Source organism: Peribacillus sp. BM1, assembly GCF_056679975.1.
Window position 1 is genome coordinate 1,038,089 of the sequence record NZ_CM155259.1, and the last position, 922,746, is coordinate 1,960,834.

The following is a 922,746-nucleotide window of genomic DNA, read 5'->3' on the forward strand; positions in this document are numbered from 1 at the left end:
GGCCCACCATTCACATTCTGTTTACAATGGGGCCTTAGCTCAGCTGGGAGAGCGCCTGCCTTGCACGCAGGAGGTCAGCGGTTCGATCCCGCTAGGCTCCACCAATATCGTTCTTTGAAAACTAGATAATAGATAGAAGGCAAATTTTTGCATTAATTTTTCAAGACATCAAGTAAGACCTTTTAACAACTAGGTTGTTTGGTAAACTTTTCGTTTATCAGCCACCATATGGTTAAGTTAGAAAGGGCGCACGGTGGATGCCTTGGCACTAGGAGCCGATGAAGGACGGGACTAACACCGATATGCTTCGGGGAGCTGTAAGTAAGCTTTGATCCGGAGATTTCCGAATGGGGAAACCCACTGTTCGTAATGGAACAGTATCTTTACCTGAATACATAGGGTACTGAAGGCAGACCCGGGGAACTGAAACATCTAAGTACCCGGAGGAAGAGAAAGCAAACGCGATTTCCTGAGTAGCGGCGAGCGAAACGGAAGATAGCCCAAACCAAGAGGCTTGCCTCTTGGGGTTGTAGGACACTCAACATGGAGTTACAAAGGAACGGGGTAAGTGAAGTGATCTGGAAAGATCCGTCAAAGAAGGTAAAAACCCTGTAGCTGAAACTTCGTTCCCTCCTGAGTGGATCCTGAGTACGGCGGGACACGAGAAATCCCGTCGGAAGCAGGGAGGACCATCTCCCAAGGCTAAATACTACCTAGTGACCGATAGTGAACCAGTACCGTGAGGGAAAGGTGAAAAGCACCCCGGAAGGGGAGTGAAATAGATCCTGAAACCGTGTGCCTACAAGTAGTTAGAGCCCGTTAATGGGTGATAGCGTGCCTTTTGTAGAATGAACCGGCGAGTTACGATTTCATGCAAGGTTAAGTTGATAAGACGGAGCCGCAGCGAAAGCGAGTCTGAATAGGGCGCATGAGTATGAGGTCGTAGACCCGAAACCAGGTGATCTACCCATGTCCAGGGTGAAGTTCAGGTAACACTGAATGGAGGCCCGAACCCACGTACGTTGAAAAGTGCGGGGATGAGGTGTGGGTAGCGGAGAAATTCCAATCGAACCTGGAGATAGCTGGTTCTCTCCGAAATAGCTTTAGGGCTAGCCTCGAGATGAGAGTATTGGAGGTAGAGCACTGATTGGACTAGGGGCCCCCAACGGGTTACCGAATTCAGTCAAACTCCGAATGCCAAATACTTATTCTCGGGAGTCAGACTGCGAGTGATAAGATCCGTAGTCAAGAGGGAAACAGCCCAGACCACCAGCTAAGGTCCCCAAGTTTACGTTAAGTGGAAAAGGATGTGGAGTTGCTTAGACAACCAGGATGTTGGCTCAGAAGCAGCCATCATTTAAAGAGTGCGTAATAGCTCACTGGTCGAGTGACTCTGCGCCGAAAATGTACCGGGGCTAAACGTAACACCGAAGCTGTGGATGGATACCGTATGGTATCCGTGGTAGGAGAGCGTTCTAAGGGCGTTGAAGCTAGACCGGAAGGACTGGTGGAGCGCTTAGAAGTGAGAATGCCGGTATGAGTAGCGAAAGAAGGGTGAGAATCCCTTCCACCGAATGCCTAAGGTTTCCTGAGGAAGGCTCGTCCGCTCAGGGTTAGTCGGGACCTAAGCCGAGGCTGAAAAGCGTAGGCGATGGACAACAGGTTGATATTCCTGTACCACCTATACATCGTTTGAGCGATGGGGGGACGCAGAAGGATAGGGTAAGCGCGCTGTTGGATATGCGCGTCCAAGCAGTTAGGCCGGAAACGAGGAAAATCCCGTTTCCATTAAGGCGGAGCTGTGATGGCGAGGGAAATATAGTACCGAAGTTCCTGATTCCACGCTGCCAAGAAAAGCCTCTAGTGAGATGTAGGGTGCCCGTACCGCAAACCGACACAGGTAGGCGAGGAGAGAATCCTAAGGTGTGCGAGAGAACTCTCGTTAAGGAACTCGGCAAAATGACCCCGTAACTTCGGGAGAAGGGGTGCTTTTTAGGGTGAATAGCCCGGAAAAGCCGCAGTGAATAGGCCCAGGCGACTGTTTAGCAAAAACACAGGTCTCTGCGAAGCCGCAAGGCGAAGTATAGGGGCTGACGCCTGCCCGGTGCTGGAAGGTTAAGAGGAGAGGTTAGCCGCAAGGCGAAGCTTTGAATTGAAGCCCCAGTAAACGGCGGCCGTAACTATAACGGTCCTAAGGTAGCGAAATTCCTTGTCGGGTAAGTTCCGACCCGCACGAAAGGCGTAACGATCTGGGCACTGTCTCAACGAGAGACTCGGTGAAATTATAGTACCTGTGAAGATGCAGGTTACCCGCGACAGGACGGAAAGACCCCGTGGAGCTTTACTGCAGCCTGATATTGAATTTTGGTACAGCTTGTACAGGATAGGTAGGAGCCTGTGAAGCCGGAGCGCTAGCTTCGGTCGAGGCGTCGGTGGGATACTACCCTGGCTGTATTGAAATTCTAACCCGCGCCCCTTATCGGGGCGGGAGACAGTGTCAGGCGGGCAGTTTGACTGGGGCGGTCGCCTCCTAAAATGTAACGGAGGCGCCCAAAGGTTCCCTCAGAATGGTTGGAAATCATTCGTAGAGTGTAAAGGCACAAGGGAGCTTGACTGCGAGACCTACAAGTCGAGCAGGGACGAAAGTCGGGCTTAGTGATCCGGTGGTTCCGCATGGAAGGGCCATCGCTCAACGGATAAAAGCTACCCCGGGGATAACAGGCTTATCTCCCCCAAGAGTCCACATCGACGGGGAGGTTTGGCACCTCGATGTCGGCTCATCGCATCCTGGGGCTGTAGTCGGTCCCAAGGGTTGGGCTGTTCGCCCATTAAAGCGGTACGCGAGCTGGGTTCAGAACGTCGTGAGACAGTTCGGTCCCTATCCGTCGTGGGCGCAGGAAATTTGAGAGGAGCTGTCCTTAGTACGAGAGGACCGGGATGGACGCACCGCTGGTGTACCAGTTGTTCTGCCAAGAGCATCGCTGGGTAGCTACGTGCGGACGGGATAAATGCTGAAAGCATCTAAGCATGAAGCCCCCCTCAAGATGAGATTTCCCATAGCGTAAGCTAGTAAGATCCCTGAAAGATGATCAGGTTGATAGGTCAGAGGTGGAAGCGTGGCGACATGTGGAGCTGACTGATACTAATCGATCGAGGACTTAACCTTATTGTTCTTGAAAAAGCAAAAAACCTTCTTATTATCTAGTTTTGAAGGAATGATATTCCTTTATTGTTTGGTGGCGATAGCAAAGAGGTCACACCCGTTCCCATTCCGAACACGGAAGTTAAGCTCTTTAGCGCCGATGGTAGTTGGGGGTCTCCCCCTGTGAGAGTAGGACGTTGCCAAGCAAATTGAGAGTCCAGCATATCTGCTGGACTCTTTTATTTAATGCAACGGGGGAAAATGAGACAGTGATGAAAGTAGATACAGTAATCGGTCATTCATCGCATTTCACTAATAACGCCGGATATAAGGTAGTACTAGCCAATTCGAAAGACCAGCTATAAATATAGCTGATTTTTCGAATTGGCTGTTTTCGCATACGTTGTTGCTTTTAAATGATATTTACACGAATATCTTGGTTGATTTCCGTTGCAGGTACTCACTTTGTGCGGGCGGTCTAAAGGAGCCTACCTCAACACGCTTCACTAAGCAGGAGTCTCGCAAACAACAATCTTTACGAAAAGAGCCTTTTTTTAAACGTATAAGTTTTTAAAAGAAGTTTTGTTGACAACTTTACACCTGCTAAGCTCGGACTTTCACTTAATGTGATGACGGTAGCAAAGCTCATAGGATGTGGGTGCATCAAGTAATTGATCCTTAGGGTATTAATGCATGTCGGCAGTCAAGCACGAGCACCTTCCCCCTTTGAAATAGTGTATTAGCCATTTGAATGAGTCCAATGGACAACTTTACTCGAAGGACCTGTTAGTGTGCAACTAGATATCGCTTAGGACTAAGAGACAGAATAACATAAAGAGCTCAGTCAATATTCCCCGAAATCAAGGGCTTACATTTTTAGATGAAGAAAAAGGGGACAAGGCTTCCTTCACTTAACAGCCTTCCCAATTAAAATGCTATTCTGCCCCTTATTAGAGTTAGTTTCCCTGTTTTATTTTAACACCATGTTGTATCTTTAAAAAATTACTGAGTGGGAAATCTTTCATTTGTTAACCACTGGTAAATTAAAAATGGAATTTTTTCTTGCGTTATTGATAAAAATTGAAGGATGAGTGGATAGTCCTCGTTAGGCATTGTCTTCAATAACTCTGACCACCACTCGGTTTCATAACGACATATCATGCTCAAGTTGTACAGCAAAAGATAGTGGAGCATAATTTCAGGTAAGGTGGAGCACTCAGAACTTTTAGTGAGAGAAAGCATAAAATTTTTATCAAATAAATGATATCGGATAGGGGCATGCTTATTGAATAAAAGCTTTTGATCTATTTTCATTTCTAAGTGATCAGATTCTCTAATAGATATATTTAGCTTTGTTTTTGATTCTAAGTATTCTTTAAAACGATTTGTTGTCATTTGATAAGTATCAAGTATTGAAGGTGATAAGTGATAGTGATTATTCTGATGCTGTAGAGTTTGATAACTTTTTTTACCGAATAAATATTGATAGCTCTCATAAAGTTCTGGGATTTCCTTCAACAAGGATTCCATAGTATAACGTTCATTTTCAATTTGTTTTATGCCGAATACTTTATTTAGTGCGTGCATATACAACCCATTTTTTTGGATTTTGATTTCATCTTGCAAAAATTCATATTGTTGTTTCTTACGCTTTCTTGTGGTTACTCCATGTGCAAGGACTCCAGTGTTTTCCGGATAGTTGGGATCGCTAGTGAGAACACAGGCCTTGAGAAGTTGAGTAAATCCATAAAAAATAAGGACAGGCTGAATAGAGAGAGGTGCAATTTTTGCTTGAGAATAATAGGTCTGGCCATGTTCAAGATAATAGATGAAGGGGTAGCAGTTTTCGTAACTATTCTTATCGGCTGTTGGGTCATTTATGGAACGATAGCATTTATTTAAATAAATTTGTGTCCGAGATGCAGAGTAGAAGTTGCTAAGTGAGTCCCAAAAAGTAGGATAGTTTATCATAAGATATTCTCCTTCTAATAAATAGAATAATCAGAAATTTAATGTTCTCCTTGACAGTATTTTGTCCAATTGATAACCTACTAATAATATTTTTTTAACCTGGAGGGAAAATAATGTGGGAAAATAAGTTCGCAAAAGAAGGATTGACCTTTGATGATGTATTATTAATTCCAGCAAAATCTGAGGTTCTACCGAAAGATGTTAATTTACAAATTACTTTAGCAGAAAATTTAAAATTGAATTTGCCAATTTTAAGTGCTGGTATGGATACAGTTACTGAAGCTGAGATGGCAATTTCTATGGCTCGTCAGGGTGGATTAGGTATTATTCATAAAAATATGACGATTGAAGAGCAAGCGGAAATGGTAGACAAGGTCAAACGATCAGAAAGCGGAGTTATTACTGATCCATTTTTCCTAACTCCAGAGCATCAGGTTTTTGACGCTGAGCATCTAATGGGAAAATATCGTATATCTGGTGTTCCAATTGTAAATAATCTTGAAGAACAAAAACTCGTTGGAATACTTACAAATAGAGATTTACGCTTCATCCAAGATTTCTCTATTAATATTTCTGATGTTATGACTGTTGAAAATTTGGTCACAGCACCAGTTGGAACAGATTTAAAACAAGCTGAAAATATTCTTCAAAAACATAAAATTGAAAAACTTCCGCTTGTTGATGAAAAGGGCGTATTAAAGGGCCTTATCACAATTAAAGATATAGAGAAAGTCATTGAATTTCCAAACTCAGCAAAAGATAAACGTGGCCGACTACTTGCTGGTGCAGCAGTTGGAGTAACAGGAGATACGTTAAAACGTGTTGAAATGCTCGTCAAAGCCCATGTTGATGCAATTGTAATCGATACTGCGCACGGACATTCAAAAGGTGTAATCGAAACAGTCAAAGAAATACGTAAGGCATATCCTGAACTAACGATTATCGCTGGTAACGTAGCAACAGCTGAAGCTACGAGAGCACTCATTGAGGCTGGAGCTGATGTGGTCAAGGTTGGAATTGGGCCTGGATCTATCTGTACGACGCGTGTCGTTGCGGGTGTTGGAGTTCCACAAATTACAGCTGTTTATGATTGCGCAACAGAGGCAAGAAAACATGGGAAAACGATTATTGCTGACGGTGGCATTAAATACTCTGGCGATATCGTCAAGGCTTTGGCAGCTGGTGGGCATGCCGTAATGTTAGGTAGTATGCTTGCAGGCGTATCAGAGAGCCCTGGAGAAACGGAAATATTCCAAGGACGTCGCTTTAAGGTATATCGTGGAATGGGATCTGTAGCGGCCATGGAAAATGGTTCAAAAGACCGTTACTTCCAGGAAAATAATAAGAAATTTGTACCTGAAGGCATTGAAGGTCGTCTAGCCTATAAAGGACCATTATCTGACACAATTTATCAGCTGATCGGTGGGATTCGTGCAGGAATGGGCTATTGTGGAGCTGGGCATTTGCAGGATTTACGAGAAAAGACTCAATTTATTAAGATGACAGGTGCAGGATTGCGCGAAAGTCATCCACATGACGTACAAATTACAAAAGAAGCACCGAATTATTCCTTATAATTAGAACTTTATATTCATATTAACAAGTTAAAATAGGTGGGCAGAGTAGGAAAGTACTCTGTCTACTTTTTTTGATTTTTTTATGATAAACTAGACAAGGTGCACATCAAATAACGAGGAGAGATTCTTCGAAATATATAGATCAAGTTAGTTGGAGGTATTGAAAATTGAAAAGATTTAGCAAGATTTCACTAGTTTTTATCACGGTCCTTACTCTAGCATTATCACAACTTGCCTTTCTACCAAATGAAGCAAAGGCCAATACAGTCGATCTGGGTTTAAAGGCAGAAGCTGCAATCATTCTTGATGGAGAAACAGGTCGTATCCTATATGAGAAAAATGCAGATAAAGTACTTGGCATTGCATCAATGTCTAAAATGATGACAGAGTATATTGTTTTGGAAGCAATAAAAAATAAGAAAATTACATGGGACCAGAAAGTTAACATTAACGAATATGTTCATAAGCTATCAAGGGCACCTGGTTTATCCAATATTGGATTAACTCAAGGTGAAGATTACACCGTGAAAGAATTGTACGAAGCCATGGCCGTCTTTTCTGGAAATGCTGCTACTGTAGCATTAGCAGAGCTTATAGGCGGAAGCGAAAAGAACTTTGTTGGATTAATGAATAAAAAGGCCGGAGAGTTAGGGTTAAAAGAGTATAAATTTGTGAACTCTAGCGGTTTAAATAATTCGAGCTTAATGGGGAATATACCAGCTGGTAATGAAAATGAAGAAAATGTTATGACGGCGAGAGATACAGCAACACTTGCTTATCGTTTAATTACCGATTATCCGGAGGCATTAGAATATTCAAAAATTCCAAAGTTGAAGTTCAGGGATGGGAGAGAATATCCAAACTTTAACTGGATGTTGCCTGGATTGATTTTTGAGTATGAGGGTGTCGATGGGTTAAAGACAGGATCTACAGATTTTGCAGGATTTGGCCATACAGCTACTGCAATTAGAGATGGTCAACGTTATCTCACAGTAGTAATGAAGTCAACTTCCAAAAACCAACGTTTTGAGGATAGTATTAAACTTATGAATTACGCCTTTGGTAATTTTGGCAAGGAAGAACTTGTTCCAGCAAATTATCAAGTGAAAGATCATAAGACGATTCCTGTAGCAGACGGGAAAGCAAATTCAGTGAAGATCCAATCAAAAGAAGCCATTAATGCAGTCATTAATCATGCTGATAAGGAGAATTATAAACCTGAACTGGTTATTGACGAAAAGAGGCTGAATAAAGACGGTAAGCTTGAAGCTCCTGTTAAAAAAGGCGATATAATTGGTTACTTAACAGTTAAGCCGAAGGATGGAACGGATTACGGATTTATCGACGAAGCGGGTGCAAAGACAGTTAAAGTAGATGTTGTAGCAGCAGAAACAGTAGAAAAGGCAAATTGGTTCGTATTGTCTGCTCGAGCTGTCGGTGGATTCTTCGCTGATATTTGGAGTAGTGTTTCCGATACAGTTAAAGGTTGGTTCTGATTTCCACCTCATGATAACGGATAAAAAGGTTGCAACATGGTAAGAATTATAGTACATTATGGAAAACAATTTCATTCATTAAAACGATGACAGGAACCAGTAGTAAGTCTTGCTTTCTAAAGAGAGCCGGTGGCAGGTGTGAATCGGTGTGAGAAGCTTATGAATCCATCCTGGAGTAAAGTATGGAACCCCATTGATATGGATAGTAATTACTTTCGGCTTATGCCGTTATCTTTCGAGTGGAAGGTACAATTGTGCCTTCAACTAGGGTGGCAACGCGGGTTAACTCTCGTCCCTTTTATAGGGACGGGAGTTTTTTGCGTTCCTGAAACTAATTGTAATCAAAATTAAGGAGGAATGTGAGATGTTAGATTTAAAATATCTACGGAATCATTTAGAAGAAGTAAAACGAGCATTGCAATTCCGAGGTGAAGACTTAACTGATCTTGGAAAATTTGAGGAGTTGGATGGTAAACGCCGAGCACTAATTGCTGAGGGAGAAAAGTTAAAAAGCCGTCGAAACGAAGTATCTCAAGAAGTTGCTATGTTAAAGCGTGAGAAAAAAGACGCGGATCATTTAATTACTGAAATGAGAGAAGTGGGCGATCGAATTAAAGGGTTTGATGATGAGCTACGCGAAGTGGAAGCTGATTTACAAAGAATGCTTTTGTCAATTCCGAATATACCTCATGAAAGTGTTCCTGTAGGGGAAACAGAGGATGATAATGTTGAAGTGAGAAAATGGGGAGGGCTTCCTCAATTTTCTTTTGAACCTAAGCCACATTGGGATATTGCTGGTGAATTGGGAATTTTGGATTTTGAACGAGCAGCGAAGGTAACGGGAAGCCGTTTTGTATTCTATAAAGGCTTAGGTGCCCGTCTTGAACGTGCATTGATCAGTTTTATGCTTGATTTACATGTGGAAGAGCACGGGTATGAAGAGATGATGCCTCCTTACATGGTGAATCGCACAAGTATGGTAGGTACTGGGCAGTTGCCGAAATTTGAAGAAGACGCATTCCGGATAGAAAGCGAAGATTATTTCTTAATTCCTACATCTGAGGTACCGGTTACGAATTATCACCGTGATGAAATATTAAATGGAGAAGCACTGCCATTCGGCTATGCGGCATACAGCGCTTGCTTCCGTTCAGAAGCTGGGTCTGCTGGTCGCGATACACGTGGATTAATTCGTCAGCATCAGTTTAATAAAGTAGAGCTTGTAAGGTTTGTGAAACCTGAGGATTCATATGCAGAACTCGATAAGCTTACAGGTCATGCTGAAAAAGTGTTACAGTTGCTTGAGCTACCATATCGAGTACTAAGTATGTGTACGGCGGATCTTGGATTTACAGCAGCTAAGAAGTACGATATTGAAGTTTGGATTCCAAGCTATGGAACATATCGCGAAATTTCTTCTTGCAGTAACTTTGAAGCATTCCAAGCAAGACGGGCAAATATCCGCTTCCGTCGGGATCCAAAAGGTAAGCCAGAACATGTTCATACATTAAATGGATCTGGCCTTGCTATCGGAAGAACGGTAGCGGCTATTCTTGAAAATTATCAACAAGCCGATGGAAGTGTAATTGTCCCCGAAGTATTACGTTCATACATGCGTGGAGCAGAAGTAATAAGGCCGTAATGAAAGCGGAGGTTGTCTCATAAAGGGTTAAACCCTATGAGACAACCTCCATTACATATATTATGAAAAACAAAAAACGATTCGTTGACTTTACCATAAACCTATTGTAATATAATACATGTTAATATGGAGGTATACCCAAGTTTGGCTGAAGGGATCGGTCTTGAAAACCGACAGGGGAGTCAAATCCCGCGGGGGTTCGAATCCCTCTACCTCCTCCATTATTTTTTTAATTAACCACAACGCATAAATTGGAAATCGTAAAACTCGTTGCATATGTAACGAGTTTTTTTTTATTGCTTAGGAAATTATTTAAGTGGAAAACTTAATTTGTCTGTTTGAATCCAGTGCAAGCAGCTACCTCCTTTAATCATAAGCTGCTCAATCTATTGGTGAGAAGCTCTCTACTCGTTGAAGTTGATAGGTTTATGTTTGACTGATTTGTACAGGACGTGGTAAATCTAAGTCGAAGTTCCGTAATAGGCGCTTGTGCTTTCGTTCTTTAGATTAATTGTTTATGTAAAAAAAAAATCACCCAGTTTGAGGTGACTTTTTTATACTCTTCTTAATTTTTTTGTTTGATTTATGAAGGTTGAAATTCGTTCGACAATTGGTTCAATCGATTCTTCACTTTGGATCAGGTCATATTCATTAATGTTCAATCGTAAGACTGGGCAAGCGTTGAACTGATTAATCCAATTTTCATAGCGTCGGTGCATTTCTGTCCAATACTCGATAGGGGTTTGTTGTTCCATAGGACGCCCACGGACTTTAATTCGAGCCAAGATGTCATCTAATGAGCCTTCTAAATATATAAGCAAGTCTGGGTGTGGGAAGTATGGGGTCATGACCATCGCGTCAAAAAGACTTGTGTAGGTCTCATAATCGGTAGGGTTCATTGTTCCCTTTTCGTAATGCATTTTTGCAAAAATTCCCGTATCCTCATAAATAGATCGATCTTGAATAAATCCTCCGCCATATTCAAATATACGTTTTTGTTCCTTGAAACGCTCAGCAAGAAAATAAATTTGTAAATGGAAGCTCCATCGGTCGAAGTCTTCGTAAAACTTATCTAAGTATGGGTTTGTATCAACTTTTTCAAAGGAAGTGCGAAAGTTTAAGGCATTAGCTAAGGCATTTGTCATGGTGGATTTTCCGATACCTACCGTTCCTGCAATCGTAATGACTGAACTTGACGGGATATCATATTTTTTTCGTAGATTCATTCGTATATACTCCTTTTTGAAGCGCGTTCTCAATGCGGGTCAAGATCATAGACCGGTCTTCTTTGTTTTCGATAAAATCAATTTCATCCCCATTGAAGCGAAGAACTGGAATATTTGGATGCTGTTCTTCGAATGTAGCCATGAAATTATGATAATCAATGGTTAATTGTTCAAGGTAAATGGGACTGATATTCTTTTCAAAATCCCGGCCGCGCTTTCCTATTCGTTTTAATAATGTTTCTAGACCTGCATCTAAGTATACGACCATATTTGGATTGGGCATGTCTTTGGTAAGGATCTTAAAAATATTTAAGTATTTATCATATTGACGATTTTTCAACGTGCGTTCTGCAAATATCAAGTTTTTAAATATATGATAGTCTGCTACAACAGCTTGGTTGTTAGCAAGAAAGTTCATCTCAATATCTTCGAGTTGTTTGTAGCGGTTGCAGAGGAAAAACATTTCTGTTTGAAAGCTCCACTCATCTATATTTTCATAAAATTTACCTAAAAAAGGATTTTCATCGACAATTTCTTTTAATAAGGCAAATTGGAAGTGTTCAGAGATTGCTTTAGCAAGTGATGTTTTCCCCACACCAATTGGTCCCTCAACGGTGATAAATGGTGTGTTTACCATGAATTACTTCCTCCTTTAAAGCGATATCCCAATGGAATAATCGGGCGTTTCTGTCTATGGCTATTAATAGCCACCAATTATTGTATCACAGACTGCTGAACTGGGGTGATAGAATTCTCGTTAATAGAGAATTGTATATATTGGAGGAATTATACTTAGCTATACCTTTTGGGCGATGCCTGAAATCAGGAAAAATTATACTGGTTCTACTTGTGCCTTTAGTACATTTTTCATCATGGTAAGGGCGTAATGATTATCATCATTACTGGCAGATGCAAGGCAATTCTCTGGAACCCATAGCGGGTATTCCCTCATATAAGCATCATTTGCAGTGAATAATACACAAATATTACCCGCAATCCCTGTAATAGTGAGACGGTTGACACCTAAATGGTGCAATAATATGTGAAGAGCAGTTCCGTAAAATGCCGAATGTTTTGGCTTAATTAAAAAGTAATCATCTTCTTCTGGTACAATTTGTTCAATAATTTGTGTGTTCTTCTCGTTTTTACATAATGCGATAATTTTGTCGTAATTAGCCTGCCATAAATTATAATGATCGTTAATATAAATAATAGGATATCCCTTTGCTTTACAGATGCTTTTTAAAGTGATAATTGGTTGAATGATTGGTATAGTATGTTGAAGAAGCATATCACCATTCTGGAATTTGAAATCATTAATCATATCTATAATAAGTAAAGCTTGTTGTGATTTTTCTTGATTCATCTTAGGTAGTCTCCTTTTTTTGTAGATGTTTGTTCAATGTGTAATTGTCCTTACAAGTACGAAGTGAATATGAGTAGTGTGTCTAAATGATTAGCGCTTTACTCGTTTTGAGATAGTGGGGTCGATGTGTGAAAAGAACGTGAATGAAGGCGAAAGGAAAATGAAGATGGACGATCAATACTATATGATGGAAGCGTTAAAAGAAGCCAAAAAGGCCGGTGAAATAAATGAAGTTCCAATCGGTGCAGTCATCGTACTTCAAGATAAGATCATCGCAAGGGGGCATAATTTACGAGAAACAGAGCAAAATGCAATCTCGCATGCTGAACTTCTCGCAATTGATCGTGCTTGCCGATCGCAAGGGACATGGCGCCTAGAGGAGGCTACACTTTATGTCACACTTGAGCCTTGTCCGATGTGTGCAGGAGCAATCATTCAATCAAGGGTAAAGCGTGTTGTATTTGGTGCAAGTGACCCGAAAGGTGGTTGTGTGGGGACTTTTATGAATTTATTGCAGGATGAGCGCTTTAATCATCAAGCTGAAGTGACAAGTGGTGTCCTGGATACGGAGTGCGGGCAGATTTTAACGGAGTTTTTTAAAGGTGTTCGCTTACGGAAAAAGGCGGAAAAGGAAGCAAGAAAAGCTATGCTGGAAAAGGGATAGTAATAAGTTATTTTTCTTAATCGTTTTTTGAGGTATATAACATTGCTTTTTTCTATATAACTTAGTATAATAAATCATGCCGTGCTAAGCGGGGAGGTAGCGGTGCCCTGTACTCGCAATCCGCTCTAGCGAGGCCGAATCCCTTCTCGAGGTTAGTTTCCTGTAGGGTCTGCCTTAAGTAAGTGGTGTTGACGCCCGGGTCCTGCGCAATGGAACTCCATGAACCATGTCAGGTCCGGAAGGAAGCAGCATTAAGTGGAAGTTTCCATGTGCCGCAGGGTTGCCTGGGCCGAGCTAACTGCTTAAGTAACGCTTATGGGAGCTAATCGACAGAAGGTGCACGGCATATTACATAATAAATCAACTCATCCTTTTGGGTGGGTTTTTTTATATCATTTTTAAAATGGATAAAAATAGCTAAACCAACATCAAGGGGATGGCGTAAGCAGAACAAATTAACACATTACAGGCTTTTACACAAAAACTTATCTTTTTAACATTATTTGGTAATGTTTTTATGTATTGTGACGTTCCGTGCCCTTTTCCTTCATACAAATAGTACGCTATAATAGATAAGGAGAAAATAAGGGGGTGACAACGTGGGGTATCAAGCATTATATCGAGTTTGGCGACCGCAGCAATTTATTGATGTAGTCGGTCAGGAGCATGTAACGAAAACATTACAAAATGCGCTTCTGCAACAGAAAGTTTCCCACGCCTATTTATTTTCTGGTCCACGCGGTACTGGGAAAACGAGTGCAGCGAAGATACTTGCTAAAGCTGTGAACTGTGAGAAGTCACCAACAAATGAACCGTGTAATGAATGTGCGTCCTGCCGGGGAATTACAGATGGATCGATCCCGGATGTAATTGAAATTGACGCTGCATCCAATAATGGCGTGGAAGAAATTCGTGATATTCGAGATAAAGTGAAATATGCGCCAAATTCAGGTACATATAAAGTATATATTATTGATGAAGTACACATGCTTTCACAAGGCGCCTTTAATGCTTTATTAAAAACATTGGAAGAGCCACCACAGCACGTCATTTTCATTTTAGCAACTACAGAACCTCATAAAATTCCTTTAACCATCATCTCAAGAACACAGCGCTTTGACTTTAAACGCATACAGCCCCAGGATATAATCGGGCGGATGTCTCAGATTATTTCTGAGAGTGATATTACTGTAGATGAACAAGCTCTACATATTATAGCTAGAGCAGCTGAAGGAGGTATGCGGGATGCTTTGAGTCTGCTTGATCAAGCAATCTCTTTTAGTTCTGATGAAGTGAGTGTAGAAGATGCATTAACCGTAACAGGTTCTGTTTCCCATGTTTTTTTAGGGAAATTAGCACGGGCCATTTATGATAAAAGCGTAGCGGATGCTTTGGAAGTATTAGATGAGCTATTAGCGATGGGGAAAGACCCAGCTAGGTTTATTGAGGATATGATTTTCTTTTTCCGAGATATGCTCCTTTATCAAGCCGCACCAGGGATGGCGAATTCATTTGAGAGAGTACTAATTGACCCGCAGTTCAAAGAATTGGCAGAGGTTATTTCAAACCGAGATATTTATGGTATTATCGAAAGCTTTAATAAAACCCAGCAAGAGATGAAGTGGACAAATCATCCGCGAATTTTTCTAGAAGTTGCATTAGTTAAGCTCTGTAATCAGGAACGTGAGAGTGCTGTGTCAGATGTTCAGGTAAGGCAGCTTACTAGTAAAATAGAAGAACTTGAAAAGCAACTAAAGGAATTGAAAGAAAGAGGAATTGGCCAAGCGGTTACAGCTCAAGTTGAAAAGCAGCCACAGACCCCTCGTTCAGTGAAAAAATCATATAAAGCACCAGTAGGAAAAATAACTCAGGTCCTCCGTCAAGCAACGAAACAAGATTTAACGCTTGTGAAAAGCAGATGGGGTGAAGTACTTGAGCAGTTAGGTCAGCAAAATTTAAAATCATTGGCAGCATTATTAAATGAAGCAGAACCAGTAGCTGCTTCTTCACAAACTTTTGTGTTAAAATTCAAGTATGATATTCATTGCCAAATGGCTATGGAAAACCCCCGTTTTATTGAAGTAATGGCTTCAATCATGGAAAATGTGACGAGTCATAGGCTCGAAATGGCGGGAGTGCCTGAGAGCCAGTGGCAAAGTATACGAGAGGGGTTTCTCTCCACTCAGCAACTTGACGGTCAAAATGAACCGGACATGAAAGAAGAAGATCCATTTATAACGGAAGCTCGAAAGTTAGTCGGAGATGAATTACTTGAAATTAAAGAATAATGGGAGGTAATAAAAATGGGAATGCGTGGAATGGGAAATATGCAGAATATGATGAAACAAATGCAAAAAATGCAAAAAAAGATGGCTGAGGCTCAAGAAGAGTTAGGTGAAAAGAAAATCGAAGGAACAGCGGGCGGTGGAATGGTGACTGTCGTAGTAACGGGTCATAAGGAAATTGTTGATGTAACTATTAAACCTGAAGTTGTGGATCCTGATGATATTGAAATGTTACAAGATTTAGTATTAGCGGCAACAAATGATGCATTGAAAAAAGCCGATGAATTGACTAATTCAACGATGGGGCAATTCACGAAAGGGTTAAATCTTCCTGGTGGGATGATGTAACTAGCTAAATTGAAGGATGAACGAGCGCCTTATTGAAGGCGCTTGTGCTTTTTTATTAATAAAAAGATACGTTTTTTTATAAATTTTGGTGTCTAGCGAAAGCAGCTAAGTTCCTTATGATCTAGCCAAGCAAGAATATGCTAGCTTTTAGGTTGAACAAGGCGTTGTGTTTTCTTATTAGGAGGTATTTTATGCATTATCCAGAACCAATTACGAAGCTAATTGATAGTTTTATGAAATTACCAGGGATTGGACCTAAAACGGCTGCGAGACTTGCATTCTTTGTACTAGGCATGAAAGAAGACACTGTATTGGACTTCGCAAAAGCACTTGTGAATGCCAAGCGAAACCTCTCCTATTGTACGGTTTGTGGTCATATAACAGATCAAGATCCATGTTATATATGTGAAGATCAGCGAAGAAGTCGTGATGTTATTTGCGTTGTACAGGAACCTAAAGATGTTATTGCTATGGAAAAAATGCGTGAATTCACTGGGCTTTACCATGTGTTGCACGGGAGTATCTCACCGATGGATGGGATTGGGCCAGAAGATATTAACATTCCAGACTTATTAAAGCGTCTTCAAGATGAAACGGTTCAAGAAGTCATTTTGGCAACGAACCCTAATATTGAAGGGGAAGCGACTGCGATGTATATCTCTAGGTTATTAAAGCCTTCAGGAATTAAAGTCACAAGAATTGCACACGGATTACCTGTAGGTGGGGATCTAGAATATGCAGATGAAGTGACATTATCTAAGGCACTCGAAGGAAGAAGGGAAATTTGAGAAGTAGCGGGGAGGGGTTTTTGTGTTCTTTCGTCGAAAAGGTAAACTACGCAACGAAAATAACCAAAAACTAGTGCAACAACTGGAGGAAATTAAAAGAAGTTGGCTTAACCAGAAATCATTACTGGAAAAAAGCCTTGATCCATCAGAAGATGCAATCATACAAACAAAGATTGCCGAAATTAAGTATTTCTATCTATTTAAAGAAGCGAAAAGAAGAAAAGTAACGGCTAGTAAACGTAAGTGAGGAATGCAATCATCGCTTCTTTGTTCTTATTTAGTTTTATCTACATAGAATGTAGTACAAGCTAATGAGGAGGAATGATAGTGGAGCCAATTGTTATTGTAGGTGTAATAGCTGGTTTAATTGTATTACTGCTTTTTGTCGGGGCACCTATAAAACCAATTCGACTAATAGGGCAGGGGGTTGTTAAATTAATTATCGGAGCTGTTTTTTTGTTCTTTCTAAATGTGCTTGGTAATCAAGTAGGGATTCATGTTCCTATCAATTTAGCAACTTCTGCAGTAGCAGGAATTTTAGGCATTCCAGGTGTGGCTACCTTAGCAGCAATTGATTATTGGATTATTTGAAGAATTCGAGGGAAATTTCTCTTGGGTTCTTTTTTTGTATACTCTTCAAGAGCTATATAATAATGAAATAAATAGGAAGTATGTAGCTATTAAGTAGTAGGTTAGAAGGTGTGGATTCAAACGAGTTTTAATATAAACGTTATTTTGTAAAAAAAGATATTGACGAATCTTTGAGAAGTTGTTAATATATATATATTGTCGCTGGAGTGACATTGCATCTACTAGAGGTTAGAAAGAAATACTTTTTTAAATAAAAAAGTTGTTGACACTAATGAAGAGATGTGTTAAATTTATAAAGTCGCTTCTGAGAGAAACGACAAAGATTGCTCTTTGAAAACTGAACAAAACAAAGCGCCAACGTTTTAAATTAAGTGAGTACACACTATAAAAACAATGAGCAAGTCAAACACTTTTTGGAGAGTTTGATCCTGGCTCAGGACGAACGCTGGCGGCGTGCCTAATACATGCAAGTCGAGCGGATGATAGGGAGCTTGCTCCCTTGATTTAGCGGCGGACGGGTGAGTAACACGTGGGCAACCTACCTGTAAGACTGGGATAACTTCGGGAAACCGGAGCTAATACCGGATAATTTCTTTTCTCGCATGAGAAGAGATGGAAAGACGGTTTCGGCTGTCACTTACAGATGGGCCCGCGGCGCATTAGCTAGTTGGTGAGGTAATGGCTCACCAAGGCCACGATGCGTAGCCGACCTGAGAGGGTGATCGGCCACACTGGGACTGAGACACGGCCCAGACTCCTACGGGAGGCAGCAGTAGGGAATCTTCCGCAATGGACGAAAGTCTGACGGAGCAACGCCGCGTGAACGAAGAAGGCCTTCGGGTCGTAAAGTTCTGTTGTTAGGGAAGAACAAGTACCAGAGTAACTGCTGGTACCTTGACGGTACCTAACCAGAAAGCCACGGCTAACTACGTGCCAGCAGCCGCGGTAATACGTAGGTGGCAAGCGTTGTCCGGAATTATTGGGCGTAAAGCGCGCGCAGGTGGTTCTTTAAGTCTGATGTGAAAGCCCACGGCTCAACCGTGGAGGGTCATTGGAAACTGGGGAACTTGAGTGCAGAAGAGGAAAGTGGAATTCCACGTGTAGCGGTGAAATGCGTAGAGATGTGGAGGAACACCAGTGGCGAAGGCGACTTTCTGGTCTGTAACTGACACTGAGGCGCGAAAGCGTGGGGAGCGAACAGGATTAGATACCCTGGTAGTCCACGCCGTAAACGATGAGTGCTAAGTGTTAGAGGGTTTCCGCCCTTTAGTGCTGCAGCTAACGCATTAAGCACTCCGCCTGGGGAGTACGGCCGCAAGGCTGAAACTCAAAGGAATTGACGGGGGCCCGCACAAGCGGTGGAGCATGTGGTTTAATTCGAAGCAACGCGAAGAACCTTACCAGGTCTTGACATCCTTTTGCCCTCTCTAGAGATAGAGACTTCCCTTCGGGGACAAAAGTGACAGGTGGTGCATGGTTGTCGTCAGCTCGTGTCGTGAGATGTTGGGTTAAGTCCCGCAACGAGCGCAACCCTTGATCTTAGTTGCCAGCATTTAGTTGGGCACTCTAAGGTGACTGCCGGTGACAAACCGGAGGAAGGTGGGGATGACGTCAAATCATCATGCCCCTTATGACCTGGGCTACACACGTGCTACAATGGATGGTACAAAGAGCTGCGAACCCGCGAGGGTAAGCGAATCTCATAAAGCCATTCTCAGTTCGGATTGTAGGCTGCAACTCGCCTACATGAAGCCGGAATCGCTAGTAATCGTGGATCAGCATGCCACGGTGAATACGTTCCCGGGCCTTGTACACACCGCCCGTCACACCACGAGAGTTTGTAACACCCGAAGTCGGTGAGGTAACCGCAAGGAGCCAGCCGCCTAAGGTGGGACAGATGATTGGGGTGAAGTCGTAACAAGGTAGCCGTATCGGAAGGTGCGGCTGGATCACCTCCTTTCTAAGGAATATAACGAGCGCTTTTGTTTTGTTCAGTTTTGAATGAGTAATTCATTCAATTTAATACCATTATAGTAGAATGGGCCTATAGCTCAGCTGGTTAGAGCGCACGCCTGATAAGCGTGAGGTCGATGGTTCGAGTCCATTTAGGCCCACCATTCACATTCTGTTTACAATGGGGCCTTAGCTCAGCTGGGAGAGCGCCTGCCTTGCACGCAGGAGGTCAGCGGTTCGATCCCGCTAGGCTCCACCAATATCGTTCTTTGAAAACTAGATAATAGATAGAAGGCAAATTTTTGCATTAATTTTTCAAGACATCAAGTAAGACCTTTTAACAACTAGGTTGTTTGGTAAACTTTTCGTTTATCAGCCACCATATGGTTAAGTTAGAAAGGGCGCACGGTGGATGCCTTGGCACTAGGAGCCGATGAAGGACGGGACTAACACCGATATGCTTCGGGGAGCTGTAAGTAAGCTTTGATCCGGAGATTTCCGAATGGGGAAACCCACTGTTCGTAATGGAACAGTATCTTTACCTGAATACATAGGGTACTGAAGGCAGACCCGGGGAACTGAAACATCTAAGTACCCGGAGGAAGAGAAAGCAAACGCGATTTCCTGAGTAGCGGCGAGCGAAACGGAAGATAGCCCAAACCAAGAGGCTTGCCTCTTGGGGTTGTAGGACACTCAACATGGAGTTACAAAGGAACGGGGTAAGTGAAGTGATCTGGAAAGATCCGTCAAAGAAGGTAAAAACCCTGTAGCTGAAACTTCGTTCCCTCCTGAGTGGATCCTGAGTACGGCGGGACACGAGAAATCCCGTCGGAAGCAGGGAGGACCATCTCCCAAGGCTAAATACTACCTAGTGACCGATAGTGAACCAGTACCGTGAGGGAAAGGTGAAAAGCACCCCGGAAGGGGAGTGAAATAGATCCTGAAACCGTGTGCCTACAAGTAGTTAGAGCCCGTTAATGGGTGATAGCGTGCCTTTTGTAGAATGAACCGGCGAGTTACGATTTCATGCAAGGTTAAGTTGATAAGACGGAGCCGCAGCGAAAGCGAGTCTGAATAGGGCGCATGAGTATGAGGTCGTAGACCCGAAACCAGGTGATCTACCCATGTCCAGGGTGAAGTTCAGGTAACACTGAATGGAGGCCCGAACCCACGTACGTTGAAAAGTGCGGGGATGAGGTGTGGGTAGCGGAGAAATTCCAATCGAACCTGGAGATAGCTGGTTCTCTCCGAAATAGCTTTAGGGCTAGCCTCGAGATGAGAGTATTGGAGGTAGAGCACTGATTGGACTAGGGGCCCCCAACGGGTTACCGAATTCAGTCAAACTCCGAATGCCAAATACTTATTCTCGGGAGTCAGACTGCGAGTGATAAGATCCGTAGTCAAGAGGGAAACAGCCCAGACCACCAGCTAAGGTCCCCAAGTTTACGTTAAGTGGAAAAGGATGTGGAGTTGCTTAGACAACCAGGATGTTGGCTCAGAAGCAGCCATCATTTAAAGAGTGCGTAATAGCTCACTGGTCGAGTGACTCTGCGCCGAAAATGTACCGGGGCTAAACGTAACACCGAAGCTGTGGATGGATACCGTATGGTATCCGTGGTAGGAGAGCGTTCTAAGGGCGTTGAAGCTAGACCGGAAGGACTGGTGGAGCGCTTAGAAGTGAGAATGCCGGTATGAGTAGCGAAAGAAGGGTGAGAATCCCTTCCACCGAATGCCTAAGGTTTCCTGAGGAAGGCTCGTCCGCTCAGGGTTAGTCGGGACCTAAGCCGAGGCTGAAAAGCGTAGGCGATGGACAACAGGTTGATATTCCTGTACCACCTATACATCGTTTGAGCGATGGGGGGACGCAGAAGGATAGGGCAAGCGCGCTGTTGGATATGCGCGTCCAAGCAGTTAGGCCGGAAACGAGGAAAATCCCGTTTCCATTAAGGCGGAGCTGTGATGGCGAGGGAAATATAGTACCGAAGTTCCTGATTCCACGCTGCCAAGAAAAGCCTCTAGTGAGATGTAGGGTGCCCGTACCGCAAACCGACACAGGTAGGCGAGGAGAGAATCCTAAGGTGTGCGAGAGAACTCTCGTTAAGGAACTCGGCAAAATGACCCCGTAACTTCGGGAGAAGGGGTGCTTTTTAGGGTGAATAGCCCGGAAAAGCCGCAGTGAATAGGCCCAGGCGACTGTTTAGCAAAAACACAGGTCTCTGCGAAGCCGCAAGGCGAAGTATAGGGGCTGACGCCTGCCCGGTGCTGGAAGGTTAAGAGGAGAGGTTAGCCGCAAGGCGAAGCTTTGAATTGAAGCCCCAGTAAACGGCGGCCGTAACTATAACGGTCCTAAGGTAGCGAAATTCCTTGTCGGGTAAGTTCCGACCCGCACGAAAGGCGTAACGATCTGGGCACTGTCTCAACGAGAGACTCGGTGAAATTATAGTACCTGTGAAGATGCAGGTTACCCGCGACAGGACGGAAAGACCCCGTGGAGCTTTACTGCAGCCTGATATTGAATTTTGGTACAGCTTGTACAGGATAGGTAGGAGCCTGTGAAGCCGGAGCGCTAGCTTCGGTCGAGGCGTCGGTGGGATACTACCCTGGCTGTATTGAAATTCTAACCCGCGCCCCTTATCGGGGCGGGAGACAGTGTCAGGCGGGCAGTTTGACTGGGGCGGTCGCCTCCTAAAATGTAACGGAGGCGCCCAAAGGTTCCCTCAGAATGGTTGGAAATCATTCGTAGAGTGTAAAGGCACAAGGGAGCTTGACTGCGAGACCTACAAGTCGAGCAGGGACGAAAGTCGGGCTTAGTGATCCGGTGGTTCCGCATGGAAGGGCCATCGCTCAACGGATAAAAGCTACCCCGGGGATAACAGGCTTATCTCCCCCAAGAGTCCACATCGACGGGGAGGTTTGGCACCTCGATGTCGGCTCATCGCATCCTGGGGCTGTAGTCGGTCCCAAGGGTTGGGCTGTTCGCCCATTAAAGCGGTACGCGAGCTGGGTTCAGAACGTCGTGAGACAGTTCGGTCCCTATCCGTCGTGGGCGCAGGAAATTTGAGAGGAGCTGTCCTTAGTACGAGAGGACCGGGATGGACGCACCGCTGGTGTACCAGTTGTTCTGCCAAGAGCATCGCTGGGTAGCTACGTGCGGACGGGATAAATGCTGAAAGCATCTAAGCATGAAGCCCCCCTCAAGATGAGATTTCCCATAGCGTAAGCTAGTAAGATCCCTGAAAGATGATCAGGTTGATAGGTCAGAGGTGGAAGCGTGGCGACATGTGGAGCTGACTGATACTAATCGATCGAGGACTTAACCTTATTGTTCTTGAAAAAGCAAAAAACCTTCTTATTATCTAGTTTTGAAGGAATGATATTCCTTTATTGTTTGGTGGCGATAGCAAAGAGGTCACACCCGTTCCCATTCCGAACACGGAAGTTAAGCTCTTTAGCGCCGATGGTAGTTGGGGGTCTCCCCCTGTGAGAGTAGGACGTTGCCAAGCAAATTGAGAGGCCAGCTATTTATAGCTGGTTTTTTTTGCATTAAAAATGAAATAAAAAAGGTAGACATACACACATTGAAAAAATCTTTCATACATTATTATAGGCAAATGAATCAATATCTCTCACACTGTTTTGAAAACTGTATACAATAGTGCTTTTCGGGGGAGAATGCAAACAGGGAGGTGGAGAGTTTGGAAATAAGTACATTAAAGAAGAATACAGAGGAAACCTGCATTGTGTGTGATCAGGTCAAGGATGATGGAATACACTTATATACTTCTTTCATTTGTAAACAATGTGAGTTAGCTATGATTGGGACGGAGACAGATGATCCAAGGTATAAATATTACTTAAAACGATTAAAAAAAGTGAATACACCAGAAATTTATTCGTAATGACTTAATCGTTTATTTAAGTAGAGTAGGTATTGAGGCAAATTAAGTGGCCTCCATACCTGCTTGGAATAGAATACATAGCTTACATGTATATATGAAAATACAAATAATGAATCATTATGTTGTAATAATGAACTTTGATAAAATAAGAGGATAAGATAATAGTAGAGAGGTAATAATATGAATCAAGAAAATACACCATTGTTTGATGCGCTTATCCGCCATAAAGAAAAACAGACAAGGTCATTTCATGTACCAGGGCATAAAAATGGACTGTTTTTTTCAGAGAGGGCTCGATCATTATTCAATCCATTGCTTTCTATTGATGCTACAGAGATTAGTGGCTTAGATGATCTTCATGCACCTGAAGGACCAATATTAGAGGCACAGAATCTGTTAGCCTGTCTTTACGGTGTTAGGCATAGCTATTTCCTTGTAAATGGGTCAACCGTGGGGAATATGGCTATGATTCTTGGGAGCCTTCAAGAAGGCGATACGGTGCTTGTTCAGAGGAACTGTCATAAATCTATATTGAATGGATTAATGCTGGCTTGTGTAAGCCCAATTTTTATAGAACCAAAGGTAGATGAGGATTGGGGTATCTCTGAGGGATTGCGGCTTGAGTCAGTTAAAGAGGCTTTTTTGTTATATCCGCAGGTAAAGGCAATCATTGTAACGCATCCTACCTATTATGGACATTGCGGTGGCTTGAGTGAGATTGTAAGATTTGCACATTCAAAGCGAATCCCTGTATTGGTAGATGAAGCACATGGTGCCCATCTTTGTCTTGGAGATCCCTTTCCCGAAAGTGCAATTGAGGCTGGAGCCGATATCGTTATCCATTCGGCCCATAAAACGTTACCTGCGATGACAATGGGTTCATATTTACATATAAACAGTTCATTCGTAGATCGAGAGAAAGTGGAATTTTACTTACAAATGCTTCAGTCCAGTAGCCCTTCTTATCCAATTATGGCATCGTTGGATTTAGCACGGTCTTATTTGGCTTCCTTCGGTGGATATGATAAGACTATATTGATGAAGACTATTCTTGGATTTCGAAAAGAACTGGACGAGATTGCCCATATTGAAATCTTAGAAAAGGATATGCTTGATCCCTTAAAAATAACGATACGATCTCATGAGGAAATAACGGGATTCGAATTTCAACGTCGATTAGAAAAAAAAGGTGTGTTTACAGAACTTGCGGACCACAGGAATGTTTTGTTTGTCCTACCGTTAATGAAAGAGAACAGCCTTGAATATTTTCAAGACATTGCATCCGTGATTGCAGATGTTGTTTATGAAGGAAGTGGGGAAGCAAAGAATCACTTGATTTATAAACAGTCAGACTCGATTACAACCCTCGCCTTAACTTATCCGGAAATGAAAAAAAGAAGAAGGCGGTCTGTTTCCATTTCCAAGAGTATTGGAATGGTTGCGGCTGAAATGGTCATACCCTATCCCCCAGGAATTCCAATTATTATGATGGGTGAACGTATTACCGAAGAACAAATACAGTACCTAGAGCAGATAATCATAGCTGGATCAAGGTTTCATGGAGGAAAAGAATTAAGAATAGGAAAGCTTATGGTTTTCGAATGACCTTTGTAGTTTGAAAATGGTATACTTAGATGGGAAACAAGTTTGGCTGGAGGTAAAATAACTATGAGTCGCGGAATATTTATTACGTTTGAAGGTCCTGAAGGGGCAGGTAAAACAACGGTTCTTCATAAGCTGGGAGATGTACTGACTGAAGCTGGGTATCAGGTGGTCATTACGAGAGAGCCAGGTGGAATTCCTATATCTGAACAAATTAGGGAAGTCATCTTGAATAAAGATAATACAGTAATGGATGGAAGAACTGAGGCTTTATTATACGCGGCTGCAAGAAGGCAGCACTTAGTTGAAAAGGTGATGCCTGCTTTGGATCGTGGCGTGATCGTTCTTTGTGATCGTTTTATTGATAGCTCTCTTGCTTATCAAGGTCATGCAAGAGGATTGAGTATTGATGAAGTGTATAAAATGAACCAATTTGCGATAGACGGGGTTATGCCTAACTTAACAATATATTTTGATATTGACCCGACTTTGGGACTCCAACGTGTCCATAGTAATCAGGAACGGGAAGTTAATCGTCTTGATATGGAAGAGTTACAATTTCACGAAAAAGTGAGAGAAGGCTACCAAATCATAATGGAACGCTTTAGAGAAAGGTTTTATATCGTCGATGCAGCGCAACCTTTAGATATTGTCGTCGATAAGACTATGAGGAAAGTGATTGAATTCATCAAGGAACGTATCCAATAAATGCATTTATGAAAGCGTCTGTTTAATTAATTGAACTGGTCGCTTCTTTTTTTTATAAATTTTGGTGTCTAGTGTAAGTAGCTTAAAAAAATGCCTATCAATCACTGTTAAGGATATAAATAATTGTTATAATTAAAGAAAATGGTCTGCTCCTCGACCAATCAACTGCAATGGAGGATGATAGGGATGAAAATGATTATTGCAATTGTACAGGATAAAGATAGCCAAAGGCTACTTACAGAGCTCGTTGATTATAATTTCAGGGCAACGAAGCTTGCGAGTACTGGCGGATTTCTAAAATCAGGGAATACGACGTTTATGATTGGTACAGATGACTATCGTGTAGATAAAGCATTGGAACTCATTAAGAAAAATTGTCAATCCCGCGAACAGCTGGTCGCACCTGTATCTCCAATGGGAGGGAATGCAGATTCATATGTACCCTACCCAGTTGAAATTCAAGTAGGGGGAGCAACGGTATTTGTATTGCCAATTGAACAGTTTTTACAATTCTAGTGCATGAAAGCATATAGTTTCTTTATTTTATAGATATAAGAGAGTTGATTTATTGTGACACAAACCTGGCAAGATTTATATGAGTTGCAGCCGCAAATTTCTGGGATGCTGAAGAATAGCATTCTTCGGGAAAGGGTTGCTCATGCGTATCTCTTTGATGGTGAGAAGGGTACGGGTAAGAAAGAAATGGGGCTGCTTTTTGCGAGAAGCTTGCTTTGTGAAGATTTGACAAATGAATATGAGCCATGTAACCGATGCAGTCATTGTAAGCGGATTATGAGTGGAAACCACCCGGATGTCCATCTTATTGAACCGGATGGGCTTTCCATAAAAAAGGATCAAATTAAAAGTCTTCAAGAAGAGTTTTCAAAAAAGGGTGTAGAGTCGAAACGAAAAATCTATTTAGTGATAAGTGCAGATAAAATGTCTGTACAGGCTGCAAATAGTTTGTTGAAGTTTTTAGAGGAACCTGCTACAGGCACGGTTGCTATACTGATGACTGAACAAATACAACGTATCTTACCTACCATTTTATCAAGATGCCAAACCTTATCCTTCAAGCCGTTATCACCAGAAATGGTGAAGAAAAGGTTGCTGAATCATGGATTGGACATGCAAAGTTCCTCTATTATTTCCCATATTACACAAAACTTTGAAGAGGGAATCCTATTAGGTTCAGAGGAATGGTTTGCACAATCCCAAAAAAAAGTGGTAAAATTATATGAAGTGTTAAATACAAATTCACTGAAGGCATTGCTATATCTTCAGCAGGAGTGGTTTACACACTTTAAAGAAAGAGATCAACTGAACCGTGGTTTAGATCTTTTATATCTTATTTATAAAGATTTATTATATATTCAGTTGGATAGACGTGACCAAATTGTCTTTCAAAATTTACAGGAGGAGTTGGCGTTGCGTGCTCTTCATCTTACTCAAAGACGTTTGGCTGAGCAGATGAGTTCTATTTTGGAAGCAAAACGGAAGCTAATGTCCAATACAAATCCACAGCTGTTGATGGAACAGCTTGTGTTGAATTTGCAGGAGGGGTCATCATTTGTATAATGTTGTAGGGGTCCGTTTTAAAAAGGCGGGCAAAATATACTACTTTGATCCGGGCGAGCTTATCATTTCAAAGGATGATTTCGTTATCGTAGAGACTGTGCGTGGAGTAGAATTCGGCAAAGTTGTTACGGAAAGGAAACAAGTAGATGAGAACGACGTTGTACTGCCATTGAAGAAAGTGCTTCGAGTTGCTGATGCAAAGGACAAGCTAATTGTTGAGGAAAATAAATCTGCTGCTATTGAAGCTTATAATACATGTGGTAAAAAGGTTGAGGAACATCAACTTGATATGAAACTGGTTGATGTGGAATATACATTTGATCGTAATAAGGTTGTCTTTTATTTTACTGCGGATGGACGCGTAGATTTTCGCGACTTAGTAAAAGATCTTGCAGCCATTTTTAGAACGCGAATTGAATTACGCCAAATAGGTGTCAGAGATGAAGCAAAGATGCTCGGTGGAATAGGGCCATGTGGCAGAATGCTCTGTTGTTCAACATTTCTTGGCGATTTTGAACCAGTTTCCATTAAGATGGCCAAAGATCAAAACCTATCCCTTAATCCAACAAAAATCTCAGGATTATGTGGACGTTTGATGTGTTGTCTTAAATACGAAAATGATGAGTACGAAAATGCGAAAGAATTGCTTCCTGACTTAGGTGAAATGATTCGGACACCTAATGGAAAAGGCAAGGTAGTGGGGCTTAATATTCTAGAACGAGTTCTTCAAGTTGAATTAGTCGAACAGAATAGAGTATTAGAGTATACGTTAGATGAGATTCTAAACGAGGGAGCCGTTTCTATTCAAGCCACAGATTAACAAGGTGGTGGGAAAGCATGGATAAGAAAGATATATTTGAATCAGTAACGAGCATGGAAGCCCAAATTGGTCATTTATATACACAGCTTGGGGAATTAAAGCAACATCTTGCTGAGATTCTTGAGGATAACCAATCTATTAAGCTTGAGAATGAACATTTGCGCAGGCGTCTAAACCTTGGAGAGAATCCTAGCCCTTCTACAAAAGATAAAACCAAAGCAAAGGCACTGAAAGAAAATCCTGATGATAAGACAATGGATATCGGCGAAGGCTATGATAATCTAGCTCGATTATATCAAGAAGGTTTCCATATTTGTAATTTGCATTTTGGTAGCCTTAGAAAAGAAGGCGATTGTTTGTTTTGCCTGTCCTTTTTGAATAAAAAGTAAGTTTGGCCTTTCCTGTCTAGGGAAGGCTTTTTCGTTGAAGTAAACAATGTTTCTATAAATAGTAATTAGATAATGGAGTGAAGAAGATGGCAGAATTAATTGGTGATGAGCGCCTCGATCATTTATTAGCAGAAAAGTTAAGAATTATTCAGAGTCCAAGTGTGTTTTCATTTTCTCTTGATGCAGTTCTTTTATCAAAATTCGTAAATATCCCGATTCAAAAAGGAAGAATCGCTGATCTTTGTTCAGGTAATGGTGTGATTCCCCTGTTACTAAGTACAAGAACAAAGGGAAAGATCATCGGGGTAGAAATACAGGAACGATTATTTAACATGGCAGAGCGCAGTATTAAATATAACGGTCTTTCTGAACAGATTCAGATGGTACATGGTGATATAAAAACATTCCCAAGGGAGATTGGGAATGATAAATTTGACGTTGTGACATGTAATCCCCCTTATTTTCCAACACCATCGCAAGAAGAAATCAATCGGAATGAACACTTTGCAATAGCAAGACATGAAATTATGTGTACACTTGAAGATGTTGTTCAGAATACAAGCCAATTGTTGCGACAGGGTGGGAAGGCGGCTTTCGTTCATCGTCCAGGAAGGCTAATGGATATTCTTAGTTTAATGAGGAAGCATCGGTTGGAACCAAAACGTTTGCAATTTGTTTATCCGAAAGCAAGTAAAGAAGCCAACACCATTCTAATAGAAGGAATTAAGGATGGAAGTCCTGATTTAAAGGTTTTACCACCGCTTGTCGTGTACAATGAGGATAATGTGTATACTCCTGAGGTTAGAAGGATTTTATATGGAGAAGAATAAGCATATCTTCTATGTTCTTGAATGTCGGGACCATAGTTATTATGCGGGATATACAAACGATTTAGAAAAAAGGATAAAGCTTCATAATGAAGGAAAGGGTGCTAAATACACACGAGGCCGCGGACCGGTAAAGCTTGTCCATTTTGAAACGTTTCTAAGAAAAACAGAAGCAATGCGAGCTGAGTATCGCTTTAAGCAGTTATCTAGAAAACAAAAAGAAAAAATTGTTAGTAAGGAGAATGTAGATGTGGCAACAGAAAAGCTTTGAAAAGGAAGGACAGCAATCCGTTTTATATTTAGTGCCAACTCCGATTGGGAATCTGGAGGATATAAGCTACCGAGCTTTAAGGATTCTTAAGGAAGCAGACATCATTGCTGCAGAAGATACACGGAATACAAGAAAGCTTTGTAATTACTTTGAAATTGAAACACAAGTCATTAGTTACCATGAACATAACAAACAAGCGAGTGGGAAGCAGATGATTGAGAGGCTTCTTTCAGGCCAAACGATTGCATTAGTGAGTGATGCCGGAATGCCGACTATATCAGACCCTGGGTTCGAACTCGTCCAAGAAGCACTAGAACAGCGTATACCGGTTATTCCATTACCAGGTGCAAATGCTGCACTTACGGCACTAATTGCTTCAGGATTAGTGCCACAGCCTTTTTACTTTTATGGCTTTTTGCAACGAAATGTCAAAGAAAAGAAAAAAGAGCTGGAGAAGTTAAAGAAGATGGAGGCAACTTGGATAGTCTATGAATCACCGCACCGATTAAAAGATACATTAAAACACATGCGTGAAGTGCTCGGAAATAGAAATATTGTTCTATGCCGAGAGCTGACTAAGAAATTTGAGGAATTTATTAGAGGTACGATAGATGAAGCACAAATATGGGCTATTGAAAATGAAATCAGAGGTGAATTCTGCTTGATCATTGAAGGTGCAGAATTCGTGGAAGAACAAACAGAAGAAGTATGGTGGCAAAGTATTGAGCTTGCTGAGCATGTTCAATATTATATCGATGAAAAACAACTTAACTCAAAAGATGCTATCAAACAGACAGCGATGGATCGTGGCTTGCAGAAAAGAGATGTATATCACGCTTATCATGTAATAGAAAGTTAACCATACGGGTAAGAATAACCGCCATAAGGATACTTGTAAATTAGTGCGCAAAAAAAGAAGGCTTCCAAGGAAGCCTTCTTAAAAATAGAAAAAGTAATTAAACAGTTTCTAATTCCATGTTTTGTTGAATTTCTTTGATAAGCAGTTCTGCACCTTCACGGCTAAGGATTAACTTTCCGTTAGCAAGTGTTAAATTATTATCAGATACTTCACCAGTAACCTGGCAAGTCATATTAGGTTTATATTTTTTCAAAATGATGCGCTCATCATCAACGTAAATTTCCAAAGCATCTTTCTCTGCAATTCCTAGTGTACGGCGTAATTCAATTGGAATTACTACCCGTCCTAATTCGTCAACTTTACGTACAATTCCTGTAGATTTCATATATGAAAATCTCCTCTCAATTTTAAATAGTATTCTAATACCTTTTATCTCTATTTCGTCAATTTTCGACATTTTTTTATAAATACTATAATACCAGCCATTCCCAAATACGTCAATCCCTTTATTCGAGTTTATACATTTTTTTGAAAAAAAATTAAAAAACAGGTTTAAATTAAAGATTTATCCCACCTCAAGCTTACGTAGAACAAAGAAAGGAGGGGGAAAAATTGCCCGTAAAAGCCCAATTGGACCAACTAACCATCAGTAGGGATGAAGAAAACCCCCACTGATGGAAGTTTCACTTTATTGAAAAAATTTTTATGAATGAGTGGCGAGAAAGAAAAATATGACTGCATATTCCAATATAAACCTGTCACTTTTTTTATTAAATTCGACAATATTCGACATATGTCCCGAAGATTCCATATATCAAAATTTTTTCAATATGATTATTTTTCCTTTTTTCTATTATTTTACAACTTTTCAAATCAGTATAGTTTATCGATCAAGGAAGATAGTAAATGGAGAACCTTTAGGTTAGTAGGATTTTAATCAGGAACAAGTTGCGATTTTTGGGGGATTTTAGGTATATTTTTGGGGTATAAGAGGTTATGCTGACAATAAGAAAAATCCGCATTTAAAGCGCTGCTATCCAGTGTGGAGGAGAAGCTATTTAATATTAGAAAACCAAATCTAATCAAGCTTTGTACGTTATGATCAAAGATATAGATTTTTCCTTTTGTATAAGTTATCGAAGCCGTATTGACTTGCTTTCATAAAACGGCTTTGACCGTTTAAATTTTGTAGTTTTGTCTCTATTAAAAATTAATTTCAATAGATTTTCTTTATCGCTCTTATGGTGAGATAAGGTAATATAGAGGTATAGGGTTAAACTTAAGTTAGTGAACATCATTTCTGGTTCTACATATGATAGGAGGAAAAAACAATGGAAGACAAACTGAAGACATTTTATATTACAACCCCGATCTATTATCCGAGTGGGAATTTACATATTGGGCATGCCTATACAACGGTAGCTGGTGATGCGATGGCTCGTTACAAGCGTATGCGCGGATTTGATGTCATGTATTTAACAGGTACAGATGAGCATGGACAAAAAATTCAAAGAAAAGCTGAGGAACAAGGAGTTAGCCCACAGGAATACGTGGATAATATTGTTTCCGGAATTAAAGATTTATGGAAGAAGCTTGATATATCCTATGATGACTTTATTCGAACTACGGAAACTCGCCATAAGGATGTAGTAGAGAAGATCTTTAAACGATTGCTTGATCAAGGAGATATTTACTTAGACCAGTACGAGGGTTGGTATTCTGTACCAGATGAGACATTCTATACTGAACTTCAATTAGTCGACCCGATTAAAGAAAATGGAAAAGTTGTCGGAGGGAAAAGTCCAGATAGCGGCCATCCAGTAGAATTAGTGAAGGAAGAATCTTATTTCTTCAAGATGGGAAAATATGCAGATCGACTTTTGAAATATTACGAAGAAAACCCTGAATTCATTCAACCTGAATCTCGTAAGAATGAAATGATTAATAACTTTATTAAACCAGGTCTAGAAGATTTAGCTGTTTCTCGTACAACCTTTGATTGGGGAGTTAAGGTACCAGGAGACCCTAAACATGTCATTTATGTCTGGATTGATGCGCTTTCAAATTATATTACGGCATTAGGATATGGAACAGAGGATGATTCGAAATATCTAAACTACTGGCCTGCAGATGTACATTTGGTTGGGAAGGAAATTGTTCGTTTCCATACGATCTATTGGCCTATCATGCTGATGGCACTTGATATTCCACTACCTAAAAAGGTATTTGCTCATGGGTGGTTGTTAATGAAGGATGGCAAAATGTCAAAATCCAAAGGGAATGTAGTGGATCCGGTAACATTAATTGACCGCTATGGATTAGATGCGCTTCGTTACTACCTACTTCGTGAAGTTCCTTTCGGTTCTGACGGTGTTTTCACCCCTGAAGGTTTTGTGGAAAGAATAAATTTTGACTTAGCGAATGATTTAGGAAATTTACTAAATCGTACCGTTGCGATGATCGAAAAATACTTTGATGGGATTATCCCAGAGTATAAAGGTTCTATTGGGGAGTTTGATGAATCTCTTCTTGAAGTCAACAAAAACGTAGTAACGAAATACGAAGAAGCCATGGAAAAAATGGAGTTTTCGGTGGCACTCTCCGTAATATGGCAACTAGTAAGCAGAACAAATAAATACATTGATGAAACACAGCCATGGGTATTAGCGAAAGATCAGGAAAAACGTGAAGAGTTGGAAAGTGTAATGGTACATTTAGCTGAGACGTTAAGAAGAACAGCTATTTTATTAAAGCCATTTTTAACACAAACACCTGAGAAGATTTTTAATCAATTAACGATTACAGATGAAATATTAAAGTCCTGGGATAGCCTAGAGAAATTTGGTCTAATTCCAGCGCAAACAAAGGTTGAAAAAGGAGATCCTATTTTCCCGCGTCTTGAGATGCAAGAAGAGATAGAATTTATCAAAGAGCAAATGCAAGGAAGTGCTCCACAACCAGAAGACAAGAAAGAAGAACCAAAAGTAGAGGAAATTCCAGAAGTAGATGAAATAACGATTGATGATTTCATGAAGGTGGAATTACGTGTCGCACAAGTGCTGGAAGTAGAGCCTGTCAAGAAAGCGGATAAGTTGTTGAAATTACAACTTGATCTGGGATATGAAAAACGACAAGTTGTCTCTGGTATTGCTCAATATTATACGCCAGAACAATTAGTAGGAAAAAAGGTGATTTGTGTAACAAATCTTAAACCTGTGAAACTGCGCGGTGAATTATCTCAAGGGATGATTCTAGCTGGAAGCGGTGAAGGAAAGCTTTCAGTGGCAACAGTTCCTGATACATTGCCAAATGGGTCGAAAGTAAAATAACTCTATTCCTAAATAGCATAGAAATGTTCCATGTGAAACATTTGTGTGCTATTTTTTTCCATTATAATATAGCCTATCATGCTGAAAATTTGGGTTCATTTTCAATATGGCTTCATAAAAAAGTTATGGTTCAGCAAACTTATCAATAGTTATTTTACCTAAAGGCTAACATTAAAAAAGAATGTGACTCGCTTAGTATAATAAAAAAGGTATTTGATACACTACAGATGAAGAATAAGTCTGTTTGCAAAGATGAAAAAATGTAAAAAAAAGGATTATTTCTTGCGTTTTAGTATGAAGGACATGGAGACGGGTCTTCGTGATTTACTAATATGGCAAATCCATTCAGCGGGTGTATCTTACTACAGGATTGAGGCGTCATGGTAAGAAGTGGAGTATTAATGCAATAGGAGTGTTGTATGTAATATATTTGTTACATAAATGTGAAACATGAAAACTTGTAATTACTAATAGAATATTACTAGAGAGGGCGAAGAAGATGTTATTTGATACACATGTTCATTTGAATGATAAGCAGTTTGAGGAAGATCTAGAAGAGGTGATTCAAAGGACGAAAGAAGCTGGTGTTTCAAATGTGGTCGTTGTTGGTTTTGACCGTCCGACGATAACACGCGCAATGGAATTGGTTGAAGGACATGATTTTATCTATGCTGCAGTGGGGTGGCATCCTGTTGACGCAATTGACATGACAGACGAAGACCTAAACTGGATCGAAGAATTAGCAGCACACCCTAAGGTCGTTGCGATTGGAGAAATGGGACTTGATTATCATTGGGATAAATCACCAAAGGAAATCCAGAAAGATGTGTTTAGAAAACAAATCAAGCTAGCAAAAAAGGTAAAACTACCAATCATTATTCATAACAGAGAGGCGACAGCAGATATCATTGAAATACTAAAAGAAGAGAATGCACATGAAGTAGGCGGCATTATGCATTGCTTTAGCGGCAGTCCTGAAATTGCTAAGGAATGCGTAGAGATGAACTTCTACATTTCGCTTGGAGGACCTGTAACGTTTAAGAATGCTAAAAAACCGAAAGAAGTCGCAGCTGAAATCCCACTAGACCGTTTGCTAATTGAAACAGATTGTCCGTATCTTGCACCTCACCCATTTCGAGGCAAACGAAATGAGCCTGCCTATGTAAAATTGGTAGCAGAACAAATTGCAGAGATTAAAGAGATTACTTTTGAAGAAGTAGCGGAGGCAACAACTAGGAATGCAAAGAAATTATTCGGCATAAACTGACAGCAATTTTTGTCAGTTTGTTGCTAAGATTGTCTAATGGAAACTTGTTTCTTGAAAGTTCTACAAATCTCAAGTGGTTCATAGGATAGACGTGTCGATAACTCTTCCTTTTCAATTTACTAGAGAGTGTTCATAATAGGAACTACTTTCCATCGAAAGAAATGTATGAGTTGACAGCTTTGCTAGAATGTCTATATAATCACCCAGAGGAAGGAGGAGTTTTTCATTATATTACAATCTATGAAAAACCTAATTCCCAAGTCTTTTGGGAAAAAGCGAATAGCTATTATGCTAGGCGGTACTATAATAGTTGCTGCTTCAGTTGGAATGCTGTTTTATCAAGGGACAAAGAACACGGTGTCATTAACGCTTAATGGACAGAAAACAATTGTGAAAACACATGCAGACACCGTAAATGATATATTGGCAGAGTTCGAGATTACTGCAAAAGCTGAAGATTATATACATCCCTCGAAGGACAGTATCATAAAGGATGGGGTAGGGGTTGAGTGGAGACCAGCCCAGCAAGTGAAGCTGAATGTTGATGGGAAAGAAACAGTCATTTTGACAACATCCCAAAAGGTAGAGGAATTTCTTTTAGAACAGAAATTGGGTGTAACGCAACACGATAAGCTTAGCCTATCTGAAGATACAAAAATTAAAGATAACATGCAGATTACCATCGAAAAGGCTTTTCCAATTAAGCTGGTTTTAGGCGGTAATGAACAGCAGGTTTGGTCAACTTCGACTACGGTCGCTGACTTTTTAAGGCAACAAGATGTAAAGCTCAATGAATTAGATCGAGTTGAGCCGCAGTTGGCGGAAAACGTTCAACCACAGAATACTGTAAACGTCATAAGAATTGAAAAAGTCACCGATGTAGTGGAAGAACCTGTTCAGTTTGCAACCATCACAAAGAAGGACCATTCATTGCATAAAGGCAAAGAAAAGGTTGTACGTGAAGGGAAGAACGGACTAATATCTAGACAATTTGAAGTAACAAAGGAAAATGGCAAAGAAGTTGCTCGTGCGCTTATGTCTGAAAAAGTTTTGACTGAAAAGGCAGACAAAGTAGTAGCAGTAGGAACGAAGCAATTAGTTGCTCAAGTGTCCCGTGGAGAAGATAATTCCCAAGGTTCAGGCAAGGAGCTCTACGTATCGTCGACTGCTTATACAGCAAGCTGTAACGGATGTTCCGGAACAACAGCAACGGGGATTAATCTAAAGCAAAATCCAAACGCCAAAGTCATCGCAGTTGATCCAAGGGTGATTCCACTTGGCACAAAGGTGTATGTTGAAGGATATGGTTATGCAGTTGCAGCGGATAAAGGTGGGGCCATTAAAGGTCATAAAATTGATGTGTTCTTCCCCTCAAAATCGGATGCATACCGATGGGGAGTAAAGAAAGTGAAAATCCGCGTCTTAAATTAATCATTTTACAGTGGCAGGGGATTGCATATCTCCTGCTTTTTTACGTTATAATGATACAAGTGAAGTTCAACTATCCTAAAACATACACAATTCTATAGTATTAGACGTTGTGACGCTATAAATAGTTTCAGTTATTTGGAGGAAAAGATGAAAAAAATTAAAGAAATTATTGTTGTAGAAGGTAAAGATGATACCGTTGCAATTAAGCGGGCTGTCAATGCTGATACAATTGAAACAAATGGATCGGCTGTTAACGAGTCAGTGATTGATCAAGTAAAACTTGCTCAGCAAATGAGGGGTGTTATTATTTTCACTGATCCGGATTTCCCTGGACAGAAAATCCGAAATACAATTACAGAACAAGTACCTGGGTGCAAGCATGCATTCTTGTCTAAGCAGGAAGCACTTCCTAAGTCAGGTAGAGGAATCGGGGTTGAGCACGCTTCACCTGAAGCGATCCGTAATGCGTTGAAGGAAGCTCAAACAATGGATGAAGATGCAGGCGAAGAGATTTCCAAGGAAGAGTTAATTGATGCTGGATTGATTGGTGGAGCAGGGGCACGGGAACGAAGAGAGCAACTTGGTCTTTTATTGAAAATTGGATTTACAAACGGGAAACAGTTATATAAAAGGTTAAAGATGTTCCAAATCACTAGTAATGATTTTTATCAGGCATTAAAGAAGATGGATCAGGAGGAAGAACATGCATAAGGATATAGCAACACCCATTCGTACACAGGAAATTTTAAAGAAGTATGGCTTTGCTTTTAAAAAGAGTTTGGGTCAGAACTTTTTAATTGATACGAATATATTACGAAGAATTGTTGATCATGCTGAATTGACTGAAGAGAGCGGCGCTATTGAAATTGGACCGGGAATTGGTGCATTGACGGAACAACTTGCAAAAAGAAGTAAGAAAGTGACGGCCTTTGAAATTGATCAGCGTCTGCTACCTATTTTAAAAGATACATTGTCGCCTTATGATAATGTAACAGTCATCCTTGAAGATATTCTAAAAGCGAATGTGGCGAAAGTCATAGATGAAGAATTTGCGGGTATCGATGATGTAATGGTCGTTGCGAACCTTCCCTATTATGTAACGACTCCGATCATTCTTAAATTATTGACGGAAAATTTGCCGATTCGTGGATTGGTTGTGATGCTGCAGAAGGAAGTGGCAGATCGTATCGCTGCTAAACCAGGAACGAAGGAATATGGCTCTTTATCCATTGCGATTCAATACTACACAGAAGCGGAAACGGTCATGATTGTTCCAAAAACGGTGTTTATGCCGCAGCCGAATGTAGACTCCGCTGTCATTCGATTGGTGAAAAGAGCAAAACCGATTGTTGAAGTGAAAGATGAAGACTTTTTCTTTACAGTGACACGATCCAGCTTCGCACAGCGTAGGAAGACTATTCTCAATAATTTAACGAGCCAGCTTCCTGATGGGAAATCTAAAAAAGACAAAATTCTTAAAGCGCTAGAACAGACCGGAATAGATCCAACAAGACGAGGGGAAACATTATCTATCGCGGAATTCGGCAGATTAAGTGATGAACTCCTTCTTCATTTTAAATAAACCAGTGTCAAAAAGAGGTTGCCCCAAAATGAAAGGTCAGACCCATATCTTCTATATACCGTTTATATTACGTGTGCATGACGCAATAAACGGTGTATATAGTGTGAGGTCACCTTTTGGGACAGCCTCTTTTTTCAATGCTGTTTTCGCATAATTTGTTGCTTTTAAATGATATTTACACGAATATCCTGGGTGATTGCGTTGGGCAGGTACTCCGCTTTCCGTAGGCGATCTCAGGAGCCTCCTCAGTGCTTTGTGTGGGTCTCCTGAGATACGCTTCTCCTGTAAGGAGCCTTGCATAACTACAACCAACATCTGCTCAAATTTGTTACTTGCAAAAACAACAAACTTTACGAAAAGAGTCTTTTTCAATGTGTTTTGATATCTAGCAAAAATCATCAATACCTTTAATCAAGTACTTTTAGATTGAACCACGACGCTTGCGCTTTTTTATAATACAAATCGTATGGATATTTCACCAATCGAGATAAGCCCGCATAGTGTAATAGGAATGAAAATCTGACAAGACTTGGTGTTATCTTGTCTCGAGGTGAGAGCATGAATGTACAAGTGAATGATATTGTCGGACGATCATCTTATCGATGTGACATCTTATTCAGAGTGATTGACATACGTTTAGTGGATGGCGAGCAGGTTGCGATTCTTTATGGCGAGGATATTCGCTTAATTGCAGACGCCCCTTTTGACGATTTAATTAGGATTAATGATGAAGAAAAGCAAACCCGACAAAAAACAAGTGAAGCTCTCCAAGAGCAATCGTATCATTTATTTAGCCAAGATAAACAGTTACAAACAGAGAAAAGCAATTACCAATCAAGTGATGGGTATCGGTATAATGGGGAGTATTTTCAAATTCCGGGGAAAGTGCTGCATGTTGATGGGGACGCCTCTTATTTAAATAAATGCCTCACATTATATGAAAAGATTGGAATTCCAGTAAAGGGAATTTATTGTAATGAGAAAGAAATGCCTAACCGCATTGGTAGTCTTATTGATCAATATCGTCCGGACATCCTAGTCATAACGGGGCATGATGCTTATTCGAAGTCCAAAGGCCCATCCCATGACATAAATGCTTATCGCCACTCCAAGCATTTCGTGCAGACAGTGAGGGAAGCAAGAAATAAAGTCGCACACCTTGACCAACTCGTTATCTTTGCTGGAGCCTGTCAATCACACTTTGAATCATTAATTCAAGCAGGTGCTAATTTTGCAAGTTCGCCATCCAGAGTGAATATACATGCATTGGATCCGGTGTATATAGTCGCTAAAATTAGTTTCACGTCTTTTACCGACAATATTCATGTATGGGATGTGCTTAGAAATACATTAACTGGAGAAAAGGGACTCGGCGGTATTGAAACGAGGGGCGTCCTTAGAACTGGTATGCCTTATAATATCAATAAAGATGAATAAAGCTGCATCTCATTGTATGCAGCTTGTTTTTATTTAGCTAAATATGCTTGTCTGAATCCCATGAGACGGGGGAATTATAATAGCTATTCTTCTTATTCTAAGGCGCCTTGTGGATGAAGGACAGAGGGGATAGCGTTTCTTGTACTTAAACGGTTTTAAAAATTAAATGGAAAATTTACTTGGGTTTCAAGTGGAAATTTCTAAAATGTGACTCAGTTTTACAATCGTATTGAAGTTCGCTTTCTTGTGTTCAGCCTTCCTTCAAACTATATCGTGGCGTTTTAATGTAGCGCCATATTGCTTCGTATGGGCAAGATCGGAAGGAGAATATTGTACATAATTTTTCGAAATTATAGAGATAATAAAAAAAGTATCTAAATTATTACGGATTTGTATAAAAAAATATTGACAAACAAATTTAAATGCTGATATAATTTATTATTTTGTTTGACCTTGTTGCCGGTTTGTGATATACTAAACGTAGTGAGGTGGACCGAAAATGCCAAAAACTTTAGCGGATATTAAAAATTCACTAGACTCCAATTTGGGGAAACGGTTGCTCTTAAAAGCAAACGGCGGAAGAAGAAAAACTGTTGAACGTTTTGGTACGTTAGCAGAGACTTATCCGGCTGTCTTTGTGATTGAGCTCGATCAGGATGAAAATGCGTTCGAAAGAGTATCTTACAGCTATGCAGATGTATTAACAGAAACCGTAGAATTAACATTTTTGAATAAACAGCAAGAAATGTAACTTTAAGCGGCGGCAAACAATTGTTTGCTGCTTTTTTATGTCCTTTAACAGAGACTTCTCAATAAATTTTGCCTCGTATTAACGGGGGCAGTAAGACCCATACTGATTGAAAAACACAAGCGGCCTGAACTCTGGAGGGGGAGGACGCATATCAAAAGTCCACAGGATGTAAGTTAGTGGACGTATTAATACGATGAATGCTTTCGATGGATAAATAAGGAGTTCATGTTTTACTTTCGATTGTAGAAACTAATTTTGTGCAACATATAAAAGGGGCTGATTCGTTTGGGCAGAAGAAAAGGCATCATGTCACCAGGTCTTAAAGAAGAGTTGGCTAAAGAATTAGGATTTTATGATGTTGTCCAAAAAGAAGGCTGGGGAGGAATACGTGCACGTGATGCAGGTAATATGGTTAAACTTGCTATCGAAATGGCGGAGCGCCAATTGATGGAGAAAAGATAATCAAGCATGGCTGAATGCATTTGTACCGAACACTTAATCAATCATTGTTGCACATAAGATAATAAAGCCAGACCCTTTATCCACATATGGTGTCTAACAAAATGTTGGATGGCCAATATGGATAGGTCTGGCTTTTTATAAACTTCTCCTCCATATCACCTTCATAATTTTCCTTATTTTCATTGCGGATTTGAACAGTATGCATTGAAATTACCATGAAAAAACCTTTAGAATGAAAACAAATATGATAAAATAGGACAAGAACTTTAGAAGAACGTAAAAGTAGGTGGAAATATTGAAGCTTATGGAGAAAGCACCAGCTAAGATTAATTTAGCATTGGATGTGCTTTTTAAGCGGCCGGATGGATACCATGAGGTGGAAATGATCATGACGACGGTCGATTTGGCAGATAGAATTGAATTGAAAGAGATCGGTGGAAGTCAAATCGAAATTCTATCACATAATCGTTTTGTCCCGGATGATCATCGGAATTTAGCTTATCAAGCAGCATACGTATTAAAGCAACGATATGGAATTAATACGGGGGTTCAAATTGCTATAGAAAAAAATATCCCAGTAGCAGCCGGCTTGGCTGGAGGAAGCAGTGATGCTGCAGCTACTCTAAGGGGATTAAATAAACTTTGGAATCTGGATTTATCTATGGACGAGCTTGCTGAAATCGGCGCTGAAATTGGCTCAGACGTTTCATTTTGCGTTTATGGCGGTACTGCTTTAGCGAAAGGCAGAGGTGAGAAAATTACTCAGCTGCCAGTTCCACCTAAATGTTGGGTAGTCTTAGCTAAGCCTACCATTGGAGTATCAACAGCTGATATTTATCGAAGGCTCCAGGTTGGGGAGATGGGTCATCCAAACATTAAGGAAATGATCTCTGCGATTGAAAACAATAGCTATGAAAGAGTGTGCAATGGCGTAGGGAATGTACTTGAACAAGTTACGTTACAATTATATCCCGAAGTTGCGAATATTAAGTCGCAAATGAAAACCTTTGGTGCAGATGCGGTGTTGATGAGTGGAAGTGGCCCAACGGTGTTTGGTCTTGTCGAGCATGATTCTCGTATGCAGCGAGTCTATAATGGCTTGCGCGGTTTTTGTGATCAAGTATATGCTGTTCGAATGCTTGGCGATTTAAGCGCTCTTGAATAGAGGCGTACATTAGTGGTATATTTATGATATAATATTCGTTTTTGGTGAGGAGTGTTGAAATGAAATTTAAGCGTAGCGAGAGGCTTATTGATATGACGAATTACTTACTAGCTCATCCTGGTCGCTTGGTGTCGCTCACCTTTTTTGCAGAAAGATATAGTTCGGCAAAGTCATCGATTAGTGAAGATTTAACCATTATTAAAGAGACCTTCGAGCAGAGGGGGATTGGGACGTTAACAACAGTACCTGGGGCTGCTGGTGGTGTTAAATACTTGGTGGGTATAAAGCCAGATGAAGCTACTGCTTTTATCGACCACCTTTGTAGTATTATAGCGAGTCCTGAACGTCTGCTACCTGGTGGATATTTATATATGACAGATATCTTGGGTCATCCAGAGACAGTTAATATGATTGGTCGAATTATCGCAGCGGCTTACGCAGATAAGCAGGTAGAAGTAATTATGACCATGGCCACGAAGGGAATTCCGCTTGCATATGCGGTTGCAAATTATTTAAATGTTCCTGTTGTGATTGTTCGGAGAGATAACAAAGTGACAGAAGGGCCTACGGTTAGTATTAATTATGTATCAGGATCTTCTAAACGTATTCAGACAATGGTTCTTTCGAAAAGAAGTCTAGCGGAAGGGTCTAATGTGCTGATTGTCGATGATTTTATGAAAGCCGGTGGGACTGTTAAAGGAATGGTTAGCTTATTAGAAGAGTTCAAAGCGACTCTTGCTGGAATTACTGTTTTCGTTGAGTCAGATGAAATTGAAGAACGTCTCGTTGATCAATTCGTCTCTTTAATAAAACTAACAGAAGTCGATGAACGTGATAAAATAATATCAGTATCAAGAGGTAATTATTTAAATAATTGAATGATAAAGGAGATGGCAAGATGAATTCCATCCATACTAACGAGGCACCTGCTGCAATTGGTCCATATTCACAAGGAATTATCGTCAATAATCTGTTTTTTAGTTCGGGACAAATTCCACTTACAGCAGAAGGGGAAATGGTAACGGGGGATGTAAGAGAACAAACTCACCAAGTATTTAAAAATTTGAAAGCTGTCTTAAGAGAAGCTGATGCTTCCTTGGAAACCGTTATTAAAGCGACGGTTTTTATTAAAAATATGGAAGAATTCGGTAGTGTTAATGAAGTATATGGTGAATATTTTTCAACTCATAAGCCGGCACGTTCTTGTGTAGAGGTAGCTCGACTTCCAAAAGATGCTTTGATTGAAATAGAAGTAGTTGCGCTCGTTAAATAATACGGGCGTTTTTTTTATGGGAAAAGTATCGGGCTTTACAATATGCTTTGGTGTCTAGTACAAGCAGCCTTCCCCCTAATGATGGAAATTTCACTTTATACAAAATTTGTTTTCTTTGTTAGTTGTTAACTTCTTACATAACGTATTCAGGTCTCTTTTTTCTCCATTCGAAAAACACCACTTATTTTACCCTGTTACTAACAGTAAAAGAAAAAAATTCAAAAAATTACATACTTTTTTTAAAAAATCGCATTTAAAAAAAGGAGAATTCACTACCTGTGTTGAATATATATTCTAAGTTTTTAATTAATTCAAGGTGGTGAACAGGAATGGAAGTAACTGACGTAAGATTACGCCGCGTAAATACTGATGGTCGAATGAGGGCTATCGCATCCATTACATTGGATAATGAATTTGTTGTCCATGATATTCGTGTGATTGATGGTAATAATGGTCTTTTTGTGGCAATGCCTAGTAAAAGAACACCGGATGGAGAATTCCGCGATATCGCCCATCCAATTAATTCTTCAACACGTGGTAAAATCCAGGAAGCTGTTTTAGCGGAATATCATCGTTTAGGAGAATTGGAAGTTGAATTAGAAGAAGCAGGAGCAGGAGCTTCATAAATCTTCAATTTAAATGGAAAAGCATCAGGAGCCTACTTCAAAAGTAAGGCTCTTTTTATTATTCTTTCAAAATTCGCTATGAATTTTTCAGCATTCTCCCTCGTTTACTCTTTCATTGTGCATATAGAAAAAATTTCCCCAATAAAATTTGTTAATAGTACTAAAAAAGTCTTTGGAAAGGTATATAATAAAAACAGAATAGCTTGTGACGAATTGAGCAAATGCATTTGATGCTCTAACGTATTGATTGAAGGGTATATCCTATTAAAAATGATACAGTACGATAAACGTGAATGGAATGTGCATTTTTCTGATTTGTCTAGTGAATGCCGTTTCGCCTTTGTAAGAATATTTGTTTGTTTGGCTTTACAAGGTGTGCTGAATTCGACGACGACATTAGGATATGTCAGGACAGCGATGACATATCCTAATGTCGCGTTTGGGCTTTTCTTATTGAAAACTATACTTATTTAAGATATATTTTTTAATGGATAAAAAGGTAAAGATGGAGGCTTGTTATGATGAATCGCTATGCAGTCATTTTGGCAGCAGGACAAGGGACAAGAATGAAATCTAAGCTATACAAAGTCTTGCATCCTGTTTGTGGCAAACCAATGGTCCAGCATGTTGTGGATCAGGTTAGTCAATTGCAAATAAAAGAGATTGTTACTGTTACTGGACATGGGGCACAGAAGGTTCAAGAACAGCTTGGTTCTGCATGTGTGTATGCTTTGCAAGCAGAACAGTTAGGGACGGCGCATGCTGTGATGCAAGCAGATTATGTGCTGGGCGACAAGGACGGAACGACAATTGTTATTTGTGGAGATACGCCGTTAATTAAAGCGGAAACCATGGAAGCTTTGATGAAGATTCATGAAGAAACGAATGCAAAAGCGAGTATTCTAACAGCTCTAGCGACAAACCCGGATGGGTACGGCCGTATCATTCGAAATGAAGCGGGCCATGTTGAGAAAATTGTGGAACACAAAGATGCGAATGAGTTAGAACGCGATGTGAAGGAAATTAATACGGGTACATATTGTTTTGATAACAAGGCTTTATTTACGGCTTTACAAAATGTATCCAATGATAATTCCCAAGGTGAATACTATCTTCCGGATGTTATCGAAATTCTGAAAAAACAGGGTGAGACGGTTACGGCTTATCAAACGGAAGATTTTAATGAGACAATGGGTGTCAATGATCGCGTTGCTTTGTCACAAGCAGAGAAATTGATGCGTCAGCGTATTAACGAAACCCATATGCGAAGCGGTGTGACTATTATTGATCCTGAAAATACGTATATAGAAGCGGATATTACAATTGGCTCGGATACAATCATCTACCCAGGATCGATCATTAAAGGAAACAGCGTGATTGGGAACGATTGTATAATTGGACCTCAAACAGAAGTCGATAACTGCCATATAGGTGACAGTTCAGTTTTGAGACAGTCAGTTGCCGCTGACAGTAGCATTGGTCATCATGTTCATATTGGTCCGTTTGCTCATATCCGCCCGCAATCGGATATTAAGGATGAAGTGAAAATCGGCAACTTTGTTGAAATTAAGAAAACGGTTTTTGGTAAGGGAAGTAAGGCATCACATCTAAGTTACATTGGAGATGCTGAAGTTGGAGAAGATGTAAATATAGGCTGTGGTTCCATTACAGTTAATTACGATGGTTTTAACAAACATTTAACCAAAATTGAAGATGAGGTCTTTATAGGCTGTAATTCTAATTTGGTGGCACCAGTGACTGTAGGAAAAGGGGCGTACGTTGCTGCCGGATCTACGATTACTTCGAATGTACCAGGGAAAGCCTTGTCCATTGCTCGTGCTCGCCAAGTTAATAAGGAAGATTACGTTAAAAACCTGAAATTTAATAAATAACCTGTGGAGGTCATCATGTCAAATCAGTATTTAGATCCAAATTTAAAAGTTTTTTCTTTAAATTCAAACCTTGGTTTAGCGGAAGAAATTGCAGAAGTGATTGGAGTAGGACTTGGGAAGTGCTCTGTTACTCATTTTAGTGATGGTGAAATTCATATTAATATTGAAGAAAGTATCCGTGGCTGTGATGTTTATGTCATCCAATCAACAAGTGATCCTGTTAATGAACATTTGATGGAAGTATTGATTATGATCGATGCTTTAAAACGCGCCTCTGCCAAAACAATTAATATTGTGATGCCGTATTATGGGTATGCTCGTCAAGACCGTAAAGCGCGCGCTCGTGAGCCTATTACAGCTAAGCTTGTCGCTAATTTATTAGAAACAGCTGGCGCACACCGCGTAATTGCATTAGATCTACATGCTCCACAAATCCAAGGGTTCTTTGACATTTTGATTGACCACATGCAGGGTGTACCTATTTTAGCCGATTATTTTGAGGGGAAAGATTTGAAAGATGTCGTCGTTGTCTCTCCTGACCATGGTGGGGTTACACGTGCCCGTAAATTGGCAGAACGCTTAAAAGCACCGATTGCCATTATCGACAAACGTCGACCACGTCCAAATGTGGCAGAGATTATGAATATTGTCGGGAACATTGAAGGGAAAACGGCTATTCTAATTGATGATATCATCGATACAGCTGGGACGATAACTTTAGCAGCTAATGCTCTTATCGAAAATGGGGCGAAGGAAGTGTATGCATGCTGTACACACCCAGTTTTATCAGGGCCGGCTATTGATAGAATCCAAAATTCCAAAATTAAGGAATTAGCCGTAACAAACTCGATTGCTTTATGTGAAGAGAAAAAAATAGATAAAATTGTTCAATTATCAGTAGCTCCATTGATTGCGGAAGCAATTATCCGTGTCCATGAAGAGCAATCTGTTAGTACATTATTTGATTAATATAAAAAACAGCAGGGATTATATTTCCTTGCTGTTTTTTATATTTCCAAAAATACGTTTAGAAGTTTCATTTTAAGGGCAATTTTTATAGAGAGATACTTTGAATTTTGATTAGAAAGGCGGAATGAGATAAATGAGTAATGTATTAGTAGCAAAAGAGCGAGCTAAATCTCAAGGGTCCACATTACGTCAACTAAGATTGAGTGGTGAGATTCCGGCAGTTGTGTACGGTAACAAAAATGAAAGCGCGGCAATCTCAATTAACAGTAACGACTTCTTTAAGACGATTAAAGATGTAGGGAGAAATGGAATTATTTCTTTAGAAGTTGAAGGCCAAAAGAGAAATGTTATGCTTACAGATTATCAGCAAGACCCACTTAAAAATGAGATTTATCACGCTGATTTTCTTATTGTAAATATGTCTACTGAACTGCAAACACATGTAAGGGTTAATCTTGTAGGTGAGTCTTCGGGTGTTAAGGATGGCGGGGTGTTGCAACAATCTGTTCATGAATTGACGATTACCGCTAAGCCAAATGATATTCCTGAAACAATTGACGTAGATGTAACAAGTTTAGCGGTAGGTAGTGTTGTAACAGTGGGGGATGTAAAAGGAAATTATAGGATTACATTTAACCATGATGCTGAAGAGGTCATTGCATCGGTCCTTGCTCCACGACAAGAAGAGGAAATTAATACAGGTGAGCAGCAAGATGGTGGTACTCCTAATAATGAAGAAGGTCGTGAAACAAAAGCTTCACATGAATCTAAAGCATAAGATTTGTCGTATATTTTGATAACTGTTCGACAGAATTCTTGCATATCAAACATTCTGCTCATGATATAATAGACGTAACCGATAAAGGTTGCGTTCTTTTTTGTTTTAAAGGAAAAAAGGACATTTATGATAGTAGGACTTATACCGCTTGCAACGATCTGTAGATATAAGGTAAAATTTTTATATAACGTATAGAAATTTAGTGTACTGCAACCAAGGGGCAGTGACGGCTATTTCTGTGGAATAAAAAGGGACAAAGCTTCACGAAATCAGTTCTGCACTGCCACTTTCATAAGGTAATACAGTTTTTAGAACCTGTATCTTTTTCGTCGATGGGTTTTAGAGCAGATGCTCATGGATGTTTCTTATAAAATGAAACTTCAATCAGTGGGGGGGGCATCGCCCACTGATTGTTAGTTGAACCAATCGGGCTTTTACGGACAGTTATCCCCCATCTACGCTTCTTCGATTCCTCTAAGCTTTTGAGGTGGGGGCTTTCCGTTAATGCGGGATAAATGGAGTGTGAAGTATGAAATTAATCGTTGGGCTGGGGAATCCCGGCAGACAATATGATAAAACGAGACATAATATAGGGTTTGAAGTGATAGATGAACTTTCGAAAAAGTGGTCCATTCCTTTAGATCAAGCAAAGCATAAAGGAATTTATGGTAGCGGCTCGGTAAATGGTGAAAGAGTCTTGTTGCTAAAGCCACTTACATATATGAATTTATCAGGAGAATCCATTTCGGCTGTTATGAACTTCTTTAAGCTTGAGGTTGATGATCTAGTCATTCTATATGATGATTTAGATTTGCCTGTTGGTAGAATTCGCTTGCGTCAAAAGGGCAGTGCAGGTGGGCATAATGGAATTAAATCAACAATTGCTCATCTTGGTATGCAGGAATTCAACCGAATCAGAATCGGTATCGGTCGACCAGAGGGGAGAATTCCTGTGTCTGACTATGTATTAGGTCGATTTACGGAAGAAGAGTGGACAAAGATTGGAGCGATAATTGAAAAAAGCGCCCAGGCATGCGAGGAATGGTTGAAGTCTCCATTCTTACAAGTTATGAATGAGTATAATCAATCATAATGCTAAAAAAATTCTGGAGACTGAATAATTTCCCCCTATTTAGGCCAATAATAAGGGTAATCTTTCTAAATTAGGGGGTTAGTTTATGGCTCTCCATTATACATGTAGGCATTGTGGCACGCAGATTGGTACGATAAGTGATACGATACTACATTCAGAGCAGCTGGGTCTTACCCAACTTAATGATGAAGAACGGCAAGATATGATTGCTTATGATTCAGTGGGGAATGTACATGTGAAAGCAATTTGCGAAGATTGTCACGAAGCATTGCAAAGAAACCCTGACTTGCATCAAAATGATTATATAATTCATTAAGCGGAAGTAAGCTTTGGATCGAAATCCAAAGCATTTTTCCGTTTCGGTGATTTTTGATTTTTTTAAAAGAAATATATATAAGTGCGTGTTCAAAAAGGAGGATACAAAGAGCTGAGCAGTTCGAGGAACGATTTTCTCTAACCTTTCGCGTATGTAGTAATACGTGAGGACCGGACTTGCACAGGATGTGCTGACTTCTGTGTTGCGCACAGGACGTGCGCGATCTTAACAGAAGGTCAAAAATGAGCTTTTTTATCGGACTTTTTGAACATCCCCTATAAGCACATAAAATAGTCAGAAAAGGGAGGAGAAGGTGATATGAATGGTTTACAAAATTTGTTCTCCAAACATAATGAAGTCCATTCGTTAATTACTGGGATAAATGAAGGATTGAAGGAACAATTAGTTTCTGGATTATCAGGTTCATCCCGCTCGATGTTAATCGCTGCATTATACGAGGAAACTGAAAGACCTTTGCTAGTTGTTACACATAATCTATTGCAGGCCCAGAAGCTTCAGGAGGATTTGGTGAACTTTATTCCAGAAGAGGAGTTGTTTATTTATCCTGCGAATGAATTAATTGCAGCCGAGCTGAGTGTGGCGAGTCCTGAGTTGAGAGCGCAACGTATAGAGGCTTTAAATTATTGGTCACATGCCGAAAAAGGAGTTGTCATCGTCCCGATACCGGGCTTGCGAAAAATGCTGCCATCAAAAGAATTATGGCAGAAGTATCAATTACATTTTTCATTAGGTACAGATGTTGATTTAGCTAGCTTATTACACACTTTCATTTCCATGGGGTATTCCAGGTCGGAAATGGTGTCATCTCCTGGTGAATTTAGCTTGAGAGGCGGGATTATTGATATTTATCCGATAACAGAGCCCAATCCAATTCGGATTGAGTTATTTGATACAGAAATTGATTCAATCCGTACGTTTTCTCTTGAAAATCAACGTTCACTTAATAAACTTGACCATGTAAAGATTGGCCCGGTGACTGAAAGTCTATTGGAGTCTGAACATTATGAAAGAATCATCGAATCACTTGATGGTAAATTAAGCAAAAGTTTAACAAAGATAAAAAATGATAAGGCTAAGGAACAAATGCTGCAAACGATTTCGTACGAGTTAGAGCAGTTGAAAACGGGGAAAAAACCCGACCAAGTCTTTAAATATTTAAGTCTTGCTTATGAAAATCCTACTAGTTTGCTAGATTACATGCCGGGTAATGGGCTGATTATCCTTGATGAAATTAGTCGAATTCAGGAGATTAACGATACACTTGAAAAAGAGGAGGCGGAATGGTACACAAGTTTGCTCGAAGCGGGACAAATTGTTCATGATATACAAATCTCGCATAAGCTCCCTGAGCTTTTCGCGCAATCAAAGCAAAAGTTGATTTACTTATCATTATTTTTGCGTCATGTACCGCATACAAACCCACAAAATATTTTGAATTTCACATGTAAGCAAATGCAAAATTTTCATGGACAAATGAATGTTTTTAAAACTGAAATAGACCGTTGGAAAAAAGGAAAATATGCAGTTGTCATTTTAGGTCCTGACAATGAACGGGTAAAAAAGCTAGTAGGTGTTTTGGCAGATTATGATATTGAAGCTGCGGAACTTTCTGATTCGAGCAAGATATTACCGGGAAGGGTTCAAATTCTCAAAGGCAGTCTGAACACAGGATTTGAATTACCACTTCAAAAATATGCGGTGATCACGGAGCAGGAATTATTTAATAAAAAATCGAAAAAGTCGACAAGACGTCAAAAGCTCTCAAATGCTGAACGGATTAAAAGCTATTCAGAATTGAAAGTGGGAGACTATGTGGTTCATATTAACCACGGGATAGGAAAATACCTAGGTATCGAGACGCTTTCGATTAATGGCATTCATAAGGATTATTTGCATCTTCGCTATCAAGCTGATGATAAATTATATGTACCAGTAGATCAGATTAATCTAGTTCAAAAATATGTAGGCTCAGAAGGTAAGGAACCGAAGCTCTATAAATTGGGTGGAAGCGATTGGAAGCGAGTAAAAAACAAAGTTCAATCCTCTGTTCAAGATATAGCAGATGATCTTATTAAATTATATGCAGAGCGGGAAGAAGCAAAGGGATATGCCTTCTCTCCAGACGGGGATATGCAACGTGAATTTGAAAGTGCATTTGCCTATAACGAAACCGATGATCAGCTACGTTCCATACATGAGATAAAAATAGACATGGAACGTGAAAGACCGATGGATCGTTTGTTGTGTGGTGATGTGGGATATGGAAAGACAGAAGTGGCGATTCGTGCTGCCTTCAAAGCAATGGCTGATGGAAAACAAGTAGCCTTTCTAGTACCAACGACAATCCTTGCTCAGCAACACTTTGAAACACTTCGTGAACGATTCCAAGACTATCCGATTAATATTGGGCTATTGAGCCGTTTCCGAACAAGGAAGCAGCAAACCGAAACGATGAAAGGCCTGAAAGCAGGCACGATTGATATTGTTGTCGGAACGCACCGACTGTTATCAAAGGATATTGAATATCGTGATCTCGGCTTACTTATTATTGATGAAGAACAACGCTTTGGTGTTACACATAAAGAGAAAATCAAGAAGCTTAAAACAAATGTAGATGTATTGACGTTAACAGCGACGCCTATTCCGCGCACGTTGCATATGTCCATGCTTGGTGTTAGGGATTTATCTGTCATTGAAACTCCACCGGAGAACCGTTTTCCAATCCAGACCTATGTGATGGAGTACAACGGTGTTTTAGTTACCGAGGCAATTGAAAGAGAGATGGCAAGAGGGGGACAAGTTTACTTTCTGTATAATCGGGTAGAGGATATAGCTAGAAAGGCAGAAGAAATTTCCATGTTAGTGCCAGATGCCCGAGTCACCTATGCTCATGGCCGTATGACAGAACAAGAATTAGAAGCGGTCATGTTTGGTTTCCTAGAAGGCGAGTACGATGTGTTAGTCAGTACAACAATTATCGAAACCGGTGTTGATATTCCAAATGTGAATACATTAATTGTACATGACGCTGATCGAATGGGGCTTTCTCAGCTTTATCAGCTAAGGGGCCGAGTAGGACGTTCAAATCGGATTGCCTATGCATTTTTTACCTATCGAAAGGACAAGGTCTTGACGGAAGTAGCTGAGAAGCGTCTTCAATCGATTAAAGAATTTACAGAACTAGGTTCAGGTTTCAAAATTGCCATGCGTGATTTATCGATCCGAGGAGCAGGAAACTTGTTAGGGTCTCAGCAACACGGCTTCATTGATTCTGTTGGATTCGACTTATTCTCGGAAATGCTCAAAGAAGCTGTGGAAGCAAAAAGGAATGATAAACCGGCTGAAGAGAAATCAACACTTGAAATCGATGTGGATGTGGATGCATATATCCCTGATACGTATATTTCTGATGGACATCTAAAGATCGAAATGTATAAACGATTTAGAGGTATCTCTTCCCTAGAGGATTTAGATGAATTGAAAGAAGAAATCGTCGATCGTTTTGGGGACTATCCACCGGAAGTAGCCTATTTATTGTTAATTTCAGAAATTAAAGTGTATGCCAGTCTTGCATCTGTTGAAAGCATTAAGCAATTGAAGCAGGAAATCACAATTTTTATCTCAGAACAAGAAAGCAGTAAAATCGATGGACAAAAAGTATTCCTTTTGAGCTCGAAGTTTGGTCGTGCAGTTGGACTAGGTATGGAGGGGAATCGAATGAAGCTTGTGCTTCATCTAAAAGGTATGGACCATGACAAATGGTTAAGCATCCTATTCGAACTAGTGATGGGTCTACAGCATGTTAATAAAGAAAATCAAACGATGAATCAATAATTAGGAGAAATGGGTAAATCGTCGATAAAGTAATTTTTTAAGGAAATAAAGAAAAATTTTTTCAAAGTGTATAGAACTTTCCATTAGAAAAATACTATATTCAAGGTCGATGATGATTTTGTCTTAAATACGAAGTCATTATTAGGAAATCAATTTTGATGAAAGTGAGGCAACATAAGATGAAAGCAACTGGTATAGTTCGCCGAATTGATGATTTAGGAAGAGTGGTAATCCCGAAAGAAATTCGCAGAACCCTGCGTATTCGTGAAGGAGATCCCTTGGAAATCTTTGTAGACCGAGATGGAGAAGTTATTTTAAAAAAATATTCACCGATTAGTGAACTAGGAGACTTTGCAAAGGAATATGCAGAGGCCTTGTTTGATAGCTTGGGTAATCCTGTATTAATTTGTGACCGTGATACATATATCACAGTTGCAGGAGGCTCAAAAAAAGATTATTTAAACAAAAATGTAAGTGATTTTATTGAAAAAACGATGGATGATCGTAACTCAGTGATCAATACAGCAAAATCACAAGTCTCATTTGTCGATTCTAATGATGAAGAAGTTCAATCATATACAGTGGCTCCTATTGTTGCTAATGGAGATCCAATTGGAGCTGTTGTGATCTTCTCTAAAGAAGAAACGGTAGGAGAAGTAGAACATAAAGCGGTAGAAACAGCAGCAAGCTTCTTAGCTAAACAAATGGAACAATAATATAAGACAGGCATTATACAAATATCAAAAAGGACGGCGTGCTGCTGTCCTTTTTATGTGTTTGGAAACTAAAAAAGGAACTGACAGTAGAACAGGACTAACCATCAGTGGGGATGAAAAGCCCCACTGATAGAAGTTTCAGTTTATCCCGGTTTAACAGGCTGTAATAATCCTACCTCAACCTTTGTTGGAGAATTAGGGAAGAATAGGTAGTGATTAAACAGCTTGTAAAGCCCCGATTGGTTCAACTAACCATAAGTGGGGATAAAAGCCCCCACTGATAGAAGTTTCACTTTATGCTATAATACAACCACATATGTGTGGAAGGGGTTCTTTAGATGGTTGGAGGGCCTTTGAAGACAACAAGAGAGCTCGTACGAGGAGCGTTAATATTAAGTATAGCCAGCCTTATCGTGAAGGTATTAAGTGCAGCTTATCGCATTCCATATCAAAATATAGCTGGAGATATAGGTTTTTATATTTATCAGCAAGTGTATCCCTTTTATGGGATTGTTCTAACATTGTCAACTGTGGGGTTTCCTGCGGTCATATCAAAGTTGCTGGCAGAAAGTAATGATTCTGAAGAAGGTTTTTCTGCTAACGAAATTCTTATGAGTTCGTTGGTTATACTTGGAGCATTAGGAATAGTGATGTTTGGTGGCCTATTTTTCTTTGCAGATTCAATTACAGCTGTTATGGGTGATCCACAGTTAACAGGGCTCTTGAGAATCATCGCGTTTTCTTTTTTACTAATGCCTGCTACTTCAGTAATCAGGGGGTATTATCAAGGACAAGGAAATATGATTCCAACTGCCTTATCCCAAGTATTCGAGCAACTCATAAGAGTCGCTACTATCTTGTTGCTGTCATTAATCCTTATTCGACACGGTTCTTCCTTATATGAAGCGGGTACAGGTGCTGTTTTTGGCTCTGTAACAGGGGGGGGAACAGGTTTATTCATTCTTTTAGGTTTCATTATTTTAAGAAAAGAATGGTTGAACCTGAAAAAGGCACCTTTGGAATTTAGGAATTTCCCATTCATCATGAAAGCTCTAATCTTTCAAGGTTTTTCTTTTTGCATGACAGGGTTAATTCTCGTACTCATTCAGCTTGTCGATTCTCTGCAACTTTATAATCTATTGCGAGAATTTGGCTTAGGTGCTACTGAGGCAAAAGAGTGGAAAGGTGTATACGACCGTGGTCAGCCGCTTATCCAGCTTGGAACGGTTATTGCTACGTCCCTATCACTGACAATGATCCCGATCATCTCTTTCGCTATGAAAAAAAGGGATAAGGAGGAGCTGGTAAATAAAATAAGTCTTACATTAAAAGTTAGTGCCTCTGTTGGAGTCGCTGCTTCTAGTGGATTAATTTGCCTGATTAAACCGATAAATATCATGCTATTCACTGACATGAAAGGATCTGGTACTCTGGCGATATTAGCCGTCTCCATTTTGTTTACATCGGTTATTATGGCCCAATCGGCAATTGTGCAAAGTATGGGGTATACGTGGGCGCCAGTTGTGGTAGTTGGTTTTGGGCTTGTTTGTAAATGGAGTCTTAACAGACTGCTCGTACCTCATTACTCGATCACAGGAGCGGCTTTTGCAACTGTTCTTAGTTTCGTATTGATGGCGCTACTGCTAGCTATATTTCTACAAACAAAAGTTAGTATGCCTTTGTTTGAAAAAAATAGTGTATATATTATCATAGGAGCAACGGTTACTATGGTTGTGACGTTGATGGTGTATAATCAGCTATTTCAACTTTTCCAACTTTCAGGCCGATCCATTTCTAGTGTCCAAGCTTTAACTGGTGCAAGTCTCGGAGGAATCCTGTTTATATACAGTATCCTTAAGACCGGGCTATTTACAAAGAATGAGCTTCTTCTTCTTCCGTTAGGAGAAAAGCTTGTTACATATTTACATAAAGAGGAGTATCAATAAAATGGTAAATGATATTGTGATAATAGGCCTTGGTGCAGGTAATTTAGACCAGCTTCCTTATGGCATTTATAAAAAACTTAAAGGAGCATCTTCCTGTTTTGTGCGAACGATGGAACATCCCGTCATAAATGAACTGTTGAATGAAGGTGTTTCATTCATCAGCTTTGATGATGTTTATGAAAAGCATGATACATTTGAAAAGGTCTATGAGGAGATCGCCGAGACATTGCTTAAGCAGGCTTCAGTTGAAGCGGTACTCTATGCTGTGCCAGGGCACCCAATGGTTGCTGAAAAAACGGTACAGATTCTTATTGAAGAGGGACCAAAATATGGAATATCTGTTAAAATAGAAGGTGGTCAAAGCTTTCTTGATGCGTTGTTTCAATCAGTGAAGATTGACCCAATTGAAGGATTCCAACTTCTTGATGGAACAGCACTCGAGAAAGACGACTTGCATATCAATCAGCATATGATAATTGGACAAGTATATGATCCGTTTATTGCATCGAATGTTAAGCTGACACTTATGGAAAAATTGCCTGATGATCACGATGTTTATCTTGTTACCGCAGCTGGTAGCGAAATGGAATCGGTAAAAAAACTACCTCTTTATGAGCTCGATCATGAAATGGAATTAAGTAATCTGACGAGTGTCTATGTTCCACCTGTCAAAGAAATAAACAAGCAATACCGAGAATTTTCTACTTTCAGGAAAATTATTGCACAATTAAGAGGACCAAATGGTTGTCCATGGGATATAAAACAAACGCATGAAAGCTTGAAACAGTATTTAATCGAAGAAACGTATGAATTAATTGATGCCATCGACAAACAAGATGAAGATGAAATCATAGCTGAATTAGGAGATGTACTCCTGCAAGTCTTCCTACACGCCCAAATTGGTGAAGACGAGGGGATGTTTACTATTGAAGATGTAATAGAAGGTATCTCTTCAAAAATGATTCGCCGTCATCCACATGTGTTTGGGGATATCGAAGTAAGTGGGGAAGAAGATGTTCTGAGAAATTGGCAGCAAATTAAAAAAGAAGAAAAAGAACAGGCTGGATTTACTAATAAATCATTACTTGACGATGTTGGCAAATCAATTCCTAATTTAATCCGTGCGCATGAATATCAAAAACGAGCAGCAAAAGTAGGCTTTGATTGGAATGAAGTTGCAGAAGCATGGAAAAAGGTTAAAGAAGAAATCATCGAAGTAGAAACGGAAATGGATCAAGGGGATGAGGCTGCTCTAAGAATGGAATTGGGTGATCTATTCTTTGCTCTTGTGAATGTTACCCGTTTTTATGGGATTCAAGCTGAAGAAGCAGTACATGCAGCTAATCAGAAGTTCTATAACCGATTTACATATATTGAAGAGTGTATTCAAAATGAGAGAAAAGAATTTGCTGACTATACGCTTAATGAGCTTGATCAATATTGGGAGGAAGCAAAATCTAAGGGATTATAAGTGAAGGAGAGGATTTTTATGTCGATGAGACTTGATAAGTTTATGAAAATATCACGTTTAATAAAGCGTCGTACACTTGCTAAAGAAGTGGCTGATAAAGGGCGTATTAGTATTAATGGTACTCCAGCTAAGGCAAGTTCCAATGTAAAAGAGGGCGATGAGCTAGCTATTCAATTTGGACAAAAGCGGGTTACGGTCCGAATTGAAAAAATACAGGAGTCAACAAAAAAAGAAGAAGCGGCCAATATGTACACAGTCCTAAAGGAAGAGAAACTAGGTGGCGAGTAAGATAATCGGATCGTCAGGCTTGTTCTAATCTTTGTAAAGCTCACATAAACATGTACAAAACGTTCTATTGTGAGGGATGAAGATGAGCCAATATTATGAGCCAGTCCAAAACAATCAAAAAGCAACAATTCAAGAACATGACGTCACCATGAGAGGACGCCGTTTGCTAGATATTACTGGAGTAAAGCAAGTAGAAAGCTTTGATAATGAAGAATTTCTTCTTGAAACGAGTATGGGTTTTTTATCAATACGCGGGCAAAACTTACAAATGAAAAATTTAGACGTAGAAAAAGGCATTGTATCTATTAAAGGTAAAATTTTCGATCTTGTCTATTTAGATGAGCACACAGGGGAAAAGGCAAAAGGGTTCTTTGGGAAGCTGTTCAAATGACGTTAACCATTCAATTTTATACCTTACTTGCCATGATTGGAATGGGCAGCTGCTTTGGCGCTGCCCTGGATACGTATAACCGTTTTTTAAAGCGGACAAAGCGAAAATCCTGGTTTGTTTTTCTAAATGATTTTCTTTTCTGGATTGTACAGGGCCTAATCATTTTTTATGTGTTATTCTTAATCAATGAAGGGGAGTTTCGTTTCTACCTATTCCTTGCGTTACTTTGTGGGTTTTCTGCATATCAAGCGCTTATGAAAAAGAGCTATCATAAAATTCTAGAAGCCTTCATTACGAGTGTTATTATAACTGCAAAATTTATAAGGCGATCCATTCAACTCTTAGTTTATCAACCGGTAAAATGGTTGGTAACAGGGATTGTATTTTTGATATTTGGTATAGGGAAAATTCTTTTTTCAATTATTAAGTGGATCATTCGCTTAATTTTTATGACTATAAACATAATCTTACGACCTTTTTTCTGGATCTTCCTATTTCTTTGGAATAAGTTGCCGAATGCTGTTACAAAAAACGTCGGTAAGTTTTATAATGAAATTACAGGAATATTTATAAAGATGAAGAAATTTATAAAAGTAATCGTTACGAAATGGAGAAATAAAACAAAGTGAGGGGTGAATAATAGAGTGGATAGCCTCCGAAAAAAGAAAGTGGCGAAAATTGAATCAGACTATGTCCTACAACGTGAGCAGCAAGAGCATACAAATGTAAAAAAGAGACGTGGATTGATTCGACGCCTCACTTTTTATGGAATATGTGTTGCCATTATTTCAGTGTTGGCCGCTATTACGCTTATTTCCCAAGCAGAGGCCCTAGAAAAAGGGACTACAGAAATGGAACAGGTTGAGAGTAAGTTAGCTCAATTAAAAAAGGCAGAAAACCTATTAAAAGAGGAAATTATGAGGCTCGAGGATGATGAGTATATAGCGAAATTGGCAAGGAAGGAATACTTTTTATCTGAAAAAGGGGAGATCATTTTTAATCTGCCTGAAAAAGAAGACGATAGTGACTAATATTGACACTGTTTTTTTCCTTTCGTTATAATATAATATGAAGTGATAGTTAACATTTCTAAGGAGGAACATTTTTTTTATGTCAATTGAAGTAGGCAGCAAGTTACAAGGTAAAGTAACAGGGATTACTAATTTTGGTGCGTTTGTAGAATTACCAGAAGGTTCAACAGGGCTTGTTCATATCAGTGAAGTTGCCGATAACTATGTAAAAGATATCAATGATCATCTTAAAGTCGGTGATGCAGTTGAGGTTAAAGTCATCAACGTTGAAAAAGATGGAAAAATTGGCTTATCTATCAAAAAGGCAAAAGATAAACCTGAGGGACAACCGCAATCTTCTTATTCACAACGTCCACGTCAAGGAAGAGGAAATGATAACCGTTCCAAAGACTCCCGCTCAAAAACAAGTTTCCAACCAAAGGAAAATTTTGAGCAAAAAATGACCCGTTTCCTAAAAGATAGCGAAGACCGCTTAACTTCTCTTAAACGTAGTACAGAAACAAAACGTGGAGGCCGAGGAGGAAGACGCGGATAAACTGCTGCTGAAAAACAATAGTTTAGCAATTTTTCCTTGAAAAATTTTATATAATATAGTAGGCAGGCTTATCATTAAGCTTGCTTTTTTTGTTGCTCAAGAAACTATACGAATATAATTATCCCGGGTTAGCAGGCTGTATTCCCGCTATTGATGGAAGTTTCACTCTGCGTGGATTACATTTTGTCCGTATCTAGCAAAAGTATCCCTACTTTTTAGTCGCGTTTAACCAACCAGTAAAAGAAAATTTGGAATTAAATATAAAAGCGTCCCAGTTGGTTTCTTAATGAAAAGAATATAACTGGGACGCTTCTGCTTATCTACACCGCCTTTTTCACAAATTGACTAAGACACTTATGTCTATTTGATAGCCCCTGGCTTTACGGATAACCGCATGCTCTACCAACTAAGCTATGCCGCTATAATGCCTTAAAGCACAAGCTATATCCTTACAATCGGTAAGGAATAATGTGCACTCCAACCAATGATTTTATGTTGGAATAGCTAGTTTTTTGTAGTCAAGGATCAAAGACAATTTCTCTGATTGTCGTTTCATACTATGAATCACAATATTCTCAGTTTTATTTTCAATGAAAGTATAAAAACCTCCCTTTTATTTAAACGAATTTGAATATAAGGCTTAGTTTTTCAGAGAATGGTTTAAAAATCTGTATGTAATTGAATATTCCTATAGAAAATAGTCGAACGTTTTTAATTAAATTTATAAAATTCTGACAAAATCCGTGTGATACTCTCTTTATAATAAAAAATACTAATATGAATGGGAGTGTTTCATATATGGAAAAGGTTGAACGAAATGTATTGGAGCCCATTGCCGAGGTGCATCTGCAAGGAGCAAAAGCAGGCGCTATTCATTGGATCACTCATCTTCAGACAAAGTTAATAGATATCTTCATAAAACGTGGAATCGTCTTAGCCTTCATTGGTTTCTTATTAGGACGAGCACTTATATTATCGCAATTATCCCCATTTGGATTAGCCTTCTTCGCCGCTGTATTCTTGATGAGGCGAGATCGTGCCCCGTTGGCATTGGTCGGATTAATTATGGGAGCGTTAACAGTTTCTATTTCAAGCAGCCTTACTCTTTTCTCTAGCACGGTGTTATTTTTACTTTTTCACAAGATGAAGAAGTTAAAACCAGAATCTCAAATCAAGGTCATTTCTTTGTATGTATTTCTTTCGTTAGTCATCGTTGGTTTGTCAAAGCAATATATGATTCACCGTACACTTGTATTATATGATGGCATGATGGTAGGAGTAGAAGCGGGTCTTGCGCTAATTCTTACACTCATATTCATACAATCGATTCCTCTCCTTACAGTTAGGAAAAAGTCACAATCTTTAAAGACTGAAGAAATTATCTCGATCATTATATTACTTGCATCGGTTATGACTGGAACAATTGGATGGTCCATGTACGATCTTTCTGTCGAACATATTTTATCACGCTATCTTGTTCTTTTATTTGGACTAGCAGGTGGGGCAGCTATCGGTTCCACAGTTGGGGTAGTTACGGGCCTGATTTTCAGTTTATCTAGTGTAACAAGCTTATTACAAATGAGCTTGCTTGCTTTTTCGGGCTTGCTTGGTGGACTTTTGCGTGATGGAAAAAAGGTAGGTGTTTCAATAGGGTTAGTTATTGCTACCTTACTTATTGGTTTGTACGGGGAGGGATCGAACAATATTACGATCACCTTATATGAAACATTAATTGCTGTGCTCTTGTTTCTTATTACACCAAGTTCCGCAATTGGGAAGATTTCAAAGCACATTCCAGGTACTAATGAACATACGAATGAACAACAGCAGTACATGCGGAAAGTACGAGATGTAACGGCGCAAAGGGTATCACAATTTTCGAATGTATTCGAAGCGCTATCCAATAGCTTTGCACAAATGGATGACCGAGGAGAGGGAGAGGACGATGAAAAGGAACTCGATTACTTCTTAAGCAATGTGACTGAAAGGACGTGCCAGATGTGCTTTAAAAAAGAACAATGCTGGGCAAAGAACTTTGATACAACATATGAGGGGATGCAGGAAATTATGTTTCAATTGAGTGAACATGATGGACAGCTTTCTAAAAAAACTGTGAAGGAATGGGAAAAGCACTGTATTAACAGTCCAAAAGTTATTGCGACGATTTCTCAAGAGCTTCTTTATTATCAAGCCAATAAAAGATTAAAAAGGCAAGTCCAAGAAAGCCGGAGGTTAGTCGCTGATCAATTAAAGGGTGTATCAGCTGTTATGGAAGATTTTGCAAAGGAAATCCAACGAGAACGAATCAATCATCATCAACAGGAAGAGTCCATTATGGAAGCTATTCAGGATTTCGGGTTGCATATCACGAATGTAGAAATCTATAGCCTTGAACAAGGGAATGTCGATATTGAAATGAGTGTTCCATACTGCCAAGGAAGAGGTGAAAGTGAAAAGCTAATTGCACCCATGCTTTCTGATATTCTAGGTGAAACAGTGATTGTTCACTCAGAGGAATGTGCAACTTTCCCTAACGGACAATGTGAAGTCGTTTTCCGTTCAGCTAAGAAGTATACAGTGGAAACAGGAGTGGCTCATGCAGCAAAAGGAGGAGGACTAGTCTCGGGAGACAGTTTTACTACGACGGAAATAGGATTTGGCAAATATGCCATAGCTATTAGTGATGGGATGGGAAATGGGGAAAGAGCTCATTTTGAGAGCACGGAAACGTTAAAACTTCTGCAAAAATTCCTCATGTCGGGTATAGAGGAGAAAATCGCAATTAAATCGGTGAATTCCGTCCTTTCTCTTCGAACGACAGATGAAATTTTTTCAACGTTAGATTTAGTTATGATTGATTTGCAAGATGCACAGGCTAGGTTTTTGAAAATTTGTTCAATACCTAGCTTTATAAAGAGGGGGGATAAAGTAATTAAAATTGAAGCAAGTAATTTGCCAATGGGTATTATTCAGGAATTCGATGTGGATGTTGTTTGTGAAGAGCTGAAGGCAGGGGATATCCTCATTATGATGAGCGATGGGATTTTTGAAGGGCCTACTCATGTGGAGAACTTTGAGTTTTGGATTAAAAGAAAATTGAAGGAACTACAAACAGAAGATCCACAGGAAATTTCTGATTTAATTTTAGAAGAGGTAGTTAGAACGAAAGGGGATATTGATGATGATATGACAGTGGTTACAGCGAAGATTATGCATAATACACCGAAATGGGCATCCATTCCAGTTCAAGCTCATCGGAAAAGGGCATGAAGATCGCACAAGAAGAGGAACTGAATTAAAAGTATAATTTTCTATTTTCTTGTCGAAAATGGTAACAGTATTTTTTCGAGAGGAGTATGAACATGAAAACAGGAACGTTGAAGCAAATCTTGTTAATTACTGATGGGTGCTCAAATCAAGGTGAAGATCCTGCTGCAATGGCAGCTTTGGCAAGAGAACAAGGGATTTCGGTTAATGTTATAGGGGTTATGGAAAATGATACAATTAATGAAAAAGGGTTGCAGGAAATCGAATCCATTGCGTTATCTGGTGGTGGAATAAGTCAGATTGTGTATTCAAAACAGCTGTCACATACTGTCCAAATGGTAACGAGAAAAGCAATGACGCAAACGATACAAGGACTTGTGAATAAAGAGTTACAGCAAATACTTGGAAAATCCACATCAATGGAAGACTTACCACCCGATAAACGCGGAGAAGTCATGGAAGTAGTAGATGAACTTGGTGAGACAAGCAAATTGGAAGTACTTATTCTCGTAGATACAAGCGCGAGCATGAAACATAAGCTTCCGACTGTTAAAGATGCGCTTTTGGATTTATCGCTAAGTATGAATGCCAGAATGGGTGATAATAAATTTTCTGTGTTCGTATTTCCTGGGAAAAGAAAAGATGTCGAGAAACTATTGGATTGGACGCCGAAGCTTGAGGTGCTTACGAAAATATTCCCGAAACTTACAACTGGAGGAATAACACCGACGGGCCCTGCCATCAACGAAGCACTGGGATATTTTCAAAAAAAACGATCACTAAGGGGATTGTTGTCTCATGATGACGAATCATACTTTGAGGAAACAGTGTAACCTCCTGCCCGGTAGTCTCATAACTGGGAAGTGGAATAAGAATCCATACCAAATTAAAGAGGAATTGGGATATGGAGCAAATGGAATTGTCTATCTTGCAGAAAGCAATTATGGACAAGTCGCGTTAAAACTAAGTGATGATTATTCGTCGATTAGTTCAGAAATGAATATACTAAAATCCTTTTCCAAGGTCCAGGGACACTCTCTTGGACCTTCTTTTTTTGAAGCAGACGATTTATTGAAGAATGGAAGGCCACTCCCGTTCTATGTCATGGAATACATAAGAGGAGAAGGATACTTGGCGTTTATTGAGAAGAAAGGGGAATCGTGGATTGGTGTATTGATGCTGCAACTTCTGTCAAGCTTGGGTGAACTTCACAAGCAAGGTTGGGCGTTTGGAGATTTGAAGCCAGATAATTTGATCGTTACACTCCCTGCTTATAAAATTCGTTGTATCGATGTTGGTGGGACTACATTATTCGGTCGGTCTATCAAAGAGTTCACGGAGTTTTTTGATAGGGGGTATTGGGGAATGGGGTCAAGAAAAGCAGATCCGCAATATGATTTATTTGCAGTGGCGATGATTATCATTAATTCCTTCTATCCGAAACGATTTTCGAAAAAAGGAGATGGCTATACACAGATTAATGAGTTGATTAAGCAAAAAAGGGGACTTCATCCGTATAGTAAAGTGTTAAATGGTGCAATGAGAGGTCAATATCACTCAGCAGATGAAATGCGAAATGATTTATTGAACGTATTAAACAAGGAGCATGAACACAAGAAAACTCAAACGAATTCAACATCCCAAGGTAAGAAAAATAACAAAGGCACTAGTCAAACACGCACAATGAGAAAAAGGAAGAAAAGAAGAGGTGTTCTCGAGACACTTATCTTAGCTATTTTTGTATCGATATTGTATGTTCTGTATGTATATAATCAGTTCCTATGATATAGTAAAAAAATTAAGGGATTGTTAATTTTACGAAAAGTTATGCTATCTAACGCGTACAATTTAGAGATAGGATAAAACAAGTTTATAAAGAGGGAAGATAGGATGTTTGTGCAAAAAGTATTGTCTGAGATAAACCGGTATCAATTAATCCCACAAAAATCCCGACTACTTGTAGGTGTTTCTGGTGGACCTGATTCGCTAGTTCTTCTGCACTTTCTTTGTTCATTAAGAGAAAGATTGGAGCTAGAACTCGTTGTTGCACACGTCGATCATATGTTCCGGGGAGAAGAATCATATGTGGATTATCAGTTTGTAGAGAAAACTTGTCAGGAATGGAATATTCCATTTGAGGGAAAAAGAATAAATGTACCTGCTTATATGGAACAGACAGGTGAAAGTTCGCAATTAGCAGCAAGAAATCTTCGTTATGCTTTTTTTGAAGAGGTAATGAAGAAGTATCAACTGTCCATCTTAGCACTTGGTCACCACGGTGACGATCAAATTGAAACGATGCTTATGAGGCTGACGAGAGGAGCGTCAGGAATGGCGCGAGCAGGCATTGCCGTCAAGCGCCCCTTTCTAAACGGAGAGATTATTAGACCATTCCTTGTTGTGACAAAGGAGGAAATCAATGCATATGCCAATAGCTATGAATTGACTCCTCGAATGGATCCAAGTAATGAACATAATGATTATGTGAGAAACCGATTTCGGCATGATGTATTACCGGCTTTAAAACGGGAAAATCCAAAAGTACATGAGCATTTTCAAAGGTTTAGTGAAGAATTAGCTGAGGACGAACAACTTTTGCAACAAATGACAAATCGCTATATGGAAAAGATTTGGCTTAGTAAAACGAAGAGTGAGTCTTCAATTGATTTGAATCAGCTACTTATGATACCAAAACCTTTACAAAGAAGAGCGATTCAACTAATATTAAACTATCTTTATATAAAGAGACCATCATCACTTTCAGCAGTACATATTGACCAGCTCTCTGCTTTGTTTTTTAATCCCCATCCTTCAGCAGAATTACATCTTCCGGAAGGGCTTATTTGTGAGAAATCTTATGAAGCGTGTACGTTTCGATTTCAACAAAAAGAAAGCTCTGATTATTCCGTTACCATCACGATTCCTGGAGAGACTTTTCTACCGAATGGATTTAAAATTAAAGCACAGTATTTAGAAGGAATTCCTGGCCAAGCTGGAAACCATTCTTTTTATCTGCCTATCCAAAAAACAGCACTGCCACTCATCGCCCGTAACCGAAGAAATGGTGATAATATGGTTATCAAGGGCAAAGGCAATCATACAAAAAAGCTAAAGGATATTTTTATTAATGAAAAAATCCCGATGCAAATGAGGCGGAACTGGCCAGTACTAACTGATCAATCAGGGGTGATTGTTTGGATTCCTGGTCTGAAAAAGTCCAATCTGGAGTTTGTTGATACGTATGATGAACAATCTTTTATTTATTTAGAATATCATAAAGCTTAAATCTTCTTGGGGGGCAATCAATTACAATGACCATGCAAAACGACATTGAAAAAGTGTTAATCACTGAGGAAGAACTACAGGATAAAATTAAAGAGCTAGCATCGCAGTTGGAGCACGAGTATAAAGACAAGTTTCCTTTAGCTGTTGGAGTTTTAAAAGGTGCAATGCCGTTTATGAGTGACCTATTAAAACGTATCGATGCACATTTAGAAATGGATTTTATGGATGTTTCCAGCTATGGAAATTCCACAGTATCTTCAGGTGAAGTAAAAATTATTAAGGATTTGGATGCATCTGTAGAGGGTCGTGATATTTTAATTATCGAAGACATCATTGACAGCGGCCTAACGCTAAGCTATCTTGCAGAACTTTTCCGTTATCGAAAAGCAAAATCAATAAGTATCGTAACATTGTTAGATAAGCCTACTGGAAGAAAGGCTGACATAACACCTGATTATACTGGTTTTATCGTACCGGATGAATTTGTGGTTGGATATGGTTTAGATTACGCGGAAAGATATCGCAACCTTCCGTATATCGGCATTCTTAAACCAGCAATTTACGAAAAAGGTGAATGATTTAATATACGATTTTCTTTAAATCAAGTAGCGATGTTAAATAATTGTAACTCCATTATTTTCTATGATACTATTTACTATAGTTGTTTACCAGTGGGAGGAGGTAAGGGATGAATCGGATCTTCCGTAATACAATATTTTATTTACTCATCTTTTTAGTCATCATTGGAATTGTTAGTATTTTTAATACGAATAATGAGCCGACTAAAGAAATATCTCAAGACCAATTTTATAGTCAATTGGAAAAAGGGCAATTAAAATCATTCGAAATCCAGCCTGTACGCAATGTTTATGAAATCAGAGGAGATTACAAAAAAGGCACGGATAAATTCTTTACCTATGTAACAAATAGTGAGGTTACGCAAACTCGTATATACGATCTTGCGGAAGAAAAGGGAGTTGCTATTAAAACAATTCCTGCACAGCAAACAAGCGGATGGGTAACATTCTTCACGTCTATTATACCTTTCGTGATCATCTTTATTTTATTCTTTTTCTTGCTTAATCAGGCACAAGGCGGCGGCGGTCGTGTTATGAACTTTGGGAAAAGCAAAGCGAAGTTGTATAATGATGACAAGAAAAAGGTGCGTTTCAATGATGTAGCAGGTGCGGATGAAGAAAAGCAAGAACTTGTTGAAGTAGTTGAATTCTTGAAAGACCCTCGGAAATTTGTTGAGCTAGGTGCACGTATTCCTAAAGGTGTCTTACTTGTAGGACCACCGGGAACAGGTAAAACTTTGCTTGCGAGAGCAGTTGCGGGAGAAGCGGGAGTTCCTTTCTTTTCGATTAGCGGTTCTGACTTTGTTGAGATGTTCGTCGGTGTCGGCGCGTCTCGTGTTCGTGACTTGTTTGAGAATGCGAAGAAGAACTCTCCGTGTATCATCTTCATTGATGAAATTGATGCGGTTGGACGTCAGCGTGGTGCGGGTCTAGGTGGCGGTCATGATGAGCGTGAGCAAACGCTTAATCAGTTACTTGTTGAAATGGATGGTTTCGGTGGAAATGAAGGAATCATCATTATAGCAGCAACAAACCGTGCAGATATTCTGGACCCTGCATTATTGCGTCCAGGTCGTTTTGATCGCCAAATTACGGTGGGGCGTCCAGATGTTAAAGGGCGTGAAGCGGTATTGCAAGTTCATGCACGCAACAAGCCTTTGGCAGAAAGTGTTGACTTAAAAGCAATCGCTCAACGTACTCCAGGATTCTCCGGAGCCGATTTAGAAAACTTATTAAACGAAGCTGCTCTTGTAGCAGCCCGTCAAGATAAGAAGAAAATCGACATGTCCGATCTTGATGAAGCGTCTGATCGGGTTATTGCAGGACCGGCCAAGAAAAACCGTGTTATCTCCAAGAAAGAACGTAATATCGTCGCTTGGCATGAAGCGGGCCATACAATCATTGGGTTGGTGCTAGACGATGCTGAAACAGTCCATAAAGTAACGATTGTTCCGCGTGGGCAAGCTGGTGGTTATGCGGTTATGCTTCCTAAGGAAGATCGATTCTTTATGACAAAACCGGAGCTTCTTGATAAAATTGTTGGACTTTTAGGTGGGCGTGTAGCTGAAGAAGTTGTTTTCGGTGAAGTTAGCACAGGCGCTCATAATGACTTTCAAAGGGCTACTGCCATTGCACGCAGCATGGTAACTGAATATGGGATGAGTGACAAACTCGGACCACTTCAGTTTGGGCAGTCTCAAGGAGGTCAAGTTTTCTTAGGGCGTGATTTCAATAATGAGCAGAATTATTCAGATGCGATTGCCTATGAAATTGATCTGGAAATTCAACGAATCATTAAAGAATCTTACCAAAAAGCGAAAAGTATCATCACGGAAAAACGTGATAAATTAGATCTTATTGCGAAAACGTTATTGGAAATCGAAACATTGGATGCTGGACAAATCAAAGGTCTTTATGACCATGGCAAATTGCCGGAACGTGATTATACAGCTCTTAATGGTCGATTGGGCAATGATGGCGACCTGAAAGTTACCATCAATAAGAAAGAAGAGAAGGAAGCGTTGCTTAAGCCTTTAGATGAAAGAAATCCAGAGAGTCTAGAAGTAACGAATGATTCTCTTCGGGATATGCCAATTGAAGAGAAGCGTTCTGATGATGTACCTAATTCATTTCCTAGCGAAGAAGATCAGAAGAAATAAACATGTAAAAGGTATTTCCTTCCAAGGAAATACCTTTTCCTATTCCGGGAGAAAATAAACATGGAAAGTCCGCCTGTTAGCGTCTAAACAGAGCATTATGTTATGATGTTTGAGAATAATTTGCCGGAGTGGTGAGATCGATGATTATGGTTTTAGATGTCGGTAATACGAATATCATGTTAGGGGTATATGAAAGAAGTGAGTTAAAATTTCATTGGCGTATTGAGACGAATCGCCATAAAACAGAAGATGAATATGGCATGACGATTAAGTCACTATTAGAACACGAACAGATTTGCTTTGAAGATTTCGATGGGATTATTATTTCATCTGTTGTTCCACCTATTATGTTTGCTCTTGAAAATATGTGCGAGAAATATTTCGGTATTCAACCAATTATTGTTGGACCAGGAGTTAAAACAGGTTTGAATATTAAGTATGACAATCCAAGAGAGGTAGGGGCTGACCGAATCGTTAATGCTGTGGCGGGTATTCATGAATATGGATGCCCATTGATTATTGTGGACTTTGGTACAGCTACGACGTATTGCTACATTGATGAGCATAAACAGTATATGGGGGGAGCGATAGCCCCAGGGATTGGTATTTCAACGGAAGCTCTATATTCAAGAGCAGCTAAATTACCTAGGATTGAGATTGTGCGTCCGGATGAAATTATTGGAAAAAATACAATAACGGCTATGCAGGCTGGAATATTGTATGGGTTTGTTGGGCAGGTAGAGGGGATTGTCTCTAGGATGAAGGCCCAAAGCAAGTTTCCGCCTAAAGTGATTGCGACAGGAGGATTAGCGCAACTAGTTGCCGATGAATCCACAATTATTGACGTCGTCGATCCCTTTTTAACATTAAAAGGTTTACAATTTATCTATAAGAAAAATAAAGGATAATCCTTTTTAGCAGACGGTAAGTTTTAAATTTACCAAATAGGAGGCGTATGGAGATGGAAGATTATTTAGTAAAAGCTCTAGCTTATAATGGCCAAGTTCGTGCCTATGCAGTTTCAACGACAAAAACAGTAGGAGAAGCACAGCGGCGTCATTATACATGGCCAACTGCATCTGCTGCACTTGGTCGTTCAATGTCAGCGGGTCTAATGTTAGGAGCAATGCTTAAAGGAGAAGAAAAACTAACCATTAAGATTGAGGGTGGCGGTCCACTCGGGGTTATTTTAGTTGATGTGAATGCCAAAGGCGAAGTGAGAGGATATGTAGCGAATCCTCAGACCCATTTTGATCTCAATGATCATGGGAAGCTTGATGTAAGGAGAGCGGTAGGGACGGACGGAATGCTGTCAATTGTAAAAGATATTGGACTCCGTGATTACTTTACGGGCCAAGTACCGCTAGTGTCTGGTGAACTTGGAGAGGACTTCACATATTATCTTGTAACATCTGAACAGATCCCTTCTTCAGTTGGAGTGGGTGTCTTAGTTAATCCTGATAATACGATTCTTGCTGCTGGTGGTTTTATTATTCAGCTTATGCCGGGAGTAGAAGATGAAACGATAACTGCAATTGAAGAACGATTAAGAACAATCACACCTATTTCGAAAATGATTCAACAGGGGTTAACACCGGAGCAAATTCTTGATGAAGTATTAGGTGAAGGAAATGTCAGGTTACTTGAAAAAATGCCTGTTCAATTTAAATGCCAATGCTCCCGCGAACGAATTTCCAATACGTTAGTTAGTTTAGGTAAAGATGAGATTCAGGATATGATCGTTACAGATGGTAAGGCTGAGGCCCAATGTCATTTTTGTAATGAGACCTATCTTTTCTCGAAGGAAGATCTTGAATCATTAATTGAGGAGCTAAAGTAAAAGAGAGAGTAGGGGATCCAATAGAAGCCCATTTTCATTTAGATCTAATGTACTAGCAGATGGGGAATTCTGATGGCATTTTGCTTACGACTAGGTTTGATTAATAGGCAGAATAGTTCAAATAGATTGACATTTTGGTGTTATTGGTGTATATTTTATATTAAACCAATAAAATTACTAGGTATTAGGAGTGTGGATAATGACACATATTGTAAATTCCGTCGCTGAATTAATCGGCCAAACGCCAATTGTAAAATTAAATCAACTACAAGATGAGAATAGTGCGGACATATATGTAAAACTTGAATATATGAACCCGGGAAGCAGTGTAAAAGATCGCATTGCTTTAGCTATGATTGAATCAGCGGAAAAAAGCGGTAAACTAAAAAGTGGTGATACCATTATTGAGCCTACAAGTGGTAACACAGGTATCGGTTTAGCGATGGTGGCATCAGCAAAAGGGTATAAAGCAATACTTGTCATGCCTGAAACAATGAGTATAGAGCGTCGCTCCCTGTTACGTGCATATGGAGCGGAATTAGTGTTAACTCCTGGACCCGATGGGATGAAAGGGGCAATTGCAAAAGCGAATGAGCTTGCAAAGGAAAATGGCTACTACGTCCCACAACAATTTGAAAATGAAGCAAACCCTGAAGTGCATCGCAACACGACTGGTCCTGAAATTGTACAAGCATTTGGAGAGGGAAAACTGGATGCCTTTATTTCTGGTATTGGTACTGGAGGGACTATTTCTGGTGCAGGTGAAGTCTTACGAGAGAAATACTCAGATATTAAAATTTATGCAGTTGAGCCTACGGATTCAGCTGTTTTATCAGGTGGTAAACCTGGTCCGCACAAAATTCAAGGAATTGGTGCAGGATTTGTTCCAGAAACTTTAAATACTGAAATTTATGATGACGTGATTACTGTTAGCGCAGAAGAAGCGTTTGAATCTGCACGCCGTGTTGCAAAAGAGGAAGGAATCCTAGGTGGAATCTCTTCGGGCGCAGCTATTTTCGCCGCGATGCAAGTGGCGAAGAAATTAGGTAAAGGTAAAAAGGTCTTAGCTATTCTTCCGGATAATGGGGAACGTTATCTAAGCACACCTTTATATCACTTTGATTAAGGTTTAATTAAAAAAGATGTCTATTATAAGGATCGGACCTCGCACTCTATATACAGTTTATTTAAACTGTATATAGTAGTAGCGAGGTCTGATCCTTTTTTTATGGGACAGTCTTTGGGATAAGGTAAGTGAATAGAAGTGGTAGCAGATGAGTATTATCACAATGATGCGGGTTTCTGTTACCTGAGCTTGTGGCGTATATTATCGACCATTCTTAAATACGAAGACGTCTTATGGTACACTCGTTATATAAGGATTTTATTAGAATGAGGGGACCGATACATGCCATTAGTAAATAGTAAATATAGTCCGTATTCGTTGGACTTTAGTAAGAAAACAGTAATTATGGGGATTTTAAATGTCACACCAGATTCATTTTCTGATGGGGGACGTTATAATCGTATTGATCATGCTCTAAAGCATGCTGAGCAAATGGTTAAGGATGGAGCAGATATTATAGATATTGGTGGAGAGTCGACCCGCCCTAACTATGATAAAATTTCAGATGAAGAAGAAATTGAACGGGTCGTTCCTATTATTGAAGCAATTACACGGAATATTGAAGTGACGATGTCGATCGATACGTATAAATCTGCTGTGGCAAGGGAATCGTTGGCAGCAGGTGCGCACATTCTCAATGATATTTGGGGAGCGAAGGCGGATTCTGACATGGCTAAGGTAGCTGCAGAGTTTCAAGTGCCGATTATATTAATGCATAACCGTGAGAAGGTTGATTATCAACTTTTTATGCGTGATGCCTTCAATGATCTATACGAAAGTATTATGCTTGTGAAAAATGCAGGGGTCTTAGATGAAAATATCATTCTTGATCCTGGAATTGGCTTTGCTAAAGATGTTTCTTTGAATTTGGAAATGATGAGAAATCTAGATAAGCTCGTTGCGTTAGGGTATCCAGTACTATTGGCTACTTCCAAGAAGTCTATGATTGGAAATGTACTTGACTTACCTCCGAATGAGCGGATGGAAGGAACTGCTGCCACAATTTGTTTTGGGATTCAGCAAGGGTGCCAAATGATCCGGGTACACGATGTGAAGGAAATGGCACGTGTAGCGAAGATGATGGATGCCCTGGTGGGAAAGGGAGAATACAGTGGATAAAATTTTTCTAAATAATATGCAATTTTACGGCTATCATGGTGTGTTTTTGGAAGAGACACGTCTAGGACAGCGCTTTTATGTAGATTTGGTTGTAGAAGCTGATTTAGCTACAGCAGGTATAAGTGATGAACTAGAGGATTCTATTAACTATGGTGAGTTATATGAAGTGTGTAAGGAAATAGTGGAAGGGAAACCATTTAAATTAGTAGAAGCTGTTGCTGAAAAGATAACGTCAGAACTGCTTTCACGCTTTTCTAAGGTGCAAACATGTACGGTAAAGGTGTATAAACCCGATCCGCCAATCCCTGGACACTATCAATCTGTGGCGGTTGAGATTAAAAGGGGAAGATAACATGGAAAATTATTCATTTTTATCAATTGGCTCTAATATGGGGGATCGTTCGGAATATATAAAAGAAGCCATTCGACTATTACATGAAGAAAAAGAAGTAAAAGTTTTACAAACATCTTCATTGTATGAAACTGCACCCATTGGATATATAGATCAGCCGCAGTTTTTAAATGCGGTTATACTAGTCAATACTGGATTAAGTGCAGTTGAATTACTAAATGTTTGCCAGGAAATCGAGCGGAAGTTAGGAAGGAAAAGGGAAATTCGTTGGGGACCTAGAACGTTGGATCTTGACATTTTGTTATATAATCATGAAAATATTGAGACAGAGAGACTTTCTGTACCGCATCCTCGGATGGTGGGAAGGGCGTTTGTGCTCGTTCCGTTATTAGAGATAAATCCAACTATCATGCTACCTACTACAGATACACCTTTAAACGATATTCTTGAGAAATTAGAGGATAAAGAAGGAGTCCAACTATGGAAGCAGAAAAGTGGGGAAGGCGTATACGCGCTTTTCGAAAATTAAAAGGTTTTACTCAAGAAGGTTTCGCAAAGGAAATTGGTATTTCTGTATCTCTTCTTGGCGAAATTGAAAGAGGTAATCGTTTTGCCTCAGATGAATTATTATTTAAGTTGTCAGAAGCACTGGGAATAACAGTAGAGGAACTTCAGCCAATTGAAGATAAAGAATAAATCGAACAACAATGAAGGAGGTAAAAGTGTGTTAAAGATTGGAAATGTTGAAATGAATAACCAGGTCGTTCTTGCGCCAATGGCTGGTGTTTGTAACTCTGCTTTTAGATTGACGGTAAAAGAGTTTGGAGCAGGTCTTGTTTGTGCGGAAATGGTAAGTGACAAGGCGATAAATTTAAAAAATGAAAAAACGATGAATATGCTTTATATAGATGAAAGAGAGAACCCGCTCAGCTTGCAAATCTTTGGTGGTGAAAAGGAATCATTAGTTCAAGCAGCGAAATTCGTTGATAAGAATACGAATGCTGATATTATCGACATCAACATGGGATGTCCTGTTTCGAAAATTATCAGATGTGAAGCTGGTGCTAGATGGTTGTTAGATCCAAATAAAATTTATGATATGGTATCAGCAGTAGTAGATGCAGTGGACAAACCGGTAACTGTGAAAATGCGTATAGGTTGGGATGATGAGCATATTTTCGCTGTTAAGAATGCTCAAGCTGTTGAACGTGCAGGTGGCAGTGCTGTAGCCATTCATGGTAGGACGCGTGTTCAAATGTACGAAGGAAAGGCCAACTGGGATATCATTCGTGAAGTGAAAAATTACGTAAATATTCCCATTATTGGTAATGGTGATGTTGTAACACCTCAAGATGCAAAAAGAATGCTTGAAGAAACTGGAGTAGATGGTGTCATGATTGGGCGAGCTGCACTAGGTAACCCATGGATGATTTATCGTACAGTGAAATATCTTGAGACAGGTCAATTGATGGATGAACCTGGAGTGCGCGAGAAGATGGATGTATGCGTCCTTCATATGGATCGTCTAATTGCCTTGAAGAACGAAAATATTGCTGTTCGAGAAATGCGTAAGCATGCTGCGTGGTATTTAAAAGGGGTCCGCGGCAATGCGAAGGCAAGAAAAGGAATAAATGAATGTAATACAAGAGAAGACGTTGTCACACTTCTATACGATATGGTGGAAGAAATTGAAGCGAAAGAGTCAACAATTCAAATGGCTTAATAATTTGACATTACTTCCCTGTTTACCTATAATACGCTTAAACTAACTGCCAGAGATAACTGGCAGTTTTTATATGGATGTTTTTAAGGGAAAAGACTGTTCGATTACTTTACTTTGTGTAAAAATAATAGAGTATCTAAATTTAGTAGCGAATCAATATAAAGAGAAATAGAAAAATGGAGATGAACGTTCATGACTGAAGAGTTAAATGACCAATTACAGGTTAGACGAGATAAAATGCAAGCAATCTTGGGTAATGGACAAGATCCGTTTGGAAGCAGATTCGATCGAACTCATCAAGCTAAGCAAATTACACAAGCTTATAATGAAGTATCGAAAGAAGATTTAGCGGAGCAAGAAATTGAAGTGACAATTGCTGGACGTATCATGACAAAACGAGGAAAGGGTAAAGCTGGATTTGCCCATGTGCAGGATCTGACAGGACAAATTCAAATCTATGTAAGACTGGATGCTGTTGGAGAAGAACAATATCAATTATTTGGACAAACAGACTTAGGGGATATTGTTGGTATTACTGGATTGGTTTTCAAAACAAATGTAGGAGAATTATCAATTAAAGCGACTAACTATGTTTTCTTAACGAAAGCTCTTCGTCCACTGCCCGATAAATTCCACGGATTGAAAGATGTTGAAGAGCGTTACCGTAAACGATACGTTGACCTCATAACAAATGAAGAAAGTAAAAACACGTTGATTTTACGCAGTCAGATTGTCCGATCAATGAGAAGATATTTAGATGATCACGGATATCTTGAAGTAGAAACACCTTTATTACATTCTATTGCAGGTGGAGCGGCAGCACGTCCGTTTGAAACACATCATAACGCATTAGATATGCCTTTAAATCTAAGAATTGCGATTGAACTTCATTTAAAACGCCTGATTGTCGGTGGTCTTGAAAAAGTATATGAAATTGGTCGTGTCTTCAGAAATGAAGGTGTTTCTACACGTCATAATCCCGAATTCACCTTGATTGAATTATATGAAGCATACGCAGATTATCAAGATATCATGAGTCTTACAGAGAACTTAATTGCTCATATTGCAAAAGATGTATTAGGTACAACTACTATTCAATATGGAGATTATGAAATAGAGTTAAATCCTGAGTGGAAACGCCTGCATATGGTTGATGCAGTTAAAGAGTATACAGGAGTAGACTTCTGGAAAACGATGAGCAAGGAAGAAGCGCAACAATTGGCTAAAGAACACGGTATTGAAGTGAAAGATACAATGGGATTTGGACATATTGTTAATGAATTCTTTGAGCAAAAGGTAGAAGAAAAGCTTATTCAACCTACCTTTATTTTTGGTCATCCGGTTGAAATTTCACCATTAGCCAAGAAGAATCCGCAAGATTCACGATTTACAGACCGTTTTGAACTGTTTATTGTTGGTCGTGAACATGCAAATGCATTCACTGAGCTAAATGATCCAATAGATCAACGTCAACGATTTGAAGCACAACTGAAAGAACGAGAGCAAGGTAATGATGAAGCGCATGAAATGGACGAAGACTTCATTGAAGCGCTTGAATACGGAATGCCGCCAACTGGAGGACTAGGAATTGGGATTGATCGTCTGGTCATGCTATTAACGAATTCTCCATCCATCCGTGACGTGTTATTATTCCCACTTATGAGACAACGTTAATTTTCTATATAAACAAAGGACCGTTTAGATAATATCTGCTCGGTCCTTTGTTTATAATAGTTTTAGAATTATGATGTTCTTTAATAAAGAGATAGTTCATTCCTGCATGCTAAGTGAAATTGATATGTTAACTTATAATTTTAGGAGAATTATAAAAAAGTCTTGCGTAATTATTATTATGGTGTTATATTTATAACTGTTGTTAAGAACGAGTTACAAAGACATTAAATTTGTTTTAAAAAACTCTTGACTCTTACACAGGTGACGTGTTATTATGATAAAGTCGCTTCTGAGAGAAACGACAAAGATTGCTCTTTGAAAACTGAACAAAACAAAGCGCCAACGTTTTAAATTAAGTGAGTACACACTATAAAAACAAATGAGCAAGTCAAACACTTTTTGGAGAGTTTGATCCTGGCTCAGGACGAACGCTGGCGGCGTGCCTAATACATGCAAGTCGAGCGAATGATAGGGAGCTTGCTCCCTTGATTTAGCGGCGGACGGGTGAGTAACACGTGGGCAACCTACCTGTAAGACTGGGATAACTTCGGGAAACCGGAGCTAATACCGGATAATTTCTTTTCTCGCATGAGAAGAGATGGAAAGACGGTTTCGGCTGTCACTTACAGATGGGCCCGCGGCGCATTAGCTAGTTGGTGAGGTAATGGCTCACCAAGGCCACGATGCGTAGCCGACCTGAGAGGGTGATCGGCCACACTGGGACTGAGACACGGCCCAGACTCCTACGGGAGGCAGCAGTAGGGAATCTTCCGCAATGGACGAAAGTCTGACGGAGCAACGCCGCGTGAACGAAGAAGGCTTTCGGGTCGTAAAGTTCTGTTGTTAGGGAAGAACAAGTACCAGAGTAACTGCTGGTACCTTGACGGTACCTAACCAGAAAGCCACGGCTAACTACGTGCCAGCAGCCGCGGTAATACGTAGGTGGCAAGCGTTGTCCGGAATTATTGGGCGTAAAGCGCGCGCAGGTGGTTCCTTAAGTCTGATGTGAAAGCCCACGGCTCAACCGTGGAGGGTCATTGGAAACTGGGGAACTTGAGTGCAGAAGAGGAAAGTGGAATTCCAAGTGTAGCGGTGAAATGCGTAGAGATTTGGAGGAACACCAGTGGCGAAGGCGACTTTCTGGTCTGTAACTGACACTGAGGCGCGAAAGCGTGGGGAGCGAACAGGATTAGATACCCTGGTAGTCCACGCCGTAAACGATGAGTGCTAAGTGTTAGAGGGTTTCCGCCCTTTAGTGCTGCAGCTAACGCATTAAGCACTCCGCCTGGGGAGTACGGCCGCAAGGCTGAAACTCAAAGGAATTGACGGGGGCCCGCACAAGCGGTGGAGCATGTGGTTTAATTCGAAGCAACGCGAAGAACCTTACCAGGTCTTGACATCCTTTTGCCCTTCCTAGAGATAGGAACTTCCCTTCGGGGACAAAAGTGACAGGTGGTGCATGGTTGTCGTCAGCTCGTGTCGTGAGATGTTGGGTTAAGTCCCGCAACGAGCGCAACCCTTGATCTTAGTTGCCAGCATTCAGTTGGGCACTCTAAGGTGACTGCCGGTGACAAACCGGAGGAAGGTGGGGATGACGTCAAATCATCATGCCCCTTATGACCTGGGCTACACACGTGCTACAATGGATGGTACAAAGAGCTGCAAACCCGCGAGGGTAAGCGAATCTCATAAAGCCATTCTCAGTTCGGATTGTAGGCTGCAACTCGCCTACATGAAGCCGGAATCGCTAGTAATCGTGGATCAGCATGCCACGGTGAATACGTTCCCGGGCCTTGTACACACCGCCCGTCACACCACGAGAGTTTGTAACACCCGAAGTCGGTGAGGTAACCGCAAGGAGCCAGCCGCCTAAGGTGGGACAGATGATTGGGGTGAAGTCGTAACAAGGTAGCCGTATCGGAAGGTGCGGCTGGATCACCTCCTTTCTAAGGAATATAACGAGCGCTTTTGTTTTGTTCAGTTTTGAATGAGTAATTCATTCATTCGTGGTACATGAAAGCAACAGATTAATCTTTTGCTTATTCGTTGCCGAATCGTTCTTTGAAAACTAGATAATAGATAGAAGGCAAATTTTTGCATTAATTTTTCAAGACATCAAGTAAGACCTTTTAACAACTAGGTTGTTTGGTAAACTTTTCGTTTATCAGCCACCATATGGTTAAGTTAGAAAGGGCGCACGGTGGATGCCTTGGCACTAGGAGCCGATGAAGGACGGGACTAACACCGATATGCTTCGGGGAGCTGTAAGTAAGCTTTGATCCGGAGATTTCCGAATGGGGAAACCCACTGTTCGTAATGGAACAGTATCTTTACCTGAATACATAGGGTACTGAAGGCAGACCCGGGGAACTGAAACATCTAAGTACCCGGAGGAAGAGAAAGCAAACGCGATTTCCTGAGTAGCGGCGAGCGAAACGGAAGATAGCCCAAACCAAGAGGCTTGCCTCTTGGGGTTGTAGGACACTCAACATGGAGTTACAAAGGAACGGGGTAAGTGAAGTGATCTGGAAAGATCCGTCAAAGAAGGTAAAAACCCTGTAGCTGAAACTTCGTTCCCTCCTGAGTGGATCCTGAGTACGGCGGGACACGAGAAATCCCGTCGGAAGCAGGGAGGACCATCTCCCAAGGCTAAATACTACCTAGTGACCGATAGTGAACCAGTACCGTGAGGGAAAGGTGAAAAGCACCCCGGAAGGGGAGTGAAATAGATCCTGAAACCGTGTGCCTACAAGTAGTTAGAGCCCGTTAATGGGTGATAGCGTGCCTTTTGTAGAATGAACCGGCGAGTTACGATTTCATGCAAGGTTAAGTTGATAAGACGGAGCCGCAGCGAAAGCGAGTCTGAATAGGGCGCATGAGTATGAGGTCGTAGACCCGAAACCAGGTGATCTACCCATGTCCAGGGTGAAGTTCAGGTAACACTGAATGGAGGCCCGAACCCACGTACGTTGAAAAGTGCGGGGATGAGGTGTGGGTAGCGGAGAAATTCCAATCGAACCTGGAGATAGCTGGTTCTCTCCGAAATAGCTTTAGGGCTAGCCTCGAGATGAGAGTATTGGAGGTAGAGCACTGATTGGACTAGGGGCCCCCAACGGGTTACCGAATTCAGTCAAACTCCGAATGCCAAATACTTATTCTCGGGAGTCAGACTGCGAGTGATAAGATCCGTAGTCAAGAGGGAAACAGCCCAGACCACCAGCTAAGGTCCCCAAGTTTACGTTAAGTGGAAAAGGATGTGGAGTTGCTTAGACAACCAGGATGTTGGCTCAGAAGCAGCCATCATTTAAAGAGTGCGTAATAGCTCACTGGTCGAGTGACTCTGCGCCGAAAATGTACCGGGGCTAAACGTAACACCGAAGCTGTGGATGGATACCGTATGGTATCCGTGGTAGGAGAGCGTTCTAAGGGCGTTGAAGCTAGACCGGAAGGACTGGTGGAGCGCTTAGAAGTGAGAATGCCGGTATGAGTAGCGAAAGAAGGGTGAGAATCCCTTCCACCGAATGCCTAAGGTTTCCTGAGGAAGGCTCGTCCGCTCAGGGTTAGTCGGGACCTAAGCCGAGGCTGAAAAGCGTAGGCGATGGACAACAGGTTGATATTCCTGTACCACCTATACATCGTTTGAGCGATGGGGGGACGCAGAAGGATAGGGTAAGCGCGCTGTTGGATATGCGCGTCCAAGCAGTTAGGCCGGAAACGAGGAAAATCCCGTTTCCATTAAGGCGGAGCTGTGATGGCGAGGGAAATATAGTACCGAAGTTCCTGATTCCACGCTGCCAAGAAAAGCCTCTAGTGAGATGTAGGGTGCCCGTACCGCAAACCGACACAGGTAGGCGAGGAGAGAATCCTAAGGTGTGCGAGAGAACTCTCGTTAAGGAACTCGGCAAAATGACCCCGTAACTTCGGGAGAAGGGGTGCTTTTTAGGGTGAATAGCCCGGAAAAGCCGCAGTGAATAGGCCCAGGCGACTGTTTAGCAAAAACACAGGTCTCTGCGAAGCCGCAAGGCGAAGTATAGGGGCTGACGCCTGCCCGGTGCTGGAAGGTTAAGAGGAGAGGTTAGCCGCAAGGCGAAGCTTTGAATTGAAGCCCCAGTAAACGGCGGCCGTAACTATAACGGTCCTAAGGTAGCGAAATTCCTTGTCGGGTAAGTTCCGACCCGCACGAAAGGCGTAACGATCTGGGCACTGTCTCAACGAGAGACTCGGTGAAATTATAGTACCTGTGAAGATGCAGGTTACCCGCGACAGGACGGAAAGACCCCGTGGAGCTTTACTGCAGCCTGATATTGAATTTTGGTACAGCTTGTACAGGATAGGTAGGAGCCTGTGAAGCCGGAGCGCTAGCTTCGGTCGAGGCGTCGGTGGGATACTACCCTGGCTGTATTGAAATTCTAACCCGCGCCCCTTATCGGGGCGGGAGACAGTGTCAGGCGGGCAGTTTGACTGGGGCGGTCGCCTCCTAAAATGTAACGGAGGCGCCCAAAGGTTCCCTCAGAATGGTTGGAAATCATTCGTAGAGTGTAAAGGCACAAGGGAGCTTGACTGCGAGACCTACAAGTCGAGCAGGGACGAAAGTCGGGCTTAGTGATCCGGTGGTTCCGCATGGAAGGGCCATCGCTCAACGGATAAAAGCTACCCCGGGGATAACAGGCTTATCTCCCCCAAGAGTCCACATCGACGGGGAGGTTTGGCACCTCGATGTCGGCTCATCGCATCCTGGGGCTGTAGTCGGTCCCAAGGGTTGGGCTGTTCGCCCATTAAAGCGGTACGCGAGCTGGGTTCAGAACGTCGTGAGACAGTTCGGTCCCTATCCGTCGTGGGCGCAGGAAATTTGAGAGGAGCTGTCCTTAGTACGAGAGGACCGGGATGGACGCACCGCTGGTGTACCAGTTGTTCTGCCAAGAGCATCGCTGGGTAGCTACGTGCGGACGGGATAAATGCTGAAAGCATCTAAGCATGAAGCCCCCCTCAAGATGAGATTTCCCATAGCGTAAGCTAGTAAGATCCCTGAAAGATGATCAGGTTGATAGGTCAGAGGTGGAAGCGTGGCGACATGTGGAGCTGACTGATACTAATCGATCGAGGACTTAACCTTATTGTTCTTGAAAAAAGCAAAAAACCTTCTTATTATCTAGTTTTGAAGGAATGATATTCCTTTATTGTTTGGTGGCGATAGCAAAGAGGTCACACCCGTTCCCATTCCGAACACGGAAGTTAAGCTCTTTAGCGCCGATGGTAGTTGGGGGTCTCCCCCTGTGAGAGTAGGACGTTGCCAAGCAATATTTATAATGGAGGATTAGCTCAGCTGGGAGAGCATCTGCCTTACAAGCAGAGGGTCGGCGGTTCGATCCCGTCATCCTCCACCATTATCTATAGTGCCGGTGTAGCTCAACTGGTAGAGCAACTGACTTGTAATCAGTAGGTTGGGGGTTCAAGTCCTCTTGCCGGCACCAGTTTCATTTACAAGTTATTTAGTAGGACGAGCCATTAGCTCAGTTGGTAGAGCATCTGACTTTTAATCAGAGGGTCGCAGGTTCGAATCCTGCATGGCTCACCATTATATTATTATGCGGGTGTGGCGGAATTGGCAGACGCACCAGACTTAGGATCTGGCGCCGCGAGGCGTGGGGGTTCAAGTCCCTTCACCCGCACTTTGTATGCGGAAGTAGTTCAGTGGTAGAATACAACCTTGCCAAGGTTGGGGTCGCGGGTTCGAATCCCGTCTTCCGCTCCACTTTTCATTTCGTATATGCCGGGGTGGCGGAACTGGCAGACGCACAGGACTTAAAATCCTGCGGTAGGTGACTACCGTACCGGTTCGATTCCGGTCCTCGGCACCAATTTTTACATCTATACGCGCCCGTAGCTCAATTGGATAGAGCATCTGACTACGAATCAGAAGGTTGTAGGTTCGACTCCCGCCGGGCGCATTGTTTCTATACGGGAAGTAGCTCAGCTTGGTAGAGCACTTGGTTTGGGACCAAGGGGTCGCAGGTTCGAATCCTGTCTTCCCGACCATTTATTTTGGGGCCTTAGCTCAGCTGGGAGAGCGCCTGCCTTGCACGCAGGAGGTCAGCGGTTCGATCCCGCTAGGCTCCACCAAAAAAATGTTGACAAATTATAAAAGATTTGTTATTATGATAAAGTCGCTTCTGAGAGAAACGACAAAGATTGCTCTTTGAAAACTGAACAAAACAAAGCGCCAACGTTTTAAATTAAGTGAGTACACACTATAAAAACAAATGAGCAAGTCAAACACTTTTTGGAGAGTTTGATCCTGGCTCAGGACGAACGCTGGCGGCGTGCCTAATACATGCAAGTCGAGCGAATGATAGGGAGCTTGCTCCCTTGATTTAGCGGCGGACGGGTGAGTAACACGTGGGCAACCTACCTGTAAGACTGGGATAACTTCGGGAAACCGGAGCTAATACCGGATAATTTCTTTTCTCGCATGAGAAGAGATGGAAAGACGGTTTCGGCTGTCACTTACAGATGGGCCCGCGGCGCATTAGCTAGTTGGTGAGGTAATGGCTCACCAAGGCCACGATGCGTAGCCGACCTGAGAGGGTGATCGGCCACACTGGGACTGAGACACGGCCCAGACTCCTACGGGAGGCAGCAGTAGGGAATCTTCCGCAATGGACGAAAGTCTGACGGAGCAACGCCGCGTGAACGAAGAAGGCTTTCGGGTCGTAAAGTTCTGTTGTTAGGGAAGAACAAGTACCAGAGTAACTGCTGGTACCTTGACGGTACCTAACCAGAAAGCCACGGCTAACTACGTGCCAGCAGCCGCGGTAATACGTAGGTGGCAAGCGTTGTCCGGAATTATTGGGCGTAAAGCGCGCGCAGGTGGTTCCTTAAGTCTGATGTGAAAGCCCACGGCTCAACCGTGGAGGGTCATTGGAAACTGGGGAACTTGAGTGCAGAAGAGGAAAGTGGAATTCCAAGTGTAGCGGTGAAATGCGTAGAGATTTGGAGGAACACCAGTGGCGAAGGCGACTTTCTGGTCTGTAACTGACACTGAGGCGCGAAAGCGTGGGGAGCGAACAGGATTAGATACCCTGGTAGTCCACGCCGTAAACGATGAGTGCTAAGTGTTAGAGGGTTTCCGCCCTTTAGTGCTGCAGCTAACGCATTAAGCACTCCGCCTGGGGAGTACGGCCGCAAGGCTGAAACTCAAAGGAATTGACGGGGGCCCGCACAAGCGGTGGAGCATGTGGTTTAATTCGAAGCAACGCGAAGAACCTTACCAGGTCTTGACATCCTTTTGCCCTTCCTAGAGATAGGAACTTCCCTTCGGGGACAAAAGTGACAGGTGGTGCATGGTTGTCGTCAGCTCGTGTCGTGAGATGTTGGGTTAAGTCCCGCAACGAGCGCAACCCTTGATCTTAGTTGCCAGCATTCAGTTGGGCACTCTAAGGTGACTGCCGGTGACAAACCGGAGGAAGGTGGGGATGACGTCAAATCATCATGCCCCTTATGACCTGGGCTACACACGTGCTACAATGGATGGTACAAAGAGCTGCAAACCCGCGAGGGTAAGCGAATCTCATAAAGCCATTCTCAGTTCGGATTGTAGGCTGCAACTCGCCTACATGAAGCCGGAATCGCTAGTAATCGTGGATCAGCATGCCACGGTGAATACGTTCCCGGGCCTTGTACACACCGCCCGTCACACCACGAGAGTTTGTAACACCCGAAGTCGGTGAGGTAACCGCAAGGAGCCAGCCGCCTAAGGTGGGACAGATGATTGGGGTGAAGTCGTAACAAGGTAGCCGTATCGGAAGGTGCGGCTGGATCACCTCCTTTCTAAGGAATATAACGAGCGCTTTTGTTTTGTTCAGTTTTGAATGAGTAATTCATTCATTCGTGGTACATGAAAGCAACAGATTAATCTTTTGCTTATTCGTTGCCGAATCGTTCTTTGAAAACTAGATAATAGATAGAAGGCAAATTTTTGCATTAATTTTTCAAGACATCAAGTAAGACCTTTTAACAACTAGGTTGTTTGGTAAACTTTTCGTTTATCAGCCACCATATGGTTAAGTTAGAAAGGGCGCACGGTGGATGCCTTGGCACTAGGAGCCGATGAAGGACGGGACTAACACCGATATGCTTCGGGGAGCTGTAAGTAAGCTTTGATCCGGAGATTTCCGAATGGGGAAACCCACTGTTCGTAATGGAACAGTATCTTTACCTGAATACATAGGGTACTGAAGGCAGACCCGGGGAACTGAAACATCTAAGTACCCGGAGGAAGAGAAAGCAAACGCGATTTCCTGAGTAGCGGCGAGCGAAACGGAAGATAGCCCAAACCAAGAGGCTTGCCTCTTGGGGTTGTAGGACACTCAACATGGAGTTACAAAGGAACGGGGTAAGTGAAGTGATCTGGAAAGATCCGTCAAAGAAGGTAAAAACCCTGTAGCTGAAACTTCGTTCCCTCCTGAGTGGATCCTGAGTACGGCGGGACACGAGAAATCCCGTCGGAAGCAGGGAGGACCATCTCCCAAGGCTAAATACTACCTAGTGACCGATAGTGAACCAGTACCGTGAGGGAAAGGTGAAAAGCACCCCGGAAGGGGAGTGAAATAGATCCTGAAACCGTGTGCCTACAAGTAGTTAGAGCCCGTTAATGGGTGATAGCGTGCCTTTTGTAGAATGAACCGGCGAGTTACGATTTCATGCAAGGTTAAGTTGATAAGACGGAGCCGCAGCGAAAGCGAGTCTGAATAGGGCGCATGAGTATGAGGTCGTAGACCCGAAACCAGGTGATCTACCCATGTCCAGGGTGAAGTTCAGGTAACACTGAATGGAGGCCCGAACCCACGTACGTTGAAAAGTGCGGGGATGAGGTGTGGGTAGCGGAGAAATTCCAATCGAACCTGGAGATAGCTGGTTCTCTCCGAAATAGCTTTAGGGCTAGCCTCGAGATGAGAGTATTGGAGGTAGAGCACTGATTGGACTAGGGGCCCCCAACGGGTTACCGAATTCAGTCAAACTCCGAATGCCAAATACTTATTCTCGGGAGTCAGACTGCGAGTGATAAGATCCGTAGTCAAGAGGGAAACAGCCCAGACCACCAGCTAAGGTCCCCAAGTTTACGTTAAGTGGAAAAGGATGTGGAGTTGCTTAGACAACCAGGATGTTGGCTCAGAAGCAGCCATCATTTAAAGAGTGCGTAATAGCTCACTGGTCGAGTGACTCTGCGCCGAAAATGTACCGGGGCTAAACGTAACACCGAAGCTGTGGATGGATACCGTATGGTATCCGTGGTAGGAGAGCGTTCTAAGGGCGTTGAAGCTAGACCGGAAGGACTGGTGGAGCGCTTAGAAGTGAGAATGCCGGTATGAGTAGCGAAAGAAGGGTGAGAATCCCTTCCACCGAATGCCTAAGGTTTCCTGAGGAAGGCTCGTCCGCTCAGGGTTAGTCGGGACCTAAGCCGAGGCTGAAAAGCGTAGGCGATGGACAACAGGTTGATATTCCTGTACCACCTATACATCGTTTGAGCGATGGGGGGACGCAGAAGGATAGGGTAAGCGCGCTGTTGGATATGCGCGTCCAAGCAGTTAGGCCGGAAACGAGGAAAATCCCGTTTCCATTAAGGCGGAGCTGTGATGGCGAGGGAAATATAGTACCGAAGTTCCTGATTCCACGCTGCCAAGAAAAGCCTCTAGTGAGATGTAGGGTGCCCGTACCGCAAACCGACACAGGTAGGCGAGGAGAGAATCCTAAGGTGTGCGAGAGAACTCTCGTTAAGGAACTCGGCAAAATGACCCCGTAACTTCGGGAGAAGGGGTGCTTTTTAGGGTGAATAGCCCGGAAAAGCCGCAGTGAATAGGCCCAGGCGACTGTTTAGCAAAAACACAGGTCTCTGCGAAGCCGCAAGGCGAAGTATAGGGGCTGACGCCTGCCCGGTGCTGGAAGGTTAAGAGGAGAGGTTAGCCGCAAGGCGAAGCTTTGAATTGAAGCCCCAGTAAACGGCGGCCGTAACTATAACGGTCCTAAGGTAGCGAAATTCCTTGTCGGGTAAGTTCCGACCCGCACGAAAGGCGTAACGATCTGGGCACTGTCTCAACGAGAGACTCGGTGAAATTATAGTACCTGTGAAGATGCAGGTTACCCGCGACAGGACGGAAAGACCCCGTGGAGCTTTACTGCAGCCTGATATTGAATTTTGGTACAGCTTGTACAGGATAGGTAGGAGCCTGTGAAGCCGGAGCGCTAGCTTCGGTCGAGGCGTCGGTGGGATACTACCCTGGCTGTATTGAAATTCTAACCCGCGCCCCTTATCGGGGCGGGAGACAGTGTCAGGCGGGCAGTTTGACTGGGGCGGTCGCCTCCTAAAATGTAACGGAGGCGCCCAAAGGTTCCCTCAGAATGGTTGGAAATCATTCGTAGAGTGTAAAGGCACAAGGGAGCTTGACTGCGAGACCTACAAGTCGAGCAGGGACGAAAGTCGGGCTTAGTGATCCGGTGGTTCCGCATGGAAGGGCCATCGCTCAACGGATAAAAGCTACCCCGGGGATAACAGGCTTATCTCCCCCAAGAGTCCACATCGACGGGGAGGTTTGGCACCTCGATGTCGGCTCATCGCATCCTGGGGCTGTAGTCGGTCCCAAGGGTTGGGCTGTTCGCCCATTAAAGCGGTACGCGAGCTGGGTTCAGAACGTCGTGAGACAGTTCGGTCCCTATCCGTCGTGGGCGCAGGAAATTTGAGAGGAGCTGTCCTTAGTACGAGAGGACCGGGATGGACGCACCGCTGGTGTACCAGTTGTTCTGCCAAGAGCATCGCTGGGTAGCTACGTGCGGACGGGATAAATGCTGAAAGCATCTAAGCATGAAGCCCCCCTCAAGATGAGATTTCCCATAGCGTAAGCTAGTAAGATCCCTGAAAGATGATCAGGTTGATAGGTCAGAGGTGGAAGCGTGGCGACATGTGGAGCTGACTGATACTAATCGATCGAGGACTTAACCTTATTGTTCTTGAAAAAAGCAAAAAACCTTCTTATTATCTAGTTTTGAAGGAATGATATTCCTTTATTGTTTGGTGGCGATAGCAAAGAGGTCACACCCGTTCCCATTCCGAACACGGAAGTTAAGCTCTTTAGCGCCGATGGTAGTTGGGGGTTTCCCCCTGTGAGAGTAGGACGTTGCCAAGCAATTTGAGAGGCCAGCTATTTATAGCTGGCCTCTTTTTAATTTAAATGAACCGTTTAAGGCGTTGCTACGAAATCAAAAACTCAGCTATTTATAGTTGAGTTTTTTGATTTCACACATATATACTCAATAAATAGCATTCTTCCTGAAACTAACTATAGGAATTGTGTTTTTTACACACCACTTTTATTGATTAAAGCTTTGCTTGGTATTGAAGGCTAACTCCTTGATTTAAGTTTGAATTTTATAAATTTGTTTAAAGTTTTCTTTTCGAACAAAAATTTAAAATCATGTACAACCTTTCATTATGGTTAAATAAATCACTGAGTACTAAAAAAATTAATTTTCAAGTTAAAATACATAACAAATGGAAATAATGGATTATATAATCAAAAAATAAATGCATCTAGGTTGCAAAAATGGTTTTTCGTTGTATAATGATAGTCAAATATAGTCAAAGTCAGGATGGGGGAGGGCGAGTGAAAAATATATCTGATATTATCGAAGGTTATTTAAAACAAGTTCTCGAGATGAGTCAGAAAGACATTTTAGAAATTAAAAGAAGCGAAGTAGCTGATAAGTTTCAATGTGTACCATCTCAAATAAATTACGTAATTAATACGAGATTTACCATTGAACGAGGCTACTTAGTGGAAAGTAAGCGCGGTGGTGGGGGTTACATTAGAATTATGAAGGTTCAAACACACGACCACGCGGATTTAATAGATCAACTACTGTTGTTAATTGGTTCTAGAGTTTCTCAAACGGCAGCTGAAGATATTATTATACGGCTTGTGAATGAGGATATTATTTCTAATAGAGAGGCGAAAATCATGCTTAGTGTGATTGATCGTTCTGTGATTTATATCGATTTACCTGTACGTGATGAATTAAGGGCAAGCATTTTAAATGCAATGCTAACCACTTTAAAATATAAATAAAGACCCGGCAGAGGTGATAAAATGGTTTGTCAAGAATGTAATCAAAGACCAGCAGCTTTGCATTTCACCAAAATTATTAATGGTGAAAAGAAAGAAATCCATATTTGCGATAAGTGTGCACAAGAAAAAGGTGATTTATTTATGCAAAGTGGTGCAAACGGATTTTCAATAAACAACTTATTGGCCGGTTTACTTAATATAGAACCATTTCTTCAGCAAAAGAAAACGAGTACGTTTCCACATGTTGAAGAGTTAAAGTGTAAGAATTGTCATTTAACGTTTAAAGAATTTGTCCATGTTGGGAAATTTGGATGTGCAACATGTTATGAGGCGTTTAAAGATAGTTTGGATCCTATTTTAAAAAGAGTGCATGGCGGCAATACTGCACATGTTGGGAAAATACCAGAAAGATTAGGCGAGAGCATTCATCTTAGAAAACAAATACAGGATTTAAAAGGCGAACTGAAAGCCCTCATTGATCAAGAAGAATTTGAACAGGCAGCTTTGGTGCGAGATCAAATACGTTTACTTGAAAAAGGTGACGAAGCAGCTGCAGAGGAAAGGGGAAACCAGCTATGACTTTAGATCACTTCGCGCAAAATGCAAAAAGCTCTTGGTGGAATGAAGCTGGTCCTGATGCAGATATTGTTCGAAGCTCCAGAATTAGATTGGCGAGAAACTTCAGGGATTATAAATTCCCAACTATATACAACAAGGAAGAAGCCAACGAAATTATGGAGTTAGTAAAGGAAAAGCTAGAAAAGTCAAATGCCACTGTAGTGGGAAATTTGGAGCTTTTCGAATTAGAGAAGCTTGAACCTCTAGAAAGACAGGTATTGGTTGAAAAACACTTGATCAGTCCTAATTTAGCCGAAGATTCCTTGTACGCTGCTTGTCTGCTATCTGAAGATGAGGAAATTAGTATTATGGTGAATGAAGAAGAGCATATCCGGATTCAATGCATGGTATCTGGTTTGCAGTTAACAGAAGCCTTGGAAGTAGCTAATAAATATGATGATTGGGTGGAGCAGCAGATTGATTATGCGTACGATGAAGAGAGGGGCTATTTAACAAGCTGTCCAACAAATGTAGGAACAGGCTTAAGAGCGTCAGTTATGATGCATCTACCGGGTCTAGTCCTGACTCGTCAAATTAACAAAATTATCCCAGCAATTAACCAATTAGGTCTTGTTGTCAGAGGAATGTATGGGGAGGGCAGTAGTGCAGTAGGTAATATTTTTCAGATATCAAACCAGATTACACTTGGAAAATCAGAGAAAGATATTGTGGAAGACTTGACTAGTGTTGTTCAACAAATCATTGCACAAGAAAGGTCTGCCAGAGAAGCATTAGTTAAAACCTCTCACATACAATTAGAAGATAGAGTATATCGTTCTCTTGGAGTTTTATTGAATGCAAGGATTATTGAATCAATAGAAGCTGCTACATGTATATCAGATGTTAGTTTAGGTATCGATTTAGGGTATATAAAAAATATAGAAAAAAGTGTAATGAATGAATTAATGATTTTAACGCAGCCAGGATTTTTACAAAAGTATGCAGGTGGACCGTTACAACCATATGAAAGAGATGTTCGCCGCGCTTCGTTAATACGTGAACGGTTAGATTCAGCCCAAATTGAAAATTCTTAAGGAGGAATTATCCTATGATGTTTGGACGATTTACTGAGAGAGCTCAAAAAGTATTAGCATTAGCCCAAGAAGAAGCTATTCGTTTGGGACATAATAATATTGGAACCGAACATATTCTTTTAGGTCTCGTTCGTGAAGGAGAAGGTATTGCTGCAAAGGCACTATACGCACTGGGGCTTGGCTCAGATAAAATTCAAAAAGAAGTAGAAAACTTAATTGGCCGCGGTCAAGAGAAGGCTCAAACGATTCATTATACCCCAAGAGCTAAAAAGGTCATTGAGCTTTCTATGGATGAAGCACGAAAACTTGGACATTCTTATGTTGGTACTGAGCATGTTCTGCTAGGGTTAATCCGTGAAGGAGAAGGCGTCGCTGCCCGTGTTCTTAATAATCTTGGAGTAAGTTTGAATAAAGCACGTCAGCAAGTACTACAACTGCTAGGGAGCAATGAGTCTGGTGGTCATCAGGGTGCTGCATCAGCAAATGCCAGTACGCCAACCCTAGATGGTTTAGCCCGTGATTTAACCGCAATTGCACGTGAAGGAAGTCTGGACCCGGTCATTGGCCGCAGTAAAGAAATCCAACGTGTGATCGAAGTGCTAAGTCGTCGTACAAAAAATAACCCAGTCCTAATCGGAGAACCGGGAGTGGGTAAAACAGCAATTGCAGAAGGACTTGCTCAACAAATTATTAATAATGAGGTTCCAGAAATTCTTCGTGACAAGCGCGTTATGACACTTGATATGGGAACTGTAGTAGCTGGCACGAAATACCGCGGTGAGTTTGAAGATCGTCTGAAGAAAGTGATGGATGAAATTCGCCAAGCTGGAAATATCATTTTATTTATTGATGAGTTACACACATTAATTGGTGCTGGTGGAGCAGAGGGAGCGATTGATGCATCCAATATTTTAAAACCTTCATTAGCTCGTGGTGAGTTGCAATGTATTGGAGCAACGACTCTCGATGAATATCGCAAATATATTGAAAAGGATGCAGCCCTAGAACGCAGATTCCAGCCAATTACAGTTAATGAGCCTACAATAGAGGAATCGATTCTAATTCTTAAAGGGCTACGTGATCGTTATGAAGCGCATCACCGTGTTTCAATTACAGATGAATCGATTGATGCAGCGGTTAAGCTTTCTGATCGTTATATTTCTGACCGTTTTCTTCCGGATAAAGCGATTGATCTAATTGATGAGGCTGGTTCGAAGGTTCGATTGCGTTCTTATACGACTCCACCAAATTTAAAAGAATTAGAAGTGAAACTTGATGAAGTACGAAAAGAAAAAGATTCTTCGGTACAAAGCCAAGAGTTTGAAAAGGCAGCTTCTTTACGTGATACTGAACAGCGATTAAGAGAGCAGCTGGAAGAAACGAAGAAGACATGGAAAGAAAAGCAGGGTCAAGAAAATAGTGAAGTAACAGTGGATGATATCGCTCACGTCGTATCTAGTTGGACGGGTGTCCCTGTTACAAGACTCGCACAAACAGAATCAGATAAATTATTGAATATGGAATCTATACTTCACGATCGTGTAATTGGTCAAGAAGAAGCGGTAATTGCTGTTGCAAAAGCCGTTCGCCGTGCTCGAGCAGGCTTGAAAGATCCGAAACGTCCAATAGGTTCATTTATTTTCCTTGGACCTACAGGAGTCGGTAAAACAGAATTAGCAAGAGCATTGGCTGAATCCATCTTTGGTGATGAAGAGGCAATGATTCGCATTGACATGTCGGAATACATGGAGAAACATTCGACTTCACGCCTTGTTGGTTCACCTCCGGGATATGTGGGATATGAAGAAGGTGGGCAATTAACGGAAAAAGTACGTAGAAAGCCGTACTCTGTCGTTCTATTAGATGAGATTGAAAAGGCTCATCCGGATGTATTCAATATCCTTCTTCAGGTATTAGAGGATGGGAGATTAACGGACTCTAAGGGTCGTACAGTAGATTTCAGAAATACGATTCTAATTATGACTTCTAATGTGGGTGCATCTGCTTTAAAATCGAATAAATATGTAGGATTTAACATTCAAGATCAAGGTCAGGATTATAAGGATATGAAAGGAAAGGTAATGGAAGAGCTAAAGCGAGCATTCCGTCCAGAGTTCCTTAACCGTATCGATGAAACAATTGTATTCCATGCACTTGAGAGAAAGCATCTGAAAGAAATTGTTACACTAATGTCAACTCAACTTACAAACCGCCTAATCGAGCAGGAAATTCTCATTGAATTGACGGATGCTGCGAAAGAAAAGATCGCTGAAATAGGGTATGATCCCGAATATGGGGCTCGCCCAATTCGTAGGGCACTTCAGAAACACGTGGAAGATTACTTATCTGAAGAGTTATTGAAAGGAAATGTTCAAAAAAATCATCCGGTTACTATAGATGTAAAAGACGGCGAATTTTTACTAAAATATGAAGAACCAGTAAATAGTAATATATAAGGCAATGACAAGAAGAGGTACATACTATAATGTGATGTACCTCTCTTTTATTAAGTGAATATATATTTTTTTAGAAAATAGTTGGAATGATTATGAGATAAGCAGGATTATTACGACTTCATACATAATATCTTTAGTGTAGGGATTTTTTTACATAAATATATTTAGGAATAAGAGGCTTATTTATTTTACTAAAAGAGAGGAAGCTATTATGGCAACAAAGAAAAAGACAAAATTTATGTGTCAATCATGTGGATATGAGTCAGCAAAATGGATGGGGAAATGCCCAGGCTGTGGAGAATGGAACAAGATGGTTGAGGAAGTTGAAATTGTGAAGCCACAGAGGCGCGGAGGAGCCTTTACGCATTCAGAGGGTATCACGGGAAATGCAGAGCGTCAAAAAGCAATACCCATTACAACAATTGAAACGTTGCAAGAGCCAAGGATTGCTACGGATTTAGCTGAGCTAAACCGGGCATTAGGTGGAGGGATTGTTCAAGGGTCACTCGTTTTAATCGGTGGTGATCCGGGTATTGGTAAGTCAACACTTTTGTTACAAGTATCATCTCAACTCGCACAGAAGCAGAAGAAGGTCCTCTATATTTCCGGAGAAGAGTCTGTTAAACAAACAAAGCTACGTGCCGATCGACTTGGTGTTACATCTGACCATTTATATGTGTATTCAGAAACAGATATGGATTATATCCAGCAGGCGATTGCTGAAGTGAATCCAGACCTTGTTATTATTGATTCCATTCAGACGGTCTACCAGTCGGAAGTCACCTCAGCCCCTGGAAGTGTATCACAGGTAAGGGAATGTACAGCTACTTTAATGCGCATCGCAAAATCGAATGGAATTGCCATTTTTATTGTTGGGCATGTAACGAAGGAAGGGACAATTGCAGGTCCAAGATTATTGGAGCATATGGTAGATACGGTATTATACTTCGAAGGAGAGAGACATCATACATATCGAATTATCCGAGCTGTCAAGAATCGCTTTGGTTCGACAAATGAAATGGGCATTTTTGAAATGAAAGAGAGTGGCCTGGAAGAGGTCGCAAATCCATCTGAAATTTTCCTCGAAGAACGGTCCCAAGGTGCTGCTGGTTCAACAGTCGTTGCTTCTATGGAAGGAACACGACCTGTGCTTGTGGAAATCCAAGCACTTGTATCTCCGACAAGCTTCGGAAACCCACGAAGGATGGCAACTGGAATTGACCATAATCGAGTATCGCTTTTGATGGCTGTTTTAGAAAAAAGAGTCGGTTTACTTTTACAAAATCAAGATGCCTATCTAAAAGTAGCGGGCGGAGTAAAACTGGATGAACCTGCAATCGACCTTGCTATTTCTGTAAGTATTGCTTCGAGCTTTCGTGACAAATCAACGAAACCTACGGATTGTATTATTGGAGAGGTAGGACTGACAGGTGAAGTTAGAAGAGTATCAAGAATTGAACAAAGGGTTCAGGAGGCGGTCAAACTTGGCTTTGAACGGGTGATTGTTCCAGCTAATAATATCAGTGGTTGGAGTGCACCTAAAGGAATTGAAATTATCGGAGTGTCAACCGTTGCGGAAGCTCTTAAGTATGCTCTAGGAGGCTAAAAATGACAGACAAAAAAGCGTTTGAAAAGATAAAATTAGAAATCCTTCACATGATTGCCCCAGGTACACCATTAAGAGAAGGGATTGATAATGTCTTACGTGCTAATACAGGAGGACTTATCGTTGTCGGTGATAATGAAAAAGTACGTTCAATAGTCGATGGTGGGTTTCAAATTAATTATCCTTGTACACCTAGCACATTATATGAATTGGCGAAGATGGATGGTGCGATTATTTTAAATGGAAAGGCGGATAAAATCATCCTAGCTAATGCACAGTTGGCACCAGACACATCTGTACCATCCAAGGAAACCGGTATGCGTCATAGAACAGCTGAGCGTGTGGCAAGGGAAACAAAATCGCTTGTTATTGCGATTTCACAGCGGAGAAATGTCATTACCCTCTATCAAGGGAGTTTCCAATATGTACTTAAAGATATTGCTGTTATTTTAGCAAAAGCGAATCTTGCGATACAAACGCTGGAAAAATATAAAATTGTTTTGCAGCAAAGTATTAATGACCTTGGTTTGCTTGAGTTCGAGGATATGGTGACCTATACAGATTTATTGCAGGTCTTCCATCGCTATATTATGGTTTTAAGAATAAAAATTGAGTTAGTGAATTATTTGAATGAGCTTGGTACAGAAGGTAGATTAATCCGTCTTCAAATGAATGAGCTGCTTTTTGAATTGGAAAGTGAAGGGAAACTGATCGTAAAAGATTATGTCAATCAGAAGGGAGACCATCCACAGGAAATAATAGAAAAGCTGCACGAATTGGCCCAGCAGGAGAAGTTTGAAGAAGGAAATTTGTTAAAAGTACTTGGATATAATGGCTACATTCATTTGGATGAAACGATCAGTCCAAGAGGGTATCGAATTCTACATAAAATTCCGAGATTGCCATTTTTGATTGTAGAGAATCTTATCAATCAATTTAGTAATTTTATTACTATCTATCAGGCTTCTGTTGAAGAGCTGGACGATGTTGAAGGTATTGGAGAAGTACGGGCGAATAAAATTCAAGAGGGTCTTAAGCTATTGAAAACACAACTTGTTGCAGAGCAAAGAATGTGAATAGGGGGTGAATAATTTTTGACACTCCAATATGCGAATGCTAGGCTGAGGTATGGAAGTTATCTATATTTTATAGCGAAATCTTATCAAAAAATTAAATAACAAGGTTTCGAATTATAATATTTGTTAATAATGAATAAAGGGAGGTGAAGGGATGTTAAAACGCATTATACAAGCATGCTTCTTAATTGTCGGGGGAACACTTGGCATTGTGTTAATTCCGTGGCTATTGACGATGATACATGCAGATGATATTGCATTAATAAATAACCCTTATGTTACTGCTATTTTAGGAGCCATCATTTTTTATCTTATTACTTTTGGGGCTGTAGAGTATGTCGTTAATTTTATGAAGTGGCTTGAGGAACAGCTTGTCGAGGCACCGATTACAGATATTGTTTTGGGAAGTATCGGCTTGCTCGTGGGGCTCTTAGCTGCCTATATTATCGGTTCAGCGCTCAATGCCATCCAAGTACCTGTTCTAAATACAGTAGCACCGATTCTTTTGACTTTATTGTTTGGGTATCTCGGCTTTCAGGTTGGATTTAAGAAGCGGGATGAATTCTTGAATTTATTCTCCAAAGCAGCGAAAAGGAAAATTCAAGACAGTGAACAAGAGTTAGAAGAACAAAATCGAAAAATGAAAATACTTGATACAAGTGTCATTATTGATGGGAGAATTGCGGATATTTGCCAGACGGGATTTTTAGAAGGCGTGATTGTTATCCCACAATTCGTTTTGGCAGAGCTTCAACATATTGCTGATTCCTCAGACGCATTAAAAAGAAATCGTGGCCGTCGAGGTTTGGATATCCTTAATCGCATTCAAAAGGAATTATCGATTAAGGTAGAAATATATGAAGGGGATTTTGAGGATATTCAAGAGGTAGATAGCAAATTAGTTAAGCTTGCGAAAGTATCCAACGGTGTTGTTGTTACAAATGATTTTAACCTCAATAAAGTGTGTGAATTTCAAGGTGTACCTGTGTTGAATATTAATGATTTAGCAAATGCAGTAAAGCCTGTTGTACTACCAGGGGAAGAAATGAGTGTACAAGTCATTAAAGATGGGAAAGAGCAAAATCAAGGCATTGCTTATCTCGACGATGGAACGATGATTGTTGTTGAAGGTGGAAGAGATTATATCGGCAAGCGGATCGATGTATTAGTAACGAGTGTCCTTCAAACATCTGCGGGTCGTATGATTTTTGCAAAGCCTAAATTATTAGAAAAAGCATTATAGGAGGAAACAGAGTCTTATAGTGTAACAAGGAGAGGCCGGCATGTTTTATGAAGTAATTATACCAGCAGCAGGACAAGGGAAAAGAATGAAGGCTGGAAAGAATAAGTTATTTATCGAGCTGATAGAAACCCCTATTATCGTTTATACACTACAAGTATTTGATCGTGACCCTGCCTGTAAGCGGATTATCCTAACAATTAATCCTGAAGAAGCAGCCATTTTCACAAGCCTAATTAAGAAATATGAGATAAAAAAGACGATTAAGCTTGTTCCAGGTGGTAAAGAGCGTCAGCAAAGTGTATTTAATGGATTGAAAGAAATCAAGGAAGATGGCCTTGTGCTAGTTCACGATGGAGCAAGGCCGTTTATTGACCATCTGCTTATTAAACGGTTAACAGAAGCAGCATTCACTCATGGTGGAGCAATAGTTGCGGTCCCTGTTAAGGATACAATAAAAAAAGTGAAAGATAGTATGGTTATAGAAACCGTGGAGCGATCTAGCTTGTGGGCAGTCCAAACACCACAGGCTTTTCGTGTGTCCATTTTAAAAAAGGCACATGAAGATGCAGAGAAAGCCAATTATTTAGGTACAGATGATGCTAGTCTTCTTGAACGATTGGGGCAACCTGTTGTAATTATTGAAGGTAATTATGATAACATTAAGATTACGACTCAAGAAGATTTATATTTTGCGGAAGCAATTTTACATAAAAATAAAAAGTGAAGAAGGAGAGATGAAATAATGTTTAGAGTTGGACAAGGATTTGATGTTCATCAGTTGGTAGAAGGAAGGCCATTGATTATTGGTGGAGTTACAATTCCTCATGAAAAAGGCTTACTTGGCCATTCAGATGCGGATGTATTACTTCATACAGTTGCCGATGCATGTCTTGGTGCTATTGGGGCAGGAGATATTGGAAGGCACTTCCCAGATACAGATCCGGAGTATAAAGATGCTGATTCAGCGAAGCTACTTCAACACGTATGGGCGATTGTGAAAAAGGAAGGGTATGTACTTGGAAATGCGGATTGTACGATCATAGCCCAAAGTCCTAAAATGGCCCCCTATAATGAAAAAATAAAAGCAAAAGTAGCTGAGTTGCTGGAAGCTTCCGTGGATCAAATCAATGTGAAAGCAACGACAACGGAAAAGCTTGGTTTTACTGGTCGTGGAGAAGGAATTGCTGCACAAGTTGCTGTACTCTTAGTGAAAGCAAAGTGAACGCCAAGAGATACTTTATTCACTGACCTATTGATGGTAAAATAAAACGAGACAACCCACATGGTTAGGCCAATCTGGGATTATGAAGTGACGTATGGAATGTATTCATTAGGAGGAGTCAGATATGAGCAGTGACATTCGAGTCAGATATGCACCTAGTCCAACAGGGCATTTACATATAGGTAACGCACGTACGGCTTTGTTTAATTATTTGTTTGCACGAAATCAAGGCGGGAAGTTTATTATCCGGATTGAAGATACAGATCAAAAGCGGAATATTGAAGGTGGCGAAGAGAGTCAGCTTCAATATTTAAAATGGCTAGGGATTGAGTGGGACGAAAGCGTTGATATTGGTGGAGAATTTGGACCTTACCGTCAATCTGAGCGAAATGATATCTACAAAGATTTGTATGAAGAGCTACTCGAAAAAGGCTTGGCATATAAATGTTATTGTACCGAAGAAGAAATTGAAGCGGAGCGCGAGGAACAGCTTGCTCGTAATGAAACCCCGAAATATTCAGGGAAATGCCGTCATTTGACAGAAGAAGACCGGAGTAAGTTAGAAGCAGAGGGAAGAAAGCCTAGCATTCGCTTTGCAGTTCCATCCGACAAGGTCTTCACGTTTAAAGATATGGTTAAAGATGACGTGTCCTTTGAAGCGGAAGGGATTGGCGACTTTGTTATTGTGAAAAAAGACGGGATTCCTACATATAATTTTGCGGTGGCAGTAGATGATCACTTGATGAAAATCTCACATGTACTTCGTGGCGATGATCATATTTCGAACACGCCAAAACAATTGATGATTTATGAGGCATTTGGTTGGGAGCCACCTATATTTGGGCATATGACCCTTATCGTTAATGAGAGCCGCAAGAAATTAAGTAAACGTGATGAATCAATTATTCAATTTATTGAGCAATATGAAGAATTAGGGTATTTGCCAGAAGCGTTATTCAATTTCATCACATTATTGGGTTGGTCTCCGAGTGGTGAAGAAGAAATCTTTTCAAAAGAAGAGTTTATCAAAATGTTTGATGCAGACCGTCTGTCGAAATCACCGGCATTATTTGACACGCAGAAGCTAACGTGGATGAACAATCAATATGTGAAACAACTTGATGTCAGCCGTGCTGTAGATTTATCACTGCCTCATCTTGTAAAAGCAGGGAAAGTATCTGCTGAGCTAAGTGAAGAAGAAGCTAAATGGGTCTATCAATTAGTTGATTTGTACCAAGAACAAATGAGCTTTGGTGCGGAAATCGTTGAACTATCACAACTATTCTTTAAGGAAGAACTGGATTTTGAAGTAGAAGCAAAAGAGGTACTTGCAGAAGAGCAAGTGCCAGAGGTTATGCAAGCATTCCTTCAAGAACTCGATACCCTTGAAACGTTTGCCGCTGACGAAATTAAGAAGGCCATTAAAGCCGTTCAAAAAAGTACAGGACAAAAAGGAAAAAAACTTTTTATGCCAATTCGTGCAGCAGTTACAGGGCAAACACACGGACCTGATCTACCGAAAGCTATTGCGCTTTTAGGGAAGGAAAAAATAAAACAGCGTGTAGAGAGCATTTTAAGTTAACAATTTGTTGGAAATGTAATATAGTATTAGATAATTATTAGCTAAGAAACGCGTAGATAGGGAGAAGTAAGAAAATGATGCTTGAAAGAGAGAACCATAACCTGCTGAAAGTGGTTTAAGCCCCTCATTTCCTGAAATGCACCCTGGAGCCCTTTGTTGAACTAACTAATAGTAGGCAAAGGCGGAATTTCCTCCGTTATCGGGAAATAAGTTGGAAACGGAAGCGATTCGCTGAACATTTCAAACAGAGTGGAACCGCGCTGACAAAGCGTCTCTGTCTATTGGACAGAGGCGTTTTTTTATTGAGTAAACCGAAACATTGTTCATGTGGAGAATGTTTAGCAAGTTCACAGGTAGCTAGAAAAGATCACACTGATCCATTACATCATGCTAAATAGAAAAGAATAGAAGGGATATATAGGAGGTAACAACGGTGTTTAAACTATTCAAGGAAGATTTAGAGGTCATATTTGACCAGGATCCTGCTGCACGTAGTTATCTAGAAGTTATTTTGACATATGCTGGATTGCATGCGATTTGGAGTCATCGACTGGCCCATGCCTTTTATAAACGTAAATTCTTTTTCATTGCAAGAACTATTTCACAAATTAGCCGCTTTTTTACTGGTGTTGAAATTCATCCAGGTGCGCAAATTGGGAATCGTTTTTTTATTGATCATGGAATGGGGATCGTGATTGGTGAAACTTGTGAAATTGGAGATAATGTATCTGTATTCCAAGGTGTTACACTTGGAGGAACAGGAAAAGAAAAAGGAAAAAGGCATCCCACGATTAAAGATAATGTATTAATTGCTACAGGTGCTAAGGTTTTGGGATCCATTGAAATTGGAGAAAACTCCAAAATCGGCGCAGGTTCAGTTGTATTGAAAGAAGTTCCTCCGAATTCGACTGTTGTTGGTATTCCAGGAAAAGTCGTCATTCAGGATGGGGTAAGAATAAGTAAAGATTTAAACCATACAGACCTTCCTGACCCTATTGCAGACCGCATTATAGAATTGGAAAAGGAACTGTTGGATATGAAAGCGGAATTGTATGTGTTGAAGGAAGAAAGGAGAAAAGAATATGACTATTAAAATTTATAATACTGTAACCCGGCAGAAGGAAGAATTTATTCCATTAGAAGAAGGTAAGGTTAAGATGTACGTTTGCGGACCTACCGTATACAACTATATTCATATTGGCAACGCTCGCCCTGCCATCGTATTTGATACTGTTCGCAATTATCTTAAGTTTAGCGGTTACGATGTGAACTTTGTTTCAAATTTCACAGACGTAGATGATAAATTAATTAAAGCTGCAAAGGAATTAGGGGAAGATGTTCCGACGATTGCAGAACGATTTATTAACGCCTATTTTGAAGATGTCTCAGCGTTAGGCTGCAAAAAGGCAGATAAACATCCGACTGTAATGGAGAATATGGATACGATTATTGACTTTGTTTCTGCATTGATTGAAAAAGGATATGCATATGAATCTGAAGGGGATGTCTATTTCCGTACTCGTAAATTCGACTCGTATGGCAAGCTTTCACATCAGTCCATTGATGAACTGCGCATTGGCTCAAGAATTGAAGTGGGGGATAGAAAACAGGACGCTCTAGACTTTGCCTTGTGGAAAACAGCAAAGGAAGGCGAAATTTCTTGGGAGTCTCCATGGGGAAATGGCCGTCCGGGTTGGCATATTGAATGTTCCGCAATGGCGAAGAAATACCTCGGTGATACAATTGATATTCATGCAGGTGGGCAAGATCTAACATTCCCACACCATGAAAATGAAATTGCCCAATCAGAAGCATTGACAGGGAAAACATTTGCGAAGTACTGGATGCATAATGGCTATATAAATATAGATAATGAAAAAATGTCGAAATCTCTAGGGAATTTTGTTCTTGTACATGACATTATTCAGCATCATGATCCACAAGTATTGAGATTTTTCATGTTATCTGTTCATTATCGCCACCCAATCAATTATAGCGAAGAAGTACTTGAGAAGACAAAAGCGGCATTTGACCGTTTGAAAACATCTTTGCAAAACTTAAAGCATCGTTTAGATTCAAGCACGGGATTAACGGATAACGACGGCTTATGGTTGAAGAAAATTACGGACTTACATGATGAATTCACCCGTGAAATGGACGATGATTTTAATACAGCTAATGCAATCTCTGTCTTGTTTGAACTTTCCAAGCAAGCCAATTACTATCTGATGGAAAAGAATACAGATCAGAATGTGATTGAGAAATTCATCAAAGAGTTTAAAACGTTAACGTCCGTTCTTGGTTTGACTCTAGAAGAAGAAGCTTTGTTGGATGAAGAAATTGAAGCGTTGATTCAGCAGCGCATTCAAGCACGTAAAGACAGGAACTTTAAGCTTTCAGATGACATTCGTGACCGGTTAAAAAATGTAAATATTATTCTCGAAGATACACCTCAAGGTACAAGATGGAAAAGAGGATAAGCAATATGCAATATGAAAAGAAAGTCGATGAAAAAATGGTGAACAGCCTTGCTCTTGCTTACATGGGTGATGCCATATATGAAACGTATATACGGCATCATCTTCTGAAAAAAGGTGCAGTGAAGCCGAATTTGCTTCATAAAGAAGCAACTTCTTTCGTATCAGCAAAAGCACAAAGCAAAATCATTCATTTCTTTATCGAAAACAATCAATTAACAGAGGAAGAACGAGCTGTGGTAAGGCGCGGACGGAATGCTAAATCAGGTAGTGTGCCTAAGAATACAGATGTTCAAACTTATCGATATGGCACAGCTTTTGAAGCTTTAATGGGCTATGTATACTTGTCAGGGAACAATGAAAGATTAGAAGTTCTTATCGATCAATCGATACAATTTATTGAAGAAGAAAAAGGGAGATGAGTTTATGAGTGAGGAATATATTATTGGAAAGAATCCTGTACTTGAAGCATTGCGGTCTGAGCGTGATATGAATAAAATATGGATTGCTGAAGGTTCGCAAAAAGGTACAATGCAGCAAATTATTGCACTAGCAAAAGAGCGGAATATATTCGTTAATTTTGTCCCGAAGAAAAAGATTGATCAAATGACAGAAGGCATTCATCAAGGGGTTGTTGCCCAAGTAGCTGCGTATACATATGCAGAATTGGATGATCTATTTGCTGTGGCAGAGTCTCGTGATGAAGCTCCCCTTTTTATATTATTAGATGAAATTGAAGATCCTCATAATCTTGGATCGATCATGCGTACAGCTGATGCAGTAGGAGCTCATGGAATTATTATTCCGAAACGTAGAGCCGTGGGTTTAACTGCAACTGTAGCAAAATCATCAACAGGAGCCATCGAATACATCCCTGTTGCCAGAGTTACAAATATGTCTAGAACGATTGATGAATTGAAAGAACGCGGGGTCTGGATTGTTGGTACCGATGCGTTGGGCAAAGATGATTACCGAAACATGGACGGTAAGATGCCGATAGGTCTTGTAATCGGCAGTGAAGGAAAGGGAATGGGCCGCCTCATTAAAGATAAATGTGATTTCCTTATTCGTATGCCAATGATCGGAAAGGTAACTTCTTTGAATGCATCTGTTGCAGCAGGGTTGTTGATGTATGAGGTTTATCGAAAAAGAAATCCTTTAGGGGAATAGGTAATGAATATTCTGTTGGTAGACGGTTATAACATTATTGGAGCTTGGCCGGAACTAAGAGAATTAAAGGAACACAATTTATCAGAAGCGCGTGATCGCTTGATTGAGAAGATGGCAGAATATCAAGCTTTTTCAGGTTACAGAGTCATAGTCGTGTTTGATGCCCATTTTGTTCAGGGAATTGAGCGTAAATATAAAAATTTTAAGGTGGAAATTATTTTTACAAGAGAAAATGAATCCGCGGATGAACGGATTGAAAAAATGGCTAGCCTTTTAAATAATATTAAAACGCAGATTTATGTGGCAACCTCTGATTTTACTGAACAATGGGTGGTTTTTGGGCAAGGAGCTTTACGGAAATCTGCACGTGAGCTATTAATAGAAATGAAACATATAGAAATTGAAATTGACAAAAATCTTGACAAAACGACAAAATTCAAACAAAATTCCAAGATTGATTTAACAGATGAAGTGGCAGAAATTTTTGAAAAATGGCGTCGGGGGAAGTTTTGAGCTGTTGACGAGTAATTTTCACCTACTGTATAATATTGCTAACTATGTGTACGGTCAGGGGGATAAAATGTGGGATCCAACTTCGGAATAAAAGTGAATGAGGATTATGGCCAGTTTGATGATGACGTGCTTGTGGATCATGTGCATAAAGGAGACAGTGAGGCTTTGGATTATCTAATCCAAAAATACCGTAACTTTGTAAGAGCTAAAGCTAGAACCTATTTTTTAATCGGTGCTGATAAAGAAGATATTGTACAAGAAGGTATGATAGGTTTATATAAGGCAATTCGTGATTTCAAAGGAGATAAACTGTCATCATTTAAAGCATTTGCAGAGCTTTGTATTACAAGACAAATCATTACAGCGATTAAAACAGCAACAAGACAAAAACACATCCCCTTAAACTCATATGTTTCTTTGGACAAGCCTATCTATGATGAAGAATCAGATCGCACGCTTATGGACGTTATTTCTGGAGCGAAAGTTTTAAATCCCGAAGAACTGTTTATAAATCAGGAGGAATTTGACGACATCGAATTAAAAATGGCGGAATTATTGAGTGATTTAGAAAGAAAGGTTCTTGCACTTTATCTTGATGGACAATCTTATCAGGAAATTTCAGAGGAATTAAACCGACACGTAAAGTCAATTGATAATGCTCTTCAACGAGTCAAGAGAAAACTTGAACGGTATTTGGAAGTGAGAGAGATTACCCTATAATTCCTTGTATCCATGCGGTATTTAGGCTTATTGTTTGTTGACAATAAGTGACAGCCGTGATAAAGTTTTAACGATGTAGAGATAGATAGGTGTGGAAATGATGAGAAAAAAGTTAATCCTCGCTTGTACGGATTGTGGTTCAAGAAATTACTCTTCTGAAAGCAATAAAACAGCAAGTGTTGAGCGTCTGGAAATTAAGAAATTTTGTAGTACTTGCAATGCCCATACCATGCATAAAGAAACAAAGTAACTGTTTAAATAGATTGACAGAAGCTATCTAATTGGTTGGAGGTTACATTCATGAATCGCATAACCGAATTTTTTCGCGGTGTTGCTAGTGAGATGAGAAAAGTAAGCTGGCCTAAAAGAAAAGAGCTTACAAGATATACGGTTGTTGTGCTTTCAACTGTTGTCGTTATGGCAGTGTTCTTTGCTGTAGTAGATTTAGGTATATCTGAACTAATTCGCCTTGTTATTGAATAAGAGATTCGAAAATAAGCTATAATAGTGCTAGAATGATAAACAACAGCAAAAAGCCCGGAAACGGGTTTTTTAATTTGTCTTTTTTAAGATTAAGAAAGTATAGGTTTTCCTAAGGGTTTTGATGCTTAGTGAAAGTGAACTTACCTCGATAGTCAATAGACAAGTAAATGGATGGACTGAAAATGATTCTTTCCATGCAGCTTATTTGACACATACTCGCTTTCGGGTGAAACAAGGCGCTTGCGCTTTTCTTAAAAAGTAATGTCTCCAGAAGTCAGTGACGGCTTCTTGGGTTTTTGTGAAAATGGTGTCAAAAAAAGTTATGGGGAGGGAAGGGCGATTTAGTCCTAATGATATGGAGAAAAATTGGTATGTTGTACACACATACTCAGGATATGAGAATAAAGTAAAAGCGAATCTTGAGAAGCGTGTCGAGACAATGGCGATGCAAGATAAGATTTTCCGCGTCGTTGTTCCTGAAGAGGAAGAAACAGAAATTAAAGATGGTAAGACAAAGGTCATAAAAAAGAAGGTATTTCCAGGATATGTACTAGTTGAAATTATTATGACGGATGATTCTTGGTATGTAGTTCGTAATACACCTGGAGTAACAGGATTTGTAGGTTCTTCTGGGGCTGGTTCAAAACCAACTGCTTTACTGCCTGAAGAAATTGAAGTCGTTCTTAAACGCATGGGTGTTAATGAACAGCGAATCGAAGTAGATTTCGAAATAGGTGACACTGTAACGGTTAAGGAAGGTCCTTTCTCCGATTTTTCGGGAGTTATCGAAGAATTGGATAAGGACAAAAGTAAAGTGCGAGTGCTTGTCAATATGTTCGGTAGAGATACCCCTGTTGAACTCGATTTTAATCAGGTGGAAAAAATATAATCTGAAAAAACTTGAAATCAATGTTGGAAAGTGGTAAAATTTCAAAGGTCAGTATGTTTCTATTATGAGACCTAAATGATATAACATTCTTTATTTAATTAAAGAATTTAAGATGAGTGGGAGGGTATACCCCTATTACCACATCACGGACTTAGACTTATAAGGAGGTGTGTCTCGTGGCTAAAAAAGTAATTAAAATGGTTAAATTGCAAATTCCTGCTGGGAAAGCGAATCCGGCACCGCCGGTTGGTCCTGCACTAGGTCAAGCTGGTGTTAACATCATGGGATTCTGTAAGGAGTTCAACGCTCGTACAGCAGATCAAGCTGGTCTAATTATTCCTGTTGAAATCACGGTATTTGAAGACCGTTCATTTACATTTGTAACAAAAACTCCACCCGCTGCAGTATTGCTTAAAGTTGCAGCTGGAATTGAGTCTGGTTCTGGTGAACCTAACCGTAATAAAGTTGCTACAGTCAAACGCGATAAAGTACGCGAGATTGCAGAAACAAAAATGCCTGATCTAAACGCAGCAAACGTTGAGTCTGCAATGCGTATGGTTGAAGGTACAGCACGCAGCATGGGTATTGTCATCGAAGATTAATCCCATCTAAACAGTTATTCGTTTCTACGGGGTTGCGATTCATACTCGCAACCTTTATTCGTGGGAGGTTATTCCGTTAAAACCACAATATAGGAGGATTTTATATCATGGCTAATAAAGGTAAAAAATATCTTGAAGCGGTACAATTAATTGACCGTACTAAAGCATATTCAGTAACAGAAGCTGTAGAACTTGCTAAAAAAACTAGCTTTGTAAAATTTGATGCAACAGTTGAAGTTGCTTTCCGTTTGGGCGTTGACCCTAAGAAAGCTGATCAACAAATCCGTGGAGCAGTTGTGCTTCCAAACGGAACTGGTAAAACTCAACGTGTATTAGTTTTTGCTAAAGGCGAAAAAGTTAAAGAAGCTGAAGCAGCAGGCGCTGATTATGTTGGAGATTCAGAATACATCAACAAAATCCAACAAGGTTGGTTTGAATTTGATGTGATCGTTGCTACTCCAGATATGATGGGTGAAGTTGGTAAATTAGGACGAGTATTAGGACCAAAAGGTCTAATGCCGAACCCGAAAACTGGTACAGTTACATTTGACGTAACGAAAGCAGTTAATGAAATCAAAGCTGGTAAAGTTGAATACCGCGTTGACAAAACCGGTATTATTCACGCTCCAATTGGTAAAGCTTCTTTCGAAGACAACAAATTGGTTGAAAACTTTACAACGATCTATGATACGTTAATGAAAGTAAAACCTGCGGCAGCTAAAGGGACTTACATGAAGAATGTTTCTGTAACGACTACAATGGGCCCTGGTGTTAAGGTTGATCCTTCTTCATTCAGTGTAAAAAATTAACATTTGACAATATGAAACGATTATTGCTATAATCTGTTTTGTTATTATAAAAGAATATCATTTGTACCGTAGACAGTAGGTGCTCAAAACTTGAGCTTAATTTCCTGCCGAGGTAATTCGATAAAATAGTCCATGACTATGACTTTCAAATTACTGCCTCCTCGTCTGCAAGATGTGGAGGCTTTATCTTTGACCGGTATAAATGTTTTCAAGCAAATCTAATAGGAGGTGTAAGGATGAGCGCCATTATCGAACAAAAGGTTCAAATTGTTAATGAGATTACTGAGAAATTCAAAGCTAGCCAATCAACTGTTGTTGTTGACTACCGCGGATTATCTGTTTCAGAGTTAACAGAACTTCGTAAACAACTTCGTGAAGCAGGCGTTGAGTTCAAGGTTTACAAAAACTCTATGACTCGCCGTGCTGTTGAAGCTGCTGAATTAGTTGCTTTAAATGAATCATTGACTGGCCCGAACGCAATTGCATTCTCAACTGAAGATGTTATTGCTCCTGCGAAAATCCTTAACGATTTCGCGAAAAAACATGAAGCATTAGAAATTAAAGCTGGAGTTATTGAAGGAAACGTTGCAACGGCTGAAGAAATTAAAGCTCTTGCAGAACTTCCATCACGCGAAGGTCTACTTTCAATGCTACTCAGCGTGCTACAAGCACCTATTCGCAATCTTGCTCTTGCTACAAAAGCTGTGGCAGATCAAAAAGAAGAACAAGGAGCGTAAGTTAACACTTAGCCCTTGGTAACAAAAACTAAAACAAAACCCTAGGAGGAAATATACAATGACTAAAGATCAAATCATTGAAGCAGTTAAAACTATGACTGTTTTAGAACTAAACGACCTAGTTAAAGCAATCGAAGAAGAATTTGGCGTAACTGCTGCTGCTCCTGTAGCTGCTGCTGCTGCTGGTGGCGCTGCTGTTGAAGAACAAACTGAGTTTGATGTTATTCTTACTTCTGCAGGCGACCAAAAAATCAAAGTTATCAAAGCTGTTCGTGAAATCACAGGACTTGGTCTTAAAGAAGCGAAAGAAGTTGTTGATAACACTCCTAAAGCAGTCAAAGAAGGCGTATCTAAAGAAGAAGCTGAAGAATTCAAAGCTAAACTTGAAGAAGTTGGAGCTGGCGTTGAAGTTAAGTAATCTTTCTTGTTAAAAAGCTCGCTATTATGGCGGGCTTTTTTTCTCTTACTTTTGAAATCGTAAGCGGTATGCTTAAATTCCATTGTAAACAGTAAGCTTCTAATCTTCACAAATCTTCTCTCGAAATTCTTCAATTAATCTTTTCTGATAGGAGGAGATGACTCTGGCAGATCATTACTACTCACAAAAACCGGATGTTGAAAGCAATCCGAAATTTTGGGACTACACTCTAAGAGGACGCTCGTTTCGCTTCAAAAGTGACAATGGAGTGTTCTCAAAAAAAGACATTGATTTCGGATCGCGCTTATTAATTGAAACTTTTACTCTTGAAGAAGAGATTAAGGGAAGTATTTTAGATGTGGGTTGTGGATATGGTCCGATTGGGCTTTCCATTGCTGCATCTTTCCCTGAAAGAACGATAGAATTGATAGATATTAATAGTCGTGCAGTGGATCTTGCAAAAGATAATGCGAAATCAAATGGAATTGCAAATGTGAATATTTATGAAAGTGATCAATTGGACAGTGTTGAATTCGATCAATTTGCAGCAATACTGACTAACCCGCCTATCCGCGCGGGGAAAACAGTCGTTCACGGCATTTTAGAAAAAAGTCATGCGAAATTGAAAGATGGCGGCGAGTTATGGGTTGTCATTCAGAAAAAGCAAGGTGCTCCGTCTGCGATGGATAAGATGGAACAGGTTTTTGGGAATGTTAAGACGGCTGTAAAGAAAAAGGGTTATTATATACTTGTATCTAAAAAAAATTGACTCAGTTTTTCCGCTATGTTAGTATTGTATAATGCAAATATATAATTCCTTAACTATGCAATTTTTATACTAAAGGTGTATAGAAAGTGGTTGAATTGGAAAAAATATATAAATAATAGTTCGTTTTATGAAAAATTGTGGTTTTTAAAACAAAAACCATTTTCTTTTTGTCTATGGAATTACACTTTTTCCAAGAGGCAAAGGGAACCTTATAACGCTTGATTTAAGGGGTGAATCGGTTGACAGGTCAACTAGTTCAGTATGGACGACACCGCCAACGTAGAAGTTATGCAAGAATCAGTGAGGTATTGGAATTACCAAACCTAATTGAAATTCAAACCGCTTCTTATCAATGGTTTCTTGATGAAGGATTAAGAGAGATGTTCCAGGATATTTCTCCTATTGAGGACTTTACGGGCAATTTATCGCTTGAATTTATCGATTACAGTTTGGGAGATCCAAAATATTCGGTAGAAGAATCGAAAGAACGTGATGTAACGTACTCAGCACCACTTCGTGTAAAAGTCAGACTTGTAAATAAAGAAACTGGGGAAGTCAAAGACCAAGATGTATTCATGGGTGATTTTCCTCTTATGACTGAAACAGGTACATTTGTCATTAATGGTGCAGAACGCGTTATCGTTTCACAACTTGTTCGTTCACCAAGTGTGTACTACAATGGAAAAATGGATAAAAACGGAAAATACGGCTTTACAGCTACTGTTATTCCTAACCGAGGTGCATGGTTGGAGTATGAGACAGATGCAAAAGACGTAGTTTATGTCAGAATTGACCGTACGCGGAAGTTGCCAATTACAGTATTGATGCGTGCTCTTGGGTTTGGGTCTGATCAAGAAATTCTTGACCTTATTGGAGATAATGAGTATATCCGTAATACGCTAGAAAAGGATAATACCGAAAGCGTAGAAAAAGCATTACTAGAGATTTACGAACGTCTTCGCCCGGGTGAACCACCGACTGTAGAAAACGCGAAAAGTCTTTTGGTTTCACGTTTCTTTGATCCAAAGCGTTATGACTTAGCGAATGTAGGACGCTATAAACTAAATAAAAAACTGCATATTAAAAACCGTTTATTTGGTCAACGTATCGCTGAGACATTAGTTGATCCGGAAACTGGTGAGATTATTGTTGAAAAGGGCACACTTCTAGACCGACGCATTTTAGACCGCATCCTTCCTCATCTTGATGAAGGAATTGGCAATCGCACATATCAGCCAGTAGGCGGTGTGGTAGAAGATGAGATTTTGCTTCAACCAATTAAGATATATGCTCCAAATGATACAGAAGGCGAGAAAATCATCAACGTAACCGGGAATGCAAATGTAACGGACCGTGTGAAAAACATTACACCTGCCGACATTTTATCTTCTATTAGCTACTTCTTTAATTTACTTCATGGGGTAGGGATTACAGATGATATCGATCACCTTGGTAATCGCCGTCTTCGTTCAGTGGGCGAATTATTACAAAATCAATTCCGAATTGGATTATCAAGGATGGAGCGAGTTGTTCGTGAAAGAATGTCTATTCAAGACACGAATACCATTACACCGCAGCAATTAATTAATATTCGCCCGGTGATTGCTTCTATCAAAGAATTCTTCGGAAGTTCTCAATTATCACAATTCATGGACCAAACAAATCCATTAGGAGAATTGACGCATAAACGCCGTCTTTCTGCATTAGGACCAGGCGGTTTAACACGTGAACGTGCCGGTTTTGAAGTGCGTGACGTTCATTATTCTCACTATGGTCGTATGTGTCCAATTGAAACACCAGAGGGTCCAAACATTGGACTGATCAACTCATTATCTAGCTATGCGAAGGTGAATCCATATGGATTTATCGAAACGCCATTCCGTCGTGTGGATCCTGAAACAGGAAAAGTTACAAATCGCATTGACTATTTGACAGCAGATGAAGAGGATAACTATGTAACGGCGCAAGCAAACACTCGCTTAGATGACGATGGGTCATTTATAGACGATCAAATCGTAGCCCGTTTCCGCGGTGAGAACACCGTAGTACCACGCGACCGCGTTGACTATATGGATGTTTCCCCGAAACAGGTTGTATCAGCGGCGACAGCTTGTATTCCTTTCTTGGAGAATGATGACTCTAACCGTGCCCTAATGGGAGCAAACATGCAACGTCAAGCAGTGCCGTTATTACAACCAGAAGCACCACGTGTCGGAACAGGTATGGAATATGTATCTGCTAAAGATTCTGGAGCAGCTGTGATTTGTAAGCACGAAGGAATCGTTGAGCATGTTGAATCTCGTGAAGTCTGGGTTCGACGAGTAAGTGTTGTGGATGGACAAGAGGTAAAAGGAAATCTTGATAAATACCGTCTTTTGAAATTTATCCGTTCTAACCAAGGAACGTGCTATAACCAACGCCCAATCGTAAGCGTAGGGGACAAAGTGGTCAAAGGGGAAATCTTAGCTGATGGTCCGTCAATGGAATCAGGTGAGCTTGCTCTAGGTCGTAACGTCCTTGTGGCATTTATGACATGGGATGGTTATAACTATGAAGATGCTATTATTATGAGTGAACGTCTTGTAAAAGATGATGTCTATACATCGATTCACATTGAAGAGTATGAGTCAGAATCACGAGACACAAAGCTTGGACCTGAAGAAATTACTCGGGATATTCCAAACGTTGGGGAAGATGCACTTCGTAACCTTGACGAACGTGGCATAATCCGCATCGGCGCTGAAGTTAAAGACGGAGACTTACTAGTGGGTAAAGTAACGCCAAAAGGTGTAACGGAACTTACAGCTGAAGAACGTCTTTTACACGCTATCTTTGGTGAAAAAGCACGTGAAGTACGTGATACGTCCCTTCGTGTACCACATGGCGGTGGCGGAATCGTACATGACGTTAAAGTGTTTAACAGAGAAGATGGAGATGAACTTCCACCAGGCGTAAACCAACTTGCACGTGTATATATTGTTCAAAAACGTAAAATTCACGAAGGTGACAAAATGGCAGGTCGTCATGGTAATAAAGGGGTTATCTCTCGCCTTCTTCCGGAAGAAGATATGCCATATTTACCGGACGGCACACCGGTTGACATTATGTTAAACCCATTAGGTGTACCATCTCGTATGAACATTGGGCAGGTATTGGAATTGCATTTAGGAATGGCAGCCAGGGCCCTTGATATTCATGTTGCTTCTCCGGTTTTCGATGGAGCAACAGAGGAAGATGTTTGGGCAACAATTGCTGAAGCTGGAATGGCAAGTGATGCGAAAACAGTCTTATATGATGGACGCTCAGGTGAACCATTCGATAACCGCGTATCAGTAGGTATTATGTATATGATCAAACTTGCTCATATGGTTGATGATAAGCTTCATGCGCGATCAACAGGACCTTACTCACTCGTTACGCAGCAACCACTTGGTGGTAAAGCGCAATTCGGTGGACAGCGTTTCGGTGAAATGGAGGTATGGGCACTTGAAGCATATGGTGCTGCATACACCTTGCAAGAAATTCTTACTGTTAAGTCCGATGATGTCGTTGGTCGTGTGAAAACATATGAAGCGATTGTGAAGGGCGAAAATGTACCGGAGCCGGGTGTTCCTGAATCATTCAAAGTATTGATTAAGGAGCTTCAAAGCTTAGGATTGGATGTCAAAATCATGAATGCGCAAGACCGCGAAGTTGAAATGCGTGATTTGGAAGATGAAGATGATGTAAATCATTCTGACTCCTTGAACATCGATAAAGAAGGTAAAGAAATGGTTGCCTCAGATGCTGGCACGAAGACAAATGCCATCACAACGGATTAACACTTTGAATAAATAGTTTTTTTACCACTCTGACTAGGCAGTATTGGCTCTTCAACTAATCGAACCATGCTGCCTGTTGGAGTTCAATTAATTAGGTCGGTCATTCTAAGGGAAAGTGGCGCCTGATAGTATGAAAGAACAATTTAAGCAATTTGGGTAAAACTTGGAGATCAAAAGGGAGGTAGGCCCCTTGATAGATGTAAATAATTTTGAATATATGAAAATTGGTCTTGCTTCACCAGATAAGATTCGTTCTTGGTCACATGGCGAAGTAAAAAAACCAGAAACAATTAACTATCGTACATTAAAGCCTGAGAAGGACGGTTTGTTCTGCGAAAGAATTTTCGGACCACAAAAGGACTGGGAATGTCATTGTGGTAAATACAAACGTGTTCGTTATAAAGGTGTCGTTTGTGATCGCTGCGGTGTAGAAGTTACACGTGCGAAGGTTCGCCGTGAGCGTATGGGGCATATTGAGCTTGCTGCACCTGTATCTCACATTTGGTATTTCAAGGGTATTCCAAGCCGAATGGGACTTGTATTAGATATGTCTCCACGCGCTTTGGAAGAAGTGATTTATTTTGCATCCTACGTTGTCACTGAGACAGGTGATACAACGTTAGAAAAGAAACAGCTTCTTTCTGAAAAAGAATATCGTGCATACCGCGAAAAGTACGGAAAAAAATTCCAAGCTGGTATGGGTGCGGAAGCAATAAAAAAATTACTACAAGACATTGATACAGAAAAAGAAACAGAAGCTTTAAAAGAAGAACTAAAAACAGCTCAAGGACAACGTAGAACTCGAGCAATTAAGCGTCTTGAAGTGTTGGAGGCTTTCCGTAATTCTGGAAACGAACCTTCTTGGATGATTCTTGATGTACTTCCTGTTATTCCACCGGAACTTCGTCCTATGGTGCAATTAGACGGTGGTCGTTTTGCGACTTCTGACTTGAATGATTTGTATCGCCGAGTAATAAACCGTAACAATCGTTTGAAACGTTTATTGGATCTTGGTGCTCCGAGCATCATCGTTCAAAACGAAAAACGTATGCTTCAAGAAGCAGTAGATGCTTTGATTGATAATGGTCGTCGCGGCCGTCCAGTAACAGGACCTGGTAACCGCCCATTGAAATCACTTTCTCATATGCTTAAAGGGAAGCAAGGGCGTTTCCGCCAAAATCTACTTGGTAAGCGCGTTGACTATTCTGGTCGATCAGTAATTGTTGTTGGACCGAACTTGAAAATGTATCAATGCGGACTTCCGAAAGAAATGGCAATTGAACTATTCAAACCATTTGTTATGAAAGAACTCGTTCAAAAAGGGTTAGCACACAACATTAAATCAGCTAAACGTAAGATTGAACGGTTGTCTCCAGAGATTTGGGACGTACTTGAAGCTGTCATTAAGGAGCATCCGGTATTACTGAACCGTGCACCTACACTTCACAGACTTGGTATTCAAGCATTTGAACCGACACTTGTTGAGGGCCGGGCAATCCGTCTTCACCCGCTTGTATGTACTGCATACAATGCTGACTTTGACGGTGACCAAATGGCTGTACACGTTCCATTATCATCTGAAGCACAAGCTGAAGCAAGATTGCTAATGCTGGCTGCGCAAAACATTCTAAACCCGAAAGATGGAAAACCAGTTGTTACTCCTTCACAGGATATGGTATTAGGTAACTATTACTTAACTTTAGAAAGAGCTGGAATCATTGGCGAAGGAATGATTTTTAAAGATACAAGCGAAGCTTTGCTAGCTTATCAAAATGGCTATGTACACTTGCACTCGCGTGTTGCTGTTCATGCAGGATCCCTAAATAACGAAACATTTACTGAACAACAAAATAATCAGCTCTTATTAACAACTGTTGGTAAAATGATTTTTAATGAGATTTTACCTAAATCATTCCCTTACATCAATGAACCTACAGGATATAATTTAGAAGTGAAAACTCCTGAGAAGTATTTTGTCGAAAAAGGGGCAAACATTAAAGAACTTATTCAAGCACAACCATTAATTGATCCATTCAAGAAGAAAATTCTTGGGAACATTATCGCAGAAGTATTTAAACGTTTCAAAATTACCGAAACGTCAAAAATGCTTGATCGGATGAAAAACCTTGGATTCAAACATTCTACAAAAGCCGGAATCACTGTTGGTGTTTCTGATATCGTAGTTTTGGGTGAAAAACAGGAAATCATCGAAGAAGCACAACAAAAAGTGGATAATGTGTTGAAACAATTTAGACGTGGTCTCATAACGGAAGACGAGCGCTATGATCGTGTTATTTCAATTTGGAGTGCGGCTAAAGATACGATTCAATCTAAACTAATGAATTCATTAGACCGTAGCAACCCAATCTTTATGATGAGTGATTCTGGAGCGCGTGGTAACGCATCTAACTTTACTCAGTTAGCGGGTATGCGGGGATTGATGGCCAATCCGGCTGGACGTATTATCGAGTTGCCAATTAAATCAAGTTTCCGTGAAGGTTTAACGGTATTAGAGTACTTTATCTCTACTCACGGTGCTCGTAAAGGTCTTGCTGATACAGCACTTAAAACAGCCGATTCCGGATACCTTACTCGTCGTCTCGTAGACGTTGCACAAGATGTTATTGTTCGTGATGACGATTGTGGAACTGACCGTGGATTGAAGGTTTCAGCTCTGAAAAATGGTACAGAGATTATAGAGACATTAGAAGAACGTTTGATTGGTCGTCATGCTAGAAGAGCAATTAGACATCCTGAAACGAAAGAAGTTATTGTTCATGAAAATGGGCTAATCACTGAAGACCTTGCTAAGTATATTGAAGATAGCAGTATCGAGGAAGTATGGATTCGTTCTGCATTTACATGTAACACCAGTCATGGTGTATGTAAAAAATGTTATGGACGCAATCTTGCAACAGGGCAGGAAGTTGAAGTTGGAGAAGCAGTCGGAATTATTGCTGCACAATCTATCGGAGAGCCTGGTACACAGTTAACAATGCGTACATTCCATACAGGTGGAGTTGCCGGTGATGATATCACCCAAGGTCTACCTCGTATCCAAGAAATCTTTGAAGCAAGGAACCCTAAAGGACAAGCGCTTATTACAGAAATTGAAGGTACTGTTGTTTCAATTAATGAAATACGTGACAAGCAACAAGAGATTGTGGTCCAAGGTGCTGTTGAGTCTCGCACGTTTACCGCGCCATACTCTGCACGATTAAAAGTGTCCGTAGATTCATATGTACAGCGTGGAGAAGAATTAACAGAAGGATCAATTGATCCGAAAGAGTTACTTAAAGTTACGGACGTACTTGCAGTTCAAGAGTACTTGTTAAGCGAAGTACAGAATGTATACCGTATGCAAGGGGTAGAAATCGGGGACAAACATATCGAGGTTATGGTTAGACAAATGCTTCGGAAAGTCCGCGTGCTTGATGCAGGTGAAACGGATGTTCTTCCAGGAACGTTACTTGATGTGCATCAGTTTACTCAAGCGAATACAGACGCACTTCTTAGTGGCAAGAACCCAGCTACTGGACGACCAGTACTGCTCGGTATAACAAAAGCATCACTAGAAACAGATTCCTTCTTATCGGCGGCATCATTCCAAGAAACGACTAGAGTTTTAACAGATGCAGCGATAAAAGGAAAACGCGATGAATTACTTGGGTTAAAAGAGAATGTTATCATTGGTAAACTTGTACCAGCGGGAACAGGAATGCTTCGTTACCGCAAGGCAAGCCCAGTTATTGTTGAAGATACAAATGAAGACAGCGTCCCAGTAGAGTAATAATATAAACACTGGCTCGTGAGGTGCTTGCTCTTTTACAAGACGGAGTTTAAACTCGCTAAAAGGTCATGCATATCACGAGTCGGTATTATATAATTATTATTAAAAGATAAGTTGACAAAAAGACATCATAAGTGATATTATTGCAAATGTGCTCCTATGATACCCTGTGACTTTGGAGGATATGATAGATGTCTTATGAAAAAGTACTACAGGCAAAGTCAGTGATAATAGGAACGAAACAAACCCTGAGAGCTCTCAAACAGCATTTAATTCGAGAGGTCATCATTGCACAGGATGCTGATCTGTTGCTGACAGCTCGTGTTGCAGAGACTGCTCGAGAATTAGAAGTTCCAATCACGTACGTTGATTCGATGCGGATGCTTGGAAAAGCATGCGGTATTGATGTCGGAGCAGCTACTGTTGCCATTAAAAAGTAAAACTGTTTTTGCGGAATTATTTTTTGCAAAAACTTTGTTTTTGCTCATTTATGAACCACCTGGATGTGTGGTACTAGAACTGAAAAGTGAAGGGAGGACAAATTAATGCCTACTATTAATCAATTAGTGCGTAAAGGTCGCGAGTCTAAAGAATACAACTCTAAATCACCAGCACTTAACAAAGGCTATAACAGCTTTAAAAAATCACAAACTAACGTAACTTCTCCACAAAAACGCGGTGTTTGTACTCGTGTGGGAACTATGACACCGAAAAAACCAAACTCAGCGTTACGTAAATATGCGCGTGTACGTTTGACGAATGGTATCGAAGTAACAGCTTACATTCCTGGTATCGGACATAACCTACAAGAACACAGCGTGGTACTAATCCGTGGAGGTCGTGTAAAAGATTTACCAGGGGTACGTTATCACATCGTTCGTGGTGCGCTTGATACAGCTGGAGTGAATAACCGTATGCAAAGTCGTTCTAAATACGGAACAAAACGTCCAAAAGCACCAAAAAAATAATAGAACCAAAACAAAATATGAACTACACCGAAAGGAGGAAACATAATGCCTCGTAAAGGACCTGTTTCTAAAAGAGACGTATTACCAGATCCAATTTATAATTCAAAACTTGTGACTCGTTTAATCAACAAATTGATGGTTGATGGACAAAGAGGTAAATCACAAAAAATTCTTTATTCTGCATTTGATACAATCCAAGAACGTACTGGCAACAACCCGATGGAAGTGTTTGAACAAGCACTTAAAAACATCATGCCTGTACTAGAAGTAAAAGCACGCCGTGTGGGTGGTGCCAACTACCAAGTACCAGTTGAGGTGCGTCCAGATCGACGTTCAACTCTTGGTCTTCGTTGGTTAGTAAACTATTCTCGTTCTCGTGGAGAAAAAACGATGGAAGAGCGTTTAGCTTACGAAATCATGGATGCTGCAAACAACACTGGAGCAGCTGTTAAGAAACGTGAAGATACACACAAAATGGCAGAAGCTAACAAAGCGTTTGCTCATTATCGTTGGTAAGATTGTATTATATAAAAACATTCTCATAAAAAGGAAGGAGAAAGACCAAGATGGCAAGAGAGTTCTCCTTAGCAAATACGCGTAATATCGGTATCATGGCTCACATCGATGCTGGTAAAACGACGACAACCGAACGTATTCTTTTTTACACTGGTAAAATCCATAAAATTGGTGAAACGCACGAAGGCGCATCACAAATGGACTGGATGGAACAAGAGCAAGAGCGTGGTATTACAATTACATCTGCGGCTACAACAGCACAATGGAATGGAAACCGCGTAAATATCATTGATACACCGGGACACGTAGACTTCACTGTAGAAGTTGAGCGTTCCCTACGTGTACTTGATGGAGCTGTAGCTGTACTTGATGCACAATCAGGTGTTGAGCCACAAACAGAAACTGTTTGGCGCCAAGCTACGACATACGGTGTACCACGTATCGTGTTCGTAAACAAAATGGACAAAACAGGTGCGGATTTCCTATATTCTGTAGGAACTTTACATGATCGCCTTCAAGCGAACGCGCACGCAATCCAAATTCCTGTGGGCGCTGAAGATCATTTCACAGCTATCATTGACTTAGTAGAAATGAAAGCTACTTTCTATGGCAATGACCAAGGTACTGAAATCTCTGAAGGTGAAATCCCTGAAGAACATCTTGAATTAGCTCAAGAACACCGTGAGAAATTAATTGAAGCGGTAGCTGAACTTGATGAAGATCTAATGGAGAAGTACTTAGGCGGAGAAGAAATCTCAGTAGCTGAACTTAAAGCTGCAATCCGTAAAGCGACACTTAGTGTTGAATTCTACCCTGTAGTTTGTGGTACTGCATTCAAACACAAAGGTGTTCAATTAATGCTAAATGCAGTAGTTGATTACTTACCATCTCCTCTTGATGTTCCTGCTATCAAAGGTACGCTTCCTGATTCAGAGGAAGAAGTTGAGCGTCATGCTGATGATACGGAACCATTCTCTGCACTTGCATTTAAAGTTATGACGGATCCTTATGTAGGGAAACTTACATTCTTCCGCGTATACTCTGGTACATTGCAATCTGGTTCTTACGTAATCAACTCAACAAAAGGTAAACGTGAACGTGTTGGTCGTATCTTACAAATGCATGCAAACAGCCGTGAAGAAATCTCAGTAGTACATGCTGGTGACATCGCTGCTGCAGTAGGTTTGAAAGATACTACAACTGGTGACACATTATGTGATGACAAAGACCAAGTTATTCTTGAGTCTATGGTCTTCCCTGAGCCAGTTATCTCACTTTCAGTTGAACCAAAATCAAAAGCTGACCAAGACAAAATGGGTCAAGCTCTACAAAAACTTCAAGATGAAGATCCAACATTCCGTGCACATACTGACCCGGAAACTGGTCAAACGATTATTGCAGGTATGGGTGAGCTTCACCTAGATATCCTTGTAGACCGTATGCGTCGCGAGTTTAAAGTAGAAGCAAACGTAGGGGCTCCTCAAGTAGCGTACCGTGAAACGTTCCGTGGATCTGCGCAAGTTGAAGGGAAATTCGTTCGCCAATCTGGTGGTCGTGGACAATTCGGGCACGTTTGGATTGAGTTCTCTCCAAATGAAGAAGGAAAAGGATTCGAATTTGTAAATGCTATCGTCGGTGGTGTTGTTCCTCGTGAATACATCCCTGCTGTTCAAGCGGGTCTAGTAGACTCACTTGATCGCGGTGTTATCGCAGGATATCCACTTGTTGATATTAAAGCAAAACTATTTGACGGATCTTACCATGACGTTGACTCCAACGAAATGGCATTTAAAATCGCTGCATCTATGGCACTTAAAAATGCAGCATCTAAATGTAAACCAGTTATTCTTGAGCCGATTATGAAAGTAGAAGTTGTTATTCCAGAAGAATACATGGGAGATATCATGGGTGACGTTACATCACGCCGTGGCCGTGTAGAAGGTATGGAAGCTCGCGGAAACACACAAATGGTTAAAGCGATGGTTCCACTATCTGAAATGTTCGGATATGCAACATCTCTACGTTCTAACACTCAAGGAAGAGGAACGTTCTCTATGCACTTCGATCACTATGAAGAAGTACCGAAGAGCATCGCTGAGGAAATTGTTAAAAAAAATAAAGGTGAATAATTGATTTTCATCTTCTATTAAAGTATAACTACTTATGTAAGCTGCGGAACAAGGTATTACCTTGTTTCGTAGTGTCATAATTCTAAAATAAAATTTATAATTTCAAGGAGGAATATCCTAATGGGTAAAGCAAAATTCGATCGTTCAAAACCACACGTTAACGTTGGAACAATTGGTCACGTTGACCATGGTAAAACAACTCTTACAGCTGCTATCACAACTGTACTTGCAAAAAGTGGTGGAGCAGAAGCACGCGGATATGACCAAATCGACGGAGCACCAGAAGAAAAAGAACGTGGTATTACAATTTCTACTTCACACGTTGAGTATGAAACAGAAGCTCGTCACTATGCGCACGTTGACTGCCCAGGTCACGCTGACTATGTTAAAAACATGATCACTGGTGCTGCACAAATGGATGGCGGAATCCTAGTAGTTTCTGCTGCTGATGGTCCAATGCCACAAACTCGTGAACACATCCTTCTTTCTCGTCAAGTAGGTGTTCCATTCCTAGTTGTATTCATGAACAAATGTGACATGGTTGATGACGAAGAGCTTCTTGAATTAGTAGAAATGGAAATTCGTGACCTACTTACTGAATACGAATTCCCTGGTGATGATATTCCAGTAATCAAAGGTTCTGCTCTTAAAGCTCTTCAAGGTGAAGCAGCTTGGGAAGAAAAAATTCATGAATTAATGAACGCTGTTGATGAATATATTCCAAACCCAACACGTGAAACTGACAAACCATTCATGTTACCAGTTGAGGATGTATTCTCAATCACTGGTCGTGGAACTGTTGCTACAGGACGTGTTGAGCGTGGACAAGTTAAAGTCGGAGATGTTGTAGACATCATCGGTATGACTGAAGAACCAAAACCAACTACTGTAACAGGTGTTGAAATGTTCCGTAAGCTTCTTGATTATGCTGAAGCTGGTGACAACATTGGAGCACTTCTTCGTGGGGTTTCTCGTGAAGATATCCAACGTGGACAAGTAATTGCTAAACCAGGTTCAATCACTCCACACACTCAATTCAAAGCGGAAGTTTATGTTCTTTCAAAAGAAGAAGGTGGACGTCATACTCCATTCTTCACAAACTACCGTCCACAATTCTACTTCCGTACAACGGATGTAACTGGTATCTGTAATCTTCCTGAAGGCGTAGAAATGGTTATGCCTGGAGATAACATCGAAATGTCAGTAGAACTAATTGCACCAATCGCTATCGAAGAAGGTACAAAATTCTCTATCCGTGAGGGTGGACGTACTGTAGGCGCTGGCGTAGTTGCTAAAATCACTAAGTAATTGAATAGTTGAAAGGGACGCCTTTCGAAAGGGAGCAGTTGGGACGCCGGCTGCTCCCTTTTTTTATTTTAAAAAGGAAGATATAAGAGCTTGTTCTAAAAAGATCGGTAAAATAGCTTGCGAATTTGATCAAAGATTATTAAGGTTATCTGTAAAATCGTACAAATTCAATTCATATTGCAAAAGTTAAGGTACCCTAACCAAGGAGTGACACCTATATTTTCCCATTTACAAACTCTTCTTCTATACTGTATTCTGTTTTAAGTACAAGAACGAATAGATGTTTACGGTAGGATCTTTACTAGATGTTTGATAGAGTACATTGAAGTTCAGATGACTATTGATAGTAAGAGCCCAACCATAAAAAATGCATATAAAAATTAAACTTGATAAAGAGTTGCTTACTATGTATAATAGTAAAAGTGTCTTGCACAAAGAAATGTTTAAGTTTTACTTGATTATTCTAGGTGCTTTAGATATAATAGACAATGTTGGTCTTTGACTGCGATGATTTGGAAGGTTGCTGACACACCCGGCCGCTTTGCCATGGCGAGTGTGTGGGAAATTTCCAATGAGAAAGTCTATTTAGAAAATAGGCGAAAAGGAGGGAAAATAATGGCAAAACAAAAAATTCGTATTCGTTTAAAAGCGTATGATCACCGAATCCTTGATCAATCTGCTGAGAAAATTGTTGAAACTGCAAAACGTTCTGGTGCTGCTGTATCGGGTCCAATCCCATTACCAACTGAACGTTCTGTTTACACGGTCCTTCGTGCAGTTCACAAATATAAAGATTCTCGTGAGCAATTCGAGATGCGTACTCACAAACGTCTTATCGATATCGTGAATCCAACTCCTCAAACAGTTGATTCATTGATGCGTTTAGACTTACCATCTGGTGTTGACATTGAAATCAAACTTTAATTATAGAAAATTAGAAAAAATCAGGAGGTGTGACTAATGACCAAAGGAATCTTAGGAAGAAAAATTGGTATGACGCAAGTATTTGCTGAAAATGGTGAACTTATTCCAGTAACAGTAATCGAAGCAGCTAACAACGTAGTTCTTCAAAAGAAAACAATTGAAACTGACGGTTATGAAGCAATTCAAATCGGTTTTGAAGATAAACGTGAAAAGCTTTCGAATAAACCTGAAAAAGGCCATGTTCAAAAAGCAAACACTGCACCTAAGCGCTTCGTTCGCGAATTCCGTTCAGCAAATCCAGCTGATTACGAATTAGGTCAAGAAGTCAAAGTTAGTATTTTCGCAGAAGGCGATACAGTAGATGTAACAGGGATCTCTAAAGGTAAAGGTTTCCAAGGTGCAATCAAGCGCCACGGACAATCTCGTGGACCAATGACTCACGGATCACGTTACCACCGTCGACCAGGTTCAATGGGTCCTGTTGCTCCAAACCGCGTATTCAAAGGTAAATTATTACCAGGACGTATGGGTGGAGAACAAGTAACTGTTCAAAACTTAACAATTGTTAAAGTGGACGTAGAACGTAACTTACTTTTAGTAAAAGGTAATGTTCCGGGTGCGAGAAAAGCTTTAATCAAAGTTAAGTCTGCTGTTAAAGCTAAGTAATATCTGAGAAAGGAGGAGCATTAGAATGCCAAAAGTTACATTGTTCAACCAAACTGGCTCAAAAGTTGGCGATATCGAACTAAATGAGTCGATTTTCGGAATTGAACCTAACAATTCTGTATTATTTGAAGCAATTATCATGCAAAGAGCTTCTTTAAGACAAGGAACTCATAAAGTGAAAACTCGTTCTGAAGTTGCAGGCGGCGGTCGTAAACCATGGAAACAAAAAGGAACTGGACGTGCGCGTCAAGGTTCAATTCGTTCACCACAATGGCGTGGCGGCGGTACTGTATTCGGTCCGACACCAAGAAGCTACTCTTACAAATTACCTAAAAAGGTTCGTCGTTTAGCGATTAAATCTGCTTTATCGGCTAAAGTCCTTGAAGATAATGTATTAGTACTTGAAAACCTAGTTTTCGAAGCTCCAAAAACAAAAGAATTTGCAGCTGTTCTTAAAGGACTTTCTATTGAAACTAAAACGTTGATCGTAACTGACGGTTTAGATGAGAAAGTTGCGTTATCTGCTCGTAACATCCCAGGTGTTACTGTTGTAGAGGCGAATGGTCTTAATGTTCTTGATGTTGTTTCACACAACAAATTGATCTTGACTAAATCTGCTGTTCAAAAAGTAGAGGAGGCTCTAGCATAATGGATGTTCGTGATATCATTAAGCGACCAGTAATTACAGAAGCTTCTTCAGACGCAATGGCTGAGAAGAAGTATACGTTTGAAGTTGATGTGAAAGCTAACAAGACTCAAGTTAAAGATGCTGTTCAAGAAATCTTTGACGTACAAGTTGAGAAAGTTAACATCATGAACTACAAAGGTAAATTTAAACGCATGGGTAAACATGCAGGTTATACAAACAAACGCCGTAAAGCGATTGTTAAACTAACTGCTGATAGCAAAGAAATCGAATTATTCGAAGCTTAATTCATTAGAGAAGGAGGGAAATACACATGGCGATTAAAAAGTATAAACCTACCTCTAACGGTCGACGTAATATGACTACATCTGACTTTGCTGAGATTACTGCAAGCAAACCAGAAAAATCATTACTTGCTCCTTTAACACGTAAAGGCGGCCGTAATAACCAAGGTAAGTTAACAGTTCGTCATCAAGGTGGCGGCCATAAGCGTCAATACCGTATCATTGATTTCAAACGGGTCAAAGATGGTATACCAGGACGCGTTGCTACAATTGAGTACGATCCAAATCGTTCTGCAAACATTGCATTAATTAACTATTTAGATGGAGAAAAACGTTATATCCTAGCTCCTAAAAACCTAGAAGTAGGCATGGAGATTATGTCAGGCGTTGACGCTGATATTAAAGTAGGTAACGCTCTTCCATTAGCAAACATTCCAGTTGGTACAGTAATCCATAACATCGAATTAAAACCAGGAAAAGGTGGACAATTAGTCCGTTCAGCAGGTACATCTGCACAAGTTCTTGGTAAAGAAGGTCGTTATGTACTTGTACGTTTAAATTCTGGTGAGGTTCGTATGATTCTTGCAACTTGCCGTGCTACTATCGGTCAAGTGGGTAATGAGCAACACGAATTAATCAACATCGGTAAAGCCGGACGTTCACGCTGGTTAGGAAAACGCCCAACAGTTCGTGGATCTGTAATGAACCCGAATGATCACCCGCATGGTGGTGGGGAAGGCCGTTCACCTATCGGACGTAAATCTCCAATGTCTCCTTGGGGTAAACCAACTCTTGGTGCTAAAACCCGTAAGAAGAAAAACAAATCCGATAAATTTATCGTGCGTCGTCGTAAAAAATAACGGGATTGAACTACGGTTCATATATAGAGCCGTAGCACAATCACGAAGGGAGGTACACTCATGGGTCGCAGCTTAAAAAAAGGTCCATTTGTTGATGAGCATTTGATCGTTAAGGTTGAAAAGTTAAATGAAACTGAGAAGAAACAAGTTATTAAGACTTGGTCTCGTCGTTCAACAATCTTCCCACAATTTATCGGTCACACAATCGCTGTCTATGATGGTCGTAAACACGTACCGGTTTATGTAACGGAAGACATGGTAGGTCATAAACTTGGCGAATTCGCACCTACACGTACTTATAAAGGTCACGCAAGTGATGATAAGAAAACAAGACGTTAACGAGAGGAGGGCATCTCATGCAAGCAAAAGCTGTTGCTAGAACAGTTCGTATTGCTCCTCGTAAAGTCCGTTTAGTTGCAGATTTAATTCGAGGAAAACAATTAGGTGAAGCTGTAGCGATTCTTCGCTTAACTCCAAAAGCCGCTTCTCCAATCGTAGAAAAAGTTTTGAAGTCTGCTGTTGCAAACGCAGAACACAACTACGAAATGGATATCAATAACCTAGTTGTTTCAGAGGCATACGTAAATGAAGGACCAACATTGAAACGTTTCCGTCCACGCGCAATGGGACGTGCGAGTGCGATTAACAAACGTACTAGTCATATTACTATCGTTGTATCAGAAAAGAAGGAGGGGTAAACTGTGGGTCAAAAGATAAATCCAATCGGTATGCGTATCGGAATTATTCGTGATTGGGAATCGAAATGGTACGCTGATAAAGACTATGCTACTCTTTTGCATGAAGACCTTAAAATTCGTGAATATATCACGAAACGTTTAAGCGACGCTTCTGTATCAAAAGTTGAAATTGAACGTGCTGCTAACCGCGTAAATGTTTCAGTACACACTGCTAAACCAGGTATGGTTATTGGTAAAGGCGGTACTGAAGTTGAAGCACTTCGTAAAGCTTTGAACCAGTTAACTGGTAAAAGAGTTCATATTAATATCATCGAAATTAAAAGAGCAGATCTTGATGCTAAATTAGTTGCTGAAAACGTAGCACGTCAATTAGAAAACCGTGTTTCGTTCCGTCGTGCACAAAAACAAGCGATTCAACGTACTATGCGTGCTGGCGCTAAAGGAATCAAAACACAAGTATCTGGTCGACTTGGCGGAGCTGATATCGCTCGTGCTGAACACTACAGTGAAGGAACTGTACCTCTACACACACTTCGCGCTGACATTGACTATGCACATGCTGAAGCGGATACTACTTATGGTAAGCTAGGCGTGAAAATTTGGATCTATCGTGGAGAAGTTCTTCCTACTAAGAAGAAATCTGAGGAAGGAGGAAAATAATATGTTATTGCCTAAACGCGTTAAATACCGTCGTGAACATCGCGGTAAAATGAGAGGTAATGCTAAAGGCGGAACTGAAGTACACTTCGGTGAATATGGCCTTCAAGCAATAGATGCATCATGGATTACAAACCGTCAAATCGAAGCTGCTCGTATCGCTATGACTCGTTATATGAAACGTGGTGGTAAGGTTTGGATCAAAATTTTCCCAAGCAAACCATACACTGCTAAACCTCTAGAAGTACGTATGGGTTCCGGTAAAGGGGCACCTGAAGGCTGGGTTGCAGTTGTAAAACCGGGTAAAGTAATGTTTGAAATCTCTGGCGTATCTGAAGAGGTGGCACGAGAAGCGTTACGTCTTGCAGCACACAAACTTCCGATTAAATGTAAGTTTGTTAAACGTCAAGAAATTGGTGGTGAATCAAATGAAGGCTAATGAAATTAAAGAGTTAACCACTGCCGAAATTGAACAAAAAGTAAAATCTCTTAAAGAAGAATTATTTAATCTTCGTTTCCAGTTAGCTACTGGACAACTTGAAAATACAGCACGTATTCGTGAAGTTCGTAAATCGATCGCTCGTATGAAAACAGTTGTTCGTGAAAGAGAGATCGGTGTCAACAATCGATAATTGAGGGGAGGTTTGCAGAATGAGCGAACGCAACCAACGTAAAGTATATACTGGACGCGTTGTATCCGACAAAATGGATAAAACGGTAACTGTTCTTATAGAAACTTACAAAAAGCACTCACTATACGGTAAGCGCGTAAAGTATTCTAAAAAATTCAAGGCTCATGATGAGTTGAATGAAGCTAAAATTGGCGATGTAGTTAAAGTAATGGAAACTCGTCCATTATCCGCTACAAAACGTTTCCGTTTATTAGAAGTGGTAGAAAAAGCTGTAATTATCTAATCTATGTTCGGATTAAGTTAAATCCGAAGGGAGGTTTCGTACATGATTCAACAAGAATCACGTTTAAAAGTAGCTGATAACTCTGGTGCTCGTGAAGTACTAACAATTAAAGTTCTTGGTGGTTCAGGCCGTAAAACTGCAAACATCGGTGATGTCATCGTTGTAACAGTCAAACAGGCAACACCAGGTGGCGTTGTTAAAAAAGGTGAAGTAGTTAAAGCAGTTGTTGTACGTACAAAACGCGGTATGCGTCGTCCTGACGGTTCTTACATTCGTTTCGATGAAAACGCATGTGTCATTATTAAAGATGATAAGAGCCCGCGTGGAACACGTATTTTTGGACCTGTTGCACGTGAATTACGTGACAGTAACTTTATGAAAATCGTATCACTTGCTCCAGAAGTTTTATAATGATAAATATCGTAAAAGGCCTTTCAAGGAGGTGCGAAGCTAATGCATGTTAAAAAAGGTGACAAAGTCGTAGTCATCTCTGGTAAGGACAAAGGCAAACAAGGCACAATTCTTGTAGCATACCCTAAGAAAAATCGTGTGCTTGTTGAAGGAATTAATATCGTGAAAAAGCACTCTAAGCCATCTCAATTGAATCCACAAGGTGGAATCATCAGTAGAGAAGCTGCTATTCACGCATCCAATGTTATGCCACTTGATCCGAAAACAGGTAAACCAACTCGTGTTGGTTATAAGATTGAAGACGGCAAAAAAGTACGCGTAGCTAAAATTTCAGGTGAATCTTTAGATAAATAAGTCATTAATGAAGGGAGGTACACTAAGTAATGAACCGCCTAAAAGAAAAATTTCAAAAAGAAATTAGTCCTGCTCTAGTGAGCAAATTTAATTATAAATCAGTAATGCAAGTCCCTAAAGTGGATAAAATCGTTATTAACATGGGTGTTGGCGATGCAGTCTCGAATTCAAAAGCATTGGATGTTGCTGTTGAAGAATTGGCACTTCTATCCGGACAAAAACCTGTTGTAACAAAAGCTAAAAAATCTATCGCAGGCTTCCGTCTACGTGAAGGTATGCCTATCGGTGCGAAAATTACATTACGCGGTGAGCGTATGTATGATTTCCTTGATAAGCTAGTTTCTGTTTCTTTACCACGTGTACGTGACTTCCGCGGAGTTTCAAAAAAATCTTTTGATGGTCGCGGGAACTACACTTTGGGTGTTAAAGAGCAACTTATCTTCCCAGAGATTGACTACGATAAAGTGAGCAAAGTTCGTGGTATGGATATCGTTATTGTAACGACTGCTAATACTGACGAAGAATCTCGTGAACTACTTACTCAATTAGGAATGCCGTTCCAAAAGTAATCTCTAAGTAAAGGGAGGCGAAAACGTGGCTAAAAAATCAATGATCGTGAAGCAAAAACGCGGAGCTAAATTTGGTGTTCAAGAGTACACACGTTGCGAACGTTGCGGACGTCCACACTCTGTATACCGTAAATTTAAACTATGCCGTATTTGTTTCCGTGAACTTGCATATAAAGGACAAATTCCTGGCGTGAAAAAAGCTAGCTGGTAAAACCCGATTATGGGAAGGAGGTAAATAATAATGGTCATGACAGATCCTGTTGCAGATATGCTGACTCGCATTCGTAATGCGAATATGGTTCGTCACGAGAAATTGGAAGTTCCCGCTTCTAAGATCAAAAAGGAAGTTGCTGAGATCTTAAAGCGTGAAGGCTTCGTACGTGACGTTGAGTTAATCGAAGACAACAAACAAGGTATCATCCGCATCTTCTTAAAATATGGTGCAAACAATGAACGTGTTATCACAGGACTAAAACGTATCAGTAAACCTGGTCTACGTGTTTATGCGAAAACTGGTGAGGTTCCACGCGTTCTTAATGGTTTAGGTATCGCAATTGTTTCTACTTCTCATGGAGTTTTAACAGATAAAGAAGCTCGCGCTAAACAAGTTGGCGGAGAAGTGCTAGCATACGTTTGGTAATACATTTTCACAAGAATGGAGGTGCACTAAATGTCACGTATAGGTAAAAAACCTATTGAAATTCCTGCTGGTGTAACAGTAACTATCAATGGTAGTGAAGTAGCTGTTAAAGGACCAAAAGGTGAATTATCTAGAACTTTCAATTCAGATCTTACAATTTCTATGGAAGAAAACGTGTTAACCGTAACACGTCCATCTGACGCCAAAGAACACCGTGCCCTTCATGGTACAACTCGTGCGGTTATCGCAAACATGGTTGAGGGTGTTTCTAAAGGATTTGAAAAAACTCTAGAACTTATCGGGGTAGGTTACCGTGCTCAAAAGCAAGGTAATAAACTTGTCCTAAGTGTAGGATATTCTCACCCGGTTGAATTCGATGTTGAACAAGGACTAGAAGTTGAAGTTCCTTCAAATACAAAAGTTATTATCAAAGGGATTAACAAAGAACGCGTTGGCGCATTAGCTGCTGATGTTCGTCAAGTTCGTCCGCCAGAGCCTTATAAAGGTAAAGGTATCCGTTACGAAGGCGAATTTGTTCGTCGTAAAGAAGGTAAAACAGGTAAGTAATGTCGCCTGAGTAAATGAAAGGAGTGACGTAAATGATTACGAAGCTTGATAAAAACGCTACTCGTCAGAAAAGACATGCACGTGTTCGTGCAAAACTTTCTGGAACTGAAGCTCGTCCTCGTTTAAATGTGTTCCGTTCGAACAAACACATTTACGCTCAATTAATTGACGATGCAAATGGCGTAACTCTAGCAAGTGCTTCTACTCTTGATAAAGAGCTTAATATTGAAGCAGCAGGTAATGCAGAAGCTGCTAAACAAGTTGGCGCACTTATTGCTAAACGTGCAGTTGAAAAAGGACACAGCGCTGTTGTATTTGACCGCGGTGGATACCTTTTCCACGGACGTGTTAAAGCATTAGCTGACGCTGCTCGTGAAAACGGCTTACAATTTTAATAGATAAAGGAGGGACAAAACTGATGCGAGGTATTGATCCTAATAAATTAGAACTTGAAGAGCGTGTAGTAACAGTTAACCGCGTAGCTAAAGTTGTAAAAGGCGGACGTCGTTTCCGTTTCACTGCACTTGTAGTTGTAGGTGACAAGAATGGTCACGTTGGCTTTGGAACAGGTAAAGCACAAGAAGTACCTGATGCAATCCGTAAAGCTATTGAGGATGCTAAGAAAAATCTAGTAACGGTTCCTGTCGTTGGTACGACAATTCCACATCTAGTGAACGGTCGCTTTGGTGCAGGTCATGTCCTTTTAAAACCTGCTTCTGAAGGTACAGGAGTTATCGCTGGTGGTCCGGTTCGTGCGGTACTAGAATTAGGTGGAGTAAGTGACATTCTTTCGAAATCACTTGGAACGAACACGCCTATTAATATGGTTCGTGCTACAGTTGAAGGATTAAAGCAATTAAAACGTGCTGAGGACGTAGCAAAACTACGTGGTAAATCAGTAGAAGAACTGTTAGGATAAGGAGGGAATATCAATGGCAAATAAATTAGAAATTACCCTCACTCGCAGCTTGATTGGTCGTCCGGATGACCAACGCGTTACAGTTAACACTCTGGGTTTACGCAAAATGCATCAAACAGTTGTTCATGATGATAACCCTGCGATTCGCGGTATGATTAACAAAGTTGCTCATCTTGTTACTGTAAACGAACAATAAAATAACTACCACTTAACAAGGAGGTGCCAACAACAATGAAACTTCATGAATTAAAAGCTGCAGAAGGTGCTCGTAAAGAGCGTAAACGTAAAGGTCGCGGTATTGGTTCTGGTAACGGTAAAACAGCAGGTAAAGGCCATAAAGGTCAAAATGCTCGTTCTGGTGGCGGAGTACGTCTTGGATTCGAAGGTGGTCAAACTCCATTATTCAGACGTTTGCCTAAACGCGGGTTTACGAACATTAACCGTAAAGACTATGCTATCGTAAATCTTGAAGTATTAAACCGCTTCGAGGATGGTACTGAGGTAACACCTGCTCTATTAATTGAGACAGGTATTGTAAGTAAAGAAAAAGCAGGAATTAAAATTCTTGCTAAAGGCAATGTTGAGAAAAAGCTTACTGTTAAAGCTCATAAATTCTCCTCTACTGCAAAAGAAGCTATTGAAGCAGCTGGCGGTACAACTGAGGTGATCTAATGTTTCAAACGATTTCCAACTTTATGCGCGTGGCTGATATAAGAAACAAAATTATGTTTACCCTTTTAATGCTCATCGTCTATCGCATCGGTACATTTATACCCGTACCGAATGTGAATGCCGATGTGCTAAAGGCACAAGATCAGCTAAGCGTATTTGGTGTTCTTAACACTTTTGGTGGTGGAGCACTCCAAAACTTCTCTATCTTGGCTATGGGAATTATGCCGTATATTACGGCTTCGATCATTATCCAACTTTTACAGATGGATGTTGTTCCAAAGTTCACTGAGTGGTCCAAACAAGGAGAAGCTGGACGTCGTAAGTTAGCTCAGTTTACCCGTTATTTCACTATTGTACTTGGATTTATCCAAGCACTTGGTATGTCTTATGGCTTTAACAATATGTCTAATGGAATGCTTATCAAAAACGCTGGTGTTAGTACTTATCTGCTTATTGCACTAGTATTAACTGCTGGTACGGCTTTTCTCTTGTGGTTAGGAGAACTGATTACGTCCAAAGGAGTTGGTAACGGAATTTCCATTATCATCTTTGCTGGTATCGTTGCAGGTATGCCGACGACTGCAAACCAAATTTTTGCTCAGCAATTTGAAGATGCGGGAGACCAACTCTTCTTGAGGATTATTACAGTTGTTTTACTTTTAATTGCAGTGTTAGCAGTTGTAGTTGCTGTTATCTTTATCCAACAAGCACTACGTAAAATTCCGATCCAATACGCTAAGCGTGCGGCTGCTGGTCGTACACCAGCGGGAGGGCAATCTACACACTTACCGTTAAAAGTAAATGCTGCAGGTGTTATTCCTGTAATCTTTGCCATGGCATTTCTTGTTACGCCGACAACAATCGCTTCATTCTTTGGCTCGAATAAGGTTACAGAATGGATAGCTAATAATCTAACTTATGAACACCCAATTGGTATGGTCATCTACGTGGCTCTTATCATTGCATTTTCTTATTTTTATGCATTTATTCAAGTTAATCCTGAACAAATGGCAGATAATCTGAAGAAACAGGGTGGCTATGTACCAGGTATCCGACCAGGAAAAGCGACGCAAGATTATGTGACAAGTGTGTTATATCGCTTGACTTTCGTAGGCTCGCTATTTTTAGCAGCTATTGCGATAATGCCAGTGATATTCATACAACTTGCTAACTTGCCGGCTTCGGCACAAATTGGTGGAACGAGTATCTTAATCGTTGTCGGTGTTGCACTTGATACGATGAAGCAACTTGAATCACAGTTAGTAAAGCGTCATTATAAAGGATTTATAAAGTAATGGAGTTTTGGGGACAATGATGTTCCCTAAAATCCATTATGGAGTTTGAGGGGGAACAAAACGTGAATTTAGTGTTAATGGGTCTTCCGGGTGCCGGAAAAGGTACTCAGGCCGAAAGAATCGTCGAAAAGTATAACATCCCTCATATCTCAACTGGAGATATGTTCCGAGCAGCTATCAAAGATAGCACGGAACTTGGTTTACAAGCTAAATCATTCATGGATAAAGGCGAGTTAGTTCCTGATGAAGTAACAATCGGTATTGTTCGTGAGCGATTAAGTCAAGATGATTGTAGTCAAGGTTTTTTACTTGATGGTTTTCCTAGAACTGTAGCTCAAGCAGAAGCGCTTGAAAAGATTCTTTCAGACTTGGATCGACAATTACAATATGTAATTAATATCGATGTTGATAAAAGCATCTTAATGGAAAGATTGACTGGGCGACGCATTTGCAAATCTTGCGGTGCTACTTATCACCTTGTTTTCAATCCTCCTGCAGTTAATGATGTATGTGACCGTTGCGGCGGAGAGCTATATCAACGTGCTGATGACAATGAAGAAACGGTTCAGAATCGTCTGGACGTAAATCTTAAGCAAACACAACCACTTCTTGACTTCTATGAAGTGAAGGGTTATGTACGCAACATTAACGGTCAACAGGATATTAATATTGTTTTTGAAGATATCAATAAGCTGCTGTCAACTCTGCGATAAGGTTTTAGAGAAATAAAACGACTCTTTAAAGAAGCTAGAGTCATTATATAGAGAGTTTAAAAGAAGCGCGTAACTTGTGCGTCTTTCAAACATCTCCCATGCTATTCAAACCTATGTTAAGGCTGGAAGCTTCTCTTTCAGTAGAGAGTATGGAGGCCACATAATCGGTCAAGACTTACATGAGGGCCAAATATTCCTCAAACCGATCCGCCTAAAACTTGGTTATCGGTAGAAGCCTGGTACGGTTACGCCCGTGTTTAAAGGCGCAATCTGAAAAAGCAGAGATGTGAAGACTTTAGAGGATGATGGACGAAAGTAAAGTTGACGGAAAGATGTGAACCATTTTTTGGAGAGAGCTATATTTCCCACGGGTCTTTGTCTTCATTGACAATGTATTGCAAAGGTGATATTGTTCATTTGCTAAATGGGTCCATGCATAGAGAAGGGAGAATCACTTAATGGCGAAAGACGATGTAATTGAAGTAGAAGGCACAGTACAAGAGACTTTGCCAAATGCAATGTTTAAGGTAGAATTAGAAAATGGTCATACTGTTTTAGCTCATGTATCCGGTAAAATTCGTATGCACTTTATTCGCATTTTGCCTGGAGATAAAGTTACGGTTGAGCTTTCCCCGTATGATCTAACTCGCGGCAGAATCACATACCGATTTAAATAATCTGGTTACGCTCCGATCTGTATAAGGAGGTTAGATAGCAATGAAAGTCAGACCATCTGTAAAGCCAATCTGCGAAAAGTGTAAAGTTATCCGCAGAAAAGGTAAAGTTATGGTTATTTGCGAAAACCCTAAACATAAACAAAAACAAGGCTAATATAGAAGGAGGTGCACACATCAATGGCACGTATTGCTGGTGTTGATATTCCCCGTGACAAACGTATTGTCATTTCTTTAACATATATTTTCGGTATTGGAAAACAAACTGCGATTAAAATTCTTGCAGATGCTGGTATTTCTGAACAAACTCGTACTCGCGACTTAACGGAAGATGAATTAAACAAAATCCGTGAAATCATCGATGCTTTAAAAGTAGAAGGTGACCTTCGTCGTGAAATTTCTCTAAATATCAAACGTCTAATGGAAATTGGTAGCTACCGTGGTTTACGCCACCGTCGTGGTCTTCCAGTTCGCGGACAAAATACAAAAAACAACGCTCGTACGCGTAAAGGACCTCGTCGTACAGTAGCTAACAAGAAAAAATAATCAGTAAAGGAGGTTACATTTCATGGCACGTAAAACTAATACACGTAAACGTCGTGTGAAAAAGAATATAGAAACAGGTATCGCGCATATTCGTTCTACTTTCAATAATACGATTGTTACTATCACAGATTCACATGGTAACGCAATTTCATGGTCAAGTGCTGGAGCACTAGGTTTCCGTGGATCACGTAAATCGACTCCATTCGCTGCTCAAATGGCTGCTGAAACTGCTGCAAAAACATCAATCGAACATGGTATGAAAACTCTTGAAGTTACTGTAAAAGGACCAGGTGCTGGACGTGAAGCTGCAATTCGTGCACTTCAAGCTGCTGGACTAGAAGTAACTGCAATTAAAGACGTAACTCCAGTTCCTCATAACGGATGCCGTCCACCAAAACGTCGCCGTGTTTAATTTTTCTGTATAAATTTTGTATTCATGTCTATAATGGGACATAATACTAAGTTTGCGTTCTAACAGAATGATTAATTCAGTTGTTGCTCACAAGCGGGAACGTATACATGGGGAATTTCGGTTATAAGTTCGGATACTTACTAACCGGGGTTTCGACGTTTTGAAGGAGGGTTTGTTAAATGATCGAAATAGAAAAACCAAAAATCGAAACGGTTGAAATCAGCGATGACGCCAAGTATGGCAAGTTCGTCGTAGAGCCACTTGAGCGTGGATATGGAACAACTTTGGGTAACTCCTTACGTCGTATTCTTTTATCCTCACTCCCAGGTGCTGCTGTCACATCTATACAAATTGATGGAGTGCTGCATGAGTTCTCAACAATTGAAGGCGTCGTAGAAGATGTAACTTCTATCATTCTTAATGTGAAAAAGCTTGCTCTAAAGATTTATTCCGATGAAGAAAAGACGCTTGAAATTGATGTGCAGGGTGAGGGAGTTGTTACAGCTGCTGATATCACTCATGACAGTGACGTGGAAATCCTTAATCCGGATTTACACATTGCTACTATTGGGAAAAATGGCCATATGCGTATGCGTTTAATGGCTCGTCGCGGCCGTGGATATACTCCTGCTGATCAGAACAAAAGAGAAGACCAGCCAATTGGTGTGATTCCAATCGATTCGATCTATACTCCTGTAGCTCGTGTTTCCTACCAAGTTGAAAATACTCGTGTAGGCCAGATGACTAACTATGACAAATTAACGTTTGACGTTTGGACAGATGGAAGCAATGGACCACAAGAAGCAGTTGCTCTTGGGGCTAAGATTTTAACAGAGCATTTGAATATTTTCGTTGGTTTAACTGATGAAGCTCAAAATGCTGAAATCATGGTAGAAAAAGAAGAAGACCAAAAAGAAAAAGTTCTTGAGATGACTATCGAGGAACTAGATCTTTCTGTTCGTTCTTATAACTGCCTGAAACGTGCTGGAATTAATACCGTTCAAGAGCTTGCTCACAAAACGGAAGAAGACATGATGAAAGTACGAAATTTAGGACGCAAATCACTTGAAGAAGTGAAAGCGAAACTTGAAGAATTAGGCTTAGGTCTTCGTAAAGATGACTGATGACTAGTTGGCTAAGCTAAACTAGGCATTTTACTGTAAGCCTCGAACAATGAATATTTAACTTCTATAGAAGGAGGGAATCTCTAAATGGGTTACAGAAAGTTAGGACGCACTAGCGCTCAACGTAAAGCATTACTTCGTGATTTAGCTACTGATCTTATCATTCATGAGCGTATCGAAACTACAGAAGCGCGTGCTAAAGAAATCCGTTCTGTTGTTGAAAAAATGATTACTCTTGGTAAACGTGGTGACTTACACGCTCGTCGTCAAGCAGCTAGCTTCATCCGTAAAGAAGTGGCTAACGCTGAAAGCGGGCAAGATGCTCTTCAAAAATTATTCAGTGACATCGCTCCTCGTTACGAAGAACGTCAAGGCGGTTATACTCGTATTTTGAAAATGGGTCCACGTCGCGGAGACGCTGCACCAATCGTAGTTATCGAGTTAGTTTAATAACAGCTTTGATGAGGGCTTAGGACAGTTGAACAAAGACTTGTTCTTCGTCCTTTTCTTTTATATACAACTAGAAAAGTCATACAAGAAATCGCTATTTGAGTGTTACGATGGCTGGTATGCAGAATACTGTTACCTTCACGTCTAGCTCAAGTACCCCTTCCCGCTTATGTGAAAGCGTAATAAGAATATATTCATTTATCGAAATGAGTATTAGGAAAAGCTGCCCTTAATTTACCGAAACATTTCGGTGGAAGGGGTGCAGCGTTTTTTTTATTCCAAAATATATAAGGTTTCATTTCAATCTGAGCTGAGATAAGATAAGAAGAGGATAGCTGAGGATAGGAGAGAGCACAATGGGGAAGAAACTTGTTTCATTGGAAAATGTCGTTTTCAAATATGAAGGTCAAACAAGAAATGCAGTCGATCTTGTTTCTTTTGATATATATGAAGGTGAGTGGCTTGCGATTGTAGGTCATAACGGTTCTGGTAAGTCAACACTTGCAAAGCTTCTTAATGGTCTTCAATTTCCTCAGGCAGGGGCTATTCTTGTCAACGGAAGCGAATTGACTGAAGAGACGGTTTGGGAAGCTCGGAGCAAAATTGGGATGGTTTTTCAAAATCCAGATAATCAATTTGTCGGAGCTACTGTGCAGGATGATGTGGCTTTTGGTTTGGAAAATGCGGGTATTGCGCGACCAGAAATGGTTCAAAGGGTGCAAAATGCCTTAAACAAAGTGAAAATGGGTAGCTTTCTCAATCAAGAGCCGCACCATCTATCAGGGGGTCAAAAGCAGAGAGTGGCGATTGCAGGTGTTCTTGCTTTGCAGCCAGATCTGATGATTTTAGACGAAGCGACTTCTATGCTTGATCCAAGAGGTAGGGAAGAAGTACTTGAAACTGTGAGAGAACTGAAAGAAGAGAATCTTTTAACGGTTATTTCCATTACCCATGATCTTGAGGAAGCTGCGAAGGCTGACCGAATAATTGTGATGAATGAAGGGAAACTTTATCGCCAAGGAATACCAACGGATATTTTTCAAATGGAAGGTGAGTTAATAGCGCTAGGTCTTGATATCCCTTTTTCCGTCAAATTAAGTAAAGAATTAAAAGAACGCGGAATTGGATTAATAAAAAGCCATTTGACAGAGGAAGAGTTGGTGAGAGAACTATGCGAATTACACTCAAAGATGTAGAATATCGATACCAAATAAACACACCGTTCGAACATTTAGCATTACATGATGTGAATATGGACATTGATTCAGGAACGTATACGGCAATTATCGGACATACAGGTTCAGGAAAATCGACATTGCTTCAACATTTAAACGCATTGCTGAAGCCTACAAAGGGCTCCATCACGATTGGCGATCGTACGATTGAGTCCGGTCGTAAGGAAAAGCATCTTCGTGCAATCAGGAGAAGCGTAGGGATTGTATTTCAGTTTCCCGAGCACCAGTTATTCGAAGAAACGGTTGAAAAGGACATTTGCTTTGGCCCTATGAATTTTGGGGTTTCAGAGAAAGATGCAAAGGTTCGTGCGAGAAAAGCGTTAAAACAGGTGGGCATGGCTGAAGAGATTCTTGAGAAATCCCCCTTTGACTTATCAGGTGGTCAAATGCGCAGAGTGGCGATTGCAGGTGTTCTCGCAATGGAGCCGGATGTTCTTGTCTTAGATGAGCCGACAGCAGGGCTAGATCCCCGTGGTAGGATGGAGATTATGGACATGTTCTACCAGCTCCATAAAGAAAGAGGAATTTCAACAATACTTGTTACCCACAGTATGGAGGATGCAGCTCGCTATGCAGATGAAATCATCATTATGCATCAAGGTACTGTATTTAAAAAAGGGGCTCCATTTGATATCTTTTCACAACCGGAACAGCTCCTTGAGTTAGGTCTGGATGTTCCAGACACAGTTCGATTCCAATTGAAGCTACAAAAAGTGTTGGGTGTTCGTTTTGATCGGCCTTGTTTATCGATTGAGGATCTGGCTACTGAAGTTAAAAAGGCAATGGAACGGGGGAGTCGATAATGCTTGATAAAATGATCCTCGGTAGATATGTTCCTGTTGATTCTACGGTCCATAAGATGGACCCGCGTTCAAAGTTACTTCTTGTTTTTTTATTTGTGTGTATCATTTTTTTGGCGAACAATATGATATCCTATGGATTGATTGGTCTATTTACATTTATTTTGCTGATCCTTTCGAAAATACCCATTCGTTTTTTATATAACGGCTTAAAGCCGATTTTATTTCTAATTGTGTTTACATTTGTCTTGCATATTCTGTTTACTAAAGAAGGAGAAGTGGTGTTCAATTTCGGTTGGTTGGAGATTTATGATGGGGGCTTGAGACAAGGTCTTTTCATTTCACTCCGATTTACGTTTTTGATACTTGTCACTTCATTACTAACATTAACAACGAATCCAATCTCCATAACAGATGGGATGGAGACACTTCTGCATCCTTTTAAAAAGTGGAAGCTACCCGTACATGAATTGTCGCTAATGATGTCGATTGCGCTACGGTTTATTCCGACTTTGATGGAAGAGACAGATAAGATTATGAAGGCACAAATGGCAAGAGGCGTTGACTTCTCTTCTGGCCCTTTAAAAGAGCGGTTTAAAGCGATTGTCCCATTATTAGTTCCATTGTTTGTGAGTGCATTTAAGCGGGCCGAGGAGCTTGCGATTGCAATGGAAGCTCGTGGCTACCGCGGTGGTGAGGGACGGACGAAATATCGCCAGTTAAAATGGCAAACAGTCGATACATTATTGATGCTGTCGTTAGTAGTATTGACAATCTTGTTAGTTTTATTACGTTCATAAAGAGGGTAGAACATGCAAAGGTATAAATGTACGATTACTTACGATGGTAGCCTATTTGCTGGCTATCAAGTACAACCCGGTAAACGAACGGTTCAAAGTGAACTTGAAAAGGCGCTTACTAAAATGCATAAAGGTGAGTATGTAAGAGTGACTGCTTCAGGAAGGACGGATTCTGGTGTCCATGCGAAAGGGCAGGTTATACACTTCGATTCTCCGTATACATTTCCAGCTGAAAAATGGGAGCGTGGGCTTAATGCCTTACTCCCTGATGATATTGTGGTGCTGCATTCATCAGTAGCCTCTACTGATTTTCATGCCCGCTTTGATGCAGAAGGCAAGGAGTATCGGTATTTTATCAGCCGTAGTCATCATAAGGATCCGTTTCGTCGTCATTATGTGTCCCACTTTCCGCATGCGTTAAATGAAGCCTCCATTCGACAGGCTATTTCTTATTTGGTTGGCACCCATGACTTTTCTAGTTTTTGTGCTGCTAATACAGACGTTAAAGATAAGGTACGGACCCTTCATGAAATTGATTTTTATGAAGAAGGCGATTTGCTTGTTTTCCGTTTTGTTGGCACGGGATTTCTGTATAATATGGTCCGAATTCTAGTTGGAACACTTTTAGAAGTTGGTAATGGAAAAAGAAAAGCTGAAGAAATTCCAATGATTCTTGAAAAAAAGACTCGTGGATTGGCTGGAAAAACCGCACCTGCACAGGGACTATATTTATGGCACGTTCATTATGATGATGGAAATAAAAGTTTTTCCTAAGACAACTAAACCTGGTGTAACATTCACTTGACAATGGAAGTGGAAGCATATAATATAATATGGTATGTATTTTAATCCCACGATAAGCCCCGGAAAGTTTATTGTGATTGAAAATAAATATAATGTGAAACAATTTCTAGGAGGGTAATCATGCGTACGACATTTATGGCAAAAGCTAATGAAGTTGAACGTAAATGGTATGTAATCGACGCTGAAGGTAAAACTTTAGGTCGTCTATCTACTGAAGTAGCATCCATTTTACGTGGCAAAAACAAACCAACATTTACACCGAACGTTGATACTGGCGATCATGTAATTTTAATTAATGCAGAGAAAATTCATTTAACTGGGAACAAGTTAAATGACAAAATTTACTACCGTCATACTATGCATCCAGGTGGTCTTAAATCAAGAACTGCTCTTGAGATGCGTACAAACTATCCTGTGAGAATGCTTGAACTTGCTATCAAAGGGATGCTTCCAAAAAATTCTCTAGGTCGTCAAATATTCAAAAAACTACACGTATATGCAGGGTCTGAGCACCAACATCAAGCTCAACAACCTGAAGTATACGAATTACGCGGATAATTATTAAGGAGGTTACTATCTTGGCACAAGTTCAATATTATGGTACTGGTCGCCGTAAGAGCTCAGTAGCTCGTGTACGTTTAGTACCAGGCGAAGGTCGCGTCGTTATTAACGGTCGTGAAATTAATGAATACATCCCATTTGCAGCATTACGTGAAGTTGTTAACCAACCACTAGTTGCGACTGAAACTACTGGAACTTATGACATTCTTGTAAATGTTAACGGTGGTGGATACACTGGTCAAGCTGGCGCAATCCGTCACGGTATTGCACGTGCGTTGCTTCAAGTAGATCCAGAATTCCGTCCAGCTCTTAAAACTGCTGGATTACTAACTCGTGACCCACGTATGAAAGAACGTAAAAAATACGGTCTTAAAGGCGCGCGTCGTGCACCTCAGTTCTCAAAACGTTAATTTTATTACGTTTCAAGGCTCCCGAACCTTTTGGTTTGGGGGTCTTTTTTTACGTAAAAAACTGGTTTTGGTCACGGAAATATTTTATGGTCACTTCTGGTCACCATCACTTAAATTTATTTATTTTGATTGTTTATTTGGCAAATCATTGCTTGCTACAGTGTTTGAATACCACTTTCGAGGCTTTAGTAGCGTTACTAATCTCGCGGTTTTTTGTTCCATTTCTGTAATAAACCGTTCATTAGGCTAATAGACAAATAATTAGTTTACTGACTATACTAATTGATAAATAGATAGAAGGGAGATATAAAACGAATTATTTCAATACATAGACAGCATAGATAGTAAGGGAGAGACTAAGATGATAAAACGAATTAGTTCAATTTTTTTGACAGCAACGATCTTCATGTCTACGTTAGTAGTTCCTGCTAATGCGATGAACGGTGGAACGAAAGGGAACAGCCCTTGGATGAACACCAAGCTGTCTGCTGAGGAGCGCACCGAGCTGCTTCTCGATGAGATGACGATGGAACAGAAGATGCAGCAGATCGCTATCTCGCGATTCAATGAGAATGACACCGGTGAGACGGTTGTAATCAATAAAAAAGGTAGCAGCAAGTACCAGAACGGCGTATTCGCGCCTGAGGGTACCCTGCCAGGATGTGAGTGGCAGGACACTGGTCGGCAGATCCATGGGATTGAGGATCTGGGCATCCCCACAATCCGCATGACCAACGGTGGTACAGGCGTTAAGGGCGGATCGTGTGGTAATGACCCGTTAGCTACAGGTCTACCGTCCACTCCGGCTATGGCTGCTACATTTGACCGCGAGCTAAACTATGAGGCCGGCCGAATCCTTGGTGAGGAGACACGAGCTTTCGCGCATCACGTGTTTCTCGGACCAGGTATGAACCTCATTCGTCACCCGTACGGTGGCCGAAACTATGAGTACTTCAGTGAGGACCCGTATCTGACAGGTATCCTTGCGATTGAGCAAACAAAGGGTATCCAGGACCAGGGAGTCCAGGTCCAGCTCAAGCACATGGCAGGAAACGAACAGGAAACTGAGCGTTGGACGATGGGTGTCCAGGTTCCCTCAAATGCCATGAACGAGTTGTACATGTTGCCATTTGAGATGACCGTCAGAGATGCTAATCCAGCCTCCGTGATGTGTTCGTTCCCGGATGTTAACGGAACTTATGCATGTGACAGTTCTGAACTTCTTCAAGATGCCCTGCGTAAAAACTGGGGCTTTGACGGTTACGTCATGAGTGACCGTCGCGCGATTCATGACACAGTAGCTGCTATCAAAGCTGGTACGAATGTCGAGCTTGACTGGGCACCACAGTACTACACTCAAGAGAAGATCCAAGAGGCTCTCGACTCAGGTCAGGTGACTGAGGACGACATCGACAATTTACTTCGTCCGCGTTACATCAAGATGATCGAGTTTGGCCACATGGACGAGCCTTACGACAAATTTATGCCGGAGATCGTTGATCCGATGCTCAACGGCGCTAGCGCACTGAAGATGGCCGAGGAAGGCTCCGTGCTGTTGAAGAACGACAACGGCTTCCTGCCACTGGACGGCGAGCCAAAGTCGATCGCGTTGATCGGCATTGAGACGTTCGCTGGTTCGGCAAAGATGTCACCTCGCTCTGTTCGTGACGACAATGATTATGTAGTGACTCCATATACGGTCACACCACAAGAAGGCTTAGAGAATGTTATTAAAGAACTTGGCTATAACACTGAAGTGAAGTACAACGATGGCAGTGACCCGAAAGCCGCTGCTAAGCTTGCCGCTGAGTCCGACGTCGTGCTTCTTATGATCGGAGACAATCCACATGAGACGGTGGACCGTGATACCCTCGGATTCCCAGCCTTGAACCTCGAAACGGGCTTGGCTGAGCAGGAGCCGGTGATCGATGCGGTTATGGAAGCTAACGCGGAGAACACTGTTGTGGTATTGAAGACTTCTGGTACGTCGCTAATGCCATGGTTGGATGAAGTACCTGCAGTTCTTCAGGCGTGGTACCCAGGTATGGAGGATGGCAATGCCGTTGCTAACCTGCTTTATGGTAAGGTCAATCCTTCTGGTAAGCTGCCGGTGACGTTCGGTGCCACTGAGCGTGAGGCCGCATTCGCGACCGAAGTGCAGTACCCTGGAACTCGTCAAGATACTGGCAAACCAGGTGGCCCTGGCGCGTACGGTAACGGTTCCAAGCAACTAATTGCCCAGTACACAGAGGGCCTTGAGATGGGCTACCGTTGGTACGAGGCAAACAACGTGAAGCCGGTCTTCCCATTCGGTTACGGCTTGTCGTACACGAATTTCGAATATGACAAACTTAAAGTGAAGAAGGTCCAAGATAAAGGATCGTCGACTGGTATTGATGTGTCCTTCACGATCAAGAACACAGGTGACGTTGCTGGTAAAGAAGCTGCACAGGTCTATCTGACTCTACCAAACGAGGCAGGTCAGCCGACTAAGCGTCTTGTTAACTTTGAGAAGGTTGACCTTGAGCCAGGTGAAAGCCAACAGGTGACTGTGCGAATTAACCAGGCTGACTCCAACCACCCGTTCTCTTATTTCATTCCGGAAGAACCGGACAACCTAGCGAACTGGGCTGATGGCGAGTGGGCTATTGTTGATGGGAAATACCGCGTGCATGTCGGTGGTTCCTCGGCAGACACTCCGTTGGAAAAGGACATCCCGTTGAACTTCAAACTCAACAAGGACAACAACAAAGACAACAATGGTAACAAAGGCAACAACAATGGTAACAAAGGCAATGGCCAAGGCAACAACAATGGCAACAGCCAATGACAATAGCAATGGCAAGGGGAACTCTAATCGGTAGGCCCCTGGCCGTGGGATGATGTCGGCAACCCGAAGGCGGTGAGCGCGTGCGCTCACCGCCTTTCTCATCGCTTCCATAAGCGATGAAAGGGACGAAAAGAGTACAGAAAGGACGTGAGAAATGTGATGAAGGAATCCGTTCGGAACAGTCGGCGAGGGCTGGCGTATACAACATGGTGGGTAGTCCTTGGCCTGGTGTTCCTCTTGACCGCATGCACCGTCGAGGAATCCGACGGGCCGGTCGAGAGCGATGAAGCCGTAGAACCCGCACCGTCCGAGCGCGGCGACTGGCAGGCCCCCGGCTTGGTGGACCGGTCCGGCAAGCCGATGGAGGTGCGGACGCCGGGTCCGGCCACGGGCAGGACCCTGGACGTCACTCACTTCGGGGCAGATCCGGATCCGGACTCACATGACGACGCAGCAGCTATCCGGGCGGCCCTGAACGCGGCCGTACCGGGTGACGAAGTCCTGCTGCCGGCAGGCACGTATGACCTGCGCTCCACTGACCCGGCCGACGAGTCGGCGAACATCGTGCTGCGCAGCGGCGTGGACCTGCGCGGCGAAGGCCAGGAGAGCACCGTGCTGCTGACCTCCCTCGACGGCGAGGATGACAGCCGGGTGATCCGCGGCTCCGGCGTCCACGACGTCATCGTCGCAGACTTCACCATCACCTCCCATCATGAGGGTCCACTTGGCGACGACCCTGACGACGGCGACGCGAGTGGCGGCCCAATGTACGGGATCCACCTTGGAGCCCACGAAGGGCAGGCTAGCTCCCAAATCCTGGTGAAGAACCTGGGCATCCGCAGGTTCGAGCGCCACGGCATCTCTGTCAAGGCCAGCCGTGAAGTGACCCTCTCTGGAAACTATATCAGTGAGGCAACTGCCGTCGGTCCCGGCGGACAGGGCTACGGCATCGCTATCGAGGGCTCAAGGGACCAACACGACCCGGATTCCGCCAACGATTCCCGGCACAACGTCGTCATCGGCAATACCTTCGATGGCAGGCATCTGCGGCACGCTATTTTACTGCAGTTCCCCACGCACAACAATCTCGTGGCGGATAACACCATCGTCGGCAGCCACCTTGACGCCATCGACCTGCACGGCGAGGGTGAATACCTGAACGAGGTCCGAGATAACACGGTCATCGGCGGGCATCGGGCGGGCATCGCGCTGGGCAATTCCGGCGGGGCCAAGAACAAGCACGATGCCTCGGGACCTGGAAACTGGGTGCACTCCAACGACCTGATTGGAAACCGTCAGGGAGTCCTCGTCATCCTGGGAACTCCTAACACGCTCATTGAGGATAACAGGATCACCGCCGGGGAGGATTCAAAGGCCGGCATCGAGGTTCGCAATGGGCCGGGTACGGAGTTGCGCGGTAACCACATCACTGGAGGGACTGACGGGTTCTGGGCCATCCGGCTCAATGAGGATCGCGGTACTGACGGACGGGGCACAGGAATCCCCTCAGGCATCATGATTGAGTCCAACGTTATTCGACAGACCGCCAACGGCATCAGGATTGATGCAGGGGAGGACCTGAGCTTGGTGGAAAACGTCGTTGACGGCATCGACGGAGCCGAGCTGAGGGTGGCCGACGGAATAGAGGTGAGCCGGTAGGCCCAGCAATTGGGACACCAGCACCTGATTGCCCAGGGACTTGGACATCTTTTCGCCGTCCAGTCCCGCCATGCCGGCGTGGGAGAAGGCGCGGATCAGGGCTCAAACTAAGAAAGTTGGTATTTGATTCCCGTGCTAAAGAGATAGCAGACAATAATATGCGTTATTTATCACAGGAACAAAAGAATGAAACCATTTATAACATTTCCATACAAGAATTGAAGAAAGGTAATACTTTCGAAGATGTATTTGGTAATGAAACGAATTTAGATTATATGATTCAAGCAATTAAAGCAGAAGCGAAGTACCTTGAAAAAGACTTTGCTAAAGAAGTGGCTAGTATGTAATTTAATCCCAATGTTTTATGATTATGTAACCCTAGGTACTAGCATATCCGAACCTCTTTAAACGTGAGGTGGGGGCAGATATGAAATGAACCGCAAAAGCTAGACGTGAATTTTATGTTGCGTTTTGGATATTCCATTAATCTGGCTTTTCTTTGAACTAAGTAAAGAAAATTCAATAGGGATAAATGTGGCACCATCTGTCCAACCAAGGGTAAGCATGTGAAATCCCTTATGGAAACGCAACGGTGCGAGAGTTGAGTAACTAGTAATTCTTATTTTAACTTCTATAATTAACCCAGCCTTCATCAAAAAGAGGGCTGGGTTCTATCTAATAAGTTCGCTCATTTTTCACATAAACCATATTTAATATATTCACTTACTACTTATTCAATATTTGCTTCAACATAAAATAGGCATACTAGATTGTTCCTAATCGACAAAATGTTTAACAGCGGTGGCATCCCCGTGGCATGAATGATGGCATGCAATTAAAAATAATCGATGATAATTACTTAGTATTAATTGAGTTAAAAAGTGCAAATCCTTTTATATAAAGGGATTTGCAGCTACTGTTGGTAACTTATAAGAATCAACGACACGCCTTTGACAGGGTGAAGTTCGAACTAAAGTATTAAAATGATTTTATTTTAAAGAAGTAATCACTAAAATTTTCACCTTTAATCTGTATTAATCTAATGGCTGAAAAAAGCAGGTGAGTAACAATTCATCTGCTTCAAAGATTTACACTACTAACTAATTTTACACATCACTCATAGAAAACCTTGTATTAATAACGTTTAAGACCTATTTCGATCACGACCACCAGTGACAAGGCTCAATTTCATCAGATATTGATGTTTATAATCTAAATAAATTATTATATTCTAACTAATTCAAATAAGTAATACACTTAAAGCTATTTATTGTTTATATACTGATTAGTATAAAACTTAATTATTTTAGATCGCTGAAGAGCGGTCAATCACCCTATTGGCCTGTCATAGCTTAGGGTGATTTTTTTGTCCATTTAATGAATAAGCGGAAAGTATAAGTTTTTGAACAGTGCCTAGCTTCAGCGCCCAGCCCCTCGAGTCACTTCTCCTTCTCCTACGAAGGCAAAAAACGCCTTCTCGTCGGGGCTAAGCAGGCGCTTGAGCTTTTTTATGTAGGATTTATAGAAGGATTTTAAACGTTAATACCGAAATACATAATGGATCATGATTTACAGCATTCTGAACAGATTGATGGAGTGATTCGTACACATTCATTTATGTAATAATAAATAAGTAAAGAAATAACGAATAGGGAAAAGGGGATTGAAAATGGATGTAAGATACCCGATTGGGAAACTACAAGTTCCTGAAAAAGTAACATTAGAAAATATTCGAGAATCGCTAAAGGAAATCGAAACTTACACGATTCGATTAAGAGAAACTGTCGACTCATTAAGTGACGAGGAATTAAGCAGAACTTATCGTGAAGGTAGCTGGACAGTTCGTCAACTTGTTCATCACATTGCAGATTCTCAGTTGAACATGTATCAACGTTTGAAGCTGGCTTTAACAGATGAGAATCCAACAGTACCAGCCTTTGATGAAGAAAAGTGGGCTATTCAACCGGATACAAAGCTTCCTGTAGAAAGTTCTATTAAAATGTTAGAAGGTATAAATGAGCGCATCGTATCTTTAGGACATAGTTTAACTGAAGAGCAATTAGATCGAGCTTTTACTCACCAGATAAACGGTAAAATAACAGTTGCAACAAAAGTTGCAAAATTAGCTTGGCACGAAGAGCATCACTTAGCCCATATAAAAATCGCATTATCAAAATAATACAATATGTATAGAAGTGGCTTATCGAACCTCGATAAGCCGTTTTTAAAATTAAAATAAGGAATAATTACAGAAGTTCTATTCAACTAAAGGGCCAGATTGTGAACCAACTCTTTTGAAGAAAATTAGATTCCTAAGCAAATTTTTCAAGGAGATTGTAAAATTTATACTTAAAGTAAAGATGCAGATTAGTTAAACAAGATAATTGGAAATATTATGGAATAATAGAGATAACATACATATAAATAGGGGATTAGTTGTGGGATTTTTGATTTTAATGATTGTTCCTTTTATTATTGTTCTTATTATTTTGGGGTTCTTATTAGAAATAATAATAAATAAATTACTTGGTGTTGAAAAGAAAAAGATTTCCGAAACTTCTGGTGAAAAAGTAGACCGATGGGGAAGAGGTATTATTTTGGTTATCTTTTTATGCACTCTTCCGTTTGTTATTACAAAGGACATAAATGTTATGAAGTGGTATTGGATTCTCTATTTAATATTATTATTGGGTTTTCAGTCTATTCTGGAGTGGAATTACCTGAAGAACTCAAAACAACATGTTACTACACTTATTTTTCTAATGCTAAGTGTAACTATTATGTATAATATAGAGTATTTTCTTCAATTATTGTGATGGAGTGTAGCTTTAGTTGAATAAGTAAGGGTTATTTTTGACCACATTCTGACCACCAAACATATATAAGAGTATATTATCAAACTTTTATTAAACAGAAAAAGATCCCGATAAATCAGGCTTTCAGTAAATTATTTTATTCCTAGTTTCTTCATATTTAATATATAAATAAAAGAACGTAAAAAATACGGTCTTAAAGGCGCGCGTCGTGCACCTCAGTTCTCAAAACGTTAATTTTATTACGTTTCAAGGCTCCCGAACCTTTTGGTTTGGGGGTCTTTTTTATGCATGAAAAAGGTTTTTGACCACGGAAATATTTATGACCACATCTCATAGCTCAATGTGCCTTTGAAATTGTTGTGCAGTTTGTTCTTTTAATGTATCTGTTACGTGTGTATAAATGTTCATCGTCATTTGTATCAGAGTGCCCTAGTCGCCCCTGAACTTCTTTAATACTTGCACCAGCCTCGAATAAAAGGGAAGCATGGGGATGAAGTAATCCATGAATAGTAATCCTGTGAAGAGAGTGTTTTTTAATCACAATATCCAGCTTTTCATTTGGATAAGCTAAGCGGAGCACCGTCACCCCGTGTAAAAACTATTTTATTACCATCATCTTTATTCACATTAGCTAAATCCGCTTCTATTTGCCGTATACGCTACTTTTTGAGTAAGGATATGGTCTTTATAGTGTCTAAATTAATTAAACGCCTAGATTCCTTTGTTTTAGACGTTTGAAAGGTAAACTCCCCATTGTTATGAAATAGTGTCTTTGTAAAGCGAATAGAACCAGCCTCAAAGTCTATATCATCCCATGAAATAGTACATAATCACGGAACGTTAATTTTTGTTTCGTGGTTGTTAGGAACTGTTTTATCTCATCCTTTTTCCAGTAATTCCACTCATCAACTTCGTTTTCGTCATTGATCATTTCCTTTTGCTGTCTAGGTATACTTACATGCTCTAATGGTTTTTCGATATAATGTCCATTTTGATCACATATTTAAAAACTTGGTTAGCCTGAATTTTTATATCATTTGGATCTTGTTCAATTAACGGGCAGGATAGTTGAATATCATTTTATATTATTTAAATATTCAAGTTATTATTAACTGAACAATATGAATGATCTCAAAATTAGATTGATTTTATAAAAAAGTTATATTATTCAGATGAATAGTAAAGTGATAAGATAAATTTAAAGAGAAAGCCATTTTCCAAAATCCAAAAAGGCGCTTCTCATTAAGCAATCAAGCAGGACATATCGGTGCTTTGTCAGTTAAAACATTTTAGTTCACAAGCTGGTGGCTTTGAATACAGGTGCTGAAGGACATCCCCCGCTTTTTAAAAGGGCTTGTTCACAAGTGAGCATAAAAGATCCAAGAAGCAATGGTTATCATATAACGTCGGATAACGTCAGAAAATTTACCATATAAAAAGGTGGTTTAAATGAAAAAAATCGAAGCGATTGTAAGACCTGAAAAGCTAACTGAAACGATTAAAGGGTTAAAAAAGATAGGAATTACAGGGTTTACTGTATCCCAGGTAGTCGGAAGAGGAAAACAGAAAGACAGTCAGGGAGTCTATCGCGGGAAAAATTATAAAGTAACTCTTCGTCCGAAAGTGAAATTGGAGATTGTCCTTTCGGATTATCTGGTTGAGCTAACGATTAAGAAAATTATTGAATCTGCCCAAACTGGAGAAGATGGTGACGGTAAAATTTACGTTTATCCGATTTTAGAAGCCTATAACATTCGAACCGGAAAAGCAGACCATGATATTGATGATTTGGTAAATGGGGAGGAATAACTACCGTGGAACTAATTTATTTAAATACCGTATGGATTGTGTTAGCTGCGGCAATGGTGCTATTTATGGAAGGTGGATTTAGTTTACTGGAATCTGGTTTTGTTAGAACTAAAAATGCTGTCAATGTAACAATGAAGATTTTTGTTGATTTAACGATAGGAGCATTAGCTTTTTGGTTAGTTGGTTTTGGTATTATGTTTGGGAAGGATACATTTGGAATCATTGGTACTACTTTATTTGGTAGTCCAGAAAAGATTGCTCTTTCCATTGAATTGCCTAGTGCGGCCTTTGTACTGTTTCAAATGGGATTTGCAGTAGCTTGTGTCTCGATTGTTTCGGGTGCAGTAGCTGAACGTATGAATTTTAAAGCCTATATATTAACAGTAGCACTTATATGTATTATCATTTATCCACTTTCAGGTCATTGGATTTGGAACAGTGATGGTTGGTTGGCAAAGTTAGGAATGAAGGATTTTGCAGGTTCGGCTGCTATTCACGCGGTAGGGGGTTTTATTGCTTTTGCAATGGCAAAAGAGTTAGGACCGAGAAAAGGTCGATTTAATTCGGATGGAAGTGCCAATGTTTTTGCACCTAGTAATATTCCTTTAGCTTCAGCTGGTGCATTTATTTTATGGCTGGGTTGGTTTGCTTTTAATGCAGGAAGTACGTTAGATGCTTCTAATGCAGATCTCGCGTCGATTGCCCTTAATACAATGCTTGCAGGAGCAAGTGGAGGTGCAGCTGCCCTGTTTATAACGATGAAAAAGTTCGGAAAAGCAGACCCAAGTATGACCATTAATGGAATATTAGCTGGACTAGTGGCAGTCACGGCTGGATGTGCCTTTGTTGGTCAATGGAGTGCAATTATTATTGGGATAATTGGTGGTTTGATTGTGATTTATGCTACTTTATTTGTAGACAATATAAAAGTAGATGACCCAGTGGGAGCTGTGGCCGTTCACGGCTTCAATGGAGTGTTTGGAACGATTGCGGTGGGATTGTTTGATAAGTCTCAAGGTCTTTTGGCAACGGGTGATTTCTCTCTTTTAAAAATACAAGTATTAGGTGCAGCGGTAGTCGTTGTTTGGGGACTTATTGGTGGAGTAATTATCGCAAAGGTATGTGAAAAGACTGTTGGCTTCCGAGCGAGTGAACGTGAGGAAGAAGAAGGGTTGGATATGTCCTACCACGGCATTCCAGCATATAACGAATTAGAACGCTTCACAGATTTTCCTACCAGTTTGTATGATTTTGAAGAAACAACAGGTATCTCAGTTGCTCCTGCTAGTAGTAATAGTAAAGAAAAGGTTGTTTGACTTTAGTTCAATAAGCAATGAAAAAGGATCTTTGAAAGAACCTAGTTTGATTTTCATTTTAGTTAATAAACTGAAGCTGAACCTTGATATAATAAGGATTGTTTTATTTCATATTTCTTCATAATAAGCGGAAATGAAAGAACGTAAGAAATAAGGTCTTAAAGGCGCGCATCGTGCACCTCAGTTCTCAAAACGTTAATATTATTTAGATATCAACGTTTACAGCCCTTTCTCGGATTAACGAGGAAGGGTTTTTATTTACCAATATATCTGTTTAAATAACCCTTGAATCCTCTGCCTTCTAAATCCATTATTGAAGAATAAATTAGATGGCTGGCTCAAGAATCGCAATGAATACACGGCAAAACTCGGTTTGGAAGAATGGCGTAACCTGGCCAATGATTCCAACATCGGGGCGTTTAAACCGGCGGTAAAAACGTTTAATAGGTGGAAAACGGAAATACTGAATTCCTCCGTAAATCCATATAGAAACGGCTATATAGAAGGTGTGAACAACACCACCAAGGTCATTAATCGAAATTTGTACGGAATCAAGAACTTTGGCTATTTAAGAAGGAAGATATTGTGGCGTCAGCTTATAAGGGAAGTGAGTGCCTAAAAGGCACCCATTCCGGGGTGGATACTTTTAGTGGACTAGATACCACCACATTTGACGGAGAACCCGTTTTGATTCAATTGGTTTAAGTGTTGGAATATGGGATTGATTATCAAAAAAAGAGGATCTCCCAAAGGGCCCGCTTCCGCACATTACATCATTTAAAGTGTGTAGTGTGTGGGGATGGGTCCGTATGGAGAGATCCTTATCACGAAAAAATGGCTTACCAACCGAAATCTATCGTGTAAATAAAGTTTAAAGTAAATGTCGTATTTTGTCGAAGGATAAAGATTGGTGAGTACACCATAATTTGTTATATTCCTCACTAAATATTGTTTGTATCGTTCTAATTGAGTGATGAGACTTGGTATCTATATGGGGTCTAAACCCTCTATCGCAAATTTCCATCTAATAACTAGCATTGCTACCTCTGGCTCGCAGACACTATAGATAAGCTGGGAAATAACCTGGGAAATGGGGTCTTGACCCTTTGGAGGTGCTGTTTGTGATTATAGAGGGTTTTGAGGAGCGTCGAAGAGTACGGCAGGTGAAGTATGAGCGGCGGTTGCTTCGGGATTTATCTGTGGAAAATATGAGAGCGAGAATTCGGGAGTTTTTTGGTTCTGATTCATATAATGGAATCCGTGTTTCTGAGGTTTTGGAGGAAGGTTGCTTTGATGTAGCTATCGAAAGCTATTTACTTGGGGGCCATTATAGCAGATTTGGTTATTATGGTGAATCTGAAGATATGGTGAAGGCACGATGCCACCAAGAAGAGACACAACTTATTGATACACTATTTAACTTTATTCTTTATTGGGGGAAGATTGGTGAGCAAGAACTGTACAATGATAGCCTTTACTATAGGTGTAGTGTGTATGTTGAAATGTGGTGGAAGGAAGGATTTCGGACTGGGGAAAGATCATATAAATTAAGACTTCACTAATGAGTTAGATTTGGTGATTCTCTAAAACAGCTTGTTCTACTTTTGGTAAAGTATACATACTTTATAGTATGTGGGACTAGGACAAGCGAGAGGTGATCCGAATGGTTAGAAAGTTGAAATATACAGGAGTAGCTCTTGGTCTGATTGCGCTATTCTTAATTGTGACGTTTAAATTTATGGAAGACGATTCTTGGAATGCATGGAATCTTCCTTTGTCTGGGAAAATTATTGTGTTAGATGCTGGGCATGGAGGAATGGATGGGGGAGCCTCTGCTGAAAATGTGTTAGAAAAGGAAATCTCACTGGCTGTAACAATGAAAATAAGAGATTACCTACAAGAACAAGGGGCACTGGTTCTGATGACAAGGGAAAGTGACAAGGACCTTGCAGATGAAGGTACGAAAGGCGTTCGTAATCGAAAGCAGGAAGATTTACATAATCGGGTTACCTTTATTAACGAATCGAATGCCGACTTATTTCTTAGTATCCATCTCAATTCCATTCCTTCAAAGAGGTGGAAAGGTGCTCAAACGTTTTATACAGGAAGATTCGAAGAGAATGAAAAGGTGGCAAAATTTATTCAAACTGAAATTATTCGTAATTTGGAAAATACATCTCGGGAAGCGAAAACAATTGATCAAGTATATGTTATGTCCAATGCAAAGAAACCAGGTGCATTAGTGGAAATTGGCTTTCTTTCGAATAATGAAGAAAGAACAAATTTAATTAAAGAATCCTATCAGGAAAAAGTTGCAGCGGCTGTTTACAAAGGGGTCTTACGATACTTTACAGAGGATTCAGTAGAGATTAAAGAATATAAAGAATAGAGTGTTTAAAAGTGACAGTAGGACTTATAAAAATGCAAAACAAGTTTGGAAGCTACCGGATAAGCAATCACATTGGAATATGGTATACTACTAGTATTGGAAACGAATTCATTTAAGGTGGGTGCCTAGATCATGTTAACCGAAGATAGCATAGTGGATATATTAAAGGATCTTAATGACCCTTTTCTTCATAAAAGCCTGATAGAAACCAATGGAATTCTTGAGGTCAAAATTAAACCTGAGAAAAGTCATGTTAGTGTGAAAATAGCGATTTCAAAAACAGGGACTGCTGAACAACTACAATTACAAACGCAAATTGTAGATGCATTGAAAAGCGGTGGAGCGTCTTCAGTGGGAATTCGTTTTTCTGAATTGCCAGAAGAAGAATTGGTGAAGCATCGTGATAGTATGCCACAAGAACAAGCTGATTTAGGGTTATTATCGCCTACGAGCAATACGACCTTTATTGCAATCGCCAGTGGTAAAGGTGGAGTTGGGAAATCAACTGTATCTGTGAATATGGCGACTGCGTTAGCTCGTCTCGGAAAAAAAGTCGGTCTTGTGGATGCTGATATTTATGGATTTAGTGTTCCAGACATGATGGGTATCTCCAAACGACCTGTAGTCCGTGGTGAGAAGATTATTCCGGTTGAGAGATTTGGCGTTAAGGTTATTTCAATGGGCTTTTTTGTAGAAGATAATGCACCGGTTATTTGGCGTGGACCAGTTCTTGGCAAGATGCTAAATAGTTTCTTTAATGAAGTAGAGTGGGGGGAGCTTGACTATTTACTTCTCGATTTACCTCCTGGAACAGGAGATGTTGCGTTAGATGTACATACCATGCTTCCTTCATGTAAAGAAATCATCGTGACAACACCTCATCCAACTGCTGCATTTGTAGCGGCAAGAGCGGGTGCAATGGCGATTAAGACTGAACATGAAGTTATTGGAGTCATTGAGAATATGGCATTTTTTGAAAGTAAAGTAACTGGTGAAAAAGAATATGTATTCGGTAAAGGCGGGGGAGATAAGTTGGCAGAAGAGCTTCGCACAGAAGTGTTAGGGCGTCTGCCTCTTCAACAACCAGATTGGAATGAGGAAGACTTCGCTCCTTCCGTTTATGCAGCAGAACATCGTTTGGGCAAAATTTATACAGAGATTGCTAATAAAATCATTCACACAATTGCTAATTAAGAAAATCGTAAAGCGTAAGGTCATTAATGAACTTTAATGCAATTCATAAGCTTTTTTATCGGACTTTTTAGATATCCTTTTGTAGGGACTAGCGCAACTAACATTGTGCTAGTCCCTTAACAGTTTAACCTCCTCCGCCACTCGTATCTTCACCGGAAGAGCCTTTTTTCTTATCACCAGACTTTTGTTCAGATTGAAGATCGGTAGCAGCTTTTATGAGAATGTCTTGTATTTTGGCTTTTACTAAAGGGCTGTCCATCGTTTCAAGTAGTGTTTCTTTATATATAGAGCGGATTTCATTGGATTTTAACAAGTTATTAATTTCAGTTTGGAAGCCGGGTTCTTTCATAATGGCCATGATCATTTCACGGTAGCTTGGGTCTTTAGCGAGATCTTTTAATAGTTGTTCATGTTCCTTCTTTAAGCTGTTAGCATAATTGGTAGCGAATTTTGGATCTTTAAAGGATTTTTCCCAGAACTTCTTGCCTTTATCCGATGTGATCGTTGTTTCAACAGCCTTTGTAACAACATCTTGATCTAAAATTAGTTCGCTTTTAATTGATTCGTCAGAAAGGACATCTTGAATTGCCTTTTTACCATCATCTGTTTTTAAGATATCAACAACCATTTTCTTTGTTTCTTCATAATCCATTTTCGCTACGCTTGTTCCGTTTTGGCTACATCCAGAACCTACGAGGCAAAACATGGAGAACAATAATAAAGTAACTCCATATCTCATGTTAAGAGCCCCCTTTCCTTTCAATTCACCATATATTTAATATGGATTAGAATAATGATTTTATGCGTCTTTAGAGAAAGGTGGATTTTTCACGTATGGGTTGGTAAAATTAGAGAAAGAAAATGCTTACTTATGGGGGAGAATAATGAATAGCCGTAATATAGTTCGCTTATTTATATCAACGCTACTTGTTGGAGGTATAACAGGAGGCATAGTCGGTTTCGTTGTACGATGGGATGAGTTCTCTTCATTTGATTTAGTGGAGCTTTTATCTGTCTTTGTATGGCTTGTAGGGGTAGGTTTAATTTTTAGTGTTATTAGTCAGGCTGGCTTCTTTGCCTATTTAACCATACATCGATTTGGGCTTGGGATCTTTAAAAGCACCTCATTATGGAATGGGATTCAAATTGTTTTGATTGCCTTTGTTTTGGGGGATCTTGTGTATTTTCGATATATGGAATTCGCTGATAAGGGAGAAGGGGTCTTGCCGTTTGTCTATCCGGCGTTGTTTTTACTCATCTTTGGGGCGATTGTCGCCTATTTCAAAGTGAAGCAAACGAATAAGCAAGCATTTATTCCGGCTCTTTTTTTTATGACGGTGATTACCGTATTAGAGTGGGTTCCTGTTTTGCGTATAGATGATGATAGCTGGTTGTACTTTATGTTATATCCGTTGTTGATTTGTAATGTATACCAATTGTTGATTCTCAATCGATTGATTCATGTTTCCCAAAAAGAATTAGCTGAAAAGAGAGCAAATAAAACAGCCGTTACGAAAAAGATGATGACTCAAAAAAAGAAAGATAAAATCGAGATCAAAGAAGTTTAAACATAGACAAAGAACGGCACAAGGTACCAGACCCTTGTGCCGTTCTTTGTCTATGTTTACTGAATCTCTTCATGCTTTGTAGTGGAATTAGAAATCATCTCTGATACTGTAATAAAATTTAAGTCCTTTAAGCGGAGTTCTTGAATGAGTTCCGGTAGTGCCTTATTTGTTTGTTTGGCCGAATCAGATGCATGCATAAGAATAATATCGCCTTTGTTAGCTTTATTGATATTTTGGACAATTGTATGTACACCTGGATTCGTCCAGTCCTTTGTGTCAATGCTCCAATGAACAACTGTATAGCCAAATCGTTCACCAATCTTTAACAAGCGTTTATCGAAATGTCCAGTCGGTGCGCGAAGGAGTTTAATATCCTTAACATTCAACTTTTTAAATGCTTCTTGTGCTTTGGAAATATCTTTAATGATTTCTTCATCTTCTAAATCTGTATAATCTACATATGCATACCCCAAAATACCAATTTCATAACCTTCTTTTACTATTGTCTCAACAATTTCAGGATGACGTTCAGCCCACGACCCAGAAAGGAAAAAAGTAGCAGATGTAATTTTTTCATTTTTCAACGTTTGTAGTACAGGGGAAGCTTGTTTATCCCCCCATCCGATATTAAATGTGAGAGCAATGTTTTTTTCGCCCTTGTATACCGCTCTGGGCCCATCTGGTGTAGAAAAAACAGGAGCATGAAGAATATTTTGAAGAAATAAAAACCATGCAGCAAATAAAGCAGCTAGTATAACTACGGCATATCGTTTAATTGACTGAGCACTTAAAACCCAGAAAAAGTTCATCAACATCACCTCGTCCACAATACTCTTGTCTCATATCTATTCAAATAAATTTGTATTATGACTAATTAGAATATCTAGTTGAATTAGAAAGTGGAAAAATGGAAATAATAGGAGGACAAAGGAGTTGGTATGTATGATGGGATTAATGATTAATGAAATGGAGCAAAAAGAATTAGAGTATGTTTTAAAACGTGAACTTGATGAAATTCTATTTGACTTTCAGGATGCTAGAATCGATGCGTTTGTCAAACGAGCGATGGAGGAAAGATATAAAATCCTGTTTAATCTTTTTAAAAGAGTCGCTCCGACATCGGAATGCATGAAATACATGAGAAGTAAAAAGTCAACCATGGAGAAAAAGGATTCGATTTAATTTATAAACATCTATCTATAATATTTTTTTATAAAAAAATGCATTGACTATCTTTTTTATCACTGTTATATTATAAAAGTCGTCGAAATACGAATTCTTAGAAAAGTTTATTTCGAAATTTTTTTTGAAAAGATATTGACGACTGTTAGTAAGTTTGGTAATATTTAAAAGTCGCTTACAAAGTAAGTAACAAATTGCTCTTTGAAAACTGAACAAAACAAAGCGCCAACGTTTTAATTGAAGTGAGTACACACTATAAAAACAAATGAGCAAGTCAAACACTTTTTGGAGAGTTTGATCCTGGCTCAGGACGAACGCTGGCGGCGTGCCTAATACATGCAAGTCGAGCGAATGATAGGGAGCTTGCTCCCTTGATTTAGCGGCGGACGGGTGAGTAACACGTGGGCAACCTACCTGTAAGACTGGGATAACTTCGGGAAACCGGAGCTAATACCGGATAATTTCTTTTCTCGCATGAGAAGAGATGGAAAGACGGTTTCGGCTGTCACTTACAGATGGGCCCGCGGCGCATTAGCTAGTTGGTGAGGTAATGGCTCACCAAGGCCACGATGCGTAGCCGACCTGAGAGGGTGATCGGCCACACTGGGACTGAGACACGGCCCAGACTCCTACGGGAGGCAGCAGTAGGGAATCTTCCGCAATGGACGAAAGTCTGACGGAGCAACGCCGCGTGAACGAAGAAGGCTTTCGGGTCGTAAAGTTCTGTTGTTAGGGAAGAACAAGTACCAGAGTAACTGCTGGTACCTTGACGGTACCTAACCAGAAAGCCACGGCTAACTACGTGCCAGCAGCCGCGGTAATACGTAGGTGGCAAGCGTTGTCCGGAATTATTGGGCGTAAAGCGCGCGCAGGTGGTTCCTTAAGTCTGATGTGAAAGCCCACGGCTCAACCGTGGAGGGTCATTGGAAACTGGGGAACTTGAGTGCAGAAGAGGAAAGTGGAATTCCAAGTGTAGCGGTGAAATGCGTAGAGATTTGGAGGAACACCAGTGGCGAAGGCGACTTTCTGGTCTGTAACTGACACTGAGGCGCGAAAGCGTGGGGAGCGAACAGGATTAGATACCCTGGTAGTCCACGCCGTAAACGATGAGTGCTAAGTGTTAGAGGGTTTCCGCCCTTTAGTGCTGCAGCTAACGCATTAAGCACTCCGCCTGGGGAGTACGGCCGCAAGGCTGAAACTCAAAGGAATTGACGGGGGCCCGCACAAGCGGTGGAGCATGTGGTTTAATTCGAAGCAACGCGAAGAACCTTACCAGGTCTTGACATCCTTTTGCCCTCTCTAGAGATAGAGACTTCCCTTCGGGGACAAAAGTGACAGGTGGTGCATGGTTGTCGTCAGCTCGTGTCGTGAGATGTTGGGTTAAGTCCCGCAACGAGCGCAACCCTTGATCTTAGTTGCCAGCATTTAGTTGGGCACTCTAAGGTGACTGCCGGTGACAAACCGGAGGAAGGTGGGGATGACGTCAAATCATCATGCCCCTTATGACCTGGGCTACACACGTGCTACAATGGATGGTACAAAGAGCTGCAAACCCGCGAGGGTAAGCGAATCTCATAAAGCCATTCTCAGTTCGGATTGTAGGCTGCAACTCGCCTACATGAAGCCGGAATCGCTAGTAATCGTGGATCAGCATGCCACGGTGAATACGTTCCCGGGCCTTGTACACACCGCCCGTCACACCACGAGAGTTTGTAACACCCGAAGTCGGTGAGGTAACCGCAAGGAGCCAGCCGCCTAAGGTGGGACAGATGATTGGGGTGAAGTCGTAACAAGGTAGCCGTATCGGAAGGTGCGGCTGGATCACCTCCTTTCTAAGGAATATAACGAGCGCTTTTGTTTTGTTCAGTTTTGAATGAGTAATTCATTCATTCGTGGTACATGAAAGCAACAGATTAGTCTTTTGCTTATTCGTTGCCGAATCGTTCTTTGAAAACTAGATAATAGATAGAAGGCAAATTTTTGCATTGATTTTTCAAGACATCAAGTAAGACCTTTTAACAACTAGGTTGTTTGGTAAACTTTTCGTTTATCAGCCACCATATGGTTAAGTTAGAAAGGGCGCACGGTGGATGCCTTGGCACTAGGAGCCGATGAAGGACGGGACTAACACCGATATGCTTCGGGGAGCTGTAAGTAAGCTTTGATCCGGAGATTTCCGAATGGGGAAACCCACTGTTCGTAATGGAACAGTATCTTTACCTGAATACATAGGGTACTGAAGGCAGACCCGGGGAACTGAAACATCTAAGTACCCGGAGGAAGAGAAAGCAAACGCGATTTCCTGAGTAGCGGCGAGCGAAACGGAAGATAGCCCAAACCAAGAGGCTTGCCTCTTGGGGTTGTAGGACACTCAACATGGAGTTACAAAGGAACGGGGTAAGTGAAGTGATCTGGAAAGATCCGTCAAAGAAGGTAAAAACCCTGTAGCTGAAACTTCGTTCCCTCCTGAGTGGATCCTGAGTACGGCGGGACACGAGAAATCCCGTCGGAAGCAGGGAGGACCATCTCCCAAGGCTAAATACTACCTAGTGACCGATAGTGAACCAGTACCGTGAGGGAAAGGTGAAAAGCACCCCGGAAGGGGAGTGAAATAGATCCTGAAACCGTGTGCCTACAAGTAGTTAGAGCCCGTTAATGGGTGATAGCGTGCCTTTTGTAGAATGAACCGGCGAGTTACGATTTCATGCAAGGTTAAGTTGATAAGACGGAGCCGCAGCGAAAGCGAGTCTGAATAGGGCGCATGAGTATGAGGTCGTAGACCCGAAACCAGGTGATCTACCCATGTCCAGGGTGAAGTTCAGGTAACACTGAATGGAGGCCCGAACCCACGTACGTTGAAAAGTGCGGGGATGAGGTGTGGGTAGCGGAGAAATTCCAATCGAACCTGGAGATAGCTGGTTCTCTCCGAAATAGCTTTAGGGCTAGCCTCGAGATGAGAGTATTGGAGGTAGAGCACTGATTGGACTAGGGGCCCCCAACGGGTTACCGAATTCAGTCAAACTCCGAATGCCAAATACTTATTCTCGGGAGTCAGACTGCGAGTGATAAGATCCGTAGTCAAGAGGGAAACAGCCCAGACCACCAGCTAAGGTCCCCAAGTTTACGTTAAGTGGAAAAGGATGTGGAGTTGCTTAGACAACCAGGATGTTGGCTCAGAAGCAGCCATCATTTAAAGAGTGCGTAATAGCTCACTGGTCGAGTGACTCTGCGCCGAAAATGTACCGGGGCTAAACGTAACACCGAAGCTGTGGATGGATACCGTATGGTATCCGTGGTAGGAGAGCGTTCTAAGGGCGTTGAAGCTAGACCGGAAGGACTGGTGGAGCGCTTAGAAGTGAGAATGCCGGTATGAGTAGCGAAAGAAGGGTGAGAATCCCTTCCACCGAATGCCTAAGGTTTCCTGAGGAAGGCTCGTCCGCTCAGGGTTAGTCGGGACCTAAGCCGAGGCTGAAAAGCGTAGGCGATGGACAACAGGTTGATATTCCTGTACCACCTATACATCGTTTGAGCGATGGGGGGACGCAGAAGGATAGGGTAAGCGCGCTGTTGGATATGCGCGTCCAAGCAGTTAGGCCGGAAACGAGGAAAATCCCGTTTCCATTAAGGCGGAGCTGTGATGGCGAGGGAAATATAGTACCGAAGTTCCTGATTCCACGCTGCCAAGAAAAGCCTCTAGTGAGATGTAGGGTGCCCGTACCGCAAACCGACACAGGTAGGCGAGGAGAGAATCCTAAGGTGTGCGAGAGAACTCTCGTTAAGGAACTCGGCAAAATGACCCCGTAACTTCGGGAGAAGGGGTGCTTTTTAGGGTGAATAGCCCGGAAAAGCCGCAGTGAATAGGCCCAGGCGACTGTTTAGCAAAAACACAGGTCTCTGCGAAGCCGCAAGGCGAAGTATAGGGGCTGACGCCTGCCCGGTGCTGGAAGGTTAAGAGGAGAGGTTAGCCGCAAGGCGAAGCTTTGAATTGAAGCCCCAGTAAACGGCGGCCGTAACTATAACGGTCCTAAGGTAGCGAAATTCCTTGTCGGGTAAGTTCCGACCCGCACGAAAGGCGTAACGATCTGGGCACTGTCTCAACGAGAGACTCGGTGAAATTATAGTACCTGTGAAGATGCAGGTTACCCGCGACAGGACGGAAAGACCCCGTGGAGCTTTACTGCAGCCTGATATTGAATTTTGGTACAGCTTGTACAGGATAGGTAGGAGCCTGTGAAGCCGGAGCGCTAGCTTCGGTCGAGGCGTCGGTGGGATACTACCCTGGCTGTATTGAAATTCTAACCCGCGCCCCTTATCGGGGCGGGAGACAGTGTCAGGCGGGCAGTTTGACTGGGGCGGTCGCCTCCTAAAATGTAACGGAGGCGCCCAAAGGTTCCCTCAGAATGGTTGGAAATCATTCGTAGAGTGTAAAGGCACAAGGGAGCTTGACTGCGAGACCTACAAGTCGAGCAGGGACGAAAGTCGGGCTTAGTGATCCGGTGGTTCCGCATGGAAGGGCCATCGCTCAACGGATAAAAGCTACCCCGGGGATAACAGGCTTATCTCCCCCAAGAGTCCACATCGACGGGGAGGTTTGGCACCTCGATGTCGGCTCATCGCATCCTGGGGCTGTAGTCGGTCCCAAGGGTTGGGCTGTTCGCCCATTAAAGCGGTACGCGAGCTGGGTTCAGAACGTCGTGAGACAGTTCGGTCCCTATCCGTCGTGGGCGCAGGAAATTTGAGAGGAGCTGTCCTTAGTACGAGAGGACCGGGATGGACGCACCGCTGGTGTACCAGTTGTTCTGCCAAGAGCATCGCTGGGTAGCTACGTGCGGACGGGATAAATGCTGAAAGCATCTAAGCATGAAGCCCCCCTCAAGATGAGATTTCCCATAGCGTAAGCTAGTAAGATCCCTGAAAGATGATCAGGTTGATAGGTCAGAGGTGGAAGCGTGGCGACATGTGGAGCTGACTGATACTAATCGATCGAGGACTTAACCTTATTGTTCTTGAAAAAAGCAAAAAACCTTCTTATTATCTAGTTTTGAAAGAATGAAAAATTATAATAGATTTTATTTTCGAAATCTATTATAACAATAAGTGTCTTTCAAAAAAGAATATGTCTGGTAATGATGGCAAAGAGGTCACACCCGTTCCCATTCCGAACACGGAAGTTAAGCTCTTTTGCGCCGATGGTAGTTGGGGGTTTCCCCCTGTGAGAGTAGGACGTTGCCAGGCTGTTATATCTTTTTATTTTGAGTTTTATAGGAAACATTATATTATTCCGCAGTAGCTCAGTGGTAGAGCATTCGGCTGTTAACCGAACGGTCGTAGGTTCGAGTCCTACCTGCGGAGCCATGCTTCCATAGCTCAGCAGGTAGAGCACTTCCATGGTAAGGAAGAGGTCAGCGGTTCGAGCCCGCTTGGGAGCTTCCTGAATGATGACTAAAACATTATTTTTAAAAATACAGGCCCTTTGGTCAAGCGGTTAAGACACCGCCCTTTCACGGCGGTAACACGGGTTCGAATCCCGTAAGGGTCACCATATACATATTGGAGGATTAGCTCAGCTGGGAGAGCATCTGCCTTACAAGCAGAGGGTCGGCGGTTCGATCCCGTCATCCTCCACCATTACCTATAGTGCCGGTGTAGCTCAACTGGTAGAGCAACTGACTTGTAATCAGTAGGTTGGGGGTTCAAGTCCTCTTGCCGGCATCAACTTTTTGGAGGGGTAGCGAAGTGGCTAAACGCGGCGGACTGTAAATCCGCTCCTTTGGGTTCGGCAGTTCGAATCTGCCCCCCTCCACCATTTTTATAAGAAATTATCTGTTGGTCAGTTATATATTATCCTTAAAAGGGAAGTATATAATTACCACCTATTTTTTTGTCAAAATGCTATGTTTATTGGGCTATAGCCAAGCGGTAAGGCAACGGATTTTGATTCCGTCATGCGAAGGTTCGAATCCTTCTAGCCCAGCCACTGTTTAATAGCATTGCATACAAACATGTATCAAACGAATTAAGATGTATCTTCTCATTAGTCTTATTCGAGCCATTAGCTCAGTTGGTAGAGCATCTGACTTTTAATCAGAGGGTCGCAGGTTCGAATCCTGCATGGCTCATTTTAATTGCGGAAGTAGTTCAGTGGTAGAATACAACCTTGCCAAGGTTGGGGTCGCGGGTTCGAATCCCGTCTTCCGCTCCAAGTCTCGATTACATATTGGGGCCTTAGCTCAGCTGGGAGAGCGCCTGCCTTGCACGCAGGAGGTCAGCGGTTCGATCCCGCTAGGCTCCACCATCTAATTACATATCACTACATTTATGTCTTAAGCCATCCAGGTTTAAGACTTTTTTACTTAGTTGCACCATTCTTCCCTTTTTATTAGAAAATCAAGAATAAGTTTGGATTGGGTAATTAGACAGTATATACTCATTGGAGGAAACAAGACTAATAATGCGGCCTAAGGCTTCGTTTATTTGCCTTATATGCTGACACTTCAAAAGTAATATATCGTACTTCTGTATATGTGTTACAAATTGTTCGGAAGTATCGGTAGAATAAGTAAAAATTTAGAAGATGTGTTTTAAATAATTGATAGATCCTAACTTAATGAGAATTTACCCCTTGCTTATGAATAGATAAATATCCTTTATATTTCTATTATTGGATTTAATTAAACATATTTTGTTAAAGTTTGTTAAAATAATAGTAATGTTTTTTGGAACCTTTTAGCTTGCGATTCGTATACGTATCGTATAGCCGCATGAGCGGGGGTAAATAAATGGAGTTAATTGTTAAACAAAGGATTCATGAAGTATTAAAAGGTGATCAAAATGCTTTTGGGGACGTTGTCGAACTATATAAAGATAAAGTCTTTCAACTTTGCTTTCGAATGTTAGGCAATCGTCATGAGGCTGAAGATATGGCTCAAGAAGCCTTTGTAAGGGCATATGTGAATATTCATCGATTTAATATTCAAATGAAATTCTCTACTTGGATTTACAGGATTGCTACGAATTTATGCATAGACCGGATTAGGAAGAAGAAACCTGATTATTTTTTAGATGCGGAAGTTGCAGGTACTGATGGCTTAGATATGTATTCTCAAATTGCAGCTGAAATTGCCTTACCAGAAGAACAGGTAGAATCGATGGAGCTGCAAGAAACGATTCAAGCTGAAATTCTTAAACTGCCTGAAAAATATAGATCAGCGATTGTATTGAAGTATATTGAGGAATTATCTTTAAAGGAAATCAGTGAGATCTTGGATTTGCCAATTGGCACGGTGAAAACGAGAATACATAGAGGTCGAGAAGCATTAAGAAAGCAAATGCGTCATTTATAAAAAAGAAGGTGAAAAAAGAATGAAATGTCCTGATGAAGTTTATGAATATATGCACAACTATTTAGATGAAGAAATCAGTGCAGAAGATGAGGAATCTTTGAGAAAACATTTACAAGGCTGTAAAGAGTGTCGTACGTATTTTCATGAAATGAAGAAAGCAGTAGCTCTAGTACAAAGTACGTCGCATATTAAAGCCCCTGACAATTTTACAGAACGAGTAAAGGCGAGTCTTCCAAAAGAAAAGAAAAATATTAGTGCCAAGCGGTGGATGAGAAATCACCCACTGTTAACGGCTGCTTCTTTATTTATTATTTTAATAGCAGGATCACTGTTCCAAACGTGGAACCAGGATGAAACTTTCTCTGTATCAAAACAAAATAATTTGGTAGTTGATAACGAGACCGTCATTGTACCTGCTGGCGAAATTATTAACGGAGATGTAGTTGTCAGAAATGGGGACATTCGTATTGAGGGAGAAGTGAAGGGCAATGTAACAGTTATAAACGGTAAGCAATACATGGCTTCCGCAGGTAATGTTACCGGTCAAATTTACGTAATTGATCAAATGTTTGAGTGGCTTTGGTTTAGTATAAAGGATACAGGCAAAGCTTTATTCCGGTTGGATGAGAACTGATTAAAAGACAAGTATAAAGCCCTGTTTTTGCAAGTAGGGCTTATTTGTCTATGATTGAAATTCAGGATAAGTATCCCAATTAGAAGGTATACATTCTTTAGTAGTATTAGAAAATAAATGATATACTAAGGTGTGTTACATTGCATGGATTTAGAGTATCACCGACTGGAGGAAGTAACATGTCATTATCCAACTTTACTTTCCTGGATTATTTCATAAATATTATCGATATTGTCCTTGTATGGTTTGTTATATATAAATTATTAGTTGTTATTAAAGGAACGAAGGCAATTCAGCTGCTTAAAGGGATATTTGTCATTGTTGTGGTTCACAGTTTAAGTAATTTACTTGGCTTTAATACGCTTGGATGGCTTATGGAGCAAGTCATGGACTGGGGGGTCCTCGCCACCATTATTATCTTTCAACCAGAATTAAGGCGAGCGCTTGAGCAGCTAGGTAGAGGAAAATTTTTCTCAAGGAGCATTGTGCAAGAGGAGGAAGAGCAGGACCGCTTGGTAGAGGAAATTGTAAAGGCTACCTCTTATATGGCCAAGCGTCGGATTGGCGCATTGATTTCAATTGAAAAGGATACAGGTTTAACCGACTTCATTGAGACAGGTATTCCATTAGGATCTCATATTTCATCAGAGTTATTAATCAATGTATTCATACCTAATACTCCGTTACATGATGGTGCTGTTATACTAAAGGATAATCAATTGGCAGCTGCAGCCTGTTATTTGCCACTATCAGAGAGCCCGTTCATATCAAAAGAACTTGGAACGAGGCATAGGGCGGCAATAGGGATAAGTGAAGTAACTGACTGTATTACAGTGATTGTATCCGAGGAAACCGGCGGAATCTCCGTAACGAAAAATGGAGAGATTTATCGTGAGCTCAGTCTTGAGACTTTTAAGGAAATGTTGACAAAAGAGCTTGTTGATGACACGAAGCAAGCTTCCTCAGGACGTTGGAATTTGAGGGGGAAGAAAAATGGATAAATTCATGAACAGCATCTGGTTCACGAGAATTATTGCATTCGCAATCGCTGCTCTTTTATTTATTTCTGTCAATTTTGTGCCTGATTCGAAACTAAGTAAAGCAGGTACATCTACTCCTGGGGAAAATGATACCGAGCTTATTAAAGATATACCGGTAGAAATATATTATGATCAGAAAAACCTTGTTGTTACTGGCGCACCGGAAACGGTTGATATTACGTTAACAGGTGTGAAACCTGTATTAATGTCTGCAAAAAGTAAACGGGATTTTAAAGTATACATTGACCTTTCAGATCCAGACATTACAATGGGTGATAAAAGAGTGCCACTTAAGATCATGGATTTAAGTGAAAAGTTGAAAGCAACGATTGATCCTGGATATGTGACGGTGAACGTTCAAGAACGAGTAACAGAAGAGTTTTCGGTAGAACCAGATTATAATCGGGCCAATCTAAAGGATGGCTATACGACAGAATCCTTAGTTATTCATCCACAAACTGTGAAGATTACAGGGGCGAAGGATACGATTGACCAGATTTCTTATGTAAGGGCGATGCTTCAGTTAAATAAAGATGTAAAAGATACTGTCAATGGACAAGCAACCATTCGCGCACTGGATCGAGACTTGAATAAGTTAAATGTTATAATTGAGCCAGCTACTGTACGCTATACATTAAAAGTAAATATTTCTTCTAAAACTGTGCCGATTACACTCGTACAAACTGGTAAAGTAAAAAGTGGTCTGGAGATAAAAAGTGTTACAGCAGAACAGAAGGAAGTTGTCCTTTATGGTAAAGCGTCGGTGTTACAAAATATAAAAGTAGTGAAGGTACCCATCGATGTATCAAAAATCGTCGGTGACGAAGAACTTGACTTGCCGATTACTGTCCCCGATAATGTTCAAAGGATTTCTAGAGAAAAGGTGACGGTGAAAATTAAGACAGACCGTGTTGAAGAAAAAGAAAAAGAAGAAGAAGAAGAAACAAGCCCACCGAGCAATCAAGAAACGGAACAGCCAAAAGACAAGGAAGCTACCGTACAGACGAAAACCATTTCTAATATTGAGATTCAAGCAATTGGATTGCCAGCTGAGAAACAAATAGAATTTTTATCACCAACAAATGGTGTTACAAGTATCCTTATAAAAGGATCAGAAGATGAACTGAAAAAAGTGAATGAATCCAATATACAGCTTTCGATTAATGCTGCGGATTTGGAAGAAGGCGAGCATGATCTGGAGATTCAAGTCAATGCTCCATCTTCAATAACCTGGGAACTGCAAAACAAACAGGCATCAATATCGATATCGATTATAAAAAAAGACGAGACATAATGTGATGTATTCCAATTAGGAATCATTTGAAGAAGGAGCGAATTGTAATGGGAAAATATTTTGGAACGGATGGGGTTAGGGGAGTCGCGAATAGTGAATTAACACCTGAATTGGCATTTAAACTAGGCCGATTTGGTGGCTATGTATTAACCAAGAATACGGAGCGACCTAAAGTATTAATTGGCCGTGATACCCGAATTTCTGGTCATATGCTAGAAGGTGCCTTAGTGGCAGGGCTATTATCCATTGGAGCCGAAGTCATGCGTCTTGGAGTTATTTCAACACCAGGTGTTTCGTACTTGACGAAGGCCTTAAGCGCAGAAGCGGGTGTTATGATTTCTGCTTCACACAACCCAGTAGCTGATAACGGAATTAAGTTTTTTGGGCCAGATGGTTTCAAGCTTTCCGATGATCAAGAGCATGAGATAGAGGAGTTAATTGATTTAGAAACGGATCAACTGCCACGTCCTGTAGCTGGAGATTTAGGTCATGTAAATGATTATTTTGAAGGCGGTCAGAAATACCTTCAATACTTGAAACAAACCGTAGATGAAGATTTCACGGGAATACATGTTGCCTTAGACTGTGCACATGGTGCCACGTCTTCACTGGCTGCACACTTATTCGCCGATTTAGATGCGGATATTTCTACGATGGGTGCCTCACCTAACGGGCTAAATATTAATGAAGGTGTTGGATCTACTCATCCCGAAGCTCTTTCACGATTCTTATTGGAAAAGGGTGCAGATATTGGGCTAGCATTTGATGGAGATGGAGATCGTCTGATTGCTATTGATGAAAAAGGAAATATTGTCGATGGTGATCAAATCATGTATATTTGTGCGAAATACTTGAATGAAGAAAATCGATTAAAACATGGTACGGTCGTTTCAACGGTTATGAGTAATCTTGGTTTCTATAAAAAGTTAGATGAAATTGGTATTAAAAGTATTCAAACCGCTGTCGGTGATCGTTATGTTGTGGAAGAAATGAAGAAAGGCGGGTATAACCTAGGCGGAGAACAGTCAGGTCATATCATCTTCTTAGACTACAATACAACTGGGGATGGCTTGTTGACTGGTGTACAACTTGTTAATATTATCCAAATGACAAAAAAACCATTATCTGTGCTTGCTGCTGAGATGAAGAAATATCCGCAAACATTGGTAAATGTCCGTGTCACTGATAAGCATGGTGTGACAGAAAACGCTAAAGTTCAGGAGATTATTTCTGAAGTAGAAGCAGAAATGAATGGCAATGGAAGAATTTTGGTTCGTCCATCCGGTACAGAACCATTGGTCCGTGTAATGGCAGAGGCTCCTGATGCTACACAATGTAATCAGTATGTAGAACGTATTGTATCTGTTGTGAAAGCGGAGATGGGGCTTGAAGAATGAAACAAGTATGCATAAGAGGAACGTTTATTTCTCTTATGCATATTTTTATAAAAGAGCGTGTTCAATAAGGAGGATAAAAAGAGCTGAGAAGTTCAAGGAGCGCATCTCGAGAGGACCGGAGAGACAGAGCTGTGATGCAATTGGACAGATATTTTTACCTGACTTTTTGAACGTCTTCTAAAAGCAAAAGTTTTAAACAAGATGATTGACGGATCATCTTGTTTAGGTTATGATTATCCTGTTTTTACATGAATGGGGAAATAACCATGAGAGGAGGATTGTGTCAGCACAAATATAAGCGCCAGGACTAAGCTCGGACGAAATAGCTTAGTTGACGAGGTGGAGGTTTATCGATATTTCGGCGGATGCCTCCCGGCTGTATGTGTATAGCCGCAAGAATTTCGATTTTAAAACAGCGGGGTAACTTGCTGCACAAAGAATCGGAAATACACATAAAAAATAGTAGAGACAAGGGGCAAGCATGCCCCCCAGCATTCTTGTTCCCTTGACGATTTCTGGAGGAACAAATTATGTGTGGAATTGTTGGATATATTGGTAATCAAGATGCAAAGGAAATTTTATTAAAAGGCTTAGAAAAGCTTGAATATAGAGGCTATGATTCTGCAGGTATTGCTGTCAAACATGAGTCAAGTGTGCAAGTTTTTAAAGAAAAGGGACGGATTGCTGATCTACGTAAAGTGGTAGATGTCACGGTAGCTGCAAACATGGGGATTGGTCATACCCGCTGGGCAACACACGGCGTGCCAAACCATGAGAATGCTCATCCGCATCAAAGCACTTCAGGACGCTTGACATTGGTCCATAATGGAGTGATCGAAAACTATGCAATCTTAAAACGCGACTATTTGGATGGAGTAGCATTCAACAGTGATACAGACACAGAAGTTATCGTTCAGCTTATCGAGAAATTCGTCCACGAAGGACATGATGTTGAAGCAGCCTTTATTTCAACACTTAAGCTTCTTAAAGGATCTTATGCACTTGCATTACTGGATAACCAAAATGACGACACGATTTTCGTTGCAAAAAACAAAAGCCCGTTGCTTATTGGTGTAGGTGCCGATTTTAATGTGGTCGCTTCTGACGCTATGGCGATGATTCAAGTAACCGATCAATACGTAGAATTGATGGATAAAGAAGTAGTCATCGTAACGAAGGAAAACGTGACAATTAAGAACTTGGATGGTCAAGAAATGACTCGTTCCCCTTACACAGCAGAACTGGATGCAAGTGATATAGAAAAAGGCACGTACCCTCATTATATGTTGAAAGAAATTGATGAGCAGCCTGCTGTTATGCGTAAAATCATTCAAGCTTATCAGAATGAAGAAGGTAAGCTTGTCATTGATTATAATATTGCTGAAGCAGTGAGTGAAGCGGACCGTATTTATATCGTTGCATGTGGAACAAGTTATCATGCAGGTTTAATTGGCCAACAATTCATTGAAAAAATGGCGAAGATTCCAGTTGAAGTCCATGTTGCTTCTGAATTTGTCTACAATATGCCATTGCTTTCAGAAAAACCGCTATTCATCTTTATCTCACAGAGTGGTGAAACAGCTGATAGCCGTGCCGTACTTGTAGCCATTAAAGAACTTGGACATAAGGCTCTTACGATTACAAACGTTCCTGGGTCCACGTTGTCACGTGAAGCAGATTACACATTGCTATTACATGCAGGTCCTGAGATTGCTGTTGCTTCAACGAAGGCTTATACAGCACAAATTGCCGTACTTGCCATTTTGGCTAATGTAACAGCTAAATTCCGTAACCAGTCTGTCAAATTTGATCTTGTAAAAGAACTGGGGATTATCGGAACAGCCATGGAAGCGCTTTGTGACTCGAAAGAAGAATTTGAGGCCATCGCTCGTGAATATCTGTCTGTTACACGTAATGCATTCTTTATTGGGCGTTCATTAGATTATTACGTTGGTCTTGAAGGGTCACTGAAACTTAAGGAAATTTCATATATCCAAGCAGAAGGATTTGCAGGCGGCGAATTAAAACACGGAACCATTGCCTTGATTGAAGATGGCACACCGATTATTGCCCTTGCCACTCAAGAGGCCGTCAATTTGAGCATCCGTGGCAACGTCAAAGAGGTCGTAGCCCGTGGAGCAAATCCATGCATTATTTCAATGAAAGGCTTGGAAGAAGAAGATGACCGCTTTGTCATCCCTGCTGTTCATGAATTATTAACACCTCTTGTCTCTGTTATACCGTTCCAACTCATTGCCTACTACGCAGCGCTTCACCGCGAATGCGACGTAGATAAACCACGTAACTTAGCGAAAAGTGTTACGGTGGAGTAAGGTTAAAGAAAAAAACTACGTGTTGTGTGTATTTAAAATAAAGTTCGACTATTTAAAACAAAGTTTAACCGTTTGTAATAAAGTTGCCATGTTTATAAAAAAGACGCGATGTTTTGAATAAAGTCGCGAAGCTTTACCCCTTTGGTTATTATTTAGCTAAAGGGGTGTTTTTTATGTCAAAAGGAAAAAGAACATCTAAAATCGATAAGTGGATTAAGAGGGTCGAGTAACGAGTAGTTGTGGATTTAAAATAAAGTCGCGATGTTTAAAATAAAGCCACGACGTTTATAAAAAAGTTACGAAGCTTTGCCCCTTTGAATGTAATTTGTCTAAAGGACTTTTTATGGTAAAAAGAACATAATGATATTCCGGAAAAGGGCCATATAATTGAACAAAACCTTTAAATAAAACTGGATATGTTAAAGTGTAGGCGAGGTTAGTAAGGATTGTACTTAAACGATCGGGTATTTAGTAGAAGAAGAATTAAAAAGAAAAAACCGTTCGATTTTTTGAACGGTGAGAATCAAATTAGGGACTGTTTGTATATTGATTTAAAGTGCTGTTTTAATGCCAAAGCCTACTAAAATTAATCCAGTTGACTTTTGGAAACGCTTCTGAAATTTAGAATTCTTTAACCACTTTTTCGCAAAATCCATTAGATAAACAAGGAATAGGAACCAAAATACTGCGAGTAAGGTAAGGATTAATGCTAATACAATAAGTTGCTGATTTACATTTCCACTCAAATTAATAAATTGAGGCATTACTGTTATATAGACCAAAACAGTCTTCGGATTAAGAATATTACTAAGTAAAGCTTGTCTAAAGGAGTCTTTATTATGCTGATTTGAGGACTTTGTAGGTGTACTTGCTCCTTGTACTTGAATTTCCTCTAAAGAAAACACACTTTTAGCAAAAAAACTTTTTATACCTAAATAAATTAAGTATGCGGCTCCTAAATATTTAATTGTACTGAAAAGAATCACTGACTTTGCAATGACAACTGATAATCCAAGGATGGCGATAAGAGTCCAAAAAGTAAGCCCTGTTGCCATTCCGAGAACCGTATAACGTCCAGCCTTTGGTCCATAGCTAAGGGTGTTTTTCACAAGGAGCATAGTATCTACCCCTGGTATAATAACCATCATGGCAGCTATTGAAATGTAAGTTAGTAGGCTATCCATACTAAATCTCCCTTCAAATACTATTTTTATTTTGTAATACGTTTATAATTTTAGATTAAAAACAGCTATAGGGATTTGATCTAAAACCGTCAGAAAATCATTCCCTCTGTTTGATAGTGACTACATAAGTAACTACTTAAAAAATTTTATCAGATTCTTGGGAAAAATCAATAGATTTTGTTAAAATGTTAGTTACAAAGGTAGCGACTAAATGTGGTATTGGAGGATCTATGAAGGAAGACATTTTAGGAATATTAAAAAATCTGAATTTTACAGAATACGAAGCGAAAGCATATCTTGCATTATTGGAAGAATCGCCATTAACAGGCTACGCAGTAGCAAAAAATTCTGGTGTACCACGTTCAAAAATATATGAAGTTCTGGAGAGTCTTGTCATACGTGGAGATATTTTTGTTAGTTATGGAAATACCCCGCAGTATATACCTGTACCTGCTAAGGAGCTAGTTAGAAACCGTCGAATGAAAGCGGAAGAGAATTTTGAACAGGCAGAAGATTTTTTTGAGAAATTTGAGCGTTCCGCAAGTGACCGTGAAAATATCTGGAATATCACGGGGCGCAATGAAATACTCGATAAAGTAAAAACTTGTATATCATCTGCTAAAAAAAGAATTCTCTTAGAAATTTGGAAAGAGGATTTCAAAGAATTGGAATCTGAACTAAAACAGGCGGCAAATAGAGGTGTCGTTTTGACCATTATTGCTTATGGAGAAATTGTATCTGATTTCGCTAATGTTTACCTCCATGATATGAGTCGTGAAATTACTGAAGAGTATGATGGACGATGGCTTGTATTTAGTGGAGATGATTCAGAAGTAGTAGCTGGGATTGTCTCGTTGGGTAATGATAGTCGCGCTGCATGGACAATGCATGTAGGTTTAGTAATGCCCATTACAGAAGTTATGATTCATGATCTGTATCTCTTGGAAATTATGGAGAAACATAGAGAACTATTGGAGCAAAGTTTTGGGGAAAATCTTATCCATTTACGTCACAAATTTTCTATCCATCCAGATAATAAAAAACATTACGTGAAATAAATGTGCATTATTCTTGTCTGTTTATACAATAGAATAAGAATTACAAGTAATGCTTTTCTTATTCAAGTAACGTGCTTCTAGTAAAAAACATAGGAGTCATTTTTGTAGCCCTTTTCCATTTATCGCTATTCCACAATCGGGAGCTTTAATGGAGGAAAGATCACAAAAATAATCAAATTTTTTATAAAAGATAAATAGTCAGTCTCAAAAGTGGAATCCATTTTGATCGAACTTTTTTTCAAAACGATAGCTTTTTATATGTGATGGAATAAAGTTTAATCGTTTTGGGGAAAAATAACTGTACTATAATTATGAGAGGATAGTTAGTTTAATATAAAAGCTACTATCTTGTTTTGTTACTAGAGCATCAATGATTTCTGTTGTAAACTGATTCATAGGGAAGACCTCTTTCTAGGGTTGGTTGTGGTGACTTAATTCTACCAAGAAAAGGTCTTCCTTTTTTCGTCTTTATTCATGTACTCAAAGTATTTTATACTCTCGTCAAAAAGACATACCTTGAAAGAATGTCTTATACTAATTATTGAACATTTTACTGTTGCCATATATTTTTTAATTATGTGTACATGAAGTCTAATTAAACTTCATAAAGGATTTCTAAACCTTTCAATGATAAAGTTAATAAAATATCTGCCTGCTATTGGCGTGAAGAATTACATCGTTCAAAAATAATTTTTTATTTTAGGAGAGAATGACATGGAGATTTTTGCAGAATATTTAGCGCATATTGATAACCCGCAACATCGGGACCGAACGGAAGAAGTTTTGGCTTGGGTAACTGAGAAATTTCCAAATTTAATGCCGAAAATTGCGTGGAATCAGCCTATGTTTACCGATCACGGCACATATATTATTGGCTTTAGCATAGCTAAAAAACATTTGGCTGTTGCCCCTGAAAGTGCAGGGATTAATCATTTCTCTGATGAAATTGTGCAGGCTGGCTATGATCACACCAAGCAGTTGGTGCGTATCCCGTGGGATAGTCCGGTTGATTTCTCATTACTTGAGAAAATGATCGAGTTTAATATTTTGGATAAGGCAGACTGTTCAACTTTTTGGCGGGAATAAAAAAATCGGATTATTAATGGTTCAATTTATTTTAATCAAACTTTATCCCATTTTAACAGGCTGTAATACCCCCACCTCAATTTTTGCGAGAGAATCAAGAAAATAAACAGGTGGGGATAAACAGCCTGTAAATTCCCGATCGGTTCAACTAACCCTCAGTGGGGGAAGTTTCACTTTATTCAAAACCCACATGTGAGTTACAATTAATCATGTCACAATTTATATCTATATTTGTCACAGGGATATAAGTTATTGTGACATCAAAAGACTACCTTGATACAAGTGGAATCACTTGCTATATCAAGGTTTTTTATTTTTCTTAAAATGCCATTAAACTTCGAATTAGTATTGATAAACAGATACATGTTACAGTAAAAGTTATAACTAATATTGACACTTTATGCTTTTAGAATGGGTTGTTTCATGATAAAAAATTGTTTAAAAAAGCCAGTCATTCTATTTAACTATTTGACCATATTCTTGAATAAGAGAAGAAATTATTAGACAGTGCCTCGAAGCATTTGGCTGAACAAGGGTATTGAAACAGTTCGTTCATTATTGGACGTTTATTTAAGAATTGAAATTATAATGAAACTGTTGCTATTCAATCAATGTGTATTTTAGGGAAAAGTGTTACCTTTTAATAAGTAAAAAGGAGGGAATTATTTTGATTAAAGCAGTTATTTTCGACTTTGATGGTTTAATTTTAGACACAGAGACGGTTTGGTATGAGGCTTATAGAGAAACGATGGGGTTTTATAAATCTGATTTGCCTCTTGAACATTTTGTTAAATGTATCGGAACAGATAATACTGAACTTCATGAGTTTTTCAAGGAACAACTGGGGGAGAGTTGTAATATTGAAGAAATTGAAGCCAGAGCAAAAAGCTTACATGAAGTAAAGATGAAAACATCCCAAGCACGTGTGGGTGTAAAGGATTATTTAGAAGAAGCAAAAAAATTGGGATATAAGATTGCCCTTGCTTCAAGTTCCACAAAAGAGTGGGTCACTCATTATTTGGGTGAACTCGGACTGTTAAACTATTTTGAAGTTATGATCACAGGGGATGAAGTTGATAAAGTGAAACCAGCGCCTGATTTGTATTTAAAGGCAATCGAAGTCTTAAACATTCATGCTGCAGAAGCCGTAGCATTTGAAGATTCGTTAAATGGGCTTCAATCGGCTCTAAATGCTGGATTAAAGTGTGTAATCGTACCAAATCCCGTGACTGAAGCTTTAGCTTTTGAAAATCACCATTTACGACTTCAATCTATGATGGAAAAGAGTCTGACAGATGTTATAAAACTTATTGAGCAGTAGAAGCAAGGGGAAAGTTCTGGAATGTAAAAGTGAAAACTGAAAACCGAAAGGAGATACTTATGTGCCGAAACATTAGAACATTATTTAATTTCGACCCACCAGCTACTGATGAGGAGATTCATGCAGCATCTCTTCAGTACATCAGAAAGATAACGGGCTATAACAAACCCTCAAAGGTGAACGAGGAGGCATTTTATCGTGCAATCAATGAGATAGCAATGGTTTCTAGGGATCTATTAAATACGCTGGAAACCAGTGCCGAGCCTCGCAATCGTGAGGTTGAAGCTGAGCGTGCTCGTACCAGAGCAGCTAAAAGGTTTGGAACGAATTAGTGAGGAATAAAGAATAAAAATTTTTTTATCCTTTTTATGTAAATGATTAATTTGATGAACTTCAGGTGTAGACAGCTATTACACCTGAAGTTCAAAACTATGAAAGTCCTTCAAAATTATGGTAACCTTAAGATGTTATTAAAAGGAGTGATTAGTTATGGGCAATTCAGTTCCTGAAATAACACTTAATGATGGTGTTACTCTACCGGTAATAGGTTTGGGTACATATACACTTAAGGGGAATCAAGGTGTCAAGTCTATACAAAATGCTATTGACGAGATAGGCTATCGACTAATTGATTCTGCTTATAATTATGAAAACGAAGGAACTGTAGGTGAAGCTGTTAGACGCAGTTCTGTTTCAAGAGACAAGTTAAGAATTACTTCCAAATTACCTGGACGCTATCAAGAGTATGAAAAAGCTGTTACTACCATAGAAGAATCCTTATATCGTGCAAATCTAGATTATTATGATTTATATCTAATTCATTGGCCTAACCCTAAACAGAATCACTACGTGGAAGCTTGGCAAGCACTAATTGACGCTAAAAAGCGGGGGCTTATTCGATCTATTGGTGTTTGTAATTTCTTACCCGAACATATCGAGCGCTTAGAAAAGGAAACGGGCGTTAAGCCGAGCATAAACCAAATCGAATTACATCCGTTTTTTAATCAAGCACAACAAAGAAAATGGCATAAAGAGAATGATATTAAGACACAATCTTGGAGTCCATTAGCACGAGCTAATGATGTCTTAGAAAATAACATTATTCAACAGATTGCCAACAATCATAACAAGTCTATTTCACAAATTATTTTACGATGGCATTATCAACTCGAGGCCATTATAATTCCTAAATCTTCTTCACCTGTGAGACAACTCGAAAATATATCAATTTTTGACTTTAACCTAGATGAAGCAGAAATGAGCCTTATTTCAGGGTTAACTCGTCCAGATGGTAGGCTTAAAAATCAAGATCCTGCTATATATGAAGAATTTTAAACTAGTAGATTGTTATTAAACTAAAGCTATTCAATAAATAGACACAAACCTATATTAAGTTTGTGTCTATTTATTTTGTTATGCAACCCGAATATTGAATAAGAACGGTTTTAGCTAGTATGAATTATGCAACACATAAAATTGTATTATCTAAAAAGCGCATAATTTTATCTTCTTCGGGTAACCTTGTAAGGCTAGTAGCAGTCAACCAAATTGACATCCAATAGCGGATTTTGTATAGTAAGTGGCGAAGATTATGATTGGAGTGAATCGTTTGACTTCAAACTCTGAATTACAAAATTTAGATCTTATAGATTTATTAAGTGAACGGCATAGTTTGGTCCGAAGAATCTCAGAGAAAGCATGGAATGATCAAAGTGAGATTTATATTTCAAATTCTGAATGGTATATCATGGCCAGGGTTTTTAAAAAGCGACCGACCATTTCGTATGTTACCAAAAATGTAAATATTTCTCGCCAGGCGATACATAAGTTTATCAAAAATCTTTCTGCAAAAGGATTAGTGGAAGTCCAAAATGTCGAAAACAACAAGAAAGAGAAGTGTATCCAGTTAACAGCTTTAGGAGAAGAATGCTACGAAAAGAACGCGGCTCTTAAAGCCCAACTAGAGAAAAAAATTGCAGAAAAAATAGGTGCTGAGCAAGTAAATATTCTTAAAGATATTTTAAAGGTAGATTGGGGAATATAACTTTAACAACTGTTAAAAGAAGATAAAAAACCTCCTCTTTGTCGGCACTGACTGTCATTTTTGAGACAGTAAGAAAACACCTTATTATGCAGCCAATTGACGGTATTGTACCGGCGATTGGCTATTTAGTTTCGTTTGAATACGGATATTGTTATAATAAGAAATATATTCTTCGACGATTTGAATCACATGCGCATTCGTTGTGCGGTAGATTTCGTCGAGATAGAACGTTTCAGACTTTAGCGAGGAGTGAAACGTTTCGATTGGGGAATGATCAGCGGGCGTGCCTTTACGAGACATGCTCATGTTCATTCCTTTTTCTTTTACTGCTTGTTGATAGGCATAAGACGTATAGACGGAACCCTGATCACTATGCAAGATACATCCTTCTGGTAAGTTTGGCAGTTGATGTAATGTATCTAGAACAAATGCAGGATCTTGGGTAAAATCCATTGTTTGTGCGACAATCTCACCATTATAGACATCAAGAATACTTGAAAGATACATCATGGACTGACCAAAAGACAAGTATGTAATATCCGTGACAAGCTTTTCAAGGGGGCTAGTCGCTGTAAAATCACGTGACAATAAATTAGGTGCTATATAGGCTGGCTGCCCTACACGCTTACGTTTTTTTACTTTTACTCGACATTGCCAGCCATATTTTTGCATGACACGTTGCACAGTTTTCTCACTCAGTTTTGGGAAGAAATCTGCAATTTTTCGATAACCATATCTAAATTTGTGTTGTTTGCACAAATCCCCAATTTGTTGGTCACGGATATCTTTCTGTGTTTGCCTGTCCCCATTGATTTTCCAGCGATAATAGGATGCACGGCTGACACCTAAATGACAACAGATTTCTTTGATAGGCATGATATCTCTTAATTCTTCTACTAATTGCACAACTATTTCGGGAACCACTTCCTTTCCAACTCTATGTACTTTTTTAAAACTTCAATTTGTTGCCTTAAATAGCGATTCTCAGCTTGTAACTTCGCGGTTTCATTTTCGTATTCAGGTCCTTTGCCAAACGTATATTGTTTATCGACGGGCTGTTCAAGGCGATGCAGTTCCCCCTTTCGATACCAACACATCCATGTTTTAAGTTGCGTATAGTTTCGGATATTTAATTCTCCCATTACTTCTTTTACTGGCACACCGGCTAATCGCATGTCAATTGCCTTCATTTTCACTTCTACCGGATAACTTACTCTCGTTCCCATAGAAAAAACACCTCCACGTTCATAATTTAGGCATTCAATACCCGTTTTTAAACGTAAGGTGTTTTTATTTGTCTCATATAATTAGGTCAGTGCCGTCAACATGGTTGGCGAAGAGGGGGGGGCTTTAGGTTAAAATAGCCAAATGGAGGATTCACTTTATCCTAGTTACTTCTCTTTATCAATCTTATTACCATCTCATTTATTTCTTCAAAAGTGGTGTTCAATGAAATAGCTAATTCTTTAAAGAGTATATTTTGTGGAGTGTCCAAAAGTTTACGATCTTGTTCGTAAAATTTTCTTTCCTGAAGTTCAACCTCAATTTTTTTTCGCATCAGCGTATTTACAACTTTAGCAATTTCTTTTCGATCACCTGTATTTACTAGATCGAAATATATATCGTGACGCATATTAGGTTTGTCAATCCATCTTATCCCAGTGTTTTTAAAAGATTCAAGTATTTCATCGGCTTCCTCTTGATGGATTAGTTCAAGCATGACTACCTTATCATTATTAATAGGAGTACTTATTGTTAATTGATGATTATTCTCTATAGGATGCAATACGTAATAAGGTCTTGTAATACCTGAAACTTTTTTTTTGCAAATATTATCAATTTTACAAATTCCATGTGCAGAATAGATGATTAAATCGCCTATATTAAACATTTTTTCCTCCTGATATGAAATGTCAACTAAATTGATAATAACTTAATAAAAAAATAATGTCAACTAGGTTGACGTTATGATTTTTTTTTTGATATAGTAAACAAACCGGTTGGTATGTGGGGGTGTGCAACGGAAATGGATACAAAATCGCTGATAATCAAAATCGCGACGAATCTTTTTCAGCAGAAAGGATATATAGGTGTAGGAGTAAACGAAATCTTAAAAGCCTGTCCGATTACAAAAGGTGCGCTCTATCATCATTTTCCGAATGGAAAAGAAGAATTACTCATCGCTTGTCTGAAGAACATAGATGAAGCGATTACTACAGATACCGAGGTGATTTTCAATCGATATCAAACAACGATGGAAGCCACAAAAAAGATGATTGAGAAATTAGTAGCCAACTTTGAGCGAGAAGGTACGATTACTGGTTATACATTTATCAGCATCGTTAGCGAAATGGCAGCACTAAGTGAAACAGTCCTAAATGCTTGTTCGGACCTTTACACAAAGATTCAAGGGATTTATTCGAACAAGTTAGTAGCAGATGGGTTTTCGAAAGAAATGGCTCATTCAATTGCCCTCATGATGACGGCTTCTATCGAGGGTGGAGTTATGCTTTGTTTAACCCATAAAACAAGTGAACCATTAAAAATTATTTCGCGGGGATTACCAAATTTATTAAAGGAGTTTTCATAAGTGAATACACAAGCCAAAACAGTTCCGACAACGCAACAACAGATCAAAACAGGCCCGATCATGGCTGCTCTTTTAGTAGCAGGTTTTGTTGGACTTTTTAGTGAAACGGCATTAAATATTGCCTTTACAGAATTAAGTAAAATATTCAGTGCCGATCCCACAACGATTCAGTGGTTAGCAACAGGTTATTTTCTAACATTAGGTATTTTAATACCAGTAACAGGTATTTTAATGCAAAAATTTACAACAAGACAAATGTTTATGACTGCTATATTGCTAGCCCTTATCGGTGCAATTTTAGCGGCAGTAGCCCCAACATTTAGTATTTTATTGGTGGCACGTGTTATTCAAGCAGCAGGATTAGCCATTACTTTACCTCTAACGCAAAATGTTATTTTTACCATCTTCCCTCCAAATAAACGTGGTGGCGCTATGGGGCTCATGGGATTAGTTATGTTAGCTGGGCCAGCACTAGGTCCAACAGTAGCAGGACTTATTTTAGATACATTATCATGGCATTGGATTTTCTGGGTTACAGTACCTTTCTTACTGTTTTCTCTTATTTTTGGGCAAATATATTTAACGAATGTGAATGAAGTACGTAAGGTTTCGATTGATGCACTATCTGTTATACTTTCGACGATTGCATTCGGTGGTATTGTATACGGATTTAGTGTATCCGGTGTTCACGGTTGGACAAGTGCAACGGTTTTAGGAACAATCATCATTGGATTGATAGCACTCATTCTTTTTGCAATTCGACAAACCAAAATGGAAAATCCTACGATGAATCTAAAGGCATTTAAAACCCCACTTTTCGTTCTTGGCGTCATAATGAGTTTTATTACGTTTTTTAATATGATGTCAATGCTTGTCATTTTACCAATGTATATGCAAATGGCTTTATTAATGGCTGCTTTTACAACAGGTCTTATCCTTCTACCAGGTAGCTTACTTAACTGTATCTTAGCTCCATCCATTGGTAAATTATTTGATAAATATGGTCCGAAAGCAGTGATTATACCTGGAACGATTTTAGTAGCTATTGGTTATGTATTATATTCACAATTTAGTACAGAAACGGCTATATGGATGGTTGTGGTAACTCATATTGTTATGATGTTAGGTATAGGGGCAGTGCTTGCTTCTGTACAAACAAACACGCTAAATTCGCTCCCTAAACAATACTATCCAGATGGAATTGCGATCACTCAAACAATCCAACAAGTAGCAGGCGCTATTGGTATTGCAGTATTGGTATCGGTTTTCTCAGCAAAACAGGGGAGTTACTTAGCAACAACTGCGAATGAATTGCCACAAGCAGCAGCTGTGGGATCATCACTAGTCTTTACAATCGGTTTAATATTAGCTGTAATTAATGTTGTACTGTCTTTCTTCCTGAAAAAGCCCCAGCATTAATCTAAAGACAATATTTCAAATGAATACAACGGACCCTTTATACAGGGGGGGAGAACTTCCATTGAATAGATTTCGAATCATGCTAGAAGGAGATTATGACAAATGGCCAATCATTATAAAAGCATTGTAGTGGCTGTACGGTTCAAACGAAGCTGAATATGCATTTCGCAAATCAATAGATGTTGCAAAACGTAACGAAGATTCAACATTAAACATAGTAAACGTAATCGATACTCGTTCATTCGAAGCTTACGAACGTTCAAGTGTTGAGCGTGCCGTGCTGCGATCAGAGGAACTTTTAAATGGCTATAAGGAACAAGCTTGAGGCTGAAGGTGTTGAGAACGTAGAGGTAGTAATTGAGCACGGTTCGCCAAGGACGATCATCACGAAAGAGCTTGCTAACTTAGTCGAGGCTGATTTAATTATTTGTGGTGCTACGGGGCTGAATGCTGTTGAACGTTTCTTAATTGGGTCTGTATCTGAAGCAATCGTGCGTTCAGCTAAATGTGATGTTTTAGTGATCCGTACACCTGAGTGATTGTTATGATTCTTAATTGAATGATTCGGTTATCCAAACATCAAAGAACGTGTATGATTTTTATAGCAACTAATCTGGAAATGTAACAAATCTACATCCATTACGAAATGTCAATGAACGATTCGATAATCACTACTATGATATCGGGGACGATGTTGACATTTTCTCCTACTGAAACAAAGTCAGAAAGAGAAGCAAAACGAGGACAAGGACGAGGATGGAATGAGAATTATTTCTCCTCCAGAGCTTACGGATTTTAGTGAAACGTCAACAACCATTCAAGACGCTTCAATGGTTAGGACTCTGGACGTTTGTGACGGAATGGCAAAGTTGAAAATTAAAAAGGCTTGTGAACCAAGAACAATTGGAAAAATTACTAAATGTGTTGCTGACTTCAACAACGGAATGATTAAGGAGCAAAGAGACATTGATTATGTCTAAAATATACTTTATCACCATTTGCTTCTTTCTCAGTTTCATTGTGTCACTGTTGGGAATGTATTTCGTTGCTTCATTTGTAGAGGAAGTCATAAAACGTGTTACTCATAAGAGGAAAAAATGACGTTGACTAATCAATCTTTTTTGTGAAAATGGACCTCTTTAACAAATGATAAAAACGCCTTTTGATCAAAAGGCGTTTTTTCAATTCTATATAGAACTAGCGTTTTCAATATACTTTTCATGAAACTTTATTCTAAAGCTACACCTTTTTTGAATTCTTCGTACAATATAGATTCTTAAAAGATAGTATCGAAAGTATTAAACGTAACACTGCCTATTTTCCATGGAACAAACGAGGATGAAGTGGAGAAAGGCGTCGGTCACTTTGCAGAAAGTGTGTTACTAGGTGAGAATGACAATTCCGTTCTTTCGGGTCATCGAGATACGGTATTCCGTAAACTCGGAAAAGTAGGTGAAGGTGATTTGTTGATTGTAAGAGCATCGGCGGGAGAATTCACATACAAAATCAACAAAGTTCGGATTGTGGATGAGGATGATCGAACTGTAATCGTTCCAAAACCACGTGCAACCCTAACCGTCAGTACATGTTATCCTTTTGATTTTATAGGGTTAGCACCTGAACGCTATATACTTGTCGTTTATCTGGCTTCAAAAACAGTAAGTTAATAAAAAGGAGATTTTTTGTTGCATCTATGGTCTCAACATTTCTTCTGTTAAATTAATAAGCGAGAGTCCTAATAAGATAAACCCTATTGGGACTTTTTTAATTTCTCGAGAATGTATTGTAGTTTAAAGTCAAATTGTAAGTTAAAAAGGCTACTTCTCAAATGGGCTTTCCTATAATCTATTTTTCTGTTTGGATAATGCCCCAGTTCATGTGTTCCTTTTTCTCAAAATCAGTGTATATCTTTGTCACAGAAACTTGTTGCATCCATACAATTGCTGTTGTATACTAGCTGAGTAAAAAAAGCGAACATTAAAAAGAATTTTAGTTTAAATATTCGTTTTAATCAAATAGGAGGAATTCACATCTATGAAAAACAGATTTAATCTTAAATATTTTACAGTAATCATGATTGCTGTTTTCATGCTAATTGGGTGTTCTAATAATCAAGATGAGTCTAATGTATCTTCAACTGAACAACAAGAAGAAAAAACAAATACAGCACAAACAGATAAGCGGGTTATTGGTATTATTGGTGCAATGAAAGAAGAAGTAGAAATCCTTCATGAGAAAATGAAAATTGAAAGTACTGAAACTGTAGCGGGAATGGAATTTTATAAAGGAACATTAGATGGTGAAAACATTGTCTTGGTTCAATCAGGAGTCGGTAAAGTTAATGCAGCTGCATGTACGCAAGTGCTAGTAGATCATTTTGGTGTTGACTATCTAATTAACTCCGGTGTTGCTGGTGGTCTAGGCCCTGATGTAACAGTAGGAGATATTGTTATTTCTACAGATGCTGTCCAACATGATGTAGATATCACTGCATTAGGGGAAGATCCTGGTGTCATTTCTAGAATGGATACAAGTATTTTTACAGCCGATGAAAAGTTAATTCAACTAGCACAGTCATCTGCAGAAGGATTATCTGAAGATATCAATGTTTTCCAAGGAAGAATCGCTAGTGGTGACCAATTCATTGCAAGCGCAGAACAAAAAGCAGAAATTAATGAAATATTCTCTCCATATGCAGTAGAAATGGAAGGAGCAGCTATTGCTCATGTTGCACATTTGAATGATGTACCTTTTGTTATTATTCGCGCTATCTCAGACGATGCCGGCGGCGAGGCTGATGTAAAGTATGAAGACTTTGTCAAAATGGCAGCTGAAAATGCCAGCAAGATGATTGAACAAATGATCAAAAGTGCTAATGAAAGCTTGTAATCTTTATTTGTTAAAAAGTTACCAGATATCTTAACGATAACATAGTATAAATATCTTCATATTTGTAAACCAAGAGTAACAGTACTGCGATCAAGTAGACTGTTACTCTTTTTACGCTTTTCACAATTTCTTCATCGTAAATAAAAGACATCCTATTATTTATAGCGGGATTTATATATATGAAAAGTAATATCTTTTAAAGCATAGAGTTGTTTAAATTACGAATATTGGCTTATAATTAAAAGTTCGTAATTGCTATTCTTACGAAGGTTTAAAAAGGAAGCTATTGCAAATAACTTCTATCTTTAGGGGTAACAATTAACGAATGGAGGAAATGAAATAATGTTTGATCTGCCAAATTGTCCAAAATGTAATTCTGAATACACATACGAAGATGGAAGTCTTTTTGTTTGCCCAGAATGTAGTCATGAGTGGACTTTAGAAGGAGAAACTGAAAATGGTGAAGGAGAAAAGATTATTAAAGATGCAAATGGTAACGTCTTAAATGATGGCGATTCTGTAACAGTAATCAAAGATCTTAAAGTAAAAGGAAGTTCATTAGTTGTAAAAATAGGGACAAAAGTAAAAAGTATACGTTTAGTTGATGGGGATCATGATATTGATTGTAAAATTGATGGTTTTGGAGAAATGAAATTAAAATCTGAATTTGTTAAAAAGGTATAAAGGAAATAGACCGAACTAATAGGTATGTTATAGAACACTTCCACTATGCAATCCTCGTTTGTAAAGATAGCATTTTTCTCTAAATAATTGATAAAACGAACAGGTGTGTTTTGAGCAGGGTCAGACATCACACACTAAAAACCGTTTTACACATAAAGGTGTGTATATAGATGTGGGTCTGACCTTTGTTATAGGGCAACATCTTTTGACTTAATACATAGTTTTATATAAGTAATTGTTCGGTCTTTACCTCTTTAAAATTCAGTTTTGGATCTATATCAAACAGTCAAAGTCGATAGAAGGCATTTAAGGTCTCATCAACTATTTTTAGTTTTAACAAAACCATTTATTACGTGTAGAGCTTCTAATAGAGGAGTGAGTTATTTTTGCTTTTCTGTTATCTGCTCATCTTTAGATGTGTCATGGCCTACTGTGAAGTTTAAAGTTATAACACCGATAATAATGAGTAGTATTGAAAAAATTTTTAGTAAGCTAAAACTTTCATTAAAGAAAAAAACGCCAATGAAAGTGATGATCAATATACCAATACCAGACCAAATTGCATAGGCAACTGACACCTCAATGGTCTTCAGTGCTAACGTTAAAAAACTAAGGCTACCAATGTAAAAGAAAGCTAATAATAGACTTGGTACTAATTTTGTGAATCCCTCAGATAATTTCATATTGATTGTGCCCGCTACTTCAAGCAAGATAGCTAGGCATAAATATACCCAAGACAAATTCATTCCTCCTTACTAAATTAAGACTCATAGTAGATTGTAAATTCTGATAATTTAATTATACATGAAAGAAGTACATAACAGTTATCTGTAGCTACCTGTTTTTAAGAGGAATGTTATAAATGGATAAAAAGATGTATGATCACCGATACTAAAAAATTTATGCAACCTTACAAGGTTTTTTTTTGAAAGGTTTTTCAGGTAGAATTAAAAATTGTTTCCCGTGGAACAATTTTTTTTGCCGCTTGTCGTTCAAATATCTCGTTGCTACCATTTTGTACATTATTAGTTCGAAAAAGATGGTAAAGTAGTGTGATGTGTAAGTTGACTAATTACGTCTATCATATCTTAGTTGTTGAGGAGTCTGGTCCTTTGCTTGTGGGACAGCTACTATTGTCTGGTAAGTTTGCTTCTGAGTCATTTTCTACATTGAAAAAAATAATCTGAACTTTTAAAGTAATAAGAGGAATTAGCTGTTATGTTGGGTGAACAATTTAAGATTATAAATGAATAGAATGAAATGGTTTTTCTAATATGACGGCTTCGTAGCAGGAGTGGAGAGTATGAAACCAGTGATCAATATAATTTCATTAAAGCGCACATACAGACTGTATTGAGCGAATTACTCGTTAATAGGGTTGGAACAGTTAAAAAAACCAGTTTTCACATGCGGATAACTGGTTTTTAAGGATAACTAGGCTTATTTATTTACTTGATGCTCTGAATAGAAAAAATCAACCGGATGTAGCCAATTGATTCGTGCCAGTCGAGCAGCTTCATCTTTATTATTCTCTTCGAAAGCATTCAAAATTGCTTCATGTTCTTCGATTGAACGTTGCGTGAAAACAATCGATGAATGAAAATAAAGTCGAAAAACATGTGACTGAAGCGTGGAAACTGAACTTGAGATATACTCATTGTGAGCGTTCTCTACAATGATATTGTGGAATTGTTCATCCAACTTTAAGGTATTGTCAGAGTCGCCATTTTTAATAGATTGAGCAAATTTCGTATTAATATCACGTAGCAAATGAAGCGTTTCTTGATTAATAACAGGTGTTGCAAGTTCTGTGGCTAATGCTTGTAACACTGCTAATGGAGGCAATATTTTTGAAACATCCTCTTTATTTAAGGTGGTCACTTGTGTGCCGACTCCTGGATACATTTCGACGAAACCTTGGACATTAAGCAATTGCAAGGCTTCCCTAATAGGAGTTCTACTTACACCCAACGCTTGTGCAAGGTCAGCATCATGCAGTTTTTCTCCTGGTTGAAGAGTACCATCAATAATCCATTCTTGAATTTGATTAAATGCACGTTTTTTGGCAGATAAACGAGGTTTTATTGAAAAATTAGTAGGTATGGGCATTGTATGACCGCCTTTAATAGTGCTAGTTAAGTTATAGTAAAATCACATTGTAATCGCTTTATTAAAATCTATCTATTTTCAAGTCTCAGCCTGTACTTGACTGTAGTATATAAAAAAACAGTGATAAATTCAATATATTACATGTAAATTAAAAATTGCAAATTCTCCGAAATATATTGCACAAGTATAATTTCTATGTTATCTTTCGTATATTAAAAAAATAATTTACTTGCTGCGAAGGGAGTTTAATATGACGAACAAAATATCATTTTCATTTTTAGTAGCTATAGGATTTATGTTATTCGCTTTATTCTTTGGGGCTGGAAATCTTATTTTTCCTGTAATGCTCGGTCAATCATCAGGTGTGAATTTCTGGTCAGCTAATGCTGGGTTTGTTGTAACAGGGGTCGGGCTTCCGTTACTAGGCGTTCTGGCATTTGGGATATCGGGTAAAAGTGATTTACAATCACTAGCGAGTCGCGTACATCCAATTTTTGGACTTGTTTTCACGATGGCTCTTTACTTATCAATTGGCCCATTATTCGCGATACCAAGAACGGGCAGTGTTTCATACGAAATCGCTTTGAAACCTTACTTGTCTGAAAATGTTGGCTTTTTACCTTTACTAATTTTCACGATCATATTCTTCGGTGTTACTTGTTTTTTTTCACTCAATTCTGCGAAAATTGTCGATATAGTAGGAAAAATCTTGACGCCTATTTTGTTAATTGTAATAGCAATATTGATTATAGCAGGCATAATCAATCCGATTGGTCAATTCCAAGCGCCGGTTGATGCTTATAAGGAGAATGCATTCTTTAAAGGGTTCCAAGAGGGATATTTAACAATGGATACTCTTGCAGCATTTGTTTTTGGAATCATTATTATTAATGCAATTAAGGATAAAGGGGTAACAACCAAGAAGCAGATTATGGTGGTTTGTACACAAGCCGCATTAATTGCCTCAGCGCTTTTGGCTATTATCTATACGTCTCTTACGTATATGGGGGCATCAAGTGTAGCGGGAGTTGGGCATTTAGAAAATGGCGGAGCGGTTTTAACAGCCATTTCTAATCACTACTTCGGATCATTTGGGGGGCCTTTGCTAGGAGTAATCGTGTTAGGCGCATGTTTAACAACGAGTATTGGACTCATTACTGCGTGTTCATCTTATTTCCATAAGCTATTTCCAACCATTTCTTACAAAATGTTTGCCGTTGTACTGTCTGTTTTTAGCATGATTTTTGCGAATGTCGGTTTAATGAAATTAATTAGTATTTCTGTTCCTGTTCTTACAGCGATTTATCCATTAGCGATCGCGTTAATCTTCTTAACCTTCTTACATTCGTTCTTTAAAGGAAGACAAGAAGTTTATCTAGGCACAATGCTCATGACTTTTGTTATCAGTTTATTTGACGGATTAGGTGCTGCGGGATTGAATATTAAAGTAATTGATGACCTATTTACTGCGATTCTACCTGGATATGAAGTAGGGCTCGGCTGGATCGGTTCTGCTATTATAGGAGGAATATTAGGATATCTTATCAGTATCTTAAGAAAAAAACTTAATCCTTACGCTGCTCAATTAGATTGAGAGGAGAACTAGTAAAAGGAATTTAGCAACTTTGATTCTTCGCATTACGACCTAATCATTGTCTAATTTGTAAACAAAGGATGCTCCAAAAGGTCAGACCTCACACTCTATACACCGTTTATCGAGTCATGTTCATGTCTCAAATGGTATATAGTAGTTGTGGAGTCTTGACCTTTTTGGTTTTTGGGCATCCTCTTTTTTATAAAACCGGATTTTACGACCACTATGTAGGGAGTAAGTTAAGAGTCCATTTCCTCTATTTTTAAATGTAGATTCTAGATTGGCATATATTCCATACAATTTAGTATGGTCTATTTTTGGTGGGATATAAAATAGAATTATGCATAAAATTGGCTTCATTCGTTTCATCGTCTTATCAACCCTTTCAGAGTGAAGTTTTGGTAGTTTTACTATCGAAATCAATGTTTTTACTTCCTATGATATTAGTGTTTTGTTGCTAGTAACTCTGCTACTCCTTTTAAATAAAATTCACAGTTCCGTTTAGTTCTTCAAAACCTCGGCTAAATATTGAGTAGTAAGTAAAGGTGCGATTTCCTTGTTTAATCCATACTTGCGTCATTGACTGGACCTTTACTAATCGTAAACAATTACTTATACTAGTATAATTACAGTACATACGTTTTTTGAACATAGTGATAAAAAATATACTATAAGATATTTAAGAGGTGGAGCAAATGCCAAATCTAGTGGATAAATTTTTTAATTGTGAAAAAGAATTGACTCTTTCTGTTATTGGTGGAAAATGGAAAATGTTGATATTGTGGCATTTAGGGAAAGAAGGAACTAAACGATTTGGTGAACTGAAGGCGCTTATGCCAGGGATTACCCAACGAATGTTAGTGAATCAATTGCGTGAGCTAGAGGATCATTTGATTATCCATCGCGAGGTCTATCCTGTTGTACCTCCAAAGGTAGAGTATTCTCTTACTGAGCATGGGCGGAGCTTAATGCCGATTCTAGATTCTATGTATGAATGGGGAAAATATTATATCGAGAATGTATTACAAACGGAAACTGAAGAAAATGAGTCTAATGAATAGAAATAAAACTATCTCATTATAATAACGTCCACGGTCGGCAATCTTATAAAAATGCTTTCCGTGGTATTATAAAAAATTCCTCTTCCTTTAAAAATATCTCTTGCAAACGCAAACATATCTTTATATAATAATGTTAGACAAAGGATTGTTACTGTTCGGCAGGCAAAACCTGAATTGATTGGAATATTACGGGGAAACTGTAATATTGGGATCAGTTCAGGTTTTTTTGTTAGTCTATAATAAAATCAGTGATAAGGTGACTCATTATGCTCATAAAAAAGGTCTTTAACAACAACGTTATACTGACGGAAGACGGGAACCAAGAAGAAATGGTTGTTATGGGTCGTGGACTTGCATTTCAGAAGAAAATTGGAGATAGGATCGACGAAACAAAGATTGAGAAAACCTTTGTCATTCATTCGAAAAATGTCTTTGATAAATTATCTGAGTTGCTTAAAGAAATCCCATTTGATCACTTGGAACTGTCTAATGATATTATCGAATTGGCCAAACGAGAATTAGGATATCAGTTAAACGAAACCATTTACTTGTCGCTGACGGATCATATTCATTTTGCGCTAACAAGAATTCAAGAAGGACTGACAGTAAAGAATGCCCTATTGTGGGAGGTCAAGAAGTTTTACAAAGATGAATATCGAGTAGCTAAACAAGCGGTACAGATGATTTGGGACCGAACAGGTATTCAATTACCAGATGACGAGCGTGCATCGATTGCGCTTCATCTGTTCAATGCAAGGCATGATTCGGCGGGCATGGAACAAACCATGGAGATGACTGTGATTGTCAATGATATTATTACGATCGTGAAATATCATTTTGGCATCACTTTTGATGAAGACTCAATGAATTATAGTCGATTTATTACTCATTTACGCTATTTTGCTTACCGTATGCAAAGAGGGGAATTATCTCATGAAGACGAGGACCCATTATTTGATCAAGTGAGTAAGCAGTATTCACAAGCGTATCAATGTACCATCAAAGTACAAACATATTTGCAGTTAAATTATAACGTTCAGATGACGAAGGATGAAATGGTGTATTTCATGATCCATATTCATCGCGTATCTAGTCGTGAGAAAAGAGCATAATCTTTCTGATTAGGATTGTTACTGCTTGGCAGGCAAAACCTGAGAAGAAGTGTTGGTAAAAGTGGGTGTGTAAAGCCCCTGTTTATCCACATTTCTTTTCAGGTTTTTTATTTTTTTATCGTAAAAGAAGGGTAGCAAACCCCCTTATATCACTAAGTGAAGGATAAAGGGAATTTAGGAGGGGGATTATTACTCATAAAACCTAACAACGGATAGGGTGTCGTAGTCAATTTACAAAAAAAGGGAGAACTGACAGATGGATAACAGAGAACTTGCTGAGAAGATTGTCGAAAAGGTAGGCGGCGAAGAGAATATAAACTCTCTCGTACATTGTGCGACTCGTTTACGTTTTAAATTGGATGATCATAGTAAAGCGAAAAAAGACGAACTCCAAAACATGGAGGATGTCATCACTGTAGTTGAAAATGGTGGCCAATTTCAAGTTGTTATTGGGAATCATGTGCCAAAGGTGTATGCGGAAGTTATGAAGGTAGCAAAGATTAGTGGGGAAACGAATAAAGAATCGACATCAAATGAAAAGGTCAATCCAGTCTCAAAGGTTTTTGAATATATTTCAGGAACGTTCTCTCCTTTGATTCCCGCAATAGCTGGGGCGGGGATGATTAAAGCCCTTCTTGCGATATTAACATTATTAAATTGGATTGATGTAGAAGGCAGTACGTATTCAGTGCTAAATGCGGCATCGGGCGGAGTATTTTTCTTCTTGCCTATTTTCGTAGGGATTACAGCCGCGTTGAAACTCGGTGCGAATCCATATGTCGGTGGCGCGATTGGAGCGGGTTTATTAGAACCTAGCTTTACAGCTCTTCTTGAACACGGAACTCGGTCAGAATTTTTGAATTTGCCGTTAATTTTGACCAATTATTCATCAACTGTATTTCCGATGTTGATTGCAATTGCTATTTTTGCTCTATTAGAAAAATGGGTTAAAAAGGTTACACCGAGTGTACTCACACTATTTTTCACGCCGATGGTTTGTCTTCTCATCATGGTTCCGTTAACGGCTTTAGTATTTGGTCCGTTTGCAGTGTACGTGAGTGACGGAATTTTGAACGGTGTTTCTTATCTATCGTCTGTATCGGCTATTCTAACTGGGGTTATTATTGCGGGTGTGTGGCCATTCCTTGTTATTCTTGGTGTCCATTGGGGTGTAGTACCAATCATGATTAGTGCGTTTGCCAAAGGCGGGGATGTGATTGGCCCCATTACAGCAGCTTCAACGTTTGCTCAAATAGGTGTTGCTTTTGGTGTGTTCCTTCGTGCGCGTGACAAGAATTTGAAATCCTTGACCCTTGGTGCGACGTTATCAGGTGTCCTTGCAGGTGTGACGGAGCCGATTATATATGGTGTGATCATGCGCTATCGCCGTCTAATTCCAATCATGGTGATTGCAGGTGTTATTGGCGGAGCCATTGTTGCGACATTTGATGTACGTGTCTTCACGTTTGTATTTAACAGCGTCTTAACAATCCCGGCTTATCAGCCTCCAGTTCAATATGCAATAGGAGTGATTATGGCTTTCTTGGTTGGGACCATTCTGACTTTTATATTCGGATATGAGAAAAAGAAAGAAGAAATAAAACCAGAACAAGCAACACCGGTTCCACCAGCTAGAGATAAAAAAATGGCTATAGCTAGTCCTATCGAAGGTGCGCTTCTTCCGTTAACAGATGTACCGGATCCAGTATTCTCTAGTGGAGCGATGGGCAAAGGAGTTGGAGTTGAACCTACGATTGGGCGCGCTGTTGCTCCGTTTGATGGAACGGTCACAATGATTTTTCCAACAAGCCATGCGATTGGATTAACTTCAAATGATGGAGTAGAAGTTCTCATCCATATTGGGCTAGATACGGTCCAATTAGAAGGAAAACATTTTACTGCCCATGTCGAAAATGGACAGGCAGTTAATCAAGGAGACATTCTTGTAGAATTTGATATTGCTAGTATTAAAGAAGCAGGATATAAAGTAACGACACCAGTGATTGTAACGAATACAACAAATTATTTAGATGTCATTGCAGATGAGCCGAAAGAAGTAGTTAGCGGGCAGTCGATCCTTACAGTTATTAATTAAGATGTGAATTGTATGTCCAATGGGGAATGCAATTCACAGTGATTAAACGATACGGGAGATATCAACAGCCATTTTTTGTTGTGGGAAAGTGACGAATCACTAAAACATGAAAACACAAAGGTTTATTTTGTAAAGAAAGTCAGTCGAAGAAGGTAAATAAATATAAGGGAGAGATTCGAAAATGAAACATACTTCTTTAAAAACATTTCCGGAAAATTTTCTATGGGGTGGTTCAACATCTGCTTATCAAGTAGAAGGTGCATGGAATGAAGATGGCAAAGGCCCATCTGTTGTAGACATGGCCAACCACGTAGAAGGTGTGACAGATTTTAAGGTAACGAGTGACCATTATCATCACTACAAAGAAGACGTGGCATTATTTGCTGAAATGGGCTTTAAAGCCTATCGCTTTTCGATTGCTTGGACACGTATTTTCCCGGCAGGTACAGGGGAAGTCAATGCGAAGGGTGTAGAATTTTACCATAACCTAATTGATGAAATTAAACAGCATAATATGGAACCAATCGTAACGATGTATCACTTTGATTTACCTTATGCTCTTCAACAACAAGGTGGCTGGGCGAATCGCGCAACGGTCGATGCCTTCGAGCGATACGCAGAAGTATTATTTAACGAATACGGCGACAAGGTGACATACTGGTTAACCATTAATGAACAGAATATGATGATTCTCCATGGGGATGCTCTTGGAACATTGGACCCGAGCTTGAAGGATCCAAAGAAAGACTTATATCAACAAAACCATCACATGTTAGTCGCGCAGGCAAAAGCGATGAAGATGTGTCACGACAAATTGCCGCACGCGAAGATTGGTCCTGCTCCGAATATCGTTTCGATTTATCCTGCAACGTCTAAACCAGAAGACATTTTAGCAGCAGATAACTATGCGGCAATCCGCAACTGGTTGTACCTAGATGTGGCTGTGTTCGGCAAATATAACCATGTTGTATGGTCCTATCTTGAAGAAAACGGATGGACACCTTTGATTCAGGATGGAGATATGGAAATTCTTAGAGGGGCAAAACCAGATTTCATCGCCTTTAACTACTATACATCTCAGACCGTCCAAGAAAGCACGCGTGAAGGGGAAGACAAGCAAGGAACGGGTGATCAACATTTAACAATCGGAGAGTCAGGCGTATTCAAAGGTGCGAAAAATCAACATTTGAAGACGAACGAATTTGGTTGGGAGATCGATCCAGTTGGATTCCGTACAACTCTTCGTCAAATCTATTCACGTTACGGATTGCCATTAATCGTAACAGAAACAGGGCTTGGAGCATTCGATAAGTTAGAAGAAGGCGACAAAGTATATGATGAATACCGCATAGATTTCTTGCGTAAGCATCTTGAACAAATGCAATTGGCAATTTCCGACGGTGTAGAAGTATTTGGCTTCTGTCCATGGTCAGCGATTGATTTAGTCAGTACGCACCAAGGTATTAGCAAACGCTACGGTTTTATCTATGTTAACCGTGATGAATTTGAGCTACTTGATATGCGTCGCATCCGTAAAGACAGTTTCTATTGGTACCAAAACGTCATTAAAACGAATGGACAAGAGATTTAATCTATGCACAAGAGTTGTCCTATAAGTAAACAACTACTACTCACAGTTTAAATGAAGTAAGTCACACTATAAACTGTGTGGTGAGTGTTGGGTTAGACCCTTTTGGGACATCCCTCATAAATGGTTAGAATCTACGAAAATGATAGTAAGAATATAGCAGTTTATTTACATAAATTGAAAGGGGATTATCAAAATGACAATCACAAAAAAGGAATTTCCAAAAGGCTTTTTATGGGGCGGTGCTACAGCGGCGAACCAATTAGAAGGTGCATTTGACCAAGATGGGAAAGGTTTGTCTAGTGCAGATTTAGTTGCTTATATCCCGAAAGATCAAAGAAAGAAAGATAATGCGATCGAAATCACTTCGGATGAAATTGAGAAAATCTTGTCAGGTGAAAAAGTTGCTAGGTTTCCTAAAAGGGAAGGTATCGATTTTTATCACCGCTATAAAGAAGATATCGCATTATTCGCTGAAATGGGCTTTAAGGTTTTCAGATTATCGCTTAACTGGGCACGGGTTTTTCCAAATGGAGATGACCAAGAACCAAATGAAGCAGGTCTAAAATTTTACGATGATGTGTTTGATGAACTTCATAAACATGGAATTGAGCCTTTAGTTACCCTTTCGCACTATGAAACGCCTTATGGACTTACTGAAAAATATAATGGTTGGCTAGGGCGAGAAGTCATTGGCTGCTTTGAAAAATATGCCAAAACCGTATTTACACGTTATAAGGACAAAGTGAAATATTGGCTGACATTTAATGAAATTAATATGATTACATTGAGTCCGTTTACGGGTGGAGGCATTGTTTCTGATCGTACAGATCATCCTTTACAAGCTCAATATCAAGGATTGCATCATCAATTCGTTGCAAGTGCATTAGCTACAAAGGCTTGTCATGAGATAATCCCTGGTGCAAAAATCGGCTGTATGCTTGCGAGGATGGAAACGTATCCGAATACGCCTAATCCGTTAGATGTGCGAAAAGCACAATTAGAAAACCAAATGAACCTTTTCTTCACAGACGTACATGCGCGTGGAGAGTACCCAAACTATATGAATCGTTTCTTTAAAGAAAATCAAATTTCTATTAAAAAAGAAGATGGTGACGATGAAATACTAAAAGAATATACTGTGGATTTCGTTTCTTTTAGTTATTACATGTCTTTAACTGCTTCTGCAAGTCCAGAAGGGGAAAGAGCGCAAGGGAACTTATTTGGTGGTGTCAAAAATCCATATTTGGAATCATCAGATTGGGGTTGGCAAATTGACCCTATTGGATTAAGAATTATGCTGAATGATATGTATGACCGCTATCAAAAACCATTATTCCTTGTAGAAAATGGCTTGGGTGCTTATGATAAAGTTGAAGAAGATGGCTCGATTCACGATGATTATCGTATCGACTACTTAAGAAAACACATTGAACAAATGCGAGAAGCGATTGAAGATGGTGTTGATCTTATAGGGTATACAAGCTGGGGGCCAATTGACTTAGTAAGTATGTCTACTTCTGAAATGTCTAAACGCTATGGATTTATTTACGTTGATTTAGATGATGATGGAAATGGAACTTTAAAGAGATCGAAGAAGGATTCTTTTGATTGGTATAAAAAAGTCATTGAGTCTAATGGTGCTGAATTATAATATCGTAAGTATTTATCTTGGTATATGCGAAATCTAAATAGTAAGAATCAGGATGTCTCATAAGGGTCTGACCTCGCACTCTAAATCAGTATGTAGTGTTTCATACACGTATTTTATACTGTATTTAGTTGTTGCGGGGTCTGACCCTTTGCGTTTGAATGAATTGGCGGTGTAATACAAAAGAGTGAAAGAACTAGTCCATCTCAATATACTTCCTATGCTGAATAATCCTAAAAATAGGGTATAATAATAATAATAGAATGCAAGTTCATGCACAGAAAAGGAGATAGACATTCTATCTTGAGTGATCTTTAGCAGGATAATGCATGTTGTTAGCGAACGTAAATAATGATTGATGAAAATGGATAATTGGAGGCGAAGGAATGTTTAGTACAATTGAAGATTTTTTGACAAATTGGAAGCATGAAAGTGGATCTACGCAAAAAATACTGAATGCGTTGACCGATGAATCATTAGCGCAGGAAGTATCTCCTGAGGATCGTACACTTGGACGAATCGCGTGGCATGTCGTTACGACCCTTGATGAAATGATAGGGCGTACAGGGCTTGTTTTTAAAGCTACTCGGCACGATTTACCAGTCCCGAAAACGTCGAGTGAAATCGCAGAAGCATATCGCACATCAAGCGAAGAGATGGTCGCTTCGATTCGCGAACAGTGGAATGACGAAACACTGAACGAAGAGAGAGATATGTACGGAGAAATGTGGTCCATTAACACGGTGCTCGGGCTGATAATCACACATCAAGCACATCATCGTGGCCAAATGACCGTGCTCATGCGTCAAGCGGGTCTGACCGTACCCGGCATATATGGACCAGCAAGGGAAGAGTGGGCGGCATTTGGAGGACAAGCTCCTGAAGTATAAGTATGAAAATAGAAAATAATCTTTAATCGGCCTATTATTTTAGGCTATGTTAAACAATAGTGTTGATGTTAGAGATCTTAAATAAAGGTCTCTTTTCATTACCATACTGATAGTCTTGTTCTTGAATCATTTTCATTGGTTATATATTCAATATCTTTAAATCCACAATCTATTGCATTTTTGTGTAATAAATCGATTGCTTTCTGATTTTTGCAATATATGGTGACATAACTGCAATCCACCACTAATAGAACCAGTTCACAATTACTTTCAATAAATTCCTCAAAGGTCTCAATATGGGGCACTTCACCTTTTGAAAAGGCTTGTAAATCAGCGGAAATAATATAATACTTATTGGGTTTTAATAAATTTTTAAGTTCTGCACCCTTAATAACATCTCTGTCTTCCGAGAAAAGTTCTTTATCTAATTGGTCATCAACTACCATATATGACTCACCGCTGCCAATTCGCCAATTAAAAGCAGTAATATCAATAGGCTTTAGCACTTCTCCAAGCAAACTTCCATACTCGTTTGAAATTTCAAAGCTGATTCCTCTCCTCATAAAATCGCACCTCCCGAAATAACTACAAATAAGGAGAAAGGTTAAACCAATTAAAACTTTTGTGAAATCCACCTATTGTTTCGCTTTCTTTAGGGCTATTTCCGCCCGTTTGCCTTCTTTTTTTATTTATTTAGTATTCATGAAATCAGTTATGTCTATTAATTGATGTTGTCCACTAAGGTTGATCCTATCGTTTTTATATCTTCTCCCTTTCTTTCAAAAAAACTCCCTGTTTAAACCTATTAATATTTGGGTATTTAAAAACTAAAGGTGCCAGAGACCCCCCGGAAATTCTCGAATATGCGGGGGCGACGGTATGCATTTAGTTTTGCGAATTTTATGAAAAGCAGTCCGCCAAGGAAGTGTAAAGAGCTGACAACGTTTTTACAACAAATGAGTATAATAGAACGATTGTTCCGATAAATATTTCAATTTTACATAGAAACTTGTCTCATCTATAGAAAAGGCCAGTCCATTGCGTAATCAATTCAGTGCTGCCTGTTGTGCGGAAGAGAACTATTTCATGAATGATAAGAAAATAATAGGAAGAGGGATTACTAGTGGAAAAGGAAATTAAAGTAGGTATTGGCTTTGCAACAGGACGCAAACAATTCAAGCAAGTTTTAAAGACCTATATTCTTAATTGGAGGGAAACTGAATTAACAACCAGCGAAAAGGTGAGTTTAAACCTATTTGTTGCCTACGATTTAAAATACCACAATACAAAGCCTACAGACTATACGAATATCAATTCAGAATTACTAGAATTAGTTGATGGGACTTGCTTTATTGGAAATGAAAAAATGCAGGCAGAAATCGGCCAGTTAATCGAGCAGGGGATTATTAATGAAAGACAGGCAAAGCTTGTTTTCGAGAGAGGATATGCAGGCAAACGCAATATTATTCAATATATGGCTTTAAAGGAAGGCATTGATTATCTGATTTTCCTTGATGACGATGAATATCCTTTAGCTGTGAGCACGCGCGGAACAGCCGTATGGAGTGGTCAGCAAGGACTACGTACCCACCTTGAACATATTCAGTATGCCGATATTACGAACGGCCATCACTGTGGGTATATTTCTCCTATTCCATATCTCGAATTTAATGATATTTTACAGGAGTCCGATTTTCAGATCTTCATTCAAGCCATCAGTAACGATATTGTCAACTGGGATACGATTAAATCGGTGATGGCAAACGGCGGTGTTACATATGCAGACACGAGGGTGCTCGTAAATGGTCAGGCCGAAGAGGTGGAGGAAGTCAACCATTCTAAATTTATCTCCGGCTCTAATCTTTGTATAAATTTAACAGATTCTGATCGTGTCAATGCTTTTTACAATCCTCCGAACGCTCGTGGGGAAGATACCTTTTTAGCAACCTGCCTTCATGATCGTAAAGTGTTGCGTGTGCCGTGCTATACTTTCCACGACGGTTTCTCAATGTACAAGAACTTGCTTGATGGAGTGCTGCCACCGAAATTAGACTCCATTAAAGCGAACTGTGAAGAGGTTATCCAACGTTTTTACAAGGCGTGTATCGGCTGGATCCGCTATAAACCACTTTGGTTATATATTACGGATCCCAAAAGTTATGAGGAAAGAATTCAGGAGATGCGTGAACAGCTGGCCGCCACTCTGCCAAAAATCTGTGAGTATTTTGACAGAAATGATTTCATGAAGATAGCTACCGAACTGGAAAACTATCACCGCAATGTGAAAAAGCATTATACCGATTTTATAGACACACAGCAGGCCTGGGAAAATATTAGCAATGCGTTCAGCAGTGAAGCACCGCAGCATTTGCTAAAGATTGAAACGGGTACCTGATTGAATGTTTAACTTTTCATCCCTGTGATCGCAAAGACCATTTCACAGGGATGATTACATTTATCCTATAGGATAAATGTTTGGTTTACAGTATCGTGGCGGCCATAAAAGGCGGACCGCGGTAATGCCTGTGAATCAAATAGGGACGAACGGACCTTTGCAGGAAAAAGTACAATAATGACTAAGGCTAAATTCAATTTAACATCCAGAAAAAATTTTTATAGAAAAGGGAGTTCATTATGTTATTAAATCTTCTTGTGATTTTTATACTTCAACTGGTCTATGTCCCGATTATGACACTACGGACGATCTTTTTAGTAAAAAACATGAGTATAGCAGCTTCATTACTCGGTATAGTAGAAACTTTAATCTCGATCTTTAGCTTATCCATCATATTTTCCGGTAATCAAAGCATCACTGAAAAGATGGTTTATGCTGTTGGCTTTGGTGTGGGGCTTTATCTTGGAACACGCATTGAAAATAAATTAGCAATTGGATACACTACGCTATATGTTAATTTAATGAACAAAAATGAAGAGTTAATTGAAGCGTTAAGAAATAAAGGACTAGGAGTGACCATCTTTGAAGGGAACGGCCGTGATAGCAAAAGGTACCAATTAGAAATATTGACAAAGCGGAATGTTGAAACGAAAGTCATGAATTTTATTGAACAATATGACAATAAGGCTTTCATCGTTTCATATGAACCACGAAGGTTTAAAGGCGGTTTCCTAGTGAAGGCCATGAAAAAGAATATGAAAAACACTCAAACACACATGGGGAAATAAACTTACTGCCAGCCACGGATATCCCTCTTAAAATGATGGATAGTCATACAAACATACTTCCCGCCGTAGCCCCGGCAGGCCGCTCATTGCATTGGGGGTACTTACAGGAGCAGAATAATTCAGCATCTTTACTTGCTGCGCCCACGTAGAAGATACCCATATCATTACGGGATACCGGCAGCGGTTTGCTGTAATCCCGCACTGTATCCATCAAACCTTCCCTTAGTCCACCATACTCATTTTTAACCTCCTCAACAAACTAAATTTACAAATCTAAGAAATTATTAACAATGGCTTGATTGGAGCGTATTATAAGAAGTATGTAAATAAAGATATTAGTTTGCCTACAACTCTTATTATTGAGCAAGAACATGAAGTCAATAAAGATGGACTAGTATATGTACATGTAAAAGCAGAAGAGCAACTAGACAACTTTATCTCAGGTATGGCTGTTTTTCTGAAGAATATGGAGAGTGAAATAGAATAATTCTAAATATGGGGACAATCAAGATCAGCCTGTTGTGAAGGATATTCCAATGGATATGACAGAACTAATTGCCAATTATATACATAAAATAAATACGGTCCAAGCGACAGTGAACCACAATTGGAAAGTTATTTGGAAAAAGGATCTAGCCATGCTTGGGGATTCGTATAGCACATCTAAGTAAGATGAATGGCAAAAAAACAATCTATTGGCTCTTTTTGCCCATTCTAATTGTAATTTCATAAACATATCTCTTGAAAATTAACAAGACCTATGGCAAAGTTAATAGATATTGAAGCATTAAACGAATTGAATAATGAAACATGTGGGGGGACCAGTGTTGCTGGTTGAGACCGTATCCAATAGATACATACCCTTGGAACCTGATCTGGTTAAAACCAGCGTAGGGAACATATTTAAACAGGACTCATTTGTTATGATATGCACCCTAGGGATAAACCTATGGTGCTTTTTTGCGTAGCGCGGTTCCTATTAAACGTTTACATATTTTCCACCTTGTTTCTTCGTTTGCTGCTTTGTAATGACATGTTCAAGGGGGAAATGTAATGAAGAAATGGTTAGTCTTACTTAGTGTGATGCTTATTCTTGCTGCTTGTGGGAATAGTCAGGACAATGGTTCGAAGGAAAATAATCAGGAGAAATTAAAGAAAGTTACTCTTGTTTTAGATTGGACGCCGAATACGAATCATACTGGTTTGTATGTTGCAAAGGAAAAGGGGTATTTTGAAGAAGAGGGGCTGGATGTTGAGATTATAATGCCAGGTGAGGCGGGAGCTGACCAGCTTGTCGCAGCGGGCAAAGCAGAGTTCGGAATTGGCTACCAGGAATCTTTGACAGAAGCGCGTGTACAAGGTGTGCCATTGGTCTCGATTGCTGCCATTATTCAGCATAACACGTCTGGATTTGCTTCCCCAGTTGATAAGAAAATTACCTCACCGAAAGATTACGAAGGAAAGACGTATGGTGGTTGGGGAGCACCTGTAGAAAAAGCTGTCCTATCTTCTTTGATGAAGCAGGAAAATGGAGATGTGGAAAAAATCGATATTGTGAATATGGGAGATACGGATTTTTTCACAGCGGTTAAACGAGATATTGATTTTGCTTGGATTTATTATGGATGGACAGGTATAGAAGCTGAGCTGCGTGGGGAGAAATTGAATATGCAATATTTGACCGATTATACGGAAAAGCTAGATTACTATACGCCTGTTCTCACAACTAATGAAGATTTAATAAAAGAAGATCCAGATACTGTTCGTTCTTTTGTAGCAGCAGTTTCCGAGGGCTATCATTATACGATTGAACATCCAGAAGAAGCGGCCGACCTTTTAATTAAGGCAGTTCCTGATTTAGACCCAGAATTGGTAAAGGCAAGCCAAAAGTGGTTATCACCGAAATATCAAGACGACGCTTCAAAATGGGGTGTTCAAGATCAAAAGGTTTGGGAAAACTATGCGAGCTGGATGTTTGAGAACGGTTTGCTTGAAAGTGAATTAGACGCAAAAAAGGCATTCACCAATGAATTTTTACCGAAATAAGGAGGAAAGCAACATGAGCGACTCATTAGTAAGCATTCAAATTATCCCGAAAACAAAAAATGGGGAAGATGTGATTCCTTATGTAGATGAAGCAATAGCGATTATTCATGACTCTGGAATTAAATATGAAGTTCATCCACTTGAAACGACCATGGAAGGGAATTTGACAGAAATCTTTTCAATTATCGAGAAAATGAATCAACGGATGATTGAGATTGGCAGTCGTAATGTGATTTCTCAAGTGAAAATTCTTTATCAACCAAGCGGTGCATCTATGGATAAATTGACAGAGAAATATCGCCCATGAAGATTTGGTATAAAGGATGGAGACCAGCTCTGGTCCTCATCCTTTTATTCATCGTATGGGAAGTTTCTTGTCGGCTTTTTGAAATACCAAAATGGCTCCTGCCTTCCCCCTCGCAGATATGGTTAGAAGGAGCTGCTGGATGGCCGAATTATCATCACCATCTAACATCGACGATCGGACTTACAATCTTGGGGTTTTTAATTGGAGCAAGTGTGGGCATTGCAGTTGCTGTTGGTCTACACCTTATTCCGAAGCTTAGAGAAGCCATTTATCCGATCATCATTCTCTCACAAAACATTCCAATCATTGTGTTGGCTCCACTCCTTGTTATTTGGTTCGGGTTTGGTATATTACCTAAAGTCATTGTCATTACGCTCGTTTGTTTTTTTCCGATCACAGTGGCTGCTTTGGATGGGTTTAGACAAACGAGTTCAGAGCTGATGCATTACATGAAAATGGCTGGGGCAACAAAGAAACAAATCTTTTGGAAGCTGGAATGGCCTTATGCGCTACCATCCATCTTCTCAGGCTTGAAAATCTCCGCTACATACAGTGTAATGGGAGCAGTTATTTCTGAATGGCTTGGGGCAAAAGAAGGGATAGGTGTTTATATGACCTTAGCTTCGTCATCCTTTCGAACGGACCGTGTCTTTGTTGCGATCTTTTTGATTATGATTTTGAGTTTGGTATTCTTTGCCCTTATTGTATCGATGGAACGAATGATCGTGAAGTGGAAGCCGAAAGGAGATGGCAAGAGACGTGACTAAACTTTTAATTGAGAACATATCGAAATCCTTTGGTGAAAATCAAGTACTGGATCAGTTGTCTCTTCGTGTAGAAGAAGCGGAGTTCGTCTCCATATTAGGTCCTTCTGGAAGTGGAAAAAGCACCTTATTTCAATTAATTGGTGGATTGTTTGCACCAGACTTTGGAGAAATTAGGCTTGATGGCAAACGTATTAATGGCGAAACCGGTTCGATTAGTTACACGCCTCAAAGTCCATCGCTGTTGCCATGGCGAACGGTCCTCGGCAATATCCTGCTTGGTGGAGAAATTGTTGGGGAGACAGACCAGGCACTTGCATTAAAGATGATTGATAAAGCGGGTCTAAAAGGATACGAGAATGCCTATCCATATGAACTGTCTGGAGGGATGAAGCAAAGAGTGGCGTTTATTCGCAGCCTGCTAAGTCCGCAATCACTTATTTGTTTAGATGAGCCTTTTTCAGCACTCGATGAATTCACACGTCTGGAAATGCAAAATTGGCTCTTATCTGTTTGGGAAGAAGATAAACGGGCCATTTTGCTTGTTACCCATAATATTGAAGAAGCTCTTTATTTATCTGATCGGGTTATTGTGTTATCAGAAAAGCCTACCCAAGTGAAAAAGGAGTTTATCGTCCCGTTTCCGAGACCAAGACAAGCATCGATTTTGCTAAGCGAAGAATTTTTATCGTGGAAAAAGAAGATATACAATGAATTGCGGGTGATTATGTGAGGCAGTCTATAATCGACTCTCATATTCATTTTGATCAATATTCAGAAAGTACCCGGTCTATCATTTTAAAAGACTTGCAAGCATACAAAGTAGAGGCACTTATTTCTGTATCAACGAATCTCGCTTCTTCTCAAAAAAATTTAGCTTTAGCAGAGATGGATAAACGACTAAAGCCTGCTTTCGGCTTTCATCCAGAACAAGAGCTACCGAGTGATTCGGAAGTGAGTCAATTATGTTCATTCTTGAATAAACACCAACATCAAATGGTTGCTATTGGTGAAGTGGGCTTACCCTATTACTTGCGGTTCGAGCATCCAAAAATACAGATTGAGCCTTATATTGAACTATTGGAAATTTTTATAAAAAAGGCTTCAGAGCTGAATAAACCAATTATTCTTCATGCGGTATACGACGACGCTCCTTTGGTCTGTGACCTTTTAGAAAAACACTCGGTAACAAAGGCACATTTCCATTGGTTCAAAGGGGACGAAAAAACAGTTCAGCGCATGATTCAAAATGGGTATTATATTTCAGTCACCCCAGATTGCTTGTATGAAACGGAGATTCAGCAATTGATTAAAGACTATCCGTTAGTAAATTTGATGGTGGAAACGGATGGACCATGGCCGTTCGAAGGACCATTCCAAGATACGGTGACTTATCCTAAAATGATTCATGGAAGTGTACAAAAAATAGCAGAAATAAAGAACATTCAGGTAGAGAGGGTATACGAAGAATTGTATAAAAGTACGACAAAATTTTATGGGCTGTAAATCATTTTGACTAGTTAACGAGAAACGGAGTTCCTAACCCAAAATATTTCTTTTATTAGTTTGCAATCGTTGCCAAATCCTGTTATTATTAAGAGGAATTATTTTTGTTCGGTACTGTAGGAATCTAAAAGTGAGAACTTTTTGACTCGATTGTCACTTTGAGCAAGGATAGTAATATAATGTGTGATGAACGCACTAGGAGGCAACAACAATGGAACAAGGTAAAGTAAAATGGTTTAACGCAGAAAAAGGTTTTGGATTCATCGAACGCGAAAACGGAGACGATGTATTCGTACATTTCTCAGCTATTCAAAGCGAAGGTTTCAAATCTCTTGACGAAGGTCAAGAAGTGACTTTTGAAGTTGAACAAGGTCAACGTGGACCACAAGCTTCTAACGTACAAAAAGCATAATTGATACATGCAAAAGGCAGACTCTACTTTGGAGTCTGTCTTTCTTTCGTTTGATTTAGAGTTAATCTTGTTACATAAACAAAATAAATAAAAAATCCCACTCAGTAAACAAGTGGGATAACAACAGTAACAAGTAAGGTAAAATACATAAAAGGTTTTTCCAAGTATAACATAGCTATTTTAGAAAAGCCTAGTTCAACTATTTATCCCGCATTAACAGAGCGGAGGTATTAGCGGCACTAGAACGGGACTAACAATCAGTGAGGGCCCACGGATTGAATTTTCACTTTATCTCGATATAATAGATTTGGACTTACTACTTTTAATAGCTATAATATAAAAAAAGGTAATTGGACAAGAAGTTCTGCATATAATTAGGATGGTATGTGAACTCTTGATTTAAATAGTAATAATTACGATTTGCAAGTTTCAAAAAATAGAGTATAATTGAGAAAAATGGGCTTATGAAAACTCGAGGTAGCTAATGATGAATGAGATTCTAATGGAATTTTTACTACGGGATATTGTTTCGCATTTACCGGATGAAAAGCGTGAGATTTATCAATATATAGTAAATGAAGAAGATCAATTGGCACAGCAAGCGGATACTGCCGACCATCTTCTGCAGTTGTTTGTGAAATATGCACCACATCGAACTGCAGCCAAACACTTTCACTTGGAATATGGTGAAATGATTAAGTTTATGCATGACATTGAAGGAGAAATAAGTGAGAAGTTGGAAGAAAGATGTGCAAAAGTGAAATGGATCGACATGACGGACAAAATTAAACATCCCAACTCTTCAAAAAATCCTGTGCTTACTTATTTACTAATCACTTGAATTACACAAAAATAAAGGTTATTTCACAAGGTTTAACCTGTTGAGATAGCTTTTTTTTGCATGATCACAACCGGGAAATGGGGTCTGACCCCGCCATGAAGGTACGAGACCCCTTGGTATAAGCGGGTTGATGGCTAGTGGGTGAAGCTGGGAAATAGGGTCTGACCCCCAAGGAGTATCAATCTTCCTGTGAGTCCCATTAGGTAATTTCGTTAATTTTTGATACAATGGAGAGTAGCATTTTGTTTTTTGGAGGTATATATATGGGAAAATTAAATAGAAATGCACCGTGTGAATGTGGCAGTGGGAAAAAGTACAAGAAATGCTGTGGCAGAAAAGTGGATGAAAATCCAATTGCTGTTCATTATGAAGAAGCAACGCTATTACAGAAGGCGTTAATGGATTTTACAGAAAAGAATTATAAAGCTGAAATCAATCAGCTTTTGCTTGATTATCCACTTCCGGCAAATGTAAGTGAAGAAGTTCAAGAAATTTATCAATTTAATGTGAATATATGGGGTACTTTCACGCAGCCGGTTGTGAACGGCGATACAATCTTTGATACATTTATGAAGCAAGAAGGGTCTCATATTGTAAGAGAGAAAACGAGAGAGATCGTAGAGTCTTGGAAAGGCACGGCTCCTGTATTGTTTTCAATTAAGGAATTAACGAGTGAAACAATAACTCTAAAAGATATCGTGACGAAACAAGCTATCTCGCTTCCATATACGCCATATGCAAGTCAGGAATTAGGAATTGGAGAAATCATTCTTGGGTATTTAGTTAATATGGGAACGAGAAGTGATTTCTTTGGTCAGTTTATTAGCTTTGAGCCAAAATTTACAGACAACATTTTAACAACTATAAATCAACAATTAGAAGAGTACAAGCAAGCGGGTGGAAAAGCAGAAGAATTCATGGCTCGGAATTTCTTGCAAATTTTCCATAGTCTCGCGGCTATTACAGAAGGTATTGAATTACCAAAAACCGAAACAAATGAGCGAGTATGGTACAATGAGAAAGAAAAAGAAACGGCAGAAATGGTGAAACAAGGAATGCATGAAGAGGGTTATCCGCAGTCACTAATAGAAAGTGTTCAAGCGTTGTGGAACACCTATTGTACGGAACATTCTCCATCTATTCGAAAACCAGAAGCATTTGCTGCAGCACTGGAGTATTCAGTGAAACTGCTCTCAAAAGGGGAGTTCAGTCCTTCTCAGACTAAGCTTGCTAAGAAATACGGGGTAGGCGCTTCTACTTTATCGAATCGATATAAAGAAATGGAAGCATCAGTTGGAGAAAAAATAGAAATATAAACAAATAGGCTACCATTTTGGTAGCCTATTTGAATAATAGTGCATGTTCAAAAAGGAGGAGAGTTTTTTGAGTGAAATATCTATAAAGAATCCCTGTCCGTGTGGAAGTGAGAAAATATATAAAAATTGCTGCGGAAAGAATGTAATTGAGTTTCCGACGATTTCGATTAGTGAAGAAGCAGCAATGTTTCAAAAGGAATTATTAAAATATACTTTTGAAAGATATGAGCATGATATTCTAGATCTTGCGTTTCAATATCCGTTATTCAATTTTATGGATGTAAAAGAGGAGCCGATTCTTGTAGAAACGCATGACACCTATATGCAACACATGCGCACATGGGCAGTATTTAACCTGCCGATTGCTAAAGGACAGACGATTTTTGAAGAATTTTATCGAAAAAAATCCTCTGAAATAGTAAGGAAGAAAACGAAAAATTTGATTCTCTCATGGCGTGGAGCGACACCAAAACTATATCTGTTAAAGTCTATCCATTCGGATAGGGTTGTGATAGAAGACATACTTAGTAGGATTGAGTATGAACTACCGCTTGAGTATGAAACAGAAATGGTAGAGGAAAATAGTTTACTATTTGGAATGCTATTAGATAGGGGTACTGGCATGTACTTCTTGGGAGAACCTATAAGTTTCCCTGATGCTGGGACGGAAAAGTTAGTGCAGGAATTTCAGGATGAATTGGAAGAGCATCTTGAAGATGACGGAGGGTATGAAGACTTCTACCAAATTGATTTTCCGTACCTTCTTGAAAGGCTACTCCTGAGGATGATGGGGGATATTGACCTGCCAGATATCACGCAGTTTGAATGGAGCTCAGAAAAAGAGTTACAAGTAGCGATTCTTATTCAAGAACATATGAGAGAAGATGATTGCCCAATAGATATGATTATGACCGCCATTGTAATTTGGAAGTCGTATTGTGAGAAAGGGTTCCCTTCTATACGTAAACCAGAGGTATACGCTGCATCCATTGACTACTTGGTCCAATCTGCTTTACTAGATATTTTAGCACCGTCACAAAAGGAAATTGCTGATAAATATGATATAAGTTTGGCAACTATTTCTAAGGTGTACAAAAAAATTGGCGATATCCTCTATGAAGAATTGGAGAGTATTGGGGTCATTAGATAAGATCGATGAATTCTTTTCGGTTGTATGATGGTGAAGTACTCATCCTTCCTTGTATCAAAAAGCTTGCCTGAATTGTTCAGTTACTTCGGTGATCTTGCCAAGGAATAGGTAGGAATATACGAACTATAAGTGAGTGTTCAAAAAGGATAAAAAGAGCCTATAAGTTCTGCGAGCGATCGTTACAAACCTTTCGCGTATGGAGTAATACGTGAGGACCAGACTTGCAGGATGTGCTGGCTTCTGTGTTGCTCGTCATGACGTGCGCGATTTTAGCAGAAGGTCATTCATGAGCTTTGATGTAACTCGCAAGCTTTTTTACCGTAAAAAAAACGGTTTGCCAAACGAACATTCATATGGTAAAATTTCCATAACTTAAATGAAACGGAGGGGTTTACGGTGAAGTTTATCAGACTACGTTCAACACTTTGTGCCGCTAACTGAATAGTGCTCAAAAAACTCTGTCTGTGTGCAGGGTGAACGGGATAAGTCTGCCTAATTACCATAACCCTATAATAAAACCATGAGGGAGGGCTGGATGAACGCTCTCTTTTTTTGTATAAAGGACATGGGGACGGGGCTTCGCGACTTTCTACTATAGACAATCTACTTTGCAGATATACGTACTTTATTGAAGTACTTCAAAATCCGGCTCCGCACCGCCACCATGATTAGGCGAGTGTAGTGTGCTACAGGATGTATTCTTCATCGTAGATGGTGTGGCGTTAATGCCATATTCATTTGTCTATACTAAAGAGATGTCCTTTACGTCACCTTTTTCGTTTACTCAAACACAGGCGATAGGTCTGTGTTTTTTTAGCATATTCAAACTACGGTGCAGTAAAGATATTAACAAAACTTAAGGGGGAATATGCAAATGGAAGAATTGCAACAAAAAGCAGTATTAGTTGGAGTAAATATTAATAATCATCGGGATTTTGCCTACTCGATGGAAGAGCTTGCAAATTTAGCGGAGGCCTGTGGTGTAGAGGTCGTTGGTGAAATGAATCAAAATTTACAAAGAGTGAATTCATCTCATTATATTGGCAGTGGTAAGGTAGACGAAGTAAAAACTCTTGTAGAATATAGTGATGGAAATCTGGTTATTTTTAATGATGAACTATCTCCATCTCAAATTCGTAACTTAGAACGAGATTTAGACTGTAAGGTGATTGATCGTACGATATTAATTCTTGATATTTTTGCAGATCGGGCTAAGACGAGAGAGGCACAGTTACAAGTGGAAGTGGCGGAACTACAATATATGTTGCCGCGCTTGATTGGTCTCAGGGAGTCGCTAGGGCGTCAAAGTGGTGGTGTCGGTACAAAGAACAGAGGGGTTGGGGAGAAAAAGCTTGAGCTTGACCGTCGAAGAATCGAAGAGAAGATTCATGTATTGAATAAAGAACTAGAAACGCTTGTTGCTCACAGGAAAACACAGCGGAAGCAGAGAAAGAAGAATGCAATCCCTGTTGTTTCACTTGTTGGGTATACAAATGCTGGAAAGTCAACGATTATGAATGCTCTTGTCGAGAAATTTCATGCATCTACGGAGAAGCAGGTTTTTGAAAAGGATATGCTGTTTGCGACATTAGAGACATCTGTTCGAAATATCCCGCTTCCGGACAATAAAGAATTTCTGTTAACGGATACAGTTGGTTTTGTTTCAAAGCTGCCACATCATCTTGTAAAAGCATTCCGATCAACGCTTGAAGAAGTGGCAGAAGCTGATTTGCTCATTCATGTTGTCGATTTTTCCAATGCGAATTATGAACAGCTTATTGAAATTACAACTGAAACACTTAAAGCAATTGGAATTGAAAATATCCCAACCGTTTATGCGTATAATAAGGCAGATTTAACAGAAATGGAGATTCCACAAGTTCATACTGATTCTGTTTATTTGTCAGCAAAACAGAGAATTGGCGTGGCTGAATTGGTTGAAAAGATTCGTGAAAACATCTTCACAGATTATATTCGCTGTGAACTGCTAATCCCGTATGATCAAGGTCAGATTATTTCTTATTTTAACGAACATGCGCAAATCCTTGAAACGGAATATGAAGAAGATGGCACGAAAATCAAGGTCGAGTGTAAACATAGTGATTATGAAAAATACCGAACGTTCGTGTGGGAAGAATCGTGAAAGCAAGTAGGTTTTGTGGGTTTATTTGCTCTAACTATGAGATTAAAGGCTGGAAGGAATTCCGTCGGGGCGGAGGATTTCATAATAGAGTGGTCATAAAGAAGCGATAGGTAAGATGGGGAATGCAAAATAAAACGGGTTAGCTCCAACGCTAACCCGTTTTATTTTGCATTTATTTTTTTGATGAGCATTCTGTACACGTAACCACGTAGGATTCTGCTTGTTCATCAATATGATGACCGCAATCTGGACATTGTTTCGGTGGTAAGTTTCTGAAGAATTCCATAGGTTTATTTGTTTGCATGTGTAGTTCCTCCCTTTTTGTAATACAGATTATAATTATTGCTTATTGTTATAATACAGTATACGCCCATTTGTTATAAATGTATAGGTAACTATCAGAAAAATGTAATAATTTTTAATGTTAATATTTCCCGTTTGTTGTGGCGATGTTCGTCCCAGTTTTCAAGAATAAAAAGAAACAAGACAATAGGTCTGGAATTTCAAAACATTATGACATTTATCACCTCAGTTTCATGATGTTTTCCACTAATCGCCAGTGAGTTCTTTTCATAGTATAGATGTATCGGAGGTGGAGAGATGATTACATTTGAACATGTGATGAAATCTTTTAAAGAACATAAAGCGGTGGATGATGTTTCATTTTCAATTCGGGCGGGGGAAATGGTGACAATCCTTGGTCCGAATGGGGCTGGAAAGACGACAACGCTCTCAATGTTACTTGGCTTAATAGAGCCAACAGAGGGGACTGTTCAATTATTCGGTCAACATCCTAAAGATCGATCAGTTCGGGAACGCATCGGCGCCATGCTTCAGGATGTTAGTGTAATGGACGGTTTAACTGGGATAGAATTGATTCGTTTGTTTAGAAGTTATTATAAAAATCCGCTATCACTTGAACAGTTGATCGAGGTCACAGGAATGAGTAGCAAAGACCTGAAAAAACGAACAGAAAAGCTTTCGGGAGGTCAAAAACGGCGGTTAAGCTTTGCTCTAGCCATTGCCGGAAATCCAGATGTGCTTTTTTTGGATGAACCAACTGTCGGATTGGATGTTACAGCAAGGCGATCGTTCTGGGAAACGATCAGAAAACTTAATGACCAGGGAAAAACAATCATTTTTACAACTCATTATTTGCAAGAAGCGGAAGATGTTGCTGATCGGATTATTCTCATTCATAAAGGTAAAGTAGTTGCCGATGGAAATCCGTTGGAGATGAGAGCGAGATTCACGAAAAAGACCGTTTCGCTTGATGATAATCAAACATTAAATATTGATGAATTAAGACAAATCGCAAATGTATCCAATATATTTAAAGAAAGTAATCGCATTTTTATAGAAACGACTGACTCGGATGCTGTACTTACCGCTCTTTATAAAAACAAGGTAAAGATGAGTGGGATTCAAATTGAGCAAGGACGTTTAGAAACAGTGTTTGAACATTTAACAGCAGACAATGAGGAGGTTTTGCTGAAATGATATGGATGCAATGTAAGGCAGAATCATTAAGAATTATTCGAAATCCGTACTATCTTTTTTGGTCATTGTTTATGCCGGTACTCTTTTATTTTATCTATACAAATGTATTTAAAGTGAATGATACTACAGTTTGGAAAGCACATTTTTTAATGTCAATGGCAACATTTAGTGTGATGGGATCCTCCATTATGACGATGGGAATCAGGTTGGTTCAAGAGAGGGCCGAAGGGTGGGCAAAGTTTATGAGAATCACTCCACTCCCTTATAGTATCTATTTCTTTTCAAAAATAGTAGGTCAATCGGCTGTTCATATATTATCGATTGTTGTGATTTTTGCGGCTGGAATCCTCATAAATGGCGTAACCATGTCTGTCGGACAATGGATGATGAGTGGGGTATGGATTCTTCTTGGTTCTTTACCGTTTTTAGGCATAGGTGCATTGATAGGGACGATGAAACGAGTCGATACAGCTTCTGGCGTAAGTAATGTCATTTATTTAGCATTGGCTTTTATGGGCGGAATGTGGATGCCAATTGAAATTTTGCCGAAAACCCTTCAATCTATTTCTCATGGGCTACCTTCGTATTATTACGGAAGTGGAGCATGGGAGATTATTGGCGGGGAGTCTCCTTCTTTGCTTTCAATTATGATTCTACTTGGGTACCTTTTCCTATTTGTGGTATTATCAGGGTATATAAGAAGGAAACAGGAAGCGATATAGAGTCAGGAGTGAAGGAATGAAGAATTTTCAGCTCTTCCCTAAACGATATGGGTACTTACCTTATGTGTTTTTAATTTATGGCATTTTACCACTGGGTTATATCCTAACAGAGTCAAGTATGAAACAGTTGATTGGTTTTCTCATGTGGGCCTTATTCCTTGTCTCTTATCGGCAACTGTATAGTACAGACAACTGGCATGTTTTCCATCGCTGGCTAGCCATTCAGTTGATTATTATTTTTACATTAAGTCTGGCCTATAATCTTAACTGTCTATTTATGGGTTTTTTTGCAGCCAATTTTATTAGTTGGTATAAGGATCGGAAAGTATTTAAATGGGCGATGATTGCTTTTTGCATTACCCTTCTTGTACCATGGGCTTTTTACTTACCGTCTTTGTCTATCATGTCTATTTTTTATTTAACTCCATTTATCATCGTTATGGTCACAACCCCTTTTGGGATGCGTTCCATGTATGAACGGATGGATTTGGAACGTAAGCTTGATGAAGCAAATGAACGGATTAAGGAACTTGTTAAAAGGGAAGAGCGAATGAGGATTGCGCGTGATCTTCATGATACGTTAGGTCATACTCTTTCTTTGTTGACGTTAAAAAGCCAATTAGTCGCCAAACTAGCGAATAAGCAACCAAACCGTGCTAGAGAAGAAGCGATTGAAATGGAGAGGATATCGCGTTCTGCTCTTCATCAAGTAAGAGAACTTGTGGCAGATATGCGGGCAATTACGGTAGCAGAAGAAGTAATTGAAGTGGAAGAGATTTTATCTGTTGCAGAAATTAAGTTAATCGTTGAGGGAGATACGAAATTAGCGGATGTTCCTTTCCTTACTCAGAACATCCTGAGTATGTGTATCCGTGAAGCTATAACGAATGTGGTCAAACATAGCGGGGCTTCAATATGCACCATTACAATTGAACAAATAGAAGGGAAAATTGCCATTGTTGTAGAAGACAATGGCAAAGGAATAGGATCGAATTGTCAGAATGGAAGTGGTCTAAAAGGCATGCAAGAAAGGCTTTCGCTATTAGATGGAACCCTTTCGCTGTCTGAGAACATGGGGACAATTTTATGTATCGAAGTACCTCAAATCTTAAAACAGCATGGGGAGGAGGTTGCTTTATGATTCGGGTGTTACTTGCTGAAGATCAAGGAATGTTGCTCGGAGCATTGGGATCTCTATTAGATATGGAGGATGATATTGAAGTTGTAGGCCAAGCGATTAATGGGAAGGATGCGCTCAATCTTATCGACCAATTGAAACCTGATGTTTGCTTACTTGATATTGAAATGCCCATCAAAACAGGCCTTCAAGTAGCGGAGGAGCTTCGACAAAAGAAATCAGATGTAAAAATTGTCATCCTTACCACTTTTGCAAGACCAGGATATTTTGAGCGAGCGGTAAAGGCAAATGTTCATGGTTATCTATTAAAAGACGGATCAGTCGATGAATTAGCCCAGTCCATACGAAACGTTATAAAGGGAAAGCGTCAATTTGCACCTGAACTAATTTTTGGAAGTATCGGAGAAGATAATCCACTTACTGAACGCGAAAAGGAAATATTAAAATTAGTTGCTGTTGGAAAGACGGCTAAGGAAATATCAGGAGTGCTCTATTTGTCTACTGGAACCGTTCGGAATTATATCTCGGAAATACTTAATAAACTACAAGTCAAAAATCGAATTGAAGCCATTACTATTGCGGAACAAAAAGGGTGGATGTAAGGAAAATGGAGCGAAAGCAGAAGGGAGACTAAAATGAGCAAGGTACGTGTATAAAACAGTTGATTGAGGAAATGGATATTCAATTTGAGGGGTATCAAACCTTCATGTCATTAAAAAATGGAAAGTTTGTCACTGTTTCAGAAGAAGAGTTATGCTTGGCAGAAGACGAGCCACTAAAAATAATGCCGGAATGGCAGCAGGAAGAAATTGAGTTGGCGATTGATGTGCTGGATTTCTGTTGAGAGCAAAGCGATGAGACTGGTAAAAATCAACTGCTAAGAGCGTTGGATGGCAAAGGTGCTTTTTGTAGATTTAAGGATGTACTTATCGATTTAAATCTGGAAGAGGAATGGTATACTTTTAAAGAATCGAGTTATAGAATACTGGCAATTAGATGGTGTGGAGATTAGGGAATTGAATATATTGAATAGGTTCGAGTGGAGGTAGGAAACGACTGGTATGTTTTCCAGTCGTTTTTTGACGAATATGTAGTTTTATTGGTATAATACCTTGTTGTAAGAGTAAAGTGCCTAAAAGGATTACCTTTTATATCTTGCAAATATAAATGGATAGGTGGTAATAAGAATGATAGAAAGTAAACCGTATAGAGTATTGTTGTACTATTATTATGTAACAATTGAGAACCCAGAGGAATTTGCAGCTGCGCATCTTGCTTGGTGTAAAGAGCACGAGCTAAAGGGCCGTATTTTGGTTGCTACTGAGGGAATCAACGGGACTGTATCAGGTACGATTGAACAAACTGATGCGTATATTAACATGATGGAAAGCGATCCTCGATTTGAAGGTATCGTATTTAAAATAGATGAAGCTGACGGACACGCATTTAAGAAAATGCATGTCAGACCACGAAATGAGCTTGTAACGCTTCGTTTGGAAGATGATATTAATCCACTTGAGGTTACTGGCCGTTATTTAAGTCCGAAGGAATTTTTAGAAGGACTTCAAGATGAAAATACCATTGTTCTAGATGCAAGAAATGATTATGAATACGAGTTAGGACATTTTAGAAATGCTGTTAAACCAGATATACAGTCTTTCCGTGAGCTTCCACAATGGGTGCGCGACAACAAAGAAATGCTTGAAGGCAAAAAAGTATTAACCTATTGTACAGGCGGTATTCGCTGTGAGAAATTCTCTGGATGGCTTGTAAGAGAAGGGTTTGAAGATGTAGGTCAGCTTCATGGTGGAATCGCCACCTACGGAAAAGACCCTGAAGTACAAGGCGAGCTTTGGGATGGGCAAATGTATGTGTTCGATGAGCGGATCTCGGTTCCTATTAACCAAAAGGAGCATGTTATTGTTGGTCAAGATTACTTCACTGGTGAGCCATGTGAACGTTATATTAATTGTGCAAATCCTGAATGTAATAAACAAATCCTTGCGTCAGAGGAAAATGAACACAAATATATGCGCAGCTGTACGCATGAGTGCCGCGTGCATCCACGTAACCTTTACGTAAAGCAACACAATCTAACAGATGAAGAATGGGCCGAAAGAGCAAGTCAGCTTACTGAAGAGATGGCTATGAAATAATGAGTTAAATGAAAAACACCTCACATCCGAAAGGAATGATCTGACCCAATAAAGTTAGACAAATATTTTAGGCAACTTTTAAGATCCGAGTTCGGTATTCTACCGGGCTCAGGTCTTTTAATTTTGCCTTCATTCTTTTGTGATTGTAGTACTCAATGTACTCTTTTAATTCTCTTTCAAAATGAGCCATACTTTCAAATTCTTGCAGGTACAGCAATTCAGACTTTAATAAGCCGAAGAAATTCTCGATAACGGCATTATCTAAGCAGTTACCCTTACGAGACATGCTTTGTGTAATTCGGTGCTCTTGTAATGTTTTCTGATACTTCTTCATTTGATAATGCCAGCCTTGATCGGAATGAAGAATGACTTTGTCTTCCGGTTTAAGACGTTTTATTGCTTCATCTAACATATTGCCCACGAGTTGATAGACAGGGCGGCTCATGACTTTGTACGCAATAATTTCGCCATTACATAAATCGAGGACAGGCGACAGATAACGTTTTTCCCCGAAAAGATGGAATTCGGTCACATCTGTTACCCATTTTTGATTCATTTTATCTGCGTTAAAATCACGTTGTAATACGTTCGGCGCGATTTTACCCACGTTCCCTTTGTAAGAACGATACTTCTTCATACGGACCATGCATTTTAAGCCAAGCTCATTCATTAAACGATTGATGGTCTTCGGATCATGAATAAAACCATATTTCTTTAGCTCTTTTGTGATGCGACGATACCCATAGCGACCTTTATGTTCATGATAAATCTTCTTAATTGCCTCTTTTATATCGGCGTATTTGTCCACTCGGTCTAATCGTTTCTCCCAATAATAATAAGTGCTGCGTGGAATGTCTGCGACTTCAACTAGATCCACAACGCCATACGGATCCTTTAGTTCAAAAATTACTTGCGCTTTGATTTGGTTTGTAATTTTTCCTGCATTTGAACTAAAGTATTCAACTTTTTTAAGTAAGCATTCTCCACTTCTAAACGCTCGATTTTCGCTTGTAACGCTTCTACTGAGCCCTCAGCTGGTGTCGTTTTAATTGTTTTCTTCTTCATAGATGGACGCCCCTTTTTCTTTGGTTCTAGCGCGTCCAATCCCTTTGTTTTCAGCAACTGATCCCATTGATAAATGGTACTGGGAGCAGAAATATTAAATGTGCTTGCCGTTTCTCGAAAAGACGCGCCCGTTTCGTTCATAAAATTGAGTACGTCTAGTTTAAACTGACTGGAGTAACTTGTATAGCCCTTCTGAAAACCTTCTGCCCCTTGCGCTTCAAATAATTTAACCCAAGTAATGACTAGTGATTTCACTGTACCAATGCTTTCTGCAATGGTTTTATAGCCTTCCTTTCCAGTTAAATAACGTTCTACCGCTTTTAACTTATCCTCTACTGTATATTTAGACATAAAAACACCCCGTAAATGTTAGTTTGGTGTCTAACATTTACGGGGCAGTTCAGAATTGAGGTGTTTTTTTAGGCTACAACAGTAAATAATCATGTAGGCCATGACGATATTACAATCTTCCTAGGCTTGAATCCCCTCTGTTTGTTCGCCTAGCTTGCCAGATAAATCATTAAGTACTTTCCCGATTTCATACGTTTCTTGATATTGTTTCAGTTGTTCTTGGAAGCTAGATAGCATTTGTTCGGCGCTAGCACTTGTCTGTTGCGACAGTGCTACGTATCTTTCGGATGATTGTTCCACTTCTGGTAAGGAACCTTGCAAGTTTTTTAGGATTGATTCAATGAATCGAAGCTTAACGTTCACCTCATCAACATGTAGACTCCATAAATCAATCGAGTCTTTACTCTTAGATGCTCCTTCAACATTTTTATTGACAATATGATAAATGTTCTCAAATTCACGATGTGTCTGGTTTGTTATCTCTTCCATTTGCCCCATCGTTGTAGCGATTTCTTCCGCTGCTTTGAAAGATTCGTTAGCAAGCTTTCTGACTTCCGTTGCAACAACTGAGAACCCCTTACCGGCGTCACCTGCTCTTGCCGCTTCGATGGTTGCGTTTAGAGCGAGCAATTTTGTCTGTTCAGCAACGGTCTGTATCAGTGAGACGATGGAAGTGACGGAGACCGAATGAGTTTTCAATGTATTCATCGTTTGGGTGACTTGTTTAAATTCCGTTTGAAATAAACCAAGTTCATTTACTAGCTGATCCATATGGTTTGTCCCACTTAGAGAAGCAACCTCCATCGTTTTCGAAATATCAAAAATATGCTGCATTTCCTGAAAGGTCTGGTAAATATCTGCTTTCATTCTGTCAAAAGCAACCATGGATACTTCAGAGCTAACGGCTGTTTCATCCGCAGCTTTTTTGACCGTTTCTATTTCATTGATCAATTCCTGATTTCGGACCAAAACAACATTTGAGGAAGTTTGCAGCTTGGCTCCGGTTGTATGTAATTGATTCGTAGTTGAGCTAATGTTTTGTAGCATACTTTTCACTGTTAGTAATAATGATTCGAAGCTTTTAACAAGGGATGTTATTTCGGCTGAGCTCCTTGGAATATCCCTTAGTGATATATCAAAATTACCTTCGCGGGCTTCTTTCATGAGTTCTCTTAGTTTTTCTAAAGGCCTTGTCAATTGATTAACGAGTACGATGACAAGAAGTGCTGTAATAATTACACAAGCAATCGTGACTGTGAGAATGGAATATGCCATTTCATGTATTTTAGTTAAATAAACTTGCTGTGGTAGAGCAATGACAAAGGACCCTTTTACTTCTTGAATTTGTTGAAAAGCAAATGTATAGGTAACACCGTTAATTTTTTTATGTAAAATGCCCTTTCCTTTTTTCGTGATCTCTGTTTGTAGAGATTCAGGGATTTTTATAGCCATTTTCTGGCTTACAGAGAACGGGACGGTTTCTTTTCCTTTGATAAGAAAGTAATCGCTATGGAGACCATCTTGACTCATGTCTGCGTTTTGGCTTTTAATGACGGTTTCTATTTTTTTGTTGAAATTCTCTTCATCCCCTACATGAAGATACATGAGATTCTGTGCCATTTGGTAAAAAAGCATAACTTCTCTTTTTAGACGTTGTTCGACAGCGGTCATCGTCGCATCTTTTGATTTTGCATAAGACATATAACTGATGATACCGGATGTGAAAATTAAGATAAATATGATAAATAGTAAGAGCTTGGTCTTTAAAGACCAGTTTGTATAAAAGTTAAATAATTTCCCCATCATCCACCTCTTCTTTCTAGGTCTAATTATCCATGAATGGTATTAAAAATTTGTTAAGCTTATGTAAATTTTTTATGTGGAAATGATGAATCGCCGTTCGGAAAATGAAGCAAATAAGTATTTCTGATAAATAGAAAAGCCTTTATTATGGTAAATTAAAGATAGAAAACACATAGAAAAGGTGGTTTGAAGGAAAGATGGAAATATTTCTAATTGTTTTACTTCTGTTGTTCCTCATTGGCCTATCCAATATAATTAATCACTTTATTCCATTTATTCCTGTTCCTCTTATTCAAATCGCTTTGGGAGGGATATTGGTGATTTTACCCATTGGCCTTCAAGTGCCAATGGAGCCTGAGTTGTTTTTTGTATTATTCATTGCACCGTTGTTATTTAATGATGGAAAAAATGTTCCGCGTAAGGCGCTATGGAAACTTAGAGTACCGATTTTATTATTAGCGTTAGGGCTAGTTTTTGTAACCGTTCTTGTAATCGGTTATTTAATTCATTGGTTGATCCCATCTATTCCTTTACCAGCTGCTTTTGCGCTTGCAGCAATCCTTTCGCCTACTGATGTAGTGGCCGTTGGTGCGATGGCTAGCCGTGTTAAGCTACCGAAAATCATTATGCATACTCTAAGAAGGAGAAGGATTAACGAATGATGCATCAGGTCTTGTAGCGTTTAAGTTTGCGGTGGCAGCTACGGTAACCGGCTACTTTTCTTTAGCGGAAGCCTCATTAAGCTTTGTCATTATTGCTTTAGGAGGCCTTATCGGGGGTGCAATCATTGCGTTTGCTATTATCAGGCTGAGAGTCTTCATCCGTCGACTAGGCATGGAAGATGTGACGATTCATATGCTCATTCAGATTTTGACTCCGTTTGTGATTTATTTAAGTGTAGAGCACTTCCACTTTTCAGGAATCTTAGGTGTCGTAGCTGGTGGAATCGTCCATGCAATTGAACGGGATCGTGAGCAGTCGCCGACGATAAAGCTACAAATCGTTTCGAATAGTACTTGGTCTGTTATTTTATTTATTTTGAATGGCCTTGTTTTTGTCTTGCTTGGCTTGCAAGTGCCAGGTGTAGCGAATTCCATTTTTGAAAACGCAGCTTTTAATAATATGGAAGTGACTGGTTATATCATCATAATCAGCATCTCCCTATTTGTCCTTCGATTCATTTGGGTATTGGTAGCATGGTGGACAGGTTGGAAAGTGAAAAAGGGAATGGTAAAGCCGTCACTCAAAGCCATTGGGATTATAACTGTTTCTGGTGTTCGTGGTGCTGTTACATTAGCGGGGGCGTTTACTCTTCCATTCGTGTTAGATGATGGCAGCCCGTTTCCAGAACGTTCATTAATTATTTTTATTGCAGCCGGAGTCATTTTGGCGACACTTATGGTTACAAGCATTTTCTTGCCGATTATTGCCCGGCAAAAGGATGAACATACGGGTGAGAATAAAGCGGAAAGAGAAAAGCGCGCATTGATTCAATCACATTCGGCGGCAATCAAAGCAGTAGAATCTTCCATTACAAATGAAAACCGCGAAGCTGCAATAAGAATTATCTCTAAATATAACGTAAGGATTAATCAAGCCCATGCAGCCGGGAGTCAAAAAAATCACTTGGAAATTAGAGAGAAAGAAAATAAGATTCGACTCATAGGACTTGAGGCTGAGGAACGAGAAATCATGAAACTTGTAAAAACGGAACAAGTTGAACATGAAGTAGCAAACTCGTGCTTAGAGCATATCCACAGAATGGAAATGGCGGTAACAAATCGAAGGAAATATCGTAGGCTGATTTTCATACTTTTGTTGAAAAAAGTGCTAGTAAAGAGTGGCAAGCTGTTTTTATCTAAAAAAAGAGAATTAATCGAGCAAAATAAAGAGCGTCTCCATAAAATGATCGCAATTAAATTGAAGACAGCTAAAGCGGCAATTAGAGAGATTAAGGAGAAAACAAGTCCAGATGATAAGGGGATTTCTTTAATCGTGATCGCAGAATATAGTTTTCTAATTTCCAGGTTAAAACGAGATAATAAAATGGTCCGAGGACACGATCAAATAAACTTCGAGCGCGATTTACAATACACAGCTATTCAAGCGGAGCGTGATGAGGTTCAGGACATGTTTGAAGAAGGGGAAATTAATTTTGAATTAGCGCAAAAAATCCGCCAGCACATTAATATTAGAGAAGCGAATGTAGTAGATGAAAGTAGTTATGATCACTGATGCAATGAAGGAATGACTTTGGAGTGGTCTTATCATATCAAATTGTACCGAATGATTGTACCATAAACAAAAATTTAGGCTACTAAAGGGGGATAGTAGAATAAATGCTTGAAAACCAGGATATCTCATTACAATTATATGAACCCAAATATAAAGCGAAATTAGCTAAGTTTTACTTAACTGATGAACAGAAAAGATATACAACTATTCCTATCGAAGCATTGAAAAAGTGTACAGAAGATCCAAAAAGAAGACCAATTGTAGTCCTATCAGGAGAAGTGCCAGTTGGTTTTTTCATTCTACATACGGGAGAAGGCATTCACGAGTTTACCGAAAACCCACAGGCAATGTTACTGCGAGCCTTTTGTATAAATCACCGTTATCAAGGAAGAAAGTATGCAGCGAGGGCAATGTCTGTTTTACCTCCTTTTGTTCAAAAGTATTTCCCGGATAAAAAAGAAATTATTCTCGCGGTTAATAAGGACAACGAGCCGGCAAAAGGATTGTATGGAAAAGCCGGATTCCATAATACAGGTGCTGAGAAAATCGGGCGAAGCGGTCCCATGCATATATATAGCTACACATTGTCGTAATGTATCCGGAATAATTGTGGCGAATTTAGTAAAGTTGACCCAAAAAGGGACCGTATTGTTTAATGTAAATACTAATTAAGGAACCCTTATGGTACACTTTAGGTAACTTAAATTGATCGTAATTGAGGTGTACAATCATTGAAAACAGTCGTTGTGATAGGTGGGGGCATTACGGGTGTATCTGCTCTTTATGAATTGCAAAAGTGGAAAAAGAAGACGGGCTCAAACGTTAGACTTGTATTGACAGAAGCCAATAAGGGGCTTGGAGGAAAAATTCATTCGGTGCATGATGGTGATTTCATAATGGAATCGGGTGCAGATTCTATCGTGGCGCGTAAAGGGTATATCGGACCATTGATTGAAGAGTTAGGGCTACAAGATAAAGTGGTATTCAATGCGACAGGGCGCTCTTTTATTCATAGTGATGGAGAATTAAAGCTTATTCCAGAAGAAGCTGTATTTGGCATTCCAACGAGCATCGAGTCATTAGCGAAAACTACATTAGTTTCTGCGGAAGGTAAAGTTGCGGCCTTGAAGGATTTCTACACAAAGAATGAATCGTTCACTACAGATGATTCTATCGGTGAATTTCTGGAATGCTTTCTGGGACAAGAATTGGTAGAAAAACAAATTGCTCCCGTGCTATCTGGTGTATACTCAGGCAAACTTGCTGATTTGACCATTGCTTCTACACTACCATATTTATTGGATTATAAGAATGAATACGGCAGCATCATACGAGGACTTTCTGAAAACAAAAAAGCTTCCCAAGGGAATGCCAGTAAGAAATTCCTTTCTTTTAAAGGCGGTCTGTCTACTTTGCTTGATCGAATGGAAGAACGGATGGAAGATGTTGAGATACATAAAGGGACAGAGGTAGAGGTTGTTGCGAAAGCGGGGAATTCATACACGGTCACTTTTGGAAACGGAGAAAGCATTAAAACTGATTATATCATTTTAAGCATTCCCCACAATGCTGCTCAAAAGCTATTGAAGAATCCTACACTCCAAAAGGAATTTGACCAATTGAAGAATAGTTCCATTATTAGCGTCTATGTAGGCTTCAATTTGGCGGACAGTGAGCTACCAAAGGATGGAACAGGCTTTATTACTGCAGGAACTAGTGAATTAACTTGTAATGCCTGTACATGGACAAGTAGAAAATGGGCACATACATCCAAGAAGAATCATTTGCTAATCCGGCTTTTCTATAAAAGTACAAACCCCTCGTTTGCTTCATTACAAACTGCTACTGAAGAAGAGTTGCTTAAGGTTGCATTAAGGGATATTAAATTAAGTCTGGGCATTTCAGGTACTCCGGTAACGAGTGAAGTGACTAAATGGAGCGACATGATGCCTAATTATCATATCCATCATCGGAAAATTGTACAACGGCTGGAAGAGAAGCTCGAGCAAGACTTTCCAGGCATTCGTCTAGCTGGCTGTTCTTACTACGGAGTAGGCATTCCCGATTGTATCGGAAATGGTGAAGCGACGGCTAAATGGGTAACGGAGCAATTATGAATAGGGGTCTGGCTTGTTTCATGTGAGTCAGATCCTTTTTTATTTGGGAAGCCGTTAGAAATAAGTTAGTTGTATCTTTTTTTTATCTTGTTTTTCTAGTTGTCTTATTTAGCGATAAGAAAATGGTTGTGGTACATTATTTGTAAACGATAATCATGTCGAAGACTGACATAGGAGGCAGCGGACATCTATGGAACATCGACTAAAAGAAGCCGAACATTTTATTCGAGTTAGTTATGCGGAACTACATAAAGGTGAAGATGAAACGCATAAACGTTTAGAAGAAGTAATCCATCAAATTCAAGAACGAGACAAGTATGAACATACGCTTGAAGAGCTTGAATATGGGGCTAAGATGGCATGGCGAAATAGTAATAAATGTATTGGTCGTTTGTTTTGGGAAACGATGCAGGTAATAGATAAACGTGATTTACAATCAATGGAAGAGATAGTAGAAGCGCTTTTCGAACATATATCGTTTGCAACAAACGGTGGCAAAATAAGACCGTCTATTACTATTTTTCAACCTGAAGGTGTTCGGATATGGAATCATCAGCTTATTCGATACGCAGGCTATGAAACCGAGAATGGGGTTATCGGCGATCCGGATTCACTAAGATTCACACAAGTTTGTGAAGAATTAGGATGGAGGGGCAGAACTGGTCGATTTGATCTTTTACCTCTCGTCATACAAATGGATGGTGGAAAGCCTCAATGGTATGAAATTCCTTCTCATCTTGTAAAAGAAGTCCCTTTGCGCCACCCTGAATATGAATGGTTTGCAGAGTTAGAGCTCAAATGGTATGCCGTTCCCATTATTTCAAACATGAGTCTTGAAATCGGTGGAATCAACTATCACGCTGCCCCGTTTAACGGCTGGTATATGGGCACAGAAATCGGGGCAAGAAATTTAGCGGACGAAGAACGATATAATATGCTTCCAATCATAGCAGAACATATGGGGCTTGATATTCACAAGAATTCATCGCTTTGGAAGGACCGGGCTCTTGTTGAACTCAATCAGGCTGTTCTTTATTCTTTTAAAGAGGATGGGGTAAGTATTGTCGATCACCATACGGCTGCCCAGCAGTTTAAGATGTTTGAGAAAAAGGAAAAGGCGGCTAGTCGGCCGGTGACTGGTAATTGGACGTGGCTCATTCCACCAGTTTCTCCAGCAGCGACTCATATATTCCATAAGCCTTATAAAAATCAAATCATTAAACCAAATTACTTTTATCAAAAACTTCCCTATAAATGATACATTCCTAATCTCCGTGGTTTTGCTCACGGGGATTTTTATTGCTTCTAGTTAGGGCAGACTCTTTATTCTTATAAAGTGTATGGTTAAAATACTACAGTATGAGCAAGAAAAATGTAGTATTTTGATGAAATTTATTTCTGGGGAAATATTTATGTCAGATGATGTACCATTAGTTATTACAAAAAAGATGTTGAAGATTGTCATGCTTCCTGTATAATGATTGGGGTTGTAAGTAAACTTCAAGTTTACTTATAGAGTACTTTAATGTCTCGGAGTTTACTAAAACTAAACTTTTGATCAAAGCGATGAAGATAGTCAAAAAATAACCTTCGTTTAAAACGGTGGCAATGACGAGTCACATGGAGATAACTATGCAAATTGGAAAAAAGATTAAGAATTTACGTTTAAAAAAAGGGTTAACTCAAGAGGAGTTAGGTGAACGAACAGATTTAAGCAAGGGATATATTTCCCAATTGGAGCGTGATTTGAGTTCCCCATCTATTGAAACCTTTTTCAATATCATAGAGGTGCTTGGATGCTCACCGAAACAATTCTTTGATGAAGAAGAGCGTGTTCAAAAAGTCGTATATGATGAAGATTCACAGACTTTTTTTGCAGAAGTAGAAAAAGGGTATCAGATTAAATGGCTCGTACCGGAATCGAATGAAAAGGAAATGGAACCGATCTATCTGACGTTTAAAGAAAAAGGGGAGTTCAAGAAGTTTGAACCATCTCTTTCAGAAACCTTTGGGTATGTATTAAGTGGAAGAGTCATTGTTTATTTAGGTAGCCACATCTATGTGGCTAAAGCAGGAGAATCTATTTATTTTCATGCTTCTGAGGCTCACCAATTGGTGAATGATATTGATGGACCTACAGAATTGCTTCTAGTTGTTACAAATTCTTATTTATAAGAATTCAGCTGTTTGGTGGAACGGATCATACGAATACATGAAGATACTGAGGAGGAGAATATTTTGACAAATGAGTCGATCATTCGTTTCGAACAAGTAACTAAACAATATGATGCAGATCCAGCTGTATTGAATGATGTTAGTTTTGAAATCGAACGAGGCAAATTTTATACGCTACTAGGACCTTCTGGTTGCGGAAAAACAACCATTCTACGTTTAATAGCCGGCTTTACGGAGGCGACGCAAGGGAAGGTTTATTTTAATGGAAAAATTATTAATCGAGTGCCGGCTAATAAACGGCAAGTAAATACCGTTTTTCAGGACTATGCGTTATTTCCTCATTTGAATGTCTTTGAAAATGTTGCATTTGGTTTGCGCATTAAGAAAATGAAGAATAGTGATGTCACTGCAAAGGTTAGAGAAGCATTAAGCTTTGTCAACCTTGACGGTTATGAAACAAGAGAAATCTCAGAAATGTCAGGTGGACAGCGCCAGCGTGTGGCCATTGCCAGAGCAATTGTAAACGAGCCTGAAGTGATCCTGCTGGATGAACCTTTGTCTGCGCTTGATCTGAAGCTGAGAACGGAAATGCAATATGAATTAAGAGAATTACAGCAAAGACTCGGGATTACCTTTATCTTTGTTACACATGATCAGGAAGAAGCGCTTGCGATGTCAGATGAGATTTTCGTGTTGAATAACGGCAAAATCCAACAAAGCGGGACGCCTACAGATATTTACGATGAACCAATTAGCCGTTTTGTCGCGGATTTCATTGGGGAATCAAATATTGTTGAAGGAAAAATGATTCGTGATCATCGAGTCGAGTTTACCGGAAAAGAGTTTGAATGTGTCGATGGTGGATTTAATGAAAATGAGCCAGTTGAGATTGTAATTCGACCAGAAGATTTGGAAATCACCGATGTGAACCGAGGTAAATTGCAAGTGCGCGTGGACTCTCAGTTATTCCGCGGCGTTCATTATGAAATTAGTAGCTATGATAGGGATGGGAATGAGTGGTTGGTTCATTCTACGAAGAAAGCGACAGTTGGCGATCAAATTGGTCTATATTTTGACGCAGAAGCCATCCATGTTATGCGTTTTGGTGAATCTGAAGAAGAATTTGACAAACGTTTAGAAGCATACAGTGATGGAGTGCAAGATGGAAAATAAAGCGAAGTTTAATTTATACTCCATTCCGTACTTTCTGTGGGTCGTCTTTTTTGTCGTTGCGCCAATCGTACTCGTCCTTTATTATTCTTTATTCGATATTGATGGGAATTTTTCACTGGTCAATTATAAGAATTTCTTTACGCCTGTTTACTTAATGATGACGTTGAATTCGTTTTGGTATGCGTTATTAATTACGTTCTTTTCTTTGCTTTTTGCCTATCCGACTGCTTATTTGTTAACAAAGACAAAGCATAAACAACTATGGTTATTACTGATCATTGTTCCTTCATGGATCAATTTACTATTGAAAGCTTATGCATTTCTAGGCATTTTCGGTACGTACGGGGCAGCAAATAAATTCCTAGAAGCAATTGGAATAGGCTCCAAACAAATTTTATTTACTGATTTTAGCTTTATTTTTGTATCAGTTTATATTTTTATTCCATTTATGATTTTACCAATCTTCAATGCATTAAATAAGTTGAACCCGAGTTTTATGGATGCGGCTAATGATTTAGGAGCATCAACGTGGACTACATTCCGCCGTGTCATTTTTCCGTTAACATTGGACGGTGTGAAATCAGGCTGCCAGGTTGTCTTTATTCCGGCTCTTTCCCTGTTTATGCTGACGCGTTTAATTTCTGGTAACCGTGTGATTACACTAGGGACAGCGATTGAACAGCATTTTCTTGTCATCCAAGATTGGGGAATGGGCTCGACCATCGCAGTGTTTTTAATTATTTTTATGTTCCTGATCATGGCATTGACAGGTGCAAGGAAAAGAGGTGTATAAGATGAAGAAGAAATTGTCACCTGTATCTTCGCTATTTTTAGTGCTTATCTTTTTTATCTTGTATGCACCAATCTTCTTTCTTATTTTTTACTCATTTAACAGCGGCGGTACTATGTTTAACTTTGAAAGCTTTACGTTGGATTGGTATCGTGAATTATTTGGTGATACGCGCTTGTTAATTATTGTTTTGAATACACTTGTGATTGCGTTATTATCTGCTTTAATCTCGACGATTATTGGCGTAATAGGTGCTCTGTTTATTCATTCGGTAAAGAGAAGACAAACGAAAAATACCATTTTATCATTGAATAGTGTGCTCATCGTCAGCCCGGATGTGATTATTGGTGCATCGTTTTTGATTTTGTTTACGATGGCTGGAATCAAGCTTGGTTTTTACTCCGTGTTGTTAGCACATATTGCTTTTAGTGTACCAATCGTCGTCTTAATGGTTCTGCCGAAACTAATGGAAATGAGTCCGACTTATATTGATGCAGCACGTGACCTTGGAGCAAGCAACATGGGTGTGCTTACAAAAGTGATCTTACCTTATATTACTCCAGGCATATTTGCTGGGTTTTTCATGGCACTAACATACTCTCTTGACGACTTCGCGGTTACATTCTTTGTGACAGGAAATGGGTTTTCGACCTTATCGGTTGAAATCTATTCATTGGCACGTAGGGGAGTATCTTTGAATATTAATGCTCTGTCTTCCTTACTATTCCTGTTTACCGTTATTTTGGTCATTGGCTATTACTTCATCACGAAGCGTAGTACGAAGTCAGGCGGAATGGGGGTTCGTAAATGAAACAATTAGTCCGTGTATTTTTGACGATCATTCTTGTTTCTATTGTGCTCCTTTCTATCACGAATCGATTGAATCAATCACAAGGTTTGTCAGGTGGCAATACGTTGACGGTTTATAACTGGGGAGACTATATTGATACGGATTTAATTGATCAATTTGAAAAAGAAACAGGCATAAAAGTAATTTATGAGACATTTGACTCAAACGAAGCGATGATGACGAAAATTGAACAAGGTGGAACGACGTATGATGTTGCGGTTCCATCTGAATATATGATTGATAAAATGATTAAGGAAGACTTATTAATTCAACTTGACCACTCGAAGCTACCGAATCTGGAGAATATCGATGAACGGTTTCTAGACCTGCCATTTGATCCTGATAATGTATATTCTATTCCGTACTTTTGGGGAACGGTGGGTATTGTCTATAATCCAGAAATGTTGAATGGGATGGAAATAACAAGCTGGAATGATTTGTGGGATCCTAAATTAAAAAATGAAATTTTATTAATTGATGGCGCGCGCGAAGTAATCGGAATGGGACTTAATAGTTTACATTATTCATTAAATGATACAAATCCATTACATTTACAAGAAGCGAAGGCGAAGCTTGATTTATTGACTCCAAACATCAAGGCAATTGTCGGTGATGAAAATAAATTGCTGCTAGCAAACAAAGAAGCGGCCATTGGGATTACTTGGTCAGGAGACGCTTCAGAGATTATGTCTGAAAATGAAGACCTAGACTATGTCGTACCAAGTGAAGGGTCTAATTTATGGTTTGATAATATGGTCATCCCGAAAACAGCAAAAAATATTGATGGGGCCCATGCGTTCATTAACTTCATGCTAGATGCGAAGGTTTCTGCACAAAACACAGAGTATGTAAGCTACTCAACGCCGAATAAAGCAGCACTGGAATTTTTGCCGGAAGAAGTGGTAAAAGATGAACGTTTTTATCCGTCACCGGAATTAACTGATAAGCTAGAAGTATATGAGAACCTTGGGAAAAGAAATTTGGCTACCTATAATGAACTTTTCCTGGAGTTTAAAATGCACCGGAAATAATGAGGGAGGAGGATGTCCTGGATGGGTTTGACTTACACTCTATACGCGATTTATAGTGTTTCATACACTCGTTAATTGTATATAGTTGTTGGTTTGAGCATTTGGTTTAGGATAGCCTCTTTTTCATTTTGACAAAAATATGTGATTTTCACACTTATTTAAAGACTCGTTCATAGTTTCGTCATATTTTCTCGATATGATGAATGAATAAGAACAAATCATAGAAACGAACGTATTAATGATAAGGGAGAGCGCTGATGAAAGATTTCTTTAAAAGTACAAAAACGTATATATGGGGTGCAGCCATTCTGCTTATTGTCGCTGCAGCCGTACTTATTGCCGCTTTTTCAAGCAATGAGACCGTGGCAGAAGTGGATGGAAATAAAATTAGTAAGGACGAGTTGTACGATGCCCTTGTCAGTCAATATGGAGCGACTGTCTTAGATACAATGATTACGAATAAATTGGTTGACCTTGAAGCAGATAAAGAAAAAGTGAAAATCACAGATAAGGAAATTCAAACAGAGCTCGATACGATGATGGAATCATATGGCGGAAAAGATACGTTCGAAGCGCAGCTTGCAAGCAGTGGCTTGAAAACTGCGGATATTGAAGAAGATATTCGCTCGTATTTAAAGACTGTAAAATTATTAGAGCCTAGAATCAAGATTACAGATGATGAAATGAAGGAGTATTTCGAAGCCAATAAAGACCAGTATGCGCAAGCTGAGCAAGTAGAAGCAAGTCATATTTTAGTGAAGGATGAAGCGACAGCTAAAGAAGTAGCTACGAAATTAGCTGATGGAGGCGACTTTACTAAATTAGCAAAGGAATATTCTACTGATGCCGCAAATGCTTCCAATGGAGGGAAGTTAGGCTATTTCGGAAAAGGTGAAATGGCACCAGAGTTTGAAAAGGCAGCTTTCTCCATGAAGATAAACGAGATCAGTGATCCAGTTAAAACAGACTTTGGTTATCATATCATTCAAGTAACTGGTAAAAAGGAAGCGAAAGCAGCGAGCTTTGAAGATAGTAAAAAAGACATCAAAGAAGCTCTCAAAACTCAAAAACTATCCTCTGAATTCCCGACATGGCTAACAGAGACGAAAAAAGATCACAAGATTAGTAATACATTAGTTCCTGAGAAGTAATAACGAATTCAAGATCCAAAAAAGAACGAGCAGAAATTGCTCGTTTTTTTCTTTGGGTTGTTTTAAGTGCGTGTTTAAAAAAGAGGGCGAAAAGAGCCGAATTTTGCAATTTTCGAGATTTATTTGCCTATAGCAGCGGAAAAGTGTCGAGATACGATAAAAAACATCTTGCGTTTTACCTCTTACTTTCGTAAAATGATTTTAACAGAATACTTTACTTTGCTAAAGAGATAAAGAAATAAAGAAAAAAGATATGTGAGGGAAGAAATATGAAAAAGATCATTATACCATTATTAATGATGACAATAGCTTTAATGGTTACAGCTTGCGGCACACAACCTAAATTGCCTGATAGTTCAAATAATAAACAGGGCGAAAATGAAACAGGTGGCGATACTTTAGCTGAAATAAAAGAGAAAGGTGAGATCACCATTGGTGTAGATGATACACTCCCACCTATGGAATATCGCAATGATAAAAATGAGTTGGTGGGTTTTGATATTGATTTTGCCGAAGCACTTGGGAAGGAGCTTGGGGTTAAAGTGAAATTTGTCCCATCGGCATGGGATGGAATTATCCCTGGTTTAGATGCGAAACGATTTGACATTATTTTATCTTCCATGAATGCGACAGATGAAAGGAAGAAAAAAGTTGATTTTGTCGAATACTTTGGTGTCGGACAAATTTTGGCTGTGAAAACAGGAAACCCTTTAAATATCAATTCAGTAGATGACTTGAATGGGAAAATTGTTGGGGTCCAATTAGGTTCTACAGGTGAAACAGCTGCGAATTCTATAAGCGGGCTTAAAGAAGTAAAAAAATACGATTTGACTACCGATGTATTTAATGATATGGGACTTGGACGTGTAGAGGCTGCTGTTGTAGGAGAAATGATTGGCCGTTATTATATGGCGACTAAGCCTGGAGAATTTGAAGTTGTAGGAGAAGCATTCCAAGTACAACCTATGGGTATTGCTGTTCGAAAAAATGATACTCAGCTTCGGGAAGCCTTAGAAAAAGCAGTGCAGACTGTTGAAGATAATGGGACATTAAGTAAAATCAGTGAAAAGTGGTTTGAGACGGACATTACAAAAAAATAATCTATGACGGATAAACCGGGCAACCGTTTTATCCGTTTTATTTTCAAAAGGAGAGAGAGAAATGAACGATTTTTTATCCTTTGCACTCACGTATTTACCTTACTTATTACAGGGGGCATTAGTTACTATTGAAATCGCAGTAATTGGAGTGATTTTTGGAAGTATACTAGGATTACTGGTCGGGCTTGGCCGGGTTTCAAGAAACCCTCTTTTATCCCAAATTAGTAGATTTTATATTTGGGTTATACGTGGCACTCCTCTGTTATTACAATTATTTGTGATTCACTTTGCTATTCCATCGGTATTCAGTGCTCTTACCATGCCACCGTTTGTTTCAGCCTGCATCGCGCTGTCCATAAATGCAGCTGCCTATATTGCGGAAATTGCCAGAGGGGCGATTCAATCAATCGATAAAGGACAAATGGAAGCAGCAAGATCACTTGGATTAAGTTCAAGTCAATCTATGAGACGTGTCATCGTTCCTCAAGCCTTTCGCCGAATGCTGCCGCCTTTAGGAAACGAATTTATTGCCTTAATTAAAGAGTCTTCCCTTGTATCAACTATTGCCTTATATGATTTGCTTCGGACAGGTCAACAAATTATCAGTAGTACGTACCGTTATATGGAGGTCTTTTTCCTAGTTGGCTTAATCTACTTATTATTAACGACGGTCATGTCCTTTATTATAGGGAAAATTGAGAAAAAGGTAGGTGCATATGAATGATTTCATGTAACAATGTGGTGAAAACATTTAATAAATTAGAAGTTTTAAAAGGGATCGATTTAGACGTTGCTTCCGGTGAAGTTGTCGTGATTATCGGACCAAGTGGTTCTGGGAAAAGTACGTTTCTCCGCTGCATGAATTGTTTAGAAGTAGCTGACAGTGGGACGATCACTATTAATGGAAAAATAGTTGAGTCAAAAGAGTCCTCATTAAACAAACTTCGTCAGGACATCGGGATGGTTTTTCAGCAATTTAATTTATTCCCTCATCGTACCGTAATCGGGAATATCATGGAAGCACCTGTCTTGTTAAAAAAGGTGACAAAGGATCAGGCGAAGAAAAAAGGCATGGAGCTTCTTAAAAAGGTAGGATTAGAAGACAAAGTAGATGAGTTCCCTAACCGGTTATCTGGGGGACAAAAACAACGTGTGGCAATTGCTAGAGCATTGGCGATGGAACCAAAAATTATGCTGTTTGATGAACCCACATCTGCCCTTGATCCAGAATTAGTCGGCGAAGTACTAGCTGTTATGAAACAATTAGCAAAAGAAGGGATGACCATGGTGGTCGTCACACATGAAATGGGATTTGCTAAGGAAGTAGCCGACCGTGTGATCTTTATGGATGGAGGCTATATCGTTGAGCAAGGATCTCCAGAGGACATTTTTGGGCAGCCAAAGCATGAGCGAACGAAAGAATTTTTAGGACATTTGAAATAGGAGGGTTGATCATGGATCGAGTTTCAACTAAAGAGTTTTCCGCCATACTAGAAGAAAAAGTAGATCATTTATTCCCTCGATTAATTGAAATCAGAAGACATCTTCATATGAACCCTGAAATTAGCAATAAGGAATTTGAAACAACAAAACGTTTAAACGAATGGTTAAAAGAATTTGGAATCCCGCAAATTCCTACTGACTTAAAAACAGGGACAGCGGCAAGGGTGGTTGGAAAACAACAAGGACCGACCATTGCTTTACGCGCAGATATTGATGCTCTACCGATTCAAGAAGAATCTAATCTGCCGTTTCGTTCCAAAGTAGACGGCGTCAGCCATATGTGCGGTCATGATGTCCACACAACGATTGCATTAGGTGCTGCAATTATCTTGCAAGAGCTTAGTGAGATCCTGCCAGGAAATGTCCGTATTTTATTCCAACCAGCGGAAGAAACGGAAGGAGGAGCTGTGTCCCTCATTGAAGCAGGACTATTAAATGGTGTAAAGTCGATCATCGGTCTCCATAATTCCCCAGATATTCCTACAGGTACAATGGGGATAAAAGAAGGCTTCTTTATGGCAAGTGTGGACGACTTTACCCTTACGATAAAAGGGAAAGGTGGACATGCGGCACTGCCTGAAAGAACCATTGATCCAATCGTGATAGGCAGTGCCGTTGTCAGCCAGCTTCAAACAATCGTAAGCCGTAACATCTCCTCTAAAGAATCTGCGGTTGTAAGTATTGGTTCCTTTCAAGCAGGTGCAACCAATAATGTCATCCCAGATCACGCTATTTTAAAAGGTACTGTCAGGACTTCAAATGAAGAAGTCAGACAAAAAATCTATGAGATTTTTACAAAAGTCGTGACAAATACGGTTACCGGACTTGGCGGCAAAGTCGAAATTGATTACAAATTTTTAATTCCTGCCGTAGTAAATGATGCCAGAGTCACAGAAATTGCGCGCTCCGCTTCAATATCCGTTGTAGGTGAAGCAAATACGCTTCTAGCCGATTCAACTATGGGTGGAGAGGATTTCTCATACTATCAAAGAGAAGTACCTGGATGCTACGTATGGCTAGGCTCGAGAAATGAAGAAAAAGGAATCACCCACGACTTGCATCACCCAAAATTTATGGTCGACGAAGATGCAATCAAAATCGGCGTAAAATGGATGGTCCAAGCTGCTTTTCAATTACTGAAAGACAAATAAGAAAAATAAAGCACCTGTTTAGTGGCATAGAAGATGACAAACAACATAAACGAGGTAAAATTAACAACCTACTCTCATCTTAATGAATATTCATTGCTTAGATTGCACACAAATCGCACAGAATTTCTAGAAATTCTGTGCGATTTGGATAAATAAATATTTATAATCTGGAGTTACTAGAATCTATTTATACAAAAACACTGTATGAAAGATCGTTTAGATAATTGACAGGGTTGGTTGAGCCAATTTAATCTAACAATAGAAAACCCACCTAAGCAATCGAGCTTAGGTGGGTTTTTCATCAAACGAGTACTATTTCAGTTCGTCCACTGCCGACAATCTCTTCCATTTCAGATCCTTCAAGTGTTTCTTGCTTCAATAATGCTTCGACAAGTTCTTCGTATTGTTCGCCATTACTACTGATAAGTTTTTCAGTTGCTTGAATCGCTTCGTTAAATAATTCCTGCATTTTTTTTGCTTTTTCACCTTTATTGAATGTGAGAGTGAAGCGATCCTGGAGCATTCCGGTTTCAACCATTTGTTCAAGTGGATGTTTCGCTTGTTTGACAACGCCGCTTACACCGATGCTATGTTCAGCTAAAAACATCCGTTCTGAAACACCGCCAGCATGAATCATTTTGACTTGATCGAGTCATTCACTTGTTGTGACTGATTAGAATTAGCTATAGATTCTGTTGAAGCGTCCTTTAATTGACTACCTGCTTCAGCAACCTTGGAGCCTATGCCCACTAATTCATCTTTGGCTTCCATTACTGTAGACACGGCATCGGTTGAAATATCCTTGACCTCACTTACTTTGCTGAACACATCTTCATTAATTATTGAATAAAGGTCTTGAGCATCACTGATTGCCTCTTTTAGTACTTCGGATGCTGATTTAAAACGGTTAATCATATTATCTTTCACTTCATTCGGATTTTCTTTCACGTGGGTAATCATGTCCAAGGATGAGTCTTTAATATCCAATGCTGTTTCTTTTACTTTGGTCCTTGTTGATGAATTTAAGAGCATGAGTGCCCCACCTATAATTCCCCCGACAATTATTCCTTTTACCAGTTTACTGTTATTTTGATCATCTGAAGTTTGACCCATGTTTAATTCCTCCTAGCATCAAAGTGATTAGCTTATTGGTATTTTCCCGATTCACTTGTTTGTTAAACTACATCATTTAGTTTTACAGTAATGGATGAGGACCTTAATACGAATTCTTAAGGGGGGGTTAAAAAGACAGATTCATTAATTTTGCTAATATAATAGATGCAGAAGTGTATTTTGAACTATATATTTATAGTTAATGAACCTTTTGTAATGTTCTTACATTCACTACTACATATGTCGATTATAGCAACATAAAAATAGAAAACCCTCCTAGGCAATCATTAGTGCCAAGGAGGATTTTTATCAAACAAGGGCGATTTCAGGTCGACTAGAACCAATGATTTCTTCAACCTCTGATCCATCAAGTGTTTCCTTCTTTAATAATGCTTCGACAAGTTTTTCGTATTGTTCGCGGTTATTGCTGATAAGTTTTTCAGTTGCTTGAATCGCTTCGTTAAATAATTCCTGCATTTTTTTCTCTTTTTCACCTTTATTGAATGTGAGAGTGAAGCCATCCTGAAGCATTCCGGTTTCAACCATTTGTTCAAGTAGATGTTTCGCTTGTTTGACATCGCCGCTTACACCGATGCTATGTTCACCTAAAAACATCCGCTCTGAAACACCGCCAGCTAGAATCATCTTGACTTGATCGAGTAATTCACTCGTTGTGGCTAAATGCAGCTCCTTTTGAAGCGGTGCAACATAACCGAGTGCATCGCCACGAGGAATGATAGTTGCCTTACGAACAGAACCTGGTTTCGTAATCGTAGCTACTAGGGCATGTCCACTTTCATGAATAGCGACACGTCTTTTTATTTCAGGATCATTCAATGAACGTGATGTGCTGCCTAAAATCGTACGATCAATGGCATAATCAAGATCGCTTTTCTCAATAAACTCCTGTCCAACACGTAATGCCCGTCTTGAAGCCGTATCGAATAGAGAACTTAAATCAGCACCGGAGAAACCTGAAGTGCTTTGGGCTAACGTATCAAGTGAACGAAGAACGTCTTTTGACAGCTTCCTTCCTTTTGCATGGATATCAATAATTTCTTTCCGGCCTTTTGTATCGGGCAAAGGTACTTGGAATGAAAAATCAATCCGTCCAGGGCGAAGGAAGGCGTCATCTAACATATCCTTCCGGTTTGTAGCGGATATAAACAATATCCCATCATTCGAATGCCCGCCATCAAGCTGTACGAGCAGTTCAGTCAATGTTTTTTCTCCTTCTTCACCGCCATGTTCTTTTCGTTTAGCAGCCAAAGCATCTACTTCATCAATAAAAATGACCGCTGGTGTTTGTTTTCTTGCATTTTGGAATAAACTACGAACACGTGAAGCCCCAACACCGACAAACATTTCAGTAAATGCTGAACCGCTTGTAGAAAAGAAGTTGGCGCCCATTTCTTTAGCAATTGCCTGAGCAAGCAAAGTCTTGCCAGTTCCAGGAGGCCCATATAATAGAATTCCTTTTGGAGCGGTGATTCCTAGTTTCTCTGAACGATCAGGTTCCTTTAAAATGGAAAGTGTCTGTAGAATTTCTTCTTTAATTTCGGCCTGCAATCCGCCGATATCATCAAGGGTAATGGCTGGAAGCGGTTTTGCCGAAGAAACACTATTCTTCCTTTTTCCGATGCCACCTTTTGTTTTTCTTTGTATAATAATGGCGCTTGCCGCTAATGCAGCGACTATTCCGCCTAATAACCATAGACTGAATGGGCTAGTTGATGAGAAAGAATACTGAACATTATATGTTTCAACAAGTTTGTTTACTAATTGGCTATTTGGAGGTACATGAGAAATATAAATTCCATCTGGGGTAGTCAATGTCAAAGTACCATTTTGATTTTCCTTCAACGTTACTAATTCACCATTCTGGGCTGCAATCTTATTTTCGACTGAAGAATAAGGAATTTCTGTCTTCTGTGATTGGTTAACAACATACAATAAAACACCGGCAATGATCACAAGAAATGCCGCAAAGATGGGCGTGAATTTCGAAACGAACGTAGAGTTTGATTTCAATTTGTCAGCTCCCTTTATTATATGAAACTAGTATAGTGAACTTTCTTCTATTATAAATGGTTCTTTTGCACTATTTATAGTGGGAAATAATGTAATGGACTATAATGAGGGATATTTTCTCAATCTTAACTTCGTTGTTAGACAGTAATAAGTATGACATGGTAAAGTGAAAAGGCATGAGACTAGTTCTCAAACAACAATAGAGGAATGGTTATAAATGAATAAATTTAAGAGTGATTATATCATTACAATGGACGATATTGTGAGAGAGGGCGATCCAATATTACGTCAGAATACGGAAGAAGTGAAACTGCCCCTTTCTGCGGATGACAAAGAAACACTGGAGAGTATGATGCAATTCCTAAAGAATAGTCAGGATCCAGATATAGCAAAAAAGTATCATTTACGTGCTGGAGTCGGACTGTCTGCGAATCAAATTGGCTTGAATAAACGAATGTTCGTCATGTACTTTACAGATATAAAAGGAACCCTATATGAACATGCACTCGTTAACCCTAAAATTATTAGCCATTCAGCATCAATGGTCTACTTGCCCCAAAGTGAAGGTTGTCTTTCTGTTGACCGTGACATAAGTGGTTACGTGCCAAGATATGAGCGTGTCAAAGTGAAAGCAACGGACTTAACAGGGGAGGAGATCCAACTTCGTCTAAAGGGGTTCCCGGCAATCGTCTTCCAACATGAATTGGACCATTTAAATGGCGTCATGTTCTATGACAGGATTAATGAAAAAAATCCATTTAAACTTCCTGATAATGTGGATATTACAAGTATATAAAATGTAATTCGTAAAGTAAGGTTTGATACGAAACAATTTTCGGAAATAAAACAAGGCTGTCACAAAGACAGCCTTGTTTTATTTTTGGTTTACAGCCCCTTTTTGCGTCGCTTTAACGCGTGTGTTCCCCATAAAGAAAACGGTAATAACTGCTACGCTAATTGGAATAAGTGCCAGCATGAAAATTAAGGAAATCGAATCTGACATGGCTTGTACAATCTTGTTAAGAACAAAGTCTGGAATGTTTGCACGAGCTTCTGATTGGAACAGTTCACGTGAATCTTTAAGATTAGTAAACGTCCCTTCAGCCCCATTCCCCATCCCTTTAAATGAATCAGCCAATTTGCTCGTAAATGCATGATTTTGTATGGCGCCGAAGATGGTGATTCCTAACGTCATTCCAAATGAACGCAAAAATGAATTCGTTGAGGTAGCGGATCCTCGAAAACGCGGCTCTAAATCATGTATGGATGCTGTTGGTAGTAAAGAAAATGAAAACCCAACTCCAATACCAACGATTGTCATATAAAGGGTGAGCAATCCTCTGCTTGTTTCAGGCGTTAATGTTCCGAGCAAGAACATGCCAATAAAATAAGCGATTACTGAAATAATCATTAAATTGCGGAAGCTTGCTTTCGTTTGGAAAATCCCACCGCATGCACTTCCAACCACAGAACCGAGCATCATTGGCATAAGAATAAGCCCCGCATTTGTAGCGGATCCTCCATATACAGCTTGGACAAAAATCGGAATATAAACGGTTAAAATAATAAACGATGCCCCATAAAGAATCGCTAAAATTTGCGAAGTGGCAAATAAGCGATTTTTGAACATCCAGAAAGATATGATTGGTTCTTGCGCTCTTTTTTCGAAAAAGAAAAATAATAACAAGAACACGGCGAAACTAGTAAACAAGCCGATAATCTGGATTGAGTCCCAGCTATATTTACCACCACCTAGTTCAAGTGCGAACATGAGACTAATTACGGCGATGACAAGTGTTGTAGCTCCGCCCCAATCAATTTTTTGTTCCTGAACTTGTGGAGATTCTTTATAGTAGCGTAGTACGAAAAATAAGGATACTAATCCAATGGGTACGTTCACATAAAAAACCCAATGCCAACTTATATATTCAGTAATATAAGCGCCTAATAAAGGTCCCATAACACTTGATGCCCCAAATACAGCACCTAGCAACCCAGTCATTTTCCCACGCTTTTCAGGTGGGAAAATATCAAATACAATCGTAAAGGCAATCGGCATTAGGGCTCCACCGCCAATTCCTTGTATCGCTCTAAAAATACTTAATTGAACCATACTTTGGGCAATTCCGCATAATGCAGAACCGAGTAGAAAAACAATAAGACCGAAAATGAAAAAACGTTTGCGACCATACATGTCAGAAAGTTTACCGAAAATTGGCATCCCGGCCATTGTGGCAACCATATAGGCAGATGTTACCCAGACAAACTTATCAAAGTCTCCTAAATCTGATACGATGGTCCCCATCGCCGTAGCAACAATGGTATTGTCCATCGCCGACATGAAAATTCCCAATAGTAAACCAGCAACAATGAGATTTTGATTTTTATTCTTTTGAATATCAGCCACCAATTCCCCCCCCTTTTTTTAAAAAATAATGGAACAATGTATTATTTCACTTGAAAAGTTTAATAAAAATGATTATCTTGATAATCAAGATAAAATTAAGTTTAGTGGGGGTACCTACTCATGTCAAGGGATAAATTTCAGAAATCAGAGATGTTAGAAAGTTTGTCGCAAAGCCTGCACAAATATGGGATGAGAACCGTTTTATTTCAACAAAATATGGCGCAAAAGATCGGAGTCGTTCAGACAGATTTAAAGACGGCAGAAATTTTAAATGAAACAGGTCCTATTACTGCAGGTGAACTTTCAAGAATTACAGGCCTAAGCTCAGGGGCAGTTACGGCGCTTATTGATCGGCTTGAAAAAACAGGCTATGTAATGAGAGAAAAAGCCAAGGAAGATCGCAGGAAAGTCATGATTACCCCGATCCAGAAGCGACAAAAACAAATAAAAGACCATTTCGTATCATTGGCTAACGCAACCAAAGAAGCATGCCAGACATATACTGAAGAAGAATTGGCTGTCATTCTTAGTTTTATGGAAAAGGTAACAATGATTATAGATCATGAAAACGAAAAATTAATGGCAGAGAGAAGATAGTAATTAGTCCTATAATGTAATTAAATTATAATAATTATAAACTGATATTGATTGTTAAGTGGAAAGTAGTATACTATTAAGAAAAGCGAGTAAAAGAGGAGGACGTTTCATGGCAGTGAAAATGTGTAACACATGTGGAGCACCTATAAAAAAATTAAAACATTCAGCTTTATGTCAATGTGGTCCTAAGATTCTTATTGGACTCCAAGCTTCTAAAACGAATAAATAAAATCATTCATTTCAACCGATTATTCTTGCTTAAGGAAAGTCGGTTTTTTATTTTTTAAGAAAATTATGTGCTATAGTGAAAAATATTTCTCAAATGCTCATTCATCTTGTAAAATAGAACTATGTTTGAGTGATTAAATCAAACAAAACCATAACGTGATAGTTGGGAGGTAACTATGTTGGGAACGAGAGACTAAGAATTGGTGAACTAGCACAATTAGCGAATGTGACAAAGCGCACAGTCGACTATTATACAAATCTCGGATTGTTAAAACCAGAACGTTCTGCTTCTAATTACCGCTATTACAAATATGGTGAACTTGAACGGTTACGAAAAATTGTCATATATAAAAAGAAGCAACATTCACTTGACCATATCAGGATGATGCTTAACCAAGAAGTCGAGTCTAAGATAAATCCATCTGAAGAGCAATTAACTGAAAAATTGAATGACTTAAATGAAGAGTTGCAAATGGTTATAAGATTGCTTGAAAGTGAAAAGAAAAAAAGACCATTAAAAAATCAAGTGTCACATGAAAGTGTGACATTAATGCAGTCATTGCTGCTTTTACTATTGTAATGTTCAGTGGGTTAAGAATTCGAGATTATGTGTACATTATATATAAAAAATTAGAGATACTTTTACAGGAGGTGCCTGGGATTTAATCGTATTCAAGTGTTTCCTTATTTTGATCAAGACAAGACAGCAGAATCAAAAAAAGGATTGTTTACCGATTACCCACCCGCATTGGAGATTACCATAAAATTATTAGCCATAGCATTACTAATTGCTTTAACAGCTTTTTTCGTTGCTTCTGAATTTGCCATTGTCAAAGTAAGAAGTTCACGTATAAACCAATTAATTGAAGAAGGACATAAGAATGCACTTGCTGCGAAGAGGGTAACGACTCATCTTGATGAGTATTTATCTGCTTGTCAATTAGGGATTACGGTTACCGCCCTTGGTCTTGGTTGGTTAGGGGAACCGACGGTTGAGGCGGTTTTGCATCCTTTGTTTGAAAAATTGAATGTCGTTGAACCAGCAATAAGCATTCTGTCATTCGCCATTGCTTTCGCTTCAGTAACATACTTGCACGTTGTTGTTGGTGAATTGGCACCGAAAACAGTTGCTATTCAGCAAGCTGAGCAAGTTACGCTTATATTTGCTAAACCTTTAATTTGGTTCTACCGTATTATGTATCCTTTTATCTGGGTTCTTAATGGTTCCTCTCGTCTGCTCGTCGGTATGTTTGGCATGAAGCCTGCTTCTGAGAATGAATTAGCCCATTCCGAAGAGGAATTACGCTTAATTTTATCAGAGAGCTACAAAAGCGGTGAAATTAATCAATCTGAATATAAATATGTGAATAAAATCTTTGAATTTGATAATCGAATTGCCAATGAAATCATGGTGCCAAGAACGGAAATGGTAACGTTTGAAAAAGGAACTTCGCTTCTTGAAGTCATTGAATTAATCCAAGAAGAACAATTTACAAGATACCCAGTAACAGATGGAGATAAAGATAATATAGTTGGAATGGTAAATATTAAACGGCTTTATACGGCTACAATAACGGAAGAAAATGTGACGGATTTAAATGTTGATGAATTTATCACTCCAGTTATTCGTGTACTTGAGACGATACCTATTCATGATTTACTGCTTAAAATGCAAAAAGAACGAATTCATATGGCGATTTTGTCAGATGAATATGGTGGAACAGCAGGTTTAGTAACGGTTGAGGATATTTTAGAAGAAATTGTTGGTGATATCCGCGATGAATTTGATCAGGATGAACGACCGAATATCCAAAAAATAACAGATGAACATTTTGTTTTTGATGCCAAAACATTAATAGGAGATATCAACTCTACATTAGGAATCCATCTGCCTGAAATGGACATAGACACGATTGGTGGTTGGATTTTAACTGGTAAATATGATGTGGCAGTAGGAGATAAAAGAGAATTTGAGGACTATGAATTCACTGTGAAAGAGATGGATGGACATCATGTTTTATATATAGAAGTCAAGAAGATAAGTTCTTCTTTAGTTAAATAAAAGGATAGATTTGAAAAAGCCAAAGATTCATTCAATTGAACAGATCTTTGGTTTTTTGTCTATCCTAGGGATCAAAGAGACATTAATTTTCTAAAGTGGTAAAATAATTACTATGATATGAATCATTAGAGTCACATTCCTTTTTGGTGATTACCATTAATTGTTCGAGAGTTAGATTTTATAAATAAAATCATGAGGGGCAGGAGATAGGGTGAGTTTTAAAAAGAAACAGTTAGTAGTATTTGGTGTAATTATCATTTTTTTGGCAATCACGCTACTAGGTATTGTATATATGGTGAACAGTGTAAAAAGCAATATAACGGAAATCGTTGAGGATCGGTATGTCAAAGTAAGTACTGTAATGGAAATACGTCAATTCTTTTCGCGTAGCGATCGGGAGATTCTTTATGCGGTCAATGATTCTATCAATGAACAAGAAGTTAGGAATAGTTTGGAGATAATTAAAAATAATCAAAGCGAAATTAACTTGAAGATTGCTGAGTTGTCGCAAATTGTAAATAGAAGCCAGACATCGCAGTTGATTAAACAGCTTGAAGCGAATTATGGTTCTTATGTGATAACGGAAACAGAAATCATTTATGCACTTGAACAAGGTAAATCTGCATCTGATTTAAATGTACTTATGGATGAACAAAGAGATAAGAGATTGAAAGTAACGAGTTCTATAGAGAAATTCAAAGATTTTCAAGAAGGTTTGATGAATGAGGCGCTGGAAGAAGCGAATGAAACCTATAATGCAATTATGCAATTTATCATAATCTCTGTTGGTCTAGTGATTATTGTTATTACTATCACGATGATTTGGTTGATTCGAAGTACGATCAAGGACCTGAGATCTATCACAAGTATAATGAAAAAAGTTGATTTTAATTATCTAACGGACCTTCCGCGTATACATGTGAAGACCAAAGATGAAATTGGCGATATTGCCCAAGCTTTTAATGAGATGGCGGCATCATTAGAAGTATCCTATCAAAAAGAAAAAGATTTCACAACGGAAATTAGTGAGCAAAATTGGGTTCAGACTGGACTGGCCGACATTGCTACGATGTATCAACGTATCGTTAATATGGAAACCCTGGGGCAGCGTGTTATCGGTAGATTGACGCCTTTGATGGGAGCTTCTCTAGGAGTCTTTTATATTAAAAGAGGACAAGGAGAAGAAGCTAAATTTGTAAAGCTTTCATCCTATGCTGATGGAGAAGAAGTAGGACGTCTGGAGTTCAGATTAGGGGAAGGTTTAATTGGTCAGTGTGCCTTAGAAAAAGAATCACAGATTATCAATCAAGTCCCAAATGATTATAAAGTATTATCAACAGGCTTAGGAGAAGTAGCGCCTAAAAGCATTTTCATTGCACCGGTTGTTTTTGAAGATGAGGTTGTTGCTGTAATTGAGCTTGCCAGTTTTGAAACTTTCACAAAGTTACAGCAAAACTTCCTTCGACGTGTTCTTGAAACCCTTGGGATTACGATTAATAGCGTACAGGGGCGTGTAGAAATTGAACGACTCTTACTAGAATCTCAGGCTCAAACAGAAGAATTGCAAGTACAATCGGAGGAATTGCAATCTCAATCGGAAGAAATGCAAGCCCAATCCGAAGAACTCCAAACGCAAGCGGAAGAGCTGCGCATGATTAATGAACAACTGGAAGAAAGAAATCGCGAAACAGAAGCGAAATCAAGAGAATTGCAGCGTGCTAAATTAAATCTTGAAGATCAGGCTGTACAGCTGAAACAAAGTTCGAAGTATAAATCAGAGTTCCTAGCTAATATGTCTCACGAATTACGAACACCTCTTAACAGTATCCTTATTTTATCTGAAATGCTTTCAGATCACGAAAGTACTTTATCAGAGGAGCAACAAGATTTCGCTAAGGTTATTCATTCTTCAGGGCGAGATTTGTTATCGCTTATCAATGATATTTTGGATTTATCAAAAGTTGAAGTAGGAAAAATGGATGTTGTTTTTGACGAAATGAATGTAAGTGAATTACCTGAATTGCTTACACGGAATTTTGAGCATGTTGCTCAGAAAAAAGGACTGGAATTTAACGTACAAAAGGATAAGGATGTACCAGATATATTCTTTACCGATCAACAGCGCTTACAGCAAATACTGAAAAATCTGTTGTCTAATGCCTTTAAGTTTACTGAAACTGGCTCTATATCTGTTCATATCAAGTGTGCAGAAGAAAAGAAACTAGGTAAGTGGATCAATACAAATGGAGCGGATGGCTGGCTTGAAATTTCCATTGCTGATACTGGGATCGGTATCCCAAAATCTAAGCAACAGTTGATTTTTGAAGCATTTCAGCAGGGCGATGGTGCAACCATGAGAAAATATGGCGGTACCGGTTTAGGTTTATCGATTTGCCGAGAGTTTGCTAAATTACTTAGAGGGTGGCTTATTGTTGATAGCGAAGAGGGGAAAGGAAGTGTCTTCACGCTATTCATCCCTAGTCTACCAGAAGGTATCGAGGAATCAGATGAAGTTGGCTCTGCCCTTCTACAAGTGGCAGCAACGATAAATGAGCCTGTTAGTGAAAGCACTGGATTTAACCATGAACCTTCTGTGGAAGGACAAAGTGTGACTGGGACACATAAACCAAATAATCTCTTCCAAAACAAAACGGTTTTAGTTGTGGATGACGACCATCGCAATATTTATGCTTTAACAAATGCGCTTGAACAGCAAGGAATGAAAATCCTAACTGCTAAGAATGGACTGGAATGTTTAGAAATCGTTAAAAAAGACCATACAATTGACGCTATTCTGATGGATATTATGATGCCTGAAATGGACGGGTATGAAACGATGCGTCGAATTCGTAGTACCGGTCAGTTTAATGAAATGCCAATCATTGCTTTGACAGCTAAAGCAATGAAAGGTGACCGTGAGAAATGCTTGAAAGCAGGAGCCTCCGATTATGTTAGCAAGCCGCTCAAGCTAAACCAACTTCTTTCTGTATTACGAGTTTGGTTGACGAATGGAACCGTAAAACCAATATGAAGATTTCGGTTTATTCTTCGACTATCTGACTTAGTTAGGTTAATCATAAGAGAAGTGTATGGAAGATTGTATTTGTGGTGGTTTGATACTAAGAGTAATGGGGTATCAATGATTAAATAGGCATAATGTCATACAAAAGCGTTTAGCGTCCATACATTAGGCGCTTGCGCTTTTGTTTTGGGGAAGGAACAGATAAGTTTTTAATAGTTTTTGCTGATTAAGGAAAGTGGTCCATTCTTCGTAGTCCTATAACTTTCAGTAAAGGAAGATAAAGTGTGGATTTTTAATATTTTAACACCATTACCAGTTGGACGTTTAGGGGACGTCGCGACTTTTGTATTGGTATAGGAGGGCTAGCGCTTCTCTTACTAAAAACAATTTTGGAGAGATTTGGGAAGGATAATTACATGAAAGATTTATTAACCATTGAGGAAAGAGAAGATTTTGAAATAGATTTACTGTTGCAAGCAATCTACCGCGTTTCTGGTTTCGATTTTCGTCGGTATATGAGATCTTCAATTAAGAGACGGGTTGAAAACCGAATGAGGTTGGAGCGAGTACAGAAAATTAGCGGGTTAATTGAAAAGGTAATGTATGAAAAAGGGTATGCTGAAAAAATGCTGGAAGACTTTTCGATTAATGTAACAGAGATGTTTCGGGACCCTGGATTTTTTAAAATTTTTAGGAACAAAGTGATCCCGTACTTAAAAGAACTTCCTGAAATCCGGATTTGGCATGCGGGGTGTTCTACTGGAGAAGAAGCATTTTCAATGGCGATTTTGCTTGAAGAAGAAGGCCTTTATGATCGAGCGAAAATCTATGCAACAGATATGAGTGAAAAAGTATTACTACAAGCAGAAAAAGGGGTTCTTCCATTAACTCGAATGCAGTCTTATACAAAAAACTATCTGCAAGCAGGTGGAAATCAGGCTTTTTCCGAATACTATTCTACAGATCACGAGTATGCCTATTTAAATCCTGATTTGCTCCGGAATATTGACTTTTTTCAGCACAATCTGGTTACAGATAGTTCTATTAATGAATTTCACGTTATCATGTGTAGGAATGTTATGATTTATTTTACAGCAGACTTGCAAGAGAACGTTAATCAGTTATTCTACGATAGTCTAAGTAAAGGTGGTTTTCTTGGGTTAGGAAGTAAAGAAACCATTCGTACCATGCTTTTTTGTGATAAATATGAGGATTTTGATTCCTTGGAGAAAATTTATCGTAAAGTATAAGAAAAACTAAAGCGGCCATGTATGATGAAACAATTGGTAGGCTTTTTGCACAAGCAACTAAAAAATCTGATTTATTTTAAAAAAACGAGGATGCCTAAAAGGGGTTTAATCCTATTGTGGCATCCTCGCTCTTATTTGAAAGTAAATAAAAAAATATAACTGATTGTCTTAATTTGCTTGAATTAAGACAACACACATGTCATCTGGCTGATCTATCTGAAGATGCTTTGGCAAGACTAAATCGATGGGGGCATCTTCACGGCAAGTCAGCCATTTTTTTGAAACAGCTTTACTTAATTGAACAAGACCGTCTGCTTCGTTTGTTTCAAGTGCCTCCATTACCCCGTCTGTAAATAAAAGTATTTGAATGTCATCTTGATATGTCAAAGTCGCCTTTTCTATCTTCATGTCATTGAAAAACCCAACTGGACAGCTTCCGGTTGAAAGAGGAAATACCTCTTTGTTATCAATTAAGGCGAAACCGGGGGGGTGTCCTGCGTTCACATAGTCTACTGTTTTTTCTTGTGTGTCAATAATCAGATAGATGGCAGTGAAATAATAATGAACTTGGTTTTCCTCTTTATTTAAAATTGACATCCAGTGGTTAAGCTCATTAATAACTTCTTCTGGATTTGTATGAGTCCGGATTGCGTCGCGTAAGACAGATGAGATAAACATACAGACTAAGGAAGCGGTAATTCCGTGTCCCATCATATCCAACAAGATGACCCCGTATCGTTTATCGTCAATTCGATGCCAATAGTACATATCTCCAGCTAATTTATTAGCGGGAAAATGCGATGCTTTAATGACTAGGTTCTCAACGGATATGGGCTCGCTCAGTAGACTACTTTGTACTTGCATGGACAAATCAAGTTCACGTGCCATTTTTTCATCTTGCATTCGATGCCAGTCTTTTTCATATTTAAGACGAAGTCCAACTCGGATGCGCGCAAGTAAATCCACTTTATTTATTGGTTTTAGAATGTAGTCGATTCCGCCTACATCAAGAGCTTCAGCTACTTTATTCGAATCCTCAAGTGCAGTAACGAAGATAACTGGAATATCCTTAAGATGAGGGATCGTTTGCAGGCGCCTGCAGGCTTCGATTCCATCAATATCGGGCATCATTATATCTAAAAGAATAATATCAACATTCGTTTCCTTAGGGCTCGCGGAGTCTATTTGTAAATAATCAAACAATTGTTGAGCAGATGTAAGCGAAGTGAAATCATTATAACCAGCTTTCTTTAATATCTTTTCTATTACGAAAAGGTTAACCTGGTTGTCATCTACGATTAAAATCGTCATTCTCTATTCTCCTTTGGGCTTATGCATCGGAAGGTACCTTTTCATATTGTTTATCATGGCTGTAATCGAGGTCTGATAGTGAATATCCATCATAATCAAAATAGGTATAGCTGAACTTATATGCATTATATTATATCTTAGTTATGTAGAAATCGAAAATAAGTAAAGTGTTATCGGGCGATATTGAACACTCTGATTTTTAGTAGTGTAAGGTGTAAAAAGTCCACATTTCTTGTACATTACCCACCAAACAAAATATTAAACCTATAATTAGTGAGAATATGAAATTTACGAAATAGAAATTTAAGGCTAAAGGTAAAAAAGATATTGACAAGAATAAGAAAGAGGAGTAATCTATAAAAGTTGCTGATTGAGCAATGGCTAAACATTACAATTTTGACATGGGTAGTTAAGTAATAAGAAAAAATCATTTTATAAAAAATGTTGACTTCTTATAAAGTGGATGTTAAGATGAATTAGTCGCTGAGAAACACAGCGATTATAAATAACGTTGAAACTTCGCAGAAGTTGACAACTAATCATCAGTATGATAAACTGAATTTTACTTAACCATAAATTGCTCTTTGAAAACTGAACAAAACAAAGCGCCAACGTTTTAATTTAAGTGAGTACACACTATAAAAACAATGAGCAAGTCAAACACTTTTTGGAGAGTTTGATCCTGGCTCAGGACGAACGCTGGCGGCGTGCCTAATACATGCAAGTCGAGCGAATGATAGGGAGCTTGCTCCCTTGATTTAGCGGCGGACGGGTGAGTAACACGTGGGCAACCTACCTGTAAGACTGGGATAACTTCGGGAAACCGGAGCTAATACCGGATAATTTCTTTTCTCGCATGAGAAGAGATGGAAAGACGGTTTCGGCTGTCACTTATAGATGGGCCCGCGGCGCATTAGCTAGTTGGTGAGGTAATGGCTCACCAAGGCCACGATGCGTAGCCGACCTGAGAGGGTGATCGGCCACACTGGGACTGAGACACGGCCCAGACTCCTACGGGAGGCAGCAGTAGGGAATCTTCCGCAATGGACGAAAGTCTGACGGAGCAACGCCGCGTGAACGAAGAAGGCTTTCGGGTCGTAAAGTTCTGTTGTTAGGGAAGAACAAGTACCAGAGTAACTGCTGGTACCTTGACGGTACCTAACCAGAAAGCCACGGCTAACTACGTGCCAGCAGCCGCGGTAATACGTAGGTGGCAAGCGTTGTCCGGAATTATTGGGCGTAAAGCGCGCGCAGGTGGTTCTTTAAGTCTGATGTGAAAGCCCACGGCTCAACCGTGGAGGGTCATTGGAAACTGGGGAACTTGAGTACAGAAGAGGAAAGTGGAATTCCAAGTGTAGCGGTGAAATGCGTAGAGATTTGGAGGAACACCAGTGGCGAAGGCGACTTTCTGGTCTGTAACTGACACTGAGGCGCGAAAGCGTGGGGAGCGAACAGGATTAGATACCCTGGTAGTCCACGCCGTAAACGATGAGTGCTAAGTGTTAGAGGGTTTCCGCCCTTTAGTGCTGCAGCTAACGCATTAAGCACTCCGCCTGGGGAGTACGGCCGCAAGGCTGAAACTCAAAGGAATTGACGGGGGCCCGCACAAGCGGTGGAGCATGTGGTTTAATTCGAAGCAACGCGAAGAACCTTACCAGGTCTTGACATCCTTTTGCCCTTCCTAGAGATAGGAACTTCCCTTCGGGGACAAAAGTGACAGGTGGTGCATGGTTGTCGTCAGCTCGTGTCGTGAGATGTTGGGTTAAGTCCCGCAACGAGCGCAACCCTTGATCTTAGTTGCCAGCATTCAGTTGGGCACTCTAAGGTGACTGCCGGTGACAAACCGGAGGAAGGTGGGGATGACGTCAAATCATCATGCCCCTTATGACCTGGGCTACACACGTGCTACAATGGATGGTACAAAGAGCTGCAAACCCGCGAGGGTAAGCGAATCTCATAAAGCCATTCTCAGTTCGGATTGTAGGCTGCAACTCGCCTACATGAAGCCGGAATCGCTAGTAATCGTGGATCAGCATGCCACGGTGAATACGTTCCCGGGCCTTGTACACACCGCCCGTCACACCACGAGAGTTTGTAACACCCGAAGTCGGTGAGGTAACCGCAAGGAGCCAGCCGCCTAAGGTGGGACAGATGATTGGGGTGAAGTCGTAACAAGGTAGCCGTATCGGAAGGTGCGGCTGGATCACCTCCTTTCTAAGGAATATAACGAGCGCTTTTGTTTTGTTCAGTTTTGAATGAGTAATTCATTCATTCGTGGTACATGAAAGCAACAGATTAGTCTTTTGCTTATTCGTTGCCGAATCGTTCTTTGAAAACTAGATAATAGATAGAAGGCAAATTTTTGCATTAATTTTTCAAGACATCAAGTAAGACCTTTTAACAACTAGGTTGTTTGGTAAACTTTTCGTTTATCAGCCACCATATGGTTAAGTTAGAAAGGGCGCACGGTGGATGCCTTGGCACTAGGAGCCGATGAAGGACGGGACTAACACCGATATGCTTCGGGGAGCTGTAAGTAAGCTTTGATCCGGAGATTTCCGAATGGGGAAACCCACTGTTCGTAATGGAACAGTATCTTTACCTGAATACATAGGGTACTGAAGGCAGACCCGGGGAACTGAAACATCTAAGTACCCGGAGGAAGAGAAAGCAAACGCGATTTCCTGAGTAGCGGCGAGCGAAACGGAAGATAGCCCAAACCAAGAGGCTTGCCTCTTGGGGTTGTAGGACACTCAACATGGAGTTACAAAGGAACGGGGTAAGTGAAGTGATCTGGAAAGATCCGTCAAAGAAGGTAAAAACCCTGTAGCTGAAACTTCGTTCCCTCCTGAGTGGATCCTGAGTACGGCGGGACACGAGAAATCCCGTCGGAAGCAGGGAGGACCATCTCCCAAGGCTAAATACTACCTAGTGACCGATAGTGAACCAGTACCGTGAGGGAAAGGTGAAAAGCACCCCGGAAGGGGAGTGAAATAGATCCTGAAACCGTGTGCCTACAAGTAGTTAGAGCCCGTTAATGGGTGATAGCGTGCCTTTTGTAGAATGAACCGGCGAGTTACGATTTCATGCAAGGTTAAGTTGATAAGACGGAGCCGCAGCGAAAGCGAGTCTGAATAGGGCGCATGAGTATGAGGTCGTAGACCCGAAACCAGGTGATCTACCCATGTCCAGGGTGAAGTTCAGGTAACACTGAATGGAGGCCCGAACCCACGTACGTTGAAAAGTGCGGGGATGAGGTGTGGGTAGCGGAGAAATTCCAATCGAACCTGGAGATAGCTGGTTCTCTCCGAAATAGCTTTAGGGCTAGCCTCGAGATGAGAGTATTGGAGGTAGAGCACTGATTGGACTAGGGGCCCCCAACGGGTTACCGAATTCAGTCAAACTCCGAATGCCAAATACTTATTCTCGGGAGTCAGACTGCGAGTGATAAGATCCGTAGTCAAGAGGGAAACAGCCCAGACCACCAGCTAAGGTCCCCAAGTTTACGTTAAGTGGAAAAGGATGTGGAGTTGCTTAGACAACCAGGATGTTGGCTCAGAAGCAGCCATCATTTAAAGAGTGCGTAATAGCTCACTGGTCGAGTGACTCTGCGCCGAAAATGTACCGGGGCTAAACGTAACACCGAAGCTGTGGATGGATACCGTATGGTATCCGTGGTAGGAGAGCGTTCTAAGGGCGTTGAAGCTAGACCGGAAGGACTGGTGGAGCGCTTAGAAGTGAGAATGCCGGTATGAGTAGCGAAAGAAGGGTGAGAATCCCTTCCACCGAATGCCTAAGGTTTCCTGAGGAAGGCTCGTCCGCTCAGGGTTAGTCGGGACCTAAGCCGAGGCTGAAAAGCGTAGGCGATGGACAACAGGTTGATATTCCTGTACCACCTATACATCGTTTGAGCGATGGGGGGACGCAGAAGGATAGGGTAAGCGCGCTGTTGGATATGCGCGTCCAAGCAGTTAGGCCGGAAACGAGGAAAATCCCGTTTCCATTAAGGCGGAGCTGTGATGGCGAGGGAAATATAGTACCGAAGTTCCTGATTCCACGCTGCCAAGAAAAGCCTCTAGTGAGATGTAGGGTGCCCGTACCGCAAACCGACACAGGTAGGCGAGGAGAGAATCCTAAGGTGTGCGAGAGAACTCTCGTTAAGGAACTCGGCAAAATGACCCCGTAACTTCGGGAGAAGGGGTGCTTTTTAGGGTGAATAGCCCGGAAAAGCCGCAGTGAATAGGCCCAGGCGACTGTTTAGCAAAAACACAGGTCTCTGCGAAGCCGCAAGGCGAAGTATAGGGGCTGACGCCTGCCCGGTGCTGGAAGGTTAAGAGGAGAGGTTAGCCGCAAGGCGAAGCTTTGAATTGAAGCCCCAGTAAACGGCGGCCGTAACTATAACGGTCCTAAGGTAGCGAAATTCCTTGTCGGGTAAGTTCCGACCCGCACGAAAGGCGTAACGATCTGGGCACTGTCTCAACGAGAGACTCGGTGAAATTATAGTACCTGTGAAGATGCAGGTTACCCGCGACAGGACGGAAAGACCCCGTGGAGCTTTACTGCAGCCTGATATTGAATTTTGGTACAGCTTGTACAGGATAGGTAGGAGCCTGTGAAGCCGGAGCGCTAGCTTCGGTCGAGGCGTCGGTGGGATACTACCCTGGCTGTATTGAAATTCTAACCCGCGCCCCTTATCGGGGCGGGAGACAGTGTCAGGCGGGCAGTTTGACTGGGGCGGTCGCCTCCTAAAATGTAACGGAGGCGCCCAAAGGTTCCCTCAGAATGGTTGGAAATCATTCGTAGAGTGTAAAGGCACAAGGGAGCTTGACTGCGAGACCTACAAGTCGAGCAGGGACGAAAGTCGGGCTTAGTGATCCGGTGGTTCCGCATGGAAGGGCCATCGCTCAACGGATAAAAGCTACCCCGGGGATAACAGGCTTATCTCCCCCAAGAGTCCACATCGACGGGGAGGTTTGGCACCTCGATGTCGGCTCATCGCATCCTGGGGCTGTAGTCGGTCCCAAGGGTTGGGCTGTTCGCCCATTAAAGCGGTACGCGAGCTGGGTTCAGAACGTCGTGAGACAGTTCGGTCCCTATCCGTCGTGGGCGCAGGAAATTTGAGAGGAGCTGTCCTTAGTACGAGAGGACCGGGATGGACGCACCGCTGGTGTACCAGTTGTTCTGCCAAGAGCATCGCTGGGTAGCTACGTGCGGACGGGATAAATGCTGAAAGCATCTAAGCATGAAGCCCCCCTCAAGATGAGATTTCCCATAGCGTAAGCTAGTAAGATCCCTGAAAGATGATCAGGTTGATAGGTCAGAGGTGGAAGCGTGGCGACATGTGGAGCTGACTGATACTAATCGATCGAGGACTTAACCTTATTGTTCTTGAAAAAGCAAAAAACCTTCTTATTATCTAGTTTTGAAGGAATGATATTCCTTTATTGTTTGGTGGCGATAGCAAAGAGGTCACACCCGTTCCCATTCCGAACACGGAAGTTAAGCTCTTTAGCGCCGATGGTAGTTGGGGGTTTCCCCCTGTGAGAGTAGGACGTTGCCAAGCAATTCGAGAGATCAGCTATTTATAGCTGGTCTCTTTTTCGATATTAGAAGTGAAATCAATAATAGTGCGTGTTCAAAAAGGTAGATAAAAGAGCCGAGAAGTTCTGCGAGGGATCGTCTCAGACCTTTTGCATATACAGGAACGTTGAGGACCGGACTTGTATAGGATATGCTACCTTCTCTGTTGCGGCACAGGGCGTGCGTGATTTTAACAGAAGGCCAAAAATGCGCTTTGATACAATTCACAAGCTTTTTTACCGGACTTTTGAACATCCCTTAACAGAGTAAAAATGTTAAAGAGATTATCAGTCGTTTTGGGAGAAAGAAGACATTTGGCGGTGAACTGATTTCGTATTAAAAGTAAACTTGTGTTAAAATTAGTTAAACTTCTGAATTTTCACTGGAGGAATGAATTTACGTTGGAACGTCATAATGAAGCATTTGACCAAGAAATGACATTTCACTCCTTTACCGAGTGGTTGAAAAAACAAAAGAAATCGGAAAATACAGTTAAGACTTATTCAGGTGTGCTCACCCAATTTTTTGAGTGGGCAGAAAAGGACTTTGGAGGGCACTTGAGTGAAGATGTTATTCAGGCTTATCTAGATCATTTAGAAACTAACCAACGAAGCGCAGGGACGATAGAGAAACATTATATGGCCTTGAAAGTGTATTGTAAATATCTTGGTCAGTCCTCTTTGATGAAGAATATAGACCGGAAAATTAATGAGCAAAAAAACGATATTCCTGACGTTTTGACGTTGCAGGAACAAAAGACCTTATTAAAAGAGGTGGAGGCGGATGGGAATTTAAGGAACACTGCAATGGTATATATCATGCTTCATACTGGCGTCCGGGTTTCTGAGTTATGTGATCTAAATGATAGTGATCTTGTGGAGAAGGATGAAAAGAAAGCGATAGTCGTTCGTAATTCGAAGAATGAAGTAGATAGAATTGTACCGTTGTCTCAAGAAGCAATTCAGCATATAGGTTATTTTTTAGGTGAAAATAAAGGTCTTAGAGGACCGCTTTTTTTATCCAGCTATGGGCAGCGAATCACTCCACGATCTGTGCAATATATGTTAAAAAAGTATCATGTTAATCCACATAAGCTCCGACATACTTTCTGTCAGCAACTGATAGATAACGGGGTGGAGTTACAGACAGTATCGAAGTTGGCGGGTCACAAGGATTTAAATATGACAAAACGATATGTGAAGAATAAGGAAGTAGATTTTGGACAGGCGATTGATCAGGCCTTTTCTTAAATGAGTTGTGGGGAAGTATTAAATTGAAATCGCTGGAATTCTAGATCATGCTTATAATTGACCGAATGATGAGGTTGTTATAGATGAAGCTGTCGATGGATTTTTTGCAACATTGCCAATAAAAGAACTTGTTAATGAGATAGATAGAACCAGCTATGCTACAGTGATTTCGAATACGCCTGGCACTTCCTTGGGTAATCATATGTTATGTCACGATCTTCACTATATATGAAAATTGTCGCTATTCACTAGTTTGTCCATCATTCAGTTTCCTGTAAGCTTTACAAAATAATCGGTTACTGATTTGGTCTAAAAGACGATTTGCGATACGTTTACGACCTATCATAAGATAGCCAAGATAATATTGAGAAAACTATACAAAGAAACCCCGAGAGCAGATCATTGAAATGCATATGATTCGGGGTTTCTTTAGGTATAATAATTCTAAAAGTGACTGAATGGCTATTTGGGGATTAACCGAATAGGTCGGAGGGTATGTATACTAGATAAAATAACAATTAATTATCGCTGGGTCTATTAAGTTATTTGTGGTATGGGTAGAAAAATTGTTAGAAATCTATAATTAAATGTTGAGCTATGGAAGAAGAAAATATAGCAACTAGGTGTATGTACCTATTTTATCATCACTTTATGTCATTATTCCTCAATATCTTTCAAAATGAGATAGAATAGAGGATAAATACATTTTACTTTTGCACGGGGGAGCGAATATGACCTATCAAGTTCAAATATTAAAGGGCCTGTTTCAGCCGAGAACAAACAGATACCAATTAGAACAGGCAGAAGGAATAACCGGATTCGGTACTAAGCTACTGTTGGTGTATCTATGTAGTTTCGTTATCTTTCTTCTGGAAGCCTATTATGGAATAGGGTCTGAATCTATGTCAAAGGAAATAACCAAGCTTGGAGAAAGTGAATATGAAGCAGGGAAACTACTTGTTATAGCAGGGAAACTGCTGGCAGGCCTTCTGTACCCAACCTTTTATGTTGTGTTGGCTGCTGTTGTTTTTTGGGTTATTTTAGATATCCCATTTAAGAAAGTTGCAGCTGTTCAAATGATTGCCTTTGCTTTGCACTTGCTAGAAAAGGTAGTATACATACCATTTCTTTTGCAGATGGATTTAAACCAAAGTGCTAATCCATTTTCATTAGGAGTGATTAGTCAATCTATCCTCTCAAATGAATACTTTATTCACTTTTTTGGGGAAATTAGTTTATTTCAGATGGCGATTATCGGAATCATCTATTACTACTTACGAGAGTTGACTGAGAAAAATAAATACATACTACTTATTATGATTTGTGTGTTTTACCTGGCATCTTGGTTTGTAGCCGCATTTTTGGCTTATATCGATGTTCGTGTGTTTTTATAAGGGAGGTAGGGCTATATGAATAAATGGAAAATTGGTACACTAGCCGTACTTGCAACGGGTTTCATTGCTTTGAACTTTTTTTTAATTGAGAAAAAAGATAGTAAGGTGGCTCGGACTTTATTAGCCGGAGAGTGGACTGAAGTTAAGAAAGCCGATATTATAGAAAGATTTGAAACAGATGCGGTAATTAAACCATTGGAAGAGTACAACTATTATTATAATGACCAAGATAAAGAATTTCAAAAATTCCTTGTAAAAGAGGGAGATGAAGTAACGGCAGGCACGCCTTTATTTGAATACATAACACCTAAACTGGATCAGGTAAAGGGCGAGCTTGAAACAGAGAAGAACCGTTATGAGGGCGAAATAGCGGGGATCGAAGAATATATTGATGAGTTATCCAGTTATCAGGATACCATTCCAGAGGCACCATCTGCTAAAGAAAGAGAAGTAGCAAAAGAGGCAGGACTCCCTTTAGATGATCTTGATTCTTCTGCGATGATCATAAGTTCAATTCAACAGGAGATCTATAAACAAGAATTAGAGAAGAAGAAACTTGAAGAGAAAATACGGGCTTATGAAAGCCAGTTAAACTATTTGGATGAACATGGCGATACGGCAATGACGGCAAGTGAAACAGAAGGAATTGTGAAGAAAGTAAATAAACAACTGAAGTCTCCAATTATAACAATTGCTTCAAATACGTTAGCGATTGAAGGCTCTCTTAATGAACAACAGGCAAAAAAAGCAGAACCTGGCATGAAAATTATTGCGAAACAATCGAGTGGAAAAAAGAAAATTAATGGAACAATATCCGCAATTCAGCCGTTTCCAGAAACAGAGCCAACTGTTGAAACTCCGAGTAAATATGCTTTTCAAGCGACTATGCAAGAAGAACCCGAATCTATAATGATTGGTTCTAAAGTGAAATTGTCTGTGGTGACTGCGGAAGCGAAGGGTGTACTTTCTTTGCCAAAAGCAGCGATTCAATTAGAAAAAAAACCATCTGTTTACAGGCTGAATGGAAACGGTATTGTCACAAAGCAAGTGATTACAACGGGCCTCGAATTTGCTGGAATTCAGGAAGTGAAAGATGGACTTGAATTAGGGAATATCCTTTTAAAGGATTCGAAAAGCATTCCTTATAAAAAGCCTGCATTTATCACGCCTCTTCAAACTGAAAAAGTGACAATTACAGCATTTAATGAACTATCTAAACGTCAAAAACTTCGTTTCTTTTTAATTGGACTGTTAGAAAAATAATTGAGCTAAAGCCATGCTATTTATCGTTCACGTGGATATGTGATCCCGTGTGAATAATGAAAAGCATTCCTTTCTTTGGCAAAAATAAGTTTGTAAAGCGTGTGCGAGACTGTACTGGGGTAAATTTCCTACCCGTAGTATGAAAAATATATTTACAGCTTTGGGTTTTTAATATAATATTTTAATATAATGTTATTTCCGCTTAATCTTAATAGAACGGGGGAACCAATTTCGTGGTCCTGTACCGCTTGGGGTGAATTCTTATGAAGGGGCATGTGTTTCCAGGTCCTAACCCGACAGCTAACCTCGTCAGCGTCTTAGAGGGAACAAAATGTAAATTGTTCACGCGCAAAGACACCCGTAGTGTCTTTTTTTATTGCGTGAAACCTTCTATCTTGTTTCCCTTACCGAGACATTTGCTTTTTTAGCAAAAAATTTACAGAAGGTGAGGATGTTAGATGAAAAAAATAAGCTTAGCTAGCCAAATATTAATTGGTCTGGTTCTAGGGATTATCGTGGGGGCGATCTTTTATGGTAGTCCAACGATTGCGTCTTATTTACAGCCGATTGGCGATATATTTCTTCGTTTAATTAAAATGATTGTCGTACCGATTATTGTAGCCAGTATTATTGTCGCAGTTGCAGGTGTTGGTGATATCAAACAGCTTGGGAAAATTGGTGGTAAGACGATTTTGTACTTTGAAATTGTGACGACAATTGCAATTATAGTCGGAATCATTGCGGCAAATGTACTGCAGCCAGGCGCTGGAGTGAATATGGGGGAACTTGATCAAACGGATATCGGCAGTTATGTTGATACAGCAGAGTCGAAGGAAAGCGAATCACTAATCGATACGATTGTGAACATTGTACCAACGAATCCGATTGCTGCAGTTGCTGAAGGGGACATGCTAGCCATTATTTTCTTTTCTCTGGCATTTGGTCTAGGGATTAATGCGATCGGAGAAAGAGGGAAGCCGGTTTTGGCATTCTTTCAAGGAACAGCAGATGCGATGTTTTATGTTACGAATCAAATTATGAGGTTTGCTCCTTTTGGAGTGTTTGCCTTGATTGGTGTCACGGTTGCTAAGTTTGGATTGGCTTCCCTTATCCCGCTAGGGAAGTTAGTAATTTCAGTATATGGAACGATGATTTTCTTTGTGATCGTGGTCTTGGGAATTATCGCGAAATTAGTCGGTTATAGTCTTTTTAAATTAATTAAACTAATCAAAGAGGAGCTTATATTAGCTTTTTCAACAGCAAGCTCTGAGGCTGTCCTTCCGAGAATTATGGAAAAAGTGGAAAAGGCGGGATGTCCTAGGCATATTGCTTCTTTTGTCATACCGACTGGTTATTCCTTTAACCTTGACGGTTCCACTCTTTATCAAGCGTTAGCTGCTATCTTCATTGCTCAAATGTATGGCATTGATATGAGTATTGCTGATCAAATTTCGTTAATGCTAGTATTGATGGTCACATCTAAAGGTATTGCTGGTGTACCAGGAGTCTCTTTCGTTGTTCTATTAGCTACATTAGGCACAGTTGGAATTCCTATCGAAGGATTGGCGTTTATAGCTGGGATCGACCGTATTCTTGATATGGGTCGTACAGTGGTAAATGTTATTGGGAACTCTCTTGCAGCGATTGTTATCTCTAAATGGGAAGGTAATTTTAATCCTGAAAAAGTGTCATAATTTTTGATAAAAACATCCATGAGCGCCTGACTAAAACGAAAACGATGAAAAGGTTTAGGTTCTCAAACTGTATAATCTTTTGAAGGTGGCGGTGCGGAGCTGACTTTGCGAAGCCTCGCCCCTTTTTCACAAAAAAGACAGCTAAAGGGGTAAAATCCAATAGCTGTTTTTTATTATGGATGAATCTATTTTTTCATTCACTCTTTATAAAGAGAAAGATCTCCCTCAAAATAATGAAGAATTATAAGTAACTTGGAGGTTTTGTCACATTATTTTAAATGATTTGGTAAAATGATAATAGTGATGATGGATGATAATTTCACCAGTTTTATCCCGCATTAACGAGCAACATGACTCCCGCTTCAAGGCTTTTAGGGAATCCCAGTAGAGTAAGTGGGAGATCATCTGCCCGTAAATGCCCGATGATTGGTTCAACGAACAATCAGTGAGGATGAGGAACCCTTCACTGATTGAAGTTTCACTTTATCACCAATAACTGTTGTGGAGGGTATTGGTATTATGAAAAATGAGATAAGAGACGTCCTATATATACACTTGCATGCTTCTGAGCGATTTGTGATTTTCTCCGGCATGACGTTTCGGGAATTTGTTTATTCGTATGAAGGCCCCTTACCTAATCTTTTATTGTTGAAACATGGATATGATGATGGGGAGTTTAACATGAATACGCTATTGGAATTTGTTCCGAATGGAGATGTTGAAAAACTCCTGAAAGATCATGTATATGGGTATGGTGATTTTTGCTGGATTGATTTTGAAGAGGAAGCAGGGCTTGATGAATTAAATGGTCAAGAAATTGCTGAACTTTTGTATGTTGGCCATTGTAAAACTCATTTACGTCCACCATTTTTCGGAAAGTTGAATAATCAATTTGTTTATCTTGCGCATGATGATGGGTGGTTCAATAAGGTTTATTTTCGAAGCCAAGATGCATTAACTCAAATATTTGGCAATGCACTTATGTTGAAACTGGAGACATTACGTGCCGAAAGAAATTGGTTTGGATTAAAGAAAAAAAGGGAGTACCCAGAAATTCCTTTTGATGTGCTTCAAAGGCTCATCCCGCTAACGGCTGAGGGTGTTGTCTTTTCCCTTCAGGATATTCAGCATTCGAGGACCAAAATAGAAATTCCGGGTTGGATCATTGGCGACTATGTAAATATGGATGATATGATGGACGGATTTAATGATTTGAAGGATCATCGGCCAAAAGCGTTAATTGTTTTACATCGAAAGACTAAAGAATGGAGCGTTATTCTTAACTAAACGATCTTATTTTGCTGAAGTAAATATTCCATGTTTGATGATTTTCATCTTGATACATCGGATAAAGTGAGAATGACTGAGCTTTTAGTCAGTCCCATTTTGTATGTGGGGCATTTAAGTAAAACACGATAATTCATGGTGTAGTCCGTGCTATTGCTACATAAGATGTAAGGTATGTGCGGTAGAATTATTGGTATGTTTAGGTAAGTTATCAAACAGCACTTCTTTTTCATTTTTAACTGAAGATGAAGGTGGTACAATAATAAAGTAAAACTTCAATCAGTGGGGGTTTTCTTCATCCCCCACCCAGGCTTCTTCGATACATCTAAGCCTTGAGGTTGGGATCTTACTGCCCGTTAATGCGGGATAAAGTGAAAAGAGTACTGGAGGTTTAATGAAAATGAAAACAAAACTTGGACTGCTTTATGGCGGAAAGTCTGCTGAGCATGACGTTTCGTTGCAGACGGCTTTAGCGGTCATTAAAGCATTAGATTTAGAGAAGTTCGATATATATCCGATATACATAACGAAAGAAGGGGTTTGGGTAAAAGGGCCTCAGTTGACCGGACCGGTTGAGAGCGTGAAAAGTCTTATATTATCAGCTAAAGATGCCATGTCACCTTTAGCAATTCGTTCTACAGGGCAAGTTTCCAAAGAGGATGGAGATGAAGGGTTCGATTGTCTTTTCCCTCTCCTTCATGGTCCGAATGGAGAAGATGGTACAGTTCAAGGGGTGCTGGAATTAGTAAATGTACCTTATGTAGGAAATGGAGTTCTAGCTTCGTCTGCTGGCATGGACAAAGTAATTATGAAGAATATTTTTGCCCAAGCAGGACTACCACAAGTTAAATATACATGGTTTATTCGTTCAGAGTGGGAAACGGATAAGGACCGCGCCTATGGCAAAATTGAAGCTGAATTAGGCTATCCATGCTTTGTTAAGCCAGCGAATCTCGGATCAAGTGTTGGAATTAGTAAATGTGTGAATAGGGAAGAGCTCGCAGCTGCGTTTGTTGAAGCATTCCTATTTGACCGAAAAATCATTGTTGAAGAAGGAATCGTTGCTCGTGAAATTGAAATTGGCGTTCTCGGCAATGATCGCCCTAAGTGTTCGGTAGCTGGCGAAATTATTGCAAAAAAAGACTTCTATGATTATAAAGCAAAATATGAAGATGGAGATACCGCGATGGTCATCCCCGCAGAGATTTCCGAAACGGACTATCAGTCTTTAAGTGAAATGGCTATTACATCCTTCAAATCTCTTGATTGTTCCGGATTGGTTCGTGCTGACTTCTTCTTAACGAAAGAAGGAAAGGCATATATTAATGAAGTAAATACGATGCCTGGCTTTACTCCATTTAGCATGTTTCCTTTATTATGGAAACATACAGGAGTCGAATATCCTCAATTAATCGAGACATTAGTGAATTTGGCGCAAGAACGTTATGAAGAAAAGCAGAAGATTAAATATAGCTTTTAATGGGATGCTTTGCAGCCTAGAAGTGGAAACGACAACCGAATGGCTGTCGTTTTCCTTACTGAAATAGCTTGGTGATAAGGGATAAGCTGCAATTTTCTAAAACCCCTAGGAGGAACATGATGTTGAAAAAAACGTTAAAGCAAATCCATGAAATGGTCGATGGATTGAATAACATTACAGATTTTGAATCCATTATAGTGGCAGGAGTTTCGATTGATTCTAGAAATATTGAGTTTAACAACATGTTCATCCCCCTTAGTGGCGAACATGTTGATGGACATCAATATGTAGAAAAGGCCGTTTCGCAGGGGGCAGCTGCTTCTTTGTGGCAAAAGGATGCGGGGGAACTGCCAGCCGGACTTCCGGTCATCCTTGTAGAGAATACAGAAAAAGCATTACAGAAACTAGCCAGGGCGTATCGAAAGCAACTAAATTGTAAAGTAATTGGCGTAACAGGGAGTAATGGAAAAACGACCACGAAAGATATGATAGCGTCCTTACTGCAAACAACCTACCGCATTCATAAAACAAGCGGAAACTTTAATAATCACCTTGGACTTCCGTTAACCATTCTAGGGATGGATGAAGACACAGAAGTGGCCGTTCTTGAAATGGGCATGAGCAGCCGTGGTGAAATTGCATTTCTGTCCACACTTGCAGAACCAGACTTGGCAATTATTACGAATATTGGCGAGTCTCATCTATTGGATCTCGGTTCAAGAGAAGAAATTGCAAATGCTAAACTTGAGATTGTTTCAGGTCTTAAAGATGGTGGAACGCTGATTTATCATGGAGATGAACCATTATTACGTGATCGAATTGAACGCGACTTAACGAATCTTCACGTTGTATCCTTTGGTAGAGAAAACAAAAATGATCTTTACCCCATCTCCATAACTCAAAACGAGAATAGTACTTCTTTTGAAATAAATGGAGACCTATATACAATTCCAGTTCTTGGTTTTCATAATGTGCAAAATGCGTTAGCCGCTATGCTTGTAGCCAAACTGTTGCGTGTAAATGATGCTAATATCAGAAAAGGGTTTGAATCGGTCCGATTAACCAATATGAGAATGGAAATGGTTGAAGGAGCAAAAGGGGAAAAAATCATTAATGATGCCTACAATGCAAGTCCAACCTCAATGAAGGCAGCGATTGAACTGATTGAAAGTCTTTCAGGATTCCAAAATAAATATCTCATCCTTGGTGACATGTTAGAACTCGGAAATCAAGAGGAAGATTATCATGTGAATATTGGTAAAAACATTCAGCCAGACAAGATCAATGCAGTCTTTACATATGGTTCGCTTGGTCATTTTATAGCTGAAGGAGCTCGGCAATCTTTTCCGGAAGAACGAGTGTTTTCATATGATGATAAATCCGCGTTAATTGCTGATTTAAAGCAACGTACGTCTCTAAATGATTTAATCCTAGTAAAAGCCTCAAGAGGGATGAAATTAGAAGAAATTGTTCAAGCTCTACAAAATTGAAATCTGTAATAAGTCGGTGAATTTCCGTTTATGGAGATTTTATCGGCTTATTTTAATGACTAAGTTATTTCATGTATTTGGTATTTGACGAATAAACTTAGCCACTCGAGTTATGAGTTACGAGGTGTCTAACGTCACAAAGGTATAAATAGTTTGGAGGTTAATGGTAAAAAACCTATAAAAACACCTCTTTCAATCGGCCTATTTCGTTTGAGTTTTAGATTCCTTTATTGCAATAACGACCTGAAAATGGTAACATGTATTATGAGTTTAAATGTCTTTGGAAGTTGAAGATGGTATATACTATAACTAATCCAAAGATTGTTTATCGTTTCTTTAAGAAACAAACGTTATTTCATTCTTCACTTGGTGAAGATCTTGTACTTTCAGATTAAATAGGCCACGCGTCTTGAATAATATAAAAAGCTGTCTCACTTTGCAGCTTAAATTGCTAATAGGAAGGTCCAGCTATCTGTAGCTGGCTCCATAAGCTCATGACATGATAGATGGGAGATTCTAATTATCTCCTACCCCTCTTGCCAGAAATGATCCTTGTGGTTCCTTTCCACTCCGCATTCCCCAAACGCATAAGGGCCTGTTTTTTTATGGGAAGCTTGGCTTAAGTCAAGTTTTGTTTTATTCTATAGGATTTGATATGCAATCATTTTGGATAATTACATGATGGCTATTCATAAACTATGGCATAATTGCAGCTTTGTCTTTGGATTTCATCCTTGAAGTCCAAAACAGTTTTTCTTTTATGTAGGCTCCTGTCTCATAGGAAAAAAGATGCAGCAGCCCTCACCTGAATAAACATGCGAATTTGTATGCTACTTTGATCTTTCCATTTTTGAATTTCATTCTTGGTACATGTTTTGTAAAAAGATTTCCTGGACCCAGCGCTAGATCAGTATTTGCGCAAGGCTTGACTTTTGTTCGGGACTTTTTATTTATTATAATGGAGTTCGGATTTAAAAAACGCAAGTATTTTAGGTGATCATTGAGAAAACTTTTCTTAAACGATAAATAATAAACAAGAACCAGCTCGTAGTTGGTGAATTGTGGTCAAATGACCCAATTTAGACGTCACAAGCCATTTTGGATGTTGACGAATATATGAATTATAAAGGAGTACGAATATTTTGACATTATTTAGTGAATTAGGTTTAGACAGAACTTCTATGAAATCAATCGAAAAAATGGGGTTTGAAGAGGCGAGTCCGATTCAAGCACAAACCATTCCTTTGGCATTAGAAGGGAAAGATATTATTGGTCAAGCTCAAACTGGAACAGGTAAAACAGCCGCATTTGGTATCCCGTTAATTGAGAATATTGATCTTCAAGATGATAACGTACAAGGAATCGTAATCGCACCAACACGTGAGCTTGCTATTCAGGTTTCTGAAGAATTATTCAAGCTTGGATACGGAAAACGCACTCGCGTAATGGCGGTATACGGCGGACAAGATATTGATCGTCAAATTCGTGCATTAAAGAAAAACCCACATATTATCGTTGGTACACCAGGTCGTTTATTAGATCATATTAAACGTAAAAATATTAAATTGGGCAACGTTCACACTGTGGTATTGGATGAAGCGGATGAAATGTTGAACATGGGTTTCATTGAGGATATCGAATCTATTCTTTCAAATGTACCAGGTGAAAGACAAACTTTGCTGTTTTCTGCTACTATGCCAGATCCTATTCGCAAAATTGCAGAACGCTTCATGAAGGATCCGACTCTTGTACGTGTTAAAGCAAAAGAAATGACTGTATCTCTTATTGATCAATATTATGTTGAGCTAAGAGAGAACGAAAAATTTGATACATTAGCTCGTTTATTAGATATACAAACTCCAGAACTTGCTATCGTATTCGGACGTACAAAACGCCGTGTTGATGAGCTTTCTTCTGCATTGAATGTCCGTGGCTATTCTGCTGAAGGAATTCACGGGGACTTAAGCCAAGCAAAACGTTTGTCGGTTCTTAAGAAGTTTAAAGAGGGCAACATAGATGTACTTGTTGCAACAGACGTAGCGGCGCGTGGACTTGATATTTCAGGCGTAACACATGTATATAACTTTGATATTCCTCAAGATCCAGAAAGCTATGTTCACCGTATTGGACGTACTGGTCGTGCAGGGAAACATGGTGAGGCGATTACATTTGTGACACCGAGAGAAAGAGGTCAATTGGCTGCTGTTGAACATACAACGAAAAAACGTATGGAGAAAATGAAAACTCCAACTTTAACGGAAGCGTTGGAAGGACAACAAAAAGCAGTAACAGAAAGAATCGTGAATACTGTAGAAAATGAAGACTTGTCTCTATACCTAGGGCAAGCTGAAGAAATGCTTCAAAAATACAGTGCAGCTGATCTTGTTGCAGCAGCGTTAAAATCACTAACTAAAGAACCGGATGCAACTCCTGTTAAATTGACAGATGAAGCACCACTTACATCGAAACGTGGCGGATATAATAAGTCTGGATCTAATGGCAGACAACAACGTAATGGTCGCGGACCTTCAACAGGTAGAAAAGATTATAGCGGTGCTAAACGCAGAGACAGCCGTAAACCTAGCGGAAGCAGCAACCGTAGCAATAACAGCTATAACAAAAGAGAAAAACTAAATAAATAATATGTAATAAATGAGGATGTCCCTAACAAAATGGTCTGACCCCACAACAGCTATATACAGCTCAAATTCGTGTATGTAACACGATTAACTGTGTGAAATCTGTGGTCAGAACCTTGTGGGATATCCTCTTTTTTATATTCTGGAAATATTTTATATAGTATACTGATTATAGGAGTTTAGTGAAGGAAAGGAGCGGTTGTGTGGAGCCAAGAAACCGGATTTCAAGTAAAGCGCTAAAGGTTTGGCGTGTCAGCGGCGCAATAAATGCAGCAATTTGTTGGGTTATAACCATCGCAATACTTGTTGTGACTATTCTTTTTGATTGGCCCTATTGGGCGATAGGAGCAGCTGGACTAATCTCGGCAGCTGTGACGTACATATCGGTCTTTCTTTTTCCGTCAATGAAATGGAAGCGTTGGCGATATGATGTTCGGGAGAAAGAGATAGAAATCCAGAGCGGTTTATTTATTATTAAGCGGACATTGGTGCCTATGATTAGAGTTCAGCATGTTGAGACAAACCAAGGACCACTGCTCCGGAAATATCAACTGGCTTCTGTAGAAATTTCTACGGCCGCAACGACCCATGAGATACCAGCTTTGGAACTTACTGAAGCTGATGAGTTGCGCTTTTATATATCAAAAATGGCCAGTGTGGAGGAAGACGATGTTTGAACCTAAACGACTTCATCCTGTTGCAGTTTTGTCTGGTATCTTGCAAACGTTGAAGGAAGCAATTATCCCGTTAGTTGTCCTCTTATTTCTGGGAGGCAGCAGCGGTAAAGGTATACAATTCATTATTTTTGGTGTGATCTTCTTTTTTCTCATCTTCTTTTCTTTTCTTTCCTGGCTTAGGCTTACATATTGGGTAGAAGATGGTGAACTTAGAATTGAATCCGGTGTGTTTGTAAGAAAAAAACGATATATTCGCTTTGAACGGATACATAGTATTGATGTTTCAGAAGGAATCCTACAAAGAATATTTGGTCTAGCTCAGATTAAGATAGAAACAGCTGGGTCAAATGGGGGGAAGCCGGAAGCAGAATTAACTGCCATTACAAAGCAAGAATCAAACGAAATTATCGCCATTTTTAATGAAGTGAAAAAAGCAGGGAAAAGGAAGCTGGACAGTGATCGTGTCAATGAGGCAGACACTGGGAAGGAATTAGCCAAAGAGGATGAGGCAGATTCAGCATCTGTTGTATTTAAACAAACTTTTCCTCAGCTGTTTTTAATGGCGGCTACATCAGGTGGGATTGGGGTCGTTCTCTCCGGTGCGGCAGCATTTCTTTCGCAATTTGATGAATTAATTCCTTTTAAAAAAATATCAGCTGAAGCACAACGATTCATTCAATCGGGTATTCTTTTAATGATCCTTATGGTGCTCTTGCTTTTCATAGTAGCCTATCTTGTTGCTACAGCAAGAATTGTCTTAATGTATGCCTATTTTACAGCTGAAAAGGTAGGAGAAGAATTAATTATTTCTCGTGGATTATTAGAAAAAAGACAATTAACGATTCCGTTGAAAAAAATTCAAGGGATCAAAATCGCTGAGAATTTAATCAGGCAACCGCTCGGGTATGCAAGTGTGTACCTTGAATATGCAGGCGGTTCAGCATCAGATAAGGATACAGTTAACATTTTGCTTTTTCCGCTTGTGAAAAAAGAACAGCTAAAAGAAAAAATAAATCAGTTCGTACCCGGATATGAGCTACAGACGGAATTGAAGGGATTACCGAAACGATCCTATATCCGTTATTTCTTTAGGCAATTATTTATTATCATTCCCATTGTTGCTGCTGCATCATGGATTCTTTGGCCTTGGGGATTAGCGTCTTTCGCTCTTATTCCTATAGCTGCTGTCTGGGCTTATTTAAAGTTCAGAGAAGCCGGCTGGAATATTAATGGAAACCAATTGCAATTACGAACCAGAATTGTATCTAAACAAACGTATATTTTTCAAAAGAGTCGACTGCAAGTATTCGACCGACGAGTGAGCTATTTTCAAAGAAGAAAGCAATTGTCCACGATTGTTGCTACCGTGAAATCAGGAGCAGGACCTCGGGAAGGGAAGCTCGTTGACTTAGAACAAAAAGATGCTGAATTCATGAAAGATTGGTTTTCTTATAGCGAACATAAAAAACATCCATGAGCATCTGATCTAAAGCCTAACGATGAAAAAGGTTCAGGTTCTAAAAATGCATCACCTAATGGAGGTGGCGGTGCGGAGCTGGTTATACGAAGCCCCGCCGCCTTTTCCGTGCAAAAAGCGGAGGCTAGGCCTTTGCTTTTTTTAATGGAACAACACTAGCGCTTAAGTCTATTTTGGATAAATAAAGATGCAAGGAGCACACCGGCAGCAAGTCCAGAGAGATGACCAGTAATGTTTATGTTCGGTTGGATGAATGTCATCAACACGCCTACACCGATTAGCGTATAAATCATTTTAACCTCTTGTGTTGGTAACCGATTTTTTTGGAATAAAACGAGATATAAATAAAAGCCAAGCAAGCCAAAGATCGCTCCGCTTGCCCCTACATGGATATAGGTAGGCGGCTGCAGGATAAAGGTAATAATATTTGCTGAAATACCTGTGATAAGAAAAAAGACCGTAAATGTAAGACTGCCCAGCAATCGTTCGAGGGGAGGACCAAAGATGGCGAGTGCAAAGCAGTTGAACAATAAATGCGAAAATGAACTGTGTAAAAAAATCGGCGTAACCAAGCGCCACCATTCACCAGAGGAGATATACAGGTTCACACCTTGACCTTTTTCAAACAAAAAACCTTCAGGCAGTATGGGTAATAATCCTAAGAAAAATAAGAAAATAGTAAAGGCTATTAAGATGGAGACGAGTGGATAATAAGAAAGATATTGTCGGAAACTTTCTGTTCGAGTAAACATGGTTCACCGTCCTTAATTTTTTCGAGTCTTATACGACCATTAAACCAGATAAGTATGGGTTTGTCTTAGAATGAGGGATAGATACTGGCAATAATATATATATTGGCGAAATCAAAGGTAATTCCTGTGTATCACTTTTAAAATATATGAATTTGGATTCAGGATAGAAGGAGAGTTAGAAGTGATTAAAGGAATCGGAATGGATATTGTGGAATTACAAAGAATTCAAAAACTACTTGAACGGCAGCCGAAATTTATTGAAAGAATTTTAACAGTAGAGGAGCGGAAGACCTTTTTTAGTCTGAATGATCGTAGAGGAGTCGAGTTTGTTGCGGGTCGGTTTGCTGCAAAAGAGGCCTTTTCTAAAGCAGAAGGCACAGGAATTGGGAGAAGTCTGTCATTCTTAGATATTGAAGTAAAACCCAATGAATTGGGTAAGCCAGAAATTATTCGGCCATACGCAGCGGGGGTTCATCTTTCCATCACGCATAGTCGAGAATATGCTGCAGCTACGGTTATCATCGAAGAAAGATAGGTAGCTAAGATGGATGTATAAAATGGGTTTTGGTGCTAAGATGCTTTCGCTTTTCTTATCAGACGGGTCATATTCATCGGGGTTGTCTCATATATTCATAGTGCTATAGGGAGACAAGGCCCGGTAAAAGGTACATTGCAGGAAAGGTACTCTCGAATCAGTTTTTCATAAAAGCTGTTTAGCGATAAGCAAACATGTTGAAGCAACCAGAAATCATACATCAACTACCGAGATATGCATAGACCTCAATGACTGGATCCTGCCTTTTCCTCTCCCTTTTACGTTCAAATGACAAAAAGGGGTTGAAAAGATGAAGAAGATCGTAATGCTTTTTGCAGGGATCATGCTTTTGCTTGTTCTTTCTGCCTGCGGACAAAAGTCACAAGGAGATGTGGTCAGTTCGTTAAATGACAAGGTCGAAGGAATGAAGGGATACAAAGCCCAGGCTAAGATGACTTTACAAATGGGGACAGATCCTCAAAGTTATGATGTCGAAATTTGGCACAAGAATCCTGATTTTTACAGAGTGAGCTTGAAGAATTCCGCGAAAGAACAAAGTCAAATGATTCTCCGTAACAATGATGGAGTGTATGTGTTGACGCCTGCGTTGAATAAAAGCTTTAAATTTCAAAGCGAATGGCCAGAAAATAGCAGTCAAGCCTATTTATATGAGTCGTTGGTGAAGGATATTATTGAAGATAAAAGTGCAAAATTCACAGCCACGGACGATCATTACGTGTTTGAAACAAAAACACGTTATCAAAATAATAAAATGCTGCCATATCAAGAAATTACTATCAATAAAAAAGATCTATCGCCTGTTAGTGTGAAAGTGATGGATGCGGATCATAATTCACTTGTAACGGTTGAATTCTCTAAAGTGAAGTTCGATGCTGCATTCGATAAAGATGCGTTCGACATGCAAAAGAACATGACACGTGCAAAACTAGAAGTACCTGTTATGAATGAAGTGAAAGATGAAGCATTTGCTGTAAAATACCCGAATGAAGCCCAAGGTGCAAGTCTGATTGATGAACAAGAAATTACAACAGAAAATGGGAAGCGAGTTATTCTTACGTATGAAGGTGACAAGAGCTTTACATTGATTCAAGAAAAAGCAGAGGTAGTAGAAACTTCACTTGTGGCAACATCTGTGAATGGAGAACCAGTTGATCTTGGGTTTACAGTAGGGGCTGCCACTTCGAACAGTGTTACTTGGACGTATGATGGGGTAGATTATACGCTTGCCTCGAAAGATATGGAGAAAGAAGAATTATTGGATATTGCGAGAACGGTTGATGGGACTTCAGAAAAATAATGAAGTTGGTTCTCAGCTCGAGGCATCGGATGCCTTCTGAGCTGAGAACCTTTTTGTTTGAGGACATGGGGACTTAGGCTTCGCGACTTACTAATGTCGTTAATCTACTTAGCAGGTGTACTGATTTTCCCTTAGAAAGCATCCGAAATTCCGGCCCCGCACCGCCACCATTGTGATTAGGTGAGTTGAGCGTGTTACCGGATTAATCCTTCATGATAAATGGTGGCGTTTTGAATGAAAGTTAGCGTATAATTCTGTCACAATAGAGAAGGAAACTTTTCATGGTTTCGTTTTTTGACTATACTATTTACAAGCAAAGAAAAATAAAAAACGTGCTTGAATGTTGTTGCAACTTTGGGTTTGACGTATATAGTTAGTTCTTTGATTGATGGGTAATAATTAGGTCATCGATCTGCGGCGTTTTTTTTAGAAAGAAGGGTTACAGTTGGAAAAGATGGAATTCTACAGAGATACCTGGGCAGAAGTTAATTTAGATCATATTTATGAAAACATTATAAATCTGAAGAAACATCTATCAGCGCAAACAAAATTATTTGCAGTTGTGAAGGCGAATGCGTATGGCCATGGTGATGTTGAAGTTGCAAAGACGGCTCTTTACGCTGGTGCTGACTATTTAGCTGTTGCTTTTTTGGATGAAGCCTTGGCACTAAGGAAGAAAGGAATTTCAGCACCCATTCTTGTATTAGGGGCGACGAGACCGGAAAGCGTAAAGATTGCGTCTGTGGAACGAATTACGCTCACTATTTTTCAAGATGATTGGATACAGCGAGCGAAGCCGTATCTTCAAGGTGAAGATGTTTTATATGTTCATGTGAAATGTGATAGTGGAATGGGACGACTTGGAATTAGAAATAGGGTGGAGCTAGAGGCTATTGAAGGAAGCTTACTTGAGGATTCGCGTTTTGTCTTCGAAGGAATTTATACACACTTTTCCACGGCAGATAGCCTTAATGAAAACTACTACCACAAACAGCTGGGAGTTTTTCAAGAAATGCTGTCCTGGCTGAAAACAAAACCTAAGTTGGTTCATGCCTCCAATAGTGCAGCTTCATTAAGGTTTCCAGAAGCCACATTCAACTCGGTAAGAATGGGGATTGCTATGTACGGGCTAACTCCCTCAGTAGAAATGAAAGAATTATTGCCTTTTCCTCTTCGTCCGGCTTTATCTTTAAAAACAAGAATCGTAAATGTGAAAGAGTTGAAGAAAGGCGAGAGTGTTAGTTATGGAGCAACGTATACCGCTACTGGAAATGAGTGGATAGCCACGCTTCCTATTGGATATGCAGATGGCTGGATCCGCAAGTTACAAGGACAAGAGGTACTTGTAAACGGAGAAAGGGCGCCTATAGTTGGCCGGATTTGCATGGATCAATGCATGATCAAACTTCCCCGAAATACGCCCATTAATACGGAAGTAACGTTAATTGGTAAGGATAATGGACAAGAGATTTCGGTTGATGAAATTGCGGAGCAGTTAGAAACCATTAATTACGAAATCATCTGTATGATAGCATCAAGAATACCTCGTGTGTATGTTAAAAGTGGTAAAATAACTCATGTGGTAAATGCACTATTATAATGCTTGTTAAAATTGTTTCAGAAAAATGAATAAGTTTTACGGGTTTTTGTTGATAATAATATATAGTCTAGAATATACTCTTTGCAGATAGTGATTTTAATGGTAATATTGAAAAGGATTAGTAATAGGTGTGTAGTGATTGGTGGAGGTGTATGTTTGTGTCTGAATCCAGCGCAACAAGAGAGATAATAATTCGATTACCTCAAAATTTCCTAACCGAATTAGATGGTTATGTAAGTGAAGAAAATGTAAATCGCAGTGAATTTATTTATCGTGCGACGAAAATGTATCTTCGTGAACGTAAAAAAAGAGAGTTTCGCGAATCCATGAAACGTGGTTATATCGAAATGGCCACCTTGAATCTAACCCTTGCTTCTGAAGCATTCCTAGCAGAATATCCAGAATATGAGGCTGAACATTCCGTTGAACGATTAGCAAGCGGAGGCTGATCCCTTGATTGTTGTTAAACGCGGTGACGTATACTTCGCAGACCTGTCTCCGGTTGTAGGTTCCGAACAAGGTGGAACTCGTCCGGTACTCATCCTTCAGAATGATATTGGAAATCGCTTTAGTCCAACTGTGATTGTAGCAGCTATTACAGCACAGATACAGAAAGCTAAACTGCCTACACACGTAGAGATTAATGCAAAGAAATATGGATTTGAACGTGATTCGGTCATCCTTTTAGAACAGATACGCACTATCGATAAGCAGCGTTTAACAGACAAGATTACACATCTGGATGAACCAATGATGCATAAGGTGAATGAAGCTTTACAGATTAGTCTAGGACTAGTAGAGTTTTAGTGTGTGAAAAAAGGTTTTCCTTTTGAAGAGGACGTCTTTATATAATAATTTATGCCTAAGCATAGGTGCAGTAACGATTTTAGCTTTTTGCTGAAATCGTTATTTTTTTTGATTTTTTAAGTCAAATAGAGGGGAATTAGAATTGTGTATACTTTGTTAAATAAACAATATTTTCTTGATAAGAGGTTTAATTTGCTTAGAAATAGGGTTTTAGTAAAGGTGAGGATTCTAAAAAAATGCTAATTTGTGATACATAAAAAGAAAAGCCGTTAAAACGTTTATATGATGAATGAAGCAAAAAGAGCGATAAGATGTAACGTTACAAACCTTGTTGTAAAAAGTAATATATGTAATGTTTAATCATTTTAAAGAAGAAAAGGTTAATTTTGTTTTACATTTACATAACATCCCTGTGAAGTGAGCGTAGAGTCTAAGGGGATATGTTAAGATGGGAGGAAATTATGAATCAAATAGTTTTTACATTTATTACCCATAGTCGTGACTACATGCTAGAGGAATGGATGAATCTCATGAAGGAAAATGCCGATGAGCGCCTTATTAATGTGGTTTCTGATGAGATGTTTGTGCAAACAAGCGCAGAGTTTATTGATATGATCCTCTCCAATACAAGAAGGGACAATGAAGAATTTACTTCAAAACTTTCTGATTTTGCAGAGAAGGTTGTGCGTTTAGGATGGCCGCTTTCATTCATAATTGAAGGGCTTCATAAATTTACTCTAGTTGTGATCAATGGAATGGTCGTAAAAGAGCAGATTACAAAAGATAATCAAATGGAGATCATATATGATTTAGATAAATGGACATCGCCGATGAAACAAGAAATTATTTCAATATACACCCAAACGTGGGAAAGGACAGTCTCACTTCAAAAAATGGCGCTCCAAGAACTATCGGCACCGCTAATCCCTGTTATAGAAGGGATTACCATTATGCCTTTAGTCGGGACCATTGATACTGAACGGGCTAAACAAATCATGGAAAACCTACTGACTGGGGTCGTTAAACAGCGTTCAGAGGTCGTCTTAATTGATATTACAGGTGTTCCGGTTGTAGATACAATGGTAGCCCATCATATTATTCAAGCGGCAGAAGCAGTCCGACTTGTTGGGGCGACATGTATGATTTGTGGCATTCGTCCTGAGATTGCCCAAACGATTGTTAGTTTAGGAATAAACTTGAATGAAATTGTCACAAAGAATTCGTTGAAAAAGGGAATTGACGCTGCCTTAGAATTAACAAACCGAAAGATTACTAAGGTGGAGGAGTGACGATGAGAATTCCGATATTAAAGCTATATGATTACCTTTTAGTGTCGATCCAATGGGAATTGGATGATGCTACGGCACTCGATTTTCAAGAGGACTTATTAAATAAAATACACGAAACGAGTGCGAGTGGTGTTGTAATTGATTTAACCTCCATTGATTTTATTGATTCCTTCATCGCAAAAGTGCTGGGTGATGTATTCAGTATGTCAAAGCTGATGGGAGCAAAGGTTGTAATCACTGGAATCCAGCCTGCTGTTGCGATAACCCTAATCGAGCTTGGTATTAGTCTAGAAGGAGTTAGGACAGCGCTAGATCTAGAGAAAGGCCTGGAGAAATTACAACAGGAATTGGGGGATTAAGGGTATGGGGTTCCAATCCTGCGTGAAAATTATCAATGAATGGGATATTGTCGCCGCGCGTCAATTGGGGCGAAATCTCGCTAAAGAGCTGGGATTTGGTACTGTCGACCAAGCACGTATTACGACGGCTATCAGCGAACTAGCCAGAAATATATATTTATACGCTGGACGTGGCAGCGTTTGTATAGAAAAAGAGTATGAGAATGGAAAATCCGGTATGAAGATTATAGCAAGTGATGAAGGTCCAGGGATACAAGATATCCGAAAAGTCATGGAAGATGGCTATACAACCTCTGGAGGGCTAGGAGCAGGTCTTCCAGGAGTAAGACGTTTAATGGATGATTTCGATATTGATTCGTTTCTGAATAAAGGAACCAAAATCACAGCCATTAAATGGCTTCGCTAGGAGGATGTTATGATATACAGAGAGAACATGAAAAACAAATACCGTGAAGCTCTCTCTACCTATTTGCAAGAACAAACGGAGCAAGCGTTATATCAAGGGCAAAAAATTAGTAAAAAATCGATTGAATATAATATTGCACCTGAAGAAATCATTAATATTCATAAAAATATCCTAATGGACGTTTACCCAGACACCCCAGATACAGTTCTGGATTCACTTGATTTTCTACTTGAAGTCATGATGGGTTATGGTTTCGCGTATCGTGAACATCAAAGCCTCAGACATATCCAACAAGAACTGAAAACGGAAATTGAAATTGCTGCCAACGTTCAATCTACTTTACTTGAAACGACCATTCCGAATGTGGATGGTCTCGAAATTGGAGCAATAAGCGTGCCGGCAAGACAAATGAGTGGCGATTATTATCACTTTGTTCAAGATGAAAAAAAGCATATTGGTGTGGCCATCGCAGATGTAATCGGGAAGGGGATTCCTGCAGCGCTTTGTATGTCCATGATTAAATATGCGATGGATAGTCTACCGGAACACCGGCATAATCCTAGTAGCGTGCTGGAAAGTTTGAATCGTGTAGTCGAACACAATGTTGATCCCAGCATGTTTATTACGATGTTTTATGGATTGTATAACCCTGAGAACCATCGATTTTCCTATTCAGCAGCTGGTCATGAGCCTGGTTTCTATTATGAAGCCGCTACAAAGGAATTTACAGATTTGACTGCGAAAGGTTTACTACTAGGTGTTGATAAAAAAACGAAGTATGTGCAGTATGAAAAAAAGGTAGAGCCTGGAGATATGATTATTCTGTTATCGGATGGTGTTACTGAATGCCGAACGAGTGAAGGGTTTATTGAGAGAGAAACCTTGATTGAATTTATTCAACAAAACATTCACCTACATGCACAAAATATAGTCAATCGTCTCTTTAAGCAGCTAGAGAAAATGCAACATTTTCAACTTCGTGATGATTTTACATTACTTATTTTAAAAAGAGATGTTTAATGTGATGATAAGCGGGTATATAAAACAGAGGATATTAGGATGAAAAAGGTGGGGCATTGATATGGACATAACAGTTGAAGTAAAAGATATTACCTCTGGGGTAGAAGTACGAATAAAAGGTGAAATTGATGCGTATACAGCGCCTAAGATTAGTGAAACGTTAAATCCTTTATCTAAGCAAGAAGGAATTGTCATGATTATTGACTTGACGGAGGTTTCGTATATGGACAGTACTGGCCTGGGTGTTTTCGTTGGTTTATTTAAAAGCGTACGCGCGCACAACGGTGTTTTTACACTGGTTGGCTTGTCAGAACGTTTGCAACGTCTGTTTGATATTACCGGTCTCGCTGATATCATTGATATTAAAAGTCATGCAGAGGGTGGAGTAGAATGAGTCAAGCATATGAATACATCGAAATGAAGATCCCGGCAAAAACTGATTTTATTGGAGTTATTCGATTAACCCTTTCTGGAATTGCTAGTCGAATGGGCTTTACTTACGATGAAATTGAGGATTTGAAGATCGCTACAAGTGAAGCGTGTACGAATGCCGTACAGCATGCATATAAAGAGCAGGATCATGGACAAGTGAAAATTAGCTTTGGTTTATATGAAGACCGTTTGGAAGTTATGGTTTCCGACAGTGGAAAAAGTTGTAACTTTAATGAAGTGCGCCAAGGGCTTGGACCATATAAAAATGAACATGAGGTTGAGTTTTTAAGAGAAGGAGGTTTGGGCCTCTATCTCATTGAGACTCTTATGGATGAAGTGAAGATTCACCAACATGAAGGGGTTACGGTTTTCATGACTAAGTTTGTTGATGGAGAGCAGGTGGAGATGGATGCAAAAGCACTCCAAACCTAATCAAGCTGTAAAAGAGCAAGTGCATGAGTGGATTCGAGCCTACCAGCTCAATCAGGATGATGAAGCCCAAACTCAACTTGTCCTCCATTATAGAAATTTAGTCGAAGCTATTTCTAGAAAATATTCAAAGGGAAAAGCGTCCCAAGAAGATATTGTACAGGTGGGAATGATTGGACTATTAGGAGCTATTCGTAGATACGATGAATCTTTCGGGAAAAGCTTTGAAGCCTTTGCAGTTCCTACTGTAATCGGTGAAATCAAAAGATACTTACGAGATAAAACATGGAGTGTCCATGTTCCAAGACGTATTAAAGAGCTTGGTCCGAAAATTAAAGCAGCTGTTGAAGAATTGACCACGGTTCTACAGCGCTCGCCTAAAATTGGTGAAATTGCTGACTTTATAGGAGTAGCTGATGAAGAAGTGTTAGAAGCAATGGAAATGGGGAAAAGTTATCAAGCTTTATCTGTAGATCATTCAATGGAAGCAGATTCAGATGGTGGAACCGTTACACTGCTTGATATTTTTGGGGATGTTGATGAAGGATTCGAACGTGTTAATCAACGCATGGTGCTTGAAAAAGTATTGCATGTGTTAAGTGAAAGAGAAAAAAGTATTATCCAATTTACGTATCTAGAAAACCTGAGTCAAAAAGAGGTTGGCGAGAAACTAGGGATTTCGCAAATGCATGTATCCCGACTTCAACGGCGAGCAATAAAGAAACTTCGGGAAGCTATACATGCAGAGAATAATTCGGAGTTTGTTCGATGAAAAGGGAGTTTTTTTCCGAGAATCAATTCGAGTTAAGGGCCTTTCAAGCTTCTAAAAATGGAGAGATTTATTGTGGCGATGATTATTATATAGCTCATACAGATGAGTATCTTCTCTGTGTACTTGCAGATGGTCTCGGTAGCGGTAAATTTGCCTACGAATCTTCTCACGCTGTCATTGAAGAGATTAAGAAAAATCAAAACAAAGGCGTCGGGGCACTGATGGATTTGGGGAACGGAGTATTGGTGAACAAAAGAGGAGCTGCCGTATCCGTTATAAAGATTTATTTCGATACGAGAGAATTTGTTTATAGCTCGGTTGGAAATATTCGTTTCTTCTCGTACAATCCTGAGGCAGAAAAACTCATTTACCCACTACCTGTTACTGGATATCTATCTGGGAGGAAGCAAAAGTATCGTACTCAGCGATTTAAATATGAACCTGGGGCGAGCTTCATTCTTCATTCAGATGGTGTTCAACTACGAGGAGCAAAAGCCTTATTAAAGTCCTGTTCCCCTTTGGAACAGAAAGCCCAAGAAATAATTGAAGGAATAAAGGTCCAAGCCGATGACTCGACGTTTATTATAGGAAGCTTACTTTCATGAACCTTTGGAAGTAAGCTTTTTATTATGAAAAATTATATAGAAACCTTTGAAATGAATAATGTGGGGATTTACTCTCGTCATATTCGCAACGAGTCGAGGTTTTTGCTAAACTACACGTATAAGGAATTTTTTAGCAGTGGACATATTAACGATTAGCTTGGAGGAAAAACAGTGATTGTAGAGGCAAATCAAACTAAAGAAATTGTAAATAAAGTATCTCATGAGCTAGCATTGAAAACACAACAAGTACAAAGTGTGATGAACTTGCTCAAAGAAGGTAATACCGTACCATTCATTGCAAGATACCGAAAAGAAATAACTGGTTCATTAGATGAAGTACAAATTAAGACCATCATGGAGCGTTCAAATTACTTGGAAAATCTTAATCAACGTAAGGTTGAGGTTATTCGAAGTATAGAGGAACAAAGGAAGCTTACTCCGGATCTGCAACTACAAATTACTAAGGCGGACAAACTTCAGGAAGTAGAAGATCTATATCGCCCTTATAAACAAAAACGAAGAACGAAAGCGACAGTGGCGAAAGAGAAAGGCTTAGAGCCTCTTGCTATATGGCTGCTTGAACTCCCTATTTCTGAATCAATTGAGGGAAAAGCCGGAGAATTTTTATCCGAAGAGCATGATGTACATACGGTTGAAGAGGCGATCAACGGAGCAAAGGATATTATTGCGGAAATTATTGCAGATGACGCAGAATATCGCAAGAAAATACGAGCAGATGTGTTTAAAACGGGTACGTTTGTATCTACAGTCAAAGACGAAGAAAAAGACGAAAAGAAAATCTTTGAAATGTATTACGAGTATTCTGAGCCTGTTCACAAAATAGTGCCACACCGAGTATTAGCGCTGAATCGAGGAGAAAAGGAGGACGTGCTACGAATTTCCATTGTTCCAAATACAGAAGCAATTATTGCTTATCTTGAAAAGGTTGTGACGAAAGAATCCATCTCTAGCGCTGTTAAGCCAATTAAGGAAGCGATTGAGGATAGCTTTAAACGTCTAATTATGCCTTCTGTTGAACGCGAAATTAGAAAAGAACTGACAGAAAAAGCAGAAGATCAGGCGATTCATATTTTCTCGGAAAATCTGCGCAATCTTTTGCTTCAACCGCCTTTAAAAGGCAAGGTCGTTCTAGCGCTCGACCCTGCGTATCGAACAGGCTGTAAGCTTGCTGTGATTGATGAAACAGGAAAAGTACTGGCGATTGATGTCATCTATCCGCACCCTCCGGTAAACAAGAAAGAAGCAGCAGTGAATACGACCATTTCACTTTTAAAAGAATACCAAGTAGAAATCGTTGCGATTGGAAATGGCACAGCTTCTCGTGAATCTGAACAATTTATTGCGGACATCCTGAAGGAAGTTCGGGAACAAATTTCGTACATCATCGTAAACGAGGCAGGAGCAAGTGTCTACTCTGCATCTGACATCGCTCGTGTGGAATTTCCTGATCTTGCGGTAGAACAAAGGAGTGCCGTTTCTATCGGTCGCCGTTTACAAGATCCGTTGGCGGAGTTGGTTAAAATTGATCCGAAGTCGGTCGGAGTCGGTCAATATCAGCATGATGTCTCGCAAAAGAAATTATCAGAATCGCTTGCCTTTGTTGTCGAGACAGCGGTTAACCAAGTAGGTGTGAACGTCAATACAGCCTCTCCGTCTCTCCTTCAATATGTAGCTGGTCTCTCCAAGTCTGTTGCACAAAACATCGTGAAGAGGCGGGAAGAAGAAGGGAAGTTTACAAGTAGAAAAAGCTTAAAAGGGATTCCGCGCCTCGGGGCTAAAACCTACGAGCAATGCATCGGTTTCTTAAGAGTAGTAGACGGTGAAGAACCATTAGACCAGACGTCCATTCATCCTGAGAACTATGGAGCGGTCAATAAACTCTTGAAAAAATTAGGATTTACTTCTCGAGACATTGGCAGTGAAGTTCTTCATGAAGTACTATCTAATCGTGAAGATATAAAGGAATTGGCGAAGAGCTTAGAGATTGGGGAAATTACGTTAAAGGACATTATGGATGATTTAAGAAAACCTGGACGTGACCTCCGTGACGATTTGGCAAAACCTTTACTTAAACAAGATGTCCTAAAGTTAGAAGACTTACAAAAAGGAATGGAGCTTCAAGGAACTGTTCGTAACGTTGTCGACTTTGGTGCCTTTGTTGATGTCGGTGTCAAACAAGATGGACTTGTGCATATATCAAAACTGAGCAATAAATTCGTAAAGCACCCACTCGATATTGTGGCTGTTGGAGATGTAGTAACAGTTTGGGTGGATTCAATCGATATGAATAAGCAAAGGGTGGCATTAACTATGCTTGAACCGAAAGACCAACTCTAAAATGTAAAAAAACACTTCCTTATCGGAGGTGTTTTTTAGTTAGGATTTTTCCGTTAATAATGAACACTCTCGTTATTCCAATAATAAAACCAACATTGATTCAGCATCTTCACTTGAACGTGATTCTTTTCGTGGAATGCCCTACGAATTTGATTTTGAAGCCATATAGGCATGGAATAAGCCCCCAGTTAATTCGACGTTTTTACTATATATATGAATAGAGAGGATGTCTCGTGCCCGTGGCAAGCCTAAAAAATGGTGGATAAAATCAATAATAAGCTTTAAGAAAGAATATTCTTCGTTTATGATAAATGAAAAGATGGATCTGGCCCAGTTAGAGAGGAGGGGAAGAGTGGAAAACCAGCAACTTCAAGAACTTGTAGAAGAAATTTCACTTAAGGATTTTGCGAGGAGCTTTAGACATCAAGCATCTTTCAATCCTCGTCTTAGAACAACAGGTGGCAGATATTTGTTGCGCTCGCATGATATAGAAATCAACAAGAAATACTATGATGAGAGAGGCGTAGAGGAGCTTATAGGCATTATTAAACATGAGCTTTGCCATTATCATCTTCATCTGGAGGGGAGAGGGTATCAACATAAAGATAAAGATTTTAAAATGCTTCTCAAACAGGTGGGGGCACCTAGATTTTGCACGCCATTATCAACGGACAAGAATAAGAGAAAACAAAATCAAAAAATATATCAATATGCTTGTAAGTTATGTGGTCAATTGTATAGTAGGAAAAGAAGGATAAATACATCAAAGTATGTGTGTGGAACGTGTAAAGGGAAGCTGTTTCTTATTGATAGTAATGAGGTTTAAAAAAAGTTAAAAAGATGCTTGACTTTAGTTTGAAACGTCCTTATAATCTAAAGAGTCGACAAAAGATAACGCAAAGTTATCACGACATTATAGTCTTTGAGTTCTACTATAAGACACCAAATTTTTATATTATTCCGCAGTAGCTCAGTGGTAGAGCATTCGGCTGTTAACCGAACGGTCGTAGGTTCGAGTCCTACCTGCGGAGCCAATTTGGGGAAGTACTCAAGAGGCTGAAGAGGCGCCCCTGCTAAGGGTGTAGGTCGGGTGACCGGCGCGAGGGTTCAAATCCCTCCTTCTCCGCCAGCTACTATTATTACGAAGGCCCCTTGGTCAAGCGGTTAAGACACCGCCCTTTCACGGCGGTAACACGGGTTCGAATCCCGTAGGGGTCATCGCTTTATTTATTTTCATACTGGTCCCGTGGTGTAGCGGTTAACATGCCTGCCTGTCACGCAGGAGATCGCGGGTTCGATTCCCGTCGGGACCGCCATTTTTTTAAAAAAAGTATTGCGCAAGCATTAACAACTGCAATGCAATAATAACTTGTTATTCATAAATTGATGGGCTATAGCCAAGTGGTAAGGCAACGGATTTTGATTCCGTCATGCGAAGGTTCGAATCCTTCTAGCCCAGCCATTTTCATATTTTGACATAAGTAATGTTGAACGATGAGCCATTAGCTCAGTTGGTAGAGCATCTGACTTTTAATCAGAGGGTCGCAGGTTCGAATCCTGCATGGCTCACTATTTATCTTATGCGGGTGTGGCGGAATTGGCAGACGCACCAGACTTAGGATCTGGCGCCGTGAGGCGTGGGGGTTCAAGTCCCTTCACCCGCACTTTTGAAAATCTTATTGACACAAAATGTTGAATGTGATAAGATAATCAATGTCGCTTTTGCGGTCGTGGCGGAATGGCAGACGCGCTAGGTTGAGGGCCTAGTGGGGGAAACCCTGTGGAGGTTCAAGTCCTCTCGGCCGCACCAAAGAATGTAATTCAGATAGTATTTATGCGCCCGTAGCTCAATTGGATAGAGCGTCTGACTACGGATCAGAAGGTTATGGGTTCGACTCCTTTCGGGCGCGCCATATAGACGGGAAGTAGCTCAGCTTGGTAGAGCACTTGGTTTGGGACCAAGGGGTCGCAGGTTCGAATCCTGTCTTCCCGACCATTCATTTTTTTACTTTTAGTAATATGCGGGTGTAGTTTAGTGGTAAAACCTCAGCCTTCCAAGCTGATGATGAGAGTTCGATTCTCTTCACCCGCTCCAATATTGCTCTTTGAAAACTGAACAAAACAAAGCGCCAACGTTTTAATTGAAGTGAGTACACACTATAACAACAATGAGCAAGTCAAACACTTTTTGGAGAGTTTGATCCTGGCTCAGGACGAACGCTGGCGGCGTGCCTAATACATGCAAGTCGAGCGAATGATAGGGAGCTCGCTCCCTTGATTTAGCGGCGGACGGGTGAGTAACACGTGGGCAACCTACCTGTAAGACTGGGATAACTTCGGGAAACCGGAGCTAATACCGGATAATTTCTTTTCTCGCATGAGAAGAGATGGAAAGACGGTTTCGGCTGTCACTTACAGATGGGCCCGCGGCGCATTAGCTAGTTGGTGAGGTAATGGCTCACCAAGGCCACGATGCGTAGCCGACCTGAGAGGGTGATCGGCCACACTGGGACTGAGACACGGCCCAGACTCCTACGGGAGGCAGCAGTAGGGAATCTTCCGCAATGGACGAAAGTCTGACGGAGCAACGCCGCGTGAACGAAGAAGGCCTTCGGGTCGTAAAGTTCTGTTGTTAGGGAAGAACAAGTACCAGAGTAACTGCTGGTACCTTGACGGTACCTAACCAGAAAGCCACGGCTAACTACGTGCCAGCAGCCGCGGTAATACGTAGGTGGCAAGCGTTGTCCGGAATTATTGGGCGTAAAGCGCGCGCAGGTGGTTCTTTAAGTCTGATGTGAAAGCCCACGGCTCAACCGTGGAGGGTCATTGGAAACTGGGGAACTTGAGTGCAGAAGAGGAAAGTGGAATTCCAAGTGTAGCGGTGAAATGCGTAGAGATTTGGAGGAACACCAGTGGCGAAGGCGACTTTCTGGTCTGTAACTGACACTGAGGCGCGAAAGCGTGGGGAGCGAACAGGATTAGATACCCTGGTAGTCCACGCCGTAAACGATGAGTGCTAAGTGTTAGAGGGTTTCCGCCCTTTAGTGCTGCAGCTAACGCATTAAGCACTCCGCCTGGGGAGTACGGCCGCAAGGCTGAAACTCAAAGGAATTGACGGGGGCCCGCACAAGCGGTGGAGCATGTGGTTTAATTCGAAGCAACGCGAAGAACCTTACCAGGTCTTGACATCCTTTTGCCCTTCCTAGAGATAGGAACTTCCCTTCGGGGACAAAAGTGACAGGTGGTGCATGGTTGTCGTCAGCTCGTGTCGTGAGATGTTGGGTTAAGTCCCGCAACGAGCGCAACCCTTGATCTTAGTTGCCAGCATTCAGTTGGGCACTCTAAGGTGACTGCCGGTGACAAACCGGAGGAAGGTGGGGATGACGTCAAATCATCATGCCCCTTATGACCTGGGCTACACACGTGCTACAATGGATGGTACAAAGAGCTGCAAACCCGCGAGGGTAAGCGAATCTCATAAAGCCATTCTCAGTTCGGATTGTAGGCTGCAACTCGCCTACATGAAGCCGGAATCGCTAGTAATCGTGGATCAGCATGCCACGGTGAATACGTTCCCGGGCCTTGTACACACCGCCCGTCACACCACGAGAGTTTGTAACACCCGAAGTCGGTGAGGTAACCGCAAGGAGCCAGCCGCCTAAGGTGGGACAGATGATTGGGGTGAAGTCGTAACAAGGTAGCCGTATCGGAAGGTGCGGCTGGATCACCTCCTTTCTAAGGAATATAACGAGCGCTTTTGTTTTGTTCAGTTTTGAATGAGTAATTCATTCATTCGTGGTACATGAAAGCAACAGATTAGTCTTTTGCTTATTCGTTGCCGAATCGTTCTTTGAAAACTAGATAATAGATAGAAGGCAAATTTTTGCATTAATTTTTCAAGACATCAAGTAAGACCTTTTAACAACTAGGTTGTTTGGTAAACTTTTCGTTTATCAGCCACCATATGGTTAAGTTAGAAAGGGCGCACGGTGGATGCCTTGGCACTAGGAGCCGATGAAGGACGGGACTAACACCGATATGCTTCGGGGAGCTGTAAGTAAGCTTTGATCCGGAGATTTCCGAATGGGGAAACCCACTGTTCGTAATGGAACAGTATCTTTACCTGAATACATAGGGTACTGAAGGCAGACCCGGGGAACTGAAACATCTAAGTACCCGGAGGAAGAGAAAGCAAACGCGATTTCCTGAGTAGCGGCGAGCGAAACGGAAGATAGCCCAAACCAAGAGGCTTGCCTCTTGGGGTTGTAGGACACTCAACATGGAGTTACAAAGGAACGGGGTAAGTGAAGTGATCTGGAAAGATCCGTCAAAGAAGGTAAAAACCCTGTAGCTGAAACTTCGTTCCCTCCTGAGTGGATCCTGAGTACGGCGGGACACGAGAAATCCCGTCGGAAGCAGGGAGGACCATCTCCCAAGGCTAAATACTACCTAGTGACCGATAGTGAACCAGTACCGTGAGGGAAAGGTGAAAAGCACCCCGGAAGGGGAGTGAAATAGATCCTGAAACCGTGTGCCTACAAGTAGTTAGAGCCCGTTAATGGGTGATAGCGTGCCTTTTGTAGAATGAACCGGCGAGTTACGATTTCATGCAAGGTTAAGTTGATAAGACGGAGCCGCAGCGAAAGCGAGTCTGAATAGGGCGCATGAGTATGAGGTCGTAGACCCGAAACCAGGTGATCTACCCATGTCCAGGGTGAAGTTCAGGTAACACTGAATGGAGGCCCGAACCCACGTACGTTGAAAAGTGCGGGGATGAGGTGTGGGTAGCGGAGAAATTCCAATCGAACCTGGAGATAGCTGGTTCTCTCCGAAATAGCTTTAGGGCTAGCCTCGAGATGAGAGTATTGGAGGTAGAGCACTGATTGGACTAGGGGCCCCCAACGGGTTACCGAATTCAGTCAAACTCCGAATGCCAAATACTTATTCTCGGGAGTCAGACTGCGAGTGATAAGATCCGTAGTCAAGAGGGAAACAGCCCAGACCACCAGCTAAGGTCCCCAAGTTTACGTTAAGTGGAAAAGGATGTGGAGTTGCTTAGACAACCAGGATGTTGGCTCAGAAGCAGCCATCATTTAAAGAGTGCGTAATAGCTCACTGGTCGAGTGACTCTGCGCCGAAAATGTACCGGGGCTAAACGTAACACCGAAGCTGTGGATGGATACCGTATGGTATCCGTGGTAGGAGAGCGTTCTAAGGGCGTTGAAGCTAGACCGGAAGGACTGGTGGAGCGCTTAGAAGTGAGAATGCCGGTATGAGTAGCGAAAGAAGGGTGAGAATCCCTTCCACCGAATGCCTAAGGTTTCCTGAGGAAGGCTCGTCCGCTCAGGGTTAGTCGGGACCTAAGCCGAGGCTGAAAAGCGTAGGCGATGGACAACAGGTTGATATTCCTGTACCACCTATACATCGTTTGAGCGATGGGGGGACGCAGAAGGATAGGGTAAGCGCGCTGTTGGATATGCGCGTCCAAGCAGTTAGGCCGGAAACGAGGAAAATCCCGTTTCCATTAAGGCGGAGCTGTGATGGCGAGGGAAATATAGTACCGAAGTTCCTGATTCCACGCTGCCAAGAAAAGCCTCTAGTGAGATGTAGGGTGCCCGTACCGCAAACCGACACAGGTAGGCGAGGAGAGAATCCTAAGGTGTGCGAGAGAACTCTCGTTAAGGAACTCGGCAAAATGACCCCGTAACTTCGGGAGAAGGGGTGCTTTTTAGGGTGAATAGCCCGGAAAAGCCGCAGTGAATAGGCCCAGGCGACTGTTTAGCAAAAACACAGGTCTCTGCGAAGCCGCAAGGCGAAGTATAGGGGCTGACGCCTGCCCGGTGCTGGAAGGTTAAGAGGAGAGGTTAGCCGCAAGGCGAAGCTTTGAATTGAAGCCCCAGTAAACGGCGGCCGTAACTATAACGGTCCTAAGGTAGCGAAATTCCTTGTCGGGTAAGTTCCGACCCGCACGAAAGGCGTAACGATCTGGGCACTGTCTCAACGAGAGACTCGGTGAAATTATAGTACCTGTGAAGATGCAGGTTACCCGCGACAGGACGGAAAGACCCCGTGGAGCTTTACTGCAGCCTGATATTGAATTTTGGTACAGCTTGTACAGGATAGGTAGGAGCCTGTGAAGCCGGAGCGCTAGCTTCGGTCGAGGCGTCGGTGGGATACTACCCTGGCTGTATTGAAATTCTAACCCGCGCCCCTTATCGGGGCGGGAGACAGTGTCAGGCGGGCAGTTTGACTGGGGCGGTCGCCTCCTAAAATGTAACGGAGGCGCCCAAAGGTTCCCTCAGAATGGTTGGAAATCATTCGTAGAGTGTAAAGGCACAAGGGAGCTTGACTGCGAGACCTACAAGTCGAGCAGGGACGAAAGTCGGGCTTAGTGATCCGGTGGTTCCGCATGGAAGGGCCATCGCTCAACGGATAAAAGCTACCCCGGGGATAACAGGCTTATCTCCCCCAAGAGTCCACATCGACGGGGAGGTTTGGCACCTCGATGTCGGCTCATCGCATCCTGGGGCTGTAGTCGGTCCCAAGGGTTGGGCTGTTCGCCCATTAAAGCGGTACGCGAGCTGGGTTCAGAACGTCGTGAGACAGTTCGGTCCCTATCCGTCGTGGGCGCAGGAAATTTGAGAGGAGCTGTCCTTAGTACGAGAGGACCGGGATGGACGCACCGCTGGTGTACCAGTTGTTCTGCCAAGAGCATCGCTGGGTAGCTACGTGCGGACGGGATAAATGCTGAAAGCATCTAAGCATGAAGCCCCCCTCAAGATGAGATTTCCCATAGCGTAAGCTAGTAAGATCCCTGAAAGATGATCAGGTTGATAGGTCAGAGGTGGAAGCGTGGCGACATGTGGAGCTGACTGATACTAATCGATCGAGGACTTAACCTTATTGTTCTTGAAAAAAGCAAAAACCCTTCTTATTATCTAGTTTTGAAGGAATGAAAATTTCTTCTTGCAAAATTTCAAAAAAGGCGTTATAATAATAAATGTCTTATTGAAAATGTTTGGTGGCGATAGCAAAGAGGTCACACCCGTTCCCATTCCGAACACGGAAGTTAAGCTCTTTAGCGCCGATGGTAGTTGGGGGTCTCCCCCTGTGAGAGTAGGACGCCGCCAAGCTTAAATTTAATAATAATTAATGTATAATTTCTTAAATAAAGGATATACTATTATTATTAAGTAATAACTTATATCGTCGCGGGGTGGAGCAGTTCGGTAGCTCGTCGGGCTCATAACCCGAAGGTCGCAGGTTCAAATCCTGTCCCCGCAATCATAAAAAAAGCGAAACCTAGGTTTCGCTTTTTTTATTGTCTAAATGGATGGGAATTGTGGATAATCTTACTCAATTCGTCTGTCTGTATTCAACTTTAGTGGCTAATTTGCAAGAATTATTAACATGTGTATAACTAATCAGGATTTTTTTTACACTATAAAAAAGACTAGGCGCAGTATGTGTTAGTTTCATTAAGTACATATTTTGGTGAAACTTACCTACGTTAACTCTTATCAGTTAATCACGAGAGACACATATTGTGGATACTTAGCTTGAATAAACTTATTTTTTTAATTATCCACAGAGTGAAAAGTGGAAATTAAGAACTACTCATTTCACTTTGTGGATAACTGAAAAGTGCTTGAGTGAAATATGGGTTTTCACAGTACATCAAAATGTGCCAAAAGCAGTTTAGTTCATTGAGATTCAGAAATTTCCAAAATGAGATAAGAGGAATTAATTTCTAATTTTTGAGGAAGTGTGATCTTGGTAAAAAGCTCCTCGTGCATTCTTGTGCTTTTCTTGTTTGTGTCTTGTTTTGAAAAAAGGTAAACTACTTATAGGATAATGAACCAGCTTGCGTTTAGCTGTTTGGTTTTTTTGAGGTGATAATATAGATGGAACAGAAGTTTGAGTGGGTTTCTAGGAGTGAATTAGAGACGGTAGATTTTGCTAGTAGTTTGGCGGAGAAACTTAATGCTGGAGATGTATTGGCTTTGGAGGGTGACCTTGGTGCGGGTAAAACAGCTTTCACCAAAGGGCTTGCAAAAGGCTTAGGTGTTAAGCGGAATGTGAATAGCCCTACATTTACGATTATAAAAGAATATATGGGCCGCTTACCGTTATATCATATGGATGTATATCGAGTGAGTGAAGAAGAAGAGGACCTTGGTTTTGACGAGTATTTCGAAGGTGAGGGAGTGACTGTTGTTGAATGGGCCCATTTAATTCAAGACCAACTTCCGGAAGAAATATTAACGATTCAGATTTTTAGACTGGGTGATTCAAAAAGGCGAATTGTATTGCAGCCATCTGGAACTCGGTATGTTGAGTTGTGTAAGGAGATTATTTTATGAAGGTATTAGCGATTGATACATCGAATTTTACATTAGGAATAGCTTTGACTGATGGAGACCAAGTGGTTGGGGAATACGTTACAAATTTAAAGAAAAATCATTCTTTGCGCGTAATGCCAGCCATTGAGTCACTTTTAAGAGATTGTGATACAAAACCAGCTGAATTGGAGAAAATTGTCGTAGCAAAAGGACCTGGCTCATATACTGGGGTTAGGATAGGCGTTACTATTGCTAAAACACTTGCTTGGACATTAAATATTCCTTTGGTTGGAATATCGAGTCTAGAAGCTCTAGCAGCAAATGGCCGTTATTTCAATGGGATGATATCTCCTTTATTCGATGCGCGCCGTGGACAAGTTTATACAGGGTTGTATCAATTTACTGAGAGTGGTCTAGAGAGCTGTAGTGAGGATAAAAATATGTTGGCAGTTGAATGGGCACAAAAGCTTAAAGAGTTGAATGTGCCCGTACTATTTGTCGGTCAAGATATTGCAATTCATGTTGATACACTTAAAGATGTATTAGGTGAACAAGCTTATTTTATTCCAGCACAAGCCTATAACCCAAGACCTGCTGAGTTAGCGTTTTTAGGAAGAGATAAGAAACAAGAGGACGTTCACATGTTTGTCCCCAATTATGTGAGGATGGCAGAGGCGGAAGTCAAGTGGTTAGAGCAACAGAAAAAATAGATAAAAATTCTAAATGGAAGAGACCGGTTGCGATGAGTAAAACGATGACGTTTCGATTAATGAGAATAGAAGATATCGACCAAGTTTTGATTGTAGAGAGACAGTCCTTTACGTTGCCTTGGAGCAGGGAAGCTTTCTATAATGAATTGAATCATAATCAATATGCGAAGTATCTGGTGATTGAGGATGAAGGTAAGATTGCCGGATATTGCGGCGCGTGGATTGTTATCGATGAAGCCCATATTACCAATATAGCTATTTTGCCTGATTATCGCGGGCACAAGCTTGGTGAAGAACTGCTCCGAAAGATGATTGAGGTTGCGTTAAGTATGGGAGTCATTCGGATGACGCTTGAAGTACGTGTTAGCAATATGGTTGCCCAGTCTCTGTATAAGAAGCTTGGCTTTCAAACTGGGGGCATTCGTAAAAATTATTATACCGACAACCAGGAAGATGCATATGTAATGTGGGTGAATTTAACGTGAAAAAAGATCAACTTATCTTAGGGATAGAAACGAGCTGTGATGAAACAGCAGCAGCCGTTATTAAAAATGGGACCGATATTCTTAGTAATATCGTTGCCTCACAAATTGAAAGCCATAAGCGATTTGGTGGGGTTGTCCCTGAAATTGCATCAAGACATCATGTAGAGCAGATTACTCTTGTATTGGAAGAAGCGTTACGGGAAGCAGATGTTACCTATGATGATCTTGATGCTATTGCCGTTACTGAAGGTCCAGGTCTTGTTGGTGCATTATTGATAGGAGTAAACGCAGCGAAGGCTGTAGCATTCGCGCATAATATCCCATTAGTAGGTGTACATCACATTGCGGGACATATTTATGCAAATCGGCTGATTAAAGAAATTAAGTACCCGGCCCTCTCTCTAGTAGTCTCAGGGGGGCATACAGAGCTTGTAATGATTAAAAGCCCCGGCCAGTTTAAGGTGATCGGTGAGACGCGGGATGACGCAGCTGGAGAAGCGTATGATAAAGTGGCGAGAACCTTACATCTGCCTTATCCGGGCGGCCCTCATATAGATCGATTGGCTCAGGAAGGGGATCCTACTTCTGTTCCGCTTCCAAGGGCGTGGCTTGAAGATTCTTATGATTTTAGCTTTAGCGGTTTGAAATCTGCTGTAATCAATACACTTCATAATGCAGAACAGCGTGGTGAAACGATTGAGCCAGCAGATTTAGCGGCAAGCTTTCAGCAAAGTGTGATTGATGTTTTAGTTAAGAAAACGGTCAAGGCGACTCAGGAGTATGGTGTTCATCAAGTCCTTTTGGCTGGCGGGGTAGCTGCAAATAAGGGTCTTCGTAAGGCGCTTACTGAAGCATTTGAAGCAATCACGGATACTGAACTGATTATCCCACCACTTGCTCTCTGTACAGATAACGCAGCAATGATTGGAGCGGCAGGTAGTGTTTTATTTGAAAACGGGAAAAGATCAGGCATGGCGATGAATGGAAACCCAGGTTTAGATATTGAAACAATTTAATTGGAAATGGTGAGCTAGCGGTAAAAGGCAGCTCACCTTTTTCTATGAATAGGCTGTGGATAATTAGAAGTAACAGGTAAATTATCCACAAGAAAGCGCATTATTTATTAAAAAGATAGAAAATTCCATCAACTGTGGATAACTTATCGATTATTATGTGTATAACCATATGGTTTTGTGGATAAATATGATCTATTCTGTGGATATTGTGGAAAAGGCTAATGAGACTAGGAATAATAACGTTGATAATGTGGATAAGGCTGTGGATGAATGGGAAAAACGGCAATGAGGGGGAGAGGGATGGAAAAAGAAACGATCGTGGAGCTTTCAATGAAAAAAATAAATATAGCCGTTTTGGTTGTAAGTATCTTGTTCCATAGGAAAGGGGTCAGAACCCACATTTAATATATCGTTTATTGGACGTGTAAGTGACACAATAAACGGACTATAGAATGTGAGGTCTGACCCTTTTGGGATTCTCTAAACAGGATGATCAAATTTGGTGTTATGTCATCTTCGTTCTTATTCCGCAAGTTCCGCCCATTCTTCAAGAAGCACATCAAGTTGTGCCTGAACGCGATCAAGATCAGCTTGGATCGTAAGTACTTTTTCGTGATTTTGAAATACATCAGGATCACAGAGAAGCTCGTTATATTGTTCAACTTCGCTTTCAAGCTTTTCCATTGTTGCTTCGATTTCTTCAATGCGACGTTGACGCTGACGTTCTGCCTTTTTTGCTTCTTTATCTACCTTAAAGGAAGACTTGTCTGCCGTTTGTTCTGGGCTTGTCCCGTTTTGATGGCGTTCATATTCTTTAATCTCTAGTTGTTCTTGCTTTTTTTCAACATAATAATCATAATCACCGAGAAATTCCTCGCTTCTGAATTTGGAAAGCTCAATGACTTTGGTGGCAATTCGATTAATAAAGTAACGGTCATGTGAAACGAACAGGATCGTACCTGGATAATCAATTAGGGCATTTTCGAGTACGAGTTTGCTATCGAGGTCAAGATGATTGGTTGGTTCATCTAAAATAAGGAGATTTCCTTTCTCCATCATCATTTTCGCCAAAGCCAATCTTGCTTTCTCGCCCCCACTAAGGGTTGAGACTGTTTTCAATACTTCATCACCCGTAAAGAGGAAATTACCAAGTATCGTCCGAATTTCTTTCTCAGGCACAGACGGATGTTCGTCCCACAGTTCATTAAGCACACGTTTATTAGAAACAAGATTCGCTTGTTCCTGATCATAATAGCTGACTTGAACATTTGTGCCAAAGCGAATGTCACCTTGTATAGCTGCTACTTTTCCGATAATCGTTTTTAATAAAGTTGATTTTCCAACCCCATTTGGACCAACAAGAGCAAGGCTATCTCCCTTTGAAATCTTCATAGTAATATTTTGGGAAACAGCAGTATCCTCATAGCCGATTGCTAAATCCTGAATGGAGAGGACGTCATTACCGCTCTGCCTATCTATTTGAAAAGAGAAAGATGCGGATTTCTCGTCACCGTGAGGACGGTCCATGACATCCATTTTATCTAATTGCTTCCGTCTACTTTGAGCCCTTTTGGTTGTAGAAGCTCTTGTAAGGTTCCGTTGGACGAAATCACGTAGCTTTTCGATTTCTTCCTGTTGTTTTTCAAAGAGCTTCATGTCACGCTCGAAGCTCTCTGCCTTTTTCACGAGATAATTGCTATAATTACCATGGTACTTCTTGATAGCATTGCGTGAGATTTCATATACTTGATTCACAACTTTATCTAAAAAGTATCGGTCATGGGATACAATTAATACAGCACCATGATAATTTTGGAGATATTGTTCAAGCCATGATAATGTTTCAATATCCAGATGGTTTGTCGGTTCATCCAAAATCAAAATATCAGGCTTGGTCAACAGCAATTTCCCAAGTGCCAGTCTTGTTTTTTGGCCACCGCTCAAGCTGTGAATCAATGTAGAACGATCAAAGTCTGCAAACTGAAGACCATGCAAAACGGAGCGAATATCGGCTTCGTATTGATAACCACCTTGCTCCTTGAACTGTACTTGCAAGGTATCATATTCAGAAAGAACCTTTTGATATAAGAGTTCATTTTCAAACGTTTCGGGTTGTGACATCATTTGTTCTAGTCTTCGTAGTTCCTTTTCTTTGGAAATAAGACCTTCATATACGGTTAGCATTTCATCCCAGATGGAAAGCTCCGATTCAAGCCCGGTATCTTGTGCCAAATACCCAATGGACACACCCTTTGGTTTGATCAATTCACCGCCATCATGGGAAAGATGTCCAGCTATGATTTTCAATAACGTGGACTTGCCAGCACCATTTCTGCCGACTAAGGCAATTCTGTCTCTATTTTGAACTTCGAGCTTCATATTTGATAAAATAAGTTCAGCTCCGTAATACTTCGATAATTGATTGATTTGTAATAAAATCATGATTTCACCTCGATTGCGTTATCCATAGTGTAACGTATTATGGCATTTATCGGCAATAGAAGCACTCGTATAAAAGCATTCGGGTAAGGAAATTAAACAAAATTGTTACAAATAATGCATTATAGTGTATGATTTAAAAAGAGCACTCCACTTAGGTAATGTCCGACAAGATATGATAACTACCTGAATGAACAAGATGGTACAACATTGAAATGGCAACGCTACCAGAAACATCTTTTACTGTTAGCACCAAAAGGTATGAAGAGCGCATACTTAAAAGCATGAGATATCGACCGTTTTGACTACTAAATGAAGAAATAGCACATGGGAAAGCGGGGAAAGTAATGATCCAAGAACCAATGAAGATTCCGCAAGCAACTGCCAAACGGCTGCCCTTATATTATCGTTTTTTAAAAAATCTACATTCTGCTGGTAAACAAAGAGTATCATCTGCAGAGTTAAGTGATGCGGTTAAAGTGGACTCGGCTACGATTCGCAGGGACTTTTCTTATTTTGGAGCCTTAGGTAAAAAAGGCTACGGATATAATGTGAATTACCTCTTATCATTTTTTCAAAAAACTTTAGACCAAGATGACCTAACACAAGTTGCATTAATTGGGGTTGGTAATTTAGGAACAGCTTTTCTAAACTATAATTTTTTGAAAAATAATAATACAAAAATTGCGATGGCATTTGATGTAGATCCAGAGAAGGTAGGAAAACGGGTAGAAGATGTGTATGTCCATCATATGGATGAGCTCACAGAACGATTGAAAGAAGAAAATATTGCGGTTGCGATATTGACTGTACCAGTATCAGTTGCTCAGCCGATTACTGATCAATTGATTCAAGCAGATATTCGCGGTATATTGAATTTCACACCTGCGAGATTAAATGTACCGAGTACGGTTCGGATTCATCATATTGACCTTGCTGTGGAATTACAGTCTCTTATTTATTTTCTGAAGAATTATACAGATTCAGAAGAAGAAAATAGTATAGAAGAATAATAAACACGCTGTCCGATTCTTGCATCAGGCAGCGTGTTATTTTAATTTTATTACTTTTTCTTCTTTTTTTGTACCGCTTTGATCTTATAATGCAGAATAAGCATTCTTACGCCTGAACCCAGGTCAAGAGTGGCTAAACCAACAAGAAAATAAGAAAAGAAGCCCCAACCGTTAGATGATACTGATTGAATAGCAAATACGGTGAATAGAACCCCTAACGCGATATAGATAATGCCAATAGATAAAGGTGACCGACGTTTCATAAAACCCCTCCGATAAATGACTGCGCTTTTTCCAAAGAATCCAAGTATTTGTCATAATTCAACTGCACGATGACGACGAGTGTATTCATCGCTACATGTGCGAATATTGGGACGAGAATTCGCTTGGTCTTTATATATAGATAGGCAAAGGTAAAACCCATTGCGGAGTATAAGAGAATATGCTCGGGCTCAAAATGAGCAAAACCGAATATGACCGAACTAATGAGTGCTGATAGGAAGAAGTTTAATCGCCTATAAAGAGAACCGAAGATGATTTTTCGGAAAATAATTTCTTCCAGGATGGGTCCAACGATAGAGGACACAAGCATAACGATTGGAAATTGTGTGATTAGGCTTAAGATCTGCTCCGTGTTTTCTGAGTTCTGTTTAATGCCCATCTGTTGCTCAAGCAGTCCTGCTACTGTCTGTGCAAACATGGCAAGGAAGACCCCGCCAAATCCCCAAAGAATCGAAACGGGAATCGTAGTCTGATTTCGAATATCCTTTTGCCGCATCTCGTGCCGCATGAAAAACAGGACAAATATCAGAGCGATAATGAAGCTGAAAACAATCCAATAGGCACCAATTAACGTTTTGAGTTCGTTTGTTAACTCCATACCAGCAGAAACAGCAATCATTGCAATGATATCGATAGCTAATCCACCTGACAGCTGCATAATGACATATGTAATGATGACAAACCAAAATTCTTTTTTCAAAAAGATATCTCCTTTAAACTAGGGTATACAATCATTTTATGAAAATAAAAAAGGATAAGACCACACACCCCAATTAGGAAGCGTATGCTGAATACTTTTACTTATCGTATAAAGAAAAGGGTATCAAAAAAAAGCAGATAACTCCAATTAAACGTACGAATCCTTCATTTGTTTTTAAAATAAGAAATAGCTATGAAATAGTATTCCCGTCTACCAAATAAAATGAATAGAAAAATTTACAATAGAATTACTTGCAAAAGAACCAGGTTTTATTTAATATAATAATTGTGTTAGCACTCGATGGTAGTGAGTGCTAATAAATAAGAGGATCCATACATCAACACAATTTGAGGAGGGTGTTTCACTTGTTAAAACCATTAGGTGATCGCGTTATTATTGAACTAGTTCAATCTGAGGAAAAAACTGCAAGCGGTATCGTACTTCCTGATACTGCAAAAGAAAAGCCGCAAGAAGGTAAAATAGTGGCTGCCGGCAATGGCCGTATTCTTGAAAATGGTGAACGTGTAGCTTTAGAGGTTGCCCAAGGCGATCGTATTATCTTCTCAAAATATGCTGGTACTGAAGTGAAATATGATGGTACAGAATACTTAATCTTACGCGAAAGCGATATTTTAGCTGTTATCGGCTAAACACATACAAAACATAACCGAACGAACCATTTTTATAAAAATTAGGGAGGGTTTTATACATGGCTAAAGATATTAAATTCAGTGAAGACGCTCGCCGTGCAATGCTACGCGGAGTAGATGCTCTTGCAAATGCAGTTAAAGTAACATTAGGACCAAAAGGACGTAACGTGGTTCTTGAGAAAAAATTTGGTTCACCACTTATCACAAATGACGGTGTAACAATCGCGAAAGAAATCGAACTTGAAGATGCATTTGAAAACATGGGTGCAAAATTAGTTGCTGAAGTAGCGAGCAAAACAAATGATGTTGCTGGTGACGGTACAACTACAGCTACAGTTCTTGCTCAAGCGATGATCCGCGAAGGACTTAAAAACGTTACAGCTGGTGCTAACCCAATGGGTATCCGTAAAGGAATGGAGAAAGCAGTAAACGTAGCGATTGAAGAGTTGAAAGCTATCTCTAAACCAATCGAAAACAAAGAAAGCATTGCACAAGTAGCTGCGATTTCTTCTGCTGACGAAGAAGTTGGTCAATTAATCGCTGAAGCTATGGAGCGTGTTGGAAACGACGGCGTAATCACAATCGAAGAATCAAAAGGCTTCACAACTGAGCTTGACGTTGTTGAAGGTATGCAATTCGACCGTGGCTATGCATCACCATACATGGTTACTGATTCAGATAAAATGGAAGCTGTCCTTGAAAATCCATATATCTTAATCACTGACAAAAAAATTACAAATATCCAAGAAATCCTTCCTGTGCTTGAACAAGTTGTTCAACAAGGTAAACCACTATTGATGATTGCTGAAGATGTTGAAGGCGAAGCACTTGCAACACTTGTTGTGAACAAACTTCGTGGAACATTCAACGCAGTAGCTGTTAAAGCACCAGGATTCGGAGATCGTCGTAAAGCAATGCTTGAAGATATCGCTGCACTTACTGGCGGAGAAGTGATCACAGAAGAAGTTGGTCTTGATCTTAAATCGGCTACAATCGAATCATTAGGACGCGCTTCTAAAGTGGTTGTTTCTAAAGAAAACACAACGATCGTTGAAGGTGCTGGAGATTCTGCTCAAATCCAAGCTCGTGTAAACCAAATCCGTGTTCAATTAGAAGAAACTACTTCTGAATTTGACCGTGAAAAATTACAAGAGCGTCTAGCTAAATTAGCTGGTGGAGTAGCAGTGATCAAAGTTGGTGCTGCAACTGAAACAGAATTAAAAGAACGTAAACTTCGTATCGAAGACGCATTAAACTCTACTCGTGCAGCGGTTGAAGAAGGAATCGTAGCTGGTGGTGGTACTGCTCTTCTAAACGTATACAGCAAAATTGCTGAAATTCAAGCTGAAGGTGACGTAGCTACTGGTATCAACATCGTTCTTCGTGCAATCGAAGAGCCTGTACGCCAAATCGCTCACAACGCTGGACTTGAAGGATCAGTTATCGTAGAACGCCTAAAAGGTGAAGCAGTAGGAACAGGCTTCAATGCTGCGAACGGCGAATGGGTAAACATGATCGAAGCTGGTATCGTTGACCCTACAAAAGTAACTCGTTATGCTCTACAAAACGCTGGATCAGTAGCTGCAATGTTCTTAACAACAGAAGCAGTAGTAGCTGACAAACCAGAACCTGCTGGTGCTGGCGGCATGGGTATGCCTGATATGGGCGGCATGGGTGGAATGGGCGGCATGATGTAATCATGCTCCCTGAATCCCAGTAAAAGTGGGGTTTTTAGACCTTTGTATACTCTGAAAATAACCAAAGGGTAACGAAAGAGTAACATTTTCTTCAATAAGGGTCTAAATTAGAGGTTTTCCATTAGTTCTTTGAACTTTTGGGAAGCCTCTTTTTTCATTTCTTTTGTTACGTGTAAATAAACATTCTTCGTAGTGTCTTCGTCCTTATGTCCTAAACGTTCCATAATCTGAGGTATGCTAACACCAGCCTCAGCTAATAGAGAAGTATGAGTATGGCGCAATGAATGTGGTGTAAGTTCAGTGTTTAAACCTGCCAGCTTTAACAACCTTCTCATACGATTTTCTATTTTTTTAATGTAATAAGGGTAACCAGGTAGTTTATCTTTGATACTAGCAAACACAAAGTCTTCACTATGGCAAACGTCTCTATATCTCATGATCGCTTTGTTTTGTATGGCTTTGTGGTTTAATAATTCATTGACCACAGTTTCATCTATATCAATAATACGTACTGAAGTGTTAGTTTTAGGTGTGAGCAGCTTATACTCTTTTCTGTTATTAGTTGGGTTGTAATATGTTTTAGAAATACTTATAGTTTGTTCCTTTATATTGATATCTCGCCATTTTAAAGCACATAGCTCCCCCGTGCGTATTCCGGTATAAGATAATAATAAAAAGATAATGTAGTCCTGGTCTAAACCCATTTTTTTTGCTACGTCTAGAAAGTATTTAAGTTCCTCCTTCTCTAGATATTTGGGCAGATCCCTTTTTTCTTCAATTTCTTCTACTGTTTTCTGGTTTTTAGGAACATAAGTGAATTCAGAGGGATCTGCCTTTAATACTACCAAAATTTATTTTAATGGGAATGGGGATATCTGTATAGTTTGGGAAGGGTGTTAATCACGGTAGCTCTTATTAATTAGTGGGTTTGAAGAGGGTAATAGATCTGAAGCCGTTTAAAGAAAATGTTCACAGGGTATTTAAAAAATGTAACAGGGTGTAGTTAGTGCAAGCCCGCAAAATATTTTAAAAGCCATTTGGAACTTTTTTATCCTTACCATTTAAGAATTAAACAAGATAGGAGATGATTTTTGATGGAAAATCCACATCTAACCGACCCACGTAAGAAATTTCATACGGAAAAATTCCCGGATCAAGAACAGAACACTCCAGCGCTACAGAATGAAATGAGCCCCAAACCTGACTGCGGAGAAGAATCATATAAAGGATACAATCGCCTGGAAGGACGCAATGCCTTGATTACCGGTGGAGATTCCGGGATTGGCCGTGCCACCGCCATTGCCTATGCGCGCGAAGGCGCCAATGTTTCCATCCAATTCTTCCCTGGTGAAGAAGAAGATGCCAACGAAGTTAAAGGATTAATTGAAAAAGCAGGCAGAAAAGCATTACTGCTGCCGTATGACTTGCGGGAAGATGGCACAGCGACAGAGATTGTTACAAAAACAGTGGAAGCTTTTGGCGGATTGGACACGCTGGTATTGAATGCTGCGCAACAAATCGCGCAGCCATCCCTAAGTGACTTAACAATCAAACAAGTGCATGACACCTTCAAAGTAAACATCATCAGCATGTTTGAGACCGTAAAAGCGGCCGAAGAACATCTGGAACCAGGAAGTGCGATTATCACCACCACATCGGTTCAATCTTTCGATCCGTCCTCATCTTTAATAGATTATGCCGCTACAAAAGGTGCGATAAGCAACTTCACGGTATCCCTGTCCTCGTACTTTGCTTCTAAGGGTGTGCGTGTCAATGGTGTCGCGCCAGGACCAATTTGGACGCCGTTGCAGTTGGATAACGGAAAATTGGAAGGACAAATCCCTGAGTTTGGCCAAACCACTCCCCTCGGCCGTGCGGGACAGCCGGTAGAGCTTGCGCCGGTGTATGTTCTTCTGGCCTCCGATGAAGGAAGTTATATCACCGGTCAGATTTATGGGGTGACGGGCGGCAAGCCGATAGACTTGTAATCTTAAGTGTGAGACAAACAAAAACACCTCCCACAAATTCAGTGATGTTCCACTGACTCCTCCTTTATTACGGCACGGGAACACGTAATAAAGGAGGACAAACAGCTTAAGCATAGATTAATGAAAAACGCAATAAATGATATGCCCCCTACAGTTGGTGTTTTGTGTCCAACTTTAGGGGGCATATTTTTAAGAGTAGAGTGTTCAATTAAGTTAGGTCTATTTGTCCTGCTTAAATAATTCTTCCTACAAAATAATTTAAGGAACCTCTTGATTGGAGGTAAGAAATGGTCAACCAAAAATATCTGGCTGACATTATAATAAGAAGAGGGCGGGTTAGCACAACAAGGAGAAATTGCCAGTTTTACACAAAAAAATATTAAAAATGAGATGATTAATTAGACTTATGTAGAATTTTAGGAAAGGTGATAATTATCAATAAACTTTTTAATTACACCACTATAATAACAATCTTTCTTTTAATTTTATTTAGTGCGGATATGATTAAACAAACAACTTTTGTCATTCTTTATATTCTTTTGAGCCTTTGTGTGTTAGCAATCGGAGTAATTCAATTTAAAAACACTATAAAAAATAGAAAGAATATTGAAGAAGAGGCAAATACATTTAAAGCTCGGTTAGAAGAAAGAATCAAATAAAAGAGCAATTTATAAGTTGTATCCTTACATAATATTTTTATTATTTACATTTATTGGTACGGCACTCGAAGGAGAATGGGGATTTTTAATTGGCATTATAATTGGTACTCTGTTTCTTATCTATCAAGAACTTCAAAAGATAACATCACTTTTATGTGCTAATATACAGTTATTTCATATGCTAAATCTATTATGATTTAACAAAGTAATTCTACTGTTATTTTAACTTTTCTCCACCATATTGGAACTACTATTGTATGACAAATACCTTTTAATTTTGAACACATTTTGACCACGAAACATATATAACGGGATATTATTTCATTTTCATTTTAGGTAGTAAAAAACGCTAAACCTTGATATAACAAGGATTGTTTTATTTCGTATTTCTTCATTAAACACTGTATCATCAATATCAGTTATTCTTACAGATAGTTGGTGTTTTAGGTAGTAATAACTTATATTTTTTTCAGTTGTTTGTAGGATTGTAATATGTTTGAAATGCTAATCGTCATTTCCTCAAAATCAATATCCCCCATTTTAAAGAAAACAATTCCCCAGAACGTATACCAGTGTATGTCAAGAACATAAAAAATAGTGTAATCTTGATCTAATCCAAGTTGTTAGCAATGAGGAGAAAGTGCTTAAGTTCTTCCTTTTCTAAATAGTTCGATAAACTATTTCTATCTTCCAACTCTTCAATAGTCTACTTCAGCCACTTTTTTGTTCGAAAACCGCTTTTTTCTTTTGCTTTCGTCTCCCAGTTTCGGGATCTTTTCAAATATCTATCATATACGCTCAACTTGCTCCGCATATACACTTCTTCCCCTTACATTTATTGGATGATTAACACCCTGTCATCATTTGATTAAATATGTTCTTTAAATTCTCTCTTAATTAACCTATAAACAACTAATTTATCGGCCTATAGGGAATTGAATTGAAGATAAAACCTGATAAATATTATTTTCTAAAATTAAGAGAAAAAGTGTTTTATTTAGAAATACGGCTAAGAAACCCGGCACTGTAAAACTGATAATCCAAAATAACAGGTTTACTCTTTGCAAGAATTACTACTAGAAGGGAAGGTTAAAATTTAATATTACGGGTAAATATTAGTATCTTGTTTTCTAGCAACTGATTTAAACAGTGAGGAGTTGAATAAATTGAATATCTTATTAACATCAACTGCAAGAAGAATAGACTTTGTAGGATTTTTTCAGGATGCTTTAAAAAATGCTGGTATCAAAGGGAAAGTAATTACTGCCGATCCTGAATATAATGCCCCATCGCTCCAAGCAGGGGACGAAAACTATGTAATCCCACAGCAAACAGATTCGAATTATATGGAAACAATAGTGGAGATGTGTAAGAAACATCATGTGGACTGTCTTGTCCCATTGAATGATTGGGAAGTGCCTCAAATATCTGCACATAAAAAAGAACTGGAGAAATTAGGTGTATCTGTATTTGTGCCGGATTCAAATATTGTCGAAAAGGTACGGGACAAAGGAAAGTACCGGGAGCTGCTTGATCCGTCTGGCGTTAAGACTCCGCTTTCCTACTTCAATGTTGAAGATGCAAAGAAGGCATTGGAAAAACAAGAAGTATCCTTTCCTTTAATCATGAAGCCCCGTAACGGTTCAGCCTCAATAGGTGTTGAAATTATTGATAATTTAGAGGATATGGAATTTGCCTATCAGTGTGCCGTTCGAAAGATTAAAGAAAGTCCATTGGATGGCGACACATCCAGAGAACCGGAGGACAATGTCATTATTCAGGAAGTGATTGAAGGTACTAAATTTAGCCTGGATATGTTCAACGATTTAAATGGCCGCTTTCTTACTTCATTCGCTCGAAAGCAATTAGGTATGAGAGGCGGAGATATCGATCGGTGCATTACGGTAAATATCCCGGAATTAACAGAAATCGCACAGCGATTAAGTAAAATCTTTGGCCATGCAGGCTATATGAACACTGATGTCTATTTCAATGGTACCGATTATTACGTTATTGACATCAATCCTCGCTTTGGCGGCGGTTATGCTTTTACCCATTCAGCAGGAGCGGATATTCCAGCGGCAATCATTGCACTAACCGCAGGTATTCAGGTACAAGAGGATTGGCTGCGTCAAAAACCTGATATCGAGCTAGCACGACATGACACTGTTGTTTCAATAAATAAACAAAAGGTGATGCAAGCACTTCAAGAGTCACATTGAAAGTAAAATGTTTGATCAAACTTTTAAAAATGGTGGAGGGATAAAATGGATGATCCAATCCCCTTATTAGAAGAACTAATAAAAATAGACAGCTCTACAAAAGCAGGTGCGAATGAAGCGATTGTCTATTGTGAACATTGGTTAACAGACCAAGGCCTCCCCGTAAAAAAATTAGAGAATAATGGGTTTCACATGCTCGTTTGTGAAATAGGCCAAGGTGATCATACGATTGTATTAAATGGACATATCGATGTCATTGAAGCGGAGGAAAGACAGTTCCAACCCAATATCAAAGATGGAAAAATGTATGGCCGCGGTGCAGCGGATATGAAAGCAGGAGTGGCTGCTTCCATGGTGGTAGCAGCACAATTGAAAGACAGGGACTTAACATCCAGGGTCATGCTTCAAATCGTTCCAGACGAGGAGACCGGCGGCATCAACGGAACCAAATATTTAACAGAAAAAGGCTATTTGGGAGATTTTATTATTTGTGGTGAACCAACAAATATGGGGATTGCCATCCAATCTAAAGGCGTGCTTCAGCTCGACATTACCGTCCGGGGGAAACCAGCCCATGGGAGTCGTCCATGGGAAGGCACGAATGCAATAACCAAAGCGATTAGTCTCTTTGAAGAAATTTTAGAGCTTCCTTTTGCACAAGAAAGCTCCCCAATGTTTACTCAGCCATCTATCAATCTCGCGAAGATCCAAGGAGGAACCGTCTATAATAAGGTACCCGATCTATGTGAAATGTTCCTGGATATCAGATATCTGCCAGACCAGTCTCCGGAGGATATCGTTCATCAAATTCAGGCAATAACAGACGGTACCGTAACAATCCATCTTTGCAATAATCCGGTCAAAACAAAAGCAGACAATCCTTATGTAGAAGCATTGGGCGAATCAATTAAACGAATCACCCAGCTCGAAAAGGTAACCATCTTCGGTCAGCATGGTTCCAACGATGGACAGTTTTTCATCGAGTACGGAGGTTCAACCGTAGAATTTGGCCCCGTTGGCAGCGACTGGCATGGGGAGAACGAAATGGTATATGTCGATTCGGTGAGAGAATATCAGGATGTGCTGGTGGATTTTATTTTGTCTTTGGATGATAATTAGCCAAAAACTCACCGATGATTATACTCTTGAAGGGTTTAGAAAAGGGGTCAGGCATATAATAATGGTTATGTGAATTAATGACGGAGAGCTTTATTTATGATGATTTTCTAAATCGCTTGGAAGAAGCTTGGACTGTATTTTGGTATGGAGTATCAAAATAATGTGAGAAAACAAAAAATGATGATTAAAGAAAAGAAGCTGGGACATAAGTCGATAACTAATTAATTTTAATAAAAATCCTGAAAATAAAATCACATGATATCAAGGTTTTTAAATTGATTTCATACGGTTCATTCATTTTTATAGGGTTTTGTCCTAGCCTCTAAGCATAATTATATTTAAGGTTCTTAGTAATGGTTACAGAACTAAATTTGCTAACATTTTGCTAACGTAATCAAATGAAAAACGGTAAATTCACATTAAAGATGTTACATCTCAGATATAGAAAAACCTTGATTTACCACACTATTCGTACAAACTATTAAAGATATTACACACTTTCAACTTACGGGCGGCATGATGTAATAAGCCGCTTCGCCCCTTGATATATAAGGGTTTTATGTAAGATGAGAGTGGAATGTTAACATTTTGTTAACATAGCGGATTATAATCGAGGCTTCTCATTAGTTGTGCAAACTATTGGGAAGCTTCTTTTTTCATTTCTTTTGTCACGTGGAGATAGACATTCTTGGTGATTTGATCAAAGGAGGTGACCCTGATGGGTCACCTCTTATTTGTGGTAGGGATGATTTATATTGATGCGATATGCTCGATATATCTTTTTATATAATATTGTTGTCTTAAGCCGAATGTTCATATTACTTATAGTTATTGTATTATGGATAATAGAACGACTGCCTCAATAAATATTTATAATATAAAAATTAAGGAGAATTACATGGCCTGGAGTAAATTGAAGCAAAATCTGGAGAGTTTTCTCTGTCCTGCATTATATGGAAGGGTTGAATACAGTGCAACCGGCTACCGTTATTTACCTGATAAAGCAGGACTTTGTTATATTGCGGTAGATAAAAAGAATGTACTGAATATGAGTGATTTAACTACCTCAATCAGATGGTATCAGACGGAGCTGGAAATTAAGAATGATTCAGATATCCAAATTCCTATCAACAATGAGGAAATTGAAGTGGTAAGAAAAGAAACCAAGGGGATGGTTCCGGAAGATCGTCTACAAGTAATTGCAAGGGGTAGAAAATTATCAGAATATGCAAAGGAGCTTTTGTCAGCGCAGTCATCATTAAGTAAATCAAATTTTATCGTTGCAGCTAATAAGTTTTTATCCACTTCTATAGAGGAAAGCATAGAGAGTAATGATATCCTACTGAATATTCTAGCTTTGGTGGACAGACGGGTTGGGAAAAAACGAATTTTAAACATGACCGAGAAGATGAAGTTAAAGCATCCAATTGTGCAGTATTTTTATGAACTACGGCTTAGTACGTTATGATAATAAATAACTCATCACCTGAACATCACTTATTGCGAAAAATTTATCGCCATGTAGATTTTAGTTTTATCCATGAGCTGGTTATCAGAAGAATGGAACCCTTTCCATCTCCTGATAACCTTTCATTGCTTATTGATTTCCTTCGTGTTCAATCCAAGAGAATTTATACATTTGTTATTGAGTTTACTGAGCTAGCAATTAGAGTAATAAACTCGGGAAATTCAGTGGTTAACTCAGGAGGAAGAACTCTAGAGCTTTTTATAAAAGTAAATGCAGTACTCAAGATGTAGTTTTAGTTAGGTTAACAAGACTACATCATTTAATACCTCTGTGACCTACAAGTAACACAGGAGGAGTATGTGAATAGATGCTAACATTTTGCTAACGCAACCAAATGAAAAGCGATAAAATTCCGTTAAAGATGTTACAATGAACATTTTTACAAATGTTGATATAGCGCACTTTTGGAACACATCGTGAAATATATGACACACTTTCACCTTACGGGCGGCATGGTGTAATCGTGTCCTAAATCCCTTGATATATAAGGGTTTTAAGATAAGAGTGTGATGTTAACATTGAGGATTTTAATCGAGGCTTCTCATAAGTTCACTGAAGTTTTGGGAAGCTTCTTTTTTCATTTCTTGAGTTACGTGGAGATAAACATTTTTGGTAATTTGATCATCTGAATGGCCAAGCCTGTCCATGATTTGTTCGAGTGAAATACCAGCCTTTGCAAGTAGCGAAAGTAATATTAATCCCAATAATAATACAGTGAAGTATCAGTTGGTCATACCCAAAACGAAAAAATCCAGACGAAAAGTTAAGGTAGATGAAGAGGTTATCAAACTACATAGAAATTGAGTAGCAAAAAGTGTTACGCCTCCAATGATAAGTAATTTTCCGAATGGATCTTTTATTGAAATTGAAAGTGAAATCATTCAAATTCGAGCTAAAAAGACTGATAAAATGATAAAGATTACTAGACCCATTGCATATTCGTATGTTTGAATTAAATCCCCGAATCTTGACCATATGTACGGATTAGTTCATCAATAAACTCTTCGTGATTGTCCGTTGCAGTTCAAACAATTATTACTCCTTCCACTTCCTTCCCTCCATTCCAATTAATTTTTTCTAATAACCTCCAATAATCAACTTACTAAAATAGGGCTGAGGGCTTAGTAAATAATTAGACTTAAGCGGGTTTGCCTAATAAATACCATTTTGTATGATTACTTTAGTAAGTTTAATAATCATTCAGGTCAAGTCTACTAAGAATCCAGCATGTAAGCACATTATTAATTTAAAAAGTTAATGGAAATCCTTTCTCTGAAGAAATGACCAAATTTGTTAGAGACAAGATAAATTAGAAAAATTTTATCGATGCAGGAAGGAGAAATAATAATGTTTTTGAAAATAATCAAGAATGATTTCCTCAGAAACAAAATTGTAACGATGACAGTATATGTATTTATCACGATGGCCGTTATTTTGGCAGCCAGTGCCATTAATAACATCGCCAATCTGATTCAGTCGATATCAGATCTTCAGGAGAGTGCAGTTCCAGCTGACATTACGGTAATGCATGCCGGAGAATATACCCAGGCAGAAATCGACCAATTCACAGAACAATACCGTGACCATATAGCGACGCAGGAGACGATGGTTCTTCAGAATATTGATGGAAGCAATATTCATTTTGGCCAAAACCAAACGATGGCTGGAACTATACAGGATATTTCGTTTGTTGTACAGAATAAGAAATTTGATTTTATATTGGATCTGGATAATGAAAAGCTGGATGTAAATGAAGGTTTCGTTGCCGTTCCTATCTATTTCATGGAACAACATGACTTAAAAATAGGTGATACGATTACGGTGAAAATCGGCGGGTATGAGAAAGAGTTTGTCATTTCAGATTATGCAAGAGATTTTGAGATGAACTCTTCCCTTACTTCTTCGAAACGGTTTGTGATAAATCAGAATGACTATGATGAAATGCTTGAAATGCAGGCTGGGGAACTGGAATATCTGATCGAGTTCAAGCTGAATGAAAACGGGGATTATGCTGCGGTTCAGACTGCCTATATCGAAGCCGGTCTTCCGGCAAACGGTCCTATAATCGAAGGAAAGATATTTATGATATTTAATGCTATGTCAGATATGGCAGTTGCGATTGTCATTATATTTATTAGTATTTTGCTTATTGTGATTGCTTCGCTCTGTATTAGACTTACATTTCTGGCAACGATTGATGAAGATATTAGAGAAATCGGTGTTATGAAAGCAATGGGAATATCCAAAAAAGATATAAAAAAGGTCTATCTTAACAAATATAGAATCATCTCAGCGGCAGCCGGTATTATCGGTTATCTTATGTCCTTTGCAGCGGTAAATCTGTTAAACGGTAATATGAGACTTTACATATCTTCCGATTTATCAGGTAGCTTAAAATATGTACTATCGCTTATAGCTCCACTACTTGTATATTTCATGATTGTGATGTACTGCCAGCAAGTACTGAAAAGAATCGATAAGATTTCTGCGGTGGAAGCTTTACGGAAAGATTCTATGGAGCGCGGAAAGAACCGAAAATACAGTTTCCCGCTGCTAAAGAACAAATTCTTCAGCACCAATATTTACATGGGGCTGAGGGATGTATGGAAACGATTCAAATTATACAGGCTGCTGTTGGTTATTTTTATCGTATGTACGTTCATTGTCATACTCCCCTTAAATATTTATAACACCATGAATTCACCGGAATTTTCCACATACATGGGAATTGGGAAATCCGACATGAGAATCGATCTTCGAAGGACAGATACGATTACAGAAGATTTTAAAAAGCTACAGGAAGAACTGCAGAATGATTTGGATATTGAAAAGTATGGGGCCTATATCACAAGTTCCTATCAGGTCAAAAATGCGGAAGGTTTCTGGGACTATATGAATATTGAAACCGGAGATTTTTCAGTATTTCCATTAAAATATCTGGAAGGCAGAGCACCTCAGGGGGAAGCGGAAATCTCACTTTCCTTTGCAAATGCGTCAAAAGACGGGGTAAACAAGAAAGTTGGAGATGAAGTAGTAGTAAAGGTTGCCGGGACAGAAAAGACCTTGAAAGTAACTGGTATTTATCAAGATATTACAAATGGCGGAAAAACAGCAAAGGCACATACCAGTCTCGGTTTAAATGAAGAGGCCGTTCTTTGGTATATTGTGAGCATGGACGTGGCTTCAGGCGTCGATGTTCGTGAGAAAATGGACTATTATCAGAATACCTATGATTCTACGCAGGTAAATGATATCAAAGAATATACTGGGCAGACTCTTGGAAACATCATTGATCAGATGAGCCTGATTGTTATAGGCGGAATCGCAATAGCAGTAATTATTGCTGTATTGATAACTGCATTATTCCTTCGGATGTTATTATCAAAGGATATGTCTCAGATTGCAATTATGCGAAGTATGGGATTAACTTCTAAAAATATTAAACATCAATATATGGCAGGAACTATGATGGTACTCATATTAGGAATCATAGTTGGAGTGCTGGCTTCTAATTATTTAGGAGAACTTCTTGTAAGTATGGCAATGTCCTCTATGGGAGCCGCAAAAATTCAATTAGTTAATGTTGCATGGCAGACTTGGCTACTATGTCCGTTAGCACTGATTGTAGCCGTTGGATTTACGATATCTGTGTGCTGTAAGGTAACAGCAGAAGATGATTTATCTGTAGTTTTAAGAAGTTAGAACGGATGAAAAAGGTCGGAGTTGAGGCGTATCTCCGAAGATGGAAGAAGCCTACTGCGTGAAGGCACCGATGCAAATAAGAATGCAGATTCCTGAAAAATAAGGCATTCCGGGGTGCCTCTGCGGTATAGACTTTGTTTCAAATATGTTATACCGGAGGAATATATATGAGAAAAATATTAGAAGCAAGAAGTATAAACAAAAAAGTAGATTTAGGAAAAGAAAATGAGCTTCATATCTTAAAGGATGTAAACTTGGAGATAGAGGAAGGTGAATTCGTATCGGTCATGGGGCCATCCGGAAGCGGGAAGACAACGCTTCTATATAATGTAAGCGGTATGGATAGAATTACTTCTGGCAGTATGAAATTTAAAGGCCGTGAAATCGGCAGACTAAAAGAAGAAGAATTGGCGAAGATTCGACTGGAAACAATGGGATTTATCTTTCAGGATATTAATCTATTAAAGAATCTGTCATTGATTGACAATGTTATGTTTCCTGCTCTTGTATCAAAAGATGTGGATAAAAATGCGGTAAATCAAAAAGCAAAAAAACTGTTGGAAATGACAGGAATTGAAAAGCTTGCAGATCATAATATCACCCAAGCATCTGGTGGACAGCTACAGAGAGTCGGCATCTGCAGAGCATTGATCAATAATCCGGATATCATTTTTGGAGATGAACCGACCGGAGCATTAGATTCCAAATCGACAGAAGAGATTATGTCAATTCTTGCAGAGGTTAATCAAAAAGGGACGACCGTAATGCTCGTTACGCATGATGTAAAGGTGGCAGCAAAAACTGAAAGAGTATTGTATATGGTAGATGGAAATCTTGTTGCGCAGAAGAAAATGCGTAAATACGATGCGCGGCATGACGATATTAAGGAAAGAGAAGAAAGCATTATGAAATGGTTAGTGGAAAATGGCTTCTAGTTTTTCATTGGCATTCGTATAAAGTTCATATGGGAAATTTATTAGGTAAGCTCGAAAGGAATAGTTAAGAATGTTTGTAAGGAAAGACACGCTAACAATTTGCTAACGCAATCAAGTGAAAATAATGAAATCATGTTAAAGATGTTACACTCCTAATTTTTACAACCCTAGATATATCGCGCTTTTTGAACACATCACTAAAGATATTACACACTCTCATCTTACGGGCGGCATGATGTAATTCACTGAATTACGCCCAGCAATCCCAACGTTTTAGCACTAGGTACCTTAAATTAGGTGCCAAAAAGGTGCCAAGATTTTAAAATTAGAGGCTTCTCCTGAGTTGAGAAAACTTGTGGGAAGCTTCTTTTTTCATTTCTTGTGTCACATGTAGATAGACATCTTTGGTGATGTGATCATCTGAATATCCGAGACGGTCCATGATCTGTAAAAATTCAATTCCTGTTTCTGCAAATAAAGATGTATAAGTATGGCTTAGTGAATGGGGAGTTAAATGTCTTGTTATTTTGGACAACTACTTACTCTGGCCATTCGAATCTCTATAATCTTAATAAAATCCCTTCATTTCAATAAAGGGGTTTTTAGGTAGTTGAATATAAATGCATAAAAACCAACTTATCAGAGAAGGTCTTTCATCAGTTTACTGAACGGGTGGGAGGCCTTTTCTTCTATATTGGTTATTATACGAGCATAAATGTTAATTTTTTAAATATCTAAATTGAAATATTTAATTTTATATGTTTACATTTTTAAGATTATTAATTATGATATAAATAATTTAAAGAAGGGGGATGGCTGTGATTTATCCGGTGATTACAACTTGCCCAGTGTGCAGCGATACGTTGAAGATTACAAAATTGCAATGCACCCATTGTCATACAACAATTGAAAACGAATTTGAATTATCGAAACTAGCTTCTCTCACTAAAGAGCAGCATTACTTCATTGAAATATTCCTTAAAAGCCGCGGAAATATAAAGGAAGTGGAAAAAGAGTTAGGCATTTCTTATCCAACTGTACGCGGAAAATTAAATGACATCATCGCTGCTCTTGGGTATGCAGAAAAAAAGAATGAAACAGAAGAGAGAAAAGTCATCTCCATGCTAGAAAAAGGTGAAATTTCTCCGGAGGAAGCAATAAAAATCTTAAAGGATGAGTAAAGGGGGACTTTGTTATGAAGGAAGACATTTCAAAAATATTGACTATGGTTCAAGAAGGGAAGTTAGGCCCGGAAAAGGCAGCTGAACTGATCCATGTATTGAAAGAAAAAGAGGCAGCAGCTATACCTGCGGCTAAGCAAATGGACTATTTGGATAGAATGTTGAGAATTCGCGTTTCATCTGAGCAAGGCGATAATGTGAATGTTAATTTGCCATTAAGATTAATCAAAGTAGCGTTAAAAACAGGACTAAGTATCGCTTCAGCCATTCCGGAATCCGCTAAGTATGTAAAGGATATTAACACCATAGATGTTGACCTGATTTTAGAAGCGATTGAAAAAGAATTATCTGGACAAATCGTTGATGTTACAAGTGCAAACGGTGATAAAGTGTTGGTTGTAATTGAGTGAGCCTGATGATCAAAGTGAAGGTCAAACTAAAAGATCATAAGCAATTAACAGTTCTGGTACCGTATTTTCTCTTACGGACAGGGGGCTACGTCATATCTTCACGAATGATATGGTCATTCATTCATCGAATGATCGAAAAACCCAATATGAACGTTAAAGAAAACGCTTGGATTCCTACATCTATTGATCGCAAAGATATTAGGGCATTGCTAAAAGCCATAAAGCAATATAGAGGGTTGACGATCGTAGAGGTTCAAGATAAAGAAGGTACTGAAGTTGTTGTTAAGCTATAGAGCTAATTTGTTAGACTAGGCGAATTGACTATTTAAAAATGGGGTGCCCAGAAAGTAGGATTTAACTGATATGCTAGATCCTCTTTTTCCATATTGGCGGTCATATGAGCGTAAATATTTATAGTCGTATTTATATCCGTATGCCCTAAACGCTGCTGAATCTTCTTGACTCCTAAATCTGCTTCAATAAAAAGAGAGGTGTGAGTATGTCTGAATGAATGAGAGGGAATATTTTTTTAATATCCGCTTTCTTTATTAATCGTTTCAGTTTGGCTTCGACTACCTTTCTTAATTGTGGATGACCGTCATTTCGGGCAAAGATAAACTGGTTATCAGCATATACAGGCCCTTTTTGTAACATTAAAATGAATCAGCAAACCCAAAACCAGCCTGCCCAGTCTCAAAATCCCAAGCCTCCTTCACAACAGGAAGAAGCAAGCCAAAAGAGACCAAACTTTTGTCCGAATTGCGGAACAAAAACTGGCGAGGGCAATTTCTGCTCAAATTGTGGGCAGAAGCTCATTTAAAAGGGCATGGGATTGTGTTAAAGGATTTGTTAAAGTTCAATCAATATTTTTAAACTCTAACTGTGGTATTCTTTCTTTAATTTTGATTCATCATCATTAACATTGAGGATTTTAATCGAGGCGTCTCATAAGTTCACTGTATTTTTGGGAAGCTTCTTTTTTCATTTCTTGTGCTACAATAAAGATATAATGTTAGTTTCGGAACAATGAATTAAACTCTAAGCATTTTCATCATTAAATCTCAGCCATTTCCTGTCGAAAATCGATGATACCTTAAAAAGGTCAAATGAACCCAGATTATTACGGGATTTATGAGAGTGAGGGACGGAAAATGTACACTGTTCTATCATATGTGTTTACCTTTTTTGTCATTGTGATTACAGTATTGATCACGCTTTTTTTCAAAAATGAACTAGAGCGAATGTTTCAAACGAAAAAGGATGCGCTTCCTTTTCACATATGTAATCTACTTATTACTTTTATGGTTTCTTTTGCGGCACATGCTGTCATGACGATTTATGTTATCGGGGATGAATTTAATTGGATCGTACAACCGGTAATTCTCTTGTTCATTATTTTCCCAGTTTATCTAATAGGACATTTGGCATTTGAAAAATATAATGTAGTTTATCATAAATATATAACTGCAGAGAACGGGAAAGTTATTATCCTTAATGAAAAATACTTAAAAAAGAAAAAATGGCCGTCAAAATTTAGAAATTATAATGCCATTTCCAAGGAAAAGTAATATGGTTGTAGTGAATAAAATGGGTAAATATTCATTAATCGGATTAAATATCTATATAAAAGGCGTTCAATACATACCTGGAGGATAAGGAGCAAATCAAGCAGTCGCCGCTCGCTGTTCAGGTGGAAATGTGGCGATGATGTAAATTACTTGAAGTTAAAACAATCCTGCTATATAGTTAGCATGCTACCTAGTTATTTATGAAAGAAGGTACACTTTTGATTGAAGATGAAATTCGAGAAGTGCTCGATGAAATATCGACGCAAATGCGGCGAAATTACTCGGAAATGTTACGTGAACTAAATCTGCATGTTGGTCAAGATCAGTTGTTATGCCGACTATGGAGAGGGGATGGCATTACGCAGATCCAGCTAAGTGAACGTTTAAATTGTGAACCGCCAACTGTCGCGAACACGGTAAAAGCATTAGAAAGCTACGGTCTCATTTACCGACAGCGTGATGAATTAGATGGCAGAATCAACAGGGTTTATTTAACTGTTAAAGGTAAAGAGGTAAAAGGACCGGTTGAGAAAGTTTGGCGAAAACAACAAGATAAGTTATTGGATGGAATGTCATCTGAGGAACTTTTATTGTTAAAAAAGCTTTTAAAAAAAATGGCTGGGAATATTTCTTAAGCTCAGCTTTTTTACAAAAATCATTAGCATGCTAATGATTTTTCGAATGAAAAACATCCAATACGAACTTGCCTGAAGATGTAACGATTGGTTCAGGTAAAAAGTGACTGTTTTAAAATAGATGACAAATAAAAAATAGAAGGAGCTTGATCATGATGAAGGTTTTCGTTGTTGGAGCAAATGGACAAATTGGACAACATCTTATTCATCTAGTAAAAGAAAATAAGGAACATACAGTTAGAGCCATGGTTAGAAAGGAAGAACAAGTAAAGGCCTTTGAAAAGTTAGGAGTAGAAACAAGGTTAGCAGATTTGGAAGGTAGTATAGATGAAATTGCAGAAGCTGCAAAGGGCTGTGATGCTGTTGTCTTCACTGCGGGATCTGGCGGACATACAGGTGCAGAAAAAACACTCTTAATCGATTTGGACGGAGCAGCCAAAACGATAGAAGCTGCTCAGAAAATTGGCATTAAGCGCTTTATTATGGTAAGTGCGATTCATGCTCATAGGAGAGAAAAGTGGAGCAGTATCAAGCATTATATGGTTGCCAAACATCACGCGGACAAAATCCTTGAGCAAAGTGGCTTAATCTATACGATTATTCGACCTGGAGGACTATTGAATGAGCCGGGTACTGGAAAAGTTTCAATTGCGGAAGATTTAGAAGCCGCTTCGATTCCACGTGAAGATGTAGCACAAACGATTATAACTGCTTTAACGATGGAAAACACTTTTAACCGTTCATTTGATCTGGTGTCGGGTGAAAATCTAATTTCAGATGCATTGAATAAGATTTAAGCATTCAGATGGACTAAAAAAAGTCGATTTGCAGATAGAATAAACTAATCGTGTGTGTTCAAAAAGGAGGATAAAAAGAGCCGAGAAGTTCGAGGAGTGATCGTCTCGAGGACCGGAGAGACAGAGCGATGAAGAAATTCGATAGCTATTTTTACCGGACTTTTTGAACATCCTCTAATAGGAAGGATGTTTTGTAGGATGAGATTAAGTATATTGGATCAAGCCCCCATTACGAGCGGGAATACAGCTACAGATGCTTTGAAAAAGGCGGAAGAATTGGCTGTTTTAGGAGATAAATTAGGCTTTCATCGAATGTGGATGGCAGAACACCATGCAACCAATACATTTGCAAGTTCAGCCCCTGAAGTGACGACGGCTCATTTGGCTGCAAAAACAAAAAGAATTCGTATTGGAACCGGGGGAGTGATGTTGATGCATTATTCCCCGTTGAAACTAGCTGAGGTGTTTAAAACGCTAAGTGCATTTTCACCAAGCCGTATTGATTTTGGTGTGGGTCGAGCTCCTGGTGGGGATAACAATTCCATTTATGCTTTATCTGAAGGACGCCAACCGATGGTAAACAATATGTATGAAAAATTTGATACTGCCCTGCAGTTGATCAACGACGAAGAACCCGAAGATGGCTTATATAATAAAACGATCGCAACACCGTCCCAAGTCATGTTGCCAGAAGCTTGGCTGTTGGGGTCAACTGGAAATAGCGCTATTCAAGCTGGACGTAGAGGCGTAGGCTATTCTTTTGCACAGTTTTTCAATGGTGAAATGACCAAAGAGATTTTAGATACATACAAAAGGAACTTTCAACCTTCAGCTTTTATGGAGAAACCGCAAATCAATGTTTCTTATATGGTAACAACAGCTGAAACAAAAGAAGAAGCTGAATTTGAAGCAAAGCCTCAAGATATTTGGCGGTTACTGTTTATGAGAGGCAGAATTGGGGCAATTTTGACACCAGAAGAAGCCCGTGATTATCCATTGACGGAAATGGATCGCATGATCATTAAAGAAAATCGTAAAATTCATTTAGTGGGCGCAGTAAAAGAAATCGCAACATTGTTACAAGAAGAGCAAGCTCACTATGGATTTGATGAAGCGATGATTTGTAGTATTCCTCATTCACAAGAGAAACGCCTGGATGTTTATCGACTCTTGGCACGGGAATTGTTTTAATGGAGGAGTTTTTTTAACAGTGCAATAGATGCCTTGGAAGAAAAGCTCATAATGTCATTTATTCAGGTTAAAAGAATAACGAAGTAAAGAAAGAGGTCCAATTTATTCTATTCTTCTTTTAATTATTAAGAGAAGAATAGAATAAATGTATATCATTATCGTCATACTTCTTTACCACGGAAGGTGAAATCATAGGATCGGTGATTATGCCATTAACTGATTTTACATTACAAATTCTCAACATTGCAGTAGTTTCAAATTTTGTGTGATCTGCTACTACAAATTTGTTTATTGCATTTTTATACATTGCCATTTTCACTGAAAATTCTCCATACCCGTAACCCATTAACCCTTCTTCAAGTTTATGTGTATATATCTTCACTACGGACATACCTATTGACTAACAAAGACGGGTAAGCGCACCTAAATAAGTGTTGTGTAGACGCATCTTTAATATAATTTTTTATATTCTTTTTGAAGTTTTTTTGGAGAAAGATTGTATTCCTTTTTGAAGAGTCTGTAAAAACTCGAATAATCGGGAAAACCGCATTTTAAGGCAATTTTCTCTATGGAAATCTGATTTTGTTTAATCATTGTAACAGCAAAAGATAGACGCTTTAATGATACGTAACGGTAAAAGGGAAGGTTCATGTTCTTTTTAAAATAATGAGAAAAATAGTATTTATTTAGATGAAAATAATTAGATACATTGTCTAAACTTAAATCTGGCTCTGTCAAATGTGTTTCAATGTACTCTAGTACAGACAGGAACCTTTGGTCTAGTTCATCCTTGGTTCTAAGGCTGGGCATACTACTTGCGGGATCAAAGATAACTTGAAGTGCCTGAAATAATTGGTAGTTGATTGTGAAAGGGAAATTTTCTTCGCCACTTTTTATTCTATTTGTTACTTCGTCTAGTAAAAAAATGATATCCTGGAAATTATTGTAATGCAGATGTAACACATAAGAACCTTGTGTTTTTTGATTAACAATATTCTCTTTCATAGAGGGTGAGCTAGATAGAAAGTCACTCATTAAATGCTCACTAACACTAACAATTATGCGCTCATAGTTATCGATACTCTTAACATTCGCTTTATGGACAGCATAAGGAGGGATCACCACAACATCGCCTCTTCTTAAGGAATATGTTTTTCCCTCACAAAAGAAGTCACACTCTCCATCTAAAAATACAAGAACCTCTAAAACATCATGTCTGTGCAATTGGAATAAAGACTCTAATTGGGAAAATTTTTCGGATGATTCGTTATATTCCTTGAGCCAATCATGGGATTGATTTTTTTTGCTAAAGTGATGAATTTCAAAACCTTTATTGATTACTGGAATAAGAATAGATTGCTTCATTTAGTATCATCCTCTCATATAGCAATAATTACAATATTTTAAGCAATAAACGCCATTTATTTTTAACTTTTTGTTGTTATTATAACACTATAATAGAAAGCGATAACAAATTAAATATTCACGAAATGGGAATGATAGATAGATTCATCTCGAAGGGGATACTTTAGGAGGCATTAAAATGGAATTTAACCATAAACAACCCAATTTAGAAGTCAGAGTCAAGAACATCATTGAAGTGGATGGATTAAAATTTAAAGATTTGAATAACAGTGGGAAGCTAGAGCCTTATAAGGATTGGCGTTTGAGTCCAAAGGAACGTGCGGAGAACCTAGTCTCATTGATGAACATCGATGAAAAGGTCGGTATGATGCTAATTAATTCACGTAAAATGGGACTTGCTCAGGAAGATAAAGAAAAAACAAGTCATGATGGTATATTAGATGAAGCGATTGTGGAAAAAGGGGAAAATATCTTTGCTGCATCAAAAATATACGGAACAACTCATACTATTGAGAAAAGGAATTTAAGACACTTCATTTTAAGAGACAACTTTAGCCCAGCTGAAATGACGGAGTGGGTTAATAAAATGAATGAAGTTGCTGAGGGAACCCGTTTAGGTATTCCTGTCTTGATCGCATCTAATTCAAGAAATGAAAATGCAGAACCTATTTTTGGTATGAATGATGCAGGTGGAATTTTCTCCACATGGCCTGGAACCCTAGGTCTTGCAGCGGCAGCACAGGGAGAGATTAAAAACGGTGAAGATGCATCACTTATTAGCGAATTTGCTGAAATTGCTCGTAAAGAGTGGGATGCTACTGGTATCAGAAAAGGCTATATGTATATGGCGGACACTGTTACAGATCCAAGATGGCAACGGACATATGGTACGTTTGGAGAAAATCCTGAATTTATTTCTGATGCGATCGGTCGCCTTATCGATGGATTCCAAGGTGAAGAGCTAGGGAAAGATAGTATTGCAATGACAACGAAGCATTTTCCAGGTGGCGGAGCAAGGGAAAATGGATTCGATCCTCATTATGCAGAAGGAAAGTGGAACCTATACCCAACTCCAGGAAGCTTAGAAAAGTATCATTTACCACCATTTAGAGCAGCTGTAGAACATGGAACATCGTCCATCATGCCATATTATTCTATACCAAGCATCAAGAAGAGTGTGGTACAAGAGTTCGAGGGAGAAGACATTCCGTTCGAAGAGGTAGGCTTCACATTTAATCATTATTTCATCAAACACATTCTTAGAGAAAAACTTGGATTCAAAGGTTATATAAATAGTGACAGCGGTATTGTGAATAATATGAGCTGGGGCGTAGAGGGATTGAGTGAGGCGGAACGCTTTGCTAAAGCAGTTAATGCTGGGACAGATATAGTTGCTGATACAAATGATATAGAAAATCTTAAATTAGCTGTTAGCAAAGGATGGATTAGTGAAAAACGTATTAATGAGGCCAATGTACGATTGCTAACAGAAATGTTTACTTTAGGTCTTTTCGATGATCGTACGTATAATTCACCAGAATTAGCTACATCTATAGTTAGTAACCAAGCTCATTGGGATGCTGCATATGAAGGGCATAAAAAATCTGTAACCATCCTTAAAAATCAAAGCGAGACATTACCATTAACAGCTGAAAAGCTTAATAATAAGAAGGTTTATGTGGAAGTATTACACAAGGAAGTAGAACGAGCAACGGCGTACACTGAAAAGGCAAGAAAAGAATGCCAAGAGCTTGGCCAGTTTACGTTGACTGATACCTATGAAGAAGCTGACGTAGCGATCATGTTCGTGCATCCAAAATCTGGTTCTTATTTCAACGCGACAGCAGGACTATTAGAACTTGATATCTGTGAGGATAAAGTAGTATCAGCTTTGGATGGCTCATTATATCAAGAAACTACCATAACTGGTATGAATCATCTGAAAGAAGTGGCAGATAACATTCATAGCCGTGGCGGAAAAGTGATTATCAGTGTTAATGTGACATTACCATGGATTCTTGGAAGTGTAGAACCGTTGGCAGATGCTTTAATTGCTGGATACGATACTTTCTATAATGCGCAGTTTGAAGTTATTGCAGGTAATAGCCGACCAGTAGGCGTTTTACCATTGACATTACCAGCAAGTGAGGAAGTAATTGCCGTTTATCAGAATGGTGATTGTGTGTCAAGGAATGATGTGCCAGGCTATGACAAGGACAAGTATATGCCTGCAGGACTCAGCTATGCGTATAAGGATAGCGATGGCAATATCTATAAACTAGGCCATGGACTAAGCTATTAATAACAATAGGCTCTGTTAATTCTAAAAGTGCTGTAATATAACCCCCTTTAGGTAGACACGAAAAAAAGAGAACATGGTAATATGTTCTTAACAGTCTACTTAGAGGGGATTTTTCTATGGAATGAAAAGAACGAACCTTTCAGTTTACTGAATTGATGGGAGGCCTTTTCATTCATATTGTCAGTCATGTGTGCATAGATGTCCGTAAATTACAAATATATCCAACCTCATGACCCTTTCAGTGTTAAGTGATAATCATCATAACATTGAAAGGGTTAGGAGTTTTTTTGACATGAAATGAATGACAAGTGATGTGGCAGGAACGTATCGATGCATGTAAACCAAGCCATAATAATAAGACGAATTGGGAGAGGTTTTCTTGACTGTTAAAATACATTCCTGTTATTCTAATGCCATTATTCACTGACTACAATCGTTAGGTGAGGCTCCTGTGCTGGCGACACCCTGATGCTCAGAATCATGCACTTTTTTGAAAAAAATTATGAAAAACTTCAATTGGTCCCTAAAAACTACATTTAAATTTTACTCCGCATTAACGGGTACGGCTGATTGAAGTTTCACTTTATATACTGGGTTCCATCCTGATAGTTGGAGGTTTTTTTTTGAATGTTATCGTAACCAAGTTTAAAAAAATGTCTTACAAAAAAGTGATTTTGTACACCATAATAGGACTTTGTTTTGCCGTCTCTGTTTTTTTTATTAATCACAATGATTCGTTCTATGAACGCCCAATAGCCAAAGTCATCAAAATTAATCTGGAAGATACATCTGAAATGATTGATATACATAATAATAAAGATCATCTATTCACACAGCGTATAATAGCTGAAATAAAAAATGGAGAAAATAAAGGAAAGCTCATCCATTTAAAGAATGAATATTCATCATCCGGAGCTTATGATCAAGAATACCATGTTGGAAATGAATTGTTTGTTTCGATTGATACGAATACAGAAGAAACTACAGATTTAACTGGCGCCATAAAAGACGTAAAACGTGATAAATACGTTTTATTTATAGCTTGGATTTTTATCTTTATTTTACTTATCGTTGGAAAAAAACAAGGGCTGTTTTCTATTATAAGTTTGGCAGTCAATGCGGTTTTATTATCTTATGCATTGGATGTCTATTTGTATGACCCAGAAACGAGTTTAGTATTGATTTGCGGTATAAGTGTTATTTTATTTACTGCCATTTCTTTGTTACTCGTTAACGGTTTTAATGAAAAAACATATGCAACTATTATTGCGACCTTGCTAGGAAATTTTATCTCGCTGTTCATTACCTATCTTGTTATATGGTTAACTTCTGGAAAAGGCCTTCGTTATGAAGAGATGCAATTCCTTACTCGTCCTTATCAAATGGTATTTATGGCGGGGGTATTCATCGGGTCTTTAGGAGCTGTAATGGATGTAGCTATTACAATGTCATCATCTATCTTTGGGTTGTATGAACAGAATAACAACATATCAATCAAAGCACTTAAAACTTCAGGATTGGATATTGGCAAAGACATTATGGGAACGATGACGAATATATTGTTTTTTGCATACATAAGTGGTTCCATTCCAATGCTTATTTTGTATTTAAAGAATGCTTCTCCATTGGCGTTTACCCTTTCTATGAACCTTTCATTGGAGTTGGCTCGAGCCTTAGCTGGTGGTATTGGAATTGTGTTAGCGATTCCGATCGGTCTGTATACGTCTATTTATTTTGTTAATCGAAAGAAGGCGAGGTCATGACTGTATTAGTGTGGCTGGCAGCTATTTTATTTATACTGATGCTACTTATTGGTGGAAAAAAAGGAGCACGGTCTTTTATTTCTTTATTCTTAAACTTTGGTGTGCTACTTCTTACTATACTTTTTATGACAGATCCAAATGCTGATCCGATTATCTTAACATTGATTGCTTGTGCAGTGATTAGTTGCATTAATCTATTTTATATTAATGAAGTAAACAGTAAAACAACTACTGCATTCATTTCTACTATTATCACGATTATTATTTTACTTTTTTTTATTGTCATCGTGACAGAAAATGCTATGATTCAGGGATTTGGTGAAGAAGAAATAGAGGAGCTTAGCATATTCTCGCTTTATATAGGTGTAGATTTTGTTAAAATTGGAGCTTCCGTGATTATTATGAGTACAATCGGTGCCATTACTGATGTTGCCATTTCTATTACGTCTCCCATGCGCGAGATATTTTATCATAATCCATTAATTAGTAGGAAAGATTTATTCGCATCTGGGTTAAGTATTGGAAAGGATATCTTAGGAACGAATACGAATACGTTATTTTTTGCCTTCTTTGGGGGCTATATGGGATTGCTTCTATGGTTTAAAGATTTATCTTATTCGGTTGGAGAAATCGTAAATTCAAAAGTATTTAGTGCTGAGATGATAACTATACTTTGTGCTGGAATGGGGATAGCTCTGATTATTCCAATTGCCTCCTGGATTAATGCGTATTTTTTAGTGGAAATGAGAGAAAAAAACAAGATATCTAAATAGGCCTTATGACCAGAAAGCTAGAACGAGTAGAAAAGAAAAAGGAAGGTTCCCTATGAAATCCTACATCTTAACATTTCAATTTGAAAATATTGAGCCAGTTGTGTGGAGAAAAGTAATTGTACCAGGTGGGATTACATTTAATCGTTTGCATGATGTCATTCAAAATGTAACGAATTTTCAGAGTGGATATCCGTATGAGCCCATTCATTTGTTCGAGTTTCAGCTAGATGATGTTGTTGTAACGAATAATGTACAACGAATAGATGAAGCGAAAAGCAAATCGTATAAAGGAATTGCGGTGAAGCAGCCAACACGTATAAAAATTGATACTTATTTGGAGCGCTTGGGTGAATTTTTATATGTGTATGATTTTGGTGATGATTGGCGCATTCATGTGAAGCTAGAAGAAATCGTGGAGGATTATTATTTTGGTTTCCCAACCGTGCTCGATTGGGCAGAAGAAGCACCGCCGGAGGATGTAGGTGGTCCACCTGGATTTGAGCACTTTCTTGAAGTCTATCAGAACCCTTCTCACCAAGAGCATAACTATTTCCGAAGTTGGGCGGCTGAGCAGGGGTTCCGATTATTCGATAAAGCGTCTATGAATCAAAGTCTCAAGCACCATAAATTCCAAAAGACTGATTGGGATAAAGTAGATCATGAGAATTATCGAATAATATCGGATAAATATGTAGATACAATGAAGCAATGAAGTTGAAAATCTTCTGAGCATCTGCTATATGTTAATTAAGCTTTAATAGAAAGACACGTAATTCTCTATTTAGAAAAATGATGTATCATAATAATAGTAACTACTTAATTAACCTAGTCATCCTACTTACTTATTAAAATGTATTTACACATAATCCATTTCAAAAAAGGTTACAATAAACGATCTTATCTAAAGTAAAGGAGCGGAAAACATGCAAATGATCACAGGAAAAGTAGCGTTAATTACAGGAGCAGGGCGTGGAATTGGTCGTGCAACAGCAATAGCTTTTGCCAAAGAAGGTATTCACGTAGGTCTTGTTGGACGTACGCTTGAAAATTTACAACAAGTAGCAGAGGAACTAAAACAGTATGATGTGAAGGTAGCATACGCTTCGGCAAATGTAGCGGATTTAGACTCGATCACGACAGCGGTTGAATCAATTCGTGGCGAGCTTGGTGCAATTGATATTTTAGTAAACAATGCTGGCATCTCAAAATTCGGTGGCTTCATGGACTTAACGCCTGAAGAGTGGACAAATATTATCGATGTTAACGTCAAAGGTGTATACTACACAACGCGTGCGGTATTACCAGAAATGATCGAGCGCAACACAGGTGACATCATTAATATCTCATCAACAGCTGGACAAAAAGGTGCACCCATTACAAGTGCATACTCGGCTTCAAAAGCTGCAGTGATCGGACTAAGTGAGTCATTAATGCTTGAAGTGCGTAAGAAAAATATTCGTGTTACAACATTAACGCCAAGTACGGTTGCAACAGATATGGCTGTAGAACTAAACTTAACAGACGGCAATCCAGAAAAAGTGATGCAAGCGGAAGATTTAGCAGACTTAATGGTTGCGCAGCTTAAACTGCATCCACGTGTTGTATTAAAACATGCTGGACTTTGGTCAACGAATCCTTAATAGAACTATAATAAGACGCTATCCAATGTTTTTCGGATGGCGTCTTATTTTTTTGAATAAAAAGCTTTAATATTGGTACGGAAATTACAAATAAATATTATAGAATGTGAATGTTGGGAGTGTTACAACAGTTACAGTGACTTTTGATTATGCATGAAGGTAATAATGATGAAAATGGATGTTTATACATAACCAGGAGAGCATCTGCCAGCCTTTTTTTCATGCCTACCATTGCTGTTAAAATCTTAGAGATTACATACAGGACTGTATGTATTTATGGTTGTTGCGAGTAGCTGATGTGTATAGGAAAACATGCTTTCTGGTTAGTCTAAGAAAAATGATTATAGGTGAGTGAGCTGTCCAATCGATTGGTTTTTTTTTGAATAAATTATTAAAAAGGAGGGGACGAGCGATGGCTAAAAGTCAAATTGTAGACATTTCACACTATCAACCTTCAAATAAAATTAATTGGGAAAAGGCTGCTAAAGAAGTTGCTTTCATGATCATTCGGGTCCAGCACGGATCTAGAATAATTGATAGGGAATATAAAAATCACGTAGCAAATTGTAAAAGATATGGTATCCCATTTGGCCATTATGCATATGCTCACTTTGTTAGTGTGAATGATGCAAAGGTAGAAGCCAATGATTTTCTAAATCGCATTGATCAAGATGCTAAATTTCTAGTTGTAGATGTAGAAGAAAAAACGACCGCCACAGATGCGCAAATGGTACCTGCCACGCAAGCATTTATTGATGTTTGTAAAGCAGCTGGATGGAAAACGGGGTTATATACTGGACATCACTTTTACAAACCATACTCTATGGATAAAGTGAAAAAGGATTTCTTATGGTTGCCAAGATATGGGTCAAATAATGGATCAAGGCAAACACAACCGGATTATCCTTGTGACATTTGGCAATACACGTCAGTTGGGAAAGTTAGCTGGTATGAAGGGGATCTTGATCTAAATGTTTTATATGGCAATAAATCAATCGATTGGTTTATAGGTGTTGATCAAAAGGAGAGTGTTATAGTGGCAGATCATATAGATGATATTACAGGACATTGGGCCGAAAAGTCTTTGGAAAAAGCAAAAAAGGCAGGAATTCTAATGGGCTATGGAGATGGTTCAATGAAGCCGAATGAACCAGTCACAAGGGCACAATTGGCAGTTATCCTAGATCGATTAAAATTGCTAGATAAGTAGTTAAAACTATTATGTCTCAAGGTGCTTGATGATTTTTTTGATACCTTAAATTAAAGAAGAGCCTTCGTGAGTTTACAAAATACACGAAGGCTCTTCTTATTGGAAATATAAGTATTCATTACGATTCAATCTAATCCGCTTATTAGCTTATTTTTTTTGACTAAGGTTGGCTTTATTTTTGACTTTTTCGTTGTGTGTAAATAAAAGATTAAGAGAGGGCAAAGGCTACAAGCATTCCAGCAATCGTAATAGTAGATAGACCTAGTTTTATGGAAAAATAATAGATTCCCATTACGATTACAAGAAAAACAGTAGAGTACATCGATATATATAGTAGTGCTTTAGTGAACGACCCCTCCTTACTTCGTTGAAGAAGGGGCTTCCTGCTTCTTTGACCTTAGCCTAGCAGGTTATTCCTATTAGGTCTTACATGATCTCCACAGGCGTGAGTTCGGACACGACCTTGCCCTACAAAAATTAGCACGTTGGCTAGTTCTTTGATGGCTTGAAGATTTTACATGGCAGAGCAATCTTCCTGCCAAAACCTCATATCTTCAGTTTTCAAAGAGCATATTTGATTGTATTCTAACAAAACTTAGCAAAAAAAGAAAAGCGTTTTGGCTAACGCCAACCGACATTCATCCCCTCCCTACTCATTGGGCTACGCCCTTCGCATTCCTTGAGGAAGGGGACTTCTGTCGGAATTCGTTTAATTGTACTTTACTACCTGGTGAAGATGGATCTATAGATTGATTTGGGTGATTTTTTGGTTATTTCCAAACATCTTGTGCAATATTCACAACGTGGCGTATTTTTGCCCATTGTTCTTCTTCTGTCAGTGCATTACCTTCTTCTGTTGAAGCAAACCCGCATTGTGGGCTCAAACAGATTTGATCTAATGAAACATACTCTGAAGCTTCTGTGATTCTTTCCTTAATTCGTTCGGGATCTTCCAATGCGCCTTTTTTAGAAGTGATTAAGCCTAATACAACGGAAAGGTCAGGTCTATTTATATGACGCAGCGGTTCAAAACCACCTGAACGATCATCATCAAATTCAAGGAAAAGGCCGTCAAGATTTAATCCACCGAAAATCGTTTTAGAAGCATCTTCATAACCACCAGTGGATGAATATGTCGATCTGAAATTGCCTCGGCAAATGTGCATCGTAATGATCATATCATCTGGCTTATTTGCAATGGATTCATTGATCCCTCTAGCAAACAATTCTGCTAATGTAGCAGGATCTGACCCTCTTGTAGCGATTTGCTCTCTGCCTTTTTCAGAAAAGAATAGGGACCAAGCCGTATCATCTAATTGGAGGTATCGGCAACCGGCATCATAAAGTGCTTGAATAACCCCTTGATAGGCAGCAATTAAATCACCATAAAATTCTTCGTGAGTACGGTAAACATCAGTTTCTAGTGTTCCTCTGAAATAAAGCATATTGGGACTTGGTATGGCAAATTTTGCAACAGCATCGCCTGCAATATTATGAAGGAACTTATAATGATCAATCATATAATGATCAGAAAATGCGATTTTTTCCGTTACCTTAATGCCGTGCGCTCTCGTTTTAACACCGTTAAATTGAATTCCGTCATTCGTTTCATGAAACACAACCCCATCAAAACCTGAAAGAAAATCTAAATGCCACCAAGCACGTCTAAATTCGCCATCAGTAACAGCTGTAAGACCAGCTTCTTTTTGCTTTTCAACTAGCTTTATAATTTCCTCGTCCTCGATTTCACGTAATTCATCAGCTGTAATTTCACCGTTGTCCTTTTGTAAACGTGCTTGCTTAAGACGTTCTGGTCGTAAAAAGCTACCGACGTGATCTGCTTTAAATGGTACATTCGTTACTTTTTCTTGCGCTGCTAATTTTGTCATGTTATTTCCTACTTCCTTTTATAGATTTTTCATAAAGCGTTTAATTAGGTCGAGCTTTTTGCCAATAAACAAAAATAAAAGGGCCCTCAAGTAAGAAGAGGGCCCGCGAAAATACGAAGACGATCTTCTTATCTTCTAGGTATGTTCTATACCTATAGGAATTAGCACCTTGCCAAAAAATGGCTGGTTGCTGAGACATCATCGGGCCAATCCCTCCGTCTCTCTTGATAAGAATGTGAATATTGAGTTATTTGAAAAATTCAATTTATCCAAATTTACCACGCTATAAAGGAAAATACAAGTAGTTTTTTAAACCGAGAAAGATCGAAGCAAGCAGTTTTTTTTGCAGATGTAGATGGGATCTATTCGATGTAATAAGAGTATTCTCGGTTTATAGATAATAAAGTAAATGAGATTGACAAAGAAATTCAAGATTGGGCTGAACGAATGAACCAACTTCGTGAAGTGAGCTAATCAAATGGATAAAGTGGCTATTTCAGTTTATTTCTTGAGGAATTTAATAAAGAGATAAAATTACCCATTTCCGATTAAAAAGAGCAAAAGTCTTAGTATCTATTTTTTTGAAATAATTTTGTTTAAAAACAAGGAAAAAAACCCTATACGAATCAATATATTATTCATTCGGTATGGAAATATTGGGTAGTTATTCCTCTTTTTCTAATATAACCAAGGAATGAATTGACCTTTTCTATTTGTATTTTTACAATTATAGTAAATATATTGAAAAGGAGAGGATTACATGTCTGGAATTATTCGCGTTACCCCTGCGGAACTAGATAGTATGTCCAACCGTTATACGAGTGAAAGCAATCAGGTAGGAGATCAGATTACTCGCTTAAATACGATGATTGGTGAATTGGAAAGTGTTTGGGAAGGGGAAGCAAGCAGAGCATTTAGTGAGCAATACGATGCATTAAAACCATCGTTTGTACAAATGCAAAATTTACTTGAGGATATTTCTCGTCAGCTTAAAAGCACAGCGAGAGCTCTTACTGATGCTGATAACCAAATCGCTAGTCAGATTCGTGGGTAACTTCCATCTGAATATGAAGTATGTAGGAGCGCCATTTTCACCAGATGAAGGCGCTCCTTCATCTATGAGGTGAGAAAATGTATATTATCGTTACAATCGATTTAAAACATTATGGAAATGACAGCTTCGACCTCCGTCTATCCAACTATAACTCTGTTAAGAAACTGATTGATATAGTTTGGCAGGCTAAAGCCATCTCTGAACCCCCGCGAGAGGGATATTGGGTACGGATACCTAACAAGCAAATTGTCTTATCTGGATCGGATAAGCTGGTGGAGCACGGAATCACCACTGGGGATCGTTTTGAAATTTTATCTAACGGGCAGTAAAACCCCCACTGATTGAAATTTCACTTTATAAAGGAGTATTGAATCATGACAGAACAGAGTCGAACGTATCTCGAAGAACAGCTTGAAGCGGTATTAAAGAGAGAAGATAACTCTATTCATTTAATTTTTCAAAGGGAAAAAATCAAATTAAATGATCGAGCGGAAATGGAAATGATTAAAGACATAGACCCTTCTATACATAAAGGGGTTATCTTAACAGAGGATGAACTCAGCCTCGTATTTCAACCGCCTCAAACCTATTTATCCTTTAACGAAATCCAAAGTAAAGATGAAAAAAGCAGATGGGTTTTTGCCTTTCAACTCCTGAAAAAAATCATGAATCATCCCTTCCATCGACTACATTTGATCGTCTGTCCAGAAAATATTGTAGCAGATGAAAGCTTAACGCCCTATTTTTTACATTATGGAGTAATGGAGAGCATTCCTCCTTATGAACAAGATCGGGAAAGACTTTGGCAGGAAATAAAAGCTGTCGTGGCTGCTTCAGTCGTATCTAAGCATCCCTTTTTACACTATTTCAAGTTTCATGAAACACTAGAGCTGTCACCCAAAGAAGCGGAAATCATGAACACAGAAAATGAAGAGGCGCTTTTGGCTATTATTCAAAAAAATATGAAATTGCTAGATATGCAAGAGAAGAAGTTTGTACGAGTAACCAAAAAGGAATGGAAGATTACTAGATTCGTTTCTCTGGGTCTTTTGATTTTTTTGTTACCGGCACTGATTTATAGCTTGTATTCGCTTATTTTTAGTCAACCTAAACAGGCGGCCTTCATTAATAGCCAGGAATACTTCTTGAATAAAGAATACAGTCAAGTGATCACTACTTTATCAGATTATAAAATTAAAGGCATGCCACAGATCGTTCAATATGAACTTGCGCAATCTTACATTATTAATGAAGCGCTAAATGAAGATCAAAAAGAAGTGATTCGAAATACGGTTAGTCTTCAGGCAGACCCCCAATATTATCAATATTGGATCCATATTGGTAGAGGCGAAGCAAAGGAAGCTTTGGAAATTGCTCGTTCACTTGAAGATCGAGATATCATTATTCTTGCACTGATTCAGTATAGTGAAGAAATTAAAGCAGATGAAGAGATGAAAAGCGAAGAAAAACAGCAAGAGCTAGATAAAATCCAAACTGAATTAAATGAATACGAACAAGAAAAAAAAGCGCAGGAAGAAGAAGCGAAAAGGCTGGAAGAAGAGGAAAAACGGAATAAAGAAAAACAAGAGGAACAAGCGAAATTGGAGGCTGAGCAACAGCAAGCTTTGGAACAGGCTAGTAAAACTCAGACAACCGATAGCCAAAAGTCAGCTGAAAGTAAGAATAATGAATAAAGGATTGCAGGAGGAGATAGCATGAGTAATCTCTGGTTGTTCTATAATCAGTATTACCAGAGGGTGCCACTCGGCAAAGATCAGGCTCATTCTTTATCGGTTGGTCCCGATGTCCAGCAAACAGTTACAGTTAGAGAGTTTCCTTTCACTGGGGGAATATTGGATATCGTTATAGAAGAGAGTCGTTTTGTTATTAGGCAAAATGAGACATTGATTTTTGAAGGTACAGCAGAAGAACCGTTCGAACTTGAAGATCGAGGAGAAACATTAAGGATGTTTTTGACTTCCTCGGATGTATTAACATCTACATATTATATGGGGTATCAACAGGAAATTTCTTTTTCATCCGATAATGAGGATGCTGTTTTCTATAAAAAGAAAACAGCCATTTTAAAACAAGACAACGACTCTTTTCATCTTTTAAAAACGGGTGGAAGATGGCAAGTGAAGCCACAAGAGGCTACTCTTTTTGTAAACGGACAAAAGGTCAGGCAGAACATGATCGTGGAAATAGGCGACATTATCTTTTCTCCCTTTATGGAAATCCGTTTATTAGATATCGATTTAATTGAAATCATCAGTCTAGATAAATATGTTACGAGTCTTCCTTTGACCAGACGCCCACAGTCAGAAATGAGCAAAAAGTATCCGACCTATCGTCGCACTCCGAGAATGATTTATGAACTTCCAGAAGAGAAGGTTTCGCTATCGTTCCCATCGCAGGAGTCAGATGATAGCAATAGAGGTCTATGGCTCATCATTATGCCTCCGCTGATTATGTTAATGGTTATGGGCATAGTTGCCATTATTCAGCCGAGAGGGATCTTTATTATCGTTTCCATGGTTATGTTCATGACGACATTAGTAACCTCATCTGTACAATTTTTTAAAGATAAACAAACCCGGAAGAAGCAGAAAGAGCGAAGATATAGAGTGTATACACTTTATTTGGAAAATAAGCGTAAGGAACTTCAAGAATTAGCCGAAAAACAAAAGCGTGTTCTAGATTATCACTTTCCATCATTTGAAAGAATGAAATACTTAACCGGGCTTATCTCGGACCGGATTTGGGAGAGGTCGATTGAAAGTTATGATTTCCTTCAATTTAGATTGGGTACTGGAACTGTGCCATCTAGCTACCAGGTTTCGGTTAGTTCGGGTGATATGGCCAATCGGGAAATCGACAATTTGTTAGAACAGTCTCAAGTGTTGGAAAGGGTGTATCAGGAAATAAAAAATGTACCGATCGTAGCTGACCTGTCAAAAGGTTCTATCGGTCTGATTGGCAAAGAGAAGGTTGTAAAGAATGAGATTCACCAAATCATCGGCCAGCTCTCTTTCTTTCACAGTTATCACGATATAAGGTTTGTCTGTATATTTAATGAACAGGAATATAGCGAGTGGGAATGGATCAAATGGCTACCTCATTTTCAATTGCCGCATGCACATGCAAAAGGGCTCATTTATAATGAACAAACTCGTGATCAGTTGCTTTCATCCATATACGAAATACTTCGTGAACGTAATCTAGAAGAAAATAAGGGAAAAGTAAAATTTACCCCACATATCGTTTTTATCATTATGAATCGGCAGTTAATCGCAGACCATGTCATATTAGAATATTTAGAAGGTGAACATGCTAATCTTGGTATTTCCGTCCTTTTTGCAGCAGAATCAAAAGAAAGTTTGAATGAGAATATCCATACACTTGTTCGGTATATCAATGATCAAGAGGGCGATATCCTGATCCAGGAAAATAAAGCAGTTAGCATTCCATTTAAGCTAGATGCTCATCAAAGCGAAGGGAATGAAGTATTTTCCAGGATGCTAAGAACACTCGACCATCAGGTGGGGATGACGAATTCGATTCCTTCAAGTGTTTCTTTTATGGGGATGCTCGATGTAAAAGATATTGATCAGCTTCCAATTAAACAAAATTGGTTAACAAGGCAGGCAAAAAAATCACTTGCAGTACCAGTAGGTCTCAAGGGGAAAGTGGATCTTGTAGAATTGAACCTTCATGAAAAGGCACATGGGCCTCATGGTTTGCTTGCTGGGACAACAGGATCGGGGAAAAGTGAATTTTTACAAACCTACATATTATCACTTGCTGTTCATTTTCATCCCCATGAAGTAGCCTTTCTACTTATTGATTATAAAGGAGGGGGCATGGCCCAACCTTTTAAAAATATGCCGCATCTCTTAGGCACAATTACAAATATTGAGGGAAGTAAAAATTTCAGTTTACGGGCACTTGCTTCGATTAAAAGTGAGTTGAAGAGACGTCAACGCTTATTCGATCAATATAAGGTTAACCATATTAATGATTATGCCGATTTATATAAAAAAGATGTTGCAGAGGTACCACTTCCTCATCTCTTTCTCATATCCGATGAGTTTGCAGAGTTAAAGAGCGAAGAACCAGAATTTATCCGTGAACTTGTTAGTGCGGCCCGAATTGGCCGAAGTCTAGGTGTTCACCTTATTCTTGCTACCCAAAAGCCAGGTGGAATTATTGACGAACAAATCTGGAGTAATGCTAGATTTAGAGTTGCTTTGAAAGTACAGGACACAGATGACAGTAGAGAAATATTGAAAAATGGCGATGCTGCCTCTATAACTGTAACCGGAAGAGGGTATCTTCAAGTGGGGAATAATGAAGTTTACGAGCTTTTTCAGTCGGCTTGGAGCGGTGCCCCTTATTTGGAGGACACTTCAGAGACAGAAGATGAAATTTCAATCGTAACGGATTTAGGCCTTATCCCATTATCAGATGTTACAGCTAGTGAAGGAAAAAACAAAGAAGTGCTGACAGAAATAGATATGATTGTTGATAAAATTGAAGCGTTGCAACAGTCGATGGGGATAAAGAAATTGAACAGTCCTTGGCTGCCTCCACTCGCAAATCGACTGTCACGAAGAGCGTTTCAATCTATAGAAAAAGAGAACATCCAATTAGCCTTAATCGATGAACCTGAAAAGCAAAGTCAGACACCATATGAGTATGATGTGATGGATGATGGAAATATTGGTATATTTGGTTCGTCCGGCTATGGGAAATCACAAACGGTTTTAACACTTCTTCTTAGCATGGCAGAACGGTACAGCCCACAAGAAGTCCATTATTACTTATTTGACTTTGGGAACGGTTCGCTGCTTCCACTAAAACAGTTACCTCATACGGCCGACTTTTTCTTAATGGATGAGAAGTTGAAAATAGAAAAATTCATGAGGATTCTCAAGGATGAAATGGCTAGAAGAAAACATTTATTTCAACAACAAGAAGTTAGCAGTATGAAACTATATAATGCCATTAGTAACGAGAAGCTACCACTTGTATTTTTTGCAATTGATAACTTTGACATTATTAAAGAAGAAATGCAAGATCTTGAGGTACAAATCAATCAATTTGCCCGAGACGGCCAATCACTTGGCATTTATATGATCTTTACAGCAACAAGGATCAGCTCGATTCGTCAATCATTGATGAATAACTTAAAAACGAAAGTCGTTCATTATTTGATCGACAATACCGAGGTTTATTCTGTTTTAGGCAAAACTTCATTTGTCCAAGAGCCTATCCCAGGCAGGGCCGTTATAAAAAAAGACGAAGCCTATTTCTCTCAAGTGTTCTTGGCTGCAGATGGTAAGGATGATTTTGAATTAATGGATGCAACAAGGAGCGATATTCAATTGATAAAAGAAAAGTATCAAGGATTCAAAGCTCCTTTAGCTATTCCAATGCTTCCTGATCAATTGAACATGAAGAACTTTAAGCAGTATACGGATGTAATGAAAGAAACTGGCATAATCCCGATTGGCTTGGATGAAGAACATGTACAACCGGTAATAGCTGATTTTAATAAAAATAACCATTGCATGATACTTGGCCAAGCACAAAAAGGGAAGACCAATCTCGTAAAAGTGATCTTAGATACAGTCTTGTTCCAGGGAACCGAGAGCATCGGAGTGTTTGACTCATTTGATCGAGGATTGTCTAGCTATTCAGAGGAAGAGCCGGTCTTCTATATGGAAACAAAGGAACATATTTCAGAATGGTTGTCTAATATGGAAGAAACCTTATCGAAAAGGGAAGAGGAATATTTGTTCAAGATTCAAAATGGTGCAACCATTTCAGCCTTTTCGCCACTATTCCTTGTCATAGATGGATATTCCCGCTTTTCACAAACCATTGATAGTCTCATGCAGGATAGAATAGCAAGACTCATGAAAAATTACAGTCATTTGGGCTTTAATGTACTCGTTTCTGGGAGTAATAATGACCTTTCTAAAGGGTACGATCCATTAACAAATGAATTGAAACAAATCCGTCAGGCTGTCATTCTAATGAAGAAGTCCGAACAGACGATATTTACACTTCCTTACGAACGGAAAGAGGAAGAAATTCAAGCAGGATATGGCTATTATGTAATGAATGGAAAAGAGCGTAAAATACAAATTCCGCTATGTGTAATTGAAAGGAAGGTTCTAACATGACGGGGAAAACAAGGTATATCATTAAGTTGATTCTCGCGGTTTTTCTGATTATCGTAACACCTGCGATCTTTTTTGGTGCCATTGGTGATCATCCGATGCAGGTTAGAGAGAATGCAACAAGGACGATTGCAGTTGTAAATGAAGACAATGGAACGGAAAAAGAAGATAAGTCTTTGGAATTTGGCGATGAGATTTCCGCAATCCTTGAGGATGGATCAGAATATAAATGGACATTTCTAAGTCGGAGTGCGGCGGTTAATGGTTTAAAGAATACAAAGTATGATGCTGTTATTTATATACCATCCGATTTTTCAAAGCGAATCATGACGTATGAAAGTGAGCATCCTGTTAAAGCAAAATTCGAATACACGATACAAGATCAGTTAAATGTGAATAATCGAGAGAAAGTTTTAAGGGAAGTTGAAAACGCAACGAGCCGGGTTAATGGGAAAGTCTCTACTTTATACTGGACATATGTGTCCCAGGATCTCGAGAATGTCCGAACAAAATTTGATGGAATTCTTCAAAAGGAAATTGATTTTCAAAATGCGATGCTCGCATTTTATAAACCAAGCTCCAAGAATCTTACCGGTGAGATTGAGCAACAACGTAAAATGTTGGAGAATATTCGGTCCACGATGACTACGGCAGGAAAGGCATCCCCTAAGAGGGAAGAAAATGTAAAGCAATTTGAACAAAGCCTCACATCGTTTGTCAAATATGTGGAGGATTATCGAGATTATCAGAATATCCAGCAGTTAATGCTCGAAAAGGTTCAAGATGAAAATATCGTAAGCGTTCAAGCGCTAGCGGCAAATCAGGCCCCAAGATATTCAGATTCTATGGATTACTTGGATGAGCAAAGTGAACAGATTTCCACGAATATTGAGGCAATTAACGAGCAACTTGATGAAAATAATGAAACTGTGAATACTCTTTCGATGGTTCGGCAAAATGAGGTGGAACGCCAAAAGAGTGATTTAATCAACTATTTGAAAGGGCAAGAAACAACAACGTTGAATAAACATGAAAGCACGATTATTACTTTGAAAACTGAATTGAATAAAGGGGCTCCTGAATCGAATCATCCTGATCTTCCGGGTCCTAGCGCAGAACCTGATCCAGCTATGCCTGCTGGTGATCAGGCAGGGACTGCTTCTGCAGCTAATGACAGTTCCATTCAAACTCCAGGTTTGAATGAAGAAAGGAATGAACTGCAAGCTATTACGAATGAGCTTAATGGATTGAAAGGGTCTCTTGAAGCCATTGCCGATCCTAAACCAGAGCAGGTCACGGCGGGCATTGATCAATTGCCAGAAATAGCAGGAAGGCTGTCAAAAGTAGAACAAAAGCTTGCCGCATTTGATCAAGCAGAAAACCCGCTGCAAAAAACAGTCGATGAACTAAAAGCGGTTAATAATGAATTGGTGAAGAAAAATGAAACGCTAGCTACAGAATACAATAGACTAGCAGAGGTGAACCAAAGTTTATTAAATCAACTCAATTCACCGTTAGACAACTTTCAAACTGCAGTAGTAGAAATTGAAAAACAAGAACAGGAAATCCTGGGATTAGAAGCTTTAACGGGGGAAAGAGAGAGAAAATTAGAACCTATATTTAATGAAGAAATTTATTATAGAAGTCCAGAAACCCTTCTGAAATATCATTCTTCTCTCGTTCAGTATAAGGAAACATTACAAAATAGCTTAGCAGGAAATCCAGAGAGCTTAACGCACTTATTAGAAAAAGTGGATCCAATGCTAGGGGTTAATGAACAGGAGCAGAATATATGGGATAAGCTATCAGCTGATATGCCTTTTACAGGAGAGAAGCTGACAGGATTGCAAGATTACTTTACTGGATTCTTTACAGAATATAGTAACAAAATGGGGGAGCAACAGGCAGCCATTTTGGAAGACCTAGCTTCATTAGATGAGAGTGCGAACACGGTCATGAATCAAGTTCAGCTTATGTCTACTGATACGCCGATTCCGAGTAATGGAGAAGACGGTAATACAGTCGTTATCCATCACAAGGGAATTGGCCAGGAAATGATTATGATGAATCAACTAATGGACTCACTTGGTGAAAGCCAGGGGAATATCGTCCAATTTACGGATGAGCTTCAAACAAAGGTTCAAGGCGTACAGCAAGATGCCAATAAACTGAATGATAAATGGACGGCGAATGTTGATACAACAACACTGCTGAGGAATGATATCTTTAATCTGCTTGGCAATACATTTGTAGATGGTCAGAAAAATGGCGTCGTGTATGACCATTTATCCAATCCGCTTGAAATAAGCGGGAATGCTATTTCGAAGCAAGAAACAAAGAAAGTGCCTCCAGTAGTGGTGCTGGTGATCGTTTTAATAAGTAGCTTGTTAATTGGTTATTTTAGCTATTATTTTAAAGATGCACCAATGCTCGTAAAAGGATCCATGTTTGTCTTATTAAATTTGATTGTAGGCTTAATCATTAGCTTGTTTGGCTTGAATATTTATCCGCTCGGAGAGGAACGTGCGATTGAATGGTCAATCTTTACGATTCTCCTTCTAATGGCAGCTTCTACAGTCGTGTTTGTTTGTTTTTCCATAAGTACTTGGACTGGTTGGCTGGCAAGTGTAGGTCTTGTCATGTTTTTCATTAGTCCATTACTTGCTCTTACAGCACCGAATATCGATTATCAAGACCCGATGTCTCAGGTGTATATGTCGATCCAGTATGGAACAGACTCTCTTTTTATAACGGCAATTATCGTGTTACTTGGCATAATCCTGCTGCTTTCCATCATTCCGTATGTGATAAGGACCTTGAAAAGTGTCTTTACTTCGGAAGAGGAACAGGCTCATGAGGCTTAATGGTAAAATCCTTGTATTGCTGATGTTTTTGGTCATCTGTATCCTATTTACAGATGCGGATTCAGCCAGAGCAGAGTCAAGTATTGATGATTTGACACCAAATACGTATGAGAAGAAAGAATTTAAGGAAAACACCGATTATCTTCATGATGAGTCATTGTATGAAAATAAGAAATCGATACCTAAAGAGGTGCAAGAGCTCACTTTTAAAAAACATAATTCGAATCCGCTTGAAAAAGTAAAAGCGCAGTTGTTTACAGATATGAATATTGAAACGAATACAATCGCATCACGGGCCTCACAGCTAAAACTTTTTACCGATGAAGATGTGAAAAGATATTATCATGAAGATAAAATGCAGCAAATGGAAAAGCAGAATTCTAAAATCATGATTTTATATATTGGCTTACTAATAATAGGTTTGCTAATCTTGCTTGTCATACTTATTCCCAAGATGGTTCACAGCAAGCAAGTTCAAGAGTAGCTTCACCTAGTGTCCAATAAGGAAAGGATCAAACCTACGTCGAGGGTGTCTCAAAAGGGTCAGAACTCGCACTCTAAATCAGTATATAGTGTTTCATTCACTTATCCTATACTGTATTTAGTTGTTGCGAGGTCTGACCCTTTTAGCATCCTTTCATGTTTGGAGAAGTGATTGGATGGCGTTATTTTGAATCCTTTATGAAATATCCCTAGCTACCATGGTGCGCTTTCGCCGCTTACTTAAGTTTTAGCAGCTTCCCGAAAGAAGTCCCTTCCTCAAGGAACAAAGTCAGTAGGGAGGGGATGAATTTCGGTTAGGCGTTGCCGAAAGATTCTCGACGTATTGCCAGTTATTATTGTGACTGAGAAACTCGCAATCTTTTAGATTGACCTGTTTGTACGACTTATTAGGCTTCGTGATGTAGCTACCATGAATATTTTTGACATACGCCATACCTGTCCCCGTAAAGCCTGTAATGTATCCAATTTGCCCACATACTCGTACTCGATCATTTAGATAAAATCCTTTCAGTTGTTTCACATTCTTTTTGTTTCGCTTGCTCTCGATATTCTTCGTCTTCCGACCTTTTCTAGCTGTGGCCTCATGCAACGAACGTTTTTTCTTACGAAATTGCTTGATGAAGAAGACAGAATCATTCATTTGCTGAATCATTTCTATTCTACTGATCGCAACCGCATCATTCGCATGAGTTTTTTCTAATCCTAACTCTTTCCTTCGTGGTGTAGTGACTGACCCATACGTCACGTTAGGCTTCGGATACTTTGTAAATACTCGTTTACGGAAGATATTCATAAACGTCCCCTCTTTGTATGAAGGTAATTTTTTGCCTTCTTCCATCCACTTCCACAATATTGCACCCTTTTGATGATTCTCATGCGTATGGCAATCTGTACATACTGTAATTAAATTATCAGCTCGATTACTTCCTCCATGTGAACGATAAACAATATGATGTGTATTCAAAATCCCGCCCTTTTTCTTACACACTTGACATGTATAATGGTCCCTTGCGAATACAAAGTAACGGACATCGTGATAGCCAAGTGTTTGCCCTTGCTGATACGCTTCACCTTGTATCTCCGGATTCATCATCTTCTGAATATCGAATTTCCCCACTTCGATCGTTAACACAGGATTTGGTACAAGAGATAAAAACGTATCGATCCAGTGAAACGTGTTAGCTAAGCGACATTGTATACTTGGCGGTAGCCAATTTTTGTGACGCTTACGGTTGTCAAATCGCGGCTTTCGATAGCGGCATTTTCGATTTCGTCTACTTCTTCGGTACATACGTCTTGTTTCTAGTAAACTCTTAACATCTTGACGTACTTCCATCTCTCCTTTGGCAAGTACCTTGTCATGGGTCGTAACCGCTATCCCCGTGTGTTTAGCACCTAAATCTATCCCAACGTTAATCGATTGTTTATAGCTACTACTGCCATATAGAAGTTGGATCGTAAATGGTTGATAGCTTACGATTTTTGCTTTCTTTTGTTTGAGTAAGAGTCTCGCTTTTCTTGGTTTGCATGGCATTAAAGCTTCCCCATGCTGATTAAGTATGAATACGAACATGACGTATTCCCTCCTTTTTGGAGTTCGTTTCCCTTCGCCAATGTTGGAATGGCTTTGCGGTAAAACCGCCAAACTAGGTTGACCGTTCCTCCCCATTTAGAACTATTACAGAGCCTACACAGAGCAACGGACTAGGGAATCATCCGAGGGTGTGGTCACCATCCCAACGTAGTTTCCATAAAACTTAGGCTAGACAACCAAAGGCTTTTTAAAAGTCTCCACTTCAAGAATCGTTAGAATCTAAGTGGTGGGTAGTTGACGATAGGATGAAAGCTGATGATCTGTATCGTTCATGAATTTGACAGAACTGCGGGTTGCCTCTTCATTTTGAAGAAGTAAGGCTTTATATGAGTCTCCTACTTGTTGAAGAAGCGTATTGAGGTTGTTAAGCTGTTTCACTACATCAAGAACATTATTTCCCCCTATTGATGAAGGAAAACTAGTTTGGAGAGCACTTGAAGATGAATGTAACTTCGAGAGTGCTTGTTCTACATCGCTATATTTCATTTTAATTTCAGAACTCAATATACATACCACCTCGTCTATTTAATGATCAAAATTATATTAGGATTTTTAATAAAAAGTCATGTTTAACGTGCAATTTTCTCTTCCCGTTCTGCTGCCTCTAGAGCGGCGATGGTCTGTTTAATTGAAATGATTTCGAGTTGAATTTGTTGAATTTTATCAGACAAGGTTGTGAATACGGAGTTGAATTGATTGGTACTTATATCGCGATAGCTTGTTAACATTCCTGTTGCCCTCTGATCATCAAATGTATGAGCGAGTGTTCCATTCCATGTGTTTGTAGAAAGCTCAGGTTCCGACACTAATCTTTCATGATGGGTAAAATCCTGTTGGCTAGACTTCAATTCACCATTACACACCTGAAGACGTTGAAGTTGCTCTTCTTTCAACCTTAATAAACTATAATAATAAGCTAAAGACATCTATTGGCTACCTCTTTTCCTTTAGCGATTGAACGATATGAGCTTATCTCAAATAATTATATACTTTTACTATATCATGGAAAAAACAGGGCTATATAATCAAAATGTATGATTTTAGGTTATTTAATAAATGGGTCTTATTGACTATAGAGGCAAGATGAAGCGTAAATATCGACAAGTAATTCGTCATTTAATCAGCAATCGTGTAAGGAAATGAACGATTTCCTGCCAATTTAATCAATTGATTGATTAATAAAAAGTTCTCCATTGCTTCGACAATAATACCAGTATTAGGAGTGAATTGTGGGGGGGAATACGTTAGAAAGGCTATAGCCAAATTGCGTCAAATTATTCTCGAAGCATGTATAACTAAACCATGCAAATGAGTGAGTTTAGGGCTAATTTAATCAATCGATTGATTAATGAGTATGATCCTAGTGATTTAATTTTTATTCCAATATTAGGAATTGTTGTGTATAATTTTCTATAATATAGTAGAGGGTGTTCAAAAATCCCGGTAAAAAAGCTTGCGAATTGCATCAAAGTGCATTTTTGGCCTTCTGTTAAAATCACGCACTAGAAGTAGAGTTTTCAGAGAAAGGGGGCTTATTGTGACGGATTCTAATGACAATATCCCAATTGAAAAGAAGCGAGATATCTTTCATGATGAACTTAAGATACTAAGAGAAAAACGATTGATTCCCAAATCGGATTACATAAGACTTAGTAGTGCGTATGAACGGCATTATCACCAGCTGCTGCAGCAAGTAGCAGTAATGGAAAAGCAAGAGAAAAAAGAAGAAATGGTTCAATCGAGCACGATTCCGAATGAAGCTCCACATAACATACAGCAAACTAAAGAGCACGCTCCAAAATTAATTCAAGATCCAGTACAAACGCCAATGGTTAGCCCTGAACCTAGGATGGTCATTCAACAGCAACCCGTTGTGAAACCTGCAAAGTCAGCAGAGCAAATACGGGAAAGAAATATAACACTAGTCTTGGTGATGGGTGTGATTCTTCTCTTGTTCGGCGGTCTTATCTTAGCGACGTCAACGTGGGGAGCATTGAATGCTGTTTTGAAAGTATTCTGTATTAGCATGGTGTCCGTGTTTTTCTTTGGAATGGCTTTTATCGCCTTTAAATTAAAAATTAAACAAACGGCCTTTGCTTTCCTAACACTCGCAAGTCTGTTCATTCCAATTACGATATTATCAGCTTCATATTATCGGATATTTGGAGAGTATTTATCGCTGCAAGGTGAGGGGAGAGGGTTATTGGGGTTGATCGGCGGAGTGATTTGTTTGGGCATTTATTTTGTAATTGCTAAGCACTTTGCTTCGAAACTATTTACCATCCTTTCATTGATAACCTTTGCGTTAGCAAGTCTTTTCGGGTTTACCTATGTGGCGCCAACTACAGAAACATTATTTATTCTACTCGTGTTGTTTAACTTATTATTTTTATGGTACATGGATCGTTTGAAAAGTCATCAACAATTGGCTGTATTCAAACCCTATTTATTTTACTTCATCCAATTTAAAATTTTCGTCGAAGCATTTGTCGTGTTTACACTAGCTTCAAGCACAGTATTGTATTCATTTACTTTGCTTTTAACATCCCTGCAATTCCTATTGTTAACGATAAAATACAATCAAAAGTATTACAATTTGGCATTTAGTCTTGTATTTAGCTATGGCTATATCCATCTTGTCTTGAACGCGGCAGTATTGAGTGACTTCACTTCTATTGCTTTTGCTATGCTTCCGATCATGTTCATTGTTCTTTCTTTATTTATGGCTAAAAGAAACGAAGAAGTATCGAAAAGCTTTGTTTATACGGGCATTACGAGTAGTGTACTTGTATTTGCCTATGTGAATGCACAAGTGTTTGGAGAAGGCTATGCACAGATTTTCATTGCACTAATCCTTCTAGTCGCACAATATGTATTCTTAGCCATTCAAACGAAGAAAGTTGTGTTTACTTATCCGGCAATCGTCTTATTTAATCTGTCACTTGTTTATCTTGGCTGGGCATTTGAATGGACCTTTACAGTGCACTCTAGTTTCTTATTTGTGATTCAAATCATCCTTTATTTAGGACTGTTTGTATATAATTCCGCAAAAAAAATAGAGATTTTCCGTTCGAGTGTAGGGATTCTTTCAAGTAGTGTGATGCTGTTTTTGACTTTTATCAATATGGTGAATGGAGATTGGTTAATCGTCAGCCTCTTTCTTGCCGCGATATCTGGTTTATTATTCTTCAGTCATAATAAAGTGACAGAAAAATGGATGAAGGATATTAGTACGTATGGTTTTCCGTTATCCCTAGCTGGTTCATTGCTCATTTTGTATCTGTATATAAGCGAAACAAGCAGATGGTATGACTTTACTATTCCATTTAGTTTACATGTCATGATTGTCGCATTGCTTTTAATCGGGCTAGGCTATTTCTTGCAAAAATCGTATAAAAGCTTTTTTAATATCTTTGTTATTACCGGTCAGGTCCTATCGATGGTGTCGTTTATGACGCTCTATTTTGGAACATTGCAAGCCGTTTTAATTACCGCTTTAATGATGGTTTCAACAGCAATCCAAGTTCTGTCCGTCTATTTATATCGCCATCATCTTCTATGGATTCCGGTTGTTTATACAAGCGCCGGTGTGTATGCATCCATATGGGCCATTTTCAAATTTGAGAATGAATATATCTGGATGTCATACCTATTCTTAGGACCAGTATTGTTCTATGTTTTGTCTGTATATGTAGGGAAATATTCGAAGATGGGCAGAAATTATTTCTTTTGGTTCAGCCATCTGACCAACCTTCTTGTGGCGGCACTTGGTTATCTTTATATAAGTGTGACAGGTGCAAATATGTATTTCTACTTAATACCGCTCAGTCTTTATGTGGTCAGCGCAGTGAGGACAACGATTGTGTGGGAACGTTTTACATTCACGTACATTGGATTTACAGTTCTTCAGTTGCAAGTCTTGCTTGTTTTTCAGGAATATAAGCTTTTCAACTATCTAATATTTACTTGCACAATTACGGCAGCTTTGATAACGATTCTTTGGAGTCGAGTGAATCCAGAATGGAAACGGATGATTGATTATTATTTACTAGTATTCTTAAATCTGACTCTCCTTGTTTATTTGTCAGATTGGAATATATTCCGTTTTTCTAGCAATTTGAATGTACTTTCAGTTGTACTTTTCACCATTCAAGCCGCGTTTGCCATCTATTTAATGATGAAACGGAAGTGGGAACATTTTATTGCGATCCCACTGATGCTAACATTCTTATTTTATGTGCGCTATGCAAACGAGCTATCAATACTTGCAGGTACTGTGTTGTTGTTCGTTGCATTATATGTGATAACTTGGATGAGTAAGATGTTTTTCCACGGAATGATTCGAAAAGAAGAAACGTATCTAGTGATTGATGTGTATCGAATCGTAGGTTTTCTGTATGTGGTGACAATTAACTGGCGTATTTTGATGAATGTGGAAAGTTATCCTGCTTTAGAAATCATCGCAGCCTGCTTAGTCAGCGGCTATTTACTTGTCATACGGACTTTCACTTTAGGTCAATTAGAAAAGAAAATCTATCTTACAGCAGCGGTTGTATTAAGCTTATATCCATATTATGTTATTATTGACCAATTTAACATTCCTACTCTCGTAGCAACGGAAGTCACGATTCTTCCATTGTTTATCATCAGCACATTATTGCTGAGAAAAGTATTCGATGATGGGCATATGGCGCAAACCATCGAACTAGTTATTGTTCCTTTGTTATTTTTAGTATTAATCATGGATGCACTACAAGGAAATACCGTATATGATGCGTTGGTAATTGGTACGTTGGCATTAGTCGCAATCATCTTCGGATTTATTATGAAATATAAATCGTATTTCTTAGCAGGGACAGGGACTATTTTGTTAAATATCTATATGAACACCAATCACCTATGGGGCAATCTGCCATGGTGGCTCTACTTGATCATTGGCGGTATCGTTCTTATCGCGCTTGCCAGCTTCTTTGAATGGAAAAAACAAAAGGAAAATACGACGTCTAAGAAAATTCTTGAACGTAACAAAGAAAAAATTCGGAAATGGTTTGAACGGTGGAGGTAGAATGATGAGATTGATATGCCAAATGACTATGATTCGTTTTTAGATAAATGAAGAATGGACCGAAATAGGTAGAAGATTCAAGATAGAAAGTACAGAAAAGGCTGTCCCGTGGGGCAGCCTTTTCTGTACTTTACGTTTTACGTGATTGTCTGGATGAGCCTTAAGAATATGAGCAATGCTACTAAAAAAGAAGCATTTCAGCATATTTGTTTCCTTCTGGTTGTCATTCAATAAAGAGGATTTGTATCGATCTTATTTAAATAGATCTGGGTAAACGGTTTTGGCAACAAGCTCGACAGCTTCACCGATACGTGGCCCTGGACGGGACATCACGTCTTCATTTAAGTAGTATACTTTGTTTTCCTTAACGGCTGTAAGTTGGTCCCACCCTGTACGGCTTTTAATTTCTTGTTCAGGTTTTTCAATAAAACCGGCAGTTGTTGTGATGACAGCAGGGTTGCGTTTAATAACTTCTTCCTCAGAAACTTTGATCCAACCTTCTTGATCCTCGAATACATTGGTTACATCTGCTTTTTCGAAGATTTCTTGTTGGAATGTATTCTTCCCTACTGTGTAGATTTCTGGTGCAGGCTGGATTTCCAAATAGACACTTGTTTTTTCATTGATGGTGGCAGTCTTTTTTGCAACTGCCGCAATTTGTGTTTTAATCGTGTCGACGATTTCATTGCCTTTTTCCTTCACGTTCATAACCTCAGCAAGCTGTTGAATGTCACCATAGACATCTTCAAATGTAGCGGCAGTTGCAATGACGAAGATCGGGATTCCAGCGTCTTTCAGTGGTTGTAAGGTAGCCTCGTCACTAATAGTATAGGCAAACACTACATCTGGGTCTAACGCGATAATTTTCTCCATATTAATATTCATCAAATCGGAAACAGATTCAATATTAGCGGCCTCTTCTGGATAGTTATCAACATCGGTAACACCGACTATCTTTTCCCCAGCTCCAAGGGCGAATAGAATTTCTGTATTACTTGGTTGCAGGGAGATGACAGTTTTGGGAACTTTATCAAAAGTGACTTTGTTGCCCGCATCGTCGGTTACCGAATAGGGTTTGTCTTGTTGTACCTTTTCAACTTCATTTGCAGGGGTTTTCTCCTTCGGTGCTGTTTGGTCGTTATTTCCACAGCCAGCAAGTACTAAAATAAAAGAAAGCATTAGTGCAGGTAACCATTTTGTCATTATGAATGTCTTCATTGTTTGACCCTCTTTTCTTTATATGGTAAATAGAGTGAATGTCTCGTCGGGCGTTTAATACAAAAAAACCGACCAAGAAAATTGGGCGGCACACCATCCTACATATCCAGTTGGAAAGAAAAGATGAGAGTTGCCGTACAATCCTCTTATCTTCCGAAGAGTATAATACGATGGAAAGAAGGCAGGTCTCCTGGCTTGTGCATCCATTTACTTTAAGGTCCTTCCCATTTTACATAACGGATTGCGTGCTACGTCCGATTCCGTTAAATAAAACAGTGGCATATCCTTATTTCATCGCACTTACAGTTGCGGAAACAGCTTCGGTTCTTCACCGAATTCCCTATTAAGCTGAAAGTTCAGCACCTTTTTTCTGCAAGATTATATTCACTTATCAATAGTTTACCATATAATTCCGATAAGAAAGTCATACTTTTTGTGATGTTTACTAATACATATGTTTACTAGATATAAATATTTGAAAATTTGTTCAATTATGATATATGTTGAATGAAAGATCCATCATTTTCCTTACAGCTTGATAAAACTCATTTTGGTGCGAAATATGCTCAACTATATTGGGTAAGTCCATTATGTGAAATTTGTAAATATATTGGAAAAAGAAGGGTTAGTAAGGAAGTCGTCGAATGTAGTTTGAGTTAAAGTAATTTTAAATGAATTGTGTCGATAGGATGAAAGAGTTAGTTGTTTTTTTCGGATTTTTTGAAAAATCGATAAGAGATGAATCACAGGAGGTAAGGAATGACATACGAAGGAAAGCACCCAAAGTTAAATGAAGTGATACGTAATATCGAGAAGGTTATTATTGGGAAAAGGGATATAGCAGAATTAAGTGTAGTGGCCTTACTTTCGGGAGGTCATGTTTTATTGGAAGATGTTCCAGGTGTAGGTAAGACGATGATGGTTCGTGCGCTGGCCAAGTCAATCAGTGCAGATTTTAAACGAATTCAATTTACACCTGACCTGCTGCCGTCTGATGTAACAGGCGTTTCCATTTATAATCCAAGGGAGCAAGAATTTACTTTTCGTCCTGGGCCGATTATGGGGAATATTATCCTGGCTGACGAGATTAATCGAACATCTCCGAAAACTCAGTCAGCCTTATTAGAAGGGATGGAAGAGGCAAGTGTGACGATTGATGGTGTAACGAGAGTGCTGGAGCAACCATTCTTTGTTATGGCAACACAAAATCCTATCGAATATGAAGGAACGTACCCTCTTCCTGAAGCTCAACTTGATCGTTTTTTATTAAAAATGAAAATGGGGTACCCAGATATATTTGAAGAAGTGGAAGTTTTGAATCGTGCGCGTTTGGCGTCACCGCTTGATAGTCTTGGACCCGTTATGTCATTGGTTGAACTACGCGGTTTGCAGCAAGAGTCAAAGGCGGTTATTGTCGATGATGCGATTAAGCATTATATTGTTGAAATGACACAAACAACGCGCCAGCATCGCAGTGTATATTTAGGTGCGAGTCCTCGTGGCTCGATTGCCTTAATGAAAGCATCTCAAAGCTACGCCCTATTATATGACCGGGATTATGTGTTGCCGGATGATGTTCAATATCTTGCCCCATTTGTGTTATCGCATCGCCTTATCTTGAAATCTGAAGCGAAGTACGAAGGGATTACAGCTGAGCAGGTGGTTGCTGAAATTATTGATAATATTCCTGTACCAGTAAAAAGGGCTGTGAATTAATGATGAAATCGTTGGTAGAGAAAATGAGACCTTATGCAAAGGTTGTAGTGCTTATTAGTTTGGTGGTCTTGGCATTTGGGTTTGCGATGTTTCAGGGAGGTTTTCTCAGTTGGTTTCTGTTCTATACGTTTCTACCATTTGCCCTTTATTCGATAGGGCTGTTTTTCTATCCTATCCACAAGTTCACGGTAACAAGATCGTTAGATAAAACGGAACTCAGAACAGGGGAAACGATTGAAGCAAGGATTGAAATCACACGTAAAGACCGCTTCCCGTTGTTATTTCTCCTAGTAGAAGAAGAGCTTAATGGCCGATTAGGCAAAAATACGTCGATGAAGAAGGCGTTCATTTTTCCTTGGTTTCGGAAATCCTTTTCGATTACGTTTTTGCTTCATAACCTTCCAAGAGGGGAGCACGGCTTGTCTGCGATCCGTCTGAAAACTGGAGATATGATTGGATTATTTGAAAAGGAAGCCAATTATGATCTTCCTAAAAAAGTCCTAGTCTGGCCTGCCTATTATGATTTGTCGTATAAGCAATTGGAGAATTTCTTTGATCAAGGAGAAGCAGGGTCTGTAAAAAAGATGCAAAGAGAGCATTCAATCGTCAGTGGAGTTCGAGAATACCAGCCGGGTGACCAAATGTCATGGATTAACTGGAAAGCGACAGCCAATAAGAATGCCATTATGACCAAGGAATTTGAAGAACAGAAAAGTCATGATGTATATTTGGTCCTGGATGAAGCTTCATCAGAGTCCTTTGAAGATTCTGTAGTATTAGCTGCCTCCTTCGCGCATGTTCTTCTGAAGAAAGGGATACTAGTTGGCTATGCAGGTTCGGCGATGCATGAGGCGCCACTACCGATCCGAGGTGGAGATGGACAGCTCCAAAGAATTTTTAACCGACTTGCCAAAACAGAAGCAGATGAAAAAGGGAGTTTAAGTTCCTTGCTTGGATCACATCAAACCGTACTATCTCAAAATGTAGCAATCATCTTGATTACTTCGCATTTGAATCAAAGAATGGTGGAACAAATCAGTGCGTATAAAATGAACCAGTCCATTACGATATTTTGTATAAAAAAAGAAGGACAGTTAGCAGCTGAAGAGCTTTTTGCAAAGCGATCCGCCTATATAAGAGGGATGAGAGTTAGTTATTTGGAGCAGGGACATTTTGAATCTGGATTAGTCGAGGTGATGGCTCAATGATTCAAAGAACTAGTCTACTCGATATATTGTTGAAAGTGGTTTTATACGGATACGGCACTTTGTTGTTATGGGAATGGCTACAGCCGGTTAATCAACTGACAGATACCGATAATATGAGCGTGTTTATTGTATTTATGTGTCTTTCTTTGCTTTCGTACTTTTTACAGGTACATTGGGTTGTAAGAATAATGATTTTTGTGGTATATACAACTGTTTCCATTCAATATTTATATTCGCAGTTTTCACTTTTTGAACTCGCTTGGATTGGGGAACTTATAAGTGATATGAAAATGAATATTTCAAGAATGGTGGAAGCGGACTGGATGTTATTAACGAACAGCTTCAGAACCTTATTGTTTTTTGTTTTGATTTGGCTCATTTCATATTTAATTCATTACTGGGTAGTTGTCCGTCGAAATCTTTTTTTATTTTTTCTGCTAACCATTGTTTTTTTAGCGGTTCTTGATACGTTTACCCCGTATGATGCGGATGGTTCCATTGTTCGGGTTGTTATCATTGGTTTTGCTGTACTGGGATTGCTCGCTTTTTTCCGTTTATTTGAACAGGAAAGATTAACAGTGTCTATTGATGGTTTACGAAGATGGCTTATTCCATTAACAATCATGCTGTTGTTTAGTGGGACAATTGGTTTTGCAGCACCGAAACTAAACCCCCAATGGCCAGATCCTGTTCCATTTATTATATCCTATTCAACTAAAACAACAGGAGATTCGAAATCAGCAGGAAGCAAGCGTACTGGGTATGGAGAAAATGATACCCAACTAGGTGGTTCAATTTCTGACGACCATGCAGTTGTTTTTTATGCAGATGCTTCCACTCGACACTATTGGAAGGTGGAGAACAAGTATTATTACACTGGCAAGGGCTGGACAAGGCTTGATTATCCAGGAGAATTGACAGAGTATGAAAATGATCAGGATATGGTGGCTCTTACAGATACAGAATTACCTGGAATAAAGCTTCAAGAACAAAAGGCGTCCGTTAAAATGGAGCAGTTCTACAATCACGTTCCATATCCTACTCCTAGTTTACTTAAAAGGGTTTCAGCTGAAGAAACAGATCAGTATATTTTTAATGACTCGACGAATTTATTGACAGCTCAATCGAATAATTGGGGTAGGCTCAAGCTTACGGATTATGAAGTGAATTATTATCTTAAAACATTTGATAGAAATTATTTAAAAAAGATTACATCTGCAAATGATGTTCCTGAAGACATTATAGGTATTTATACACAGTTGCCAAGGAACCTACCTGAAAGAATTCGTAATTTAGCGCTAGAGATCACTAGTAATAAAGATAATTGGTATGACAAGGTAAAAGCTGTTGAAAATCATTTTGATGGTCCTGAGTTTGTGTATGATAAGCAAGATATTCCTTATCCAGAAGAGCAACAGGATTATGTGGATCAATTCCTATTTGAAACACTGCGGGGGTATTGTGATAATTTCTCTACAGCAATGGTTGTTCTATTACGTTCACTCGACATTCCGGCACGCTGGGCAAAAGGTTATTCTGATGGTGTGGCAACGATAAAAAACGGTGAATCCGTTTATATGATCACGAATAATAATGCTCATTCATGGGTAGAGGTTTATTTTCCCGAGGTAGGCTGGGTACCATTTGAGCCAACAAAAGGCTTTAATAATACAAACCAGTTTTACGATGCTTCTTGGACTACTCAAGCTAACGAGAATGACCATAATACGGCTGTGACGACTCCGGAAAAAAGAGAGCCAACTCAGCCCGATAAAAAAGCACTTCCAGATACGGATAAATCGGATCAATCAGCATCTTTGGGATCAGATGATATTTCTTGGAAGATCATTTTGCGAAATACAGCAATGGGTCTTGTGGGAGTGATGCTTCTTGCTTTCTTGCTTTATCAATCGAGAAGAAAATGGCTACCATATGTATTTATTACAAGATATAAAGGGAAAAATGGTACGGACACATTTACAAGTGCTTATAACATTCTCCTCAAGCAATTGAATCGCGCTGGTGTACCGCGACCTGAAGGCCAAACATTGCGAGAATACGCGGTTTATGTTGATCGTGTCTATCATATGGCTAATGATAATATGCAGCAAATGACGAAGGAATACGAAAGAATTTTATACCGCGGAGATCAGGAAAACCAAGCTTGGAGGCAGTATCGAGAATTGTGGGAAAATTTAATTAAAGAGACAACCTCTTGACCATGTTTTTAACATGTTGGTACAATTGAAACATTCAAATACGAGCCCTTCATATATCCTCGATAATATGGATCGAAAGTCTCTACCGAATCACCGTAAATGATTTGACTATGAAGGCAGATGTTTCAGTGTAACAGCTAGAATTCTGCCTTTTTAGACTTTTTAGGGTGGAGTTTAGCTTTTTTGTGTTTTATTTTTACATTTTTGAAATAATAAGAACAAACCGCTTCTGTAAAGAAGTAAATATATCAAATGAGGTGACAATAGTGACGGGGAAAACAGACTTACAGAACCAGGAAATGATTGTCGTATTAGACTTCGGCAGCCAATATAATCAATTAATCACCAGACGTATTCGTGAATTTGGTGTGTACAGTGAATTACATCCCCATACTATTACGGTAGAAGAAATCAAGGAAATAAACCCAACTGGAATTATTTTCTCTGGTGGACCGAATAGTGTGTACGACGCATCTGCCTTTGGCTGTGATGAGCGCATTTTTGAACTAGGATTACCGATTTTCGGAATTTGTTATGGTATGCAGTTGATGACAAAGCATTTCGGTGGAAAAGTTGAACAAGCAAAGAATCGTGAATATGGTAAAGCGACGCTTGCGATTCAAAACGATTCAAAATTATTCAAGGACCTACCTAAAGAACAAATTGTCTGGATGAGTCATGGAGATCTTGTTGTGGAAACTCCAGAAGGATTTACAATTGATGGAACGAATGCATCTTGTCCAATTGCGGCGATGAGCGATGAATCAAGAAAGCTCTACGCAGTACAATTCCATCCAGAAGTTCGTCACTCTGTTTACGGAAACGACATCTTGAAAAACTTCGTGTTTGATGTTTGTGGCTGTAAAGGTGACTGGTCTATGGGAAATTTCATTGAAATTGAGTTGGAAAAAATTCGCCAAACAGTAGGCGACAAAAAAGTTTTGTGTGCCCTAAGCGGTGGAGTGGATTCATCTGTTGTTGCGGTGCTTATTCATAAAGCAATCGGAGACCAATTAACATGTATTTTCGTTGATCATGGTCTATTGCGTAAAGGCGAAGCGGAAGGCGTTATGAAAATGCTGGGCGACGGCTTTAAAATGAATGTTATTAAAGTGGATGCCAAAGAACGTTTCCTTTCTAAGCTTGAAGGTGTTTCTGATCCTGAGAAAAAACGTAAAATTATTGGGAATGAGTTTATCTATGTATTTGATGATGAAGCAACGAAATTAGAAGGAATTGAATTCCTTGCTCAAGGTACTCTTTATACAGACATTATCGAAAGTGGTACAGCAACAGCACAAACGATTAAATCACATCACAATGTTGGTGGTCTACCTGAAGATATGCAGTTCAAGTTGATTGAACCGCTAAACACACTGTTCAAAGATGAAGTACGTGCACTTGGAACAGAACTGGGTATGCCTGATGCAATCGTTTGGCGTCAACCATTCCCAGGTCCTGGATTGGGAATTCGTGTATTAGGAGCGATCACAGAGGACAAGCTAGAAATTGTACGTGAATCTGACTATATTTTGCGTGAAGAAATAAGTAAAGCTGGTCTGGATCGTGAAATTTGGCAGTACTTTACCGTTCTTCCAGATATTCGTAGTGTTGGTGTTATGGGAGATACACGTACGTATGACCATACAATTGGTATTCGCGCTGTCACTTCAATCGATGGTATGACTTCAGATTGGGCTCGTATCCCTTGGGATGTTCTTGAACTTATTTCAACGAGAATTGTTAATGAAGTAAACCATGTAAACCGTGTCGTTTATGATATTACAAGTAAGCCACCTGCAACGATTGAATGGGAATAGATGAAAGATACTGAATTTTTCCGATTTAAAATGAAGATTATATAGATTATAAACGAACGTTGTTTCTTTTTAAGAGGATCAATGTTCGTTTTTTTATTGACAGCTAGTATCACTTTTAGTACAATTGAAAAGTAAATTATTAATAGAGTGTGTTCCAAAAGGAGCCGAGCAGTTCGAGGAAAGATAGAGCTTTGATGCAAATCGCAAGTTTTTTTACCGAACTTTTTGAACATCCTCTAATAGATACTATTTATTCGCCGTATAATATTGGGGATATGGCCCAAAAGTTTCTACCGAGCTACCGAAAATAGCTTGACTACGAAGTGAAGGATACGCATAACCGATGGAGTGTACCTAACTCTTTTAAAAACCCTTTACATAATTTGCAGGTAAGCACCGTTTCGGTTAGAAGCGAGCATTCTGATTTACGTTGAATTCTTTTAAGGGAGACTGAACGATGAAAAAGTATTTTCAATTTCAAGAACTTGGCACGAATTATCGTCGAGAAATAATTGGGGGTCTGACAACCTTCTTAGCTATGGCTTATATTCTAGTGGTAAATCCAAGTATTTTAACGCTTCAGGGTATTGAAGGATATCCTGATGAACTACGAATGAATTATGGTGCAGTATTCGTTGCGACAGCGTTAGCGGCAGGTATCGGTTCGATCCTTATGGGGGTTATTGCTAGATATCCGATTTCACTTGCTCCGGGCATGGGACTAAATGCCTTCTTTGCTTTCACAGTTGTACTCGGATTCGGTATTCCGTGGCAAACAGCGTTAACAGGTGTACTAATTTCTGGAATTATTTTCGTTATCCTTTCTTTATCGGGGATTCGTGAGAAAATAATAAATGCAATTCCTGCGGAGCTTAAATTTGCGGTTGGAGCAGGTATTGGTTTATTTATCACATTTGTTGGTTTTCAAAACTCACGCATTATTGTTAAGAACGATGCCACCCTTGTTGGGTTAGGTGACTTGACTTCAGGTAACACACTTCTTGCGGTTTTTGGTATTGTTATTACAGTTATTTTAATGGCGAGAGGTATTAAGAGTGCCGTTTTTCTAGGTATGATTATTACGGCGATTGCTGGTATGATCTTCGGACTTGTACCGTTTCCGGAGAAAATTGTTGGAGCGGCACCGAGCATTGCACCTACATTTGGAGCTGCGTTTGAAGCATTCGGGAATTTGCCTGACCTATTCTCAGGTCAGATGTTGATTGTTATTTTAACCTTCTTATTCGTTGCATTCTTTGATACAGCAGGAACATTAGTGGCTGTTGCTCAGCAAGCAGGATTAATGAAAGATAACGTCCTGCCACGCGTAGGGAAAGGGTTGCTTGCGGATTCATTAGCTATCGTATCTGGAGCAATTTTAGGAACATCTACAACAACATCTTATGTTGAGTCCACTTCAGGTGTAGCTGCCGGAGCACGAAGCGGTTTTGCGGCGATCGTTACAGGATTATTATTTATTCTTGCTATTTTCTTTTTCCCACTACTATCGGTGGTAACATCCGCGGTAACGGCTCCAGCCTTAATCGTAGTCGGTGTTCTAATGGCAACTGGTTTGAAACATATTGATTGGTCACGATTTGAAATTGCAGTACCAGCCTTCTTCACAGTCATCATGATGCCGTTAACTTACAGCATTGCAACAGGCATTGCTTGTGGTTTCGTCTTCTATCCAATTACGATGATTATGACAGGAAAAGCCAAGCAAGTTCATCCAATCATGTACGGATTGTTCGTTATCTTTATCGCTTATTTTATTTTCTTAGTTTAATAAATGATCAGAGGACCTTAACGGGTTCTCTTTTTTTTATCCCGTATTGTTGGCGTGTATGGCATTCTTGGTAGGGGTAACTATCCGCGAACTCCTCTGATACAATGACTCAGACTAAAAGCTCCATAATTTTATGCTGTCGTCTTAACGCTCTTTTAGGAATCCTCATTAATGGTAGGTGTAATGATTCGATTGAGGGATTGTTCGTGTTGATTTAATTGAATAAATTGACTAACATAGATGACATAGATTATAGGGTGAAAGAGGGAAGCGGATGGGAGTAGCTATAATTAATAAAGTTTTGAATAATAATGTCGTGATAGCAAACCATCCTTCTTATGGTGAAACCGTAATAATTGGCAAAGGAATTGGATTCAATCGAAAAAGAGACGACGAAATATCTTTAGTCAATGCTGATAAGATGTTTGTTTTGACCGGAAAAAAAGAACAGGAAGACTATAAAAAGTTACTTCCAGAAATCGATGAAAAACACCAAGGGGCAATCATTGAAGCGATAAATCATATAAGTAACAGAGTGTCCGGAAGTGTCAATGAATATATACATGTCGGAATGACCGATCATTTACTTTTTGCCTTAAATAGGATTGAAAATGGCCTTTCGATAAAAAATCCGTTTTTAGTTGAAACGAGTACGCTTTACCCGTTTGAATATGAAATCGCAAAAGAAGTAATTGAGATTTTAGAAATAAAGACGGAAATTAGTCTTCCGGAAGGAGAAGCTGGCTTTATTACGCTTCATATTCACAGTGCGCTAACGAATAAAGAGTTAGCAAAAGTGAATCAACACTCTCAGCTAGTCACGTATTTGATTAATCTTATAGAAGAACAAATGCAAATAGATATTGATAAAGAAAGTATTGACTATGTAAGGCTTGTCCGCCACTTGCGGTATACCATCGATCGAGTATTAAGAGGTGAGAAAGTAGAGGAACCTGAAATACTCACTACCCTCTTGAAAGACGAGTATCCGTTATGCTATAATTTGGCTTGGAAACTGATAAAAATTATGCAACATCACTTGAAAGAACAAGTATATGATGCAGAAGCCATCTATTTGACGATGCATCTTCAGCGGTTACAAAAGAAAATTACATAAAAATCATAACCTTTACGTGTTACTGATTCGATCAGGCATAAGTGAAGAAAGCGATTGGATGAAGTGAATGTGGGTATAGTATACCCGTATGCTCTTTCGATGCTTTTTTTACTTATGCCTTTTTTATTTGTCTTTTTCTTTGTAAACGTTTTATACAGTATTACCGGGTCTGGTTGTGAGGAGAAACAGATACTAAGTTTTACTTTATCGGTTTTCAAATCTTAATTTCGGAGGTTTTGCACCATGTGGAAGAAAATTTTTGGTGTTCTACAAAATTTAGGGAAAGCGTTTATGCTTCCTGTAGCTATGTTGCCAGCAGCAGGATTACTACTAGGGTTAGGAAATGCAGCTCAACAAGATGTGACGCTGCAGTACTTACCATTCCTAGATGCTAATTGGATTCAGTTGGTCGCTAGGGTAATGGAAGATTCCGGTGGTATTATATTTAGTAACTTGGCACTGATCTTTGCAATTGGAATCGCCATTGGGTTAGCTGGTGATGGAGCGGCTGCTCTCGCTGCGCTCGTTGGCTATTTAGTATTGAATCGGGTCATGAGTACATGGATGGGTGTAACGCCGGAAATGGTTGCAAGTGACCCTAGTTTTGCAAATGTTTTGGGTATTCCTACGTTACAAACTGGTGTGTTCGGAGGGATTATCGTTGGACTGATTGCAGCCTATAGCTACAATCGCTTTCATAATATTGAAATGCCTTCATTCCTCGGTTTCTTTGCGGGGAAACGTTTTGTTCCAATCGCTTCAGCTGTTCTGTCTTTACTTGTAGGTCTATTAATGTTGTTAGTTTGGCCTCCAATTCAAGGCGCGATGAACAGTGCATCACTTTGGTTAATTGAAGAGGGGACCTATTTTGCGGTATTCTTCTTTGGCTTTATCAAACGATTATTAATACCATTTGGGCTACATCATATTTTCTATGCCCCATTTTGGTATGAATTTGGTACATATACAACGGCCGCTGGGGAAATTGTTCGTGGTGATATGACAATTTTCTTTGCTCAGCTAAAAGATGGCGTAGACATAACGGCAGGTAACTTCATGGCTGGTGAATATCCAATAATGATGTTTGGTCTGCCGGCAGCGGCATTAGCGATGTATCATACAGCAAGACCTGAAAAGAAAAAGTTTGTTGCAGGTTTATTAGGCTCAGCTGCACTGACTTCTTTCTTAACAGGTATAACTGAACCACTTGAATTTTCATTTATGTTTATTTCTCCTGTGTTGTATGTAATTCATGCGGTATTAGATGGATTAGCATTCGTGTTAATGACCTTCTTGAGTGTCAATATCGGTTATACATTCTCGGGTGGTGCAATTGACTTCCTACTCTTTGGTATCTTACCAGGAAAAGAGCCGTGGTGGATTGCGATCATTCTAGGACTTATATTTGCGGTAATCTACTATGTTATTTTCCGTTTTGCGATCAATAAATTTAATTTAATGACTCCAGGCCGTGAAAAAGCAGAAGATGAACAATCGCAAGAAGGTAAAAAAGGAACAGTAAGCGAACTTCCCTATAACATTCTTGATGCAATGGGAGGGCGAGAAAATATCGCAAATCTTGATGCTTGTATTACTCGACTACGTGTATCTGTTAACGACGTTAAAGGTGTTGATAAAAATCGTTTGAAACAGCTTGGTGCTGCAGGTGTACTTGAAGTCGGAAACAACATTCAGGCTATTTTTGGCCCGCGCTCAGAAATCATTAAGTCACAAATGAAAGATATCATGAGTGGGAAGGCGCCAAAAAACGTAGTAATAAATCAGGAAGAAGAAGTAGAGCAACAAATTGAAGAAGTTATGCCAGATGTTTTGCAAACAGAGGTGAAAGCAGACATCTTCGTTTCGCCGATTACTGGGGAAATCAAACCAATCAGTGAAGTGCCAGATGCTGTTTTTGCTGAGAAAATGATGGGTGACGGTTTTGCGATCCTACCAACAGAAGGAGCGGTTGTTTCTCCTGTGGATGGAACGATCGTGAACCTCTTCCCGACCAAGCATGCACTCGGCATCGAATCTGACAATGGTCTTGAAATTCTGATCCATGTTGGTATTGATACAGTGAAGTTGGAAGGGAACGGTTTTGAAGCGCTCGTAGCCCAAGGTGACAAAGTGAAAAGAGGTCAACCGCTATTAAAGGTTGATTTAGCCTATGTGAAAGAGCATGCTCCTTCTATTATTACACCAATCGTCTTCACAAACTTAAAAGAAGGCGAAACTATTCAAATTGATAAAAACGGTAATGTGGAAAGTGGAGAAAAAGACGTTATCTCCATAATCAAATAAATAAAAGTAGAAGAAAGAGTTCCGAGAGGGTCTTGCCTTACAGATTATACATTGTGGGGTATGATCCTTTGTTTTGTATTGTGGAGTCGATAAGTAGGAAGAAGATAAATGTTAAGTTCATTAACGAGATATTAAGAAACGGTTAATTAATGTGAAAATTCTAACTATATTGACTATTTTTATTTAGAAGCCTGTATTATAGTTTTGTAATCTAAAATGGAACTACGAGGAGGCAATAAGAAGTATGAAAAATTTTCAAAAATGGCTTTTAACATTTATGGCAGCTTTCATGTTAGTAGGAGTTGCCACTGGTTGCTCGAGTAAGGATACTAATACGGACGATACTAAAACCGAAGACACAGGAACTGAAGATTCGAATACTGAAGAAAAAGCAGAGTAATAGTAGAGAGGCTGGATCTTTAAAGATCCAGCCTCTTATTATTTTACAGATAATATCGAAATTAAAATAACAGAATGAAATTGTATGCTTAGAAAGGTTCGCAGTATCCTTTTAAGCTATAAGTAATTAGTGTAGAGAAAAAGTTATTATTTTTATTGACAGTGTATTTAGAGAGTGGTACTATAGGAAATACGCCACAGAACACCATTGTGATTTTGGAAATAACAAAAAATACTTTTTTAAAAAGTTATTGACAGTTCAATTGGCGGGTGCTATGATATAAAAGTCGCTTACGAGATAAGTGACAACGATAAATTGCTCTTTGAAAACTGAACAAAACAAAGCGCCAACGTTTTAATAGAAGTGAGTACACACTATAAAAACAAATGAGCAAGTCAAACATTTTTTGGAGAGTTTGATCCTGGCTCAGGACGAACGCTGGCGGCGTGCCTAATACATGCAAGTCGAGCGAATGATAGGGAGCTTGCTCCCTTGATTTAGCGGCGGACGGGTGAGTAACACGTGGGCAACCTACCTGTAAGACTGGGATAACTTCGGGAAACCGGAGCTAATACCGGATAATTTCTTTTCTCGCATGAGAAGAGATGGAAAGACGGTTTCGGCTGTCACTTACAGATGGGCCCGCGGCGCATTAGCTAGTTGGTGAGGTAATGGCTCACCAAGGCCACGATGCGTAGCCGACCTGAGAGGGTGATCGGCCACACTGGGACTGAGACACGGCCCAGACTCCTACGGGAGGCAGCAGTAGGGAATCTTCCGCAATGGACGAAAGTCTGACGGAGCAACGCCGCGTGAACGAAGAAGGCCTTCGGGTCGTAAAGTTCTGTTGTTAGGGAAGAACAAGTACCAGAGTAACTGCTGGTACCTTGACGGTACCTAACCAGAAAGCCACGGCTAACTACGTGCCAGCAGCCGCGGTAATACGTAGGTGGCAAGCGTTGTCCGGAATTATTGGGCGTAAAGCGCGCGCAGGTGGTTCTTTAAGTCTGATGTGAAAGCCCACGGCTCAACCGTGGAGGGTCATTGGAAACTGGGGAACTTGAGTGCAGAAGAGGAAAGTGGAATTCCAAGTGTAGCGGTGAAATGCGTAGAGATTTGGAGGAACACCAGTGGCGAAGGCGACTTTCTGGTCTGTAACTGACACTGAGGCGCGAAAGCGTGGGGAGCGAACAGGATTAGATACCCTGGTAGTCCACGCCGTAAACGATGAGTGCTAAGTGTTAGAGGGTTTCCGCCCTTTAGTGCTGCAGCTAACGCATTAAGCACTCCGCCTGGGGAGTACGGCCGCAAGGCTGAAACTCAAAGGAATTGACGGGGGCCCGCACAAGCGGTGGAGCATGTGGTTTAATTCGAAGCAACGCGAAGAACCTTACCAGGTCTTGACATCCTTTTGCCCTTCCTAGAGATAGGAACTTCCCTTCGGGGACAAAAGTGACAGGTGGTGCATGGTTGTCGTCAGCTCGTGTCGTGAGATGTTGGGTTAAGTCCCGCAACGAGCGCAACCCTTGATCTTAGTTGCCAGCATTCAGTTGGGCACTCTAAGGTGACTGCCGGTGACAAACCGGAGGAAGGTGGGGATGACGTCAAATCATCATGCCCCTTATGACCTGGGCTACACACGTGCTACAATGGATGGTACAAAGAGCTGCAAACCCGCGAGGGTAAGCGAATCTCATAAAGCCATTCTCAGTTCGGATTGTAGGCTGCAACTCGCCTACATGAAGCCGGAATCGCTAGTAATCGTGGATCAGCATGCCACGGTGAATACGTTCCCGGGCCTTGTACACACCGCCCGTCACACCACGAGAGTTTGTAACACCCGAAGTCGGTGAGGTAACCGCAAGGAGCCAGCCGCCTAAGGTGGGACAGATGATTGGGGTGAAGTCGTAACAAGGTAGCCGTATCGGAAGGTGCGGCTGGATCACCTCCTTTCTAAGGAATATAACGAGCGCTTTTGTTTTGTTCAGTTTTGAATGAGTAATTCATTCATTCGTGGTACATGAAAGCAACAGATTAGTCTTTTGCTTATTCGTTGCCGAATCGTTCTTTGAAAACTAGATAATAGATAGAAGGCAAATTTTTGCATTAATTTTTCAAGACATCAAGTAAGACCTTTTAACAACTAGGTTGTTTGATAAACTTTTCGTTTATCAGCCACCATATGGTTAAGTTAGAAAGGGCGCACGGTGGATGCCTTGGCACTAGGAGCCGATGAAGGACGGGACTAACACCGATATGCTTCGGGGAGCTGTAAGTAAGCTTTGATCCGGAGATTTCCGAATGGGGAAACCCACTGTTCGTAATGGAACAGTATCTTTACCTGAATACATAGGGTACTGAAGGCAGACCCGGGGAACTGAAACATCTAAGTACCCGGAGGAAGAGAAAGCAAACGCGATTTCCTGAGTAGCGGCGAGCGAAACGGAAGATAGCCCAAACCAAGAGGCTTGCCTCTTGGGGTTGTAGGACACTCAACATGGAGTTACAAAGGAACGGGGTAAGTGAAGTGATCTGGAAAGATCCGTCAAAGAAGGTAAAAACCCTGTAGCTGAAACTTCGTTCCCTCCTGAGTGGATCCTGAGTACGGCGGGACACGAGAAATCCCGTCGGAAGCAGGGAGGACCATCTCCCAAGGCTAAATACTACCTAGTGACCGATAGTGAACCAGTACCGTGAGGGAAAGGTGAAAAGCACCCCGGAAGGGGAGTGAAATAGATCCTGAAACCGTGTGCCTACAAGTAGTTAGAGCCCGTTAATGGGTGATAGCGTGCCTTTTGTAGAATGAACCGGCGAGTTACGATTTCATGCAAGGTTAAGTTGATAAGACGGAGCCGCAGCGAAAGCGAGTCTGAATAGGGCGCATGAGTATGAGGTCGTAGACCCGAAACCAGGTGATCTACCCATGTCCAGGGTGAAGTTCAGGTAACACTGAATGGAGGCCCGAACCCACGTACGTTGAAAAGTGCGGGGATGAGGTGTGGGTAGCGGAGAAATTCCAATCGAACCTGGAGATAGCTGGTTCTCTCCGAAATAGCTTTAGGGCTAGCCTCGAGATGAGAGTATTGGAGGTAGAGCACTGATTGGACTAGGGGCCCCCAACGGGTTACCGAATTCAGTCAAACTCCGAATGCCAAATACTTATTCTCGGGAGTCAGACTGCGAGTGATAAGATCCGTAGTCAAGAGGGAAACAGCCCAGACCACCAGCTAAGGTCCCCAAGTTTACGTTAAGTGGAAAAGGATGTGGAGTTGCTTAGACAACCAGGATGTTGGCTCAGAAGCAGCCATCATTTAAAGAGTGCGTAATAGCTCACTGGTCGAGTGACTCTGCGCCGAAAATGTACCGGGGCTAAACGTAACACCGAAGCTGTGGATGGATACCGTATGGTATCCGTGGTAGGAGAGCGTTCTAAGGGCGTTGAAGCTAGACCGGAAGGACTGGTGGAGCGCTTAGAAGTGAGAATGCCGGTATGAGTAGCGAAAGAAGGGTGAGAATCCCTTCCACCGAATGCCTAAGGTTTCCTGAGGAAGGCTCGTCCGCTCAGGGTTAGTCGGGACCTAAGCCGAGGCTGAAAAGCGTAGGCGATGGACAACAGGTTGATATTCCTGTACCACCTATACATCGTTTGAGCGATGGGGGGACGCAGAAGGATAGGGTAAGCGCGCTGTTGGATATGCGCGTCCAAGCAGTTAGGCCGGAAACGAGGAAAATCCCGTTTCCATTAAGGCGGAGCTGTGATGGCGAGGGAAATATAGTACCGAAGTTCCTGATTCCACGCTGCCAAGAAAAGCCTCTAGTGAGATGTAGGGTGCCCGTACCGCAAACCGACACAGGTAGGCGAGGAGAGAATCCTAAGGTGTGCGAGAGAACTCTCGTTAAGGAACTCGGCAAAATGACCCCGTAACTTCGGGAGAAGGGGTGCTTTTTAGGGTGAATAGCCCGGAAAAGCCGCAGTGAATAGGCCCAGGCGACTGTTTAGCAAAAACACAGGTCTCTGCGAAGCCGCAAGGCGAAGTATAGGGGCTGACGCCTGCCCGGTGCTGGAAGGTTAAGAGGAGAGGTTAGCCGCAAGGCGAAGCTTTGAATTGAAGCCCCAGTAAACGGCGGCCGTAACTATAACGGTCCTAAGGTAGCGAAATTCCTTGTCGGGTAAGTTCCGACCCGCACGAAAGGCGTAACGATCTGGGCACTGTCTCAACGAGAGACTCGGTGAAATTATAGTACCTGTGAAGATGCAGGTTACCCGCGACAGGACGGAAAGACCCCGTGGAGCTTTACTGCAGCCTGATATTGAATTTTGGTACAGCTTGTACAGGATAGGTAGGAGCCTGTGAAGCCGGAGCGCTAGCTTCGGTCGAGGCGTCGGTGGGATACTACCCTGGCTGTATTGAAATTCTAACCCGCGCCCCTTATCGGGGCGGGAGACAGTGTCAGGCGGGCAGTTTGACTGGGGCGGTCGCCTCCTAAAATGTAACGGAGGCGCCCAAAGGTTCCCTCAGAATGGTTGGAAATCATTCGTAGAGTGTAAAGGCACAAGGGAGCTTGACTGCGAGACCTACAAGTCGAGCAGGGACGAAAGTCGGGCTTAGTGATCCGGTGGTTCCGCATGGAAGGGCCATCGCTCAACGGATAAAAGCTACCCCGGGGATAACAGGCTTATCTCCCCCAAGAGTCCACATCGACGGGGAGGTTTGGCACCTCGATGTCGGCTCATCGCATCCTGGGGCTGTAGTCGGTCCCAAGGGTTGGGCTGTTCGCCCATTAAAGCGGTACGCGAGCTGGGTTCAGAACGTCGTGAGACAGTTCGGTCCCTATCCGTCGTGGGCGCAGGAAATTTGAGAGGAGCTGTCCTTAGTACGAGAGGACCGGGATGGACGCACCGCTGGTGTACCAGTTGTTCTGCCAAGAGCATCGCTGGGTAGCTACGTGCGGACGGGATAAATGCTGAAAGCATCTAAGCATGAAGCCCCCCTCAAGATGAGATTTCCCATAGCGTAAGCTAGTAAGATCCCTGAAAGATGATCAGGTTGATAGGTCAGAGGTGGAAGCGTGGCGACATGTGGAGCTGACTGATACTAATCGATCGAGGACTTAACCTTATTGTTCTTGAAAAAGCAAAAAACCTTCTTATTATCTAGTTTTGAAGGAATGATATTCCTTTATTGTTTGGTGGCGATAGCAAAGAGGTCACACCCGTTCCCATTCCGAACACGGAAGTTAAGCTCTTTAGCGCCGATGGTAGTTGGGGGTCTCCCCCTGTGAGAGTAGGACGTTGCCAAGCAATTCAAAAGACCAGCTAACTTTAGCTGGTCTTTTTTGCTGTTTAGGAAACTATTTACCCCGCTTTAACGGGCAGTAAAACCTCCACTGATTGAAGTTTCACTTTATGTGAATTATGGTCCTCTAATTTGTCTGTCCACATCTATTGCAAGTAGTTTTAGGATTTAGAATTTAGCTCACGGCTGATATATGAAAAAAACGGCTGATATATTGTGAGAAATGGCTGATAAATTTATGATAGTGTTTTATTTATGAAGGGTTTGTTTGGATGAATCACTTCATATACAGTAAAAGCCACTTAATTTAATAGAAAAAAGATAAAATGATTTGTTTACTACGCTAATTCTTGAATTTATGCGTCCAAATCAAAAGAATGTAGTCAGGGACTGGTTAGTGCTGGTTCTGAATCTCATGTATTATTGCGTACCCGAAAAGTTAGAGGTTTGAGTTCCATGAATTTCTCTCCTCTTTACTTCCTTCTTTTTGAACACGCACTATAAAAATTAGCAAAAAAAATTTTAAGTATTACATTCGATAACACGGTTCTTATTAAATTTTCATAAAAAGTGACTTTTTGGTATAGTTTAGAAAAGGAAATTAAAAAATGAAAAGAAAAGCTCTTTTTGAAAGGAACGGTTTTGTGAGTAAAAAAAAGAAGGAAGTTTTTGAAGTAGAAGATGGAGAAAATATTGATGCTTGTCTAGAACGGATTAAAGCGGCCGGTTATTCTCCAATCAAAAGGATAGAAAAACCGATTTTTACAGAAGAAAAGGAAAATGGAGAGACCATTTATAAGCCTGTTGCTCGGAAAATTGTCTTTGAAGCACTGTTAAACGAGTGAAACACGAACGTTATGTAATAATTTATTAGTAATATTCGATTTTAGACTTGACGTAGGGTGGATCGATTGTTAAGATGATAGTGAACTTAATATCTCTCATATAATTCCCGGGAATATGGCCCGAAAGTATCTACCCAATAACCGTAAATTATTGGACTATGAGAGAAAGTGATTCCTTTATTCAGGATATGTATGTCCTTTTTTAAGAAAGGACTAATCATTCCGGGCAGGTTCCTTTCTCTTGTATGTAGAAAGGGCTGCCCGGTTTTTCATTTTATAAATAGTAAAGCTTCTAATACAAGTTTGGGGGGAAGACAGTGAAAGCACAGGTTGGTGTAATAATGGGAAGTGTTTCTGATTGGGAAACGATGAAACATGCTTGTGAAGCGTTAGATCAAATAAATATTCCATATGAGAAACGGGTAGTTTCTGCACATCGTACACCCGACTTATTGTTTGATTACGCAGAGAGTGCACGAGAAAGAGGCATTAAAGTCATTATAGCCGGAGCCGGTGGAGCTGCTCATTTACCTGGTATGACAGCAGCCAAAACCACATTGCCTGTTATTGGAGTTCCCGTACAAACGAAGGCGTTAAACGGAATGGATTCACTGCTTTCTATCGTACAGATGCCTGGGGGAGTACCGGTCGCTACGGTAGCTATCGGGAAAGCTGGAGCTGTTAACGCTGGCCTGTTGGCTGCTCAAATACTCGGCAGCAGTGACGCTGGAATTGCAGACAAATTAGAAGCCATTCGAAACGAAACAAAGGAAAAGGTGCTAAGTAGCAGTGAACAGCTTAAATAAAGTAATTTTACCAGGACAAACAATCGGGATTATTGGTGGCGGCCAGTTGGGAAGAATGATGGCTTTATCTGCAAAAGCAATGGGGTTCCGTATAGCGGTTTTGGATCCGACAAAAGATTGTCCATGCGGGCAAGTTGCGGATATTGAAATAAATGGTGCTTATGATGATTTAGATTCGATAAAAAAGCTTTCTGAAGTGAGCGATGTTATCACTTATGAATTCGAGAATGTGAGTTTTGAAGCTTTAGCGTGGTTGAAAGAGAATAGTTATCTGCCACAAGGAGCGGAGCTGTTAAAAATTACTCAGGACCGCGTAACAGAGAAAGCGGCGATATCCAAAGCAGGTGTCCCAGTAGCCCCGTATGGTGTAGCAGAGAGCTTGAGCGATGTGTATAGTGCAATCAAAATTTTGGACTATCCGTGTGTGTTAAAAACAGCGCGTGGCGGCTATGATGGTAAAGGGCAGCTTGTTCTACGTGAAGAGTCTGATGTTGCTAGCGCAGGCAGTCTTTTAGAAAGTGGGATTTGTGTAGTAGAGAAATGGGTGCCTTTTGCAAAAGAAATTTCTGTGATTATTACTAGGAAGTCAAGTGGTGAGATCGAGTATTTTCCTGTCGCGGAAAATATTCATAAAGAGAATATTTTGCACAAGAGTATTGTTCCAGCAAGAATAAGTGAGAAAGCTTCACAGAGAGCCATGCAGCTGGCTTTACAGCTAGCTGAAAACCTAAATCTTGTTGGTACGCTTGCGGTAGAGATGTTTTTAACTGATGAGGATGAGATTATCGTAAACGAGTTGGCGCCAAGACCTCATAATTCTGGCCATTATACGATGGAGGCATGCCTTACTTCACAATTTGAGCAACATATCCGAGCTGTCTGCAATTGGCCATTAGGGAAGACAAATTTGTTAAAGCCTGTGGTGATGGTAAATATCCTTGGTGAGCATTTAGAAGATGTCCTTGATGCGATTCCAGAGTTAGCAGATTGGAAGATTCATCTATACGGAAAGAAAGAAGCTAGTCCGAAACGAAAAATGGGTCATGTAAATGTTTTGCGAAATTCAGTCGAGCAAGCGCTAGATGAGATTAACCATAGTGGAATTTGGAGTAAGTAATAAGCAGAAAACGGAGGCAATGCGATGATTGAACGTTATACACGCCCTGAAATGGGAGCGGTTTGGACGGAAGAAAACCGATTTAAAGCTTGGCTTGAGGTTGAGATTCTTGCTTGTGAAGCATGGTCTGAACTGGGTGCCATACCTAAGGAAGATGTCGCACTGCTTCGGGAAAATGCGTCTTTTGATATTAATCGTATTAAGGAAATCGAAGAGGAGACGCGTCATGATGTCGTTGCTTTTACAAGAGCGGTTTCAGAAACGTTAGGTGAGGAAAGGAAATGGGTTCATTACGGATTGACATCAACAGATGTTGTTGATACTGCCCTATCCTATATCTTGAAACAAGCAAACAAAATTTTGCTAGCTGACTTAGAGCGATTTGTAGATATTTTAAAAAGTAAAGCTCAGGAAAATAAATATACGGTCATGATGGGACGTACGCATGGAGTACATGCAGAGCCGACAACATTTGGCTTGAAATTAGCGTTATGGCATGAAGAAATGAAGCGTAACCTAGAGCGTTTTAAAGAAGCGATAAAAGGCATTGAGGTTGGGAAAATGTCGGGAGCGGTTGGGACATTTGCCAATATCGATCCATTCGTTGAAAAATACGTTTGTGAAAAGTTAGGGCTTGAAGCGGCTCCGATTTCTACACAAACGCTTCAAAGGGACCGCCATGCTCATTATCTAAGTACCCTTGCATTGATTGCGACAAGCATTGAAAAATTCGCAGTTGAAATTCGCGGATTGCAAAAAAGTGAAACACGCGAAGTGGAAGAATTTTTTGCAAAAGGGCAAAAGGGTTCATCCGCTATGCCGCATAAACGAAACCCAATTGGCTCTGAAAATATGACAGGACTTGCACGTGTTATTCGTGGATATATGATGACCGCGTATGAGAATGTTCCATTATGGCATGAGCGTGACATCTCTCATTCATCAGCGGAAAGAATTATTCTACCTGATGCAACGATTGCACTGAATTATATGTTAAATCGCTTCGGGAATATTGTGAAGAATTTAACGGTATACCCGGAAAATATGAAGCGCAATATGGATCGTACGCTTGGTTTAATTTATTCACAGCGCGTATTGCTTACATTAATTGATAAAGGTCTTGTACGTGAAGAGGCATATGATACGGTTCAACCAAAAGCGATGGAGGCTTGGGAGAAGCAAGTTCCTTTCCGTAGCCTGCTTGAACAGGATGACAAGATTACAAGCTTGCTGACAAAGGAAGAATTAGATGATTGCTTCGATTATCATCATCACTTGAAGCAAGTTGATATGATTTTTGATCGTTTGGGTCTGTAATTAGGAACGCTGCCGGTTATTTACTGGCAGCAAATCCTACATGTATCTTAAAAAGTGCCAATATTCTTTATTATGGGGGCCTCATAGATGGAAAAGCGAGAATTGCTTTATGAAGGAAAGGCTAAGAGAATTTATGCGACAGAGAATCCAGAAGTTGTCTGGGTAGTATATAAAGATTCAGCAACAGCCTTCAATGGTGAAAAGAAAGCAGAAATTGCCGGTAAGGGTGTACTTAATAATGGAATTACTAGTTTGCTATTTTTAAAGCTTCATGAAGCTGGAATTACTTCTCACTTTATTAAGCAAATTTCTGACACAGAGCAGCTTGTAAAAAGGGTTTCTATTATTCCACTTGAAGTTGTTGTACGCAATGTAGTAGCAGGCAACTTATCTAAGCGCCTTGGATTGCCTGAAGGGCAGCTATTGAAGCAGACACTTATTGAATTTTATTACAAAGATGATAAGCTCGGTGATCCATTGTTAACAGAGGACCATATTAAAGAATTAATGCTAGCATCTGAAGAGGAAGTTAGGATTTTGAAACAAAAAGCTTTAGATGTGAATGCAACTTTATCAAGCTTTTTTAGTGAAATTGGAGTTCGTTTAATTGATTTTAAGCTAGAATTTGGAAAGCTTGCAGATGGTGAAATCTTGTTGGCGGATGAAATATCTCCAGATACGTGCCGATTATGGGACGTTGAAACGGAAGAAAAGCTCGATAAGGATGTATTCCGCCGCGATTTAGGAAATTTAGTAGATGCCTATGAAAAAATCTATTCAAAACTTGGAGGTTACAAGCATGTATAAAGTAAAGGTATATATCACGTTAAGAGAAAGTGTCTTAGATCCACAAGGAACAGCCGTTAAATCTTCCTTACACAGCATGTCGTACGATACGGTATCAGATGTGAGAATCGGCAAATATATGGAACTGACAATTGAAAAAAACAATCAGGATATCGATGCTCTAGTTAAAGAAATGTGCGAGCGTCTGTTAGCGAATACCGTTATTGAAGATTACCGTTATGAAGTTGAGGAGGTTGTCGCACTGTGAAGTTCGCTGTAATTGTGTTTCCAGGCTCCAACTGTGATATTGATATGTTTCATGCAATTAAGGATGAATTGGGTGAAGAAGTAGAATATGTGCCCCATACAGCAGACAGCCTATCTGGTTTTGATGGCATCTTATTGCCTGGAGGATTTTCATATGGCGATTACCTTCGTACTGGCGCCATAGCTCGTTTTTCTAACGTGATGGGTGAAGTGGTGAAAGCGGCGAACGAAGGAGTACCTGTATTAGGTGTATGCAACGGATTTCAAATCTTACTCGAAGCAGGGCTACTGCCAGGTGCGATGAGAAGAAATCGGGAGTTAGCGTTTATTTGTAAACCAACTCAGCTAGTAGTTGAGAATAATAAAACAATGTTTACGAGTGGCTATGAAATAGGTGAAACTATTACAATTCCGATCGCCCATGGTGAAGGGAATTACTATTGCGATGAAGAAACCATGAAACTTTTAAAGCAAAACAATCAGATTGTATTTACGTATGACGGTGAAAATCCGAATGGCAGTCTTGAAGGGATTGCAGGAATCACGAATGAAAGTGGAAATGTTTTGGGAATGATGCCACATCCTGAGCGTGCAGTCGATCAATTACTTGGAAGTGCAGATGGATTAAAATTATTTCAATCAATCGTAAGAAATTGGAGGGAAAACCATGTCGTTAATGCTTGAACCAAGCCCGGAAAAAATTAGATCACAGCGAGTGTATGCAGAGATGGGTCTTTCGGATGAAGAATTTGCGATGGTAGAAAACATCCTGGGCCGTACGCCGAATTATACAGAAACCGGTTTATTTTCAGTAATGTGGTCAGAGCACTGTTCGTATAAAAATTCCAAGCCCGTTTTAAAAAAGTTCCCGGTAACTGGGGAAAAAGTCCTTCAAGGACCTGGTGAAGGTGCGGGGATTGTTGATATTGGAGACGGTCAGGCGGTTGTTTTTAAAATTGAAAGTCATAATCACCCTTCTGCGATTGAGCCTTATCAAGGAGCGGCAACAGGTGTCGGCGGCATTATCCGTGACGTATTTTCTATGGGTGCCCGTCCAATTGCGATTCTGAACTCGCTTCGTTTCGGTGAGTTGGATAACGCTCGTGTCAAATATTTATTTAAAGAAGTCGTTGCAGGTATTGCTGGATATGGAAACTGTATTGGTATTCCAACAGTGGGAGGCGAGATTCAATTTGATCCTTCCTACGAGGGAAATCCACTTGTAAACGCCATGTGTGTCGGTTTGATTAATCATGAAGATATTCAAAAAGGGCAAGCGCGCGGAGTCGGTAATACGGTCATGTACGTGGGAGCGAAAACTGGACGCGATGGGATTCACGGGGCGACATTTGCTTCTGAAGAATTGACTGAATCATCTGATGAAAATCGTCCAGCTGTTCAAGTGGGCGATCCATTTATGGAAAAACTGCTTCTTGAAGCATGTCTTGAATTAATCCATAATGATGCCCTTGTTGGGATTCAGGATATGGGAGCGGCAGGGCTTGCAAGTTCTTCGGCAGAGATGGCATCTAAAGCAGGTTCTGGGATTGAGATGAACCTTGATCTTGTGCCACAACGTGAAACTGGGATGACTGCTTATGAAATGATGCTGTCAGAATCACAAGAGCGGATGCTGATTGTCGTTAAAAAAGGACGCGAACAGGAAATTACTGATTTATTTTCTAAATATGATTTAGAAGCAGTTGCTGTTGGTGTGGTAACGGAAGAAAAGGTTCTTAAGCTCACTCATAAAGGTAATGTTGTAGCGAACGTTCCGGTTGATGCATTAGCTGAAGATGCTCCTGTGTATCATAAGCCATCAAGTGAACCTCAATTGTACAGAGACTTTCAAGCAATGAAAATTGAAGTTCCGAATGTCGTTAATTTCAAAGAAACGCTGATCAGTCTATTGTCTCAACCGACAATTGCAAGTAAAGAATGGGTCTACAATCAATATGATTATATGGTACGAACAAGTACCGTTGTAGCTCCAGGTTCCGATGCTGCAGTCGTCCGAATTCGTGAGACGAATAAAGCACTTGCGATGACAACGGATTGTAATTCTCGTTACCTTTATTTAGATCCAGAAGTAGGCGGAAAAATTGCTGTTGCTGAAGCGGCACGTAATATCGTATGTTCTGGAGCAGAACCGTTAGCAGTTACCGATAACTTGAACTTTGGTAATCCTGAGAAGCCGGAGATTTTCTGGCAGATTGAGAAGGCAGCGGATGGAATAAGTGAAGCTTGTAGAACATTAAGTACGCCTGTTATTGGAGGGAACGTTTCTCTTTATAATGAAACGAATGGTGAAGCCATTTATCCAACGCCAGTTATTGGCATGGTAGGTCTTGTACATGATCTTGCTCATATCACGACCCAGGAATTTAAAAATCCAGGGGACCTGATTTATGTGATTGGTGAGACGAAAGAAGAATTCGGTGGCAGTGAATTGCAAAAAATGCTTGAAGGAAAAATCTATGGTCAATCACCGTCCATTGATTTAGAAATCGAGCAACAACGCCAGAAACAACTCTTGAATGCGATCCAAAGCGGGTACGTCGCTTCAGCACATGATGTTGCAGAAGGCGGATTAGCAGTAGCTCTTGCAGAAGCACTCTTTGGTACAGAAAATTTAGGAGCACGTGTAGTTGTTGAGAATGAGGCAGTTACGGCGTTATTTAGTGAAACACAGTCCCGATTTGTAGTATCCGTATCTCCTGAAAATCGCGAAGCATTTGAAAGAACGGTTCAAGATGCTTATTGCATTGGTGAAGTAAACAATAATGGAGTATTGACCATTTCCCGCAAGCAGGAAGGTCTAGTAATAGATGCAAGTGTTCAAGAATTAGAAGCTGCTTGGAGAGGGGCGATCCCATGCTTGCTGAATTAAAGGGATTGAATGAAGAATGTGGTGTGTTTGGCATTTGGGGACACCCAGATGCCGCGCAAATCACCTACTATGGTTTGCATAGCCTGCAACACCGTGGTCAAGAAGCTGCGGGAATGGTTCTAGCTAAGGACGGAAAGCTGACAGGAATGAAGGGTGAAGGATTGGTCACGGAAGTGTTTACTGCCGAGAAAATGAAGAATTTATCCGGAAATGCTGCAATCGGCCATGTCAGATATACAACGGCAGGTGGAGGCGGTTATGAAAACGTCCAACCATTTTTATTCAATTTCCAAAGTGAAGCCATGGCACTAGCCCACAATGGCAACATTGTGAATGCCAATCAATTGAAGGCGCAGCTTGAAGCACAAGGAAGCATCTTTCATAGCACCTCTGATACAGAAGTATTAGCACATTTGATTCGTAAGGGCGGTTTTTCAGATTTGAAGAGTCGTGTTACGAATGGATTAAGCTCGTTAAAAGGTGCTTATGCTTTCTTGATTATGACGGAAACAGAAATGCTCGTTGCTCTAGACCCGAACGGACTTAGACCCTTATCTCTTGGGATCTTGGGCGGTGCTTACGTTATAGCATCTGAAACATGTGCCTTTGATATTGTCGGTGCGGAATTTATCCGTGATATTGAACCAGGTGAGCTCCTTGTCATCAACGATGAAGGGATTAAAAGCGAACGTTTTGTCATGTCTTCACAGCGCGCAATGTGTACGATGGAATATATTTATTTTTCCCGTCCAGACAGTAATATTAGTGGAATCAATGTTCATACAGCACGGAAGAATCTTGGTAAGCAGCTAGCAGTAGAAAAACTAATTGAGGCCGACGTTGTAACAGGTGTTCCAGATTCAGGTAATTCTGTTGCTATAGGGTATGCAGAGGCAAGTGGCATTCCTTATGAAATGGGTCTAATTAAAAATAGATATGTAGGCCGTACTTTTATTCAACCATCTCAATCTCTAAGAGAACAAGGTGTGAGAATGAAGCTATCTGCAGTACGCGGTGTTGTAGATGGGAAAAGGGTTGTAATGGTTGACGATTCAATCGTGCGTGGAACTACATGTAAGCGGATTGTCACGATGCTTAAGGAAGCTGGTGCAAAGGAAGTACATGTCCTAATTAGTTCGCCTCCAATTAAGAATCCTTGTTTCTATGGGATTGATACATCAAGTCGTGAGGAGTTAATTGCCTCTGAAAATTCAGTTGAAGAAATTCGTGAAATCATCGGAGCAGATTCGCTTACATTTTTAAGTGTTGAAGGAATGGTTGAAGCGATTGGAAGACCGTTTGAAGGTGAGAACCGAGGTCAATGCCTCGCTTGCTTTACTGGAAATTATCCGACAGAAATATATGCCAATGAGCAGTCAACAACCGTAATAAGTTGAATGAAGGAGGATGATGACCATGTCGAATGCGTATAAAGCGGCGGGAGTCGATATTGAAGCGGGTTATGAAGCGGTATCACGCATGAAAAAGCATGTTCAAAAAACGATGCGTCCAGGAGTATTAAGTGGGCTGGGCGGTTTTGGCGGCATGTTTGATTTATCTCAATTGAATTTACGCGAGCCTGTCCTTGTCTCAGGAACGGATGGAGTAGGAACGAAGCTATTGCTTGCGATGATGATGAATAAGCATGATAGCATTGGGATTGACTGTGTGGCCATGTGTGTGAACGATATCGTTGTTCAAGGAGCTGAGCCGCTTTACTTTTTAGACTATATCGCTTGTGGAAAAGCTGAACCTGAGAAAATTGAGAGTATTGTAAAAGGGATTGCAGAAGGCTGTGAGCAAGCAGGTTGTGCATTAATCGGTGGCGAGACGGCTGAAATGCCTGGCATGTATAGTGAAGAAGAATATGATTTAGCTGGCTTTACAGTAGGAGCATGTGAAAAGACGAACCTGATTACCGGCCAGAAAATCAACCAAGGCGATTGTATAATCGGATTAGCGTCAAGTGGCATTCATAGCAATGGCTATTCGCTTGTACGTAAAGTTTTATTAGATGACGCGAAAATGGATGTAAATGCATTTATTCCAGAGCTGGACTGCGAACTAGGAGAAGAACTTTTAAAGCCGACTAAAATTTATGTGAAGCCAATTTTAGCGGCGTTGAGTGAGTTTGAAATTAAAGGGATGGCTCATATAACTGGCGGTGGATTTATTGAGAATTTACCGAGAATGATGCCTGAAAATTTAGGAATCGAGATAAAGTCAGGATCTTGGGAGATTCCGCCGATCTTCACCCTTCTTGAAGAAAAAGGAAAAATTAGTCGTGAGGATATGTACAATATTTTTAATATGGGCATCGGCATGGCTCTTGTCGTCGAGCAGGAAAAGGCTTCCGAGCTTCTAGCCTTTTTTGAAAAACGTGGCGAAGTGGCGTATCAAATTGGTGCAGTCGTGAATCAACCTGGTGTAAGTATTGCGAGTGAATCATGAAAAAAATAGCAGTATTTGCATCGGGGAGCGGGAGTAACTTTCAAGCAATCGTGGATGCGGTTAAGGCAGGCACGCTCGAAGCAGATATTCGTTTGCTTGTCTGTGATCAAGAGTCCGCTTATGTTTTACAAAGAGCCGAAAAAGAGAAGATTGCTAGCTTTTGCTTTTCTCCAAAGTCTTTCCATGACAAAGCTGCGTTTGAACAGGAAATCGTGAAGCAGCTTAAATCACAGGATGTTGAATTCATTGTCTTAGCAGGATATATGCGATTGATCGGACCAACACTTTTACAAGAATATCCTGAAGCAATCGTGAACATCCATCCTTCTTTATTGCCAGCTTTTCCAGGTATTGATGCAATTGGTCAAGCGTTTGATGCAGGGGTGAAGGTAACTGGCCTTTCGATTCATTATGTGGATGCAGGGATGGATACAGGTCCAATTATTGCCCAAAAGGAAATTGAGATTCTGGAAAATGATACGAGAGATCGTTTACAAGAACGAATTCAGCAGGCCGAGCACATCGCCTATCCAGAAGTGCTTCAACAGCTGTTTATGAAGGAGAAATCAATTTCTTCTCATTAATTTTTGAACAATGAAGTTTTTTATGAACGATTTAATTTAGTGGAAGTTGAACGGTTAGCTTGCGCTTTTAAGATTAGAAAGTCTATGGTTTTTCAACAAGTTTGTGTGTCTAGCGCAAGTAGATTAACACTTCGAAGTCATAAGCCAAGCAATCTGATAGAGAGAAGAGTATCCAACAGCTTGCTTGTCTTATGCTTGTCGGGTTCGCACTGGATGTGCTGACTTCGACGTTCGAAACAGGACACCTGGCGGGTTTTAGTCAAAGTTCATTCAATAGGCGCTTGCGCTTTTCTAACGAGGAGGATTCATTATGGCAAAACGTGCATTAATCAGTGTTTCAGATAAAACAGGTATCGTAGAATTTGCAATTGGTCTTAAAGAGGCAGGCTTTGAAATCGTGTCTACTGGGGGTACGAAGAAGACGCTTGTTGAAAATGGAATTGACGTGATTGGGATTAGTGATGTAACAGATTTTCCTGAAATTTTGGATGGCAGGGTTAAAACGTTGCATCCAAATGTTCACGGTGGATTATTGGCAAGAAGGAATGATGTCGCACATCAAGCACAATTAGAAGAATATCAAATTCAACCAATTGATCTAGTTTGTGTCAATTTGTATCTGTTCCAGCAGACGATCGCGAAACCTGATGTGACGCCTGAAGATGCGATTGAGAACATTGATATTGGTGGTCCTACTATGCTTCGTTCAGCTGCGAAAAATCATGAATTTGTGACAGTCGTTGTGGACCCAACAGACTATGAATCCGTACTTACCGAGCTTATTGAAAATGGTGACGTATCAGCTGCAAAGAAACGAAAACTTGCTGCGAAGGTATTCCGCCATACAGCTGCCTATGATGCTGTTATATCCGAGTACATGACAAAGCTTGCTGAGGAAGAAAATCCTGAAAGCTTAACACTCACATATACATTAAAACAATCACTTCGATATGGTGAAAACCCTCATCAACAAGCTGCATTTTATCAAAAACCATTAGGTTCTACTTTTTCTGTGGCGTATGCCAAACAATTGCACGGTAAAGAACTGTCATACAACAATATTAATGATGCTGATGCCGCTTTACAGATCGTCAATGAATTTGAAGAGCCAGCAGCTGTTGCTGTTAAGCATATGAATCCATGTGGAGTTGGGGTTGGTAATTCGGTTGCTGAAGCGTTTAAGAAAGCGTATGAAGCAGATTCTACGTCCATTTTTGGTGGAATTATTGCTTTAAATCGTGAAGTAGACCAGGAAACAGCTGAAATGCTCCGTGAAATTTTCCTTGAAATCATTATAGCTCCTCACTTTTCCGAGAAAGCACTAGAGATTTTAACTGCGAAAAAGAATATCCGTCTGTTAACTGTAGCTTTCGATGGCAAGCAAAAATCTGAACGAAAAACTACATCCATTCAAGGGGGATTACTCGTTCAAGATTTGGATACTTATGGGTTAGACCATGCAACTATAACAATCCCAACGAAACGCCAACCATCTGAAGATGAGTGGGCAGCAATGAAACTAGGCTGGAAAATCGTGAAGCACGTGAAATCTAATGCAATTGTCGTAAGTGGCGAACAGATGACGTACGGTATCGGTGCTGGACAGATGAACCGCGTAGGGGCAGCTAATATTGCTTTAGAACAGGCTGGTGAAAAAGCAAAAGGTGCGGCTCTTGCTTCTGATGCATTTTTTCCAATGGATGACACTGTTGAAGCGGCGGCTATTGCTGGTATCACAGCTATTATTCAACCTGGTGGGTCTGTACGTGATGAGGATTCGATTAAAAAGGCAGATGAATACGGCATTACAATGGTGTTTACAGGCGTTCGTCATTTTAAACACTAAGTTTTTGGGTTCAATAGGCTAATGGTTTTTAATATTAGGAAGAGGTGATTCCATGAACGTGTTAGTGATTGGCAAGGGTGGACGTGAGCATGCATTAGCAAAGAAACTATCCGAAAGTAAGCAGGTTCATCAAGTATTCGCGGCTCCAGGTAATCCAGGCATGGAGGATGTGGCGGAACTCGTTCAAATTGATGAAAATAATCATAAGGAACTGATTGCTTTTGCTAAAGATCAGAATGTTACCTTAACCATTATTGGAGCCGAAATACCTTTGGTTAATGGAATTGTCGATGAATTTAAAGCAGCTGGTCTACAGGTATTCGGGCCTGATAAACAAGCAGCTATAATTGAAGGTAGTAAAACCTTTGCAAAAGATTTAATGAAAAAATATGAAATTCCTACTGCTGCATATGAAACATTTACAGATATCGAGTCAGCAAAAACGTATTTAGCTGAAATCGGTGTTCCAATTGTAATAAAAGCAGATGGACTTGCTGCTGGGAAAGGTGTAGTCGTTGCCCACACGATGGAAGAGGCACTGGAAGCATTACATGGAATGCTTGTTGATGAGAAATTTGGTGAAGCTTCAGCGCGAGTTGTCATGGAGGAATTCCTTGAAGGTGAGGAATTTTCGCTAATGGCATTTGTAAATGGAGAGAAGGTTTACCCGATGGTTATCGCTCAAGATCATAAGCGGGCTTATGATGGTGATACTGGTCCGAATACAGGTGGAATGGGTGCGTATTCGCCTGTTCCTCAAATTCCAGAAAGCGTGGTTGCTGCGGCAGTCGATCAAATTGTAAAACCAGCAGCGGCAGCACTTGTTGCTGAGGGTCGCTCTTTTACAGGCATTTTATATGCAGGTTTAATTGCTACGAATAAAGGAACAAAAGTGATTGAGTTCAATGCACGTTTCGGTGATCCAGAAACTCAAGTTGTCCTGCCAAGACTAAAGAATGATTTTGTTGATACGCTTCTTGCTGTTTTAAACGGGAAGGACTATGAGCTTGAATGGGACGATGAATCTGTAATCGGGGTAGTTGTCGCAGCAGCTGGTTACCCTAGCGAATATGTCAAAGGAGCACCGATACATGGTCTAGGGGAATTAAGTGAGGATGTTGACATTTATCACGCAGGTACTGCCAAGAATGATAACGGTGACTATACGACAAATGGCGGTCGAGTACTGCTTGTGGCCGCAAAGGGAACCGATCTTCTTAGTGCACAAGCAAAGGTTTACAAAGAGTTAGAAAAGATTCCTAACCAAGATTTATTTTGGAGAAAAGACATTGGCCATCGCGCCATTTTAGTGGCCAAATAGAGGGTCCTCCAATGATTTAGAACGTCATAAGGGTCTGATCTCGCACTTTAAATCAGTATGTAGTGTTTTATACACTTATCTGAATTTGGTTGCTGCGGGGTCTGACCCTTTCTGACCTTCATTGGATACCTTTTTTAAGTTTCTGTATTTTCATCATCTGAGATAAGATCATTCCCCATCCCCATTTGAGTTAATAAATGTTCTCCTTTTTTTATGATGTTATGGTTCCCGCTTAATCTCCCTTGACACTTTTCATAAAGGGCAACAAAGGGACAAAAGCGAAGAATTCCTTCCCCAATTTTCATACCAGAACACATGGCTATAACTAAATAAGATCCTTTCCACGGTTTTCTGGCCATTTTTGAAATCGACCATGCTAAAAAAGTAAAACCACAAGTTATTCTGAGTAATGCGTTTGGAATGCCGATATTTGCTTGGACTTTCATAATAGATAATCTCCTTCACGAAATATTCACACTATTTAACGTAACTTTAATGTATTAACTCGTTAAATGTGTTAGGATTAATAAAAATGGGTGAATATTACTTATTTTGGTTCTTTACATGACTTTTCAATATAAATATAGTAGTTAAATCTAAAAAAATGGAGGGGTTCTCTTGTTAGAGCAACGTTATCGATGGAAGAATAAACATATACGCGAGCATGTCGATGTACTAGACGGAAACAGAGCTCCACATATACTTCTACAAAATGCAACGTATTTAAATCAGTCAGTGCGAAAGTGGATAAAAGCAAATATTTGGATTTATGATGATCGCATCGTCTATGTGGGGGACAAAATACCTGACAAATTAGATCATTGCGAAATTGTTGACTGCCAAGGCAGCTTTTTAGTTCCAGGTTATATTGAGCCACATTCGCATCCATTTCAATTATATAATCCCCAGACTTTAGCTCGTTATGCATCGTATTTTGGAACAACGACATTGATTAATGATAACCTAATGCTTTTTTTGCAATTAGAAAAAAAGAAAGCGTTTTCTTTATTGAAGGAATTACGAAATATCCCAGCTAGTATGTACTGGTGGTGTAGGTTTGATGGGCAAACTGAACTACGGAATGAAGAAACAATTTTTACTCATGGTGATGTAAAGGCGTGGCTCGAGCATGATGCCGTATTGCAAGGTGGGGAGCTGACTGCATGGCCCAGGCTGCTTGCTGGAGATGATATGATGCTTCATTGGATCCAAGAAGCAAAGCGAATGAGAAAACAAATCGAAGGCCATTTCCCCGGTGCATCGGAAAAAACGTTAGCGAAAATGATGTTATTTGGGGCCGATTGTGATCATGAAGCCATGACAGGAAAAGAAGTGTTGTCTCGATTGATGCAAGGGTATACGGTTTCTTTGAGAAATTCTTCGATCCGACCGGACTTAGAAAATATATTGAAAGAAATTCATGAGCTTGGGATCGATCAATACGACCATTTCTTCTTTACGACGGATGGTTCATCGCCGTCATTTTACGAAAGGGGTTTCATCGATACGATGATTAAAATCGCAATTGAACAGGGCGTTCCGATTATAGATGCATATAATATGGCTACGATTAATGTTGCCCGCTATTATAATATTGAGTACTTACATGGAAATATTGCAACGGGCAGAGTCGCTAATATTAATTTCCTTCAATGTGAGACAGAACCAGCACCTGTTTCTGTTCTAGCGAAAGGAAAATGGGTGAAGCGTGACGGGGTGGAGCTTGAAGATTCGTCTGTTGTTCATTGGGGTGAATATGGATTCGGAGAGTTACAGTTAGAGTGGGAATTGGATAGTAATGATTTAGAGTTCTCGATGCCATTCGGTTTTGAAATGGTCAATGATGTGATTACGAAACCATACTCGATTACATCAGATTACTCTGATGGAAATCTGTCATTCGAGCATGATGAATGTTATTTTGTAATGATTGACCGTGGTGGAGAGTGGAGAATTAATACGATGGTTAAAGGCTTTGCCAATCAATTATGCGGGTTTGCAAGCACGTACTCAAATACGGGAGACATAGTTCTAATTGGAAAAAGAAAAGAAGATATGCTTCTTGCTTTTCAGAGAATGAAGGAAATTGGCGGCGGGATTGTAATTGCTGAGCAAGGGAAAATCATTTTTGAAATGCGCTTAGCATTAAAAGGACTGATTTCTGAAAAATCAATGCCAGAGCTAATTAAAGAGGAAAAGGAATTGAAACAACTGCTTCAAGAAAGAGGATATGTATTTTTAGATCCAATATACACATTGTTATTTTTCTCATCTACACATCTTCCGTATATCCGTGTAACCCCAACGGGAATGTATGATATTATGAATAAAACAGTTCTCTTTCCTACAATAATGCGTTAAAATGTAAAAGAAGACTTTTAAAATTAAGGGCGTAACATGGAAACAGGTAGGGAGTGTGCAGGAATGAAAAGGAGTTTACTGCTTATTCTGCTTGCTGTTTTGTTATTGATGGGTGGCTGTATAAAAAAGGTAGCCAAGGATGAACGACCAACCGACAATTCTTCGAGTGAAATTGTCGAACAAGATGAAACTACTCAAGATCCAGTTGATAGTGAAGAGTTTTCAAATTTTTACCCATTAACGGGAATGGCAACGAATGATGATACAGAACATAGGGCGATTGCTGTAATGGTTAATAATCACCCAAAGGCACGGCCGCAAACAGGCCTTTCGAAAGCAGATATTATCTATGAAATGTATGCGGAAGCAGAAGTAACACGTTTTTTAGCGGTTTTTCAAAGTGAAATGCCAAAAGAAGTTGGACCGGTCCGCAGCGCTCGTGATTACTTTATTAAATTAGCGAAAGGGTTAGATTGTGTCTATGTATGTCACGGGAATAGCCCGGATGCTAAAGAGATGCTTGATCAAGGATATATTGATCATTTGAATGGATTACAATATGATGGAACGCTTTTTCAACGTTCGAGTGAACGGAAAGCCCCTCATAATTCCTATATTTCTTTTGAAAACATTGAAAAAGGTGCCCAGCAGAATTCATATGATTTGACAGAAAAGCCTAAAGCCTTTACATTTTTGAAGAAATCTGAAATAGAACTATTACAAGGTGAACCTGCTTCTTTTGTTCAGATTTCTTATGGATCATCCTCATTTGATGTAGAATTTTCGTATGATGAAGACTCAGAAACGTATTCTAGATATTCTAATAATCAACAAACGATTGAATACATTGATGAAACGCCGATTAAGATAGATAATATCTTTATTATAGAAGCACCCCATAAGGTCATAGATAGTGTTGGAAGACGCGATATTGATTTTGAAGCAGGTGGTAAGGCGTATTTAGTGCAAAAAGGCAAATGGCATGAAGTTCAATGGGAAAATAGAGAAGGCCGAATTGTTCCAGTGGAAAATGGAAAAGAAATTGGTTTCGTACCAGGCAAAACATGGGTAAATGTTTTGCCGGATAAGCCAGGGATAAGCCAGCTTGTCCATCTTGGTGCTCAAGAAAACTAGGGGGCAAAACTATGCAAATTGATAAATTAAGGGGAAAAGGTCTGGATCAGCTTTTCGAAGCCGTATTATCACTGAAAGATCTCGAAGAATGCTATCGTTTTTTTGACGACTTGTGTACAGTTAATGAAATACAATCACTATCACAGCGTCTTGAAGTAGCACGCATGCTCCAAGAAGGTAAAACGTATCATCGAATTGAAACCGATACAGGTGCAAGTACAGCGACGATATCGCGTGTGAAACGATGCTTAAATTATGGGAATGATGCTTATACAATGGCATTGGACCGAATTAAGAAAGAGCCAGTAGAAGAAGAATAAGCAAATTAGTTCGATGAATGTTGTTATGTCTTAAGAAAGAGTCAGGGGAATTTTTCCTTGGCTTTTTTATTTGTTTTTTCTGATTTTGACTTTTGAAGCGAACTATCTTTTATAATGAATTTTGGTGTATCTAAAGGGTGGGATTGGTTATTTTGAGGTGCTTTTTCTGGACCATGAAACCTTCTTTCCTGCTCATATTTTTAATCCAGGCTATCGTTTCTTATAAATCTTTTTTTATCAAAAATCTTAATGCTATAATGGTGCTATGAGAAATTTTAATGGAGGATATATGATGTACGATTTTCGAAAGTGGAAGCATGTGTTTAAGTTAGATCCTAATAAAGAGATAAAGGATATAGATTTAGAAAGCATTTGTGAGTCGGGTACTGATGCTATTCTAATTGGGGGAACAGACGGTGTTACGCTTGAAAATGTGTTAGATTTGATGGCAAGAGTTCGTCGTTACACGGTTCCTTGTGTTCTTGAGGTGTCATCTGTTGAAACAGTTACTCCCGGGTTTGATTTGTATTTCATTCCAAGTGTTCTAAACAGCAAAGATTCAAAATGGATGATGAGATTACATCAGCAGGCTGTAAAGGAATATGGTGAAATCATGGATTGGTCTGAGATGCTTGTGGAAGGGTACTGTATTGTCAATCCAGATTGTAAAGCAGCTCAACTGACAGATGCGGATACGAATCTTGATGAAGATGACATTGCTGCATATGCCATGATGGCCGAGAAAATGTTTCATCTGCCGATTTTCTATTTAGAATATAGTGGAATGTACGGCGATCCAAAAGTTGTGAAGAAAGCGAAACAAAACTTAGAAGAGACTGTTTTCTTTTATGGCGGAGGAATTGAAACGGCAGCTCAAGCAAAAGAAATGGCAGAGTTTGCTGATGTTATCGTAGTGGGGAATAGTATCTATGACAATTTAAAGGCGGCACTTGAGACAGTTGCAGCAGTGAAATAGATGACTCTTTTAAATAGAGACAGACTATAGTATAATAAAAAGAACAAACGTTCGTAAGGTGGTGCTTTCATGCAGTTTTTAGCGGAAAAGTTAGTAAAAGGTTTAAATGAGCAGCAGCAAAAGGCAGTGAAGGCAACAGATGGACCGCTTCTTATCATGGCTGGAGCGGGAAGTGGTAAAACAAGGGTGCTTACGCATCGAATTGCTTATTTAATGGTAGAAAAAGAAGTGGCTCCATGGAATATTCTGGCAATCACTTTCACAAATAAGGCAGCACGCGAAATGAAAGAACGGATACGTGGCATTCTTGGTGGAGCATCAGAGGAGATTTGGATCAGTACCTTCCACTCTATGTGTGTGCGGATTTTACGACGTGATATCGATCGCATCGGATATAATCGAAACTTCTCCATTTTAGATACAACTGATCAACAGTCAGTTATAAAGCAAATCTTGAAAGACAAAAACCTCGATCCTAAAAAATATGATTATCGCGCTCTCTTAGGAACAATCAGTTCAGCAAAAAACGAACTAGTAACTCCAGAGGAATACCAAAAAACAGCCGGTGACTTCTATACAAATGTTGTAGCGGAAGTATATACGGAATATCAGAAACGGCTCAGAAAGAATCAAGCATGCGATTTTGATGACTTAATTATGTTGACCATCACGTTATTTCAGCGTGTACCTGAGGTTCTTGAATATTATCAGCGGAAATTCCAGTATATTCACGTGGATGAATATCAAGATACGAACCGAGCGCAATATATGCTCGTTAAGCTTCTCGCTTCACGATTCCGCAATTTATGTGTAGTTGGGGACAGCGATCAATCCATCTATCGCTGGCGTGGCGCGGATATCGCGAACATTCTATCATTTGAAAAAGACTACCCAAACGCAACGATGATTTTCCTTGAACAGAATTATCGTTCAACAAAGAAAATCTTAGAGGCAGCAAATAAAGTAATCGATAATAACCGAAATCGGAAGCCGAAAAATCTTTGGACGGAAAATATGGATGGAAATAAAATCAGATATTTCCGTGCTGATAGTGAACAAGGCGAAGCACAGTTTGTTGCTGGAAAGATTAATGAAATGATTCGTGACAGTTCCAGAAAGTTATCTGATATTGCAATCCTTTATAGAACAAACGCCCAGTCACGGGTTATGGAGGAAGTTTTATTAAAATCTAATCTGCAATATACCATTGTGGGCGGAATTAAGTTCTACGATCGTAAAGAAATTAAGGATATCCTAGCTTATTTACGATTGATTGCCAATCCAGATGACGATATCAGTTTACGTAGGGTCATTAATGTACCAAAACGAGGAATCGGGGCTACTTCTCTTGATAAGGTTGCTGATTATGCGGCAATGACAGATGGTTCGATGTATCAAGCACTGCAGGATATTGACATGATTGGCCTAAGTCCGAAGATCACAAAGGCAGCACGTGAATTCCGTGATTTAATCCATGCCTATACGAATCAGCAAGAATATCTGTCTGTCACCGAGCTTGTAGAAGAAGTGATTGAAAAAACAGGGTATCGTGAAATGCTTCAAGCAGAAAAATCAATTGAGTCACAAAGCCGCTTAGAAAATATCGATGAGTTTTTATCTGTAACTAAATCGTTTGAACAAAGTAATGACGATAAATCTTTGGTTGGCTTTTTAACCGACCTTGCATTAGTTGCCGATATTGATCAATTAGATGATACAGAAGAAGCACAGGAGTCAGTGACACTCATGACCTTGCACTCTGCAAAAGGGCTGGAATTTCCAGTTGTATTTTTACTGGGGCTTGAAGAAGGAGTATTCCCCCATAGCCGTTCACTTATGGAAGAAGAAGAAATGGAAGAAGAACGTAGGCTTGCTTACGTAGGTATCACTCGTGCAGAATCAGAGTTGTATATAACAAATGCCCAAATGAGAACATTGTTTGGTCGTACGAATATGAATCCTGTTTCGCGCTTTATTGCTGAAATTCCAGAAGAACTAATCGAAGATATGAAACCAAAACCCAAAAAATCAACTTTACATTCTTCAAAACCAATACATTCAGGTGGTTCAAGACGTACACCTTCATTTGGAAAAGTGGTTGCTCAGCCGAACGCAACAGGTGGAGACGAAATCGGCTGGCAGGTTGGCGATAAGGCTGCCCACAAAAAATGGGGAACGGGAACGGTTGTCAGTGTGAAGGGTGAAGGTGAAGGCAAAGAATTAGATATTGCATTCCCAAGTCCAACTGGGATTAAACGTTTGCTTGCTAAGTTTGCACCTATTGAAAAAGTATAAAAGAAAGGGCTGGATATATGGACATACAGCAAGCTGCAGGAAAAGTTACTGAACTACAAACGCTATTGAATCAATATGGCTATGAATATTATGTTTTGGATCGGCCTTCTGTCTCAGATGCGGAATACGATCAGCTACTAAGAGAATTGATTGAATACGAAGCTCAATTTCCGGAATTGAGAATACCAGATTCACCAACTCAGCGCGTGGGTGGCGCCGTACTCGAAATGTTTGAGAAGGTAGAACATACAAGTCCTATGCTAAGTCTTGGCAATGCATTTAACGAACAAGATTTACGGGATTTTGATCGAAGAGTACGACAAGCGGTTGGTGACTCGATTTCCTATGTATGCGAACTGAAAATCGATGGACTTGCGATTACGCTTCAATATGAGAACGGGTACTTTAAGCTTGGCGCTACACGTGGCGATGGCACGATTGGAGAGGATATTACTGAAAACCTCAAGACAATTAATTCGATCCCATTAAAACTTAAAGAACCTTATACAATCGAAGTTCGCGGTGAAGCGTTTATGCCGAAGAAGTCATTTGAAGCATTGAACAAGGTAAAGGAAGAACAAAATGAAGAACCGTTTGCTAACCCCAGAAACGCAGCAGCGGGCTCACTTAGGCAGCTCGATCCGAAACTTGCAGCAAAGCGCAAGCTGGATATTTTCCTTTACGCGATTGCTAACTTAGAGGATATAGGTGTTGAGGCCCATAGTGAGGGTCTTGAATTGCTAGACCGTCTTGGATTTAAAACAAATCAAGAACGAAAAACGTGTACATCGATCGAAGAAGTATTAGAATATGTAGAGAGCTGGGTAGAGAAGCGACCAAACTTAGCGTATGACATTGATGGCATTGTAATTAAGGTGAATTCACTGCAACAACAAGAAGAATTAGGAAGGACAGCGAAAAGCCCTCGTTGGTCAATCGCCTATAAATTTCCGGCAGAAGAAGTGAATACAAAGTTGCTAGATATTGAACTTAGTGTAGGGAGAACAGGGGTGGTAACGCCCACTGCTATACTTGAACCAGTTAGAGTAGCTGGGACAACGGTTGGGCGAGCTAGTCTCCATAATGAAGATTTGATACGGGAAAAAGATATCAAAATAGGTGATCAGGTCATCATAAAGAAAGCTGGGGATATCATCCCTGAAGTTGTTAATGTCCTTGTAGATCGACGTACAGGAGAAGAGATTGAATTCAACATGCCAACCCATTGTCCTGAATGTGAAAGTGAGCTTGTCCGACTTGAAGAGGAAGTCGCTCTCCGCTGTATCAATCCAAAATGTCCAGCTCAGATTCGTGAAGGATTGATTCACTTTGTATCACGTAACGCAATGAATATTGACGGTCTTGGCGAAAAAGTAATCAGTCAGTTATTTAGTGAGGGACTCATACAAGATGTTGCGGATTTATATAAATTAACTCATGAGCAGTTGTTAGGCTTAGAGCGGATGGGTGAAAAGTCTGTCAATAATCTAATCACAGCAATAGAAGCCTCCAAAAGTAATTCACTTGAAAAACTATTATTTGGTTTGGGCATCCGCCATGTTGGGGCAAAAGCAGCGAAAACATTAGCCCAAGAATTTATTACAATTGAAGCATTAAGTGGCGCGAGTCGTGAAGATTTAATAGCTATTAATGAAATTGGGGATAAGATGGCAGACTCCGTTGTCTCCTATTTTGACCTGGAAGAAGTTCAAGCGTTGATGAATGAGCTGTTAAAAGCGGGAGTAAATCTCGAGTATAAAGGAGCGAGGCCTGTCGCGGTTGCTCAAATTGACAGCTTTTTTGCCGGAAAAACAATTGTACTGACTGGAAAGTTGCATCAACTTACGCGGAGTGAAGCTCAGGGGAAATTAGAAGCGTTGGGAGCAAATGTTGCTGGAAGTGTCAGTAAGAAAACGGATCTAGTCGTTGCAGGAGAAGCTGCCGGTTCTAAGCTAGTAAAAGCAGAGAGCTTAGGCATTGAAGTATGGAGCGAGGAGAAATTAATCGAAGAACTAACTAAATAGAGGTGTTAGAATGAAAAACATCACCTTCCTCGGGATCATATTGGCTATATTACTTTCCGGGTGTGCCCCGAAATTTGATAAAGAGCAAGAGATTGTGAGTGAAACGGATAATAGTACGGAAAAAGCAATTGTACCGAATTATCAAATTTCTAAGGATTATTATAAAACGATGCTTCCTTTTAAAGAATCAGAAGCACGTGGACTAGTTGTATCTAATTTAAATACTCGCTATGATATCGAGGAATTTGAAACTGGATTAATGAGAATAGCCCAAAAGAATTTTAGTCCAGACAAGTATTTTTTCAGGGAAGGACAAATACTTAAGGGCAGTACGATTAACAAATGGCTTAGAAGAGAATACACGGAAGAACAACTGAAAGAAAAGAAACTGGCTGCAAAAGATAATCTTGGTCTCAATCCAATTGATTTAGGGAAAGGCGATATCGCCGAACGTAGTGAAAAGAGTCCCATTTATTTGGCTAATATCCTCGAGCATGATTATTTAGTGGAAGACAAGAATAATCAGGTTAGTTTAGGCGGAGTTGTCATAGGACTGGCTCTTAACTCGGTTTATTACTATCAAAAAGAAGCCTATGGCGCTACGTATGAAACAAAGATTAAACAGGCTGAATTAGAGAAGCAAGGTAAAGCGATTGCTGAAAAAGTCGTGCAGCGTTTACGAGAGAACAAAGAGATGAGCGGTGTACCTATCACGGTTGCCCTATTTGAACAAAAAGAAAGATCATCAGTTGTTCCAGGGAATTTCCTTTATTATTCTCATATAGATGGTAAGAAAAATACGATTGGGAAATGGGAAAGCGTTGATGAAGAATATTATGTATTCCCTTCGACTACAGCTGAAAAAGCGTATCGTGATGATGTAAGGTCATTTAAAAACTTTAAACAGGATGTGGAAAATTATTTTCCAAACTTTAATGGGGTTGTTGGTCGAGCATTTTATGTGAATAAACAGCTACAGGAATTGAATATTGATATCCCCATTCAGTTTTACGGAAATACAGAAGCGATTGGATTTACACAATATGTAACGGGACTTATCATGAACCATTTCACTGAATATATATCCGTTCAGATTTCCATTACATCAGTAAATGGCCCAGAAGCGCTGATTACTCGTAAACCGGGTGATAGTGAACCTTATGTTCATATTTATAAATAAGATAAGGCAGGCAGGCTCTGAAGATAGGATGGGTCTGCTTTCTTTATTTAAATACCAAAGTTCGTCAAATTCCTTCATTATTTCCCGGATAATATTTGTGTATCTATCTGTAAAAGTATCAAAATTCGATCTATTTTTTCTTAAATGGTATTTGAACAGATATTTAGACATTTGCTGTACTTGGAAGTGTTGCTTTAGGGCGTGAAAGTCTGATATTATTTAAATAATTGTTTTTTCGGAAATATGATCGGAATTCAATGAAAAAATAGAGAATATAGCACAACTATGCAGTCTTTTGAAACATCAATGGAGGTGAAGAGAATGTCACGTATATCAATGGAGCAAGTTAAACATGTTGCTCATTTGGCACGTTTGGGCATTACAGAGCAAGAAGCTGAGAAGATGCAAAAGGAACTAGATCTCATGATCTCTTTTGCTGAGCTATTGAATGAACTTGATACAGACGAAGTAAAACCAACTTTTCATGTGTTGGATATGCAAAATGTTATGAGAGAAGATATTTCACAAAAAGGTCTACCTATAGAAGAAGTGTTGAAAAATGCACCAGACAGCAAGGATGGGCATATTCGCGTACCGTCTATTATGGACAAGTAAGGGATTAAGGAGGGATATATATGTCGTTGTTTGAACATAAGGTTTCGGACCTGCATGACCGTTTACATAAAAAAGAACTATCAGTAACAGACCTTGTTAACGAATCATATGAAAGAATTGGACAGGTAGAAAGCCAAGTGAAGGCTTTTTTAACATTGGATGAAGAACGTGCACGGGTAAAAGCGAAGGAACTAGATGATAAACTTGCACGTGGCGAACAATCTGGTGTGCTATTTGGTCTGCCGATCGGTGTGAAGGATAACATCGTGACAAAGAATTTACGTACAACTTGTGCGAGCAAAATCTTGGAGAACTTTGATCCAATCTATGATGCGACTGTAGCGGAGAAGCTTAAACAAGCGGAAACGGTAACAATCGGCAAATTGAATATGGATGAATTTGCGATGGGTTCTTCAAATGAAAACTCAGCTTATCAAGCTACTCGCAACCCTTGGAATACGGATTATGTACCTGGCGGATCTTCAGGTGGTTCAGCTGCTAGCGTTGCTGCGGGTGAAGTTCTGTTCTCACTTGGTTCGGATACAGGTGGTTCTATTCGCCAGCCGGCTGCATATTGTGGCGTCGTAGGATTAAAACCTACCTATGGCCGAGTATCTCGCTATGGGCTTGTTGCTTTTGCTTCATCTCTTGATCAAATTGGACCGATTACCCGTACGGTTGAGGATAATGCTTATTTACTAGAAGCTATTTCTGGTGTAGACCCGATGGACTCCACTTCAGCAAATGTAGAGGTTCCAAGCTTTGTGAATGCTTTAACAGGTGATGTGAAAGGGCTGAAGATTGCCGTTCCGAAAGAGTATCTTGGAGAAGGGGTTAGCGAAGCTGCCCGTAATTCAGTACTATCTGCGTTAAAAGTATTGGAAGGATTAGGTGCAGAGTGGGAGGAAGTGTCTTTACCACATTCCAAATATGCTCTTGCTGCCTATTACTTGCTATCTTCATCGGAAGCATCCGCCAACTTACAACGTTTTGACGGTGTTCGATACGGATATCGTGCAGATAATGCCGAGAACTTAATCGAAATGTACAAGCAAACACGTTCAGAAGGCTTTGGAGACGAAGTGAAGCGTAGAATCATGCTTGGAACATTCTCGTTAAGCTCTGGATACTATGATGCGTATTATAAAAAAGCACAAAAGGTCCGCACACTTATTAAGAAGGACTTTGAAAATGTATTTGCAAAGTATGATGTAATTGTTGGACCGACAACACCAACTGCTGCTTTTAAAATTGGTGAAAACACGGCGGATCCGTTAACGATGTATGCAAATGATATCTTAACCATACCTGTTAACCTTGCTGGTGTTCCTGGAATATCCGTTCCATGTGGATTCTCCAATGGTTTGCCGCTAGGTCTGCAAATTATCGGGAAGCATTTTGATGAAAGCACTATTTATCGTACTGCGCATGCATTTGAGCAAGCGACAGAATTTCATAAACAATTTCCAAAGTTGTAAGGGGTGAATAAGATGAATTATGAAACGGTAATTGGCCTTGAAGTACATGTTGAATTAAAAACAGATTCAAAAATTTTCTCTGCAAGTCCGAACCATTTTGGGGCGGCACCAAATACGAATACGACCGTGATTGACCTTGGTTATCCTGGAACTCTACCAGTTGTTAATAAACAGGCTGTCGATTTTGCTATGAAAGCCGCGATTGCTTTAAACTGTGAAGTTCCGGAAATTACGAAGTTTGACCGAAAAAATTATTTTTACCCGGATAACCCGAAAGCTTATCAAATCTCTCAATTTGATCAGCCAATCGGTGAACACGGCTGGATTGAGATTGAAGTCGGTGGAAAGAAAAAGAAAATCGGCATTACACGCATTCATATGGAAGAAGATGCGGGTAAGTTGACACATACAAATGATGGCTATTCTCTTTGCGACTATAATCGCCAAGGTACACCACTCGTTGAAATTGTTTCAGAACCTGATATTACATCACCTGAGGAAGCCTATGCGTATTTGGAAAAAATCAAATCGATTATCCAGTATACAGGTGTATCAGATTGTAAAATGGAAGAAGGTTCATTGCGCTGCGATGCAAACATCTCCTTGCGTCCTGTTGGACAAAAAGAGTTTGGAACAAAAACAGAATTGAAGAATTTGAATTCATTCAATTTTGTCCGCAAAGGATTGGAATATGAAGAAATTCGTCAAGCTGAAGTGTTAAATGCAGGTGGAGTAATCGAACAAGAAACACGTCGTTTTGATGAATCAACCGGGAAAACACTTCTAATGCGTGTAAAAGAAGGTTCTGATGATTACCGATACTTCCCGGAACCGGATCTTCTGACTATTCATATTGACGAAGAATGGAAAGCACGGATCGCGGCTGAAATACCTGAGCTTCCCGATGCACGAAAAAAGCGTTATGTTGAGGAACTAGGACTGCCTGAATATGATGCGGCTGTTTTAACTGTAACAAAAGAAACAGCTGATTTCTTCGAGGCGACGGTTGAGCAAGGAGCAGATTCGAAACTAGCGTCCAACTGGATCATGGGAGAACTTTCTGCTTATCTTAATGCTGAAGGAAAAGAACTTCATGACATCGCGCTTACCCCTCAAATACTTGCAGGGATGATTAAGCTAATCGAAGACGGAACGATTTCGTCTAAAATTGCCAAAACTGTATTCAAAGAACTTGTTGAAAATGGTGGAGATGCAGAAGCAATCGTGAAAGAAAAAGGTCTAGTGCAAATCTCGGATGAGGGTGCACTTACGAAAATCGTAAATGAAGCACTTGATAACAATCCGCAATCGATTGAAGACTTTAAAGCGGGTAAACAAAAAGCAACTGGCTTCCTTGTCGGCCAAATTATGAAAGCTACAAAAGGACAAGCCAATCCACAGCTGGTAAACAAAATTTTGCTGGTTGAATTGAACAAACGTTAATAGGTAGAAGTTGACTTAAAAAAGATCGAGGATGTCTAATAGGACATCCTCGATCTTTTTTATCCCGTATTAACGGGCAGTAAGACCCCCACCTCAAGGCTTAAAGGGCATAGGTGGGGGACAACTGCCCGTAAAAGCCCGATTGGTGAGATACAGTGAAACTTAAATTTGTGGTTTTCAAAGGTACAGTAGAACGGGACTAACAATCAGTGGGGGATAAAGAAAACCCCCACTGATTGAAGTTTCACTTTATTATAACGAATCTGTAAATTGAGATTTTGCTGAAAAAGATTTGGCATGGTAAGGTGAAAGGAATAAAAATACGTCAGGGATAGTGAAAATAAGATAAAACCATCCAATCGAGAATTGATGGATTACTCTTGAGGTGAAGGGGGAAACTAAGAAGAGAAAAGTGAAAGTGGATGGATAAATGGAGATGGTTATGAATAATCAAAGCTCGCTGATGAAAGGTTCAAACGATAAAACTAGAGTTTTTGAAAAAATTGCTATATAATTTGTTCAGAAATGATTTAATGGATTCTCCGAACCAGGAACATATGGTGAAGGTAATCGGAGAGATAGGCTCAATTTTTACGGAATCGCTATTGATTCCAAGACAATTATTGTTGTTCGTTGCATTCTATTTGGTGAATCGTTACCATATAGTGACTGAAACGTATTTTAACATTAGGATGATGGGAAATGAAAAGAGCAAGATTGATTTATAATCCGACATCAGGCCGAGAAATGATTCGGAAAAACTTACCGGACGTATTAGCTAAGCTTGAAGCGGCAGGGTATGAAGCTTCCTGCCATGCTACAACAGGGGCGGGCGATGCAACACGTGCTGCAGAAATTGCGATTGAACGAGGATATGATGTTGTCATTGCTGCAGGCGGTGACGGTACTATCTATGAGGTTGTAAATGGCCTTGCCGGAGCGGAAAATCGGCCTAAACTTGGTGTGATCCCGACCGGAACAACGAATGACTTTGCGCGAGCTATTCATGTGCCGCGTTCGATTGATGCTGCAGTGGATATTATTACAAAGGGCCATACGATGCCAATTGATATTGGAAAAATGAACGAAAAGTATTTTATCAATATTGCAGGGGGCGGTCGGTTAACGGAGCTTACCTACGAGGTGCCGATAAAGTTAAAAACAATGCTTGGTCAATTGGCTTATTACATGAAGGGCATTGAAATGCTACCATCGATTCGAGCGACGGATGTAACGATTGAATATGACGGGAAGTTTTTTGAAGGGGAAATTATGCTTTTCCTTGTTGCGAATACGAACTCTGTAGGCGGCTTTGAAAAACTAGCACCTGACGCCTCACTAAATGATGGCATGTTTACGCTATTAATTTTAAAGAAAACAAACTTAGCCGACTTTATCAGAGTAGCATCACTTGCTTTACGCGGGGAGCATGTTCATGATAAAAATGTGATTTATGTAAAAGCAAATCGAATTAAAGTAACCGCTAAAAATGAAATGATGCTAAATTTAGATGGTGAATTTGGTGGACTAGCTCCTGCAGAATTCGTCAGTCAGTATCGTCATTTCGATGTTTTCATTCCGGAAAATGCGCTACATGACGATCCAGCAAATAAGCTGGAAATATAAAGTGAAACTTCCATCAGTGGCTTTTTTCACCCTCACTGACGGTTAGGAGAAAAGGGATAAATAATTAAAATGGAGGATGTCTCAAAACTAAAGTGGCAGACCATACAACTATACAGTATTAGGTGTATTCCATAATAATCTGTGTATTTTAGTGTGAGGTCAGACCCTTTTGGGACGTTCTCTTTCTAATTTGAGGAGAACAAAAAAATGATGATCAGACAAGCCGTACCAGCGGATGGACAGATATCCGCTTATTTGATTCGATTGGCGATTCAGGATATTGCTGAAGCTTTGACAAGTGAACAGGAAGAGGAAGCCATTTTAGAAGTGCTTCACTATTTTTTCAGTCATCCTAATAACCGATTAAGCTATGAGAATACGCTAATTATAGAAATTGAAGGGAATGTAGCTGGTCTTATTGTAACCTATCTTGGAAGTGATGCAGAACAACTGGATGGACCAATTGTGGATCGTTTAAGAGAGAAGAATAATAATTCGGAGATAATGACTGAGAAAGAAGCGGAACCGGAAGATTTTTATATCGATACAGTGAGTGTCAACCCACAGTTTTGGGGACAAGGAATAGGAACTGCCTTGATTGAAGCGGCCCAAGGGCTTGCGATATCAAAAGGACATAGAAGGATTTCTTTAAATGTTGAGGTAGAAAATACACGTGCACACCGTTTATACAGTAAACTTGGATATAAAACTGTGAATCGCAGACAAATTAACGGGCATGATTATGAATATATGGTGAAACATCTGTCATAAGGGAGGGAATGTAATGCTTGAAGGTTGGGTTAAAAATGGAGATATTCGTATCCATTATATCGATAACACTGGACCGTCTACAGAACCCCCACTCGTCATCATTCCCGGTTTGACGGAGACAGGGGAAGAGTACGAGGATATTCTTCGTGCTCTTGCGCCCCGTCGTGCTCTAGTTATTACGATGCGTGGAAGAGGGCGAAGTGATGCACCAGAAATGGGATATACGCTAGAGGATCATGTAACAGATATTGAAAGCGTGATTAATCATATCCATATTGAAAATTTCGTCCTATTTGGTTTTCATCGTGGCGTGGTTTATGCTTTAGGATTTGCGATGGAAAACCTAAGTCGCTTGAAAGGACTCATCATTGGCGATTATCCTGCTGTTGAAACAGATTTACCAAAGGGATGGGCCAATCTTCTTGTTCAAAAAACAGGGAGAACTGCGCTAACTCATATGACGCTCGATACATTAAAAGCAATCGAACATGATTCCCATGAACATCCATTTTGGAAACAACTGGGCCATGTTAATTGTCCGGTATTAGTCCTTCGAGGTAGTCAGGAGGGAATCGGACTGACAGAGGAAGGAGCGAAGGAATACCTGCGCTCTGTCCCAGGTGCCCGCGTTAAAACTATTACTGACGGCTCATCAGGAAGCTTCAATTTGGAGTCTCAAGAATTGCTTCCTACATTAAAGCAATTCTTTGAAGAAGCGAAGAAATGTAGGAACTAACAAAAAAGACGGCTTTACAGGCCGTATTTTTTGTTAGTTCCTTAGCCTTCAGTTTGATTAGTTGTTTCTACCCAATCTACATAAGAGCCACTACCGTTGCAGCCTAAACAATCGTACACATTCGTGTAGCCGTAATCATAAGGTGCATACGAGCTGAAGCCTCGACCGCGGCAATCCGGACATAGTCCTTTATCTTGCATAAGTGCTATATGTTTTTCTTGTCTGGCGGTATTCCAGGCAGAAATCGTTTGGAACAATCCCATTTTGCTCACCTCACTTTTTCCCTTATTTTGCTTCAAAAGCCAAATCATATACGCATGTCCACATTTATTTTGAAAGTTTTATTTATTTTATGAAAGACTTTGCTAAAAGGTGCTTTTGTTTGTCTAGTGAATATGTGATAAAATAAGAGTTCTAAATATATGATGGATACTGCTCAGCTTTTGTTTGAACTGTAAGCATTTCGATAGAAAAGGAAGTATACAATGGAAAAAACAATTCCCGTTTCAAAAAATGATGTAATAGATGTAGAATTTGAGGACTTAACACATGATGGGTCAGGTGTTGCTAAGGTCGATGGCTACCCAATATTCGTTCCCTACGCATTGCCTGGGGAAAAAGCACAAATCAAAGTAACGAAGACGAACAAAGGCTACGGATTTGGTCGCTTAATGGAACTGAAAGAAAAAAGTAAAAACCGCGTAGAAGTAAAAAAAGAAGAAGCGCATAAATACGGTGGTAGTCAACTTCATCACCTGAGTTATGAAGGTCAGCTACAATTCAAAGAAAAAACAGTCCGTGAAGTGATGGCGAGAATTGGCAAACTTGAGGATGTAACGATTCATCCGATTATTGGCATGAAGGAACCCTTACACTACCGCAATAAAGCTCAGGTTCCTGTTGGTGAAAAAGATGGCCAACTTATCGCAGGATTCTTCAAACCACGCAGCCATGAAATTGTTGATACAAATGAAAGCATTATCCAGCACCCGGCTGTCAATGAAGCGATTCAAACTGTGAAAGAAATCTGCAATGAACTTGGTGTAGAGCCGTATAACGAGAAACATCACCAAGGTGTGCTTCGTCACATTACGGCCCGTTATGCAAAACAAACCGAAGAGCTGATGATTGTGCTGGTAACCAGAACGGCTAAACTGCTACAAAAGAATAATCTTGTCGAAGAAATCACGGCTCGTTTGCCGCATGTGAAATCGATTGTTCATAATGTGAATTCAAAACGAACAAACGTCATCATGGGCGAAAAAACAAAGGTTCTTTGGGGCAATGATGTCATTTATGATTATATTGGCGACGTGAAATTCGCTATTTCGCCGTTATCCTTTTACCAAATTAACCCTGATCAAACAAAGGTACTTTATAGCAAAGCGCTTGAATTTGCCGGACTTACTGGAAAAGAGACTGTGATTGATGCTTATTGTGGAATCGGGACTATTTCACTATCCCTTGCCCAAAATGCTAAGCATGTTCTCGGAGTGGAAGTTGTGCCAGAAGCAATTGCTGACGCACGCCGTAACGCTCTTATCAACGAAATTAACAATGTTGAATTTGAAGTTGGCGAAGCAGCAAACGTCATCTCTGAATGGTATCAGGATGGGAACCGCGCCGATGTATTAGTAGTCGATCCACCACGTAAAGGCTGTGAGGAAACACTGCTAAACACGATTATCGAAATGAAACCGAAGAAGGTTGTTTACGTATCATGCAATCCGGCAACACTTGCTCGTGATCTACGTATTTTAGAAGATGGAGGGTACCATACGGTTGAAATTCAGCCTGTGGACATGTTCCCAATGACGACACATGTCGAGTGTTGTGTATTGCTTGAAAAGAAATAGAAGATATGTAAGAGTCCGAGAATCTATAAAAGATTCTCGGACTTCTTTCTTCTTTCATTTCAATCCTTTCAATTAGTTTGTGAAGAAATTCTTCGTTAAGATCTCATGGTAGTTTTTAAAAAGGGCAATAAAAATGAGGAAGCTACTGTGCAAATAGGCAATATTATAGGAGGTTTAAACATGAATAATCATGATATATTAATTAGATTAAGGTATGCTCTAGATATAAAAAATACAGATATGGTAAAGATATTTAAACTTGGTGGTATTGAAGTAACAAAAGAAGACGTGCTAAAGATGCTCACAAAATCAAAAGACAGTTACCATAATGATGCTGACAATGATGATATAACTGAAAATGAAGAGAATATAATATGCAATAATATGATGTTAGAGTCATTTTTCAATGGCTTAATTATTTTTAAACGTGGGAAACAAGATCTAAAACCAGGACAACCTAAAAGCCCAGCACTGTCTTTAGAGAATACAGAAAGTGTTAATAATATTCTTCTAAAGAAATTGAAAATAGCACTAACATTAACAAGTGAGGATATGCTTGATATCTTAGAAGAAGCAGGAGTCATGATAACAAAAGGAGAATTAAGCGCTATATTAAGAAAAGAAGGTCATAGGAATTATAAAGAGTGTGGTGATCGATACGCTAGGAATTTCTTAAAAGGACTAGCTTTAAGATATAGGGGATAAGAGAGCCACAAGCGTTGTAACTAACCGGGTACCCCATATACTTCCATATGTACTCAGTGCGTGTGGAGTGCGTCATCTTATTAATTATTAATGTAATAAAGCATTAAAACAAGAAATTGATGTCAATAATCACATCAACTTCTTGTTTCTTTTTGAATTGTGCTGTAGATCTATTGGTGAAATTTGTTCGATTTACCTTAAGATTCAATCCTTGTTTTACTGTATGCATCTGAAATGTGTTATTTTCTATATCAAATATTTTTCTCCTGTGAGAGATTAAATGACTGCGCGCCGCAACATGCGATATGAGCCCAGTAGATAGAGCAGAGTAAGAGGTACAAGCCAATAGGCGATTTGTACAGCTGTCTGGCTGGCAAACCAACTAAAGATGCTTCCCCAAGCTTCGAAATGATGCACAAGAAAGACCGCTATACTTCCAATCAGTAAGAAGGCCATCGCCCCAATGAACATCCCTTTGCGACCAAAACGCCGTGAATAACTGGCTATTAAAAATCCTAAGAAGAACATATTGAGAAAAAGAATCATGTATAAAATAAATTGCTCCAAGAGTGTACCATCATTGATATAGGGAAAGTGGAAAAAGTGGAGTCTAGTGCCCCAGCCATTCGTCTGTTTTTCTAATTGTGCGAATAAGAAAATCAAACTTGTGAAGAATGCACTACCGACCATTCCGACTATTGCAGACCCGATAAAATAGTCGATTCTTCTAATCGACATGCCAATCGCAAATGGAAATGTTTTTCCTACTACGATAATTCCTGTTACAAAAAGGTAAATGACAATTGAAGTTAGCCCACCTGTATACATATCTTCTTGATTCATGAACAAGAAACTTACGGTTAGATTCACCACAAAACTAGAAAACAGTATGATAGCTGGAATGTAAATCCACGACCATTTATCACGAGAATGAAGTTTTAAAACACCAGTAATTCTATTCACTTCGCATTCGCTCCCTTTTGTTCAGATTTACCATTTGTCAAATGAACGATAAGCTGCTGCAAGGATACAGGTGAAATTTCGAGTCCACTTTGTGCCGCTTGTTTTTGATCAGAACCGTTTTGGCTGCGAAGGATAGTAGCGGATAGTAATCCACCGAATGGCTCACGATGCACCGTTTCTTTTCCAATGAGAAACGACTCCACCTTAGAGGTTTGCCCAGTGACTGTGAAAGCCTTATCCCGTAAATCCTCTGCATCTTGATCAATAATCAGCTTCCCATTGTCAATGACTAAAATATGTTCAAGTAGGTTGCTCACTTCATCGATCAAATGGGTAGACAGAATCACTGTTCGTGGATGTTCAACATAATCTTCCATCAATCTATCGTAAAATAGCCCTCTTGAAACCGCGTCGAGTCCCAGATATGGTTCATCAAAAATGGTTAAAGGCGCCCGGCTTGCAAGGCCTATCACGATTCCTACTGCAGAGAGCATCCCTCTGGATAGCTTTTTTATCTTTCTCTTGAGAGGTAAGTTGAAATCCTCGATAAGTGACCTAGAAAAGTTGACATCCCAATTTGGGAAAATAGATTTAGAAACTTCTAATACATCAAGGATACTGTAATGATCAGGGTATTTCTGGCTCTCTTTAATAAAACAAATTTGGCTAAGGGCGTTAGCATTTTCATAGGGATTTTCCCCAAATACTTTCAAATCACCACTTGAAGGAAAAATTTGTGCTGTGATCATTTTCATTAAAGTTGTTTTACCTGCACCATTTCTGCCGAGAAGTCCGTAGATTTTATCTGCCTGCATGGTGAAACTAGTGTCATGAATTGCATTAAATTTTCCATATGATTTATTTAGCTGTTTAACTTCAATCACATTTTTCATCGTTTGTTATCTCCTCTCTGGATCATATCCGTCAACTGATCAGCTGTAATACCAAGCTTCTCTGCTTCACGTATCATTGTGATCACGTACTCTTCGAAAAATTGCTCTTTTCGTTTTTCGATTACTTTTGTTCGTGCTCCTTCTGCAACAAACATGCCAATCCCCCGCTTTTTGTATAAAATACCTTCATCCACCAGCAAATTCACGCCTTTGGCAGCAGTTGCAGGATTGATTTTGTAAAATGCGGCGAACTGATTCGTTGAGGGAACTTGTGCTTCTTCAGGAAGACCACCTTCAATAATGTCATCTTCAATCCGTTCTGCGATCTGGACAAAAATAGGCCGGCCATCGTCAATTAAGTTATTCACTGCCTCACCACCATATTGGTTAGTTACTTATGTAATTAACCATATAACGATGAGGGGATAATGTCAATAACCAAATGTAGAATTTAAAAAAATAGACAAACAGGCTAACTGAGTTTGGAGTTAGCCTGTTTGTCCTATCATAAGAAAAAGGATGTAAAATATATAATTTATCCTCCATTGCTGCAAGTACTTCCCGGTTATTCAACTCCTGCACTTTGCTCGTACTTGAAATCTGGGTAATACTTTGCGTGATTTCTTCGTTCGATTCTTGGACAGAATTCACGACTTGAGTTAGTTCCTCTGTTACTCTCAGGAGAGAAAATGCAGTTTTGTTAACGTCCGTCATCACCTGTTTCATTTGCAACAATGACAGTGTAAACGAATCTTTAAATGAAGTGATTTCATTGCTACCGACAGCTCGTACAGAAATAAGTGACATTTCTGCTTTTGTGAGTTCTCCTTCCGCAAATTCCCGTGCGGCTTTTTCCATCTCTGTTAAGGGGCGTAGTGCACGTTTGACAAATTGTTTCATGAGAAACATTGCAAAGGCAACGATGGCTAAAATAATTCCAATATAAATTGGAAGGTTCGTTTTCATAATTTCAGCGCGAACTGTTCCGACTGAATCCGCCGCAATGTCTACACCGACAACTGCGATTTTTTCTCCTTGGGCGTTGTAAATGGGGGCGAACGCTGAAAGGTAACTACCATATTCAGGGTCATCAATAATTTCCGTTACATGGCCATCACCGCTTAATGCGCCTTCAATAGTTTTGTACGTTGTGAATTCGTGTGTTTCACCGATTGGAATCGCATCCGTGGCATCTGGGTCTGCTGCATCGATAATGAACCGCACTGGATCATCTGGAGATTTTTGGGCGGTTAATGTGTATAGAAACAGAACTCCACTCTTCCTCTGCAAGTCCTTAAGATCTGCACGAAGTTTCCAGTATAGATCGGATTCGGTCATGTCACTTGTTATTTGTTCATACTCATTTGCATCTAGTAATGATGCGATATGCTGTGCAATACTAATCCCTTAAAGACCGATTGACTTATTCACAGTTTTCGATGTATTCATAAATAAAATGATTCCAATAGCAATCAAAACAGCTAGCATTGTGCAAGCAACGTAAAGAGTAATTTGACTGCCTAAAGAGGTATTTCTTTTCATATTTTAGGACTCCTTTATGTAATAACGGTTCCTATTCTACCATAATACCTATAAAAATAAATAACTCTCATTTTTCCGTAGTAAACTATTACTATGTTTAAGTCATATATGACTTAGGTGCCGGGATCCTAGGACTAAGGGATGTCATGATCAAGTTATAAATTTACAATTTCTTAGTAATGCGATTGTGAAGTTGATATTTAGCCATATAATTATCGCAGCACAATTGGAAATACTCATGAAACTAAAAAGACTTCATTTGCTTTACAGCATTCGAATCCTTTTTATTGCTATTAATTTGATACTATTTCATCAGTTAATGCGATGTGTTCTTCGCCCCGACTGCACATGGCATCTAAAATGGGTTGAAGAGACTAACCATACTCTGTTAAAGAATAGATAACCTTTGGCGGAACCTGGTCGAAAACCGTACGGTTCACCACGCCATCCGCCTCGAGTTCCTGTAGCTGTTGGGTTAACATTTTTTGCGTGATACTAGGTATAAGTTTTTTCAATTAACTTGTTCGTTTTTCTCCTTTAATCAAGTGACACATAACGATGAATTTCCGCTTTATACCAATTTTAGATTTAATTTAAAATGAAATCGTGAGAAAACGAGAGGAAATAAACGAAAATATCTCTTTAAGTGGGATTCTGGAATCATACGATTTATATGTTTCATCGGAAAAACCAGTATTGACACTCCTTGTCTTTTCCGATACATTACATAAGTATGTTTTTTAAGGAGGAAATAATGGGTACTCAGAATCACACACAAGTAAAAATAACAACAGCAGATCCATCCGCGTTAGGCTTATTCGGTCTTGCGATGGTAACATTTGTAGCATCATCACAAAAACTAGGCTTAACAGAGGGGCTTTCTTATCTCTTACCGTGGGTATTTTTCCTAGGCGGTCTCGCTCAAGTTTATGCCTCGATACTAGATGCGAAGCATAACAATATATTTGGGACAACTGCATTTGGAGCATTCGGACTATTTTGGTTTGGTGTTGGAACAACATGGATGATTCAGTTAGGCTTTTTCGGCGAAAAACTTGCTGCAAATGGCGATCCAAAACAACTTGGTTTTGCATTTATTGGCTATTTGATTTTCAGTCTCTTTATGACGATTGGGGCCATGGAAACACATAAAGTTTTGTTCTTTATTTTCGTCTTTATTGATTTCCTATTTATTGGACTATCTTTAAGTTCATTTAATATTATGTATGATGTAACCCACATGATTGCTGCAGTAGCAGAAATGTGCATCGCTTTGTTATCTTTCTACGGTTCAGCAGCGAACGTGTTAAACACACATTTCGGACAAGTTGTGCTACCGATAGGAAAACCGTTTGGGATCTTTAAAAAGTAATATTATCTAGAGTGGACGATAAAAGTCTACGACCAATGAAGAAAGGTGAGTATCTACTATTAAGTAGTGTCTCACCTTTTTTATTTATTCCTCATTTTTTTATCATAGTTCTTATTATTGACAGCCCATTTAATTCATGATATATTTATCTCGAATTAAAGATGTGTTAATTAGAGATAAAACATTGTAAAAAAACGACTAGTCTGATCAACATATAGGAACAGTATTTTATAAACATATAAATTCAGCAAATCAGCTTAAATGGCAGATGCATCTTGTTTTAAATGAATAAAGTTGAGAATCAATTGGAGGCATGTAATATGAACGAATTAAAAGGAATTCACCACGTAACAGCCATTACAAGTAGTGCAGAAAAAAACTATGAATTTTTCACGTATGTTTTAGGCATGCGTTTAGTAAAGAAAACCGTTAACCAAGATGATATCCAGACGTATCACCTATTTTTTGCAGATGACGCAGGTAGTGCAGGTACAGATATGACCTTCTTCGATTTCCCGGGTATCCCTAAAGGTGTACATGGTACAAATGAGATTTCAAAAACCTCCTTCCGTGTACCAAACGATGCAGCGATTGATTATTGGGTAAAACGCTTTGATCGTTTAGAAGTAAAACACACTGGAATTAAAGAACAATTCGGTAAAAAGACACTTTCATTTGTTGATTTTGATGACCAACAATATCAATTGATTTCAGATGAAAACAATGAAGGTGTTGCTTCTGGTACGCCATGGAAAAACGGACCTGTCCCTCTAGAGTATGCGATTACTGGTTTAGGGCCAATCTTTGTTCGGATTGCTCAGTTTGATTACTTTAAAGAAATGCTGGAAAAGGTTCTCTTATTTAAAGAAATCGATCAGGAAGGTTCATTCCATCTATTTGAAGTAGGTGAAGGAGGAAATGGGGCACAAGTAGTTGTCGAATATAATGCGATACTTCCTCAAGCACAACAAGGTTTTGGTACAGTTCACCATGCGGCATTCCGAGTTGATGACCGTTCTGTATTAGAAGAATGGGATAAACATATAAGAAACTTCGGATTCCAAACATCAGGGTTTGTTGATCGTTTCTTCTTCGGATCATTGTATGTAAGAGTTGCACCACAAATTTTATTTGAGTTTGCAACAGATGGTCCAGGATTTATGGGCGATGAACCGTATGAAACGCTCGGAGAAAAATTATCTTTACCTCCATTCTTAGAACCAAAACGTGAACAAATCGAAAAACTAGTTCGCCCGATTGATACAGTTAGAAGTACAAAAGAATTCAGTAAAGAATAAAAGAAAGAAACGTAAGAGAAAATAAAGTGAAACTTCAATCAGTGGGGACTTCTTTCCCCACTGATTGTTAGTCCCGTTCTAGTGTCTAAGGTTCAATGAATCACAGACTAAGGACGTCTGTGTGACCCACACATCCTGTGGGCCTCAACTAAACCTCTGAAAATCGTATTGGTTATCTCACCAATCGGGCTTTTACGGGTAGTTATCCCCCGCTTACACTTCTTCGATTCCTCTACGCTTTGAGGTGGGGGTTTTACAGCCCGTTAATGCGGGATAAATGAAGCCATAATGTACGAGATTTCATTCAGGAATTCGTATATTATGGCTTATTTTGTTGCGATCAATATTCTGCTATACACTTACCTCATGTACACGTTCATACAGTTCTTACAAATCCAAATAATCAACCTTTCGTATGTACCATGGCGATTTTAGTGTTATACCTTAGTTATCAGACCATGAATCACAGCTAAAGTTCAAAATACAAACTTGATCTTCATTTGGTTTAGTCATAAGTGCCTATGCGAGATTCCCGTTTCACTGATGCTTAATAGGGAATAAAGAAATGGGTCTAAAGGCTCTTTTTAGCATGCGTATTAATATTTTTTTTGTTTGCAAAAAATATGTAAACCCTAAATCATGCATGATTTCTAGTATTCTAAGCTTTTTTAAAAAAATAACCTTACATATTAAATGAAGACAAGTTGAAATAATCGTTACATTTACTTCCTAATTCATTACTGGAGACTTATGGTAAAGGATAGGAGATTATAGTAGTATTTCCTTATGCTTAAATAGGATATTAGTGTAATAAAGTGAAACTTCAATCAGTAGGGGGCTTCATCCCACCATTGATTGTTAGTTGAACCAATCGGGCTTTTACGGGCAGTTATCCCCCACCTAAGTTCTTCGATTCTTCTAAGCCTTGAGTGGGGGCCTACTGCCCGTTAATGCGGGATAAATTTAAATAGATTTAATTTTAACTTAATAATGAGGTGAAAATATGGATTCTGCAGGAATTAGATCACTTGCAAGAGTGTTCCAAGAATCATCTGAAACGCTAAAATTAAATGAATCTAAACTAATGCAAAGTGTCCAAACAGATGCAGCGACATGGACAGGAAAGAGTCGAGAAAAATTTGATTCTGTAGTAGATGAAGCATCCGTTTTATTCCAAAGACACTCAGACAATCTCTATGAGATCAGCAGAGAATTGGAAAGTGCGGCAAATGAGGTTGATCGGGTGAGAGAAGAGATTGAAAGACAAAGAGAGTTAGAAAAACTTGCTTGTATGAAGAGTGAGTAGGTATTTTAAAATATTGAATGAAATGCTAACACGTATCACGATAAATGATAGAGGTGTAGGATGAACAATTATAATAATAATTATAGAAAGAAGAAAAAGAAGAAAGACGAGGACAGACATGCTTTAGATGATGGATGTGTTCCTGGATGTTTTGATTTTTTTCTATGGCCTTTGCAACTGTCCGTGTTAGGGTATCAGATCTTCATTAATCTTTCTTGATAATGATTAATGTAGCAATTAATAATGAGTAATAGTTTATCAATTCATTATATCAGTATCTTATATTTAGAATAATTCAATGCTTAACTAATAAATGGATTTAGAAAAGAGGTCTTACATATATGGGGAATAAAATAGCAGTAGATCCGGACCGTTTGGAATATTTAGCTAATAAATTTGTTCTTGACTTAACAACGATTGAAGCCGAATATAAACAACTTCATTTGGATCTATATAGCCTAATCAGCAGTGCCCCAGCTGAATACAGTCATTGCTTCTCTCATGTCGGGGATCCGTGGGGCACTGGAAATCAATTGGTCGATCGTCTTAGTGAAATGGAGCAAGATCTGCGTATGACGGCCAATAAATTTTCTGATGCTGATAACTTAGTGGCTAAACTTTATAAATTGTATGATAAGTATGGCGCATTAACGGCGATGGGGGCATTAGCTGGAAAAAAACTTGCGTATTATGGTCTGGGCTTTACACAGTTCGCAAAGAATACGGATGGTCTATTCACATATAAGCATATGGGCATCCTTCATCAAATGTCAGATGCGATTGACAGTTCTAAATATCGGAGGAATGTGGCAAAGGCATTGTTAAATCCTACCTACTTAATGAAGAAATATAAAGATACCGCATTTGCTGATTTAGTTCATAAAAAAGTTGCCCAATACCTTCCTGATGATGTTGTTAAATTTACAGAAAGTTCAAGAGGCTTATATCGAGGATTTCGTAATAAAACCTTAGATGCTTCAAAATTTAAATCCTTTGTCCAAACGGGCGCAAAATTTGGGAGAACGAATGTAGTCAGTACATTAGCGGTAACTGGATTAGTAGAAGCTGGTGGAATGGGTCTGAAGATTTCAGAAAACTATTCAAAGTATGGAGATCAGCCGGAAATATTAAAGCGAGAAAACGCAAAAGCGGTAGGCAATGCAGTGAATAATACCGTCGCAATTACTGGAGGTTCTATTGCAGGGGCTGTAGTAGGGGGAGCTTTAGGAAGTGTTGTTGGTCCAGTTGGTACAGTAATTGGAGCTACTGCAGGATCTTTTGTTGGAGGACTTGTTGGAGAACAAGCTGCCAAGCTTACTGCAGGGTTAGCAGAAAAGGCTGCTATGGTATTTAAAGAGCCTATTCATGATGGACTTGAAGTGATAAAGGGCGGTTTAGAAAAAGCAGGGAAAGCTGTAGAAGGATTTAATAAAGGCGTAGACTTTATGAATGATCAAATTAAAAGTACAATTACAGATCCAGTAGAAAAAGTGAAAGAAATAGGCAAGGGACTATCAAAAGCAAAAGAAACTGCGAACTCTCTTGTTGATGGCGCGAAAGATTTTCTTGAAGATAAATTCTCATTTTTTTAAGGAGGACCTATGAAGACGATTCAATTAAGCATAGAAGAGTTAATCTTTTCATTTTATAGCGAAGGGTTATATGAACAAGGTATTTCGATTAAAGAAGCTTATTTTCCAGCTATGAATGATTCTGAGTTGAAATTGATGTTAGAAATTGCATCTCGCTCATTGTTAGCAAAAGATATGGTAGAGGAAGTTAGTAACCAATATAAACTAAAGGAAGAGTATACTTCATTTATCCACATATTAAATGATGCAGAAAGTACAGTAAAGGCTTCTAAATTTGATGTTAGTTTACATGCAGAAGACAGTATCTCTTTTCATTTTAAAAATAGTGAAGTGTATTTACATAAGTTATTACACGATCATCAAGTTCACTATCTTTCTAAGCTATCTAAAGAGAACATGTTTTCAATGGTAAGTGAATTTTTTGCTTTCAACCCATTAAAAGCAGAGAGTGATGTGCTTTTTACGTTGAAAAGTGAAGAGTTTGACGAGTTGTTAGAAGATGTAAGTCAAATGGATGATCTAACCGAAAAAACCATTCAGAAATGGGTAAAGAAATCAGAAAATACGAATATGGTAGAGTTGCTAGATGATTTATCAAGAAGAAACGGTAAAATGGACAGTATACTTAGTCTGCAATATGACGCAAATAATAACCCAGACTTCATTGATCTTTCCTTTGTTATTCCCGGAAAGACGGAGTTTTGGGTGGTGACTAGGAACCAAAATCTAGATTTAAGTTTTCAAAGAGTAAATGAGTCAACGATAAACAACCTATTGTTAAATAATAAAACATTCCTAGCTTAAGGGGGGGGGGGGGGCACTTTTTGGTCAATATAAAGGAAAAAAATGAACTTCTTCAAATAAAAGGGTCTAAAGGCATGTATGTGTGGGTAACTGGAGCCTATTTAATTGCTATAATAAGCTGTTTGGTATTAATAATTCAGGGCTTTAAGTTCAATTCGAATTATTCTTTAATCTATATCTTTGGAGGCATTATGCTCACTCCTGTTTTTCTATACTTAATACTCTGGTCATTGCCTGGTTTTAATCCGTGGAAAATTCTATTAACGATTATCCCAGGGGAAAATGGGAAGGTATTTTCTAAAAAAGATACGGTTTTTATTAACGATATTCGTAATATCGATTTGGTGAGAAATCCATTCAATTTGATCAATTATATTGTTATTGAAACATTTGATGAAAAAAAATTAAAGATTCCAACTTATAATCTAATTGATGATCTGGATTATCAAGTAATGGTTGATCAATATATGTTTCCATATATGACAGAAAACGCGAGAAAAGTATGGGATCGTAAAATCGATTTAAATGTATTGTTGAAGGAAGTAAGATATGAGCGACAGGAGCAGAAGATTGATTAAAACTTTGTGATTATTGTTTCAGAATGAACCTCCAAACCCCGTATGGTGGCCTTTTCTCTTTTTGCCCCTGATTAAAAAGGAACTTTTGAGGAGAAATTAAGGGAAACGGAATGGAGGTTTCTTTATAATGGAAAACAACAATCATCATGATACATTTACGGTCGCGGGAACAAACATTGATGCAGTAAAAAGACAAAATGAACGTTCAGGTATGTCATATAATGAAGTGAAAGAATTGCTGGCTAAAACTACGGGTGGACATGGTACAGAAGTCTATAGTGATACCAATATTGAGGAAGTTAAAAGGGAAAATCAGCAATCCATGGAAAAAAACTAAAGACTACACCATTTAATAAGACCTGCCCTCAAATAGACTATTTTGGGGCAGGTTCTTTTGTCTTAGGTACGAGCTTATGTAACAATTTCCCCTGGTCATACTCCTTAAAGAATTCGTTCTTGTAACATAGGATCTTAGTAAATCCTTAATGACAATCTTTTATACACGTTAAACATATATCATATTCCGTTCCTATTAGAATGAAATATCAGAAAAAACAGATTGGAGGTACTTGACAGGAAACTGAACATTATATATATTGAATATAATAATAATTCTTAGTAATCCGATATGATTTAAAATTTCGTATATATAGATTCTTATCAAGAGAGATGGAGGAACTGGTCCAATGAAATCTCGGCAAAAGGCTCTTTTTAGGGTACTGTGCCAATTCCAGCGAACGAATAGTTCGAAAGATAAGAGGAGGCAATGGTAGCACATTAATGCACATTCTACTCTTCTTATCACTTTGATAAGGAGAGTTTTTTTGTATAAAGGACATGGGGACGGGTCTTCGCGACTTAATAATACAGCCAATTTACTCAGCAGGTATACTCATATTATTGAGAAAGCATCCGAAATACCGGCCCCGCACCGCCACCATTGTGATGAGGCGAGTGTAGCGTGCTTCATGATCGATCTTTCATAGTAACTGGTGGCGTTTTAACGCCACTCAGGTTTTGTATTTACAAATGAAAAAGGGGATGAGTGGATGATTAACAATAAGGTTATACCATTCGAATTTGACACAATTTTGCTTGGTGAAGAGAAGGAAGGTATTGCTGAATCTCTTTGTGGGAGAGTGGTGCATGGTAGGAAAATGGGACGGCAATTAGGTTTTCCTACAGCCAATGTAGATGCAGATGCTGTCTTGTTAGCGAATGGGGTGTATGGCGTACATGTGGTTGTAAAAGGAAAGCAATATCGGGGCATTATGAATGTGGGTGTTAAACCAACATTTGGATCAACCTTGAAAAAAACATTTGAGGTTCATCTTCTCGACTTTTCCGATGACTTATATGGAGAGTTCATAAAGTGTCAACTTCTTTTTAAAATCAGAGAGGAGCAAAGGTTTGCCTCAATTGATTTATTAAAAAAACAAATTACGGAGGACAGATATCGTGCAATCGAGAAATTTAAACAATTTGAGGCTCTTTTTAAGGACGGAGAAAGGAAAACCCCTACAGAAAAGCAAATATCTGAATCTGCCTGATTTACAATTTTTTAATTGGTGCCATTTACAATATGGGGTAAACAAAGGAATTTATAATACGATTGATAACTGGTTTTACGAGTATGGCATTGTTAATATTCTCTCACGCAGAATTTACCTGTTGTCCTTTTTGGAGTTTGCCAAAGAAGTAGAATCGGAGCAGAAGCAAGATAAAGTAATTCGATTTGGAAATGGTGGACTTGTAAAAAAACTACACGAATTTCTAGTCGTTTATAAAATGGAGTCGAATGGTGGACTTTAAAATTTGGATTTAAAGCTGAAAAGATACAGGTGTTCGGGGGAAAACATCCTATTGGGAAAACCCCGACCTGTATTCGTCTTTAATTTTGCAAGCCGAATTCGTTAATAATCTCAACTACATTGATCTATTTCTTCTATAAAACTAATCATGAACAGCAAGAATATTTCGTTCTTGTCAAGCCTTAGCAGGGGAGAAAGCTATAATGAGCGCTTAATTAGGTTAAACCGATGAATTCCGCTCATTATAGCTCACAATATAATTGTGTTTTGCTGTATTATAGTACCCTTCACTGTATTCTTTAATATTCCCTTCTTCATCATGAGAAAGTCGAATTCGTTTTAAAGCTACAGTGTCTTTTGCCAATTTCAATGATTCACATATGTGACTAGGTACGATAGCAACGGTGAACTCATCCCTAAATGTTTCGAGTTTAATATTGTTTTTTTCCATAAAACGATATAAAGAGTTAATCTGAACATCGTTTAATTCTTCATCGCTTATGTCCAGTAAAATATAGTGGGAGAAGTGAATATACGGTTCACCATCCAAAAGGTACATTCGCTCGATTTGAAGGCAACTTTCACCAAATAGAGGATAGAGTGAAGATTCAGTAGATAATTGAATCCTTTTTATACTTAACACTTTTTTGATAATTTGATGACCTTCCTCTACTAATAACTCTGTAAAGTGCTTACCTTTTGCTAGTTTCGCATTCGAAACATTTGTGATGACCTTCGTTCCTTTACCGCTTTTCTTTTCAATCAAACCTTCTTGAACAAGCTCTTTAATTGCATTACGTACAGTAATTTTACTCACATTAAATTCTTCTTCTAGTAGAGGCTCAGAGGGAATGTAGGTATTGACTGCGTAAACCCCATGTAAAATACGATCTTTCAATATATCTTTGATTTGTAAATACAACGGTCCTTTTTTTCTATTCACTCTTGTTCCATGTCTCCTGTCATTTTCCTGGTATGAAATTTTACTTTATCCCGCATTAACGGAAAGTCAAGCCCCCCACCTCAAGGCTTAGAGGAATCGAAGAAGCGTAGGTGGGGGATAAGAAAAACCCCCACTGATTGAAGTTTCACTTTATCTCTTGATATCTTCAATTGTTCCCATAATGGATGACAATATCTCTGTTTCTGTTGACATAGGTGTATCCCCAACAATTGTGCAGGCTAACATTCCAGCCGCGGCTGCAAACTGTACGGTTTCCTTCGGTGAAAAATTAGACAATTCTCCATGCAAAATCCCGCTAGTATAGGCATCACCAGCACCAATTCTATCATATATGGAAAAGGATAGATGTTCAGAGAAATGGAACATTTGATCTTTGTACATATAACCTAATAAAGAGTGGGTATTATCCCTATTAATCGTTCGATGTGTTCCTGCTATTGTTTGAATATCAAAGTTTGTTGCGACTTTAGGAACTAAGTCGATAAGCTGTTCCTCTCTTGAGGTTTTCGTTGTCTTCATTCCTAAAATATTCATAGTATCTTGTTCATTCATCATGACAATATCAGATAAAGCAAGCATGTCTTCATAATGAGGTTTGGCTTTGCTGTATCCACCGTCCCATAAGAAAGGCCGAAAATTACAATCAAAACAAACGATTCCACCTTTTTCTTTCACTTTTTTAGCAAGTACTTTCATACTCTCGCGGACATTTTTCCCCATTGAGAGTGTAATGCCGCAAAAGTGAACGATCTCTGCTTTCTCAGCGATTGCTTCCAGATCATAGTCCAATAATGAAGCGGTATTAAAACTGCTTTCCAATCGATTCGTATAGGTGACACGACTGGCACGATTTCCGAAGCCATTTTCTAAAAAATACATGCCAAGGTAGTTGCCACCTCTAGAGATAAAATTTCGTGCAATTCCTAAGCGTTGCAAGTGAGTGATGGCTGCATCACCTAATGGATTAGTCGGTAATTTCGTCACAAGATAGCCATCATGACCAAGCTTTGTCATTGCTGCAGCAACGTTAACTCCCGTGCCTGAGAATGAATAGTGTAACGTGTTAGCTTGTTGCAGTAATTCGTATCCTGCCACTTGCAATCGCATCATTACTTCTCCAAATGCAACTATTTTCTTAGGCATGTTTTTGAACCAATTCTTTTGTGATGGTTAATAATGTTCGTACATCTTCCTCATTTGTCTTACCAGTTTCTTTATTAATAATTGAAGAGTACACATGTGGAATAATTTTCGGTACGTTTGCTTCTAAAGCAATTTCCAGTATTTTCTCGAAATTATGTAAATCAATGCCACCAGTTGGTTCCAAAGCAAAGCCCTCTTCACCGCAGGCTTTCGCTACTGCACGGAACTCTTCTTCATGCTCTAACCCTTTCATCGGGAAGTATTTCAAAGCATTTCCACCCATATCGCGAACTAAAGCAATGGCGGCTTTGACAGGAACAATTGCCAAATCATCGGCCATAGCACTGTTAGGACCGGTAGAAATATTCACGTAGCCGACTTGACCTGTTGGCGATACAAGCGAATTGATCCAACTCTCTTTTTCTCCTAAATTAGCCTGTGTAGCAGCTACAGCTGGAAACACTTGATTAATGTGACTGCCTGGATAATGTTTAGCAATCTCAGAAACTACTGCTGCCTGCCGATTATCGCCAGCGCCTAAACCAATCGAAACCGCTTCATCTATCGCTTTTCCATATGCTTTCATGTCTACCACTGCAGTATCTACAGAAGGGTAGTCTTTGGATAGAACACCAATTAAAACATGACCTTCTGCGGCCTGGAAAACTTCTACTGCATTTTCGATACTATTTGCTAGTACGTTCAAAGCTACTCGATTTCGATAAAAACGTTTGTTAATATTGGTCATTGTTCATTACCTCCTAAAATAGCTCGCAATCGGGCTTCAATCACGTATATATCATCACCTTGTAATGGGCGTGGATCAATATCAAAAAATCCTTGGCGAACCCCGTAATCACGGGTATAAATTGCGATTAATTCTCCATTTCTCAGCCGATCGTTTACTTCTTTTGCAGTTGTATGCGCAAGATCCGAATCAATCAGGATTCGAGCTCTGTAGATGGCACGCCCTGCCTCATCTTGTACAATGGATACCTTTACACCACTGATCGATTCTAGTGATGTAAGAACTTGTAAACTAGCTTTTTCTTGTTCACTATGATCAGTTTTGACAAAATACTCATCTACTGCCTGCAATAGTCCAAATGTTGTTTCTTTGCCGACTTTCATACTTCTGCCAATGCCATGTAATTGCACCTTAAGCCATTCGATATATTTCTGTTTACCAGCAACGATTCCGGAACTTGGTCCTTCAATCGATTTTGAGCCGCTATATATAGCTAAATCAGATACTTGTACATACTTTTGCAAATCTTCTTCTGCAGCCGCATCGACAATTAATGGAATATGATTCGCTTTGGCAACTTCCCAAGCTTCTTCAACTGAAATCATATTTTTTTGCACTGTATGGTGGGATTTTACATATAAAATAGCTGCAGTATTTTCACTAATAGCAGCGGCAATATGCTCTCTTTTGCCTTCATTTGCATAACCGACTTCAACTAATTTACCACCGCCAAGGTAAACCATCGTTTCTACCGGTGCGCCGTATTGTACGTTATGGCCTTTAAACATAATGATTTCATTTCTAGGGATTGATTCTTGATGGAGTTTTTCGCTTTTTCGGCGGTTTCCTTCTGTTACAATCGCGGCTATGGAAAGAGCGATACCACTTGATGCAGAGTTTACAACAACCGCTGCTTCAGACTGAAGTAACCGAGCGATATGTTGACCTGCTTTGTCGACAAGGTCCGCAATTTCAACATAATTTTGCCCGCCTGTCTTCATGGCGTTCATTACAGTATCTGTAGGTGCGGAAACACCTAAGATACTCATTCTTCCGCTTGCATTGATCACTCTTTTTAAACCGTATTTAGCATTCAATGAATTCTCCATTTATGACGACTCCCTTTACATCGATTTTTTGTTTCGCTTCTCTTACTGCACCTTCAGAATCGATTAATGATATTGATTCATCTTCAACGCTGAATATTGTGAGATTTGCAATATCGCCTACCGAAATTCTTCCTAATTCAGGTTTATTTAGCCACTCAGCCGCATGGATAGTAACAGCATCAACTACTTCTGTTAGTGAATATCCTAAATATAAAAATTTCGTTAATACATTTGCCATATTATAAACGGGTCCATTTAGACGATTATTTCGGTAAATATCCGTACTAATCGTATCAAAGGGGATATTGCCTTGTTTTGCTATTTCTGCTGTTTTAAAAGAGAAGCTAGCTGTCCCATGGCCAACATCTAAGTGAACGCCGCGTTCAATTGCTTGAAGTAACTTAGGAAGCGGCTGTCCTGCTTGATCAAATAAATTATTGGCTTTTCCATTTAAGTAATGAGTTATAATGTCTTTTTTCTCAAGCAAGTCAAGAATTTCATTCATATCCGGCGGTCCTGAGCCGATATGTACCATTAGCGGTAATCCTGTATCTGAGGAGAATTTCCGAGCGATCTTTAAAGGCTTTATCCCATTTGAGCCGACCACACTATTGCTGATCCTCGCTTTAAGTCCAATGATAAAATTCTTATATTCAACAATGGTCTTTTTTAATTTTTCTTCGTTTAGCCAATTAAGATTTGCTAACTCATCGATGCGCTGCAAACCAATTTGTGAGATATTTAAGAAAGCGAATACATTTGTTTTTGCGCTTATACAACTATCTACTAAGTCAGGAAAACGATCAGCACCAGTACTACCAGCATCAATAATTGTCGTTACACCTGTTTTATAGCCCACTTCATCGATAACATCGCCGTATGGGTCAAATTCTGGAAAGGCATGCACATGCATATCAATCCAACCACTAGAGATAAATACTTTGTGCTGATAATCAATGATGTTTTCACCAATTCCAGTGCCAGGAGGGACAATGTCTACAATCTTTTTATTTTTTAACAGAATATCAACAGCGGTACCTTCTACTGTTTTTACATTTCTTAATACGATCGTAATTGTCATTTTTACCTCCTTGTTCGAAGAGACTTAGTGCCTGTGTGTTTGTCAATAACCGAAATTTCACTCTAATCAAAACTGAGAGTATCACATGTTTCTACATTGGTCAATATAACGTTATAATGTCTTGTTATAAAAGTGGAAAATGTTGATCCATATTTTCAAACAACGATTGTAAGATCAGATCACACTAAATTTATTATAAAACTGGTCAAAAAAGAGGAACCTATCATCTTTTTATGGTTTAATCATAGTGAACTCATAAAGGTTACAAAGAATATACAAAGTAAAGCGTGTTAGAAAGGAGATCAAATGATTACAAGGAGAGAAGTTGCACAAAAAGCGGGCGTTTCGCCGTCAACCGTGTCGCGCGTCATTAATAATAATGGATATGTTGCGGCTGAAGCTAGAGAAAGAGTGGAGGCAGCAATTGCTGAATTGAATTATATACCCAATCGAGCAGCACAAAATTTACGGATGAAGTCTTATAAACAAATTGCTTGTATAACACCATCTATTACGAATTCCTTTTTTACGGAAATGTTTGTTGGGATAGAAGAAATGGCATTAGAAAGAGGATATTCCTTATCGTTATATAATATTACGAAGGAAAGAAAGGATTATTTGAAACAAGTATTAGAAGGTCCTTATGATGGCATGATTTTACTTGCATCGTATGAATTAAGTTCAATTATGAATTTTGATAAAAATGCGCTCAACATGCCACTGTCCCTATATTTGGACCGTTTTCTAGAAACAGACATACCTCATGTATTTGTAGATTTGAAAAAAGTGATGAAGCAGTCTGTCGAGCATTTAATCCGAAATGGACATAAAGAAATTATTTTTTTAGGCCATTATTTTGATAATGAATTTGGAAAAGCTAGGTACGAAGGATATGAAAGTGCAATGAGGGAACATCATTTGCCAATCAAGGACTATTATAAAAAATTTATCGAAATGTATGAAGATACATTGACGACAGGATATGCTGGGATCAAGTCGTTATTGGATAATGGACAATCATTTACCGCCGTAGCTGCATCGAATGATTTGTTAGCGGCGGGCGCCATGCGAGCCATCATTGAGAGTGGAAAGAAAGTTCCGGAGGACATATCCGTTATCGGTGTTGATAATATTGAATTAGCTAATATCGTCACACCAACATTAACAACTATGAATATCCCAAAAAGGGAAATTGGCAGAAAGCTCGTTCAACAATTATTAGATCAACTTCACAACGAAGGGAAGGTTGAGTCATTTATAGAAGCTGAAGTCACTTTAATAGAAAGGGAGTCTGTAAAAAAAGTTTAAACCATTGACAACGGTTTCATTTCAGCTTATATTTTGAATATTACTAGGAAGTTATCTAATTGAGCAGATTAGGACCGAAAATGTTCAAATGGATTTCTTTTTGGATATTATGGTCACGTGACCATTAAATATACAACATTACTGGTGCTTTTATCGCAGATCAGTTAAAGGATAATGAAATGTAGAAGGGGTATAATCACAATGACTTTACAAAATGATTGGGAAAACTTAGAAGTATTACAAAGGAATCGACTAAAACCAAGAGCCTCCTTTTTTAGCTATAAAAACAAACCGACTGCACTCTCCTATGAGAGAGGAGATTCACAGGGGTTTTTATTATTAAATGGCAATTGGAAGTTTCATTATGCAAACTCACCACTGGAATCACCGAGTGATTTTTACAAAGAGGAGTATAGCACGGATCATTGGGGATCGATCACTGTTCCATCTCATTGGCAATTGAATGGTTATGGTAAGCCTCATTATACAAATGTACAGTATCCATTTCCGGTAGAGCCTCCTTATATTCCGTCTGAAAATCCGACTGGGGCATACGAAAGGACGTTTTATTTAGCGAAAGAAGCATTGTCGGAAAAGTTACATTTGATGTTTGAAGGTGTCGATAGTTCTTTCCATGTATGGATTAATGGACATCTAGTTGGGTATAGCCAAGGTAGCCGTCTTCCTTCTGAATTTGATATTACGGATTTTGTTAAAGCAGGAGAAAATAGAATTTCAGTTCGAGTCTACCAATGGACGGAATCATCCTATATTGAGGATCAAGATATGTGGTGGTTAAGTGGCATATTTAGAGATGTCTATATTGTGTCAAAACCAGCTACTCATATACAAGATGTGTTTGTGAATAGCTCTTTAGAAAATGATTTCAAAGATGGCCGATTTGATTTTGAACTCGCTTTGTCAGGAGAGTATGAAGGACACCAAGTAGCAGTGGAAATACAGGAGAACGGTGCTATTATAGCCGAATACCAACAAAGCATAGACAGTCAAGGTGTGACAGGAACTATTCATATTGCGGGTGTGAAGCAATGGAATGCAGAAACTCCTTTCTTATATGATGTAGTGATCACATTATTGAACCCAACAGGTGAAATAGTTGAAGTGATTCCACAAAAGTGCGGATTTAGAAATGTTGAAATAAAGGGCGGCCAATTATTAGTGAATGGTGTTGCAATCATGTTTAAAGGGGTGAATCGACATGATGCTCATCCAGACTTTGGTCGCGCAGTACCAGTAAGCTCGATGATTGAAGATTTAACATTAATGAAACAGCATAATATTAATGCCGTTCGGACAGCCCATTATCCAAATGATCCACGTTTTTACGAGCTATGTGATACTTTTGGATTTTATGTGATTGATGAAACAGATCTTGAATGCCACGGGCTAACCCGAATAGGCAAACCACATTTATTAAGTGATGATCTAAACTGGCAAGATGCTTATGTTGATAGAATGGAAAGAATGGTTGAACGGGATAAAAACCATCCGTCGATTATTATGTGGTCATTAGGGAATGAGTCTGGCTTTGGACGAAATCATATTGCCATGTATGAATGGGCAAAGAGAAGAGATCCTTCTAGATTGGTCCATTATGAAGGGGAGACGAGAGAAATATTGTATGAGGATGATTTCGTACCAACGAAGGATCCGATTGCATCTGACGTTCACACCTCCATGTATACATCCATTGAGCAAATGAAAGTCATTGGTGAATTGACCGATTTGAAGAAACCTCATATTTTATGTGAGTATGCACATGCAATGGGCAATGGTCCAGGCGGCCTTAAAGAATATTGGGAAACGTTCTATGCATATGATCGATTACAGGGTGGTTTTGTTTGGGAATGGGTCGATCATGGATTAAGACAATATACTCCAGAGGGTGAAGAATATTTTGCCTATGGTGGAGACTTTGGAGAGACGCCGCATGATGGCAATTTTGTTATCGACGGATTAATTCGACCCGATCGCAAACCTTCACCAGCATTGGCAGAGTATAAAAAAGTAATTGAACCAGTTGTGGTAACAAATTTCAATTTTGAAGAAAAGACCATCCAGGTGCAAAATCGTTATGATTTTTCTGGTTTATCAAAATTGCAATGTCAGTGGTCTATAGAAGCAGATGGAACTATTATAGAAAGTGGGATTGTCGAAGTACCAGAGATCCCTGCAAATTCTACAAGAGTGGTAGAGTTGCCGATTCAAATACCTAGTATCGTGCGAGAAAATACAGATTACTGGTTAAATATCGTTTGGACGATGAAAGATACTACACAATGGGCGGCTTCAGGTCATACTGTCGCATGGTCACAGCACGAGCTTCCAATCTCTCGGTTTGTAGCTACTGAACAACAACCTGCAGGCCAATTACATGTAGTTGAAGAACCATCAAAAACAAACATAGTAGGTCCTAATTTCAAAGTAACTTTCAATAAGCAAAATGGTCGCATAGAAGACTATTACTATGATGGACAGTTAATGTTGCATAAAGGGCCAAGATTAAACTTTTGGCGAGCGCCTATTGATAATGATTTATTAGGTTCTGAAGAATTTCATGCGAAGCCAGTTGCTAAACAGTGGAAGGAATATGGTGTTCATGCGATACAACACCGCATGAAACAGACGGAAATTATGATACAAGAAGATCTTCAAACTGTAATTATTTCCTGCAAGGCGAAATTAGCTCCTCCAGTCATTGCGTGGGGATTTGATGTAACGTATGAATACACAATTCGAGCTGATGGCAGTGTTTTAATCGATATCAAAGGGATAACCTCTGGAAATGGTCCTACAACTCTTCCGCGAATTGGAGTAGAGATGATCGTAGAGAACACATTCGATGCTGTTCAATGGTATGGCTTAGGGCCGAATGAAGCTTATGTGGATAGTAGGTTAGCCGCAAGGATGGGTGTTTGGTCATCAACAATCGATGTTTTGTATACACCGTATATTTTCCCACAAGAAAATGGGAACCGCCACCAAAATAAATGGGCGAGTTTTTCACAAGAGAACGGTCAAAGTATGCTCGTTTCAGGTGATTCTTTCGATTTCTCAGCAAGCTATTATACGGTTGAACAGCTAGAAATGGCAAAACACACCTATGATCTAGTGAAGCAACCTTATATCACCTTACACATTGATAAACAGCAATATGGCTTAGGTTCGGCAAGCTGTGGCGAAGATGTTCAAGAACAATATCGACTTGGGAACGAGGATTTCCAATTTGCATTTACGATTCAACCATATAATCAAAATGCCCATTCACCTTTAGTGATAAGTAAAAAACGTAAATAAAAGAAGGGTATTAACAATAGGCAAGAAGGAGAGGAGAAAGGGTTTGACCTCACACTACACCGTTTATCGTGTCATATACACGTCGTATAATCGGTAAATAGTAGATGTGGGTCTGACCCTTCGTTTTGAATAGTTTTTATATATTAAATATTGTAAAAGTTATTCAAAAGGTATAATATGGTGTTAACATAGTTAATTAATTTAATTAAGTTTCGAAACATGTAAGAAGTATCCTTTGTAACGTCGACTACCCGTTGTAGATTCAACCAAAAGTACTTAAATCGAGGTGTCAATAATAATGAAAGATATTTATCAAGATATCCAAAATTTACTGGAGTACGGCTATACGAATGAACTGTTTGGGTTAGACGATTCAATTTATATTAGAAATCGTGTTCTTTCTCTTTTAGGGCTGGATGAGTGGCAAGAATATGAACATACAAATCCTCTACCGTCTTTAGCAGAAATTCTGGGCAGTATTCTTGATTGGGCGTATGATCATGGTGGTCTTGCAGCAAACACGGTAACTGAACGGGATATCCTTGACACAGAAATCATGAATTGTCTGATGCCGCGTCCTTCAGAGGTTATTCGACTATTTAAAAATCGTTATGAGGACAATCCAGAACATGCGACTAACTATTTCTATAAAATGTCGACTGCTTCTAACTATATTCGATCGGACCGGATTGCTAGAAATAAAGAGTGGAAAGCAACTACGCCTTACGGTGATATTGATATAACGATCAATCTATCAAAGCCAGAAAAGGATCCGAAAGAAATTGCGAAATTGAAGGAAGCTCCTTCTTCTTCATATCCAACTTGTCTTTTATGTATTGAAAATGAGGGGTATAAAGGTACTCTTAGGCATCCTGCAAGAGCAACGCATAGAACAATCCCGATCGTCTTAAATAATGAGGAATGGAGATTTCAATATTCTCCATATGTTTATTACAACGAACATAGTATTATTTTTAGGCAAGAACATACACCTATGAAAATATCTAGAGCCACATTTGATCGTCTTCTAGACTTTGTTGATCAGTTTCCGCATTACTTCATTGGTTCTAATGCTGATCTCCCAATTGTCGGTGGTTCTATTTTATCGCATGACCATTTTCAAGGGGGTCGATACACATTTGCGGTCGAAAGAGCGGAAATGATAGAAACGATCTCTCTCGATGCATATCCATCTACAAGGATTGGGATCGTGAATTGGCCGATGTCAGTTATCCGTGTCCAAGGGGCTAAGGAAGATGTGGCGAATGCTTGTGAGCATATTTATGAGAGTTGGAAAAAGTATGCTGATCCAGAAGTTGATATTGTTGTATACACAGGAAACACTTTACACAACACGGTAACGCCTATAGCTCGTAGACGGGGCGATTTATATGAAATGGACATGGTCTTAAGGAATAATCGCACAACAGAGGAGTATCCCGATGGAATATTCCATCCACATCGAGACCTCCACCATATTAAAAGGGAAAATATTGGGTTGATTGAAGTGATGGGACTTGCTGTGCTACCGGGGAGGCTGGCAACGGAATTGGAACAAATAGCCGAATACCTTGTGAAGCCGATACAGAAGGAAAAATGGGATCCAACGTTGGTAAAACACTGGGACTGGTACAAGGATATGTGTCAAAAATTAGACAGTGTAGCGAAAGAAAATGTAATGGAAATTCTTCAAAAAGAAGTGGGAAATAAGTTTCAACGCATTTTGGAAGATGCCGGCGTGTTTAAAACGACAGCAGAAGGAAAACAGGCTTTTATAAAATTCTTATATTCACTTTAGAAAATAGATTGAGTATTTCATATAACACATGAAGTCTACTATATTTTGCTTTTTGCAAACAGGGAGGAGCAGCAGGAATGGATGTAAATCAATTAAAAGATTTATTTTATCAAGAGTACGGAAAAGAAGATGAATTACGCGTGTACTTTGCTCCAGGTCGTGTGAATTTAATTGGAGAACATACTGATTATAATGGAGGGTATGTTTTCCCGGCTGCGCTGACATTTGGAACTTGGGCTATGGTAAGTCCTCGCAATGATGGAATATACCATTTTCGGTCTGCCAACTTCGAATTAGATGTGAGCTGTCATGTCTCAGATATAACCTATATAAAAGAAGATGACTGGGCGAACTATCCAAAGGGGGTTCTGAAGGAGCTACTTGAAATCGCTGGTTCAGAGAATGCTAGTTGTTATACAGGGGCAAATATACTGTTTTATGGGAATATTCCAAATGGAGCGGGGCTATCATCTTCTGCTTCTATCGAACTAGTGACAGCGCTTTCCTTGAGTAAACTTGCGGGAATGGAGATTCCGATGGTGGAGCTTGTAAAGCTTGGGCAGCGTGCGGAAAATCGCTTTGTTGGTGTCAACTGCGGAATTATGGATCAGTTTGCTGTAGGGATGGGCAAAAGAAAGCATGCGATTAAGTTGAAGTGCGATACGCTTGAATATGAGTATGTTCCTGTAAGAATTGATGGCTACAAGCTTGTCATCATTAATACGAACAAGCGAAGAGGTCTAGCTGATTCAAAATATAATGAGCGCAGGAGCGAATGTGAAGAAGGGCTGAAAATCATCCAACAAGAATTACTTCATGTTCAGTCATTAGGAGATATGAGCGTTGATGATTGGAAAAGGATTCAGCATATTGTCAAAGATGAAGTCATTCGTCGTCGAGTCGAGCATGTAGTCACGGAAAATGAGCGGGTTATTTCTGCAATGGAAGCACTTGAGAAAAACGACCTTGATTTGTTTGGAAAACTAATGAAGCAATCCCATGAATCTTTGCGTGATTTATATGAAGTGACAGGAATCGAGTTAGATACTTTGTATGAAGAAGCTGCAAAAGTCGAAGGCTGTATCGGCACAAGAATGACGGGGGCTGGTTTTGGAGGTTGCAATGTTAGCCTTGTGAAGGATGAAGCTGTCACATCATTTACAGAGATGGTAGCAAGTAGTTATACAGCTAAAACAGGAATCAAGCCGACTTTTTATATATGTGAAATTAGTGACGGTACAAAAGAAATCGTTGAGGAGGAATAGAGGATGGCGATTTTAGTAACTGGTGGAGCGGGTTATATTGGTAGCCACACGGTATTAGAGCTTTTGAATCAGGGTGAAGAAGTGATTGTCGTTGACAGCCTGAGAACTGGCCATGAACAATCCGTTGTAGGAGGCCAATTTTATCAAGGCGATCTCCGTGATCGTAGCTTTCTAAACCATGTTTTTGAAAGTCATGAAATTGAAGCAGTTATTCACTTTGCAGCAAGTTCGTTAGTTGGGGAGAGTGTCTCACATCCATTAGATTATTATGAAAATAACTTAATTGCTTCCCATACACTTGTATCCACTATGCTTTTGCATGGTGTCAAGAAAATCGTGTTTTCATCTACTGCTGCTACATATGGAGAGCCAAAACAGATTCCGATTAAGGAAACGGATACGACCGATCCGACGAGTCCATACGGTGAAACTAAACTGGCAATGGAGAAAATGTTCAGATGGTGTGATGGTGCGTATGGGTTAAAGTCTATTTCTCTGCGCTATTTTAATGCGGCAGGTGCCGATCCGGACGGAAAGATTGGGGAAGACCATCAACCTGAGAGCCATTTAATCCCGATCATTCTTCAAGTTGCCTTAGGCGAGCGGGAGTCAATCGGTATTTTTGGGGTGGACTACCCTACTGAAGATGGAACCTGTATCCGAGATTACATCCATGTGATGGATCTCGCGAATGCACACTGGCTTGCCCTTCAGCATTTACGTAACAGTGAGGCGAGTGAAGTATTCAACCTTGGAAATGGAAAGGGTTTTTCTGTAAAAGAAGTCATTGAGACGGCTCGGAACGTGACAGGACATCCAATCCCAGAGTCGGTAAGCCCAAGGCGTGCAGGTGATCCAGCTGTATTGATTGCATCTTCAAAAAAAGCACAGTCTGTCTTAGGCTGGAAGTCGAGGTTCAACGACTTGGAAACCATTATAGAAACTGCTTGGAAGTGGCATCAGGCCAATCCCAACGGTTACGAAGATAATAAGTAGAGGGGGAGGAAAATGGAAATGGGGATTGCAACACCGCTTGAGAAAGTGGAACACTTTATTAAAGGGAACAAGATTGACGGCGTTTTTTTTCGAAAACGAAGCAATTTTGCTTGGATCACTGGTGGAAAGGACAATCATATTGTCAATACAACAGAAAACGGTGTGGCTGATTTACTAATTTTTGCTGATAAAAAATACTGCATTACTTCCAAAATGGAATCAGCACGAATTCATGACGAGGAGCTTTTAGGACTTGGCTATGAATTTATTACTCTAGAATGGTATGAAAATCAGGATTCCATTGTACAAGGACTAACTGAAGGGAAAAAAATCGCCAGCGATGTACCGATTGGAGACTTCCTAGACTTCGGACATGAGCTCACTAGTCTCCGATACACGCTTACTAGTGATGAGATCGATCGATACCGCTGGCTTTCCAAGCAGGCAGCGATGGCGGTTGAGTCGACATGCCGTGAAATTCAACCTGGGTGGACAGAGTTTGAGATCCAGGCCCATCTTGCAGCAAAAGTTATCAAAGAGGGAATTAACCCCCAACTCATTCTCGTATCAACTGACGAACGAGTATTTAAATACCGCCACCCGATTCCAACAGACAAAAAATTAGCGAATTATGCAATGATTGTTCTTTGTGCGGAAAAATGGGGACTCGTCGCAAACGTTACTCGTTTCGTTCATTTTGGCGAATTGCCTGCAGAAATCAATGAAAACAAGAAAAAGCTAGTTCAGATTGATGTGGCGATGAATGCAGCTACAAGACCTGGAGCCGCTGTCAAGGATGTATTAAAGACAGCGTTTGCGAAGTATGAGGAAGTAGGGTATGGCGAAGATTGGCGCTTCCTGCATCAAGGCGGACCAACTGGCTATGCGAGCCGGGAATTCCTTGCAACTCCGGATGCAGAGGGAACGGTTCTGGAAAACCAGGCATTTGCTTGGAATCCAGCCATCCGTGGCATTAAATCCGAGGATACCTTCCTTGTCGGTAAGGAAGAAAATGAGTACCTCACTGACACGGGGGAGTGGGTATATTTAAGGGTGAACCACAATGGGAAAACGTATGTACGCCCAGATATTCTAGTACGCTAAATCATATCAAATGAAAAAGGTGTCTCATAAGGGTCTGACCTCGCACTCTAAATCAGTTTGTAGTGTTTTATACACTAAACTTGTACTGGATTTAGTTATTGCGGGGTCTGATCCTTTGGTTTGAGACACCCCTTTCATATAGCGTAGCTTAATGATGGTACTACTCAAAAAGAGAATATGAGGTGTTAAGCGTTTCCTGGGGTTGCAAACAATTCGGCAAGGATTAATGCAATCGCACCCATAACAGTGGCGTCTGCTCCAAATTTTGAAATGATGACCTCTGTCTGTTTCGCTGAATCGGTCAGTGCACGCTGTTCAATCGTCTCCTTTACGCTTTCAAGAATAAATTCCTTGGCATTTGAAACCCCTCCGCTAATTACAATTCGCTTTGGATTTACGATATGGATTAAATTCGTGACTCCTACACCAAGATAACGTCCAGCTGTATTTAAAATATTCTTGCTTAATGGGTCTCCCGCTAATGCAGCCTGATAAATGACTTCACCGGTGATTTCATCTTCCTTGTTTTTAAGGATACTAGATTCTCCAAGTTTCAATTCTTTTTGAAGTCTTTCAACAATTGCGGGACCGGAAGCGAATGTTTGTAAGCACCCATAAGTGCCACATGTGCATTTTGGACCATTAAGATCAATGGCCATATGGCCGATTTCGCCGCTAATATAGTGTTCGCCTCTGAACACATGACCGTTGATAATGATTCCAGCACCAATTCCTCTACCGACATTTATACAGACAATACTGTCATCCCCATGACCATTTCCAAACCAAAGTTCCCCAAGGCTCATGGCCCTTGCATCATTTTCAATTTGAACGACCATCTGAAATTCTTTTTCTAGGACTTCTTTAACACGGATATTTTTTAATTTTAAATTGGGGGCAAAAATGGAAACCCCTTGGTCAACATCAACAATCCCATGCATTCCAATTCCAATCCCGATGATCTTGTCACGATCTATTTGTTCATTCTTTTGGATGGTATAAATGGACGTAATCATTAAATCAAGCAGGCCTTCATTTGTGATGGAGTCCGGAATAGGATGAATTTGTTTTTTTCGCATTCTGCCATTTATGTCGGTCAGTATAATTTTGAGATGATGGGAACCTATATCGAGGCCTATAACATGAAACATGTCACTGTTCAACGTGAGTAGTGTCGGTTTTCTGCCTCCACTTGATGCACCTAAAGACGTTTCAATGATCATTTCCGTTTCAAGTAGCTCTTTCACAAGATTGCTTACGGTCGGAGGAGTGAGCTTTGTTGTTTTTGCAATATCGGCTCTCGAAATGGCCCCTTTTTTACGAATCGTATTCAATATGACGGATCTATTTAAAGACTTCATTAATTGGAAGCTTCCTGTTACAATGTTGGGTTCCATTTCCTCGCCCCTCGTCTGGGATTTATAGTTAATTAAATATAATTATAAACTATAATGCTGTAAACGGCAAAAAGGAGCTATCGAAGCGGAGCGGGGTATTAGCGGCACTAGAACGGAACTATTGAAAAGGAAAAGAAATTGATAGAAATTCTTCTTTATTACGTAAGATTTTAGTATTTCATCAGATTAAGACTAAATAAAAGGAAGCACAGAGCAAAATTAACATCATAGAAAAGAAATTATCAGTTTGGGGGCCAATACTCTACGAAAAGTGTGAGCAAGAATAGGGATATTACGATCCGGAAAGGAGGTTTGAGCGCCAGAATAAACAATTAGTTATTCGTTCAGTAAAGCGAAACTTCAATCAGTGGGGTCTTACTGCCAGTTAATGCGGGATAAATGTAGAATTCGCACAAACAAGTTTCAGTGTGATTACAGAGCGAACTCTAAACAAGCATATAATGTAGATGATTTATCCATCATTAGCCTTAGCGGAATAAGACAAGCTACATAAACTATTAAGAAGGGAGAGATTTTATCCTAAGAGATGGAACAAATACAATTTGAAGCAAGTTGTGTTTCTTTCAAAACCAACAGCAAATCAATTTGCTTCTCATAAGTTAAGCTCCCCCATGATTTGCATAATAGGAGGTGACAACATGATTAACTGGAAAGTACGTTTTAAAAATCCAACCTTTATTTTTACAGTATTTATACCTGGGGTCTTAATTCTTGTGCAAATGATTGCCGCATTTATTAACACGTATATTCAACCTATTGGTTTTTCTATTACTGAAGATGCGATGAATGGATTGTTGGGGATTGTCAACTTTATCGCCATTACTTTCTTTGGTATTGGTAGTGTGATTGATCCAACTACGAAAGGAATAAACGATAGTGAGAGGGCAAAACAATACGACCAGCCTCAGTAATATGTTGTAGCTGTTAAACAAGATTTTTGCCGAAAATTCACTTCGTTTTCAACATAGCTACATTAAAAACCATCGCTTTAATGTAGTGATAGAGTGCCAGTTTTAATGGATCGACATTTAATTGAAGTGAAGCGTATAAATGTTAGTGCGTGTCAAACTTATCATATCAATTACATGATAAGTTTGACACGTATTTTTTTAGGAATCTATGTTGGATGTAAATGTTCTGTAAAGTGAAATTTACACAGTCTTAGTGTGAGAGTGGTTTTTGCTTAATATTTGTTTTGTATATTCATAGTGTAATACAAAACAAAAACAAACATTTTCAGGAGGGCAAAACAATGTCTTGGAATCGTAATTGGAAAAAAGGAATAATCGGTGCAATGGCTATATCAATGTTAGCGGCATGTTCATCAAATGATACTACTAAAGGATCTAGCGCAGGAAAAGAACCTGATTATAACGATTTGACATTGACTCAAATAGAAGAAAAGGCAAAAAAAGAGGGCGAAGTTAATTCAGTTGGGATGCCAGATACGTGGGCAAACTGGGGTGAAACTTGGAGTGAATTAGGAACAACATATAAATTAAAACATTCGGATACAGATATGTCCAGTGCAGAGGAGTTAGCTAAATTTGCAGCAGAAAAAAAAGATGCAACAGCTGACATTGGTGATGTTGGAATTGCCTTTGGGCCGATTGCAGAGGAGCAAAACTTAACACTATCTTATAAAACATCTCATTGGGATGACATTCCAAAATGGGCCAAAGATGATAATGGAGACTGGGTTGTTGGTTATACAGGTACGATGGCCTTTATTTCAGACAAGAATAATGTAAAAAATGCCCCGAAATCATGGGACGATTTAAAAAATGGCAATTACACAGTTAGTATTGGTGATGCGTTAACAGCAAACCAAGCACAATTTGCTATATTAGCAGCTGCGTATGCTTTCGGTGGAGACGAAAAGAATATTCAACCGGGTATTGATTTCTTTGCAGAATTGGCGAAACAAGGTCGTTTATCGGCTGGCGATCCAAGTGTTGCTAACTTAGAAAAAGGTGAAATTGATGTTGCTTTACTTTGGGATTTTAATGCACTAGGCTATCGTGAGCAAATTGATGCAAAGCGTTTCGACATAACGATTCCTGAAGAGGCATCTGTAACATCTGGCTATGCAACGGTCATTAACAAATATTCGAAGAACCCGCATGCTGCTATGTTAGCTCGTGAATACATTCTTTCCGATGCAGGACAAGAAAATTTAGCAAAAGGGTATGCACGCCCAATTCGCGAAAATGTGAAGTTACCAGAAGAAGTTAAATCCCTTTTATTATCGGATAGTATGTATAAAAGTGCACAGCCTGTTGGCGATCAAAAAGCTTGGGAAGAAACTACGAAAAAGATCCCTCAAATGTGGCAAGAGCAGGTGTTAATCCATGTCAAATAATCGTTTAATTATGATCGTTGTGGACGCGCTTCGTTTTGATACGGCGTGTTCACATATGGGATTTATGCAACATCTTGTTGAACAAGGAAAGGTCGCTCGTTATGAGGTGAAATCGGAAGTGCCTTCATTATCCAGGCCACTTTACGAAACCATTTTAACTGGAACACCCCCTTTAGTCCATGGAATAGTCGGCAATGGAGTCGTTCGATTATCGACGCAAGAAAGTTTGTTTCATCTAGCTAGACGCAGTGGGAAGACAACAGCTGCAGCGGCTTATTATTGGGTAAGTGAACTGTATAATCATGCGCCATTTCGTCACGGTGTCGATCGAATTCAACTAGACAAAGATGCACCGATTGAAAATGGCCTGTTTTATTTTGAAGATCATTATCCTGATAGTCACTTATTCGCTGAAGCACAGTGGCTTGTTTCTGAAAAGAACCCAGATTTTCTCTATATTCACCCGATGAATGTAGATGATGATGGCCATAAATTTTCAGCTGATTCTGTGCAATATCGAAATCGTGTTTTAGCTACAGATGCCCTATTGGCTCTTACCTTGCCAAAATGGATGGATCTTGGTTACGACATCATCGTAACAGCTGACCATGGGATGACGTTTGATGGGAATCACGGTGGGAATACAACAGATGATCGCCATGTTCCATTATTTATTGCTTCTAAAAAAATAAAGCCGATTGTTCAAGATCAGATTGTTTCACAGCTGCAAATGGCTCCACTTGCTTGTCATTTACTCGGAATCAATCCATCAGAAGCGATGGTCCCTCTACTCATACCTGGCCTAGTCGACTAAGGAAGGGAGACATCATGAACATGTCTGGAAAAAAAGGCGTATTGCTCATATTAGTACCATTCGCTTTGTTGATGACGTTCTTTTTTCTCGTACCGCTTATTCATATGTTAATTAGTAGTTTTTCAAATAGTGATGGGTTTACGTTCGAACATTATCAGGAAGCGTTATCTAGTTCTTATATTTTACAAGGGTTTAAAAACAGTTTCGCTTTGTCTGTCGTGTCAGCGTTCATCGCGTTAATCGTTTCGTTGTTAGGCGTATACGCGATGACGAATTTTTCCGAACCAGTACGAGAAAAGTTATTAATTTTATCGAATTTAACATCTAATTTCTCTGGTGTACCGCTTGCATTTGCGTTTATCGTGTTGCTGGGAAATAGTGGTCTATTTACATTAGCACTTGATTCATTTGGCTGGGATTTATCTTTTTCTCTTTATAGCTGGTCAGGGCTATTGCTCATTTATATCTACTTTCAACTCCCGCTTTCGATCATGCTTCTCTATCCAATTTATTATGGAATTCAGCAACAATGGAAAGATGCCGCTGCGTTATTAGGTGCTTCACCGTTAATGTTTTGGAGAAAAATCGGCCTGCCCATTTTACTTCCTGGTATTGCAGGTACATTTACGATTTTATTCGCAAACGCCATGGGTGCGTATGCTTCGGCATATGCCTTAACTGGAAGTAATTATAACTTAGCAGCCATTCGTATTGGATCACTTATTTCAGGGGACATCTTTGCACAACCAGAATTAGCGAGTGCTATCGCTGTCTTACTTGGTGTAATTATGATTATTGGGATGTTACTGAGTGAATGGCTTATTAAGAAAACGAGAAAGGATTTGTCGAAACGATGAAGAAATTTACAATCGTCATACTTATCCTAATCGGTATCTATTTAGCTTTACCGATTCTTGCGACTGCGTTGTATGCATTTTCAACGGAATGGAATAAAACCATTTTACCAGAAGGATTAACGTTCGAATGGATTCGGACACTATTTCAAGATGCTCGCTTTATCGAAGCATTCGGCAGGTCTGTTCTTCTTTCAGGTGGTGCTGTTTTCATCTCGATTTTGTTTATTGTGCCAGCCATTTTCGTGATTGTATTATATTTCCCATCATTGGAAAAGTGGTTTCAGGCAAGTGTTGTGATGGTATATGCCTTTCCAGGTATTATTTTATCAGTTGGTATCATTCGATTTTATTCAGGGACGAGCCTACCAATGATCCTCGCTGTGATGGGAGTATATGTCATTAGTGTGCTTCCGTTTATGTACCAAGGAACACGAAATAGCTTACGTAATGTGCAAGGTCGGCAATTGATGGATGCAGCGGAGTTATTAGGCGCCTCAAAAATGGATGCTTTCCGTAAAGTGTTGCTACCATCGGTTTATCCAGGATTATTTGTCTCAAGCTTATTATCCTTCTCTGTTTTATTTGGTGAATTTGTTTTGATTAACCTCGTTGTTGGTTCTCAATTTGAAACGGTTCAAATTTATTTAATGGCGAAATTAAGTACAAGTGGTCATATTGCGAGTGCGATTGTATTCGTATATATCGTGTTGATGGGTATTCTGACGCTAGTGATGGCGACATTAACGAAAAAGGCGAAGGGAATGAGACGCACATGAGTAATGTTGTATTAAAAGACGTTCATAAACAATATCAAGATGTAGATGTTCTTTCTGGGATTGACATGAACATTGAAGACGGGGAGTTTGTCACGTTACTTGGACCGAGTGGCTGCGGGAAAAGTACGATCCTCCGTATTTTATCCGGACTGACAGATGCAACGGGCGGCAATGTGCTGATCGATGGGAAAGATATGAAGAAAGTCTCCCCGAAAAATCGGCAAGTAGGTATGGTGTTTCAATCCTACGCCTTATTTCCGAATATGACCGTGTATGAAAATGTAGCATTCGGTTTAAAAATGCGCAAAAAACCAGCAAAAGAAGTTACAGAACAAGTAGAGAAAATGATCAATCTCGTTGGTTTACATGAGAAAAAAGGGTCCTATCCACATGAGCTTTCCGGTGGTCAGCAACAGCGGGTTGCGCTTGCTCGTTCCCTGGTTGTTCGTCCAAAAGTACTGTTGCTCGATGAACCATTAAGTGCACTGGATGCTCAAATTCGAAAACACCTACAAGCTGAACTTCGAACGATTCAACGTGAGCTGAAAATGACCATGATTCTCGTGACACACGATCAAGAAGAAGCAATGACCGTTTCTGATCGAATTTTCGTTATGAATCAAGGGAAAATTGCACAAGAAGGAACACCTTCTGAAATTTATACACAGCCTAAAACTGAATTTGTTGCCAACTTTATTGGTCGATACAATGTTTTTTCAAAAGAACAACTAGGAAAATTAATAGGGAAAAATGCGACAGTGTCTGCAGAAAAATATGCCATTCGTCCAGAATCCATTCATGTACAATCTCAATCCTCTGCTTACGAATTACGTGCCATGGCTGGCGATTCTCTTATGAATGGAAATGTGATTAGGACAACTTTTCATGTAGACTATCAGCAATTTACGATGGAACAATTGCATCATCAAGCGCCTGTATTTGAAAAAGGCATGGAATATCAATTATTCGTAGAACCAAAGGATGTTATTGCTTTATCATGAATGAATTAAAGGAAGAACGCCAGCGTTTAATTATTCAATGGGTGAATGAGGAGAAACGTGTATCTGTCGGAAAACTGGCGTCGAAGTTTTCGGTTACGCCAGAAACGATTCGCCGAGATCTGACCGAGTTAGAAGAACAGGAACAGGTAACGAGAGTGCATGGTGGAGCTGTTTTATATACAAAGATAGAAGAAGAACAAGTTTTTTTACAAAAGCTTGATATGAATCGTGCAGAAAAAGAACGAATTGCAATAGAGGCGACCTCACGCATTAAAGATGGTGATACGATCGCAATTGATGTTGGAACGACAACCGTTCATATAGCGGATTTTATTCAAAATGTGAAAAACTTAACTGTTGTAACGAATTCGATTAAAGCAGCCGATCGTTTTAATCAAGCGATTGAAGAGAAACGGATGACAGGAAAGGTCATTCTGTTAGGTGGGGTGACGAACCCAGCACAATCTTCTGTTTCGGGTGCTATGACACTTGAGTGGCTTAATCATATCCATGTGGATCAAGCATTTATTTCCTGTGGAGGAATCGTGGCGGATATGATCTATGATTATGACTTAGATGAGTCACTTGTTTCCGCGAAAATGATGGCTTGCAGTAAAAAGAATATCTTGCTTGCGGATTCATCGAAAATAGGCGTTTCGTCTTTCTTTTCATTCGGACAGGCTAGTCAATTCGATGAAGTGATAAGTGATCAACCTTGTCAGGAAGAGTGGAAAAAATGGTTTACTAAATGGACTATAGCATAGAGGAGTCGAGTGGAATGTTAATCGATTATCACGTACATCTAGAAGAAGGACCGTATTCGTTTAAATGGCTCGAACGTACGGCAAAAGCAATTGAGCATTTTCAAGGTAATGAAGTATGGGAGCATGGTTCCAGAGAAAAGATTGAAAACCGAATGATCCAGCTTCAAAAGCGACTAAATGCTGGGTGTTATAGTGAAGAGTGGTTGGATCTATATTTGAAAAAAGCCAAACAAATCGGTTTAAAAGAAGTCGGGATTGTCGATCATTTGTATCGTTTTAAAGAAACAAAAAATTATTTTGAAAAAGCGTTAAATTTGGATTCGACCGATTCAATTGGGGAATTGCAAGCGTATTGGTTAAAGAATGTCATGACGGAAAAGATGGATGATTTCGTTGAATCGATTATAGCCGCAAAAAAACGTTGGGAAAAAGAAGGCGTCTCATTAAGGCTAGGGATTGAAGCGGATTATTTTGTCGGACAAGAACAGGAACTTGCGGCACTTTTAGAAGGAAAACCATGGGATTATGTGATCGGTTCTGTTCATTTTGTAGATGGCTGGGGATTTGATAATCCAGAAACCTCATCTCGTTTTGAAAAAATGAATTTAGAATCGCTATATACACGTTTTTATGAAACGGTTGAAAAGATGATTCGATCTAATATGTTTGATTTTATTGCCCATTTAGATAATTTAAAAGTATTTAATTTTAAAGTGGAAAATGAATCCTTTAATCATAAATGGTATGAACGGATTGCCGAAGCATTAAAAGCGACCAATACTGCCACAGAAGTGAATGCGGGTTTATACTATCGTTATCCAGTTAAAGAAATGTGTCCATCTGTTGATTTTTTAACAACGATTGTGGGCAAAGGCGTGCCCATTACTCTTTCTTCCGATTCACATTTTCCGGATGATCTTGGCAAATATGTGGCCCAAAACAAGAAGTTGTTACAACAAGTAGGCGCCTCACATGTAGCAACCTTTAACCAGAGAGAAAGAATCTTAGTGCAGATCCAGTAAAAGGGGTCTGTTTTTTTGAAATAAGGATTTATTTAGGATTCACAGCCTGTGAATCCCAAAGTGGTGAGATATAAGGAAACTTGCCGATGCGAGAGATGAGGTCTAGTTGAACCAAATCGGGTTCAAAAGTCGCTTTACCAAAGCTTGGCGAAGGGATAAGCGACTTTAGAACGGGACTTCCAATCATTTGGAAACCCGACTGATTGGAAGCTATATTCTAGGCAGGACTTTCTTTGCCCCGAGTATAAGCCAGGTACTAAGTACGAAAGGCATTGTTAGTGCTGGAAGACCGTAGGGTAAAAGCAAGGTGCTTAAGCCGGCCATGATGGGTACGGTCAAACAAGCTGCTATGATCCCTGTTACTACCGAGAATTTCGTGCTTTCTGAATTGAATACGACTGATATTGCTAAAATGGTTAAGATCGCATTGTATCCATACAGGCCCATAAATATCAAGGAGTGTTCTGCATTTAGTTGATAGGAGACGAGCAAGGCAGTTGCATTTCCTATAATGGCATAAAGACCGAATTTCCACCCAGCAAAAAATATAGCGATAAATAGAATTACTCCAGATAAAGTATGATCTAGGAAAAAAATTTGTCCAATTCCTTTAAAACTTCCTTCCAACCAACTTCCTTTCCCGGCTATATTTAATGTCCAATTAGCTAATGATTGTGGCTCTAAATCTGCACTTAAATGGAGAGACTTCAATCGATATGAAGCGAGAAATATAAACCAAGTCAGGATGAAAAATGGAAAGGTTAGAATTGGGATTTCCGTTTTTCGCATGATATGCATTAAGGCGGCTGTAAAAAGTGCTGCTACAGCAGATGCAATTAAAGCGATAATCCACTGATACTGTCCGGTTAAATATTCGGTGAGGGCAATTCCTGTCAACACAGAATTATATCCGAATAAACCTTGATTCACACTCTTTTTATCTGCCCCACCTATTGTTCCAATAAATGTACCGATCAAAGCTGATAAAAGGGTCATAATTCCTAAGAAATAATCTGAAACCGTAATCGCTAATAAAATCAAGACTCCAGTCAATGGATTTTCAATCAATATAACTTGAGAGATGCCGTTTAAAGAGGCCACAATGAATGAAAAAAGTGAAAATTCAGTTGATGTATTGCTTTTCCTTTTTTTCATGTAAATTTCCCCTCCATAAGCATTTTTTGTTTTTTGAATCCTCATAAATAAAATAAAAAACACAAACATAAAGAGAAATAGTAGTTTTAAATGCAACTAAATTGGAAAGGCTATGTATGTCCATTTTTATAAATGAAAACAAATGTCTATACTTTAGTATTTTCCTTTTTAAGAAAGATACTATTGGTAATTACATGAAAATAAGGAGGGTTACGATGCACTTATTACCACGTGAGATCGATAAACTCATGATTGTTGTGGCAGGGGATTTAGCTAAGAAGCGAAGAGATAGAGGATTGAAATTAAATCATCCAGAATCCGTAGCACTTATCACATATGAAGTATTAGAAGGTGCAAGGGATGGAAAAACGGTTGCTCAATTAATGGAGTACGGGGCAACTATATTATCACGCGAAGACGTGATGGAAGGCATTCCGGAGATGATTGACGATATTCAAGTAGAAGCGACTTTTCCAGATGGAACGAAATTGGTAACGGTACATAGTCCAATTAGGTAAGGAATGACAGGAGGAATCTTAATGATACCAGGACAATATTTTTTAAAAGAAGAAGATATTATTTGTAATGTTGGCAGAGCCACTTCGAGGATTTCCGTGATCAATATGGGGGATCGTCCAGTCCAAATAGGATCCCATTTTCATTTTTTTGAAGTAAATGAAGCCCTTCAATTCATTCGAGAAGAAGCGTTTGGGAAACGTCTGAATGTACCAGCGGGTGCAGCGGTCCGTTTTGAGCCAGGGGATGAAAAAGAAGTAGAATTAGTTTGTTTTGCTGGAGAACAACGTGTTTATGGATTTAACAATAAAGTAGATGGATCTGTTCAAGGAGGATGCAAGTAATGAGTTTTAGAATGCCAAGAAAGCAATATTCGCAAATGTACGGTCCAACTACAGGAGATTCTATTCGTTTAGCGGATACAGATTTACTGATTCAAATCGAGAAAGATTATACAACGTATGGTGAAGAAGTCGTGTTTGGCGGTGGAAAAGTGATCCGTGATGGAATGGGTCAACATCCGCTTGCAACCCGCGGTGACGGGGTACCAGACGTAGTCATTACGAATGCTGTAATTCTAGATTATACAGGGATTGTTAAAGCAGATATTGCCATTCGTGACGGGAAAATTGCTGGAATCGGCAAAGCTGGAAATCCTTTAGTACAAGATAACGTGGATATTGTCATTGGTGCTTCCACAGAAATCATTGCTGGAGAAGGATTGATTGTCACGGCTGGTGCCATCGATACCCATGTTCATTTTATAAATCCGACCCAAATCGAAACGGCCTTGACCGCTGGTACGACGACATTAATTGGCGGGGGGACGGGCCCTGCTGCTGGATCAAAGGCAACAACAGTTACACCTGGTGAATGGAATATCCATCGAATGTTGCAAGCATCTGAAGGAATGCCAATTAACGTAGGCTTCTCAGGAAAAGGACAAGCAGCAAGCGAAGAGCCACTCGCAGAGCAAGTCCGGGCTGGTGCAATTGGCTTAAAGGTCCATGAAGATTGGGGGGCTACAACTTCCGCACTTGATTATTCACTAAGAGTTGCAGACAAATATGATATACAAGTAGCAGTTCATGCAGACACCCTAAATGAAGGTGGATTTATGGAAAATACGATGGCTGCTATTAAAGATCGCGTGATCCACATGTACCATACAGAAGGAGCAGGAGGTGGGCACGCGCCAGATTTAATTAGATCAGCAAGCTTTATGAATGTTTTGCCATCTTCTACAAATCCGACGTTACCATATACGGTTAATACGATTGACGAACACTTAGACATGTTAATGGTGTGTCACCATTTAAATCCCTCGATTCCCGAGGATATTGCCTTTGCAGATTCACGGATTCGACGTGAAACGATTGCTGCTGAGGATATTCTTCAAGATATGGGCGTATTTAGCATGGTTAGCTCGGATGCCCAAGCAATGGGAAGGGTTGGTGAGGTTGTTTTACGTACTTGGCAAACGGCAGACAAAATGAAGAAACAACGGGGAACGATGGAAGGAGATAATGAACTTTCTGATAACAACCGTGCAAAACGTTATATTGCAAAATATACGATTAATCCTGCCATCACTCACGGGATTTCTGAATATATCGGTTCGGTTGAAGTTGGGAAAATTGCCGATCTTGTTCTTTGGTCACCAGCATTTTTCGGTGTAAAACCTGAAATGGTTCTGAAAAATGGCTTTGCTGTAACGAGCTTAATGGGAGATGCAAATGCGTCTATTCCAACGCCACAACCGATGATTTATCGTCCAATGTATGCGCAAGTTGGAAAAGCCTTGGCTAAAAGTTCGATTACATTTGTATCGCAAGTGGCTTATGATGATAAAGTACACGAGAAGCTGGGACTTGAGAAAATGGTTCTCCCAGTTCGTGGCATTCGGAACTTAACAAAAAAAGATATGAAGCTGAATTTCGAAACGCCTGAGATCACGGTTGACCCACAAACGTACGAGGTAAGAGTGAACGGTGAGTTGATTACTTGTGACCCCGTTGATCGAGTACCGATGGGGCAACGATATTTCCTATTTTGAGGTGAAAGCATTGATCATTGAAAAAATTGTTACAAATATTGAACAAATGGAAAAAGAAGAAATTGAAAAACGCCATAAAGAAAAGGTATATCTCGAAAGCGCCCATTTAATGAAACGAATTCAAAGGGTGACAACCGACCACGGTAAGGAAATAGGGATTCGTCTGAAGGATCCCCGTGACCTTGTAGCAGGTGATGTTTTATATATGGATGATCATAATATGATTATCATCGATGTCTTATCTGATGATTTATTGATTATTAGCCCACGCTCGTTGCAAGAAATGGGGACGATTGCTCATCAATTAGGGAATCGTCATCTACCTGCCCAATTTGAAGAAAACGACATGCTTGTTCAATACGATTATCTTGTAGAAGAATTGCTGCAAGAGCTTCAAATTCCATTTAAACATGAAGAACGGAAAGTGAAACAGGCATTTCGGCATATCGGACACAGCCATGACTGATCACGCACTTTCTTTATTTCAGCTTTGCGATTCTAATTTTCCAACAGGAGCTTTTAGTCATTCATATGGCTTAGAGAGTTATATTCAAGAAGATCAAGTGCATGACCAAGCTACATTCTCTAAATGGCTTCATGTTTATTTGAATGAACAGCTCGTCTATTCGGATGGGCTTGCTTCTCATATAGTATATGAGGCTTTAAAGAATGAAGACTACCAAAAAGTGTGGAAGGTAGATCGAATGCTAAATGTGCAAAATTTACCTCGTGAAACACGAGAGGGTACCCAAAGAATGGGGGAACGCATGCTGAATCTCGTAGGCTCTTTATATGAAGTGCCTGTTCTTTTACAGTATAAAGAACGTATAAAAGAGAAGCGATCTTTTGGACATCCGGCGATTGTTTTTACAATGATCGGACATCATCTTAGAGTTCCACAATCAACGACCACCCTCTATTATTTGTATTCTACTGTCTCAAGTCTTGTCCAAAACGCAGTTCGAGCGATTCCCTTAGGCCAGACGGCGGGGCAGAAAACGATTCAGCAATTCCAAGGTGAATTAATCAAGGCAACGGGGAAAATTCAAAACTTGGATGAAGAGGATTTCGGAATCGTTTCACCTGGGCTCGAGTTATCTCAAATGAAACATGAGCGTGTGAATATTCGCATTTTCATGTCTTAATATGAAAGAAAGGAAGTGTTCTTTATGGAACCTATAAAGATTGGGGTAGGAGGGCCTGTTGGAGCAGGAAAAACCATGCTCGTTGAAAAGTTGACCCGGCATTTAGAAGGTGAGATCAGCATGGCGGTTGTAACCAATGATATTTACACAAAAGAAGATGCAAAATTTTTAATGCAAAATGGCGTCCTGCCTGCTGACCGTATTATTGGGGTCGAAACAGGTGGGTGCCCTCATACAGCGATTCGTGAAGATGCTTCGATGAATTTTGCTGCCATCGATGAATTAATAGAGAAACACCCAGATGTTGAGCTTATTTTTGTTGAAAGTGGTGGCGATAATCTTGCGGCAACATTCAGCCCTGAGCTTGTTGATTTCTCGATTTATATTATTGATGTTGCCCAAGGCGAAAAGATCCCACGCAAAGGTGGACAAGGGATGATTAAATCTGATTTATTTATTATTAATAAAACGGATTTAGCCCCTTATGTTGGTGCAAGCTTGGAAGTAATGGAGTCGGACACGAAGACTTTTCGTGGAAATAAGCCATTTGTTTTTACCAATTTAAAGGATAATACGGGACTTGACCAAGTTATAGATTGGCTTAAGAAAAATGCGCTTTTAAAAGGGCTAGGTTAAAATGAAAGGCTGGACAGGTGAATTACGTTTAGACCTTGAAGAACGACTCGGAAAAACTGTAGCAAAGAATGTATATTTCCAGGGCGCATTGAAAGTCATGCGTCCAGTATATCACGACGATTCTGGACAAGTTTGTTATTATATTTTAAACCCAGGTGGCGGCTATTTAGATGGAGATCGCTATCATTTGCACATTGGATTGGAGGAACAAGCCCGAGTAACCTTAACCACACAATCCGCAACAAAAGTTTATAAAACACCACAGTCATATGCATATCAGGAAACAGAAATATTTCTTAAAGCGGGCAGTTATTTGGAATATATTCCTGATCCGTTAATCGCGTATCAACATGCTCGTTATAAACAAAAAAATGTGATTCGGATGGAGAAAGGCGCAACATTTCTCTATTCAGACATTATTACTCCAGGTTGGTCGCCTAATGGTGAACGGTTCAGTTATGATACGGTTCAATTAATTAATGAAATTTATATGGATGACGAGTTGGTGTCGTTGGATCATATTAAGTTGAATCCGGCAAAACAACATATGGACGCTCTAGGTTTCATGGAAGGTTATTCACATTTAGGTTCCATGCTGGTCGTAGGGGAACAAATGAGCCCGGATCTCCTGGATCGGTTATATCATGCCCTTTATTCGAAAACAGATGTATATGATATAGGTCTTTCTTTACTTCCTGTAAAAGGTTTTACCGTAAGAGTGTTAGCAAACTCAACACAAACTATTGAACGAATATTTACGGAGTGTCATCATTTGATCAGTGAAGAATGGTTTGGAACAAAGCCAAGTTTTCTCAGAAAATATTAATGTTTAAAGAAGTTGAGGCTTTATGCCAATACTTCTTTTTTGTATTAAGGACATGAGGACGGGGCTTCGCGACTTACTAATAAGCCCTCTATTTAGTAGGTATACTTCTTTTTATTATAAAAGCACCCCAAAAGCCAGCTTTGCACTGTCACCATTGTGATTAGGTAAGTGTAGCGTGCTACATGATTTATCCTTCATGGTAAATGGTGGTACTTTAACGTCATACAGGTTTTGTATGCGTTAGCAATGGCTACATATCCCAGAATGTATTCAATTGGAAGTAGAGCTGATAGACGGTGGTTGAAAAGGAATAGAAGAAAATAGTTGCTAAATTCCTTTTCAATTGGCAAACTTAAGTAGATAGTGAACTCCATAGAAAAGAAGGCGAAGGTGACTTACATGATTGAGATAAAGACTTCCACACTCAGCGATGGGGAGTTCAATAGAGGGGTATTTGCAACACGTGATATAGCAAAAGGGGAGCTTGTACATGAGGCACCGGTTATTTCTTACCCGAATAAGGAACATGAACATATAGAGAAGACGTTACTTGCAGATTACGCGTTTGAGTATGGTGTGAACCACACTGCCATCCTCTTAGGATATGGAATGCTGTTTAACCACTCATACACTCCGAATGCAACGTATGATATTAATTTTGAGAACCACACGTTTGACTTTTATGCTTACACTGATATAAAAGCCGGTGAAGAAATACTAATCAACTATAATGGTGATGTTGATGATAACGAACCACTTTGGTTTAATATGGAGAATGATGAAAGTAGCAAAGCAGAAACGAACTGATAGAAAACATGTTAAATTGATTTGATTCATCGGTGGTTTTTGAGGAGAGAAAGTGATATATCTCTCAAGCGAGCATTAATTTCTCTTTATATGAAACCTTCTGGTATCTTCTTTGATTTATACAGTAGTTGGGCGGGAACGACTCACACGTCTGCTTATTTGCCAAAAGAAATGAAGGCATGGATTGCTTTGGGTGGAGACCAAGAGCTGACTCAATTTGATTTTACGAAATGGCTTGATGGACAAGATGTAGAGATTGACCGAATAACAGGTGAGATTGATACAGACATTCCGTTTTTGCACATGGATGAAAATTCGGACTGGTTTCAAAAGTGAATAAAATAATAGAGAAGATGAAGATACAAAGTGCAATCCGAAATTTGGATGGTGCCATGTATCTTCATTTTTTTCTTTTTTTAAGATGATCTAAGGTTTCATGTTCGTAGTTAAGGAAATCGCAGGAAGGGGAATAATTGCAAATTTCTAGTTGGAATGACAAAAGTCCGTGTTAATTAATCGATTAATTAACACGGACTTTATTTGATTGAAGAGCTTGTGAATAAAGGGAAAGTAAAAAACGAGCTTCAGAGAAATATGTTGATTTAAGGGGGGAATTTCTCGGGGAATATTTCCCTTTCTCGACAATGTAAGCCTCAGAATAGTTCCTAACATGATTATCGGTAGGAATCTGTCCAAGTAACTAAGCCTATCTTCCTGACAATGATTCACAAAAATACTTAGGCTAAGATTTGTAGTGTTCGATGTACGTGAGAATAAAAACGTAAAGTACCTTTCCTTATTGAATCAAAAAATAGGATTTTATTTTTTCAAATGATACGCATAATAGTATCATTCATATTGTTTGTGTTTGAATCAGTTTAAATGATTCAGGGCACTTATATGGTCAACTTAGTATACTTGGGCAGCTATGAGTTTTTATTAAAAATATTTGCAGGAATGACGTAAATCGTATATCGTTTAACCTATAAGAAATGAAACTTATTTATGAATGAAACGTATAAATAGGATAGAAATTATGTTAGGAGTGTCAATGCGATGAATCGGTTTGTAACCTCCATTATTGGAATTGTTATATCGAGCCCTATTGCTGTAATCATATGGCCAATTAGTTATTTTGGATTTGGTCAGTCCATTTTCCTATCCACTCTTTGGTCTGTATTAGGTGGCGTTATTGTATTTGGAGCGAGTTCCATCTTCATGTCTGCCCGTTTTTTGAAGAAACATGGACTGAGTAGAAAAGAATATCAATATATCAAAGGCAATGTAAAAGAAGCAAAATCTAAAGTTTTTCGTGCTTGCAAAGCGCTATTATCAATTCGACATATTCCTTCTTTAAAGGAAAGAATCGAGCTTGTGAGGATGATTAGAAAGATATACAGCTTAACGAAAAAAGAGCCAAAACGGTTTTATCAAGCGGAACAGTTTTACTTCTCTCATTTGGATTCGACTTTGGAATTGGCGGAGAAATATGTGTTTCTAGCGGCGCAGCCGAAGAAAAATAAAGAATTAGATCTTTCGTTAATTGAAACACGGAGAACATTAGAGAAGCTGACGAAATCAGTTGAAGAAGATCTGTATGAAGTGATTTCGAATGATATTCAGGAACTTGATTACGAAATAGATGTTGCAAAGCAAACGATAAAAAACACGAAAGAATCGAGCTTGATTAATGGAAGCGGGAAATGGAAATGAGTGAAGGTGAAAAAACACTTGGTCAGGGAAAGGAAGTACATCCTTTTGCTACAGAACTTCCGAGTGAAGGAAAGAAGTTAATAGATACCATTCCAGCAGAAAGCAGACAAAAGGCGTGTAAGATCTCCCAAGAATTACGATTGAATAATCGTCAGGCGTTAGTCACTTTTGGGATGCCTGCACAATCTAAATTGCTTGCCTTCTCGAATACAATGCTTGACCAAGTACAGAAGCTGGATATTGGTGAAATCGGAGAAATTTTAGCTGATCTAATTGGGAAGTTGAACGAAGTGAACCCTGATGAATTGGCACCTGCTCGGCGCCCCTTTTTTGCCCGGTGGTTTAGGAAAAGTCCAAAATCTTCACAGGAAACTGTATCTCGATTTCAAAAGGCAAGCGCTCAAATTGACCGAATCAGTGTGAAGCTAAATCGAAGCAAGAACATCCTACTAGCTGATATCGTCATGCTTGACCGCTTATATGAGCATAATAAAGAGTATTTTCATATGCTCAATATTTACATCGCTGCAGGAGAATTAAGGCTTGAAGAGTTACATGCCAACTTAATTCCAAACGCGGAACAAGTAGCAAAAATGGAAACGGACCTTTTAAAAAAACAAGAATTAGACGATATTCTCTCATATACAGATTTATTAGAAAAACGTGTATATGACTTGAAAATAAGTAGAGAAATTACTTTGCAAAGTGCTCCGCAAATTCGTCTTATCCAGCATACAAACCAATCACTAGTCGAAAAGATTCAATCATCGATTATGACAGCGATTCCGCTTTGGAAGAATCAAATGTCGATTGCTCTCTCATTTTTGAGACAAAATCATGCGACAAATGCTCACAAGCAAGTCTCTGAAAAAACGGAGAATTTACTTGTGGCAAACAAAGAATTGGAGACACTTGCGCATACACAAGATCGTTTAAAGTCTACACTTGCTGAAACATTAGTCATTCAAGCTGAAGGTAGCTCGAATCGCCAACATGTAGAACAGGAATTTCGGTCCATTGAAACGAAGTTAAAACAAAAACTAAGTGAAAGATAAAGTGAAACTTCAATCAGTGGCCCCCCACCTACGCTTCTTCGATTCCTTTAAGCCTAACTGCTCGTTAATGCGGGATATTACAACCTGGATAAAAGGGAGAGGTACGCATACCTTTCTTTTTTTTTTCATAAATCCCTATAGGTTGAACGGTACAGCCGTTGTATTCAATATTAGCAAATGTACGGATGAAGTTTTTTTCTTCATGGAGTTTTGTAAGTAATCATCGTGACTAGTTGTATATGGATTCAATGTTTAAATATCATTGATGTTTCCTTATGTCCGCAGTTTTTGAATGACAAACCATTTGCATAGGCTTGGAGATAAATAGATGACTGAATGTCAAATAGGAGATACAATACTAAAGAAATGAAATACTTTTATAGGATGTGTGAATAATGAGAACGATTAATGCATCAGAAATAATAGATGGTAAAGCGATTAAGTATATAGATGTGTTTGGAGTACAGGATAATATTGCGTTGAAAAGTAGTTATGAAGGGAAAACCTACTGGATTTATGACTATTATTGCATGCATGCAGCTTGCCATTGTGATGATGTTTATCTGAAATTTATTGAAGAAGACGAGAACTCGAAAGCTACAGGGCGTCATTTCGGTGTGAGAAAATCGTTTGAAAATGGTGAAACGGTTATTGAAGATCGAAATCTTCCAGAACAGAAGGCAAATGAGATTGCAACTGAAGCATTAAACTATAGTCCTGAAGTTGTAGATTTATTCAAACAACGGTATGCGCAAATGAAGTTGGAAGGTCATAATATCATAACAAAAGAGTCGAAGAAACCGATTGTAAATGAGAATATAATTGGAAGAAATGATCCATGTACTTGCGGTAGCGGAAAGAAATACAAAAAATGCTGCGGGATTGCATAAGATAACACAGAGGATGTTCCAAATGAAAGAGTTAGAACCTAGAACAATTCTATCCAGTTTAAATGAGAGTGTATGTAGAATGATAAACTGTGCAAAGAGTGTGAGGTCAAGATCTTTATGGTACATCCTCTTCAATACGTTTTATTAATGCATGTACCATCCTGTAGTTTGGCACCTCATCTTTTAAAACTGTTCTTTTTAGTTTCTAAATAGAGTGAAACTTCCATTAGTAGGGGGTCTAACTGCCCGTTAAGTGTGGGAGAAAATTAAAAAAAGCATCTGAAATATTTCAGATGCTTTCATGTATGGCTATTAGTCATGCGCATTATTGTCAGTGAGTTTGTTTTTTGTGAACAGAAGACTTTGTCTTTTCTGTTTAATCTGTTGAGCCAGCGGCTTTAAATAAGGGTTGGCTTTTAATAAATCAGCCAACTGATCATCGTTGGGTTCGGATGATTCATCTTGGACGCTTACCTCTTCAAGCTTTGGTTCTGGTTTGTCGAATCGTTTCCTTTTCAATTCCTCTCCCCCCTTTTCATATAGCCTATGATGGCTCTTAGAATTTTGTCCTTTCATTTGGTGAAAATAATTTGATTGAAATAGGTATACTAGCTCTGGACTCACTAGGTTTATTGGCTGAAACAGAAGGGGAGGATTGGAGAGGCCGTTCAAGTGGAACAGTGATGGGATGTATTCACTTACACGTTTTAGATATGTTAAAAACAAAAGAGTATCAGATAAAAGTGCTGAACGGGTCATCCACTATATATCATTTATCCTTAAACCCCACTGATTGAAGTTCCACTTTATCTGACGTGTACATGACACAATAAATGGTGTATAGAGCGTGAGGTCAGAACCTTATGGGACAACTTCTTCTTTTGTATGAAGGACATGAGGAGGGGTCTTCGCGACTTACTCATAAGCCCGCTACTTAGCAGGTATACTGATTTTATCAAGAACTATCCAAAATTTCGGCTCCGCACCGCCACCATTGCGATTAGGTGGTGTAGCGTGCAACCTGTGGTAAATGGTGGCGTTTTAACGCCATATTCGTTTTGTATGAATTATATTATGACAAGTGCTAACAAAAAGGAATCTAATTAATCGATTAATTAAAGGATCCTGAATTCCTTACCTAGTATGGAAAAGAGAGAATTAAAAAGTGCAATTATTGTAAGTATTCCCCGAGAAATAATCAGAAATTTCGACAAAAATGTAAAGAGGACATTGATATGAAAACGATCTGTTAGAAGTGAAAAAAATATATGTAGGAAGCTCATATCACGAAACGCATGTTTATTCTGGCAACAGAGCATTGGCTAATTATCCAATACTCTGTTGTGAATGATAATTAATTGGTAAACGCAAATGCACTTCAGTACCTTTTCCAAGCGTACTTTCAAAGGTGATATTCCCACGGTGCGTTTCAATGATCCGTGAACTAACAGTGAGTCCGAGACCCGTACCTTTTTCCTTCGATGAATAAAACGGTTCCCCAAGATGCTTGATTCGTTCCTCTTCTATACCTTGACCATTATCCTTGACATTAACAGTCACTTGATCACGGGCCATAGAAAACTCGATTGAAACCGATGTTGCTGACGCCTCAATCGAGTTCTTAATAATATTGATGAATACTTGCTTTAATTGGTTTGCTTCACATCGTATTATTGGGATGGACTCGTTTCCTTTTATTGAAATGGAAGTTCCGTTCAAGTTCGCTTCAGGTTTTAGTAATGTCACGACATCATTCATCAGTATCACGATGTTATGCTCACTAAACTTCATGTCCTGAGGTTTGGCAAGGACGAGCAATTCGCTAACAATCAAGTTAATTCGATCTAACTCACTTAACATAATGGAGTAGTAATGCTGATATTCTAATTCATTGGATTTTAACAGTTGTACGAAGCCAATTAAAGAAGTAAGTGGATTTCTGACTTCGTGAGCGACACTAGCTGCCAACTCCCCAACGACCGATAATTTTTCAGTTTTTCTCAGGATTTCTTCGGTTTCACGTATAAGCGTTACATCCTGCGCATAGCCGATGACACCGATAATTTGGTCATTTATTAGCATTGGAACGAGTGTAAAAGAAAGTAACACGGTCTCTTTGTGTTTTGTAAGAATGCAAATGTCTCCATGTGTAATCCCTGTTTTATTCTCAATGACTTCAGCCAATGATTGGTGCAATTTCTCTTTTTCATTTGAGTTTGCTAATACATCCATGATTGGAACACCGATGATATCGTCAGAACTCCAGTAAGTTACACTTTGAAAGCGCGGATTGATATTCGTAATTACTCCATCTATATCCATCATAAGCACAGGGTCAGGATTATAATCGAAGAGCGATTTATATTGCTGCTGACTTTGCAATAAATGCTGTTCAGCTTTAACCCGTTCCGTTATATCCCTTCCGATGACAACAAATGCTTTTCGTGATCCATCTTCATGAAAAAGAGGAACTTTTATCGTATCAAATGTTTTGTGATTCCCATCTGGCATTGGGATGATTTCTTCACACCGAGTAACTTTCCGGTTTACCCACGTTTCCTCATCTGAAATCTCACAATACTCTAATGCATCTTTATAAAAATCAGTGTATTGAGCTAATTCACTATCTTTTTTTCCTTTATAATCTACATGCTCTAGCTGAAATAATTCAAGTCCAAACTTATTGGCCTCAGTCCAACGTCCTTGTCCATCTTTGAAATTAACAAAATCAGCCATTGAATGGATCAAAGTTTGCAGGCGTTCTTGTTCCTCTTTTAATAACGTATAGCCTTTTCTCTTTTTTAGAAAAAAATAGAGGATAGCTGCAGTAATAACAATAAAGATAATCCCTTCGAATCTATGAACCATAAGCAATTTTTGATAGGGGACATTTGTAATAGTAAGATACCATTCTGTCAAAAATAGAATGGATAAGCCACAGAAAATGTATATGCATATAATTAATTTTGACATGGGAGCTCTCCTTTGTTTGATGCAAAGTTTAGGATGAAAAGCCTCATATTAAATTTTAACATATGGAGCAATTGATATGGGAGAAACGCAAGAAAAGTGAAGGGGGATTTTATTTGGTGAAGGCTAACTGGAGAGGGAAAAAGTAAAAGGACCGCCAAGTTGCTTTGGCAATCCTTTTGAAATTATAACAGCTTATTAAAATTTATACGTTTATGAATCGCATAAATTACTGGAATTCCAACTAACATGACAGCAAATTCACCTACAGCTGTTGTGAACCATGTGAATAGGAATGGGAAGTTTAATGCGAGATTCAGCTCAAGAGCAATCATAAACATTGTGAACGTAAACACAAGTGTATTCACCATCATTAACGCCAGTTTGTTTTTGATATATCGTCCAGCAAAGATGGTAATCAATAACGAAAGCACAGATTGACCGACTCCAAAAACTAAATCATACGGCACCATCGGTGAAAATAGTAGATTCGTTAAAAAGACTCCCATTACAATTCCATAAAAATACTTCTTATTGAATACGATTAAATGATTAAACATTTCTGATACTCGAAATTGAATATTAGTAAATCCAAATGGTTGAATCAAAAATGACACTGCAATATACAAAGCAGCTAAAATCGCATTAACGACTAGCGTTTTAGTTTTCATACATATCTCTCCCTAGTTTTTTTTCGTGGGATGGTTGCGAACCACGTAATCTAAGTTTTGCACTCGACTATCAATAGTACATTAGTTGGGTAGGATGCGTCAATGGGGATATTCGGAAGTAAAGGATAGGGATAGCATATCAGTCATTCGAGTTGCCTTACTGTTGTAAGGTGTGTATCCTTTAAATAAATTTGAAGCTGAGAGGATGAGTTTGGTTGGCAATGAAAAGGTAAGAGCCCATTTTAAAAAGTATGATCGCAAGGATGATGTGATGGAATTCGAAACATCAAGCGCAACAGTGGATGAGGCAGCGGCAACGATTCAAGTTATTCCCGCACGTATCGCTAAAACGATATTGTTTTGAGGAGAAGGAGACAATGCACTATTAATTGTAGCGGCAGGTGATGCAAAGATTGATAATAAAAAATTCAAGAATCTATTTGGGTTTAAAGCAAGAATGCTTCCACCAGAAGAAGTTTTTTTGCAAACCGGTCACGAAATCGGCATCCTCTTTTATTTATATCGAAATGGGGACCTGTTCAAGAATAGTTCTGCCTTCTTCCAAAGAGAGAAAAGCTACATAAGAATAAGCCATTTCGCTATTTTTCGTCATTGAATGGGGAAAAATATATAAATTTACAATGAAAACGCTTTTATTTTCAGAAAATACAGTGTAGAATGGTGGAGAATAAACTGCAATTTGAATAGATAGATTGATAGGGGGACGTTTAAGAGAAACGAATCTACTTATTTATTCATTTGTGCAAACGGTTTCACTGGTTGTTTTTGTGAGAAATACATGAAAAAGGGGATGGGTTCATTGAAATTGAAGAAGGTAACAGGCATTGCCTCAGCAGTATTAGCGTCATCGTTATTCTTAGCAGGGTGCTCTTCATCCGATAAAGCCTCTGGGGATCAGATTACATTAGACGTTTTCCAATTTAAAGTAGAATTCAAGAATCAATTTGAAGAATTGGCGAAGGCTTATGAAGAAGAGAACCCTGATGTGAAGATTAAGATCTCTACAGTAGGGGGCGGAAATGATTATAAGCAATCTTTAATTACGAAGTTTACTTCTAAAGAAGAGCCGGCCATATTCAATGTCGGAGGGCCAACGGATGTTGAACAATTTGGCGATCGCTTGACAGATTTAAGCGACACAAAGGCAGCAAAAGCAGCTTTGGATGGGACACTTGATGGAGTAACTTTAGATGGTAAAGTACTTGGCTTACCATTTAACCAAGAGGGGTACGGATTTATTTATAACAAACGTATTTTTAAAGAAGCTGGCATTAACGCAAAAGAGCTTACCTCTTATGAAGCGTTGAACGAAGCGGTTGAAAAATTGGATGCTAAAAAGAAAGATTTGAAAATCAAAGCGGTATTCGCTTTCCCTGTTAAGGAAAAATGGGTAACAGGTAACCACCTTTCCAACGTTTTCTTAGCTTCCGAATTTGGTGGAAACGTAATGACTGCCTATGAATCTCCAACCGTTGCTTTTACAAAAGGTGATCAGTTGAAGCAAATGATCGATCTACAAAATGAGTTTTCTGTACAGCCGACAACAAGCCTTGATTATTCCCAACAAGTGGAGGAACTTTTCTCACTTGAACAAGTAGCCATCATTCAGCAAGGTAACTGGGTGTATAACACCGTCTTAGACATGGATCCAGAGCTAGCAGAAAAGAATATTGGTATCATTCCAATTCCTGTAAATGGTGAAGCAAAAATGCCGGTCGGCGTACCGAATTATTGGGCGGTTAACAATAAGGTAGATGACGCAGTAGCAGAAGAAGCAAAGAAATTCCTAGATTGGATGTACACTTCTGATACTGGTAAACAAGCAGTGTTAAAAGACTTTAAATTTATTCCTGCTTATGAAGGATATGATTCTTCGAAAATCGCAGATCCGTTATCAAAAGAAATCTATGAGTATTCTGCAGAAGGAAAGACAATTGGCTGGACATTTCAAGGTTCACCGGTTGGTTGGAATGAGGACCAATTCGGAGCAAGCGTACAAGCTTACGTATTGGGAGAAATGACGTGGGATGAATTGGTTCAAAAGAATATTAAAGCCTGGGAAGATATTCGAAGCGGTAAATGATTAAGCGGTTTGCTAAATCCTAACAGGAAAAAGTGAAGCTTTACCAAAGTGGGTATTCGAGTAATTTGGCAAACAATTCAGTGGTGGAGCGGACATTCGACCAAGTAATTAAATGCGGATGGGCTGCTCCACCTTTTTAAACACACACTAATATATGTATTGTTATCAGCTTTTATATCTAGCGTAAGCAGCCTAGCTTCTCGAGGTCACAAGTAGCCCGGACCCAAAGAATGAAAGGAAAACTTCTGCGTGTCTCGGCTTACGCTTTTCAAAAAGGAGGCGTTTCAAATGAAAAATCGAGATTTATCATTTTGGCTATTTTTAGCTCCCGTGCTCGTCGCCATCGTTATCGTCGTGATTTACCCATTACTAACCGGTCTATACTATTCATTTACGAATTGGGACGGTCTCCGTATTTCAAAGTTCGTTGGATTAGACAACTATATCAAATTATTTCACGATAAAGAGTTTGGGGATGCATTCTGGTTTACCATTAAATTTTCTATTGCGGCCATTATAGTCATCAACATTATTGGGTTAGGGCTTGCATTAATTGTGACTCAGCATATTAAGACGAGTAGTTTTCTGCGTACGGTATTCTTTATGCCAAACTTAATTGGCGGCTTGATTTTAGGATTCATCTGGCAGTTCATTTTTACAAAGGCATTTGCTTCGATAGGCGAGTCGATTGGGATTGAGGGTTTGCAAGGATGGCTTTCAACAACGGAAACTGGTTTTTGGGGTCTGGTCATTTTGACATCCTGGCAAATGGCGGGATATGTCATGATTATTTATATTGCTTATCTGCAATCGGTACCAGAAGAATTGATTGAGGCGTCGCAAATTGATGGAGCGAATAGATTCCAGCGCTTCCGAAACATTACAGTTCCTATGATTGCGCCGGCATTCACGGTTAGCTTATTTCTTACATTGTCAAATTCGTTTAAAATGTATGACCAAAACTTGTCACTAACAAACGGTGGGCCATTCAATTCAACGCAAATGGTTGCGATGGATATTGTAAAAACGGCCTTTACAGAAAATTCAATGGCGTATGCACAATCTAAAGCGATGATCTTCTTTGTCACAGTCGCGGCCATTTCCTTACTGCAAGTGTACTACAACAAGAAAAAGGAGGTTGAATTATAATGTTCAAAAACCGCAGACTCCTCCTTCTGGAAATTATCGGAATCCTTTTAGCAATTATGTGGCTTGTGCCATTTTACTTAATGGTGGTCAATGCATTCAAAACAAAACGTGATATCTTCGCAGATACGCTTGGGCTACCTGAAGAATGGACATGGGACAACTTTGTGCAAGCGTTTGTACAACTTGGCTTTATTAAAGCTTTTGGTAATTCATTGTTCATTACGACTGTCAGCACATTAATTATTATTATTTGTTCAGCGATGGCAGCGTATGCATTATCAAGGAATAAGAGCAAGCTTAGCACGGTGATTTTCTTTATGTTTGTAGCTGCTATGCTGATTCCTTTCCAAGCGGTTATGATTCCGCTCGTATCACAGTTTGGTCAACTTGATATGCTGAACCGTAGCAGTTTGATTTTCATGTATTTAGGATTTGGAGCGAGTCTATCCATATTCCTTTATCACGGGGCATTAAAAGGGATTCCGGAATCGTTAGATGATGCAGCAAAAATTGATGGTTGTAATAAATTTCAAACTTTTTGGTACATTATTTTTCCACTATTAAAACCGATGTCGGTAACGGTCGGAGTATTAAATGTAATTTGGATTTGGAATGATTATCTATTACCATCCCTAGTCATTGGAGGAAATGGGACGGAAACCATTCCGCTTCAATTATTCTTCTTCTTTGGGCAATATACGAAACAATGGCATCTTGCGCTGGCCGGATTATCGATTTCCATTTTGCCTGTTATCATTGGGTATTTCTTTGCCCAAAAACAAATCATTAAAGGAATTGCAGATGGAGCGGTGAAATAATAGGAGTTTCCTTTTTATCTTTAATCAAGAAAAAAGTTAGACAGGACGAAGGAGTAGATGAAAATGAAGGTAGTTGTTTGGAACGAATATCGTCACGAAAAAAGCAACCCGATCGTGGCTGACATGTATCCTGAGGGGATTCATCAAGCTATTGCGTCTTTTTTGAAGAGTGAGACTCGAGATGTTACGACCGCAACGCTTGATGAAGAGGAGCATGGATTACCGGATCATGTTCTTTTGGAAACGGATGTTTTAATTTGGTGGGGACATACAGCGCATGACGAGGTATCTAATGAAGTCGTAGAAAAGGTGTACGAGCGTGTTCTTAATGGAATGGGGTTAATCGTACTACATTCTGGCCATTTTTCGAAAGTGTTTAAAAAACTTATGGGGACCTCTTGCGATTTAAAATGGCGTGTGGCGGATGAGAAGGAACGTTTATGGGTCCTTGATCCAAGCCACCCAATTACACAAGGTATTGGAGAGTATATTGAGCTTGAAAAAGAAGAGATGTATGGGGAGCATTTCGATATTCCGGCACCAGATGAACTGCTGTTTATGAGCTGGTTCGAAGGTGGAGAAGTATTCCGAAGTGGATGTACATACCGTCGTGGAAACGGGAAGATTTTTTACTTCCGACCTGGTCATGAAACATATCCTACCTATCATCACCCTGATATTCAGCGAGTGATTACGAATGCTGTTGAGTGGGTTAAGCCGGTAGAACGCGCTCGTCCTGTTTACGGAAATGCACAAGCGTTGGAATCCATATCTGGGAAAAAATAAGAGAAGACAAATTGAAAGGGAGAGAGAATGATGAGTCTATTAAAAATTGGTGTAATCGGTTGTGGCAGTATTGCAAAGAACCGCCACCTACCAGAATATAAACTGAATAATTCTGTAGAAATCATAGCAGTTTGCGACATTGTAGAGGAACGGGCTCAAGAGTTAGCGGAAATATATGAAGCAAAGGCATATACTGATTTTATTGAGCTACTGAATAATCCTAGTATTGATGCTGTTAGTATTTGTACCCCAAACTATCTTCATGCTCCAATGACCATTGCTGCTTTAGAAGCTGGGAAGCATGTTCTTTGTGAAAAACCGATGGCGACATCACGTGAAGAAGCAGAGAAGATGATTGCTGCAGCAACCAAAGCCGGTAAGAAATTAATGATCGCCCATAATCAGCGTTTTGTAGATTCCCATCAAATAGCGAGGGAGATCATCGCAAGCGGAGAAATAGGGAAAGTCTATAGCTTTCGTTCAGCATTTGGTCATGCAGGTCCAGAGTCATGGAGTGCTGATGGTAAAGCTAGCTGGTTTTTTAAGAAAGATCAAGCATTTATCGGGGCAATGGGTGATTTAGGGGTTCATAAAACAGACTTGCTTCGCTATCTATTGGATGAAGAATTCGTGGAAGTAGCAGCATTTGTTAAAAGTAGTGCGAAGGAAAATAGCGATGTAGACGATAATGCCACCTTTATTTTGCAGACAGAAAGCGGAATTATTGGGACACTAGCGGCAAGTTGGGCTTATGTACAAGAAGATAACTCGACGATTATTTATGGTGAAAAAGCCATATTAAGGCTAGAGGATGACCCTGAGTTTTCTTTGATTATTCAACGAGCTACTGGGCAAATTGAAAATCTGAGATTAGGAAAAATTCAATCGAATGAATCGGGCGGCCAGCATGATACACAGGTGATCAGTCAATTTATCATCAGTATTAATGAAGATAAAGAGCCACTCATCAATGGATTGGAAGGAATGAAATCGCTAAACGTCATCCTAGGAGCCTTAGAATCGAATGAAACGAAGAAAATAGTCCGATTATAAGTGCGTGTTCAAAAAGGAGGGAGCAGTCTGCCTCTCTCCCGGATTATTACAAGATTGAAGTCCTTTTGATAGGGCATTATGGCCTTTTTTGAACACGCACTTTAAGTTATATTTAGGAAAAAATTCTGTTTTAGTTACCATAATACGGAAGTAAATAAAGAATTTTTAGATAACAAAAGGTTGTTAGAATTCTTCATCTTAACAACCTTTTGTTTAACTAGCTTCCCGAAAGAAGTCCCCTTCCTCAAGGAACAAAATGAGTAGGGAGGGGATGAATTTCGGTTAGACGTTAGCCGAAAGATTTTCGACATATTGCCAGTTATTATTGTGATTGAGAAACTCGCAATCGTTTAGATTAACCTGTTTGTACGACTTATTAGGCTTCGTGATGTAGCTCCCGTGAATACCTTTGACATATGCCATACCTGTTCCCGTAAAGCCTGTAATATATCCAATTCGCTCATACACTCGTACTCGATCATTCAGATAAAATCCTTTCAGTTGTTTCACATTCTTTTTGTTTCGCTTGCTCTCGATATTCTTCGTCTTCCGACCTTTTCTAGCTGTGGCCTCATGCAACGAACGTTTTTTCTTACGAAATTGCTTGATGAAGAAGACAGAATCACTCATTTGCTGAATCGTTTCTATTCTACTGATCGCAACCGCATCATTCGCATGAGTTTTTTCTAATCCTAACTCTTTCCTTCGTGGTGTAGTGACTGATCCATACGTTACGTTAGCCTTCGGATACTTTGTAAATACTCGTTTACGGAAGATATTCATAAACGTCCCCTCTTTGTATGAAGGTAATTTTTTGCCTTCTTCCATCCACTTCCACAATATTGCACCCTTTTGATGATTCTCATGCGTATGGCAATCTGTACATACTGTAATTAAATTATCAGCTCGATCACTTCCTCCATGTGAACGATAAACAATATGATGTGTATTCAGAATACCGCCCTTTTTCTTACACACTTGACATGTATAATGGTCCCTTGCGAATACAAAGTAACGGACATCATGATAGCCAAGTGTTTGCCCTTGCTGATACGCTTCACCTTGTATCTCCGGATTCATCATCTTCTGAATATCGAATTTCCCCACTTCGATCGTTAACACAGAATTTGGTACAAGAGATAAAAACGTATCGATCCAGTGAAACGTGTTATCTAATCGACATTGTATACTTGGCGGTAGCCAATTTTCGTGACGCTTACGGTTGTCAAATCGTGGCTTTCGATATCGGCATTTTCGATTACGTCTACTTCTTCGATACATACGTCTTGTTTCTAGTAAACTCTTAACATCTTGACGTACTTCTATCTCTCCTTTGGCAAGTACCTTGTCACGGGTCGTAACCGCTAACCCTGTGTGTTTAGCACCTAAATCGATCCCAACATGAATCGCTTGTTTATAGCCACTACTTCCATATATAAGTTGGATCGTAAATGGTTGATAACTTACGATTTTTGCTTTCTTTCGTTTGAGTAAGAGCCTCGCTTTTCTCGGTTTGCATGGCATTAAGGCTTCCCCATGCTTATTAAGTGTGAATACGAACATGACGTATTCCCTCCTTTTGGAGTTCGTTTCCCTTCGCCAATGTTGGAATGGATTTGCGGTAAAACCGCCAAGCTAGGTTGACCGTTCCTTCCCATTCAGAACTATTACAGAGCCTACACAGAGCAACGGACTAGGGAATCATCCGAGGGTGTGATCGCCATCCCAACGTAGTTTCCGTAAAAATTAGGCTAGACAACCAAAGGCTTTTTAAAAGCCCCCACTTCAAGATTCGCTAGAATCTAAGTGGTGGGTAGTTGACCTAGCTTTCAGAACCCTCTTGCGGAATTAACTTTGCAAATTTAAGATCAGCGATCCAGTAAATAAGATATGCAGAAACGCTAAAAAAGAAAAAGAAAATCAAAAATGAGAAGCGCAATGATAGAATCGTCCATGCACCAAGAACAATCATACAAAAGATCGTTAAATGTATTTTGTATAAACCGACTTGTAGGCTAGAAATACATAAACGTTTGAATGTTATGATCATATTGACCATAAGTGGATAAATGCTTAAAAAGGATAGAATGAACAAAAAGCTCATACCTAATGTAACAACAAAAATGACAATTCTGTATGGTGAAGTCATTTGAGATAAAAAGAAGAAATTAAATGTTAATAATGAACTGATTAATGCGAAAAAAATGCCGACGATATAACTTTGCTTCCAATTTTCCATAAACATTGTCTTGAATTGAGAAAAAACAGCTACCTCTTTACGTTGTCTCCACTGTCGTACTACCCCAAAAAGTGCAGCGAGTGCTGGGAAAATCGTAATAATAGGGATACAACATAGTATAAATAAGATGTTTAAATACATGAAATTATATAACCACATACCTACTCGATATAAATGACCGTCTATGCTAAAAATTCTCATCACCCCAATCATAACCAAATAACTGACAATTAATAATATCGTAACAAATGCTAGGTTTACATACAATGAAATAAAAGCAGAAGATTGATAGGAAATAGTAGGATTTGACTACGAAAAGATGGAAGGAATTATTTTGACGCTATAGTGATTGCGGATAATAGATTTTGAAGTCTGAATGAATTTTTAAGAGAATTCTTAATGGTTGTGTATTTTTGTAAGAAAGCGCTTTATAATGTTAATTGTATGTATGATATAATCAAGCAAAAAAAGGAGAGAGTTTCTTGAAAAAGTTAAAAGAACAATTGCGATCTTTAACAATAAAGGAAAAAATAGAGTATGTAATTGATTATTATTCTTTTCATGTAATTGGTGTAATTGTTGTCCTTTGTTTTCTTGCGATGGGCTTCAATACTTTTACCAATCAACAAAAAGAATTGTTATCAATTCATATTGTTAAAGATAATATTATCGATGACCAAGCAAAAGAATTACGAAATGAGCTAGAAAAAGTATTACTGGATCATAATAAAGAGAAGCTATCCGTTCAGGCAATAAATACGAGCGATATTCCGAATAATTCAGAAGCAGTATTAAAATTCCAAAAGCTAGCGGCTGAAATAGCAGCGAAAGAAGTGGATGTTCTTCTTGTAGATAAGGAAGTCTTTCAACAATTTAATGAAGATGGTAACTTATATGATTTGAGTAATTTTCATGTGTTTGATGATTGGAAAATAAGAAAATATCCTTCGGTTAAAGACCCGGCAACGATAACCGGAATTGATGTTTCAAATATCCCTTATCTATCCTCAATCGTTACAAAAGGAGAACCCCTTCTATTGGTTGTCATGGCAAATACTGAACGGCTGGACGGGGTGAAAGACTTCGTTGATCTTCTTGATGACTGAAAAATGCAAACATTCCTAAGAGATTTTTTCATAGAGCCCTGTTATTACATATGTTACATGTTTAATAGTAAAGGTGAGTAAGAATTCATAAAAAAGAAGTGTAGTTCATAAATACAGAGTTTTTCCTAAATTGTAGAGCGGTGAAAAAGTTACTTCTGAATAATAAGGATAATAAAAATTGTTAGCGATAACATAGAAGAGGAAAGGTGTCTTTTGTGTTCGACTATTCCGAAAAAGGTAAACGTTTTCGGAAAGTTATTGCTATCATATATATTAATTCTTGTTCTTCCACTAGTTACGAGTTACATCATTTATCAAGTAAGTATTTTTGAAATCAAAGAAAATGCAACAGAGAATAGTAAAAACCCGTTGAATCAAACGAGAGACCTTATTGATAGAAAAAATGAAGAATTGGAAACTTTGTATTTTGAACGAGATACACGAGAACAAATAATGAAAAAATATATATGATAGTGAGGGAAACTGAATTGAATACGACCATATTTAAGAGTAAAGAGAGGTTTGCATATACACCGCCAAGTAATGGCTATCCAGAATGGAATAATAATCCGGAAATTTTTCAACTAAATCGTTTGCCTGCTCACGCTACAAGTATGCCGTTTCCGACGATTGAAGATGCACGATCTATAGATCGTATGGAGTCATCAAACTGTAAACTATTGAATGGTGAATGGAAATTTTACTTTTCAAAGAATCCTGAAAGTAAAAGTCAAGATTTTTATCAAGTCGGCTTTAATGAAAGTTCGATGAAACAGATTCAAGTGCCATCCCATTGGCAATTTCAAGGCTATGATTATCCGCAGTACACGAATGTTCGTTATCCGTGGGAAGAACAAGAAGCGATAAAAGCGCCCTTTGCTCCAACCAAATATAACCCAGTCGGCCAATACATTACGTATTTTGATATCCCGAAAGAGTGGGAAAATCAACCTGTATATATTCACTTTGCAGGAGTAGAATCTGCTTTTTACGTATGGATCAATGGAGATTTGGTAGGGTACGGTGAAGATAGTTTTACACCTAGTGAGTTTGATATCTCTTCTTATTTACTAGAAGGATCTAATAAGCTAGCGGTTGAGGTTTATCGTTGGAGTGATGCAAGCTGGTTGGAGGATCAGGATTTTTGGCGTTTAAGTGGAATCTTTAGAGATGTTTATCTATATACGACACCTGTCGTTCACGTTTCTGATTATTTTGTACGAACAGTATGAGAATGCAGACCTTCTAATCAACATGAAGGTATCTAATTATACTTGCTCGTCCCAAGAGCCTGTAACAATTGAAGCATATTTATATGATCAAGATGGTCAAATAATTTGTAATGAGCTAGTCGTAGAAAATTATTTACAAGGAAAGGAGGAAGCGGAGCTACGATTTGAGAAAAAAATAATCTCTCCTTCCCTTTGGAGTGCTGAACAACCAACACTATACTCATTTGTTATTGCTGTAAAGAGTATGGACGGGACGATATTGGAAGCACAGAGCTGTAAAATCGGTTTTCGGAAAATTGAAATTAAAGAAGGCCTTATGTTGATAAATGGGAAGAGAGTGCTGTTTAACGGAGTGAATCGCCATGAGTTTTCACATCTTAGAGGCCGATCTATTACGAAGGAAGACATGCTTCAAGATGTTATCACAATGAAAAGGCATAATATTAATGCGGTTAGAACGTCACATTATCCGAACCACCCATACTTTTATGAATTATGTGATCAATACGGCTTATATGTTATAGATGAGACAAATTTAGAGACACACGGTTCATGGAGCTACGGACAAACAGAAATTAATGATGCGATCCCTGGGGATAAAGAGGAGTGGACGGCAAATGTTATTGATCGATGTCATTCCATGCTGCATCGCGATAAGAATCACCCCTCTATCGTTATTTGGTCGTTGGGCAATGAGTCATTCGGTGGAAGTAATTTTATTAAAATGAAAGAACATATGAAAAAGGAAGATCCAACTCGCCTTATTCACTACGAAGGTGTAGCGCATTATCGTCCGTCTAGTGAGGCTTCGGAAATTGAAAGTATGATGTATGAACATCCATTGAAATTGGAAGAGTATGCGCTGAATGCAGAGAAGAGCGATGTTCCTGCAAAGCCTTATATCGTTTGTGAATATGCACATGCAATGGGGAACTCTGTAGGGAATTTGTATCAATATACGAATTTATTTAATAAATATCCGATTTTACAAGGCGGTTTTATTTGGGACTTTAAAGATCAAGCCATTCAAACGACTGCTGAAACAGGAGACTTATATTTAGCGTATGGTGGCGATTTTGGTGAATCACCACATGACGGTAATTTCTCAGGAAACGGTCTCGTGTTTGCTGATGGCTCATTAACACCGAAGATATTTGAGGTGAAGAAATGCTATCAACCGATTGATGTTCATTTTGAAAACGGCATATGTACTATTGTGAATAAACATCTTTTTACAAATATCAATGAATATGAATTAAGATGGACGATGCTTAGAGATGGGGAAGAGATTGGAAGTGATCAAGTAAACTTTTCCTGTGAAGCATTAACTTCAAAGATCATTGATTTAAATGATGTAATGACGAAATTTGAGAAAGACGACGGTGAATATATCTTAACTGTTAGCTTCCATTTAATAAAGGATCAACTATGGGCTGAAAAAGGCTATGAAATTGCATTTGATCAATTTGTCCTATCAGATAGGAGCTTAAAACAATTAGAACCGAGTCAGTCGTTCCAAACAATTGAGGAAACGAATGAAGAATTACAATTGAAAGGTGAAGCATTTGATCTTGTCATAAGTAAATCAACAGGGTTGATTACTTCGTTAAGGAAAGATGGAATCGATGTATTAGCGGATTCAATTGTACCGAATTTTTGGAGAGCGCTTACCGATAATGATCGAGGCAATAAATTAGATCAGCGTGCTGCTATATGGGAACATGCAGGTGAAAAGGCTAGATTACAGCAGTTAGATGTAGTGAAAAACACAGACAAAATCGTAAGCGTAAAGACAGTTTTTGAATTACAAACATCTCCAACTTCATTATGTAATATTGATTATGAAATCACTGGAGATGGCGAGATTCGAGTTCATTTTGAACTGATTCCAAATAAGGCCCTGCCAGAAATTCCGGAAATCGGGATGCTCGTTCCATTAGTTAAATCATTTGAAAATATTGTATGGTACGGGAAGGGTCCTCATGAAAATCATTGGGACCGTGAGAAGGGTGCAAAGGTAGGACGTTACGTTTCCACAGTAACGAACGAATTTGTACCATATATAAAACCACAGGAGAATGGGAATAAAACTGGCATTCGCTCTTTTGAAATTAATAATAATCTAGGAATAAATCTTCAAGTAATAAGTGATTCATTACTAGAGGTAAATGCAGGCGGATATTCAGCGGCTGAACTACAAGAAGCAGGTCATCCATATCAATTGCCAGAGAGAACAAAAACGTATTTACGTATTAATCATAAGCAAATGGGTGTTGGTGGAGATGATTCCTGGAATGCAAAGACGCACCCTGAATTCACGTTATTTTCGAATCAGTCCTATCAGTATTCATTTACTATGAAACTAGGATGAAAATAAAATGTTTAAGTGCGTGTTCAACAAGGAGGATAAAAAGAGCCGAGAAGTTCTGCGAGTAATCGTCTCTAGACCTTTTCGTATGCAATAGTACGTGAGGACCAGAGAGAGCTTTGATGCAATCACAAGCTTTTTTACCGGACTTTTTGAACATCCTCTTTAAGAATGGGAGAATGTTATATGAATCTTTTATCCTAAATGAAGCTATTCTTTCAAAAGCTATGAGATTCTCTTATGAGGAGCTGAAAGAAGAGCCTATTCAAGACTACCAACATCTTTTGAAGAGTGTTGAATTTTCATTAGGAGACGGAAAGTTAGAAGAGGTACTTGATATAGATGAAAGAGTGAAGAAATACAGTGCTTCTGACTTAGAAATGGTTGAATGATTACCCGCCCTTCCATCGAAATGGTTAAAAGACTCATTATCTGGTGTTCGCACTCGCGGAGGCTTTGAGGTATTGATATCATGGGATCGGATGTTGATTCGTAAATTGGATGTGAAATGTAAATCGGATAATCTTTTTACATTTAAATCAGAGGATTCGATCATCGTTTGCGAAGAAGATAAAAGAATAGAAGCGGTAGACGGTTGATTTCTCTTGAAATGGTTAAAAACCAAAAGTGTCAGAGTCTCTTTCAACAGGCATTAAAAGAGACGGTAAAAGTTTAAAGATAGGCATATATAACTTTAGAAGAAGGAGAAATTGTCAATGTTAACGTTTAATGAAAAATCATTTTTAATGGATGGTAAAGAAATTTTATTATTAAGTGGTGCGATGCATTATTTTAGAACAGTACCTGAATACTGGGAAGATCGACTTATCAAACTGAGAGAATGTGGATTTAATACAGTAGAAACCTATGTTGCATGGAATATACATGAACCAGAAGAAGGGAAATTTGTTTTTGAGGACATTGCAGACATTGAACGTTTTGTTAAAACCGCTGAGAAGGTCGGCCTTCATGTCATTGTTAGACCTGGTCCTTATATATGTGCAGAGTGGGAATTTGGTGGATTACCATATTGGCTCATGACAGTTCCGAACATCAAATTACGTTGTTACAATGAGCCATATTTAGAAAAAGTAGAGGCGTATTTCAATGTGCTATTTAAGCGCTTGCAACCATTATTACGTTCAAATGGCGGACCCATTATTGCCATACAAGTAGAAAATGAATATGGGAGCTTTGGGAATGATCAAAAATACTTAAAATATATGCGTGACGATATCAAAAAAAGAATAGGTGATGAACTGATCTTCACATCTGATGGTCCTGATCACAGTATGCTAAATGGTGGAATGATTGAAGATGTGCTCGAAACCGTGAATTTTGGATCGCGAGCGAAGTCGGCATTTGAACAATTAAAGCTTTATCAGCCGAAAGCTCCATTAATGTGTATGGAATTTTGGCATGGCTGGTTTGATCATTGGGGGGAGGAGCACCATACAAGATCCTCGGACAATGTTGTGGAGGCGTTAGAGGAGATATTACAACAAAATGGATCTGTTAATTTCTATATGGCACATGGTGGGACGAATTTTGGCTTTTATAATGGTGCAAACTATAATGAGGCCATCTATCAGCCTACCATAACTAGTTATGATTATGATGGAGTATTGACGGAATCGGGAGATGTTACAGAAAAATTCTTTGCTGTCCGGAAGGTTTTTGAAAAATATGTTGATTTGCCAGAGATGAAATTACCGCCAAGCATAGCGAAGAAACAATACGGTGAAGTCCAATTTACGGAGCGTGTTGCATTGTTAGATTCATTGAATCATCTTTCTACTCCACAGCATAGCCAAGCTCCTTTATCGATGGAGTATTATGGCCAGGACTATGGATTTATCGTTTATGAAACAGTCATTAAAGGAGCTTACGGTAAACAATCCATGACCGTTCAAAATGTCCATGATCGTGGACAAGTCTATTTGAATGGCAAGTATGTTGGGTTAGTCGACCGAATTAGTGGTGAATCCCGGATAGATGTTGATATTACTGAGGAAGAGACAACGTTGCAAATTATTGTCGAGAATATGGGACGCATTAATTATGGTCCATTCCTTGTCGATTTTAAAGGGATAACAGAAGGGGTAAGAATGGGGAACCAATTTTTATTTGATTGGACGGTTTACCCAATCCCATTAAATGAAATCAATCATTTGCAGTTTTCCAATTGTGAAACGAAAGAAAATCATCCCTATTTTCACCGAGGTATTTTGACAGTTAATGAGGTGGCCGATACTTTCATAGATGTGTCGAACTGGACAAAAGGAGTCGTATTTGTGAATGGCCACAATCTTGGTCGATACTGGGAGATTGGTCCGCAACAAACACTTTATGTACCAGCACCATTCTTGCATGAAGGAGAAAATGAGATTATTTTATTAGAATTACACAACCATAAACAAGGTGTAACATTTGTTGATACGCCAGTTTTAGGATAATCTTTTCGGAAAGTGTCACTGCATTTCAATGTAGTTGAATTTTTATAAAAAAGAAATTATTGAAGGATAAACTGAACAATGCATTTTGATTTGGAAATTATCTGGAAGAGAAATTAAGTGATTAAAACTATATTTTGATTGTTTAAAAAAAGGTTTCAATTTAGATATGAAATCTAAACCGTTAGGTGGTTTTAATAGATGGTTGAAACAAAGATTGCAGTACCGACAGAACAGCAAATTGCATGGCAAAATCTTGAGTTAGGGATGTTTGTCCACTTCGGAATTAATACCTTTTGCAATCAAGAATGGGGAGAGGGCACGGATTCACCAAGCCTATTTAATCCGAAAGAACTGGATGCAAGACAATGGGTAAAACTTGCCAAAAAGGCAGGATTTAAATACTTTATACTTACTGCTAAGCATCATGATGGATATTGCCTTTGGCCAACAGAAACAACGGACTATTCAGTTAAGAATAGTCCGTGGAAAAATGGTCAAGGTGATATTGTCCGAGAATGTGCAGAAGCTTGTCAGGAAGAAGGGATCCTTTTGGGGATCTATTTGTCACCATGGGATCGCCATGAACCTTGTTACCAGGACAAGCAGGCATATGATGATTTCTATTGCCGTCAACTAACTGAACTTTTGACAGGGTACGGGCCTATTGCTGAGGTCTGGTTCGATGGTGCTGGTTCTGAAGGGAGAGAGTACGATTGGGCACGAATTATAGGAGTTGTGAAAGAAAATCAACCTGATGCGATGATATTTAACATGGGACAGCCGACTATTCGATGGGTAGGGAATGAAGACGGTGTGGCACCTTATCCATGCTGGAATTCAAAGGGAAAATCGAGAACAAGCATGTTCACTAATGAAGAAGTAAACTGGCTGCCTGGAACACCTGAATGGATTCCAGCTGAGTGTGACGTTCCGATCAGGAAAAATCATTGGTTTTGGCATCCTAACGATGAAGATAGCCTTCTCTCCATCGACGAATTACTTGATATCTACTACCATTCAGTTGGGCATGGGACGAATTTATTATTAAATGTGGCACCTGATAATAGGGGATTAATACCTAAACTTGATGCAGATAGAGTACTAGAATTCGGTAATGAAATAAAAAATAGATTTTCAAATCCGCTTGCCGTTTGTACTGGAGAAGGAACTGAACTGATTTTGGAATTACCATCTGTACTGGATATCGATCATGTAATCCTAAAGGAAGATATCCAATTTGGTGAACGAATAAGAAAATATGAGATTCAAGCTTGGCAAAGTGGCACCTGGCATAACGTGGCTAACGGATCAGCAATCGGGCATAAAAAAATTGATGAATTAGGATCGATACGTACAAATGCTTTAAAATTAGTTGCGTCTGAATCAATAAAAACACCGAAGATTTTAGAGTTTTCTTGTTTTAATACAGGGAAGTAACCTTTAATAGAGGTAGAAGGAATCATTTATGGTTCAGATCTTATATACTTATACGACATCTAAGATCAAGCAATGCCCTTTGGCCCAAGTGAGCTGAAGGGCATCGCTTGTTTTTTATGATAATTAGAGGCTTGGCGAAGGAAATGGAAAATATTAAACTGGCGCGTAAATATGCAAATCTGGCTCGTAATGGTTTTAGAAATATCTGAAGAAAAGAAAGTCGAACGTAAAGTTCTCTCATGGCTTCACATGGATCTATAAAATGCGTGATAGATTGCGATATTTACTTGGAGGAATTCCTTCATATTTTCGGAAGAGACGACTAAAGTAATGAATGTCGGCATAACCAATTTCTCTCCCAACTTCTTCTATTGAAAGGTTGGTTTCACGTAATAGTAGCCTTGCTTTACGGAGACGAATCATCTGTACATATTCACCAGGCGGCATGCCTGCAATCTTTTTGAATATTTTACTCATATGGTCATCGTTCATGTTTAATTGTTTTGCGAGCATTTGATTGGTCCAAGGTTCGGAGGGACTTTCTTCAATTAATGCCATTAATTGAAGGATTCGATCGCCGTGCAATGGAAAATGAGACGGATTATATTCTGTTTGCGTGCGTAGCAATAGTCCAAGAATATTTAGCAAAAGTGCTTTGCAAATCAAGGTGTAACCGAGAGGACGCATCGTAAATTCATGCACAAGCTGTTTCATCAATTGAACACATGATAATGAGGGGGTGTATAACGGATTAGTCGAAAGTGGAGCAAATGATTCCGCAATGGCTTCAATCCCGAATTTGTCCAATTGTACAGCTGCCTCACTAACGACGATATCTGATTCAGTCTGAATATCCAAATCACCAAAAAAGTCAAAGTGAATCCCAAGAAATTGTGCATTTGGAGATGAAATCACCTCATTTTGATGATAAACGCCTGCAGGTATGAAAATCATTTGTCCAGAAGATAGGGGATATCGTTTACCGCCGAGTATTGTTGCAGCTTCACCTTGTTGGACATACAGTAATTCGAAATCGTAGATGCGTCTTTCTGGTAGTTGACCAAGAGGAAGCTTTTGAAATTGTGCATAATGAATGTTTGGTGACCATTCACTGAAAGAAGCATACTGTCGTCTGGGAAAAATTAAGTCGGGATTGTACAAAAATAACTCTCCTTCCTCTAAATTTTTTCTATAAAAGGTTGTTATACTAATTGTAGTTAGTTAATTAATAGCACACCCAATCCTTAATATCAATAAAGTAGGTATTGTGCAAAAGTAGTACTATGGTTTAACTTTATCCAAGTCGTTAGTTGATCTAGTGAATGTAAGCGTAAACATGAGTTGAGGGTATCAGTTATATTGAAAAAAAGTGAGATTGCTGAATATGTATTTATTTATGAAATGAAACGGTTATTAGGGAGGCATTTAAAATGAAAAAAGGTATAAATATTTGGTCTTTTCCAGAGGGCATGCCAATCTCTGAATGTAGCCGCATTGCTAAAGATGCAGGCTTTGATGGGATTGAATTGGCATTAACTGAAACAGGTGAATTGGGACTGCAAACTAGTGATGAAAAAATTAGAGAAATCCGTGCTTTGATGGATGATATAGGGCTTGAAATTTGTGGGTTTGCGACGGGATTGTATTGGTCCTATTCTATGACAAGTGGAGATGCCAAAATGCGTCAGAAGGCAATCGATATTTGTAAAAGGCAGTTAGAACTTGCAGCGGCATTTGAAGTCGACACTATTCTGGTAATCCCAGGGGGTGTCAATGCAGATCTTCAATCGAATGACAAAGTTGTCAATTACGAAAAGGCTTATGAGTTTGCAGTTGAAGCGATGCAAGAATTATCTAATGACGCTAAAGCATCAGGAGTCAACATAGGTATCGAGAATGTATGGAATAAATTCTTACTGTCGCCACTAGAAATGAGGAGTTTTATTGATACTATTGGGTCGGAATATGTTGGATCTTATTTCGATGTTGGTAACGTCGTGTATTCAGGGTATCCAGAACATTGGATCCAAATCTTAGGGGAACGGATTAAAAAAGTGCACTTAAAAGATTATCGTCGTGAAGTGGGCGGGCTTGCAGGTTTCGTAGATCTACTTGCGGGAGATGTAAATTATCCAGCAGTCATTGCTGCACTTCGTGAGATTGGTTATAGCAACTATGTTACAGCAGAAATGATTCCAGCGTATACACACCATTCCACACAAATTATCTATAATACTTCTAGATCCATGGATGCTATTTTAAGAGGTTCTGCTATTTCGCCAAGTACGTTTGGAACACATAGCGCGACACAGATGTAACTTTAGCAATAGGGTTAACAATACAAAGAATATAGGGGGAGAAATAATATGGCAAACGTAAAAGTTGGATTTATTGGAGTCGGTGGAATTGCTGCGGTGCACTTAGAACATATCAACAAAAATGAACATGCAACAATTGTAGCGGTATGCGATATTTCCGCCGAGAGAGTAAAGCAAGTGGGAGAGCAGTATGGAGCAAATAGTTATACCGATGTAGATGAAATGCTCGAAAATGAAAAAATAGACGCACTATTTATTTGTGTCCCGCCTTTTGCGCACGGGAATATTGAAGAAAAAGCAGCTGCACGTGGGATTCATTTACTGGTTGAAAAACCACTGGGACTTGAGATGGAAAATGTAAAAGCGAAAGCAAAAGCAATTAAGGAAGCTGGGGTTATATGCGCATCGGGTTATTGCTTACGTTATTTGGATACGATTTCAAAAGCGAAAGAGTACTTACAAGATAAGCAAATAGCAATGGTACGTGGTCATTATATTACATCATTTGTGCAAACGCCTTGGTATCGCGTAATGGATAAGTCGGGTGGGCAATTAGTGGAACAATCAACGCACACGCTTGATTTAATCCGTTATTTAGCAGGGGATGTGAATACTGTTTATGCAAATATGGCCTTACAAGTGATGGGTGATATTCCAGATATCGATATACCAGATGTGACATCGGTAAATTTAACGTTTGCATCAGGTGCGATTGGACATCTTGTTTCTTCTTTTACACAGGCAGATCATTATTCCGGATTAGAAATTTTAGGGCGGGATTTTAGAGTAGTACTCGATAATACAACTTTACACATCATTGATAAAGACACAACCATTTCCTATAAATCTAAATTGGATTTTTACGGAGAACAAGATCGTGCATTTATTGATGCTGTTCGTTTTAACAAAAAGGAATTAGTGTTAGCTCCTTATGAAGAAGCGGTGAAAACGTTAGCTGTCACATTAGCTGCGAATACATCGAGTGAAACAGGTCAGGCGATTCATTTATCGGAATTTATGTCAGCTTCTGCCGTTTGTTAATGCCAAGTAAATGAAAAATGAGGTGTGAAAAAGATGAGTAGAGTGGCTGTTGTTGGTACAGGTACAATGGGAACTATGCATTTGGAAGAATGGGTAAATGTGAATGGATGCGAAGTGGTTGCTGTCGTTGGTCGAACCAAACAAAACACAACCCATCTTGCTACACAGTATAATGTTAAAGGCTTCGATGATTTAGAAGAAGCACTTCGGCAACTACCAATTGATATTGTTGACGTTTGTGTCCCGACGCATCTTCATGAAGAAGTGGTTCAGATTGCAGCACAAGCGGGGAAAGCGGTTATTTGTGAAAAACCATTAGCAGTAAATTCTAAAGTGGCGAGAAAAATGGTCGATATATGTGAGCAATATAATGTTCCTCTTTGTGTTGGACATGTACTACGATTTTCTCCTGAATACATTGAAGCGAGAAAGCAAGTGTTAAGTAATGCGATTGGACAACCTGGTATTATGAGACTGTCAAGAAGTGGTCCTTATCCAAAAGGCCGTGATGATTGGTATAACGATGAATCCAAAAGCGGCGGTATTGTATTAGATTTGGGTATTCATGATATTGATTGGCTCCGTTGGACATTCGGTGAAGTTGAGCGCGTTATGGCGAAGCAGATCAAACGAGAGAATCTTGAATATGCACTAATCACACTACGATTTGAATCGGGAGTAATCGCTCATCTAGAGGTATCATGGGGATCGAAAAGGTTTACAAGTTCTTTCGAATTAGCAGGAAGCAACGGGATGATTACGTATCAAAGCCGTGATCATGAACCAATTTTATTAGAACTATTTGATGAGGAAAAAGTAGGACAGGAAAGGGTTGCAGTTCCTGGCTACGTTGTTAGGCAAACACCTCTTGAAAAGCAACTTCAACATTTTGTTGACTGCATCGAAAATGGGATTACGCCTATTGTTACATCAATGGATGCAATTAAAGCAATTACAGTAGCGGAATGTGTAATGTATTCGGCACAATCAGGACAACCCGTAGAACTCAAAAAGGGAGGTGTCTTGAAATGAAGATAGGGATCATTAGTTTTGCCCATATGCATGCTGTGAGTTATGCCAATCATTTATCTGATCATCCAGATGTTGAGCTAACGGCTATTTGGGATGAGGATATAGAAAGAGGAAGTAGAATGGCAGAACGTTTTCGTTGTGAGTATTATTCTAATCTGACTAGCTTTCTCGAAACAGGTATTGACTCGGTAGTCATTTGCTCAGAAAACGTTAACCATAAAAACCATGTTATAGAAGCAGCAAGGATGAAAAAACATATTTTATGTGAAAAACCAATTTCAACAGAAATAAATGATGCGAAGGAAATGATTCGAGTTTGCGAGGAAGAGGGAGTCATCTTGCAAGTAGCCTTTCCCGTGCGGTTTGTTCCTGCTGTACAAAACGTAAGAGAAGTGGTTCGATCGGGGGCACTAGGAGAAATTGTTGCGATTCAGGCAACGAATCACGGGCAAATGCCTGGAGGTTGGTTTATAGATAAAGAACGATCAGGTGGGGGAGCAGCTGTTGATCATATTGTTCATGTGATGGATTTGATCCGGTGGATACAAGACGATGAAGTGAAACAAGTGTATGCAGAACTTGATACAAGGTTTTATGAAATTAATGTAGAAGATTGCGGTATTGTCACATTGGAACTAGAGTCAGGTACGATAGTAACAATTGATCCTAGTTGGTCTCGACCGAGTACATTCCCGACATGGGGGGATGTGAAAATGGAGATAGTCGGAACAAAAGGAACGATCTCACTTGATGCCTTTAAACAGCATCTCGTCTTATATAATGATCAGCAGAAAAAAGTTCAGCATATTGGCTGGGGAGATGACATGGATCTTGGTCTTGTAAATGATTTCATTGATTGTGTGAAAAGTAAGCGGCGTCCATCCATTACAGGAGAAGATGGGCTTCGTACATTGGAAGTTGTTCAGGCGGCTTACCTATCTAACAAATTAAAACAAGCGGTCTCTATTAATAGAAAATAAGTGATTAATAATAGGGTATAAAGGTAAGCCAAATGGATTCTAAGGTGACAGGATTTATTAGTAAGCTGGTAAATGATCAAGCAGAGAAAATACCAATTTAGCGGATTTAACAAGGCTTATGAGGACGTTAAGATATACAAGCCTATTCATTCTATTTACTGAGGTGAGCAAATATGAAACTCGGTTTAAGCTCTTATAGTTTATTTTCGGCATTGCAGTCGAAAGAGATTGATATTTTGGAAGCGATTCAGTGGATAGCAGACCAAGGCGGGGAACATATTGAAATTGTTCCGATGGGCTTTAGCTTGGATGATGACCCTGATTTGATTCATGCAATTCGTCAACAGGCAGAAAACGCAGGTATTGAAATTTCTAACTATGCAATCAGTGCCAATTTTATTACATCAAATAATGAAGAGTATGAGAATGAAGTTGAGCGAGTTAAGAAACAAGTAGATATTGCTAATCTTCTTGGTGTAAAACTAATACGCCATGATGTGGCATCGCGGCCAATAAATGAAACTTCTATAGAACAATTTGAAAAAGATTTGCCTAAAATAGTTCGGGCATGTAGGCAGGTTGCGGATTATGCTGCAACGTTTGGAATAACGACAAGTGTAGAAAATCACGGATATTTTATCCAGGCGAGTGATCGAGTTCGAACAGTTATTAACCATGTTGACAGAACAAATTTTAAAACCACACTGGACATTGGAAATTTTATGTGTGTAGACGAGGATTCGGTTTCAGCTGTAAAAAAGAATATATCATTGGCGTCCATGATTCATATCAAAGATTTCTACCTACGACCATCCTATAATAACCCTGGGGAGGGATGGTTTCCAACTACTTCAGGTAACTATTTACGAGGCGCAATAGTCGGTCATGGAGATATTGATATGCAAAAAATTATCAAAATTATCAAACAATCAGGATATGATGGATATGTTTCAGTAGAATTTGAAGGACTGGAAGAATGTAAGAAAGGGTCAAAAATTAGCATGGATAATTTGCGGCGTCTTTGGGAAGAGGCATAAAAGGGAAGAATAATTCCCATGCGAAAGCAGTAGATTCCAAAGAGATAGCATTGATTTTTACCTATACAAAACAAGAAACATAAAAAGCCCGCAAAGCCAATTAGAAAGCTTTGCGGGTGTTTTGTGTCCGGCCTGCCATTCTGTTATGAATCTTTCATGGTTGTTTTAGATTTGCCTAAGGTCCTTAACAGTCATGAGTGTCCCCTTTCTCCACATTTCGCTCTTTTTCAACAACTTTTCCCCCATGCTTAAACATTTTCTTATACAATAAGAGCAGGATACCAATAAGGTAGTCCTTAAATGGCCAAAGTAGCGGACGTTGTTTTTCGAAAGAATAGGGCAGAAATTCGTGATGGTTCATCAATAAACAACATACTTGAGCTAATAAACCAATCTAGTGATACTAATAGGCACACTTCTAAAAGGAGTTGAATGTTTTTGTATAAAGTAATAGTAGTCGATGATGAAAAAAGCATTAGAGAAAGATTAACCCGTTATTTTCCATGGTCTGATGTTGGGTTTGAAGTAGTTGGGGCGGCAGAAAATGGCCGTGAAGCTCTAGTACTCATTGAACAGGAACATCCTGATGTAGTGTTGACTGACGTGCTTATGCCTGAAATGACAGGGTTGGAGCTAGCTAAAGAAATAAAAATATCATACCCGGATATAAAGGTCATCATCCTTAGTGCTTATGATGACTTTAAATATGCCCAGGATGCCATTCAATACGGTGTGAAGGGATATATGTTGAAACCATTGAACAAGGAGGATTTTTATGATGGTTTTAATAAACTGAGGGGCGAATTAAATGAAGATGCAGAATTGAAAAAAGAAAGTGCGTCAAATGATAAATGGAATACGCAGGAATTAATGCTATTGGATTTGATTAAAGGTGCAAACTTACAGACGTATACTAAGGAATGGAGTGCGCAAAATCCATACATTAGGGTCGCCATCTTTTCATTTGAAAGGGTGTTTAAAGAAACCTCAACCTTCTCAATTAGGCAAAAGATTAAAGAGCTTGCAACTGATTTTTGGAAGCGCTATCGTGTCCCTGTATTGTTTTACGGGAATAGTCTCATTTTATTAATCTCTGAACAGAAGCCTGTTTTAAGAAAAGATTTAAAGCCAAAAATTCTATTGTTTGCAGACTCTTTGCAACAAAATCTTGGAGAAATATTCAAAGAAAAGTCCCATATTGTTGTGGGGGTTGGCAATTTGGCCCAATCGATCCAAGAAATTAGCCGTTCTTATCATGAAGCTGTCCATGCTAGTAGCTATAAATATTTTAGTGAACATGAGACGGTCATCTTTCGTGAGGATTTGTCTGCCAACGAAGGATTCGAAAATAATAAGATAATTCAAGATAATATAGTGGAGCATGTGAACAGCATTGAGGGAAAACTGATGGAGTCTGTTTTAATTGGGGAAATAACTGAAATTTCAAATGATATCCACCGTTTCTTCGAAGCATTGGAGCGATCAAAAGGCCAGAAAATTTCAGAAATACGTGGTTCCTGTTCCGAGCTCGTCATTATGCTTATCTTCAGGCTTAAAGAAAAGGGGCTCGCACTCCCATCAATAGATAATCAGCAGGTACTAGGAAAAATCTATGAGATTGATTCTTTAAAGGAATTGAAAAGATGGCTGAAACAAATGCTGGAAACCATGTCTTATGACTTAACGAAAAGTGATGAGCAGAATGTTAATCGCTACGTGCTGATTGCCAAGGAATATGTGAAGTCAAATTATCATGAGAAGATTACATTAATTGAAATGTCGAATATCCTATTCCTTCATCAAGCATATTTTAGTGCTATTTTTAAAAAAGAGACAGGCCAAAATTTCATCGAGTATGTGAATGAGGTTAGAATTGAGAAAGCCGCACAACTGCTAAGAGAGACAGATAATAAAGTTAAGATGATATCTGATATGGTCGGTTTCCATAGCCATTCGTATTTTATCAAAGTATTTAAAAGTGAAAAAGGCGTCACGCCAGTCATGTTTAGAAGACAGCAAAAACGGTAGCGCTCGTGGAGGTATAGCATGAGGAAAAAAACAGGAATAGAAGGGAAATACCCTTTTCGAAACTATTTACTGATGTTTTCGTTGATTGTGGTATTCATTTTTCTTTTGCTATTAAGTTCTATTTATTATGTGAAAATAAAAGACTTTATTGAAGAAAAAAAAGAAGCTACTACCCAATTAAGGATAGACCAAATTTCTAATGAAATACAACTCAAGTTTAACAATATGTATGAAACGATTAACAACTTAAAGGCAAATGAGATTGTAATTCGATATATAGATGAATTGACAGGTTCGGAACTCAGTCCTTCCGATAAGTACTACCAGATGAAGAGCCTTGAGGAATACTTGTATGCAATCAAACAGAATAACAAGCTCATTGATAGTATTCTGATTATTACACCAGAATCCCAATTCAGTTCAGACAGTAAATACGTGGATTACAAGTTTAATGGAATGAAATTAAAAAGTGAAGTGGAGAGTAATTATCATTTTGTTTCCATTGGTGAAACAAATAAGATGATCGAGCATCCTTTGTTAGGTGATAAGAACTGGCAAGAGGATGTTACTTCAAAAGACTTGAATAACCAAATGTATTTTGGAGCTAATAGTGTATCAGCGGACGGCCAATTTAAAGGAGTCATCCTAATTATAATGAATATGAATAATTTAGATGATCATATCTTTTATGCAGATCAAATTGCATTATATGACAGAAAAGGAACGATGCTTTTTAAAGGAAATCAAGTAGATGGAAATATTCCTAATGAGATCGATAGATTGGAACAGGGTAAAAAAGGATTGCTATCAAAGAAAGAAGATGTGGAACTTCATTATTCAAGTATACCTTTTTATAAGTTTCAACTCATTTATGCGGAACAAATAGGCTATTATTCGAAGCAAATGAAAACAACGTTGAAAGTGATTGCTCTGATTTTTCTTTTTACTGTATTAATTGCTTATATTTTTTCAAGAATAGTTGGTAGAAAAATGCTTCAGCCTTTATATAAATTATTAACATCTTTAAAAGAGCATGAAGAAAGTAAAAGTTATAGCAGTCTTTTGCAAAAAAATGATAAAAGGCACATTAAAGTGAGTTTACGAGAACGATTCTTTTTTTATTTTTTAATGACCATTTTGTTGCCTCTCATTGTATTTATGGTGATCTTTTATTGGCAAACTTCTAAAATCGTTTTGGAGGATTTGCAGGAAAGTTATCACACAGTACATGAAAAGATGGCAAGGATTATGAGTAATGAAATCAATCAGAGAGAGCTAATTATGGCGAGGATCGCCTTAGATAATCCACTACAGTATAAAGTAAAAGAGGAAAAAAAGGATGAGATAGGGTCTGAGTTGCTGGATAAAAAGAAATATTCCGAATTAATGAAACAGAATATATGGATTTATAATCAAAATGGTGAATTTTTGTACACGAACAGCTATAGTCATCCGAATCAATTAAATGATGAATTTTATCAACTTCTATTAAATTCTGGTCGAAAAATAAGTTATACGTTGGAAAGAAACCATTTCAATAATAGTACAATTATAATGGGGATGCCGATATTTTCACCCGATAATTATTCAGAGGTGATTGGATATGTTACGGTAGATATTGATAGTAATCAACTATCAAACTTTTATTCAAATTGGCGAAAACCAGGCCTGGATTTGCTGTTAGTAGATAAGAATAATAGGATTATCTCCCATCAAAATCCAATAAAAATTGGCGGCGTTTTGGAAGTGACAGAAGATTTATTAGAAAATGACCATATTCAAAGTTTAAATGACCATATCTATAGTACAAAAATAACAGAACAAGGATGGAAATTTATCTCCAAATATAATTATTCTGATATACAAAAGCAGGTCAATCAATTGTTTATCAGCAATCTTTATTTGTTATTCATCATATTTCTGTTGTTACTCGTTTTTTCCTACTGGATTTCTAAACGAATATTGAGGCCGTTCGGTCAGTTAAATGAATTATTCAATACTTTCGATTTAGAAGGGTCTCATCATGAGATTGCTGAACAATTCTCAGGAATTGATGAGGTGGATACACTAACTAGAAACTTCAATACGATGATTCAGAGAATGGAAGAGTTAATGCATGAATCGCTAGAGGCGAATAAAGAGCGTATCCAGCTAAAATATGAAAAGCGGGAGATTCAAATCAATGCTTTACAGTCGCAGATTAACCCACACTTTCTATATAATACTTTGGACAATTTGATTTACCTCGTTGAGTCAAATGAAACGGATAAATCGGTAGATATGATTGTTTCATTAAGTAGGCTGTTTCGATTCATTACGAATAAAGAACAGGTAATGATCGCAATCAGAGATGAGCTGGCCTATACTAAGACTTATATTAAAATTATGTCATATCGTTTTGATAATTTTGAATGTATTTGGGATGTTGATGATGATGTATTAAATTTCAAAACGGTTAAGTTGATTATCCAACCAGTTATTGAAAATGCGATTCACCATGGAGCTAGAAAAACAAAGAATATGGTAACAATTCATATTTCCTGTAAACGTATTGAAAATACGGTGCATATTCGTGTAAAAGATAATGCCATTGGCATAAGAGAAGAGGATCTTTCAAAGGTGAAAGCATATCTTTTCGCAGCGGTATTAAATAAATCAGGTATTTACAATGTTAATGGAAGGATCAAGCTTCATTTTGGAAGTATATATGGTCTTAACATAGAAAGTAAGTTCGGAGAAGGTACACAAGTTTCAATCGTTATTCCAATTGTTAAATAATTTTTTATGTAAAGGATGTCCCAAAAGTCATGGAGTCAGCTCTCTTCACAATCCTATCTTAGTTTGATTTGTGTTTTAAATTATCTAGATATAGTACTGTGAATGGGAGTCAGACTTCGAATGGGGCATTTTTTGTATAACAAATAATACTTAGTCTATCGGATTTATAAATATAAATCCGATAGCTTCATTTTGCAGATAGAATGAAATATTTTTTACACTATTTTTACTAATGCTTAAAATAGTGATAATTTTTCTAAATATAGTAGAACTATTTGTTTTGATTTTATATTATTCTGAAAACAGTAAACGCTTTCAAAAAAAGAATAGAGAGAGGGGGAAATATCATGCAAACAGTAATAGAAAGGGCGGTAGAATCAAAGCCCAAACGTAAAGAAAATATTAATTGGATTAGAATGAAGAAAATGAAGATGCTTTATTTTATGATGGCTATTCCGATGGTCATGTTATTTATCTTTCATTACATTCCAATGTATGGCATTTTGATCGCATTTAAAAACTTTTCTCCTGGTTTAGGTATTTGGGATAGTCCATGGAATAACTTTGAACATTTTAAAAGACTGTTTTCCGATTTCTTATTTATTAGGGCTTTGCAAAATACAATCGTTATTAGTCTATTAAAGTTATTAATTGTTTTTCCAGCACCGATTATTTTTGCGATCCTATTAAATGAAATTAAAAGCGAAAAATTTAAAAAGGTGAGTCAATCGATCTCGTACTTGCCACATTTCATGTCTTGGGTTATTTTATCAGCGATGGTAATTGAAGTGTTTTCTCCGCAAAGAGGAATTATTAACTATGTTATTACATTCTTTGGTGGAGAGGCCATTAACTTTATGTCTGATAAAGGTTCTTTTATCCCCATTTTAATTCTTACTGATATGTGGAAAGAACTTGGCTGGGGAGCGATTATTTATTTGGCTACGATTACGTCCATAGATCCTCAATTATATGAAGCAGCGGAAATAGATGGAGCAGGAAGATTTCGCAAAATGATTCATGTTACTCTTCCATCGATTATGCCAATGGTTATCATTATGTTTATTCTTCGACTAGGGGCAGTATTAAATGCCGGTTTCGATCAAATTCTTAACTTGTACAACCCGCTAGTATATGAGGTTGCCGACATTATCGATACGTATGTGTATCGAAGTGGATTAGAGCAATTCCAATTTGATTATGCAACAGCAGTAGGATTATTTAAAAACGTTATTGGTATAGCACTGATCCTCACCGCGAATGCGATCATTCGAAGAAAGAGCGAACACGGAATTTGGTAGAAAGGAGGAAATAAAAATGGCTTTAAAAAAACGTAAAATCTCCTTATTTGATATTCTAAATGTTACAGGATTTACCTTATTTTCAATTATCGTGTTGTACCCATTTTGGCAGACAGTTGTTTTATCCTTCTCAGATGCCGAATCTGCTTCTAGTCTCGGAATCAATTTATGGCCGGATAAATGGATACCAGATGCTTATACATTTGTATTTTCATACCAAAATATTATGGTCGCGTATTTAAATACAATTATTAGAACAGTGGTAGGGACGATATTAATTGTTTCATTTACAGTATTAGCTGCTTATCCACTTTCAAAGAAGGATTTACCATATCGGAACTTCTTTACAATCTTTTTCTTGATTGCGATGTTCTTCTCAGGAGGTATGATTCCTGAATTTTTGCTAATTAAAAACCTTGGTTTAATTGACAGCCGTTTTGCATTAATCTTGCCTTCAGCGGTCAATGTCTTCTTTATCATCATTATGCGAAACTATTTTATGACGATTGATAAAGGGCTTGAAGAATCAGCGATTGTTGATGGTGCCAATTATTTTCAAATCTTAACTAAAATAATTATTCCAATATCGAAACCTGTTATCGCAACTGTAGCACTTTGGGCAGCGGTCTATCATTGGAATGAGTGGTTCCATGCTTTGATTTATATTCAAGACGATTCATTAGATGTTTTACAAACCGTCGTAAGAGATATGCTTGTAGCGATGGATCTTACACAAGCAAATAGCCAAATGGGTGGAGGCGGTTCGTCTAGCGCAGACTTATTGTTAAGTAATGTGCGGGCAGCTACTGTAATCATTTCCATCGGTCCAATCGTTTTAATCTATCCATTTGTACAGAAATATTTCGTTAAAGGCATTATGATAGGTTCATTAAAAGGATAATGGGGGAATATACAATGAAGAAATATGCAAAAGTTCTGTCAGCTGCAGCTTTATCAAGTGCGTTACTTCTAACAACTGCTTGCTCAAATAATGAAGCTACTTCAGGGAAAAAGATCGATATTGCAAGTTTGCCGGATTCAGGGGATTATTCAGATAAACTTGAATTAAGCTTATCTGGATCAGTGACAAGAGGAAAAGCGGAAGATGGAAACTATGTTCAAAAGAGATTAGAAGAACAATTTAATATTAAAATCAAAAACACAAAAGTAGATACTTGGAATAAAGACCAAGTGAACTTAATGGTTGCTTCTGGTGAATTACCTGATACATTTGCTTTTACTGCGGGAGGAAAAACACCACAGGAATTATTTGATGCAGGATTAACAAGAACGATTCCAAAAGAGATGCTTGAAAAGTATGCGCCTCGCTATATGAAAATGTTAGAGGAAAACCCACCAGGACCAGAAATGAACTTATTAAAGAGTTCGGATAATGAATATTTACAATTAATTGGTTTATATTCACATGTCGATGGATTAACTTGGACACCAACATTCCGTCTAGACTGGTTGGAGAAATTGGGAATTGAACCACCAGGAGAAATTAAACAAGTTGGCCCAAGCGGTGGACGTGAGAAAATTTATTATACAGACACAGCTTATACACTTGAAGAAGTAGAAGAAATTTTAAAAGCGTTTACATTTAATGATCCAGATGGAAATGGAAAAAATGATACGTATGGGATTTCTCCATATAATGACCAAATGCACTGGGCAGCTTCCTTAATGGGATCATTTGGATTAGCTCCTGATTACAATTTTATCGAAGATGATAAATTAGTAGTTACAGAGATTTCTAAGAAATATAAAGAATTTCTTAAGTTGTTAGCTAAATGGTATGATATGGGATTAATTGATCCTGAATTTACAACACTTGATTTAAATAAGAGTTGGGAAAAATACAAACAAGGAAAAATCGGTTACTATATTGCACAATCTTCATATCTTGCAATGGATGATTGGGCTAAAGGACGAGCTCCACAAAATCTTGTAGAAAATCCAAACTCTACTGCTAAAATACTGGCTACTGCACCGGAAATTGGTGGAAATGGACAGCAAGGTGTTGGCTCATTTATACCAGTTGGTAATTTAGCGGATGCATTCTATGTTTCAAAAAATGTAACAGATGAAGAATTAGCAAGAATTCTCCAAATTTTTGATTATATCAACTTTGATAACGAGGCAAGATGGACGCTTTATGGCGAAGTTGGCGTTCATTCAGATTGGGAAGGCGAGCCTGAAAAATCTGCCTTAAAGGTACGCCCTGAATATGCAGCTGAAGAAGGAAATTCTGGCTTCTGGGGTTATAACTTCCGTACCTATGATAAGGAAAGAGTACAGTGGTTTACATCAGAATATACAATGAATCTTAGAAAAGAATACTTTGCTCGAGATGATGTAAAAGAAAATATGTTAATTCGTCCATATAAATGGGATGTCTTGAATAAAACAAAAATGGCTGAAATGAAGTTGCGTTACCAAGGACAATTAAAAACAGTTGTTGATGAATTTAGAATGAAAGCGATTGTAGGGGAAGTTGACATCGATAAAGAATGGGATAAATATGTTGAAAACTGGTTGAATAACGGCGGAAAAGATATCCTGAATGAGATGGAAAAATCAGATAAAGTATCAGATTTAATGACGCAATAAGTAAATAAGAGGTTTTCTAAGAAGGGGTCTATTTTACACTCTATACACGGTTGATTGTGTCACTGAGACGTAATGAAAACGATATATAGTAGATGATTAAGTACGGCCCTTTCATAATAAGCAGTCTTATTGTCTTCAATGATTTGTCGTTTTAATGAAGGAATATTGATAAGGTAGACAACAATATGCCTATTATCAGGAAAATATCGCAGAAAAGGGCAATGAGCATTCATTTTTCTGTGGAAAAGGTGCGGGGCTTCGCAAAATCAGCCCCGCACCGCCCCCTTCATAAGGTGATACAAATTGAGAACCTGAACCTTTTTCATCGCCTAAGTTGGGATCAGACGCTCATGGACGCTTTTTATTACATATTACAGCTTAAATGTTGACCTTAAATGAAATTGGAGTATCTATATTATTATAATAAAAGGAGATATTCACATGTCCAATATCCAGAAAGAAGCAATCTTTTATCCAGGTTTTGCAGATTCTAAATCTTATCGAATTCCATCTATGATTACAACATCGAAAGGGACTGTCATTGCAGGAATCGATGCAAGGCTAGCTGATCAAAGAGACAACCCTAACAAAATCGATGTGACGATTCGCCGTAGTGAAGATCATGGAAAAACGTGGGGACCTACACAAAAGTTAGTTGCCTATGCAGGGGAAGGGTTAGACGGAGCAGCCGCAATCGATACAGCACTTTTAGAAGATGAAGTAACGAACACGATATTTATGATTTTCTGTCATACTCCAGGTGGAGTTGGTCTTTGGAATAGTGAATCAGGAATTGGCTTTGATTCAGATGGGCGTAAGCAATTGTATGATCAAAATGGTCAATGTTACTTCCTTGCAAAAGATGGGCAAGTCTATGACTCAGACAACAATTTAACAGACTATATAGTAGACGATCAAGGAAATGTTAATAAAGAGACTCAGCTACATGGAAATATCTATTTGAAAAAAGGAAGCGATCTAAATGAAAGTTTACTAGAAGCAAGAACTTCCTTTTTACAAATCATTCAGAGTGATGATGATGGCCGTACTTGGTCGAAACCTAGAGAATTGAATGGAATGGTTAAAGAGGAATGGATGAAGTTTATCGGTTCAGGTCCAGGCTGTGGGATTCAACTAAAGCAAGGGAAGCATGCAGGAAGATTAGTTTTTCCAATATACTTCTCTAATGAAGCAGGTCACCTATCTTGTGCGTGTATTTATAGTGATGATCATGGGATTACATGGAAACGTGGGGAATCGCCAAATGATGGCAGAGAATTGGACGGAGAAATTCTGTCTGCTGAAACAATCTCAGAAGATAAACAATATTTGACAGAGTCTCAAGTGATTGAATTGCCTACAGGTGAATTGAAATATTATTTACGTAATCATTATGGAATTCAAAGAACAGCTGTTACAACAAGTCCTGATGGCGGAGAAACATGGGGAGAAGTGACGTTTGATATGGCATTGGTCGATCCGACTTGTCAGTCAAGTGTTGTGCTTTATCCTGATTTGGGTGATGGCAAGGTACGTGTTTTATTCTCTAATCCAGATGATGAAAAAACGAGAGTAAAAGGAACCGTTCGCTTAAGTGAAGATGGTGGGAAGACATGGCCATACAGTAAAGTGATAGAAGACGGCTATTATGGATATTCTTGCTTAACTGTCCTTAAGAATGGTGAAATTGGCGTCCTATATGAACGTGTTTATGATTACTCTGATTGGAATAACATGGACATACAATTTTGTACGTTTACGTTAGAATGGCTGAAATCTTAGGTTTTTAACTATGAAACTGATTTGGAGTGATTACCGTGCAACAACTGCCATTATCTGAAAAAATGTTTCATGGGGCCATCTCAATTGAAAAAAAAGAAACGTATATGAAACCTTGGAGAATTCCTTTTGGGCAAGCTGAGATTTTTTTACCAAACGAGATTGGTGGGCAGGCAGAGCTTCCTGCTGGTGTCAGAATAGTAATTCGTAGTAATACGAAAATTATAAACATTGGAATATTGGGCGCAGCTGAGTTTATGCAGATGGATTGTTTAATAAACGGTTCTCTATACAAAACTGCTCACATCTCAAAAGGAGATACTTCTGTACACTTTGATGGTCTTTCAGACGAAACAAAGCTGATCGAACTATATTTATCGCAAAAAATGGCTGTACCTATTACTGGAATTTGGATTGATAAGCACGCAAAGTGGGAGCTTGTAGAGGATTCACGCTTGCACTGGGTTACTTATGGAAGTTCGATTACTCATTGTTATTATTCTGAGAGCCCTTCCCAAACATGGCCTGCGCTTGCATCGAATGAGATGGACTTTAATCTTACTTGTCTTGGATACAGTGGAAATTGTTTTTTGGAACCTACGGTAGCTCGGATGATCCGCGATATGCCTGCCGATTTTATATCTATGTGTGTAGGAATCAACATTGTAAGAGGAAACGCGCTCTCAGATCGAACGTTTGCACCAGCATTAATGGGCTTTATCCAAAGCATCCGAGATAAACAAAAAGATGTGCCAATTGCGATCATTTCTCCTATTTTTAACAGGGAATATGAAAAAACAGAAAACAAAGTTGGTTTATCACTTGAAAAGACAAGAAAAGAAATCGTACAAGTTATTGAAATCTTGAAGAAGCATGGCGATCAAAATTTGTATTATTTAGACGGTCTTGAAATGTTTGGAGAAGAGTATGAAAAGTATATGCCTGATGGGCTGCATCCAAATGCTGAAGGCGATAAAATACTGGCTGTTCGTTTTCAACAGATGGTAGAAGCAAACGTGCCTGTCAGAGACAAAGAAAAAATGATATGTAAGCTTTGATAGCATCGATATGACAATAGATGCTCAGAAAAAATGAGGTGGGAAAATGTTTCAAACGGGCGGCTACATGGGGAAATTAAACACGGTCATGGAATGGATTGCAAGATTCTTTTTTGTTCAATTAATATGGATACTTTTCTGTATTTTGGGGCTAATCGTAGGGGGCATCTTTCCTGCCACTTTTACAATGTTTGCGATTTGTAGGAAATGGATGAATAAGCAAACTGAATTTCCTCTTTTTCGTACATTTTGGAATCTGTACCGTGCTTCTTTTTTTAAGGCCAATATATTGGGATGGGTTATTGTTGTGACAGGATTTAGCCTTTTTTATTATCTCCAATTATTTAGAGCGGGAAATGATACAATCCAAATCATATTATTTTTTGTCGTTTCGACAATGTCTATCGCATATTTAATGACGGTATTGTTTGTTATTCCGGTATATGTCCATTTCGATATTAGGCTATCCAATGTCATAAAATATGCGGTCATCACTGCCATCTCTCATCCGTTTCAAGTGATCAGTATGGCTGCCGTTATCGCTGGTTTCAGCATGGTCATGATCCAGTTTCCAGGGCTCTTTCCGTTCTTTAGTTTCAGCTTGTTGGCATATTCGCTTATGTGGCTCGCTAATACGGCATTTGTCAGTATGGAACGAAAGGCTTCTAAATTAAAAGGGAAAAATCCTGTGAATGGAATTACTTCAAATAATGCAAAGATAATTGAAATTTAATGAGGGATGAGGCGTTAGTATGAATATAGTTAATAGAGAGAAATTCAAAGGGATTTTTGTTGCGATGTACTCCTGTTATGACCAAAACGGAGAAGTCTCTTATGAACGTGTGAAAAAACTGGCTCGATATTATGTAGATAGTGGCGTAAAAGGATTATATGTTGGCGGAAGTTCTGGAGAGGGAATGCTCCAAACCAATGAAGAACGTAAACTTGTATTGGATGCTGTCATGGAGGAAGTGGGAAAAGAACTGACCATCATTGCCCATGTTGGAAGTCCGTCTACAAAGCATAGTGTGGAGCTGGCAAAACATGCAGAGCTGGCAGGCGCGGATGCGATTTCTGCTGTCCCAGCTATTTATTACCGTCTCTCTCCTACTAGTGTAAAACAACACTGGCAAAGTATGATTGACAGCACAGATCTTCCTTTTATTATTTATCATATTCCTCAAACTACAGGGTTCCATCTTTCTCCAGAGCTACTGAAAGAAATGGCCGCACAAGAGAAAGTAATTGGTGTGAAAATTTCATCTGAAAGCACATACGAGCTGCAGCAGTTTAAAGCAATTGGTGGAGAAGACTTCCTTGTCTTTAACGGACCAGATGAACAATACATTGCTGGTAGAATGATCGGAGCAGATGGAGGGATTGGCGGTACGTATGGTGTCATGCCTGAGTTGTTTTTGAAAATTGAACAGTGTTTTCAAGAAGGAAATATTGAGGAAGCACGACATTGGCAATATAAAGTAAACGATATCATTTCAGAATTATTATCCTACCCTTCCCTTTATGGTGCGTGTAAAGCGATCTTAAAGCTACGCCATATTGATTGCGGAGAACCGCGTCTGCCGTTATTGCCAATAAGAAAGTCGGATGAGGCTTCCATAGAAAGATTAAACCAAAAAATCTTGGATTATATCAGTGAAGCAAAAAGTGTAAGAGTGAGGTGAAGGAGATGAATTCGCAATTTTCTGAAAAAATACTGACCGTTACTTGCCACGTGCTTCAGGAAGAACCCTTATATGTTGGTGATACGGTGAAGAAAATAGTGATAGAAGTGGCTGGTACAGTTGGGCGTGTCATCACAAGGCAACAACTACTGATGGCCAAATTTATAGAAGCGGTCCGTGGCAATGATGACTCCCTTTTAGGTAAGCAAATATGACTCCAATCGAATTCATTTCCTCATCAGATTTTGCCATCGGTGTTGATATTGGAGGAACAAAGATAAACGCTGGAATAATCGATCGAAATGGTCAGATCCTTTTACAGCATCATTTGCCGACCCTTGCTCAGCAAGGAGAGGTTCTGAACCAAGTGAAAACATTAACTTCTAAGCTTTTGAATGAATACCACTATTCATTTGATGGTACTTCATTAAAGGGAATTGGAATTGGCAGTGCTGGTCAAATCGATTGGCACAAAGGGAGTATCCGCTATGCTAATTCATTAATTCCTGGCTATACTGGAACTAAGTTAAAGGATGAATTGGAGCATGAATTTACTGCCTCGGTGATTGTCGATAATGATGTGAATTGCTTGGCCCTAACTGAAAAATATTTAGGAGCTGCACAAAATAAAAGAAATGTCATCTGTTTAACACTCGGAACAGGAGTTGGCGGAGCTATTCTCATAGATGGAAAAATCATTCACGGTGCTTGGGGAGGTGCCGCTGAAATTGGTCATATGACAGTCGATTTTAACGGCGTTCCTTGCCATTGCGGGAGTATCGGCTGCCTTGAACAATATGCGTCAGGTACGGGTATTGCGTGGAGAATGCAAGAACTTCTTATGAAACAAGGAATAGGAACTACTCAAATCGAAGCAAAAAAAATCATTGCAGATTGGATAAAGGGTGATCCTACAGCAGCACTTGTTATGAATCAAGCAATTGCAGCACTAGGATCAGCGATTGCATCACTCGTTCATATATTTAATCCAGAAGCAATTATTATTGGCGGAGGGGTAGCGGAAGCAGGAGCTCCACTTATTGATGGAATAAAAGCGGAAATGAAAAAACGAGCCATGTCATCATTAGTAGAAGGAGTTGATATCTTCGCTGCCTACAAAGGAAACTTAGGGGGTATGATAGGTGCTGCTCTTCAATTGTGGGAATATGACGAAATAGGAACAAGAGTGCACCTTCAATCCGCATATAAAATATAATCTGTATCGTTAATCAATGGAGAAGACTTGAGTTTTAGTTTTACGACTTTAAGTCGTCAACAATAATGTCTAAATCCACCTACTTGAGTAGGTGGATTTAAATATTAGTAAGTCTTTTCTCGATTTATCTCTAATAGAAAAATAACAGTTTGCTGGTATTTAAATACCATGCTAATTGAGCTCTCATGATCATTAAAAAGATGACTCGTATGGCCCTTTTGGGAAATATCCATACGAGTCATTATCAATAGAAATAGTCTAAGGGCAGAGTTGACTAGTTAAACATAAAATGTAATTGAATCGAATGACAGTCATCAAGATTACATCCATCATGTATGAAAACCCAGATAGTATTTCTGGTACGAATACAAAGGTGTAAGGGGGATATGAGATGAAAGTAGGATTAAGCACGTATAGTTTGCTAGATGCCATTGAAGCTGGAGAAATGGATGTACTAGATGTTGTGCAATGGATTGCCGACAATGGTGGAGAGCATATGGAAATTGTTCCTTATGGTTTTAGTTTAGTAGATAATTTAGAACTAGCAGATAAAGTGCGTAATAAAGCAAAAGAAGTGGGGATTGAACTATCAAACTATTCGATTCCAGCAAATTTTGTCCAAGAAACAGAAGAAGAATTTGAAGCGGAAGTTGTACGATTGAAAGAACATGTTGATCTTTTAAAACGAATGGATATTAGACATATGCGTCACGATGTAACAGCGTTTACACTCCCGCGTGAGAAAATGACAATTGAATACTTTGAAAACAGTCTACCACAAATCATTGAAGGGAGCCGTCGCATTGCTGACTATGCAGCACAATTCGGGATTACAACAACGATAGAAAATCACGGTGTTGCTGTTCAACACAGTGATCGCGTCCAACGCGTGCTCCATGCAGTTGATAGGCCTAACTTTAAAACAACATTGGATATAGGGAACTTTATGTGTGTTGATGAAAACTCTATTGTAGGTGTTAAGAAGAATCTGCCATATGCATCACTTGTTCACTTTAAAGATTTTTATTTTCGTCCTTTTTATGAAGATCCTGGTGCAGGAAAATGGTTTAAGACGTCAAATGGTAATTTCCTAAGGGGGGCAATTGTTGGACAAGGTGATATAGCAATAAGAGAAATTGTTAAACTTATTAAGGAATTTGGTTACGATGGTAATATTACATTGGAATTTGAAGGAATGGAAGAATGCAAGGAAGCATGTAAAATTGGAATGGATAATCTAAGACGCTTTTGGAAAGAGGCTTAATTAGTATCAGGTTAGTTACATTTTTGATAGGCATTTTCAATTTTGATTTGAAAACCCTCTATGATAATTTGTTGCATTGCTCAAGAGTCGGGTGCTTGAATTGTTAAATATAGCAATTGTCAACGGAATTCGGAAAGAAGTTTAAAAAGAGAAAAGAGGATAAGAAAATGGGGAAAATAAAAGTTGGTGTAATTGGAGCAGGTTCTATATCAGACATGCATTTTGAATCCTACAAAAATAATAAGGATGTTGAAATCTATGCCGTTTGTGATATTAACGAACAAAGAGCACGAGAAAAAGCAGATAAGTATGGTGCTGAAAAGTATTATAAAAAATATCAGGATTTATTAATTGATCCTGAAATTGATGCTGTAAGTATTTGTACATGGAATAACTCCCATGCGGAAATATCAATTGCTGCATTACAAGCTGGTAAACATGTATTAGTAGAAAAACCACTATGTAAAACAGTAGAGGAAGCGCTTGAAATAGAGGAAGCAGTTCAAGAAAGTGATGGAAAAACCCTTCAAGTTGGCTTCGTTCGCCGTTTTGGCACCAATACTCAAGTGTTAAAAAAATTCATTGATTCAGGTGACCTTGGTGAAATCTATTATGCAAAAGCATCTTGCATTAGGGCTTTGGGTAACCCTGGTGGCTGGTTTGCTGATAAAGAACGCTCAGGTGGAGGTCCGTTGATCGATCTAGGTGTTCATGTTTTAGATTTATGCTGGTATTTAATGGGTAAACCAAAAGTTAAATCAATTAGCGGAAACACATACAATAAACTGGGAAATCGTTCAAATGTTGAAAATAAAACCTTCTATAAAGCAGCAGACTATGATCCAGATAAAAATACAGTAGAAGATCTAGCCAATGCAATCATTCGATTTGAAAATGGTGCATCTTTAATGGTTGATGTCAGTTTTACGCTTCATGTGAAGGAAGAGTTAATCGCGGTTAGCATGTTCGGTGACAAAGGTGGTGCAGAAATTGAACCTAGGCTTCAACTTGTAACGGAAAAAAATAATACTATTTTAAATGTTACACCACAAATTGATTCATTATCATTTGATTTTAATAAGGGATTCCAAAATGAAATTGATCATTTTGTATCTTGTGTAAAGGGTGAAATGGAAACAATCAGCCCCGTTCAAGATGGCGTAGAAATTATGAAAATATTGGCTGGGATTTATGAATCTAGTGAAAAAGGTATGGAAATCTATTTCGATTAACGGTAGCTAAAATAAGGGGGAGGAAAATAAAATGTCTCAAAAGTTAAAGGTAGCGATTATTGGGTGTGGAGGAATTGCGAATGGAAAACACTTACCGAGTCTTAAGAAGCTTGAACAAGTAGAAATGGTTGCATTTTGTGATACTGACATAACAAAGGCAGAGAAAGCTGCAAAGAAGTATGGAACACTTGAAGCAGCGGTGTATAAGAATTATCAACAATTATTGAAAGACGAATCCATTGACGTGGTCCATGTCCTGACACCAAATATTTCTCATGCGGAAATATCAATTGCGGCTATGGAAGCTGGCAAGCATGTTATGTGTGAGAAGCCGATGGCAAAAACGACTGAAGAAGCTAAGTTAATGGTTGAAACGGCAGAACGTACCGGTAAAAAGCTAACGATCGGATATAACAATCGCTTTAGACCAGACAGCCAACATTTACACAAAGTTTGTAAACAGGGTGACCTAGGTGAAGTGTATTACGCAAAAGCACATGCCATTCGCCGCCGAGCAGTACCAACTTGGGGCGTATTCTTAGATGAAGAGAAACAAGGTGGCGGCCCGTTAATTGATATTGGGACACATGCTCTTGATTTAACATTATGGATGATGGACAATTATAAACCGAAATCTGTGATGGGAACGGTTTATCATAAATTAGGGCAAAAGAAGGACGCTGCAAATGTATGGGGCCCTTGGGATCCAGAAAAGTTCACGGTTGAAGATTCTGCGTTTGGGTTTATTACGATGGAAAATGGAGCAACCATTGTCTTAGAGGCAAGTTGGGCTTTGAATACGCTTGATGTGGATGAAGCAAAATGTTCGCTTAGTGGTACGGAAGGCGGAGCTGATATGAAAGACGGCTTGCGTATTAATGGTGAGAATTTTAGTAAACTGTATACAACCAATGTGGAGTTAGGTGCTGGTGGTGTTGCCTTTTATGATGGGAAGGAAGAAAGTGATGCTGATCTAGAAGCGAGACTTTGGATTGAAAGCATTATTCATAACACAGAACCGATCGTGAAACCGGAAGAAGCCTTAGTCGTTACACAAATTTTAGAAGCCATCTATGAATCTGCCAAAACGGGCAAAGCCGTTTATTTTGAGTGAAATGCTAGTAGAGGTTCTTAACGTACAGAAGGCAGAAGCATTTTCCGTATGAATTAATTTGGGTTTTATTTCGAGTTTGTTAAGGAGGAACAAAAATGATTCATGTTGCTTTATTAAGTAGATGGCATGTACATGCTAATGATTATGAAAGAGAGATCAGGGAAAATGAACATCTATCTGTCCAAGTTGTATGGGATGAAGATATGGAGCGTGGTAGAAAGTGGGCGGAGGAGCTTGGCGTACCGTTTGAACCAGATCTCCAATCCGTTCTAGCCAATCCATCTATAGATGCGATCGTTGTCAATACACCTACTAATCTGCATAAGGAAATCATTCTTGCTGCAGCAAACAATAAAAAACATATTTTCACTGAAAAGGTATTGGCGCTTTCTGTCAAAGACTGTGAGGAAATTTTTGATGCAGTCGAGGCACAAGGAGTTAAGCTAATGGTTTCTTTACCTAGGCTAACGAGAGATTATTATTTATATGCCAAAAAGGTAGTGGACAAAGGCTGGCTTGGTCGATTGACGATGATTCGTTGTCGACTTGCTCATAATGGAGCGGTTGTAGCGGATGGGAGAACACAGGGGTGGTTGCCTGTACGATTTTTTGATAAAGAACAAAGTGGTGGAGGTTCATTGATTGACCTAGGGGCACATCCGATTTATTTGACGAACCGTTTAGCTGGACCCGTACAGGCTCTACACGCACGATTACAGCAAACAAAAAAGCTCGGAGTGGATGATAACGCTGTTGTTTTAGTAGAGTATGAATCTGGTGCGCTTGGTGTTATTGAGACTAGTTTCTTATCAAATGGAAGTCCGTTTCAGTTAGAACTGTATGGGACAGAAGGAACACTGCTCATTGAAGATGAAGACATTCGTTTGAAAAGTAGTCAGCTAGGAGATGGAGAATGGACACATCTAGACGAAATCGAATCGTCTTTGTCAATGCCGCTTGAACAATGGGTAGCGTTCATTAAAGATGGAACGGTACCCACGATTACAAAAGAAGATGTAATTCATTTGACTCTAATCAATGAAGCCGCTGCATTGTCTGATCAAGAGAGTCGTCGAATTGAAATAAAAGAAATTACGGGGGAATGAAAAATGAACAATGTCCTTCGAGTTGGAATTATCGGAGCAGGTGGTATTGCAAGAGCTGCACACATACCTAATTATCTGAAGCACGTTGATAAAGTGAAAATAGTAGCTGTTGCTGATGTCGTAAGAGAGAACGCAGAACAGCTGGCGAGCAAATTCGGCATTGATAATGTCTTTACGAGCTATGACGAAATGTTAAATACTGTGGAGCTTGATGCAATAAGTGTCTGTACACCGAATAAATTCCATGCAGAAGCGACAATAGCTGCACTAAAAGCAGGGTGTCATGTTATTTGTGAGAAGCCACCTGCAATGACAGTTGAAGAAGCGGAGAAAATGGCTGCAACGGCACAACAGGCAGGAAAAATATTAACATATGGTCTGCATTATCGTCATACACCAGAAGTTGAAGCGTTAAAAAGGTTTATTGATGCGGATGAATTGGGTGGTATTTATGCTGCTCGTGTTCATGCGATCCGCAGGCGTGGCATTCCCGGTTGGGGTGTTTTTACCAACAAGGAATTACAAGGTGGGGGACCACTTATCGATATAGGTGTTCATATGTTAGATACTGCGTTGTACTTAATGGGATATCCAGAGCCAGATACTGTATTTGGTGTGGCATATCAAAAGCTTGGGGACAAAAAAGGTGTAGGCCTCTCAGGCGAATGGGATTGGGAGAACTTTTCTGTAGAGGATATGGTACGTGGAATGATTACCTTTAAAAATGGTGCATCAATTATCCTAGAAACAGCATTTGCTGCAAATATCGAACAACGTGAAGAAATGTCCGTATCCTTGATGGGAGATAAAGGTGGTGCAGATGTGTTCCCATTGAAAATTTATCAGGAAAAACATAATACACTTATCGATATTACTCCAGCATATCTTCCCAAAATGGATGCACACGGAATTCAGATGGAACGTTTTGTGAATTGTTGTTTAACTGGAAATCAACCGATAAGTAATGCAAAACAAGGGGTAGCGCTGCAAAAAATTATCAATAGTTTATATGAATCTGCCGAAAAAGGAAAGGCAATTAAGCTATCTAGGACAGTTTAACTAACCAATAATAATTAAAATTGATTCTCAAACTATGCCACGCAATTAATCAGGGCCACCAAGTGACTAGTATTTTGGGGGATTTGTAATGACTAAAAATTTTTACAGAGGAGAATGGCGATGGGGAAAATTGGACTTCAGTTATATTCAGTTCGTGAAGCGGCAGGAGAAGACTTTTTAGGTACAGTTAGTCGAGTTGCCGATATGGGGTATGAGGGAATTCAATTTGCGGGCTTTTTTAAAACACCTGCAAAGGATTTGAAAAGGGTATTGAATGAAGAAAGGATTAGTACAGCAGGGAGTCATGTAGGACTGGATGTATTGATAGGTGACAAGATCCAAGAAACCATTTCTTATAATCTTGACATAGGTAATGATCTGATTATTTGTCCATTTCTACCAGAGGAATCAAGAAACACGAGCGATGATTACCAGAGAACGGCTGAGCAGTTTAATAAAATAGGTCAAATATGTAAGGATAATGGGTTGACGTTTGCTTACCATAATCATAATTTTGAATTTGACACTTATGATGGTATCACAGGATTTGATCTGTTATTTGGAAATACGGACCCCACCCTTGTGAAAGTTGAATTAGACTGTTATTGGGCCACGTATGCTGGCTATGATCCAAGAGATATAATTAAGAAATATGGAAATCGTGTTGTTTCTCTTCATATTAAAGATATGGAAGAGGAGAATGGTAATAAACGAAGTAGTGAAATAGGATCGGGAACACTTGATATTGACGGTTTACTCCAAGTAGGCAATGAGTATGGCGTAAATTGGTTTGTTGTTGAACAAGAGCAATTTGATGGTGATCCGATGGTGAGCGCAAAGTTGAATATTGATCATTTAACTCAACTTTTAAAATGATATTGGTAATAAATGGAATAAAAGATTACTACGTTAAAAGCATTACGAAATAGTTGTGACAAGATGAGAAACGCACACTTAAATTTCATAAAGGAAGAAGTTCGAAAAAACTCATGCAGCATCTGTTTTTATTTTTAATGGGATTGCATTGAAATCTTTTGTCGCGATATATAAAACGTTGTTAAGATTTTGTCCACTTAACAGCGTTTTTTTAGTAAGTAATTGAATTTTTTGGATGATTAATTCTTTGGATTTAAGGTCAGCAATCCAGTAAATAGAGCCAGTAGAAACGCAGAAAAAGAAAGGAATAATTAAGAATGAGAAGTACAATGAAAGTATGGTCCAGATAATAAGAAGGATGAAATAATTTCATAATATGAAACCTTTGCTTCCTGAGAGTCTCGATGTACCAAAAAGGAGTACCTCAAAAAATTCCTCTATCATGTTTAGTAACGAAACTGAAATGATATAAGAATGGAGGGGACTCCCTAAGTCTATTATACGAAAGGAAACTTGTGTGGTATGCAAGAGTTACATGAAGTGGAATCAACAAAACGATTTGAAGTCATCTTTTCAACGTTAAACATAGATCGATTGTTATTTGATCAATTATTTTAAATGCTGAAAGTCGTGTCATTTAGGAGGACTTATGAAAATCTCTTTCTGAAAAGAAGTCATTAGTCGAGAACCGTTCTTTTTATCATTATTAAAAAATTCGACTGATTCTTTCGATTTCATCTGGTGTCAGCGCAACTTGTAAAGTGTTGAGATTCCGACTTACTTGTTCAGGCTTCTTCGCACCAGGAATCAACACATCAATTGCCGGTTGCTGTAAATACCAAGAGAGGACAACATCTGCAACTTCTGCTCCTTTATTGTTAGCAATTTCACGAACTTGTTCGACTTTTTCAAGATTACTAATAAATGCGTCACCTTGGAAAAGTGGATTTTTGGCTCGTCCATCATTAAAAATGGTGTTTTTATCATATTTTCCACCAAGTAAGCCGGAAGCAAGTGGGAAATAAGGAATAAAGGAAATATGATTCTTTTTTGTAAAAGGAAGTAAGTCTTTTTCTGCTTCTCGTTTAAAAAGATTATACCACCCCTGATATACATCCACATAACCATCTTTATTCGCTTCGAGTAATTGTTCCAATGAAAAGTTAGAAACGCCAATTGCACGGATTTTCCCTTGATCTCTTAACTCTTTTAATGCGCCCACTGCTTCATCTTTTGGTGTAGCTTCATCTGGAAAATGAATATAGAACAAATCAATATAATCCGTTTGCAACCGTTCTAAGCTACTTTCCACTGCGTCTCTTAAAAACGCGGGGGAATTATCAAAAACCACTTTTCCATCGACAAATTTATGAGCACCCTTTGTAGCGATCACGATATCTGAACGATTTCCTCTTTCTTTAATCACTTCACCAATCAATTCTTCAGAACGTTTTGGCCCATAGATATAGGCTGTATCCAGAAAATTAATCCCGCTTTCAAAAGCAGTTCTGATTACATCTTTCCCTGTTTCCTCATTTAAATGAGGGTAAATATTGTGACCGCCAACTGCATTCGTCCCAAGTCCAATCGGGTTTACATATAAATCTGTTTTTCCAATTCTTACTTGTTGCACCATTTCCACTCATCTCCCTTTTTTCATTCACATGTAGCATAACAAAAAGTAAGTTCATATATAAAATAGTATGCCTTCAATTCAGATTATTCTTAAAAAGGGATCGAATTTGGAGTATGGCATCAATAATAAAAGAAACACTCGCCTAAGAATGAATCCCAAGCGAGTGTTTCTATTGCAAAAGATTTAAAGATGATTCGGTTCCTCGACCATATTCAAATTAGGACCACGTTGGTTAAGAAATAATCCAATGGCAGTTCCGACCAAGACATAGGTTAGAGAAAGTGAATTGGATATGTATTTTTCAATACTGGCGCGCAAATTTGATTTCTGGATCGTAATGCTAGAATAGGAGGAGTCTGCGCGCTACTCGGCCTTAGTTTCAGCTAATAATCGTCCACGCCGCATCACTGAGCTTCGGTTTTTTTATAAAATCCGTAAATAGAGGGGATATGAATTTAAGCGTAATCTTGCTTAGGGAGGATTCTTTTCTTCGTAAAATGCATTTTTATGTAATAAAATGGGTTTAAATCCAAATTAATGGATGAATTATTAAGTTTTTTACACACATGGTTAATATTGTTCTACAATTGTAAGTAGAAAGAAATTTATCATACGTGAATTTTTGTTAAAATAGTATGTTAGTAGTTATAAAGTGAAACTTCCATCAGTGGGGATTTTGTTTATCCCCCACTGATGGTTAGTTGAACCAATCGGGGATTTACAGGCTGTTTATCCCTCACCTATTTTCCCCTTGATTCTCTAAACATAAGTTGAGGTGGGGGTATTACAGCCTGTTAATCCGGGATAAAGAAATTCTCATTTGAGATTGATAAAATATGAGGTAACGGGGGACTAAAATGGTTTCGGAAACTCTTTTAATTCACAAAAAATTTTATGAGACATTCGTGAACGATGGTAAAGACGGAGAACCGATTCAACTGTTGGGAGAGGCGTATTTAGAAGAACAAAAGAAAGAGATTCCTGAACTGTCAACGATCCGCTATGCACAAGGAGAATTATATTTTCATTATAAGGACTTTGAAGCAGCGATCTTTAAATGGGAGAATATTGGGACAGAACTTGAGCCTTGGGCGAAGAAGAATGTTGCTGATGCCTATTACGAGCTTGGGATGCATTCTACAGCTGAAGAACTCTATAAATCAATTGCTTCAGAGAACTTGGTCTTAAGGGCTGAAGTAGCGCTGCAATTGTTTACACTTTACATAGAAGAAGAGCGGTTTGATCTTGCATCTGGAACGATTAAAAACGTGGTATCCTTTCATCCAGATTATCCGAATGTTACGGACCTTGCTCGTTCATTTTTTGATAGTCAAAATGATTGGGAGAGTGCAATTGAACTTGTTGTTAATGAGAGTCTCAGAACAGGTGTATTAAAATGGTTTGATGTTCTTCAAGGATATGTAGACCTTGGGTATACGAAAAACCTACTACCTGTGTATTTCAATCAAGTATTGGAATTGTTATCACTAACTGATCAGAAACGATTTGAGAAGCTAGTAACCTCACTTTGGCAGGAATATCGCAAGCAAGACGTCTATTTCGAATGGCTAACTTCGATTAATACATTCTTTTACATGAATGAAATTGACGAGACCCATTCTTGGCATGATTTAGCGAATACTTTTAAAGATACCTATTTAGAATTAATAGATGGACATTTCTTAGTTCATGAACTACAACCAATCGTCCCTGAGCTTCTAAGCAATTGGTTGAAGCTGGCGGATTCATCCCAAGTCATGTTTGCCTCAGCAGCTGTATTGTCATGGAATGAAATCTTTAATGAACAAATGAATCCACTAGTCGTAGGGGATGCAGAAAATCGATTAGCACAGATTCGAGTAAGTGAACCATCGTTCCAAGCAAGCTCTACACTTTATGAAGATGTGATTCAATGGTCTAATAAGCATGATGTTGATCCAGGAGAAAAAACAAAATGGCTCGTTGAAGTATTAAAGGACTTAGAGACTCAACATCTATTAATTACAGGAACTGAGAAATCAGAGAAATCTTCATTCGTTAACAACTTACTTGGTGCTGAGCTTAGTGAAGAAGAAACACCTGCCTATTTAATCGTTCGGGATAGTGATGAGCCTAACATCCTTGAGGTTACGGAAACAGAGCGAATTCCATTGCTAGATTTACGTGATATTTCACCGAATGCGTTCATAGAGCTGAACTATCCGTCACCTTTTTTACAAGATCATTCACTCACACTTATTGATACACCTCCTATTGATCGACATACAGTGATGAGCCCCGAATTTCTAAGTATCAGTCATACGGCGGACAGCATGGTATTTGTCCTGGATGCGGTGTCGCCATTCACAGATTATGAGCGTGATATGTTGTTACAGATAAAGAAACGGGCTCCCCATCTGTCTATTCATTTTGTGATGAATCGGATGGATAAGATTTCTAGCGAAAGTGAGGCAAGGCGGATACTCGATGAAACGGCTGAGCGTATTGTAGCGGACTTCCCTAGATCGAATGTTGTTGCTTATTCTTCTGAATATAATAGCCGCAAACAAATGCAGGACGCATCTGAATTCGTCGCGGCAAGTCAGACAGGGGTATTTATTGAACAGCTAAGAACGGATGCTCTTTTATACTATATTCGCCAAACATTAACATCGCTTTTAGAAAAAAGGGTTGAAATGGAAAACGAACGAGTAGAGTCCATTGCTTGGAATGAAGAGATGGTTGTGAAGGTGAACGGTGCAATTAACCAGCTGAAGGATCTGGAAAAAGAAAAAATACAAACTATTTCCAAGAACTATCGCTTGATTAAAGAAGAAGTGAAAAATGATTTGAAAGTGACCATTCCTGAACTTCTCCGTGAAAGTTCAGAGTTAGTGAAGGAAGATAGTGATTTCAGCCAAATCCATCTCACTTTGAATGACGAAATGAATGTCCGAATTCAAGATTATATGAATCGCCGAGTACTGCCAAGATTTTATAATTCTCTTCAACATTGGATTATGGAATCTAAACAAGATTTCACCCAATGTCAATATGAGTTGAACGAAATGGCAGAAGGATTTAATGTCTTGTATCGGGATAATCGTATGGATTTGCAATGTGACTTTAAAGTACTGGATGATTGGAGTCGTGATGCAGATCGGATGACAAGTGGAGTTCGCATAGACCATGTGAATATCCTACTTCGTCATACTCCTTCCCAATTGTTGCTCAAAGGGGCAGGTAAACTATTTGGTTCAATTGGGCAAAACAAAGCAGGGATGTATACGCGTTACAAAAAATACCTGGAAACGATGGATTATGATAATGTAGCTGAAATGATTGCTCGAAAATTCCTTTCCCAATTTGAATTGTTCGAGAAATCACTTGATCGTGATATTACGATGTTTTTCCGCGGCGCAAAAGGCAATCTCCATGCAGCTGTTGAACAATCAGAATATGAAATTAAAGAAAACCAAGCGGCACTTGATAAAATGCGTGAACGTCCAGAGCAATACCGTGATCCAATTACGCTTTTTGAAGTCCGTCTACATCAGTATGAATGGATGCAAAAAGCGAGTAGGTAAGATAAAGAAGAGGGTGTCTCTAAAGGGACATTCTCTTTCTTAAATATTAAAGTAAAACTTTTTCAAATGCGTTTAGTTGATTTCAAATTCAGTAGAGAAATAGAATCTAGGAAACTGTTTACTTGGAATAGGTTATCTATTTAGAATATTATCAATTGACAATCTGTTATTCAGAATGCTAATCTTTAAAGGTATATTTCTATATTAAAAAAGCTACAAAAGTGTCTAATGACGGTAAAGTAAGTACCGATGAGATAATTAAGCAAATAATAGGTAGAGGAAACCCTCTTCAAATTAGGAGTGGGTTTTATTATAATGATAATTCACAGTAAAACAGTAAGTATAGGAAGATTTATAGGGATACTATATAGTTAGTACATGAAGGAGCTATTTGCATATGAAGAAGAAATCCGTAAAACTTGGCGTATTCTTGGCTGGAACAGGGCATCATGTTGCTTCATGGAGACACCCAAATGCCATTCCGAATGCGGCAATGAAGGTAGATTATTTTAAAGGATTAGCACAAACAGCTGAAAAAGGCTTATTTGATTTATTATTTTTAGCAGATAGTTTATCGGTTGCAAAAGATTCGCATCCGAATATATTGTCAAGATTTGAGCCGTTGACATTGTTATCTTATCTTGCTGCTGAGACTTCCAATATTGGTTTAGTTGCAACTGCATCGACCACCTATGAAGAACCATTTCATGTTGCGCGAAAATTTGCTTCTTTGGATCATATTAGCTCAGGCCGTGCAGGTTGGAATGTAGTCACAACTTCACTTAGTTCAACTGCAGAGAACTTCAATAAATCAGAGCATTTAGAGCACAGTCTTCGTTATAAAAGAGCGACTGAATTTGTTGAAGTAGCTAAGAAATTGTGGGACTCGTGGGAAGAAGACACTTTACGTATTGATAAAAAGTCAGGCCAGTTTTTGGACGAAAGTAAGTTTCATGAAATCAATCATAAAGGTGAATTTTTCTCCGTCAAAGGACCTTTAAATATTTCTCAATCTCCACAAGTGCATCCGGTCATTGTACAAGCTGGATCTTCCGGTGATGGACAAGCACTCGCCGCCAAACATGCTGAGATTGTATTTACTGCTCAGGAAAATCAAGCGGACGCTATTTCGTTCTATCGTGAGCTGAAAAGTCAAATGATTGCTTTAGGACGAGAAAAAGGCAGTATGAGTATTATGCCAGGATTGTTCCCGATTGTGGGACAGACGGAGAAAGAAGCACAAGAAAAGTATGAAGCATTGCAAGAATTAATTATTCCGGAAATGGGCTTGGCGATTTTGGGGAGATATTTTGGGAATGTGGACTTTTCAAGTGTTCCATTGGATACACCTTTTGCTGATATTTCATTGCCGGACAATGTGGACAGTATTCGAAGTAAACATGATTTGATAGTCAAACGAGCGAAAAATGAAAATTTAACTTTACGTCAGACTTATCAATGGATTGCGGGGTCACGTGGACACCATATTGCGATTGGTACACCAACACAAATTGCAGACAAAATTGAAAGTTGGGTGATGTCAGAAGCTGCGGATGGTTTTAATATTATGCCAGCACTTTTGCCAGATTCGTTAACAGATTTTGTTGAACAGGTTGTTCCTGAATTGCAATCAAAAGGTATTTTTAGAACTCAGTATGAGAGTACCACGTTAAGAGGGAATCTTGGTTTGGTTAAACCAGAAAATCAGTTTATAACTAAGTAATAGTCGGTATTATCCATTGTAGGATAATCCAATGAAAATGATGGATCCAAAGAGCAAGCCACTGGAGTAAAGGAGGCCGCGATGAGCCAAATATTTAGGGAAGTACAAGTAGAAGAAGCGGATCAATTTTTACGTTTAACCCTAGATGCCTATGCGAGTATACGAGAATTGGATATTCATTTCTCGGCAGCAACAGCAACGAAAGAGGAAGTCGTTAAACATCTAACAGAAAATACTGCGTATGTATTGGAGGAAAATGGAACGTTCCTCTCTACTATATCGCTTCGCTTTCCTTGGGGATTAAATCCTGGTCCACTTGCATTGCCACACATTGGGTGGTTTGCCACCAATCCGGATTATAAGCGTCAAGGGGTAGGAAAGAAAACACTGGCATTATTAGAAGAAGAAGTTTTAAAGCAACAGCTGAAACTTCCGGCGGTGACACTAGGTACAGCAGATAATCATCCGTGGCTTAAGGAAATGTACGAAAAAAATGGGTTTGTAGAAATTGGTCAAAAAGACTTGGGAAAAGGTCATATAACGATATATTTGCGGAAAATTTTGCAACCGGATTTATATCAAGCATGGGTAGAAAAACATGATGAAACAATTACGAAATAGAGGAGAAAAACGATGAAAAAGACATTATTATTTGCTTTGACTTTACTTATGGTGGTGTTGCTTGCTGCATGTGGAAATTCTGATAAAGAGCAAGCGACAGAGGTGGATGCGAAACAAGAAAAAACACTTAAAGTGGGGTCAACCGGTCAAAGTTTCCCAAATGGGTATAAAGATAATGGCAAGTTAACTGGTTTTGACGTAGAACTTACAGAATTAATCGCTAAGAACCTTGGATACAAAGTAGAGTGGGTGACAACAGATTTTAGTGGTTTAATGGGACAATTAGATTCTGGTAAACTAGACACGGTAGCAAATGCTGTTGCGATGACGGAGGAACGTCAACAGAAATTCAACTTCACAGAACCATATAGTTATTATGGGGCACAAATTGTAACAAGCACAAAAAATGAAGCGATCAAATCATTAGATGATTTAAAAGGAAAAACAGTTTCAGGTGTACTAGGTTCGAACAATCTTGCAAACTTACAAAGATATGACACAAAAGGTGAAATTGAAATTCGTACTTATGAAACACGTGATGGAGCTATGCAAGATGCAATTAACAATCGTGTAGAAGGTTATATTAATTCGCGTCCAATCTTACTTGCAGAAATTAAAAAAAATGATCTTCCTTTGAAATTAGTTGGTGATCCCGTTGCATTTGAAAGTGTGGGATATCCTTTTGCTAAAACAGAAAAGGGGGAGGAAATACAAGCAGAATTCACGAAGGAAATTGAAAAATTAAAAGAAGATGGAACGCTGGCTACATTGTCCGAGAAGTATTTTGGCGAAGATATCACCAAAGAATAAACCTAGCGGGGGTCTTATAGAGTAATGAACTTTGATCTTAGTTATATGTTGGAGGTTTTACCTGGAATAATTAAATATATTCCTATTACTCTGCTTTTGGCAGTGGTTTCGATGTTCTTCGCAATTGTGATTGGACTCGTCATTGCGTTGATACGAAACAGCAATATTTTTGGACTTTCACACTTGGCTAGTTTGTACATCTCCTTATTTCGGGGAATGCCTACATTGGTGCAGCTGTTTATCATTTATTATGGTTTGCCACAAATATTCCCATCATTGACTACGATGGGGGCCATGACTGCAGCGATTATTGGTTTTAGTTTGAAAGAATCTTCGTATTTAGCAGAAATTTTTCGAGCTGGATTGAATTCTGTAGAAAAAGGGCAAATGGAAGCTGGTCTAGCGATTGGGATGAAGAAATCGCAAATTTATTTCCGAATTATTTTACCACAAGCAGCTTTAAACGCTTTACCAGCAACAGGGAACACGTTTATATCCTTAACTAAAGAAACATCGCTTGCCTTTACACTTGGTATAACAGAGCTATTTGCAGAAGGAAAAATGATCGCTTCCGCTTCTATGCGCTTCTTCGAGACGTATTTGGCAGTTGGCTTGGTTTATTGGTTATTGATTATTCTTTATTCATGGGGACAAAAATATTTGGAAATTTGGCTTAGTAAACCACTTAGAAGGTGATCCTGATGATAAAAGTAAGAAATTTAAAAAAACAATTTGGCAATGTACTTGTGTTGAATGACATTAATTTGGACATAGAAACGGGAGAAGTTGTGGCCATTATTGGTCCGTCAGGTTCTGGGAAATCCACGCTTTTACGTTGCTTGAACTTATTGGAAGAGCCAAATGGAGGCACAATTGAAATCAATGACGTGAAATTAGATACACTAAACTACAAATCAAGAGACGCCTACCAATTAAGACAGCAAACAGCGATGGTATTTCAACACTATAACCTTTTTAAAAATAAGACAGCTTTGCAAAATGTAATTGAAGCGTTGATTGTCAGTAAAAAGATGAAAAAGGAAAATGCTATTCAAATTGGGGAAGAGTTATTGAAGCGAGTCGGCTTAGAAAAACAAGCAAAACAATACCCGATTACATTGTCTGGCGGACAACAACAACGTGTTAGTATTGCCCGAGCGTTGGCGGTGAATCCACACGCTATTTTATTTGATGAACCTACGTCAGCGCTTGACCCAGAATTGGTAAGCGAAGTGTTACAAGTAATCCGGCAATTGGCCAAGCAAGATACAACAATGGCTATTGTGACGCATGAAATGCAATTTGCAAAAGAAGTTGCAGATAAAGTTATTTTTATGGCCGATGGAAAAATCATTGAACAAGGTACACCAGAGCAAGTGATTGACCATTCAGAAAACCCTAGGACACAGCGATTTTTACGACAGCTGGTAGAGGAGATGGAAGTAACTGAGAGGTAACAAAGGAAGTGTGCTGGTGATGAGAACTGAAAGTTTAGTAGAAGCGATTTATCATTCTAATCCATTAGTAAATGCTGAAGTTAGAGAAGCAGCTGTAGCAGGCATTATAGATTTTCTTGCAGCATCTTATCAAGCAAAAAACGAAAAAGAAACGGCTCTTTTGATAGAAATGATCTTGGAGGAAGGTGGAAACGGGAAGAGTTGGCTGATTGGAAAAGGCATTCAGGCAACAAGGGCCCAAGCGGCCTTATTCAATGGCCTTCAAGCTCATTTGTTGGATTATGATGATGTCCATTCAGATGTGCGTGGGCATCCGAGTGCTGTGGTTTTAGCAGCTTTGTTTGCAGCAGGCGATCCTGATACATCTGGAGAGAGGTTTTTAGCTGCATATGTGGTTGGTGTGGAGATTATGGCTCGATTTGGTGAAGCGATGAATCCCTATCATTATACAAAAGGGTGGCATAATACAGCTACACTTGGCGTAATTGCCGCAGCTGGAGCGCTTGCGTATTTACGAGAGTATTCACCACGTTTGATTGCAGAAACGATGAGTTTAGCCGCAACTCAGGCTTGTGGTTTGCGCGTTCAATTTGGTACTGTGGTGAAGCCGCTTCATGTTGGGATTGCCGCACAGAATGCTGTAAAGTCAGCTGATTGGATTCGCTCTGGATTGCATAGCAATCCAGATTTTTTAAATGAAAAGCTTGGTTTTTTCGAGGTTTATACGGAAAACGTTGTGCATGACGTGACGGTGAATTGGGGAGATTCGTGGCGTATTGTCACGCCAGGATTATGGTTTAAACAGTACCCGTTTTGTTCAGCGGCCACGCACGGCGCGGATGCTGCAGTGTTTTTGCATGAAAAGTATAAATTGTCGGAGGAAGCTATTCAGGCGATCCATATTCGCTTCCCACCGAATGGAGATGCCGCTTTGATTTACAAGAATCCTGCGACTGGAGAGGAAGGAAGATTTTCGATTGAGTATATTGTCTGGCTTGCTCTGACAGGTAGACCGTTAACCTTTTCCTCCTTTGAATCCAAGCCGATCCCATCTGTGTGGAGAGAATCCGTTCAGAAAATAACTCGAGAGAATGACGCGTCCATCAAACTTTCGGAAGCTGCGATACCTGCGGGACGTTTTACGATTGTTGATGTGAAGACTAAAAGCGGAGAAGTATTGTCAAAGAGGGTCGATACGCCTAAGGGAAGTCCTAGAAATCCTTTGACTAAAGCAGAACTACGAGAAAAACTGTTGCACGCGGTGGGAGATGAAGTGAAAACGAAGATGTTGATCGCAGCTACCCACAACCTATATCGCACAACACTTGGAGTTTTTCAAGAAATTGAACAGAATATTTAAGTAGAATCGGTATGACTCAAAATCAAACTATCTGCGTCAAAACCGAAACATATGCTTCCAATTAGAAATTATGTATCTACACAAAAACAGAGGCCTGCTAAGTAAAATCCACATACTTAGCAGGCCTCTTGTTTATCATTCAATTTGAACCTCAGAAAAAGGAACAGCGATGCTTTCTCTATGCACTTGTATCAAGTCTTTGCAGTAATCTTTCCACCTGAACGAGCATCAATAAAGTGAATATCGCCGTTAAGCTTCGGAAATGTAACACGGTAGATGAGTTCGTGATATTCATGCTGATTTTCTTCGTAATTTTTATTCCATGTTAATTCAAAATCGAGGTCCTCAATATAAAGGGACATTGCCTTTTCTTCGGATAAAGTGGGCTGTACATTGATATCTTCTAAACGATCCACATCAATGTCAGAGGCTGAATAATGCGTGATGAACCCCGTCGTTTTATTAACAGTGATGTGGCAAAGACCAAAATGTGTTGAAATCCCTTTATGAAAGATGGAAAAATGAAACCCGTACTGAGTCGTTTCTTCTTCATCTCCATTTGGGGAAGCGATACGGAAATACTGTTCTGCATTTGGATACAGTGTGTATAGAAACTTTAAAGCGATTGTTTTGCATTCTTCCACCGATAATGATAGTTGACCTTCAGTATCCATAAAATTAAACAAACCCGATATCTTGCCAGCTTGTTTCTCGGTTCTAATTTTTAGCGTATTTTCTGTTTTTCTTTTGAAATAGCTGTCAAGGCTAAGATCATTGTTTACAGAATGAGGGGGACCCGGATGCCAAACGGTCACAACTTCATCACCTAAATCTATTTCTCGGAGCTTTGTTAATGCATGTTTATCGAATCCAATAACCTCATAAATCTCAGAATAACCCGGCAACTTTTCAGGAATTGGAAGATAGCTAGTTTCGTAATCCTCTTCGTTTACCTCCTCAACGCTTCTTTCTGCTAATCGATCTGCAGAATGATTGTAAAATGGATAATCTGGTGCGTAGACAAGACAAGGTGAATGCGTGACATTTTCATATACGTCAGGACTTAGATTCGTTATAAGTAGATTCATTTTTACACCGGTCAAAAACGATTGCATCAACTTTTCTTTCTCCAAAATTTCACTAGGGAACCTAATGTCCTGCGCTTCACCGTAATAACGGAATGACAGAATATCGCCGTTAAATACCACATCTACATAAAATCCAGTCATTTCTAGTGGTAATTCAAGCTCCATCTGAGTATAAGAAAATCGTATTCCATTAGACAGTAGATTATTTTTTTCAGGAATAAACCTTTTTAGAGCATTCGGATAATGTTGGGAAACAAACTGAAGTGATTTTGCTAAAAGTTCTTCTTCTTGTAAAGCTACATCATGTATCTTTGGCTCGTATTGTTCATAATGAAGTAATCGGCCCTCACCGTCTAATTCAATCCATATTCCTTGTTCCGCATCATGAATTGATTTCCAGAAAAATAGTGCCACTTGATGCACTTCTTTAAAATCCTCAATCTCCAGTTCATAGTCACTTGAAACTTTGCCGATTTGTCGAGCAAGCTTCCTAAGCCGTTCTTTATTCATTAATAATCCTCCAATGTGATTTTAGAATATGAAATGGTCCTTCTCTATTAACTTTAAGGAAAATTTAGCTAATAGGGAAGTATGAATAAACTAAATACCCACAAATATGTATGTTTTTGTTATTTCTTGAAAGGGAAATTAATGAACATTTACAAAATGATAATATATCTTTTGAAAAAAGCTTACAGAGGAATCTGGAAAAGAGTTTGATAATAGTCAAATACGAGTAAGCGAAGTGCTATATCCCTAGAAAAATCATAAGGTATTACAGGTAAATCTCTCTAATTTTCTTCCTAGCTTATCAGTTAATAAAATTTACAATATCATTACAAAACTATTATAAGGTATTAATACTATAAACTTACAATTTGTTTATAACATTAACTAGGAGGAATGATCCGTGTTTAATAAAAAATTTAAGAAGAAGCTACTCCCTTTAGCCGTTATGTCTACTGTTGCTTTTAGTAGTTTAGGAATGACCTTTTCTACCGCTGAAGCAAAAGAAACAGAGAAAAACAATGCTGAAATTAAAAATGTCATTTTCCTTATTGGAGATGGGATGGGCGTTTCGTATACATCTGCTCATCGCTATTTAAAGGATAGTCCGAACTCAAAATTTGTCGATCGCACGGAGCTTGATAAATATCTTGTTGGCCAACAAATGACGTATCCAGAAGATCCAGAGCAAAATGTAACGGATTCTGCTTCTGCTGCAACAGCTATGTCTGCTGGTATTAAAACATATAATAATGCAATTGCAGTCGATAATAATAAAACTGAAGTGAAAACGGTTCTAGAAACTGCAAAAGAAAAAGGGAAAGCAACTGGACTTGTAGCTACATCAGAAATCACCCATGCTACTCCAGCTGCCTTTGGTTCGCATGACCCTAGCCGTCAAAATATGAATGGGATTGCGGATGATTATTTCGATGAATTAGTAAATGGCGAACATAAAGTAGACGTTCTTCTTGGCGGAGGAACAGATTTATTTATTCGTAAGGACCGTAATCTTGTAGATGAATTTAAAAAAGATGGATTTAGCTATGTAACGAATACAGACGAGCTTTCAAAAGATCAAAACCAGCAAGTTCTTGGATTATTTGCTGATCGAGGACTACCGAAAATGATTGACCGCACGAAAGACGTTCCTTCTTTAGAAAAAATGACAACTTCTGCAATAGACCGTTTAAAACAAGATAAAGATGGTTTCTTCTTAATGATTGAAGGAAGTCAAATTGACTGGGCTGGTCATGATAATGATATTGTCGGTGCAATGAGTGAGATGGAAGACTTTGAAAAAGCATTTAAAGCAGCGATTGACTTTGCAAAAAAGGATAAGCATACATTGGTTGTTGCGACGGCTGATCACTCTACTGGCGGTTATTCGGTTGGTGCAAATGGTATCTATAACTGGTTTAGTGAACCAATTAAAGCAGCAAAACGTACACCTGATTTCATGGCGAATCAAATCGCAAATGGTGCTGGTGTAGAAGAAATATTGAAAAAATATATTGATCTTGAGTTAACGGCTAAGGAAATTCAATCGGTTAAAGATGCTACTACTAAAAAAGAAGTCGATATTGATAATGCAATCGAAAAAATCTTTGACACTCGCTCTAACACTGGATGGACTACCGGTGGTCATACGGGTGAAGACGTTCCTGTTTATGCTTATGGTCCCTCATCTGAACGATTTGCAGGACAAATTGATAACACGGATAATGCAAAAATTATCTTTGATATTCTAGAAAAAGGAAAAAAACAAATAGTTATTTTCGATAAATAAGTTTAGCTTTACAATAAAATATTACAAAGATAGTTGAGGGGCTGACATGTAGCTTTAAGTCAGTCCTTCTTTTTAAATGATAAAGTGAAACTTCCATCAATGTTTTTTATCCCCCATTGATGGTTAGTTGAACCGGGATTAATTGGAGGGTTTCTCTTGAAGAAATGTATCGGACTACTTACACTTTTATCTCTATTATTTTTATTTGGCTGTTCGAATGAAGTAAGTAACAGTGAAATTCCAGAAAAAGAAGAACAACCAAAAAATGGATATTTGAATGATTACGCTTCAAACCCAGCGGTAACAGATGATCGAACTTTACTAGAAATTGGCCAATCCGTTTCCGATGAAAAAGGTGAAGCGACTTTAAAAGCAATCAATCCCATCAATGAAACTTACGAAATTGGTCCAATCCGACTAAGTGTGAAAGATATGAAGCTTATTCATTTAAGACCAGATTATAGTCTAATTGATTATTTTCATGTGTTGACACATGATGAGGAATTTGATTTCGTAAAAGTATTTGTCGAAATAGAAAACACTTCTGATGAAAAAGTAAACTTCGCACCAATCGCTATGATTGAAACTAGTTTAGGCAAGAAATTAGATTGGGAGAAAGACATCTATCTAGAAGAATTAAACGGTGAAATAGAAGGAAACACGACAAAAAAGGGGAATTTAGGTTTTATTATTGACTCTTCAAAAGACCTTGAATGGATTGAACTAACAACAAGTGATCTATTTGATAAAGCTGAAAATAAAATAAATGACTCTCAAACAATAAAGATTAAGTTTTAACCAATAAAAATTGTAGAGATTTTTCTCTATGCTTTTTTTGTGGCTCAACGATAAAACCTTTGGCCTCTGGTTATCATTCAATTTGAATCTAAGAATAAGGGATATCGAATCTTTCTTTTAACACATCATTCAAATTTTTTTTGTAATCTTTCCACCCGAACGAGCATCAATAAAGCGAATGTCACCATTAAGCTTCGAAAACGAAACACGATAGAGAAATTCGAAATATTCACGCTGACTTTCCTCGTGATTTGTGCTCCATGTTCATTCAAAATTGAGGCTCTCGATAAAAGGACTTTGCCTTTTCTTCTGACAACGTAGGCTATACGTCCATATCATCTAAACGATTCATATCCATGTCAGGTGCTACATAATGCGTGAGGAACTCGGTCATTTTATTTATGAAAAAAACCACTGTACATGGCAATGAAATTCCTGACCACTATAAAATGTTCACTTCGTCTAATCAACGATCTCCCAAAATTGGGTGACCGCCTTTGAGATTGGTTAATCTTTTAATCTAAAAAAACGGGCTCCATACTAAAATCAAATTGTTTCAGTTCAAAAAGTGTTGTATGTTCTAAAAAAGGCGAGTCATAATCCATTTTCGGAATAATTGATAATCCTCTGCTTACGAAACTTCCATATGTTTAATTTTTATTCAATCTTTAGGCTCAATTGGAATCGGTACACTAGTTGCCGCCTATTTCATCGGCGAAATATTAGGTTGGATGATCAAGCATTACCAACAACCTCTTCAATACTGGGTATATAAAACTGAGGGGCTATCTAAGGAATCTTAATAAAGGTGTCTATGATTCTTTCACTTAAATTAAATTATTTTATAAATCAGTTGGGGATTTTTTAGTAGAAGTATAATACTTCTGCTATTTTTTTATATTTCACCCCAAATAGCTTAATCATATTTGATAGTTAATTTTTGCATAGAATTAAAGATGGTTAATGATTATACTTCGAAAGCTTATTATATAATAAAGCTCTGGACACCGTTTGTAGCACGTTAAAAATCATTTAGAGTGAGTGGTGATTTAACTCTATAAAAATAGGACGATACGAACTTTATGCTATTAGCTATTAAAATTGAAAAAATATCAAGGATTACTATTTTTTTGACTGACCACTATAATCAGGAATAGGAGATGAGACAAATGAATAAAAAAGATATCGCTAATATCCGAAAGCAATTTAAATTAGATAATCATTTTATGGAAATTCGAGAAATCTTTACTGTTTATGTAAAGAAAGAATCAGGTGAGATTTACCATCAAGTCAGTCAACCGTTTCAAATGCTAGAACAGGAAGCACAAGAATTGTTTTTAGCAAACTTTAAAAAGGTTTTGACAGGCCATCTTGATGCCAAACTGTTTGAGCTGAAATTTAAACGTGAGGTGGAAGACAGCACCCAAATGATCCTCTACGAAGGATTACGAGCAGGATCAACGGAAGATTGGAAAGAAAACATGCTCAAAATCGTCGGGAAAATGTTTGCTCATGCTGCTTATGACTTTGATACTGTGGTGACATTTATCCGAGGAGAATATCAAAAGGCGGCGAGGAAACGGGATGCGGAATCCGAAGAAGGAGGGAATGATAAGGTTTATTCCAGTGAGTTTATCCTTTGCAGTCTCAATAAAACCGATCAGCCGAAAAAAGCCTTGCTGTTTGATTATATCGAGAAAGAATTCAAATCGAATAACGCAGTTGATCCCATTATTAATTTGACTACTCCGTTAACAGGGTTTTTGTTTCCTGCCTTTAATGAAAATTCGGCAGATGTGAATCATATTCTCTATAATGGAGGGAAAGTGAACCAACCAGATGGTTCATTTATAGAAGAAGTTCTCAATTGTGAAGAGATTATTACCGCTATGGAAGATAAGGATAGCTTTGAGCAAATTTTAAAAATTGTGATGGGAGACGAAGTGGATTCCAACGTCATTTCTAATGTCTATGAGGAAATTGATAAGATGGTACAGGAAAATGAAGAAGATGAAGAAAGTGAATCCCCTATGTTGGATTATCGAGACATTGAACGCATCTTAGAGGTAAGCGGCGTCGAAAATGTAGATACCGAAAAGGTGGAACATGCCTTCAAGAGTGTCGTAGATGACGAAAAATATGAAATCAAAGCAAGCAGTATTATACCTAAAACCATTAAAATCAATACGAAGGTGGCAGATGTATCCATCAGCCCGAAAGACCTGAAAAATGTAAAATATATTACTTACAATGGAAAACGGTGTCTATTAGTTGAAATCGATGAAGATGTAGTCGTCGAAGGATTTCGACTGGAAACGAAGACACTCTAGCGGTTTTTGAGGAGCAGATACCTTAATACATTGCAATTTTTTAGGTTCAACTAACAATCAGTAGGGGATGAAGAAAAACCCACTGATTGAAGTTTCACTTTATTTCAAAGCAATAACAATTCATTAACTAGCGTACTAGCGTAAAAAAATAGGTGAATAGAGGATTAAACGAAACCGCCTGTTCCAATGACAGACGGTTTCGATTAGTATCAAATCGTATTGGATTGGGCAATGAGTTATTTTTGTACAAGAACAAGATTCTTTAACTCATCTACTATGTTATTAGAGGCATAGATTGTATGATTGCCCGCAGTGCTCTGTGTGCCACCAGCTTCGGTAATTAATAACTGGCCAGCTGCGATATCGTACCAGTTAGGGTTTAAGTAAATAGCTGCGTCTAATCGACCAGCTGCAATATAAGCTAACGTAACAGCGGCTGTACCAATAATTCGAATTCTGTACACATCGTTTACGATGTTATCTAACAACTGCAATCGTTCCTTATTGCTTTCTTTGTTTCCATCCTTTGCGAAGTCTCCTACTGAAACAAAGGCTTCTGATAGAGCAACATCTCTAACTTGAATCGGTTGTCCGTTTAAAAAAGTTCCCTCTCCTTTCGCCGCCCAAAACAATTCATCCAAACCAGGAAGTGATATGACAGCAACAACGGGATCTCCCTGATAAGTCAGCGCAATAGAAACCCCGTACAACGGAATTCCGACACTGTAATTCACCGTACCGTCAATTGGATCGATTACCCATTCAAAATCCTCAGTTCCTTCAATGTTCCCCGCTTCTTCACTGAAAATCCGATGGGTAGGATATTGTTCTTTAATACGGCGAATGATCAGGTTTTCCACCTGAATATCCATTTCTGTTACAAAATCTTTTGCAGATTTCACAGTTTGTTGACCCGCTTTTCCTGCTTGTGGAAGAATAAATTGTCCTGCGTCTTTACCAAGTTGAATAGCAAAATCTAAATATGATTGATCCATGTCTTTTTCTCCTTTTTCAAAAAATCCTACTGACTCTTTATTTAGTTTTTTACATGTGTCGTTTCTCTCCTTTACTAATTCGACAAATCTCTGTATAGAATCCTGCAAAATGAAGTAGAAAATGAGAAATGGCCTAAGATCACTATTGATTACAGTAATTAAAATCCAATAGAAAGAAACTAAGGATCATCCTTCTCGTTCGCTATTAGATTATAGCTGATCGGACTGCTTGAATTAAAAATCTAATATCGAAATGCTTTCCAATATACATCCGTCTACTACAAGGCTCAATTTAGGGTGTCCGTATTATTGTCTGTCTCCTTAATATAACGTAGATAGTAGTTGAAAATATGTAGAATTAGACGTAACGTAAAAGAAAGAAGGACTAGGCAAGGGGAGTGTAGACGTGAACATTTTAGTTGTAGAAGATAATGAAGCAGTTTGTTCGATGTTAGAAATGTTTTTTGCGAAAGAAGGATTGCACGGTGAGTTCGTGATGAATGGGTTAGATGGGTACAATCGTTACAAAACGGGGGATTGGGATATAATTATCTTGGATTGGATGCTGCCAGGGATGGATGGTGTCAGTATTTGTCGTAAAATCAGGGAAGATGATCGTACAATCCCAATCATTATGCTGACTGCAAAAGATAGTGAATCTGATCAAGTCCTTGGGCTTGAGCTAGGGGCGGATGATTATGTGACTAAGCCTTTTAGTCCACTGGCATTGATGGCGCGAATTAAGGCAGTGATGCGAAGAGCGCAGAAGGATAATCAGTCAGAGCTATCAGAGGATCATATTATTGAAACAAGCCATTTTAAAATAAACCGTGATACACGGGAGGTATTTCTAGACGGTGAATTAATTCCGAACTTAACACCGAAGGAATTTGATTTACTTCTCTATTTTATACAATCACCACGCCAGGTTTTCACGCGGGAGCAATTGCTTGAACGGGTATGGGGCTATCAGTTTTACGGTGATGAGCGAACGGTTGATGTGCATATTAAACGTCTGCGGGGCAAGATTGGCTTAAACGCTCAGCCGATGCTTCATACTGTCTGGGGAGTCGGTTATAAGTTTGATGAAACGGTGACGGTTGATGAGAATTAAGTATGTGTATCAATTGCTTGTAAGCCATATTAGCATTTTACTTGTGGCGTTTGTTATCTTAAGTTTACTTTTCGCTAATTATGTCGAAAATCTAGTCTATAAAAATAAAACGGATGAACTGATTGAATATGGACAAACCATTCTAGCGAAATTTGAAGCCGATCCAAGAGGGCAGATTCAAACGTTAAATCAATATGCAAACGTGTTAGATGCACGACAAATTTACTTTAGTGTGTTTGATCAACACTTGAACTTGCTAACACCTAATATTGGTCCACTTGAAAGTTTTGAACTGACTGCTAAAGAGTACTCACAGCTATCAAACGGTGAAACGGTCATTATACGCCATGAAGGCAAACGATTTGTACAAGAAATGTCGGTGGTATTGTTACCGTATATCCAACGCGCGAATTTACTCGGAGTCATTGTTCTGTATGCCCCCGTAAGCGGCACACGAGAAATGATCAGTGAAGTGAATAATTATCTATTCATTACTGTGGTCATCGCTTTAACGGTATCTTTACTATTAAGTTGGTTTTTGTCTAAACTTCATGTAAATCGAATTCAACGTATCCGTGAAGCAACTTCGATGATTTCATCTGGGAACTATGATGTCTATGTTCCATCCTCCAGTTTTGATGAAATCGGTGATCTTGGCAATGATTTCAACGAGATGGCACAGAAGTTAAAAAACTCCAATGAAGAAATTGAAAGTCTTGAAAATCGTAGACGGCAATTCATGGCAGATGTATCTCATGAAATGCGAACGCCATTGACCACGATAAGCGGAATGATAGAAGGGTTGCGGGATGACTTAATTCCTGAAGAAGAAAAAATGAAAGGCATTAATCTGATGAATCAAGAAACGAAACGATTAATCCGGTTAGTGAATGAAAATCTAGATTATGAAAAAATCCGATCCAATCAAGTCGTGTTAGCGAAAGAAAAGATCCAGCTTAAAGAAGTGTTGGAAGTTATTCAAGACCATCTCTCCATTCAGGCTGAAGATAAGAATAATAGGATTAAACTTGATGTTCCCAAAGATTTGCCCGTGTTTGCGGATTACGACAGACTGATGCAAATTTTAATTAATATCACAAAGAACAGTATTCAATTTACCGAAAATGGGACGATATGGCTCCGTGGTAAAGCGGGAAAAGATAGGGTTATCATTGAAATTGAAGACACAGGTTCTGGGATTAATCCAGCAGATATTGAGGCAATCTGGCATCGCTTTTATAAAGCTGACTTGTCTCGAACTAGCAATCCTTACGGAGAATTCGGTCTCGGCTTATCCATCGTTAAGAAGCTTGTCCAGCTTCATGATGGTGAAATTGAGGTGGAAAGTGAGGAAGGCAAGGGAACGATCTTTACAATTCAATTACCAATAAAATAAATAGTGACAGGTGAATTGTTATTGATTTGGAACAAAGCAGCTAATAGGATCCAATATGTAGATAATACGAAGCACTATGGACTATAATATGGGTAAAGAGGCTGTGGAGACTCTCTCCATAGAGATCGTGTCAAATGAGTAAGAGGAGTGGGGAATTGTGTATAAAATTATTGCCATCGACATGGATGGGACCTTATTAAATGATCATCATGAAGTAACAGCAGATGTACGAGATGCGCTACATAGAGCAAAAGAGCAAGGTGTGAAAATTGTTCTATGTTCCGGTCGTCCTATCGGTGGGATGCGCCGATACTTGAAAGATCTTAAGTTAGATGAAGAGGAAGATTACGTGATTGCCTATAATGGTGCTCTCGTTCAAAATACTCATACCAATAAGATCGTATCTGAACTGTCACTTGGATATGACGATTTAAAGTTGTTCTATGAACTAAGTCTCGAGTTAGATACTCCTATGCAATTTTTTGATGCAGAGAATGTCTATACACCGAATGCAAATATTAGTGAATACACAGTTCTAGAATCGTTTATTAATCAAATCCCCTTACGCTATCGTAAAATTGAAGACATTCCAGCAAATATTGTACTTCCGAAGATCATGTTTATTGATGAACCTGAGCGGTTAAACAAAGTGATTGCACAAATTCCAGCGTCAATAAAAGAAAAGTACATGATGGTTCAAAGTGCGCCTTATTTCTTAGAAATCTTACATCCAGAAGTTAGCAAAGGGAATGCTGTCAAGAAACTGGCGGAAAAACTAGGGATCGACCAGCAAGAGGTGATGAGTATAGGTGATAATGGTAATGACTTATCAATGATCGAGTACGCTGGCTGTGGCGTGGCCATGGAGAACGCGATTCCAGAAGTTAAGAAATCGGCTGATTTTCAAACTCGCTCTAACAATGAGAACGGGGTTGCGTACGCCATTCAGGAACTTGTACTGACGCGTTAAGCTTTAGCTAGTGTCTGGTTTTAAACTGAGGTTCTGCCGTATTTTAATAAAGGTCGACAATTTAAGACAAATTTAGACTCCTTCCTTTAACTAGGAAGGAGTTTTTTGATATGATAAAAATAAGTAACTTCTAATGAGAAGAGGGATTTTAGATGATAGTTGAAATTGGAAATAATTGGTTGAAGGTAAGTATTTCACAAAATGGAGCAGAGGTGCGGGAAGTCAAGCATAAGAAAAATGGACTGAACTATATGTGGACAGGGGATAGTACCTACTGGGGACGCGTTTCTCCTGTCTTGTTTCCGATTGTCGGAAGTTTAAAAGAAAACCAGTATCAGCTAGATGGCAACACATATAAAATGTCACAGCACGGTTTCTTACGTGATAATGTATTCGAAGTGGACAAACAGGAAACAGATTATGTTTCCTTTGTAATCGAATCTGCTGGACAGTTCACACATGTATATCCATATGAATTTAAGGCATGTATTCATTATACGCTTAAAGAAGATTCTCTATTTGTACGATGGGAAATCGTGAATGAAAATAAGGAAGAAATGTATTTTTCTATTGGTGCACATCCAGCGTTTAAGCTTCCTCTTTTAGAAAATGAGAAGATTGAGGACTACATATTGAAGCTTACGCCTGCATCAAATAAGGAAGTCATTGAATATGAGCTCGTGGATTCTTTAATCCATGAGAAAGGCCCAGCTCATGATTTTCAAGAGATTCCACTCACTCCTTCTTTATTTGCACAGGACGCTGTCGTATACAGCCATATTGATCATATGACATTGACATCTCAAAAATCGAGTCATGGTGTCGAACTAACATTCAAGGACTTTCCATTCGTTGGAATATGGTCGAAATATAACGAGACAGATCGTACAATGGCGCCATTTGTCTGCATTGAACCATGGTACGGCATTGCCGACACTCATGATACATCAGGGAACTTGAAGGAGAAATTTGGAGTGAATCGGCTAGAATCAGGGGAAACGTTCCGAGCTGAGTATGGCATGAAGTTTAATTAAGGGAACAAAGATTCTTTTTATCCCGGTTTAACAGGCTGTAATACCCCACCTCAATTTTGGCGAGAGAATCAAGAAATAAATAGGTGGGGGATAAACAGCCTGTAAATCCCCGATTGGTGAGATACAGTGAAACTACCGCTGTGCTCTTCAGCGGTTTAGTTGAGGCCCACACAGACGTTGCCGCAGGATGCGGCGTACTTAGTCTGTGATTCATTGAATCGGGTTCGTACTGTCGCTTTATCGAAGATTTAGCGACAGTAGAACGGGACTAACCCTCAGTGGGGGATGAAAAAAACTCCCACTGAGGGAAGTTTCACTTTATTTACGAACCTTCTTTTTTATACTTACATCATAGAGAACCGAAGTAGATAATATTTCATCCTTGTTTCATGCTTTGTTAATAATTTTGTCATATTTGTTGGCTATGATGAATGTAACAAATCAATTGAAAGAAACAAGGAGGATGGTCCGTATGGAGGAACATCAAATTGAAACAAATACATCTTTACAAAAAGAACCGCAGAAAAAAGGAAGAGCGGGCTGGGGGCAGACGATTGTTTCTGGATTAATCGGTTCCGTATTAACGGCAACAATATTCGTAACGGCGGGAGATCAGCTTTTCCCAGGCACTCCTACTGAAAATCAAACTTCTACAGCCATAGAAAAAGATATAACGAAGGATAATAGTGTAAACGTTCAACCAACCTCATACACAGGAACAACAAGCCTTGCAGATATGGTTGAATCGGCTTCGAAGGCCATTGTCGGAGTCGTCAATTATCAACAATCGGCCAACCGATTTGCACTAAATTCGCAGGAAGTAGAAAGTGGCACAGGTTCAGGGGTCATGTATAAAATTGATGGAAAGAACGCCTATATTGTCACGAATAATCATGTCATTGAAGGGGCTTCAAAGGTTGAGGTATCGTTATATAATGGCAAGACCACAACGGCAGAAATCGTCGGTTCCGATGCTTTAACCGATTTGGCTGTTTTGAAAATTGATGCCACATTAGCTCCAGGTGAGATTAAATTTGGCGATTCAAATGAGATTCGCGCTGGTGAACAGGTTGTAGCAATTGGGAATCCACTCGGTCTTGATTTTTCTAGAACGGTTACTGAAGGAATCATTAGTGCGGCTGAAAGAACTATTGACGTGGATACATCAAGCGGTACATGGGGATTAAACGTCATCCAAACTGATGCTGCAATCAATCCAGGTAATAGCGGGGGAGCCCTAATTAATTCTAAAGGCGAGGTAATCGGAATTAATAGCTTAAAAATATCCGTAGATGGTGTTGAAGGCCTCGGATTTGCTATTCCAAGTAATGATGTGATTCCAATTGTGGATGAAATGATTAAAACAGGAAAAGTGACACGTCCATATTTAGGAGTGGGTCTTGCTGATTTAGCAGAACTTCCGCAAGCATACGTACAAAACATTCCTCAAAATGTGAAGGCAGGAGTCATGGTCACAAATGTGGCAAATGGATCTGCTGCAGAAAAAGGCGGTTTACAGCAGGAGGATATCATTACTGCGATGAATGGGAAAGAAATAAAGAGCGCTATGGAACTTAGAAAGTATCTCTATACAGAAGCAAAAGTGAATGAAAAAGTAAGTGTGGAAGTGTATCGTGGAAATAAGAAAGTAACATTACAGGTTACATTAGGACAATCACAATAACAATATTGAAATGAATGGTTCTAGCTGCAATTAGTAGCTAGGGCTATTTTCTTTGGAGCTGCGCCCTTTAATTTGAATAACATATATCACAGCCGCTATAGCTTTTTTGTGCACCAATTATCTGCTGTAGTGATCATTTCAAGTGTAAGACTGACTGGGTGTATGAGAATTATGGTTCAAGTTTATAATAGTAGAGGGGCCACCAAGCGAAAAATGCGATTCATATATAATTGTCAATAAAATTGTTCCAAAAATATATAAATAGTTTGACAATTCTGTGAACAAGGTGAATAATATATATAAGGAGGATGATGAAAATGGAATCTAGATTGAAATTGTTAAACGCTACGAAGTATGTAGGGGCAATCCTACTTACAATGGGAATTGCAATTTTCTTATACGGTTCTTTTGTAAGCGATTACAGAACTGTGATGGGAATTGGGATTGGTACAGTGATGGGCGCTGTTTTTATCTTCTTGATGGGAATGTTTTTAGTAGCTACTGAAGAAATGGTGACAAATTGTAAGCAGGGGAAAAAGATACTGCCTTGATAATGGATTGGTTTAATAAGAATAATAAGAACGTGAATAATAAATGGTTATATAGATGTTGAATAGGCGTAGTTGATATGATGAAACAAATGGCTGCGCCTTTTAAAAAAAAGAGAGCGTAATACGCCCTCTTTTAAGTGGATCTCTTGGATTACATATCCCAGACAAAGATTAACAATGTCCCGAAAATGGTAACTAAAGCCAACAATATACCAAAATAAACATTTGAATAAATGGCGGCTTTATCTTCTGTTTCACCAGCATGCATGAATACAACGAGTTGCAGGCCTGCTTGTATGAATGCAGTCACAAGAAGTATCGTTATGCCTGCTGTAAATGACATATCTAAGAAGTAAACCAATAAAGCCACTGCTGTAAGGATTAACGAGAATGCAAAGCCCATTACTTGTTTTATTGGGAATAATTCTTTCATATTACATCATTCCTTTCAAGTAGATGAAGCTAAAGATAAAGATCCAAACTACATCTAGGAAATGCCAGTAAAGAGAGAAAATGAATGATTTATTGGCTGTTTCAGGAGTCAATCCACGTTTTTTCACTTGTAGGATAATAAATAATCCCCAGAAGAAACCAAATGTTACGTGCAGTCCATGTGTTCCTAATGTTGTTAATAACATGGATGTGAATCCACTAGCGGTTATTCCAGCGCCTTCGTGTATATATGTTACGAATTCGAAAATTTCAAATCCTAAGAACCCTAAACCTAGAACAAGAGTTATCGAAAAGAAGGTCATCATGGCTTTTTGTTTGCCTAAGCGCATGGCGTGAATACCAAGACCAATGGTAAAACTACTTGCTAAAAGCAAGATTGTTTCCATTAATACTGGTGCTATTTCAAAGATTTCTGCACCGCTGGGACCATTGCCTGTACGGTGCTCATACACGAAGTATGACGTGAAGAGCGTTGCAAAAAGCATAATTTCGGCACCTAGGAAAATCCAAAAACCAAAGATTTTTAACCGGTTTTCTTCCGTGCTATATTCAAGTGGAAGCGAGTGATCTATTTTCATTATTTAGCACCTCGCAATTTTGTTTCTGTCTCTTCAATTTCTTCTACAGGAATGTAATGTCCATGATCTTTTTCGAACGAACGGTATACAAGACAGCCTAGGATACCGAGTAACGAAATAATGACAAGAGGCCAGATACTAAAGATCATACTAAATCCAAAGACGAAGAAGATACAACTCATAATAAATGGTAAGCCGCTATTATTCGGCATATGAATTTTTTCGATTTTACCTTTAAATATTACGTGGCCATTTTTCTTAGCATCCCAGAATGCTTCAGTCGATTTAACTTGCGGCGTAATCGCGAAGTTGTATTCCGGTACTGGAGTATGAGTGGCCCACTCAAGAGTGCGTGCGTTCCATGGATCGTTACCGATATTCCGTGGTGAGTAGCGAACGCTATAATAGACATTGTAGACAAGTAATGCAAAACTAATGGCCATAATACCTGCTCCGATAAATGCAACCATATTCAATGGACCAAATCCAGTTGCTTCAGAGTACGTGTACATTCGGCGTGCTTGACCGTCTAAACCAGTAATATACATTGGGATGAATGCTAAAACGAATCCAATGGACATTAACCATACTGTCCATTTACCGATTCTCTCATTTAACATGAATCCGAACATTTTTGGCCAGTAGTACGTAAGACCACCAAGCATTGCATATACAACACCAGGGATAATCACGTTATGGAAATGAGCAACTAAGAACATTGTATTATGATATTGATAATCCGCAGCTGACATCGCAAGCATAACCCCTGTTACCCCACCAAGTGTGAACAGCGGAAGGAAATGCATCGCGTAAAGCATTGGAGTAGTAAATTCAATTTTCCCTTTCCAAAGGGTGAACAACCAGTTGAAGATTTTAACCCCAGTTGGAACAGCAATCGCCATCGTTGTAATGGAGAAAAAGCTGTTTGCAAGTGCCCCTTGCCCCATCGTAAAGAAATGGTGAGCCCACACAAAGAATGAAAAGGCAGAGATAACAACCATTGAAGCAACCATGGATTTATACCCATAAAGATTGCGACGTGCAAAGGTCGAGATAATCTCACTAAATAAACCGAATGCCGGCAAGATCAAGATATATACTTCAGGATGTCCCCAAACCCAGAATAGGTTGGCCCAAAGCATATCTGAACCACCGTCACCAATTGTAAAGAATTTTGTATCGAATAAACGATCCATTGTACCCATTGCAAGTAATACGGTTAGTACAGGGAAAGCAAAAGTAATGATTAAGTTAGAGATTAAAGCAGACCATGTGAACATCGGCATTTGCATTAATTTCATGCCAGGTGCTCTCATCTTAAAAATAGTCGTGATGAAGTTGATACCCGTCATTAATGTACCGATACCAGCTATCTGAATGGCAATCATGTAATAATTCGAACCTACAGAAGTACTAAACTCATTCCCTGCAAGCGGAAAATAAGAAGTCCAACCTGCATCAGGTGAACCACCAATTACGAATGAGACGTTGAATAGCATCGCACCCATAAAGAATAGCCAGAAGCTTATAGCGTTTAGACGTGGGAAGGCTACGTCACGAGCACCAATTTGTAATGGTACGACGAAGTTAAAAAAGAACATAATAAATGGCATAGCCATAAAGAGAATCATAACGACCCCATGAGTTGAGAATACTTCGTTATAATGCTGAGATTCTAGTAATTTATTATCAGGAATGGCAAGTTGAGCACGTAACATAATACCATCTACGCCACCGCGGAATAGCATAAGTAAAGCAGAAATTAGATACATAATACCGATCCGTTTATGGTCTACTGTTGTTAACCATTCACGCCATAGATAACCCCATTTTTTAAAATAGGTTATGCCTAAGAGTATCGCAATTAGAGTAAGACCGATGGCAACCATCGATGCGTATATCAAAAAGCTTGGATGCGGTACGGCAAAGCGATCAAAGAAATCCATACTTTTTTTGACTCCTTTCAAGATTATATTGATTGTCATATAAAACGAGTGGTTAGTATATTTGTAACCTATTAATGATGACTGTGATTTGTTTCTTTCTCAGAATCACTTGATTCATGATGGTGTTCGCCTTCTTCTGAATCCTTATCAGAATCGGCTGAACCATGATTATGTTCTGGAGCTGGTGAGAATTCTAAATGCGTTCCAGTATATGTGGATCGTCCAAGATGTCCAGGTTCTAATAACTCATTAAATTTTTCTTCAGTAATAGGTTTAGCTGTATCGTGCACTTCTTTTACCCATTTATCAAAGTCAGTTTGGGACATTGCCTGAACATCAAACGTATTTTCAGCAAATCCTGCTCCACTGAAATTTGCATTTCGGCCCATTAATTCACCAGGTTCGTCTGCTGCTAAATGTAATGTTGTAACCATGTCAGCCATTGCGTATTTCTGTCCACCAAGTTGTGGAATCCAGAAGCTAGTAATTGGTCCGTATGAATAAAGTTTGAATTCAAGTGGGCGACCTGCTGGAATATTTACATAGTTAACGGTTTCAATACCTTCTTCAGGATAACTAAAATGCCATTTCCAGTTAGAGGATGAAGCGTAAATAACTACTGGTTCTTGACCTTCGTATCCCTTCGGTGTGGCCTCTACTTCATAGTTACTCTTAACAGACATAACAGAAAGGAAAATGACAATGATAATTGGAACACCAATACAAATTGCTTCAACAAGCATATTCCCTTCAATATGTGGAGGTTCATAATCTGCACTCTGTTTAGAGGCGCGGTATTTAACTAACACGAATACTAAAATTGCAAAAACAACAATAACAATACCAGACATGATCAAGATGGATAACATAATATCATCGGCTTGCACTTTGGCTTGCGGCCCTTTAGGGTCCAAGACCAATAGTGGTTCACAACCAGATAGCACAGCAGCAACCGTGAAAATCATGGCTAATAGAGCCCATTTTAACTTCATAGTAGTACCCCTTTCCCTTATATTTCTTAGTTATTTAGATAAAGTGTTAATCTTTTCACAAACTGACGTTTCTATCTTATTACCATCTATATAAAAATACAATCAAAAGATAAATATGTCACAAAAAGTTCATGAAGATGTTGAGAAATAGTGGCAGTTAAGGCGATAAATTGGATTAATTGAAAATGATGGAATACAATGATGGGGTTCAGAGGTATTTCTGATTGAAATCATGTGGTATCTAATGGATGGATCAAAGAAAAAATTACATTAATATAATATATATAAAAGCAGGAACCGTAAAGGTTTTCTGCTTTTTTTGTTCTTTAATCAGCCCCAATATTGTTTACTAATGGAGGCCTCACTTTATCAGAGGTACTAGTAAGAGTAGTGATGCTAACAATATAAAGGAGGTTTTAAGAATAAAAAAATGGGTAACTTTATGGGATATGAATAATTTTTATAGAAAAGTCAAAAAGTAACACGTACAGTCTTGGATAGCGGACAAGTGGTAATAAAAAAGGGTTGGTAGAATCACTAGAGTGTTTGCTTGACCATGTACAACTTGTTTTTGAAGGCCCTGTTGTCATTAGACGATTTCTGAAGATTGTATGAATGAGTTAGAGTATGCTGTTTCTACCCAATTCCTGTTTTTTAATATGAAGTAAAGGAGGATTCACGATTGGTCGAGTATGATCCCGTTTTATATAGCCGAATTTTAACTGGTGTTACATTAGGTTTTCATACCATTTTTGCCACTCTAGGGGTTGGGATTCCACTTCTTATTGCATTAGCAGAATGGATCGGAATTAAACGAAATGACTTGCATTACCATGTGCTTGCAAGGCGCTGGACTAGAGGGTATATCATCTCTGTTGCTGTTGGTGTCGTTACCGGGACGGCGATTTCCCTACAACTCAGCTTATTGTGGCCGAAATTTATGGAAGCGGCTGGTCATACCATTGCGCTGCCTTTATTCTTGGAGACATTTGCCTTTTTCTTTGAAGCTATTTTCCTGGGGATCTATCTCTATACATGGGATCGGTTTAAGAGCAAATATGCTCATTTTCTCTTATTACTCCCTGTATTTATAGGTGGTGGCGCATCAGCCTTTTTCATATCGACTGTGAATGCCTTTATGAATTCACCGATTGGTTTTAATTATGAAAATGGCATTTTAACAAATGTGAACCCAATTATGGCGATGTTTAATCCAGCTACCCCAACAAAGGTAACACATGTTTTGGCATCCTCTTATTTAACCGCGGCCTTTATTTTGGCGATGATAGCGGCCTTTTCAATTTATAGAGGCAGGGACCATGTCTATCATAAAAAAGCATTGAAATTATCCATGACTGTCGCCCTTGCCTTTGCCATTTGTACGGCCTTGATTGGGGATTTATCAGGGAAATACCTCGCTCAATATCAACCAGAAAAGCTGGCGGCGGCCGAGTGGCATTTTGAAACAGAGAAAGGAGCGACGTTAATTTTTGCTGGTTCTTTAGATGAAAACAATAAAATTAGCAAGGCTATCGAAATTCCATATGCATTAAGTATTCTGGCACATGGAATACCAGGGGCAGAAGTAATAGGGTTGGAGGAATTTCCAGTCGAGGATTGGCCTCCTTTGGTCGTCCATTATTACTTTGATTGGATGGTTACAATCGGCATGTTTCTTGCTCTTGTTGCCTTTATCTATTTTTGCATGCAGTACAGGAAAAAATGGAATGAATTTAATAAACCATTATTAAGCGCTATTATCGTGGGCGGGCCGCTTGCGATGCTTGCAATTGAAGCCGGTTGGTTCATGGCAGAACAAGGCCGTCAACCATGGATCATAAGAGGATTTATGCGCACCGCAGAAGCTGCGACAACATCAAATCATGTTGATACGATGCTAATACTGTTTATATTGCTGTATCTCGTATTGGCCATTTCTATCGTTATTGTGCTCAAAAGGGTATTTAAAGCGAGCCCGCTTGAGAAGGAATTAAAAAAACAAGGGATCGAATAGGGAGGAACCATTGATATGAGCTATGAACTACTCGGCATTACGGTGCTATGGACATTTTTATACGGCTATGTCATTGTGGCGTCCATTGATTTCGGTGCTGGTTTTTTTAACTATTATACATCGATAACGGGAAAAGGGCCCATTGTTCATAAAGTTATTGATCGTTATCTCTCACCAGTTTGGGAAGTGACAAATGTATTCCTGATATTCTTTTATGTGGGACTAATTGGTTTTTTTCCATCTGTTGCCTATTACTATGGGACAACCCTACTTATTCCAGGGAGCATTGCGACGATACTGCTTGCTATACGCGGCTCCTATTACGCATTCCACCATTACGGTCCAAGAAAGGCAAAGTGGACGCAATTTTTGTACGGTTTAACAGGTCTGCTTATCCCTGCCTCCTTATCGACTGTTTTGACCATTTCCGAGGGGGGATATTTGAATGTCAGCGGTGGTAATGTGTCTTTGGATTACAGTGGGTTATTTACAAGCTTCTATTCTTGGACCGTTATTATCTTGGCAATTGTAAGTGTGCTGTATATCTCTGCCTGCTTTTTAACGTATTATGCACACAAAGCTGGGGACACAGAGGCTTTTGATATTTTGAGAAAATATGCCCTTTCCTGGAGTTTGCCCACCATTTTAGCAAGCTTTCTTGTATTTTTATCAATCAGCCACCATAACTGGGAACACTTCAGTCGTATGCTTGACCTTTCTTGGATGTTCATTCTATCGAGCTTATTTTTTCTTGGTGCGGTCTATCTTATTTGGAAAAAACAAAGATTGGGTCTTTCATTCATATTGGTCATGCTTCAATATGCTTTTGCCTTTTATGGATATGGGGCTGCTCACCTGCCTTACCTACTATATCCGTACCTCTCGATTTATGATGGGTTTACGAATGAAGCAATGGCCATCGCTTTAATCATTACCTTTGTTGCCGGTTTATTATTGCTTATTCCATCGCTAATTCTGCTTATGCGATTGTTTGTATTTAGCAACCAGTATGTACAAGGAAAGAAATAGGAGGTGGGTTCTTGACTACATTTTTAATTATGGTAGCACCATGGATTATTGTCGTAATCGCCATCATCCTATTATTTGTCTGGGGGGCGAAGGGGAAAGACACATACCGTTGACTAGAAAGGTACCCGGATTATGAGGTAAAGGAAGCGGGAATGATAAAGTGAAACTTCCATCAGTCGGAATTTGTTAGCCTCCACTGATGGTTAGGTAAACCGGGATAAAGTTGGGAGATCGGCGATGTTATGAATCAGCTAAAAAAAATGGCGTTTGCAAAGAGAGGAACCATATTATTACTGGTTATTTTCGCTTGTTTGACAGGCGTTGTAATAATTATACAAGCCTATTATTTTGTGAAAATTGTTGATTTGGTCTTTCTAAAAGCTGCTTCCTTTAGCGCTATTGAGCTTCCGTTAGGCATTTTGCTTGCCGTACTTTTCTCCAGGGTGGTATTCATGTATATGGGAAGAAGAACGGGCATCAAACTTGCTTCAAAAGTAAAAAGGGAAGTAAGGGAAACATTGTTTGTGAAATATGCCAAAAATCCGATCCAGACTTCCTTGAGTGGGCAGACGGGGCGAAAGGTAAGTACGGTAATGGATGCGGTAGATGAAATCGACAGTTATTTCAGTAGTTACATTCCTCAAATCATCCAAACCGCAATTGTGCCTGTTGTTATTTTGCTTGCTGTATTTACCCAACCTGCTTATTCAGGTCTTCTTATGCTGATTACAGCACCTTTTATACCGATTTTTATGATTATTATCGGGATGAAAACGCAAAAAAAAGCAGAAAACCAAATGGAAAAGATGACCGCTTTTTCGGGTCATTTTCTCGATATTCTACAAGGTCTAACAACGCTTAAGCTTTTTGGTCGAGCGAGACAGCAAAAAGAAGCCATTAAAAAAAGCAGCTTTGATTTCCGCGATGCTACTATGGAAGTACTCAAAATCGCCTTTTTATCTTCGCTTACATTAGAATTCATTTCGACGCTTAGTATTGGCTTGATTGCATTTGAGCTATGTCTCCGCCTTGTTGTTTTCGAAAATATCACCTTTTTCTCCGCCTTTTTCATATTAATACTGACACCGGATTTTTACTTGTCGTTAAAAGACCTGGGAAGTGCCTTTCATGCCGGACGTGGGAGTATGGGGGCGGCCCAAAAGATAGCAGACGAATTAATACAAGAAGAGCACTCAATCTCATGGGGAACCTTGCATTTACCTAAAAGTAGTCCTCCACCTGCTATAGAGATCCAGGGACTAAAGTTTACTTATAATGAAGGGGATTTTTCGTTAAAGGATTTGAATGTCTCGATTCTCCCTTTTGAGAAGACAGCAATTGTCGGTCCTAATGGGTCTGGGAAAACAACACTTTTGCATATCATAGCTGGATTGTTGGAACCTACTGCAGGAGTGATACAGATGAATAGGAAGCCGCGTTCTGAGTACGAGGAAGCGAGCTGGTTTAATCAAGTTAGTTATATTTCCCAGAATCCATATCTTTTCTCTGGAACGATTGCTGAAAATATCCGTATTGGCGGGGATCTGGAAGCCTCCATGAAGGAAGTAGAAAAAGCCGCTGAAAAAGCGGGGCTATCAGGGATGATTCAATCGCTTGAATGTGGAATTGATACAGTGATTGGCGAAGCAGGAAGGGGCCTGTCTGGAGGCGAGAAGCAAAGGGTTGCACTCGCCAGGGCATTTTTAAAAAAACCTTCCCTTATTCTTTTTGATGAGCCTACAACAGGGCTTGATTTATATACAGAACAAATATTGCAAGCATCGATGGGCGAATTGAGCAAGAATTCGACGGTGATCACGGTCGCTCACCGTCTCTATACGATTCAAGATGCCGATCAAATCTTATTTTTGAAAAATGGTAGGTTGGTTGCGACTGGAAAACATGAAGAACTCATCGAAACAGTCTCAGAATATCGCAATATGGTGTTTGCGCAACAAGGAGCGGGTGCAAAATGAAGGATTTACTACTTGTCGTTCGGTTAGTTGTAATAGAAAAGAAGGACATCCTGTATACTATTTTGTTTGGATTTTTCGCAGGGATCGTTGCGATTAGCTTATTCGCTTCTAGTGGGTATTTGATTTCAAAAGCAGCCCTTGTGCCCCCTTTGTATACGATGACGGTGATGTTGGCATTGTTGAAACTATGCTCAATTCTTCGTGCTCTCAGTCGTTATGCAGAGCGTTTTTTTTCACATCGGGCAACTTTTGCCATTTTAGGTAATTTGCGTGTTTCCTTTTTTGAGAAGTTGGAACCACTGGCATCAGGTATTTTACAAAAGTATCGAAGCGGCGACCTTCTATCTCGCATTGTTGGAGATGTGGAAAGTTTGCAAAACTTCTATCTACGCGTTTTTTATCCCCCCATTGTTTTCGTTCTTGTGTTTTTAAGTACGATTGTTTTTACTTCTTTCTACTCGATTTATGTTGCCATGTCATTATTTGCCGGTATGATTTTAACCGGTTTTATCGTCCCGATTTTATTTGCACTAAGGCAAAGGCATATTGAGCAGGGAATTCAAAGTGAGCGCGGTGAATTGTCTACTGAAGTAACCGAGTTTCTTTACGGATTCCGTGATTTGAAAATCTATCAGAAGCTGGAAGATAGAGAACGACGGCTGCTACAGCTTTCCAATCTGTACATAAAGGAGCAAGAGAGAAAGGAAGGGTCGGCTAATTTTAGTCAAACGTTGAATACGTTAATCGCGAATGGTGTCTCCTGGTCTATTGTTGCGCTGGGGGCTTACCAAGTTACCACTGGTAAATTGGATGGTCTATACCTCGCAATGCTTGTGATGATTTCCTTGAATGTATTTGAATACTCGATTCCATTGGCCTCTTTCCCTGTTCATTTCGAAGACAGTCGAAGAGCGGCAGCCCGTCTTTTCTCGGTGGTGGGGAAGGATGCTCCTATGAAAGTAGAGCCAGATAGCGAGATTTATAACTTGGATCAAGATCCCATCGCCATTGATATTAACAAGGTATCTTTCTCTTTTTCTGAACACACCCGGCCGGTACTGAATCAGGTTTCTCTAACTTTTCCGGCTGGGTCAAAGACAGTAATCGTTGGCCCATCCGGTTCAGGAAAATCGACACTTTTGCAGCTGCTTATGAAAATGCAAACAATTGATGATGGTAAGATTTTTTTCAATAGTACTTCCATTGATATGATCACGAAAGAAAGCATTTGGAAAAGCATGAATGTAGTTCTGCAGGAAAATCACTTTTTCTATGGAACCATCAAAGAAAATTTACTTCTTGCAAGAGAGAATGCAACAGATGAGGAATTAGAAGCAGCGCTAGCAAAGGCCCAGCTTGACGGATACACGTTAGATCAAGCCGTTTTTGAAAAAGGAGAAAATCTATCTGGGGGAGAAAAACAAAAGCTGGCAATTGCCCGCACTCTATTAAAGGGAAGCCGTTTATGGTTATTAGATGAACCGACTTCGTCAATGGATGCATTGACGGAACAAAACATATATAGGCACCTATTTAATCAAGCTAAAAACGATACACTCGTTCTCGTAAGTCATCGCTTAACAGGCCTAGACAAGATGGATCAGATTATTGTAATGGACCAAGGGATGGTCGTCGAATCCGGCTCGTTCACAGAGCTTATGGAGAAAAGAGGATACTTTTACGGTATGAAGCAAATTGAGAAGAGTGTTCTTTTTTTATGATTGGGATTGGAGCTATATACATACAGCTTATTCGGGGAATCCTCTTATAATATTATAGGGAAACAGAGGGGGAATTGCTTTTCTGTTAAAAAGGAGAGAAACTGGTAGTGATTCTCCCCTTTTTGTATTTCGGAACTAGGACCCATATCCAAAGGTAATGTGTAGTTTCTTGATTACTGTAGCAAGAGTGATCATGATTGTGCTTAAGTGGTTGGTCAATTTTATTGAAAAGTGGATGGCATAAGATAAAGTGGTTCTATTATAATTAAGGAAAATATTCGGAAGATAGAGAAAATTGGAGTAGACTAAATAGAAGAGGTGCTCGGAGGGAGATTTTCATGAAGGTTAGTATGATACTAGTCATTATTATTAGTGTATTTGCAGCTATTTCTACAATTAAACTAGCTGGTAAAAGTGATCAAGATTATAGCACAGCTACAAAAAGAAATTTAACGAATTTAACACTAATCTATGTAGGATTAGGTGTTATTTCAGTAATCGCTATTGCGTATATTCTTATTAAATGGGCTTAAAGTCTGCATTGTTAACAAATGACTAAAATATGACATTCTATCTAGTTGTAACAATCTAGACGGAGTGTTTTTTTTGATTGAAATATTTGCAGTATCATTTTGCTTAGATAAACATGTGATTTCTTATACTTGCAACCAATAAACGAGAGTGCTAAACTAGTATTGTACCGAATGGTAGGTACAGTACATTCAGTGTAATATAGGTTAACCTATTTAATAGGGAAGAGAGAAAAAAGGAAGTGTGCCCGTTGAATATCACCATAACAGACAATGCGATAGAAGAACTGAACAAAAAAATTGGGGAACAAAAAGGAATACTGAAAATAAAATACGAAATCGATGATAACGAATTTTTTGGGTGTGCTGGCGGCATCCCGACTTTATGGTTGGTTTCTTCTGCAGAAGAAAATAAAGATCAATTATTTGAAACAAATAACCGCGCTGTTTTAATGGAAAAGTCAAAATTGCTCTTTTTTGAAAAAGAACTTAAAATTGATTTTTCAGATGCAGCTAATAGTTTTCAGTTAGTGAGCCCGGAGCGAATCATAAACGGAAGAATGGCGTTTATTAATAAAGTTGAATAGAAATGGTATTTATGTTTTTAATTGGAAATAATATAGAAGAAACTCGCCGTTAAAGTAGCTTTTGCTAAAAGGTAGCAAAGCCTACTTTAACGGCGAATAGTTTATTAAACAATTTGACATATAAGAATAATTGGATACCGACAAAAACACTTCAAAAAATGTCAAACACACCTTATGATGTCCTCATTATGGGAAGTGGACCTGGCGGGGGAGCAACTTTGTCTCGATTGTGTGAATTATGGGAAAATCAAGGTGCTAAAAAGATCGGGATTATTGAGAAAGGGGATAAATTATTTCATTCACATTCCCTTAATATTCCTACGATGAATGTAGATTGTGCTGGCGATCAACTCATTCCAGATAATTCAACTACTCTTGTCGATCGTAATAATGCTTGAGCTAGATCTTGTGTTAATTGATGCAGGACTTTTCTTCTTTTGTTCTTGGTAATGTTGTAAAGCTCCAATTATGATCCTCCACAAAAGGGCAGCAGCGAAATATCTCAGCGTACGGTCAACACCAAAGTGTAAAATTATTTGGTGTGCTTAATTATGAAACAGAGTCTGTTTTCTGTATGCAGGAACCGTCTCTTCGCTTTCTAGAAAACGTCTTGGTTGAATACCCTACAGGAAAATCGTAATGGTGCTTGATCATGCCCGAATTCATCATGTTAAGTTGATCCAACCTTTTTTAGAGGAACATCAAGAACGCCTAAAGCTTCTTTTTAACTCCCATACAGTCCTAATCTAAATCCGATTGAAGGGTTATGGAAGTGGGTGAAACATCTGTTGTTTATCATGTGTTTTACGAGTCTGTACAAGAAATTCGTAAAATGTTCAAGTCTTTATTGCAAAGATCAATCAAACTTCCCAAAAGGGTATTGATGGGTTATGCGTAATTTTATAGATTGTTTAATGCGTTTCATATAGAACAATTTTTGGATAAAAAAATGATTTTCTGATGTTTTGGAATCACCGATTTTTTGTGCCAACAAATATCTAATTTCTCCAACCGACAATTTCCAATTTTGTATAATTCCTTTTTTCTATTATATTACGACTAGTAATAGGTGAACGATTTATCAAAATTGTGTTTGATAACCAGGCTAACGTAAAGAGTAGATTAGTTATCCGGAAATTCAGTGAACTTATCCACCTAAATCAAGAATTTAGATGGAGAGACTTACAAAAAGAGGAATGGTCTTGCACGGCTAAATACATATGTGTAACAATATAAGTACAAATGTGCATACGAAAGGCTGAATATAATGAACTCTGAAAAAATTGAAAAGATGGTTGAAGCAGCTAAGCTCTATCATTTAATGGATTTTAGCCAAATGGAAGTTGCCAAAAAACTTGGTGTTTCCAGACCAACTGTATCAAAGATCCTGCAACAGGCGAAAGAAGAGGGAATTGTTGAGATTAAGATTATGGATCCATCAGAGAACTGTCGAATGTTGGGGGAGGAGCTTGAAGAGAGATTTGGTCTGAAAAAGGCAATTGTTGTTTCCGTTCCTCTATACGAAGAGAATGTTGTAAAACAGGCAATCGGCAAGATTGCTGCTAACTACGTTAACAGTATTGTCAAAGATGGTGATATTATCGGTATCACTTGGGGGACAACCATGTACCAAGTAGCTATGCATCTTAAGCATAAATCAGTACGGGATGTGAAAATTGTCCAGTTGAAGGGCGGAGTCAGCCATTCTCAAAAGAAAACCTATGCATCAGAAGCATTGCATTTATTCGAGAAAGCATTTGATGCTACGCTCTACCAACTTCCTTTACCGGCAATTGTTGATCATGTCGTTGTAAAACAAGCCATAGACGCGGACCGTCATATTCGTAAATTGCTTACGCTTGGAAAAGAAGCTAATATTGCCATCTATACGGTTGGGGTACCGCGAACCGATTCGCTCCTTTTTCAATTAGGCTATTTTACTGATGAAGATGAAAAGGTTATTTCAGAACATGCTGTCGGTGATATTGCTTCCCGTTTCTTCGATAAAGATGGTCATATTTGCAATACAGATTTAAATGCGAGAACAATAGGTGTTGAATTGGAAGACTTGAAGAACAAAGAACAATCCATTCTTGTTGCCGGCGGTTTGAAGAAGATTGATGGTATAAGGGGAGCTATTAAGTCGAAAATGAGTAATGTATTGATTACAGATGCCAACACGGCAAAAATACTTTTAAATAAAGAAATATAAGATTGAAGCAAACGCGGTAGCCTTTTGGTTACCGTGCTTTTTTTGAATTAGCCACTTGAAGCTTCGCTAGTGGTAGTTCAAGTGAGATTTCAGGCATGGTGGATGGGGGAAAGGGAATATAAGGATGTTGTGGTAATTTTACAAAAGTTAATTTTATGTTTTACAAATGTTTTATGATTTGCTATAGTGAAATCAAACGAATTCAATTTATACGGGTTTGTCTAACTTTGTTTGATAACGCTTTCTCATTAAGGAGGAGGGTCTTATAACTGTTTAGTTAGTCGAGAGAGAAGTGCGAAGGAAAAGAAACTAAAAACACCAGTACAACTTATATGTTTTCAAGCCTTCAATTGTTTGCGAAATGTAAAATGAATGAGTTGCAAAGGTTCGTACTAAAGTTTTGATCTATAGTTGTCTGACTTCTGACCTTTAAAATTTACTACTTATGGTATTTGGGAGGATTTTGAAGTATTTCAACTCTTCCTAGAAAAAAATTAGACCTATCAGCTTCAGAGTAAAGTTTAGATTAACCTAAATAAAGGTGAATACAAATTGACTTTGTCTGTGTGAGTTATCGGTCATTGTCTGTGGGGAAAAATGATAATTGAGGGATTGGTGAAGGTAGAATGGACAAACTTACATTAGTGAAAGAAGCAATTAAAGCTAGAGAAAGTGCATATACACCATATTCAAAATTCAATGTAGGGGCAGCAGTTTTGTCAGGAAATGATAAGGTTTTTCTTGGATGCAATATTGAAAATGCTTCTTATGGACTAACCAATTGCGCTGAACGTACGGCTATTTTTAAAGCGGTTTCAGATAAAGAAACAGAAATGAAAGCAATTGCAATTGTCGCTGATACGGACGGGCCAGTATCTCCATGCGGAGCCTGTCGGCAAGTAATAGCAGAGTTTGCAAATAAAGATACAAAAATCTATCTTGCAAACCTAATTGGCGATATTCATGAAACGACAATTGAACAATTGTTGCCTGGTTATTTTACATCCAATGATATGCACAAAAGCTAAACAAGCTTAATAAATAGTGATTTACTATAAGGATGTTACCGATTATTGTCAGATTGCACATATAAGGTGTATAGTCAGAAACACGCGTTTTTTTGCGATACACCACAACATTTGGAGGGACTTATGAGATATCTAATATCGTTTTGTGGGTTATTGCTGGTTTTCGGTTTGGCATTTTTAATAAGCAAAAATAGAAAAGAAATTAAATACAAGAATATTATTCTTATGTTGGTTATTCAGTTTTTATTGGCTGCCGTACTCTTAAATACACGCTTCGGTTATATCTTAATTAAAGGGATATCGAGTGTATTCGAAGGTTTATTGGAATATGCCAGTGCCGGGGTTTCGTTTGTATTCGGAGGATTGGCTAATGAAGGTGAATCGCCATTCTTTCTCAATGTACTTTTGCCGATTGTCTTTATTTCTGTACTGATTGGTATTCTGCAACACTTTAAAATCCTTCCTTTATTCATGAAATGGATAGGCTTTCTGTTAAGTAAGGTCAATGGAATGGGGAAAATGGAATCTTATAACGCTGTTGCGTCAGTAATGGTAGGTCAATCGGAAGTGTTTATCACACTCAAGAAACAATTAGCTAAAATTTCGCCTCAACGGATGTATACACTGTGTGCATCTGCAATGTCGACGGTTTCGATGTCCATTGTGGGTGCTTACATGACCATGATTGATCCGAAATATGTCGTAACAGCGATTGTGCTAAATCTGTTCGGGGGCTTCATTATTGCGTCCATTATCAACCCGTACAAAGTAGATGAAAATGAAGATATTCTTACTATCGAAGATGAAGAGAAACAGTCCTTCTTCCAAATGCTTGGGGAGTATATCATGGACGGATTCAAAGTGGCTGTCATTGTCGGTGCCATGCTCATTGGATTCGTTGCATTGATGGCATTGATTAATTCATTATTCGATATGATCTTCGGTATTTCGTTCCAGGGAATCTTAGGATACATCTTTTCGCCGATTGCATTCTTAATGGGTGTTCCTTGGGCAGAGGCCATTTCTGCTGGCGGTATTATGGCGACGAAGCTTGTAACGAACGAGTTTGTTGCTATGATAAGTCTGGGGGATATTGCTAACACCCTTAGTGCTCGTACGCTTGGAATCATTTCTGTATTCCTTGTATCATTCGCTAACTTCTCTTCTATCGGTATTATCGCTGGTGCGGTAAAAGGCTTGAATGAAAAACAAGGGAATGTGGTTGCTCGTTTCGGGTTGAAACTTCTTTACGGAGCAACACTTGTGAGTATCTTAACAGCAACAATCGTCGGATTAATCATCTAAATAGAAAAAAGAAAAAAGTAACTCCTGAAAAATGGATATATGTTACTTTTTTCTTCATTCGTCTCTCTTCAACAGGGCGATGCACCAACAGGAGGTACTTGTTCATGATAAATGTAGGGATACTGCTTTCAGGCGCTGTATTATTCCTTAATGGATTGATGCTAAAAGGAAAAGCAGAAGCTAAGAGTGTGGCTATCTTAAACTTTTTTGTGGGGGTTTTGCAAATCATAATCCCCTTCTATTTAATAATGATTTCGGATCAGAGCCATTGGACAATCTATGGACTTGCGGCTACCTTCTTATTTGGCCTAACATTTCTATATGTGTCCTTCACATTTTATAAAGGAATGGACGGTAGCGGCCTAGGTTGGTTTTCAGCTTGGGTGACAATGATCGCTATCTTCTATACGCTTATTTCAATCGTTCATTTTCATGATTATGTGACAGCGTTGACTTGGCTGATGTGGGCATTTTTATGGTATTTATTCTATGCTCTTAATATTTTAAAGAAACCGATTGAAGAGTATGTCGGTAAAGTGGCTCTTGTGCAGTCTTTTGTGACTTTGACATTTCCTGCCCTTCTTTCGTTTATCGGAATGTGGGAAGAATTGGTGATTCAACGTTTGTGGCTGGTAGTTTTGTCAGTTTCCATTCTGTATTTCATCAAGGGAGCTGTCGATCTTAGAGCACTTCAACAAAAACAAGCAGTATCTTAATAAGGCAAGGATCCCAAAGAGGAATACTACGGGTCACGTGATGATTATTTTCACATAAGTTCAGTTGGGATTTTACGTTTGTTCAAAACTGATTAAGTAAAGTTCAAAGGATGTCAGCATCCCATACAAAAGCTAGTTTTACGACGAATATCTTCTTCCGCTCCTGAAGGCGGAAACATTAATGCTCGGCAGGGATACAACAACTAAATACTTTTTAAATGAAAGACGCTTTCGGAACAGCCGAAATGGCAGATTTATTCAGCGCATAATAAATCAAAAAATTCATAAAGAGCAAAATAACATATACAAGAGGAGTTGGATTACATGAGAATGGTAGATTTAATCGGAAAAAAACGCGATGGTGGTGAATTAACGAAAGAAGAAATCAATTTTATAATTGAAGGTTATACAAGTGAATCTATTCCTGATTACCAAATGTCTTCTTTCTTAATGTCTGTATTCTTTAAAGGGATGACTGCTAAAGAAACAGCTAATATGACACTGGCAATGGTTAACTCAGGTGATCAAATTGACCTGTCAGCCATTGAAGGCATTAAAGTCGACAAGCATAGTACTGGCGGTGTCGGTGATACAACGACAATCGTCTTAGCTCCATTAGTTGCCGCGGTTGGTGTTCCGGTTGCAAAACTTTCTGGACGCGGACTTGGACATACTGGCGGCACAGTGGATAAATTCGAATCTATTCCTGGTTTCCACTCAGAAATAGAATCTGACCAATTCATTAAACAAGTGAATGAAGTGAAAGTTGCTGTTACAGGGCCAACAGGAAACTTGACTCCAGCGGATAAGAAAATTTACGGTCTGCGTGATGTTACAGCTACCGTTAACTCCATCCCATTAATGGCAAGCTCCATTATGAGTAAGAAAATCGCCTCAGGTTCTGATGCGATCGTACTTGATGTAAAAGTGGGTGCCGGTGCTTTCATGAAAGATATAGAAAGTGCTAAAGAGTTAGCTCATGCGATGGTTGAAATCGGTAAAAATGTCGGCCGTGATACTATGGCTGTTATATCTGACATGGATCAACCGCTTGGTTTCGCAATTGGTAATGCACTTGAAGTGAAAGAAGCAATCGATACTCTTCGTGGCGAAGGTCCTAAAGATTTGGAAGAGCTTTGCTTAACTTTAGGCAGCAAGATGGTTGTATTGGCTAAGCATGCAGAAACGGTTGAAGAAGCACGTGAAATGCTTGAAGAAGTCATTGCGAATGGTAAAGCACTTGAAAAATTCAAGGAGTTCGTCATTGCACAAGGCGGGGATGCTTCTGTTATTGACGATCCATCTAAATTGACCGCAGCTAAATATGAAATTTCGGTATTGGCAAAAGAAGATGGATATGTAGCAGAAATAGAAGCGGATAGCATCGGTACAGCAGCCATGATTCTTGGAGCGGGACGGGCAACAAAAGAATCGGTTGTAGATTTGGCTGTCGGATTAATGTTGCATAAGAAAATCGGCGATGAAGTAAAAAAAGGCGATACAATCGTTACCATCTACAGCAATCGCGAAAATGTCGATGATGTTATGGAACGTATTTATGAATCATACAGATTTTCACTTACAAAAGTAGCGGACCCTGTCCTTGTACATGCAGAAATCCATTGATGTTAAGCATTGCGGAACATACTATAATGGCTATTTCTAATCTTAAATTATCGGAGGAACGAATATGAATAAAGAACAAATCGCTCGCTTGATAGACCATACATTATTAAAGGCAGATGCTAGCCGTGAAGCCGTTATCCAATTGGCGAAAGAGGCGAAGGAACATCGCTTTGCATCTGTATGTGTGAACCCTGTACAAATTGAAACTGCCTTCGAAGTATTGAAGGATACGCCGGATGTAAAAGTGTGCACAGTCATCGGTTTCCCATTAGGAGCTTCTACTCCTGAAACAAAAGCATTCGAAACGAGGGATGCTATTGAAAAAGGTGCAACAGAAGTGGATATGGTTATTAATGTTGGTGCTTTAAAAGATAGAAACGATGAACTTGTTTTGAACGATATCAAAGCGGTGGTTGATGCGGCACAAGGAAAAGCAATAACAAAGGTCATTATAGAAACATGCTTATTGACAGACGAAGAAAAAGTACGTGCATGTGAGCTTTCTGTTAAGGGAGGCGCAGACTTTGTCAAAACATCTACTGGTTTCTCTACAGGAGGAGCAACAGTAACTGATATCGCATTAATGCGTAAAACAGTTGGACCAGATGTAGGCGTTAAAGCTTCAGGTGGAGTCCGCAACCTTGCTGATGTGGAAGCGTTAGTAGAAGCGGGTGCAACTCGTATCGGTGCAAGCTCCGGTATTGCGATTGTAAATGGTCAACAATCCAACTCAGTTTATTGATTGGTTAATGATGATGCAAGCAAACGCCGAGAGCACTGAAATACACATTCTATAATATGTGAATTAGCAAAAAACGCTGGGTTTTAATGACGATTTGCTACTATTATTCATACCCATAAAAAATTTTTGGTATTAAGTCTGATCTTTCGTGAAAAGAATTTGATAAACATCCAAAAAAGCTAGCTTTGTTAAGCTAGCTTTTTAAGTTCATGGCGTTCTTCAATACGTATTTCAATTTTTTCTAATGCTTTTTTATCGTTAAGTAATTCTTGTTTATTCTCTTGCAATAATTCTTTAAATGATTTTTTGATGAGTCTCATAAACACGATACTCCTTTCTAATCTATTTTTGATTCTGAGAAGTAGGAAAAGGAATAACTAAGTTATTAAAGTAGTCTATCTAAATAATACAACAATTCTGATAATTTAATTGGGGAAATTTCGACAATTCTGTGTCCTTTGAGATCAGAAACCATTTCCCAAGCTTGGTATAATAGACATATCCCTTGGTATGTAAGGGTCTTTGTGTTATTAAAAAGGGTTCAGACCCTATTTCCCGAAGGTCTGTTTTTGCATGTGGTGCATATTGAATCGCGATGGCAGCAACGAGCATGCAAAATACGTCTATTCCTTGAATGAAAGACAAATGCTCCCCGAAAATTAGCGCAGCACCTATGGAAAAATAGCATTCGCCGCAATCAAAGGTGACGTGAGACTTGCAGGACCTTTTTCAAACGCCTTGGACATTTGGATATTGCCATTTATTTGCATTCGAAATCCCAATAGCTGAACCAAGAATCAATGAAAGCCAATGCGGATGAAACTGACCGTTTAGAAGTCCGACACTCGCTGTCATGATAAAGGCTACTAAGTAAAAGGAAAACTGAACATGAATTTTTGAAATGCCTTTTCTGTTACTAATCTTAAACACCGTGTTATTAATCCCAAAGCATAAACTCGGGAGAATGGCCAATAATACCCACATTGATAGAGCCCGCTTCCTAAAATGAATGTATGAAAACTTTCATAATTATAAGATGATTTAGCGCCTAAATAAATTTTATGAGAGAAATGGGTGTCCTCTATAAAAGTACAATTGTACACATGAAAAGAATTTCTCTTGCTTATTTATTCGTTTAGCGTAATAATAAGATAATATTAACTGATAATTCTTTTTATAGGGGTTGTATGATTTGAAAGTTGTGAAATTTGGTGGTTCTTCACTTGCATCGGGTGAACAATTAAAAAAAGTATTTGATATCGTGATCTCGGACTCGGAACGGAAAATTGTTGTCGTATCGGCTCCAGGGAAACGAAATTTTGAAGATATAAAAGTGACGGATTTATTAATTGCTTGTGCAGAGGCTCAGCTAGCTGGCGATGATGCCATGGATTTATTAGAGATGGTTATGGGCCGATATGCTGAAATAGCTAAAGAATTAGAGCTGGAAGAACAGGTGATTGCGGAAATTCGTGAACACTTCATCGGTCTACTTCATGGTAATCAAAGCAAGCCAACAAGATATATTGACGCACTTAAAGCGAGTGGGGAAGATAATAATGCGAAGCTGGTTTCCGCTTATTTTCGTAAACAGGGGATCGAGGCCCATTACATTAATCCACAATCAGCAGGACTCATCGTCACGGACGAAGAAGGCTATACGCAAGTCCTCCCAGAATCGTATGAACAGCTTTCAAAGCTTCGTGATCAATCAGGCATTCTTGTCTTTCCAGGCTTCTTTGGCTATAACGACGCTGGCGAAGTTGTAACTTTTTCTAGAAGTGGCTCAGATATTACGGGTTCAATTCTTGCCAATGGAACGAAAGCGGATTTGTATGAGAATTTCACGGATGTGGATGCTGTTTATTCAGTTAACCCTTCTGTCGTTGAGAATCCGAAGCCAATCAAGGAACTTACATATCGTGAAATGCGCGAGTTATCTTACGCAGGATTCTCCGTTTTCCATGATGAAGCGCTCTTCCCGGCTTTTCGTGCAGGAATTCCCGTACAAATAAAAAATACGAATAATCCATCTGCACCTGGGACAAAAGTTGTCAATACTCGTGAAAATGAGAATGGCCCTGTTGTTGGGATTGCTAGTGACAAAGGGTTCTGTAGCATTTATGTAAGAAAATACTTAATGAACCGTGAAATCGGGTTTGGACGCAAATTGCTACAAATTTTAGAAGATTTTCATGTTTCTTATGAACATATTCCATCAGGAATTGATGATACGACGATTATTTTAAGAGAGCACCGATTGAACAAGGAAATCGAGACTAATATTGTGGAGAGAATCATGAATGAACTTCATGCCGATGAAGTAAAAGTGGAGCATGATCTTGCTTTGCTTATGGTTGTCGGTGAAGGAATGAAGCATAATGTAGGTACGACAGCTCGGGCTTCGAAGGCTCTTGCTAATGCAAAAGTTAACATTGAAATGATTAACCAAGGCTCTTCGGAAGTAAGCATGATGTTTGGCATCAAAGCGCGAGATGAAGAAAAAGCCGTTCGTGCGTTATATCAGGAGTTTTTTACAAATGTAGCGGTGAATGTATAACAAGAAGGGCAGACACAGTTGATGTGTTTGCCTTTTTATTTTTGAAATTTCCTTATCATGAATTGATAGGGTGTTTCTTAGGCCATCCACATTGATAAAGTGGCAGCACCTATTAGTTATTTCCAATATACTCAAGTGAGTAAATATGTGTTTTCGTTAGATCAATGACTTCTTGGATGAATTCCTCTTGGGATTCTTTGAAGCCATTTTGGATCCAATTGTGAAGGAGTCCATAAAAGCCATAGGCTGTATAACGTTTAAAATAATCCATATTGACTGGGATATTGTTGATTGTTTCGAAAATAAATTGTTCCTTATAGATTTTTAAGATCGATTGAGGGAACCTTGTATGTAATCCTGGTAACGTGTCATCGTAGTTAATCAGTTCAAAAAAATCACGATTTTTATAGATATATGAAACGATATTAAAAGATGGTGCATTTAGCTTGACTGTATAAACCTTGTGACCAGGTACATACGGTTTGCCTACTGAAGCTTCTAGCCCTTGAAGCATGGATACAAGTAAATCTTCAGCTAATTCAATTTTATCTGGGTAATGGATATAAAAGGTACTTCGATTATAAGTGGCATAATCGACAATGTTTTTTACAGTAACGGAATGGTAACCCTTCTCTTTTATGAGTTCAATTAATGATTGCTTTAAATGCGCTTTTGTTCGAATTTGTCGCCCGGATGTCGTGTTTTTTTCGTTAGTCATGAAAAAACCTCCCTCAGAATAGACAGATTTATCATAAGTGTCTAACTAGTAGACACTTAATGATATCTTAATGATTGTTAAATGTGAACAAGATAGTAAAATTAGTTTGTAAACAAAATAGTACAGATATTAGAGTTATCTAGTACTTTTCTCTAGAGTGTGGTAAAGAATTTTAATACTAGGAGGATTTGGGATGGCAAAATTACAAGACAAAGTAGCTGTAATTACCGGTGGAGCATCTGGTATTGGAGCAGAAACAGCACGTTTATTCGTTTCAGAAGGAGCCAAAGTGGTTCTTGTTGATTTAAATGAGGAAAAAGGGAAATCTTTTGAGTCAGAGTTGAAAGCGTTTAATGCTGAAGCTCTTTTTATAAAAGCAAATATTACGAGCGAAGAAGAAGTTGCAAATATCTTTAAACAAACCGTTGAAACGTTCGGTAAAGTGGATGTTGTCTTCAACAATGCGGGTATCGGTCGTGTTCATCCTTCACATGATTTAGAGTACTCAGAATGGCGCAAAACGGTAAATGTTGATTTAGACGGTGTCTTCTTAGTAGCACGTGAATCCATTCGTGAAATGTTAAAAACAGGTGGCGGTACGATTGTTAATACGGCATCTATGTACGGTTGGGTTGGGTCACCCGGTTCAGCAGCCTATAACGCAGCAAAAGGTGGCGTGATTAACTTAACTCGTTCACTTGCACTTGAATATGCAGAACAAAATATTCGTATTAACGCATTATGCCCTGGTTTTATTGATACACCAATTATACCGGAAGAAAGCAAGCAAGCTTTAGCGGCAGTCACACCGATGAAACGTCTTGGAAAAGGAGAAGAAATGGCAAAAGCAGTATTATTCATGGCTTCTGATGATTCTTCATTCATGACTGGAAATACCTTAACGGTTGATGGTGGATATACGGCGCAATAAACATTCACGGGGACGAATCTTGCTTCAAGTTTAAAACAGTGAATGGTTCTTCGTGACCTAGCTTTATGGGATTACTTGTACCACCTGGGGACTAAGTAGGAAAAGGTGACTTTCACCTTTATATATCCTTAATAAGAGATATGTTTTAAAAAATAATTCAAGGGGATATCTAAGTAAACGTTATTTATCGTTTCCTATGATGATAAGATCTTCCCCTTAGACCTAGAAACAAAAATAAAGGAGGAAATTTCAAATGAGCAATCGTTTTGATGGGAAAGTCATAGTAATTACAGGTGCAGGATCTGGTTTAGGACAAGCCTCTGCCTTACAAGTAGCAAAAGAAGGAGCTAAACTTACACTCGTTGATTTAAATGCTGCTTCATTAGAAGAAACAAAAAGTAAAGTGCTAGAAGTTGCACCAAACGCAGAAGTGTTGCTACTCACTGCGAATGTGGCAGATGAAAAAGCAGTTGAAAATTATGTAAATAAAACAGTTGAGAAATTTGGGAAAATCGATGGTTTCTTCAACAACGCAGGGATCGAAGGCAAACAAAACCTAACAGAAGATTTTGGCAATGATGAATTCCAAAAAGTAGTCAATGTCAACTTAAATGGTGTGTTTTACGGTATGAAGCACGTACTGAAAGTTATGAGAGAACAAGGCTTTGGCTCTATTGTAAATACTGCTTCTGTTGGCGGTATTCGTGGGGTAGGAAACCAATCTGGTTATGCAGCTAGTAAACACGGTGTGGTCGGTTTAACAAGAAACTCTGGAATTGAATACGGACAATACGGAATCAGCATCAAAGCCATTGCACCAGGCGCAATCATGACACCAATGGTCGAAGGTTCATTAAAACAAATGGATCCAGATAACTGGGAAGAAGTGGGGAAACAATTTGTTGAGCCAAACCCAATGAAACGTTTCGGTAAACCAGAAGAAGTGGGGTATTTGGTGGCATTCCTACTATCTGATCAAGCCAACTTCATCAACGCAACCGTTATTCCAATCGATGGTGGACAATCTTATAAATATTGAGAAGTTTTATCTGCTTCACCTACTCTAACCATCAATTTCTATCCCACTCGAAAAACTGATATGTCACGGTTTTCAATAAATGCTTTATTATAATTTACGAACTATCCAAAGTGTAGTTATACAAAACAGAGAAGCACGGGAACCGCCCCGTGCTTTGTCTGATTGCTACATCAGAATAGATCGTTGAACAGCAACCAATGCTCATTAATCTTCTTGTGATCTCCACATGTCTGATTGCGGATGTATATTGGCCACTAGAAATCGAACCAATTTTTATGCAGAAAAATGGCTGAATTTCTACCGTAAACATGAGCGATGAGAGGAATTGAGGAAATCGCGAATGGGTGGTACTTTCTTTGCTATTTTAGACAATGTGGGTATCTTACTGCTATTTGGGTGTGTTTTTTTGCTGCTTGGAATAAGGAAAATAAAATTTTCTTAAAAAAGAAAAAGGATGCATCAAGGGAAAATTTTTACCGAGAGTCATCCTTTTCTACTTAATTCATCACCCATCTATCTTTCATGAACATAATTCTTCCGATGATGAAGAAAAGAATCATGCAAATCAGGTTGCTGCCGACTGTAAGCAAAATATGTTCATAATTAATGATGCCGAAGATTAATTCCTTTAGCAGGCTGAATATGTTTAGGATTGGAATGGCAAAGTGCTGGTATGAAAGTTCATTGATCCCGATCGTTGAAGTAAATAAAGTTGGGAAGATTGCAACCATTAGGATTGGTGTGCTGTAGCTTTGTGATTCCTTGACAGTTTTTCCGATAATGCTTGTCACCATAAGAAGGGATGCAATAAACATGGCATAGATGATTGAGACTAGGATAGCTAGACTGATGATTAGGTAGGCATTATCACCAAATGAAACGGCCTTATTCAGGTTTTCAGTTAAAAAGGTGATTTCTAATGCTACAACGACTAACGTGATGATTCCAGTTAGGGCACCAATGGTTGAGATTGTTAACCATTTTGAGAGAAGCAAGGTGGAACGTTTGGCTGGTGTCATTAATAGAGCTTCCATCGTTTTCTTTTCTTTTTCACCAGCGAATAGATCGGAAGCTGCTGGACCTGCACCTATGCCAATTGCAAGAGCTAACATCATTGGAATTAACATCGCAATTAAATTAATATTAGGGTTTTCTTCGGACATTTCTTTTTGATGAATCGTAAATGGCTCGATTAATGCTGAATCTATCTCTTGAGTCTGCAATCGTTCTGAAATAATGGACATTTCATAAGTGGATAGAGCATTTGTAACGATGTTCATTAGATTGGATGAGTTTTGGCTGAAAGAATCACCGATCAGTGTTACCGAGGCTTCTTTATCGTTTTCAATATTTCTGATAAAACCAGGCGTTAATATTAAGGCAGCTTGTGCGTCACCTTCCTGCAAGGCTTTTTCGGGATTTGAAGATTTCACAAGTTCAATATTCTTATGGGCCGCAAAAATATTCGCTTCATCTGTACCAAATGAGGTATCAACAGCAAGTGTGTACGTATCATCGCCACCATCGGAGATTAATTTTTCGTAAAATAGTGTTAAACCAGTCATCATGATAATTGGCAGAAGGACAGTCAGCAATAAAGTCCTTCGATCTCGGAAGCAATCCTTGATTTCTTTTAGATAGATATTAAGAAGCATAGTTTCCATTCCCCCTTACAAGTTTGCTCATGAAAATATAGTTTAAATCGCGGCTACCTTCAGATTTGTAAAGTTCCTCTAAATCGCCGTGATAGACAAGTTCTCCTTTATGCATCATCGCCACTGTGTCGCAAAGCATAGAAACCTCTTCCATGATATGACTTGAGAAAATAATCGTCTTTCCATCGCGCTTTAGCTGATGGACGAGCTGGCGGAAGACATTGGATGATGTAATATCGAGACCCGTTGTCGGTTCGTCAAACAGGATAATATCAGGATTGTGAATCAGCGTCCTTGCGATGGCCACCTTTTGGCGCATCCCCTTGGAAAAAACGCCTACTTTCCTATTTAGATAGTCTTTCATCCCAAACATTTTTGCCAAGTCGTCGATACGTACCTTTGTTTCATGCTTGCTTAATCCGTATAACATGGCAAAATACTCTAAGTTTTCACGGGCGGTAAGACGATCGTATAGCCCAGTTTCGCCACCGAACAATACCCCAATCCTTTTTTTGATCTCATCTGCATGTTTCAATGTGTTGAATCCCGCTACTGATACTTGCCCATCTGTTGGCGTAAGCAGAGTTGCGATCGTTCGTAGCAAGGTTGTTTTTCCAGCACCGTTCTCACCGAGTAAACCGACGACCTGGCCTTTTTTTACAGAAAAAGAAACATGCTTTAATGCGGTAATGTATACTTTTTTATCTTGGAATTTTTTTGTTACTTCATGAATTTCAATCATTTTCATTCCTCCTGACTCGTTCGTTTTCTTGTTCTTATCATACAAAGAATCATAGAAGGAATCTGCACTTATGTCGCGAATATTCCGTTTATTGTCATAAAAAGGTCATTTTTCCCTATTGAGATGCTAAAATAGAAGAAGCAACAGGCAAATGAGGGTGATTGTATGAAGATTGGTCTTGTAGATGATCGAATGATTGATTTAGATAAATTACTTGCCATTGTGCAAGGAATTTCAGATGTTGAGGTTGTGTTCTCAACTCTTTCGGCGGAAGAAGCGTATGATCAGATCAAGAAGGAATCGATTGATTTATTGATTGCGGATATTGAGATGCCGAATTTATCTGGCTATGAGCTGGCGGATATTATTCATTCGCATGCATTAGACATTTCGGTCATTTTCGTTACAGGTACGAGCGGATATGCGGTGCATGCTTTTGAATTGAATGTACACGACTATATTATGAAGCCTTACTCGAAGGACAGATTAATCCAATCGATTGAGCGGTTAATGGAGAAATCTAAATCGGCCGAGATTGCGGGTAGGCTGTACTTAAAGCAAAAAAACGATATACATATTATTCAAAAGAAGGATATTGTTTTTATCGAGAGATCAGGGCGATCGACGACGATTCATACGAAGTCAGGACCGATAAAAACGTATCAAACTCTTAATGAATTAGAAGGTGAATTACGAGAGCGTGATTTCCTGCGCTCCCATCGATCATTCATCATAAATATTCACTATGTGAAAAACTTCTCGCTCTATGCAAAAAATTCCTATATCGTCACCTTCGAAGGAATGGAAGAACAGGCGATGATTACGAAGGAAAAGGTCGACTTTTTACAAAATCATTATTTTTAAAGGGTGAAGGGGACTTGAAGCCATTTCTGATGTATTGGGGCTTCATCGCGATGCTTGGGATTGTTCATGTGCATGCGCTTTTGAAGCTTTCCTCTTGGGGGATTCCAATTTATATTACTTGTTTACTCGTGATAGCCATCATGTTTTTCTTCTCTAAAAAGACGTTCATTCAAGTATCAAGTTTAGGAATACGTTTCAATGGGTTGTTACTAGTTGTGCAGCTTTTGTTGCTGTCTATGTATGTAGTCAATGAGCCTTCGTTCATGTATCTTGTTCCGTTTTTATTATTTGTCGCTATTGAAATAGTCAGGCAAAACTGCGCATGGAAGGTTTCAACATTGTTAGAAGAAGTAAAGCAATTTGAAGAAGAACGTGCTCACTTTAATGAAACGTTTCGCGTGGTTCGCAGTGAACGACATGATTTCCTGAAGCATGTTTCAGCGATTCACTTTATGCTGGAGAATGAACAGAATGGAGACGCTAAGGCTTATTTAGATGATTTAGTCGATGGATATAAAGAAACGAATCTATCGATTAAAGGCGAGAAAGGGATGGTCGCGGGAATACTACATCAAATGTATCGACGGGCACAGGATGCTGGGATTTCAGTCGTCTATGATTTGGATTTGCCGTTATCAACATTGCCGCTGTCAGATAAAGAGATCGTTACACTGATAGGCAATCTTTTATCCAATAGTATCGATGCGTGCGAGGAATGGCAAAGTGAGCATAAGAAACAAGCTTTGCTTAGTTTGCAATTGTATAAAAGAAGTGGATTATATATATTAATTTGCAAGAATCATAGCAAGCCGATTCCCACGTCCATTTTAGATTCATTGTTTGAAACGTATGGAAAAACTACAAAAACGGGTGAGCATGAAGGGCTCGGGACTAAAGTGATTCATGATGTTATTAAGGAACATCATGGCTTCTTGGACTTTGTATATAAAGAAGACGAGTTTACGGTGAAAATTAAAATCCCGGCAATCCGTTAATAACGAAGGGTCAGACCCCACATCTATTATAGATTGTTTATTATGTAGTGTAATTGACACAATAAACGATATATATAGTGTGGGGTCTGACCCTTTTAAAATAATTATAAAACAGTGAAAATTTCTTCAATAGATTTGCGCTCACGCGGATTTGGAATCATATCTGGATAACCGACATGAATACTACCAACGATTTTTTCTCCTGGCTGCACGCCTGCAGCTTCACGGAATTGCGTAGCAAAAATCGTGGCATAAGTCGCCCAAAATGTTCCTAGTCCTTGTTCCCATGCCAATAATGTGAAATTATGAATTACGCAATTTATAGCTGCCAAATCTTCTTCACGAGTAACAGGGTTAGGATCTTCCTTCATGACAGCAAGAAGAATGGAGGGAGGAGTACTGACTTTATTAAACTCACGTTGACCCGCAGCTTCCTTTTTCGCAGGATCTTTTTCCTTAGTCATGGCTGCATCACGAGCAGCTTCAGCTAACGCGATCAGGCTGTCTCCTTGAACAAAGATGAAGCGCCAAGGCTGCGTCATCTTGTGGTTCGGCGCCCAAACAGCCGTCTCTAGCAGCTCTTGAATCAAGTCAACAGAAACCGGTGTATCCTTATAGCGTTTCACTGTACGTCTCTCTTTAATAATCGTCGATAAGCTCATTTTTAATAGACTCCTTCATCTGAATGTGATTGAAGAACTGTGTGTAAACGGATTACATAGCATAACTGTTAATATGTATGTTACTCGTAGTATATAAAGAATTCAGTAAATATTCAAAAGAAAATGCTGATCCCATATATGCTTAAAAGTAGGGGGTAAAAACATCTGGAATAAAGAGGGGGCAATATTCTAGTTATTTTTAAGTAATAAGCATGAACACACATATGGGAATCAGCAACTCATCTATAGTGGCTACTAATAAGTAGGCTCACCATTTAAGCAATCTATTATGCTAAGAGCATAATTTTTCGAGATTAAGAAGTCAATAATGATATTGAAAATCATTATCAATTAAATCTTCTCTTATTTTATTAAATATGTCAAGGGAATAATAGAAAAATTATTCGGTTGTTTAAGAGAAGGATGATAAAACATAATTCAGACTATTTAAAAATATTGAAAGTAATTGTATGATAAAAGAATCGATCTTTCGTTTTACTAAATAGTTCCTTAAATGAAAGCTTGCATGATGCGAGACAGGCCAGTGTCACACCAAGGCCGGGAACAGGAACAGATTAGTCAAAGTTCATTGTTCACAGAACTTACGCTTGTTTACTTTGAAATAGAAATTTTGCGGAAGGAAATCATGGTGAAATGTATGAAGATATTTTCGTATTTAAAGCCTTATCGAATGATGGCGGCGCTCGCTCTTTTCCTTATGCTGGCTGAATTAGGTGTGGAGTTGCTACAACCGCTGTTAATGGCAAAAATAATTGATGAAGGCATTATGCAGGAGAATCTTTACGTTGTCATCAAATGGGGAAGTGTAATGGTGGGAATTTCTATCCTTTCCTTTATTGGTGGAATCATTAATTCGTTTGCTGCGTCACATGTGAGCCAAAGTTTTGGCTATGACATTCGAAGTCATTTATTCAAGAAAGTACAAGCGTTTTCATTCACCAACTTAACGAAATATCCAACATCCTCATTGATTACTAGGATGACGAATGACGTTACAGTTTTGCAGAATACTGTGTTTATGGCGATGAGGATCATGCTCCGTGCGCCGTTACTTATCATTCTCGGTACAGTAATGGCTTTGCTTGTTAACTGGAAATTGGCGTTAGTCCTCTTAATTTCCATTCCTGTGCTCATCTTTTTCTTAGCCTGGGTAATGAAGCGGGCATCGGTGATGTTTCGATTTGTTCAAGAAAAGTTGGATAACGTAAATGGAGTCATGCAGGAGAATTTAATGGGAATGCGCCTCATTAAAGCTTTCTTACGTAAAGAACATGAAGCAAGTCGGTTTAATGAGGCAAATGATGCTTTACAAAAGAAAACAGCATCTTCACTACGATTCATTGAAGTGTCAACACCGATTCTGTTACTTGTCATGAATGTGGGACTTATTATCATTCTGTGGCTTGGGCAAAAGAAAATTGCTACTGGTACTGTTCAAGTTGGGGAAGTGGTTGCTATTGTCAACTATGCGACAAGAATCACATCTTCGTTATCTGTCTTATCCTGGTTAATTATGTCCATTTCTCGTGCTCAAGCATCCGCGAGTCGAATTAACGATGTATTGGACACAACAGTTGATTTACTTGACACAAAAGAAGAAAGCAGAGGAAATGAGATTCATAGCGGGGAAATTACATTCAAAGATGTTTCATTCCGATATCCAACAGCGGATACGGATGCTTTACGGAATATTACCTTTACGGCAAAAGCAGGCGAAACGATTGCAATTATGGGGGCTACTGGTTCAGGAAAAACATCGCTATTTCAATTGATTCCGCGGCTATTTGATGTCGACCAAGGAGAAATTACAATCGATGGTGAAGATATTACGACCATGAAGCTAGACATATTGCGGAAAAAAATGGGCTTTGTCCCACAGGAGGCACTGCTCTTTTCAGGTTCGATTCAAGAGAATATCGCATGGGGAAAAGATGATGCGAGTATGGCGGAAATCATTACGGCGGCCAAAGATGCGCAAATTCATGAAACGGTTTCTGCGCTTACGAATCAATATGACACGCCACTTGGTCAAAAAGGGGTCAATCTTTCCGGAGGGCAAAAGCAGCGATTAGCTATTGCCCGTGCGTTAGTTAGAAAGCCAAGAATACTGCTACTAGATGATAGTACAAGTGCGCTGGATTTAAAAACAGAAGCTAAGCTGTTGAATGCATTAAAAACCTATACATGTACGACATTGATCATAACGCAAAAGGTGAGTACCGCTAAGGAAGCCAATCAAATTTTATTGCTTGAAGAAGGGGAACTGATTGCAAAAGGCCCGCATGAACAGCTTGTGGCGAGTCATTCATTATATCAGCAGATTGTGCTGTCTCAAATGGGAAAGGAGGGACTGACCGTTGAAAAGAGTACCTCTCACTCATCATAATGATAAGAAATCAAAAGTGAAAATGAAAAATTGGATGGGTACCGTTAAACGAATTTGGAGCTATCTGGAAACGAATAAAACGATGCTGTTTCTCGTGTTATTCATGGTTGTGGTTAGCTCAGGGTTAGGGCTACTTGGTCCGTATTTAGTAGGCGTCTCCGTTGACGAATTTGTTGTAATGAAAAAGTCTAACGGATTAACGATGATGCTTATAGGCTTATTTATCGTCTACGTGTTTTACTCACTATCGACTTGGCTACAAAACTACTGGATGATCGGCATCGCTCAAGATTCAGTTTATCAGATGAGACAACAGCTTTTTGAGCACTTGCATAAACTGCCGATTCCATTTTTCGACCACCGTAAGCATGGTGAACTAATGAGTCGAGTAACCAATGATATTGAAAATGTCAGTTCGACTTTGAACAGCTCGGTCATTCAAATTTTTTCAAGTGTCCTGACGTTAAGTGGGACGGTAGCAGTTATGCTTTGGCTTAGTCCGTTATTAACCTTGTTAACGCTCATCATCGTACCCATCATGTTTTACGGAATGAGATGGATTACAGGACGGACAGGGAAATTATTTAAAGAACAACAGCGAAATCTGGGCTCTTTAAATGGATTTATTGAGGAAACGATTTCTGGACAACGAATCGTGAAAACTTTTTCGCAAGAAGATAAAGTGATTGAGGACTTTATTGAACGCAGTAAAAAATTGAAGCAGTCAGGTTATTTGGCTCAAGCCTATTCTGGGTTTATCCCGAAACTAATGAATATGCTCAATAACCTCAGCTTTGCCATTGTTGCTGGATTTGGCGGGTATCTGGCATTAAAAGGGGAAATTTCAATTGGAACCATCGTGATTTTTACCGAGTATTCCAGGCAATTTACTCGGCCGTTAAATGATTTAGCTAACCAATTTAATACATTGTTATCTGCTGTTGCAGGGGCTGAACGTGTATTTGAAATTTTAGATGAAGAGATTGAAGAACGGGATGAAAAGGATGCGGAAGAGTTGAGCGTTGTAGAAGGACACGTTGCCTTTCAGTCTGTTTCTTTTTCCTATGAAAAGTCAGGGAATACTATACATGATGTAAGTTTCGGCGTATCTCCAGGAGAAACGATTGCACTTGTAGGTCCGACTGGGGCAGGAAAAACAACCCTTATTAATTTGCTATCTCGTTTTTATGAACCAGACAGCGGCAGTATTCTTGTCGACGGTCATGATATTCAACACATAAAGCGGTCGAGTTTACGCCGGCATATGGGCTTTGTTTTGCAAGATTCGTTCCTATTCCAAGGAACGATCATAGAAAATATCCGTTATGGCAGACTGGATGCAACCGAAGAAGAAGTACTGAACGCTGCTAAACAGGCAAATGCTCACTCGTTTATTATGAAGCTCCCGAATCAGTATGAAACACAGCTGATGCAAGACGGAGGCGGAATCAGTCAAGGACAAAGGCAGCTCCTTTCCATTGCTCGAGCGATTTTGGCTGATCCGATCATTTTAATCTTAGATGAAGCAACTAGCAGTATTGATACGATTACTGAAGTGAAGATCCAAGAAGCCCTGCAACGATTAATGAAAGGAAGAACTAGTTTCGTCATTGCACATCGATTGAATACGATTCAAAAAGCAAACCAAATCCTTGTACTAAAAGACGGTGCAATTATTGAAAAAGGATCACATAGCTCATTGCTTCGGGGAAAAGGATTTTACTATGGACTCTACAACCGACAATTGGAAGACACGGCAAATTAATTTGACAAGATGACTTAAACGGGAGAAATCCCTAGATGAGTCATCTTTTTTATACGTATTCCATGCGTTAAACTCAAATATAAAACGTACATGTTAAGAAAATGAACCGTTTATTTATGGGGGGGTGGGTATTGATGTATAAGCACGATCAGTTGACTGAAAGGATGTTTTTGGTAGAGAGAATCTAGTTTAGAATACACAATCTCATTTGTGGTTCTTATTATTCGGGGAATAGTAAGAAAGAATGCGAAAAAGGAAAGGAGAGAGTTTAAATGAAACAATATGATGTGGCTATTATTGGATTCGGTAAAGGTGGGAAAACACTGGCATCCTTTCTTGGTAAACGCGGGAGGAAAATTGCGGTAGTTGAAAAATCGAAGAAAATGTATGGAGGGACATGCATTAATTTGGCTTGTATTCCGACCAAATATTTGATTCATGAAGCGAAAAAATTACAAGTTCATAAAAATCAAGAGTGGGACGAAAAAGCAAAGGCATATGCTTCTGTGATGGTAAGTAAGAAGGAATTTATCGATAAATTGCGTCTTGGCAACTATAAAAAAGTGAATAAACCGGAAGTGGCAGAAGTGATTGATGGATTTGCTTCATTTGTTGATGAACATACTCTTTCTGTCGAACAAGAAAATGGAATGATTCAAATAAAAGCGGAGACGATTATTATTAATACAGGTGCAACGCCAGTTCTTCCTGATATTGTTGGCATTAAGAATAACCCGGTTGTATATACGAGCGATACACTTCTTAATGAAGAAAGATTGCCACAAACTTTATCCATTATTGGCGGTGGATATATCAGCTTGGAATTTGCTTCAATGTATGCAGATTTTGGCTCAAAAGTCCGCATCTTTGATCGAGGGGACACATTCCTGCCGAAAGAGGATGAAAATGTCGCTAAAGCTGTTCGAGAGACATTGGAAAAGAAGGGGATCGAAATCTATCTACAAGCACAAAGTAAAAAAGTAGAAGGAGATCAACTAATTATCGAGTTTACGAAGGAAGACTCTGAAAAAATTTTTCAATCTGACGCTATATTACTGGCAACAGGTCGAAAGCCAAACATCGATGGTTTACAGTTGGAAAAAGCAGGCGTTAAAACGGGTAAGCGAAAAGAGATTGTTGTCGATAATCAGTTGCGAACATCTACACCCCATATTTTTGCGATCGGTGATGTGAAGGGCGGACCGCAATTTACGTATGTTTCCTTAGATGATTACCGAATCGTAGCGGATCAATTAACTGGAGGAAAAGAATATAACCAAGAGAAAAGAGGATATCTACCCTATTCGGTATTTATTGACCCTCCTCTATCCAGAATTGGTTTGACTGAAAAAGAAGCAACAGAGAAAAATCTGAACTTCGATCTGTTTACTTTGGCAGCGGCTGATATTCCAAGGGCGAAATTAATAGGTGAAACTGAAGGGATGTTACGAGTAATTGTTGAGAAAGATTCAGATAAAATTTTAGGTGCAGCTCTTTTTTGTGCAGAATCGTATGAAATCATAAATTTAATTAAATACAATATGGATACGAGAGATACTTATTATACTTTAAAAAATCAAATCTATACCCATCCATCGATGACTGAAAGCCTTAATTACCTGTTTGATGAACTTGTATAGTTCTTCATCCCCCACTGATTGAAGTTTCACTTTTACTACAGACTTTTCCGAACGAGAAAGCCGACTTCTTCAGAGGTGGGATGATAGTGAGGTCGAAACAGGCATGTCTTTAGACGAGCGCACTGAAAAAGTAACTCATTTTGAAAGTAGCGAAGATTTTTATCGATATACAGACAATAGAAGAAGCTAACAACCTATATATAGTAGGTCGTTAGCTTTTTTTCTCTTTAAAAGGACTTTTTCAGTGGCCTCCTTTAGCTGTGGGAGTGGTCAAACTCATCTTTTGCAACAAACTTCTACTTGCCTGTATAGAATAGGGCTTCTCGGGATGTACCGACTTACGATTCAATGGTTTCATAGGATCTTTTCGTAGAACCAACCTATCCATCATCTAAATTTGCGAACAATTTTATGATCATTTTTTATTCTAAATTAACTTCCGACTGATTGAAGTTTCACTTTATTTGACCTTGTCTCATCCTCTATGATATTATTTGATTGATTAATCAAATAAATAATTAAACGATTAATTAATATTTGTTAGAAGTATTTATTTTGATTCCTGATCTTGTGAACAAAAGTGAGGAGATATTCTTTGAAGGAAAATAATCGAATTGTAGAGGGAAATCAGTCATTTATAGCAGAAGCAAGACGTGAGCAAATCATTAAGGCAGCGATTAAAACGCTCGATGAAATAGGCTATGTGAAGACAAGTTTGTCGAAAATTGCAAAAATGGCTGGTATTAGTACAGCGTTAATTTCTTATCATTTTTCTGATAAAAGTGATTTAATGAATCAACTTCTCATGAAGCTGATTGAAAGTTCTTCGACTTATATACTTACTCGAGTACAAATGGAAAGCACTCCTCGAGAGAAATTGCATGTGTTTATCGAATCTAGTTTGGCTTATCAAGGCACTCACCCTAGTCATAATGCAGCTTTATTAGAAATTATTTTCAATGCAAGAACACCAGAAAATATTCCGTATTATAAATTAAATGATGAGGAAGAAGATGATGTCATTTTGCATGAACTTCGAGAAATCTTACGTGAGGGCCAAGAAAAAGGAGAATTTGGTGCGTTTAATATCCATGTCATGGCGAATATGATTCAAGGAGCAATTGGAGAATACATGATGGTTCATCCAAACCATACTCAAAAAGTAGATTTAGAAACATATAGTAATGAATTAATTAAAATTATACAAAAAGCGACTGGATGAGGGAAGTTATTAAATAAATAATAAAGGGGAATTCGATGATTTTTTTAGAGAAACTATTTAATTGGATGTTAGTAATCGGACTTGTCTTATTAGTAGGACGTATTATAACGGCTGTGTTTTTATTTCTGGATGTTCCCTTTACAACCTTTTTTAAAGACACGAATATCATTTCATTTATCATTTTAATAGTTGGTGCAATCGGTTCGCAAATGATGAAAGGGAATAAAAAATAAAGTGGAACTTCAATCAGTGGGAGGTTAAACCGGGATAAACCTTTTGTACATCAGATACACGTGTCAATCGTTTCTTACCATTAAATCGGCATCCATTCTTTTGTGGAAAAAAGCTTTCTTGGAGAATTATAGAATAAATTATTATGAAAATGGTAAAACTATATCATAATGATGCCTAATAAGTGTAAGAGAGGAAATATTAGATGAAGAAAAGAATTTGGTTCAATCGCTGGTTTTCGACAGCGTATCATTTTATTGAAGCGATAAAAAATAATCCTGATGGAATGGAGTTCGAGATTTTCGGGACGCATTCTAATCCAAATACGGTGTATTTTCACGTGTGTGATCATTCAGAAACGGAGCCTGAAATAGATGGTGAAGCGTATATCCAATATTGTGTTGATTTTTGTAAAAAGAATCAGATTGATGTATTCATACCCTATCAGCACGCATTGGAAATTTCGAAGCAGCTCAAACGATTCGATGAAGTAGGGACGAGCGTCTTAGTGATCCATGATTATTCGTTAATGGAGACAATATCGGATAAAGGAAAGCTCTATGAATCTTTCGAGAAAAATGGATTAGCGAAATTTATACCGGACTATCATATTGTAACAAACGCTGAGCAATTTGTAAAAGCATACCATCAATTACATAGCAGTGGGAAAACGGTCTGCGTCAAACCGGTTGACGGTAGGGGCGGAGAAGGATTCAGAGTAATTAAAGATGAAGAGGACGGGTTGAAAGATTTATTTGGTAATATATCACATAAAATTTCGTTTACTGAAGCATATAAAATTTTGTCAACAGAACCTTCTTTTCAATCATTAATGGTATTGGAATATTTGGCTGATTTTGAATATAGCATTGATTGCCTGGCTTATGGAGGAGAACTTCTTGCAGCGGTACCCCGTAAGAAAGCGGGGGGAAGGATTCGCGAGCTTGAGGAAGTACCTGAGCTACTCCAATTAGCCCAGTCGATTCATGATATTTACAACATTCCGTACGTGTATAATGTGCAAGTAAAATATAATCAAGGCGTACCGAAGCTTTTAGAAATTAATCCGCGCATGTCAGGTGGTTTACACATTTCAACGCTTTCAGGGGTAAACTTCCCTTATCTTGCCGTGAAATTGTTATTAACAGGTGAGGCACAAGTAGACAAGCCAGTCTTCGATATAAGAGCTACCCATATTGAGAATGCCGTTATTTTGGCAGATGGGCAGATGGAAAAAGCTATTTAATTCTATATAAAGAAAAGGGTGTCCCAAAAGGAAAGGCCAGAACCTTTCGGGATACCCTCTTCATGTTTTTTCAAAATGGAGTCATTAAATATGATCCACTTTGTTTATTTCTTCATTTTGTGTGATATCCAAATCGCAAGCTGTAAAGTGATGGCATCTTTGAAGTGTTTAGGATTATATCCGGTTTCCTCTTCAATTTTCTTCAATCGATAAATCAAGGTGTTTCTATGGATAAATAGTTCATCCGCGGTTTGTTGGATGTTAAAGTTATTTTTAAAAAAACTTTCAAGAGTGTCGGCATATTTTATGAGTGTTTTCGTCATGACTCTTTGGCAAAACCTTTCAGATTCATATCGATTCAGTTGATGAATTAAAACTTTGAGCTCAATGTCAGCAAAAGAGATAATCTCTTCAGAAGGATCACTGATTGCAAGTGCTAGATCACAATCTTGATAGGATTGACTAAACCTATTTAGGGAATCAAACGGAATACTGAATGCTAGGCGAAATGTTAGCTGCCGTTTTTTTAATGCATGATAAATTTCCCGAATTCTTTGATTAACCATCATTTCTGTTTGGTTGGAAAAAGCCAAAAAGATTCGATTCGTGTTAATAAAACCAACGATTCCGCTTTTCTCACCTAGTATTTTTTCTATCTTTTCAACAATAGTATGATTCGTAATCGTACCTTCAGCCATTTGAATGACAAGGGAATTGTATGGAGGATGCAAGGTAATGCCAAGTAAATTAAGACCACGACGAATCTGATCAAAGGAGGGATGAATTTTCAATAATTCTTCAATGACCATTTCTTTTGTCCGTGTCTTCCATTCCATCTGGGAAGCCATATAATCAGCCTTTATCATTAACTCTGTTGTCATCTTTACTAATTCTCCTAAATCAGCCATTTCATCTGGATTACCTGTAATGCCGATGACGCCAACAATCTTGTCATGAAAAACAATAGGAAGGTTGATACCAGGGTGAGAACCTTTCCAAGAGACACTTTGATTAGAGGATATTATTAGTGTCTGTCCGGTTTTTAAAACGTGAAGTGCTCCTTCGTGAATATCATCGATTCTCTCAACATCACGGGAAGCGATGATAATACCAGAATCATTCATAATATTAATATTCCGGTTAAGTCGTATCGAAGTCTCCTTAACAATTGTATGAGCAATACTCCTTGTTAACATAATTCCTCCCCGTTTTAGTTACTGTGAACAAAATATTCGGAAAATTAACCTCGTATTTTATACGTTAAACATGAAGCTTTTAATAGTCAAGTTCAGTTATAATTTAATTAGAAAATGAAAGCGTTTTCCTGAGAGGAGGAGGATTATGAAAATCGTTATAGCACCAGATTCATTTAAAGGTAGTTTAAGTGCAGTAGAAGCAGCCAACTCTATCAAAAGAGGCATTAAAAAGGCATTTCCTGCTGCAGAAACTGTCTTGCTGCCTATAGCTGATGGTGGTGAAGGGACGATGGAGACATTGGTTGTAGCTACAGGCGGTAGAAGAAAGCATGTATCCGTTACTGGACCATTCGGAGAAGCGGTGGAAGCTGAATATGGCGTATTAGGTGATGGAGAAACATGTGTCATTGAAATGGCGTCTGCATCAGGACTTGCACACATCACCTCTGACAAGCTTAATCCAAGACTTGCAACTACTTATGGAACTGGAGAATTAATTAAGCAAGCTTTAGATGATGGGTTTCAATCTTTCATTTTAGCAATAGGCGGCTCTGCTACGAATGATGGAGGGGCTGGGATGTTACAGGCTCTAGGGATGAAGCTTTTAGATGAAGAAGGGAAGGAGATTTCCTTTGGTGGAGCTGAATTAGCCCGGGTACACTCAATCGATATGAGTGGATTTGATAAAAGAATTAAAGATAGGAAATTTCTAATAGCTTCCGATGTACAGAATCCATTCATTGGACCAGATGGGGCTTCTTCTGTTTTTGGCCCACAGAAGGGAGCGACTTTAGAAGATGTAAAAATGTTGGATCAATGTTTAGCCCATTTTGCAAATGAAGTGGAAAAAGTCACAGGAATCCATCTTCATGACCGACCAGGTGCTGGGGCAGCCGGAGGCCTTGGCGGAGCTTTTCAAGCGTTCTTTCCTGCTGAGATGAGGCGAGGGATCGACATTGTGATTGAATATACGAAATTACAGCAAGCGCTTATCGGGGCGGATCTTGTGATTACTGGAGAGGGTCAGGTTGACTTTCAGACAGCATCTGGAAAAACGCCAATGGGAGTGGCACAAGCCGCTAAATCACTAGGGATCCCCTCTATCATTCTGGCAGGATCTATTGGGCCTGGCATTGAAACTTTATATCCATTTGGAGTAGTGAGTGTGAACAGTATTATTAATCAGCCGATGATGCTGAGTGAAGCAATGGAACGTGCAAGTGAATTATTAGAACATTGTTCAGAGCAAGTTATTCGTTCATTTTTTTATAATCAACTAAATGGATAAAGGGTGGGTTGGCATATGAAAATAAAAAAAACGATAGAAAAAGTTCCGGGTGGGTTAATGGTTGTTCCTCTTTTGTTTGGGGCGCTACTAAACACGATTGATCAAATGCATATCCCTTTTGTCATGAATTTCTTAAAAAAGCTTGGAGTCGCCGAAACACCAGAGGGATTTTATGAATTTTTACGAATCGGTGGGTTTTCGGAAGCTTTATTTAAAAATGGTTCACTCGTATTAATTGCACTCTTTCTCTTCTGTGCCGGAAGCCAGATGAATTTGAAAGTGGGAGGGCAGGCGCTTAAGAAAGGTGTCTTGCTCACATCTTCAAAATATTTAACCGGTCTTTCAATAGGACTACTATTTGGCATCTTTTTCGATCCAATGAATGGGATTCTTGGATTGTCTACCTTGGCTATTATTGCCGCTATGACAAATGGAAACGGTGGAATGTATGTAGCCTTAACGGGTCAGTATGGAAACCGTTCGGATGTTGGCGCGGTGTCGGTCCTATCTTTAAACGATGGTCCGTTTCTCACTCTAATGTCTCTAGGTTTATTAGGTTCCAGTTTTCCAGTTATTGCATTTATCGCTGTTTTACTGCCAATCGGTTTAGGGATGTTACTTGGGAATTTAGATCCTGAAATCCGAGCCTTTTTAAAACCGGGTGAAATCCTGCCTGTTCCTTTCTTCGCCTTTGCTTTAGGGGCGGGGATGAACCTTGCTAATTTTTTCAACCCTTCCGTTGTCGCTGCAGGCCTCACAATCGGTATTTTAACAACTGTGCTTACTGCTGCGACTGGCATTCTAGTATTCAAGTTATTCAAAGAAAAAAGTTATATTGGTCCTGTTGCTGAAGCATCGACAGCAGGAAATGCCGCAGCTACCCCGGCAGCGATAGCAGCTGCATCTGCGGTTGCAGCAAGTTCTGGCATGATGAGTAATGCGGAGGCTGCTGGCTATGCGAGTATCGTAAACGTTGCTACCGCGCAAATCTCAATTGCTACTTTAACAACGGCTATTTTATGTCCAATCGCTGTTATTTTAGTAGATAAATATCAAAAGAAACGTGGGATCGATGGTACGATTGAAGAGGTAGGCCTAAATAATGACATCAACAAAGCGACTCAATCATCTATCCATTAAGAGGATGTTTAAAAGCGGCTGACTTAGAAATCTTGAACTGTATATAAAATAGATGTGGGGTTGCTCTAACACCCTCTTGTCTTTTACTTAAAGACCTTCTTCTTTTGAATGTTTACTTTGAAACTCTTATTTTTACAGGGAAAGGAAATGGATATGAAAACAAATTTATTGTACGGAAAAGATGGATTGTTACTTGAGTTGCCTGATGATGTATTCATGGTTGAGCCAAACCATCTACTAGGAAATGAGGAAGAAAAAGAGGCGGTTACACATGCTCTTAGACATCCAATAGGTGCTCACTCCCTTAAGAAGACCGTTAAAGCGACGGATACTGTCGCAATCGTTATCAGTGATATTACAAGACCTACACCTAATCATAAACTAGTTCCTTGGTTGATTGAGGAATTGAACCATGTACCACTAGAGAATTTTGTCATAATAAACGGCACGGGCACTCACCGGGACCAGACAAGGGAAGAGTTTGTTTCGATGCTTGGCGAATGGGTCGTAGACAATATTCGTATCATTAACAACAATTGTCATGATAAAGAAACGCTAGTTAATTTGGGGCAGAGCAAGTTTGGTTGTGATGTTTATTTAAATAAAGAGTATGTCGAAGCTGATTTTCGGATTGTAACAGGCTTTATTGAACCCCATTTTTTTGCTGGTTTTTCTGGGGGACCAAAGGGTATTATGCCAGGGATTGCTGGGATAGAGACAATTATGACATTTCATAATGCAAGAATGATCGGGGACCCCCAAGCTACATGGGGGAACATGGAGAACAACCCTGTTCAAGACATGACGCGTGAAATAAATCAACTGTGCAAACCAGACTTCATGTTGAACGTCACTTTAAATAAAGACAAAGAAATAACTGGTGTATTTGCCGGTGAATTGTACGAAGCACATGACAAAGGGTGTGCGTTTGTTAAGGAACATGCGATGATCCAGTGTGCCGAGCGATTTGATGTAGTCATTACATCAAATTCAGGCTACCCTCTTGATCAGAATCTTTACCAAGCGGTGAAGGGGATGAGCGCCGCGCATAAAATCGTAAAAAAAGGAGGTACAATTATTATTGCTTCCGAATGTTCGGATGGGCTTCCGAGCCACGGTAACTATTCGAAGATTTTTGACATGGCGAAAAGCCCTCAAGAGATATTAGATTTGATAAACAGTCCTAATTTTAAGATGTTTGATCAATGGCAAGTTCAAAAACAGGCGGTCATACAAGTGTGGGCGGATGTATACGTTTATTCCAAACTTACGGATGAGCAGGTGAACGGTGCCATGCTAAAAAGCTTACATAATATTGAACAAACGTTAGAGGAATTAAAACAGATTTATGGTGATGATATGTCAGTAGCTGTTTTGCCAATGGGTCCACTCACGATTCCTTATGTAGAAGAGTAAAGTGAGACAAGGGGAGGAATAAAGTACACATAGTAAGGGGGATGTCCTATAACATCCCCCGTAATTACTACATATAGTTTATAAGAAAGCGTAATAAGGAGAGATTTGTTTTATTAGTAATTTCGATCTAAGGCGACAAAAGTGGCTCCGGCCCGCAAATCTCAATTCTCGCTCGAAAAGTGTTGGTCCCGGCGCGCGAACCCACCGATCTGGCACGCAAATTTGAAAATCGGCACGCAAACTTGAATTCCAGCGCGCAATGGTTGAAAAGGTGGGGGAAGCACGCATCAAGTCTGGTGTTTCTGCTTAAACTTGCTTGCCCCATCTTCTTATTACACTTAATTAATTACATGCGTCCTTTTCGCTTCTTTCAACCACGACGGAAATTCATTGAGTAATTTATGATACAAATCATCATCACTTTCATTTTCGATATCAACAATTTGAAAAAAGTTTGCGTTGTCGATGAAGCGGCCTTCTAAATCGTCGAGTTTTCTGAGGACTTCAAAGTTTCCGTTGCCAATTCCGACAAATTGCCAGAATAAGGGCTGATTGGATGATTCAATCAATACTTTTGGAACATTATCTTGTTTGCGACTTGCTTTTTTAACGCCACCGTCATTGATGAAAATTAAATAGGTTGGTAGTTTACTTTTTTCTTCAACTAAATATCTTTGTAATACGTCTCTCATAACCGGTGGCTCATTGTTGGCACCAAATTTTTTTACGTGTGGATTAGAAAGGATTTTGCGGTCGATATAATTGGAGAAATCATTCTCGGTAATCGAAGGCATCCTTGTAAATTCATTGTCATAAATCCACACATCTAAAACGCCGTCATCATCGAAGCGGGTTGCTAATGCAAGGAGCCTTTCAATGACGTTTTGAACGGTGCCGTTTTGATAAAGCCTGCGCATCGAACCTGATATATCAAGGACCACGCCTACTCGGGCAATGCCTTTTTGTAATGCCTTTTTCTCCAACACGATATCGACTTTTTTCTTGAGCAGGTCAAAACTAGTGAGTTTTAACGGCTCGGCTATTTGAACGGGCTCAGGATCAGGAGTCTCATCGGTTTCTACATGGTAAAGATCCAAGAATTCCTGAAGCCCGGCATTATATCCTCTGCCAACTGGATTAAAACGCCAGTCACCCTCTTTTTTGTATAATTGACCAAGTTCAAAGGCTGTTTCGTCATAAAACTGATTTTCAGTAAAGGAAAATAAGGTGTCGTTTGTGTCAAAGTCCCCAATGGTCATGTTGATGGAACGAAAATGCTGGAAACTTTGATCTTTTTCAACAGCATCATGTATGGTTACGACGAATAGGATTTCATGAATGTCGTCTTTTATGTAGGGAAGATGAATGGTAATTTGTTGTTCGGCATTGTTTGGCATTTGATTGGCCATGATCAGAGACTTGTCCGGAGATTCTTGCTGGTTATAAAAGATAAAATACTCTTCAAGCGGAATTTTCCGCTGATCATTCAACATAAATACGGATACGTCTACATCATATAGGTTACGATTCAAAGGCGTGGAAAGATCCCAAGCTACGGTGATACGCCATTTTTTCGTGAGAGGGTATTGTTTACTCAAATTCAATCTCTGACCTTTAACTAAAGTAAGCATAAGAACACATCCTTCAATATTTCTTTTTTCATTGTACCTGAAATAGTTATTTGTTTGATACAAATATATCCAAAAATCAACAACTTCAATGAAACCTTTTGCTGGCAAATACGTTATAATAGATATAGGAGTTTTTCAGTAATATTTGACAGCCTAGACCCTTAAAGCCTTGTCATCCGAATTGGCAGGCATGCGTAGGTTGAACAAAGAGCTTAGCGCTTTTCTTTGAAAGGAGATTTGTCAGTGGGTGCATTTGGTCAATACGCAAAGATCAATCCGGTATTGATCGATTTTACAGAAGATGAATGGAAACAATTAATCGAAAAGAAACGCACGGAAAGAGATAATCATCAAAGCGGTGAACCCTTCATTAGCCTTGGACAAGTGGCGGCTCGTTTCTTAGGTATTCCCCGAGATGAGGATGACTATTATCTGACATTATTTACATTATCCCAAAACCCTCATGTATACGTCTGGAATGACCGTTTAAACAAAGAAAATGATCCCGAGAAATTTCAGGCACTTCAAGAAGTGCTACAAATAAACCAAAGTGAACAGCTTTCCGTTAATCGCTTTATCGCTTTTCTTGAAGGGAGACAGCTTATTCCGTCTCATGAAGATCCTTCGATACATCGACATATACGTGAAAGCTTCAATAAAACTTTATCCCGATTTGTCGAACAACATGATTCAGGATTTAAGCATCCTGATTTTCGTAGAGTGATTAGCGATTTAATTAAATGGCTTTGGAACCATGTTGATGAAATCCTTAGTAAACTGGATGGGGAAGAGGTTCCGGTTGTTTTATGGTATGGTGACGCAACGAAAAGCGAACTTTATTTCTTATCATTCATTCTACATTTAGGCCTTGATTTATTAATATTCCATCCACTCGGGTCTGATATCTTCAAAGAACTAGATCCAGAACGGAAGCAAATGATTGTTCAGGATTTCCAAGTGAAAAAAGAACCAAGATCTTTTCCAACACAGCGTCCGGTTCGTAAGGCAACAGTTGCCTATCAGGCATCTAAGGAAATTGAGCGGATTCTACATACTGAGGAGACGCCAATATTTAAGCCATGGCAGTATCGTTCTCATTTCCCTGTCTCCATCACACTAAAAACAACGTATGATGAATTATTTTTAATGAGCAGGGAAAGAGCATTCATTAGACCGAACTTTTATATTGAAGGAAATGAAGTGCATGTGCCATCCCTTTTTGCGAAAGTATCAGGAGTGACAACGAATAGGAGTGAGTATTGGGGGAAAATTGAGGAGCTAAAGGGCGGCGAGTTATCGCTGTTTATCCGTTACTTTCCTTTTACGAACAGCATCAATGGTAATTACCTCTATCATTATCAGCATGCACTTTTAGATAATGGAGTACTAGACCCCAAAAAAATGATCAATAGTGTATGGTGGAAATTAAAGCAATTACCACTTGGGGTTCAAGAAGCGCTTGCTGCGGGAATTTCAAGAGTTTGTGCGAATCCTAAGCTAATTCGTGAGCACAATGAGACGATAGCGGATCTCAAATTGTATTTATTTACCCAGCTTACGGTCTTGCCTGAGTCTATTGTTAGTTTATTACTTAAATTTGATTATCCGCAGTTCGTACCAAGAATTATTTTATACAATAGCGGCTCCGGAAATGGATTAGCACGTTCCGATGCGGCGCTATTGCTTTTGTTAAATGAGCTGGGGTTTGATATCATTCTCCTTAATCCATCAGGACTTAGAGATATAGAGCAATACATGGATGAACAGTACTATGATGTCCATTTAATGGATCAGTTTGAGTTCAATTACGAATATAAAGAACCGAAAATACCAATATGGCGTCGTTTTTTCAAGAAAGATCAATGAGCACCTGCTCCAGAACTAAAACGTTAAAAAAGGTTCAGGTTCTATAAACTGTGTCACCTTATGAAGGTGGCGGTGCGGAGGCCCCGCCCCTTTTCCACAAAAGATATGTAAGAAAGAGGGATAAAGAATGCAGGTTAATAGTACAGAAATACTTGATGAGAACACGAACCAGCTGTCGCTTAATAAAACGGAGGAAATTAAACTTAAGCTTCGTCAGGAACCCGAAGTGCAGAAGCTGGCTCAACAGATTGATGTAAAAAATCAGATTTCATTGTTGGAGTTCGGGAAAGAGCCAGCTGTTGAGATTTCGAAGTTCTCTGACCGTATTTTAGGGACCATGAAGGCCAGTTCAATGGAAGATTCCAGTGAATTATTAAAGCAGCTTGGTAAGGTTATGGATCAGTTTGATCGGAAGGATTTTGCCGAAGAGAAGAAAGGTTTGTTTGGGAAACTATTCAAAAAAGGCGGAAAAGTGATCGATAAGATTTTTGGAAAATACCAAACAATGGGCGGCGAAATTGATAAGATTTACGTTGAAATTTCTAAGTACCAAAATGAGATGGTGACGTCAACAAACACGCTAGAACAAATGTATGAACAAAACTTTAATTTCTATCTAGCCCTTGAAAAATATGGTGTTGCAGGTGCGATGAAGGCAGAGGAATTGAAAGCAACATTATTGCCGCAGTTTGAAGCAAGAGCTACATCGGGAGACCAGATTGCAGCAATGGAATTAGAAACACTGCGAAATGGTATTGAAACGCTTGAACAACGGGTATATGACTTGGAAATGGCGAAGATGGTTGCTTTGCAAACAGCACCACAAATCCGATTGCTTCAGAGAGGTAACACAAAGCTAATTGGAAAAATTAATTCTGCTTTCGTTACAACGATTCCAATTTTCAAAAACGGATTAATTCAGGCGGTATCTGCAAAACGTCAAAAGCTTGTTGCTGATTCAATGAGCGAGCTTGATCGCAGAACGAATGAAATGCTCGTGCGAAATGCACAAAATATTTCTTCACAAAGCACAGAGATTGCACGACTTGCGGGAGCACCAAGCATCAAAATTGAAACGATTGAAGAGTCATGGAACATTATTATTAATGGATTAGAAGAAACAAAGAAAATTGAGGATGAAAATAAACGGACGCGTGAAGAAGGTACAAAACGTTTAATCGAACTGAAGGAAAAGTTTCAAACAAGACAATTGAAAAGTTAAGAGTATTATTATTTGTTCGATTGGAAGAATGATGGTACAATACAATTAAATAAAACACGCTGGCGTGAGTTGGCAAGGGAGTGTTTCTGTTGGCAATTTCGTTACAAAAAGGACAAAAAGTAGACCTTACAAAAGGCAGAGCCGGTTTATCATCCATTACAGTAGGTTTAGGGTGGGACCCAGTAAGTTCAGGAAAGTCAAAAGGCCTTTTAGGAGGATTGTTTGGTGGTGGAAGTACTTCAAACGTTGACTGTGATGCTTCTGTCATTCTTTTGGACAAGAACGGGAAATTAACGAATAAAAACAACTTGATCTACTTTGGTAATAAAACGAGTGGGGATGGAAGTATAAAACATACAGGTGATAACTTAACAGGAGATGGTGATGGGGATGATGAGCAAGTCATCGTCGACTTAAATCGTGTTTCTCCTAGTGTAGAGAAGATTGTATTCGTCGTGAATATTTACGCTTGTGTACAACGAAAACAAGATTTCGGAATGATTCAAAATGCCTTTATCCGTTTGGTGGATAATTCAAACGGTCAAGAATTAATCCATTTTAACTTGACAGATAACTACGCGGGATTGACGTCATTATTTGTTGGAGAAATCTACCGTCATAATGGTGAGTGGAAATTTAGCGCAATTGGAGACGGAACTAAAGACACGTCTATTTCTGAAATTGCGAATAAGTATGCGTAATTTTTTTACAAAACGAATATGGCGTTAAAAAGACATCATTTACCATTGCGGAGCTGGATTTTGGAGTACTTTCTTAATAAAGGAAGTATATCTCCAAAGTAGATTGGTTATATTAGTAAGCTGCAAAGTCCCGTCCCCGTGTCTTCATACAAAATAAATCTAATAAAGTGAGGGAAAATAATTATGGCTATTTCATTAAGCAAAGGACAAAAAGTAGATTTAACAAAAGGAAATCCAGGATTAAAAAACTTAATTATCGGTTTAGGTTGGGATACAAACAAATATGATGGTGGGAACGACTTCGATTTAGACTCTTCTGTATTCTTGCTAAACGCTTCAGGAAAAGTAGGTTCTGAAAAAGATTTTGTATTCTTTAACAATCTTCAAGGTGGTAATGGTTCTGTCGTACATACAGGAGATAACCTTACGGGTGAAGGTGATGGAGATGATGAACAAATTAAAATCGACTTAAGCCTTGTACCAGCTGAGGTTGAAAAGATTGCTTTTACGATTACAATCCATGATGCAGAAGCTCGTAGTCAGAACTTCGGTCAAGTATCGAATGCGTTTGTACGTGTTGTAAACGAACAAGGTAATGCTGAACTCATTCGTTATGACCTTGGAGAAGATTTCTCGATTGAAACAGCGGTTGTTGTTGCGGAATTATATCGTCACGCTGGCGAGTGGAAGTTCAATGCAATTGGCAGTGGCTACCAAGGTGGATTGGCTGCACTTGTAAGTGACTATGGTTTATCTGTATAACCTTTAATATCTTCCAAAATATGATCGAATAAGATAGAGCTACTTCTGATTACCCCTTCAACTGTAATGAACTTTGTTGAAGGGGAATTATCTTTATGTGAAATAGAAGGGATGATGTAGATGTCCATTTCATTATCAAAAGGGCAACGAATTGATTTAACTAAAACGAATCCAGGTTTGACACGTGCTGTGATTGGTTTAGGCTGGGATACGAATAAATATACTGGAGGCTACGATTTTGATCTTGATGCTTCAGCATTTCTAGTTGATCAGAATGATAAATGCACCAACGAACTTGATTTTATTTTTTATAATAATTTGCAAGACCCAAGTGGATCTGTCGTGCATACGGGTGATAACCGTACTGGTGAAGGTGATGGGGATGATGAGCAGGTCAAAATAGATTTTAATAAAGTTCCTGCAAATATCCATAAAATCGCAATTACTGTTACAATCCATGATGCGAATCAACGAAGCCAAAATTTTGGTCAAGTGTCTAATGCATTTGTGCGTGTTGTAAACGAAGATACGAATGTAGAAGTTTTACGTTATGATCTTGGAGAAGACTTCTCGATTGAAACAGCAGTCGTGATTTGTGAATTATATCGTCATGGTTCTGATTGGAAATTTAATGCGATTGGCAGTGGATTTTCAGGCGGCTTGGCTGCATTGTGTCAAAACTACGGTTTGTCTGTTTAACAGATACACAGATAATCTACATGATTTTGTCTACGATTTGCTGTATGAAAAATTGCAATGAAACAGAAATATTACATTTATAATTGTTCCAAATGTCAAAAGGGTGAACACATTTGTGTTTCCCTTTTCGTTATTTTTATCGTTCTTACTAGGTATTTTATAAATATTGGAAAAGGCCTCCTTATGGTTTTCGAATGGGATGAGTCATGTTGATGAGGACAAAAGGCTGTTGGGATCTTAGGTGGTCATCAAAGGCTCTAGAACTTCCGTTTTAAGATAAACAAGAAATATGGAGAGAATATAAAACGCTCTCCATATTTCTTGTTTGTCTTATGCTATCTTTTTAGGTTTTGCTAGGTGTTTGTGTTTAGAATAATAAGTATAAATTTCTTCGGTGATTTAGTGTTTAACCTTACACTTGCCACGTTCGAATCTTACGTTATCTTTTACAGAAATCAATTTTCCGTAAAGAGTTAATGAGACTAACGTGCGCCTCCTTGGCCAGTAGCCAAGGACCGGTGATGGTTTTTCGTAATGGGAGGTAGCAGTTTGAAGCATTTTAATTATTTAACAAAGGACCGTGAGGAGAACATCTTTTATCGGATGCCGGTAGAATTTTCTAAAGACAGTGAGAAAGAATTGTTGGCACTATCACTTGGAGCTTGCTTGTATATGCCAGGCACTCGACCGAATATTTGCGCTGATATAGTGAATCAGAAGCATGATGGTTTAGTATCTATGGTCCTTTGTCTTGAAGATGCTGTCAGTGATCATGAAGTATATCAGGCGGAGATGAATGTCATTGCTCAGTTTCAACAGCTTCATATGCGGATCGGATCGGGATCCATTACGACAGATGAACTTCCCATCATTTTTATTCGCGTAAGAAGTGAAAAGCAAATGAGATATGTAGCAGAGCATCTTGGTAGCTCGATACATGTGCTGACTGGATTTGTGTTTCCCAAATTCACAGCTGAAAATGGGACGGGCTACATTACGGCTCTTCGTGATTTAAATGAGCAATATGGCATTCGATTATATGGGATGCCGATTCTTGAATCGGCTGAAGTTATTTATAAAGAATCGAGAATAGCTTCATTATTAAGCATCAAGAAGCTACTTGATGAAAATTATGATTGCATCTTAAATGTCCGGATGGGAGCCACTGACTTTTGTGGATTATATGGGATAAGAAGAAGTAGTGATTCTACGATTTATGATATTTCGGTCGTCAGAGATTGTATTGCTGATATCGTGAATGTATTTGGTCGAAGTGAAAAAGAATATGTTGTGTCAGGGCCTGTATGGGAGTACTTTTATAAAGAGGAACGAGTGCTTAAGCCACAGCTTCGCCAAACTCCTTTTACGAACAGTCTTGGTAAAGAAGGCTTGTCGATTCGTAAAGAGTTCTTAAATGAATATTTGGATGGATTGATTCAGGAAATATTGCTGGACAAAAACAATGGACTTACTGGGAAAACTGTTATTCATCCGAGCCATATAAAGCCTGTTCACGCGTTTTCCGTTGTTTCCTACGAAGAATATATGGATGCTATTAGTATATTAGAGGGAATTGGTGGAGAATCAGGTGTACTGAAAAGTCAATTTTCCAATAAAATGAATGAAATGAAGCCCCATTATAATTGGGCAATAAAAATCGTTAGCAAAGCGAAAATATACGGGGTGTATCATGAACAATGCTCATACATTGATTTACTCACAGAGCAAGAACAGATCCATATTTAATATATTAGATTCTTTAGCTGTAACAGTTGAAGTAACGGAAAATCCTTATAATCTTCCTTTAGACTTTTTATTCGAAATGGCCGCCCGGAAAAATAAGAAACGTGGCTTTCTGTTTGTTAGTAAAATCCTTGGCAAGCATATCCCAGTAGCGCCGGTTACTTCTTTGTTAAGTGGTGCGTTATTAGCGATACGTTATTTAGAGACGGTGCATACCCATCCAATAGAAGGCAGAAAAGCTGTGATAGAAGCGTTGTTATCAGGAAATAGGCAAGAAGAAATCTACCAATCTCTCATGGACAACCCATTTCATTTACCTGATGAAACACTTTTCATCGGCTTTGCAGAGACCGCGACAGCACTTGGACATAGTGTGTTTGATTTATTTAATAATGCCCATTATCTTCATACTACAAGAGAACAAATTGTCGGGTTAGAGTCGAGCATAGAGTTTGAAGAAGAACACTCTCATGCGACTGAGCAAGCGTGCTATGGAAATAAAGAGTTGTTGCAAAAAGATGGTCCAATCGTTCTTGTTGATGATGAAATTACAACAGGGAAAACAGCATTAAATATTATAGAATCCATTCATGCCGCATATCCTCGAAAAGAGTATGTCGTCTTATCTCTTTTGGATTGGCGTTCAGAAGCAAACAAAGCAGCGTACGCGGAATTAGAAGAAAAGCTGGGGATTCGCATTCGAACCGCAACATTATTGGCAGGTAGGATCGAAGTAGATGGAAATCCTGTTGATACGGAAGGTTGCTATGACTATGCCCATTCTGGTGCTGCGGTTGAAACGGAGGTCCATACTATCAATCTATCAGAATATGAGAGCTTTAAACAGATTGATGATGTTGCGTATGTATCTATTAGTAGTGAAGGATCTGTGAATCAAGTTCCTTATTCCGGAATGACAGGACGTTTTAATGGAATATCATCAAGGGATCGCCCGAGTATTGATGATTATGCATTTCATGTGGGAGTGGGTCTTAAGCAAACCCGTTCTGGCGGAAAAACGCTCTGTCTAGGGACGGGTGAATTTATGTATCTTCCAATGAAAATCGCTTCATATATGGGCGATGATGTCTTCTGTCAATCAACGACGAGAAGTCCGATTCATCGAATTGATAAAGAAGGGTATGCTGTGACAAGTGGGTTTGATTTTGTGAACCCAGATGATTCAGGCGTCATAAATTATTTTTACAATATCCCATACAAGAGCTACCGAGACATCTATCTATTCCTCGAGCGCGAAGTAGAAGAGGTTCGCCTGGAATCTTTATTAGAAAAGATCAAACAAGTCGGTGCAAAGAGGCTCTTTGTGGTGACCATGAATTCTAAAGCAGAAGGAGAAGGTCATGCCGATTAAACAGAACTTTACGATTACGCCAATGGGCAGTTATCCACCTGAAGATGTGACGTTTCTATTAAAAGATCTAAGTGAAGTCATGGAGGAACAGGGGACGGAGGACAGGGAAGAAGCGATTCAATCTGGTGTTCATTACTCTGAAATGTTGCCGATTGAATACAAGCCGACATCTGAATACATGGAAGTGTATCAAAAAGCATTGGTAGAATATGCACAGAAAATGGCGGTGGCAATAGGTGTAGTGACAGAAGAGATTCTTGCGAAAAAAGGGAGGAATCTAATACTTGTATCCTTAGCAAGAGCAGGTACGCCGGTTGGCATCCTCATTAAGCGTTATTTATCATTTGCTTATAACTTGGATGTGCCACATTATAGTGTTTCTATCATCCGTGGTAAAGGAATTGATGAGCAGGCAATTCGTTATATTAAAGAGAATCATCCAGATCGTCAGATTCAATTTATTGATGGGTGGACGGGTAAAGGTGCGATCAGCCTTGAATTAGCAAAAGCTTGCCGCGAAATGAATGACAAGTTTGGCTATGATCTGGATGACAGTCTTGCCGTGTTAGCTGACCCAGGTTATTGCTCTGAAATTTATGGGACAAGAGAGGATTTCTTGATCCCGAGTGCTTGCCTGAATTCAACTGTGTCAGGTCTTGTAAGCCGTACAGTTCATAATAAAGCGTATATTTCTGATCAGGATTTTCATGGTGCAAAATATTATCGTCATCTTGAAGAAGAAGATGTATCCAATGAATTTATTGCTACCATCGTTAAAGAGTTTCCTAGAGTTGAGCAAGATATTCAAACTCATCTTGATAAAATTCGTCTGATGCACACAGCTCCGAATTGGTCAGGAGAGGCTTGTGTGAAAAAGATACAAGTTGATTTTTCAATTGATGATATAAATCATATAAAGCCTGGTGTTGGGGAAACAACTCGTGTTTTATTACGAAGGGTTCCTTGGAAGATACTTGTGAAAAATCGAAATGACGAGCGATTAAAGCATATTATTCTGCTTGCCAAAGATCGTGGTGTTCCGATTGAAGAGTATCCAGAAATGACATATACTTGTTGCGGACTAATTAAGTCGTTGAAGGAGAAACTATGATTTTTGCAAGTGATTTAGATCAAACATTAATTTACTCAATCCGTTCGATGAGGCTTAGTGAAGGTCGTCCTGCGCCCGCGATGCGTGTTGTTGAAAAACGCGGTGAACGGGAAATCTCTTATATGACCTTAGTTGCAATTGAATTATTAAAAGCAGTTGCTCACAAGATGATGTTTCTTCCGGTTACAACAAGAACGGTAGAACAGTTTCAATATATTACTCTATTCCAAGAGGAAATTGTACCGCCTTTTGCTGTGACAAGCAATGGTGGAAATATTCTTGTGAAAGGTAAAATAGATGAAGAGTGGCAAAGACAAATTAAAATGAAGCTAGAAAATGAGGCATTAAGTGGAGAAAAGATCCTTGAACAATTTAGTGAAATAGCTAACGATGAGTGGGTTCATTCCCAACATACGGCAGATGAACTGTTTCATTATTGTCTGATTGAACGTGACTTGGTTCCGCTGGATGAATTGATGCAATTCAAAGAAGTAATCGATCAACAAGGTTGGAAGATGTCTCTGCAAGGTCGCAAGCTTTATTTTGTACCAAAAGCGGTGAATAAATGGGATGCAGTCGCTTATATTAAAGAAAAAAGCAATCGACAATTTGTGGCAACGGCTGGAGATTCGCTACTTGATCTGCCTATGCTTGAAGTTGCGGACTATGCAATATCGCCCATTCACGGAGAACTAAGTGAAATGGGGAATTCCGCAGTGAAAAGAACGATTCACCGAACAGAGCAAAAAGGAATCCTAGCCGCTGAAGATATATTGAATCAGGTTATGCATATTTATAAAGAGCTTTCGTGATCGCTTCTGTATAAAATGCCAATCGAGAAGGTGCTTGCTGGATGATTAACTTATTTAAAAAACAACCAAACTTAGATAGTCGAAACATATTGAGCTCAAGTGAAGCATGCAAGGAATGGGGCATTGACTCTTCGACGTTAAGAAGGAGAATTCATGATTTCCCCCACGGAACCATTCGTAAATTCGGAACATCATGGGTGGTCACTCGTGAAGGGATGTATGTGGTATTTGGTGAAAAGAAAACTCAAGCAAGTTTTGATAGTTGGAAATCTAAGTATGAGTAAAAAAACAAACGGAAGACTCTTTGGATAGAGTCTTCCGTTTGTTTTTTTTTTATGGTGTCCAGCTTCTTTATGACTAATATGTTCATGCTTTTTTTTGTTAAGAAAGAAATTCAGCTGGATCAAGACCGAGTTCCCGGCAAACTTCGCTGACAACGCGCTGTTCGTTCGCGTCGAAGTTGCCGTCTGCGTACCCGATCGCTATGCTATATCTTGCGATAAGACGAGCGATTTCCGGCTTTGTTCGGACCCGGCCTAATGCTTTGAAGGCTTCGGCGCGGCCAACAATCATATCTCGTTCAATTTTCTGAGTAAAGTTGTTGAATTGTGCGATCACTTTGTTTGTATCGAAGACGCGTAATTCTTCGCTTTGGTTGACAAAATCAATCATTTGCTGGCGCTCGGATGGATCTAAATGTCCATCTGCCATGGAAACAAGTGCACATCCTGCAACGATGGCGTCTAACACATCCTGACTTTTGTATCGAGCAAATAAATCCTGTGCTTTTCGCTTTTGTTGCACGGCCCATTCGGAATAATCAGTTTGATTTGGTGACCATGAATTGCCACAACTGTTACAAGTAAGTTTCAATTTGTTTTTTCCGATGAATCCGCCTAGCAATCCGACTGGACCGAGAATTAACCCGCCAACTGCTGCCTTACCAAGTCCGAATCCTTTTTGTCCAGTTCTGACATTGGTTGAATGGCAACGTGGGCATTGCAGCTCTTCGCCACCGTATTGCTGGGAGGCTCCACCTCTTTGCGCTTGATTTTGCATAGGAGGTTGGTAGGTAGGTTGCTGTTGATGTTGCGGCTGATGACCGTATGTATTGGTATTGCTATTGCCAAATCCACCTTGCTGATTGCCAAACCCTTGTTGCTGTTGTTGCGAAGGGATAGACTGCTGTTGATAAGGTTGTTGAACAATTGGAGTGGGAGTTGGTGCATCATCCACATTCACACCGAAGTTTCTACATAAAGCAGATAATCCGCCTTGGAAACCGCTTGCAATGGCATTGAATTTCCATTCTCCGTTATGACGATACAATTCTGCTGCAACGATGGCGGTTTCTACTGTGAAGTCTCTGCCGAGTTCGAACCGTATTAATTCCTCAAATGTTTGCGTGTTAAAAATTCTTACATAAGCATTGGCAACTTGTCCGAAGTTTTGTTGCTTCATATGCGCATCATGGATCGTGATTGTAAATGCGATACGATGGATCGCCTGCGGTACAAGGTTCAAATCAATTTGAATTTGTTCATCATCTTGATGACCTGAACCTGTCCGGTTATCTCCGCTATATAGAATAGATCCATTCCCTCCGGAAGGGTTGTTATAGAAAACAAAATCTGCATCGCTCGCTACTTTACCATTCGCACCAGTTAAAAAGGCTGATGCATCTAAATCATAGCTAGCCCCAAAATTGCCAACATCCCATCCTAGTCCTACAACAACGTGTTGCAGGCCTGGATGGGCTTTTGTTAAGTCTACCTTTTGACCTTTGCTTAGCGTTACACCCATCGATTACACGCTCCTTAAAAGTTTATCATTTTGAAAATATTACTATTATCGTACCACAAAAGGATTAGGGTGTAATGGATTAATAACCTGATATGGCAAAGTTATTTAATGTAAGGTTATATAACATTTATTTTTAATTTTTATAAAATTCAGTTGATTTTTATTGTTTAGTTTAATATGATATTAAATATAACATATGATGTTAGTTTATATAACATCTGCGAGGGGGAGAAAAAATGGAATTAGCAGATTCAGTATTTATGTTTGTGGCAACCATGCTTGTCTGGATTATGACTCCAGGGATTGCGCTTTTTTACGGAGGAATGGTAAAAAGCAAAAATGTATTAAACACTGCGATGCATAGTTATATGCCGCTAGCTGTCATTTCAATCTTATGGGTTACAATCGGCTATTCGCTTTCCTTTTCAGAGGGAAATGCTTTCTTTGGAGGTTTAGATTGGATTGGATTGAAAGGGGTTGGGTTTGAGCCTGGACCATACAGTGATACGATTCCGCACAGTTTGTTCATGTTATTCCAAATGACATTTGCTGTAATAACCGTTTCTATTATTGCTGGAGGGGTCGCTGAGCGCATGAAATTTTCAGCATTCTTACTGTTCACAATTTTTTGGTCGTTGCTAGTATACGCTCCACTAGCTCATTGGGTATGGGGCGGTGGGTGGTTAGCTCAGCTTGGAACATTGGATTTCGCAGGTGGTAATGTGGTTCATGTTTCCTCTGGTGTTACGGGTCTCGTATTAGCGATTATGCTCGGAAAACGTAAATTGTCAGGTGAAAACTCACCGCATAATCTGCCGCTAACATTCTTAGGTGCAACATTAATCTGGTTCGGGTGGTATGGCTTTAACGTCGGAAGCGCTTTGACGATTAATGAAGTAGCCATGGTCGTTTTTGTAAACACGGCAGTTGCTGCTTCAGCTGGCATTCTTGGCTGGCTTGCAATTGAGTATGTGTGCAATAAAAAGCCTACGATGCTTGGTGCATTATCGGGAGCAATCTCCGGGTTAGTTGCGATTACACCTGCCTGTGGCTTCGTTACAGTGCCTGCCGCTATTATTATTGGCTTAATTGGTGGAGCTGTCTGTTTCTGGGGTGTTTCTTATTTAAAAGGAAAGCTTGGTTACGATGATGCACTTGACGCGTTTGGTCTTCATGGAGTAGGTGGCACATGGGGAGGGATTGCAACTGGCTTATTCGCTACAACTTCTGTTAATCCTGGAGGAGCAAACGGATTGCTGTATGGGGGGTTCGATTTATTTTGGAAACAGCTGATTGCAATCGTCGCAACCTACATTTTCGTAGCAGTGCTTACATTTATCATTGCTAAAGTAATTAGTTACTTAGTACCGCTACGAGTGAATGAAGAAGATGAAACTCTTGGTCTGGATATTTCTTTACACGGAGAAAAGGCATACCACGAATCCATTTAAAAAGGGGGCTATATGATGGGAGACGTGTTAACAAAGATTGAAATTGTCACTAGACCAGAGAAGTTCGAAGTGTTCAAACAGGAGTTGGCTAAAATCGGCGTCAGTGGGATTACGGTTGCAGAAGTCAAAGGGACCGGGTTGCAAAAGGGATATAAGGAAACCTATCGTGGTGTGACTCGTGAAATCAGCCTGCATGACCGAATCAAAATTGAAATCATTGTCTGTGAGGTACCGGTACAGCAAGTAATCGACCTTGCAAGGAAAAACTTCAATACAGGTAAACCAGGAGATGGAAAAATTTTTATTTATGAACTGGCCAATGTGATTAAAATCCGTACTGGTGAAGAAGGCCGTGCTGCACTGAAAAATGAGCAATGAAGTGAATTGTCAACAGTGAGAGGGACTTCTTTCCCGCTGATAATTCGTTTAAACAGGATGAAAACAAACTAAGAAACGTATTCAACAGATCGGATAAGAGGTAACGCATGGATAGGAGGAATTTCTTAAATGGGAAGGCTTGAAAAAATCGTCAAAGCCAGAAAGGAGAAAATCATTCATACTCTTATTTCGGAAAATATTTATCAACCTGCTGACCATTCTTATTTAATGAATTTACCTTTGAGAAATTTAGAAGACTTGTTACTTCTTTTTAAGCAAAGGTGCCAAATATCCAAGAAAGATTAAATCCGACTAGTTTTTCATCCTTATCCACAGATAGGGATGTTTTTTTATCAAAATTTTCAGTGACACTTATAGTTTAGAAGTGAACGCCAGGTTAAATCTTTAATTGTTTGAAAATTAAGGGAAAGGGATAGAAACTAAAATTCAACTGAATTTTTTTCAATGTTATATTCGAAATCTGGAATTTATTATCGCCTTACCAACTAACTAAGCAAGTTTACTAACCACTTTTACAATTTACTAACCAACTATGCAAAATTACTAACCACTTTCAAATATTTACTAACCATCTAAGTAAAGTTACTAACCAAATTCGAGTTTACTTATCAGAGCGTGGTCATCGGTCACATAACTGAAGGTAATTCTGAAATTCGACTCGTGTATCAGTGACAAATATGATGAATAGTATTGGCGGATGTAGTCACTACGACAGAATTGCGTTTAATCATCTTTTTTTTAGAATATATTGACAATCGGTGAGAATCTAGATAAACTTTTAATTAACCATCGGTCAATTAAAGGAGAAAACTATGTCACCAAGAAAAGCAGTGGATAATGAATTAACAAAAGAAATGATTATGGACACGGCGAGAGACTTATTTGCAGAGCAAGGTTATCAGCATGTATCGATGAGAAAAATAGCACAAAATCTTGGATATTCACACGGGGCGCTTTATTATCACTTTAAAAATAAAGCGGAAATCTTCTACAGTCTTGTATCGCTGGACTTTTCCTTGCTGAATCACGAGATTGCGAAAGTGATGAATAGTGAAGCTGATAATCATCAAAAAATCAGAGATTTATTTCTAAGATTTATAAAATTTGGTCTCGATCATCCTAATCATTATGAAATTATGTTTTTAACGAGAGATGAAGAGGTTCAAAGCTTTCTGCAGCAGGAACCTAGTGAAAGCTATCGGCAATTTTCAGAAGCGCTGCTTCAATTGAGTAATAGGAGCATACCGATTAAAGAAACGTGGTCTGTTTTTCTATCGCTCCATGGATTTGTTTCAGTCTATTGTAGAAATAGACAGCCTTATTCTGAGGTGGAAATCATGGCTGAAACACATGTAGAAGTTATTTTACGGTCAATTTTGCAGCGCTAATTTTTTTAACATTTTATTGACCGTTGGTTCATTAAGAGGGGGGACAATAATGAAGGCACTTGTATTGGGAGCGACGGGTGGCATGGGGAGCGCAATTGTGTATGAATTACTGGAGCGGGGAGTCGAGGTTACGGCTTTTGCTAGAAACCTAGAGAAGCTAAATAAATTGTTCAAAGATCATCAGGTAAGACTCGTTCAAGGTGATGTCTTTAACGAAGAACAAATAAGTCGGGCCGCGGAATATGCAGACATTGTTTTTCACTCTATTAATATACCTTATCAGGAATGGGAGGATAAACAGCCCATTCTTATGAAAAATATTCTTAATGCGGTCAAAAAAACGAGAACAAAGCTTGTAATTGTCGACAATATCTATGCTTACGGAAGAAATCTTGGTACCTTGGTAGCTGAAACAACAAGAAAGGATCCCCATACGAAAAAAGGAAAGATTCGTTTGGAGTTGAATTCGATGGCAAAGGATTCCGGTGTGCCGATGTTGATCGCCCATTTTCCAGACTTCTATGGACCTCATGCTGAAAACACATTGCTGGATTATATGTTTCAAGCGGTAATGAAAGATAAAACAGCCCAGTTTGTCGGCGATCAAACGATTCCGCGAGAATATATTTATACACCGGATGGAGCGAAAGCCGTCTGTGAATTGGCTATGCAAGACCGCTTTGAAGGAGGGCATTGGAATATTCCGGGCACGAGCACCATTACTGGAAAGGAGATCATTGAACTTGTTAGAGAGTTGACGGGGTATGAGAAAAAGGTTTCCACTGTTTCTAAAAATATGATTCGACTACTTGGAGTGTTTGACTCTGGTATGAGGGAAATGGTTGAAATGTTTTACTTAAACGAAGATCCAGTCGTATTAGACGGCGGAAAATATGAGAGAGAAATAGGTCAAATTCCAAGGACGCCATATAAAGAAGGGTTTCAAAAAACGTTAGAAAGTATTACTCAATAACATAAATGGAGATACTTTGGCGCCTAGTGATATATTTTAAAAATAGAAAATGTGAAGTGTCCCAGTTAAAACCCTTGAATAAAAGCAAAAAGCTCAAGCTGTGACCCATTTAGCTTGAGCTAGTCTATTACAACCCTAACGAAATATACTTCACTTCCAAATATTCTTCTATCCCTTGATGTCCGCCTTCGCGACCTAAACCACTTTGTTTAAAACCGCCAAATGGTGCTTGAGGAGTTGACGGCACCCCGTCATTCAAGCCGACGATACCGAATTCAAGAGCTTCTGTGATTTGAATGCCTCTACTAATGTTTTCGGTAAAGACGTAAGCTGCTAGTCCATAGATGGACTGGTTCGCGCGTGCAATCGCTTCTTCATCTGTTTTGAAGGAAGCAATCGGTGCAAGTGGTCCGAATGTTTCTTCTTGCATACAAAGCATAGAGTCATCGATATTGCTTAAAACGGTCGGCTCGAGGAAGAGTCCGTTTGCTGCCGTTCCACCTGTTTCTAGTTTGGCACCTTGCTTGATAGCATCTTCAATATGCGCTACTACTTTATCGACGGCATTTTGATTAATAAGCGGTCCAATATCAGTACCTTCTTCCAGTCCGTTACCTACTTTAAGAGCTTCCACTTTGGCGACTAATTTTTCAATAAAATCGTCATGAATGGATTCATGTACATAGATTCTATTTGCGCAGACACAAGTTTGCCCTGCGTTTCGGAATTTAGAGTTCAAGACGCCTGTGACGGCCTTATCTAAGTCGGCATCCTCCAAAACGATAACTGGCGCATGTCCACCAAGTTCAAGAGAGATTTTCTTGACTGTATCTGCTGCGCCTCTCATTAGGATTTTGCCCACTTTTGTTGATCCAGTAAAGGTAAGCTTACGGACTCGATTATCTTCAATCCAGGCAGTTCCAATTGCATTTGCATCTCCTGTTACAATATTAATGACGCCTTTTGGAATTCCTGCCTGTTCTGCGAGCTCAACCAATTTTAAAGCGGTGAGTGGTGTTAATTCTGATGGTTTGATGACAACTGTACAGCCAACCGCAAGTGCTGGCGCAACTTTTCTTGTGATCATAGCCGCCGGGAAGTTCCAAGGAGTGATGACACTAACGACACCAACGGGCTGTTTGGACACGAATAATCGCTTATTAACCTGAGTTGCTGGGATGGTTTCCCCATACACTCGTTTGCCTTCTTCTGCGTACCAGGATAAAAATCCATTTGCATAGGAAATTTCCCCAATCGCTTCTTTTAACGGCTTTCCTTGTTCCATTGTCATGATGTATCCAAGCTCAGCGTTACCTTCTTCTATTAAGTGATGCCAATTCCAGATCAACTCAGACCTTTCATAAACAGATAGCCCAGCCCATCCTTTAAAAGCGTCGTATGCTGCATCTGTTGCTTTGTTTGCTTCATCCGCGCCTCCGTTAGGAACAGTGGCAATCACTTCATTTGTAGCTGGATTCCTTACTTCAATTTTATCTAAGCCGTAATCTGACCATTCGCCGTTCACAAATATTCCATAATGTTTCATACGTACAGCCTCCAATCCGTAATTAAAATTCGTTCTTCTTTAAGTATATCTAACAATAAGACTATGATTAAGTTTCTTGCTTAATAGATTAAACGCTTCAGCAATGTGAGAATGAATGTAAAGCTGAAAATCAAGATTGAATGTCAATGGCGATTTCAGATTTACTGGGGTGAAAGCGATATGTAACGACTTTCGTAAGTTGATAATTCGACATCAGTATGAGTTATCCTTTTTCTTAAGACCCTAATACAAGGAAGGCTGGGGTGATGTGGTTATGCGAGTAATGGGTGCATCCTTCATTCTACATTTGCTATAATAATGGAAGATTTGTATAAAATGGAGTTGGGTAAATGGTAACGATTGCTGACATTGCAAAAATGGCGGGTGTGGCTAAGAGTACAGTTTCACGGTACTTAAATGGTGGATCTGTGAGTGAGGAAACGGTGAAAAGAATTGAAAAAGTGGTTCAAGAAACAGGATATTCCCCAAATAAATTTGCCCAAAGCTTGAAAGCGAAGAAAACGAATATCATTGGGACGATTGTTCCCCGATTGGATTCTTACGCGACTTCACAAACTTTGATTGGCATTGATGAGCAGCTAAGAGAGTTGGAATACCAATTAATTATTTCTAACACAAGTCAGGATTTGGACCGTGAAATTGAAAATATCTATATTTTGGCACAGCAAAAAGTGGCGGGCATTATTTTATTGGCAACTATGGTTACCGAGAAACACATTAAAGCTTTGCATGAAATAAAGGTACCAATTTTACTTGTTGGCCAAGAGAATGAAGAATTTCATAGCTTGATTCATAATGATTATCAAGCTGCCCATTCATTAGGGGAATACGTTCTTTCACAAGGACATACTAGAATCGCCTATTTAGGCGTTACAAAGGAAGATATCGCAGTAGGGGTAAAACGTAGAGAAGGGTTTATGTCTGCTATGGCCAGTAAGGTAGATATTGAAGTGAATTATTTTGAGACAAGCTTTAAGAGTGAAGATGCGATTTATAAAACTCTTGAAATTATTAAGCAGTACAATCCAAGTATCATTGTTTGTGCGACTGATAATATAGCTCTTGGCGCTTTAAAAGCTGCCTATATGAGTGGGTTACAAGTTCCGAAAGCTGTTTCAATTACTGGATTTGGGGGGTATGAAGTAACGGATTTGATCCATCCTAGCATTACAACAGCTAAGTTTTTTTATAAAGAGGCTGGTAATATTGCTGCAAAAAATATCGTAAAATTAGTGAACAAAGAAGAAATAGATCAAGTTATATTCTCAAAATATGAAATAATCAAACGAGAAAGCGTTGACAAAATAATTAATTGATTTTATAATTCGTTTAGAACCGGTTCCAAACAATATGTCTGGAACGAGTTCTAAACACTCCTATTTTTTTATGGATGTTTGGAACCGGTTCCACAATTCGCTCAAAGGTGATGAAAAAAATGGATTACAAAAGTACCGCAAAAGGTATTTTAGAAGCACTTGGTGGGAAAGAAAACGTAGCAGCAGCAGCTCATTGTGCGACGAGGTTAAGGTTAGTCGTGAACGATGAAAGTCAAATTGATCAAAAACAGCTAGATGAAATGGAAATTGTTAAAGGAACATTCTCTACAGGTGGTCAATATCAGATTATTTTAGGACCTGGAATTGTTAATGAAGTTTACAAAGATTTCGCTAAATTAACAGAGCTTTCTGATATGTCAACGAGTGAAGTAAGCAGTGCAGGGTCGAAGAAAATGAACCCTATACAACGATTTGTGAAAATGCTTTCGGATATTTTTGTACCTATTATTCCCGCAATTGTAGCTGGCGGCTTGTTAATGGGATTGAATAATTTATTAACAGCACCTGATTTCTTCATTGAAGGAAAATCATTAATTGAAGCATATCCAAACATGGCGGACCTCGCTGCACTTATTAATACATTTGCAAACGCTGCTTTTGTCTTTTTACCGATATTAATCGGCTTCTCTGCGACGAAACGGTTTGGTGGTAATCCGTATTTAGGTGCAACCTTAGGGATGTTAATGGTCCATCCGGATTTGCTGAACGGTTATGGGTACGCGAACGCTGTAGCAAGCGGGGAAGTGCCAATTTGGAAGATATTTGGCTTGGAAATTGAAAAGGTTGGTTATCAAGGAACCGTATTGCCTGTACTCGTTTCATCTTTTATTTTAGCTAAAATTGAAACATTCTTAAGAAGACGAGTTCCGTCGGTATTTGATAATTTGGTCACGCCATTGCTCTCGATTTTTATTACAGGAATACTTACCTTTATCTTAGTTGGACCATTAACAAGAAGTGCTGGTAATGCAGTGACAGATGGACTTGTATGGTTATATGATTCAGCTGGTTTTATTGGCGGTGGGTTATTCGGTCTATTATATGCACCGATTGTTATTACTGGTATGCATCATAGTTTTATCGCGGTTGAAACGCAGTTACTCGCTGATGTAGTCAAAACAGGCGGTTCGTTTATTTTCCCGATTGCTGCCATGTCCAATGTGGCGCAGGGGGCTGCGACTTTGGCTGTATTATTGCTAACGACGAATGCAAAGTTAAAAGGAGTCGCATCTGCCGCAGGTATTTCGGCTTTACTAGGAATTACAGAACCGGCAATGTTCGGGGTGAACTTGAAATTGAGATATCCTTTTTTGGGAGCGATTGTAGGTGCGGCAGTAGGTTCTGCTTTTATTGCATTGTTTAAAGTAAAGGCGATTGCTTTAGGTGCAGCTGGTCTTCCAGGGATTATTTCGATTAAGCCTGGAACAATCACATTCTATATTATAGCGATGGTCATTACTTTTGCGGTTGCTTTTGCTGTGACAATTATTCTTGGAAAACGTGATGCAAAGAAAAATGGGGTAACTACATCGTAATACAATACTGGGAATCACGGATTTCCCACTATTTCATAATGAGGAGTGAACGATTATGTGGACGAGAGAACAACGCTACCGCCGACTAGAGGAAGCAACGCCAGAAGAGATAGCAAGTCTAATAGAGAAAGTTCATGCTTGCCCTTTTAGACAAACATTCCACATTCAACCTCCAATCGGTTTAATGAATGATCCGAATGGCTTGGCTTATTTGGACGGATACTATCATGTGTTTTACCAATGGTTCCCTCTAGGTCCGGTTCATGGGGTAAAATATTGGTATCATATGAAATCTACTGATCTTGTTACTTGGATTGATGAAGGACCTGCGATACGTCCTGATCAAGATTTTGATTCACATGGCGTTTATTCTGGGAGTGCATTAGAGCGGGATGGTGAGCTTTATCTGATGTATACCGGCAATAAACGTGATGAAAACTGGCGACGGTATCCTTCGCAGTGCATCGCCGTGATGAACCAAAATGGGGAAATTTTAAAGTGGAAAGACCCAGTAATCCCCAATCCACCAAAGGGATATACAGAGCATTTCCGTGATCCTAAGGTATGGAGGGAAGATACAGGTTTTTGTGCAATCATCGGTGCGCAACGAGCAGATTTGACTGGGACTGTCCTTCTGTATAGCAGTCCGGATATGAAAACCTGGAAGCTTGAAGGGGAATTGGAAACAGATCTGCCAAACTTCGGTTATATGTGGGAGTGCCCAGATTATTTTAAACTAAACCATTCTGGTGTGCTTATCTTTTCCCCACAAGGAATTGAACCAAAGGATGACGAATTTCAAAACATCTACCAATCAGGTTACTTGATTGGTGAAACATTGAATGTGGCGAGCAGGGAGTTTCGTCATGGAACATTTAAAGAGCTTGATCGAGGATTTGATTTTTATGCTCCACAAACAATGATAGACCGGAATGGTCGAAGAATACTAATCGGCTGGATGGGATTACCGGAGATTGATTATCCGACAGATAAAAATGGCTGGGCGCATTGTCTGACGATTCCTAGAGAATTATCGATTCAAAATGGAAAACTAATTCAAACGCCAGTTAAAGAACTGCAAGCATTAAGGAAACAAAAGATAGAGGTCCAGGCACATATTGAGAATGAAAGCAAATCCTTTGAGGGATTGACTGGAACTACTTTTGAAATGAAAATAAAGATAACGAAACTTGATGCTGCAGAATTCGGTATTGAATTTCGCGCAAATGATACAACGAAAACAGTGCTGACGTACGAGGCAAAGCGTAAAAGAGTACTTCTAGATAGAAGTCTTTCTGGAGAGGTTGTCGGGATCGAGTACGGAACAAGACGTGCTTGTTCATTGGATTCTGAATTAGTAACGGTTCATCTTTTTGTTGACGTTTCTTCCGTAGAAATATTTATCAACGACGGTGAGGAAGTCTTTACATCTCGGATTTTCCCAGAAGCAGATGGTCAAGACATTCGGTTCTTTGCCAATCAGGGAAGTATGGAAATGATGGTTGAAAAATGGGAGATATAAGTAGAAAGAGAGGGCTTTAAAATGGGGTCACTTTATTCAATAGGGGAAGTATTAATTGATTTTATTCCACTCCAAAAGGGGCTATCCTTAAGGGATGTTGTTTCATTCGAACGTGCTCCCGGCGGCGCACCTGCAAATGTTGCAGCAACAGTAGCGAAGCTTGGCGGTGTTGCCCATATGATTAGTAAAGTGGGCGATGATGCTTTTGGTGACTTTTTGAGGAATCAGTTGGAAAAATCTGGTGTTAGGACGGACAAATTATTAACAACGAAAGAAGCAAATACTGGATTAGCATTTGTCTCGTTGCGTGAAGATGGCGAAAGGGATTTTTCATTTTACCGTAAACCCTCCGCAGATTTGTTATTCTCAGAATCTGAAATTGAAGAAGAGTGGTTTTCAGAAGGAGATATTTTGCATTTTTGCTCTGTCGATTTAGTGGAAAGTCCAATGAAATATGCGCATAAAAAAGCGATCAAACAAGCACAGGCAAAAGGAAGTCTTATCAGCTTTGACCCGAATGTCAGGCTGCCATTATGGGATCGTCCAGAAGCGTGCAGAGAAGCCATTCGAGAATTTATCCCCATGGCTGATATAATCAAGATATCTGATGAAGAATTAGCTTTCGTTACAGGGCTTGAAGATGAAAATGAAGCTATTTCTTCGCTCTTTACGGGTCATGTTAAAGTGGTCATCTATACGAAAGGTGCCGTAGGTGCTACTCTTTATGGCAGAGACTTTTCTTATACTTCAAAAGGGTATTCTGTAAATGTTCAGGATACGACTGGAGCAGGTGATGCTTTTATTGGCGCATTCCTACAGATTTTATTAGAAAACGGAATAAAACCATCTCAGCTTGAGGAATTCTCAAGGAAACATCACGAAGAGCTTCTTACATTTTCAAATGCTTGTGGTGCACTTACGACAATGGGAAAAGGAGCCATTGGTTCTCTGCCTACAAAAGAACAAATCATGGAACTCGTGACTAAAGGGTAATTGTTTTTAAGATAAGAGAATTATAATCGAGAACAAGGTGCATGTTTCAAACGAATGCACCTTGTTCTTCTTATATATATAAGAAGATTGGTTAATTCTCAAATGGCTTAATCTGACGGTATAGTTGTTCGGTTACAGGTAGTTTGACGCCAACCTTTTCTGCAAGCCGAAGTGCTCCGCCTTGTAGGTGTTCGACTTCTAGAGTGTGTTCTTTACGGCGATCTTGATGCATGGATGAGGTGGATTCCTCTGGAAGCCTATCGAATTGTTTCATAAATTGAGCGACGTGTTCCTCATTAATAGCCACTCCGTTTAAATTCGCGAGTCCCTTCATTTCTAGAAGTACTTGGTGAATGAGTTTGAATGTATCGGGATATTTCCGTATCGTTCCAATTGAAAAGTTGGTTGCTGTCGTGACCCCTGAGAAGGCGGTAATGAATATATATTTTTTCCATAATTCGAGCATAATGTCTTTAGAGTAGTGAGCATCCATAATGGCATTGTGTGAAATTTCTTCAAGTTCTTTACAAATAGCTTGCTGAGAGGGGTGGAGAGGCCCAAATAAAAAATCATGACTGCTGCTCGTATGGACAACATGCCCTTTTTCATCCAGTGTTGTAATAATGTATGCACTGCCGCCAATTACAGCTTCTTCACCTAACTCTTCTTGAAGAATGGCGATATGTTCAAGTCCGTTTAATAGAGGGATCACTTTAGCGCCCCTATCGACTAACGCTTTAAGGACAGGAATGGTTCCCTGTAAATGGTAGCCTTTAACAGCAAGGACGACGAGATCGGGGTCTGTTAGCCCATTCAGGTTGTCTGTGAAATGAAGATCATTAAACACATAATTACCGTGTGAACTAGTAATATATAAACCATTCTCACTCAAAAGCCTTGCTCGATTTTCACGTACGAGAAACTGTACATGTTGACCTGCTTCTTGCCACCTTGCACCATAATAAGCCCCTATTGCGCCTGCACCAATAATTACGATATTCAAAGATAAGCACCCCGCTTTTATTATTTCAAGCTTGAAACGATCCAAGCCTCTTCATCTTATCACTTATTGGATTTTTATAGTATGGAATTGTAAAAAAAAGCTAATTTTCAAATATACCAAACGAATATAATGTTGAAGCGCCACCATTTACCACATGTAGCACGCTACAAGCACCTAATCACAATGGTGGCGGTGCGGAGCCGGATTTTGAAGCGTGTGACTTTGTTATGGGACAGCCTAGTTTGGCTATAGAGTAGGTCGCGAAGCCCCGTCCCCATGTCCTTCATACAAAAAAGAGGATGTTTATAGACATCCTCTTTCCGTTAATTATAAATTCGAACTTTTACGGTTTTTACACCCCAATTGAGTGCATGTTTTTTTGATGGCATAAATACGTCGATCTTGTTCCCTTTAATGGCGCTGCCTTTATCAGCTGCGATGGCATATCCATATCCATCGACATAAACCTTCGTACCAAGTGGAATGATTTTAGGATCAACGGAAATCACTTTAAGTGATGGGTTTTTCTTTAAATTCAATCCAGTTGATGTAATTCCACTACACCCTTTGCAATCTGCACTGTAGGCAGTCGCTTTAATGGTCATGGTTTTATATGTGTTTTGCGTTGCTGCTTTTACTTGAACTTTCTTAGCTTGTGTTTGCGTCGCTGACACATTTAAAACTTGTTTCGGTTTGATTGTAGTACTCTTTAGTTTATTCCAAGTTGTAATTTGCTTAACTGTTACTTTATGTTTTTTAGCTATGCTATAGAGTGAATCGCCTTTTTTGACTTCATATGTACTCGCCGATGCAACGCCGGAAAACCCAAATACTAGAAAAAACGTAGCTGTTAGATAGACTAGATATTTTTTCAAAATGATAGTCTCCTTTGTTAAAATTTAATAGACTTAGCATAACAGGAGAGTATGACAGCTATATTTCATTCTAATAGTAATTATGTTACAAAATAGAGACAAATCTAGTTTTTTTGTAATATTACAGATTGTTTTTACGTGGAATTAGGTAGAAAAATCGCGATAAAGCATGGATTTTTCCGAATTTGTAAGAGGTTAGAGGGAGGCAGTTATCAGTTATTGTGAAATTAAACTAAATATTTCGACAAATAACCTCGCTAATTAGTTAGCATTTTATATATTTAATGCGCTGATGAATACTCCCAGCACATAATTTTCTAACAAAAATTTGAAGTGGGGGTTTCCAACGTATCGAACATTTCTGAACGCTTAACGTACGTTGCGTTGACACAGTGGTGTGCTAGAAACACCCAACCCCTCCCTACTCATTGGGCTACGTCCTTCGATTCCTTGAGGAAGGGGTACTCTTGCCTGAAGTTGATAGAATAGATCAGATACCAATGTAACTTTCAATTTAGTAAAACTCGTTTTGATATCTATTTTTTGATTACGGCTCGAAAAGTGTCCGTTTTGGCTCGCAAATCTTAAATCTGGCTCGAAACCCCCTCATTGTGGCGCGCAAATCTCATTTCTGGCTTGAAACCCCCTCATTCCCGCGCGTATTCTCAATTCCGAATGGCAAAATGCTCTTTTCACATTTTACTTTTGAGGGAAATGACCCGAAATCGGGTATTTTCTATAATCTATTGATTTTGCTACGAATTTTTTCATGAGAATGAAAACGGTTTAAAAAATCGTTGACATAGATGTATATACAAGTTAATATGAAAGCGTGATCAATATATGTATATACAAGTTATGAGGAGCTTGGTATAAGTGAACTTATACCAGGAAGTTAGGGGGAGAAAAGATTGAGCAAATATAAGGAACCAGCAAAAGAACTCCTAGAAAATATCGGAGGCAGTGATAACATTTCTGTGGTAACTCATTGTGCGACAAGAATGCGATTTGTGTTAAATGATCCAGGAAAAGCGGATATTGATCAAATTGAAGAGATCAAACTAGTCAAAGGTACGTTTACACAAGGCGGACAATTTCAAGTCATTATCGGCAACGAAGTTTCATCTTTTTATAATGATTTTATCAAAATGGCTGGCGTAAGTGATACGTCGAAAGAAGATGCAAAAGTCGCTGCCAAGCAAAATATGAATCTTTTACAAAGAATGATTTCCCATCTAGCTGATATTTTTACTCCATTAATTCCGGCTCTCGTTGTCGGAGGGTTAATTCTTGGCTTTAGAAATGTGATTGGGGATATTAAGCTTTTAGAAGATGGGACCAAAACATTAGTCGAGGTATCTCAATTTTGGTCGGGTGTACACGCCTTTCTTTGGTTGATTGGTGAAGCTATATTTCATTTCTTACCGGTTGGAATTACATGGGCCGTTGCAAGAAAAATGGGGGCTTCGCAAATCCTTGGAATTGTCCTAGGTATTACGCTCGTATCGCCTCAGCTTCTGAATGCATATGGAGTTGCGGGAGCTACGGAAATCCCTTTCTGGGACTTTGGCTTTGCGCAAATAGAGATGATCGGTTATCAAGCCCAAGTCATTCCAGCCATTCTAGCAGGTCTAGTCTTTTCATTTTTAGAATTAAAGTTACGTAAAGTTGTTCCAAATTCGATTTCAATGATTGTCGTTCCGTTCTTATCATTAGTGCCAACGGTTTTACTTGCCCATATCGTTCTTGGTCCAATCGGCTGGCAAATCGGTTCTTGGGTTTCTGATATCGTTTATTCAGGATTAACTTCGGCGTTTGGCTGGTTGTTTGCAGCTGTATTTGGATTTATCTATGCACCTCTCGTCATCACCGGTTTACATCATATGACGAACGCAATTGATTTACAGCTTATGAGTGAGCTCGGCGGAACAAACCTTTGGCCGATGATTGCCTTATCTAATATTGCTCAAGGATCTGCCGTACTTGCCATGATTTACATTAATCGCAAAAATGAAGAAGAAAAACAAGTTTCCATACCAGCTGCGATTTCCTGTTATTTAGGCGTAACGGAACCAGCCATGTTCGGAATCAACTTGAAATATGGTTTTCCGTTTTTAGCGGCGATGATTGGCTCTTTAGTTGCCGCGGTTATTTCAGTAGGCAGCAATGTGATGGCGAACTCTATCGGTGTTGGGGGAATACCTGGTATTCTTTCAATCCAACCTAAGTATATGGTCGTATTTGCGATAGCAATGGTTGCTGCGATTGTCATCCCATTTGTGTTAACTATTGTTTTTGCTAAAACAAATACAGGAAAAATATCTTTTAAGAAATCCCGTTCATTAAAAGCTTGAATACAATAGGAGCTAAGCATTCGTTGCTCCTTTCTTGAAAATAAGTGTGTCTTGTAAAGGGTCAGCCCCTTGCTTAAAAAACACTATAGCCGTGTATATAGAGCGTGAGGTCAGCCCCTTTTTGAGACAACCTTTTAATTTTATAAAGAAAACAATGACAACCTAGAAATGGCGGTGTTCACGATGAACGAATGGTGGAGAAAGTCTACTGTTTATCAAATATATCCGAAAAGTTTTAATGACACGACTGGAAGTGGTGTTGGCGATATCCAAGGAATTATCGGAAAACTTGATTACCTAAAAAAACTTGGCATTGATGTGATTTGGCTAACGCCTATTTATCAATCTCCACAGCGTGATAATGGCTATGATATTAGTGACTATTATTCCATACATGAAGAGTATGGAACGATGGAAGATTTCCATGAACTCCTAGCAAAAGCGCATGATTTAGGCATTAAAGTGATTATGGATCTTGTTGTCAATCATACGTCTACTGAGCATAAGTGGTTTAAGGAAGCAGCGGCATCGCTTGATAGTCCATATCGTGATTATTATATTTGGAAAGATCCGAAAGATAACGGTGAGCCGAATAATTGGCTGTCTAAATTTGGCGGACCTGCCTGGAAGTATGATGAAAAAACGAAACAATATTATCTTCATCTTTTCGATGAGGCACAAGCAGATTTAAACTGGGAAAATCAAAAGCTTCGTCAAGATATCTATAAAATGATGAATTTTTGGTTTGAAAAAGGAATTGACGGTTTCCGACTTGATGTCATTAATTTGATTTCTAAAGATCAAAGCTTCACAGATGATGACGGCTCCATACTTCCAGGGGATGGTCGGAAATTTTATACAGATGGACCTCGGGTTCATGAGTTTTTACAGGAAATGAATCGAGAAGTATTGTCACATTATGATAGTATGACAGTCGGTGAAATGTCCTCGACTTCGATTGAAGACTGTATCTATTATTCCAATCCCGACCGCAAAGAATTAAGCATGACCTTTAACTTCCATCATTTAAAAGTCGATTATCCGAATGGTGAGAAGTGGGCAATTGGTGATTTTGACTTTTTTGCATTGAAAAAAATCCTCTCAACCTGGCAAACTGAAATGCAGCGCGGTGGTGGTTGGAATGCATTATTCTGGTGTAATCATGACCAACCCCGAATCGTTTCCCGCTATGGCGATGATGGTACGTATCACAAGCAATCTGCAAAAATGCTTGCGACAACGATTCATATGATGCAAGGTACCCCGTATATTTATCAAGGTGAAGAATTTGGCATGACGAATCCGAAGTTTAATCATATTGAGCAATACCGTGATGTCGAAACCCTTAATCATTATCGAATCATGAAAGAGGCAGGTCGGACAGAAGAAGAGATCCTTACGATTTTTCAAGAAAAGTCACGGGATAATTCCCGGACCCCTGTACAATGGAACGATGAATCTCAAGCAGGTTTTACAACGGGTACGCCTTGGATTCCTGTTGCTTGCAATTATTCTGAGATCAATGCACAAAAGGCGATGGAGGATCAGGATTCGATTTTCTATCATTACCAAAAATTAATTGCACTGCGTAAACAATACCCAATTATTACGGATGGGGAATACCGTTTACTTGAGGAAAATCATCCTAAACTTTTTGTATACGAACGAGTGTTAGAAAATGAACGGTTACTTGTGATCAATAATTTTTATGGAGAAACGACCAATCTATCTATCTCTTCTGAACAATTGAATGATTATCAAAATGAGATTTTGCTTTCAAATGTAGAAAATGCCCCTAATCTGACTGCAAATATGAAAATTAGGCCATACGAATCCTTTGTTTATCATTTGAAAAAGAAATGATAAAATGAAAGTTCAGCAGTAGGGATATTTATCCTAATGTGCATGATTAGTTGAATCAATCGGGGATGTATAGGCTGTTTCCCCAGAATCAAATGAGAATGGTGATAATGGGTGAAACAGAATAAATTCATGAAAATATATGAAGATATTGCAGGTCAAATTAGAGATGGTCGAATCGCAGGCGGTGCATTGCTACCGTCGGAAAATGAGTTAGCTGATTCGTATTCAGCATCAAGGGAAACCATTCGCAAGGCATTAAAGATGCTTTCTGAAGACGGCTACATTCATAAAGTACAGGGGAAAGGTTCCATCGTTCTCGATGTGACAAAGTTTGACTTCCCGATTTCAGGACTCGTCAGCTTTAAAGAGCTTTCGAAAAAAATGGGTCAGCGTGCAAAAACCTTTGTTGAAGAGCTTGAAAAAATAAAGCCCAATCACGACCTCAACGATAAAATGAAGCTTGGAAAAGATGAGCTAATTTGGAAAGTTAATCGTGTCAGAGAAATTGATGGTGAGCGAATTATCTTAGATAAGGAATTTCTCGTTGAAAAGTTTGTCCCCACCCTTACGAAAGAAATTTGCCAAGATTCCATATATGAATATCTTGAAGGAGAATTAGGACTCACGATCTCTTTTGCAAAAAAAGAAATAACGATAGAAGAGCCGTCAAAGGAAGATCGCCTCTATTTAGATTTGGAAGGTTTTCATAATATCGTAGTTGTCAAAAACTATGTGTACTTGGATGATGCCAGCATGATTCAATATACCGAATCCCGCCATCGTCCAGATAAATTCCGTTTTGTCGATTTTGCTAGAAGGAAATAAAGTTACAAGGTTACTTTAAAGTTGTAATAATTAAATTGTATACATGAACACATGGCTTTTCATAATGAATGAGTCATGTGTTTTTTGTTGTTTAAACGATGTACACCCTGCAACGATTTAACATCCAAGAGCTCATCACGCTCTATTTTGAGGGCACTTAAAAGAATCTGACTACTCCCACCTCTAAAGAAATGGGGTTCTCATGTACTTAATAGAAGCCTTACAAAGCTCTCCACAGATCCTCTTCATACATACAGGAAAGGCATTGCCTTTCTTTTTTACGAAAATGGATGTCTGTGTACAACATCTTTGATTACTCTTCTGTTCCATGAGACTTTATGTTCCACACAACCATTGTTGTGTTAGCGAACCCTTTTAACGAAGGCGGGTAGCTCCACCTACGAAGGGTCGATCCCTTACCAAACTTTTTTGATTCCGATACTACTTGGCAAATTTTCTTTGTTTTGTTTTAATCGTTCCATTGTTTGTAAATGAAAAAGCACTCCATTCCCTCCGACACCTAAAGGAGTGGGCTTCCTGGAGCTAACTTCTGTGAACGTGTTGTAATTCGTATGTGAATTTCCACATAATATAAAGAGGTAGTGAAGGAATACTATTGAATATAAACCTTCATACAAACAGTGGTACGACTTGTATTAAAGGAATTAAGTGGTTTTCGAGAAAGCTACATATAAAACTTCTATTAGCGGGATTCTCCTAAACAGGAAGTATGAAAAATAAGGTGGTGGGGATGACTTTGAAAAGTAAAATTAAGATTTGTGTACTTGTTCTGTTTGTATTCATGTTTACTTTGATACAAGATGTGGAGCAGGCTAACGGGCCTGTTCTGGCTACGAGTGGTAGTACATTCGAGCAACAACTTCACCAACTTCTAGCAAATGAAAAATTATCTGGAGCCATTTCAGGCATTAGTATCCGCTCTTCAGAAACTGGTGAGATTATCTATGAAACTGGTGGAGATATTAGGCTGCGCCCAGCTTCGAATATGAAACTACTCACAGCTGCAGCAGCACTGGAAATGCTTGGCGGAAATTATGTGTTTAGAACAGAACTGTTTACAGATGGAGTTATGAATGGTGATGTTTTGTCAGGTAATTTGTACATTAAAGGAAAAGGGGACCCAACATTACTTAAGGAGGATCTAGAAACACTAGCTACGATGATTAAGAATAAAGGAATTAAAACGGTTGTCGGCAACGTGATTGGTGATGATACTTGGTATGATCGTGAACGATATTCAGCCGATATGATCTGGAGCGATGAAAGCGAATATTACGGTGCAGCCATTTCCGCATTAACGATAGCGCCAAATAAAGATTATGATTCTGGTACAGTCATTGTTGATGTGACTCCAGGAATGAAGGCTGGTGAGGGAACGACTGTGAAAGTCACGCCACAAATAGAATATGTCAAAATCGTTAATTTGGCCGAAACGGTGGCGCAAGATGGGAAAAAAGAGATCAAAATCGTTCGTGATCATCATAGTAACACCATTATGATAACTGGAACGATCCCTGTTAAATCTAGTCGGACGAGACAATGGGTAGCAGTATGGGAACCAACTGTTTATACGACTCACGTGTTCCAACATGCTCTGCAAGCCCAAGGGATTAAACATGTTGGGGATGTAAAAGCAGGAAAAGTACCAAATCAGGCAAAATTGCTTGCAACGCATGACTCAATGCCGTTATCTCAATTGCTCGTTCCTTTCATGAAACTGAGCAATAATGCACATGCTGAACATCTAGTAAAGGAGATGGGCAAAGTCATTTATGGTGAGGGAAGCTTTGAAAAAGGGCTTGAAGTGGTTGAAAACACCGTTCAATCGCTCGGGATGAACCCTGCATCTCTCAAGCTTCGCGATGGCTCGGGTATATCACAAATAAATTTAATCCCGGCCAATGAACTTACGAAATTACTCTATGCCGTTCAAGTAAAAGGTTGGTATCCGGCTTTCGTACATTCATTGCCTGTGGCAGGCGATAGTGACCGGTTCATTGGTGGCACACTGAGGAATCGGATGAAAAATACCTTTGCAGCAGGAAATGTGCAGGCAAAAACGGGGACACTGACAGCGACGAGTGCTCTTTCCGGTTATGTTACAGCGAAAAGCGGCGAACGTTTCATTTTCTCAATCCTATTCAATAATTTCGTCGATGGAGATTCCATTACAAAAATACAAGATGATATTGTAGTCCTGTTAGCGGAGCAAGAATAAGTTTGCCCCGGTGTGCCGGGTTATCTTGACGTGGGGAACAGGGTGACAATTGAACCGTTAGAAAATGAATTAGAAACCCTTTCAAGAGTTACCCGTAATTAATAGATAGAAGGGGGAGTCAGAATGGATAATCAAACTTTATACTTTAACGATAACTTTTTCTCTTCAGGAAAAACCATTATTTATGATGAGAATAAGACACAAGTGGGCGAATTGGATTTAAAGAGTGCTTTTTCTTCAAGTGTAGATGTGTTGAATCAGACAGGAAGCATCCGTGTTAGTGGAAAGTTCCGAACACTTCGTAATAGATGGCTCGTAACAGATTATCATCAAACTGAGCTCGGAGAATTGCGCCAAAGATTTGCTTTCTTCTCCAAAAAATATGAATATAATGCAGGGGAACGGGGAGTGTATGAGATTAAGTCTGAAGCTTTTTCCCGCCAATATGAGATCTTTGATAGTCAATCCAAGCTTGTAGCCAAGTTTGAGAAAGTGAGCGGATTCTTCTCATCTGCGGCGTATCGCTTGAGCTCATATGAGGAATCCATGCCGGCTTTGGAATGGATTGCGGTCGTGATGGGAGTGAATGCGATCATAAAACGGAATAACAGCGCGGCGGCGAATAGCGGTGGTGCTACGTAATGGTGCCAGGCTGTAAGAGAGGGATGGTTATAGCATTGAGATACTACATTTCTCTCTCTAAATTTGCCAAGAAACGTTCTCTTCTGCAATATTAATAGGTGAATCTGTAATCTTCAACGTGTTGATTAAAAAGCCAATACTAAAGAATGCTGTGCTTTGGAGTTTTTTTCTTGCTAGGAACTTACAGACTCAAGTGTTCCTTCCATATATTTAGGTACGAAGTTTGAGTAGGAAAAATACTTGTATTAAAAGCAGGTTGTACAAAATCTGCATAGAAGGGATGATACATATGTTTCAAACGGTAGAACAATTAATAGAAAATCCGGTATTTTATTTTTTTAAGGAGATTTCGAACATTCCGAGAGGGTCCGGAAATGAAAAGCAAATCAGCGATTATTTATTCGGCTTTGCGCGGGAGCGGGGTCTTGAAGTCGTACAAGACGAAGCGCTCAATGTCATAATTAAAAAGTCAGCTTCTAAGGGGTATGAAAATGCACCGTCAGTCATACTCCAAGGACATATGGATATGGTATGCGAGCTTAATAAAGGAACGATCCATGATTTTGAAAAAGACCCTATAGAATTACGAATTGAGAACGATATGCTGTATGCGAACGGGACGACATTAGGAGCAGATAATGGAATTGCGGTTGCCTATGCACTTGCTTTACTTGATGCCGATCATATTGTACATCCTGCTCTTGAAGTAGTCATTACTACAGAAGAAGAGACGACAATGGACGGCGCAATTGCGGTTGATCCGGCTCACTTCACAGGTGAAATATTCATCAACCTTGATTCAGAAGAAGAAGGCAAGCTGCTTGTCAGCAGTGCCGGTGGGGTTTGTGGAAAGCTAAGCCTGCCTGTCAACTGGGAAGCTGCTCCTGAAAATACTGAAACATACCGCCTTAGTATCGGGGGATTGCGCGGCGGACACTCAGGCATGGAAATTGATAAAGAAAGAGGAAACGCCAATAAATTGTTGGGCCGTATTTTATATAACATATCAAATGAAATTGCATATACATTAAGCGATATCAACGGTGGTTTGAAGCCAAATGCCATTCCTCGGGAAGCAGAGGCCATTCTTGTTATTGAACAAGAAGCTTATGAGAAATTAGAAAAGAAAATAGCTGAGTGGAATCGAGTGTTGAAAAATGAATTACAAACCGCTGACCCACAAGTATATATAAAGCTTGAAAAAATTTTCTGTGCAGAAAAAGTGTTTTCGAAAGAAACGACCGAGCGGATTGTACAAGCAATTATGTTAACACCATCTGGCATTCAAAGTATGAGTATGGATATTAACGGATTAGTTGTGGCTTCAACCAATTTAGGTGTTATCACGACATCTGATTTGGAAGTAAACTTTTTAAATGAAATCCGCAGCTCGGTAAGAAGTTTAAAAGAGCAAATATTAAATCAAGTGAAGGTCATTGCACAAACTTTAGACGGGAAGGTTGAAACGAGTGGCAACTATCCTGAATGGGCGTATAATTCAGACTCGGCCATTCGTGACTTGTGTAAAAAGGTATATGAAAAGAAGTATGGGAAAGAGGCAGAAATCATCGCCATCCATGCCGGTATTGAATGCGGCGTTTTTACTGAGAAGATTCCAGGCCTAGATGCCATTTCTTTCGGTCCTGATATGTTCGATGTCCATACACCTAATGAACATCTTAGCATTCCATCCACAATCCGTACGTGGGAATACTTGCTTGCCGTACTGGAAGAAATGAACAAATGAAGCTGAGATTTATTGATAAATGTTTCTACATATAAAGTGAAAATGGAGATGACTGAACGAGTCGTTCCCACATCTCTTTCTATTGTTTAAAGTGTTCTTTACACTGAAAATAAAATGATACTGTTTTTTAGTTATTGATATTAAAAAGATAGCTAATGTCCACCCCCTGCCAATCAATGGAACATAAGATAACAATATAACTACGCATTATAGGGGGAATAAAGAATGGCCCAGATTGGTAACTGTTGTAACGATCAGCTTGTCGGTGTAAATGATGCATTATGTTTTACAATTGATTTAGAGGATACTGATGGAGTAGCTACAGTACTTTGGAATGACGCGACTAATTTTATTATTAATGGAACTATTCTAGTTGAGAATAATGGCAATCCTGCAGCATCACCTACAGCTTCACTTGAAGTAAACGGAACTGCGGTTGCTGGATTTACAGTCGTAGCAGGCGAGGCAAGATCCGTTACAATGGATAACATAAACTCAATTGGACTCATTGGAGCAGGAACAGGTACAGCAAGTGTTAAAGTTTCTTTTTCTCTAAACTATAAGTTCTGATTTCAAAAGAGGATGAATGTTCGTCCTCTTTTGATTTTGTCCCGCATTAAGGAGCAGTAATCCCCCCTACTGATTGAATTTTCACTTTATCTTTTGACATTTGCTAATCGCATCAAGGAAATAGGACTATACTAGAAGTTTCTTTGTTCTAATTACTACAGAATATAAGGGGCTTTGCATAAAAAAAATTTTTTTTAGAAAGTAGAGATCGTTATTATGTGTGCCCAAATCTTTTCATCTGGCTGCAAAACAGGGGGAACGGGACCAACGGGAGCCACTGGACTAACGGGAGCCACGGGACTAACGGGAGCCACGGGACTAACGGGAGCCACTGGACCAACGGGAGCCACTGGAGCCACTGGACCAACGGGAGCCACTGGACTAACGGGAGCCACTGGACTAACGGGAGCCACGGGACTAACGGGAGCCACGGGACTAACGGGAGCCACGGGACTAACGGGAGCCACGGGACTAACGGGAGCCACGGGACTAACGGGAGCCACGGGACTAACGGGAGCCACGGGACTAACGGGAGCCACTGGACCAACGGGAGCCACTGGACCAACGGGAGCCACTGGACCAACGGGAGCCACTGGACCAACGGGAGCCACTGGACCAACGGGAGCCACGGGACTAACGGGAGCCACTGGACCAACGGGAGCCACTGGACCGACAGGACCCACTGGGCCAAGTGTGACAACTAACTCTATGTATGCGTCTAATACAATTGGAAGTACTATTGTATTACTGCTAGGGGGGACCAGCGTTCCGCTTCCTAATAACCAAAGCTTAGATGGGTTTACCGTCAATGGTGCTAACACTACTTTTACCGTTCCTGTGACAGGTCGCTATTACTTGACCTATCAAATAAATACAACAGTTGCACTGCTTGCTGGTTCTAGACTGATCTTGAATGGTACTACGCCAATACCAGGTTCAATTGTATCCCCAGCGGTATCTACATCGAATTATAATAATGATGTGATTGTATCTTTAACAGCAGGCGATACCATTTTACTTCAATTATTTGGTTTGATAGCTACTGTAATCTTAGTAGGGGGAGGAGCCACAGGCGCTGCTCTAACCATTATTCGTTTAAATTAAGGCTGATTTTTCGTGATATTGGATTAATCAATCAACCTATAAATTGAGCCAAGATTACTTCCCAAAAACTCATATATCATGTATTCATCGACGGTTCTCAATGTGTGAATTGTCTATAGGAGAAGAGATTTGGCTCTTTTATAGGTATAATCTTTTTTCTAGTTTTATCTTAGTATTGTATTAGAAGAACACCTATCTCCACTTTATCGTTTACAAGGGTGGACGATATTCGCTTCAACTACTATATTTGCATGACCTAACACTTTCACATGTTGCTGTAATTCAATTGAGAGGTCGATTACGTAATAAACATCTTCGTGTACGCTTGGCGAAAGAGTAGCGTGACAATAAGCTTTTTCAATTATACAGACAATTGTTGTACCAATTGGTGCACACAGGAAAAAACTTTCTTCAAATAAAAAAGGAATCGGCCCTGTATAACAGTTATCATCATTATGTTTGACACAAACATACCCCTTTTTTCTAAGTTTCACTTTTTGAAGTAACATTGTTTTTCCACTTGGTAATATTATTTTTCTATTTGTTCTCCCCGATACACCCAAAACCTCTTCACATTCAATCACTTCATTGAAACAACGATTTGTTTCGTTTCCACATTGATCAGTAAAAAAGCATTCAACTTTTTTATTCCCCTTAATATCCTTTTTTTCTCCATCTAAATATGTCACTTTTTTATTTATTACCATGTAAAACTTCCCCTTGATCCCTTGCTTCGAATCCGTTGTCATAGAAAGTGATTGAAGTTTTGCTATTGTAACACTTTTGGAACGACCATTAAGAATGGAAAAAAGGAATTTATCATTAACAAAAACATTTATAACGCCATCATTCCTTGAATCATTTGAAATCCATATTGTGCTCGTCATATTGGAAGGGGAGGCGTCTTCCCATAGTAATGTAGGCTCTTGCTTACTATCTTCAATGTGAAAATTTCTGCATATTTCCTCTTTTATTATTTTTACTTTTTTTTTTATGAAAACAGGATTTTTAACCTGAATCGTTGAACAATGAACAAGCCAATCGAATACTTTTGTTAGATGTACACAATGGGTACCAGGGTAAGTTACTTGAATTTCAGACATGCAATCCCCCCTGTGCTATATATTTAATTTATGAATGTTTTCTGAATTGGTTTACGAACTGTCTAAAAAAATCATTATGCTAAGTATGATGATAATGAAACATGAACGTATGAAATGATTTTATTGAAATAATACGCTTTTTCTCCCTTGTACAGTGAACAGACTGATTTCCTAAAGAAAGATGCCAATCAGTAGTTTTGGAGTTCCTGAGAAAAGCGGTCCATTTCGTCTAAAATAGAAAATCCATAAAAGCGCCATCTTTCAATCAAATGAATAGTGTGTTTTTTTATAGTAGGATATTAATTTATCTGAAAAATGCGCTCATATTAACCTTTATATATACCTTCCCTAAACTCGCAGATTTGTACAATGGAAGTGCATAAAAGGCCACAAAAGCATGATTTCAAACAATAGTAGACATAGATAATTGAATATTCTATAAATTAATGTTGACAATTCATATGTGAATTAATATAATTGTGGTTAATTGAATGCGAATGGAAAGCGAGTGAGAGAAATGGCAAATCAAATTGAGAATACACAATTAAGCTTTGGACAGAAAGAGGCACCTGTAAAGGTTGAAGTGTTTTTGAATTTAACATGTCCTTATTGCGCTACATTTTATGGGATTGCGGAAGAGGTTTTAAAAGACTACTTAGCTAATGGACAAGTTGAATTTATTGTCAAACATTATGACAAGCCTAGAGAAATGCTGTTAAATGGAACGTTAATCAACTTATTCCTAGATTATGAGGATCCTTCGCGCGTAAAAGAAATTTTAAAGGAATTATTTGCAACACAAGAACAATGGGATCAGTTGAACAATCAAGATATTAAGAAGCTATTAACTGAAAAATATCAATTAAAAGAAGAACCACGAAATACCGAAATTAGCTTGGGTGTAACTGCAGAGGCCATCCGCAGAAATGTGAAAATGGTGCCTACAGTTTTTATCAATAATAAAGAATATCAATATCCTACAGAATTATCGGCAGATGAATTGAAAACGACAATCGAAGCGGCATTAGAAAATAGCATACTCACTAGTTAATTACCTCGTATAAACGCTTAATCCAACAAAAAATCAGGCAAGAGAATTTGACTTTCTCCTGTCTGGTTTTTTATTTTACCTCTATACTCAATACCATATTGAAAACCCATTTTTGAAGTTCTACCTAGAACAAGCAAGCTACCAAAAAAGTAGCTTGCTTGTTTTTACACGTTTAATTCTGGCTTTGGTGTCGATGGTTTAATGTATTTAACTAATAGTCTACGTGAGATTGGTCCAACAATTAGTAACTGCGAAGGAAGCGCCACGATAAAGTTTAGACCAACTATTTTAAGGTAAGCTGTGAAAATTGAACCTTCAATTCCTGTCATTACCGCTGTTAAAATAAGTCCGTATACTGACATAATAAGAACCATTATAGGGACCATACAAAAAGCAAGCGCCACAATAAATTTGATTTCTTTCGATTTATCATAAGGTAGTGATAATGCAAATTTACGCGCTTTCGGTTCAACGAGTGACTCTGCAATAAAAGCGACTATAAATGTAATGATAAATTGAATCGCTGCACTCCCAACTGTAAACGATGAAAATCCGTGTAAAGCTGTGTTGTAAACTGACATAATAAGAACCATTCCAAAACACATAAATAGGCCAAAAATAATGCCTTCTTTTTTATTACTAGGCAAATATAAACATCCTTTCGTAAAGAGAATAAGTGTTAATTATATATGCCTAGATTTTTTTACATAAGTGACGATTCTGTGAACTTTTTTTAGAAAATGTTAAATTATCCTGTTGTTTTGATGTGAAAAATAGAGCTGTAGATAGAAGATCTGTTTACGAGATTGATGGGAGGACAATGAATGATCCGATGGGGAGAAGAAGCCATTATTGAGACGAATATTGAGAAGGTGTGGAGTTTATTTTTGGATGAAAATAATAGGCTATGTTTTAAATCAATGTTGAAATTTGATATACTTTCGTGAATATGTGAAAACTTTGCTATATTCATCAGTAACTATATATACTGGTTCAAATGGCTTGAACTATTTGAAAATGATAAAGAAGCAATAAAGGTAAAGAACTTTATGGTTAAATGTAATGTAGCCTATGCTTATATAAAAACAGCAGATTTTAAAGAAAGAGAGCTAATATTTGTAAAGGAGATTAAGGTATGACAGAAATCTGGGAATCAAGTTTTATAGAAAATCAAATGATGTGGGGATTTGAACCTTCAGACTCTGGAATCTTGACAAAGGACTTTTTCCTTGAAAAGAAAGTTAAGGATATATTGATTCCTGGTATTGGATATGGTAGAAATGCAAAGGTTTTTATTGACAACGGAATAAATGTAACAGGTATCGAGATTTCAAAAACAGCGATTGAATTGGCAAGGCAAAATGGGCTTAATATGAGTATTTTTCATGGTTCAGTAACCGATATGCCTTTTGATAACAAACTTTATGATGGTATATTTTGTTATGCACTTATTCATTTATTGAACAATCGTGAGAGAGATAAGTTTATTAAAGATTGCTATAACCAGTTAAAGCCAAACGGATATATGATTTTTACTACTATTTCAAAAGAAGCTCCAATGTTTGGAAAGGGCAAACAACTAGGTAAAGACTATTTCGAGATAATAGAAGGGATAAAAATGTTTTTTTATGATTCTGACTCGATCAAACAAGAATTTGGAAAATATGGACTGATAGAATTTTCGGAAATTTTTGAGCCGCATAAGAATATGGAAAATAAACCTCCGTTTAAATTTATAATGGTAAAATGTCAAAAAGAACTATAATTATAATTGCATAAAAAATCAAAAATAGTGAATTGTTAATTGATAAGGCTTATGTGTAACCTATTCCTTCAAGTGCTTACGCATTATTCTTAAAACTATTTTAAAACATAGCCAAATAATAAAAAATTTGCCTAAAGTGGTGCGAGAGTGTATGCAAAAGGTTGAACAAGAAGCGTTAAAATTTTAGGATGAGGAAATGTCCATATAAAAATCGTCACTTTAGTTTTGTTAGGATGAATTTAAAAAAGGAATGACTGAAGTCAACATGCGAATGGTTGGCTTTTTGTTATGCATCCAGAAGGTGCTATGAATCAAAGTCATTAGGCTAATAAAATGGTAATATAGGATAAAAAAGGAGTTTATCTAAAAAAAGTGATGTGTGAAGAGAAATTTCTTTTTATTCCTTGTTATCATATATAGATTTAGCATAATGGGAGGGGTTATATGGATCTCGAAAGTCTGATTAAGAGGAAATTAACAGCCACATTTGTCACGACAATGATTCCATCTATGATCTTAGCATATTTATATATGGCAGATAGTGTTAAGTCGGAATATCCCTATGGTTTAGGAGGGAATTTCTTAGGCTGGTTATCTATATATAGTATGTATATAGGTTTAATTGTCTTGATTTATGGAAATCTAGTTTCAGTTGGTTTAGAATATCTACAAAAAAAGTGGTTTGTGAAATACATATGGCTTTACGTTTTGCTTCATGGCTTTTTTGGTTTAGCAAATGGTTGGCTTTTTCAGGAATTTACATTGGCGTTATCCGGAATGATAGTTGCTTTGTTCTATGCGATTATAGATAGATGGCTATACGTAAGAATTGAGGTTCAAAAGAGTTTTAAGATGTTTTTTCTATTTCCGGTCGTAATATGTGGTTTGCTTTGGGGGTATTTTCAGATCATGTCTGAGCCTTTACCACCCTTTACAATGAAAGATGCTGTTAAATTTGCCACTGATGGTGATGGGACTGTTACAGATAAATTCCCTAAGAATGTTGGCAGATGGGAAGGGCAGATTGACGGCTATTATGTTGAGAGAAAAACAACTGCAAAAGAAACGGGAAAAGAAAAATATCTCATTACTTTTACTGAACGATGGAATAAAGGAAAGGTAAAGGGTTTCTCGTCTTTTTCTTACGAGGTAGAACGTGGATCTTTAACCGCATCTGGTCGTGAAGGGGAGGAACCACCGTACTATAAATGAGACTTAACTAGTTAAACAATAAAAAATCAGAAGGGCTACAAATTCGGTTGTTCCGATTGTAACCCTTCTTCTATTATTAAGATCGCAGGATACCAAAATTGAAATACGATTACATAAGTGATGAATATTTTGGGGGGAATTCTATTCTATGAAAGGTTATCTTTGATTCTCTGTTTAAGAAGTAGGGATAATATCTTAGTTTACAGAAATACACTGAAAAGGACCAATAAGATATAACATGAAACTAAGCAAATAGAGTTAACCTTGATAAATTTAATGAAAACTATAAGATAAAATGTAGTCCTGCTGCTTTATTTGAAAACGGATTCGATGAGGCTTGCGCTTTTTTTATGTAGGGATTTATAGAAGGATTTTAAACGTTAATACCGAAATACATATATGGAACAATATCTTTAGGAGCTGAAAATTTTGGATGAAAATAAAGAAGAATTATTAATTCGTTTTGAACAGATTAATGGAGTGATTCGTACATAATCAATTATGTAATAGTAAATAAGTAAAAGAAATAACGAATAGGGAAAAGGGGATTGAAAATGGATGTGAGATACCCAATTGGGAACCTACAAGTTCCTGAAAAAGTAACATTAGAAAATATTCAAGAATGGCTAAAGGAAATCGAAACTTACACGATTCGATTAAGAGAAACTGTCGACTCATTAAGCGATGAGGAATTAAGCAGAACTTATCGTGAAGGTAGCTGGACAGTTCGTCAACTTGTTCATCACATTGCAGATTCTCAGTTGAACATGTATCAACGTTTGAAGCTGGCCTTAACAGATGAGAATCCAACAGTACCAGCTTTTGATGAAGAAAAGTGGGCTATTCAACCGGATACAAAGCTTCCAGTAGAAAGTTCTATTAAAATATTAGAAGGTATAAATGAGCGCATCGTATCTTTAGGACATAGTTTAACTGAAGAGCAATTAGATCGAGCTTTTACTCATCAGATAAACGGTAAAATAATTGTTGCAACAAAAGTTGCAAAATTAGCTTGGCACGAAGAGCATCACTTAGCCCATATAAAGATCGCATTATCAAAATAATACAATATGTATAGATGTGGCTTGTCGAACCTCGATAGGCCATTTTTAAAAATTAAAATAAGGAATAATTACAGAAGTTTTATTCAACTAAAGAGCGTGATTATTGAATAAGCTTCACTTTTTTTTTTCAACTACATACCTATGTGAAAATTTAGAAGAGATTGTGAATGTTTGTACTTAAACGAAGCAAGATAATAAAAGATGGTAAAATAAGCAGAATAGTATTAATCGTTAAGGATGATTTCTTTTTTACTAATAATGACTCCCCATATTTTCTTTATTTCCTACAAAACACGAACATTAAGTTATTTTTTAAAATTAATATTCATATTTATATTGAATATCTATGGTTAGTTTGCTATATTTAAAAAGCAATAATCTTAAATATCATTACTCGTATATACTCGGTAATATGGTCTGAGCGTTTCTACCTGGTTCCCAATGAAAGAACTGGACTACGAGTTAAAGTATTCGGTTGTTCGGCTTTTTGGCCACTGCCATTTTATGATTTAGCAAAAGCATCATTTTTTGCTTAATTATCTATACTTTAACTTTGTAGGTCTAGAAGGTAGAAATCATTCTACATTTTCTAGACCCTTTTCTTTGGACCAAATCTTCCAGTGTATCAAACAACAAGAGAAAAAGGAGAGATTATTTATGAAAAACAAAAGGTTACCAAAATACGCTTTATTAGCAACGATTACTGTACTGTTATTATCAATACTAGCAGCATGTAATTCAGCTTCACAAAATGAAGCTGGACAAAAAAATACTCAACAGCCTATTATCATTCAAGGCCCAATGCCAATAGAGGCTGAACATTTTGCAAAAAGGCTAGAAAATGTTAAAGAAGAAAAATCAGGAACTTTTGTATTTTACAAAGGAACACTGGACAATTATCCTGTCATCGTTACTAAAACAGGTAAGGGAATGGAAAATACAGCAGCTGCTACAGCAGTGGCCATTGAAAGATATAACCCTATAGCAATAATCAATCAAGGAACATCAGGCGGACATGATCCGAATTTAAACGTATTTGATATTGTTCTAGGAAAAAGAGTTACAAACATAGGCGCATTAAAAGCAGAAAACATGAATGAAAACCAAGGAATTGATCCAACTAAATGGATACCTATGGATTTAATGGCTTCTGAAGGAAGTGCAGGAGAAGATCCTAATGCTGAAAAAATCCGGTACTATGAGGGAGACAAGGATTTACTCGCAGCTGCTAATGCAGTAAAAGATAAATACACTAAGGGTAAAGTTGTCGAGGGTACTATAGGTTCAGCAGACTTTTGGAATAATGAAGTTGATCGAATTAAATGGTTCCATACTAAGTATGGTACATCTGTAGAAGAAATGGAAGGTGCCGCAGCAGCACAAATGGCCCAAGCTTATGATGTAGCATTCTTGGGTATTAGAGTATTGTCTAATAATAAAACCAATGGTGGTAAATACAACCCAGATACAGCATCAGCAAATCAAGAATATGTTTATGAAGTAGTTAAAAAATATATAACTACGTTGTCAAGCAAATAATATAGAAAACCAGATTAGCATCAGTTCCACAAGGAATTAAACAACTTTATTATCTGTTCTAATTTCAGAAGTAAAGCTGAACTTAATCTTTTTAAAGAACTTTAAAAGGAGATACTACAATTTAAGTAGTGTCTCCTTTACGTTTTTATAAGTGAATTTTAATGACTATTCCTATTCAGGTGTTACTTACAAAACCAATTTAAATAGAAAAAATTAGACAAGTACATCAAGTAATAACATTAAACACGACTTCATGCGAAATTAAACGGCCTGTCCCCAATTAAGTTGAGGGAACAGGCGGCCTTATTAGAGCTTCTTCGATGTCACATATTAGCAGGTCAGCCCAGATTCTCAAAATTCTTTTTAGCTGTTAATTGTAGTGGGAAAGTCGTAGCTGATTATGTGAATAATCGTCGTTAATCTTTAGTTAAGCAGCAGATTTCGTTTGCTTCTTTGATGTGAAAAAACACTTCATCATCGGTGGCGTAACGATGGTTGTTACAAGAATGACTACAACGAGAACGGCGAATAAATCGTCGTTAAGTAGTTTGGATTCTAGACCGATTGCAGCTAAGATTAAAGCGACCTCACCACGAGACACCATCGCAGCTCCAATCCCAAGCGAGCTATTCCAACCAAATCCTGATAATTTAGCACCGATAGCTGCACCAACTAATTTTGTTAGAATAGCTACTATACTTAATACAACAATCAGACCTAAATGATTCATAATCCCCGAAAATTGTGCAGTAATTCCTATTGAAGCAAAGAATACTGGAACAAAAATCGAATAACCAATGGTTTCAACCTTTTCAAAAACTTCATGTTTAAAGCCCGTTACACTAATAGCCACACCAGCTATATAAGCTCCGATTATCGCTGCTACCCCTGTATATTCTGCTAGGTAGGCATAAACAAAACAAATAATTAGAGCGGCAGAAATAACCGTTTCCGTCACTTTTAAGGAAGCGAACTTTTCCAAGAACCATGGAACTACTTTCCAAGCAACAAGAATGGCGCCTGCAAAAAATAATACTTTCTTTAAGATAACGATTGATAGATCGACTTCGCCACCAGCAAAACTCATTAAGAAAGCCAAAGCGATAATGACGACCACATCATCAATCACGGCTGCACCTAAAATGGCAGTTCCTTCAGGAGTTTTTAATTGCTTCATCTCTTTTAGTGCTTGAACAGAGATACTCACACTAGTAGCAGAAAGCAATAGACCTAGAAACAATGATTGAAAAGAAGTAAGATCCATCATCATTCCTGCAAAATACCCTACAGCAAGCGGAACAATGATTCCACCAAAACCTACAAAAGTAGACGCTTTTCCAGTTCGTTTAAATTCGTCAAGATCGGTTTCTAAACCTGCTATAAACATTAACAAGATCACACCGATTTGACTAAATGCTGCTAAGGTTTCAGTCTCAGTAACTAGCCCTAACACGGATGGCCCTAGTACAATACCTATTAGGAGTTTTCCTAAAACGGAAGGTTGCCCTAATCTTACACTTATATGTCCGGCAATCTTGGCTGCAACTAAAATAATCGCTAATTGAAGTATTAACATTTTTATCCCCCTTTGTATATTTTTGTAAAAAATACAAAAAAAGCCTGTTACCAAAGGACATACTAATCCCTTGGTGACAGGCTCCTCCAAGTACTACACTGTATTTTATTAAAACAATCATATCATTTTTAGTGGTGGAATTTCAATATTAATATCTTTCTAATTTGTGAAAAGCAGAGCGATACTCACGCACTCCTTGTCTTTACTTCATTTCTTTTTTTATAATATTGATCGACAAAGCGACCAAAAATGGATGCAAGCACTTGCTGAAATAGCATACTTATGACGACAGGTACGGCAACTTGAGCAGGAAAATAAGAAATGGCGATAACGGCACCAGTACTAATATTGCGCATACCACCTAAGAACGTTAGTGACACAACATCTTCTCTGTTCATCTTTAAAAGCCTGCCGATAAGAAAAGAAAACAAGTAGCCAGAAAAAGCAATAAGAAAGACGACAATGGCGATGAAGACCAATTTTGTGTCAATATGACGTAAATATGGAGCGATAACCGAACTATTTAACAACACAACGATTCCTAAAAAGATTTTTGAAATCGGCGAAAGGCGCGGACCTAATACGGTTTTTACCTTTCCATTTGTTACTTGATTAAGCAACATCCCAGCCAATGAAGGAAGAACGACCATCCATAGTAAACCGCCCATCATGCCGAGAATATCCATTTCTACTTGTTCGCCAACCATAAGCGACATCGTATATGGAACGATGAATGGCGATAAAAATGTATCAATTAAAATCACGGCAAGTGTAAGTGGAATGTTCCCTCGATAGATGGATACCCACAGAACACTTGTAATGCCGGTCGGAATAATCATGCCAAGAACTAATCCGGTTATCGTATAAACATCCCCGTGAAAGACAACATGACCTACACCCAAAGCCCAAAGCGGCATGATCACATGTAGAATACACATCGTAATAATGATCGGTAGAGGATGGATCATCACTTCTTTAAATGACTTAATATTTGACCCCAAACTACCGGAAAACGTCATAAATGCAAACAACCATGGAACTAAAAACGAAAAGCTATCGACGTAGCTTGCAAACGTCACACCAAGCAACACACTTATCGGTGTAATAAACGGCATTTTACTTTCTAAAAAAGCATTTAATTTTTGCAGCATCTTCTAAGCGCTCCCTGAAAATAAACTATGAGATTATGAAACTACTTAAGCCTACATCGTATTGTGGAAAATAAGCAACTTCACTATTTTATGTTTTGAAGAATAAAAAATGATGGTAAAAAATTTTAAAATAGGCATCAAACTTAAGTAGTTACAAAATGTATATATTCAATATAACATATCTCAGCATTCGTGTTTATGTCACTTCTCCTGATATCAAAAGTGAAAGAACAACTTACTTTTAATAGGGACAAAGTGAAACTTTAATCAGTGGGGGGACTGCCCGTTAATGCGGGATAAAGGTTGTATTGTATATTTCTATACTACTGTACAATCAGGACCGAAATGCTATCATAACATGTAATTTAAAGAACTATCCATGAGTGTCTGCTCTAAAACCTGACGAGGAAAAAGGTTCAAGTTCTATAAACTGTATCATCTTATAAAGGCGGCTTAGCTGCGCTGATTTTTCGAAGCCCCGCCCCTTTTCCACAGAGAAAAAAGCATTACCATCAGCATGTCCTAAAAAAGGGGATTCTGTGATAATGCCGTTATTTGCGCCTTGCCCTTCTTGTTAAAGTCTTAAAGGATTCAAACTTATTAGAGCGCTATTTAGTAAAATGTTTATTCGGCATTAAGGGTTTTAGTCGTCTAATTCCTCTTTTTTCACCCACTCTTGAGACCAATTTTCTATTTCTTTCAAAATCGGTTCTAATGAGAAACCCTTTTCCGTTAATGAGTATTCGATTCTAACAGGTGTTTCTGGTATGACATCACGCTTCACGATACCCTGCTGTTCGAGGTCTTTTAAGCGTTCTGACAAAACTCTGCCGCTAATTGCTATAGAAGATTGAATGGTGCCGAAGCGTTGTGGACCGGACAATAATTGATAAATAAGTAAAGTAGTCCAGCGTTGACTTAAAAGAGAGACGGCTTTTTCAAATCGCGGACAAATAATGGATTGATTCATGCTCTTTCACTCCTTTCATTACAATATATCATATTACAATTTAATATCATATAATTTAAAAATACAAAGTTACTTGACAATAACGTGTTATGAAAATATAATAACTTACATAAAGTAACTAAAAGGAGAATAAAAAACATGAATAAAAATGAAGCAGGTGCAGTTATATTACGTATTATTTTAGGTCTTACTTTTTTCATTCACGGTTTTGTTAAATTTCAAGGTGGAATAGGTAACACGGTTGGCTTTTTTGACAGTATTGGCATTCCTGGGTTTGTAGCTTATCTCGTCGCAACTATAGAGTTAATTGGTGGAATTGCGTTGATACTAGGTATTGGAACACGAATTGTTTCGGTGTTGTTTGCTGTTATTATGTTAGGAGCCATATTTACAGTAAAGCTTCCTCTCGGGTTTCTTGGTAATGGGCAAATGGCGGGATATGAATTTGAATTAGCACTGCTTGCTATGGCTATTTTCCTCGCTTTTGCAAATCGCTCTCTTTTCTCATTAGACAATAAAATTTTTAATAAAGAAGGGAAGTAGTAAAAATGGAAAAGTTTCATCAAAAGCCAATTACGTTTGTTGGAGAAGTTAGTATTAATGTAATGGAATTGGATCGTGCCATTACGTTTTATCAAGAAATTATCGGTTTTCAAGTTTTGGAACAAACTGAACGTAAAGCGGTTTTAACAACAGACGGTAAAACACCGTTGCTTACGCTTGAACAGCCAGCTGATGTGATTGCTAAAGAAGGACGTACATCTGGCTTGTATCATTTTGCCCTGTTGTTGCCCACTCGTGCTGATTTGTCGGTCTTCTTACGCCATTTACTTCAGACAGGCTATCGATTTGGAGCGTCGGATCATTATGTAAGTGAAGCTTTGTACATTTCTGATCCGGACGACAATGGTATTGAAGTATACTGGGATCGCCCGTCTTCTGAATGGTCATGGTCAAATGGAGAAGTAGCAATGGCAACTGAACCGTTAGATGGGGAAAGCTTACTTGCTGAAAGTCATGCCGAGTGGAGTGGATTGCCAGCTGATACGTTGATGGGGCATATTCATTTACATGTAGCGGATCTTCAAAAAACAGATGAGTTTTATGTGAAAGGTCTTGGATTTACCGTTGTAAATCGATTTGGAGGGGCTCTCTTTACTTCGACAGGTGGATACCACCATCATATCGGTTTAAATACATGGAATGGTGTTGGTGTTCCTGCACCTCAGAAAAACAGTGTTGGACTTAATTGGTATACACTCGTTTACGCAAATGAAGAAGCAAGAAGCAAAGTGATTGTACAGCTGGAACAAATCGGTGCTATAGTGAAACAAGAAAACGATGTATATGTGACAACTGATCCATCAGGAAATGAAATTCATTTAGTTATTTAAAGCTTTTTTTGGAGGAACGTATGATGAAAGAAGATAATACATTAAACGATTCTAGTTTTGAAATCGGGATTTATACGCTTGGTGATATCGTTCCAGATCCCCATACTGGTAAAGTGATTAGCGCCCGCCAGCGCTTGACAGAAATAGTAGATGCAGCAAAACTAGCTGATGAAGCAGGACTAGACCTTTTTGGTTTAGGTGAACATCATCGTTTAGACTATGCGGTTTCAGCTACTCCAGTCGTACTTGCTGCAATTGCGCAAGTAACGAGACAGATTAAATTGACCAGTGCGACTACTGTATTAAGCACGGTCGATCCTGTTCGCTTATTTGAAGACTTTTCGACATTGGATCTGCTATCAAACGGTCGCGCTGAAGTTATTGCGGGGCGTGGGGCGTTTATTGAATCTTTCCCGCTTTTTGGATATAACGTCAACGAGTATGATGAACTGTTCGAAGAGAATATTGATTTGTTTTTAAAACTGAACGAACAAGAGAAGATTACGTGGGAAGGCCGGTTCCGCTCAAGTCTTCAGAATGCTGAGATTGCACCACGACCAGTTCAAAAGCAACTGCCACTTTGGGTTGGTGTTGGTGGATCACCTGAAAGTGCAGAAAGAGCAGGTAAGTTTGGAGTTGGGATGGCTCTAGCCATTCTCGGCGGCGATCCAAATCGATTCAAACCACTCGTTGATATTTACCGCAAAGTGGGCGTTGAAGCCGGTCATCATTTGAATGAGTTAAAGGTAGGCGTTACCGGGCACACATTTATGGCTGAAACAACGGAACAAGCCAAGGACGAATTCTATCCATATTATTCAAATTACTGGGAGTATGTGAATCGTCAACGAGGGATGAATACACGAATGTCTCGGGCTGATTTTGAACAAATGTCAAGTCCAGACACTGCATTGTTTGTTGGTAGCTCACAGCAAATTATTGAAAAAATCCTGTATCAGCATGAATTGTTCGGGCATCAGCGATTTATCGCCCAGATGGATATCGGTGGGATTCCATTTGCTAAAGTTGCGAAAAATATTGAACGATTAGCAACAGAAGTAGCCCCGGTTATCCGACGTGAATTAAGTAAATAATCGTTTTGAAATAGTCATGTTAATGAAAATGATGGATTAAAGGAACCAGCATGTTATATAATGTTGGTTCCTTTTTTTATTGAAGATTACCCTTCCATAGAGTGAGTCTCCTTTTGGGGAATTAACTGTTCTCCCACTCCTTCTTTGTGTAATTGCGTGGATAATATGAAAGCCGTAAGCAGAAGTCCAGAACAAAGTAGTAATGACGAGGGAATGCCCCCAAGATGGTCGATCATCCAGCCGCCAAGCCCAGGTCCAACTAATTGTCCAGCAGCAAAATAAACAGTTACATATCCCAATGCAATTGGTGCATATGCTGGATGAATTTGTTCTGTCGAAATAGCTTGAATGAGAGAAAGCATCCCGACAACCGTAATTCCCCAGAGGAACTGACTGATTACAAACCCTATAAGTTCGGGGAAGGTAATGGGAATGAGCATCGCAATGGTCCCCAGGAAAAGTGTGATCAATAAGGACTTCTTCCGCCCAATCTTATCCGAAGTCATTCCCCATATCGGTCCACTAAAAATGGACATAAAACCACCCAAAGCGACAATTTGACCAGCCAAATAGCGATTAATATGAGCCTCTAAAATAAAACTAAAAAGGAAGTTCTGTGGAATTAAATATGCAAATCCAATCAATCCGTAGATACAGGCTACTAATAAGATTCTTTTATGCAAGTACACCTCGCGAAATAGAGAAGTTTTTTCTTGCGTTATTTTAGGTGAAGATATGGGTGGATCTCTGAGAATTATCTGAGCAACAAAGGCAGATAGTAAAGAAAATAGTCCGTATAACAGCCAGATATATCGCCAACCATTTCCAGAAAACCAAGCTGTAAAGAATGGTATCAGTGTGCTAGAAAACAATGTTCCTAGTCCTAACCCACTTAAGAGAAATCCGATCATCATACCCCTTTGCTGTGGAAACCAACCGACAATAATATTAACCAATGGGGTATACGCAAAAGCCGCACCAACACCGAGAAGTACCATACCTATTAAGCAGGAAAAATAATTTTGAACCCAGGGCATGTACAGTAAACCACAAGTAACAAGTAGTGTCCCTAAGATTACTAGACGTTTCGACCCCCATTTTGCTGCGAAAATGCCAGCAAAGAGAACCAATCCCAAATAGCCGATCGAAGTTGATGTGCTCAGCACACCTGCTTGTTCATAGGTAAGCGATAAACTGTCCTTCATAAAAGGCATTAGAATCCCGTAAGACATTCTGCCAAAGCCAAGAATACTAATTGTCACCATAGCGCTCGCAAAGGCATACTTCCAAACTTTTTGCTCATGACTCATCATTCACACCCCGATATTTTACTGGCTTCAATTCTTTTACCAGACTCATATGCATCTTTCATTCACTGTTTATGATTATTGATTACCTAAGTACTGCAATGAAACCTTGAATTTTAAGGGTATTCAGTTATTCTGCTCATCCCACTCTTCTAATGACATTATGTTAACATTTTCGCCAAGATCCAATCTTAATGGAGTCATTAATTCAAGTAAGTTGCCATCAGGGTCTTGGAAATAAATAGCGGCGTGGGCGTTTCGTTTGTTTGATAAGACGAGCGGTTGTTTCTCTGGCGGAATTCCAAAAGTTTCAATTATTTGTATCCCTTTTGATTCAAGCCATTCTTTCGCATTCCTGATATCTTTTGTATCAACATGCCATGCAATATGCCTTAAAGAGGGGTGATATGGTGTGTCAACTTTATCTGTTTCCCACAAACCTAACCAGCTATGACCTTTCTCTATCCAGAAGAAAGCTAATTTTTCATGTTGATAGGCAATTTCTAAATCTAACTTTTTATAAAATTCTATTGAGTTCAAAAGATTAGTTACAGGTAGATGTGCTTCATAAAGACCTTTGATCATCGTGATCGCTCCTTTTTATTATATATTTAAGGATTGATGTGCTATTTGGAATTATTTTTTAAAAAAAGAGAACCAATAAGGCTCTCTACAATTATCATTGCTCATACTAATGATTTTCCATATCCCACTCGTTTTAGCAATGGTTTCATCACTATACTCTGATGATAATGGTAGAGGTTTACGTGTTAAAGTGTTACTCATAAATCCATATGAATTTTCTAATCTAATTGATTGAAACAAACTAGCAACAAAGTTAAGGATGCAATACAAAATTTATTTATCAGAATACCGATCATTTTAATTATTTGAATAAACTGAATTATATAATCATATACTATTTTTTTCCTTGTTTAAATAAATTTACATTATTATTTTGATTGCAAGGTTAACAATCCAGTAAGATAGAAACTGAGAGCATACGTCAATAGGTCTGTATAAAAGAGTAACACGTTTTTGAATAATTATTTTCTAGAAAAGTCTGATTATTTATGGTACACTAATAAATCGTAAAGCCCTCGCGTTTAACAACTTGAGGGCATTTTTGTTTGTCTTTTTAGAGTTATGGGAACTCTAAAAAAGAGAAATCATACGCGTATGACATGGATAAAGGGGTATAACATGAATCAAGTTCAAAAATTTGCTCTGATGGTTTCGTTGATATATTTCCTAATTGGTATTTTTTGGGTAATTAGTACTGATTCGATATCTTTACTAATAGCAGCGGAAAACTTTCACGCCTATACAATCTTTCAGCGAGCGAAAGGCTGGGGTTATATATTCCTGACAGGGTCTGTTCTATATGTATCACTCAATTATTGGGGAAAGAAATTACTACATTCGGAAAATGAGCTGAAACGAAAGGATGTTCAATACCGTTCGCTGTTTAAGCATAATCCGGATGCTGTCATAGAGTTGGATTTAGAAGGAAATATCAATTCAATCAATCCTGAGGGAGAAAAAATACTCGGAGTTACCGAAGAAGAAGTAAGGGGAAAATGCCCGACTACTGCTATTTCTATCGAAAATGTCGAAAAGATTCGAGAGTATTATTGGTTAACCTTAGAAGGAGTAAACTCCTACTTTGAAGCAATCATCCATACAGATGGTAAGAAGAAGATTCTAAGGTGCGCAATCTTTCCGATCATTGTCACAGAAGAGATTGTAGGTGTATATGCTCTTGCTAGAGATGTCACGTCCCAGAGGCATGATGAGGAGATGCTCATTGCCTCTGAGAAAATGACGGTGATTGGCCATTTGGCAGCAGCAGTTGCCCATGAAATACGTAATCCTCTAACTTCATTAAAAGGATTTGTACAATTGATGCGTACGGAGAAGGAAGTTACCCCTCACTATCTCGAGATTATGGAAGAAGAGATTGAACATATTAACATTATTTCAAGTGAGCTATTAATACTTGGAAAAAAACAAGAGATTTCACTGCGGCTTCGTAATGTTCGTGAATGTGTATCGAAAGTTGTGTGGTTAATGAAAGCTCAGGCGAATTTAGCCAATCTCGAATTGGAGTTGATTGAGGTTTCAGATGAGCCAATCTACATTATTGCAGATGATGTACAATTGAAACAGGTGTTTATTAACCTGATTAAGAATAGTATCGAAGCTGTAGATAAGGATGGAAAAATTAAAATTGAAATCAAAAAAACAGAGAGTGATGCGATCATCACGGTATCGGATAATGGCAAAGGAATTGATGAAGAACGATTGAAATATCTTGCCCAGCCTTTTTATTCGACAAAAGAAAAAGGAACAGGGCTCGGTCTCGCTATTTCTTACAAAATCATTCACCGCCACAACGGGGAAATGAGCTTTAAAAGTAAAAAAGGACAAGGTACAATTGTAACTGTTAGGATTCCATTAGCAAATGACGAAGAACAAATGTTATTATAAAGATAGCTTAAAGTGCGTGTTCAAAAAGGATAAAGAATGCCGAGAAGTTCTGCGGGCGCATCTCGATAACCTTTCGTGTATGCAGTAACGTTTGGGACCGGACTTGCACAGGATGCGCGCGATTTTAACAGAAGGTCAAAAATGCACTTTGATGCAATTCGCTAGCTTCTTTACCGAACTTTTTGAACAACCTCTTAGAGATTAAAGGAGAGTACTATGACTGACACACCTGAATTTATTAAAACAATGAAACCGTTTATCCAATCAGCTTGGGAGAAATCTGGATTTTCCCGGTCGACTCCCATTCAAAGTAAAGCTATCCCAGTGATAACCGCAGGAAAAGATATCCTCGCTGAATCACCAACTGGTACAGGGAAGACTCTTGCTTATCTACTACCTGTGCTTGAAAAAATAGATCCCGAGAACAAATCAGCACAAGCCCTTATTATGGCGTCGTCACGTGAGCTTGTGATGCAAATTGCCGAAGAAGTCCGAATCTGGGCAGAAGGCAGCGGAATTACAGGGGCTTCGTTCATCGGTGGGGCAAATGTAAAACGTCAGCTCGAAAAATTAAAAAAACGCCCGCAAATCATCGTCGGAACACCGGGACGTGTATATGAGTTAATTATGCAAAAGAAAATGAAAATGCATGAAGTGAAAACGATTGTACTAGATGAAGGTGATCAATTGATTGTGCCTGAGCATATGGGGACGATCCAAAATATAATCAAGACAACGCAAAAGGATCGCCAAGTACTGATGTTTTCGGCTACTCTTCCGGATCAGACTGAGAAACTGGCCCGTGATTTAACGAACGAACCGGAAGTCGTCCGCGTTGATAAGAGCGAGAAGATGGAATCTAGCGTGGATCATATCTATTTCGTTGTCGAACGACGTGAAAAAGCCAAAGTTCTTGAAAAAATTACTCGTCTAGAAGGATTAAAGGGACTTGCTTTCTTAAATGATATCGCCGAAATTACCGTGTTAAAAGAAAAACTCGATTATAAAGGGATTAAGCTCGGTGTGCTTCATGGCGATTCCAATAAAATGGATCGTGAAAAAGCACTAAGACATTTACGTTCTGGTAAAATGCCTTTATTGTTAGCAACAGATGTTGCGGCAAGAGGTTTAGATATTAAAGGTCTTACTACCGTTGTACATGCTGACATGGCAGAAAGCGTGGACCAATACGTGCACCGTTCAGGTCGTACAGGACGAGCGGGTGCAGATGGTACAGTCATTTCGATTGTCACAGAACGCGAAGAGCGCGAGTTGAAGAAACTGGCTCGCGAGCTTGATATTACATTAAGTAAGAAAACATTTTATGGTGGAGAAATTGTAGACGCCAATCGATAAGGAAGAAGGGATAGCTGTGATTTAAGGCTATCTCTTTTTTTCGGTTCAATATAAGTTTTAAATATGGATTATAATAAAAAGGTTTAGGTGAATATACAACTACGGAAACATGAATAAAAAGCAGCGGAATTATGAGGGATTCTCGCTGCTTCTTATTACCTCAAGAAAATTAATGTCCTTTTAAAAACCATCTTCGGAAGCCGAAAACGGAATGTTGAGCCTATTTTCTACTGCACGTAGGCGTTGGTTTAATCTGTTCAGGCGGCGTGTATGTCGCTGATCATTTTGATTTAGTCGAATGACCTCTTGGTTAACTCGCGTTAGTTCTCTGTTCAAACGAGTAATTTCCTGACTTAGCCTGTTCAGTTCTTGAACTTGCTGCTCATTTTGTCTTTCAAGTTGTCTAACTCTTCTTTCCAGTTGCGGTTGTCTATCAATGTCCACTTGTTCGTATTGTTGAAATTCAGAATTAGTCGGATACTGTGAATAATAAGCCTCTTGTTGTGGAACATATTCAAACTGTTGTTGTGGAATATACTCTGGATAGTAACCATATGGATTCATCTTACGCCACTCTCCTCTTGAAGTCTGGGTTAATACCCTATACTCTATGTGGAAGTTCGTAAAGGAGCAGGGCTAATACCCAAATATCGATTTTTTTTGCGAACTCGAAATATAATTACGTTACTAGTTGACAAAAAGTAAGTGCAGGTGTATATTTTTAATTAGAGATATATCAAATCAAGATATTGTGTATGCAGATTTTGATTAGAAGAAATTAGGGGATATTTTGTAGGCAATAGAATAAAAAATCGTATTAAGGTGAAATTAAAAAAGACTGCCAATATATGATTGGTTTATTCTTAGTGGTACTAATAAATACAGGCGGTGAAAGTATTGGGTTTTTTCGATAAATTATTTGGGAAAGCAAATAATAATACAGATGAAAGAGGAGGAAATGAAATGTTGAAAATTGGGATTGTTTTAGGTAGCACACGTGAAGGACGCGTAAGTCCACAAGTAGGAGAATGGGTAAAAGGGATTGCTGATAAACGTGGCGATGCAGAATATGAAATCATTGATATTGCTGATTTCCAATTGCCGTTTTTAGGAACAACTGATGGAACAGAACCAGGCATTGCAGCTTGGAATGAAAAACTTGCTAACGTAGATGGATTCGTATTCATTGTTCAAGAATACAATCACAGTATTACAGGAGCATTAAAAAATGCCCTTGATTTTGCTCGTGAAGCTTGGAATAACAAAGCTGCAGGTATCGTAAGTTATGGTTCAACTGGTGGAGCTCGTGCAGCTGAACATTTACGTGGAATCATGGGTGAATTAATGATTGCGGACGTTCGTGTACATCCGACATTATCATTATTCACAGATTTTGAAAACGGCAGTGTTTTCAAACCAGCTGAATTACATCTTGATAATGTAAATGCAATGTTAGATCAAGTTAACGCTTGGAGTGGCGCATTAAAAACTTTGCGTAAATAAGTAGTGTAACTAAGAAGGAGGGGATGACAAATCCCCTCCTTTTTTGTGCGCTTGTAAACTCATCTTCTGAATCAAGGCTAGATGAACGGTTCGTGTTTTGTTCATATTAGGCATCATTATCAGTTGATAGTGATGATAACGTTTACAATTTCGGTGATCATAACATATTATAGAAGTAGGGGGAGGAGGAGCGTTATGGGGAAGAAAGACAAGCATATTGAGACAAAGGTGATTCATGAAGGGTACGATTCGAAGCAGCATTTGGGAAGTCTCGCTGCGCCTATTTTTCAAACATCGACATTCGTTTTCGAAACTGCTGAACAAGGTGAGAGACGGTTTGCAGGAGAAGAAGAGGGGTATATATATTCCCGGCTTGGAAATCCGACTGTGAAAATTCTTGAAGAACGCATTGCCATGCTAGAAGGTGGTGAAGCGGGTCTTGCATTTGGTTCAGGGATGGCAGCTGTTTCAGCCGTTTTACTTGCGTTAACGAAAGCAGGTGACCATATTATCTGCTCACAAGGCTTGTATGGCTGTACTTTCGGATTATTGCATTTAATGGAAGATAAATATCGTATTACACATGACTTTTCAGAAATGCTGACCGAGGAACAAATAGAAACATTGATTCGGCCTGAAACAACATGTATTTATGTGGAAACACCGATAAATCCAACGATGAAAATGATTGATTTAGAGATGGTCGCTAAGATCGCGAAAAAACATCATATCCAAGTCGTTGTTGATAATACCTTTTCGTCGCCTTATTTGCAGACGCCACTAGCTTTAGGCTGTGATATTGTACTTCATAGTGCAACGAAATATATTTGTGGCCATGGAGATGTGGTGGCAGGACTTGTTGTGGGAACGCAAGAATTTATTAGCAAAATGGCCAGGACAACGCAGAAGGATATCGGTGGGATTATCTCCCCTTTTGATGCTTGGCTTTTGTTGCGGGGATTGAAGACTCTGCCTGTCAGAATGGATCGACACTCTTTCAATGCCGAAAAGTTATTCAAAAAACTGAAGCAACATCCAAGTGTTACAAAGGTCTATTATCCTGGAGATACAGAGCATCCTGACTACCATATTACCCAAAAGCAAATGAAAGCTGGCGGCGGTATTATTTCTTTTGAAATTAAAGGTGACAAGCAGGACGCACAAAAAATATTGAACTCACTACAATTAATTAAAATTGCGGTCAGCCTAGGTGATGCGGAAACACTCATTCAACATCCAGCCACAATGACTCATTCGGTTGTTCCTATTGAATCCCGTTTTAAAATGGGCATTACAGATCAACTAATTCGTCTTTCCGTAGGACTAGAGAATTGGGAAGACTTATGGGCGGATTTGGATGAAGCCTTGAACAGGATACAGGTTTAATGAAAGAAGATGTCCCCAAAAGGATCTGATCCTTTGGAGGCATCTTCTGCTACTGTAAACGAACTTCTGTCTAAAAAGTATTTATTAAAAATGGGCAACGTACTACAAAAGTATCCCATTTTCATGTAATATTGAAGGGGTTATTGTCGGAATAATATGAATTGGATTTTGAACTATTATTTGATGTAACACAAGGATGTTCCTATAGATAGAGAAACTGTTCATGTAATCAGAGGATTATTATGAATATTCTCTTGGTTGATCTCTCTATAGATTACAATATTTGGCGAAGGAGAAATGAATGATGACAAAAGAAGAAAAACAAGTTTTATTTAAAGAAGCGATGGGCAACTATCCAACAGGGGTAACCATTGTGACAGCTACTACTCCCAACAATGAGCCAGTTGGATTAACTGTAAATTCATTTGCATCTGTTTCACTGGACCCTACCCTAGTTCTTTGGTCAATTGATCATAAAGTTTCTTCCATTAAAGCTTTTACTGAAGGTGGAAAATTTGCGATACATATTTTAGCTGGTGAGCAGCAGGAATTATGCAAAACCTTTGCTAGTAAAAATGTGGATCGTTTTAGTCAATGTGAGTGGGAGTTTTCTGGGAATCAATTACCAATCATTCAAGGTGCTTTCGCTGTTTTGGAATGCAAAACGTTTAAAACAGTTGAAGCGGGAGATCATACCATTTTAATTGGCGAAGTAACAGATATACAAATCGAAAAGAAAGATCCTATGTTATACCACCGGAGACACTTCGGCGCGATTCCGGCTGAATTTTATCCAGTGACTGAAAAATAAACTACCCTCAAGGGAATCCTAGGATCCGAATTCAGGTATTGGACCGCTTGTGAATGAACTAAAAGCTGCACCTTTTAATGGATGAACTTGCTTTGGATCTTTGAGGCAGGTTTTTATTTTGACTAAATGTATTGGAAATAATTTAACTAACTTAGTGATCATTAATAGTTGATCTACTTATCAAGTAACGAATAGTTATTTACGATCCGATAATTTTTTTACCCTAATACCACAAGGGATCAGATACTACCATCTGTTCAAGCTCTATCTTGCTAATCCAGTGTAATATCCTGCGAATGTTGAATATACTATCCCATCAATTGAAATGAATGGTGGATATTGACTATGGAGATTGTTAAACAAGGCGAGGATCTGATTATTACAGGAGCGGGGTTTTTAGTAGCTGGGACAATCATTTCTGCTATTGGAGCAACAAATGTGATTATCACAGGTACCGATAATGGATTAGAGCTCGTAGCCAGAGGAAACGCGGTCGAGGGATTTGGAAATGTACTGCAAGCAATTGGTAGGACTAAAGTGTATGAAATTGAAGGCAGGGAAGAAGAGATTTTGAGCATCATGGGCTGCTGGTTTCAGGCTGGGGGCAACTTCACCAATACTATAGCAAATGAGGTGATTCTTGAGGGAACAGAAGAGGAGGAAGGACTGAGAGTGAATGCTCTTGGCAGTGGCGTGCAATCAGTAGGTGCCTCCTTAGAAGCCGTTGGGGCCCCAGTCGATCGGCCATTGGAAAGTACGGGAAACTGGGTGATTGCCCTTGGCGCCTCGATTGACTCGATTGCGAATTTATTTATCTTACAGGATAAAAAAAAACAAGGTGATGCTTTGGCTGTGTTCGGCAGCTATTTGGAAGTGATTGGTGCGCTGATTGTTCTGTATGAATTGACCTCGCTAAAGGAAGAAAACGTATCTGAAACGGAAGACAATCGTTATCAATATCCAAGAATACCTGTATGATTGCAAAAAATAGGGAATCATAGTAGATATAATAAATTGCAAAAAATCACAATTTATGAGCAAAAATTTACACAAATCTACGAATAGCTTGTATAATGAAATGGAAAGTGTGATATAGCACTTTTGGAAAAGCGGAATCATTCTGCTAAATATGTTTGTCCTTCGGGGTCGGGTGTAAATCCCAACCGGCGGTGATGAAGAAATTCTAAGCCCGCGAGCCTGTAAAAAGGCAGGATTTGGTGAAATTCCAAGGCCGACAGTATAGTCTGGATGGGAGAAGGACATATGGAACTGATTAAATGGCATTTGTGAACCCTTTATTTTGAAAAATTCAAAATAAAAGGCTTATTTGGCTATATAATAAATCCATAATCTCCCTTTAGCTCCTTAGGCCGTACCTATGGGGCTATTTGTGTTTTTTTGTCGAAGCATCAAATTGAGAAAGAGGGTGAAAACATGTTTACCGGAATTATCGAAGATGTAGGAACGGTGCAATCATTAAAAAGAGGCGCACAGAGCATGGCGTTAACGATTGAGTCTCCTAAAATCCTAGAAGATGTTAAATTAGGCGACAGCATATCGGTGAATGGCGTTTGTCTGACAGTCACTGAATTTACCAATCGTTTGTTTACAGTGGATGTGATGCCAGAAACCGTTAAGGCATCAACAATCAAGCTGTTAAAGCCGGGGGCAAAGGTTAATCTAGAGCGGGCAATGAGTGCTCAGGGAAGATTCGGTGGACATTTTGTCTCAGGCCATATTGACGGCACAGGTACGATCATGAAAAAAGAACATAAAGAAAATGCGGTTTACTATACGATAAAATTAGCAGAAGGATTAGCGCAATATTGTATTCCTAAAGGCTCAATAGCTATTGATGGGACAAGCCTAACCATATTTCGGATTGAGAAGAATGAAATAACCATTTCACTTATTCCGTTAACACATAAAGACACGATTCTTGGACAAAAGAACGTTGGAGAAATCGTAAATATTGAAAATGATTTGATTGGAAAATATATCGTCCAGCAAATAACCAATAATGGACAAACTACTGGATTTACAGCAAGCTTTCTTGCTGAAAATGGATTCTAATAAAGGAGGTGCTTTTAGATGTTTCAAACGATTGAAGAAGCAGTGGAAGATTTGAAAGCTGGCAAAATCATCATCGTTGTCGATGATGAAGACCGGGAGAATGAAGGCGATTTTGTCGTGTTGGCAGAAAAGGCAACGCCTGACGCGATTAACTTTATGGCGAAATATGGTCGTGGTTTAATTTGTACGACGATTACAAATGAGCTCGCAGAGAAATTAGACCTGCATCCAATGGTTGAGAACAATACAGATTACCATGGAACAGCTTTTACAGTAAGTATTGATCACGAAAGTACGACTACGGGAATCAGCGCGTTTGAACGCTCGACAACGATGCTTGCTCTTTTGGAAAATGATTCTTCTGGCAAGGACTTTAAACGCCCTGGACATGTTTTTCCAATTATCGCTAAAGATGGCGGGGTGCTTGAACGAACAGGACATACAGAAGCATCTGTTGATCTTGCCCGTTTATGTGGAGCAGAGCCAGCTGGAGTCATATGTGAAATTATGAATGAAGACGGCTCAATGGCACGCGTTCCAGAGCTCCAAGTCATTGCCAAAGAACACCAGCTTTCATTTATTACGATTGCTGAGTTAGTTCGCTATCGTAACCAACTCGAGTCAAAACTTAAAGAAACACCAGAACACGCTTAAATTTTATTAAACTATTAGGGGGAATTATCATGGGTAAAAATTTTGAAGCACAACTTATTGGAACAGGGTTAAAAGTAGGAATAGTTGTCGGCAGGTTCAACGAGTTCATCACAGGAAAATTACTTTCTGGTGCATTGGATGGACTTAAACGTCATGGAGTTAGTGAGGATGATATTGACATCGCTTGGGTACCGGGGGCATTTGAAATTCCGATGATTGCAAAAAAATTAGTTCAAACCAAACAATATGACGCTGTGATTGGATTAGGTACGGTCATTCGCGGAGCAACATCACATTATGATTATGTATGTAATGAAGCAGCGAAAGGCATGGCTGCTGTAGGACTTGAATCTGGAACGCCTGTAATTTTCGGCTTACTTACGACAGAAAATATTGAGCAAGCCATTGAACGCGCAGGTACAAAAGCAGGAAACAAAGGTTATGATTCAGCTGTTTCCGCGATTGAAATGGCGAACCTATCTACTTTAATCGGAAAATAAGGAATGCGTATTTTGACTGATAAGTCGTTCTGTGTACATATCGGTTAAATTGCGAGTTAAATATGTTATGGAATCAGAAAAAGGAGCCAATGTGCTCCTTTTTTCGTGCTTTGAAATAGATTGACGTATAAATTCAGAATCCGACGCAAATATGAGATTTGCAAATTGCTCGTCGGGACCGCACTTTGTAGAAAAGAGACTCCTCTAAAAGCAGGATTGCGCAAAAATGCATTAAAAATCCTAAGCGAATTCGCCGAACCACCCCCATAATTCCAATTTTTATAAAGAACCCGAAGCTAAGTGATGCGGAGGTACGACTAAAAGCCAAGTTGCGTTCAAAAGCCCTCTTTTTCGAGCATTACGATCCGGAAATCAAATTTGCGTGCCGGATTGGCCTTGTTACGTGCCAGAATGGATAGTTTTCACGCCGAATTCATCCCTTTTCGGGCGAGATTTTCGATTTGCGCGCCGGAGCTTGACTTTTAAGGTAAATGGCCACTATTTACGAAATATTAATCTTCCTCCTTGAAGGAAAATGGTATATTATGGGCATAGGAACGTGCAGTAGTAAATCACATAGAGGGGGATTTCGTATTAAACATTATCTTTTTGATCTATCAGGAGAAAATGGTTGGAAAAGATACTTGCTATCATCGGTTATCATTTTGGTTGCGCTAATTGCCGGGAGTGTTCTGTATGCTATATTAATGATGATTACAGGTCTTCTAAATGGAGATGGCATCGTTTTTGATAATAAATCTGGCATGTTCGTAGGCGTCGACCCAACGCTCGATTTATTGTTTATGAATCTAATGTATGTCGTTTGGATGTTTGGAATTTGGCTTTCAATCCGGATTGTACATAAAAGGAAACTGAAGACGCTGATTACTGCAAATGATCGAATCAATTGGAAACAAATCTTTGGTAGCTTTGCACTCTATTTTGGTCTTATGGTGTTATTAGAGCTCGTCTATTACTTAATTTCCCCTGAACATTTTGTATGGAATGAATTTAATTTAGAGAAATTTTTATTCCTGTTTTTCGTCGTTTTAGTGTTAACTCCGATTCAAACGACAGTTGAGGAGTTAATCTTCAGGGGGTTTCTGTTGCAGTGGATTGGAAAGGTGATCAACAACCCCATTGTACTAGCAATTATCATGGCATTGATTTTCGGATCATTGCATTTCTTTAATCCAGAAATGGAGCGTTCAGCTATTTGGGTCGGACTTGATTATGTATTTGTGGGGTTTATGTTAACATTCCTTGCCGTGAAAATGGGGAGTTCGGAGCTGTCAATCGGTGCACATGCTGCCAATAATATGTTCCTTTTCTGGTTTATCGGTGATCCACAATCTGTAGGCGGAAGTGTTCCTGCACTTATTACTGTGGTGAACAATGATCCGGCGATTTCATTAGTATTAGACGTCATTCTTTTTCTTGTATTTTATCTGATCGCTGTGAAGAAATTTAAATCTTCTGCAATATAAAATGGATTGAAAAGGGGGACCCAGAAGTCTAGATAGGTAGACTTTATGGGTGCCCCTTTTTATGTGCAACATCTATAAAAGTATTCCAGCATCGATGGGAATGTTCAGTGTGATAAGACATAAATTAGTACCAAGTAATAAAACTTAGTGATAAAATGGGTTTATCTATCCATATGGGGTGAATGTGAATGTATACACCTGTCGCTAAGTTAGTGAGGGTTCTGTTAAAATTACGAGGCAAATTGGTTGTGAAAAATATAGAAAACCTGCCTGAAGAGTCCGGCTATGTCATTGCTTGCACACACAGAGGGTGGGTCGACATCTTGGCTCTCGGCGTTTCGATTCTACCTGTGGAAATTCATTTTATGGCAAAGAAAGAACTATTTCAGAACAAAGCAATTGGTTGGTTTTTAAGAAAAATCAATGCATTTCCAGTCGACCGCGATAATCCAGGAACAAGCACAGTGAAAATTCCGATTCAATTATTGAAGCAAGATAAGAATGTGGGGATTTTTCCTTCTGGCACTAGAACATCAGAGGAAGCTCCGTTAAAGCGGGGAGCGGTTACGATTGCGAAATTAGCTCGTGTTCCAATCGTGCCTGCTGCTTACTCAGGACCAACGGGCTTTAAGGATTTATTTAAAAGACAACCGATTACGATTATTATTGGTGAACCGATTTATCTAGATTCAGCTAAGAAAGGGAAAGACGAGCTGGACCATGTTACAACGGAATTATCGGATGTCTTTAAAGCATTGGAACAGCGGATAAGTTCGTAATCGTTCAACAGTATCCTCTGAAATGGTAGAATATCCTAAGGCTGTAGTTATGAAGGAAAATGCTAAATCAGGGTAAGCTATAAAATATCTGTTTTTAGGAGGAATTATATGTACCATCTCTTTTCACATAATGATTTAGATGGCGTTGGCTGTGGTGTTGTCGCGAAGCTTGCTTGGGGAAATGAAGTAAAGGTGAGCTATAATTCGATTGGTCGACTGAATCATCAAGTAGCTGGGTTTCTTGAAAATGCGACAGGAATGGACACGCTAATTATTACCGATTTATCCGTGAACGAAGAGAATGAAAAGAAAATTAATGAATATGTCGCTGCTGGTGGAAAGGCATTGTTGATTGATCATCATAAATCGGCACTACATTTGAATGAACATGCTTGGGCGTCTATAACTGTGGAGCAGGAAGATGGCAAGTTAACATCAGCTACATCTCTTTTGTATGATTACTTAGCAAAAAAAGACTTGCTTACAAAAACAAAAGGTACAGATGAGTTCGTTGAATTAGTGAGGCAGTACGATACGTGGGAGTGGGATGTGAATCAGAATTTCACTGCAAAGAAATTGAACGATCTCTTCTTCATGATTTCAATTGATGAATTTGAAGGGAAAGTTCTGAAAAAGCTCAATAGTAGTGAGCCATTTCAATTTGACGAGATTGAAAGCAAGCTACTTGATGTCGAAGAAAGCAGAGTCAAACGATACATAAATCGAAAAAAACGTGAAGTGTATCAAGTGGCCATTGGCGAACATTTAGCAGGTATTGTCCATGGAGAAAACTATCATTCAGAACTTGGGAATGAGCTTTCCAAGGAGTTTACACATCTTGACTATATTGCGATTGTGATGGCAGGGAGTAAACGGATTAGTTTACGAACGATTCATGATGATGTGGATGTTTCTGAAATTGCGGCTCTTTATGATGGTGGTGGGCATCGCAAGGCCTCAGGGTGCAACTTAACAGAGAAGGCATTTAAGCAATTTGTTGAGCAAACATTTTATTTGGAGCCACTAAAGCGAGATGCTTTTAACAATCAACATAATCTGAAAGGTGCAAAAAGCGGTTCTCTTTATAAAGGTAGAAATGACGAGTCCATTTTTGTCTATCAAAAAGGGGAGGAAGATTGGGTGATTGAGGTAAGTCAAAAACCACTTACAAAACCCTTCCCTTCGTTTGAAGCAGCGGAAAAGCATTTGAAAAAGGAATATTTTGCAGTCTTGGTTAGGGATGCTGATTGGATTGGCCATTTACTAAAATTCTCGCCATATTATAAAAAATAAAAAAATGAGGATGTCCATAGGTCAAATCACACACTCTATACACCGTTTTTGTGTCATTTACACGACATATAAACGATATATAGTAGATGTGGGGTCTGACCCTTTGTTGGATAGCCTCATTTTTTTATGGTTACAATTGTGTAGAATAGCGGATAATAACAATTGTCAATATAGGTAATGCATAAGTGTTAGCACTTATTTCAACTATATTAGGAAAGGTTTAGGGTACTAGAGGGGCCGGAAATTTTAACTTTTCTAATTGATAGGAGATAATTCGTTATGTCATGGAAATTGGTATTTTCAAGCGAGTTTATAAATAATGTTGCAGTTTCAGTAGGTATCTTTTTGTTATTTTTAATTTTCCGGAAGATATTTTCAAAATACGTGATTGCTTTACTAATAAAGGCGAGTCGAAAAGCACCAAATACTTTTTTCTCTTACATATTTTTATCATTTGAAAAACCAATTCAGTGGCTGTTCATTCTGTTGGGAATCTATATTTCTGTTTGGTATTTTCCTTATCTGGACCATACACATTTGTTATTTATTAAATTAATAAAATCCACGATTATTTTTCTTGTTGGTTGGGGATTGTATAACTTTTCATCATCATCTACACTTCTTTTTGCAAAGCTTAACGAAAGATTTAATTTTGAGGTTGATGAGATACTCATCCCATTCTTGTCAAAAGTATTGCGGGTAATCATTATAGTAATTAGTTTTAGTGCGATTGCACAAGAATTTAATTACAATGTGATTGGTTTTGTTGGAGGGTTAGGCATAGGCGGACTTGCATTTGCTCTAGCTGCTAAGGATGCAATTGGAAATTTATTTGGAGGCGTCATCATTGTTACTGAAAAACCTTTTACGATAGGTGATTGGATTTTAACACCTAGCGTAGAAGGAACAGTTGAAACGATCACTTTTAGAAGCACAAAAATCCGTACATTTGCTCAAGCCCTCGTAACAGTACCTAATGCAAAATTAGCTAATGAAACAATTACGAACTGGAGTGAGATGGGGAAAAGGCGAATTGTGTTCAATATAAGTGTTACCTATGAAACACCAAAAGATAAATTAGAAGATGTGATTAAGCAGATTGAATATATGTTAAGAAATCATTCTGAAATCCACCCAGACACAATTGTTGCTAAGTTTGATAAATACGGGATAGATGGGTTAGATATTTACTTATACTTTTTTACGAAAACAACGGTTTGGACAGAATTCTTAAAGGTAAAAGAAGAAATCAACTTTGCCATCATGGATATTCTTAATAATGAAGGAGTTGCCCTAGCGATCCCGAATAGAAAATTGTATGTCGACTCCAATTCGGAAGAAACACAAAGTGAAACGTATTTGAGGAATTCACGAAATACTAGTTGAAATATTTTAGTTACACAAAAACGAAACACATCGAGAGGCTGTCCTAGAACTTAGGACCTTCTCCATGTGTTTTTTATAATGGAAGAAGGATGTTTCTGAAACGACGCCTTCTTGGGATCGACTAAGAAAGATTTATTTGTCTGATGGATGACGGTTGATAATCCATTCTCTTTTTTGGAAACGTACATTTTTACCCATTGATGATTGAATGCTTCTCATTTTAATTGATGTATATATTATATCGATATCGTAATAAGTGTATTTTTTTACATCGTTATCAGATGTCGTAAACGATATGAGACTATATGGGATCTTTATATTTTATTGTTAAATAATGCGTTTTCATAATGAGTGAATAATTATAATTCATTTAAAAATCAAAATTATCTTTTAATTAATTAAATTCTGTGATAATATTTTAAAATATTAATGAAAGTGAAGTGATTGTTATGTCGCAAATGTTGGCTTTAGTTATTCTTGTATTAATCTTATATATAGGTGACGTAGTAGCTGTTCGAACGAAAGCCTGGGTACCATCTGTATTCGTTTGTGCAGTACTATTTCTTATTGGTTATTGGACATTTTTCCCATCAGACATCGTAGCGGTGGCTGGAGTACCACCTGTGGTTGCGACTATGATGATGTTCTTATTAATCACAAATATGGGTACTTTGCTTTCTCTTCAAGAATTGAAGAATCAATGGAAGACCATTGTCATTGCCCTTTCCGGTGTTTTAGGAATTATCGCTATATTATTTACGATTGGAACATTGATTTTCGACTTTGAAACAGTCGTTGTTGCCATTCCTCCATTAGTAGGTGGAATCGTATCAGCATTAATCATGTCTGAAGGAGCCAAAGAAGCAGGTCTCGCGTCTTTATCTGTATTTGCAATCGTCATCTACGTTATGCAAGGATTTGCAGGATATCCCATCACTTCAATTGTATTAAAAAAGGAAGGGAAAAGACTACTTGAGAAATACCGCAGTGGAGAGCTGACAATAAAAGATGCAAAAAATGGTGTGGAAGTAGAAAAAGAGCAGGAACTTAAACTTTTCAAAAATATGCCAGAAAAATATAACACAGAATATTTCAAATTTTTAAGGCTTGCTTTTGTTGGCTTACTTGCCTATCTTGTCTCTACCTTACTTGCACCATTCGTGACGGTTAATGCACTTGTCCTATGTTTATTATTTGGAATTATCGCAAAAAGTGTCGGATTTTTGGAAAAACAACCTTTACAAAAAGCGAATGGATTCGGTTTCTCCATTATGGCTCTTATGCTTTTCATTTTCGACGGTTTGCAAAAGGCGACACCAAGTATGATGCTCGAGATCTTATATCCTCTTGTCGTTTGTGTTGTTTTAGCAGTCATCGGCATGTATATATTCTCATTCATCATCGGAAAGATATTAAAAGTCAGCAAAGAAATGGCATTCGCCGTATCGTTGACAGCCTTATATGGGTTTCCAGCAGACTACATCATCACGAATGAAGTGATTAAGTCTTTAACAAATGACGAGAAAGAAAAAGAGGTATTAACGAGCCATATGTTGCCACCTATGCTCGTCGGTGGATTCATAACTGTAACGATCGTTTCGGTCGTTTTAGCTGGAATATTCGTAGGATTCTTGTAAAAGGGGGGATTGTGAAAATGTCTCAACAACGAATGAAAAGCCATATAAACGCTTTGAGTAAATTCACATCAACACCTGGGAAAGGTGTTACACGCCTTACGTACAGTAAAGAAGATTTGCAAGCAAGAAATTATATCAAGGAAAAAATGAAGGAATATGGTCTAACAGTTTCGGAAGATGGTTTCGGTAATATTTTCGGTAAGCTTGAAGGTCGTTTAAAAGATGCACCAAGTGTTCTGGTTGGTTCCCATTTTGATTCAGTCCCGAATGGAGGGGCATATGACGGTACTGCAGGAGTCGTTGCAGGCTTGGAAGTAGCCGCCCTCTTTTCTGAAAATCAATTAAAACCAAAATATCCTTTAGAAATTATCGCGATGGTCGAAGAAGAAGGATCGAGATTTGGTGGCGGATTGCTGGGGTCACGAGGAATTGTCGGTTCACTTAGTGAGGAAGAGTTTATTCATCTAAAAGATAAAGATGGTATCTCTACGGAAGAAGCGATGGCAAAAATCGGATTGGATTCTACTCTTACTAAAGTGAGAGAGCCAAATACAATGAAAGCATTTTTGGAATTGCATATCGAACAAGGCCCAATTCTAGAAGAAAAGAATATTCCAATTGGTATCGTTGAAGCCATCGTTGGCTTGACTCAATTGGAAGTGACGATAGAAGGGCGAGCAGGTCATGCGGGTACAACTCCAATGGATCGCCGCTCAGACGCTTTAGTCACTACTGCAAAGATCATTTCCCAATTGCCGGACCTTGCAATCGATGAGGGAGAAGGAACGGTCATCACAACAGGTCGCCTAGAAGTATTTCCAAATGGAGCAAATGTCATTCCAGACAAAGTTGTATTCTCTGTGGACATCAGATCTGGTAAAGAAGAAAACGTACGGAACACAATCCAAAAGACGATAGCAATGATTGAGTCTTACAGTGAAACTGGAATCCGAACATCTGTTGAAGAGCTTTTATATATTCAGCCAAAAGAGTTAAATATGGAGATTCGTTCTTTGTTGAAACAAGAGAGTAGTAGACTAGAAATCCCGTATTGCTCGATTAACAGTGGTGCAGGTCATGATGCGATGATTTTTTCTGATCATACAAATGTCGGGATGATTTTCGTGCCAAGTAAAGACGGTCTTAGCCATTGTCCAGAAGAATGGTCGGATGCACGGCATTTGGCGGATGGCGTTCAAATCCTTTTTGAAGCAGCAAAGAACTTAACGGAGGTTGAATAAACATGATTCGTCAAAAAATTAAAGAAGCCATTCAGACATATCGTGAAGAACTAACGGAATTACGTAGAAAACTCCATAGTGAACCTGAGGTATCATGGGAAGAAGAAAACACGACCGCATTCATTTGCGAATATCTAGAAAATCTAGCAATTCCTTATCGAAGAACAGAACCAACCGGTGTCATTGCAAATATAGAAGGGGCCAAAGCTGGTAAAACGGTGGCTTTAAGAGCTGATATGGATGCGTTGCCTGTTGAAGAATTGAATAAAGATCTTCCATATGCTTCTAAGGAAGATGGCAAAATGCATGCTTGTGGTCATGATGCCCATACGGCAATGTTGCTTATTGCAGCGAAAGCTCTAAATGAAAGTAAAGATGAGTTACCTGGAACTGTACGATTAATATTTCAACCTGCCGAAGAAGCGGCTACAGGTGCACGAGAAATGGTGAAACAAGGTGCGATGGAAGGCGTTGATAATGTATTTGGCATTCATATTTGGTCACAGATGCCGACTCATAAAGTTTCATGTACGCCGGGGCCATCATTTGCATCAGCGGATATTGTTAAAGTTACATTTAAAGGAAAAGGCGGACATGGCGCTATGCCGCATGATTGCATTGATGCAGCCATTGTTGCATCTTCCTTCGTCATGAATGTCCAAGCTGTTGTATCAAGAACAATTGACCCGCAAAAACCTGCCGTGCTTACGATCGGAAAGATGGATGTTGGCACACGGTTTAACGTCATTGCCGAAAATGCTGTTATTGAAGGAACTGTCCGTTGTTTTGACAATGAAACGCGTGCTCATATTGAAAAACAAATCCAACAATACGCTGAAAATGTCGCAAACATTTACGGTGCAAGTGCCAAAGTGGAATATATCCATGGAACCCAACCGGTCATTAATGATGAATATAGCGCTAAGTTCGTACAAAAGGTCGCTTCAGAAGCATTCGGTGAGGATGTTTTATATACTGAAAAGCCGACAATGGGTGGCGAAGACTTCAGCTTCTATTTAGACAAAGCCCCTGGCAGTTTCGCTTTAGTGGGCAGTGGGAATCCAAAAAAAGATACGGAATGGGCACATCACCATGGCAAATTCAACATTGACGAAGACGCTCTCGCAACTGGAGCCGAACTATACGCGCAATATGCATGGGCATATTTGAACGAATAATGGAGTAGATAAAGTGAAACTTCAAACAGTGGGGAATTACTGCCCGTTAATGCGGGATAAAAAAGGTGCAAAACCCAAAGAGTTCAGATACTACAACACTTTACGCAGATTAAGTTTAGTGGATCTAACGAGAAAACTGTTTATTTGGAAATTTCATATTTTCACCCTTGACATTCAATAGTAATAGATATAAAGTGAGAATTATCAAATAATTAAATATGTAACTTTCTTATCCAGAGAGGTGGAGGGACTGGCCCTTTGATACCTCAGCAACAGACTTTTAAGTACTGTGCTAATTCCAGAAGCGTAAGGCTTGAAGATAAGAAGAGTAAATAGCCATTGCGCACAAAACTCTTCTTGTATTCAAGAAGGGTTTTTTATTTTTTGTTTACTAGTCAGCAAAAAAATGTTGTTATTACAAATAATAAAAGAGAGAAGGAATTAAACATGACAAAAACAATTACGAAAGTCCCGTTTAAAGCAGATCACGTTGGTAGTTTATTGCGACCAGATAATCTACATAACGCAAGAAAGGCCTTTAAAGAAGGTACAATAACTGCGGAACAATTACGCGAGATTGAAACAAAGGAAATAAAACGGATTGTTGATAAGCAAATTGAGGTTGGGTTGGAATTAGTGACGGATGGTGAGTTTAGACGTACATGGTGGCACTTAGATTTCTTAGAGCATATAAATGGATTTGAAGGCTTTGTACCAGAAAAAGGATACACTTTTGATGGTATAGAAACAGAGAGATATAACGTTAGAAACATCGGGAAAATTTCATTCAATCCTGATCATCCATTCATACAGGACTTTATTGAATTTAACGAAATCGTCGGTGACCGTGCAGTTGCGAAACAAACGATTCCAAGCCCGAACCAATTATTTAATCTTGGGATTCGTGATGAAACGATTTACCCTGACATCGAAGAATATGCCAATGATATTATTAAAGCGTACCAAGATGCATTAAAAGCGTTTTACGAGGTTGGTGTACGATACTTACAACTAGATGATGTATACATTGCTGGTCTTTCCTCACCGGGGATCCCTTTCAATGATGGAAAATATTCAAGAGATTACTTAATCGATTTAGCATTACGCGTAATTAACGGCGTATTGGAAGGAAAACCTGAAGATTTAATCGTGACTACACATTTATGCCGCGGAAACTATCAATCTACTTGGGCATTTGGAGGAAGTTATGATCTTATCGCCCCAACGCTACTTGCAAAAGAAAAAGTAGATGGATTCTTCTTAGAATATGACGATGAACGTTCAGGAGATTTTAAAGCGTTAGAACATATTCCAAATGATGGTGCACAAGTTGTACTAGGAATCGTCACATCTAAAAATGGAGAAGTCGAAGATAAAGAAGCAATCATAGCTCGTATTAAGGAAGCAGCCCAATATGTACCACATGAACAATTGTGCTTAAGCCCACAATGCGGATTTGCTTCCACGCATCATGGCAACAAGCTAACTGAGGAACAACAATGGGAAAAACTAAAATTCATCGTTGATGTGTCAAAAGAGGTTTGGGGATAAGCCCAATTTAAATAAATGAAATGACGGAGCTAAGCTTAGAATTATAAGCTTTGCTCCGTTATTAGTTGTAAAGAAAGCGTAATAAGAGATTGCCCTACTTTGGGATAACTGTCTTTTGATTTTGCCGACGTCTTTGCAACCGGTAAAATTCTACTGACACAGTTGAGAAGTTTCATTAAGTCGTCAATTTTCGGTCTTTTGAATTCATTGGCTTTACACGAGTTACTTCCTTTACTGAAGAATATCTGTTATGAAAAATGGCATTGATTTCTCCACCTATCACAAGAATAAGCCCTGTTACATACAGCCATAGCATAAGAACAATGACACCGCCGAGGCTTCCATATGTAGAGGAATAATTTCCAAAGTTACTTACATAAAAGGAAAAGGCAATAGAAATGATTAGCCAAGTGACAGTGGCAATGATGGCACCGGGAAGTACATGTTTAAATAAGTATTTCTTATTAGGAGCAAATTTGTATAAAAAAGTAAGCACAATTGAAATAACAGCGAAAGCAATAATCCAGCGTAAAAGGTTGAAGATGCTTTTGAATTCGTTTGAAATGGGTACAACTTGATTAGTCATATTTAAAATAACATTACCGAATACCGGAAGTACGAGTATAACGATAAAAGCAACGATCAACGCTAAAGTTAAGGCAATGGAAATTAGTCGAGCTACAATGAAATTTCTTGTTTCTTTAACATCAAAGGCAATATTCATAGCGTGCATGAAGCTGTTCATTCCTTTGGATGCTGACCAAATCGACCCTAAGATTCCTATAGTAAAAAGTCCACCATTTGACTCTGTTACAATTCCGATAATCGTATCGGCTAGCACATCCGTAGTTTCTGATGGTAAGAAATGATTCATAAAATTGATTGCTTGTTGTGGCTCGATATTTAGATAGGGAAGAATTGAAAGCGATAAAATGAGTAATGGGAAGATGGAAAGTAGATAATAATATGCCTGTTCAGCAGCTAACCCTGTTGCCCGATCCTCCTTAACCTCGTTCCTAAGTTCGTTTCCGAACGCTAATAGATGTTTCATTAGACTTCACTCCCGGATTTTTACTGGTTAGAAGTCTATTCCCTACGAAAGATGATCATAATCCTTGATGAGACCAAAATTTTTTGCTCACAAATCGAAAGAAGCCTGAATTTTTGGATTCAAGCGTGATAGATATTAGCAAAAAAAAGAATCCCTTCCAATGGATGAGATTCTTTTTTGCAGTATCTGTTCCGTACTACATGTAGTGGAACAGGAAAGAAACTAGTATTTTAGTTTACTTGATAGCCTTTTGAAGTTTACTTATCAGATGTACAGAACGACCGGTTCCAATTGCGACGGATTCAAGCGGGTTTGGCGCTAGATGAACAGGAACGACAATTTCTTGGCTCAGCCAGTCTTGAATGCCGTTCAGCATAGCACCACCACCGGTAAGGACAACACCTCGGTCGACGATATCACCACTCAACTCTGGTGGACAATCTTCAAGGGTAGCACGAATGGCTTCTAAAATATGAAGAAGGGATTCACGAATCGCTTCTTGGATTTCTTCTGAATGTATGGTTACGGTTTTCGGCAGACCTGAGACAAGGTCTCGACCTCTTATATCCATGGTGAGGTGATCATGCGAAATGAGAGCATGGCCGATTTCTATTTTAATTCGTTCAGCAGTGCGCTCTCCAATAAGAAGATTATATTCTTTTCTAATATGTTGAACAATATCTTCGTCAAACTGATCTCCGCCAATTCGTATGGAGTTGCAGGATACGACGCCACCAAAGGAGATAATCGCCACTTCTGTTGTTCCGCCACCGATATCAACGACGACATTTGCGGTAGGTTCGTCAACGGGCAAGTCCGCTCCAATTGCGGCAGCAACTGTTTCTTCTATTAAATGCACCTGCTTTGCTCCGAAGCTCTTCACCGCATCTTCTATGGCCCTTCGCTCAACTGTCGTAGAACCAGATGGTGTACATACCACAACGATAGGCTTTCTGATTGAAAGTCCAAGCTTCTTCGCTGCTGCTTTCATAATTTGCTTAAGCATTTGTGAAGTAATATCGAAATCTGCAATAACCCCATCTTTCAATGGCCGAATCGCCACTATATTTCCTGGTGTTTTTCCAATCATCTCTTTTGCATCATGACCAACAGCCACCACTTTATTGGTGATTGTATCAATGGCTACAACAGATGGTTCGTTAAAAATAATTCCTTTGTTTTTACTATAAATTAATGTATTGGCTGTCCCTAAATCGATGCCAATTTCTGTATTTGAAAACATCTAGTCACCCCTATTAATTAGAGTTTGACCCCTATATAGCATTTTACATAAAATTTGTAGAATGTGGGGAAAATAATATGTGGTAATTGTTTACATTCGCTAAAATCCTCTGTCGAAAGAGTGAGTATTTCCCGGAAAATACTCGATATTCAACATATCATTCTAGAAAATAAAAAACCATGCCAATTAAAGGGACAATTCTTAAATGGTACCATCAGAAAACTTGCTATCTAGATAAATCGCGTTATTTCGCCCTAAAGTCTGATACATATATTGGCTTAGAAAATTGCAAGCGTGTATTAGGTGAGATTGGGAGCTGAAATCTTTTTACTATGACAAATGTAACGATAACGTATCCAGTAATTCAGTTAAAAGGTAAAATCTGTTTTATTATTTTGTGAATATTGAAAAATATATTTTTTTGATTGAAAAAACTAATTAGCAATCATATTGTTAGTTTTTTTGAAAAAAGTAAAAAGGCACTCATTTTTTTATGTTTTCTACCGATATAAAAGAAAGAGAGTAGAAGAATAAATGAATGGGTGAATATGATGGATAAAACGTCAATAATTGGTGTCATTTTAGGAGTTATTGCAATAGCAGTCGGGATGTATTTAAAAGGTGTGGCCATGTCTTCCTTGGTGAATCCTGCTGCAATCTTAGTTATTTTAGGTGGAACGGCTGCAGCTGTCATTACAGCTTTCCCTTCATCTGAATTAAAGAAACTGCCAAAGCTATTTAAGATTTTATTTACAGAACAAGAGTTGACGAAGCCACAAGAATTAATTCAAACATTTTCCGAGTGGGCAGTCATTGCAAGGAAAGAAGGGTTACTTGCATTAGAAGCGATTGCAGAGCAAGTAGATAATCAATTTTTAAAAAATGGTTTGAATCTTGCTGTTGAAGGTCAAAGTGCTGATTATATTCGTGACGTATTGTCTGAAGAAATCGATGCAATGGAAGAACGTCACATTGGCGGAGCGGCCATTTTCACACAAGCAGGTACATATGCGCCTACTCTAGGAGTATTAGGAGCGGTATTGGGGCTAATCGCGGCACTTGGAAATATGGACAATACGGACGAACTTGGGCATGCCATTTCAGCAGCATTTGTGGCGACCTTGCTCGGAATCTTCACAGGGTACCTGCTGTGGCATCCATTTGCCAATAAGCTGAAACGAAAATCACTGGCAGAAGTACGGATTAAAGAAATGATGATTGAAGGCATTCTATCGATTATTGAAGGAGAAGCGCCACGAACGATCGAACAGAAGCTGACTTCCTATTTGACGGCTGAGGAACGGAGAAAATGGCTGGAAGGCGTGAAGCAAGATGGCTAGGAAGAGAAGGAAAAATCGTAAGGAAGAACATGTGGATGAATCATGGCTTGTTCCTTATGCGGATATTATGACCTTGCTTTTGGCATTATTCATCGTGCTATTTTCTTCGAGTTCGGTGGATGCGAATAAATTCCAACAGCTTTCAGGCGTGTTCAATCAAATCTTCACCGGAGGAGCAGGAGTCATGGATTATCCATCTCCTGTTCCGGGCTCACCAGACAAGAAAGACCCTTCAGCAGATGGTAATGGAGAGAATGAGCAAGGCAATCTTGGTCAAGTCGAACAAAAGGAGCTCTCAGAAATCCAAGAAAAAGTAAATGTATTTATCAGGAACAATCAATTAAATGACAAATTAGGCACCTCATTAACGAGCGGTGGCTTGCTCCTTACAATTCGGGATAATGTCTTATTCGATTCGGGAAGTGCCGAGATAAGAACGGAAAATCAGGGGATTGGGCGGGAGATTTCTGAATTGCTCGTCATGGATCCGCCCCGCAGTATCGTAATCAGCGGACATACCGATAATGTACCGATTCAAAATGCTAGATATGATTCTAACTGGGATTTAAGTGTGATGCGTTCAGTGAACTTTATGAAAATCTTACTTGAAAATAATGGCCTAAACCCAAAATGGTTTAGTGCTAAAGGATATGGGGAGTTCATGCCAATCGCTTCTAATGAATCAGTAGCTGGACGGGCGAAGAATCGGCGTGTGGAAATTCTTATTGTGCCACGGAACACTGTAAAGGAATGAGAAAAACGAACTTGGTTACTTTGAATGGCATTTTTAGATACTTGCTGTTTAATAGAAGCCAGGTTTTTCATTTTTACTATCAAGATACTGTTTAAACGAAGAGGCTGCTTACTAGAAACGGTGTATCGTTTGTAAAATCAGACCTGTATGAGATATACTTTTTGTCTTGGAAGAATCATGCATTGTTGTTCATATCTCAGCTTTTTTGCAGTAGAATAGAGATAAAGTGAAACTTCAATCAGTGGGGGCTTCATCCCCACTGATTGTTAGTTGAACCAATCGGGCTTTTATGGGCAGTTATCCCCCAGCTTATGCTTCCTCGGTTCCTCTAAGCCCTGAGGTGGGGGTTTTACTGCCCGTTAAAGCGGGATAAACGTTATTTTAAAAGGAAGTGTCCAGAGTGATTGTATTGAAATCAGAACGAGAAATTCAGGCGATGCATGAGTCAGGAAAGATTCTGGCCGCATGTCACCTTGAAATTGCCAAGCTCATCAAGCCAGGTGTAACGACTTGGGAAATAGAAGAATTCGTTGAGGGCTTTTTAAAAAAGCATGGAGCAAAACCGGAGCAGAAGGGCTATAAAGGGTACCAATATGCCACTTGCGCAAGTATAAATGAAGAAATCTGCCATGGATACCCTCGGAAAACACCATTGAAAGATGGAGATATTGTTACCATTGACATGGTTGTTAATTACAATGGAGCGCTTTCTGACTCAGCGTGGACCTACAAAGTAGGAAACGTATCCAAGGTGACAGAACGCCTCCTTGAAGTAACCAAAGAATCCTTATATCGGGCGATTGAAGTATGTGTACCAGGCAACCGGATTGGAGATATTGGTCACGCGATTCAGTCCTATGTGGAGGGTGAAGGCTTCTCAGTTGTCCGTGATTTCATCGGTCATGGAATTGGGAATGTCATTCACGAAAGCCCTGAAGTCCCGCATTACGGATTGCCGCATAAAGGACCGCGCTTAAAGGAAGGTATGGTATTCACGATCGAACCGATGGTAAATGTCGGTACATATAAATCAGTACGTGATCCAAATGGCTGGACAGCATCAACTGCTGATGGGGAATATTCCGCACAGTACGAGCATACTATTGCGATTACGAAGGATGGCGCATTGATCTTGACAAAGCAATAAATAGATGGAAAGCCGGCTCATTTTGTGTGAGCCGGCTTTTTTTCGAAGCTATGTTAAACAGTATTGTTGATTTTGAATCAAATTTCATGGGGAACTGTAGGTATATGGTTCCCCATACATCTTCAACTAAAGTTCCTCGTTAGCTGAATAAACGATTTGTATAATCAAACTTTATAGGTTCCATTAAAAAATAAAATCAAGTCGCCAATTGTACCAACACAAAAAAATATAAAATAATAACTTGCAATGGTGATTTCCTTGTTAAACAGCTCTTTGAATGCCTGAATAAACAACTTATTAAACTTAAACCAATTTAATATCCAACCGATTAAAAGAAAACTTACAATCATCATTTCTTTTTTTACCCTCCTCTTTCAAGTGAAATATAAAAACCCCAAAAGCAATTCGCGCTTTTGGGGCAACCTAGGTTTAGTTGCGTAATTTTCCTAGTTCTTCAACAATGGCTTGCATTTCACTTGGGCTGAATTTGGATTTGCGCATCACCATTTCGTAAATGTCTCGGAGTTCCTCATACATTTCTGCATTGAAATGTGTGGATTTTACAGCTCCGATATTCATCATTCTCAACTTTTCTTTTATCTTTTCAACCATGTAATCAGCTGTTTCTGCTGTGTTGTGTGACACATCCATGATATCATTCCTTTCGTTCCATTCATTTAGTTAATCTTGTCATTATTGTGATGATAAGTCAATGAAAAGTACAGGTGTTTCAATGGATGGAAATGCTTGTTAATGGAAAAAATAACGAGAGATTTTTTACAAATAATTACGAATTGGTATATGATGGGATAAAAGGATAAAATAAAGAATTACATACACACATATATAAAATATGAGGGGAGAGAAAAATTATGAATGAAAAATATGGGGTGAAAAAAAGTATCTTCTTGAAGTCGATTTTAATCGGAGCGGCAGCTGGAGCAGTGATCAGTTTATTTGATAAAACAACGAGAACCTCAGTGATCAGTTCTGGAAAAGGATGCATTCAAGAAATGAAGACCTTTGTGAAGAATCCGAGCTTAAGCCTAACAAAAGTATGTGATACAACAGAACAAATTCGAATGACCATTGAAAAAATCACGGATGATGCTGTGTACATTTCACAAAAGGTGGAAGAATTGAAAGAAATCCCGCCTCAATTGGCACATGCAGTCATTGAAACGAAAGACGCGATTACGGCTGAAATTAAGAACAATAGGAATGAAGAACCTGACGATTTGAAGCTGCATACTGTGTGATATTTTTAAAAAAATCATAACGAAGGCGGATAAGATATATTATTGGGCCAAGTAACCGAGTTTGGGGTGGCAAAATGAAGGGAATTGCGTATGTTAAAAAGATGATCAAAAGGATGGATCAGGATGATGTAGGAGGACTGGCTGCACAGCTGGCTTATTTTTTCTTGCTTTCCCTCTTTCCTCTACTACTCGTTCTCATTAGCTTATTGCCGTATCTCCCTATTTCCGAAGCGGATTTATTAATGCTATTTCGTAACTTTGCCCCAGCTAGCTCAATGGCACTTATTGAGGAAAATATAAATCAAGTGATGCAAGCCAATACGAAACTGTTATCGTTTGGAATCATTGCGACCATTTGGTCAGCTTCAAATGGGTTAAATGCCATCGTTCGTGCATTTAACCGAGCTTACAATGTCGAAGAAACGAGAAACTTTTTTGTAGCCAGAGGGATGTCAATCCTCCTTACATTGGCTATGATATTTGTCTTTGTGATTGCTCTCGTATTACCAGTATTCGGCAGGCAACTTGGTGTGTTTTTATTTTCTTCATTCGGATTATCAGATGAGTTTCTGCACATCTGGAATGCATTGCGCTGGCTTGTCAGCGGAGTTGTGCTTGTCATTGTGTTTATTATGTTGTATTGGCTTGCGCCGAATAAAAAGCAGAAATGCCTACATGTTGTCCCAGGGGCCTTTTTTGCAACAGCGGGTTGGATTATCGTGTCACTTGCGTTTTCCTATTATGTGGATCATTTCGGAGGGTATACGACTACATATGGAAGTCTTGGTGGCATCATCGTACTCATGATTTGGTTTTATCTGACCGGTATCATCATTATCATCGGTGGTGAAATCAATGCTCTATCAAGTGAACGGAAACATCCAACATGTTAATAACATTCCGAAAATTACCTTCATGAAGCGGCTGAATGAGGCCATACTACAACTGAAGCAGTTATTGGCTTCAGTAAAACAGAGCAGGGGGCGTTTGTGTGCCAAAAGGTCAGCAAAAAGACGGTAGTACGAAGCAAAAAGGAAAAAATAAACCGAAGCAAAAAACATCCGGTTCTGCAAATGGGCAAAATGGGTATCATTAGTTAACAAAAAAGGCTTGGACACCGTGTCCGAGCCTTTTCGTGTGGGGGAGTATTCATTGCGGTATCATAGATCCACATGATTCATTACCCCTCTTGTTCTCATAAAAACCAATATGGCGTTAAAACGCCACCATTTACCATGAAGGATTAATCCTGTAGCACGCTACACTCACTTAATCACAATAGTGGCCGTGCGAAGCCCTGTCCCCATGTCCTTCATATAAAAGCAAACTAAAAGAAAATGATCAATAGCATAACGCTTAATGCAAACAAAAATCCGTCATCAACATACTAAAACAAGCCTACTAATAAACGGCCCAGTAATATGGCTAAGGCTTACGAATATCCCGCATTAATTGTTTAATGAGCTAATAGAATGGGAAAAGCGGGAGATAGTATAGAGGAATGGGGGGAATGATATGGTTAATAAAATATTTTTCGTAGCTTTAGTTGCCGGTGTCCCGCTGTCGATTATCGGCTCCATTCTGCACTGGTCAACGATTTTAATGTTCGTAGTATACTGTCTGACAATTATTGCACTTGCAAGCTTTATGGGCCGAGCGACAGAGAGTCTTGCGATTGTAATGGGACCGAGAATCGGCGGTTTATTGAATGCAACATTTGGCAACGCCGTTGAATTAATTATCTCCATCTTTTCTTTGAAAGCTGGATTGCTTGGAGTTGTACTTGCATCATTGACGGGTTCCGTACTAGGAAATTTATTATTGGTCGCAGGTCTTTCCTTTTTTGTAGGTGGAACGAAATACAAGCGACAAACATTCAATGTATTTGATGCAAGGCATAATGCTGGGTTGTTAATTTTTGCCATAGGATTGGCCTTTGTGATTCCAGAAGTGTTTACACAAAATATGAGTGAGAGCCGGACGATGTCATTAAGTGTAGGGATTTCTATTATATTAATCATTCTGTATCTTGCTGCGCTGTTCTTTAAACTTGTCACACATCGAGGCGTATACCAGCCTACTGAAAAAACAAAACAGATCGAACATGAAGAGGAAGTACCAGAATGGAGTAAGAAAAAGGCGATTGCGGTGCTTTTTGGGGCAACACTCGTGGTGGCCTATGTTTCTGAAAAATTGGTTCATACGTTCAGTGTTGTCGGCGAAACATTCGGCTGGTCAGAGCTATTTATCGGAGTTATTATCGTCGCAATCGTTGGGAATGCGGCAGAGCATGCATCAGCTGTTCTTATGGCATATAAAAATAAAATGGATGTGGCGGTAGAAATCGCTGTTGGATCAACGTTGCAAGTCGCTATGTTCGTAGCGCCTGTACTAGTCCTCATTTCATTATTTTTCCCGATTTCTATGCCACTGATCTTCACTTTGCCTGAGTTAATTGCCATGGTAACAGCGGTGTTATTAATCATCATGATTTCAAACGATGGGGAGTCAAACTGGTTTGAAGGCCTTACTCTAATGGCGGCATATGTAATTATGGGAATAGGATTTTACTTATTATAAGTAACAAAAAAATGGCTCACCTCATCTTGATTAGGAGAGCCATTTTTATTCAATTACGTTTTGTAAGTACATATAATCATCCAAAATTATCTTCACGCAACCTTATGTGACATGGAACCAATAATTCTAGAAGTAGCCACCATCCTTTATGTTTCGTTTTAGTTAAATAATCGTGTAATAAAGTAAAGGTTATGGAATCGTCTCTATAAGCATTCCTCCTTGACGTAATGTTGACTAAACGATTTCCCCTCCTTTATTTGAATGTAAGCTTATTATATACCATATAAATAAAAATGTAAATATTCAGAATTTTACAATTGTGTTACAAAACAACAAAATCTCAATCTTTTTTACAAAATCTTAATAGTACTAAAAAGCTATCTTCACCTAATCACAATGGTGGCGATGCGGACCTGGGTCTTGAGGTACTTCCTTAAAGGGGAAGTGTATCTGCAAAGTAGATTGTCTATATTAATAAATCACGAAGCCCTGTCCCCCTAATCTCCATAAAAAACACAAATCTTTTATTCATCGCTTGCATATAAACGCTATGTCTGACAAACGATAGTAACAAAACCTTTTTTAAAGGAGTGCGTCATGATGAAGCGACTTAGAGTATGGATGGTTATTGGTGGTTTACTGATAGGGTTTCCTTATTTTTCAGACGAAGCTTTTGCTACACAAAAGGAGAATACGCCTGTAGAGAAGAAGGGAAATGCTCCAATATCAAAGGAGAAAGTACCCCAAGCAAGTAAAACTGTCATTCCTCCATCTGTTTTAAATATTGCAAAGGAAAACACGTATCCGAATTCGACTCAGGACTTACCTTATCTTCAACCTAGTGAATTCGCTCAATCCTTAATTGATACATCAAAAATAAAAATTGAGAATCCCCAACTCATTCATATGCTGAATGAATCAGCTGTTGGCAAAGCACCGTTTTCATTTGGGTACAGAGCGACGATTTATTTAGGGCATTGGGCATTGAATTATCAATCAAGTGAAACAGCGCCTAATTGGGAATATCAAAAAATTAACACGAATTTCTTTGATAACCGTGCCAATTTGACACCACATCCCATTCATTATGTTCAAGAGATGCAGAAGGTCGTACGCGGTGGCTTAACTGCCAAAATTCCATCTTCACCAGACGTGCAAAAAATGATGCTGATTAAAGCGGCTGAAAAAACCCATTTACCGTTAGCGTTTGAAACGATTATTGGCGGAGCAACAAAGAAAGATCAAGTCTATAATATACCGGCAAAACGACTGGGCTACCTGAATGCATATGCCTCAGCCATTAATGAAAAAGGAAAAGTCACGTATGGTGAGGTGTATGTGATTTTAAAAGGAAGCAAGCGATCCTTACTAATCAAAAATATTACCTCCCAAGGAATTGGTGCGTGGATTCCGGTTCAAGATCATCTTTCCTTCAACTTTATGGCTAGTGAACAACCAAGATAATGTGGCTGATCTAACCTAAATCAAAAGAAAGTGTCCGACGAAAGGACCTGCCCCCACTACTTATATATCGTTTAAATGACGTGTGAATGACATCATAAACGAAGGAATAGTGTGAGGTCAGGCCCTGTAGGACACGCTCTTATTCTTAGATGGTAGACTTTCTTGTTTGAAAGTCTAGTTTGGGATAATAAGCGTTTTTAACGAGTACGTTTGGACCCAAGCACTTAACTGCTGGACAATGACAGTTCAATTCTCCAGCAAGCTTGGAGTTCATCCATGTTTCATACGATTGTGACAGCGGCTGATCGATAATATTGCCGAGTGATGGAGCATCGCCAAAGTCTGTGACAATTACATCCCCCGTAAAGATATTCACGTTCAAGCGAGAGCGACCATCTGGATCATTTCGGACCGTGACTTTCTTCGTGTCATATAAGCGTTTCAAAAGTTTTACATCTTCCTCGTTACTGCTACATGAATAAAAAGGAAGGGTGCCAAACAACATCCAGACATCCTTATTCCGAAAATCGAGCAGTTGGTGAATCGCTTCACGCATTTGATCAAGCGTCAATGTCTCTAGTGCAGAAGCGAAATCGCTAGGATACATCGGATGGATTTCATGTCGCTGGCAGCCCATATCCTGAACAATTTGCTTATGAATATGCTCTAGATGAGGAAGAGTCCGTTTATTCAGCATCGTTTCCGCGGAAACTAAGACGCCAGCCTTCGTCAAGGCCTGTGAATTTAGAATGATATTATCAAATAGCTTCGCACGCTGCTCGCGAGTTGGCTTTCTGTCCATCATTGCGAACCCAGTATCAATGAATTCATCGATCGTTCCCCAGTTATGCGAAATATGTAACACATCAAGGTAAGGAATGATTTCTTCGTAACGAGCAAGGTCAAGGGTTAAATTCGAATTCATTTGCGTTCGTACACCGCGTTCATGTGCATATTTTAACAGTGGAAGCACGTGATTTTTCACTGACTTTCTGGAAAGCATCGGTTCGCCGCCAGTAATGCTAAGTGAGCGTAATGTTGGTATTTCGTCAAGACGACGAAGAATGAGGTCCAGTGGAAGGGCGTTCGGATCTTTCGGCTGAAGCGTATAGCCAACAGCACAATGTTCACATCGCATATTGCATAGTGTCGTTGTCGTGAACTCGATATTGGTGAGCGTCATTTTTCCATATTGTTCAACGTCCATATATGCTTCCCATGGATCATAGGCAGGTGAAATCGGTTGTATTGCTGGAATATTGGTTAAACTGGTCATTATGAAAACTCCTTCAGTAAGATTACATTCCTATTATGGGCAATCAAGAAATAATGTCAATGGCACAAATCATGTTCATATTGCACTTTCATAATATGTTCGATACGATATAGAAGGCGAAAGGAGCGTGCATCATGGGAAAGCAAATAACCGATAAAGACGATCAATTAGTGTATTTGAAAGGGCGTCTAACGATGTTTATTGAGGTCTTAGAAAACATTGATCCAGAACATACTGAGCTTGAAGACATTGATCGCTTAATCAGTATGATTGACGAACTTGAAATGAAAATTGAACAATTCAAACGCTAATATATATGATACACAAATCCTGAATATATCAGAAGAACCGGCTGTAAGGTATTTTGCTGGTCTTTTCCTCTTTTTGCAACACGAAAAAAGGGTCAGACCCCACATACTATAAATCGTTTAAGACGTAAACAAAACACATTAAACGGTTTATAGAGGGTGAGGTCTGACCCTTAAGTGTATTAACCTACATTTACAGTTCCACGTACTGCTGCTTTTCTTCGTAAGAAATCTAAAGATGGTCCGATGGCAGTAGCAAGCGTCACGCTCAATGCATAATAACTAGTACCTTCCCTGCGTCGTTCATTCGGAATCACACTTGCGACAATGGTTCCTGTCGCAGTTGAAGCCGGTCCAAACGCAGCACCGTGTAAGAAGCGAAAACGAACAACTTATTGAAATTGTCAAGTAAGGTAGAAAGGCTACTGATCATATAGGAATAAAGAAGGCGGTTGTTGGCTGATATACTTACGAATCGGCCGATATAATATAGAAGACGGCTGATATATTTACAAAACGGCTGATATAACAGAAAACAAGCTGATATTGTATATATAGCTTCTTTTTCCGCATGAAAAGATTAAGCTATTTGCTCCATTTATCCCGCATTAACGGGCAGTAAGACCCCCACTTCAAGGCTTAGAGGAATCGAAGAAGAGGTAGGTGGGGGACAACTGCCCGTAAAAGCCCGATTGGTTCAACTAACAATCAGTGGGGAATGAAGAAAACCCCCACTGATTGAAGTTTCACTTTATTCATACCAAAGCAGTTCTGCTTTCATTTTCTTGCCTTTTTTCTTTTTTTTATCGGTAATCTGCCATTTATCTTCTGTTTTTTTCAAGACATACACATAGTTTGTCCCGTCTGCTCTTTTAAATAAAATATAGCCATGGTTGCCATGGATAAAGGTAACAGGGTCAATGACGTTTTTAAACGGCGGTTCAATATCAGGATTGAGCATTGTTGTTACAATCCTTTCGGCAATATGAGAAAGAGATGTAAATTCCTTCAGTATTTCAGATTCAAATAACAGCTGATCATACGTATACATCTGATAATCTTTTAAGTTAAGCGCAAATGTTTGTTGGATATCAGCTAGAGCTTCTTTGTAAAATTGCTCCATTTTCTTTTCTTCCTCGTCCCCGATATGAACGAAATCTACTACTTTTACTGCAGCCGGATCTACTGCTAAGGTAATCGTATCCGTTCCATAAGGCGGGTTATGGGCATGTTCAAAAGTCGTCACTTGCACCTTGACGATAAAACGAAATCCACCTTCTTCTACTCTTTGAATCTGGACGATTTTCGCATCATATAATCCGTATTGTTTGTTCGTTTGATAAAATTTTTGAATCTCTTTAGAAATAGCAGGATTTAGTGTTGTTAGTAACGTATCATATAACTCTTGATAATTTGGGTTTGCTGCAATGATACTCGGTTGAAACATAAAATTCATGATAAGGAATGTAAAAATAAAAGCCCAATTTTTCAACGTAATATCCTCCCCAAACATTTACGGTTACTATGTCCCTTCTCAAAAGAATTATTAGTAATCATGTTGTAGGTATGAACAATAAAGTTGTTTAATACCATATTGGTCTATACAGATTTCATTCATAGAATAGATACTAAAGTGGTTTATCACTACTTCAAAAATGCTCCCCTTAGCATTCCTATAGAACGTTAATTTTCAATCAATTAGTATTCTCTCTTTTTCCCCTTTTTTACCAGATCCCAGTCTACCTCTATATTTTTTCCAACCCTTTGAAGAAGCTGGAAAATTGTTTCTGTTTCTTCAGGGGAGAATCCAGACAGCGCAACTTTATTAGAATAATCTCCCTCTCGCTTTAAAAAGGGATAAACGTTCTTCCCTTTTTCTGTTGGAAATAATTTTTTTATTTTTTTATTATGATCATCTTCTCTCTTTTCTATAAAACCTTGTATTTCAAGTTTTTTTATGGCGCGAGCTGCTGTTGTTCGATCTACTTTTATCATTTCTGCCAACTTATCTTGAAAAATCCCCGGATTTTCACATATTCGAACCAAATACAAATACTGTCCTTTTGTAAGCTCATATTCTTTAAATTCGATATTACTGATAGAATCCAATGCTCTGGCTATCATTCCTATTTCACGAAGGATCTCTTGCATATAACCGCCTCCATTTTTGTTGTATTTACAACAAAAATATTTTCATATATACTTTTGTATATTGACTTATTTTAATTATGACTTGTCTAAGAAAATAAATCCAGAAAGGGCGAAGATAAGTGGAAGTAAAAAAAATAACGGTGGAAAATGATCTAAGAACGGCATTCTATATCAGAAAAGAAGTATTTGTTGTGGAACAAGGCGTACCACTAGAGGATGAATTTGATGAATTTGACGCACTTAATGGACGATGCGAACACATATTAGTTTTTTACAATGAACAACCAGTGGGAACGGGCAGAATAAGAGTTGTTGATGGCTTAGGAAAATTAGAAAGAATTTGTATTTTAAAGCCATATCGTAAATATGGTCTAGGAAAAGTAATTATTAAAGCATTGGAAGAAAGCGCTGCTAAAAAGGGAGTATCCAAAGTTAAATTACACGGACAGACGCAAGCAGAGGGTTTTTATCAAAAAATTGGTTATCAGACTTCATCTAATATGTTTATGGAAGATGGAATCCCACATATTTTAATGGTGAAAGAATTATCTATAAAAACATCATGAAAAATCAGAGTAAAGCAAAATATGGTCTGTTTGTATTAGGGATTTTAATATTAACCTTTGGAATTGCATTGACTATACAATCAGACCTTGGAACATCACCTTTTGATGCACTATTGGTCGGTTTATCCATAAACCTTGGCCTAACTGTAGGAAGTTGGGAAATAATAATAGCTTTCATATTGATTTGTTGTAATTCGTTATTAATAAGACAAAGACCAGAAGTTTTGGGGTTATTAACAGCATTTATTACTGGCGTTAGTATCGATATATGGCTTTTTTTATTACACAATTTGATAACACCCGAATTATGGTTTTACAAGCTTGCTTGTTTTTTGATTGGCTTAGTTGTTATAGGTTTAGGAACAGCCATTTATTTACACACGAATTTTGCGCCGATTCCAATTGACCGATTAACATTAATAATAAAAGAATTAACTAGAACAAATATACTGTTTTCGAGAACATTCATTTACCTCGTATGCTTGATACTGGCAATGATATTCGATGGACCAATTGGTATTGGAACGCTATTAACTGTTTGTTTAGGGGGGCTAATACTTAATTACTTTATGCCGTTTACTGAAAGGGTATTAGGCAACACACTAACAAATTCTAGTACACCATCAAATTTTGATGCAGATAAAGACCATTCAATCTAGATTACTTATGGTAATAAGAAAAGGTATATGCTTCTTGATAAAGGTGGTAGGCCTGTAGTGCCTGTGATGAAGTATTTAGATGTAACAGGAAAGAGCAGCAATACACTAAAAACTATAATTTTCTTCTTACTACACAAATGTCATTAATACCAATGCTCGTGATGCCATGCATGAGATAGGCGGGATGGCAGTACCCCTATTAGAACTTATTATTCTAAAAAAGAAAGGCGCCATCTAAAATACATCGGATAGCGCCTTGATATTTCGAATAATTCAATTAAGGGTTCGTCGACCAAAGTCCAGCATGTTTTAATACAACTCGTGGATGAAGTTTTAGCTGTGCAACCATTAAATCTGCTAAATCTTCTGCTTGCATCACTTTTTCTGGATTGCCGTCTGTTAAGTTTAGCTCAACAGCCATATCTGTTGCAACCGTACTTGGCGTTAACGTTGTAACGCGAATATTTTTCTTACGTACTTCAAGCATTAATGACTCACTTAGTCCGATCACTGCAGCTTTTGAAGCCGAGTATGCACTTGTAATGGGTGCACCTTTTTGACCAGCTGTTGATGAGATATTAATGATGTCGCCTGTGTTGCGCTCTATCATTTCCGGTAATACTGCACGTGTTGTATAGTACACACCTTTTACGTTGACATCGATAATATTTGTCCATTCTTCAGGCGTTAAATCCATGAAATTACCGAATTTTGAAATGCCAGCATTATTTACTAATATATCGATTGCTCCAAGCTCGCCACGAATTGATTCAACCGCTGTGGTAATAGAGTCTAAATCCGCTACATTTGCCGAAGCGTATGCTACCTTCACATCATACTGTTTGAGTTCCTCTGCTACTTGTTGTAAATTTTCAAGTGTACGTCCAACAAGACCTACGTGAATACCTTCTTTGGCAAAAGCTATTGCTGTTGCGCGACCAATTCCACGCCCTGCTCCTGTAATTAACGCCACTTTTCCTGCGATTGTTTGCATGTTTTTTGCTCCTTTAGATGATAGTTTTATTTTAGACGAAATAAAGTGTATTAAACTAAAACATTTTAATAATTAAGTAAGGTGAGTTTGATAAAATTGTTCGGGTGATATAATTAATAATGCTGTTTTACTCATAAATGTTTGCCGCCTAAAATAGATAAAGATTTGTCTTTAAGACTAACTTCATTCTACTTATGTTTTTCTACATTGTGAAGAATGCACTTTTTTGTGCGGAGGTTACCAAAAGGTTACTATTATAAGAAAAGGAGTTAACTCCCTATGTCAGATACATTAAGAGAAGAAATTAAAGAGAAAATATTAAATCAGAATTATCATTGTGAAAAAGAACTTACCTTATCGATTATTAGTGGGAAATGGAAAGTTGTTATTTTGTGGCATTTAGGTGTAGAAGGACCACATCGCTTCAGTGAACTTCAAAGACTTTTTCCGAAAATATCTCATAAGATATTAACAAACCAATTACGCGAACTGATGGAAGATGGAATTGTTCATAGAGAAGTGTTTCCAGAAATTCCTCCGAAAGTCGAATATTCAATGACTGAACTAGGGATGACGTTATTACCAATCGTTGAGATGATGTATGAATGGGGAAAAAAGAGAATAGATCAAATTAAACAAGAAAACACCCATTTTGAATAAGAAAAATAACGGGATCATTTCCAATGATCTAAATTGCCTGTACTGTTAGCAAAAGTTATATTGAATATCAAAAAGGATATTTTGTTGCATTGAAAATCTTGGACTTATTCCTTACTTATGTTAAAAAGGCAGAAAGAGAAAGGAGTTTTATCTTGTTCCGATCGGGCGCGATTGTTGAACAAGAAGTAAAAGGGTGGTACATATTATATGACTAATATGTACCACCCTTTATTTTTTATGACTTCTTACAATTTAGGTCTTGATAATAAATTAAACAAATTTCTTGTCATTAAACACAGGTTGAGCGAATTCAAATCATATATGTAGAAGGAAATTGGCTTGGACATATGGAAATTATGTGTATCTACCCTGGGATGTCATGCTAATGCGAGTCTGACTAAACCGAAGAAGAGGTGATCTAAGTAAATGGCGCAATTTGTGAAGGTTGAAAAGGAAGACAAACTAGCGATTATTACGATAACGAATCCCCCTTTGAACGTGATCAACAGACAAGTTTTCAGAGATTTAAAAGAAGTCTATACAGATATTAAGCATGATTTTGAGACGGTTGCGGTTATTATAACGGGATCCGGCTATACGGCGTTTGCAGCAGGAGCAGATATTAAAGAATTCCCCGACATGTTCGGCGATGAGAATATCAAACAGCAAATTATAGAATGCCATGAGGCGCTGGATCTGATCGCTACATGTCCAAAGCCGACCATCGCTGTTTTAAATGGGATAACTCTCGGTGGTGGCTGTGAGCTGGCGCTCGCTTGTGATATTCGCATCGCCGAGGAACATGTTCAAATCGGATTACCTGAAGTGAAACTTGGCTTATTCCCAGGTGGCGGTGGTACACAGAGATTACCTCGTCTCATAGGAACAGCGAAAGCGAAGGAGATGATGCTGACAGGTGACCCGATATCCGCACTACAAGCGGAAAAAATCGGCCTCGTTAATCGTGTCGTTACAAGAGGACACGGCCTAATTGCAGGAAAAAATCTCGCAGCTAAAATCGCCAAAAACTCCTTGCAATCAATATCGAGGATTAAGCAAGCCATTGATGAAGGCTATGATACTTCGATGGACGAAGGACTTCAATTAGAGGCGGAATTGTTTGTCGAGATTTTTCGAACAGAGGATAGCAGAGAAGGCATTTTAGCATTCATTGAAAAACGCAAACCGGTGTTTCAGCATAAATAAGCGGACTGCAAATCAAACAGAGCCAAGATTTGTCTCATTAGGGTCAAACTTGGCTCCAAAAATTTGCTTTGTTATCCAAATTTCCTAAGTCGTCATAACCTGATCATTTTGGGTCGTTTCCATCAACCTCTTGTTTATCTTCCGTATTTTCTACATAAGCATGAAAAGGTGGTTCTACAAATTCTTCATTCTTCAAACCGCTCCTTAGGAAATAGATAAAAATTGCTCCGATAATTCCTAAAATGATGATGAAGCCAATGGTTATAACCCACCACAAAGCCATACAAACTCCCCCTTTGTACAGATATATGCCGAAACCTAGATTTTTTTCCAAATTCCACTTCGTATAATTTCAATCCTGGCTCAAACACTAAGTAAAAAAGAGCAAAGGAGCGGAATTATGAAGAGGCTAATGATCGTACCAATGGTGCTGATGTTGTTTTTTGTCACCCAGCTGGAAGCTCTCGCGACAATCTCGAATGCACCTAATCATTGGGGCTTTAATAAAGGGAAAAATGAGCAGCCAGCACAAGCGGGGGCCAAGCTTGATGAAATGATGAAGAAGCATGGTGCCATATATAAAGGAAGCTCAGCCAAAAAGAATATTTATCTAACCTTTGATAATGGCTATGAAAATGGATATACAGCTAATATTCTAAATATCCTGCGCCGACAACATGTGCCGGCAACGTTTTTCGTGACGGGGCATTATTTGAAAACAACGCCAGAATTGGTTGTAAGAATGGTGAAGGAAGGGCATATCGTCGGCAATCATTCTTGGAGCCATCCAGATATGACGTCAAAAACGGATGAAGCCATTCGAAATGAATTGCAGAAAGTAAAGGAAGAAACTGAGCGAATTACAGGGCAGAAAACGATGAACTATTTACGCCCACCTCGGGGGATTTTTAGTGAGCGGACAATGGCCATCGCCAATCAAGAAGGATATACACATATCTTCTGGTCTCTTGCCTTTAAAGATTGGATTGTCGATCAGCAAAAAGGAGCAAACTATTCTTATAGTGAAGTGATGAAGCAGATTCATCCTGGTGCGATTCTCTTGCTACATACTGTATCAAAAGATAACGCCGAAGCGCTGGATTCGATTATTACTGATTTGAAAAAGAAAGGCTACACGTTTAAGAGCTTGGATGATTTGATGATTGAACAGCAATTGGAGAACCCGATGCTGTATTAAGGGTCTAACCCTTAGGAAGATTTTATTAGAAGAACAATCAATTATGTGCTATTCTTGTTGGAAAAAGGAAGCAAAAGGTGATAGGATGGCTACTACATTTAAAATCGAACAACCAAAGATTCCTTATGATTTAACTCCAACAGATTTTCACGTAATGGACGACGAGCCTTATTATGAATTGTGCATCATAAGCGATTGCTCGATCATTGGGGAAGATATCCATCGAATCAGATTTGAACAAGTGATATTTAAAAATGTGACCTTTGTCGATGTGTCATTCCGCAATATTGAATTAACAGATGTGATTTTTGAAAAGTGTAACCTATCTAATACAGACTTTAGTGATGCAATTATTCATCGCGTTGAATTCAAGGAATCGAAAATACTAGGACTGAATCTTTCAGATGCAACATTAGGCAATGTTCGGTTCGAAAATTGTCATGCAAACTTAAGTAATTTTGGCTTTGCGAAATTAAAACAGGTTATGTTTGATTCGTGTTCGCTTTGCAATGTGGACGTATTTGAAGCAAAGTTCAACAAAGTAGCTTTCAGGCAATGTGATTTAAATGAAGCGAACTTTATCGGAACATCTTTGAAAGGTGTGGATCTAAGTAGCTGCCGGTTTCAGCAAATAAGCGTATCACTTGATGATCTTAAAGGCTGCGAGGTTTCATCAGAGCAAGCCATTGGTTTTGCTGCGTTGATGGGATTGAAGATTAAAGAATAAGGGAAAAGCTCATTCTTCTTAAGGGAGAAAGAGCTTTTTTTGACATATGTTTCACCAAAGACTTTATCGTGCTTCAGAGCCTCCAATATATCTATTATCATTAAATCGATACGGTCTATCTACTAACCATGTTCTAGTTCTTGCCCACCGCTACCGCATCGTATCGCATATATGCTATAATACGTGGAAAACTGTTAAAGGAAGATAGTATGTGGAAGGAAACGATACGGGTAGAAGCTCCTTATAATTTTGATTTAGTGCTTGATCGCTTAAGCCTAGATCCATTACATGTCATTGATTTTCAAGAGCGGACGATTAAGGTACCGCTATATATAGAAGAAACACCACTTATCGTTCACATTCAAAGTATCGGCAATACGGACAACCCTATGTTTATTTTGCAAGGGGAGCAAAATGAATATAAGGAAGCGGCACTTGAGAGAGTGAAGAAAATATTCCATTTTCATGAGCCATTATCAAAAATCACAACGCATTTTCAAGAGACAGACCTACAGGCATTATTTACCGAGCATCGCGGCACACCCATTGTGTTAGACTTCGATTATTATAGCTGTCTTGTGAGATGCATCATCCATCAACAATTGAACCTCTCCTTTGCCCATACACTAACAGAACGCTATGTAAAAACATTCGGCTTTGAAATAGATGGTGTACCATTTTTTCCGACACCGGAACAGGCAGCCAAACTAACGGTGGAAGAATTGCGTGACATTCAATTCAGCACGCGAAAAGCAGAGTATGTGATTGGTTTATCAGAGAAGATAGCCACTGGAGAGTTACATTTAAAACAACTAGCAGAAAAAACAGACACGGAAATCATCGATACACTCGTAAAAATAAGAGGGATTGGCAATTGGACGGCAGAAAACTTCCTGCTATTTGGCATTGGAAGGCCAGATTTGTTTCCAGTCGCTGATATTGGCATCCAAAGGGCTTTGCAGCAATTATATAATTTACCGCAAAAGCCGACCAAAGAAGAAATGCTCAAATATAGCGAAAACTGGTCGCCCTATTTAAGCTATGCCTCCCTCTATTTATGGAGAAGTACGGAAAAACGGAGTGAAAAGAAATGAGCCAAACTCAAGATCAACAACTAGAAGTCAACCAAACTTTCCCATTAACGATAAAACGACTCGGCATTAACGGCGAAGGAGTCGGTTATTTTAAGAAAAAAGTCGTCTTCGTCCCTGGTGCATTACCTGGTGAAGAAATCGTCGCCATTGCAACAAAAGTAGATACGAAATTTTCCCAAGCAAAAATTAAACAAATCCGCAAAGCATCACCACACCGGGTTGCAGCACCTTGTCCGGTCTATGAACAATGCGGCGGTTGCCAGCTTCAGCACCTTAGCTATGACCAGCAGCTTGTTGAAAAACGAGACATCGTCGTTCAAGCGATGGAACGCTACCTAAGAGTTCCCATTGAATCATTAAACATTAAAGAAACGATCGGCATGGAAGATCCATGGAACTACCGAAACAAAAGCCAATTCCAAGTCGGCATGAAAGAAGGCAAGATCATCGCCGGACTATACGGTACCGACTCACACCAGCTAATCGATATTCCAAACTGTCTAGTTCAGCATAAATCAACCAATAAAGTCACACGTACTGTGAAGAAAATCTTAAAGAACCTAGATATCTCGATTTATAACGAGCGGAAGAAAAAAGGTGTAATCCGCACCGTGATCACACGTGTCGGCTTCGAAACAGGAGAAGTCCAAGTCGTCTTAGTCACAAGAACAAATGAAATTCCAAGAAAAGACGAACTCATCAAGCAAATTCGCGATCAACTACCAGAAGTGAAATCACTCGTCCAAAATGTGAATGACCGCAATACATCGGTCATCTTTGGCGACAAAACGATTCACCTAGCAGGAGAACGAATCATCAATGAAACACTCGGTGACCTATCTTACGAACTATCAGCTAGAACCTTCTTCCAGCTGAACCCTGTCCAAACGGTCAAACTTTACAACGAAGTAAAGCAAGTAGCAGCCCTAACAGGCCAAGAAAAAGTCGTCGACGCTTATTGCGGAGTCGGCACAATCGGCCTCTGGCTATCCGATCAAGCCAAAGAAGTTCGCGGCATGGACACCATCAAAGAATCGATCGATGACGCCCAGAAAAACGCCAAAAAACACAACCGAAACAACGTCCACTACGAAGTAGGCAAAGCCGAAAACGTCATGCCTCGTTGGGTCAAAGAAGGCTTCAGACCAGATGTCATTGTTGTCGATCCACCAAGAACTGGATGTGACCAAGCATTATTACGCACTATGATGAAAGTAAAACCGAAGAAGATTGTGTATGTATCTTGTAATCCGTCGACATTGGCGAAGGATTTGCAGGAGTTGAGCAAGCTTTATAAGGTGGAGAGCATGCAGCCTGTGGATATGTTTCCGCAGACGAGTCATGTGGAAGTTGTTACTGAGCTTAAGTTAAAAGATTAATGCTAAAACCTTGCCGTATGGCAGGGTTTTTTAGGATTAATGGTGATGAACCGTATCATAAGTAAATGAGGTTTTTAAAATAAACCGTTGGTATAAAAGCTGAACGGCTTATTTTATACTTTAAGTTTTTGTTTATTAAACTTGGGATTTAATATTTCGTATATAACTTCTTCTAGCACGATAACTTCAATTTTAGGATTAAAAATGTTTCGAACAGCCAAACAGATTATCTGCGGAGTGGAAGTGATGCAGATGCTGAAAAAAAGACAACCTCAACAAGGGTGAAGTCTGTCCAGAGCGAGGTTGAATTCACCAATAAAAAACACCTTCATATTTAATTTTAGGTACGATACCCGAATTAAATATGAAGGTGTTTTTATATGTATCGTTTTATGGTCAGCCCTAAAGTGAGGACGTTTTGATTATATTAAAATTATTTGAAAGAACCTTCAAATACGATTTCTTCTAATGGGCGACGACCTGATGGTGTTTCACGATCTTGTAATTCTGGAGAAAGCATTTCTTTTTCACCTTTGTACCCGATTGCGATCGCTAATTGTACATCAAAGTTTTCGGGAATTTTTAATGCTTCTTTTGCTACATCTTTGTATATACCGCTCATTGGGTGAGTGACTAACCCTTCTTTAGCTGCTTGTAATGAAAGGAATCCCCAAGCCGTGCCAGCATCGAATTCATTTGAACCTTTTGTATTATCAGAAACGACTAATACTAATACTGGTGCATTTTTAGCCCATACTAAGTTTCCTTCCATTAAGATTGGGTGGAATTTTTCACGGTCAGCTTCAGTTTTAGCGACGATGAAGCGCCAAGGTTGGTTATTACCTGAAGAAGGAGCCCAACGAGCTGCTTCGAATAGTCGATTTAATACGTCGTCTGCTACTGGTTTGTCAGCATAAGCACGTGGAGACCAACGATTTAAAAATAAGTCTGCAATTTCGTGTTCAGCTGTACGGAAATCTTTTGCTTGGAATGTCATAATAAAATCCTCCTAATTGTATCAATTTACCTTTCTTATTTTAAATAATCTCAAAGAGTTTGCAAGTAAATTGACTTACGAAAAGTAAGCGTGTAATTTATTCGTACGATGGATTAGTGAATTTAATCGAATTTAAAGTGAAAATGATAAAAACGTAGGGAATTATTGTTTGAAAATAATTCCTTTCAATATTCGTGTAAACTCTGTAGCACCAGGTGCCATCGATACACCAAGGCTACGCGGTGCACTTGAACAATTTGTTCTAAATGAAGCAGAATACGCACTACAATTAAGTTTGTTAAATCGCTTTGGTCAAGCTAATGAAATTGCGCAAGCGAGTCTTTGGATAGTATCTGACTTATCTTCTTATATTACAGGTACAACGATTCGTGCATATGAGGTTATACTTCAAGGTAATTATAAAACGAATGCCGATTTATACAGTTTGTAGGAATCGGCTTTTTGTATGCTTTTATAAAACGTTTTACATTTACAGAGGATAGCTGTTAATTATGCTATTTCTATCGATAAGCGTGGATGAGACTGGTTAAGACTAACAACCTCATTTAGATTCATTGCGGTGAACCGTACCATAAGTAAATGAGGTATATAAAAAGACCTTTTATGTTTCTATCAATTAAACATAAAAGGTCTTAATTTTATTATTTTCCCTGTATTCATTGACCTATTTGTAAAGCCATACGTGCATAATAGATAATAATTGTTCCATGATTACTGGCTTACTAATATAATCTGAAGCACCTGCATCAATACATTGATTTCGATCATATTTCATTGCCTTCGCTGTAAGTGCAATAATAGGAAGATTATTGAATTCAGGAATTTGTCGTATGAATTGAATTGTCTGGAATCCATCCATCTTAGGCATCATAATATCCATGAGAATTAGTTCGATGTCTGGATTACTTTGTAAAATTGCGATACCTTCCTCTCCATTTTCCGCAAACAATACTTCAACTTGATAACTTTCAAGTGCTGATGATAATGCAAATATATTTCGGATATCATCATCAACTAAAAGTATTTTTCTTCCCTCTAACAATTCCCTTCTTTCAAGCAATCGTATCCATGGTTTACCATCTTGTAATCGAGTCCCAGATGGGGCCGATGTTGCGGAACTAGACTCTTCAAAAAGGTCCGTAGCCACCTCTGCTTCAGCTAGAGATAATCTATTTGTGTTTATATTTTTTTGATTCGGTAAAAATAAAGAGAAAATACTTCCCTGGCCCACTGTACTTTCAACTTCAATAAAGCCGTCTAATAAGTGAGAGATTTCCCGGCTAATGGAAAGTCCTAATCCTGTTCCGCCATATTTGCGGATAATGGTCCCATCTGCTTGTTTAAAAGCGTCAAAAATAATGCCCTGCTTTTCTGCCGGTATGCCAATTCCCGTATCCTTAACGGAAAATGCAAGTTCAATGTCTAAATGAGTTAACGTCTGCAAGTTTGTACGTGACTCTTTTTTTACTTTTTCAATGATGAATGAAACAGAACCATGGTTGGTAAATTTAAATGCATTCGATAATAAATTCTTCAAAATTTGCTGTAAACGCTGTTTATCGGTATGAATCGTTTTGGGCAAATTAGAATCAAGAAGAATGTTGAACTCTATATTTTTCTTACGTGCAACAGGGGTAAATTGTGCTTTCACAAAATCCTTAACGTCGCTAATTAATACTTCATTAATATTAATTTCCATTTTCCCTGCTTCCACTTTTGCTATATCTAAAATGTCATTTATTAAATGTAACAGATCGTTTCCTGAAGAAAAAATGGTTTCCGCATAATTGACTTGTTTTGAAGTCAGGTTTCGATCGGCATTTTCAGCTAGCATTTGGGCTAGAATAAGTAAGCTATTGAGCGGTGTGCGTAGCTCGTGGGACATATTAGCAAGAAATTCTGATTTAAATTGAGAACTAATGGCTAACTGTTCAGCTTTTTCTTCAAGAATGCTTTTTACTTTCTCTACCTCTTTTGTCTTCTGTTCAGACTGTTCAATTTGTTCTTCAAGTTGCTCATTAACTGTTTTTAACTCTTCTTGCTGCAATTGAAGCTCTTCAGAGTGGCTTTGCAGTTCTTCTGTTAAAGCCTGTGACTCTTGGAGTAGCTTTTTAAACTTCATATTTCTTAGTATACTGTTTATATTGACACCGAGATTGTCCATTAATTCTTTTAGCAGCATTTGTTCTTCAGTATTAAACGATTTAAATGAAGCTAATTCAATAACAGCTAAAACTTCTCCTTCAAATTTTACTGGTATAATCAAAATGGCTGATGGTGATGCAATACCTAGACCAGAAGTAATTTTAATATAATTCTCAGGCACTCGGTCTAGCAGAATCATACGATTCTCTAATGCGCACTGTCCTACAAGTCCCTCTCCTAAACGAAAGCTCTCTGCACCAATGTTCTGTTGATTATAAGCATAAGCAGCTATTTTTTGGAAATTTATTTCAGTTCCTTCTTCATTTTTTATATAGAAAACCCCATAAGATCCTTCAACCATAGGCGTGACTTTTGATATGAACAGATTTGCTAAAGAGTTTAAATCAGCTATCCCTGAATACATCGTAGCGATTTCAGCAATTTTTGTTTTTATCCAGCTTTGTTTCTCTGCAATATTTTTTAGTTCAATCAGTTCGAGTTGGGTCATTTCGAGTTCTTCTGTTCTTATTTTAAGTTGACGAACTAAGGACTCATTTTCAAAAATTGTAATGACTTGTCGAATGACAATAAATAACAGAATAAATGCTCCACCTATTACAAAACTTGAGTAATCTTCTTTTTTGGTCATACCAAGAATGATGAAAATCAGCAAACTAAAATACGGTAATATATTAAACAGTCTGTAGAACGGTTTTTCATGCTCTTTTTTTTCTTGTGATAGATTATCCTCCATCTTGACAGAATAAAAACTTGATATACCTATTAATAATAGACAGAAATTCCATACTGGGTTTAAAGGTGACAAAAGATCAAATGTAGAAGTAATTGAATAGAATAACCAAAAACAATCTACAATGGTGTAAATAATCATTGCAATACCATTTAAAAATATGACTTTAGACGAAAAAATCCCTTTATTAAAAAAGAAAAGCAACGCAATACTAAACAAAACCCCTAAAATAGCTACCGGATAAGTTACAGAGATAATGAGTTTAAAAGTGGATATTTCAGAATTATGTAAAAATGGTTTCAAGAAATAAACCCACGATATTGTTGTTAACACAGTCATAAATATAAAGGAATTAAAAAAAAGTTGAATGGTTCGATATTGCACTTTTTTCGTAAATATTTTATAAATTACAGCAATACTGTATATAATGCTAAACATGGCATAAAATAAATTATCCCAACCTGGGAATGGGTTGTACTCGTTTAAAACAAACTGGTTGTATCTCCATATTAATTCCCCAATAAATTGACTAAATAATGCGAGGCAGAGAATGAGCCAAAATCTTTTCTCCTCTTTTTCCTGTATATGATAACTTGCTATACCTATAAACGTAATTGCAATCAATGGACCTAAAATTGCAATTAATCCAATTCCTAATAGGTTTGTTGGCCACAGTATAATCAACAAATAATAAACGAATGTATAGACCAATGTAATTAATATTGAAGGTTTCTTAAATTTCTCCAATGTGTTTCATCTCCTTTCATCTTTAGGGGTTTTCCTAAAAGGTAATTATTTTAATAATGTAAGTTGTTTGATTATTGGGAATGTTTAACGCACATGATCATTGACGGCCCTTGATTCGATAAAGAACTGTACAGTTAAGGTGTAATGCATACGGAATAACACCTTTTCTAATTTTACCAAAACACTGCTATTAAAAAAATTAATATTGAATCAATTTCACTCTTAGAGCCTCAAGGACTCTAAGGAACAAAAAAAGAGTATAGAAATAAGTAGTCATCACAACAAACTTATAAGACTGGAGGAAGACTCCCTATGACTACTATACGGCAAGGAAGCTTATTTGGACTACAAGAATTATTTGATTTAGAACCTATCCACCGTTTTGAGGCTATTTTTCTAACATCGACATTGATCCGATCTTCGCTGTGGTAACGAAGAAATCTCATTTTGGTAGACCTGTTGAACTGAACTATGCTGCTATGATTTCCTCACTTGAGACCAAAAAAATCCTGGATTTATATGAAACTGTTAAGCAACAGCAAAATAAGAAGAGGGTGTAAGTGGGTATTCTGGCTAATGTGTTTTAAGACACTTCTCTGAATTTCACGTTTTCAAAACTTCATCCTTATAACTACTTTAGTAGTAATAGATTTCATACGTATGACGTTCTATGTAAGGTAAAATCTATAAAAGAGGATAACAGTAAGAAGAAGCAGAGAGACATTGCTCTCTACTTCTTTTTAAGTTATACCGATTAGTCGGGGATATTCGATTTATATCATTCTTCTTAAATTATGATATTTTTGCAAAAGAGCTGTCCATATGGATCACCTAATATTTTGAATGGGCACTGCGCCTGATCGGCGGCGTTCAAGTTCTACGTCCATTTCTGCCCGTTTATCATCGAGTTTGTAGGGAATCATGGTAATTGCGATTAGTACACAGATGACAAGTGGTATCCAGATAAAGCTCATTTCAATATAATTTAAAGCGGTTTCAGTTTGTTTACCATTCGGAATATAACCGCCCATTTTCAAAATAACGCCTACAAGTGCACTTCCAAGGCCTAGGCTTACTTTTACAAAAAATCCTTGGAAAGCGGCAATCATCCCCGCAATACTTCGATTATTTTTGTACTCTGAATAATCAATAACATCTGGCTGAATCGCAAAAGTGGTGCCGAAGATGCCATAGATTCCAAGCCCGGTAATTGCTAAACCGGCAATCAACAAGACAGGTGATGACTTGCCAAAATAAATGACAAAATCTCCAACAATATAAATAACTGTACTTAAAAGCAATACATTTTTCTTCGGCATTTTCTTCTGCAGCCAGGGCAATATTAGCAGTATTGGCAGACCAGAGAGAATACCGAAAAGTCCTACAAACATCAGCCAATCCGTACGGCCCAAATTATACGTGAAATAGTAGATAACGGTTGTATTTCTAATGACAAAAAGGCCAAAATAGAGAAAATTCAAGATAAAGAAAATAACGGCAGGGCCAGTCAATCCTTTAAAATCCTGTTTAAAAGAAGATTTCCCTGGTTGAACGGTTGGCGGAACCACCTCTTTCGTATTCATGAAGGTAAACACAAATACGAGCACTGCGACAATGCCATAAATGGTCATCGTAATGAAATACCCTTTTTGGTTATCTCCTTGACCGAAGAAATTCACCATTGGCTGCGTAATCGACATAACTAAAGCGGTTCCAATTAACGCGCAAATCATACGAGTCGTTACTAACCAGTTTCGCTCGTGGTTATCGGAAGTTAACCTCGGTACAATCGTATTTAATGGAATATTAACCACCGTATAAGCAATATTCAACAAGCAATATGTGATATACGCCCAGAGAATTTTTCCTGACATACTGAAATCCGGAACCATAAAGGTCATGATCGTAAAGGCAGCAAACGGAATAGCTCCGATTATGAAGTAGGGTCTTCCTTGTCCCCATCTAGTGCGAGTCCGGTCAACCAATAATCCCATACCGGTATCGGCAAAGGCATCAATGATTTTGGTTACTAACATTAAGGTACCAGCAACGGTTGCGGTGATGCCAAAGACATCTGTATAAAAAAACAACAGGTAAGATGCCATTGTACTAAATACGAGGTTGCAGGCGAAGTCGCCCGCCCCGTATCCAATTCTTTTTTTCCATTTATTCATTGTTATCACATATCCTTATTGTAAAATGGGTATAGCATATGCTCGAATCATGTTGTAGAAAGTTTTGTCAACGTTTTCATATTAGACTTTAAGTTTTGATAGATTGATTTATAAACTTGGTAATAGTCATTATATTTCCGATGATTCTCCTTATTTGGCATGACTTTCTGATCGAGAACCTGCCATTTCTTCACATCTTCATAAGAAAGAAGACCTGTACCAATTCCAGCAAGCATGACATCACCCATATTTGCTTCTACATCATGAATCGGGCAGACCACAGGATAGCCTGTGACATCAGCAAAGATTTGTCGCCACAATTTTGATTTTGTTACACCACCGGCAAGTAGGATATATTCGCCTAGATTTTCTCCGGTCGCTTCAATAGCATCTCGCAGAGAGAAGGCAACCGCTTCCAGGAAGGCACGATAAATATGAGCCTTTGTATGTGCCAATGAAAGTCCCACGATGGTACCTTTTGCATCAGAATCCCAAATAGGACTTCTTTCTCCCATAAAGTAAGGAAGGACAATCAACCCTTCGCTTCCAACAGGAATGTCTGTGGCCTGTTCATTTAACACATCATAGGCATTTTTTCCGCCCGCTTTTTCTGCTTCCAATTCATATTGACACATCGTCTGACGGAACCATTTTACAATCGCTCCAGCTGTAGCCCCTCCGGCAAAATAATAGGAAAGTCTTTTCGCATCAAATAAATACGGCCAAACAATCAGATCTTTCCCTTTCACTGGTTGATCAGAAATTAAGGATGCGCACATCGAAGTTCCAATGGCCGCTGCATAAATACCAGGTTCAAATACGCCTAGGCCGATATTGGCAGCACCGCTGTCAATCCCACTGGCGATCACAGGCATTCCTTCCAAAAGGCCTAACTCCGCCGCGGCTTCTTTTGTCAATCCACCGACAATATCAGTTGATTCCACTATGTTCTCCGGCATCATCGACAGCGGAATTCCCATCGCATCCATCATTTCTTTAGACCAGGTTCGGTTATTCATATCAAAAATCCCGCCGATATTTCCTGCAGAGGAATAATCAATGGCAATTTGTCCGGTCAGTTTATAGATTACATAATCGTTCGGCGGGAGAAAGAGCCTGGTTTTCTGCCAATTTTCCGGTTCGTGATTTTTCATCCATAACATTTTGGTATAGCCGTAATAGGGGTCAGCTCCATTATGGGTAACTTCGCGGAGTTTTTCTTCTCCAATATGATCTAAGACCCACTTTGTTTCCGCTTCGGCTCTTCGGTCCATCCAAATCATGCACGGCCTAACTGGTTCCATGTTTTCGTCCAATGGAATTCCTGAACCTCCATAAAGCCCGCTAATGGCGATTCCACGGATTTCCCCCGCAGGTATTCCTGACTTTTGTACCGTGTTTTTAATCGATATTTTCGTTGCATCCAGCCATACATCCGGCCACTGCTCTGCCCATAATGGTTTTGGGGTTAGCACATCGTATTCTTGTAAATCTTGAGCAATTAAATTTCCTTCCGTGTCCATTAGGATTGTTTTGGTACCAGATGTTCCGATATCTGTACCGAGTAAGTAATTCATAGATACGTCCTCCCGAATTATTAATCTATTAAATGCAAGTGAAAGCTCCATCGATGATAAAGTCAGATCCTGTAGTAAAGCTGCTAGTGTCTCCTGCCAGATAAACACAAATGGACTGAAGTTCTTCTGGTCTACCCATTCGGTGAAGCGGTGCCATTTCATTCCACTGTTCGATCAATGGCTGTAAGTTTGGAGAATTTAAGGTGAGTTCTGTTCCGATATATCCTGGACTAATACAATTTACCCGTACATTTCTTGTTGCCCATTCTACTGCCAGCGATTTGGTTAACTGGATGACACCTGCTTTAGATGCGTTGTACGAGCACTGTGGTTGCGGCACGTTGACAATATGTCCTGACATCGAAGCCGTATTAATAATCGAACCGCCACCTTGTTTTAACATGACTTTTCCCGCTGCTTGTGCTGTTAAAAATACACCGGTAAGATTAATATCAATGACTTTTTTCCACTGTTCATAGGTCATTTCCTCTGCTGGCACATTCATGCAGATTCCAGCATTACAAAAAGCAACATCTAAACGTCCAAATGCTTCTAGGATGGTTTCGATCATGGCATCTACCTCTGCTGGGTTGGTGACATCTGTCTTGATGGCAATGGACTTGATCCCATTATTTTTTTCAAGTTCCTGAGCTGTCTTTGTGGCTTCCTCAATATCCAGGTCCACAATCGCTATATCTGCTCCTGCTTCAGCAAAAGCTGTTGCGACACTTTTACCAATCCCTCTTGCCCCGCCTGTTACAAAAATCTTCTTTCCGTCTAATCTCATTTTTTCAATAATCCCCATTTTCCCCAATTCCTTTTTTGTTAATTTATTTTGTAAAATACTTTTATAAAATACATTTACATAATAAAACGATTTTCTCTTATAGTCAATAAATATAAAATCTATAATTGGCAGATACTTTATGACAAAGATGTGATTGTATCCGTTCTTGTGATATATTTGAAGAGTTAAAGTAAGTGCTTTTATAAAATTAGTTTATAAAATGGGGTGTTTTTTTCATGGACAATAGCATCACGTTTAAAGATATAAAAAAAAGCAATTATTCATCGATTTACCACCTCATTTTTCAAAATGAGAAGCTTTCGAAACAAGAAATTGCTAATCAGCTTCATTTGAGTTTACCGACGGTCACCCAGAATCTCGTTCGTTTGGAAAAGGAAAAATTGATTGAGAAGAGCGGGCAGTTTGAATCTTCTGTGGGAAGGCGTGCAACAGCTTATGCCATTTTCCCTCAGGCTCGGATTAGCATTGGGGTAGAGATTCAGAAGAGGACCGTACAGATTCTGGCCATTGATTTGCGTGGTCATGCTTTTCAACAAGAGAGATTAGCGATGGATTATTCTAATGAAGATCGTTATTATAAAGAGTTAAGTCAAGCAGTACAATCTTTCATCTCGTCACTCGATGTGATAGATGAGCAGGTTCTAGGTATTGGTTTTGCGGTACAAGGATTAACATCAAATGACGGGGAAAAAATCACATATGGAAAAATATTAATCGCTACAGGATTAGATATTGAAGTGTTTTCAAAGTATCTTCCTTATCCATGTATGTTTTTACATGATGCTAAGTGTGCGGCAACAACAGAGTTGTGGGTAAGAAATGATATTGGCGATGCAGTCTATCTATCGATTGGTCCGCACCTTGGGGGTGCGATTATCATAAATAGTCAAATTTATATGGGGAAAGAAGGACATAGTGGAACGGTCGAACATATGACGATTATTCCTGATGGTCCTACTTGCTACTGCGGGAAGAAAGGATGCATGGAAACGATTAGCTCTGTTCATGCACTTCTAGATGATGATGAAACATTAGATTTCTTTTTTCTACAAGTCCGTTCCAGAATTCCTTCTTATGTGAAGAGGTGGAATACCTTTTTAGATCATTTAGCCATTTCAATCAACAATATTCATCTTGTTCTGAACAGTGAATTTATTCTAGGCGGATATCTATCTCCTTATTTAACGGAATATGATATCGAAACACTTCATGAAAAAGTAAACGAAAAAACGGCATTTCCTAGCAATGACCCATTTATTTTTATCAGCCGTTCACTGGCAAATGGAGTACCCATTGGTGCCGCTATCCCATATATTCAATCATTTTTGAATGGGATTTAATGGGATTAATATGTATCTTTCTTAATCAAAATGAAACAAGGGAACTGTCTCTAAATAGCATGGACTACTGAAGATTTATTCGAAAAAGCAGAAATCACAGTTTTAAAAGAGATAGTGATGCAGAGAATCAAAGGGCACAGGTGATGACATGATACATACCTACTTAGGTGAAACAATACGATTTGAAATCACATACAAAAATCGTACATCTATAGGGATTATAATAGATAGTTATGGAAATATTGAAGTTCAAGCTCCAAAAGGGACACCTAATGGCAGTGTGCTTCAGTTATTAGAGGATAAGTGGGATCTTATTCAGCAAAAATTGAAAGAAATGAAAGATAGGCTGCAAGGACCGCGAAAAAAGGACTATGAGTATGGTGAGAGTTTTCTTTATATGGGGAAGTCCTATCCAATAGAGATTTTTCAAGATATCAATATAACGCAAGACCATGTAGTGTTTAAAGAAGAAAAGTTACATATTTATGTAAAGCGGTCTGACACTGAAAAAATAAAACAAGCATTAAAACGATTTTATTACCAGCAGTGCAAGGGTTTAGTGGAGAAGAGTATATCCTCCTATCAGCGGAACTTCAAAACAAAGCCACGTTCTGTTCGTCTTACGGATAGCCAAACTACCTGGGGCACCTGTGATTCAAATCGGCAGTTAACGTTTAATTGGAGACTGGCAATGGCACCACAGGAGGTAATTGACTATGTAGTCGTTCATGAAATGTGCCATATGGTTCATATGAATCACGACCGATCCTTCTGGCGCCTTGTTGGAAAAATAATGCCTGATTATAAGGAAAAGGAAAGCTGGCTGACTTTATCAGGATGGAAAATGACCATCTAGTAGTCCATTTAGCTAGTTACAAAATGCAAATTAACAAGTTTATCATGTGGATAGGAATAACTCACCAGCACCTCATTTGTTGCCACATACACTGGGGACATGTCGAGTGTATCTCGTAGCTCATTTTAAAAGAAGGCAACTAACCCTTGTAGGTGTTGCCTTTTAACGTTTCCTGCAACGTATGAACACTTCCATTTGACTGACCCCAGTAAACGGAAACGTTACAATTCAGGGGCTAAGGCATCATTTTTTCGTTATTGAAATAGTAGGAATTGACAGATTGGATACTTTACCCGTAAAGTTGCTTATTATGCAAACTAGAACGGAGGAGAACAGATGCAATTCATTAATAATCTACTTCTGGATATGGGATTAGATCCTAGATTAGTAGAATATCTTTCGATTATAATCAAGATTCTGCTAATAGGACTTATCTGTATCGTAGCAAATTATATTTCAAAGAAAATTGTGATCAGGATCATTACTCGTATCGTTACAAACTCCAAAATCAAGTGGGGTAAAATCATTTTGGATAGACAAGTTTTTCGAAAGTTATCCCATATTGTTCCTGCGATCATTATTTATTCGTTTTCTTCAACATTTCCAACCTATCAATCAATTATCGAAAAATTGGCCATTAACTATATCATTATTGTAGGGTTAGTGTTTATTCAAAGCTTACTTAATGCACTTAATGATATTTATCAAACCTTTGAAATATCCAAGGTTAAGCCTATTAAAGGATATATTCAGGTGGTTAACATTATTATCATGACTTTCGGGTTCATCTTAGTTATCTCGAATCTGATAGGGGAGAGTCCTCTTATCCTATTAAGTGGTATTGGTGCTCTCTCGGCAGTTCTGATGTTAGTATTTAAAGATTCGTTATTAGGACTAGTGGCAGGAATTCAGTTAACGGCCAATGATATGGTTCGGGTTGGGGACTGGATTGAAGTGCCAAAGTATGGAGCAGATGGTGACGTTATTGATATTTCTTTACATACCGTAAAGATTCAAAATTTTGACAAAACAATTACGATGATACCAAGTTATGCCCTTATTTCCGATTCTTTTATAAACTGGAGAGGGATGCAAAGCTCAGGCGGCCGACGAATCAAGCGCCCTTTGTATATAGATACCAGTAGTATCACGTTTTGCACCGAGGAAATGATTGAGAAATTTATAAAAGTTCATTACCTTTCAGACTTCATTATTCAAAAGGAAAAGGAAATTACTGAGTACAATGCCAAAAATGAAATAGATAGGAACAATCGTGTGAATGGTAGGGCCCTTACCAATATCGGTGTTTTTAGGGTGTATATCAGCAATTACCTCAAGAATCACCATGGAATCAATCAGAATATGAGCTTAATGGTTAGGCAGCTGGGGCATAGTGAACACGGGTTGCCTATAGAAATTTATGCATTTACCAATGAGGTACAGTGGGCAGTGTATGAATCTGTGCAATCTGATATCTTTGACCATCTATTTGCTGTTGCACCAGAGTTTGGACTTAGAGTATTCCAGAATCCATCTGGGGCTGATTTAAGAAACATGGTAGAAGAATCGAGCAACAAAGCCTTGATTGGCGAAAGAAGCTATTGAAATAATCAATCACCGAAACAAAACCGACTGTTTTAAATAAGAGGCCACTGAAAAAGTCCTTTTAAAGAGAAAAAGAAGCTAACGACCAACTATATATAGGTCGTTAGCTTCTTCTATTGTCTGTGTATCGATAAAAATTTTCGCTACTTTCAAAATACGTTACTTTTTCAGTGCGCTCCTTTAGAGGTGGAGTAGTTAGCGGTAATCAAGTGGTTATTAATAGGGGCTTTCCAGAAGTTTCGCGCCTTTTCGGAGGCCTTTATTTCATAGCTATTTCAAGGAAGAGCAGAGAATAAAACTTACATTTTACCTCAAAATAAATTGTGTTGTCAATAAGAAATTTGTAATTTTTCAAAATAAATGTTATAATTGTTTTTTCAATCGTATTCCGAATTCCGCTGTATTTTTTTGCAGATAGAATTATGGATACGTTTTTTTAATCCTTTTTTAAACCGAAGAAAAATTCAAACAGTCGTGTGAGCTTTAAAGGTAAGTTAGTTGAATAAAATTATCAAGTAACTATCTAATAGTAACCGAGTTTTTATTCTCCAAGGAGGCCTAGAATAATGAATCTAATCAATAAGAAAGTTACGCACAAGCGTTTTGGCATGGGTAGTATAGTTGAACATAATGATTCAAGTATTGAAATACATTTCGCATCGGAAAATAAAAAGTTTGTTTTCCCCGATGTATTTGGAAAGCACCTAAAACTACATGATGAAAGTGTTGCTAATTCACTCGAAGAAATTATACAAAAAAAGGAAATGAAACGAAATGAGGAAGAATTGAAGAAGGAAGAGGAAAAAAAACTACAACGAAAAAACCAGGAACTTCGCTTGGAACATGAAAAACTTATGAAAAATCATAAACTTCATCCCGAATCACAAATGGTTTTTTGGTGTGACACAGAAGAACAGAATAGTTCTTTTTCAGAGTGGAAGGTTTTTTCAGGCGTAATAAAAAGTGGTAATAACAAGGGGAAACCAAACAAACCCATCCGCTTGCACCAAAATAGCGCTGTCCTGTTAACAGCAATAGATTCCAGCATGCCTGAAAAAGACAGACGTATCTTAGGTGTCTATATGGTGAATGAAGATTTTATCGGTAAGCTTTGTGAAGATGGATCTATTCCTGCTCATTCAAAATACAGACTCCAACTTACAGAACAGGAATCGGATCAGATGCTTTTTTGGGAATATTATGTAAATGAAAAATCCCCCCAAAAAATGACTTGGAATACAGGTAAATACCGTTATTTTGATAATTCATGGATGGCTCAAATTTTGCTTGATATAGTTTCGTTGAAAAGGGACCCAAAGGAACGAGAGCTGGCACAACAATTTTTTGAACATTTTTGTAAAATGAATCAGATAACAGATCAAGAGTTACCAAAGCCTAATGGCACATTAATGCGTATTTAGACGTTAGCCCAAAGATAACAAGAATGACAGGGGACTGACACATTTTTCCCACCCATCACTAATGGCGAACAGTGCCTGGCTCTGTTTGCTAATAAGCGTGTAAATAAATCAGATCTTCCTGCCGTTATTTTACTTGGCTTTTTAGCAGTATGTTTGATTGGGGTTTGTTGATTGTAACTGCTGTGATTGTTCATGGGATAGCTAACTGATTTGAAATCAAAATATAAGGTATGTAGATGCTTCAAAGGCTTCCATTTTTCAAATTTAGAACCATTCGCAGCCATGTTTATGGGGCTTTCGGGAGTTAATCACTCCCTCCTACTCGATTTTTCGTGCAACGAATTAACAAAGCTATATAAATTAATGGGTGCAAGAGTGAAATAAGACAATCAATATATTGATTAAATCAGTCTGTCGAGAAAGTCTCGACAGACTTTATTGTTTTATGAATATTTAAACAATTCATCGCTTTAATTTACTATAATATAAGTAATTAAACTAATAATGCCTTTCAGGGGTGGCTAGACTTGTAGCGAACTGAAAGAAGCATAGAAGATAAGAAAAAATCAGAAAGGATGACAAAATGTCAGAAATAAAAGATGAAATCATATTAAGAGGGCTTAAAGAACATAATCTAAAAAATGTCGATTTAAATATTCCAAAAGAAAAAATCATCGTATTTACTGGTCTTTCAGGCTCAGGAAAGAGCTCAGTCGTTTTTGATACATTAGCAACAGAAAGTAGAAGACAAATGACTTTGAACTATCCTCTCTATGTCAGAAATCAAATGCCAAGGTACGAAAGGCCCCACGCAGATCTTATGCAAAACTTAAGCCCGGTTATCGTAGTAGAGCAAAGACCGATAGGAGGCAATTCCCGCTCAACAGTGGGCACTTATATGGATATAAATCCATTAATTAGACTTTTGTTTTCGAGAATAGGAAATCCATCAATAGGTTCTGCTAACGATTTTTCGAGTCAAAGTTCCTTTGGTAGATGTCCAGAATGTGGTGGATATGGGGAGGTCATTGCGCCAGATCTAAATAAGATGATCGATTACGATAAGTCACTTCGAGATTATGCAGTGAAATTTAAGCCATTATCGCCTTCAGGTTGGCAAGGTAATTGGATGATGACCTGCGGATTATTCGATCCAGATAAACCCATAAAGGACTATTCAGAAGAAGAACTTCACCTACTAGTATATGGTCCCCGAGAAGGTGAAAGAGCCTATGCACCGTTTCACACAAAACATGGACCTCAAAACGCAGAGTGGGATGGGTTATTGCCTCGATTTACGCGCCTTTATATAAATAGAGATATCTCAAAACTACAACAAGTATCCCAAGATGACGTCCTAGCAGTGTCCACACATTCATTATGCTCAACCTGCCAAGGTTTAGGTCTAAGCCCAAAGGTATTAGAATGTAGAATAAATGGTCTAAATATCGCAGAATATGATCAATTAGAGCTTCCAGAAATACTAGAAGAACTAAGGAACATTAAAGATCCTATGGGAGAATCTATCGCACAACAAGCAATCCCACATGTAAAACAACTAGTCGACATGGGACTAGCATATTTGAGTCTATCAAGAAAAATGGGCACCCTGTCCAGTGGCGAAGCGCAAAGGGTAAAAATCGCTCGTCATTTAGGGAGCAGTCTAAACAATATCACATACATTTTCGACGAACCAAGTGCAGGACTTCATCCAGAAGAAGTGGATCTGTTAATACAGATGCTAAAAAGGATAAAAGACCAACATAATACTGTAATCGTAATCGAACACAATCTATCAGTAATAAAAGTAGCGGATGAAATAATAGAAATGGGACCAGGAGCAGGTGTAAATGGAGGAGAGGTTGTCTATCAAGGAAAATTAGAAGGACTAAAAAACTCTCCCACCGCAACAGCCCTAAACCACAAGCTAAAAATAAATAGAAATCCAAGGGATATAAAAAGTTATTTTACAATAAACAGAGCAAGTAACAATAACTTAAAAAATATAAGCGTAAATATTCCTAAAAATGTTTTAGTCTCTATATGTGGAGTATCAGGTTCAGGTAAAAGCTCCTTAATATTAGAAGCGTTCACAGAAAGATATCCAGAAACCATCATGGTAGGACAAGGCGGCATCGGAATCTCTAACCGTTCGACCCTAGCTACATATATGGGAATAATGGACGATATTCGCGCAATATTTGCAAAAGAAACAGGACAACCAGCAGGTTTGTTCAGCTTTAACTCCCAAGGAGCATGTCCTATCTGCAAAGGAAAAGGAGACCTAACGCCAGAAGTAGCATTTGCAGATCCGGTGACAATCTCTTGTGAAGCATGTGGCGGTACGAGATATTCAGACGAAGCGCTTGTCTATCAATATCAAGATAAAAATATAGTAGAGATTTTAGATTTAACAATAGACGAGGCTATTCATTATTTTAAAATACCTAAGATTATAAAAAGAGTGCATACGCTAAAAGACGTAGGATTAGGGTATCTGACCTTAGGACAGACGACAAGTTCTCTAAGCGGAGGAGAAATCCAACGTCTAAAACTCGCAAGCCACTTACAAAAAGAAGGACAAATTTACCTATTAGACGAGCCATCCTTAGGACTACACACAGAAGATAATGAAAAACTCTTAGACGTATTTCAAAATCTCGTAAACAGAGGTAATTCTGTCATCATAATCGAACATAATTTAAACTTTATAGCGGCGAGCGACTGGGTAATAGAATTGGGTCCAGGAGGAGGAAAACAAGGTGGACAAATTATATTAGAAGGTACACCAGAAGAAATGTTACATGCAGAGACATTGACAGCGAAATGGTTAAAGGCTGAAGTTAGAAAAGATTTCACTTAAAATGTGGATTTATTTTAATGCAACACTAGTGACATCTACTTAAACCATTATGAGTAACAACAATAAGGGGGAAACTGACATGACAAAGAGTGATAAAAAGGAATTGTTACTAGAACAACGTGAAGAATTACTTAGAGTGTTGAAAGCACGTTTTGAGAAAAATATGCACCGCCATAAAGGTGTTGAATGGGTTAATGTCCAAGCAAAGCTGGATGCTAATACTGAAAAACTGTGGTCGCTTAATGAGATGGAAATAACCGGTGGTGAACCGGATGTTATTGTTCATGATAAAAAGGCAGGCGAATACATTTTTTATGATTGTTCAGCGGAAAGTCCTAAAGGCCGCAGAAGTGTTTGTTACGACCGTGAAGCGTTGGAGTCAAGGAAAAAACATAAACCAGAAAATAACGCTATTGATATGGCTGCTGACATGGGTATTGAGATTTTAACGGAAGAACAGTACCGGGAGCTGCAGAAATTTGGAAATTTCGATACTAAAACATCGAGCTGGGTGAAAACACCTGCTAATATTAGAGAACTCGCTGGGGCCATCTTTTGTGATCGTCGCTACGACACTGTCTTTGTATACCACAATGGAGCAGAGTCTTATTATGCTGCTAGAGGTTTCCGTGGTTCATTAAGGGTTTAAAATCTTGGTCTGTAACGTTGCCTAGTGAAGGGACGTAGGTGGCTTCTACCCCATGGGTATAGATTTTGCCATAAAGTTATATCATCAAAACTCTTTGGTTATTTTGTATAAAAGTTATGTGATATCCATGTAGAGTGTGTCTCGCAACTCATTAAAAAAAGGCAACTAACGAATCTTAGCTGATAAAATAAATCAGCTATCAAAGAAGTATAGCCTAATACAAATTTAGGAGTATTTGCTGTTCAACTAAAGATGAATAAGAAATTGTGTAAAGATGTATAAAAATAGGCAAGATTCCACTAAAATAGGAACCAAGCCTATATACTTAAACCCACCAACGCGCATGTGTGTGGCAGTTTATATTAAATTTGTAACCCAAAAATAAACATTTCCGATCAGTTTGATAAAAAGTGTTTAAGCATGGTATGAGTGTAAAAGAAGCAGGGGCATTTTTGCTTTTTAATTTTGGGATAAAGATTTGACCAGGTATCGCATAATGAGAGGACTTGAATTTAAATATGATAGATAATTTTTGGCGTGATTTACCACGTCCGTTTTTTGTACTGGCACCAATGGAAGATGTGACAGATGTTGTTTTTCGTCACGTAGTAAGTAAAGCCGGTCGACCGGATGTATTTTTCACAGAGTTTACAAACTCGGATAGCTATTGTCATCCAGAGGGCATGAAAAGTGTGCGTGGCCGTTTGACTTTTACAGAAGATGAACAGCCAATGGTGGCACATATTTGGGGGGATAATCCCGAATATTTCCGTCAAATGAGTATTGGCATGGCAGAGCTAGGATTTAAAGGCATCGATATTAATATGGGCTGCCCTGTACCGAATGTGGCATCGAGAGGGAAAGGTAGTGGCCTTATTCTGCGTCCAGACGTTGCGGCAGAACTTATTCAAGCAGCAAAGCTGAGCGGACTGCCTGTCAGCGTGAAAACACGACTTGGCTATAATGACGTAAATGAGTGGGAGGAGTGGCTAACGCATATTTTAAAACAGGATATTGCGAACCTTTCTATTCATTTACGTACAAGAAAGGAAATGAGCCAAGTAGATGCGCATTGGGAGTTAATTCCGGAAATTAAAAAAATACGTGACCGTATCGCACCGAATACGCTGCTAACAATCAATGGAGACATTCCTGACCGTCAAACTGGGCTGCAGCTTGCTGAACAATATGGTATTGATGGCGTTATGATTGGGCGAGGGATTTTTAAAAATCCTTTTGCTTTTGAAAAAGAGCCAAAAGAGCATAGCAGTAAAGAATACCTTGATCTTTTAAGACTGCAGCTTGATCTTCAAGATCAATATGCGGAAGCACTGCCACGTTCAATCACAGGGCTTCATCGCTTTTTCAAAATTTATGTCAAAGGATTCCGTGGAGCTGGAGAATTAAGAAATCAATTGATGAACACGAAATCAACAGATGAAGTGCGTGCACTGCTCGATAACTTTGGGTCAAAGAATGTTGATGGGATGGGGGAACAGTAGAAGTGCCCCAATTCAAGGTAAATGCGAAGCGGGACGTTAAACTGATGTGACCCCAAAAAGTTAGAGCTTATATGAAGCAGTTAATTGGCTGGTGTGAATGCGGTATTGAACCGAGCTCATTCCCGCCAATTTTTGCTTTATGCGTTTGTTATTATACTAAGCTATATTAGGGTATGAATTTGCAAATTAAAAGTACACAAATGGGAGATCATTATTCTCTTCAATATAATTGAACCTTGGAATGAAAGCCGTCATGTTAAGTTGAACCATACCATAAGTAAATGAGGTTTTTTAATGTATTTTTAAAGAACAAAAATTCGATTCTTAGATCAATATTTCCTTCAAGCAGAAACATTAATCTTGATAAGTTCTTTTGCAATTGTCCGCTTGATTTTTAGAGGTAAGCACCTAGTCCAATTTAAAAAGCAGTATCAAAGAACAACTCAACGTTCTTGATACTTCTTTTTAAATTGGAGGTACTGTAGGAAGCATACCAAGGCGTTCGTAGCCTTTCTCTTATGCCGCTTTCTTTTGCTTTTGGTCTAAGCGATGACTTAAGAAAGTTAGAAGACTTGCAAAGATAGCAAGTAGCCCACCGACTAATGCCACACTTATCAAATTTCCCTGATGGTAAACAATTCCGCCTAATGCGGAACCAAAGGCGATACCGACATTGCTTGCTACTGGCATCAGTGAAGCAGCTAGACCTGTAGCTTTTGGTTGATAAATACCGGCAAGGTCTATCAAATAAAGCTGGATAGATGTTGTTAAGAGGATGGCCATTAATGACATCAAGCTAATGTTAACCAATCCAAAGATAAAATTATTTGTCGTCCAATATAAACTGATCAGAACAATGGCTTGAACGAGGAAAACAAACCGGAGGCGTCCGATCGCATTGTAGTTGGCAATTTTACCAGCGAGTATGTTGCTGAAAATAGAAATAAATCCGTAACCAAACAGGATCAAACTGATTGAACTACTTGGTGCTTCCATTCCTTTCAGGATCGGAACAAGATACGTATAAACGGCATACGTCGCTCCAAATCCAAGCGATGGAATGAAAAAAGCCATTAAGATTCGTGGGTGTGTTAATAAAGAAAATTGATCACGCATCGAACTGCGAAATGGATTGTGCATAGTAGGCAAAACGAAGAAAGATGCCAAAAACGCAATTCCACCGAGAAAAGTCGTTAACAGGAAGGTTGCATTCCAGTTGTACCATTCAGCGATGACAGTGCCTATTGGTACTCCAATCACGTTTGCAAGAGTAAAACCACCGAAAACGAATGATATAGCAAGTCCACGTTTTGCGATCGGCATGGTTTCACTTGCAACAATCATAGCAAGTGAAATTAAAACTCCTGTTACAATCGCAGTCATCATCCGAAGTGTAAGGAGCATGATGTAGCTCGTCGAAATCACACACAAAGCATTCAGGATGATGAACAAACCTATCAAAAACAACATCCATTTACGCTTTGGAAAATGGCTTGTTGTCGACATCACGAGTGGTGTGGCAATGGCGAACGTAATCGCAAACGCAGAAACGAGTGTGCCTGCTTTTGCATTTGTTATATGGAGACTCGAGGAAATATCGGTTAAGATCCCGATGATAACAAATTCGCTTGTCCCGAGAACAAATGTTAATAAAGTAAGTGTTAAGATGAGTAACCAATGTCGCTTGGATAATTCTGTGGCGTGCATAAATACCTCTTTTCTTAGATGAATGTAAATGTGTCACAGGGTAGATAAACAGTTTAACTATCATACCATAAAACCTTTTTACGAGGAAAACCCTTGCTTAGTTATCATTGATCATTTCTATAAAAATTGATTAACGATATTTCTTTCATTGGTGGCTCATTATTTCATTCCAGGAGAAAAATTGACTGCTAGTAAGGCAATTGGGATCTTGATCGGAATATTTGGGTTGTTTTTAGCAATGGATATTCAGTTTGGAGGAAATATATGAGCTCCCCTTCTTGCGTTAAGCTCTGCAGTAACATGGGCGTTTTTCAGTTTAATTTTCAAAAAGAAATTGCAAGGCTGTGACACTATTCAACTTACTACATGGCAAATGGGAGCGGGAGCTATTGGCTTGTTTACTTATTCGATCAGTTTTGAACATGGTCAGTCACATTGGAGTCTTATGGCTACAGTATACCTTTTATATTCTGGCGTTTTGGCATCTGCATTAGCTTTTGTTATCTGGTCTCATATTCTATCTAAAATGGAAGCTAGTAAAGCATCGATTTCTTTGCTAATAGTACCCGCAGTTGGTACTCTGTCAGGGGTTTTATTTTTAAAAGAGGATTTAACTACTATTACATTGTTAGGGATAATTTTGGCGCTTTTAGGAATTTGTTTGGTAAATCGTATAGGTTCTACCCGTACCACATTTATAAAATTAACAGATAAATAAGATAAGTGAATAGATTACCTAGGTAAACACACGACTTTTGTGTCAACTGTATAAGTGACTCCTATTTTACATGAGAATCTCTCTTTTTAATGCAATTTTTTTGGTAGAAATCAGATAATCAACATACGTAATATTATATTAGTAAACAAATATAAACAATTGTTAAAAATATTAACAGTTGTTTTCTATTTGTTGACGAGACCTTAAATCGTTGTTATGATAAATGTAAATTTAATGTAGAATTATGTCGTATAATATTGGGGATATGGCCCAAAAGTTTCTACCAAGCCGCCGTAAAGGGCTTGACTACGAGCTGAGTTTTAATTGAAAGAGGGAGTCTCTTTCTTATTTACTCATGCCCTAGTCAAGCGCTCCGGTAGATATCGGAGCGTTTTTTTATCGTTTAAGTAATATTTAATTCTAGATTTTATTATACTAAGAAAGTTTTGTACGCTCTTAATGTGTAATAAAGTGTGCCCCATTCCAGTGCTAGGAAAACAGTTGGATCAATTCGTAAAGTAAAATAAAAATTCAATTTGGAAGGATTGAGAAAGAATGAAAAAGAAAATTTACTTTAATCATGATGGCGGTGTAGATGATCTTGTTTCTCTATTTTTATTACTACAAATGGATACCATTGAACTAACTGGTGTTTCCGTCATACCAGCTGATTGTTATTTAGAACCAGCTATGTTTGCAAGCCGAAAAATCATTGATCGCTTTGGAAAAGACAGTCTAGATGTAGCAGAGTCAAATTCTCGCGGAAAAAATCCTTTTCCTAAAGATTGGCGTTTGCACGCTTTCTTTGTGGATGCCTTGCCAATATTAAATGAATCCGGAAAGATTGTTACACCAGTAGCGGAGAAACCAGCACATCTTCATATGATAGATGCAATTCACGCTTCAGATGAAAAAACTACTCTTTTATTCACCGGTCCACTTACGGATCTTGCTCGTGCACTAGATGAAGACCCTTCTATTGAAGAAAAAATCGATCGACTCGTATGGATGGGCGGCACATTTCGTGATGTAGGAAATGTGGAAGAGCCCGAACATGATGGGACAGCGGAATGGAATGTATTTTGGGACCCTGAAGCAGCTGGTCGAGTATGGAAAAGTAGTATACAAATTGATTTAGTAGCGCTTGAAAGCACTAGCCAGGTACCTCTTACAGTAGATATACGTAATCGTTGGGCATCTGAACGCAAACACCTCGGTGTTGATTTTATTGGCCAATGTTATGCGATGTGCCCGCCGTTGGTTCATTTTACAACAAATTCAACATATTTCTTATGGGATGTCTTAACAACAGCATTTGTTGGTAATAGTGATCTTGTAAAAGTGAAAAGAATTAATAGTATCGTGCATACAGATGGGCCGAGTCAGGGGCGTACAGAAGAAACAGACAATGGTCGCCCAGTAAATGTGGTTTATGATGTAAATTCTAATGCTTTCTTCGATTATATTACCGAATTATCTAAAAAAGCTTAATCTATAACATACAGATTTTGAAATAGATGGTTAATTAACATGAGATCACAGTTTTGTTGAAATTAATGTTAATAACTATCTTGAAAGCTTAAAGAACGTTCGTATTTGTGAACCATTGATCGTAGTACATTTAGAGAGAAGTTCTTAATGTATTACGATCAATATAATTGATTGTATTTTTTATAGAAAAAATTAAGGTGCGAGTAAGTCAAATACCAATATTATAGATGTTGTTAATTGAATTTTCGGAAATTTAGTAAGTGATTCTAATTTAATATCAAGATTTTAATAAAAGAGTTTAGAAAATTTAGTTTCAGCACAAAAAGCATAGTTGGAGGAAAAAATGACTATAAAATCAAGACTTAAAATTATGATGTCTCTTCAGTTTTTTATTTGGGGATGTTGGCTTGTTACACTTGGCTCATATATGTTCAATACTTTGCATTTTACCGGCACACAAGTTGGAGGTGTTTATAGCACAATAGGGCTTGCTTCTCTTCTAATGCCAAGTCTTGTAGGGATTATTGCAGATCGTTGGATAAAAGCAAATAGATTATATGGAATTTGCCATTTCCTTGGAGCGATTTTCTTATTTTCAGCTGCAGGGATTTCAGAACCTAATCTCATGTTTTGGGCTATGCTTTTTAACGCAATGGTTTACATGCCAACGATTTCTTTATCTTATACGATTTCATATTTTTGCCTAGAAAAAGAAGGGCTTGATACAACGAAATACTTCCCTTCTGTTCGTGTTTTTGGAACAATTAGTTTTATTCTTGCGATGTGGATAATTAGTCTTGGTGGATTTGAGCTAAGCAATATTCAGCTTTACATGGCTGCGGGGGCTTCCTTCTTACTTGCACTTTATTCATTTACACTGCCAGATAATCCAACATCAAATGTCAAAAAGGATAATTCGTTAGTAAGTCTTTTAGGTCTAGATGCTTTCGTATTATTTAAGCAAAAGAGAATGGCTATCTTTTTCATTTTTGCTATGCTGTTAGGTGCTGCATTGCAAATTAACCTTGTATTTGCTGATCCATTTTTACATGATTTTGCGTCAATCGCTAACTATAAAGATAGTCTTGTTGTTAAATATCCAGCAATTTTATTATCAATGGGACAAATTGCTGAAGTGTTCTTTATTCTTGCCATTCCTTTTTTCTTACGTAAATTTGGGATTAAGACGGTAATGTTGTTGAGTATGGTGGCGTGGACATTACGCTTTATTCTTTTCGCCTATGGCAACCCATCTAATGTAGGTGTCATTTTATTGCTATTATCAATGATTGTATATGGTGCTGCATTTGACTTCTTTAATATTTCCGGATCTATTTTTGTTGAAAAGGAAGTGGATCGTCGAATTCGTGGAAGTGCACAAGGCTTATTTATGACAATGGTCAACGGAGTCGGTACCTATTTAGGCGCTGTTCTTAGTGGAAAACTGGTGGATTATTTTACGATTAACGGAGTGAGGGATTGGCAAAGTATCTGGTTAGTTTTTGCAGTCTACACATTCGTCCTTGCAATCATTTTTGCTGTAAGTTTTAAATACAAGAATGACCATAATGGAATTAAGAATGTAAATAATGTTGCTTAATAGATATTCTATATCATTTTTGTTTCTGCTTTGAAACGATATTTGGTTTGAAATGTAATCTCTGTGCCTGTCACCACTCGGGTTATGTAGAATTATGTCGAGATTTATAAGGCTACTTGGTGGGGTTCTTTAGCGCTATTGGCAGTCCGAGTCTATCCTTAGCACTTAGGAAAAACTTGAAAAGTATCACGATGTTTGTACATTATTTAGAGTAACCTTCTTCCTAATAACCATTTTGGGCTGTAGGGGGGTTACTTTTTTCTTCAAATTGACCAGTATCCCATGTATTGCCACATACACTCCGCGCATGTGGAGACGGTCTCTCTGCTAGTGAAAAAGTAAAAAATAACCCTTGAAAATACTGTGTTTACAGCGTTTTCAAGGGTTATTTTTTTGAGGGAATTGAAGGATTTTTATTGGGTATTATGGTTGCAATACTTGGAATAAATAGTTCTCCTGTAATTGCACTATATATAGGAAATCTCGATACCGAATCTACTGAAATGATATATAAATTAATGAGAGATATAAATAGAAAGTTCAGTACGACTTTTGTAGTAATAACCCATGATAAAAAAATAACTGAGAAAGCTGATAGAATAGTAGAAATTAAAGATCATATCCAAATAGAAATATAGACAAGTTATCTAAATATAGGGAATATTATTGACAATAGAAAGCTATGATGCTAACATTTTTATAAACCGTAGACGAGGGAGTTAAACTGTTAAACGATCTCTCAGCGAATCCGGGATGGTGTAAGCCGGATAGATGCAGTAACAGCAAGTGGGCCTCAGAGGGCGAAGCGAAAAAAATTTTTAGTAGCTTAGACGTATAGCCAGCGTTATAGGGCTAAGGGTGTTTGTGTGAGCACTCTGCAGAGAAGAGGGTATGTATGATACATATCAAACAAGGTGGTACCGCAAGTTAACACTTGTCCTTGAATTATTATTTAAGGATAGGTGTTTTTTATTATTTTATGGGCCAAAACAACTGTAAGTAAGCAGGATATAATTGTTGCGGAGAAACCCTATTCGTTATGTATGAAAGTAGGAAATCTCAGAGTTATAAAGAAGAAAAGGAGAATGAAAAAAGTAATGAAAGTAGTAGGTTTATTAATTATAAGTGTTGATAGGAGTACGTGTCATGGATGATAAATTTATGCTATATAACTTAAAAGTAGAAGTTGTAGGTACAGATAAACCAATGGTTTGCAAGCATAAGGAAGGTGGTTACTTCTTAGTTATAGGGGAAGACCTTATCTTCCCAGAAAGTAATTCATTTTCAATGTATGCCTTAAGCGCTATTTTGCCGTTACTGCCTGCAAAACAACGAGTTTTACACACTAATGACTGGATGTTGTCTGATAGTGTAATTGCCTGCCCAGATCCAAACTGTGGTGCTAGATTTAAAATAACTCGTATTGGAACTCAAGAATTTAGTCATGCTGAATGTACAACAGAACCCATCTATAAAGGAGATAATAACTAATGGTAGAACGATTTGAATTAGCGAAAGATTATACAATCAGTAAAGTGATCAACGGCTGTTGGCAACTATCGGAAGGTCATAGTTTAGAAACAAATTTAGACAAGCAAGATATTATGAAGGCCTTCCATATGCTTGTCGAAAAAGGATTTACGACATTTGATTGTGCTGATATATATACAGGTACTGAAGAACTCCTAGGTGAATTCTCAAAGCAACTTAAGCACGGAAGCACCATTTCACCCAATGATATTCAAATTCATACTAAGTATGTACCTGATATCAATTTACTTAGTGATGTCGATTTTACATATACAGAAAAAATCATTGACAGAAGCCTTAAACGGCAAAATCGAGATGTATTAGATCTAGTGCAGTTTCATTGGTGGGATTACGATGTGCCCGGCTATATCGAGACAGCTAGGGATCTGTTAAGACTAAAAGAAAAAGGGAAAATACGTAATATCGCTGTTACAAACTTTGATACGAAACATTTGAAAGAAATCGTTGATGCCGGGATACCGATTGTGTCTTGTCAAAATCAATACTCGGTTTTTGATAGACGTCCAGAGAAAGAATTATTAGATTATTGTAAAAGTAAAGGCATTACTCTGCTGTGCTATGGTACATTATCAGGTGGTTTATTAGCGGAAAAATGGATCGGTAAACCATCTATACAACCCGAAACACGCTCACATGTTAAATATCTCCAGGTGATTGAAGAGACTTTAGGTTGGGGTAGCTATCAGGAATTGTTGTTATTGTTACAAAGAATCGCTAAAAAGCATTCTGTCAGCATCGCTCATGTTGCTACAAAATATATCTTAAGTCAACAAGGTGTTGGGGCCACAATTATTGGAGTTAGAAATAGCAGCCATGTTGAGTCAAATGCACACATATTTAGTTTCGAACTCGATCGTTCTGATATTGAAGAACTAAATCAATTCTTAGATAATTATCCAATATTAGATGGTGAACCTTTTGAGTTAGAGCGTACGGCTGATTCAAAATTCCGGAATATTATGAAGATGAATTTGAATGAAGAATAATTATACCAAACGATCTTAACGCAGTTTTTGGATATTGCGACGATTAAACAAGAGTACACGTTTAATACATAAGAGGGAGTTTCTATATGGATAAAAGACTCGAATTTAAAGGTGGCTGGGGAGTTGCGTTTATTCCAGTCGTTATTTTTCTGTTTTTCTGCATATTGTATTTTATCGTTTTTAAAGCGTTTGAAATGTATGCACTCGCAATGGGTGCTTTCGTCGCACTTATGGTGGGGGCAATTTTTGTAAAAAAGGGTAACTACGAACGTTTCTGGGATTCAGTCTATGAAGGCGTAAGGGAAGCCGTACCGATTGCAATTCTGCTGTTCGTCATCGGGATGTTCTCGGAGCTGATCAAAACTACTAACATTTCGGCAGGTTTCGTGTGGCTTGCCGACTTGCTAGGCGTGGATGGAGGATTATTCACTGCGTTCACATTCTTAGCAATTTGTATCATTTCTACTGCTACTGGATCATCCATCGGATCAATGTTTACCTGCTTCCCTATTTTCTACCCGGCAGGAGTATTGTTGGGATGCGATCCTGCCGTTCTTGCGGGCGCAATTGTCAGTGCTTCTATTTTTGGTGATAACTTAGCACCAATATCAGATACCACCATCATCTCTGCAGGAACTCAAGAATACACAAAAAAAGAAGGTTTTGCTGAAGTGGGTGGCTGTGTTGCCAGTCGGCTAAAGTATTCCTTGGTCGCGGGTGTTATCTCTTTTGTTCTGTTCTGGATCTTTGGTGGTGGCGGCACGGTAGGTGCAGGCGCTTCAGATATCCTTGCGAAAAACATGAATCCCATCACACTGGTCATGCTGGTTCCGGTAGTCATCATGTTAATCGTAGCAATCAAAACTCGCAATATTTATAAAGCTATTACTATAGGTATCATTTTAGGGACAATGACAGGTTTAGCGTTTAACCTCTTAACTTTTGACAATATTATCTCAGTTGCAGATGGTACTCCAGTAGGATTCCTAACGGGCGGTATCAGCAGCATGATGGCAACAGTCACGCTGGTTATTTCAGTCTACGGTATAATGGGTGTGCTCAATGGTGCGGGAGTGCTTGAAAAAGTCACAAACGGCATACTTAACAGCAAAATGGGCAAGACGGTTCGCGGTGCTGAAATCGCTATGATGTTAGGTATTTCATTTACAACTTTGATCTTCGGTGGTGTAACTAGTGCGTCGATGACGACGTTTGGAAAAGTACAGAATGAGATTGGCAAACGTGTTGGTTTGCATCCATACCGTCGTGCTAATCTACTTGATGGTTTTGCTAATTCTATCGTACTAGTAATCCCTTTTTTAAGTGTTTTTGTATTCCTCGGTGCTTTGCTGACACAAGGCTATGATTTTGTTGCACCGCTTTTACTAACACAAATCAGCAGCGGTATGATTTATTGCATGGTACTGTTCTTGGTTCTATTGTTCTCGGTTATAACGGGATGGGGCCGCAAATATGAAGGCCTGGAAGGGAAAGCAGTTAGCAATCCTCAAGATTAGTAAACAAGATACCAAGTTCGGCTCTCATAATATGGTGAGAGCCTTTTTTAGATAGTGGTAAGACTTTACGCTGAGTACTTTTCTGGAAAATCCTTTATTTGGTTTTATCTATGCATTTTTCATTAAAGGAAAAATGAAAATCCTATATATACTATTGCATTTAGCTTGCGTATGTACGATTTCAGTTTTTGCGTTTATGGCTTTTATGTTTAGGTACTTTGTTCCTTTTGCTCCATAGAACTCAAAAACGGAGATTTGAGGGGGGGTTAGGTATTCCAAAAGTGTCATCTATGTTGGGGTTCATTGCAGGGGCATTTTCTATTTTTCTGTGGAATGTATTTAGCTTCTTTAATCCCTATTCTAATGCAACTGATATTGAACCCATATTAAATACTTTTATCATGCTATGTCTTCCTGCTTGTTTAGTAATCATTTCTTCTTTAATGTCTAAGAAAGTCTTGATGTTAATTGCTTTCATATGGTCGTTACCAATCAGCCTGTACGTAACTATGACTCCAAGCATATTTGTATTATTTGGCGTTACATCTTTTGCCTATTTATTCAGCTACTTATTGATGCTTGCAAAGAGATAACCAATTTGCTAATAATCTTTTGATTCAAGACTTAAAGTAAATAGGATGAAGGAGCCTAATTTCAAGCTCCTTTTATTTATATGTGTATTCAATTTCGAAATAATCCTGATTAACCATGTGAATAAAGAGGATTTATTGTCTGGGGAAAGGAAGCGAGAAAAAAAGGATGTGGAAAAAGTTGTCAATTATCTTTCTGATCATCGTAGGAATTCTTGCATATTTAGTTTATTGGGCTTTTTTCGATATGGGAAGACTTCCAGAAGGTGAATATATTGCAGAAGCAACTTCACCTGATGGTCGGTACACAGTAAAGGCATATATGACAAATGGGGGAGCTACAACATCATATGCTGTTCGTGGAGAGCTAAATTTCAATAACGAAAAGAGGGCGCCGAAAAATATCTACTGGCAATATAGAATAGAAACGGCTTCGATGAAATGGTTAGATCATGATACTGTCATCATTAATAATGTTGAACTCGATGTTCCAAATGATATGTATGATTATCGGAGAGATTGAGGTGATTACTTGAAGAAGGCAATTCCAATTCTCATTTTCATTGGTATTTTATTTATAAGCTCTTTTCCTTCCGTTACAAGTGCTTGTTCGTGTGTAGAATTACCAAGTGTAGAGGAAGAATTCGAACGCTCGAAAGCAGTGTTCAGTGGGAAAGTTGTCGATATAAGAAAGAAACGAAGCCTAAATGGATATACGTCAAAGTCAGTCTTCATTGAAGTAACTAATACCTGGAAAGGTGTAAAGCAGTCGCAAATTATTATTACAACTGGTCAAGGCGGTGGAGACTGTGGATTTGATTTTAAAGAGGGAGAAGAATATTTGGTCTATGCTACCGAATCAACTATGTACGGAGCAAAATCACTCGTATCAATCATTTGTGATCGAACAAATAAATGGAGTTCTTCACAGGAAGATTTAGCGATACTTGGTGAAGGACAGCCTCCGATTGAAGAAGTTGACTTAACGGGTAAGCATGCGGGAAATCAATTATATTTATGGGTTGCGGTGATTGTAGTCGTTGGTATTGTTGCTATTTTCTTGTTAATAAGACGTATCGAATATAGAAAACCACGTTGAAAGTGGTAGTTCAACAGGCGTAAATATTATCATTAAGTCGGGAGAAAAAGTAAGGAAGCTATGAGGTAGACTATTTATTGAAGAGAGGAGATGCACAGTTGAGAAAGCAAGTAGCGAAGAGGCTTTCATATTTATATATAGGTGAGTCACTGGCAGTAGTCAGTTTTATTATTGTAAGTTTTTTGCTTAATAAGTCTTATCCCCAATTACAATTATATTCACTTGCTTCTTTTTGGCTTTCATTTTTTCTTTTGGAGTTTCTTTTAGTGCAAGGAAGTATATATTGGTATTCAAAATGGAGACGATTAAAAAGTGAAAATACATCGGTAACGCCAATTCGAATGGTTCAGCAATTAAAAAAAGTACAGAAGTGGAATATTTGCTTAATGATTGTCCCGCCTTTTTTGTTCGTTATCGACTTTCTTCAATGGTATCCGTCATTGCCCATAGGTGGTTTGTCTATATCAGGTTTTATTTACATATTTGCGATACTTGAATATATTAACTATTTTCATATTCAACTTTCATACGACAATTCTTCTGATATCGAGTATCTTCTAAAGTCAAAGAGGCTAAAACAGGCATGTTTAAGTAAAGACTTTGAGAGAGTAGAGGGAAGTAAATGGAATCAACAGAGTTAAGTAATATGAGATTGAAGCGAGATGTTTTTTAGAAAAAATGGGCAAAAAGCGGAAGGAAAGGAAAGAGTTTATTTTTACTAGCCAAAGCGCGGTACGTATAAAATTGTGTCTACTTTCTAGACCTAATACCAAAATACTAGTTTTGGTGTGTATAATAAATGTATGAATATTTGTAAATATGATTTGCGTTAGAGGTGAACATGTGACAACTAAAGAATTGAGTAAAATTGTTATTGTAGATGATGAAATTTTGATAAGGCAAGGCATAAAACATTACCTTAATTGGGAGCAAGAAGGTTTTCAAATTGTCGGAGAAGCTTCTAATGGAAAGGAGGCACTTGAAATCATTGAACGAACCCATCCGGAAATTGTAATAACCGATATTGTAATGCCTATTATGGATGGAGAAGAATTGACAAGAATAGTTAAATCAAAATATCCAAATATCGAAATCATTATACTAAGTAGTTTTGGGGAATTTGACTACGTTCGTTCTACCTTTCAAAGTGGAGTTGTTGATTATATATTAAAGCCTAAGCTTGATGCAAATACGCTGTTAGAAGTGCTAAATAAGGCAGTGAGTAGAATTCCAACTCCTGAATCAAATGAGACAAAGCAGCAGGAGCGAATGTCTGTAAACCATATAGTTGAAAAGTTAATTTCTGGTTATGAAGCGGATTATGATGCTGAGCTACTATCTAGGGTGTTTTCCTATGATAGCTTCTATTTATTAGGTGTAGTGTTTAGTCGGAATATTCCTAGAGGAGATCTTATTCAAGTTCAAGATAGTATCACAGAACAATACCAATCTTATCTAGATCAAGCAACGTGTCATACCATTACTTTTGATAGAAATGAAATCGCATTCATACTGAACGTAAACAAAGATAAGTCCCATGAGGTCATTGATTTCGCAAAAGGAGTTGCGGGAATTCATACAAATTCGGGCTTTGTTCTAAGTGAACAATTCTCTGATTTATCACAAATAGGACCTATATATAATGAAAAGGTATCAAAATTGATCCAATATAAATTTTATTTTCCTCACATCCCTCTTTTAAGGAAACAGGATTTACAACGAGAAGTACCAAATATTGAGGCTTTTAAAATCGAGTGGTTCACAAACGAATGGAAGTATAGTCGCTTTCAGGAAGCGATCAGCTATTTACAAGAATATGTATCTGTATTTTCTAAATGTTACACAACGGATGTATTCGAATTTAAATCATTCTTTGAAAATATCATTTTTCATATTAATGTTATTCTAAATAATATGGAATACGATGTAGCTGAAATCGGAAGTTCCAAGTATGAGTATTTAAGGTCCATTAACGAGGCCAATTCATCCAGTGAGACAGTAGAACAACTAAATAAATTTATTAGTCAAGTAAACAAATGCTTACATGCGGAGAAAAATCAACCTAGTAATTTAAAAATGAAGAAACTCCTGCAATATATTGAAGACCATTATGCAGATCAACTCAGCCTTGCGGATGTAGCAGAGCATTTTCATTTTAATCCTTCCTATTTGTCTAACTATTTTTCTACAAATAATAAAGAAGGGTTTGTTGAGTATTTGAATAAGGTTCGAATTGAAAAGGCTTCACAGCTCCTACTTAAGGATTCAGCATCCATTTCAGAAATTAGTGGAATAGTAGGTTATTCAGATCATAGCTATTTCTGTAAAGTATTTAAAAAGATAAATGGAATGTCACCTAGTAAATTTAGAAAAAAACACACTTGAGGATAAGAGATGGGGTATAAATGAGAATAATAACGAACCGATTTAAACATAACAGCTTATTTTTTAAAATGTTTCTTATTACGATATTAATTATTGTTACTATATCCTTCCTTATAACCTGGACTACATTTCGTATGTCAGAGAAGTTTTTTATTGATCGGTTTAGTTTTAACAATAGTAAGGTTATAGATCAGATAAAGGAGAGTTTAGGTACGTTCCAATACTCAATTGTTATCGCTTCAAATAACCTTATGAACAACGGAACGATTAAGAGTTTTCTCTCAGGTAAGCACTCAAACAAACAGTTGGGCACATATTATTATAATGTAAAAAAAGAGATGGACAATATAAAAACAAGTGTAGAAGCTTATGATGTAGGAATCTTGGTCTATGGTATTAATGGTATTAGTTTTGCAACAGAAAGATCTTCATGGTCTATATCCGATGAAGAACTACAGAATCACTCTATTACCACAAATACACTCAAACAGCCTAATAAACTGTTATTTCATCTAGAACAACCAAAAGATCAAACACAGGGTGAGGAGGTTATTATTGCTACAAAGGCCTTTATGGAACCAACTTCAAAATATATTTATGGAACGATGTACTTTACGATTCGAGAAAAGGATTTTAGAAAGTTTTATAGTAGTTATACAAGCTTAGGTAATGATGTGTTAGTTATGGATCAGTCAGGTACCATTTTATCAAGTAATCGTAATGAGTTTATTGGAAATACAGAAGTGGAACTCATCGATTATGCGATCCAATTAGAGGATCAGCAAATGAATTATATGGATGCAGATTTCAAAGGGAAGGACCATCTTATTATGATTGAATATCTACCTACCCTTGATTTGTATTTGGTAAATTTAATTGATAAGAAAGCTGCTTTTGGAAATATCATTGATAAAAAGTCAATCGTACTTATTTGTATACTATTCATCTTTCTAGCAATTATCATTGTGTTTTTTTCTTCTAGAAAGGTAACAAATTCGTTGTCAAATCTAGTAAAACAAATTGAAAATACCCCCCAAAATGACTTTGACCATTATATACCTGTAACAGGTACGTACGAAACGAGACAAATTGGTCAAGCCTTTAACTCAATGCTTGATGAGCTTCATGAGTATGTTGATAAGCTTGTACTTATCCAGAATCAGAAACGTAATGCGGAATTAGCAGCATTGCAGCAGCAGATAAATCCACATTTCTTATATAATACGTTAACTTCAATCAAATTCATGGTGCAACAGGGTGGAAAGGAAGAAGCAACCGAAACCGTTAATGCGTTTATATCCTTATTACAAAATACATTAGGCAATATTAGTGAAACCATAACCGTTAGGCAAGAAATAGATAATTTAAAAAGCTACGTCTTAATTAATCAGAAGCGCTATGGAGAACGAATTAGAGTGAATTATTTCATAGAGCCGAAGTGTTTTGAAACCCAAATTCCGAAACTAATTTTACAACCTTTTATTGAGAATTCTTTCTTTCATGGTTTCAATAAAAAAAGTGGAGGGACGATTAATGTCCTCGTTTGGGAGGAAGGTGCAACCCTTATTTGCGAGGTATTGGATAATGGTGACGGAATGGAAGTATCAGCAGATAACAAACTTCCGGATACGAAGCGCAAACAGGAGATGTTCAGTGGGATTGGAGTTCGAAACGTCGATGAGCGCATTCAGCTGATCTATGGTGAAACTTACGGTGTTTCAATCTCAAGTAAGATAGGTGAAGGGACAAAAGTTCGCATCTCACTTCCAGTACGAAAAAACTAAAAATAGTCATAGAACCTAAAAATAGTCCAAACGAATAAGTGGGTGTGTATTCACTTTCTAAAAATATCGCAAAATTCTAAAAATATTGTCCTAACTTGTCCTCTCTAAGTGATGATAATATAGTAATAGTAAGTTGGGTAGCGCTTACAAAATGAAAAGATATAATCTTAGGGGGGTACATATGAAGAAATTATTAGCATTAATAATGATAAGTATGCTTTTGCTTGCTGCATGTTCTTCTGGGGCTTCAAATGGTACTGAATCAGAAGAAGGCTCAGGTTCAAATCAAATTACAATTTGGGCATGGGATCCAAAATTTAATATCAAAGCATTAGAATTGGCGAAAGAAGCTTATGCTTCTGAGAATCCAGACCTTAAAGTGAATGTGATTGAAAATGCTCAAGATGACATCGTTCAAAAACTAAATACTAGTTTAAGTTCTGGTACTACCAAGGGATTGCCAAATATTGTGTTAATTGAAGATTATCGTGCAAAAAGTTTCCTTCAAGCATATCCAGATATGTTCCAACCATTAACTGGATCTATTGAAACAAAAGATTTTGTTCAATACAAAGTGGAAGCAACAAGTGTAGATGGTGAAAACTACGGACTACCATTTGATACTGGAGTAACTGGATTATATGTTAGGACAGATTATTTAGCAGAAGCCGGGTTTTCAATCGAGGATTTACAAAACATCGACTGGAAAGAATACATTGAAATTGGAAAGAAAGTAAAAGAAGCAACTGGTAAAAGATTGCTTACTATCGACCCAAATGAATTAGGAATTCTTCGTACAATGATTCAGTCAGCAGGTAAGTGGTATGTGAAGGAAGATGGTACTACACCTGATTTAGCAAATAATGAAGCTCTTAAACGATCTTTCGAAATTTATAAGGAACTTGTTGATAACGATTTAATGAATTTCCATTCAGACTGGAATCAGTTCTTGGCTACATTTAATGGTGGAGAAGTTGCTACAGTAACGACTGGTAACTGGATTACTCCTTCAATAAAAGCGGAGGCTTCGCAATCAGGAAAATGGGAAGTGGTGCCACATCCTAGTCTTCCAGGTATGAAATCCGTAAATGCTTCTAACTTAGGTGGTGCGTCATGGTACATTCTAGATGTGCCAGGTAAAGAGAATGCAGTTGATTTCCTTACAAAGACTTTTGGTTCGAACGTAGATCTATATCAAAAATTAGTTACTGAAATCGGTGTTATTGGTACTTATATCCCAGCTACTGAGGGAGAAGCGTATAAGACAGAAGATGCGTTCTTCGGTGGTCAGTCAATTATCTCAGATTTTTCAAAGTGGGCTGAAGAAATTCCACAAGTAAACTATGGTATGCACACATATGCGATTGAGGATATTTTAATTGTTGCTATGCAAAATTACCTTGGTGGTCAAGACCTTGATAAAGTATTAGAAGATGCACAAAAACAAGCGGAAACGCAAATTAAATAATTTGCCTTGAATGTAGCCTCGCATATATTTTTCAAGAAATAGGCTGTGTTAAAGCTCATTGTTGATTTTGGAGCAACATGTTGATTGGAGCGGAAAGCGAACGCCTCAACAGCCATGATTAACAGAGCCAAGAAATAAGATATATAAGAGATACAGCCTTGGAACTCGCCAGCTGAAGCTATTACAACTGTTAGGTGAGCTCTTCCGAGGCTATTCTTTTATAGATAAGTAGGGAGTTGAAACAAATGATACCAGCAACTACGAAGCAGAACATACAGCCGAAGCCAAGAAAATATAATAACAAATTTCGATTTAAAAATGGATTAATTGGTTGGGCTTTTATTTCAATAGCAACGGTCATGATCTGTTTATTTTATTTCTACCCAATGGTTCAAGCACTTATTCTTTCTTTTCAATCAGGTGCGGGAACAAATCTCCAATTTGTAGGTTTGGATAACTACCTACGATTATTTACAGATCCGGCATTTATAGCTGCTTTGAAAAATACAGTAATTTACCTCATCATCCAAGTACCGGTCATGATTATTTTTGCATTGTTTATTTCTGTTTTATTAAATAATAAGAAATTGAAACTAAAAGGATTCTTCCGAACGGCCATATTTTTACCGTGTATTACATCGCTTGTAGCATATTCCGTAGTATTCAAATATTTATTTGCTACAGATGGCATCATTAATAAAATGTTAATCAATGTTTCACTTATTTCAGAGCCGATACAATGGCTAACAGATCCTTTTTGGGCAAAAGTAACAATTATCATTGCAATAACATGGCGTTGGACAGGCTATAATATGATTTTCTATTTATCTGCTCTGCAAAACGTGGACCATTCCATTTATGAAGCAGCTAAAATTGATGGGGCAAATGCATTCCAACAATTCTTTAAAATTACAATTCCAATGCTAAAGCCAATCATCCTATTTACTTCTATTACATCAACCATCGGTACTCTTCAGTTGTTTGATGAAGTTATGAATATAACAAAGGGTGGTCCAGGAAATGCAACGATAACCATTTCTCAGTATATTTATAATCTATCATTCAAATATACGCCTGATTTTGGCTATGCAGCGACTGTCTCATATGCAATTGTTATCATGATCGTCGTCTTTTCTATCATACAGTTCAAAGTAGCAGGTGATAAAAATGCATAAAATAAAACAAATATTCATTTATATTTTATTATCAATTTTCACTGTCATCTCCATCTTTCCATTCATATGGATGATTATTAGTGCAACGAATAAATCTATCGATGTTACAAAAGGAAGATTATTACCAGGAACTCATTTGGTAGAGAATATCCAGAATCTTTTGAGTACGGTTGACCTTGTTCCTGCTTTAATAAACTCAGCAACCATATCCATTGCAACGACCATTTTATCTCTAATCATTGCATCTCTTGCTGGTTATGGCTTTGAAATATATAGAAGTAAGGCAAAGGATGTTGTATTTAATATTTTGCTTCTTTCGATGATGATTCCTTTTGCTTCACTAATGATACCTTTATTCCGAATGTTTGGGACAATCTCTCAAATTGCACCTGGGATTGGTATTGATACATTAATATCTGCAATGTTGCCTAGCATTACAACTGCTTTTCTGATCTTTTTCTTCAGACAAAATACAAAGATGTTTCCAAGAGAGCTACTTGAAGCTGGAAGAATAGATGGTTTAACAGAGCTTGGTGTTTTCTTCCGTATTTATGTACCTACGATGAAAACAACATATGCAGCAGCTGCCATTATTACATTCATGGCAAGTTGGAATAATTATCTGTGGCCACTTGTTGTTCTACAGTCTCCTGAAAACCATACGATTCCATTGCTCATATCTAATCTTGGTTCAAGTAATTCACCTGACTTTGGGATTATTATGACATCCATTGTGATCGCAACTTTACCAACAGCACTGATCTTCTTCTTGCTTCAAAGACATTTTGTCGCAGGTATGATGGGATCTGTAAAATAAATAACCAACGTCTGATAGGGGGCCAACCAACAAAACGCGGAAAACATACGCTAAGAGAAATTCAGGATAAAAAAGCCGATTTTTCTTACGCTAAGGAAGTAACATCAGGGAAATACGGATTAACGATGGTAAGGAAATCCAAATATAAAAAGCCTGATTTCTCGCTTTTTACACCGAGGAATTAGGCTTTAGTTCCTTCATTTGATACATCTTTATCAGTTAGTTTATTAACTATATCTTGAGCGTTCTTCAAGTCAGTATCTGATTTTGATTTCTCTACTTTCTTGACATTTGTCCAAGCTTTGGTTTCGTCAAATTCTGGACGACCACTTACATCAACATGGCCATGTTCGCCTACTACGAAGACTTAAACTAAAAAAGCGTCAAAGAGACGCTTTTTTGTCTTGTCTGTTAACCTTGTGTCTAAAAGCCCAATAAATCCCTCTGTCATAAAATTTGACGCCAAAGAGTCGGATTAAAGCAAAGATCAGAAAACCTACCAAAATCCCCGTCATGTTGGTCATCACATCCACAACATCCGTGATACCTAGACGAAAAACATATTGAGAGAACTCAATCAGCAGGACCAAAGCCAATCCCGTGAATATGGTCTGCCAGAAACTTCGCAACAGCAGATAAAGCATCCAACCAATAGGAATAAAAATCAGGATATTGGCCAAAGTTTCTACATTAGAATTCCAGAAGACCGCCCGCAACTGCAGATTAACCCCGGCAATGCCATCACCGTAAGACTTGAAAAGAATAAAAATCATGCTACTTAGAAAATACACGATGCCTTCCAACCAAACAAACCATTTGTAAAAGCGCCCGCGGCAAAGCTGGTAAATATTAGCTGAAAAAACCAGGCTGGTCAAAAGAAAGAGAGCCGTGGCTGGCCAGATACTATCAATAGCAGCCACTCCAAACATGAGCCTGAGCAAATAGCGCCCAAAGAGAAAGCTCCGATAAAACCATAGGCAGGCGCCCAAAAATGGAAGAAAGAGAATAGTTGTCAAAATAAGTGCTGTTTTTTTAGTCATATCTTATTAGCCCCCCCTTTATATAATGATTTTAAAAAGATGAGACTCACCTAGTAAAAACCCATCTAGGTGGGAGTGCTCGAGAGCAAAGTGTAAAGGCAAAACTAGCAAAGCCTACTGGAGAATTCGGATTGTTGTGCGATCCAGAAACGTAAGATTGTGGAATAACTTTTGCTTTTAACCTTACTCTTACATTCATTCTGTTAGGATATAAATTAAATTAAATTAAATTTTATTTTTTCCCTTATCATTCGTAAACGGTCACAATTACTCCATCCATATTGTTACCTGAAATCTCAAAATAGCTATTATCAGGTATGTTAATCGTCCTGCTTTGAGAAATGGAGTAATAAGTAATTGAGTATTTTTCCCCATTAATTCTTACAGAAATGTCTTTTTCTTCTTTTAGGTAATCTAAATATTCTTCTAAAGCAAAATTCTTTTCCTTCATAATCGCACTATGTGGTAAACCAACATAGCGGATATGCCATGGTTCATATTGAATTCCTGTTACCCCCGTTTTATCCTTTGGATAGCGTAAAATGAACCCGTATTTCCAAGCGTTATTTTCTAACCACTTTCCTTCAGGTGCTTCAGCCATCTTCATTTGAGTAGATCCTACATCAAGCGATAAACCCAAATTGTGTTCGCTATAGCCGGCTGGCAACGCATAGGCAGAACCCATTTCTTGATAAAGTACACTTTGCTCATCAAAGTCTCGAAAGCCACTATTAATAGAGAAATTACGAACTCCTTCTTTTTCTGCAGCAGTAATCATCTCTGAAAATCTACGTGCTATATTCTCTGACAAATAAATTTTGCTATCTAACAATCCGTACCCCTTTGTCAATTCATTGTGCGTAGATAGATTGATGACATCCGATTTTATACTTTCTGGGTAAACCGGATATTCACTGTTGACCAAAAGCAGATTTCCTTGATAAATTTGTTCTTCTATACTCTCTTTTTTTTGGAGATTTTCAGAAATCCTTCTATCCTCTACGTTATCATTTTCATATTGATCATAATTTTGTCTTTCTACTTTTGGTTCAAAAAAAGGTTCAATTTTAACGTAAGCTAAACCAAAGCACACTAATAATAAAAATAAAAAACCCCACTTCTTCATTTTTCAGTTTCCTCCTTAACCTTCCTTGCTTAAAAGAATAGGGAAAACTATTAAAAAAAAGAGTAGGGTAAATATTAAATTTTTCTTAAATCATGTACTTGAAGTTAGTTTGTCTTAAAGTTCATTTTCCTTTGGTAAACGGACTTCAAAAATTGTCTTAATAACACTGCTTTTAACAGTAATAGTTCCATTATGCTGATCCACGAGATTCTTCGCAATGAACAAGCCAAGACCTGTGCTATATTCTTGATGAGTTCTTGCTTTGTCACCGGTATAGAACATATCAAAGAGATGCGGGAGTTCATCCGGAGGAATGCTATCTCCATAATTCACAACTTGAACGACCACTTCATCTGCATCAATAAAGCCGTTAATATCGACATACTGACCTTCATATCCATAACGAATGGCATTAGTCAAAAGATTTTCAAATACACGTGCTATCAAATCTCCATCACCCAAAATGGGTAAATTAGGTGTACTATCCATCCGAACAATCAAATGATTCTTTTCGAATACAGGATACAATTCTTCCTTCAATTGATTAAGCAGGTCAGTTAAATTTATTCTCTTTTTTTCAAGTGGCAGCATTCCATAGTTCATTCTAGTTATTTCGAATAACTCATCAATTAGCCTTTCTAAACGTTGAGATTTAGTGAAGGCAATCATTAAAAAGTGTCTGACTTGTTCTTTAGTCAAGCTCTCATCCTTAAGAATCAAATCCAAATATCCCAAAACAGAGGTAAGCGGAGTCCGCAAATCATGAGCTAAATTTACCACCAATTGATCCTTGCTGCTTTCCGAAAAATCGCCTCTTTCTATAGCTTCTTTCAACTTTTCACTTGCCAAATTAATATCTTGGGCGATATCTCTAAATTCATCATTTGACTTAACCAGAACCTTATATGAGAAGTCTCCCCGAGCTAGATAATGGATTCCAGTTGAAATCACATTGAAATAAGTCGAATAGCGCTGTGTGAGTAAATAAAAAAAAACGAACGAAAATGGAATAAATAGCAATAAGAAGAAGTTAATGTCGCCAATTTCTCTCAGAATTTGACGATAAAAAAAAAGTTTGCCTCCAAACTGGGCATTAGTCTGATAATAGTACTGCAGTCCTTTAAAGATCAGATACGTTGCGATACCTGAAAAAATCATACTTAAACCTAATAACAACACCATCTTTGAACGAAAACTGCGCATCATTTTACCCATTGAATGTATACCCTACTCCCCATACTGTCTTAATCCATTTGTCTTTCCGTTTATCTTCTTCAAGTTTTTTCCGAAGTGTCCGTATATGAACCATAACGGTATTACCACCTTGAAAGTATGCTTCTCCCCACACCTGTTGAAAAATATTTTCCACACTAAAAACTTTCTTTGGATTACTCGCCAGTAAATACAAAATGTCAAACTCTTTCGGTGTTAGCTCGATGGTTATACCATATAGGGTAACTGTATGCTGATCGAGAGTAATCACTAATCCGCCATATTCCAGGCAGGTTTTATTATCTGTTTTCGGCTGATTTAGTTTCATAAAGCGTCGGAGCTGAGCATTTACACGAGCAACCAATTCTATCGGGGTGAATGGTTTAGTCATATAATCATCTGCTCCAATGACCAGTCCCTGTACTTTATCAAAATCAGATGTTTTAGCACTCAAAAAGATGATGGGCATATTATGCTGTTCGCGAATGCGGCGGGTTACTTCATATCCATCCATTTTCGGCATCATAATATCCAAAATCAGCAAATCAATCGATTGAGCCTCGACAACACGAACAGCCTCTTGTCCATCCGAAACTTTAATAACATGGTATCCTTCTTTTTCTAAATGGATGGCAATCAGATCAGCAATTTCCTCCTCATCATCAGCAATTAATATCGAAATATCTCTCATCATTCCACTCCTAAATAAAATTCACATACAGTGATATATCAAGTCCTATTCATTTTCTATTATTTCCTTTTCTTTTTCAAAAATATGATCCCATTTAACATCTATATGAACTTAAATATTCATTTGCGAGACAGAATAAACTTGCAAATGCGTTATGAGAAATGAGGAGAATCGAAAAGACCATTTTTATTTTGGGTTCCATATCTAACTAAACACTACGCCGTCGAATTCAACGAGGACTAAATAAAGGAGAAGCCATGAATGGGTTAGCGAGAGCCTTATTCTTTGGTAAACGAGGTGAGTTACGAGAACGAGGAATACAAGACCGGTTACAACGTACAAGTGCTTTAAACATTCTGATTTATTCCATCTTCACAATGGACTTATCATTCACTGAGGCTGATGCGTTAGTAAAAGAACAAACCCCAGCAGCATCCAAATGGATTATAGGTGCCCTTCTTTATGTATCGTATAATATAGCAGCCGGTTCCGCATTATTGATTGTGATGGGTGGAACCATTAAAGACCGCAAAGTTGCTGGTATGGGTGGCATACTTGGTGGCATCATGCTAGGTTTACTAATCATTTTAATTCATATCGTGATGTTAGTGAAAATAGATGTTGTAGGTGGAGTTGCTATGCCAACACTTGAACTGGCTAACCAGATTCACCCCGTTGTCGGCATCTTAATGGCGATTGCGCTGCTAGGTATGATGTATAACACAGCGGTCGGTATGTTCTACACCTTTACTGTTCGATTCATCAAACCAGAAAGTAAAATATTTAAGCCAGCCATCGTTATTACCGGGTTACTTGGCTTTGGCGCAAGCTTAGCAGGATTCACTACACTTGTTGGAAAAGTATATTCAACAATGGGATACTTAGGGCTCGCCTTAATCATCGCGATTATAATCGCATGGACACGGAAAGCGAAAAGGGAAAAACCTATTGCCGCGTAAAATAGAGGCAAAATGAGACATTACAAAAAATAATAATAAAATGAGATTGAAGTTAGTTTATCCTATCCAATTATTTCTAAATTTGCGCTCTATATGTGGTTAGAACTAAAAACCCGCTCATTTCCAAAAAAGAAGTAAGCGGGTTTTAAGCGTTCTACAAACTCACTCCGATGTCGTCAGGGACGCCTGGACATCCGGACTAATTGCCGATTGAGGATAGTTAATTTGTTCATCGAATTCTACCCAGTCGAGATTTGCCATCATCAACAGAAAGCGTTTACCGGTGGACGGGTCGCTGATGATGAGATGGTCACGACCAGCCGTTTCTACGCGTCCGTGGTAAACCATTGCATTCCATTTGCTGTTACCTTGATAAGTAAAGTAGAATGTACCTACCTTACCTTTGTTGAAGCGTAGGATATTTTCGATAAATGATTCTTCCATCGTGCCTCCCGCAAATTGCTGCCCAGTCCCGATAGGAACCACTGGGACACCGTAAGAGGGTCCAGATGGCATATTCACTGGGAAGCCGGCAGGTTGTTGTGCGCCACCAACTCGCATCATGGAAGTTTGATCAAAACCAGGATAATAATTCATTGGATTATAACTAGAGTCTCCGCAAGTCATGAGAAGATCAGCTCCTTTTTAATTTATCTATAAAACTCTGGGCAATAGCCCGGTACCGCAACATAGAAGCAATGGTTCTTGTGCGAAAAGTCGAACTTCGTCATTGGGGATCTTGGCATCGTTTCGGTACAAGGAGCTCGGTACTTTTTCCCCGGACTGGGGTTAAAAAACCACAAATTCATTCTTGAACGAGGTTCCCTATGACCCTGTAACAAATTTCTAGCCCTCTGGAGGTCAGCTTCGTCGGGACGTTGTGTATACAATGATCCATTTAAGACAGGCTCGAAGTGAGGAATACCAGTTCCAGGTATGGTTTGATAAATCGCATGTCTGATATTGCGCAACCCTTTGAAGTCAGGTGCACAGTCAGCTTCGACTCGATTGGCTACAACCGATCCCACCATGTTCATCCCTTGAACTCCTTCACCGCTCGCTTCCGCCAGCATGAGCCTAGCTAACTCCTCCACGTCACGTGAAGTATGTTTTATTCGTCTACCCATTTTCTCACTCCTTTGGCCTATACAGATAACTTATTACCTGAAGCTGGTTTTGGTAACTTGCCTATCAGCCCAAATCCTTCGTTTCCATCCGCTGCCTATTATCATGGCAAAGAAGCGATTAGAAGAAAGCTTGCCTTTAATCCGGGTGAAATTGTGTATAATTTTCCTTGGATGCTAGTTAGTGCATTTTTGATGTTCTTCCTTACTGGTGTAGCATTAGTTCCTGCTGTCGTTGTCTCTAGCCTGTTTTTAGGTGTTCGTATTTTTGATGCAGTCGCCGATGATTTTCTCTTATTTTCCAAAACAAAGAGGACATTCAGAAGGCAGAATGTGTAACAAAAGCCAAACTTCAAGAGCTAGGATTAGAAATTTCCATAGAGAAAACGAAAATAGTTGATTTTAGACATGATGATTTTGATTTTCTTGGTTTTACATTTGAGCATTGGAGGAAACGCAAGAAAGACGACGAGCCCTACTGCATTGCGCGACCAAAGGATTCTACTTGGAAAGACTTTAGAATGAAAATTAAAGAAAAGACAAAGAAGTTCCTAACATTCAGTAAAGAAGTTTGGGTGAATTGAGTGAATTCCATCATTCGAGGGAAAGTCAACTATTTTCACTATATATGGAAGGCAATCAAAGCAAATGAAGAATACGGCTTGAAAAGTAGATGTTACTTTAATGTATTCAAGAATGAATTATTAGCCATTGATAGTTATATTCGGAGAAAATTGCGAGTAGCTATGACCCACAACCACCCCACCCAAAGAAAGGGCTGGGCAATGTGTACAAAATGGAATAATGAATATTTCGTAAGAATTGGATTGATTCCAGCTTTTTATTATTACTATGAAAAGTTATATGGTCATACAGTGGTAAGCTATCTAGAATAAATGAAAGTGAAACAGACTAAGAAATACAAAAGAGCGATACAAAGAGCGAAAGAACGAGGTCAAGAGTATTTTACTCTTAACCTCGTTCGGAAAATGAACTATGCCCAAAGAATAGCTGGATTTGATAAATAAAACACATTGGTAAGCCGTAAGCCTTAATAGGGCACGTGCGGTCTGATGAGGGGGTAGCCATGAAAATGGTTACCCTACTCTCTATTTCAGCAAGCGGGCATTTTGCGAAATAACACTTAATGAAAAATTGGACATTGATGTTAAAGTATATAACGGAAATTTTGAAGCTAAAGAAGCAGTTTAATTCATCATAAATAATTTATCTAAATATATACAAAAGAACATTTGTTCGTATTATAATTCTATTAATGATACTAAATTAGGGGGATTATATGAAATTTAAAAGTATAAATATTCAAGAACGTATGAAACATTATAATGTACCAGGGTTAAGTGTTACATTAATTGAAAATGGTCAAATCAGTGTTACAGAAAATTACGGTTTTCTAGAGGCAGGAAGCGATAAAAATATTAACAGAAATTCTATTTTCAGTGCTTGTTCAATTAGCAAGTTCCTTACAGGAATGTTAGTAATGAAGTTAACGGAACAAGGTCTTCTTGATTTAGATGAGGATGTAAACAAACGTCTTGTAGGGTGGAAAGTACCTGATAATGATTTAACTAAAAATAAAAGAGTTACGTTACGAAATTTGCTTAGTCATCAATCTGGGATTATAGACTCTGTAGATAGTTTTGCTGAACTTAATTCGATTATATGGATTCCTTCAATGGTTGAATTATTAGAGGGGAAAACCCTTTATTGTAAAGCTCCTATTAAAGTGAAGTATGAACCTGAGAGTGAATTTCACTATTCAGATGCCGGTTTTTGTATCATTCAGCAACTAATAGAAAACGTTACTGAAAAACCTTTTCAGCAAGTTATGAATGAACTAATATTTAAGCCATTAAAAATGGAGAACAGCACATTAGACACGTCAATTTCTGAAGCGAAAGAAGAAGAATTTTCTTGTGGTCATAACAAATACGGTGAATTAGTAGAAGGGAAATATCCTATATATCCTTACCTAGCTGCTTCTGGACTATGGACAACTTCTTTAGATCTAGCCCAGTTGGTACTTGAATTAATGAATGCACTAAGAGGGGAAAGTAAGATTGGAATTTCCACCAGTAAAGCAAAAGAAATGATAACTCCACAGGGAGGAAAGGCGTGGACTGGGCTTGGTGTATTTTTAGAGGAGGTGGAAAAAGAACTTGAAATTACATCACTAGGTTGGGGAGTAGGCTTTCAATGTATGATGGTGGCGTTTCCAAATTTAGAGAAAGGTGCAGTCATAATGACAAATGCAGAATTGGGTGTTCATCAAATGGAGGGGATTATAGGAGAAATATATGAATCTCTTATGTTATAAGAAACGTTAACGTTGTTAAGGGGTGAGAAAGATGCAGATAGCATTAGCCGATATAACCTATGTACCTCAAGTCGTGTCTTTCTTTAAAAACAATTTAGATCGTAATAACAGCGGAGTTTATTCTGAAGAGTTTTTATGCCCACTGGGAATTAAAGCAGCAATAAGAAGAAAACAAATGATTGTGGCGATAGTCGATGGTCGAGTAGTAGGAGCTTTTCGATTTTACAGAAAAAACATCTACTAGCATTTCGTCATACCGCTTAAAACGAGGTTTATCGTGGTCAAGGGTTGTGTAAAAAGATGTTAAAGACTATAAATGACTTACCAATCTTTGCGTTATTTCCGATCGAATTACGGTTCTTTTGCTTTTTCCAATCATCATGCCTATTTTCGTTTGACAGAAAAGCTCACACATGGGAAGACCAACTGTACCCCGCAAGATGACACAAGACGACTTTTATTTCTCTTTTAGTCAATTCCTTTGTTTAATACCTTTACTGTTTGAAGGGCTATTAACTCCTTATATGTTTCCTGGCTTGCAATATAGTTAATTCCTGTTTTTGCTATCTTAATTCCTCCTATTATTCTTGTCACCCACTTTATAACTTCGAAGAGAGAAAAGTAGCATAGGGAGAAAAATTTGAAAAAATCTATATTAACAAAATTGATTTTAAGAAAGTTTGATTAGAATTCTGTTAGGATGTGTCAGGATTAATATGGAGCAGGGATATGAAACTTTATTAGAGGATAATCGTAAATAACTTGAAGTGACTTTGGTGATTGAACTAATCTTACTTTTCGTTTTTTTATTATTAACAATGCTTGCTCGCTATATCGTATTTGATCCACTAATGTTTGGAATGATTTTTCTTTTACCAGTTGTAGCTCTTGTTGTTTTTATCATTAGTAAAAGACTAGCAGAAAAAGAGCGTGCTTATCAGCCAAAAGATATTGAAGATTGGTCGTTTTACAATATTCAAAAACCACTTTGTTGATAAAAAAAATACTGGTTCCGCCTCCGGGGTCAAATGTTAATTTACAAAAAGATAGTTGATATTTAACGAGGTAATTTCAGATACAACATAGGTTCTCCCGTAAAGAAAAGCAAATATAAAAAAGGATACTGCCCCCTCGTCAGATAGAGTTGGGGAGCAATACCTTCATTTCAAACACAATTGTCGTTATCGAACAGCCCAAATCGTAGCATTAACTTTTGCCTCTCCATTAGAAGTAGTGGTATCTTTCCATTCCACCGTTTGACCAACTGCAGGATGAGCACTTAGGATTCCCATTTCATCGTCCCCGTCAACACCGTCGGAATCATAAACTTCTACGTTAATCTGACTATTCGCAGGAACGTTGACATAACGATCATTATAGTACTCGCTGTACTGATTGCCGAATGTCGCATCCATCGTCCCCCAGGCCACATTATAGGCCGTATTTGTTGGAGCATCGTTTTTCTTCCACAAGCGATCGTCGGATACTCCGTTTCCGTTTACGCGTATTTTCACGAAAATATCGCTTTTGCCGCCAAATGGATCGCGATTTTTAAGACTTGTCACACTATTTACTTGTATCCGGTGAGAATAATAAGGATGATTCACATATGTGTGGGAAAAATAGCCGAGTCCATTCAGATGTGTATCCACCATATGGGCTGGATCACTCAAGAAATCACCGGCGAATGTGGCATTGTCACTGCTATCATCCCAAACCCAAGGCATAGCAGCTGAATCCTGCTGATACGTATCTCCGTCAAGTTTACCCCAGCTGCCAAAGGTATGTCCGTTTCCGATATCATTTCTGCGATTCCAAAATTCATCAAAAGAAACAAGATCATAGCTATATTTGTTCGTGTAGTTTCCAGAAGCGTTTGTAACTACATCTGCACGATCACTGTAATAATAAACGATCCCATCTCCTCCTGGAGCATCCGTTCCGTCATAGGCATAATTGCCATGACCCCCGATAGGGCTTTGCCCGTTCGACTGTATGAATACTTTCGGATGGGAACCGTTGAACAGCACACCTCCATCTATGTTGTCAGAACCAGTCGTAATCGAAGGATCATTTGTATATTGATAAAATTGATTATGTGCCACAGTTTCCATTAATCGGAATGTTCCGTAGGGGGTGCCGTCTTTGCGGATGACAACCAAAACACCTTCTAAATCATTCTCATGCATATCAAATACCGTTGGACCGTCATCACGAGTATGGTAATCATAATAACCAATAAAATAATGGGTCGAAGTTTCTACTACTGAATAATAGATATTGGACTTCATGGGGTACTTATTTAAATTTTCCCAATTGTTATTACCTACCCAATCTCCATCATAGTCAAAGTTCGTCACATAATCTGCACTGTACCCATAAGTATCGTTCACATCCTGATAAAACTCTGGTGCCCAATATTCGGCAATCTCTAGCGATGAAGCCGCTTGTGTCTTATGCGGATTAAATGCGCCAAAAGAACAAAACAGTAATACCCCTGCCAGTACTGTGCCAATCATTTTCTTAAACAAGAAGATCCCTCCAATAGTAAATAGATGATGTCAGACAGCTATTATTTAGAATATTGGATAAATATAAACTTGGTATAAACTCTTTATTAAGATTTTGAAAAAATTCGGATTATACAGAAGTTGTTATTGTTTCTCGTATGGAGAAAATGATAAATCAACCTTTTTGTGGGATCCTGATTGATCGTGCGGTGAAAAAGAAAGTACACTCTGTCCTATGAATGATCTTCTTTATTTTATCTTGTATAAGTGTTAAGCATATAAAAAGGCAGTCAATTTGGCTTCCTTGTTTTTCAGCATCTCTAATATAAGAATGACGACATTCTCCAAGAGCGTTATGTTGATCTACCTAAAGAGCTTATCCATAATGGCTGTTCGAGTTATCGGGAGGCCAGCACCGTTATTAATTTCCGCTTATAATTAGGAGGGAGAAAGGCTTGAAATTGTATGACAAAATCGATAGTATTAACAAAAAATCCCTTCTGTAGTATGTGAGAACTTACGAGTAACTCACTTTTAAGATTGAGACAACGAAAACATCATAAATGTCATTGGAATATATTTCAAAGGGGAATAAAAAAATATGGCGAAAAAGTTGCGATACATACAAGTCAAGGAAGAGATTGAAAAAAGTATCAAAAATAAGGAGCTGCTGCCAGGACAAAAGCTAGATTCGGAACCGATGCTTGCAAAAAAGTTTAATGTCAGCAGGTCCACATTACGAGAAGCCATAAAGATGTTACAAAAGGAAGGCTTACTTATCAGTAAAAACGGAGTAGGTACATATGTGAACAATAAACTTAACTACATAGAAAATCCTTTAAATAGATTACAGAGTACTGGCCAAATGATTCGAAATGTTGGGTATGAGGCAGGAGAAACTGACATGAAAATCTATCAAATGAATCCAGAAGAAGAATGGAAAATAAAATTGAGCTTAGAAGAGACGGAACAAGTCACGATATTAGAGCGGACGAGAACGGCAGATGGAAATAAGGTTGCTTTTTATTATAATATTTTTCCACAGCGTATGATTGGTGATCTATTCAATGATGGATTTTCAGGAGCTATATTTGATGTTTTGGAAAAAAAGGCTAACATTAAAATAATTTCTGCCATCACGGAAATTTACGCAGTCGACCCTTCTATAGAAATGGATCAAAAGGCAATCGAACTTTTGGGTAGTAAAATTATCTTATTAAAACAACTTCACTTCGATGATGCCAATCAACCAGTATTCTATTCAGTAGATTATTTAAATACGAAGATATTTAAATTAACAATTAAACGAGATTAATGTTAGAGGTGTTTAAAAAAGTAGACGTTTGCCCCGCTTGCTCGTCGCAAAGGAGACGGTGTTCTCAGAAAGGGTCAGACCTCGCACACTATACACAGTATATAGTAGATAAATACTAACTATAATCTGTAAATAGTAGTTGCGGCGTCTGACCCTTTCGTTATGGGCAGCAATGTTTCTTTAGTATAATGTTTGATCAAATTGATACTAATAAACCTTGCTAAACGAACAAAAGAAGGAGCGTGTTTTGAAATAAAGATTAATCAAAACACACTCTTAATATATTCAATTGGATCATTTTTTTATAAAAAAGTTTAATCATTTTAGGGGATGTTTTGTTGAAAATTAGCACCCGTTTCTTGAATGAAAAATGCTAAACTGAAAAATGATTATTTTGGTTATTACTCTCATAGATTCTTGAACTATTTCCCCAAGGATGATATCCGTCACCTACATAAGTGAACCCATATTTTTCATAGTATCCAATGTGGTCAGTACAAAGGAAAACTTGATTGAATCCTGCTTTTTCGGCATCATCTTTAGCACGTAAAAGTAGCTCTTTACCTAAAGACCTACCACGATAGCTTTTTTCAATGTAAATAGCACATATCCAAGGCCATAAATCCATACGACTAATAAAATCATTACTAATAAGACCCGCGCAGCCAATGATGTCACCCGAATCCTCCATTAAATACCAAATAGGAAGGGGGCTGTCCGTTGTTATGCTATGTGTCATAGAATCCTCATATACTTTCATACTGTTTTCGTTTGCCCATTTGCTTTGAAAATATTTAATTGCTTTTTCTTTATACTCTGGATGTTCTTTAACGCTAATAATTTGCATAATGACTTTCTCTTCATTGTGTCGTTTTTTTTCGTAAGCTAACTAACTGATTTTAATCAATCTTTTTTAGAAATGATCAGATCTTTATAAATTATCAACTTTATTTAAAGCTATAAGCTATCTATTTTTCAAATATTTTAAAATTTACAATAAGTTAATCTTTAATTTATATTCTGGTTACAATTACCTATTATTCTTGAGATGTCAGACAGCTTGAAAAATAGGAGGGGATATGAATGATGAAGAAGATTAAATTAGTACCGCTTTTATCGATTCTGATTATTGGTGTAATGATGTTAGCTGCATGTGGAAATGAAAAAGATAGTGGAGCAGTTGCTGAAGAAGGTAGTGAAGAAACAACTACTGATCGTTTAGTTGTTTACGCTGCATTAAATGAAGAAGATATCGTAGAAATTGAGAAAAAGTTTGAAGCAGATACAGGTATTGATATGGAATATATTCGTCTTGGAGGCGCTGGTGAAGCAAGTACAAGAGTACAAGCTGAAAAGGATAATCCAAAAGCAGATATCATGGTAGGTGGATCTGTAGAATTCTATCAACCTCTTGGTGAACAAGGGATTTTAGAGAAATATACATCACCAACTGCTACTGAAATTGATGACAAGTTTAACGATCCAAACGGTTTTTGGCAAGGCTGGTACATGGGTGTCCTTGGAATTGTTGTAAACAAAGAAAGATTTGAAGAAGAACTTGCACCAAAAGGCTTGGAAATGCCAAAAACGTGGGATGATTTACTGGATCCTAATTATAAAGGATTATTCCTTTCTTCCAATCCTGCTACAGCTGGTGGCGGTTATATTTTCGCAGCTACACAGTTATTCCGACTTGGAGAGGAAAAAGGATGGGAATATCTTAAAGGCCTAAATAATAATGTTCATCATTATACAGCAGGAGCGGTTGACCCGATTAATTTAATCGCAACAGGTGAATTTGTTGCAGGGATGTCTTGGGCACATGATATTGTGAAATCTGCTAAACAAGGCTATCCGATTGAAGTCATAGTTCCAGAAGAAACGGCATTCGAAATTGGTGGCGCTGGAATTATAAAAGGCGGAGAAAATACAGAGAATGCGAAGAAATTCATCGACTGGCTGCTTACAAAAGAAGTAGGAGAAATGAATACGCAACTTTCTAACCGTTACTCTGTAAGATCAGATGTCGAGCCTCCACAAGGTATGATCCCTGTTGATGACGTGAAACTTGTGGATTACGACCGTACAAAAGCGGCCGAAATGAAAGAAGATGTGGTCAATCAATTTACAGAGATGATTGGTCAATAAATAAATAAATAAATATATATGGAGGGGCTGACTCTTTCGTTATGGGACAATCCCTTCCATTTTTGACTTAAAGGGTGTGTGCATTTTGACTACTACTATCTTGAAAAATGTAACAAGAAATCTATTGTTATACCTCACGGTTGGTTTGCTATTACTAATCATCTTTACGTTTGTCATTTGGCCTATTCTAAAAGTAGTTAGTTTTGCTCAATTGGAAAACTTCTCGGAACTATTTACAAATTCACGATGGTCAAAAGCTGCGATTCATTCATTAATAATGATCGTTATTTCTACACTGTCTTGTACATTTGTTGCATTTATTTTTGCCTACACAATTGCTAGATTAGAAATTCCATTTAAAGGGTTGTTCAAATTTATCACGATCCTACCGATTGTTTCGCCGCCGTTTATTGTGGGCATGTCCTATATTTTGCTGTTTGGAAGACAAGGGATTATCTCAAAACAAGTGTTGAATTTAAATGTTGATGTGTATGGCTGGCATGGTCTTTGGCTAGTACAAACGATTACTTTTTTTCCTTATGCCTATGCAGTTATCTATGGAGTATTAAAAAGGAGTTCGCCAAGTCAGGAATATGCTGCTTATAATATGGGATCCTCGCATTGGCAAGTTTTTAAAAATATTGTCCTGCCACTTAGCAAACCGGGAATCGCAGGGGGAGCGTTAATTACAGCAATGAGTATATTAGCGGATTTTGGTAATCCAATGGTTATTGGCGGTAACTTTACCGTTCTTTCAACCGAAGCGTATATGCAAATGATTGGCTGGTTTGATTTATCTTCAGCAGCTATCCTATCGACGACTCTTTTAATTCCCGCACTAGGTCTATTTTTATTGAATAGGCAGTGGGTTGGAAAACGATCATATACGACAGTAACAGGAAAAGAATCATATTCAAGTCATTATCCAATACCATCCTATATAAAATGGACCCTTTATTCTTTTTGTATGTTTATTACTGTTATTGTTTTGTTGGTCTATGGAGTTTTATTTTATGGAGCTTTTACAACAACATGGGGCTATAACTGGTCCTTAACTTTCGCAAATTTAGATTATGTATTTTCAAAAGGGAAAGAGCTGACGAATAGTATTCAATTTGCTATTCTTTCATCGGTTTTGGCTGGTTTATTGGCGTTTCCTCTTGCATTCATTGTGCAAAGAAAGAAGATTGGAATAAATCGCTTTTTAGATTTTCTGTCCGTACTTCCAGGTGCCGTTCCAGGAGTCTTCCTAGGATTGGGGTTTGCAATTGCATTTAACACTGAACCAATAATGCTGTCAGGAACAGCAATGATTATGGTCATTGCTTTAACAATATGGAATGTACCTACATTTTATAGCACGCTTTTGGCTGGGCTACAACAGATTAGTAGTTCCTTAGAAGAGGCATCACAAAACTTAGGTGCAAATCGTCTGAAAACGTTTCGTCATGTTTTACTGCCTCTATTAAAAGGACCATTTGTTTCAGGAATGGTTGTGACGTTTTTAAGATCGGTTACGTGCTTGAGCGTCATCGTATTCATCTATTCTGCAAAAACATCCGTTGGTACGGTGTCAATTTTAGGTCTTGTTTCGAACGGTGAGTGGGGTAAAGCATCGTCATTTACGATTGTCCTTATTTCCATCGCTTTTGCTGTCTTAGGATTATCACAACTTTTTTTAAGAAATAAAAGAAAATCTAGCGATTATTAAGTGGAGGTCCCTATGAATACGGAAGAAGTCATCATAAAAATTGAAAATTTGTCTAAAACTTTTGGCAACTATTTAGCGATTGACAATATCTCGTTAGATATACCCAAAGGTAGTTTTCTAACGTTTTTAGGACCGAGTGGTTGTGGTAAAACAACACTCCTGCGTTTAATCGCTGGATTTTATGAGCCGGATGATGGGAACATCTATTTTGAAGAGAAAAAAATAAATGAACTCCCTGCATATAAGCGTGATACACCACTTGTATTTCAAGAGTATGCACTCTTTCCACATTTGAATGTTTTCGAGAATATAGCTTATGGTCTTAAGCTGAAAAAAACCCCTAAAAAGGAAATCCAAGACCGAGTCGATTCGATGCTGAAAATGTTTGGATTGATAGGAATGGAGAATCGTTTCCCGAAAGAATTGAGTGGTGGACAACAACAAAGGGTCGCCTTTGCTAGAGCATTAGTGATGGGCAAGAACGTATTATTAATGGATGAACCTTTGAGTAATTTAGATGCGAAAATGAGGGTTGAAGTCCGGGATGAGTTACGAGCGTTACAGAAGAAGTTTGGTTTCACTGCCATATTCGTCACGCACGATCAGGACGAGGCCTTGTCCATCTCAGATCGAATTGCCGTGTTTAATAAAGGACGGATTTGTCAGGTAGGTACCCCGATAGATATTTATTTTAAGCCAAAAACAAAATTTGTAGCAGATTTTGTAGGGACTGCCAATTTTGTTGAGGGTAAAGTTATTGAAATGAATGATCGATTCATTATGGTGGAATGTAATGATGCCGTAATCAATGTGCCCAAAAATGAACATGACGTAAGAATTGGTGAAGAAGTGACACTCGTAATTCGACCAGAATATATATCCGTTTCATCAAAAGTCGACATTCAAGGTAATCAATCAAACGGAGTAAAAGGGAATATAGTGAAAAGCAGCTTTCTTGGAAGGACGATTCGGTATTGGGTAGAAGCAGGTTCGATGCAATGGATCGTTGACGATTTTAATCCGAAAATATCGGGCCCACTTGAGGGGGAAATCACCATGATGTTAGATCCATCAAAAGTACATTTGATAAAAAAAGAGATTGAAATGACGAAAGTGGGAGGCTTTAAAATATGAAGGCAAATGTTCAATTTCTGAATGTTGGCTGGGGAGATTCGCATATCATTCAGTTACCGTCTGGATTGATTACGTTAATCGATGGAGGAGATGGGATTCTATCAGATGAACAAGACCATCCTTTGAAGTGGATGGAAAAAAACAGGATCGATCAGTTGGATTTGATGATTCTTACGCATATTCACGAAGATCATCTTAATGGATTAGTAGACATTGTGAAGTGTAAGAAGATAGATACAGTGATTCTTCCCTATCAGCCTTTTAATCTGGCCAATCTTGATGAAGGAAAATTTAACGGAAATGAAGCAGCGCAACGAGTATTCAATATGCTGAAAAGCTATTTAGAATTTATTGCGTTATTAGAAAAGCAAGGGACAACCATAAAATGGCGAAGTGAATATGCAACGAAGGAAGATTCCATCGTCTGGTCCGAAGACGGGTTTGTCTTAACTCATATGTATCCTTGGATCGGTGACCCTCTCCCTGCATACAATACTCTCCAAGAATTTCTGGAGGGACAAGAGTCTATTTCTACTAAAGAAATTACTGCTTTGGAACGCTTTTTTAAAGAGTCAAACGCTGACAGCTCTGTGTTTCGATTATCAGTAGATTCAAATCCGGCAGAGAATATTCTTTTCGGTGGTGATCAGCTGGAAGAAGGATGGAAAATATTATCTTCACGTACATCATTGAAAAGTCTAATTTGGAAAGTGCCTCACCACGGAATGAAAGATGCTTTTACGAAAGAAATTCTTGAACTCATTCAACCAGAATACTGTGTGATCTCGATTAGTGTAAATCGTTCTTCCTTTTTACACCCTCACTGGGATGAACTTCGTTTACGAATTGAAGCTCCTTTTTATTTAACAGGAAGTATCCAAAATGGATATTCTTTTCAGCTATTTGAAGGTGAATCATTAAACGTTCAAATAGGTTATTAATCATTTTTAAGTGTAGTAGAAACATCCATGAGCATCTACACTCTACTAAAACGACGAAAAGGATTCAGGTTCTAAAAATTGTATCACCTTATGAAGGTGGCGGTGCGAAGCTGATTTTGCGAAGCCCCGCCCCTTTTCCACAGAAAAGAGGGAAGTATATGAATCAAATAGATGTTAACGTCCATACAATATTAAATTCAGCCATCAAACATGTTAAAAATGCTGGAGAATTGCTAATCGATCTTATGAATAAACCTATTCATATGAAAGAGAAAATCAATCAATCGGATCTTGTAACGGAGGTTGATGTGAAAATCGAGGAATACCTGTGTGGCTTAATTCGAGAAGAATACCCTGATCACTGGATCCTATCTGAAGAAGATAGTGCCCAAGGAAATAAAGAAAAATTGAGCCAACCTTCTGATGAATATGGCTGGATTATTGATCCAATTGATGGGACGACTAATTTTATTCACCAGATTCCTCACTTTGCCATTTCTGTCGGTATTGTGAAGGATGGATTTCCTGTTTGTGGCGTCGTGTATAATCCTTTGACAAAGGACTTATACTCAGCCCAAATCAATGGCGGCACTTTTTTGAACGGGGAACGAATACATGTCGGAACGGAAAAAGAAATAAGTGAGTCTTTACTTGCGACAGGATTTCCTGCCTATGATTGGAAGCCTAATTCTGATGGAATGAAACATATGGAAAATATTATTGGGAAATCAAGGAGTCTCAGAATTATTGGTGCTGCAAGCCTGGATTTATGTATGGTAGCTACCGGACAGCTTACGGGTTTCTTTCATGATGGACTGCATCCATGGGATGTCGCAGCCGGAATCATTATTCTCAAAGAAGCAGGTGGAACCGTCACGAATCGTGAAGGCAATGCGTTTCGATTAAGCGATCATACGTTAGTTGCATCGAATACACGGATACATGAAGCGTTAGTATCATTACTCATTTGAGGAATACATAAAGTGAAACTTTCATTTAGCAGATATACTTTTACGATCGGAAAGCTACTGAAATTTCGGCTCCGAACTGTCACCATTGTAATTAGGCAAATATAGCATTTTTAATAATGGATCTTTCATGGTAACTGTAGATATGTTAATGCCATTTAGGATATGATATCTATATGAATATATTTCCATTATTTTAACGATAATAGATAGGAAATCGAGAGCGAACAAATGGATGGAATTAGGGAGAAATATTAATGGGAAATTAGGAGGTAATTATGGGAAGATTAGTTCATTTCGAAATTCATGTTGATGATATGGAACGAGCAAGGAAGTTTTATGGAGAGGTATTCGGCTGGTCATTTCAAGATTGGAGTGATTATGCTGGTATGCCTTACTTTGGAGCGGTGACGGGCGATGAAAATGAGCTAGGAATCAATGGTGCTTTGATGCAGCGTCAAAGTGCTCCCCCAGAAACAAATCAGGCGTTAAATGGTTATGCTTGTACAATGGGAGTGGAAAACTACGATTTTACGGAAACAAAAATTATGGAAAATGGCGGCCATGTCGCAATGCCTAAGTATGCCCTGCCTGGAATGGCGTGGCAAGGATATTATATGGATACAGAAGGCAATATATTTGGAATTCATCAACCAGATGTGAATGCAAAATAGAATCCAAGATAGTTGATTTAAAGCATGAAATCACATGATGCGGCAGGCATGCTTGAATGCGCGCAATATCTGTCTTGCAATGCCCGAAGCGGTTGCACATGATGAAGTAGAAACTCCACATTTCCTAACGTATAGTCTTTTACGGCTACATGAGCATGCCTTTGCAACTGGTGACAATTACCGCATCCAAATGGAAGAATTGTCGGAACAGCTGGTATTTACATAATAATCATTCTAAAATGGCTTCGTATCTTAAGTGATGCGAAGCCATTTGTACTTTTTATCCCGCTTTAATGGACAGCCAAAACCTTACTGATTAAAGTTTCACTTGATATAGCATTATGAGTAATTCAAGTATGTTCTATGTTCCCTCAGATAACTGCTTTGAGGGGATGTTTCATTTACAATATCTCATTTGGAATTTAAAAATAAAGGATTTTGCAGAATTCCATGAGTGAAAAAGAGGAAATGCCTTCACGCAGAATATCGGAATTCTTTTTAGTAGGGATATCGAATGTTAATTAATCTTCATCAAAGTTGACTTTTGGGACATTAAACGATCTGTAAGTTCATAGTGTTAAGAGAGATTGTGGAAAAAGGTATATACTACAAAGGTCTATATTTAGCTTTCGGGTTAAAGAGATGTTATGTTTGAGGAAAATATTTTGGTTGATTTTATTAAAAATGCTTGTATGAATTATAAGAAATTGTTAAGTAGAGGTAATGTATCGTATGGATAAGGATTTCATAAAAAACGCCGATGCGTGCTATCGATTGGCGGAGCAAAAGGCTGCTCAATATTATCAATCACTTTGTACGCAAGTTATGCAAAAGACCTATGTACCTACTTTGACAAAAGATATTCAGTCCTGGAAACAGAACCACATCCATCATCATTCATTTGTATCCTTTTTTTTGCGCGGTAAGAAAAAAGCTGATTCTCGGGAGTATCACAATTATATTAAATGGCTGGATTACACTGATAAACTAGAGAATTACCTGGGTCGCAGCATCTCTTATATTTTCTTGCGGGATCTAGGCAAAGCTTTGGACTCACCTGACACACAGACAAGGATTCGAAGTGTCGTTGACCGATTAAAAACACACCTGACTCATTCCACCGCAACCGATCGAGGTAACAATTCGGAGATGTTTAGCATGGCTGGGGTTTATCGGAAGGCCCAGGAGGAAGGCGTTGAATCCACGATGATTTGGGTGATGGACAAACTAAAGACTGTCTCTTCCAATATTCCAAAGGGAATGGATGCAGAGCAAGCCCAGCGAAAACTTATTAAAATCATGGCTGGGGTAATCATGCATGTGGTGGATGAGATGGGCGATGAAATATCCCCTGAAGAACGTTCTCAGAAACTTGATGAGGCTATTCGGTTAGGGTACTTCTATGGTCTGACCTATCCATTCATTGACGATCTTCTCGATGCCAAAGTTTTATCCGAAAAAGAGAAAAGAAAATATTCTGATTTAATACGTACCACACTTATCACAGGTGCTGTTCCGGAATTGGGCGAGTGGACTGGAAAAAACTCAGATCTAATCCGCTATATTCATACGGAACTCCGAGATGCCTTTGAGTATATGAAGGCCTATCAGCGACCAGAGACGAGAAAAAAATTTTTCGAGCAATCCTATGTGTTTTTTCATTCTCAGGAAGTGGACCGTGTAAAAGAACTATCCAATGCAAATTACACCAATGAAGAGCTTTATATCCCGATTATTTTAAAATCCTCTTCTTCACGATTAATTGTCCGTTCAGTAATCAGTGCTTCTTTTGACGAGGGTTTTGACAACCGAACATTCTTTTATGGAATTTACAATCAGCTTGCTGATGATTTTGCAGATATGTTTGATGACATGAAGGACGGTGCGGTAACCCCTTATACCTATTATATGAAATATCATGATCAACGTCCGGATCTTATAAATCCATTTGAATTATACTGGACGGTCATCTCCCATTTGATCCATAACGTGTATCATTCAGATACGAAGACCTGTGAAGTGATATTGGATCGTGCGATAAATGGCCTGAAACGATTTAAAGAACGAATGGGAACCAAAAAATACAATGAAGTTATGGAGTTATTTGCTCCTGAAAATCCGAATTTCAATCATGTAATCCAAAAAATGGTTCAAAAAGCGGATGATGTGGATTTCTTTGATAAATTGCTTAGGGACCATATGATTACCATCCTGAAAAATGAGCGGAAAGAGCAGGAAGAATTTTTAGATACGATCGAAACCGTACGTAATCAGATCAACAACATCTTATATATTTCTAAAACCGATAATGTTCCTTTGATGGAAGAGCCAATCGTTGATGCTGCAAATTACAGTTTGGAAGGCGATGGCAAGCGATTGAGGCCGATTGTGACTTGGGTGATGGGTGTTGATGTATATGGATTAGAAAGTTCAGCAATCGTTCCACTTCTAAGATCATTGGAGTATATGCATACCGCATCCCTAATCTTCGATGATTTGCCATCCCAAGATAATGCGTCCATCCGCAGGGGGCGTCCAACCCTTCATCAGGTGTATACAACTGCAATAGCTGAACTAACCGGTCTCTTTCTGACCCAGAGGGCAACCTGGGAACAAGCATCTCTAGACCAGTTCGATTTGAAAACTGTACTTAACTTGATTCAATATTCGGCCCAAATGACAGAGGATATGTGTAAGGGACAAGCGATGGACTTGAATTCTAAAGGGAAACAATTGACACTGGAACAATTGAATATGATGAGTTTTTATAAAACTGGGATTGCCTTTGAAGCTTCCCTTATCATGCCTGCCATTCTCGCCCAGGCGAATGAGTTAGAGATTAAAGCTTTGAAAAAGTTTGCTCATCATGCCGGTATTGCGTTTCAGATTAAGGATGATCTGCTTGATGTTGAGGGAGATTTGAACGTACTCGGAAAACCAATTGGCAAAGATGCTGAAAACAACAATAAAACTTTTGTATCAGTCCTAGGTGCTGCTGGTGCTAGAAAGGCAATGTGGGAACATTACTGTCTTGCGATAGAAGCGATGCACGAGATGCCCCGGAAAACTCCTTTTCTGAAGCATCTATTAAATTATATTGTGAACCGGGATCATTAAGAGTTTGTGATACGTAAAATTTAGATAGAATACCGAGAGTTTTTTTATTCTTAGCATCTGAAGTGTTGAAGCATTACTTTGGACATGTTGAGTGCGTGGCACGACTTATTTTAAAATAAGACAACAAATGGGACAGTTTCCTGTCCCTATGTCCCTTGCGGTTGAATCAAACGGAGCTTAATGACAGGGGATTAAACGGATATATTGTATGACGATAGATATCATGTACATTTAGGTTATTATGAAGATAACTTTGATTTTGAGTGTGTAGCATTCAAAAGGCAATCGGAAAATGTATGGGATGTTTTCTATGATTTTGACCAGTATGGTTTTCAAAACATGACCCCCAAAAACGAATTATCAATAGATGGATTTGGAAGTAGAATTTTTGCCATCTACAATAAAGAACTTGATTATGATTTTGGGGTAAAAAGATTTGAGCAGTGGTTATCGTTGCATAATATAATTTAATGGGCAAGGTTCATTTTCCCGCAAATCTTTCATTTTGTAGATGTCTAATGGGACAGGAAACCTGTCCTTATGTCCCCTTAAATGTAAGGTATTTCCTTTCCCTCTATCAAGGCTTTCAAATTTGCTAACGATTCGTCGAAGTCTCCGGAATTCATTGTAACTCTTATTCCATTGCTTTCCTCATCTAACATAAAGGATATAAGTGTTTGTTGTGAATCCAAGTAAAGGGAAAACTCCTGATAAGGTTTTACATTCTCAATCGTTAAGGACATAGGAAATTTCTCTATTAGACTATTATGAACACTAGGCATTAACGTAAAAGTTACTTGCTCTCCTACAGTTAGATTGGGGATTTCCCAAGGTGAACCCGGCGCATACCATTGTGATAGTTTTTCCTCATCAGTAATAGCATTCCAAACCGTTTCTTTATCACTAACAATCAAAATAGAACTATTATCTTCTGTACTACTCATTAATTAGCCCACCTTCAATATTAATTCATTGTTATTTTTAACATACTTGACAAAGAATTCTTTTTCAACTAAATGAGCGTTACCTCCTCATTCATATTAATACCTTCCGTGGAACGTCTTGTGAAACGAATGTTTCTGAGTGTCAAAGTGACAATAATTTTTGAAAGCGTTTTCGATTTTAGTTGACATGTTCGGAATTTGAAATTATTCTATAAATATAGAATATACAGAATATACAGAAAATATAGTTGGATGAAAGTTGCAGGAGAGTGTTTATGATAAGCCACCGAAGGAGCAAACTTCAATAAGACCCTTGAAGCGAATCTCTCAGGTAGAAGAACTGCAACTGGACACACCTCTGGAGAGAGCGTATGAATTGATACGCCACCAAAGGGGAAAGGCTCTATTGAGCTAAACTCTCAGGTAAAGGGACAGAGAAGGGCAGAGAAAAACACACTGTTTTTCTCTGTCCTTTTTATTGTGCCTGCAATTTACACGATCATCATCACTGAAGAGACATAGTTAGTTTAATGGATAGTTAACCAAAAAGGAGAGGTTTACCATGAAAACAAGCTATAGAGGTAATAACAGAATGATGACGGGGATTGTGTTTGGGGTGCTTACGTATTGGCTTTTCTCACAGTCACTAATAAATGTGATGCCGGAAGTTCAGTTAGATATGGGAATTTCATTGGGAGTTTTGAATACAGCCATTAGTTTATCCGGATTATTTTCAGGCATGTTTATTGTAGCAGCTGGAGGAATATCTGATCGAATTGGACGCAAGAAAATTACGACTATTGGCTTACTATTAAATATAATTGGTTCACTTTGTCTCGTCTTTGCACAGGAGACGATTCTCTTAATGATTGGGCGTGTGATTCAAGGTTTCTCGGCAGCGTGTATTATGCCTGCGACGATTGCTTTGGTGAAAACCTATTTTGATGGTGCTGATCGACAAAGAGCCTTAAGCTACTGGTCTTTTGGATCTTGGGGCGGCATGGGCATTTGTTCGTTTGCAGGAGGTTTAATTGCTACGTCTTTGGGATGGCGTTGGATTTTTGTTTTTTCCATTATTTTCACTTTGCTATCTATGTTTTTGATTAAAAATGTACCAGAGAGTAAAGCCGAACAAAGCCATTCATCAAAATTTGACTTTTCTGGCTTTGTTATCTTTCTCCTAGTGATGCTCGCTTTAAATGTTGTCATTACAAGTGGAGAGGACTTGGGTTGGACAAGCCCCATTTCGTTGACGTTAGTGGCTGTCACTGTCATAGGTGGTTGGGTATTTTTAAAAGTTGTAAAAGGAAAATCTAACGGATTTATCGATCTTTCTTTATTTAAAAATAACTATTTTACTGGGGCTACTTTGTCAAACTTTTTACTGAGTGCTGTAGCGGGGGCACTTATTGTTGCCAATACCTATGTCCAAATGGCAAGAGGATACAGTTCCTTTCAATCTGGGTTATTATCTATTGGCAATTTAGTTGCTGTGTTAGTGATGATTCGTGTTGGTGAAAAAGTATTACAACGAAGTGGTCCAAGAAAGCCGATGGTCTTAGCTTGTCTTTTAGTGATAGCTGGAATTATGTTAATGACCTTAACAATCTTACCCAATTTGATTTATTCCGTTGTTGTTTTTATTGGTTTTACTGTGTACGGGATTGGACTTGGCCTTTATGCGACACCATCTATAGATACAGCAGTAGACAATGTTCCGACAGCAAAGGCAGGAGAGGCAGCAGGTATTTATAAAATGTCTAGTACACTTGGCAGCTCATTCGGTTTAGCGATATCTGTTACTGTTTATAGTGTAGTTGAAAAGGCTGGAAATATGGATGTGGCTGCAAGTATAGGGTTGCTGACAAATGCTATGTTTGCTGGACTAGCTTTACTAGCTATAGTAGCTACGATTCCAAAAGAAGGTATTAAAAAATCAATAAAAGAGAGAAAGGCTTCTTGAACTACATTGAGTCATGCACCATAAAGAAAGATAATGGGGAAGAAAAAATTGTAGGAATAGAAGTATATTGGAAATAAAGATCAAAAGTGAATCTCATTTAAATCCGAAGTTTAATGAAAAAAAGAAGGAGAATGCTTGATATACGAAGCGTTTCCCCTTTTTCATGTACTATAAAATAATGTTTATAAGAATTATTTGTGTTATTGCCCAGCTTTTTAATACCTATTTAAAAAGCGGAATTTTTTTCAGTACAGCACAAACTGGAATAGCTACACAGATCCCCACAACGTTTTGAACGATGTTTCCGGGAATAGAGGCCGCTGGTATAATCCAGCTACTAAATAGTACCCCTTCACAAATGTAATAACCAGCTAACATAAAAGGAGCCGAAATGATAGTAGCAAATAGATTGAAACCAATACTATTTCCGTTGCGGCCTTTCGACCAGGCGATTTTCCCAACTATATATCCTTGCAAGCCGCGAGCTAAAATAGTGAACGGTGCCCACAATGTCCAACCAGAGATTAAGTCAAATAACCCCATCCCAACGGCACCAGCGATGGCGCCTTTTTTAGGACCAAATAAGATGGATCCGATAAAAAGCATAGCTGTCCCCATATGAACTAACCCGCCATTTGCCGTGATCGGTAGTTTGATATTTAACAAGACCGTGGCAACGAATACGAGTGCAATTAACATGGATGTTTGAATTAAATCGAAAGTACGTGTGTTTGAATAACTCGTTGTTTTTTGCATAGACATAAACCTTTCTTATCTTTTCTTTATAGGCATTAAGGGATAGAAGTGCAAGGTTGCCGTTTCTTTTGAAATCTAGATCGCGTATGTCTTCAACAGGGGTAACTTAATGATAGTCAACACTGCAACGGATTCCTTCTATCAGTCAGAACGAAAAATTATATAAAACCTTCACCATAGATACCGTTATCGAGCACTTGGACATGATAAACGAGTTCAGTCCATACTTGTACAAGTGGTTTCCGATGATAGCAGCATCCTTTCCCTTTAATGCCGTTTATTTACTGAAAACTTTAGCAAAGGATTGGTATATTTAAAAGTGTCAATTTAGCTTAAAACTTAGGTGCCAGTTTATAGAAGGAATCTAAACTCTTTGCATCATAAAAATGATAGAATCAAAAGAAAATTATGATTGAACCGGATACGCATGTGAATGAAGTGGTCTGAATTTCGTCAGCATTTTCCAGAACGGTGTGTCTTAGTAGAAGCATTAAATCAGAAACAAGAGGAAAAGAAAGGGTCCTTGAAGAAATGTCGGTGATCGGTGACTTTGAGAACGGCAATGCAGCATGGAAAGTATATAAAAAACGACATGCGGAAAATCAAAGTCGCGAATTATATATCTTTCACGCAAATAATGAAGAAATAAAGGTAATTGAACAGCCATATATAGGAGTGCGTAAAAGAGTATGAAATTTTATATGGATGATCATTTGCCTCTAGTTTCGGTTGAAATTGAATATAATGGAATGAAAAAGTCATTTAGTAACGTCCTGCTTGATAGGGCCGTTCTTCAACCATTTTAGATACAGATTTAGAGAATGCCATTACACGAAAGATGTACGGAATTGATGGTACTGACATCTGTATAGAACAAAAAGTGAGCGGTATGACAATTGATAAGTTCCAAATTAATGATTTTACAGACCTTTCGAACGAGAAAGCCCACTTCTTCAGAGCTGGGATGGTAGTGAGGTCGAAACAGGCGTGTTTTAGGCGTGCTAATGTTTCGATTTTTTGTGCTTTAAGTGAACATTTCATTTGTAAATAGAACTGATGTTCTGTATAATTAGATGCTAGGGGACAGGTACATTGTCCCTCAAATATTTCATTTTGTAGATGTTTAATGGGACAGTCCGAGATTACTGAAAACGTGCTTTTTCTTTGGAAATGAATAGGTCCATCTATTTTCTTTAATAAACTGGTAATTAAAGAAAATAGAAACAGTACTCAAAGAGGATAGTATGCTTGCTATCCTCTTTGAGCACTGTCATGGAAAGATAGGTGGGTTTGTAGACCTGTTTAAAAATTTACGATGGGTTAAGTTTCTAAATGAATAATACCAAAAGGGCTCTCTGGCCAAAAAAGGCTTTAGATTTCTTTTATTCTTTGAAAGCATGAATGGCAAGCTTTACATCATCGATTCGTTTACAATTAGTATGGGTACGTCGATTCGAAATAACACAACATAATTATTAGTCGTTATGCCAACATAGAAAAACTAAATTGAGAGAATTGAGAGGATATCATTCACTATGAAAATCAATCAATTAATTGCGAATAATATTAACAAATTAGATGCAGTACTACCAGTAGATAAATCGTTAGGAATTGCTGGTTTGTCTGGATCTGGTAAAACAACTTTTTGCCAAACGATTGGTGAAGAATCCAAGAAGCGTCTCGTTTCCTTATTGCCAAAGGCTGAATATCAGTATTTATTTCCTAATATCATGGAAACCAATTTCAGTGCCATCAAGATGGAAGAAATGCCTTTAGTCCTGTTTCTCGGAAAATCAGCCATTTCTGCCAATCCACGTTCAACGATTGGCACCCATACGGGCGTTTTTAAAGACCTCCGCGTGCGGCTTGCTGAGAAATTTAATCTTTCTCCAGAAGTGTTTTCATTTAATAATGAATTAGGCTGGTGTCCTAAGTGTAAAGGACGCGGTACTACCCAAAATGTCGAATGTAAAAAGTGTGAGGGCAAGCGCTATAATCCAGAAGTTGAGCAAAAAAGAATAGAATTATTGGATCAACCACATAGTATTTCCGATATCAACAACTTAAGCATTGAATCGATTCTTTCCCTTGCAGAAGAATTACATATTAGTGAAGCAAAACAGCATATTCTTAAAAATATGATCAATATGAGTATTGGTTACTTAACATTAAATCGTATTATGGGTACTTTGTCAGGTGGAGAATTAACACGACTTTACTTGGCAGAATTCATGGCAGCAAGTGAAAATACCGTTATTATTATTGATGAAATCTCCGTTGGGCTTGATCACCAAACACTATTGCAAATTTTGGAACAGATTAAAAAGCTAGGCTATAAAAATCAAATTTGGCTCATTGATCATTCAGACACAGTGCTCGATACAACGAATGAGCAATTGTTCTTTGGTCCTGGTAGTGGGAAATATGGCGGGGAAATCGTGGGAGAATCACCACGCCCACAACCAATCCATTGGGAACGAAATCAGGCAATACCAACAGAATACTATCAATTTCATGATCTATATTGCCGTAATATTCAAATGGCTGAAATTCAGATTCCTAAAAATAGACTTGTAACCGTTACGGGTGAGTCTGGATGTGGTAAATCTACACTTGTCAATGAATGTATAGCCAAAGATTTTCTGAAGCGATATCCAAAAGATAGACTAGTTATGGTAGGTCAAGATCGAAACCAATCGATTACCAGTCGGTCAACCGTTGCGACTTTTCTTGATATTAAAAAGAAACTCACAAAGTATAGTGAAGATATTGATGATATTTTTCAGCGCTCAATTGAAGATATTATTGAAGAACTACCAACTCAAGACATCGCCCATAAACGCTTGAGCTTACTGATCAAACTGGGACTGGGTTATTTGACGTTAGAAAGAAAAACACAGTCCTTATCAACTGGTGAATTTCAATGTGTTCATTTAGTTTCGGAGCTGTTTGCTAACTCGAGAAACCCACATACGCTTTTTATTTTTGACGAGCCTTCAAAAGGTTTATCACAGAATATTTTAAACCAATTCATTGATAGTATTAGGGGCATTCTACAAGATGAATCCGTCTCAATGATGATGATTGAACATAATTCTTACATGCTAGAAAGCTCTGACTTTATCGTTGATTTTGGTAAAAGACAGCATGCGTCTGTAGAACATCTTGATGTTGTCAGTCATGATGATTATAATCGTCAAAAAAACAGTGCAGATAGAGTTGACCCATTGCATCTTTCTTCCACACTCAAGCAGCAAAAGGGTATTCACTATTTAGAAGAAAATCAGATTGACTATTTTAAAAATGCAGAGAACCTTTATAAGGGCGGCATCTTAAAAAGCTTATCATCAATGGCTCGATTGATTTATGGTGAATACGAATCTGAAACAATTGCACCCGTCATCGCCATTGATTTTGAAAGACATTTGTATAGTCAATATAGTTTTCTCTATGAAATTGGCGGTCTAATCAACCATATTGTGGCGGCGCATCCAACTAATAAAGATACAAGAAGCTTCGATTTCTATGATCAAGACAATCATTGTCCAAGCTGCTCGGGCCGTCGGGTGATTGGAAAATTTGATATTGATGTTGTCATTCAAGACAAAAACGTACCATTTTGGGATGGCCTATTGCATCCAGACGTGATGGAGGTATTAAAACATTATCAATATCCGAAATTGCAATTCCTTTTTGATGAGATCAAGAATGAACTTGGTCAAGATATTAGTAAAAGCTATCATGAGATGACAGAAGCAGAGAAGCATACCTTTTTATACGGGTATTGGGAAAAGTCATTCTATGATAAGAAAGGCAAAGCGCGGAGGACATGGGATGGCTTTAATAAAATTCTTGGGATGTATATGTCCATTTCGAAATCGATTATTAAAGAGCATATGAAAGCGTCAAAAGAGATGATTACCTGTCCGATTTGTCAGGGCGCCGTGCTAAGCCATCATAAAAAGCTCGAATTTGGCGACACAGATATTCGTGAGATTATTCATCAGCCGCTTGATCAAGTTTTGAAAACGGTAGGTGAGTTACCAGAACTCGTAAAAATGAAATCGATTGTTGGCGGCGAGATGGCCTTGACGGAAGATGTCTCCCTGTTGCCTAGGGAAACACAAGTCGCACTGAAAATGCTTGAACTGGAACAGGCAAGCTTTGCCCACTATGAAATGGTATTACAAAATGTCTTACCATTCTGGGACAGAATTAAAGGAAACATCGAAGCTATAAGCAGTAAAAATCTGATAACAATTTGTGATTTTGCCAATATTGACGAAACAAGAGAAACAATTATTGATAAGTATTTCACCAATGGAAAATACAAAAAACTAACGTATGTTTATGAAGCATTTGGTTACAAAAAAATTGTCACCCAAATAAATAAGATTAAAAAAAACCATCCATGCCCATTCTGTAAAGGGAAGAAAGTCATTTCAGAAGATGGTCTTCATGACGGTGTGTACAAATTATCGATACCATGTGTGAGTTGTGATGCAAGTGGTATCAATGAAGAAGGGCGTAAGGAAATCGTCGATGATTTTGACGTGCAAACATGGCTAACTGGCAAAGTACGTGATGTTGTTGCTGAGAGCTTAATAAATGAGGCTGTTAGTGATATTCCAATTTTTAATCGTATTCGCGAGTTGAATAAAAGAGATATGATGGCGGTTTACCAATGCATTGAGCAGAACAATTAAAGTAGAATGATTCATACAAGCCATATTAAAAAAAAGCTAGATGTCAGCTAGTGATTATTACTCATTTGCAATAATGAATGGCAAATGAGTTTTTTTGCTATTCTAAAACTTGAGCTTGTTGGTTAAAAGAATATCTTGTACTGGTGTTTTTAAACGTTATATTAGTATATTATTTTATTTGTTAGTATTTTAATTAATTTACTTATTTTGTAATAGTTAATAGATGAATATTATATTGACATCGTAATATTTATAATTATATAATAAATCAAGTAAATCAATACACCTCGCTTTTTATGATTGTGAGGTAGAGGCGCGGTATTTATTAGTGCTTAGTGGAGTCAGAGAAGACGAAGAAGCTATGCAGAAGGAAATGTCGCCGAAGTATATAATGAGTTCTCGCCATTATGTGCTGGGTCTGTAATGAATAATTACAGGACTGTCTTAATAAGTTTCCCAATTTATTAAGTTGTGCTATCTCTCAGAAGAGATAAAAGGGTGAGGAATTTGGAATGGCTACATCGATTTCCGGGTTCTTTCTCGGAAGGTATCTAGTCTTTTTTTATTGCCTTTAAGAGATTCCTTTAGCATATAAGGGATCTCTTTTTTCTATGGTGGCGGTGCGGGGCTGGGCTTCTAAAAAATCAGCTCCGCACCGCCACCTTTATAAGGTGATACGGTTTTTAGAACCTGAACCTTTTTCATCATTTAAGTTAGGATCAGATGCTCACGAATGCATTGTATTGAAAAAATGAATATAGCTTGTATAGGCTAAGATGGAGGAAATGAATATGGAAAAACTGCAAACACTTTATTACGAATTTATCCCGACGGGCGAAGATAAAATGAAATTAGATCCAGCGAAAACAGCACTTTTAGTCGTGGATATGCAAAATCAATTTATTAGCCGTGATGGATTGGATGCTCAAGTTGCACGAGAAAAAGGCATGTTCGATAAGTGGGAATCTTTCTATGATCGTATTGATAACGTAGCGATTCCAAACAATAAAAAACTACTAGACTTTTTCCGTGCCAATCAATTAGAAGTCACTTTCGGACGGATTGCTTGCCATCATAAGGATGGACGTGACCGTTCCCCTGTACAACGTCGTCCAGGTTGGAATAATATCTTATTACCAATCGGTGATCCGGGCGCAGAAATGGTAGATGAATTAAAACCATTAGAAGATGAAATCGTGGTAAATAAAACGACAGACAGTGTTTTAAGTGGGACAAACTATGAATTTTTACTTCGTAATATGGGCATTGAAACAGTTGTATGTACAGGTGTTGTAACAGACCAATGTGTTGCCTCAACTGTACGTAGCTTAGCAGACGCTGGTTTTGAAGTAATTTTAGTAGAAGATGCTTGCGCAGCGGCAACGAAAGAGTTACATGATGCAGAAATCATGATCATGAATCAAATTTATTGCCAAGTGATGAGCACAGATGAAACCATTCAATTCATTTCAGAGGAAATTGAACAACGTACTGTTGTTCAAAAATAGAGAGGAAGCTTTTTAAATGAGTCAAGGACAAAGTAATGCAAATCAAGACAGTACAGCTCCTCATTTTAAGCGTGTCCTCACACTGAAGGATTTGGTGATTTATGGCATCGCCTTTATGACGCCCATTGCGCCTGCTTATATATATGGTTTTGCAGCACAGTCGACAGGCGGTATGTTGCCATTAGCGTATTTAATCGCGATGGTTGCGATGATGTTTTCGGCATATAGTTATGGCAGAATGGCTGCAGCGTTCCCAGTTTCCGGTTCAACGTATACGTATACACAACGTGCGATTCATCCGCATTTAGGCTTTTTTGCCGGCTGGGCCATGTTTATGGACTATGTATTAGTGCCTTTAATCGTCTTTATGGTTGGTGCTTCCTATGCCAATGCATTAATTCCGTCCATTCCATATTGGGTATGGGTATTCATTATTGCCGGAGTTATTACTGTCGTAAATATTCTTGGAATTGCAGTTGCAGCAAAAACGAACCAAATTTTAGTGTTATTTATGGGAATCGTTGTTGTCATTTTCGTTGTTTTTTGTATGAAGGCGATTATGGTAGAGGATGGTGCATCGGCTTTAGTATCGATTACCCCGTTCTTTAATAACGAAACATTTGTAATGTCAGCCATCGTTTCAGGTGCAGCCATGGCATGTTTCTCATTTTTAGGATTTGACTCAATTACAACCTTATCGGAAGAATCGGTGAATCCTAAAAATGATATTTGGAAAGCGGCCATTCTTTCTTGTTTAATCGGTGGGGTTATTTTTATCTTGCAAGCTTATGTTGCTCAGTTAGTCTGGCCAGATGTGAATAACTTTAGCTCAGCAGATACGGCTTTATTTGATATTGCGAATGTAGCAGGTGGTGCAGTGCTTGTAACACTTTACACAGTAGCGATTATCGTTTCAACTTTAACAGCTGGTTTAACAGGTCAGGCAAGTGCTTCACGTTTAATGTTTAGCATGGGACGTGATGAAGTTCTACCGAAAAAATTCTTTACACATTTACATCCTAAATATAAAACACCGATCTACAATATTTTATTAATGTGCAGCATTAGTATTGCTGGAGCCCTTTTCCTATCAATCGATTTTGTTGCAGAATTAATGAGCTTTGGTGGTTTAACTGGTTTTATGTTTGTTAACCTATCTGTTATTGTGTATTACTATTTCCGGAAACAAGAGAAGAAATTTATCCGTTATTTATTAATTCCGGGCCTCGGTTTCTTAATCTGTTTCTACTTATTTATTAATTTATCACCAATGACGTTAAAAGTAGGCTTTATATGGCTGGCAATTGGGGTTGTCTATGCGCTTATTACAACAAAAGGATTTAAAAAGCTACCTCCGAGTCTTATCGATTTGTAATCGGTAGTTTACATGGCATGAACTTGGTATTATTACTTGAGTTCATGCCTTTTTATTTTGCTCATATTAAGGGACATTATTTATCCCGATTTAACAGGCTGTAATACCCCCACCTCAATTTTTACGAGAGAATCAAGAAATAAATAGATGGGGGATAAACAGCCTGTAAATCCCCGATTGGTTCAACTAACCCCCACTGAGGGAAGTTTCACTTTATGTTTCGAGGCATCACAGTGACAATAATTAATGAAAGCGTTTTCTATTTTTGGTTGACATGTTCGGTTTTAATAACTATTCTAAATATATAGAAAATATAGATGGATGAAAGTTGCAGGAGAGTGTTTATGATAAGCCACCGAAGGAGCAAACTTCAATAAGACCCTTGGAGCGAATCTCTCAGGTAGAAGAAACTGCAACTGGACACATCTCTGGAGAGAGCGTATGAATCGATACGTCACCAAAGGGGAAAGGCTCCAATGAGCTAAACTCTCAGGTAAAAGGACAGAGAAGGGCAGAGAAAAACACACTGTTTTTCTCTGCCCTTTTTTGTTGTGCCTGCAATTTACACGATCATCATCACTGAAGAGACATAGTTAGTTTAATGGATATTAACCAAAAGGAGAGGTTTACCATGGAAACAAGCTATAAAGGTAATAACAGAATGATAACGGGGATTGTGTTTGGGGTGCTTACTTATTGGCTTTTCTCACAGTCACTAATAAATGTGATGCCGGAAGTTCAGTTAGATATGGGAATTTCATTGGGTCTTTTGAATACAGCCATTAGTTTATCCGGATTATTTTCAGGTATGTTTGTTGTAGTAGCTGGAGGAATATCTGATCGAATTGGACGCAAGAAAATTACGACTATTGGCTTACTATTAAATATAATTGGTTCACTTTGTCTCATCTTTGCACAGGAGACGGTTCTCTTAATGATTGGGCGTGTGATTCAAGGTTTCTCGGCAGCGTGTATTATGCCTGCGACGATTGCTTTGGTGAAAACCTATTTTGATGGTGCTGATCGACAAAGAGCCTTAAGCTACTGGTCTTTTGGATCTTGGGGCGGCGCAGGCATTTGTTCGTTTGCAGGAGGTTTAATTGCTACGTCTTTGGGATGGCGTTGGATCTTTATTTTTTCCATTATTTTCACTTTGCTATCTATGTTTTTGATAAAAGATATACCAGAGAGTAAAGCAGAACAAAGCCATTCATCAAAATTTGATTTTTCTGGCTTTGTTATCTTTCTCCTAGTGATGGTCGCTTTAAATGTTGTCATTACACGTGGAGAGGACTTCGGTTGGACAAGTCCCATTTCGTTAACGTTAATGGCTGTCACTGTCATCGGAGGTTGGGTATTTTTAAAAGTTGTAAAAGGAAAATCTAACGGATTTATCGATCTTTCTTTATTTAAAAATAACTATTTTACTGGGGCTACTGTGTCAAACTTTTTAATGAATGCTGTAGCCGGAGCACTTATTGTTGCCAATACCTATGTCCAAATGGCAAGAGGATACAGTTCTTTTCAATCTGGGTTACTATCTTTTGGAAATTTAGTTGCTGTATTAGTGATGATTCGTGTGGGTGAAAAAGTATTACAACGAAATGGTCCAAGAAAACCGATGATCTTAGCTTGTCTTTTAGTGATGGCTGGAATTATGTTAATGACCTTAACCATCTTACCAAATTCGGTTTATTCCGTTGTTGTTTTTATTGGTTTTACCGTGTATGGGATTGGACTTGGGCTTTATGCAACACCATCTACAGATACAGCCGTAGACAATGTTCCGCAAGCAAAGGCAGGAGAGGCAGCAGGTATTTATAAAATGTCTAGTACACTTGGCGGTTCATTTGGTTTAGCGATATCTGTTACTGTTTATAGTGTAGTTGAAAAGGCTGGAAATATGGAAGTGGCTGCAAGTATAGGGTTACTGGTAAATGTTATTTTTGCTGGACTAGCTTTACTAGCTATAGTAGCTACGATTCCAAAAGAAGGTGTCAAGAAATCAATAAAAGAGAGAAAGGCTTCTTAAACTACATTGAGTCATACACCATAAAGAAAGATAATGGGGAAGAAAAAATTGTAGGAATAGAAGTATATTGGAAATAAAGATCAAAAGTAAATCTCACTTAGATGTGTTACGGTGGACCGTACCATAAATAAGGGTAAACCATAAAAATGAAATCAAAAAAGAGCATGTCCCAAAAGGGTCTGACCTCGTACTCTCTAAACAGTAAATAGTAGTAAAATACTATTAGAGTCATTGCGAGGTCAGCCCCTTACGTTATGGGACAGCACCTATTAATATTACAACTTAACTTCAAACTTTTTTTGATTAAAATGTATCTTTCCTTCTAGGGAAGTAAATTTATTCACAATTCTGTACGCTCTTTCCTCATCAAGTGCTAGAAATCTCATATTGCAAATGTTTAAAACATCCTCACGATTTCTTTGATGGAAAGCGGATCGTCACTGTTGTTCCCTCACCTTTTGAGCTTTGGAAATCAATGGTCCCATTGTATTTTTCGGTAATATGATAGCAAATCATTAAACCTAGTCCTGTTCCATTGCTTTTTAACGAGTAAAAAGGAGTACCAAGAGACTTAACTTCCCCTTCTGACATGCCGAAACCATGGTCCGTTACTTTCATCTCGACAAAATGATTCTTTCTTTTCGCCGTAACAAGAACAGAATCGCCAATTTTTGAGGCTTCAATAGCATTTTTAATAATATTGATCATTAATTGTTTATACTCAATGTTGTTGGCGTAGATATAGCAATCTTCATCCACACTTAAATGAATCGTATTATCATGTAAGAGTCCATATGATTTTAGTAAATCTGTTACACTATGAAGCACATCTTTCACATTCACAATTTCCATTTTTTTATCTTTATCGGGCTTAGCTATAGATAAAAATTGAGAAATGACTTGTTCTGCCGTATTTAATTCATCAATCATCAAAGTAAAATGATCTTTTGTCTCATTACTAATTGGTGTGTCTTTTTCATTGTAAAGCTGCAAAAAACCTTTAACAACTGTCAACGGATTTCTAATTTCATGTGCAACAGCAGCTGTTAATTGCCCCGTTGTCTTTAATCGCTCCGAATTTTGTAATTGTTCATAATATAACTGCTGTTTTATTATACGTAAATTTGATGCTCGATAAATAAAATAGATAACCACTTGACTGCCTAGAATATTAATAATATTCCCAGCTATATCTTGTTTAATATGTGGATATAGATTTCCCTGATCAATTAGCACAATATAGCAAAAGGTTACTGCCATTGAAAGCCCATTTAATAGTAATGAAAAGTAAAATAGCTTTGAATCAAAAAATAAAATGGAAACTGCAGGGATTAAACATAGAAAGATAAAGGTAGACCAAGTTTCTGGGTATAAAAAGAAAAGTGTATAGAAATAAGCGGATCCTACGATAATAATGACAATTCTAAAAATATGATTTTCATACTTAGGATAAAGCAATAAACAGGCAGATAGAACGATTACAAGAATACTATGTAATGTATAACCTACCTCAAATTCACCATAACGTGGAATAGATATTAACATCCCCACAATCATTAGAGCGATGATGATGAGCACGACTGTATAATAAAATCGTTTATTAATGTGAGTATAAAATTCTTTCATACATACTCCTTTTGTTGTACTAATTGTAAGTGTTTGATCGTCTTTTGCGTGGTACATGGGCAGGCAGCGAGTTGTATACGTATGTAAACTCTCATTGAATGTGTACCTCGTGGTTTATGGTAACAATATTGTTGTTTAATAGGATCTTTAATAAAAAAATCCTATTTTACTATAATAGCATGAATGAATATAAAATTTAGTGGGGATTCCCATTTGTCACTAACGATCGGAAAAGAAATTCTTGAAAAAGTTTGGGATAAGGTTCCGTGCTCCTTCACTTTTGTCTTTTGCATACATTTACTCTTTCAAGAATACACTGGTATAAAAATTAGAAAAGGATAGATAAATATGCCCGTTATGCTTCCAGTTAGCATTAAAACGGTTGAAATCAGCAACGGCCCGGATAAAACAGTGTTTTATCCTAAAGTAATAGGTATGCAAAATCTAGAAATGGAAAGATCAATTAATCGAGCGATTGTCGATCAAACCCAGCAACTCATAAATCAACAAGTTGGGAATATGCCGAAAACTGTAGTACAAATGATTGGGTCGTATGAAATCAAAAACAATCAACGCCAGGTTCTGAGCTTAGCACTTTCCAATTATACTTACCATTACCATGCTGCTCATGGGATGACGTATATAAAGTCTTTAACGTTTGACTTGCAAACGGGGAAGCTTTGTGAACTTAAAGACTTGTTTAAACCTGGAAGTGATTATGTCAGAAGACTATCAGCCTTAATTCATTCACAAATTAAGCAACGTGATATTCAGTTAATCAACGGCTTCACAGTCATTCGGCCTAATCAAGACTATTACATTGCGGATAAAGTCCTCGTTATCTATTTTCAACTATATGAAATCACTCCATATGTTTTTGGTTTCCCTATGTTCCCAATCTCTGTATTTGATATACAGGATATCATTGATGAAAATAGCCCCCTCGGTCGAATGGCTGTTAATAATTAAACAACCTTTTCACATAATAGTAAATACGAAGAATCCTCATATTGAAAGCCGCCTATCTCTTTTACAATCATTCAAACGCTCAGAGCATTATCACTCTGAGCGTTTGAATGATTGTTACACGTATTAAGGTCGTGCTCATTCGTTACTTGAAGAAAAAATCAAATAAAATACATTCCTGTAAGTATAATCATTCTTGGTGTTTAGTTTCTGAATGTTAACCCATTTTCCTTCAAAGCAGACCTAAGTTTAGGTAAAGAGGCTGGTCCCATACCGTGAAATTGCAAAATCTCTTTTTCACTATATTTTGATAGATCCTGTAAAGAAGTTATACCATTGTTCTCCAACGCTCGTCTTGCTGGTGCCGAGAGCAATGAAAGAAATCCATTAACGGGTCTTCGTTCTTGCTCACAAGTCGGACAGGTTGGACAATCGCTACTTTTATAATATGTATGTTCCTTGTTGCAAGTCCTTACATTTATTTCTGAAGTTGTCATTTAAAATATTTCCTTCCTTTTATGGTTGAACGAACACCATCATTAACTACTAATGTAACAACTTAAATATCAAGATGTCAAAGCTAGAATAGTGATAGGCAATCACCTTTACTTAAAAGGCGCTATATGCCTGTGGAAACGGTATAATAACTTGGCAGAGGTAGACATTAAAAAGGACTGTAGTGTGTTTTGGCATGTACAAAAGTCAAAAGAAGAAAAGGAGAAACTATGGTAAACAGTAAAGAAATAGGTTGGAACTTAGACAACAGTTATGCCCGTCTGCCGAAATCATTTTCTACCAGTATTAACCCAACTCCTGTGCGCTCACCAAAGTTGATTATTCTTAATAACCAGGTGGCAACATCTTTGGGTTTGAACATTCAAGAGCTGGAAAGCGAAGATGGCGTAGCGGTGCTAGCTGGAAATCAGATTCCAAAAGGCGCCAAGCCTCTTGCTCAAGCTTACGCGGGGCATCAATTCGGGAATTTTAATATGTTAGGGGACGGCCGGGCGGTGCTGCTAGGCGAGCAAATCTCAGCCCAAGGTGAGAGGGTAGATATTCAGCTTAAGGGTGCAGGGAGAACGCCATACTCCCGCGGGGGTGATGGTCGCGCGGCACTTGGACCGATGTTACGCGAATACATCATCAGTGAAGCTATGCATGCATTAGGTATTCCTACCACTCGTAGTCTAGCAGTGGTGACAACTGGTGAGTCAATAATCCGCGAGACCGAGTTACCTGGAGCAATTATGACTCGTGTGGCTGCCAGTCATCTGCGCGTCGGTACCTTTCAATATGTTGCACAATGGGGTACAGTTGAGGAACTCCGAATCTTGGCTGACTATACACTAAAACGTCATTATCCAGACGTTGAAGCTGGTGAGAGCTGCTATCTATCGCTCCTTCAGGAAGTGATCAAGCGTCAGGCTCAGCTTATTGCCAAATGGCAATTGGTTGGCTTTATTCATGGAGTGATGAACACCGACAACATGACCATTAGTGGAGAAACGATTGATTATGGTCCTTGTGCCTTCATGGATAGCTATGACCCAGAAACGGTATTCAGTTCCATTGATATTCAAGGCCGCTATGCCTATGGTAATCAGCCGTATATGGCCGGGTGGAATCTTGCCCGGTTTGCTGAAACTTTATTGCCACTATTGCATGAGAATCAGGAGCAGGCTGTCGAAATTGCTCAGGACGAGATTTCGAATTTTATGGAGTTGTATCACTCTCATTGGCTCGCGGGAATGAGAGCGAAACTAGGGATTTTTAACGAAGAGTCAGAGGATGAAGACCTTATCAATGGCCTCCTTATTTTGATGAAAAAGCATCATGCGGATTATACCAATACTTTCCGGGCGTTAACTTTTGATCAACAGGAGGATACGGTCCTGTTTGGCACTTCGGAATTCGCCCAATGGCATGAGATCTGGCAGGCGAGATTAAGCAGACAGCAGGAATCGAAAGACTTCGTAAAACAGTTGATGCAAACCAGCAATCCTGCTGTAATCCCACGAAATCATCGGGTAGAAGAAGCATTAGAAGCTGCAGTGGAACAAGGAGATTACAGCGTGATGGAACGGCTTTTGGATGTTCTTTCCAACCCTTACGCGCACTCCACCGAACAGGCTGAATACTCCACACTGCCAAAGTCAATAACCCCTTACCAAACCTTTTGCGGTACTTGATATATAAGCATTAGAGGTATTTGCATCGGTTTACTATAGCTACAAAATAATGCTGCCTCTTTCTAAGGTAGCATTATTTTTCTTCGTTAGGGGATATGGGGTTTAACGGAAATTATTTTTATCACTTCAATGAAATGGCTATGCAACTGAAAAAGAAAATATCCTATAAATTGTAAATATAGTAGTATCAACTTGTAATCCAGACAACATTGCTTCTATTATGAATCCACTGTGAAGAGTTTTCAGATGATGCAAGCATTACCACAAAACCATTTCCTCAGTTGTTTTTATACGTCCAACCAAAATAAGTTTCTAAAAAAATTTGAAAAGCAGAGACCTCCGTAACATTTAGAGTGATGTGTTTGATCTTCATTTTTCCTTCCTTCTTTCTTCATTTAGATTATATAAAAAATCCTTTTTCAAGCCTTATATTAATGTGGGTAAGACGTGAGCTAATCCTTATCAGGAAAAAGAATTTGAACAAGCAATTGAGCTTTATCTTGTTTTGTATGAAGGATATGGGGCGGGGCTTTGCGACTTACTAATGTAGCCAATCTACTTAGTGGGTATATGTACTTTATTAAGAAAGTATTTCAAAGTCTGGCTTCGCACCGCCACCATTGTGATTAGGCTGGTGTAGCGTACAATAGGATTAATCCTTCATGGTAAATGGTGGAGTTTTAACGCCATGGGAGTTTTGTATAGAGAGGTATAAACTTTACTCTTGATAGACAAATTAAATATAAATTGGCAGCCGGCACGGAGAAGTGATAAGCAATGAACGGGTGTATGCGCTAGTTTACATTTTCTAGTGGGGCGTGGCAAGATGTATTCTTACCATTCAGCATACAATGAACCTTTTGGTGAAATGATTTTTGGAAAAGAGGTAGTGTTGATGAATGTAAGAAGTAATAAAAAAGCTAGAATGGGTATAACCCTAGGGGCTACTTCAGCTGTTGCTTGGGGAATAGATTCGGTGATCATTGGCATTATAATAGCTAGTACACCTTTTAAACAGGCTGTTGTACTTGCTCCAATCATCGCCGCTTTCATGCATGATTTTTTCTCTGCTCTATGGGTATCCTTATTTATGATTATAAAAGGTGAATTTATAAATGTATTAAAGTTGTTTAAAACAAAGAGCGGAGCAATATTAATATTGGGGGCATTGTTCGGTGGTCCTTTAGCCATGACTTTTTATTTTCTTGGTATTCAATATGTAGGAGCAACTTATGCGGCCAGTATCGCTTCTATATTCCCTGGGATCGGTGCTGTGCTTGCTTTCTTTTTTTTGAAGGAAAAAATGAACAAAAGAACTTGGTTCGGCGTTCTTTTAAGTATCATAGGAGTCATTATATTAGCCTATGTGCCATCGAAGTTAAACGCCGATAGTCATTTTTTTATCGGAATATTGTTTTCATTAGGTGCTGCCGTATTTTGGGGACTTGAAGGGGTGATTGGTGCTTGGGGAATGAAAGGAAAAGAAGTCATTCCTTTATATGCAATTAATATAAGACAGATGACCTCTGCACTCTGTTATGGACTATTAATTGTACCATTTATGCAAGGATATCCTTTAGCATTTCAGGCAGCGTCATCTAACATCGTATGGTTAATTGTTATAGCAGGTTTATTAGGTTTTGCCAATTATTCTTTATACTACACGTCCATTAATTTAATCGGTGCTGCTAGGGGTCAATCGCTTAACAATACTTTTGTTTTTTGGGCTATAATAACTGAAATTTTATTAATTGGTACCCCTATTACTTTACAATTTGTTATAGGTGCGGTAATCGTACTTTTAGGTTCTATTCTCGTTTCAGGAAACGTAAAAAAGTCAAAGAGTTGATTAGTATATTTGAAAAGAAGACATATCATGCACCTCTTACAACATGATATGTCTATATAAACAATTACCATTAGGGTGTCTCAAAAGGGTCTGACCTCGTACTCTATACACAGTATATAGTACGAGGTCAGACCCTGTCGTTATGGGACAGACCCATCATTTTTTTAGAAGTTCAAGTGCTTCTCCGAATTCCTTATCAATTTCAGCATTCGGTCGATATGTTGCTATACTTACAAAGTATGTAACAATCCAACAGATGATGAAACCGGGAACAATTTCATAAATTGTATTAGACAATGAAGCAACATTGCCCCAAATCATAACGGTGATCGCACCTGCAACCATTCCAAAAAGAGCACCTTTAGCTGTAATCTTCCGCCAGTATAGCGAAAGTAAGATGATCGGACCGAAGGAAGCACCAAACCCTGCCCACGCGAACGATACGATTTTCAAAATGGATTCGTCATTTGGCCAAGCGAGCGCACCCGCTATAATTGATACGACAAGGACAGCCATTCTACCTAAAAATACGTATTGTTTATCTGTTGCGTCTGTCTTTATAATCGCTTTATACAAGTCTTCAATGAGCGCCGAAGACGTAACGATCAGCTGCGAAGAAATCGTACTCATAACAGCTGCAAGGACAGCTGCAAGCATAATTCCCGAAATGAACGGATGGAAGATAATCTGCCCGAGAGTAATAAACACGGTTTCCGGATCTGCAAGTGTAGCGTTACTTTGCTGATAATAAGCAACCCCGACAAGTGCCGTTGCAACAGCTCCAAAAAGGCTAAGGAACATCCAGCTGATTCCAATGCGACGAGCGCTTTTCACTTCTTTAACCGAACTGATCGCCATGAAACGAACAATAATATGCGGTTGACCGAAATAACCAAGCCCCCATGCAACAGCTGACAAAATACCGAGGAAGGAAGCACCGGAAATGAAGTTTAACAATTGTGGATTAACTTCCCGAATGCTCGTTGCTGTGTCCGAAATACCTCCTGTAAGAAATAACCCGGCTATCGGTATAAGTAGAAGTGCAAAAAACATAATAAGACCTTGGACAACATCCGTATAGCTAACCGCCAAAAATCCACCAAACAGTGTATAGAAAATTACGACGGCAGATACGATCAAAAGACCGACGTGATAGTTAAGTCCGAATGAGCTAAGGAAAAATTTCCCGCCCGCAACCATTCCAGAAGATACGTAGAAAGTAAAGAAAATAAGAATAATGATACCTGAAGCAATCCGTAATAGACGCGATTTATCTTTCAGACGACTTTCCAAGTAACTCGGAATCGTAATGGAATCATTCGACACTTCCGTATAGGCGCGAAGACGTGGTGCAACGAGTACATAGTTTAAATATGCACCGACCGTAAGTCCGACTGCAATCCATGCTTCAACAAGACCGCTCAAATAGATTGCACCTGGAAGCCCCATAAGTAACCAGCCCGACATATCCGCAGCGCCAGCACTGAGAGCCGTAACCATTGGTCCAAGTGAACGTCCGCCAAGCATGTAGTCCGTTAGGTTAGATGTTCGTTTAAATGCATACCAACCGATGAAAACCATCGCAGCCATGTAAATAATAATTGCTATTAATTGGTACATTTCATTGGACATAGTAAATCCTCCTTCTCAATTAGTATTTTCATAACATATTTGTTACGACTTAGATTATTTCTATATTTTATAATAAGGGTATACTTCTTTAAATTCAATTACTCTTTGAGAAGAGGGCGGATTCATGAAATAGTGTTTGCCCGAATCTGTCGATTAATTTCCATGGTATGAAAAAAACTGTAAATTTCCTATCGGTCTTCTTTCTAGAAAATACCTTAGTAGTTATCGTTATTCATAATTTTAATAAAAATAACGGTTCTTTTATTTGTTATCAAAAAAGAGAACTATTTTTTTCTTCATATTATTTATAATCATTTATAAAAAAGCAATATATGTCAAAAAAATCACCGTTTTTTCTGTTATCTTATTTGTAAGGGAGGTTCATAGAATGAGCTACAGTCCTATCATCCAAAAAACCATTGAATTTATAGAGTGCAACTTAGATGAAGAATTATCGTTAGAAAATATTGCTCAGTTTGCTGGTTTTTCAAAGTATCATTTTCATCGTATTTTTCAAAAAGAGGTTGGCGTTACCGCATCTGAATATATTCGTTATCGAAGAATTGCTAATTCAGCCAATATGCTTCTCTATACGGATGAAAAAATAATAGATATTGCTTTCTATTATCGCTTTGAAACACAAGAATCTTTTACTCGTTCATTTAAGAAATATTATCAATTACCGCCAGGACAATATCGTAAAATCATAGGTAAATTAACGTTACAAAGGGAGGAAATCATGTTGAAAAATGAACAGTTATTGAAAGGATGGCACTTAAGTGGCAGTCACCCGTTTAATTATAAGATGGGAATTGACCGAGAAATCTTTCATAAAGGGAAAGCATCTGGAGTTTTACAATCTGTAACCGTACAATCTCAAGGTGAATTTGCAACAATGATGCAAGAATTTAAAGCAAATAAATATCTTGGCAAACGATTAAAACTATCTGGATTTTTAAAATCAAAAAATGTTGATGGATTCTGTGGATTTTGGATGCGAGTAGATGATGCACTTCACGATGTGTTGCAATTTGATAATATGAGTGACCGGCCAATCGTCGGAGATACTGAATGGAATCATTATTATATCGTTTTAGATATACCTGAAAATAGTACAGTCATTTCCTTTGGCGTTCTACTTTCAGGGCATGGGCAAGTTTGGATTGATGAACTTAAATTTGAGGAAGTTGATAATGCTACACCGACGACTAATATTGATTTTGCGGTTGATCTCTTAGACGAACCTTCAAATTTATCTTTTGAAGAGTGGGAGTAGAGAAAGTGAGAAAAAATATATTGAATGCACCTTTATGCAATACTTTTTGCATCTGGGAATTCGAAAAATAGCCTCAATCCCTTTTTGGTAGTCTGAATTATTTGATGAATCAAAAAATTATTTGTTTTAGCATTTTGTTTATTTAATTTTGTAGTTAAAAGTAGCGCATACATAAGTTATAAAGTTGTTTTTACTTCATTATTAATACTCTGGGTCATAGACTTCTTTTTCATAGTTTTATGTATTACGTATATTACGAATCCCATCATTCAGTTTGTTTTAGTAAAAAGGCATGTTCAATAAAAAATCTGTCTTTCACAAACCAGCGTTAGTGTCTTATAAATTCAGAGTAAATGAGGGGATATAAAATGATTTTTTCTACAAAGAGTTCTTTATTATTTACAGTAATTTCTCTTTTGGTTTTATTAGCAGGTTGCGGGAGTACCGAAGCAGTTGAAGAAACAGATCAATACATTTCAAACGTTGAACAAATTGATATACCAGATAATGTAAAGGTAATCGGTTTGGGGGAGGCAACACATGGAAACATGGAATTTCAAGAGTTGAAAAAAGATGTTTTTGAAATATTGGTAAAAAATGAAAATTTACGAGTTTTTGTCTTAGAAGGTGATTTTGGAGGCGGACAACGAATTAATCAGTTCATTTTAAACGGAAATGGTACAGCAGAAGAGGCAGTGAACACCCTTGATTATAGTATTTATAAGACGGAACAAATGATTGATCTTGTTCAATGGATGCATGATTATAACGCGACGGTGAGGGAGGACGAGAAAGTTTATTTTTATGGGAACGATATGCAACGCTATGACTACAGTAAAAAAGGTGTGCTTGACTATTATAAAGTTGTAAACGCAGATGCAGTAAAAAAATATGCATCACAGCTGGAACACGTTTCAAATGATAAAATGCGTGAGTTAACGACGGAGCAATTGAATGAGATCGATGAAACAATCGAAAACATCATTTTAGACTTGCAATCAAATGAAGTGACTTACGTGGAACAATCGTCTACTGATGCCTATGCCTTTGCTTTACAATATGCACAAATCATGAAACAGCGTACACAATTATTTTTAAACGAAGGAGATTATACGAAACTTCGTGATCAATATTTGGCTGACAATTTACAATGGATTGTTGAATTTGAAGCAGCGCGAGGTCACGATAAAATATTCATCACCGGACATAACGGGCATATTGAAAAAACATCTGCATCGTTAGCTGGCTACAAATCGATGGGAAATTATTTAGATGAGTTATATGGTGAAGAGTACTTTGCAATTGGTACTGATTTTATCATCAGCGAGTTTCAGGCGAAAAATGGTGGCTCTGGTGAAAGACAGATTCATACGCTGGAGAATCACAATGATTTAGTTGATGCATTCAGTAAAGTGGAGCCAAATATTTTCTATGTTGATTTTGGAAAAGTGAGTGAGTCGGATGAGTTATGGGATATCATCACGAAGGAGCAGAAGATGCCAAATATTGGGGATGATTTCCGCGCATGGTACAAGTTTTTAAAGGCGTTTTACACGATTGAAATGACGCCCAATGAAGCATATGACGGTATTATTATTGTAAAAGTAGCGACACCAACAAATGTAATAGAATAGTACTATTTAAGTAAAGTAACTTTGCTGACGACATCCCACGGTAAATTGCACCTCTGTCGTGTAAGTTCATCTCCAAACTTCGTAAATTCATTTTTTTCAGTACTTACTAACTCATTCTATTATTAAAAACCGATATGCTTTGCACTGGGGCATTGCGGAACAACAGTATTAAATGGAAATAGAAAAGGTGAGGAAGCTCATTTTTATATCTGTCTCTACGACCATTTTCAATAATGCAGCTCTATGTCAAGCTCTGTTATTTAAAATTGGAGTTGAGGGAGAATTTTTTTACAAATCTATATAATACATTACGGAGATGTCGCAAAACTAAAAAGGTCATACCTTTCGTTTTGCGACTCCTATTTCTAAGAAAAAATCAGAGCAGACAAACTGAATTTAAGCATCTAAATATTCTAAACGGCCAATCTCTAATGATCCATGGCTCTTCAAACTTTCAACAGGAAAAATGAATGTCCATGGCATACTCGTTTCTGGCGGAACAGTTAGTGAAGGGAGGGTGAAAGTATGCTCAGCCATGATTTCGTTATTTTCAAGATAACGCAGTTTTTTGCTAATAAATGAATAGACTTGTTGACTGAAATTATGAACAAGCACGGTGACCAATAATTCGCCTTTATGATTCATTGCTTGCCATAAAGGAGTGAATTGAATAAAACTATGATTCGGCAAACTCGTTTCTAGAAAAATTTCCTCAATAGTTTTACGATCTTTATTGGATATGGTCTTATCCCACGATGATTCATACTGAAGTGTTTGCATCTAGTGCCACCTACCTTTTAAATACCTTTATTTTAACACATAGAAAAGCAGGTATAGTTTTGCACGTTTAGTATGGATCTCAATCAGAAACTTTTAAGGTGTTTGAAGAGGAATATCATGTAGGGACCGGTGGGCTGGTATTATATGTACAGTAGAGGTTAAATCAGTAGTACATGATACGTTTTTCTTTGTTCGCTCCAGTCTAAAAATAGGAACTTAGCTTGTCCGGTTTTTTGATTGATTTACTTAATGTACTGAATTCAATTTTATGTTCTTCATCCTATAATTTTTGATAATCTAGCATGTTACCATACTGCATCGACAAGAAATTCTCGAACCTCTCTCTAAACTAATATGATTGTTCATTAGCTCTGCTTCTTTCAGATTTAGCCATATTTTTAGTTGAACGATGGGGGGGTCATTTGGCGACGATGCGATTGCCTGGTTGCCCACCTTTTTTCTACCCTAAATAAAACTTATTTTGTCCGTAATAATTAGGCAATAACAATCTATTTTGTATAACGGTTTGCATAGCTTGAAGCGACGAAAGCATTCGGTTTAATTTTCGGCTCGACACCCATGGCTTCCATTCTTGCTACCATTTCATTTACAAATTCACTTGTTTTATTCTTTTTTCCAGCGCCAATATCAATATGGCCTTCCATTGTAAATGTGGCTCCTTGATAAAGGTAAGGGAGAACGATATCGATTAATTGATTTTTTCTTTCTTCTGTAAATAAGGAAACAATTTCTTCTGATAAAGATAATTCATAGGAAATTCGTTCATGCAAATGCAGCATTCTCCTTGGAATCATGACTTTTCTAATACAAGCCCATACACCATTTCCTTCATTAAATATGACAATTCCTGTTATAAAGATCGTATGTGTTTGATGAACTTGAGAATCTGTTCCTACCATTAATCGAAAGTTACTACATGGTTGCGATTGCATGAACTTCACAATTTGCTCAAAAACCTGGTCAAATGACATCGCATTTTCCTGTAAATTTTTAAACAGGTACTGATTACTCAAATCATTTTTCATATGGTCATATCACAACTTTCTTCGCCAATTAATGAATCCAAAAATCTGTTCTTATCTGTATTTTATGAAAAAAACCTTTTATGGTGTCAGGCAAGTGTGGTGAGCGATTTATTTTTCTATGGGGAATGATCATCTCATTAGAATAATATTCAAGTACTAAGCCATTTATTATGAAAAGATGAGGAAGGGGTTATTGGAAGATTGATTTGATTGTTTAGAAAGAAGACTTCTTCGGATTTAACTGGCTAAAATGAAGTTTGTGGCATAAATGAACGAGGTTAACGATGGCCGATATAGCCGAATCCACCGCCTCTCGATAAAAAAATGACGTTACTCCCAGATTTTTCCGAAAGATAAGCAATGAATGTTCCGAGTATCCCAGCAACGATGATGGCATAAGTGAAGGATATAATCGCATTAATGGCGCCAAATGGAAGTGCCATAACACATCTTATTTAAAAATAGAAAATGGCTGTTGCGATGCCAAAGGTAATATTGGTTATACTTACCCACCCTATATTCCTTTTTTCACGTGGAACTTTATTTAAACAACCCTTCCGAAAGAATTCCCCTTCCTCAAGCCTGTGAAGGGTGAGACCCAAGGATAGGGAGGGGATGAATCTCGGTTGGTGTTAGCCAAAGGCTTTTATTTTGTAGCTGAGGCGGATAAGGCGTCTGATTTAGTAAAGAAATGAGTATTTATGATTTTGTTATTTTTCTTTCATCAATTACTTTTGATTGAAGCATAGTCTTATGTCAAAACAGGGTCAGAATCGCATTCTATATATCCATTTAAAACGATATATAGAGGATGTGAAGTCTGACTCTTATTTTAATGAAATATTAATTTTCTCCTGAAAACGAAAAAAGTTTATGGAAATGATTGATATGCTAATATTGGTAAGTGATTTTCTAAAAATACAATTGTATTTTTACAGAGAACATATTATTATGATATAAGAAAAAGTATTGGATTAGATAGATAGAGTCTATAATGGCCTTAATTAGGGAATATAGGCAATTGGAGGAGTTAATTTTGGCAAATAAAGAATTAAAGAGAGGGCTAGAGGCACGTCATATTCAAATGATTGCTTTGGGCGGTACGATTGGTGTTGGCTTATTTATGGGCTCAGCCAGTACCATTAAATGGACTGGACCATCTGTCATGCTAGCTTATGCTGTCTGTGGTTTTTTTATATTTTTCATCATGCGCTCTATGGGAGAAATGCTTTATTTAGAGCCTACTACGGGTTCATATGCAACCTTTGCAAGTAACTATATTCATCCTTTAGCAGGTTATATGACTGCATGGAGTAATTGGTTTCAATGGGTAATCGTCGGAATGTCCGAGATCATTGCCGTTGGAATGTATATGAAGTATTGGTTCCCAGATCTACCCGCATGGATACCAGGTGTGGTCGCCATGGTTATCTTAGGAGCTGCAAACCTCATTTCTGTAAAATCTTTCGGAGAATTTGAATTTTGGTTTGCGCTAATTAAAATTGTCACGATTGTATTGATGATTATTGCTGGCCTAGGTCTGATCTTTTTCGGATTAGGAAATGGCGGCGATGCAATTGGCTTATCAAATCTTTGGGCAAATGGCGGCTTCTTCACAGGAGGCTTTTCAGGTTTCTTCTTCGCGCTTTCCCTAGTCATAGCATCCTACCAAGGTGTTGAACTGATCGGAATCACTGCGGGTGAAGCAAAAAATCCAACGAAGACTATAACAAAAGCGATCCAAACGATCATTTGGCGTATATTAATCTTTTATATTGGCGCTATTTTTGTCATCGTAACCGTCTATCCATGGGATAAACTAGACGATATTGGCAGTCCATTTGTTTCAACCTTTGCTAAAATCGGTATTACAGCAGCGGCAGGTATTATTAACTTTGTCGTCATCACAGCAGCGATGTCTGGATGTAACAGTGGGATTTTCAGTGCAGGGCGTATGCTTTACACTTTAGCATTGAACGGTCAAGCACCGAAAATCTTTGCGAAAATATCTAAAAATGGAGTACCAGCATATTGTACAATCGCTGTCCTTTTAGGTTTGGTAATTGGTGTTATCTTGAACTTCCTTGCACCGCCACAACTATTCCTTTATGTGTACAGTGCTAGTGTTTTACCTGGAATGATTCCATGGTTTGTCATCCTTATTAGTGAGCTTAAATTCAGAAAGGTAAGAGCTGTAGAAATGGACAACCATCCGTTCAAAATGCCTTTTGCTCCTTACAGTAACTATGCAACAATTGCCTTTTTACTGATGGTGTTGGTTGGAATGTGGTTTAACCCTGGAACTCGTATCTCCCTTATTGTGGGAGTCATTTTCCTTGCTATTGTTGCAGCAAGTTATTACTTGTTAAAAATGGATAAGCGAGTACCGTTAGAGACTAGTGCGGAAGATGATATTACTGGGTAAGTAGCTTTGAGTCATTTTGATAAAAAGAGTCGGTGATACAAGTTATTCTAGATTTGAAGATCCAACAACTAGTGTAAAGAAACATCTCTACCCGTTCCACTCCATTTAATCATAACGTCAAAAGTTCCTCATCTGTTCCAAAGCGGATGAGGATTTTTTGACGTTTACTAATATTTTCTGCATAGCAGTGGTTATATCTAAAATCGTATCATTTGTTTTCATAATACATACTATTAGAAATGTTCATTTTACTATTTATGAAAGATAAAGTGTATTGTAAATTAATGGATGTTATTCTTGGTTAAAGGGGAAATAAATAGAGGGATTTTGAACGATATTGCCGCTTGTCGTTGGTGGATCGTTTGGTCACTTGTTAGTCATTGAGTATGCCTTGACGCCGGTACTATCGGCACTAGGTGCGAGAATGATAGTAAAAGGTGCATTCGTGCTTGATGCACAGATTGAGTACGCGGAAAATAATCAATTTCAGCTCCATCTTCAGGTTGAAGAGCGACTTGCAAATGTGCTCCAGCTCGTCCAAGAAGAAAGCCGATGATATTCAACTCCAATTTACAGATAAATTGAAACTTCAATCAGTGTGGCGAGGTCTAACCTTTTTCTTTTGGGTCACCCCGAATTAAAGAAGATCGGAAACATAAAAATTAGAAACATGCCACTACATCTTTAATATCTGGATTAACACTATAACCCGCTATGAAGTGGTGGTTAAAATCATAGAAGAATTAATTGGAAAAAGCCTGATTTCTTATAGAAATGGGCTTTTTCGTCTTTTAAGGGAGAAATATTTTTAGACTGAATAAATCTTATTAAAAAATAGTCGATTGACACGCTAAGAGGTCTTATATTAAGATACTAACATACTCACTTACACAAAAGCGTAAAAGCGTTGAATTGAAAAAGTAACTGATTATTTAGGAAATTCAGAAACTAAGTAGATAGCGCGAAATAAACCGAACATTTAGTTGGTTGTAACAAGAGAGCTGGCTTCTGTCCGGCAATGCCGTTATTCAAATGAGTGAATAAATTTTTTTGTTAATGAGGGTGGTGTTACGAAGCTTCCGTCCTTTTGGGGGATCGAAGCCCTTCATTAAGATTGGTAATAAAATGTAAAATTTATTAAGGGGATGAGTCATGACAAGTGTCTGCTGTCTCTCTTACCTTGAGTTAAAGTTCCTCCAGTTTGTCCGTTAATAAGCAGGATGCCTATGTTAAGCAAACAATTAATAAAGGAAGTGAAAAGTAAGATGGGGAAAAATATATCAATTGGTTTAGCGCTATTGCCTATTGTAACTTTAATGACTGCAGGAGCTGCTTCTATTTTAATTTGGAAAGCCGGTATGTTTATTCCTTTAATTATTGGAATCATTGCGACAATCCTTGTTGGAGTGATAAGTGGTTATAAATGGGATGAGCTGGAGCAAATGATGGTGAATGGTGTTTCAAAAGCTTTGCCTGCGATGTTTATATTGCTAGTTATTGGATTGATCGTGGGAACATGGATTGCTAGTGGTGTGATTCCATCTATGATCTACTATGGATTATCATTTATTCACCCTTCATTCTTTATTCCAGCTGTCGCTCTTGTTACCGGGATCGTTTCCGTCACTCTTGGTAGCTCATTTACTTCGATTGCCACGATTGGTTTAGCGTTTATGGTAATTGGTGAAGGGATGGGGTTTCCCCCAGGACTTATTGCTGGTGCCGTTATATCAGGGGCATTTTTTGGAGACAAATTATCACCTCTATCTGATACGACGAATATCGCACCAGCAATGGCAGAAACGAATTTATTCAGTCATGTTCGCCATATGCTTTGGGATACCATTCCTGCATTTATCATTACACTCGTTTTATATGGAATAATCAGCAATGGGTCACAGCAAAATGTTGTAGATACAGGGAAAATTGATATGATTTTGGCGGGGATTGAAAAGACGTTTTTCATTCATCCCTTGCTGTTATTATTACCTGTACTAACTATTTTACTTATGATGAAGCGTTTGCCAGCTTTGCCCACATTAATGATTGTTGGCTTGCTGGGTGGATTAGTAGCATTTATTATACAAGGTCAATCAATCACTTCCGTTGTTAACACAATGACATATGGATTCACGGCTAAATCCGGTGTCAAAGAGGTTGACTCTTTATTAAATAATGGTGGAATAGTTTCCATGCTTAATACAATCGGTTTATTAACCATTGCTACAGCTTTAGGAGGCCTTTTAGAAGGTACTCGTGTCTTCCAAACTTTAATTCGACCTATCATCAATAAAATAAAGACGGCTCGTTCATTAATTGCGACAACGATTGTATCGACTTTTATCGTTGCCTTCGCAAGTGGTGCCCAATTTTTAGCGATAATCTTACCTGCAAGAACATTTGTTCAAACATATAAAGATTTAAAAATTGATACGAAAAATTTATCTAGATGTGTTGAAGCGGCAGGAACAGTCGGAATCACACTGGTGCCTTGGGGTGTACCAGCTGTTTTTGCAGCGAATATGTTAGGGGTAGGAGTAGAGCAATTTATTCCATATCTATTTTTTGCTTTCCTTGTTCCCCTTATCAATGTCATTTATGGATTTACTGGTTGGACGATAACGAAAAAAGATTATTCTGAGGAACAGGTGCAAGAAACAGAATCAATTAGGAGGGAATTGACATGAGCGAAGTCATCGTGAATATCATTGGTACAGCGCAAGATGCTGGTGTCCCGCATCCGAATTGTTTTTGCAAGAACTGTGTAAAAGCAATAGAAGATGCAAAGTTTCGGAGGTTTGCTTCTTCCTTGGCTATTATTCTACCAAAGTCAAAAGAGTGGCACTTGATTGATGCAACTCCTGACTTAAGGGAGCAAATGGCATTTATCCAAATGAAGTACCGGCTACAACAACAATTGATGGATAGCATTTGGCTTACTCATGCCCATATTGGACATTATCCTGGATTAATGTTTTTAGGAAAAGAAGCGATCGGCGCTAAAGGAACATCTGTTTATTGTGGTGAAAAAATGAAGCAGCTACTAGAAAATCATGCACCATGGAAGCAACTAGTTGATCTTGAAAATATTAATCCAATAGAGATCACACATGAACATCCCGTCGAACTTACATCAGCTGTTCGAATAACTCCTGTGGAAGTCCCGCACCGAAATGAGTTTTCTGAGACTTTTGCATTTTGGATTGAAGGGCCGACTCGTAAACTACTTTATATACCTGACATCGATCGATGGGATGAATGGGATCGTGATATATATGAAATGGCCAAGGAAGCGGATATTTGCTTATTGGATGGGACTTTCTATTCAATAGAAGAAATTGAACGAATGGGGCGAGATTATAAAGAAATTCCTCATCCGGTAATGACGGAAACAATGGATCGCCTGCAAGACTTAGTGGATGAAACAGCTATATATTTTACCCATTTCAATCATACCAACCCCGTTATAGATCCAGAAAACTCCTTTATCAAACAAGTAAAGGACAGAGGGTTTCACATTGCTGTTGAGAGTATGGAAATTTTATTATAAGGATTTTTTACAGACCTAACCAAACGAAAAAGCCCACTTCTTCAGGGGTGGAATGATAGTGAGGTCGAACCAGGCGCGTTTTATGACACGTAATGGTTCGACCTTTTTTCTATATTAAACAAAAATCAGAGGAATAGGAAAGAAAGCAACAATCTTTTGTCTATTCTTTCACGAAAAGTAAGAGAGCTCGATACCGGGAATCATGATTACGAGTCGAACTCTGAGATTTACACGCCAGAAGGGCAACGTACGTGAAAGATCTCTAACTTGCGAGCCAGAATGAGCCTTTTTCGTGCCAGATTCCTGATTTGCGAGCTGGAATGAGCCTTTTTCGTGCCAGATTCCTGATTTGCGAGCCGGAATGATCACTTTTCGCGCCAGATTAGAATTTGCACACCAGCATGAGAATTTTCGGAACCAGCCCCGAAAAGTTATGCGCCATAACAAGTATATTATATTATTAAAGCATTTGGCATATACTACTATGGGTGATGAATATGCCATGCCAATCTAGTGATGAACTAAAGATATTAGTGGAAGAAGCGAGGATCTGTACAAAAAACGGCAAGGTTGCAAACTATATTCCTGCACTTGGAAAAGCAAAGGCAAACGATTTGTCCATTGCTATTCACTATCCTGACGGGCGCTGTCTTTCAGCAGGAAATATCGGAAAAAAGATTACCCTGCAAAGTATCTCAAAAGTGATTAGTTTAGCTTTAGTCTTGATGGACAGAGGACTAGACGATGTGTTTGGGCATGTTGGAATGGAGCCAACTGGAGATCCGTTCAATTCAATTGTGAAATTAGAAACGATGGCTCCCACGAAACCGTTAAATCCTTTGATCAATGCAGGTGCTCTTGTTGTGACAAATATGATTAAAGGGAACACGGTTGAAGAGCGGTTTTTGCGGCTCTTATCCTTTATTCAGGAGATGACCAACGATTCAACAATCGGTTATTGTGAGGAAGTAGCACGTTCTGAATTTGAAACATCTCATTTAAACCGGGCTTTATGTTATTTTTTAAAACAGCATAATATGATGGCTGAGAATACAGATGTAGAACAACTAATGGATTTATATACAAAACAATGTGCCATAGAGATGAATTGTTTGGACTTGGCCCGAATCGGCTTGGTGTTTGCAATGGATGGAGTCGATCCTCTAAGTGGCAAACAAATCATCCCTACAGATGTCGCTCGTATTTGTAAAACATTTATGGTGACATGTGGCATGTATAATGCCTCTGGAGAATTTGCCATCAAAATTGGCATTCCCGCGAAAAGCGGTGTATCGGGTGGAATTATGGGTGCTGTACCAGGAAAGTTCGGCATTGGAATTTTTGGCCCTGCCCTAGACGAAAAAGGAAACAGTATTGCCGGAATAAAATTATTGGAGCTGTTATCAAAAAATTATCAGTTGAGTATGTTTTAGAAAAGGTCTATCCCGATTTAACAGGCTGTTGTACCCGGAAAAGTAAGTTTGACGCTAAATTTCTATAATGTAAAGTTACCTTTTTTATATCGAACAAAAAAGAGAGAAGCCAAGAATACGGCCTCTCTCTTCTTTAGTGTTTTTATCTCTTATCCAGTAACACAGATATCTCTTGTTCAAGCCTTACAAATCCATCTGACATACTTTGAATCTCTTTTTGTTGATTGGACACAAGTTGGAGTGTGTCATCAAGACTTTCTTTATTTATTTCAGTTGTATTTAAGTTTATTTCTACACCTGCACCAACCTCTTGCATCATGCTTCGTACATTCAAGATAAAATCTTGCAGATCTTTTGTTTGGTTAGAAATGTTTTGCATATATGAATCCACATTAGAGAAAATTCCTTTCACTTCAACCATTCCGACTGTATTTTTCTCAATTGATTTTTGCGATTGCGAAATTGTGTTTGCAGCTGTATTCATTTTTGAATGGATTCCGGAAAGTAATTCGGAAATAGAGTCAGATGATACTTTAGAGGATTCTGCTAATTTTCTAACCTCTTCAGCTACAACAGCAAATCCTTTCCCATGTTCCCCTGCTCGTGCTGCTTCTATTGATGCGTTTAAAGCAAGTAGGTTCGTCTGTTTTGATATGTCAGAAATCGTCTGAATGATTTTTTCAATTGATTCTGTTTCCTCATTTAACTCTTGCATAAGATGAATCGTACCTTGAATATCCCGATTGAAAGTAACTAAGTCATTCTCCAACGTGTCAATCCGTTTCCCACTTTCATGGGTTGCCATTTTCGTAGACTCTACATAATTGTGCATCTCCGTAATGGAGCTTGTCATATCGTCTACTTGATTATTCGTAGATTCCATGCCTCTATTTAAATCTTTAGATTTTTCCGTTTGAGCATCAAAAGTTTGAAGCATTTCATCTAATAAGGCAACAATTTCTAAACCGCGTGTATTTGCACCATCCGTTGCTTGATTCAAATCCACTTGATACTCTTTTACAGATGCCAGCGAATGAGTAATGCCATCTAACATTTGTTGTAATTTCTCTTGCGATTCAATCGCTTCTAACTTTTGCACGACTACATCTTTCTGTAACTTATTATTGAAATATGCTTGCAATATAGAAGCTAATGATACAAAACAAAAAGTAAGTAAGAAATACATTAAATCAACAGGACTCGTTGAATGAAAAATGACATCTCCTTGTGTAAAAAAGAAATAAGAAACGATTACTAATGTGATTAAAATGGTTAACCCGTTAATAATTTTGTCTTGGTAAATGCCCATAACGGCAACATAAAAGTAAATACTCATAATATTGATCATGTGTGGATCAATACTGATCACCGTGAACATGAAAGCGCCAATGACAATTAAATTAAAATATTTCATGAAGCCAGACAGTTTTTCTTTCCAGCGTGGTCGATTGGATAGATAGGCAAACGGAGCTAATAGGCCATAGATGATGCCAAGTACTGTCGCGACAAAGGAAAATGGAATACCAAGGATGAGGTTCAATAACTGAACCGTCGTTATGACGCCTGCAAAAACTAGAACGACCCAGTTATTTCTTCTTACTAACAAGTCAATATTCTCCAACTAAATCTCCTTCTTTCTGTTCAATTAATGTTGAAAGCCAAGTATATTTTTCAAGATGCTTGTTTTCATAAACTTCTTTAAGATGAAAAAGCGTAGGCACTGCATACGCGCCTTTGTAAAAAACATCATCCTTAACCTGTACAGATGGGATATGGTATGAATCATTAAATGAACGAAAAACTTTAGGATCCGCAATTCCAATTGCATGTGTGTAGCTATTTTTTTCAGCATAATCAATCATTAAACAAATCGCACTTCTGCCAAGCTTTCCACGATATTCAGGTAAAACGGCAAAACTATCCACTTCCATGACCTTCATATCATTTGTTACAACATCACTAAATAAGTTTTTTATAAAAGGACTTGTCCAAATTCCAAAAGGTATGATTTCGTATGTCCCGCCAAACTGTCCGTCTTCACTAACTATTAAAAATAAATCAGAACCATTTTTTGCATATTCCATCTCGAATCCTTTCTCATCCCATGACACTTTCTTGATGTGATGAAATGTTGCAAGTTCCTTTTCTGTGCTAACTTTTTTGTACATCATGTTGCTTCTTTCTTTTACTGTATTCAACGTTTGTACTCCTCCATTATTAAATTGATAAAAACTACCTGTGCTATTTGGCCTACATGTTATTATTCGACATTTCATGAAAAATTTTTAGCTTATCTTATAAAGCTTTTCATGAAACAACAAAAAATTCACTAAATTTCAACAATTTCCTCATGAAGAATTAACAATTTTTCTGTTCACTTTAATAAAGAAGGGCAAAAGAGGGAGAGCGTTATTCTATAAAAATCTATCATTAAAAATGAAGCAATCTTTTGAAGGGAATCGGACGTAATTTTCATAACAGGCACGAAATAGACGATTCTGGATAGAAAATCTTAAGTAGGATGGATGCTGAATAAGTATCTATGTTACAAAAATATCATTGTATAAAAATTAATATATATGTATAATAATTTTTGTCTGAAATCTGATAAATGATTTTTAATCCTGAAATAAAATAAGGGTAGATTTTGCAAAAGAATCTCCACAAATCAGACTTATTAATAAATAGATAATAATAGGGTTAAGGATACGATCCTTTACTATTCTGCACAAGCGATTGATACAATCCCTGCTTCTATGACTGCTGTGGGGATGTTATTCTTTCAAATCGGATTAAACTTTCTCGTTCCTTCTGGGAGTGGACAAGCAGCATTAACGATGCCACTAATGGCTCCATTATCGGACTTAGTCGGTGTTACAAGACAAACAGCTGTTCTTGCATTTCAATTCGGAGATGGCATTTCAAATATCATCTTTCCGACAAGCGGTTACCTGATTGCTGGACTTGCAGTTGCGGGAATACCTTGGGGGAAATGGATTAAGTGGTTATTGCCCTTTTTCTTTATTCAAATTGGGATTGCCATTATCGCACTTATAATTGCACAGTGGATGCATTATGGACCGTTTTAAACAAAGGAGGAGATTTTCTTGTCGTATACCCATATAGATGAGCAGTTAATTAAACAAGCGATTGAAGATCGTCGCTTTTTTCACCAATATCCTGAGTTATCGGGATTAGAATTCGAAACATGTGCATTTATTCGTAACAGACTTGAAGCATTAAAAATAGAAATATTAGATTTCGAACCACCTAGTGTGATTGGTTTTGTAAAAGGGACAAAAGGAAACAAAACGATCGCGTTAAGAGCAGATATTGACGCTTTGCCGATAACAGAAGAAGGTGATAAACCTTATCTATCAAAAAATCCAGGCGTGGCGCATATGTGTGGGCATGATGGTCATACAGCGACATTGTTAGCTGTAGCCGAATGGCTATCGATAAAAGGAAATGAAGTCGAACCAAATATTGTCCTTATTTTTCAATCGGCCGAAGAAATTACCCCTAGTGGAGCAGATAGGCTCATTAAACAGGGCGTTTTAGAAAATGTCGATGCCATTTTCGGAATTCATTTGTGGCAAGGGATGGAAAAAGGGAAAATCGGTCTAACACATGGACCGATGATGGCGTCAATTGATGACTTTGAAATCATGATTCAAGGTTCAGGCGGACATGGATCAATGCCTCATGAAACCGTTGATCCGATCTATGTGGCCACCCACGTGATTCAATCTTTGCAAAGTATCATTAGTCGGAAATTAAATCCAATCGATTCTGGTGTCATTACAGTTGGAAAGATTGAAGCGGGAACAACCTATAATATTATTCCTGACACAGCGAAATTAATCGGTACGATCCGGGCATTAACACCACAAGCGGTTGATACGCTTCAAAACAAAATGGTTCAACTAACAGAAGGAATTTGCAAGGCATTCGAGGCAGTTGGTCAAGTGGATTTTATCATTGGAACGCCGCCGCTTGTTAATGATCCTAAAGAATCTCGCTTTGTGGAGTCTGTCATTCGCCAATCTTTTGGTGATGATGTATTCGAGTTAGTTGATCCAGTGATGGGAGGAGAAGACTTCTCTTATTATTTACAAAATAAACCGGGCGCGTTTATCTTTGTAGGCATGGGTGGAGAGAAGAGTATGTATCCGCACCACCATCCTAAATTCGACATTGATGAAGAGGTTATACCAGAAGCGATTAAGTTATTTATTGATATTGCTAAAAATTATAAATAAGGAAGAATGCTTCTCATTCGTCTTTATCGTAATTTGGCGAGAATATGATACGATTTTATTTGAATAATTTAATATTTCGTTAATCAAACAGGACAGCTCATCGGTAGCTGTCCTGTTTTTAATTTCAAATTAATAGAACCCCGCGACTTCATGAAAGTGTCACTCGATGATGAAGGAGACTACTAAGTATTCGATATAGGAACTTCTAAGGTAGTTATGTTAGTACAAACTTTTTAGCGTAACATATTGCCAAACAGTGATAAAAAGCAAAGAACAAAGATGGAAATGGCGGTTTTGCTTTTTTTGTCATTTAAAATTAATAGACTAAGGCTTATAGCAAAAACTTGTCTCCTTTCATAGGATAAAGAAAAGCTGTATTCAATGTTACCTGAATTCAGTTATCCCAAACGGGCTTAGCATAAAGCTGAAAACGTATGTTAATCAAATTTCGAAATGGAAAAATAGAAGGATTTTAGAATAAGAGGAGTTGTGCAATTTTACTTGAAATGATTGTTAATTTGCTATCGTAGCAGTTTAGTAATGAATAATTTTAATGGAGAGGTGAAAAACATTGAAGGTAGATGCTGTTTTTGAAGGTGGTGGAGTCAGGGGAATTGCTTTTATCGGTGCGATTCAAGCAATGGAAGAGGAAAACGTAGAATGGGAAAGGCTGGCTGGAACATCAGCGGGAGCGGTAATTGCTGCTCTTTTGGCAAGCGGCTATAAAAGCTATGAAATTAGAGACCAGCTGAGTGACATTGATTTCTCAAAGCTTCGAGGTAGGACGATTTTGAACCGATTTCCCGTTGTGGGCACCTTTTTAGCACTTATGGTTCATCTAGGAATGTATAAAAATGATTATTTGGAAACATGGTTGGATTCACTTCTTGCAGAAAAAGGCATTAAGACATTTGCAGACCTTCCAGAAGGCAAGTTAAAGATTATTGCTTCTGATATTTCGAATGGCCAAATGCTTGTTTTGCCAGATGATTTGGGACGTTATAGGATGACTCCTGCTGATTTAAAAGTTTCGACTGCCGTTATGATGAGTACTTCCTTGCCATTTTTCTTCCGTCCGGTTATTTGGAAATCAAAAGACCGTAACAAATCCTACATTTTAGATGGTGGTTTGCTTAGTAACTTCCCAATCTGGATATTTGATACAGACAACCCTCGTTTTCCAACGTTCGGCTTCCATTTTGTGAAAAATGAAGTGAACATAAATGCGGTTATCCCAACGCCAATCCACCTTTTTAAAAATATATTTAAAACGATGCTTCAAGCCCATGATTTACGATATATGAACGAAGGAGCGATTGAACGCACGATTCAAATTCCTACTGGCGACATCAGCGCAACTGATTTTGAACTGAATGAGGGTGAAATCGACTTTCTCTATAAATCAGGCTATACCTCTACTAAAGAATTTTTGTCGAAGTGGGATTTTGAACAATATAAGATCAAACGAATGCAAAGAGTAAAGAATAAGTAGATAAAAGAAAACTCTATCTCCTCAAAACAGGGCTATAGTGTGACCAAACATAAAAAGCGGACCTCTTTTCGCTACATGTGTTTTCTGCTTAGCCATTTTCATAAATGAGGTATATATGAGCACACTTTTCATGAGGTGTGCTTGGAGCTTTGATGTCTGTATTTGTTGTTCAAAAAGTCCGGTAAAAAAGCTTGCGAATTGCATCAAAGCTCATGAATGACCTGCTGTTAAAACCGCGCACGTCCTGTGCGCAACACAGAAGTCGGCACATCCTGTGCAAGTCCGGTCCTTGAGACTAAACGCTCCTCGAACTTCTCGGCTCTTTTTATCCACCTTTTTGAACACGCACTTGAATGGGAGTTTGCCAATTTTAACTTTATTGTGAGTAAACTCGTTATGGAGTGTGTATTTCAATTCTGGCTTGCAAATCTTAAATCCGGCTCGTAAAGTGCACAATCTGGCTTGCAAATCTTAAATCCGGCTCGTAAAGTGCTCGATCTGGCTTGCAAATCTTAAATCCGGCTCGTAAAGTGCACAATCTGGCTTGCAAATCTTAAATCCGGCTCGTAAAGTGCACAATCTGGCTTGCAAATCTTAAATCTGGCTTGCAAATCTTAAATCTGGCTCGTAAAGTACTCAATCTGGCTTGTAAAACCGGATTCTGGCTCATGAACTTAACTTCTGGATCCCAACAAGGTGCTCTTCTTTTCGCTGAGAAATAAGCTAAAGGCAGGATGCTCTCTATCATTTTACTCTGATACTACTATAATCCTGGGGAAAGGTCTGAAATTTGCGAAATAAAGGGTAGTTCGCTCGTTGAATTATCAGAATAATATAACTATCATGACGTATTTTATGTTAAAATAGTTTTATAGAGTGTTTACATACTATTTTGCTGCAAGCAAGGCTTGTTTGAGAGGGAGAAATCAATGATTATTGGGTTGTTACTTATTTTACTTCTAGTATTATTTTTGCCTTTTTTCGTAAAATACATTGAAGAAAATTTAGAAGTATTTTTGTTTATTATGGGTTTTTTAGCTGCAATCGTTGGCGGCGTATTTGATAAGCATCTTCTAATTAAAGCATTAGAGGATCCGATTAAAATTACGATTGCTGTTTTGGTGGCTGGGCTATTATTTAAGTGGCTTAAGACACCTTTAGAAAAAGGGATTCTAGGCATAAGTCGTGCGATGCCTTTTCGGTTATTTATTGCTCTAGTCGTTATTATCTTAGGATTGATTTCAAGTGTGATTACTGCAATTATTGCTGCTTTAATTTTAGTTCTCATTGTTAGTGTTCTGACACTTGACCGTCAATCAGAGGTTCGACTTGTCGTTTTAGCCTGCTTCTCTATTGGTCTTGGAGCAGCGTTAACACCGATTGGTGAGCCGCTTTCAACCATCGCCATCAGTAAATTAGGAGAGGATTTCTTTTATCTCTTGCGATTAATTGGCCCTGAAGTTATTCCAGCTGTACTGATTTTCGGGATTCTTGCTGCGTTTTTGGTGCATCCGAAACAAACTCAAGATGGGCTGTCCAACAATCAATCGAGCGAAACCTATCGTGAAATTATGATTAGAACGATAAAAATTTATTTGTTTGTCATGGGACTGACCCTTCTTGGAGCAGGTTTTGAAACGTTGATTAACCGTTACCTGCTTGATTTAAATACCGGAATTCTTTACTGGATTAATATGATTTCAGCAGTTCTTGATAATGCAACACTCGCTGCCGCTGAAATTAGCCCTTCTATGGATGAACCGACCATAAAGGCAATTCTACTTGGTCTATTGATTAGTGGTGGGATGCTTATACCAGGTAACATCCCGAACATCATTTCAGCAGGAAAGCTAGGGATCACAAGTAAGGAATGGGCAAAATTTGGTCTTCCTGTTGGTCTAGCTACTATGCTTGTTTTCTTTATTGTTATCACTTTATTTTAATAGGATAGGGAGCATGGAATTTTTTATTAGAGCACAACACTAATACGACAAAGGAGCCACAAGGGTTCCTTTGTCTTTTGAGGTTATGGGATAAAACTTGCCTAACACTATGTTTTCATTCACAATTCAACTCTCTGAATCAATCTAACTTTTGAAATAAATCAATCTTCATCTCATATTTGTGTGTCATACAAAAAAAGTAATATAATATAGAAAGGACTAAAAATGTCCTCGGAAAATTCAACGATGGAGGGGAACACGATGAGTAATCAAATTAAAATAGGAATCGTCGGGTATGGTAATCTTGGCAGAGGAACAGTAGAGGCAATTAAACAATGTCCAGATATGGATCTTGTCGCTATTTTTACAAGAAGAACACCTGACAGTATTTCGGTCAATGAACCAAATGTGAAGGTTTTACATATTTCCAAAGCAGTGGATTATAAGGATGAAATTGATGTTATGATTTTATGTGGAGGATCAGCAACGGATCTTCCAGAACAAGGCCCTGATTTGGCCAAAATGTTTAACACAATTGACAGCTATGATACACATGCTAAAATTCCTGAATATTTTAATTCGGTTGATCGTTCTGCAAAAGAAAGTGGAAAGACAAGCATTATTTCTGTTGGCTGGGATCCAGGTTTGTTCTCGATCAATCGTTTAATGGCAGAAGCGATTTTACCGAACGGTGAAAATTATACGTTCTGGGGTAAAGGTGTTAGCCAAGGACACTCAGATGCTGTTCGTAGAGTTGAAGGTGTGAAAGGTGCTGTTCAATATACGGTACCAATCGATGAGGCAGTTGAACAAGTAAGAAATGGTGAAAATCCTGAATTATCCACGGCAGAGAAACATCTTCGTGTTTGCTATGTTGTAGCGGAAGAAGGATATGATCAAGCTAAAATTGAACAAGATATTGTCACGATGCCGAACTACTTTGCCGATTATGAAACGAAAGTGAACTTTATTACAGAAGAAGAATTAAAAGAGAATCATTCAAAATTGCCACATGGTGGTTTTGTTATTCGTGGTGGGAAAACAGGATCAGACAATAAACAAATTATTGAATTCTCACTAAACCTAGAGAGTAATCCAGAATTTACAGCAAGTGTATTAGTCGCATATGCGCGAGCTGCATATCGATTAAACAAAGAGGGACAAGTTGGTGCCAAAACCGTTTATGAGGTTGCACCTGTATATTTATCTCCAAAATCTGCAGAAGAATTAAGAAGAGATCTATTGTAGAATTTTCTTTTGAGAATCCCTTGAAGCTATATAGCATATTTAACAAATAAAGAGGATGTCCATAAGGGTCTGACCTGGCACTCTAAATCAGTATGTAGCGTTTTATACACGCATCTTATATTGTATTTAGTTATTGCGGGGTCTGACCTTTTGCTTTTGGGACGCCCTTTTTTTGTATAAAAATTCAGGTTCCAGCGCGAAAGACTCATGCTCTAATTTGAATTCTTAATCTACGATACTGTGCCGATCTACTTCAAAGGTCTTTTCCTAAAAATGATTCATAGTATTTATAGAAAAACCCTTTACACAATGAAAGCCATTACTCATCGGCAGAAAGGGGATTCTTTTTGGAAAAGACGAAACTGACAGGTCGAATTGTCACACCGAATGATTCTGATTATGAGCAAGCGAGAATAAATCTGAACTTGAGCATCCCGAAGTTTCCAAGGATGATCGTTTTTTGTCAAAATGTTCAAGATATAGTGAATGCATTAAAATGGGTGAGGGAGAATCGTATCCCTTTCCGTTTGAGAAGTGGACGCCATAGCTTTGAAAATTTTTCTTTAGTGAACAGAGGACTGATTATTGATGTAAGTGAAATGAATCAAATAACAGTTAATCGCCAAAGTTTAACCGCGAAGATTGAAGCGGGTGCTGGATTAGGGAAAGTATATCAAGAATTATGGGAATACGGAGTCACCATTCCTGCTGGAACATCTGTCAATACGGGGATTGTCGGTCTCACGCTTGGTGGTGGAATTGGTTTATTAACAAGATTATTTGGCCTGACTTGTGATCAACTACTTGAAATTGAAATGGTTAAAGCTTCTTCCAATAGGGACGCGGAAGTTATTAAAGCGAATAAGTATGAAAATAGTGATTTATTTTGGGCTTCTCGTGGTGGTGGTGGCGGGAACTTTGGTATTGTCACATCCTTAACATTTAGGGTACATCCAATCTCGGACGTAGCGATTTTCTCGATTACATGGGGATGGGAGGATTTTGAGGAGGTATTTAACGTATGGCAGAATTGGGCACCTTTCACGGATAAACGACTTACTTCTACAATTGAATTAAGAGCGAAGGAAGTAAATAGAATTGAAGTACTTGGGGAGTTTGTTGGTCCTGTTTCCAAATTAAAACAGCTCCTTCAGCCATTATTAAAAGCCGGCAGACCCATCGATCAAAGAGTAAAAGAGGTACCGTATATTGATACGGTCAAATTTTTTGATTCTCCAAGCGGAGACCGTCCATCCAATTTTAAGAGATCCGGTTCGTTTATAGGAGAACCACTTTCTAGAGAAGCCATTCTAAAGATGAAACAATTTTTGGCCAGAGCACCTAACGAAAATGCAGCCATATGGCACCAATCACTGGGAGGTGCAGTTAACCGACTTGCCCCCAAAGATACAGCCTACTATTATCGAGAAGCTATTATCGCTCAGGAGTATATTTCTTCTTGGAATTCCACTAGTGAGGAACGGAAAAACGTCCATTGGATTGAAAGTCTAAGAAAGGCGCTATCAAAGAATACAATGGGCGACTATGTGAACTGGCCGGATATTTATATTAAAGACTGGCCAACCACCTACTATGGCGAAAATGTCAACCGACTTAGAAAAGTTAAAACCGAATATGATCCGTATAACGTATTTACCTTTCCTCAAAGCATCCCTCCCTACAATAAACGAATATTTTAATAACCTTCCGAAAGAATTCCCCTTCCTCAAGCCTATGAAGGGTGAAACCCAAGGATAGGGAGGGGATGAATTTCGGTTGGCGTTAGCCAAAGACTTTCACTTTCAGAACGAATGTTCTATAACGGGGTCAGATCCAGCAAGGGAGGTGATGACCGTGTTGATCAATCAAAAATACGAGATTTTCCCAACAGAAGAACAAAAGGAAAGGTTAGACAGTTGGTTACAATACTGCCGTCAAACCTATAATTCTGCCCTTTTAGATAAAGAACGTAAATATAGACAAAACAAAGAAAGCTACAACCGTTACGATATGCAAAGACAACAAACCTTGGATAAAAAGAAGTACCTGTTTCTAAAGGAAGTTCCTTCTCAGCCTTTGCAGGAAGTTTTTGTGCGATTAAAAAAGGCATTTGATAGCTTCTTTCGCAAGGATACAAAATACCCAAAACAGAAAGGGTACAAAGATTATACGAGTATGACGTTTCCTCAATTTGGGAGGAATGCAAAAGGTAACAGAATGGCGATGTCTTTTTCTGATAACGGGAAGTTATTCCATACAAAGCTAGGTGAAATAGACATTCTGCTTCATAGACCATTAGAAGGAAGCATCAAACAACTTATCATCAAGCGTCAAGGAAAAAGATGGTAGGCTATTTTTTGTGTCGAAGGACAAGTACTACCAGCGAATATTGATGTACATCATGCAGTAGGAATAGACGTGGGACTCACTAAATATGCGGTTCTTTCCAATGGTATAGAGTATGATAATCCTAGATTTCTTCGTAAAAAAGAAAAACAAGTAAAAAAGGCACAACGAAAACTTTCTAAGAAGAAAAAGGGGTCTAGTAACTACAGGAAACAAGTGCAACAAGTTCGACAATTTCATGAAAAAGTAGCGAATCAACGAAAAGACTTTCTTCATAAACTAAGTTACAACTTAGCAAAAAATTATTCGGTTATCGCTGTGGAAAATCTGAATATCCGAAACATGGTTAGAAATAGAAAGTTATCTAAGTCCATTTCTGACGCTGGTTGGGGGATGTTCCGAAACATGCTTGCGTATAAATGTGAAAAAAATGGTGGCGTACTGATCAAGGTAGAACCAAAATTCACTTCACAAGATTGCTCTTGTTGTAACAATCGAGTCAAAAAGTCTCTATCTATTCGTACTCACATTTGCACGAAATGTGGAATGGTGCTAGATAGAGACTATAACGCTGCCATAAATATTCTACAAAAAGCTATAAAAGAATGGCTTGTGCCAAACTAACATACCAAGAACTGTAGGGCAAGGTTGTGTCCGAACAGTATAATCTACGCCTGTGGAGATTGTGTAAGACATATTGGGAAACCCTCACTATGCTACGGTTGATGAATCAGGAAGCCCCTTCTTCAAACAACCCGAAAGGGGGGGGGGGAGAAGGGGTCATTCACTAACGAAAGGAAATGACTCTAAAGGTAGTGAATGTACTTAATGATTCAATTGCTATAGGAAATTTGAAGTGGGAGTCTTCTCGTCTAATACCGATAAAGTATCAAAAATAAATGGTTTTGAAAAATACTGCACGAAAAAAACGGTGGCTTTCACATGAAATCGCACCGTTTTTTAGTTAATAAATAGCAAAACTAGATTTGCTTAATCACCTTGCAAGGTACACCGGCAGCTACAACATTCGGGGGAATATCTTTTGTAACAACGCTTCCTGACCCGATGATACTATTTTCACCAATCTTAACACCAGGGTTCACAACAACGTTTGCTCCTAACCATACTTTATTCCCAATCGTAACAGGTAAAGCATATACATCACCCTTTGCCCTGGCTTCAGGATCTGTCACGTGATTTGCGGTGTAAATTCCTACTCTTGGTCCAAATAATACATCATTCCCAATCGTAACTTTTGCACAATCTAGTATGATTGCATCGTAATTGGCAAAGAAATTATCCCCTACATGGATATTAAATCCATATTCAACTCGAAAGTTAGGTTCAATCATTGTATTCCTGCCTCGTGCTTGAAATAACTTGTCCAATAATAGCTTTCTCTGTTCCATTTCACTATCAGTTGTCAAATTATATAATCGTGTTATTTTCTTCGCATTCTCTCGTCCTTTTATCAACTCAGGTTCAAAATCACAATAGACTTCTCCTAAGCACATCTTTTCTATCAAATTCATCATATTTACCTCGTTTCTATTTATCCTGTTTGAACCGGCTGTAATACCCCATGTTTTAAAACCTCGATCCAACTAATTAATCTTCTCAAGAACAGAGGTAATCGTCGTTTTTACTTTCCCCTCTTGCATAGTAAACTCCCGCTTAACTTCACCGAGTCCTACCACAAAATATTTACGTGTAACGGAATGATCCTCGTTGTTTTTTTCAATGACAATTACGTTTTCAAATCGTTTGTAGGGTGTAGAAAGTGTAAGCGAGTCCTCAATCACTTTCCAACCATCAAACTCAGATCCAGTTTTTAATGGTAGCTGCAAGTACGTATACAACGGGTTTAGTTGATCAAGTTCATTTTCGGTAGGCAAATAATCATCATAAGCCTCTCCTGTTTCTTTCACGACGACAACTTTATTCTCTTCTATGCGAAACGTTCTTAACATTACCGTTCCACCATTATCTTCGTATACATTTACATAATGGTCATTCAACCATTGAGTTCGCGAATTGTATTGCGCATACTCGTTGCCTATCCCCAAGTATTCAGCAATCGCTCCATCCTTCATAAAAAAGTCAGATAAGATACTTTGTTCCGTTTGATTTGTACCTTTCTTTTCCGTTTCATGCACAATTTCTTTCTTATGCTCATCTCTTTGATTAGGCACCGACTCATTTCGTCCACAAGCAGCCATAATCAAGAGAGAGAGGACCATGAATACACATTGAAATCTTCTCACAAATAAACACTCCTTTATTAATTATTTATGATACGAGAGGGCATTCAAGAACATTTCAACGAACAGAAACATGTACTCTTTTTCTACATACAAATAGAATGCCTTTCCACCTATTGTAAATGTTTTGTTAATCTATGATTCAGTTAAAGGATTTTCCCATACATTAAAGAAATCTTAATATAAGCACCTATTGGAGAATACGAGTAGGAGGTTATGTCTTGATATCAAAAGTAGTAGTTCGTACCCCTTTTATAATGAATATGTGGGAAAATCACCCTAAAACCTGGAAATTTTTAATTGATTTGGGAATTTTTTTAAAATATAAAACATTAAACATCGATAAAATTCCAAACAAAATCGTATTCCCTTCGTCTAATGTTCTATATATTAATTCAGAGGAAAACCGTGGTAGAGCGTTATTAATTAGTGACGGAATCACACAAAAGCGACTCTCCTATTTCTGGAGTACATCTGTAAAAGAGTTCTCTCCAGATCTGATCATAGACGTAGGGGTAAACTATGGTGAATGTCTTTTTTCTACAACCTATCCTGTTCGAACAATCATATATGGAATCGAGGCAAATCACCATCTGATTCAATACATTATTAAGTCAAGAGAGGTTCATCCGAATAAAACCCAAATCACGATTATCAATGCCTTTGCATCAGACAAAGATGACGAACAGAAAGAATTCTTTATTGATAAACATTGGTCGGGGACATCTTCTGCTTCCTATATACCAGCTCACAATATGATTGAAAAGGTACCAGTTCGAACCATCGCGATTGATTCAATCTTAAAAAAAGACATAACAAATGGAACCGTGCTATTTAAAGTAGATGTAGAAGGGTATGAAGCATTCGTCTTAAAAGGAATGATCGAGTTATTCAAGAGATGTGAATCTGCGGTTGGTTTTATTGAATTTAATAGTGAATATATAGAAAAATCAGGAATAAAAGTAGAGGCATTTTTTTCTTTTTTGCAAAAGTACTTTACGGTTTATATGTATGTAGAAGATGAGATCTTAGTTAAAGCTGACGGTGTTTATTATGAAGATTTAAAAACTATTTTTGGAAAGGACTATATTCATACAGATTTACTAGTTGTAACAGATGAAGAGAATATAGAAGTATTTGATTTTGACATACAAGCTAAGGCCTAAAAAAATAGTGCGAAGAAGCCTATTCAACCAGAATGGACTTCTTCCTATCAATCTTTGATTTGACGTGATTTAATTCAAAACTTAGGATTGCAAATTTTAAGCATTTGTGGCTAATTTCATCCCGGTTTAACAGGTTGTAATCGCACCTCAAAGCTTGAGGTGGGGTGAGAAAACCCTTGCTAATAGTAGTTTCACTTTATGTATCTTTTTTATCGAATAACTTCTAAGTAGATTTAAGGTTTGAACAGCTTGTTTCCTATCCCAATTTTGTAAAGTGATTATCTTGAGTCATACGATCAATCACGGAATAGACGGGTAGGATAATAGAGAAACGGGTTCCTTCCCCATGCTCACTAGTCACATGAATGTTTCCATTCATCTCTTTAATAATACTAAACGAAACCATCATTCCGAGTCCAGTTCCTTTTTCTTTTGTTGTAAAAAAAGGTTCCCCAAGACGATCGATTTGTTCTTGTGTCATCCCTATTCCTTCATCCTGAATATTAATATGGATCATGCTATTTTCATAGTTTAAGTGGATGTTAATTTCTCCATGATTTGACATGGATTCAATGCCATTTTTCATGATATTAATTAAACATTGTTGGAACTTTTTTCTATCCCCTTTAGCTACATAAGAATGATCTACTGCAGATAACTTCACCTGTATTCCATTCATATTGGCTAAGGGGATAATGACATTGACAGCATGTTGAACTTCCTCATTAATATTAATATTTTCTTCTATATCGAATGCGGGTTTGGCAAAAGTTAAATAATCGTTAATCACGTCTGTAGCACGATCCAATTCTTGTAACGCGATATTTGCATACTCTTTTCTTGCCTGTGTTGATTCACCTTCAGATAACATTTGGATAAATCCTCGGCTGACAGTGAGTGGATTTCTGACTTCATGAGAGATGCTGGCAGCAAGATGGCTCACAATTTGTAATTTTTCTGCCTTCACTAACTTTTGTAGTACCTGAAAATTTGTTTGGATCACTTCCCAAAGAAGAGTGGAAATAAACATGCCGATAATATGAATGGCGACAAACTTCATCCAAAACATGTTATCCGTGTTAACCCCAAACATATGTATTGAAACAAATAAGGAACTAAATAATGCAAAAATAGTTAATGCGATACTTAACGCTACTTTTTGTTTGATGTTCATTTGTAAATAGTATTTAGATAAGAAGAATACGAATAAACCGATAAAGATGTGTGTGATCGCTGTAATATAAAAACCGACATCATGACCTTGAAAATAGCGGATGATAAGAATCAAAAGTAATTGAGAAAAACCTAAACGAAAACCTCCGATTAAACCTCCTAAAATGAAGGGGATCCAGCGAAGGTCCCAAACTGAACCTTTTTCAAGAGCTATAGGAAGTAGCATGCATAGGATAAGTGAGACTACTGGGAAAATACCAATAATCCATCCTTTTATTTCTTCTAATCGATAGGCATATTTAATTAAATAAACCATTTGTACTAAACATAGAGAGAGTAGAATAAATAAAAAATTGATAAGTAAGTCCTTTGTCATAAGATCCATCGTTGCACCGAGCTTTCACTAATAGTATGAATCATTAAAAGTATTATATGTAAATCATACCAAAATAAGTAAAAAGTTACTAGTGATATATAATAGAAAAAAGAATTTTCAGATAATAAGCACAACGAGAAATTTTTTACCATTAAAAAGGTGGCCCATAAGAGACCTGGCACCAACACAGTATTACAGCTAGGTATTCTGAAACGAAAATCATACTAGCTGTAATATATTGTGGGATTTGACACCTTGGCATATGGGACGCCCTCCTTACTTCGAATTTATGATGATATGAATTATTGGAATAAATTTAGTTTTCCAATCCGCTCTACGGCCTTTACCAATAATTTTTCATCGACTAATAAACCGACACGGATATACCCTTCTCCATATTCACCAAACCCTTTTCCAGCAGCAACTGCTACATCTGCTTTCTCAAGCAAATAATCGGCGAATGTTTCACTAGTAAACCCATTAGGAACCGGCAACCAAGCGAAAAAAGATCCAGTTGGTGCCTCGACTTTCCAACCAATATTTTGACATGCCGTAATAAAGGCATTTCGGCGTTGTTCATAACGGTTGACAAGTTCTTCAACACATTGCTGATCATCTGTTAGCGCAGCAACTGCGGCCTTTTGAACAGCCGGAAATAGACTAACATATAAATGGTCTTGAATGAGGTTTAAGGCTTCAATTATTTTGGGATTCCCGACTGCAAAGCCAACGCGCCAGCCAGCCATATTATAGGTTTTCGATAAGGTATACATTTCCACACCAACGTCTTTTGCCCCGTCAACTTCAAGAAAACTTACTGGTTTTTTTCCATCAAAACCGATGGCACCATAGGCGAAATCATGCAAAATCGTGATGGAATGTTTTTTCGCAAAAGCAACTGTTTCTTCAAAGAACGTCCGATCTACTGTAGCACCAGTCGGATTGTTCGGATAGTTAAGATACATTAATTTTGCTGCTTCTTTTTGTTTTTGCGGTATGGCGTTGAAATCTGGTAAAAATTGATTTTCAGCTTTAAGTGGGAAGGTCTGATACTCGACATTCGCCAACACTGCACCTGATAAATAATCCGGGTAACCTGGATCAGGCAATAACATAAGTTCGCCTTCATTTAACAAGCACATTGGCAACTCAACTAGACCTGTTTTCGTCCCAAATAAAATAGCTACTTCAGTCTCTGGGTCGATAGCTACTCCATATTGTTTTAAATAAAATTCGCTAGCAGCTTCCTTCAGTTCTTTAAGTCCTCTAAACGGAGAATATTTATGAGTTTGTGGATCCTCTACCGCAGTTTGTAGCGCTTTGATGATATGAGGTGGTGTCGGCTGATCAGGGTTACCTTGACCTAAGTTAATAACATCCCGTCCTTCTGCAACTGCTTTGCCTACCTTTTCAACTAGGTTTGCGAAAAATTGTACTGGTAATTTTTTTAAGCGCTCTGAATATTCCATGTGAACCACCTTTTATGTAAGAGTTGCTATTTAATCTAAAATTTTATAATATTTAGATAAAAAAGTCTAGAGGTGCCGAAAAATGAAGATTGCTTGTGTGCAAATGGATATCACCTTTGGTGAGCCAGAAAAAAATTTTACAGCGATTGAAAAATATATCGAAGAAGCGGCAAATGCACAAGTGGATGTCATTGTATTTCCGGAAATGTGGAATACAGGCTACGCTCTCGATAAGCTTGACAGTCTGGCTGATCGCGAGGGAAGTATAACAAGAAAGCTACTGTCTCAGCTTGCCAAAAAACATCAAGTGAACATTGTCGGTGGTTCAGTAGCAACGAAAAGAGGAGACAAATACTTTAATACGATGTATATCGTGGATAGAACTGGAAAAATTGTCGCCGCCTACGATAAAGCTCATTTATTCAAGTTAATGGATGAGCATGTATATTTGAACGAAGGACAAAGTATGAATGTATTTGAATTGGATGGTATAACGTGTGGCGGGGTCATCTGTTATGATTTGCGTTTTCCAGAATGGATTCGGACTCACACTTTAAATGGAGCCAAAATTATGTTTATACCGGCTGAGTGGCCAAAGCAACGGATTGACCATTGGCAATTATTATTGCAAGCAAGGGCGATTGAAAACCAATGTTTTATCGTGGCTGTCAACCGCGTCGGTAAAGACCCAAATAATGAATTTAATGGTCATTCGATGGTCATTGCACCTTGGGGTGAGTTACTTATTAGCAATCAAACAGCGGAAGGGATCTTGTACGCGGAACTGGATTTAGAGGAAGTCGATCGGGTACGGAAGACGATTCCAGTTTTTCAAGACAGGCGGACGGATTTATACGAATCATAAGGATTTAAAATTGGTACACTGCTAGAGTAGTAGTGTGTTATTATTTTTTTAAGATTGACAATAGTTAAATAGTTTTATAATATATTAATTACAATAAATTTAATCATGATACTTATCCAGAGCGACCGAGGGACTAGGCCCTATGACGTCCGGCAACCCCCAATATTGGGAAGGTGCCAATCCTGCAGAATGACCATCATTCTGAAAGATAAGTCGAGATTCTTTCGTATTTCGATGCTCCTTTCAGTTGAAGGGAGCATTTTTTTGTAGGAATAAAGGTCTATCTCTTATAAATCACTTGTCAATTTGAAGAAATGTGAGGAATCGTATGATCGAAATTCGTAATCTTTCTAAGACATACAAAACGAAAAAAGGGTTGGTTAAAGGAGTGGATGACGTTTCGCTGACCATAGAAAAAGGAGAAATCTATGGAATTGTCGGATATTCTGGAGCAGGAAAAAGTTCATTGCTTCGCTGCATTAATTTGTTGGAGCGGCCCACTTCAGGTCAAATTAAAGTGGATGGAACCGATCTTACATCTTTAAAAGGTGAGGATTTACGTTTAGCGCGGTTAAAAATCGGTATGATTTTTCAACATTTTTATTTAATTAGTCAAAAAACCGTGTTTGAGAATATTGCCTTTTCTTTGAAAGCTGCCAAAATACCAGCGAGCCAAATAAAAGGGCGGGTAGAAGAGTTGCTTAAAATGGTCGGTCTTGTTGATAAAAGAGATGTTTATCCTGCGCAACTAAGTGGTGGGCAAAAGCAACGGGTTGGCATTGCCCGGGCGCTTGCTAATAATCCAACGGTGCTATTATGTGATGAGGCCACTTCAGCACTAGATCCGACCACTACAAAGTCAATATTGAATTTATTGAAGAAAATTAACAAAGAACTCAATATTACGATCGTTTTGATTACTCATGAAATGAACGTTGTAAAGGAAATTTGCAATCGAATGGCCATTATGCAGTTCGGGAAGGTCATTGAAGAAGGTGCGGTATATGACATTTTTGCCAACCCTCAGGCAGAACTTACAAATGAGTTTATCGAAAGTGTTGTATCTTTTGAAATACCTGAAGTCATATTAAATGGATGCACGGGACCGATTGTGAAAGTCATGTTTAAAGGAAAGGTTGCTTCAGAAGGTATCATTTCCGATATGCTTCAGCAGTATAACGTAAGTGGTAATTTTCTGCATGGTTCGATTGAATATATTCAAGAAATGCCACTCGGTATCTTTATTATGGAATTAAAAGGACAAAAGGAAGAAATCGAAAGCTCACTTCAGTTTATTGAAAATCGTGCTGCGCAAGTGGAGGTGATACGCGATGGGCTTTGATTTTAATCATTTCGTTGAACTTATCCCAGATATAAATCTGGCTTTTATGCAAACCATTTATATGATTACCATTTCACTAGTGGTTGCCGTTGTGATTGGCCTTCCGTTCGGAATATTATTATTCGTAACGAACAAAGGCTTATTCTTGGAAAATCGCTGGTTCAATAATGGATTAGGTTTTGTAGTGAACTTGGTACGTTCAATTCCATTTATCATTTTACTAGTTGCACTACTTCCACTAACTAACTTTATAGTAGGATCACAAATTGGACCCACTGCAGCGAGTGTATCTCTATCAGTTGCAGCGATTCCGTTTTTTGCTCGAATTGTTGAGACAGCATTGCGTGAGATTGATAAAGGGGTCATTGAGGCAGCTATTGCCGCTGGTGCAACACCATGGATGATCGTCAAAGATGTGCTACTGCTAGAAGCCAAATCTGGCATTATCTCAGGTGTCACGCTAACGCTCGTCAGTTTAATCGGGTTTTCGGCTATGGCTGGTACTGTTGGTGGCGGCGGAATCGGCGATTTGGCTATCCGTTTTGGCTATTATCGCTATGACAACACGATTATGATTGCAACAGTAATTATATTAATTATATTAGTTCAGATTATTCAACTTGCTGGTGATTTCATCGCCAAAGTTGTTGATAAAAGATAAGAAACAGAAAGAGGGAGAAATTTATGAAAAAATGGCTAACAGCATTTATTTTAGTAGTTGTTGTAGCGGCTTTAGCTGCATGTGGCAATACTGACAGCGAGAAAAACAGTAGCAAAGGGACAAGTTCAGAATCAAAAGAAATTAAATTTGGAGCGACAGCCGGTCCTTATAGTGACATGGTAACGAAAGCTATTATCCCTGGATTAGAAGAAAAAGGATATAAGGTGAAGATTGTTGAATTTAGCGATTACATTCAACCGAACAAAGCGTTGGACAATGGTGATATTCAAGCAAACCTGTTCCAAAATACCATTTACCTTGAAAATTTTGCGAAAGAAAATAAGATGGATTTAACAGCGTTGCTCTCTGTACCCACTGCGCCGATGGGGATTTTTTCAAACACGTATAAGTCCATAGATGAAGTAAAAGACGGGGCAACGGTTACACTTCCTAATGACCCAGTCAATGCGGCTCGTGCGCTTAATACGCTCCAAGATGAAGGCTTGATTGTAATCGATGAAAATACAGACCCACTAACGGTATCAGAAAAAGATATTAAGGAAAATAAGAAAAATCTGAAATTCCAACCGCTCGAATCAGGTCAACTTCCCCGTTCAGTGGAAAGTGCAGACTTAGCTGCTGTCCCTGGAAACTTCGCGTTGGCCGCCAAGATGGACTTGCTTGATGCATTAGCACTTGAAGATATGCGTGATCAATATCGCAATGTAGTGGCTGTTAAAACAGACGATAACGATTCACAATTTGCAAAAGACATCAAAGCTGTTGTCGAGTCAGAAGAATTTGAAAAGATTATTGACGAAGAGTTCAAAGGATTTGGAAAACCTGGATGGATGAAGTAATTAGAAGCTATTGACTAGTGGGACGTTATGTGTAAATAATAAATGAATAAGATAAGAAGCTAGGTGTGGTTCGAAATCTGAATCATCCCTAGCTTTTGTTATGTTATAGCGCCCAAAATTGTATGAGATAGTATAGCTAAACTAAGCAGTTACTATTTTATCCGAATAGCTTTTTATAATTTGTCATACATTCATAAGTATATTAAAACCAAAAATGCTAACGATAACTACCTGTAAGACACTCATCCTAGCTGTTTGGATTTGTTCGTTGTCTAGGGAATTTTACTATATGTAGATAGTATTTCCTGCTGTCAGATGTATAAGAATAAATTGGAAGTAAAGATAATGTTCAGAAAAACAGACTGGTTTAAGCCGTGGCACATATGGAACAGACTTTCGATCTTATATACAAGTGTATATAGTTATGAAGGATGTCATCATATTCAAAAAAATATAGAAAAAGGGGTATGCAATATGGCAGAAGAAAAAGCCGATCATAAGAATCCAACAGATAGCAAAAAAAAAGTGAATGTTGGCGATATGATCGATATAAAGAATGGAATTGAAAAAGGGAAAAAGGGGAAGGTAGTCGTCGTGCGGGAAAACTCTGTTATTGTGGAAATTGGCAGAAATACAAAAAAGGACGAACCGATAAATACTGTTGTGAATCATAAAAATTATAAACTAATTAAATAAGTGTATAGCAGCAAGGTTCAGTCCCGACTACAATCAAGTAGTGAGGGACTGAACCTTTTTGGGACACCCGCATTTAATTCTCTTGCAAACAAAAAACCTGCTCATTTGCAACTATCATGAAAATCAAATGTAATAATCAGGGAAAAGACCATACGAAATATAAATGCAAGCTATTTAGAGTGGTGCGTTGTTAGTGGCTAAGAAACTTCTGATATATTTTAGGTATACCCTAAGTTATCTAACCTTTGGACATAACTTTGTACAATGGATGCTTGATTTTGATTATTAAAATATTCTTCGTCTTCTTCTCTCTATTTCAATACGTCGTCTTCTTTCTATTTCGATTTCAAAAGGTAAAAAGGGTCTTCTTCTAAAGGTATCCCGAAAAAACAAGTTTCTTCGACCAAAACTAAAAAATGGCATTTAATTAGACCTCCTGTCAACCTGGTTCGCTGGTTATCTTACTATATGTACTTAGAATAATAATGAATGGACAAGTGCTGATAAAAAGTAAAATAGTCAGGAAATGTACACTATTAGAGGTTGTTCAAAAAGTCCGGTAAAAAAGCCTGCGAATTGCATCAAAGCTCTGTCTCTGTGGTCCTTGAGACGATCAGTCCGCGAACTTCTCGGCTCTTTTTATCCCTTTTGAACACGCACTTTTATGTACTTTTGGCAAAAATAGATGTAATTTCTTAATTTGCTTCATAGAAAAATGGTTTTTGAATACGAATCACTTGAAAATCGCTATATTATTCAATCCAAATGCTTGATTTTGCTTTTCGTCAAACATCTTGAAATTTTGTAAGGTGGACTTACCTAGGAATTCAAGAAGTATGCATATTTCGAAAGGCAAAGTCTTTGGAAAAGTTCACTGAAATGGCTGAACAATTTAGACCAATGATTTACAGTATTATTCAGTCTATTTCCATTTATAAGAATCAGGAAGAATTCTATCAAGTTGGGTTAATTGCGTTGTGGGAGGCACAAATGAAATTCGATCCTGACCGCGGTGCCTTATTTTCTACGTATGCCTATAAAGTAATCAAAGGAAAACTATTAAATGAACTTCGGAAAAATGTACGGATCGATGATACTTATACCGTAACGGATATAAGTGTGATGGCTGAAGACCCTGCTTTATCATCCAGTGATCTTCATCTGGAGTCTGAGTACTTATCCTGCTATTGTGAAAATCTTACGGAATTGCAAAGGCGTTGGGTAATCGGAACATTTCAAGATCATTTGAGTATCAGTGAAATGGCTGAGCTGTATGGAGTTTCCAACAGTGCTGTAAAATCATGGCGAAAATCGGCTATTATGAAACTGCAAAAAAGCTTGGTTGAACACAATAGTTGATGCAAATTCAATTTGAAGATGTGAAAGAATTTTAGTGATGGAAGAAAGAGCTCTGAAGTTGTATTGCCCGCAACTTCATTTTAGAAAAGTGATTTTGCAGGTAGCTTTATTTTCAAAAAGCGTGGTCTAAAACCATCGCCATCAGACGATTTACGATTTCGTCCCAATGGATTCACTCTACTTTAGTAGGTGTTCGTTCAATGTTTTTCATATAAAACTTCATTTGATTTTAGGACATTGATCCTAATGCATTTATTATCTCTGAATCTGCACATATTGAACCTGTATTGTGAATAGACATAAACTTGTGGCTATTAAGCAATGAAGAAGTAAAAAGATTCCGTTTAAGACTATTGGCGTACGTGGTCTTTAGTTATTTACGTCCTGTTTGGAAATCGACAAATAAGTCACAATATAACATAGGGGAGATCTAACATGGCAGAAAAGACCTTCACAATTATTAATGAAACAGGGATTCACGCGCGTGCAGCAACAATCCTAGTACGAACTGCGAGTCAATATATTGCTGACATCAACCTGGAGTATAAAGGTAAATTGATCAACTTAAAATCAATTTTGGGTGTGATGTCCCTAGGTATTCCAAATGATGCAGTAATTAAAATAACGGCTGTAGGTTCTGATGCAAATGAAGCCATTGCTGCTTTATCAGATACGATGAATCAGACAGGTTTCGCAGAATAATTCAGATGGTGGCCTACCTTTGATACATTTAATAAACACTTGAATTTGGACAGATGAAGAAATCTTCGTCTGTTTTTTTGTTGTGTCTAGAAAACAATACTACATTATTTACGTGAATTACTTTATTGATTTACTCGCATCCAGTGCAAACGCCATTAGAAATGGGGGGAATAGCTTCGGTGAAGAAAGTAGTATTTGCCCCTTTTAATCTAGTAAAAAAATATAGAAAGGGGGGGAATTTAATAATCGAAAATGAACTACAAGATGACAGAATTATCGGTTCGATTATGCAATTGAAAGTATGGTCGAAAACATTACCTCAGCTACATTTAAATTGTGAAGTGAATGATCTAGAAGAATATCATGATTTCGAAAAGGTGACGGAAAACGATTCAATCTTTCCAAACATAGAAGAAGGCATCACGTTAGAAGAGATCAGACAAGTTGAAATGCCCAATGAGAAAGTAACATTAAAACTGAATTTACCCATTGACCAAGCGGAATGGTTATCGAAGCAAAAAAACGCGGAATTAAATGAAACTTTTAAAGAAATCATTAGATGACAGGAACTATAGACATCAAGTTAAAAGAAGGGTCAGATCTCGCACTCTAAAACAGTATGTTGTGTTTCATACTGAATTTGGTTGTTGCTTTAGTCTGACCCTACTTTGACTATGGAACACCTCCTGTTAATTATTTTCTAATTGAGCATATTAAAAAAAATGAAAGTGCTTGCATGAGATAAAAGATTATGATAATTTTAACTTGTATAAAAAATAGACATGTCTAAAAAATTAATTTTCAACTAAAGGAGAAAAGAAAACGATGGTTACTACTAAAGAAACGCCTCATATCAAACCTAATGGGGTAGAAATAGCTGAAACGGTACTGTTACCCGGAGATCCTTTAAGAGCAAAGTTTATAGCAGAAACCTTTTTAGATAATTACGAATGCTTCAACGAAGTGAGAGGAATGTTAGGATACACAGGCACATACAAAGGTAAGAAAATCTCTGTTATGGGTACTGGAATGGGTGCACCGAGCATGGGGATTTATTCTTGGGAATTAATTAATGTCTTTGGTGTTAAAAATTTAATTAGAATTGGTACTTGTGGTGCCATGCAAGAAAACATTGATTTATATGATGTTATTTTAGGGATGGGTTCTGCAACGGATTCAAATTTTGGCGATCAATTTAATTTACCTGGACAATTCCCATTAACGGCTTCTTTCGAACTTTTGGAAAAAGCAAAAAAAGTAGCAGATGAAAAAGGGCAAAAAGTTCATATTGGAAACATCTTATCAAGCGACGTATTTTATCATGCGGATCCAACATATATCAAGAAATGGCAGGATATGGGTATTTTGAGTGTTGAAATGGAATCTGTATCATTATATTGGAATGCCATTCAAGCAGGTGTAAATGCATTATGTATTTTAACGGTAAGTGATCATTTAATTACAGGAGAACAGACTTCAACTGAAGAACGTCAAACGGCATTTACTAAAATGATGGAAATCGCATTAGAATTAGCGTAAATTTGCTCCATCTATGATTTAGACAAGCTTCCTTCAGCTTCACTTAATACGACGTGAAGGAAGCTTGTAATGACTGATGTGTTAGTTCCAATCGTTCATCTAGTTATTCATGAAGGATGAATGGAAACCAAACACTTAGATCCCTATCCAAATCAATACAAATAGAGGTGATTTATCAAGAATTACTACAGACTTTTCCGAACGAGAAAGCCCACTTCTTCAGAGGTGGGATGGTAGTGAGGTCGAAACAGTCATGTCTTTAGACATGTTCATGTTTCGGTTTTTTTTTGCTTTAAGTAAACGTATCATTTGTAAATAGAACAAATGTTCCGTATAATTGAATTGTGGAGTTATTTGAATAATAAGAAAGGAGGAAAACAACGTGTTTGTGACTCATTCATTTAAAATACCTTATGATAAAAAATTGTATTCGGAGTTAAGGATCATGCAGCGAGAAGCAGCTTCCGTTTGGAACGATATTGTCAGAGAAGCCACTTCTTATTATTTTTGCTTTAAAAAGTGGTTAAGTAAAACGGAAATCCAAGCGATTCGGAAACAAACGTATCATCTTCATTCTCAAACTGTTCAAGCTATTGCAGATAAATATGTTGCCAATCGTGAAACCATTCGTCAGCTACGAGTAACGGACAAAAAAGCAAAATATCCGTGGCGAAAAAAATCCTATTATTGTATTCCGTTAAAACAAGCGTCAATGGATGTTTCTAAAGAAACCATCACGATTAAAAAAGTGGAATATGGATTTCACCTGGCAGAACTCTTAACTAAAAAGAAAAAGAAAAACTGGAATGAAAAGGTGCCTAAGAAAAACAAATCTGTAATCATTCCTAATCTTTCAAAAGAAGATTTAAAAAACTGTAAATACGCGGAGATTGTTTGGAGAAACGGAGCCTACTGGTTTTGTTATTCGGTATCTGTACCAGAAAAAGACACTTCATCGTATGCGTTTAAAGCGGCGGGTGGAGATTTAGGTGAAATTCACTCCGTAACGGTAGCGACCGAGGATCAAGCATTAGTAATTTCGGGTCGAGGGATGCGTAGTATTTCTCAATTCCGTGCAAAGGTAGTAGCCGATTTAAGTAAGAAAATGTCTCGCTGTAAAAAGGGCTCTCGTCAATGGGGAAAATATAGACAGGCAAGCGTACGAATTCGCCAAAAGACAAAAAAACAGCTTGAAGAGTTGGAACATAAGACAACAAAAGAAGTTATTTCTTTTTTAGAAGCAGAAAAAGTAACGAACTTTGTCATCGGAAACGTATCTGGTATTGAAAAAAGTACAAAGAAAAATAGGGAAAAGAAACGGAAAAACAATAAAAAAAGACGACAACAATTATCGTTATGGAATCAGGGGAAAATCAAACAAAAGTTAACATACAAAGCCCAATTAAAAGGGATCAGCTTGGAAGAAACAGAAGAAAGCTATACCTCCCAAGATTGTCCGTTTTGTGGGGGTCGACACCAAGCAAACGGAAGAAACTTCATATGTTCTGTTCACAAAACAGAAATCCATCGTGATGTAAATGGAGCGCAAAATATTGCGCGCAAGAACTATCACATGGAAATGAAACCACTTCTTTCGGTTTTATATAAGCAACCGGTTTGGCATAAGCGTTTTTTGTCCAGGGAAGAAAGACAAAAAGCAAAACATCCAAAAGATCAACCGAAGAAAGAGAAAAGTATCGCCGGACGGACGGCGTAGTAGGCACCGATCTTGCCCTTTCGATGGATTGTTTTTCTATCGAGAGTTGTTCGCCCAAGTTTTGCCTCTGCGACTTCCTTTGGGAGTTTGTAAGTGAAATGTTTGCGAAAAAGAATCCCACTGCTTTAGCTGTGGGAGTGGTCAATATACAGAAACCCCTAAAAATTTTAGAAAAGGATACGGGTTGACTAAATGAATACAAATAAGCTAGATAAATTGAAAAGACCACTCTATATCAATGTATATGACGAGCTCCTGCTCCAAATTACGAAAGGAGAATACCCTGTAGGCAGTAGGCTTCCTTCAGAACCAGATTTAGCAAGCAGACTAGGGATTAGTCGCGCAACTTTACGACAAGCTTTAGCACTTTTGCAAGATGATGGATTAGTAAGAAATATACGCGGGAAAGGAAATTTTGTGATCGATTCGTTTTATAAAAAAGAGGGTGTTCAATTAGAAAAATTAAGTAATCCTATGCATAAGTGCCATATAAGTACATTTGACCGAATAGATACAAATTATCGACTGGACAAGGAAACGGAATATACGAAACAAGTATTAAAAAGAGATTCATCTACAGTTGTAGCTTTAGAACGTTTGTATAGAAAGGGAGACGATTTAGTAGCCTATGCTTTTACTTTTATGTCGATGCAAACAATAGAAAGTTTATCCTTGGACTTAAATAATAAGGAACAACTACTAGATTTTCTAGAGAACCAAGCGTATGTGAATGCCAGCCATGGAGAAATTGAAATCAAATATACACGTACTGTTAATCTAGTCAACCAGAAAGAAAAGTTAATCGGCCAAAATGAATGTTTTTTACTATTGGAAAGCCTTTATAGCAATTCAGAATATCCATTAATGTATAATAAATTTTATATACCGCAACAGTTCTCGAATATAAAATTAAATATTTACAAATAGCTAATGGATGGACATTTCTCCGTTAGAACAATTCTACCGCTTTTTAACTTGCTCCAATCCAGCTGACTTTTTACTGGAATTATATAGGAGTCACCAACGATGGTGAAGAGACGTTATTTTTCTGCGGAAAAGGGGCGGGGCTCCGCAAAATCAGCTCCGCACCGCCACCTTCATCAGGTGATACAGTTTGAAATCATGAACCTTTTTCATCGTAAGATTAGGAGTAGACGCTCATAGATGTTTTTCATTGTTGAAATCGATTAAAACTTTAAAGGATATTGTAATGTAATAGAGATCGTAAAGTCTGTGTGCAATAATAATGGTAAGAACGGATGGCAAACCAAAGTGGAATCTAGCTGACTAGTAATTCTTACTATATTGAAAGGGAGGAAACAGTCATGAAGCCGAAAGTAATTGTCTATAAGAAAGTGGATCAAAGTGTATTGGATTTTATTCAAAAGACTTGTGATGTTGTTTATTTTGAGAAGTTTGATGCCCAAAACTATCCTGAATTTCTACATGAGTTAAAGGACGCACAGGGGATATTAGGTTCGGGGTTAAAGGTGGATAAGGTTTTACTAGATCAGGCTCCACAATTACAAATTGTGTGCAATACCTCGGTCGGTTACGACAATTTGGACGTGCCAGAGCTATCAGAACGAGGGATTATGGCTACAAATACTCCAGAAGTATTGAACGAGACAGTTGCAGATACGATTATGGGATTAGTTTTAGCAACGGCTAGAAGGATGCCGGAACTTGATCAAAGGGTTAAGACAGGGCAGTGGGGAACGAAACTTGAGGAAAGTTGGTTTGGGGTAGATGTCCATCATAAAGTATTAGGAATTATCGGAATGGGCGGAATCGGCTCTGCGGTTGCTAAAAGGGCTCATTTCGGATTTGATATGGATATTTTATATCACAATCGATCTAGAAATGATGAAGCCGAACAAAAGTATGGGGCTACATATTGTTCGCTGGAAGATCTGCTCAAGCAGTCTGATTTTGTATGTGTCATGACACCACTAACTCCTCAAACTGAAAAGTTGATTGGAAAAAGAGAGTTCGAGTACATGAAGAAGACGGCGATATTTATCAATTGTTCAAGAGGAAGAGTTGTAGACGAAGGTGCTTTAATCCATGCGCTCAATACTGGAGAAATTCAAGCAGCTGGGCTAGATGTCTTTGAAAAAGAGCCGGTCGATTTTGATAATCCCTTGCTTTCGATGACCAATGTTGTCACTTTGCCACATATCGGTTCCGCCACTTATGAAACGCGCTTGAAAATGGCGATGTTAGCAGCAACAAACCTAGTTGTCGGATTACAGGGAGAAATTCCACCTACATGGATCAATCGTGAGATACAGGTAAGGTAGCTGAACAGCTATCGGGGAATTTAGAGGAAATAAAATAGTAGGATGTGTCGGATAGTCCTTTTTTAGGCTATCCACTTTTTATTAGATGACAGGCGTCATCCAGAAATAAGTAAATGATGAGTCTTTAGAAATAATGGATGAAACAAGACATGTTAACAACAGTAAATATCGGCTTTGAATAGAAATTATGAAAAGTAGCGGATAAATGGTGCAGCTGTACTGAAAGGTTAGCATCATTTGGAAACTGCTAATCCCTGAAGTTCATTGACCGTTACAAACTTATATCCTTTAGTTGTTAGTGCTTGTAATATCCCTTCAATCGCTTTCAGTTCCTCGCCCGTGTCATCATACATGGGGTGCATTAAGATAATCGAACCAGGTTTGATATGAACCTTTACATCATTCACTTTGTCAGAAGCAGAGGTGTAATGGCTATCTGGTTCAAGATTCCAAGTTATTGTGTCTCTATTATGTTTAGTTAAGTAATAGGGCAAACCTACAAGTTTTTTTCCGTTTGGTGGTCGAAAATCAATTTCATCCTTATAGCCAGCTTTTTGAATGAATTGGTCTGTTTTTTCAATTTCTGCTTCGATATAGGAAAGCGTTTTGAAAACCATTCGATTATGAGAATAAGTGTGATTGCCAATCTGATGCCCAGCTGCTACAATTTTTTTAGTTTCCTCTGGATATTCCTCTATTTCATTACCGATTAGAAAAAAGGTAGCCTTTGCATTGTATGTATCTAATAGTGGTAGAATCTGATTAACATTTTTTGATGGACCATCATCAAACGTTAAAGCAACCACCTTTTGATTTGTTTCCACCTGGCTTGTTAATCCTCCAAATAACTGATAGGTTCTAGAATTCATTAATTTATATGTACCAAGTAATAGAAGGAAAAGGACAAGAATTCCTATTCCAGTAAACGTTACTCTTTTTTTCATACAGATACCCTTTCTTAAAAAGTTTTATAAGGCCAATTGCTATTGATATTCTAGCAAAAAAAGCAACGAACGGTCTAATATAAGGACAATTGGTACTCTGCTAGCTTGGTAGATCAATAGATATGAATATTACCCTGCCAATTAAACTTGCCACGCCATTTCTTCATTTGCAGCTTCTTCCTCAAAGTCAGGAAATACAGAGTCATAATATAATTGATCGAGCATATTGGATAATGTCCCGTTATAATATCCAGCAAGATTGCGGATGTTTTTTCGTTTTGTAGCCTGAAAGGACGTCTTAATCGCTGAAATGCCAATTTGTAAAAGCTCTTCCTGCGTATAAGTAGTTTTTATATAATGCGTTTGTGCGACATAGATGCCATAAAGCTTGTCCACTAAAGGGCAATCACTGACAAAATTATGAATCATCTCCTTAAATCGTTGATAAGCAGACGAATGACTGTCTTGATACGTATGATCTAATTCTTTATTTTTTTGCTTAAAAGGAATGCAGCTTTTTGGTGTGACATTTTCAGGTACCTCTTGTGTGACAACTTCTTCTTTAGCGGCAGATTGATCGACTTGCACAAGTTTTTCTTTCTGAATGAATTGAATCACAATCGCATTGGATGTTTGTTTCATATCCGTTGTCCGCTTCATTTCATATTGCCGAATCACACCGAGTTGTTCCAATTTAAGGCAGACTCGAATGACTGTTCTCCTGCTTTTTCCAATCATCTCGGCGATTTTCGTTTTACACAAAAAACTCACACCCGGATACACACAACTATATCTTGCAAGAAGGCGTAATACCTCCGTTTCTGTTTTCGTTAAATCTAAAGAATCTAAATGAAGCAAAACCGCCTCGTTTAATTCTTCTACCGATGTAAATGTTGCTAACTCTTGATACGTTTGAACCCCTGCAATATATTCAATCCTTTTCTTCGCCATCTAAAATCCCTCCCGTTATGCAGAGAATTCTGCTTGTCACTCTCTTTATAACTTCGGAAAGGGGGAAAGTAGCATGAGGAGAAAACTTTTTTCAAAAAAATAGAATCTGTAAAAATACTACTAGACTTCGACATGTGCACAGAATAATCCAGCTATGAAAGTAATTATATAGCGCTTACTACTTCTAGTAATTCGTAGCTGTGCGATCAAATTGGTTAAGAAAGGATTATCAAACTGCTAGTATTAAAACCTACTTGTTCCAACATTAAAAAAATTTCTAGGTAATTTCACGATATAAATTCACTTTGAATCCATTATAGGAAGATCACAAGTAGTGCTAGGCATCTGAATTTACATGGGGATGTATGATTATTACTTGATTATTCCTCCAAAGAATGGCTTATAAGAATTGTGCTTTAGATTGTGAGATAACCAATTAAGAATAAAATCAGAAAAAGGCACTAGCATTTAAGCTTGTGCCTTACTTGATTCTATTGTGCAGATGGAGCAAATGTTTTGGCAATATGAGTCGTAACCGGGCCATACTTATCCTTTTTATTTGCCGGGTAGGAAATGATAAATTTATTGAAGACTTCTTGGCCAAAAAAGAATTTATTATAAAAGATTTGCCCATTATCTTCATAGGAAACTACATACCAATCATCTGTCAACTTTTGATAGGCAATTTGTCCAGGGATGCTATTTAATTCTTCCTGGTAATAGGTTTCGATTGTTTCTCCTTCGCTCACAATATTCGTATGGCCGCCATAGGCAGTGACTTCAAATTCTGCATTATAGAATCTTGCTCCATCGCCATTAGTAGGGGGAGTATTCATCGTCAAACCTTCTGGATATTGCATTGAAAAACCAAAACGATCGTTCGCGTATGGACGATACTTGAATTTTTCAGCTTTCTTTTTTTTGTCCTTTTTGCTGTTTGATGTTTCTTCGTTATTACCTGTTTCATTTTGTTGCGGTACAGGTTCATTGGTCGTTAAAGCTACTGTTACTTGTTCAGTTAGTTTAGTCAGTTCAGATTGATAGTCTGCTAGACTCTTGTTTGTTTCGATGTCTTTTTGTAAAAGCTGAATCTTTTCTTCTGCTAAATTGTAGCTCTCTTTTGTAATTAGGCTTTTAACGAGGTCAAGATTTTTTTGGAAAGAAGACGTGATATTTTGATCTGTAAGGATAAGGTCTCGAAGATCTTTCGCTTCTGACTGCAAGGTTTTTAATCCATTTCTATGATTCATGACTGTATTAAGCGAATCAATGGCAGAATCATATTGTTTTTGTTCATAGGCGCTCACCGCATTTTTCATCTGAGTGGCTTGGTCAAAGTAGGCGGAGGCATCTTCGTCTCCTCTTTTTTCTTTTAATGCTAGTTCAAAATGGATAGCTGCTTGATGATAATCCTTTACTATCAAGCTTTCGATTCCCTTATCCATCGCATTTTGATATTTGTCATTAGAACAAGACGCGAGTAATAATAAGCTAACAATGATAAGTGCTAGTATCTTGAATTTTGATTTCATCGAAACTTCCACCTTGCCTTCTCCTTTCTTTGTTTAGGTTATTTATTTTCACTAAAAATTTGGTATAATTTAGTTAGTGAAAGGTGGTGAAAACAATGTCTACAATTACTGCAAAAATACAAATCTATGTTTCCGATAATCAAGTTCAAAGTTTAAGGATAACGACTATTGCTTATCGCAAAGCTTGTAATTGGTTATCGAAATACATATTTGAAACAAAAAACCTAAACCAAACAAATATTAATAACTTGTATTATTCTGATTTACGAAATCAATTTGGACTAAAAAGTCAAATGGCTCAATCCGTGATGAAAACCGTAATCGCTCGTTACAAGTCAGCTAAATCGAATGGACATGAATGGTCTTTGATTGAATTTAAACTTCCAGAATATGACCTTGTATGGAATCGTGATTACTCACTAACCCAAAATCAATTTAGTGTGAATACACTGGATGGTCGTCTAAAGCTAAATTATGAGCGCAAGGCTATGAAGGAATACTTCAATGGTACTTGGCAATTTGGCACTGCTAAATTAGTGCATAAGTACAAGAAGTGGTTCTTGCATATCCCGATGACAAAAGAGTACCAAGTGTTAGACTTAGTAGATGTAAACAATATTGTCGGTGTTGACTTAGGAATTAACTTTCTTGCTACTACTTATGATGGTCAAGGTAAAACCACTTTCTATAATGGCAACATTGTTAAGCATAAGCGTGGTAAATTTAAAGCTACTCGCAAACAACTGCAAATGCGACAAACACCATCTGCTCGTAAGAAACTAAAACAAATTGGTTCAAGAGAAAACCGTTATGTAACTGATGTAAACCATCAAATTACAAAGGCACTCGTTGATAAATACCCTAGAAGTACTATGTTTGTTTTAGAAAATTTGACAGGCGTTCGCATCTCGGCTGAAAAAGTACGAGTAAAAAATCGCTATGTTTCGGTGTCTTGGGCTTTCTATCAGTTCCGTCAAATGCTTGAGTATAAAGCTGAATTGAATGGACAGAAAGTAATTGTGGTAGACCCAAAATACACTTCTCAAACTTGCCCTAAATGTGGACATGTTGAGAAAGCGAATCGTAATAAAAAGCTACACACTTTTAAATGTAAAAATTGTCAATACCAATCAAATGATGACCGTATTGGTGCTATGAATCTACACCGTAAAGGAATTGAACATATTGGTGTAGTTACCGCAGGAGTATAGCTCTTGCGGTAGGGGCGAAGTCAACCGTCCTTATGTTCCACCATACTAAGGTAGGAGAGCGTCGCTCGTTCGCACTACTGGGTAGGAACAAGCGTAATTGCACTCTATGAGGGTAGAGGCACTGTCAAACCTTGACAGACACAAGCCCCCACTTCAAGCGACCTGTAAGGGTGATAAGTGGCGGGGCGTTGACATGTTCTCCATTCCATTACGTAATTCAATAACAAATCAAATTCTACCAAATGATCAAGGTTTTGTCTTAAATTTCTAAAAGGATTAAGTTATATTTACACGTAGATAAATCATTGAAAAAAGAAGCACCGATAAAATTAATATCCAGTAAGGGGTTCCTTCTAGTTGGAATGGTATAATATAACTATCCAGGTCAATAGATTTCACTGAACCGTCCAATACGTGGGCACTTGAGATCGCATTAGCCTGAACATCAATAGAGATATAATTAATGTTCATATTGCCAGTTAAACGGTTAAACTAGCCATTTTATTTCTTCATTTGCAGCTTCTTCCCCAAAATCAGGAAATACAGAGTCATAATATAATTGATCGAGCATATTGGATAATGTCCCGTTATAATATCCAGCAAGATTGCGGATGTTTTTTCGTTTTGTAGCCTGAAAGATGCTTGCATCTAATCTTATTAATAATTAATCTTTCGGTGAAAATACTATATAATAACTCGTAAAGAATATATCATAGAAAAAGAAAGGATTAAGTGATTATTATGGCTATTCGTAAAGAAGATCTTTATAAAATGATTGATGGACTTAATAATGCGGATAAAAAGGCAGCTTTTGATTTCATGCAATTTTTAATTGAACGTTCAAAGAAAAAGCCGGTACATTGGCAAGCTATTGATGAATTGAATCCAGATGATGAACCTTTAACTGAAGAAGAGAAACAACAACTTCAAAGTGGTGACGGATATATTTCAGGAGAGGATGCAAAACGTGAATTCGGACTACAAATTGATTTACCATAAATCTGCCGTTAAATTCATTGCAAAACAAGATAAAACCTCTCAAGAAAGAATTGTAACTTGCTTAAAAGGTTTGTTGATTACTCCACCAGAAGGGGACATTAAAAGTTTAAAAGGATATGAAAATCTATATAGATTAAGAATAGGTGGTTACCGTATTCTTTTCAATATAGACCACGAAGAAAAGGTTGTGTATATACAAGCTATTGGTAATCGGGGAGATATTTATAAACAATCTTAAGGTTCATTGTCTATCCCAATGACCTTTTTTATGAATAAAGTGAAATTTCAAACTGAAGAACGAACCCATGGAAGAACACTATTATGATGTATGATAAATCGATATTAAAAGAAATGATGCTTTTGAATGATTAATGAGAATCAATCACCTTTTACATCTCTGTTATCCGCAACTACCCACTTTAGCTACTTCTTTAGTAGCAATAATGAGACAACTAAAGAATAAGTCACCCTCAGAGCCATAGGCATTTGAATTGAAATCCATTTATTGCTGGTAAAAATCACTTAGAAATACATAGCGAACAGTGAAGTGTGTTGTTCGCTATGTACAAATCAATTCTCTTTTTATTTATTCCAGATAGCTAGTAAACCAAGCTGGTCTTTTGTCGGTTGATTTACTGCCATTATAGGCAAAGGTGAATGTAGAATACCATGCCTTATTGGCTCCTAATATAGTAATCGTTTGTTTTATCTGTTCCTCAATCTCGTCTAATTGTTTGGATAGTGAACTCTCGCTTGTCTGAGAAAATTGGATCAGCCATGCATTTCCTTTCGCCGAGTTTATAGCCTTTTCTAGATCGTTAAATCTCTCTGTCCATGTATGAACGTCGAATGATTCAAGTAGATCAGAGTATAGGTTAGGAAGTACAGCCTTTAAACGCTGTAAAAGCACTTCGCATCTTCGACTTTTTCTTCCGTATTCATCAAGTTCTATCAGTTGATCTTTAGTAGTTGCATAACTTTCTACATCTCGTATCATAACTGTTTCAATTATTTGATCGACTAGATTGTGTTTTTCATTTGCATTGACCGATTGTTGAATCGTCTCTGTAAGCTGCTGGAACCATCCTTTGAGATCTTCGAGTTCTTCATTCAGGGTGACGAATTCTAAATCTGATAGAAGATCAGTAACTTGATTTGCGTCGAGCGGTTTTCCAAAAATAAGAGGTACGTCATTAAAATCAGCTTGGATATGATTAAGAATTTCTTTAATACCTAAAAGAAGTTTGAAAGGTTCTATGATGTCTTTTATTCTTGCTACTCTTAAAGAGCGTGATTGAACAGCATCCAGTTCAACCTTCAATTGTTCCTGGATCATCTGCTCAATTTTTCGTAGAGTATGATCTGTTTTTATAGTTTCTTCCAATAAATGAATAGGTTCTAAAGAATCACACTTTCTTCCATTAATTCGTACATCTTTGACGATATACCATGCCTCTTTGACTGCTTTTGGACGCAATAAAGGCATGCCTAATCCTTTCCCATTTTTAAAATGAGAATGCAGTTGAGTAATATCAGAGCCCAATTGGGAGATAGGAATTTCTCCAGTTCCAGTTATCTCAGTTAAGCTATGCTTTACAGCCAATTCTTTGATTGTTTCAATCCACCTGGATATTTGACTATAAAACTCTTCCCAAGGACTAAATTTTGATTGAAGTAGGTCATGCCATGCAGCTTGATCACCTTGATTTGTATTTAATTCACCAACCATACTGGAGGAAAATAAAATGATAGAACATAACAAAGTAGTCGTTATTACATGAACATAAAAGTAGTAAGTGAAAAACTAGTGTGTCTGCTGATACGATTCGTTACTACGAACGTATCGGCTTAATACCACCAGTAAAAAGAAATAAGAATGGTGCACGTGATTTTGACGATGAAGATATCCGCTGGATTGAGTTTTCTCGGCATATGCGTGAAGCAGGGTTATCCATTGAAGCACTAATCGAATACATTGGGTTGTTCAAAGATGGTGACGATACTACGATCCCAGCTCGTGTGGGAATTTTATGTGACGAACGCGACGAACTAAAAAAACGTATTGATATGATGCAAAGTGCACTTAATCGTTTGAATTATAAAATCGATAACTATGAAAGTCATGTTGTTCCAGCTGAAAAAGGACTTCGTGAATTTGATGAATGAAAGTTGCACACAAAAATTTATTTTCGATGTTTCTACATATATGCGAAACGGAGTGGGAAATAAGTGAAAATTTTGATTTTAGGTGCAGCTGGTCAAGTTTCTCGTATGTTAACTAACCGCTTGCTCAATGAAATAGATGCAGAAATCACTCTATATGCGAGACACGCCAATTCTCGTTTAAAAGCCGCAAGTAAACGAGTAGAAATTATTGATGGTGACTTCAATGATAAAGCAAAACTAGTCGAAGCAATGTCTGGCGTTGATGTTGTTTATTTAAATGATATGCGTAACGCAAAAGCAACACAATCTATTGTTTCGGCAATGGATGAAGCTGGTGTAAAACATCTGATTGGTGCAACAGTCTTAGGTATTTATGATGAAGTCGCTGGTGCATTTGGCCGCTGGAATGATGCAATGGTCGGATCTAGCGTAGCATTATACAAATCTGCAGCGAAGGTAGTCGAAGACTCTGACCTAGATTACACACTACTTCGTTTAACTTGGCTTTATAACCAAGAGGGTAACGAAGATTATGAACTGACTATAAAAGGGGAACCATTTATTGGCGCACAGGTTACACGACAGGCTGTAGCGCGTTTGATCATGGATTTACTTGCTGATAATACGAAATATATTGGCAAAAGTTTAGGAGTCAGTGAACCCAATACAGATTTTGAAAAACCGTCCTTCTATTAGTATTTCTCAATAAAAGGGGAGATCTACTATGGAAGAAAAAGTAATAGCTGGACGTGACCGGTTTGAGGAATGCGTACAAAATTAAACTATGATGTTTTATTCGGGCAAGTATGAGGTGGGAAGAAGAATTAACTCCAGAAGTTTGATTACATAACTGCGCTCATAACTTCAGGTGTATTTTAACAATTACTAACTCATCTCGAAAGGGAAAGAAAATGACTTACAAAAGATGAAATTATCGAAATGACCACTCTTCTAGCATTTTATGAAGATTAGCCAAAAGCTAAATCTTCTTTTGCGAGTGTTTTCTAAAGTATACGGTACATAAAACAGAGGAGGCTATATTATGGAATATGTAAAGTTCGGTAATACTGGTATGGATGTTTCTCGTATTTGCTTAGGAGCGATGGGGTTCGGGGATACTGAAAAATGGACCCACAAATGGGTTTTAGATGAAGAACGTAGTCGTCCAGTCATCAAAAAAGCTCTCGATTTAGAGATTAATTTCTTTGATACTGCGAATATCTATTCAATGGGCGAAAGTGAAAAAATTCTCGGACGGGCATTGAAGGACTATGCTAAACGTGACGATATTGTTCTTGCAACAAAAGTTCACCAAACAATGCGTCCAGGTCGTCCTAATAGTGGCGGATTATCTCGTAAAGAAATTATGAGCGAAATCGATCAAAGTTTAAAGCGCTTGGAAACAGATTATGTAGATTTATACATTATTCACCGCTGGGATTATGACACACCAATTGAAGAAACTATGGAAGCTCTTCATGATGTCGTTAAATCAGGAAAATCTCGTTACATTGGTGCGAGTGCTATGTACGCTTGGCAATTTCAAAAAGCGCAACGTGTAGCAGAACGTAATGGCTGGACTAAATTTGTATCCATGCAAAACCACTACAATATGATTTACCGTGAAGAAGAGCGTGAAATGATTCCGTTCTGTCGTGATGAAAACATTGCGATTACACCATATGGCCCACTCGCTTCAGGTCGTTTGACTCGTGATTGGTCTGAAACTACTCTTCGTTCTGAAACAGACATGGTTCAACATTCAAAATATGATAGTATGATGAAAGCTGATCAAGGAATTGTAGAACGTTTGGCTGAAGTAGCAAACAATCATGGTGTTACTCGTGATAAGATTGCGTTAGCATGGCTTCTTAACAAGGATCAAGTTGTTGCGCCAATCATCGGTGCCCAAAAAGAAAGTCATCTTGAAAGTGCCGTAGCTGCACTTAATATTCAGTTGACTCCTGATGAGATGAATTATTTAGAAGAGTTATACATTCCCCACCCAGTAGTAGGGGCTCTTCCAAAACCAAAATTCAATAAATAAAGGGATAATAATATGTACCAAAATATGCATTTTTTATTTTTAGTTTGAAGATCTACTGATTTTAGTCTAAAATGAACTGATGTAAATATAAATCCGTTTAATTACGGTAGAGGTTTCTAGCTACCCTCTCTAAAAAACTAAGGAAAACAGCACTGCTTTCTTAGTAGTGCTGTTTTTCTGTCGAAAAGGGGATTTTTTTAATGAAGCAAGAGAAGGCAGTAGTCGTTTTTAGTGGTGGTCAGGATAGTACGACTTGTTTATTCTGGGCGATGAAGCAGTTTAAAGAAGTCGAGGCAGTTACGTTTGATTATAATCAGCGCCATCGGTTAGAGATTGATTGTGCCAAGCAGATTGCAGATGAACTTGGCATTAAACATCATATTCTGGATATGTCGCTGCTCAATCAATTGGCGCCGAATGCGTTAACGCGTGATGACATTGCTGTAAGTGAGGGCGAAGAAGGAGAGCTTCCTTCTACGTTTGTTCCGGGGAGAAATTTGTTGTTCTTATCCTTTGCTGGGGTACTTGCCAGCCAAGTTGGTGCAAAGCATATTATTACCGGTGTTTGTGAAACAGACTTTAGCGGCTATCCGGACTGCCGAGATATTTTCATAAAGTCGTTAAATGTCACGCTGAATCTATCGATGGATCAGCCATTTGTGATTCATACACCGCTTATGTGGATGAATAAGGCGGAGGCCTGGGGCATGGCGGATGAGTTAGGTGCTTTGGAATTTGTTCGCAATAAGACATTAACCTGTTATAACGGAATCATGGCAGATGGTTGCGGGGAATGTCCGGCATGTAAATTGCGTCAAAAAGGTCTTGATGACTACTTGAGTCAGAAGGGGCAGAAATGATGTATGGATTTCGTATTGTAGATAAATTACAAAAGATCAATGAAGATATTAAATCCGATCAATTAAAATATCATACCAAACGAGTACTTGTTAGTAAGGAATTTACCTTTGATGCGGCTCATCATTTACATTGCTATGAAGGAAAATGTAAAAACCTTCATGGCCATACGTATCGCGTTATTTTTGGACTTAGTGGTTTTATCGATGATCGTGGTTTGCTCATTGATTTTGGTGACATTAAAGAAATTTGGAAAAATGAGATTGAAATTTTTCTTGATCATAAATATTTAAACGAGACGTTACCTTTAATGAATACAACGGCTGAGAATATGGTTGTTTGGATTTATGAAAAAATGGTGGAAGCATTAAAAAATAGACAAGAACAATATGATGGAGCAAGAGTTGAATTTGTCCGTCTTTATGAAACACCGACAAGCTATGCCGAGGCAAAAAGGGAGTGGATGGAAGTTGAGTAAAATTCCTGTGATGGAAATATTCGGTCCAACCATTCAAGGGGAAGGCATGGTCATCGGTCAAAAGACGATGTTTGTCAGAACGGCGGGCTGTGATTATTCTTGCTCATGGTGTGACTCGTCATTTACATGGGATGGATCCGGTAAACATCTCATTAAGCAAATGGAGCCTGACGAAATTTTGCAGCAGTTAAGAGAACTTGGCGGAGACGGATTTTCTCATGTGACCATTTCAGGTGGAAACCCCGCTCTGTTGAAGAATCTTGCTGGATTTGTCCAATTATTAAAGCAAGAAAACATGAAGACCTGTCTGGAAACGCAAGGCTCGAAGTGGCAAGATTGGATGCTTTCAATCGATGAGTTGACGATCTCGCCGAAGCCACCTAGTTCAGGGATGAAAACGAACTTTGACTCACTTGATATGATCTTCAATAAGCTCATGTCAGACGATTTTTCAGGAAATGTGAGTTTAAAGGTCGTTGTATTCAATGATGCTGATTTTGACTATGCAAAGGAAATTCATAGAAGATACCCTGGCATTCCTTTTTATATGCAGGTGGGAAATGATGATACGAAGACTGTAAATGACGCAGCGTTAATTACTCATTTGCTGAAAAGATACGAAGAGTTAATCGAACAAGTGATACAAGATGAAGAGTTAAAAGAAGTTAAAGTACTCCCTCAACTCCATGCATTAGTATGGGGGAATAAACGAGGGGTGTAAGAGAAGAGGAGTATCGATGATCAGAATTTTACTATATTTAATTGCCATTGTAACAGCCAACGTTGTGACGGCTTCTTTTGCACCGTTATCGATCGGTGTGTTTATTGTGCCAATGGGAACACTGTTTATCGGGGCAACTTTTATCCTAAGAGATTTGGTTCAAAATGCATTTGGCAGAAAGAAAACCTATTTGGCAATCGGAATCGCTTTAGCAATGTCGGCGATTGTGTCATATATATTGGGAGACACATTATTAATCGTTCTTGCGTCCGCCATTTCGTTTGTCATCTCGGAAACAACGGATACAGAAATTTACTCAAGATTGAAGCTGCCGATGGCTTGGCGAGTTTTTTATAGCGGTTTAGTCGGTGGTTTCCTTGACTCTGCTATCTTTGTCATTATTGGCCTAAGCCCATTGGGTGCCAATTTCCTACCATGGGAAGCTGTACCTTTTGCGATTCTTGGTCAGGTCATTGTAAAGACGGTTATACAGAGCTTTGGCGCAATGGTGCTCCATCGCGTAATCATTTCGCGGAACCGAGTAGAGGTAGCTTAAGTAATTGCTAAGAAACTATGATACTGCTAATATGGCATGAAAAGATAAAAAATCAGGAGTTAGAAGAGGCGGTATTTTCTAGCTGGTATGTGATTCCTTGATGAAATGATTAATCTTTATTGAACTTCAAAAAATAGCCCGAATTTTAGTCATATGTAAAGTGACCAAGATTTGGGCTATTTATTTTTATAGTCAAGGAGAAACAAATAATCAACAGGCGTGGTACTTAAATAAAGATGGATCCATACAACGGCATATCCATTATATAAAAAATAATCTAGAAGGTGATCAAAGCTTATGAAATATTCTTATGAGTTTAAGGAAGATCCATTTGGCGATTTAGGAATAGTTTTGCAGGAAGAAATAAGTCTTTTCTCAGACTTTATTGAAAATATTGCGTTAGAAGAACAAGTCGATGAATATATAGAACATATCGAAAAGATTTTAAAAGGGACATATGAGGATTTTGAAATTCAATTAAATGCAACAAGTATACTCATAAAAAAAGATGTGACAATTGTTGAAAACCTTTTTAGGATTGAAGAACCTTATGAAAACACGATAGAAACCAAGCAATTTAAAGAATTACTATTAATATGGCGAGATAAATGTTACTTATGAAGTGACAGGGGTACCGCCAGTCTTAGTACAAGCCATCAACTCAACAAAAATTAATGGGGAAACGATGATTGTAAGTATTTTTGAAAAAGAAGCTCCCATCCATCCACAAAATATCGTTTTGAAAGAACGCACTGTAACAGGTATTATCGGATACCACGATGTATTTCCAGTTGTTATTAGTTTAATGGCCAAAGGATACTTCCCAGCGGATAAACCAGTAACAAAGCGTACAAACTTGATGAAGTGATTGATGAAGGTTTTGAAGGCTTGTTAAAAGAAAGAAATCAAGTAAAAATCTTAGTGAAAGCTGAATAATTCTAAAGCCGGATTTCCACAAATAGGGGAAATCCGGCTTTTTAGTTGGGTATAAACCTGTTGTGGCAAAAGAAAGTGCACCATTTGCCTACCATACTACCGTTCTTTCAATTATTAACTTTTTAAGATGTCTTCAATTCTATCAAGCTCTTCTTGAGTAAATGAAAGATTATTTAAGGCTGCAACATTTTCTTCAATTTGACTTACTCGACTTGCGCCGATTAAAGCTGAAGTAACCTTTCCATCTCTTAGTACCCAAGCAAGTGCCATTTGCGCCAGGTTTTGACCGCGTTCAGCTGCCACTTGATTTAATTTTATTACACGATTTACAACTTCTTCACTCACTTGATCTGTTCCTAATGCACCAGTAGATTTAGCAGCTCTGGAATCAGTCGGAATGCCATTTAGATATTTATTTGTTAAAAGGCCTTGTGCTAAAGGACAGAATGCAATCGATCCAACACCATTTTCTTGTAATACATCTTGCAGGCCATCCTCAATCCAGCGGTTCAACATGGAATAGCTAGGTTGGTGAATGACAAGTGGAGTGCCTAACCGATTTAGAATTTTAATCGCCTCTTCTGTTTGTTCCGCAGTATAACTGGAAATGCCTACATATAAAGCTTTCCCTTGGCGAACGATTGAGTCTAACGCACCCATCGTTTCTTCTAAAGGCGTGTTTGGATCAGGACGATGTGAGTAGAAAATATCGACATAATCCAGTCCCATCCGCTTTAAACTCTGATCTAAACTTGCGACAAGATACTTCTTTGATCCCCATTCACCGTATGGACCTGGCCACATATAATAACCAGCTTTCGATGAAATGATCATTTCATCTCGATAAGGAGCAAAATCCGTTTTTAACATTTTCCCGAACATTTCTTCGGCGGATCCAGCAGGTGGACCATAGTTGTTTGCTAAGTCGAAATGGGTGATCCCTAAATCAAAAGCTCTTCTTAGCATGGCGCGGCCATTTTCGTATGTATCTACTCCACCAAAATTATGCCATAAACCAAGTGAAATTGCTGGAAGTTGTAGGCCAGATCGCCCGCTTCTACTGTATTTCATTTCATCGTATCGAGTATCTTCCGCTTTATAAACCATTGTAATCCTCCTAAAGAAGTGATACTTCATATTATACGGCTTCACATCGAATTGTCGATATTTTTAAACTATTTTTTGAAATCGCTTTAATTTACTGGAATTGAGATTTCCCGCACCAGAATGCTCTATAGTGCGTGTTCAAAAAGAAGGATAAAAGAGCCGAGAAGTTCGAGGAGCTCATACCTCGAACTTTTCGCGTATGCAGTAATACGTAAGTAAGATCGGACTTTTTGAACAACTTCCTATCGAAACCAATACGGGGTTATTATGTTTGACTTTAAGCAACCATTAAAGAGCTTGATCTTCACACAATGGTTTTATTGTAAAATCTTGATATGCGTGGCTCTTCATCAAGTCATACACTTTAGATTCCAAATCTTGAAGGTCGTCTTCGGAAAGATTATTGTTAGGTTGAGGATGGAACCATTGAATTTCTTCATCGTGGAAAATCCCATGATAATGATCCCCTTCAAAGTTTAATGTAAACTGCTGACGCTCATGGACTTGATCCTCGAACAATGGTTTTACTATAAACCCTTGATATGCGTGTTTTCTCATCAAGTCAAACACAGTGGATTCTAGAACTTGGAGATCCTCTTCAACAAGCCTAGTATTAGGTTGAGGATGAAACCACTGAATGTCTCCCTCATGGAAAATCCCTTGATAAGTATAGCCTTTAAAGTTTAGTGAAAACTGCTGACGTTCATGAACTTGATTTTCAAACAAACGTTTTACTTTAAACGCTTGAACCATGATAAAACCTCCTAAAATTTTTACCTCTTTGGATTAGAATGGTCCTTGCTAAAACCAATGCGCTAGGAATGATAAGGTGTGAGTTACCTATTTAACATCTTGGTCATGTCAACATTCAAAATGTCTCCAGATGATGCATCAATATCCACATCATATTCTGTATTTCGATTCATAATAGAAATTTCGTATTTTTTAATCCCATGATCTTCAATGGTATGAGTGTTCGTTACTAGACCACCTTGAGATGTGTCTAAGGCAATCGTCTTTGCTTGTAATTCATTTATCATTTGTGAAGGTGCATTTGATAATTTCGTTGTTGGGTGGTTATCAATCATTGCATGAGCTCCTAGACCACCTACGATTAAAGCACCTGTTAATAGCATTGGCATCAAGTTCATTCTTGATAACCTCCTCGTTTTGTTTATATTAGTATCATAACGGCTCGAGTTTAAAGTAAAAGAAGAATAACCTTAAAATTCCCTTAGAAAAGTAAGAGAACGTACTAATCCAATCGTAGATGTCTAAATTTGATTTGGATTGAATAAAACATAGATTGGCGATATCTATGCGTGTTCAGGTAAAAAAGTCGAATGGTATTCACATAGAAAAAGCTATATGATTAAAGAATAAAGTTTTAAATCGAGGAGAAAACCCATGAATGAACAGTATTACGATGCGTTACTAAACATAAAAACAGTAGGTGACCAAAAGGGATTCAATAATTCTATGCATTATCATCGTTATGAGCCAACTCCATATCGTGCACTCGAAACATTATTTAATACATATGAATTGAAAAGTAGTGATCGTGTTGTCGATTTTGGCTGTGGAAAAGGACGGTTAAATTTCTATATCCATCATTTATTTCAGGCGACTGTTGTTGGGATTGAAATGAACGAAAGATTTTGTAAAGAAGCGATTGAAAATCGAACTAGATATTTGAAGAAGGCAAAAAGTAGAACAGATAAAATCCATTTTCACTGCTCTTTAGCAGAGGAGTACCAGATTAATCCGTTAGATAATCGTTTTTATTTTTTTAATCCATTTTCGATCCAAATTTTTATGCAGGTTATTAATAATATCTTGTTATCTGTAGAAGAGTTCAAACGGGAAATCGAGCTGATTTTGTATTATCCGTCAGATGATTATCTTTATTTTTTAGAGAACCAAACGTCATTTGAATTAAAAGAAGAAGTCATCCTGCCAGACTATGCGCATAATCCTTATGAGAAATTTTTAATTTATCGATTAGGATATTAGAAGGATGTAAGGAAGGTACGATAAAAAAGAAAAACAGCCATCTTTCTATTGCTGAATTGGCCAACTGCTTAAGCACTGTAACCAGGGGTAGAAAAAGTTACCGGTTGATTCTCCCTCCAAAATGTATAACACTTAACGTAGCAAGAAAGCAGTCAAGCACATAGGAGGAGAATTATGAAACATAAGAGATTTCTACTTTTGCTAATGGTATGCATGTCTATTATTTTTTCTGTGGCTACTATTTTGCCTTCTGTTTCTAAAGCACAGACAAACGGCCATGATCCGGTTATCTTCATTCACGGTGCAGGTGGAAGCAGTACAGCCTTTTCCGGCATAAAAAATTACCTGAAAAAACAAGGCTGGTCCGATGATGAACTGTATGCTATTGAATTGATGAATAAATCTGGTGTTAGTTTGAACAATCAAAAACAGCTTGCTTCTTATGTAGATGAAGTGTTAAAGAAAACAGGAAAGAATAAGGTTGATATTATTGGACACAGTGCGGGAGGCCTGAATACCCTGACTTATATTCTCGATGGTGGCGGAAGCAAGGTAAACGATGTGGTAACGTTGGGTTCTCCAAACAAATATGTAACATCGAAAGCTCCCGTAGGTACAGATCCTAACCATAAAATCCATTATACTTCGATTTATAGTACCAACGATTATGTTGTACCCACTTGGCTTTCAACACTTCAGGGAGCGAAAAACGTTCAAATCAGCGGTGTAGATCACGTTGGGATGCTCATCAACAGTAAAGTCTACGAGCTGATTCAAGAAGGATTGAATGGCGGAGGGAAAAATACAAATTAATAAAAGATTCTTATCTTGAACTTAGTTCTTTTCAACAATACTAATCACAGCCTGTCTAATTCTTTACTAGAATGATAATAATTGAAGCCAGCCCATAGGTCAGACAACTAACCTACTGGGCTGGCTTTTTTTGTACTTTAGGAATTACAGGAATCAGGTGTAGCTTTGAAAAAAAGTTTGATAAAAGCCATAGCGTTATTCTTTATCTTAAGACGTACAAAAAGCGCTCGTATTAAACAAAGTTTGATTAAAATGAGTGCTTTTATTTTCTCTATTCAGTTCTTTTTAGAATGAAATCTGATCATACTTATTCAACTATCGCGAGTTTGTTATAGTATTTGTCTAATTTTTGATAATTAATACTTGTGATATTTTTGAAAATCTAGAAGAAAACACTCCACTAAACAAGAATTTTAAGAGGGATACTCGCACATAAAATGGAACCTTACGAAATTATTCATGGATCAAGATGGACGTGTTGTACATCGTTTTGCGTCAACAACTAAACCGGAAGAAAATGAAGTGGATATTGAAAAAATATTGTAAATATGCAAGGCATCATCCGAATTCTTAACATATTCAGTCATTGATATGAATGGAAGGAGCACTCATGCTACAGATTTCTATTAGCTGTTTGGCTAATTCAACTGGGGGTCGTTCATAATTACTCTGAATCCACTCTAGAATAAGTCCCAAAAAACCATAGGTGCGAAAAGTAATAAAATGATCACCATTACGATCTACATGTTGGTCGGCTGTAAATGTGATTTCCTTCTGTAATAGATTAATCGTATGGACAATCTGATCAAGTAAACCAGGGATGGGGTCAGTTGCAATTAAGAGTCTAAAGTAGGAGGCATGTTCATAAATATATTGAAATATAGCAACTGAAGATGGAGAAAGCGTATCAACTTTCAAATAGTTTGATTGTTGATAAGGTTGACGGTTTGCTTTTTTAAACCCTTCAATCATCTCCTCTACTAATTCTTCCTTTAAAGCCTCCTTACACGTGTAATAATTATAGAAGGATGATCGGTTATAATCTGCTCGCTCAACGATGTCTTTGACGGTGACATTAGAGTACCCTTTTTCTTGAATTAACGAAGAATAGGCTTCTTTAATGACCCTTTTCGTTCTCCGTACTCTTCTATTTACCCCATGCTTATCAGTCATCACAAGCACCCCCGAAAAGTTTTTTCATCGCATTGAACACAATATGAAAAAGTGTTGTCTAGGTAGACAAATTCTCATATTTTAATGATTGTTTCTTTTTGTATAGTTGATAAACTAATACTAACAGCAAGTAGTACTTTAAAGAAGATGAAATGCGAGCGCTTTAAATAATGATAACAAATTTAGAGCTAAATGTAGTGTAAGAACTACCTCATTTTCGTTCTAAAGAAATAATAAGGGGGATTTTGTTATGTGAAGGTTAGATGTAAAAATAGTAGCTCTTGGTATAGGAGGAGTGCGAGCAAGCCGCCTAAGAAGATTATTAACTGAAGGTGTAATGGCTAAATAGGTTGGGTGTGGTATAAGTAGTAATATTTCGGTTGGACAAGCATACCATTAGAAGGAAGCTGTGGCAAAATGGAAGACGAATATACACTGGAAATTTCGTACGTGTTTTTCATAAAGTAGCAACGGGCATCATTCGAATTGGTCAGCGTTTAAACGTTTCTAACGAGCATATTAACATGGACCTTTATGTGGATCGTTTTATTTTGTTTTTTTACAAAGTAGTTAAAAAATTTTAACAACGGAATGGGGAATTATTATGTCTACAACATTAATTTCGTTAAACTCTAAAGCTGTTAAATTTACGTCTACCCCGAAAAACATGTTAATAAATGGACAATGGGTGGAAGCTGCTTCAGGAAAGAGATTTGAAACAATGAATCCAGCAAATGGTGAGGTTATTACTTCGGTTCCAGAAGGGGATAAGGAAGATATTAACCGTGCAGTAGCTGCAGCACGTATTGCATTTGATGAAGGACCATGGCCCAAAATGAAACCAGCTGAACGTGCTAAACTACTGTTTAAATTTGCTGATCTAATTGAGGAAAATGCTGAAGAACTTTCTCACTTGGAAACGCTTGATAACGGGGCACCAGTTAATTTCACCGCAGGAATGGCAAGCTCGGCTGCTGAAAATATCCGGTATCATGCAGGATGGGCAACCAAGATTACAGGGGAGACCATACCAGTTTCTGTTCCAGGAAATATTTTTAACTATACAAGACGGGAACCAATTGGGGTCTGTGGTCAAATTATCCCTTGGAACGCTCCATTGTTGATGGCAGTTTGGAAGTTGGCAGCACCGTTATCAGTAGGGAATACGGTCGTGTTGAAACCAGCAGAAAACACACCATTGACGGCATTACGATTAGGTGAACTGATTCAAGAAGCTGGCTTTCCGGATGGGGTCGTCAATATTGTGACTGGTTATGAGCATTAACTGCACATCCCGATGTCGATAAAATTGCGTTTACCGGTTCAACGGCAGTTGGGAAACAAATTATGCAAGCTGGTGCAGTAAATGTTAAGAAAGTCTCACTAGAATTAGGTGGTAAATCAGCGCACATTATTTTTGCTGATGCGGATTATGATGTAGCTCTTCGGAATGCAGCTAATGCCATTTTTATGAATTCAGGCCAAGTCTGCGTGGCTGGTTCCCGTTTATTTGTTGAGAAGAAAATTTACGACCGATTTATGAGTGATTTAAGTGAGTATACGAAGAATTATAGAGTGGGTGACGGATTTGACCGATCAACCGTTTTAGGACCTCTCATTTCTGAAAAGCAAAAAAATCGTGTGTTGAATTATTTGGATATTGGACAGCGAGAAGGTGCTGAATTGTTAGTTGGCGGTAATACGACAGCGAGTGACTTGGCAAAGGGCCATTATGTCAAACCTACTGTGTTGGCTAATGTAACGAATGATATGAGAATTGCTCAAGAAGAGATCTTTGGTCCAGTCGTTTCAGCTATGCCATTTGATGATATTGATGAAGTCATTAAGCTAGCAAACAAAACAGATTATGGCTTGGGTGGAGGGATCTGCACAACGGATGTCCGTAAAGCACATAAAGTAGCCCATGCAATGAAAACAGGTAATGTATGGGTGAACACATATAGTCTCTTAGATCCAGCTTCTCCTTTTGGCGGATACAAACAAAGTGGAATCGGTCGGGAAAATGGTTCAGCATCGATTGATATGTATACAGAAGTCAAGAATGTCTGGATTAATTTAGATTAAAGATTTTATATGGATAGCGAGTTTCAATACTGCTAGATACTTGATTTATAGAGAAAACAAGGGCTGTCCCGAAAGTCGAACTATCGACTTATCGGGTAGTCTTTTTTTCTTTATAAAGAGTATAGAAAAGCCCATATTAATGAAGCGATTTGCTACTTTTCAAACACTGTCGAATAAAAGAGTTGCTTCAAGTTGAACTGAATAATATCTCCCAAACAATCCACTAACCTGATTTTTAGGGAAATAAATTTATAATCGCTACTGATTATTTGGCAATTTCTCTTCAGGATGACCGTTACCTTGCCTCTTTTTATTTCGTTCGTTTTTTTTCTTTGTTTCACGTAATTTTTCTACATAATCATGCGTACTTTCTTGTTTCATTGTTATTCCTCCTCGTTAATCAAGTAGTTTTTAATGTAACCAAAAACACTAGAAAGATGCATAATCAACAAATAAAATTCCTCATTCGGCCTAACTCTCAAAGCGATAAGTTAATAAATCTGAAACCCTAAACAGGTTACTCGTATCATGCTAGCCTCTAGACTAAGCCAAATCTAAGGATTATTAACTTCATTCAAACTGTTAGGGCAGTATAGTACCAAAAATTATAAAATTTGTTTTACGAACAACAAATTTTGTAAAAAGAGCCTTAAGCTATAAAAAATAGAAACTAGATAGTATATACTCGATAATAAAGAAGGATGATGGGGAGTGATGGCTACCAATTATGACTACGGAAGTTGAATTCATAAACGTCAGTAAATCATATATGAATCAGCACGAGGCGGTCGAAGTATTAAAAGGAGTTAGCGGAGAGATAGAAGAAGGGGCGATTGTTACGATTATTGGACCATCGGGATCAGGGAAGAGCACGATTTTATCACTTTGTAATTTGTTGCTTACTCCTGAAGAAGGGGAGGTACGAATTCGAGGAAAGGACGTTCGAGAGTGGAATATCCAGGAGCTTAGACGTCGGGTCGGGATTGCTTTTCAAAGCGCTCCTATGCTAAGAGGAACTGTGTTAGATAATTTGTCCTTGCCTTTACGGCTGCAAGGTAGAACATTAGAAGATCCAAAGAAGTATATGGAGTTTGTCGGTCTAACAGAAGATCATTTATCCCGTCAAGCCAAAGAGCTTTCGGGTGGGCAGAGGCAAAGGTTATCGCTTGCTCGAACACTTGTAAATGATCCAGCTATTTTATTGCTCGATGAAGTGACATCCGCATTGGATTCTTTGTCTGCACATGAGGTAGAAGAACTTATTTTAAGGATTAACCGTGAACAGCAAACGACGGTTCTTTGGGTTACTCATGATCAATCACAAGCAGAAAGAGTGGGCGATCAAACGTGGCTTGTGATCGATGGGAAAGTAGTCGAAGCGGCTCTTACTAAGCAATTTTTTGTTAAGCCAAAAGAAGAGCAGACGAAACAATTTTTGGAGTTGAGGAGGGAGTACAAATGAGCTTGATTGCCCTTCTCTTTAGTTTTGGATTTGTTATTTTTTCCTTTTTTCTTTCACAAGCATTTAAATTGGGACTTGGTCGAGACCTAATTATTACGAGTATTCGGGCTACTATTCAATTATTGATTGTTGGCTATATACTTAACACCGTATTCGGTTTTGAGAATCCACTTGCGATGATTTTGATGCTTCTAGTTATGGTGTTCGTAGCAGCTAAAAATGCAGCGAAACGCGGTAAAGGTTTGCCACGTATTTTTTGGAAAATTTTCTTGACGATTAGTATCGTTGAGATAATAACTCAAGGTTTTTTACTTGGATTACAGATCGTACCGGCGACTCCGCAGTACATAATCTCGATTAGTGGGATGATTATCGGTAATTCAATGGTTATTGCCAATCTTTTCTTAAATCGTTTAAAAGCTGAGTTGGAAATGAGAAAAGAAGAAGTTGTGCTCGTCTTGTCACTTGGGGGCAGTGTAAAACAATCCATATATCCAATCTTAAAACAATCCATACGGTCAAGCTTAATCCCAACGATTGAAGGTCAAAGAACAATTGGTCTTGTCCAGCTTCCCGGTATGATGACCGGCCAAATTATAGCTGGAGCTGATCCTGTACAAGCCGTCCGCTTTCAACTATTGATTGTATTTATGATCTTATTTGCAGCAGTCCTGACCGCTATTATCCTGGGCTTTCTCATTTATCCTGGATTATTTAATAAGAATCAGCAGCTGGATATAAGTGCTTGGTAAAATACAAGATTTGAGAATTCAAATCATATAGAAAGGTGATCAAAATGAACATTACAATCAAACAAGAAACCAGTTCGGATTATCGTGCAGTTGAATCTCTAATAAAGTCAGCTTTTGAACATGCAGAATATACCGATCATGATGAACACAATCTAGTGGCGAGGCTGCGAAAGAGTGATGCTTTTATTCCAGAGCTCTCCTTACTTGCCGTACTGGAGAAAGCCATTGTTGGTCATATTTTATTTACAAAAATCATGATACATAATGGAAAAGAAAAGTACCCATCCCTTGCTCTTGCACCAGTTGCAGTTTTACCTAATTACCAAGGAGAAGGTGTTGGTAGCAAGCTCATTCTAGAGGGAATAAATCGAGCAAAATCTTTGGGTTTTGAATCTGTAATTGTGCTCGGGCATGCAGATTATTATCCACGCTTTGGGTTTGTTCCAGCAAGCAAATATAAGATATCGGCACCTTTTGAAGTGCCAAATGAAGCGTTTATGGCATTGGAGCTGAGATCGCAAGCTTTAGATCATATTACTGGAACCGTAGAATATGCGAAAGAATTCTTTGCATGAGTCAGCTATTTGAATGAAACGAGGCGGGTAGAAGTTGAGTAAAGGTGAGAAGCTCCAAGACTGTCTTCACGTCTGAATGTATCGTAGCAAAGAATCAAATAATATTTAGGAGCAACAATCAAATAACTTACGAATTGAAAGGGAGAATCTTCATGAAATTGAATCAAATTGTGGACAATGTAAAATCGACTTTTCGACAAGCTGCTGTCCGGGTGAAATCTGCCATGACAGGAACAACTACTACGATCCAAGAATTGGCGGACTATGTACTCCATCATTCAAAAACACAACAAGAAAATCGTACGCTTTTAGGGATCTCCTATTCGTTTTATCATTTGGAAAAAGAGGGGATTCACTATTATTTAGAAATGAGGGGCACTCATATTTTACAGTTGGACGTGCAGACGACTGACGAAAAGATTGTATCCTATCGTTCTTATCGTGATCAAGCTCAGTTACATATTAAAATGAAATTTCACGAACCGCTTTTAGGTCAAGCCTAATAATAATAAGCGACCTGATTATCTCTTTAGAATAACCAAGTCGCTTATCTATTTTCTTTAATCATGATGTCTATCCTTTCACTTTATCAATTGGTCTTCCAATGGTTTCGGGGCATAATCATCAAATTGATTAAACATATAAGTGAGGTACGAGTTTAATTCAAACCGATCGTCTTGAAAAAAATCAGTCAACCTTTTTGTGTTTTCTTGCAATACATTCACCTCCAGCTAACTATTAAACTGCCTTTATATTATAATTGCCAACTATAATTCTTTTATACATGAAAAGTAAAAAAATAGTAAAGTTTAAATGAATGGGATAAACCAGCTTTTTGTATGAAGGAAAAGGGGGACAGAGCTACATGAATCTAAGAAGCATGAACAAATAACTTGAAAGATAACACAAGATTTGTATAAGAACTTGTCGTGTTGCTCCGCACACCCTACCTTATTGGAGGTAGCTTGGATATTTATGAATGTAAACATCCTTCATACTAAAGGTTGGCTTCAAAACACCATACTCGTTTTTGCTATAAAAATGTTTATGAAAGAACTCTCCTGTATTGGCCCCGCCTTCGCCGAATACAATGATGACCCCGCATGTCACCCGCCTATTAATGATTTTAATAGAAAACGCTTACATTTGCAAAGATTTCTGTAAATCAAATTTCGACATAATAATAACTGGCACCATTTGCTTGGAGGGGACTTCAACTGGCTTTCCTTTCATAGATGATAGATTGTCTTTCTCATAAGAGCTTTTCGCAAGTCTAAAGAGTTGTCGAAGAAAAAGGAGGATGTCCTAAAAAGCAAAGGGTCAGCCCCCGCAACAACTAAATACAGTAAAAGATACGTGTATGAGACACTACATACTGATTTAGAGTGCTAGGTCAGACCCTTATGTGAATCCCTTTAAATATAAGTAAGATTTAGCTCGTATCAAAATGAGAGATTAGTGAATTGTACCACCAATTTCGCGAATATCCTCTTTTTCAGTAGCTGCAATGACTGCTCCGGTTTTGAGCCCACGCACAACAATTTCAAGACTTAAGCTAGGAGAACCATTTTCAATCGTCTGCTCTGGAATATATGGAATATGGATAAAGCCGCCACGTATGTGCGGTGCATGATTAGTTAAATAGTGCATTAATCCATAAAATAGATGGTTACAAACAAAAGTCCCTGCAGTATTGGAAACGGAAGCTGGGACTCCATCTTTCCTCATCTGATGAACCATCCGTTTGATCGGCAAAGTTGACCAATATGCAGCTGGGCCGTCCTTTGAAATGGGTTCATCAATCGGTTGTTTTTTCTGATTATCTGGAATTCGTGCATCATCGACATTAATGGCGATTCGCTCGGGGGTTATTTGTGTACGTCCCCCTGCTTGGCCAACGCAAATGACAACATCAGGTTTATGTGTTTCAATCGCTTTTATCGCAGCTTTGATTGAATCATGAAAGACAGTGGGCACTACTTGAGTTACAATCTCCACGTCATCTATGATGACACCTTCTAATTGCTTGACTGCTTCTAGAGCTGGATTTATTGTATCCTTACCAAATGGATCGAAGCCGGTTACTAATACCTTTTTTCTCATCATTAGACCTCCAATTTTACAAGTAAATACATAAGTATGATATTGAATGTAAGCACGATTAATGCTGTTGGAATTTGTACACGGATGACATGATTTTTATCCTTCAAATCTAATAAGGCGGCAGGGACGATATTGAAGTTTGCTGCCATTGGAGTCATTAGTGTTCCACAATAACCAGCAAACATAGAGATTGCGGCAATGTGATTCGGATTTGCATCAAATTGATTAATTAAAAATGGCACAGCAATGCCTGCAGCCATTACTGGAAACGCTGCAAATGCATTTCCCATAATCATCGTAAATAGTGCCATTCCAATGCAGAACACAAAAACGATCATAAATAAAGAGTTTTCCGGGATGAACTGAGTCACAACATCAGATACAACTGTTCCGACTCCAGCTTGTGTAAAAATCGTTCCTAATGTTGCTAAAAGTTGTGGCAATACAACTGCCCAGCCGATCGCTTCTAAAAGACGGCGAGATTCCTTTATCGCTGTTTGTGGTGTGTTTTTTGTTAACATCATTGCTACTATTATCGCAATCAAGCACGCAACACCTAATGCTACCAATGTTGTATTTTTTGGATCAAAAATAAACAAGGAACCAATTTTTACTCCTTCAAACCCCTTTGCTCCGGCAACTGTTAAGATGGGGATAAGTAGTGCAGGTAAAAATAACCAACTACCTAAACGTTTACGTTGTGTTTCTCGTTGTTGATCGGATGATTCACCATATTTACCTTTGCGAAGCCCACCCATTCCAACGATAAGTACCATCAAAATAACCATTAATCCAATATAAAATGGTGGGATAACACTTCCGAATAATAGTGTGATGGAATAGATGAAATAAAATAATCCAGATAAAAGGCGACGAGGGTTCGCTTTATCAGCAAAAGTATATAAGGAACAACATAATCCAATGATTCCCATTATAATATAAATAAATTCAACTGAAAAAATCATCTAATCACATCCTTCTTAGCTTTTGAACCTAATTTTCGATCAAGCTTCTTATCAAATAAGTAAAGTCTAATTGAATGAACAATTAAGGCGAAAATCGCTGTAGGTATCCCCCATAGTGCCATTGAAATTGGATCTGCTTCAATTCCATTTTGATCAAAGAAGCCTTTCATTAATAAAATCGCTCCAACTGCTACAAATATATCCTCACCGAAAAATAGGCCGATATTATCAGCAGCTGCCGCATGTGCGCGAATTTCTTCCCGATCTTCCTCTGGAACTTCCCCATATTTTGCCTTGGCAGCTCCTTCAGCCATCGGTGCTAGTAGAGGACGTACAGTTTGAGGGTGCCCACCAATACTAAGTAATCCGAGAGCAGCCCCAACTTCACGACAAAGTAAATAAATAGTGATAATTCGTCCAGCCGTCGCTGCTTTAATTTTTGAAACGAGATGTCCTGCTTGATTTTGTAAGCCACTTCTCTCTAATAGTCCAATTACCGGAAGTGTTACGAGTAAAATCGACATATAACGATTCGTTGTAAATGCTTCCCCGAATTGCGTAATGATGTCCACGATCGGTAGACCTGCAATTAAGCCAGTCACCAAACCGGATACTGTCACGACAACAAGCGGATTTAACCTTATTGCAAAGCCTATAATAATTAAGGCAACACCAAATAATACCATATTAGTCACATCTCCTTAGGTGCAATTTATCTGAAAAATAGCACTTCAATTTAGTGTAAATGTTATTTTATCATAATTTAATTCATGAAAGATAGGCATTATTTTTTGTGAACTATTAAAGGGAAACTTCAATCAGTGAGGGGATTCATCCCCTACCTACGCTTTTTGATTCCTCTAATCCTTGAGGTGGGTTCTTACTAACCGTTAGTGCGGGATAAATAATTATCAGAGATAAAAGGCTGAACAAGAAGCGTATCTACAAGAAATAACTAAGTGTAAACAACTAGTAGGGCAATGGGAGTAGATGATGATGAAGTTGACATTCATCATCTGGATAGTATTTTAATAAAATACTTCATTCCCTTACATTCTATTTGGAAAAATACAAAATGGGAGTGGATGTAGTGTTTCTTTTTGGATAGTATGGGTCTTTTCCTTCTGTTATCAAGACCATTACATAATGGATTGTTTCAAACAAAGATGATCTCATCAATTACCCTCCATAGTAGCCACTCTCAAATCAATAGACCGGATATTCTTACAAAGAAGCAGGGCAACTAAAAGGTTGCCCTGCTTCTGCGATTCTATTCTTTCGTATTTATAGGAAATTTGAGCAGCAAATCGATCCAATGAAAAAATGCTTCTTTCGGTAAATCTCTGAACTGGCCGATGTTGGATTAACAAAACAGATTAATGAATCTTTTACATTATCAAAATATTTACTTAATGTTTGATTGGTAAATTGTAAAAGTAAACAAAAGCAAAACAAAAATTGAAATAAAAAAGTTTGTTTAGGAGGCAACATGGCTAAATTACTTATTCGTAATCTTTCTAAAGAGTATAGTGGCGGCGTAAAAGCAGTTAAAGACTTTAATTTAACCATAAATGATGAAGAGTTTATTGTATTTGTTGGACCATCAGGTTGTGGGAAATCGACAACATTAAGAATGATAGCCGGTCTAGAAAGTATTAGTGGCGGTGAACTTCTCATAGATGACAAGGTAGTAAATAACCTCCATCCGAAAGATAGGGATATTGCGATGGTTTTCCAAAACTATGCGTTATATCCACATATGACTGTATTTGGCAATATGGCTTTTTCTTTAAAGTTAAGAAAGGTACCAAAAAAAGAAATTAATGAACGTGTACATAAAGCAGCCAAAATTTTAGATATTGAATCTTTGTTAGAACGAAAACCAAAGGCTTTATCCGGTGGTCAAAGACAACGTGTAGCCCTTGGTAGAGCGATCGTACGAGATGCGAAAGTATTCTTAATGGACGAGCCACTTTCTAATCTTGATGCGAAATTAAGAACGCAAATGCGTGCTGAAATTACGAAACTTCATAAAGAATTAAAAACAACAACGATATATGTTACCCATGATCAAACGGAAGCAATGACTATGGCATCTAGAATTGTCGTATTAAAGGATGGTGTCATTCAACAAGTAGGAACACCTCGAGAAATCTATGCAAAACCAAACAATATCTTTGTTGGTAGTTTCATTGGTGCCCCTGCGATGAATTTTATTGAAGGTACGTTAACAGAAGCTGGCCTAGATGTCGTAGGGACGATTATTCCACTCCAAAGCGAACAAATTAATCATTTAAAAGCAATAGGCTATCTAAATAAAAGCCTAGTTGTCGGGGTTCGACCTGAACATATTAGACGATCTGATAAATCTGAACAAAGTAACAGAAAATTTGACTTTAAAACAAATGTTGAATTAGCAGAGTTAACAGGTTCTGAAATCATATTACATGTGAAATTAAATGAAAAAGCACTAATTGCCAAAGTGGATGCGATGGAGCCATTTGAAACAGGTCAATCAATTGAAATGACCTTTGATTTTGAAAACATTCACTTTTTTGATAAAGAAACAACAGAACGAATCGAATTAAATCGGGTAGGAATGAACAAAGATGAAAAAGTTATCGCTATTTAAAACGACTAATTCGGAAACGATCAATGGACTGTTACACCTGATGCACATCATTCACATTTTTTCTTTTGAGTGGAAGTGCCTAGGTCAACTAAAGAACGAATCATTCAGCAATTGAAGTTTCACTTTATTTTACGAAAAAATCAAAAGAAGGTTAGAAAGGAGGAATTAGTTGAATGGATATCACGTCCGGAAACAATATTGAGACAGCACCTAAGAAGAAAAAAAAGCACAAGGTAAAGCCGATGAAGCTTAGCTATGAAAATATTTGGCAGCATCGTGCACAATATATCATGCTCTTACCTTGTATTATATTCTTCATTATTTTCTCCTATTTACCTATGGCTGGTATGGTATTGGCATTCAAGGAATTTCGATTTGATACAGGACTTTTTGGTGGCGCTTGGGTTGGTTTCCAATACTTTGAACGATTTTTTAACGACCCTCAAAGTTGGACATTTATTAAAAATACACTCATCATCAGCTCGATGAAATTAATATTGGCATTGCCGTTTCCGATTATTTTAGCACTTATGTTTAATGAAATTAAAAATAATAAAATAAGAAGCTTTTTTCAAAGTATTACCTATTTGCCACACTTCTTATCATGGGTTGTTGTGGTAGGGATATTACAAAGTATTTTAGCGCCGAACACAGGACTACTAAATCAAGTGATTTCGTTCTTTGGAGGTGATGGTAGCACGTTCTTCTTAATGGAAGAAGAGAGTTTTCATTCTATCATGTTTTGGAGCTATGTTTGGAAGGATATTGGTTGGAATTCTATCATTTACTTTGCCGCAATTATGGGGATTAGTCCTAGCCTTTATGAGGCTGCAGCCATTGATGGGGCAAATAGATGGAGACAAATTTGGCACATCACATTAACGGGTATTAGACCGACGATTCTAATTTTACTCATTTTATCGTTAGGGAATATCCTATCTGCAGGATTCGATCAAATCTATTTATTAAAAACACCAGGAAATGCGGAGGTTTCTGAAATTATTGATACGTATGTCATACGCACTGGGCTTCAAAGTGGCCAATTTGGATATGCAACAGCAGTAGGAATGATGCAAGGGATTGTAGGTTTAATCCTTGTGTTAGTAGTCAACCGTTTTTCTAGTAAGAAATTTAATACATCATTATGGTAAATGAAATTGGAGGGAGTACACTCACGATGAAAAAGATGTCATATAAGTTACTAACACTGTTATTAGTAGGCATTCTGTTACTTACCGCTTGTTCGAATAATTCAAAAGAGACAATGAATCATGAAAAGCCAGAGGGTGCACCTGATACATGGATTGCAGATCGAACAATTAAAGGGTTAGTATTCATGAGTGATGGCGACGTTTCAGCGGGAATGAACCCTGAAATCGCTGCAGAATTAAAGAAAAAAACAGGGATTACATTAGAATTACAAGGGATTACAGTTGAAGATTCGACTGAGGCATTGACTACAGGGTTAGCATCAGGAGATTTACCTGATTTCGTTGCTTATTACTTGGATCATAGTGGACGACCTGAGATGCAAATATTATTAAAAGCTGGTCGTGAAGGGATGTTCCATGACTTAACACCAATGCTGAAAGAAACAGAGATTTATAGTAAATATTTTGAAGAAGGTTACCTACCAAAAGATACGAAAGACAATATTATGTTTAGAGATGAATTTAAAGGTGCAAGTTACTTCGCTCATATGTCAATGGCTCGTGAGCCTGGTACTGTTAAACGTAAATATGTTGGTGGACCTTATATTTTAAAAGATATTGTCGATCAATTAGGAATTGATCCGATGGAAATCGATACAACGGAAGAATTACGTGACTTAGCCGTGAAGATTAAAGAAGGTAATTTTAAAGATGAGAATGGAAAGCCGGTAACACCGATAGGTCCAACTGCATGGGGTGGAGCTGACAGAGACTTTATTTTCAATGATCTTGTATGGTCAGGTGAAACTGGAGAGAAATTCTTAGAGGATGAAGATGGGAAAATTAAGCATGAGGCTCAAACAGGTTATGGTTTAAAACGTGTTAACTTTGTCAGGGATTTATTAGCAGAGAAACTTCTTCATCCAGAATTCTTTACAATGGAAGAAAATCGAGCAAAAGAAGGTATTGTCAACAAATCATTTGGAATTGTAGCTGATATGCATAACTATGTTGTTCAAAATAACGATATGAAATATGTTCCGCTTGGACCGATCGATACAGTTGAAGGCGATTATCAAATGCAATTAACGTATAAATCAGGATATGCTGGTTGGTCAATCCCGAAAACAACTGAGTATCCAGAAGATATTGTAAAATTAGCTGACTTTTTAGCAAGTCGTGAAGGTAAATTATTAAGTCAATATGGAATCGAAGGAAGAGACTACACGTTAGATGAAAAGGGTAATCCAATTGTTAAGAAAGAAGTTTTAGAATTAAAAGAAAACGATCCTGCACAAGCTGCGAAACTTGGTTTCAGAGGAGCGGGTTCATATTGGGCAGAACATCTTGGCTATACAGACATTGATAATATGGCAGACTTTGGTGAATTTGAATACGGTGCAAGAGTTGCCGGTGAAGATACACAAGCTGCGGAAAAAATCATTGATATGTGGAATTATGATGAAAGATTAAAAAATGCACAAGTAATTGACGGATCAACACCTAAATCATTTATTTTCGAACTTGAAAGTGGTGACAATTTAAACATTGCTCTAGATACGTACAATGAAAATTTATTACGTGCTTACTATAGTAAGTCAGAGGAAGAAGCAGCACAAATCTTACAAGAATCAAAAAAATTGCTTGAAAAGTCAGGGTTAAATGAATATATCAAGCTGATTGAAAAGAAAGAAAAAGAAGGTACGACAATTAGATTCTAAAACTATTAAAAGGGGGTTATCCCACAAACGTTTGGGTCAGATCCCTCTACGACTATATACAGTGTATAGAGTGCGAAGTCAGACCCTTTTGGGACACCCTCTTGCTTTAATAAAGGAGGAATTCACATGTTCAACGAGCATGATAAAACATGGCGGTTTTTTAAAACTTTCAATATTGTTATCGTGACTCTACTTTGCTTATCGGTTATTCTTCCTTTTTTAAATATTTTAGCTCTATCGTTAAATGAAGGAACCGATGCGCAAAGGGGCGGAATTTACTTTTTCCCTAGAGAGTTTAGCTTTGGGAATTATATCGAGGTATTTCAACAATCATCCATCTTAAATGCACTTGGAATTAGTTTGTTCAGAACAGTAGTCGGAACGATCATTAGTGTATTTTTAACGGCAATGGCGGCTTACGCACTAAAAACGAAAACATTACCTGGTAGAAAGGTCATCACATTTTTTATCTTTTTTACAATGTTATTTAGCGGTGGAATCGTTCCTTATTATTTAGTATTAACGGAACTCCATTTAACAAATACAATCTGGGTTTATATTATCCCAAGCCTTTATAGTGTATGGAATATTTTAATTATGAAGACGTTTTTTCAGGCAATACCAGATAGTATTGAAGAAGCGGCTAGAATTGATGGCTGTAGTGAATTTCAAATTTTCTTGAAGATTATCTTGCCGATGAGTAAACCGGTTATCGCAACAATAGGATTATTTAATGCGGTTGCCCATTGGAATGATTGGTTCTCAGGATCGTTCTATGTAAGAAATCCTGAATTAAAACCACTTGCAACTCTATTACAGGAAATGTTAACGAGACAACAAGCAATGGCAGATGCATTACTTAGAAACTCTGGTGCATATGCAGCATTAGAAAAAATTACGGTTACCGGTGATTCATTAAAGATGGCAACCATTATTCTAGTTGTAGCACCCATTATTATGATCTATCCATTTATCCAAAAGCATTTTGTAAAAGGTGTAAATATTGGATCAGTGAAAGAATAGGAGGTTTAATTGATGGAGCTTACGATGAGAGAAGAAGGAAAGTTTAGGATTTTACAATTGACTGATTTACATGTGGGTTCAATGCCTTTTCATGAACATGATGATCTTACGTTTAATCATATAAAGGATATGACTGAAAAAGTAAATCCGGATTTAATTGTGATCACCGGAGATTTGATTTGGTCTGAAGGTGTTCTGGGGCCGGAAAAAAGTTTCGCTGAATTGATAAAGGTATTAAATGAATTAAAGAAACCAATCGCGATTACGTATGGTAACCATGATTCAGAAGAAGGAATTTCACGTTCTGAATTAAGAAAAATGGAAGAAAAAATTGATTTGCTTGTTGAGAAAAAACATTTGCATATTGCAAAAGATCGAGCGTCTTATTGTGTTGAAATTAAAAATCAACATGATGAAGTTGCAGATGTCCTTTATTTCATCGATAGCGGCTCAATTGATCCGCTTGGAATTGGAACTTACGAGTTTGTTCACCCAGATCAAGTGACATGGTTTAACGAAGTTTCTAAACAATATCGTAATAGAGAACAAGATTTTAAGAAGGATTTATTATTCTTGCATATTCCACTTCCAGAATATAAAGAAGCATTTATGGAAGGGCAAGTGAGTGGGCAGAGAAATGAGAGTATTTCTTCACCAATGGTTAATACGGGACTATTTACTTCATTATTACTAAATGGGCATGTCGCAGGTATATTTTGTGGTCATGATCATGACAATGACTTTGTTGCTGACTATCATGATATTCGATTATGCTATGGTAGAATTAGTGGATTTCAGTGCTATGGTGAGCTTACTCGTGGTGCACGTGTCATCGAATTAAGTAATCAACAGGTATTTGAGACATATCTCATTGAAACAACTAAGTACCAAGATTACAAATAACATGAAAAGTCATCAAGAAATCCCACAATTTAAATATTTGTTTATTCCTTTATTAGTAGAGCAATTGTTTCAATTACTACTCGGCAACATGGATGTATTGATGCTGAGTCAGTACTCAGATAATAGTGTTGCAGCAGTTGGTCTAGCGAATCAAATCATTGTTGTTACAACGATGATATACGGATTTATTAATATTGGAACAACGATTCAGTTAACCCAACTTTCCAGTACCGGTCAAACAGAAAAAAGTGCAAAAGTTGTTTCCCATGCATTTTATTTAAATGTTATGTTTACGATCATCATGACGACGGTATTAGTAATCTTTAATGAGTCCTTCCTGAAAATGCTGCAAACACCTGAAAGTTTAATGGCCGAGGCATCTACCTATTTAAAGGTAATTGCATATGGACTTGTTTTCCATTCGATTATGGGCCTGATGGGGAGTATATTTAGAAGTTACTCAATGGTAAAGCTTGTTATGTTTGTGACAATAATGATAAACATTTTAAATATTGCTTTGAACTATATTGTATTGTTTACACCGATTACAATATTAGGTGAAGGAGTATTTGGCGTTGCTGTTGCGACGAATATAAGCCGGATGATCGGTATGATTGTATTATGTATGTACTTTATGATGCATAAGCAACTTCTGTTTGGTGTCATCAATTGGTTAAAGGTAGAATGGAAGACAATGAAAAAAATTCTGGTCCTTGGGGTCCCCTCAGCCGGAGAACACGTCTCCTACAATTTATCGCAAGTGATTATCACTGGTTTCATTGCAAGTTTGGGTGCTGCTACGATTACGACTAAGATTTATACTCAAACAATCACTTCGATTGTCTTTGCATGTTCAATGGCCATTTCACAAGCTGCGCAAATCATCACTGGGAAGCTGATTGGCAATAAAATGCACGATAATGCTTATAATTTTTCAATAAGATTATTAATGAAAAGTATTGTTGTAACAACTATTATAACAGCTCTTATCGCCTTATTATCTGCAACCATTATTTCATTTTTTACAACAAATGAAGACATTAAGCATCTTACTGTTCTTCTTGTTTTTCTAAGTATTTTATTAGAACCAGCTAGAGCGGCAAATGTTCTCCTCGTTTCTACTCTGAATGTGGCAGGCGATGTGAAATACCCAGTATTGATCAGTATCATCGTCGTATGGGGATTTGTTATTCCGATGAGTTTTGTTGTCGGTGTATGGTTAGGGTACGGGTTGGTCGGTATATGGATCGTCTTTATATTGGATGAATGGATCCGTGCATTACTATTATTTTTACGTTGGAAAAAAAGGCGCTGGCAGTCATTGAATATATTAGTAGATTAAGAAAGAAGTGAATACGATGTTGAGTAAGGATGAACGACATCAGTTTATCTTAAGTCGATTAGATATACATGACAAAATTATGGTCATTGATTTAGCGAAATCTCAAAATGTCACCCCTGAAACGATCAGAAGAGATTTAGCAGATCTTGAGATGAATGAACAATTAACACGGATTCATGGTGGAGCGGTTCCTTTTATTCCTACTCAAAAAGAGATGGTATATGACAGGAAAATGTCACTTAATTATGAAGCGAAGTTGAAAATAGCCAAAAGGGCATCCGAGTTTATTCAACATGGAGATACGATTGCAGTCGATGTAGGTACGACGACGGTTCATATTGCCGATATGATTGAAGATATTCGTTCATTAACAATCGTCACGAATTCTTTGAGTGCTGCTCTTCGATTTAATGTAGCTATTGAAGAGAAACGTATTTCAGGGAAAGTGATCATGCTGCCTGGGGTGACCCATCCTGACCAATCATCAGTTAAAGGGACGTATACCGTTGATTTTTTAAAAAGATTTCATTTTAATCGAGCTTTTATTTCTTGTGGTGGAGTAACTAAAGATGCTATGTATGATTTTGATATGGACGAGTCACTTGTTTCTGAAGTTATGATTCAACATAGTCAAGAAGCGATATTACTAACGGACTCATTGAAATTAAATAAAAAATCTACGTTTGAAATAGGTCCAATTTCTACTATCACAAAAATTATTTGCGATGAGGAAAAACCATTTGACTGGCCTGAAAGCGGTTATGAGTGGGTATCTATTAACGATTTGCACGAATAAGGAAGGATGATAATAGGGTATCCCCTATACTTTGAAGAAGGCTGATTCAGCTTTCTTTTTTGTTTTTAATGAAAAAGACTTTCAAATTCCCCAAAATCAAAGTGCATCATTGCAGGGGCATAGATGCTAATCCACTTTGCATGTTCTACCATCCGATCTATCGCCTATTTCCAGGCATCTTCAAGTATCGCCGTATATTAATTAAATTGTCCATCCCACGAATCCTTTTAATGAGACGTCGATGTTTGTTGGTGACATGATTATTATATGAATCGTCGACTACCTATAGTTCGTCAAATAACATTGGAGACTTTAGTATCCACTAGAAAAGTGATAAAATTGTACCTTAGAATCAAGGTTGTTTAAGAAAGCAGCCGAAACCCTTATAAAGTCATCTTTTAGAATGTAGAATTACCGATAAGGTTAAAGGGAATCATGTCGTTAACTAGAGTTGCAGGAAGGTTCGAACTTGTTTAATGATCTCAAAGACGACTAGTAAAGATGGAGGATTTATATGAAAGACAATGCAGAATTGAAAGACAAGCGATTTAAAATAGCTCATAGGGAAGCGATAATCGGAGTCGTTCTTGTCATCATTAATTTTAGTTTATGGTTTGGGTTTGCTTACGGATTAGGTTCAGGTGACCCAGCCTCTTATAACTATGTGTTTGGCTTGCCAGAGTGGTTTTTTTACAGTTGTGTCTTAAGTTTTATTGTGATGTTCATCCTCGTTGTCTATAGTGTGAAATTCCTGTTTAAGGAAGTTCCATTTGAAGAGGAAGAAGAAAGAGGAGATCACACATGAACTGGCAAGTTATTATTCCATTACTATTATTCTTAGTCGTTATATTTTCTGTTGGTTTTTGGGCAAGTCGGTACGTTCGATCAACAGATTCCTTTCTTCAGGAATATTTCCTAGGTGATAGACAGTTAGGTGGATTTGTATTAGCCATGACGATGATTGCTACATATGGAAGTGCGAGTAGTTTTATCGGTGGTCCAGGAGTGGCTTATACGGAAGGGTTAGGATGGGTACTTCTTTCGATGGCACAGCTTCCAGCAGGCTACTTTGTCTTAATGGTTTTAGGAAAGAAATTTGCGATTATCGCACGAAAATACAAGGCGATTACCTTAATTGATTTTCTAAAGGAAAGGTATAAAAGTACGGCAGTTGTCATCATTGCTGCTGTTAGTATCATTGTTTTTTTGTTTTCTTCAATGGCTGCACAATGGGTAGGAGGGGCAAGGCTGATTGAGTCTTTGACAGGATTATCATACACTACAGCATTGTTTATTTTTGCTGTCTCTGTTCTTGTTTATGTCATTATTGGCGGCTTTAGAGCAGTTGCTTTAACAGAAACCGTTCAAGGGGTCGTCATGTTAGTGGGGACGATTATTTTACTAGTCGCTACGATTATAGCTGGTGGTGGTATACCCAATATTATTCAAGAGCTTGTGGCGGAAAATCCAGACCTTGTCTCCCCTTATGGAGCCGAGCGAGATTTAACACCTATTTATGTTTCTTCTTTCTGGATTTTAGTAGGGGTTGGGGTTATTGGCTTACCGCAAATCGCAGTGCGAGCGATGTCCTATAGAAATTCAAAAGGAATGCATCAAGCAATCATCATCGGTACGTTTGCTATTGGAACGATTATGCTTGGCATGCACGTAATTGGCGTTTTTGCAAGAGCGGTTCTTCCTGGCATTGAAATTGGCGATAAAGTCATGCCGACGCTTACGCTAGAAGTTTTACCACCATTTTTAGCGGGGCTCGTACTCGCTGCACCAATGGCAGCCATCATGTCGACAGTGAACTCTTTATTGATTTTGATAAGTTCGGCAATTGTGAAGGACCTTTATTTAAACTATCTAAAACCAAAAGCGACTGAAAACCAGGTGAAACGAGCTAGCTTTTGGGTTACGACCTTAATCGGGATTTCCGTTATCCTCTTTGCCTTAAGCCCACCAGACCTGCTCATTTGGTTAAACTTATTCTCATTTGGTGGGTTAGAATCGGTATTTATTTGGCCGATCGTCTTTGGCCTTTATTGGAGTAAGGGGAATAAATATGGCGCTATTTCATCAATGGTTGTCGGGATGGGGTCTTATATTTTATTTGATCGACTCTATCCAAACGCTTTAGGCATGCACACCGTTGTTTTACCTGTTTTATTATCTCTGATCGCGTATGTACTCATCAGTAAGCTGACGGATAAATACGTACTTTCATCGAATCTTCATCTAGAATCAAATGGATGAGCAACAGATATCCGTACCGAATAGGAAAAAGCGTCGTGCACCATCTGTATTATCGATGGTGTATGGCGCTTTTTTTATTAACTAAAGAGATGTGGTGCAAACTGTCTTATTCATTCAAATCCCCGCTATTCTTTGCTAACTGATTTAGTTGAGTGTGAATTTTTTGATAGACAATTTTTCTTTCCTCGTTAAAATCTTGGCCATCCCTGAAATAAATGGGTTGATCAGCAAGGATTACTTTTTTACTCTTACTGGCGTATAAAGGAACAAAACATACATGTTGACCTGTAGCTTTATAATAGTATTTTTCCAAGTAAAGAAAGCCTTCATACATTGCTTTCGTACGCGAAGATGTGTCGCTGTATGCCATATCTGGAAAGATGACGACGCTTTCTCCTGTTTGTAAAGCAGAAACGCTCTGTGTAAATGTTTGTAGAATTTGTCTAGAACCTCTGTACACAGGAATTCCTCTGCTTGAATGTAAAAGCTTTGCAATGAGATAGGATAGCGGCAACGCACAGATCTTTGCAAGATACTTATTCATCCCGTTTCTTTTTGTAAATGTATATTCCGCATACTGTGTATAACAGGCTGCTTGATCAAGGAAAACGTGTAGAATCCATGCATGCAAACTTTTTGGGAACCATAGCATTGTCACGAATGGACCAAATGTATTTTGATGGTGGGAGATATACACAACCGGACCGTTTATATTTTTGGGTATTTGAACATGGTATGTAGGATAGATCATTCTTACAATAAATTGGACACATCGAAAAAATGTTCCATAAAAATTATCTTTCATCCCGTTCACCAATGATTTGTTTTTTTATAGTTTCATCCGTTTTAAACACCCAATAAAGTTGAAATTGGTGACTGACCATACCTAGTAAGAGGTCGATGCAAATTTTTGCGAGAATCACGTTTACACCCATAAAGATCGTTGCTGAAGTTACCATAATATAGGAAGATAACATAATCCCAATACATAATAGATAATATTTGAAAATTGACTGGGTTAGTTTGTTCTGACTGCTAAAAACAAATGTTCGATTCATATAGAAATTGCTCGAAGAAGAAAGGACCCGAGAAACAAATGTGGCGTAAAAAATCCGTGCTTCAAGTGGCAACCCGACTAATATCACACTGTTCAACAAAATAAAACTGCCGATATCGATTAATCCTGACAGTATCGTAGAATAAAAATAATGGAGAAATCCAGATAGAAGTTTTGCAAATATCTTGATGGAATCGAATATAGAGTGATAATGCGAACTGGCATTGTTGTCAAAATATAAAGTCTGTATCGAAATCTCATTAAATGGGATATTCATCTTTTTAGCATAGATTAACATATTGATTTCATATTCGTAGCGTTCTCCTTTAAGCTCCAAGATTCTCGGGAGTTCAGTTATTGGAATGCCTCTTAACCCGGTTTGCGTATCTTTTAGTTTATACCCGTATAATAATTGAAAGAAAAAACTTGTGGTCCTGTTACCTAGTAAACTTCGGAATGGTACATTGCCGTTGCTTAAATCCCGAACACCTAAAATGATACCGTTTTCATTATTTTCTAGGGTATGAGCGATATTACACACATCTTCTACGGCGTGCTGCCCATCAGCATCAGCTGTTACCACACCTTCTAAATATTGATAGGTTTTAAGAAAATAGTCAAAAGCAGTTTTTAACGCTCTGCCTTTCCCTTTATTCAGATCATGCGTTAAGACCGTACAATGTTCAATCATGCTTAATTTAGTGAAAATATACGTTAACTCTTCTTTACTGCCATCATTTACAACAATAATTTCGGCAGCACCTTCTGCTAATAATCTGTGGACATAATCAACCAAACTGCTTGTAGGGTTAAGGACAGGAATTATTATGGCACAATTTTTCATAATAATAATCTCCTTTCCAAGGAATAAGGTGGCAAAGGTATAAGGGGATAATATGAGGGACCCTTTTAAACTGCTAATCTCCTACATGTAACCTATATTAAAATATGACTCTTCTTCTTGGTTTATGTTTAATCTTAGGTTCATTTCCATTGATACTTTTTAGAAGACCATTGGTTGAAATAGCTAATACTTAAGACAACATTGCTGGGCTAATTGTATGGTCCATTCAACCATTTATTCAATCAGATAAAGTGAGACTTCAATCAGTGGGGGTCTTACGTCTGTTAATGCGGGATAAAACTTCAAGGGAAACCGTTGATGAAAGGCTAACGGTACATAATGGCGCGTACGACAGTTCTTTACCGACTAATAATATAATGGCTCTAGTGATATGATTCACCAGAACCACTTTCATAATTAGTCCGGAGCTTTAGAGCGTCGATTATAAACCAATTAAAATAGTTAAGGGTGGGGAGTGCATAAAAGGTAAGGGATTTGGTCTTTTTGTACGTGAAACATAATGGCAAAAGAGATACAAACTGATACATAATTTTGATTAATAATTATCGTATAACGCCTTTAATGTTTTTTCTCGAAAGTGAATTCTATTTTTATAATCCTTTGCGATAAGCTCGGTATAGATTAAATCAAACAGTAAAAAGAGTGGTAAGGATGGCGAAATATTCTGTCCCATATGCATATTGCTTTTATTCATGGCGAGTAGAGTTAGGTCAGCTAGCTGTGATAGCTCAGAGTCTTTTTCGCCGGTAAAAACTAAAATGGCAGCCCCTTGTTCCTTCGCGATGCTTATAGGACGAATGACTTCCTTCGTCCTGCCAGTGACAGATATTCCAATCACAACACTTTTTTCTGTGCATAGTGCTGCGTCCATCACAGCTTGATGTGGATCGGTAATGGTCTCAACATTTAATCCAATTCGAAAAAACTTTGATTTAAATTCCAGGGCAGCAATTCCAGAGTTACCGATGCCATATACATGGATTTTATTTGCGTGAGTAAGAAGGGAGACGGCTTGTTGAATGTCAGAATATGTGACTTTTTTAAAGGTATTTTCAATAATATCCAAGTGATTTTGATATAGTTGGGCAAAATAGTCCATTTGCTTAATCGTATTCGTCGTGCTCGGTTTATCTCTGAGATCCACATATCTTTTTAATTCATGCTTAAACTCATTGAATCCTGAAAAAGATAATTTTTGACAAAAACGAGTAATGGTCGCTGGTGAAATATGCATTTTCTTTGCAATTTGGCTACTAGATATATGGCTGATTTCATCAGGATGTTCAATAATATATCGAGCAAGTTCTATTTCTGTGTTTGTGAATTTGTCCATACTGCACTCAATTCCATGCAACAGGTTTTCACCTAAATATTCCATGTTGTTCACCTATTTGTGGGGGATTTTTACTGCTATTTTTATCATATAGGATAACCTTTTTACTTGTCCATTATAGATGAGTGTTCCGATCTATACTAAAAATGACTCAAGCATCAGCCTGAGTCATTTTTAGTATAGCTTAGATTTTGTGAAAATTGTTTTATTAAAAAATATTATTTAACAGAAGCAGAAATTTAATCTAAAAAAACGACTAGAGCAAAGCGTCAACAAATCGTTTAGTAATTTGCTGTGGGCGTGTAATGGCTCCACCTACTACTACCGCATGAACATTGATATCTAATACGGAACGGGCAATTTCTGGTGTAGAAACGTTTCCTTCCGCAAGAACTTTCGCATGCTTCACTACTTCTACGATTTGTTTAATGACCGCGTAATTATTGAAATCAATCTTCAATCCTTGTGTCTCAGCTGTATAGCCATATAATGTTGGAGCAACGATATCAAATCCTAGTTGATCAGCATGAATGGCTTCTTCTACCGTTGAGACGTCCGCCATTAGAATCGCCTGAGGATATTTAGACCGGACCTCATGATAAAATTCATCTAACGTGCTTCCATCAGGTCTTATGCGAGCTGTTGCATCAGTGGCAATAATTTCAGCACCCGTTGTCATTAATGCATCAATCTCTTTTATAGTAGGAGTGATAAAAACAGGATTCTCTCCATACACTTGTTTGATGATTCCGATTACTGGAAGGTCTACTTGCTTCTTGATCTCTAAAACGTCAGCGACCGAGTTTGCACGAATTCCCTTAGCACCGCCTTCTTTTGCTGCAATAGCCATGCGCCCCATGATGTGGGAGCTGTGTAAAGGCTCACCTTCTAAAGCCTGACAAGATACAATTAATCCTTTAGTGATTTGATCTAATACTGGTTGCATTTTATACACTCCCTTGTCCAAAATGATTTATTCATGTCCTAAATACTCTTCTACTTCGTTTTTTACAATGGTAACCTGTGGACCATATACGACTTGAATACCATTGCCTTTTTTCACAATCCCTTTTGAACCGGTTTGTTTAATCACATCATCCTTAACCAAGGAGTCATCTTTAACAGTTACTCGAAGTCTGGTTGCACAGCAATCTACTACATCAATATTAGTAGCTCCACCTAATCCTTCGACAATTGTTTTGGCACGATCAGTAGCTGTCACTTGTTGTGCAACAGTCTGTTCCTCATCTTCACGTCCAACAACTTTGAAATTTTTTCTCTTAATAAGGAATTTAAATGTGAAATAATATAAGAAGAACCAAGGAATACCGATTAGTAATACATAAATCCAATTTGTTTTAGCCATACCTTGAAGGATACCAAATAATGTAAAATCAATGAACCCTCCAGAAAAAGTTTGTCCAATTGTAATATTGAAGATATCAGCCATCATAAAGGCTAACCCATCAAACAGAGCATGAACAAAATAAAGAAGTGGAGCAACAAACAAGAAACTAAATTCAAGAGGCTCTGTGATTCCTGTTAAAAAAGAAGTTAAAGCTGCTGAAAGAAGGATCCCTGCAACGACTTTTTTATTTTTTGGTTTAGCACAGTGATAGATAGCAAGAGCTGCTCCTGGAAGACCAAACATCATCGTAATGAAACGACCAGACATAAACCTTGATACACCTTCATAATATTGTTCGGTGTTCGGGTCAGCTAATTGGGCAAAGAAGATATTTTGTGTCCCATTGACAATATGCCCGCCAATTTCCATCGTACCACCTAAAGCTGTTTGCCAGAATGGTAAGTAGAAAATATGATGTAATCCCATTGGTCCAAGCATACGTAGAATAAAGCCATAGAAAAATGTTCCGATCGTACCTGTGCTTGTAACTAATGAGCCTAATTGATTGATGAAAAGTTGGAAATAAGGCCAAACGATAAATAAAACAGCCCCCACGATAATCGCTGTAAAAGAAACAATGATCGGGATAAAACGAGAGCCTCCGAAAAACCCTAAAACTTGAGGTAACTGGATCTTATTGTATTTATTGTGTAATAAGGCAGCCACAATCCCAATGACAATCCCACCGAAAACACCTGTTTCTAATGTTTGGATACCAACCGCCATTCCTTGGCCAGCACCAGCTAAATTATCTTTCGCAAGATCCCCCGTAATGGAGAGTAGGGCATTGATTGAGCTGTTCATAACAAAATACCCAATCATTGCAGCCAGACCAGCTGTCCCTTTATCCGAACGGGCAAGACCTACTGCAACACCGACTGCAAAAATAATCGGTAAGTTACCGAAAACGATACTCCCAGCTGAGCTCATTATGGTAAATATGGCTTGAAGCCATGCAATATCTAAAAATGGATAAGCTGAAACCGTATTTGGATTCGATAGCGCTCCACCAATACCAAGCAGCAAGCCAGCAGCTGGTAAGACAGCAATCGGAAGCATAAATGATTTACCAAACTGTTGGGCTTTCTCAAAAACATTCTTCAAAACTATTACCTCCTTGTGTGTGAATCATGTTGTCTTATGTGTAAGGTATCCCTTATGGGCTTATTATATATATGTAAAAAAACGCTTTCAATGGAATGGTAGAAGTTATCAAGCTTTTTCAGTAATTTGACGAAAAGTCAGAAAGGAATTTCAATCGTAAAAACAATACTGATTATTCTAAAGATGTTACTGATGATTGGGAGGGTTTTATGGGGAATTTAACTTAACGGAAAGAATGAATTTCACTTTTTACAAATGGTTTTAAATAATTTCTTGTGATGGTGACCGAAATAGGTAAAAGTGAGAACGGAAATCGGCAGTACCCGAACCACATTACAGGTTTTTCAATCTAGAATCAAAAATTGCGCTCCGGAACGAGTATCTTTAAGTTATATCATCCAATTTTCTCATATATGGTCCAATCTTTAAGTTATATCAGCCGATTTTCTCATATATCAGCCAATCCTCAATTTATGTTGCGATCCGGAATCAAGATTTACGCGCCAGAAGGAATACATTACGATCTGTAATGAAAATAAAACGGAAATCTTTCAGTCAATATTAATAATTCGAATATTTGAAGGGGACTGACACCCTATACTTGTGAAAAGACTTCGGAATTGTTAAATTATTCTGTGGATAAATAATTAATTAGGGTGGGATGGTTCATGAAGAAAGCTTTAATCATTATAGATGTACAAAATGCTTTTGATGATCAGAAATGGGGAAAACGAAATAATCCAAATGCAGAGGAAAATATAAGTAAACTACTAAAGCTCTGGAGAAACAAGGGATGGCAAGTGATTCATCTTCAACATTTGTCAGATTCTCTACATTCTCTTTTTCATCCGAAAAATGATGGTTTTCTTATCAAAGAGTTGGTGAATCCACTAGAAGATGAAATTGTCCTAACTAAGAAGGTAAATAGTGCGTTTATCGGAACCAATTTAGAAGAGTTTCTAAGATCAAATGAGATCGGTACAGTTGTCATAACAGGTTTGACGACACCCCATTGTGTCTCGACAACGACAAGAATGAGTGGTAATTTAGGGTTTAATACATATCTTCTTTCAGACGCTACAGCAGCATTTGGGATGAAGGATCAAAATGATCAATATTATGATGCAGAGACAATCCACACTATTTCACTTGCTACTTTGCATGAAGAATTTGCTACCGTTATAACGACAGAACAACTTATCAACAAGTTAAATCTAAGATAGAAACAAAATGTCTGTTTTAGAGTAAGTGATTCATATAAATGGAAGTGGTACAAGAACTGAAGTTTGTCGAATAACGGAGAAAAGGAAATGAATAATTGAGGCTGCACCACGTAAAAGGGCCAGCCTCATTTCATTTATGAACGCTGAATCATAGAAGTAGAATAGCTTTTCACTAATTTCTGTAGATTTTTATGTCCTTCTCTTACTTTAATTGTTTCTTCAATGATTTTTTGGAAACCTTCCAAGTCTTTGTCGGATGCATTCAATACGGATCTAGTCACACTTTCGGCGATTTGTTGTAAGTTTATTTCTGAACTCATAGACAACGACCACCTTTCCACTTATTTGTTAGGGCATGTGTTTCTCCACTTTACTTATTTATGGAAAGAGTGTGCAATTTCCTGCTAGTAACTTAATAAATTTATCTACAATTATCATCACGTTTCTTATTCGTTAGTGGAATTTCAACAAGGTCGTAGGATTTCAAATGGGGTGTTGGTTCTTAATCATCCCCTTCTTGGAAATCTTTCAATGTCTTTTAAATATGCCATTAGACTTATTTTACGGGAAGCGTTAAGTTCTTTAGAAACAGTAGGAAGCATCAATAGGCAGACACAATTCGCAATCATTTTACCGGAATTTTGGAACAACCTCATAAAAGAGAAATTGATTTTTCAGAAAAATGCAGATATTATTATAAGCATATAACGATTATAGATACAGGAGAGGATTTTTCTAATGAAGTCGATTTATACCGGGAAAACGAAGGATGTTTATGCACTTGAAAACGGAAATTATGTATTGAAATTTAAAGATGATGTAACAGGGGAAAATGGTGTCTTCGATCCAGGAGCCAATACAGTCGGTTTAACGCTTGAAGGTGCAGGTCGAGCAGGTCTTAGTTTAACGAAGTACTTTTTTGAAATATTAAAAGAAAAAGAAATTCCTACGCATTATATAGATGCTAATATTGAAGAAGCGACGATGACAGTGAAGCCGGCAACTGTATTCGGCAAAGGGCTTGAAGTAATCTGCCGTTACAAGGCAGTTGGAAGCTTTCTCCGTCGCTATGGGATGTATGCAGAAGAAGGGCAACCATTAGACGCATTTGTAGAAGTCACTTTGAAAGATGATGAACGCCAAGATCCGCCAATTAGCGAAGATGCACTTGATATGCTAGGTATCCTCACAAAAGCGGAATATACCGTATTAAAAGACCTTACCAAACAGATCGGCAGCGTTGTAAAAGATGAATTAGCGAAGAAAGATATCGAATTATACGATATTAAATTTGAATTTGGCAGAGTCGGCGAAGATAAGCAAATCGCGTTAATCGATGAAATCTCAGGAGGAAACATGAGAGCTTATAAAAATGATACCTATATCGAGCCGCTGGAATTAGAGAAATTGATGTTGGAAATTAACCTCTAGAGTATTCTTATGGTCGTGATTATCACTAAGGTGAAAAAGGTTGCCATCGATAATTGATCGTTACTACCAGAGTTATCAAAACACCCCAATCTTGATCGCCTGTATGATCTGACCCAATAAAGTTAGACAAATATTTTAGGCAACTTTTAAGATCCGAGTTCGGTATTCTACCGGGCTCAGGTCTTTTAATTTTGCCTTCATTCTTTTGTGATTGTAGTACTCAATGTACTCTTTTAATTCTCTTTCAAAATGAGCCATACTTTCAAATTCTTGCAGGTACAGCAATTCAGACTTTAATAAGCCGAAGAAATTCTCGATAACGGCATTATCTAAGCAGTTACCCTTACGAGACATGCTTTGTGTAATTCGGTGCTCTTGTAATGTTTTCTGATACTTCTTCATTTGATAATGCCAGCCTTGATCGGAATGAAGAATGACTTTGTCTTCCGGTTTAAGACGTTTTATTGCTTCATCTAACATATTGCCCACGAGTTGATAGACAGGGCGGCTCATGACTTTGTACGCAATAATTTCGCCATTACATAAATCGAGGACAGGCGACAGATAACGTTTTTCCCCGAAAAGATGGAATTCGGTCACATCTGTTACCCATTTTTGATTCATTTTATCTGCGTTAAAATCACGTTGTAATACGTTCGGCGCGATTTTACCCACGTTCCCTTTGTAAGAACGATACTTCTTCATACGGACCATGCATTTTAAGCCAAGCTCATTCATTAAACGATTGATGGTCTTCGGATCATGAATAAAACCATATTTCTTTAGCTCTTTTGTGATGCGACGATACCCATAGCGACCTTTATGTTCATGATAAATCTTCTTAATTGCCTCTTTTATATCGGCGTATTTGTCCACTCGGTCTAATCGTTTCTCCCAATAATAATAAGTGCTGCGTGGAATGTCTGCGACTTCAACTAGATCCACAACGCCATACGGATCCTTTAGTTCAAAAATTACTTGCGCTTTGATTTGGTTTGTAATTTTTCCTGCATTTGAACTAAAGTATTCAACTTTTTTAAGTAAGCATTCTCCACTTCTAAACGCTCGATTTTCGCTTGTAACGCTTCTACTGAGCCCTCAGCTGGTGTCGTTTTAATTGTTTTCTTCTTCATAGATGGACGCCCCTTTTTCTTTGGTTCTAGCGCGTCCAATCCCTTTGTTTTCAGCAACTGATCCCATTGATAAATGGTACTGGGAGCAGAAATATTAAATGTGCTTGCCGTTTCTCGAAAAGACGCGCCCGTTTCGTTCATAAAATTGAGTACGTCTAGTTTAAACTGACTGGAGTAACTTGTATAGCCCTTCTGAAAACCTTCTGCCCCTTGCGCTTCAAATAATTTAACCCAAGTAATGACTAGTGATTTCACTGTACCAATGCTTTCTGCAATGGTTTTATAGCCTTCCTTTCCAGTTAAATAACGTTCTACCGCTTTTAACTTATCCTCTACTGTATATTTAGACATAAAAACACCCCGTAAATGTTAGTTTGGTGTCTAACATTTACGGGGCAGTTCAGTATGGGACTATGATGGGGGTGTTTTTTTGATTCTACTCATAACTGCCCAATCTAGTTGCGGCTCCTAGCCCGTCTGAGGTCATAAGCTGGGCAGTCGCCTCACTTTTTGAAGTAAAAGCCCGATTGGTGAGATACAGTGAAACTCACCTTAGTTCGTACTTTCGATCCTAGCGCCACTAATAATCAGTGGAGGGGACGAAAAATCCCCACTAATTGAATTTTCACTTTATTTCTTGCGGCCACAGACCACAATGGTTTTGTGCTTGACACCATTGTAACACCAGGTAACACGATGACAGTCATATTTTAGAGCCATTAGTTGCACAAGTGATAAAGCCTAAAGCTGCTGCTTGAATATCGCAAGAATATGTATACCTAATAGAGAATTTGTATAACATAAGGGGAACTAATAGGGTTTAGAGTTTACTGATTTTAATGTCTAAGAGTATTCTTGTAAATAATTGCATTGTATTAAAATAAGGAGAAAAATAGATGAAGATTCGATTTGGCTATGTAGCGAATGCGATGGGCTTATGGGATGCAAGCCCTTCAAAGGCTTTAACTTTTGCACGGTATTCAGCTCTTCCTAAAAACGAGCGAATGGAGAAGCTCAAAACTGTCACTGCACAAAATTTACATCATACGAAAAGAATTTTGTATTATAATATCGCGCATGAAATAGAATTATATCGGTTTTCAAGCTCACTTGTACCCTTAGCAACCCATCCGGAAGTAATGTGGGATTTCATTACTCCATTCAAAACCGAATGGGAAGAACTTGGTCAATTAATAAATCAATTTAAGCTTCGCCCGAGTTTTCACCCAAATCAATTTACACTTTTTACAAGCCCACGAGAAGAGGTGACCATGAATGCAGTGATGAATATGGAATATCATTTTATGATGCTTGAAGCTATGAATGCATTGGAGAGGGGAATTATTAATATTCATATTGGTGGAGCCTATGGGGATAAAGACATGTCATTAGGACGCTTTCATCAGAATATTAAAAGATTGCCAATAGAAATTAAAAAGCATATGACGCTTGAAAACGATGATAAAACCTATGAAGTTGAGGAAACGCTTATTACTTGTGAAAAAGAAAATATACCGATGATTCTTGATTATCATCACCATATGGCGAATAAAGGGGAGGTTGAACTTACACTTTATTTACAACGCATTTTTAACACTTGGAATGATTCTAAGGCTGTACCAAAAGTCCACATTTCTTCGCCAAAATCAGAACAAGCCTATCGTTCCCACGCAGATTTTGTCTCTTTAGACTTCGTACTCCCATTCTTAAAAATGGCAAAGATACTTAATCAAGATTTTGACATTATGATAGAAGCAAAACAGAAGAACCTTGCCATGCACAGACTTATAGAAGAAGTAGCTTCAATTCGGGGAGTCAAACGTATATCAAGTTCTGCGGTGGAATGGTAAGTATAGATAGGAAGATTCTTCTTGTTTACTTAGACCATTTCCCTATTATAACTGGAAAGATGAGCTATTAATAATTTCTATTCTCCCTTTGATGAGGTGGGAAAAATGACAATTGTACGTCTTGGCTATGTTGCCATGAGCATGGAATTAAAAAACGCGTCCCCGTCGAAAACGATGACTTATACCCAATTTCAGAAAATTCATGATCGGGAAGCTGCCATTCGCAAATTGGAACGTATATCAATATTGAATTTACAAAATACACTTAGGCTCCTTAAGCATAATGTAGCTTCTGACATTCATTTTTATCGTTTAACCTCTCGTCTTATTCCCTTGGCGAACCATGAAGAACTGCTTGATTGGAATTATATAAAACCACTAAAAGGACTGCTCCTTGAGATTGGAGATTTTGCTAAAAAACATAAGATAAGAATTGATTTTCATCCAGATCATTTTGTTATTATTAATTCCATGAAGAAGCAGATTTTGAAAAATTCAATAAATACATTAAAGCTGCATTACTTATTACTAAAGGGGATGGGGATTGACTCGACTCATCGCTGTGTGATGCATGTGGGCGGCAATTATAAGGAAACTGAAAAATCACTCGAACGTTTTGTTGATAATTGGATGGTTGTTCCGAGATCCATTCAAAAAATGATCATGCTTGAAAATGATGATACTTCGTTTACCTTAGAAGATACACTCTACTTATGTGAAAAACTAGATATTCCGCTTGTATTCAATTATCATCATCACCTTGCCCATCATCAAAATAAAAGTTGGGAAGATAACTGGAATCGAGTTGTGCAAACATGGAGGCATTCTCCACTTCCAATTAAAATGCACATTTCAAGTCCGAAAAGCGAAAAAGCGTATCGCCACCATTCAGATTATATAGACATCGATATGTTTTTCAAGTTTCTGAAAGTGATAAATGGCAGTATCTCACAAATTGACTGTATGATTGAGGCCAAGAGAAAAGACGAAGCATTATTTAAATTAATGGAAGAGGTTAAAACAAGAGAGGATGTTGACCTCATTGATGGCTCTTCTTTTCGTTTGAAGTAAATGGAAAGAAGAGCCAAAGGGAGGACTGTAGGAGTCTAATTAATTTGAGTTACCCTCCATTTTCTATAGTAAGCTCTTGAGAATGCTCGCCATGGATGTTTAATATACGGACAGTTTCAGGTTCTATTTGAAGAAACACGTAGTTCGGATCTTCAGGACCGTCAAACCATTTATTAAATGATTCGTCCCAAAATTGTTTTTTCAAAGCTTGTGAATCATTAATGGAAGATGTTCCTAAGATTTCAACATATGCATCGCTTTGTCCTTTTTCTTCATAACCTAACAATACAGAAACGGAAGGATTCTTTTCTATTTCTTCTATTTTCTCAGTATCCATTCTCGTTGGTGTAAATAATGTTAAGTCGTCATTATAGAACGTCATATACCGTGAATGGGGCTTGTTATTTTCAACAGATGAAAGAATACCCGTTCTGTGATCAGAGATAATTTTAACCACCTGTTCTTTTAAAACTTGATCGCTCATTAAATCTACTCCTTTTCTTATAAGTTATAGTTAATTTTCCTCTAAATTAGTGTGATTAAACTGTAAAAAAATTACTTTCATATAGAAGGGATAACCATTACTACTATGACAATAATAAATAAAAAAAGGAGTGGTTAATAATGGAAGAAAATGGTGTAGTAAAAACATTAAATAAATTTTTAAAAGGGCAATACATGGGTATCCATGCTTATGAACACCACATACAGAAATTAAACGAACCTTACATAAAAAGTGAATTTCAAAGAATTCAACAAGATCATAAGAACCATGCCTTAAAAGTTGCTGAAAGAATTCAAAACCTTGGAGGAACACCAGTGGATGATGAAGGGATGATTGGTTCCGTCCAAGGCTTTATTGGTCAATTTATGATTCCTGATACACCGGCTGGAATAATAGAAAGTGCATTAAAGGGAGAAGATTATTATGGGATCCAAGTGTCTGAAAAAATTGTAAAAGGGGATTTAGACCCTGAAAGTCGACAATTAATTGAAGGGATATTAGATAAGGACAGAGTGCATGTTAATTTCTTAAATCAATTAGTTAACGAGAATAGACCGTCATGATATCATTTCTTTTCTTAACATTCTCTGTCCTTAATTACTAAATTACTATATAAAGAAAAGGAATGGTTAGGAAGTGGGAATGACGAGTGCGCTGATTTGTTTATTGATTCAATCACAAGCACTATAAGAGAGTTTAATAATTCATTCATGGAATGCAATACTTGTTCTATTGTTTCTTCGCCAGCTTTTACCCACCTACTTTTATCTCTTATATCCCAGTCTTTATCCAAAGGCTCTTGAAATTGATTAAGTCCTGTGGAAGCTGTTAGTAAAGAGTTTTCATCATAGTCTAACCCAATATTCACTACATGTTTAATAACATAAGGTGTTCCAAACTCAATATAGGCATTAGAATGATCTAATGCCCCTGTCAAAACATTAAAAGGGATTCTTAAATAGATCGATTCCCCACCTTCCCGCTATAAAACTGCATCGAATTTCCCTTGGTCATATTCAAAATTACTACAGAAACTACACCCATAGGAGTTAAACATTTTTCGAGCAAGTCCAAAATTGGCTTTTTTTTCTTCTAATTCTGAGTTTAATTTGATCATCACCATTCACCTCTAATAAAAATATGTATTATTACTATTATTTTAAAAAAGTGGGGGGAAATACATAAAAATATGGGTCGAATGTAATTAGAAATATACGATGAAAAACTGCTTTCCAAGTGAAAAGAGATAGGTCGAGATTGAATGAATGTTTAATTTTTACAAATAGTTTAATTTATTTATTGTTTGAGTAAATTTTACTCCAAGAGAATCAAAGAGAAAGGACGAACTCTTTACGATTCCATCCTTAAACTAAACTACTATTGAAATTTTATTGTTTCATTTGGTTCAATTCCTGGATGCATTCTTGAACAAGAGTAACTCCTTGGCTTATGGATGCCCCACCTCCAAATGCTGCAGTCACACCTATAGTTTCAAGAATGTCTTGTTCTGAGCAACCTTGATCAAGGCATCCTTTTGTATGATAGATGATACAATACTCGTCCTGAGCATGGAGACTGATGCCTAATGCGATTAATTGTTTTTCTTTTTGAGATAAAGTACCTTCTTTAAAGCATTCTTCAGTAAAAGAATTAAATTGTTTTGCAAATTCAGGCATTTTTTCGGTGAACAATCCAAGTCCTTTTTTATATTTAATAAGTGCCTCTTCAGTAGAGTTTCTAATTTCAAAATTCATTTATCATTAACCCCATTTCAAAAATAGTTATGTTCCTCAAAGTTATTATGAGCCGAATGTGTATGTTTAAACAAAATATTATTATAAATTTCAAACCTTTACATAATCAAGAAAACATAATTTTAGGAACTAAAGGCAAAACTTTAATAATGAATAACTTTACCTAATAGTTCTTAAAGAAAAGGGTGATATAAATGGAACTTTATAACGAAAATCAAACATATCATGCTGGAGATATTGTCTATGTTTTTTACCGTAACCCGCACACGCAGGATGTAGCAAATATACAGGTAGCAGCAGTTGTAAATAACCCTGAGAATCCCAATGAATTAGCTATTTTTCTTTATGAAACTTATTATCCGCTATCCAGTGAAATGGCTATTTACTCTACAGAAGATGAGGCGAATCAAGCCTTCAATTACTATTATGAAGACGTATCAGAGGGGACATTGGAATGAATATGCCATTTACACCTAAGCTCGTATATTTTGAACCCAATGCGTTGGATTATCCATTAGGAAGAGAGCTTAAAGAAAAATTTGAAAAACTGGATGTTGAAATACGATATACGACTTCCCATAATCAAGTAAGGAATCTTCCTGGCGAAAATGATTTTCAAAGATATCGAGTAGCAAAATCCACGTTAGTAGTTGGAATTAGAAAAACGCTTAAGTTTGACACATCAAAGCCATCAGCAGAGTACGCTATTCCTTTTGCAACAGGCTGTATGGGTCATTGTCATTATTGCTATTTACAAACTACGATGGGGAGCAAGCCATATATCCGTACGTATGTTAATGTCGAGGAAATCCTGGAAGCTGCCGACAAATATATGGAGGAACGCGCGCCCGAACTGACTAGGTTTGAAGCATCCTGTACATCTGATATTGTTGGGATTGATCATTTAACCCATACGTTAAAACGGGCGATTGAACATTTTGGTGAATCAGAGCATGGGAAATTAAGGTTTGTAACAAAATTTCATCATGTAGATCACTTACTTGATGCTAAACATAATGGAAATACAAGGTTTCGATTTAGTGTTAACGCTGATTATGTGATTAAGAACTTTGAGCCAGGGACTTCTCCTCTAGTAAAAAGAATTGAGGCTGCAGGAAAAGTTGCAAGAGCTGGATATCCACTTGGTTTTATAGTAGCACCCATTTATCTTCATGAAGGGTGGGAGGACGGATACTATCATATGTTTGAGCGTTTGAGTGAGGAATTGCCTTTAGAAGCTAAAAAAGATTTAACATTTGAGTTTATTCAACATCGATTTACTAAGCCAGCTAAGAGAGTAATCGAAAAAAACTACCCCATGACAAAATTAGAGTTAATTGAAGAGAAAAGAAGGTACAAGTGGGGGAAATATGGAATAGGAAAATATATTTATCAAAAAGAGGAAGAAGAGGACATGAAAAAACATCTATACACCTATATGGAAAAATTTTTCCCAAATGCTAAATTAGAATATTTCACATGAAGAATACCATTAAATACTAGATTTATTAATATATCATGGAACTTTTTGGAATAGCATATTTCTACTTATAAAGGTAACAATAAAGATGGTGAATATACACCAACTAACTACGATGTAGGGGGATTTTACTATGAATATTCGTGAAGGTCTAATACCAACTGCATTAGGATCTGCTGTAACGGTTACAGGTTACGTAATGAAACAAAATCGTGGATCAAACAAAATGATTGCAAATACCATTTTTGGTTTCGGTTTAGCACACGTAGTATTGGGCGTAATAGACCTTGTAGAACATCGTCGTTAGGTAATAAGAAGGCTGAGCAGTGTTATATGCTCGGCCTTCTACACTTATTGAGGTTAGAGTATGGAGATAATGTAATTGTCGCATCAACAAGCTTAAAATTAATGAGAAACAAAAAGGTAAATATCAGCAGGATTCGGGATCAAAATGTTATAGAGAGCATGTGAGTCATGTTCCAGATTGCGGAGAAAAAAGTGTGGATCTAGAGATGCAAAGGGTTTAGTAATTTAACTAATAACACTAATCAATAATTGTATCGTAGAAAATAGAGAAATATGATAATTATCTCCAAGATTATCCTACTTAACGGTTACATTAGTTTAGGTAATTGTAATCGTTGGTCAATTGTGTAGCTTATTCTTCTGTTATAGTTATTTAATAATAGGGTTCTTATTCTTTTGTAAGTTAATTATGTATGGGCTAAACGGTAAGAGCTGATCAGTCTATTCAATATAAATAGAATACACTCAATTGATAAGTCTTTGATTCCTTGATATTGTTAGCTTAATAGATCCTCAATAGCACCTATCAAAAATACATATTAAAAAAGGAAGAAAAATGATCTATGGATATGCTCGGGGTAAGTATTCAAGAACAAAACCTAGATTAAAGAAAAGTAGCTTTCAGGAATTAAATTAGCCAAACAAAAGGGAAAATCGAGAAAGGGTAAAAAAATATACAAATAAACATCCAGGAATGAACCATGCCCTTGAAGTACGAAAAAAACAGATAAAACTGTTAAGGAGATTTGTATAATTACAAGGCTCAGTCAGGCAGCGTTTTATGGGAAGCTAAAGGAAATGGAAAAAGATAAGTTGTGAAAATTGGGGATTTATTCATATGTGGACCTTTTTTCTCGATTCATTTCTTTACCTCTTAAAAAGAATATTAATGGATGTTTTTAAAATGGACAAATTCATGGAACGAGCAGTAGAACTAGCGATTGAAAATGTTCGTTGTGGTGGTCAACCTTTTGGTGCAGTACTTGTCAAAAATAACAAGGTTGTAGCTGAAGGCGTGAATGAACTGCACAAAGCGTATGATGTTAGCGGGCATGCGGAATTACTTGCTATCCGGCGCGTGCAAGAGCAAGTACAAACGAATGATCTATCAGGTTATACAATGTATGCAAGTGGGGAGCCTTGTCCGATGTGTTTATCAGCTATGTACTTTGCTGGAATCGAAAAGGTTTTTTATTGTGCATCAGTTGAGAATGCGGTTGAAGTGGGATTAGGGAAATCAAAAGATATATATAAAGACTTACAAAAAACAAAAGCGGAACGTGCACTTTCGATGATACAAATGCCATTGAAAGCAGGGCAAGAAAATCCAATGAAGATTTGGAAAGAGCAATCTTGACTTTGGAAAAATGCGAGTTTTGCAAGAATGAACAAACATTTTTATAAAAGAGTGTTCTCACTGAGTAAAAAGAGCGTATTTTGATGGTGTTTCTTATCAAAACAGGCTCTTTCTTTTTGTTCGCTAATCATTAATAGTTGAACATCCTACTAGATCTACCATCCTCATCTTTTTTCAATATAAACTTCTCCAAGAATTTCTTTACTTTCATAATCAACAGCCGAAAGTTCTGTTTGTAAAAAAGAATTTACTTCGCTTTGTTCCACATCATATAGAACTTCTATTTCTTTTGAGAACAAGAGACCTTCTTTTTCAAGAGTTTTGGTTAATTCAGGAACGGGCTGTGCTTGAGGCTTTTTCGCAAGAACTTGTTCTAGTCCATTTACATAGAAGTCAAGTGGACGTGCACCAACGATTTTTACCCCTTTATTCTCTTCGTTTACGATGATGATTGTTGGGAATCCGCGTACGCCAAGACTTCTAGCAAGGGCAAAGTCTTGATCTAAAAGTTGCTGTCCACTAGGAAGTTCTGCTTCTTTCACGATGGATTCTCCGTCAAGGCCCATTTGATTGACAAGATTAATCAAAATTTGTTCTTCGGCAATATTTTGATTAAAGGCAAAAACCGCTTCTCTTGCGCGACGTAAGAAAGTCTTAGCTAGCTTCTCATCTTTTTGTTGAATGATTTTAAATACTCGAGAAGGTGGGTAGGATGACTGAATCGGATCCGTAAAGAATAATGAACCGTCAATTGGCATACGGGAATGCTCGCCAACTTCTCTCCAGTGACCAGCTACGTCTGCAGGACCACCAATCCCATTCGCTACGTCTGCAAAGCCATCCCAACTTTCTAATAATCCACCCATTACAGTGTGGAATTTAATATACTGTCCGTACTGCTCTTCGAATTTTCGTAAAACTGGCTCAAGCGCCCAACAATGAGAGCAAATAGGGTCTGTTACATAATAAAGGTTAATCACTTCTTGAGATTGGTTCAAATCAATCGTTTCCATTACGTCTTCGCCTGGGTCACCGCATACTCCTGTTTCTAGATCACAAATCATATTATTTTTTGTCATTTTATTTACCTCATTTCTTTATTGATTTTTATACTGTTGTGCCCACTCTTGGATCGGCACGAGGGCATTTGTCAAGGCGCGGCCTTTTTCTGTTAATTCATACGAAATACTGACGGAAGAACCAGTTTCTACTTTTTTTTCAATTAATTCATACTCGATTAGTTCAGAAAGTTTTTGCGAGAGCGCTCTAGGCGTAATATCTGTAAGATCCCTTTTTATCTCAGAAAAATGAGCTGTGCCATTTGGACAAAGCGACAAGTAATGGATAATTAACCCGTTCCACTTCTTACCTAATATTTGCATCGAAAATTCTAAATAAGGACAAATATTAATAAAATCACCTCCTTTGTATATTAAGTATATCAAGTATAAAAAATATATAAAATGGTTTTTATTAGATGAATGATTCAATTTTGAAAGTTAAACTGGGATAAATAAAAAGCCAACCATTCATACTAGGATAAAAGTCAGCTTTACTTTGATATCATTATTTAATTCAGTTATCGATTTCATTTTTCTCCAGTAGAAGATTTCCCTTTAGAGAAATGGAATCTTTTAATCAACGTTATTTTGACTGGAACATTTTTAATGACGAAACATGTTCTTCCTATTATGAAAAAACAACAAAAAGGACGGATTATTAATATATCGTCTGCACATGGCAGAGTGCCTGATGCTTATAAATCCGCTTATTGTGCTGCTAAATATGGCCAAGTAGGATTTACTCAAGTAACGGCACTAGAAACGGCACAAGATGGCATCACATGTAATACGATTATGCCTGGACCAGTACGTACAGAATTAATCGAAAAACAATTACCAAAACTAGCAGCACAGGATGGTACAACTGTAGAAGAAGCACTAAATCACCATATCCTGGGTAAACAATGGATGAAACGTTTACTTGAGCCTTCTGAAATTGGTGCTACAGCTGTTTTCTTAGCTTCAGACGGTGCAGCTGCAATTACGGGTGAAGGAATCGGGGTTACAGGCGGGATTTAATTTGCTTGTACCTAGCTATTTTTAGCTAGATTTTGTCTGAATAGGTATAAGTACATTTTCATCAACTCTAGATGTATTTTTCATAGTAGATATATTTGAAGAATGAGAGAAAAATTAAAGGATGTCCCATAAGGAATGGTCAGACCCTTCTTGGACATCCTCTTTGTGTTGTTTTAAAAGAGCTACCGGAAAAATCTGGTAATCTTCTTGGAGTGACTACCGTCCAATCTTTCAGGTCTTCTTTTCATGCATTGAAAATAAGATATAAAGATGTGTATATAGAAGAAAGTAGGGTGAGCATGATGGAAGAAGAAAAAAATCTTGATCTTGAGCATAAGTTAGATGAAGTGATTAAAAGATTAGACCAAATGGAAAAGCAGAACCAGAATCATAGAGGCATGTTTGGTCATAATGTATGGGTACTCGTACCGATTGTCGCGATTGTTATGTGGGGGTTACAAAGGATATTATGATTCCAGCGTATAGGTCCATTCGATTTTGAGAGGAAATATTCACCTGAAAAACGATGAAAGCATTTGAAAAAAGTTGTTCCCAAGGAGTCAGACCTCACACTTTATATACCGTTTATTGTGTCATTTAAACGATATTAAGTAGATGTGGGGTTCTGCCCCTTTCGTTATGGGACAGCCTTTTTTTTGCCTTTTTGGCGGTTTTCAAATTTGTAATGTTACTTAGTTTTTGTTAACATATAATTAAGTAACATTAGGAGGAAGCCGATGGAGTATGTCGATCCGATAAAAGACATCGAAAATATTATTGCAATGAAAGAAATTTTAGAGAAGCAATCTAAGCGGGATTTATTGCTTTTTGTATTTGGGATTAATACAGGCATTAGAATTAGTGATTTGCTTTCGCTTAAAGTAGCTGATATTTGGGATGGGACAAAGATAAAAGAATTTCTTTGTGTTCGTGATGATAAGAATGATGAAAAGCAGGCATATTATATAAATAATAGCGTGAAATGTGTTTTAAACAATTACTTGGAAAGTTTAGATTTTACGAGCGGTGACTATCTTTTTAAGTCAAAAAAAAATGCACAGCCAATCACACGCCAGCAAGCGTACCGCATCATAAACCATGCAGCGAAAGAAGTGGGAATCACGGGGAAAATCGGTACACATACTCTTAGAAAAACTTTCGGATATCATGCGTATCGCAAAGGGATCGCGATTTCCATTTTAATGTCGATTTATCATCACCATACGCCTGCAGAAACCTTACGTTATTTAGGAATTGAAAAATCTGAGGAACAACTGATAAAGGTGGATGTTAATCTGTAAAAGATCAGGGGAGAGGACTGACGTTTTTAGATCAATCAACGACAAAAAAACCTCCACTAAAATCACCTAGCGGAGGATTGTATATCGTTATTGTTGATCGTCATATGTTTCGAGCGTCATGTCAACATTCGTTAAATCATGGATGCAGTCATCCGTAACATGAACTTGTAGAGTTTCTTTGTTTTTCATGAATTTGAAAATACCATTATTAAAATCAGTGCCATGTTCTTTGAAGAAGATTCCTTCAAATTCAACATTTTTTGTATGAATGAAGATAACTCGGTAATAGTCTCCTTCTTTCACAAGGTATGCACGGACTCCTTTCTCAAAGTGACCCTCTTCGTCTTTAAGCGAACGAGCAACTGAGATGATATGAAGATCGATAAATGGAATTTCACGTAATAACGAGTTAATTACGGAACCCCTGGCGATTTGTTCCCAACGGCTTTGAGCTGTTTGACCGAGAATAATCTGTGTAATATGTTTTTCCCTCGCTATTTCAGCAATTACTTTAGTAACAGGTCGTTTTTCATTATCTCTAATGATAAATGCTTCGGCGTTATGTTGATCTGCTAATTGTTTCCATCTCTCAATATAAAATGATTTTTCCACATCTAATTCATCAAATGGTTTTGGGTCAATGGTTAGGATATAGAGTGGGCAATCAAGCATATTTGCAATTTTACAGCCGCGTTGAATGAGGCGCTCTCCGTTTGGTCCATAATAAACGCAGACGAGGATGCTTTCATCCATACGCCCTTTCAATTTCTTCATTTTTAAGTTCACCTCGAGTTGATGTGAATGTAACAGGATTTTACATTCCGTTAAACTATGTATGACTATAGCTTATGGTTCATCAACAGTCAATCAAATAAAGAAAGTTCCAGGAATGCCTATTTAGGAGAGTGGGATGGACGGCTTAAAATAAAGCAAAGGGTCAGACTCAGCAACAACTAAATCCAGTATATTTTACATGCATGAAACGCTACAAACTGATTAAGAGTGCACGATCAGACCCTTATGAGACACCATCTTCATTATATTCATAATTTTAATAAAAGGAGGGGGATTGATTGAATTGGTTACCCATTATGATATTGATTCCATTTATTTTTGCAATATTTGTTCCACTCATTTATAAACGCTTTACACCACGCGTTCATACAGGTTGGTTTGTATTTTTTGTGCCGCTTACATTATTCATCTATCTGTTACGTTATATCCCCGCTATTTCTAAGGGGGAGACCAGTCATAATACGATACCATGGATTCCGTCTGTAGGTATTAATTACACCACTTATTTGGACGGATTAGGTCTTATTTTTGGCCTTCTGATTACTGGGGTTGGCGCGCTCGTTATTCTATACTCCATTTATTACATGTCAAAACACCGCGAAGCACTTCATAACTTTTATGTTTATTTGCTTTTATTCATGGGTGCGATGCTTGGGCTTGTCTTCTCCGATAATATTCTAGTCCTATATGTATTTTGGGAATTGACAAGTATCTCCTCGTTTTTATTAATTGCGTACTGGTCACAACGAAAAAAATCCCGTCAAGGTGCTCTAAAATCGATGCTTATCACGATATTCGGGGGGCTTGCGATGCTTAGTGGGTTCATCATGCTTTCCATGATGACAAATACGTATAGCATTCGTGAAATGATAACCGAAGTAGATGGCATGATTGCGAATTCTTTATTTCTTCCAGCTATGATTTTAATTCTACTAGGAGCTTTCACAAAATCTGCCCAATTTCCATTCAGTACTTGGTTACCTGATGCAATGGAAGCACCGACACCGATTAGTGCCTATTTGCATTCCGCTACGATGGTAAAAGCAGGGATTTACTTAGTTGCCCGATTTACCCCTGTTTTCGGAGGTAGCTCGGAATGGTTTTGGATTGTTTCAGGAGTAGGGATGATTACCTTACTATATGGCTCTGTAAATGCCGTAAAACAAACGGATCTAAAAGCATTATTGGCCTATTCGACGATTAGTCAATTAGGGTTGATCATGAGCTTACTTGGTTTGGGGTCCGCTGCGATGTATTTTGGACAGGGCGATGAATCAACGATGTATGCAGTGGCTGTTTTAGCCGCTATTTTTCACCTAATTAACCACGCTACCTTTAAAGGAAGTCTGTTTATGGTCGTCGGCATCATTGACCATGAAACAGGAACTCGTGACATTCGTAAATTAGGCGGCTTAATGCATCTTATGCCAATTTCCTTTACGCTTACGATTATTGGTAGTTTTTCCATGGCAGGTCTGCCTCCATTTAACGGTTTTTTGAGCAAAGAACTGTTTTTCACAGGTGTATTACAGGCTGCGCAACTGAATGTGTTTAATATGGAGACTTTCGGAATTGTTTTTCCTGTTATTGCATGGGTAGCCAGTGTTTTCACATTCATTTATTGTATGATTCTCGTATTTAAAACATTTACAGGGAAGTATCAACCAAAGCGGCTGGAAAAGGAAGCACATGAAGCTCCGATCGGGATGTTGATTCCACCGATCATATTAGCTTCTCTTGTCATTGCCATCTTCTTTTTCCCAAATGTCGTTTCAAAGTACCTTCTTCAGCCGGCCGTCGTCGCCATCTTGCCGGATTTTGCTCAAAATGGTGGCGCTCATGTACAAATTAGTGCTTGGCATGGTTGGAATACAGAGTTATTCATGACAATTGGGGTTGTCGCCTTAGGTCTACTCATGTTCATTTATTTGAAAAAATGGATCAGAATCTATGGAGTTTTCCCACAATCGTTGACATTAGATCATCTCTATAATCAGGGAATTGAGAAAACTGAGTCTATTTCATATCGATTGACGAACCGTTATATGACGGGTTCGATCCGTGACTATTTAGTCTATATATTCGCATTTATGATTCTGATGTTGGGTGGGGCTATTTGGCTGTTGAATGGTATATCCTTTGATTCTTCAAATGATGCGCCGATTAGTATGTATGAAGGTGGATTAGTAGCAGGGATGGTCATCGCTGCATGTACCGTACTTTTTTCAAAGTCAAGGATAACTTCCTTGATTGCTGTTGGTGCCCTCGGTTTTCTAGTATCCATGCTTTTCGTTATTTTCCGAGCACCGGATTTAGCACTTACTCAATTGGTCGTTGAAACTGTGACAACTGCTTTGTTTTTATTATGTTTCTATCATCTACCAGATTTCAGCAAGAATATCGGTCGAATGCGATTCAAAGCGACGAACCTCATTATTTCTATTGGAGTAGGCATGGTTGTAACTATCTTAGCGTTGTCTGTCAATGGAAACCGTCTCTTTAAACCAATTTCAAGCTATTTTGAGGACTCGTATGAGCTTGCTGGTGCTAGAAACATCGTAAACGCAATCCTGGTTGATTTCCGTGGATTTGACACAATGCTGGAAATTTCCGTTCTGTGTATCGCAGGTCTAGGAGTGTACACATTAATAAAGCTTCGATTAACAGGGAGGGATAAGGAATGAAGAAGCCAAATGATGTCATTTTGCATTCAGTTACAAAAGTGGCTGTCGTGATTATCCTGACATTCTCTATTGATCTTTTCTTCGCTGGTCATCATGACCCTGGTGGAGGATTTATAGGAGGACTTGGTTTTGCCTCAGCCTTGACTCTGCTACTTTTGGCTTTTGATATTGAATGGGTTCGTGAAAACATTCCAATCGATTTTAAGGTGGTTACAGCAAGTGGAGTATTAATTGCTGTACTTACTGGTCTAGGTAGTTTGGTTTTCGACGCCCCATTTTTAAGTCAAACATTCAATTATTTCAACTTGCCTATTTTCGGGAAGACTGAACTTGCTACCGCCGTTATTTTTGATTTTGGAGTCGCGTTGGCTGTCATCGGAACAGCTGTCACGATTATTTTGAGTATTGCGGAGGATCGATAAGATGGAAACATTAATGTCTATCCTTGTTGGACTATTATTTTCAATAGGCACGTATTTAATTTTGACGAAAACTTTGTTAAGAATCGTATTAGGAGCATCCATTATCAGTCATGGGGTCAATTTACTCATTCTTACGATGGGCGGATTAAAGAAAGGGGGTCTCCCACTATTAGGTGAGAATAACCTTTCTTATACAGATGCCTTACCCCAGGCGTTAATTCTAACAGCGATCGTCATTAATTTTGCAGTGACTGCACTTTTTTTAGTGCTATGTTATCGCACGTATCAAGTTGTGGGCACGGATGATTCGAAGCAATTGAGAGGTAATGAAGATGAATAATATTGTACTACTGCCAATTATTATCCCGTTAATTACTGGGATGATTATGGTTATCTTTCGGAAAAATATCCGATTTCAACGGGCTTTTAGTTTCTTTGCCATTTTAGCAACTGGAGGGGTATCGGTTTTTCTGATGGCGCAAATTAGAACGAAGGGAATTCAAACCCTTCAGTTAGGTGGATGGCAGGCTCCTTTTGGGATTAGCATGGTGGCAGATATGTTTTCCGCTTTGCTTCTTCTCACAACAAGTTTCGTTTCGTTATGTTGTTTACTATTTGCTTTCCGTTCCATTGGGAAAGAGCGAGAAGCGTCATATTTTTACCCGATGTTTTTATTCCTTATTACAGGGGTTAATGGCTCCTTTTTGACTGGAGATTTATTTAACTTATACGTTTGTTTTGAAGTGATGTTGATTTCGTCTTATGTTCTTATCTCCTTAGGGGGAACGAAAAAACAGTTACGGGAGTCGATTAAATATGTCCTGACAAATATCGTTTCGTCCTTCCTTTTTCTGGTGGCGATTGCGTATTTATATGCGATGACAGGGACTTTAAACCTTGCTCATCTGTCTGTGCGTATTGCTGAGGCAGGACAAGATGGACTCATGACAACCGTTGCGATTTTGTTTTTAATTGTATTTAGTATGAAAGCTGCTCTCTTCCTATTCTTTTGGCTGCCTGGCTCTTATAGTGCCCCGCCAACTGCCATTGCTGCTCTTTTTGCAGGATTACTAACAAAAGTAGGGATATATGCTTTATTTCGTATGTTCACGCTTGTATTTTATCATGAGCCGCAAATCACTCATTTAATTATTGGTGTTTTGGGTGCATTGACGATGTTGTTAGGCGCCATCGGAGCCATTGCTTATTGGGATATTAAAAAAATTCTTACGTATAACGTCATGGTAGGGGTAGGATTTATTATGGTAGGTTTGGCATCCTTTACGCCAGTGGCTATGGCTGGCTCCATTTCCTATCTGATTCATGACATGATTATTAAAGCCCTAATCTTCCTTATTGGAGGAACGATGATTCATCTTACTGGAACAAGTAAGCTCAAAGAAATTAGCGGACTCATCGGTACACATCCATATTTAGGCTGGATGTTCTTTATCGCCGCACTATCACTTTCAGGGATTCCACCATTGAGTGGTTTTATTGGCAAAGTATTTATTACACAAGGGACGTTTGAAGCAGGGTACTATTGGCTCGGTGCAATGGGTCTCATTACGAGCTTAATGGTTTTGTTTTCTATCATGAAAATTTTTATGAACGGCTTTTGGGGTGAAACCTATTTAAGTGAAGAAATGGAAAAAGGGACGACTAAGGGATTGATGTTCCCAATTGGCCTTCTAACGGTTGCAACCATTGTTCTAGGAGTAGGGGCAGAAGGGATTCTTGGATATGTGAATCTTGCAGCTGAAAGTTTAATGAATCCGAAGCTTTACATCGAAGCGGTATTTCGGGGAAATGTAACTCCTTAGGATAAGTCAGTTATTGCTTGGGAAACGTATCCGAAATAATGTAGGCAATCTAATTTGTCTGTCTTTAAATCAGCGTCTAGCTTACTGTGATTGGTAAGACAACTTTAGTGTTTGATCTCTATTTTCTTCGTAAGCTACCAAAGGTGCTTTGATAGTTTATATCGAGATAAAGCTACAATTCATTTATTTTGCCTGTCTAACGCTTGTCCTGTATTTTTTGAAATGATTGAAAGGGGTGAATGAATATGCCTTTCCAAGTATTAATCAATTTATTTATTGCTCTATTATGGATGTTTCTTCAAGATGAATGGAGCGTGTTAACTTTTTTTAGCGGCTATTTAGTTGGGTTGCTTATTCTTTTTCTGATGCGTCGTTTTTTTCCTCACTCCTTTTATTTAATTACTTTTCTTTCTATTTTGAAATTATTTCTCGTCTTCATTCGGGAATTGATTACGTCAAGTGTGCTTGTGATTCGACAAGTGATACGGCCGAGGATCAATATTACCCCGGGAATTTTCTCTTTGAAAACGGATTTAGAAGGGGATTTGGAAGTTACTTTACTCGCTTTACTCCTAACTTTAACCCCAGGTTCTGTTGTGGTTGAAATTTCTTCGGACTCGAAGGTATTTTACATTCATGCGATGGACATTCCAGAATCTAGCGATGCCGTTATTAAGTCGAGTATAGTATTTGAGAAGGCCATTAAGGATGTGACTCGTAAATGTTCAAATTAATCTTGATGATTTCGTTATTTTTCTTGACCCTTTCTATGATGGTTGCTCTTTACCGGGTAATAAAAGGGCCTTCCATGCCTGACCGGGTTCAGGCGTTAGATACAATAAGCATTAGCTTAATTGGGGGAGTGGCCATTTGTTCTGTATTGTTTCATACTCATGCCTTACTAGAAATCATCTTGATACTCGGTATTCTTTCGTTTGTCGGAACGATTTCTTTTGCAAGATTTATCGAAAGAGGTGTTGTCATTGAACGCAAACATATCAAGTGAAGTAATTGCTGCTGTCCTTATTTTGGTCGGTACGCTTTTTAGCTTTCTTAGCGCAGTCGGCTTAATTCGATTACCTGATGTGTATACCCGTTCACATGCAGCGTCCAAAAGTTCAACTCTCGGTGTCCTTTGTACACTACTCGGGACATTACTTTATTTCTGGATAACTGATGGATATTTCAGTATCCGCTTGATTTTGGGCATTTTCTTTGTGTTCCTAACTGCTCCGGTTGCGGCTCACCTTATTTGCCGAGCTGCTTATCGCTCAAATGTAGAGCTGGCAAAAGAAAGTGTTCAGGACGATTTGAAAGAAGTTTTAGAGAAAGACTAATTGCTTATTTAGGAGGGATATTCATGGCAGAAATCAAATATGAAATCAAAGAAAATATCGGTTCCATTTCGCAATCTCCAAAAGGATGGAACAAAGAACTCAATCTGATCAGCTGGAACGGCAAAGAACCAAAGTTTGATCTGCGAGATTGGGCATCTGAACATGAAAAAATGGGGAAGGGACTCACTTTAACACTGGATGAGGTAAGAGCGTTGAGAGATTTGTTGAATGGTCTGGAGTTGTAGGTTTCAATCTTTATATGTTAAGGAAAATGTGAGGCGGTATTAGTAGAAGTGGTTGGAGCGGAAAATGCGCATAATTGGGTAATGGATTTGTTTAGAGGGATGCTCCTATAGAAGAAACGATACTGCATCTATAGGCAAGAAGTTCAAGGGAATCTAGGATGAATGAACTTACCGAATGCTCAAAAATTCAGGGTCAGCGATTGCTCTCCCTGAATTTTTTTTAGGAATTTTAATCTAATGATGGCTACACACGGTACCAATTCTGTGTTTACTTATTTGATTGAAAGACGATACGCCTTTACGATGATCCCATCATCAGCTGGCTGAAAATCAAACTGAGGCAATCTATCAAACCCCATACGTTCATATAGCCGCATAGCACCTTCCATGAAATCAGCAGTATGTAAACCGATGTGTTTGGAACCATTTACCTGGGCCCACTTAATACATTCATGAATTAATGCCGAGGCAACGCCTTTGTTTCTTGCCTGAGGTGAGACGGCAAGCATTCTTATTTCCGGATAATCTAACATATCGACAAGACCTTTATAGGCATCAAGTTTAGCTGGAAACAAAGCAACACTTCCTACTATTTCTCCGTTAAGATCAGCTACTAAACGTTCTACCCCTGGCTGTACATCGGCATCCGATGTTACCGACTGTTTTAGTGCGAACCAATGACTTTCTGGAACACTTTGTGAGTGTTCTTCATATGCTTGTACTCTTTGTTTTCGAATCAAATCTAATTCACTTTCTAAAGCTTTGCGGATTTTCATCACAAGCATCCCCTTTTGAATTTTATGTATTTTTAACCTGATTTTACCTTGTTGCATTCATACTATTTTAGCATGGATAGTAAAGGGATATGAAGAAAGACGTGTTTCATAAAATCATGTTCCAATACTCTAATTCTAGTCGAATGCGCACACGTTATCAGTTGAAAGTGAAAGAGGTATTCCTTAATGGAATTCACTATGTTTTACATAAGAAGATGCTTACAAGGGTGACACTTTCGTTATTGGTCCTTTTTTTATCTACACTTATTCCCAATATACCCTTCATTTTATCCTCATACTTGTCGCCAATTTAGCTAATAATAACAATAAAGTGAAACTTCAATCAGTGGGGGGTTCATCATCCCCCACTGATTGTTAGTCCCGTTCTACTGTCGCTAAGATCTTCGCTTTCGCTTCGATCAATCGACAGTACGAACCCGATTCAACGAACTCAGACTAAGTCCGCCGCGTCCTGCGGCAACGCCTGAGTGACCCACATCCTGTGGGCCTCAACTAAACCGCTGAAGAGCACAGCGGTAAGTTTCACTGTATCTCACCAATCGGACTTTTACTGCCCGTTAATGCGGGATAAATCGCTGATATAGCATAAATTGAGGATGTGAGTTAAGATCGATTTTTTCCAGAGTCAGGAATCACTTACCGCAATTCAGTGGATCTTGAGAGCCATTGTCTCTTTCTTCTTTTTACTCTTTGTTGCTAAGATGATGGGACAACGATCCCTTTCTCAGTTACGTTTACTTGATTTTGTTATTGCATTAATAATTGGCAATATTATTGCTCACCCTTTGTCTGATCCACAGTTAGGTTTGAAAGGGTCTATGACAACGACAATCGTTTTGGTTTTTTTATATGTAATGGGTATTTTTTTAAGTCTTAAATGGAGCAAGCTTCGAACCTTTGTTGAGGCGCCTTCATTTCCCCTTATTGAAAACGGAGAAATTATTTATAAAAGCTTATCTAAGGCTAGGATATCTATTGATGTATTATTATCTGAATTAAGGAAGGAGAAAATTGAAGATCTGAAAAAAGTTTCACTAGCAATATGGGAACCAGATGGTACCATTTCATTTTTTATAAATTCTCAATATCAAGCTGTAACTCCCTCCGATTTACAAATCGTAACAAAAGCCTTTCACTATCCAAGTACGGTCATTAAAGAAGGGAAAATGGACCTCAGTGAATTAAAACGAACCGGCAAAGATGAATTATGGCTGAACAATGAAGTTAAGAATACATACAATCTGGACGTAAAAGAGATCTTACTAGCAACAATGGACCAAAACGATCACATAAAAATCTTTTTGTACGTCAAATAGAATGAACTCTAAAGGAGAAGAGAGGGTGCCCCAATTGATGGGACACCCTCTTTCGAAATTACTCGTCTTTATTATCTGGATCTGTCATATCTTTCGGATCTTCAATTGGATCTTCTGGATCTGGGTCATTATCATTTTCATCATCTTTAAGCATGTTATCATTTTTATCCACGCCTGGGACTGTGCCGTTATCCTGATCATTCAAATCATTTGTATCATTCACATCTTCATCTACTGGAGCTGGAGTCTCCACATTATTTTCTGGTGGAGGCGGCTCTTGATTATTATTACATCCCGCCATCAATATTACGGATAAAGATACCCCTGCTAACATAAGAAACCATTTGTTATACATGATTGTACCCCTTTCAAATTTATTCTCTATTATAATTCCTAAAACTAAAGGGAAATATTCAGCAAAAAGGGAGAGGAGAAGAAATTAGTGTAAATACAGGCCTGATCCTTTAATATTGGAAAGGACTCAGCTTTTATATTGATTTTTTTCACAAACGTTCATCGCATTTTGCAAGGAAATAATCTCCTTTTGTATTTTGGAAAATCCATTTATATCAGGAACGTCCTTTTCTACATATAGGCGATGATATTCGGCGGTTTGTGCCAAGGTTTCTAAAATATAAAGAAATTGGGCAAGTTTATCTTCAGAAAGAACAGGCCGATCCAAGTCTTTTAAGGAAGAGTCTAGTAAGTATCCCAACTGGTCGATGGAAAATATCACGGGCCAGAGAAACTCTAAAGCTTTTTTATTGCTTGGACGCTCACCTAAAGCAGTCGTATATACTGTTCTTAAATTGGTTAGATTGGTATGCATTTTAATATGTACTCGGCTTTTTTCAAAATGAAAATCTTTTCTTTGTTCAGAAAACAACATGAGTAAGAACTGTGCTTGGCTTCTAATCGTTTTTGCGATTAAATGAGGGAGCAGACCAGAAGCAGATGTCCGGCCAACTAGTAGTACCCCTAGAAGACCAATCAGACAACCAATTATAATATCGATAATACGTGTTGTAGCGAAAAATGGCATGTTATGCATCTGAGTTGTGCTTTCTGCCATCACTAACGCGTTTGGGGTGATAAACATTGTAGCAAGGGCATAATTACGTACAATAAAAAGTTCGGTAAAGAATGTTAAAAGCAGGATGATCATGCTGATAAAAAATCCTTCTGGGTGAATTGAAAGAATGAAACTCGCTATCACAACGCCAATAATGGTGCCAACTGACCTTTGTATTGCACGGAGGAAGGTACTCATAATGGTCGAACCTAACAGGACTGCAGCACAGGAAAGTGGCACCCAATAAGATCGATTAAACTCAAATGCGTAGGCAATCAGGGCTGCAATCGTAAGAATAATTCCGTACTTGACAGCAGTCAGAAAGACAATCGAAGTTTTGTCAAAAGCGCCTAAAAAAACGGTCTTTACGGACTGTTTTGTAATTTGTATTTCGCGATTAATCTTGGACATTGGTTCATTCATGATCGCATCCGCATTATAAACGCTTGTGAATAAATGGTCCACGGATTCATCATCCTGATCTGGTTGCAAAATGCTATCAGGGATGCTTTTCTTATTGGCTTCAATAGAGCTTGTTAGAGCCCTGACGGATTCTCCTAATTCTGATGGGAGTTTCTTATTTTTTTCTACTGATCGGTCAAGAACTTCCAAATAAATGCTACTTGCATGTTCATTTAATAAGTACAACCGTTTATAGAAATCAGAGCTTTGCCAAGAGATATATCCTGCTATAAGTGTATGGTTTGCCTCTTTCATCGCTACAACCGTTTTTTCTCTAGCGTCATTAAATGTTTCCGTACCGACTGAATCGAGGAAAGAAGCCAATTCACGATAGACTCGTTTTACAGCCGTTGTTTCTGGTCCATGTGGATTGAAAAACCAGCCGGCCATAGCAATCAGCCATGATAAAGTCCCGCCAAGAAAAATAAGACCAGCACGTAGTGGAGCAAGCGATGGATCTATAGGCATTCCTGTCGTCATGGCAAAACCTAAAACTAAAAAAACTGCGGCAGGTCCTGGGATTTTTAAGGTCCCAAAAATAAAAGTTGCAATCGCTCCAATACCACCTATCATTAACGCTGACAAAATGGGATAAGGGGCGACAAGTGTTCCTAAAAAAACGGCAAAAGTAAGGCAAAGCAGAACAGAAAGTAGCTTTTTCGCTCTTTGTGCATAGGGCTCATTAAAAACATAAAGGTATGTGAAGCCGCCGATTCCTGCCAACAAGCCGTATTGAAAGTTCCCTAGTATCAAGCCAATCAAACTAGGTAAGGCCGCACATAATCCAGCACAAAACGCCTTTGTCCATGGAAGGGGATTTTTTTTAATCTCAAATGCTTGTTTAATCGTCGTAACGAGCGAATTTGATTTAAGAGAAGGATTAATTTTTTCATTTTTGGCCATGATGAAGCCTCCTTACCTTCATTGGTAGTTATGTTAATCTTCCCTTGTTTGTACACTTTCTATGTGTCTAGAAATAAATCCCGAAAAAGATAAAAAGAAACTTAAGTAAAAACTTCAAGAAATACTCTTTATTTTTGGAATTTTGCTATTATGGGGTTAGGTTAATTATTTTTATTTATCAGGTGATGGGCGTGAGGAATATCTTTAAACAACGGATAGTAAAATTTATATTCTTTTCTTTCGGCAGTATTCGTACGAAGATGGTGCTGTTTTTTCTAATTGTTGCTCTGTTGCCATTGCTTTTATTTGGATTTCTATCATATGGGAAGTCGTGAATAAACAATTTAATGAGTATGAGCAATTTGCTGTGTCTCAGCTTGATAAACAAATCGAAAATACATTTGAGCAAATGTATCTTGTTTCGAAGGATATCAATCAATATTTATCGGACCCAACTCTGGTTATATTAAAGGAGGAAATCCCTCATAGTTATACTGAATTTATTGAAATTGAAAACTTTGAAAGATATTTAGAGGCACATAAGACGTATAACACGAAAGGAATCTATTTAATTACCAATCCAGGCTACTATATGAAACGCATTAAATAGTCTATAAAACAATACACAACCGATCAATGATCGTTTTCAGGACTTGGTTGATCTCTTCGATAAAGGCTGGAACATTTTTACGAATATCTTGTACAGGCTCGTAAAACACATTGTACACCACAGACGTTTTTAACCACTTCCATAGGCCTTCAATTAGATTGAGATTTGGGCTATGGAAGTGGCAAAAAAAGAAGATTTATCCGTTCTCTATGCTCTTCTAAAAAAAGGTTGAATAAGCTTGGCGTGATGGATGCGAGCGTTATCCAATATCATCACGATTTTCCCCATAGGGTACTCTTTCAAGACGTTTTCTAGAAAGCGAAGGAAGGTTAGAGCATCGAACGATTGATTCTGCATACAAAAAACAGACCCTGTTTCCCTAGTAACTTCACGATTTGGTGTTGACCATACGTCGGAATTTTACGCTGCTTTCCTTTTGGAAACCAGGTATATCCGATGGCTAGGTAATCACGGATCGTCGACTCATCTTGAAATAGAACGTTCTAGATTTCCCCATTTTCTAGTTTTTTTAGATCCTGAAACGTATCTCGAAAGGCTTCCTGTTTAACGGGATCTGCTTTAGCTAGTGTGTACGTGGGGCGTGTGTGACTAAATTCTAATCGATGAAGAAGGCTGAGCACCCCACGATCTGCATACTGAACGTCAAATTCCCGTTGAATCCATTCGCGTAACAACGGACTTGTCCAATTCATATCAGTTTTCAGTCCGACTTCTGCAGGTGTTTGGTGCAAGACTACTTCTCGCACTTGTTCTTCTTGTTCGGGTGTCAACCGTCGAGGAGCACCGGGGGAATGACTGAGTTGTAATCCCGGAAGGCCATGGGCTTCCGGGATTTTTGATGTAGATACTAATGGTATTCACATTAAGATTCACCAAAGATGCAATTTCCCGATAAATCTATCCTTGTAAGTGAAACTGTATGACTTGATAACGTTGATATAAACGGACATTCTTTTCTGTTTTCAATGCCTGTCGGATTTCTTCTAGTCGTTGTTCCAGATTTTCATAGGTTTGTATTTTCATCTATTTCGCATCCTCTCGTCATTCTAGTTATAAATAGAATTCGATAAGAAGTACATTAGAACCTTTATTGCGTTTCATATACACTAAAACAGATTACATAATTTCACTTTCAAGATATCTATATAATGTAGATTTACTAATTCCTGTTTTTTCTTTAATCTCAGCTAAACTGTATTTTTTACTCTGATACATAGTAATAGCCCGTTTCACATTTTCATCAGGTTTTCTTGGCCTTCCAGTTGAAACTCCCTTTAGTTTAGCCTCGTACATCCCCTGTTTTGTTTTTTCACTTATCACATCGCTTTGAAATTCAAGTAAGTGGTTAACGATGGCATTGAAATGATATCCATCAGTGCTGCTTGTATCAATCCCTTCAGTAAGAGATTGTAGACAGGCTCCCTTTCTTTCAATGGTTTCTAATAGTTCTACTAAGTGATGTGTTGAATCAGCTAAAGCAAATAACTTGGTAATAATTATTTTATCGCCGCGATTAAGGTTATGAAGCATCTTTTTAAGATGTGTTCTTCTCTTTGCTGATGCATGTTCTTCTGCAATAATGATTGTACAATCGACATTTTTTAACTTTTGTAGTTGATCTGCACATTTCGGATCATCTTGATACGGTCTCATATATCCTATTAACATACATACTCCTCTACTTTTTAAAACATTTTCCTCTATTATACCATAATCTGTATTCAAAAAAGGCTCATAATGGTTCCCTTTTGGGAAAGTTAGTGATAAACTAATTTTAGTTTAAAACTAACCTGACTTTTACGAAAAATAAAAGCCATATAAATATAAATTATGAGGTGAAAAAAGTGAGTAGTAAATTAACTGCAGAATGGTTTCCCAATGTGAAGGCAGAAATTCTCGCTGGGATTGTTGTCGCATTCGCTTTAATGCCAGAAGTGATCGGTTTTTCTATTATTGCTGGCGTTGATCCGATGGTCGGTCTGTATGCTTCATTTTGTATTTCCATTGTGATTGCGTTCGTTGGTGGACGGCCGGGAATGATTTCAGCTGCAGCTGGATCCATGGCATTAGTATTAGTTGGATTAGTACAAGATCATGGTATTCAATATATGCTTGCAGCAACTCTCTTGACAGGAATCATTCAATTTTTATTAGGCGTTTTTCGTATAGGACAATTAGTAAAATTTATTCCGCGTTCTGTCATGGTCGGTTTTGTGAATTCTTTAGCCATTTTAATTTTCACAGCACAGTTACCGTCATTTTCAGGTGAATCTTGGCCTATGTATGCAATGGTAGCTGGTGGATTAGCCATTATTTATCTGTTTCCTAGAATAACAAAAGCGATTCCTTCACCACTTATTGCTATTATTGTGATTACCATCATTGCCATTTATACGGGTAGTGATGTAAAAACGATAGGGGATATGGGAAGTATTTCAAACACTTTGCCACATTTCTTCATTCCAGATGTGCCATTTAACTTAGAAACACTTCGGATTATATTCCCATATGCTATTTCATTAGCTTTCGTTGGTTTAATTGAGACTTTGTTAACAGCTGAAATTGTCGATGATATGACAGATACAACCAGTAACAAAAACAAAGAATCTAGGGGACAAGGAATTGCTAATATTGTTGTAGGTTTCTTTGGTGGAATGGCAGGATGTGCTATGATTGGTCAATCTGTCATTAATACGAAATATGGCGGACGTGGACGTCTTTCTGCGCTCATTGCTGGTACCTTTTTGATGTTCCTTATTATTGTCTTGAATAAAATCGTTGTTCAAATTCCATTGGCTGCTCTTGTAGCAGTTATGATTGTGGTGTCAATAAGTACATTTGATTGGAGTTCATTAACACGACTACACAAACTTCCAAAAACGGATGCTATTGTAACCGTTGTGACAGTAGTTGCGGTAGTCATCACTCATAACTTAGCAATTGGTGTTATACTTGGAATTATACTCAGTGCTATTTTCTTTGCTTCTAAAATTTCAAAAGTGCAAGTGACAGAAGTCGTTCATTCATCACTTCAAAAGATGGAATACAAAATCGAAGGTCAATTGTTCTTTGCTTCAGTGACGGATTTTCTTGCTTCCTTTAACTTCAAGCAAGAAAATATTACAACTGTTGATATTGACTTATCCAATGCTCATATATGGGATGAATCAGGCGTTAACGCTATTGATAAGGTTGTTCTAAAATTCCATCAAAATGGTATAAAAACTAACATTCTTGGATTAAATCCAGCAAGCAAAACGTTACTTAATCGGATTACTATGTTTAATAAGCCAGGCGGTTTAAATTAAGATAGTAGTCATTCATGAAGATACCCCTTCAAAAAAAGGGGTATTTTTTATACTAATGATTGCCATAATATGATGACAAGGCCGATAAAGACGACAGAGTAATTAAATAGTGCATTGTTTTCTTGTTCTTCAACTTTTTGTCCTATTAGTTTTTCAAAAGCTTGCATACGTAGTTTAGTCAGCTGAAGGTACATAGTGATCCCTCTCCTTTTTATGCGAATACAATTATGAAACACCCTCTTTGTTATACAGTATTCGAAATCGCAATTTCAATTGCATGAAGATTACGTAAGAACTATGATATTTAATAGTACTAGCAGTGTTCCAGAAGCCTTTTTGAGGAAGAAATGTGGGTTGAGAGTATATTCCTTTTATAGGATATTATATTTTGATAATTTTGAAATGAAACAACTTTAAAGAGCCTTGCTACATGTATTGATATGCTCCCTGCTGATCCGATGTCAGCTATTTTTAAGGCAAACTAAAACGGCAAGTTGGTTCCTATTATTGTAAATGTACGGTCTTCCTGTAATTACTTTCCTTAAACTAACGCTAATAATCCAATAGAGTTGAACCTATTGGTCACAATCGAACCACCTTTAATTAGGCTTCATAATGTTTCATAAGACTTGTATCAAAATCTAATTGTTGTATCCCATTTGCCTAACGCTATGGTTTTGTGTCATTTCAATATTGTAAATATACAATAAATTAACCCATTCAGTACCTCCTTTAAAAAGGAGGTGTTTATATATGTCAGGTTGTGTTAATGGCGGCTGTGGCTTCGGTGGATTTGGCGGTTGCTGCTAATAAACAAAAGGAAAAAGGACGACCATTGATGGTCGTCCTTCTTTATATTAGACAATGTATGATTATCGTTTTTTTCGTACATTGAGAAGACTAATTAAGTGTTAATGCAAATGGCGTGCTTTTTACGATGTAACATAGCTACGAAAGATCATAATAAAATGATGGCAATGATTGTTCCAATACTGCTCATGATCAACGCATATCCCAAATTCCAAAACGAGACTTTGTATGAATTGATGGATAACAGATTAGCAGTTAACGATACAGAAAGATTAAAAGGTCCGGCAATGGTAGTCGATAAGCCTGAGGTCATTAAAACGAGACCGACACTAACTGGATTTATTGAATGTATAATTGGTTCAAGTACTCCACCAAGTATACTGATCGTTACAAGGGGGTGAAAACCAATCATCGCAAGCCCAATAAACAAAATTTGAATAAATACAAAAAGTAAAATAGGCGTGGTTGTTAAGTATTCAAACGGTTTTTGGATGTAGTTCATAAAGATTGAATCATTTAAATTACTTGTAAAAAAACCAACTGATAGAAAAAGTACCATATTATCTGTCAGACCTACTGTTCGGATCTGCCATAACGGTAGGCAATAGGCGAGATATGATTTCAATCGTCTAATGGAGAGAGCCCAGACAAATGAAAAGGGAATAATAATCAAAGCGACTGTTTGAAGAAAACCCATATCAAAGATGTGATTGACTAGCACAATGATTATCATAAAAACGATTAAATAGAGAAAAAGTGAGAAGATTTTTCGAGTCATGCGTGTGTTAATCCCTAACTCGGTTGCTGATTGAGCCTCTGTTTTTTGAGCACTTGTTTCGTTAGGTAATTCATACCGTTTAAAAGACTTAAACCCGATTACCCAATTAAGGATAAACAGTAGGACTGTGATCAAAAATAACCAAGGAAGATAAACAGGATAAGATACGTGAGTATACTCAACACTTAGGACTACGAGAAGCTCCATTGGACTTATTAGTAGACTTAAAGAATATCCTCTAAGTAATGATTGTGAAATAAATCGGTTTTTGATGTTTTGAGTTTCTCCCACAAGATTTTTTTGAACGACCGTTTTAAGCAAGGGAAGGGTTGCGATATTTAGAAAGCCACCCAATAAAAAGGCGGCAAAAGAACTGCGATAGTATAATTGCCCCAAATGGTGAATCCGTACTCTTAATAACTTATTTACTTGTTGGTCATACCGGCCAACAATGATGATACTGTTAATAAACGGCAGAACATAAAACACCGCAAGCAGCGACACAGTTGTAGTCATGTAAAGTGGAACTTCAGTGAATGATCTTTGCTGGTAAATAAAAATGAAAAAGCCGACAACAAAAAAAATAATACCGACGACTTTATATAAGTTTTTAGCAGATTTAAGGGAAAATAGTAAAGAAATTAGTGCTAGAATACCGATGGTATAGGAAAGGAATGTTGAATGCATAAATAGGTTCAGAAAATAACAAATGATTAATAAGCTATATAGCACGATCATGATCTGCGTTCTCCTAAGGGTTTTTTATTTTAATGAAAAAAAACGAAAGATCCGCTATTTTCCCGAGTGACTTCATCAACATGAAATCGTTTAATCGGCTAAAAGGGTAGAAAATATTGAACTGATAGCAAGAGACATTAAAAAATGGTTTAGATATTAAAGGGAATACTATTAGGCCAGTTTAGCCATTGCCCTTCGATTACTTTGAGACAAGTCATTATGTAGAATAGTAGTGCTAGTTTATAAATGGACGAGCGAACGGTCAATATCTTGAATGATGTTAGTAAGTTTGTTCACCTTCTTTTATCAAAATAATAAAGTCGTTCACTATTTGGAATAAGGTAGATGCATGGTTTATCCGTATTTTTACAGTCATAAAGAGAAATGTCAAGGTGAACTAACGGATTTTTTTGGAAATTTAGACAATGTAGCACGATAGTTCCATGACCAAAAAGCTTGAATACTATCGGCTAATAAGTCATTATTCATTGCCATTATTTAAAAAACAAATGATTGATTCCCTTCGTTCTTTTTACTAGTATCACTGATTATTAGAACATAGCCTAAATCTGCTTCTCATTGTTAATAATAAACATCATTTCATTACGGAAAACAATCAATAATCAACTTTTGAAATCGTCATTTAATGAATTAACTAAACTTGAAATGGCGAAGTTAATACACTACAATGTGTAGTGTGTAGTGTGTAGGGGGAGGAGTATGGATATTAATAATTTTAAATACGATGAGGTAGGGCTAAATCGCTTCTTTGGACCTTTAGAAGCGAAAATCATGGAACTCCTTTGGGAACAAGAACGAAGCATAAAGGAAGTTCAACAACGTTTGGATCAAGATAAACCAATCAATTTCAATACGGTCATGACCGTGATGAATCGGTTGGTAGGAAAAGGAGTATTGAAAAAGAGGATACAAGGCAGGGTCTCATTGTTCCATCCTGTTCAATCTAAAGAAGACTTTATTAAAGATCAGTCAAAGAAAATCACAGAGAATCTGCTTGATGGATTTGGTGGCATCGTCATTAATCATATGTTAGATGCTATGGAAGAAGTTGACCAAACTTTGCTTGATAAATTGGAACAAAAGATTAAACAGCTTAAAGAGGATAAGTCGTGATGTGGTGGAAGAAACGGTCCCTTTTTGTTATAGGATTGAGTCTTTTGATTGCTGTTTTAATCTGGAGCCAGATGGGGATGTACATCGCTCACCTTCTGTTTGGAGTAAACCTTCATGTGAATGTCTTTAAGTTTTGTATTAGTTTGTTTAGGGAACATTCATTTTATTATTTTTTGGTTACGATAATATTGGATGTATTAATAGCCTATACAATCTTAATTACACTGATCAAGATTATTGGACAATGTATGTTGTTGAAAAGGTTTAAAAAGGTGATTTTTGCTCAACAAAATCTAGGATTAACTACCGCTTTGAATAGAGAATTTGAGCGTCTACATCAAGACATTATCGTCATTGATCATAAGGAGTCGCTCGCATTTACTTTTGGATTTAGAAGACCTAGGATCGTCCTTTCTAGTGGTTTAATCGAGATATTGGATCGTGATGAACTGGAAGCTGTTGTGGAACATGAAACTTTTCACCAACAGAATGATGATTCCTTGAAGATTTTTATTCTACAACTAATCTCTCAAACTATTTGGTTTATTCCCCTAACTAAATGGTCATATCAAAATTATAAAATTATTAGCGAATTATTGGCTGATGAATATGCGATCCAGAGAATGGGTTCTGAATTAGGCTTAAGCAGTGCTTTGTTTAAGTTAATTAAGAATTATTTTAAGGGAAACTCTACCCCGGTCTTGGTTCATTTTTCGGATGAATCGGTCAATTATAGATTACAGCAATTAGTAGAACCTAAGAAAACCATCCCTGTCAGGCTAAAAACGACCTCGATGGTAATCTCGATTTATGTATTAATTCTCATAATGGGGATGATATTCGTGACGATTACGTAATTGTAGTAGTTGTCACCATGTTTTTTTACCTATTTGCACTACGTGATGTAGTGTATAAATCATGAAAGAAAAGCGATTTTTAAAGTATGGAGGTTATACAATGGCTAATAAAAAATCAAAAAAACAAACGTACAAGAAACAAAAGCAATCATCGAAATTTATCTTTTGGGTAATTGGCTTGATCGCAGTTTGTATCATCGGCTTGATATTTTTGTCTAACGGAAAAGATCAAGTAGCTGCTTTCGACTATAAAGCGCAGCCTGTAATAGGAGATTCAACGGCTCCTGTTCAAATTGTTCAATTTGGTGACTATAAATGTCCGATCTGTAAGAGTTTTGAGGAAAATTTCTTCCCACACATTCAAGAGAATTTGATAGACACTGGAAAAGTTCAATTTTATTTCATGAATTTTTCATTTATTAATGTGGATTCAATCCGTTCAGCTAAATTTGCGGAAACGGTGTATAAAGAATTAGGAAATGAAACCTTCTGGAAATTTCATAAGCTATTATATAGTAAACAACCCGATGATCTAAAGTATGAGAAAATGGATGTGTTTACCGATAAATTTTTAGAAGAAACATTGGCAGAAATCGCTGATAGTTCTGATGTAGCGAAAGTCGTTAAGGCATTTAAAGCGAATACTTCTGAAAAAGATTGGAAAAAGGATATGTCCACTGCGAATAGATTGAATGTAACTGGAACGCCTTCCATTTTTGTTAACGGGGAAAAGTTTGCAGGAAACACATTTGAGGACTTAGAACAGATGGTTGATGAAGCCACAAAGGAGAAATAGTTCATGAATATTCCATTGCTATTTTCCTGGATTATTTCCATCGTTGCGACTATAGGGAGTCTTTTCTTTAGTGAATATCTTCATTTTATCCCTTGCACCCTTTGCTGGTATCAAAGAATTCTCATGTATCCATTGGTGTTTTTTTTAGGACGGGCTTTTTACGAAGGAAATAGTAAAATTTATGCTTATATATTGCCTCTATCTATTTTGGGGATGCTGGTTTCGGGTTATCATTACAGCCTTCAAAAAATTCCGTCTCTCAAACAATTCGAAATGTGTACGAGCGGTGTCCCCTGTTCAGGAGAATATATTAACTGGTTAGGGTTTATTACAATCCCTTTACTAGCTTTTGTTGCTTTCTTGTTCATTACTTTTAGTATGGTAGTACTTGCTCGTAAGCATAGAAATGGTTGAGTAGAAAATAGACTAACTCTTAATAGAAATATTCGTCTATCGGTATTGAAAAACTGATAGGCGCTTTTTTTTATGATTAAAGGTGGCGCATATTTTGACATGTAGGCATTAATTAGAAATGTTGATGATGGATACTAAATTTTTTATGGTAATATTTTCATAATAAGGGTGTGGATTTGATGTGGAATTCCTGGTTTTAAAAAGAGGATAGATACATATACCTATATTTATTTTGAAAATAAGAGCTTATCACCTAAAAAAAACACAAATTCTTCTAAAAAAACTCTCTTTAAAAACATGCTAATTATTCGTAATATTAGCTTATGAAAACGTTTTCTGTGGAAAGGGGAACAAGTAATATCAATAAAATAGGGGGGAAGCACATGAAACTTATCAAAAAAGTGGGGATTTTCATCGATTCTATTTTTGAGAAACTCGCCCTTACGTCTCTGATTGCCTTAGTACTAGTCGTTACGACTCAAGTGATGACCAGGAAATTATTTAACTTTGTTTTCTTTTGGTCAGAAGAAGTGACCTTGCTATTGCTTGGCTGGTTTGCTTTTATGGCGATTGCGATAGGATTTCGAGAGCATATCCATTTAGGGATTGATTCTTTTACTAATCTATTTCCAAAAATCTTTAACAAAGTATTAGATAAAGTTATTAGTCTCTCTATTTTTGCTTTTGGTTTATACCTTGTCGTTCAAGGGTGGGACTTTACTGTACTGATGATGGAATCGACTCTTCCAGCAACGAAACTTCCAAGCAGTATTACGTATGTTGCGATGCCAATCACTGGTATTATGATATGCGGTTATTCCCTACTACACTTGTTCAATAAAGATACAACTAGATATAAAGATCTGGAGGAGGGAATGTAATTTGGACACGAATACGATTGCGGTCATCATCTTACTCTCAAGCTTTGTACTATTAATATTACTTCGCTTTCCGATTGCTCTAACGCTTGTTGCCTCATCATTGATAACGGTTATTTATTTAGGTATACCGATGCCAATTATTGGTCAGCAAATGATTCAAGGGTTGAATTCCTTTTCACTGCTTGCTATCCCGTTTTTTATCTTGACGGGACAAATAATGAGCGCAGGGGGGCTGGCTACTCGGATTGTAAATCTGGCAGGCTTGTTGGTCGGTCGAATTCGTGGCGGTTTGGCTATGGTAAACAGTGTAGCTTCGTTATTTTTCGGTAATATCTCAGGCTCTGCAGTAGCGGATGTTTCTTCTGTCGGTTCTGTTATGATACCAATGATGAAAAAGAAAGGCTATGAAGCGGATTATGCGGTTGGGGTAACGATTGCATCAGCTATTCAAGGGGTAGTCGTACCGCCGAGCCATAATCTGGTATTATATTCTTTAGCAGCAGGTGGGGTATCGATCGCCAGTTTATTTATGGCTGGTATCGTACCAGGCGCAATCATGTTAATTGCCCTTATGATTACTGCTTATATTATTGCAAGGAAACGAGGGTATGAAAAATCGGACCTTATACCAAGATCACAGTGGGCCGGAATTCTTTTACACGGTTTCCTTTCGTTAAGCCCTGCAGTCATTATCTTAGGCGGGATCATGAGTGGATGGTTTACAGCAACTGAGTCAGGTGCACTAGCTTGTTTATATTCTTTTATTCTGGCATTCGTTGTTTATAGAGAAGCTCCAATCTCAAGTATTTGGAATATTTTGAAACGAACTTTAAAAACGGTTTCGATGGTATTCTTCCTGATTGGAGCATCCGCTTCCTTCGGCTGGATTCTGGCCTACTTGCAAATTCCATCTATGGTAACTGATTTGTTCTTGAATTTTTCGGACAATCCAATTGTTATTCTATTAATCATTAATATCTTATTGCTACTTCTAGGTGCGCCAATGGATATGGCGCCAATGATTTTAATCATGACACCTATACTTCTACCAGTTGTAACAAGTTTTGGAATGGATCCTGTCCATTTTGGGATTGTTCTTATCCTGAATGCAGGGATTGGATTATTGACACCGCCTGTAGGAACGGTCTTGTTTGTTGGCTGTGCGATTGGGAAAGTTTCCATTCAACAAGGAACGAAAGCCATGCTTCCATTTTTCTATGCATTACTAGTCGTTCTGTTAATTATCACCTATATACCTGAAGTTACATTATGGCTTCCGAGTTTAGTAGTCAAATAACTTGAGGCATAGGTGAAATTATAAATTAAAAAAAATAAAAGGGGTGTAATGAGAATGAAAAGAAAACATATTACAGGTTTTTTAGCTACAGCATTAATGGTTGGTGGCTTACTCGCTGGATGTAGTGGAAAAGAGGACGCGGCTCCAGCAAGTGGCGATTCCAAATCGAAGAAAGCGGAGTTCACTTTTCGCTTAGCAGATAATCATCCAGTGGATTATCCGACAGTTATAGGGGACAAAAAGTTTGCTGAGTTAGTCAATGAAAGAACGGATGGCCGGATTAAAATTGAGGTTTTCCCATCAGGGCAACTAGGTGATGAAAAATCAGTACTTGAACAGGTTCAGCTCGGAGCAATTGAGTTTACGAGAATTAATTCTAGCCCGCTGGCCGAGTTTAATGATGATTTCGCAGTATTTGGACTACCATATGTATTTGAAAGTGATGAGCATTTGTGGAATTTCTTAGACAGTGAAACAGGAACAGAATTGTTGGATGGTCTTGAATCATCAAAAATGAAAGGACTAGCTTATTACAGTTCTGGTTCTCGTAGTTTTTATTCGACTAAGCCAGTTAAAAGCTTAGCAGACTTAAAAGGACAAAAGCTCCGTGTTCAACAAAGTAAGGTCAATATTGATCTAGTTGCAGCTCTTGGAGCAAGTGCTACTCCTATGCCATATGGCGAAGTATTTAGTGGTCTCCAAACAGGAATCATCGACGGTGCGGAAAATAACCTACCAAGTTTTGATTCTTCTAACCATTATCAAGAAGCAAAAAATATTATCTTGGATCACCATCAACGTATGCCAGAAGTACTATTAGTCAGTCAAACGGCATGGAATAAACTATCTGAAGAAGATCAAAAGATTGTTAAGCAGGCTGCTCTAGACTCCGTAACAACCCAAAAAGAAGAATGGGCTAAGTGGGAACAAAATTCTGAAAAGAAATTAAAAGATGCTGGTGTAACGTTTACTGAAGTAGAAGATCTTAATGAATGGAAAGCGGCCGTTAAACCTGTCATCGCTGAATATCAAGACAAATATAAAGATTTATTAGATGCTGTTGATGCAGCTAAATAATAGAGTGAGTAATTAATCAAAGAATTCCAGGTCAAATTTTGATCTGGAATTTCTTCTAGTAGAATCGACTAGAGGAAAGAAAACGAAATAAATTAAAGCGTAGCATATGGAGAATTATTTGTTTTTTCCTATACTATTAATATTAAGATACTAAAAAAAACACAATTTTTACTAAAAAAAACCATATACATGAATCGGATCACTAGTCGTATAATACTTATTAAGCGCTTACACAAAACGGGTTTGGTATTATAAGTCAGAAAATTCTGAATATTATTAAAGGAATAGTCCTAATTCAATTTAGTTACTAAAACTTTGTCCCTACTCAGGACTAATAGAAACGTAGATAAAGTGTATCACTTAAGGAGGTGATCTTGTCTTTTAATACATAGCAGTGAAATTTTACTTCCTGTTATTTTGTAATTGCTTTACTAGAGAGATGAGGAGGAGAAGGTAAAATGGGGAAAGTCTCAAATCGTTTTAAAAAGGTTGCAAAAGTCTCGTTCGCTTCGTTATTGACAGTCTCGCTTGCATTTCCATATGCAGGGGTAGATCGTGCATCAGCTGCTAACGATGATAACAACAAATCTGTGCCAAAACTCGATGCCCGTATCAAACAAAATTTGAAAATTAACGGGAAGGAATACAAAGATTTAAATGGAAACGGCCAACTAGACAAATATGAAAATTGGCAGCTCCCTATTGACGAGCGGGTAAAAGATCTGGTATCACAGATGACGCTTGAGGAAAAAGCGGGGATGATGATTATTTCCTCACATTATATGGGAAATAGCAAATCTTGCGCAGCCCCTGACAAAGCTAGCCTGCTTTGTGAGGAAGATTCAATACAAACGATTAATAGTTGGTCAGTACCAGGCCAAGATTTTTATGAGTTTGATCCACCGATTATCTCAGCATCAGCAGCTACTAAAGGTATACAAGAGCGTAATTTACGCTACTTAATTATTCGTGACAACCCATCTGCTGAGGATTTGGCGACATGGATCAATGAGTTGCAAAAAACAGCAGAGAATACAAGATTAGGGATTCCTGTTGTCATGACCTCAAATCCTCGAAATCATGTTGGAAATTTAGCTTTCGGATTTATGGAAGCATCCGGCAAGTTTTCAGAATGGCCAGGTGAATTGGGCCTTGCGGCAACGCGTGACGCAGATCTTGTAAAAGAATTCGCTCAAATAGCTGCGAAGGAATGGACGGCTACCGGTATTCGTAAGGGCTATATGTATATGGCGGATGTTGTCACAGACCCGCTATGGAATCGAATTAACGGTACATTCGGTGAACACCCTGACTTAGCTGCTGACATGATTACTGCAGTGGTGAAAGGTTTCCAAGGTGAAGAGCTCGGAACACATAGCGTTTCTTTAACGACAAAGCATTTCCCTGGCGGCGGTGCACGTGATGATGGCCATGATCCGCATTATGAGTGGGGTAAATACAATCCTTATCCGACGGAAGGTAGCCTATATAAGTACCATCTTCCAGCTTTCAAGGCAGCTATTGAAGCGGGAACAACTTCTATGATGCCTTATTATGCGTATCCAAGTAATGAATTTAGTGTACCTCAATTAAAAGATGGTAAGGAATTTGAAGAAGTTGGTTTTGCATTCAACAAAGCGCTTATTACAGATCTATTGCGTGAAGAGTTGAATTTTAAAGGATATGTTAATAGCGATACATCTATTATGTATTCTATGCCATGGGGCGTTGAAAGCTTAACAAAGCCCGAGCGGTATGCAAAAGCAATTAATGCCGGAACTGATATTGTTTCAGGAGAAGCAGATCCAACTGATCTAATCAAAGCAGTTAATGATGGTTTAATTACTGAAAAGAGAATCGATCAATCAGTAACTAGGCTGTTGAAGGAAATGATGGACTTAGGCCTATTTGAAAACCCTTATGTTAATCCAGAGAATGCACAAAATGTAGCAAATGATCCAATTTCACAGGAAAAAGCAGATGAAGCACATCGTAAGTCAGTCGTACTTCTTCGTAATGATGAAAATACATTGCCTCTGAATGACGAGAAACTCGAAGGAAAGAAGCTTTATGTTGAGGTCTTCTCCAAAACAGATGCTGATACTAAAAGTAGCGATTTGAAGAAATCAATCCAGCAGTATGATCCTTCTATCCAATTGACCGACAATCTTGATGCTGCTGACTATGCTCTAGTATATGCGATGCCGAGCACCGTAGCGGATCGTCCGGATACTCCATTAACAGTGGCGTTAGGACCTGATACAGGAATCGATGTTACCAAGATCAAAGCAATTGAGGAGAAGGTCCCAACCATTCTGACAATTAATATGAGCAGCCCGTGGTTGATTGAGGAAATTGAAGAAAATGCAGCTGCCGTCGTATCTGTTTTCGGTGTAAAAGCAGAGGCATTGATTGATGTAATTCGCGGCGATTTCGCTCCGACTGGTAAACTCCCATTCACGCTTCCTGCTAATCAAGCAGCGATTGATAACAACAATGGTGACGTGCCAGGCTATGATGAAGATGACTCTTATGTTTATCGTGACAAAAATAATCAAGCTTACGAATTTGGCTACGGCTTGACTTATAAAAGTGGGTCAGAACCAAACCCCGAGAAAGTGACATTTGCGGACATCACAAATCACTGGGCAAAAGCGGATATTGAATTATTAGCTACAAAAGGAATCATCAAAGGGAAAACAAAGGACATGTTTGCACCAGAGAAAAACATTACTCGAGCTGAATTTACAGTATTACTTGCACGTGCTCTTGGTTTAACAAAGGTTGACAAAGAATTAAACTTCAGTGATGTAAACCAAGATAATTGGTTTGCAAAAGAAGTACAGGCGGCGGTGAGTGCAGGATTGATTAATGGATACCCTGATGGTACATTCCGCCCTAATATGAACATCACTCGTGAACAAATGGCTGTACTGATCAGTCGTGCCTATCACTTTGTAGAGAAAAAAGAAGTGACTAATACAGCTGATCAAGTATTGGCTAAGTTTACAGATCGTCAGTCGATTGGTGATGGGGCGAAAGCAGATGTAGCGTTGGCAGTTCAACTTGGAATCATCCAAGGAACGCAAGCGAATGAAATCCAACCAAAGAAACCAGCAACTCGCGCTCAAACAGCTGTCATGTTAAAACGATTTTTACTTAAAGTGAATGCGTTAGTTGAGACAAAGTAAAGCTCTACTAAAATGAGATTAATAGGATTGGTAAATCCCCTTTTAAGCTTTTAAGCGAAGAAGGGGATTTTAATATGGTATCCTGGAAAACGAACAAACCTTATTTACGGAATGATCGAATTGTAAATGTATAGTGATAGGCTGAATTCATTTGTGCATGAAAAAGTTCCTAAAGAAATTGTGATAAAATTGATGAAACAGAGGCATAGCAAATAATTAGTTTAGCTAATAAACATGTCTATTTACCTGGCTGGATATTTCGGTTAAGATTAAGTATGGAAACGGAAACAAGCTGTTAAATGGTAGGATGATAAGTTATGAAGAAGCAATGGAGAAAACTTTCTTTTTTTATCAGAAAATTCATACTGTTGAGTAATCAATCGCTTTTAATAAAGCTTTGTGTATTGTCTAGTATACTAGTGATTTTTCCAGTTCTTTCAGTTGGAGCTATTTCGTATAAACTTTCTTCTGATAAATTAGAAGAGGAGTTTAGGGAATCAAGCCAACAAATTATTGAACAGGTAGAGTCACATATTGAGTATTATTTACAAGATTTTGAGATTGCCAGCTTAAAAATTATTAGCTCTCCTCACTTTGCTAATTTTTTGAAATTTGAGACGAAAGAATTTGGAAATAATCAGGAATTTACGGAGGCAACACGAGCTATCTTAAAGGAGGCAGAATATTCTAGAGCAGATATATCAAATATTACCGTCATTTTAGATAATGATCAAGTCATCGATACGCTCGGTTTAGAAAACTACTATCCTGCTACCAAAATTAAAGAGGAGTATTGGTATTCATCGGTACCGAGAAATGGGATGGTCATGTTAGTAAGCAGAACGTTAAAATTAAAAAATAATAACGAGCAGTCTGTGATATCACTCGCAAGGCGTTTATATAATCCAAGGACATTGCAGCCAGTAGGAATGCTGATCATTGATATTAATTTCAGGAGGATTGAAGAAATTGCTAATAAGGTGACACTAAGTAAGAATGGTTATTTCTTTATTTTAGATTCCAAAGGGCATTATGTATACCACAGCGATTATTCTAAGCTAGGAAAAAAGGTTGAATTCGATCAATTGTCTAACTTGAAAACGGAAGAAGATGGATCTGGAATATTAGATAATGATCGCAAAGATTTTGTTACATATTCTTTTTCTCGAAACATTGGCTGGAGGTTTTTTACAGCAGTTCCATACAGGGATTTAATGGAAGGAAGTATTCAAATTGGAAAAACTATTTCCTGGATCATTATAATCGCACTATTCTTTGCTTATCTCATAGGATTCGGATTTGCAAATAGCATCATTCGTCCAATTCGGCGGCTTCAACATTTTATGAAGGAAGTTGAAATTGGAAATCTCAATGGCAAGGTAAGAGTGGAGTCTACTGATGAAATTGGACAATTGACAATGGGTTTTAATAATACCGTTGAAAAACTATCCAATTTATTGGAGGAAATATATATTTCTAAGTTGAAAGAAACAGAGATGAACCTTAATCAAAAAGAAATTGAATTGAGAATGCTGCAGTCACAAATTAATCCTCATTTTTTATACAATTCACTTGAAACAATTAGAGGTATGGCATTGGAGGAAAATCGGGAGGACATTGCCTGCATGTCATCTTCACTCGGAAAGCTACTCCGTTATAATCTTAAAAATAGCTCACTTACGGTAAGTCTAAAAGAAGAGATTAAGTTTTGTGAGATGTATTTGCAAATACAAAAGTTTCGTTTTGAAGATCGTTTTGAGTATATGTTTGATATTCCGGAATGGGCAATGGATCTTAAGGTCGTGAAGTTTTCGATGCAACCTTTAGTTGAAAATTGTTTTAAGCATGGTTTTGATCAGATTAAGGGGAAAATGAAGATTGTCCTATCTGTAGTTCGAGTTTCAGAATCTTCTATCGTTATTCGCGTTTTAGATACTGGTGTTGGAATTCAGGAAAATATTCTAAACGAGATTACGAAAAAAATTGAACAAACAACAACAGCTAATAACGGATTAAATATTGGAATAATAAATGTTCACCAAAGAATTTCTTACTTGTTTGGCTCTATGTATGGGATTACGATTCAAAGCACACAAGGCATTGGAACAGCAGTTGATATGCATTTGCCGATCAGGAAAGCATATGATAAGGAGGAGGAAGAATGAAAAATGTCTTGCTGGTTGACGATGAGAGATGGGTTCGTACCGCACTTAAGTGGACAATAAATAAGTTGAATCTCCCAATATATGTTGCCCATGAATGCAATAACGGGTTGGAAGCTCTTGATTGGATCAAACAAAATAATGTAGATCTAGTAATAACTGATATTCGTATGCCAATCATGGATGGACTTACATTTATTAAGCAAGTACGGGATTTAGAGTTGCATGTGGATATTATCGTTATTAGTGTTCACGATGAATTTCAGTTTGTACAAGATGCTATGCGAAAAGGGGTGACTGATTATTTGTTAAAACCGATTGATGATGAAGAGTTAAGAAAATGTTTAGAAAGCTGGTTGAAGAAAGGGATGGGAGTTCAGTTAGAGAGTAGGCATGCAGAAGAATCCTTTCCTCTTTCAACAATAGATAAGGTTCTTCAATATATCCAGGAAACTCCACTTGGAGAAATCAACTTAAAGGAAGCAGCTAAAAAGGTGCATGTCAATCCGAGTTATCTAAGTCAATTATTTAAACAACAAGTAAAACGAAATTTTGTTGATTATTTGACAGAGCTTCGAATGGAAGAGGCTAAAAAGATTCTGAAGACGAGCAGCTTGCGAATATCTGAGATTGCCGAACGCTTAGGCTATTCTGATATAGCGTATTTCAGTAATACTTTCAAACGAATGACGAGTTTCTCTCCATCTGAGTTTCGAAAGGTTAAAGACCAGTGAATCGATGATGTCTGTTGAGGACGGGCTTTGATAGTACTTGAAGGGAAGTGATAGTTTCACGACATTCATTTTGAGTGCAAAAAAAACAATTCTCTTTTTTACTTTTTAGAATTGGTTAATGGATCACTTTTTAGATATTTGAGTAGAAATCATCTTGCTTTTTATTGTGGTGTTTACGTGGCCGTTTAGTTCGTTTTTAACTTTAATAATTATCTTCTCCGCATTAGTTCATGTGATTTCGCGTACCAGATAAATCCGATTTTTAGTGAGTCTAACATTTTCTTCATTTATGTTTTCCCCTTTCAAATTTTTAGGATGTATACCTTTTAGTTTTGCAATTATCTTCTCCGCATTAATTCATGTGATTTCGCGTACCAATCCAATCCAACCTTTAATGATTCTAAAAGCTTTTTCATATGTGTCATCTCCTCTCTAACTTATATTACTATTATCAGATATAAGCTATATTTTAACAATGTCATTGAAATCGGTAACAATGATGAAGAAAACGGAAACAAGGGTAAGAAAAACGGAATCATTTATGTTTTTCTTAATAATTCACAGTTTTTCTCGAGTTTTCAGTAGATATTAATAAAATGGTGATGTTTTAAAAAGGAATTGGTTGGATTTGCAAACAAGCATGGGTTAACCGTAACGGAAAATAAAATAGGAAAAATTAAACGTCATGATACGATAGGAATAGAAGAGATTGATATCAACAGGAGTTGAGCAAGTATGAAAGGGAGAAATCTAAAAGGGCCTGTCCCTTTCGTTATCGGACAGACCCTTTTTTCATTATTCAAATAAATTAATCGTCGTAATAATGATCGGCATGGCAAATACATCAATAAGAATGGCTCCTACAATTGGAACGACGAGGTATGCTTTTCGTGAAGGTCCAAAGCGCTCTGTCACTGTAGCCATATTAGCCATTGCATTTGGTGTAGCTCCAAGGCCATGACCTGTAAAACCAGCTACCATTACTGCAGCATTATCATTAGTGAGAGAAGATCTGGGGATTACTATTATCCCCGAACATTATTTATCTGGTCCAAAGGATGATTCAATTGTCCGAAAAACGATTGATTCTCAAGCATTAGAAAGGACTGTTTATTTAACGTTTATGAAAAATCGTTATTTAGCTCCCTCGGTTCAAACTTTTTTAGAAGATATTCGGCGGAACTTTGCCTGATGCACTTTTCAATTTGATAAGAAATGTATACATACAAGGGCTTAAAAAAGGAAAGCTTAGCAAGTAGGAGGTGTAACTATGCAAAAAATTGCTGTAGAAGGATCATTAACGAATATTTCCGAAGCGTTACGTGAAAAGGGCTATGATGTTGTTGAATTAAAACAGGAATCTGACGCACAAAACGTAGACTTTTGTGTTGTGACTGGACTAGATTCAAATATGATGGGCATACAAGAGGCTTCGGCTAAGGGTTCGGTGATTGAAGCGAGCGGATTATCCGCAAATGAAGTTATTAGCGAACTTGAAAGTAAAATAAATCATTTACAGTAAAAAATAAAAGGCTGAATCAGGTGTCGGAAAGATCCGATGACCTTGGTTCGGCCTTTTTTATGCTCTTGGATTATATACGTGAATAGTCTTCAATGGTATTGACTACATCAATCTTTTTCTATTAGGTACGGGCCTAGACCGCATTCATAAATTCGCATACCCTACACTGTATGTGTTTTTTGCGGAGGAAAAATGGATAGTTTCTTTTTTTGATTGTTAACTAATTTTTCCACTAGTCCTAATCTAAATAATGGAAGGTGTAGTGTCTAATGAGAAATATGGACCAAAATCCATCGGAGCTGTGTATAGAATTCGCGGAAATTCTTGATTCAACACCTAGTGTAGTAAATGGCGTTTGTTTGGCGACTCGATCGCGAACAAATTTACATCCAGTCGTACTAGGTAGGAAAGCGGAATCCTTTATGTTTATTCCCCAAGCTTTTTCGTTTGAAAACATAGATCGTGAAGGAAAAGCTTTATGCCTTGGTGAGACCGTAATTCTTGAAGAAGAAATCAATCCGTTCATGAGTAAGCTCCGAAAGCATGGGATTATTGTAACGGCTCTACACAATCACTGGCTTTTTGATAAACCACGTCTCATGTATATGCATTTCGAATCAACTGATCATCCAATCACATTCGCAAAGAAAGTTAAGGATGCGATGTCGGTGTTGATTACCCAAAACGTGGGGGTTGCACAAAGAGGAATGATTCATGATACAAATGTAGCTAACCTTTGTGATAGATTCAATAACATTCTTGGTGGAGCGACTCATACATCTGAAAATGGAATGTGTATGGTAATGAAATCTCGTACAAATATCAAACCGATTGTTCGTGGAAGAAAGGGCAAATCCTTCTTATTAATCCCGCAAATGTTTACTTTTGAATCGATGACAAGCGACGGATTGGCTCTTTGTACCGGGGAAACTGTCATTCTTCAAACTGAGATTAATCGTTTCATTAGTAAGCTTCGTGAACATGATATTATCGTAACCGCTGTCCATAACCACTGGTTATTTGATAAACCCCGTCTTATGTTTATGCATTTTGAATCGATTGATGAACCGATTGCCTTTGCAAAAAAAGTTCGGGATGCTTTACGTGTACTAACTACTAAAGAAGTTTGTCCGAAAAAATAGGCTTAGAAGTAAAAGATGGTTATAAGTATGTGGAAAAGGTAAGATTCCTCCTGTGGATATATTTGGGATTCATAAATTGATCATAGATAAAGCATTCTATCATTTGTAATGATTAAAGCAAAGGAGGATTTTTACATGACTGTTATTAATCAAGTACAACAAACATTATCGGGTTTAAAAGGTATTCAAGCTAGTTTTGAAACATTTGCATTGGCAACAGATAATCAACAAGCTAAACAAATGTATCAACAAGCTGCCCAACAAACACAAACCATTGTCGATACCCTTTCTCCAAGAGTCCAACAAATCATCGAAGAAGAGCCTCAATATAAACAATAATGACCAGTAGAAAAGAGTCCGTCCTAAACTAAAGAGTCAGACCCCACAACAACTATACACAGTTATATAACACGATTAACTGTGTATGGATTGTGAGGTTTCAGTCACTTTTAGGACATTCCCTTTTTTAAGCATAAAATCGAAAGCAACAATTGAGTGGAAAGAGGCGTTGTACGCATGTTACATCATAAAAAGAAGCAACTGGCATCCGTTCCAAAGGAGTATCGGAAGCGAACGCTGTTTCAGTGGGGTGACTTGTTATGCTGAGAGGAAGGCGGACTTGGGTATTCGATCAAAAACCGGTCATTATTTCCACAGGAACTGTTGGCGGTCCATTTGAAGCAGACGGATTACTTACGAACGACTTTGATCTTCTTCACGCAGATTTGTGGTTGCAACAAGATTCCTATGAGAAAGCACATAAAGTACTTTTGGAAGAAGCCTGTCAAAAAGCGATAGAAAAAGCAGAACTTCAAAAAGAACAAATTCAGTTTCTTCTCGCTGGAGATTTAATTAACCAAATTACTCCAACTACCTTTGCTGGAAAAACAATTGGGGCACCGTATCTTGGATTATTTGGAGCATGTTCAACTTCTATGGAAGGGTTGGCATTAGGCGCTTTTCTTGTGAATTCAAAAGGAGCCAAGTATTTATTAACGGGAGCTTCTAGCCATAATGCGGCTGTTGAAAAGCAATTTCGTTATCCAACCGAATATGGCGGACAAAAACCCCCTACAGCACAATGGACAGTGACTGGTGCGGGAGCGGCGCTGTTAAGTGACTCTGGAATTGGTCCAAGAGTCACATCAGCTACAATTGGTCGTGTAATTGATATGGGGATTGCAGATCCACTCAATATGGGAGGGGCAATGGCGCCAGCAGCCGTTGATACGATTGAAGCCCATTTAAGGGAACGAAACATTGATCCAGCTTATTATGATTTAATCGTGACTGGAGATTTGGGTCGAATTGGACATGAAGTTTCGCTGGATTTATTAGACCAGCATGGAATACGAGTCCGTGATGATCAGTATCAAGATTGTGGGTTAATGATTTATCGGGAAGGACAACCAGTCTTGGCAGGGGCTAGTGGTGCAGGATGTTCAGCTACGGTTGTTTATGGTCATCTGTTAAACCGGATGAAAAAAGGCGAAATTAAACGATTGCTGGTGGTCGCAACAGGTGCATTGTTATCACCTCTTACATTTCAGCAAAAAGAAACAATTCCGGTAATTGCCCATGCCGTGTCGATTGAGTATGAAGCTGAATAGGAATCATGATGATCATAACCACTGCCAATAGAAAAAGGAGGATGCGCATGTGACTATCGGATCAGAAGTGAAGCAATGTCTTGCTAGTCTTAAAGGAATTGAAGCCAATTTATCCAGCTTAGAGATTCGGACTCCAGATGAAGAATCGAAACGCATCTTTCACGAGACAATGGTCATAGTGAATGGAGTCGTGGCGGATTTGCAGCAACGAGCTATTGAGTTGGAAGTGGAAGAAACGCAATATAAAGGTTTTTAAGCATCATAGTTGGAGGTGTAGTAGTGCCGGATTGGTTAGAAGTCATTGTACGTTCATTACTATTTCTAGCTATTTTGTTTTTAGTGACTAAATGGTTAGGTAAAAAGCAAATATCCCAATTATCTTTCTTTGAATACGTCATTGGAATCACAATAGGCAGTTTAGGAGCGGAAGTTGTTACAGGTCTTGAACAAAGCATTTATTTAGGAGTATTATCCATCCTTACTTTTGCAGTTATCCCTTTCGCAGCTGGTTTAATTTCATTAAAAAGTAAAAGCTTTCGCGATTTTATTGAAGGAAAAGGGACCGTGTTTATTAAAGATGGAAAAATCATGGAAGAAAATTTAAAAAAAGAACGATATACGATTGATGAATTGTTAGCACTTCTCCGAAAAGATAATGTTTTTCAGGTGGCAGATGTGGAGTTTGCCGTATTAGAGGCCACTGGAGATTTAAGTGTATTGGTTAAAAAAGAAAATCAACCATTGACTGCGAAGGATTTACATATGGCTGTTGCCCCTATTAAGGAACCCCAGACTGTTATCATGGATGGAAAAGTACTGGAAGAGCCATTGTCCACGGCTGGTCGAAGTAGATTATGGTTACAAACTGAGTTGGAAAAAATCGGGGTGCTTCTTGAAAATGTATTTCTTGGGCAAGTCGATAATTATGGCCAATTAACCGTCGATCTTTATGATGATAAACTTCAAGTGCCATCTCCTCAAGAAAAACCGTTATTATTCGCAACTATGAAAAAGTGCCAAGCAGACATCGAATTATTCGCACTTGGAACGGAAAATAAAGAAGCGAAAAAGATGTATAGCTTAAATAGTGAAAAGCTACAAGAAGCGATTGATAAAGTGGCTTATTTATTAAAAGAATAGGAAAAATAATGCGAGGTTGTCTCTAAAGAGTTTGCATTCGTCAACTACATGCAAGTATTGTCTACTGTATCTGTAGTTGCGGAATCTTACTTTTTTCATGGGATATCCTCTTTTATTATTCTTAAAAATAGGGCTTGGACATATATTTAATTGTTAAATAATTCAAAAAAGGTGATTCGTATCGTTCAGAAAATAGTAGCTACTATTATAGGTAGTTTATTGATAGCGATTGGAATTAACGGCTTTTTAGTACCACATCATTTGTTGGATGGAGGAATTACGGGTATTGCCCTCATAATTCATTATTACTTTGAATATCCGACCGGGCTTTGTATGTTGCTGTTAAGTATTCCTCTTTGCATATATGCTTGGTGTCGTGAAAGGAAGTATTTTTATAATAGTTTTCTTGGATTGATTGTCGCTTCGACATTCATTGATTGGTTAGCTCCTTTACGGAACCAATTTTCACCGTCTATTGTTACAAGTGTGCTATTTGGGGGGATATTCATTGGAATTGGAATTGGGCTTATGCTGCGATACGAAACAAGCACAGGCGGAACGGACTTGTTAGCTCAATTTATCGCGCAAGCCTTTTCATTAAATATTGGAGTTGTTATATTCATCATTGATGGTTTAATTGTTGCTGTCGCATATAACGCATTAGGACTGAAAGTGTTTCTTTTTTCTAGCTTAACAATTGTGATTATTGGTTTCATGACTTCATCAATGGCTAAACCTGTTGGAAGCTGACATGAAAATGGACCGTGTTAAGGAGAAATAAAGTCTAGCTAAGAAGGGTCAAACCCCGCGACAACTAAATACAGTATAAGATGAGTGTGTGAAACACTACATATTGATTTAGGGTACGAGGTCAGACTCTTTTTTAGACACATCTAAAAGGAAATAATCTCATTAAAGGTCAATGAGCCATCCCGTTATTCGGTTGTATTTGACTAGGCGCAAAGGCATTTATCATTTGCTGCATATCTTGTTGTGCTAGTTGTGGGACCTGATAATAATGATGTTTGTTTTGATAAATGGAAATCTCGTATGCCATTTCAATACAGTTGGGAACCGAATCTGCGAGCACCCGACGGACCACTGGATTTGTCACTTCACAAGCGGCCATTGCTTTCATGGCTGCAGATGATTTTACAGCTCCGAGCATTAACCCGGAGATGCACTCATCGGTGATTTCTGTTACAGACTGTAACGGTTTCTTCGGCTGGGTTGGTGTTAACCCATAAATGAAGTCATTACCTTGCTTCATTTTATAACTTTGAGTCCGCTTCTGCGGATCCTGACCGGTTGTGAAACAATCAACTGTAATATTGTATTCATCCTGGATAAATTGATATTGGTGATTCAATATATCCATAAGTTCGGGGTCTTTTACATGTTGGCGTAAAAGCATATATTGATTGAGTGTACCAATTGTTCCTGATAACACTTCATGAACATCGAACATTTCATGACCGCCATGATTCAGTTGTTGAGGCACAGCGCCTGTATGCATATTTTGGTGCATGGGACCTTGTTGGTTTTGCATGAATTTTCATTCCTCCTCTTATATAAAAAAACACATTCAACTTTAGTATGTGTCCAGAAATAAGAGTTATTCAAAAGACTGTCTAATTTAAAGAATGAGTAAATCGCACCAAATCAATTTTTTCGACTTATAACATATACATTGAGTCTAGCTACTATTGTTTGGTGAGCTGTTATTGTTCGAGAAAGTCGACAGCGGTTTTTACCTGACTTTTTGAACCTCCTTTACCCCGCATTAACGGGCAGTAAAACCCCTACCTCAAGGCTTAGAGGAATCGAAGAAGCGTAGGTGGGGGAACTGCCCGTAAAAGCCCGATTGGTTCAACTAACAATCAGTGGGGGATGAAGAAAACCCCCACTGATTGAAGTTTCACTTTATAAGAAGATGATTTCGCTTCTTTTCACATTCAGTTCAGTGTAATTCTCTACATGATTTAAAGTGGAAGATGTGAGGCAAACTACTACTGACGAGTAAAAGATATTGTTTGGGATGTTTGGAACAATCTAAAAAGACCTAGTTAAACTAAAAAAACCTCGTCAATTTCGTGTGAAACTGTACCGTTTTGGTTCGGCAAAAATAGGGAGGGATTTTATCGTGAAATTAGTAGCCATTGTAGGGAGTAACCGTAAAGAATCGTATAATAAAAAAATCACTGCCTTTATGCAAAAAAGATATACGGACAAGGTCGAAATTGAAATTTTGCCACTAGAAAACCTTCCTATGTACAATGAAGATGAGGAGTTAAACCCGCCCGCCGTAGTAACAGACATTAAGAAAAAAATCACGGATAGTGACGGAATCTTAATTGCAACACCAGAATACAACCATTCCATATCAGGTTTCTTGAAAAATACCATTGATTGGTTTTCGAGGGTGGATAAAGTAATGGTGAATAAGCCAGTCATGATTGTTGGGTGTTCTCCAGGTGCACTAGGTACAGTTCGTGCTCAAATGCAACTTCGTCAAATCTTAAACTCACCTGGCGTTTCGGCATTCACTCTGCCTGGGAACGAAGTATTTATCGGAGCTGTACACGAAAAAATTAATGAATCTGGAAACCTAGTTCATGAACCGACGATTCAATTCTTAGATACAGTAATGAATAACTTTGTGGAATGGATTCAAAAAGTTAAATAATAAAGTACGCGCGTACATGACGAGTATAAAAATCAATAATAATAGAAGAAAGAGGATGTTCCATAAGTAAAAGGTCAGACCTTACCACTATTACATACAGTTGATGGAGTGTAAGTAACTCGAAAAACTGTGTAGTGATGCTGGGTCAGATCCTTTTGGAACATCCTCTTTCAAGAATTTTAAAAAGTTAGGTATGAGAAGAAAGTCTTCTCCTTTGAAAATTCGGATAGGCAATCCCGAATAGAATTACTGCTACACCAGTCCATTGAGAGAGGGTGACCACTTCGTGTAGCACAAATGTGGACATGAGAACGGCTGTTGGTAGTTCGGAGGCACTTAGGATGGTGCCAAGGCCACTGCCTACTTTTGGCATGCCAATATTAAATAAAAGTGGAGGGACGAGCGAACCGAAGAAACCAATAAGAAGACCGTATTTAAGCAATCCATCCGCCAATGCTCCGTTTAGGAGAAATACTGGTGGAAGTACGGTAAATACGAGAAGTGCCGCTCCGGTTGTCATGATTGCACTTTTGTAGATTGGATGAATCGGAAGACTTGCACGACCACTTACATAAATAAAGGTAGCAAAGGATAATGCCGAAAGCAGTCCCCAGCCGATTCCGACAAGTGAAAAGGTGAGATCACTACTTAAAAAACCTGAAGCTAAAACGGAGCCGCAAAGAATGATTGCCGTTGCAATAATACTCTTACGTTCCGGTACTTTCTTATCAAAAATGTATTGTAAAATAATGCTGATCCAGGTGAATTGCAAAAGCAGGATAATAGCAAAAGAAGCATCGACATATCCTAGTGATTTATTGTAAAAAATCCCAGTTAAACCCATTGGCATCCCGCTGATCAACAAAATCAGCCATTGTTTAACACTTAACCTAATTTTGGGGACAAAGATCGTAATGATCCATAACATAACGGCTCCAAGCAAATACTGACTGCCCGTCAAATCGCCTATTCCATAACCATTTTTATAACCTAATTTAACAAATGACGAGATAACTCCGTATGAACAGCCACCAAGAAAGACTAGTAAAGCATATTTCCATATACCCATTAAAAAAACCTCCTATAAAACAATAAAGCCACCCATCCCCTTAATAAAGGATGGGTGGCGAAAAGTAAAGTTGTAAACTTTAAGAAAAATCCACCTGCCGCAAACTTGCCATGCAGCTTTTAGTTTATCACTATTACTTCTTATTATAAATTGTAATGATGGATTGTAAAGAGGGAAATTTTATCCGGGTTTAACAGGCTGTAATATCCACCTTATGGTAAGAAATCAAAAGAGTGTTGAACAGCCTGGAAATCCCGATTGGTGAGATACAGTGAAACTTACCGAGAGTTACGCAGGAGTAATAAATAAGTGGGAATTTAAAGATACTAACACCATTCGTAAAGGGAATGGTGTTATTTTTTTGTAAAAAAGTAATTAATAATTGTCCTACTCCCTTACTCATGGTATGATTTAGACTATACAAATCACGTTGGCGTGATTATTGTGGGATGTGGTATGGATTGTGATCGTACCTTTTTAAAAAGAAAGGTACTGTATTTTCATATCCAAGCTGATTTTAGAGTCCAATATTTTAGGGAGGTTTTATTTTTTTGGAAATTTTAAACCAAATGTTTAGTACGTACGCTTTATTTTTCGACTGGCAAATGTGGGGAGAAGTGTTAACAGATCCTGTTTCTTGGGGATTAATCGGGACATTAATTATTATGGAAGGGTTACTATCAGCTGATAACGCACTTGTGCTAGCAGTTATGGTTAAACATCTTCCCGAAAAACAACGAAAAAAAGCATTGATGTATGGTCTATTAGGTGCTTATGTTTTTAGATTCCTTTTCATCGGAATCGGCGTATACTTAGTTAACTTCTGGTGGATTAAAGTGTTAGGTGCACTTTATCTTGGATGGATTGCTTTTAGTCATTTCCGGAAAAAATCCGGCGGGGATGATGAAGTAAAAGAATTCAATAAAAACAGTTGGTTAGTCCGTACATTTGGTATGTTTTGGGCAACAGTCATTATGGTAGAAGGAATGGATATCGCGTTCTCGGCTGACTCGATTTTGGCAGCCTTCGCAATCTCGGATCAAGTTTGGGTATTATTATTGGGCGGTATGATTGGAATTTTATTAATGCGTACAGTAGCTCGAGTATTCCTAAATCTAATTGATAGAATTCCTGAACTTGAAAATACGGCTTTCATTTTAATCGGCATTATCGCTCTTAAAATGCTATTAAGTGTATTTGGAATCCATATCCCGCATACAGCATTTTTTGGCATCATCGTTGTTGCGTTCGTAATTACGATTATCATTCATAAGCGAAATGAGCGTAAGGCGGCTACTTCGACTGAGAGCTAAGATAATGGTGTTTGGCACTGTTTAATCAATATTGAACACACTTAGGAGCAGAAAGCCATTCGTATCAGGGCTTTCTGCTTCTTTTTGCATTTTAATTTTTTTCTGAAGATTTCATATAAGAGGTGGTAAAGATTATTTCATTCCAGTTTAACAGGCTGTAATATCCCGATCTCAATTTTTGTGCGGGAATCAAGAAAAAAATAGGTGGGAGGAAAAAAACTGATGAAAGTTCCACTTTATTTGACAAAAATGCGATATGTATAGTATAATAATTATAAATAATTGAATATTCTCCTAAAGGGGAGTAGCTTTTACAGCAAAGTCGTCATTTCAGAGAATTTCTCTCGGCTTTGTTGGCAACTTGATGTTGTTAGCAAGACCTTTACCGAAGAAGGGTAAAGGTATAACCATAAAATTTCAAACCTTTACCGTATTTTGGTAAAGGTTTTTTGTTTGATTATTTTTCAACTTTCAATAAAAGCGAGGTGAGTTCGGTCGGTAAATTTGCTAAACGTTTCCTATTTATCATTAAGTTTTGGACGGTACTTCCGTTTCTAAGGGAATTCTTCATTTCACGCGAAGTTCAGCTTCATAAAAAGTGATGGGAATAGTATTCATGATTGGGTACGCAGTATTTCCGTTTGATTTGATTCCAGATTTCTTCTCGCTCATTGGAATAGTGGATGATGTGATGATTTTTGGAATTGTTGTGAACTGGATGGTTCAGCTATCACCGGAAACACTTAAGGAAAAAAATAAGCTAATGGGGTAACCTATTTAAAAAAATGAAAGAGGGGAAGTTAGGACATATGGAATTTTCAATTTTACTTGAGTATGGTTGGGTGTTACTTGTGTTGGTTGCGCTTGAAGGGCTTTTGGCCGCGGATAATGCGCTTGTGTTGGCGATTATGGTAAGGCATCTACCGGATGAAGAAAGGAAAAAAGCGTTATTCTATGGACTTGCAGGAGCGTTTGTTTTCCGTTTTGGCTCGCTGTTTGCAATTTCGTATCTTGTCGATGTATGGCAGGTCCAAGCGATTGGCGCCATTTATTTAATATTTATTGCCTTGAACCATATATTTAGAAAGCTTCTAGTAAAGAAGAGTGAAGAAAATGTTACTGAGGAAAAGGAAACGAAGAAAGCTGGCTTTTGGGCGACAGTTTTCAAGGTGGAACTAGCGGATATTGCGTTTGCAGTAGACTCGATCCTTGCCGCCGTTGCATTGGCAATGGCGCTTCCAGATACGAACTTACCGAATATTGGTGGCATAGACGGCGGTAAGTTTATCGTAATCTTCGCAGGTGGATTGATCGGATTAATTATCATGCGTTTTGCGGCCAATGTGTTTGTGAAACTTCTGCATACTCGACCAGGGCTTGAAGTGGCTGCATTTATGATCGTCGGCTGGGTCGGTGTGAAACTAGCTATTTACACATTATCACATCCATCGTTAGCAATATTGCCTGAAGCGTTTGCCCATTCAGTGGCTTGGAAGACTATCTTCTATGTCGTGCTGATTTTGATTGCACTAGGTGGCTGGTTTTTTTCAAAAGAGAAACTGGACCCTGTAAAAGAATAAGGAGAATAACTGGCTGCGCTCTTTAAGGCGGCCAGTTATTTTAGGTAAGGCTACCCCCTTTATATAAGAAGCTGGCTCTGCCGTCTACTATCATGCCGGCCCGACCAAGTAGAGTGCACGTTTCTACTGGAAAAGAGTGTTTAATCTTATTCAAAATTTTTTGGTAAGAAAGTTTTGATATTAAAGGTTACAGTATTCAGAAGCTATTGAAATATTTTATTAGTGATGGGGTAGAATAAAAGCAAAGTCCATTATCAAAGAAAACCATCAATTAAAACAACGATCGGTAAAGTTGTGCATTTTCCTTGACAAAACAATTACTTTTATACGATAATAAATATTGAATTAGAATTATTATAGTTAAATAATAATTATTATGGTTAAATAATAATTATCGATATATAAGTAACTAGAGTTTCGGATAGATGTTCTGAAACCAACTATTTATAATTCTCAAAAACACACGCAGGAGGAAATTAATTATGTCTCTAATTGGAACAGAAGTAAAAGCTTTCAACGCATCAGCTTATCAAAATGGTCAGTTTGTCGATGTTACTGAAGAAAATCTAAAAGGTCAATGGAGTATAGTTTGCTTTTATCCGGCAGACTTTACATTCGTATGTCCAACTGAGCTTGAAGATCTACAAAACCAGTACTCAACTCTAAAAGAACTAGGGGTTGAAGTGTATTCCGTTTCAACAGATACTCACTTTACACATAAAGCATGGCATGATAGCTCAGAAACGATTGGTAAAATTACCTATCCAATGATCGGTGATCCTTCACATACAATCTCTCGCAACTTTGATGTGCTAATCGAAGCTGAAGGGGTTGCTGATCGCGGTACTTTTATCATCGATCCAGACGGCATCATCCAAGCTGTTGAAATTAATGCAGGTGGCATCGGCCGTGATGCAAGCATTCTTGTTAACAAAGTTAAAGCAGCACAATATGTTAGAAACAATCCTGGTGAAGTTTGCCCAGCTAAATGGCAAGAAGGTTCTACCACACTTAAACCAAGCCTTGATCTTGTAGGAAAGATTTAAGGAGTACGATAAATGATACTGGACGCAGACATAAAGGAACAATTAACCCAATATCTTCAGCTTATGGAAGGTGATGTGTTACTCAAAGTTAGTGCAGGAGCTGATGATGTATCTAATGATATGCTAGCTTTAGTGGATGAATTAGCTGCTATGTCATCCAAAATTAATGTAGAGAAAACACACCTACCAAAAACACCGAGTTTTAGTGTAAATCGTATCGGCGAAGACACTGGGGTAACTTTTGCTGGTATTCCTTTGGGACACGAATTTACTTCATTAATATTAGCTCTGCTACAGGTTAGTGGAAGAGCTCCAAAGGTGGATCAAAAGGTAATTGATCAAATTAAAAACATTAACGGCGAATATCATTTTGACTCTTATATCAGCCTAAGTTGCCACAACTGTCCTGATGTTGTACAAGCACTGAACTTGATGAGCATTCTTAACCCTGGCATTACACATACCATGATTGACGGTGCGGCATTCAAAGAAGAAGTAGAAAGCAAAAACATCATGGCAGTACCAACGGTGCTCCTCAATGGAGCACCCTTTGGTAACGGCCGTATGTCTCTAGAGGAAATCCTCTCCAAGATAGGCAGTGCTCCAGATGCATCAGAGCTTGCTGATAAGGATCCATTTGATGTACTTGTTGTTGGAGGCGGCCCAGCCGGTGCAAGTGCAGCAATCTATGCAGCACGTAAAGGTATTCGTACAGGCGTTGTTGCTGAACGCTTTGGCGGTCAGGTCATGGACACCATGAGCATTGAGAACTTTATCAGTGTCAAGTATACTGAGGGTCCTAAGCTCGCAGCCAGTCTTGAAGAACATGTTAAAGAGTATGATATTGATGTGATGAATTTACAGCGTGCTAAGCGTTTAGAAAAGAAAGAATTCATCGAAATTGAACTCGAAAACGGTGCAGTTCTAAAGAGTAAGACCGTAATCATTTCAACGGGTGCTCGTTGGCGCAATGTTGGTGTACCCGGCGAAGAAGAGTTTAAGAACAAAGGGGTAGCATATTGCCCTCATTGTGATGGTCCATTGTTTACAGGAAAACACGTTGCGGTTATTGGCGGCGGAAATTCTGGTATTGAGGCAGCGATTGATCTTGCAGGCATTGTGAAACATGTAACGGTTCTTGAGTTTAATCAGGAGTTAAAAGCTGATTCTGTACTACAAGATCGTTTGTACAGTCTACCTAATGTAACGGTCCTCACGAACGTTCAAACAAAAGAAATTACCGGTACTGACAAGGTAGATGGTATTTCCTACGTTGATCGTGATACAGGAGAAACTCAGCATATTGAATTGCAGGGTGTGTTTGTTCAAATCGGTCTTGTACCAAATACCGATTGGTTAGGCGAAACAGTTGAACGTAATCGCGGTGAAATCGTTGTAGATAAACATGGCGCTACGAACATCCCTGGAGTGTTTGCTGCAGGCGATTGTACCAATAGCCCATATAAACAGATCATTATTTCTATGGGATCAGGTGCGAATGCAGCCTTAGGTGCATTCGATTATCTAATCCGCAATTAAGGAAAACCCAATATAAAAAGCCCAACTTCTCAGTAAAATTGAGAAATTGGGCTTTTTTTGTTACTTCATCAATGACCCGTTTGTTGAATAAAAAAATACGTCTTGTTCTACTAAACAAAAATTGAAGGAACACGTACGTAATATGCTTTAAAAACGATCAGAATGGAAAGATGTTATTATATTAGTAATTAGATAAATTCAGAGAGGGAGGGACAACATGAAAAAATACATCGAACAGCTTAAACCGACGCTAGATAGCATATTTGAGCATTTGCATCAGAATCCAGAGGTTAGTTGGAAGGAATATGAGACAACTGCGTATATTCAGCAAATACTCAGTTCGCATGGTTTCCCATTCCATATGTTTGTTGATTGTACCGGGCTTGTTGTAGAAATGGGTAGTGGTGACTTTTGTGTAGGTCTGCGAACAGACATGGATGCGCTTTGGCAGGAAGTGAACGGTCAGTTTCAAGCCAACCATAGCTGTGGTCATGATGCACATATGACGATGACGATCGGAGCCATGTTGCTTTTGAAAAAAGTGAATGCTTTTCAAAAAGGAAGATTCAAGTTTATTTTTCAACCTGCTGAAGAGAAAGGAACCGGCGCGTTAAAAATGGTTGAAAAGCACGTTGTTGATGATGTTGATTTTCTTTATGGTGTTCACTTAAGACCCATTCAAGAGTTGAGGAACGGCCAAGCGGTTGCCGCGATTTATCACGGTGCCGCGAAGTTTATTGAAGGAGTGATTATCGGTGAAGATGCTCATGGTGCACGGCCGCATCTTGGGCAGAATGCGATTGAAATCGGTTCCTCCCTTATTCAAGAAATCAAGGGTATTCACCTCGACCCATTGGTTCCTTATACAGCGAAAATGACTAAATTTATAGCAGGCGGTGATTCTGGGAATCTAATTCCAGGGAAAGCTTCGTTTTGTATAGATTTAAGGGCGCAAACGAATGAAGTGATGGATGAACTAACTGAAAAGGTTGAGAAAATAGCAAGCGCATTGGCGAATTTATATGGGGTGAAAATCCATTTGGAAGCAAAGGGATATGTTGCGGCGGCAGTTGTCAATCAAGAGGCAAGAGACTATATGGAAAAAGCAATTGTTGAGAGTATTGGAGCGCAGCATGTAATGGAGCCGATTGTTTCTTCAGGAGGCGAGGACTTTCATTTTTACACACTAAAAAATCCTCATTTAAAAACGACAATGCTTGGCTTAGGGTGTGATTTAAAACCGGGGCTACATCATCCCAATATGACCTTTAATCATGATTGCATCTATACAGGGGCAGAGATTTTAGCAAGAACCGTGTTGCAAACCATTGAAGCATATGAAAGGAAGAAGTAATCTGCTTTCCTTTGAAGTCGATTGGTTTCACAACCCTAGTAGGGGCACTATAGCCGATTACAGATAGAAATAAAATCCAGGTATGGTTTGCGTGATAACAGGTGAAATCAGCCCAGAGAATAAGCGATATGGGAAAAGGAATTTAATTTTGAGCCCGAGAGGTGTAGACATTCTGCTTGAAGAATGGGGGCAAATTTGTAAGTGAAAAAATGTATGACAGAGAACAGGACGATCTTCCTCTAATGATTCAAGGACGTCCTGTTTTTTCATCCCGCATTAATCCCCCACTGATGGAAGATTTACTTTATGTAGCGTTTTTTATAATGAAGATTAAAGAATTGTAATGCAGTACATACAAAGTCAGGTATCTTCTATATATTGAAGAATTTTTGTGCTTAATACAAAAGTAATTTGTAAAACGAATCAGTTTAGTGTGTTCACAATTATTACGATGATGGACATACGAACATGTATGGATAATATTATTTCCTATTTTGAGATGATTTCATTTTTATAATCCGATAAACTTTAAAAAAAAGTGAATGAAAATTGAGGATGCTGTTGAATATGAGAAGAGTATCACTACAAACAAAAATTCTTGGGTTAGTGCTTACGTTAAGCTTATTTCTGATTATTTTATTAACGTCATATTTTACCTATATGGAAGGTAAGCAAATTGCAGAGGATAGAGGTCTCATCGCTTTGGAGCTATCTAAAGTCATTTCATTCATGCCTACTATTATCGAGGCATTTGAATTAGAAAACCCTTCTGAACATATCCAACCTGTTATCGAAAAAATCCGGAATGAAACGGGTGCCGAATTTATCGTAGTCGGAAATAAAGCTGGAATTCGCTATTCCCACCCAATGCCATCAGAAATTGGTAAGCGTATGTTAGGGGGAGACAATGAGCGGGCGATTCAAAATGGTGATTATTATATTTCGGAAGCACAAGGTTCCCTTGGTCTTTCAATGAGAGGGAAATCGCCGATATTTGATAAGGATGGCAATATAATTGGGATTGTTTCGGTAGGCTATTTAGTTGAGGATGTTAAGCAACAAATCGTAAGAAATGTGTCCAAAGAGTTGCTTGTTTCTTTCCTAGCTCTCGTTATATCAATAATAGGCAGCTATTTGCTTGCACGGAGTATACGTAAAGATACAATGGGATTAGAGCCATATGAAATCGCCAATTTATATAAAGAAAAAAATGCCGTGCTTCATTCCGTAAAAGAAGGGATCCTCTCCGTTGATAAAAACGGCATGATCAATTCCATGAATAATCCAGCAAAAAGACTGCTGAATGTTAAAGGAACGGTTCGCCGTATGAAGGTAGACGGATTATTTCCTTCAAGTCAATTATATGATGTTCTTAAAACAGGCGAACCGCAAATCAATCGGGAAATGACTTGGAAACATCAAACGATTATTGTGAGCATCACGCCGATATTTGATGATGATGGAGTAAGTGGTGTAGTTGCTTCATTTCGTGATAAAACGGAAATCGAGCAAATGGTGAACACTTTATCAGAAGTGAAAATGCATTCAGAGGATTTAAGAGCACAAACACATGAATATACGAACAAATTATATGTCCTATCTGGATTAATCCAATTAGGGGAATATGACGAGGCAATAAATATGATTCAAAGTGAAAGTTCTGAGCTGCAATTTCTCAATCAGATTGTATTCGAACAAATAAAGGATACAAAGGTTCAGGCAATCTTGTTAGGGAAATTAGGCAAGGCGTCTGAAAAAAAGCTTAGATTTGAAATAGATTCGCAAAGCTACATAGACAAACTTCCCGACCATATTAAACTGTTCCAGCTAACTCTTGTTCTTGGTAATTTAATAGATAATGCCTTTGAGGCTGTTTATGACATAGAGGATCCGATTGTAAAGTTATTCGCGACTGATATTGGAGAGGATATTATCTTTGAAGTAAGTGACAATGGTAAAGGGATCACGGAAGAAGAAATGGACGTGCTTTTTGAACGCGGTTTCACTTCGAAGACGAGTGAAAAACCAAGAGGATACGGACTTTCTAACGCTGATAGTGCAGTAAAGGAACTAGGCGGCATTATTGAAGTGCATAGCGAGGCAGAAAACACGGTATTCACGGTTTATTTGCCCAAAGAAAAGAGAGGAGGAGAAGAATGGGGAAAATAAGAGCAGTCATTGCAGAAGATGATTTTCGTGTAGCGGAAATTCATGAGAAGTTCCTGAATAAATTTGCAGAAATAGACGTAATAGGTAAAGCATTAAATGCAAAACAAACGATTCAAATTTTGGAGCAAAAGAAACCGGACTTGCTTCTTCTTGATGTATATTTGCCAGATCAACTCGGAACTGATTTGCTACCAGTCATTCGTCAAAAATACCCAAACGTGGATATTATCATGATTACGGCAGCAATCGATCAAGAAATACTTGAACAAGCACTTCGCTATGGTGTGGAATACTATTTGGTCAAACCAGTAAAAATGGAGCGTTTTGATCAAACGATTGAAGAATATCTCAATAAGTCTCAGCTTTTGCAAACTAAGCGTGATTTAGACCAAGATTTTGTAGATCTTATTTTGCAAAAAAACTTCCCATCCAAGAAAAACAAAGGGTCTTTATTACCTAAAGGTGTCGACGAAATTACATTATCTAAAGTGAGAACTGTCCTTGAAATGAGTGATACGAGTTTGTCGGCAGAGCAAGTGAGTGTTCAAATTGGTGCTTCGAGGACAACTGCAAGACGATATCTGGAATATTTGATATCTGTTCAGGAATGCAAAGCTGAAGTAGTATACGGTGTTGTCGGGAGACCAGAACGGAGATATTGTAAAATTTGATGGGAATCCTTATCTTGATTACTAGAAGGACTGAAACATATTGATTGAGTTCGGTCTTTCTCTTTTTTATGAAGGACATGGGGATAGGGCTTCACGACTTACTAATCTAGCCATCTATTTATAACGTATACTGATTTTACCTTAGAAAGCATCCGAAATTCCGGCTCCGCACCGCCATCAGTATGATTAGGTGAGTGTAGTGTGTTAAATGGTACATCCTTTATAGTAACTGGTGGCGTTTTAACGCCAGATTCGTTTTGTATAAAAAAACGAATCTCTATGTATTTACGGAAAGTCAGAAAGCCTTTCGTGAACAAAATGAACAAAATTTTCACAATTATTTTAAAACACTTTAATTTGAAAACGCTTACAAATTAACGGACATAGATTACAATTTATCTAGATATAAGTGCGGGTTCAAAAAGGAGGATAAAAAGAGCCGAGAAGTTCGAGGAGCGCATCTCGAGAACCTTGCACGTATGCGGTAATACGTAAGGACTGGAGAGACAGAGCTTTGATGCAATTCGCAAGCTTTTTTACCGGACTTTTTGAACATCCTCTATAAGATAAGGAGTGATAAATATGCTCGCTTTACTTGGATATTTGATGATAATTGTATTTATGATTTTAATTATGACGGGGAGACTTTCTGCTATGATTGCTCTCATTGTCGTGCCAATTGTATTTGCACTCATAGGTGGCTTCGGGAGTGAAATGGGTCCGATGGCGTTGGAAGGAATCAAAAGTGTTGCTCCAACCGGAATCATGATATTGTTTGCGATTTTATTCTTTGGTATTTTGATTGATGCTGGAGTTTTTGACCCAATTATTAAGACAATTCTTAAGTTGGTAAAAGGAGATCCTGTAAAAATTGCCATAGGTACAGCTGTTTTGGCCCTGCTCATTTCACTAGATGGAGATGGGACCACTACATACATGATTACAATTTCTGCAATGCTTCCTCTTTATAAAAGAATCGGCATGAGACCGCTTTTATTAGCAGGGATTGCTGTTTCTTCTTCTGGCGTTATGAATCTTCTTCCTTGGGGAGGACCGACAGCAAGGGTGATGACAGCATTGAATCTTGAAATGTCAGATGTATTCACACCTGTTATACCTTCTATGATTGGCGGTGTTCTATTCGTTTTGTTCATGTCTTATTGTCTCGGGAAAAAAGAAAGAAAAAGAATTGGTGTAATAGAGTTCGACTATCAGGGGGTAGCTCAACAAGCGGCTGCAACTGAGGAATTATACTTAAAGCGCCCTAAATTAATCGTTTTTAACTATGCGTTAACGATAACCTTATTAGTAGCACTAATCATGGAACTACTGCCATCAGCCGTTTTGTTCATGATGGGTTTTGCCATCGCCATAACGATAAATTATCCGAAATTAAGTGATCAAAAAGAACGTGTAGCCAATTATGCTGACAATGCTTTATCTGTTGTTTCGATGATATTTGCTGCTGGAATTTTCACTGGCATTCTTGCAGGAACGGAAATGGTGGATGCTATGGCAAATTCGTTGATTCAGCATATTCCAGATGTAATGGGTTCGCATTTTGCTGTAATCACAGCAGTTATTAGTGCACCGTTTACGTTCTTCATGTCCAATGATGCCTTTTACTACGGCGTACTTCCATTACTGGCTAAGGCTGGAGCAGCATATGGAATCGATCCTGCCTTGATCGGTAGAGCTTCTCTTTTAGGATTGCCTGTTCATCTATTAAGTCCACTTGTTCCTTCTACCTATCTATTGGTCGGGATGGTAGGAGCAGATTTTGGCGCACTACAGCGTTCCTTCTTGAAGTGGGCATGTGGTTCAACAGCTGTCATGATTATTGTTGCTGTTGTATTAGGAATCATCCCTCTATAAACTGACGAAAGATTAAGTAGATGCATAGAAGCTAAGAATAGCGAATTAAAGCACAGACACGGGTATGACATTGTATCATCTTCGGGTCTGTATGGAATTGCGAGGTGCAATGGCGGTATTTACAGTAAATATTAAAAGGATATTGAAACTACTAGGCTAAGAAATAGGTCCATATAGCCTATCAATCGATCAAAAAAGACGACTCTAGAATTCAAAAATGAATTTGAGTCGTCTTTTTTTTATCTAGCTATACAAATCAATTAAAAAACTACAAGTTTTTCAGTGGCCTCTTTAATGGGGAACAGTTTCTCACGAACATAGAAGGTGGAGGTGTCTAGATTTATGAGATCATTATATTAGCTTAGGGTCTTTATGAAGACTCGAGTCTTAGTTAACGACTTTAGTCAGCGACATTTATGTCTAAATCCACCCGCTTTAGTAGATTGTCGTTTAAAAGATAATTAAACAACAACTTTATTGTTATTCAAAATTAAGAGTATAAGTTCTGTTGTCTATACTCATATTAAAATTATTGAATTTACTTTTCTCTAAGAAAAGCAGTAGTAATAGGAGGTGAGATTTCCAATGTGGAAAAAGCCGAAACAAGACCAGTCATCTTTTGAAGAAAGCGAACTTGCTAAGCTTTTAACAATGTGCAAAGAGTCATCAGACTTTCTTACTTTCAGGCTTCATGAAAATTCTCCCTTTTTCATTGCTTATTTTAAAACTTTAGTTAAACCGGAGATCATTCACCACGATATTCTCCCTGCCATTAAAGAAGATGAGCTTTCTACTTTAGAAGAAATAAAAGAAAAGTTGTCGATTGAGGATCTTTCTATTACAGACAAGATACAGGATATTCAAAATAAATTAATGACCGGATGCTTGATTTTCTACAATACAGAATCTCCTTCTGCCTGCCTGCCGGTTCCAGCACCAGCCGTCGAAAAACGGCAAGTAGCCACTCCGGAAACGGAATACTCAGTCGCTGGGCCGAAGGAAGCTTTTGTTGAATCACTTGATACAAATTTAAACCTTGTGCGTAAACGCTTGCCGATTCCTGAGTTGCAGATAAAAGAACTACAAGTCGGAAAGTTATCGAAAACCCGGGTCGCAATCGTTTATGTAAAAGGAATCGCTGACCAGGAAAACGTGAATACCGTTATCAATCGGATTCAAGAGATCGAATACGATGAAATTACAGACAGTTCGTTTCTTAGTCAAATGATTACCGACAATAAAAACTCGCCATTCCCGCAGTTAGTCGGCACAGAGAGGCCTGACCGGCTTACCGCTGTACTCACCGAAGGGAAAGTTGCCATCCTTTCAGACGGGTCACCCACTGCGATATCAGGTCCCGTGACACTCATTTCATTTTTCTCGGCATTTGAAGACTATTTATCCAATTGGAGTGTCGCATCCATATTCCGGTTGCTTCGGTTATTTGCAGTTCTTTTCTCTACTTTAGCCACATCGATTTATGTAGCCATTTTAACGTATCATTACGAAATGCTTCCCCGCGATGTAATAGCAACACTGATTACATCGCGGGGAAGCATCCCGTTTCCACCTGTTTGGGAGGCATTTTTACTTGAATTGGCGATTGAACTTTTGCGAGAAGCAGGTGCCCGGCTACCGACAAAAGTTGGTCAAACAATTGGAATTGTAGGGGGTATTGTACTCGGAACAGCAGCTGTTCAAGCTGGCTTAACGAGCAATGTCCTGCTCATTGTCGTGGCCACCAGCGCGCTTGCTTCTTTCACCACGCCTATTTACGAGCTCAGCAATGCAATCCGCTTAATTCGTTTTCCATTTCTGCTGTTTGCTCAACTTCTCGGTCTCGTAGGGGTCGTCATATCTTTTTCTTTTCTTATGGCTCATCTCTTAAAGCTGACATCTCTCGGGCGCCCTTTTCTTGAGCCAATATATCCGTTACGCGTGCAGGATTTCAAAGATTCTGTTATTCGCCTACCGTTTAGCAAACAGGCACACCGCCCTCTGCAAATAAGAGCGGAAGACCCTGTAAGATTTCATCCAGAGGCTCCGCCCAAAAAAGACTGGGATATTGACGACTAATTTATAATGGAGGTGCTGTATGCTGCCCTTACCTTCGGAGAACCGGAAAGTCTCTCCTTTCTTTGTTTTTTATATAATTGTCACTACGCAAGTAGCCATGGGCACACTCAGCTTTCCACAAAAGCTTATCAAAGTCGCAGAACGGGATGCTTGGATTTCTGTTATTATCGCTGGCCTCTCCATTCACGTGATGATATGGATGGTCTATCGAATATTAAATAAAGGAAATAATGATATTACCGTTATCCATAAGCAACTGTTTGGAAAGTGGCTTGGCGGGCTCCTCAGCCTAGCATTGATTGTTTATTTGCTTATTCTAGCAGTCTCCGTGCTCCGGTCTTATACTGAAATGATTCAAGTTTGGATCTTTCCTGAATTGCAAACATGGTATATGGGCCTGATTCTCTCTGTGCTTGTGTTTGTGTATGTCATCGGAGGTTTTCGAGTCGTTGTTGGGATGTGCTGTATTAACTTCATTTTCATCTTTACTTTATTTATAATGTTATGGTTTCCTTTACAGGAATCTGAACTTTATTATCTTTTTCCTGTTTTCGATCAACCCGTGGCCAAGATTTTGTCCGCCTCCAAAGGGATGACTTTGTATTTTATGGGGTTTCAATGTCTTTTTTTCTTTTATCCCTTTATAAAAAATGCCCGAGGCTCCCAAAAGTGGGCACAATATGGAGTGGTTTTTACTACATTTACTTATTTAGCAATCACGTTCGTTTGCATCATGTTCTTTACTAAAAATCAATTAATTAAGCTGATTTGGCCGACAATCGCTCTTTGGAAAATTGCTGATTTCCCTTTTCTTGAAAGATTTGAATTCGCGGGTATCTCCCTTTGGCTGTTGAACATTCTTCCTAGTGCTTGTTTATTTGTTTTGGCTAGCACGAGAGGACTAAAACAGCTGTTTTCTGTGAAACAAAAATATAGCCTTATCTTAATTCTCATCATGATCACTGTGGCGGCTGTTCTTATAAAAGACCACAAGCAGATTGATCAACTAAATGCAATGATACGCTTGGTGAGCCTTTACGTCACTTTTGCTTACATTCCTTTTGTGTTTTTTTTCCAATTGATTAAAAACAAAAGGAGGAGAACATCATGAACATGAAGGCTTATTTATTATGGAGCATTTTCATACTTGTCCTGCTGTTCAATTTTTCGCTTGAAACACATGTGCTTGAAAATATTCAGCATGTTTCTGCTATAGGTTTTGACTATGTAGACGACCGCCGGATGAAAGGGACAGCCGCTGCTCCTTTTTATCCTCCGGGGATGGATGTTAAGCCGTTAAATGCCTACTTTACAGCTGTCGGACATAATATTCTAAGCATCTTACAACAGCAGCAGATACAAGCCCAAAAAAAACTCGCTACAGGTCGTTTACAAAATATTTTGATTAGTAAAGAGTTGGCGAAACATGGAATCGAAGAGATCGCTGATCCAATTAGCCGTTCGACCAAGATTGGCCGGGATGTTTACATTGCGGTCGTCGACGGCAGCACCGAGGAGTTGTTGACTTTTCCGTATCCAAATACGCAGACAACGGCTCAATATCTTTCCGATTTCATGCAAAGAACTATGAAAGATGTTATTCCCAATCCAACTGCTCATCATTTTCTGGCTCAGTATTACGGGACCTACCAAGATATATTTCTGCCTATTATTGAGAAAAAGAAAGATCATATTAGATATAAAGGTCTTGCCCTTTTCAAGGATAATAAATACGTAGGAGCACTTTCAATCAAGGATAGCTATCTATTTAATAATCTTTACAATAAGACTAAAGAAGGCACTGAGGAATTAAGATTGAAGGATAAAACATACGTTACTCTTGAAAAAATTCGATCCAAAGTGAAATATAAAGTATCCGGCAACCAGGATAATCTGCGGGTTTCGATTCATGTTTCGATGGTAGGTCAGGTTAGAGACGCTCCCGGCTTATCGACTAATGGGACCATTATTAAAGAAATTGAGCAGAAGTATAGTAAAGAAAGTACGAAAAGAGCGGAAAAGATGATGAAAAAACTTCAGGAATTAAATGTCGATCCACTCGACATCGGCGATAGAGTCCGGAGTCATTTTCGGAATTTTAATGAAAAAGAGTGGGAGGAAAATTACCCAACCGTTCCCATTGAATTTGATATGAAGGTTCATATTGTGAACACCGGTATCACGGAATAGAAAGTGATATTTTCTCCCAGTTTTACAAGCTGTACCCCGATTGGTTCAACGATCCATCAGTAGTGGGGGATGAACACTCCCACCTACTGATTAAGATTCACTTTATGTAAAGTGCACGTCTTTTTCTATTGCAAAATGTCTCGTTGGCAAACAAGTCTGGTATGGATGCAAAACTTTTGAGTGAAGGCCCTGATCATTGAGGCAGTAGTAGTGGGTGGCTTAACGCAGGGAGTCCATCCCTTTGTGTTCGTAAAACAAATCAGTCCGTTCTTTCCTAACAATTACATACATAACATAATCTTTACTTATGATTAGTCATATTAAAATGTTATTTTATTTATGACTGTTCATTCTTTATAATAAATGATATAAGGTGCGGAAAGAAGGCCGATGTAAAATTGAAAAAAAATATATGGTTGTTTATTGTACTAAGCAGCGCAGGTGGTTTTTTGCTTTCATTGACAGGTTTGTCAATAGGGTGGATGCTTGGGACATTGCTCGTTGCTGCCCTTATTTCTTTCGGATTCCCAAATTTTCTAGAAGCGAAAGGTTTGCCGAAATACTGGTTGTATATTGGGCAGTGTATTTTAGGCATTGAACTTGGTCAAAAAATTAATTTATCTGTTCTATCAGTCTTTCAGCAACATTGGATTGTCATAATCGTCATGCTACTGCTTTCAATATTGTTTTCATTACTATCTGGTTTGGCACTTTGGAAATGTAGTCAAACGAATATGCTGACGAGTTTTTTCGGTACGGCACCGGGTGGATTATCAGCTATGCCGGGGATGGCTGAGGAAGTCGGCGCTAACACAGCGGTCGTTAGCATCATTCAAACGATGCGCGTTTTTCTTGTTATTTTAATTATCCCGATTATTGTGTCCGTATTGGCGATCATTCCGACTGAACCAGTTATCGTACAAACGTCAGGCCCTATATTTGAAATCGATCACCTTTTATGGAGTATAATGCTTGCTGTCATTGCCTATGGGGGATACCGTGTCGGTAAATACTTAAAATTTCCAGCGCCATGGCTCCTTGGTAGCATGGTGGGAGTTGCCAGTGTGCAATCCATCACCTCTACCTCAATGGGACACGATATGATTGCCTTTTGGCCACATAGTATCATGGTGGTATCACAAATTTTAATTGCCGTATCGATCGGCTCTCGTTTCCGTAAAGAAATGTTTATCGGTTTAAAACAAACATTAGTCGTCGCGTTCATCAGTACGCTCGTTTTAATAGCGGCGATGTTCGCATGTGCGTACTTTGTTTCCGAAATCACAGGAATGGCGTTTATGACCACAGCCCTCGCATTTGCACCGGGTGGCATTGCGGAAATGGCGACAACAGCAGTCGTTCTAGATGCTGATTCCACATTTGTTGTGGCTGTGCAGGTGCTCCGAATTATCGTAGTTTGTCTCGTACTGCCGCCAATTTTCAAATTGCTGCATAAGTGGGACATGAAAAAAAGTGCGCATACTCATATCTCAGTTTAATGTATGCTAGGTGAACGGCGTAGAAAAGTAATACGTATTCATAACCCATAATCCTCCGCTAATAAATGTAGAGAGGAATCACATATCATCTTTGTTCTTTGAATACATTTCATTAAGGCGAATAATGGATAAATGAGGTGGGGTATGTTTATCTACGTAGTTAAAACAGGGGACAATTTATATTCTATAGCAAAGAAATATCAGGTTTCCCTGGATAGTATCCGGTATAGAAATGCCTTAAAAACAGATCAGCTAGTACCTGGACAGGATTTAGTCATTTTTACGAATGTGTATATTGTTCAACCTGGAGATTCTCTCTATACGATAGCCCAAATGGCTTTACTTCCAATAGAAGCGATCCGTCTCATAAATGGTCTATATTCTGATTTATTACTGGTTGGTATGAATTTATATTTACCACCCAGAATTAAATATAACGCAGAGAATTTTGGTTATCTAACTCCATCCACCCTTGAAACCACTCAAACTAATATTCGTAGATTTGCGTCCATCACTTCGGATTATGGCATTTTTGAGTATCATATTCTTGAAGATGGAAGTTTAAGTTCGCTATCGCATGATCAGCAACTTCTCACATTAATCGCTGGGAATCATGTAGCACCACTTGCAGTGATTACCAATTTAACAGAGACTGGATTTAGTGCAGATTTGGTTGGGAGAGTGTTAAATAATCCTGAATTAAGACAGCGAGCAATTGATCATATCTACAATCTGGTGAAAAGTAAAAAATACGCTGGGGTGAATATTGACTTTGAAAGGGTGCGCGGGGTGGATCGGGATTTATATAGTGGTTTCTTACACTCGCTACAAGAACGTTTAAAGCCGGAAGGGTATTATACGTCTGTTGCCGTGCCAGCGAAAACAAGTGATGATATTTCCTGGTTACAAGGATATGATTATGGAGGAATTGGTGCAGCTGTTGATTTTGTCTTTATCATGGCTTATGACTGGCATGAAGCAAGTAGTCCACCTGGACCTATTGCTCCTATAAATGAAGTGAGAAAAACAATCGAATATGCCCAAAATCATATGAGCAGAAATAAAATTATCCTTGGTGTCCCAAGGTATGGATATGATTGGACAATGTCTAATGGGACAGTTGTGAGTGCTCGTGCTATTGCTGTTATGGATGCAATCGAGACAGCTATGAAATATCAGGTACCCATTCAATATTCCATTCAAGATCAACAACCTTTCTATCAATACCGAGATGAATCAGGTAAGCGTCATATCGTTTGGTTCGAAGACGCAAAAGCCCTTTCTCGAAAACTCCAAATGGTAGTTGATTACCGGTTAAAAGGAATCGGAGCTTGGCAATTAGGATTACACTTTCCTCAATCTGGGTATTTAGTAGATGAATTTCTGGCAAAGAAATGATGAGTAATCATCATCTTTCACAATTAAACTTCTAAAAAGTAAGTCGATGAAGGATCTTTTCCGATTGTAAGATGATTGATACAAAGAGCGGTAGCCGATGTGGGCTGCCGTTCCTTTTTTTGTATAATTTGGAATATATACTCGAAAAAAGCCTTGCTGTCCAATAGCATAGTTGATATATTTCATATTGATAGAAAATCAGCCACATTTGGAGGGAAATCGTCATTGAAAAAAGGGCGTTTAGCAATACTATTAATTATCGTGATACTAATTGCGGGGTACTTTAGCTTGAAATTAAAGCCTGCATCTGAGAAAAAAGATGTTTCTCAAAAAGAAACGAGTGCTTCTGAATATCTTGAAAAGGTAGATACAAATTATTCTTTTGATTTGGCTAAAAAGCTAACAACCTATAAATCAAACGAGAAATTAGGCTATCGACCAGCAGGCTCGAAAGCTGAGTTTGAGGCTGGAGAAATGCTGACAGAAGAGTTTAAGAAGATTGGATTGAAGAATGTTACGAAGGACGAGGTCACTGTGGATAGCTGGGAGTTTGAGAAAGCGGACCTCACATATGTTGATCAAAATAATGAGAAGCATGAATTGGTTTTAGGCGGCTATCAGGCGAATTTTGTAACAGATGGACCTGAAGAATTTGAAGTGGTCTATGCTGGAAAAGGAACGAAACAGGATCTAGAAGGTCTTGATGTGAAAGGGAAATTAGTGTTAATTGATATTAATCAAAGAGATGAATGGTGGATTAATTATCCTGCCTATCAAGCTTCTTTAAAAGGAGCAAAAGCGGTTCTTGCTGCACAAAAGGGTGGATATGGGGAGATAGATCCAGAAGCATTGAACGCACAAGACTTGTGCGGCCCTGATGATACTCCGGCATTTTCAATTTCGAGAAAAGACGCAGATGGCTTACTTGCATTAATGAAAGAGACGAATCAAGAAAGCGTATCAGTAACTTTTGATGCTGTCTCAATCGTTGAGAGAGATGCGAAGTCATACAATATAGTTGGTGAAATACCAGGGAAAGATAAGGATTCAATCATTCTGTTAAGTGCTCATTATGATGCATATTTTGATGGCTTCCAAGATGATTCCGCTGCGATTGGATTATTAGCTGGTATTGCCAAAGGCTTAATTGACAGCAACTACGAACCGGAGAAAACCATTGTATTTGTTGCTCAGGCTGCGGAGGAGTGGGGAATTGCAAATTCAAGATATGATTGGTCCACAGGTGCTTATAGACAAATCTTTGAAGCACGTCCAGAATGGAAAAGACAAGTTGTCGCAAACATTAACTTTGAATTGCCTGCCTATGAGCATACAAGTGCAGATGAAATACGATCTGTTTATGAATTAGATCAGTTTCTGACAGAGTTTTCGAAAGAAGTACCGAAAGTAGAAGGGGTTTATAAAGACGGAATCAGTGTAGTTTCTCCATTGCGAACATGGTCTGACGATTTTTCCTATTCACTTGGAGGGATTCCTGCTCAGCGTAATGATTTCCAAGACTCTGATTTTATGAAAACTCATTATCATTCTCAGTTCGATAATGAAGCTACTTATAACGAAAAAGCTTTTGAATTCCACCATAATCTGTACGGCTTGCTTGTTCAAGCATATGATCAAACAGCTGTTATGCCGTTGGATTTTACTGAACGTTTTAAAGCGATGAAAGACACAATCAATGTAGATGTGAATGCTACTGCAGGAATTGATACTGTAGAATTGAACGCAGGCTTGGATATGGTGATTGCTACTGCTGAAAAAGTAACCAAACAAGTCAATAAAATTAATGCTGACTATAAGGCTGCACTTGTTAACGGCGATGAGAATAAAGCGAAAGAATTACTATCTGAAAATAAGGATTTCAATGACAAATTGCGAGAGGTTTTCCGTTATTCTCAAGATCACCTCTTAAATCTGACATGGGAGGATGAGCCGCTTTTTCCTCATGAACATGCCCAGAACAACCTTGATGCGATTGGCCGTGCACTAGACGCATTGCAAAAAGGTGATGTGAGTGTGGCGCTTGATGATTATTTAAGGCTCGTTGATAACAACTGGTATGCGTATCATTTTGATCGTGAAACATTCGACTTTTTCACGAACCAGGTACTTGACCAAGGCGCAGATCGATTAAGCTGGGGGAACGGGAAAATCATCGGACATGAGGATCTATATGACGTAATCAACAGTCTTCAATCGAAGTCTGAAACGAAGAACCCGAAAGTGGATGCTGAAATCCAAGCATTGAAGAACGCAGAAGAAAATCAGAAAGCTCTATTAAAGCAGACAATTGGTAAAGAGGTAAGTGACGTTCATGCATTGGAAGAAAAGCTGAATACAATTGTAGAGTAATAGGTACCCAAACAGCAGATATTTTGTTGTTTGGGTTTTTGTGTGGGAAGGATTGTATATAAATTGAACGATTAATTTCCCCCTGCTTTAACGAAAGATGTCAGACTACTTATCTGTGATTACGACATATAAATGTGAAAGCAGAGTAATAGAAAAGTGGGAACGCCCAGTACTTTAGGCCATTATGTTCCAGAATGAGTATAAGAACGGAGATGGTTCATTCAAAGTATATAGTGGAATATTTATCTTCTAAATCCAATAAGGTAATAATAAGTCGGCAGTCTGTAAAGGAGTAAAATGATGATTCTCTCTAAATTTGTAGATGAACTTCCCATTCCTGCAGTCTTAAAACCTCGTCAAAAAAGTCAATTTGATACGTATTATGAAGTGAATATGACTGAATTTAAGCAACCCCTCCATAGTGAGTTAATGGAAACAACGGTGTGGGGCTATGAAGGAAGTTATCCTGGTCCTACAATCGAGGTGGAAAGTGGCGAAAGAGTATGGATTAAATGGATCAATAATCTTCCTAGGAAGCATCTTTTTCCGATTGATTATACGGTACACGGCGCCCATCGAGATGTACCAGATGTAAGAACGGTCGTACATGTACATGGTGCCAGTGTCGAATGGGAAAGTGATGGGTATCCGGAGGCCTGGTTTACGAAGGGATTCGAACAAGTCGGTCCATATTTTAAAAAGAAAATATATCAATATACTAATGACGTGCGAGCATCTACGCTTTGGTATCATGATCATGCTCTCGGCATCACTAGACTTAATGTTTATGCAGGATTGGCAGGATTTTACCTTATTCGAAATCAACGGGAACGGTTATTAAACTTACCTAGTGGTCAATATGATATTCCACTTATCATACAGGATAAATCATTTAATGAAGATGGTTCGCTATTTTACCCAAAGCAGTCGGATAAAACAGTTCAAGAATTAGAAACATCGATTGTTCCTGAATTTTTTGGGGACACAAACCTTGTAAATGGGAAAGTATGGCCTTTTTTAAAAGTAGAAGCGCGGAAATATCGGTTTAGGCTGTTGAATGCATCCAACTCTCGTTTCTATCAAATCAGGCTTGATTCAGGGCAACATATGTATCAAATCGGAACAGACCGAGGATTTATGGAGTACCCGATTGGAATTAAAGAACTCACGTTGGCTCCTGCAGAAAGAGCAGAAGTCATTATTGATTTTACCAATCTTGAGGGAAAGAATATTGTCTTGAAGAATGATGCACCTGCACCATTTCCAGTTGGTCCGCCAGTAAATCAAAATACGGGTACTGTGATGGAATTTAGAGTGAGCCTTCCCCTTAAAAGTATTGATACGAGTGTTATCCCGTCTTATTTAGAAACACTTCTCCAAATGAATGACCAAACTGTTTCTAAGGAAAGACATCTTACATTGGATCAGGCGACCGATCGATACGGTCGTGCAATGATGTTATTAGATGGTAAAGACTGGGGCACACCTATATCAGAAAATCCGAAATTAGGAACAACAGAAATATGGTATTTCATTAACGTAACGGAAGATACTCACCCGATTCATATCCATTTGATAGATTTCCAGGTGCTCGACCGGAGAGCCTTTGACGTAGAACGTTTTAAAAAGGAGAAAGTCATCCACTATACGGGCCAATTGATGCTGCCTGAACCACAAGAAAGAGGTTGGAAGGATACAGTAAGGGTGAATCCTAACGAAGTAACGAGAATTATCATGCAGTTTGATACATTTGCAGGTTTATATGTTTGGCATTGTCATATGCTGGAACACGAAGATTATGAAATGATGAGACCGTTTATGGTTATCCGATAAAACCTTTATTTTTTGTTGATGAATAAAGGAACGGTATGATGATTTGTTCCACATCGTCAGCAAGATAGGTTTGTAAAGACTCTGGGTGTAGGCTTGGAGTCTTTTTGAATGGATATATTTAATGGAGTATTCAAAAAAACTATTGCATAATTAAAATGAACAAGTTAGAATCGAGATAATAAATGTAATCGATTACATTTAAAGTAAGGGGTAGAAGAAAATGGTGAAAATGAGTGATGTGGCAAAACTGGCGAATGTATCAACAGCTACCGTGTCGAGAGTGCTTAGAAATCCTGAAGCTGTTAAAAAGATAACTCAGCAAAAAGTTTTTGAAGCTATTAAACAGCTAGATTATCAGCCAAACATTCTGGCCCGTCATTTTCGAACGAATCAAACAAAGACCATTCTAGTTGTTGTACCTAGTTTAACAAACTTAGTTTTCTCGGAAATTATTTCTGGAATTGACACAGTAGCCACTGAAAAAGGTTATCAAGTTTTGTTAGGTAATATAAATAACAGGATGGAAAAAGCACAAAGTTATATTAATCATTTAAAACAGAAACAAGTAGATGGCGTTATTTTATTAACAGTTAAATTAGCTCAGGAGCTATGGGAGGAGATTGCTCACGACTATCCGATTGTACTTGCCTCTGATTTTGTTGAAAAACTGGATATTCCGGCAGTTTGTATTGATAATTTAAATTGTGGTTATCAAATAACGGAGCATTTAATAAAATTAGGTCATCGAAAAATTGCTCATGTTTCAGGGCCCCTCGATGTGGCAATCGGTCGTGAGCGTGCGCAAGGCTATCGTAAAGCATTACATCATTATAATATACCTGTTGATGAATTGTTTATGATTGAAGGAGAATATTCAATCGGATGTGGCTATTCTTCAGTAAGAAAATTAATGAAGCAGGACAATAAGCCAACTGCTATTTTCTTTGGAAACGATGAACTGGCAATGGGTGGTATCAAAGCAGCAAAAGAAATGGGGATTAGAGTACCGGAAGATTTAGCGGTGATTGGATTTGATGATATTAAATTTTCAGCTGTTTTTGATCCAGCGCTGACAACGATTGCTCAACCTTTTCATGAGATGGGTAGAAAATCTATGGAACTGCTTTTGAAGATTATGACTGGTGATTCACTTGAACATGAAAAATATGTCATTGAAAGTCAGTTTATCGTTCGTGAATCATGTGGCGCCAACATAAAAGGACAGTAATTTTCTGTAGAAGGAAAATGTAATCGATTGCAAAATAAATGCAATCGATTACATTCCAATAAATTGAAAAGAGGGATTATCATTACAGCTATTCCAGTTGCACTTCAAATGTTTACATTAAGAGAGGAAAGCAGCAAAGATTTTATTGGCACATTGAAAAAAGTAGCAGAGCTCGGCTACGAAGGGATTGAATTTGCCGGGTATGGCGATTTAACAACGACAGAATTAAAAGTCGTTATGGATGATTTAGGTCTTCGTGCAGCAGCCAGCCATATACCTCTTATAGAGATGGAGGCAGATTTAACAAAAATAATTGATGATCAGCATAGAATTGGGAGCAATAAGCTTGTTTGTCCCTATCTTCCTTTGGAAAGAAGAACAGAAGAAGATTACCATGAACTCATTACGCTATTAAATCGTTTTGGAGAAACATGCAGCAAAGAAGGCATTACACTATGCTATCACAACCATGATTTTGAATTAGAAAAACTTTCGGACGGGCGTACAGCGCTTGAAACGATTTTTGAGGAAACGAATCCAGAATGGGTGAAAGCGGAATTTGATATCTATTGGCTGACTAGAGCCGGTCAAAATCCGTTAGCTTGGATCAAGCAGTATCCTAACAGAACTCCACTTATTCACTTGAAAGATATGACGACTGACGAAGAACGTTTTTTTGCAGAACTAGGTACTGGAGGCGTTGACATTGAATCAGTACTTGAAAAAGGCGAAGAAGCTAATGTGGAATGGTGGGTTGTGGAACAAGACAGAAGCAGGCGTTCACCACTTGAAAGCATTGAAATTAGTATGAAGTATTTGAAGAAGCGATTGCCTCATTTAGCGAACGTGTAAACCATTATTTTCATAAAAAACAGGAGGGAAGACTATGAGAAAATTTCTAGCAACGTTAACGGCTGCTTCAATGGTCATGCTTGCAGCTTGTGGAGGAGAGGAAACCGGCTCAAAAGCGACAGGGAAAAGTGGATCGGGTGAGAAAGTGATTGAAGTGTGGCACATCGAACCGGGAGAGCGGGAAAAATATTTTGAAAATGTAATAGCTCAGTTTGAGCAAGATCACCCAGGTACAAAAGTAAAACTCAATCGTATTCCGAATGATGCTTACAAGCAAAAACTTTCCGTCGCTATGTCGGGCGGTAATCCCCCAGATATTTTTCAAAGCTGGGGGGGTGGCTGGCTGAAAAACTTTGTTGATCAGGGTAAAGTGCTTGATATTACAGACCAGGTCGATCAAGATTTGTACCTTGAAAATGCCATTGCTAACACGAAATTTGATGAAAAAGTATACGGCGTCCCTCTGGGTATTTCAACAGATGTTATGTTCTATAATAAAGAAATCTTTGCTAAGTACAATTTGAAAGAACCGAAAACATATGAAGAATTTGTTCAAGTGATTGAGACATTAAAAGAAAATAAAATCATTCCAATAGCATTAACAAATAAAACCAAATGGCCAGGCTCTTACTTCTTCATGAACTTTGTAAGCCGCATTGCAGGCCCTGAATTATTTGAGAGTGCGTTTAAACGAACAGGAAGCGGTTTTGATGACCCAGCGTTTATTAAGGCTGGTGAGTATATTCAAGATTTAGTGAAAATGGATGCATTTAATCCAGGAGCCAATGGCATCCCTGTTGATGAAGGGCGCGGTCGTCAACTTCTATACACGGGAGAAGCAGCCATGATGGATATGACTACTTCTTTCATTAATAATATACGGGCAGAAAATCCGGAATTTGAAAAGAAACTAGGTTTCTTCCCATTCCCAACAGTACCGGATGGTAAAGGGATTCAAACGGAAATCGGCGCAGCAACAGGCCCTGTTTTTTCTGTATCGAAAAGCGCAAAAGAGCCCGATCTTGCTGCACAGCTTATTAATGAATTGACAACAAAGGAAAATGCGCAAATCTATACAGATAAGACGGGCTCTTTAACAGCGATAAAAGGTGCTATTCCAACTGATGAAACGATGAAGCCACTTTATGAGTTGATTCAAAATGCAACGTTCATGCAAATGCCGTACGATCAAACATTGCCGCCAGAACTCGCTGAACTTCATAAAGACACAACTCAGGCACTTTTCGGGCTAACAATGACACCGAAAGAAGCAGGAAAGAAGATGGAAGCAAAAGCGAAAGAAATGCTTGATAAGTAAAAAAGTAGAGGCTGTCCTATGAAGAAAGGGTCAGATCCCACATGTTCTATAAATCGTTTATAGCGTAAAAGACACAATAAACGGGTGTATAGAGTGTGAGGTCAGACCCTTTTGGGACAAACAAAGGAGGGACCTTTATGAATGCACAGACAGAAAAAATAGATTTAATACAGAAGATTGAAAGGACAAAGTCGAAGAAATTTTCACGTAACAAAAATGTAATGACAATCTGCTTATTCATTGCCCCGGCTTTGCTCGTATACCTCCTATACGTTGTATATCCTATTTTTGCAACGTTAAATTACAGCTTTTACAATTGGGATGGGACAACCGAAAAAACATTTGTTGGTCTTGGAAACTATGTTGAGCTATTCAAAGATGCGATATTCCGGACGGCTTTGAAAAATAATTTATGGGTTGTTTTTGCATCTGTTTTTGTCCAGATTCCGCTAGGTTTGATTATGGCGCTTATGCTATTTGCTCCTATCAAAGGGCTTCGTTTATTTAACAGTATTTATTTTCTCCCATTTTTAATGTCTACGGTTGCAATTGGTATGCTCTGGGTACTCATGTTTGACCCGATCAATGGTGTCATTAATTTGTTTGTTAATTTCCTTGGATTTGAAAACATCGCCTGGCTTAGCAATGAAAATACAGCGATGATAGCTGTTTTATTAGTCGTCGTCTGGCAGTTCTCTCCGTTTTATATGATTTTGTTTAAAGCAGCACTTGTTGGGATTTCTGAAGAATTATATGAAGCCGCCCAAATTGATGGGGCAAATACATGGCAAAAGTTTAAAAATATTACGATTCCCCTTTTATTGCCGACAATTGTCAGTTCTTCAATCTTAGCGATTGTTGGATCACTCAAAGCATTTGATATTTTCTATATTATGACTGGTGGCGGTCCGAACGGCGCAACTGAATTAATGGGTACTTACATGTTTAAACAAGCATTTAATAACTTCAACATGGGTTATGCCAGTGCTATCGCCTTCTTGATGTTTTTTATTGCGATAATCGTCACGATTATCATTCAAGTCCTAGAATCCGTACGTAAGCGAAAAGGAGGATACGAGTAATGGCAGTTATGAGAAAATTTCCCCTTTATATCATAGCTTTATTATTGCTTGTTTTTACCGGTTATCCATTTCTCTATATGATTTCCACGTCGTTAAAAACACAGGGAGATTTCTTTGAAAAACCTTTCTCCCTTTTTAGTTCTTTTAATTTCAGTAACTATACTTCTGTTTTTGAGATGGGGATTAGCCACTACTTTTTAAACAGTCTAATCGTATCAGTGGCTGCTGTCGTGATTGTTATGTTTATTGCGGCATTGGCAAGTTATCCATTAAGTAGGATGAAATTCAAGTTTAATCGTCCACTCTTCCTGTTGTTTATTTCTGGAATGATGCTTCCCATTCATGCGACACTGATCCCTATTTTTAAACTGACTCAAAGTATGGGAATCTACGATACATTATGGGCGCTTTTAGGACCATATATTGCTTTTAGTTTACCGATTTCCATTTTTATTTTGACACAGTTTATGCAAGAAATTCCAAAGTCTCTTGAGGAAGCAGCGGAGATGGACGGTTGTACGCCTTTCGGTATTTTCTGGCGGGTCATTTTGCCGATGTTGACACCTGCGTTGATGACCGTATTTATCTATAATTTTATTCATTTATGGAATGAGTTTATCTTCGCTTTAGTCTTACTTTCAAGTCCTGAAAATCGGACGATTCCACTTGGTCTTCAGGACTTTTATGGCGAATTTTCAGTAAATATTCCGGGGTTAATGTCTGCATTAACATTATTCAGTCTGCCAATTCTCGTTGTGTACTTCTTCTCTCAAGAAAAAGTAGTCAAAGGTCTGGCGGGTGGGTCTGTAAAAGGGTAAAAGGTTTCGTGCTAAGCAAATTGATAAACTAAGTTCGATTAGTTGAATATTTGAGGAGGGAATAGTATGAAAAAAATAAAAGTAGGTGTGATTGGCTGTGGCAGTATTGCGAGACGCCGACATTTAATTGAATACGAAGCAAATGCACAAGTGGAAATTATTGCTGTTTGTGATATTAAAGCAGAGCGGGCCGCAGAAAGTGCCAAAAAGTATGCTGCAAAGGCATTTACAGACTATAAGGAGCTGTTACGTTTAGCAGAAATTGATGCGGTCAGTATCTGTCTGCCAAACTATTTGCACGCACCGGTTTCCATTGATGCGTTTACGGCTGGAAAACATGTTCTATGTGAAAAGCCAATGGCTACATCAGAGGAAGAAGCGAAAGCCATGATAGAAGCGGCAGACATGAGTGGCAAAAAGTTGATGATTGCTCATAATCAACGCTTTGTTTCTTCTCACCAAAAAGCGAAGGAACTCATTGACAGTGGGAAGCTCGGGAAAATTTACAGTTTTAAAACAACATTTGGTCATCCGGGTCCGGAAGCATGGAGTATCGACGGTGCAGGAAGCTGGTTTTTTAATAAAGAACAGGCATTTATCGGTGCCATGGGGGATCTCGGCGTACACAAAGCAGATTTAATGCGCTATTTACTTGGTGAATTTACCGAAGTAGGAGCATTTATTGAGACAAATGCAAAAAAAAATACTGAAGTGGATGACAATGCGGTTTATATTTTACGGACATCATCAGGTATTATCGGTACGCTAGCAGCAAGCTGGTCATATGTAACAGGCGGCGATAACTCTACGGTTATTTATGGAGAAAAAGGTGCACTTCGTCTCGAAGCTGATCCTGTATATTCATTAATTGAAGAATATCGGACTGGCGAAACCGTCCATCATAAACTAGATAAAATTCAAACGAATGAAGAAGGGGGAAACACGACGACGCGTGTGATTGATCACTTTATTGAATGCATCATAAACGATGAAGAACCGCTTATTACTGGAGAAGAAGGAATGAAATCGCTGCAAATTGTTTTGGCTGCGCTCGAATCCAATGAAACGAAACAAATTATCTCATTAAAGCAAAGAGCGGAAGTCATTTAAAACCTTGTGTCCTGACAAGGATGTGAAGGAAAAGATTATTACGCTCTGTTAGAGACTTGCAAGCTTGCAGAAATTTATTATGTGGACCTTGGGCTGGAACTGCATGTTGGACTTTTTAGAGAAAGCATTTAAAGGGATTAGGATGCATACTTTTTTGCAGAAAGTGATTGTCACTTTCTGTTTTTATTTTTTTCGGTGTATATGTCCTTGTTCGATTTATCACCACGAACTGACAAAAATTCGGTGTATAAATGAATCCTTAAGCTAATTTTTTTGAAAGCAAAGTTAACACGACTTTTTATGAAATTAGTAAAATTATTTTCTGCTAGCAACAGGAAAACACCTATATGATGCAGAAGATATGTCGAGACAAGAAAGGAAGTGATGAATTGATTTTTAAAAAGAGACAACTGCCGCTGATCGTGAAAAAATTAGAGGCATTAGTAAGAAGATTGCCAGAAAATCATCCGAAAAGGCCGCTGGTTGAAAAGGATTTGGTGAAACAACTGACAGGTTACCGCGGTGAAAGGGCTGTTGATTATCATTTAATGGATGTTCCGAATAAGCAATCCCTCATTTTACATGATCTCCGTTTGAAGGCAAGCTCCCACTATTTTCAACTTGATACCATCATTCTCACACAAACATTCATCCTTTTACTTGAAATCAAAAATATATCGGGTACCTTGTATTTTGATGAAAATTTCCAACAAATGATTCGAATATATAATGAAAAGGAAACTGCATTTCCAGATCCATTTCTGCAAATCCAGCGTCAGGAAAAACAGTTGGCAAGCTTTTTGGTAGGGCAACATATGTCTGCACTGCCAATTAAATCATATGTAATTGTCAGCAATCCAGCTACAATCATTAAAACATCACCTCGCAATTACCGGATTAAAGATCGAATCATGCGTGTAGCGAATCTGCCAAATAAATGGGCTGATCTGGAACGACTATACCATGAAGAAAAGGCCGAATGGAAAGAAATAAAGAAACTTGCTCGATCTTTTATGAAAAAAGATACGCCACTCGTAACGGATGTGTTGGACAAATACTCGATACCGATTTCAGACGTTCTTACAGGTGTTTTCTGTCCTACATGCTTGCATTCAATGATGGAACGGAAAAAGGGCAGTTGGTATCGTTCATTATGCTTAACCAAAGAGAAAGACGCACATTTGCAGGCACTCCAAGATTACTATCTGCTCATCGAATCCTCAATCACGAACCGTCAATGTCGTGATTTTCTGCATGTATCTTCTGATTCAATTGCACGCAAACTACTGATTTCTATGAATGTACCTTTTTCAGGATCAAATAAAGGAAGGGTTTATCATTTTTTTGAAGGGAAGAATGATAATGGCTGATATAATAATGAAGACCGCTGATATCTGTGTAATACGGCCGATAAAATGAAAAATCGGCTGATATATGGACAGAAACGGCTGATATATGCAAAAAAAGCTCCTTTGATTAGGTGGAAATTTCCTCTAAAATGAATCTAGCAACCTTGAAAGTGAGAGACTGATGAGAATTAATAAATATATAAGCGAAACGGGTTTCTGTTCAAGACGGGAAACGGATCGATTGATTGAAGCAAAGAGAATGACCATTAACGGCGTAGTTTGTGAACCGGGAGATACGGTAGCACCAGGGGATGTGGTGCTGATTGATGGCAAGATGATACCGAAAAAGGCAGATTCGATCTATCTCCTGCTGAATAAACCAGTCGGAATTACTTGTACGGCTGCTCCTCATGTTGCAGGTAATATTATTGAATACGTCAACTATCCGATAAGGATTTTTGCAGTAGGAAGATTAGATAAAGCGTCAGAAGGATTGATTCTCTTAACGAATGACGGCGATATCGTGAATAAGATGATGCGCTCGGAGAATGCTCATGAGAAGGAATACTTAGTCAAGGTCGATCAACCGATTACAGACGATTTTATCGAAACAATGGCCAATGGTGTCGAAATTCTTGGCGTCATGACAAAGCCATGTGAAGTAATAAGGTTGAATGATTATGAGTTTACGATCATTTTGACACAAGGTCTCAACCGGCAAATACGGAGAATGTCAAAGGCGCTGGGATATAAAGTGACAAAGCTTGAACGGATCCGAATTATGAACCTTACATTAACTGGCCTAGAGCGCGGGGACTATCGGGAGCTTACAAATGAAGAGCTGAAACTGCTGCTGTCTAGTTTACATGAAGGGGAGAAGTATTCGTAATGAAGAAAAAATAAAACAGAGGTGAGCGCCAATGCTTATGTTGAAAAAGAATATTGAATATATCAACGATTATCTACTTCAGGGTCATAAGAATGAAGATACTCCCCCATGGTTGAACTATTTAATCGATGCTGAAGAAATACATCAAAACTATGAGAATGTTACTTCTATTAACGAATTGTCTACACATAGTGTTATCAAATATGTTCAAAGAACTTTACAAATTCTAGAGGAATTAAAAAGACCTTTTTTGAGTGAGGAAATGTATTGGCAGCTAGCCACTGTTTTGTCCTATTGTGAAGTTGCTAAAGGTGGAACAGCCGAACAAAGAAATAAATGGCTAGAAAAAGGCTATAACATCTTGGCTCATAATGAAGGTTCTGCTGATATTTTCTTACATGACTATACGGGCTACGACAAGCCGTTGTTATATGAATTGATTAAAACGCATGGATTGTTGGGACAATATCTTCGTGGTGAATCTAGGCTGATTACCCAACGGGGATTAGTGAAGGTTTTTAAAAACTATTACTCTACTATGGAAGCAAAAAAAATGCTTCTGCATCTTAACCATTGCGTGATTGGGGGAGTTTCTAATGAACTTTGGCTAAAGCTCCAAGGAGACATAGAAGCTTCAATTGATAGAATGTTTCATAAGCAAGATAATCAAGACGAATTCGAGTCGAGAATAGACAAATTAACGTCAAGTTTTCAAGAAACCTATCAAGAAAAGATGGAACTGATTGATGGTCAGGGCTCAGACAAAGTGAAAATGTTCTTAGCGGATAAAGATTTATGGTATGTAGAGCCTTCCATGCATGATTTCTCATTTGTAGATTTCTGGACGATTCTGGTGATGGCTTCAGAAGATCTTAAGAAGTTTTCTGTTAGACATATTAATTTTGAAAAACTCATGCAACAGCTCCATTATGATTATCAAGGAGCAAAACATAATAATATATACCGCAAGCGGATCATTGAGAAATACTTAAACGAATTCAGGATAAATCGTAGACCAGACACGACTCACGTGAATTTCAACATAGAAATAAACGAGAGCCTTCAAATCGCTTTTGTCTCGTTTGAATTTTCAGCTGTGGGCGAGTCGCTTATTCAATTCTGTGTGGAAGCTGAAAAGGTAGATATGATGCATAGTCGAGCAACCGTGCTGCTATTTGATTTCTTTGGTTTAAGAAGAGATGCGTATGATCGATTTCACAACGAATCTACCTATCTAGCACATATGAACAGCGCAGCAGATGACAAACGAATCATTCTTGATTACATAAAGGGAGACACGATTTTAGATGTCGGACCCGGCGGTGGCGTCCTGTTAGATATGCTAGAAAAAGAAACGGTTAATAAAGAAATCATTGGGATTGATCTATCTGAAAATGTCATCGAATCTCTTAAGAAAAAGAAAAAAGAAAAAGCGCATTCATGGGACGTCATAAAGGGGGATGCCTTAAAACTAATCGATACCTTTAAGCCTAATACGCTTGATACGATTATTTATTCGTCGATTCTTCATGAAATTTTCTCCTATGTTGAATATGAAGGAAAGAAGTTTAATCATGATGTTATAAAACAAGCGTTAAGCAGTGCTTTCACTGTTTTAAAGCCTGGTGGCAGGATCATAATTCGAGATGGAATTATGACAGAAAGTAAAAACCTAAGCCGCATTATTCGATTTAAGGATGGTAACGGAATGAAGTTTTTGCAGCAGTATGCAAAAGATTTTCAAGGCAGGGAAATGAACTATCAAGTGCTAGCTAAAGACACTGTTAAAATGAAGATCAACGATAGTATGGAATTCTTGTACACGTATACATGGGGTGAAGATTCATACGCCCACGAAGTACAAGAACAGTTCGGTTATTTCACACCCGAGGAATATAAAAATTTTGTACACGGGCTTTTCGGTAATAAAGTAAAGATCATTCAATTTAAGCATTATTTACAAGGAGGATACCCTAGCAATTTGCATTCGAAAATTGACTATGAAGATGAGGATGGCAATAGTGTCACTCTTCCAGATAGCACCTGTTTGATGGTTATTGAAAAGGTGTGATGATAGAGATTTATCTGCTAAAAACATGTAAAGGCATAGGTAGACATTTATAAATATAGCAAGCGTACCTAGCGTTCGATTTAATGGCCTCATTTACGATCTGGAACCTGATAATTAGATGATTTTCCAAGTATTTATCGATCCGAAATGAGAATAAAAACGAGGATCTTTCATTATACATCCTCGTATTTTTTTCATTTTTCGTGAACCAAGCAAATTTTCTCCAGTAATTCTATTTCCAACGCTTTTTCCGATGTTTAAAAAATGTAATAATAAGTAGCGAAACAGGAATAATCACTTGAAAAGGGAGATGTATGGGAAGCATGATCAGCTGTGTCCCTTCATTAACATGTTCCGCGTAATTACTGGAAATGGTCATCGACACAAGTAAAATGGCAATCCCAATCGGATAAGCGAGCTTTGACGGTTCTTTGAAGTTAAACAAGTTTGCGATTCCTGTTACAGCCCCATAGAAAAACAAACTTATTTTAAAGAAACCTCCAAGAATTAAACCAAGCATAAAATAGACATCAAGACGTTCCAAGAATCCACCTATCTGAATGGTCTGTATGGTTGAAAGAAGGGGAAACTGCGAGCGTGTAGTGAGGTTTATACCAAGAACACTGATGTTAAGAACCACTATTAGTGTTAATGTGAGGCCGCTTAACCCTATGGCGTATACACCAGTGAGTTTTGCCTTTTTTGATTGATTCAAATACGGTAAAATCATTGCGAAAACGATTACTTCCCCAAATGGAAAATACAAAGTTCGAGTTAATGCTGTTTTAACAGCCGGCAATATGCCTTCCTCAAGGACGGGTTGTAAGTTATGGAGATCGATTACACCAGAGATGACTATAAGCATAAAACCACTAATGGCAAGCAAGAATAATATCAAAAAAAGCAATTCACCTGTTCTTGCTACTACCTCGATTCCTTTTCGGATTGTATAGATGATAACAACGAGGAATAAGGCATTTAAAATAAACAAAGGTGTTCGCGGATAGGCAAATGTTATCAACATCTCGCCAAAAACTCGCAGTATCCTTGCCGCTAAATACATAAAGTAGAGGATGTAAAGAAAGGCAAGTAGTTTTCCGAAAGGTTTCCCCACTATTTTTTGCATATATTCCGTTGGAAGGATATCTGGATAATAGTGAAAAAGCCCATAATAGACTAAATATAAAAAAAAGCCGCCTGCCGTCCCAAGCAGAATAGCAAGCCAAGCGTCTTGTTTCGCCTCTATAGCAATAGGAATTAGCAAAGCACTGCCCAATTCGAATAAAACAATGAGCACGAATAGCTGGTATGCGCTGATTTTCGCCTTTTCCATAGATATCTCACCTCCTTTTTTAACACGCACTTATAGCCTCAGGATCATCTATTTTCCACGCTTTTTCCGATGTTTAAAAAAAGCAATAATAAGAAGTGAAACAGGAATAATCACTTGAAAAGGGAGAAAGATGGGAAGCGAGATAAACCGCGTCCCTTCACTAATATGTTCTGCGTAATTGCTGGCAATGGTGATAGATAAAATCAAAATAACGATCCCCATCGGATAGGCGAGCCTTGATGGTTCTTTGAAGTTAAACAAATTTGCGATTCCTGTTATAGCTACATAGAAATACAAACCTATTTTAAAGAAACCTCCAAGAATCAAAGTAAGCATAAAATAGACATCAAGGCGTTCCAAAAAACCATTTATCTGAATGGTCTGTATGGTTGAAAGAAGGGGAAACTGCGAGCGTCCAGTGAGGTTTACGCCGAGAACGCTGATGTTAAGAGCCGCTACTAATGTTAGAGCGAGGCCGCTAAACCCTAGGGCGTATAGACCAGTGCGTTTCCCCTTTTTAGCTTGATTCAAATACGGTAAAATCATTGCAAAAACAACGGCTTCTCCAAATGGAATGTACAAAGTTTGAGTGAATGTTGTTTTCAAAACTGGCATAATCCCTTCTTCTAGAATAGGCTGTAAGTTATTGAGATCAACTATACCAGAAATGACTATAAGAATATTTCCACTAATGCCAAGCAAAAATAATATGAAAAAAAGCAATTCACCAGTTCTTGCTACTACCTCGATTCCTTTTCGGATTGTATAGATGATAACAAGGAGGAATAAGGCATTTACAATAAACAAAGGTGTTTGCGGATAAGCAGATGTTACCAACATCTCTCCAAAGTCTCGCACCACCCTTGCTGTCATATACATAAAGTAGAGGATGTAGAGAAAGGCAAGCAATTTTCCGAAAGATTTCCCGACTATTTTTTGCATATATTCCGTTGGGAGGATATCGGGATAATAGTGAAAAAGGCGATAATTGACTAAAAATAAGAAAAAGCCTCCTACCATCCCAAGCAGAACGGTAAGCCAGGCATCCTGTTTCGCATCTAGCGCAAGAGGGATCAACAAGGCACTGCCCAATTCGAATAAAACAATGAGGACGAATAGCTGGTATGCGCTGATTTTCGCCTTTTCCACAGATATCTCACCTCCCTTTCATTAACGATTATTTTTAAGTTCAGAAAGGTATGATTTGTTTCTTAAGCCAGAGCGGCGTACAAATGCATCTACCGTCACATCTACTTCTAACTTAGGAAATGTTACATCATTCCAATCGGTTTTCAGCTTATTCCATTCTTTCGGATCAGAACGATGAAACGCTTCGCCAAACCCAAAAATATCCGTTTTATTCTCCTGGGCACGATGAATCGCATCATGTACATCTTTCTTGATTGTTTTTTCTACTTCTATTTCAATTTTTCTCAGCACATGCGGATCATTTAGATTGACTGGCACCCTTACCTCTCCGATATCTCCTTCAGCACGGATATGAATCGATATTTTGGGTTGGCCTTTTTTGGTATGTGCCGTAACTTGTGTTTTTTGACGGACTACGGTGTATTCAATTGCTGCTTTTTCTTTTTCCCAGTTAATATTCACAATCGTTGATTTGATTCGATTTAAAACCCATCCTGTTCCTCTGGCTGTTTTTCCGTGAAGCCAATCGACCAATTTACCATCTTTAATGACGGCAATACCGTTGGCTTCAAGCCTAGCTTTTGGAGTGGAGGATCCTTGAGTATTTGCAATTTTTTTTGCGTCTTTTTTCTCCCCTTTTAGTGAAAGACCGCTAATTAAAGGTTCTTTTCCAGGGGATACGAGGTAATGAATGACTTCTTGAAGGTTGACGGTCGGCTCTTCACCCAATAACCTCTCCGTGTTTTTTAAGGTTTTAATCACATTTACAGCAGAGACTTTATCGAGGGGGGGCAACGTTTTTATAATGTCCTCAGCTTTTGAGCGATGCGCGATCACAACCATCGCCGTTGTCCGGAATTCAAAGTCACGTTCAAAGGCATCAAGAATGTTGGTAATCCCATCTTTCTTTGCCAAGTCTTCACTAATGATCAATAGATTGGTATGAGCATAATATAGTGTTCGTGAGGATTTGGTTGAAACCCGTCGAGTTACTTCATAAATATTGTCTCCAGTAGAAGAATAGACAGTAATGGGAGGACCTTGCCCACCTCCGCCACCTTGTAATCCACCTGCTACGTTACCTGGATCGATAATTTGGAAGGTCCCCACATATTTCCCCGCTTCATTTTTATCAATCCCAAAAGCAGAGACGATTGCAAGATCCGGTAACTCCCTTGCATTCCAGCACCCCGAAATAAATGAGGTAGTTGTCAAGATCAAGAAAAGAAAAAACCATTTACGTTTCATTGTGGTCCCCTTATCTAGTATTTTTTTTCTTCATCTCACGGTCTTTGGGAGGTGCGGGCTTCTGATTATCCCCTTCACGAACTGTATTATCTTTGCTACTAATTAATCTTGGTCTTAGTTTCTCTGCCCATAGCGGAGTTCGAATAAGCGTATCCCCAATGTTTTTCGGAATGAATGGTGCGAGCGGTGTCATATATGGAACACCGAATGAGCGTAGACTGACCAGATGAACCACAAGCATAATGAATCCTAAGATAATACCATAAAATCCAAACACCGCGGCACTTATCATAAAGAGAAATCGAATCAAACGGGCAGAAATGGCAACCGTATAGGAAGGCGTAGCAAAATTGGCAATCGCCGTGATGGATACGACAATAACCATTGCTGGCGAAACAATGCCAGCTTGTATCGCACCTTGACCGATAACCAATGCTCCGACGATTGATATCGTCGAGCCAATCACTTTTGGCATTCGGATCCCTGCTTCTCGCAAAATTTCAAATGCTATTTCCATGATGAGGGCTTCGACAAATGCAGGGAAAGGCACTGAATCTCGCTGTGCCGCAACAATGATTAACAACTGTGTCGGGATCATTTCCTGGTGAAAGGTTGTGATGGCAATATAAGCAGCTGGTCCTATCAAGGAAATAAAGAAAGCTAAGACTCGTATAAAGCGAGTGGCTGTAGCGATATCGTAGCGAGAATAATAATCTTCAATGGCTTGAAAAAAACCAATAAATAAAGCGGGGGCCAGGAGCGCATCCGGAGAACCATTTACAAAAATGGCTACTCGGCCTTCAAGAAGATTGCCTGCTGTGATATCTGGTCTTTCTGTCGTGAAAATGGTCGGAAATGGTGTCAGGGTCTGATCCTCAATCAATTGTTCAATATAGCCCGATTCAAGGATGCTATCGATATTAATCCTTTTTAATCGTTTACGTACTTCATCGACCACTTCAGCTTTGACAATGCCGTTTATATACATAATAGAAACGTCAGTTCGAGTCACTTTGCCGATTTTCATCGATTCAATCCATAAATCGGGATTACTAATGATTCGACGTACCATCGCTATATTTGTCCCGATTGATTCAGTAAAACTTTCTTTTGAACCACGGATAGATACTTGTGTATTCGGTTCTTGTATGGAACGCCTTTCTCCGCCTTTTGCGCTCGCACTCCATGCCTTACTCGAGCCGTTGATGAGAATAATCGTATCACCTGACATCAAGGTTAAAAATAGCTCATCCCAATTCGTAACTGGATGTACACTACCAAGCGTAATGAATTCTTTTGCGAATTTATCCAATTCATCTTGCTGATATAGCATTTCAAGTAGATCATGATTCGTTTGTAATGGTTCAATTAAAAAATCATTGATGGCTTGCGTATCAACTAAACCATCAACATAAACAACGGATGCTTTATGTAGAGGCGTATTGCCTGTAATGATCGTTCGGACGATAATATCTGAGCTGTGTCCAGTCTTTTGTTTAATGATATCAAGATTAACTGACAGGGAAGGATCAATAAGCTCTGGTACATGATGATTTTCCGAATCTTGGGTATCTTTGCTTTGATCCGTATGTCCTTTTTTCTTTTTATATTTAAAAAATGGAGGCATCGCAGAAGACCCCTTTCTTTTTTGTTTC

The 922,746-nt window shown here is 38.6% G+C and carries 801 protein-coding genes, 36 tRNA genes, 23 rRNA genes, 1 other RNA gene, 28 pseudogenes, 19 riboswitches and 4 other annotated features (1 of these 912 running past the window's edge); of the genes and pseudogenes, 725 read left to right on the plus strand and 164 right to left on the minus strand.

Annotation, left to right across the window (positions count from 1 at the left end; genetic code table 11):
* From AC1MGI_RS04985 to rrf (AC1MGI_RS05000), 4 genes are all read left to right on the plus strand, one after another.
* Positions 1–9 (plus strand) — tRNA-Ile (locus AC1MGI_RS04985); it begins 68 nt to the left of the window's first position.
* Between the two features lie 19 nt (positions 10–28).
* Positions 29–104, plus strand: a tRNA-Ala gene (locus AC1MGI_RS04990).
* 126 nt (positions 105–230) lie between these two features.
* Positions 231–3,166, plus strand: a 23S ribosomal RNA gene (locus AC1MGI_RS04995).
* Between the two features lie 66 nt (positions 3,167–3,232).
* Positions 3,233–3,348 (plus strand): 5S ribosomal RNA (gene rrf / locus AC1MGI_RS05000).
* A 796-nt stretch (positions 3,349–4,144) separates the two neighbouring features.
* Here rrf (AC1MGI_RS05000) and AC1MGI_RS05005 read toward each other — a convergent pair.
* On the minus strand, positions 4,145–5,113 hold the full coding sequence (locus AC1MGI_RS05005) for a YaaC family protein (protein WP_480348811.1): 969 nt from the start codon (positions 5,111–5,113) through the stop codon (positions 4,145–4,147).
* 113 nt (positions 5,114–5,226) lie between these two features.
* Between AC1MGI_RS05005 and guaB the strand changes: the two genes are divergently transcribed.
* The 4 genes from guaB (at position 5,227) to AC1MGI_RS05025 (ending at position 10,049) form a co-directional block, all read left to right on the plus strand.
* On the plus strand, positions 5,227–6,690 hold the full coding sequence (guaB, locus tag AC1MGI_RS05010) for an IMP dehydrogenase (protein ID WP_480348812.1): 1,464 nt from the start codon (positions 5,227–5,229) through the stop codon (positions 6,688–6,690).
* Positions 6,691–6,857: 167 nt separating this feature from the next.
* Positions 6,858–8,186 carry a D-alanyl-D-alanine carboxypeptidase family protein gene (locus AC1MGI_RS05015; protein ID WP_480348813.1) on the plus strand — a complete coding sequence of 443 codons (1,329 nt, stop codon included), beginning with the start codon at positions 6,858–6,860 and terminating at the stop codon, positions 8,184–8,186.
* Between the two features lie 77 nt (positions 8,187–8,263).
* Positions 8,264–8,486: a binding site (T-box leader), on the plus strand.
* 64 nt (positions 8,487–8,550) lie between these two features.
* Positions 8,551–9,828: a serine--tRNA ligase gene (gene serS, locus AC1MGI_RS05020; protein ID WP_480348814.1), complete on the plus strand. Its 1,278-nt coding sequence runs from the start codon at positions 8,551–8,553 to the stop codon at positions 9,826–9,828.
* 128 nt (positions 9,829–9,956) lie between these two features.
* A tRNA-Ser gene (locus AC1MGI_RS05025) sits at positions 9,957–10,049 on the plus strand.
* Between the two features lie 333 nt (positions 10,050–10,382).
* Here the strand turns inward: AC1MGI_RS05025 and AC1MGI_RS05030 are convergent.
* From AC1MGI_RS05030 to AC1MGI_RS05040, 3 genes are all read right to left on the minus strand, one after another.
* Positions 10,383–11,054 carry a deoxynucleoside kinase gene (locus AC1MGI_RS05030; protein WP_480348815.1) on the minus strand — a complete coding sequence of 224 codons (672 nt, stop codon included), beginning with the start codon at positions 11,052–11,054 and terminating at the stop codon, positions 10,383–10,385.
* Positions 11,032–11,691, minus strand: coding sequence for a deoxynucleoside kinase (locus tag AC1MGI_RS05035; RefSeq protein WP_480348816.1), 660 nt, complete (start codon positions 11,689–11,691; stop codon positions 11,032–11,034). Before AC1MGI_RS05035 ends, AC1MGI_RS05030 begins: the two co-directional genes overlap by 23 nt.
* Positions 11,692–11,886: 195 nt before the next feature.
* On the minus strand, positions 11,887–12,420 hold the full coding sequence (locus AC1MGI_RS05040; protein WP_480348817.1) for a cysteine hydrolase family protein: 534 nt from the start codon (positions 12,418–12,420) through the stop codon (positions 11,887–11,889).
* Between the two features lie 166 nt (positions 12,421–12,586).
* On the opposite strand from AC1MGI_RS05040, the gene tadA reads away from it, so the two are divergent.
* The 22 genes from tadA (at position 12,587) to rsmI (ending at position 30,002) form a co-directional block, all read left to right on the plus strand.
* Positions 12,587–13,084 (plus strand): tRNA adenosine(34) deaminase TadA, encoded by a 498-nt coding sequence (gene tadA, locus AC1MGI_RS05045; RefSeq protein ID WP_480349705.1) that lies wholly within the window; start codon positions 12,587–12,589, stop codon positions 13,082–13,084.
* A gap of 79 nt (positions 13,085–13,163) precedes the next feature.
* Positions 13,164–13,428: signal recognition particle sRNA large type (gene ffs, locus AC1MGI_RS05050), an RNA gene on the plus strand.
* Between the two features lie 255 nt (positions 13,429–13,683).
* Positions 13,684–15,372, plus strand: coding sequence for a DNA polymerase III subunit gamma/tau (gene dnaX / locus AC1MGI_RS05055; protein WP_480348818.1), 1,689 nt, complete (start codon positions 13,684–13,686; stop codon positions 15,370–15,372).
* A gap of 21 nt (positions 15,373–15,393) precedes the next feature.
* Positions 15,394–15,717, plus strand: coding sequence for a YbaB/EbfC family nucleoid-associated protein (locus tag AC1MGI_RS05060; RefSeq protein ID WP_062187978.1), 324 nt, complete (start codon positions 15,394–15,396; stop codon positions 15,715–15,717).
* 191 nt (positions 15,718–15,908) lie between these two features.
* Positions 15,909–16,505 carry a recombination mediator RecR gene (gene recR / locus AC1MGI_RS05065; protein WP_480348819.1) on the plus strand — a complete coding sequence of 199 codons (597 nt, stop codon included), beginning with the start codon at positions 15,909–15,911 and terminating at the stop codon, positions 16,503–16,505.
* Between the two features lie 22 nt (positions 16,506–16,527).
* Positions 16,528–16,752: a YaaL family protein gene (locus tag AC1MGI_RS05070; protein WP_480348820.1), complete on the plus strand. Its 225-nt coding sequence runs from the start codon at positions 16,528–16,530 to the stop codon at positions 16,750–16,752.
* Positions 16,753–16,832: 80 nt separating this feature from the next.
* Complete coding sequence (locus tag AC1MGI_RS05075) at positions 16,833–17,096, plus strand: pro-sigmaK processing inhibitor BofA family protein (RefSeq protein WP_062187954.1); 264 nt, start codon at positions 16,833–16,835, stop codon at positions 17,094–17,096.
* A 410-nt stretch (positions 17,097–17,506) separates the two neighbouring features.
* Positions 17,507–19,056: ribosomal RNA gene (locus AC1MGI_RS05080) — 16S ribosomal RNA — on the plus strand.
* Between the two features lie 80 nt (positions 19,057–19,136).
* Positions 19,137–19,213 (plus strand) — tRNA-Ile (locus AC1MGI_RS05085).
* A 19-nt stretch (positions 19,214–19,232) separates the two neighbouring features.
* A tRNA-Ala gene (locus tag AC1MGI_RS05090) sits at positions 19,233–19,308 on the plus strand.
* Between the two features lie 126 nt (positions 19,309–19,434).
* Positions 19,435–22,370 (plus strand): 23S ribosomal RNA (locus AC1MGI_RS05095).
* 66 nt (positions 22,371–22,436) lie between these two features.
* Positions 22,437–22,552 (plus strand): 5S ribosomal RNA (gene rrf, locus AC1MGI_RS05100).
* Together the 16S, 23S and 5S rRNA genes with 2 tRNA genes alongside form the textbook arrangement of a ribosomal RNA operon.
* Before the next feature lie 198 nt (positions 22,553–22,750).
* Positions 22,751–22,948 carry a sigma factor G inhibitor Gin gene (locus tag AC1MGI_RS05105; protein WP_480349706.1) on the plus strand — a complete coding sequence of 66 codons (198 nt, stop codon included), beginning with the start codon at positions 22,751–22,753 and terminating at the stop codon, positions 22,946–22,948.
* Between the two features lie 180 nt (positions 22,949–23,128).
* Positions 23,129–24,553: an aminotransferase class I/II-fold pyridoxal phosphate-dependent enzyme gene (locus AC1MGI_RS05110; RefSeq protein ID WP_480348821.1), complete on the plus strand. Its 1,425-nt coding sequence runs from the start codon at positions 23,129–23,131 to the stop codon at positions 24,551–24,553.
* Between the two features lie 63 nt (positions 24,554–24,616).
* Positions 24,617–25,258, plus strand: coding sequence for a dTMP kinase (tmk, locus tag AC1MGI_RS05115; protein WP_480348822.1), 642 nt, complete (start codon positions 24,617–24,619; stop codon positions 25,256–25,258).
* A 186-nt stretch (positions 25,259–25,444) separates the two neighbouring features.
* Positions 25,445–25,774 carry a cyclic-di-AMP receptor gene (locus tag AC1MGI_RS05120; protein WP_062187777.1) on the plus strand — a complete coding sequence of 110 codons (330 nt, stop codon included), beginning with the start codon at positions 25,445–25,447 and terminating at the stop codon, positions 25,772–25,774.
* Positions 25,775–25,828: 54 nt separating this feature from the next.
* Positions 25,829–26,836 (plus strand): DNA polymerase III subunit delta', encoded by a 1,008-nt coding sequence (holB, locus tag AC1MGI_RS05125; RefSeq protein ID WP_480348823.1) that lies wholly within the window; start codon positions 25,829–25,831, stop codon positions 26,834–26,836.
* Complete coding sequence (gene ricT / locus AC1MGI_RS05130) at positions 26,829–27,656, plus strand: competence/sporulation regulator complex protein RicT (protein WP_403078131.1); 828 nt, start codon at positions 26,829–26,831, stop codon at positions 27,654–27,656. The genes holB and ricT overlap by 8 nt, the downstream gene beginning before the upstream one ends.
* A 17-nt stretch (positions 27,657–27,673) precedes the next feature.
* Positions 27,674–28,045 (plus strand): DNA replication initiation control protein YabA, encoded by a 372-nt coding sequence (gene yabA, locus AC1MGI_RS05135; RefSeq protein WP_480348824.1) that lies wholly within the window; start codon positions 27,674–27,676, stop codon positions 28,043–28,045.
* Between the two features lie 86 nt (positions 28,046–28,131).
* Positions 28,132–28,875: a tRNA1(Val) (adenine(37)-N6)-methyltransferase gene (locus AC1MGI_RS05140; RefSeq protein WP_480348825.1), complete on the plus strand. Its 744-nt coding sequence runs from the start codon at positions 28,132–28,134 to the stop codon at positions 28,873–28,875.
* Positions 28,862–29,143: a GIY-YIG nuclease family protein gene (locus tag AC1MGI_RS05145; protein WP_480348826.1), complete on the plus strand. Its 282-nt coding sequence runs from the start codon at positions 28,862–28,864 to the stop codon at positions 29,141–29,143. Before AC1MGI_RS05140 ends, AC1MGI_RS05145 begins: the two co-directional genes overlap by 14 nt.
* On the plus strand, positions 29,121–30,002 hold the full coding sequence (gene rsmI / locus AC1MGI_RS05150) for a 16S rRNA (cytidine(1402)-2'-O)-methyltransferase (protein WP_480348827.1): 882 nt from the start codon (positions 29,121–29,123) through the stop codon (positions 30,000–30,002). The genes AC1MGI_RS05145 and rsmI overlap by 23 nt, the downstream gene beginning before the upstream one ends.
* A gap of 97 nt (positions 30,003–30,099) precedes the next feature.
* On the opposite strand, the gene AC1MGI_RS05155 is transcribed toward rsmI, so the two are convergent.
* On the minus strand, positions 30,100–30,387 hold the full coding sequence (locus tag AC1MGI_RS05155) for an AbrB/MazE/SpoVT family DNA-binding domain-containing protein (protein ID WP_062187764.1): 288 nt from the start codon (positions 30,385–30,387) through the stop codon (positions 30,100–30,102).
* Positions 30,388–31,333: 946 nt separating this feature from the next.
* On the opposite strand from AC1MGI_RS05155, the gene metG reads away from it, so the two are divergent.
* The 135 genes and pseudogenes from metG to AC1MGI_RS05830 all read left to right on the plus strand — a co-directional run bounded on the left by metG (position 31,334) and on the right by AC1MGI_RS05830 (position 154,420).
* Positions 31,334–33,331 (plus strand): methionine--tRNA ligase, encoded by a 1,998-nt coding sequence (metG, locus tag AC1MGI_RS05160; RefSeq protein WP_480348828.1) that lies wholly within the window; start codon positions 31,334–31,336, stop codon positions 33,329–33,331.
* Between the two features lie 499 nt (positions 33,332–33,830).
* Entirely contained in the window at positions 33,831–34,598 is a 768-nt protein-coding gene (locus tag AC1MGI_RS05165; protein ID WP_480348829.1) for a TatD family hydrolase, read from the plus strand.
* A gap of 288 nt (positions 34,599–34,886) precedes the next feature.
* On the plus strand, positions 34,887–36,029 hold the full coding sequence (locus AC1MGI_RS05170; protein WP_480348830.1) for a ubiquitin-like domain-containing protein: 1,143 nt from the start codon (positions 34,887–34,889) through the stop codon (positions 36,027–36,029).
* A gap of 147 nt (positions 36,030–36,176) precedes the next feature.
* On the plus strand, positions 36,177–36,740 hold the full coding sequence (rnmV, locus tag AC1MGI_RS05175; protein ID WP_480348831.1) for a ribonuclease M5: 564 nt from the start codon (positions 36,177–36,179) through the stop codon (positions 36,738–36,740).
* On the plus strand, positions 36,733–37,611 hold the full coding sequence (gene rsmA, locus AC1MGI_RS05180; protein WP_480348832.1) for a 16S rRNA (adenine(1518)-N(6)/adenine(1519)-N(6))-dimethyltransferase RsmA: 879 nt from the start codon (positions 36,733–36,735) through the stop codon (positions 37,609–37,611). Before rnmV ends, rsmA begins: the two co-directional genes overlap by 8 nt.
* A 558-nt stretch (positions 37,612–38,169) precedes the next feature.
* Positions 38,170–39,048, plus strand: a complete 879-nt coding sequence (gene yabG / locus AC1MGI_RS05185) for a sporulation peptidase YabG (RefSeq protein WP_480348833.1) — start codon at positions 38,170–38,172, stop codon at positions 39,046–39,048.
* A gap of 499 nt (positions 39,049–39,547) precedes the next feature.
* A complete protein-coding gene (veg, locus tag AC1MGI_RS05190) occupies positions 39,548–39,799 on the plus strand; it encodes a biofilm formation stimulator Veg (protein WP_028390526.1) in 252 nt (83 codons plus the stop codon).
* Positions 39,800–40,084: 285 nt separating this feature from the next.
* Complete coding sequence (locus AC1MGI_RS05195; RefSeq protein ID WP_028390525.1) at positions 40,085–40,261, plus strand: small, acid-soluble spore protein, alpha/beta type; 177 nt, start codon at positions 40,085–40,087, stop codon at positions 40,259–40,261.
* A gap of 295 nt (positions 40,262–40,556) precedes the next feature.
* Positions 40,557–41,426 (plus strand): 4-(cytidine 5'-diphospho)-2-C-methyl-D-erythritol kinase, encoded by an 870-nt coding sequence (gene ispE, locus AC1MGI_RS05200; RefSeq protein WP_062187751.1) that lies wholly within the window; start codon positions 40,557–40,559, stop codon positions 41,424–41,426.
* 59 nt (positions 41,427–41,485) lie between these two features.
* Positions 41,486–42,304 (plus strand): pur operon repressor, encoded by an 819-nt coding sequence (gene purR, locus AC1MGI_RS05205; protein ID WP_062187749.1) that lies wholly within the window; start codon positions 41,486–41,488, stop codon positions 42,302–42,304.
* 20 nt (positions 42,305–42,324) lie between these two features.
* Positions 42,325–42,699, plus strand: a complete 375-nt coding sequence (locus AC1MGI_RS05210) for a RidA family protein (protein ID WP_480348834.1) — start codon at positions 42,325–42,327, stop codon at positions 42,697–42,699.
* A 329-nt stretch (positions 42,700–43,028) separates the two neighbouring features.
* Entirely contained in the window at positions 43,029–43,325 is a 297-nt protein-coding gene (gene spoVG, locus AC1MGI_RS05215; RefSeq protein WP_028390521.1) for a septation regulator SpoVG, read from the plus strand.
* 518 nt (positions 43,326–43,843) lie between these two features.
* Positions 43,844–45,217, plus strand: a complete 1,374-nt coding sequence (gene glmU, locus AC1MGI_RS05220) for a bifunctional UDP-N-acetylglucosamine diphosphorylase/glucosamine-1-phosphate N-acetyltransferase GlmU (protein ID WP_480348835.1) — start codon at positions 43,844–43,846, stop codon at positions 45,215–45,217.
* 15 nt (positions 45,218–45,232) lie between these two features.
* A complete protein-coding gene (locus AC1MGI_RS05225) occupies positions 45,233–46,186 on the plus strand; it encodes a ribose-phosphate diphosphokinase (protein WP_062187744.1) in 954 nt (317 codons plus the stop codon).
* 133 nt (positions 46,187–46,319) lie between these two features.
* Positions 46,320–46,964, plus strand: a complete 645-nt coding sequence (locus tag AC1MGI_RS05230) for a 50S ribosomal protein L25/general stress protein Ctc (RefSeq protein ID WP_480348836.1) — start codon at positions 46,320–46,322, stop codon at positions 46,962–46,964.
* A gap of 529 nt (positions 46,965–47,493) precedes the next feature.
* Positions 47,494–48,057 carry an aminoacyl-tRNA hydrolase gene (pth, locus tag AC1MGI_RS05235; protein ID WP_480348837.1) on the plus strand — a complete coding sequence of 188 codons (564 nt, stop codon included), beginning with the start codon at positions 47,494–47,496 and terminating at the stop codon, positions 48,055–48,057.
* An 85-nt stretch (positions 48,058–48,142) separates the two neighbouring features.
* Positions 48,143–48,373, plus strand: coding sequence for an anti-sigma-F factor Fin (fin, locus tag AC1MGI_RS05240; protein ID WP_480348838.1), 231 nt, complete (start codon positions 48,143–48,145; stop codon positions 48,371–48,373).
* 318 nt (positions 48,374–48,691) lie between these two features.
* Entirely contained in the window at positions 48,692–52,228 is a 3,537-nt protein-coding gene (mfd, locus tag AC1MGI_RS05245) for a transcription-repair coupling factor (protein WP_480348839.1), read from the plus strand.
* A gap of 179 nt (positions 52,229–52,407) precedes the next feature.
* Positions 52,408–52,944, plus strand: coding sequence for a stage V sporulation protein T (gene spoVT / locus AC1MGI_RS05250; protein ID WP_480349707.1), 537 nt, complete (start codon positions 52,408–52,410; stop codon positions 52,942–52,944).
* A 338-nt stretch (positions 52,945–53,282) separates the two neighbouring features.
* A complete protein-coding gene (locus AC1MGI_RS05255; protein ID WP_480348840.1) occupies positions 53,283–54,890 on the plus strand; it encodes a putative polysaccharide biosynthesis protein in 1,608 nt (535 codons plus the stop codon).
* Position 54,891: 1 nt separating this feature from the next.
* A complete protein-coding gene (gene yabN / locus AC1MGI_RS05260) occupies positions 54,892–56,361 on the plus strand; it encodes a bifunctional methyltransferase/pyrophosphohydrolase YabN (RefSeq protein WP_480348841.1) in 1,470 nt (489 codons plus the stop codon).
* A 24-nt stretch (positions 56,362–56,385) separates the two neighbouring features.
* The gene (locus AC1MGI_RS05265) at positions 56,386–56,649 is read left to right on the plus strand and encodes an RNA-binding S4 domain-containing protein (protein ID WP_049683512.1); all 264 of its coding nucleotides are present in this window, start codon (positions 56,386–56,388) and stop codon (positions 56,647–56,649) included.
* An 82-nt stretch (positions 56,650–56,731) separates the two neighbouring features.
* Positions 56,732–57,040 (plus strand): sporulation protein YabP, encoded by a 309-nt coding sequence (yabP, locus tag AC1MGI_RS05270; protein WP_062187730.1) that lies wholly within the window; start codon positions 56,732–56,734, stop codon positions 57,038–57,040.
* A complete protein-coding gene (yabQ, locus tag AC1MGI_RS05275) occupies positions 57,037–57,669 on the plus strand; it encodes a spore cortex biosynthesis protein YabQ (RefSeq protein WP_480348842.1) in 633 nt (210 codons plus the stop codon). The genes yabP and yabQ overlap by 4 nt, the downstream gene beginning before the upstream one ends.
* A 15-nt stretch (positions 57,670–57,684) precedes the next feature.
* Positions 57,685–58,071, plus strand: coding sequence for an FtsB family cell division protein (locus tag AC1MGI_RS05280; RefSeq protein WP_480348843.1), 387 nt, complete (start codon positions 57,685–57,687; stop codon positions 58,069–58,071).
* Positions 58,072–58,150: 79 nt separating this feature from the next.
* On the plus strand, positions 58,151–58,606 hold the full coding sequence (locus tag AC1MGI_RS05285) for a S1 domain-containing RNA-binding protein (RefSeq protein ID WP_062187724.1): 456 nt from the start codon (positions 58,151–58,153) through the stop codon (positions 58,604–58,606).
* A gap of 798 nt (positions 58,607–59,404) precedes the next feature.
* On the plus strand, positions 59,405–61,876 hold the full coding sequence (gene spoIIE / locus AC1MGI_RS05290; RefSeq protein WP_480348844.1) for a stage II sporulation protein E: 2,472 nt from the start codon (positions 59,405–59,407) through the stop codon (positions 61,874–61,876).
* A 92-nt stretch (positions 61,877–61,968) separates the two neighbouring features.
* Positions 61,969–62,706 carry a vWA domain-containing protein gene (locus AC1MGI_RS05295; protein ID WP_062187720.1) on the plus strand — a complete coding sequence of 246 codons (738 nt, stop codon included), beginning with the start codon at positions 61,969–61,971 and terminating at the stop codon, positions 62,704–62,706.
* On the plus strand, positions 62,672–63,658 hold the full coding sequence (locus tag AC1MGI_RS05300; protein WP_480348845.1) for a protein kinase domain-containing protein: 987 nt from the start codon (positions 62,672–62,674) through the stop codon (positions 63,656–63,658). Before AC1MGI_RS05295 ends, AC1MGI_RS05300 begins: the two co-directional genes overlap by 35 nt.
* Before the next feature lie 105 nt (positions 63,659–63,763).
* Entirely contained in the window at positions 63,764–65,158 is a 1,395-nt protein-coding gene (tilS, locus tag AC1MGI_RS05305; RefSeq protein WP_480348846.1) for a tRNA lysidine(34) synthetase TilS, read from the plus strand.
* Positions 65,159–65,190: 32 nt separating this feature from the next.
* Positions 65,191–65,736: a hypoxanthine phosphoribosyltransferase gene (hpt, locus tag AC1MGI_RS05310; protein ID WP_403078146.1), complete on the plus strand. Its 546-nt coding sequence runs from the start codon at positions 65,191–65,193 to the stop codon at positions 65,734–65,736.
* Between the two features lie 110 nt (positions 65,737–65,846).
* Positions 65,847–67,895 (plus strand): ATP-dependent zinc metalloprotease FtsH, encoded by a 2,049-nt coding sequence (gene ftsH, locus AC1MGI_RS05315; protein WP_480348847.1) that lies wholly within the window; start codon positions 65,847–65,849, stop codon positions 67,893–67,895.
* 140 nt (positions 67,896–68,035) lie between these two features.
* Positions 68,036–68,803 (plus strand): type III pantothenate kinase, encoded by a 768-nt coding sequence (locus tag AC1MGI_RS05320; RefSeq protein WP_480348848.1) that lies wholly within the window; start codon positions 68,036–68,038, stop codon positions 68,801–68,803.
* Between the two features lie 53 nt (positions 68,804–68,856).
* Positions 68,857–69,735, plus strand: coding sequence for an Hsp33 family molecular chaperone HslO (gene hslO, locus AC1MGI_RS05325; protein WP_480348849.1), 879 nt, complete (start codon positions 68,857–68,859; stop codon positions 69,733–69,735).
* 199 nt (positions 69,736–69,934) lie between these two features.
* A complete protein-coding gene (gene cysK, locus AC1MGI_RS05330) occupies positions 69,935–70,861 on the plus strand; it encodes a cysteine synthase A (RefSeq protein WP_480348850.1) in 927 nt (308 codons plus the stop codon).
* Between the two features lie 282 nt (positions 70,862–71,143).
* Positions 71,144–71,980, plus strand: a complete 837-nt coding sequence (folP, locus tag AC1MGI_RS05335; RefSeq protein WP_480348851.1) for a dihydropteroate synthase — start codon at positions 71,144–71,146, stop codon at positions 71,978–71,980.
* A complete protein-coding gene (gene folB / locus AC1MGI_RS05340; protein WP_403078052.1) occupies positions 71,973–72,332 on the plus strand; it encodes a dihydroneopterin aldolase in 360 nt (119 codons plus the stop codon). The genes folP and folB overlap by 8 nt, the downstream gene beginning before the upstream one ends.
* 1 nt (position 72,333) lies before the next feature.
* Positions 72,334–72,861 carry a 2-amino-4-hydroxy-6-hydroxymethyldihydropteridine diphosphokinase gene (gene folK, locus AC1MGI_RS05345; protein WP_480348852.1) on the plus strand — a complete coding sequence of 176 codons (528 nt, stop codon included), beginning with the start codon at positions 72,334–72,336 and terminating at the stop codon, positions 72,859–72,861.
* Positions 72,813–73,028: a helix-turn-helix domain-containing protein gene (locus tag AC1MGI_RS05350; RefSeq protein ID WP_480348853.1), complete on the plus strand. Its 216-nt coding sequence runs from the start codon at positions 72,813–72,815 to the stop codon at positions 73,026–73,028. Before folK ends, AC1MGI_RS05350 begins: the two co-directional genes overlap by 49 nt.
* A gap of 28 nt (positions 73,029–73,056) precedes the next feature.
* Entirely contained in the window at positions 73,057–74,055 is a 999-nt protein-coding gene (dusB, locus tag AC1MGI_RS05355; RefSeq protein WP_480348854.1) for a tRNA dihydrouridine synthase DusB, read from the plus strand.
* Between the two features lie 192 nt (positions 74,056–74,247).
* Positions 74,248–75,729, plus strand: a complete 1,482-nt coding sequence (gene lysS / locus AC1MGI_RS05360; protein ID WP_480348855.1) for a lysine--tRNA ligase — start codon at positions 74,248–74,250, stop codon at positions 75,727–75,729.
* A gap of 396 nt (positions 75,730–76,125) precedes the next feature.
* A 16S ribosomal RNA gene (locus tag AC1MGI_RS05365) occupies positions 76,126–77,675 on the plus strand.
* 231 nt (positions 77,676–77,906) lie between these two features.
* Positions 77,907–80,842: ribosomal RNA gene (locus AC1MGI_RS05370) — 23S ribosomal RNA — on the plus strand.
* 67 nt (positions 80,843–80,909) lie between these two features.
* Positions 80,910–81,025, plus strand: a 5S ribosomal RNA gene (gene rrf, locus AC1MGI_RS05375).
* A 12-nt stretch (positions 81,026–81,037) separates the two neighbouring features.
* Positions 81,038–81,113: transfer RNA gene (locus AC1MGI_RS05380), tRNA-Val, on the plus strand.
* An 11-nt stretch (positions 81,114–81,124) separates the two neighbouring features.
* Positions 81,125–81,200, plus strand: a tRNA-Thr gene (locus AC1MGI_RS05385).
* Positions 81,201–81,228: 28 nt separating this feature from the next.
* Positions 81,229–81,304, plus strand: a tRNA-Lys gene (locus AC1MGI_RS05390).
* A gap of 12 nt (positions 81,305–81,316) precedes the next feature.
* A tRNA-Leu gene (locus tag AC1MGI_RS05395) sits at positions 81,317–81,398 on the plus strand.
* An 8-nt stretch (positions 81,399–81,406) separates the two neighbouring features.
* A tRNA-Gly gene (locus AC1MGI_RS05400) sits at positions 81,407–81,481 on the plus strand.
* A gap of 17 nt (positions 81,482–81,498) precedes the next feature.
* Positions 81,499–81,587: transfer RNA gene (locus AC1MGI_RS05405), tRNA-Leu, on the plus strand.
* A gap of 16 nt (positions 81,588–81,603) precedes the next feature.
* Positions 81,604–81,677, plus strand: a tRNA-Arg gene (locus tag AC1MGI_RS05410).
* An 11-nt stretch (positions 81,678–81,688) separates the two neighbouring features.
* Positions 81,689–81,765 (plus strand) — tRNA-Pro (locus tag AC1MGI_RS05415).
* Positions 81,766–81,773: 8 nt separating this feature from the next.
* A tRNA-Ala gene (locus tag AC1MGI_RS05420) sits at positions 81,774–81,849 on the plus strand.
* A gap of 157 nt (positions 81,850–82,006) precedes the next feature.
* Positions 82,007–83,556, plus strand: a 16S ribosomal RNA gene (locus AC1MGI_RS05425).
* Positions 83,557–83,787: 231 nt separating this feature from the next.
* Positions 83,788–86,723: ribosomal RNA gene (locus tag AC1MGI_RS05430) — 23S ribosomal RNA — on the plus strand.
* 67 nt (positions 86,724–86,790) lie between these two features.
* Positions 86,791–86,906: ribosomal RNA gene (rrf, locus tag AC1MGI_RS05435) — 5S ribosomal RNA — on the plus strand.
* A 477-nt stretch (positions 86,907–87,383) separates the two neighbouring features.
* Positions 87,384–87,845, plus strand: coding sequence for a CtsR family transcriptional regulator (locus AC1MGI_RS05440; RefSeq protein WP_480348856.1), 462 nt, complete (start codon positions 87,384–87,386; stop codon positions 87,843–87,845).
* Between the two features lie 21 nt (positions 87,846–87,866).
* A complete protein-coding gene (gene mcsA, locus AC1MGI_RS05445) occupies positions 87,867–88,424 on the plus strand; it encodes a protein-arginine kinase activator protein McsA (protein WP_480348857.1) in 558 nt (185 codons plus the stop codon).
* A complete protein-coding gene (gene mcsB, locus AC1MGI_RS05450; protein ID WP_480348858.1) occupies positions 88,421–89,497 on the plus strand; it encodes a protein-arginine kinase McsB in 1,077 nt (358 codons plus the stop codon). The genes mcsA and mcsB overlap by 4 nt, the downstream gene beginning before the upstream one ends.
* Positions 89,498–89,511: 14 nt before the next feature.
* Positions 89,512–91,953, plus strand: a complete 2,442-nt coding sequence (clpC, locus tag AC1MGI_RS05455) for an ATP-dependent protease ATP-binding subunit ClpC (protein WP_480348859.1) — start codon at positions 89,512–89,514, stop codon at positions 91,951–91,953.
* A gap of 211 nt (positions 91,954–92,164) precedes the next feature.
* Positions 92,165–93,559, plus strand: a complete 1,395-nt coding sequence (radA, locus tag AC1MGI_RS05460; RefSeq protein WP_480348860.1) for a DNA repair protein RadA — start codon at positions 92,165–92,167, stop codon at positions 93,557–93,559.
* A 2-nt stretch (positions 93,560–93,561) separates the two neighbouring features.
* Entirely contained in the window at positions 93,562–94,635 is a 1,074-nt protein-coding gene (disA, locus tag AC1MGI_RS05465; protein WP_480348861.1) for a DNA integrity scanning diadenylate cyclase DisA, read from the plus strand.
* Positions 94,636–94,789: 154 nt separating this feature from the next.
* Positions 94,790–95,878 (plus strand): PIN/TRAM domain-containing protein, encoded by a 1,089-nt coding sequence (locus AC1MGI_RS05470; protein ID WP_480348862.1) that lies wholly within the window; start codon positions 94,790–94,792, stop codon positions 95,876–95,878.
* Between the two features lie 40 nt (positions 95,879–95,918).
* On the plus strand, positions 95,919–96,602 hold the full coding sequence (gene ispD / locus AC1MGI_RS05475) for a 2-C-methyl-D-erythritol 4-phosphate cytidylyltransferase (RefSeq protein ID WP_480348863.1): 684 nt from the start codon (positions 95,919–95,921) through the stop codon (positions 96,600–96,602).
* An 18-nt stretch (positions 96,603–96,620) separates the two neighbouring features.
* The gene (gene ispF / locus AC1MGI_RS05480; protein WP_480348864.1) at positions 96,621–97,100 is read left to right on the plus strand and encodes a 2-C-methyl-D-erythritol 2,4-cyclodiphosphate synthase; all 480 of its coding nucleotides are present in this window, start codon (positions 96,621–96,623) and stop codon (positions 97,098–97,100) included.
* A gap of 124 nt (positions 97,101–97,224) precedes the next feature.
* Positions 97,225–98,682 carry a glutamate--tRNA ligase gene (gltX, locus tag AC1MGI_RS05485; RefSeq protein WP_480348865.1) on the plus strand — a complete coding sequence of 486 codons (1,458 nt, stop codon included), beginning with the start codon at positions 97,225–97,227 and terminating at the stop codon, positions 98,680–98,682.
* Between the two features lie 44 nt (positions 98,683–98,726).
* Positions 98,727–98,961 (plus strand) — a binding site (T-box leader).
* 154 nt (positions 98,962–99,115) lie between these two features.
* Complete coding sequence (gene cysE, locus AC1MGI_RS05490) at positions 99,116–99,775, plus strand: serine O-acetyltransferase (RefSeq protein WP_062187165.1); 660 nt, start codon at positions 99,116–99,118, stop codon at positions 99,773–99,775.
* Complete coding sequence (gene cysS, locus AC1MGI_RS05495) at positions 99,765–101,162, plus strand: cysteine--tRNA ligase (RefSeq protein WP_480348866.1); 1,398 nt, start codon at positions 99,765–99,767, stop codon at positions 101,160–101,162. The genes cysE and cysS overlap by 11 nt, the downstream gene beginning before the upstream one ends.
* Before the next feature lie 5 nt (positions 101,163–101,167).
* Entirely contained in the window at positions 101,168–101,581 is a 414-nt protein-coding gene (locus tag AC1MGI_RS05500; protein ID WP_480348867.1) for a Mini-ribonuclease 3, read from the plus strand.
* A gap of 4 nt (positions 101,582–101,585) precedes the next feature.
* Positions 101,586–102,329, plus strand: a complete 744-nt coding sequence (gene rlmB, locus AC1MGI_RS05505; protein ID WP_480348868.1) for a 23S rRNA (guanosine(2251)-2'-O)-methyltransferase RlmB — start codon at positions 101,586–101,588, stop codon at positions 102,327–102,329.
* A 3-nt stretch (positions 102,330–102,332) separates the two neighbouring features.
* Positions 102,333–102,842 (plus strand): NYN domain-containing protein, encoded by a 510-nt coding sequence (locus tag AC1MGI_RS05510; RefSeq protein WP_480348869.1) that lies wholly within the window; start codon positions 102,333–102,335, stop codon positions 102,840–102,842.
* 69 nt (positions 102,843–102,911) lie between these two features.
* On the plus strand, positions 102,912–103,562 hold the full coding sequence (gene sigH, locus AC1MGI_RS05515; protein ID WP_480348870.1) for an RNA polymerase sporulation sigma factor SigH: 651 nt from the start codon (positions 102,912–102,914) through the stop codon (positions 103,560–103,562).
* Positions 103,563–103,662: 100 nt separating this feature from the next.
* Positions 103,663–103,812, plus strand: a complete 150-nt coding sequence (gene rpmG, locus AC1MGI_RS05520) for a 50S ribosomal protein L33 (RefSeq protein ID WP_082675257.1) — start codon at positions 103,663–103,665, stop codon at positions 103,810–103,812.
* A 50-nt stretch (positions 103,813–103,862) separates the two neighbouring features.
* Entirely contained in the window at positions 103,863–104,045 is a 183-nt protein-coding gene (gene secE / locus AC1MGI_RS05525; protein WP_480348871.1) for a preprotein translocase subunit SecE, read from the plus strand.
* 355 nt (positions 104,046–104,400) lie between these two features.
* Positions 104,401–104,934 carry a transcription termination/antitermination protein NusG gene (gene nusG, locus AC1MGI_RS05530; protein ID WP_480349708.1) on the plus strand — a complete coding sequence of 178 codons (534 nt, stop codon included), beginning with the start codon at positions 104,401–104,403 and terminating at the stop codon, positions 104,932–104,934.
* Positions 104,935–105,110: 176 nt separating this feature from the next.
* A complete protein-coding gene (gene rplK, locus AC1MGI_RS05535; protein WP_028390474.1) occupies positions 105,111–105,536 on the plus strand; it encodes a 50S ribosomal protein L11 in 426 nt (141 codons plus the stop codon).
* Positions 105,537–105,643: 107 nt separating this feature from the next.
* Positions 105,644–106,345, plus strand: coding sequence for a 50S ribosomal protein L1 (gene rplA, locus AC1MGI_RS05540; protein WP_480348872.1), 702 nt, complete (start codon positions 105,644–105,646; stop codon positions 106,343–106,345).
* Between the two features lie 48 nt (positions 106,346–106,393).
* Positions 106,394–106,542 (plus strand) — a sequence feature (ribosomal protein L10 leader region).
* A gap of 39 nt (positions 106,543–106,581) precedes the next feature.
* On the plus strand, positions 106,582–107,082 hold the full coding sequence (gene rplJ / locus AC1MGI_RS05545; protein WP_062187173.1) for a 50S ribosomal protein L10: 501 nt from the start codon (positions 106,582–106,584) through the stop codon (positions 107,080–107,082).
* Positions 107,083–107,140: 58 nt separating this feature from the next.
* Positions 107,141–107,500: a 50S ribosomal protein L7/L12 gene (gene rplL / locus AC1MGI_RS05550; RefSeq protein WP_480348873.1), complete on the plus strand. Its 360-nt coding sequence runs from the start codon at positions 107,141–107,143 to the stop codon at positions 107,498–107,500.
* Between the two features lie 163 nt (positions 107,501–107,663).
* Entirely contained in the window at positions 107,664–108,269 is a 606-nt protein-coding gene (locus tag AC1MGI_RS05555; RefSeq protein WP_480349709.1) for a class I SAM-dependent methyltransferase, read from the plus strand.
* A gap of 239 nt (positions 108,270–108,508) precedes the next feature.
* The gene (rpoB, locus tag AC1MGI_RS05560) at positions 108,509–112,090 is read left to right on the plus strand and encodes a DNA-directed RNA polymerase subunit beta (protein ID WP_480348874.1); all 3,582 of its coding nucleotides are present in this window, start codon (positions 108,509–108,511) and stop codon (positions 112,088–112,090) included.
* A gap of 190 nt (positions 112,091–112,280) precedes the next feature.
* Positions 112,281–115,880: a DNA-directed RNA polymerase subunit beta' gene (gene rpoC, locus AC1MGI_RS05565; RefSeq protein ID WP_480348875.1), complete on the plus strand. Its 3,600-nt coding sequence runs from the start codon at positions 112,281–112,283 to the stop codon at positions 115,878–115,880.
* Positions 115,881–116,071: 191 nt separating this feature from the next.
* The gene (locus tag AC1MGI_RS05570) at positions 116,072–116,320 is read left to right on the plus strand and encodes a 50S ribosomal protein L7ae-like protein (RefSeq protein WP_480348876.1); all 249 of its coding nucleotides are present in this window, start codon (positions 116,072–116,074) and stop codon (positions 116,318–116,320) included.
* A gap of 105 nt (positions 116,321–116,425) precedes the next feature.
* On the plus strand, positions 116,426–116,848 hold the full coding sequence (rpsL, locus tag AC1MGI_RS05575) for a 30S ribosomal protein S12 (protein WP_028390466.1): 423 nt from the start codon (positions 116,426–116,428) through the stop codon (positions 116,846–116,848).
* A 45-nt stretch (positions 116,849–116,893) separates the two neighbouring features.
* Positions 116,894–117,364, plus strand: coding sequence for a 30S ribosomal protein S7 (gene rpsG, locus AC1MGI_RS05580; protein WP_062187178.1), 471 nt, complete (start codon positions 116,894–116,896; stop codon positions 117,362–117,364).
* Between the two features lie 50 nt (positions 117,365–117,414).
* Positions 117,415–119,493, plus strand: coding sequence for an elongation factor G (gene fusA, locus AC1MGI_RS05585; protein WP_480348877.1), 2,079 nt, complete (start codon positions 117,415–117,417; stop codon positions 119,491–119,493).
* Positions 119,494–119,613: 120 nt separating this feature from the next.
* Entirely contained in the window at positions 119,614–120,801 is a 1,188-nt protein-coding gene (tuf, locus tag AC1MGI_RS05590) for an elongation factor Tu (protein ID WP_480348879.1), read from the plus strand.
* Positions 120,802–121,416: 615 nt separating this feature from the next.
* The gene (rpsJ, locus tag AC1MGI_RS05595) at positions 121,417–121,725 is read left to right on the plus strand and encodes a 30S ribosomal protein S10 (protein ID WP_040372540.1); all 309 of its coding nucleotides are present in this window, start codon (positions 121,417–121,419) and stop codon (positions 121,723–121,725) included.
* A gap of 36 nt (positions 121,726–121,761) precedes the next feature.
* Positions 121,762–122,391 carry a 50S ribosomal protein L3 gene (rplC, locus tag AC1MGI_RS05600; RefSeq protein WP_062187181.1) on the plus strand — a complete coding sequence of 210 codons (630 nt, stop codon included), beginning with the start codon at positions 121,762–121,764 and terminating at the stop codon, positions 122,389–122,391.
* A gap of 25 nt (positions 122,392–122,416) precedes the next feature.
* Positions 122,417–123,040: a 50S ribosomal protein L4 gene (gene rplD, locus AC1MGI_RS05605; protein ID WP_062187182.1), complete on the plus strand. Its 624-nt coding sequence runs from the start codon at positions 122,417–122,419 to the stop codon at positions 123,038–123,040.
* Positions 123,040–123,324 (plus strand): 50S ribosomal protein L23, encoded by a 285-nt coding sequence (rplW, locus tag AC1MGI_RS05610; protein ID WP_403077952.1) that lies wholly within the window; start codon positions 123,040–123,042, stop codon positions 123,322–123,324. Before rplD ends, rplW begins: the two co-directional genes overlap by 1 nt.
* Positions 123,325–123,350: 26 nt before the next feature.
* A complete protein-coding gene (gene rplB, locus AC1MGI_RS05615) occupies positions 123,351–124,181 on the plus strand; it encodes a 50S ribosomal protein L2 (RefSeq protein WP_480348880.1) in 831 nt (276 codons plus the stop codon).
* Between the two features lie 60 nt (positions 124,182–124,241).
* Positions 124,242–124,520, plus strand: a complete 279-nt coding sequence (rpsS, locus tag AC1MGI_RS05620; RefSeq protein WP_062187185.1) for a 30S ribosomal protein S19 — start codon at positions 124,242–124,244, stop codon at positions 124,518–124,520.
* A 17-nt stretch (positions 124,521–124,537) separates the two neighbouring features.
* Entirely contained in the window at positions 124,538–124,879 is a 342-nt protein-coding gene (gene rplV / locus AC1MGI_RS05625) for a 50S ribosomal protein L22 (protein ID WP_049679545.1), read from the plus strand.
* Between the two features lie 3 nt (positions 124,880–124,882).
* Positions 124,883–125,539 (plus strand): 30S ribosomal protein S3, encoded by a 657-nt coding sequence (gene rpsC, locus AC1MGI_RS05630; protein WP_049679546.1) that lies wholly within the window; start codon positions 124,883–124,885, stop codon positions 125,537–125,539.
* A gap of 1 nt (position 125,540) precedes the next feature.
* Positions 125,541–125,975 (plus strand): 50S ribosomal protein L16, encoded by a 435-nt coding sequence (gene rplP / locus AC1MGI_RS05635; RefSeq protein WP_062187186.1) that lies wholly within the window; start codon positions 125,541–125,543, stop codon positions 125,973–125,975.
* Positions 125,965–126,168 (plus strand): 50S ribosomal protein L29, encoded by a 204-nt coding sequence (rpmC, locus tag AC1MGI_RS05640; protein ID WP_028390454.1) that lies wholly within the window; start codon positions 125,965–125,967, stop codon positions 126,166–126,168. The genes rplP and rpmC overlap by 11 nt, the downstream gene beginning before the upstream one ends.
* Positions 126,169–126,187: 19 nt before the next feature.
* Positions 126,188–126,451, plus strand: a complete 264-nt coding sequence (rpsQ, locus tag AC1MGI_RS05645; RefSeq protein ID WP_049679548.1) for a 30S ribosomal protein S17 — start codon at positions 126,188–126,190, stop codon at positions 126,449–126,451.
* 42 nt (positions 126,452–126,493) lie between these two features.
* Positions 126,494–126,862: a 50S ribosomal protein L14 gene (gene rplN / locus AC1MGI_RS05650; protein ID WP_028390452.1), complete on the plus strand. Its 369-nt coding sequence runs from the start codon at positions 126,494–126,496 to the stop codon at positions 126,860–126,862.
* 42 nt (positions 126,863–126,904) lie between these two features.
* A complete protein-coding gene (rplX, locus tag AC1MGI_RS05655) occupies positions 126,905–127,216 on the plus strand; it encodes a 50S ribosomal protein L24 (protein ID WP_049679550.1) in 312 nt (103 codons plus the stop codon).
* 29 nt (positions 127,217–127,245) lie between these two features.
* Positions 127,246–127,785, plus strand: a complete 540-nt coding sequence (gene rplE, locus AC1MGI_RS05660) for a 50S ribosomal protein L5 (protein ID WP_049679551.1) — start codon at positions 127,246–127,248, stop codon at positions 127,783–127,785.
* A 25-nt stretch (positions 127,786–127,810) separates the two neighbouring features.
* Complete coding sequence (locus AC1MGI_RS05665) at positions 127,811–127,996, plus strand: type Z 30S ribosomal protein S14 (RefSeq protein WP_028390449.1); 186 nt, start codon at positions 127,811–127,813, stop codon at positions 127,994–127,996.
* A 30-nt stretch (positions 127,997–128,026) separates the two neighbouring features.
* Positions 128,027–128,425: a 30S ribosomal protein S8 gene (gene rpsH / locus AC1MGI_RS05670; RefSeq protein ID WP_062187187.1), complete on the plus strand. Its 399-nt coding sequence runs from the start codon at positions 128,027–128,029 to the stop codon at positions 128,423–128,425.
* Positions 128,426–128,455: 30 nt separating this feature from the next.
* Positions 128,456–128,992, plus strand: a complete 537-nt coding sequence (gene rplF / locus AC1MGI_RS05675; protein ID WP_062187193.1) for a 50S ribosomal protein L6 — start codon at positions 128,456–128,458, stop codon at positions 128,990–128,992.
* Positions 128,993–129,024: 32 nt separating this feature from the next.
* Positions 129,025–129,387 (plus strand): 50S ribosomal protein L18, encoded by a 363-nt coding sequence (rplR, locus tag AC1MGI_RS05680; RefSeq protein WP_062187195.1) that lies wholly within the window; start codon positions 129,025–129,027, stop codon positions 129,385–129,387.
* Positions 129,388–129,410: 23 nt separating this feature from the next.
* Positions 129,411–129,911, plus strand: a complete 501-nt coding sequence (rpsE, locus tag AC1MGI_RS05685; RefSeq protein WP_062187203.1) for a 30S ribosomal protein S5 — start codon at positions 129,411–129,413, stop codon at positions 129,909–129,911.
* A 13-nt stretch (positions 129,912–129,924) separates the two neighbouring features.
* The gene (gene rpmD / locus AC1MGI_RS05690) at positions 129,925–130,107 is read left to right on the plus strand and encodes a 50S ribosomal protein L30 (RefSeq protein WP_062187205.1); all 183 of its coding nucleotides are present in this window, start codon (positions 129,925–129,927) and stop codon (positions 130,105–130,107) included.
* Between the two features lie 35 nt (positions 130,108–130,142).
* Entirely contained in the window at positions 130,143–130,583 is a 441-nt protein-coding gene (rplO, locus tag AC1MGI_RS05695) for a 50S ribosomal protein L15 (RefSeq protein ID WP_049679556.1), read from the plus strand.
* A complete protein-coding gene (secY, locus tag AC1MGI_RS05700; protein WP_062187207.1) occupies positions 130,583–131,878 on the plus strand; it encodes a preprotein translocase subunit SecY in 1,296 nt (431 codons plus the stop codon). Before rplO ends, secY begins: the two co-directional genes overlap by 1 nt.
* 62 nt (positions 131,879–131,940) lie before the next feature.
* Complete coding sequence (locus AC1MGI_RS05705; RefSeq protein ID WP_062187209.1) at positions 131,941–132,591, plus strand: adenylate kinase; 651 nt, start codon at positions 131,941–131,943, stop codon at positions 132,589–132,591.
* Between the two features lie 79 nt (positions 132,592–132,670).
* Positions 132,671–132,804, plus strand: a pseudogene (locus AC1MGI_RS05710) (type I methionyl aminopeptidase); the annotation flags it as partial.
* Positions 132,805–133,049: 245 nt separating this feature from the next.
* Positions 133,050–133,268, plus strand: a complete 219-nt coding sequence (gene infA / locus AC1MGI_RS05715; RefSeq protein WP_028390440.1) for a translation initiation factor IF-1 — start codon at positions 133,050–133,052, stop codon at positions 133,266–133,268.
* A gap of 40 nt (positions 133,269–133,308) precedes the next feature.
* On the plus strand, positions 133,309–133,422 hold the full coding sequence (gene rpmJ, locus AC1MGI_RS05720; RefSeq protein ID WP_003156543.1) for a 50S ribosomal protein L36: 114 nt from the start codon (positions 133,309–133,311) through the stop codon (positions 133,420–133,422).
* A 23-nt stretch (positions 133,423–133,445) separates the two neighbouring features.
* Entirely contained in the window at positions 133,446–133,811 is a 366-nt protein-coding gene (gene rpsM, locus AC1MGI_RS05725; protein WP_049679559.1) for a 30S ribosomal protein S13, read from the plus strand.
* 22 nt (positions 133,812–133,833) lie between these two features.
* On the plus strand, positions 133,834–134,223 hold the full coding sequence (gene rpsK / locus AC1MGI_RS05730) for a 30S ribosomal protein S11 (protein ID WP_028390438.1): 390 nt from the start codon (positions 133,834–133,836) through the stop codon (positions 134,221–134,223).
* 179 nt (positions 134,224–134,402) lie between these two features.
* Positions 134,403–135,347, plus strand: a complete 945-nt coding sequence (locus AC1MGI_RS05735) for a DNA-directed RNA polymerase subunit alpha (RefSeq protein WP_062187211.1) — start codon at positions 134,403–134,405, stop codon at positions 135,345–135,347.
* 87 nt (positions 135,348–135,434) lie between these two features.
* The gene (rplQ, locus tag AC1MGI_RS05740) at positions 135,435–135,797 is read left to right on the plus strand and encodes a 50S ribosomal protein L17 (protein WP_049679561.1); all 363 of its coding nucleotides are present in this window, start codon (positions 135,435–135,437) and stop codon (positions 135,795–135,797) included.
* A gap of 356 nt (positions 135,798–136,153) precedes the next feature.
* Positions 136,154–136,993 carry an energy-coupling factor ABC transporter ATP-binding protein gene (locus tag AC1MGI_RS05745; protein ID WP_480348881.1) on the plus strand — a complete coding sequence of 280 codons (840 nt, stop codon included), beginning with the start codon at positions 136,154–136,156 and terminating at the stop codon, positions 136,991–136,993.
* Positions 136,969–137,835, plus strand: a complete 867-nt coding sequence (locus tag AC1MGI_RS05750; RefSeq protein ID WP_480348882.1) for an energy-coupling factor ABC transporter ATP-binding protein — start codon at positions 136,969–136,971, stop codon at positions 137,833–137,835. Before AC1MGI_RS05745 ends, AC1MGI_RS05750 begins: the two co-directional genes overlap by 25 nt.
* Positions 137,835–138,632, plus strand: coding sequence for an energy-coupling factor transporter transmembrane component T family protein (locus AC1MGI_RS05755; protein ID WP_480348883.1), 798 nt, complete (start codon positions 137,835–137,837; stop codon positions 138,630–138,632). The genes AC1MGI_RS05750 and AC1MGI_RS05755 overlap by 1 nt, the downstream gene beginning before the upstream one ends.
* Positions 138,633–138,644: 12 nt before the next feature.
* On the plus strand, positions 138,645–139,406 hold the full coding sequence (truA, locus tag AC1MGI_RS05760) for a tRNA pseudouridine(38-40) synthase TruA (RefSeq protein ID WP_480348884.1): 762 nt from the start codon (positions 138,645–138,647) through the stop codon (positions 139,404–139,406).
* A gap of 150 nt (positions 139,407–139,556) precedes the next feature.
* On the plus strand, positions 139,557–139,994 hold the full coding sequence (gene rplM / locus AC1MGI_RS05765) for a 50S ribosomal protein L13 (RefSeq protein WP_062187221.1): 438 nt from the start codon (positions 139,557–139,559) through the stop codon (positions 139,992–139,994).
* Positions 139,995–140,014: 20 nt separating this feature from the next.
* Entirely contained in the window at positions 140,015–140,407 is a 393-nt protein-coding gene (gene rpsI / locus AC1MGI_RS05770; RefSeq protein ID WP_062187222.1) for a 30S ribosomal protein S9, read from the plus strand.
* Positions 140,408–140,768: 361 nt separating this feature from the next.
* The gene (locus tag AC1MGI_RS05775) at positions 140,769–143,237 is read left to right on the plus strand and encodes a beta-glucosidase family protein (protein WP_480348885.1); all 2,469 of its coding nucleotides are present in this window, start codon (positions 140,769–140,771) and stop codon (positions 143,235–143,237) included.
* Positions 143,238–143,396: 159 nt separating this feature from the next.
* The gene (locus tag AC1MGI_RS05780; protein ID WP_480349710.1) at positions 143,397–144,896 is read left to right on the plus strand and encodes a right-handed parallel beta-helix repeat-containing protein; all 1,500 of its coding nucleotides are present in this window, start codon (positions 143,397–143,399) and stop codon (positions 144,894–144,896) included.
* A gap of 158 nt (positions 144,897–145,054) precedes the next feature.
* On the plus strand, positions 145,055–145,243 hold the full coding sequence (locus tag AC1MGI_RS05785) for a hypothetical protein (protein ID WP_157279699.1): 189 nt from the start codon (positions 145,055–145,057) through the stop codon (positions 145,241–145,243).
* A gap of 1,322 nt (positions 145,244–146,565) precedes the next feature.
* Positions 146,566–147,075 (plus strand): YfiT family bacillithiol transferase, encoded by a 510-nt coding sequence (locus AC1MGI_RS05790; RefSeq protein WP_062187234.1) that lies wholly within the window; start codon positions 146,566–146,568, stop codon positions 147,073–147,075.
* A gap of 259 nt (positions 147,076–147,334) precedes the next feature.
* Entirely contained in the window at positions 147,335–147,712 is a 378-nt protein-coding gene (locus tag AC1MGI_RS05795) for a DUF4181 domain-containing protein (protein WP_480348886.1), read from the plus strand.
* Between the two features lie 168 nt (positions 147,713–147,880).
* Positions 147,881–147,946, plus strand: a pseudogene (rpsI, locus tag AC1MGI_RS05800) (30S ribosomal protein S9); the annotation flags it as partial.
* A 1,215-nt stretch (positions 147,947–149,161) separates the two neighbouring features.
* Positions 149,162–149,521: a P-II family nitrogen regulator gene (locus tag AC1MGI_RS05805; protein WP_480348887.1), complete on the plus strand. Its 360-nt coding sequence runs from the start codon at positions 149,162–149,164 to the stop codon at positions 149,519–149,521.
* Between the two features lie 5 nt (positions 149,522–149,526).
* The gene (locus AC1MGI_RS05810; protein ID WP_480348888.1) at positions 149,527–150,837 is read left to right on the plus strand and encodes an ammonium transporter; all 1,311 of its coding nucleotides are present in this window, start codon (positions 149,527–149,529) and stop codon (positions 150,835–150,837) included.
* 373 nt (positions 150,838–151,210) lie between these two features.
* The gene (locus tag AC1MGI_RS05815; RefSeq protein WP_480349711.1) at positions 151,211–151,456 is read left to right on the plus strand and encodes a transposase; all 246 of its coding nucleotides are present in this window, start codon (positions 151,211–151,213) and stop codon (positions 151,454–151,456) included.
* A gap of 502 nt (positions 151,457–151,958) precedes the next feature.
* Positions 151,959–152,399, plus strand: coding sequence for a DUF2521 family protein (locus AC1MGI_RS05820; RefSeq protein WP_480348889.1), 441 nt, complete (start codon positions 151,959–151,961; stop codon positions 152,397–152,399).
* Between the two features lie 101 nt (positions 152,400–152,500).
* Positions 152,501–153,226 carry an N-acetylmuramoyl-L-alanine amidase CwlD gene (gene cwlD, locus AC1MGI_RS05825; RefSeq protein ID WP_480348890.1) on the plus strand — a complete coding sequence of 242 codons (726 nt, stop codon included), beginning with the start codon at positions 152,501–152,503 and terminating at the stop codon, positions 153,224–153,226.
* 132 nt (positions 153,227–153,358) lie between these two features.
* Positions 153,359–154,420: a P-loop NTPase gene (locus AC1MGI_RS05830; protein WP_480348891.1), complete on the plus strand. Its 1,062-nt coding sequence runs from the start codon at positions 153,359–153,361 to the stop codon at positions 154,418–154,420.
* Between the two features lie 124 nt (positions 154,421–154,544).
* On the opposite strand, the gene gerD is transcribed toward AC1MGI_RS05830, so the two are convergent.
* The gene (gene gerD / locus AC1MGI_RS05835) at positions 154,545–155,159 is read right to left on the minus strand and encodes a spore germination lipoprotein GerD (RefSeq protein ID WP_480348892.1); all 615 of its coding nucleotides are present in this window, start codon (positions 155,157–155,159) and stop codon (positions 154,545–154,547) included.
* A gap of 145 nt (positions 155,160–155,304) precedes the next feature.
* Between gerD and AC1MGI_RS05840 the strand changes: the two genes are divergently transcribed.
* A complete protein-coding gene (locus tag AC1MGI_RS05840; protein ID WP_480348893.1) occupies positions 155,305–155,988 on the plus strand; it encodes a KinB-signaling pathway activation protein in 684 nt (227 codons plus the stop codon).
* Between the two features lie 56 nt (positions 155,989–156,044).
* On the opposite strand, the gene pdaB is transcribed toward AC1MGI_RS05840, so the two are convergent.
* Positions 156,045–156,797: a polysaccharide deacetylase family sporulation protein PdaB gene (gene pdaB, locus AC1MGI_RS05845; RefSeq protein ID WP_480348894.1), complete on the minus strand. Its 753-nt coding sequence runs from the start codon at positions 156,795–156,797 to the stop codon at positions 156,045–156,047.
* A 133-nt stretch (positions 156,798–156,930) separates the two neighbouring features.
* Between pdaB and AC1MGI_RS05850 the strand changes: the two genes are divergently transcribed.
* From AC1MGI_RS05850 to glmS, 20 genes are all read left to right on the plus strand, one after another.
* Entirely contained in the window at positions 156,931–157,170 is a 240-nt protein-coding gene (locus tag AC1MGI_RS05850) for a hypothetical protein (RefSeq protein ID WP_480348895.1), read from the plus strand.
* Between the two features lie 282 nt (positions 157,171–157,452).
* Positions 157,453–159,002, plus strand: a 16S ribosomal RNA gene (locus tag AC1MGI_RS05855).
* A 231-nt stretch (positions 159,003–159,233) separates the two neighbouring features.
* Positions 159,234–162,169 (plus strand): 23S ribosomal RNA (locus tag AC1MGI_RS05860).
* A 120-nt stretch (positions 162,170–162,289) separates the two neighbouring features.
* Positions 162,290–162,405: ribosomal RNA gene (gene rrf, locus AC1MGI_RS05865) — 5S ribosomal RNA — on the plus strand.
* Positions 162,406–162,450: 45 nt separating this feature from the next.
* Positions 162,451–162,525 (plus strand) — tRNA-Asn (locus AC1MGI_RS05870).
* Between the two features lies 1 nt (position 162,526).
* Positions 162,527–162,599: transfer RNA gene (locus AC1MGI_RS05875), tRNA-Thr, on the plus strand.
* A 38-nt stretch (positions 162,600–162,637) separates the two neighbouring features.
* Positions 162,638–162,712 (plus strand) — tRNA-Glu (locus tag AC1MGI_RS05880).
* 10 nt (positions 162,713–162,722) lie between these two features.
* Positions 162,723–162,798 (plus strand) — tRNA-Val (locus AC1MGI_RS05885).
* An 11-nt stretch (positions 162,799–162,809) separates the two neighbouring features.
* Positions 162,810–162,882 (plus strand) — tRNA-Thr (locus AC1MGI_RS05890).
* A 10-nt stretch (positions 162,883–162,892) separates the two neighbouring features.
* Positions 162,893–162,976 (plus strand) — tRNA-Tyr (locus tag AC1MGI_RS05895).
* A 96-nt stretch (positions 162,977–163,072) separates the two neighbouring features.
* Positions 163,073–163,147, plus strand: a tRNA-Gln gene (locus AC1MGI_RS05900).
* 69 nt (positions 163,148–163,216) lie between these two features.
* A tRNA-Lys gene (locus AC1MGI_RS05905) sits at positions 163,217–163,289 on the plus strand.
* An 8-nt stretch (positions 163,290–163,297) separates the two neighbouring features.
* Positions 163,298–163,372, plus strand: a tRNA-Gly gene (locus AC1MGI_RS05910).
* 17 nt (positions 163,373–163,389) lie between these two features.
* Positions 163,390–163,465, plus strand: a tRNA-Ala gene (locus tag AC1MGI_RS05915).
* Between the two features lie 484 nt (positions 163,466–163,949).
* On the plus strand, positions 163,950–164,513 hold the full coding sequence (gene sigW / locus AC1MGI_RS05920) for an RNA polymerase sigma factor SigW (RefSeq protein ID WP_062187060.1): 564 nt from the start codon (positions 163,950–163,952) through the stop codon (positions 164,511–164,513).
* A 19-nt stretch (positions 164,514–164,532) separates the two neighbouring features.
* A complete protein-coding gene (locus AC1MGI_RS05925; RefSeq protein ID WP_480348896.1) occupies positions 164,533–165,147 on the plus strand; it encodes a zf-HC2 domain-containing protein in 615 nt (204 codons plus the stop codon).
* A 179-nt stretch (positions 165,148–165,326) separates the two neighbouring features.
* On the plus strand, positions 165,327–166,148 hold the full coding sequence (cdaA, locus tag AC1MGI_RS05930; RefSeq protein ID WP_480348897.1) for a diadenylate cyclase CdaA: 822 nt from the start codon (positions 165,327–165,329) through the stop codon (positions 166,146–166,148).
* On the plus strand, positions 166,141–167,481 hold the full coding sequence (locus tag AC1MGI_RS05935; protein ID WP_480348898.1) for a CdaR family protein: 1,341 nt from the start codon (positions 166,141–166,143) through the stop codon (positions 167,479–167,481). Before cdaA ends, AC1MGI_RS05935 begins: the two co-directional genes overlap by 8 nt.
* 47 nt (positions 167,482–167,528) lie before the next feature.
* Entirely contained in the window at positions 167,529–168,878 is a 1,350-nt protein-coding gene (gene glmM / locus AC1MGI_RS05940; protein ID WP_480348899.1) for a phosphoglucosamine mutase, read from the plus strand.
* Positions 168,879–169,408: 530 nt separating this feature from the next.
* Complete coding sequence (gene glmS / locus AC1MGI_RS05945) at positions 169,409–171,211, plus strand: glutamine--fructose-6-phosphate transaminase (isomerizing) (RefSeq protein ID WP_480348900.1); 1,803 nt, start codon at positions 169,409–169,411, stop codon at positions 171,209–171,211.
* Between the two features lie 551 nt (positions 171,212–171,762).
* On the opposite strand, the gene AC1MGI_RS05950 is transcribed toward glmS, so the two are convergent.
* Complete coding sequence (locus tag AC1MGI_RS05950; protein ID WP_480348901.1) at positions 171,763–172,395, minus strand: homoserine/threonine efflux transporter; 633 nt, start codon at positions 172,393–172,395, stop codon at positions 171,763–171,765.
* A 230-nt stretch (positions 172,396–172,625) separates the two neighbouring features.
* On the opposite strand from AC1MGI_RS05950, the gene AC1MGI_RS05955 reads away from it, so the two are divergent.
* The 6 genes from AC1MGI_RS05955 to AC1MGI_RS05980 all read left to right on the plus strand — a co-directional run bounded on the left by AC1MGI_RS05955 (position 172,626) and on the right by AC1MGI_RS05980 (position 177,904).
* Positions 172,626–173,453 carry a TrmB family transcriptional regulator gene (locus AC1MGI_RS05955; protein ID WP_480348902.1) on the plus strand — a complete coding sequence of 276 codons (828 nt, stop codon included), beginning with the start codon at positions 172,626–172,628 and terminating at the stop codon, positions 173,451–173,453.
* A 714-nt stretch (positions 173,454–174,167) separates the two neighbouring features.
* Positions 174,168–174,539, plus strand: coding sequence for an iron chaperone (locus tag AC1MGI_RS05960; protein WP_480348903.1), 372 nt, complete (start codon positions 174,168–174,170; stop codon positions 174,537–174,539).
* A gap of 667 nt (positions 174,540–175,206) precedes the next feature.
* Positions 175,207–175,860, plus strand: a complete 654-nt coding sequence (locus AC1MGI_RS05965) for an HAD family hydrolase (RefSeq protein WP_480348904.1) — start codon at positions 175,207–175,209, stop codon at positions 175,858–175,860.
* Positions 175,861–175,919: 59 nt separating this feature from the next.
* Entirely contained in the window at positions 175,920–176,192 is a 273-nt protein-coding gene (locus tag AC1MGI_RS05970; RefSeq protein WP_480348905.1) for a DUF2277 domain-containing protein, read from the plus strand.
* 157 nt (positions 176,193–176,349) lie between these two features.
* A complete protein-coding gene (locus AC1MGI_RS05975; RefSeq protein WP_480348906.1) occupies positions 176,350–177,195 on the plus strand; it encodes an aldo/keto reductase in 846 nt (281 codons plus the stop codon).
* Positions 177,196–177,451: 256 nt separating this feature from the next.
* A complete protein-coding gene (locus AC1MGI_RS05980) occupies positions 177,452–177,904 on the plus strand; it encodes a MarR family winged helix-turn-helix transcriptional regulator (protein ID WP_480348907.1) in 453 nt (150 codons plus the stop codon).
* 84 nt (positions 177,905–177,988) lie between these two features.
* On the opposite strand, the gene AC1MGI_RS05985 is transcribed toward AC1MGI_RS05980, so the two are convergent.
* Positions 177,989–179,130, minus strand: a protein-coding gene (locus AC1MGI_RS05985; protein ID WP_480348908.1) for an IS3 family transposase whose coding sequence is annotated in 2 segments (ribosomal slippage) — positions 177,989–178,857 and positions 178,857–179,130 — 1,143 coding nt in all. Because the reading frame shifts where the segments join, the coding sequence is not laid out codon by codon here.
* Between the two features lie 161 nt (positions 179,131–179,291).
* Positions 179,292–179,795 carry a CarD family transcriptional regulator gene (locus tag AC1MGI_RS05990; RefSeq protein ID WP_480348909.1) on the minus strand — a complete coding sequence of 168 codons (504 nt, stop codon included), beginning with the start codon at positions 179,793–179,795 and terminating at the stop codon, positions 179,292–179,294.
* Positions 179,796–179,930: 135 nt separating this feature from the next.
* Between AC1MGI_RS05990 and AC1MGI_RS05995 the strand changes: the two genes are divergently transcribed.
* The 7 genes and pseudogenes from AC1MGI_RS05995 to AC1MGI_RS06025 all read left to right on the plus strand — a co-directional run bounded on the left by AC1MGI_RS05995 (position 179,931) and on the right by AC1MGI_RS06025 (position 185,486).
* On the plus strand, positions 179,931–180,494 hold the full coding sequence (locus AC1MGI_RS05995) for a TetR/AcrR family transcriptional regulator (protein WP_480348910.1): 564 nt from the start codon (positions 179,931–179,933) through the stop codon (positions 180,492–180,494).
* A 60-nt stretch (positions 180,495–180,554) separates the two neighbouring features.
* Positions 180,555–181,913, plus strand: a complete 1,359-nt coding sequence (locus AC1MGI_RS06000) for a DHA2 family efflux MFS transporter permease subunit (protein ID WP_480349712.1) — start codon at positions 180,555–180,557, stop codon at positions 181,911–181,913.
* Between the two features lie 102 nt (positions 181,914–182,015).
* A pseudogene (locus tag AC1MGI_RS06005) lies at positions 182,016–182,452 on the plus strand (universal stress protein).
* 222 nt (positions 182,453–182,674) lie between these two features.
* Entirely contained in the window at positions 182,675–182,893 is a 219-nt protein-coding gene (locus AC1MGI_RS06010; protein ID WP_480348911.1) for a hypothetical protein, read from the plus strand.
* Positions 182,894–183,214: 321 nt separating this feature from the next.
* Positions 183,215–183,580 (plus strand): annotated as a pseudogene (locus AC1MGI_RS06015) (class D sortase); the annotation flags it as partial.
* A 367-nt stretch (positions 183,581–183,947) separates the two neighbouring features.
* A complete protein-coding gene (locus tag AC1MGI_RS06020) occupies positions 183,948–184,802 on the plus strand; it encodes a 5'-methylthioadenosine/adenosylhomocysteine nucleosidase (protein ID WP_480348912.1) in 855 nt (284 codons plus the stop codon).
* Positions 184,803–185,144: 342 nt separating this feature from the next.
* The gene (locus tag AC1MGI_RS06025) at positions 185,145–185,486 is read left to right on the plus strand and encodes a zinc ribbon domain-containing protein YjdM (protein ID WP_062187079.1); all 342 of its coding nucleotides are present in this window, start codon (positions 185,145–185,147) and stop codon (positions 185,484–185,486) included.
* Between the two features lie 380 nt (positions 185,487–185,866).
* On the opposite strand, the gene AC1MGI_RS06030 is transcribed toward AC1MGI_RS06025, so the two are convergent.
* A complete protein-coding gene (locus tag AC1MGI_RS06030) occupies positions 185,867–186,226 on the minus strand; it encodes a DMT family transporter (protein ID WP_480348913.1) in 360 nt (119 codons plus the stop codon).
* A gap of 700 nt (positions 186,227–186,926) precedes the next feature.
* Positions 186,927–187,595: a GntR family transcriptional regulator gene (locus AC1MGI_RS06035; RefSeq protein WP_454213840.1), complete on the minus strand. Its 669-nt coding sequence runs from the start codon at positions 187,593–187,595 to the stop codon at positions 186,927–186,929.
* Positions 187,596–187,845: 250 nt separating this feature from the next.
* Here AC1MGI_RS06035 and brnQ point away from each other — a divergent pair, with 250 nt between their 5' ends.
* The 7 genes from brnQ (at position 187,846) to AC1MGI_RS06070 (ending at position 197,586) form a co-directional block, all read left to right on the plus strand.
* A complete protein-coding gene (gene brnQ, locus AC1MGI_RS06040) occupies positions 187,846–189,189 on the plus strand; it encodes a branched-chain amino acid transport system II carrier protein (protein ID WP_480348914.1) in 1,344 nt (447 codons plus the stop codon).
* A gap of 695 nt (positions 189,190–189,884) precedes the next feature.
* Positions 189,885–190,250 carry a winged helix-turn-helix transcriptional regulator gene (locus AC1MGI_RS06045; RefSeq protein WP_480348915.1) on the plus strand — a complete coding sequence of 122 codons (366 nt, stop codon included), beginning with the start codon at positions 189,885–189,887 and terminating at the stop codon, positions 190,248–190,250.
* A 266-nt stretch (positions 190,251–190,516) separates the two neighbouring features.
* Positions 190,517–191,362: a BglG family transcription antiterminator LicT gene (gene licT / locus AC1MGI_RS06050; RefSeq protein ID WP_062186971.1), complete on the plus strand. Its 846-nt coding sequence runs from the start codon at positions 190,517–190,519 to the stop codon at positions 191,360–191,362.
* 256 nt (positions 191,363–191,618) lie between these two features.
* Positions 191,619–193,457, plus strand: a complete 1,839-nt coding sequence (locus tag AC1MGI_RS06055; RefSeq protein WP_480348916.1) for a beta-glucoside-specific PTS transporter subunit IIABC — start codon at positions 191,619–191,621, stop codon at positions 193,455–193,457.
* 181 nt (positions 193,458–193,638) lie between these two features.
* The gene (locus AC1MGI_RS06060; protein WP_480348917.1) at positions 193,639–195,048 is read left to right on the plus strand and encodes a glycoside hydrolase family 1 protein; all 1,410 of its coding nucleotides are present in this window, start codon (positions 193,639–193,641) and stop codon (positions 195,046–195,048) included.
* A 193-nt stretch (positions 195,049–195,241) separates the two neighbouring features.
* Positions 195,242–196,699 carry a glycoside hydrolase family 1 protein gene (locus tag AC1MGI_RS06065; protein WP_480348918.1) on the plus strand — a complete coding sequence of 486 codons (1,458 nt, stop codon included), beginning with the start codon at positions 195,242–195,244 and terminating at the stop codon, positions 196,697–196,699.
* Positions 196,700–197,082: 383 nt separating this feature from the next.
* Positions 197,083–197,586 carry a DinB family protein gene (locus AC1MGI_RS06070; protein ID WP_480348919.1) on the plus strand — a complete coding sequence of 168 codons (504 nt, stop codon included), beginning with the start codon at positions 197,083–197,085 and terminating at the stop codon, positions 197,584–197,586.
* Positions 197,587–197,684: 98 nt separating this feature from the next.
* Here AC1MGI_RS06070 and AC1MGI_RS06075 read toward each other — a convergent pair whose 3' ends face one another.
* Positions 197,685–198,149 carry a DUF2691 family protein gene (locus tag AC1MGI_RS06075; RefSeq protein ID WP_480348920.1) on the minus strand — a complete coding sequence of 155 codons (465 nt, stop codon included), beginning with the start codon at positions 198,147–198,149 and terminating at the stop codon, positions 197,685–197,687.
* A 560-nt stretch (positions 198,150–198,709) separates the two neighbouring features.
* Here AC1MGI_RS06075 and AC1MGI_RS06080 point away from each other — a divergent pair.
* From AC1MGI_RS06080 to hflX, 14 genes are all read left to right on the plus strand, one after another.
* Positions 198,710–199,981 (plus strand): hypothetical protein, encoded by a 1,272-nt coding sequence (locus tag AC1MGI_RS06080; RefSeq protein ID WP_480348921.1) that lies wholly within the window; start codon positions 198,710–198,712, stop codon positions 199,979–199,981.
* A gap of 239 nt (positions 199,982–200,220) precedes the next feature.
* On the plus strand, positions 200,221–200,769 hold the full coding sequence (locus tag AC1MGI_RS06085; RefSeq protein ID WP_480348922.1) for a DUF2179 domain-containing protein: 549 nt from the start codon (positions 200,221–200,223) through the stop codon (positions 200,767–200,769).
* Positions 200,770–201,109: 340 nt separating this feature from the next.
* The gene (locus AC1MGI_RS06090; protein ID WP_480348923.1) at positions 201,110–201,256 is read left to right on the plus strand and encodes a hypothetical protein; all 147 of its coding nucleotides are present in this window, start codon (positions 201,110–201,112) and stop codon (positions 201,254–201,256) included.
* A 49-nt stretch (positions 201,257–201,305) separates the two neighbouring features.
* Positions 201,306–201,440 (plus strand): hypothetical protein, encoded by a 135-nt coding sequence (locus AC1MGI_RS06095; RefSeq protein WP_480348924.1) that lies wholly within the window; start codon positions 201,306–201,308, stop codon positions 201,438–201,440.
* Positions 201,441–201,573: 133 nt separating this feature from the next.
* A riboswitch (TPP riboswitch) is annotated at positions 201,574–201,683 on the plus strand.
* A 139-nt stretch (positions 201,684–201,822) separates the two neighbouring features.
* Entirely contained in the window at positions 201,823–202,815 is a 993-nt protein-coding gene (locus tag AC1MGI_RS06100; RefSeq protein WP_480348925.1) for an ABC transporter substrate-binding protein, read from the plus strand.
* Between the two features lie 13 nt (positions 202,816–202,828).
* Positions 202,829–203,122, plus strand: coding sequence for a thiamine-binding protein (locus tag AC1MGI_RS06105; RefSeq protein ID WP_062186957.1), 294 nt, complete (start codon positions 202,829–202,831; stop codon positions 203,120–203,122).
* Entirely contained in the window at positions 203,119–203,889 is a 771-nt protein-coding gene (locus tag AC1MGI_RS06110; RefSeq protein ID WP_403077271.1) for an ABC transporter permease, read from the plus strand. The genes AC1MGI_RS06105 and AC1MGI_RS06110 overlap by 4 nt, the downstream gene beginning before the upstream one ends.
* Positions 203,882–204,619, plus strand: coding sequence for an ABC transporter ATP-binding protein (locus tag AC1MGI_RS06115; RefSeq protein ID WP_403077268.1), 738 nt, complete (start codon positions 203,882–203,884; stop codon positions 204,617–204,619). The genes AC1MGI_RS06110 and AC1MGI_RS06115 overlap by 8 nt, the downstream gene beginning before the upstream one ends.
* The gene (locus AC1MGI_RS06120) at positions 204,616–205,392 is read left to right on the plus strand and encodes a TatD family hydrolase (RefSeq protein ID WP_480348926.1); all 777 of its coding nucleotides are present in this window, start codon (positions 204,616–204,618) and stop codon (positions 205,390–205,392) included. The genes AC1MGI_RS06115 and AC1MGI_RS06120 overlap by 4 nt, the downstream gene beginning before the upstream one ends.
* Before the next feature lie 211 nt (positions 205,393–205,603).
* A complete protein-coding gene (locus tag AC1MGI_RS06125; RefSeq protein ID WP_034304915.1) occupies positions 205,604–205,804 on the plus strand; it encodes a cold-shock protein in 201 nt (66 codons plus the stop codon).
* Between the two features lie 484 nt (positions 205,805–206,288).
* On the plus strand, positions 206,289–206,645 hold the full coding sequence (locus AC1MGI_RS06130) for a hypothetical protein (protein WP_172796912.1): 357 nt from the start codon (positions 206,289–206,291) through the stop codon (positions 206,643–206,645).
* Positions 206,646–206,908: 263 nt separating this feature from the next.
* Positions 206,909–207,961 (plus strand): SEC-C metal-binding domain-containing protein, encoded by a 1,053-nt coding sequence (locus AC1MGI_RS06135; RefSeq protein ID WP_480348927.1) that lies wholly within the window; start codon positions 206,909–206,911, stop codon positions 207,959–207,961.
* Positions 207,962–208,028: 67 nt separating this feature from the next.
* Complete coding sequence (locus AC1MGI_RS06140) at positions 208,029–209,111, plus strand: SEC-C metal-binding domain-containing protein (RefSeq protein ID WP_480348928.1); 1,083 nt, start codon at positions 208,029–208,031, stop codon at positions 209,109–209,111.
* Positions 209,112–209,985: 874 nt separating this feature from the next.
* Positions 209,986–211,254: a GTPase HflX gene (hflX, locus tag AC1MGI_RS06145; protein ID WP_480348929.1), complete on the plus strand. Its 1,269-nt coding sequence runs from the start codon at positions 209,986–209,988 to the stop codon at positions 211,252–211,254.
* A gap of 172 nt (positions 211,255–211,426) precedes the next feature.
* On the opposite strand, the gene yhfH is transcribed toward hflX, so the two are convergent.
* On the minus strand, positions 211,427–211,558 hold the full coding sequence (gene yhfH, locus AC1MGI_RS06150) for a protein YhfH (protein ID WP_082675249.1): 132 nt from the start codon (positions 211,556–211,558) through the stop codon (positions 211,427–211,429).
* A 296-nt stretch (positions 211,559–211,854) separates the two neighbouring features.
* Between yhfH and AC1MGI_RS06155 the strand changes: the two genes are divergently transcribed.
* From AC1MGI_RS06155 to trhO, 7 genes are all read left to right on the plus strand, one after another.
* On the plus strand, positions 211,855–212,754 hold the full coding sequence (locus AC1MGI_RS06155) for an ABC transporter ATP-binding protein (protein ID WP_480348930.1): 900 nt from the start codon (positions 211,855–211,857) through the stop codon (positions 212,752–212,754).
* Positions 212,751–213,476: an ABC transporter permease gene (locus AC1MGI_RS06160; protein ID WP_480348931.1), complete on the plus strand. Its 726-nt coding sequence runs from the start codon at positions 212,751–212,753 to the stop codon at positions 213,474–213,476. Before AC1MGI_RS06155 ends, AC1MGI_RS06160 begins: the two co-directional genes overlap by 4 nt.
* Before the next feature lie 16 nt (positions 213,477–213,492).
* On the plus strand, positions 213,493–214,617 hold the full coding sequence (locus AC1MGI_RS06165; protein WP_480348932.1) for a sensor histidine kinase: 1,125 nt from the start codon (positions 213,493–213,495) through the stop codon (positions 214,615–214,617).
* Positions 214,614–215,216, plus strand: coding sequence for a response regulator transcription factor (locus tag AC1MGI_RS06170; protein ID WP_480348933.1), 603 nt, complete (start codon positions 214,614–214,616; stop codon positions 215,214–215,216). Before AC1MGI_RS06165 ends, AC1MGI_RS06170 begins: the two co-directional genes overlap by 4 nt.
* A gap of 59 nt (positions 215,217–215,275) precedes the next feature.
* Positions 215,276–215,458 carry a hypothetical protein gene (locus tag AC1MGI_RS06175; RefSeq protein WP_480348934.1) on the plus strand — a complete coding sequence of 61 codons (183 nt, stop codon included), beginning with the start codon at positions 215,276–215,278 and terminating at the stop codon, positions 215,456–215,458.
* 42 nt (positions 215,459–215,500) lie between these two features.
* Positions 215,501–215,626: a hypothetical protein gene (locus tag AC1MGI_RS06180; protein ID WP_480348935.1), complete on the plus strand. Its 126-nt coding sequence runs from the start codon at positions 215,501–215,503 to the stop codon at positions 215,624–215,626.
* Between the two features lie 175 nt (positions 215,627–215,801).
* Positions 215,802–216,770 (plus strand): oxygen-dependent tRNA uridine(34) hydroxylase TrhO, encoded by a 969-nt coding sequence (gene trhO / locus AC1MGI_RS06185; RefSeq protein ID WP_480348936.1) that lies wholly within the window; start codon positions 215,802–215,804, stop codon positions 216,768–216,770.
* A 67-nt stretch (positions 216,771–216,837) separates the two neighbouring features.
* Here trhO and AC1MGI_RS06190 read toward each other — a convergent pair.
* Both AC1MGI_RS06190 and AC1MGI_RS06195 read right to left on the minus strand, forming a co-directional pair.
* Positions 216,838–218,186 (minus strand): IS3 family transposase gene (locus AC1MGI_RS06190; protein WP_480348478.1). Its coding sequence is split into 2 segments (ribosomal slippage): positions 216,838–217,742 and positions 217,742–218,186, totalling 1,350 coding nucleotides; the frame shifts between segments, so codons are not numbered across the junction.
* 120 nt (positions 218,187–218,306) lie between these two features.
* On the minus strand, positions 218,307–219,992 hold the full coding sequence (locus AC1MGI_RS06195; RefSeq protein WP_480348937.1) for a methyl-accepting chemotaxis protein: 1,686 nt from the start codon (positions 219,990–219,992) through the stop codon (positions 218,307–218,309).
* Between the two features lie 194 nt (positions 219,993–220,186).
* Here AC1MGI_RS06195 and AC1MGI_RS06200 point away from each other — a divergent pair.
* The 14 genes and pseudogenes from AC1MGI_RS06200 to AC1MGI_RS06265 all read left to right on the plus strand — a co-directional run bounded on the left by AC1MGI_RS06200 (position 220,187) and on the right by AC1MGI_RS06265 (position 235,265).
* Positions 220,187–222,224: pseudogene (locus AC1MGI_RS06200) on the plus strand (Na+/H+ antiporter).
* A gap of 104 nt (positions 222,225–222,328) precedes the next feature.
* A complete protein-coding gene (locus AC1MGI_RS06205; protein ID WP_480348938.1) occupies positions 222,329–222,817 on the plus strand; it encodes a GNAT family N-acetyltransferase in 489 nt (162 codons plus the stop codon).
* A 138-nt stretch (positions 222,818–222,955) separates the two neighbouring features.
* Positions 222,956–224,341, plus strand: coding sequence for a protoporphyrinogen oxidase (locus AC1MGI_RS06210; protein ID WP_480348939.1), 1,386 nt, complete (start codon positions 222,956–222,958; stop codon positions 224,339–224,341).
* A gap of 190 nt (positions 224,342–224,531) precedes the next feature.
* Positions 224,532–225,599 carry a nitric oxide synthase oxygenase gene (locus tag AC1MGI_RS06215; RefSeq protein ID WP_480348940.1) on the plus strand — a complete coding sequence of 356 codons (1,068 nt, stop codon included), beginning with the start codon at positions 224,532–224,534 and terminating at the stop codon, positions 225,597–225,599.
* 374 nt (positions 225,600–225,973) lie between these two features.
* Positions 225,974–226,516 carry a helix-turn-helix domain-containing protein gene (locus tag AC1MGI_RS06220; RefSeq protein WP_480348941.1) on the plus strand — a complete coding sequence of 181 codons (543 nt, stop codon included), beginning with the start codon at positions 225,974–225,976 and terminating at the stop codon, positions 226,514–226,516.
* Positions 226,517–226,579: 63 nt separating this feature from the next.
* On the plus strand, positions 226,580–227,689 hold the full coding sequence (locus AC1MGI_RS06225) for an ABC transporter ATP-binding protein (RefSeq protein WP_480348942.1): 1,110 nt from the start codon (positions 226,580–226,582) through the stop codon (positions 227,687–227,689).
* Entirely contained in the window at positions 227,679–228,482 is an 804-nt protein-coding gene (locus tag AC1MGI_RS06230) for an ABC transporter permease (protein WP_062186921.1), read from the plus strand. The genes AC1MGI_RS06225 and AC1MGI_RS06230 overlap by 11 nt, the downstream gene beginning before the upstream one ends.
* A 1-nt stretch (position 228,483) precedes the next feature.
* Positions 228,484–229,290, plus strand: a complete 807-nt coding sequence (locus tag AC1MGI_RS06235) for an ABC transporter permease (protein WP_480348943.1) — start codon at positions 228,484–228,486, stop codon at positions 229,288–229,290.
* Positions 229,287–230,360 (plus strand): ABC transporter substrate-binding protein, encoded by a 1,074-nt coding sequence (locus tag AC1MGI_RS06240; RefSeq protein WP_480348944.1) that lies wholly within the window; start codon positions 229,287–229,289, stop codon positions 230,358–230,360. Before AC1MGI_RS06235 ends, AC1MGI_RS06240 begins: the two co-directional genes overlap by 4 nt.
* A 257-nt stretch (positions 230,361–230,617) precedes the next feature.
* Positions 230,618–231,511: a peptidylprolyl isomerase gene (locus AC1MGI_RS06245; RefSeq protein WP_480348945.1), complete on the plus strand. Its 894-nt coding sequence runs from the start codon at positions 230,618–230,620 to the stop codon at positions 231,509–231,511.
* A 269-nt stretch (positions 231,512–231,780) separates the two neighbouring features.
* On the plus strand, positions 231,781–232,611 hold the full coding sequence (locus tag AC1MGI_RS06250; protein WP_480348946.1) for a transporter substrate-binding domain-containing protein: 831 nt from the start codon (positions 231,781–231,783) through the stop codon (positions 232,609–232,611).
* Between the two features lie 61 nt (positions 232,612–232,672).
* Positions 232,673–233,335: an amino acid ABC transporter permease gene (locus AC1MGI_RS06255; protein ID WP_480348947.1), complete on the plus strand. Its 663-nt coding sequence runs from the start codon at positions 232,673–232,675 to the stop codon at positions 233,333–233,335.
* The gene (locus AC1MGI_RS06260; protein ID WP_480348948.1) at positions 233,332–234,054 is read left to right on the plus strand and encodes an amino acid ABC transporter ATP-binding protein; all 723 of its coding nucleotides are present in this window, start codon (positions 233,332–233,334) and stop codon (positions 234,052–234,054) included. Before AC1MGI_RS06255 ends, AC1MGI_RS06260 begins: the two co-directional genes overlap by 4 nt.
* Positions 234,055–234,065: 11 nt before the next feature.
* Positions 234,066–235,265, plus strand: a complete 1,200-nt coding sequence (locus tag AC1MGI_RS06265; protein ID WP_480348949.1) for a M20 metallopeptidase family protein — start codon at positions 234,066–234,068, stop codon at positions 235,263–235,265.
* 301 nt (positions 235,266–235,566) lie between these two features.
* Here AC1MGI_RS06265 and AC1MGI_RS06270 read toward each other — a convergent pair whose 3' ends face one another.
* The 3 genes from AC1MGI_RS06270 to AC1MGI_RS06280 all read right to left on the minus strand — a co-directional run bounded on the left by AC1MGI_RS06270 (position 235,567) and on the right by AC1MGI_RS06280 (position 238,409).
* Entirely contained in the window at positions 235,567–235,902 is a 336-nt protein-coding gene (locus AC1MGI_RS06270) for a M41 family metallopeptidase (protein ID WP_480348950.1), read from the minus strand.
* Entirely contained in the window at positions 235,899–236,378 is a 480-nt protein-coding gene (locus tag AC1MGI_RS06275; protein WP_480348951.1) for a YtxH domain-containing protein, read from the minus strand. Before AC1MGI_RS06275 ends, AC1MGI_RS06270 begins: the two co-directional genes overlap by 4 nt.
* 309 nt (positions 236,379–236,687) lie before the next feature.
* Positions 236,688–238,409, minus strand: coding sequence for an AAA family ATPase (locus AC1MGI_RS06280; RefSeq protein ID WP_480348952.1), 1,722 nt, complete (start codon positions 238,407–238,409; stop codon positions 236,688–236,690).
* Positions 238,410–238,626: 217 nt separating this feature from the next.
* Between AC1MGI_RS06280 and def the strand changes: the two genes are divergently transcribed.
* Positions 238,627–239,205, plus strand: coding sequence for a peptide deformylase (gene def / locus AC1MGI_RS06285; protein WP_480348953.1), 579 nt, complete (start codon positions 238,627–238,629; stop codon positions 239,203–239,205).
* 78 nt (positions 239,206–239,283) lie between these two features.
* Here def and AC1MGI_RS06290 read toward each other — a convergent pair whose 3' ends face one another.
* Positions 239,284–240,750 carry an MDR family MFS transporter gene (locus AC1MGI_RS06290; RefSeq protein WP_480349713.1) on the minus strand — a complete coding sequence of 489 codons (1,467 nt, stop codon included), beginning with the start codon at positions 240,748–240,750 and terminating at the stop codon, positions 239,284–239,286.
* A gap of 186 nt (positions 240,751–240,936) precedes the next feature.
* Between AC1MGI_RS06290 and AC1MGI_RS06295 the strand changes: the two genes are divergently transcribed.
* The 5 genes from AC1MGI_RS06295 to AC1MGI_RS06315 all read left to right on the plus strand — a co-directional run bounded on the left by AC1MGI_RS06295 (position 240,937) and on the right by AC1MGI_RS06315 (position 247,975).
* Entirely contained in the window at positions 240,937–241,413 is a 477-nt protein-coding gene (locus AC1MGI_RS06295; RefSeq protein ID WP_480348954.1) for a MarR family transcriptional regulator, read from the plus strand.
* Positions 241,414–241,804: 391 nt separating this feature from the next.
* On the plus strand, positions 241,805–242,221 hold the full coding sequence (locus AC1MGI_RS06300; protein ID WP_480348955.1) for a MerR family transcriptional regulator: 417 nt from the start codon (positions 241,805–241,807) through the stop codon (positions 242,219–242,221).
* A 168-nt stretch (positions 242,222–242,389) separates the two neighbouring features.
* On the plus strand, positions 242,390–243,703 hold the full coding sequence (locus tag AC1MGI_RS06305) for a hemolysin family protein (protein WP_480349714.1): 1,314 nt from the start codon (positions 242,390–242,392) through the stop codon (positions 243,701–243,703).
* Between the two features lie 211 nt (positions 243,704–243,914).
* A complete protein-coding gene (locus AC1MGI_RS06310) occupies positions 243,915–246,734 on the plus strand; it encodes a sensor histidine kinase (RefSeq protein ID WP_480348956.1) in 2,820 nt (939 codons plus the stop codon).
* Between the two features lie 407 nt (positions 246,735–247,141).
* A complete protein-coding gene (locus tag AC1MGI_RS06315) occupies positions 247,142–247,975 on the plus strand; it encodes a CheR family methyltransferase (protein ID WP_480348957.1) in 834 nt (277 codons plus the stop codon).
* Positions 247,976–248,143: 168 nt separating this feature from the next.
* Here the strand turns inward: AC1MGI_RS06315 and AC1MGI_RS06320 are convergent, their stop codons facing one another.
* Positions 248,144–249,286 (minus strand): SpoIIE family protein phosphatase, encoded by a 1,143-nt coding sequence (locus tag AC1MGI_RS06320; protein WP_480348958.1) that lies wholly within the window; start codon positions 249,284–249,286, stop codon positions 248,144–248,146.
* Between the two features lie 664 nt (positions 249,287–249,950).
* Between AC1MGI_RS06320 and AC1MGI_RS06325 the strand changes: the two genes are divergently transcribed.
* The 14 genes from AC1MGI_RS06325 (at position 249,951) to AC1MGI_RS06390 (ending at position 269,517) form a co-directional block, all read left to right on the plus strand.
* Positions 249,951–251,500: ribosomal RNA gene (locus tag AC1MGI_RS06325) — 16S ribosomal RNA — on the plus strand.
* A gap of 231 nt (positions 251,501–251,731) precedes the next feature.
* Positions 251,732–254,667: ribosomal RNA gene (locus AC1MGI_RS06330) — 23S ribosomal RNA — on the plus strand.
* A gap of 66 nt (positions 254,668–254,733) precedes the next feature.
* A 5S ribosomal RNA gene (gene rrf, locus AC1MGI_RS06335) occupies positions 254,734–254,849 on the plus strand.
* A gap of 418 nt (positions 254,850–255,267) precedes the next feature.
* Positions 255,268–256,116, plus strand: coding sequence for a tyrosine-type recombinase/integrase (locus AC1MGI_RS06340; protein WP_480348959.1), 849 nt, complete (start codon positions 255,268–255,270; stop codon positions 256,114–256,116).
* Positions 256,117–256,228: 112 nt separating this feature from the next.
* Positions 256,229–256,348: a hypothetical protein gene (locus tag AC1MGI_RS06345; protein WP_480348960.1), complete on the plus strand. Its 120-nt coding sequence runs from the start codon at positions 256,229–256,231 to the stop codon at positions 256,346–256,348.
* A 499-nt stretch (positions 256,349–256,847) separates the two neighbouring features.
* Positions 256,848–257,510, plus strand: a complete 663-nt coding sequence (locus AC1MGI_RS06350) for a hypothetical protein (RefSeq protein WP_480348961.1) — start codon at positions 256,848–256,850, stop codon at positions 257,508–257,510.
* Between the two features lie 15 nt (positions 257,511–257,525).
* Complete coding sequence (locus AC1MGI_RS06355) at positions 257,526–258,773, plus strand: efflux RND transporter periplasmic adaptor subunit (RefSeq protein WP_480348962.1); 1,248 nt, start codon at positions 257,526–257,528, stop codon at positions 258,771–258,773.
* A gap of 189 nt (positions 258,774–258,962) precedes the next feature.
* Positions 258,963–259,103: riboswitch (cyclic di-AMP (ydaO/yuaA leader) on the plus strand.
* Positions 259,104–259,231: 128 nt separating this feature from the next.
* Positions 259,232–260,467, plus strand: a complete 1,236-nt coding sequence (locus tag AC1MGI_RS06360) for a cation:dicarboxylate symporter family transporter (RefSeq protein ID WP_480348963.1) — start codon at positions 259,232–259,234, stop codon at positions 260,465–260,467.
* Between the two features lie 519 nt (positions 260,468–260,986).
* Positions 260,987–261,754 carry a hypothetical protein gene (locus AC1MGI_RS06365; RefSeq protein WP_480348964.1) on the plus strand — a complete coding sequence of 256 codons (768 nt, stop codon included), beginning with the start codon at positions 260,987–260,989 and terminating at the stop codon, positions 261,752–261,754.
* Between the two features lie 400 nt (positions 261,755–262,154).
* Positions 262,155–263,234, plus strand: coding sequence for a D-alanine--D-alanine ligase (locus AC1MGI_RS06370; protein WP_480348965.1), 1,080 nt, complete (start codon positions 262,155–262,157; stop codon positions 263,232–263,234).
* Between the two features lie 119 nt (positions 263,235–263,353).
* The gene (locus AC1MGI_RS06375) at positions 263,354–264,724 is read left to right on the plus strand and encodes a UDP-N-acetylmuramoyl-tripeptide--D-alanyl-D-alanine ligase (RefSeq protein WP_480349715.1); all 1,371 of its coding nucleotides are present in this window, start codon (positions 263,354–263,356) and stop codon (positions 264,722–264,724) included.
* Between the two features lie 1,142 nt (positions 264,725–265,866).
* The gene (gene cshA / locus AC1MGI_RS06380) at positions 265,867–267,366 is read left to right on the plus strand and encodes a degradosome RNA helicase CshA (RefSeq protein ID WP_480348966.1); all 1,500 of its coding nucleotides are present in this window, start codon (positions 265,867–265,869) and stop codon (positions 267,364–267,366) included.
* A gap of 200 nt (positions 267,367–267,566) precedes the next feature.
* Positions 267,567–268,040: a PH domain-containing protein gene (locus AC1MGI_RS06385; protein ID WP_062187815.1), complete on the plus strand. Its 474-nt coding sequence runs from the start codon at positions 267,567–267,569 to the stop codon at positions 268,038–268,040.
* Positions 268,033–269,517 carry a PH domain-containing protein gene (locus AC1MGI_RS06390; protein WP_480348968.1) on the plus strand — a complete coding sequence of 495 codons (1,485 nt, stop codon included), beginning with the start codon at positions 268,033–268,035 and terminating at the stop codon, positions 269,515–269,517. Before AC1MGI_RS06385 ends, AC1MGI_RS06390 begins: the two co-directional genes overlap by 8 nt.
* A 155-nt stretch (positions 269,518–269,672) precedes the next feature.
* Here the strand turns inward: AC1MGI_RS06390 and AC1MGI_RS06395 are convergent, their stop codons facing one another.
* On the minus strand, positions 269,673–270,269 hold the full coding sequence (locus AC1MGI_RS06395) for a rhomboid family intramembrane serine protease (protein ID WP_480348970.1): 597 nt from the start codon (positions 270,267–270,269) through the stop codon (positions 269,673–269,675).
* Positions 270,270–270,450: 181 nt separating this feature from the next.
* On the opposite strand from AC1MGI_RS06395, the gene acpS reads away from it, so the two are divergent.
* The 14 genes from acpS (at position 270,451) to AC1MGI_RS06465 (ending at position 282,199) form a co-directional block, all read left to right on the plus strand.
* Positions 270,451–270,804 carry a holo-ACP synthase gene (gene acpS / locus AC1MGI_RS06400; RefSeq protein ID WP_480348971.1) on the plus strand — a complete coding sequence of 118 codons (354 nt, stop codon included), beginning with the start codon at positions 270,451–270,453 and terminating at the stop codon, positions 270,802–270,804.
* A 310-nt stretch (positions 270,805–271,114) separates the two neighbouring features.
* Positions 271,115–272,122: a LolA family protein gene (locus AC1MGI_RS06405; protein ID WP_480348972.1), complete on the plus strand. Its 1,008-nt coding sequence runs from the start codon at positions 271,115–271,117 to the stop codon at positions 272,120–272,122.
* Between the two features lie 454 nt (positions 272,123–272,576).
* Positions 272,577–273,722: an alanine racemase gene (gene alr, locus AC1MGI_RS06410; protein WP_480349716.1), complete on the plus strand. Its 1,146-nt coding sequence runs from the start codon at positions 272,577–272,579 to the stop codon at positions 273,720–273,722.
* A 158-nt stretch (positions 273,723–273,880) separates the two neighbouring features.
* The gene (locus tag AC1MGI_RS06415; protein WP_480348973.1) at positions 273,881–274,171 is read left to right on the plus strand and encodes a CopG family ribbon-helix-helix protein; all 291 of its coding nucleotides are present in this window, start codon (positions 273,881–273,883) and stop codon (positions 274,169–274,171) included.
* A 7-nt stretch (positions 274,172–274,178) separates the two neighbouring features.
* Positions 274,179–274,529 carry a type II toxin-antitoxin system PemK/MazF family toxin gene (locus AC1MGI_RS06420; RefSeq protein ID WP_028390571.1) on the plus strand — a complete coding sequence of 117 codons (351 nt, stop codon included), beginning with the start codon at positions 274,179–274,181 and terminating at the stop codon, positions 274,527–274,529.
* Positions 274,530–274,990: 461 nt separating this feature from the next.
* A complete protein-coding gene (locus tag AC1MGI_RS06425; protein WP_480348974.1) occupies positions 274,991–275,818 on the plus strand; it encodes an STAS domain-containing protein in 828 nt (275 codons plus the stop codon).
* Positions 275,819–275,820: 2 nt separating this feature from the next.
* The gene (locus AC1MGI_RS06430; protein WP_480348975.1) at positions 275,821–276,177 is read left to right on the plus strand and encodes an STAS domain-containing protein; all 357 of its coding nucleotides are present in this window, start codon (positions 275,821–275,823) and stop codon (positions 276,175–276,177) included.
* A gap of 4 nt (positions 276,178–276,181) precedes the next feature.
* A complete protein-coding gene (locus tag AC1MGI_RS06435) occupies positions 276,182–276,583 on the plus strand; it encodes an anti-sigma regulatory factor (protein ID WP_480348976.1) in 402 nt (133 codons plus the stop codon).
* 9 nt (positions 276,584–276,592) lie between these two features.
* Positions 276,593–277,603 (plus strand): SpoIIE family protein phosphatase, encoded by a 1,011-nt coding sequence (locus AC1MGI_RS06440; RefSeq protein WP_480348977.1) that lies wholly within the window; start codon positions 276,593–276,595, stop codon positions 277,601–277,603.
* 61 nt (positions 277,604–277,664) lie between these two features.
* On the plus strand, positions 277,665–277,997 hold the full coding sequence (locus AC1MGI_RS06445) for an anti-sigma factor antagonist (RefSeq protein ID WP_480348978.1): 333 nt from the start codon (positions 277,665–277,667) through the stop codon (positions 277,995–277,997).
* Complete coding sequence (gene rsbW, locus AC1MGI_RS06450) at positions 277,994–278,467, plus strand: anti-sigma B factor RsbW (protein WP_480348979.1); 474 nt, start codon at positions 277,994–277,996, stop codon at positions 278,465–278,467. Before AC1MGI_RS06445 ends, rsbW begins: the two co-directional genes overlap by 4 nt.
* Entirely contained in the window at positions 278,445–279,236 is a 792-nt protein-coding gene (gene sigB / locus AC1MGI_RS06455) for an RNA polymerase sigma factor SigB (RefSeq protein WP_480348980.1), read from the plus strand. The genes rsbW and sigB overlap by 23 nt, the downstream gene beginning before the upstream one ends.
* The gene (locus AC1MGI_RS06460) at positions 279,233–279,841 is read left to right on the plus strand and encodes a PP2C family serine/threonine-protein phosphatase (RefSeq protein WP_480348981.1); all 609 of its coding nucleotides are present in this window, start codon (positions 279,233–279,235) and stop codon (positions 279,839–279,841) included. Before sigB ends, AC1MGI_RS06460 begins: the two co-directional genes overlap by 4 nt.
* Positions 279,842–280,072: 231 nt before the next feature.
* Positions 280,073–282,199, plus strand: coding sequence for a Tex family protein (locus AC1MGI_RS06465; RefSeq protein WP_480349717.1), 2,127 nt, complete (start codon positions 280,073–280,075; stop codon positions 282,197–282,199).
* A 53-nt stretch (positions 282,200–282,252) separates the two neighbouring features.
* Here AC1MGI_RS06465 and cmpA read toward each other — a convergent pair whose 3' ends face one another.
* Positions 282,253–282,372, minus strand: a complete 120-nt coding sequence (gene cmpA, locus AC1MGI_RS06470; protein WP_152534698.1) for a cortex morphogenetic protein CmpA — start codon at positions 282,370–282,372, stop codon at positions 282,253–282,255.
* A gap of 179 nt (positions 282,373–282,551) precedes the next feature.
* Here cmpA and AC1MGI_RS06475 point away from each other — a divergent pair, with 179 nt between their 5' ends.
* The 20 genes from AC1MGI_RS06475 to tsaD all read left to right on the plus strand — a co-directional run bounded on the left by AC1MGI_RS06475 (position 282,552) and on the right by tsaD (position 292,752).
* The gene (locus AC1MGI_RS06475; RefSeq protein ID WP_480349718.1) at positions 282,552–283,025 is read left to right on the plus strand and encodes a SprT family protein; all 474 of its coding nucleotides are present in this window, start codon (positions 282,552–282,554) and stop codon (positions 283,023–283,025) included.
* Between the two features lie 133 nt (positions 283,026–283,158).
* Positions 283,159–283,233: transfer RNA gene (locus AC1MGI_RS06480), tRNA-Asn, on the plus strand.
* Positions 283,234–283,237: 4 nt separating this feature from the next.
* Positions 283,238–283,328: transfer RNA gene (locus AC1MGI_RS06485), tRNA-Ser, on the plus strand.
* A gap of 17 nt (positions 283,329–283,345) precedes the next feature.
* Positions 283,346–283,417, plus strand: a tRNA-Glu gene (locus AC1MGI_RS06490).
* Between the two features lie 22 nt (positions 283,418–283,439).
* Positions 283,440–283,515, plus strand: a tRNA-Asp gene (locus AC1MGI_RS06495).
* 71 nt (positions 283,516–283,586) lie between these two features.
* Positions 283,587–283,661: transfer RNA gene (locus AC1MGI_RS06500), tRNA-Gln, on the plus strand.
* A 34-nt stretch (positions 283,662–283,695) separates the two neighbouring features.
* A tRNA-Lys gene (locus AC1MGI_RS06505) sits at positions 283,696–283,768 on the plus strand.
* Positions 283,769–283,781: 13 nt separating this feature from the next.
* A tRNA-Leu gene (locus tag AC1MGI_RS06510) sits at positions 283,782–283,863 on the plus strand.
* 60 nt (positions 283,864–283,923) lie between these two features.
* A tRNA-Leu gene (locus tag AC1MGI_RS06515) sits at positions 283,924–284,009 on the plus strand.
* 26 nt (positions 284,010–284,035) lie between these two features.
* A tRNA-Arg gene (locus AC1MGI_RS06520) sits at positions 284,036–284,112 on the plus strand.
* A 6-nt stretch (positions 284,113–284,118) separates the two neighbouring features.
* Positions 284,119–284,195, plus strand: a tRNA-Pro gene (locus AC1MGI_RS06525).
* Between the two features lie 25 nt (positions 284,196–284,220).
* Positions 284,221–284,294: transfer RNA gene (locus AC1MGI_RS06530), tRNA-Gly, on the plus strand.
* Positions 284,295–284,384: 90 nt separating this feature from the next.
* Positions 284,385–285,934: ribosomal RNA gene (locus tag AC1MGI_RS06535) — 16S ribosomal RNA — on the plus strand.
* Positions 285,935–286,165: 231 nt separating this feature from the next.
* Positions 286,166–289,101, plus strand: a 23S ribosomal RNA gene (locus AC1MGI_RS06540).
* Between the two features lie 115 nt (positions 289,102–289,216).
* Positions 289,217–289,332 (plus strand): 5S ribosomal RNA (rrf, locus tag AC1MGI_RS06545).
* Positions 289,333–289,409: 77 nt separating this feature from the next.
* Positions 289,410–289,483, plus strand: a tRNA-Met gene (locus AC1MGI_RS06550).
* Positions 289,484–290,103: 620 nt separating this feature from the next.
* Positions 290,104–290,562 carry a tRNA (adenosine(37)-N6)-threonylcarbamoyltransferase complex ATPase subunit type 1 TsaE gene (gene tsaE / locus AC1MGI_RS06555; protein WP_480348982.1) on the plus strand — a complete coding sequence of 153 codons (459 nt, stop codon included), beginning with the start codon at positions 290,104–290,106 and terminating at the stop codon, positions 290,560–290,562.
* Complete coding sequence (gene tsaB / locus AC1MGI_RS06560) at positions 290,559–291,251, plus strand: tRNA (adenosine(37)-N6)-threonylcarbamoyltransferase complex dimerization subunit type 1 TsaB (RefSeq protein WP_480348983.1); 693 nt, start codon at positions 290,559–290,561, stop codon at positions 291,249–291,251. Before tsaE ends, tsaB begins: the two co-directional genes overlap by 4 nt.
* Positions 291,252–291,283: 32 nt before the next feature.
* Positions 291,284–291,736, plus strand: a complete 453-nt coding sequence (rimI, locus tag AC1MGI_RS06565; protein WP_480349719.1) for a ribosomal protein S18-alanine N-acetyltransferase — start codon at positions 291,284–291,286, stop codon at positions 291,734–291,736.
* Positions 291,733–292,752 (plus strand): tRNA (adenosine(37)-N6)-threonylcarbamoyltransferase complex transferase subunit TsaD, encoded by a 1,020-nt coding sequence (gene tsaD / locus AC1MGI_RS06570; RefSeq protein ID WP_480348984.1) that lies wholly within the window; start codon positions 291,733–291,735, stop codon positions 292,750–292,752. Before rimI ends, tsaD begins: the two co-directional genes overlap by 4 nt.
* Positions 292,753–293,274: 522 nt before the next feature.
* Here the strand turns inward: tsaD and AC1MGI_RS06575 are convergent.
* A complete protein-coding gene (locus AC1MGI_RS06575) occupies positions 293,275–295,194 on the minus strand; it encodes an ABC-F family ATP-binding cassette domain-containing protein (RefSeq protein ID WP_480348985.1) in 1,920 nt (639 codons plus the stop codon).
* 344 nt (positions 295,195–295,538) lie between these two features.
* On the opposite strand from AC1MGI_RS06575, the gene AC1MGI_RS06580 reads away from it, so the two are divergent.
* Positions 295,539–296,204: a redox-sensing transcriptional repressor Rex gene (locus tag AC1MGI_RS06580; protein ID WP_403077867.1), complete on the plus strand. Its 666-nt coding sequence runs from the start codon at positions 295,539–295,541 to the stop codon at positions 296,202–296,204.
* A gap of 50 nt (positions 296,205–296,254) precedes the next feature.
* On the opposite strand, the gene AC1MGI_RS06585 is transcribed toward AC1MGI_RS06580, so the two are convergent.
* Both AC1MGI_RS06585 and AC1MGI_RS06590 read right to left on the minus strand, forming a co-directional pair.
* Entirely contained in the window at positions 296,255–296,467 is a 213-nt protein-coding gene (locus AC1MGI_RS06585; protein ID WP_480348986.1) for a YdiK family protein, read from the minus strand.
* Positions 296,464–297,186 carry a CPBP family intramembrane glutamic endopeptidase gene (locus tag AC1MGI_RS06590; RefSeq protein ID WP_480348987.1) on the minus strand — a complete coding sequence of 241 codons (723 nt, stop codon included), beginning with the start codon at positions 297,184–297,186 and terminating at the stop codon, positions 296,464–296,466. The genes AC1MGI_RS06585 and AC1MGI_RS06590 overlap by 4 nt, the downstream gene beginning before the upstream one ends.
* Before the next feature lie 365 nt (positions 297,187–297,551).
* Between AC1MGI_RS06590 and groES the strand changes: the two genes are divergently transcribed.
* Both groES and groL read left to right on the plus strand, forming a co-directional pair.
* Positions 297,552–297,836, plus strand: coding sequence for a co-chaperone GroES (groES, locus tag AC1MGI_RS06595; protein WP_062187145.1), 285 nt, complete (start codon positions 297,552–297,554; stop codon positions 297,834–297,836).
* A 59-nt stretch (positions 297,837–297,895) separates the two neighbouring features.
* Positions 297,896–299,533 (plus strand): chaperonin GroEL, encoded by a 1,638-nt coding sequence (gene groL / locus AC1MGI_RS06600; protein WP_403077857.1) that lies wholly within the window; start codon positions 297,896–297,898, stop codon positions 299,531–299,533.
* A gap of 107 nt (positions 299,534–299,640) precedes the next feature.
* Here groL and AC1MGI_RS06605 read toward each other — a convergent pair whose 3' ends face one another.
* Entirely contained in the window at positions 299,641–300,381 is a 741-nt protein-coding gene (locus tag AC1MGI_RS06605; RefSeq protein ID WP_480348988.1) for a tyrosine-type recombinase/integrase, read from the minus strand.
* A 246-nt stretch (positions 300,382–300,627) separates the two neighbouring features.
* Here AC1MGI_RS06605 and AC1MGI_RS06610 point away from each other — a divergent pair, with 246 nt between their 5' ends.
* From AC1MGI_RS06610 to AC1MGI_RS06625, 4 genes are all read left to right on the plus strand, one after another.
* On the plus strand, positions 300,628–301,521 hold the full coding sequence (locus AC1MGI_RS06610) for an SDR family oxidoreductase (protein WP_480348989.1): 894 nt from the start codon (positions 300,628–300,630) through the stop codon (positions 301,519–301,521).
* A 1,825-nt stretch (positions 301,522–303,346) separates the two neighbouring features.
* Positions 303,347–304,402 (plus strand): ATP-grasp domain-containing protein, encoded by a 1,056-nt coding sequence (locus AC1MGI_RS06615; protein WP_480348990.1) that lies wholly within the window; start codon positions 303,347–303,349, stop codon positions 304,400–304,402.
* A gap of 45 nt (positions 304,403–304,447) precedes the next feature.
* Positions 304,448–305,521 (plus strand): M20 family metallopeptidase, encoded by a 1,074-nt coding sequence (locus tag AC1MGI_RS06620; RefSeq protein WP_480348991.1) that lies wholly within the window; start codon positions 304,448–304,450, stop codon positions 305,519–305,521.
* Positions 305,522–306,419: 898 nt separating this feature from the next.
* Positions 306,420–306,989 carry an SF0329 family protein gene (locus tag AC1MGI_RS06625; RefSeq protein ID WP_480348992.1) on the plus strand — a complete coding sequence of 190 codons (570 nt, stop codon included), beginning with the start codon at positions 306,420–306,422 and terminating at the stop codon, positions 306,987–306,989.
* A 587-nt stretch (positions 306,990–307,576) separates the two neighbouring features.
* Here AC1MGI_RS06625 and AC1MGI_RS06630 read toward each other — a convergent pair.
* Positions 307,577–307,735: pseudogene (locus AC1MGI_RS06630) on the minus strand (site-specific integrase); the annotation flags it as partial.
* A gap of 661 nt (positions 307,736–308,396) precedes the next feature.
* On the opposite strand from AC1MGI_RS06630, the gene AC1MGI_RS06635 reads away from it, so the two are divergent.
* The 5 genes from AC1MGI_RS06635 to AC1MGI_RS06655 all read left to right on the plus strand — a co-directional run bounded on the left by AC1MGI_RS06635 (position 308,397) and on the right by AC1MGI_RS06655 (position 313,570).
* Positions 308,397–310,751, plus strand: coding sequence for an ABC transporter permease (locus tag AC1MGI_RS06635; protein WP_480348993.1), 2,355 nt, complete (start codon positions 308,397–308,399; stop codon positions 310,749–310,751).
* A gap of 167 nt (positions 310,752–310,918) precedes the next feature.
* Complete coding sequence (locus AC1MGI_RS06640; protein WP_480348995.1) at positions 310,919–311,686, plus strand: ABC transporter ATP-binding protein; 768 nt, start codon at positions 310,919–310,921, stop codon at positions 311,684–311,686.
* An 818-nt stretch (positions 311,687–312,504) separates the two neighbouring features.
* A complete protein-coding gene (locus AC1MGI_RS06645; RefSeq protein ID WP_480349720.1) occupies positions 312,505–312,867 on the plus strand; it encodes a DUF2089 family protein in 363 nt (120 codons plus the stop codon).
* Positions 312,868–312,881: 14 nt separating this feature from the next.
* Positions 312,882–313,277, plus strand: a complete 396-nt coding sequence (locus AC1MGI_RS06650) for an SHOCT-like domain-containing protein (RefSeq protein WP_480348997.1) — start codon at positions 312,882–312,884, stop codon at positions 313,275–313,277.
* A 5-nt stretch (positions 313,278–313,282) separates the two neighbouring features.
* The gene (locus AC1MGI_RS06655; protein WP_480348998.1) at positions 313,283–313,570 is read left to right on the plus strand and encodes a hypothetical protein; all 288 of its coding nucleotides are present in this window, start codon (positions 313,283–313,285) and stop codon (positions 313,568–313,570) included.
* A 32-nt stretch (positions 313,571–313,602) separates the two neighbouring features.
* On the opposite strand, the gene AC1MGI_RS06660 is transcribed toward AC1MGI_RS06655, so the two are convergent.
* Positions 313,603–313,800: a tyrosine-type recombinase/integrase gene (locus AC1MGI_RS06660; protein WP_480349721.1), complete on the minus strand. Its 198-nt coding sequence runs from the start codon at positions 313,798–313,800 to the stop codon at positions 313,603–313,605.
* Between the two features lie 126 nt (positions 313,801–313,926).
* On the opposite strand from AC1MGI_RS06660, the pseudogene AC1MGI_RS06665 reads away from it, so the two are divergent.
* The 5 genes and pseudogenes from AC1MGI_RS06665 to AC1MGI_RS06685 all read left to right on the plus strand — a co-directional run.
* A pseudogene (locus AC1MGI_RS06665) lies at positions 313,927–314,097 on the plus strand (SPFH domain-containing protein); the annotation flags it as partial.
* A 331-nt stretch (positions 314,098–314,428) separates the two neighbouring features.
* On the plus strand, positions 314,429–314,845 hold the full coding sequence (locus AC1MGI_RS06670) for a hypothetical protein (RefSeq protein WP_480348999.1): 417 nt from the start codon (positions 314,429–314,431) through the stop codon (positions 314,843–314,845).
* Positions 314,846–315,063: 218 nt separating this feature from the next.
* Complete coding sequence (locus tag AC1MGI_RS06675; protein ID WP_480349000.1) at positions 315,064–315,480, plus strand: MarR family winged helix-turn-helix transcriptional regulator; 417 nt, start codon at positions 315,064–315,066, stop codon at positions 315,478–315,480.
* A gap of 155 nt (positions 315,481–315,635) precedes the next feature.
* Positions 315,636–316,277: an SDR family oxidoreductase gene (locus AC1MGI_RS06680; RefSeq protein ID WP_480349722.1), complete on the plus strand. Its 642-nt coding sequence runs from the start codon at positions 315,636–315,638 to the stop codon at positions 316,275–316,277.
* Positions 316,278–316,475: 198 nt separating this feature from the next.
* Entirely contained in the window at positions 316,476–317,468 is a 993-nt protein-coding gene (locus tag AC1MGI_RS06685; RefSeq protein WP_480349001.1) for an LLM class flavin-dependent oxidoreductase, read from the plus strand.
* Between the two features lie 118 nt (positions 317,469–317,586).
* Here the strand turns inward: AC1MGI_RS06685 and AC1MGI_RS06690 are convergent, their stop codons facing one another.
* Positions 317,587–317,850, minus strand: a complete 264-nt coding sequence (locus AC1MGI_RS06690) for a hypothetical protein (RefSeq protein WP_480349002.1) — start codon at positions 317,848–317,850, stop codon at positions 317,587–317,589.
* A gap of 68 nt (positions 317,851–317,918) precedes the next feature.
* A complete protein-coding gene (locus tag AC1MGI_RS06695; protein WP_480349003.1) occupies positions 317,919–318,833 on the minus strand; it encodes a helix-turn-helix domain-containing protein in 915 nt (304 codons plus the stop codon).
* A gap of 178 nt (positions 318,834–319,011) precedes the next feature.
* On the opposite strand from AC1MGI_RS06695, the gene AC1MGI_RS06700 reads away from it, so the two are divergent.
* The 6 genes from AC1MGI_RS06700 to AC1MGI_RS06725 all read left to right on the plus strand — a co-directional run bounded on the left by AC1MGI_RS06700 (position 319,012) and on the right by AC1MGI_RS06725 (position 326,521).
* Positions 319,012–321,135: a glycoside hydrolase family 3 protein gene (locus AC1MGI_RS06700; RefSeq protein WP_480349004.1), complete on the plus strand. Its 2,124-nt coding sequence runs from the start codon at positions 319,012–319,014 to the stop codon at positions 321,133–321,135.
* Positions 321,136–321,758: 623 nt separating this feature from the next.
* Positions 321,759–322,898 carry a YibE/F family protein gene (locus AC1MGI_RS06705; protein WP_480349005.1) on the plus strand — a complete coding sequence of 380 codons (1,140 nt, stop codon included), beginning with the start codon at positions 321,759–321,761 and terminating at the stop codon, positions 322,896–322,898.
* Complete coding sequence (locus AC1MGI_RS06710) at positions 322,895–323,671, plus strand: YibE/F family protein (protein ID WP_480349006.1); 777 nt, start codon at positions 322,895–322,897, stop codon at positions 323,669–323,671. Before AC1MGI_RS06705 ends, AC1MGI_RS06710 begins: the two co-directional genes overlap by 4 nt.
* A 52-nt stretch (positions 323,672–323,723) precedes the next feature.
* Positions 323,724–324,383 (plus strand): plasmid pRiA4b ORF-3 family protein, encoded by a 660-nt coding sequence (locus tag AC1MGI_RS06715; RefSeq protein ID WP_480349007.1) that lies wholly within the window; start codon positions 323,724–323,726, stop codon positions 324,381–324,383.
* A 211-nt stretch (positions 324,384–324,594) separates the two neighbouring features.
* Positions 324,595–325,311 (plus strand): 3-ketoacyl-ACP reductase, encoded by a 717-nt coding sequence (locus tag AC1MGI_RS06720; protein WP_480349008.1) that lies wholly within the window; start codon positions 324,595–324,597, stop codon positions 325,309–325,311.
* Positions 325,312–325,723: 412 nt separating this feature from the next.
* Positions 325,724–326,521 (plus strand): GH25 family lysozyme, encoded by a 798-nt coding sequence (locus tag AC1MGI_RS06725; protein WP_480349009.1) that lies wholly within the window; start codon positions 325,724–325,726, stop codon positions 326,519–326,521.
* A 770-nt stretch (positions 326,522–327,291) separates the two neighbouring features.
* Here the strand turns inward: AC1MGI_RS06725 and AC1MGI_RS06730 are convergent.
* Complete coding sequence (locus AC1MGI_RS06730) at positions 327,292–328,410, minus strand: 5-methyltetrahydropteroyltriglutamate--homocysteine S-methyltransferase (protein WP_480349010.1); 1,119 nt, start codon at positions 328,408–328,410, stop codon at positions 327,292–327,294.
* Positions 328,411–328,535: 125 nt separating this feature from the next.
* Positions 328,536–328,644: riboswitch (SAM riboswitch) on the minus strand.
* Between the two features lie 526 nt (positions 328,645–329,170).
* Between AC1MGI_RS06730 and AC1MGI_RS06735 the strand changes: the two genes are divergently transcribed.
* The 6 genes from AC1MGI_RS06735 (at position 329,171) to essA (ending at position 339,000) form a co-directional block, all read left to right on the plus strand.
* Positions 329,171–329,464, plus strand: coding sequence for a WXG100 family type VII secretion target (locus AC1MGI_RS06735; protein WP_480349011.1), 294 nt, complete (start codon positions 329,171–329,173; stop codon positions 329,462–329,464).
* Positions 329,465–329,541: 77 nt separating this feature from the next.
* A complete protein-coding gene (yukD, locus tag AC1MGI_RS06740; protein ID WP_480349012.1) occupies positions 329,542–329,793 on the plus strand; it encodes an ESX secretion system protein YukD in 252 nt (83 codons plus the stop codon).
* A gap of 45 nt (positions 329,794–329,838) precedes the next feature.
* Positions 329,839–331,158, plus strand: coding sequence for a type VII secretion protein EssB (gene essB / locus AC1MGI_RS06745; protein ID WP_480349013.1), 1,320 nt, complete (start codon positions 329,839–329,841; stop codon positions 331,156–331,158).
* Between the two features lie 21 nt (positions 331,159–331,179).
* Positions 331,180–335,655, plus strand: a complete 4,476-nt coding sequence (essC, locus tag AC1MGI_RS06750) for a type VII secretion protein EssC (RefSeq protein ID WP_480349014.1) — start codon at positions 331,180–331,182, stop codon at positions 335,653–335,655.
* The gene (esaA, locus tag AC1MGI_RS06755) at positions 335,652–338,516 is read left to right on the plus strand and encodes a type VII secretion protein EsaA (RefSeq protein WP_480349015.1); all 2,865 of its coding nucleotides are present in this window, start codon (positions 335,652–335,654) and stop codon (positions 338,514–338,516) included. Before essC ends, esaA begins: the two co-directional genes overlap by 4 nt.
* The gene (essA, locus tag AC1MGI_RS06760; RefSeq protein WP_480349016.1) at positions 338,506–339,000 is read left to right on the plus strand and encodes a type VII secretion protein EssA; all 495 of its coding nucleotides are present in this window, start codon (positions 338,506–338,508) and stop codon (positions 338,998–339,000) included. Before esaA ends, essA begins: the two co-directional genes overlap by 11 nt.
* A 288-nt stretch (positions 339,001–339,288) precedes the next feature.
* Here the strand turns inward: essA and iscB (AC1MGI_RS06765) are convergent, their stop codons facing one another.
* From iscB (AC1MGI_RS06765) to AC1MGI_RS06775, 3 genes are all read right to left on the minus strand, one after another.
* Positions 339,289–340,593 (minus strand): RNA-guided endonuclease IscB, encoded by a 1,305-nt coding sequence (iscB, locus tag AC1MGI_RS06765; protein WP_480349017.1) that lies wholly within the window; start codon positions 340,591–340,593, stop codon positions 339,289–339,291.
* Positions 340,594–340,833: 240 nt separating this feature from the next.
* Positions 340,834–341,118: a YwqI/YxiC family protein gene (locus tag AC1MGI_RS06770; protein WP_480349018.1), complete on the minus strand. Its 285-nt coding sequence runs from the start codon at positions 341,116–341,118 to the stop codon at positions 340,834–340,836.
* A 65-nt stretch (positions 341,119–341,183) separates the two neighbouring features.
* Positions 341,184–341,540 (minus strand): YwqH-like family protein, encoded by a 357-nt coding sequence (locus AC1MGI_RS06775; protein ID WP_480349019.1) that lies wholly within the window; start codon positions 341,538–341,540, stop codon positions 341,184–341,186.
* Between the two features lie 611 nt (positions 341,541–342,151).
* Between AC1MGI_RS06775 and AC1MGI_RS06780 the strand changes: the two genes are divergently transcribed.
* Positions 342,152–345,679 carry a hypothetical protein gene (locus tag AC1MGI_RS06780; protein WP_480349020.1) on the plus strand — a complete coding sequence of 1,176 codons (3,528 nt, stop codon included), beginning with the start codon at positions 342,152–342,154 and terminating at the stop codon, positions 345,677–345,679.
* 252 nt (positions 345,680–345,931) lie between these two features.
* Here the strand turns inward: AC1MGI_RS06780 and AC1MGI_RS06785 are convergent, their stop codons facing one another.
* Complete coding sequence (locus AC1MGI_RS06785) at positions 345,932–346,897, minus strand: ABC transporter substrate-binding protein (protein WP_480349021.1); 966 nt, start codon at positions 346,895–346,897, stop codon at positions 345,932–345,934.
* A gap of 163 nt (positions 346,898–347,060) precedes the next feature.
* A riboswitch (cobalamin riboswitch) is annotated at positions 347,061–347,279 on the minus strand.
* A gap of 377 nt (positions 347,280–347,656) precedes the next feature.
* On the opposite strand from AC1MGI_RS06785, the gene AC1MGI_RS06790 reads away from it, so the two are divergent.
* The 24 genes from AC1MGI_RS06790 (at position 347,657) to purD (ending at position 378,997) form a co-directional block, all read left to right on the plus strand.
* Positions 347,657–348,613: an AAA family ATPase gene (locus AC1MGI_RS06790; RefSeq protein ID WP_062187100.1), complete on the plus strand. Its 957-nt coding sequence runs from the start codon at positions 347,657–347,659 to the stop codon at positions 348,611–348,613.
* The gene (locus AC1MGI_RS06795) at positions 348,613–349,821 is read left to right on the plus strand and encodes a DUF58 domain-containing protein (protein WP_480349022.1); all 1,209 of its coding nucleotides are present in this window, start codon (positions 348,613–348,615) and stop codon (positions 349,819–349,821) included. Before AC1MGI_RS06790 ends, AC1MGI_RS06795 begins: the two co-directional genes overlap by 1 nt.
* Positions 349,818–352,040 carry a transglutaminaseTgpA domain-containing protein gene (locus tag AC1MGI_RS06800; RefSeq protein WP_480349023.1) on the plus strand — a complete coding sequence of 741 codons (2,223 nt, stop codon included), beginning with the start codon at positions 349,818–349,820 and terminating at the stop codon, positions 352,038–352,040. The genes AC1MGI_RS06795 and AC1MGI_RS06800 overlap by 4 nt, the downstream gene beginning before the upstream one ends.
* A 29-nt stretch (positions 352,041–352,069) precedes the next feature.
* Positions 352,070–352,171, plus strand: a riboswitch (purine riboswitch).
* A gap of 135 nt (positions 352,172–352,306) precedes the next feature.
* The gene (gene guaA / locus AC1MGI_RS06805; RefSeq protein WP_480349024.1) at positions 352,307–353,860 is read left to right on the plus strand and encodes a glutamine-hydrolyzing GMP synthase; all 1,554 of its coding nucleotides are present in this window, start codon (positions 352,307–352,309) and stop codon (positions 353,858–353,860) included.
* A 237-nt stretch (positions 353,861–354,097) separates the two neighbouring features.
* Positions 354,098–354,199, plus strand: a riboswitch (purine riboswitch).
* 118 nt (positions 354,200–354,317) lie between these two features.
* Positions 354,318–355,649, plus strand: a complete 1,332-nt coding sequence (locus AC1MGI_RS06810) for an NCS2 family permease (RefSeq protein WP_480349025.1) — start codon at positions 354,318–354,320, stop codon at positions 355,647–355,649.
* Positions 355,650–355,923: 274 nt separating this feature from the next.
* Positions 355,924–356,766, plus strand: a complete 843-nt coding sequence (gene glcT, locus AC1MGI_RS06815) for a glucose PTS transporter transcription antiterminator GlcT (RefSeq protein WP_480349026.1) — start codon at positions 355,924–355,926, stop codon at positions 356,764–356,766.
* A 243-nt stretch (positions 356,767–357,009) separates the two neighbouring features.
* Positions 357,010–359,070: a glucose-specific PTS transporter subunit IIBC gene (gene ptsG / locus AC1MGI_RS06820; protein WP_480349027.1), complete on the plus strand. Its 2,061-nt coding sequence runs from the start codon at positions 357,010–357,012 to the stop codon at positions 359,068–359,070.
* A gap of 244 nt (positions 359,071–359,314) precedes the next feature.
* Positions 359,315–359,470, plus strand: coding sequence for a hypothetical protein (locus tag AC1MGI_RS06825; protein WP_480349028.1), 156 nt, complete (start codon positions 359,315–359,317; stop codon positions 359,468–359,470).
* 403 nt (positions 359,471–359,873) lie between these two features.
* Positions 359,874–361,423, plus strand: a 16S ribosomal RNA gene (locus AC1MGI_RS06830).
* 231 nt (positions 361,424–361,654) lie between these two features.
* Positions 361,655–364,590, plus strand: a 23S ribosomal RNA gene (locus AC1MGI_RS06835).
* 66 nt (positions 364,591–364,656) lie between these two features.
* Positions 364,657–364,772, plus strand: a 5S ribosomal RNA gene (rrf, locus tag AC1MGI_RS06840).
* A 603-nt stretch (positions 364,773–365,375) separates the two neighbouring features.
* Entirely contained in the window at positions 365,376–365,612 is a 237-nt protein-coding gene (locus AC1MGI_RS06845; protein WP_480349029.1) for an NETI motif-containing protein, read from the plus strand.
* Positions 365,613–365,688: 76 nt separating this feature from the next.
* Positions 365,689–365,791: riboswitch (purine riboswitch) on the plus strand.
* A 162-nt stretch (positions 365,792–365,953) separates the two neighbouring features.
* Positions 365,954–366,418 (plus strand): 5-(carboxyamino)imidazole ribonucleotide mutase, encoded by a 465-nt coding sequence (gene purE, locus AC1MGI_RS06850; RefSeq protein ID WP_454215968.1) that lies wholly within the window; start codon positions 365,954–365,956, stop codon positions 366,416–366,418.
* On the plus strand, positions 366,402–367,535 hold the full coding sequence (purK, locus tag AC1MGI_RS06855) for a 5-(carboxyamino)imidazole ribonucleotide synthase (RefSeq protein ID WP_480349030.1): 1,134 nt from the start codon (positions 366,402–366,404) through the stop codon (positions 367,533–367,535). Before purE ends, purK begins: the two co-directional genes overlap by 17 nt.
* 24 nt (positions 367,536–367,559) lie before the next feature.
* Positions 367,560–368,852: an adenylosuccinate lyase gene (gene purB / locus AC1MGI_RS06860; RefSeq protein ID WP_480349031.1), complete on the plus strand. Its 1,293-nt coding sequence runs from the start codon at positions 367,560–367,562 to the stop codon at positions 368,850–368,852.
* An 87-nt stretch (positions 368,853–368,939) separates the two neighbouring features.
* Positions 368,940–369,659 carry a phosphoribosylaminoimidazolesuccinocarboxamide synthase gene (gene purC / locus AC1MGI_RS06865; protein ID WP_480349032.1) on the plus strand — a complete coding sequence of 240 codons (720 nt, stop codon included), beginning with the start codon at positions 368,940–368,942 and terminating at the stop codon, positions 369,657–369,659.
* On the plus strand, positions 369,652–369,906 hold the full coding sequence (gene purS, locus AC1MGI_RS06870) for a phosphoribosylformylglycinamidine synthase subunit PurS (RefSeq protein WP_480349033.1): 255 nt from the start codon (positions 369,652–369,654) through the stop codon (positions 369,904–369,906). Before purC ends, purS begins: the two co-directional genes overlap by 8 nt.
* Positions 369,903–370,589, plus strand: a complete 687-nt coding sequence (gene purQ, locus AC1MGI_RS06875) for a phosphoribosylformylglycinamidine synthase subunit PurQ (protein ID WP_480349034.1) — start codon at positions 369,903–369,905, stop codon at positions 370,587–370,589. The genes purS and purQ overlap by 4 nt, the downstream gene beginning before the upstream one ends.
* Entirely contained in the window at positions 370,573–372,795 is a 2,223-nt protein-coding gene (gene purL / locus AC1MGI_RS06880; protein ID WP_480349036.1) for a phosphoribosylformylglycinamidine synthase subunit PurL, read from the plus strand. Before purQ ends, purL begins: the two co-directional genes overlap by 17 nt.
* Positions 372,780–374,192 (plus strand): amidophosphoribosyltransferase, encoded by a 1,413-nt coding sequence (gene purF / locus AC1MGI_RS06885; RefSeq protein WP_480349037.1) that lies wholly within the window; start codon positions 372,780–372,782, stop codon positions 374,190–374,192. Before purL ends, purF begins: the two co-directional genes overlap by 16 nt.
* Positions 374,193–374,211: 19 nt before the next feature.
* Positions 374,212–375,246 carry a phosphoribosylformylglycinamidine cyclo-ligase gene (gene purM, locus AC1MGI_RS06890; RefSeq protein ID WP_480349039.1) on the plus strand — a complete coding sequence of 345 codons (1,035 nt, stop codon included), beginning with the start codon at positions 374,212–374,214 and terminating at the stop codon, positions 375,244–375,246.
* Positions 375,243–375,830 carry a phosphoribosylglycinamide formyltransferase gene (gene purN, locus AC1MGI_RS06895; protein WP_480349041.1) on the plus strand — a complete coding sequence of 196 codons (588 nt, stop codon included), beginning with the start codon at positions 375,243–375,245 and terminating at the stop codon, positions 375,828–375,830. The genes purM and purN overlap by 4 nt, the downstream gene beginning before the upstream one ends.
* A 310-nt stretch (positions 375,831–376,140) precedes the next feature.
* A complete protein-coding gene (purH, locus tag AC1MGI_RS06900; RefSeq protein WP_480349042.1) occupies positions 376,141–377,676 on the plus strand; it encodes a bifunctional phosphoribosylaminoimidazolecarboxamide formyltransferase/IMP cyclohydrolase in 1,536 nt (511 codons plus the stop codon).
* A gap of 52 nt (positions 377,677–377,728) precedes the next feature.
* The gene (gene purD / locus AC1MGI_RS06905; RefSeq protein ID WP_480349043.1) at positions 377,729–378,997 is read left to right on the plus strand and encodes a phosphoribosylamine--glycine ligase; all 1,269 of its coding nucleotides are present in this window, start codon (positions 377,729–377,731) and stop codon (positions 378,995–378,997) included.
* Between the two features lie 134 nt (positions 378,998–379,131).
* Here purD and AC1MGI_RS06910 read toward each other — a convergent pair whose 3' ends face one another.
* The gene (locus AC1MGI_RS06910; protein ID WP_480349044.1) at positions 379,132–379,443 is read right to left on the minus strand and encodes a YgaP family membrane protein; all 312 of its coding nucleotides are present in this window, start codon (positions 379,441–379,443) and stop codon (positions 379,132–379,134) included.
* Between the two features lie 172 nt (positions 379,444–379,615).
* Between AC1MGI_RS06910 and AC1MGI_RS06915 the strand changes: the two genes are divergently transcribed.
* From AC1MGI_RS06915 to AC1MGI_RS06975, 13 genes are all read left to right on the plus strand, one after another.
* Positions 379,616–381,358 carry an adenine deaminase C-terminal domain-containing protein gene (locus AC1MGI_RS06915; RefSeq protein WP_480349045.1) on the plus strand — a complete coding sequence of 581 codons (1,743 nt, stop codon included), beginning with the start codon at positions 379,616–379,618 and terminating at the stop codon, positions 381,356–381,358.
* Positions 381,359–381,421: 63 nt separating this feature from the next.
* A complete protein-coding gene (locus AC1MGI_RS06920) occupies positions 381,422–382,492 on the plus strand; it encodes a DUF3048 domain-containing protein (protein WP_480349046.1) in 1,071 nt (356 codons plus the stop codon).
* 11 nt (positions 382,493–382,503) lie between these two features.
* Positions 382,504–382,812 carry a YerC/YecD family TrpR-related protein gene (locus AC1MGI_RS06925; protein WP_049679714.1) on the plus strand — a complete coding sequence of 103 codons (309 nt, stop codon included), beginning with the start codon at positions 382,504–382,506 and terminating at the stop codon, positions 382,810–382,812.
* A 292-nt stretch (positions 382,813–383,104) separates the two neighbouring features.
* Positions 383,105–383,788 (plus strand): heptaprenylglyceryl phosphate synthase, encoded by a 684-nt coding sequence (gene pcrB, locus AC1MGI_RS06930; RefSeq protein ID WP_480349723.1) that lies wholly within the window; start codon positions 383,105–383,107, stop codon positions 383,786–383,788.
* A gap of 69 nt (positions 383,789–383,857) precedes the next feature.
* The gene (pcrA, locus tag AC1MGI_RS06935; RefSeq protein WP_480349047.1) at positions 383,858–386,083 is read left to right on the plus strand and encodes a DNA helicase PcrA; all 2,226 of its coding nucleotides are present in this window, start codon (positions 383,858–383,860) and stop codon (positions 386,081–386,083) included.
* A gap of 17 nt (positions 386,084–386,100) precedes the next feature.
* Complete coding sequence (gene ligA, locus AC1MGI_RS06940) at positions 386,101–388,107, plus strand: NAD-dependent DNA ligase LigA (protein WP_480349048.1); 2,007 nt, start codon at positions 386,101–386,103, stop codon at positions 388,105–388,107.
* Positions 388,108–388,117: 10 nt separating this feature from the next.
* A complete protein-coding gene (locus AC1MGI_RS06945; RefSeq protein WP_480349049.1) occupies positions 388,118–389,287 on the plus strand; it encodes a CamS family sex pheromone protein in 1,170 nt (389 codons plus the stop codon).
* Between the two features lie 321 nt (positions 389,288–389,608).
* Positions 389,609–389,902: an Asp-tRNA(Asn)/Glu-tRNA(Gln) amidotransferase subunit GatC gene (gene gatC, locus AC1MGI_RS06950; RefSeq protein WP_062184956.1), complete on the plus strand. Its 294-nt coding sequence runs from the start codon at positions 389,609–389,611 to the stop codon at positions 389,900–389,902.
* A gap of 20 nt (positions 389,903–389,922) precedes the next feature.
* The gene (gatA, locus tag AC1MGI_RS06955; protein ID WP_480349050.1) at positions 389,923–391,380 is read left to right on the plus strand and encodes an Asp-tRNA(Asn)/Glu-tRNA(Gln) amidotransferase subunit GatA; all 1,458 of its coding nucleotides are present in this window, start codon (positions 389,923–389,925) and stop codon (positions 391,378–391,380) included.
* Positions 391,381–391,392: 12 nt separating this feature from the next.
* Positions 391,393–392,823, plus strand: a complete 1,431-nt coding sequence (gatB, locus tag AC1MGI_RS06960; RefSeq protein WP_480349051.1) for an Asp-tRNA(Asn)/Glu-tRNA(Gln) amidotransferase subunit GatB — start codon at positions 391,393–391,395, stop codon at positions 392,821–392,823.
* 702 nt (positions 392,824–393,525) lie between these two features.
* A complete protein-coding gene (locus tag AC1MGI_RS06965; protein ID WP_062184945.1) occupies positions 393,526–394,449 on the plus strand; it encodes a diacylglycerol kinase in 924 nt (307 codons plus the stop codon).
* A gap of 207 nt (positions 394,450–394,656) precedes the next feature.
* On the plus strand, positions 394,657–395,220 hold the full coding sequence (locus AC1MGI_RS06970; RefSeq protein WP_480349052.1) for a GNAT family N-acetyltransferase: 564 nt from the start codon (positions 394,657–394,659) through the stop codon (positions 395,218–395,220).
* Positions 395,221–395,233: 13 nt separating this feature from the next.
* A complete protein-coding gene (locus AC1MGI_RS06975; protein ID WP_480349053.1) occupies positions 395,234–395,956 on the plus strand; it encodes an alpha/beta fold hydrolase in 723 nt (240 codons plus the stop codon).
* 41 nt (positions 395,957–395,997) lie between these two features.
* Here the strand turns inward: AC1MGI_RS06975 and AC1MGI_RS06980 are convergent, their stop codons facing one another.
* Positions 395,998–396,219, minus strand: coding sequence for a methionine aminopeptidase (locus AC1MGI_RS06980; RefSeq protein ID WP_480349054.1), 222 nt, complete (start codon positions 396,217–396,219; stop codon positions 395,998–396,000).
* Positions 396,220–396,441: 222 nt separating this feature from the next.
* Between AC1MGI_RS06980 and rlmD (AC1MGI_RS06985) the strand changes: the two genes are divergently transcribed.
* Both rlmD (AC1MGI_RS06985) and AC1MGI_RS06990 read left to right on the plus strand, forming a co-directional pair.
* A complete protein-coding gene (gene rlmD / locus AC1MGI_RS06985; RefSeq protein WP_480349055.1) occupies positions 396,442–397,812 on the plus strand; it encodes a 23S rRNA (uracil(1939)-C(5))-methyltransferase RlmD in 1,371 nt (456 codons plus the stop codon).
* Positions 397,813–397,992: 180 nt separating this feature from the next.
* Positions 397,993–398,517, plus strand: a complete 525-nt coding sequence (locus AC1MGI_RS06990) for a YehS family protein (RefSeq protein WP_480349056.1) — start codon at positions 397,993–397,995, stop codon at positions 398,515–398,517.
* 276 nt (positions 398,518–398,793) lie between these two features.
* Here the strand turns inward: AC1MGI_RS06990 and AC1MGI_RS06995 are convergent, their stop codons facing one another.
* The 6 genes and pseudogenes from AC1MGI_RS06995 to AC1MGI_RS07020 all read right to left on the minus strand — a co-directional run bounded on the left by AC1MGI_RS06995 (position 398,794) and on the right by AC1MGI_RS07020 (position 402,508).
* Complete coding sequence (locus tag AC1MGI_RS06995; protein WP_480349057.1) at positions 398,794–399,480, minus strand: hypothetical protein; 687 nt, start codon at positions 399,478–399,480, stop codon at positions 398,794–398,796.
* Positions 399,477–400,373: an ABC transporter ATP-binding protein gene (locus AC1MGI_RS07000; RefSeq protein ID WP_480349058.1), complete on the minus strand. Its 897-nt coding sequence runs from the start codon at positions 400,371–400,373 to the stop codon at positions 399,477–399,479. Before AC1MGI_RS07000 ends, AC1MGI_RS06995 begins: the two co-directional genes overlap by 4 nt.
* The gene (locus tag AC1MGI_RS07005; protein ID WP_062184925.1) at positions 400,370–400,741 is read right to left on the minus strand and encodes a GntR family transcriptional regulator; all 372 of its coding nucleotides are present in this window, start codon (positions 400,739–400,741) and stop codon (positions 400,370–400,372) included. The genes AC1MGI_RS07000 and AC1MGI_RS07005 overlap by 4 nt, the downstream gene beginning before the upstream one ends.
* A 19-nt stretch (positions 400,742–400,760) precedes the next feature.
* Complete coding sequence (locus AC1MGI_RS07010) at positions 400,761–401,663, minus strand: methyl-accepting chemotaxis protein (protein WP_480349059.1); 903 nt, start codon at positions 401,661–401,663, stop codon at positions 400,761–400,763.
* A gap of 117 nt (positions 401,664–401,780) precedes the next feature.
* Entirely contained in the window at positions 401,781–401,915 is a 135-nt protein-coding gene (locus tag AC1MGI_RS07015) for a hypothetical protein (RefSeq protein ID WP_480349060.1), read from the minus strand.
* Between the two features lie 293 nt (positions 401,916–402,208).
* Positions 402,209–402,508, minus strand: a pseudogene (locus AC1MGI_RS07020) (winged helix-turn-helix transcriptional regulator).
* 161 nt (positions 402,509–402,669) lie between these two features.
* Between AC1MGI_RS07020 and AC1MGI_RS07025 the strand changes: the two are divergent.
* From AC1MGI_RS07025 to AC1MGI_RS07065, 9 genes are all read left to right on the plus strand, one after another.
* Positions 402,670–403,287 (plus strand): acetate uptake transporter, encoded by a 618-nt coding sequence (locus tag AC1MGI_RS07025; protein ID WP_062184897.1) that lies wholly within the window; start codon positions 402,670–402,672, stop codon positions 403,285–403,287.
* Positions 403,288–403,607: 320 nt separating this feature from the next.
* The gene (locus AC1MGI_RS07030; protein WP_480349061.1) at positions 403,608–404,585 is read left to right on the plus strand and encodes a ring-cleaving dioxygenase; all 978 of its coding nucleotides are present in this window, start codon (positions 403,608–403,610) and stop codon (positions 404,583–404,585) included.
* Between the two features lie 1,003 nt (positions 404,586–405,588).
* Positions 405,589–405,891, plus strand: coding sequence for a WXG100 family type VII secretion target (locus tag AC1MGI_RS07035; RefSeq protein ID WP_480349062.1), 303 nt, complete (start codon positions 405,589–405,591; stop codon positions 405,889–405,891).
* A gap of 341 nt (positions 405,892–406,232) precedes the next feature.
* The gene (locus AC1MGI_RS07040; RefSeq protein WP_480349063.1) at positions 406,233–407,483 is read left to right on the plus strand and encodes a glycine zipper domain-containing protein; all 1,251 of its coding nucleotides are present in this window, start codon (positions 406,233–406,235) and stop codon (positions 407,481–407,483) included.
* A gap of 9 nt (positions 407,484–407,492) precedes the next feature.
* Entirely contained in the window at positions 407,493–408,287 is a 795-nt protein-coding gene (locus AC1MGI_RS07045; protein ID WP_480349064.1) for a hypothetical protein, read from the plus strand.
* A gap of 20 nt (positions 408,288–408,307) precedes the next feature.
* Positions 408,308–408,865: a DUF5381 family protein gene (locus tag AC1MGI_RS07050; protein WP_480349065.1), complete on the plus strand. Its 558-nt coding sequence runs from the start codon at positions 408,308–408,310 to the stop codon at positions 408,863–408,865.
* A gap of 127 nt (positions 408,866–408,992) precedes the next feature.
* Positions 408,993–409,202 (plus strand): gamma-type small acid-soluble spore protein, encoded by a 210-nt coding sequence (locus AC1MGI_RS07055; RefSeq protein WP_480349066.1) that lies wholly within the window; start codon positions 408,993–408,995, stop codon positions 409,200–409,202.
* Positions 409,203–409,519: 317 nt separating this feature from the next.
* Positions 409,520–409,625: riboswitch (SAM riboswitch) on the plus strand.
* Positions 409,626–409,914: 289 nt separating this feature from the next.
* On the plus strand, positions 409,915–410,415 hold the full coding sequence (locus tag AC1MGI_RS07060) for a riboflavin kinase (protein ID WP_480349067.1): 501 nt from the start codon (positions 409,915–409,917) through the stop codon (positions 410,413–410,415).
* 121 nt (positions 410,416–410,536) lie between these two features.
* Positions 410,537–410,677, plus strand: a complete 141-nt coding sequence (locus AC1MGI_RS07065; protein WP_480349068.1) for a hypothetical protein — start codon at positions 410,537–410,539, stop codon at positions 410,675–410,677.
* 219 nt (positions 410,678–410,896) lie between these two features.
* On the opposite strand, the gene AC1MGI_RS07070 is transcribed toward AC1MGI_RS07065, so the two are convergent.
* The 5 genes from AC1MGI_RS07070 to AC1MGI_RS07090 form a co-directional block, all read right to left on the minus strand.
* Positions 410,897–411,619 carry a GntR family transcriptional regulator gene (locus AC1MGI_RS07070; protein ID WP_480349069.1) on the minus strand — a complete coding sequence of 241 codons (723 nt, stop codon included), beginning with the start codon at positions 411,617–411,619 and terminating at the stop codon, positions 410,897–410,899.
* Between the two features lie 150 nt (positions 411,620–411,769).
* A complete protein-coding gene (locus tag AC1MGI_RS07075; protein WP_480349070.1) occupies positions 411,770–412,783 on the minus strand; it encodes a sugar kinase in 1,014 nt (337 codons plus the stop codon).
* The gene (dagF, locus tag AC1MGI_RS07080; RefSeq protein WP_480349071.1) at positions 412,776–413,531 is read right to left on the minus strand and encodes a 2-dehydro-3-deoxy-phosphogluconate aldolase; all 756 of its coding nucleotides are present in this window, start codon (positions 413,529–413,531) and stop codon (positions 412,776–412,778) included. The genes AC1MGI_RS07075 and dagF overlap by 8 nt, the downstream gene beginning before the upstream one ends.
* Positions 413,528–414,640, minus strand: coding sequence for a DgaE family pyridoxal phosphate-dependent ammonia lyase (locus AC1MGI_RS07085; protein WP_480349072.1), 1,113 nt, complete (start codon positions 414,638–414,640; stop codon positions 413,528–413,530). Before AC1MGI_RS07085 ends, dagF begins: the two co-directional genes overlap by 4 nt.
* The gene (locus AC1MGI_RS07090; RefSeq protein WP_480349073.1) at positions 414,618–415,721 is read right to left on the minus strand and encodes an amidohydrolase/deacetylase family metallohydrolase; all 1,104 of its coding nucleotides are present in this window, start codon (positions 415,719–415,721) and stop codon (positions 414,618–414,620) included. The genes AC1MGI_RS07085 and AC1MGI_RS07090 overlap by 23 nt, the downstream gene beginning before the upstream one ends.
* 306 nt (positions 415,722–416,027) lie before the next feature.
* Here AC1MGI_RS07090 and AC1MGI_RS07095 point away from each other — a divergent pair, with 306 nt between their 5' ends.
* From AC1MGI_RS07095 to AC1MGI_RS07120, 6 genes are all read left to right on the plus strand, one after another.
* Positions 416,028–417,029 carry a LacI family DNA-binding transcriptional regulator gene (locus tag AC1MGI_RS07095; RefSeq protein WP_480349075.1) on the plus strand — a complete coding sequence of 334 codons (1,002 nt, stop codon included), beginning with the start codon at positions 416,028–416,030 and terminating at the stop codon, positions 417,027–417,029.
* 201 nt (positions 417,030–417,230) lie between these two features.
* Positions 417,231–420,347, plus strand: coding sequence for a beta-galactosidase, LacZ type (lacZ, locus tag AC1MGI_RS07100; protein ID WP_480349076.1), 3,117 nt, complete (start codon positions 417,231–417,233; stop codon positions 420,345–420,347).
* A gap of 298 nt (positions 420,348–420,645) precedes the next feature.
* Entirely contained in the window at positions 420,646–422,145 is a 1,500-nt protein-coding gene (galT, locus tag AC1MGI_RS07105; RefSeq protein WP_480349077.1) for a UDP-glucose--hexose-1-phosphate uridylyltransferase, read from the plus strand.
* Positions 422,146–422,222: 77 nt separating this feature from the next.
* Positions 422,223–423,410, plus strand: a complete 1,188-nt coding sequence (locus AC1MGI_RS07110) for a galactokinase (protein ID WP_480349078.1) — start codon at positions 422,223–422,225, stop codon at positions 423,408–423,410.
* A gap of 3 nt (positions 423,411–423,413) precedes the next feature.
* The gene (gene galE, locus AC1MGI_RS07115) at positions 423,414–424,406 is read left to right on the plus strand and encodes a UDP-glucose 4-epimerase GalE (RefSeq protein ID WP_480349079.1); all 993 of its coding nucleotides are present in this window, start codon (positions 423,414–423,416) and stop codon (positions 424,404–424,406) included.
* 12 nt (positions 424,407–424,418) lie between these two features.
* Positions 424,419–425,510, plus strand: coding sequence for a M24 family metallopeptidase (locus AC1MGI_RS07120; protein WP_480349080.1), 1,092 nt, complete (start codon positions 424,419–424,421; stop codon positions 425,508–425,510).
* 185 nt (positions 425,511–425,695) lie between these two features.
* On the opposite strand, the gene AC1MGI_RS07125 is transcribed toward AC1MGI_RS07120, so the two are convergent.
* On the minus strand, positions 425,696–426,907 hold the full coding sequence (locus tag AC1MGI_RS07125; protein WP_480349081.1) for an ROK family transcriptional regulator: 1,212 nt from the start codon (positions 426,905–426,907) through the stop codon (positions 425,696–425,698).
* A gap of 659 nt (positions 426,908–427,566) precedes the next feature.
* On the opposite strand from AC1MGI_RS07125, the gene AC1MGI_RS07130 reads away from it, so the two are divergent.
* The 8 genes from AC1MGI_RS07130 (at position 427,567) to AC1MGI_RS07165 (ending at position 434,524) form a co-directional block, all read left to right on the plus strand.
* The gene (locus tag AC1MGI_RS07130; RefSeq protein ID WP_480349082.1) at positions 427,567–427,839 is read left to right on the plus strand and encodes a phage holin; all 273 of its coding nucleotides are present in this window, start codon (positions 427,567–427,569) and stop codon (positions 427,837–427,839) included.
* A gap of 341 nt (positions 427,840–428,180) precedes the next feature.
* The gene (locus tag AC1MGI_RS07135; protein WP_480349083.1) at positions 428,181–429,290 is read left to right on the plus strand and encodes an ABC transporter substrate-binding protein; all 1,110 of its coding nucleotides are present in this window, start codon (positions 428,181–428,183) and stop codon (positions 429,288–429,290) included.
* The gene (locus AC1MGI_RS07140) at positions 429,280–430,104 is read left to right on the plus strand and encodes an alkaline phosphatase family protein (protein ID WP_480349084.1); all 825 of its coding nucleotides are present in this window, start codon (positions 429,280–429,282) and stop codon (positions 430,102–430,104) included. Before AC1MGI_RS07135 ends, AC1MGI_RS07140 begins: the two co-directional genes overlap by 11 nt.
* A gap of 20 nt (positions 430,105–430,124) precedes the next feature.
* Positions 430,125–430,961 carry an ABC transporter permease gene (locus tag AC1MGI_RS07145; protein WP_480349085.1) on the plus strand — a complete coding sequence of 279 codons (837 nt, stop codon included), beginning with the start codon at positions 430,125–430,127 and terminating at the stop codon, positions 430,959–430,961.
* A complete protein-coding gene (locus AC1MGI_RS07150; RefSeq protein ID WP_480349086.1) occupies positions 430,958–431,737 on the plus strand; it encodes an ABC transporter permease in 780 nt (259 codons plus the stop codon). Before AC1MGI_RS07145 ends, AC1MGI_RS07150 begins: the two co-directional genes overlap by 4 nt.
* Positions 431,734–432,738: an ABC transporter ATP-binding protein gene (locus AC1MGI_RS07155; RefSeq protein ID WP_480349087.1), complete on the plus strand. Its 1,005-nt coding sequence runs from the start codon at positions 431,734–431,736 to the stop codon at positions 432,736–432,738. The genes AC1MGI_RS07150 and AC1MGI_RS07155 overlap by 4 nt, the downstream gene beginning before the upstream one ends.
* Positions 432,735–433,502, plus strand: a complete 768-nt coding sequence (locus tag AC1MGI_RS07160) for a DeoR/GlpR family DNA-binding transcription regulator (RefSeq protein WP_480349088.1) — start codon at positions 432,735–432,737, stop codon at positions 433,500–433,502. The genes AC1MGI_RS07155 and AC1MGI_RS07160 overlap by 4 nt, the downstream gene beginning before the upstream one ends.
* A 14-nt stretch (positions 433,503–433,516) precedes the next feature.
* Positions 433,517–434,524: a histidinol phosphate phosphatase domain-containing protein gene (locus AC1MGI_RS07165; protein ID WP_480349089.1), complete on the plus strand. Its 1,008-nt coding sequence runs from the start codon at positions 433,517–433,519 to the stop codon at positions 434,522–434,524.
* A gap of 210 nt (positions 434,525–434,734) precedes the next feature.
* Here AC1MGI_RS07165 and AC1MGI_RS07170 read toward each other — a convergent pair whose 3' ends face one another.
* Complete coding sequence (locus AC1MGI_RS07170) at positions 434,735–435,679, minus strand: urea transporter (protein WP_480349090.1); 945 nt, start codon at positions 435,677–435,679, stop codon at positions 434,735–434,737.
* A 215-nt stretch (positions 435,680–435,894) separates the two neighbouring features.
* Here AC1MGI_RS07170 and AC1MGI_RS07175 point away from each other — a divergent pair, with 215 nt between their 5' ends.
* The 12 genes from AC1MGI_RS07175 to AC1MGI_RS07230 all read left to right on the plus strand — a co-directional run bounded on the left by AC1MGI_RS07175 (position 435,895) and on the right by AC1MGI_RS07230 (position 445,323).
* On the plus strand, positions 435,895–436,197 hold the full coding sequence (locus AC1MGI_RS07175; protein ID WP_480349091.1) for an urease subunit gamma: 303 nt from the start codon (positions 435,895–435,897) through the stop codon (positions 436,195–436,197).
* A 21-nt stretch (positions 436,198–436,218) separates the two neighbouring features.
* A complete protein-coding gene (gene ureB / locus AC1MGI_RS07180) occupies positions 436,219–436,539 on the plus strand; it encodes an urease subunit beta (protein ID WP_480349092.1) in 321 nt (106 codons plus the stop codon).
* Positions 436,539–438,251, plus strand: coding sequence for an urease subunit alpha (gene ureC / locus AC1MGI_RS07185; RefSeq protein ID WP_480349093.1), 1,713 nt, complete (start codon positions 436,539–436,541; stop codon positions 438,249–438,251). The genes ureB and ureC overlap by 1 nt, the downstream gene beginning before the upstream one ends.
* A 10-nt stretch (positions 438,252–438,261) precedes the next feature.
* Positions 438,262–438,717, plus strand: coding sequence for an urease accessory protein UreE (gene ureE, locus AC1MGI_RS07190; RefSeq protein ID WP_480349094.1), 456 nt, complete (start codon positions 438,262–438,264; stop codon positions 438,715–438,717).
* A complete protein-coding gene (locus tag AC1MGI_RS07195) occupies positions 438,710–439,396 on the plus strand; it encodes an urease accessory protein UreF (RefSeq protein WP_480349095.1) in 687 nt (228 codons plus the stop codon). Before ureE ends, AC1MGI_RS07195 begins: the two co-directional genes overlap by 8 nt.
* Positions 439,397–439,420: 24 nt before the next feature.
* The gene (ureG, locus tag AC1MGI_RS07200) at positions 439,421–440,032 is read left to right on the plus strand and encodes an urease accessory protein UreG (RefSeq protein WP_480349096.1); all 612 of its coding nucleotides are present in this window, start codon (positions 439,421–439,423) and stop codon (positions 440,030–440,032) included.
* A 1-nt stretch (position 440,033) separates the two neighbouring features.
* Positions 440,034–440,858, plus strand: a complete 825-nt coding sequence (locus tag AC1MGI_RS07205; RefSeq protein ID WP_480349097.1) for an urease accessory protein UreD — start codon at positions 440,034–440,036, stop codon at positions 440,856–440,858.
* A gap of 399 nt (positions 440,859–441,257) precedes the next feature.
* A complete protein-coding gene (locus tag AC1MGI_RS07210; protein ID WP_480349098.1) occupies positions 441,258–441,665 on the plus strand; it encodes an SET domain-containing protein in 408 nt (135 codons plus the stop codon).
* Positions 441,666–441,704: 39 nt separating this feature from the next.
* The gene (locus tag AC1MGI_RS07215; RefSeq protein ID WP_480349099.1) at positions 441,705–442,001 is read left to right on the plus strand and encodes a hypothetical protein; all 297 of its coding nucleotides are present in this window, start codon (positions 441,705–441,707) and stop codon (positions 441,999–442,001) included.
* A gap of 720 nt (positions 442,002–442,721) precedes the next feature.
* Complete coding sequence (locus tag AC1MGI_RS07220; protein WP_480349100.1) at positions 442,722–443,378, plus strand: 5-bromo-4-chloroindolyl phosphate hydrolysis family protein; 657 nt, start codon at positions 442,722–442,724, stop codon at positions 443,376–443,378.
* Positions 443,375–444,433: a toxic anion resistance protein gene (locus AC1MGI_RS07225; protein ID WP_480349101.1), complete on the plus strand. Its 1,059-nt coding sequence runs from the start codon at positions 443,375–443,377 to the stop codon at positions 444,431–444,433. Before AC1MGI_RS07220 ends, AC1MGI_RS07225 begins: the two co-directional genes overlap by 4 nt.
* A gap of 395 nt (positions 444,434–444,828) precedes the next feature.
* Positions 444,829–445,323, plus strand: coding sequence for an SEC-C metal-binding domain-containing protein (locus AC1MGI_RS07230; RefSeq protein ID WP_480349102.1), 495 nt, complete (start codon positions 444,829–444,831; stop codon positions 445,321–445,323).
* Between the two features lie 312 nt (positions 445,324–445,635).
* Here AC1MGI_RS07230 and AC1MGI_RS07235 read toward each other — a convergent pair whose 3' ends face one another.
* The 3 genes from AC1MGI_RS07235 to AC1MGI_RS07245 form a co-directional block, all read right to left on the minus strand.
* Entirely contained in the window at positions 445,636–445,842 is a 207-nt protein-coding gene (locus AC1MGI_RS07235; RefSeq protein ID WP_480349103.1) for a hypothetical protein, read from the minus strand.
* A gap of 807 nt (positions 445,843–446,649) precedes the next feature.
* A complete protein-coding gene (locus AC1MGI_RS07240; protein WP_480349104.1) occupies positions 446,650–448,296 on the minus strand; it encodes a PAS domain S-box protein in 1,647 nt (548 codons plus the stop codon).
* Between the two features lie 182 nt (positions 448,297–448,478).
* Positions 448,479–448,964 carry a QueT transporter family protein gene (locus AC1MGI_RS07245; protein WP_480349105.1) on the minus strand — a complete coding sequence of 162 codons (486 nt, stop codon included), beginning with the start codon at positions 448,962–448,964 and terminating at the stop codon, positions 448,479–448,481.
* Positions 448,965–448,970: 6 nt separating this feature from the next.
* Positions 448,971–449,015: riboswitch (PreQ1 riboswitch) on the minus strand.
* Positions 449,016–449,169: 154 nt separating this feature from the next.
* Here AC1MGI_RS07245 and AC1MGI_RS07250 point away from each other — a divergent pair.
* The 6 genes and pseudogenes from AC1MGI_RS07250 to AC1MGI_RS07275 form a co-directional block, all read left to right on the plus strand.
* Positions 449,170–449,469: pseudogene (locus tag AC1MGI_RS07250) on the plus strand (YbaK/EbsC family protein); the annotation flags it as partial.
* Positions 449,470–449,775: 306 nt separating this feature from the next.
* On the plus strand, positions 449,776–451,068 hold the full coding sequence (locus tag AC1MGI_RS07255; RefSeq protein ID WP_480349724.1) for an ABC transporter substrate-binding protein: 1,293 nt from the start codon (positions 449,776–449,778) through the stop codon (positions 451,066–451,068).
* Between the two features lie 288 nt (positions 451,069–451,356).
* A complete protein-coding gene (locus AC1MGI_RS07260) occupies positions 451,357–452,217 on the plus strand; it encodes a carbohydrate ABC transporter permease (RefSeq protein ID WP_480349106.1) in 861 nt (286 codons plus the stop codon).
* Positions 452,217–453,035 (plus strand): carbohydrate ABC transporter permease, encoded by an 819-nt coding sequence (locus tag AC1MGI_RS07265; RefSeq protein WP_480349107.1) that lies wholly within the window; start codon positions 452,217–452,219, stop codon positions 453,033–453,035. The genes AC1MGI_RS07260 and AC1MGI_RS07265 overlap by 1 nt, the downstream gene beginning before the upstream one ends.
* A 63-nt stretch (positions 453,036–453,098) precedes the next feature.
* The gene (locus tag AC1MGI_RS07270; protein WP_480349108.1) at positions 453,099–453,821 is read left to right on the plus strand and encodes a ThuA domain-containing protein; all 723 of its coding nucleotides are present in this window, start codon (positions 453,099–453,101) and stop codon (positions 453,819–453,821) included.
* 30 nt (positions 453,822–453,851) lie between these two features.
* Positions 453,852–454,874, plus strand: coding sequence for a Gfo/Idh/MocA family protein (locus tag AC1MGI_RS07275; protein WP_480349725.1), 1,023 nt, complete (start codon positions 453,852–453,854; stop codon positions 454,872–454,874).
* 282 nt (positions 454,875–455,156) lie between these two features.
* On the opposite strand, the gene iscB (AC1MGI_RS07280) is transcribed toward AC1MGI_RS07275, so the two are convergent.
* Positions 455,157–456,437: an RNA-guided endonuclease IscB gene (iscB, locus tag AC1MGI_RS07280; protein ID WP_480349109.1), complete on the minus strand. Its 1,281-nt coding sequence runs from the start codon at positions 456,435–456,437 to the stop codon at positions 455,157–455,159.
* 259 nt (positions 456,438–456,696) lie between these two features.
* Positions 456,697–457,314, minus strand: a complete 618-nt coding sequence (locus AC1MGI_RS07285) for a YesL family protein (protein WP_480349726.1) — start codon at positions 457,312–457,314, stop codon at positions 456,697–456,699.
* A 281-nt stretch (positions 457,315–457,595) separates the two neighbouring features.
* On the opposite strand from AC1MGI_RS07285, the gene AC1MGI_RS07290 reads away from it, so the two are divergent.
* From AC1MGI_RS07290 to AC1MGI_RS07325, 8 genes and pseudogenes are all read left to right on the plus strand, one after another.
* The gene (locus tag AC1MGI_RS07290) at positions 457,596–458,219 is read left to right on the plus strand and encodes a hypothetical protein (protein ID WP_480349110.1); all 624 of its coding nucleotides are present in this window, start codon (positions 457,596–457,598) and stop codon (positions 458,217–458,219) included.
* Positions 458,220–458,432: 213 nt separating this feature from the next.
* The gene (locus AC1MGI_RS07295) at positions 458,433–458,690 is read left to right on the plus strand and encodes a hypothetical protein (protein ID WP_480349111.1); all 258 of its coding nucleotides are present in this window, start codon (positions 458,433–458,435) and stop codon (positions 458,688–458,690) included.
* 17 nt (positions 458,691–458,707) lie between these two features.
* Positions 458,708–459,451, plus strand: a complete 744-nt coding sequence (locus tag AC1MGI_RS07300; protein WP_480349112.1) for a sugar-binding domain-containing protein — start codon at positions 458,708–458,710, stop codon at positions 459,449–459,451.
* On the plus strand, positions 459,390–461,822 hold the full coding sequence (gene lacZ / locus AC1MGI_RS07305; RefSeq protein WP_480349113.1) for a beta-galactosidase, LacZ type: 2,433 nt from the start codon (positions 459,390–459,392) through the stop codon (positions 461,820–461,822). Before AC1MGI_RS07300 ends, lacZ (AC1MGI_RS07305) begins: the two co-directional genes overlap by 62 nt.
* Positions 461,823–461,998: 176 nt before the next feature.
* Entirely contained in the window at positions 461,999–462,211 is a 213-nt protein-coding gene (locus tag AC1MGI_RS07310; RefSeq protein WP_480349114.1) for a hypothetical protein, read from the plus strand.
* A 60-nt stretch (positions 462,212–462,271) separates the two neighbouring features.
* Positions 462,272–462,418 (plus strand): annotated as a pseudogene (locus AC1MGI_RS07315) (hypothetical protein); the annotation flags it as partial.
* A gap of 117 nt (positions 462,419–462,535) precedes the next feature.
* Entirely contained in the window at positions 462,536–464,275 is a 1,740-nt protein-coding gene (locus tag AC1MGI_RS07320; RefSeq protein ID WP_480349115.1) for a glycoside hydrolase family 35 protein, read from the plus strand.
* Between the two features lie 198 nt (positions 464,276–464,473).
* Positions 464,474–465,712, plus strand: coding sequence for an alpha-L-fucosidase (locus tag AC1MGI_RS07325; protein ID WP_480349116.1), 1,239 nt, complete (start codon positions 464,474–464,476; stop codon positions 465,710–465,712).
* A 255-nt stretch (positions 465,713–465,967) separates the two neighbouring features.
* Here AC1MGI_RS07325 and AC1MGI_RS07330 read toward each other — a convergent pair whose 3' ends face one another.
* Entirely contained in the window at positions 465,968–466,873 is a 906-nt protein-coding gene (locus AC1MGI_RS07330; protein ID WP_480349117.1) for a helix-turn-helix transcriptional regulator, read from the minus strand.
* Positions 466,874–467,142: 269 nt separating this feature from the next.
* On the opposite strand from AC1MGI_RS07330, the gene AC1MGI_RS07335 reads away from it, so the two are divergent.
* From AC1MGI_RS07335 to AC1MGI_RS07440, 22 genes are all read left to right on the plus strand, one after another.
* A complete protein-coding gene (locus AC1MGI_RS07335; RefSeq protein WP_480349118.1) occupies positions 467,143–468,030 on the plus strand; it encodes a sugar phosphate isomerase/epimerase family protein in 888 nt (295 codons plus the stop codon).
* Between the two features lie 48 nt (positions 468,031–468,078).
* Entirely contained in the window at positions 468,079–469,071 is a 993-nt protein-coding gene (locus tag AC1MGI_RS07340; protein ID WP_480349119.1) for a Gfo/Idh/MocA family protein, read from the plus strand.
* A gap of 33 nt (positions 469,072–469,104) precedes the next feature.
* Positions 469,105–470,103 carry a Gfo/Idh/MocA family protein gene (locus AC1MGI_RS07345; protein WP_480349120.1) on the plus strand — a complete coding sequence of 333 codons (999 nt, stop codon included), beginning with the start codon at positions 469,105–469,107 and terminating at the stop codon, positions 470,101–470,103.
* Complete coding sequence (locus tag AC1MGI_RS07350) at positions 470,100–471,083, plus strand: Gfo/Idh/MocA family protein (RefSeq protein WP_480349121.1); 984 nt, start codon at positions 470,100–470,102, stop codon at positions 471,081–471,083. The genes AC1MGI_RS07345 and AC1MGI_RS07350 overlap by 4 nt, the downstream gene beginning before the upstream one ends.
* A 173-nt stretch (positions 471,084–471,256) precedes the next feature.
* Positions 471,257–472,120: a sugar phosphate isomerase/epimerase family protein gene (locus tag AC1MGI_RS07355; RefSeq protein ID WP_480349122.1), complete on the plus strand. Its 864-nt coding sequence runs from the start codon at positions 471,257–471,259 to the stop codon at positions 472,118–472,120.
* A 438-nt stretch (positions 472,121–472,558) separates the two neighbouring features.
* Entirely contained in the window at positions 472,559–474,148 is a 1,590-nt protein-coding gene (locus tag AC1MGI_RS07360; protein WP_480349123.1) for a response regulator, read from the plus strand.
* 18 nt (positions 474,149–474,166) lie between these two features.
* Complete coding sequence (locus AC1MGI_RS07365) at positions 474,167–476,926, plus strand: sensor histidine kinase (protein WP_480349124.1); 2,760 nt, start codon at positions 474,167–474,169, stop codon at positions 476,924–476,926.
* Between the two features lie 347 nt (positions 476,927–477,273).
* A complete protein-coding gene (locus AC1MGI_RS07370; RefSeq protein ID WP_480349125.1) occupies positions 477,274–478,227 on the plus strand; it encodes an ABC transporter permease in 954 nt (317 codons plus the stop codon).
* A 16-nt stretch (positions 478,228–478,243) separates the two neighbouring features.
* Positions 478,244–479,128, plus strand: coding sequence for a carbohydrate ABC transporter permease (locus AC1MGI_RS07375; protein WP_480349126.1), 885 nt, complete (start codon positions 478,244–478,246; stop codon positions 479,126–479,128).
* 14 nt (positions 479,129–479,142) lie between these two features.
* Positions 479,143–480,840 carry a type 2 periplasmic-binding domain-containing protein gene (locus tag AC1MGI_RS07380; RefSeq protein ID WP_480349127.1) on the plus strand — a complete coding sequence of 566 codons (1,698 nt, stop codon included), beginning with the start codon at positions 479,143–479,145 and terminating at the stop codon, positions 480,838–480,840.
* Between the two features lie 441 nt (positions 480,841–481,281).
* Positions 481,282–482,622 (plus strand): sialidase family protein, encoded by a 1,341-nt coding sequence (locus AC1MGI_RS07385; protein ID WP_480349128.1) that lies wholly within the window; start codon positions 481,282–481,284, stop codon positions 482,620–482,622.
* A gap of 35 nt (positions 482,623–482,657) precedes the next feature.
* Complete coding sequence (locus AC1MGI_RS07390) at positions 482,658–483,677, plus strand: SGNH/GDSL hydrolase family protein (protein ID WP_480349129.1); 1,020 nt, start codon at positions 482,658–482,660, stop codon at positions 483,675–483,677.
* A gap of 46 nt (positions 483,678–483,723) precedes the next feature.
* A complete protein-coding gene (locus tag AC1MGI_RS07395) occupies positions 483,724–484,410 on the plus strand; it encodes a YesL family protein (protein ID WP_480349130.1) in 687 nt (228 codons plus the stop codon).
* Between the two features lie 19 nt (positions 484,411–484,429).
* Positions 484,430–485,359 carry a dihydrodipicolinate synthase family protein gene (locus tag AC1MGI_RS07400; protein ID WP_480349131.1) on the plus strand — a complete coding sequence of 310 codons (930 nt, stop codon included), beginning with the start codon at positions 484,430–484,432 and terminating at the stop codon, positions 485,357–485,359.
* 5 nt (positions 485,360–485,364) lie between these two features.
* A complete protein-coding gene (locus AC1MGI_RS07405; protein WP_480349132.1) occupies positions 485,365–485,574 on the plus strand; it encodes a hypothetical protein in 210 nt (69 codons plus the stop codon).
* Positions 485,571–486,575, plus strand: a complete 1,005-nt coding sequence (locus AC1MGI_RS07410) for an ROK family protein (protein WP_480349133.1) — start codon at positions 485,571–485,573, stop codon at positions 486,573–486,575. The genes AC1MGI_RS07405 and AC1MGI_RS07410 overlap by 4 nt, the downstream gene beginning before the upstream one ends.
* Positions 486,576–486,966: 391 nt before the next feature.
* A complete protein-coding gene (locus AC1MGI_RS07415) occupies positions 486,967–487,839 on the plus strand; it encodes a sugar phosphate isomerase/epimerase family protein (RefSeq protein ID WP_480349134.1) in 873 nt (290 codons plus the stop codon).
* A 167-nt stretch (positions 487,840–488,006) separates the two neighbouring features.
* Complete coding sequence (locus tag AC1MGI_RS07420; protein WP_480349135.1) at positions 488,007–489,071, plus strand: Gfo/Idh/MocA family protein; 1,065 nt, start codon at positions 488,007–488,009, stop codon at positions 489,069–489,071.
* A 31-nt stretch (positions 489,072–489,102) separates the two neighbouring features.
* Entirely contained in the window at positions 489,103–490,185 is a 1,083-nt protein-coding gene (locus tag AC1MGI_RS07425) for a Gfo/Idh/MocA family protein (protein WP_480349136.1), read from the plus strand.
* Between the two features lie 95 nt (positions 490,186–490,280).
* Complete coding sequence (locus AC1MGI_RS07430) at positions 490,281–491,291, plus strand: Gfo/Idh/MocA family protein (RefSeq protein ID WP_480349137.1); 1,011 nt, start codon at positions 490,281–490,283, stop codon at positions 491,289–491,291.
* A 3-nt stretch (positions 491,292–491,294) separates the two neighbouring features.
* Positions 491,295–492,350, plus strand: a complete 1,056-nt coding sequence (locus AC1MGI_RS07435; RefSeq protein WP_480349138.1) for a Gfo/Idh/MocA family protein — start codon at positions 491,295–491,297, stop codon at positions 492,348–492,350.
* 120 nt (positions 492,351–492,470) lie between these two features.
* Positions 492,471–493,226: a sugar phosphate isomerase/epimerase family protein gene (locus AC1MGI_RS07440; RefSeq protein WP_480349139.1), complete on the plus strand. Its 756-nt coding sequence runs from the start codon at positions 492,471–492,473 to the stop codon at positions 493,224–493,226.
* Positions 493,227–493,932: 706 nt separating this feature from the next.
* Here the strand turns inward: AC1MGI_RS07440 and AC1MGI_RS07445 are convergent.
* Positions 493,933–494,862 carry an aldo/keto reductase gene (locus tag AC1MGI_RS07445; protein WP_480349141.1) on the minus strand — a complete coding sequence of 310 codons (930 nt, stop codon included), beginning with the start codon at positions 494,860–494,862 and terminating at the stop codon, positions 493,933–493,935.
* Positions 494,863–495,719: 857 nt separating this feature from the next.
* On the opposite strand from AC1MGI_RS07445, the gene AC1MGI_RS07450 reads away from it, so the two are divergent.
* The 7 genes from AC1MGI_RS07450 to AC1MGI_RS07480 all read left to right on the plus strand — a co-directional run bounded on the left by AC1MGI_RS07450 (position 495,720) and on the right by AC1MGI_RS07480 (position 504,399).
* Positions 495,720–498,428, plus strand: coding sequence for a GTP-binding protein (locus tag AC1MGI_RS07450; RefSeq protein WP_480349142.1), 2,709 nt, complete (start codon positions 495,720–495,722; stop codon positions 498,426–498,428).
* 397 nt (positions 498,429–498,825) lie between these two features.
* A complete protein-coding gene (locus tag AC1MGI_RS07455; RefSeq protein WP_480349143.1) occupies positions 498,826–500,151 on the plus strand; it encodes an LLM class flavin-dependent oxidoreductase in 1,326 nt (441 codons plus the stop codon).
* A gap of 81 nt (positions 500,152–500,232) precedes the next feature.
* Positions 500,233–500,772: a GNAT family N-acetyltransferase gene (locus AC1MGI_RS07460; RefSeq protein WP_480349144.1), complete on the plus strand. Its 540-nt coding sequence runs from the start codon at positions 500,233–500,235 to the stop codon at positions 500,770–500,772.
* Positions 500,773–500,784: 12 nt separating this feature from the next.
* Positions 500,785–501,582: an amino acid ABC transporter substrate-binding protein gene (locus tag AC1MGI_RS07465; RefSeq protein WP_480349145.1), complete on the plus strand. Its 798-nt coding sequence runs from the start codon at positions 500,785–500,787 to the stop codon at positions 501,580–501,582.
* A 24-nt stretch (positions 501,583–501,606) separates the two neighbouring features.
* On the plus strand, positions 501,607–502,278 hold the full coding sequence (locus AC1MGI_RS07470; RefSeq protein ID WP_403074824.1) for an amino acid ABC transporter permease: 672 nt from the start codon (positions 501,607–501,609) through the stop codon (positions 502,276–502,278).
* 5 nt (positions 502,279–502,283) lie between these two features.
* Positions 502,284–503,039 (plus strand): amino acid ABC transporter ATP-binding protein, encoded by a 756-nt coding sequence (locus AC1MGI_RS07475; protein WP_480349146.1) that lies wholly within the window; start codon positions 502,284–502,286, stop codon positions 503,037–503,039.
* Positions 503,040–503,058: 19 nt separating this feature from the next.
* On the plus strand, positions 503,059–504,399 hold the full coding sequence (locus tag AC1MGI_RS07480; RefSeq protein WP_480349727.1) for an MmgE/PrpD family protein: 1,341 nt from the start codon (positions 503,059–503,061) through the stop codon (positions 504,397–504,399).
* Positions 504,400–504,590: 191 nt separating this feature from the next.
* On the opposite strand, the gene AC1MGI_RS07485 is transcribed toward AC1MGI_RS07480, so the two are convergent.
* The gene (locus AC1MGI_RS07485) at positions 504,591–505,997 is read right to left on the minus strand and encodes a YcdB/YcdC domain-containing protein (protein WP_480349147.1); all 1,407 of its coding nucleotides are present in this window, start codon (positions 505,995–505,997) and stop codon (positions 504,591–504,593) included.
* Between the two features lie 445 nt (positions 505,998–506,442).
* Between AC1MGI_RS07485 and AC1MGI_RS07490 the strand changes: the two genes are divergently transcribed.
* Together AC1MGI_RS07490 and AC1MGI_RS07495 are read left to right on the plus strand one after the other, a co-directional pair.
* Positions 506,443–507,783: an alkaline phosphatase gene (locus tag AC1MGI_RS07490; RefSeq protein WP_480349728.1), complete on the plus strand. Its 1,341-nt coding sequence runs from the start codon at positions 506,443–506,445 to the stop codon at positions 507,781–507,783.
* Positions 507,784–507,939: 156 nt separating this feature from the next.
* Positions 507,940–508,581 (plus strand): hypothetical protein, encoded by a 642-nt coding sequence (locus AC1MGI_RS07495; protein WP_480349148.1) that lies wholly within the window; start codon positions 507,940–507,942, stop codon positions 508,579–508,581.
* Between the two features lie 507 nt (positions 508,582–509,088).
* On the opposite strand, the pseudogene AC1MGI_RS07500 reads toward AC1MGI_RS07495, so the two are convergent.
* Positions 509,089–509,222, minus strand: a pseudogene (locus AC1MGI_RS07500) (LysR family transcriptional regulator); the annotation flags it as partial.
* Between the two features lie 528 nt (positions 509,223–509,750).
* Between AC1MGI_RS07500 and AC1MGI_RS07505 the strand changes: the two are divergent.
* The gene (locus tag AC1MGI_RS07505) at positions 509,751–510,911 is read left to right on the plus strand and encodes a DUF4317 domain-containing protein (RefSeq protein ID WP_480349149.1); all 1,161 of its coding nucleotides are present in this window, start codon (positions 509,751–509,753) and stop codon (positions 510,909–510,911) included.
* Positions 510,912–511,147: 236 nt separating this feature from the next.
* Here AC1MGI_RS07505 and AC1MGI_RS07510 read toward each other — a convergent pair whose 3' ends face one another.
* Entirely contained in the window at positions 511,148–511,906 is a 759-nt protein-coding gene (locus tag AC1MGI_RS07510) for an inositol monophosphatase family protein (protein WP_480349150.1), read from the minus strand.
* A 406-nt stretch (positions 511,907–512,312) separates the two neighbouring features.
* Between AC1MGI_RS07510 and AC1MGI_RS07515 the strand changes: the two genes are divergently transcribed.
* The 6 genes from AC1MGI_RS07515 (at position 512,313) to AC1MGI_RS07540 (ending at position 518,655) form a co-directional block, all read left to right on the plus strand.
* Positions 512,313–513,020, plus strand: a complete 708-nt coding sequence (locus AC1MGI_RS07515) for a winged helix-turn-helix domain-containing protein (RefSeq protein ID WP_480349151.1) — start codon at positions 512,313–512,315, stop codon at positions 513,018–513,020.
* Positions 513,010–514,416 (plus strand): ATP-binding protein, encoded by a 1,407-nt coding sequence (locus AC1MGI_RS07520; protein WP_480349152.1) that lies wholly within the window; start codon positions 513,010–513,012, stop codon positions 514,414–514,416. The genes AC1MGI_RS07515 and AC1MGI_RS07520 overlap by 11 nt, the downstream gene beginning before the upstream one ends.
* Before the next feature lie 157 nt (positions 514,417–514,573).
* Positions 514,574–515,386 (plus strand): sugar-phosphatase, encoded by an 813-nt coding sequence (yidA, locus tag AC1MGI_RS07525; protein ID WP_480349153.1) that lies wholly within the window; start codon positions 514,574–514,576, stop codon positions 515,384–515,386.
* Between the two features lie 152 nt (positions 515,387–515,538).
* Positions 515,539–516,420, plus strand: coding sequence for an aldose 1-epimerase family protein (locus AC1MGI_RS07530; protein WP_480349154.1), 882 nt, complete (start codon positions 515,539–515,541; stop codon positions 516,418–516,420).
* 472 nt (positions 516,421–516,892) lie between these two features.
* On the plus strand, positions 516,893–518,104 hold the full coding sequence (locus AC1MGI_RS07535) for a S1C family serine protease (protein WP_480349155.1): 1,212 nt from the start codon (positions 516,893–516,895) through the stop codon (positions 518,102–518,104).
* A 317-nt stretch (positions 518,105–518,421) separates the two neighbouring features.
* Complete coding sequence (locus tag AC1MGI_RS07540; RefSeq protein ID WP_480349156.1) at positions 518,422–518,655, plus strand: hypothetical protein; 234 nt, start codon at positions 518,422–518,424, stop codon at positions 518,653–518,655.
* A 151-nt stretch (positions 518,656–518,806) separates the two neighbouring features.
* Here the strand turns inward: AC1MGI_RS07540 and qoxD are convergent, their stop codons facing one another.
* The 4 genes from qoxD to qoxA all read right to left on the minus strand — a co-directional run bounded on the left by qoxD (position 518,807) and on the right by qoxA (position 522,624).
* The gene (gene qoxD / locus AC1MGI_RS07545) at positions 518,807–519,088 is read right to left on the minus strand and encodes a cytochrome aa3 quinol oxidase subunit IV (protein WP_480349157.1); all 282 of its coding nucleotides are present in this window, start codon (positions 519,086–519,088) and stop codon (positions 518,807–518,809) included.
* 1 nt (position 519,089) lies between these two features.
* Positions 519,090–519,686, minus strand: a complete 597-nt coding sequence (gene qoxC, locus AC1MGI_RS07550; RefSeq protein WP_480349158.1) for a cytochrome aa3 quinol oxidase subunit III — start codon at positions 519,684–519,686, stop codon at positions 519,090–519,092.
* Complete coding sequence (gene qoxB / locus AC1MGI_RS07555; protein ID WP_480349159.1) at positions 519,686–521,632, minus strand: cytochrome aa3 quinol oxidase subunit I; 1,947 nt, start codon at positions 521,630–521,632, stop codon at positions 519,686–519,688. The genes qoxC and qoxB overlap by 1 nt, the downstream gene beginning before the upstream one ends.
* 71 nt (positions 521,633–521,703) lie before the next feature.
* The gene (gene qoxA / locus AC1MGI_RS07560; protein WP_480349160.1) at positions 521,704–522,624 is read right to left on the minus strand and encodes a cytochrome aa3 quinol oxidase subunit II; all 921 of its coding nucleotides are present in this window, start codon (positions 522,622–522,624) and stop codon (positions 521,704–521,706) included.
* A 682-nt stretch (positions 522,625–523,306) separates the two neighbouring features.
* Here qoxA and AC1MGI_RS07565 point away from each other — a divergent pair.
* The 15 genes and pseudogenes from AC1MGI_RS07565 (at position 523,307) to deoC (ending at position 538,110) form a co-directional block, all read left to right on the plus strand.
* Positions 523,307–524,638, plus strand: a complete 1,332-nt coding sequence (locus tag AC1MGI_RS07565) for a cytochrome ubiquinol oxidase subunit I (RefSeq protein WP_480349161.1) — start codon at positions 523,307–523,309, stop codon at positions 524,636–524,638.
* Positions 524,639–524,653: 15 nt separating this feature from the next.
* Positions 524,654–525,667, plus strand: coding sequence for a cytochrome d ubiquinol oxidase subunit II (locus AC1MGI_RS07570; protein ID WP_480349162.1), 1,014 nt, complete (start codon positions 524,654–524,656; stop codon positions 525,665–525,667).
* 11 nt (positions 525,668–525,678) lie between these two features.
* Positions 525,679–525,780, plus strand: a complete 102-nt coding sequence (cydS, locus tag AC1MGI_RS07575) for a cytochrome bd oxidase small subunit CydS family protein (protein WP_480349163.1) — start codon at positions 525,679–525,681, stop codon at positions 525,778–525,780.
* Between the two features lie 129 nt (positions 525,781–525,909).
* A complete protein-coding gene (cydD, locus tag AC1MGI_RS07580) occupies positions 525,910–527,643 on the plus strand; it encodes a thiol reductant ABC exporter subunit CydD (RefSeq protein ID WP_480349164.1) in 1,734 nt (577 codons plus the stop codon).
* Positions 527,640–529,364, plus strand: a complete 1,725-nt coding sequence (gene cydC / locus AC1MGI_RS07585; protein ID WP_480349165.1) for a thiol reductant ABC exporter subunit CydC — start codon at positions 527,640–527,642, stop codon at positions 529,362–529,364. Before cydD ends, cydC begins: the two co-directional genes overlap by 4 nt.
* A 338-nt stretch (positions 529,365–529,702) precedes the next feature.
* Positions 529,703–529,897: a hypothetical protein gene (locus tag AC1MGI_RS07590; RefSeq protein ID WP_062184546.1), complete on the plus strand. Its 195-nt coding sequence runs from the start codon at positions 529,703–529,705 to the stop codon at positions 529,895–529,897.
* A 248-nt stretch (positions 529,898–530,145) separates the two neighbouring features.
* Positions 530,146–530,481 carry an iron-sulfur cluster biosynthesis family protein gene (locus AC1MGI_RS07595; protein WP_480349166.1) on the plus strand — a complete coding sequence of 112 codons (336 nt, stop codon included), beginning with the start codon at positions 530,146–530,148 and terminating at the stop codon, positions 530,479–530,481.
* A gap of 188 nt (positions 530,482–530,669) precedes the next feature.
* Positions 530,670–530,879 carry a hypothetical protein gene (locus AC1MGI_RS07600; RefSeq protein ID WP_480349167.1) on the plus strand — a complete coding sequence of 70 codons (210 nt, stop codon included), beginning with the start codon at positions 530,670–530,672 and terminating at the stop codon, positions 530,877–530,879.
* An 83-nt stretch (positions 530,880–530,962) separates the two neighbouring features.
* Positions 530,963–531,387, plus strand: a pseudogene (locus AC1MGI_RS07605) (IS630 family transposase); the annotation flags it as partial.
* Positions 531,388–531,748: 361 nt separating this feature from the next.
* A complete protein-coding gene (locus tag AC1MGI_RS07610; protein WP_480349168.1) occupies positions 531,749–532,693 on the plus strand; it encodes a sugar-binding transcriptional regulator in 945 nt (314 codons plus the stop codon).
* Positions 532,694–533,319: 626 nt separating this feature from the next.
* Positions 533,320–533,721, plus strand: coding sequence for a cytidine deaminase (locus tag AC1MGI_RS07615; protein WP_427692393.1), 402 nt, complete (start codon positions 533,320–533,322; stop codon positions 533,719–533,721).
* 123 nt (positions 533,722–533,844) lie between these two features.
* A complete protein-coding gene (locus AC1MGI_RS07620; protein WP_480349169.1) occupies positions 533,845–535,026 on the plus strand; it encodes a NupC/NupG family nucleoside CNT transporter in 1,182 nt (393 codons plus the stop codon).
* 104 nt (positions 535,027–535,130) lie between these two features.
* Positions 535,131–535,742: an AmiS/UreI family transporter gene (locus tag AC1MGI_RS07625; RefSeq protein ID WP_480349170.1), complete on the plus strand. Its 612-nt coding sequence runs from the start codon at positions 535,131–535,133 to the stop codon at positions 535,740–535,742.
* Positions 535,743–536,066: 324 nt separating this feature from the next.
* Positions 536,067–537,368 carry a pyrimidine-nucleoside phosphorylase gene (locus AC1MGI_RS07630; protein WP_480349171.1) on the plus strand — a complete coding sequence of 434 codons (1,302 nt, stop codon included), beginning with the start codon at positions 536,067–536,069 and terminating at the stop codon, positions 537,366–537,368.
* 64 nt (positions 537,369–537,432) lie between these two features.
* Positions 537,433–538,110 (plus strand): deoxyribose-phosphate aldolase, encoded by a 678-nt coding sequence (gene deoC, locus AC1MGI_RS07635; RefSeq protein WP_480349172.1) that lies wholly within the window; start codon positions 537,433–537,435, stop codon positions 538,108–538,110.
* 188 nt (positions 538,111–538,298) lie between these two features.
* Here deoC and AC1MGI_RS07640 read toward each other — a convergent pair whose 3' ends face one another.
* Entirely contained in the window at positions 538,299–538,430 is a 132-nt protein-coding gene (locus AC1MGI_RS07640) for an FbpB family small basic protein (protein ID WP_082675147.1), read from the minus strand.
* A gap of 409 nt (positions 538,431–538,839) precedes the next feature.
* Positions 538,840–539,094 (minus strand): hypothetical protein, encoded by a 255-nt coding sequence (locus AC1MGI_RS07645; protein WP_480349173.1) that lies wholly within the window; start codon positions 539,092–539,094, stop codon positions 538,840–538,842.
* A gap of 208 nt (positions 539,095–539,302) precedes the next feature.
* Between AC1MGI_RS07645 and AC1MGI_RS07650 the strand changes: the two genes are divergently transcribed.
* A complete protein-coding gene (locus tag AC1MGI_RS07650; RefSeq protein ID WP_480349174.1) occupies positions 539,303–540,670 on the plus strand; it encodes an aspartate kinase in 1,368 nt (455 codons plus the stop codon).
* 112 nt (positions 540,671–540,782) lie between these two features.
* Here AC1MGI_RS07650 and AC1MGI_RS07655 read toward each other — a convergent pair whose 3' ends face one another.
* Positions 540,783–541,388: a TetR/AcrR family transcriptional regulator gene (locus tag AC1MGI_RS07655; protein ID WP_480349176.1), complete on the minus strand. Its 606-nt coding sequence runs from the start codon at positions 541,386–541,388 to the stop codon at positions 540,783–540,785.
* A gap of 193 nt (positions 541,389–541,581) precedes the next feature.
* On the opposite strand from AC1MGI_RS07655, the gene AC1MGI_RS07660 reads away from it, so the two are divergent.
* Positions 541,582–542,319, plus strand: coding sequence for an SDR family NAD(P)-dependent oxidoreductase (locus AC1MGI_RS07660; protein WP_480349177.1), 738 nt, complete (start codon positions 541,582–541,584; stop codon positions 542,317–542,319).
* 253 nt (positions 542,320–542,572) lie between these two features.
* Positions 542,573–543,358 (plus strand): SDR family oxidoreductase, encoded by a 786-nt coding sequence (locus AC1MGI_RS07665; RefSeq protein WP_480349178.1) that lies wholly within the window; start codon positions 542,573–542,575, stop codon positions 543,356–543,358.
* 497 nt (positions 543,359–543,855) lie between these two features.
* Here the strand turns inward: AC1MGI_RS07665 and AC1MGI_RS07670 are convergent, their stop codons facing one another.
* Together AC1MGI_RS07670 and AC1MGI_RS07675 are read right to left on the minus strand one after the other, a co-directional pair.
* A complete protein-coding gene (locus AC1MGI_RS07670; protein ID WP_480349179.1) occupies positions 543,856–545,013 on the minus strand; it encodes an ABC transporter permease in 1,158 nt (385 codons plus the stop codon).
* Entirely contained in the window at positions 545,003–545,755 is a 753-nt protein-coding gene (locus AC1MGI_RS07675) for an ABC transporter ATP-binding protein (protein WP_400626630.1), read from the minus strand. The genes AC1MGI_RS07670 and AC1MGI_RS07675 overlap by 11 nt, the downstream gene beginning before the upstream one ends.
* 165 nt (positions 545,756–545,920) lie before the next feature.
* On the opposite strand from AC1MGI_RS07675, the gene AC1MGI_RS07680 reads away from it, so the two are divergent.
* On the plus strand, positions 545,921–546,619 hold the full coding sequence (locus AC1MGI_RS07680; RefSeq protein WP_480349180.1) for a LytR/AlgR family response regulator transcription factor: 699 nt from the start codon (positions 545,921–545,923) through the stop codon (positions 546,617–546,619).
* A gap of 14 nt (positions 546,620–546,633) precedes the next feature.
* Positions 546,634–547,614, plus strand: a complete 981-nt coding sequence (locus AC1MGI_RS07685; protein ID WP_480349181.1) for a sensor histidine kinase — start codon at positions 546,634–546,636, stop codon at positions 547,612–547,614.
* A 104-nt stretch (positions 547,615–547,718) separates the two neighbouring features.
* Here AC1MGI_RS07685 and AC1MGI_RS07690 read toward each other — a convergent pair whose 3' ends face one another.
* Positions 547,719–548,276, minus strand: a complete 558-nt coding sequence (locus AC1MGI_RS07690) for a nitroreductase family protein (protein ID WP_480349182.1) — start codon at positions 548,274–548,276, stop codon at positions 547,719–547,721.
* A 658-nt stretch (positions 548,277–548,934) separates the two neighbouring features.
* Between AC1MGI_RS07690 and AC1MGI_RS07695 the strand changes: the two genes are divergently transcribed.
* The 6 genes from AC1MGI_RS07695 (at position 548,935) to AC1MGI_RS07720 (ending at position 556,787) form a co-directional block, all read left to right on the plus strand.
* A complete protein-coding gene (locus tag AC1MGI_RS07695; protein ID WP_480349729.1) occupies positions 548,935–550,683 on the plus strand; it encodes an ABC transporter ATP-binding protein in 1,749 nt (582 codons plus the stop codon).
* Between the two features lie 22 nt (positions 550,684–550,705).
* Positions 550,706–552,448 (plus strand): ABC transporter ATP-binding protein, encoded by a 1,743-nt coding sequence (locus tag AC1MGI_RS07700; protein ID WP_480349730.1) that lies wholly within the window; start codon positions 550,706–550,708, stop codon positions 552,446–552,448.
* A 272-nt stretch (positions 552,449–552,720) separates the two neighbouring features.
* Complete coding sequence (locus AC1MGI_RS07705; protein ID WP_480349183.1) at positions 552,721–554,088, plus strand: FAD-dependent oxidoreductase; 1,368 nt, start codon at positions 552,721–552,723, stop codon at positions 554,086–554,088.
* Positions 554,089–554,683: 595 nt separating this feature from the next.
* A complete protein-coding gene (locus tag AC1MGI_RS07710) occupies positions 554,684–555,310 on the plus strand; it encodes a TetR/AcrR family transcriptional regulator (RefSeq protein WP_480349184.1) in 627 nt (208 codons plus the stop codon).
* 35 nt (positions 555,311–555,345) lie between these two features.
* Positions 555,346–555,543, plus strand: a complete 198-nt coding sequence (locus AC1MGI_RS07715) for a hypothetical protein (protein WP_480349185.1) — start codon at positions 555,346–555,348, stop codon at positions 555,541–555,543.
* Between the two features lie 203 nt (positions 555,544–555,746).
* Positions 555,747–556,787 (plus strand): ATP-grasp domain-containing protein, encoded by a 1,041-nt coding sequence (locus AC1MGI_RS07720; RefSeq protein ID WP_480349186.1) that lies wholly within the window; start codon positions 555,747–555,749, stop codon positions 556,785–556,787.
* 104 nt (positions 556,788–556,891) lie between these two features.
* Here AC1MGI_RS07720 and AC1MGI_RS07725 read toward each other — a convergent pair whose 3' ends face one another.
* Positions 556,892–557,983 (minus strand): CdaR family transcriptional regulator, encoded by a 1,092-nt coding sequence (locus AC1MGI_RS07725; protein WP_480349187.1) that lies wholly within the window; start codon positions 557,981–557,983, stop codon positions 556,892–556,894.
* A gap of 145 nt (positions 557,984–558,128) precedes the next feature.
* On the opposite strand from AC1MGI_RS07725, the gene AC1MGI_RS07730 reads away from it, so the two are divergent.
* From AC1MGI_RS07730 to larA, 3 genes are all read left to right on the plus strand, one after another.
* Entirely contained in the window at positions 558,129–559,271 is a 1,143-nt protein-coding gene (locus AC1MGI_RS07730; RefSeq protein ID WP_480349188.1) for a glycerate kinase, read from the plus strand.
* A 15-nt stretch (positions 559,272–559,286) separates the two neighbouring features.
* Positions 559,287–560,411 carry a 2-keto-3-deoxygluconate permease gene (locus AC1MGI_RS07735; RefSeq protein ID WP_480349189.1) on the plus strand — a complete coding sequence of 375 codons (1,125 nt, stop codon included), beginning with the start codon at positions 559,287–559,289 and terminating at the stop codon, positions 560,409–560,411.
* A 153-nt stretch (positions 560,412–560,564) separates the two neighbouring features.
* On the plus strand, positions 560,565–561,827 hold the full coding sequence (gene larA / locus AC1MGI_RS07740) for a nickel-dependent lactate racemase (protein WP_480349190.1): 1,263 nt from the start codon (positions 560,565–560,567) through the stop codon (positions 561,825–561,827).
* Positions 561,828–562,165: 338 nt separating this feature from the next.
* Here larA and AC1MGI_RS07745 read toward each other — a convergent pair whose 3' ends face one another.
* Together AC1MGI_RS07745 and AC1MGI_RS07750 are read right to left on the minus strand one after the other, a co-directional pair.
* A complete protein-coding gene (locus AC1MGI_RS07745; protein WP_480349731.1) occupies positions 562,166–562,870 on the minus strand; it encodes a vWA domain-containing protein in 705 nt (234 codons plus the stop codon).
* A gap of 102 nt (positions 562,871–562,972) precedes the next feature.
* Positions 562,973–563,458: pseudogene (locus tag AC1MGI_RS07750) on the minus strand (TerD family protein); the annotation flags it as partial.
* A gap of 243 nt (positions 563,459–563,701) precedes the next feature.
* Between AC1MGI_RS07750 and AC1MGI_RS07755 the strand changes: the two are divergent.
* The 10 genes from AC1MGI_RS07755 (at position 563,702) to AC1MGI_RS07800 (ending at position 574,030) form a co-directional block, all read left to right on the plus strand.
* Complete coding sequence (locus AC1MGI_RS07755; RefSeq protein WP_480349191.1) at positions 563,702–565,324, plus strand: YceG family protein; 1,623 nt, start codon at positions 563,702–563,704, stop codon at positions 565,322–565,324.
* Between the two features lie 127 nt (positions 565,325–565,451).
* A complete protein-coding gene (locus AC1MGI_RS07760; protein ID WP_062184454.1) occupies positions 565,452–566,546 on the plus strand; it encodes a toxic anion resistance protein in 1,095 nt (364 codons plus the stop codon).
* An 89-nt stretch (positions 566,547–566,635) separates the two neighbouring features.
* Positions 566,636–567,247: a TerD family protein gene (locus AC1MGI_RS07765; protein ID WP_480349192.1), complete on the plus strand. Its 612-nt coding sequence runs from the start codon at positions 566,636–566,638 to the stop codon at positions 567,245–567,247.
* Positions 567,248–567,430: 183 nt separating this feature from the next.
* Positions 567,431–568,009 carry a TerD family protein gene (locus tag AC1MGI_RS07770; protein WP_480349193.1) on the plus strand — a complete coding sequence of 193 codons (579 nt, stop codon included), beginning with the start codon at positions 567,431–567,433 and terminating at the stop codon, positions 568,007–568,009.
* 120 nt (positions 568,010–568,129) lie between these two features.
* Positions 568,130–568,708 carry a TerD family protein gene (locus tag AC1MGI_RS07775; protein WP_480349194.1) on the plus strand — a complete coding sequence of 193 codons (579 nt, stop codon included), beginning with the start codon at positions 568,130–568,132 and terminating at the stop codon, positions 568,706–568,708.
* 549 nt (positions 568,709–569,257) lie between these two features.
* The gene (locus tag AC1MGI_RS07780; protein WP_480349195.1) at positions 569,258–570,454 is read left to right on the plus strand and encodes an HpcH/HpaI aldolase/citrate lyase family protein; all 1,197 of its coding nucleotides are present in this window, start codon (positions 569,258–569,260) and stop codon (positions 570,452–570,454) included.
* Positions 570,399–571,823: a phosphoribosyltransferase family protein gene (locus AC1MGI_RS07785; RefSeq protein ID WP_480349196.1), complete on the plus strand. Its 1,425-nt coding sequence runs from the start codon at positions 570,399–570,401 to the stop codon at positions 571,821–571,823. The genes AC1MGI_RS07780 and AC1MGI_RS07785 overlap by 56 nt, the downstream gene beginning before the upstream one ends.
* The gene (locus AC1MGI_RS07790) at positions 571,813–572,934 is read left to right on the plus strand and encodes a cysteine protease StiP family protein (RefSeq protein WP_480349197.1); all 1,122 of its coding nucleotides are present in this window, start codon (positions 571,813–571,815) and stop codon (positions 572,932–572,934) included. Before AC1MGI_RS07785 ends, AC1MGI_RS07790 begins: the two co-directional genes overlap by 11 nt.
* A complete protein-coding gene (locus AC1MGI_RS07795) occupies positions 572,931–573,746 on the plus strand; it encodes an HAD family hydrolase (RefSeq protein WP_480349198.1) in 816 nt (271 codons plus the stop codon). The genes AC1MGI_RS07790 and AC1MGI_RS07795 overlap by 4 nt, the downstream gene beginning before the upstream one ends.
* Positions 573,747–573,787: 41 nt before the next feature.
* Positions 573,788–574,030: a helix-turn-helix domain-containing protein gene (locus AC1MGI_RS07800; RefSeq protein ID WP_480349199.1), complete on the plus strand. Its 243-nt coding sequence runs from the start codon at positions 573,788–573,790 to the stop codon at positions 574,028–574,030.
* A gap of 97 nt (positions 574,031–574,127) precedes the next feature.
* Here the strand turns inward: AC1MGI_RS07800 and AC1MGI_RS07805 are convergent, their stop codons facing one another.
* Entirely contained in the window at positions 574,128–575,549 is a 1,422-nt protein-coding gene (locus tag AC1MGI_RS07805; RefSeq protein ID WP_480349200.1) for a TerD family protein, read from the minus strand.
* A gap of 236 nt (positions 575,550–575,785) precedes the next feature.
* On the opposite strand from AC1MGI_RS07805, the gene AC1MGI_RS07810 reads away from it, so the two are divergent.
* The 5 genes from AC1MGI_RS07810 to AC1MGI_RS07830 all read left to right on the plus strand — a co-directional run bounded on the left by AC1MGI_RS07810 (position 575,786) and on the right by AC1MGI_RS07830 (position 579,760).
* Positions 575,786–577,000 (plus strand): ammonium transporter, encoded by a 1,215-nt coding sequence (locus tag AC1MGI_RS07810; protein WP_062184426.1) that lies wholly within the window; start codon positions 575,786–575,788, stop codon positions 576,998–577,000.
* 15 nt (positions 577,001–577,015) lie between these two features.
* Positions 577,016–577,378, plus strand: coding sequence for a P-II family nitrogen regulator (locus AC1MGI_RS07815; protein WP_480349732.1), 363 nt, complete (start codon positions 577,016–577,018; stop codon positions 577,376–577,378).
* A gap of 129 nt (positions 577,379–577,507) precedes the next feature.
* Entirely contained in the window at positions 577,508–577,684 is a 177-nt protein-coding gene (locus tag AC1MGI_RS07820; protein ID WP_480349201.1) for a hypothetical protein, read from the plus strand.
* A 527-nt stretch (positions 577,685–578,211) separates the two neighbouring features.
* The gene (locus tag AC1MGI_RS07825) at positions 578,212–578,787 is read left to right on the plus strand and encodes a TetR/AcrR family transcriptional regulator (protein ID WP_480349202.1); all 576 of its coding nucleotides are present in this window, start codon (positions 578,212–578,214) and stop codon (positions 578,785–578,787) included.
* Positions 578,788–578,836: 49 nt separating this feature from the next.
* Complete coding sequence (locus AC1MGI_RS07830; protein ID WP_480349203.1) at positions 578,837–579,760, plus strand: SDR family NAD(P)-dependent oxidoreductase; 924 nt, start codon at positions 578,837–578,839, stop codon at positions 579,758–579,760.
* Between the two features lie 127 nt (positions 579,761–579,887).
* Here the strand turns inward: AC1MGI_RS07830 and AC1MGI_RS07835 are convergent, their stop codons facing one another.
* Entirely contained in the window at positions 579,888–581,306 is a 1,419-nt protein-coding gene (locus tag AC1MGI_RS07835) for an NAD-dependent succinate-semialdehyde dehydrogenase (RefSeq protein ID WP_480349204.1), read from the minus strand.
* A gap of 350 nt (positions 581,307–581,656) precedes the next feature.
* On the opposite strand from AC1MGI_RS07835, the gene AC1MGI_RS07840 reads away from it, so the two are divergent.
* From AC1MGI_RS07840 to AC1MGI_RS07855, 4 genes are all read left to right on the plus strand, one after another.
* Positions 581,657–582,643, plus strand: coding sequence for a LacI family DNA-binding transcriptional regulator (locus AC1MGI_RS07840; protein ID WP_480349205.1), 987 nt, complete (start codon positions 581,657–581,659; stop codon positions 582,641–582,643).
* Positions 582,644–582,762: 119 nt separating this feature from the next.
* Positions 582,763–584,199, plus strand: coding sequence for a sucrose-specific PTS transporter subunit IIBC (locus tag AC1MGI_RS07845; RefSeq protein ID WP_480349206.1), 1,437 nt, complete (start codon positions 582,763–582,765; stop codon positions 584,197–584,199).
* Between the two features lie 52 nt (positions 584,200–584,251).
* Positions 584,252–585,721 (plus strand): glycoside hydrolase family 32 protein, encoded by a 1,470-nt coding sequence (locus AC1MGI_RS07850; RefSeq protein ID WP_480349733.1) that lies wholly within the window; start codon positions 584,252–584,254, stop codon positions 585,719–585,721.
* Between the two features lie 21 nt (positions 585,722–585,742).
* On the plus strand, positions 585,743–586,714 hold the full coding sequence (locus AC1MGI_RS07855) for a PfkB family carbohydrate kinase (protein WP_480349207.1): 972 nt from the start codon (positions 585,743–585,745) through the stop codon (positions 586,712–586,714).
* A 91-nt stretch (positions 586,715–586,805) separates the two neighbouring features.
* Here AC1MGI_RS07855 and AC1MGI_RS07860 read toward each other — a convergent pair whose 3' ends face one another.
* Positions 586,806–587,717, minus strand: coding sequence for a ketopantoate reductase family protein (locus tag AC1MGI_RS07860; RefSeq protein ID WP_480349208.1), 912 nt, complete (start codon positions 587,715–587,717; stop codon positions 586,806–586,808).
* Positions 587,718–588,040: 323 nt separating this feature from the next.
* Complete coding sequence (locus AC1MGI_RS07865; protein WP_480349209.1) at positions 588,041–588,592, minus strand: 3D domain-containing protein; 552 nt, start codon at positions 588,590–588,592, stop codon at positions 588,041–588,043.
* A 911-nt stretch (positions 588,593–589,503) separates the two neighbouring features.
* Here AC1MGI_RS07865 and treP point away from each other — a divergent pair.
* The 8 genes from treP to AC1MGI_RS07905 all read left to right on the plus strand — a co-directional run bounded on the left by treP (position 589,504) and on the right by AC1MGI_RS07905 (position 599,936).
* The gene (treP, locus tag AC1MGI_RS07870; RefSeq protein WP_480349210.1) at positions 589,504–590,946 is read left to right on the plus strand and encodes a PTS system trehalose-specific EIIBC component; all 1,443 of its coding nucleotides are present in this window, start codon (positions 589,504–589,506) and stop codon (positions 590,944–590,946) included.
* Between the two features lie 183 nt (positions 590,947–591,129).
* Complete coding sequence (gene treC / locus AC1MGI_RS07875; protein WP_480349211.1) at positions 591,130–592,809, plus strand: alpha,alpha-phosphotrehalase; 1,680 nt, start codon at positions 591,130–591,132, stop codon at positions 592,807–592,809.
* A gap of 129 nt (positions 592,810–592,938) precedes the next feature.
* The gene (treR, locus tag AC1MGI_RS07880; protein ID WP_480349734.1) at positions 592,939–593,634 is read left to right on the plus strand and encodes a trehalose operon repressor; all 696 of its coding nucleotides are present in this window, start codon (positions 592,939–592,941) and stop codon (positions 593,632–593,634) included.
* Between the two features lie 757 nt (positions 593,635–594,391).
* Positions 594,392–595,873: a D-alanyl-D-alanine carboxypeptidase/D-alanyl-D-alanine endopeptidase gene (gene dacB, locus AC1MGI_RS07885; RefSeq protein ID WP_480349735.1), complete on the plus strand. Its 1,482-nt coding sequence runs from the start codon at positions 594,392–594,394 to the stop codon at positions 595,871–595,873.
* A 123-nt stretch (positions 595,874–595,996) separates the two neighbouring features.
* Positions 595,997–596,515 (plus strand): LURP-one-related family protein, encoded by a 519-nt coding sequence (locus tag AC1MGI_RS07890; protein WP_480349212.1) that lies wholly within the window; start codon positions 595,997–595,999, stop codon positions 596,513–596,515.
* A 289-nt stretch (positions 596,516–596,804) separates the two neighbouring features.
* Entirely contained in the window at positions 596,805–598,262 is a 1,458-nt protein-coding gene (locus AC1MGI_RS07895) for an aminoacyl-histidine dipeptidase (RefSeq protein WP_480349213.1), read from the plus strand.
* A 225-nt stretch (positions 598,263–598,487) separates the two neighbouring features.
* A complete protein-coding gene (locus AC1MGI_RS07900) occupies positions 598,488–598,832 on the plus strand; it encodes a DUF3992 domain-containing protein (RefSeq protein ID WP_480349214.1) in 345 nt (114 codons plus the stop codon).
* A gap of 216 nt (positions 598,833–599,048) precedes the next feature.
* Positions 599,049–599,936, plus strand: coding sequence for a BclA C-terminal domain-containing protein (locus AC1MGI_RS07905; RefSeq protein ID WP_480349215.1), 888 nt, complete (start codon positions 599,049–599,051; stop codon positions 599,934–599,936).
* A gap of 203 nt (positions 599,937–600,139) precedes the next feature.
* On the opposite strand, the gene AC1MGI_RS07910 is transcribed toward AC1MGI_RS07905, so the two are convergent.
* Complete coding sequence (locus AC1MGI_RS07910; protein WP_480349216.1) at positions 600,140–601,039, minus strand: BMQ_0737 family morphogenetic spore coat protein; 900 nt, start codon at positions 601,037–601,039, stop codon at positions 600,140–600,142.
* Positions 601,040–601,556: 517 nt separating this feature from the next.
* Between AC1MGI_RS07910 and AC1MGI_RS07915 the strand changes: the two genes are divergently transcribed.
* Positions 601,557–602,090, plus strand: coding sequence for a thioredoxin domain-containing protein (locus AC1MGI_RS07915; RefSeq protein WP_480349217.1), 534 nt, complete (start codon positions 601,557–601,559; stop codon positions 602,088–602,090).
* A 164-nt stretch (positions 602,091–602,254) separates the two neighbouring features.
* On the opposite strand, the gene AC1MGI_RS07920 is transcribed toward AC1MGI_RS07915, so the two are convergent.
* Positions 602,255–602,737: a DUF2798 domain-containing protein gene (locus tag AC1MGI_RS07920; protein ID WP_480349218.1), complete on the minus strand. Its 483-nt coding sequence runs from the start codon at positions 602,735–602,737 to the stop codon at positions 602,255–602,257.
* Between the two features lie 177 nt (positions 602,738–602,914).
* Here AC1MGI_RS07920 and AC1MGI_RS07925 point away from each other — a divergent pair, with 177 nt between their 5' ends.
* The 6 genes and pseudogenes from AC1MGI_RS07925 (at position 602,915) to AC1MGI_RS07950 (ending at position 607,670) form a co-directional block, all read left to right on the plus strand.
* Positions 602,915–603,037, plus strand: coding sequence for a hypothetical protein (locus AC1MGI_RS07925; RefSeq protein ID WP_480349219.1), 123 nt, complete (start codon positions 602,915–602,917; stop codon positions 603,035–603,037).
* A 21-nt stretch (positions 603,038–603,058) separates the two neighbouring features.
* Positions 603,059–603,229, plus strand: a pseudogene (locus AC1MGI_RS07930) (IS1595 family transposase); the annotation flags it as partial.
* Positions 603,226–603,855: a class I SAM-dependent methyltransferase gene (locus AC1MGI_RS07935; RefSeq protein WP_480349220.1), complete on the plus strand. Its 630-nt coding sequence runs from the start codon at positions 603,226–603,228 to the stop codon at positions 603,853–603,855. The pseudogene AC1MGI_RS07930 and the gene AC1MGI_RS07935, both read left to right, overlap by 4 nt.
* A gap of 444 nt (positions 603,856–604,299) precedes the next feature.
* Positions 604,300–605,067 (plus strand): hypothetical protein, encoded by a 768-nt coding sequence (locus AC1MGI_RS07940; protein ID WP_480349221.1) that lies wholly within the window; start codon positions 604,300–604,302, stop codon positions 605,065–605,067.
* A gap of 554 nt (positions 605,068–605,621) precedes the next feature.
* Positions 605,622–606,131 (plus strand): YfiT family bacillithiol transferase, encoded by a 510-nt coding sequence (locus tag AC1MGI_RS07945; protein WP_480349222.1) that lies wholly within the window; start codon positions 605,622–605,624, stop codon positions 606,129–606,131.
* A gap of 374 nt (positions 606,132–606,505) precedes the next feature.
* A riboswitch (purine riboswitch) is annotated at positions 606,506–606,609 on the plus strand.
* Between the two features lie 179 nt (positions 606,610–606,788).
* A complete protein-coding gene (locus tag AC1MGI_RS07950) occupies positions 606,789–607,670 on the plus strand; it encodes a 5'-methylthioadenosine/S-adenosylhomocysteine nucleosidase (RefSeq protein WP_480349223.1) in 882 nt (293 codons plus the stop codon).
* Positions 607,671–608,097: 427 nt separating this feature from the next.
* Here AC1MGI_RS07950 and AC1MGI_RS07955 read toward each other — a convergent pair whose 3' ends face one another.
* The 3 genes from AC1MGI_RS07955 to AC1MGI_RS07965 form a co-directional block, all read right to left on the minus strand.
* Complete coding sequence (locus AC1MGI_RS07955; protein WP_480349224.1) at positions 608,098–609,246, minus strand: cation:proton antiporter; 1,149 nt, start codon at positions 609,244–609,246, stop codon at positions 608,098–608,100.
* A gap of 185 nt (positions 609,247–609,431) precedes the next feature.
* Positions 609,432–610,397 (minus strand): bile acid:sodium symporter family protein, encoded by a 966-nt coding sequence (locus AC1MGI_RS07960; protein ID WP_480349225.1) that lies wholly within the window; start codon positions 610,395–610,397, stop codon positions 609,432–609,434.
* A 643-nt stretch (positions 610,398–611,040) separates the two neighbouring features.
* Positions 611,041–611,367 carry a winged helix-turn-helix transcriptional regulator gene (locus AC1MGI_RS07965; RefSeq protein ID WP_062184345.1) on the minus strand — a complete coding sequence of 109 codons (327 nt, stop codon included), beginning with the start codon at positions 611,365–611,367 and terminating at the stop codon, positions 611,041–611,043.
* Between the two features lie 138 nt (positions 611,368–611,505).
* Here AC1MGI_RS07965 and AC1MGI_RS07970 point away from each other — a divergent pair, with 138 nt between their 5' ends.
* From AC1MGI_RS07970 to AC1MGI_RS07980, 3 genes are read left to right on the plus strand one after another with little or no spacing between them, the layout of a single operon-like run.
* The gene (locus tag AC1MGI_RS07970) at positions 611,506–611,910 is read left to right on the plus strand and encodes a DoxX family protein (RefSeq protein ID WP_480349226.1); all 405 of its coding nucleotides are present in this window, start codon (positions 611,506–611,508) and stop codon (positions 611,908–611,910) included.
* 5 nt (positions 611,911–611,915) lie between these two features.
* A complete protein-coding gene (locus AC1MGI_RS07975; RefSeq protein ID WP_480349227.1) occupies positions 611,916–612,761 on the plus strand; it encodes a VOC family protein in 846 nt (281 codons plus the stop codon).
* A 23-nt stretch (positions 612,762–612,784) separates the two neighbouring features.
* Positions 612,785–613,855, plus strand: a complete 1,071-nt coding sequence (locus AC1MGI_RS07980; RefSeq protein WP_480349736.1) for an LLM class flavin-dependent oxidoreductase — start codon at positions 612,785–612,787, stop codon at positions 613,853–613,855.
* Between the two features lie 86 nt (positions 613,856–613,941).
* On the opposite strand, the gene AC1MGI_RS07985 is transcribed toward AC1MGI_RS07980, so the two are convergent.
* Positions 613,942–615,168: a YbfB/YjiJ family MFS transporter gene (locus tag AC1MGI_RS07985; protein WP_480349228.1), complete on the minus strand. Its 1,227-nt coding sequence runs from the start codon at positions 615,166–615,168 to the stop codon at positions 613,942–613,944.
* Positions 615,169–615,288: 120 nt separating this feature from the next.
* Positions 615,289–615,747: a VOC family protein gene (locus tag AC1MGI_RS07990; protein ID WP_480349229.1), complete on the minus strand. Its 459-nt coding sequence runs from the start codon at positions 615,745–615,747 to the stop codon at positions 615,289–615,291.
* A 618-nt stretch (positions 615,748–616,365) separates the two neighbouring features.
* Between AC1MGI_RS07990 and AC1MGI_RS07995 the strand changes: the two genes are divergently transcribed.
* A complete protein-coding gene (locus AC1MGI_RS07995; RefSeq protein WP_480349230.1) occupies positions 616,366–617,652 on the plus strand; it encodes an ATP-binding protein in 1,287 nt (428 codons plus the stop codon).
* Between the two features lie 216 nt (positions 617,653–617,868).
* Positions 617,869–619,008: a DEAD/DEAH box helicase gene (locus AC1MGI_RS08000; protein WP_480349231.1), complete on the plus strand. Its 1,140-nt coding sequence runs from the start codon at positions 617,869–617,871 to the stop codon at positions 619,006–619,008.
* Positions 619,009–619,188: 180 nt separating this feature from the next.
* On the opposite strand, the gene AC1MGI_RS08005 is transcribed toward AC1MGI_RS08000, so the two are convergent.
* Entirely contained in the window at positions 619,189–619,572 is a 384-nt protein-coding gene (locus AC1MGI_RS08005; protein WP_480349232.1) for a hypothetical protein, read from the minus strand.
* Between the two features lie 333 nt (positions 619,573–619,905).
* Between AC1MGI_RS08005 and AC1MGI_RS08010 the strand changes: the two genes are divergently transcribed.
* The 15 genes and pseudogenes from AC1MGI_RS08010 (at position 619,906) to AC1MGI_RS08080 (ending at position 636,487) form a co-directional block, all read left to right on the plus strand.
* The gene (locus AC1MGI_RS08010; RefSeq protein WP_480349233.1) at positions 619,906–620,511 is read left to right on the plus strand and encodes an NADPH-dependent FMN reductase; all 606 of its coding nucleotides are present in this window, start codon (positions 619,906–619,908) and stop codon (positions 620,509–620,511) included.
* A gap of 195 nt (positions 620,512–620,706) precedes the next feature.
* Positions 620,707–621,897, plus strand: coding sequence for a methionine gamma-lyase (gene megL, locus AC1MGI_RS08015; RefSeq protein ID WP_480349234.1), 1,191 nt, complete (start codon positions 620,707–620,709; stop codon positions 621,895–621,897).
* 304 nt (positions 621,898–622,201) lie between these two features.
* A complete protein-coding gene (locus tag AC1MGI_RS08020) occupies positions 622,202–622,708 on the plus strand; it encodes a flavin reductase family protein (RefSeq protein ID WP_480349737.1) in 507 nt (168 codons plus the stop codon).
* 345 nt (positions 622,709–623,053) lie between these two features.
* Positions 623,054–623,686, plus strand: coding sequence for a DUF6944 family repetitive protein (locus tag AC1MGI_RS08025; protein ID WP_480349235.1), 633 nt, complete (start codon positions 623,054–623,056; stop codon positions 623,684–623,686).
* Positions 623,687–623,840: 154 nt separating this feature from the next.
* Positions 623,841–623,972: riboswitch (FMN riboswitch) on the plus strand.
* A 170-nt stretch (positions 623,973–624,142) separates the two neighbouring features.
* Entirely contained in the window at positions 624,143–624,781 is a 639-nt protein-coding gene (gene ribE, locus AC1MGI_RS08030) for a riboflavin synthase (protein ID WP_480349236.1), read from the plus strand.
* A gap of 18 nt (positions 624,782–624,799) precedes the next feature.
* A pseudogene (gene ribB / locus AC1MGI_RS08035) lies at positions 624,800–625,426 on the plus strand (3,4-dihydroxy-2-butanone-4-phosphate synthase); the annotation flags it as partial.
* 38 nt (positions 625,427–625,464) lie between these two features.
* On the plus strand, positions 625,465–625,935 hold the full coding sequence (gene ribH, locus AC1MGI_RS08040; protein WP_062184305.1) for a 6,7-dimethyl-8-ribityllumazine synthase: 471 nt from the start codon (positions 625,465–625,467) through the stop codon (positions 625,933–625,935).
* Positions 625,936–626,480: 545 nt separating this feature from the next.
* Positions 626,481–627,422, plus strand: a complete 942-nt coding sequence (locus tag AC1MGI_RS08045) for a CPBP family intramembrane glutamic endopeptidase (RefSeq protein ID WP_480349237.1) — start codon at positions 626,481–626,483, stop codon at positions 627,420–627,422.
* A gap of 188 nt (positions 627,423–627,610) precedes the next feature.
* Positions 627,611–628,201, plus strand: coding sequence for a lysophospholipid acyltransferase family protein (locus AC1MGI_RS08050; RefSeq protein WP_480349239.1), 591 nt, complete (start codon positions 627,611–627,613; stop codon positions 628,199–628,201).
* A gap of 108 nt (positions 628,202–628,309) precedes the next feature.
* The gene (locus AC1MGI_RS08055) at positions 628,310–629,494 is read left to right on the plus strand and encodes a DHH family phosphoesterase (RefSeq protein ID WP_480349240.1); all 1,185 of its coding nucleotides are present in this window, start codon (positions 628,310–628,312) and stop codon (positions 629,492–629,494) included.
* A 279-nt stretch (positions 629,495–629,773) separates the two neighbouring features.
* Entirely contained in the window at positions 629,774–630,880 is a 1,107-nt protein-coding gene (locus AC1MGI_RS08060; protein WP_480349241.1) for a mechanosensitive ion channel family protein, read from the plus strand.
* 449 nt (positions 630,881–631,329) lie between these two features.
* Entirely contained in the window at positions 631,330–632,517 is a 1,188-nt protein-coding gene (locus tag AC1MGI_RS08065) for a hypothetical protein (protein WP_480349242.1), read from the plus strand.
* Positions 632,518–632,528: 11 nt separating this feature from the next.
* A complete protein-coding gene (locus AC1MGI_RS08070) occupies positions 632,529–633,758 on the plus strand; it encodes an allantoate amidohydrolase (RefSeq protein ID WP_480349243.1) in 1,230 nt (409 codons plus the stop codon).
* A gap of 5 nt (positions 633,759–633,763) precedes the next feature.
* Positions 633,764–634,936, plus strand: coding sequence for a M20 family metallopeptidase (locus tag AC1MGI_RS08075; protein WP_480349738.1), 1,173 nt, complete (start codon positions 633,764–633,766; stop codon positions 634,934–634,936).
* A 226-nt stretch (positions 634,937–635,162) separates the two neighbouring features.
* Positions 635,163–635,262: riboswitch (SAM riboswitch) on the plus strand.
* A gap of 121 nt (positions 635,263–635,383) precedes the next feature.
* Positions 635,384–636,487, plus strand: coding sequence for a 5-methyltetrahydropteroyltriglutamate--homocysteine S-methyltransferase (locus AC1MGI_RS08080; protein ID WP_480349244.1), 1,104 nt, complete (start codon positions 635,384–635,386; stop codon positions 636,485–636,487).
* 175 nt (positions 636,488–636,662) lie between these two features.
* Here AC1MGI_RS08080 and AC1MGI_RS08085 read toward each other — a convergent pair whose 3' ends face one another.
* Both AC1MGI_RS08085 and mreBH read right to left on the minus strand, forming a co-directional pair.
* Positions 636,663–637,538, minus strand: a complete 876-nt coding sequence (locus AC1MGI_RS08085) for a YihY/virulence factor BrkB family protein (protein ID WP_480349245.1) — start codon at positions 637,536–637,538, stop codon at positions 636,663–636,665.
* A 235-nt stretch (positions 637,539–637,773) separates the two neighbouring features.
* A complete protein-coding gene (mreBH, locus tag AC1MGI_RS08090; RefSeq protein ID WP_480349246.1) occupies positions 637,774–638,781 on the minus strand; it encodes a rod-share determining protein MreBH in 1,008 nt (335 codons plus the stop codon).
* A gap of 551 nt (positions 638,782–639,332) precedes the next feature.
* Here mreBH and motA point away from each other — a divergent pair.
* The 3 genes from motA (at position 639,333) to map (ending at position 642,022) form a co-directional block, all read left to right on the plus strand.
* Entirely contained in the window at positions 639,333–640,121 is a 789-nt protein-coding gene (gene motA, locus AC1MGI_RS08095; RefSeq protein WP_480349739.1) for a flagellar motor stator protein MotA, read from the plus strand.
* Positions 640,114–640,875 carry a flagellar motor protein MotB gene (motB, locus tag AC1MGI_RS08100; RefSeq protein ID WP_480349247.1) on the plus strand — a complete coding sequence of 254 codons (762 nt, stop codon included), beginning with the start codon at positions 640,114–640,116 and terminating at the stop codon, positions 640,873–640,875. Before motA ends, motB begins: the two co-directional genes overlap by 8 nt.
* A gap of 400 nt (positions 640,876–641,275) precedes the next feature.
* Positions 641,276–642,022 (plus strand): type I methionyl aminopeptidase, encoded by a 747-nt coding sequence (gene map / locus AC1MGI_RS08105; protein WP_480349248.1) that lies wholly within the window; start codon positions 641,276–641,278, stop codon positions 642,020–642,022.
* A gap of 164 nt (positions 642,023–642,186) precedes the next feature.
* On the opposite strand, the gene AC1MGI_RS08110 is transcribed toward map, so the two are convergent.
* Together AC1MGI_RS08110 and AC1MGI_RS08115 are read right to left on the minus strand one after the other, a co-directional pair.
* Complete coding sequence (locus AC1MGI_RS08110; RefSeq protein WP_049679933.1) at positions 642,187–642,375, minus strand: hypothetical protein; 189 nt, start codon at positions 642,373–642,375, stop codon at positions 642,187–642,189.
* A 76-nt stretch (positions 642,376–642,451) separates the two neighbouring features.
* Positions 642,452–642,673 (minus strand): DUF1128 domain-containing protein, encoded by a 222-nt coding sequence (locus AC1MGI_RS08115; protein ID WP_062184266.1) that lies wholly within the window; start codon positions 642,671–642,673, stop codon positions 642,452–642,454.
* A 221-nt stretch (positions 642,674–642,894) separates the two neighbouring features.
* Here AC1MGI_RS08115 and AC1MGI_RS08120 point away from each other — a divergent pair, with 221 nt between their 5' ends.
* From AC1MGI_RS08120 to AC1MGI_RS08135, 4 genes are all read left to right on the plus strand, one after another.
* On the plus strand, positions 642,895–643,281 hold the full coding sequence (locus AC1MGI_RS08120; protein ID WP_480349249.1) for a YtxH domain-containing protein: 387 nt from the start codon (positions 642,895–642,897) through the stop codon (positions 643,279–643,281).
* A gap of 74 nt (positions 643,282–643,355) precedes the next feature.
* Entirely contained in the window at positions 643,356–644,174 is an 819-nt protein-coding gene (locus AC1MGI_RS08125) for a YihY/virulence factor BrkB family protein (RefSeq protein WP_480349250.1), read from the plus strand.
* Positions 644,175–644,796: 622 nt separating this feature from the next.
* Entirely contained in the window at positions 644,797–645,861 is a 1,065-nt protein-coding gene (cax, locus tag AC1MGI_RS08130; protein WP_480349251.1) for a calcium/proton exchanger, read from the plus strand.
* 600 nt (positions 645,862–646,461) lie between these two features.
* Positions 646,462–647,325, plus strand: a complete 864-nt coding sequence (locus AC1MGI_RS08135) for a YfkD family protein (RefSeq protein WP_480349740.1) — start codon at positions 646,462–646,464, stop codon at positions 647,323–647,325.
* A gap of 145 nt (positions 647,326–647,470) precedes the next feature.
* On the opposite strand, the gene yfkAB is transcribed toward AC1MGI_RS08135, so the two are convergent.
* A complete protein-coding gene (gene yfkAB, locus AC1MGI_RS08140) occupies positions 647,471–648,601 on the minus strand; it encodes a radical SAM/CxCxxxxC motif protein YfkAB (protein ID WP_480349252.1) in 1,131 nt (376 codons plus the stop codon).
* Between the two features lie 134 nt (positions 648,602–648,735).
* Here yfkAB and AC1MGI_RS08145 point away from each other — a divergent pair, with 134 nt between their 5' ends.
* Positions 648,736–648,912 carry an SE1561 family protein gene (locus AC1MGI_RS08145; protein WP_172796878.1) on the plus strand — a complete coding sequence of 59 codons (177 nt, stop codon included), beginning with the start codon at positions 648,736–648,738 and terminating at the stop codon, positions 648,910–648,912.
* A 236-nt stretch (positions 648,913–649,148) separates the two neighbouring features.
* Here AC1MGI_RS08145 and AC1MGI_RS08150 read toward each other — a convergent pair.
* The 3 genes and pseudogenes from AC1MGI_RS08150 to AC1MGI_RS08160 form a co-directional block, all read right to left on the minus strand.
* Positions 649,149–649,289, minus strand: a pseudogene (locus AC1MGI_RS08150) (MFS transporter); the annotation flags it as partial.
* 371 nt (positions 649,290–649,660) lie between these two features.
* Complete coding sequence (locus AC1MGI_RS08155; RefSeq protein ID WP_480349253.1) at positions 649,661–650,401, minus strand: DUF3888 domain-containing protein; 741 nt, start codon at positions 650,399–650,401, stop codon at positions 649,661–649,663.
* Positions 650,402–650,607: 206 nt separating this feature from the next.
* On the minus strand, positions 650,608–651,060 hold the full coding sequence (locus AC1MGI_RS08160; protein WP_480349254.1) for a MarR family winged helix-turn-helix transcriptional regulator: 453 nt from the start codon (positions 651,058–651,060) through the stop codon (positions 650,608–650,610).
* Positions 651,061–651,179: 119 nt separating this feature from the next.
* On the opposite strand from AC1MGI_RS08160, the gene AC1MGI_RS08165 reads away from it, so the two are divergent.
* Together AC1MGI_RS08165 and AC1MGI_RS08170 are read left to right on the plus strand one after the other, a co-directional pair.
* On the plus strand, positions 651,180–651,626 hold the full coding sequence (locus AC1MGI_RS08165) for a GNAT family N-acetyltransferase (protein ID WP_480349255.1): 447 nt from the start codon (positions 651,180–651,182) through the stop codon (positions 651,624–651,626).
* Positions 651,623–652,285, plus strand: a complete 663-nt coding sequence (locus AC1MGI_RS08170; RefSeq protein ID WP_480349256.1) for a YczE/YyaS/YitT family protein — start codon at positions 651,623–651,625, stop codon at positions 652,283–652,285. The genes AC1MGI_RS08165 and AC1MGI_RS08170 overlap by 4 nt, the downstream gene beginning before the upstream one ends.
* Before the next feature lie 277 nt (positions 652,286–652,562).
* Here the strand turns inward: AC1MGI_RS08170 and AC1MGI_RS08175 are convergent, their stop codons facing one another.
* Positions 652,563–653,279 carry a 3-ketoacyl-ACP reductase gene (locus AC1MGI_RS08175; protein ID WP_480349257.1) on the minus strand — a complete coding sequence of 239 codons (717 nt, stop codon included), beginning with the start codon at positions 653,277–653,279 and terminating at the stop codon, positions 652,563–652,565.
* Between the two features lie 279 nt (positions 653,280–653,558).
* Here AC1MGI_RS08175 and AC1MGI_RS08180 point away from each other — a divergent pair, with 279 nt between their 5' ends.
* Positions 653,559–653,939, plus strand: a complete 381-nt coding sequence (locus AC1MGI_RS08180; protein WP_480349258.1) for a winged helix-turn-helix transcriptional regulator — start codon at positions 653,559–653,561, stop codon at positions 653,937–653,939.
* Positions 653,940–654,365: 426 nt separating this feature from the next.
* Entirely contained in the window at positions 654,366–655,145 is a 780-nt protein-coding gene (locus tag AC1MGI_RS08185) for an enoyl-CoA hydratase/isomerase family protein (protein WP_480349259.1), read from the plus strand.
* 103 nt (positions 655,146–655,248) lie between these two features.
* Here the strand turns inward: AC1MGI_RS08185 and AC1MGI_RS08190 are convergent, their stop codons facing one another.
* Complete coding sequence (locus AC1MGI_RS08190; protein ID WP_480349260.1) at positions 655,249–655,428, minus strand: hypothetical protein; 180 nt, start codon at positions 655,426–655,428, stop codon at positions 655,249–655,251.
* 117 nt (positions 655,429–655,545) lie between these two features.
* Between AC1MGI_RS08190 and pdaA the strand changes: the two genes are divergently transcribed.
* The 4 genes from pdaA to rlmD (AC1MGI_RS08210) all read left to right on the plus strand — a co-directional run bounded on the left by pdaA (position 655,546) and on the right by rlmD (AC1MGI_RS08210) (position 659,543).
* Positions 655,546–656,343, plus strand: a complete 798-nt coding sequence (pdaA, locus tag AC1MGI_RS08195; protein WP_480349261.1) for a delta-lactam-biosynthetic de-N-acetylase — start codon at positions 655,546–655,548, stop codon at positions 656,341–656,343.
* Between the two features lie 85 nt (positions 656,344–656,428).
* Positions 656,429–657,070, plus strand: coding sequence for a pentapeptide repeat-containing protein (locus AC1MGI_RS08200; RefSeq protein ID WP_480349262.1), 642 nt, complete (start codon positions 656,429–656,431; stop codon positions 657,068–657,070).
* A gap of 209 nt (positions 657,071–657,279) precedes the next feature.
* A complete protein-coding gene (locus AC1MGI_RS08205; RefSeq protein ID WP_480349263.1) occupies positions 657,280–658,164 on the plus strand; it encodes a DNA-3-methyladenine glycosylase family protein in 885 nt (294 codons plus the stop codon).
* Positions 658,161–659,543: a 23S rRNA (uracil(1939)-C(5))-methyltransferase RlmD gene (gene rlmD / locus AC1MGI_RS08210; protein ID WP_480349264.1), complete on the plus strand. Its 1,383-nt coding sequence runs from the start codon at positions 658,161–658,163 to the stop codon at positions 659,541–659,543. The genes AC1MGI_RS08205 and rlmD (AC1MGI_RS08210) overlap by 4 nt, the downstream gene beginning before the upstream one ends.
* Positions 659,544–659,976: 433 nt before the next feature.
* Here the strand turns inward: rlmD (AC1MGI_RS08210) and AC1MGI_RS08215 are convergent, their stop codons facing one another.
* Positions 659,977–660,540, minus strand: coding sequence for a nitroreductase family protein (locus tag AC1MGI_RS08215; RefSeq protein ID WP_480349265.1), 564 nt, complete (start codon positions 660,538–660,540; stop codon positions 659,977–659,979).
* Between the two features lie 169 nt (positions 660,541–660,709).
* Between AC1MGI_RS08215 and AC1MGI_RS08220 the strand changes: the two genes are divergently transcribed.
* A complete protein-coding gene (locus AC1MGI_RS08220) occupies positions 660,710–660,991 on the plus strand; it encodes an SDR family oxidoreductase (RefSeq protein WP_480349266.1) in 282 nt (93 codons plus the stop codon).
* 234 nt (positions 660,992–661,225) lie between these two features.
* Here the strand turns inward: AC1MGI_RS08220 and AC1MGI_RS08225 are convergent, their stop codons facing one another.
* Positions 661,226–664,204, minus strand: coding sequence for a response regulator (locus AC1MGI_RS08225; protein WP_480349267.1), 2,979 nt, complete (start codon positions 664,202–664,204; stop codon positions 661,226–661,228).
* A gap of 312 nt (positions 664,205–664,516) precedes the next feature.
* On the opposite strand from AC1MGI_RS08225, the pseudogene AC1MGI_RS08230 reads away from it, so the two are divergent.
* Positions 664,517–664,737 (plus strand): annotated as a pseudogene (locus AC1MGI_RS08230) (IS5/IS1182 family transposase); the annotation flags it as partial.
* Positions 664,738–665,031: 294 nt separating this feature from the next.
* On the opposite strand, the gene AC1MGI_RS08235 reads toward AC1MGI_RS08230, so the two are convergent.
* The 3 genes from AC1MGI_RS08235 to AC1MGI_RS08245 are packed head-to-tail and all read right to left on the minus strand — an operon-like array spanning position 665,032 to position 668,760.
* Positions 665,032–666,378 (minus strand): MFS transporter, encoded by a 1,347-nt coding sequence (locus AC1MGI_RS08235; protein ID WP_480349268.1) that lies wholly within the window; start codon positions 666,376–666,378, stop codon positions 665,032–665,034.
* 47 nt (positions 666,379–666,425) lie between these two features.
* Complete coding sequence (locus tag AC1MGI_RS08240; protein WP_480349269.1) at positions 666,426–667,955, minus strand: FGGY-family carbohydrate kinase; 1,530 nt, start codon at positions 667,953–667,955, stop codon at positions 666,426–666,428.
* Positions 667,956–667,983: 28 nt separating this feature from the next.
* Positions 667,984–668,760, minus strand: a complete 777-nt coding sequence (locus AC1MGI_RS08245; protein ID WP_480349270.1) for an SDR family oxidoreductase — start codon at positions 668,758–668,760, stop codon at positions 667,984–667,986.
* Between the two features lie 218 nt (positions 668,761–668,978).
* Between AC1MGI_RS08245 and AC1MGI_RS08250 the strand changes: the two genes are divergently transcribed.
* The 7 genes from AC1MGI_RS08250 to AC1MGI_RS08280 all read left to right on the plus strand — a co-directional run bounded on the left by AC1MGI_RS08250 (position 668,979) and on the right by AC1MGI_RS08280 (position 678,999).
* Entirely contained in the window at positions 668,979–670,103 is a 1,125-nt protein-coding gene (locus tag AC1MGI_RS08250) for an ROK family protein (protein WP_480349271.1), read from the plus strand.
* Between the two features lie 148 nt (positions 670,104–670,251).
* Entirely contained in the window at positions 670,252–670,959 is a 708-nt protein-coding gene (locus AC1MGI_RS08255; RefSeq protein WP_480349272.1) for a M48 family metallopeptidase, read from the plus strand.
* Positions 670,960–671,295: 336 nt separating this feature from the next.
* Positions 671,296–672,564 (plus strand): mechanosensitive ion channel family protein, encoded by a 1,269-nt coding sequence (locus AC1MGI_RS08260; protein WP_480349273.1) that lies wholly within the window; start codon positions 671,296–671,298, stop codon positions 672,562–672,564.
* 566 nt (positions 672,565–673,130) lie between these two features.
* A complete protein-coding gene (locus AC1MGI_RS08265; RefSeq protein ID WP_480349274.1) occupies positions 673,131–673,985 on the plus strand; it encodes a malate synthase in 855 nt (284 codons plus the stop codon).
* A gap of 583 nt (positions 673,986–674,568) precedes the next feature.
* Positions 674,569–676,848: an ATP-binding cassette domain-containing protein gene (locus AC1MGI_RS08270; RefSeq protein ID WP_480349275.1), complete on the plus strand. Its 2,280-nt coding sequence runs from the start codon at positions 674,569–674,571 to the stop codon at positions 676,846–676,848.
* Positions 676,849–676,927: 79 nt separating this feature from the next.
* Entirely contained in the window at positions 676,928–677,497 is a 570-nt protein-coding gene (locus AC1MGI_RS08275; RefSeq protein ID WP_480349276.1) for a DUF4256 domain-containing protein, read from the plus strand.
* A 518-nt stretch (positions 677,498–678,015) separates the two neighbouring features.
* On the plus strand, positions 678,016–678,999 hold the full coding sequence (locus AC1MGI_RS08280) for a tRNA dihydrouridine synthase (RefSeq protein WP_480349277.1): 984 nt from the start codon (positions 678,016–678,018) through the stop codon (positions 678,997–678,999).
* 60 nt (positions 679,000–679,059) lie between these two features.
* Here AC1MGI_RS08280 and AC1MGI_RS08285 read toward each other — a convergent pair whose 3' ends face one another.
* Positions 679,060–679,140, minus strand: coding sequence for a hypothetical protein (locus AC1MGI_RS08285; protein WP_480349741.1), 81 nt, complete (start codon positions 679,138–679,140; stop codon positions 679,060–679,062).
* A gap of 375 nt (positions 679,141–679,515) precedes the next feature.
* Positions 679,516–680,706 (minus strand): MFS transporter, encoded by a 1,191-nt coding sequence (locus AC1MGI_RS08290; protein WP_480349278.1) that lies wholly within the window; start codon positions 680,704–680,706, stop codon positions 679,516–679,518.
* A gap of 334 nt (positions 680,707–681,040) precedes the next feature.
* Here AC1MGI_RS08290 and AC1MGI_RS08295 point away from each other — a divergent pair, with 334 nt between their 5' ends.
* The 15 genes from AC1MGI_RS08295 (at position 681,041) to AC1MGI_RS08365 (ending at position 697,887) form a co-directional block, all read left to right on the plus strand.
* Entirely contained in the window at positions 681,041–681,424 is a 384-nt protein-coding gene (locus AC1MGI_RS08295) for an EamA family transporter (protein ID WP_480349279.1), read from the plus strand.
* Positions 681,425–681,651: 227 nt separating this feature from the next.
* Positions 681,652–681,753, plus strand: a riboswitch (purine riboswitch).
* A gap of 226 nt (positions 681,754–681,979) precedes the next feature.
* A complete protein-coding gene (locus AC1MGI_RS08300; protein ID WP_480349280.1) occupies positions 681,980–682,915 on the plus strand; it encodes a nucleoside hydrolase in 936 nt (311 codons plus the stop codon).
* 343 nt (positions 682,916–683,258) lie between these two features.
* Positions 683,259–684,515, plus strand: coding sequence for a nucleoside permease (locus AC1MGI_RS08305; RefSeq protein WP_480349281.1), 1,257 nt, complete (start codon positions 683,259–683,261; stop codon positions 684,513–684,515).
* 416 nt (positions 684,516–684,931) lie between these two features.
* Positions 684,932–685,153: a hypothetical protein gene (locus AC1MGI_RS08310; RefSeq protein WP_480349282.1), complete on the plus strand. Its 222-nt coding sequence runs from the start codon at positions 684,932–684,934 to the stop codon at positions 685,151–685,153.
* A 60-nt stretch (positions 685,154–685,213) separates the two neighbouring features.
* Positions 685,214–685,460: a binding site (T-box leader), on the plus strand.
* A 201-nt stretch (positions 685,461–685,661) separates the two neighbouring features.
* Positions 685,662–686,006 (plus strand): TIGR04076 family protein, encoded by a 345-nt coding sequence (locus AC1MGI_RS08315; protein WP_480349283.1) that lies wholly within the window; start codon positions 685,662–685,664, stop codon positions 686,004–686,006.
* On the plus strand, positions 686,006–687,052 hold the full coding sequence (locus tag AC1MGI_RS08320; RefSeq protein ID WP_480349284.1) for an aldo/keto reductase: 1,047 nt from the start codon (positions 686,006–686,008) through the stop codon (positions 687,050–687,052). The genes AC1MGI_RS08315 and AC1MGI_RS08320 overlap by 1 nt, the downstream gene beginning before the upstream one ends.
* A gap of 86 nt (positions 687,053–687,138) precedes the next feature.
* Positions 687,139–688,569 carry a Na+/H+ antiporter NhaC family protein gene (locus AC1MGI_RS08325; RefSeq protein ID WP_480349285.1) on the plus strand — a complete coding sequence of 477 codons (1,431 nt, stop codon included), beginning with the start codon at positions 687,139–687,141 and terminating at the stop codon, positions 688,567–688,569.
* Positions 688,570–689,328: 759 nt separating this feature from the next.
* Positions 689,329–689,682: a DUF5412 domain-containing protein gene (locus AC1MGI_RS08330; protein WP_480349286.1), complete on the plus strand. Its 354-nt coding sequence runs from the start codon at positions 689,329–689,331 to the stop codon at positions 689,680–689,682.
* 9 nt (positions 689,683–689,691) lie between these two features.
* A complete protein-coding gene (locus AC1MGI_RS08335) occupies positions 689,692–690,258 on the plus strand; it encodes a hypothetical protein (protein ID WP_480349287.1) in 567 nt (188 codons plus the stop codon).
* Positions 690,259–690,356: 98 nt separating this feature from the next.
* Entirely contained in the window at positions 690,357–690,899 is a 543-nt protein-coding gene (locus AC1MGI_RS08340) for a general stress protein (protein WP_480349288.1), read from the plus strand.
* 202 nt (positions 690,900–691,101) lie between these two features.
* Positions 691,102–692,643 carry a response regulator transcription factor gene (locus tag AC1MGI_RS08345; protein WP_480349289.1) on the plus strand — a complete coding sequence of 514 codons (1,542 nt, stop codon included), beginning with the start codon at positions 691,102–691,104 and terminating at the stop codon, positions 692,641–692,643.
* 134 nt (positions 692,644–692,777) lie between these two features.
* Entirely contained in the window at positions 692,778–694,427 is a 1,650-nt protein-coding gene (locus AC1MGI_RS08350; RefSeq protein WP_480349290.1) for a cache domain-containing sensor histidine kinase, read from the plus strand.
* 181 nt (positions 694,428–694,608) lie between these two features.
* Positions 694,609–695,895 (plus strand): ABC transporter substrate-binding protein, encoded by a 1,287-nt coding sequence (locus AC1MGI_RS08355; RefSeq protein ID WP_480349291.1) that lies wholly within the window; start codon positions 694,609–694,611, stop codon positions 695,893–695,895.
* Positions 695,896–696,140: 245 nt separating this feature from the next.
* On the plus strand, positions 696,141–697,070 hold the full coding sequence (locus AC1MGI_RS08360) for a carbohydrate ABC transporter permease (protein WP_480349292.1): 930 nt from the start codon (positions 696,141–696,143) through the stop codon (positions 697,068–697,070).
* Positions 697,063–697,887, plus strand: a complete 825-nt coding sequence (locus AC1MGI_RS08365) for a carbohydrate ABC transporter permease (RefSeq protein ID WP_480349293.1) — start codon at positions 697,063–697,065, stop codon at positions 697,885–697,887. Before AC1MGI_RS08360 ends, AC1MGI_RS08365 begins: the two co-directional genes overlap by 8 nt.
* Before the next feature lie 383 nt (positions 697,888–698,270).
* Here the strand turns inward: AC1MGI_RS08365 and AC1MGI_RS08370 are convergent, their stop codons facing one another.
* From AC1MGI_RS08370 to vanR, 4 genes are all read right to left on the minus strand, one after another.
* The gene (locus tag AC1MGI_RS08370) at positions 698,271–698,927 is read right to left on the minus strand and encodes a VanZ family protein (protein ID WP_480349294.1); all 657 of its coding nucleotides are present in this window, start codon (positions 698,925–698,927) and stop codon (positions 698,271–698,273) included.
* Between the two features lie 247 nt (positions 698,928–699,174).
* A complete protein-coding gene (gene vanY, locus AC1MGI_RS08375; RefSeq protein WP_480349295.1) occupies positions 699,175–700,053 on the minus strand; it encodes a VanY-A/VanY-F/VanY-M family D-Ala-D-Ala carboxypeptidase in 879 nt (292 codons plus the stop codon).
* A 114-nt stretch (positions 700,054–700,167) separates the two neighbouring features.
* On the minus strand, positions 700,168–701,268 hold the full coding sequence (locus tag AC1MGI_RS08380) for a sensor histidine kinase (RefSeq protein ID WP_480349296.1): 1,101 nt from the start codon (positions 701,266–701,268) through the stop codon (positions 700,168–700,170).
* A complete protein-coding gene (vanR, locus tag AC1MGI_RS08385; RefSeq protein WP_480349742.1) occupies positions 701,261–701,956 on the minus strand; it encodes a vancomycin resistance response regulator transcription factor, VanR-F/VanR-M family in 696 nt (231 codons plus the stop codon). Before vanR ends, AC1MGI_RS08380 begins: the two co-directional genes overlap by 8 nt.
* Positions 701,957–702,213: 257 nt before the next feature.
* Here vanR and AC1MGI_RS08390 point away from each other — a divergent pair, with 257 nt between their 5' ends.
* Positions 702,214–702,915: a hypothetical protein gene (locus AC1MGI_RS08390; protein ID WP_480349297.1), complete on the plus strand. Its 702-nt coding sequence runs from the start codon at positions 702,214–702,216 to the stop codon at positions 702,913–702,915.
* Positions 702,916–703,077: 162 nt separating this feature from the next.
* Here AC1MGI_RS08390 and gerQ read toward each other — a convergent pair whose 3' ends face one another.
* Positions 703,078–703,359, minus strand: coding sequence for a spore coat protein GerQ (gene gerQ, locus AC1MGI_RS08395; protein ID WP_480349298.1), 282 nt, complete (start codon positions 703,357–703,359; stop codon positions 703,078–703,080).
* 206 nt (positions 703,360–703,565) lie between these two features.
* Positions 703,566–704,042, minus strand: coding sequence for a cell wall hydrolase (locus tag AC1MGI_RS08400; RefSeq protein WP_062184132.1), 477 nt, complete (start codon positions 704,040–704,042; stop codon positions 703,566–703,568).
* Between AC1MGI_RS08400 and AC1MGI_RS08405 the strand changes: the two genes are divergently transcribed.
* The 5 genes from AC1MGI_RS08405 to AC1MGI_RS08425 all read left to right on the plus strand — a co-directional run bounded on the left by AC1MGI_RS08405 (position 704,022) and on the right by AC1MGI_RS08425 (position 707,372).
* A complete protein-coding gene (locus AC1MGI_RS08405; protein ID WP_480349299.1) occupies positions 704,022–704,378 on the plus strand; it encodes a hypothetical protein in 357 nt (118 codons plus the stop codon). The genes AC1MGI_RS08400 and AC1MGI_RS08405 overlap by 21 nt on opposite strands.
* 245 nt (positions 704,379–704,623) lie before the next feature.
* Positions 704,624–704,935, plus strand: a complete 312-nt coding sequence (locus AC1MGI_RS08410; RefSeq protein WP_480349300.1) for a hypothetical protein — start codon at positions 704,624–704,626, stop codon at positions 704,933–704,935.
* Positions 704,936–705,339: 404 nt separating this feature from the next.
* Entirely contained in the window at positions 705,340–706,377 is a 1,038-nt protein-coding gene (locus AC1MGI_RS08415; protein WP_480349301.1) for a serine hydrolase domain-containing protein, read from the plus strand.
* A gap of 31 nt (positions 706,378–706,408) precedes the next feature.
* Positions 706,409–706,621 carry a hypothetical protein gene (locus tag AC1MGI_RS08420; protein ID WP_480349302.1) on the plus strand — a complete coding sequence of 71 codons (213 nt, stop codon included), beginning with the start codon at positions 706,409–706,411 and terminating at the stop codon, positions 706,619–706,621.
* Positions 706,622–707,153: 532 nt separating this feature from the next.
* Positions 707,154–707,372, plus strand: coding sequence for a hypothetical protein (locus AC1MGI_RS08425; RefSeq protein ID WP_480349303.1), 219 nt, complete (start codon positions 707,154–707,156; stop codon positions 707,370–707,372).
* A 186-nt stretch (positions 707,373–707,558) separates the two neighbouring features.
* On the opposite strand, the gene AC1MGI_RS08430 is transcribed toward AC1MGI_RS08425, so the two are convergent.
* Complete coding sequence (locus AC1MGI_RS08430) at positions 707,559–708,908, minus strand: hypothetical protein (RefSeq protein ID WP_480349304.1); 1,350 nt, start codon at positions 708,906–708,908, stop codon at positions 707,559–707,561.
* A 580-nt stretch (positions 708,909–709,488) separates the two neighbouring features.
* On the opposite strand from AC1MGI_RS08430, the gene AC1MGI_RS08435 reads away from it, so the two are divergent.
* Positions 709,489–710,202 (plus strand): GntR family transcriptional regulator, encoded by a 714-nt coding sequence (locus tag AC1MGI_RS08435; RefSeq protein WP_480349305.1) that lies wholly within the window; start codon positions 709,489–709,491, stop codon positions 710,200–710,202.
* A 373-nt stretch (positions 710,203–710,575) separates the two neighbouring features.
* Here the strand turns inward: AC1MGI_RS08435 and AC1MGI_RS08440 are convergent, their stop codons facing one another.
* Positions 710,576–711,049 (minus strand): GNAT family N-acetyltransferase, encoded by a 474-nt coding sequence (locus AC1MGI_RS08440; protein WP_480349306.1) that lies wholly within the window; start codon positions 711,047–711,049, stop codon positions 710,576–710,578.
* A 236-nt stretch (positions 711,050–711,285) separates the two neighbouring features.
* Here AC1MGI_RS08440 and AC1MGI_RS08445 point away from each other — a divergent pair, with 236 nt between their 5' ends.
* The 9 genes from AC1MGI_RS08445 to AC1MGI_RS08485 all read left to right on the plus strand — a co-directional run bounded on the left by AC1MGI_RS08445 (position 711,286) and on the right by AC1MGI_RS08485 (position 721,366).
* Entirely contained in the window at positions 711,286–712,350 is a 1,065-nt protein-coding gene (locus AC1MGI_RS08445; RefSeq protein WP_480349307.1) for an ABC transporter substrate-binding protein, read from the plus strand.
* An 85-nt stretch (positions 712,351–712,435) separates the two neighbouring features.
* Positions 712,436–714,061 (plus strand): ABC transporter permease, encoded by a 1,626-nt coding sequence (locus tag AC1MGI_RS08450; protein ID WP_480349308.1) that lies wholly within the window; start codon positions 712,436–712,438, stop codon positions 714,059–714,061.
* Between the two features lie 12 nt (positions 714,062–714,073).
* On the plus strand, positions 714,074–715,195 hold the full coding sequence (locus AC1MGI_RS08455) for an ABC transporter ATP-binding protein (protein ID WP_480349309.1): 1,122 nt from the start codon (positions 714,074–714,076) through the stop codon (positions 715,193–715,195).
* Positions 715,192–716,136 (plus strand): ComEC/Rec2 family competence protein, encoded by a 945-nt coding sequence (locus AC1MGI_RS08460; RefSeq protein ID WP_480349310.1) that lies wholly within the window; start codon positions 715,192–715,194, stop codon positions 716,134–716,136. Before AC1MGI_RS08455 ends, AC1MGI_RS08460 begins: the two co-directional genes overlap by 4 nt.
* 158 nt (positions 716,137–716,294) lie before the next feature.
* Complete coding sequence (locus tag AC1MGI_RS08465) at positions 716,295–717,107, plus strand: inositol monophosphatase family protein (protein WP_480349311.1); 813 nt, start codon at positions 716,295–716,297, stop codon at positions 717,105–717,107.
* Positions 717,108–717,382: 275 nt separating this feature from the next.
* Entirely contained in the window at positions 717,383–717,778 is a 396-nt protein-coding gene (locus AC1MGI_RS08470; protein WP_480349312.1) for a VOC family protein, read from the plus strand.
* Between the two features lie 34 nt (positions 717,779–717,812).
* Positions 717,813–718,004, plus strand: coding sequence for a hypothetical protein (locus AC1MGI_RS08475; RefSeq protein ID WP_480349313.1), 192 nt, complete (start codon positions 717,813–717,815; stop codon positions 718,002–718,004).
* Between the two features lie 506 nt (positions 718,005–718,510).
* Positions 718,511–720,895 (plus strand): polyprenyl synthetase family protein, encoded by a 2,385-nt coding sequence (locus AC1MGI_RS08480; protein WP_480349314.1) that lies wholly within the window; start codon positions 718,511–718,513, stop codon positions 720,893–720,895.
* A gap of 204 nt (positions 720,896–721,099) precedes the next feature.
* On the plus strand, positions 721,100–721,366 hold the full coding sequence (locus tag AC1MGI_RS08485; RefSeq protein WP_480349315.1) for a DUF3986 family protein: 267 nt from the start codon (positions 721,100–721,102) through the stop codon (positions 721,364–721,366).
* A gap of 77 nt (positions 721,367–721,443) precedes the next feature.
* Here AC1MGI_RS08485 and AC1MGI_RS08490 read toward each other — a convergent pair whose 3' ends face one another.
* Entirely contained in the window at positions 721,444–721,839 is a 396-nt protein-coding gene (locus AC1MGI_RS08490) for an SRPBCC domain-containing protein (protein ID WP_480349316.1), read from the minus strand.
* Positions 721,840–722,091: 252 nt separating this feature from the next.
* A riboswitch (glycine riboswitch) is annotated at positions 722,092–722,192 on the plus strand.
* A gap of 3 nt (positions 722,193–722,195) precedes the next feature.
* Positions 722,196–722,276, plus strand: a riboswitch (glycine riboswitch).
* A gap of 125 nt (positions 722,277–722,401) precedes the next feature.
* On the opposite strand from AC1MGI_RS08490, the gene AC1MGI_RS08495 reads away from it, so the two are divergent.
* On the plus strand, positions 722,402–723,802 hold the full coding sequence (locus AC1MGI_RS08495) for an MFS transporter (RefSeq protein ID WP_480349317.1): 1,401 nt from the start codon (positions 722,402–722,404) through the stop codon (positions 723,800–723,802).
* A gap of 222 nt (positions 723,803–724,024) precedes the next feature.
* Here the strand turns inward: AC1MGI_RS08495 and AC1MGI_RS08500 are convergent, their stop codons facing one another.
* Positions 724,025–724,558, minus strand: coding sequence for an ECF transporter S component (locus tag AC1MGI_RS08500; RefSeq protein WP_480349319.1), 534 nt, complete (start codon positions 724,556–724,558; stop codon positions 724,025–724,027).
* Between the two features lie 531 nt (positions 724,559–725,089).
* On the opposite strand from AC1MGI_RS08500, the gene AC1MGI_RS08505 reads away from it, so the two are divergent.
* The 5 genes from AC1MGI_RS08505 (at position 725,090) to AC1MGI_RS08525 (ending at position 734,179) form a co-directional block, all read left to right on the plus strand.
* The gene (locus tag AC1MGI_RS08505) at positions 725,090–725,251 is read left to right on the plus strand and encodes a hypothetical protein (protein WP_480349320.1); all 162 of its coding nucleotides are present in this window, start codon (positions 725,090–725,092) and stop codon (positions 725,249–725,251) included.
* Between the two features lie 842 nt (positions 725,252–726,093).
* Complete coding sequence (locus AC1MGI_RS08510; protein WP_480349321.1) at positions 726,094–729,264, plus strand: ATP-binding cassette domain-containing protein; 3,171 nt, start codon at positions 726,094–726,096, stop codon at positions 729,262–729,264.
* A 300-nt stretch (positions 729,265–729,564) separates the two neighbouring features.
* A riboswitch (Lysine riboswitch) is annotated at positions 729,565–729,749 on the plus strand.
* Between the two features lie 306 nt (positions 729,750–730,055).
* A complete protein-coding gene (locus AC1MGI_RS08515) occupies positions 730,056–730,772 on the plus strand; it encodes a cysteine hydrolase family protein (protein WP_062184041.1) in 717 nt (238 codons plus the stop codon).
* Between the two features lie 16 nt (positions 730,773–730,788).
* The gene (locus tag AC1MGI_RS08520; protein ID WP_480349322.1) at positions 730,789–732,147 is read left to right on the plus strand and encodes an APC family permease; all 1,359 of its coding nucleotides are present in this window, start codon (positions 730,789–730,791) and stop codon (positions 732,145–732,147) included.
* 321 nt (positions 732,148–732,468) lie between these two features.
* Positions 732,469–732,570: riboswitch (glycine riboswitch) on the plus strand.
* A gap of 208 nt (positions 732,571–732,778) precedes the next feature.
* Positions 732,779–734,179 (plus strand): MFS transporter, encoded by a 1,401-nt coding sequence (locus tag AC1MGI_RS08525; protein ID WP_480349323.1) that lies wholly within the window; start codon positions 732,779–732,781, stop codon positions 734,177–734,179.
* Between the two features lie 408 nt (positions 734,180–734,587).
* On the opposite strand, the gene AC1MGI_RS08530 is transcribed toward AC1MGI_RS08525, so the two are convergent.
* Complete coding sequence (locus AC1MGI_RS08530; protein WP_480349324.1) at positions 734,588–735,805, minus strand: ATP-binding protein; 1,218 nt, start codon at positions 735,803–735,805, stop codon at positions 734,588–734,590.
* Between the two features lie 348 nt (positions 735,806–736,153).
* Between AC1MGI_RS08530 and AC1MGI_RS08535 the strand changes: the two genes are divergently transcribed.
* The gene (locus AC1MGI_RS08535) at positions 736,154–736,774 is read left to right on the plus strand and encodes a DUF3298 and DUF4163 domain-containing protein (protein ID WP_480349326.1); all 621 of its coding nucleotides are present in this window, start codon (positions 736,154–736,156) and stop codon (positions 736,772–736,774) included.
* Positions 736,775–736,974: 200 nt separating this feature from the next.
* On the opposite strand, the gene AC1MGI_RS08540 is transcribed toward AC1MGI_RS08535, so the two are convergent.
* The gene (locus AC1MGI_RS08540) at positions 736,975–737,268 is read right to left on the minus strand and encodes an RNA polymerase alpha subunit C-terminal domain-containing protein (RefSeq protein WP_480349327.1); all 294 of its coding nucleotides are present in this window, start codon (positions 737,266–737,268) and stop codon (positions 736,975–736,977) included.
* Positions 737,269–737,496: 228 nt separating this feature from the next.
* Between AC1MGI_RS08540 and AC1MGI_RS08545 the strand changes: the two genes are divergently transcribed.
* Positions 737,497–738,960: a protein adenylyltransferase SelO gene (locus AC1MGI_RS08545; protein WP_480349328.1), complete on the plus strand. Its 1,464-nt coding sequence runs from the start codon at positions 737,497–737,499 to the stop codon at positions 738,958–738,960.
* 868 nt (positions 738,961–739,828) lie between these two features.
* Positions 739,829–740,809: a DMT family transporter gene (locus AC1MGI_RS08550; protein WP_480349329.1), complete on the plus strand. Its 981-nt coding sequence runs from the start codon at positions 739,829–739,831 to the stop codon at positions 740,807–740,809.
* A 156-nt stretch (positions 740,810–740,965) separates the two neighbouring features.
* Here the strand turns inward: AC1MGI_RS08550 and putP are convergent, their stop codons facing one another.
* Positions 740,966–742,441, minus strand: a complete 1,476-nt coding sequence (gene putP / locus AC1MGI_RS08555; protein ID WP_480349330.1) for a sodium/proline symporter PutP — start codon at positions 742,439–742,441, stop codon at positions 740,966–740,968.
* Between the two features lie 388 nt (positions 742,442–742,829).
* On the opposite strand from putP, the gene AC1MGI_RS08560 reads away from it, so the two are divergent.
* Both AC1MGI_RS08560 and AC1MGI_RS08565 read left to right on the plus strand, forming a co-directional pair.
* The gene (locus AC1MGI_RS08560) at positions 742,830–743,717 is read left to right on the plus strand and encodes a helix-turn-helix transcriptional regulator (protein ID WP_480349331.1); all 888 of its coding nucleotides are present in this window, start codon (positions 742,830–742,832) and stop codon (positions 743,715–743,717) included.
* 368 nt (positions 743,718–744,085) lie between these two features.
* A complete protein-coding gene (locus tag AC1MGI_RS08565) occupies positions 744,086–745,351 on the plus strand; it encodes an erythromycin esterase family protein (RefSeq protein ID WP_480349332.1) in 1,266 nt (421 codons plus the stop codon).
* 396 nt (positions 745,352–745,747) lie between these two features.
* Here the strand turns inward: AC1MGI_RS08565 and AC1MGI_RS08570 are convergent, their stop codons facing one another.
* From AC1MGI_RS08570 to AC1MGI_RS08580, 3 genes and pseudogenes are all read right to left on the minus strand, one after another.
* Entirely contained in the window at positions 745,748–746,131 is a 384-nt protein-coding gene (locus AC1MGI_RS08570) for an SLAP domain-containing protein (RefSeq protein ID WP_480349333.1), read from the minus strand.
* Positions 746,132–746,640: 509 nt separating this feature from the next.
* Positions 746,641–747,123 carry a ribonuclease H-like YkuK family protein gene (locus AC1MGI_RS08575; protein WP_480349334.1) on the minus strand — a complete coding sequence of 161 codons (483 nt, stop codon included), beginning with the start codon at positions 747,121–747,123 and terminating at the stop codon, positions 746,641–746,643.
* A gap of 300 nt (positions 747,124–747,423) precedes the next feature.
* Positions 747,424–747,779, minus strand: a pseudogene (locus AC1MGI_RS08580) (purine-cytosine permease family protein); the annotation flags it as partial.
* A 434-nt stretch (positions 747,780–748,213) separates the two neighbouring features.
* Between AC1MGI_RS08580 and AC1MGI_RS08585 the strand changes: the two are divergent.
* The 5 genes from AC1MGI_RS08585 to glsA all read left to right on the plus strand — a co-directional run bounded on the left by AC1MGI_RS08585 (position 748,214) and on the right by glsA (position 754,585).
* The gene (locus tag AC1MGI_RS08585; protein ID WP_480349335.1) at positions 748,214–749,602 is read left to right on the plus strand and encodes an amino acid permease; all 1,389 of its coding nucleotides are present in this window, start codon (positions 748,214–748,216) and stop codon (positions 749,600–749,602) included.
* 337 nt (positions 749,603–749,939) lie between these two features.
* The gene (locus AC1MGI_RS08590; protein WP_480349336.1) at positions 749,940–750,158 is read left to right on the plus strand and encodes an NADPH-dependent FMN reductase family protein; all 219 of its coding nucleotides are present in this window, start codon (positions 749,940–749,942) and stop codon (positions 750,156–750,158) included.
* Positions 750,159–750,828: 670 nt separating this feature from the next.
* Positions 750,829–752,289 (plus strand): Na+/H+ antiporter NhaC, encoded by a 1,461-nt coding sequence (gene nhaC / locus AC1MGI_RS08595; RefSeq protein ID WP_480349337.1) that lies wholly within the window; start codon positions 750,829–750,831, stop codon positions 752,287–752,289.
* On the plus strand, positions 752,286–753,152 hold the full coding sequence (locus AC1MGI_RS08600) for an MBL fold metallo-hydrolase (protein ID WP_480349338.1): 867 nt from the start codon (positions 752,286–752,288) through the stop codon (positions 753,150–753,152). The genes nhaC and AC1MGI_RS08600 overlap by 4 nt, the downstream gene beginning before the upstream one ends.
* 497 nt (positions 753,153–753,649) lie before the next feature.
* Complete coding sequence (glsA, locus tag AC1MGI_RS08605; protein WP_480349339.1) at positions 753,650–754,585, plus strand: glutaminase A; 936 nt, start codon at positions 753,650–753,652, stop codon at positions 754,583–754,585.
* A gap of 142 nt (positions 754,586–754,727) precedes the next feature.
* Here glsA and AC1MGI_RS08610 read toward each other — a convergent pair whose 3' ends face one another.
* Both AC1MGI_RS08610 and AC1MGI_RS08615 read right to left on the minus strand, forming a co-directional pair.
* Positions 754,728–756,206: a methyl-accepting chemotaxis protein gene (locus tag AC1MGI_RS08610; RefSeq protein WP_480349340.1), complete on the minus strand. Its 1,479-nt coding sequence runs from the start codon at positions 756,204–756,206 to the stop codon at positions 754,728–754,730.
* A complete protein-coding gene (locus AC1MGI_RS08615) occupies positions 756,193–756,783 on the minus strand; it encodes a GNAT family N-acetyltransferase (protein ID WP_480349341.1) in 591 nt (196 codons plus the stop codon). The genes AC1MGI_RS08610 and AC1MGI_RS08615 overlap by 14 nt, the downstream gene beginning before the upstream one ends.
* Before the next feature lie 489 nt (positions 756,784–757,272).
* Between AC1MGI_RS08615 and AC1MGI_RS08620 the strand changes: the two are divergent.
* The 7 genes and pseudogenes from AC1MGI_RS08620 to AC1MGI_RS08650 form a co-directional block, all read left to right on the plus strand.
* Positions 757,273–757,674 (plus strand): annotated as a pseudogene (locus tag AC1MGI_RS08620) (YfcC family protein); the annotation flags it as partial.
* A gap of 18 nt (positions 757,675–757,692) precedes the next feature.
* Positions 757,693–758,847, plus strand: a complete 1,155-nt coding sequence (locus tag AC1MGI_RS08625) for a M20 metallopeptidase family protein (RefSeq protein WP_480349342.1) — start codon at positions 757,693–757,695, stop codon at positions 758,845–758,847.
* A 571-nt stretch (positions 758,848–759,418) separates the two neighbouring features.
* Positions 759,419–760,339, plus strand: coding sequence for a patatin-like phospholipase family protein (locus tag AC1MGI_RS08630; protein WP_480349343.1), 921 nt, complete (start codon positions 759,419–759,421; stop codon positions 760,337–760,339).
* Positions 760,340–761,268: 929 nt separating this feature from the next.
* Positions 761,269–762,282, plus strand: coding sequence for a DUF1646 family protein (locus AC1MGI_RS08635; protein WP_480349344.1), 1,014 nt, complete (start codon positions 761,269–761,271; stop codon positions 762,280–762,282).
* A 261-nt stretch (positions 762,283–762,543) separates the two neighbouring features.
* Positions 762,544–763,530: a diaminopimelate dehydrogenase gene (locus AC1MGI_RS08640; protein ID WP_480349345.1), complete on the plus strand. Its 987-nt coding sequence runs from the start codon at positions 762,544–762,546 to the stop codon at positions 763,528–763,530.
* Between the two features lie 347 nt (positions 763,531–763,877).
* Positions 763,878–765,230: an FAD-binding oxidoreductase gene (locus tag AC1MGI_RS08645; protein ID WP_480349346.1), complete on the plus strand. Its 1,353-nt coding sequence runs from the start codon at positions 763,878–763,880 to the stop codon at positions 765,228–765,230.
* A gap of 148 nt (positions 765,231–765,378) precedes the next feature.
* Positions 765,379–766,500, plus strand: a pseudogene (locus AC1MGI_RS08650) (RNA-guided endonuclease InsQ/TnpB family protein).
* A gap of 356 nt (positions 766,501–766,856) precedes the next feature.
* On the opposite strand, the gene AC1MGI_RS08655 reads toward AC1MGI_RS08650, so the two are convergent.
* Together AC1MGI_RS08655 and AC1MGI_RS08660 are read right to left on the minus strand one after the other, a co-directional pair.
* A complete protein-coding gene (locus AC1MGI_RS08655) occupies positions 766,857–767,411 on the minus strand; it encodes a sugar O-acetyltransferase (protein ID WP_480349347.1) in 555 nt (184 codons plus the stop codon).
* Positions 767,412–767,480: 69 nt separating this feature from the next.
* Positions 767,481–768,140: a hypothetical protein gene (locus tag AC1MGI_RS08660; RefSeq protein WP_480349348.1), complete on the minus strand. Its 660-nt coding sequence runs from the start codon at positions 768,138–768,140 to the stop codon at positions 767,481–767,483.
* 218 nt (positions 768,141–768,358) lie between these two features.
* Between AC1MGI_RS08660 and AC1MGI_RS08665 the strand changes: the two genes are divergently transcribed.
* On the plus strand, positions 768,359–769,303 hold the full coding sequence (locus AC1MGI_RS08665) for an FkbM family methyltransferase (RefSeq protein ID WP_480349349.1): 945 nt from the start codon (positions 768,359–768,361) through the stop codon (positions 769,301–769,303).
* A gap of 256 nt (positions 769,304–769,559) precedes the next feature.
* Here the strand turns inward: AC1MGI_RS08665 and AC1MGI_RS08670 are convergent, their stop codons facing one another.
* Both AC1MGI_RS08670 and AC1MGI_RS08675 read right to left on the minus strand, forming a co-directional pair.
* Positions 769,560–770,792, minus strand: a complete 1,233-nt coding sequence (locus AC1MGI_RS08670) for an ATP-binding protein (protein ID WP_480349350.1) — start codon at positions 770,790–770,792, stop codon at positions 769,560–769,562.
* 362 nt (positions 770,793–771,154) lie between these two features.
* Entirely contained in the window at positions 771,155–772,321 is a 1,167-nt protein-coding gene (locus AC1MGI_RS08675) for an aminotransferase class I/II-fold pyridoxal phosphate-dependent enzyme (protein ID WP_480349351.1), read from the minus strand.
* 82 nt (positions 772,322–772,403) lie between these two features.
* Here AC1MGI_RS08675 and AC1MGI_RS08680 point away from each other — a divergent pair, with 82 nt between their 5' ends.
* The 12 genes from AC1MGI_RS08680 to AC1MGI_RS08735 all read left to right on the plus strand — a co-directional run bounded on the left by AC1MGI_RS08680 (position 772,404) and on the right by AC1MGI_RS08735 (position 784,365).
* Entirely contained in the window at positions 772,404–773,186 is a 783-nt protein-coding gene (locus AC1MGI_RS08680) for a carbon-nitrogen family hydrolase (protein WP_480349352.1), read from the plus strand.
* 109 nt (positions 773,187–773,295) lie between these two features.
* Positions 773,296–773,401: riboswitch (SAM riboswitch) on the plus strand.
* Positions 773,402–773,514: 113 nt separating this feature from the next.
* Positions 773,515–774,528 (plus strand): methionine ABC transporter ATP-binding protein, encoded by a 1,014-nt coding sequence (locus AC1MGI_RS08685; protein WP_480349354.1) that lies wholly within the window; start codon positions 773,515–773,517, stop codon positions 774,526–774,528.
* Entirely contained in the window at positions 774,518–775,189 is a 672-nt protein-coding gene (locus tag AC1MGI_RS08690) for a methionine ABC transporter permease (protein WP_480349355.1), read from the plus strand. The genes AC1MGI_RS08685 and AC1MGI_RS08690 overlap by 11 nt, the downstream gene beginning before the upstream one ends.
* A gap of 23 nt (positions 775,190–775,212) precedes the next feature.
* Positions 775,213–776,049, plus strand: a complete 837-nt coding sequence (locus tag AC1MGI_RS08695; protein WP_480349356.1) for a MetQ/NlpA family ABC transporter substrate-binding protein — start codon at positions 775,213–775,215, stop codon at positions 776,047–776,049.
* Positions 776,050–776,523: 474 nt separating this feature from the next.
* Positions 776,524–776,745, plus strand: coding sequence for a DUF2187 family protein (locus AC1MGI_RS08700; RefSeq protein WP_480349357.1), 222 nt, complete (start codon positions 776,524–776,526; stop codon positions 776,743–776,745).
* An 861-nt stretch (positions 776,746–777,606) separates the two neighbouring features.
* Positions 777,607–778,104, plus strand: coding sequence for a sigma-70 family RNA polymerase sigma factor (locus AC1MGI_RS08705; RefSeq protein ID WP_480349358.1), 498 nt, complete (start codon positions 777,607–777,609; stop codon positions 778,102–778,104).
* A gap of 435 nt (positions 778,105–778,539) precedes the next feature.
* Positions 778,540–778,806 (plus strand): phosphocarrier protein HPr, encoded by a 267-nt coding sequence (locus tag AC1MGI_RS08710; RefSeq protein ID WP_480349359.1) that lies wholly within the window; start codon positions 778,540–778,542, stop codon positions 778,804–778,806.
* Positions 778,807–778,985: 179 nt separating this feature from the next.
* Positions 778,986–779,369 carry a hypothetical protein gene (locus AC1MGI_RS08715; RefSeq protein WP_480349360.1) on the plus strand — a complete coding sequence of 128 codons (384 nt, stop codon included), beginning with the start codon at positions 778,986–778,988 and terminating at the stop codon, positions 779,367–779,369.
* A gap of 262 nt (positions 779,370–779,631) precedes the next feature.
* Positions 779,632–780,345, plus strand: coding sequence for a purine-nucleoside phosphorylase (gene deoD, locus AC1MGI_RS08720; protein WP_480349361.1), 714 nt, complete (start codon positions 779,632–779,634; stop codon positions 780,343–780,345).
* Positions 780,346–780,727: 382 nt separating this feature from the next.
* Positions 780,728–782,062, plus strand: a complete 1,335-nt coding sequence (locus AC1MGI_RS08725; RefSeq protein ID WP_480349363.1) for an RNA-guided endonuclease InsQ/TnpB family protein — start codon at positions 780,728–780,730, stop codon at positions 782,060–782,062.
* Positions 782,063–782,254: 192 nt separating this feature from the next.
* Positions 782,255–782,989, plus strand: a complete 735-nt coding sequence (locus tag AC1MGI_RS08730) for a GntR family transcriptional regulator (protein WP_480349364.1) — start codon at positions 782,255–782,257, stop codon at positions 782,987–782,989.
* Between the two features lie 398 nt (positions 782,990–783,387).
* A complete protein-coding gene (locus tag AC1MGI_RS08735; protein ID WP_062183914.1) occupies positions 783,388–784,365 on the plus strand; it encodes a 2-hydroxyacid dehydrogenase in 978 nt (325 codons plus the stop codon).
* Positions 784,366–784,598: 233 nt separating this feature from the next.
* On the opposite strand, the gene AC1MGI_RS08740 is transcribed toward AC1MGI_RS08735, so the two are convergent.
* The 3 genes from AC1MGI_RS08740 to AC1MGI_RS08750 all read right to left on the minus strand — a co-directional run bounded on the left by AC1MGI_RS08740 (position 784,599) and on the right by AC1MGI_RS08750 (position 787,792).
* Entirely contained in the window at positions 784,599–785,309 is a 711-nt protein-coding gene (locus AC1MGI_RS08740; protein WP_480349365.1) for a polysaccharide deacetylase family protein, read from the minus strand.
* A 141-nt stretch (positions 785,310–785,450) separates the two neighbouring features.
* Complete coding sequence (locus AC1MGI_RS08745; RefSeq protein ID WP_480349367.1) at positions 785,451–786,260, minus strand: helix-turn-helix domain-containing protein; 810 nt, start codon at positions 786,258–786,260, stop codon at positions 785,451–785,453.
* 491 nt (positions 786,261–786,751) lie between these two features.
* Complete coding sequence (locus AC1MGI_RS08750; RefSeq protein ID WP_480349368.1) at positions 786,752–787,792, minus strand: hypothetical protein; 1,041 nt, start codon at positions 787,790–787,792, stop codon at positions 786,752–786,754.
* A gap of 95 nt (positions 787,793–787,887) precedes the next feature.
* On the opposite strand from AC1MGI_RS08750, the gene AC1MGI_RS08755 reads away from it, so the two are divergent.
* The 3 genes from AC1MGI_RS08755 to AC1MGI_RS08765 all read left to right on the plus strand — a co-directional run bounded on the left by AC1MGI_RS08755 (position 787,888) and on the right by AC1MGI_RS08765 (position 790,240).
* A complete protein-coding gene (locus AC1MGI_RS08755) occupies positions 787,888–789,003 on the plus strand; it encodes an RNA-guided endonuclease InsQ/TnpB family protein (protein WP_480349369.1) in 1,116 nt (371 codons plus the stop codon).
* A gap of 741 nt (positions 789,004–789,744) precedes the next feature.
* The gene (locus AC1MGI_RS08760) at positions 789,745–790,002 is read left to right on the plus strand and encodes a hypothetical protein (protein WP_480349370.1); all 258 of its coding nucleotides are present in this window, start codon (positions 789,745–789,747) and stop codon (positions 790,000–790,002) included.
* On the plus strand, positions 789,971–790,240 hold the full coding sequence (locus AC1MGI_RS08765) for a type II toxin-antitoxin system RelE family toxin (protein ID WP_480349372.1): 270 nt from the start codon (positions 789,971–789,973) through the stop codon (positions 790,238–790,240). Before AC1MGI_RS08760 ends, AC1MGI_RS08765 begins: the two co-directional genes overlap by 32 nt.
* Positions 790,241–790,588: 348 nt before the next feature.
* Here AC1MGI_RS08765 and AC1MGI_RS08770 read toward each other — a convergent pair whose 3' ends face one another.
* Positions 790,589–791,731: a hypothetical protein gene (locus AC1MGI_RS08770; protein ID WP_480349374.1), complete on the minus strand. Its 1,143-nt coding sequence runs from the start codon at positions 791,729–791,731 to the stop codon at positions 790,589–790,591.
* Between the two features lie 48 nt (positions 791,732–791,779).
* Here AC1MGI_RS08770 and AC1MGI_RS08775 point away from each other — a divergent pair.
* From AC1MGI_RS08775 to AC1MGI_RS08815, 9 genes and pseudogenes are all read left to right on the plus strand, one after another.
* Positions 791,780–792,168: pseudogene (locus tag AC1MGI_RS08775) on the plus strand (MerR family transcriptional regulator).
* 105 nt (positions 792,169–792,273) lie between these two features.
* Positions 792,274–792,864 (plus strand): NAD(P)H-binding protein, encoded by a 591-nt coding sequence (locus AC1MGI_RS08780; RefSeq protein WP_480349376.1) that lies wholly within the window; start codon positions 792,274–792,276, stop codon positions 792,862–792,864.
* Positions 792,865–793,210: 346 nt separating this feature from the next.
* Positions 793,211–794,215, plus strand: coding sequence for an aldo/keto reductase (locus tag AC1MGI_RS08785; protein ID WP_480349377.1), 1,005 nt, complete (start codon positions 793,211–793,213; stop codon positions 794,213–794,215).
* A 103-nt stretch (positions 794,216–794,318) separates the two neighbouring features.
* Positions 794,319–794,362, plus strand: a riboswitch (PreQ1 riboswitch).
* A 53-nt stretch (positions 794,363–794,415) separates the two neighbouring features.
* Complete coding sequence (gene queC, locus AC1MGI_RS08790) at positions 794,416–795,075, plus strand: 7-cyano-7-deazaguanine synthase QueC (RefSeq protein ID WP_062183892.1); 660 nt, start codon at positions 794,416–794,418, stop codon at positions 795,073–795,075.
* The gene (queD, locus tag AC1MGI_RS08795) at positions 795,075–795,551 is read left to right on the plus strand and encodes a 6-carboxytetrahydropterin synthase QueD (protein WP_480349743.1); all 477 of its coding nucleotides are present in this window, start codon (positions 795,075–795,077) and stop codon (positions 795,549–795,551) included. Before queC ends, queD begins: the two co-directional genes overlap by 1 nt.
* The gene (queE, locus tag AC1MGI_RS08800; RefSeq protein ID WP_480349378.1) at positions 795,544–796,272 is read left to right on the plus strand and encodes a 7-carboxy-7-deazaguanine synthase QueE; all 729 of its coding nucleotides are present in this window, start codon (positions 795,544–795,546) and stop codon (positions 796,270–796,272) included. The genes queD and queE overlap by 8 nt, the downstream gene beginning before the upstream one ends.
* Positions 796,273–796,291: 19 nt before the next feature.
* Positions 796,292–796,828 carry a VUT family protein gene (locus AC1MGI_RS08805; protein WP_480349744.1) on the plus strand — a complete coding sequence of 179 codons (537 nt, stop codon included), beginning with the start codon at positions 796,292–796,294 and terminating at the stop codon, positions 796,826–796,828.
* 297 nt (positions 796,829–797,125) lie between these two features.
* On the plus strand, positions 797,126–797,449 hold the full coding sequence (locus tag AC1MGI_RS08810) for a tRNA-Val4 (protein ID WP_480349379.1): 324 nt from the start codon (positions 797,126–797,128) through the stop codon (positions 797,447–797,449).
* A pseudogene (locus AC1MGI_RS08815) lies at positions 797,427–797,764 on the plus strand (zinc-binding dehydrogenase); the annotation flags it as partial. The gene AC1MGI_RS08810 and the pseudogene AC1MGI_RS08815, both read left to right, overlap by 23 nt.
* A gap of 114 nt (positions 797,765–797,878) precedes the next feature.
* Here the strand turns inward: AC1MGI_RS08815 and mgrA are convergent.
* The 3 genes from mgrA to AC1MGI_RS08830 all read right to left on the minus strand — a co-directional run bounded on the left by mgrA (position 797,879) and on the right by AC1MGI_RS08830 (position 800,022).
* Positions 797,879–798,871 (minus strand): L-glyceraldehyde 3-phosphate reductase, encoded by a 993-nt coding sequence (mgrA, locus tag AC1MGI_RS08820; RefSeq protein ID WP_480349380.1) that lies wholly within the window; start codon positions 798,869–798,871, stop codon positions 797,879–797,881.
* A 288-nt stretch (positions 798,872–799,159) separates the two neighbouring features.
* Entirely contained in the window at positions 799,160–799,624 is a 465-nt protein-coding gene (locus AC1MGI_RS08825; protein WP_480349381.1) for a DUF5342 family protein, read from the minus strand.
* 83 nt (positions 799,625–799,707) lie between these two features.
* Positions 799,708–800,022 carry a PepSY domain-containing protein gene (locus AC1MGI_RS08830; RefSeq protein ID WP_480349382.1) on the minus strand — a complete coding sequence of 105 codons (315 nt, stop codon included), beginning with the start codon at positions 800,020–800,022 and terminating at the stop codon, positions 799,708–799,710.
* Positions 800,023–800,278: 256 nt separating this feature from the next.
* Here AC1MGI_RS08830 and AC1MGI_RS08835 point away from each other — a divergent pair, with 256 nt between their 5' ends.
* Positions 800,279–800,884 (plus strand): methyltransferase domain-containing protein, encoded by a 606-nt coding sequence (locus AC1MGI_RS08835; RefSeq protein ID WP_480349383.1) that lies wholly within the window; start codon positions 800,279–800,281, stop codon positions 800,882–800,884.
* 174 nt (positions 800,885–801,058) lie between these two features.
* The gene (locus AC1MGI_RS08840) at positions 801,059–801,697 is read left to right on the plus strand and encodes an esterase/lipase family protein (RefSeq protein ID WP_480349384.1); all 639 of its coding nucleotides are present in this window, start codon (positions 801,059–801,061) and stop codon (positions 801,695–801,697) included.
* A gap of 579 nt (positions 801,698–802,276) precedes the next feature.
* Here AC1MGI_RS08840 and AC1MGI_RS08845 read toward each other — a convergent pair.
* Positions 802,277–802,870 (minus strand): TetR/AcrR family transcriptional regulator, encoded by a 594-nt coding sequence (locus tag AC1MGI_RS08845; RefSeq protein ID WP_480349385.1) that lies wholly within the window; start codon positions 802,868–802,870, stop codon positions 802,277–802,279.
* A gap of 604 nt (positions 802,871–803,474) precedes the next feature.
* Here AC1MGI_RS08845 and AC1MGI_RS08850 point away from each other — a divergent pair.
* Positions 803,475–804,955, plus strand: a pseudogene (locus AC1MGI_RS08850) (aldehyde dehydrogenase family protein).
* A gap of 258 nt (positions 804,956–805,213) precedes the next feature.
* On the opposite strand, the gene AC1MGI_RS08855 reads toward AC1MGI_RS08850, so the two are convergent.
* Positions 805,214–805,336, minus strand: a complete 123-nt coding sequence (locus tag AC1MGI_RS08855) for a DUF4023 family protein (protein WP_082675133.1) — start codon at positions 805,334–805,336, stop codon at positions 805,214–805,216.
* Positions 805,337–805,682: 346 nt separating this feature from the next.
* Here AC1MGI_RS08855 and AC1MGI_RS08860 point away from each other — a divergent pair, with 346 nt between their 5' ends.
* The 4 genes from AC1MGI_RS08860 to AC1MGI_RS08875 all read left to right on the plus strand — a co-directional run bounded on the left by AC1MGI_RS08860 (position 805,683) and on the right by AC1MGI_RS08875 (position 808,247).
* Positions 805,683–806,417, plus strand: coding sequence for an ABC transporter ATP-binding protein (locus AC1MGI_RS08860; protein WP_480349386.1), 735 nt, complete (start codon positions 805,683–805,685; stop codon positions 806,415–806,417).
* Complete coding sequence (locus tag AC1MGI_RS08865) at positions 806,414–807,169, plus strand: ABC transporter permease (RefSeq protein WP_403074293.1); 756 nt, start codon at positions 806,414–806,416, stop codon at positions 807,167–807,169. Before AC1MGI_RS08860 ends, AC1MGI_RS08865 begins: the two co-directional genes overlap by 4 nt.
* A gap of 44 nt (positions 807,170–807,213) precedes the next feature.
* Positions 807,214–807,744 (plus strand): GNAT family N-acetyltransferase, encoded by a 531-nt coding sequence (locus AC1MGI_RS08870; RefSeq protein WP_480349387.1) that lies wholly within the window; start codon positions 807,214–807,216, stop codon positions 807,742–807,744.
* A 152-nt stretch (positions 807,745–807,896) separates the two neighbouring features.
* Complete coding sequence (locus AC1MGI_RS08875) at positions 807,897–808,247, plus strand: hypothetical protein (protein ID WP_403074289.1); 351 nt, start codon at positions 807,897–807,899, stop codon at positions 808,245–808,247.
* Between the two features lie 952 nt (positions 808,248–809,199).
* Here the strand turns inward: AC1MGI_RS08875 and pcp are convergent.
* From pcp to AC1MGI_RS08890, 3 genes are read right to left on the minus strand one after another with little or no spacing between them, the layout of a single operon-like run.
* Positions 809,200–809,847 carry a pyroglutamyl-peptidase I gene (gene pcp / locus AC1MGI_RS08880; protein ID WP_480349745.1) on the minus strand — a complete coding sequence of 216 codons (648 nt, stop codon included), beginning with the start codon at positions 809,845–809,847 and terminating at the stop codon, positions 809,200–809,202.
* 2 nt (positions 809,848–809,849) lie between these two features.
* Positions 809,850–810,812: a DUF979 domain-containing protein gene (locus AC1MGI_RS08885; RefSeq protein ID WP_480349388.1), complete on the minus strand. Its 963-nt coding sequence runs from the start codon at positions 810,810–810,812 to the stop codon at positions 809,850–809,852.
* Entirely contained in the window at positions 810,809–811,498 is a 690-nt protein-coding gene (locus tag AC1MGI_RS08890) for a DUF969 domain-containing protein (protein ID WP_480349389.1), read from the minus strand. Before AC1MGI_RS08890 ends, AC1MGI_RS08885 begins: the two co-directional genes overlap by 4 nt.
* Before the next feature lie 803 nt (positions 811,499–812,301).
* Between AC1MGI_RS08890 and AC1MGI_RS08895 the strand changes: the two genes are divergently transcribed.
* From AC1MGI_RS08895 to panF, 9 genes are all read left to right on the plus strand, one after another.
* Positions 812,302–813,444: an ABC transporter ATP-binding protein gene (locus AC1MGI_RS08895; RefSeq protein WP_480349390.1), complete on the plus strand. Its 1,143-nt coding sequence runs from the start codon at positions 812,302–812,304 to the stop codon at positions 813,442–813,444.
* Positions 813,445–813,617: 173 nt separating this feature from the next.
* A complete protein-coding gene (locus tag AC1MGI_RS08900) occupies positions 813,618–814,595 on the plus strand; it encodes an ABC transporter permease (RefSeq protein ID WP_480349391.1) in 978 nt (325 codons plus the stop codon).
* A 26-nt stretch (positions 814,596–814,621) separates the two neighbouring features.
* Positions 814,622–816,316: an extracellular solute-binding protein gene (locus AC1MGI_RS08905; protein WP_480349392.1), complete on the plus strand. Its 1,695-nt coding sequence runs from the start codon at positions 814,622–814,624 to the stop codon at positions 816,314–816,316.
* A gap of 126 nt (positions 816,317–816,442) precedes the next feature.
* Positions 816,443–817,339, plus strand: coding sequence for a carbohydrate ABC transporter permease (locus AC1MGI_RS08910; RefSeq protein WP_480349393.1), 897 nt, complete (start codon positions 816,443–816,445; stop codon positions 817,337–817,339).
* Between the two features lie 12 nt (positions 817,340–817,351).
* Positions 817,352–818,242 (plus strand): metallophosphoesterase family protein, encoded by an 891-nt coding sequence (locus AC1MGI_RS08915; RefSeq protein ID WP_480349394.1) that lies wholly within the window; start codon positions 817,352–817,354, stop codon positions 818,240–818,242.
* Between the two features lies 1 nt (position 818,243).
* Complete coding sequence (locus tag AC1MGI_RS08920) at positions 818,244–819,584, plus strand: MATE family efflux transporter (protein WP_480349395.1); 1,341 nt, start codon at positions 818,244–818,246, stop codon at positions 819,582–819,584.
* Between the two features lie 16 nt (positions 819,585–819,600).
* Complete coding sequence (locus AC1MGI_RS08925; RefSeq protein WP_480349396.1) at positions 819,601–820,380, plus strand: DeoR/GlpR family DNA-binding transcription regulator; 780 nt, start codon at positions 819,601–819,603, stop codon at positions 820,378–820,380.
* 514 nt (positions 820,381–820,894) lie between these two features.
* Positions 820,895–821,185: a YhdT family protein gene (locus tag AC1MGI_RS08930; RefSeq protein ID WP_480349397.1), complete on the plus strand. Its 291-nt coding sequence runs from the start codon at positions 820,895–820,897 to the stop codon at positions 821,183–821,185.
* The gene (panF, locus tag AC1MGI_RS08935; RefSeq protein WP_480349398.1) at positions 821,182–822,639 is read left to right on the plus strand and encodes a sodium/pantothenate symporter; all 1,458 of its coding nucleotides are present in this window, start codon (positions 821,182–821,184) and stop codon (positions 822,637–822,639) included. Before AC1MGI_RS08930 ends, panF begins: the two co-directional genes overlap by 4 nt.
* 106 nt (positions 822,640–822,745) lie before the next feature.
* On the opposite strand, the gene AC1MGI_RS08940 is transcribed toward panF, so the two are convergent.
* The 5 genes from AC1MGI_RS08940 to AC1MGI_RS08960 form a co-directional block, all read right to left on the minus strand.
* Complete coding sequence (locus AC1MGI_RS08940) at positions 822,746–823,444, minus strand: lysophospholipid acyltransferase family protein (RefSeq protein ID WP_480349399.1); 699 nt, start codon at positions 823,442–823,444, stop codon at positions 822,746–822,748.
* Positions 823,434–824,540, minus strand: coding sequence for a glycosyltransferase (locus tag AC1MGI_RS08945; protein ID WP_480349400.1), 1,107 nt, complete (start codon positions 824,538–824,540; stop codon positions 823,434–823,436). Before AC1MGI_RS08945 ends, AC1MGI_RS08940 begins: the two co-directional genes overlap by 11 nt.
* Before the next feature lie 556 nt (positions 824,541–825,096).
* Positions 825,097–825,939, minus strand: coding sequence for a MurR/RpiR family transcriptional regulator (locus tag AC1MGI_RS08950; protein WP_480349401.1), 843 nt, complete (start codon positions 825,937–825,939; stop codon positions 825,097–825,099).
* Between the two features lie 211 nt (positions 825,940–826,150).
* The gene (locus tag AC1MGI_RS08955) at positions 826,151–826,840 is read right to left on the minus strand and encodes an N-acetylmannosamine-6-phosphate 2-epimerase (RefSeq protein ID WP_480349402.1); all 690 of its coding nucleotides are present in this window, start codon (positions 826,838–826,840) and stop codon (positions 826,151–826,153) included.
* A 27-nt stretch (positions 826,841–826,867) separates the two neighbouring features.
* A complete protein-coding gene (locus tag AC1MGI_RS08960; RefSeq protein ID WP_480349403.1) occupies positions 826,868–828,406 on the minus strand; it encodes a maltose/glucose-specific PTS transporter subunit IIC in 1,539 nt (512 codons plus the stop codon).
* A gap of 668 nt (positions 828,407–829,074) precedes the next feature.
* Here AC1MGI_RS08960 and AC1MGI_RS08965 point away from each other — a divergent pair.
* Positions 829,075–829,629, plus strand: a complete 555-nt coding sequence (locus AC1MGI_RS08965) for a cysteine hydrolase family protein (RefSeq protein ID WP_480349404.1) — start codon at positions 829,075–829,077, stop codon at positions 829,627–829,629.
* 134 nt (positions 829,630–829,763) lie between these two features.
* On the opposite strand, the gene AC1MGI_RS08970 is transcribed toward AC1MGI_RS08965, so the two are convergent.
* Entirely contained in the window at positions 829,764–829,949 is a 186-nt protein-coding gene (locus AC1MGI_RS08970; RefSeq protein ID WP_062183796.1) for a hypothetical protein, read from the minus strand.
* Between the two features lie 211 nt (positions 829,950–830,160).
* On the opposite strand from AC1MGI_RS08970, the gene AC1MGI_RS08975 reads away from it, so the two are divergent.
* Together AC1MGI_RS08975 and AC1MGI_RS08980 are read left to right on the plus strand one after the other, a co-directional pair.
* On the plus strand, positions 830,161–830,337 hold the full coding sequence (locus AC1MGI_RS08975) for a hypothetical protein (RefSeq protein WP_480349405.1): 177 nt from the start codon (positions 830,161–830,163) through the stop codon (positions 830,335–830,337).
* Between the two features lie 30 nt (positions 830,338–830,367).
* Positions 830,368–831,060 carry a phosphoribosylaminoimidazolesuccinocarboxamide synthase gene (locus tag AC1MGI_RS08980; protein WP_480349406.1) on the plus strand — a complete coding sequence of 231 codons (693 nt, stop codon included), beginning with the start codon at positions 830,368–830,370 and terminating at the stop codon, positions 831,058–831,060.
* A gap of 135 nt (positions 831,061–831,195) precedes the next feature.
* Here AC1MGI_RS08980 and AC1MGI_RS08985 read toward each other — a convergent pair.
* Positions 831,196–832,544 (minus strand): IS3 family transposase gene (locus AC1MGI_RS08985; protein WP_480348478.1). Its coding sequence is split into 2 segments (ribosomal slippage): positions 831,196–832,100 and positions 832,100–832,544, totalling 1,350 coding nucleotides; the frame shifts between segments, so codons are not numbered across the junction.
* 545 nt (positions 832,545–833,089) lie between these two features.
* Between AC1MGI_RS08985 and uvsE (AC1MGI_RS08990) the strand changes: the two genes are divergently transcribed.
* Entirely contained in the window at positions 833,090–834,043 is a 954-nt protein-coding gene (gene uvsE, locus AC1MGI_RS08990; RefSeq protein WP_480349407.1) for a UV DNA damage repair endonuclease UvsE, read from the plus strand.
* A 105-nt stretch (positions 834,044–834,148) separates the two neighbouring features.
* Positions 834,149–835,114, plus strand: coding sequence for a UV DNA damage repair endonuclease UvsE (uvsE, locus tag AC1MGI_RS08995; RefSeq protein WP_480349408.1), 966 nt, complete (start codon positions 834,149–834,151; stop codon positions 835,112–835,114).
* Between the two features lie 49 nt (positions 835,115–835,163).
* Here the strand turns inward: uvsE (AC1MGI_RS08995) and AC1MGI_RS09000 are convergent, their stop codons facing one another.
* Positions 835,164–835,598 carry a pyridoxamine 5'-phosphate oxidase family protein gene (locus AC1MGI_RS09000; RefSeq protein ID WP_480349409.1) on the minus strand — a complete coding sequence of 145 codons (435 nt, stop codon included), beginning with the start codon at positions 835,596–835,598 and terminating at the stop codon, positions 835,164–835,166.
* Between the two features lie 140 nt (positions 835,599–835,738).
* On the opposite strand from AC1MGI_RS09000, the gene AC1MGI_RS09005 reads away from it, so the two are divergent.
* The gene (locus AC1MGI_RS09005; protein WP_480349410.1) at positions 835,739–836,182 is read left to right on the plus strand and encodes a ferritin-like domain-containing protein; all 444 of its coding nucleotides are present in this window, start codon (positions 835,739–835,741) and stop codon (positions 836,180–836,182) included.
* A gap of 14 nt (positions 836,183–836,196) precedes the next feature.
* On the opposite strand, the pseudogene AC1MGI_RS09010 reads toward AC1MGI_RS09005, so the two are convergent.
* A pseudogene (locus AC1MGI_RS09010) lies at positions 836,197–836,742 on the minus strand (YugN family protein).
* A 265-nt stretch (positions 836,743–837,007) separates the two neighbouring features.
* Positions 837,008–837,373 (minus strand): carboxymuconolactone decarboxylase family protein, encoded by a 366-nt coding sequence (locus AC1MGI_RS09015; RefSeq protein ID WP_480349411.1) that lies wholly within the window; start codon positions 837,371–837,373, stop codon positions 837,008–837,010.
* Positions 837,374–837,567: 194 nt separating this feature from the next.
* On the opposite strand from AC1MGI_RS09015, the gene AC1MGI_RS09020 reads away from it, so the two are divergent.
* The 5 genes and pseudogenes from AC1MGI_RS09020 to AC1MGI_RS09040 all read left to right on the plus strand — a co-directional run bounded on the left by AC1MGI_RS09020 (position 837,568) and on the right by AC1MGI_RS09040 (position 840,516).
* Positions 837,568–837,831, plus strand: coding sequence for a transcriptional regulator SplA domain-containing protein (locus tag AC1MGI_RS09020; RefSeq protein WP_480349412.1), 264 nt, complete (start codon positions 837,568–837,570; stop codon positions 837,829–837,831).
* Positions 837,828–838,856 carry a spore photoproduct lyase gene (gene splB, locus AC1MGI_RS09025; protein ID WP_480349413.1) on the plus strand — a complete coding sequence of 343 codons (1,029 nt, stop codon included), beginning with the start codon at positions 837,828–837,830 and terminating at the stop codon, positions 838,854–838,856. Before AC1MGI_RS09020 ends, splB begins: the two co-directional genes overlap by 4 nt.
* 130 nt (positions 838,857–838,986) lie before the next feature.
* Positions 838,987–839,160, plus strand: coding sequence for an asparagine synthase (locus tag AC1MGI_RS09030; RefSeq protein WP_480349414.1), 174 nt, complete (start codon positions 838,987–838,989; stop codon positions 839,158–839,160).
* Between the two features lie 620 nt (positions 839,161–839,780).
* Positions 839,781–839,978, plus strand: a pseudogene (locus tag AC1MGI_RS09035) (recombinase family protein); the annotation flags it as partial.
* An 85-nt stretch (positions 839,979–840,063) separates the two neighbouring features.
* A complete protein-coding gene (locus tag AC1MGI_RS09040) occupies positions 840,064–840,516 on the plus strand; it encodes a nucleoside deaminase (protein WP_480349415.1) in 453 nt (150 codons plus the stop codon).
* Positions 840,517–840,680: 164 nt separating this feature from the next.
* Here the strand turns inward: AC1MGI_RS09040 and AC1MGI_RS09045 are convergent, their stop codons facing one another.
* Positions 840,681–841,595, minus strand: coding sequence for a DsbA family protein (locus AC1MGI_RS09045; RefSeq protein WP_480349416.1), 915 nt, complete (start codon positions 841,593–841,595; stop codon positions 840,681–840,683).
* 18 nt (positions 841,596–841,613) lie between these two features.
* The gene (locus AC1MGI_RS09050) at positions 841,614–841,928 is read right to left on the minus strand and encodes a winged helix-turn-helix transcriptional regulator (protein ID WP_480349746.1); all 315 of its coding nucleotides are present in this window, start codon (positions 841,926–841,928) and stop codon (positions 841,614–841,616) included.
* Positions 841,929–842,165: 237 nt separating this feature from the next.
* On the opposite strand from AC1MGI_RS09050, the gene AC1MGI_RS09055 reads away from it, so the two are divergent.
* From AC1MGI_RS09055 to AC1MGI_RS09065, 3 genes are all read left to right on the plus strand, one after another.
* Positions 842,166–842,597, plus strand: a complete 432-nt coding sequence (locus tag AC1MGI_RS09055; protein ID WP_480349417.1) for an SDR family oxidoreductase — start codon at positions 842,166–842,168, stop codon at positions 842,595–842,597.
* Between the two features lie 299 nt (positions 842,598–842,896).
* Positions 842,897–843,070: a hypothetical protein gene (locus AC1MGI_RS09060; protein ID WP_480349418.1), complete on the plus strand. Its 174-nt coding sequence runs from the start codon at positions 842,897–842,899 to the stop codon at positions 843,068–843,070.
* 264 nt (positions 843,071–843,334) lie between these two features.
* A complete protein-coding gene (locus tag AC1MGI_RS09065) occupies positions 843,335–843,898 on the plus strand; it encodes a tyrosine-type recombinase/integrase (protein ID WP_480349419.1) in 564 nt (187 codons plus the stop codon).
* A gap of 87 nt (positions 843,899–843,985) precedes the next feature.
* Here the strand turns inward: AC1MGI_RS09065 and AC1MGI_RS09070 are convergent, their stop codons facing one another.
* The gene (locus AC1MGI_RS09070) at positions 843,986–844,672 is read right to left on the minus strand and encodes a universal stress protein (protein ID WP_480349420.1); all 687 of its coding nucleotides are present in this window, start codon (positions 844,670–844,672) and stop codon (positions 843,986–843,988) included.
* Between the two features lie 317 nt (positions 844,673–844,989).
* Here AC1MGI_RS09070 and AC1MGI_RS09075 point away from each other — a divergent pair, with 317 nt between their 5' ends.
* From AC1MGI_RS09075 to AC1MGI_RS09110, 8 genes are all read left to right on the plus strand, one after another.
* Entirely contained in the window at positions 844,990–847,377 is a 2,388-nt protein-coding gene (locus AC1MGI_RS09075; protein ID WP_480349747.1) for a Na+/H+ antiporter subunit A, read from the plus strand.
* Positions 847,374–847,799: a Na(+)/H(+) antiporter subunit B gene (locus AC1MGI_RS09080; protein ID WP_480349421.1), complete on the plus strand. Its 426-nt coding sequence runs from the start codon at positions 847,374–847,376 to the stop codon at positions 847,797–847,799. Before AC1MGI_RS09075 ends, AC1MGI_RS09080 begins: the two co-directional genes overlap by 4 nt.
* Before the next feature lies 1 nt (position 847,800).
* Positions 847,801–848,139: a Na(+)/H(+) antiporter subunit C gene (locus tag AC1MGI_RS09085; protein ID WP_480349422.1), complete on the plus strand. Its 339-nt coding sequence runs from the start codon at positions 847,801–847,803 to the stop codon at positions 848,137–848,139.
* Positions 848,132–849,622, plus strand: a complete 1,491-nt coding sequence (locus AC1MGI_RS09090) for a Na+/H+ antiporter subunit D (protein WP_480349423.1) — start codon at positions 848,132–848,134, stop codon at positions 849,620–849,622. Before AC1MGI_RS09085 ends, AC1MGI_RS09090 begins: the two co-directional genes overlap by 8 nt.
* A 245-nt stretch (positions 849,623–849,867) precedes the next feature.
* On the plus strand, positions 849,868–850,356 hold the full coding sequence (locus AC1MGI_RS09095; protein ID WP_480349424.1) for a Na+/H+ antiporter subunit E: 489 nt from the start codon (positions 849,868–849,870) through the stop codon (positions 850,354–850,356).
* The gene (locus AC1MGI_RS09100; protein ID WP_480349425.1) at positions 850,344–850,628 is read left to right on the plus strand and encodes a Na(+)/H(+) antiporter subunit F1; all 285 of its coding nucleotides are present in this window, start codon (positions 850,344–850,346) and stop codon (positions 850,626–850,628) included. The genes AC1MGI_RS09095 and AC1MGI_RS09100 overlap by 13 nt, the downstream gene beginning before the upstream one ends.
* Positions 850,606–850,959 carry a Na+/H+ antiporter subunit G gene (locus tag AC1MGI_RS09105; RefSeq protein ID WP_480349426.1) on the plus strand — a complete coding sequence of 118 codons (354 nt, stop codon included), beginning with the start codon at positions 850,606–850,608 and terminating at the stop codon, positions 850,957–850,959. The genes AC1MGI_RS09100 and AC1MGI_RS09105 overlap by 23 nt, the downstream gene beginning before the upstream one ends.
* A 23-nt stretch (positions 850,960–850,982) precedes the next feature.
* A complete protein-coding gene (locus AC1MGI_RS09110; protein ID WP_480349427.1) occupies positions 850,983–851,204 on the plus strand; it encodes a YdbC family protein in 222 nt (73 codons plus the stop codon).
* A 272-nt stretch (positions 851,205–851,476) separates the two neighbouring features.
* Here AC1MGI_RS09110 and AC1MGI_RS09115 read toward each other — a convergent pair whose 3' ends face one another.
* The gene (locus tag AC1MGI_RS09115) at positions 851,477–851,980 is read right to left on the minus strand and encodes a GNAT family N-acetyltransferase (RefSeq protein WP_480349428.1); all 504 of its coding nucleotides are present in this window, start codon (positions 851,978–851,980) and stop codon (positions 851,477–851,479) included.
* A 629-nt stretch (positions 851,981–852,609) separates the two neighbouring features.
* Between AC1MGI_RS09115 and AC1MGI_RS09120 the strand changes: the two genes are divergently transcribed.
* Positions 852,610–853,317, plus strand: a complete 708-nt coding sequence (locus AC1MGI_RS09120; RefSeq protein WP_480349748.1) for a DUF421 domain-containing protein — start codon at positions 852,610–852,612, stop codon at positions 853,315–853,317.
* Positions 853,318–853,375: 58 nt separating this feature from the next.
* Here the strand turns inward: AC1MGI_RS09120 and AC1MGI_RS09125 are convergent, their stop codons facing one another.
* Positions 853,376–853,672 carry a hypothetical protein gene (locus AC1MGI_RS09125; RefSeq protein ID WP_480349429.1) on the minus strand — a complete coding sequence of 99 codons (297 nt, stop codon included), beginning with the start codon at positions 853,670–853,672 and terminating at the stop codon, positions 853,376–853,378.
* A 126-nt stretch (positions 853,673–853,798) separates the two neighbouring features.
* Complete coding sequence (locus AC1MGI_RS09130) at positions 853,799–855,754, minus strand: FUSC family protein (protein WP_480349430.1); 1,956 nt, start codon at positions 855,752–855,754, stop codon at positions 853,799–853,801.
* A 331-nt stretch (positions 855,755–856,085) separates the two neighbouring features.
* Here AC1MGI_RS09130 and AC1MGI_RS09135 point away from each other — a divergent pair, with 331 nt between their 5' ends.
* A complete protein-coding gene (locus tag AC1MGI_RS09135) occupies positions 856,086–856,364 on the plus strand; it encodes a hypothetical protein (protein ID WP_480349431.1) in 279 nt (92 codons plus the stop codon).
* Position 856,365: 1 nt separating this feature from the next.
* Here AC1MGI_RS09135 and AC1MGI_RS09140 read toward each other — a convergent pair.
* Together AC1MGI_RS09140 and AC1MGI_RS09145 are read right to left on the minus strand one after the other, a co-directional pair.
* Positions 856,366–857,408, minus strand: a pseudogene (locus AC1MGI_RS09140) (IS630 family transposase).
* Between the two features lie 93 nt (positions 857,409–857,501).
* Positions 857,502–858,053 (minus strand): recombinase family protein, encoded by a 552-nt coding sequence (locus AC1MGI_RS09145; RefSeq protein ID WP_480349432.1) that lies wholly within the window; start codon positions 858,051–858,053, stop codon positions 857,502–857,504.
* A 167-nt stretch (positions 858,054–858,220) separates the two neighbouring features.
* Here AC1MGI_RS09145 and AC1MGI_RS09150 point away from each other — a divergent pair, with 167 nt between their 5' ends.
* The gene (locus AC1MGI_RS09150; RefSeq protein WP_480349433.1) at positions 858,221–859,693 is read left to right on the plus strand and encodes a SulP family inorganic anion transporter; all 1,473 of its coding nucleotides are present in this window, start codon (positions 858,221–858,223) and stop codon (positions 859,691–859,693) included.
* Positions 859,694–859,740: 47 nt separating this feature from the next.
* Here AC1MGI_RS09150 and AC1MGI_RS09155 read toward each other — a convergent pair whose 3' ends face one another.
* On the minus strand, positions 859,741–859,887 hold the full coding sequence (locus tag AC1MGI_RS09155; RefSeq protein ID WP_480349434.1) for a hypothetical protein: 147 nt from the start codon (positions 859,885–859,887) through the stop codon (positions 859,741–859,743).
* 575 nt (positions 859,888–860,462) lie between these two features.
* Here AC1MGI_RS09155 and AC1MGI_RS09160 point away from each other — a divergent pair.
* Complete coding sequence (locus AC1MGI_RS09160; protein WP_480349435.1) at positions 860,463–860,588, plus strand: hypothetical protein; 126 nt, start codon at positions 860,463–860,465, stop codon at positions 860,586–860,588.
* Between the two features lie 63 nt (positions 860,589–860,651).
* Here the strand turns inward: AC1MGI_RS09160 and AC1MGI_RS09165 are convergent, their stop codons facing one another.
* Entirely contained in the window at positions 860,652–862,019 is a 1,368-nt protein-coding gene (locus AC1MGI_RS09165) for a hypothetical protein (protein ID WP_480349436.1), read from the minus strand.
* Between the two features lie 720 nt (positions 862,020–862,739).
* On the opposite strand from AC1MGI_RS09165, the gene AC1MGI_RS09170 reads away from it, so the two are divergent.
* The 10 genes from AC1MGI_RS09170 (at position 862,740) to AC1MGI_RS09215 (ending at position 874,562) form a co-directional block, all read left to right on the plus strand.
* Entirely contained in the window at positions 862,740–863,153 is a 414-nt protein-coding gene (locus tag AC1MGI_RS09170) for a BlaI/MecI/CopY family transcriptional regulator (protein WP_480349437.1), read from the plus strand.
* The gene (locus AC1MGI_RS09175) at positions 863,153–864,010 is read left to right on the plus strand and encodes a M56 family metallopeptidase (protein WP_480349749.1); all 858 of its coding nucleotides are present in this window, start codon (positions 863,153–863,155) and stop codon (positions 864,008–864,010) included. The genes AC1MGI_RS09170 and AC1MGI_RS09175 overlap by 1 nt, the downstream gene beginning before the upstream one ends.
* Positions 864,011–864,110: 100 nt before the next feature.
* Complete coding sequence (locus tag AC1MGI_RS09180) at positions 864,111–864,806, plus strand: DsbA family protein (RefSeq protein ID WP_480349438.1); 696 nt, start codon at positions 864,111–864,113, stop codon at positions 864,804–864,806.
* Positions 864,807–864,809: 3 nt separating this feature from the next.
* A complete protein-coding gene (locus AC1MGI_RS09185; protein WP_480349439.1) occupies positions 864,810–865,220 on the plus strand; it encodes a disulfide oxidoreductase in 411 nt (136 codons plus the stop codon).
* Positions 865,221–865,603: 383 nt separating this feature from the next.
* Complete coding sequence (locus tag AC1MGI_RS09190) at positions 865,604–866,101, plus strand: TRAP transporter small permease (protein WP_480349440.1); 498 nt, start codon at positions 865,604–865,606, stop codon at positions 866,099–866,101.
* Between the two features lies 1 nt (position 866,102).
* Positions 866,103–867,398 (plus strand): TRAP transporter large permease, encoded by a 1,296-nt coding sequence (locus AC1MGI_RS09195; RefSeq protein ID WP_480349441.1) that lies wholly within the window; start codon positions 866,103–866,105, stop codon positions 867,396–867,398.
* 54 nt (positions 867,399–867,452) lie between these two features.
* Positions 867,453–868,475 carry a TRAP transporter substrate-binding protein gene (locus tag AC1MGI_RS09200; RefSeq protein ID WP_480349442.1) on the plus strand — a complete coding sequence of 341 codons (1,023 nt, stop codon included), beginning with the start codon at positions 867,453–867,455 and terminating at the stop codon, positions 868,473–868,475.
* Between the two features lie 458 nt (positions 868,476–868,933).
* Entirely contained in the window at positions 868,934–871,666 is a 2,733-nt protein-coding gene (locus tag AC1MGI_RS09205; RefSeq protein WP_480349443.1) for an S-layer homology domain-containing protein, read from the plus strand.
* 317 nt (positions 871,667–871,983) lie between these two features.
* Positions 871,984–873,831 (plus strand): sensor histidine kinase, encoded by a 1,848-nt coding sequence (locus AC1MGI_RS09210; RefSeq protein ID WP_480349444.1) that lies wholly within the window; start codon positions 871,984–871,986, stop codon positions 873,829–873,831.
* Positions 873,828–874,562, plus strand: a complete 735-nt coding sequence (locus AC1MGI_RS09215) for a response regulator transcription factor (protein ID WP_480349445.1) — start codon at positions 873,828–873,830, stop codon at positions 874,560–874,562. Before AC1MGI_RS09210 ends, AC1MGI_RS09215 begins: the two co-directional genes overlap by 4 nt.
* A gap of 795 nt (positions 874,563–875,357) precedes the next feature.
* Here AC1MGI_RS09215 and AC1MGI_RS09220 read toward each other — a convergent pair.
* Positions 875,358–875,561: pseudogene (locus AC1MGI_RS09220) on the minus strand (sodium/glutamate symporter); the annotation flags it as partial.
* Here AC1MGI_RS09220 and AC1MGI_RS09225 point away from each other — a divergent pair.
* The 8 genes and pseudogenes from AC1MGI_RS09225 to AC1MGI_RS09260 form a co-directional block, all read left to right on the plus strand.
* A pseudogene (locus AC1MGI_RS09225) lies at positions 875,551–875,754 on the plus strand (LysR family transcriptional regulator substrate-binding protein); the annotation flags it as partial. The pseudogenes AC1MGI_RS09220 and AC1MGI_RS09225 overlap by 11 nt on opposite strands.
* A gap of 78 nt (positions 875,755–875,832) precedes the next feature.
* Entirely contained in the window at positions 875,833–876,084 is a 252-nt protein-coding gene (locus AC1MGI_RS09230; protein WP_480349446.1) for a YkuS family protein, read from the plus strand.
* A 269-nt stretch (positions 876,085–876,353) separates the two neighbouring features.
* Complete coding sequence (locus AC1MGI_RS09235) at positions 876,354–877,226, plus strand: DUF1259 domain-containing protein (protein ID WP_480349447.1); 873 nt, start codon at positions 876,354–876,356, stop codon at positions 877,224–877,226.
* A 135-nt stretch (positions 877,227–877,361) separates the two neighbouring features.
* Positions 877,362–877,565, plus strand: coding sequence for a DUF1657 domain-containing protein (locus AC1MGI_RS09240; RefSeq protein WP_049680140.1), 204 nt, complete (start codon positions 877,362–877,364; stop codon positions 877,563–877,565).
* Positions 877,566–877,825: 260 nt separating this feature from the next.
* Positions 877,826–878,836: a stage V sporulation protein AD gene (gene spoVAD, locus AC1MGI_RS09245; RefSeq protein WP_480349448.1), complete on the plus strand. Its 1,011-nt coding sequence runs from the start codon at positions 877,826–877,828 to the stop codon at positions 878,834–878,836.
* 49 nt (positions 878,837–878,885) lie between these two features.
* The gene (locus AC1MGI_RS09250; protein WP_480349449.1) at positions 878,886–879,092 is read left to right on the plus strand and encodes a DUF1657 domain-containing protein; all 207 of its coding nucleotides are present in this window, start codon (positions 878,886–878,888) and stop codon (positions 879,090–879,092) included.
* 23 nt (positions 879,093–879,115) lie between these two features.
* A complete protein-coding gene (locus AC1MGI_RS09255) occupies positions 879,116–879,976 on the plus strand; it encodes a DUF421 domain-containing protein (protein ID WP_480349450.1) in 861 nt (286 codons plus the stop codon).
* A 150-nt stretch (positions 879,977–880,126) separates the two neighbouring features.
* Positions 880,127–880,726, plus strand: coding sequence for a YitT family protein (locus tag AC1MGI_RS09260; protein WP_480349451.1), 600 nt, complete (start codon positions 880,127–880,129; stop codon positions 880,724–880,726).
* Positions 880,727–880,895: 169 nt separating this feature from the next.
* On the opposite strand, the gene AC1MGI_RS09265 is transcribed toward AC1MGI_RS09260, so the two are convergent.
* Positions 880,896–881,525 carry a spore coat protein gene (locus AC1MGI_RS09265; RefSeq protein ID WP_480349452.1) on the minus strand — a complete coding sequence of 210 codons (630 nt, stop codon included), beginning with the start codon at positions 881,523–881,525 and terminating at the stop codon, positions 880,896–880,898.
* 594 nt (positions 881,526–882,119) lie between these two features.
* Here AC1MGI_RS09265 and AC1MGI_RS09270 point away from each other — a divergent pair.
* Complete coding sequence (locus tag AC1MGI_RS09270; RefSeq protein ID WP_480349453.1) at positions 882,120–882,662, plus strand: NADPH-dependent FMN reductase; 543 nt, start codon at positions 882,120–882,122, stop codon at positions 882,660–882,662.
* Between the two features lie 187 nt (positions 882,663–882,849).
* Here the strand turns inward: AC1MGI_RS09270 and AC1MGI_RS09275 are convergent, their stop codons facing one another.
* Positions 882,850–883,731, minus strand: a complete 882-nt coding sequence (locus tag AC1MGI_RS09275) for an EamA family transporter (RefSeq protein ID WP_480349454.1) — start codon at positions 883,729–883,731, stop codon at positions 882,850–882,852.
* Between the two features lie 551 nt (positions 883,732–884,282).
* On the opposite strand from AC1MGI_RS09275, the gene AC1MGI_RS09280 reads away from it, so the two are divergent.
* The 26 genes from AC1MGI_RS09280 to AC1MGI_RS09405 all read left to right on the plus strand — a co-directional run bounded on the left by AC1MGI_RS09280 (position 884,283) and on the right by AC1MGI_RS09405 (position 917,361).
* Positions 884,283–885,044: a TerC family protein gene (locus AC1MGI_RS09280; RefSeq protein WP_480349455.1), complete on the plus strand. Its 762-nt coding sequence runs from the start codon at positions 884,283–884,285 to the stop codon at positions 885,042–885,044.
* Positions 885,045–885,660: 616 nt separating this feature from the next.
* Complete coding sequence (locus AC1MGI_RS09285; protein ID WP_480349456.1) at positions 885,661–885,816, plus strand: YkvA family protein; 156 nt, start codon at positions 885,661–885,663, stop codon at positions 885,814–885,816.
* A 37-nt stretch (positions 885,817–885,853) separates the two neighbouring features.
* Entirely contained in the window at positions 885,854–886,624 is a 771-nt protein-coding gene (locus AC1MGI_RS09290; RefSeq protein ID WP_480349457.1) for a TerC family protein, read from the plus strand.
* Positions 886,625–887,106: 482 nt separating this feature from the next.
* Positions 887,107–887,670 carry an alkyl hydroperoxide reductase subunit C gene (ahpC, locus tag AC1MGI_RS09295; protein WP_480349458.1) on the plus strand — a complete coding sequence of 188 codons (564 nt, stop codon included), beginning with the start codon at positions 887,107–887,109 and terminating at the stop codon, positions 887,668–887,670.
* A gap of 12 nt (positions 887,671–887,682) precedes the next feature.
* Positions 887,683–889,209 carry an alkyl hydroperoxide reductase subunit F gene (ahpF, locus tag AC1MGI_RS09300; protein ID WP_480349459.1) on the plus strand — a complete coding sequence of 509 codons (1,527 nt, stop codon included), beginning with the start codon at positions 887,683–887,685 and terminating at the stop codon, positions 889,207–889,209.
* Between the two features lie 217 nt (positions 889,210–889,426).
* Positions 889,427–890,563, plus strand: coding sequence for a M20 peptidase aminoacylase family protein (locus AC1MGI_RS09305; protein ID WP_480349460.1), 1,137 nt, complete (start codon positions 889,427–889,429; stop codon positions 890,561–890,563).
* A gap of 82 nt (positions 890,564–890,645) precedes the next feature.
* Positions 890,646–890,768, plus strand: coding sequence for a hypothetical protein (locus AC1MGI_RS09310; protein ID WP_480349461.1), 123 nt, complete (start codon positions 890,646–890,648; stop codon positions 890,766–890,768).
* Positions 890,769–891,130: 362 nt separating this feature from the next.
* Positions 891,131–892,732, plus strand: a complete 1,602-nt coding sequence (locus tag AC1MGI_RS09315) for an ATP-binding protein (RefSeq protein WP_480349462.1) — start codon at positions 891,131–891,133, stop codon at positions 892,730–892,732.
* Positions 892,720–893,403 (plus strand): response regulator, encoded by a 684-nt coding sequence (locus AC1MGI_RS09320; RefSeq protein ID WP_480349463.1) that lies wholly within the window; start codon positions 892,720–892,722, stop codon positions 893,401–893,403. Before AC1MGI_RS09315 ends, AC1MGI_RS09320 begins: the two co-directional genes overlap by 13 nt.
* Before the next feature lie 582 nt (positions 893,404–893,985).
* The gene (locus tag AC1MGI_RS09325; RefSeq protein WP_480349464.1) at positions 893,986–895,278 is read left to right on the plus strand and encodes a CitMHS family transporter; all 1,293 of its coding nucleotides are present in this window, start codon (positions 893,986–893,988) and stop codon (positions 895,276–895,278) included.
* Positions 895,279–895,863: 585 nt separating this feature from the next.
* Positions 895,864–897,354, plus strand: coding sequence for a spore germination protein (locus AC1MGI_RS09330; protein WP_480349465.1), 1,491 nt, complete (start codon positions 895,864–895,866; stop codon positions 897,352–897,354).
* A 19-nt stretch (positions 897,355–897,373) separates the two neighbouring features.
* On the plus strand, positions 897,374–898,465 hold the full coding sequence (locus AC1MGI_RS09335) for a GerAB/ArcD/ProY family transporter (protein WP_480349466.1): 1,092 nt from the start codon (positions 897,374–897,376) through the stop codon (positions 898,463–898,465).
* Complete coding sequence (locus tag AC1MGI_RS09340; protein ID WP_480349467.1) at positions 898,462–899,544, plus strand: Ger(x)C family spore germination protein; 1,083 nt, start codon at positions 898,462–898,464, stop codon at positions 899,542–899,544. Before AC1MGI_RS09335 ends, AC1MGI_RS09340 begins: the two co-directional genes overlap by 4 nt.
* 398 nt (positions 899,545–899,942) lie before the next feature.
* Positions 899,943–901,043, plus strand: a complete 1,101-nt coding sequence (locus AC1MGI_RS09345; protein WP_480349468.1) for an AbrB family transcriptional regulator — start codon at positions 899,943–899,945, stop codon at positions 901,041–901,043.
* Between the two features lie 144 nt (positions 901,044–901,187).
* Positions 901,188–902,441: a glycoside hydrolase family 18 protein gene (locus tag AC1MGI_RS09350; protein ID WP_480349469.1), complete on the plus strand. Its 1,254-nt coding sequence runs from the start codon at positions 901,188–901,190 to the stop codon at positions 902,439–902,441.
* Between the two features lie 225 nt (positions 902,442–902,666).
* Complete coding sequence (locus AC1MGI_RS09355; RefSeq protein ID WP_480349470.1) at positions 902,667–904,811, plus strand: M28 family peptidase; 2,145 nt, start codon at positions 902,667–902,669, stop codon at positions 904,809–904,811.
* Between the two features lie 300 nt (positions 904,812–905,111).
* Complete coding sequence (locus tag AC1MGI_RS09360) at positions 905,112–906,644, plus strand: multicopper oxidase family protein (protein ID WP_480349750.1); 1,533 nt, start codon at positions 905,112–905,114, stop codon at positions 906,642–906,644.
* A gap of 220 nt (positions 906,645–906,864) precedes the next feature.
* Complete coding sequence (locus AC1MGI_RS09365) at positions 906,865–907,872, plus strand: LacI family DNA-binding transcriptional regulator (protein ID WP_480349471.1); 1,008 nt, start codon at positions 906,865–906,867, stop codon at positions 907,870–907,872.
* 81 nt (positions 907,873–907,953) lie between these two features.
* Positions 907,954–908,724, plus strand: coding sequence for a sugar phosphate isomerase/epimerase family protein (locus tag AC1MGI_RS09370; RefSeq protein WP_480349751.1), 771 nt, complete (start codon positions 907,954–907,956; stop codon positions 908,722–908,724).
* Between the two features lie 34 nt (positions 908,725–908,758).
* Positions 908,759–910,042, plus strand: coding sequence for an ABC transporter substrate-binding protein (locus tag AC1MGI_RS09375; protein WP_480349472.1), 1,284 nt, complete (start codon positions 908,759–908,761; stop codon positions 910,040–910,042).
* 137 nt (positions 910,043–910,179) lie between these two features.
* Complete coding sequence (locus AC1MGI_RS09380) at positions 910,180–911,124, plus strand: carbohydrate ABC transporter permease (protein ID WP_480349473.1); 945 nt, start codon at positions 910,180–910,182, stop codon at positions 911,122–911,124.
* Entirely contained in the window at positions 911,124–911,942 is an 819-nt protein-coding gene (locus tag AC1MGI_RS09385) for a carbohydrate ABC transporter permease (protein WP_480349474.1), read from the plus strand. Before AC1MGI_RS09380 ends, AC1MGI_RS09385 begins: the two co-directional genes overlap by 1 nt.
* Positions 911,943–912,008: 66 nt before the next feature.
* Positions 912,009–913,052 (plus strand): Gfo/Idh/MocA family protein, encoded by a 1,044-nt coding sequence (locus AC1MGI_RS09390; RefSeq protein WP_480349475.1) that lies wholly within the window; start codon positions 912,009–912,011, stop codon positions 913,050–913,052.
* Between the two features lie 347 nt (positions 913,053–913,399).
* On the plus strand, positions 913,400–914,422 hold the full coding sequence (locus tag AC1MGI_RS09395) for a nuclease-related domain-containing protein (RefSeq protein ID WP_480349476.1): 1,023 nt from the start codon (positions 913,400–913,402) through the stop codon (positions 914,420–914,422).
* Positions 914,423–914,582: 160 nt separating this feature from the next.
* Positions 914,583–915,290 carry a pseudouridine synthase gene (locus AC1MGI_RS09400; RefSeq protein ID WP_480349477.1) on the plus strand — a complete coding sequence of 236 codons (708 nt, stop codon included), beginning with the start codon at positions 914,583–914,585 and terminating at the stop codon, positions 915,288–915,290.
* A gap of 31 nt (positions 915,291–915,321) precedes the next feature.
* Positions 915,322–917,361: a class I SAM-dependent methyltransferase gene (locus tag AC1MGI_RS09405; protein ID WP_480349478.1), complete on the plus strand. Its 2,040-nt coding sequence runs from the start codon at positions 915,322–915,324 to the stop codon at positions 917,359–917,361.
* Positions 917,362–917,593: 232 nt separating this feature from the next.
* On the opposite strand, the gene AC1MGI_RS09410 is transcribed toward AC1MGI_RS09405, so the two are convergent.
* From AC1MGI_RS09410 to AC1MGI_RS09425, 4 genes are read right to left on the minus strand one after another with little or no spacing between them, the layout of a single operon-like run.
* The gene (locus AC1MGI_RS09410) at positions 917,594–918,694 is read right to left on the minus strand and encodes a GerAB/ArcD/ProY family transporter (RefSeq protein WP_480349479.1); all 1,101 of its coding nucleotides are present in this window, start codon (positions 918,692–918,694) and stop codon (positions 917,594–917,596) included.
* A 48-nt stretch (positions 918,695–918,742) separates the two neighbouring features.
* Complete coding sequence (locus AC1MGI_RS09415; RefSeq protein ID WP_480349480.1) at positions 918,743–919,843, minus strand: GerAB/ArcD/ProY family transporter; 1,101 nt, start codon at positions 919,841–919,843, stop codon at positions 918,743–918,745.
* A 21-nt stretch (positions 919,844–919,864) separates the two neighbouring features.
* Positions 919,865–921,091, minus strand: coding sequence for a Ger(x)C family spore germination protein (locus AC1MGI_RS09420; RefSeq protein WP_480349481.1), 1,227 nt, complete (start codon positions 921,089–921,091; stop codon positions 919,865–919,867).
* A 10-nt stretch (positions 921,092–921,101) separates the two neighbouring features.
* Positions 921,102–922,718: a spore germination protein gene (locus AC1MGI_RS09425; protein ID WP_480349482.1), complete on the minus strand. Its 1,617-nt coding sequence runs from the start codon at positions 922,716–922,718 to the stop codon at positions 921,102–921,104.
* Between the last annotated feature and the right edge of the window lie 28 nt (positions 922,719–922,746).

Coding starts and splice junctions, on each gene's coding strand:
- AC1MGI_RS05005 (WP_480348811.1), bottom strand. CDS start 5,113: ATGATAAACTATCCTACTTTTTGGGACTCACTTAGCAACTTCTACTCT.
- guaB (WP_480348812.1), top strand. CDS start 5,227: ATGTGGGAAAATAAGTTCGCAAAAGAAGGATTGACCTTTGATGATGTA.
- serS (WP_480348814.1), top strand. CDS start 8,551: ATGTTAGATTTAAAATATCTACGGAATCATTTAGAAGAAGTAAAACGA.
- AC1MGI_RS05030 (WP_480348815.1), bottom strand. CDS start 11,054: ATGAATCTACGAAAAAAATATGATATCCCGTCAAGTTCAGTCATTACG.
- AC1MGI_RS05035 (WP_480348816.1), bottom strand. CDS start 11,691: ATGGTAAACACACCATTTATCACCGTTGAGGGACCAATTGGTGTGGGG.
- AC1MGI_RS05040 (WP_480348817.1), bottom strand. CDS start 12,420: ATGAATCAAGAAAAATCACAACAAGCTTTACTTATTATAGATATGATT.
- tadA (WP_480349705.1), top strand. CDS start 12,587: ATGGACGATCAATACTATATGATGGAAGCGTTAAAAGAAGCCAAAAAG.
- AC1MGI_RS05060 (WP_062187978.1), top strand. CDS start 15,394: ATGCGTGGAATGGGAAATATGCAGAATATGATGAAACAAATGCAAAAA.
- recR (WP_480348819.1), top strand. CDS start 15,909: ATGCATTATCCAGAACCAATTACGAAGCTAATTGATAGTTTTATGAAA.
- AC1MGI_RS05110 (WP_480348821.1), top strand. CDS start 23,129: ATGAATCAAGAAAATACACCATTGTTTGATGCGCTTATCCGCCATAAA.
- tmk (WP_480348822.1), top strand. CDS start 24,617: ATGAGTCGCGGAATATTTATTACGTTTGAAGGTCCTGAAGGGGCAGGT.
- AC1MGI_RS05120 (WP_062187777.1), top strand. CDS start 25,445: ATGAAAATGATTATTGCAATTGTACAGGATAAAGATAGCCAAAGGCTA.
- yabA (WP_480348824.1), top strand. CDS start 27,674: ATGGATAAGAAAGATATATTTGAATCAGTAACGAGCATGGAAGCCCAA.
- AC1MGI_RS05140 (WP_480348825.1), top strand. CDS start 28,132: ATGGCAGAATTAATTGGTGATGAGCGCCTCGATCATTTATTAGCAGAA.
- AC1MGI_RS05145 (WP_480348826.1), top strand. CDS start 28,862: ATGGAGAAGAATAAGCATATCTTCTATGTTCTTGAATGTCGGGACCAT.
- rsmI (WP_480348827.1), top strand. CDS start 29,121: ATGTGGCAACAGAAAAGCTTTGAAAAGGAAGGACAGCAATCCGTTTTA.
- AC1MGI_RS05155 (WP_062187764.1), bottom strand. CDS start 30,387: ATGAAATCTACAGGAATTGTACGTAAAGTTGACGAATTAGGACGGGTA.
- metG (WP_480348828.1), top strand. CDS start 31,334: ATGGAAGACAAACTGAAGACATTTTATATTACAACCCCGATCTATTAT.
- AC1MGI_RS05165 (WP_480348829.1), top strand. CDS start 33,831: ATGTTATTTGATACACATGTTCATTTGAATGATAAGCAGTTTGAGGAA.
- AC1MGI_RS05170 (WP_480348830.1), top strand. CDS start 34,887: ATGCTAGGCGGTACTATAATAGTTGCTGCTTCAGTTGGAATGCTGTTT.
- rnmV (WP_480348831.1), top strand. CDS start 36,177: ATGAAAAAAATTAAAGAAATTATTGTTGTAGAAGGTAAAGATGATACC.
- rsmA (WP_480348832.1), top strand. CDS start 36,733: ATGCATAAGGATATAGCAACACCCATTCGTACACAGGAAATTTTAAAG.
- yabG (WP_480348833.1), top strand. CDS start 38,170: ATGAATGTACAAGTGAATGATATTGTCGGACGATCATCTTATCGATGT.
- veg (WP_028390526.1), top strand. CDS start 39,548: ATGCCAAAAACTTTAGCGGATATTAAAAATTCACTAGACTCCAATTTG.
- purR (WP_062187749.1), top strand. CDS start 41,486: ATGAAATTTAAGCGTAGCGAGAGGCTTATTGATATGACGAATTACTTA.
- AC1MGI_RS05210 (WP_480348834.1), top strand. CDS start 42,325: ATGAATTCCATCCATACTAACGAGGCACCTGCTGCAATTGGTCCATAT.
- spoVG (WP_028390521.1), top strand. CDS start 43,029: ATGGAAGTAACTGACGTAAGATTACGCCGCGTAAATACTGATGGTCGA.
- glmU (WP_480348835.1), top strand. CDS start 43,844: ATGATGAATCGCTATGCAGTCATTTTGGCAGCAGGACAAGGGACAAGA.
- AC1MGI_RS05225 (WP_062187744.1), top strand. CDS start 45,233: ATGTCAAATCAGTATTTAGATCCAAATTTAAAAGTTTTTTCTTTAAAT.
- AC1MGI_RS05230 (WP_480348836.1), top strand. CDS start 46,320: ATGAGTAATGTATTAGTAGCAAAAGAGCGAGCTAAATCTCAAGGGTCC.
- pth (WP_480348837.1), top strand. CDS start 47,494: ATGAAATTAATCGTTGGGCTGGGGAATCCCGGCAGACAATATGATAAA.
- fin (WP_480348838.1), top strand. CDS start 48,143: ATGGCTCTCCATTATACATGTAGGCATTGTGGCACGCAGATTGGTACG.
- mfd (WP_480348839.1), top strand. CDS start 48,692: ATGAATGGTTTACAAAATTTGTTCTCCAAACATAATGAAGTCCATTCG.
- spoVT (WP_480349707.1), top strand. CDS start 52,408: ATGAAAGCAACTGGTATAGTTCGCCGAATTGATGATTTAGGAAGAGTG.
- AC1MGI_RS05255 (WP_480348840.1), top strand. CDS start 53,283: ATGGTTGGAGGGCCTTTGAAGACAACAAGAGAGCTCGTACGAGGAGCG.
- yabN (WP_480348841.1), top strand. CDS start 54,892: ATGGTAAATGATATTGTGATAATAGGCCTTGGTGCAGGTAATTTAGAC.
- AC1MGI_RS05265 (WP_049683512.1), top strand. CDS start 56,386: ATGAGACTTGATAAGTTTATGAAAATATCACGTTTAATAAAGCGTCGT.
- yabP (WP_062187730.1), top strand. CDS start 56,732: ATGAGCCAATATTATGAGCCAGTCCAAAACAATCAAAAAGCAACAATT.
- yabQ (WP_480348842.1), top strand. CDS start 57,037: ATGACGTTAACCATTCAATTTTATACCTTACTTGCCATGATTGGAATG.
- AC1MGI_RS05285 (WP_062187724.1), top strand. CDS start 58,151: ATGTCAATTGAAGTAGGCAGCAAGTTACAAGGTAAAGTAACAGGGATT.
- spoIIE (WP_480348844.1), top strand. CDS start 59,405: ATGGAAAAGGTTGAACGAAATGTATTGGAGCCCATTGCCGAGGTGCAT.
- AC1MGI_RS05295 (WP_062187720.1), top strand. CDS start 61,969: ATGAAAACAGGAACGTTGAAGCAAATCTTGTTAATTACTGATGGGTGC.
- AC1MGI_RS05300 (WP_480348845.1), top strand. CDS start 62,672: ATGATGACGAATCATACTTTGAGGAAACAGTGTAACCTCCTGCCCGGT.
- tilS (WP_480348846.1), top strand. CDS start 63,764: ATGTTTGTGCAAAAAGTATTGTCTGAGATAAACCGGTATCAATTAATC.
- hpt (WP_403078146.1), top strand. CDS start 65,191: ATGCAAAACGACATTGAAAAAGTGTTAATCACTGAGGAAGAACTACAG.
- ftsH (WP_480348847.1), top strand. CDS start 65,847: ATGAATCGGATCTTCCGTAATACAATATTTTATTTACTCATCTTTTTA.
- AC1MGI_RS05320 (WP_480348848.1), top strand. CDS start 68,036: ATGATTATGGTTTTAGATGTCGGTAATACGAATATCATGTTAGGGGTA.
- hslO (WP_480348849.1), top strand. CDS start 68,857: ATGGAAGATTATTTAGTAAAAGCTCTAGCTTATAATGGCCAAGTTCGT.
- cysK (WP_480348850.1), top strand. CDS start 69,935: ATGACACATATTGTAAATTCCGTCGCTGAATTAATCGGCCAAACGCCA.
- folP (WP_480348851.1), top strand. CDS start 71,144: ATGCCATTAGTAAATAGTAAATATAGTCCGTATTCGTTGGACTTTAGT.
- folK (WP_480348852.1), top strand. CDS start 72,334: ATGGAAAATTATTCATTTTTATCAATTGGCTCTAATATGGGGGATCGT.
- AC1MGI_RS05350 (WP_480348853.1), top strand. CDS start 72,813: ATGGAAGCAGAAAAGTGGGGAAGGCGTATACGCGCTTTTCGAAAATTA.
- lysS (WP_480348855.1), top strand. CDS start 74,248: ATGACTGAAGAGTTAAATGACCAATTACAGGTTAGACGAGATAAAATG.
- mcsA (WP_480348857.1), top strand. CDS start 87,867: ATGGTTTGTCAAGAATGTAATCAAAGACCAGCAGCTTTGCATTTCACC.
- mcsB (WP_480348858.1), top strand. CDS start 88,421: ATGACTTTAGATCACTTCGCGCAAAATGCAAAAAGCTCTTGGTGGAAT.
- clpC (WP_480348859.1), top strand. CDS start 89,512: ATGATGTTTGGACGATTTACTGAGAGAGCTCAAAAAGTATTAGCATTA.
- radA (WP_480348860.1), top strand. CDS start 92,165: ATGGCAACAAAGAAAAAGACAAAATTTATGTGTCAATCATGTGGATAT.
- disA (WP_480348861.1), top strand. CDS start 93,562: ATGACAGACAAAAAAGCGTTTGAAAAGATAAAATTAGAAATCCTTCAC.
- AC1MGI_RS05470 (WP_480348862.1), top strand. CDS start 94,790: ATGTTAAAACGCATTATACAAGCATGCTTCTTAATTGTCGGGGGAACA.
- ispD (WP_480348863.1), top strand. CDS start 95,919: ATGTTTTATGAAGTAATTATACCAGCAGCAGGACAAGGGAAAAGAATG.
- ispF (WP_480348864.1), top strand. CDS start 96,621: ATGTTTAGAGTTGGACAAGGATTTGATGTTCATCAGTTGGTAGAAGGA.
- gltX (WP_480348865.1), top strand. CDS start 97,225: ATGAGCAGTGACATTCGAGTCAGATATGCACCTAGTCCAACAGGGCAT.
- cysS (WP_480348866.1), top strand. CDS start 99,765: ATGACTATTAAAATTTATAATACTGTAACCCGGCAGAAGGAAGAATTT.
- AC1MGI_RS05500 (WP_480348867.1), top strand. CDS start 101,168: ATGCAATATGAAAAGAAAGTCGATGAAAAAATGGTGAACAGCCTTGCT.
- rlmB (WP_480348868.1), top strand. CDS start 101,586: ATGAGTGAGGAATATATTATTGGAAAGAATCCTGTACTTGAAGCATTG.
- AC1MGI_RS05510 (WP_480348869.1), top strand. CDS start 102,333: ATGAATATTCTGTTGGTAGACGGTTATAACATTATTGGAGCTTGGCCG.
- rpmG (WP_082675257.1), top strand. CDS start 103,663: ATGAGAAAAAAGTTAATCCTCGCTTGTACGGATTGTGGTTCAAGAAAT.
- secE (WP_480348871.1), top strand. CDS start 103,863: ATGAATCGCATAACCGAATTTTTTCGCGGTGTTGCTAGTGAGATGAGA.
- nusG (WP_480349708.1), top strand. CDS start 104,401: ATGGAGAAAAATTGGTATGTTGTACACACATACTCAGGATATGAGAAT.
- rplA (WP_480348872.1), top strand. CDS start 105,644: ATGGCTAATAAAGGTAAAAAATATCTTGAAGCGGTACAATTAATTGAC.
- rplJ (WP_062187173.1), top strand. CDS start 106,582: ATGAGCGCCATTATCGAACAAAAGGTTCAAATTGTTAATGAGATTACT.
- rplL (WP_480348873.1), top strand. CDS start 107,141: ATGACTAAAGATCAAATCATTGAAGCAGTTAAAACTATGACTGTTTTA.
- AC1MGI_RS05570 (WP_480348876.1), top strand. CDS start 116,072: ATGTCTTATGAAAAAGTACTACAGGCAAAGTCAGTGATAATAGGAACG.
- rpsL (WP_028390466.1), top strand. CDS start 116,426: ATGCCTACTATTAATCAATTAGTGCGTAAAGGTCGCGAGTCTAAAGAA.
- rpsG (WP_062187178.1), top strand. CDS start 116,894: ATGCCTCGTAAAGGACCTGTTTCTAAAAGAGACGTATTACCAGATCCA.
- fusA (WP_480348877.1), top strand. CDS start 117,415: ATGGCAAGAGAGTTCTCCTTAGCAAATACGCGTAATATCGGTATCATG.
- tuf (WP_480348879.1), top strand. CDS start 119,614: ATGGGTAAAGCAAAATTCGATCGTTCAAAACCACACGTTAACGTTGGA.
- rpsJ (WP_040372540.1), top strand. CDS start 121,417: ATGGCAAAACAAAAAATTCGTATTCGTTTAAAAGCGTATGATCACCGA.
- rplC (WP_062187181.1), top strand. CDS start 121,762: ATGACCAAAGGAATCTTAGGAAGAAAAATTGGTATGACGCAAGTATTT.
- rplD (WP_062187182.1), top strand. CDS start 122,417: ATGCCAAAAGTTACATTGTTCAACCAAACTGGCTCAAAAGTTGGCGAT.
- rplW (WP_403077952.1), top strand. CDS start 123,040: ATGGATGTTCGTGATATCATTAAGCGACCAGTAATTACAGAAGCTTCT.
- rplB (WP_480348880.1), top strand. CDS start 123,351: ATGGCGATTAAAAAGTATAAACCTACCTCTAACGGTCGACGTAATATG.
- rpsS (WP_062187185.1), top strand. CDS start 124,242: ATGGGTCGCAGCTTAAAAAAAGGTCCATTTGTTGATGAGCATTTGATC.
- rplV (WP_049679545.1), top strand. CDS start 124,538: ATGCAAGCAAAAGCTGTTGCTAGAACAGTTCGTATTGCTCCTCGTAAA.
- rplP (WP_062187186.1), top strand. CDS start 125,541: ATGTTATTGCCTAAACGCGTTAAATACCGTCGTGAACATCGCGGTAAA.
- rpmC (WP_028390454.1), top strand. CDS start 125,965: ATGAAGGCTAATGAAATTAAAGAGTTAACCACTGCCGAAATTGAACAA.
- rpsQ (WP_049679548.1), top strand. CDS start 126,188: ATGAGCGAACGCAACCAACGTAAAGTATATACTGGACGCGTTGTATCC.
- rplN (WP_028390452.1), top strand. CDS start 126,494: ATGATTCAACAAGAATCACGTTTAAAAGTAGCTGATAACTCTGGTGCT.
- rplX (WP_049679550.1), top strand. CDS start 126,905: ATGCATGTTAAAAAAGGTGACAAAGTCGTAGTCATCTCTGGTAAGGAC.
- rplE (WP_049679551.1), top strand. CDS start 127,246: ATGAACCGCCTAAAAGAAAAATTTCAAAAAGAAATTAGTCCTGCTCTA.
- rpsH (WP_062187187.1), top strand. CDS start 128,027: ATGGTCATGACAGATCCTGTTGCAGATATGCTGACTCGCATTCGTAAT.
- rplF (WP_062187193.1), top strand. CDS start 128,456: ATGTCACGTATAGGTAAAAAACCTATTGAAATTCCTGCTGGTGTAACA.
- rplR (WP_062187195.1), top strand. CDS start 129,025: ATGATTACGAAGCTTGATAAAAACGCTACTCGTCAGAAAAGACATGCA.
- rpsE (WP_062187203.1), top strand. CDS start 129,411: ATGCGAGGTATTGATCCTAATAAATTAGAACTTGAAGAGCGTGTAGTA.
- rpmD (WP_062187205.1), top strand. CDS start 129,925: ATGGCAAATAAATTAGAAATTACCCTCACTCGCAGCTTGATTGGTCGT.
- rplO (WP_049679556.1), top strand. CDS start 130,143: ATGAAACTTCATGAATTAAAAGCTGCAGAAGGTGCTCGTAAAGAGCGT.
- secY (WP_062187207.1), top strand. CDS start 130,583: ATGTTTCAAACGATTTCCAACTTTATGCGCGTGGCTGATATAAGAAAC.
- infA (WP_028390440.1), top strand. CDS start 133,050: ATGGCGAAAGACGATGTAATTGAAGTAGAAGGCACAGTACAAGAGACT.
- rpmJ (WP_003156543.1), top strand. CDS start 133,309: ATGAAAGTCAGACCATCTGTAAAGCCAATCTGCGAAAAGTGTAAAGTT.
- rpsM (WP_049679559.1), top strand. CDS start 133,446: ATGGCACGTATTGCTGGTGTTGATATTCCCCGTGACAAACGTATTGTC.
- rpsK (WP_028390438.1), top strand. CDS start 133,834: ATGGCACGTAAAACTAATACACGTAAACGTCGTGTGAAAAAGAATATA.
- AC1MGI_RS05735 (WP_062187211.1), top strand. CDS start 134,403: ATGATCGAAATAGAAAAACCAAAAATCGAAACGGTTGAAATCAGCGAT.
- rplQ (WP_049679561.1), top strand. CDS start 135,435: ATGGGTTACAGAAAGTTAGGACGCACTAGCGCTCAACGTAAAGCATTA.
- AC1MGI_RS05745 (WP_480348881.1), top strand. CDS start 136,154: ATGGGGAAGAAACTTGTTTCATTGGAAAATGTCGTTTTCAAATATGAA.
- AC1MGI_RS05750 (WP_480348882.1), top strand. CDS start 136,969: ATGCGAATTACACTCAAAGATGTAGAATATCGATACCAAATAAACACA.
- AC1MGI_RS05755 (WP_480348883.1), top strand. CDS start 137,835: ATGCTTGATAAAATGATCCTCGGTAGATATGTTCCTGTTGATTCTACG.
- truA (WP_480348884.1), top strand. CDS start 138,645: ATGCAAAGGTATAAATGTACGATTACTTACGATGGTAGCCTATTTGCT.
- rplM (WP_062187221.1), top strand. CDS start 139,557: ATGCGTACGACATTTATGGCAAAAGCTAATGAAGTTGAACGTAAATGG.
- AC1MGI_RS05775 (WP_480348885.1), top strand. CDS start 140,769: ATGATAAAACGAATTAGTTCAATTTTTTTGACAGCAACGATCTTCATG.
- AC1MGI_RS05780 (WP_480349710.1), top strand. CDS start 143,397: ATGAAGGAATCCGTTCGGAACAGTCGGCGAGGGCTGGCGTATACAACA.
- AC1MGI_RS05785 (WP_157279699.1), top strand. CDS start 145,055: ATGCGTTATTTATCACAGGAACAAAAGAATGAAACCATTTATAACATT.
- AC1MGI_RS05790 (WP_062187234.1), top strand. CDS start 146,566: ATGGATGTAAGATACCCGATTGGGAAACTACAAGTTCCTGAAAAAGTA.
- AC1MGI_RS05805 (WP_480348887.1), top strand. CDS start 149,162: ATGAAAAAAATCGAAGCGATTGTAAGACCTGAAAAGCTAACTGAAACG.
- cwlD (WP_480348890.1), top strand. CDS start 152,501: ATGGTTAGAAAGTTGAAATATACAGGAGTAGCTCTTGGTCTGATTGCG.
- AC1MGI_RS05830 (WP_480348891.1), top strand. CDS start 153,359: ATGTTAACCGAAGATAGCATAGTGGATATATTAAAGGATCTTAATGAC.
- gerD (WP_480348892.1), bottom strand. CDS start 155,159: ATGAGATATGGAGTTACTTTATTATTGTTCTCCATGTTTTGCCTCGTA.
- AC1MGI_RS05840 (WP_480348893.1), top strand. CDS start 155,305: ATGAATAGCCGTAATATAGTTCGCTTATTTATATCAACGCTACTTGTT.
- pdaB (WP_480348894.1), bottom strand. CDS start 156,797: ATGAACTTTTTCTGGGTTTTAAGTGCTCAGTCAATTAAACGATATGCC.
- AC1MGI_RS05850 (WP_480348895.1), top strand. CDS start 156,931: ATGATGGGATTAATGATTAATGAAATGGAGCAAAAAGAATTAGAGTAT.
- sigW (WP_062187060.1), top strand. CDS start 163,950: ATGGAGTTAATTGTTAAACAAAGGATTCATGAAGTATTAAAAGGTGAT.
- AC1MGI_RS05925 (WP_480348896.1), top strand. CDS start 164,533: ATGAAATGTCCTGATGAAGTTTATGAATATATGCACAACTATTTAGAT.
- cdaA (WP_480348897.1), top strand. CDS start 165,327: ATGTCATTATCCAACTTTACTTTCCTGGATTATTTCATAAATATTATC.
- AC1MGI_RS05935 (WP_480348898.1), top strand. CDS start 166,141: ATGGATAAATTCATGAACAGCATCTGGTTCACGAGAATTATTGCATTC.
- glmM (WP_480348899.1), top strand. CDS start 167,529: ATGGGAAAATATTTTGGAACGGATGGGGTTAGGGGAGTCGCGAATAGT.
- glmS (WP_480348900.1), top strand. CDS start 169,409: ATGTGTGGAATTGTTGGATATATTGGTAATCAAGATGCAAAGGAAATT.
- AC1MGI_RS05950 (WP_480348901.1), bottom strand. CDS start 172,395: ATGGATAGCCTACTAACTTACATTTCAATAGCTGCCATGATGGTTATT.
- AC1MGI_RS05955 (WP_480348902.1), top strand. CDS start 172,626: ATGAAGGAAGACATTTTAGGAATATTAAAAAATCTGAATTTTACAGAA.
- AC1MGI_RS05960 (WP_480348903.1), top strand. CDS start 174,168: ATGGAGATTTTTGCAGAATATTTAGCGCATATTGATAACCCGCAACAT.
- AC1MGI_RS05970 (WP_480348905.1), top strand. CDS start 175,920: ATGTGCCGAAACATTAGAACATTATTTAATTTCGACCCACCAGCTACT.
- AC1MGI_RS05975 (WP_480348906.1), top strand. CDS start 176,350: ATGGGCAATTCAGTTCCTGAAATAACACTTAATGATGGTGTTACTCTA.
- AC1MGI_RS05980 (WP_480348907.1), top strand. CDS start 177,452: ATGATTGGAGTGAATCGTTTGACTTCAAACTCTGAATTACAAAATTTA.
- AC1MGI_RS05990 (WP_480348909.1), bottom strand. CDS start 179,795: ATGTTTAATATAGGCGATTTAATCATCTATTCTGCACATGGAATTTGT.
- AC1MGI_RS05995 (WP_480348910.1), top strand. CDS start 179,931: ATGGATACAAAATCGCTGATAATCAAAATCGCGACGAATCTTTTTCAG.
- AC1MGI_RS06000 (WP_480349712.1), top strand. CDS start 180,555: ATGGCTGCTCTTTTAGTAGCAGGTTTTGTTGGACTTTTTAGTGAAACG.
- AC1MGI_RS06010 (WP_480348911.1), top strand. CDS start 182,675: ATGAGAATTATTTCTCCTCCAGAGCTTACGGATTTTAGTGAAACGTCA.
- AC1MGI_RS06020 (WP_480348912.1), top strand. CDS start 183,948: ATGAAAAACAGATTTAATCTTAAATATTTTACAGTAATCATGATTGCT.
- AC1MGI_RS06025 (WP_062187079.1), top strand. CDS start 185,145: ATGTTTGATCTGCCAAATTGTCCAAAATGTAATTCTGAATACACATAC.
- AC1MGI_RS06035 (WP_454213840.1), bottom strand. CDS start 187,595: ATGCCCATACCTACTAATTTTTCAATAAAACCTCGTTTATCTGCCAAA.
- brnQ (WP_480348914.1), top strand. CDS start 187,846: ATGACGAACAAAATATCATTTTCATTTTTAGTAGCTATAGGATTTATG.
- AC1MGI_RS06045 (WP_480348915.1), top strand. CDS start 189,885: ATGCCAAATCTAGTGGATAAATTTTTTAATTGTGAAAAAGAATTGACT.
- licT (WP_062186971.1), top strand. CDS start 190,517: ATGCTCATAAAAAAGGTCTTTAACAACAACGTTATACTGACGGAAGAC.
- AC1MGI_RS06055 (WP_480348916.1), top strand. CDS start 191,619: ATGGATAACAGAGAACTTGCTGAGAAGATTGTCGAAAAGGTAGGCGGC.
- AC1MGI_RS06060 (WP_480348917.1), top strand. CDS start 193,639: ATGAAACATACTTCTTTAAAAACATTTCCGGAAAATTTTCTATGGGGT.
- AC1MGI_RS06065 (WP_480348918.1), top strand. CDS start 195,242: ATGACAATCACAAAAAAGGAATTTCCAAAAGGCTTTTTATGGGGCGGT.
- AC1MGI_RS06070 (WP_480348919.1), top strand. CDS start 197,083: ATGTTTAGTACAATTGAAGATTTTTTGACAAATTGGAAGCATGAAAGT.
- AC1MGI_RS06075 (WP_480348920.1), bottom strand. CDS start 198,149: ATGAGGAGAGGAATCAGCTTTGAAATTTCAAACGAGTATGGAAGTTTG.
- AC1MGI_RS06085 (WP_480348922.1), top strand. CDS start 200,221: ATGTTATTAAATCTTCTTGTGATTTTTATACTTCAACTGGTCTATGTC.
- AC1MGI_RS06095 (WP_480348924.1), top strand. CDS start 201,306: ATGGATATGACAGAACTAATTGCCAATTATATACATAAAATAAATACG.
- AC1MGI_RS06100 (WP_480348925.1), top strand. CDS start 201,823: ATGAAGAAATGGTTAGTCTTACTTAGTGTGATGCTTATTCTTGCTGCT.
- AC1MGI_RS06105 (WP_062186957.1), top strand. CDS start 202,829: ATGAGCGACTCATTAGTAAGCATTCAAATTATCCCGAAAACAAAAAAT.
- AC1MGI_RS06110 (WP_403077271.1), top strand. CDS start 203,119: ATGAAGATTTGGTATAAAGGATGGAGACCAGCTCTGGTCCTCATCCTT.
- AC1MGI_RS06125 (WP_034304915.1), top strand. CDS start 205,604: ATGGAACAAGGTAAAGTAAAATGGTTTAACGCAGAAAAAGGTTTTGGA.
- AC1MGI_RS06130 (WP_172796912.1), top strand. CDS start 206,289: ATGATGAATGAGATTCTAATGGAATTTTTACTACGGGATATTGTTTCG.
- AC1MGI_RS06135 (WP_480348927.1), top strand. CDS start 206,909: ATGGGAAAATTAAATAGAAATGCACCGTGTGAATGTGGCAGTGGGAAA.
- hflX (WP_480348929.1), top strand. CDS start 209,986: ATGGAAGAATTGCAACAAAAAGCAGTATTAGTTGGAGTAAATATTAAT.
- yhfH (WP_082675249.1), bottom strand. CDS start 211,558: ATGCAAACAAATAAACCTATGGAATTCTTCAGAAACTTACCACCGAAA.
- AC1MGI_RS06155 (WP_480348930.1), top strand. CDS start 211,855: ATGATTACATTTGAACATGTGATGAAATCTTTTAAAGAACATAAAGCG.
- AC1MGI_RS06160 (WP_480348931.1), top strand. CDS start 212,751: ATGATATGGATGCAATGTAAGGCAGAATCATTAAGAATTATTCGAAAT.
- AC1MGI_RS06165 (WP_480348932.1), top strand. CDS start 213,493: ATGAAGAATTTTCAGCTCTTCCCTAAACGATATGGGTACTTACCTTAT.
- AC1MGI_RS06170 (WP_480348933.1), top strand. CDS start 214,614: ATGATTCGGGTGTTACTTGCTGAAGATCAAGGAATGTTGCTCGGAGCA.
- trhO (WP_480348936.1), top strand. CDS start 215,802: ATGATAGAAAGTAAACCGTATAGAGTATTGTTGTACTATTATTATGTA.
- AC1MGI_RS06195 (WP_480348937.1), bottom strand. CDS start 219,992: ATGATGGGGAAATTATTTAACTTTTATACAAACTGGTCTTTAAAGACC.
- AC1MGI_RS06205 (WP_480348938.1), top strand. CDS start 222,329: ATGCTTGAAAACCAGGATATCTCATTACAATTATATGAACCCAAATAT.
- AC1MGI_RS06215 (WP_480348940.1), top strand. CDS start 224,532: ATGGAACATCGACTAAAAGAAGCCGAACATTTTATTCGAGTTAGTTAT.
- AC1MGI_RS06220 (WP_480348941.1), top strand. CDS start 225,974: ATGCAAATTGGAAAAAAGATTAAGAATTTACGTTTAAAAAAAGGGTTA.
- AC1MGI_RS06230 (WP_062186921.1), top strand. CDS start 227,679: ATGGAAAATAAAGCGAAGTTTAATTTATACTCCATTCCGTACTTTCTG.
- AC1MGI_RS06235 (WP_480348943.1), top strand. CDS start 228,484: ATGAAGAAGAAATTGTCACCTGTATCTTCGCTATTTTTAGTGCTTATC.
- AC1MGI_RS06240 (WP_480348944.1), top strand. CDS start 229,287: ATGAAACAATTAGTCCGTGTATTTTTGACGATCATTCTTGTTTCTATT.
- AC1MGI_RS06245 (WP_480348945.1), top strand. CDS start 230,618: ATGAAAGATTTCTTTAAAAGTACAAAAACGTATATATGGGGTGCAGCC.
- AC1MGI_RS06250 (WP_480348946.1), top strand. CDS start 231,781: ATGAAAAAGATCATTATACCATTATTAATGATGACAATAGCTTTAATG.
- AC1MGI_RS06255 (WP_480348947.1), top strand. CDS start 232,673: ATGAACGATTTTTTATCCTTTGCACTCACGTATTTACCTTACTTATTA.
- AC1MGI_RS06260 (WP_480348948.1), top strand. CDS start 233,332: ATGATTTCATGTAACAATGTGGTGAAAACATTTAATAAATTAGAAGTT.
- AC1MGI_RS06265 (WP_480348949.1), top strand. CDS start 234,066: ATGGATCGAGTTTCAACTAAAGAGTTTTCCGCCATACTAGAAGAAAAA.
- AC1MGI_RS06270 (WP_480348950.1), bottom strand. CDS start 235,902: ATGATTCATGCTGGCGGTGTTTCAGAACGGATGTTTTTAGCTGAACAT.
- AC1MGI_RS06275 (WP_480348951.1), bottom strand. CDS start 236,378: ATGGGTCAAACTTCAGATGATCAAAATAACAGTAAACTGGTAAAAGGA.
- def (WP_480348953.1), top strand. CDS start 238,627: ATGAATAAATTTAAGAGTGATTATATCATTACAATGGACGATATTGTG.
- AC1MGI_RS06290 (WP_480349713.1), bottom strand. CDS start 240,750: ATGTCGGCGATGGACAATACCATTGTTGCTACGGCGATGGGGACCATC.
- AC1MGI_RS06295 (WP_480348954.1), top strand. CDS start 240,937: ATGTCAAGGGATAAATTTCAGAAATCAGAGATGTTAGAAAGTTTGTCG.
- AC1MGI_RS06315 (WP_480348957.1), top strand. CDS start 247,142: ATGAAAGATTTATTAACCATTGAGGAAAGAGAAGATTTTGAAATAGAT.
- AC1MGI_RS06320 (WP_480348958.1), bottom strand. CDS start 249,286: ATGACGATTTTAATCGTAGATGACAACCAGGTTAACCTTTTCGTAATA.
- AC1MGI_RS06350 (WP_480348961.1), top strand. CDS start 256,848: ATGACCTATCAAGTTCAAATATTAAAGGGCCTGTTTCAGCCGAGAACA.
- AC1MGI_RS06355 (WP_480348962.1), top strand. CDS start 257,526: ATGAATAAATGGAAAATTGGTACACTAGCCGTACTTGCAACGGGTTTC.
- AC1MGI_RS06360 (WP_480348963.1), top strand. CDS start 259,232: ATGAAAAAAATAAGCTTAGCTAGCCAAATATTAATTGGTCTGGTTCTA.
- AC1MGI_RS06365 (WP_480348964.1), top strand. CDS start 260,987: ATGAAAAATGAGATAAGAGACGTCCTATATATACACTTGCATGCTTCT.
- AC1MGI_RS06370 (WP_480348965.1), top strand. CDS start 262,155: ATGAAAACAAAACTTGGACTGCTTTATGGCGGAAAGTCTGCTGAGCAT.
- AC1MGI_RS06375 (WP_480349715.1), top strand. CDS start 263,354: ATGTTGAAAAAAACGTTAAAGCAAATCCATGAAATGGTCGATGGATTG.
- AC1MGI_RS06390 (WP_480348968.1), top strand. CDS start 268,033: ATGTTTGAACCTAAACGACTTCATCCTGTTGCAGTTTTGTCTGGTATC.
- AC1MGI_RS06395 (WP_480348970.1), bottom strand. CDS start 270,269: ATGTTTACTCGAACAGAAAGTTTCCGACAATATCTTTCTTATTATCCA.
- AC1MGI_RS06405 (WP_480348972.1), top strand. CDS start 271,115: ATGAAGAAGATCGTAATGCTTTTTGCAGGGATCATGCTTTTGCTTGTT.
- alr (WP_480349716.1), top strand. CDS start 272,577: ATGGAATTCTACAGAGATACCTGGGCAGAAGTTAATTTAGATCATATT.
- AC1MGI_RS06425 (WP_480348974.1), top strand. CDS start 274,991: ATGAATCAAATAGTTTTTACATTTATTACCCATAGTCGTGACTACATG.
- AC1MGI_RS06430 (WP_480348975.1), top strand. CDS start 275,821: ATGAGAATTCCGATATTAAAGCTATATGATTACCTTTTAGTGTCGATC.
- AC1MGI_RS06435 (WP_480348976.1), top strand. CDS start 276,182: ATGGGGTTCCAATCCTGCGTGAAAATTATCAATGAATGGGATATTGTC.
- AC1MGI_RS06440 (WP_480348977.1), top strand. CDS start 276,593: ATGATATACAGAGAGAACATGAAAAACAAATACCGTGAAGCTCTCTCT.
- AC1MGI_RS06445 (WP_480348978.1), top strand. CDS start 277,665: ATGGACATAACAGTTGAAGTAAAAGATATTACCTCTGGGGTAGAAGTA.
- rsbW (WP_480348979.1), top strand. CDS start 277,994: ATGAGTCAAGCATATGAATACATCGAAATGAAGATCCCGGCAAAAACT.
- sigB (WP_480348980.1), top strand. CDS start 278,445: ATGCAAAAGCACTCCAAACCTAATCAAGCTGTAAAAGAGCAAGTGCAT.
- AC1MGI_RS06460 (WP_480348981.1), top strand. CDS start 279,233: ATGAAAAGGGAGTTTTTTTCCGAGAATCAATTCGAGTTAAGGGCCTTT.
- cmpA (WP_152534698.1), bottom strand. CDS start 282,372: ATGCCTATATGGCTTCAAAATCAAATTCGTAGGGCATTCCACGAAAAG.
- tsaE (WP_480348982.1), top strand. CDS start 290,104: ATGGAACAGAAGTTTGAGTGGGTTTCTAGGAGTGAATTAGAGACGGTA.
- tsaB (WP_480348983.1), top strand. CDS start 290,559: ATGAAGGTATTAGCGATTGATACATCGAATTTTACATTAGGAATAGCT.
- rimI (WP_480349719.1), top strand. CDS start 291,284: ATGAGTAAAACGATGACGTTTCGATTAATGAGAATAGAAGATATCGAC.
- AC1MGI_RS06575 (WP_480348985.1), bottom strand. CDS start 295,194: ATGATTTTATTACAAATCAATCAATTATCGAAGTATTACGGAGCTGAA.
- AC1MGI_RS06580 (WP_403077867.1), top strand. CDS start 295,539: ATGATCCAAGAACCAATGAAGATTCCGCAAGCAACTGCCAAACGGCTG.
- AC1MGI_RS06585 (WP_480348986.1), bottom strand. CDS start 296,467: ATGAAACGTCGGTCACCTTTATCTATTGGCATTATCTATATCGCGTTA.
- groL (WP_403077857.1), top strand. CDS start 297,896: ATGGCTAAAGATATTAAATTCAGTGAAGACGCTCGCCGTGCAATGCTA.
- AC1MGI_RS06610 (WP_480348989.1), top strand. CDS start 300,628: ATGGAAAATCCACATCTAACCGACCCACGTAAGAAATTTCATACGGAA.
- AC1MGI_RS06620 (WP_480348991.1), top strand. CDS start 304,448: ATGGATGATCCAATCCCCTTATTAGAAGAACTAATAAAAATAGACAGC.
- AC1MGI_RS06625 (WP_480348992.1), top strand. CDS start 306,420: ATGGCCTGGAGTAAATTGAAGCAAAATCTGGAGAGTTTTCTCTGTCCT.
- AC1MGI_RS06635 (WP_480348993.1), top strand. CDS start 308,397: ATGTTTTTGAAAATAATCAAGAATGATTTCCTCAGAAACAAAATTGTA.
- AC1MGI_RS06640 (WP_480348995.1), top strand. CDS start 310,919: ATGAGAAAAATATTAGAAGCAAGAAGTATAAACAAAAAAGTAGATTTA.
- AC1MGI_RS06650 (WP_480348997.1), top strand. CDS start 312,882: ATGAAGGAAGACATTTCAAAAATATTGACTATGGTTCAAGAAGGGAAG.
- AC1MGI_RS06655 (WP_480348998.1), top strand. CDS start 313,283: ATGATCAAAGTGAAGGTCAAACTAAAAGATCATAAGCAATTAACAGTT.
- AC1MGI_RS06670 (WP_480348999.1), top strand. CDS start 314,429: ATGTACACTGTTCTATCATATGTGTTTACCTTTTTTGTCATTGTGATT.
- AC1MGI_RS06680 (WP_480349722.1), top strand. CDS start 315,636: ATGAAGGTTTTCGTTGTTGGAGCAAATGGACAAATTGGACAACATCTT.
- AC1MGI_RS06685 (WP_480349001.1), top strand. CDS start 316,476: ATGAGATTAAGTATATTGGATCAAGCCCCCATTACGAGCGGGAATACA.
- AC1MGI_RS06695 (WP_480349003.1), bottom strand. CDS start 318,833: ATGAAGCAATCTATTCTTATTCCAGTAATCAATAAAGGTTTTGAAATT.
- AC1MGI_RS06700 (WP_480349004.1), top strand. CDS start 319,012: ATGGAATTTAACCATAAACAACCCAATTTAGAAGTCAGAGTCAAGAAC.
- AC1MGI_RS06710 (WP_480349006.1), top strand. CDS start 322,895: ATGACTGTATTAGTGTGGCTGGCAGCTATTTTATTTATACTGATGCTA.
- AC1MGI_RS06715 (WP_480349007.1), top strand. CDS start 323,724: ATGAAATCCTACATCTTAACATTTCAATTTGAAAATATTGAGCCAGTT.
- AC1MGI_RS06720 (WP_480349008.1), top strand. CDS start 324,595: ATGCAAATGATCACAGGAAAAGTAGCGTTAATTACAGGAGCAGGGCGT.
- AC1MGI_RS06725 (WP_480349009.1), top strand. CDS start 325,724: ATGGCTAAAAGTCAAATTGTAGACATTTCACACTATCAACCTTCAAAT.
- AC1MGI_RS06730 (WP_480349010.1), bottom strand. CDS start 328,410: ATGACAAAATTAGCAGCGCAAGAAAAAGTAACGAATGTACCATTTAAA.
- AC1MGI_RS06735 (WP_480349011.1), top strand. CDS start 329,171: ATGTCTGGAATTATTCGCGTTACCCCTGCGGAACTAGATAGTATGTCC.
- yukD (WP_480349012.1), top strand. CDS start 329,542: ATGTATATTATCGTTACAATCGATTTAAAACATTATGGAAATGACAGC.
- essB (WP_480349013.1), top strand. CDS start 329,839: ATGACAGAACAGAGTCGAACGTATCTCGAAGAACAGCTTGAAGCGGTA.
- essC (WP_480349014.1), top strand. CDS start 331,180: ATGAGTAATCTCTGGTTGTTCTATAATCAGTATTACCAGAGGGTGCCA.
- esaA (WP_480349015.1), top strand. CDS start 335,652: ATGACGGGGAAAACAAGGTATATCATTAAGTTGATTCTCGCGGTTTTT.
- essA (WP_480349016.1), top strand. CDS start 338,506: ATGAGGCTTAATGGTAAAATCCTTGTATTGCTGATGTTTTTGGTCATC.
- iscB (WP_480349017.1), bottom strand. CDS start 340,593: ATGTTCGTATTCATACTTAATCAGCATGGGGAAGCTTTAATGCCATGC.
- AC1MGI_RS06775 (WP_480349019.1), bottom strand. CDS start 341,540: ATGTCTTTAGCTTATTATTATAGTTTATTAAGGTTGAAAGAAGAGCAA.
- AC1MGI_RS06785 (WP_480349021.1), bottom strand. CDS start 346,897: ATGAAGACATTCATAATGACAAAATGGTTACCTGCACTAATGCTTTCT.
- AC1MGI_RS06790 (WP_062187100.1), top strand. CDS start 347,657: ATGACATACGAAGGAAAGCACCCAAAGTTAAATGAAGTGATACGTAAT.
- AC1MGI_RS06795 (WP_480349022.1), top strand. CDS start 348,613: ATGATGAAATCGTTGGTAGAGAAAATGAGACCTTATGCAAAGGTTGTA.
- AC1MGI_RS06800 (WP_480349023.1), top strand. CDS start 349,818: ATGATTCAAAGAACTAGTCTACTCGATATATTGTTGAAAGTGGTTTTA.
- AC1MGI_RS06810 (WP_480349025.1), top strand. CDS start 354,318: ATGAAAAAGTATTTTCAATTTCAAGAACTTGGCACGAATTATCGTCGA.
- glcT (WP_480349026.1), top strand. CDS start 355,924: ATGGGAGTAGCTATAATTAATAAAGTTTTGAATAATAATGTCGTGATA.
- ptsG (WP_480349027.1), top strand. CDS start 357,010: ATGTGGAAGAAAATTTTTGGTGTTCTACAAAATTTAGGGAAAGCGTTT.
- AC1MGI_RS06825 (WP_480349028.1), top strand. CDS start 359,315: ATGAAAAATTTTCAAAAATGGCTTTTAACATTTATGGCAGCTTTCATG.
- AC1MGI_RS06845 (WP_480349029.1), top strand. CDS start 365,376: ATGAAAAGAAAAGCTCTTTTTGAAAGGAACGGTTTTGTGAGTAAAAAA.
- purE (WP_454215968.1), top strand. CDS start 365,954: ATGGGAAGTGTTTCTGATTGGGAAACGATGAAACATGCTTGTGAAGCG.
- purB (WP_480349031.1), top strand. CDS start 367,560: ATGATTGAACGTTATACACGCCCTGAAATGGGAGCGGTTTGGACGGAA.
- purC (WP_480349032.1), top strand. CDS start 368,940: ATGGAAAAGCGAGAATTGCTTTATGAAGGAAAGGCTAAGAGAATTTAT.
- purS (WP_480349033.1), top strand. CDS start 369,652: ATGTATAAAGTAAAGGTATATATCACGTTAAGAGAAAGTGTCTTAGAT.
- purL (WP_480349036.1), top strand. CDS start 370,573: ATGTCGTTAATGCTTGAACCAAGCCCGGAAAAAATTAGATCACAGCGA.
- purF (WP_480349037.1), top strand. CDS start 372,780: ATGCTTGCTGAATTAAAGGGATTGAATGAAGAATGTGGTGTGTTTGGC.
- purM (WP_480349039.1), top strand. CDS start 374,212: ATGTCGAATGCGTATAAAGCGGCGGGAGTCGATATTGAAGCGGGTTAT.
- purN (WP_480349041.1), top strand. CDS start 375,243: ATGAAAAAAATAGCAGTATTTGCATCGGGGAGCGGGAGTAACTTTCAA.
- purH (WP_480349042.1), top strand. CDS start 376,141: ATGGCAAAACGTGCATTAATCAGTGTTTCAGATAAAACAGGTATCGTA.
- purD (WP_480349043.1), top strand. CDS start 377,729: ATGAACGTGTTAGTGATTGGCAAGGGTGGACGTGAGCATGCATTAGCA.
- AC1MGI_RS06910 (WP_480349044.1), bottom strand. CDS start 379,443: ATGAAAGTCCAAGCAAATATCGGCATTCCAAACGCATTACTCAGAATA.
- AC1MGI_RS06920 (WP_480349046.1), top strand. CDS start 381,422: ATGAAAAGGAGTTTACTGCTTATTCTGCTTGCTGTTTTGTTATTGATG.
- AC1MGI_RS06925 (WP_049679714.1), top strand. CDS start 382,504: ATGCAAATTGATAAATTAAGGGGAAAAGGTCTGGATCAGCTTTTCGAA.
- pcrB (WP_480349723.1), top strand. CDS start 383,105: ATGTACGATTTTCGAAAGTGGAAGCATGTGTTTAAGTTAGATCCTAAT.
- pcrA (WP_480349047.1), top strand. CDS start 383,858: ATGCAGTTTTTAGCGGAAAAGTTAGTAAAAGGTTTAAATGAGCAGCAG.
- ligA (WP_480349048.1), top strand. CDS start 386,101: ATGGACATACAGCAAGCTGCAGGAAAAGTTACTGAACTACAAACGCTA.
- AC1MGI_RS06945 (WP_480349049.1), top strand. CDS start 388,118: ATGAAAAACATCACCTTCCTCGGGATCATATTGGCTATATTACTTTCC.
- gatC (WP_062184956.1), top strand. CDS start 389,609: ATGTCACGTATATCAATGGAGCAAGTTAAACATGTTGCTCATTTGGCA.
- gatA (WP_480349050.1), top strand. CDS start 389,923: ATGTCGTTGTTTGAACATAAGGTTTCGGACCTGCATGACCGTTTACAT.
- gatB (WP_480349051.1), top strand. CDS start 391,393: ATGAATTATGAAACGGTAATTGGCCTTGAAGTACATGTTGAATTAAAA.
- AC1MGI_RS06965 (WP_062184945.1), top strand. CDS start 393,526: ATGAAAAGAGCAAGATTGATTTATAATCCGACATCAGGCCGAGAAATG.
- AC1MGI_RS06970 (WP_480349052.1), top strand. CDS start 394,657: ATGATGATCAGACAAGCCGTACCAGCGGATGGACAGATATCCGCTTAT.
- AC1MGI_RS06975 (WP_480349053.1), top strand. CDS start 395,234: ATGCTTGAAGGTTGGGTTAAAAATGGAGATATTCGTATCCATTATATC.
- AC1MGI_RS06980 (WP_480349054.1), bottom strand. CDS start 396,219: ATGGGATTGTTCCAAACGATTTCTGCCTGGAATACCGCCAGACAAGAA.
- rlmD (WP_480349055.1), top strand. CDS start 396,442: ATGGAAAAAACAATTCCCGTTTCAAAAAATGATGTAATAGATGTAGAA.
- AC1MGI_RS06990 (WP_480349056.1), top strand. CDS start 397,993: ATGAATAATCATGATATATTAATTAGATTAAGGTATGCTCTAGATATA.
- AC1MGI_RS07000 (WP_480349058.1), bottom strand. CDS start 400,373: ATGAAAAATGTGATTGAAGTTAAACAGCTAAATAAATCATATGGAAAA.
- AC1MGI_RS07015 (WP_480349060.1), bottom strand. CDS start 401,915: ATGAAAAGAAATACCTCTTTAGGCAGTCAAATTACTCTTTACGTTGCT.
- AC1MGI_RS07025 (WP_062184897.1), top strand. CDS start 402,670: ATGGGTACTCAGAATCACACACAAGTAAAAATAACAACAGCAGATCCA.
- AC1MGI_RS07030 (WP_480349061.1), top strand. CDS start 403,608: ATGAACGAATTAAAAGGAATTCACCACGTAACAGCCATTACAAGTAGT.
- AC1MGI_RS07035 (WP_480349062.1), top strand. CDS start 405,589: ATGGATTCTGCAGGAATTAGATCACTTGCAAGAGTGTTCCAAGAATCA.
- AC1MGI_RS07040 (WP_480349063.1), top strand. CDS start 406,233: ATGGGGAATAAAATAGCAGTAGATCCGGACCGTTTGGAATATTTAGCT.
- AC1MGI_RS07045 (WP_480349064.1), top strand. CDS start 407,493: ATGAAGACGATTCAATTAAGCATAGAAGAGTTAATCTTTTCATTTTAT.
- AC1MGI_RS07055 (WP_480349066.1), top strand. CDS start 408,993: ATGGAAAACAACAATCATCATGATACATTTACGGTCGCGGGAACAAAC.
- AC1MGI_RS07060 (WP_480349067.1), top strand. CDS start 409,915: ATGATTAACAATAAGGTTATACCATTCGAATTTGACACAATTTTGCTT.
- AC1MGI_RS07075 (WP_480349070.1), bottom strand. CDS start 412,783: ATGCCTAAGAAAATAGTTGCATTTGGAGAAGTAATGATGCGATTGCAA.
- dagF (WP_480349071.1), bottom strand. CDS start 413,531: ATGACCAATATTAACAAACGTTTTTATCGAAATCGAGTAGCTTTGAAC.
- AC1MGI_RS07085 (WP_480349072.1), bottom strand. CDS start 414,640: ATGGAGAATTCATTGAATGCTAAATACGGTTTAAAAAGAGTGATCAAT.
- AC1MGI_RS07090 (WP_480349073.1), bottom strand. CDS start 415,721: ATGACAATTACGATCGTATTAAGAAATGTAAAAACAGTAGAAGGTACC.
- AC1MGI_RS07095 (WP_480349075.1), top strand. CDS start 416,028: ATGATTACAAGGAGAGAAGTTGCACAAAAAGCGGGCGTTTCGCCGTCA.
- lacZ (WP_480349076.1), top strand. CDS start 417,231: ATGACTTTACAAAATGATTGGGAAAACTTAGAAGTATTACAAAGGAAT.
- galT (WP_480349077.1), top strand. CDS start 420,646: ATGAAAGATATTTATCAAGATATCCAAAATTTACTGGAGTACGGCTAT.
- AC1MGI_RS07110 (WP_480349078.1), top strand. CDS start 422,223: ATGGATGTAAATCAATTAAAAGATTTATTTTATCAAGAGTACGGAAAA.
- galE (WP_480349079.1), top strand. CDS start 423,414: ATGGCGATTTTAGTAACTGGTGGAGCGGGTTATATTGGTAGCCACACG.
- AC1MGI_RS07120 (WP_480349080.1), top strand. CDS start 424,419: ATGGAAATGGGGATTGCAACACCGCTTGAGAAAGTGGAACACTTTATT.
- AC1MGI_RS07125 (WP_480349081.1), bottom strand. CDS start 426,907: ATGGAACCCAACATTGTAACAGGAAGCTTCCAATTAATGAAGTCTTTA.
- AC1MGI_RS07130 (WP_480349082.1), top strand. CDS start 427,567: ATGATTAACTGGAAAGTACGTTTTAAAAATCCAACCTTTATTTTTACA.
- AC1MGI_RS07135 (WP_480349083.1), top strand. CDS start 428,181: ATGTCTTGGAATCGTAATTGGAAAAAAGGAATAATCGGTGCAATGGCT.
- AC1MGI_RS07140 (WP_480349084.1), top strand. CDS start 429,280: ATGTCAAATAATCGTTTAATTATGATCGTTGTGGACGCGCTTCGTTTT.
- AC1MGI_RS07145 (WP_480349085.1), top strand. CDS start 430,125: ATGTCTGGAAAAAAAGGCGTATTGCTCATATTAGTACCATTCGCTTTG.
- AC1MGI_RS07150 (WP_480349086.1), top strand. CDS start 430,958: ATGAAGAAATTTACAATCGTCATACTTATCCTAATCGGTATCTATTTA.
- AC1MGI_RS07155 (WP_480349087.1), top strand. CDS start 431,734: ATGAGTAATGTTGTATTAAAAGACGTTCATAAACAATATCAAGATGTA.
- AC1MGI_RS07160 (WP_480349088.1), top strand. CDS start 432,735: ATGAATGAATTAAAGGAAGAACGCCAGCGTTTAATTATTCAATGGGTG.
- AC1MGI_RS07165 (WP_480349089.1), top strand. CDS start 433,517: ATGTTAATCGATTATCACGTACATCTAGAAGAAGGACCGTATTCGTTT.
- AC1MGI_RS07170 (WP_480349090.1), bottom strand. CDS start 435,679: ATGAAAAAAAGGAAAAGCAATACATCAACTGAATTTTCACTTTTTTCA.
- AC1MGI_RS07175 (WP_480349091.1), top strand. CDS start 435,895: ATGCACTTATTACCACGTGAGATCGATAAACTCATGATTGTTGTGGCA.
- ureB (WP_480349092.1), top strand. CDS start 436,219: ATGATACCAGGACAATATTTTTTAAAAGAAGAAGATATTATTTGTAAT.
- ureC (WP_480349093.1), top strand. CDS start 436,539: ATGAGTTTTAGAATGCCAAGAAAGCAATATTCGCAAATGTACGGTCCA.
- AC1MGI_RS07195 (WP_480349095.1), top strand. CDS start 438,710: ATGACTGATCACGCACTTTCTTTATTTCAGCTTTGCGATTCTAATTTT.
- ureG (WP_480349096.1), top strand. CDS start 439,421: ATGGAACCTATAAAGATTGGGGTAGGAGGGCCTGTTGGAGCAGGAAAA.
- AC1MGI_RS07205 (WP_480349097.1), top strand. CDS start 440,034: ATGAAAGGCTGGACAGGTGAATTACGTTTAGACCTTGAAGAACGACTC.
- AC1MGI_RS07210 (WP_480349098.1), top strand. CDS start 441,258: ATGATTGAGATAAAGACTTCCACACTCAGCGATGGGGAGTTCAATAGA.
- AC1MGI_RS07220 (WP_480349100.1), top strand. CDS start 442,722: ATGAATCGGTTTGTAACCTCCATTATTGGAATTGTTATATCGAGCCCT.
- AC1MGI_RS07225 (WP_480349101.1), top strand. CDS start 443,375: ATGAGTGAAGGTGAAAAAACACTTGGTCAGGGAAAGGAAGTACATCCT.
- AC1MGI_RS07230 (WP_480349102.1), top strand. CDS start 444,829: ATGAGAACGATTAATGCATCAGAAATAATAGATGGTAAAGCGATTAAG.
- AC1MGI_RS07240 (WP_480349104.1), bottom strand. CDS start 448,296: ATGTCAAAATTAATTATATGCATATACATTTTCTGTGGCTTATCCATT.
- AC1MGI_RS07245 (WP_480349105.1), bottom strand. CDS start 448,964: ATGAAAACTAAAACGCTAGTCGTTAATGCGATTTTAGCTGCTTTGTAT.
- AC1MGI_RS07255 (WP_480349724.1), top strand. CDS start 449,776: ATGGGTTCATTGAAATTGAAGAAGGTAACAGGCATTGCCTCAGCAGTA.
- AC1MGI_RS07260 (WP_480349106.1), top strand. CDS start 451,357: ATGAAAAATCGAGATTTATCATTTTGGCTATTTTTAGCTCCCGTGCTC.
- AC1MGI_RS07265 (WP_480349107.1), top strand. CDS start 452,217: ATGTTCAAAAACCGCAGACTCCTCCTTCTGGAAATTATCGGAATCCTT.
- AC1MGI_RS07270 (WP_480349108.1), top strand. CDS start 453,099: ATGAAGGTAGTTGTTTGGAACGAATATCGTCACGAAAAAAGCAACCCG.
- AC1MGI_RS07275 (WP_480349725.1), top strand. CDS start 453,852: ATGAGTCTATTAAAAATTGGTGTAATCGGTTGTGGCAGTATTGCAAAG.
- iscB (WP_480349109.1), bottom strand. CDS start 456,437: ATGTTCGTATTCACACTTAATAAGCATGGGGAAGCCTTAATGCCATGC.
- AC1MGI_RS07285 (WP_480349726.1), bottom strand. CDS start 457,314: ATGAGAATTTTTAGCATAGACGGTCATTTATATCGAGTAGGTATGTGG.
- lacZ (WP_480349113.1), top strand. CDS start 459,390: ATGTTTATCTATATACGACACCTGTCGTTCACGTTTCTGATTATTTTG.
- AC1MGI_RS07310 (WP_480349114.1), top strand. CDS start 461,999: ATGTTATATGAATCTTTTATCCTAAATGAAGCTATTCTTTCAAAAGCT.
- AC1MGI_RS07320 (WP_480349115.1), top strand. CDS start 462,536: ATGTTAACGTTTAATGAAAAATCATTTTTAATGGATGGTAAAGAAATT.
- AC1MGI_RS07325 (WP_480349116.1), top strand. CDS start 464,474: ATGGTTGAAACAAAGATTGCAGTACCGACAGAACAGCAAATTGCATGG.
- AC1MGI_RS07335 (WP_480349118.1), top strand. CDS start 467,143: ATGAAAAAAGGTATAAATATTTGGTCTTTTCCAGAGGGCATGCCAATC.
- AC1MGI_RS07340 (WP_480349119.1), top strand. CDS start 468,079: ATGGCAAACGTAAAAGTTGGATTTATTGGAGTCGGTGGAATTGCTGCG.
- AC1MGI_RS07345 (WP_480349120.1), top strand. CDS start 469,105: ATGAGTAGAGTGGCTGTTGTTGGTACAGGTACAATGGGAACTATGCAT.
- AC1MGI_RS07350 (WP_480349121.1), top strand. CDS start 470,100: ATGAAGATAGGGATCATTAGTTTTGCCCATATGCATGCTGTGAGTTAT.
- AC1MGI_RS07355 (WP_480349122.1), top strand. CDS start 471,257: ATGAAACTCGGTTTAAGCTCTTATAGTTTATTTTCGGCATTGCAGTCG.
- AC1MGI_RS07365 (WP_480349124.1), top strand. CDS start 474,167: ATGAGGAAAAAAACAGGAATAGAAGGGAAATACCCTTTTCGAAACTAT.
- AC1MGI_RS07370 (WP_480349125.1), top strand. CDS start 477,274: ATGCAAACAGTAATAGAAAGGGCGGTAGAATCAAAGCCCAAACGTAAA.
- AC1MGI_RS07375 (WP_480349126.1), top strand. CDS start 478,244: ATGGCTTTAAAAAAACGTAAAATCTCCTTATTTGATATTCTAAATGTT.
- AC1MGI_RS07380 (WP_480349127.1), top strand. CDS start 479,143: ATGAAGAAATATGCAAAAGTTCTGTCAGCTGCAGCTTTATCAAGTGCG.
- AC1MGI_RS07385 (WP_480349128.1), top strand. CDS start 481,282: ATGTCCAATATCCAGAAAGAAGCAATCTTTTATCCAGGTTTTGCAGAT.
- AC1MGI_RS07395 (WP_480349130.1), top strand. CDS start 483,724: ATGTTTCAAACGGGCGGCTACATGGGGAAATTAAACACGGTCATGGAA.
- AC1MGI_RS07400 (WP_480349131.1), top strand. CDS start 484,430: ATGAATATAGTTAATAGAGAGAAATTCAAAGGGATTTTTGTTGCGATG.
- AC1MGI_RS07405 (WP_480349132.1), top strand. CDS start 485,365: ATGAATTCGCAATTTTCTGAAAAAATACTGACCGTTACTTGCCACGTG.
- AC1MGI_RS07410 (WP_480349133.1), top strand. CDS start 485,571: ATGACTCCAATCGAATTCATTTCCTCATCAGATTTTGCCATCGGTGTT.
- AC1MGI_RS07415 (WP_480349134.1), top strand. CDS start 486,967: ATGAAAGTAGGATTAAGCACGTATAGTTTGCTAGATGCCATTGAAGCT.
- AC1MGI_RS07420 (WP_480349135.1), top strand. CDS start 488,007: ATGGGGAAAATAAAAGTTGGTGTAATTGGAGCAGGTTCTATATCAGAC.
- AC1MGI_RS07425 (WP_480349136.1), top strand. CDS start 489,103: ATGTCTCAAAAGTTAAAGGTAGCGATTATTGGGTGTGGAGGAATTGCG.
- AC1MGI_RS07430 (WP_480349137.1), top strand. CDS start 490,281: ATGATTCATGTTGCTTTATTAAGTAGATGGCATGTACATGCTAATGAT.
- AC1MGI_RS07435 (WP_480349138.1), top strand. CDS start 491,295: ATGAACAATGTCCTTCGAGTTGGAATTATCGGAGCAGGTGGTATTGCA.
- AC1MGI_RS07440 (WP_480349139.1), top strand. CDS start 492,471: ATGGGGAAAATTGGACTTCAGTTATATTCAGTTCGTGAAGCGGCAGGA.
- AC1MGI_RS07445 (WP_480349141.1), bottom strand. CDS start 494,862: ATGGTGCAACAAGTAAGAATTGGAAAAACAGATTTATATGTAAACCCG.
- AC1MGI_RS07450 (WP_480349142.1), top strand. CDS start 495,720: ATGGTTTCGGAAACTCTTTTAATTCACAAAAAATTTTATGAGACATTC.
- AC1MGI_RS07455 (WP_480349143.1), top strand. CDS start 498,826: ATGAAGAAGAAATCCGTAAAACTTGGCGTATTCTTGGCTGGAACAGGG.
- AC1MGI_RS07460 (WP_480349144.1), top strand. CDS start 500,233: ATGAGCCAAATATTTAGGGAAGTACAAGTAGAAGAAGCGGATCAATTT.
- AC1MGI_RS07465 (WP_480349145.1), top strand. CDS start 500,785: ATGAAAAAGACATTATTATTTGCTTTGACTTTACTTATGGTGGTGTTG.
- AC1MGI_RS07470 (WP_403074824.1), top strand. CDS start 501,607: ATGAACTTTGATCTTAGTTATATGTTGGAGGTTTTACCTGGAATAATT.
- AC1MGI_RS07475 (WP_480349146.1), top strand. CDS start 502,284: ATGATAAAAGTAAGAAATTTAAAAAAACAATTTGGCAATGTACTTGTG.
- AC1MGI_RS07480 (WP_480349727.1), top strand. CDS start 503,059: ATGAGAACTGAAAGTTTAGTAGAAGCGATTTATCATTCTAATCCATTA.
- AC1MGI_RS07485 (WP_480349147.1), bottom strand. CDS start 505,997: ATGAATAAAGAACGGCTTAGGAAGCTTGCTCGACAAATCGGCAAAGTT.
- AC1MGI_RS07490 (WP_480349728.1), top strand. CDS start 506,443: ATGTCTACTGTTGCTTTTAGTAGTTTAGGAATGACCTTTTCTACCGCT.
- AC1MGI_RS07505 (WP_480349149.1), top strand. CDS start 509,751: ATGAATAAAAAAGATATCGCTAATATCCGAAAGCAATTTAAATTAGAT.
- AC1MGI_RS07510 (WP_480349150.1), bottom strand. CDS start 511,906: ATGGATCAATCATATTTAGATTTTGCTATTCAACTTGGTAAAGACGCA.
- AC1MGI_RS07520 (WP_480349152.1), top strand. CDS start 513,010: ATGAGAATTAAGTATGTGTATCAATTGCTTGTAAGCCATATTAGCATT.
- AC1MGI_RS07530 (WP_480349154.1), top strand. CDS start 515,539: ATGATAGTTGAAATTGGAAATAATTGGTTGAAGGTAAGTATTTCACAA.
- AC1MGI_RS07535 (WP_480349155.1), top strand. CDS start 516,893: ATGGAGGAACATCAAATTGAAACAAATACATCTTTACAAAAAGAACCG.
- AC1MGI_RS07540 (WP_480349156.1), top strand. CDS start 518,422: ATGGAATCTAGATTGAAATTGTTAAACGCTACGAAGTATGTAGGGGCA.
- qoxD (WP_480349157.1), bottom strand. CDS start 519,088: ATGAAAGAATTATTCCCAATAAAACAAGTAATGGGCTTTGCATTCTCG.
- qoxC (WP_480349158.1), bottom strand. CDS start 519,686: ATGAAAATAGATCACTCGCTTCCACTTGAATATAGCACGGAAGAAAAC.
- qoxB (WP_480349159.1), bottom strand. CDS start 521,632: ATGGATTTCTTTGATCGCTTTGCCGTACCGCATCCAAGCTTTTTGATA.
- qoxA (WP_480349160.1), bottom strand. CDS start 522,624: ATGAAGTTAAAATGGGCTCTATTAGCCATGATTTTCACGGTTGCTGCT.
- AC1MGI_RS07570 (WP_480349162.1), top strand. CDS start 524,654: ATGAGCTATGAACTACTCGGCATTACGGTGCTATGGACATTTTTATAC.
- cydD (WP_480349164.1), top strand. CDS start 525,910: ATGAATCAGCTAAAAAAAATGGCGTTTGCAAAGAGAGGAACCATATTA.
- cydC (WP_480349165.1), top strand. CDS start 527,640: ATGAAGGATTTACTACTTGTCGTTCGGTTAGTTGTAATAGAAAAGAAG.
- AC1MGI_RS07590 (WP_062184546.1), top strand. CDS start 529,703: ATGAAGGTTAGTATGATACTAGTCATTATTATTAGTGTATTTGCAGCT.
- AC1MGI_RS07600 (WP_480349167.1), top strand. CDS start 530,670: ATGGGAAGTGGACCTGGCGGGGGAGCAACTTTGTCTCGATTGTGTGAA.
- AC1MGI_RS07610 (WP_480349168.1), top strand. CDS start 531,749: ATGAACTCTGAAAAAATTGAAAAGATGGTTGAAGCAGCTAAGCTCTAT.
- AC1MGI_RS07615 (WP_427692393.1), top strand. CDS start 533,320: ATGGACAAACTTACATTAGTGAAAGAAGCAATTAAAGCTAGAGAAAGT.
- AC1MGI_RS07620 (WP_480349169.1), top strand. CDS start 533,845: ATGAGATATCTAATATCGTTTTGTGGGTTATTGCTGGTTTTCGGTTTG.
- AC1MGI_RS07625 (WP_480349170.1), top strand. CDS start 535,131: ATGATAAATGTAGGGATACTGCTTTCAGGCGCTGTATTATTCCTTAAT.
- AC1MGI_RS07630 (WP_480349171.1), top strand. CDS start 536,067: ATGAGAATGGTAGATTTAATCGGAAAAAAACGCGATGGTGGTGAATTA.
- deoC (WP_480349172.1), top strand. CDS start 537,433: ATGAATAAAGAACAAATCGCTCGCTTGATAGACCATACATTATTAAAG.
- AC1MGI_RS07640 (WP_082675147.1), bottom strand. CDS start 538,430: ATGAGACTCATCAAAAAATCATTTAAAGAATTATTGCAAGAGAATAAA.
- AC1MGI_RS07645 (WP_480349173.1), bottom strand. CDS start 539,094: ATGTGGGTATTATTGGCCATTCTCCCGAGTTTATGCTTTGGGATTAAT.
- AC1MGI_RS07655 (WP_480349176.1), bottom strand. CDS start 541,388: ATGACTAACGAAAAAAACACGACATCCGGGCGACAAATTCGAACAAAA.
- AC1MGI_RS07660 (WP_480349177.1), top strand. CDS start 541,582: ATGGCAAAATTACAAGACAAAGTAGCTGTAATTACCGGTGGAGCATCT.
- AC1MGI_RS07665 (WP_480349178.1), top strand. CDS start 542,573: ATGAGCAATCGTTTTGATGGGAAAGTCATAGTAATTACAGGTGCAGGA.
- AC1MGI_RS07670 (WP_480349179.1), bottom strand. CDS start 545,013: ATGCTTCTTAATATCTATCTAAAAGAAATCAAGGATTGCTTCCGAGAT.
- AC1MGI_RS07675 (WP_400626630.1), bottom strand. CDS start 545,755: ATGATTGAAATTCATGAAGTAACAAAAAAATTCCAAGATAAAAAAGTA.
- AC1MGI_RS07680 (WP_480349180.1), top strand. CDS start 545,921: ATGAAGATTGGTCTTGTAGATGATCGAATGATTGATTTAGATAAATTA.
- AC1MGI_RS07690 (WP_480349182.1), bottom strand. CDS start 548,276: ATGAGCTTATCGACGATTATTAAAGAGAGACGTACAGTGAAACGCTAT.
- AC1MGI_RS07695 (WP_480349729.1), top strand. CDS start 548,935: ATGAAGATATTTTCGTATTTAAAGCCTTATCGAATGATGGCGGCGCTC.
- AC1MGI_RS07700 (WP_480349730.1), top strand. CDS start 550,706: ATGAAAAATTGGATGGGTACCGTTAAACGAATTTGGAGCTATCTGGAA.
- AC1MGI_RS07705 (WP_480349183.1), top strand. CDS start 552,721: ATGAAACAATATGATGTGGCTATTATTGGATTCGGTAAAGGTGGGAAA.
- AC1MGI_RS07715 (WP_480349185.1), top strand. CDS start 555,346: ATGATTTTTTTAGAGAAACTATTTAATTGGATGTTAGTAATCGGACTT.
- AC1MGI_RS07720 (WP_480349186.1), top strand. CDS start 555,747: ATGAAGAAAAGAATTTGGTTCAATCGCTGGTTTTCGACAGCGTATCAT.
- AC1MGI_RS07725 (WP_480349187.1), bottom strand. CDS start 557,983: ATGTTAACAAGGAGTATTGCTCATACAATTGTTAAGGAGACTTCGATA.
- AC1MGI_RS07730 (WP_480349188.1), top strand. CDS start 558,129: ATGAAAATCGTTATAGCACCAGATTCATTTAAAGGTAGTTTAAGTGCA.
- AC1MGI_RS07735 (WP_480349189.1), top strand. CDS start 559,287: ATGAAAATAAAAAAAACGATAGAAAAAGTTCCGGGTGGGTTAATGGTT.
- larA (WP_480349190.1), top strand. CDS start 560,565: ATGAAAACAAATTTATTGTACGGAAAAGATGGATTGTTACTTGAGTTG.
- AC1MGI_RS07760 (WP_062184454.1), top strand. CDS start 565,452: ATGCAGGTTAATAGTACAGAAATACTTGATGAGAACACGAACCAGCTG.
- AC1MGI_RS07770 (WP_480349193.1), top strand. CDS start 567,431: ATGGCTATTTCATTAAGCAAAGGACAAAAAGTAGATTTAACAAAAGGA.
- AC1MGI_RS07775 (WP_480349194.1), top strand. CDS start 568,130: ATGTCCATTTCATTATCAAAAGGGCAACGAATTGATTTAACTAAAACG.
- AC1MGI_RS07785 (WP_480349196.1), top strand. CDS start 570,399: ATGAACAATGCTCATACATTGATTTACTCACAGAGCAAGAACAGATCC.
- AC1MGI_RS07790 (WP_480349197.1), top strand. CDS start 571,813: ATGCCGATTAAACAGAACTTTACGATTACGCCAATGGGCAGTTATCCA.
- AC1MGI_RS07795 (WP_480349198.1), top strand. CDS start 572,931: ATGATTTTTGCAAGTGATTTAGATCAAACATTAATTTACTCAATCCGT.
- AC1MGI_RS07800 (WP_480349199.1), top strand. CDS start 573,788: ATGATTAACTTATTTAAAAAACAACCAAACTTAGATAGTCGAAACATA.
- AC1MGI_RS07805 (WP_480349200.1), bottom strand. CDS start 575,549: ATGGGTGTAACGCTAAGCAAAGGTCAAAAGGTAGACTTAACAAAAGCC.
- AC1MGI_RS07810 (WP_062184426.1), top strand. CDS start 575,786: ATGGAATTAGCAGATTCAGTATTTATGTTTGTGGCAACCATGCTTGTC.
- AC1MGI_RS07815 (WP_480349732.1), top strand. CDS start 577,016: ATGGGAGACGTGTTAACAAAGATTGAAATTGTCACTAGACCAGAGAAG.
- AC1MGI_RS07820 (WP_480349201.1), top strand. CDS start 577,508: ATGGGAAGGCTTGAAAAAATCGTCAAAGCCAGAAAGGAGAAAATCATT.
- AC1MGI_RS07825 (WP_480349202.1), top strand. CDS start 578,212: ATGTCACCAAGAAAAGCAGTGGATAATGAATTAACAAAAGAAATGATT.
- AC1MGI_RS07830 (WP_480349203.1), top strand. CDS start 578,837: ATGAAGGCACTTGTATTGGGAGCGACGGGTGGCATGGGGAGCGCAATT.
- AC1MGI_RS07835 (WP_480349204.1), bottom strand. CDS start 581,306: ATGAAACATTATGGAATATTTGTGAACGGCGAATGGTCAGATTACGGC.
- AC1MGI_RS07840 (WP_480349205.1), top strand. CDS start 581,657: ATGGTAACGATTGCTGACATTGCAAAAATGGCGGGTGTGGCTAAGAGT.
- AC1MGI_RS07845 (WP_480349206.1), top strand. CDS start 582,763: ATGGATTACAAAAGTACCGCAAAAGGTATTTTAGAAGCACTTGGTGGG.
- AC1MGI_RS07855 (WP_480349207.1), top strand. CDS start 585,743: ATGGGGTCACTTTATTCAATAGGGGAAGTATTAATTGATTTTATTCCA.
- treC (WP_480349211.1), top strand. CDS start 591,130: ATGAACGAATGGTGGAGAAAGTCTACTGTTTATCAAATATATCCGAAA.
- treR (WP_480349734.1), top strand. CDS start 592,939: ATGAAAATATATGAAGATATTGCAGGTCAAATTAGAGATGGTCGAATC.
- AC1MGI_RS07890 (WP_480349212.1), top strand. CDS start 595,997: ATGGATAATCAAACTTTATACTTTAACGATAACTTTTTCTCTTCAGGA.
- AC1MGI_RS07895 (WP_480349213.1), top strand. CDS start 596,805: ATGTTTCAAACGGTAGAACAATTAATAGAAAATCCGGTATTTTATTTT.
- AC1MGI_RS07900 (WP_480349214.1), top strand. CDS start 598,488: ATGGCCCAGATTGGTAACTGTTGTAACGATCAGCTTGTCGGTGTAAAT.
- AC1MGI_RS07905 (WP_480349215.1), top strand. CDS start 599,049: ATGTGTGCCCAAATCTTTTCATCTGGCTGCAAAACAGGGGGAACGGGA.
- AC1MGI_RS07910 (WP_480349216.1), bottom strand. CDS start 601,039: ATGTCTGAAATTCAAGTAACTTACCCTGGTACCCATTGTGTACATCTA.
- AC1MGI_RS07915 (WP_480349217.1), top strand. CDS start 601,557: ATGGCAAATCAAATTGAGAATACACAATTAAGCTTTGGACAGAAAGAG.
- AC1MGI_RS07925 (WP_480349219.1), top strand. CDS start 602,915: ATGATCCGATGGGGAGAAGAAGCCATTATTGAGACGAATATTGAGAAG.
- AC1MGI_RS07935 (WP_480349220.1), top strand. CDS start 603,226: ATGACAGAAATCTGGGAATCAAGTTTTATAGAAAATCAAATGATGTGG.
- AC1MGI_RS07940 (WP_480349221.1), top strand. CDS start 604,300: ATGGATCTCGAAAGTCTGATTAAGAGGAAATTAACAGCCACATTTGTC.
- AC1MGI_RS07945 (WP_480349222.1), top strand. CDS start 605,622: ATGGATGTGAGATACCCAATTGGGAACCTACAAGTTCCTGAAAAAGTA.
- AC1MGI_RS07950 (WP_480349223.1), top strand. CDS start 606,789: ATGAAAAACAAAAGGTTACCAAAATACGCTTTATTAGCAACGATTACT.
- AC1MGI_RS07955 (WP_480349224.1), bottom strand. CDS start 609,246: ATGTTAATACTTCAATTAGCGATTATTTTAGTTGCAGCCAAGATTGCC.
- AC1MGI_RS07960 (WP_480349225.1), bottom strand. CDS start 610,397: ATGCTGCAAAAATTAAATGCTTTTTTAGAAAGTAAAATGCCGTTTATT.
- AC1MGI_RS07965 (WP_062184345.1), bottom strand. CDS start 611,367: ATGAATCAATCCATTATTTGTCCGCGATTTGAAAAAGCCGTCTCTCTT.
- AC1MGI_RS07970 (WP_480349226.1), top strand. CDS start 611,506: ATGAATAAAAATGAAGCAGGTGCAGTTATATTACGTATTATTTTAGGT.
- AC1MGI_RS07975 (WP_480349227.1), top strand. CDS start 611,916: ATGGAAAAGTTTCATCAAAAGCCAATTACGTTTGTTGGAGAAGTTAGT.
- AC1MGI_RS07980 (WP_480349736.1), top strand. CDS start 612,785: ATGAAAGAAGATAATACATTAAACGATTCTAGTTTTGAAATCGGGATT.
- AC1MGI_RS07985 (WP_480349228.1), bottom strand. CDS start 615,168: ATGATGAGTCATGAGCAAAAAGTTTGGAAGTATGCCTTTGCGAGCGCT.
- AC1MGI_RS07990 (WP_480349229.1), bottom strand. CDS start 615,747: ATGATCAAAGGTCTTTATGAAGCACATCTACCTGTAACTAATCTTTTG.
- AC1MGI_RS07995 (WP_480349230.1), top strand. CDS start 616,366: ATGAATCAAGTTCAAAAATTTGCTCTGATGGTTTCGTTGATATATTTC.
- AC1MGI_RS08000 (WP_480349231.1), top strand. CDS start 617,869: ATGACTGACACACCTGAATTTATTAAAACAATGAAACCGTTTATCCAA.
- AC1MGI_RS08005 (WP_480349232.1), bottom strand. CDS start 619,572: ATGAATCCATATGGTTACTATCCAGAGTATATTCCACAACAACAGTTT.
- megL (WP_480349234.1), top strand. CDS start 620,707: ATGGGGAAGAAAGACAAGCATATTGAGACAAAGGTGATTCATGAAGGG.
- AC1MGI_RS08020 (WP_480349737.1), top strand. CDS start 622,202: ATGACAAAAGAAGAAAAACAAGTTTTATTTAAAGAAGCGATGGGCAAC.
- AC1MGI_RS08025 (WP_480349235.1), top strand. CDS start 623,054: ATGGAGATTGTTAAACAAGGCGAGGATCTGATTATTACAGGAGCGGGG.
- ribE (WP_480349236.1), top strand. CDS start 624,143: ATGTTTACCGGAATTATCGAAGATGTAGGAACGGTGCAATCATTAAAA.
- ribH (WP_062184305.1), top strand. CDS start 625,465: ATGGGTAAAAATTTTGAAGCACAACTTATTGGAACAGGGTTAAAAGTA.
- AC1MGI_RS08045 (WP_480349237.1), top strand. CDS start 626,481: ATGGGCATAGGAACGTGCAGTAGTAAATCACATAGAGGGGGATTTCGT.
- AC1MGI_RS08050 (WP_480349239.1), top strand. CDS start 627,611: ATGTATACACCTGTCGCTAAGTTAGTGAGGGTTCTGTTAAAATTACGA.
- AC1MGI_RS08055 (WP_480349240.1), top strand. CDS start 628,310: ATGTACCATCTCTTTTCACATAATGATTTAGATGGCGTTGGCTGTGGT.
- AC1MGI_RS08060 (WP_480349241.1), top strand. CDS start 629,774: ATGTCATGGAAATTGGTATTTTCAAGCGAGTTTATAAATAATGTTGCA.
- AC1MGI_RS08065 (WP_480349242.1), top strand. CDS start 631,330: ATGTCGCAAATGTTGGCTTTAGTTATTCTTGTATTAATCTTATATATA.
- AC1MGI_RS08080 (WP_480349244.1), top strand. CDS start 635,384: ATGACAAAAACAATTACGAAAGTCCCGTTTAAAGCAGATCACGTTGGT.
- AC1MGI_RS08085 (WP_480349245.1), bottom strand. CDS start 637,538: ATGAAACATCTATTAGCGTTCGGAAACGAACTTAGGAACGAGGTTAAG.
- mreBH (WP_480349246.1), bottom strand. CDS start 638,781: ATGTTTTCAAATACAGAAATTGGCATCGATTTAGGGACAGCCAATACA.
- motA (WP_480349739.1), top strand. CDS start 639,333: ATGGATAAAACGTCAATAATTGGTGTCATTTTAGGAGTTATTGCAATA.
- motB (WP_480349247.1), top strand. CDS start 640,114: ATGGCTAGGAAGAGAAGGAAAAATCGTAAGGAAGAACATGTGGATGAA.
- AC1MGI_RS08110 (WP_049679933.1), bottom strand. CDS start 642,375: ATGATGATTGTAAGTTTTCTTTTAATCGGTTGGATATTAAATTGGTTT.
- AC1MGI_RS08115 (WP_062184266.1), bottom strand. CDS start 642,673: ATGGATGTGTCACACAACACAGCAGAAACAGCTGATTACATGGTTGAA.
- AC1MGI_RS08120 (WP_480349249.1), top strand. CDS start 642,895: ATGAATGAAAAATATGGGGTGAAAAAAAGTATCTTCTTGAAGTCGATT.
- AC1MGI_RS08125 (WP_480349250.1), top strand. CDS start 643,356: ATGAAGGGAATTGCGTATGTTAAAAAGATGATCAAAAGGATGGATCAG.
- cax (WP_480349251.1), top strand. CDS start 644,797: ATGGTTAATAAAATATTTTTCGTAGCTTTAGTTGCCGGTGTCCCGCTG.
- AC1MGI_RS08135 (WP_480349740.1), top strand. CDS start 646,462: ATGAAGCGACTTAGAGTATGGATGGTTATTGGTGGTTTACTGATAGGG.
- yfkAB (WP_480349252.1), bottom strand. CDS start 648,601: ATGACCAGTTTAACCAATATTCCAGCAATACAACCGATTTCACCTGCC.
- AC1MGI_RS08145 (WP_172796878.1), top strand. CDS start 648,736: ATGGGAAAGCAAATAACCGATAAAGACGATCAATTAGTGTATTTGAAA.
- AC1MGI_RS08160 (WP_480349254.1), bottom strand. CDS start 651,060: ATGCAAGAGATCCTTCGTGAAATAGGAATGATAGCCAGAGCATTGGAT.
- AC1MGI_RS08170 (WP_480349256.1), top strand. CDS start 651,623: ATGAAAAATCAGAGTAAAGCAAAATATGGTCTGTTTGTATTAGGGATT.
- AC1MGI_RS08175 (WP_480349257.1), bottom strand. CDS start 653,279: ATGCAAACAATCGCAGGAAAAGTGGCGTTAATTACAGGAGCAGGGCGT.
- AC1MGI_RS08180 (WP_480349258.1), top strand. CDS start 653,559: ATGTCAGATACATTAAGAGAAGAAATTAAAGAGAAAATATTAAATCAG.
- AC1MGI_RS08185 (WP_480349259.1), top strand. CDS start 654,366: ATGGCGCAATTTGTGAAGGTTGAAAAGGAAGACAAACTAGCGATTATT.
- AC1MGI_RS08190 (WP_480349260.1), bottom strand. CDS start 655,428: ATGGCTTTGTGGTGGGTTATAACCATTGGCTTCATCATCATTTTAGGA.
- pdaA (WP_480349261.1), top strand. CDS start 655,546: ATGAAGAGGCTAATGATCGTACCAATGGTGCTGATGTTGTTTTTTGTC.
- AC1MGI_RS08200 (WP_480349262.1), top strand. CDS start 656,429: ATGGCTACTACATTTAAAATCGAACAACCAAAGATTCCTTATGATTTA.
- AC1MGI_RS08205 (WP_480349263.1), top strand. CDS start 657,280: ATGTGGAAGGAAACGATACGGGTAGAAGCTCCTTATAATTTTGATTTA.
- rlmD (WP_480349264.1), top strand. CDS start 658,161: ATGAGCCAAACTCAAGATCAACAACTAGAAGTCAACCAAACTTTCCCA.
- AC1MGI_RS08215 (WP_480349265.1), bottom strand. CDS start 660,540: ATGACATTCCAAGCAAAAGATTTCCGTACAGCTGAACACGAAATTGCA.
- AC1MGI_RS08235 (WP_480349268.1), bottom strand. CDS start 666,378: ATGAATAAATGGAAAAAAAGAATTGGATACGGGGCGGGCGACTTCGCC.
- AC1MGI_RS08240 (WP_480349269.1), bottom strand. CDS start 667,955: ATGAATTACTTACTCGGTACAGATATCGGAACATCTGGTACCAAAACA.
- AC1MGI_RS08245 (WP_480349270.1), bottom strand. CDS start 668,760: ATGGGGATTATTGAAAAAATGAGATTAGACGGAAAGAAGATTTTTGTA.
- AC1MGI_RS08250 (WP_480349271.1), top strand. CDS start 668,979: ATGGACAATAGCATCACGTTTAAAGATATAAAAAAAAGCAATTATTCA.
- AC1MGI_RS08255 (WP_480349272.1), top strand. CDS start 670,252: ATGATACATACCTACTTAGGTGAAACAATACGATTTGAAATCACATAC.
- AC1MGI_RS08260 (WP_480349273.1), top strand. CDS start 671,296: ATGCAATTCATTAATAATCTACTTCTGGATATGGGATTAGATCCTAGA.
- AC1MGI_RS08265 (WP_480349274.1), top strand. CDS start 673,131: ATGAATCTAATCAATAAGAAAGTTACGCACAAGCGTTTTGGCATGGGT.
- AC1MGI_RS08270 (WP_480349275.1), top strand. CDS start 674,569: ATGTCAGAAATAAAAGATGAAATCATATTAAGAGGGCTTAAAGAACAT.
- AC1MGI_RS08275 (WP_480349276.1), top strand. CDS start 676,928: ATGACAAAGAGTGATAAAAAGGAATTGTTACTAGAACAACGTGAAGAA.
- AC1MGI_RS08280 (WP_480349277.1), top strand. CDS start 678,016: ATGATAGATAATTTTTGGCGTGATTTACCACGTCCGTTTTTTGTACTG.
- AC1MGI_RS08290 (WP_480349278.1), bottom strand. CDS start 680,706: ATGCACGCCACAGAATTATCCAAGCGACATTGGTTACTCATCTTAACA.
- AC1MGI_RS08300 (WP_480349280.1), top strand. CDS start 681,980: ATGAAAAAGAAAATTTACTTTAATCATGATGGCGGTGTAGATGATCTT.
- AC1MGI_RS08305 (WP_480349281.1), top strand. CDS start 683,259: ATGACTATAAAATCAAGACTTAAAATTATGATGTCTCTTCAGTTTTTT.
- AC1MGI_RS08315 (WP_480349283.1), top strand. CDS start 685,662: ATGGATGATAAATTTATGCTATATAACTTAAAAGTAGAAGTTGTAGGT.
- AC1MGI_RS08320 (WP_480349284.1), top strand. CDS start 686,006: ATGGTAGAACGATTTGAATTAGCGAAAGATTATACAATCAGTAAAGTG.
- AC1MGI_RS08325 (WP_480349285.1), top strand. CDS start 687,139: ATGGATAAAAGACTCGAATTTAAAGGTGGCTGGGGAGTTGCGTTTATT.
- AC1MGI_RS08330 (WP_480349286.1), top strand. CDS start 689,329: ATGTGGAAAAAGTTGTCAATTATCTTTCTGATCATCGTAGGAATTCTT.
- AC1MGI_RS08350 (WP_480349290.1), top strand. CDS start 692,778: ATGTCAGAGAAGTTTTTTATTGATCGGTTTAGTTTTAACAATAGTAAG.
- AC1MGI_RS08355 (WP_480349291.1), top strand. CDS start 694,609: ATGAAGAAATTATTAGCATTAATAATGATAAGTATGCTTTTGCTTGCT.
- AC1MGI_RS08360 (WP_480349292.1), top strand. CDS start 696,141: ATGATACCAGCAACTACGAAGCAGAACATACAGCCGAAGCCAAGAAAA.
- AC1MGI_RS08365 (WP_480349293.1), top strand. CDS start 697,063: ATGCATAAAATAAAACAAATATTCATTTATATTTTATTATCAATTTTC.
- AC1MGI_RS08370 (WP_480349294.1), bottom strand. CDS start 698,927: ATGACTAAAAAAACAGCACTTATTTTGACAACTATTCTCTTTCTTCCA.
- vanY (WP_480349295.1), bottom strand. CDS start 700,053: ATGAAGAAGTGGGGTTTTTTATTTTTATTATTAGTGTGCTTTGGTTTA.
- AC1MGI_RS08380 (WP_480349296.1), bottom strand. CDS start 701,268: ATGGGTAAAATGATGCGCAGTTTTCGTTCAAAGATGGTGTTGTTATTA.
- vanR (WP_480349742.1), bottom strand. CDS start 701,956: ATGAGAGATATTTCGATATTAATTGCTGATGATGAGGAGGAAATTGCT.
- AC1MGI_RS08390 (WP_480349297.1), top strand. CDS start 702,214: ATGAATGGGTTAGCGAGAGCCTTATTCTTTGGTAAACGAGGTGAGTTA.
- gerQ (WP_480349298.1), bottom strand. CDS start 703,359: ATGGAAGAATCATTTATCGAAAATATCCTACGCTTCAACAAAGGTAAG.
- AC1MGI_RS08405 (WP_480349299.1), top strand. CDS start 704,022: ATGTTTTATTCGTCTACCCATTTTCTCACTCCTTTGGCCTATACAGAT.
- AC1MGI_RS08400 (WP_062184132.1), bottom strand. CDS start 704,042: ATGGGTAGACGAATAAAACATACTTCACGTGACGTGGAGGAGTTAGCT.
- AC1MGI_RS08415 (WP_480349301.1), top strand. CDS start 705,340: ATGAAATTTAAAAGTATAAATATTCAAGAACGTATGAAACATTATAAT.
- AC1MGI_RS08420 (WP_480349302.1), top strand. CDS start 706,409: ATGCAGATAGCATTAGCCGATATAACCTATGTACCTCAAGTCGTGTCT.
- AC1MGI_RS08435 (WP_480349305.1), top strand. CDS start 709,489: ATGGCGAAAAAGTTGCGATACATACAAGTCAAGGAAGAGATTGAAAAA.
- AC1MGI_RS08440 (WP_480349306.1), bottom strand. CDS start 711,049: ATGCAAATTATTAGCGTTAAAGAACATCCAGAGTATAAAGAAAAAGCA.
- AC1MGI_RS08445 (WP_480349307.1), top strand. CDS start 711,286: ATGATGAAGAAGATTAAATTAGTACCGCTTTTATCGATTCTGATTATT.
- AC1MGI_RS08455 (WP_480349309.1), top strand. CDS start 714,074: ATGAATACGGAAGAAGTCATCATAAAAATTGAAAATTTGTCTAAAACT.
- AC1MGI_RS08460 (WP_480349310.1), top strand. CDS start 715,192: ATGAAGGCAAATGTTCAATTTCTGAATGTTGGCTGGGGAGATTCGCAT.
- AC1MGI_RS08465 (WP_480349311.1), top strand. CDS start 716,295: ATGAATCAAATAGATGTTAACGTCCATACAATATTAAATTCAGCCATC.
- AC1MGI_RS08470 (WP_480349312.1), top strand. CDS start 717,383: ATGGGAAGATTAGTTCATTTCGAAATTCATGTTGATGATATGGAACGA.
- AC1MGI_RS08475 (WP_480349313.1), top strand. CDS start 717,813: ATGATGCGGCAGGCATGCTTGAATGCGCGCAATATCTGTCTTGCAATG.
- AC1MGI_RS08480 (WP_480349314.1), top strand. CDS start 718,511: ATGGATAAGGATTTCATAAAAAACGCCGATGCGTGCTATCGATTGGCG.
- AC1MGI_RS08490 (WP_480349316.1), bottom strand. CDS start 721,839: ATGAGTAGTACAGAAGATAATAGTTCTATTTTGATTGTTAGTGATAAA.
- AC1MGI_RS08495 (WP_480349317.1), top strand. CDS start 722,402: ATGAAAACAAGCTATAGAGGTAATAACAGAATGATGACGGGGATTGTG.
- AC1MGI_RS08500 (WP_480349319.1), bottom strand. CDS start 724,558: ATGCAAAAAACAACGAGTTATTCAAACACACGTACTTTCGATTTAATT.
- AC1MGI_RS08505 (WP_480349320.1), top strand. CDS start 725,090: ATGTCGGTGATCGGTGACTTTGAGAACGGCAATGCAGCATGGAAAGTA.
- AC1MGI_RS08510 (WP_480349321.1), top strand. CDS start 726,094: ATGAAAATCAATCAATTAATTGCGAATAATATTAACAAATTAGATGCA.
- AC1MGI_RS08515 (WP_062184041.1), top strand. CDS start 730,056: ATGGAAAAACTGCAAACACTTTATTACGAATTTATCCCGACGGGCGAA.
- AC1MGI_RS08520 (WP_480349322.1), top strand. CDS start 730,789: ATGAGTCAAGGACAAAGTAATGCAAATCAAGACAGTACAGCTCCTCAT.
- AC1MGI_RS08525 (WP_480349323.1), top strand. CDS start 732,779: ATGGAAACAAGCTATAAAGGTAATAACAGAATGATAACGGGGATTGTG.
- AC1MGI_RS08530 (WP_480349324.1), bottom strand. CDS start 735,805: ATGAAAGAATTTTATACTCACATTAATAAACGATTTTATTATACAGTC.
- AC1MGI_RS08535 (WP_480349326.1), top strand. CDS start 736,154: ATGCCCGTTATGCTTCCAGTTAGCATTAAAACGGTTGAAATCAGCAAC.
- AC1MGI_RS08540 (WP_480349327.1), bottom strand. CDS start 737,268: ATGACAACTTCAGAAATAAATGTAAGGACTTGCAACAAGGAACATACA.
- AC1MGI_RS08545 (WP_480349328.1), top strand. CDS start 737,497: ATGGTAAACAGTAAAGAAATAGGTTGGAACTTAGACAACAGTTATGCC.
- AC1MGI_RS08550 (WP_480349329.1), top strand. CDS start 739,829: ATGATTTTTGGAAAAGAGGTAGTGTTGATGAATGTAAGAAGTAATAAA.
- putP (WP_480349330.1), bottom strand. CDS start 742,441: ATGTCCAATGAAATGTACCAATTAATAGCAATTATTATTTACATGGCT.
- AC1MGI_RS08560 (WP_480349331.1), top strand. CDS start 742,830: ATGAGCTACAGTCCTATCATCCAAAAAACCATTGAATTTATAGAGTGC.
- AC1MGI_RS08565 (WP_480349332.1), top strand. CDS start 744,086: ATGATTTTTTCTACAAAGAGTTCTTTATTATTTACAGTAATTTCTCTT.
- AC1MGI_RS08570 (WP_480349333.1), bottom strand. CDS start 746,131: ATGCAAACACTTCAGTATGAATCATCGTGGGATAAGACCATATCCAAT.
- AC1MGI_RS08575 (WP_480349334.1), bottom strand. CDS start 747,123: ATGTCATTTGACCAGGTTTTTGAGCAAATTGTGAAGTTCATGCAATCG.
- nhaC (WP_480349337.1), top strand. CDS start 750,829: ATGTTAAGCAAACAATTAATAAAGGAAGTGAAAAGTAAGATGGGGAAA.
- AC1MGI_RS08600 (WP_480349338.1), top strand. CDS start 752,286: ATGAGCGAAGTCATCGTGAATATCATTGGTACAGCGCAAGATGCTGGT.
- glsA (WP_480349339.1), top strand. CDS start 753,650: ATGCCATGCCAATCTAGTGATGAACTAAAGATATTAGTGGAAGAAGCG.
- AC1MGI_RS08635 (WP_480349344.1), top strand. CDS start 761,269: ATGATTATTGGGTTGTTACTTATTTTACTTCTAGTATTATTTTTGCCT.
- AC1MGI_RS08640 (WP_480349345.1), top strand. CDS start 762,544: ATGAGTAATCAAATTAAAATAGGAATCGTCGGGTATGGTAATCTTGGC.
- AC1MGI_RS08655 (WP_480349347.1), bottom strand. CDS start 767,411: ATGATGAATTTGATAGAAAAGATGTGCTTAGGAGAAGTCTATTGTGAT.
- AC1MGI_RS08670 (WP_480349350.1), bottom strand. CDS start 770,792: ATGGTTTATTTAATTAAATATGCCTATCGATTAGAAGAAATAAAAGGA.
- AC1MGI_RS08675 (WP_480349351.1), bottom strand. CDS start 772,321: ATGGAATATTCAGAGCGCTTAAAAAAATTACCAGTACAATTTTTCGCA.
- AC1MGI_RS08680 (WP_480349352.1), top strand. CDS start 772,404: ATGAAGATTGCTTGTGTGCAAATGGATATCACCTTTGGTGAGCCAGAA.
- AC1MGI_RS08685 (WP_480349354.1), top strand. CDS start 773,515: ATGATCGAAATTCGTAATCTTTCTAAGACATACAAAACGAAAAAAGGG.
- AC1MGI_RS08690 (WP_480349355.1), top strand. CDS start 774,518: ATGGGCTTTGATTTTAATCATTTCGTTGAACTTATCCCAGATATAAAT.
- AC1MGI_RS08695 (WP_480349356.1), top strand. CDS start 775,213: ATGAAAAAATGGCTAACAGCATTTATTTTAGTAGTTGTTGTAGCGGCT.
- AC1MGI_RS08700 (WP_480349357.1), top strand. CDS start 776,524: ATGGCAGAAGAAAAAGCCGATCATAAGAATCCAACAGATAGCAAAAAA.
- AC1MGI_RS08710 (WP_480349359.1), top strand. CDS start 778,540: ATGGCAGAAAAGACCTTCACAATTATTAATGAAACAGGGATTCACGCG.
- deoD (WP_480349361.1), top strand. CDS start 779,632: ATGGTTACTACTAAAGAAACGCCTCATATCAAACCTAATGGGGTAGAA.
- AC1MGI_RS08730 (WP_480349364.1), top strand. CDS start 782,255: ATGAATACAAATAAGCTAGATAAATTGAAAAGACCACTCTATATCAAT.
- AC1MGI_RS08735 (WP_062183914.1), top strand. CDS start 783,388: ATGAAGCCGAAAGTAATTGTCTATAAGAAAGTGGATCAAAGTGTATTG.
- AC1MGI_RS08740 (WP_480349365.1), bottom strand. CDS start 785,309: ATGAAAAAAAGAGTAACGTTTACTGGAATAGGAATTCTTGTCCTTTTC.
- AC1MGI_RS08745 (WP_480349367.1), bottom strand. CDS start 786,260: ATGGCGAAGAAAAGGATTGAATATATTGCAGGGGTTCAAACGTATCAA.
- AC1MGI_RS08750 (WP_480349368.1), bottom strand. CDS start 787,792: ATGAAATCAAAATTCAAGATACTAGCACTTATCATTGTTAGCTTATTA.
- AC1MGI_RS08755 (WP_480349369.1), top strand. CDS start 787,888: ATGTCTACAATTACTGCAAAAATACAAATCTATGTTTCCGATAATCAA.
- AC1MGI_RS08760 (WP_480349370.1), top strand. CDS start 789,745: ATGGCTATTCGTAAAGAAGATCTTTATAAAATGATTGATGGACTTAAT.
- AC1MGI_RS08770 (WP_480349374.1), bottom strand. CDS start 791,731: ATGGTTGGTGAATTAAATACAAATCAAGGTGATCAAGCTGCATGGCAT.
- AC1MGI_RS08780 (WP_480349376.1), top strand. CDS start 792,274: ATGTTAACTAACCGCTTGCTCAATGAAATAGATGCAGAAATCACTCTA.
- AC1MGI_RS08785 (WP_480349377.1), top strand. CDS start 793,211: ATGGAATATGTAAAGTTCGGTAATACTGGTATGGATGTTTCTCGTATT.
- queC (WP_062183892.1), top strand. CDS start 794,416: ATGAAGCAAGAGAAGGCAGTAGTCGTTTTTAGTGGTGGTCAGGATAGT.
- queD (WP_480349743.1), top strand. CDS start 795,075: ATGTATGGATTTCGTATTGTAGATAAATTACAAAAGATCAATGAAGAT.
- AC1MGI_RS08810 (WP_480349379.1), top strand. CDS start 797,126: ATGAAATATTCTTATGAGTTTAAGGAAGATCCATTTGGCGATTTAGGA.
- mgrA (WP_480349380.1), bottom strand. CDS start 798,871: ATGGTTTATAAAGCGGAAGATACTCGATACGATGAAATGAAATACAGT.
- AC1MGI_RS08825 (WP_480349381.1), bottom strand. CDS start 799,624: ATGGTTCAAGCGTTTAAAGTAAAACGTTTGTTTGAAAATCAAGTTCAT.
- AC1MGI_RS08830 (WP_480349382.1), bottom strand. CDS start 800,022: ATGAACTTGATGCCAATGCTATTAACAGGTGCTTTAATCGTAGGTGGT.
- AC1MGI_RS08835 (WP_480349383.1), top strand. CDS start 800,279: ATGAATGAACAGTATTACGATGCGTTACTAAACATAAAAACAGTAGGT.
- AC1MGI_RS08840 (WP_480349384.1), top strand. CDS start 801,059: ATGAAACATAAGAGATTTCTACTTTTGCTAATGGTATGCATGTCTATT.
- AC1MGI_RS08845 (WP_480349385.1), bottom strand. CDS start 802,870: ATGACTGATAAGCATGGGGTAAATAGAAGAGTACGGAGAACGAAAAGG.
- AC1MGI_RS08855 (WP_082675133.1), bottom strand. CDS start 805,336: ATGAAACAAGAAAGTACGCATGATTATGTAGAAAAATTACGTGAAACA.
- AC1MGI_RS08860 (WP_480349386.1), top strand. CDS start 805,683: ATGACTACGGAAGTTGAATTCATAAACGTCAGTAAATCATATATGAAT.
- AC1MGI_RS08865 (WP_403074293.1), top strand. CDS start 806,414: ATGAGCTTGATTGCCCTTCTCTTTAGTTTTGGATTTGTTATTTTTTCC.
- AC1MGI_RS08870 (WP_480349387.1), top strand. CDS start 807,214: ATGAACATTACAATCAAACAAGAAACCAGTTCGGATTATCGTGCAGTT.
- AC1MGI_RS08875 (WP_403074289.1), top strand. CDS start 807,897: ATGAAATTGAATCAAATTGTGGACAATGTAAAATCGACTTTTCGACAA.
- pcp (WP_480349745.1), bottom strand. CDS start 809,847: ATGAGAAAAAAGGTATTAGTAACCGGCTTCGATCCATTTGGTAAGGAT.
- AC1MGI_RS08885 (WP_480349388.1), bottom strand. CDS start 810,812: ATGATTTTTTCAGTTGAATTTATTTATATTATAATGGGAATCATTGGA.
- AC1MGI_RS08890 (WP_480349389.1), bottom strand. CDS start 811,498: ATGGTATTATTTGGTGTTGCCTTAATTATTATAGGCTTTGCAATAAGG.
- AC1MGI_RS08895 (WP_480349390.1), top strand. CDS start 812,302: ATGGCTAAATTACTTATTCGTAATCTTTCTAAAGAGTATAGTGGCGGC.
- AC1MGI_RS08900 (WP_480349391.1), top strand. CDS start 813,618: ATGGATATCACGTCCGGAAACAATATTGAGACAGCACCTAAGAAGAAA.
- AC1MGI_RS08905 (WP_480349392.1), top strand. CDS start 814,622: ATGAAAAAGATGTCATATAAGTTACTAACACTGTTATTAGTAGGCATT.
- AC1MGI_RS08910 (WP_480349393.1), top strand. CDS start 816,443: ATGTTCAACGAGCATGATAAAACATGGCGGTTTTTTAAAACTTTCAAT.
- AC1MGI_RS08915 (WP_480349394.1), top strand. CDS start 817,352: ATGGAGCTTACGATGAGAGAAGAAGGAAAGTTTAGGATTTTACAATTG.
- AC1MGI_RS08920 (WP_480349395.1), top strand. CDS start 818,244: ATGAAAAGTCATCAAGAAATCCCACAATTTAAATATTTGTTTATTCCT.
- AC1MGI_RS08925 (WP_480349396.1), top strand. CDS start 819,601: ATGTTGAGTAAGGATGAACGACATCAGTTTATCTTAAGTCGATTAGAT.
- AC1MGI_RS08930 (WP_480349397.1), top strand. CDS start 820,895: ATGAAAGACAATGCAGAATTGAAAGACAAGCGATTTAAAATAGCTCAT.
- panF (WP_480349398.1), top strand. CDS start 821,182: ATGAACTGGCAAGTTATTATTCCATTACTATTATTCTTAGTCGTTATA.
- AC1MGI_RS08940 (WP_480349399.1), bottom strand. CDS start 823,444: ATGAAAGATAATTTTTATGGAACATTTTTTCGATGTGTCCAATTTATT.
- AC1MGI_RS08945 (WP_480349400.1), bottom strand. CDS start 824,540: ATGAAAAATTGTGCCATAATAATTCCTGTCCTTAACCCTACAAGCAGT.
- AC1MGI_RS08950 (WP_480349401.1), bottom strand. CDS start 825,939: ATGGAATATTTAGGTGAAAACCTGTTGCATGGAATTGAGTGCAGTATG.
- AC1MGI_RS08955 (WP_480349402.1), bottom strand. CDS start 826,840: ATGCAACCAGTATTAGATCAAATCACTAAAGGATTAATTGTATCTTGT.
- AC1MGI_RS08965 (WP_480349404.1), top strand. CDS start 829,075: ATGAAGAAAGCTTTAATCATTATAGATGTACAAAATGCTTTTGATGAT.
- AC1MGI_RS08970 (WP_062183796.1), bottom strand. CDS start 829,949: ATGAGTTCAGAAATAAACTTACAACAAATCGCCGAAAGTGTGACTAGA.
- AC1MGI_RS08975 (WP_480349405.1), top strand. CDS start 830,161: ATGTCTTTTAAATATGCCATTAGACTTATTTTACGGGAAGCGTTAAGT.
- AC1MGI_RS08980 (WP_480349406.1), top strand. CDS start 830,368: ATGAAGTCGATTTATACCGGGAAAACGAAGGATGTTTATGCACTTGAA.
- uvsE (WP_480349407.1), top strand. CDS start 833,090: ATGAAGATTCGATTTGGCTATGTAGCGAATGCGATGGGCTTATGGGAT.
- uvsE (WP_480349408.1), top strand. CDS start 834,149: ATGACAATTGTACGTCTTGGCTATGTTGCCATGAGCATGGAATTAAAA.
- AC1MGI_RS09000 (WP_480349409.1), bottom strand. CDS start 835,598: ATGAGCGATCAAGTTTTAAAAGAACAGGTGGTTAAAATTATCTCTGAT.
- AC1MGI_RS09005 (WP_480349410.1), top strand. CDS start 835,739: ATGGAAGAAAATGGTGTAGTAAAAACATTAAATAAATTTTTAAAAGGG.
- AC1MGI_RS09015 (WP_480349411.1), bottom strand. CDS start 837,373: ATGAATTTTGAAATTAGAAACTCTACTGAAGAGGCACTTATTAAATAT.
- AC1MGI_RS09020 (WP_480349412.1), top strand. CDS start 837,568: ATGGAACTTTATAACGAAAATCAAACATATCATGCTGGAGATATTGTC.
- splB (WP_480349413.1), top strand. CDS start 837,828: ATGAATATGCCATTTACACCTAAGCTCGTATATTTTGAACCCAATGCG.
- AC1MGI_RS09030 (WP_480349414.1), top strand. CDS start 838,987: ATGAATATTCGTGAAGGTCTAATACCAACTGCATTAGGATCTGCTGTA.
- AC1MGI_RS09040 (WP_480349415.1), top strand. CDS start 840,064: ATGGACAAATTCATGGAACGAGCAGTAGAACTAGCGATTGAAAATGTT.
- AC1MGI_RS09045 (WP_480349416.1), bottom strand. CDS start 841,595: ATGACAAAAAATAATATGATTTGTGATCTAGAAACAGGAGTATGCGGT.
- AC1MGI_RS09060 (WP_480349418.1), top strand. CDS start 842,897: ATGATGGAAGAAGAAAAAAATCTTGATCTTGAGCATAAGTTAGATGAA.
- AC1MGI_RS09065 (WP_480349419.1), top strand. CDS start 843,335: ATGGAGTATGTCGATCCGATAAAAGACATCGAAAATATTATTGCAATG.
- AC1MGI_RS09070 (WP_480349420.1), bottom strand. CDS start 844,672: ATGAAGAAATTGAAAGGGCGTATGGATGAAAGCATCCTCGTCTGCGTT.
- AC1MGI_RS09075 (WP_480349747.1), top strand. CDS start 844,990: ATGATATTGATTCCATTTATTTTTGCAATATTTGTTCCACTCATTTAT.
- AC1MGI_RS09080 (WP_480349421.1), top strand. CDS start 847,374: ATGAAGAAGCCAAATGATGTCATTTTGCATTCAGTTACAAAAGTGGCT.
- AC1MGI_RS09085 (WP_480349422.1), top strand. CDS start 847,801: ATGGAAACATTAATGTCTATCCTTGTTGGACTATTATTTTCAATAGGC.
- AC1MGI_RS09090 (WP_480349423.1), top strand. CDS start 848,132: ATGAATAATATTGTACTACTGCCAATTATTATCCCGTTAATTACTGGG.
- AC1MGI_RS09095 (WP_480349424.1), top strand. CDS start 849,868: ATGCCTTTCCAAGTATTAATCAATTTATTTATTGCTCTATTATGGATG.
- AC1MGI_RS09100 (WP_480349425.1), top strand. CDS start 850,344: ATGTTCAAATTAATCTTGATGATTTCGTTATTTTTCTTGACCCTTTCT.
- AC1MGI_RS09110 (WP_480349427.1), top strand. CDS start 850,983: ATGGCAGAAATCAAATATGAAATCAAAGAAAATATCGGTTCCATTTCG.
- AC1MGI_RS09115 (WP_480349428.1), bottom strand. CDS start 851,980: ATGAAAATCCGCAAAGCTTTAGAAAGTGAATTAGATTTGATTCGAAAA.
- AC1MGI_RS09125 (WP_480349429.1), bottom strand. CDS start 853,672: ATGTATAACAAATGGTTTCTTATGTTAGCAGGGGTATCTTTATCCGTA.
- AC1MGI_RS09130 (WP_480349430.1), bottom strand. CDS start 855,754: ATGGCCAAAAATGAAAAAATTAATCCTTCTCTTAAATCAAATTCGCTC.
- AC1MGI_RS09145 (WP_480349432.1), bottom strand. CDS start 858,053: ATGTTAATAGGATATATGAGACCGTATCAAGATGATCCGAAATGTGCA.
- AC1MGI_RS09155 (WP_480349434.1), bottom strand. CDS start 859,887: ATGTACCTTCAGCTGACTAAACTACGTATGCAAGCTTTTGAAAAACTA.
- AC1MGI_RS09160 (WP_480349435.1), top strand. CDS start 860,463: ATGGCGGCTGTGGCTTCGGTGGATTTGGCGGTTGCTGCTAATAAACAA.
- AC1MGI_RS09165 (WP_480349436.1), bottom strand. CDS start 862,019: ATGATCGTGCTATATAGCTTATTAATCATTTGTTATTTTCTGAACCTA.
- AC1MGI_RS09170 (WP_480349437.1), top strand. CDS start 862,740: ATGGATATTAATAATTTTAAATACGATGAGGTAGGGCTAAATCGCTTC.
- AC1MGI_RS09175 (WP_480349749.1), top strand. CDS start 863,153: ATGTGGTGGAAGAAACGGTCCCTTTTTGTTATAGGATTGAGTCTTTTG.
- AC1MGI_RS09180 (WP_480349438.1), top strand. CDS start 864,111: ATGGCTAATAAAAAATCAAAAAAACAAACGTACAAGAAACAAAAGCAA.
- AC1MGI_RS09185 (WP_480349439.1), top strand. CDS start 864,810: ATGAATATTCCATTGCTATTTTCCTGGATTATTTCCATCGTTGCGACT.
- AC1MGI_RS09190 (WP_480349440.1), top strand. CDS start 865,604: ATGAAACTTATCAAAAAAGTGGGGATTTTCATCGATTCTATTTTTGAG.
- AC1MGI_RS09200 (WP_480349442.1), top strand. CDS start 867,453: ATGAAAAGAAAACATATTACAGGTTTTTTAGCTACAGCATTAATGGTT.
- AC1MGI_RS09205 (WP_480349443.1), top strand. CDS start 868,934: ATGGGGAAAGTCTCAAATCGTTTTAAAAAGGTTGCAAAAGTCTCGTTC.
- AC1MGI_RS09210 (WP_480349444.1), top strand. CDS start 871,984: ATGAAGAAGCAATGGAGAAAACTTTCTTTTTTTATCAGAAAATTCATA.
- AC1MGI_RS09215 (WP_480349445.1), top strand. CDS start 873,828: ATGAAAAATGTCTTGCTGGTTGACGATGAGAGATGGGTTCGTACCGCA.
- AC1MGI_RS09230 (WP_480349446.1), top strand. CDS start 875,833: ATGCAAAAAATTGCTGTAGAAGGATCATTAACGAATATTTCCGAAGCG.
- AC1MGI_RS09235 (WP_480349447.1), top strand. CDS start 876,354: ATGAGAAATATGGACCAAAATCCATCGGAGCTGTGTATAGAATTCGCG.
- AC1MGI_RS09240 (WP_049680140.1), top strand. CDS start 877,362: ATGACTGTTATTAATCAAGTACAACAAACATTATCGGGTTTAAAAGGT.
- spoVAD (WP_480349448.1), top strand. CDS start 877,826: ATGCTGAGAGGAAGGCGGACTTGGGTATTCGATCAAAAACCGGTCATT.
- AC1MGI_RS09265 (WP_480349452.1), bottom strand. CDS start 881,525: ATGCAAAACCAACAAGGTCCCATGCACCAAAATATGCATACAGGCGCT.
- AC1MGI_RS09275 (WP_480349454.1), bottom strand. CDS start 883,731: ATGGGTATATGGAAATATGCTTTACTAGTCTTTCTTGGTGGCTGTTCA.
- AC1MGI_RS09285 (WP_480349456.1), top strand. CDS start 885,661: ATGATTGGGTACGCAGTATTTCCGTTTGATTTGATTCCAGATTTCTTC.
- AC1MGI_RS09290 (WP_480349457.1), top strand. CDS start 885,854: ATGGAATTTTCAATTTTACTTGAGTATGGTTGGGTGTTACTTGTGTTG.
- ahpC (WP_480349458.1), top strand. CDS start 887,107: ATGTCTCTAATTGGAACAGAAGTAAAAGCTTTCAACGCATCAGCTTAT.
- ahpF (WP_480349459.1), top strand. CDS start 887,683: ATGATACTGGACGCAGACATAAAGGAACAATTAACCCAATATCTTCAG.
- AC1MGI_RS09305 (WP_480349460.1), top strand. CDS start 889,427: ATGAAAAAATACATCGAACAGCTTAAACCGACGCTAGATAGCATATTT.
- AC1MGI_RS09310 (WP_480349461.1), top strand. CDS start 890,646: ATGGTTTGCGTGATAACAGGTGAAATCAGCCCAGAGAATAAGCGATAT.
- AC1MGI_RS09315 (WP_480349462.1), top strand. CDS start 891,131: ATGAGAAGAGTATCACTACAAACAAAAATTCTTGGGTTAGTGCTTACG.
- AC1MGI_RS09320 (WP_480349463.1), top strand. CDS start 892,720: ATGGGGAAAATAAGAGCAGTCATTGCAGAAGATGATTTTCGTGTAGCG.
- AC1MGI_RS09325 (WP_480349464.1), top strand. CDS start 893,986: ATGCTCGCTTTACTTGGATATTTGATGATAATTGTATTTATGATTTTA.
- AC1MGI_RS09330 (WP_480349465.1), top strand. CDS start 895,864: ATGTGGAAAAAGCCGAAACAAGACCAGTCATCTTTTGAAGAAAGCGAA.
- AC1MGI_RS09335 (WP_480349466.1), top strand. CDS start 897,374: ATGCTGCCCTTACCTTCGGAGAACCGGAAAGTCTCTCCTTTCTTTGTT.
- AC1MGI_RS09340 (WP_480349467.1), top strand. CDS start 898,462: ATGAACATGAAGGCTTATTTATTATGGAGCATTTTCATACTTGTCCTG.
- AC1MGI_RS09350 (WP_480349469.1), top strand. CDS start 901,188: ATGTTTATCTACGTAGTTAAAACAGGGGACAATTTATATTCTATAGCA.
- AC1MGI_RS09360 (WP_480349750.1), top strand. CDS start 905,112: ATGATTCTCTCTAAATTTGTAGATGAACTTCCCATTCCTGCAGTCTTA.
- AC1MGI_RS09365 (WP_480349471.1), top strand. CDS start 906,865: ATGGTGAAAATGAGTGATGTGGCAAAACTGGCGAATGTATCAACAGCT.
- AC1MGI_RS09375 (WP_480349472.1), top strand. CDS start 908,759: ATGAGAAAATTTCTAGCAACGTTAACGGCTGCTTCAATGGTCATGCTT.
- AC1MGI_RS09380 (WP_480349473.1), top strand. CDS start 910,180: ATGAATGCACAGACAGAAAAAATAGATTTAATACAGAAGATTGAAAGG.
- AC1MGI_RS09385 (WP_480349474.1), top strand. CDS start 911,124: ATGGCAGTTATGAGAAAATTTCCCCTTTATATCATAGCTTTATTATTG.
- AC1MGI_RS09390 (WP_480349475.1), top strand. CDS start 912,009: ATGAAAAAAATAAAAGTAGGTGTGATTGGCTGTGGCAGTATTGCGAGA.
- AC1MGI_RS09395 (WP_480349476.1), top strand. CDS start 913,400: ATGATGCAGAAGATATGTCGAGACAAGAAAGGAAGTGATGAATTGATT.
- AC1MGI_RS09400 (WP_480349477.1), top strand. CDS start 914,583: ATGAGAATTAATAAATATATAAGCGAAACGGGTTTCTGTTCAAGACGG.
- AC1MGI_RS09405 (WP_480349478.1), top strand. CDS start 915,322: ATGCTTATGTTGAAAAAGAATATTGAATATATCAACGATTATCTACTT.
- AC1MGI_RS09410 (WP_480349479.1), bottom strand. CDS start 918,694: ATGGAAAAGGCGAAAATCAGCGCATACCAGCTATTCGTGCTCATTGTT.
- AC1MGI_RS09420 (WP_480349481.1), bottom strand. CDS start 921,091: ATGAAACGTAAATGGTTTTTTCTTTTCTTGATCTTGACAACTACCTCA.
- AC1MGI_RS09425 (WP_480349482.1), bottom strand. CDS start 922,718: ATGCCTCCATTTTTTAAATATAAAAAGAAAAAAGGACATACGGATCAA.